625 protein-coding genes, 11 tRNA genes and 2 pseudogenes (1 of these 638 running past the window's edge) are annotated in these 733,860 nt (G+C 37.5%); 263 read left to right on the forward strand and 375 right to left on the reverse strand.

What is annotated here, in order from left to right:
• A protein-coding gene (locus tag KG732_RS01125; protein WP_213520396.1) for a Kdo domain containing protein crosses the window boundary here: on the reverse strand, window positions 1-347 show its 5' end (the start). 406 nt of this gene lie to the left of the window's left edge; only the first 347 of its 753 coding nucleotides appear in the window; its start codon is at window positions 345-347; the stop codon falls past the left edge of the window.
• Window positions 348-443: 96 nt separating this feature from the next.
• Here KG732_RS01125 and KG732_RS01130 point away from each other — a divergent pair, with 96 nt between their 5' ends.
• Window positions 444-1,235, forward strand: coding sequence for a glycosyltransferase family 2 protein (locus tag KG732_RS01130; RefSeq protein WP_213520398.1), 792 nt, complete (start codon window positions 444-446; stop codon window positions 1,233-1,235).
• Window position 1,236: 1 nt separating this feature from the next.
• On the opposite strand, the gene KG732_RS01135 is transcribed toward KG732_RS01130, so the two are convergent.
• Window positions 1,237-2,169: a glycosyltransferase family 2 protein gene (locus KG732_RS01135; protein WP_213520400.1), complete on the reverse strand. Its 933-nt coding sequence runs from the start codon at window positions 2,167-2,169 to the stop codon at window positions 1,237-1,239.
• A gap of 115 nt (window positions 2,170-2,284) precedes the next feature.
• Here KG732_RS01135 and KG732_RS01140 point away from each other — a divergent pair, with 115 nt between their 5' ends.
• From KG732_RS01140 to KG732_RS01165, 7 genes are all read left to right on the forward strand, one after another.
• Window positions 2,285-2,932: an L-threonylcarbamoyladenylate synthase gene (locus KG732_RS01140; RefSeq protein ID WP_292891565.1), complete on the forward strand. Its 648-nt coding sequence runs from the start codon at window positions 2,285-2,287 to the stop codon at window positions 2,930-2,932.
• A 2-nt stretch (window positions 2,933-2,934) separates the two neighbouring features.
• Complete coding sequence (locus tag KG732_RS01145) at window positions 2,935-4,362, forward strand: HD domain-containing protein (protein WP_213520404.1); 1,428 nt, start codon at window positions 2,935-2,937, stop codon at window positions 4,360-4,362.
• 123 nt (window positions 4,363-4,485) lie between these two features.
• Window positions 4,486-4,932, forward strand: coding sequence for a hypothetical protein (locus KG732_RS01150; RefSeq protein ID WP_213520406.1), 447 nt, complete (start codon window positions 4,486-4,488; stop codon window positions 4,930-4,932).
• Entirely contained in the window at window positions 4,933-5,067 is a 135-nt protein-coding gene (locus KG732_RS13010; protein WP_300980263.1) for a hypothetical protein, read from the forward strand. It abuts the gene before it with no gap.
• Window positions 5,064-6,317 (forward strand): peptidase T, encoded by a 1,254-nt coding sequence (gene pepT / locus KG732_RS01155; protein ID WP_213520408.1) that lies wholly within the window; start codon window positions 5,064-5,066, stop codon window positions 6,315-6,317. Before KG732_RS13010 ends, pepT begins: the two co-directional genes overlap by 4 nt.
• Window positions 6,318-6,728: 411 nt before the next feature.
• Window positions 6,729-7,340, forward strand: a complete 612-nt coding sequence (locus KG732_RS01160) for a hypothetical protein (RefSeq protein ID WP_213520410.1) — start codon at window positions 6,729-6,731, stop codon at window positions 7,338-7,340.
• Between the two features lie 108 nt (window positions 7,341-7,448).
• On the forward strand, window positions 7,449-7,940 hold the full coding sequence (locus KG732_RS01165) for an SRPBCC family protein (protein WP_213520412.1): 492 nt from the start codon (window positions 7,449-7,451) through the stop codon (window positions 7,938-7,940).
• Between the two features lie 147 nt (window positions 7,941-8,087).
• Here KG732_RS01165 and yajC read toward each other — a convergent pair whose 3' ends face one another.
• The 4 genes from yajC to KG732_RS01185 all read right to left on the reverse strand — a co-directional run bounded on the left by yajC (window position 8,088) and on the right by KG732_RS01185 (window position 11,129).
• Window positions 8,088-8,390: a preprotein translocase subunit YajC gene (gene yajC, locus KG732_RS01170; RefSeq protein WP_213520414.1), complete on the reverse strand. Its 303-nt coding sequence runs from the start codon at window positions 8,388-8,390 to the stop codon at window positions 8,088-8,090.
• A gap of 12 nt (window positions 8,391-8,402) precedes the next feature.
• On the reverse strand, window positions 8,403-8,876 hold the full coding sequence (locus tag KG732_RS01175; RefSeq protein ID WP_213520416.1) for a DUF1573 domain-containing protein: 474 nt from the start codon (window positions 8,874-8,876) through the stop codon (window positions 8,403-8,405).
• An 82-nt stretch (window positions 8,877-8,958) separates the two neighbouring features.
• Window positions 8,959-9,894, reverse strand: a complete 936-nt coding sequence (gene nusB / locus KG732_RS01180) for a transcription antitermination factor NusB (protein ID WP_213520418.1) — start codon at window positions 9,892-9,894, stop codon at window positions 8,959-8,961.
• 131 nt (window positions 9,895-10,025) lie between these two features.
• The gene (locus KG732_RS01185; RefSeq protein ID WP_292891552.1) at window positions 10,026-11,129 is read right to left on the reverse strand and encodes a Glu/Leu/Phe/Val dehydrogenase; all 1,104 of its coding nucleotides are present in this window, start codon (window positions 11,127-11,129) and stop codon (window positions 10,026-10,028) included.
• Between the two features lie 138 nt (window positions 11,130-11,267).
• Between KG732_RS01185 and KG732_RS01190 the strand changes: the two genes are divergently transcribed.
• On the forward strand, window positions 11,268-13,028 hold the full coding sequence (locus tag KG732_RS01190) for an ABC transporter ATP-binding protein (RefSeq protein WP_213520421.1): 1,761 nt from the start codon (window positions 11,268-11,270) through the stop codon (window positions 13,026-13,028).
• Window positions 13,029-13,669: 641 nt separating this feature from the next.
• Here the strand turns inward: KG732_RS01190 and KG732_RS01195 are convergent.
• The 5 genes from KG732_RS01195 to KG732_RS01215 form a co-directional block, all read right to left on the reverse strand.
• Window positions 13,670-17,998 (reverse strand): BspA family leucine-rich repeat surface protein, encoded by a 4,329-nt coding sequence (locus tag KG732_RS01195; RefSeq protein WP_213520423.1) that lies wholly within the window; start codon window positions 17,996-17,998, stop codon window positions 13,670-13,672.
• 25 nt (window positions 17,999-18,023) lie between these two features.
• Window positions 18,024-22,139 carry a hypothetical protein gene (locus tag KG732_RS01200; protein WP_213520425.1) on the reverse strand — a complete coding sequence of 1,372 codons (4,116 nt, stop codon included), beginning with the start codon at window positions 22,137-22,139 and terminating at the stop codon, window positions 18,024-18,026.
• 2,155 nt (window positions 22,140-24,294) lie between these two features.
• The gene (locus KG732_RS01205; RefSeq protein ID WP_213520428.1) at window positions 24,295-25,791 is read right to left on the reverse strand and encodes a hypothetical protein; all 1,497 of its coding nucleotides are present in this window, start codon (window positions 25,789-25,791) and stop codon (window positions 24,295-24,297) included.
• A gap of 52 nt (window positions 25,792-25,843) precedes the next feature.
• Window positions 25,844-26,455 carry a hypothetical protein gene (locus tag KG732_RS01210; RefSeq protein WP_213520430.1) on the reverse strand — a complete coding sequence of 204 codons (612 nt, stop codon included), beginning with the start codon at window positions 26,453-26,455 and terminating at the stop codon, window positions 25,844-25,846.
• A gap of 13 nt (window positions 26,456-26,468) precedes the next feature.
• Entirely contained in the window at window positions 26,469-26,957 is a 489-nt protein-coding gene (locus tag KG732_RS01215; protein ID WP_213520432.1) for a T9SS type A sorting domain-containing protein, read from the reverse strand.
• A gap of 766 nt (window positions 26,958-27,723) precedes the next feature.
• On the opposite strand from KG732_RS01215, the gene KG732_RS01220 reads away from it, so the two are divergent.
• From KG732_RS01220 to KG732_RS01230, 3 genes are all read left to right on the forward strand, one after another.
• The gene (locus KG732_RS01220; protein ID WP_213520434.1) at window positions 27,724-28,401 is read left to right on the forward strand and encodes an AraC family transcriptional regulator; all 678 of its coding nucleotides are present in this window, start codon (window positions 27,724-27,726) and stop codon (window positions 28,399-28,401) included.
• A gap of 558 nt (window positions 28,402-28,959) precedes the next feature.
• On the forward strand, window positions 28,960-29,343 hold the full coding sequence (locus KG732_RS01225) for a PUR family DNA/RNA-binding protein (RefSeq protein ID WP_213520436.1): 384 nt from the start codon (window positions 28,960-28,962) through the stop codon (window positions 29,341-29,343).
• A gap of 74 nt (window positions 29,344-29,417) precedes the next feature.
• Complete coding sequence (locus tag KG732_RS01230; RefSeq protein WP_213520438.1) at window positions 29,418-31,952, forward strand: M14 family metallopeptidase; 2,535 nt, start codon at window positions 29,418-29,420, stop codon at window positions 31,950-31,952.
• Window positions 31,953-32,480: 528 nt separating this feature from the next.
• Here the strand turns inward: KG732_RS01230 and KG732_RS01235 are convergent.
• Together KG732_RS01235 and KG732_RS01240 are read right to left on the reverse strand one after the other, a co-directional pair.
• Entirely contained in the window at window positions 32,481-32,813 is a 333-nt protein-coding gene (locus KG732_RS01235) for a tRNA-binding protein (RefSeq protein ID WP_213520440.1), read from the reverse strand.
• A complete protein-coding gene (locus tag KG732_RS01240) occupies window positions 32,814-33,113 on the reverse strand; it encodes a phosphoribosylpyrophosphate synthetase (RefSeq protein ID WP_213520442.1) in 300 nt (99 codons plus the stop codon).
• Between the two features lie 176 nt (window positions 33,114-33,289).
• Here KG732_RS01240 and KG732_RS01245 point away from each other — a divergent pair, with 176 nt between their 5' ends.
• The 3 genes from KG732_RS01245 to KG732_RS01255 all read left to right on the forward strand — a co-directional run bounded on the left by KG732_RS01245 (window position 33,290) and on the right by KG732_RS01255 (window position 35,337).
• Window positions 33,290-33,844, forward strand: coding sequence for a thioredoxin family protein (locus KG732_RS01245; protein ID WP_213521175.1), 555 nt, complete (start codon window positions 33,290-33,292; stop codon window positions 33,842-33,844).
• Window positions 33,845-33,913: 69 nt separating this feature from the next.
• Window positions 33,914-34,864, forward strand: coding sequence for a prolipoprotein diacylglyceryl transferase (lgt, locus tag KG732_RS01250; protein WP_213520444.1), 951 nt, complete (start codon window positions 33,914-33,916; stop codon window positions 34,862-34,864).
• Window positions 34,865-35,118: 254 nt separating this feature from the next.
• Window positions 35,119-35,337: a hypothetical protein gene (locus tag KG732_RS01255; protein ID WP_213520446.1), complete on the forward strand. Its 219-nt coding sequence runs from the start codon at window positions 35,119-35,121 to the stop codon at window positions 35,335-35,337.
• A gap of 99 nt (window positions 35,338-35,436) precedes the next feature.
• Here KG732_RS01255 and KG732_RS01260 read toward each other — a convergent pair whose 3' ends face one another.
• The 3 genes from KG732_RS01260 to KG732_RS01270 all read right to left on the reverse strand — a co-directional run bounded on the left by KG732_RS01260 (window position 35,437) and on the right by KG732_RS01270 (window position 42,183).
• The gene (locus KG732_RS01260) at window positions 35,437-38,112 is read right to left on the reverse strand and encodes a gliding motility-associated C-terminal domain-containing protein (protein WP_213520447.1); all 2,676 of its coding nucleotides are present in this window, start codon (window positions 38,110-38,112) and stop codon (window positions 35,437-35,439) included.
• Window positions 38,113-38,323: 211 nt separating this feature from the next.
• Window positions 38,324-41,389, reverse strand: coding sequence for a protein translocase subunit SecDF (gene secDF, locus KG732_RS01265; RefSeq protein WP_213520449.1), 3,066 nt, complete (start codon window positions 41,387-41,389; stop codon window positions 38,324-38,326).
• Between the two features lie 182 nt (window positions 41,390-41,571).
• The gene (locus KG732_RS01270; protein WP_213520450.1) at window positions 41,572-42,183 is read right to left on the reverse strand and encodes a hypothetical protein; all 612 of its coding nucleotides are present in this window, start codon (window positions 42,181-42,183) and stop codon (window positions 41,572-41,574) included.
• Window positions 42,184-42,284: 101 nt separating this feature from the next.
• Between KG732_RS01270 and KG732_RS01275 the strand changes: the two genes are divergently transcribed.
• Window positions 42,285-42,422: a hypothetical protein gene (locus tag KG732_RS01275; protein WP_213520452.1), complete on the forward strand. Its 138-nt coding sequence runs from the start codon at window positions 42,285-42,287 to the stop codon at window positions 42,420-42,422.
• A gap of 8 nt (window positions 42,423-42,430) precedes the next feature.
• On the opposite strand, the gene mdh is transcribed toward KG732_RS01275, so the two are convergent.
• The 3 genes from mdh to gyrB all read right to left on the reverse strand — a co-directional run bounded on the left by mdh (window position 42,431) and on the right by gyrB (window position 46,673).
• The gene (gene mdh, locus KG732_RS01280) at window positions 42,431-43,351 is read right to left on the reverse strand and encodes a malate dehydrogenase (RefSeq protein ID WP_213520454.1); all 921 of its coding nucleotides are present in this window, start codon (window positions 43,349-43,351) and stop codon (window positions 42,431-42,433) included.
• Between the two features lie 142 nt (window positions 43,352-43,493).
• A complete protein-coding gene (locus tag KG732_RS01285) occupies window positions 43,494-44,585 on the reverse strand; it encodes a DUF6588 family protein (RefSeq protein WP_213520456.1) in 1,092 nt (363 codons plus the stop codon).
• A 150-nt stretch (window positions 44,586-44,735) separates the two neighbouring features.
• Window positions 44,736-46,673, reverse strand: a complete 1,938-nt coding sequence (gene gyrB / locus KG732_RS01290) for a DNA topoisomerase (ATP-hydrolyzing) subunit B (protein WP_213520458.1) — start codon at window positions 46,671-46,673, stop codon at window positions 44,736-44,738.
• 282 nt (window positions 46,674-46,955) lie between these two features.
• On the opposite strand from gyrB, the gene KG732_RS01295 reads away from it, so the two are divergent.
• A complete protein-coding gene (locus KG732_RS01295; RefSeq protein ID WP_292890725.1) occupies window positions 46,956-47,105 on the forward strand; it encodes a DUF2911 domain-containing protein in 150 nt (49 codons plus the stop codon).
• A 280-nt stretch (window positions 47,106-47,385) separates the two neighbouring features.
• On the opposite strand, the gene KG732_RS01305 is transcribed toward KG732_RS01295, so the two are convergent.
• Entirely contained in the window at window positions 47,386-48,018 is a 633-nt protein-coding gene (locus tag KG732_RS01305; protein WP_213521177.1) for a 7-carboxy-7-deazaguanine synthase QueE, read from the reverse strand.
• 193 nt (window positions 48,019-48,211) lie between these two features.
• Here KG732_RS01305 and KG732_RS01310 point away from each other — a divergent pair.
• From KG732_RS01310 to KG732_RS01340, 7 genes and pseudogenes are all read left to right on the forward strand, one after another.
• Window positions 48,212-48,802 (forward strand): annotated as a pseudogene (locus KG732_RS01310) (helicase HerA-like domain-containing protein); the annotation flags it as partial.
• A 613-nt stretch (window positions 48,803-49,415) separates the two neighbouring features.
• Window positions 49,416-49,964, forward strand: coding sequence for a hypothetical protein (locus KG732_RS01315; protein WP_213520462.1), 549 nt, complete (start codon window positions 49,416-49,418; stop codon window positions 49,962-49,964).
• 10 nt (window positions 49,965-49,974) lie between these two features.
• On the forward strand, window positions 49,975-50,817 hold the full coding sequence (locus KG732_RS01320) for an alpha/beta hydrolase (RefSeq protein ID WP_300980265.1): 843 nt from the start codon (window positions 49,975-49,977) through the stop codon (window positions 50,815-50,817).
• Between the two features lie 95 nt (window positions 50,818-50,912).
• Window positions 50,913-51,935 carry an AI-2E family transporter gene (locus KG732_RS01325; protein ID WP_213520464.1) on the forward strand — a complete coding sequence of 341 codons (1,023 nt, stop codon included), beginning with the start codon at window positions 50,913-50,915 and terminating at the stop codon, window positions 51,933-51,935.
• 62 nt (window positions 51,936-51,997) lie between these two features.
• Window positions 51,998-52,540 carry a ClpP family protease gene (locus tag KG732_RS01330; RefSeq protein ID WP_213520466.1) on the forward strand — a complete coding sequence of 181 codons (543 nt, stop codon included), beginning with the start codon at window positions 51,998-52,000 and terminating at the stop codon, window positions 52,538-52,540.
• A 271-nt stretch (window positions 52,541-52,811) separates the two neighbouring features.
• Entirely contained in the window at window positions 52,812-53,228 is a 417-nt protein-coding gene (locus KG732_RS01335; protein ID WP_213520468.1) for a VOC family protein, read from the forward strand.
• Window positions 53,225-53,638, forward strand: a complete 414-nt coding sequence (locus tag KG732_RS01340) for a YkvA family protein (protein ID WP_213520470.1) — start codon at window positions 53,225-53,227, stop codon at window positions 53,636-53,638. The genes KG732_RS01335 and KG732_RS01340 overlap by 4 nt, the downstream gene beginning before the upstream one ends.
• 31 nt (window positions 53,639-53,669) lie before the next feature.
• On the opposite strand, the gene KG732_RS01345 is transcribed toward KG732_RS01340, so the two are convergent.
• The 3 genes from KG732_RS01345 to KG732_RS01355 all read right to left on the reverse strand — a co-directional run bounded on the left by KG732_RS01345 (window position 53,670) and on the right by KG732_RS01355 (window position 60,395).
• Entirely contained in the window at window positions 53,670-55,310 is a 1,641-nt protein-coding gene (locus KG732_RS01345) for an amidohydrolase (protein WP_213520472.1), read from the reverse strand.
• Window positions 55,311-55,637: 327 nt separating this feature from the next.
• Window positions 55,638-57,365: a TonB-dependent receptor gene (locus tag KG732_RS01350; protein WP_213520474.1), complete on the reverse strand. Its 1,728-nt coding sequence runs from the start codon at window positions 57,363-57,365 to the stop codon at window positions 55,638-55,640.
• Window positions 57,366-57,371: 6 nt separating this feature from the next.
• A complete protein-coding gene (locus tag KG732_RS01355; protein WP_213520476.1) occupies window positions 57,372-60,395 on the reverse strand; it encodes a tetratricopeptide repeat protein in 3,024 nt (1,007 codons plus the stop codon).
• 125 nt (window positions 60,396-60,520) lie between these two features.
• Here KG732_RS01355 and KG732_RS01360 point away from each other — a divergent pair, with 125 nt between their 5' ends.
• The 3 genes from KG732_RS01360 to KG732_RS01370 are packed head-to-tail and all read left to right on the forward strand — an operon-like array spanning window position 60,521 to window position 63,263.
• Entirely contained in the window at window positions 60,521-61,204 is a 684-nt protein-coding gene (locus KG732_RS01360; protein WP_213520478.1) for a cell division ATP-binding protein FtsE, read from the forward strand.
• Window positions 61,201-62,322, forward strand: coding sequence for a glycosyltransferase (locus KG732_RS01365; protein ID WP_213520480.1), 1,122 nt, complete (start codon window positions 61,201-61,203; stop codon window positions 62,320-62,322). Before KG732_RS01360 ends, KG732_RS01365 begins: the two co-directional genes overlap by 4 nt.
• A 20-nt stretch (window positions 62,323-62,342) precedes the next feature.
• Window positions 62,343-63,263, forward strand: a complete 921-nt coding sequence (locus tag KG732_RS01370; RefSeq protein ID WP_367271478.1) for a glycosyltransferase family A protein — start codon at window positions 62,343-62,345, stop codon at window positions 63,261-63,263.
• Between the two features lie 6 nt (window positions 63,264-63,269).
• On the opposite strand, the gene KG732_RS01375 is transcribed toward KG732_RS01370, so the two are convergent.
• Window positions 63,270-63,674 carry an FdtA/QdtA family cupin domain-containing protein gene (locus KG732_RS01375; protein ID WP_213520482.1) on the reverse strand — a complete coding sequence of 135 codons (405 nt, stop codon included), beginning with the start codon at window positions 63,672-63,674 and terminating at the stop codon, window positions 63,270-63,272.
• 12 nt (window positions 63,675-63,686) lie between these two features.
• Window positions 63,687-64,532, reverse strand: coding sequence for a glycosyltransferase (locus KG732_RS01380; RefSeq protein WP_213520484.1), 846 nt, complete (start codon window positions 64,530-64,532; stop codon window positions 63,687-63,689).
• Between the two features lie 31 nt (window positions 64,533-64,563).
• On the opposite strand from KG732_RS01380, the gene KG732_RS01385 reads away from it, so the two are divergent.
• Window positions 64,564-65,709: a glycosyltransferase family 1 protein gene (locus KG732_RS01385; RefSeq protein WP_213520486.1), complete on the forward strand. Its 1,146-nt coding sequence runs from the start codon at window positions 64,564-64,566 to the stop codon at window positions 65,707-65,709.
• Between the two features lie 32 nt (window positions 65,710-65,741).
• Here KG732_RS01385 and KG732_RS01390 read toward each other — a convergent pair whose 3' ends face one another.
• From KG732_RS01390 to recR, 4 genes are all read right to left on the reverse strand, one after another.
• On the reverse strand, window positions 65,742-66,026 hold the full coding sequence (locus tag KG732_RS01390) for a hypothetical protein (protein WP_213520488.1): 285 nt from the start codon (window positions 66,024-66,026) through the stop codon (window positions 65,742-65,744).
• A gap of 237 nt (window positions 66,027-66,263) precedes the next feature.
• Complete coding sequence (locus KG732_RS01395; RefSeq protein WP_213520490.1) at window positions 66,264-67,598, reverse strand: dihydrolipoamide acetyltransferase family protein; 1,335 nt, start codon at window positions 67,596-67,598, stop codon at window positions 66,264-66,266.
• Between the two features lie 131 nt (window positions 67,599-67,729).
• On the reverse strand, window positions 67,730-68,845 hold the full coding sequence (locus KG732_RS01400; RefSeq protein WP_213520493.1) for a glycosyltransferase family 2 protein: 1,116 nt from the start codon (window positions 68,843-68,845) through the stop codon (window positions 67,730-67,732).
• Window positions 68,846-68,848: 3 nt separating this feature from the next.
• Entirely contained in the window at window positions 68,849-69,466 is a 618-nt protein-coding gene (gene recR / locus KG732_RS01405) for a recombination mediator RecR (protein WP_213520494.1), read from the reverse strand.
• Window positions 69,467-69,552: 86 nt separating this feature from the next.
• On the opposite strand from recR, the gene KG732_RS01410 reads away from it, so the two are divergent.
• The gene (locus KG732_RS01410; protein ID WP_213520496.1) at window positions 69,553-69,990 is read left to right on the forward strand and encodes a hypothetical protein; all 438 of its coding nucleotides are present in this window, start codon (window positions 69,553-69,555) and stop codon (window positions 69,988-69,990) included.
• Between the two features lie 152 nt (window positions 69,991-70,142).
• On the opposite strand, the gene KG732_RS01415 is transcribed toward KG732_RS01410, so the two are convergent.
• From KG732_RS01415 to KG732_RS01425, 3 genes are all read right to left on the reverse strand, one after another.
• Window positions 70,143-70,673, reverse strand: a complete 531-nt coding sequence (locus KG732_RS01415) for a hypothetical protein (protein WP_213520498.1) — start codon at window positions 70,671-70,673, stop codon at window positions 70,143-70,145.
• Between the two features lie 11 nt (window positions 70,674-70,684).
• Complete coding sequence (locus KG732_RS01420) at window positions 70,685-71,680, reverse strand: M23 family metallopeptidase (protein WP_213520500.1); 996 nt, start codon at window positions 71,678-71,680, stop codon at window positions 70,685-70,687.
• Between the two features lie 602 nt (window positions 71,681-72,282).
• A complete protein-coding gene (locus tag KG732_RS01425; protein WP_213520502.1) occupies window positions 72,283-72,822 on the reverse strand; it encodes a DUF1599 domain-containing protein in 540 nt (179 codons plus the stop codon).
• Window positions 72,823-72,877: 55 nt separating this feature from the next.
• Here KG732_RS01425 and folP point away from each other — a divergent pair, with 55 nt between their 5' ends.
• The 3 genes from folP to KG732_RS01440 are packed head-to-tail and all read left to right on the forward strand — an operon-like array spanning window position 72,878 to window position 75,050.
• Entirely contained in the window at window positions 72,878-73,708 is an 831-nt protein-coding gene (folP, locus tag KG732_RS01430) for a dihydropteroate synthase (protein WP_213520505.1), read from the forward strand.
• Between the two features lie 15 nt (window positions 73,709-73,723).
• Window positions 73,724-74,500: a diadenylate cyclase CdaA gene (gene cdaA / locus KG732_RS01435; RefSeq protein WP_213520507.1), complete on the forward strand. Its 777-nt coding sequence runs from the start codon at window positions 73,724-73,726 to the stop codon at window positions 74,498-74,500.
• 28 nt (window positions 74,501-74,528) lie between these two features.
• Entirely contained in the window at window positions 74,529-75,050 is a 522-nt protein-coding gene (locus KG732_RS01440) for a DUF3667 domain-containing protein (protein ID WP_213520509.1), read from the forward strand.
• On the opposite strand, the gene KG732_RS01445 is transcribed toward KG732_RS01440, so the two are convergent.
• From KG732_RS01445 to truA, 3 genes are read right to left on the reverse strand one after another with little or no spacing between them, the layout of a single operon-like run.
• Window positions 75,047-76,852 carry an ABC transporter ATP-binding protein gene (locus KG732_RS01445; RefSeq protein WP_213520511.1) on the reverse strand — a complete coding sequence of 602 codons (1,806 nt, stop codon included), beginning with the start codon at window positions 76,850-76,852 and terminating at the stop codon, window positions 75,047-75,049. The two genes, KG732_RS01440 and KG732_RS01445, sit on opposite strands and share 4 nt — an antisense overlap.
• Window position 76,853: 1 nt before the next feature.
• Window positions 76,854-77,318 (reverse strand): hypothetical protein, encoded by a 465-nt coding sequence (locus KG732_RS01450; protein WP_213520513.1) that lies wholly within the window; start codon window positions 77,316-77,318, stop codon window positions 76,854-76,856.
• Entirely contained in the window at window positions 77,315-78,070 is a 756-nt protein-coding gene (gene truA, locus KG732_RS01455; protein ID WP_213520515.1) for a tRNA pseudouridine(38-40) synthase TruA, read from the reverse strand. Before truA ends, KG732_RS01450 begins: the two co-directional genes overlap by 4 nt.
• Before the next feature lie 453 nt (window positions 78,071-78,523).
• Between truA and KG732_RS01460 the strand changes: the two genes are divergently transcribed.
• Window positions 78,524-79,012, forward strand: a complete 489-nt coding sequence (locus KG732_RS01460; RefSeq protein ID WP_213520517.1) for a metallophosphoesterase family protein — start codon at window positions 78,524-78,526, stop codon at window positions 79,010-79,012.
• A 159-nt stretch (window positions 79,013-79,171) separates the two neighbouring features.
• Here the strand turns inward: KG732_RS01460 and KG732_RS01465 are convergent, their stop codons facing one another.
• Window positions 79,172-79,582, reverse strand: a complete 411-nt coding sequence (locus tag KG732_RS01465; protein ID WP_213520520.1) for a DUF4293 domain-containing protein — start codon at window positions 79,580-79,582, stop codon at window positions 79,172-79,174.
• Window positions 79,583-79,964: 382 nt separating this feature from the next.
• On the opposite strand from KG732_RS01465, the gene rho reads away from it, so the two are divergent.
• The 3 genes from rho (at window position 79,965) to KG732_RS01480 (ending at window position 85,825) form a co-directional block, all read left to right on the forward strand.
• Complete coding sequence (rho, locus tag KG732_RS01470) at window positions 79,965-81,710, forward strand: transcription termination factor Rho (protein WP_213520522.1); 1,746 nt, start codon at window positions 79,965-79,967, stop codon at window positions 81,708-81,710.
• A 231-nt stretch (window positions 81,711-81,941) separates the two neighbouring features.
• On the forward strand, window positions 81,942-82,532 hold the full coding sequence (locus KG732_RS01475) for a hypothetical protein (RefSeq protein WP_213520524.1): 591 nt from the start codon (window positions 81,942-81,944) through the stop codon (window positions 82,530-82,532).
• Window positions 82,533-82,987: 455 nt separating this feature from the next.
• The gene (locus KG732_RS01480; protein WP_213520526.1) at window positions 82,988-85,825 is read left to right on the forward strand and encodes a pitrilysin family protein; all 2,838 of its coding nucleotides are present in this window, start codon (window positions 82,988-82,990) and stop codon (window positions 85,823-85,825) included.
• A gap of 71 nt (window positions 85,826-85,896) precedes the next feature.
• Here KG732_RS01480 and KG732_RS01485 read toward each other — a convergent pair whose 3' ends face one another.
• Together KG732_RS01485 and KG732_RS01490 are read right to left on the reverse strand one after the other, a co-directional pair.
• Window positions 85,897-86,415, reverse strand: a complete 519-nt coding sequence (locus KG732_RS01485; protein ID WP_300980298.1) for a fasciclin domain-containing protein — start codon at window positions 86,413-86,415, stop codon at window positions 85,897-85,899.
• A gap of 476 nt (window positions 86,416-86,891) precedes the next feature.
• Window positions 86,892-87,719, reverse strand: coding sequence for a hypothetical protein (locus KG732_RS01490; RefSeq protein ID WP_367271465.1), 828 nt, complete (start codon window positions 87,717-87,719; stop codon window positions 86,892-86,894).
• A 132-nt stretch (window positions 87,720-87,851) separates the two neighbouring features.
• Between KG732_RS01490 and acs the strand changes: the two genes are divergently transcribed.
• From acs to KG732_RS01525, 7 genes are all read left to right on the forward strand, one after another.
• Window positions 87,852-89,759: an acetate--CoA ligase gene (gene acs / locus KG732_RS01495; RefSeq protein WP_213520528.1), complete on the forward strand. Its 1,908-nt coding sequence runs from the start codon at window positions 87,852-87,854 to the stop codon at window positions 89,757-89,759.
• Window positions 89,760-89,941: 182 nt separating this feature from the next.
• On the forward strand, window positions 89,942-91,537 hold the full coding sequence (locus tag KG732_RS01500) for a T9SS type A sorting domain-containing protein (RefSeq protein WP_213520530.1): 1,596 nt from the start codon (window positions 89,942-89,944) through the stop codon (window positions 91,535-91,537).
• Window positions 91,538-91,793: 256 nt separating this feature from the next.
• The gene (gene era, locus KG732_RS01505; RefSeq protein WP_213520532.1) at window positions 91,794-92,684 is read left to right on the forward strand and encodes a GTPase Era; all 891 of its coding nucleotides are present in this window, start codon (window positions 91,794-91,796) and stop codon (window positions 92,682-92,684) included.
• Between the two features lie 430 nt (window positions 92,685-93,114).
• Window positions 93,115-93,678, forward strand: coding sequence for an RNA polymerase sigma factor (locus KG732_RS01510; protein ID WP_367271466.1), 564 nt, complete (start codon window positions 93,115-93,117; stop codon window positions 93,676-93,678).
• Window positions 93,668-94,447 carry a hypothetical protein gene (locus KG732_RS01515; protein WP_213520536.1) on the forward strand — a complete coding sequence of 260 codons (780 nt, stop codon included), beginning with the start codon at window positions 93,668-93,670 and terminating at the stop codon, window positions 94,445-94,447. Before KG732_RS01510 ends, KG732_RS01515 begins: the two co-directional genes overlap by 11 nt.
• Window positions 94,448-94,524: 77 nt before the next feature.
• On the forward strand, window positions 94,525-95,646 hold the full coding sequence (locus KG732_RS01520) for a hypothetical protein (protein WP_213520538.1): 1,122 nt from the start codon (window positions 94,525-94,527) through the stop codon (window positions 95,644-95,646).
• A 115-nt stretch (window positions 95,647-95,761) separates the two neighbouring features.
• Complete coding sequence (locus KG732_RS01525) at window positions 95,762-96,535, forward strand: hypothetical protein (RefSeq protein ID WP_213520540.1); 774 nt, start codon at window positions 95,762-95,764, stop codon at window positions 96,533-96,535.
• Window positions 96,536-96,692: 157 nt separating this feature from the next.
• Here the strand turns inward: KG732_RS01525 and rpsT are convergent, their stop codons facing one another.
• The 3 genes from rpsT to proS all read right to left on the reverse strand — a co-directional run bounded on the left by rpsT (window position 96,693) and on the right by proS (window position 98,622).
• A complete protein-coding gene (rpsT, locus tag KG732_RS01530) occupies window positions 96,693-96,947 on the reverse strand; it encodes a 30S ribosomal protein S20 (protein WP_213520542.1) in 255 nt (84 codons plus the stop codon).
• A 41-nt stretch (window positions 96,948-96,988) separates the two neighbouring features.
• Window positions 96,989-97,060: transfer RNA gene (locus KG732_RS01535), tRNA-Glu, on the reverse strand.
• 83 nt (window positions 97,061-97,143) lie between these two features.
• Window positions 97,144-98,622 carry a proline--tRNA ligase gene (gene proS / locus KG732_RS01540; protein ID WP_213520544.1) on the reverse strand — a complete coding sequence of 493 codons (1,479 nt, stop codon included), beginning with the start codon at window positions 98,620-98,622 and terminating at the stop codon, window positions 97,144-97,146.
• 109 nt (window positions 98,623-98,731) lie between these two features.
• Here proS and KG732_RS01545 point away from each other — a divergent pair, with 109 nt between their 5' ends.
• Window positions 98,732-99,769, forward strand: a complete 1,038-nt coding sequence (locus tag KG732_RS01545; RefSeq protein ID WP_213520546.1) for a hypothetical protein — start codon at window positions 98,732-98,734, stop codon at window positions 99,767-99,769.
• A gap of 29 nt (window positions 99,770-99,798) precedes the next feature.
• Window positions 99,799-101,316 (forward strand): OmpP1/FadL family transporter, encoded by a 1,518-nt coding sequence (locus KG732_RS01550; protein WP_213520548.1) that lies wholly within the window; start codon window positions 99,799-99,801, stop codon window positions 101,314-101,316.
• Window positions 101,317-101,718: 402 nt separating this feature from the next.
• Here KG732_RS01550 and KG732_RS01555 read toward each other — a convergent pair whose 3' ends face one another.
• A complete protein-coding gene (locus KG732_RS01555; RefSeq protein WP_300980268.1) occupies window positions 101,719-106,257 on the reverse strand; it encodes a T9SS type B sorting domain-containing protein in 4,539 nt (1,512 codons plus the stop codon).
• 181 nt (window positions 106,258-106,438) lie between these two features.
• On the opposite strand from KG732_RS01555, the gene folE reads away from it, so the two are divergent.
• The 4 genes from folE to KG732_RS01575 all read left to right on the forward strand — a co-directional run bounded on the left by folE (window position 106,439) and on the right by KG732_RS01575 (window position 111,221).
• A complete protein-coding gene (folE, locus tag KG732_RS01560; RefSeq protein ID WP_213520550.1) occupies window positions 106,439-107,110 on the forward strand; it encodes a GTP cyclohydrolase I FolE in 672 nt (223 codons plus the stop codon).
• Window positions 107,111-107,279: 169 nt separating this feature from the next.
• A complete protein-coding gene (gene cysS / locus KG732_RS01565; protein WP_213520551.1) occupies window positions 107,280-108,767 on the forward strand; it encodes a cysteine--tRNA ligase in 1,488 nt (495 codons plus the stop codon).
• Between the two features lie 310 nt (window positions 108,768-109,077).
• Window positions 109,078-109,299 carry a membrane protein insertion efficiency factor YidD gene (gene yidD, locus KG732_RS01570; protein ID WP_213520554.1) on the forward strand — a complete coding sequence of 74 codons (222 nt, stop codon included), beginning with the start codon at window positions 109,078-109,080 and terminating at the stop codon, window positions 109,297-109,299.
• A 467-nt stretch (window positions 109,300-109,766) separates the two neighbouring features.
• Window positions 109,767-111,221, forward strand: a complete 1,455-nt coding sequence (locus tag KG732_RS01575) for a sodium:solute symporter (RefSeq protein ID WP_213520556.1) — start codon at window positions 109,767-109,769, stop codon at window positions 111,219-111,221.
• 1 nt (window position 111,222) lies between these two features.
• On the opposite strand, the gene KG732_RS01580 is transcribed toward KG732_RS01575, so the two are convergent.
• Window positions 111,223-111,585 (reverse strand): CoA-binding protein, encoded by a 363-nt coding sequence (locus tag KG732_RS01580; RefSeq protein WP_213520558.1) that lies wholly within the window; start codon window positions 111,583-111,585, stop codon window positions 111,223-111,225.
• A 968-nt stretch (window positions 111,586-112,553) separates the two neighbouring features.
• The gene (locus tag KG732_RS01585; RefSeq protein ID WP_213520560.1) at window positions 112,554-113,561 is read right to left on the reverse strand and encodes a 3-oxoacyl-ACP synthase III family protein; all 1,008 of its coding nucleotides are present in this window, start codon (window positions 113,559-113,561) and stop codon (window positions 112,554-112,556) included.
• Between the two features lie 75 nt (window positions 113,562-113,636).
• Here KG732_RS01585 and KG732_RS01590 point away from each other — a divergent pair, with 75 nt between their 5' ends.
• From KG732_RS01590 to KG732_RS01610, 5 genes are all read left to right on the forward strand, one after another.
• On the forward strand, window positions 113,637-114,239 hold the full coding sequence (locus KG732_RS01590) for an alpha-ketoglutarate-dependent dioxygenase AlkB (RefSeq protein WP_213520562.1): 603 nt from the start codon (window positions 113,637-113,639) through the stop codon (window positions 114,237-114,239).
• Between the two features lie 347 nt (window positions 114,240-114,586).
• The gene (locus KG732_RS01595) at window positions 114,587-114,880 is read left to right on the forward strand and encodes a TIGR03643 family protein (protein ID WP_101012261.1); all 294 of its coding nucleotides are present in this window, start codon (window positions 114,587-114,589) and stop codon (window positions 114,878-114,880) included.
• 203 nt (window positions 114,881-115,083) lie between these two features.
• Complete coding sequence (locus tag KG732_RS01600; RefSeq protein ID WP_213520564.1) at window positions 115,084-116,037, forward strand: alpha/beta hydrolase; 954 nt, start codon at window positions 115,084-115,086, stop codon at window positions 116,035-116,037.
• Window positions 116,038-116,166: 129 nt separating this feature from the next.
• Window positions 116,167-117,495 (forward strand): DUF819 family protein, encoded by a 1,329-nt coding sequence (locus tag KG732_RS01605; protein ID WP_213520566.1) that lies wholly within the window; start codon window positions 116,167-116,169, stop codon window positions 117,493-117,495.
• Between the two features lie 60 nt (window positions 117,496-117,555).
• Window positions 117,556-118,266, forward strand: a complete 711-nt coding sequence (locus KG732_RS01610; protein ID WP_213520568.1) for a DUF4369 domain-containing protein — start codon at window positions 117,556-117,558, stop codon at window positions 118,264-118,266.
• On the opposite strand, the gene KG732_RS01615 is transcribed toward KG732_RS01610, so the two are convergent.
• The 4 genes from KG732_RS01615 to KG732_RS01630 form a co-directional block, all read right to left on the reverse strand.
• Window positions 118,261-118,524 carry a hypothetical protein gene (locus KG732_RS01615; protein ID WP_213520570.1) on the reverse strand — a complete coding sequence of 88 codons (264 nt, stop codon included), beginning with the start codon at window positions 118,522-118,524 and terminating at the stop codon, window positions 118,261-118,263. The genes KG732_RS01610 and KG732_RS01615 overlap by 6 nt on opposite strands.
• A 190-nt stretch (window positions 118,525-118,714) precedes the next feature.
• On the reverse strand, window positions 118,715-119,125 hold the full coding sequence (locus KG732_RS01620; protein ID WP_213520572.1) for a 6-carboxytetrahydropterin synthase: 411 nt from the start codon (window positions 119,123-119,125) through the stop codon (window positions 118,715-118,717).
• Window positions 119,122-119,634: an isopentenyl-diphosphate Delta-isomerase gene (gene idi, locus KG732_RS01625; RefSeq protein ID WP_213521190.1), complete on the reverse strand. Its 513-nt coding sequence runs from the start codon at window positions 119,632-119,634 to the stop codon at window positions 119,122-119,124. Before idi ends, KG732_RS01620 begins: the two co-directional genes overlap by 4 nt.
• A 151-nt stretch (window positions 119,635-119,785) precedes the next feature.
• Complete coding sequence (locus KG732_RS01630) at window positions 119,786-120,802, reverse strand: LacI family DNA-binding transcriptional regulator (RefSeq protein WP_213520573.1); 1,017 nt, start codon at window positions 120,800-120,802, stop codon at window positions 119,786-119,788.
• Between the two features lie 399 nt (window positions 120,803-121,201).
• On the opposite strand from KG732_RS01630, the gene KG732_RS01635 reads away from it, so the two are divergent.
• On the forward strand, window positions 121,202-122,812 hold the full coding sequence (locus tag KG732_RS01635; protein ID WP_213520575.1) for a peptide chain release factor 3: 1,611 nt from the start codon (window positions 121,202-121,204) through the stop codon (window positions 122,810-122,812).
• A gap of 178 nt (window positions 122,813-122,990) precedes the next feature.
• Here the strand turns inward: KG732_RS01635 and KG732_RS01640 are convergent, their stop codons facing one another.
• The 29 genes from KG732_RS01640 to KG732_RS01780 form a co-directional block, all read right to left on the reverse strand.
• On the reverse strand, window positions 122,991-124,982 hold the full coding sequence (locus KG732_RS01640) for an OmpA family protein (protein ID WP_213520578.1): 1,992 nt from the start codon (window positions 124,980-124,982) through the stop codon (window positions 122,991-122,993).
• Between the two features lie 21 nt (window positions 124,983-125,003).
• Window positions 125,004-125,939: a type IX secretion system membrane protein PorP/SprF gene (locus tag KG732_RS01645; protein WP_213520580.1), complete on the reverse strand. Its 936-nt coding sequence runs from the start codon at window positions 125,937-125,939 to the stop codon at window positions 125,004-125,006.
• Window positions 125,940-126,308: 369 nt separating this feature from the next.
• Window positions 126,309-126,620, reverse strand: coding sequence for a DUF3467 domain-containing protein (locus KG732_RS01650; RefSeq protein WP_213520582.1), 312 nt, complete (start codon window positions 126,618-126,620; stop codon window positions 126,309-126,311).
• Window positions 126,621-126,625: 5 nt separating this feature from the next.
• Window positions 126,626-130,933: a DNA-directed RNA polymerase subunit beta' gene (gene rpoC / locus KG732_RS01655; RefSeq protein ID WP_213520584.1), complete on the reverse strand. Its 4,308-nt coding sequence runs from the start codon at window positions 130,931-130,933 to the stop codon at window positions 126,626-126,628.
• A gap of 91 nt (window positions 130,934-131,024) precedes the next feature.
• Complete coding sequence (gene rpoB / locus KG732_RS01660; protein WP_213521192.1) at window positions 131,025-134,834, reverse strand: DNA-directed RNA polymerase subunit beta; 3,810 nt, start codon at window positions 134,832-134,834, stop codon at window positions 131,025-131,027.
• Window positions 134,835-134,958: 124 nt separating this feature from the next.
• A complete protein-coding gene (gene rplL, locus KG732_RS01665) occupies window positions 134,959-135,333 on the reverse strand; it encodes a 50S ribosomal protein L7/L12 (RefSeq protein WP_213520586.1) in 375 nt (124 codons plus the stop codon).
• Window positions 135,334-135,388: 55 nt separating this feature from the next.
• Window positions 135,389-135,904, reverse strand: coding sequence for a 50S ribosomal protein L10 (rplJ, locus tag KG732_RS01670; protein WP_213520588.1), 516 nt, complete (start codon window positions 135,902-135,904; stop codon window positions 135,389-135,391).
• A gap of 11 nt (window positions 135,905-135,915) precedes the next feature.
• Complete coding sequence (rplA, locus tag KG732_RS01675) at window positions 135,916-136,614, reverse strand: 50S ribosomal protein L1 (RefSeq protein ID WP_213520590.1); 699 nt, start codon at window positions 136,612-136,614, stop codon at window positions 135,916-135,918.
• Between the two features lie 11 nt (window positions 136,615-136,625).
• On the reverse strand, window positions 136,626-137,066 hold the full coding sequence (gene rplK / locus KG732_RS01680) for a 50S ribosomal protein L11 (RefSeq protein WP_213520592.1): 441 nt from the start codon (window positions 137,064-137,066) through the stop codon (window positions 136,626-136,628).
• 70 nt (window positions 137,067-137,136) lie between these two features.
• Window positions 137,137-137,691 carry a transcription termination/antitermination protein NusG gene (gene nusG, locus KG732_RS01685; RefSeq protein ID WP_213520594.1) on the reverse strand — a complete coding sequence of 185 codons (555 nt, stop codon included), beginning with the start codon at window positions 137,689-137,691 and terminating at the stop codon, window positions 137,137-137,139.
• A 12-nt stretch (window positions 137,692-137,703) separates the two neighbouring features.
• Window positions 137,704-137,901, reverse strand: a complete 198-nt coding sequence (secE, locus tag KG732_RS01690; protein WP_213520596.1) for a preprotein translocase subunit SecE — start codon at window positions 137,899-137,901, stop codon at window positions 137,704-137,706.
• 75 nt (window positions 137,902-137,976) lie between these two features.
• Window positions 137,977-138,049 (reverse strand) — tRNA-Trp (locus tag KG732_RS01695).
• 101 nt (window positions 138,050-138,150) lie between these two features.
• A complete protein-coding gene (gene tuf, locus KG732_RS01700; protein ID WP_213520598.1) occupies window positions 138,151-139,338 on the reverse strand; it encodes an elongation factor Tu in 1,188 nt (395 codons plus the stop codon).
• Between the two features lie 116 nt (window positions 139,339-139,454).
• Window positions 139,455-139,526: transfer RNA gene (locus KG732_RS01705), tRNA-Thr, on the reverse strand.
• Between the two features lie 66 nt (window positions 139,527-139,592).
• Window positions 139,593-139,665 (reverse strand) — tRNA-Gly (locus tag KG732_RS01710).
• Window positions 139,666-139,731: 66 nt separating this feature from the next.
• A tRNA-Tyr gene (locus KG732_RS01715) sits at window positions 139,732-139,812 on the reverse strand.
• A 36-nt stretch (window positions 139,813-139,848) separates the two neighbouring features.
• Window positions 139,849-139,922, reverse strand: a tRNA-Thr gene (locus KG732_RS01720).
• A 99-nt stretch (window positions 139,923-140,021) separates the two neighbouring features.
• The gene (gene raiA / locus KG732_RS01725; protein WP_213520600.1) at window positions 140,022-140,321 is read right to left on the reverse strand and encodes a ribosome-associated translation inhibitor RaiA; all 300 of its coding nucleotides are present in this window, start codon (window positions 140,319-140,321) and stop codon (window positions 140,022-140,024) included.
• A 16-nt stretch (window positions 140,322-140,337) separates the two neighbouring features.
• The gene (locus KG732_RS01730) at window positions 140,338-141,255 is read right to left on the reverse strand and encodes a tyrosine-type recombinase/integrase (RefSeq protein WP_292890389.1); all 918 of its coding nucleotides are present in this window, start codon (window positions 141,253-141,255) and stop codon (window positions 140,338-140,340) included.
• Window positions 141,256-141,293: 38 nt separating this feature from the next.
• Window positions 141,294-141,488, reverse strand: a complete 195-nt coding sequence (rpsU, locus tag KG732_RS01735; RefSeq protein ID WP_169932110.1) for a 30S ribosomal protein S21 — start codon at window positions 141,486-141,488, stop codon at window positions 141,294-141,296.
• A gap of 119 nt (window positions 141,489-141,607) precedes the next feature.
• Window positions 141,608-142,777, reverse strand: coding sequence for an acyl-CoA dehydrogenase family protein (locus KG732_RS01740; RefSeq protein ID WP_213520602.1), 1,170 nt, complete (start codon window positions 142,775-142,777; stop codon window positions 141,608-141,610).
• Between the two features lie 79 nt (window positions 142,778-142,856).
• Window positions 142,857-143,720: a helix-hairpin-helix domain-containing protein gene (locus KG732_RS01745; protein WP_300980269.1), complete on the reverse strand. Its 864-nt coding sequence runs from the start codon at window positions 143,718-143,720 to the stop codon at window positions 142,857-142,859.
• 9 nt (window positions 143,721-143,729) lie between these two features.
• Complete coding sequence (locus tag KG732_RS01750; protein ID WP_213520604.1) at window positions 143,730-145,712, reverse strand: sodium:alanine symporter family protein; 1,983 nt, start codon at window positions 145,710-145,712, stop codon at window positions 143,730-143,732.
• A gap of 73 nt (window positions 145,713-145,785) precedes the next feature.
• A complete protein-coding gene (locus KG732_RS01755; RefSeq protein WP_367271467.1) occupies window positions 145,786-146,796 on the reverse strand; it encodes a TrkA family potassium uptake protein in 1,011 nt (336 codons plus the stop codon).
• An 11-nt stretch (window positions 146,797-146,807) separates the two neighbouring features.
• Window positions 146,808-147,035, reverse strand: coding sequence for a PspC family transcriptional regulator (locus KG732_RS01760; protein ID WP_101012290.1), 228 nt, complete (start codon window positions 147,033-147,035; stop codon window positions 146,808-146,810).
• 66 nt (window positions 147,036-147,101) lie between these two features.
• Window positions 147,102-148,370: a DUF2851 family protein gene (locus KG732_RS01765; RefSeq protein ID WP_213520606.1), complete on the reverse strand. Its 1,269-nt coding sequence runs from the start codon at window positions 148,368-148,370 to the stop codon at window positions 147,102-147,104.
• Between the two features lie 285 nt (window positions 148,371-148,655).
• Entirely contained in the window at window positions 148,656-149,672 is a 1,017-nt protein-coding gene (locus KG732_RS01770; RefSeq protein WP_213520608.1) for a PLP-dependent cysteine synthase family protein, read from the reverse strand.
• A gap of 242 nt (window positions 149,673-149,914) precedes the next feature.
• Window positions 149,915-151,015 carry an amidohydrolase family protein gene (locus KG732_RS01775; protein WP_213520610.1) on the reverse strand — a complete coding sequence of 367 codons (1,101 nt, stop codon included), beginning with the start codon at window positions 151,013-151,015 and terminating at the stop codon, window positions 149,915-149,917.
• 190 nt (window positions 151,016-151,205) lie between these two features.
• Window positions 151,206-151,991, reverse strand: coding sequence for an SDR family oxidoreductase (locus KG732_RS01780; RefSeq protein WP_213520612.1), 786 nt, complete (start codon window positions 151,989-151,991; stop codon window positions 151,206-151,208).
• A gap of 170 nt (window positions 151,992-152,161) precedes the next feature.
• Here KG732_RS01780 and map point away from each other — a divergent pair, with 170 nt between their 5' ends.
• The 3 genes from map (at window position 152,162) to KG732_RS01795 (ending at window position 154,435) form a co-directional block, all read left to right on the forward strand.
• Entirely contained in the window at window positions 152,162-152,971 is an 810-nt protein-coding gene (map, locus tag KG732_RS01785; RefSeq protein ID WP_213520614.1) for a type I methionyl aminopeptidase, read from the forward strand.
• 160 nt (window positions 152,972-153,131) lie between these two features.
• Window positions 153,132-153,896, forward strand: a complete 765-nt coding sequence (locus KG732_RS01790; RefSeq protein WP_213520616.1) for a class I SAM-dependent methyltransferase — start codon at window positions 153,132-153,134, stop codon at window positions 153,894-153,896.
• A gap of 227 nt (window positions 153,897-154,123) precedes the next feature.
• Window positions 154,124-154,435, forward strand: a complete 312-nt coding sequence (locus KG732_RS01795; RefSeq protein ID WP_213520618.1) for a transposase — start codon at window positions 154,124-154,126, stop codon at window positions 154,433-154,435.
• 88 nt (window positions 154,436-154,523) lie between these two features.
• On the opposite strand, the gene KG732_RS01800 is transcribed toward KG732_RS01795, so the two are convergent.
• Both KG732_RS01800 and KG732_RS01805 read right to left on the reverse strand, forming a co-directional pair.
• Window positions 154,524-155,570, reverse strand: coding sequence for an FAD:protein FMN transferase (locus tag KG732_RS01800; protein WP_213520620.1), 1,047 nt, complete (start codon window positions 155,568-155,570; stop codon window positions 154,524-154,526).
• Between the two features lie 133 nt (window positions 155,571-155,703).
• Window positions 155,704-156,066 (reverse strand): Na(+)-translocating NADH-quinone reductase subunit F, encoded by a 363-nt coding sequence (locus tag KG732_RS01805; RefSeq protein WP_213520622.1) that lies wholly within the window; start codon window positions 156,064-156,066, stop codon window positions 155,704-155,706.
• Between the two features lie 124 nt (window positions 156,067-156,190).
• Here KG732_RS01805 and KG732_RS01810 point away from each other — a divergent pair, with 124 nt between their 5' ends.
• The 9 genes from KG732_RS01810 to KG732_RS01850 all read left to right on the forward strand — a co-directional run bounded on the left by KG732_RS01810 (window position 156,191) and on the right by KG732_RS01850 (window position 166,888).
• Window positions 156,191-159,139, forward strand: coding sequence for a GH92 family glycosyl hydrolase (locus KG732_RS01810; RefSeq protein WP_213520624.1), 2,949 nt, complete (start codon window positions 156,191-156,193; stop codon window positions 159,137-159,139).
• Window positions 159,140-159,170: 31 nt separating this feature from the next.
• Complete coding sequence (locus KG732_RS01815) at window positions 159,171-160,616, forward strand: aldehyde dehydrogenase (protein WP_213520626.1); 1,446 nt, start codon at window positions 159,171-159,173, stop codon at window positions 160,614-160,616.
• A gap of 377 nt (window positions 160,617-160,993) precedes the next feature.
• Window positions 160,994-161,551: a transposase gene (locus KG732_RS01820; protein ID WP_213520628.1), complete on the forward strand. Its 558-nt coding sequence runs from the start codon at window positions 160,994-160,996 to the stop codon at window positions 161,549-161,551.
• A gap of 23 nt (window positions 161,552-161,574) precedes the next feature.
• Complete coding sequence (locus tag KG732_RS01825) at window positions 161,575-161,859, forward strand: hypothetical protein (protein WP_213520630.1); 285 nt, start codon at window positions 161,575-161,577, stop codon at window positions 161,857-161,859.
• A 1-nt stretch (window position 161,860) separates the two neighbouring features.
• A complete protein-coding gene (locus KG732_RS13135; RefSeq protein WP_213520632.1) occupies window positions 161,861-162,151 on the forward strand; it encodes a type II toxin-antitoxin system RelE/ParE family toxin in 291 nt (96 codons plus the stop codon).
• Window positions 162,148-163,356, forward strand: coding sequence for an NAD(P)/FAD-dependent oxidoreductase (locus KG732_RS01835; protein ID WP_213520634.1), 1,209 nt, complete (start codon window positions 162,148-162,150; stop codon window positions 163,354-163,356). The genes KG732_RS13135 and KG732_RS01835 overlap by 4 nt, the downstream gene beginning before the upstream one ends.
• 250 nt (window positions 163,357-163,606) lie before the next feature.
• Complete coding sequence (gpmI, locus tag KG732_RS01840) at window positions 163,607-165,121, forward strand: 2,3-bisphosphoglycerate-independent phosphoglycerate mutase (RefSeq protein WP_213520636.1); 1,515 nt, start codon at window positions 163,607-163,609, stop codon at window positions 165,119-165,121.
• Window positions 165,122-165,125: 4 nt separating this feature from the next.
• Window positions 165,126-165,740, forward strand: a complete 615-nt coding sequence (locus KG732_RS01845) for a thioredoxin family protein (protein ID WP_213520638.1) — start codon at window positions 165,126-165,128, stop codon at window positions 165,738-165,740.
• A 77-nt stretch (window positions 165,741-165,817) separates the two neighbouring features.
• Window positions 165,818-166,888, forward strand: coding sequence for a hypothetical protein (locus tag KG732_RS01850; RefSeq protein WP_213520640.1), 1,071 nt, complete (start codon window positions 165,818-165,820; stop codon window positions 166,886-166,888).
• Window positions 166,889-167,453: 565 nt separating this feature from the next.
• On the opposite strand, the gene KG732_RS01855 is transcribed toward KG732_RS01850, so the two are convergent.
• Window positions 167,454-168,761 carry a hydroxymethylglutaryl-CoA reductase, degradative gene (locus tag KG732_RS01855; protein ID WP_213520642.1) on the reverse strand — a complete coding sequence of 436 codons (1,308 nt, stop codon included), beginning with the start codon at window positions 168,759-168,761 and terminating at the stop codon, window positions 167,454-167,456.
• Between the two features lie 131 nt (window positions 168,762-168,892).
• Here KG732_RS01855 and KG732_RS01860 point away from each other — a divergent pair, with 131 nt between their 5' ends.
• From KG732_RS01860 to KG732_RS01870, 3 genes are all read left to right on the forward strand, one after another.
• Window positions 168,893-171,046, forward strand: coding sequence for a S9 family peptidase (locus tag KG732_RS01860; RefSeq protein ID WP_213520644.1), 2,154 nt, complete (start codon window positions 168,893-168,895; stop codon window positions 171,044-171,046).
• A 34-nt stretch (window positions 171,047-171,080) separates the two neighbouring features.
• The gene (locus KG732_RS01865) at window positions 171,081-172,670 is read left to right on the forward strand and encodes a peptide MFS transporter (RefSeq protein ID WP_213520646.1); all 1,590 of its coding nucleotides are present in this window, start codon (window positions 171,081-171,083) and stop codon (window positions 172,668-172,670) included.
• A gap of 81 nt (window positions 172,671-172,751) precedes the next feature.
• Entirely contained in the window at window positions 172,752-173,276 is a 525-nt protein-coding gene (locus KG732_RS01870; RefSeq protein ID WP_213520648.1) for a thioredoxin fold domain-containing protein, read from the forward strand.
• Here KG732_RS01870 and KG732_RS01875 read toward each other — a convergent pair.
• The 5 genes from KG732_RS01875 to surE form a co-directional block, all read right to left on the reverse strand.
• Window positions 173,273-175,339, reverse strand: a complete 2,067-nt coding sequence (locus KG732_RS01875; protein ID WP_213520650.1) for a ComEC/Rec2 family competence protein — start codon at window positions 175,337-175,339, stop codon at window positions 173,273-173,275. The genes KG732_RS01870 and KG732_RS01875 overlap by 4 nt on opposite strands.
• Window positions 175,340-175,361: 22 nt before the next feature.
• Entirely contained in the window at window positions 175,362-176,090 is a 729-nt protein-coding gene (locus KG732_RS01880) for a C40 family peptidase (RefSeq protein ID WP_213520652.1), read from the reverse strand.
• 145 nt (window positions 176,091-176,235) lie between these two features.
• Window positions 176,236-177,360 (reverse strand): lipid-A-disaccharide synthase, encoded by a 1,125-nt coding sequence (gene lpxB / locus KG732_RS01885; protein ID WP_213520654.1) that lies wholly within the window; start codon window positions 177,358-177,360, stop codon window positions 176,236-176,238.
• Window positions 177,361-177,363: 3 nt separating this feature from the next.
• Window positions 177,364-177,663, reverse strand: a complete 300-nt coding sequence (locus tag KG732_RS01890) for a hypothetical protein (protein ID WP_292892417.1) — start codon at window positions 177,661-177,663, stop codon at window positions 177,364-177,366.
• Window positions 177,653-178,435 carry a 5'/3'-nucleotidase SurE gene (surE, locus tag KG732_RS01895; protein ID WP_213520656.1) on the reverse strand — a complete coding sequence of 261 codons (783 nt, stop codon included), beginning with the start codon at window positions 178,433-178,435 and terminating at the stop codon, window positions 177,653-177,655. The genes KG732_RS01890 and surE overlap by 11 nt, the downstream gene beginning before the upstream one ends.
• Window positions 178,436-178,546: 111 nt before the next feature.
• Between surE and KG732_RS01900 the strand changes: the two genes are divergently transcribed.
• The 3 genes from KG732_RS01900 to KG732_RS01910 are packed head-to-tail and all read left to right on the forward strand — an operon-like array spanning window position 178,547 to window position 182,628.
• Window positions 178,547-180,703 carry a carboxy terminal-processing peptidase gene (locus KG732_RS01900; RefSeq protein WP_300980270.1) on the forward strand — a complete coding sequence of 719 codons (2,157 nt, stop codon included), beginning with the start codon at window positions 178,547-178,549 and terminating at the stop codon, window positions 180,701-180,703.
• Window positions 180,703-181,806, forward strand: coding sequence for an ABC transporter permease (locus tag KG732_RS01905; RefSeq protein WP_213520658.1), 1,104 nt, complete (start codon window positions 180,703-180,705; stop codon window positions 181,804-181,806). Before KG732_RS01900 ends, KG732_RS01905 begins: the two co-directional genes overlap by 1 nt.
• Window positions 181,807-182,628 carry a DNA/RNA non-specific endonuclease gene (locus KG732_RS01910; protein ID WP_213520660.1) on the forward strand — a complete coding sequence of 274 codons (822 nt, stop codon included), beginning with the start codon at window positions 181,807-181,809 and terminating at the stop codon, window positions 182,626-182,628.
• A gap of 87 nt (window positions 182,629-182,715) precedes the next feature.
• Here KG732_RS01910 and KG732_RS01915 read toward each other — a convergent pair whose 3' ends face one another.
• Window positions 182,716-183,966, reverse strand: a complete 1,251-nt coding sequence (locus KG732_RS01915) for an FtsX-like permease family protein (RefSeq protein ID WP_300980271.1) — start codon at window positions 183,964-183,966, stop codon at window positions 182,716-182,718.
• Here KG732_RS01915 and KG732_RS01920 point away from each other — a divergent pair.
• Window positions 183,932-185,254: a DUF1343 domain-containing protein gene (locus KG732_RS01920; protein WP_292892405.1), complete on the forward strand. Its 1,323-nt coding sequence runs from the start codon at window positions 183,932-183,934 to the stop codon at window positions 185,252-185,254. The two genes, KG732_RS01915 and KG732_RS01920, sit on opposite strands and share 35 nt — an antisense overlap.
• Before the next feature lie 96 nt (window positions 185,255-185,350).
• On the opposite strand, the gene obgE is transcribed toward KG732_RS01920, so the two are convergent.
• Together obgE and KG732_RS01930 are read right to left on the reverse strand one after the other, a co-directional pair.
• Entirely contained in the window at window positions 185,351-186,358 is a 1,008-nt protein-coding gene (gene obgE / locus KG732_RS01925) for a GTPase ObgE (RefSeq protein ID WP_213520662.1), read from the reverse strand.
• A 192-nt stretch (window positions 186,359-186,550) separates the two neighbouring features.
• Window positions 186,551-187,654 (reverse strand): adenylate kinase, encoded by a 1,104-nt coding sequence (locus tag KG732_RS01930; protein WP_213520665.1) that lies wholly within the window; start codon window positions 187,652-187,654, stop codon window positions 186,551-186,553.
• Between the two features lie 256 nt (window positions 187,655-187,910).
• Between KG732_RS01930 and purK the strand changes: the two genes are divergently transcribed.
• Window positions 187,911-189,059 carry a 5-(carboxyamino)imidazole ribonucleotide synthase gene (gene purK / locus KG732_RS01935; RefSeq protein ID WP_213520667.1) on the forward strand — a complete coding sequence of 383 codons (1,149 nt, stop codon included), beginning with the start codon at window positions 187,911-187,913 and terminating at the stop codon, window positions 189,057-189,059.
• A gap of 233 nt (window positions 189,060-189,292) precedes the next feature.
• Here the strand turns inward: purK and KG732_RS01940 are convergent, their stop codons facing one another.
• From KG732_RS01940 to KG732_RS01965, 6 genes are all read right to left on the reverse strand, one after another.
• Window positions 189,293-190,321, reverse strand: coding sequence for a phytase (locus KG732_RS01940; RefSeq protein ID WP_213520670.1), 1,029 nt, complete (start codon window positions 190,319-190,321; stop codon window positions 189,293-189,295).
• A 91-nt stretch (window positions 190,322-190,412) separates the two neighbouring features.
• Entirely contained in the window at window positions 190,413-193,232 is a 2,820-nt protein-coding gene (locus KG732_RS01945) for a TonB-dependent receptor (RefSeq protein ID WP_213520672.1), read from the reverse strand.
• Window positions 193,233-193,457: 225 nt separating this feature from the next.
• Window positions 193,458-194,177 (reverse strand): HlyD family efflux transporter periplasmic adaptor subunit, encoded by a 720-nt coding sequence (locus KG732_RS01950; protein ID WP_213520674.1) that lies wholly within the window; start codon window positions 194,175-194,177, stop codon window positions 193,458-193,460.
• A gap of 359 nt (window positions 194,178-194,536) precedes the next feature.
• Complete coding sequence (locus tag KG732_RS01955) at window positions 194,537-195,205, reverse strand: hypothetical protein (RefSeq protein WP_213520676.1); 669 nt, start codon at window positions 195,203-195,205, stop codon at window positions 194,537-194,539.
• Window positions 195,206-195,635: 430 nt separating this feature from the next.
• Complete coding sequence (locus KG732_RS01960; protein WP_213520678.1) at window positions 195,636-196,403, reverse strand: hypothetical protein; 768 nt, start codon at window positions 196,401-196,403, stop codon at window positions 195,636-195,638.
• A 533-nt stretch (window positions 196,404-196,936) separates the two neighbouring features.
• Window positions 196,937-197,290 (reverse strand): SdpI family protein, encoded by a 354-nt coding sequence (locus KG732_RS01965; RefSeq protein ID WP_213520680.1) that lies wholly within the window; start codon window positions 197,288-197,290, stop codon window positions 196,937-196,939.
• Window positions 197,291-197,612: 322 nt separating this feature from the next.
• Here KG732_RS01965 and KG732_RS01970 point away from each other — a divergent pair, with 322 nt between their 5' ends.
• The gene (locus KG732_RS01970) at window positions 197,613-199,397 is read left to right on the forward strand and encodes a helix-turn-helix domain-containing protein (RefSeq protein ID WP_213520682.1); all 1,785 of its coding nucleotides are present in this window, start codon (window positions 197,613-197,615) and stop codon (window positions 199,395-199,397) included.
• 521 nt (window positions 199,398-199,918) lie between these two features.
• Complete coding sequence (locus KG732_RS01975; RefSeq protein ID WP_213520684.1) at window positions 199,919-200,434, forward strand: hypothetical protein; 516 nt, start codon at window positions 199,919-199,921, stop codon at window positions 200,432-200,434.
• A gap of 128 nt (window positions 200,435-200,562) precedes the next feature.
• Here the strand turns inward: KG732_RS01975 and KG732_RS01980 are convergent, their stop codons facing one another.
• The 8 genes from KG732_RS01980 to porU form a co-directional block, all read right to left on the reverse strand.
• The gene (locus KG732_RS01980; protein WP_213520686.1) at window positions 200,563-201,144 is read right to left on the reverse strand and encodes a PepSY domain-containing protein; all 582 of its coding nucleotides are present in this window, start codon (window positions 201,142-201,144) and stop codon (window positions 200,563-200,565) included.
• A gap of 399 nt (window positions 201,145-201,543) precedes the next feature.
• Entirely contained in the window at window positions 201,544-202,227 is a 684-nt protein-coding gene (locus tag KG732_RS01985; protein ID WP_213520688.1) for an SDR family oxidoreductase, read from the reverse strand.
• Window positions 202,220-203,221, reverse strand: coding sequence for a M20/M25/M40 family metallo-hydrolase (locus tag KG732_RS01990; RefSeq protein WP_213520691.1), 1,002 nt, complete (start codon window positions 203,219-203,221; stop codon window positions 202,220-202,222). The genes KG732_RS01985 and KG732_RS01990 overlap by 8 nt, the downstream gene beginning before the upstream one ends.
• Window positions 203,222-203,481: 260 nt before the next feature.
• Window positions 203,482-205,155, reverse strand: coding sequence for a pyruvate dehydrogenase complex dihydrolipoamide acetyltransferase (locus KG732_RS01995; RefSeq protein ID WP_213520693.1), 1,674 nt, complete (start codon window positions 205,153-205,155; stop codon window positions 203,482-203,484).
• Between the two features lie 3 nt (window positions 205,156-205,158).
• Window positions 205,159-206,157 (reverse strand): pyruvate dehydrogenase (acetyl-transferring) E1 component subunit alpha, encoded by a 999-nt coding sequence (gene pdhA, locus KG732_RS02000; protein WP_213520695.1) that lies wholly within the window; start codon window positions 206,155-206,157, stop codon window positions 205,159-205,161.
• A 153-nt stretch (window positions 206,158-206,310) separates the two neighbouring features.
• Window positions 206,311-206,796 (reverse strand): cytidine deaminase, encoded by a 486-nt coding sequence (gene cdd, locus KG732_RS02005; protein ID WP_367271479.1) that lies wholly within the window; start codon window positions 206,794-206,796, stop codon window positions 206,311-206,313.
• Window positions 206,797-207,972: a type IX secretion system outer membrane channel protein PorV gene (gene porV / locus KG732_RS02010; protein WP_213520697.1), complete on the reverse strand. Its 1,176-nt coding sequence runs from the start codon at window positions 207,970-207,972 to the stop codon at window positions 206,797-206,799.
• 43 nt (window positions 207,973-208,015) lie between these two features.
• On the reverse strand, window positions 208,016-211,870 hold the full coding sequence (porU, locus tag KG732_RS02015; RefSeq protein ID WP_213520699.1) for a type IX secretion system sortase PorU: 3,855 nt from the start codon (window positions 211,868-211,870) through the stop codon (window positions 208,016-208,018).
• Window positions 211,871-212,067: 197 nt separating this feature from the next.
• Here porU and gldJ point away from each other — a divergent pair, with 197 nt between their 5' ends.
• The 10 genes from gldJ (at window position 212,068) to KG732_RS02065 (ending at window position 223,074) form a co-directional block, all read left to right on the forward strand.
• Window positions 212,068-213,762: a gliding motility lipoprotein GldJ gene (gene gldJ / locus KG732_RS02020; RefSeq protein ID WP_213520701.1), complete on the forward strand. Its 1,695-nt coding sequence runs from the start codon at window positions 212,068-212,070 to the stop codon at window positions 213,760-213,762.
• Between the two features lie 75 nt (window positions 213,763-213,837).
• Entirely contained in the window at window positions 213,838-215,103 is a 1,266-nt protein-coding gene (gene murF, locus KG732_RS02025; protein ID WP_213520703.1) for a UDP-N-acetylmuramoyl-tripeptide--D-alanyl-D-alanine ligase, read from the forward strand.
• A gap of 79 nt (window positions 215,104-215,182) precedes the next feature.
• Window positions 215,183-215,255: transfer RNA gene (locus KG732_RS02030), tRNA-Phe, on the forward strand.
• Window positions 215,256-215,328: 73 nt separating this feature from the next.
• Window positions 215,329-216,063, forward strand: coding sequence for a type III pantothenate kinase (locus KG732_RS02035; protein WP_213520705.1), 735 nt, complete (start codon window positions 215,329-215,331; stop codon window positions 216,061-216,063).
• Entirely contained in the window at window positions 216,060-217,325 is a 1,266-nt protein-coding gene (locus KG732_RS02040) for a hypothetical protein (RefSeq protein ID WP_292889668.1), read from the forward strand. Before KG732_RS02035 ends, KG732_RS02040 begins: the two co-directional genes overlap by 4 nt.
• A gap of 20 nt (window positions 217,326-217,345) precedes the next feature.
• The gene (locus KG732_RS02045) at window positions 217,346-218,710 is read left to right on the forward strand and encodes a tetratricopeptide repeat protein (protein ID WP_213520708.1); all 1,365 of its coding nucleotides are present in this window, start codon (window positions 217,346-217,348) and stop codon (window positions 218,708-218,710) included.
• Window positions 218,710-219,303 carry an LPS export ABC transporter periplasmic protein LptC gene (gene lptC, locus KG732_RS02050; protein ID WP_213520709.1) on the forward strand — a complete coding sequence of 198 codons (594 nt, stop codon included), beginning with the start codon at window positions 218,710-218,712 and terminating at the stop codon, window positions 219,301-219,303. The genes KG732_RS02045 and lptC overlap by 1 nt, the downstream gene beginning before the upstream one ends.
• Window positions 219,300-219,491 (forward strand): LPXTG cell wall anchor domain-containing protein, encoded by a 192-nt coding sequence (locus KG732_RS02055; protein WP_213520711.1) that lies wholly within the window; start codon window positions 219,300-219,302, stop codon window positions 219,489-219,491. Before lptC ends, KG732_RS02055 begins: the two co-directional genes overlap by 4 nt.
• A gap of 2 nt (window positions 219,492-219,493) precedes the next feature.
• Window positions 219,494-220,765, forward strand: a complete 1,272-nt coding sequence (locus KG732_RS02060) for a hemolysin family protein (protein ID WP_213520713.1) — start codon at window positions 219,494-219,496, stop codon at window positions 220,763-220,765.
• 206 nt (window positions 220,766-220,971) lie between these two features.
• Window positions 220,972-223,074, forward strand: a complete 2,103-nt coding sequence (locus KG732_RS02065) for a peptidylprolyl isomerase (RefSeq protein WP_213520715.1) — start codon at window positions 220,972-220,974, stop codon at window positions 223,072-223,074.
• 70 nt (window positions 223,075-223,144) lie between these two features.
• On the opposite strand, the gene KG732_RS02070 is transcribed toward KG732_RS02065, so the two are convergent.
• Genes KG732_RS02070 through KG732_RS02080 form a run of 3 tightly spaced genes read right to left on the reverse strand, consistent with a single transcriptional unit; the run spans window position 223,145 to window position 225,967 of the window.
• On the reverse strand, window positions 223,145-224,083 hold the full coding sequence (locus KG732_RS02070) for a GYDIA family GHMP kinase (RefSeq protein WP_213520717.1): 939 nt from the start codon (window positions 224,081-224,083) through the stop codon (window positions 223,145-223,147).
• Window positions 224,076-225,029, reverse strand: a complete 954-nt coding sequence (locus KG732_RS02075; protein ID WP_213520719.1) for a carbon-nitrogen hydrolase family protein — start codon at window positions 225,027-225,029, stop codon at window positions 224,076-224,078. The genes KG732_RS02070 and KG732_RS02075 overlap by 8 nt, the downstream gene beginning before the upstream one ends.
• Complete coding sequence (locus KG732_RS02080; protein ID WP_213520721.1) at window positions 225,029-225,967, reverse strand: geranylgeranylglycerol-phosphate geranylgeranyltransferase; 939 nt, start codon at window positions 225,965-225,967, stop codon at window positions 225,029-225,031. The genes KG732_RS02075 and KG732_RS02080 overlap by 1 nt, the downstream gene beginning before the upstream one ends.
• A 214-nt stretch (window positions 225,968-226,181) precedes the next feature.
• Here KG732_RS02080 and KG732_RS02085 point away from each other — a divergent pair, with 214 nt between their 5' ends.
• The gene (locus KG732_RS02085) at window positions 226,182-226,928 is read left to right on the forward strand and encodes a tetratricopeptide repeat protein (RefSeq protein WP_213520723.1); all 747 of its coding nucleotides are present in this window, start codon (window positions 226,182-226,184) and stop codon (window positions 226,926-226,928) included.
• A gap of 38 nt (window positions 226,929-226,966) precedes the next feature.
• The gene (gene murC / locus KG732_RS02090) at window positions 226,967-228,322 is read left to right on the forward strand and encodes a Mur ligase family protein (RefSeq protein ID WP_213520725.1); all 1,356 of its coding nucleotides are present in this window, start codon (window positions 226,967-226,969) and stop codon (window positions 228,320-228,322) included.
• 78 nt (window positions 228,323-228,400) lie between these two features.
• Here the strand turns inward: murC and KG732_RS02095 are convergent, their stop codons facing one another.
• Window positions 228,401-231,346, reverse strand: coding sequence for a S8 family serine peptidase (locus KG732_RS02095; RefSeq protein ID WP_213520727.1), 2,946 nt, complete (start codon window positions 231,344-231,346; stop codon window positions 228,401-228,403).
• 285 nt (window positions 231,347-231,631) lie between these two features.
• Between KG732_RS02095 and purH the strand changes: the two genes are divergently transcribed.
• The 7 genes from purH (at window position 231,632) to KG732_RS02130 (ending at window position 239,742) form a co-directional block, all read left to right on the forward strand.
• Complete coding sequence (purH, locus tag KG732_RS02100; protein ID WP_213520729.1) at window positions 231,632-233,179, forward strand: bifunctional phosphoribosylaminoimidazolecarboxamide formyltransferase/IMP cyclohydrolase; 1,548 nt, start codon at window positions 231,632-231,634, stop codon at window positions 233,177-233,179.
• A gap of 54 nt (window positions 233,180-233,233) precedes the next feature.
• A complete protein-coding gene (locus KG732_RS02105) occupies window positions 233,234-234,268 on the forward strand; it encodes a rod shape-determining protein (protein WP_213520731.1) in 1,035 nt (344 codons plus the stop codon).
• Between the two features lie 31 nt (window positions 234,269-234,299).
• The gene (gene mreC, locus KG732_RS02110) at window positions 234,300-235,127 is read left to right on the forward strand and encodes a rod shape-determining protein MreC (RefSeq protein ID WP_213520733.1); all 828 of its coding nucleotides are present in this window, start codon (window positions 234,300-234,302) and stop codon (window positions 235,125-235,127) included.
• Complete coding sequence (locus KG732_RS02115; protein ID WP_300980272.1) at window positions 235,120-235,629, forward strand: hypothetical protein; 510 nt, start codon at window positions 235,120-235,122, stop codon at window positions 235,627-235,629. Before mreC ends, KG732_RS02115 begins: the two co-directional genes overlap by 8 nt.
• Window positions 235,626-237,572 (forward strand): penicillin-binding protein 2, encoded by a 1,947-nt coding sequence (gene mrdA, locus KG732_RS02120; protein WP_213520735.1) that lies wholly within the window; start codon window positions 235,626-235,628, stop codon window positions 237,570-237,572. Before KG732_RS02115 ends, mrdA begins: the two co-directional genes overlap by 4 nt.
• A gap of 1 nt (window position 237,573) precedes the next feature.
• The gene (gene rodA / locus KG732_RS02125) at window positions 237,574-238,851 is read left to right on the forward strand and encodes a rod shape-determining protein RodA (RefSeq protein ID WP_213520737.1); all 1,278 of its coding nucleotides are present in this window, start codon (window positions 237,574-237,576) and stop codon (window positions 238,849-238,851) included.
• Between the two features lie 237 nt (window positions 238,852-239,088).
• Window positions 239,089-239,742, forward strand: a complete 654-nt coding sequence (locus KG732_RS02130; protein WP_213520738.1) for an O-methyltransferase — start codon at window positions 239,089-239,091, stop codon at window positions 239,740-239,742.
• Between the two features lie 287 nt (window positions 239,743-240,029).
• Here the strand turns inward: KG732_RS02130 and KG732_RS02135 are convergent, their stop codons facing one another.
• The 6 genes from KG732_RS02135 to KG732_RS02160 form a co-directional block, all read right to left on the reverse strand.
• On the reverse strand, window positions 240,030-240,305 hold the full coding sequence (locus KG732_RS02135) for a twin-arginine translocase TatA/TatE family subunit (protein ID WP_213520739.1): 276 nt from the start codon (window positions 240,303-240,305) through the stop codon (window positions 240,030-240,032).
• Window positions 240,306-240,348: 43 nt separating this feature from the next.
• On the reverse strand, window positions 240,349-241,170 hold the full coding sequence (locus tag KG732_RS02140; protein ID WP_213520740.1) for a hypothetical protein: 822 nt from the start codon (window positions 241,168-241,170) through the stop codon (window positions 240,349-240,351).
• A 125-nt stretch (window positions 241,171-241,295) separates the two neighbouring features.
• Complete coding sequence (locus tag KG732_RS02145; protein ID WP_213520741.1) at window positions 241,296-243,593, reverse strand: M1 family metallopeptidase; 2,298 nt, start codon at window positions 243,591-243,593, stop codon at window positions 241,296-241,298.
• A 62-nt stretch (window positions 243,594-243,655) separates the two neighbouring features.
• Complete coding sequence (locus KG732_RS02150) at window positions 243,656-244,267, reverse strand: DUF6702 family protein (RefSeq protein ID WP_213520742.1); 612 nt, start codon at window positions 244,265-244,267, stop codon at window positions 243,656-243,658.
• A 72-nt stretch (window positions 244,268-244,339) separates the two neighbouring features.
• The gene (locus KG732_RS02155; RefSeq protein ID WP_213520743.1) at window positions 244,340-244,888 is read right to left on the reverse strand and encodes a hypothetical protein; all 549 of its coding nucleotides are present in this window, start codon (window positions 244,886-244,888) and stop codon (window positions 244,340-244,342) included.
• A complete protein-coding gene (locus tag KG732_RS02160) occupies window positions 244,878-245,756 on the reverse strand; it encodes a carboxypeptidase-like regulatory domain-containing protein (RefSeq protein ID WP_213520744.1) in 879 nt (292 codons plus the stop codon). Before KG732_RS02160 ends, KG732_RS02155 begins: the two co-directional genes overlap by 11 nt.
• Window positions 245,757-245,876: 120 nt before the next feature.
• Between KG732_RS02160 and pepE the strand changes: the two genes are divergently transcribed.
• The 5 genes from pepE (at window position 245,877) to KG732_RS02185 (ending at window position 248,641) form a co-directional block, all read left to right on the forward strand.
• Complete coding sequence (gene pepE / locus KG732_RS02165; protein WP_213520745.1) at window positions 245,877-246,599, forward strand: dipeptidase PepE; 723 nt, start codon at window positions 245,877-245,879, stop codon at window positions 246,597-246,599.
• Between the two features lie 82 nt (window positions 246,600-246,681).
• Window positions 246,682-246,960 carry an N-acetyltransferase gene (locus KG732_RS02170; RefSeq protein ID WP_213520746.1) on the forward strand — a complete coding sequence of 93 codons (279 nt, stop codon included), beginning with the start codon at window positions 246,682-246,684 and terminating at the stop codon, window positions 246,958-246,960.
• Window positions 246,957-247,493 carry a GNAT family N-acetyltransferase gene (locus KG732_RS02175; RefSeq protein ID WP_213520747.1) on the forward strand — a complete coding sequence of 179 codons (537 nt, stop codon included), beginning with the start codon at window positions 246,957-246,959 and terminating at the stop codon, window positions 247,491-247,493. The genes KG732_RS02170 and KG732_RS02175 overlap by 4 nt, the downstream gene beginning before the upstream one ends.
• Window positions 247,494-247,499: 6 nt before the next feature.
• Window positions 247,500-247,955, forward strand: a complete 456-nt coding sequence (locus KG732_RS02180) for a GNAT family N-acetyltransferase (RefSeq protein ID WP_213520748.1) — start codon at window positions 247,500-247,502, stop codon at window positions 247,953-247,955.
• Window positions 247,952-248,641 carry a M15 family metallopeptidase gene (locus tag KG732_RS02185; RefSeq protein WP_300980273.1) on the forward strand — a complete coding sequence of 230 codons (690 nt, stop codon included), beginning with the start codon at window positions 247,952-247,954 and terminating at the stop codon, window positions 248,639-248,641. The genes KG732_RS02180 and KG732_RS02185 overlap by 4 nt, the downstream gene beginning before the upstream one ends.
• Before the next feature lie 106 nt (window positions 248,642-248,747).
• On the opposite strand, the gene KG732_RS02190 is transcribed toward KG732_RS02185, so the two are convergent.
• The gene (locus tag KG732_RS02190) at window positions 248,748-249,686 is read right to left on the reverse strand and encodes a mevalonate kinase (protein WP_213520749.1); all 939 of its coding nucleotides are present in this window, start codon (window positions 249,684-249,686) and stop codon (window positions 248,748-248,750) included.
• Window positions 249,687-249,695: 9 nt separating this feature from the next.
• Entirely contained in the window at window positions 249,696-250,751 is a 1,056-nt protein-coding gene (locus tag KG732_RS02195) for a diphosphomevalonate/mevalonate 3,5-bisphosphate decarboxylase family protein (RefSeq protein WP_213520750.1), read from the reverse strand.
• 218 nt (window positions 250,752-250,969) lie between these two features.
• On the opposite strand from KG732_RS02195, the gene KG732_RS02200 reads away from it, so the two are divergent.
• The 6 genes from KG732_RS02200 to KG732_RS02225 all read left to right on the forward strand — a co-directional run bounded on the left by KG732_RS02200 (window position 250,970) and on the right by KG732_RS02225 (window position 258,912).
• Complete coding sequence (locus tag KG732_RS02200) at window positions 250,970-252,226, forward strand: ABC transporter permease (RefSeq protein ID WP_213520751.1); 1,257 nt, start codon at window positions 250,970-250,972, stop codon at window positions 252,224-252,226.
• 255 nt (window positions 252,227-252,481) lie between these two features.
• Entirely contained in the window at window positions 252,482-253,468 is a 987-nt protein-coding gene (locus tag KG732_RS02205) for a pseudouridine synthase (protein WP_213520752.1), read from the forward strand.
• 92 nt (window positions 253,469-253,560) lie between these two features.
• On the forward strand, window positions 253,561-254,949 hold the full coding sequence (locus KG732_RS02210) for an arginine decarboxylase (protein ID WP_213520753.1): 1,389 nt from the start codon (window positions 253,561-253,563) through the stop codon (window positions 254,947-254,949).
• A 170-nt stretch (window positions 254,950-255,119) separates the two neighbouring features.
• Window positions 255,120-256,055 (forward strand): agmatinase, encoded by a 936-nt coding sequence (gene speB, locus KG732_RS02215; RefSeq protein ID WP_213520754.1) that lies wholly within the window; start codon window positions 255,120-255,122, stop codon window positions 256,053-256,055.
• Between the two features lie 14 nt (window positions 256,056-256,069).
• Complete coding sequence (locus KG732_RS02220; RefSeq protein ID WP_213520755.1) at window positions 256,070-257,038, forward strand: deoxyhypusine synthase family protein; 969 nt, start codon at window positions 256,070-256,072, stop codon at window positions 257,036-257,038.
• A gap of 338 nt (window positions 257,039-257,376) precedes the next feature.
• A complete protein-coding gene (locus KG732_RS02225; protein ID WP_213520756.1) occupies window positions 257,377-258,912 on the forward strand; it encodes a bifunctional GNAT family N-acetyltransferase/carbon-nitrogen hydrolase family protein in 1,536 nt (511 codons plus the stop codon).
• Between the two features lie 58 nt (window positions 258,913-258,970).
• Here KG732_RS02225 and KG732_RS02230 read toward each other — a convergent pair whose 3' ends face one another.
• The 8 genes from KG732_RS02230 to KG732_RS02265 all read right to left on the reverse strand — a co-directional run bounded on the left by KG732_RS02230 (window position 258,971) and on the right by KG732_RS02265 (window position 270,274).
• On the reverse strand, window positions 258,971-259,537 hold the full coding sequence (locus KG732_RS02230) for a helix-turn-helix domain-containing protein (protein ID WP_213520757.1): 567 nt from the start codon (window positions 259,535-259,537) through the stop codon (window positions 258,971-258,973).
• Between the two features lie 114 nt (window positions 259,538-259,651).
• Window positions 259,652-261,052, reverse strand: a complete 1,401-nt coding sequence (locus tag KG732_RS02235; protein WP_213520758.1) for a glycosyltransferase 87 family protein — start codon at window positions 261,050-261,052, stop codon at window positions 259,652-259,654.
• Window positions 261,052-262,539 carry a cellulose synthase family protein gene (locus KG732_RS02240; protein WP_213520759.1) on the reverse strand — a complete coding sequence of 496 codons (1,488 nt, stop codon included), beginning with the start codon at window positions 262,537-262,539 and terminating at the stop codon, window positions 261,052-261,054. Before KG732_RS02240 ends, KG732_RS02235 begins: the two co-directional genes overlap by 1 nt.
• Entirely contained in the window at window positions 262,536-263,210 is a 675-nt protein-coding gene (locus tag KG732_RS02245) for a glycosyltransferase family 2 protein (protein WP_300980274.1), read from the reverse strand. The genes KG732_RS02240 and KG732_RS02245 overlap by 4 nt, the downstream gene beginning before the upstream one ends.
• A 360-nt stretch (window positions 263,211-263,570) precedes the next feature.
• On the reverse strand, window positions 263,571-266,342 hold the full coding sequence (locus KG732_RS02250; protein ID WP_213520760.1) for an outer membrane beta-barrel protein: 2,772 nt from the start codon (window positions 266,340-266,342) through the stop codon (window positions 263,571-263,573).
• A 188-nt stretch (window positions 266,343-266,530) separates the two neighbouring features.
• Window positions 266,531-267,835 carry a ribosome biogenesis GTPase Der gene (der, locus tag KG732_RS02255; protein WP_213521218.1) on the reverse strand — a complete coding sequence of 435 codons (1,305 nt, stop codon included), beginning with the start codon at window positions 267,833-267,835 and terminating at the stop codon, window positions 266,531-266,533.
• A gap of 216 nt (window positions 267,836-268,051) precedes the next feature.
• The gene (locus KG732_RS02260) at window positions 268,052-269,029 is read right to left on the reverse strand and encodes a polyprenyl synthetase family protein (RefSeq protein WP_213520761.1); all 978 of its coding nucleotides are present in this window, start codon (window positions 269,027-269,029) and stop codon (window positions 268,052-268,054) included.
• A 162-nt stretch (window positions 269,030-269,191) separates the two neighbouring features.
• The gene (locus KG732_RS02265; protein WP_213520762.1) at window positions 269,192-270,274 is read right to left on the reverse strand and encodes a T9SS type A sorting domain-containing protein; all 1,083 of its coding nucleotides are present in this window, start codon (window positions 270,272-270,274) and stop codon (window positions 269,192-269,194) included.
• A 271-nt stretch (window positions 270,275-270,545) separates the two neighbouring features.
• Here KG732_RS02265 and KG732_RS02270 point away from each other — a divergent pair, with 271 nt between their 5' ends.
• Window positions 270,546-271,913 carry an aryl-sulfate sulfotransferase gene (locus tag KG732_RS02270; RefSeq protein WP_213520763.1) on the forward strand — a complete coding sequence of 456 codons (1,368 nt, stop codon included), beginning with the start codon at window positions 270,546-270,548 and terminating at the stop codon, window positions 271,911-271,913.
• Between the two features lie 74 nt (window positions 271,914-271,987).
• Here KG732_RS02270 and rlmN read toward each other — a convergent pair whose 3' ends face one another.
• The 9 genes from rlmN to KG732_RS02315 form a co-directional block, all read right to left on the reverse strand.
• Window positions 271,988-273,028 carry a 23S rRNA (adenine(2503)-C(2))-methyltransferase RlmN gene (rlmN, locus tag KG732_RS02275; RefSeq protein WP_213521220.1) on the reverse strand — a complete coding sequence of 347 codons (1,041 nt, stop codon included), beginning with the start codon at window positions 273,026-273,028 and terminating at the stop codon, window positions 271,988-271,990.
• A gap of 110 nt (window positions 273,029-273,138) precedes the next feature.
• Window positions 273,139-274,809: a T9SS type A sorting domain-containing protein gene (locus tag KG732_RS02280; RefSeq protein WP_213520764.1), complete on the reverse strand. Its 1,671-nt coding sequence runs from the start codon at window positions 274,807-274,809 to the stop codon at window positions 273,139-273,141.
• A 154-nt stretch (window positions 274,810-274,963) separates the two neighbouring features.
• Window positions 274,964-276,016, reverse strand: a complete 1,053-nt coding sequence (gene queA, locus KG732_RS02285) for a tRNA preQ1(34) S-adenosylmethionine ribosyltransferase-isomerase QueA (protein WP_213520765.1) — start codon at window positions 276,014-276,016, stop codon at window positions 274,964-274,966.
• A 67-nt stretch (window positions 276,017-276,083) separates the two neighbouring features.
• On the reverse strand, window positions 276,084-277,376 hold the full coding sequence (locus tag KG732_RS02290) for a 3-phosphoshikimate 1-carboxyvinyltransferase (protein WP_213520766.1): 1,293 nt from the start codon (window positions 277,374-277,376) through the stop codon (window positions 276,084-276,086).
• Between the two features lie 3 nt (window positions 277,377-277,379).
• Entirely contained in the window at window positions 277,380-277,709 is a 330-nt protein-coding gene (locus tag KG732_RS02295; RefSeq protein ID WP_213520767.1) for a nucleotide pyrophosphohydrolase, read from the reverse strand.
• A 221-nt stretch (window positions 277,710-277,930) separates the two neighbouring features.
• Window positions 277,931-278,380: a D-aminoacyl-tRNA deacylase gene (gene dtd, locus KG732_RS02300; protein ID WP_213520768.1), complete on the reverse strand. Its 450-nt coding sequence runs from the start codon at window positions 278,378-278,380 to the stop codon at window positions 277,931-277,933.
• Window positions 278,377-279,384 carry a ribosome small subunit-dependent GTPase A gene (gene rsgA / locus KG732_RS02305; RefSeq protein WP_213521222.1) on the reverse strand — a complete coding sequence of 336 codons (1,008 nt, stop codon included), beginning with the start codon at window positions 279,382-279,384 and terminating at the stop codon, window positions 278,377-278,379. Before rsgA ends, dtd begins: the two co-directional genes overlap by 4 nt.
• 112 nt (window positions 279,385-279,496) lie before the next feature.
• Window positions 279,497-280,579, reverse strand: coding sequence for a bifunctional 3-deoxy-7-phosphoheptulonate synthase/chorismate mutase type II (locus KG732_RS02310; RefSeq protein WP_213520769.1), 1,083 nt, complete (start codon window positions 280,577-280,579; stop codon window positions 279,497-279,499).
• 106 nt (window positions 280,580-280,685) lie between these two features.
• Entirely contained in the window at window positions 280,686-280,928 is a 243-nt protein-coding gene (locus KG732_RS02315; RefSeq protein ID WP_213520770.1) for a hypothetical protein, read from the reverse strand.
• A gap of 886 nt (window positions 280,929-281,814) precedes the next feature.
• Here KG732_RS02315 and gldA point away from each other — a divergent pair.
• Window positions 281,815-282,726 (forward strand): gliding motility-associated ABC transporter ATP-binding subunit GldA, encoded by a 912-nt coding sequence (gene gldA, locus KG732_RS02320; RefSeq protein ID WP_213520771.1) that lies wholly within the window; start codon window positions 281,815-281,817, stop codon window positions 282,724-282,726.
• A gap of 21 nt (window positions 282,727-282,747) precedes the next feature.
• On the opposite strand, the gene KG732_RS02325 is transcribed toward gldA, so the two are convergent.
• From KG732_RS02325 to KG732_RS02350, 6 genes are all read right to left on the reverse strand, one after another.
• Window positions 282,748-283,152 carry a PIN domain-containing protein gene (locus tag KG732_RS02325; RefSeq protein ID WP_213520772.1) on the reverse strand — a complete coding sequence of 135 codons (405 nt, stop codon included), beginning with the start codon at window positions 283,150-283,152 and terminating at the stop codon, window positions 282,748-282,750.
• A complete protein-coding gene (locus KG732_RS02330; protein WP_213520773.1) occupies window positions 283,149-283,448 on the reverse strand; it encodes a DUF6364 family protein in 300 nt (99 codons plus the stop codon). The genes KG732_RS02325 and KG732_RS02330 overlap by 4 nt, the downstream gene beginning before the upstream one ends.
• 48 nt (window positions 283,449-283,496) lie before the next feature.
• Window positions 283,497-284,201 carry a TIGR04283 family arsenosugar biosynthesis glycosyltransferase gene (locus KG732_RS02335; RefSeq protein WP_213520774.1) on the reverse strand — a complete coding sequence of 235 codons (705 nt, stop codon included), beginning with the start codon at window positions 284,199-284,201 and terminating at the stop codon, window positions 283,497-283,499.
• 4 nt (window positions 284,202-284,205) lie between these two features.
• Window positions 284,206-284,475, reverse strand: a complete 270-nt coding sequence (locus tag KG732_RS02340) for a hypothetical protein (RefSeq protein WP_213520775.1) — start codon at window positions 284,473-284,475, stop codon at window positions 284,206-284,208.
• Window positions 284,476-284,731: 256 nt separating this feature from the next.
• Entirely contained in the window at window positions 284,732-285,550 is an 819-nt protein-coding gene (locus tag KG732_RS02345; RefSeq protein WP_213520776.1) for a purine-nucleoside phosphorylase, read from the reverse strand.
• Window positions 285,550-286,167 carry a TIGR04282 family arsenosugar biosynthesis glycosyltransferase gene (locus KG732_RS02350; RefSeq protein WP_213520777.1) on the reverse strand — a complete coding sequence of 206 codons (618 nt, stop codon included), beginning with the start codon at window positions 286,165-286,167 and terminating at the stop codon, window positions 285,550-285,552. The genes KG732_RS02345 and KG732_RS02350 overlap by 1 nt, the downstream gene beginning before the upstream one ends.
• A gap of 231 nt (window positions 286,168-286,398) precedes the next feature.
• Here KG732_RS02350 and rpsO point away from each other — a divergent pair, with 231 nt between their 5' ends.
• From rpsO to KG732_RS02375, 5 genes are all read left to right on the forward strand, one after another.
• Entirely contained in the window at window positions 286,399-286,668 is a 270-nt protein-coding gene (rpsO, locus tag KG732_RS02355) for a 30S ribosomal protein S15 (protein WP_169932308.1), read from the forward strand.
• 274 nt (window positions 286,669-286,942) lie between these two features.
• The gene (locus tag KG732_RS02360; protein ID WP_213520778.1) at window positions 286,943-289,144 is read left to right on the forward strand and encodes a polyribonucleotide nucleotidyltransferase; all 2,202 of its coding nucleotides are present in this window, start codon (window positions 286,943-286,945) and stop codon (window positions 289,142-289,144) included.
• Window positions 289,145-289,743: 599 nt separating this feature from the next.
• Window positions 289,744-290,403: a ribulose-phosphate 3-epimerase gene (gene rpe / locus KG732_RS02365; RefSeq protein WP_213520779.1), complete on the forward strand. Its 660-nt coding sequence runs from the start codon at window positions 289,744-289,746 to the stop codon at window positions 290,401-290,403.
• A gap of 274 nt (window positions 290,404-290,677) precedes the next feature.
• Window positions 290,678-291,280 (forward strand): MarC family protein, encoded by a 603-nt coding sequence (locus KG732_RS02370; RefSeq protein ID WP_213520780.1) that lies wholly within the window; start codon window positions 290,678-290,680, stop codon window positions 291,278-291,280.
• A gap of 243 nt (window positions 291,281-291,523) precedes the next feature.
• Window positions 291,524-291,724, forward strand: coding sequence for a hypothetical protein (locus tag KG732_RS02375; protein WP_213520781.1), 201 nt, complete (start codon window positions 291,524-291,526; stop codon window positions 291,722-291,724).
• Window positions 291,725-291,776: 52 nt separating this feature from the next.
• Here the strand turns inward: KG732_RS02375 and KG732_RS02380 are convergent, their stop codons facing one another.
• From KG732_RS02380 to KG732_RS02390, 3 genes are all read right to left on the reverse strand, one after another.
• Entirely contained in the window at window positions 291,777-293,363 is a 1,587-nt protein-coding gene (locus KG732_RS02380) for a S41 family peptidase (RefSeq protein ID WP_213520782.1), read from the reverse strand.
• Window positions 293,360-293,791, reverse strand: a complete 432-nt coding sequence (locus KG732_RS02385) for a dCMP deaminase family protein (protein WP_213520783.1) — start codon at window positions 293,789-293,791, stop codon at window positions 293,360-293,362. Before KG732_RS02385 ends, KG732_RS02380 begins: the two co-directional genes overlap by 4 nt.
• A 176-nt stretch (window positions 293,792-293,967) precedes the next feature.
• The gene (locus tag KG732_RS02390; protein ID WP_213520784.1) at window positions 293,968-294,558 is read right to left on the reverse strand and encodes a HupE/UreJ family protein; all 591 of its coding nucleotides are present in this window, start codon (window positions 294,556-294,558) and stop codon (window positions 293,968-293,970) included.
• Between the two features lie 285 nt (window positions 294,559-294,843).
• Between KG732_RS02390 and KG732_RS02395 the strand changes: the two genes are divergently transcribed.
• Window positions 294,844-296,517, forward strand: coding sequence for a response regulator (locus KG732_RS02395; protein WP_213520785.1), 1,674 nt, complete (start codon window positions 294,844-294,846; stop codon window positions 296,515-296,517).
• On the opposite strand, the gene KG732_RS02400 is transcribed toward KG732_RS02395, so the two are convergent.
• A complete protein-coding gene (locus tag KG732_RS02400) occupies window positions 296,514-296,978 on the reverse strand; it encodes a CBS domain-containing protein (protein ID WP_213520786.1) in 465 nt (154 codons plus the stop codon). The two genes, KG732_RS02395 and KG732_RS02400, sit on opposite strands and share 4 nt — an antisense overlap.
• Window positions 296,979-297,175: 197 nt before the next feature.
• Here KG732_RS02400 and KG732_RS02405 point away from each other — a divergent pair, with 197 nt between their 5' ends.
• Window positions 297,176-297,589, forward strand: coding sequence for a BLUF domain-containing protein (locus tag KG732_RS02405; RefSeq protein WP_213520787.1), 414 nt, complete (start codon window positions 297,176-297,178; stop codon window positions 297,587-297,589).
• A 172-nt stretch (window positions 297,590-297,761) separates the two neighbouring features.
• Window positions 297,762-298,880: an FAD-binding oxidoreductase gene (locus KG732_RS02410; protein ID WP_213520788.1), complete on the forward strand. Its 1,119-nt coding sequence runs from the start codon at window positions 297,762-297,764 to the stop codon at window positions 298,878-298,880.
• Between the two features lie 602 nt (window positions 298,881-299,482).
• On the opposite strand, the gene KG732_RS02415 is transcribed toward KG732_RS02410, so the two are convergent.
• The 12 genes from KG732_RS02415 to KG732_RS02470 all read right to left on the reverse strand — a co-directional run bounded on the left by KG732_RS02415 (window position 299,483) and on the right by KG732_RS02470 (window position 310,424).
• Complete coding sequence (locus tag KG732_RS02415) at window positions 299,483-299,950, reverse strand: hypothetical protein (RefSeq protein ID WP_213520789.1); 468 nt, start codon at window positions 299,948-299,950, stop codon at window positions 299,483-299,485.
• A 3-nt stretch (window positions 299,951-299,953) separates the two neighbouring features.
• Entirely contained in the window at window positions 299,954-301,498 is a 1,545-nt protein-coding gene (locus tag KG732_RS02420) for a hypothetical protein (protein WP_213520790.1), read from the reverse strand.
• Window positions 301,499-301,692: 194 nt separating this feature from the next.
• The gene (locus KG732_RS02425; RefSeq protein WP_213520791.1) at window positions 301,693-302,100 is read right to left on the reverse strand and encodes a hypothetical protein; all 408 of its coding nucleotides are present in this window, start codon (window positions 302,098-302,100) and stop codon (window positions 301,693-301,695) included.
• A gap of 627 nt (window positions 302,101-302,727) precedes the next feature.
• Complete coding sequence (locus KG732_RS02430) at window positions 302,728-303,261, reverse strand: hypothetical protein (RefSeq protein ID WP_213520792.1); 534 nt, start codon at window positions 303,259-303,261, stop codon at window positions 302,728-302,730.
• Between the two features lies 1 nt (window position 303,262).
• Window positions 303,263-304,252 (reverse strand): hypothetical protein, encoded by a 990-nt coding sequence (locus KG732_RS02435; protein WP_213520793.1) that lies wholly within the window; start codon window positions 304,250-304,252, stop codon window positions 303,263-303,265.
• Window positions 304,253-304,434: 182 nt separating this feature from the next.
• Window positions 304,435-304,806 carry a hypothetical protein gene (locus tag KG732_RS02440; protein WP_213520794.1) on the reverse strand — a complete coding sequence of 124 codons (372 nt, stop codon included), beginning with the start codon at window positions 304,804-304,806 and terminating at the stop codon, window positions 304,435-304,437.
• Between the two features lie 188 nt (window positions 304,807-304,994).
• A complete protein-coding gene (locus KG732_RS02445; protein WP_213520795.1) occupies window positions 304,995-305,420 on the reverse strand; it encodes a hypothetical protein in 426 nt (141 codons plus the stop codon).
• A 16-nt stretch (window positions 305,421-305,436) separates the two neighbouring features.
• The gene (locus tag KG732_RS02450; protein ID WP_213520796.1) at window positions 305,437-306,633 is read right to left on the reverse strand and encodes a M10 family metallopeptidase domain-containing protein; all 1,197 of its coding nucleotides are present in this window, start codon (window positions 306,631-306,633) and stop codon (window positions 305,437-305,439) included.
• Between the two features lie 636 nt (window positions 306,634-307,269).
• A tRNA-Ser gene (locus KG732_RS02455) sits at window positions 307,270-307,354 on the reverse strand.
• Window positions 307,355-307,422: 68 nt separating this feature from the next.
• Window positions 307,423-308,499, reverse strand: coding sequence for an asparaginase (locus KG732_RS02460; RefSeq protein WP_213520797.1), 1,077 nt, complete (start codon window positions 308,497-308,499; stop codon window positions 307,423-307,425).
• Window positions 308,489-309,619: a 1-acyl-sn-glycerol-3-phosphate acyltransferase gene (locus tag KG732_RS02465; RefSeq protein WP_213520798.1), complete on the reverse strand. Its 1,131-nt coding sequence runs from the start codon at window positions 309,617-309,619 to the stop codon at window positions 308,489-308,491. The genes KG732_RS02460 and KG732_RS02465 overlap by 11 nt, the downstream gene beginning before the upstream one ends.
• Before the next feature lie 37 nt (window positions 309,620-309,656).
• Complete coding sequence (locus KG732_RS02470; protein WP_213520799.1) at window positions 309,657-310,424, reverse strand: TatD family hydrolase; 768 nt, start codon at window positions 310,422-310,424, stop codon at window positions 309,657-309,659.
• Between the two features lie 147 nt (window positions 310,425-310,571).
• Here KG732_RS02470 and KG732_RS02475 point away from each other — a divergent pair, with 147 nt between their 5' ends.
• Window positions 310,572-311,012, forward strand: a complete 441-nt coding sequence (locus KG732_RS02475; RefSeq protein ID WP_213520800.1) for a TIGR02281 family clan AA aspartic protease — start codon at window positions 310,572-310,574, stop codon at window positions 311,010-311,012.
• 50 nt (window positions 311,013-311,062) lie between these two features.
• Here KG732_RS02475 and KG732_RS02480 read toward each other — a convergent pair whose 3' ends face one another.
• Entirely contained in the window at window positions 311,063-311,893 is an 831-nt protein-coding gene (locus KG732_RS02480; RefSeq protein ID WP_213520801.1) for a DUF6252 family protein, read from the reverse strand.
• Window positions 311,894-312,021: 128 nt separating this feature from the next.
• Between KG732_RS02480 and KG732_RS02485 the strand changes: the two genes are divergently transcribed.
• From KG732_RS02485 to KG732_RS02505, 5 genes are all read left to right on the forward strand, one after another.
• On the forward strand, window positions 312,022-312,525 hold the full coding sequence (locus tag KG732_RS02485) for a 30S ribosomal protein S16 (RefSeq protein ID WP_213520802.1): 504 nt from the start codon (window positions 312,022-312,024) through the stop codon (window positions 312,523-312,525).
• Between the two features lie 11 nt (window positions 312,526-312,536).
• The gene (gene rimM / locus KG732_RS02490; RefSeq protein ID WP_213520803.1) at window positions 312,537-313,064 is read left to right on the forward strand and encodes a ribosome maturation factor RimM; all 528 of its coding nucleotides are present in this window, start codon (window positions 312,537-312,539) and stop codon (window positions 313,062-313,064) included.
• A 22-nt stretch (window positions 313,065-313,086) separates the two neighbouring features.
• A complete protein-coding gene (locus KG732_RS02495) occupies window positions 313,087-313,827 on the forward strand; it encodes a methyltransferase (protein ID WP_213520804.1) in 741 nt (246 codons plus the stop codon).
• Window positions 313,828-314,018: 191 nt separating this feature from the next.
• Window positions 314,019-315,203 (forward strand): acyl-CoA dehydrogenase family protein, encoded by a 1,185-nt coding sequence (locus KG732_RS02500; RefSeq protein ID WP_213520805.1) that lies wholly within the window; start codon window positions 314,019-314,021, stop codon window positions 315,201-315,203.
• Between the two features lie 301 nt (window positions 315,204-315,504).
• On the forward strand, window positions 315,505-316,290 hold the full coding sequence (locus tag KG732_RS02505; RefSeq protein WP_213520806.1) for a DUF3050 domain-containing protein: 786 nt from the start codon (window positions 315,505-315,507) through the stop codon (window positions 316,288-316,290).
• A gap of 59 nt (window positions 316,291-316,349) precedes the next feature.
• On the opposite strand, the gene KG732_RS02510 is transcribed toward KG732_RS02505, so the two are convergent.
• From KG732_RS02510 to KG732_RS02540, 7 genes are all read right to left on the reverse strand, one after another.
• On the reverse strand, window positions 316,350-316,631 hold the full coding sequence (locus tag KG732_RS02510) for a NifU family protein (protein ID WP_213521224.1): 282 nt from the start codon (window positions 316,629-316,631) through the stop codon (window positions 316,350-316,352).
• Window positions 316,631-317,776, reverse strand: coding sequence for an Mrp/NBP35 family ATP-binding protein (locus KG732_RS02515; RefSeq protein WP_213520807.1), 1,146 nt, complete (start codon window positions 317,774-317,776; stop codon window positions 316,631-316,633). Before KG732_RS02515 ends, KG732_RS02510 begins: the two co-directional genes overlap by 1 nt.
• Before the next feature lie 211 nt (window positions 317,777-317,987).
• The gene (locus KG732_RS02520) at window positions 317,988-318,395 is read right to left on the reverse strand and encodes a GreA/GreB family elongation factor (RefSeq protein WP_366508897.1); all 408 of its coding nucleotides are present in this window, start codon (window positions 318,393-318,395) and stop codon (window positions 317,988-317,990) included.
• Window positions 318,396-318,492: 97 nt separating this feature from the next.
• Window positions 318,493-318,879 carry a DUF2237 domain-containing protein gene (locus KG732_RS02525; protein ID WP_213520808.1) on the reverse strand — a complete coding sequence of 129 codons (387 nt, stop codon included), beginning with the start codon at window positions 318,877-318,879 and terminating at the stop codon, window positions 318,493-318,495.
• 151 nt (window positions 318,880-319,030) lie between these two features.
• Window positions 319,031-320,431, reverse strand: coding sequence for an alpha/beta fold hydrolase (locus KG732_RS02530; RefSeq protein ID WP_213520809.1), 1,401 nt, complete (start codon window positions 320,429-320,431; stop codon window positions 319,031-319,033).
• Window positions 320,432-320,526: 95 nt separating this feature from the next.
• A complete protein-coding gene (trxA, locus tag KG732_RS02535) occupies window positions 320,527-320,820 on the reverse strand; it encodes a thioredoxin (protein ID WP_213520810.1) in 294 nt (97 codons plus the stop codon).
• 13 nt (window positions 320,821-320,833) lie between these two features.
• A complete protein-coding gene (locus KG732_RS02540; RefSeq protein WP_367271480.1) occupies window positions 320,834-321,799 on the reverse strand; it encodes a type I phosphomannose isomerase catalytic subunit in 966 nt (321 codons plus the stop codon).
• A gap of 227 nt (window positions 321,800-322,026) precedes the next feature.
• Here KG732_RS02540 and uvrC point away from each other — a divergent pair, with 227 nt between their 5' ends.
• The 10 genes from uvrC (at window position 322,027) to KG732_RS02590 (ending at window position 337,801) form a co-directional block, all read left to right on the forward strand.
• A complete protein-coding gene (gene uvrC / locus KG732_RS02545; RefSeq protein WP_213520812.1) occupies window positions 322,027-323,826 on the forward strand; it encodes an excinuclease ABC subunit UvrC in 1,800 nt (599 codons plus the stop codon).
• Window positions 323,813-326,053 (forward strand): patatin-like phospholipase family protein, encoded by a 2,241-nt coding sequence (locus KG732_RS02550; RefSeq protein ID WP_213520813.1) that lies wholly within the window; start codon window positions 323,813-323,815, stop codon window positions 326,051-326,053. The genes uvrC and KG732_RS02550 overlap by 14 nt, the downstream gene beginning before the upstream one ends.
• Before the next feature lie 180 nt (window positions 326,054-326,233).
• Window positions 326,234-327,391 carry a homogentisate 1,2-dioxygenase gene (locus tag KG732_RS02555; RefSeq protein ID WP_213520814.1) on the forward strand — a complete coding sequence of 386 codons (1,158 nt, stop codon included), beginning with the start codon at window positions 326,234-326,236 and terminating at the stop codon, window positions 327,389-327,391.
• 443 nt (window positions 327,392-327,834) lie between these two features.
• Window positions 327,835-328,998, forward strand: a complete 1,164-nt coding sequence (gene hppD / locus KG732_RS02560; protein WP_213520815.1) for a 4-hydroxyphenylpyruvate dioxygenase — start codon at window positions 327,835-327,837, stop codon at window positions 328,996-328,998.
• An 86-nt stretch (window positions 328,999-329,084) separates the two neighbouring features.
• Window positions 329,085-329,888 carry a DUF3108 domain-containing protein gene (locus KG732_RS02565; protein ID WP_292890027.1) on the forward strand — a complete coding sequence of 268 codons (804 nt, stop codon included), beginning with the start codon at window positions 329,085-329,087 and terminating at the stop codon, window positions 329,886-329,888.
• Between the two features lie 134 nt (window positions 329,889-330,022).
• Window positions 330,023-330,991 carry a tryptophan 2,3-dioxygenase family protein gene (locus KG732_RS02570; protein WP_213520816.1) on the forward strand — a complete coding sequence of 323 codons (969 nt, stop codon included), beginning with the start codon at window positions 330,023-330,025 and terminating at the stop codon, window positions 330,989-330,991.
• Window positions 330,992-332,248: a peptidoglycan DD-metalloendopeptidase family protein gene (locus KG732_RS02575; RefSeq protein ID WP_213520817.1), complete on the forward strand. Its 1,257-nt coding sequence runs from the start codon at window positions 330,992-330,994 to the stop codon at window positions 332,246-332,248. It begins immediately after the preceding gene.
• 58 nt (window positions 332,249-332,306) lie between these two features.
• On the forward strand, window positions 332,307-333,938 hold the full coding sequence (gene pgi, locus KG732_RS02580) for a glucose-6-phosphate isomerase (protein ID WP_213520818.1): 1,632 nt from the start codon (window positions 332,307-332,309) through the stop codon (window positions 333,936-333,938).
• 116 nt (window positions 333,939-334,054) lie between these two features.
• Window positions 334,055-337,285 carry a carboxypeptidase regulatory-like domain-containing protein gene (locus tag KG732_RS02585; RefSeq protein WP_213520819.1) on the forward strand — a complete coding sequence of 1,077 codons (3,231 nt, stop codon included), beginning with the start codon at window positions 334,055-334,057 and terminating at the stop codon, window positions 337,283-337,285.
• Window positions 337,286-337,375: 90 nt separating this feature from the next.
• Complete coding sequence (locus KG732_RS02590) at window positions 337,376-337,801, forward strand: hypothetical protein (protein ID WP_213520820.1); 426 nt, start codon at window positions 337,376-337,378, stop codon at window positions 337,799-337,801.
• Window positions 337,802-338,011: 210 nt separating this feature from the next.
• Here KG732_RS02590 and KG732_RS02595 read toward each other — a convergent pair whose 3' ends face one another.
• The 8 genes from KG732_RS02595 to gdhA all read right to left on the reverse strand — a co-directional run bounded on the left by KG732_RS02595 (window position 338,012) and on the right by gdhA (window position 350,659).
• Window positions 338,012-338,524 carry a TrmH family RNA methyltransferase gene (locus tag KG732_RS02595; protein WP_213520821.1) on the reverse strand — a complete coding sequence of 171 codons (513 nt, stop codon included), beginning with the start codon at window positions 338,522-338,524 and terminating at the stop codon, window positions 338,012-338,014.
• A 51-nt stretch (window positions 338,525-338,575) separates the two neighbouring features.
• Entirely contained in the window at window positions 338,576-341,908 is a 3,333-nt protein-coding gene (mfd, locus tag KG732_RS02600; RefSeq protein ID WP_213520822.1) for a transcription-repair coupling factor, read from the reverse strand.
• A 112-nt stretch (window positions 341,909-342,020) separates the two neighbouring features.
• On the reverse strand, window positions 342,021-342,872 hold the full coding sequence (locus KG732_RS02605) for a hypothetical protein (RefSeq protein WP_213520823.1): 852 nt from the start codon (window positions 342,870-342,872) through the stop codon (window positions 342,021-342,023).
• Between the two features lie 100 nt (window positions 342,873-342,972).
• Window positions 342,973-343,608 (reverse strand): ligase-associated DNA damage response endonuclease PdeM, encoded by a 636-nt coding sequence (pdeM, locus tag KG732_RS02610; protein WP_213520824.1) that lies wholly within the window; start codon window positions 343,606-343,608, stop codon window positions 342,973-342,975.
• 97 nt (window positions 343,609-343,705) lie between these two features.
• Window positions 343,706-346,108, reverse strand: coding sequence for a TonB-dependent receptor plug domain-containing protein (locus tag KG732_RS02615; protein ID WP_367271472.1), 2,403 nt, complete (start codon window positions 346,106-346,108; stop codon window positions 343,706-343,708).
• A complete protein-coding gene (recO, locus tag KG732_RS02620) occupies window positions 346,105-346,827 on the reverse strand; it encodes a DNA repair protein RecO (RefSeq protein WP_213520825.1) in 723 nt (240 codons plus the stop codon). The genes KG732_RS02615 and recO overlap by 4 nt, the downstream gene beginning before the upstream one ends.
• On the reverse strand, window positions 346,828-349,119 hold the full coding sequence (locus tag KG732_RS02625; protein ID WP_213520826.1) for a T9SS type A sorting domain-containing protein: 2,292 nt from the start codon (window positions 349,117-349,119) through the stop codon (window positions 346,828-346,830). It lies immediately after the preceding gene.
• A 196-nt stretch (window positions 349,120-349,315) separates the two neighbouring features.
• Window positions 349,316-350,659 (reverse strand): NADP-specific glutamate dehydrogenase, encoded by a 1,344-nt coding sequence (gene gdhA / locus KG732_RS02630; protein WP_213520827.1) that lies wholly within the window; start codon window positions 350,657-350,659, stop codon window positions 349,316-349,318.
• Window positions 350,660-350,891: 232 nt separating this feature from the next.
• Here gdhA and KG732_RS02635 point away from each other — a divergent pair, with 232 nt between their 5' ends.
• The gene (locus tag KG732_RS02635; protein ID WP_213520828.1) at window positions 350,892-351,665 is read left to right on the forward strand and encodes a glutamate dehydrogenase; all 774 of its coding nucleotides are present in this window, start codon (window positions 350,892-350,894) and stop codon (window positions 351,663-351,665) included.
• A gap of 35 nt (window positions 351,666-351,700) precedes the next feature.
• On the opposite strand, the gene KG732_RS02640 is transcribed toward KG732_RS02635, so the two are convergent.
• Genes KG732_RS02640 through trmB form a run of 3 tightly spaced genes read right to left on the reverse strand, consistent with a single transcriptional unit; the run spans window position 351,701 to window position 353,342 of the window.
• The gene (locus KG732_RS02640; protein WP_213520829.1) at window positions 351,701-352,051 is read right to left on the reverse strand and encodes an MGMT family protein; all 351 of its coding nucleotides are present in this window, start codon (window positions 352,049-352,051) and stop codon (window positions 351,701-351,703) included.
• A complete protein-coding gene (locus KG732_RS02645) occupies window positions 352,048-352,674 on the reverse strand; it encodes a LysE family transporter (protein WP_213520830.1) in 627 nt (208 codons plus the stop codon). The genes KG732_RS02640 and KG732_RS02645 overlap by 4 nt, the downstream gene beginning before the upstream one ends.
• The gene (trmB, locus tag KG732_RS02650) at window positions 352,674-353,342 is read right to left on the reverse strand and encodes a tRNA (guanosine(46)-N7)-methyltransferase TrmB (protein ID WP_213520831.1); all 669 of its coding nucleotides are present in this window, start codon (window positions 353,340-353,342) and stop codon (window positions 352,674-352,676) included. Before trmB ends, KG732_RS02645 begins: the two co-directional genes overlap by 1 nt.
• A gap of 69 nt (window positions 353,343-353,411) precedes the next feature.
• On the opposite strand from trmB, the gene KG732_RS02655 reads away from it, so the two are divergent.
• A complete protein-coding gene (locus KG732_RS02655; RefSeq protein ID WP_213520832.1) occupies window positions 353,412-354,521 on the forward strand; it encodes a glycosyltransferase in 1,110 nt (369 codons plus the stop codon).
• Here the strand turns inward: KG732_RS02655 and KG732_RS02660 are convergent.
• Window positions 354,425-355,519: an ATP-binding protein gene (locus KG732_RS02660; RefSeq protein WP_213520833.1), complete on the reverse strand. Its 1,095-nt coding sequence runs from the start codon at window positions 355,517-355,519 to the stop codon at window positions 354,425-354,427. The two genes, KG732_RS02655 and KG732_RS02660, sit on opposite strands and share 97 nt — an antisense overlap.
• Window positions 355,509-356,207, reverse strand: a complete 699-nt coding sequence (locus KG732_RS02665) for a response regulator transcription factor (RefSeq protein ID WP_213520834.1) — start codon at window positions 356,205-356,207, stop codon at window positions 355,509-355,511. Before KG732_RS02665 ends, KG732_RS02660 begins: the two co-directional genes overlap by 11 nt.
• Before the next feature lie 441 nt (window positions 356,208-356,648).
• Between KG732_RS02665 and KG732_RS02670 the strand changes: the two genes are divergently transcribed.
• Window positions 356,649-357,629, forward strand: a complete 981-nt coding sequence (locus KG732_RS02670; RefSeq protein WP_367271473.1) for an acyl transferase — start codon at window positions 356,649-356,651, stop codon at window positions 357,627-357,629.
• 121 nt (window positions 357,630-357,750) lie between these two features.
• Here KG732_RS02670 and tyrS read toward each other — a convergent pair whose 3' ends face one another.
• Window positions 357,751-359,049: a tyrosine--tRNA ligase gene (gene tyrS, locus KG732_RS02675; protein ID WP_213520836.1), complete on the reverse strand. Its 1,299-nt coding sequence runs from the start codon at window positions 359,047-359,049 to the stop codon at window positions 357,751-357,753.
• A gap of 83 nt (window positions 359,050-359,132) precedes the next feature.
• Between tyrS and KG732_RS02680 the strand changes: the two genes are divergently transcribed.
• Window positions 359,133-360,131, forward strand: coding sequence for an NAD-dependent epimerase/dehydratase family protein (locus KG732_RS02680; RefSeq protein ID WP_213520837.1), 999 nt, complete (start codon window positions 359,133-359,135; stop codon window positions 360,129-360,131).
• Between the two features lies 1 nt (window position 360,132).
• Here the strand turns inward: KG732_RS02680 and KG732_RS02685 are convergent, their stop codons facing one another.
• Genes KG732_RS02685 through KG732_RS02695 form a run of 3 tightly spaced genes read right to left on the reverse strand, consistent with a single transcriptional unit; the run spans window position 360,133 to window position 362,635 of the window.
• Entirely contained in the window at window positions 360,133-360,570 is a 438-nt protein-coding gene (locus KG732_RS02685) for a DUF4296 domain-containing protein (protein WP_213520838.1), read from the reverse strand.
• Window positions 360,567-361,907 carry a dihydroorotase gene (locus KG732_RS02690; RefSeq protein ID WP_213520839.1) on the reverse strand — a complete coding sequence of 447 codons (1,341 nt, stop codon included), beginning with the start codon at window positions 361,905-361,907 and terminating at the stop codon, window positions 360,567-360,569. The genes KG732_RS02685 and KG732_RS02690 overlap by 4 nt, the downstream gene beginning before the upstream one ends.
• On the reverse strand, window positions 361,904-362,635 hold the full coding sequence (locus KG732_RS02695; protein WP_213520840.1) for a polyprenol monophosphomannose synthase: 732 nt from the start codon (window positions 362,633-362,635) through the stop codon (window positions 361,904-361,906). The genes KG732_RS02690 and KG732_RS02695 overlap by 4 nt, the downstream gene beginning before the upstream one ends.
• 77 nt (window positions 362,636-362,712) lie before the next feature.
• Between KG732_RS02695 and KG732_RS02700 the strand changes: the two genes are divergently transcribed.
• Complete coding sequence (locus KG732_RS02700; protein WP_213520841.1) at window positions 362,713-363,363, forward strand: DUF4271 domain-containing protein; 651 nt, start codon at window positions 362,713-362,715, stop codon at window positions 363,361-363,363.
• Window positions 363,364-363,395: 32 nt separating this feature from the next.
• Window positions 363,396-364,136, forward strand: a complete 741-nt coding sequence (locus KG732_RS02705; RefSeq protein ID WP_213520842.1) for a uroporphyrinogen-III synthase — start codon at window positions 363,396-363,398, stop codon at window positions 364,134-364,136.
• A gap of 117 nt (window positions 364,137-364,253) precedes the next feature.
• Here KG732_RS02705 and pckA read toward each other — a convergent pair whose 3' ends face one another.
• Window positions 364,254-365,867: a phosphoenolpyruvate carboxykinase (ATP) gene (gene pckA / locus KG732_RS02710; protein WP_213520843.1), complete on the reverse strand. Its 1,614-nt coding sequence runs from the start codon at window positions 365,865-365,867 to the stop codon at window positions 364,254-364,256.
• A gap of 54 nt (window positions 365,868-365,921) precedes the next feature.
• Complete coding sequence (locus KG732_RS02715) at window positions 365,922-366,317, reverse strand: DUF423 domain-containing protein (protein WP_213520844.1); 396 nt, start codon at window positions 366,315-366,317, stop codon at window positions 365,922-365,924.
• A gap of 53 nt (window positions 366,318-366,370) precedes the next feature.
• On the opposite strand from KG732_RS02715, the gene KG732_RS02720 reads away from it, so the two are divergent.
• Entirely contained in the window at window positions 366,371-367,735 is a 1,365-nt protein-coding gene (locus KG732_RS02720; protein ID WP_213520845.1) for a saccharopine dehydrogenase C-terminal domain-containing protein, read from the forward strand.
• Between the two features lie 410 nt (window positions 367,736-368,145).
• Here the strand turns inward: KG732_RS02720 and KG732_RS02725 are convergent, their stop codons facing one another.
• From KG732_RS02725 to KG732_RS02780, 12 genes are all read right to left on the reverse strand, one after another.
• Window positions 368,146-370,260 carry a hypothetical protein gene (locus KG732_RS02725; RefSeq protein ID WP_213520846.1) on the reverse strand — a complete coding sequence of 705 codons (2,115 nt, stop codon included), beginning with the start codon at window positions 370,258-370,260 and terminating at the stop codon, window positions 368,146-368,148.
• Between the two features lie 100 nt (window positions 370,261-370,360).
• Window positions 370,361-371,161 carry an energy transducer TonB gene (locus KG732_RS02730; RefSeq protein WP_213520847.1) on the reverse strand — a complete coding sequence of 267 codons (801 nt, stop codon included), beginning with the start codon at window positions 371,159-371,161 and terminating at the stop codon, window positions 370,361-370,363.
• 103 nt (window positions 371,162-371,264) lie between these two features.
• Entirely contained in the window at window positions 371,265-371,993 is a 729-nt protein-coding gene (locus KG732_RS02735) for an energy transducer TonB (protein WP_213520848.1), read from the reverse strand.
• A 54-nt stretch (window positions 371,994-372,047) separates the two neighbouring features.
• Complete coding sequence (locus KG732_RS02740; protein ID WP_213520849.1) at window positions 372,048-372,458, reverse strand: VanZ family protein; 411 nt, start codon at window positions 372,456-372,458, stop codon at window positions 372,048-372,050.
• On the reverse strand, window positions 372,458-372,835 hold the full coding sequence (gene gcvH, locus KG732_RS02745) for a glycine cleavage system protein GcvH (RefSeq protein ID WP_213520850.1): 378 nt from the start codon (window positions 372,833-372,835) through the stop codon (window positions 372,458-372,460). The genes KG732_RS02740 and gcvH overlap by 1 nt, the downstream gene beginning before the upstream one ends.
• A gap of 185 nt (window positions 372,836-373,020) precedes the next feature.
• The gene (gene sprA, locus KG732_RS02750) at window positions 373,021-380,241 is read right to left on the reverse strand and encodes a cell surface protein SprA (protein WP_213520851.1); all 7,221 of its coding nucleotides are present in this window, start codon (window positions 380,239-380,241) and stop codon (window positions 373,021-373,023) included.
• A 3-nt stretch (window positions 380,242-380,244) separates the two neighbouring features.
• The gene (ruvA, locus tag KG732_RS02755) at window positions 380,245-380,826 is read right to left on the reverse strand and encodes a Holliday junction branch migration protein RuvA (protein ID WP_213520852.1); all 582 of its coding nucleotides are present in this window, start codon (window positions 380,824-380,826) and stop codon (window positions 380,245-380,247) included.
• Window positions 380,827-380,897: 71 nt separating this feature from the next.
• Complete coding sequence (locus tag KG732_RS02760; protein ID WP_213520853.1) at window positions 380,898-383,186, reverse strand: NADP-dependent malic enzyme; 2,289 nt, start codon at window positions 383,184-383,186, stop codon at window positions 380,898-380,900.
• A 220-nt stretch (window positions 383,187-383,406) separates the two neighbouring features.
• A complete protein-coding gene (locus KG732_RS02765; RefSeq protein ID WP_213520854.1) occupies window positions 383,407-384,342 on the reverse strand; it encodes a PfkB family carbohydrate kinase in 936 nt (311 codons plus the stop codon).
• The gene (locus KG732_RS02770) at window positions 384,342-385,520 is read right to left on the reverse strand and encodes a glycoside hydrolase 100 family protein (protein ID WP_213520855.1); all 1,179 of its coding nucleotides are present in this window, start codon (window positions 385,518-385,520) and stop codon (window positions 384,342-384,344) included. Before KG732_RS02770 ends, KG732_RS02765 begins: the two co-directional genes overlap by 1 nt.
• Window positions 385,510-386,820, reverse strand: coding sequence for an MFS transporter (locus tag KG732_RS02775; protein WP_213520856.1), 1,311 nt, complete (start codon window positions 386,818-386,820; stop codon window positions 385,510-385,512). The genes KG732_RS02770 and KG732_RS02775 overlap by 11 nt, the downstream gene beginning before the upstream one ends.
• Before the next feature lie 222 nt (window positions 386,821-387,042).
• Window positions 387,043-389,658, reverse strand: coding sequence for a TonB-dependent receptor (locus KG732_RS02780; RefSeq protein ID WP_213520857.1), 2,616 nt, complete (start codon window positions 389,656-389,658; stop codon window positions 387,043-387,045).
• Window positions 389,659-389,826: 168 nt separating this feature from the next.
• Here KG732_RS02780 and KG732_RS02785 point away from each other — a divergent pair, with 168 nt between their 5' ends.
• On the forward strand, window positions 389,827-390,855 hold the full coding sequence (locus KG732_RS02785; protein ID WP_213520858.1) for a LacI family DNA-binding transcriptional regulator: 1,029 nt from the start codon (window positions 389,827-389,829) through the stop codon (window positions 390,853-390,855).
• A 57-nt stretch (window positions 390,856-390,912) separates the two neighbouring features.
• Here the strand turns inward: KG732_RS02785 and KG732_RS02790 are convergent, their stop codons facing one another.
• Window positions 390,913-392,256 (reverse strand): cytochrome P450, encoded by a 1,344-nt coding sequence (locus tag KG732_RS02790; protein WP_213520859.1) that lies wholly within the window; start codon window positions 392,254-392,256, stop codon window positions 390,913-390,915.
• On the reverse strand, window positions 392,256-393,284 hold the full coding sequence (gene ruvB, locus KG732_RS02795) for a Holliday junction branch migration DNA helicase RuvB (RefSeq protein ID WP_213520860.1): 1,029 nt from the start codon (window positions 393,282-393,284) through the stop codon (window positions 392,256-392,258). Before ruvB ends, KG732_RS02790 begins: the two co-directional genes overlap by 1 nt.
• Before the next feature lie 229 nt (window positions 393,285-393,513).
• Between ruvB and KG732_RS02800 the strand changes: the two genes are divergently transcribed.
• Window positions 393,514-394,020 carry a peroxiredoxin-like family protein gene (locus KG732_RS02800; RefSeq protein WP_213520861.1) on the forward strand — a complete coding sequence of 169 codons (507 nt, stop codon included), beginning with the start codon at window positions 393,514-393,516 and terminating at the stop codon, window positions 394,018-394,020.
• A gap of 74 nt (window positions 394,021-394,094) precedes the next feature.
• Here KG732_RS02800 and KG732_RS02805 read toward each other — a convergent pair whose 3' ends face one another.
• From KG732_RS02805 to KG732_RS02840, 8 genes are read right to left on the reverse strand one after another with little or no spacing between them, the layout of a single operon-like run.
• The gene (locus KG732_RS02805) at window positions 394,095-395,915 is read right to left on the reverse strand and encodes a cbb3-type cytochrome c oxidase subunit I (RefSeq protein ID WP_213520862.1); all 1,821 of its coding nucleotides are present in this window, start codon (window positions 395,913-395,915) and stop codon (window positions 394,095-394,097) included.
• 4 nt (window positions 395,916-395,919) lie between these two features.
• Complete coding sequence (locus KG732_RS02810) at window positions 395,920-396,996, reverse strand: cytochrome c oxidase subunit II (RefSeq protein ID WP_213520863.1); 1,077 nt, start codon at window positions 396,994-396,996, stop codon at window positions 395,920-395,922.
• A gap of 21 nt (window positions 396,997-397,017) precedes the next feature.
• The gene (locus KG732_RS02815; RefSeq protein WP_213520864.1) at window positions 397,018-398,421 is read right to left on the reverse strand and encodes a quinol:cytochrome C oxidoreductase; all 1,404 of its coding nucleotides are present in this window, start codon (window positions 398,419-398,421) and stop codon (window positions 397,018-397,020) included.
• Between the two features lie 20 nt (window positions 398,422-398,441).
• Window positions 398,442-399,134, reverse strand: a complete 693-nt coding sequence (locus KG732_RS02820; RefSeq protein ID WP_213520865.1) for a cytochrome c — start codon at window positions 399,132-399,134, stop codon at window positions 398,442-398,444.
• Window positions 399,134-399,667 carry a DUF3341 domain-containing protein gene (locus KG732_RS02825; protein ID WP_213520866.1) on the reverse strand — a complete coding sequence of 178 codons (534 nt, stop codon included), beginning with the start codon at window positions 399,665-399,667 and terminating at the stop codon, window positions 399,134-399,136. The genes KG732_RS02820 and KG732_RS02825 overlap by 1 nt, the downstream gene beginning before the upstream one ends.
• Before the next feature lie 12 nt (window positions 399,668-399,679).
• Entirely contained in the window at window positions 399,680-401,116 is a 1,437-nt protein-coding gene (nrfD, locus tag KG732_RS02830) for an NrfD/PsrC family molybdoenzyme membrane anchor subunit (protein ID WP_213520867.1), read from the reverse strand.
• A gap of 27 nt (window positions 401,117-401,143) precedes the next feature.
• Window positions 401,144-404,209 carry a TAT-variant-translocated molybdopterin oxidoreductase gene (locus KG732_RS02835; protein ID WP_213520868.1) on the reverse strand — a complete coding sequence of 1,022 codons (3,066 nt, stop codon included), beginning with the start codon at window positions 404,207-404,209 and terminating at the stop codon, window positions 401,144-401,146.
• 20 nt (window positions 404,210-404,229) lie between these two features.
• Window positions 404,230-405,576: a c-type cytochrome gene (locus KG732_RS02840; RefSeq protein WP_213520869.1), complete on the reverse strand. Its 1,347-nt coding sequence runs from the start codon at window positions 405,574-405,576 to the stop codon at window positions 404,230-404,232.
• Between the two features lie 156 nt (window positions 405,577-405,732).
• Here KG732_RS02840 and KG732_RS02845 point away from each other — a divergent pair, with 156 nt between their 5' ends.
• Window positions 405,733-406,134, forward strand: a complete 402-nt coding sequence (locus KG732_RS02845) for a translation initiation factor IF-2 (RefSeq protein ID WP_292891663.1) — start codon at window positions 405,733-405,735, stop codon at window positions 406,132-406,134.
• Window positions 406,135-406,206: 72 nt separating this feature from the next.
• Here the strand turns inward: KG732_RS02845 and infB are convergent, their stop codons facing one another.
• From infB to rimP, 3 genes are read right to left on the reverse strand one after another with little or no spacing between them, the layout of a single operon-like run.
• Window positions 406,207-409,104: a translation initiation factor IF-2 gene (gene infB / locus KG732_RS02850; RefSeq protein ID WP_213520870.1), complete on the reverse strand. Its 2,898-nt coding sequence runs from the start codon at window positions 409,102-409,104 to the stop codon at window positions 406,207-406,209.
• Between the two features lie 32 nt (window positions 409,105-409,136).
• Complete coding sequence (gene nusA, locus KG732_RS02855) at window positions 409,137-410,369, reverse strand: transcription termination factor NusA (protein ID WP_213520871.1); 1,233 nt, start codon at window positions 410,367-410,369, stop codon at window positions 409,137-409,139.
• A gap of 8 nt (window positions 410,370-410,377) precedes the next feature.
• Entirely contained in the window at window positions 410,378-410,845 is a 468-nt protein-coding gene (gene rimP, locus KG732_RS02860; RefSeq protein WP_213520872.1) for a ribosome assembly cofactor RimP, read from the reverse strand.
• Window positions 410,846-410,992: 147 nt separating this feature from the next.
• Between rimP and KG732_RS02865 the strand changes: the two genes are divergently transcribed.
• The gene (locus KG732_RS02865; protein ID WP_213520873.1) at window positions 410,993-411,814 is read left to right on the forward strand and encodes a universal stress protein; all 822 of its coding nucleotides are present in this window, start codon (window positions 410,993-410,995) and stop codon (window positions 411,812-411,814) included.
• A gap of 389 nt (window positions 411,815-412,203) precedes the next feature.
• Here the strand turns inward: KG732_RS02865 and KG732_RS02870 are convergent, their stop codons facing one another.
• The 4 genes from KG732_RS02870 to KG732_RS02880 all read right to left on the reverse strand — a co-directional run bounded on the left by KG732_RS02870 (window position 412,204) and on the right by KG732_RS02880 (window position 415,788).
• Complete coding sequence (locus KG732_RS02870; RefSeq protein ID WP_300980276.1) at window positions 412,204-412,350, reverse strand: DUF4372 domain-containing protein; 147 nt, start codon at window positions 412,348-412,350, stop codon at window positions 412,204-412,206.
• Window positions 412,351-412,479: 129 nt separating this feature from the next.
• Window positions 412,480-412,941, reverse strand: coding sequence for a hypothetical protein (locus KG732_RS13015; RefSeq protein ID WP_300980277.1), 462 nt, complete (start codon window positions 412,939-412,941; stop codon window positions 412,480-412,482).
• Window positions 412,942-413,039: 98 nt separating this feature from the next.
• Window positions 413,040-414,014 carry a hypothetical protein gene (locus tag KG732_RS13020; RefSeq protein WP_300980278.1) on the reverse strand — a complete coding sequence of 325 codons (975 nt, stop codon included), beginning with the start codon at window positions 414,012-414,014 and terminating at the stop codon, window positions 413,040-413,042.
• Between the two features lie 1,703 nt (window positions 414,015-415,717).
• A tRNA-Gln gene (locus KG732_RS02880) sits at window positions 415,718-415,788 on the reverse strand.
• Between the two features lie 352 nt (window positions 415,789-416,140).
• Between KG732_RS02880 and KG732_RS02885 the strand changes: the two genes are divergently transcribed.
• On the forward strand, window positions 416,141-419,539 hold the full coding sequence (locus KG732_RS02885; RefSeq protein WP_213520874.1) for a DUF2723 domain-containing protein: 3,399 nt from the start codon (window positions 416,141-416,143) through the stop codon (window positions 419,537-419,539).
• Window positions 419,540-419,541: 2 nt separating this feature from the next.
• Window positions 419,542-420,168 (forward strand): polysaccharide deacetylase family protein, encoded by a 627-nt coding sequence (locus KG732_RS02890; protein ID WP_300980279.1) that lies wholly within the window; start codon window positions 419,542-419,544, stop codon window positions 420,166-420,168.
• A gap of 114 nt (window positions 420,169-420,282) precedes the next feature.
• Here KG732_RS02890 and KG732_RS02895 read toward each other — a convergent pair whose 3' ends face one another.
• Together KG732_RS02895 and KG732_RS02900 are read right to left on the reverse strand one after the other, a co-directional pair.
• Entirely contained in the window at window positions 420,283-420,579 is a 297-nt protein-coding gene (locus KG732_RS02895) for a co-chaperone YbbN (RefSeq protein WP_213520875.1), read from the reverse strand.
• Between the two features lie 92 nt (window positions 420,580-420,671).
• Complete coding sequence (locus tag KG732_RS02900; protein ID WP_213520876.1) at window positions 420,672-421,901, reverse strand: metallophosphoesterase; 1,230 nt, start codon at window positions 421,899-421,901, stop codon at window positions 420,672-420,674.
• Window positions 421,902-422,251: 350 nt separating this feature from the next.
• On the opposite strand from KG732_RS02900, the gene KG732_RS02905 reads away from it, so the two are divergent.
• Both KG732_RS02905 and polA read left to right on the forward strand, forming a co-directional pair.
• Entirely contained in the window at window positions 422,252-423,517 is a 1,266-nt protein-coding gene (locus tag KG732_RS02905) for an MFS transporter (RefSeq protein WP_213520877.1), read from the forward strand.
• A 199-nt stretch (window positions 423,518-423,716) separates the two neighbouring features.
• Window positions 423,717-426,557 carry a DNA polymerase I gene (polA, locus tag KG732_RS02910; protein WP_213520878.1) on the forward strand — a complete coding sequence of 947 codons (2,841 nt, stop codon included), beginning with the start codon at window positions 423,717-423,719 and terminating at the stop codon, window positions 426,555-426,557.
• Window positions 426,558-426,714: 157 nt separating this feature from the next.
• Here the strand turns inward: polA and KG732_RS02915 are convergent, their stop codons facing one another.
• Together KG732_RS02915 and KG732_RS02920 are read right to left on the reverse strand one after the other, a co-directional pair.
• Window positions 426,715-428,286: a family 16 glycosylhydrolase gene (locus tag KG732_RS02915; RefSeq protein WP_300980280.1), complete on the reverse strand. Its 1,572-nt coding sequence runs from the start codon at window positions 428,284-428,286 to the stop codon at window positions 426,715-426,717.
• Between the two features lie 218 nt (window positions 428,287-428,504).
• Complete coding sequence (locus KG732_RS02920; protein WP_213520879.1) at window positions 428,505-429,569, reverse strand: aminotransferase class V-fold PLP-dependent enzyme; 1,065 nt, start codon at window positions 429,567-429,569, stop codon at window positions 428,505-428,507.
• 65 nt (window positions 429,570-429,634) lie between these two features.
• On the opposite strand from KG732_RS02920, the gene KG732_RS02925 reads away from it, so the two are divergent.
• The 3 genes from KG732_RS02925 to fabD all read left to right on the forward strand — a co-directional run bounded on the left by KG732_RS02925 (window position 429,635) and on the right by fabD (window position 432,204).
• Window positions 429,635-430,537, forward strand: a complete 903-nt coding sequence (locus tag KG732_RS02925; RefSeq protein WP_213520880.1) for a dihydrofolate reductase — start codon at window positions 429,635-429,637, stop codon at window positions 430,535-430,537.
• Window positions 430,538-430,786: 249 nt separating this feature from the next.
• Window positions 430,787-431,158, forward strand: a complete 372-nt coding sequence (locus tag KG732_RS02930) for a four helix bundle protein (protein WP_213520881.1) — start codon at window positions 430,787-430,789, stop codon at window positions 431,156-431,158.
• Between the two features lie 158 nt (window positions 431,159-431,316).
• Window positions 431,317-432,204, forward strand: a complete 888-nt coding sequence (fabD, locus tag KG732_RS02935; protein WP_213520882.1) for an ACP S-malonyltransferase — start codon at window positions 431,317-431,319, stop codon at window positions 432,202-432,204.
• 89 nt (window positions 432,205-432,293) lie between these two features.
• On the opposite strand, the gene KG732_RS02940 is transcribed toward fabD, so the two are convergent.
• The 4 genes from KG732_RS02940 to KG732_RS02955 all read right to left on the reverse strand — a co-directional run bounded on the left by KG732_RS02940 (window position 432,294) and on the right by KG732_RS02955 (window position 438,892).
• The gene (locus KG732_RS02940; protein WP_213520883.1) at window positions 432,294-432,812 is read right to left on the reverse strand and encodes a hypothetical protein; all 519 of its coding nucleotides are present in this window, start codon (window positions 432,810-432,812) and stop codon (window positions 432,294-432,296) included.
• Between the two features lie 44 nt (window positions 432,813-432,856).
• Complete coding sequence (locus KG732_RS02945) at window positions 432,857-434,452, reverse strand: M23 family metallopeptidase (protein WP_213520884.1); 1,596 nt, start codon at window positions 434,450-434,452, stop codon at window positions 432,857-432,859.
• A gap of 375 nt (window positions 434,453-434,827) precedes the next feature.
• Window positions 434,828-436,114, reverse strand: coding sequence for a 2-oxoglutarate dehydrogenase complex dihydrolipoyllysine-residue succinyltransferase (gene odhB, locus KG732_RS02950; protein ID WP_213520885.1), 1,287 nt, complete (start codon window positions 436,112-436,114; stop codon window positions 434,828-434,830).
• A 3-nt stretch (window positions 436,115-436,117) separates the two neighbouring features.
• A complete protein-coding gene (locus KG732_RS02955; protein ID WP_213520886.1) occupies window positions 436,118-438,892 on the reverse strand; it encodes a 2-oxoglutarate dehydrogenase E1 component in 2,775 nt (924 codons plus the stop codon).
• A 280-nt stretch (window positions 438,893-439,172) separates the two neighbouring features.
• Here KG732_RS02955 and KG732_RS02960 point away from each other — a divergent pair, with 280 nt between their 5' ends.
• The gene (locus KG732_RS02960) at window positions 439,173-439,703 is read left to right on the forward strand and encodes an alpha-ketoglutarate decarboxylase (RefSeq protein ID WP_213520887.1); all 531 of its coding nucleotides are present in this window, start codon (window positions 439,173-439,175) and stop codon (window positions 439,701-439,703) included.
• Between the two features lie 44 nt (window positions 439,704-439,747).
• Here the strand turns inward: KG732_RS02960 and KG732_RS02965 are convergent, their stop codons facing one another.
• Window positions 439,748-440,053 carry a hypothetical protein gene (locus KG732_RS02965; RefSeq protein ID WP_213520888.1) on the reverse strand — a complete coding sequence of 102 codons (306 nt, stop codon included), beginning with the start codon at window positions 440,051-440,053 and terminating at the stop codon, window positions 439,748-439,750.
• A gap of 299 nt (window positions 440,054-440,352) precedes the next feature.
• Here KG732_RS02965 and KG732_RS02970 point away from each other — a divergent pair, with 299 nt between their 5' ends.
• Window positions 440,353-442,809, forward strand: a complete 2,457-nt coding sequence (locus tag KG732_RS02970) for a ligase-associated DNA damage response DEXH box helicase (protein ID WP_213520889.1) — start codon at window positions 440,353-440,355, stop codon at window positions 442,807-442,809.
• 86 nt (window positions 442,810-442,895) lie between these two features.
• Here the strand turns inward: KG732_RS02970 and hflX are convergent, their stop codons facing one another.
• Together hflX and KG732_RS02980 are read right to left on the reverse strand one after the other, a co-directional pair.
• The gene (hflX, locus tag KG732_RS02975; protein WP_213520890.1) at window positions 442,896-444,110 is read right to left on the reverse strand and encodes a GTPase HflX; all 1,215 of its coding nucleotides are present in this window, start codon (window positions 444,108-444,110) and stop codon (window positions 442,896-442,898) included.
• Window positions 444,111-444,316: 206 nt separating this feature from the next.
• Window positions 444,317-444,763: a hypothetical protein gene (locus tag KG732_RS02980; RefSeq protein WP_213520891.1), complete on the reverse strand. Its 447-nt coding sequence runs from the start codon at window positions 444,761-444,763 to the stop codon at window positions 444,317-444,319.
• A gap of 150 nt (window positions 444,764-444,913) precedes the next feature.
• Between KG732_RS02980 and KG732_RS02985 the strand changes: the two genes are divergently transcribed.
• Window positions 444,914-445,837 carry a histone deacetylase gene (locus tag KG732_RS02985; protein WP_213520892.1) on the forward strand — a complete coding sequence of 308 codons (924 nt, stop codon included), beginning with the start codon at window positions 444,914-444,916 and terminating at the stop codon, window positions 445,835-445,837.
• A 44-nt stretch (window positions 445,838-445,881) separates the two neighbouring features.
• Here the strand turns inward: KG732_RS02985 and KG732_RS02990 are convergent, their stop codons facing one another.
• The gene (locus KG732_RS02990; protein ID WP_213520893.1) at window positions 445,882-446,310 is read right to left on the reverse strand and encodes a hypothetical protein; all 429 of its coding nucleotides are present in this window, start codon (window positions 446,308-446,310) and stop codon (window positions 445,882-445,884) included.
• Window positions 446,311-446,446: 136 nt separating this feature from the next.
• Here KG732_RS02990 and KG732_RS02995 point away from each other — a divergent pair, with 136 nt between their 5' ends.
• Complete coding sequence (locus tag KG732_RS02995; protein ID WP_300980281.1) at window positions 446,447-447,745, forward strand: cystathionine gamma-synthase family protein; 1,299 nt, start codon at window positions 446,447-446,449, stop codon at window positions 447,743-447,745.
• Between the two features lie 112 nt (window positions 447,746-447,857).
• Window positions 447,858-448,409: a hypothetical protein gene (locus KG732_RS03000; RefSeq protein ID WP_213520895.1), complete on the forward strand. Its 552-nt coding sequence runs from the start codon at window positions 447,858-447,860 to the stop codon at window positions 448,407-448,409.
• A gap of 186 nt (window positions 448,410-448,595) precedes the next feature.
• On the opposite strand, the gene KG732_RS03005 is transcribed toward KG732_RS03000, so the two are convergent.
• From KG732_RS03005 to KG732_RS03015, 3 genes are all read right to left on the reverse strand, one after another.
• The gene (locus tag KG732_RS03005; RefSeq protein WP_213520896.1) at window positions 448,596-449,336 is read right to left on the reverse strand and encodes a hypothetical protein; all 741 of its coding nucleotides are present in this window, start codon (window positions 449,334-449,336) and stop codon (window positions 448,596-448,598) included.
• Window positions 449,337-449,361: 25 nt separating this feature from the next.
• Window positions 449,362-450,435 carry a CNNM domain-containing protein gene (locus KG732_RS03010; RefSeq protein WP_213520897.1) on the reverse strand — a complete coding sequence of 358 codons (1,074 nt, stop codon included), beginning with the start codon at window positions 450,433-450,435 and terminating at the stop codon, window positions 449,362-449,364.
• Between the two features lie 443 nt (window positions 450,436-450,878).
• Entirely contained in the window at window positions 450,879-451,820 is a 942-nt protein-coding gene (locus tag KG732_RS03015) for an SPOR domain-containing protein (protein ID WP_213520898.1), read from the reverse strand.
• A gap of 506 nt (window positions 451,821-452,326) precedes the next feature.
• Between KG732_RS03015 and pheS the strand changes: the two genes are divergently transcribed.
• From pheS to KG732_RS03035, 4 genes are all read left to right on the forward strand, one after another.
• Entirely contained in the window at window positions 452,327-453,346 is a 1,020-nt protein-coding gene (gene pheS / locus KG732_RS03020) for a phenylalanine--tRNA ligase subunit alpha (RefSeq protein WP_213520899.1), read from the forward strand.
• Between the two features lie 109 nt (window positions 453,347-453,455).
• On the forward strand, window positions 453,456-453,875 hold the full coding sequence (locus tag KG732_RS03025) for a GTPase (protein WP_213520900.1): 420 nt from the start codon (window positions 453,456-453,458) through the stop codon (window positions 453,873-453,875).
• Entirely contained in the window at window positions 453,872-454,270 is a 399-nt protein-coding gene (locus tag KG732_RS03030) for a hypothetical protein (RefSeq protein ID WP_213520901.1), read from the forward strand. The genes KG732_RS03025 and KG732_RS03030 overlap by 4 nt, the downstream gene beginning before the upstream one ends.
• Window positions 454,271-454,527: 257 nt before the next feature.
• Window positions 454,528-455,052 carry a fasciclin domain-containing protein gene (locus KG732_RS03035; RefSeq protein WP_213520902.1) on the forward strand — a complete coding sequence of 175 codons (525 nt, stop codon included), beginning with the start codon at window positions 454,528-454,530 and terminating at the stop codon, window positions 455,050-455,052.
• 71 nt (window positions 455,053-455,123) lie between these two features.
• On the opposite strand, the gene KG732_RS03040 is transcribed toward KG732_RS03035, so the two are convergent.
• The 3 genes from KG732_RS03040 to hemA form a co-directional block, all read right to left on the reverse strand.
• Complete coding sequence (locus tag KG732_RS03040) at window positions 455,124-455,657, reverse strand: 3-hydroxyanthranilate 3,4-dioxygenase (RefSeq protein ID WP_213520903.1); 534 nt, start codon at window positions 455,655-455,657, stop codon at window positions 455,124-455,126.
• 95 nt (window positions 455,658-455,752) lie between these two features.
• The gene (hemC, locus tag KG732_RS03045; protein ID WP_213520904.1) at window positions 455,753-456,706 is read right to left on the reverse strand and encodes a hydroxymethylbilane synthase; all 954 of its coding nucleotides are present in this window, start codon (window positions 456,704-456,706) and stop codon (window positions 455,753-455,755) included.
• Window positions 456,707-457,016: 310 nt separating this feature from the next.
• Window positions 457,017-458,267: a glutamyl-tRNA reductase gene (gene hemA / locus KG732_RS03050; protein ID WP_213520905.1), complete on the reverse strand. Its 1,251-nt coding sequence runs from the start codon at window positions 458,265-458,267 to the stop codon at window positions 457,017-457,019.
• Window positions 458,268-458,458: 191 nt separating this feature from the next.
• On the opposite strand from hemA, the gene KG732_RS03055 reads away from it, so the two are divergent.
• The gene (locus tag KG732_RS03055; protein WP_213520906.1) at window positions 458,459-459,331 is read left to right on the forward strand and encodes an AraC family transcriptional regulator; all 873 of its coding nucleotides are present in this window, start codon (window positions 458,459-458,461) and stop codon (window positions 459,329-459,331) included.
• Window positions 459,332-460,096: 765 nt separating this feature from the next.
• Here KG732_RS03055 and KG732_RS03060 read toward each other — a convergent pair.
• From KG732_RS03060 to KG732_RS03070, 3 genes are all read right to left on the reverse strand, one after another.
• On the reverse strand, window positions 460,097-460,684 hold the full coding sequence (locus KG732_RS03060) for a CvpA family protein (protein WP_213520907.1): 588 nt from the start codon (window positions 460,682-460,684) through the stop codon (window positions 460,097-460,099).
• A gap of 735 nt (window positions 460,685-461,419) precedes the next feature.
• Window positions 461,420-462,964 (reverse strand): glycine--tRNA ligase, encoded by a 1,545-nt coding sequence (locus KG732_RS03065; protein WP_213520908.1) that lies wholly within the window; start codon window positions 462,962-462,964, stop codon window positions 461,420-461,422.
• A gap of 221 nt (window positions 462,965-463,185) precedes the next feature.
• A complete protein-coding gene (locus tag KG732_RS03070; RefSeq protein ID WP_213520909.1) occupies window positions 463,186-464,067 on the reverse strand; it encodes a hypothetical protein in 882 nt (293 codons plus the stop codon).
• Between the two features lie 198 nt (window positions 464,068-464,265).
• Between KG732_RS03070 and KG732_RS03075 the strand changes: the two genes are divergently transcribed.
• From KG732_RS03075 to tnpA, 3 genes are all read left to right on the forward strand, one after another.
• Entirely contained in the window at window positions 464,266-464,799 is a 534-nt protein-coding gene (locus KG732_RS03075; protein WP_367271474.1) for a ComF family protein, read from the forward strand.
• A gap of 198 nt (window positions 464,800-464,997) precedes the next feature.
• Entirely contained in the window at window positions 464,998-465,765 is a 768-nt protein-coding gene (locus KG732_RS03080; RefSeq protein ID WP_213520910.1) for an enoyl-CoA hydratase-related protein, read from the forward strand.
• A 271-nt stretch (window positions 465,766-466,036) separates the two neighbouring features.
• Complete coding sequence (tnpA, locus tag KG732_RS03085) at window positions 466,037-466,297, forward strand: IS200/IS605 family transposase (RefSeq protein WP_213520911.1); 261 nt, start codon at window positions 466,037-466,039, stop codon at window positions 466,295-466,297.
• A gap of 244 nt (window positions 466,298-466,541) precedes the next feature.
• On the opposite strand, the gene KG732_RS03090 is transcribed toward tnpA, so the two are convergent.
• The 11 genes from KG732_RS03090 to KG732_RS03140 form a co-directional block, all read right to left on the reverse strand.
• Window positions 466,542-467,699: a metal ABC transporter permease gene (locus KG732_RS03090; RefSeq protein WP_213520912.1), complete on the reverse strand. Its 1,158-nt coding sequence runs from the start codon at window positions 467,697-467,699 to the stop codon at window positions 466,542-466,544.
• Entirely contained in the window at window positions 467,696-468,808 is a 1,113-nt protein-coding gene (locus KG732_RS03095) for a metal ABC transporter permease (protein WP_213520913.1), read from the reverse strand. The genes KG732_RS03090 and KG732_RS03095 overlap by 4 nt, the downstream gene beginning before the upstream one ends.
• Before the next feature lie 138 nt (window positions 468,809-468,946).
• A complete protein-coding gene (locus tag KG732_RS03100; protein WP_213520914.1) occupies window positions 468,947-469,684 on the reverse strand; it encodes a metal ABC transporter ATP-binding protein in 738 nt (245 codons plus the stop codon).
• The gene (locus tag KG732_RS03105) at window positions 469,684-470,592 is read right to left on the reverse strand and encodes a zinc ABC transporter substrate-binding protein (RefSeq protein WP_213520915.1); all 909 of its coding nucleotides are present in this window, start codon (window positions 470,590-470,592) and stop codon (window positions 469,684-469,686) included. Before KG732_RS03105 ends, KG732_RS03100 begins: the two co-directional genes overlap by 1 nt.
• Window positions 470,593-470,691: 99 nt before the next feature.
• Window positions 470,692-471,165 (reverse strand): thioredoxin fold domain-containing protein, encoded by a 474-nt coding sequence (locus KG732_RS03110; RefSeq protein ID WP_213520916.1) that lies wholly within the window; start codon window positions 471,163-471,165, stop codon window positions 470,692-470,694.
• Between the two features lie 13 nt (window positions 471,166-471,178).
• Window positions 471,179-473,488, reverse strand: a complete 2,310-nt coding sequence (locus KG732_RS03115) for a TonB-dependent receptor (RefSeq protein ID WP_213520917.1) — start codon at window positions 473,486-473,488, stop codon at window positions 471,179-471,181.
• Window positions 473,488-474,141 (reverse strand): metal-dependent transcriptional regulator, encoded by a 654-nt coding sequence (locus KG732_RS03120; protein ID WP_213520918.1) that lies wholly within the window; start codon window positions 474,139-474,141, stop codon window positions 473,488-473,490. The genes KG732_RS03115 and KG732_RS03120 overlap by 1 nt, the downstream gene beginning before the upstream one ends.
• A gap of 104 nt (window positions 474,142-474,245) precedes the next feature.
• Complete coding sequence (nadD, locus tag KG732_RS03125; RefSeq protein ID WP_213520919.1) at window positions 474,246-474,836, reverse strand: nicotinate (nicotinamide) nucleotide adenylyltransferase; 591 nt, start codon at window positions 474,834-474,836, stop codon at window positions 474,246-474,248.
• Window positions 474,820-475,419 carry a guanylate kinase gene (gmk, locus tag KG732_RS03130; RefSeq protein WP_213520920.1) on the reverse strand — a complete coding sequence of 200 codons (600 nt, stop codon included), beginning with the start codon at window positions 475,417-475,419 and terminating at the stop codon, window positions 474,820-474,822. The genes nadD and gmk overlap by 17 nt, the downstream gene beginning before the upstream one ends.
• On the reverse strand, window positions 475,419-476,294 hold the full coding sequence (locus KG732_RS03135; protein WP_213520921.1) for a DUF1732 domain-containing protein: 876 nt from the start codon (window positions 476,292-476,294) through the stop codon (window positions 475,419-475,421). Before KG732_RS03135 ends, gmk begins: the two co-directional genes overlap by 1 nt.
• 51 nt (window positions 476,295-476,345) lie before the next feature.
• Entirely contained in the window at window positions 476,346-476,936 is a 591-nt protein-coding gene (locus tag KG732_RS03140) for a Crp/Fnr family transcriptional regulator (RefSeq protein ID WP_213520922.1), read from the reverse strand.
• Window positions 476,937-477,286: 350 nt separating this feature from the next.
• Here KG732_RS03140 and KG732_RS03145 point away from each other — a divergent pair, with 350 nt between their 5' ends.
• From KG732_RS03145 to hemF, 4 genes are read left to right on the forward strand one after another with little or no spacing between them, the layout of a single operon-like run.
• Complete coding sequence (locus tag KG732_RS03145; protein WP_213520923.1) at window positions 477,287-477,943, forward strand: uroporphyrinogen-III synthase; 657 nt, start codon at window positions 477,287-477,289, stop codon at window positions 477,941-477,943.
• Complete coding sequence (hemE, locus tag KG732_RS03150) at window positions 477,936-478,961, forward strand: uroporphyrinogen decarboxylase (RefSeq protein WP_213520924.1); 1,026 nt, start codon at window positions 477,936-477,938, stop codon at window positions 478,959-478,961. The genes KG732_RS03145 and hemE overlap by 8 nt, the downstream gene beginning before the upstream one ends.
• A 9-nt stretch (window positions 478,962-478,970) precedes the next feature.
• A complete protein-coding gene (locus KG732_RS03155) occupies window positions 478,971-479,738 on the forward strand; it encodes an EI24 domain-containing protein (RefSeq protein WP_213520925.1) in 768 nt (255 codons plus the stop codon).
• Between the two features lie 23 nt (window positions 479,739-479,761).
• Window positions 479,762-480,664 (forward strand): oxygen-dependent coproporphyrinogen oxidase, encoded by a 903-nt coding sequence (hemF, locus tag KG732_RS03160; protein WP_213520926.1) that lies wholly within the window; start codon window positions 479,762-479,764, stop codon window positions 480,662-480,664.
• A 199-nt stretch (window positions 480,665-480,863) separates the two neighbouring features.
• Here the strand turns inward: hemF and KG732_RS03165 are convergent, their stop codons facing one another.
• Together KG732_RS03165 and KG732_RS03170 are read right to left on the reverse strand one after the other, a co-directional pair.
• Window positions 480,864-481,955 carry a DNA helicase PriA gene (locus KG732_RS03165; protein WP_213521237.1) on the reverse strand — a complete coding sequence of 364 codons (1,092 nt, stop codon included), beginning with the start codon at window positions 481,953-481,955 and terminating at the stop codon, window positions 480,864-480,866.
• 132 nt (window positions 481,956-482,087) lie between these two features.
• Complete coding sequence (locus tag KG732_RS03170) at window positions 482,088-483,224, reverse strand: SPFH domain-containing protein (protein ID WP_213520927.1); 1,137 nt, start codon at window positions 483,222-483,224, stop codon at window positions 482,088-482,090.
• Between the two features lie 763 nt (window positions 483,225-483,987).
• Between KG732_RS03170 and KG732_RS03175 the strand changes: the two genes are divergently transcribed.
• The 7 genes from KG732_RS03175 to KG732_RS03205 all read left to right on the forward strand — a co-directional run bounded on the left by KG732_RS03175 (window position 483,988) and on the right by KG732_RS03205 (window position 491,756).
• Complete coding sequence (locus tag KG732_RS03175) at window positions 483,988-484,587, forward strand: hypothetical protein (RefSeq protein ID WP_213520928.1); 600 nt, start codon at window positions 483,988-483,990, stop codon at window positions 484,585-484,587.
• A gap of 130 nt (window positions 484,588-484,717) precedes the next feature.
• On the forward strand, window positions 484,718-485,320 hold the full coding sequence (locus tag KG732_RS03180) for a hypothetical protein (RefSeq protein ID WP_213520929.1): 603 nt from the start codon (window positions 484,718-484,720) through the stop codon (window positions 485,318-485,320).
• A 181-nt stretch (window positions 485,321-485,501) separates the two neighbouring features.
• Window positions 485,502-486,104: a hypothetical protein gene (locus KG732_RS03185; RefSeq protein WP_213520930.1), complete on the forward strand. Its 603-nt coding sequence runs from the start codon at window positions 485,502-485,504 to the stop codon at window positions 486,102-486,104.
• A 126-nt stretch (window positions 486,105-486,230) separates the two neighbouring features.
• Window positions 486,231-486,833 (forward strand): hypothetical protein, encoded by a 603-nt coding sequence (locus KG732_RS03190; RefSeq protein WP_213520931.1) that lies wholly within the window; start codon window positions 486,231-486,233, stop codon window positions 486,831-486,833.
• A gap of 123 nt (window positions 486,834-486,956) precedes the next feature.
• Window positions 486,957-487,559: a DUF6252 family protein gene (locus KG732_RS03195; RefSeq protein WP_213520932.1), complete on the forward strand. Its 603-nt coding sequence runs from the start codon at window positions 486,957-486,959 to the stop codon at window positions 487,557-487,559.
• A 125-nt stretch (window positions 487,560-487,684) separates the two neighbouring features.
• Window positions 487,685-488,296, forward strand: coding sequence for a hypothetical protein (locus KG732_RS03200; protein ID WP_213520933.1), 612 nt, complete (start codon window positions 487,685-487,687; stop codon window positions 488,294-488,296).
• Between the two features lie 82 nt (window positions 488,297-488,378).
• Complete coding sequence (locus KG732_RS03205) at window positions 488,379-491,756, forward strand: T9SS type A sorting domain-containing protein (RefSeq protein WP_213520934.1); 3,378 nt, start codon at window positions 488,379-488,381, stop codon at window positions 491,754-491,756.
• Window positions 491,757-491,846: 90 nt separating this feature from the next.
• Here KG732_RS03205 and KG732_RS03210 read toward each other — a convergent pair whose 3' ends face one another.
• Both KG732_RS03210 and KG732_RS03215 read right to left on the reverse strand, forming a co-directional pair.
• Window positions 491,847-492,590: a metallophosphoesterase family protein gene (locus tag KG732_RS03210; RefSeq protein ID WP_213520935.1), complete on the reverse strand. Its 744-nt coding sequence runs from the start codon at window positions 492,588-492,590 to the stop codon at window positions 491,847-491,849.
• A 3-nt stretch (window positions 492,591-492,593) separates the two neighbouring features.
• Window positions 492,594-493,730, reverse strand: a complete 1,137-nt coding sequence (locus KG732_RS03215; RefSeq protein WP_213520936.1) for an ATP-binding protein — start codon at window positions 493,728-493,730, stop codon at window positions 492,594-492,596.
• 298 nt (window positions 493,731-494,028) lie between these two features.
• On the opposite strand from KG732_RS03215, the gene KG732_RS03220 reads away from it, so the two are divergent.
• Window positions 494,029-494,781: a UDP-2,3-diacylglucosamine diphosphatase gene (locus KG732_RS03220; RefSeq protein WP_213520937.1), complete on the forward strand. Its 753-nt coding sequence runs from the start codon at window positions 494,029-494,031 to the stop codon at window positions 494,779-494,781.
• 206 nt (window positions 494,782-494,987) lie between these two features.
• Here KG732_RS03220 and recJ read toward each other — a convergent pair whose 3' ends face one another.
• Window positions 494,988-496,685 carry a single-stranded-DNA-specific exonuclease RecJ gene (gene recJ, locus KG732_RS03225; RefSeq protein ID WP_213520938.1) on the reverse strand — a complete coding sequence of 566 codons (1,698 nt, stop codon included), beginning with the start codon at window positions 496,683-496,685 and terminating at the stop codon, window positions 494,988-494,990.
• A 122-nt stretch (window positions 496,686-496,807) separates the two neighbouring features.
• On the opposite strand from recJ, the gene KG732_RS03230 reads away from it, so the two are divergent.
• A complete protein-coding gene (locus KG732_RS03230; protein ID WP_213520939.1) occupies window positions 496,808-497,398 on the forward strand; it encodes a carboxymuconolactone decarboxylase family protein in 591 nt (196 codons plus the stop codon).
• 10 nt (window positions 497,399-497,408) lie between these two features.
• Here KG732_RS03230 and KG732_RS03235 read toward each other — a convergent pair whose 3' ends face one another.
• A complete protein-coding gene (locus KG732_RS03235) occupies window positions 497,409-498,236 on the reverse strand; it encodes a hypothetical protein (RefSeq protein ID WP_213520940.1) in 828 nt (275 codons plus the stop codon).
• Between the two features lie 281 nt (window positions 498,237-498,517).
• Here KG732_RS03235 and recQ point away from each other — a divergent pair, with 281 nt between their 5' ends.
• Window positions 498,518-500,680 carry a DNA helicase RecQ gene (gene recQ, locus KG732_RS03240; protein ID WP_213520941.1) on the forward strand — a complete coding sequence of 721 codons (2,163 nt, stop codon included), beginning with the start codon at window positions 498,518-498,520 and terminating at the stop codon, window positions 500,678-500,680.
• A 90-nt stretch (window positions 500,681-500,770) separates the two neighbouring features.
• Here the strand turns inward: recQ and KG732_RS03245 are convergent, their stop codons facing one another.
• The 3 genes from KG732_RS03245 to KG732_RS03255 all read right to left on the reverse strand — a co-directional run bounded on the left by KG732_RS03245 (window position 500,771) and on the right by KG732_RS03255 (window position 503,211).
• Window positions 500,771-501,775, reverse strand: a complete 1,005-nt coding sequence (locus KG732_RS03245) for an acyl-ACP desaturase (protein WP_213520942.1) — start codon at window positions 501,773-501,775, stop codon at window positions 500,771-500,773.
• 68 nt (window positions 501,776-501,843) lie between these two features.
• Window positions 501,844-502,593 (reverse strand): 1-acyl-sn-glycerol-3-phosphate acyltransferase, encoded by a 750-nt coding sequence (locus KG732_RS03250; RefSeq protein ID WP_213520943.1) that lies wholly within the window; start codon window positions 502,591-502,593, stop codon window positions 501,844-501,846.
• 207 nt (window positions 502,594-502,800) lie between these two features.
• The gene (locus KG732_RS03255) at window positions 502,801-503,211 is read right to left on the reverse strand and encodes a BrxA/BrxB family bacilliredoxin (RefSeq protein ID WP_213520944.1); all 411 of its coding nucleotides are present in this window, start codon (window positions 503,209-503,211) and stop codon (window positions 502,801-502,803) included.
• A 309-nt stretch (window positions 503,212-503,520) separates the two neighbouring features.
• On the opposite strand from KG732_RS03255, the gene KG732_RS03260 reads away from it, so the two are divergent.
• Window positions 503,521-503,871 carry a hypothetical protein gene (locus KG732_RS03260; protein WP_213520945.1) on the forward strand — a complete coding sequence of 117 codons (351 nt, stop codon included), beginning with the start codon at window positions 503,521-503,523 and terminating at the stop codon, window positions 503,869-503,871.
• A gap of 58 nt (window positions 503,872-503,929) precedes the next feature.
• Window positions 503,930-505,078, forward strand: coding sequence for a HAMP domain-containing sensor histidine kinase (locus KG732_RS03265; RefSeq protein ID WP_213520946.1), 1,149 nt, complete (start codon window positions 503,930-503,932; stop codon window positions 505,076-505,078).
• A gap of 214 nt (window positions 505,079-505,292) precedes the next feature.
• Here the strand turns inward: KG732_RS03265 and KG732_RS03270 are convergent, their stop codons facing one another.
• The gene (locus KG732_RS03270; protein ID WP_300980283.1) at window positions 505,293-506,747 is read right to left on the reverse strand and encodes an ATP-binding protein; all 1,455 of its coding nucleotides are present in this window, start codon (window positions 506,745-506,747) and stop codon (window positions 505,293-505,295) included.
• A gap of 313 nt (window positions 506,748-507,060) precedes the next feature.
• Here KG732_RS03270 and KG732_RS03275 point away from each other — a divergent pair, with 313 nt between their 5' ends.
• Window positions 507,061-507,255 (forward strand): cold-shock protein, encoded by a 195-nt coding sequence (locus KG732_RS03275; protein WP_213520947.1) that lies wholly within the window; start codon window positions 507,061-507,063, stop codon window positions 507,253-507,255.
• Window positions 507,256-507,454: 199 nt separating this feature from the next.
• On the opposite strand, the gene KG732_RS03280 is transcribed toward KG732_RS03275, so the two are convergent.
• The 7 genes from KG732_RS03280 to KG732_RS03310 all read right to left on the reverse strand — a co-directional run bounded on the left by KG732_RS03280 (window position 507,455) and on the right by KG732_RS03310 (window position 514,593).
• Window positions 507,455-507,979, reverse strand: coding sequence for an OmpH family outer membrane protein (locus KG732_RS03280; protein ID WP_213520948.1), 525 nt, complete (start codon window positions 507,977-507,979; stop codon window positions 507,455-507,457).
• Window positions 507,980-508,049: 70 nt separating this feature from the next.
• A complete protein-coding gene (locus KG732_RS03285; protein ID WP_213520949.1) occupies window positions 508,050-508,919 on the reverse strand; it encodes an OmpH family outer membrane protein in 870 nt (289 codons plus the stop codon).
• Window positions 508,920-508,953: 34 nt separating this feature from the next.
• Window positions 508,954-511,533, reverse strand: a complete 2,580-nt coding sequence (gene bamA / locus KG732_RS03290) for an outer membrane protein assembly factor BamA (RefSeq protein WP_213520950.1) — start codon at window positions 511,531-511,533, stop codon at window positions 508,954-508,956.
• A 1-nt stretch (window position 511,534) separates the two neighbouring features.
• On the reverse strand, window positions 511,535-512,269 hold the full coding sequence (locus tag KG732_RS03295; protein ID WP_213520951.1) for an isoprenyl transferase: 735 nt from the start codon (window positions 512,267-512,269) through the stop codon (window positions 511,535-511,537).
• Between the two features lie 2 nt (window positions 512,270-512,271).
• Window positions 512,272-512,958 (reverse strand): DUF6089 family protein, encoded by a 687-nt coding sequence (locus tag KG732_RS03300; RefSeq protein WP_213520952.1) that lies wholly within the window; start codon window positions 512,956-512,958, stop codon window positions 512,272-512,274.
• A 102-nt stretch (window positions 512,959-513,060) separates the two neighbouring features.
• Window positions 513,061-513,936 (reverse strand): NAD kinase, encoded by an 876-nt coding sequence (locus tag KG732_RS03305; protein WP_213520953.1) that lies wholly within the window; start codon window positions 513,934-513,936, stop codon window positions 513,061-513,063.
• Window positions 513,937-514,593 (reverse strand): CBS domain-containing protein, encoded by a 657-nt coding sequence (locus tag KG732_RS03310; RefSeq protein WP_213520954.1) that lies wholly within the window; start codon window positions 514,591-514,593, stop codon window positions 513,937-513,939. It lies immediately after the preceding gene.
• Window positions 514,594-514,677: 84 nt separating this feature from the next.
• On the opposite strand from KG732_RS03310, the gene KG732_RS03315 reads away from it, so the two are divergent.
• The 9 genes from KG732_RS03315 (at window position 514,678) to KG732_RS03355 (ending at window position 525,066) form a co-directional block, all read left to right on the forward strand.
• The gene (locus KG732_RS03315; RefSeq protein ID WP_213520955.1) at window positions 514,678-515,391 is read left to right on the forward strand and encodes a pyridoxine 5'-phosphate synthase; all 714 of its coding nucleotides are present in this window, start codon (window positions 514,678-514,680) and stop codon (window positions 515,389-515,391) included.
• Complete coding sequence (locus KG732_RS03320; RefSeq protein ID WP_213520956.1) at window positions 515,391-516,152, forward strand: alpha/beta fold hydrolase; 762 nt, start codon at window positions 515,391-515,393, stop codon at window positions 516,150-516,152. Before KG732_RS03315 ends, KG732_RS03320 begins: the two co-directional genes overlap by 1 nt.
• Before the next feature lie 104 nt (window positions 516,153-516,256).
• Window positions 516,257-517,507, forward strand: a complete 1,251-nt coding sequence (locus KG732_RS03325) for a porin (protein ID WP_213520957.1) — start codon at window positions 516,257-516,259, stop codon at window positions 517,505-517,507.
• A 12-nt stretch (window positions 517,508-517,519) separates the two neighbouring features.
• Complete coding sequence (locus tag KG732_RS03330) at window positions 517,520-519,037, forward strand: G-D-S-L family lipolytic protein (protein ID WP_213520958.1); 1,518 nt, start codon at window positions 517,520-517,522, stop codon at window positions 519,035-519,037.
• 79 nt (window positions 519,038-519,116) lie between these two features.
• Complete coding sequence (locus tag KG732_RS03335) at window positions 519,117-519,467, forward strand: phage holin family protein (protein WP_213520959.1); 351 nt, start codon at window positions 519,117-519,119, stop codon at window positions 519,465-519,467.
• Window positions 519,468-519,846: 379 nt separating this feature from the next.
• A complete protein-coding gene (gene tig / locus KG732_RS03340; protein WP_213520960.1) occupies window positions 519,847-521,175 on the forward strand; it encodes a trigger factor in 1,329 nt (442 codons plus the stop codon).
• A 92-nt stretch (window positions 521,176-521,267) separates the two neighbouring features.
• On the forward strand, window positions 521,268-521,942 hold the full coding sequence (locus KG732_RS03345; protein WP_300980284.1) for a ClpP family protease: 675 nt from the start codon (window positions 521,268-521,270) through the stop codon (window positions 521,940-521,942).
• A gap of 184 nt (window positions 521,943-522,126) precedes the next feature.
• Complete coding sequence (clpX, locus tag KG732_RS03350) at window positions 522,127-523,362, forward strand: ATP-dependent Clp protease ATP-binding subunit ClpX (protein WP_213520961.1); 1,236 nt, start codon at window positions 522,127-522,129, stop codon at window positions 523,360-523,362.
• A 102-nt stretch (window positions 523,363-523,464) separates the two neighbouring features.
• Entirely contained in the window at window positions 523,465-525,066 is a 1,602-nt protein-coding gene (locus KG732_RS03355; protein WP_213520962.1) for an Ig-like domain-containing protein, read from the forward strand.
• On the opposite strand, the gene KG732_RS03360 is transcribed toward KG732_RS03355, so the two are convergent.
• Window positions 525,053-525,829: a nitrilase family protein gene (locus tag KG732_RS03360; RefSeq protein ID WP_213520963.1), complete on the reverse strand. Its 777-nt coding sequence runs from the start codon at window positions 525,827-525,829 to the stop codon at window positions 525,053-525,055. The genes KG732_RS03355 and KG732_RS03360 overlap by 14 nt on opposite strands.
• A 205-nt stretch (window positions 525,830-526,034) precedes the next feature.
• Entirely contained in the window at window positions 526,035-527,327 is a 1,293-nt protein-coding gene (locus tag KG732_RS03365; RefSeq protein ID WP_213520964.1) for an aminopeptidase P family protein, read from the reverse strand.
• 544 nt (window positions 527,328-527,871) lie between these two features.
• On the opposite strand from KG732_RS03365, the gene KG732_RS03370 reads away from it, so the two are divergent.
• The 4 genes from KG732_RS03370 to KG732_RS03385 all read left to right on the forward strand — a co-directional run bounded on the left by KG732_RS03370 (window position 527,872) and on the right by KG732_RS03385 (window position 534,030).
• Window positions 527,872-530,712, forward strand: a complete 2,841-nt coding sequence (locus tag KG732_RS03370; RefSeq protein ID WP_213520965.1) for a glycosyl hydrolase — start codon at window positions 527,872-527,874, stop codon at window positions 530,710-530,712.
• Between the two features lie 4 nt (window positions 530,713-530,716).
• Window positions 530,717-531,541, forward strand: coding sequence for a cyclase family protein (locus KG732_RS03375; RefSeq protein WP_300980285.1), 825 nt, complete (start codon window positions 530,717-530,719; stop codon window positions 531,539-531,541).
• 209 nt (window positions 531,542-531,750) lie between these two features.
• On the forward strand, window positions 531,751-532,119 hold the full coding sequence (locus KG732_RS03380) for an MmcQ/YjbR family DNA-binding protein (RefSeq protein ID WP_213520966.1): 369 nt from the start codon (window positions 531,751-531,753) through the stop codon (window positions 532,117-532,119).
• A gap of 132 nt (window positions 532,120-532,251) precedes the next feature.
• Complete coding sequence (locus KG732_RS03385; protein WP_213520967.1) at window positions 532,252-534,030, forward strand: DNA mismatch repair protein MutS; 1,779 nt, start codon at window positions 532,252-532,254, stop codon at window positions 534,028-534,030.
• A gap of 75 nt (window positions 534,031-534,105) precedes the next feature.
• On the opposite strand, the gene KG732_RS03390 is transcribed toward KG732_RS03385, so the two are convergent.
• The 3 genes from KG732_RS03390 to KG732_RS03400 form a co-directional block, all read right to left on the reverse strand.
• Window positions 534,106-534,642 (reverse strand): RNA methyltransferase, encoded by a 537-nt coding sequence (locus KG732_RS03390; RefSeq protein ID WP_213520968.1) that lies wholly within the window; start codon window positions 534,640-534,642, stop codon window positions 534,106-534,108.
• 102 nt (window positions 534,643-534,744) lie between these two features.
• On the reverse strand, window positions 534,745-538,047 hold the full coding sequence (locus KG732_RS03395; protein WP_300980286.1) for a T9SS type B sorting domain-containing protein: 3,303 nt from the start codon (window positions 538,045-538,047) through the stop codon (window positions 534,745-534,747).
• Between the two features lie 383 nt (window positions 538,048-538,430).
• On the reverse strand, window positions 538,431-539,432 hold the full coding sequence (locus KG732_RS03400) for a type IX secretion system membrane protein PorP/SprF (protein ID WP_213520969.1): 1,002 nt from the start codon (window positions 539,430-539,432) through the stop codon (window positions 538,431-538,433).
• Window positions 539,433-539,785: 353 nt separating this feature from the next.
• Between KG732_RS03400 and KG732_RS03405 the strand changes: the two genes are divergently transcribed.
• A complete protein-coding gene (locus KG732_RS03405; protein ID WP_213520970.1) occupies window positions 539,786-540,697 on the forward strand; it encodes a NifU family protein in 912 nt (303 codons plus the stop codon).
• A gap of 287 nt (window positions 540,698-540,984) precedes the next feature.
• Entirely contained in the window at window positions 540,985-541,680 is a 696-nt protein-coding gene (locus tag KG732_RS03410; RefSeq protein WP_213520971.1) for a hypothetical protein, read from the forward strand.
• A gap of 8 nt (window positions 541,681-541,688) precedes the next feature.
• Here the strand turns inward: KG732_RS03410 and tsaB are convergent, their stop codons facing one another.
• The 16 genes from tsaB to KG732_RS13025 form a co-directional block, all read right to left on the reverse strand.
• Window positions 541,689-542,369 (reverse strand): tRNA (adenosine(37)-N6)-threonylcarbamoyltransferase complex dimerization subunit type 1 TsaB, encoded by a 681-nt coding sequence (gene tsaB, locus KG732_RS03415; protein ID WP_213520972.1) that lies wholly within the window; start codon window positions 542,367-542,369, stop codon window positions 541,689-541,691.
• Between the two features lie 2 nt (window positions 542,370-542,371).
• The gene (locus KG732_RS03420) at window positions 542,372-543,658 is read right to left on the reverse strand and encodes an efflux RND transporter periplasmic adaptor subunit (protein WP_213520973.1); all 1,287 of its coding nucleotides are present in this window, start codon (window positions 543,656-543,658) and stop codon (window positions 542,372-542,374) included.
• A gap of 11 nt (window positions 543,659-543,669) precedes the next feature.
• A complete protein-coding gene (locus tag KG732_RS03425; protein ID WP_213520974.1) occupies window positions 543,670-544,995 on the reverse strand; it encodes a TolC family protein in 1,326 nt (441 codons plus the stop codon).
• 50 nt (window positions 544,996-545,045) lie between these two features.
• Window positions 545,046-546,215 carry an efflux RND transporter periplasmic adaptor subunit gene (locus tag KG732_RS03430; RefSeq protein WP_213520975.1) on the reverse strand — a complete coding sequence of 390 codons (1,170 nt, stop codon included), beginning with the start codon at window positions 546,213-546,215 and terminating at the stop codon, window positions 545,046-545,048.
• 16 nt (window positions 546,216-546,231) lie between these two features.
• Window positions 546,232-547,491 (reverse strand): ABC transporter permease, encoded by a 1,260-nt coding sequence (locus KG732_RS03435; RefSeq protein ID WP_213520976.1) that lies wholly within the window; start codon window positions 547,489-547,491, stop codon window positions 546,232-546,234.
• Window position 547,492: 1 nt separating this feature from the next.
• Entirely contained in the window at window positions 547,493-548,740 is a 1,248-nt protein-coding gene (locus KG732_RS03440) for an ABC transporter permease (RefSeq protein ID WP_213520977.1), read from the reverse strand.
• Entirely contained in the window at window positions 548,733-549,434 is a 702-nt protein-coding gene (locus KG732_RS03445) for an ABC transporter ATP-binding protein (RefSeq protein ID WP_213520978.1), read from the reverse strand. The genes KG732_RS03440 and KG732_RS03445 overlap by 8 nt, the downstream gene beginning before the upstream one ends.
• Before the next feature lie 121 nt (window positions 549,435-549,555).
• The gene (locus KG732_RS03450) at window positions 549,556-549,783 is read right to left on the reverse strand and encodes a hypothetical protein (protein WP_213520979.1); all 228 of its coding nucleotides are present in this window, start codon (window positions 549,781-549,783) and stop codon (window positions 549,556-549,558) included.
• A gap of 9 nt (window positions 549,784-549,792) precedes the next feature.
• On the reverse strand, window positions 549,793-550,314 hold the full coding sequence (locus KG732_RS03455) for a DUF420 domain-containing protein (protein WP_213520980.1): 522 nt from the start codon (window positions 550,312-550,314) through the stop codon (window positions 549,793-549,795).
• 3 nt (window positions 550,315-550,317) lie between these two features.
• Window positions 550,318-551,028, reverse strand: a complete 711-nt coding sequence (locus tag KG732_RS03460; protein ID WP_213520981.1) for an SCO family protein — start codon at window positions 551,026-551,028, stop codon at window positions 550,318-550,320.
• Window positions 551,021-551,719 carry a membrane or secreted protein gene (locus tag KG732_RS03465; RefSeq protein WP_213520982.1) on the reverse strand — a complete coding sequence of 233 codons (699 nt, stop codon included), beginning with the start codon at window positions 551,717-551,719 and terminating at the stop codon, window positions 551,021-551,023. The genes KG732_RS03460 and KG732_RS03465 overlap by 8 nt, the downstream gene beginning before the upstream one ends.
• Window positions 551,720-551,803: 84 nt before the next feature.
• Window positions 551,804-552,211: a cytochrome C oxidase subunit IV family protein gene (locus KG732_RS03470; RefSeq protein WP_213520983.1), complete on the reverse strand. Its 408-nt coding sequence runs from the start codon at window positions 552,209-552,211 to the stop codon at window positions 551,804-551,806.
• Between the two features lie 17 nt (window positions 552,212-552,228).
• The gene (locus KG732_RS03475) at window positions 552,229-553,230 is read right to left on the reverse strand and encodes a cytochrome c oxidase subunit 3 (RefSeq protein WP_213520984.1); all 1,002 of its coding nucleotides are present in this window, start codon (window positions 553,228-553,230) and stop codon (window positions 552,229-552,231) included.
• Window positions 553,231-553,266: 36 nt separating this feature from the next.
• On the reverse strand, window positions 553,267-553,857 hold the full coding sequence (locus tag KG732_RS03480; protein WP_292890189.1) for a cytochrome c oxidase subunit 3: 591 nt from the start codon (window positions 553,855-553,857) through the stop codon (window positions 553,267-553,269).
• Window positions 553,858-553,859: 2 nt separating this feature from the next.
• Complete coding sequence (gene cyoE, locus KG732_RS03485) at window positions 553,860-554,753, reverse strand: heme o synthase (RefSeq protein WP_213520985.1); 894 nt, start codon at window positions 554,751-554,753, stop codon at window positions 553,860-553,862.
• A 217-nt stretch (window positions 554,754-554,970) separates the two neighbouring features.
• Entirely contained in the window at window positions 554,971-558,591 is a 3,621-nt protein-coding gene (locus KG732_RS13025) for a class I tRNA ligase family protein (RefSeq protein ID WP_300980287.1), read from the reverse strand.
• Between the two features lie 329 nt (window positions 558,592-558,920).
• On the opposite strand from KG732_RS13025, the gene KG732_RS03505 reads away from it, so the two are divergent.
• The 4 genes from KG732_RS03505 to KG732_RS03520 all read left to right on the forward strand — a co-directional run bounded on the left by KG732_RS03505 (window position 558,921) and on the right by KG732_RS03520 (window position 561,672).
• On the forward strand, window positions 558,921-559,799 hold the full coding sequence (locus KG732_RS03505; RefSeq protein WP_213520986.1) for an ABC transporter permease: 879 nt from the start codon (window positions 558,921-558,923) through the stop codon (window positions 559,797-559,799).
• A gap of 167 nt (window positions 559,800-559,966) precedes the next feature.
• A complete protein-coding gene (locus KG732_RS03510) occupies window positions 559,967-560,275 on the forward strand; it encodes a DUF3098 domain-containing protein (protein WP_213520987.1) in 309 nt (102 codons plus the stop codon).
• On the forward strand, window positions 560,276-561,085 hold the full coding sequence (locus tag KG732_RS03515) for an undecaprenyl-diphosphate phosphatase (RefSeq protein WP_213520988.1): 810 nt from the start codon (window positions 560,276-560,278) through the stop codon (window positions 561,083-561,085).
• Window positions 561,086-561,156: 71 nt separating this feature from the next.
• A complete protein-coding gene (locus KG732_RS03520) occupies window positions 561,157-561,672 on the forward strand; it encodes a DinB family protein (protein ID WP_213520989.1) in 516 nt (171 codons plus the stop codon).
• Between the two features lie 112 nt (window positions 561,673-561,784).
• On the opposite strand, the gene KG732_RS03525 is transcribed toward KG732_RS03520, so the two are convergent.
• Both KG732_RS03525 and KG732_RS03530 read right to left on the reverse strand, forming a co-directional pair.
• Window positions 561,785-563,848 carry a pitrilysin family protein gene (locus tag KG732_RS03525; protein WP_213520990.1) on the reverse strand — a complete coding sequence of 688 codons (2,064 nt, stop codon included), beginning with the start codon at window positions 563,846-563,848 and terminating at the stop codon, window positions 561,785-561,787.
• An 8-nt stretch (window positions 563,849-563,856) separates the two neighbouring features.
• Complete coding sequence (locus KG732_RS03530; protein ID WP_213520991.1) at window positions 563,857-565,578, reverse strand: insulinase family protein; 1,722 nt, start codon at window positions 565,576-565,578, stop codon at window positions 563,857-563,859.
• Window positions 565,579-565,749: 171 nt separating this feature from the next.
• Between KG732_RS03530 and KG732_RS03535 the strand changes: the two genes are divergently transcribed.
• The 3 genes from KG732_RS03535 to rpmA all read left to right on the forward strand — a co-directional run bounded on the left by KG732_RS03535 (window position 565,750) and on the right by rpmA (window position 567,128).
• Complete coding sequence (locus KG732_RS03535) at window positions 565,750-566,220, forward strand: DUF4199 domain-containing protein (RefSeq protein WP_300980288.1); 471 nt, start codon at window positions 565,750-565,752, stop codon at window positions 566,218-566,220.
• 95 nt (window positions 566,221-566,315) lie between these two features.
• Entirely contained in the window at window positions 566,316-566,843 is a 528-nt protein-coding gene (gene rplU / locus KG732_RS03540; protein ID WP_213520992.1) for a 50S ribosomal protein L21, read from the forward strand.
• Between the two features lie 21 nt (window positions 566,844-566,864).
• Window positions 566,865-567,128 carry a 50S ribosomal protein L27 gene (rpmA, locus tag KG732_RS03545; RefSeq protein ID WP_101012644.1) on the forward strand — a complete coding sequence of 88 codons (264 nt, stop codon included), beginning with the start codon at window positions 566,865-566,867 and terminating at the stop codon, window positions 567,126-567,128.
• Window positions 567,129-567,405: 277 nt separating this feature from the next.
• Here the strand turns inward: rpmA and KG732_RS03550 are convergent, their stop codons facing one another.
• From KG732_RS03550 to ahcY, 5 genes are all read right to left on the reverse strand, one after another.
• On the reverse strand, window positions 567,406-567,762 hold the full coding sequence (locus KG732_RS03550; protein WP_213520993.1) for a hypothetical protein: 357 nt from the start codon (window positions 567,760-567,762) through the stop codon (window positions 567,406-567,408).
• A gap of 188 nt (window positions 567,763-567,950) precedes the next feature.
• The gene (locus KG732_RS03555) at window positions 567,951-569,993 is read right to left on the reverse strand and encodes an FG-GAP-like repeat-containing protein (protein ID WP_213520994.1); all 2,043 of its coding nucleotides are present in this window, start codon (window positions 569,991-569,993) and stop codon (window positions 567,951-567,953) included.
• A gap of 11 nt (window positions 569,994-570,004) precedes the next feature.
• A complete protein-coding gene (locus tag KG732_RS03560; protein ID WP_213520995.1) occupies window positions 570,005-571,084 on the reverse strand; it encodes a hypothetical protein in 1,080 nt (359 codons plus the stop codon).
• 177 nt (window positions 571,085-571,261) lie between these two features.
• Window positions 571,262-571,480: a hypothetical protein gene (locus tag KG732_RS03565; protein WP_213520996.1), complete on the reverse strand. Its 219-nt coding sequence runs from the start codon at window positions 571,478-571,480 to the stop codon at window positions 571,262-571,264.
• Window positions 571,481-571,596: 116 nt separating this feature from the next.
• A complete protein-coding gene (ahcY, locus tag KG732_RS03570; RefSeq protein ID WP_213520997.1) occupies window positions 571,597-572,913 on the reverse strand; it encodes an adenosylhomocysteinase in 1,317 nt (438 codons plus the stop codon).
• Between the two features lie 111 nt (window positions 572,914-573,024).
• On the opposite strand from ahcY, the gene KG732_RS03575 reads away from it, so the two are divergent.
• From KG732_RS03575 to KG732_RS03615, 9 genes are all read left to right on the forward strand, one after another.
• Complete coding sequence (locus tag KG732_RS03575) at window positions 573,025-573,660, forward strand: 4'-phosphopantetheinyl transferase superfamily protein (RefSeq protein ID WP_213520998.1); 636 nt, start codon at window positions 573,025-573,027, stop codon at window positions 573,658-573,660.
• On the forward strand, window positions 573,653-574,384 hold the full coding sequence (locus KG732_RS03580; protein WP_213520999.1) for a geranylgeranylglyceryl/heptaprenylglyceryl phosphate synthase: 732 nt from the start codon (window positions 573,653-573,655) through the stop codon (window positions 574,382-574,384). Before KG732_RS03575 ends, KG732_RS03580 begins: the two co-directional genes overlap by 8 nt.
• Window positions 574,385-574,414: 30 nt before the next feature.
• Window positions 574,415-574,675 carry a hypothetical protein gene (locus KG732_RS03585; RefSeq protein ID WP_213521000.1) on the forward strand — a complete coding sequence of 87 codons (261 nt, stop codon included), beginning with the start codon at window positions 574,415-574,417 and terminating at the stop codon, window positions 574,673-574,675.
• A complete protein-coding gene (pnuC, locus tag KG732_RS03590) occupies window positions 574,675-575,298 on the forward strand; it encodes a nicotinamide riboside transporter PnuC (RefSeq protein WP_213521001.1) in 624 nt (207 codons plus the stop codon). The genes KG732_RS03585 and pnuC overlap by 1 nt, the downstream gene beginning before the upstream one ends.
• Window positions 575,265-575,825: an ATP-binding protein gene (locus KG732_RS03595; protein ID WP_213521002.1), complete on the forward strand. Its 561-nt coding sequence runs from the start codon at window positions 575,265-575,267 to the stop codon at window positions 575,823-575,825. Before pnuC ends, KG732_RS03595 begins: the two co-directional genes overlap by 34 nt.
• Window positions 575,822-577,375: a DUF4301 family protein gene (locus tag KG732_RS03600; protein WP_213521003.1), complete on the forward strand. Its 1,554-nt coding sequence runs from the start codon at window positions 575,822-575,824 to the stop codon at window positions 577,373-577,375. The genes KG732_RS03595 and KG732_RS03600 overlap by 4 nt, the downstream gene beginning before the upstream one ends.
• Entirely contained in the window at window positions 577,375-577,776 is a 402-nt protein-coding gene (gene arfB, locus KG732_RS03605) for an alternative ribosome rescue aminoacyl-tRNA hydrolase ArfB (protein WP_213521004.1), read from the forward strand. Before KG732_RS03600 ends, arfB begins: the two co-directional genes overlap by 1 nt.
• 48 nt (window positions 577,777-577,824) lie before the next feature.
• The gene (locus KG732_RS03610) at window positions 577,825-578,907 is read left to right on the forward strand and encodes an isoaspartyl peptidase/L-asparaginase family protein (protein ID WP_213521005.1); all 1,083 of its coding nucleotides are present in this window, start codon (window positions 577,825-577,827) and stop codon (window positions 578,905-578,907) included.
• A 156-nt stretch (window positions 578,908-579,063) separates the two neighbouring features.
• On the forward strand, window positions 579,064-579,825 hold the full coding sequence (locus KG732_RS03615) for an exodeoxyribonuclease III (protein ID WP_213521006.1): 762 nt from the start codon (window positions 579,064-579,066) through the stop codon (window positions 579,823-579,825).
• Window positions 579,826-579,966: 141 nt separating this feature from the next.
• Here the strand turns inward: KG732_RS03615 and rsmI are convergent, their stop codons facing one another.
• Window positions 579,967-580,644: a 16S rRNA (cytidine(1402)-2'-O)-methyltransferase gene (gene rsmI, locus KG732_RS03620; protein WP_213521007.1), complete on the reverse strand. Its 678-nt coding sequence runs from the start codon at window positions 580,642-580,644 to the stop codon at window positions 579,967-579,969.
• A gap of 307 nt (window positions 580,645-580,951) precedes the next feature.
• Between rsmI and KG732_RS03625 the strand changes: the two genes are divergently transcribed.
• Complete coding sequence (locus tag KG732_RS03625) at window positions 580,952-581,308, forward strand: hypothetical protein (RefSeq protein WP_213521008.1); 357 nt, start codon at window positions 580,952-580,954, stop codon at window positions 581,306-581,308.
• On the opposite strand, the gene KG732_RS03630 is transcribed toward KG732_RS03625, so the two are convergent.
• From KG732_RS03630 to mutY, 5 genes are all read right to left on the reverse strand, one after another.
• A complete protein-coding gene (locus KG732_RS03630) occupies window positions 581,305-582,204 on the reverse strand; it encodes an EamA family transporter (RefSeq protein WP_213521009.1) in 900 nt (299 codons plus the stop codon). The two genes, KG732_RS03625 and KG732_RS03630, sit on opposite strands and share 4 nt — an antisense overlap.
• A 76-nt stretch (window positions 582,205-582,280) precedes the next feature.
• A complete protein-coding gene (gene gldD / locus KG732_RS03635; protein ID WP_213521010.1) occupies window positions 582,281-582,850 on the reverse strand; it encodes a gliding motility lipoprotein GldD in 570 nt (189 codons plus the stop codon).
• The gene (locus KG732_RS03640) at window positions 582,835-584,136 is read right to left on the reverse strand and encodes a gliding motility-associated protein GldE (RefSeq protein WP_213521247.1); all 1,302 of its coding nucleotides are present in this window, start codon (window positions 584,134-584,136) and stop codon (window positions 582,835-582,837) included. Before KG732_RS03640 ends, gldD begins: the two co-directional genes overlap by 16 nt.
• A gap of 61 nt (window positions 584,137-584,197) precedes the next feature.
• Window positions 584,198-584,695: a single-stranded DNA-binding protein gene (locus KG732_RS03645; protein WP_213521011.1), complete on the reverse strand. Its 498-nt coding sequence runs from the start codon at window positions 584,693-584,695 to the stop codon at window positions 584,198-584,200.
• Window positions 584,696-584,815: 120 nt separating this feature from the next.
• A complete protein-coding gene (gene mutY / locus KG732_RS03650) occupies window positions 584,816-585,859 on the reverse strand; it encodes an A/G-specific adenine glycosylase (protein WP_213521012.1) in 1,044 nt (347 codons plus the stop codon).
• Window positions 585,860-585,991: 132 nt separating this feature from the next.
• Between mutY and KG732_RS03655 the strand changes: the two genes are divergently transcribed.
• The 3 genes from KG732_RS03655 to KG732_RS03665 all read left to right on the forward strand — a co-directional run bounded on the left by KG732_RS03655 (window position 585,992) and on the right by KG732_RS03665 (window position 588,850).
• Window positions 585,992-586,282, forward strand: coding sequence for an HU family DNA-binding protein (locus KG732_RS03655; protein ID WP_213521013.1), 291 nt, complete (start codon window positions 585,992-585,994; stop codon window positions 586,280-586,282).
• A 269-nt stretch (window positions 586,283-586,551) separates the two neighbouring features.
• On the forward strand, window positions 586,552-588,096 hold the full coding sequence (locus KG732_RS03660; RefSeq protein ID WP_213521014.1) for a ribonuclease E/G: 1,545 nt from the start codon (window positions 586,552-586,554) through the stop codon (window positions 588,094-588,096).
• A 244-nt stretch (window positions 588,097-588,340) separates the two neighbouring features.
• Window positions 588,341-588,850: an acyl-CoA thioesterase gene (locus KG732_RS03665; protein ID WP_213521015.1), complete on the forward strand. Its 510-nt coding sequence runs from the start codon at window positions 588,341-588,343 to the stop codon at window positions 588,848-588,850.
• 176 nt (window positions 588,851-589,026) lie between these two features.
• Here the strand turns inward: KG732_RS03665 and KG732_RS03670 are convergent, their stop codons facing one another.
• The 15 genes from KG732_RS03670 to KG732_RS03740 form a co-directional block, all read right to left on the reverse strand.
• Window positions 589,027-590,232, reverse strand: coding sequence for a peptidoglycan DD-metalloendopeptidase family protein (locus KG732_RS03670; protein ID WP_213521016.1), 1,206 nt, complete (start codon window positions 590,230-590,232; stop codon window positions 589,027-589,029).
• Window positions 590,233-590,988 carry a DUF4292 domain-containing protein gene (locus KG732_RS03675; RefSeq protein WP_213521017.1) on the reverse strand — a complete coding sequence of 252 codons (756 nt, stop codon included), beginning with the start codon at window positions 590,986-590,988 and terminating at the stop codon, window positions 590,233-590,235. It lies immediately after the preceding gene.
• Window positions 590,988-592,361 (reverse strand): tetratricopeptide repeat protein, encoded by a 1,374-nt coding sequence (locus tag KG732_RS03680; RefSeq protein WP_213521018.1) that lies wholly within the window; start codon window positions 592,359-592,361, stop codon window positions 590,988-590,990. Before KG732_RS03680 ends, KG732_RS03675 begins: the two co-directional genes overlap by 1 nt.
• A gap of 60 nt (window positions 592,362-592,421) precedes the next feature.
• On the reverse strand, window positions 592,422-593,438 hold the full coding sequence (locus KG732_RS03685) for a sugar nucleotidyltransferase (RefSeq protein ID WP_213521019.1): 1,017 nt from the start codon (window positions 593,436-593,438) through the stop codon (window positions 592,422-592,424).
• Between the two features lie 212 nt (window positions 593,439-593,650).
• A complete protein-coding gene (gene dut, locus KG732_RS03690; RefSeq protein ID WP_213521020.1) occupies window positions 593,651-594,085 on the reverse strand; it encodes a dUTP diphosphatase in 435 nt (144 codons plus the stop codon).
• Window positions 594,082-595,548, reverse strand: a complete 1,467-nt coding sequence (locus tag KG732_RS03695; protein ID WP_213521021.1) for a lipopolysaccharide biosynthesis protein — start codon at window positions 595,546-595,548, stop codon at window positions 594,082-594,084. Before KG732_RS03695 ends, dut begins: the two co-directional genes overlap by 4 nt.
• Before the next feature lie 312 nt (window positions 595,549-595,860).
• Window positions 595,861-596,355, reverse strand: coding sequence for a hypothetical protein (locus KG732_RS03700; protein WP_213521022.1), 495 nt, complete (start codon window positions 596,353-596,355; stop codon window positions 595,861-595,863).
• 185 nt (window positions 596,356-596,540) lie between these two features.
• Entirely contained in the window at window positions 596,541-597,674 is a 1,134-nt protein-coding gene (locus KG732_RS03705; RefSeq protein WP_213521024.1) for a methionine aminotransferase, read from the reverse strand.
• Window positions 597,675-597,789: 115 nt separating this feature from the next.
• On the reverse strand, window positions 597,790-598,536 hold the full coding sequence (locus tag KG732_RS03710; RefSeq protein WP_213521025.1) for a succinate dehydrogenase/fumarate reductase iron-sulfur subunit: 747 nt from the start codon (window positions 598,534-598,536) through the stop codon (window positions 597,790-597,792).
• 55 nt (window positions 598,537-598,591) lie between these two features.
• Window positions 598,592-600,595, reverse strand: coding sequence for a fumarate reductase/succinate dehydrogenase flavoprotein subunit (locus KG732_RS03715; protein ID WP_213521026.1), 2,004 nt, complete (start codon window positions 600,593-600,595; stop codon window positions 598,592-598,594).
• Window positions 600,596-600,605: 10 nt separating this feature from the next.
• Window positions 600,606-601,271, reverse strand: coding sequence for a succinate dehydrogenase cytochrome b subunit (locus KG732_RS03720; RefSeq protein ID WP_213521027.1), 666 nt, complete (start codon window positions 601,269-601,271; stop codon window positions 600,606-600,608).
• A 363-nt stretch (window positions 601,272-601,634) separates the two neighbouring features.
• Window positions 601,635-602,618, reverse strand: coding sequence for a PKD domain-containing protein (locus KG732_RS03725; RefSeq protein ID WP_213521028.1), 984 nt, complete (start codon window positions 602,616-602,618; stop codon window positions 601,635-601,637).
• 10 nt (window positions 602,619-602,628) lie between these two features.
• Entirely contained in the window at window positions 602,629-604,185 is a 1,557-nt protein-coding gene (locus KG732_RS03730) for a hypothetical protein (protein ID WP_213521029.1), read from the reverse strand.
• 11 nt (window positions 604,186-604,196) lie between these two features.
• On the reverse strand, window positions 604,197-605,654 hold the full coding sequence (locus KG732_RS03735; RefSeq protein ID WP_213521030.1) for a RagB/SusD family nutrient uptake outer membrane protein: 1,458 nt from the start codon (window positions 605,652-605,654) through the stop codon (window positions 604,197-604,199).
• A gap of 12 nt (window positions 605,655-605,666) precedes the next feature.
• Window positions 605,667-608,693: a TonB-dependent receptor gene (locus tag KG732_RS03740; RefSeq protein WP_213521031.1), complete on the reverse strand. Its 3,027-nt coding sequence runs from the start codon at window positions 608,691-608,693 to the stop codon at window positions 605,667-605,669.
• A gap of 752 nt (window positions 608,694-609,445) precedes the next feature.
• Between KG732_RS03740 and KG732_RS03745 the strand changes: the two genes are divergently transcribed.
• The 3 genes from KG732_RS03745 to KG732_RS03755 are packed head-to-tail and all read left to right on the forward strand — an operon-like array spanning window position 609,446 to window position 613,790.
• Window positions 609,446-610,954: a hypothetical protein gene (locus KG732_RS03745; RefSeq protein ID WP_213521032.1), complete on the forward strand. Its 1,509-nt coding sequence runs from the start codon at window positions 609,446-609,448 to the stop codon at window positions 610,952-610,954.
• The gene (locus KG732_RS03750) at window positions 610,951-612,327 is read left to right on the forward strand and encodes a LysM peptidoglycan-binding domain-containing protein (protein WP_213521033.1); all 1,377 of its coding nucleotides are present in this window, start codon (window positions 610,951-610,953) and stop codon (window positions 612,325-612,327) included. The genes KG732_RS03745 and KG732_RS03750 overlap by 4 nt, the downstream gene beginning before the upstream one ends.
• Window positions 612,324-613,790 (forward strand): MBOAT family protein, encoded by a 1,467-nt coding sequence (locus KG732_RS03755; RefSeq protein ID WP_213521034.1) that lies wholly within the window; start codon window positions 612,324-612,326, stop codon window positions 613,788-613,790. The genes KG732_RS03750 and KG732_RS03755 overlap by 4 nt, the downstream gene beginning before the upstream one ends.
• Before the next feature lie 298 nt (window positions 613,791-614,088).
• Here KG732_RS03755 and hemW read toward each other — a convergent pair whose 3' ends face one another.
• The 4 genes from hemW to KG732_RS03775 all read right to left on the reverse strand — a co-directional run bounded on the left by hemW (window position 614,089) and on the right by KG732_RS03775 (window position 620,080).
• Window positions 614,089-615,222 carry a radical SAM family heme chaperone HemW gene (hemW, locus tag KG732_RS03760; protein WP_213521035.1) on the reverse strand — a complete coding sequence of 378 codons (1,134 nt, stop codon included), beginning with the start codon at window positions 615,220-615,222 and terminating at the stop codon, window positions 614,089-614,091.
• A gap of 232 nt (window positions 615,223-615,454) precedes the next feature.
• Complete coding sequence (locus tag KG732_RS03765; RefSeq protein WP_213521036.1) at window positions 615,455-618,160, reverse strand: carboxypeptidase-like regulatory domain-containing protein; 2,706 nt, start codon at window positions 618,158-618,160, stop codon at window positions 615,455-615,457.
• Window positions 618,161-618,236: 76 nt separating this feature from the next.
• Entirely contained in the window at window positions 618,237-619,100 is an 864-nt protein-coding gene (locus KG732_RS03770; RefSeq protein WP_213521037.1) for a GLPGLI family protein, read from the reverse strand.
• A 101-nt stretch (window positions 619,101-619,201) separates the two neighbouring features.
• Window positions 619,202-620,080 (reverse strand): GLPGLI family protein, encoded by an 879-nt coding sequence (locus KG732_RS03775; RefSeq protein ID WP_213521038.1) that lies wholly within the window; start codon window positions 620,078-620,080, stop codon window positions 619,202-619,204.
• A gap of 118 nt (window positions 620,081-620,198) precedes the next feature.
• Here KG732_RS03775 and KG732_RS03780 point away from each other — a divergent pair, with 118 nt between their 5' ends.
• The 4 genes from KG732_RS03780 to KG732_RS03795 all read left to right on the forward strand — a co-directional run bounded on the left by KG732_RS03780 (window position 620,199) and on the right by KG732_RS03795 (window position 624,007).
• The gene (locus KG732_RS03780; protein ID WP_213521039.1) at window positions 620,199-621,707 is read left to right on the forward strand and encodes an ATP-binding protein; all 1,509 of its coding nucleotides are present in this window, start codon (window positions 620,199-620,201) and stop codon (window positions 621,705-621,707) included.
• Window positions 621,700-622,386, forward strand: a complete 687-nt coding sequence (locus KG732_RS03785) for a response regulator transcription factor (RefSeq protein ID WP_213521040.1) — start codon at window positions 621,700-621,702, stop codon at window positions 622,384-622,386. Before KG732_RS03780 ends, KG732_RS03785 begins: the two co-directional genes overlap by 8 nt.
• 215 nt (window positions 622,387-622,601) lie before the next feature.
• The gene (locus KG732_RS03790) at window positions 622,602-623,387 is read left to right on the forward strand and encodes a hypothetical protein (protein WP_213521041.1); all 786 of its coding nucleotides are present in this window, start codon (window positions 622,602-622,604) and stop codon (window positions 623,385-623,387) included.
• A gap of 2 nt (window positions 623,388-623,389) precedes the next feature.
• A complete protein-coding gene (locus KG732_RS03795; protein ID WP_213521042.1) occupies window positions 623,390-624,007 on the forward strand; it encodes a deoxynucleoside kinase in 618 nt (205 codons plus the stop codon).
• Window positions 624,008-624,262: 255 nt separating this feature from the next.
• Here KG732_RS03795 and trpS read toward each other — a convergent pair whose 3' ends face one another.
• Window positions 624,263-625,231, reverse strand: coding sequence for a tryptophan--tRNA ligase (gene trpS, locus KG732_RS03800; protein ID WP_213521043.1), 969 nt, complete (start codon window positions 625,229-625,231; stop codon window positions 624,263-624,265).
• A 127-nt stretch (window positions 625,232-625,358) separates the two neighbouring features.
• Here trpS and KG732_RS03805 point away from each other — a divergent pair, with 127 nt between their 5' ends.
• Window positions 625,359-626,126 carry a lysophospholipid acyltransferase family protein gene (locus tag KG732_RS03805; protein ID WP_367271475.1) on the forward strand — a complete coding sequence of 256 codons (768 nt, stop codon included), beginning with the start codon at window positions 625,359-625,361 and terminating at the stop codon, window positions 626,124-626,126.
• 148 nt (window positions 626,127-626,274) lie between these two features.
• Here KG732_RS03805 and KG732_RS03810 read toward each other — a convergent pair whose 3' ends face one another.
• From KG732_RS03810 to KG732_RS03830, 5 genes are all read right to left on the reverse strand, one after another.
• Window positions 626,275-627,867 (reverse strand): hypothetical protein, encoded by a 1,593-nt coding sequence (locus KG732_RS03810; RefSeq protein WP_213521044.1) that lies wholly within the window; start codon window positions 627,865-627,867, stop codon window positions 626,275-626,277.
• Window positions 627,868-627,869: 2 nt separating this feature from the next.
• The gene (locus KG732_RS03815) at window positions 627,870-628,418 is read right to left on the reverse strand and encodes a sigma-70 family RNA polymerase sigma factor (protein ID WP_213521045.1); all 549 of its coding nucleotides are present in this window, start codon (window positions 628,416-628,418) and stop codon (window positions 627,870-627,872) included.
• A 14-nt stretch (window positions 628,419-628,432) separates the two neighbouring features.
• Entirely contained in the window at window positions 628,433-628,846 is a 414-nt protein-coding gene (locus KG732_RS03820; RefSeq protein WP_213521046.1) for a hypothetical protein, read from the reverse strand.
• Window positions 628,847-628,962: 116 nt separating this feature from the next.
• Window positions 628,963-629,976, reverse strand: coding sequence for a recombinase RecA (gene recA / locus KG732_RS03825; RefSeq protein WP_213521047.1), 1,014 nt, complete (start codon window positions 629,974-629,976; stop codon window positions 628,963-628,965).
• A gap of 197 nt (window positions 629,977-630,173) precedes the next feature.
• Complete coding sequence (locus KG732_RS03830) at window positions 630,174-633,935, reverse strand: T9SS type A sorting domain-containing protein (RefSeq protein WP_213521048.1); 3,762 nt, start codon at window positions 633,933-633,935, stop codon at window positions 630,174-630,176.
• Window positions 633,936-634,340: 405 nt separating this feature from the next.
• Between KG732_RS03830 and KG732_RS03835 the strand changes: the two genes are divergently transcribed.
• Together KG732_RS03835 and dusB are read left to right on the forward strand one after the other, a co-directional pair.
• Window positions 634,341-635,390: a rhodanese-related sulfurtransferase gene (locus KG732_RS03835; RefSeq protein ID WP_213521050.1), complete on the forward strand. Its 1,050-nt coding sequence runs from the start codon at window positions 634,341-634,343 to the stop codon at window positions 635,388-635,390.
• 59 nt (window positions 635,391-635,449) lie between these two features.
• Window positions 635,450-636,442 carry a tRNA dihydrouridine synthase DusB gene (dusB, locus tag KG732_RS03840; RefSeq protein ID WP_213521051.1) on the forward strand — a complete coding sequence of 331 codons (993 nt, stop codon included), beginning with the start codon at window positions 635,450-635,452 and terminating at the stop codon, window positions 636,440-636,442.
• Here the strand turns inward: dusB and KG732_RS13140 are convergent.
• A complete protein-coding gene (locus tag KG732_RS13140) occupies window positions 636,427-637,644 on the reverse strand; it encodes an FtsX-like permease family protein (RefSeq protein WP_213521052.1) in 1,218 nt (405 codons plus the stop codon). The genes dusB and KG732_RS13140 overlap by 16 nt on opposite strands.
• Complete coding sequence (gene rbfA / locus KG732_RS03850) at window positions 637,644-638,039, reverse strand: 30S ribosome-binding factor RbfA (protein ID WP_213521053.1); 396 nt, start codon at window positions 638,037-638,039, stop codon at window positions 637,644-637,646. Before rbfA ends, KG732_RS13140 begins: the two co-directional genes overlap by 1 nt.
• A 115-nt stretch (window positions 638,040-638,154) precedes the next feature.
• Here rbfA and mce point away from each other — a divergent pair, with 115 nt between their 5' ends.
• The 3 genes from mce to KG732_RS13040 all read left to right on the forward strand — a co-directional run bounded on the left by mce (window position 638,155) and on the right by KG732_RS13040 (window position 639,496).
• The gene (gene mce, locus KG732_RS03855; RefSeq protein ID WP_213521055.1) at window positions 638,155-638,562 is read left to right on the forward strand and encodes a methylmalonyl-CoA epimerase; all 408 of its coding nucleotides are present in this window, start codon (window positions 638,155-638,157) and stop codon (window positions 638,560-638,562) included.
• Between the two features lie 71 nt (window positions 638,563-638,633).
• Window positions 638,634-638,707, forward strand: a tRNA-Ile gene (locus KG732_RS03860).
• Window positions 638,708-639,367: 660 nt separating this feature from the next.
• Window positions 639,368-639,496: a hypothetical protein gene (locus tag KG732_RS13040; protein WP_292901610.1), complete on the forward strand. Its 129-nt coding sequence runs from the start codon at window positions 639,368-639,370 to the stop codon at window positions 639,494-639,496.
• Between the two features lie 367 nt (window positions 639,497-639,863).
• Here KG732_RS13040 and KG732_RS03865 read toward each other — a convergent pair whose 3' ends face one another.
• On the reverse strand, window positions 639,864-643,523 hold the full coding sequence (locus tag KG732_RS03865; RefSeq protein ID WP_213521056.1) for an ExeM/NucH family extracellular endonuclease: 3,660 nt from the start codon (window positions 643,521-643,523) through the stop codon (window positions 639,864-639,866).
• Window positions 643,524-643,767: 244 nt separating this feature from the next.
• A complete protein-coding gene (locus KG732_RS03870; protein WP_213521058.1) occupies window positions 643,768-645,240 on the reverse strand; it encodes a hypothetical protein in 1,473 nt (490 codons plus the stop codon).
• Between the two features lie 174 nt (window positions 645,241-645,414).
• Between KG732_RS03870 and yiaA the strand changes: the two are divergent.
• The 3 genes and pseudogenes from yiaA to KG732_RS03885 form a co-directional block, all read left to right on the forward strand.
• Window positions 645,415-645,831, forward strand: a pseudogene (gene yiaA / locus KG732_RS03875) (inner membrane protein YiaA); the annotation flags it as partial.
• Window positions 645,832-645,926: 95 nt separating this feature from the next.
• Window positions 645,927-646,349, forward strand: coding sequence for a hypothetical protein (locus KG732_RS03880; RefSeq protein WP_213521059.1), 423 nt, complete (start codon window positions 645,927-645,929; stop codon window positions 646,347-646,349).
• A 130-nt stretch (window positions 646,350-646,479) separates the two neighbouring features.
• Entirely contained in the window at window positions 646,480-646,758 is a 279-nt protein-coding gene (locus KG732_RS03885; protein ID WP_213521060.1) for a hypothetical protein, read from the forward strand.
• Between the two features lie 143 nt (window positions 646,759-646,901).
• Here KG732_RS03885 and dprA read toward each other — a convergent pair whose 3' ends face one another.
• The 18 genes from dprA to KG732_RS03975 form a co-directional block, all read right to left on the reverse strand.
• Window positions 646,902-647,999 carry a DNA-processing protein DprA gene (gene dprA / locus KG732_RS03890; RefSeq protein WP_213521061.1) on the reverse strand — a complete coding sequence of 366 codons (1,098 nt, stop codon included), beginning with the start codon at window positions 647,997-647,999 and terminating at the stop codon, window positions 646,902-646,904.
• Between the two features lie 126 nt (window positions 648,000-648,125).
• Window positions 648,126-649,343 (reverse strand): WcaI family glycosyltransferase, encoded by a 1,218-nt coding sequence (locus KG732_RS03895; RefSeq protein ID WP_300980289.1) that lies wholly within the window; start codon window positions 649,341-649,343, stop codon window positions 648,126-648,128.
• Between the two features lie 2 nt (window positions 649,344-649,345).
• The gene (locus KG732_RS03900; protein WP_213521063.1) at window positions 649,346-649,891 is read right to left on the reverse strand and encodes a putative colanic acid biosynthesis acetyltransferase; all 546 of its coding nucleotides are present in this window, start codon (window positions 649,889-649,891) and stop codon (window positions 649,346-649,348) included.
• A 66-nt stretch (window positions 649,892-649,957) separates the two neighbouring features.
• Window positions 649,958-650,692, reverse strand: coding sequence for a hypothetical protein (locus tag KG732_RS03905; RefSeq protein ID WP_213521064.1), 735 nt, complete (start codon window positions 650,690-650,692; stop codon window positions 649,958-649,960).
• On the reverse strand, window positions 650,689-651,744 hold the full coding sequence (locus KG732_RS03910; protein ID WP_213521065.1) for a glycosyltransferase: 1,056 nt from the start codon (window positions 651,742-651,744) through the stop codon (window positions 650,689-650,691). The genes KG732_RS03905 and KG732_RS03910 overlap by 4 nt, the downstream gene beginning before the upstream one ends.
• Window positions 651,741-653,003, reverse strand: a complete 1,263-nt coding sequence (locus tag KG732_RS03915; protein ID WP_292901417.1) for an O-antigen ligase — start codon at window positions 653,001-653,003, stop codon at window positions 651,741-651,743. Before KG732_RS03915 ends, KG732_RS03910 begins: the two co-directional genes overlap by 4 nt.
• The gene (locus KG732_RS03920) at window positions 652,982-654,370 is read right to left on the reverse strand and encodes an O-antigen polysaccharide polymerase Wzy (RefSeq protein ID WP_300980290.1); all 1,389 of its coding nucleotides are present in this window, start codon (window positions 654,368-654,370) and stop codon (window positions 652,982-652,984) included. The genes KG732_RS03915 and KG732_RS03920 overlap by 22 nt, the downstream gene beginning before the upstream one ends.
• Window positions 654,371-654,467: 97 nt before the next feature.
• Window positions 654,468-655,730: an oligosaccharide flippase family protein gene (locus tag KG732_RS03925; protein ID WP_213521067.1), complete on the reverse strand. Its 1,263-nt coding sequence runs from the start codon at window positions 655,728-655,730 to the stop codon at window positions 654,468-654,470.
• 41 nt (window positions 655,731-655,771) lie between these two features.
• Window positions 655,772-656,845 carry a GDP-L-fucose synthase gene (locus KG732_RS03930; RefSeq protein ID WP_213521068.1) on the reverse strand — a complete coding sequence of 358 codons (1,074 nt, stop codon included), beginning with the start codon at window positions 656,843-656,845 and terminating at the stop codon, window positions 655,772-655,774.
• A gap of 501 nt (window positions 656,846-657,346) precedes the next feature.
• Window positions 657,347-658,474: a GDP-mannose 4,6-dehydratase gene (gmd, locus tag KG732_RS03935; RefSeq protein WP_213521069.1), complete on the reverse strand. Its 1,128-nt coding sequence runs from the start codon at window positions 658,472-658,474 to the stop codon at window positions 657,347-657,349.
• A gap of 89 nt (window positions 658,475-658,563) precedes the next feature.
• A complete protein-coding gene (rfbD, locus tag KG732_RS03940) occupies window positions 658,564-659,403 on the reverse strand; it encodes a dTDP-4-dehydrorhamnose reductase (protein ID WP_300980291.1) in 840 nt (279 codons plus the stop codon).
• Between the two features lie 18 nt (window positions 659,404-659,421).
• A complete protein-coding gene (gene rfbC, locus KG732_RS03945; protein WP_213521070.1) occupies window positions 659,422-659,955 on the reverse strand; it encodes a dTDP-4-dehydrorhamnose 3,5-epimerase in 534 nt (177 codons plus the stop codon).
• A complete protein-coding gene (locus tag KG732_RS03950; RefSeq protein ID WP_213521071.1) occupies window positions 659,952-660,992 on the reverse strand; it encodes a hypothetical protein in 1,041 nt (346 codons plus the stop codon). Before KG732_RS03950 ends, rfbC begins: the two co-directional genes overlap by 4 nt.
• A 78-nt stretch (window positions 660,993-661,070) precedes the next feature.
• On the reverse strand, window positions 661,071-662,807 hold the full coding sequence (locus KG732_RS03955) for a hypothetical protein (RefSeq protein WP_213521072.1): 1,737 nt from the start codon (window positions 662,805-662,807) through the stop codon (window positions 661,071-661,073).
• A 74-nt stretch (window positions 662,808-662,881) separates the two neighbouring features.
• A complete protein-coding gene (locus KG732_RS03960) occupies window positions 662,882-663,718 on the reverse strand; it encodes a diacylglycerol kinase family protein (protein ID WP_213521073.1) in 837 nt (278 codons plus the stop codon).
• A gap of 3 nt (window positions 663,719-663,721) precedes the next feature.
• Window positions 663,722-663,874, reverse strand: coding sequence for a hypothetical protein (locus KG732_RS03965; RefSeq protein WP_213521074.1), 153 nt, complete (start codon window positions 663,872-663,874; stop codon window positions 663,722-663,724).
• Window positions 663,875-664,076: 202 nt separating this feature from the next.
• Window positions 664,077-665,585, reverse strand: a complete 1,509-nt coding sequence (locus KG732_RS03970; protein WP_213521075.1) for a GH3 auxin-responsive promoter family protein — start codon at window positions 665,583-665,585, stop codon at window positions 664,077-664,079.
• Window positions 665,586-666,449: a M23 family metallopeptidase gene (locus KG732_RS03975; protein ID WP_213521076.1), complete on the reverse strand. Its 864-nt coding sequence runs from the start codon at window positions 666,447-666,449 to the stop codon at window positions 665,586-665,588. It abuts the gene before it with no gap.
• A gap of 480 nt (window positions 666,450-666,929) precedes the next feature.
• On the opposite strand from KG732_RS03975, the gene tatA reads away from it, so the two are divergent.
• Window positions 666,930-667,124 carry a twin-arginine translocase TatA/TatE family subunit gene (gene tatA / locus KG732_RS03980; protein ID WP_292892441.1) on the forward strand — a complete coding sequence of 65 codons (195 nt, stop codon included), beginning with the start codon at window positions 666,930-666,932 and terminating at the stop codon, window positions 667,122-667,124.
• A gap of 72 nt (window positions 667,125-667,196) precedes the next feature.
• Here tatA and KG732_RS03985 read toward each other — a convergent pair whose 3' ends face one another.
• The 6 genes from KG732_RS03985 to KG732_RS04010 all read right to left on the reverse strand — a co-directional run bounded on the left by KG732_RS03985 (window position 667,197) and on the right by KG732_RS04010 (window position 674,821).
• Entirely contained in the window at window positions 667,197-668,183 is a 987-nt protein-coding gene (locus tag KG732_RS03985; protein WP_213521077.1) for a DUF4837 family protein, read from the reverse strand.
• A gap of 1 nt (window position 668,184) precedes the next feature.
• A complete protein-coding gene (locus tag KG732_RS03990; RefSeq protein ID WP_213521078.1) occupies window positions 668,185-669,750 on the reverse strand; it encodes a lytic transglycosylase domain-containing protein in 1,566 nt (521 codons plus the stop codon).
• A gap of 29 nt (window positions 669,751-669,779) precedes the next feature.
• On the reverse strand, window positions 669,780-670,961 hold the full coding sequence (pgk, locus tag KG732_RS03995; RefSeq protein WP_213521079.1) for a phosphoglycerate kinase: 1,182 nt from the start codon (window positions 670,959-670,961) through the stop codon (window positions 669,780-669,782).
• Window positions 670,962-671,097: 136 nt separating this feature from the next.
• The gene (locus KG732_RS04000; RefSeq protein ID WP_213521081.1) at window positions 671,098-673,710 is read right to left on the reverse strand and encodes a hypothetical protein; all 2,613 of its coding nucleotides are present in this window, start codon (window positions 673,708-673,710) and stop codon (window positions 671,098-671,100) included.
• An 86-nt stretch (window positions 673,711-673,796) separates the two neighbouring features.
• The gene (locus tag KG732_RS04005) at window positions 673,797-674,558 is read right to left on the reverse strand and encodes a GLPGLI family protein (protein ID WP_213521082.1); all 762 of its coding nucleotides are present in this window, start codon (window positions 674,556-674,558) and stop codon (window positions 673,797-673,799) included.
• A 23-nt stretch (window positions 674,559-674,581) separates the two neighbouring features.
• Window positions 674,582-674,821 (reverse strand): hypothetical protein, encoded by a 240-nt coding sequence (locus KG732_RS04010; protein ID WP_213521083.1) that lies wholly within the window; start codon window positions 674,819-674,821, stop codon window positions 674,582-674,584.
• Window positions 674,822-675,255: 434 nt separating this feature from the next.
• Between KG732_RS04010 and KG732_RS04015 the strand changes: the two genes are divergently transcribed.
• Both KG732_RS04015 and KG732_RS04020 read left to right on the forward strand, forming a co-directional pair.
• Window positions 675,256-676,383, forward strand: a complete 1,128-nt coding sequence (locus KG732_RS04015; RefSeq protein WP_213521084.1) for a DNA polymerase III subunit delta' — start codon at window positions 675,256-675,258, stop codon at window positions 676,381-676,383.
• A gap of 69 nt (window positions 676,384-676,452) precedes the next feature.
• Window positions 676,453-676,848: a hypothetical protein gene (locus KG732_RS04020; protein ID WP_213521085.1), complete on the forward strand. Its 396-nt coding sequence runs from the start codon at window positions 676,453-676,455 to the stop codon at window positions 676,846-676,848.
• A gap of 129 nt (window positions 676,849-676,977) precedes the next feature.
• On the opposite strand, the gene KG732_RS04025 is transcribed toward KG732_RS04020, so the two are convergent.
• From KG732_RS04025 to KG732_RS04040, 4 genes are read right to left on the reverse strand one after another with little or no spacing between them, the layout of a single operon-like run.
• On the reverse strand, window positions 676,978-677,817 hold the full coding sequence (locus KG732_RS04025) for a class I SAM-dependent methyltransferase (protein ID WP_213521086.1): 840 nt from the start codon (window positions 677,815-677,817) through the stop codon (window positions 676,978-676,980).
• A gap of 18 nt (window positions 677,818-677,835) precedes the next feature.
• Complete coding sequence (gene mnmG / locus KG732_RS04030) at window positions 677,836-679,707, reverse strand: tRNA uridine-5-carboxymethylaminomethyl(34) synthesis enzyme MnmG (RefSeq protein ID WP_213521087.1); 1,872 nt, start codon at window positions 679,705-679,707, stop codon at window positions 677,836-677,838.
• Between the two features lie 3 nt (window positions 679,708-679,710).
• Window positions 679,711-680,130, reverse strand: coding sequence for an rRNA maturation RNase YbeY (gene ybeY, locus KG732_RS04035; RefSeq protein ID WP_213521088.1), 420 nt, complete (start codon window positions 680,128-680,130; stop codon window positions 679,711-679,713).
• Window positions 680,123-683,602: a hypothetical protein gene (locus KG732_RS04040; protein ID WP_213521089.1), complete on the reverse strand. Its 3,480-nt coding sequence runs from the start codon at window positions 683,600-683,602 to the stop codon at window positions 680,123-680,125. Before KG732_RS04040 ends, ybeY begins: the two co-directional genes overlap by 8 nt.
• 347 nt (window positions 683,603-683,949) lie before the next feature.
• Here KG732_RS04040 and gltX point away from each other — a divergent pair, with 347 nt between their 5' ends.
• Together gltX and KG732_RS04050 are read left to right on the forward strand one after the other, a co-directional pair.
• Window positions 683,950-685,467 (forward strand): glutamate--tRNA ligase, encoded by a 1,518-nt coding sequence (gltX, locus tag KG732_RS04045; protein ID WP_213521090.1) that lies wholly within the window; start codon window positions 683,950-683,952, stop codon window positions 685,465-685,467.
• A 355-nt stretch (window positions 685,468-685,822) separates the two neighbouring features.
• Window positions 685,823-686,824, forward strand: a complete 1,002-nt coding sequence (locus KG732_RS04050) for an SPFH domain-containing protein (protein ID WP_213521091.1) — start codon at window positions 685,823-685,825, stop codon at window positions 686,822-686,824.
• Window positions 686,825-686,907: 83 nt separating this feature from the next.
• On the opposite strand, the gene KG732_RS04055 is transcribed toward KG732_RS04050, so the two are convergent.
• From KG732_RS04055 to KG732_RS04070, 4 genes are all read right to left on the reverse strand, one after another.
• A complete protein-coding gene (locus KG732_RS04055) occupies window positions 686,908-687,120 on the reverse strand; it encodes a DUF6327 family protein (protein ID WP_213521092.1) in 213 nt (70 codons plus the stop codon).
• Window positions 687,117-687,491, reverse strand: a complete 375-nt coding sequence (locus KG732_RS04060; RefSeq protein WP_213521094.1) for a phage holin family protein — start codon at window positions 687,489-687,491, stop codon at window positions 687,117-687,119. The genes KG732_RS04055 and KG732_RS04060 overlap by 4 nt, the downstream gene beginning before the upstream one ends.
• Before the next feature lie 9 nt (window positions 687,492-687,500).
• Window positions 687,501-687,884, reverse strand: a complete 384-nt coding sequence (locus tag KG732_RS04065) for a YtxH domain-containing protein (protein WP_213521095.1) — start codon at window positions 687,882-687,884, stop codon at window positions 687,501-687,503.
• A gap of 310 nt (window positions 687,885-688,194) precedes the next feature.
• Window positions 688,195-689,874 (reverse strand): glutamine--tRNA ligase/YqeY domain fusion protein, encoded by a 1,680-nt coding sequence (locus tag KG732_RS04070; RefSeq protein ID WP_213521096.1) that lies wholly within the window; start codon window positions 689,872-689,874, stop codon window positions 688,195-688,197.
• A gap of 71 nt (window positions 689,875-689,945) precedes the next feature.
• Here KG732_RS04070 and folB point away from each other — a divergent pair, with 71 nt between their 5' ends.
• Window positions 689,946-690,305, forward strand: a complete 360-nt coding sequence (gene folB, locus KG732_RS04075; RefSeq protein ID WP_213521097.1) for a dihydroneopterin aldolase — start codon at window positions 689,946-689,948, stop codon at window positions 690,303-690,305.
• Window positions 690,306-690,444: 139 nt separating this feature from the next.
• Window positions 690,445-690,515: transfer RNA gene (locus KG732_RS04080), tRNA-Cys, on the forward strand.
• 51 nt (window positions 690,516-690,566) lie between these two features.
• On the opposite strand, the gene KG732_RS04085 is transcribed toward KG732_RS04080, so the two are convergent.
• The 4 genes from KG732_RS04085 to rnr all read right to left on the reverse strand — a co-directional run bounded on the left by KG732_RS04085 (window position 690,567) and on the right by rnr (window position 694,769).
• A complete protein-coding gene (locus KG732_RS04085; protein WP_213521099.1) occupies window positions 690,567-691,328 on the reverse strand; it encodes a LysE family transporter in 762 nt (253 codons plus the stop codon).
• 124 nt (window positions 691,329-691,452) lie between these two features.
• Window positions 691,453-692,133, reverse strand: a complete 681-nt coding sequence (locus tag KG732_RS04090; protein WP_213521100.1) for a head GIN domain-containing protein — start codon at window positions 692,131-692,133, stop codon at window positions 691,453-691,455.
• A 188-nt stretch (window positions 692,134-692,321) separates the two neighbouring features.
• A complete protein-coding gene (locus tag KG732_RS04095) occupies window positions 692,322-692,489 on the reverse strand; it encodes a hypothetical protein (RefSeq protein WP_213521101.1) in 168 nt (55 codons plus the stop codon).
• A gap of 78 nt (window positions 692,490-692,567) precedes the next feature.
• Window positions 692,568-694,769, reverse strand: a complete 2,202-nt coding sequence (gene rnr, locus KG732_RS04100) for a ribonuclease R (RefSeq protein ID WP_213521102.1) — start codon at window positions 694,767-694,769, stop codon at window positions 692,568-692,570.
• Between the two features lie 1,109 nt (window positions 694,770-695,878).
• On the opposite strand from rnr, the gene KG732_RS04105 reads away from it, so the two are divergent.
• The 4 genes from KG732_RS04105 to KG732_RS04120 all read left to right on the forward strand — a co-directional run bounded on the left by KG732_RS04105 (window position 695,879) and on the right by KG732_RS04120 (window position 697,486).
• A complete protein-coding gene (locus tag KG732_RS04105) occupies window positions 695,879-696,310 on the forward strand; it encodes an RpiB/LacA/LacB family sugar-phosphate isomerase (RefSeq protein ID WP_213521103.1) in 432 nt (143 codons plus the stop codon).
• A gap of 33 nt (window positions 696,311-696,343) precedes the next feature.
• Window positions 696,344-696,673 (forward strand): acetyltransferase, encoded by a 330-nt coding sequence (locus KG732_RS04110; RefSeq protein WP_300980292.1) that lies wholly within the window; start codon window positions 696,344-696,346, stop codon window positions 696,671-696,673.
• A gap of 82 nt (window positions 696,674-696,755) precedes the next feature.
• On the forward strand, window positions 696,756-697,043 hold the full coding sequence (locus KG732_RS04115) for a hypothetical protein (RefSeq protein WP_213521104.1): 288 nt from the start codon (window positions 696,756-696,758) through the stop codon (window positions 697,041-697,043).
• A gap of 2 nt (window positions 697,044-697,045) precedes the next feature.
• Window positions 697,046-697,486: a GNAT family N-acetyltransferase gene (locus KG732_RS04120; RefSeq protein WP_213521105.1), complete on the forward strand. Its 441-nt coding sequence runs from the start codon at window positions 697,046-697,048 to the stop codon at window positions 697,484-697,486.
• A gap of 112 nt (window positions 697,487-697,598) precedes the next feature.
• Here KG732_RS04120 and KG732_RS04125 read toward each other — a convergent pair whose 3' ends face one another.
• From KG732_RS04125 to KG732_RS04165, 9 genes are all read right to left on the reverse strand, one after another.
• Window positions 697,599-698,555, reverse strand: a complete 957-nt coding sequence (locus KG732_RS04125; protein WP_213521107.1) for an L-threonylcarbamoyladenylate synthase — start codon at window positions 698,553-698,555, stop codon at window positions 697,599-697,601.
• Window positions 698,556-698,719: 164 nt separating this feature from the next.
• Window positions 698,720-699,748 carry an ACR3 family arsenite efflux transporter gene (gene arsB, locus KG732_RS04130; RefSeq protein ID WP_213521109.1) on the reverse strand — a complete coding sequence of 343 codons (1,029 nt, stop codon included), beginning with the start codon at window positions 699,746-699,748 and terminating at the stop codon, window positions 698,720-698,722.
• Between the two features lie 40 nt (window positions 699,749-699,788).
• Window positions 699,789-700,418 carry a protein-tyrosine-phosphatase gene (locus tag KG732_RS04135; RefSeq protein ID WP_213521110.1) on the reverse strand — a complete coding sequence of 210 codons (630 nt, stop codon included), beginning with the start codon at window positions 700,416-700,418 and terminating at the stop codon, window positions 699,789-699,791.
• Window positions 700,419-700,430: 12 nt separating this feature from the next.
• Window positions 700,431-700,892: a DUF6428 family protein gene (locus KG732_RS04140; RefSeq protein WP_213521111.1), complete on the reverse strand. Its 462-nt coding sequence runs from the start codon at window positions 700,890-700,892 to the stop codon at window positions 700,431-700,433.
• A 47-nt stretch (window positions 700,893-700,939) separates the two neighbouring features.
• Window positions 700,940-701,272, reverse strand: a complete 333-nt coding sequence (locus KG732_RS04145; protein ID WP_213521255.1) for a helix-turn-helix transcriptional regulator — start codon at window positions 701,270-701,272, stop codon at window positions 700,940-700,942.
• Between the two features lie 339 nt (window positions 701,273-701,611).
• Window positions 701,612-702,673: an OmpA family protein gene (locus KG732_RS04150; RefSeq protein ID WP_213521112.1), complete on the reverse strand. Its 1,062-nt coding sequence runs from the start codon at window positions 702,671-702,673 to the stop codon at window positions 701,612-701,614.
• Window positions 702,673-704,316, reverse strand: a complete 1,644-nt coding sequence (locus tag KG732_RS04155; protein ID WP_213521113.1) for a S41 family peptidase — start codon at window positions 704,314-704,316, stop codon at window positions 702,673-702,675. The genes KG732_RS04150 and KG732_RS04155 overlap by 1 nt, the downstream gene beginning before the upstream one ends.
• A gap of 246 nt (window positions 704,317-704,562) precedes the next feature.
• A complete protein-coding gene (gene rnpA / locus KG732_RS04160) occupies window positions 704,563-704,931 on the reverse strand; it encodes a ribonuclease P protein component (RefSeq protein ID WP_213521115.1) in 369 nt (122 codons plus the stop codon).
• A gap of 203 nt (window positions 704,932-705,134) precedes the next feature.
• Window positions 705,135-706,997, reverse strand: coding sequence for a M1 family metallopeptidase (locus KG732_RS04165; protein ID WP_213521116.1), 1,863 nt, complete (start codon window positions 706,995-706,997; stop codon window positions 705,135-705,137).
• A gap of 388 nt (window positions 706,998-707,385) precedes the next feature.
• On the opposite strand from KG732_RS04165, the gene KG732_RS04170 reads away from it, so the two are divergent.
• Entirely contained in the window at window positions 707,386-707,910 is a 525-nt protein-coding gene (locus tag KG732_RS04170; RefSeq protein WP_213521117.1) for a GRAM domain-containing protein, read from the forward strand.
• A gap of 60 nt (window positions 707,911-707,970) precedes the next feature.
• On the opposite strand, the gene KG732_RS04175 is transcribed toward KG732_RS04170, so the two are convergent.
• Genes KG732_RS04175 through KG732_RS04185 form a run of 3 tightly spaced genes read right to left on the reverse strand, consistent with a single transcriptional unit; the run spans window position 707,971 to window position 710,496 of the window.
• Complete coding sequence (locus KG732_RS04175) at window positions 707,971-709,002, reverse strand: glycosyltransferase family 9 protein (RefSeq protein ID WP_213521119.1); 1,032 nt, start codon at window positions 709,000-709,002, stop codon at window positions 707,971-707,973.
• A gap of 3 nt (window positions 709,003-709,005) precedes the next feature.
• Window positions 709,006-709,614, reverse strand: a complete 609-nt coding sequence (locus tag KG732_RS04180) for a DUF4254 domain-containing protein (protein ID WP_213521121.1) — start codon at window positions 709,612-709,614, stop codon at window positions 709,006-709,008.
• A gap of 42 nt (window positions 709,615-709,656) precedes the next feature.
• Window positions 709,657-710,496: a hypothetical protein gene (locus KG732_RS04185; protein WP_213521122.1), complete on the reverse strand. Its 840-nt coding sequence runs from the start codon at window positions 710,494-710,496 to the stop codon at window positions 709,657-709,659.
• Window positions 710,497-710,518: 22 nt separating this feature from the next.
• Between KG732_RS04185 and KG732_RS04190 the strand changes: the two genes are divergently transcribed.
• Window positions 710,519-710,821 (forward strand): uracil phosphoribosyltransferase, encoded by a 303-nt coding sequence (locus KG732_RS04190; protein ID WP_367271476.1) that lies wholly within the window; start codon window positions 710,519-710,521, stop codon window positions 710,819-710,821.
• Between the two features lie 11 nt (window positions 710,822-710,832).
• On the opposite strand, the gene purD is transcribed toward KG732_RS04190, so the two are convergent.
• On the reverse strand, window positions 710,833-712,101 hold the full coding sequence (gene purD / locus KG732_RS04195) for a phosphoribosylamine--glycine ligase (protein ID WP_213521123.1): 1,269 nt from the start codon (window positions 712,099-712,101) through the stop codon (window positions 710,833-710,835).
• A gap of 283 nt (window positions 712,102-712,384) precedes the next feature.
• Here purD and KG732_RS04200 point away from each other — a divergent pair, with 283 nt between their 5' ends.
• Window positions 712,385-713,671 (forward strand): phenylacetate--CoA ligase family protein, encoded by a 1,287-nt coding sequence (locus KG732_RS04200; protein ID WP_213521124.1) that lies wholly within the window; start codon window positions 712,385-712,387, stop codon window positions 713,669-713,671.
• On the opposite strand, the gene KG732_RS04205 is transcribed toward KG732_RS04200, so the two are convergent.
• The 4 genes from KG732_RS04205 to KG732_RS04220 all read right to left on the reverse strand — a co-directional run bounded on the left by KG732_RS04205 (window position 713,655) and on the right by KG732_RS04220 (window position 717,577).
• Window positions 713,655-714,443, reverse strand: a complete 789-nt coding sequence (locus tag KG732_RS04205) for a glycosyltransferase family A protein (protein ID WP_213521125.1) — start codon at window positions 714,441-714,443, stop codon at window positions 713,655-713,657. The two genes, KG732_RS04200 and KG732_RS04205, sit on opposite strands and share 17 nt — an antisense overlap.
• Window positions 714,444-715,835 carry an undecaprenyl-phosphate glucose phosphotransferase gene (locus tag KG732_RS04210; RefSeq protein ID WP_367271477.1) on the reverse strand — a complete coding sequence of 464 codons (1,392 nt, stop codon included), beginning with the start codon at window positions 715,833-715,835 and terminating at the stop codon, window positions 714,444-714,446.
• Window positions 715,798-716,787, reverse strand: coding sequence for a UDP-glucuronic acid decarboxylase family protein (locus KG732_RS04215; RefSeq protein WP_213521126.1), 990 nt, complete (start codon window positions 716,785-716,787; stop codon window positions 715,798-715,800). Before KG732_RS04215 ends, KG732_RS04210 begins: the two co-directional genes overlap by 38 nt.
• A gap of 88 nt (window positions 716,788-716,875) precedes the next feature.
• Window positions 716,876-717,577 (reverse strand): peptidoglycan DD-metalloendopeptidase family protein, encoded by a 702-nt coding sequence (locus tag KG732_RS04220; RefSeq protein ID WP_213521128.1) that lies wholly within the window; start codon window positions 717,575-717,577, stop codon window positions 716,876-716,878.
• A gap of 63 nt (window positions 717,578-717,640) precedes the next feature.
• Here KG732_RS04220 and KG732_RS04225 point away from each other — a divergent pair, with 63 nt between their 5' ends.
• From KG732_RS04225 to KG732_RS04235, 3 genes are read left to right on the forward strand one after another with little or no spacing between them, the layout of a single operon-like run.
• On the forward strand, window positions 717,641-718,342 hold the full coding sequence (locus KG732_RS04225; protein ID WP_213521129.1) for a CoA transferase subunit A: 702 nt from the start codon (window positions 717,641-717,643) through the stop codon (window positions 718,340-718,342).
• 52 nt (window positions 718,343-718,394) lie between these two features.
• On the forward strand, window positions 718,395-718,757 hold the full coding sequence (locus tag KG732_RS04230) for a four helix bundle protein (protein WP_213521131.1): 363 nt from the start codon (window positions 718,395-718,397) through the stop codon (window positions 718,755-718,757).
• A gap of 54 nt (window positions 718,758-718,811) precedes the next feature.
• Window positions 718,812-719,471 (forward strand): CoA transferase subunit B, encoded by a 660-nt coding sequence (locus KG732_RS04235; RefSeq protein WP_213521132.1) that lies wholly within the window; start codon window positions 718,812-718,814, stop codon window positions 719,469-719,471.
• Window positions 719,472-719,492: 21 nt separating this feature from the next.
• Here the strand turns inward: KG732_RS04235 and KG732_RS04240 are convergent, their stop codons facing one another.
• Window positions 719,493-720,536: a ferredoxin--NADP reductase gene (locus tag KG732_RS04240; protein WP_213521133.1), complete on the reverse strand. Its 1,044-nt coding sequence runs from the start codon at window positions 720,534-720,536 to the stop codon at window positions 719,493-719,495.
• A 91-nt stretch (window positions 720,537-720,627) separates the two neighbouring features.
• On the opposite strand from KG732_RS04240, the gene KG732_RS04245 reads away from it, so the two are divergent.
• The 14 genes from KG732_RS04245 (at window position 720,628) to atpG (ending at window position 733,483) form a co-directional block, all read left to right on the forward strand.
• Complete coding sequence (locus KG732_RS04245) at window positions 720,628-722,112, forward strand: DUF5687 family protein (RefSeq protein WP_213521134.1); 1,485 nt, start codon at window positions 720,628-720,630, stop codon at window positions 722,110-722,112.
• Window positions 722,113-722,186: 74 nt separating this feature from the next.
• Window positions 722,187-722,927 (forward strand): ABC transporter ATP-binding protein, encoded by a 741-nt coding sequence (locus KG732_RS04250; RefSeq protein WP_213521135.1) that lies wholly within the window; start codon window positions 722,187-722,189, stop codon window positions 722,925-722,927.
• A 2-nt stretch (window positions 722,928-722,929) separates the two neighbouring features.
• On the forward strand, window positions 722,930-723,160 hold the full coding sequence (locus KG732_RS04255; protein ID WP_213521137.1) for a hypothetical protein: 231 nt from the start codon (window positions 722,930-722,932) through the stop codon (window positions 723,158-723,160).
• Window positions 723,161-723,189: 29 nt separating this feature from the next.
• Window positions 723,190-723,417 (forward strand): hypothetical protein, encoded by a 228-nt coding sequence (locus KG732_RS04260; RefSeq protein WP_213521139.1) that lies wholly within the window; start codon window positions 723,190-723,192, stop codon window positions 723,415-723,417.
• Between the two features lie 898 nt (window positions 723,418-724,315).
• On the forward strand, window positions 724,316-726,931 hold the full coding sequence (locus KG732_RS04265) for a hypothetical protein (protein WP_213521140.1): 2,616 nt from the start codon (window positions 724,316-724,318) through the stop codon (window positions 726,929-726,931).
• Window positions 726,932-726,943: 12 nt separating this feature from the next.
• Window positions 726,944-727,345 (forward strand): polymer-forming cytoskeletal protein, encoded by a 402-nt coding sequence (locus tag KG732_RS04270; RefSeq protein WP_300980293.1) that lies wholly within the window; start codon window positions 726,944-726,946, stop codon window positions 727,343-727,345.
• A gap of 28 nt (window positions 727,346-727,373) precedes the next feature.
• On the forward strand, window positions 727,374-727,760 hold the full coding sequence (locus KG732_RS04275; protein ID WP_213521141.1) for a DUF6168 family protein: 387 nt from the start codon (window positions 727,374-727,376) through the stop codon (window positions 727,758-727,760).
• Window positions 727,761-727,863: 103 nt separating this feature from the next.
• Window positions 727,864-729,072 (forward strand): F0F1 ATP synthase subunit A, encoded by a 1,209-nt coding sequence (gene atpB, locus KG732_RS04280; RefSeq protein WP_213521142.1) that lies wholly within the window; start codon window positions 727,864-727,866, stop codon window positions 729,070-729,072.
• An 18-nt stretch (window positions 729,073-729,090) separates the two neighbouring features.
• Window positions 729,091-729,282 (forward strand): ATP synthase F0 subunit C, encoded by a 192-nt coding sequence (atpE, locus tag KG732_RS04285; RefSeq protein ID WP_213521143.1) that lies wholly within the window; start codon window positions 729,091-729,093, stop codon window positions 729,280-729,282.
• 101 nt (window positions 729,283-729,383) lie between these two features.
• The gene (locus tag KG732_RS04290; protein WP_213521145.1) at window positions 729,384-729,881 is read left to right on the forward strand and encodes a F0F1 ATP synthase subunit B; all 498 of its coding nucleotides are present in this window, start codon (window positions 729,384-729,386) and stop codon (window positions 729,879-729,881) included.
• A 5-nt stretch (window positions 729,882-729,886) separates the two neighbouring features.
• Window positions 729,887-730,423: an ATP synthase F1 subunit delta gene (gene atpH, locus KG732_RS04295; protein WP_213521147.1), complete on the forward strand. Its 537-nt coding sequence runs from the start codon at window positions 729,887-729,889 to the stop codon at window positions 730,421-730,423.
• Between the two features lie 167 nt (window positions 730,424-730,590).
• Window positions 730,591-732,165: a F0F1 ATP synthase subunit alpha gene (gene atpA / locus KG732_RS04300; RefSeq protein WP_213521149.1), complete on the forward strand. Its 1,575-nt coding sequence runs from the start codon at window positions 730,591-730,593 to the stop codon at window positions 732,163-732,165.
• Between the two features lie 77 nt (window positions 732,166-732,242).
• On the forward strand, window positions 732,243-732,578 hold the full coding sequence (locus KG732_RS04305) for a four helix bundle protein (RefSeq protein WP_213521150.1): 336 nt from the start codon (window positions 732,243-732,245) through the stop codon (window positions 732,576-732,578).
• Between the two features lie 29 nt (window positions 732,579-732,607).
• Window positions 732,608-733,483 carry an ATP synthase F1 subunit gamma gene (atpG, locus tag KG732_RS04310; RefSeq protein WP_213521151.1) on the forward strand — a complete coding sequence of 292 codons (876 nt, stop codon included), beginning with the start codon at window positions 732,608-732,610 and terminating at the stop codon, window positions 733,481-733,483.
• Window positions 733,484-733,860: the final 377 nt, after the last annotated feature.

A 733,860-nucleotide genomic window follows, 5' to 3' on the forward strand; every position in this document is an offset into this window, starting at 1 on the left:
TCGTGCGCTACATAAGCGCTGACATAGTAACTCGCCTGCAAGCCTACCCCACTGAATTGCTCAAAATAGGCAATAGGCATAGGGGTTCCTATATTGTTTTTTACTAGATGTTGCGCGTTGTAATAAGACCTGGCAGCCTTTGATTTTCTAAAAAACCTGTAGGCGATCTTATTAATAAAATTAGGTGTTTTGAAGGATTTAACTACCAGTTGTTGATTATCATAGGTCACAATTTTTATTATATTGCGATCATCTCCTAATTGCTGGGTGGATTGATGGAATAAATGGAGTATTTCTTGAAACCGCTTTCGCGAAAGCGTATTGCTTACCAAATTTTCTTTACTCATATTATTTTCATCGTTTACAGATTGCAAAGAAACGGAAAAACCAGCAAATGGACAGAATTACTTAATATTGCATTAGATCCATATTATATTTTTCAAATGTCTATAACTTGTTCCCTAGTAACCCCTACTTACAACTGGCCTGAAGCGCTAGAATTACTGCTATTGAGCGTTAAAAGACAACGTGTATTGCCCGACGAGGTGATCATTGCAGACGATGGCTCTACAGAAAAGACGCTAGAATTGATTAAAAGATATCAAAAAGATTTTCCAGTTCCCCTTATCCATGTCTGGCATGAAGATCAAGGCAATCGCAAGCCAGCTATCATGAATAAAGCAATCTCAAAGGCAAAGTATGATTATATTCTAGAGATCGATGGTGATATTATTTTACATAAGAATTTTGTTGAGGATCATCTTTCTATGGCTGAAGAAGGCGTTTACCTTTTCGGTAGCCGTGTCAATATTCAAGAGAACCATCTAGAAAGCTTATTTAAAACTAAACAAATCGATTTTAATTACTTCTCTACAGGTATTAAAAAACGCAATAGAACGCTTCGCATTCCTTTCATAGCTAACAGAGCAAAAAGAGAATCAAAAAGATCTAGTAAACTGCGAGGCTGCAATATGTCCTTTTGGCGTGCAGACTTTATTGCTGTAAATGGTTTTAATGAAGAGTTAGTTGGATGGGGAATTGACGACAGCGAACTCATACAACGCATGATCAACAATGGTGTTCAAGGCAAGCGTATCAAACATAAAGGCATTGTTTATCATATCTACCATAAGGAACAAGACAAAAGCCAAGTGCATTTAAATCTGGAGATAGAAAAACAAATGGAACGTTCTGGCACTACTTATGCCAACAAAGGTGTGGATCAATACTTATAAGCTATTTTTCTTGAAGAACTTGCTTGCAGCGCAAGGATTGATTTAAAGCCCCCCCCTTAAGTAAAGCAGTAAACAATTTTCGCTTTTTGGAACTGAATGGGCTGGTCAGTAAATATTTGATCGTGTAAAAGTAAAGAAGAAAACCATGGGCGATTCGGCCGTGATGTTTTTTAATAAGGTACAAGAGAGATAGTTTTTGTTCTATTTTTATATCTATATTTTTCTCTGTAGATTTTCCTTGGTAATGAATATAAGCTTGATTTGGATAATGATAAGTTTTCTCCCCTAAGCTAGTAGAAATACGTCTGCACAAATCGCTTTCTTCATAATATAAAAATAATGCGGTATCAAATCCTCCTACTTCATTAAAAGAGCTTGCTTTTACAAACATAAAACTGCCTGGTACATACCCACAGCTTATTGGTTCCGTATACACTTTTTTACGTTTAGGATACTTTACAGGATTGATAGACTCCATAAAGTCTCTTTTTAACAACTGCCGCAGAAGAGTAGCATGATGGTCTATAGAAGAAATTCTATCTCCGTTCTCGCTCATCATTTGCGGTCCACATACGCCAGCATCTGGCGTACTATCCATGAATAATTTTAAATCAAAGAGTGTGTTTTCTTGAGTAAATAAGGTGTCATTATTAATAAATGCGTAATACTTAGAAGGAGAAGCAAAATTAACTCCTAACATGTTACCCGCTCCAAAACCAGTATTGATCCTACTTCGGTATATCTTAATGGTACTAGACTTCAATTGCTTAAGTGAATTTTTCAGCACTTCATAATCCTGATAGGTGGAACCATTGTCCACTACTATTATTTCATAAACAATAGTATCATTTGTTTTTTCAAGCAGGGATGTAATGGCAGCTACCGTAAAGGTAGCACTATTGTAATTGACATATATGCAACTGACATCTAGCATCTGATAAAATTATTTAAGTGCCAAAGTTAGGTGTTCAACTTCTATTTAAAAACAATAGTTTTAAGTTCCATATAAAAAGCCGCTAATACATCTAGAAAAGTTAATTTTGCAACCTATGGCATACAGTGAAAGAAATAAAAATAGAAGAGACCAGGTTAGAGGTCGTAAGCCTAGTAAGGAGAAGCAAATCGAAGTAGAATTACCTCGAGAAGCCATCAATCTTGCAGTAACTCAATTGAAAAAAGGGAATACCATCATTTACCCTACAGACACTATCTATGGACTAGGTTGTGACGCTACTAACTACGATGCTATTGAACGGCTAAATAAAATAAAGGGACGTGATATATCTACACCTCTTATTGTTCTTGTAGATAGTTTCCAGATGCTGGATTCTATTATAGAAGATGTGCCAGACATGGCATGGGAAGTTCTTAAAGTGAATAAAAAACCACTTACCATTATCTACGACCGACCTAAAAACGTAGCAGAAAATGTAATTGCTCCAGACGGGACACTTGCCGTAAGAGTAACTAACGATCCATTGTGCCGGTCTATTATTAAAAAATTACGTAAACCTATCGTTTCTACCAGTGCCAATTTGAGTAAACATAAATCTCCTGTTCATTTTGCTGATATAGGAGAAGAATTACTTACAAGAGTAGATCACGTCATGGACATTCCTCTTGTCCATAAAAATATCCAACCATCTTCTATCATTAAGATTTCCAGTAATGGAATTATAAAAATCATACGCGAGTAAGCATGGATCAAAAAACACATTATCCTGAGGCCATTCAAGAAAACGTTTTTAGAACTTTAAGTCAAGCAGCAGAAGAACTTAACCTCCCTGCTTATGTAATAGGTGGATACGTCAGGGATTTTTTCTTGAACCGCGGTCAAAAAAAAGACATCGATGTGGTTGCGATAGGAAGTGGGATTTCACTTGCCCGAAAAGTAGAAGAGCTTTTACCACACAGTACCAAAGTTTCTGTATTCAAAAATTTTGGTACTGCGATGCTCAAAACCGACGAACTTGAACTAGAATTTGTTGGTGCTCGTAAGGAAAGTTATGATAGAGGAAGCCGCAAACCCGTTGTGGAAGACGGCTCTTTAGAAGATGATCAAAACCGCCGTGATTTTACCATCAATGCCATGGCTTTTTCCTTAAATAAAAATAGTTATGGAGCCTTACTCGATCCGTTCAACGGAATGGGTGATCTCGATAAAAAGATCATACGCACACCTCTAGACCCAGATATTACCTATAGCGATGATCCTTTAAGAATGTTGCGCGCCATCAGGTTTGCTGCACAACTCAACTTTAAAATAGAAGAAGGATCCTTTGAAAGTATCAAACGCAATGCCCACAGACTAAAAATCATCTCTAACGAGCGTATCGTTACTGAACTGCATAAAATCATGATGTGTGACACGCCTTCTTTTGGCTTTTTATTGTTAGAAAAAACAGGATTGCTACAATTGATCCTACCCGAATTAATTGCTTTAAAAGGGATTGAAGAAGTAGAAGGACAGAAGCATAAGGACAATTTCTATCACACCCTAGAGGTGGTAGACAACATCTCTCGCAATACAGATGACCTGTGGTTGCGCTGGTCGGCATTACTGCATGATATAGGAAAGGCACCAACTAAAAAATTCAGTAAAAAAGTAGGCTGGACCTTTCATGGACACGAATTCAAAGGTTCAAAAATGGTCTACCATCTTTTCAAAAGGTTAAAAATGCCTTTAAATGATAAGATGAAATTTGTTCAGTTAATGGTGCGCATGTCCTCAAGACCTATTGCGGTAATTGACGAAAGCGCCACAGACAGTGCTGTAAGAAGACTGGTTCATGATGCTGGAGAACACATCGAGAGTCTCATGACTTTGTGTGAAGCAGATATTACCACGAAGAATCCGCGTAGGTTCCAACAGTATCATCACAACTTTCAACAAGTTAGAGATAAAATTGTAGAAGTAGAAGAACGTGATCATGTACGTAATTTCCAACCACCAGTTACCGGAGAAGAAATCATGAAAGCCTTTGATTTAAAACCATGTCGAGAGATAGGCCAAATTAAAATGGCTATTAAAGACTCTATTCTAGACGGAGTGATTCCTAACGAACACGATGCCGCTTACAAATTCATGATTAAAAAAGGGAAAAGTCTAGGACTAACACCTAAGTAACCAAAGGTCTTTATACACAGTCTTTTAAATACTTTTTCTACATGACTTTAAGCAAGAAATCAGTTTCAGTAATCTAATTCGATTTTTTTGTTCAACCCATCTCTATCAATTACCTTTAGTGCTATGAAAAAAATACTTTTTCTTTTTTTATTAGTCCTAATCAGCAGTATTTCTTGTGGTCAAGAGTTGGGTGGCAATGAATTAGAAGGTTTTAATTTATTTTTAATGCCTGCCCCACAAATTAATGTAAGCTTAAGTCTGGACAGCACTAACATCGTTAATCCAACTACGGGTTTTTCTGTTACACCAGGCGCGCAAACCATAGATATGATGGCGGTTTATCAAGATATGAACTCCTTACAAGCCAAACCTTACACCCCTAACTCCAATACAGATTTTGGGAGGCTGCGTTTTAAAAGCGATCGCAAAGGCGTTAACTTATCTATCAACAATAACGATCGATTTGCCAGAGAGTTCAGGTCCAGCAACCCGGCCTTTTTTGAAGCCAATAGAAATACAGCTCTTCAAAGAGCTTACAATCCGCTGTCAATTTATAATAACAATTGGTAAGTGACCTGTATACCACTTCCCCAACCCTCTATTTACCTTGATGATAGTAGTATATTTCAATATGTTTTTAATAATGCTGCTTTCGCGAAAGCGGTACCAATAACTATCTTTACCGTAACTAATTACAAAACATGAAAAAACAAGATATACTTGAACGTTTTATCAGTTATATCAGCATAGATACTGAATCTGATCCAACTAGTGATACCACCCCTAGCAGCGAAAAACAATGGGATCTTGCGCGTAAATTACATCAAGAACTCTTGGACATGGGAATGAGTGATGTAACTATTGATGAGAATGCCTACATCATGGCAACCCTGCCGTCTAATGTGCATCATAAAACACCTACCATAGGCTTTATATCGCATTTTGATAGCACTCCAGACTTTACCGGTAAGAATATCAGACCACAAATAATTGAAGATTACGACGGTGGCGACATTCCACTTAAAGGTTCTGATCTTGTGCTTTCCCCAGATTATTTTGAAGATCTAAAACAATATAAAGGACAGACCCTTGTCACTACTGATGGAACAACCCTTCTTGCAGCAGATGATAAAGCCGGAATAACAGAAATCATGACGGCAATGAAACACCTGATCGAGAATCCGCAAATCCAACACGGTACTTTAAAAGTAGGTTTTACTCCTGATGAGGAGATAGGCCGCGGTGCGCATAAGTTTGATGTAGAAAAATTTGGTGCCGACTGGGCGTATACCATGGATGGAAGTCAAATAGGCGAATTAGAATATGAAAACTTTAATGCAGCTGGTGCTGTAGTTACTTTTTACGGCAAAATTGTTCACCCTGGCTATGCAAAAGGAAAGATGATCAACTCCATGTATATGGCACAAGAGTTTATAGATGCCCTACCTCGACTGGAAACTCCTGAACATACAGAAGAATACCAAGGTTTCTTTCACTTGCACGACATGAAAGGAGCTGTTGAGAAAACAGAATTGCACTATATTATTAGGGATCACGATAAAGAACATTTTGAAGCACGTAAAGAAATGATGCATAGGTTAGTTAGTGCTCTTAATGAACAATACGATCGGAAGGCAGTTAGTATAGTTATAAAAGACCAATACTATAATATGCGCGAAAAAATAGCCCCAGTAATGCATATAATAGATGTAGCAGAACAGGCTATGAAAGATGTAGGGATTGTCCCACTAATCAAACCTATACGCGGTGGCACCGATGGATCTCAACTGAGTTATATGGGCTTGCCTTGCCCTAATATTTTTGCTGGAGGCCATAATTTTCATGGCCCATATGAATATGTCCCTGTAGAAAGTATGATCAAAGCCACCGAAGTGATTATACGTATTGCCGAACTTGTAGCTCAAGAAAATCATAATTATAACGTACCTGAGTAGCCTTCAAAAGTAGTGTAAGCAGCACAGCAAATAAAAAAACGTGACTTGAGAACTTAAAAGCGGCTCTTACTTTGCCCACAGACCTTGGTAAGATTCTTCTTTACCTAACAACCACCACATTTAAGACAACCATGTGATTTTAAAAACAAAAACATCATTCCTATACTGACGTTCTATTCAATTGAATCAGCTTGCACAAAAAAATCGATTCCTTATCTAATTTAGAAAGTATCTTTGGTAATAAAACAACTGTGAAAAATAGCCCTTCTCAACCTTTTTGTAGAAATATGCTTTTCAACAAAATGGGATTTTTGCAAAATAAAAAAGCTGGAATTTGCAGAAAATAACTTTCTATTTCACGCAACTAATTTATCTTTATGGTATCTTACTAACCTAACAGTTACTACACATATGAAAAATATCCTAATAGCCGTAGCAGCCTTCCTGATAACAGCTACTGCTTTTGCCCAAGAATCAGAATCCCTTGAAGAAACTGATAATCAAAAACGACTGAATACATTCAACGAAGTTAAAAAGCATGAAGTCAGTCTTGATGTTGTTGCAGCCATAGCCGGTTTAGGAATTAACCCTAGATATGAATACGTATTGGGAAGATATTCTGGAGTAGGAGTAGATCTTAACATTGGGATTTTAGATGATGATGATAGTTTTGATTATTACGAGACTTTTAGCATCACGCCTTATTACCGACAGTACTTTTTCTCAAAAGAAGACTATGGTGCCAAAGGATTTTATGCAGAAGGATTTGCAAAGGTGTTTACCTTTGAGGATAGTTACTTTGAAGGAGGAGATGGTTTTGGGCCTGGCCGTAATGTGACTGATTCTTATACCGAAGCTGCTCTAGGTGTAGGAATCGGATGGAAATGGGTGAGTGATAGTGGCTTTCTTATTGATATAGGATTTGGATTAGGCCGTAATTTAGGTCTTGCAAGCGATCCACAAGGATATGATTTACCCGAAGTGACTGGACGTGGTGGAGTCAACTTCGGTTGGAGGTTTTAACCCTGAATACCCATTACTTTATAACACATGAAACGAGCCCCAAGGCTCGTTTTTACGTTACTTTTGTATAAGGTGATCATCAAAACTTATTTTATCAACAAAAAATTAATGCCAAAACTACAGCTAGAAACAATTATTAATGCGCCTATAGAAAGAGTCTTTGATCTAGCAAGAAGTATTGATTTGCACCTGCTCTCTCTAAAACACACTCATGAAAAAGCAGTGGCTGGAAGGATGACAGGACTGGTAGAAAAAGGGGAGACAGTCACTTGGCGTGCCAGGCACCTAGGAGTTACTCAAGAACTCACCAGCCTCATCACAGATGTAGATCCCCACCACTATTTTGCAGATGAGTTGGTAAAAGGAGCCTTTCAACATTTTAAACACGAACACTTTTTTGAGAAACTAGAAAATGGTCGTACGTTGATGAAAGATATATTTGACTACACTTCTCCTTTAGGTCTTTTAGGTAAACTAGCCGACCTTCTTTTTTTAGAAAAATACATGACCAAGTTGTTAGAGCAAAGAAACAGTACGTTAATAGAGGTTGCTGAGAATCAGCGATGGAAAGAACTTCCTGGGATGGAACCGCATTTGTAAAGCGCTCTAATTTGATATAAGCAAAGCATTTCAAGTAGCATCACCTATCGCGCCGTACAAAAGGCAGCTGCTGTGCAGGAATGTAAGGATGGCCCACAAAAAAAGCCCTTAATTTCTCAAGGGCTTTATCAATACATGGTACTATATTTAATTTTCTTTAGTGATCACTGTCTCGTTGAGTTTCTTAGAAAGCTCTGCTGAAATAGCACTTCTTTCAAAAGTCATCTTACCAGCTCCGGTTTCTATTATCACAGTACCTTTATCAGCATTGATCTGATTTACTTTACCGTGAATACCACTGGTGGTGATTACTTTATAACCCACTTTAAGTGAGTCTGAAAATTCTTTTTCTTCCTTACGTTTTTTTGATTGAGGTCTCATTATTAAAAAATAAAAGACAACAATAATAAGTAAGTAAGGAGCAAAATTTAATATGGTGTTAGTGTCCATTAAAACAGTTTCTTAGGAGTTAGGTGCAGCGGGCTTCGCTTTAGGTGTCACAAAACCTTTGATGCGGATCGATTCTGTTCCCGACTCTGTATTTGCTTTAATTGTTACCGTTTTGGTTTGAGCGTTTGGCTTTCCGTTAGTATTAAATTTTACTAGCATAGTACCTTGAGCACCTGGAGCTATAGGCTCTTTAGACCATGTAGGAACCGTACATCCACAAGATCCTTTTGCGTTTACTACAATAAGTGGAGCACTACCCGTATTGGTAAACTGGTATTCGTGTTCTACAACAACGCCTTCTTCTACCGTACCAAAATCAAATTCAGTTTCCGTAAAAGTCATTTCTGGAAAGTTACCCGCAACTTCCTTATTGGCCGCAGCTGCAGTAAGGTTTGCTTGATCGATTGTTGCTGATTCTGCTTTCTCGTTACAGCTTGTTAAAGCCATTGTAGCCACAGCAGCTAGCATTAAAACTAATTTTTTCATTTTGTTTTTATTTAATATTACTTATACATGTGGAACAAATGTAATTAAAAACATCATTCCAACCAATGTCATTAACACTAGGTTACATCAATCCGCGTCCCATTTTATTTAATTCCTCACTTTTCTCCAACTCTTTCAATAAATTATCTAGAATTCCATTGATAAAAGTCGCGCTCTTAGGGGTGCTATAGTCTTTTGCGATTTCCAAATATTCATTTAGAGTGACCTTTACTGGAATATCAGAAAAATAAAGAAACTCGGCCTGAGCCATAAGCAGGAGTACCAGATCAATTTGAGCGATACGCTCCGTGTCCCAATTAGGAGTTTTACCTTCAATACGGGCAGAAAGTTCGTCTATATTAAGAATGGTTTTTCTAAAAAGACTCATGGTAAACTTTGCGTCTGAATCATCCTTAAAGAGCGGCGGAAGCACCACATCCTTTGCTGGTTTCACTTTACGTAAAAAATGAATGATCGTCGAGTTGATCAAAGGATAGTCATCGGTCCACGTGATATTGACATCTTCTAAATAATCCATCAATTCATCGCTAGGTGCAATGATATCCTCATAGATGTAGGTCAAGAATTTTAAATCCTTTTTTACCGAAGGCTCGTCGTCCATCGCATAAACTACAAAGGTTTTACTTTCTTGAATTTTATTGTAAAGGTTTTCAACATACTTAGAATCCAGGTGCCATGGATTTAAGCGGCGTTGTTGTAAGGCGGCTTTTAAAGCCTCACTTTCTCTCAATTTCAAGAGAATTTTATTATCGATCAACTGCCTTGAAGGATGGAGCTCTACACTTTTAGAAATACGTTGCCGCTTTTTGGTATGCTTATCTACGGCAACTTCGTGAATTTTCACTAGTAATTGTAACATATAAAGGAACAAGGTGTACGATTGCGTCATACTGGAGTTGATAAACTTTTCAAGATCTTTAAGATCGTCTGGACGTTGACGTTGAAAAGAAAAAACTGCTTGCATGACTTTGATGCGTAACTGTCTTCTGGTAAGCATAAGAACGATTTGTTTGTTTACTTAAGCGGGCTATGAGGTATGGTAGCTTTCGCGAAAGCGGAGTTATACTAACTTAAAACCTAGATTCTATTTCTAAAAATCAGGCAAAAATACTGTTTTAAAACGGACTACTATCCTTGATGTTCGTGTTTTCTGGCAGCAATACGGGCCTGAGCAATTTCTAAGGCAGCTTTATGTGTGGTAACACCAGATTCTTTAGCTCTATTGAGGATTTCTATAGTTGTGGTGTAAATATTCTCTGTTTTTCTCATGATTTCTGTGCGGTCATAACCTTCCAACTCTGCATATACATTGATGATTCCACCCGCATTTATTAAAAAGTCAGGTGCGTAAACAATACCTCTTTTTTGTAAAAGAGCCCCGTGCTTCACCTCATCTGCGAGCTGATTATTTGCTGCACCTGCTATGATGGATGCCTTAAGTTTATGAATGGTATGATCGTTTATCGTGGCACCTAAAGCACATGGAGCATAAATATCCATGTTTTCAGAATACAAATCGTTTCCCCCATAAATAGTGGCACCGTATTTATCCCTCACCTCTTCTAGTCTTTCTTGATTGAGGTCTGCAATAACAACTTCTGCTCCTTCTTGAGTCAAATACTCTACTAGTGTTTCTCCTACATTACCTATCCCTTCTACATAGATTTTTTTATCTTCTAGCACATCGCTTCCATACTTAAAGTGAGCGGCGGCTTTCATTCCCATAAAAACACCGTAAGCAGTGATAGGAGAAGGATTTCCAGCTCCACCTTTATCTTGAGAGATGCCCGTCACATAAGGGGTTACCTCACGAACGGTATCCATATCTTCAGTAGTCATTCCTACATCTTCAGCCGTGATGTAACGACCACTTAAAGAATGTACAAATTCTCCAAACCTACGCATCAACTCTGGTGTTTTTTGAGTTTTTGCATCACCAATAATAACAGCCTTACCTCCACCGAGATTTAATCCAGTGATAGCACTTTTAAAGGTCATGCCTCGAGAAAGCCTCAGCACGTCATTAAGCGCCGCCCATTCATTTTCATAGTGCCACATTCGGGTACCCCCTAATGCTGGACCTAATACAGTGTTGTGAATACCGATGATGGCCTTCAATCCTGTATCTTTGTCGTTGCAAAAAACGATTTGCTCGTGATCGTCAAAGGAAACCTGACCGAAGACAGGATCCTGATGAATTAATTTATCCAATGAGTCAAATTCTTGAGACATAAAAAAGATGTTTAGGCGCTTTTGTATTTGTTATTAAAAAGCCTGCAAAAATAACGTCATTTTAGGGATTTAACAATTTACCATGCTTAATTTACCAACCAAATAAAAAATAGTTTCCCAAAGGAAATTCGATCGTCAATGAAAGAACTTAAAAAACTCAATGTACTCTTTGCCAAATACAAATGGCAACTTATAGGCGGGATTATTGTAACTATCATATCTCGCATCCTTTCTCTTTTTTTACCCAAATACGTAGGTAAGATTATTAATCTACTGAATGATTATGATCAAGGTACCATCACTGATCAACAGATGCTGCAAGATGACCTGACCTGGTACATCTTTATTATTATAGGAACTACCTTACTTGCTGCACTACTTACTTTTATTATGCGACAATTAATTATCGTAGTCTCTAGACACCTAGAGTACGATCTGAAAAACATCGTATACCAGCAATATCAAAGACTTTCATTAGGTTTTTACAAACAGAATCGCACAGGAGATTTAATGAATCGCATCAGTGAAGATGTCTCCAAAGTGCGTATGTACATGGGACCAGCGATTATGTACAGCATCAATATGCTGACATTGTTTGCCGTTGTTATCCCAGCAATGATCGACACCGCTCCTACCCTAGCGATCTATACGATTATCCCTTTACCCGTACTTTCCGTAGCGATATACGTGATTAGTCGAGAGATCAACAAGCGTTCTACATTAGTGCAAGAATATCTTTCTGATTTAAATACCATATCTCAAGAGTCTTTTAGTGGAATTTCTGTGATCAAGGCATACAATCTCGCCCCACAAATGACAGAGCAGTTTACAAAAGTGGCTAATGACAGTAAGGATAAAAACATCGACCTTGCCCGTATACAAGCCTTATTCTTTCCATTAATGGTGCTCCTGATAGGCTTGAGCAATATTATGGTCATCTACATAGGAGGAAAACAGGTGATCGATGGCACCATAGACGTAGGGACCATTCCCGAATTCTTGATCTATGTCAACATGCTTACCTGGCCAGTGGCTGTGGTAGGTTGGGTAACTAATATGATACAGCAGGCAGAAGCCTCTCAAAAGAGAATCAACGAGTTCTTAGATATTGATCCCACCATAAAAAATCTCAATGAATCAGCAACGCCGATTCAAGGAACGATCACTTTTGAAAAAGTGAACTTTACTTATGATGATACCAATATACACGCTTTAAAAGATATTTCTTTTGAAATAGAAGTAGGGAAAACGCTGGCCATTCTCGGTAAAACAGGAAGTGGAAAATCGACTATTTTAGAACTTATAGGTAGGCTTTACGATATTGATACTGGTTCTTTAAAAATAGACGGTATAGAAATCAATAGTTTAAACTTAAATCACCTGAGAACGGCAATAGGTTATGTACCTCAAGATGCTTTCTTATTCTCTGATACTATAGGAAATAATATTGCCTTCGGTAAAAAAGATGCCACCCAAGAAGAAATAGTAGCTGCAGCAAAGAATGCTGTGGTTCATAAAAACATCGCCGAGTTCACTAAAGGGTATGAAACCGTTTTGGGAGAACGAGGTATTACTCTAAGCGGTGGACAAAAACAACGGGTCTCCATCGCAAGAGCCATTATTAAAAAACCTCAAATTTTATTATTTGACGATTGTTTAAGCGCCGTAGACACGGAAACAGAGGAGAACATCTTGAACAATCTTAAAAAGATCACTCATAACACCACTACGATTATAGTGAGTCACCGTGTAAGTAGTGCCAAAAATGCCGATCACATTATCGTACTCGATGAGGGCACTATTATTGAACGAGGAACTCATGAATCCCTTTTAAATGACAAAGGCTATTATGCAGAGCTGTTTGCTAATCAAATGTTAGAAGAAGAAATCGACGATTAAATAGTAGCGTTTTTGACTTGTGTACTGTAAGTTTAAATCCACGTGTACGATCTTATAGGAGTTCTACCCCTGGTTCATACCTCAATTGTAGTCGTGCCCGAAAAAATCAGGAGCCTAAGTTAAATTCAAGAAAAAGTCTTAATGATACTGATCCGACAAGAAAAAAATCACTTTAAAATTTAAGACTCAAGTTGACTCAGAAGCTTTAAAAGAGCGTTGCACTGCCAAAGATATTGCTCAACGTTTTTATAATAAGGCTGAGCAAGTAAATCTGTCAAGGCGAGAGTTTTTAAGTGAAGCTAAAAGGTTGGTAACAAAGAGTACGCCTTCAAAAAATATCGCAGTAGAACTTAAAAAAACACCTTATTAACAGTAATAGGTCAACAAAAAGTTGCGCTTTTTTTAAAAGAATGCTTCGCAATAACCCCCTTGAAGGAATCACAAAAAATAAGAAGAAAGGTATTTATTGAACAACCAAATGCGGTTTGCACGACTATTGACCTGCACCTCATTTAATACAGGGCCTGTCAAATTATCGCAATAGTTATGTGATACTGCCTTCTTTTTAGTTATTTAGGTTGGGCTATTCCCTCCTTTAAGGGAAACACCAACAGCTTGTTATGATATACCCATTCTAAACATTATAATCCGTATCTTACCTTTACAGCATTGTAATTTTGTTGGATTTCTGCTGCTGTAAGTACTCTATTATAAATGAGAACTTTGGCAATGGTACCGTTAAACCGATAGGAAGATCCAGCTCTAGATCCTATATATAACTTATGACTTGTGTAATTTCCACTGTTGTCATTGGCAAGAGTAGGGTCAATGGCACTACTTGGAGCATTATTATCAATATAAATTAAAGTTTGATCAGTAGCATTTAAACTTCTATCCGTTGTCGCTGAAAAAAGATGCCAATTATTATCATTTATAGCAGCTATTGAATTGCGCACGTTATAACCTTGATTTTTGTCCGTAAATTGCATTTTATCGCTATTTTGAAAGACGCCAAAAGCATTATTGGAATTCCAATCAATACTATGCTCCATAATCATTTCAGCACCAGTAGTTGCTGTTTTTAAAATGATTTGAATGCTTAGCTTATCTGTACTTGAGAGGTCCAGATTGTTGTAGGTCACAACATAATCATTTACCCCATCAAAAACCATAGCGCCATTATTCGCACTAGTATATCCAACACCATTGACAAGCGTCCCGCCATTACCATTACCGCTGATATCTGTCCACGTAGTGCCTGTTCCCGAGTAACTTGCTGTATTACCCGCATCCAAATGCATGATTAAGCCCGAAGTGACTAAATTCTCATATGGGTCTTGAACAGCACCATTTTTATTTAAACCCAAATTACCACCTATCGATCCATTTGCATTGACAAAGTTCACATCAGTACTTGAAATGCCTCCGTATTTTGAAACTAAATCTTTTCCCAAAACCGTTAGTAGTGTTGAGATCGAATTTCCTTCATAGTTTGCGTCTGCCGCTTGTGTGGCCGTAATGGTGGCCGTACCTACACCGGTAAAAGTGATTACCGAACCGCTTAGGGTAGCGACGGCGGTATTGTAACTGGTATAGACTATCGGGTTGGAATTGTTTGTGGTGGGTGGCACAATGGTATGTGTTCCCGTAAAATACTGTTTGGTAATTGCTGCAAAGGTTCCATAGGTAGAATTTGCAATATCTAAAATGGTGATGGTAAGGGTTTGTGAAGTAGCATTGCTGGCAGCATCTATTGCTATTATCTCCGCAACATAGGTATTAGAATTTAAAGTACTTGCAGGTGTTTCAAAATCGGGAGCTGTGTTGAAAACTAAATTACCGTTATTATCTATACTTAGTAAAGCTTCATCATTGGAATTACCTAAAGACCAAGTTACAACTTCATCTGCTAAAAATGTGTGAACCGCAGCAATATTTTCATTTATAGATATCGTGCTATTTAATCCAGAAGCGCTACTCGGACCTGTAATAATTGGATATTTAAAATCATTTAATTGGGCCGTATTATTACTTTGTGTTGTAGCTGCCGCATTTCCAGAAACATCAAAAATAGAATTTACTACAGGTGTTACGGTAAGCAGTTCTGTGCCGTCTGGAGTTCCATTAATATCCATTCCTAAAACAAAAGTTAGATTATTGGAAGCAGAAATACTACTTGGTGTAGTTGCATTTAATGTTGCTGACCCTCCTGATAACGAATATAAAAAATCGGAACTTTCTAGGGAACCACTAGCTACATCCGTGCGGTACACATTTTCACTAAAAGTGATACTAATAGTTGCGTTGTTAGATGCTAATGTACTACTTACTATAAAAGGAACTATTGTATCAGCATCCATACCGCCATCTGTAATGGTCCAATTTTTATTTGCTATTAACGTAGTGTTTCTAGCCGTTAAAACACTGGTTTCGTTTGAATACTTACTACTCCCAAAATGAGCATTTAAGTTGATAGGCACTAAGGATTCACCAGAATCTAATGTAGACCAACCCAACAATAATGCATCATAGTTTGCTCTTGATAATTTACCACCTGCTAAAAAAGAGAATAACTTAGTCACCCTTGAAATATTCCAGGAACTAATATCTTGATTAAAGGACGTTGCAAAATAGAACATGTAATCCATATCAATTGTTTTATTGGATTCATTGGTAAATTGCCAATTGGCTAAACTTTGGTTAAATTGATATGCATTATGAAACATTTGCCTAAAATTTGTTACTTTCGATACATTCCAGCTATTTATATCTTGATTGAAAAGTGGTGTATTAAAAAACATGTAACGCATATTGGTTACATTTCCTGTTTTAATTCCCCAATTTAAAGGCGCATTGAAAATTGGCATTTGTTGAAACATTCCTTCCATATTAGTAACGCTAGATACATCCCAATTACTTAAATCTCGATTGAATACATTATTGGAATTAAACATATTTGACATGTTAGTTACGTTTGAAACATTCCAACTGCTGATATCAATATTAAAAGCATCTGCATTTTGAAACATGCTCGCCATATTGGTTACGTTACCTACATTCCATCCACTAATATCTTGAGCAAATACGTTTGCGTTGTTAAACATACTGGACATGCTGGTTACGTTGGCTACATTCCAACTGCCAATATTTTGATTAAATGAGGTGGCACCTAGAAACATATTTGCCATAGATGTAAACCGTTCTGTATTCCAATTCGAAATATTTTGATTAAAGGCAGTTGCATTTTGAAACATGAAACTTGCATTAACATTCTTAGCAGGATTTGTTGTAAAAACCCAACTAGAAATATCCCCGTTAAAAGAAGTACATTCTTGAAACATTTGACGCGGGTCGATTAGATTTCCAACATTCCAAGAATTTAAACTTTGGTTAAAGCTATTGGTTCTGTAAAACATCAAATTAGTGCTCGTTACGTTGGAAACATCCCAACCGTCAATATCTTGGTTGAACTGAGGTGCCTCTGCAAACATTCTTTGCATGTTGGTTACGTTACCCGTTTTTATTCCCCAATTTAGAGGAGAATTAAAAACAGATGCACTTTGAAACATGTAAGTCATATTTGTAACACTAGACACATCCCAATTACTTAAATCTTGATTGAATACATTATTGGAATTAAACATATTTGACATGTTAGTTACATTTGAAACATTCCAGCTACTGATGTCAATATTAAAAGCATCCGCATTTTGAAACATACTCGCCATATTGGTTACGCTACCTACATTCCATCCGCTAATATCTTGTGCAAATACTCTTGCGTTATTAAAGATGTTAGACATGTTGGTTACATTGGCTACATTCCAATTCGAAATATTTTGGTTAAATGCTGTTGCATTTTGAAACATCGAACTTGCATTAACATTCTTTGCAGGATCAGTTGTAAAAACCCAACTAGAAATATCCCCGTTAAAAGAAGTACATTCTTGAAACATTTGACGCGGGTCTATTAGATTTCCTACATTCCAAGAATTTAAACTTTGGTTAAAGCTATTGGTTCTGTAAAACATTAAATTTGTGCTCGTTACGTTGGAAACATCCCAACCGTCAATATCTTGATTGAACTGAGGTGCCTCTGCAAACATTCTTACCATATTGGTTACGTTACCAGTTTTTATTCCCCAATTTAGAGGAGAATTAAAAACAGATGCATTTTGAAACATGCTCGCCATATTGGTTACGTTGGCAACATTCCATCCGCTAATATCTTGTGCAAATACGTTTGCGTTATTAAACATGTTAGACATATTGGTTGCATTGGTAACATTCCAACTGCTGATATTCTGATTAAAATTGGAAGCATTATTAAACATAGCATCAAATGTATTCACTCTAGAAACATCCCAATTTGAAATATCACCATTAAATTGTGTTGCAGATTGAAACATGGTAGAAAAAGAAACAGTTGCAGTAGGATTAGTATTTAATGTCCAATTGGCAAAACCATTAGTTCCAGTTATAGAACTACAATTTAAAAACATGTACTGAAAATTGGTAGTAATGCTAAAATCAGGGACATCTGTAGCATTTACCTCTAAATTGTTAGCTCCATAAAAAGACCTATCCACTGAAGCACCCCATTGCCCGTTACCCCAACTTTCTATGGTTTTTAATAAAAGTCTATTTCCAAAACTATTCACATAAATTCTAGGAAACCCAGTGGCAATATTAGTTGTAATACTTACCGTTTTTACACCTGCTGTGCTATAAATATGACTTATATTACCTGGTGATCCTGTTTTTGTTTCTATGGTTCCATCGCCCCAATCAATAGTAAAATCATAGCCACCTCCTGTTAAAGGGATGATTATATTGTTAGAACCATCCGTTTGCCAGGTAGTTACAAAAGGAGTTGGGGGTGTTTGACTATAATTTTCTAAAGAAAAAAAAGTTATACATATAAAAATAATTATCTTAAAATAGTTCATCAATAAAGTGTTTTTAGGCATTGTACCAAAACCTATTTAAATGTAATTAATAATAGTAATCAAACTGTATTCTATCAGAACCTGTTAAAGTATATCCTCCATTATTTGCAGGTACATAGGTTAACGTTGAACCAGATATAGAGTAAGCGGTATTGCTGATACGAATACCATTAACATACATCTTGACCTTACTGTTTGCTGAAGGTGCTTGTGTTAGAGTAAAACTTGTTTGAGATGTGATCGCTGTAAATTCATCAGTAACTTCTCTTACGGCTGCTGCTCCTGAAGAAACAGAACCATCGGCCATTAAAAACTGATTAGCTGTGCCACCAGATTTTACGAATCCGCTAGCGGTAATGGCACCACTTGTTTTTACATCGGTAATAGCTGTGTTTCCTAATTGAATAGTGTTACTTGCGTTAACAGTGGCACCAGAACCAATAGCTGTTGCGTTATCGATTGTGCCATTAGTAGCGGTTGCATTTCTACCTAAAAACGTACTATTTGTAAGCGTAGCTGAAATAGCACCTCTCGCTGCTGCTTCATGTCCTATTGCTGTATTACCAGATCCTTGTTCAGCATGTAACGCTGACTTACCAAAAGCGGTAATCGCAGAACTACTAGTGGCATAATAAACTGCTCCAAGACCTACTACAGTATTTGCATTTCCTGTAGTATTTCTATGTAATGCTTCTCGTCCAATAGCAACATTTTCACTTCCACTAGTATTATTTGCAAGAGCTAAACGACCTACCACAGTGTTGGTAGCATTATTTCCTAAGCCTCTACCTATGGTTAATTCATTAAACCTACCGTCACTGCTAAACGATTTATTTCCTGCAACCGTTTGATTGGTAGTTAAATCCACAAAATTTTGAGTTACAGATCCTGTTCCTCCATTGGCAACAGGTAATACCCCACTATAGGCAGTTGCTGTTGTAGAAGGTGTAGTCCAAGTAAGAGTGCCACTTCCGGTAGTGCTCAGTACTTGTCCACTATTGCCATGTGCTTTTGGATAGGTTACCGCATCAGCGGTTAGTGTTCCACTTGTTTTTACATTGGTAATAGCTGTATTTCCTAGTTGTACCGTATTATTTCCTGCGCCAATAGCATTGTAACCAATTACAACCTCATTTTGATCATTAGCGCCTAAAGGTTTGGTATATGCACCCAAAAAAACATTAGATGAGCCGTATTGATTTCCAGTAGTGCCATTAGACGTGTATCTTCCTGCATCTTTACCTAAGGCGGTATTGTCGTTACCTGTTGTATTGGAGCCTAATGAATAGCTACCAAAACCAGTATTGTAATTTCCTGTTGTTGTCCCTCTAACAGTATACATTCCAAATGCTGTGTTTTCTGCTCCTGTAGTTAAATTACCTAAAGCAAGCGGTCCAACTGCTGTATTAGCAAATCCACTAGTGGTTGCTTGTAATGAAGTATGACCAATTGCTGTATTATAGCTTCCTGTGATGTTTGCTTGTAATGCAGCATTCCCAACTGCTATGTTCAAGGAACCAGTCGTATTACTAGTTAAAGCATCATAACCTATGGCTACACTTCTATTTCCTGTGGTAACAGCATCTAAGGCTGTTACTCCAATAGCTACATTAGAATAAGCATTATTAGAGGTAACTGAAGGATTGTTTCCTAAATAAATCGAATTAGTCTCTACCAATGCATCAGTTAATCCATTTAAGTTTGTAACCGTTGAAGGCGTGGTCCAAGCTAGCGTTCCAGAACCTGTAGTCCATAATACTTGTCCACTGGTGCCGTGTGCTTTTGGATAAGTAACTGTACCCGCTGTAATTGTTCCGCTTGTTTTTACATTGTAAACAGAAGTATTTCCAAGTTGAATGGTGTTGCTTGTGGCTACAACAGCACCAGAACCTAGGGCGGTTGCGTTGGATAGATTATTTGCTCCAACGTTAGCTTCTGTTCCAATTATTGTATTATTGTTTCCTGTGGTATTAGTGGATCCTGAGCTCTTACCCACACCCACATTATTACTCCCTGTAGTGTGAATTAGCGATTGATTTCCTATAGAAGTATTTGAAGTTCCTGTTGTAATTGCCATCATTGACTCAGCACCTACAGATGTATTTCCTGAACCAGTGGTTAAACCAACCAAGTTAGCATACCCTATACTTGTATTATTATCGAAGCTAGTTCCCACATAATTTAACATGGCATTATTCCCTAGGGCTGTATTTCTATGTCCAGAACTCACTCCGTTCAAAGCGCCTGCACCAACCGCAAGATTTGCATCGCCTGTAGCATTTCCTTTACCTATTTTTTGACCATTAAATGTACCATTAGAGCTAAACGTTTTTGCACCAGCAACCGTTTGATTGGTAGTTAAATCCACAAAATTTTGAGTTGCAGATCCTGTTCCTCCGTTAGCAACGGCTACTATTCCAGAAACGTTTGTAGCAGTTCCTGCTGCAGTTAAATAAGTAGAACCATCAACTGTTCCATCTGCTTTTAGAAATTGGGCAGCTGTTCCTGTTGGTGTTTTGAATCCTGATGCCGTCGTAGTTCCTGATAGGGTCCAGTTAGTGCCATCGTGCTGTGCTTTTATGGCACTGGAGCCACCAGCACCATTTGCAATAATAATGTTAGATGTCAAAGTAGAACTTAGCCCTGTTACATTAGCCCCAATAATTGAATTATTACTACCTGCTGTAATTCCTAGTCCAGAATTATATCCTAAATAACTATTACTAGTTCCAGTCTGATTATTACCTCCTGCTTGAAAACCCATTCCCGTATTTTTTTCACCAGTTGTATTAGCTTGTAAAGACACTCTTCCTATTGCGGTATTATGTTTTCCACTCGTATTTGATGCCAGTGAATTTGTTCCAACTGCAGTGTTTTCATTTCCGGATGTATTCTCACGAAGGGCTTGAGTTCCTAGAGCAACATTATAGCTTCCGGAACTATTTTTATTAAGTGCTAAAGTTCCAAAAGCCGAATTAGTTCCTCCATCTTGATTAGCTGCCAGAGCCAACCGTCCAAAGGCAGAATTATCATTTCCCGATGTATTTTTCTGCATTGCATTATATCCAATAGCTGTATTATAGTCGCCTGTATTTAATGTTCCCAATGCATTTAATCCAAATACTGTATTAGTTGTTTTATTTCCACTTCCTTTTCCAAGGTTTAAACTATTAATTTTTGCATCAACACTAAACGTCTTAGTCCCTGCAATAGTTTGATTGGTAGTTAAATCCACAAAATTTCCGCTTACTGTTCCATACGTGATTTCCTTAGTGCTACTATTGTAAAATAAGCTATTTGTTTGTGATTCGCTTCTAATTGGATTTACATAAAATCCAGCATTAACAGGATTTAAAGGGCTAGCTGTTCCCGCTGCATTAATTGCAATACTGTTAGCCGCTTGATTTGATTGACCAGCGAAGGTTCCAATGGCAACGGCATCTTGTCCTTGATTATTCTGACCAGCTGCATATCCGATAGCTATCGCTTGATTTGATTGACTTGCTTGTGCTGCATTCGAACCAATTGCAATACTACTTTGGCCTTGATTTGCATCTCCTGCTACAGAACCTATCCCAATGGCACCTGTCCCCTGATTCGTTCTTCCTGAACCTCCTCCGATAGCAATTGTGTAATTTGATTGATTTGTCAAACCAGCTTCATTTCCAATAGCAACATTATTACTTCTTAACCCTAAGACAGTCTGAATTCCGGCAACATTAGTTCTTCCCGTACCTCCGTTAGCAACAGGTAATACCCCACTATAGGCAGTTGCTGTTGTAGAAGGTGTAGTCCAAGTAAGGGTGCCAGAACCATTTGTACTTAAAACCTGGTTGGCCAAGCCCCTTACCGTTGGAAACGTATTAGTACCTGCAACGAGCGTAGGAACTGTTACCGTACCTGTAAAAGTCGGTGAAGCTATAGGAGCTTTTGCAGCTAAATCAGTGGTTAAATTGTTGACCTTAGATTGTGCAATGGCTGCAGATGATGAAATATCTGCATCTACAATCGTTCCGTCTGCTATCATGGAACTAACTACTTTGCTTGCGCCTATGGTTGTTGCTCCTGCGTTAGTCATGGTTATGTCACCTGTCATGGTTACCTCTGTAGCGACATTAGAACCATCTCCTAAATACATCTTGCCATCAGCTAAGGTTTCCAAAGCATCAATATCTGTAGCATTGATAGCTATGTTTGTAGTGTTAGTAGTTATAGCGGTATTGTTGTTAGACCCACTGCTGCTTAATGCATTAATCTGAGTTTGTCATAACCATTACTAATCCAATAGCAGCATCAATCCATTGACAGATGGTGATGTTGAGTCCAGTAGTATTTGATCTTTGCATCGTTGGCAATCAACTAAATCTCTGCAATCAGGAATGATCCTGGTGTGCCTTAGTTGGCCAGGTTAGAACCATTCCTAAATACACCATCAACATCCTGTCATTGGTAGCGTTTGTATTGTTGTTAGACCCACCACTGCTTAATGCATCGATCTGAGTTTGTGCATCAGAAGTTAATGTTCCGATATATTGTAACTCTGCATTACTAACCAACTAGCAGCTCCGTGCATCCATCTGGCAGTCTAACATTATCATCTTATTGTCCAATTACTGCATCAATCTCCAACTACTCGTCGTTCATGGAACGATTTGTTCTTGCGGCAGGTAACATTGACCATCAAGTAAATTCCGTCTGAAGGTTGGGATGTCTGGATGGAGCCGCTTGTTCGTCGTATGCAGTTAACTTAGCTAAAACTCAGCGAAACCATCTAGCAGTATTTTGTTAAAAGAAAAATAAAAGTCAGAAGACCAAAACGACGCATTTGTTTTTGAGACATTTGATTGGGTACATCGTAAAGCATCCAGTATTGCCAATGTGTCCGTGTTATTTGATTCAGCGGTTCCGGCCAGTTGTTAAAGATCTACCATTGATATTGGTCTTCAACAGAACAGAAACTTTGTTAACACCACCCCAACGAAATCTCCTAGATGTCGAATCCGAAAGAGTGCTTGAGGTATCCAGTTGAGTTGGTAAGGGTTCAAGGGTGAAACTATACTCCTTCAAAACCAGCCAAGAGGACAAAATAATTCGGGTCTGTGGTGGTTACCGACTGACCATCACATTTTTCGGCAAGTTCCATAGTTGGAGCTAGAGTATTATTGGTAGACACTGCTTAAATTCTGAGTAATTTGTAACTATTACAACGTCAGCCAACTTAGCAGCATCAATTCCTGTAGCTAATTTAGCATTGGTGACATCGGATTTGGGGATGTTGGAGAGTGTCACATTTGCATTTTTAAGTTAACAACTACGATAGGAACAACCCTTTGTCTTAGTGACATCCAGTGGTTCCTGCGACAATCATTTTACCATCAAAGTCCAAAGCATCTTTGGTAGCGTTTGTGTTACACTTAATGCTGAGTTTTTATTGAACATTAATAAACTAGAGTTTAGCATTGGTGACAGATTGGGATGAGAAGTTTGCATTTTTGATAGATCAACTCTAGTTCGTCATGGACAACTATTGTGCGGTTGTGCGTTAGTCATGGTTATGTCACCATGGTAGCGACATTACCATACCAAGTATTAACGTCTCTAAAGGTGGTTTGTAGAGTTAAATTGTTGTTAGACCTTAATGCATTAATCTGAGTTTAATGTTAACTCATTACTAATCAGCCAACTTAGCAGTCAATTCCTGTAGCAATTTTCGATTGTGGTGATGCAACTTAGCAAGTCACATTTGTTTTTGATAAAAATCGTTCCAATCGGAACTAACTACTTTGGCCTTGGTGTGTCTGTCTTAGTGACATCAGTCATGGTATTATCCAATTGTGGTGTGATCAGCATTATGCAGTAGGCGAGATGAATTGGACAGCTGCAGTTGGGGACTGAATACCTGTAAATCACGATTCAAGTCCTTTTTTCCAACAGATCTTAAGGAAGATATGAGTTACCCAAAGTAAATAGTTAATTATTTGAACGGTTAAATTCAGTCAGAGATGTTTGTCAGAACTTATTTAAGTGTAACTTGATAGCGTAGGCGAATTTGCCCAACGCAGTGCGGTTGGTACTTCAGCAATATTATTCCAGATTATCCAAGCGGTATCTAGGTTTTGATTTTGAATAATTCCGCATTTACACGAAGGCGATAAGTATGGCGGAGGAGTCGCACCTAGTTTATCGATATTGGGTAGGGGTGTGAGGTCATTTTGAAAATTGATTCTTGAAATTGAATCGCGGTCCAAATTTCCGTAGCATTTAAGAAGTAGCTATTGGCGGAGGTCGGGGGTTTGAGTCGCATCATTTGAAGGTGCTTAGATATTTTGAAGGGGCGGTGGAGGTTGGCATCCACATCTGCTTGAAGCGGTCGCGTCAGCGATTTTGGCTGTGGTGATGTTGGAGTCTGCAATCTTAGCAGTAGTCACATTTGCATTTTTGATCTTCGCAGTTTCTACTGCATCGTTGGCCAAATCTCCAACTACAATCGTTCCGTCTGCAATCATGGAACTAACTACTTTGCTTGCGCCTATGGTTGTTGCTCCTGCGTTGTCTATAGTGACATCACCAGTCATGGTTACTTCTTGTGCATCCCCATTGGCGTCTCCAAGGTAAATTGTTCCGTCAGCTAAGGTGTTGATGGCTGTTGTGGCAGCATCCACATATGCAGTAGTAGCTATTTGAGATGAATTGTTTCCGACAGCTGCAGTTGGGGCAACTGGAATACCTGTTAAGGTAGGAGAAGCAGATAAAACAACATTCCCTGTACCTGTTACAGGATTAGAAACAAGTCCTTTATTTCCATCTGTAAACACTGGCAATGATCCCGTTAAGGAAGATATTATTGGCTGAGCTGTTAATGTTGTCACTCCACTTACTCCCAAAGTACCGCCAATAGTTACTTGACCAAATGTGTTATTTGAACTGGTTAAATTCAGTGCAGAAAGTGATGTTCCGGTTATTGTGTTTCCACTCACTGTAGTCGCAGAAACCGTATTTACATTTAACGTGTTTGCTGTAACTGTTCCGGATAGCGTAGGCGAATTTGCCCTAACGACATCACCAGTGCCTGTGGTTGGTACTTCTTCAGCAATATTATTGGCATCCCCAACATAGACTCTTCCGTTTTGTAAGGTATTAATTGCTGCAATAGCGGTATCGCTATCGGCTTCGTTTTGATTCACATCTGCTTGAACATTAGAAATCGCGGTGTCCAAATTTTCCGTAGCATTTACCACTGAAGTAGCTCCGGCGATGTAAGTCGCAGCAGTATTGGCGGTATAGGTACCATCGGCATTTAGGCCCGCTCCGGTTTGAGTCGCATCCAATTCTTCTTGTAGATCTAAAATTGCCATTAAATTACCTTCAATTAAAGCGGTATTTTCAGAATTTAAAGCATACAAGGCAAAAGGAACGAAGGTAAATGGCTGATTACTTATTTCAGTATAATTGGAACACGTGCCATTGACATTTAAATCTACTTTAAGGCTTTTTGCATTAGCACTCCAAAGAATACCTTGAAAAGTGCTGGCATAGCCAGCAATTTGATTTCCAGAACCAATAATTAAATTAACCATACCAAAAGCGTCCGTGCTAGTACTAATAGTTTCTTGATATTCAATTACTAAATCTTCATCCAAAATAGAAAACTGTAAGCATATGTTTTGATTGGATAAAGGTGAATTAAACTCATTTGTGCCAGGCAATTCTTGTTCTGCCGGGTTTATAATGACTGCTTGATATGTGATTCCATTTGTTTGAGAAATACCAGTTAACGAGGCAACAAATATTAAGGTAGCTAATATTCTTTTCATAATTTTTTAATTTATCTAATCCGTTTGCTAATGTGAGATTTAGGTTGAGTATTTATATAGGTATGTGGAGTCCAAATTGAAATTGACTATTGTTAATTATTAATTTTTCATCGGTGCTGTTTGATAAGTTGTAGACCTTAGAAAAATTATACCCTAAACTCAAACTTATTTCTTCAAAAACAAAATACTTTAAACTAGCTCCTAATAGAGGCTGTACTACTATTCCAGAAAATTCTTCGCTATTTTTAATATCGAAATATGAGGTGTTAATAAACTGATCTCCTCTAATAATAGTAGCGGTATTGACACCGGCTACGACTTCCACTTCCAAATCAGTGGATGCATATAGTTGATAAGACCCTATATGTTGTATTCCAAGGTAATTTGTTTCCCAAGTGTAACTATTATCTAGGTAGGAAGCAGAAGCGTTCCATTCATTATAGGTCAAACCAACAGAATAAGTTAATTTTTCATTTTCAAAATTAAAGAGGTAGCCAATTTCATAAAATCCACCAGATCCAGTTCGATAAGATATTTCAGGATTATTATTGGGGCTTGAAAAGTTAAATTCGGTGCTGTTTTTACCCGTCTTTATAAAAACCTCTTGAGAATGAAGGTTAGAAAACCCTAATAAAACAAGAGTTAGGAGTGCTTTTTTAATCATCTTGGTTGTTGTTTTAGTTGACTAATATTTTAGAATAATAATTTAATTTCGATCCTTTAAGTTGAACCAAATACATCCCTGTATCTAAATCAGACACATCTATGCTAATTTGAAAATTTTCAATTTGAAGACTTTCACTATAAACCAAACGTCCATTTAGATCAAAAAGAGTGAGTTGAAGCGGAAGTTGAGTTAGCTCCCCAAAATGAACATATAAATATTCACTAGCTGGATTAGGATAAAGTTTGATCGCATTAGTGTTGATCTCATTTTGTGATAAGAGAATTTTCCAAAAACTTTGTTGATAGCCTTGTTGGACAATTAAGTCTCCCGAAGAACTTCCAGTTGTGGATTGCTGTCCAATGGTTTGCATCACTCTTATTCCAGAGGTTGTTACAACAGAAGCCCCTTGAGAGCTAATCATTTGGCGCTTCAAATCTTGAGCAGAGAGGTCAAAGAAAATAGAAAATAGAATGAGTGTTAAAAAAGGGGTGGATTTCATGCGTGGGGTTATAAAAAACCAAAACTAGATAAGAAATTTCAAAACAGGAACCCCTTACACGGCACGATGAGCATATTCTAAAAAAACAGTAAGCTTTCCATCATATTAGTAAGAATAACCCATAAAAAAGAATTGCTTATATTTGATTGTTGTTAGTAGATATCAACAATAATCTGAAATAAAACAGACCATCCCCATGCTGGACTCATTTATTAGTTTCCTATCTATTTTTGTCGGATTTTTAGGATTTCTGGTAATTATTTTTATTATTACGTCCTTCAAAAAGAGTGCTATATTCAATACCTATCTTCTTGCATTCTTTTTTATTATTGCTATAAGGCTTATTCAAAATGGTCTATTAGGCTTCTATGACACAGCAATTATTTTGGAGTATAACGTGTATTTAGGACCTTTTTACTTAATTGCCATACCCTGTTTGTATTTGTACTTTGAGACACTTTACTCAGATAGCATATTTTTTAATCCAAGACACTTGTTGCATTTAATTTTTCCATTGGTTAATCTTTTTCTAAATAGTTTTCTAAATAGTTTTCTAAATAGTTTTCTAAATAGTTTTTCAGCACTCAACACAGATTTTATAGAATATCTACAAGTTTTTAGTATTTTATGTTTTATTGTGAGCTATACTTCTATGTCTCTGTACTTAGGGTACAAAAAGTTGTGGAAAAAAAAATCCAAATGGAACCAATTATCAAGTGTGCACGAAGAAAAAATGAGAAATTGGAGTATTTTTCTCTTAACGATAATGTCTGTACTCTCTTTTAGGTTGGTTTATTCTATTTTTTCTGAAATTCATGAGGGAACAAGAATACTGGGTTATAAAGGATCATTGGTATTAAGTGGCGTATGGTTGTTTGTTTTTGTTAAGATTTTAAGGAGTCCAGAGTTGCTCTATGGCTACCCCAAACTAAAAAACATCACCCCTAGCACAGATAAAAAACCAATCGAAATAGCCTCTTTGTGGAGCACAGGTAATGTTGACATCACTAATGTAAAAGATGTGAAGTTAAATGAATCTATAAATGTAAAAATAGTAGCCTACATAACTCAAATTGAAGGTTATGTCATATCCCATCATCCTTTTAGGAACTATGAGTATTCGATTAAAGATTTGGCTGCTGGTTTAAATATTCCTTTGAGTCATTTAGCATATGTTTTTAAATATCACTGTAACATGTCGTTTTCGGAGTATAGAAATCACCATAGAATAACGGATGCTATACATTTTATAGAATCCAATTTTTTAGAAAGCCAAACCATGGAGTCCCTTGCCACCTCCGCTGGTTTTAACTCCTACAATACATTTTTTGTATCTTTTAAAAAATATACAGGGTCATCACCTAAAAATTTTATAGAATCCCCATCCAATAAACGACCAATTGAACTGCAGTTGGATATTCCTTTAGGTGGTGATCAACAATAATGAATGGTGTATTGTTATAGCTCTTGATCTTCATAATTCCTTTTAAACAAAACCCCTCACATACATTTCAAAAAGTATGTATTTGAACTACCTTAGAACTTATTTTCTTGTGATGGTTAGGTATTAATAATTGATTTTTTATGTGGCTCCTAAGAAATATCGGTGTCGAAGTTATAGTTCCTTCAGAAGATTCTTTCTCAATTCTTCAGCAAGCTACAAGGATATGTAGCCAATTATTTCTACATGAATAAGAGCTCAAACTATCACAGCTATTATTTGGAATTGAGTTCTCTATACAAAGCGTATTTAACTTTTTACCGATTACTACTAACCTAAAATCGCTTTGCTTCCCATAGTTCTCAGCGCATAATTCTGTTGTAAAAGATTTTTTTAAACAGGGCACTATGAGCTTCAAGAAGATTAGACGTAAATAAGCCTTACCCATGCTCGATTAACTCCTTATATAACAGCATCTTACTATATTAAAGCTTTATAAACTTTTCTTTTTGTCTTTTTTTTCTATTTTTGAACATATCTAATACCACCTTAAAAAGAATTATGAGCGACAGAGATTTCCAAGAACAAGAAGAGATTTTTTCAAAAGTGGTGCGAGCTGGAAGGCGTACTTATTTTTTTGATGTACGAGCGACCAAAGCAGAAGATTATTACCTCACCATTACAGAGAGCAAAAAATTCACTAATGAGGATGGTAGTTTCTATTTCAAGAAACATAAAATTTACCTGTATAAAGAAGATTTTCAAGAATTCGGTGACACCTTAAAGGAAATCACAGACTTTATTATAGATAAAAAAGGTGATGAGGTGATATCTGACCGCCATCAGGCAGACTTTAAAAAAGAAGAAGCTATAGCGGCACAAGAGGAACCTACAGATCCTGACCACACGTCAAGTTTTACCAATGTCAATTTTGAGGACATCTAATAATCAACTGTTATCCACCTAAAGCCTTTCTAAACGAAGGGCTTTTTTTATAATTTTACCACTAAAACCACATTATGAAAAAAGTGATGTTACTTTTGTTGGGGATCACTTTTTGCTGTTCCGCTTTCGCGAAAGCCCAACAGCAAAAAGAGCTTCCAGTACAATCCTTAATAGACCCTACTCTTCATTATTACTTGCCAGAAGGTGTTTCCTATAATCCCGAGGTTCCAACACCACAAGAAATCATAGGTTTCATTCCAGGAAAATGGCACGTAAGCCATGACAAACTCATACAATACATGCAGCTTATTGCCGAAAAATCTGACCGTTTTACGATTGAAAATCGTGGGACAACTTACGAGGGCAGACCACTTTACTTGCTTACGGTGACTAGTCCTGAAAATCATAAACATATCGATCAAATAAGAATTGATCATATTGCTGCGACCAATAAAGAAAATGCAGATAACACCCAAGCTCCTATAGTCGTGTACCAAGGGTTTTCTATTCATGGTAATGAACCAAGCGGCGCTAACGCATCGCTGCTTCTCGCCTATCATCTAGCCGCTGCACAAGGTCCAGAAATCCAGGCCTTGTTAAAAAATACTGTGATTCTTCTGGATCCTAGTTTAAACCCTGATGGATTGCAACGTTTTGCCAGTTGGGTCAATCAACATAAAAATGAGAATGTCAACCCAGACACTTACGATAGAGAATATAATGAAGTATGGCCTGGTGGGCGCACCAATCATTACTGGTTTGATATGAATCGCGACTGGTTGCCTGTGCAATTACCAGAATCTCAAGCGCGCATAGAAACTTTTCATAAATGGTTGCCTAATATTCTAACTGATCATCATGAAATGGGAACCAATTCCTCCTTCTTTTTTCAACCCGGTATCCCGTCAAGAACACACCCACTGACTCCTGCGATGAATCAGAAACTCACCCGTCAAATAGGGAATTACCTCGCTGATGGTTTTGACGATATAGGCTCACTGTATTACACAGAAGAAGATTACGACGACTTCTATTACGGTAAAGGATCTACGTTTCCAGACATCAATGGTTCTATAGGAATTCTTTTTGAGCAGGCCAGTTCTCGTGGTCACGCTCAAAATTCTGACAATGGTGTTCTTACTTTTCCGTTTACGATTAAAAACCAATTTACGGCAGCTCTAAGTACTCTAAAGGCGGCAACCAGCATGCGTAAAGAACTACTTGATTATCAAGCTCAATTTTACAAAGACGCTAGAAAGGAAGCTTCCAAAGACGCCATCATGTTTGGTGACCCTACAGACGCTGGCCGCACCGATGCCCTTGCCGACATATTATCAAGACATCAAATAGAAGTGCACTCTCTAAAAAATGATGTTTCTAAAAACGGAAAGACCTATAAAAAAGGACATGCCTATTTGATTCCTAAAAACCAAAAAAACTCTCGATTGATCCATGCGATGTTTGAAAAACGCACCTCGTTTCAGGACAGTTTGTTTTATGATATCAGTGCGTGGACCTTCCCGCTGGCTTTTGATATGGATTATGATGAAAATGCTGACTTAAATAATGCCATTACAAGGAAGTTCACTACTGGTATGCCCCAAATGGAACCTTCTAACTATGCATATTTAATGCCCTGGAATGAATACTACACGCCTAAAGCTTTGAATGCAATCTTATCAAAAGACATCAGAGCTCAAGTAGCTATGAAGCCTTTTTCCCTAAACGGTCAACTATACGATTACGGCACCATACTTATCCCTGTTCAGAATCAAAACAGGAACACCTCAGAATTGCGTGATGTTCTCGAGAATATTTCCACTGATGCTCAAGTTGAATTTTACGGAGTGCCAACCGGGCTTACAGAGGGGATTGATTTAGGATCACGTCAATTTAGAGCCCTCACCCAACCTAAAATCGCCTTGTTAGTAGGAGAGGGAATCAACCCTTCTGATGCCGGTGAAATCTGGCATTTGATGGATCAGCAATACGACATACCTATAACTAAAATTGATCTTCAAGACATTAATCGCAAGGATTTGAGCCGCTACAATACGATTATCGTTCCTGCTACTTACGGTAGCCCTGAAAATGAAGTAATCGATCAACTGAAAGAATGGACGCGTGCTGGTGGTACTTTAATAGGGTATCGCAGCGCATTAAGCTGGATGAGTAGTTCTAAATTATTACCACTCACCTTCAAAAAAACAGAAAACCCAGCAGAAAACATCACTTTTGAACAGCGTCAAGACCACAGTGGTGCACAACGTATAGGCGGAGCTATCTTTGAAACAAAGCTAGACCGCTCCCATCCAATCGCTTTTGGATTTAAAGACGATCAGTTGCCTATGTTTAGAAACACCACCTTATTTGTTGCTCCTCACAAAGACAGTTACCGCAACCCTATCACCTACACAAGCGATCCTTTAATGAGTGGTTATATCTCTGATATTAATTTAGAAGCTTTAAAAAGCACAGTGCCATTTCAACATAATAACTATGGCCGTGGAGAGGTAATCGGTTTTACTGACAACACGCAGTTTAGAGCTTTTTGGTATGGAACTAACAAGTTGTTGATGAATGCAATTTTCTTTGCTAAGGAGATGTAAGATTAGGTGATTAGGTGATTAGGTGATTAGGTGATTAGGTGATTAGGTGATTAGGTGATTAGGTGATTAGGTGATTAGGTGATTAGGTGATTAGGTGAAAATTAAAAAAAGTGACCGAAAACACACCAAAGAGTTCTATCTTCTTTGATAAATAATCGCCCTCTACGCTGCCTGCGCTGAAATTTGTTCAGTGCTCGACATAGCATTGTGAAGTAATTGGTTATTGATGTTCGAGTTCGAGTTCGAGTTCGAGCTTCTTCTTGGTTTCCGTTCCCTAACCCTAAAGGGTACGGAAACAATAGGAGTTTTTCAAATTCAAGTTCGAGTTCGAGTTCAAGTTCGAGTTCGAGCTTCTTCTTGGTTTCCATTCCCTAACCCTAAAGGGTACGGAAACAGCAGGAGTTTTTCAAATTCAAATTCAAGTTCGAGTTCGAGCTTCTTCTTGGTTTCCGTTCCCTAACCCTAAAGGGTACGGAAACAATAGGAGTTTTTCAAATTCAAGTTCGAGTTCAAGTTCAAGTTCAAAGACTATCCTACTCGATCTCCATTTTTTGCATTTGCCTCGGGCTGTAAAAGAATGACATCTTTGTCCTCGCCTACTATTCCTAATACCAAGCATTCGCTGATAAAGTTGGCGATTTGCTTTTTAGGAAAGTTGACTACAGCTATAACTTGTTTGCCTACAAGTTCTTCTTTATGGTAACGTTTGGTGATTTGGGCGCTGGTTCTTTTAATCCCTAAAGGACCAAAATCTATTTGGAGCTGATAAGCTGGATTTCTGGCTTCAGGAAATTCACTCACCATTAAAACCGTGCCTACGCGCATATCTACGTTCTCAAAATCGTTCCAAGAGATATGCATTTATTTCATCTGGAGTTTTTGGATCATCACCGTAGAGATATACTGATCTGCTCCATAAGCGTTTACTAATAATCCTTTTTCTCCTGTTTTGCATTCTAAAACATAAAGAATAGAGTTGTCTCCCGTGCTGCTCATACCCTCAAATCGGTAAAACTTTACTACTTTAATTTCTCCAGCTTTCCATTGCTTCTTTAAATCTTTAGAGTGCACTCCATTTTCTACTAAATCAAAATTAATGTTGTAGCCCTCTTTTTGTAAATCTGCTATTGCTGTTGAAAGGGTATCGTATCCTTCTTTCATAATGTTTTATTTTAAAGTTAAGAAACTATTGCTAATTCTTATAAGCTTTAAAAAAACATTAGGAAGTTTAGTGCCTTTTAAAATTGGTTTTCTTATTTAAAATATAGAGGGATATGACTCTCGCTTTCGCGAAAGCGAAACAAATCACATATCTTTACTACTTATAAAAAAATATGATGTCCTTAACTCCTTCTACCATGTTGCCGCTAGGAACCAAAGCTCCTGATTTCACTTTATTAGATACTGTGAGTAACCAAATGCTGAGTCTCGACAAACTCAAAGGCACTAAGGGAACTGTGGTGATGTTTATATGCAATCATTGCCCTTTTGTACTTCATGTAAACGAAGAGTTGGTGCGCGTAGCAAATGATTACCGTGTGACTGGATTCCATTTTATTGCTATTTCTAGTAATGATGCCGTGAAATATCCACAAGATGGACCTGAGTTCATGAGTCAACATGCCGATGATCACGACTATCCTTTTCCTTATCTATACGACGCCACTCAAGAAGTAGCTAAAGCTTATGACGCGGCCTGCACGCCAGATTTGTATTTATTTGACGCTAGGTTACAATTGGTTTACCGCGGACAGTTGGATGATTCAAGACCAGGTAACGGCATACCGCTTACGGGAAGATCCTTAAGAGAAGCTATGGATGCAGTACTAGGAAATAAACAAGTGCCCCAACCACAAAAACCAAGTCTGGGTTGTAATATCAAGTGGAAGTAATTGAACCCGTATCTTCTGTATAATTTAAACGATAAGCAGTAATTTAGCAGCTTATCAAAATTAGCATATATGTTTTCACTTAAAGTGATTTGGAATCCATTAGAAGGCCTTGATATTGGCTCTTTCACCTTGCATTTTTACAGCCTTTCTTACGTTATTGCTTTTGTCTTAGGGTGGTACCTTATAAAACCTATCTTTAAAAGAGATGGGGTCAGTCTGGAAAAACTGGATCCATTATTCATGTATACGGTAATTGGTATGCTCTTGGGCGCTAGATTGGGTCATTACTTATTTTATGAACCTGCTACCTTTTTTTCCAATCCCTTACGAGTTTTTCTTCCTTTTAGAACAGATCCATTTGAATGGACTGGTTTTGCTGGTATGGCCAGCCATGGTGCTGCCATAGGAGTGATCATCGCTATGTTTTTTTACAGCCGCAAACACCTGGAAGGAAGATTTCTATGGATGCTTGACCGTATAGTGATACCTAGCGCGATAGGTGGGACTTTTGTGCGACTGGGGAATTTAATGAATAGTGAAATCAATGGTAAACCCAGCGGCGACTTTTTTGCCGGTTTTAAATTTGTACGAGACCTAAGCGATGACAGTGTTCGAGGGGCATTGCAACAAACAGGTATCACAGACCCAGACAAAGCTATTGAGGCCCTAGTGAACGATCCTCAATATGCAGAATTGCTTGCGAGTATACCCTATAAACATCCTGCGCAATTGTATGAAGCCATTTGTTATATAGGTGTTTTTATTATTCTATACTTGGTGTATTGGAAAACCGAAAAGCGTCATCAACCAGGTTACTTGTTAGGATTATTTTTTGTACTCCTTTTTATGGTCAGATTACTCATAGAAAACATTAAAGAACCACAAACAGCAACTGATGGTTTTGAATTTATAGGGATTCACTTTAATACCGGACAATTGTTAAGTGTACCCTTTATTTTATTAGGACTGTTCTTCATGTTTCGTCACGACGGAATGTTTAAAAAGAGAACCCGTGCGTAATTTTTTTTAGCCGGCTGGCTTTAGCTTCCTTGTTCACTGGTTGTAAACCCAATCAAGAAGAAGAAACGCGGCCTCGTCATGGGTCTTTTAAACCAAAAGCGATGCTACAACTATGGACACCTTAAAATAATTACAAGTAGAGCTTGTCAATACAGATTATTCCTTACAATCAGAAATGATGTATCGATAAGCACTTACAGAAGATCCGGGAATGCGATTTGTATGTAAAGAAGACAACCTTAAGTTTTTTTTACATGAAGCATACAGAGCGACCTCTAGACAGTACCTATATTACTGCAACTAAATGGAGGAACAGCATCTCATTAAATCCACAATCTAAAGATCAACCTTTACGTAACAACAAGTATGGAGTAGTAAGGTGCTGGAGTTACGAGCTAGAATGGTCAAGAAATGTGAAGATCAGGAAGCTCCATCACTTTATTGTAAGTAAACAGTTGATTATCAAATTTTAAATATCTGATCCTATAAAAAAAATGCCTCTCTATACGAAAGGCATTTTTTATGAAAAGATAGTATTTGGGATTCCGCTTTTGCGAAAGCGCTACAACTACTTAATAATTGATATACACCCAGCTAGCGACATCTGCTGTGTCTGGATCATTGAATTTAATTACATAAAAGTAGGTCCCTGTAGGTAATAAGCCATCTCCAGAATTAAGACCTGAATTAGGAATACCAGCAAACTCTACATAGTTGCTTGCCCTTGTTTCATAAACTACAGCACCTAACCTATTGAAAATCTTCAATTCAAAGTTTGCAAATTGATCAATTCCAGGAATAGAGAAGGTATCGTTGATACCGTCATTATTAGGGGAGAATCCTTCTGGCACTACTACTTCACAAGTTTCAACAATAAAGTTAAAAGTAGAGGTGTTATAACACCCGTTTGCGTTATCAACTATTCTAGCATAAATCGCACCCCCAGAAACTGCTGTAGAGGCAGAAATTGGGTTAGAACCAGAAGCTGCATCAGATTGATTGGTATGATAAGAAACAGCATATGCGGCAGCAGACTGACCATTTAAAATAGCAGCATCATTAGCAGTAAAATCAAATGAGGTTGCCCCATCAATAGGTGATTGATCACATGCTGTAACATCAGGAGCAGTGCCTATAGATGGAGGATCGTTTACTATAACGTCAAATGTACCTGTCGCAAAACAGTCAGCATCTTGACTATTTGAAACTCTTACATAAATGGTTTCTCCCATAGATTCAAAAGCCTCTGGAGTTGTGATTTCGTTGGTATTAGCGGCTGCATCTCCTTGGGTAAGGAAATACTCAACCGTATATGCTGTAGCAGACTGAGAACCTAAAATAATTGCCTCTTGAGATGTTAAATCAAAGAATTCCATTCCATCCAGATTAGTTGGGTCATCACATGCCTGTAAATTAGGAGCTGCATTATACGCTGTAGTAGAATAAAGAACATCTAATTCTACAACTTCAAAACAACCTGTAGCGGCTTCTTCTACTCTTACAAATACTGTTTCATCTGCTCCAACACTATAAGTAGTAGGTGCAGCTATTGCATTTATCGCATCACTCGCGTTTTGCAAAGAATTATAAACAGAAAGCGTATATAATGTAGGGTCTAAACCGTTGAGAATTTGTAAGTCTCTTAGGGTTAAATCCACAGTAGCTGCACCAGAGGATTGACAAACAATAATATCATTAGGCGATGCAGCTGTAATTTCAGCAGCGACATCTATACATACAGTTTCTACATAAGTACAACCGAAGTTATCAGTAAAACTAAAGTTATAACAGTTTTGACCTGCAGTGGTAGGGGTAACTGTGATTACGTTTCCATTGGTTGCTGTAATAGCTGGATTGGCTTCCCATTCTTCTGTTACTTCCCCCGGCTCGTAACTTCCTGCTGTAGGTATTATTGCAGGGTTAAAGTTAATTCCCCATTCAAAAATATAACCGTTATCAATAGCAAGATTATCAATAATGTCTAGGCACCATAGACCATTTAATGGAGTTCCTATAAAATTAGCAAAAGGATCTTCTGGCAGGTAATCTCCAGCAGGCATAGGTGTTCCAAATGCAACAGCTCCAGTACTCCCGTCTAGAGTTGCTGTAGCAGTACCTGCTTCTGTAAAATTATATAAAAATCCAACACCTGGAATATTTGAACCATCATCAAGAGCTTGACCTAAAAACCGCCCACCGCCTGAGTTAGGGTAATTTAAGAAATTAACTTGTGTCCCATCAGGAGCCGTTAGGGTGATATCAAGGTCACCCATATAGGAATGTTCCATGTTAATAAACACACTAACTAAATCAGAAGCACTTTGAAAAGTAGTACCTACATTAAATCCAGATACATCAATACAAGTTTGATAAGCCACACCGCTTCCATCAGGAAGAAACGTTTGTCCAGTGATAGGTGGAGCAACATCGGCGAAGAACTCTGTGGTTTCAACCATTCCTGTGATATCTGTAGACTCTCCAAAACAAATAGAAGTATCAGCCGCTTGTGTTCCTGTAAAGTCTGGAGTTGTTGAGACTTGAATAAGCACGTCGCTAGACTCACCAATGGATCTATCTCTACATCCCGTAGGATCTGTAGCAACAAAGTCTACTCGATAAATCCCAGGACCTGGATAAGTTTCTGAAGCAGTAAGTCCATTTACTCTTGTTCCGTCCGAGAGAACAAATTCATAAGTAGCACCACTACTGTCAACACTAAAGTTTGCGCTACCAGTAAAGTTGACTGTTTCTCCTTGACATATTCTTATTATATTATCTACATCTGGAGCAGGCACAGCAACTACAGAAGAAGTAATGGTCTGACAGTTATCGATACAGGCTACCGTTGCTTCCCAACCAGCACCTACATTAGAAGAATCTGATCTAAATCTAAAAGTGATACAACCAGAAGTATTCCCAGCACTTGCTAAAACGATTCCAGGCGAATTAGCTCCTAAATAAACTCCAATTAATGGTGCGGAAGTATCATCCCCATCATAAACAAATAATATATCTCCTGAAGCTAAAGCAAAAGAATTAAATGTCACCTGCATGTCATCTGTTACAAAAGGTGAACAAAAAGTGATGATTGCATCTTCACTATTTGTATAATCGCCTGTAAGCCCCCCAGAATCGGTAAAACTACCACTACAAGTGGTAAAATTACCATCTGTCATGGCAAATTCTTGGGCCGTAACTACTACTGTAAAGAAAAGTATACTTATACAGCTAAGGATAAAGTTTTTCATAAGAAAATTGTTTGCTTTTTTTGGATCTAATTTGAACTACTTGCAAAATAATCAAATTCATTAACACCTTATTAAGTTTTTATACTTTCTATGAACCTATTGTTGCGTAAATACGCTTTTTTAGTTGAACTGTTTGATTTAATCGTTTTACGACATAAAAAAACCGCTTAGCAAGTAAGCGGTTGTAATAATTAACATGAAAATTAAATGCTTAATCTTCTTTTTCTTCTTTAAGCTCTTTAGGGGTTAATTTCCCTTTTGATTTATTCATCGTGTCAAACATAACAGGAGTAGCAATAAACACAGAGGAATATGTACCTACAACAACACCTATGATCAATGCCAGCATAAATCCTTTAATGGACTCTCCCCCGAACAGGAAGATAGCAAGAAGTACGATCAAAGTGGTCAAAGAGGTGTTTAAGGTACGAGAAATCGTACTGCTTATAGCTGCATTAACTGTTCTTGGAAAGTCCCAATTGGTACGCTCGTTAATAAATTCGCGAATTCTATCAAACACCACTACGGTATCGTTTAATGAATACCCAATAACTGTTAGGATAGCGGCAATAAATGCTTGATCGATCTCCATGTTAAACGGTAAGAACTTATACAATAAAGAAAAAGCTCCTAACACGATGATCACGTCATGGAAAACTGCAGCTACCGCTCCTAAAGAGAATTGCCACTTGCGGAAACGAATTAAAATATAAAGGAATACCACTATGAGTGATCCTAAAATCGCATAAAGTGATCCTGTAAGAATATCATCTGCAATCGTAGCTCCTACCTGAAACGAAGATCTTAATCCGTATTGTTTGTTTTCATCACTTACATCAGCAAACTGTTCTTGCGTCATGTCTGCTGGCAAATAAGGCTTCAAAACTTGATATAATTTATCTTCAATTTCCTGGCTTACTTCACTATCATCTCTCTCAATACCATATTTAGTACTGATTTTCAATTGAGAATCAGATCCATACGTTTTTGCTTCTGCACTACCGAAAATATCGTCCGCACTTAATTGCTTGGTGATCTCTGTAGCACTCACATCTCGGGAAAAGCTTACAATAGCTGTGCGGCCACCCGTAAAGTCAATACCTAGATTGAGCTTGTTAATGGCAAGAGAAGTTAAACTTCCTGAAATTAAAATAGCAGATATAATATAGGCCACTTTTCTCTTCTTCAAGAAATCAATATTGACATTCCTAAACCAGTTTTTGGTTATCACAGTTGCAAAACCTATCGTTTTACCATTGCTCACATAACCATCTACAAACAATCTAGTAATAAAAATAGCTGTAAATAAGGAAGTAAGAATACCTATCATTAAAGTAGTAGCAAAACCTTGAATAGGTCCTGTTCCAAAAATGTAGAGAATAACGGCTGTTAAAAAAGTAGTCACGTTTGCATCAAGAATAGAGCTCAGTGCATTATTAAAACCATCCCTAATGCTGTCTGCTTGTGATTTCCCTTTTGCTAGCTCTTCACGTATCCTTTCAAAAATAAGAACGTTAGCATCTACCGATATACCTATGGTTAATACAATACCTGCAATACCAGGTAAAGTAAGCACTGCTTTTAAAGAGGCCAGCGCACCAAATATGAATAAAATATTTACTAGAAGCGCAATATCTGCATAAACTCCAGCTCGACCATAATAGAACACCATCCATACCAACACTAAAAGAAGCGCGATACCAAAAGACCAGAGTCCACTGTCAATTGCCTCTTGACCTAATGATGGTCCGATCACGTCACTTTGAATAATCTCTGCCTTTGCAGGTAATTTACCAGCTCTAAGAACGGTAGCAAGATCTTTTGCTTCATCAATAGAGAAGTTTCCAGAAATTTGTGTTTGCCCTCCTGAGATTGGACCATTAGTAACCGAAGGCGCACTGTAAACAGTGTTGTCAAGAACTACAGATACCTGAGATTGATTCTGATATGCTTCCGTGGTCATATCCTCCCAAATTTTGGCACCTTCACCATTCATGGACATGCTCACTACAGGCAGTCCAGAATTTCCATATTGCTGACTTGCATCGGTGATCACCCCTCCTGAAAGAGGCGCGTCGTTCTGCGCATTTCCTTTTAGCGCATATAGCTCTACAACGCTATATCCTAATGTTTGATCAAGAGTTGGTAAGCTCCATGCAAACTTTACATTACGTTGCTCAGCACTCAATTGACCTCTTGCTTGAGGATCGTTTAAATAAGAGTCGATCAAGTCTTTATCACTTTCTTTAAAAGACATCAATCCACCTGAACCTTGAACCGGCTGAATTCTTCCAAAAATAGGATTGCTATCAAAGTTTGCCGTTTCCATGAGATCTCCAGAAGCATCAGTAGCATCCTCTTGGTTTAATAAATCTCCAAGACCAGCTTCTGTGGAATCCTTTGACACTTCAGTTTGTGCAGCAATATCATCTGATACTGCTTCTTCAGTAGCAGCTTCATTCTCAGCAACTAATTTTGTTGCCCAATACGTATTGGCAGCTGTCAAATAAGAAGCGATGTCTTGAGACTTGAACACATGCCAAAATTCTAACTGTGCCGCTTTAGTAAGGATATCCTTAATACGCTTTACATCTGTTTCTCCTGGCAATTCAATAAGTATACGACCCGACTGACCTAGTTGTTGTAGGTTTGGTTGTGTCGTACCAAATTTATCAATACGTTTTCTCAATACATCAAAAGCACTGGTCATATAATCTTTAAGCTCTTCTCTTAGAATAGGCTCCACTTGATCATTTGCCATGTCAAACTCAATGCCACGAGTTTGCATTTCTTGATTGGCAAAAATATCTGGAGAAGCAAGCTGAGCTCCTTCAATGCTGTTAAATTCTTCAATGAAATAATTGAAATAGTCATCCTGACCATTTTTCGTTCTTTCGTCAGCTTCATCTAAAGCTTTGTTAAAAGCTGGATCTGTGGAGTTATCTGCCATTCCCACTAATAGATCACGCACCGAAACTTGAAGAATAACATTGATACCCCCTTTAAGGTCAAGACCCTTTTTAAGTTCCTGACCTTTAGCATCAGAATAATTGGTGAAACCTCCCCAAACTTCTTTAGAGGCTACAGAATCTAAATATTGTTTTTGAGCAGCGCTCCTTAATGAAGCTGCATTTTCTGCATCTTCACTTACTATCGAATTGGCATAAGTGTCTGCATCACTTTCTACTTTATTAGTGATAAAAGTATAGGTAAGCTGGTATATACTAGCGATTGCAAAAATGATCGCGAAAAAACGGATCAGTCCTTTATTTTGCATGATTTTGTTGTTTTTAAGTTAAAATTAAAAGTCGGCAAATATGAGATTTACCTTTTATATGGACAATGCATTTGTCCATAAATAATTAAAATAAATTCATTCTTATAAGGTCATCACGTTAAACCACCCTTTTAGTGGAAACGTATACCTCTCTCTTGATAAGAATTCGGTTCCTACAAGAGTTAAGAAAGTGGTCCAGCGCGGACTTCAGGGATATTAAAAGAAGAGGTATTAAAAGTAAGCAACACTTGATCACTTACTTTTTGTGCCACAGTGACCATGTGGTTATCATGGTGAGTAGGGAGCGTTTGTAGGGTATAAAAATGTACTTGTGAACCTCGATGGTAATCTTGCTTGAGTTCCAAGTAAGATTTTCCATCAGGATGCATTCCAGAAACCAGATCATCACTAATTTCATAAATATCAATTTGATACTCTAATAGGCTGCTGTCTAGAGGAGCATCGCTACTATTCTCTTTAAGTCGTAAGGAGGTAGTAACATCATTAATATGGCTTGCTATAAACAAATGATCGGTAACGCTTTGTAACTCAAGATCACTGTAATAGGTTACTTTTAAGGAGCCAGGCACCACTTCTGCAACAGTTACATTTTCTGCACCTATACCTAACAACTGCGTTCTAATGAACGCTACTGCTTTCTCTAATTGTACATCGCTATTGGTATGTGAAAAAGTAACTACAATTTCTTGATTAGGCAGGTCATTACGTTGTTGTACTACAACAAAATAAGAAGCTATAGCGATTAAAGCGCCTATGTACCATTTAAATTTCACCTGCCAAATATAAAGAATAAACGCAGTATATCCTTCCGAGCTTTTAATTAAAAAGAAAGAAGTTTTTAAAGCTATATGACACTTTATAGGAATCTGTAATAATGGGATGTGTTAATAGGTGTTCCGCTTTCGCGAAAGCGGAACAACAACAATACCGAAACACAGCTCAATACCTAAACAAAAAAAAGGACATCAAAAAACCGTCAGGACGAAGTCGCGACGGTTCTTGGTTTTTATGAAGCGATCTCTAGATCAACGCATTAGTTGCTTTTACCCCTTCAGCACTGTCTTGCATAGCAGCTTTTTCTGTATCTGTTAATTTGATTTCAACGATTTTTTCAATACCGTTTCTTCCTAAAACTACAGGTACCCCTATACAAAGGTCTGAAAGTCCATACTCCCCATCTAGCAAGGTACTACATGGGAAAATCTTTTTCTGGTCACAAGCAATCGCTTGTACGATTCCAGATACAGCAGCTCCAGGAGCATACCAAGCACTAGTACCTAACAATCCTGTAAGTGTGGCTCCACCTACTTTAGTATCTTGAAGTACTTGCTCCAATCGTTCCTCAGATAAAAATTCACTTGCTGGAACTGAGTTACGAGTCGCAAGTCTAGTTAAAGGAACCATTCCGTTATCAGAGTGACCACCTATAACCATTCCATCTACATCAGAAATAGGAGCCTCAAGAGCTTCGGCAAGACGGTATTTAAAACGAGCACTATCTAAGGCCCCACCCATACCTATAATACGGTTCTTAGGTAGACCTGTTACTTTATGTGCTAGATACGTCATCGTATCCATTGGGTTAGAAACCACAATCAGGATAAGGTTTGGAGAATGCTCCACAAGACTAGCTGCCACAGATTTCACAATACCTGCATTGATGCCTATCAATTCTTCACGAGTCATCCCTGGTTTACGAGGAATTCCTGAGGTGATCACAGCAATATCGCTACCAGCAGTTTTTGAGTAATCATTGGTCGCTCCAGTAATTTTAGTATCAAAGCCATTTAATGATGCGGTTTGCATCAAATCCATGGCTTTACCTTCGGCAAAACCTTCTTTGATATCAACTAATACTACTTCACTTGCAAAATTTTTGATTGCAATATACTCTGCACAACTAGCACCTACTGCGCCTGCTCCTACTACGGTAACTTTCATGTTATTAAGATTTTATTTTTAGTATGGTTTAAAGCCCTAGAGGCTGGAGCAAAAATAAACAAAACGTCCATAATTTAAGGTAAAGTAAGCTTAAAACTATGGACGTTGAAATCTCCAAAAAGAGAAAATATATTTTAGGCCCTTAAATTCTAAAAAACAGAGAAGCACTTGCCGTATTGTATTCCCCAAAGGTATAATCAGCACTGAGGTTGAAGGCTCCCAAAGTCAATTTTGTCCCTATGGTTCCCAGCACACCACTTACATCTGTTTGTAACGACAATGGGTCTTTAACAGTTGTAGCAGTAGGAAATATGACCGTATTAGATTGAAAGGTATAAGTCCCCTTTAAATCTGTTGTAGTAGTTCCTACTATATAATTGAAACCTCCATAAAAGTTGATCACTTTAAAATTGGTACTTGCTATTGCAGCTACATTAAACGCAGTTGTCTTCGTTTCTATCAATTGATCTTTTCCTTCTACAACAGCACCATCTTCAAAGTCATAACTAGCATCCAGTCTGGTAAAAGCCCCTAAAACAGAAACAGAAACGGGCAAGTTATTCGTACCGTCTTCGTTATCAAAAAGTTTTGTAAACTCCCATTGCAATCCAGCACCATACAAACCTGTTTTTACCTCATCCGTTTCTATCTTTGGAATGAACCTAGCTTTTACTTCTAGTCCAGCTCCTAAACCTACGCCAACTTGAAAAAATGCTGAAGGAACTACATCAAGTCCCGTGCTTCCTATTCCTTGAGCTAGCGTAATGATATCTTCTTGCAGCAATAGGTTGGTGTTGGATTCTGTACTTCTTATGATCAAGCTTTCTTCGGGATTGTTTTCTCCTAAAGCAGTAGCAATTAATCGCGGCGTTGTACTTCCATCTCCAAAAGTCACTGATATAGCTGCTGGCGGATTATTTGTATTATCATAGCTGCTTTGGATAATACGCTCGTATTCTAATGGGTCCAAAACAAAAGATTTCTTTTCATCTGGAGCAAAGGTACCTTGTACCTTAATTTGCAATTTCAACTTACCTGCCTTTAAAACCTTTCCACTTTCATACCATCCAGAAGCTAGGTTGTAAGTAAATGCTTCAGAAGCTGGTGCGGTATAAGAATTGGCATATTTATCTGCAGCTTCCAAACCAGCTGCTAGGATATCTGAAAAGCCATTTTGCGCGTTAGTTGGATAACTTCCAAAAATCAATAAGGTCAAGAAGACGAATCGTTTCATAAGTATGGTTTTAATTACAGCTTGGTATAATGTGAGCAGTTGAATTTCTAAAGTTAGAATAAAAAATAAGTAGTACAAACTACCTCTTCATTTTAACACATAAAAAAGTCCTTGATAAACAAGGACTTTCTCAATACTCTGATGCAGTATTTATGCATCAATATTTGCGTAAATCGCATTCTTTTCAATAAACTCTCTACGAGGCGGTACTTCATCACCCATTAACATGGAGAATACGCGATCTGCCTCTGCGGGACTGTCGATAGTGATCTGACGTAAGGTTCTAAATTCCGGATTCATAGTAGTATCCCAAAGTTGATCTGCATTCATCTCCCCTAGACCTTTGTAACGTTGTATAGCTACTCCACCACCAAAACTTTCTGCTATTTCGTCGCGATCTTTATCTGACCATGCATAACGTTTTTTAGCACCTTTTTTAACTAAATATAAAGGCGGTGTTGCGATATAGATATAACCTAGCTCTACCAATTCCTTCATGTAACGGAAAAAGAACGTCAAGATCAAGGTGGCAATGTGCGAACCATCAATATCGGCATCACACATAATTACTATTTTATGGTAACGTAGCTTCGTTAGATTCAGGGCTTTAGAATCTTCTTCGGTTCCTATGGTTACTCCTAAAGCCGTGTAAATATTGCGTATCTCTTCATTTTCAAAAACCTTGTGTTGCATGGCTTTTTCTACATTAAGAATCTTACCTCTCAACGGAAGTATCGCTTGAAACTCACGGTCCCGACCTTGCTTAGCTGTTCCACCTGCCGAGTCTCCCTCTACAAGAAACACCTCGCAAAGTGTAGGATCTGTTTCAGAACAATCAGAAAGTTTTCCTGGCAATCCACCACCACTCATCACAGTTTTACGTTGCACCATTTCACGAGCTTTACGAGCTGCATGACGGGCTGTGGCCGCAAGAATTACCTTTTGAACGATCGTCTTAGCATCGTTAGGATGCTCTTCTAGGTAATCTTCTAACATTTGAGAAACTGCTTGAGAAACTGCGCTAGTCACCTCTCGGTTTCCTAATTTAGTTTTCGTCTGTCCTTCAAATTGAGGTTCTTGTACTTTTACAGAAATAATTGCCGTAAGACCTTCACGGAAGTCATCTCCAGAAATATCAAATTTTAATTTATCTAACAACCCTGAACTATCGGCATACTTCTTTAGTGTACCTGTAAGTCCACGGCGGAAACCGGCTAAATGCGTACCCCCTTCGTGGGTGTTGATATTATTCACATAAGAATGTAAATTCTCTGAGTAGCTGTCATTATAAATCATGGCTACTTCTACAGGGATCCCATTTTTTTCACCTTCCATGGATATCACATCCTCAATAATAGGGCTGCGGGCATCATCTAAAAAGCGTATAAATTCTTTAAGACCTTCCTCTGACTGAAAAACTTCTGTAATATTATTTCCATTTTCATCTTGTTTCCTAGCGTCGGTTAAGATGATTTTAATCCCTTTATTTAAGAAAGAGAGCTCGCGCAATCTATTAGCTAATGTATCGTAATTAAATTCTATAGTTTGCTGAAATATGGAAGTATCAGGAATAAAAGTGATGTCCGTTCCCCTTTTATCAGTGGTTCCTGCAGCTCTTACAGGATACATGGCTTTACCACGCTCGTATTCCTGTTCCCAGATTTGACCATCTCGGTAAACAGTTGCTTTTAAGTGATCAGAAAGGGCATTTACACAACTCACCCCTACACCGTGAAGTCCACCAGAAACTTTATAAGAATCTTTATCAAACTTCCCTCCGGCGCCGATTTTTGTCATTACAACTTGCAATGCAGACACACCTTCTTTCTTGTGCATGTCAACAGGGATACCGCGACCATCATCCGTTACAGTAACGCTATTATTTTCATTGATTTGAACAGTGATATTGTCACAGTATCCAGCAAGGGCTTCATCTATTGAGTTATCTACTACCTCGTATACTAAATGATGTAACCCTCTTATTCCTACATCTCCGATATACATCGATGGACGCATGCGCACATGCTCCATTCCTTCTAGTGCCTGAATTTGGTCAGCACCATAATTTTTCTTATTGTCTTCGCTCATAAATATGTATGATTTTCACTCTGATATGGGTATGCCACAAATATAAGAAACCACTAATGTTTATAGGACTTTACCTCAAAAATACAGCCTTAAGTTATTAACAAATTATTAATAGAGCACGCCTTAAATACTACTTATTTTGAATATGGATCAACTCCAACACTACCCTGTGAAAAGCGACCTTCATTATTTTTGTTTCTATACTCCGCATTCCTACTATACTCAATAATTGACTGTGCCCTAAGACTGTCAAAATAAGATAAAAGCCCACTGGATGTTGTGATGTATCGAGATGCTAATAGAACCGATGGTGCTCAAGTTATTTATAGCCGTCCTTCAAAACAAGATCCAGAAATCTTTGGAGAACTAGTACCGTTTACCGAGGTATGGACAACCGGAACAAATGAAGCGACAGAAATTACATTTTTATGAGATGTGAAAATCAACAATAACCTGTAAAAACAGGAAGTTATTCTCTTTATACCACTCTTAGCGAGCAGGAATGGAAATGTATTTTTACTAACGCTAAAACCCGATCTGAATCATAATACACCCCCTCTAAAAACCTATTAACTGCAACTATAGAACTACGTACAGCTCTACAAAAAATAGAATCTTTTTGAATCGGTTTTGTAGAGCCGCAAAATAGAGGGTTACTTTTTTTTGGATGGTAAGATGCCACAGCGCATATTCCATTTACAATAGTAACTCCCTAAGGGATATTCAAATATTTATGGGTCTGTAATGAAACTTGCCATTCTGGATTTTCCATTACAAATGCTGTAATGAACGGAATCATCTTTTCGCGCACTGACCACTCTGGTTGTAAGAAAAGCTTGCAGGTAGCAGATACTTTTTCAGCTTCCGCTTTCGCGAAAGCGAGATCATGACGATTAAAAACGATTACTTTAAGCTCGTGCGCTGCTAGATAGACTTCTTGCAGTGGCATTTTTGCTTTCTTAGGAGATAAACAAATCCAGTCCCACTGACCTGTAAGCGGATAAGCACCGCTTGTTTCAATATGAATATCAAGACCTGCATTTTTCAAACCTGTAGTAAGGGGTTCCATGTTCCAAGTAAGCGGCTCTCCACCTGTCACTACAATTGTTTTACTGTATTTAGCCGCGTTAGCAACAATGTGATCTACTCCAGTAGGCGGGTGCTTTTCTGGCGCCCAACTTTCTTTAACGTCACACCAATGACAGCCTACATCACAACCACCTACTCTAATAAAGTAAGCTGCACGACCCGTGTGATATCCTTCACCTTGAATCGTGTAAAACTCTTCCATTAATGGCAACATGGTGCCTTTTTCTACTTGTTGCTGTACGGTTTTTTCTAGCATGCGGCAAAGATACGTTTTAGCAGTTGTTTTCATTAAACTTGAAGCTGTTTAAAACGATTTTAACTAGTGTTGAGGGTCATTAATTCAAAATACGTGCTCTATTCTGTAGGGTATACTGTGTTAAAAAATTGGCGGATGTCAAAAAAAGAATTGTTTTTCCAATAGATTTCGAAAGTATGCAACGCCTAAAGGTATTTCCCTCCATTTTTGGGCTGCCAAATTCAATGGAGAATCACTCACCAAAGCCCACGTCAAGATCCCTTTAAAAACCATAAATCGTCAACGCCTTGTTACAGAGCTACTGGAACTGGAAAAACTACAAACACTTCAAATTATCGCAGAGCAACTGTCGCAACATGGTGTACCTTCTTTATTAATGGGTATAAAAGCGGACCTTTCTGGTATTGCAGCTCCAAGTCCAGGGCATGCTAAGATCGATGAGCGTCATGAAAAAATAGGACTAGATTTTAAAAAACGAAAATCCCCAATGGAAATCTTGACCATTTCTGAGCAAGATGGAATAAAAATAAGAGCTACCGTGAGCGAGTTTGGTCCGGTATTGCTATCTAGAATTCTCGATGTTACAGAAACACAAGCTGGAATTATCTCTGTGGTGTTTAAATATTGTGACGATAACGAAATGCCTTTACTGGATCTTGAAGATCTAAAAAAGGTATTGCAATACGCTACAGGAGCAGGGAAAGATGAGTTTCAATCAGCTTACGGGCGTATTTCCACTTCTTCTACAGGAGCCATTCTAAGAAAACTTATTGAACTGCAACAACTAAGGTGCATAATAATTTTTTGGAGCACCTAGTGTTATAAGGAGAAGACAAAATCTAAAAACATCAAGAAAGCAATAAATAGGTATAACATAAAGTCACACTGAAACCGATAATGATTATGCTACCAAAATTTTAATCTCCCTAGAAATAGAGGAGGTCCATATTACTGCTCTCAACGAATAGGAAAACTTGATCCACTAGCAGCTATCTTGACGCCCTCTTCCTACGGCCGTATGGCACCTGGCACATAGAAAACTGGACCACACTGATGTAAAGGCTATACTTAATGATCAACACAATCAGAAAATCAACACTAAGATGCTAAAAAAAATACAAGAAAAAATCGATCAGGAAAATGCAGAAAGTACCAAGAAAAAACGGCGGGTAAAAATGCAACAATCAGCAAATCTTATCGCTCACCTGCGAGCCCGTGTCAGCATCCTAGCGTGAAGCAACTTATCAGTACATCATCTAGAAAAGGAGTTATGAAGGATTTTGGTGAATGGTAAAAACAATTTGAGAATTAAAATAGTTGGGAACCTATTAAAATAGTTAAACCAAAACTCGCGTAGTTGGAACAGCAATTGTAATTTTACATTCTTAAACAACAATATGAAAAAAGTAGTAGCATTAGTAGCAGTAGTTGTCATATTAGCTAGTTGCGCTAAAAGTCAGGATCCATTTGAATGGAATAAAGAACGCGTAGGTCATCTTACCAAAGGCATGAAAGTGTATCAACTGGACAGTATTTATGCCAATGACAGTATCGTGAGGCAATTAAAAGGAGATGAGTTCAGCAATGGTGCCAACCTTATTGAAGTCTATGAAAAAGGTGGAGCGCATCTATTAACGCTCACACCAAGTGAAGCATTAGACAGTACCGCAACGATAGAAAACATCATTATACGTGACGAGCGATTTATCACCAGTAAAGGAATCACTAAAAACAGCAGTTACAAAGACATTAGTGCTGCCTACAAAATAAGCAGTGTGGACAACATGATCGATGATGCAGTTGTTTGGGTAAACGATGAGAATTTCTATTTCTCTATTTCGAAAGATTATTTGCCTGCCGATGTGAAATTTGATATTAGTGCTTCTATTGAAATAACAATGATTCCAGCAGAGGCGATTCCCCAATATATGTTTGTGTCATGGTAAGTACTTCTTCATGAAAAAAATACTACAAAAAGCCATACCTAAACTGTATGGCTTTTATTTTAATGCGTTACACCTGTTCTCTAAAGAAAAGGCAGCAGCGGTTGCTCTTGAGGTTTTTAGTACTCCGAGAAAGGGCAAGGTCTTAGAACACCAAAAAGACTTTCTTTCCACGGCAAGAACTCAGCAAATAGCTTTTGAAGACGGATTATTTATGTTGTACCACTGGAAGGGAACTGGTCCAACGGTGCTACTCAATCACGGTTGGGAGTCCAACAGCTTTAGATGGAAATATCTTGTGGATCCTTTACGAAAATTAGACTATAACATCATCAGTATTGATGCTCCCGCCCATGGACTTACTGACGGAAGTTTATTTACAGCAGTCAAGTATTCTAAAATCATCAAGACTACTATTGAATTATATGAACCCCAAATAGTAATTGCTCATAGTGTAGGAGCTATGGCTACTGTTTTTCAAGAGTCAAAAAGCCCGCACGCTTTCGTAAAAAAATTAATCCTACTGGGAAGCCCAAATCGACTTGAAGTAATCATGGAAAATTATCAAGCTCTAGTAAGTTTTAACGATGCCGTCTACAAGAGCTTGAATGATTTACTCAAAAATAATTTTGGTTATTTTATAAAGGATTTTAATACAGCCGACTTTGTTCAAAAGATTAGTGCCCCAACCTTATTGATTCACAACCCTAATGACCTTATTGTTCCTTTTCAAGCAATGAAAGAAATTGCTTCCGCAATGCCTAATGCCACAACATACAGCTCAAAAACTGGTGGTCACAGCTTGTATACCCAAGAGGTTATCGATGAAATCGTTAAGTTTTTAAATAAAATGTAACTCAATTTGTGTTAGCTCATTTATTTTTCTTAAATTTTTACTTTAAAGTTAGGAAAAATAAAGCTTGTCAACATCTTGCATAATCACTATAACATATGACTAATCAGATACCTACTAATCAGATACGGCAGCTCTTTACATTATTGGTCATTTTATGCATTATTATCCTAATAGGAAAAGAATTAGTTCCTTATTTAGGAGGTGTTTTAGGAGCGATTACTCTTTATGTATTGTTAGAACCTTTACAAAAATGGCTGGAAGAGAAAAAATGGAGCCCCGCTATGGCCTCCTCCTTTTTGATCTCTTTGTCTTTTTTAATTATTCTGTTACCTATTGCCGGAATAGGAATAATGATGAGCGCAAAAGTAAAAACTACTTTGCAACATAGCACAAAGATTATTGATGCCTTTAAAACAGAAGCAGCCAAAACAGGAGACCTTATTGGAATAAATTTATCGCAACATATAAATTCTAGTGAGTTGAGCAACTGGATTTCTAAAAACATTCAAAATTTAGCCAACTCGAGCCTTTCTGTATTTATTTCTGTAGGGATCTTGCTCTTCCTTTTATACTTTATGCTAGTGGAACGAGAAAAATGGCTAAAAGCAGCTGTCACTTACATGCCCCTTAACGAAATAAATCTAAATACCATAGGTAAAGAAAGTATTGATTTAGTAAAATCTAACGCCATAGGAATTCCTCTAGTTGCCTTACTTCAAGGCGTGGTTGCGTTAGTAGGTTATTTGATTTTTGGTGTCGAAAACCCCATGTTTTGGTTTGTCATTACCACTATAGGAAGCATGATACCTTTTGTAGGAACTGCTATAGGAATTTTACCCGTTTGCATATTGTTATTTTCTCAAGGGCAAACCAGCGCAGCAATTGGGATTTTAATTTATGGACTAATAGTGGTGGGGTCTACAGATAACCTTTTTAGACTTGTTGTGCAAAAACGTCTAGCAGACGTGCATCCCTTAGTTACTCTAATTGGTGTTGTTGTAGGCGTGCCACTTTTCGGCTTTATAGGTCTTATTTTTGGACCACTTCTAGTAAGTTTGCTTTTACTATTGGTAAAAATGTACAAGAATGAATACGGCCAACAAGAAGAGACGATATAGTCTTGTTAAATCATCCGTTTTTTTTTTAAGATTCCTTATTTTTAACGCCAAATAAAAATGGAATGAGTAAAGAAGTAAAACTCCAAGATAAAATAGACCAAATCTACATCGAACAACGCAAATTGTTTATTTGGGGAATGGTAGATGAGAAGACCGCCAGACACTGTGTGGATAGATTGTTGTACCTAGATTCATTAAACAATGAAGAAATCACTTTTGTGATCAATAGCCCAGGCGGTTATGTCACTGCTGGATTTTCTATTTATGACACGATGAAAGAAATTAAAAGTCCTGTAAGTACGGTATGCAGCGGTCTTGCTGCATCCATGGGGTCTATATTGCTTTCTGGTGGTGAAAAAGGACGTCGCTTGATTCAAAAACACGGTCGTGTCATGATACACCAGCCTAGTGGTGGTGCTCGTGGAACTAGTGCAGATATCGAAATCACTGCTAATGAAATTCTGAAAACTAAGGAATTGAGTGCGCAATTACTTGCTGATAACTGTGGCCAGACCTTTGAAAAAGTTATGAAAGATTTTAATCGCGATTACTGGCTAGGAGCTGATGAAGCTGTTGCTTACGGGATCGTAGATGGTATTATATAAATATAATCACACCTATTTTAATGAGCCAGCTTATCTTTAAGCTGGCTTTTTGTTTAAAAAAATGACGACTAGGGCCTTTGCCGACAACAATTTCACAACTCTACCTATGCTTTGTTCTTATATGCACTCTTATTTGATCTTATAGGTACCAAATCAAATGTTGACGAGATTTCCCTACCACAATAAAAACTTCTCAGACATTTTACTTGTTCTTATTGAAAAGATAGTGGTAACAATTATTTATTTTTTATATTCCAATAAAAGAAATTAAATGAAATTAACTCCTTTCCACCTTGCCATTCCTGTTAAAGAAATCACCACCACTCGTGATTTTTATCGCGATACCTTAGGCTGTAAAGAAGGTCGCAGCTCTGATCATTGGGTGGACTTTGATTTCTTTGGCCATCAATTAGTCATTCATGTTACCGAAGAAGCTCAAAAAGCAGCAATAAATGCTGTAGATGGAAAAGCTGTTCCTGTTCCACATTTTGGTGTGGTTCTCGAGTGGGATGTTTTTCACGCTTTCGCGAAAGCGGTAAAAGAAAAAGGCGTAGAATTTATAATTGAGCCATATATAAGATTTGAAGGATTGCCAGGTGAGCAAGCGACCATGTTCTTCCAAGACCCTAGCGGTAATTCATTAGAATTCAAATCTTTCAAAGACTTGAATCAACTATTTGCGACATGAGATTATTTAGAAAAAAAACAAGCCTCCCAGACGAGGAATACACCCTTGACGCGGTCGAACAAACTAGTATAGAAGACGTAGATGAGGCCATCGAAAAAGAAGAAAGTATCTCTGCCAAGATTGCGCATTCTGGCTTTCTAAAAAAACAGGTCAAGGTTGCGCAGATCATGTTTATGATGATCAAGGATTTCCGTAAGGGAGTTTATAATAATATCCCTTGGTTTACCATTGCTGCGATTACCACAGCGCTATTGTATATTTTTATGCCACTTGATTTGATTCCTGATTTTATCCCAGGACTAGGTTTTATAGATGACCTTACTGTAATTTCTTTTGTAACTGGCTGGATAGAGACCGACTTACACAAATACCTGGACTGGAAACTCAAAGAAAATAGTCCTACTGAATAATGATCAACAGGACTTATTCAAATTGATAGTATTATTTAGCAGTGTAAACAAGTTCGCCATTAGAATAAGTGGCGCGTACTTTCATTTGCGGTATTTCTTCTACTCGCACAGTCATTAAATCTTGATCCAATAATATAAAATCGGCTGCTTTTCCTACTTCTAAACTGCCTTTTTCATTTTCTTCAAAATTAGAATAAGCCGCCCAAATAGTCATTCCTCTTAGTGCTTCTTCTCTAGAAAGTGCTTGATCTGCGAGGAACCCATTTTCTGGATAACCACTGGTGTCTTTTCTAGAAACAGCTGCATAAAAGGTCAAAAATGGGTTTACTTGTTCCACTGGATAATCTGTTCCTAAAGCTAGCATTTTAGATTGTTGAAGTAGTTTCTTATAAGCATAAGCACCTTTGATGCGCTCTTCTCCTACTCGATCTTCTGCCCAATACATATCACTGGTGGCGTGGGTAGGTTGCACTGAAGGCAACACATTTTCTTCATCAAAAAATTCAAAGTCTGCAGGATCGACAATTTGTGCATGCTCTACTCTCCACCTCCTGTCCTTTTGATCGCTTAGTAAATCTTTATAGGTTTTTAATACCACGTAGTTAGCGCTATCTCCTATAGCGTGTGTATTCATTTGATATGCTGTTGCAGCAATGCGTTTGGCCACCGCTTCAAGATCGTCGACACTGCTCAACAAAGCGCCAAAATGATCCTGCCTGTCTGAGTAAGATTCTTTCATAGCCGCACCACGACTTCCCAATGCACCGTCAGCATAAAACTTTACAGACCGCACATTTAATCGATCTGTTTTAACAATGCCTTTATTTAAATAATAATCTAGATTCTCAGGAGTATTGCTGATCATTGCATAGACCTTCATCTTTAAAACTTTTGCTTGTTGAAGGCTGTCTATTAATTCAATGGTAGACCTCATCAATCCAGCATCATCTACCGTAGTTATCCCATAACTAAAATTGATATCCTGCGCATCCATTAAAGCTTCTATATCCTCTTCAAGGCTTGCAACAGGAAAAATACCTCTAACCAGGTTCATAGGGTTATCGATAAGAATGCCTGTTAGTTTCCCATCCTTCTGTTCTATATCACCACCAGAAAATGAAGTGTTGGTATCAATACCAGCCATTTTTAAGGCTGCTTCGTTTACAATCATGGCGTGTCCATCAATTCTTGTTATGGCCACCGGCGTGTCTGGAAAGAGTTTGTTGAGTTCTTTGTTAGTTGGATATTCTTTAACCTCCCAATCATTTTGATCCCAACCTCTACCTATAATAAAGGCTTTATTGGTTGCTTTTTGAAATTCCTGAATGTGGTTCAGCACTTCTTGATAACTAGCAGTACCTACAAGATCTACTCGTTGTGCTTGCTGACCTAATCTGTAAAAGTGACAATGCGCATCTATCAACCCAGGGTATATAAACTTTCCAGAAGCATCGACCGTTTTAGAAGCGATCAAATTTTCTCTATCCAACTCCTCCTCCGAGCCTATAAAAACGATTTTACCGTCCTTAACAGCCATAGCAGAAGCGTTAGAAAATGCATCATCTACACTGTAAATAGTTGCATTTTTAATAATAAGATCTGCAGTAGGCTGAGGTTCTTGTTGACAAGAAACGACACAACTAATCATTAAGAAAACTAAAAACTTTTTCATGCCCTAAAAATAGGTTGTAAATTTTATTAAAGCAATTATTCGAAAAGTTTGTAATTCTAATCAACGAACTCATTTTAACCACTACTTCCGTTAGTAACAGCATCTGCCTGATGTAGTTTTACAAAACTAAGGTAGGCATAGGTGCGTAAAACAATCGCTGACGAGTCTTGATCGAAAGATTTTATGGTTTTGAAATCTAGTCGATTTAGGTTGTATTTAGTTCTGCCCTTTGAAATAAAGCGGCATAAAAAAACTCACTCTAAATTTCTAGAGTGAGTTTTATATGGAACTATTTTATATTTATTCCGCTTTCGCGAAAGCGAAACTTTACAAATCAAATTTATAAACCGCTCCTCCGAGAATCTGCAAATTCTGAACTGGATAGTCTAAGTAATATTCATAGGTACCCCCTGTTAAATTATGACCGCGCAAGAAAGCTGTTAACTTAGGATTGATTTTGTAATTGATATCTAGGTTAAGGTCTATAAAAGAGTCCAAAGTTTCAGCTCCTACACCATTTCTAAAGGCCTCTCTTTCTCCAACAACATAGAGGGTAGTACCTACATTCCATTGATCGGTGATCTGGTAGTTACCTACAAGGTCTGCTGTGAATTCTGGCAAGTGAGACGCCACATTGTTAAAGGAATCGCCATTCTGTACTTCATAACTAAAACCTGTCGCATTTAAGGTCAGGTTGAAAGCTGTAGTTACATCAAAGCTTAAGCTAGCTCCGAAATGAGTGGTATTCAAATCAGCATATTGCGTATAGAATACATTGCCATATTGATAAGCTTCCACTCCTGCAGTGAATAGTGCTCCAATATCCTTATTATAAAAATACCTGTCGTGTTCTATTTTATAACCTCCAAATACTTGGTAACCAAAATTTTCAGAGAGTTTTCCTTTAACACCTAATTGCGCATCTACTAATCTGTTGGTAGGGGCTACAGTAACTGCTGGGGCTAGAAATACATTTTCCTCGGCAAATTGTTGAAGAGAATTCATATCCAGACCACCACCAATAGTAGCATAAGGAATCAACAGATCATCAACTACTATATAACTAGCAATTATATCTGGATATACATATACATCACTTTCTGAAGCCTCGTTGTTGTTTAAATAATTCACTGTTGCTCCTAACTTGACTTTATAGTGATCCCCATAAAGATGGATGCCCGGGTTCAATCCTACTTTTAAATAAGAGTAGTTTTCTGGAGCTGGAATCAATCCTTGTGTGTCAAAGCTACCGCTTAAATAATCTAGTTCTCCTCCAAGGGCAACTTCAGTTTCCATAATATCAAAACCAAATTGAGGTGACGCGCTAATACGTATCTCACTAGCATCGTAACTAGAAGTCGTTCCCCTTAAGTTGATATCCATATCCTTAAAAACACCATCAAAAAAAGTAGCCTTACCACCAAGACCATAAGACAAATAGTTGAATCCTACATCAGTATCTTCTGTTATTGGGTTGGTTGTATTCTCATAATCTCCATACCAATTAGCTCCTTGATATCTTGCTCCAGCAGTAATTCCCCAGTTCATCTCTCTGTTGTGCTGTCCATAAGAAACATCTAAAGAGGTGTCTGAATAAGAGTCATCAGTAATAACTTCATTTATACCGCCTTGAGAAGAGTTGTGATTAAAAAAAACACCCAGATCGCTGTCTTTATCTACTTCAAAGTTAGCGGCAAATTCACCCAATACATTTACATAATTACCTAGACCTAGTCTCGCATAATTTTTAAAGTATTTATCCCTCTTAGCAGGTTTTAATCTGGAGAGGGTTCCTTTTGCAGGCGTAAAAGTACTGGCTACAGGAACTGAAAAAATACTATAAGTAACCGGTTTCTTTTTAACCTTAGTAGTGTCACTAAAAGTAGGATTGCTTTTTACTTTAAAAGCATCACTAATAGAAGGATCATAAGGTTTAACGAGTGTAATCGTCCCTCCATTTAATTTGTTCTCCTCTTCCTCTGTGGTTTGAGCAATTGCGATGGTTGCAGTTAAAGCAACGACAGCAAGAATGGTGTTTTTTATATTGAAATTCATTAGTTGCTAGTTTTGACTTGTCGGTATGACAGATGAATTTGTTTTTGCAGCTTCCGTTTTAATTTTAGAAAGCTCATTTTGGGCTGTTGCAACCACATCAGGGTATTGCTTAAAATTGGCCACAACAGCATCGAGAATAGTGGTTGCATTAAGGGTTTGATTCAACGCATGGTAACTTTGCGCCATAAGCACCAAGCCTTTAGCACTCCATAATTTATAACCTCCATAGTTTTTACTCAATCCGTTTACCGTAGTAATTACCGCTTCGTGTTTTCCTTCTTTATTTTCAAAATAAGCTTGGTAATAGATTGCCTCTGCAGCAAGACTTCCAGTAGCAGTCTTCGCTACTTTTTCATAACCAGCTTTTGCCGCTGCCTCATCTCCTTGTTTCCAAGAAGATCGAGCGATGATGATCTCTGCATCAGACCTTACGTTGTTTTCAATACTAGAATCGCTCAAAACTTTATTAGCATAGGTAACCGCCTCTCGATATATTTCTGTTTCATAATACACCTTCATCAAGTTTGATTGTGCATAAATCACATTTTGAGGGAAGTCTGCTAATTGCTCGAGTTGCTTTAATACCGGAATCGCTTTTACATAATCTTTTGTCTCCAAGTGAATTTCACTAAGTCTCGCAAGTGCTTGCTCGGTAAACTCGCTGCGCTCTTTGCTAATAACGTAGTCATAATGAACAATGCTTTCGAGCTTTTTATCTTGAGAAAATTGCGCCTGTGCTAGATAGAAATGCGCTTTTAAAGCATACTTACCATTTGGGAATTGTTGTAGGTACTTAGTCAATTCCCTTACCGTACCCTTCATATCCCCTTGGATAAATGGCTGCTCAGCACTTTCATAAGCCGTATCATCCAGCTCGTTATCCGTCACCTCTACTCCATCGAGACCTCTCACCCATACTGCATAATCATTGGTGCGTCCTTGATCAATGTACACTTGTCTGGCACTACTGATTGCCTGCACCGCTTGTGGTGTTCCTGCATACTTCTCAGCAACTTGTTTGAACACTGTCAGAGAGACTTCCAATTTGCCCTCATTATACAATTGCAGTCCTTTACGCATCATCGCTTGTGAAGTGTAACCACTTTTAGGATATTCTTTGATAAGTTGATCGTAAGTAATAACCCCTTGCGCAGTTTGATTGGTATTGATGTAGGTATTTCCTAATTCATACAGCACATCATCGCGATAACTTGAAGTTCTAAACTTAGTAATGAATTCTTCCAAATCTTCAATCTTGCGTTCATTCCTTTGCACAAAACCGTAGGAAATTGCTTTTTGAAAAGCAGCGTAATCTGCATTAAAACCATTCATTTCTATTGCTTTATTATAAGCCTCCATTCCTGGCCAGTAATTTTTTGTCACAAAGTTGGCATCTCCTATTCTTAAGTAAGCGTCATTAAGGCGCAGCGTATTGGTTTTGGCTGAAGCTTGTTGAGAGTAAGCAGTAAAAGATTTGATAGCTTCATCATATTTTTTAAGCTTGAATTGGGCATACCCCATATCGTAGTTAAGTAAATCATCTTCTTCTATAGGAGTATTTATAGCCTGCACCTTTTTAAAGTTATCGGAAGCACCTTCAAAGTCATTTAATTCATACCTGCTTTCTGCTTTCCAGAAAAGGGCTCTTTTCTTCAATTCTGCGTCACTAATATAATCAATAGCCTTGTTTAGATTGGTTAACGCATCTTTATAGGCTCCAGCGGTAAATAAATTAAGTCCATAGAACAAAGCTACTTTTCCATAAACCTCTTCATTTCCTTTTATTCTTCCGTCTTCTAATAGCTTGAGAGCTTCTTGATAATTTTTTGAAGAGAAGTAAGAATCGATTAACAAAGCATTCATTTCTTGGCTTTTATCACTATCGGGATACGCCTCTAAATACTGAAGAATCACAGCAGGAACACTCTGGTAAGGGTTGCCATTTTCATAACTCAGCTTTGCGTAGTTATAAGCTGCATCTTTAGAAATTTGATCGTCAAGACCCATCTCATGTGCCTTTTTAAAGGCATTGAGTGCATCTTCATTTCGGTTTAATTTGATATAGCTTTGTCCTAAATGATAGTAAGCATTTTGGGCGGTAGCGTTGACACCGTCAATGATTTTATTAAACGTCTCTACGGCTTTCTCAAAGTCACCTTGCTTGTAATAGGCATATCCTAACTGGTAGTAATCGTTATTATTCCAGCGACCACGAACTCCTTTGTACTCTATGAGATAAGGCAATGCCTCTTGATACTTTTCTTGATTAAAAAGTGACTGACCTATAATTCGGTTTAATTCTGATTGCTCCTTGCGATTAGATTTAGGCAATTGTGTCTTAGCAAGCTCAATGGCTTTATCAAACCTTCCTAATTTATAATTTAAATCTGCTTGATAATAAGAAAGCTTTTCATCTGTTTCTGGAGAAGCGCCTACTTCATCAAAAAGATCACTAGCTTCTTGTAACTCATCACCTTCGTAGGCAATATATCCCAGATAATATTTTGCTTTACTTCCATACTCCTTATCATCACTTACCCGATTAAAAAAGGACTTCGCCTCATCGTACTTTCTGGACTGCACTAAAGTGTAGCCTGTATTGAAATAATACCGATTGATTTGCTTTCGCGAAAGCGTTTCCACCGCTACTTTTTGATACCATATAGCCGCTTTTCTGTAATTAGCATTATTAAAATAATAATCTGCCACATCTATAATCGCAGAATTTTTCTTGGTGGAAGTTGGGTATTGTTCTACAAAACGCTCTACTAAGTAGTCGGCATTGCGTTGGTTGAGTCGTACGGCACAATTTGCTATGTAGTAGGCAGCATTACCTTTTACTACTTCATCCTTAGATACCTCCATCACTTTTTCAAAGAGACGTTGTGAAGCGAGGTATTGATCTTCCTGATAAAGATCCAAGGCTTGATTGTAGGTAGTGAGATCATCAGTAAATATTTTGGACTGTTGCGCGGCAGCAATCGTAGTAAAACTCAATACAAACAACAGCGTCATTGCTAGTTTTCTCATAATAAGAAGGATTCTAATTGTTAAAGTAAAATTATGATTTCCAAAGATAGAACGCCTTAAAAGCTCATTAATTATTCATAATCTTATCCACATCTTGATTAACTTTACATCAAATTAACTTTTTTATGTCCGATCACGTTTTATCATTAAGTAAAGTAGATGTTTTCCAAAAGGATAACCTGATTCTAAAAAATGTCAACTTAAAAATTAAGAAAGGGGAATTTGTCTATTTAATAGGTAAAACAGGTAGTGGAAAGAGTTCTTTAATGAAAACTTTATACGGAGATATCCCCCTTATAAAAGGAGAAGCAATGATTGTTGATTTTGATTTAGCCCGCTTGCGCGAAAAGGAAATCCCACACCTACGTCGTAAACTAGGGGTTGTTTTCCAAGATTTTAAACTATTATCAGACCGCACGATCAATGATAATTTAAAGTTTGTTCTCAAGGCAACTGGATGGAAAGAAAAAAAAGAAATGATGATGCGTATAGAAGAAGTTCTCGATAAAGTGGGTATGAAAACTAAGGGTTTTAAATATCCTCATGAACTTTCTGGTGGGGAACAACAACGCGTCGCTATAGCTAGAGCATTATTAAATGACCCAGAATTAATCATTGCAGACGAGCCTACCGGAAACCTAGATCCACAAACCAGTGTAGAAGTAATGGAAGTTTTACAACAAATCAATAAAAACGGAAATACCATTCTTATGGCTACTCACGATTATGCATTAATTCTTAAATATCCTGCCAAAACACTAAAGTGTGACGACGGAGAAATATTTGAGGTCGTACAAAAAGCTGTTTGAAACGCGAACTGCATATTATAAGTTTTGACATTCCGCTTCCGGCAAATTACGGAGGTGTTATCGATGTGTTTTATAAAATAAAGGCATTGTACCAACAAGGGATTGAAATCACCCTACACTGTTATCAATATAGTGACCGACTTCCTCAAGAAGAACTTAAACAGTACTGCAAGGAAGTGTATTACTACCGCCGCAAATTAGGATTTTGCGGGATTTCTAGCCATTTACCTTATATTGTGTATTCTAGAAGAAGTAAAAAACTACTGTACCGTTTGCAAATGACTGATGCTCCTATTTTATTTGAAGGCTTGCATACTTGCTATTACTTAAATCATGAGTCTTTAAAGAGTCGTTTTAAAATAGTAAGATGTCATAATATCGAACATGAATATTATAAAAAACTAGCTCAACATAGTTCCTCAACAAAAAAACTTTTTTTTCAAACAGAGAGCGATCGCTTGAAACGCTATGAGTCGGTGCTAGAAAACGCTCAAGTTTTAGCCCCTATATCAGACGAAGATCAAATTTATTTTAAGGCTAGCTATACATTACCAAAAGTAAAAAAGATAAGTGCATTTCATACAGACCAGGAAGTGACAAGCCTTTTAGGGAATGGAAATTACAGCTTATTTCACGGAAGTTTGAACGTGAGTGAAAACGACCATAGCGCTAGGTTTCTAGTAGCGCATATTTTCAATGATCTCGATCATCAATTAATTATTGCGGGTAAAAAACCCTCTTTTGAACTACAAAAGCTCTGTGCTAAAAAAGATAATGTTACATTAGTGCGCGATCCAGATAGGAATCAGTTAAATGACCTTATCGCAAATGCCCACATCCATTTGATGCATGCTTCTCAAAAAAGCGGATTGAAACTAAAATTATTGAAAGCTTTATTCTCAGGAAGGCATGTTGTCGCAAACAAAGACATGGCAACTGAAAAATCCATCTCTGACCATGTAGTTATGGTCAACTCTAATACAGAGTGGAAAGAAGCTGTAATAAAATTAATGAAGCAAGCTTTTGACGAAGACCTATTGCACCAACGCATAACCACAATGAATGAATTTAAAAATGACAAAAGCGCAACACTCCTTACAGACACCATAACATTCTAATTATCAAAATACTCGTTCACATACCCCTTTTTAACAAAGCAGCTACCATATTACGTGCTATTAATAGTGTATGTAATCAAGATTATACAAATTTTGACCTGCTAATTATCGATGACGGCTCCACCGATGAAAGTTTAGACCTCATCAAACATTTTAAAAGTGACCGAATTTTAATTTATTCTCAAGAGAATACAGGGGTTAGTGCTACTCGTAACTGCGCGTTAAAATTTGCAATTGACAAACATTACGACGGCATTGCCTTTCTTGACGCCGACGATTACTGGTGGCCCAATCACCTCTCTTTACTGACACAACTATTTACCAAATTCCCTGAAGCACAAGCTGTCGCCTCAAATTATAATTTAAAAAGATCTCGTAAAACATTAGAAACCCAATGGAGCGGTTTTAAAAATGAAAAGGACCAACTTTTAGAACATTTTTTTGAGCACAATTACTTAAATAGTATATGCACTTGTTCTACGTTAATGATTAAAACGGAAGCTATTGAAAAAGTGGGTTTTTTTAATGAGCAAGTAACCCATTTTGAAGACATCGATTGGTTCACCAAGATAGGAATGAATTTGAAGGTAGCTTTCAGTTTTCGAGTAACCACAATTATCGATGAAACAGCAGAAAATCGCTCTGATCAAACCGATATGAACAACAGGTGTTTACCAGATTTTTCTTGTTATGAGGCCGAAATCAAAAAACATCAAGGATTACAAAAATACCTAGACTTGAATCGTTTTTCTATTGCACTTGCTTATAGAATGGAAAATGACATCAGAAATGCTGCTTTTTATCAACAAAAAATCAATTTAAGAAATTTAAGCCTCAAACAACAAAAACTTTTACTCATGAGCGGGCTGCAGCTTAAATCCTTAAAACACACTCAAAAGATTTTGGGGAATCTGGGATGGCATCTCCGAACAGGTAATTAATGCCTATTAAATAAAACCTAAGGTGGTCTTAGAATAGAAGACCGCTTTATCTCTGATATAGTCTGGTTCCTCAAATTCGTGAGAAGCCAAAACAAGACACATAGCACCACTAGAAAAGTCTGAGAGCTCTCTCCAGACCATCGTTGGAATTAACAGGCCTTTATTGGGCTTATTCAAAACAAGGGTCTGTTTTTCTTTTCCATTGTCTAATTCTACCGTAAAACTACCAGAAATAGCTATTAATAACTCCATACATTCGATATGGGCATGACCACCACGATGAGAATCGCTAGGAACGTCGTACAAATAATAAACACGCTGGATTTTAAACGGAATGGTGTCTTTTTCCAGTACCGCTAGATTACCACGTGGGTCTGTTATTTTAGGAATGTCTATGATTTTATAATCCATTGCTCAAAGATACTATTGTTTAGGGTGATTTATACGATGACCTTCAAAGCCGCTTAAGTAATCATTTGCGCCATGTTGAAATACCATAAATTTTTCCCATAATTCAACAAAGGACTTTACATGGCCATTACGCCAAAGAAAAAAAACATATTTAAATTGGTAAAAGGCAGCTGTTATGATGTTTCTTCTCCCTGCGATAGCTCCACGAGCATAGATAACTCGATTAGACGCTACATCGTCGCTACTTGTAGTTGCCGGATGTTGAACTATGGTTTGAGGCACAAAGCCTATCTGAAGTTTCTTTTTAAGGGCGCTATCTAGAAATACATAGTTTTCAGAATCTTGAAACTGTGCCCCTAAGCCAAATCTAGTATCAAACTTTAGCCCAGCAATTAAAATAGATTTTCTATTAAATGTGATTTCTGGAGATAATATCGGGATAATGGACTTCTTGTTATGATTTTTAAATTGATCCTCGTAATTATAAAAATCGTTTTCTTCTAGCGTTTGGGTTTTAAAAGTCAGCACGTCATAATCATATAGGTTATAGGCTGAAATCACCTCATCTATAGAATTATTAAGAACAACACAATCGTCGTCTAGCAACCAGCAAAGAGGCTTTACCGCATGATTCATAGCAAGATTACGGCTTTTACTCAATCCAAAATATGGAGAATTTAAAACCCGTATGTGTTCATACGGACTTTGTAAAACGGTCTTTGTTGACTGATTCACAATAAGAATAGAAGCTTGAATAGCTGCAAGAGGTTGTTGAAACATCATTTCAAGAAAAGACAAGTCACTGCGATTCATGGTCGCAATGAGAATTTCTAAATCTGTGTTTTTATAATTGGACAACTGCTTATCTTTACCCCAAAGATACTTCTATATGCGCATATTGCTGGTAGGTGAATACAGCGGTTTTCATAATGCCTTAAAACAGGGACTACAACAATTAGGTCATGACGTCCATATCCTAGGAGATGGCGACGGTTTTAAACGCTTTCCTGTAGACATAGAAGTAAGTAGTTCCTATTTTGAACAAAGTTGGTTGCACCGCAAAATAAAAGTGGGTTGGTGGAAACTTACAGGGCATAATTTAGAAGATCGATTGAAATTAGCTCGCTTTCGCGAAAGCGAAAATAAACTAAAAAATTACGACATCGTTCAATTCATCAATTCTAATGCATTTGATTGTGAACCTTCGGTAGAGCGTAAAATGATCGACTTTTTATTGGAAAACAATAAAACATCTATACTTATTGCTTGCGGTGACGATTATGAATATGCCAAATATCTGACCGAAGAACACGAAGGTTATAGCATCTTAGAGGCCGTGAAAAAAGATCCCAGAAAGAAGAAGGAGCTCTTTCATACTTATAAATATTTAGGAAACGGCTATAGAGAGAACTACCTACATCTGGTAAAAAAATCTTCTTGCGTGATTCCTAGCAATATAGATTATGCCATGGCATTAAAGGGACAACCTAAAGCAACAGCGATCATACCAGCTGCTATTGATTATTCAAAATTAGAACTATCCCTAAATGAACAACTAGATTGCATAGAAATATTCATGGGGATTAATCGCGGAAATTATTGGAAAAAAGGAATCAACTATTTTGAACATGCTTTAGATATTATTAAAGAGAAATACGGAGAAAAAATAAACATCACTAGTGCAGAAAGCTTGCCGTATCAACAATACATAAGCTCCTATAAAAAGGCACATATCCTATTAGATCAGGTCTTATGCTATGATCAAGGCTACAATGCCCTAGAGGCAATGGCGCAAGGAAAAGTTGTTTTCTCTGGTGGGGGGCCTGTTTATCTAAAAGCACATCGTTTAAATACCGTACCCGTTATCGATGCCCAGCCAGATGTCGCTTATCTTGTCAACCAACTATCTTATTTGATAGAAAACCCGGAAGTCTTACATTCTATTGGCACAACTGCAAGAGAACATGTTTTAAACCATCACGAAAATATTCGGATAGCCAAAAAATATGAACTGTTGTATCTTAAACATACCTAAGTCCAATTTAATTAAAAATCTTAAACTTTCTATTACCTATTTTTCCATTGTATATCCATACCAGGAAAATCTTCAATTGTTTTTTCTTTGGCTTGTTTGGGTATCAGAAATTCAAACTCTAGTGCTACTTCAAGACCATCATCAAGATAAAATAACATGGTCTCCTCTCCTTCGTAATCACAAATTACAATAGCATGAATTTCATGAACTGCAAAGTATTCATCCTTTATTTCTTGAGGTTCTAGAAACTCAAAATAATGCAGTACTTGTGCTCCTTTAAAATAATCTAATTGATCTAGGTAGAGGTCTTTTTCCATACAGCAAAGGTAAGATTTTAAGAGGGTATTTTAACCTAGAATCAATCATATGCATTTTAAATAATTAGTACAGCGCTATACTCATATCCCAAAAGAGTAACCCTTATAGGCTTTGCCACCACTATAGGTGTACTCCTGTGCTATAGCAAAAAAGCTAGCCGTTCAAATTACCCAACATAAAAAAAGCCAGTTCACAAGAACTGGCTTAAAATGTATAAAGAATATTCTTCTATTTAATTAAAATGTTCGATTCACATCAAAACCCTCTAACAATTGCGCTACTCGCTGTACAAATTGTCCACCTAGCGCTCCGTTGACTACTCTATGGTCATAACTATGGGACAAAAACATTTTCATTCGTATACCTATAAAGTCTCCTTCTGGAGTTTCTACCACTGCAGGAACTTTTCTTATCGCTCCAAGAGCTAAGATTCCAACTTGTGGCTGGTTAATTATAGGAGTTCCTAACACAGATCCAAAAGTACCTACATTAGTTACCGTATAGGTTCCACCTTGTGTATCGTCTGGTTTTAATTTACCAGTTCTTGATCTGTTGGCAAGATCATTTACAGATTTTGCCATGCCTACCAAGTTCAATTGGTCTGCATTTTTGATTACAGGCACAATTAAGTTACCATCTGGCAAGGCAGCTGCCATCCCTAAATTGATGTTTTTACGCTTGATGATTCTATCTCCATCAAGAGCAATATTCATCATCGGGAATTCTTTTAAAGCTTGGGCTACCGCTTCCATAAAAATAGGCGTAAAAGTTAAGTTTTCACCTTCTCTTTGTTTGAAGCCGTCTTTATGTTTCTTTCTCCAGTTCCAGATATTAGTAACATCACATTCTATAAAACTTTGAACATGTGCACTAGTTTGTACCGATGCTACCATGTGATGAGCGATGAGTTTCCCCATACGTGTCATTTCTATAATCTCGTCTTCTCCATTTACAGAAACAGGAGCTGCCGTAGGAGCTTGTTTAGGAGCCGCAGCATGTGATGCTGGAGCTGCTAGAGATTTAGTCGCTGTAGAAGTAGTTGCTACTTTACCCGATTTCTTATCGGCTACATACTTTAAAATATCATCTTTAGTAACACGACCATCTTTTCCAGTACCAGAAATAGCCTCTAATTCTGAAAGGGAAATCTGTTCTTCTTTGGCAATATTTTTAACAAGTGGTGAGTAAAAAGCATCGCTATCTTCATAGTTCACGCTTTCGGTCACTTGTTTGATTTGGTGTTCAACCTCAGCTGCAGCAGCAGTCACTTCTATTGCGCTAGATGCTGATTCAGAGGTTGCAGCAACAGGAGTGTCTCCACTATCTTCCCCGTTTATTTCTATAATAGCGATAGTCTGTCCTACTTGAACGAGATCATCTACTTGAAATAAAACCTCTACTAAGGTACCCTCTACCTCGCTAGGCACTTCACTATCTACCTTATCGGTGGCTATTTCTAATACAGGCTCATCCATCTCGATGGTATCGCCTACATTCTTAAGCCATGAGGTAATAGTAGCCTCAGCTACAGACTCTCCCATTTTAGGTAATTTTAGTTCAAATTTTGCCATAACTATTAAGGTACTATAACGTTTTCAATTATTTGGCAAAAGTACAAATTAAAGACTTTACAATTGCGAATTACTCACTGATGTAGGAATATTTTAAGATTCGTTGTCGATATTCTAATGAATCCTCTGACCTATTGCAACTGTTTCACCTCTCCACGAGACCTGTTGCTATCACTTCCTATACAAAAATCTCTTTTTTGTGCTATAAATCTATACCTATACTTAGTGTTTTCAGACATGTACTTCATGATAGCTGTTAGTTCTAAACTTTTTAAATCCCACCAAATTTGAACCCCTATCGCTTCCTTACCTTTTAACTGCTCCAAGCTCCAACAGGTGATTTTATCTAATCGATAAGTAGGGTCATCAGTAACTAGAACGATCTCTGTAACCTCATTCCTGTCAGAATTTTTTGTGCTCTTAGGGAAAGCAATCATTCCTTGAATCAATAGATCGATGGCTTTTTTCTCTAATGCCGATTGCTTAAAATATTTATCATAAAACAAGCCCATCGCACCATAAAACCGTTGGAGGTACACCTTGTCCTTTACCGTACTTTCTCCTTTAAAGTGAATCACTTTTTGATCTCCTAGGTAATAATTTTCATAGCCTTTTTGTAAGGCGGTATAACTCAAATCGATGTCCTCACCATACATGAAATAACGCTCGTCAAAGCCACCACAATCATCGTAGACTTTCTTGTCACAAAACATAAAGGCTCCTACCAGCACATCCACTTTTCCTCGCTGGTTTTGATCGACTTCATGATAATAATAATTCTTTTTATTACCCAGCATTTTTTGTCGAGCCACCTTGGGTGTAGGAATGTGTCTTTTACTTTCTGGCAAGTAGGCTCCAGTTCCATCTATCAGTTGGGTTCCTATAAAACCAAGATTAATAGTCGCTTTCCCTTCGACAAGCTCAGGGCGTCGCGCGAAAGCTAAACATTCTTCAAAAACCTTCTCTCCTACTAATGTATCTGGATTTAAAATACAGAGGTAAGTCCCCTGAGCTTGTGCTACGGCTAGATTATTTCCTTTAGAAAAACCATAATTCTCATCGTTGGCCATCACTTTTACACGACCTGCATAAACAGATGCTACCATCTCCAAACTGGAGTCTATAGAATTATTGTCTGCAACGATGATTTCTGCTTCTATGTTTTTGGTAGCTTTTAAAACACTATACAAACAGAGCTCTAAAAAAGCTGAGGTATTGTAGTTGAGTATGACTATGGATAATTCCAAAGGCTAGTTTTTAAGCGAATTCTCATAAGGGACCCGGTGCAAAATACTTCTTCCTAATGTTACCTCATCGGCAAACTCTAGCTCGTCTCCTACGGCTATTCCTCTGGCGATGGTAGAAGTATTGACTTCTAGTCCACCGAGCTGTTTAAAAATATAAAAGTTGGTAGTATCTCCTTCTATAGTTGGACTCAGGGCAAAGATTATTTCAGTGACTCCAGCATTCCTCACACGTTCTATCAGGGATTTTACCTTAAGGTCTTGTGGTCCTATACCGTCCATAGGACTTATTTTACCGCCTAAAACATGATACAACCCCCTATACTGACTCGTGTTTTCTATCGCCATCACATCTCTGATATCTTCTACCACACAAACAATGGTCTGATCGCGGCTATGACTGGCACAAATTTCGCAAATCTCTACATCACTCACATTATGACATTGCTTGCAAAAATTTAAATCATGACGCATTCTTAACAATGCTTGAGAAAGTGCATCTGTATTTTGTTCTGGCTGTCGCATGAGATGCAACACCAGTCGCAGAGCCGTACGTTTACCTATTCCTGGCAATTGTGATACTTGATCAACAGCTTCTTCTAAGATTTTGGAGGAAAAATTCATGAGTTGTAAATATAGAAAAGAGAATTCAGTGACAAGCCGTGAGTGGTGAATTTTTGAGTTAATTTATACTTTTTAAACACAATCACTTGATCCTACTTAGCTCAATAGATAAAATTAAAAAAGATACTGATATGAAGTTGCGAATAGTAGTGCTCATCCTTTTTACTGCAGCTGTTCTAGGTTGCTCTAGTTCTGAAGAAAAAACAATTGCTAATTTAGAACTATACAACGACGGCACTATAAAAATATACTTGCTCAACATTACCGACAGCAGGTGTCCTAGTGATGCCATTTGTGTATGGCAAGGAAATGCCGAAGTCTTTTTAAGAATAGAGGACTCGACTACTTCTATAGATTATTCGCTGAACACTGCAGGGATCAACAGCCCAAGATTATCAGTACGTTATCCTAATGAAATTAACCTTCTCCAAAAGAATATTGTTTTGCAGGACGTGCAACCTGTACCCCTTTCTAATACCACTTATATGCTAAGTGATTACACAGTGATCCTTGATGTAAATTAAGAGGTGTTTTGATTCCTCCAACCGATGCCACTTTTAATAAAAATAACAGGTGAAACTGTTTTTAATATTGAGCTACTAGTTTTCTCAACATTACTTAGAAAAAAAGCCCAATCAACATTTGATTAGGCTTAATGAGAGAAATTATTATATACTTACATTCCTGAATCTAATGCCATAGATGTTATCAAGTTATTAGTAGGATTGAACTTAAATGACAAAGCAGTCTGATCATAAAAAACCACAATCTCGTTACCATCTATGCAATGGTTAGGAAAAAGGTTAAACACTTCTTGGGTAGCATCTCCTATTTCTATCCCATTCAAATTAAATTGATTACCACTGTTTATTTTAAATGAGAAAAGTCTCTTGTTACCAGTATAATCACCACTTGTGTCTAAAACACCAGCAAAATGTATGTAATTATCATCTAAAGTGTAATAGAACCATGGGTAACCAAACTCTGCCGTATCTTTTTCACCGCTATATTGAAGACCAGCATATTGTCTTAATGCTGCTGTGTTAATAAACGTGAAGTGATCATAATTAGAGCGAGAGATATCCCAACCATTAAGTGTTAAAGTGAGATCTGACTGACTGTAAGTGCAGTTAGATGGGTTTATATTGTTTTGCGCAAAATTCAACAAACTAGTAAAAAATGCAGCAAGTATTATTATATTTTTCATTTGATTAATTTTTAATTACACGTATTTATATTCTGCCCTTGACTACCAAAGTCAGTATTGAAAAACTCTTCTGGATCAGTTTTAATTCCATTTTTTCTTGCTCGAATATGTAAATGTGGTCCAGCACTAAATCGCGAACCCACATTTCCTGTATTACCAGTATAGCCTATAAGCTGACCTTGAGAGACTTGTTGCCCTGGTGAAACTAAAACTTCACCTAAATGCCAATACCCAAGTTGTAGGTCATCTCCATTAAATCCAGAGTTTATATAAACTCTATTACCAGCGTCATTACCTCCTTCGTTCCAATTGGCCTGATACGGATAAGTGGCTACAATTCCGGAATGAGCTGCAAATATTGGAGTGCCATAGGGTGCTTTTAAATCCACCCCATCATGAAAAGATCCTCTACCGTTTCCATATTGTCCGCCAGGAACTCCATTATTCCTACTACCAAGTATTTCCATGTTATCTAATGGATCCCCCTTTCCAGATATATCATCAACACAAGGTATATCATGACAAGTTACGCTATCAGAACCTAAAACGTGACCTTCAGGACATGTTACGGATCCTGAACCTGTAGATGACCCTGCGTCTAAACTTTCTGTTGGAGTATTCTGGTACATAAACCAAATAGGATGCTCGTAAGCTGAAGAGCCTGGATTAACCACTATTACTATCTCTTCCAATTGATCTTGACAAAACTCAGAATCGGGATTTAAATCTTCATCACATTCTTGTAAAATGGTAGTTAGAAGTGCTGAATAACTAAATCCTGCATGATCTAGCCCACCAAAAACCAATCGATGAGTAATTTGATAATTAAATAATCGATACGCGTCTAAGAACGTCCCGTCTAAATTAAAATAAATAAAATCACCAGATTCAATTTTATTATCATTGTCGTAATAAGGATTATTTACATATTGTAAGGCCTCAACCATTATTCCATTAAAATCAAGTGCAACGTATTGCACTTCTGTTAAATTAATAGAGTTTGTCAAAGTTTCAACTTTAGTAATCTGAGCGTTAGAATTTTCTAGAGTTTCAAAAGAGATGTTGTTCAAATCTGGATAAATTTGAAAAACTGAATCCTGATAGCTCTTGTTAAATATGCCTGAGCGAGAAATTAAAGACCTTTTTACAAGTTCTATATCCCTTGTAGTAATTTCGACATTATTAATATCCTCTAATTCATTTTCGACACAGCTAAAAAGGAAGAATAAAGAATAAAGAATAAATTTTGTACTTCATCAATTATTAATTTAAAATTAATTCTTAAAATTACTTTGTAAAATCCTCTAAATCAGTTAAAATTATACAAAATCACTATTTTAATGACAGTTATTTTTTACAAAATAATTAAACGCTTTAATTATTCTAAAAGCATCAATTAAACTTAAAACAACGGTCTAAAAAGACAAAAATTGGTGCCATTAATAAGCGATGAAAACTAATATATCTTGAAGAACAAAGTGATTTCGACCTGCTGCCGCTAGACAGGGGAATGACGGCTTAAATTGCTCTTCTTAATTTGCGATTAATTTTATATGACTGCGTCGCAGGATGAGATTTCGCATCAATAAATGCAGTGATTTTACGAGATTCAAGCTTTGCTTAAATGAATCATCGCAAAAACGGCATAATTGATCATGTCCTGATAGTTAGCATCTATTCCTTCTGAGACTAGTGTTGCGCCTTGGTTATCTTCAATTTGTTTTACTCTCAACAATTTTTGCAAGATCAAATCGGTTAAAGAACTTACTCGCATATCTCTCCAGGCCTCACCATAATCATGATTTTTATCCATCATGAGTTGTTTAGTAACCGCCACATGATGATCGTATTGTTCGAGAGATTGCTCTAAAGACAAATCTGGTTGCTCTACCACTCCTTTATCCAATTGAATAAGCGCCATGATAGAATAATTGATGATACCAATGAACTCGCTTTCTTGCCCTTCGTTTACTTTTGATTCGGCAAGAGTTTGTAAGCCTCTAATGCGTTGCGCTTTGATAAAAATCTGATCGGTGAGTGATGGCAACCGCAAGATGCGCCATGCGCTACCATAATCCTTCATTTTTTTAGAAAACAAATCACGACATTGTGCAATTACGGCATCGTATTGCTGGCTGGTTTGGGACATGCGTAGTACAAATTTTGTGTAAATTTCGCATTTAAAACTCAATTAACCATATTTCATGGCAACTATAAATTGTGCAGGCACACTTATCGACCTTTCTATCCCTCAGGTGATGGGCATTGTCAACTGTACTCCAGACTCTTTTTACGACGGCGGAAAGCTTAAAAACGATGCCGCTATTTTGAATCAAGTAGAAAAAATGCTTGATGATGGCGCCACATTTATAGACGTAGGTGGATACAGCTCCAGGCCCGACGGTACTGATATTTCTGTAGATGAAGAGTTGTCCAGAGTTTTACCAGTTCTCGATTTGATTACTTCTCGTTTTAGGGTTAAAGGTTTGAGTTGTGACAGCTTTCGCGAAAGCGTCATAGAAAAAGCTATTCAACACGGAGCCAATATTGTAAACGATATAAGCGCCGGTCTTTTATCGGAACCAATGCTTCAAACAGTAGGAAAAGCTAAGGTTCCCTACATCATGATGCACATGCGTGGCACACCACAAACCATGAAAGGCATGACTAGTTATGAAAATATGCTCGTGGAAATCAATCATTATTTTTCGGAGCGTATTGCTGCTGCAAGAGCTTGTGGCATCAACGATATGATCATTGATCCAGGCTTTGGCTTTGCAAAAACTCGTGAACAGAATTTTAAACTCTTATCTGACTTGGAATTGCTACAAGCACATCAAGTACCTATTCTCGCTGGAGTTTCTCGTAAGTCTATGATTTATAAAACCTTGGACATTACTGCACAAGAAGCCTTAAACGGCACCACAGCAGTGCACATGGCGTGTTTATTAAAAGGGGCTAAGATCTTACGGGTTCACGATGTAAAAGAAGCTGTGGAAACTATACGACTGTATAAGGAGATACCGATAAATTAATTCTATTTTAGCTACATGGAACTTCCTGGATTTAGAATAATAGATTTAATAGATATATTGCTGGTCGCAGCGGTAGTTTTCTACCTCTACCGATTAGTTAAAGGAACCGCAGCACTCAATATTTTTATAGGGATTTTTATCATCTACTTGATTTACCAACTGACTGTTTTTATGAAAATGGAAATGTTAAGTCAGGCTTTAGGCGCCGTTACTGGTGCTGGAGTAGTGGCCTTAATTGTTGTTTTCCAACAAGAAATAAGGCGCTTCTTATTGATGTTGGGCTCTACACAGTTTACCTCTCGAAAACGGTTTTTTAAACAGTTGCGTATTTTTCAAGAAGAGCAGGATAACAACCAGATGGTGGTGAATGAAATAGTAAAAGCTTGTGAGAAAATGAGCCTTACTAAAACGGGGGCTTTGATAGGTATTAAAAGAGATGGCTCTTTAGAGTTTGTAAAAAACACTGGGGATCAGCAAGATATTTTAGTCAACTCTTCTATCATACAAAGTATTTTTTACAAAAACAGTACGCTCCACGATGGGGCTATGATTGTAGAAGGAAATAAGATCACCGCAACCCGAGTTATTTTACCTATTTCTGAAAACAGAAAAATACCTCAGCGTTTTGGCTTGCGACACAGAGCTGCTTTGGGCCTTACAGAACGCAGCAGTGCTATTGCATTGATCGTAAGTGAAGAGACAGGACAAATCTCTTTAGTTCACGAAGGCGCGTTTGAAACCTTTACAGACACCAAAGAACTTGCAGCCAAAATAAAATCCCATCTCGCATAAAGAAACCCCATGGTAAAACTGTAACGAATTGATTTATGCTGGAAAGAATTTCTGTCCCAGCTTTGCGGCAAAATGGCTGGAGAATCGCATAACGATCAAACAGGTAACTCGAGACTTTAATGACCTGTACTTAGGAATAGACACTAAATTTGCACGTACATTTCTAGACCTTTTTAACCGACCCCAAGCCGCAATTACAGTTTATATGACAGGGCGTCGTGTTAATTATATGGACGCCATGCGCTATTTATTATTAGTTCCATTTTTATACCTATGGGCATTCGATTATTGTAACCACGCCATTTACCATACTTACCATTTTGATATTCCCAGACGCTGTTCTGTATTAGGGTTTGTAAGTTTCCCCTTGATGTACCTCTACAACATGTATTGTTATAAAAGATGTTTTAAGCTAGAAATGCAGACGATAATTTTAAAAACCTTGATATCAATTTTTGTTGTATTGAGTTTATCAATAATTATAATGATTGCAGCTGGTATTATAGGAATTATATTTGGTATGCTACTTAAAGCAACAGGACTTATTTAAGCCACCTCTTGCTTTAAAAACTGCACTTCGTATAGATTTTTATAATACCCATTTTCTTTTTCCAAAAGCTCGTTGTGCGAGCCCATCTCTACGATCTCCCCTGCGTCCATCACAATAATTTTATCAGCTTTTTTAATGGTTGCTAGTCGGTGAGCGATCACTATGGAAGTGCGCCCTTCGGTAATAATATCGGTGGCATCTTGAATCAATTGCTCACTATAAGAGTCTACAGAACTTGTAGCTTCATCTAAAATTAGAATACTAGGGTTAGAAACATAAGCTCTTAAAAAAGCAATCAACTGACGCTGTCCAGAACTCAACATCACTCCTCTTTCTTTGACGTTGTACTGGTACCCCTTAGGCAAGGTCATGATGAATTTATGAACCCCTATTTTCTTTGCAGCTCTGATCACATCCTCTTCTGATATTTGTGGATTTTGAAGGGTGATGTTGTTTAAAATCGTATCTGCAAACAAGAAAACGTCTTGCAGCACCACGGCTATTTGTGATCTTAGTGATGTTAATTGGTAGGCTTTCGCGGAAGCGGAATCAATCAAAATCTCTCCACTGTTAATTTCATAGAAACGCGATAACAAATTAATGATCGTAGATTTTCCTGCGCCAGTGGCACCGACTATAGCAACTGTTTCTCCTGCAGCTACTTTAAAACTCAGGTTTTTCAATACCAACTCATTTTCTACATAACCGAAATTAACCTGTTTAAATTCGATGTTCCCTTGAAGATCTGAGGCGATTAATTCCCCACTATCTTCTATTTGAGATGTGGTATCTAGAATTCCAAAAACACGATTTGCTGCCACCATTCCCATTTGTAGAGTGTTGAATTTATCGGCAATCTGTCGTAAAGGTCTAAAAAGCTTTTGTGAAAGGTCAATAAACATAACGATGGTACCTATTTCTACCAATTTTACATCAGCACCTATATTCATCACCACACCTATATATACGATAAGACCAATAGTAATGCTAGATGCCATCTCTGCAATAGGAAAGAAAATAGAGTTGTACCATACCGTCTTTACCCAAGCATTTCTATGTTTGTTATTGATCTCTTTAAACTGCTCGTACTCAATTTTTTCACGATTAAAGATTTGTACAATCTTCATTCCCGTCACTCGCTCTTGAACAAAAGAATTGAGGTTGCTTACCTGACTGCGCACTTCCTCAAAAGCTACTTTCATGGCTTTTTGAAAAACTCTGGTAGCATAAAGAATAAACGGCATCACAATTAATGCTATCAAGGTCAGTGTCCAACTGGAATAAGCCATAAAAGCAAGAACAACGACCATTTTCAACAAGTCTGAAATGATCACAAACAGTCCCTGAGAAAATATACTGGCAATGGTTTCTATATCACTCACCGCTCTGGTTACTAATTTACCAACAGCGCTTTTATCAAAATACTGCATTTTAAAGCCCATCATGTGATTGAAAAGCTTTAACCTTAAATCTCTAATCACTTGCTGCCCCAACCAGTTAGCATAATAAATAAAACTGAGTTGTAAAAGCACTTCTGCTACAAGAACTGCAATCATCAATACCATGAGCCCTATAAAACCACCATATTCTATACCCATAATGGTGTTGAGCCCATCAAATTCTCTGGTGATAATGTGATTATCTATTGCAACCTTAATTAAATAAGGCATTCCAATGGCAACTACAGCTATCAAAATAGCACTAAGGGCCACAAAGTAATAGGTGAGTCGGTAGGGTCTAGTAAAAGACAATAGCCTTTTAAAAACACCTAAGTTAAAAGCGTTACCTGTAGTTGATGCCATATTATTTTAATAAATGTGCGATTTTAGAACGCAATTCTTGTTCTTTTTGAGTACCGATAATATAGTGCTTATCGGCTATTTTGAAATGTAGACCTTTAGAGCCTCTTACATTATAAACCGTTCCATAACTGGTCCATATTCTAATCCCCCAACCCCCCACAAATCCATAATCAATAATTTGTGCTTGTTGTATATCATCCCAGAAAAATTCTCTTTTTAAAAACGGAAAAAAGAAAACCTTTATTTTCTCATTGGTGATAGTGGTGGTCATTTTCGTCGTTAAAAATAAAACCAAAATACCTACGACTAGGACACTTGTGATAATTTTATCAATAGTCCATTGATCTACAAAGCTTTCTGAATCGTAAAAAAAAGATACCGGAATCAATAATAGACCTAGAACAAGCAACCAAAGCCACCACTGGTCAAACTTTTGAATTTCTTGAAACAAGATCTTATCTTTCATAAAAACAGTTCTTTAGGATAATGGATTTTAGTCAAAAACAAGCCTTCAGCAGGAGCACTTGCACCAGCTTGACCTCGATCTTTTGACTCCAAGATTTTATGCATGTCTTCTACGGTCTTTTTACCATAACCTATATCCAATAATGTCCCTACGATGGCCCTTACCATATTGCGTAAGAATCGGTTTGCTGTGATATGAAAAATGACTTTATGCTCTTGAAATTCAAAATAAGCTTCAGTAAGGTCACATATAAACGTTTTTACATCAGTATTGGTCCGAGAAAAACATTCAAAATCTTTGTATTGAGGTAAGATTGCAGCTGCTTGTTGCATCAAGTCAAAGTCTGGCTTTCTAAAAAGTACGTATGCCTGGCGCACTTGAAACGGATCTGGCCGCAGTAAAAAATGATATTCGTAAGAACGTTTATAGGCATGAAAACGAGCATGAGCATCTGCAGTCACAGGTGTTATATTGTAAATAGCGATATCTTTAGGTATCCACCTGTTCAATCGGTACACTAAATGTTTTAAGTCTAGTTCCCCAGCTGCATCAAAATGAGCAACCATATAGGCAGCATGAACTCCAGCATCAGTTCTTCCCGCACCTTGAACCACTATTGGTTCCCGCAACATTTTTTGCAAGCCATCTTCCAGCACTTCTTGAACAGAAATACGTTGCGGCTGTCGCTGCCATCCGTGATAGGCAGTACCGTCATAAGCCAGCTCTATAAAATATCTCAATTTTTCTTGCATTGGGACAAAGATAAGATTTAAGACCGCTGCGCTGAAAGAATATAGAATCAAGATTAATTTATGATGGAGATTTTAATGAATGACAGGCTTGTTTTATCATTGCGCATTCCATAATGCGGCAACAGGCATTTGTGCATTCACAGATGCAGACTGAAGTCCGCATCTGTGAATCGAGCTCCATAGTAGGTCGTAACGAGAAGTTTCAACGGCAACGCGAAAAGTTTGTTGTCATTTTCACTCACAATAAATGCGCACCGAAGTCCGCACCTTTGAACTGAGCACCCATGGTCGGTCCTCGGTCTTCACGAGAGGAACTCGAGTTAACTATAATCGCTATTTACTCCAAAACTCAAAGACTCAAAGACTCAAAGACTCACAGCTCAAAGACTCACCAACTCAAAAACTAACTAACTCACAGCTCACAAACTCAAAGACTATATTTACCTTTGTACCATGAAAATCTTACTCCTCTCTGACACCCACAGTCACCTAGATGATTTTATAACCAAGTACGTCAAGCAAGCCGATGAAGTATGGCATGCTGGCGATATAGGTGATTTAAAAGTTACCGATCAAATAGCAGCGCTAAAACCTTTACGAGCCGTTTACGGCAATATAGATGATGATCAAGCACGACTGCAATTCCCTTTAAACAATAGATTTAATTGTGAAGGAATGGATGTATGGATCACTCATATAGGCGGCTATCCAGGCAGGTACCATCAGCGCGTGCGAGATGAAATTTATAGCAACCCGCCTGATCTATTTATTTGTGGCCACTCTCATATTTTGAAAGTGATCAATGACAAAAAGATCAATTGCCTGCACATGAATCCGGGGGCGATAGGCATGCACGGTTTTCATAAAAAACGCACGATGTTGCGGTTTGAAATCAATGATGCAAAAATTAGTAATCTAGAAGTAATAGAGAAGGATCGATAGGTATTCTATTACTTGGTAAAAATTTCTACCACTATCTTTTTGGGTAAAAAATAAAATTCTCGCTTTCGCTAAAGCGAAACACAAAACCTAATAACAAACAAAAACCTGCAAGGTGGCGCCTCGCAGGTTTTTTCACTAATATTACTAAGATTATTCTGTTTATCGCAATCGATCAGCAGATTTTACGAGTTGTTCATCCTTTCTTATTGCCTTGTTAGCCAAGACGATTAAAACGATAGATAGGATAGGAATGAACATCCCAATGCCTTTCTCTGAAACCGCCGTTTCTCCAGACATCATTAGCGATTGATATACGTAAACTCCTAGTATAAAAAGATTCAATAACAAATTTAAACGGTTTACAACGGTCTGTAATTGTCTGTTTCCAAAAAGAAACACTGCTATTACAGACATTAAAGCGCTTCCCATAAATATACCAAAATACAGGTTTTCATCCATACCTACAAACTCATTTCCTTCTCCATTTAAGTAATACTCTATGACCCAAATGAGTCCGCCAGAAACCAGAGCGGCAAGAAGTAAATAAACAGTTTGTATGCGTTGTATCATGAGTGCTATGTTCAAAAGCAAAGCAAAAATAGAACTTAAAACTAAATAAATTTCCAAATATCAGATCAAATTAACGGGAAATTTCTTTTGAATAAAAGACACAACAACACCCAATTAGGACCGACTTAATTGACTACACCAATATAAAGACTGCGACCTTCTCTTTGTAAGAAAAAAAAGCCCTCCCTTTTTTCCTTCATTTATTTTTAAAATGATTTACTATAACACGTTAAAAAAACAACAGATATTAATTTTTTAATGTATCATTGCAATGCAGATAAGCTAACTTACTCTTTATAGGTTGTCTAGCAGTTTAAAATTTTTCTGATAAATTTTAAACTTGAATTCCCCCTGATAATCATTTTACATTTCAAAATTATACATGTTTCAAATAGCTGATTTAAAATCTAAAAAACTTCCTGAATTACAGGATATCGCAAACGGACTTAATGTTCCTAAATTCAAACAACTACGAAAACTAGATCTAGTTTACAAAATTCTTGACTTACAAGCTTCTAACCCAGAAGTAGTTAAAAACTTAGATCCAGAAGTCATTGCTTCAGCGGCAGTTTTTCCTGCTGCTATAGACAACAAAACAACCACTCCTTCTGATAGCAATGTTCCTAATAAATTGCAGCAGCAAAGAGGTCCAAAACCTCGTGCCGATAAAAACTCGAAAGAGGAAACGACCGCTACAGAATTGACGGATAAAGATAAAAAACAAAGAAAACCACAAGAACTTAGACCGAGGAAAGAAACAAACAAGCCCAACCCACGTCGACTTCGTAACGAGAAAAACGATACTCCTGACATTAGGAGTGATAAAAATGAATCAACGGACATAAAAAATGATACCCGTAAGGATCATCGCATGGATAGCAGCGATAAAAATGAGAACCGTAACATCAACCGTCAAAAAAACCCAAGAAGTACCAACAATATCAACACCCAGGCCAGCGTACCTAAAGGAAATAAGGATACTCGCAACCGTTACCGTGATCCAGACTTTGAATTTGATGGTATTATAGAAAGTGAAGGTGTGCTAGACATGATGCCAGATGGTTATGGTTTTCTGCGCAGTAGTGACTATAATTACCTCGCTAGTCCTGATGACATCTATGTATCCCAATCGCAAATCAGACTTTTTGGTTTAAAAACTGGAGATACCGTTTTAGGAATGGTACGCCCTCCTAAAGAAGGAGAGAAATATTTTCCTTTGATCAAAATTTCTCAAATCAATGGACTTGATCCTAAAGTAGTACGAGACCGCGTGTCTTTTGAACACTTAACTCCTCTTTTCCCAAATGAGAAGTTTAACCTTGCCGACAGACGCGCTAGTATTTCCACTCGTGTGATGGACCTTTTTGCTCCCATTGGTAAGGGACAGCGTGGTATGATTGTAGCACAACCTAAAACGGGTAAAACGATGTTGCTTAAGGATATTGCAAATGCTATTGCTGCAAATAATCCTGAAGTATACCAATTGATCCTTCTGATCGATGAGCGCCCTGAAGAAGTAACTGACATGCAACGAAATGTAGATGGGGAAGTAATTGCTTCTACATTTGATAAAGAAGCACACGACCACGTTAAAGTGGCTAATATTGTTCTTGAAAAAGCAAAACGTATGGTAGAATGCGGTCACGATGTAGTGATTTTATTAGATTCAATAACAAGACTTGCACGTGCCTATAATACTGTACAACCAGCAAGTGGTAAAGTGCTTTCTGGAGGGGTAGATGCAAATGCACTACACAAACCTAAACGTTTCTTTGGAGCAGCACGTAATATTGAAGGTGGTGGATCATTATCTATCATTGCTACAGCACTGACAGAAACAGGATCTAAAATGGACGAAGTTATCTTTGAAGAATTCAAAGGAACTGGTAACATGGAATTGCAACTGGATAGAAATATTTCCAACCGCCGCGTGTTTCCTGCCATTGACCTTACCTCATCTTCCACACGTCGCGATGACTTGTTGCTCGATGAACAGACCATGAAGCACATGTGGATTTTACGCAAGTATCTCGCAGATATGAATCCAGTAGAGGCTATGGAATTCATCTCTCAAAAAATGAAGAAAACACGCAATAACGAGGAGTTCCTTGCTACAATGAGCGAATAAATGCCTTGCTATAAAAATGTTAATGCCCTACTTCTTAAGTGGGGCATTTTTTTTGTTCTCGCTTTCGCGAAAGCAGAATTGCAATTTGCCACACAAAACAGTAACTTTACTTTCTTTTTATTTAAAACTCACCTAACCTCTTGAAGGATCACAGAAATATTTGAATGACTAAATAGTAAAAACCACACAAGAAGAAATGTTTTACAACGTTACTTTAATATAACTTTTCAAATGAAGACTCTTTTTTTATCACTGTCATTAGTTTTTTGCTTTCTCTCACAGGCTCAAAAACCAGAAACCACACCTAATAACATAGATGCACAGTTTCAACGCCTCATTGAAAAATCTAGTACTTACAAAGAATATAAGGTAATAAAGCAAGCGTCAATCAATGAATTGCGCAACAATACCAACGAGCTTATTAAAAATTTAAATGAAAATATCTCTTCATTAGAAACAGCTATAACCGCAAAAGACAATACAATTAGATCTCTAGAAGAAAAACTAACACAAACAAATGATGAGCTCTCCAATGTAAAAACAAAAAAAAATACGATGAACTTTCTGGGAATCCAAACCAATAAATGGGTTTACAATACCATCATTTGGTCTATGTTGCTGTTTATAGGATTCTTATTTGTTGCCATGAGCTTGAAATTTAAACGCAGTAATGCTATCACAAAGACAGCCAAAAAAGAACTGGAAATTGTAGAGAAAGAACTGGAGGACTTACGTCACAAATCTATAGAAAAGGTACAAAAACTAGGAAGAGAACTTCAAGATGAACGCAATAAACTCTCTAAACTGAAAGGTGAAAAATAATCGCCTTGACAAAAAGATAGGTTTTGAGACTTTTATTTTTAGGCCTATTAAGGATAAAGCTTCTTTGGGTTAAAATTCTAGCAGCTAGGCGCTTTTGATAAATTTGATGGGCTAAAACCCCAACACCTTATTAGACTCAACAAAATAAGGTTGCGGCTGCCCTTACACCAAACGTCCCCTAGCTATAAAATGGCTGAACATTAAGATGCAAAACCTTATTAATTAAAATGGGCTGACTGAAAAACAAGAGAGAGAGAGAGAGAGAGAGAGAGAGAGAGAGAGAGAGAGAGAGAGAGAGAGACAACACAGATCCATCCATTTTAGAGCTTACTTAAGTTTCTTAAAAAAATGCAGCGTGTATTTTTTATATCCAGATTTGTGGTTTTAACAGATTTTAACATTTACAGATTTGCTACAATAAGTACCTTGGTAATTATAAATAAAAACATGTACTTATGAAAGTAGCAAAGCTTCTAGCTTCGGCGATAGTAATAACGGCTTTTATCTCTTGCAACAATAATTCACGAGAAACTCCACTAAATAAAAATGGAGGTGCCACTGAAATATCAATTCCCTTTGAAAAGCACACCTTAGATAATGGTTTGACCATTCTTTTTCATGAAGACAAATCAGATCCTGTTGTAGCTGTTGCATTAACTGCTCATGTTGGAAGTTCGAGGGAAAAAAAAGGCAAAACTGGTTTTGCACATCTTTTTGAACATCTGTTATTCTTAGAATCAGAAAATTTAGGGAAAGGTGGACTAGATGCAATGAGCGCCCGAATAGGTGGAGCTGGTGCAAATGGATCTACCAGCCGCGATGTAACTAACTATTACCAAACCGTTCCCAAAGATGCTTTAGAAAAAATGATTTGGGCAGAGGCCGATAAACTAGGCTACTTTATAAATACCGTTACTGAACCGGTGCTTGCAAAAGAAAAACAAGTCGTAAAAAACGAAAAAAGACAAAGCGTAGACAACAACGCATACGGTCATGAATCTTACGTAGTTGGTAAAAACCTATACCCAGAAGGACATCCCTATAATTGGCAAGTAATAGGTTCTTTAGAAGATTTACAAAATGCGTCTCTACAAGATGTGAAAGATTTTTATAATGATTGGTACACCCCTAACAATGCTGTTCTTACCATCGCAGGAGATTTTGATAAAGACCAAGCTTTAAAATGGGTAGAAAAGTATTTTGGTGAGATTAAAAGAGGTAAAGAAGTAGAAAAAACTAAAGTTGCCCCGGTACAACTCCTTAGTAACAAGAATCTTTACTACGAAGATAATTTTGCGCAAACCCCTCGTATAGGAATGACCTGGCCTACGGTACCTAATTACCACAAAGATTCTTATGCACTTAAAGTGTTAGGGACTTATTTATCAAACGGTAAAAAAGCACCTTTGAATGAAGTAGTTGTTGAAGGAGACCAAGTGGCAGACCAAGCTTATGCCTATAATTATACTTCAGAGCTTGCTGGTCAATTTAGTCTTGTTGCAAGAGCATATGACGGCGTTGACCTCGACAGTGTTTTGACCAGTATTACAAAAGCTATGGCCCTATTTGAAAAAAATGGCATCTCACAAAATGATTTAGATCGTATTAAAACTGGGGAAGAAACTGATTTTTATCAAGGCCTCTCCAGTGTGTTAGGGAAAGGCTTTCAATTGACTCAATACCAAATTCTCGCTGGTGACGCGGGTTTTTTAACTGAAGACGTGAAAAACATGCAGGCAGTTACTGTAGAAGATGTACAACATGTCTATGAAAAATACATCAAAGGACAGCACTATGTGATGACTAGCTTTGTACCTAAAGGCAGTACTGCTCTCGCTGTAACAGATGCTCAAATGGCTCAAGTAATAGAAGAACAAATCGTAGAAGGGGCAGAAGAATCTTTTGACGCAAGCATCGCAGCAGAATATGAACCTACACCGTCCAGTTTTGACAGAACAATAGAACCAGCATACGGATCTACACCTACTCTAGCCATTCCTAAAGTATATCGAGAAAAGTTAAGCTCTGGTATTACCGTATTGGGAATAGAAGACAATGAAGTGCCTTTAGTACAATTAAAATTGGAAATCAAAGGTGGTATGCTCTTAGAAAACATAGACAAAATAGGTGTGTCTGGAATGCTAGCTGATTTAATGAATAAGGGAACAGCAACAAAAACACCTGCTGAATTAGAAGATGCCATCGCCCAATTAGGAGCCTCTATTAATGTAAGATCAAGTAATCAAAGTATTTCTGTTAGCGCAAGTTCTTTATCTCGTAATTATGAGGAAGTGATGAAACTTGTCAATGAAGTATTGTTAGCCCCTCGTTGGGATGAAGTCGAATTTGATTTGATCAAACAACAAACTTTGAGTCAGATCCAACAACAAAAGGCAAGTCCCAGAGCCATTGCTGCCAATCAATTTAACAAACTTGTTTATGGGAACGACCACATCTTGGCACAAAATAATCTTGGAACCGCAGAAAGCGTTAAAAAGATTACTATAGAAGACCTCAAATTCTATTATAACAATTATATCTCGCCACAGCTAACAAGTTTTAAAGTAGTGGGAGACATCACAAAAGAGGACGTGACTTTATCTCTTCAAACATTAAATGAGAAATGGGCTAAAAAAGAGGTTCACATTCCTGAAATAGCTCCCACACAAGCACCTGTTTCCTCTAAGGTTTATTTCTATGATGTTCCTAATGCAAAGCAGTCCATATTGAGTTTTGGACATCCGAGTATTCCATCTACTCATCCAGACTTTTATAAAGTAGAGGTGTTGAATTATCGTTTAGGCGGCGGTGGGTTTGCCTCACAATTAACACAAGAGTTGCGTGAGGGAAAAGGATATACCTATGGAATCAGATCTGGATATAGCGGCTCTCCTATTGCTGGTGTATTTAATATCAATAGCGGAGTACGCTCTAACGTAACCTATGAATCTACTGCTTTAGTAAAAGAAATCCTTTCCAATTATGGCGATAACTTTACACAAGAAGATCTAGAAATCACTAAAAGCTATATGATCAAATCTAGCGCAAGAGCCTTTGAATCTCAAGAAGCCAAATTAAGAATGCTATCTAATATAGAAGAAAATCAACTTCCAATAGATTATGCATTAAAAAGACAGGAAATCGTTAAAAACCTAAGCTTGGAAGACGTCAAAAATCTAGCACAAAAGTACATACATCCAGAACAAATGAGTTACTTGATCGTAGGAGATAAAGCAACACAATTTGATCAACTAGAAAAATTAGGTTTTGGAAAACCTATTTTACTGAATTAAAAAAAAATATGTAGCACAAAAAAATGGCTTTCCTTTAAAAGGAAAGCCATTTTAAATTTAGAATTTTCTAATTAGTTAGAAGGTAATAATACTTTATCTATTACATGTACTACTCCGTTAGACTGTTTTACATCAGCTATAGCAACTGTTGCTGTTGCCCCTGTAGCGTCTTTGATCATTACTTTTCCATCAACTACCATTGCCGTTAATGTCGCTCCATTTACTGTGGCAAAAGTAGTTTTCCCTTTTCCTTCTTCGATCATTTTTAAAAGATCTCCAGCCATTATAGTTCCAGAAACTACATGATAAGTAAGTATACCGCTTAAGGTTGCCTTATTTTCAGGTTGCAGAAGTGTTTCCACTGTTCCTTCTGGTAATGCACTAAAAGCATCATTTGTAGGTGCAAAAACCGTAAATGGTCCTTCGCTGCTCAAAGTCTCTACCAATTCAGCAGCTTTTACTGCTGCCACTAATGTTGTAAGGTCGTTACTTGTTGATACATTTTCTACAATAGTCAAATCAGGATACATCATATCCCCATTAATAACTACTGCCGTAGCATCTCTTTTCATTTTCTCCTCTTCCAACATCTTTAAAGAATCAGCCTCTTTCTCGGCCATTTCTTGTTCCATTTTCATTTTTTCAGCTTCTTTTTCAGCAGCTTGATCTTTACACGACACCAATAATAAAGATACGGTCATCGCAACTATTCCGATTGATTTGATTAATTTCATAATGTTTATATTTTTTAATGACCTCTAAATTAACAAAATAGAAATGATTTACCTGCCAAAGTAAGGTTACTTTATCACTTGGTTACAACAAAATTAACAGTACATAACGCATTCCTTTCAAAAACGATTGAATAGTTGAGCGAAAAAATCGATGTGATGATTACAGCTGTCTTATTGATCAAGTACTCTAATTTAAAAATACTTTACAACACCTTAATTTCCTGTTTAAATTAATCCCCCTTTTTAGATGTGCCAAACCACTGCTTGTAAAAGCCTAAAATCATAAGTCTTTCTTATAGGTCCGCTTTCGCGAAAGCGAAACACCTATCCAATTAAAAAATCTTAAAACGAACTCCAAATACCATATTTACCTGATAAAACCAGAAACGCTGACTGGCAGAATCGGCTTCATCCATAGTAGTCCTGATGCTTGGCATATTGATATAACCGCCTTTTAACTCACTTTGTACAAAGAAATATTTGAGAAAGCTGACTTGTATCCCACCTACAGCATTGATTCCGTAACCAGAAATATGAAAATTATCGTAGCGTTGTTGATCGAGTAATCGGGTGTTCGTTTTAGGAAATAAAAACCCAGATTCCATACCAAATAAGGTATTCAACTCCAAGCTTTTGTATTGGAACAAATCGTCGTGACGCCTTAAACCTACATTGATATAATTGAGTCCGTCAGTATGTTCAAAACTGAGAAAACTAGGTGTTAATACAATAGAATCATTATTGTAAACACCATTATATAAAGAATTCGTGTCGTTAATCTCCCCATTAATGGTGACCGTTTGATTTTCTGCTACCACATATTTCATGTGGTCCACCCCTAAAGACAAGCTGTAATTTTCTTTAAAATAATAACCCATCCTAAAATTATATTGAGGGATGGTCATGGAAGCAGGATTGAGATATTTCCTAGGATTGAAATCACTTTGACGGTCGTAGGCGGTCACATGGTCCAAAGTAAAGTTATAGCCCTCTCCTTTAAACGTAATGTCACTGCTGCTATAATCCGAAAGGTTCCAACCCCAGTACACGTAAAAATCACCTTTCTTAACGGTGCCTATGGAAGAATGTGCGCTGTCCTGAGCATTAACACTAAAAATAACAGAAAATAAAAAAAATAGAGGAATAATTTTATGCAACACTTTTATTTAGGGTAGGCGAAAGTAGTATTAATTACCTGCCATACCTCAAAAAAAAAATATAATACTGAGATAACTGAGTAATTTGAGTGAGGTGTCAATTTATATTTTAAATTTATTGTTCAATTGATACTCATGAGTAATTACCATATCAAACATCTTGAAGAGTACTGGCAGGTTTATAGAAAATCCGTACGACATCCAGAACATTTTTGGGAAGAAGTAGCAGAGGAGCATTTTTTATGGCGCAAACGCTGGGACAAGGTTCTAGAATGGGACTTTAACACACCTCTGGTAACATGGTTTCAAGGAGCACAACTCAACATCACTGAAAACTGTTTGGACCGACACCTGACGACTCGTGGTGATAAAACCGCATTGCTTTTTGAACCTAATGACCCTAAAGAAGCTGCCCAACACATTACGTATAAAGAATTGCACAAACAGGTATGCCAATTTGCTAACCTTCTTAAATCACAAGGCATTAAAAAAGGAGATAGAGTCTGCATTTACTTACCCATGATTCCAGAATTACCAGTCGCCATGCTTGCTTGTGCACGAATAGGCGCGGTGCATTCTGTAGTTTTTGCTGGTTTTAGTGCTACTGCTCTTGCTACTCGTATCAACGATTGTAACTGTAAAATGGTTATTTGCAGCGATGGTAGCTATCGAGGTGCCAAAACTCTAGATCTAAAATCTATTGTAGATGAAGCCTTAGAGAACTGTGAAGTAGCGACTGTTCTAGTCGTAAAAAGAACTGGAAATAAGGTGCAAATGAAACGTGGTCGCGACCATTGGACAGCGCCATTATTAGAAAACATCAGTGAGAAATGCCCTGTAGAAATTATGGAAGCTGAAGACCCTTTGTTTATACTCTATACTTCTGGATCTACTGGAAAACCTAAAGGCATGCTGCACACCACTGCAGGTTATATGGTGTATACCGCTTACACCTTTAAGAATGTGTTTCAATATCGAGAAAATGATATCTATTGGTGTACGGCAGATATAGGCTGGATTACCGGTCACAGCTATATTGTTTATGGCCCTCTTTGTAATGGTGCTACATCAGTTATGTTTGAAGGAGTGCCTTCCTATCCAGACTTTGGAAGATTCTGGGATATTGTTGATAAACACCGAGTCAACCAATTTTATACCGCACCTACTGCCATTAGAGCGCTGGCTAAAGAAAGCATATCTCATGTCAACTCTCGTGACTTGAGCTCTTTAAAAGTTCTAGGCACGGTGGGTGAACCTATCAATGAAGAAGCCTGGCACTGGTATAATGAAAATGTAGGTAAAAAGAAAAGCCCCATTGCAGACACTTGGTTCCAAACAGAAACTGGTGGTATTATGATCAGTCCTATTCCCTATTCTACTCCTACCATACCTACATTTGCGACCCTACCTCTTCCTGGAGTACAACTCGCATTGATGGATGATAATGGAAAAGAACTTCAAGGCAACCAAGTAGAAGGTAAATTGTGTATCAAATTCCCATGGCCATCCATGGCGCGTACCATTTATGGGGATCACAATCGTTATAGAAAAACCTACTTTAGTGCCTATGACAATATGTACTTTACTGGTGACGGAGCATTGCGCGATGCCGTAGGCTATTATAGAATTACAGGTCGTGTAGACGATGTCATTATTGTAAGTGGTCACAACTTAGGAACAGCGCCTATTGAAGATGCTATTAATGAACATCCTGCTGTGGCAGAAAGTGCTATTGTAGGCTACCCTCACGATATCAAAGGAAATGCGCTTTACGGTTATGTCACCTTAAAAGAAACAGGAGAAGACAGAAATCAAGACAACCTGCGCAAAGAAATCAACGATTTAATCACTTCAAGAATAGGACCCATTGCAAAGCTGGACCTTATTCAATTTACCGATGGACTTCCTAAGACACGCAGTGGCAAAATCATGAGACGTATTTTGAGAAAAATAGCACATAAAGAATCTGATCAATTAGGAGATATTTCTACCTTACTAAATCCTGAAGTAGTGGAAAGTGTCATCAAAGGTTCATTAGCCTAAAATCACAGGCTTTTTTAATGCTGCCGTAAGCCCTTTTAAAAACTATAAACCAACAATTAAGAACTTTACTGCAGCAAGTTTTGGAAACCTATAATATGCTACGAGATACCTATTTTTTTTTAAAAAACACAAGACGATAAGGGGGCTAGTTGGACTTAATCAATTAATGAAAGAATGAATGAATGAATGAATATTTTCTACCGCTTTCGCGAAAGCGAAACTTTAACCAACCGTATTTTTATAACATGAAAAAGAACCTTTTTTTAAGTGTAACCTTATCATTTGTTTGTAGTGTAGCATTACCTCAAAACATATCTATAGATCCAACCTATGGAACAAATGGTTACGCAACAGGAGCAACAAACGGCAGGTTTGTAAATGTGTCTGCCATGCTGCCTAACAACAAAATCCTCGTCGCAGGAAATGCAAATGCTTCTACGAGCTATGTTATTGAAAAGCGTATGGAGGACGGCACTAGCGACCCTACATTTGGCACTAACGGATACGCCAATCATAATATAGTGGCAAACTCTAAGGATAACGCAAATGCAATGCAAGTTTTATTAGACGGTAAAATACTCATAGCAGGAACCTCTGATAGTGATCTTAGTTCATTTGGCACTTATTGGGATGTTTTTGTATCTCGTTTGTTAGCCGATGGAAGTTTAGATACGAGTTTTGGAACTAATGGACATGTAAAAACGAATCTAGGGACAGATGATGATGAGGTTTGGGAGATAGCAACCACCAGTAATGGAGCTATTTACGTTCTTGCAGCCACACAAAGTACCGTTGTAGAAACAAAACTACTTAAGTATGATGCAAGCGGTAATCTCGATACCACCTTTGGCACAAATGGAGTGCAAGACCTGGCTCTAGGCGCAGATGCACGTATCACCGATTTAAAAATCAACAGTCTTGACGAGCTGATTATTAGTGGCACAAGGCTTAATACTTCCACCAACCAATACGAAGTTATAGTTATAAAGTTAGATGCACAAGGTGCTTATATCAACTCCTTTGGAACTTCTGGCAGCCTAATTATTAATGACCCTTTAGAAAACTATACGACCAGAGATATAATCATCACTGCAGATGGTGGTTTATTGATCATAGGCGCTGCTGGTAATAATTCTTTAAATACCCAAATGGCTTTATATAAACTTACGGCAAACGGTGCCTTAGATACCACATTTAATTCTACTGGATACGGCTATTATAACCATGGCTCGAGTAATTATGGAGTTACTTTTAGCTATAGTATAGCTCAGTTACCAGACGGTTCTTATATAGCTCAGGCAGATATCATAGGGAATAATAATTATGACTTGTTGCTCCTTAATATAGGTGAGAATGGAGTGCTCGTGAATAGCTTCGGTAACAACGGTCGTTTTATTGTGCAACGCAGTACCCATCAAGATTACAGCAGACAAGTCTTGCTGCAAGATGATGGTAAAATAGTCGTAGTCGGTCTTGATACAGACGCAACTACAAGGAGAACGATGTTTGTGCGCTTTAAAGATGCCTACACCTTATCTAATACTTATGCAAACCAACTACCTATAGCCGTATTCCCAAATCCATTTACAGATCAAATTGGGGTAACTAGTAAAACTAAGTTGTCTAAAATGACCCTTTTTAACACTCTAGGCCAACAATTAAGAACTGTGCTGAAGAAAAGTTTTATAGACACTTCAAATCTTCCGTCAGGTACTTATTTTTTAAAAATAGAAGACACGATGGGTTCTAGTTCGACCTATCAATTGATAAAAGAATAATGGTTGTATATCGCTTTCGCGAAAGCGGAATTTCAACAAACCTCACCTTAATCGCAGAACCTGTCTAATTTTCATATTCTAATGGGACGTATCCATAAAGTTTTCTAAAAAATTACACCCGACTAAAGTTACTTCATAGAAGTATATGAAAGCTGATTCTAAAAACACTTCTAGAACATACAAAACCATAGCGCCTCTTCTGTAAAAACTAAGGAAGAGAATTCCTCAATGAAAGCCTAAAGACTATCTTTGTAGCATGGAACATAAAGCAGGATTTGTAAACATTGTCGGTAACCCTAATGTAGGCAAAAGTACGCTGATGAACTCGCTGGTAGGAGAACGCCTCTCTATCATCACTTCAAAAGCACAAACCACCCGTCACCGTATTCTAGGAATTGTTAATGGGGAAGATTTTCAAGCGGTAATAAGCGATACTCCTGGTATCATAAAACCAGCATACAAGCTTCAAGAAAGTATGATGGAGTTTGTTAAAAACGCCTTTGAAGATGCAGATTGTATTCTTTATATGGTAGAGCTGGGCGAGAAAGAATTAAAAAACGAAGCCTTTGAAAAACGCTTGACCTTTGCAGAAGTTCCTGTATTTGTACTGATCAATAAAATTGACAAAGGAGATCCTGCTCAACTTGAAGAAGCGGTAGCTCACTGGAAAGAACGATTGCCTAAAGCCGAAATTTTTGCAGTAAGTGCCTTAATGAATTTTGGGGTACCCGAATTATTATCCCGTATTGTAGAGATCTTACCTGTTTCTCCAGCTTTCTATCCCAAAGACACCTTGACCGATAAGCCCGAACGTTTTTTTGTAAACGAGAGCATCAGAGAAAAAATCTTAATCCATTATAAGAAAGAGATTCCCTATTCGGTAGAAATAGACACCGAAGAATTTTTTGAGGATGAAACTATTATTAGAATACGCTCTGTGATTATGGTGGAACGCGAAACTCAAAAAGGAATCATTATAGGCCATAAAGGAGCTGCATTAAAACGCGTTGGAACCGAAGCTAGAAAAGATTTACAAAAATTCTTTGGTAAGCAGGTACACATAGAATTGTATGTAAAGGTGAATAAAAACTGGCGCAGTGATGAAAAGCAGTTAAGACGCTTCGGGTATAAAGGAGAAAACAAATAGCCCTTAATAAAAACGGAAGAACCTAGATACTAGGTCTCCAACTTACAGGAATGCTTCTTTTCATCTACTTGAGAAGAAGCATTTTTTGGTGCCTTCCGCTTTCGCGAAAGCAGAAAACCTACAACCTATTTCATATGGACCTTTCCATAGCCAACCTCAAAACCAAAACGCTATTACCATATTCCTCATCCCACATCCCTCATCCCTCATCCCTAAAGATTTAAATAACTATAGTACAACCATGTATGATAGCCTTGCATTTTAATAACCTAGCAAGCCACTTTAGGTAACCAGTCCTCAAGGAGCCAGCAGTCATTTTTATTTGATTTCTCTTTTCATTCTCATTTTACTTTTACTTTTATTTTTATTTCCAGGCAACTTTTTTAAAACATCCTCGTCTCTATAAATAGAAAGCATGTAAATTGTGAGAGTGATACACCTTTATACCAATGAAAAAAAGCTGATTCAAAACGCTGCTAAAGGCGATAGAAAGTCGCAGAAGCATCTTTTTGACAAGCATGCACCCAAAATGTTGAGCGTATGCCGTCAGTATATCTCGCCAGTAGAAATAGCAGAAGAAATCATGCTGAATGGTTTTTTTAAAATTTTTACCAAACTAGACCGCTTTTCTTATCAAGGAAGTTTTGAAGGTTGGGTACGCAGGATCATGACAAGAGAATGTATCGATCATTTGAGAAAAAAGGATGTTTTTAAGTTTAAAGATGAAATTGATGAAGAAAAAATAGGCTGTGATGAAGATGTTCAAGAAGATGAAGCTGATTTACCCCTTCATTTAATTCAAGAATGTATCGATAATTTACCCAATGGCTATAAAAGTGTTTTTGTGATGTTAACCATAGACGGCATGAAACACAGGGAAATAGCCCGATTTTTAAATATCTCTGAGAACACCAGCAAAACGCAGTATCGCAAAGCAAGATTGATGCTCCAAGAACAAGTACAACAAATTAGAAAGCAACACTATGAAGCTTAATAACATAAAAGACTCTTTTGAAAATCGCAAGATTAAGCCTAGTGCAAGCGCTTGGGATCAACTCGCTTCTCGATTAGATCAAGAAGAAAAAAAAGATAAGAAGCCAGTGATTTATTGGTTGGGCGCTATTGCTGCTGCTCTAGTTTTTGGATTCTTTTTATATCCTCTAGTTACTAACCAAATCGATGGAGCAGAAAAACAAAGCGAATTAGTGATTGAAGATAAGAAAATCACTTGGGAAAAAAGCAGCCATCAAAACAAGGAGGTGATCCCGCAGGACATCATTACAAAAGAAAATGAGATCGTGTTAGAAGAAAATGGGAACACTAAAAAAAGTATTTCATCTGAAAAGACCTCCTCTAGAAAAAAATCCAACTTTATTGATTCTAAAGAAAAATTGAGTAACAACAAAACAGGTACCAACTCAGCAAGAGCAACCGCAGATGTAGTTCTAACAGCTAAGGATAAAATAAAAAATAACTATATCCCAGAAGACAATTCCATTAATCCAGCAATTGCAAATGCAAAAACTCAAAATAAAGCTCAAACATTAACTTCCGATCAAGAAATGGAATTACTTCTAAGTAAAGCGCTTGAGAATGTTCGTTTAAAAGAGGTTGCTGGAAAAGAAATAAATACAGATCGATTACTACGAGAAACAGAATGGGATATCGAGGCAGATCGACGCAATAGAGTCAATGACATCATCTACGATCAACTCGGTAAATTGAAATCAGAGGCCTATACTCTTATAGGAGGAAACAAGTAACCCATATTACCTTATCTATTAACAACAAGCCGTTTACATCAACGGACAGCCATACCCATAACTAAAAACCACTTATCATGAAAAAGAATACACTATTTATTTCACTCATCTTAGCACTACTTTCTAACTTTCTTTCTTACGGACAAGAGAAACAACAACCTGTAAAAACAGACACTGTAAATGGTAAAGTCATAAAATACATGAATCTAAGCAAAGATGCTTATCAGAACATGCAAGCGAGTAAAAGTAGAATCATCAGTCATTTAGAGGAAGAACATCGTTTGTTTGTTTCTGATTTAAAAACAGAGCTCAAGGAATATATAATTCGTTTAAATAAAAGCATAGCAGATGGAGCTTTAGGACAAGGGAAAGCAGATCAACTAAAAACGAAATATGCCGAAAATATAGCGATACAGATCGCGGCACACCGCAAAAAAATTGATGGGGAAATTGAGTTTACTAAAATCAGAACTTCTATCAGTTCAGATGATATCGGAGCGTCAAGCATCGAAATATCAACTGAAAAAGGAATTGAAATTAATATTGGAACTTTTCACAAAAATAAAAAAGAGATCTTGACTACTTCCGGTTTTACGCTAGGTGCTGGATTTAACTTTATGAATGGAGAAGGTTTAGGGATTAAGGATTTTAGTTATGAAAATAATAATTATTTCTCGCTAGGCTATCAGTGGCAAACGGCCATTAGTAAAAATCATAAATGGAGAATGAACTATGGGGTGACCTATCAATCTCAGAAAACCGAATTAAATGGAAACAGAATCTTTTCTCCTAATACAGATAATACGCAAGTAGTAGGAATAGGTTTTGATGTAAAAGACGCAAAATTCCGTCAAGATCAGTTGGTCTTTCCTTTCCAGTTAGAATATGGCGGGAATTCCAAAAAAGAATATGAAGATGGAAGAATAAGATACAATCAGTGGAATAAGTGGAAAGTAGGATTAGGAGGATTTGTTGGTTTCAACATGAGCTCCAGGCTTAAATTAAGATACGAAGAAAACGGCAGAGACATTAAACAAGCAACCGTAAACGCCTTTGACACAAATCCATTTGTATATGGTATAGATGCTTATGTAGGTAGAGATAATTTTACTTTCTTCGGTCGTATGAATCTGAACAAAGTTTTTAAAAACAACTCTATAGATGCGCAATATGTTGCATTTGGAATACGAATTCAGTAGTGTTGATGCTAATTAGCCTTAAAGTTCTTGAGAAATCAAGGGCTTTTTTTATGGTTAAAAATTAGTTAAGCACCTCCGTATGATAAGCCGGAGTGGTATTTTTAAAATAAAAATTATGAAAACACTAATTCATTTGTTGGCAGTATTAGCTTGTTCTTTGAGTTTTGCTCAAGAAACCGAAAAAACAGAAGAACTGTACAAAGCACCAGTTGATTTTTTGGATATTTTTGATCAAAATCGCAGAGATAAAGAGTTGGTTAGAACGACCACAAACTTAGTTCTGGCTGCTGGATTTAATCAAGCTTTAGGAGATGGCAACGGTATAGGTGATGCTTATAGATTTTGGGGCTCTGGCATGTTTGAAATTGGATTAGAGTTCACCACTAGATTAGATCGTGAAAAAGATAATATGAGGATAAACTACGGTCTAGGGCTGCGCACCAATACCCTACATATTAACGATAATAAAGCCTTCTTTACCAACGAAAATGTCACCCGTTTAGAACCTATAGGATTTGCTGTAGACCGCTCCTACTTCACTCAAATAAGCATCGTCGCGCCTTTGCATGTAGAGTTTGGATGCAGGGAACTACAAACCTACAAAGATGGAGTAAAACGATACTATGATGATGACGCGTTTGTTTTTGGAGTAGGTGCTTACATAGGACTGGTATCTATCTCTTCACAAGCTCTTAAATTTGATAGGGAAGGTCGAGGCGTTACTCAAACGGTAACAAATGATTATGAAGTGAATCATTTCCTTTACGGTCTAAGCACTTATGTGGGTTGGGATAATTTTCAATTATTTGCCACTTATGGTCTTAACGATATATTTAAAGACTCGCCTTTACAAGAGAAGTACCTGTCCTTTGGTATCCGTTTAAGATAGTAGGTCCCTTTAAAATTTTAAAGCTCTTAGTTTTCTAGGAGCTTTTATTTTTTCTGCTTTCGCGAAAGCAGAACACACCTCCAATGCTTTCAAAATAGCAAGCATAAAAAAGCCTTTCAGTAAACTGAAAGGCTTTTAAAATCTTTAATTTTCTTAATTATGCCATTGCATTTACATGCTTGGTTAATTTAGATTTTAAATTTCCTGCTTTGTTCCAGTGGATAACATTTTTCTTAGCAAGCTTGTCAATCATTGAGTATACATCAACAAGAAGCTTTTCAGCTGCAGACTTGTCTTCTGTTTCTTTTAATTTTTTGATTGCATTACGCGTAGTTTTGTGCTGGTATTTATTTCTAATCCTTGCAACTTCGTTTCTACGTATTCTCTTTAAAGCACTTTTGTGATTTGCCATATCTTATAAAACTTGACCCAATTATAGATCGATTTAAATTGTAGCCCGTAGGGGAATCGAACCCCTCTTACATGGATGAAAACCATGCGTCCTAGCCGATAGACGAACGGGCCATTATATTTGCTCGTTTAAGCGGTTGCAAAAATAGACACTTTTTTTAATTCTACAACAAAGAATAGAAAAAATATTTAAAAAATTAATAAGCCTTAGCAAACAATACCCTCTTGTTGGAATTCTCGCCGGTTAGAACACACCTTCCTTCTTCTACCTTGGCATTCATAGGTATACATCTAATACTAGCCTTGGTGAGTTCTTTTATTTTGTCTTCTGTCTCTGGCGTTCCATCCCAGTGAGCAGAAAGGAAGCCACCTTTAGTATTTAAAACTTCTTTAAATTCATCAAAACTGTTTACTTCAGTTATGTGCGTATTTCTATAGTTCGTGGCCTTATTGTGAAGCGATTTTTGGATCTCTTCCAATAGGTTTTTCACTTTATCTGCTATTCCATTTATAGAAGTTGTTTCTTTAGAAAGAGTGTCTCGACGCGCAAGTTCTACCGTCCCGTTTTCTAGATCTCTGGCACCGATAGCGATTCTTAAAGGAACTCCTTGTAATTCATGTTGAGCAAACTTTGCCCCTGGCCTTAGCGTGTCTCTGGAATCAAATTTTACAGACACCCCTACGGCTCGTAATTCCTTGATGATGTCGTTAACTACTTCTGATATGGCTTCTAGTTGCTCTTGAGTCATGAAAATAGGAACAATCACCACTTGATTAGGAGCGAGATTAGGAGGTAACACCAAGCCTTGATCATCACTATGGGTCATAATTAATGCTCCCATAAGACGTGTAGAAACCCCCCAAGAAGTTGCCCACACATATTCTTGTTTTCCTTCTTTTGTAGTAAATTTTACATCAAAAGCTTTTGCAAAATTCTGTCCTAAAAAGTGACTGGTCCCGGCCTGCAATGCTTTTCCATCTTGCATTAATGCTTCAATACAATAGGTCTCCTCTGCCCCAGCAAATCGCTCACTCTCTGTTTTCAATCCCTTAATCACAGGAATCGCCATAAAGTTCTCAGCAAAGTCTGCATAGATATCATTCATTTGTTCTGCCTCTACTAGAGCTTCTTTCTTTGTTGCGTGAGCAGTATGACCCTCTTGCCACAAAAACTCTGCAGTACGTAAAAAAAGTCTTGTCCTCATCTCCCATCTTACCACGTTGGCCCATTGATTAATTAATAGTGGTAAATCCCTATAAGATTGAATCCAACCTTTATAAGTATTCCATATTATTGCTTCACTTGTAGGACGTACCACAAGTTCTTCTTCTAATTTTGCATTAGGATCTACGCGCAGTTTCCCTGGATTATCTGGATCGTTTTGTAACCTGTAATGAGTTACAACAGCACATTCTTTAGCAAATCCCTCAGCATTCTTTTCTTCAGCTTCAAAGAGACTTTTAGGAACTAATAATGGAAAATAGGCGTTTTGATGCCCAGTTTCCTTAAACATGCGATCTAACTCTGCCTGCATTTTCTCCCAAATGGCATATCCATAAGGCTTTATAACCATACAGCCGCGTACGGCACTATTTTCTGCTAGATCTGCTTGTACAACGAGTTCATTGTACCATTTAGAGTAATCATCACTTCTACTTGTAAGGTTTTTGCCCATAATTATGTGTTTGGCATAAAACTTGCCCCTGATATTAGAAGTTTGTTAAATGCTTTTATTGCTTGACAAAACTACTTATTTTTATCAAATGCTATCAAATAAATACGTCATGAAAAATATAAACTTTGAAATGCCTGCTTATTATAAAATAACAGCACTAGCTATAATCCTTATAACAATTGTTTCTTGCGGTTCTTATCAAAGCATTTCATACAATGACGGCATCTATGGCGATGACCAAGAAAAATACCAAACCGAAGAAATTCAGACACCACCTGACTACCCAGAAAATTCTTCCTCGTACTATGAGTCTCTTTTTCGACAGGGAGCAGAAAGCCACGGAAATAACTTTGCAGCCGACAGTGTATTTACAGACGTAGAGTCTTACTCTAATAACAGTTATGACGAATCCGATCCAGATTACACGGCTAGTTATGGCGGTGGAGAAGCTGGTTGGGGCACCAATCCTAGTCAAGTCATCGTCAATTACTATGATAATGGTTTTGGATGGAACAACTGGGGATGGAACAACTGGGGATGGAATCCGGGCTTTGGATGGAACCGTTGGGGGTGGCATCCTGGATTTGGATGGAATAACTGGGCCTGGAACTCTGGTTTTGGATGGAACAATGGTTTTTACGGCAATGGATTTGGATGGAACAATTGGGGGTGGAATGCTTACTACGGCAACCAGTTTTACAGAAACTACGGCCGAAATAATATTAATGGCTATGCCTATCAGAATACAGGAAGAAGTTCAAGAGGACAAGCTCTTAATTACAATACAAGAGGAAGGTCTGTAAATAATTCAAGAGGTTCTTACTATGGAAGAACAGATGCGACTAACGGGAGATCCTCTTCAACCACGACAAGACTTGGTAGAAGTACAAGAGCTACCAATGAAAGAAGTTCTTCGAGAGTGAGAACTACAAGAAGCACTACAACACGTAGGTCTTCTTCAAACGCGAGAGACTCAAGATCTACAAGAAATAATAGATCCGGCACCATAAGGTCATCTGAGTCATCACCTTCTAGGTCGTCCGGCACGATGAGGTCGTCTGGTTCTTCATCATCTAGATCCTCTGGAACCACGAGGTCTAGTTCTGGATCAAGATCATCAGGCAGGTCCTCAGGTGGAAGAGGTTAATAGTTAATAGTTAATCATAAACTTTGAAAATGAAAAATATTTTAATTTTAAGCGCGCTATTTGCTAGCGCGCTTTTCAGTAACGCACAAACCGTTAGTGACGGATTGCTTTACTCTGGACAAGATCTAAAAGGAACAGCTCGTTATAGAGGACTTAGCGGTGCTTTTGGAGCCTTAGGAGGTGATTTAAGCGCTATAGGATCAAACCCTGCTAGTTCTGTAGTCTTTGCTAACAACTATGCCGCTGTTTCCCTAGGAATCCTAAGTAGTGATAACACTTCTAATTATTTTGGAACAAACACCATAACAGAAAATTCTGATATTAATATCAATCAGGCTGGAGGTGTTTTAGTATTTGAAGGCCCTGAAAATAGAAGCGTTTCTAAGTTTGCATTGAGTTTGAACTACGACTTGATAAGAAATTTTGATAATTCTGTAAACGCCAGAGGAACCAGTCCTATTTCTATAGCCCAGTACTTTTTAAACAATGCTAATGGAATAGCATTAGATAATTTTATCGTAAGGACAGGGGAAGGCGAAACCGTAAGTGATCTCTATCAGTTTTTAGGGCAAGATTTTGGTTTTGGGGCACAGCAAGGCTTTTTAGGTTATGAATCTTTTCTTCTCGATTCTACTGATGATAGCGACCTTACTAACACCAATTACCTTAGCAATACGGGTACTGGGAGTTTTAATCAGGATTATTTTGTTCAAACTTCTGGTTATAGCAGTAAATTAAATTTTAACGGTGCTTTAGAACTCCATAAAAAGTGGAGTTTAGGAATCAATTTGAATTCGCATGTGATCAGTATGGAGCGATTCACAAGTCTAGAGGAAAACAATTCCAATGCAGATGCTAGTATAACCGATGTAAGATTTGACAACACTCTATTTACAGAAGCTAACGGCTTCTCTTTACAGTTGGGACTCATAGGAAAACTTACTGAAAATTTGAGAATAGGCGCCACATATGAATCGCCTACTTGGTATACAATTGAAGAGTCCCAAATTCAGGAAATCATTACACGAGGATCTAACAGTTCGGAAGTTGCAAGAGTACGACCTAATGTTCTTAACATATTTGCTCCTTATCAATTAAGATCTCCGGGAAGTGTAACTGGTAGCATCGCTTATATCTTTGGTAAAAGCGGATTGTTAAGTCTGGATTATACGTCTAGAGATTACAGTCAGCTGCGATTCAGCCCTGATAACAATGATCTTTTTAGAACTAACAATCAAATCATAAATGAAAGTTTAGAACGAGCTGCCAGTATCAGATTAGGTGGAGAATACCGTGTTCAAAACTGGACGCTTAGGGCGGGTTACCGAATGGAAGAATCTCCTTACGCTAATAAAAACATCATGGATAACCTAACGGCTTACAGTTTGGGGTTTGGCTATACTTGGGGTAAAACCATTTTAGACATCTCTTACGATCATTCGGAAAGAAATTATTCACAACAATTTTTTGATACTGGTCTCACTACCTCAGCAGGAGTTTTTAACGAGATGGACAACATTGTTTTTACTTTAGGCTTTAACCTCTAACTAACTTTTTACATCTCAAAATACACTTCTAATTAGTGTTTATTTCGCTTTCGCGAAAGCGAAACCACAACAAAGCACTTACTTATGTAGGTGCTTTTTTATAGGATCGTGTTACTAATAGTTAAAAGAATAGATTGCAATCCTGGCTTTTTCAAAAAAAAGAGATCCCTAAGCTTCAAGCAAAGTGTACACCATCACATACCAAGATATGGTAACGCGTATGCTTTTCTTATATTAATAAGGCCGTAAAATATTGTACAGCGACCGTCATATTATTGATATGAAACAACTTATACAACGCACTTTAAACAAATAGCAAAGCAAACCCATCCATTTTATCTTATAAATAAAAAGCACATCGATCAAGATGTGCTTTTACTTATATGTACTATAAATGGCTGTTTACCGCTTCATTGCAAAATGGCCTGTTGCTTCTCTCTGCTGACCATCAAAAGCATATTCTATTCTGAACCAATAGTCACTGCTAGGTAAGGCCTGTCCATTATAAGTTCCATCCCATCCAGGCCCATCAACGTCGAGTTGCTTAATGAGTTTTCCATAACGGTCAAAAATATAAAGTGTGGTTCCCGGCAAACGATCACCGCCTATAATGTTCCAAGTATCATGAATACCATCTGCATTAGGTGTAAAATAATCCGGGTATCCAAAAACAAATATATCTACAACAATCTCTCCACAACCACTTCTCTCTGCAATAGTAACCGTATGAGCACCAGGGGTCACATTGTTAAAGGTTCCGTTATTCACATAAGGTCCATCATCTAAACGGTACCAATACTGATCTGGTCCTTGCGCCCTAACAATTACTTGATGATCCTTATCAAAAGGATCTGTAGTAATGTCTATATCATATACTTCTGGCACGCTGGAGACTCTCACATTGGTCGTTATAGAATTGGAACAACCTGTAGCAATTCTAGTTGCCGTAACTTCATAATCCCCGCCTTCTGCAACGTCTATAGAAGCGGTTGAAACAGGTAGTAAAGATCCATTTAAGGTCCATTCATAAGAATACTCCGTATCATTAAGACCTGTATCTAGAGTTACTGGGCCATTTACAAGGTTATTGTTTTCATCTAGACATAAAATGTATTGATCTAACAAAGAAGGTGTTGGTAACGTATTAAACACCAGATCTAAAGTTGTCAAACTAAAACAGCTGGTATTATCGTCATCTACTCTTACAATTAAAGTAGTGTTTGAGGAATAGGTAAAATCGCTTGTAATGCCATTCACTTGACTATCTGCATCTGTCTGATTTAAATAATATACAACTGTTGATCCTGCTTGACCAGTGGTAACCTGCGCATCAGCAAGACTAACATCTACGGTGGCATTACCAGAACCGTCGTCACAAGCTTCTAAAGGAGAGGGAGAAACTGCTATAGGTGCTTCTACTGGTTGAATTACAAAGTCTCCTGTAGTGAAACACCCCGAGCTTGTAAACTCTAGTCTATAATAAATAGTTTGAGGAGCACTAGTGTTATCATAGCTGTTGGTATCCAACGGGTTGGCGCCAAAAAGTGCATCTGATGGCGTTTCATAGTAGCTAACTGTCGTTCCTGTTTGCCCATTTATAACTTGTGCATTGGCATCTACAAAGCTAAACGTAGCAACGCCATCACCATCTTCATCACATTCTTCAATAGTAAATGATGGAACGGATGAAGGAACTGGACTTACAATCAAATCAAAAGTAGTTGTATCAGAACAGTTGGTTGTATTATTTTGAACACTTACGCTAATGCTTTCTGGACTTGAAGTATTGGAGTAAGGAGATGTAATCACACCTGTTGCATTGCTATACACGACAGTATAATCGGCTGGATCCAGTCCATTTAAAATAATCGTGTCATTTTGAGTCAAATCAAATGATTCTGTGCCATCTCCACTTGGATCGTCACATAAAGTAAGATCAGGAGCAGTTGTTATCCCCGGAGAATCATTAATGGTTAAGTCAAAAGTCGTTGTATTAAAACAACTGATGTTATTCACATTTTCAATTCGCACATAAATGGTCTGCGGATTTGAAGTGTTTGTATAGCTATTAGTGTCCAAAGGGTTAGTACCAGCATCTGCATTTGCTTGAGAGTCATGGTAAGAAACAGCATATAACAAAGGATCTTGTGCGAGTAGAATTTGAGAAGAGTAGCTACTAAAAGTAAATACATCTTCCTCATCATTACTAGGATCGTCACAAACGATCACTTCGTCAACTGTATTTGCAATAGGAGTAGCGTTGATGATGAGATCAAACGAGCCCGTATCATAACAATCTGTTGCAGTACTATTTTCAATTCTTACAAATACAGTTTGCGTACCTGTTGTAGTATTGGTATAAGTTGTAGGATTTACAATTGGGTTACTACCAGCATCTGCGTCTGTTAAAGAGTTATAAAAAGTAATAGTATTATCAACAGATAATTGGGCGCCTAATACAGATGGGTTTTGAGAAGTAAGATCAAATACTTCAAACCCGTCATTACTTATATCGTCACAAACCACCATATCATTTGCTGTATTAAAGATAGCTGTTCGTTCCACAACAAGATCAAACATAGTGGTGGAAGAACACATTAAACCAGTGTTATCGGTAACACGTGCATAAATAGTTTGTGGACTAGCTGTATTGGTATATCCGGCTGTGTTTAATGGCGCAGCGCCGTTAATGGCGTCTAGCTGAGTAAGGTGGTATGTCACTGTAGCAGTCTGTCCGTTTAAGATAGCTGCATTTTGATCACTCAACACAAACACCTCTGTACCATCATTGCTTAAATCATCACAAGTCAGCATATCCATAGGTGTATTTGCTGTGGGAATAGGTGCTGCAGTAAGTGAAAATGGATTGATAGAACTACAACTAGGATCTGCTGTACTTACTATTCTCACATAAATAGTAACTGTACCCACTGCAAGATCAAAGGAAGTTGGGTTTACAATAGGGTTGGTCTCGTTTTGGGCGTCCAATAAACTAGTGTAGTAAGTAATCGTAAAATTCGAACCACCAGAACCGCCACTACCACTTAGAGCCGATGATACATAGGCATCAAGATTAAAGTTTACTATAGGGCCGCACTGCTCAAAATCAGGAATAACAAACGTACTAAAGTCGATCACATCAACTACAAAACTATTTACCAATATACAATTTGACGTGGTATTGGTAATAGCAGAAAAAACAGTCATCGGCGGCATACTTATTGGGTAGGCCGTTGGGTTACCTATTGCTCCTACTGCATTTTCAGCATCTGTTTGTGAAGTGTGGTAAGTGACCACATGATCTCCAGCAGGAAGCCCGTTTAAAATTACAGCATCATTCTGAGTTAAGTCTACAGTTGTGTTACCAGTGGTATTACAAACGATGATATCGTCGGGAGCTCCGGCTAATATTTCTGGTGCCACATCTATACACACTTGTTCTGTATAAGTACATCCGTGATTATCAATCATTTCATAGGTATAGCAATTTTGTCCTGAAATAGCTGGAGTTATGGTCACTGTATTACCAACTGTGCTTACAATATCTGGGCTCGGCTGCCATGATTCAGTAACAATTACTGGCGTAAAAGACAGCTCTGAAGGAATGATTGCTGGATTAAAATTCAATCCCCAAAAAAAGATATATCCATTATCAGATTGTAAATTATCGGTTATGGTAATGCACCATTGCCCATTTATAGAAGAACCTATAAATGTACTGTAAGGATCTACAGGCAAATAGTCTCCCGCTGGAATAGTTGTAACGGAACCTTGAATTTGAGACCATGTTTGAGCAGCAGTCTCCGTAAACACATAATCAAACCCCGTACCTGGATTCCTGTTAGCATCATCATCTATAGGGATACCTAGAAAAGTACTGCCCCCACTAGAGTACTGATGTAAATCTACTTCAGATCCATTAGGGGCAGATACAGTGATTTGTAAATCTCCTAAATAAGAATGCTCCATATTTAAAAAAATATTTACGATATCAGTTGCGCTGGTTATGACAGTTCCTGGAGCAAATAGGTCTACATCAATACAGGTGGTATAACTCACACCAGAACCATCAGGTAAAAAAGTTTGACCGGTTACAGGTGGAGACACTGGAATTAAAAATTCTTGAGTTGTCGCAACCCCTGTTAGTATGGTTGATTCCCCAAAACACAGCTGCGTATCAGCTGCCATAGTACCAGTAAAATCAGGATCTGAAGACACTTGTACTACAAGATCTATTTCCTGCCTGTCAGAACAACCTAAGGCATCCGTAACTTTAAATTTAGTCTGATAGATACCTGTCGCTGTATAAGTTTCACTTTGTATTTGGCCAGAATTAAATCCTGCTCCATTAGCAAGGTCCCATTCATATGTAGCTCCGGTGCCGTCAGTTCCAAAAGTAGCCTGGCCGTCAAAAGTGACGATATCACCTTGACAAACTCTTAAAATACCATCTACATCAATTGGTGGTGTAGTAGTAATATTGGTAGTGATCGTCTGGCATGGATCAAAACAACGTCTTGCCGCTCTCCATCCGGCAGCATTTCCAGATCCATTAGAAATAAACTGTACGGTAAGACATCCAGTAGGATTTCCTGCACTTGCCTGAAAAGCTCCTGGAGGAACAGCAGTATTTGTAATGGTCGCTAACAAAGGTGCGGCTGTAGTGTCCCCATCATAAATAGTGAGCACATCGTTGACCGCCACATCCATAACAACAAAATCTAGAATCATGCGATCTGTTGGAATTATAGGGCAAAAGACAGCAACGCCGTTAAAATTATCAGAATAATTAATATTACCCCCGTCATCATTAAAGGTGCTGGTCGCACAACCAGTATATCTTGTAGGGTTTGCAGGGCCGCTACCTATCATGTTTATATTCACCTGTGCCACTGATAAATAAGAGACGAAAAAGGCAAATACTATAAGGGATCTTTTCATTATTTAAATTTTGGATATTAAAGAGGTCTTTACTAGATAACAAATATGAGAAATTTTGTTAACTCTTACTTAACGTTTTATGCCAATTTTATGTGTAATTCATGCAAAACAATGCAGTTATGGCTTTCAGTTTGTAAATTTGCGAAAAAATAAATTGCCCCTTACTAATTGCAGCACTTATATGAAAATTGAAGATATACTAGAAAACATAGAAGATAGCGATCACTTGTCTTTTAACGAGCAAACTCCTTTACGTTCCGATGCATTTGAATTAAGCGATGCCGATAAAATTGAATCTATAAAAAAAGATGTGCATCACATTCTAGAAACTCTAGGAATGGATATGACCGACGACAGCCTAAAAGGAACACCTAATCGAGTGGCAAAAATGTTTGTTAACGAGATTTTTGGTGGTTTGCGTCCCAATAAAAAACCAAGTGCCAGCACTTTTGAAAATAAGTATAAGTACAAGGAAATGCTAGTAGAAAAAGACATTGTGCTTTACTCCACTTGTGAACACCATTTATTGCCTATAGTAGGCCGAGCACATGTAGCTTATATATCTAACGGCAGCGTGGTTGGACTTTCCAAGATGAATCGCATCGTAGATTATTATGCAAAGCGTCCCCAAGTTCAGGAACGTTTAACTATTCAAATCGTAAGGGAATTACAAAAAGTAATGAATACAGAAGATGTGGCTTGTATAATCGATGCAAAACATCTGTGCGTCAACAGTCGTGGTATCAGAGATATCGATAGCAGTACGGTCACTGGAGAATTCGGAGGAAAATTTAAGGACCCGATTGTAAAAAGAGAATTTCTCGATTACCTGCAAATGAAAACTAAATTCTAGAGATCTACGCTCGATCTTTGTTAAATAGCAAAATCTTAACCGACAGTTTGCTAAACGAAGTTTTTAAACTCTATTTTTGAAGAAGAGATGTAAGGTGTTCCGCTTTCGCAAAAGCGATACCAGCACCGATAAATAAAACCAATAGCATAGCATAGTACAAAATTAAAACATGGCTAGATTTCAAGAAAATGAACTTAAAATTTACAACTCTATAAAAGGAGAAAAGGAAGTTTTTACCTCTATTGTCGAGGGACGCATAGGAATGTACGTATGTGGACCTACAGTATACAGCAATGTACACTTAGGAAACTGCCGGACGTTTATCAGTTTTGACATGATATTTAGGTACTTGAAACATTTGGGGTATAAAGTACGCTACGTTCGAAACATCACAGATGCCGGACACCTCACTGACGATGCTGATGAAGGAGAGGATAAAATCTCTAAAAAAGCCCGACTTGAAAAAATTGAACCTATGGAAGTGGTGCAGCAATATACACTGGACTTTCATACGGTCATGAGTCAATTCAATGCGTTTCCACCTAGTATTGAACCTACAGCTACTGGACATATTGTGGAGCAAATCGAAATCATAAAAACCATTTTAAAAAATGGATACGCGTATGAAAAGAACGGCTCCATTTATTTTGATGTCGTAAGATTTAATGAAGATCATCACTATGGTAAACTCAGCGGTCGCAATCTGGAAGACATGATGGCCAATTCTCGCGAACTGGCTGCACAAAGCGACAAGGCAAATCCGGCCGACTTTGCACTTTGGAAAAAAGCCAGCTCACAACACATCATGAGATGGCCTAGTCCTTGGGGCGATGGTTTTCCAGGATGGCATCTAGAATGTACAGTGATGAGCTCCAAATATCTAGGAGAAACTTTTGATATACACGGTGGCGGCATGGATCTTAAATTCCCACACCACGAATGCGAAATCGCTCAAGGAGAAGCTGCTCATGGACACAGTCCTGTGAATTACTGGATGCACGCCAATATGCTCACTCTTAATGGTCAGAAGATGTCTAAATCCACTGGTAATAGTATTTTGCCAGGAGAACTTTTTACAGGAGATAATGATTTCATGCAAAAAGCTTTTGCTCCTAGTGTGGTGCGTTTCTTTATGATGCAGGCGCATTATAGATCTATTTTAGACTTTAGTAATGATGCTATTCTAGCTGCCGAGAAAGGTTTTAACCGGCTTACAGAAGCCATGAAAGTAATGGAAAATCTATCTGTTTCTAAAACTTCCTCTATTGATCTCCCTTCTTGGAAAGCGAAATGTTATGCGGCTATGAATGACGATTTCAATACGCCTATTCTTATTGCAGCGCTTTTTGATGCTGTAAAAATGATTCAATCTATCCATGATGGAAATGCATGCATTACTTCAAGCGACCTCGAGGAACTTCAAGAAACCATGAACGACTTTTTCTTTGACGTTTTGGGGTTACAAACCTCCAAGGAAGAAGGAAGTAGCTCCATAAAAAAAGGACTGGACAGTGCCATGAAACTTATTATAGATTTAAGAGCGACGGCGAGGGCTAATAAAGACTGGAGTACCAGCGATAAAATAAGAGACGAACTCACTGCCGCTGGAATCGAATTAAAGGATGGCGCTGACGGCACTATTTATAGTCTGAAATAATTGCTGAATTCTGTAAGTTTGAAAAAAAGCTGATTAAATAAAAGTATATTCTCATTTATTTTGAGAAATTTGAGGTGTCCTGAATCAATTAATTGAATCAATTAGCATCATTAATAGGTAGATCAGAACAATATTTTAAAGATAACCATACCAGAATCGAACTGAATTCATTCGGTTACATAAAAGAATGCTGTAGGTGAAAGCATTTTTTATTGACAGCAGAATTTATGCTGCTGAATACATCATTAAAATCTTGGATTCATTTCAATAAGTACAAGAGCATCACGTCAAAACAACTTTTTCAACATTTATGAAAAAAATACTGGCCTATCCATTTTTGTTATTGATCAAGTTTTATCAAACGGTAATATCCCCCTTTACACTTGCTAGCTGCAGATACTCTCCTACTTGTTCTCAATATTCTAAAGAAGCACTTCTCAAACACGGAGCCTTTAAAGGCAGTTGGCTCGCCCTGAAACGTATTTTCAGCTGTCATCCTTGGGGTGGCAAAGGTTATGATCCAGTGCCTTAAAAAGGCATGGAATTTCAAGTGAGAAGTTCCTAATCCATATCAAACCTCTATTATTAGTTGAAGCGAGAGCATCGCGCTGAGCCCGCCTAGGGGTCGAAAACGTCCTATAGCTGTAGACTCGATTCTATTTAAAAAGGTTTTGACTGTAGATCCATCAAGCATTTTCTTTACTTCGGGATTCTACTATGGTTCGAGCGAAGATTTTGGATATTAAAAAAGGCTGGGGGGAAACTCGTGCTCAAATTTGCTCCTTGAAAAATCCTGCATTTGGTATAATAAAAACATGATCGATCTCGACTATCGCTCGAACTATATCATCATCTTTTTGGTTTTTCATTGATTTGTATTTTACCTGTATTCCTACTTTCACCCTTACTTTTATTTTTATTTTTCATTCAAGTTCAAGTTCAAGTTCATCTTCATCTTCATCTTCATCTTCCTTACCTTAGCAGCAAAAATTAAGAGCTTTGACTTCTACCCAAATACTAATTACCATTGCCTGTTATTTTGCTGTTCTTATCGCAATATCTTTTATAGTAGGTCGCACGAGCGACAGTGCTACTTTTTTTAGAGGCAATCGTTCTTCCCCTTGGTTCATTGTCGCCTTTGGAATGATAGGAGCGTCGCTTAGTGGGGTAACTTTTATCTCTGTTCCGGGAGCGGTTGGGGAAGGCGCAATGAATTATTTTCAGGTAGTATTAGGCTACATAGTGGGTTATCTGGTCATAGGAACGGTACTTTTACCCCTCTATTACCGTATGAATCTCACTTCCATTTACTCCTACCTTAACGACAGGTATGGAAGTGCCGCACAATACACCGGTTCTAGTTTCTTTATTCTTTCTCGTGTGGTAGGTGCGAGTTTTAGACTTTATTTAGTTGCTGGAGTATTACAAGAATTTGTTTTTGAACATATGGGGGTAGCATTTTGGCAAACGGTAACACTTACCGTAATCCTTATCTGGTTGTATACCTTTAAGTCTGGAATCAAAACCATCGTTTGGACAGACACCTTACAAACTTTGTTTATGTTGATCGCCGTAGGAGTAAGTATTTACTATATTTCTGACAGCTTGAATCTTAATGGTATTGGCGAGATTACAGGTTTTATAACTGATAGTGAGCTCTCCCAAGTTTTCTTTTTTGACGATTGGAAAAGTGGTCAATATTTTTTCAAACAATTTTTTGCTGGAGCCTTTATCGCCATAGTGATGACAGGACTGGATCAAGATATGATGCAAAAAAACCTCACTTGTCGCAGTCTTGGTGATGCTCAGAAGAACATGTTTTGGTTTACTATTGTGTTGACTTTTGTGAATCTGATCTTCTTAGGATTGGGTGTATTATTAACCGCTTTCGCGAAAGCGGAACACTTAACAGCCACCAAAGACAAATTGTTTGCCGCTATTGCATTAGATAGCAATCTAGGAATTGGAATTGGACTCGTATTTATTCTTGGACTAGTCGCAGCAGCATATTCCAGTGCAGACAGTGCACTTACTTCTTTAACAACTTCTTTCTCTGTAGATATTTTACGATTGGAAGAAAATTATGAAGAGAAGAAACAAAATTGTATGCGCAAACTGGTTCATGTAGGATTTTCTTTGTTATTGATCTTGGTCATTGTGAGTTTTGAGTATGTGATCAAAGACGATAGTGTGATCAATAAACTATTTGTATTTGCAGGGTATACCTATGGTCCGTTATTGGGATTATTTGCTTTTGGGATTTTGACTCGATTAAAAGTGCATCATTACGCAACTCCTGTTATCGCAATTCTTTCCCCTTTTCTAGCTTTCGGAATCAGCTTAACAGCCACCTACTTTTTCGAATTTGAATTTGGTTTTTTTGTACTGCTTCTCAATGGTTTTATTACTTTTTTAGGCTTGCTCATCGCCTGCATTTTCAGCAACCAAAATTAGGTCAATATTGATTTGTTTCTAACAAGACTAACGTACAAGCCACTTCGCTTTGAATATTGTTCTCCTTTAAAAGTTTATAAAGTTCTGGGTTCTCTGTTCCCGGATTAAAAATGACTCGTTCTGGACGCAGACTTATGATGTAATCGTAATACTCTGATTGCCTTTTAGAATTCAAATAAAGGGTTACCGTATTGATTCCCTGAAATGGAATGAGCTCTTTGTGAATTTGCACATCGCCTACCATTCCTTCTCGCATTCCAATTGCGACCGTATCTGTATTGAACTTGCGCAATCTATAGATCGCCAGGTTAGAATAACGTTCTTCTTTAAGCGATGCTCCTAATACTAAAGTTTTTTTAGACATTTTTCGTGACTTTGCATTCAACAATATACAAATATCGTGGTCTTTTAAACCAAAAACTTGATAAAGCCTTCTTGATTTATTTGGTTTATTGAATTTTTATGAAAAAGAGAAATTCGCAGATGAATGTCCTTTAGGTTTTAACATCAGCATCCTTATAGATGAATAGAATCGTATAGTTCATAATTAATGGTCAGTGTTTTTCTAACATCTAGAAATCCTGAGCTTTCAGGCTCGGGATTTTTTTTGTATCACTTCCAATCATTCATAGGTACCACATCCAAATTTTGTTTTACAATCCTGATCCAATACCTGCCCGCTCACAAGTGGACATATAGATTATGTTTTAAAACCCTGATCCAATACCCATTCACAGGTACCGCATCCAGATGTTGTTTTAGAATCCTAATTCACCACCCATTCATAGTACAGCATCAAGATCAACCATTCACAGGTGCAGCATCAAGATCAACCATTCACAGGTGCGGCATCAATATCAACCATTCACAGGTGCGGCATCAATATCAACCATTCACAGGTGCGGCATCAATATCAACCATTCACAGGTGCGGACTTAAGTCCGCACCTGTGAATAAAACAGCAGCTTAATTCTCCTTCTCAGAACTAAAATGATGAGAAAGATGAGCCATAATGACAACTATAGTAGAAATAACTAAAAGAAGGAATACGCACAAGCACTTCTTTTAAAACATGGATTGCGTAAACAAATCTGTAGAAGCAATAACAAGTTAAAAACTACCTATTAACCACGCCTATTGTTGTAATCCACAAAACCTTTTTAGTAACTAAATTTCCAATAATTCTAAATACTGAGACTGCCTTCAAATTTCGTTTTTTTATTAAAAAAGCAATTTAACAAACAATTAAACTTAAGAAATAAATTAAAAACAGCAAAGACATATAACATTCACAGGTGCGGACTTAAGTCCGCACCTGTGAATGAAATCGCATTACCATTTTATCACCGCACTCGCCCAAGTAAATCCGCTTCCAAAAGCAGCAAGAACCACCGTGTCACCTTCTTTTACTTTGCCTTCTTCCCAAGCTTCACAAAGCGCAATAGGAATAGATGCCGCTGTGGTGTTACCGTATTTCTGGATATTATTATACACCTTATCGTCAGCCAATTGGAATTTTCTTTGAATAAATTGAGAGATACGCAAATTAGCTTGGTGTGGAACAAGCATGTCGATATCACTTACTTCAAGACCATTGGCTTTCAGGCCTTCCATGATGACCTCAGAAAAACGAACAACGGCATTCTTAAACACCAACTGTCCATTCATATAAGGATAATAGGGAATGTCTTCTTGTGGATTCTCCTCTATTAATTGCGGAACCCAATGATTTGTTGAAGGCCCCTTTAAGGATAACTCCAAAGCGTGTTTACCCTCACTGTGTAAATGTGTGGAGCGTATTCCATGACCTTCTTTTTCAGATCTTGAAACTACCGCTGCTCCCGCTCCATCTCCAAAGATAACCGACACATTTCTACCACGAGTGGTAAAATCGAGTCCGCCACTGTGGTTTTCAGATCCTATGACCAAAACATTTTTATACATACCCGTTTTTATAAACTGGTCTGCAACAGAAAGAGCGTAGATAAAACCACTACATTGATTTCTAACATCCAGTGCTGGACAGGTATGAATACCCATTAGATCCTGCACTTGCACTCCACAACCTGGAAAATAATAATCTGGTGATAGGGTCGCAAAAACAATTAATTCTATATCGTCTTTGGAAACATTAGCGCGTTCCAAAGCGATTTCAGCAGCCTTAACCCCCATAACAGCTGTAGAATTGCCGTCACCTTTTTTGATGTGACGACGCTCTTTGATACCTGTACGTTCCTGAATCCAGGCATCATTAGTATCCATAATTTTAGAAAGATCGTCATTAGTCACAACGTTCTCCGGAACATATTTACCCATTCCGGTTATGCGAGAAGTATACATAAATTATTTTTAATTGTGCACAAGATACGTGACAGCCTTAGTATCTTGCTAGAGTTACACCATAATTTGATATGCATGCATAATAAGTTATTTCCAGACTCATTTCCAGATATCCCAGATGCTTCGGTGCATTATGAGGCTGCCTTTTACGCTTTCGCGAAAGCGGAACATCTAAAAGCCACGTTATTAAAAGAAACGCCATGGAGACAAAATAAAATCCAGCTGTTTGGCAAGGTACACAACGAGCCGAGGCTCACCCAATTATATGGAGATCCAGATATCGCATACAGCTACAGCGGCATTCTTTTTAAAACACTACCATGGAGTGAAACTTTAAAACAGATCAAAACCGATGTCGAAAAAGCAGCAGGAACCACCTTTAATATTTGCCTGATCAATCAATACCGAGATGGGCAAGACTCCAATGGCTGGCATGCTGACAATGAAGCCGAATTGGGTAAAAACCCCATCATTGCTTCCATTAGTTTAGGGCAAGAACGCTTTTTTCATTTAAAACACAACACCCGTAAAGACTGCCGATTTAAGTTTTTACTAGAGCATGGAAGCCTTCTGCTTATGAAAGGTCCAACACAACACACCTATAAACATCAAATCGCTAAAACAAAAAAGAACATCGACTTGCGTATTAATTTGACTTTTAGAAAAGTGATTCAGTAGGTAATGAGCAGGTTGACGCCCTGCCTATACCAAGAAATGTGGGTAGGCAGTTTTTAGAAATACTGATAAATGTTATTCTTTAAATGCAAGTTGCACGGTATTGATAGGCATATAAGTTCCATGTTATAATGAAATTTGTTCAAAACTTACACTCAAAAGATTCAGTGATTTAACCCTTTCAATACTCGGTGGAGCAATAGTCGAAACCTGTTACTTAGAACATATTCTATCGAAACGTACTGTGTGGAATGAATTATTTAAACAAACCATTTGTTAATTCCGTTATAAAAACTCCTTTTAATTAATTGAAACTTGTAATCATTATAAAAAAGAACGACTTTAGTGTCATGGCAAAAGCAAAAGACATTCTTAAAAATCTTGATGAACGTGCAATAGACCGCATCGTAGAGATGGGTTGGGAAGACCGCACTCCTTTTGACGCGATCGAGGCACAGTTTGGTGTTACAGAAAGTCAAGTCATCAAAATCATGCGAAACGAGATGAAAGAGAGTAGCTTTAGAATGTGGAGGCAACGCGTTCAGGGCCGTTCTACAAAGCATCGTGCCCAAAGAGACCCTGAAATGAGTCGCTTCAAATGTTCCATGCAACGGGCAACTGGAAACAAGATTGCTAAAAGATAAAAACACTTAAGCCACATTGTGCTAAAATATATAGCCACAACGACTAGCTTAAGAAGAATTCAAGATTCTAAGATAGTGATCTATTTATTAGCTTTATAATTAATTCCCTTTCCGTAAATAGTTCCTTGAAACAATTACTTTATTTTAAAATAGCATACCTATTGCCTAGATTTGAAGGCTCTTAACTAGTTCTATATCAAATAATGAAAAAGTTACTATTCCTCGTATTGTTTTTCCCTCTTGCAAGTATCGCCCAGGATGCTTTTTCTAAAAATAAAGCACAACAACCTACCGAAGATCCCACTGAGGTAAACATCAATGAGCATATTCAGGGTACACTCCTTATTCCTGATACTTTTGAAAAAGTACCTCTTATCATCATTATAGGTGATCAAGGTGCTATGGATCGCAATGGCAATGAACGCCGGACTAGAAGCAACGCCTACCAGCAACTCGCTGACTCACTCCTTACTAAAGGAATTGCAACGTATAGGTACGACAAACGTATTTTAACCCAAATGAAAAATCGCAAGCCAAGTGACAAAACACTTTTCAGCGATTATATAATAGACGCCAAAAAAAGTGTGTTTTTTTTCAAAGAAGACTCCAGATTTTCTAAGATTTTTATCGCTGGTCATGGGCAAGGTTCTTTAGTAGCAATGCTCGCTGTGGATAAAGATGTAGATGGTTTTATCTCACTCAACGGTGCTGCACAATCCATAGATGCATTAATCGTACAACAAATTGCAAAAGAAATCCCTGGTCTGGATAAAGTAGCTGCTGCAACTTTTGAAAAAGTAAAAAACTCCAAAGAGCCTATTGAAGCTATTGAACGAGATTTATACACCGTCATAGGCCCACAAATTCAAGCTTTTATGAAGTCCTGGATGAAATACCAGCCTGCTGACGAAATTAAAAAACTACACATCCCTATTCTCCTTATTAATGGCTCAAAAAACAGACAAGTAGCCCCTTCTGAAGCTGCTTTATTGAAAGAAGCCGTCCCTAATGCTCAACTAGAACTTATAGAAAACATGAATCATGTTTTCAAAATAGTAGGAGAGGATGAAATTGTGGCTTCAAAAAGCTATGTAGATCCTAATTTCCCTTTGAGCAGTGAATTAGTAAAACTGATAGCTAATTTTATAAAGAACTGATTTAGTTCCTTTCATTTTGATTATTCCTTTGTAATTTTCGGGCCATTGCATATGGCATATATGAAAGCGAAACGACTCCCTTCAACTTCACATAAAATCGTATTTTGCAGCTGTTAAACACCTTCCCTTATGATTTTTAAAGATGTAGTAGAAGTAGTAAAAGACAGCACACCTTTGATCACTAAGGATACTGTAGTTTTTGGTTTACTAATGATTTCGTTAGCTGCGGTTTTTTACACCTCATCTCAAAAAAAAGGATTCTGGTCTGTTTTTTATAAATTCATTCCCGCACTTTTAATGTGCTATTTGATTCCGTCGATTTTAAGCTCTACAGGCTTGATTTCACCAGACTGGATCACCCTAAGTGAAGATGGTACTGTTACTGAAACAAGCTCCTCTTTATACTTTATGGCTTCTCGATATTTGTTGCCCGCCGCACTCGTACTGATGACACTCTCCATTGATCTAAAAGCGGTTTTCAATCTTGGGCCAAAAGCCTTGATTATGTTTTTAACAGGATCTGTAGGGATTATTTTAGGAGGACCTATAGCCATTTTAGTTATCGGAACTATTTCTCCAGAAACCGTAGGCGGAGAAGGTTATGGCGCTGTATGGCGAGGACTCTCTACCATAGCGGGAAGCTGGATAGGTGGCGGCGCCAATCAAACTGCTATGTTAGAAGTATACCAATTTGATCAATCTAAATACGGGGGAATGGTTCTCGTTGATATCGTCGTTGCTAACTTGTGGATGGCTCTATTACTTCTAGGAATAGGATCCAGTGCAAAATTTGACAAATGGCTCGGGGCAGATTCCAGTTCTATAGAAAAGCTCAAAAATAAGGTCTCTGAATATTCTGAAAGCGTAAAAAGGGAAGCTACTCTTACAGACATTATGGTGATGTTGGGTATTGGTTTTGGAGCTGTGGGAATCGCTCATTTTGGAGCTGATTTTATCTCATCGTCATTAGAAAGCAATCAAGCTATTGCTAATAATATTTATTTAAGCTTCTTAACCAGTGCGTTCTTTTGGCTTATTTCTATCGCCACCCTTATAGGGATTATATGTTCCTACACCCCATTAAAGAAATATGAAGGGACTGGTGCCAGCAGAATAGGCAGTATTTTTATCTATATTTTGGTCGCAACCATAGGGATGAAGATGGACCTCAGGCAGGTGGTAGACAACCCATGGTTGTTGGGTGTTGGTTTGGTATGGATGGCAATTCATGCTGGGCTTTTAATACTAGTAGCCAAATTAATCAAAGCACCTTACTTTTTTCTTGCTGTGGGAAGTCAAGCTAACGTAGGGGGAGCAGCCAGCGCACCTGTGGTAGCAGCAGAATTTCATCCATCCTTAACCACTGTTGGAGTTTTACTGGCCGTTTTTGGTTATGTGGTCGGTACGATAGGCGCTATTGCATGTACCATTTTGATGCAATTAGCTGCCACTTCCTAGCTCGTTTTATTACTGTATGTTAAACTTATGATGCATCTTTGCAAGCATTAAATTGATACCATGAAAAAACTGTTTTTCCTTCTAATAGGCCTCACCTTTATAAGCTCTTGTCGTAATTCTCATTCCAATAAGTTTTCGGTTTCTGGAACAGTTGATGGTGTAAAGATTGGTAAAATTTACTTACAGCGTTTACAAGATTCTATTCTTATTGATGTAGATTCTGCCCTATTTAATGGAAATTCTGATTATACTTTAACAACAGATCTGGATCAAACACAAATCATGTACCTGCATCTAGATGTCAACGACGGCACTGATTTTAATGACCGGTTATTATTCTTTGCAGAAGACACTACAATGACCATTAATTCTTCTTGGGATAAATTTGAGAAAGATGCCGTAATATCAGGTTCAAAAAATCAAGATATCTATACCGAATTCAGGAAAAACAGTGATCCACTTGATAAAGTCTATACTGACTTGGTAAAAAGAAGCTTGTCCCTAACTGATGAGACTAGAACAGTAGCAATAACTGATTCAATCAATGCGGCTTATGACAAGTATTTAAGGAAAAAAGTACTGCACGCTATCAACTATGCACAATTACATAAAGAGAAAGAAGTCGCTCCTTATATTTTAATTAATGAAGCTAGCGAGGCCAATCCTATTTTATTAGACAGTGTTTACCAAAAGATGCCAAAAAAAATTCAGACAACCGTTTATGGAAAACAACTGTCTGAATTAATAAAAAAATCTAAAAGTAACTTATAGCGCGTTTACTCTATCTATAAGTCCTTTTCCTTTAGTTTCTAAATCAGCTTTCACTGCTTTAAGGTGTGCTTTGCGACTTTCCACTTTGCGATTATTCACTCGGGAAATCAATTCGTCAAAAGTTGTTATTGAATCGTCTACAATTTTTTCAAACTCAGTTGCTTTTTCTGGATTTACTGCTTGAGAAATCAATGCAGCTTCAATAATATCTCCTAATACGTAATTAATGTCTTGTTTAAGATCTTTAATACTTGCCATAATAATTTTATTTTAGTGCAAAAATAGTGAATAAAAGCCTTATTCATTCACCTCCACATATATTAGAAAGGTTGAAACCTTTTAAATAGCACCCTTAACGACGCTGAAAGCACCTGTAATAAACTTATCCTCAATAGGTTTCTATCTTATAAGAAAGGTAAAGAATAGAATCACAACCTGAAACTCTATGTTACTCTCCTCTGTAGACCACAAAATTGCGTTCTGTTTCAAAGAGTTTGATCTCTAGATCGTATTTAGGATCCAGTTTTGCTTTGATTTTATGGTAAATAACAAAAGCAATATTTTCTGCCGTGGGATTGAGGTTGGCAAATTCTGGTACTTGTTCATTCAGGTTCTTGTGATCAAAGGCATTTTCTACCTCTTCTTTGATGATGTCTTTAAGAATTTTAAGATCAATTAAATAACCCGTCTCAGGATCTACTTCACCAGTAACCCCTACTTCTAAATCGTAGTTATGACCATGAAAAAAAGGGTTGTTACACAAACCAAATATTTGTGCATTTTTTTCGTCACTCCAGTCCTTGCGGTGTAAACGATGAGCAGCATTAAAATGAGCCTTTCTATATGCGGTTAATCTCATGATATATGGGTGTAATATTTTTCAAAAATAATCTTGAACCAATGGGTATAAATTTCTGGCTGCTGTATGATATCTTCTTTAATATCTTGAGCCGTCATCCATTTGTAAGAAGCAACTTCTTCTGGATTGATTTGTGGAGGGTCGTTGTAATGCCCTATCATCACATGATCAAATTCATGCTCTGTAAGTCCATTGTCAAATGGTGCTATGTAAATAAAATGAAACAGTTCTTTAAGCTCTGTCACAAAACCCATTTCTTCCATAAGCCTGCGCTTTCCGGCTGCTATATTAGTTTCTCCCTCTCGTTGATGACTGCAACAGGTATTGGTCCATAAACCAGGAGAATGATACTTACCTATGGCTCGCTGCTGCAGCATAATTTCATTTTTGTCATTTACTACAAAAACAGAAAATGCCCTGTGCAATAATGCTTTTTCGTGAGCTTCCATTTTCTCCATAAGGCCGACTTGCTCATCCTTCTCATTTACTAAGATTACTTTTTCGATAATTTCTAAAATTTATTCAACAAAAATACAAAAGGAAACCAATAGATTTCTTTAGCCTATACTAAGTAGCTCAACCCTAACTTTCATTACAAAAAGAACCTTCAAGTACTGCTTTTAACCAGATTTGTTTGTTAAAAAACCTTTTTAAAGACTATTAATTAGGTAAAGTGGTTCCTCTTAGTTCGATGGTAAAATCTACAGTGGCAGTAGTCGTGTGCCCTTTGGTTTTATTCTCCAAGCGTTCCACAAGCATGCGTACCGATTGTTGACCAATCTCCTCGGCATGTTGAGTTACTGTTGAGAGTTGCGGGTAGGATAGATGAGAAATTTCATCAGAGCTGAATCCTAAAACAGATAAGTCTTTAGGTATTTTTCTACCTAAACGCTGTGCAATATTGACAGACATTATACCAGAAACATTATCGATACAAAGTAGTCCGTCCATATCTGGGTGCTCGGTAATTATTTTTTCTAATTGATCATTCAACAACGCCTCATTACTATCTATATTGATCACTAAGGCTTCCCCTGTGTAGGAATCGTGTTGTTCTAATGCTTTTTTATAACCCAACACTCTTAGTTTACCTACGCTTAGGCCTCCTAAGCTATTGATCAACACAATTTTCTTACGACCTTCTTTTATCAATACCTCTGTCCCTTTAAAGGCAGCATTAAAATCATCAATAATTACTTTATCACATTCCACATCGTTGGCTACTCGATCAAACATAACAATAGGCACATCCTGATTAATAGTTTCTTTTAAGTGTTTTACTTCACCGTTAGATTGGGTTTCTTCTGCTATTGACATGATGAAACCATCTACGCTACCATTTGCTAATAAATGTAAACTGTTATTTTCTTTTTCAAAAGATTCATTTGACAAACAGGTTATGATGTTATAACCTAGCGCGGTTGATTCTTGCTCGATCCCGTAAAGTATACGAGCAAAAAATACATTCAATATATCTGGAATAATAACCCCTATAGTTTTAGTCTTTCTATTTTTGAGACTTAAAGCCAATGTATTAGGTCTGTAATTAAGCTCTTTTGCTATTTCCTTGACACGTGCGATGGTGTCTTTACTTATCTCTGGACTATCCTTTAATGCTTTAGAAACCGTAGAAACAGAGACTCCAAGCGTAGCAGCAAGATCTTTAAGCGTGATCATATTTTATTGTTTAAAAGTGGGTCAATTCATAAGATTTACAAACTTGTGCTTGAATCTCGTGATAATAAAAGCAATTTAGTCATTACTGACCGACTTTTAAAACTTTGCTTTTCAATAAATAATTTAATAATTGTTACCTGCATAAAAGAAGGCTATTAAGGAAGACTGAATGATTGTACCGCTTTCGCGAAAGCGATAAAAAAACTTACCTAATTGCACATATTAAATCCCATTATTTACCTGTGACATTTCAAAGAATTATTTAAAGCTTAAAAAAAACAACTGCCTAAAGCAACTAATAAAATATCAAGCCATTTAACGATTTAACAACCTGATGTGCAAAATTCTATGCTATAGTACATACATTGTTCTATTTTTGCAGCCTGATTAATTAGACACATGAAATTTACAGAAGAGATCGCAAGGAGAAGGACCTTCGGTATTGTATCGCATCCAGATGCAGGAAAAACAACACTAACAGAGAAGCTTCTGTTATATGGTGGGGCTATTCAAGAAGCTGGGGCAGTAAAAAGCAATAAGATTAAAAAAGGAGCCGCGAGTGATTTTATGGAAATAGAACGCCAGCGTGGTATTTCTGTAGCAACATCTGTACTAGCGTTTGAATATCAAGGCAACAAGATTAACATTCTCGATACTCCTGGACACAAAGATTTTGCTGAAGACACCTTTAGAACACTTACCGCAGTAGATAGCGTGATTGTAGTGGTAGACGTAGCAAAAGGGGTAGAAGAACAGACGGAGAAGCTGGTAAAAGTGTGTAGAATGCGTCAAATCCCGATCATCGTTTTTATCAATAAAATGGATCGTGAGGGTAAAGATGCCTTTGATCTTATGGATGAAATAGAGCAAAAACTAGAACTGCGAGTGACTCCATTGAGCTTTCCTATAGGAATGGGTTATGATCTCAAAGGGATTTATAACATCCATAAGAAAAACATTAATTTATTTACAGGTGCTTCTTCTAAAGATATTTATAATACTACTGCGATCAACGATTTAAACGATTCCAATCTGGATGAGCTTATAGGAGATAAAGCCGCTGGTACTTTAAGAGAGGAACTGGAATTAGTTAGAGGCATCTATCCCGAGTTTGATAGAGAAGAATATTTAAATGGTGAGTTACAGCCTGTATTTTTTGGTAGTGCACTGCATAATTTTGGAGTTAAAGAACTGCTGGACGGTTTTATAGAAATCGCTCCTGCTCCTCGTCCTAAAAAAGCTGAAGAACGTCTAGTACGACCTGAGGAAAAAGATTTTAGTGGTTTTGTGTTTAAAATTCATGCTAATATGGATCCCAGACATAGAGATCGGCTGGCATTTATAAAGGTGGTAAGCGGTACCTTTGAACGCAATAAAGCCTATAAGCATGTAAGGTTGGATAAGAATTTGAAATTCTCTAGTCCCAACGCTTTTTTTGCAGAGAAAAAAGAAATCGTTGACGAGTCATTCCCTGGAGATATTGTGGGGTTACACGATACAGGTAACTTTAAAATAGGCGACACCCTCACCTCAGGTGAAGAACTTCATTACACAGGAATTCCCGCTTTTTCACCAGAGCATTTTAGATATATTAATAATGCAGACCCTATGAAATCTAAACAGCTGGCAAAAGGTATCGACCAACTTATGGATGAAGGTGTTGCACAGCTATTTACCTTGGAACTTAACGGCCGTAAGGTAATAGGCACTGTAGGTGCGCTTCAGTTTGAAGTGATTCAATACCGACTAGAGCACGAGTATGGTGCGACTTGTTCTTATGAAAACCTCAATGTGCACAAAGCTTGTTGGGTAGATGAATCTGTAGCAAAACCAGAGGAGTTTACTGACTTTAAAAGAGTGAAATCTAAGTTTTTATGTAAAGATAAAAGAGGCCAGTTGGTCTTTCTTGCTGACTCCTCATTTTCCTTGCAAATGACACAACAAAAATACCCGAGTATCAAGTTTCATTTCATATCCGAATTTGAACCTGCTGCAACGGTAGGTGCATAATTGTTTTCAGACTCTCTTAACTAAAAGTGTTCAAAGGGTCGAAGTACATTGAATAGGTTGCTTTTAAAAACAACCATACTCTTTTCAACCTCATAAGTCATTTTAAAAAGCAAGCATGATTAGATTAACAAAGGCACTTCACCTGCATTTGCGCGAAGTGCCTTTGTTTAATAATGTGTTAATCGCAATCTTTGAACTCCCCAAAACCTGAAACAATAAACTCTGATCTGCGGTTCAACTGATGCTCGTCACTAGAACACGCTACACCGTTAGCGCATGTATTAAGTAGCCTTCTTTCTCCAAAGCCTTTTGCCGTTAAGCGAGAAGCATCAATGCCTTTTGAAATGAGCCAATCGCGAGTGCTTTGTGCTCTTTTCTCTGAGAGTAGCTCGTTGTATTGGTCTGGCGCTCTACTATCGGTATGAGAGCGTATCTCAATGCTCACTTGAGGATATAACTCCATAAAAGCTTTAATTTTTAAAAGTGCATACCCCGCATCTGTCCTAATATTAAACTTGTCAAAATCAAAATATATGTGTTGTATATCTAGTAATGGACCTATGTCATCACAATCTGCCACAGGGATGCGATTGATTTCAATTTCTAGAGAAGTACGCATTAGTCCAGAACTTGTCGGAGTAGTAATGACCTCTTCGTTTGAAGTATAGTCTTCCTTTACTACACGTAGGATATATGATTGATCACAATCTAATCTAAAAGTATAGGTTGCATTATCCCCTGTGATTTGTTGATCGATTTTATTATTATTCATATCAAAAAGCACTAAAGTGGCGTCCTTAATAGGATCACCAGTTTTATGATCAGTTACATTACCAACAACGTGCACCTCACATTCCTCTCTAAGATCTTCCAGCTGTAAGAAGGTATAAATGTCGTCATCTCCAGCACCACCAGGCCTGTTGGAGCTGAAGTAGCCGGTTTGTGTATCGTCGTTAACGATAAAACCAAAATCATCATAGGTGGTGTTGATGGGTTTACCGATGTTCACCACCTTCCCCATACTGCCGCTAGGACTTATAGAACTAGTAAAAACATCTAAGCCACCTAATCCTTGATGCCCTGAAGAAGAAAAATACAAGGTGTTTGTTTTACTGATAAAAGGAAAAGTTTCCCTGCCTGGAGTATTGATGTCTTTTAGGTTTCTAGGTGCACCAAAAGCTCCATCTGACAAGATATCTACCACCCATATATCTGACCTTGTGAATTCGTTTTCGAGATCATACCCTATACTCCCGGGCATATCGCTTGAAAAATATAGTTTTTTACCATCTGGACTTAAAGCGGGATGCGCCACAGAATATTCGTCGCTATTAAATGGAAGCTGTTCTGGTTTTGACCATTTACCTTTGTTTTTATAAGATCTAAATATTTTTAATTTATTAGTTCCCGTTTTATCTTGCAGGTACACACCATTGTCATAATTGTTGCGCGTGAAGTACATGGTCCGTCCGTCGTTAGTAAATACAGGGGTGCTTTCGTGATATTTGGTATTGATCAGATTAGACATAGGCTTAGGATTCCCCAATACCCCATTTTCATCTGCGTCAGCAGTATATAATTGCAAGAACGGCTGGTTATTCCAGGTGTGCCTTTCCCTTGGTACGGATCCAGATTCCCTTGCTGTAGCATAGACTACTTGATTGTTTAAAGCATAAAATGCGGGTCCAAAATCAGCTTTAGAGGAGTTGATCTCCTTGGCATTGGCGATTTCGAATCTACCCGATTGAAAGTCTATCATTTGAAGGTAATTGGAATCTTCTTCCAACATTTTTGACCTAGCGTCAAAGCCAATAGAAGTATTGAACTTAGCCATGTAGACATCTGACTCCTCGTATTTATTCACTGCTTTTAATGATTGGGCATATCTAAAAAAGTATTCTGGAGTTACACGGTCTTCATATTGTGCAAAAAGCTTTGCGTACCATTTTTGGGCTTGCTTTAAATCGTCATTAAAATAGTAGGTATCTCCTAGTTTTGACAGTATTTCGGTTGTAGCATAACCATCCTCTACTAATTTTAAATAAATCTTTTGAGCCTCAATAAATGCAAAGGCATTGTATTTACTATTTCCTTTTTCTACCTGATAGGTTTGTGCATGTCCCAAAAAACAGGGGGCTAGAAGAATAAATAGGATCAGTCTTTTAAACATATTAAAATTCTATATGGATTATTAGAAGAAACGCGGTGTGATGATACGTTCGTAATTATTGAACCATTCAAATCTTAAGAATACTTCATAGCTGCCATCGTTAAAAATAGCATTCCCTAATACGGTTGTCTCCCGATCATATGCAAATCCTATCATCATTTGATCACTTATTTGAAATCCTACAAGCCCAGTAACAGCTGCATTCCATCGGTAAGCAACTCCCAAAGTTAACTTGTCATTCAACAAGAAATTTGCTGTTAGATCTATTTGTACCGGTGCTCCATGAACTAGCTTTAACATCGTAGCTGGCTTGAATTTGACATCATCATTCAAATCAAATACATAACCGGCTGTAGCAAATAAGTGAATTCGTTCTTGTGCAATATAAGTAGAACTACCGTTAGTTTCAGTACCATCAAAGTGATCCGTCTGCAATAGGTTAGGGCTACTTAACCCCAAATAAAGCTGCTCTGTATGGTAGTACAAGCCCAGACCTAAAGTAGGTGAAAGTTGATTATTGATATTATCAGACAATCTAGGATCTCCTGAGTCAAAAGGGTTCAGTCTGCTATAATCTACATTTAAAACATGAACACCGCCTTTAAATCCAAAACTTAGGCTAGCCTGATCTCCAACTAAAAGGGTATAACTAAAGTCTGCAGCGACATATGTCTCAGCTGCAGGACCTATTTCATCATTCACTATGCTCAAGCCTACGCCTACCCGACTATTGGAAAGAGGCGTGTGAAAAGACAAGGTTTGAGTACGTGGCGCTCCATCCAGTCCTACCCATTGACTTCTATGAAGACCTACAATACTTGCCACACCTCGATTTCCAGCATAGGCGGGATTGACCACTATAGGATTGTACATATACTGACTGTACTGTGGATCTTGTTGTGCGATCATCGCTTTCGCGAAAGCGAAAAATAATAAACAGCTTACTAGTTTCTTCATGCCAAAGATGATTACAAAAAAATTCTATAAAAAGGTACCCCCTAATTTAACCTCCATGAATATATAAAAATACAGCTTTATAAGTGGTCTAATGTGGAGCAAGCGAATATTCTATGACGATGAAGTCAACTTACAGACACCTTGTGTGTTGAATTACGAAGTTAAGGCCTGCTGCTTTAACAAGCACATATGCTGATGGTAGCATTTACTTGTTGGAATTTAAAACTCCTGTACCGTCTTTTTAGGTTCTTTTTGCATCATCCTTCTTTACTGACTTGTTCATTACACTAAATTTTAGTGTATCGCTATTTTAGGACGGGACAAACAGGACAATAAAAAAAGCCTGATGAAAATCATCAGGCTTTTGTGTTATGCTTGACCTGTTGGGCCAAAATTTAGAGGAACGGGCGGTTGTTCATAATCCTTAATATCACCGTGAACTTGCTCAAATTTCCTAACATTTTCATGTAGTGCTTTTGCCAGTCGTTTAGCGTGTTGAGGAGTTAATATAATTCTGGATTTCACCTTTGATTTAGGGTTACCAGGCATGATATTCACAAAGTCTACAACAAACTCAGAAACGGAATGGTTGATAATTGCAAGGTTACTGTATTGTCCTTCTGCAATTTCACCATCAATCTCAATATTGATTTTATGGTCAGGATGTTGATCTTTTGCCATTAGTATTAGTTATAATTCACTTTAGGTTCTTCTTTATGCTGAAGAAGTTTTTCAAATTCTTCTTTAGAACCTACAATGATATCATCATAGTTACGCATTCCAGTACCTGCAGGAATTCTGTGACCCACAATTACATTTTCTTTAAGACCTTCTAAGGTATCTACTTTACCTGCGACAGCAGCTTCATTCAATACTTTAGTAGTCTCTTGGAAAGATGCAGCACTAATGAACGACTTCGTTTGAAGAGATGCACGAGTGATACCTTGAAGAACTGGCTCAGCAGTTGCAGGCATAACGTCACGAGCCGTTGCCAGAGCTTTATCTTCTCTACGTAATATAGAGTTTTCATCTCGTAACTCTCTAGAAGTAATAATTTGTCCTTCTTTTAAGTTTACAGAATCTCCAGCATTTTCAACTACTTTCTTACCATAAAGTCTATCGTTTTCTAGGATAAAATCTTCTTTGTGAACCAATTGGTTCTCTAAGAACATACCATCACCAGAATCAACGATTCTTACCTTTCTCATCATTTGTCGAACTACAACTTCAAAGTGCTTGTCATTAATCTTTACCCCTTGTAATCTATAGACCTCTTGAACTTCATTTACTAAATACTGTTGTACAGCACTTGGTCCTTTAATTGCAAGAATGTCTTTAGGAGTAATAGACCCATCAGATAATGGCATCCCAGCTCTTACGTAATCATTTTCTTGTACAAGAATTTGATTAGAAAGTTTCACTAAGTACTTCTTCACTTCATCCGTTTTAGAAGTCACTATGATTTCTCGGTTACCACGTTTAATTTTACCGAAAGAAACAACACCGTCTATTTCACTTACTACAGCAGGATTAGAAGGGTTACGTGCTTCAAACAATTCTGTTACACGGGGAAGACCTCCAGTAATATCACCTGCTTTAGCAGATTTACGTGGAATCTTAACCAATACTTTACCAACTTTGATCTTTTCATCATCGTTGATCATCAAGTGAGCCCCTACTGGTAAGTTATAAGAAATAACATTGTCTCCTTTGTTATCTAAAATATGAAGCGTTGGAATCAATTTCTTATCTCTAGAGTCAGAAATAACTTTCTCTTCATATCCAGTTTGTTCATCACTTTCTACTTGAAAGGTAACTCCTTGTATAATATTTTCGAATTTGATTTTACCAGCAAATTCAGAAATGATAACACCGTTAAAAGGATCCCACTTTGCGAGAAGATCTCCTTTTTTAACCTTAGAACCTGGCTTCACATAAAGCTCACACCCATAAGGGATGTTATTTGAATTCAATAACATACCAGTTTTTTCATGTAGCAATTTAGACTCTGCGGTACGAGATATTACTACCTCTACCGGCTTGCCTTCACTGTTTTCACCTTTAACTGTTTTAAGATCTTCAATCTCAAGAATACCGTCATTCTTTGCAACAATAGAGCTATCTTCAGATACGTTACCTGCAACCCCACCTACGTGGAAGGTTCTCAAAGTAAGTTGTGTACCTGGTTCTCCAATGGACTGTGCAGCAATAACACCTACAGCTTCACCTCTCATCACAAGACGGTTAGTAGCAAGGTTACGTCCATAACATTTAGTACAAACCCCTTTTGCAGCTTCACAAGTAAGAGCAGATCTTACTTCTACAGATTCTAGATCAGAAGCCTCTATAATATCGGCATATTTTTCTACAATCAGTTCACCAGCAGCGACAATTACTTCTTGAGTTGCAGGATCAATAACGTCGTGTAATGCAGTACGACCTAGAACTCTCGCTCCAAGTTTCTCCATTACTTCTTCGTTTTTCTTCAATGCAGAAACCTCAATACCTCTTAAGGTTTCACAATCTTCATGATTGACGATCACATCTTGAGCAACATCGTGTAAACGACGTGTCAAGTAACCAGCATCTGCCGTTTTAAGCGCGGTATCTGCAAGTCCTTTACGTGCACCGTGAGTGGAGATGAAGTATTCAAGAATTGAAAGACCTTCTTTAAAGTTAGAAAGAATTGGGTTTTCAATAATTGCTCCACCACCGTCATTGGATTTCTTAGGCTTTGCCATAAGTCCACGCATACCGGTAAGCTGTCGGATCTGTTCTTTAGATCCACGGGCTCCAGAGTCAAGCATCATAAACACCGAGTTGAATCCTTGTTGGTCTTCTCTAATGTTTTTCATTGACAATTCAGTAAGCTGGGCGTTAGTAGCAGTCCACACATCAATGACTTGATTATATCTTTCGTTTTGAGTAATAAGACCCATACTATAGTTACCACGTATAGCATCTACTTTAGTATTTGCTGCATCAATCATCGATTGCTTTTCTACAGGAATCATGATATCTCCTAGAGAGAATGATAATCCACCACGGAATGCAAATCCATAACCTAGATCTTTAATTTCATCAAGGAAAGCAGCTGTTCTAGGAACATCTGTAACCTTTAGTATATCACCGATAATATCTCTAAGAGCTTTCTTAGTTAATACCTCATTGATGTATCCAGCTTCATCTGGTACCTTTTGATTAAAAATCACACGACCAGCAGTAGTTTCAATGATCTGAGTTTTGTAAGAACCGTCTTCTTGAAGAAGATTGATTCTACATTTTACAGGAGCATTAATATCTACACGCTTTTCATTAAAAGCAATTACTAATTCTTCTGGTCCGTAAAAAGTAAGCCCTTCACCTTTTACAAGGTGTCCAGGTTCAGATCTACGAAGTTTGGTCATATAATACAGACCCAATACCATATCCTGAGAAGGTACCGCAATTGGGCTACCGTTTGCAGGGTTCAAGATATTGTGTGAAGCCAGCATTAATAGCTGACACTCTAATATTGCTTCAGGACCTAACGGAAGGTGAACGGCCATTTGATCTCCATCAAAATCGGCATTAAATGCCGTACACACTAATGGGTGTAACTGAATCGCTTTTCCTTCAATAAGTTTAGGTTGAAATGCTTGTATACCTAATCTGTGAAGTGTAGGAGCACGATTCAACATTACTGGATGTCCTTTAAGAACGTTTTCCAGAATATCCCAAACCACTGGTTCTTTCTTATCAATAATTTTCTTAGCAGACTTTACCGTCTTAACGATACCGCGCTCAATAAGTTTACGGATAACGAAAGGCTTATAGAGCTCTGCAGCCATGTCCTTAGGAATACCACACTCATATAATTTAAGCTCTGGTCCAACAACAATTACCGAACGAGCAGAATAATCTACACGCTTACCAAGTAAGTTTTGACGAAAACGTCCTTGCTTTCCTTTTAAGGAATCAGAAAGAGATTTCAGTGGTCTGTTAGAATCTGTTTTAACAGCACTAGATTTTCTTGTATTATCAAGAAGTGAATCCACTGCCTCTTGCAACATACGTTTTTCGTTACGAAGAATCACTTCAGGAGCTTTAATCTCCATCAATCGCTTCAAACGGTTGTTACGTATGATCACACGACGGTATAAGTCATTTAAATCAGAGGTAGCAAAACGTCCACCATCAAGCGGCACTAATGGGCGTAATTCTGGTGGAATTACAGGAACCACTTTCATGATCATCCATTCTGCTTTGTTTTCTCGTCTTTCATTAGAGTCCTTAAGAGCCTCTACTACTTGCAGACGCTTTAAAGCCTCGGTCTTGCGTTGTTTAGAAGTCTCATTATTTGCTTTGTGTCTCAAGTCGTAAGATAAAGACTCTAAATCGATGCGCTTAAGTAAATCGATCAAACACTCCGCACCCATCTTAGCGATGAATTTATTAGGATCTGAATCTTCCAAATACATGTTTTCCTGCGGAAGTGTGTCTACTATATCTAGATATTCTTCCTCTGTAAGGAAATCTAAATTACGAACTTCTTCGCCATCTGCATTCTTTGCGATACCTGGTTGAATCACCACATATCTTTCATAATAGATGATCATATCCAGCTTCTTTGAAGGAAGCCCTAGCAAATACCCAATCTTGTTAGGCAAACTACGGAAATACCAAATATGGGCCACTGGCACAACAAGATTGATATGTCCTATACGATCACGTCTTACTTTTTTCTCTGTAACCTCTACACCACATCGATCACAAACGATTCCTTTGTAACGTATACGCTTATATTTTCCGCAAGCACATTCATAATCCTTTACAGGACCGAATATACGCTCACAAAAAAGCCCATCCCTTTCAGGTTTGTGCGTACGATAGTTAATCGTTTCTGGTTTTAACACCTCACCTCTTGACTCAGCAAGAATAGATTCAGGAGATGCAAGACCGATTGAAATTTTTGAAAATTTCTTTTGTGTTGGGTTGTCTTTATGTCTAGCCATAATAATGGTACTATTTTAAGTTAAAGTAGCGAGGTTGGTGGATCATTGCGCTTTCGCGAAAGCGAAACAAACATCCAACCTCACCGAAAAATTAATCCTCCAGTCTTAGATCTAGTCCTAGACCTTTCAACTCGTGCATCAATACATTAAATGATTCTGGAAGACCAGGTTCTGGCATGGGCTCCCCTTTTACGATAGCTTCGTAAGTTTTGGCGCGTCCTATGACATCATCTGATTTTACAGTTAAGATTTCACGTAACGTACTAGAAGCACCATAGGCTTCCAGTGCCCATACCTCCATCTCTCCAAATCGCTGACCACCAAATTGTGCTTTACCACCAAGTGGCTGCTGTGTAATCAATGAATATGGACCAATAGAACGTGCGTGCATCTTATCATCTACCATGTGTCCTAGTTTAAGCATATAGATAATACCTACCGTTGCAGGTTGATCAAAACGCTCACCAGTACCACCGTCAAATAAATACGTATGTCCAAAACGTGGAATACCTGCCTCATCTGTGTACCCATTGATCTGATCTAATGTAGCACCATCAAAGATAGGAGTGGCAAATTTCTTACCTAATTTCTCTCCTGCCCATCCTAGTACGGTTTCATAAATCTGTCCAATGTTCATACGAGAAGGTACACCAAGCGGATTCAATACGATATCTACTGGAGTTCCATCTTCAAGGAAAGGCATATCTTCTTGACGTACAATACGTGCAACGATACCTTTGTTACCGTGACGTCCTGCCATCTTATCTCCTACTTTAAGTTTACGCTTTTTAGCGATGTAAACTTTAGCAAGTTTGATAATACCAGCCGGAAGCTCATCTCCAACAGAGATCGTAAACTTCTCACGCCTTAATGATCCTTGAAGATCATTTTCTTTAATCTTATAATTGTGAAGTAAGTCGGCTACCATATCATTTACCTCATTACTTGTTGTCCAAGTTCCAGAAGTTAAATGTGTAAAGTCATCTACTGAGTTCAACATTTTAAGAGTGTATTTTTTACCTTTTGGAAGCACTTCTTCTCCAAGATCGTTAAATACCCCTTGTGATGTTTTACCACTTACAATTTCAAATAATTTTTCAATTAAACGCTCTTGAAGACCATCAAATTTACCTTGATAATCTTGTTCTAATCTTGCGATATCTTCTTTATCCTGAGCTCTTTTTCTCTTATCCTTTACCGCACGAGAGAATAATTTCTTATCGATAACAACACCTCTTAGTGAAGGAGAAGCCTTTAGAGAAGCATCTTTTACATCACCAGCTTTATCACCAAAAATAGCTCTAAGAAGTTTTTCTTCTGGAGTAGGATCACTTTCTCCTTTAGGAGTAATTTTTCCTATTAAAATATCTCCAGGCTTTACTTCAGCTCCAATACGTATCATACCGTGTTCATCAAGATCGGCCGTAGCTTCTTCACTTACGTTTGGAATATCTGCAGTAAGTTCTTCGTTACCTAACTTTGTATCTCTAACCTCAAGAGAATACTCGTCTACGTGAATAGAAGTAAATATATCTTCACGAACTACTTTTTCAGAAATTACAATGGCATCCTCAAAGTTGTACCCTTTCCATGGCATGAAGGCCACTTTCAGGTTACGTCCCAAAGCAAGTTCTCCAGCTTCAGTAGCATACCCTTGACAAAGCACTTGTCCTTTAACTACTCGATCGCCTTTTTGAACTATAGGCTTCAATGTAATACTAGTACCTTGATTCGTCTTACGAAATTTTATCAAGTTATAAGAAGTATCTTCTGGCTCAAAGCTCACCAAAGCCTCACGTTCTGTGCGATCATATCTGATCACCACTTTTTGTGAATCTACATATACTACCTTACCATCACCTTCAGCATTGATCAATACTCTGGAATCTGAAGCAACTTGTCTTTCCAAACCAGTTCCAACGATAGGAGCATCTACTCTAAGTAAGGGTACTGCCTGACGCATCATGTTTGATCCCATCAGTGCACGGTTGGCATCATCATGTTCCAAGAAAGGAATTAACGATGCTGAGATAGAAGCGATCTGGTTAGGAGCAACATCAGCATATACCACATCTGTAGCATTTATTACCGGGAAATCACCTTCCATACGTGCAATTACCTTTTCTTGATCTATCCTACCGTCTGTTAGAGGTAAGTTAGCTTGTGCGATATGCAATCCTTCTTCTTCTTCAGCACTTAGATAAGTAGGTTGGTCTTTTAAGTTAACAACACCATTGGTTACTTTTCTATATGGCGTCTCAATGAATCCCATTCCATTCACTTTTGCAAATACTGCTAGTGACGAGATCAGACCAATATTCGGTCCTTCAGGTGTTTCAATTGGACAAAGCCTTCCGTAGTGTGTATAATGTACATCTCGCACCTCAAATCCTGCTCTTTCTCTTGAAAGTCCACCAGGTCCTAGTGCAGATAATCTACGTTTGTGAGTAATCTCTGCTAATGGATTTGTTTGATCCATGAATTGAGACAACTGGTTAGTACCAAAAAAAGAATTAATAACAGAAGACAAGGTCTTTGCGTTAATAAGGTCAATCGGGGTAAATACCTCGTTATCTCTTACGTTCATACGCTCACGAATCGTGCGAGCCATACGAGCAAGACCTACACCAAACTGTTGAGACAACTGCTCACCAACAGTACGTACACGTCGGTTAGACAAGTGATCAATATCATCAATCTCTGCTTTAGAGTTGATCAACATGATCAGGTGCTTTATAATGGTAATGATATCTTCTTTGGTAAGCACTTGCTTGTCCATTGGAATATCAAGACCCAATTTTTTATTCATTCGGTAACGACCTACCTCACCTAGATTATATCTCTGATCAGAGAAAAATAATTTATCGATAATTCCACGTGCTGTTTCTTCATCTGGCGGCTCAGCATTACGTAATTGTCTATATATATGTTCTACCGCTTCCTTTTCAGAATTGGTAGGATCCTTTTGTAACGTATTATGGATTATAGCATAATCAGCAGACATATTATCTTCTTTGTGAAGAAGGATGGTCTTAGCTTGAGATTCAATAATCTCATCAATATGCTCTTTTTCCAGAATAGTATCGCGATCCAGAACGATTTCATTACGCTCTATAGAAACTACTTCACCAGTATCTTCATCAACAAAATCTTCATGCCAAGTTCTTAGTACACGCGCAGCAAGTTTGCGTCCAAGGTATTTTTTAAGTCCTGTTTTACTCGCTTTTACTTCTTCAGCAAGATCAAAGATTGCTAAGATATCTTTATCTCTTTCAAAACCGATAGCACGGAAAAGTGTTGTTACAGGTAATTTCTTTTTACGATCGATATAAGCATACATAACGCTATTAATATCTGTCGCAAATTCTATCCATGACCCTTTAAAAGGAATCACACGGGCAGAGTATAATTTAGTTCCATTTGCATGGAATGACTGTCCAAAAAAGACACCAGGAGATCTGTGTAACTGAGATACCACTACACGCTCGGCGCCATTGATACAAAAAGTACCAGATGGAGTCATATACGGAATAGTACCCAGATAGACATCTTGAACAATAGTTTCAAAATCTTCGTGTTCTGGATCTGTACAATATAATTTTAAGCGCGATTTAAGAGGCACGCTATAAGTAAGTCCACGTTCTATACATTCTTGAATAGAATAACGCGGCGGATCTACGAAGTAATCAAGAAATTCCAATACGAACTGATTACGAGTATCAGTGATAGGAAAATTCTCCATGAAGGTATTGTAAAGGCCTTCTACTTCTCTTTTATCCGATTTAGTCTCTAACTGAAAAAAGTCCTGAAAGGATTTTATTTGGATATCCAGCAGGTCAGGATATTCTGCCTTATTAGTTACCGTTGAAAAATTAATTCTTTCTGTGTTTGTTGCTAGCATCAATGCACGGTATTAAGTGATTAAAAAAAGCGTTATCGACGACGTCTCATCTTTATACGCAAAATGGTCTAGGCCTGTGAACATCGCTCACAGGTCTAAACCGATAATGTTTAGGTAAGAAGAATTACTTCAACTCAACCTCAGCACCAGCTTCTTCTAGCTGAGCTTTTAGGGCTTCTGCCTCGTCTTTAGAAACACCTTCCTTGATAGGAGATGGTGCATCGTCAACTAGAGCTTTAGCATCTTTCAATCCTGCTCCTGTAAGTTCTTTTACAAGTTTAACAACAGCTAGTTTAGCACTACCTGCTGCTTTAAGGATGACATCAAATTCTGTTTGTTCTTCAGCAGCGTCTCCACCACCTGCAGCTGGTCCAGCCACAGCAACTGCCGCTGCTGCTGGTTCAATACCATACTCCTCTTTAAGGATACCTGCTAATTCGTTTACTTCTTTAACAGTTAAGTTTACTAACTGCTCAGCGAAATCTTTTAAATCTGCCATTTTTCTATCGTTTTAATAAAATTTATAAATAATTAATTGCGTACTAAATTGGGTTCTATCTTTCAGATAGAGTTTTAAGAATACCTGCGAGTTTACCACCACCTGATTGAAGTGCTGCTACCACATTTTTAGCAGGGCTTTGAAGTAGACCGATGATTTCACCGATCATTTCTTCTTTAGATTTGATATTGCTTAACGCACTGATCATATCGTCACCTACATAAATAGCTTCTGCAATATAAGCTCCTTTAAGCACCGGCTTATTGGACTTCTTTCTGAAGTTTTCAATAACCTTAGCTGGGGCATTTGCAACTTCAGCAAGCATGATGGACGTATTACCTTTTAATAAATCTGGCAATTCTCCAAAGTCTTTGTCTGAAGCATCCATAGCCTTAGCAAGAAGGGTATTCTTTACTACTGACATGGTTATATTAGCTTTAAAACAAGCCCTACGTAAATTTGATGTCTCTAATGCATTTAAGCCAGATATGTCTGCTAGGTATATAGTTGAATTCTCACCTAACGTAGCAGTCAAATCTTGAATAACATTTGCTTTTTGTTCTCTTGTCATGATCTAGATTTTTAGTCTTCTGCAAAACGTTTAGTGTCTATCTCAATACTAGGACTCATCGTACTAGACATGAAGATACTTTTGATATAAATACCTTTAGACGTTGTCGGTTTTAATTTAACTAGTGTGTTGATTAATTCTTTTGCGTTACCTGCTATTTTCTCTGCATCAAAAGATGCTTTTCCAATTGCTGCATGTATGATACCAGTTTTATCGACTTTAAAGTCAATTTTACCGGCCTTAACATCCGAAACAGCTTTAGCTACATCCATTGTAACTGTTCCGGTTTTAGGGTTAGGCATTAATCCTCTAGGACCAAGTACACGACCTAATGGACCTAATTTTCCCATAACACTAGGCATGGTAATAATTACATCTACATCAGTCCATCCACCTTTGATCTTATCAAGGTATTCATCAAGACCTACATAGTCCGCACCAGCTTCAGTTGCTTCCGCTTCCTTATCTGGAGTAACTAGTGCAAGCACCTTAACATCCTTACCTGTACCGTGAGGTAACGTCACTACACCTCTAACCATTTGATTGGCTTTACGTGGATCAACATTTAACCTTACGGCTAGATCTACAGAAGCGTCAAACTTAGTGCTTGTAACTTCCTTTACTAATTTAGAGGCATCAGCAACCGAATAAGTTTGTAACCTATCAATCTTTGCTTGATTCTCTTTTTGATTTTTTGTTAATTTTGCCATTGTTACAAGTTTTAAACAGGTGCGTTTCCACCCTTAACGTTCACCCCCATTGATCTAGCAGTTCCAGCTACCATTCGCATAGCGCTATCTACTGTAAATGCATTGAGGTCTGGCATCTTATCTTGTGCAATCAAACGAATTTGATCCCAACTGATAGTTCCAACTTTCTTACGGTTAGGTTCTCCACTTCCGCCTTTAAGCTTTACCGCTTCAAGGATTTGTACTGCCGCTGGTGGTGTTTTTATTACAAAATCAAAGGACTTGTCCTTAAATACTGTAATTGCAACAGGTAAAACTTTACCTGCTTTATCTTGAGTCCTAGCATTAAACTGCTTACAAAACTCCATGATATTCACACCAGCCGCACCAAGTGCAGGTCCTACAGGTGGAGATGGGTTTGCTGCGCCACCTCTAACTTGTAACTTTACAACCTTAGATACTTCTTTAGCCATTTTTAATTAATTTCACTTATTTAATGATAATAAAGTGGAAGCCTTATTTATCACCTATAAATTGTAACATTTATACTTTCTCTACTTGCATATAACTAAGCTCCAAAGGAGTCTTACGGCCAAATATTTTAACCATAACTTCTAGCTTACGCTTTTCTTCATTTACTTTTTCAATGACACCGTTAAATCCATTAAACGGACCATCTACTACTTTCACTGTCTCACCACTCTTAAAAGGAATAGCGATATTATCCGTTTGCTCAGCAAGTTCATCAACTTTACCTAACATTCTATTGACCTCCGCTCTCCTTAGAGGCACGGGCTCTCCACCTTTGGTTTCACCAAGGAATCCGATGACCCCATTTACAGATTTGATAATATGAGGCACTTCACCCTCCAATCGGGCTTGCACCATAATATAACCAGGAAAATAAATACGCTCCTTGTTATATTTCTTACCATCTCTAATCTGAACCACCTTTTCGGTAGGAACCAATATTTGTTTTAAATAATCACCAAGGTTGTGGTGAGCTATTTCAGACTCAATGTATTCCTTGATCTTATTCTCTTGGCCGCTAACAGAACGAACAACATACCACTTCATCAAATCCTTCTCTTCTGACATATCGACTATTAATTAATTTTGCTTTATCCAACTAAAATAATTCTCAATAGCAGCACTGAATACATAATCAATCCCTGCTACAATTAGTGCAAAAACAATGGAGAATACAGCAACTGTAACCGTCAACTTTTGCGTTTCTGCCCAAGTAGGCCAAGTCACATGATTGGTCAACTCATTATAAGACTCCTTTACGTATGTTATTAAACTCATAATAGTAATGTTCTGAATGTCAAACTTAAAGATTCAATAAAAATTTATTGTTTAAGGCCAACTATATTTATAATGCACGGGCTGAGAGACTCGAACTCACGACACCTGGTTTTGGAGACCAGTGCTCTACCAACTGAGCTAAGCCCGCAAAACAACAATTCTTACAAGAATCATTTATTGCCTCACCTATATAAAGGGAAAGTACCCTATCTAAAATTAGATAGGATACTTAATAATATTAATTAGAAATTAATCTAAAATCTCAGTAACCTGACCCGCTCCAACAGTTCTTCCACCCTCACGGATTGCGAAACGAAGTCCTAGGTTTAATGCTATAGGCTGAATAAGCTCCACATTAATTGTCAAGTTATCACCTGGCATTACCATCTCAACTCCATCAGGAAGTGCAATGTTACCTGTTACATCAGTAGTACGTACATAAAACTGAGGGCGGTAGTTATTGTGAAATGGAGTGTGACGTCCACCTTCTTCTTTTTTCAGGATATAAACCTCTGCTTTAAATCTAGCGTGAGGAGTTACAGATCCTGGCTTGGTAATTACCATACCACGAGAAATTTGAGACTTCTCAATACCTCTTAACAAGATACCTGCGTTATCTCCTGCTTCACCTCTATTAAGGATCTGACGGAACATTTCAATACCAGTAATAGTAGAAGTCAACTTCTGTGCACCCATTCCGATGATCTCAACAGGATCTCCAGTGTTAGCTACACCAGTCTCAATACGACCAGTTGCAACAGTACCACGACCTGTAATAGAAAAAACGTCTTCTATAGGCATAAGGAAAGGCTTGTCCATATCACGAACTGGTTCTTCAATCCAAGTATCAACAGCTGCCATCAATTCAAGTACCGTATCCACCCACTTTTGCTCTCCGTTAAGTGCTCCAAGAGCAGATCCAGAAATAACAGGACCATTGTCACCATCATATTCATAGAAACTTAATAAATCACGCACTTCCATGTCAACTAATTCAAGGAGTTCTTCATCATCTACCATATCCACTTTGTTAAGGAATACAACGATACGAGGAATACCTACTTGACGTCCAAGAAGGATGTGCTCACGTGTTTGTGGCATAGGACCATCAGTAGCAGCAACAACAAGAATAGCACCATCCATTTGGGCAGCACCAGTAACCATGTTTTTTACATAATCGGCGTGACCAGGACAATCTACGTGCGCGTAGTGTCTGTTTGCTGTTTGATACTCCACATGTGAGGAATTAATTGTAATACCACGCTCTTTTTCTTCAGGAGCGTTGTCAATTTGATCAAAACTTGTCGCTTTAGAGAAACCAGCATCAGCAAGCACTTTAGTAATTGCTGCAGTAAGGGTAGTTTTACCGTGGTCAACGTGACCAATAGTTCCTACATTAAGGTGGGGTTTCGAACGATCGTACGTTTCTTTAGCCATAATTTATAATCTTAGTTTATATTAGTGTTCAATTTTAAAAAAGACAGAAACGGAGCTAAAACCAAATCAGTCTATACTAGTAATGGCCTCTGTTGAGACCTATTTTTATTTAACAGAGCCAATGATGAGATTTGAACTCATGACCTCTTCCTTACCAAGGAAACGCTCTACCCCTGAGCTACACCGGCAAAACCCTTTTTATAAGGAAATGGACAACTTGACTTTAAACTCAATAAAAATAGAGTTTAATTTAGAGCGAGAGACCAGGTTCGAACTGGCGACATTCAGCTTGGAAGGCTGACGCTCTACCAACTGAGCTACTCTCGCATTTTTTTTAGTTTTACAACTAAAAGGTATTCAATATTTCAAAATATCTCTTCAGATACCATCAAGTGGGGAGAGCAGGATTCGAACCTGCGAAGGTTTCCCAACGGAGTTACAGTCCGTCCTCGTTGGCCGCTTGAGTATCTCCCCAAAAAAGTCCTCAACTAAGACTTCAGTATTTTTAAGAGCCGATGGAGGGACTCGAACCCACGACCTGCTGATTACAAATCAGCTGCTCTAGCCAGCTGAGCTACATCGGCTTTTGTACTTTTTTAACCATAAAAAAAGCCCGCTATTTCTAACGGACTGCAAATGTAAGCCTATTTTTTAATTACCAAAATATTTTTTAATATTTTTTTTTAATACGAAGCTAACTTTTCTTTTCTTTTCTTCAATTGCCGCTCTAAAGACGCTACACATTCGTCTATACATTGCTCAAAAGTTTTACAAGTCTTTTTGACTACCATATCATCCCCAGGAACAAAAAGCCTTATTTCAACAATCTTATTTTCTGGCGCAGAAGTTTTTTGGACCTTTAAATACACATCTGCATTTATGATTTTACTGAAAAATTGTTCCAGTTTATCTAATTTGTTTTGAGAAAAATTGATGAGCTTTAAATCAGCATCAAAATTAACTGCTTGCATGTTTACCTTCATAATACCTAATTTTAGATTAATTATTTTTAGACCTAGGATGGGCAGCAACATAAACACCTTTTAACGTCGCCATACTGGAATGCGTATAAATTTGTGTTGATGAAAGGCTAGCGTGACCTAGCAATTCTTTAACAGCATTCAAATCTGCGCCACGATCTAGCAAATGAGTCGCAAATGTATGTCTCAATACATGTGGGCTTATTTTTACTTTTAAAGAAACTTTACTAAAATAGGATTTTATCACTCGATAAACAAGGTTTGGATACATTTTAACTCCTTTAGACGTGATAAATAATTCATCTGTAGAGGGATGCGCGACAAACTGTCGCAAGGCGATGTAACGTTCCACATGATCTTTAATTGTATGAACCAACGGGACGATACGTTCCTTATTCCTTTTACCCAACACTTTGATGGTGTGACTGGTGACATTAATATCCTTGAGTTTTATATTGATCAACTCCTCTCTTCTTATACCTGTAGCATAAAAGAGTTCTATGATTAAAAAGTCTCGTGACTCTACAAAACTGTTAGTGTCGTAGGAGGAATCCAGTAATTTCAAAACCTCTTCTGTCGAGAAAGGGATTTGAATCTTTTTAGAAACCTTAAGGCTTTTATAGGAGTCTGCAGGACTTGATGTCACCTCCCCCACCTTAAGCAAAAATTTAAAATAGGACTTTAAGGACGACATCTTTCTATTCACCGTACGATGAGAACCTCCATTCTCTAGTAGGCTAGTAACCCAACCTCTAATCAAACTATAGTTTACCTCATTTATCTCCAACACCCCTTCTTCTCTCAGAAATAAATCAAATTGATTTAAATCTTTTTCATAAGCTAAGATGGTGTGAGAAGAATAATTTTTCTCAAATTGAAGATATTCTATATACGAAGTAAGATCCATAAAAAAACCGTTAATTGTAAATGTATACATTTACAATTAACGGTATGATATTCTAAAGAAAAAACTCTCTAGATGTTTTCTGCGTCACGAAGTCCTTGAATGTAAGAAGCTTTAATGTTTTGAGCACGTTTTGCAACAGATGGTTTAGTAAACTGCTGTCTTCTACGTAGTTCGCGCATTTTTCCTGTACGATCAAATTTTCTTTTGAAACGCTTCAGAGCTCTATCGATATTTTCTCCGTCTTTTACTGGTATTATTAACATAGTGTCATCACCTCCTTTCTTTGGGATGGCAAAAATACATAATATTTTACAATCTCAAAGATATTTATTTGATTTGATAGTTGTATTATGTTCGCTTTCGCGAAAGCGGAACATTTCCTCTACTTTGCGGCTGGTTGATAATCTTTACCGTCAAGTGTCATTTTTGCGATAATCTCACGCATAATCTCACTCGTACCACCACCTATAGGACCTAAACGACTGTCACGTGACATTCTAGCGAGGGGATATTCTTCTATATAACCGTAACCCCCTAAATACTGAAGACATTTATATATAACTTCGTCTGCAATCTTTGTTGAAAGAAGTTTGGACATGCTTGCCTCTTTTACAGGGTAAAGCCCTTTGTCGAGTTCTTCTGCAATAGCGTAATTAAAGCATTTTGACATTTCTACTTCGCTCATCATATCGGCAAGGTTATGACGCAAGGCTTGATACGTGTCTAGTGACTTACCAAATGCGGTACGCTCTTTCATATAACCTATGGTGTACTCTAAAGCATATTCAGCTCGCGCGTGAGCATTGATCCCCATGATTAAACGTTCAAGCGCAAAATGTTGCATAATATAAGGAAAACCTTTTCCTTCTTCTCCCATTAAATTTTCAGCAGGGATGCGCACATTATCAAATCCTATTTCTCCCGTATCGCTTGCTCTCCATCCTAACTTATTTAACTTGGTTGCGCTGATACCGGGTGTCTCGCGATCCATTACAAAAATAGAGATCCCCCTACCTTTTGCTTCCAAATCTGTTTTTGCAGCTATTACTAAGTAATCACTGTAAACACCGTTTGTTATAAAAGTCTTTGACCCATTAATAATGTAATGATCGCCCTCTTTAACAGCTGTAGTCCTCATACCTGCTACATCACTACCCCCAAAAGGCTCTGTGATGCCTAGACATCCTATTTTCTCACCCGTAAGTGTAGGAACTAAATATTCTTGCTTGATGCGCTCATCTCCTTCTTTCAATAAATGTTGAGCTCCTAAAAATGCCTGCACCCACATGGCTGCAGCAAAGCCACCAGAATTAATGCGTTGCATTTCTTCTAGGAAAATTACCGTATAGAAAAAATCCAAATCAAGACCTCCATACTCTTCAGGATAATACAGGCCGAAATACCCCATTTCTCCCATTTTCTGAAAAATTTCCCGATCTATATGACCGGTTTCTTCCCATCTTTCAATATAAGGAACAGCTTCTTTGTTTAAGAAATCTCTAAAACTCTGTCTGAAAGCATCATGCTCTTCAGTAAAATATTTTGAATACATAAAATTATTGCTATATAAATATTGAAACACATTTAAAATCTAGTTTTACCTGTGGGATTCTCAGTGACTATTGATTATATCAATCTAAAGTCAAATATAGCTGAATTAAAGCTAATTTTTCCTTCGGAAACCTAGATGTTAACATGACTTTATCCCAACTTTTAAAACCATCCCTTAAAGTTCTTTGCTCCACAAGCTTTTCTACTACATAGTCGTCAAAATATGGAATAGATAACAACTCTTCTTCTGTAGCCGTATTCAATGCTATTTTTAAAAAACCTGATCGCGGGGTCACATGGAAGTACTTTTTTAACTGCATCATAGTGGAGTCCGTAAGTCCGTAAACGCCTCTTACTTGTGACAGATCAATAAATCCTTTGAGGCGCTCCCTTTCTTGTAGGATTCTGCTAGATAGCGCAGGACCTATACCGTATACTTTTTGGAGCTCCTCTTGACTAGCTACATTAATATCTTTTGCCACCACTTTGCGATCTTTTGCAGTTGTGTTCTCGTTTGCGTAAGAGCGCTTAGGGTTAGTCACCCAATCTGGAAATTTAAAATACGGTGCTATACTATCCAACCATTGATCACTTACTTGTGTGACTTGCTGAAACTCTTTCTTGGAATTGATAAATGTTCCGCTTTCGCGAAAGCGGTGCAATCGATCTATTTCTTCAACATTAAGGCCTAGTTGATACCCCCTATAATCTGTGATGTAATTGGGATTAAAAGGATAAATAGTATCTTTTTTTCTTTGCTGAGCCGCTACAAGAGCATCAACTTTACTCTGATAAGCTGCTGTATCTTTTAAAATCAAGGCTTCTTTAGGCATTTTTTTTACATAAAAAAAACCAGCTAGCACGACTATTAAAAGTAGCATTAACACAAAAATCCCTCTTTGCTGTTTCCTATCAAATGCAAAGAGGGATTTTAAATTTTTCATGAAATATACTTAATCGATAGCTTCTCGTTTCAATTTGATGGCATTCATGTATTTAGTCATTTCTTTCTTCACCTTAGGCGCAAGAAGTACAATACCTATCATGTTTGGAACCATCATGGAAAAAATCATCGCATCAGAGAATCCGATGACGTTTCCTAAACTAGCCGCTGATCCTATTACTACAAATATACAGAACAAGATTTTATAAGTATACTCGGTTCTAGACGTTCTTCCAAATAAGTAAGCCCAGGCTTGGTATCCGTAATACGACCAAGAAATCATAGTTGAAAAGGCAAATAATACCACTGCAAGAGTCAGTACATAAGGGAACCAACTAATCACCGATGCAAAAGCATCGGATGTTAAAAGGATCGCATCTGCATCTGCAAGTCCAGCATTTTCTGGATTAACGTTTCCTGTAATAATTAAAACTACAGCGGTCATGGTACAAACCACTACCGTATCAATAAACGGCTCTAGTAACGCTACCAGACCTTCACTTGCAGGATATTTGGTACGTACTGCAGAGTGTGCAATGGATGCAGATCCTACACCAGCCTCATTTGAGAATGCGGCTCTTCTAAAACCTTGTACTAAAACTCCTATCGCACCACCGGCAACTCCTTCTGGACTAAATGCTCCGTCAATGATTTGCATCAAGGCATTACCTATCATGTCATATCTTGCAATAATTACCCATACGGCTGCTCCTACATAAATAACGACCATGAAAGGAACGATCTTATCGGTAACCTTGGCGATAGACTTAATACCCCCTATAATAACAATTCCAACAAAGATGGCCATCAAAAGTCCAAAGACCCAACGGTAACCATACATAAAAGAATCGGCTCCACCAGTTATATTTTCTACCATTTGAGCGGCTTGGTTTGCTTGGAACATGTTACCACCTCCAAAAGAACCACCTATACACATGATAGCAAATAAAACAGCAAGTACTTTGCCTAGACCAGCTAGACCCATAGACTTCAATCCTTTAGTAAGGTAGTACATAGGACCCCCATAAATAGTCCCATCAGGACCTACATCGCGGTATTTTACACCTAACGTACATTCTACAAATTTGGAAGCCATTCCTAAAAATCCCGCAACAATCATCCAGAAAGTTGCTCCTGCACCACCTACAGAAACTGCAATAGCAACCCCAGCGATATTACCTAATCCTACCGTAGCAGAAAGTGCTGCGGTTAAGGCCTGAAAGTGAGTCACCTCTCCATCAGAGCTCTCATCTCTAATAGTATCCTTGATGTCACCGTCGATAGTAATTTCATCGCTTACTTCATCCAAGTGGTCTTCTAAGCTGTCTACTTTATTTATATCGACCCCGTTTGCAATACCATCTTCTCCGTAAAGCATCTCAGCACCGTGTTTCTCTATGTCTTCGTATTTACCGCGCACCACTTGGATCGCTCTCCATATTCCAGAAAAATTGATGAATTTAAAATATACGGTAAAAAATACAGCTCCTAAAATTAAAGGAAACAATACCCAGTAGATTCTTGTAAAAGGAGCATAAGCAGTTACCTCCACTTTATCCCCAAAAGATACATCAGCTTTAGCAATCTTAAAAACACCTCCATTAATGATAATTTTATTATTTGGAGTTGTAAACGTGAGCTCTTCTGCCACCTGTTCTCCAGGAAGAGATATACTGCTCACTATCAAACTGTCTTGTATCAGTTCATACTGAATCCCGTCATCAGAATTATAAGTAGGAATTGCGTCAGGGTCTCCTGCGTCTAGAACGGTCAATCGGTCAAAAACATCCAAATCGATCGTCATGTCATCTTGAACGGATCCAAATGGAATTTGATAAAAAACACCACTAACATAATCACCAGTGGCCCACCCGAAGGCGTCGTCTATCTTTTCATCTATTCCTTTTTCATCCTTTTGCTCTTGTGCAAAAACAGTAACTGTTGACAACATCATGACTAGCAATGACAGGAAAATTCTGTTTGGATTTTTCATCAATTATTATTTGATTTTATGTTAGGTCGGCAAGATGCACAAAAATCTTGCTTTTTGAAAGTTTTGGGGCCACTTATGTAGCCTCGTTGTTAATTCTATAGACTCTTTGTAGTTTTTGTATTTGTTTGGTATTTCCAACTACAATAATCTTTGAGCCTGGTTCTAGCTGTAATTTTGGATCTGGATTTACGGTATAATTACCATCGGGAGCTTTGTAACCTATGATCGTACATCCGGTTTCCTTTCTTAAATTCAAGTCGATAATGTTGCATGCTCTTATTTCGTCAAACATTTGCTCATAAGATATCTGTTCTAGATTCACCCCTTCACTACCTCCATAACTGAGATTATCCCAGAATTCAATCAAATCTGGACTCACAATTAAGGAAGCCATGTGCTGTCCACCTATGGTATCTGGAAGAATGACATTATCAGCTCCAGCGAGTTTTAATTTTTTATAGGAGTTCTCTTCACTCGCGCGCGAGATGATTTTGAGGTCCTTATTGAGTTGTCTTGCGCTGAGAACTATAAATAAATTATCGGCATCTTCTGGCAAAGCTGTGATCAAGGTAGAGGCTCGTTCTATTCCTGCGCTTATTAATACATCATCTTCATTGGCATTGCCTCTAAAAAAATTTTGCTCATCAAGTGGCGCATCATCTATAACCTGTTGATTTTTTTCAATAATAATAAAATCTCTATTGTAATCTTGTAATTTTTGAACAGCCTGCCTTCCGTTACGACCATACCCACAAACGATAATATGATTTTCCATAGATTCTAAATGTTTAATTTTTCTTTTCTTTCTAAGGTCCCCAGGATTATCTCGAGATAACAAATATTCTGAAATAGCAGATACCGCATAACCCACAACGATAACACTAATAAGAATAAAAAAAACGGTGAATAATTTCGCTGTTTGAGAAGGATCCCCAATTTCTCTGTAACCCACTGTAGTAATAGTGATTACCGTCATATACAAGGCATCCACCCAGGACAGCTCCATGGCCAATTTAAAACCCAAAACTCCTGCAAAAAGCACGAGAACCAATAAAGAAATTGCTATTCTAAGTTTACTATGCACAAGTTATCAAGTTAAAGGTCAAAAACAGAGCTGCGTTTTGTATAAACTAGATCTTTGATTTTGATCCAAAACGCCATAATTAAATACACTGCGAAACCAGCACCTAATGTTGCAAAGGTAAAATAGATAAAAGTGATGCGCACACTGCGAGCTTTCATCCCAAGTTTTTCGGCCACACGAGTAGACACGTAAAAACCGTATTTCTCCATAATAGTGCGCAAGTAGGTAACTATTCCCATAATGTAAATTTAGGCAATAGCTTTAATACTTTATAGGTAATATTCAAGATTTAGGCACAGAAACAATCAAGAGCGCAGTAATGCGATTCCTATATCACAGCTCAAACATTTATTTACATCACAGTAATTGGGCTTTAACTGCAATAAAGATTGTGTTTGCAGTGCATTTTCTACCTTAAAAAGCGTTTTAAAACCACGTGTCACTTTATTCTTCTCGGGTTTCAATTGGTACATTATCTCTAGTAATTCTTCTGTTATATCACTTCCGACAGTTTTAGCATGCATAAATTTAATAGGGACAATGCAATTAATAATTAATAAATCGATAAAATCTGTGGTAAGTACCTTTTGCCTTTCGTCGGTTCTTTTATCAAACACGTGATGCGTATCCCAATACTGAGCCGCTTGTACTTCAAAAAGCTGGTGAATATCTGTTCTAGATTTTGCCAGAAGAAGTGCTCCAAAAAACACTGGTTTTTTTTGGTACAACCTCGCGAGCTGTGAAATTCTAATAGTAGGATAATTAGCAGGACGCAACCTAAAGAATTTCATAGGTGTTAAAGAGGGGTGCAGTTGGTATTTCGCTTTCGCGAAAGCGTATGCCTCTGCCAGGTCTTTATAATACGAATCTTTTCTGCTTTTCTGCAACAAGCCTGCCTGACCTAACAAAACAGCCTCTAACTGAAGTGCATCATTTGCTAATTTACGCACCACCGATTGGTTGATGCTACTAGCGAGTTGTTCAAAGGCATCGGCATTTGTTTTAGTACCAAAACTTCTTGACAACAACTGGAAAAAAGCAGCTTCCCAATCGTTGGTATTTTGGTCCAAGATGTGTTGTATGCGATCTGATTTCTGGGATAATCTTTCAATAAATAACTTTTCTAACCACTGGTCCCGTTTAAAAGAATCTATGAAGGAAAACTGTGGCTCACAGTTAATAAATTGGTTGTTTTTTACGTCAAAAAGTTGGCGGTAAGATTGGGTTAAATTAGGATCTACATATTGCGACACCTCAAGTACAGGAATATCGACGCCATCTCTTCTAGTGATTTCTGCATCATGCGTCCAGACAACGTGAAGAATAACGTTAGCATAGGCTGGATCATCGTCATGACCGTGCAGATACCAGTCACTTGCTTTGATGTGCATCTCTATATTACCAGCCCAATCCTGACCATCAATTTCTAAACGAGCGTTAAAGAAATCTGGTCCTGAAAATAAATTATGAGTTCCCAAAGATTTTATTTTCACAGCTTCCCCATCAGTAGTAAGCAGTTCCTGACCGCTTAACTTTTTAAATTTCCAGAGGTAATGTATAAAATCTTCTTGCATAAGGAAAGATAAAAATAAAATATAACATCCTTATTATCAATATGATTTATATGCAACTTGTTCTTTTAAATAATAGCTAAAAGGCCTTCCATCAACCCCTTTTTTTTACTGGTTATACTTTTTGATACCGACTTCTTAATTCCTTTAAGCCTCTACTTAAATTGTATAATTTACAAATAGTACCTACAAAAAAACCTCAAAACTTGTGGTTTATGAGGTTTTAAAAAAGAGCTTTTATCAAGACACTAAAGGCATTTAAGGCCTGGATTTTTAATAGGCAATACTTTATTTATCGTCCGGATGGTATGTGCCGTCTTCCTTCAACCATCCTTTGGAACGCATCCATTCGTCATTAAAAAACTTACCTACATAACGACTTCCATGATCGTGATATAGGATCACTACCACATCATCTTTGGTAAACCCTACTTCTTCGTGAATTTGTTTTAGCCCTTTAATTGCAGCTCCAGCGCTGTTTCCTAAAAACATTCCTTCTTCTTTTGCCAGTCTGCGTGTATATACCGCAGCATCTTTATCGGTTACTTTAGTAAAACCATCTATGACTTCAAAACGAACATTGAGCGGTAAAATATCTTCACCTATTCCTTCCGTTACATAAGAATGAATCTCGTTCTCGTCAAAAATTCCAGTCTCGTGGTATTTTTTAAATACCGAACCATAGGTGTCAATTCCCCATACTTTAATGTTTGGATTTTTCAATTTCAGATAAGAACCTACTCCAGAGATCGTACCTCCGGTCCCTACACCTACAACAAAATGGGTAATTCTTCCTTCTGTTTGCTCCCATATTTCAGGACCGGTACTTTGGAAGTGGGCTTTACAATTGGAAGGATTATCATATTGATTTACATACCAAGAGTTAGGTATCTCTTCACTCAATCGCTTGCTTGTTGAATAATACGATTGCGGATCGTCTGGAGTTACGTCGGTAGGACACACATACACCTCAGCACCCACAGCCCTTAGAATATCCATTTTTTCATTAGACTGTTTATCACTGAGCACACAAATTAACTTATAGCCTTTAATGATTGCAGCAAGAGCAAGTCCCATTCCTGTATTTCCGCTGGTTCCTTCAATGATGGTTCCACCAGGTTTTAAACGACCGTCGGCTTCCGCATCTTCGATCATCATTAATCCCATTCTATCCTTAACAGAGTTACCTGGATTAAAAGTCTCGTATTTTGCAAGTACTAAAGCTGGTATATCTTCCACCAATTTGTTCATTTTAACAAGTGGTGTACCACCTATGGTACCTAATATATTTTCTGCGTAATTCATGTCCCCTGATTAGGCTGCAAAAATAGGATTTTAGAAGTGTTTGAATTACAAATATCTCTTAATGTCCCTGAATATTTTAATCGTTTTCATATGGAGGGTTTTTAAAAGCAGAAGTAACATTGGTTTTTCAGGCTTTAATTTTACCTAAGCTGTGTGCTTCAACAGCCTTATTATCCATCAATCGATCTACTTACCCAACATCTACTTCAAGGGGTTCAACACCTCACCAAAACGTTATCGATCTATATTGATTTCCTAACGGAAGACGTTACACGTTTGTAAAAAGTGTTTTTGGCTATTTGATCATTACCAAAAAGCCATTGCACAACATTTTTATCCCACATATCGTCTGCTTGCTCTGGGGTAATGATGTTGCGTTCCATAGCAAGATCTATTATTTTACCTGGATAACTGCTTTGTTTTTCACTATTCATCTCTCCTAATGGATAGGGATCATCAAGACCAACAAGAACCTGCTTAGCACTTTGATTTTCCACCAAAAGATGTAAGGAACCTGTGTCATGAACTAGAGTATCAAAGAAAATATTAGGGTGTCCCACTGATTTCCTAGGGTGTATTTTCCCTTCAAATAAATCTGGTCGGCCATCAAAGCCTTGAATTCGACGTCCTAAATTCATTTGAGCCAATTGCCCACCATGTGCAAAGCACACCCGCATCCCTGGATATTTTTGAGCATACCCATTCAAAGTTAGAAAATGATACGCATCTGCACATTGAGCCAGCATCCAAATCAAATGAAACCGCCAAGAGGTGTTTTGAAGTTTAATAAATTTCTCTCCATCATAAGGATGAATTTCTACAGCCAGATTTAACTCGCTCGCCAACTCAAAAATAGGCTCGTTTTCTTCATCAAAAATGCACCTCCATTGACCTATGGTATCCATATAATGAGTGGGCAAACAAAGTAGTTTCATCCCTAAAACTTTTACACAGCGCTCCATTTCCCACAATGCGCCGCGCACGTAGCCTGGATGCACTACAAAACCACTGGTAAATTTTGAAGGATGATCGTGTTGCACTCCAGCGTTAAAGTCATTTTGAAAACGCAAAGCCTGTTTCATCTCTTCAAGACGCAAACCATTTCCGTATAATTGACTCAAATTGAGAACAACAGCATGATCTATCTTATACTTATCCATCCACTCCAACTTTTCATCTAGAAAGAAACTAGAGTCGGTTACTGGACGTGACCAGTCTTTTTGCAACATGTTCTTACGCTCGGGATCTACCCAAAAAATCCCCTTTTCTCTCATGAAATCAGGAATCTGCTCCGGATAAGGAAGTAAATGTGAGTGACCGTTGATACGCAGTTTTTTGTCCATTTTGGGGCTGTGTTAAGTAGGGAGTACAAAGTACGAAGACTTTATGAGATAATATTTGCTCTCCGTCTCATCTTACGTCTTCTTCAGCAGAGAAGAAACCTCTACGAGGCTTTTTTATTCAAGTTCAAATTCAAGTTCTAGTTCAGCTTCTAATTGTAACTTGTTTTTGATTTTACTTTTGATTTTGTTTTTACAAGCTCTTCGTTCTTCCGCCATCTACTGGCAAGTTGATACCATTAATATAACCTGCTTTATCACTTGCTAAAAAAGTAATCGCATTGGCAACTTCTTCTGGCTCGGCAAATCTTCGAGCAGGCACATGGCTTTTCATGATTTCGGCAGCTTGTTCTTCACTCTGCCCAGCTCTTAATGCTTTTCCTGAGATAATTTTATCCAACCTCTCGGTTGCTGTAAAACCGGGTAATATATTATTAACCGTAACGCCATAAGGCCCTAATTCAGTCGCCAATGTTTTTGCCCAGCTCGCCACTGCTCCACGTACCACGTTAGAAACGCCTAAGAATTCTATAGGTGCTTTTACGCTGGTCGAAATCACATTGATCACCCTTCCATAACCAGCCTCTTTCATTCCTGGAGCACAGGCTTGGATCAATACCTGATTGCATTTTACATGTTGTGTAAAAGCTTGTTCTAAGGCATCCACTTCTGCATCGATTAAGAATCCTGGTGCAGGGCCACCTGTATTATTGATAATGATGTGGATCGGATTCGCTTTCGCGAAAGCGGAAACCACAGCTCCTACTTCCTTATAGTTAGAAAAATCAGCGACTAAATACGTATGATCATCGCGCTGGCTTTTATCTAATTCATTGAGAACTTCCTGTAATTTATTTGGATTGCGCGCCAGTAAAATCACGCGAGCACCTGCCTGAGCAAACTGTATGGCTGTTGCTCTTCCTATTCCTGTACTGCTCCCACAAACGAGAGCGGTTTTGTTTTTTAAGTCAATATTCATCTAGCGAATTTAAGAAAAATAGATAATAAATCTGGATTAGATTCGATAGCATTGTGGTTATCTCAAAGAATAGAGATCGACACTTAGCGATTCCGCTCTGCAGCGGAATGACAACTGAACCGTTCCAATTTTGAGACTATAATAACTACCTTTGCCTCTTTCTATAAAATATGATTGTTACAAAGAATAAAGAAGAGCTAGAAATCATGCGTCGTGCGGCCTTAATGGTTAGTAAAACCTTAGGAATGATTGCAGCCGAAATCAAACCAGGAGTCACTAGCCTAAGGCTAGATACGCTTGCTGAACAATACATACGTGACAATGGCGCCATTCCTGGATTTAAAGGATTGTATGATTGTCCGAGCACCTTACTTATTTCTCCTAATGAAGAAGTTGTTCATGGAATCCCTAAAGAAGTAGCGATCAAAGAAGGTGATGTACTTTCTATAGATTGTGGTGCTATAGTAGATGGTTTTTATGGTGATCACGCCTATACCTTTACCGTAGGAGAAGTGCCTCAAGAAACGATTGATCTTCTCGACAGAACAAAAAAATCTTTATACGTAGGAATCGAACAGTTTAGAACTGGAAACCGAGTGGGTGATGTAGGTTATGCGATTCAGGAATATTGTGAATCTTTTGGTTACGGGGTCGTACGTGAATTGGTAGGTCATGGACTGGGAAGAGTAATGCATGAAGATCCACAAATGCCTAATTACGGAAAACGCGGTCGCGGTAAGAAATTTGTAGAAGGAATGACCGTAGCTATAGAACCTATGATCAACTTAGGAACTAAAGACATCAAGCATTATTCTGATGGCTGGACCATCAAAACCAAAGACATGAAACCTAGTGCGCATTTTGAGCACAATATAGCTATAGTAGATGGTGAGCCTCGCTTATTAAGTACGTTTGATTATATCTATGAAGTGCTAGGAATTACTTCTAACGAAGAAGATCCTTATCGCTGGAAAGGTTAAAAATAAAATGAAAAGTAAAATCAAATAGAAAGCCCAACACTTTTTGATTAGGAAAAGAAATTCTCAGCCTTTAGGGTTGAGGAAAAAGACCTTAGAGTTAAACTAAAGTGCAGATAGAACAAGTAGATTCCGCATCAAGTGTGGAATGACAAGATTAAACATGAAAAAACTCTTTAAATTCTTTCTCAACCTCATCCCTAGACCTTGGCTTATCAGCGCGAGTTATTACGTGCGTCCATTGATCGCATGGTGGTATAGCGGAGGGCCATATAAAGACCCTATTGATGGGAAGACCTTTAAAAGTTTCTTGCCTTATGGTTATGAAAAGGTGCGGGAGAATGTGCTTTCTCCATCCACTCTTTCCTTAGAGCGTCATCGATTATTATGGCTGTACCTGAAGCACAAAACCGATTTATTAACCAAACCACAAAAGTTGTTGCATTTTGCTCCAGAGCAATGTTTTTATAACCGCTTTCGCGAAAGCGAGACCCTCAACTACACCACCACCGACCTCAATTCGCCACTTGCTGACGTGTCTGCCGATATTTGCAACCTGCCCTTTGCTGATAATGAGTTTGATTTTATTCTTTGTAATCACGTCTTAGAACATATCCCAGACGATATTAAAGCCATGCAAGAAATCTATAGAGTTCTCAAACCTGGCGGGAAAGCAATTCTACAAGTACCATTAGAAAATGATCGCGACCTAACATTTGAAGATGACTCCATTACCGATCCTAAGGAACGTGCTCGTATTTTTGGACAGTACGACCATGTGCGTGTTTATGGAATGGATTATTTTGACCGATTAGAAAAAGTAGGTTTTACAGTAAAAGCAGTGGATTACACCAAAGAGCTTAGTGCTGAGCAAGTAGACCGTTACCGAATTGCTGCTGGAGAGTTGATTCCTTTGGTGAGTAAATAAACCTTATTTCTTAAATTAAAATATGATGCTGGCAGAACAGGTTTTCCCTAAGGGTAGTGTTAATTCTACCCATAGGGAAAACAAAGCCTTGACATGCTCTTACTTTCACTTTAATAAATAATATATAATTTTATTTCATGTCTAGAAATAACCTACAACTATACATCCATCTAGTTTTTGTGACCAAATATCGTGATTACTTAATAACCGACAGATTTGAAAAATAGTTGCATCAATTTTTATGGAATAAGTCATTAGAGCTAGAACTAACACCGCTAATGATAAATGGAATGCAAGATCATATACATTTACTTTTAAAAATTACATCGACAATAACCATAGCATCTGTGGTTAAAAATTTAAAGGCACCCAGTTCTAGGTTTTTGAACGAGTTAACTCAAAGTGACTTTTTTGAATGGTCTAGAGGATATGGAGCTTTTACAGTGAGTAAAAAAGATGTAAGCTTTATTGCAGAATATATTAGAAATCAAAAAACACATCATGATAAAGGAACCGTAAATCCTGAATTAGAAAATTAAGCGCTTTTTTACTTTCCAAAGGGTAGAATTAATTCTACCCTTTGGAAAGCGGCATATTTACGCTTTACAAGGTTAAGTAGGTTAAAACCTATCCCGCCTGCTTAACATAGCCTTGGAAACCTGGTGTGGTTTCAAATCTCAATAATCCACTCCTATCTGTATACATAATAAGCACCTCTATTTCTGACAGATTCTGAAGCAATTCTTTAGACTTCTCTAGCGGCATAGCCATAAAAGCTGTAGCAAAACCGTCGGCAAGGGTGCAGTTTTTTGCAATTACATTAACCCCTAGAACCTCACTGGGTTGCGCCATCCCTGTCAACGGGTTTACCGTGTGTACCAACTCTTGACCACTTTCTGGATCTATTTTAAACTTGCGGTAATTACCGCTTCCAGCCATGGCCTTATCAGATAATTCCACCACGGTAATATACTGGCGCTGCATAGGCTTTTGATTGGGATCGTCTATACCTACAGACCATTTTCCGTTGCGCTCTAGATTCATTCCTTTGGTAACTACTTCTCCGCCAACTTCTACCAAATAATTTTCCACTCCCTTTTGATCGAGAAGCCTGGCCATATAATCCACCAATGTTCCTTTTGCGATAGCATTAAATTCTAGGTACATCCCCTTTTGAGAAGACTTGATATAAAAAGAATCTTTTACTTGAGAGGGGACCAATTGCATTTTGTGAAAACCAACCAATTGCTTAAGGCTATCGATTTGCTTTTGAGAAGGAATTCGCTCTTGTTTCCCATCAGCGCCAAAACCATAAGCGTTCACTAGATTCCCAACCGTGGGATCGAAATAACCTTCTGTCTTGCGATAGACTACTTGTGCCTGTTCAAATACTTCTTTAAAAGGTTTGCCTACGAGAACGCTGTCTTCACCTGCATTGATTCTATTGATTAACGAGCCTTTTACCCAAGTGCTCATAGAATTATTGAACATGTCGATAATACTATCTACTTCTGCTTTTACTTGTATTTCTTCGTCTGCAAATAACTTTATAGAATAGGTGGTCCCTATCGCATTGCCCACAAATTGTTGTGCTTCGGGAACAGCGACTTCAACCTCTTTTTCTTTACAAGAAAAAAACAAAAGTGCCACTGCGATAACTAAACAAAATCTCATATTATATGTGTTTTAATTTTAAAAAAAAACTAGTTTACCAACTAGTTAAAGTAAGTGCTCTTTATTTTTTAAGCGACAGGTGTAGCGCAACATCTGTTATCGCAGTTAGCGCTCTTAATTTTAAGGTGCAAGGCTATTTGATTTCTATCAATCCTGCAAAATTCACCACAAAATCATCTTCATGATGCACTGGCATTTCATAATCTCGAGAATTGGCGAGACCTACTCCAGCATAATAGGTAGTGGCCTTATATTTATTCCCATGATCGCGCATCATATGAAGTAATTTCTCATCATAATGTACTGGATTTGCAGGATAAGTAACTGCACGAACGACTACAAAATGTAAAAATTTGTCTTTTAATGCTACAAATTGAGGGTCTTTTTTAGGCTTAGAATTGATTGATAAAAACTCAAATCCCAACTCTTCCATTTCTTTTCCTACGATATTCATGGCTAGTTGGTGTAATTCCTGTTCTGATAGTGGTGTTAACATGATACAAAGATAAAGTTCATAGCTTAATTAAGAGTTAAAGTTATGCCGCTTTCGCGAAAGCGGTATTAAAGCAAACAAAGAAAAACCTTTTCCATATCTTTAAGCCTTATACTTTAATCATAACATGAAAACCATATTTTATCTCTTTTTAATTGTTATCACCACAACTATTTCTAGCTGCAAAGAAGACTCTAAAGTCGATTCTTCCCCTGCCAGCGCAGACCGATCAGTGACCGAATATGTCAATACGTTTATAGGAACTGGCGGCCATGGGCATACCTATCCAGGAGCAACTATGCCTTTTGGTATGATGCAATTGAGTCCTGACACACGTCTTGACGGGTGGGATGGCTGTAGCGGTTATCACTACAGTGACGATGTGATATACGGATTTTCACACACCCATTTAAGCGGTACTGGCGTGAGTGATTATGGAGATATTCTTCTCATGCCTACCGACAAAGCAGTCTATAATAACGGCGCGGATGGCATGGAGGGGTATTCTTCAAAGTTCTCTCATGATAAGGAGAATGCCAGTCCTGGGTATTATGAAGTACATCTGGACGATACCGACATTGATGTGCGATTAACAGTTACTGAACGAGCAGGAATGCACGAATATCAATTCCCTTCTTCAAAGAATCAATTTGTAATTCTGGATTTAGAGCATAGAGATAAGTTGATAGAACACGATTTACAAGTTACTTCAGCAACAGAAATTTCTGGAAAGCGTTTTTCTAGCGCGTGGGCAACCAATCAACTATTGTATTTCTATTTGACCACGTCTCATCCTATTAAAAACTGGGATACAAAACAGGAGGTGACTCCTAAAAAAGTAGCTCTAAATTTTGACAACCCAAACAATGAACCCGTCAGCATTAAAATAGGAATTAGCGCAGTAGATGAAGCTGGAGCAAAACAAAACCTAGAAACCGAAATAGGCAACAACGATTTTGAAACTATTAAAAACCAAGCTAACGCCTCTTGGGAAAAGCAACTGAATAAAATTGTAATAGAAGACACAAATTACGATAACAAAGTCAACTTTTACAGTGCTTTGTACCATACCATGATAGCTCCCAATTTGTATCAAGATGTGGATGGACGTTATCGCGGTATGGATCTAGAAATTCATAAAACTAAAGACTTTGATTACTACACTGTTTTCTCGATGTGGGATACCTATAGAGCGGCTCATCCTTTATACACGATTATAGAACAAAAACGCACCAAGGATTTTATCCAAACACTAACGGCCAAATACGATGAAGGTGGCATTCTTCCTATTTGGGATTTGAGCGGTAATTATACGGGCTGCATGATCGGTTATCACGGGGTTTCCATCATTGCAGATGCTTATTTAAAAGGGATCAGAGATTACGATGTAGACAAAGCTTTTGAAGCCATGCTGTACAGTGCTGATCAAGATCAACTAGGATTAGAATCTTATAAAAAATACGGCTTTATCCCCGTAGAATTAGAAAGTGAGTCGGTTTCTAAAACACTAGAATATGCCTATGACGACTGGACAATCGCACAAATGGCAAAAGCTATGGGCAATGAAGAAAAGTATGCTGAATTTACTCGGAGGGCACAAAATTATAAGAACATGTACAATCCGGCTACTGGATTTTTACAAGGTCGTTACCGCAATACATGGTTTGCTCCTTTTAAACCAGAAGAGGTCAACTTCAATTATACAGAAGCAAATGCCTGGCAATACAGTTTGTACACCCCACAAGATGTTTCTGGACACATCAAGTTAATGGGAGGTGATGCCGCTTATGAAAAACACCTCGATCATATGTTTACTGCAAAAATGCAAACCTCTGGCCGCCATCAAGCCGATATTACTGGATTGATAGGTCAATACGCCCATGGAAATGAGCCTAGCCATCATATGGCATACTTATATAATTTCATTGGCAAGCCTCATAAAACTCAGGAAAAAGTCCATGAAATACTCACCACTCTATACCACAACGCTCCAGACGGCGTTTCTGGAAATGAAGATTGCGGTCAGATGAGCGCTTGGTATGTATTGAGCGCACTAGGTTTTTATCCGGTGACTCCAGGAAGCAACCAATATATTATTGGAACGCCATTATTTGACAAAGCGACGATTAACCTAGAAAATGGTGAGCAGTTCACCTTTATTAAAAATGGAGCTGGCCCGTATATAGAAAGTATCGCTTTCGCGAAAGCGGAAAATGATTCCAAGACCTCTTCACGTTCGATTTCCAAATCATTTATCACTCATGATATGATCACCAAAGGGGGAGCACTGGTCTTTGAAATGAGTAAAGAACCCTCGTCCTGGGGAACAGCAATGGAAGACCGACCAGTAACTGCTATTGCTACAGAATTAATTACCGCAGTTCCTTATATAGAAACTGGAGCTATTTCCTTTTCTGACACAACCACAATTACGCTGAATACGATTGACACAGATGCAGAGATATTTTACAGCATCAATGGCAGCCAATTTGAATTATACGAAAGCCCTATACTTATTTCAGAACCTATAAAGCTCTCAGTTAATGCGGTAAAAGACCACAAAATAAGCCATACCCTTACCACCGACTTTTACAAATACGACAAGAATATGTCCGTCGTATTAGAGCATACCTATGCAAACGAATACAGTGCTGGAGGTAACGATGCCTTGATAGACGGTATGAAAGGAACCCGAGATTTCCGCTCTGGATCCTGGCAAGGAACACAAAAAGAAGATGTCATAGCTACAGTAGATTTAGGAAGTTCCAAAGAGATACAACAAGTCAGTAGCAGTTTCTTAAAAGACCAACGCAGCTGGATTTTCTATCCCAAAGAAGTCATCTTTGAACTCTATGACGAGAATAAAAAACTCCTCAAAACAGTATCAGAAAAACTGCCTGAAACTGGCAAAGAAGAAATCGTTGGTATTCATGATGTCCTCATTAAAACCTCAGTAAAAAATGTGCGTTTTGTAAAAATGAGAGCTGTTACTTATGGTAAACTACCAGAATGGCATTTGGGGCATCCTTATGATGGGACTGCGTGGATTTTTGTAGATGAACTAACAGTGAAATAATTAAGAGTTAAGAGTTAAGAGTTAAGAAAAAATGGACATAAAAAATTTCATCAATAACGAAGAACAAATTCCTTTATCAGGATTTTGGTTGGATAATTACGAACCCGCATCAGGAACTATTTATGGAGAAATCCCTAACTCTAACGAAGATGACGTAGAGAATGCGTATCAAGCGGCAAAAACTGCTTTCCCTTCTTGGTCCAATACCAGTATTGATGAACGTTCTAAAATCATGTTGCGCATTGCCGACTTGATAGAAGAAAACCTAGAAGATCTGGCTGCAGCAGAATCTCGTGATAATGGAAAGCCTCTTTGGCTCGCAAAATCAGTTGACATACCTCGAGCCTCTTCTAATTTTAGATTTTACGGGCATGCCATTACTCAATACGCTACTAAAGCTCATGAAAGTGTTGGCAAGAACTCCATGAATTATACGCTACGCAAACCAATAGGTGTGGTAGGTTGCATCTCTCCGTGGAATTTGCCTTTGTATTTATTTACTTGGAAAATTGCTCCAGCCATCGCCGCTGGAAATTGTGTGGTAGCTAAGCCTAGTGAGGTCACTCCTGCCACTGCTTATTTATTGGGCGAAATCGTTAAAAAAGCAGGTCTTCCTGCTGGTGTGCTCAACATCATTCATGGAAATGGAGCGAGCTGTGGTCAGGCAATTGTCGCGCATCCAGATATCAAAGCCATCAGTTTTACTGGAGGCACCACTACTGGCGCGCACATTGCAAGAACTGCTGCACCTATGTTTAAGAAACTTTCTTTGGAATTGGGAGGTAAGAACCCCAACCTCATTTTTGCAGACTGTGATTATGATAAAATGCTAGACACCACCGTGCGTTCCTCCTTTGCCAATCAAGGTCAGATCTGTCTTTGCGGCAGCCGTATTTTTGTGCAGCAGGAGATTTATGAGCGTTTTAAAACAGACTTTGTTGATCGTGTAAAGAATCTGAGAGTAGGACCTCCAGACCAGTCTAATACCAAAGTTGGTCCAGTGGTCAGTGCTGGTCATAGAGAGAAGATTGAGGAGTACCTCGCTTTCGCGAAAGCGGAACCAGAAAACTACCGCATCTTAACCGGCGGAAACCGTGTCATCGTAAAAGAATATGAAAACGGTTATTACCTAGAGCCCACCGTAATCGAAGTTTCTTCCAACGACTGTAAACTGAATCAAGAAGAGATCTTCGGCCCTGTAGTCACCATCATGCCATTTACAGACGAATCTCACGCACTCGAACTCGCAAACGGGACCAAATACGGATTAAGCGCCACTTTATGGACCAACGATTTATCCAGAACCATGAGAATGACCCAAGAAATCGAAGCCGGAATTGTATGGGTGAACACCTGGCTGAATAGAGATTTACGCACTCCTTTTGGCGGCGTAAAAAACAGCGGTGTAGGCCGTGAAGGAGGTTTTGAAGCTTTGGACTTCTTTACCGAACCTAAGAATGTCTGTATAGAATATTAAAACCCCGACCTCATCCAGACGATGCTAACTCGAATAGTTGAAAGGTCAAGTCGCCATTCCAGACGATGCCAACACCAATAGTTGGCATGTCGGATCTCGACAATTTCGCTCTAAAAAACCTTTTAGAAACTAACACACCAAGTATTCTTCTTGGCAGGTTTAGTTGACATCGAAAACCCTAAATACAATCTCGTACACGAATTCAAGATTTAAAACAAACCTTTTTTAAAATCAGCTTCCCTACTTGATCCAGACGATGCCAACACCAATAGTTGGCATGTCGGGTCTTAATTATCCTTTTTAAATTAGAAACTAACATGCCAAGTATTCTTCTTGGCAGGTTTGGTTGACTTGAAAGATGTTCCTACCTTGTTATTATGTACGATAGAATCGAAAAAGATAAATATTACCACATCTTCAATCAAGCAAATGGCATGATTGATATTTTTAAGGAATCTCGTAATTATCCTTTCTTTATCGATAAAATGGAAAAACATCTTGCCCCAGTTTGCGAGATTATCGCTTTTTGTTTGATGAAAAACCATTTTCATCTGGTTGTTAAAACAAAAGAAGTAGAAGAAACTCTAATTTCAAGAGCCTTTGCAAATTTATTTATAGGTTATGCAAAAGCATATAATAAAGCCTATAATCGTTCGGGGAGTCTATTTAAAAAGCCTTTTAAAAGGAAACTTATAGCATCAGAAACCTATTTAAAAAATGTTATTTTATATGTGCATTGCAATCCAATTAAGGATGGATTTGTAGAGGACATCATTAGTTACCCTTGGTCTTCTTACAATGAAATTTTAGATGATTTAGCCACATTTATAGAACGTGACTTTGTTCTAGAATTGTTTGATGATTCCACTAACTTTGTTGCCGCTCATAGAGCTTATCAATTAAACACCTCTTTCACTCCTACTTTTGAGGAGTAAATTATAAGTAGTAACTTTATAACATGAAAAACGAAGAACTGAAAAATAAAATTATCTTATCGATAAAAAAAATAGATAATGAAATTACTTTGTTAGAAGTTCTTAGGTTATTAACCTCTAACAGAGCAGATGGCTCGAGTTTAGGTGAACCTGAAACTAGCTATGGACAGATCAATTCTTTAAAAAACGATCCTATCGTTTCTGATTCATTCTATAAAATTTTAGATAAAGAACGTGAAGATATGATCAAGCATCCTGAATTGGCTGTAGAATGGTCTAAGGCTGAAGATTTAATTTTCGGAGATTAAGTTGGATTATTCATTAAATTATTCTCGTAGAGCAATTCAAAAATCTAGAGAAGCTTATCTATTCTACAAAGATCATAGTCCAAAAGTTGCCCAAGAATTCAAAGAAGCGTTGAAAATCCATAGGGAACTATTACTACAAAATCCTCATGCATTTCAAGTTTCTAGAGCTCCTTACCGTGAGCTTTATTTAGGTAAAATTCCATATCTAATTATTTACTCAATTCACTCAACAACAATTTCAATTCACAGTATATTTCATACTTCTAAAAGCCCAAGTAAAAAACCAAATTGAATCACTACAACACCATAATCATAGGCGGCGGCGCAGCTGGATTTTTTACCGCTATCAATCTGGCAGAGCAGACCAGTAATCATACTATTGCGATATTGGAACGCGGAAAAGACGTACTCCAAAAAGTGCGTATTTCAGGTGGAGGAAGATGCAATGTCACCCATGCCGAGTTTGAACCAAAACCCCTATCCCGCAATTACCCACGAGGAGAGAAAGAACTATTAGGTCCGTTTCACAGTTTTATGACAAGTGATACCATTGCTTGGTTTGAAGAGCGTGGTGTAGCATTAAAAATTGAAGAAGATGGACGTATGTTTCCGGTTTCTAATTCTTCACAGACCATTATCGACTGTTTTCTCTCGCTTGCGCAAAAACACCACATAGATATTCTTACCAGCAATAATGTGGCCTCAATCGAGAAATCAGATTCTTGGAAATTACATACTAAAACAGATTCTTTTACTTGTGACAATCTTGTAGTCACCGCAGGAAGCAGCCCTAAAGTTTGGGAAATGATGCGTCAACTAGATCATACGATTGTAAACGCAGTCCCTTCCCTTTTCACCTTTAATACAGTCGACAAAAAAATAATTGAGTTGGCAGGAATAGCTCTAGAAGCTAGCGTAGAAATACCTCAATTAAAGCTAGAATCTCAAGGACCTTTATTGTTTACCCACTGGGGATTTTCGGGGCCGGCCATTTTAAAAATGAGTGCTTGGGGTGCAAGAGTACTACATGAATCAGATTATAAATTTGATTTGGTGGTGAATTGGTTGAATTTTATTTCTGCTCAAGAATGTTTTGAAACTTTAGCCGCAAGAAGAAAAGACAGCAAAAAGCAAGTAGGTAACGAGTGGTTGTTTGATTTGCCTAAACGACTTTGGAAGTATTTAGTAGAACCCATAAGCCTTTCAGAAAAAAACTGGGCAGATTGTTCCAACACCGACCTTCAAAATCTAGCCACAGTATTAACAGCAAGTACATTTGCTATCAATGGAAAAAGCACTTTTAAAGAAGAGTTTGTCACCGCAGGTGGTGTGGATTTAAAAGAAGTCAACTTCAAGTCTTTTTCTTCAAAAAAACAAGATAATTTGTATCTCGCAGGAGAAATCCTAAACATAGACGCCATTACTGGCGGCTTTAATTTTCAAAATGCCTGGACCGGTGGCTGGATGATTGCACGGGAAATAGGCAGTAGGCAGTAGGCAAAATCGCATTGACTTTTTTAAAAAAGTCAATGCGATTTTTATGTGTTTATGAAAAGAAAAAATATCCTTATAAATTTTACCGCTTTTGGGAACTATTCTTTAGTGGTATTTCTCTATGAAACGCTGAGACTGATGCCATAAACTAAAAATATCGCAATCGCTTTCGTAGAAAAAGATTCAATCAGTTCCCTTATTTAGAGCTAAAAAGCTACGTTTTCCGTAATTTAGGAGTTCAAATTTTGACACATTGAATAAGCAAACGATTTTAATGATTCTCGACGGTTGGGGAATCACACAAGACCCAAAAGTAAGTGCTATTGCGCAAGCAAAGACTCCATTTATTGACAGCCTATATAAGAAATACCCTCATGCCACCTTGCGCACTGACGGTGAACACGTAGGACTTCCTGAAGGACAAATGGGCAATAGTGAGGTAGGTCACATGAATCTCGGCGCGGGTAGAATTGTCTATCAAGATCTTGCCAAAATCAATAAAGCCATAAAAGACGACACGCTTAAAGAGGAGAAAGTGCTGGTGGATGCCCTCGCTTTCGCGAAAGCGAACTCTAAAAAAGTACATTTCTTAGGATTGCTATCTGATGGTGGCGTTCATGCGCACATCAATCATTTAAAAGCATTGCTAGAGGTAGCGAGCGAGCATGAAGTAGAAGAGGTTTTTATACACGCATTTACTGATGGCCGCGATGTAGATCCTAAATCTGGCGCTGGACATGTGGAAGATTTGATGAATTTCATAAGCGGTACCAATGCACAGTTAGCATCTGTTACTGGTCGTTATTTTGCCATGGACAGGGACCAACGCTGGGATCGTGTAAAGAAAGCTTATGATGTCATCGTGCACGGTATGGGTCTTCCTACACATGATCCTGTTGCAGCGATAAAAGAGAATTATAAAAATGGTGTTACTGATGAGTTTATAGAACCTATAGTGGTACTCAACGGCACTGAACCTGCAGGTTTAGTAGAAGAAGGCGATGTGGTTATTTTCTTTAATTACAGAACCGACAGAGGTCGTGAACTCACCCAAATGTTATCCCAAAAAGATTTTCATGAGCAAAATACACATGCGCTGGATCTTTACTATGTCACCATGACCAAATATGATGACAACTACAAAAACATCAAGATCATCTTTGAAAAAGACAACCTTAAAAACACACTAGGAGAAGTCCTATCTGCTGCTGGGAAAAAGCAAATACGTATTGCCGAAACAGAGAAGTATCCACATGTGACCTTTTTCTTTAATGGTGGTCAAGAAGAACCTTTTCATGGAGAAACCAGATTGATGTGTAACTCTCCTAAAGTCGCCACTTATGATTTGCAACCAGAAATGTCTATAGATTGTGTTTCTAGCAGTATCATTCCAGAGATTAATAAAAAAGCAGCCGATTTTATATGCCTCAATTTTGCCAACCCAGATATGGTTGGTCATACCGGCTCTATGCAAGCAGCTATAAAGGCATGTGAAGCGGTAGATACAGCAGCAAACGAAGTCATTACCGCTGCCATTGAAAACGATTATACGGTAATCGTTATCGCAGACCACGGAAATTGCGAGGTGATGCTCAATGCAGATGGATCTGTAAATACAGCACATACCACTAATCCTGTACCGATTATCATAGTCGATAAAGATATTAAACAAGTAAAAGACGGGATTCTAGGTGACATCGCTCCTACTGTATTAAAGTTAATAGGAATACAACAACCAAGTGAAATGACGCAAAAACCATTAATTTAGTAGTATGAAAAAGATATATATACTTCTTGCCGCGGTAACACTTACTGCTTGTGGAACTCAAAAGGCTTCTACAGAAAAAACGACTACCACGACTACAACTACAATGGAAGAGAAGATAAATGCTGCTAATCAAGTAGATGGCACTCTTGATATAGGTGCTTCTTATGCAAAAGATGCCTCTGGAAATCTAACTGGAGTCGTTCAAAAGGATGCTTTTATGCAGGCACCTTACAACTCTTGGTTCAATAGTAGACTAGAAACTTATGAGGCCGATCAAGAAACAATAGATGCTCTTAAATTAGCTCTTAAAGATGTAGAGATAAGAGCTTATATGGGTACTTGGTGTGGTGATTCCAAAAGAGAAACCCCTCAATTTTATAACATTCTTGAGGCAGCCTATTTTGATATGAATCAACTTACCATGATCACGGTGGATCGTTCTAAAAAAAGACCTGTAAATTTAGTTGCTGATTACGACATCCAGCGCGTTCCTACTTTTATCTTTTACCGCAACGGTACAGAAATAGGCCGCTATGTAGAACGACCTAGGGAATCTCTGGAAAAAGACATGTTGAAGATTGTTACTGGTCAAGAATACAAACATTCTTACGATAACTAGAACCCATAATTTTATAATTTAAAACGAGGAATTCCTATTCCTCGTTTTTTTTATATCTTGACTATAAATTAACCAACTTGAACCTTCACTTCTCAAATCGCTATGTGCTCAACGCCACGCTCATTATTTGCTGGTTAGCCACCGCTTTTATAGGTTTTAATGGTTTTTTTAAATCTCATGATTTACTGACGGTTTCCTTATTTGATTATCAAATTCCGGATACGTTGACTTTTTTGCTAGCTCTAATGATGTTTGCGTTATCAGTTACAGGACTATTTATTAATGTAAGAATAGCCAAGTGGCTGCTTGTTATTTCAGTCCTTTTATATCTGGCCCTTATTGTCTTCGACTTACACAGATTGACTCCATACATGATTGTCTATCTAGGTGTATTTGCGGCACTTATTTTACTCAAATACGACTCCAGTATTTTATATACGGCATTATTGATCATCGCTTCTGGGGTCTATATATTTAGCGGTTGGCACAAACTCAACATAGATTTTGTCATAGATATTGCACCGCGCTTTTGGTTGTATTCCTTGCCATTTAACTACACTAATGCCATAGGATATGGTTTTGCCATTATAGAAATAGGTTCTGGGTTATTACTGCTGTTACCGCTTACGCGAAAACTTGCTTGCATCCCACTTCTCTTGATGCACATTCTGATTATCTGGAAACTAGGACCTTTGAAACTGGACTGGAACTCTATCGTATTGCCGTGGAATTTCTTGATGATATTGATCTTAATTTACCTATTTAGAAAAAGTGAGTTATCGACGTTTAGAATAGGTTCTGCTCAACCGATGATAATTGTTTTAGGAGTTTTCTTTTGGTTGTTACCCGCGCTTTCACAAATCATATGGATTCCAGAAAACTTAAGCATGATGTTGTATTCGGGAAAATCAAAAAACGGTTATCTCGTAGTAAATAATCATCTGGATCGATTATCGCCTTACGATGAAATTCCTGAGAAAGAAAAAATGCTCATTAGTCTGCAACGTCTTTCCATGGAAGAACGCGGTATTGCCATACATCCCGAATTAAAGATTTACGATAAAATACTAGAAAATTTCAAGTCCCAAATCCCGCAAACAGACCGTATTTATTATATGCCTCCCAATAAAATAGCCCTAAAACTATGAACGCCTTCAATAGTAAAAAAAGCTTAGTTTATTTAAGGAGCAATGGACTCCTAAAATTATAGGGGAACTCAACGGCAAACAGGTAAAACTAGCCAAGCTTCAGGGCGAGTTTGTTTGGCACGATCACAAAAATGAAGATGAATTGTTTTACGAAAGTAAAGACCAATTACTTATAGAACTAAAAGATACCCCCATCAGGTTAAATGAAGGGAACCTTTAACTCGTACCTCACGGTATAGCACACCAACCTATCGCTCACGAAGAAGTTCATGTCCTGCTGTTTGAACCTGCAATGATCCAACATACGGGTGAAATACAACATGAACTTACTAAAGAACAACTGGACTGGATTTGATAAACTCGAACTCGAACTCGAAAGTGAACACCGAATTAAAGAACATAGATCAAAGAATAATCATTAACGAATTTGAATGGTTTAATTGCTGGAAAACCTATAAATAATTAAATCGAGATCAAATTACACCAAAACCGTTTTACAACGACCTGACTTTATAAAGTCATTTTCTATCTGAATTCAAGTTTGATTTTCTTTTTGATTTTACTTTTACTTACGCAGCAAGTTTAAACTCTCTCTTAAACTAGAAAAACTAGGAGTTTTATCAGTGTATTCTTGACGCAACACTTTCTTTTCTTCGTCTGTAGCTCCTATTTGTTCCAGCATATTAACCAGGTGCATTTTCATGTGTCCGGCTTGTATACCTGTAGTTACTAAAGAATGTAAGGCCGCAAAGTTTTGAGCGAGTCCTGCCACCGCAGTTACCTTCATCAAATGCTCAGCACTTGGATTACCTAAAATTTGTATGGCAAGTTTAGAGAGTGGATGTAGGGATGTAAGCCCGCCAACAGTTCCCAAAGCCAGTGGGAAATCGGCTTCAAAGACAAAGTTGTCATTTTCTATACGGGCACGAGTAAGACTTCGATATTGTCCATCTCTAGAAGCAAAAGCATGTACTCCAGCCTCAACAGCTCTAAAATCATTTCCTGTAGCAATGACTACCGCATCAATACCATTCATGATTCCTTTGTTATGGGTGACCGCTCGATAGGGCTCCACAGTAGCAATATCCACAGCGCGCACAAATTTTCTGGCAAACGCTGCTCCTGTCACTCCATTAATAGTTCCTATCTCCTCTATTTTACAAGAAACTGAAACGTTTACCACACAATCTGGAACGTAGTTACTCAAGATGCTCATGATTACTTCTGGCACATCGCTTGAGAAGCCTTGGAATTCTGAGGCTTTTTTTCTTAAAGTCGTTGCCAATTGCTCAAGTGTGGTATTGATAAAATTAGCACCCATGGCATCACGAGTTTCAAAAGTGGCGTGCAACTGATAATAGCCTTCCAGGCTTTTGGTTTTATCTATTAAGCTCAATTCTTGAATACCGCCACCACGTTTTTTCATCGAGGCGTTGATTTGTTCTAGGGATTCTAATAATTCCGCTTTCGCGAAAGCGTAAAAAGCATCCATCTCACTGCCCAAACCATAATACATCAAATGTACCTGACCAGATTTAAGAGTGCCTTTGATCTGTGTTTTAAAACCACCGCGATCCAGCCAAAACTTAGCGGCTTTACAGGCTGCAGCTACTACACTGCTCTCCTCTATGGCCATAGGAATCGTGACCAATTCTCCATCGATCAAAAAATTAGGCGCAAGACCAAATGGGAACAAGTAATTGGTTACTGTATTTTCACTAAAACCGTCGTGAAGATCCTGTAATTTTTCATCTTCATTCCAGTATTGAACAAGGGTTTCTCGAGCCGTGGTACTATCATCAAGGTGATGGGAAACCAGCCAATCTATTTTTTGAGATTTAGAAAGTTTTGAAAATCCAGTAACAGGTTGCATAAGCTTAAAAATTGAGCGGCAAAGATACGATTGGTTAGGGAAAATTTATGCTCACAGGATAATCGCCTAAACCGTAGCTTTATTGGGATATTTTTAGTAAAATTGAGGTCACACCTAATTAAAACTAAGGAATGATTAAAAACTGCATGCTTTTGTTGGCTTTTATATTTGTAAGTCAAAGCATTACCGCTCAGAAAAACATTAGTATCGAAGATATTTATAAAGGAGAATTCCGCACAGAAGGTCTTCAATCTTTAGCCTCATTAAACAACGGGACTGAATATTTAGTGCTTAACTACAACAGAAACCGGACTCAAACCATAGATACCTATAGTTACCTCACTGGAGAAAAAACAGCAACCCTGGTTAGTAGTGCCGACATCAATCTTCCTATCACCAATTATATTTTAAGCAGCGATGAGAAGCAAATGATAATCATTTCTGAAAGCAACCAAATCTTCAGACGCAGCTCCTATGATAAGGTGCATATCTTGAATCTAGAAACTAAGGAACTGACGTCTTTAAGTGACGAGTTCGTTAGAAGTCCTTCTTTCTCTCCAGATGGTGAGAAAGTAGCTTATGTTTTTGAAAACAACATCTACTATAAAGATTTGACAACAGGAGCTTTGGTTCAAGTGACTACAGATGGCGTCACTAATGAATTGATTAATGGAGTTACCGACTGGGTATATGAAGAAGAATTTGCTTTTGTAAAGGCTTATGAGTGGAGTCCTAATAGTGAACAAATTGCTTTTATCTCTTTTGATGAAAGTGATGTTCCTGAATTTTCCATGGATATTTACGGAAAAGACTTGTATCAGTACCCTGAAGTATTTAAATATCCAAAAGCTGGAGAAAAGAATGCTCTTGTGGCATTGCACCAGTTTACTTTAGCTACAGGAACCAGACAAGAGGTTTCTTTGGGACGTAATGAAGAGTTTTACATCGCTCGCATCAATTACTCCCCTAATGGTCTACTTGCTGCTCAATTATTGAACAGACACCAAAACGTTCTAGATTTTTATTACATCAATTCCAATGGTGAAGCTACCATCGCTTTTACCGAAAAAGACGCTGCTTATATAGATGTAACCGATGACCTTACGTTCTTAAAAGACGGTAGTTTTTTATGGACCAGTGAGAAAGATAACTGGAGGCATATTTATTTATACGATGCAGAGGGTAAGGAAAAACTCCAAATCACTAAAGGGAACTGGGATGTTACTTCTTATTACGGCTATGACGACAAGTCAAAACGCATTTACTTTCAAAGTACCGAAGATGGCTCTATCAATAGAAGCATTTATTCCATCTCTTTAAAAGGAAAGAAAAAGAAAAAACTCACTTCTCAAACGGGCACTAATAGTGCTTCGTTTAGCAAAAACTTCACTTATTATATCAATACATTCTCAAGCGCCACTGCTCCAACAGTGTACACCTTGAATAATGCAGAGGATGGTAAATCAATACGTGAGATCAAAAACAACAATAGTCTTCAACTCAAATTGAAGGATTATAAAGTAGCTCAAAAAGAATTTTCTACTATAAACATCAACGGCAATGAGTTGAACATGTGGACCATGAAGCCTCAAGACTTTGATCCTAGCAACACCTATCCGTTATTCATGACGCAATACAGCGGTCCTGGCTCACAATCTGTAGCTAACAGTTGGTATGGTGCAAATGACTATTGGTACAGCATGTTAGCAAATGAAGGTTACATAGTCGTATGTGTTGATGGACGTGGAACTGGATTCAAAGGAGCCGACTTTAAAAAAGTGACTCAAAAAGAATTGGGGAAATATGAAGTAGAAGATCAAATCGCAGCTGCTAAGAAATTAGGCGCTATGAATTACATCGATGCCAGCCGCGTAGGAATTTGGGGATGGAGTTATGGTGGATTTATGAGTTCTAACTGTTTATTAAAAGGAAATGATACTTTTATCATGGCAATAGCTGTAGCACCCGTAACGAACTGGAGGTTCTACGATTCGATTTATACCGAACGATACATGACGACTCCACAGGAAAATGCCAGCGGTTATGACGAAAACAGTCCTATCAATCACGTGGACAAATTAAAAGGAAAGTACCTTTTAATTCACGGTAGTGCTGATGATAATGTACACGTTCAAAACACCATGAGAATGGTAGAAGCATTGGTCCAAGCCAACAAGCAATTTGACTGGGCCATCTACCCAGACAAAAATCATGGAATTTATGGTGGGAACACCAGAATCCACTTGTACAACAAGATGACTAATTTTATCAAAGAGAATTTATAAAATCAACTAACCTAACTTATTATAAACTACGATTATGGAGTATAAATTTGGTGGTTCTTTAACGAACCAAAAGACCGTTTTAGGTCATCCATCGGGACTATTTGTTCTTTTCTTTACAGAGATGTGGGAACGTTTTTCTTATTATGGGATGCGTGCATTATTAGTCCTGTTTTTAGTAGCCTCTGTATTTGATGAAGGCTGGGGCTGGGAACGAGCAGAGGCATTAACTCTTTATGCGTTCTATACTGGATTAGTTTATGTGACACCAATTTTTGGAGGATTGATAGCAGATAAAATAACTGGTTACCGAAAAGCAGTTGTAATAGGTGCTTTACTAATGACTTTGGGACATGCCTCCATGGCATTAGAGGGTCTTACTGGCATTTTCTTTTACCTAGGATTAGTTCTTCTAATCATTGGTAATGGAATGTTTAAACCAAATATTTCTTCTATGGTAGGAAAACTCTACAAAACTGAAGATAAAGAAAAAGATGCTGGTTATACTATATTCTATATGGGAATCAACGCGGGAGCGTTCTTAGGAATTTTACTATGCGGTTATATAGGAGAATCTGTGGGATGGCATTATGGCTTTGGCCTTGCAGGTATATTTATGTTTATAGGTATGTTACAGTTTTATTTTGCTCAAGAAATTTTTGGTAAAATAGGCCTATCTCCAAAAGATGCAGAGGATTTTGAAGATGTTATGGAAGAGGCCTTTGAAGATGCAGAAGACAGTGTAGAAGCAACTATAGATAACGCTAAAAAATCAAAAATCACCTCTGATAGATTGATTGTAATAGGAGTTTTAGCATTCTTCACTATCTTCTTTTGGTGGGCATTTGAACAGGCAGGGGGATCGATGACCATCTTTGCTGCAGATTATACCGATCGAGTTCTTGAAGGTGATGGTGCATTGATATTTAAAGTATTTAATACACTTCTAACGGTTATTCCTATGATCATCATTACATGGGTTCTTGGCATGTTATTTAAACAAACTTATTCTAAATATGCACTTTCAAATATTCTTTTAGGTTCTGGATTTGTTGTAATTTGGGCTATCGTAATCTGGATGTTGTACCGACAATTTACGGATCCTGCACCTGAAGTTCCTGCCTCCTGGTTTGGTATTTTAAACTCTTTCTTTATCATCGCTTTTGCTCCTGTCTTTTCAAAAATTTGGGAATCTAAATACAACCCTTCAGGGCCTGTAAAGTTTGCAATTGGTTTGATCTTATTAGGTATTGGTTTTGGAATTTTAGCCTTTGGCTCTATGGGGATTCCTTTAGGAGCAAAAACAGCTTCTGTGAGCATGATTTTCCTAATTATAGCCTACTTATTTCATACTTTAGGTGAACTTTGTGTTTCTCCAGTAGGTCTTTCTTATGTAAGTAAATTATCACCTACTAAGCTAGTGGGTTTGATGTTCGGTATATGGTTTGTCGCAAACTTTATAGCCAATACTGCTGCTGGACTTACTGGTAGATTTATCGATCCTATAGTGGAAGATTATGGAATGGCAACTTTCTTTATGATTTTTACAATTATACCTATTGCTGCAGGTTTCGTTATGCTTGCAATAAGTAAGCTACTAGTTAAAATGATGCACGGTATTAGATAATAACTGCATGTATTAATATTTTAACATAAAATGCACCATTACGGTGCATTTTATGCATTCATGATGTTGTAAATTAGCCACATGAAATTAGTTCCTCTTGTATTTCTCTTGTTTTCCACACTTGGTTTTTCTCAAGTGAATTGGATGAGTATGAATGATGCCCTTGCGGCACAGAAAAAAGAACCTCGTAAAATTTTGATGAAATCCTACACAGACTGGTGTCCTAATTGTAAATGGATGGATCAACACGCTTTCGCGAAAGCGGATATCGCCACCTACATCAACAAGCACTATTACCCCGTAAAATTTAATGCCGAAGGAACTGAAGTGATCAACTACAAAGGTGCTACCTACGCTAATCCGCTTAAAAAGCGCAACGATCGCGCGCAACATCAATTCGCTGAATTTATAAGAATATTTGAATATCCTACACTGGTATTTTTTGATGAAAAAGGAACCATTATCAATCCCGTCCCTGGAAAATTAGATGCTAAAAAGTTGGAAATCTATATCACCATGCTCGCAGACGAGACTTACAAGTCCATCAACACGGGGAAAAAATGGAACGATTACCAACGAGATTTTAAATACAAACTACAGGGTTAATCGATTGCTACTGCTCCATCTTCATAGGTGTTTAAAAACCTAATATTCCTTTGATCACACGTGATTTTCCAAGCCTCAATTAGATGGCGATAATTAGAACCATCAGCAATAATCATTTTCGGTTGGGTGTCTAGAATAAGTCGTTCTATATTGATTTTAGGAGAGTGTGATAGCAGGACGTTAGCGCTCTTAATAGAGGTATCGTAGACTCCATTTTCGGCTATGACCACCAATTGTGCGTCTTTGTAATGCACCATACTTTGTAAATCAGCTATAGAGAGTTTCTTGCCTCGATGGTTTTCTATGTTTTTTAATCGCTCTAAACTATTAACCGCTCTTGTAGTATCCATGACATGCAAATCAGTAAGCAGTAGGGCTTGATCTTTATTGCTCAGACTAACCGCACTTCCAGTGGCTTGATGCAATACTAAAAACTGTTCTTCACTGTAGGCATAGGTTTCAAAACTACGTATCCCCATCCATAGTATCGCAGATGCAAGACTGAGATGCAGCATCCAGTTGGGCTTTTTCAAGTAAAAGCGTTCCTTTTTACTTCTTTTAAAGTAAGGAACTAAAAACAACACCAAACTAAATAGCACTGTGTACATTAAAATCATTTCCCACCAGGTGATGTATATGTCAGTGAAAATAAATGCATCCCAAGAACTAATGGTCGCAATGCCACCCATAAGGAATTCTAAAACTAGATTTAAGACAGTCGTTAGCCAGTCGGCAGGAAGCCCGATCGACAATAAAAGAATCAACAACAACGCAGCGCCTATAATCAATGGCAATACAGGCAACAACAGCAAATTCCCAAGAATAAATAATCCTGGAAACTGATGAAAGTAAAACAGGCTCACTCCTGCTACTCCTATTTGAGCTGCAATAGTTACGGTACATATGCTCCAAAAAAAATCTTTGACCTTATTGTGCCAAGTCCATAATCCCGCCAGCACAGGTTGTATCAGTACAATAGAAAATACCGCCATATAACTCAACTGAAAGCCAACTTGAAACAGCAATCGTGGATCGTAAATCAACAACACAAAAGCAGATAAGGTCAAACTGTGATACACCGATCCTTTGCGTTTGAGATTCATACCTATAGCCACAAAAGAAAACATAGTTACTGCTCGCATAATGGAAGGTGACATTCCTGTAAGTAAAGCAAAAGACCATAGAAGAACAATAAGAACCGCACTTTGAATCCAGCGACCGTATTTCAGTCGTAAGATACTTTGAGTGAGAAATCTTAGAATCAATAAAATGATTCCGACATGCAAACCACTTAAAGCAAGAATATGAATCACCCCTGCATCTCTAAAGCTTTTGGTAAGCTCTGGAGCTACATTCTGTCGTTGTCCTAAAACCAAAGCTTCTATCATGGCTCTAGGACGCTCCTTTAAACCGGATGCCGTTAATTTATTTAGAATCCTATTTCTAATAACCAATAGACCGTCCATTTTATCAGGAGACTTCTCATCACTCCATATGCGAGTTGGATCTACATCAATCTGACCATAGACATCAATGGACTTCAAATAGGCTCTGTAATCAAAATCTCCCGGGTTACGGGCAAATGCTGGCACATCTATTTGCTCATAAACGACTAGCCTATCACCTACCTGATAATCTAGACTATCCGTTCTTTTAAATGACACCAATGCTTTTCCCGAAACCTCTTGCGATCCCAAAAAAAATACCTCAGCATAAAAACGATCATTAAATGAATTGGAAGACAATCGTTGTTGAAGTTCAAGAGAAATAACTTGGTCTTCACCATGTACCTGCTTATCAATAAAATGATTACTTGATAGCTGATTACTCAACTGCAGGAGAATTCCTCCTAGAAAAAAGAAAAAGCAATAAACAGCTACTGCAAAGAGTGCTTTTGAAAAAAAAGAATATTTGTGGATGAGCAAGGAAAATAAGGCGATCAAAAAAGATATGCCCAAGCTGTACAGATAAGTAACTACAGGCAGTTCTATACCCCTAGAAAAAATAATTCCTGCGATAAGAAAAAATAAAATTCTATAAAATGCATAATCAAGCCAGCGCATGATTAAATATACCTAATCTATTTTAATCGATTCTTCCAGCTCTTAAGAAAGCATCTATCCAGTAGGCTTCATTCAAAGTAGACGTCATCACACCTCTCGATGTAGTAGAATGTATGAATTCAATTTCTCCAGGAGTTACACTTGTAATCAACGCGACATGGTTGACTTGTCGTTTGTTTTTACCTGTGGCAAAGAATAGAAAGTCTCCCTTTCTTACCTGATCCAGATCCAGCTCATCAGCTTTTGCATACATAGAACGACTGCTGCGCGGCATGCTTTTACCAGCTTCTTCAAAAGCCGTACAAATCAAACCACTGCAATCCATCCCTTTTGTAGTAGTGCCCCCATACCGGTATTTCACTCCTTTATACCGCATCGCATTTTCCACTACTTGGTCTATAAAAGAAGTGCTTTCTGCATAGGGCTTGTCATTTGATGCTACCTCTATTTGTATTTCTTCTAGTTCCCTTTTTTCCGTATGGGCACTATAGGTATTAGGACTTTTATAAGCGCTAGCTCTAGGTGCTTCGGCAGCTTCCTTTTTAGTTGTAATTACGCTAGGTCTAGAACTCCCACAAGAGGTTAGTCCAAAGCAAAGCAGTATCATTAATGATGATAAAACTATGGGAACAGACTTTTTGTTGCTGTTGTTTTGTTTTCTATTTATTCCGCTTTCGCGAAAGCGAAATAAAAAAAAGCTGATGCCATACGTGCTATAAGAACGTGAAATCATTAAACACATACTACCCATTACATTTCAACATATTTTGTAAAATATTAGAATTCCTTTTAGGCCCAACCAAATAAAAAACTACCAGTATAACACCTTTTAAAATTCTATATTTTAACGAGAATAAGACGGAGAAGAACTGATTTATAAACGACATATAGATATGTTATTGTTGTAAATTCTTAATATCCGTAAAGATCAAACTAGCAGTATTCTCACTGGCTCCTGTGCCTCCTAACTTTGTTTCCAACTCGTAATAATCTGCAAAAATGCGGTTGCGCTGGGTAGGATGGAGGATTAGATCCAATTCTTTTCGCAGTGTTTTCTTGTTGAAGGCCGATTGTATCAACTCGGTAACTACTGGTTGATCCATAATAAGGTTGACCAGTGATATATAATCCAGCTTGACAATACGCTTAGCAATATGATAGCTTATGGAACTTCCTTTGTAACATACGACTTGAGGCACTTTAAAAAGAGCCGTTTCTAGGGTTGCGGTTCCTGAAGTAACTAAGGCCGCATGGCACAAACTCATCAAATCATAGGTGCGGTTCATAACTAAAGTTACTGGATAGTCTTTGAGGTAACTACTATAAAAAGACTCGTCTTGACCAGGTGCTCCTGCGATAATGAATTGGTAATCTGGATAACGATCTACCATATCCAACATAACGCTCAACATTTTTTTAATTTCTTGTTTGCGACTACCTGGCAATAAAGCGATTAACGGTCGCTCGTCCAAGTGGTAAGTAGCAAGGAATTTAATGTGATCTACCGTCTTTCTTTGGGCGATGGCATCAATTAATGGATGCCCTACAAAGTGCACCGGAAATTGGTGTTTTTGCTCGTAAAAATCCTTTTCAAATGGTAAGATTACGTACATCTGATCCACATCTCTCTTGATGGCTTTGATGCGACCTTCTTTCCATGCCCATATTTGCGGAGATATGTAATAATGGTTGCGATACCCTTTGATTTTAGCCCATTTCATGATCCTAAAATTAAACCCAGGATAATCGATATAGATGATGGCATCTGGCTGAAAAACATCAATATCTTCTTTGCACAACCTGATGTTTTTAAGAATGGCTTTAATATTGCTCAAGACTTCTACAAAGCCCATAAAGGCAAGCTCTTTATAATGTTTTACAAGACTTCCTCCTTCGGCCTTCATTAAATCACCACCCCAAAATCGAAACGCTGCCTCAGGATCTTTTTTCTTGAGCTCTTTCATGAGCAAAGCTCCATGAAGGTCTCCACTCGCCTCGCCTGCAATCAAATAATATTTCATACGCTAGAATTCAAAATATAACACTGCCAGTGCAGCAAGAATAGTTGCCAGTAATACCCCCCGAGCTTCATATGGCTGAATGCTTTTTTTAAATTTCCCAATAGTTGACGTAAGGAAAAAGAAAAACAACACCAAATTAAGTACGGCTCCTAAACCTATAAGTCCTCCTAAAAAACCTTGGCTATACCCTTCTTTGATGATGTACTCAAAGCCCTTATCTGTTGCAAAATAAACGTACAGATAGGTTCCTATGGTATTGGCAATAAGCCCTAATATAAATCCTTTTAAAATCTTAATTACCAAAATCCCATGTGTTTAATTCGCTTATATAATGGTGTGCGGTAAGATCATATTGCGTTGGAACTATGGAGATGTAATTATGAGCCAGTGCCCATTCATCCGTATCTTCTCCTTTATCGTCATTAACAAACTTGCCGGTAAGCCAGTAGTAGTCTTTACCATTTGGATTTGTGCGTTTGTCAAATTCTTCCACCCAATACGCATTAGCCTGACGGCATATTTTTACTCCTTTGATTTCCTCTTTGGTAGCTTTTGGAATGTTGACGTTAAAAATAACTCCTTTTGCCATTCCTTTTTCCAAAACCTGCTCTATAATGTGTTTGACATACTCACGAGATGAAGAAAAGTCTGCATCGTGAGAATAATCACATAAAGAAAAGCCTATGGCTGGAATTCCTTCTATTCCCGCTTCCATGGCTGCACTCATCGTACCGCTATAAATCACGTTGATCGCGCTGTTACTTCCGTGATTGATGCCACTAAGGCATAAATCTGGTTTGCGATCGAGTATTTCATGACTGGCCATTTTCACACAATCTACAGGTGTACCGCTTGTCGTATATTCTTTATGGTCGTAATCGTGTTGTAAAAACTCCTTCACATAAAGTGTGTCGTTGATGGTTATCGCATGGCCCATAGCGCTTTGCGGGCTGTCTGGAGCGACCACGACTACATCACCTAACTCTCGAGCGATACTGATTAATGTTCTAATTCCTTTTGCAGTAATACCATCATCGTTAGTAACTAAAATGAGTGGTTTCTTTTTATTTTCCATATGATTTTTAAGGTGGTTAAAATTAAGTAAATTAGCCGAACCATATAAGATTCTTGACTTACTTTAACCGTCTTAAATTGGCACGGTTTTTATATACATAGAAAGAGACAAATGAAAATCCTTATGAATTTCCTTAAAAACAACTTTATATTAGCGGTTTTTACCCTACTTGTAGCCACAGCTAGCTGCAGTTTTACTAATGACACTGTTGACCCTGGAGATAAAGAAAAAGAGCAGTTACTCGTCAACTTGATTTCTCACGTATTAAAAAGAAATCACTTTTCTCCTGCAGATCTGACAGATGAATTCTCCAAAGAAGTTTTTGATAATTACATCAAAGACATGGATCCGGGAAAAAGATATTTCCTAGAAAGTGACTATAAAGAATTTCAAGCTTATGAATATTTGATCGATGATCAAATACGTGATAGTAAAGTAGATTTATTTAATCTTACTTATGAACGGTTGCTGCAACGTCAAGAGGAATCTCAAAAAATATTTACAGAATTAATTGCTAACCCATTTGATTTTTCTATAGATGAACGCATCAATACAGATTATGATCAGATCCCTTATTCAAAAAACAAAAAAGAATTAAAAGACCACTGGAGAAAACTTTTAAAACTAGCTGCTTTAGGAACCTATTACGATAAGGTAGAAGAGCAAAAAGAACAACCAGAAGAAGAGCAAAAGAGTCTTGCAGAATTAGAAAAAGAAACCAGAGCAGAGATTAAAAAATCAATGCTAGAAAACTTTGACCTCACTGACGATGTAGAGCGATTGGACTATTTCTCTGTTTTTGTAAATACCATTACCACACATTTTGATCCTCATACTAATTTTTTTCCACCACAAAACAAAGATCGTTTTGACACCTCTATGAGCGGAAAGTTAGAAGGAATAGGTGCTAGACTTCAAAAGAAGATGGATTACATCAGTGTATTAGAAATCATTTCTGGCGGACCAGCATGGAAGAGCGAACTGATAGAAGTAGGGGATAAAATCCTTAAGGTCGCTCAAGAAAACGACACTATTGCTACTTCGATTGTAGGTATGAGAATAGGAGATGCGGTAGAACTAATCAAAGGGCCTAAAGGAAGTAAAGTAATTCTAACACTTAAGAAAGTAGACGGCTCCATAGAAGATATAACTCTTACAAGAGATATCGTTCAAATAGAAGAAACATTTGCTAAGTCAGTTATAGGACAAGACGATGCTTTTAGATTTGGGTTGATCAATTTACCTAAGTTTTATTTTGACATGGAAGATCCTAGTGGACGTGCTGCTGGTAATGATATCTCTAAAGAAATTCAAAGACTGAAAACCGAAGGTATGGACGGACTGATCTTAGACTTACGAAATAATGGCGGTGGTTCTTTAAGAGAAGTGATTGAAATGGCAGGATTATTTATTGATCAAGGACCTGTGGTACAAGTGGCATTAAAAGACAAAAGAACACGAACCTTAAGAGATAGCGACAGCGGAGAAATTCTTTGGGAAGGACCTTTAGTAATTATGGTCAACGAATTCAGCGCTAGTGCTAGTGAAATTCTTGCTGCTGCTTTACAAGATTACGACCGTGCTGTGATTATAGGAAGTAAGCAAACCTTTGGAAAAGGAACAGTACAGAATTTTGAAGACTTGAACCAATGGGTGCGAAATAATGAATACGGAGACTTAGGAGCCATCAAATTAACCACCCAAAAATTCTATAGAATTAATGGCGGGAGCACTCAACTAGAAGGGGTAAAAAGTGATGTAGTCACCCCGGGAAGATACAGTTATATCGAAGTAGGAGAACGCGACGAGCAGTTTCCACTTCCTTATGACGAAATTCCAAAAGCTGATTATAACAAATTTACTGGCTATGCAAATCTAGCCGAGTCCATCAAAAAGGCTCAGGAAAGAGTGGATGCAAATCCTAATTTTCAATTATTAAATGAAAATGCAAAATGGTTGAGCAATCAACGAGAAGATAATGACATTCCTTTAAATTTGATCACTTACACAGAACGTCTGGACCGTCTTGAAAAAGAAACAGAGAAATTTGAATCGCTTTCTGATTATAAGAACACCTTAGATTTTGACATGCTTGCCTATGAGAAAGCATTAGTTAAAACTGACAGTGCTTTAGGAGACAAACGTGAAGCCTGGATAAAAAATCTTAAAAAAGATATTTATGTGGAAGAAGCAGTAAATGTTCTTAAGGAGCTACGCATGAATAACATTAAAAACGACAACAAAACTAAATGGAGTGTTAAGGACTAATGTCTTTTAAAACCACATCATTAAGTGCTCTAGCGCTCCAGAAGTTTCAAAAAAACTTCTGGGGCGTTTTAAGTTTTTTTGTTATTCTATTTTATGCATTAATAGCCATATTTGCTTACGTTATAGCTCCAGACGATACGCAATACGCCAACCAAATGCATATTTCTATACACTCACAACCGCCAGGTTTTACAGTGGATATGTTAACCTTTCCCTCAACAACTGCCAAAACTAATTTTTGGAACTGGTGGAATGGAAAAAAATCTACTGTACAAGAAATCCCTTATGCCGATTTAAAAATAGAGAATGGTAGTGTTTTTTACCGGCCTTTTGACGTAGACGGCAAGGAGCTCGCTTTTGTGGACGCCAATTTTAGCATTGATAAGGATCTAGAATTGTCTCGCTTTCGCGAAAGCTATACCTTACAAAAAACATTTCTATTAGGTACCGACAAATATGGTCGTGATCTATTGAGCCGCATGATGATAGGGACGAGAATAAGCATCTCTATTGGTTTTGTAGCAGTATTGATCTCCTTACTTATAGGTGTTTTTTTAGGAGCTATTGCAGGATATTACGGCGGTAAAATAGATGCTGCCATCATGTGGCTGATCAATGTCACTTGGTCCATTCCTACCCTGCTGATGGTGATCGCAATAAGTATTGCTTTAGGAAAAGGCTTTCTTACTGTTTTTATCGCCGTAGGACTCACCATGTGGGTAGAAGTTGCACGTGTGGTACGTGGACAGATGATTGTAGCCAAAGAATACCAATACGTAACTGCAGCAAAAGCATTAGGCTTTGATCATTTTAGAATTATTACCCGACATATTTTACCCAACATCATGGCACCAGTCATTGTTATTAGTGCGGCAAATTTTGCAGCTTCCATACTTATAGAAAGTGGTTTGAGCTTTCTAGGATTAGGCGCACAACCTCCTATGCCCAGTTGGGGCAGTATGATTAAAGATCATTACCAGTACATCATTCTCGACAAGGCTTATCTTGCCATAGTGCCAGGAATCGCAATCATGACGTTAGTAATGGCTTTTATGCTCTTAGGAAATGCACTGCGAGATGCACTGGATGTAAAAACGAGTTAAATGAGAAAATACGTTTACCCATTAATCATTCTTACTTGCGCAGCAGCTTACTATTTCTATGAGAATAAAGCCGAAAGCATCTATGCACAGGAAAATCCCCCTAAAGAAGATTTTCTAAATGCTGATAGCTATGGAAGTGAAGTCCACTCCTTATCTCGAAAAGATTTCTTGCCAAGCTCTAAAAACCAAATTGTAAATCACCATACCTACAGTCTTTCTTATAACGAACAACACGAGCAAGCCGAATGGACGGCACATGTTTTAAGGGCTTCAGACATTACCACTAGTGATTATAAAAGACCTTATTTTGAAATTGATGATCAAGTAACTACTGGTGCCGCTCATTGGCGCAATTATAAAAAGAGTGGTTATGACAAAGGGCACCTCGTTCCCGCTGGCGATAGGAAATCTACTCAAGCTGCTTATAACGAAACTTTTTTAACCTCTAACATCAGTCCGCAGCGGCATGATTTTAATTCGGGTATCTGGAATACATTAGAGCAAAAAACCAGGTATTATGCGCAGCGTCATCAGGAGCTTTATGTGATTACAGGCTCTGTTTTAAAAGAAGGTTTAAAATCTATAGGCACAGAAAAGGTATCGGTTCCAGAACAATATTATAAAATCCTATATCGCCACGATGCTGATGGAGGTAAAATGCTCGCTTTTTTAATGCCGCATCAAGACGCAAATACATCCATCTATGATTTTATAAGCAGTGTGGATGAGATTGAGAAATTAACCGGCACTGATTTTTTCTATCAACTTCCTGAGGCTATTGAAAACCGATTAGAAGCTGGAAAAAGTCCTAAGGGCTGGTAGTCCTATTACTATTGATGACCTCCTTTGATAGCGGCGACAACTATATCACTTGTTGATGACATGATAACCGCAGGGTCCACCTATGAGTTACTCAAATCGCATCGCCTTTACAGGGCTGATTTTACTGACGATCAGGGTAGGGATAATTAAAGCGATTAAACACACTACAAAAGTTCCTAAATTCAAGGCGATCACGTGCCACCACGAGATATAAACTGGCATCTCGGTCACATGGTAAGACTGAGGATCTAAGGTCAACGGACTGAAATAGAATTGGATTCCTATCAAACCTAAACCGATGACATTTCCTATGACGAGTCCTTTAAACACCAGGTTCATGGCGTTATAAAGGAAGATTTTACGCACCGTCCAATTAGAAGCCCCTAAAGACTTGAGAACCCCTATCATGTTGGTACGATCCAAAATAAGCACTAGTAATGCCGTAATCATATTGATGATTCCTACGATAAGTATGATGCCTATTATTCCAAAAATATTTCCATCTAATAATGCCAACCATTGAAAAATTGCTGGTAGTTCTTGTTCAATGGTTCTTGCATTTAATTCAGACGGCGTATTCAATTGGATGGCCCTTCCTACTTCGGTAAGTCGGTCAAAATCTTTGATAAATAGTTCAAACTTTCCTATCTGGTCAGCATCCCATTTATTGATGCGTTGTATATTTCTGATATCTCCTATGATAAATTTAGAATCGTATTCTTCTAGCCCGCTATCATAAATTCCTGAAACTCTAAAAGCTCTTCCTATTGGCTCTTGACCATTAGCTTTCATAAAATAAGTTGGTGCCTTGTCCCCTACTTTTAATTGTAGGCGAGCAGCAATATCATCAGAAATAAGAATATCAAATGAGGTTTGCTCCTGAGCCACGTCTGGCAATTTACCTTCCACTAAAAAGTCTTGTAAATAGTTCCAATCGTAATCACTTCCCACTCCTTTGAGAATGATCCCCTCAAAATCGGTCGAAGTACGTATCATCCCGCCTTTTGTAGCTACGCCTTGAATATGGGTAACTTCTGGTACTGCCGTAAAATCTGGATAAAAATCTTGATGGCTAGAGATGGGTTTTATACTGGTAATGGAGTTATTGCGGTCAAAAAAAGACACGTTTACATGACCATTGAAGGCACTGACCTTCTCTTTTATCTTTTTTTGCAGGCCCACGCCAGTGGCAATAGCGATTAGCATCACAATAATTCCTATTGCAATTGCAGCCACTGCAATTTTTATAATCGGCGCACTTACGCTATTTTTATAACTTGTACTACTTTGTACCCTTTTAGCAATGAAATACTCTAGATTCACTTTTTTTGATTCCATATTCAAATATACCATAATCGCTTTGGTTGTAGGAATGACTTCCTGTAATTCTAAAACCAATGGCAACAATACACCCACTTCTCCTAAAGAAGAAAAAATTGTTCTTGAAAAATTCCAAGGTCAAAGGCTTCTCGTAGAAACAAATGATAACGAACCTATTCCGGCGGCTTATCTATTGGGAGAGTGGATTGGAAAACTCAAAGGAAAAAGAGTTGCCTTAGTGGGAAACCAAACTAGTGTCGTAAAAACTGGAGATACCGTTATTTCTAAAGAATGGGATACTAGAAATAAAGTGCGTTACTCACATCTAGTCGACACCTTACTGGCTCATGGAATAGACATCAAACGTGTTTTTGCTCCAGAGCACGGTTTTAGAGGCACTGCTGATGCTGGAGCCAGCATCAAAGATGGAGTAGATGAACGAACAGGCATACCTATCATTTCTCTTTATGGCGACAACAAAAAACCGTTTAAAGAACAACTAGAAGATATAGACCTTGTCTTATTTGATATTCAAGATGTGGGTGCTAGATTCTACACCTATATTTCTACCCTACATTATGTCATGGAAGCATGCGCCGCTTACGACCGAAAACTCCTCATTTTGGACCGTCCTAACCCTAACGGTCATTACATCGATGGACCTATATTAGAAAAAAAACACCAAAGCTTTGTAGGCATGCACCCGGTCCCTGTGGTACACGGTATGACTATAGGAGAATATGCGATGATGATTAATGGTGAACAATGGCTGGACAAGCAGTTACAAGCTGAGTTAGAAATTATCAAGTGCACGAATTATACCCATGCTACTCCCTACAGCATTCCTATCCAACCATCTCCTAATTTACCTAATGATCAAGCGATCAACCTGTATCCTAGCCTTTGCTTTTTTGAAGGAACTGAAGTAAGTGTGGGACGAGGTACAGAAATGCAATTTCAGGTGTATGGATCTCCATCCTTAGCAAAATATACTGACTTTGCCTTTACTCCGACACCTAATGAAGGTTCTAAAAGACCTCCATTTAACGGGAAGAAATGCTTTGGAGTAGATCTTAGAGGTTATAAAAAACTAGATCATTTAGAGTTGGAATTTTTAGTAGACGCTTTCGCGAAAGCGCCATCAAAACAAAACTTCTTCAATCCCTTTTTTACCAAACTTGCCGGAACAACGCTCTTACAAGCTCAGATCGAAAAAGGCATGAGCGCACAAGAAATTGCAGCCACATGGGAAAAAGGACTGGAAAACTATCAAAAAATTAGATCAAAATACATGCTCTATAAATAACTCAAATCCCAAGGGCGACGGTACTTGGTGATCAAAAATAAAATAGCCTGAATGTTTTCATATTCAGGCTATTTTATTAGTTCCTACGACAAATGCTTACTCATTCAGCATTTCCCATAAACGATCTTTCAATTCCATCAAATTGATCTGAGAGATAGAAGAAATAAACATATAAGGTGCCCCATTAAAAGCCCCTTCTTCATCTAGTCCTTCCCGCATTTGACCGATCAATTCTTCATCCAGCATATCGCATTTAGAAATCACTACAAATCGCTCTTTATCCAGCATTTCTGGATTGTATTTTCTCAATTCGTTGACCAAAATATCATATTCAGCACTGATGTCATCAGAATCTGCTGGTACGAGAAATAACAGGGTAGAGTTACGTTCTATGTGCCTTAAAAAGCGGTGTCCTATTCCTTTGCCTTCGGCAGCTCCTTCTATAATTCCAGGAATATCTGCAATAACAAAACTTTTAAAGTCACGGTATTCTACAATTCCTAGATTAGGCTTAAGCGTTGTGAACTCATAGTTAGCAATCTTAGGTTTTGCTGAGGTAAGTACCGACAATAAGGTTGATTTTCCAGCATTAGGAAATCCTACCAGACCTACGTCAGCCAAGATCTTAAGCTCAAAAGTCACGTCCAGGGCAGTCCCATCCATCCCAGTTTGTGCATAACGTGGTGTTTGTCTCGTAGACGATTTAAAGTGCCAGTTACCACGACCCCCTTTACCCCCTTCACAGATGATAAATTCTTCTCCATCTTCTAAAATCTCATGTACAATTTGACCGGTCTCCGTATCCTTAATGACCGTTCCTAAAGGAAGTTCGATCAAGACATCTTCTCCATCCAATCCCGTCCTTCGTTGCTTTGCCCCATTTCCTCCTTGAGCTGCTTTAAAGTGTCGTTTGTATTTAAAATGGTAAAGGGTCCAAAGGTTTTTATTTCCTTTTAGGATAATATGACCACCGCGACCACCATCACCACCATCTGGACCCCCTTTCTCTACATATTTTTCTCTATGCAAGTGGGTACTTCCTTTACCGCCACGACCAGATTCTACAGTTACTTTTGTATAATCAACAAAATTTCCTTCAGTCATAATTCCATTTTCAGTTGTCTGTTAGCCTTTCTTTGTTAACCGCTAACAGTCATTTTTACTATTTAAAATAATCTTCTGCCCTAAGCCTTCTTGACGTAGCTTGCGCTCCAATCTGTTGAGTGCTAGAGCTCCTATTTTAATTTTAAGTTCAAGTTCAAGTTCAAGTTCGAGTTCGAGTTCGAGTTCAGGTTCTTAAAGCTTATCAAACTCTACGCTTAAACGCTCTGTGATGGCGTCCATATCTCCTACTCCATCAACACCATAATACTTATCTTGTGCTGCGTAATACTCTTTTAGAGGGGCTGTTTGTTTGTAATAAACTGCAATGCGATCTTTAATCACTCCTTCGTTGGCATCATCTGGGCGGCCACTTTCTTTACCTCTTTCTAACAAACGCTCTACAAGAACCTCATCAGCCACTTCTAAGGCTACCATTCCGTCGATTTTCTCATTTTTTGAGGCTAATAATTGGTCCAAGGCTATTGCTTGGGCTTCTGTTCTTGGAAAACCATCAAAAATAAACCCCGCAGCATCTGATGTTTTTTCTACCTCAGCGTTGAGCATTTTAATGGTCACTTCATCTGGAACTAGATTTCCCTTATCCATAAAGGATTTTGCCAGCTTCCCTAAATCGGTACCATTTTTTATATTGTAACGGAACACGTCTCCTGTAGATATGTGAACCAGTCCGTATTTATCTTTTAAACGAGTGGCCTGAGTTCCTTTTCCTGCACCCGGAGGACCGAATAAAACGATGTTTTTCATGCGTTGTGTTTGTACGTAAAGTTCGGGCAAATTGCGCCCTAAATTATTATAATCCATGCCGTATCCAACGACAAATTTGTTTTCAATATTCTTTCCTACATAATCGATTTTCAACTCGCGATCATATACCTCAGGCTTAAAAAATAGTGTGGCTATTTTTAGTTCTTGAGGCTGGTGTTGTTGTAGCTTTCGCGAAAGCGTCTCTACAGTCAAACCAGTGTCTACTATGTCCTCCACGATGACAACGGTCCTCCCTGCAAGATCAATATCCAGCTCGTCACCCAGCTCTATAGCACCAGTAGAACTGGTTCCTTCGTAGCTTTTAGCACTTAAAAAGCTCACTTCACAATCCTGATGAAACTTGCGAGTAAGGTCTGCCAAAACCATATAACTCCCGTTCAGAATCCCTAAAAAAACAGGGTTTTTACCTGCAAAATCTCTATTGAGCTGGTAGGCGAGGTTATCAACGGCAGCAGCTATTTCCTGTGCACTCAAAAAGGGTTTAAAATAAAGATCGTGGATCTTAATCACTACAAAGCATTTTTTGCAAAGATAATGATTAGTGAACAGTATGACGCAGGTGTTTAAGGCAGATATCGGCAGCGTTAAATGCATAGCATCCTTATAACAACAAGCTAATTAAAGACTGTAAATAGTCTTATCCTTAAAGGACAAAAAAAACCTTACAAAAAAGCTATTGACCTGTTACTCCTAACACTTCCAATGCGAATTCAAATTCGGGTTCCAATTCAAGTTTCATTTAAAATTAACCGCTTATTTTTGAAACATGAAACAGACACAATTCTCTTCAGATTTTACATTAGGAATTTTAGGCGGTGGTCAATTAGGCAAAATGATGCTGTACACCACCAGAAAGTGGGATATTACTACTTACGTCATGGATAAAGACGACAACGCACCAGCATTTCAGGGTTGTGATGTGTATTTTGAAGGAGATCTTATGGAGTATGAAGCCGTTATGGAATTTGGTGAGCAAGTCGATGTACTGACGCTAGAAATAGAGAATGTAAATGTACAAGCCCTGCAGGATCTCGAAGATAAAGGAATTGCTGTTTCCCCTAGTGCCAAAGTCCTCAACTTGATCAGAAATAAAGCACGTCAAAAATCCTTTTACCAAGATCAAAATATCCCTACTGCAGCTTTTGAAGTCTATCCAAAACCAAGCCTAGATCACGATAGAACCTATCCATTTATCTGGAAAAGTGCGGAAGGTGGTTATGACGGTAAAGGAGTAAAAGTAATAAGAAAAGCAAGTGATTTAAAGGATGTACCCCAAGTAGAATGTATCTATGAAGACATGGTAGGTTTTGATCTGGAACTTGCGGTTATCGTTGCCCGTAATGCCCGTGGCGAGATGAAAACCTATCCAGTAGTAGAAATGGAATTTCATCCCGAAGCCAATCAGGTGGAATACGTCATTTGTCCAGCGCGTATCCATAAGGATATCTCTGATCGAGCAAGAGAACTGGCATTACAAGTTTCTGAAGCCTATGAGCATGTAGGCTTACTGGCTGTGGAACTCTTCCTCACCAAGTCTGGCGAACTTCTAGTCAATGAAGTAGCGCCACGACCACATAACTCTGGGCATTACAGCATAGAAGGTGCGATTACTGACCAGTTTGAACAACACATCAGGTGTATCTGTAATTTGCCATTAGGCGCTACGGACAGTAAGCTAGCCAGCGTGATGGTGAATCTCGTAGGAGAAGAAGGGCATACAGGTGATGTGATATACGACGGTTTAGAAGATATTCTCGCTTTACCAGGGGTAACCCCTCATATTTACGGTAAAAAAGAGACCCGACCCTTTAGAAAAATGGGACATGTCACTGTTGTTGCAGAGGACGTGGTCAAAGCACGCGAACTCGCCGAGATCGTCAAGAGCCGTATAAAGGTAGTAGCCGCGTCTGTTTAAAATGAACTCAACTTATTTGCCACTTTAGTCAACGCATTGCAGTATGCCTGTTTTGTACCAGAGCGCCTAAATGGAGTTATCACTCATAAAGCAGCTGCACCTTTGTCGTGCCTTCTATGGAAAATTTTAATGAAAAATACTTCTTGTTAATTTGGTGTATATGAGTGGTGAAAAAGAAAAAACCCTTGCTAGTTAAAGAAAGGGTTTTATAGGCATCACAAAAATAAAAGGTTTTAATCTAAACCGATGCTTCTTAAATCGTGATAGTAAAATTCTTTAGAATTATTCATGGATACCAACAAACCATTGGGGAATTCTGTTCCCAATGCCGCAGAGGTGGCATCACAACCGTCTGTTCCCCGAGTACCTAAATTTAATTCTTTTATAAAATCATTTGTCTTCCTGTCAAAAACAGAAAAACTGTTTGCTTGTTGATTGGAAACCACTAAATACCCTGAATGATCTTGTTGTTTTACGATAGCTATTCCTTCGATATCTCTTTCAAAGTAATCTCCTCCAAAACAACTCAATTCCACATCACCCTTTTCAGGACTCGCATAATATTTACGAATACAGTTCATCTCATCAGCATAGTAAACAAAACCTAGCTCTTGATCGACAGCTATGGCTTCAATCTCCTTTTTACCGCTAAAATGACCAAATTTTCTTACCAAATTGGCTTGTATTCTAGAATTGTTTGCAACTATCTGGTATTGATCTAGATAGTTAAGTTTAGGACCTACTTTTCGGCTTACAATGGCATACATTTTATTCGATAATTGATCCTTGTATAACGCAATTCCCATAGGCCTTCTGTTATCACTATCGGTTTCGTATGTAAAAACAGGAAAACCGCCATTATCTAAAGCCTTCATATCTGGCACAGAAAATAATCGAATTTGATTTTTTTCACGCTCCGTAAACATCATAATATCTGTCAGGGTCGAATCGTTGATTTTAAAATCATAAGCAATAGCTACGTTATTAGGGTAGCTTAATCCTGTTAATGATTTTTCAGAAATTATTCTACCCTTTAAATCAAAAGCATAAACCCCTCCATTATTTGGATCCTTATCGGTACCAAAAACCATACTTTTTTCAGGATTTTGTTGATTCACCCAAATAGCCGGGTCATCTGTATCGTGTGGCGTTTTTTCTGTTATTACATCTGCTTTTATGGCTGGTAACTTATTGTTATCACAAGACAATATCACTATTGAAAAGAGAAAGATGAGTAATTTTCTTAAGGTTTTTAGTAACATAAACAGCAATTTTTTGGCAAATGTAAAAGTTAAACCATGTTAATAAAGAAACGAGGTGTTGTTGAAACACCTCGTTTTAAAAATGGCCTATTTAAAATAAATCATATTTAAGACCTATTGTGAACCTTCTGTCATAAAACTCTATCTGTTGCGTGCGATTTCTTACCCCTTGATAGTATCTAAGCGGCTGATTTGTAATATTTGTAATATCTGAAAACAAGCGTAAATTTTTATTGATGGCAAAAGTCACATTAAAGTCTAAGAAAAATTGCTCGTCATAGTATCTGTCCTCAAAATCATTACCTCCTAGTTCATCTAGGTATGCGTCAGAATAGTTGGCAGATAGTCTTGCAGTAAATCTTTTATTATCATATCCTAATGATGCGTTAAACATATTAGGAGTAGCTCCTGGCAATGCTAAATCACCTCTTTGGTCACCATCTTCATTTCTTATTCCGTTGGCTCTAGAATCTAGGTAAGTATAGTTAAGATATATTCCAAAGTTTTTTGCAAATCCAGGTAAAAAATCTAGTTGACGTTGAAAAGCAAATTCAGCTCCTACAACATAAGCGTCATCACCGTTTTGAGGTTGAAAGGTTTCAAAACCTTCATTAACTTCACCTGCAGCTACCTCGCCTATTTGTGTGTAAACAAAATTATTAATGCGCTTATAAAAAACACCTCCAGAAAGAATACCTACATTATCAAAATAATGCTCTGCCATCAAATCAAAGTTCATAGAAGTAGTTGGGTCTAATTCAGAATTTCCTAAGACTACCTCTCTGTCATCTACCAGCACATCTATGGTAGGCACTAGGTCTACATAATTAGGTCTTGCAAGGGTATTGGTCCACGCTAGTCTAAATACCGTATTATCACTCAAATCATATTTTAAGTGTGCACCTGGTAGAATGTTTACATAAGAACTTTCATCTGTTACCTGACCTAATAGTTCTTCTTCATCAACAATTTGATTTCCTGTAGCAGTTATTGTAGTAGCTTCTAGACGCACACCAGCGAGAACACTCAGTTTTTCAGACACTTTTTGATTTGCCATTACATAACCAGCATACACATCTTCAGACACATTATAGTTAGCTCTTAAGTATTCATCAGGTATATCTTCTCTATCAAATAAAGAAGCATTGTTTAAATCTAGGCTTCCCAAAAACCCTGCGGTTGCAAAAGCTCCTGCGCGGTACTGGCTGCCTGGTAAATATCCAGGGTCTGTATAGTCTCTAGTAGGGACATCTGCCAAAGTATTAAAACCTTGTGGATTTGAATCTGTAGGCTCAAATTCAAAAAAGTTGTTGTCTCTAAATTTATCTTTTAATCTTAAACGGGTACCAAATTTAAATGTACCATCACCATATCCAAACCAGTCTTGTGGAATGGTAAAATTGAGAAAGGCATTAACATCTTCTTCTTCTGTATATTGGTTCTCTTCAGAAATGGAATTTAAGTTAAATCGATCCAGAGTTACCTGACTGGCAGTAGTAGGCCTGAATGAAGGAAATCTAGGGTTACCAAAATCACCAAATAAATCAATATTACTTCCTGTTCTATAGGATGCATACCTTTCATTGTTTCGCTCTTCAGAAGCTTTTGCTACAGAGGTCATCCATTCCATTTGAACATTTCCAAATAAATGCTCTCCAGACAGGGTAAAGTTATACATTCTTTGATCTTCTAGCCTAGTGTTTTTACGTCTATCATCGTCTATACCACCTTTAGTCTGGCGGCGCATCCTTCCTGTGTAACCGCTTATATTTTCTGTACCACTATCAAAAACTGGTTCAATATTATCATAACGCAGCCTGAACCTGTTCTCTCTATCATCCCGCCAGTTATACATAGATTTAAAGAATATTTTATTATTAGCATTAAAGGCATAATCAAAATTTGCTGAAAAACTTCTTCTTATACGTTGTACTAAATAAACACGAATATCGCTTTCCTCTAGATAAGGATTAACGGTAATATCTTCACCAGTAAGTGGACTTTCAGCTTCATTAACCCAAACTCCTTCTACGTTATCAGATCCAAAATCATTATCATTTATTGACGCAGATACCATCCAGCCAAATTTTTTGTCTTTTGAGCGATCTCCTAAAATAAAAGATCCAGTAAGTATGCGCTTGTTAGTTAAAAAGTTAACACCTGATCCGGCAGTGGCAGATAGTCTAAATTTTTGTGGTGAAGACCTCGTGATCAAATTTACCGATCCTCCCAGTGCGTCGCCATCCATATCTGGTGTTACGGCTTTATTTACCTCTATAGTCTGAATCATGTCAGATGGTATCAAGTCCATCTGTACATTTCTGTTATCACCCTCAGCCGAGGGTATTCTACTACCATTTAAAGTCACACTATTCAATTGTGGGGCCAGACCTCGCACAATAATATTTCTGGATTCACCTTGGTCTACTTGCATAGTAATCCCCGGTATTCTTCGCATAGCATCACCTATATTTGCATCAGGAAACTTACCTATCTGGTCTGTAGACACTATATTGGTAACGTTTATTTTATTGCGTTGTGTGTTTAAAGCTTTGGCCTGACTGTTTAAAGAAAAGCCGGTGACCATAACCTCATCTAGTTGCTCGGCATCTTCTAATAAATTGATATTTGAAACTTGGGTTTTTCCAGCTTCTATAGTTACGGTTATTTTTACATCTTTAAAACCTAGGTACTGGATGAATACTTCATGGGTACCCTCGATGACATTATATATGATATATTCTCCATTGGCATCACTTACCGCACCCTTATTTAAAGATGGAATATAAACATTTGCACCAGGCACAAAAAGGCCATAACCATCAGTAATTACACCTTTTAAATTTCCTGTTTGAGCAATGGTTGTAACTGTCACTAAAAACAGTAAAAGAATTAATAATTTTGTTTTCATAATATAGAGTGATTGTTTAAAACAAAACTATAGGCTTATGATTAAAGGTAGGTTAGGCTAATTTTATTTGTTCTTTACTACAATGTTAACTAATTTTTTAAAAAGATCTATTTGTGAAATAATTGTGAACTAAGGTTGCGTCACTGATTTAACTAGTGTGGTAAAAGCTTATTTAGAAAAAACCTCTTTGAATTGATAAAAGAAACGATTTATTAAACGTAAATCCTAAGTTACAGTTTCTGCAATGACGCTGGTTTCTTGTTGCAATTGTATTTCCTTTTTGTAAGACGTTATCAAAGTATCTTGCAGGGAAACTTGTACATAATAAAATCCATCGGCATCTGGTACCTGGGAAATGGTAGCTACTTTTCCTTCCAGCACACCTAACTCTGTTACTGGGAAGTTTTGCAGTTTTAAAAAGGTTTTTGGTCCTGCTTGTATTTTACCAGAATTTAATACTGGTGTTTTAAGAATAGCGATGTAAGATTGATCGTCTTCTGGAAAGACGGTAAATAAAAGATCTCCTTGCGCCACTTGTTGGTTTTCGCTCCAGTTTTGGGTATAGCTCAACCTGCCCTTTAAGCTCGCTCTTAAAATGTACAATTGCTCGTAATTACGCACGGCCTTTTGGAGTTGAGTAAAGGATTGGATCACCGATTTATACAATTGCAACTCTTCTTTGGTACGGTTGATTTTAATTTCTTCTAGCGAGCTGGAGGTATTGCTCAACTGATTCCTGAGCTGGGAAATGCTCGCACCAACACTTTGATAAGCCCTTTCGTTTTGCGCATATTCCAGTTGTTTTAACTCGTACTCTTGAGCCGACACCACTCCTTTTTCAAAAAGTGCTTTGCTGCGATCCAGTTCTTTCTTTTTAAAGTCCAACTCTGTTTTTTGTATCCGCTTTCGCGAAAGCGAATTGCAGCTATCTCTTTCTTCACTCATTGATTGCTGAAATCGATCGCTATGTGAATGCTCAAGGGGATACAACACCCAGTTGTTGTAAACATCAACTCTGCAGTAACTAATGTTTACCGCACCTAATGGTGTAGCTAGTTGATGTACTACCGCAGCTGCGAATCTTACTTCTTCATGTAATTGATCTGAAAATTAATTTCACAAGGAGTGAACTCCTACTGTTTATGTATTTGATATGAGGTATTGTTTGAAGGTGTTCTGTTGTTGAATGACGCCTATAGATTTTGGCAGATTTCAAGCAATTAAAGATCTGCCAAATTGAACATAGTATAGGTTTTCAGACGATTCAAAAAATACGTTAATGTTTGCATTAAAATTAAAAAAACTTAGATGCTCTTCATTTCAATTTCTGATTGAATATTTAGCGTATGAATACCCTTTTCTAAAATCTGAAGAAGTTCCATCACTAAAACCGCTTCTTTTTGTTTCTCTAATTGAGAATCTTTAGTTGCTATGGACACCTCATTGATAAGGTCATTAATAAAATCTATATAAAATATTTTTTGTTCTATTTGTATTTCAAAAAAATCAAATTTTTTATGGCTTGAAGCTTGGTTCCAACTAATTTTATCCTCGATTAACGCTATGTTTTTTTGAAATAATGCAACACAAGCAACACCACATGCCTCTTCATTAAAAATTTGTTGACCATCCAGTAATAATGTTTTAAATCGGTGCACCAATCTTTTGTCAAATTGCTTGAATAAGGTTTGAAAGGAGTCGCATTCCATATCGTGCAACAACCTATTTCTTATCATCATCATCAGTTCAAAGTCCGAATACTCTTCCATCGACAACACCCCAATCGCATCTAATAAATCAACTTTATTTTGAAAACTGATTTTTGAATTATTTCTAAAAAGTTTAGTTGTTCTCTTATCACTAAATAGTAGTAAATTCTGAATAAGCAAGTTATTGATTGAGCTCTCGATAAATAAAGAGTATTCTAATATTCTGCTCCTTAGATCCATGTTTAGATGTTTTTCTAGACTCATTTAGTTTGTTTTATAGGTTGATTGTTTGCTATGTTATTCTAAAAGTAGGTTTTTACTTACAATTTTATTACGGGAAACCGTAAAACAAGTGCTTTTAATTAGAATTTCAAGCTTTCGTTAAACATAAGTGCATTTATCTGTCCTTTCACCGATTAATTTTAAAAGTGAAAATGGTATAACCACTATTCATAACATAACATTATTGTAGCTGGTCAACCTGCAGTGGAGTAGGTTTAAAATATCATTTAAGGAACCACGGAAAACCTCATGAATGGGTTAAGACATAGAGTTGGAAATAAAGGGTTTGTAGCTTCTTTGAAGCCAGGTGGAGCATGAAGCAAAAACACACCGGATATAGCCAATCAAGATGAAAATGGGTTAAAAGGGAGCAGTAGCGGTTACTAGTAGAAATTATTAATAGAAATCTGGATTACTGTTCATTAGATTCTTTAACTAAAGACAAGTTAAATAAGTCGTAGCCGATTCCAAATCCGAACCACATATTACCATTACTTTTCCATTGATAATTACTTTGATTATTGATATTGTCAACACCCATATAGACCCCAGCCTGAACTTTATTGTATTGCAGCATGATCCCTGTCAAAAATGTTATTGTAGATACATCTTGCGCTTCGTCATCTTCAAGTCCAAGTGAATTACTGGTATTAAGACCCACGGTTCCAATACCTGCCCCAATTTGCCAATTAATAGAAACATTATTGGTGTAAGCAAAAGACCAATTTAATGTAGAATTAAAATTGAATTCGGTATCGAACGTAAATTCATTTTGAGGCCGAGCTTTAAATGGCAGTGTCAATAACCCGATACTTAATCGCTCCCTAGGTTCGGACAGGATCGCATTCGCATCAAAATCAGCCCTGTCAATCGTATAAATTTTATAATTATAAATTTCACTTAAATCTTTTTTCCCTCGTTCCTTTTGTTTGCTGGAAAGGTTACCAAAATTTAGCGCTTGAAGTTTGACGACGCTATCGTTTTTGCTAACCACTTTAAACTTGATACCTGATTGAAGAAAATCAGCGTTGTTCGTCCATCTCTCATCTGATATCAAGGATTGTACCTTTGTAACAGATGTAGGCACATCAAGCCGTACTATGTCGCCTTTTTCTTGTGCAGTCGTGAATAAACTAATAAGAGCAACAATAAACAAAAAAATAATTTTAAAATTTTTCATATGCTGTTAATATTAAATGAGCTTTTAAGTAGTTCTATCAGTGAACTAGTATAGCACTGCTATTCGGGGAGTATCAATTGACTATTCTGATGAATGCTGGACAGATGTTGCTTACTTCTCTTTATAGTTGATTTCCTGGTTCCAAGTAAAAAAAGGGATGGCCTTCGCTACAGTACTTGAACCGTTCATTTTAGAACACAATGCCACTCTGATATGTATCGTCCAAACACAAGCAATGCGAACCCTTCTTTAAAATTCGCAACACTAAAAATCACTAACACTCAACGCAATAATACCCTAAAGTACTTATTATCATTTATATACACAAGAAAAGTTACAAAATACGTGATCTAAAGCTCCCTATTGTTAACCGCCATTCTTTCTACAGCTGCTTCAAAAAACTCAAAAAAATACGCGTTAACAATCACAACAATACTAATGATACGCAGGAACACCCTGTACTTCCAAACAATGCAGGTGACCGACAAAATTACAGGGGCATCCCATTATATAGGAACCGGTGTTGATTTTTTTTAATTATCAAATTTGTTTTTAATCGCTTTTTCTACTCTAAAAAATAATATCACCACCATAAAGATGATAAAAGAAAGACCTAGAAAGATTCCTAGCATATCATTTGTATTGATTAGAAAGCCGAGAAACCCGCTACATATTAAGCCAATCGATAGTTTCAGCATTTCTATCGAAGAAAATTTTTGAGCAAAATCCCATCTTTGCTGATTTTTCATCGAACTATTGGTTCGATACCCATAAAGAGCGTTTATTTTTTTAGGTGGAAATTGATGCATTAATAATCCAGCCACTAAAAAAATCACCCCGGCTGAAATAGGAATTAAAATAAGCGGGTTTTGGTCTAGCATGTCCATTCTAATAACTACGTTACTTTAAATTAATCAAAATTTAAAATTAATAACATCGGTTGTATAAACCCCTTGGTTTTAGAAAAGATCACAAATTTAGGTGATTTCAGTGCTGTTGTAAAATGAATAGACATTCCATATAATCAAGTCCTCTCAGAAAAAAAATAGCAGATTTAAAGAAAAACAACCTTTTAAATGTATCTTTATATCAGTTGGTTTTCAGATAGATACATATTAATATCATAGAATTAAAGATTTCAACGACAATGACACAAGATGATTCCCTATCATTTTCTATAAAAAATACAAATCTAAAAATGACTGGAATATGGGAGGTGATAGAAAAATTATTGGAATTTTTTTGCTTTTTTTTGGTTGTTATTTTGCTTGTGGACAAGAGCAAGAGTATACTTTAAAAAATAAATCATTTGATGAATTATTTACAGCTACAAGTAAAACGAAATCTTTTGATCTAGCAAATAAAGTCGAAAACCAACTAATTCAAAAATTAAAAATTGAAAATAACTTTAAATTTCAAATAGATGGCTACCATACTCAAGCAATCATCAGAAATGATAAGTCCATATGGCGTTTTTGTGAGCGCGTGATCAACTTAATCAAGTTGAAAACAGGTATCGTATACCCAAGAGAAGCCTATCTACTAAAAGCCGATTATTTTTTTAACAACAGTATTTTGGATAAGGCCTTAAAAAATTATTTAAAAGTTTCCTTTTATTCTCAAATGAACAATGATCCGGAAAATATAATAAAATCAAAATATGATATCGAGACATTAAAAAGAAGAATTAATGAAACGGAAGAAGTATTAAGCCTGTATAAGGAAAGTTGTAAGTATTTGTTCACCACAGAAAATAAAATCGATACGCCATTATACTTTACTGTTCTAGCTGCAATAGCAAGCGTATATAACTACTTAGGACAACATGATTATTCTTCACATTATAATAAATTAGGCCATTTCAAGGCACTTAAGGATGAAAAAGAATCGCATACTGAGTATTTTGCACTTAACCAAGGAGCGTCTTTATATCATATGAGCCAACCATATCAAGAAGGGATTGATAGCCTAGCAAAAGACCTGCCATATTACGAAAGGAACGCGAAACAGACGAACCTATCTCTTGCTTATTATTATTGCGCAAAATCTTATTCCCATCTAGGCCAATTTGAAAAGTCAATAAACTACTATAAAAAAGTGGATACTATTTTTCAAATAAAAAGGAGTATTGATCCAATTTCTATAGCATCTTATCATGAATTGATTCAATATTATAAAAATAAAAATGACCTAGAAAATGAATTATTATATGTAAATCAATTAATTCAAGTAAATCGTGTATTGCAAAATGAAAATCTTTCTTTAAGTAAAGACATGTCAAAAGAATACGATATCCCTCAATTAAAATCTGAGAAAGAGCAAATTGTAAAACAGATGTACACTAACGATGCTTCTTTTAAACAAGTTCTCGCAACAGGGTTTATCATGTTATTCATTAGCCTTAACGTTCTCGTATATCAGTACCAGAAAAAAAATAGTTACAAAAAGAAGTTTGAGGCTTTAATGAATCCTATAGAAAAAAAGGCGCACGCGATAAAAATTGGGAAGAAAGGGAAGCAATTCAGAGAAACTATAAATAAGGGGGTCCGTAAGAAGTTAGCAAAAGAAAAATCTTTAGATATTTCTCCAGAAATAGTAGCTAGTATTTTAGAGGGTTTAAAATTATTTGAACAAGAACAACAATTTTTATCGGACACAATAACACTTCACTCCCTAGCCAAAAAGTTACATACCAATAGCAACTACTTATCAAGAGTTGTGAATACTTACAAAAAAAAATCTTTTGCAAATTACTTAAATCTGTTACGAATCAAACACTTTATACGATATGCTAAAAAAGACCCCGATGTAAGGAAGTTTACAATTAAGGCTATTGCAAGTGAAGTAGGATTCCGAAATACAGAGTCCTTTTCTAAAGCCTTTTTTAAATATAAAAGGATTAGGCCCTCCTATTTCCTTCAAGGACTACAAAAAAAATCAAAAAACTTAGTCCTTAAACAGAAACATCCCAATAGAACCATAGTTAGCAGATAAATTTTTAGAAATGTTTATTATAAGTTATTGCGATTCATTGCGATGGTTGATGCACTTCTCTTTTTAAAAGGATGGCCATTAGCCATTTTTATAAGCATTCTTTCAAGTACCAGTATCTTCCTAATATATCCTGCGCTAAGTCATTTTTCACATCTTATTATAGCGTTAACTTGTTCCTCATTTCATTAGGTAGATGGCTCAGAAGCACCTTTTTAAATCGCAACACTCAATTAAGTGATCTTTTAAAATGGGCTGCAACGTTAGTGTTCTTAGGATGCCTTGCTCCCTTTGTAAACAAGTTAAAAAATAGTATACAACTATAGAGATACTTCTTAAGAGCATTGAAAACACCTGAGATACGTGTGACACAATTTAAAATTAATAACCAAATGACTAGGTAGAAAAATTTTGAAGAGTGGCTAGTCATAATTAGAAAGTAGGCTCTCAAATATTGAAGAGCTTGCTTTGCATCCACCTTGCTCCAATTAAAAATCTTGTGAATAATCACTTAAAAAGCTATTATGAAAACAATCACAATCATTGCGGTACTTATGATCTCATTACTCAGTACGGCACAATTTGGTATCTCTTTACAAAAAAAAGAGCAGTTTCTTATTTCTACACATGTAGATGTAGGTGCTAGTATTGGAGAAAACGGCATGAATCAGGTATTAGAATTTGAATATACAGGAGCCTTTGGTTATGTAAAAGGCGGTTTTGAATACTTTTTAGGAACACCAGTAACTGATTATTATGAATGGCATGGCGCATTTGGCTTCAATATAGTGTCTGGTTATAACGAATTATTCCGTTTCTATAGCGGTATCAGGCTAGGTCGTATCTATAGACCTGATTATGGGGAAGCTGCCTTCTACGGTTTTGAACTTGGTGGTACTATCAAATTAAATAACAATTTACGACTGGGTTTAAGGGTTACCTCTGATAAACGCACTGATCAAGATTTACTGAATGACCCTATATTTTGGAGAAATAGTGGTTTTGTCTCAATGACATGGACTGTAAAGAACTTGAGGTGAGTTTTCCATGTTTCTATGTGTTAAGAGCATTATTTGAGGAGTTACCTATCAACACTATGGGTATCTATAACGAGCTCTCTTTTACTGTAGCATAAGTATAGGATGAGCTTCCTTCTTAGTAAAATTAACTATAAAGATGCTCTTTTTACTTTTCTCATTCGTTTAGGTCCATACCAGAGCCAAAATCCAGTAATGGTAAACATCAATAAAGAACTGCCCATTATGGAAGTATAGCACAATTTAATCTGATCGCCTGTAGTTCCCAAGTAATAGTCGAGTATGCTACCGTCATGTACTTTTTCAATAAAGTCAGAACGCCTTTCTTCTATGTGTAACAGTTTTCCTGTGGTTCCATCAAGTTGAATGCCCCAAAAATCTTCTACAAAGATGAACTTGATCATTCCCTTATCCTTTTTGATATCAATTCTATCGAGCTCCTGTGATAAGTCTGGTGACACCGAATCTCTAAGAACATTACAAGCAATGGCATGTAAACTATCTACCGGAAGCCAATGTTTAAAATCTGTAGAAATACCCGCATATGATTTGGCCTGAATGATGCCCCCTGTATTTTTTTTCCACCCTAATAAAACACCTGTTATAGAAATAAAGAAGAAAAAAATAAATAACACCGCTCCTAGAGTTCTGTGTATCTTCCTGATGCCTCTTAAAAATGCCGCTTGTTTCTTCACCTTACTACTCTTCTTCATATACTTGCTTATCAAATTTTATTAAAATGTTCCTATAGAACAGGTGTTCTATTTCTTTATAAAAGGATCATCAGTTGTCACGGGAAATTGGCCTTTATTTTAGAACATACAGCGCCAAAATACCTCCCAAAACTTACCTGTTCTGGATAGGAAAATAAAAATAAGGCTCCTCCTCTATGAATGGGAAGCGATTCGCTGTTGTTGATTCATCTAGTAGCGTTTTATATCTTATCATTTCATTTAGGATTCTTTGAGTTTGAGCACATCATAAAGGAAGATCAAGGTCGATAAGTCAGAAGGATCTTTCATCACAGGGATACCCTAATGTATGCCTTCTCTAATCTTGCTATTTCCACAAGCTGAAGGTTATAAAAGCCTCCTATTTATGCTTATGGATCCCTAAGGAGTACTCGCACTCACTTGGAGGGTTTTCCCATTATAGAAGGTATTGCCAGTAAGTGCAAAATCCATGATATAACTGGCCATTTCTATTGCAGTTAAAGGTGCTTTATACCCTGGAAATGCTTCTTCTAACATCTCGGTTTGCACCGCTCCTAAAGCAAGTGTGTTGAAGGATGGTCCGTTTTCTTTGTATTCTTCAGCTAGAAGTTCAAATAAGGTGATGACCGCTGCTTTGGCACTGGAATAGGCCGCAAGTCCAGGAAATTTAGCACTTCCTTGAATACCCCCCATAGAACTGATAGCAACCACATGAGTTTGTTGATTCATAGCAGGCATTAAAGCTTGGGTCAAAGCTGCTACTCCAAAAACATTTACCGCATAGCATTGCTGAAAATCTGCTGTAGTGAGTTCTTCAAAAGACTTGTTCACTAACATTCCTGCGTTGTGAATCAACACATCTATGTGATCCCATTTATCCAATACTTTCTTAGCCACTGCGTCTATACTAGAGGAATCACTCAAATCGATGGAAATTGCGTGTATCAAATTATTTTCTAGAGATTGAATGCCTTCTATTTTTCGCGAAAGCGCTACAACCTCATGTCCAGCATTTGCTAATAATTGGGCCAGTTCAAATCCTATTCCACGACTGGTTCCTGTAAGAACTATTCTTTTACTCATTAGTACTAGGGGTTAACTTCAATTGGTCTCCATTCACTACTTTAAAAACACCAGGCATTACTGCGTCAACTAACTCTGCCATATGAGTGGCGTTTATTTGAGAAATATTGTCTCCTACTTGATGGTAGTGATCAAAATTGGTAAAGTCAAAAGTGCTAAACGTTTGTGACGGCACATTAAATTCTTGAAAAAATGCGTAGTTATCAGATCTCATGAACAAGTTAAATTGAGCTGCCTGATCTAACTTTCCAGTCACGACACGGTCTTTGTTTGCCTCATTAAAAACAGCCGCCATATCAGAACTATCATGTCCCGTAAGATATGCGATGTAAGGACGGTTGACCATCGGGGTCCCTGTCATCTCAAAATTAAGCATTGCTACGACATTTAGGCCTTCCTTTTTCATACGTTGGGCCAAATGTTTAGAACCCAATAAGCCTTTTTCTTCGGCAGAGAAGAGAGCAAAAACAACTGTTCTTCTATTAAAATCTAGTTTTCTAAAATTTGCTGCAATAGCCAGCACTGTTGCCGTTCCTGTAGCATTATCATTGGCACCATTAGCGATACTGTCGCCAGCAACGGCTTGTATCATTCCTATATGATCATAATGCGCACCTATCACTACAACCTCATCCATAAGACTCTTGTCAGAGCCAGGAATCTCAGCGACTACATTAAAAGCTTCTGTTTCTTCAACTTCAAAATGATCCATATAGGACCCTCGATAAGGTAAAATTCCTATCTGAGCAAAACGCTCCGTAAGATAAACAGCTGCTTGTTCTATGCCTTCAGATCCCGTGTCGCGTCCTTTTAATTCATCACTGGCTAAATATTCTACATCTAATGCTAATTGAACCGCACTTGCTTTTGGCATTTTAATTTCTGTCAGTTGGTTCATGCTATTTAACGCCTGTCCCATCTTGTCAATTCCCTTGGAAGAACTACAAGCACTTATAAATGCTGCGATGAATAGAAAGAATACCGTGTTTTTCATAATGATCTTTTAAAGAGGAGTAAAGATAGCATATTGACTTTATTGGAAGAAACTAATCAAATGCGATTATTAACAGTGCTATTTTCTTTATTTCTACAATAACATAAAAGTCCTCTGTATTTTAAAGAACTTAAAGGAAGTGATTCGCCATGCCCACAACTTGTTCTTAACTTATAATGGTTTTTTATGTGGTTAACTAACAGAAATAAAAAAGCCGAATCTACAGATCCGGCTCCAATATAAAATTGAGATTTACTAGTTTAAACGTACATCACAATAGGGTTTTCAATATACGACTTGAAGGTTTGTAAAAATGCGGCTCCTGTTGCTCCATCTACGGTTCGGTGATCACAAGCAAGTGTGATTTTCATCACGTTACCTACAACGATCTGTCCTTCTTTTACTACTGGTTTTTGTACAATCGCACCTATAGACATAATAGCGCTATTAGGCTGATTGATAATAGAAGTAAACTCTGTTATACCGAACATTCCTAAATTAGAAATGGTGAAGGTACTTCCTTCCATTTCTTTAGGTTGTAACTTCTTGTTACGCGCTTTTCCAGCAAGTTCTCTTACTTGATCACCTATTTGTTGCATACTCATCTGATCTGCAAATGGCAATACAGGTACTAAAAGACCATCCTCAACTGCTACAGCAACTCCTATATGTATATGCTTGGCAATAATGGTGTTTTTTTCTGTCCATTGTGTATTCACTCTAGGATGCAATCTCAAAGCCATAGCTGCTGCTTTGATCACCATATCGTTAAAGCTAATTTTTGTATTCGGCAATTCATTAATTGCTTTTCTACTTGCGATTGCATTATCCATATCCAAGTCAAGACCCAGATAATAGTGAGGTGCTGTAAATTTAGATTCCCCTAAGCGTTTTGCAATCGTCTTGCGCATTTGCGAATTAGGAACTTCTTCAAAAGTCTCTGTTCCTACCGCCACAAATGAACTTGCAGCAGCAGCTGTAGGAGCTTTAGCCGTACTAGGGTTAAAACTTTCTATATCGCTTTTTACAATACGACCATTCTCTCCAGAACCAGAAACCCGACCTAAGTCAATACCTTTCTCTTCTGCCATTTTTTTAGCTAATGGAGATACAAATATTCTTCCAGAGGAACTTGAATTTGAATCTGAACTCGAACTTGAAGAAGGTGTTGCTGGTACAGCTTCCTTTTTAACTTCAGCTTTTGGAGCCTCATTTGGAGCCTCTTTTTGATCTTCTTTAGTTGTTTCTTTCTTGGGAGCAGCTGTTTTACCCATGCTTATTCCAGAAACATCGGTTCCTTTAGGACCTATAATAGCGAGAAGTGCATCCACCTTGGCAGTTTCTCCTTCTTGAATTCCTATTTTTAGTAAAGTACCTGAATTGAAAGATTCAAATTCCATAGTAGCCTTATCGGTCTCAATCTCTGCAAGAATATCGCCTTCTTCTACTAGATCTCCTTCTTTCTTCAACCAAGAAGCAACCGTTCCCTCTTCCATGGTATCACTTAAACGTGGCATATTTACTATCACCACCCCTTCAGGAAGATCTGAGTCTGAGTCAGTATCTTGTTCTTTAGAATCTTTAGAAGATGCTTCCTCTTGGTCTGTATCCTCGTCTTCTGACTTGGCATCTTTTTTAGCATCCTTTTCAGTATCTGAAGAAGCGTCTCCTTCTAGCAAGCTAGAAATATCTTCTCCTTCTTCGCCTATGATACACAATAGTTGATCTACAGGAGCCGTTTCTCCTTCTTGAACACCTATGTACAAAAGCGTACCATTTTGAAAAGATTCAAATTCCATGGTTGCTTTATCGGTCTCGATTTCGGCCAGGATATCTCCTTCTTCAACTTTATCTCCTACTTGTTTCAACCACGCTGCAACAACACCTTCTTCCATGGTATCGCTCAATCGTGGCATGTTAATTACCTCTGCCATCAGTTATAGTTTTGCTGGTAAAAATGGATAATCCTCTTGTTCATATACAGCGTCGTACATCACATTCTTATCTGGGAATGGAGAGTCTTCTGCAAACTTCTCACATTCTGCTACACGCGCTTTAACACGTTTAGCTATTGCTTTAAAATCTTCTTCACTCACATTATGATCCTTTACCAAACGATCTTTGACCTGAGTGATAGGATCAATTTTTTGATATTCGGCTACTTCGTCTTTAGTTCTATATTTTTGAGCATCACTCATGGAGTGACCTCTATATCTATAGGTCTTTAACTCAAGGAATGTAGGACCTCCACCAGATCGAGCTCTTTCAATTGCTTCATGCATGGCTTCAGCTACTTTTTCTGGATCCATTGCGTCCACTGGCCCACAAGGCATTTCATAACCTAATCCTAGCTTCCATATGTCCGTATGATTTGCGGTACGAGCTACACTAGTACCCATAGCATACCCGTTGTTCTCTACACAAAATACTACTGGAAGGTTCCAGAGCATGGCCAGGTTAAATGCCTCATGTAACGAACCTTGACGTGCTGCTCCATCTCCAAAAAATGTAAGCGTTACGGCATCTACACCGTGGTATTTATCACCAAAGGCTATTCCAGCTCCCAGAGGTATCTGTCCACCTACAATACCGTGACCCCCATAAAAACGATGTTCTTTAGAGAAGATGTGCATGGATCCACCTAGACCTTGAGAAGTACCAGTGGCTTTTCCATAAAGCTCTGCCATCACCCGTTTAGGATCCACACCCATTCCTATAGGTTGTACGTGATTGCGGTAAGCCGTGATCATTTTGTCTTTAGTCAAGTCCATGGCATGCAGGGAACCTGCAAGTATGGCTTCTTGACCATTGTACAGGTGCAAAAATCCGCGTACTTTTTGTTGGATATAAACTTGTGCTAATTTATCCTCAAACTTTCTCCAGAAAAGCATTTCCTCGTACCAGTTGAGTAAGACGTCTTTAGTGACTTTTTTCATGTAATTGCTCGTTAAGTAGTCCGCTTTCGCGAAAGCGGAACATAAGGGTCAAATATAAAGATCCTAGCCCAACTTCGCACCAAGCGAGGAGCAAAAATAGACGAAAAAATGCTAAGGAAAAACCTATTTTAGGGTTAAAATAGAACGCAAACGTTATAGATATTTCTTATCAAAAACAAGAGGGAGCAAATCCCGTAAGGAATGAGCCTTCATAACCTTACCTGCAGCACCCATAAAATAAAGCTCGATATCCTTATCTTGATTGTTTTCATACTCGGCAATAGATTGCCTGCAGGCACCACATGGTGGTACGGGTTGTTGAAAAGAATCATCTTTAGGACTTGCTGTAATAGCCAGTTTCAAAACCGCTACACCTGGGTATTGTGCTCCAGCTGCAAAAATCGCAACACGCTCTGCACAAAGCCCTGAGGGATAAGCAGCGTTTTCTTGATTGTTGCCAGTAACGATCTCACCGTTCTCTAACAGCAAGGCACAACCTACCGTAAAATTAGAATAAGGTGCATAGGCGCGTTGGCGTGCTTTTATTGCCACTTCCATCAAGGAGAAGTCGTTTTCAGCCAGCTCCTCTTTGTTGTCATAGACCTCTAGGGTCGCGCGTAATTCTAGCTTTTTGATGATCTAGTATTCTGTAAATTCATCACCAAAATTAAAAGTAAGACCAAATCTCAGAGTGCCTTCTAGCGGGCTGTTAATACGACTGGTGGAAAACAAATAAGAAAGGTCAATATTGATTTGTGAGAATTCAAATCCGGTACCTAGGGCTAAAAATTTTCGAGCGCCCTTGTCGTCGGCCTCATTAAAATATCCAGCTCGTAATGCAAAAGCTTCATTATACGTATACTCCACTCCTAATGCCCACGTAAACTCTCTAAGCTCTTCACTAAAACCTCCAGGAGCATCACCAAAGGACTGAAACATTCCAGTAATAAAAGTTACATTGTCGTCCTGCCCTTCTATGATTTCGCGGGGTATCCCATTGCCATTGGCATCTCCATCTTCTCTAATTGGTGGTGTGGGAACCAGTAATTTGTTCACTTCGGCAGTCACTCCTATTTTACTAAATCCGTCGTTAAGGATAAAGTCAAAACCTCCCCCTAAAGCCATGTTGGTAGGAATAAAGTTTTCTTGTCCCCCGGCGTCGTAAGATACTTTTGGACCTATATTACTAATATTAAAACCCCCTCTCCAACGGCCGTTGAAGTTATCATAGGCTTCTTCTTCTGATTGGTAATAACCAGAAACATCTACTCCAAAACTATTTGCCGCACTAGCATCACTATCCACTCCCTGAATACGCAAATCAGATCTTAAAAAACGACCCGTTACCGCCATAGCAAACTGTTCGCTTAATTTGAGTGAGTAGGTACCGTCTAAGACAAATTCATTCGGATTCTCTTCTCTACCTGGGTCTGCTGCGTCCTGACGCAAGATAATAGACCCCAAGGAAAAATACCTTAAACTTCCCGCAAAAGCACTTTGCTCGTTGATTCGATTAGAATAAACCAATTGTGCAATAGCAATATCATCCACAAGATTTCCTAAATACGGTGTGTAAGCAACACCAAATTTGTGTTGTCTTGTACTAAAGGCATACTTAGCAGGATTCCACTGTTGTGACCAGGCATCTGGACTGGTTGCAACACCCATATCACCCATACCAGCAGCTCTAGGATCTCCAGCAATTCTCAAAAAAGGCAAGGCTGTGGTGATGACTCTGGTATCGTTATCCTGGGCCTTACTTAGTTTAGGAAATGCAAAGGATACTACTACAAAAAGTAAAAATATATTCTTCATTAATCAATTTTATGGGATCGCAAATATATGTTAATCCCTATTATTATAAAATAACGAGCTTTTCAATTTTGCTCGCTGACTTGTTAGTTAACGTAGATTTTACGGTAATCTTATACACATAAACTCCTTTTCCTAATCGTTGACCAAAATCATCTCTTCCATCCCAAGTAATTTCTCGAGACGTAAAACCAGTCGTAGTAAGATTTTGATTCTTAGTCCAGACTACTTTACCACTTACGGTCATTACTTGTACTTGTGCATCTAACGGCTCAAAAGGGCGGTTGTGATTGAACCAAAACTCTGTGTAGGTGGTAAACGGATTGGGGTAATTCAACACTCTAGACAGCTCCACTCCATCAGATTCTGACACGACAAATTGAATCTCATTCATCGCACTATTATTATAAGTGTCCCAAGCTGTTACTTTTAAGGTATGAAGTCCCGGCGCTATATCTCTTAATGGGAACAACACTTTTCCTTTTGTAAAATCGTCCTCATTGGCTTCATAATAATCATTCAATATAAACGGATTGGTTTCATCCCCATCTAATATTCCAGTGATATCGTGACCTATACCACTAGAGGTATTGATCCCGTTATCATCATTTAAAAAGGCTAATAAAAAAGGATCGCTGTCTGTGATGCCGCCAGAAACAAAGTTGGTGTCGTTCATAAACAAGCCTACTTCTGGCCCTATATCATCTATAGGAGCATTGAGATTCACACCCCCTATTTGTATATCTTGAGAAAAGCCGTTTTGATCTTCTAGCCGGTTGGTTCTTTTTGCATAAAAGGATACTCTCCCGTTACCTAAAGGAATTTGTGTGTCCCTAGGCATGATAAAATCAAATTCAAATTGCCCATTAGTAATGGTTGACTGACCTCTGAATAAGGCTTCCCCCAACTGATTAAATCGCAACTTAATAATTTCCCCAGGAGGAGAGCCTGAGCCTGTTTGTTCTCTGGTATCGTCATTCCCCAGTGTTTCCCGATTGATCTCTTTATCGTATACCGTCACAAACAACGTCCCCTGATAATCATTGATACGCGTACCAGATAAGGTTTGTACCTCACCACTTAATGTCACTTTATCTAATGCTTTAAGCACATCGGTATTGGTCGCAATCGGATTTCCATTTACAGAACTCAATACAACACGAGGCTTTGGGAAAGCTAGTTTTAAAGCAGGATCACCTACAAAAGCTATAACACGGCGCGTAGAATTAGATTGAAAACGGGGATCAGTTTTAGAAAGCCGCAACGCCTCGGCCATAGAAGTAGGCGCTACATTATCGTAACTGAATAAATATTCATCTATAATGTTGTTAAACCCTGCTCCTACATTTACAAAAATCAATCGGTTAGTGGCCACTAATGAAATTGCTCCACCCTCTGGATTTAAATAAGTTAACTCCCCACCACTAACACGTAACGGATTATCATAGCGTGTAAATTCACAAGTCACCGTTATAAATAAAGGAAGTGTGTTGGGGTTGCGCAGATTTTCTACCAAGGATTGGGTAATAACAAATTCTCGAGCCAAACCATCTTCATTTCCGTGGCCAAAATAATTGATTACCAAGGACCCTTGTTCAAAAGCATCCTTTATATCATTTACCGCATCAGGATATTTAGGCCCTCCTGCAGTACTGAACTGCTGATAGCTATCCAATAGGATTTTATTGATGTTGTAATCTGGTCGGTTAGTGAAAATTTCATCTGCGAGATCATTGACGCTTTCTTGTAAAATACCATCAGAAGCAACATCAACATCGTCTCCTATGAGCGTTAAATTATTCCTCCATTTATTAAAAGCCGGCGCTGCCGTATAACTAATGACCTTGTCTACCATTTCCCTAGCTTCTTGTAGGTCACTCACAATCATGCGACCTACCGCTAGATCCATCAAGTTATTTGCTGTAACCCCTCCTTCTCCGTTGTCCATAAAAACGAAAAAATCATCGGTACAATAAGAAGTGGTCAGAGAAGTACTCTCCAGTGAAAAATAGGAAGGCACAATATTATCCCGTATCCTAATCCTGTCTTTATAATCATAACTTGTATCTCCAAAGAGATTTAAGTATTGAATCCTATTTGCTGGAGAAGAAGCATTGTCATAGATATACCGAACAAAATTTCTGATCGCACTGATGTCTTGTCTTCCTTCAGAGAATTCATTGTAGATTTCTTCTAGAGTCACCACTTTAGTGTTCAGGTTGCTTTCCGTGATGTGATAGTTGGCCAGTCGTTGTGCCTCAGATCTCAAAAATTGAGGGGCTACAATAAGGTAATCGATATCACTAAAGTTTCCAGAAGGATCATCAAATATGGTCCCCTTCAGATTTTGATTGGCGACACGACTGTTACTTACAGCAACAACATTGTAGTAATCATTAGGATCGACAGCTATATATTCCTTGTCCTGACCACCGTTATCTGCAAAAGAAAAAGCTGCACTTTGAGAAGTATTGACCGCCTTGCGCACATTATAAGGATCGGTAACATCCCAAACCTCATTGATCGCTGAAGCATTGGAGAACTGGTAAGCGACCACCCCAGCTTGAGATGAAGCGTTGGGAACCCTAAACCTAAACTGTTCTCCCACCCCAGTAAGGCGTTGCGGCACTTCAAGACCTATATAATCAAGATAACCAGAAGCACCTGGATTTCCATTATTATTGAAAGAAACACTAACTGCTACCGCACTGGAACTAATATTGGTGCTATTATTTAAAAAGATAGCACGACTCGCAGCCCGTATGTTTTGACCACCTATCCCAGAGAGATTGGAACTTCCTAAAGTCTGCCCGTTTACGCTAAAGGACATAGAAGTAGCATTATCGGCGACAGCACCTGTAGTAATTCTAATTCTTGCTGGTAAGCTACTGACTACATTTTTAAACTCAAAGTCAAAAGATTGCTCTGGCTCAAAGTCAAAACGCTCTCCATACCAAATGCGACCTATAGAAGCAATATTTCTTTCATCTACTTCATGATGCTGCTTGGCATAATAATAGTCATAAGTCACCGCAGCCACTCCAGTAGGTTGAATAAGCGGTAGAATACGCTTCCCTACCCCACCATCTACAGTAAGGTAGTAATAAGAAACATCAGTATAGGGATTGACATAACTATCATTTTCTGCCACATAATCAGAATCTGTAGAGACCCCGTAAAATAGTATTTGATCATTGTTATCAAAACGCCCATCGGCAGCTCCAGTTACCGTAATAGCAATCTCTGGAGCATCGTACAACTGCTCATCGCTATTGACCAATGGTAAAGATGTACCGCCATGACCATATATTTTAATTCGAGCAGGATCAACGCGACTTACATCTATTCCTAAGCTAGAAAGAAAAGACCTATTGATACGGTTGACTCCTGTTTTATCTACTTTAAATCGGTACCAGTCTCCAGAGGCTAAAACAGAGTTGCCAAAACTGGCATTCTTAACTGCTGTGGTAAAAGGAGCGTATGCATAGGTATAATTAAACGACAGCACCTTTTTATATTGATTTCCTTCTTTATATATGGGGGAAAGGCTCAATTGAGCATAATTGCGCTTTCGCGAAAGCGCATTTCTCAAGGTATATTGTAATCCATTGGGAATCTGTGAACGATCCAACTTCCCTAATTCTGAACTCCTGAGGTTTTGGGTCCTTAAATTGGTAATGTTGATAGAAAATTCGTCCACTCGTTGATTGACCTGATAACTTTTTGACCAAAGTAGATTTTCACCATCAAAAACGTGATTTTGCTTAAAAAAAGGGACCTCAAATTGCTGGTCACCTATGTCAAAAGACTTAAACCCCTGCCATTCAACAGATTCGCTACCGCTCTGGGCAAGCGCCACACCACATATAAAGAAGATTATAAAGAATAAAAAATGCCTCATCCTTAGTTTAACGGTCGTTACGAGTAATTAGTATATCCATAAAATGGTGTAAATAAAATGGAATCAAATAATAAAACCCTTTCATCGGCGTTTAATATGCTTAAACGACAAATGTAATGCGAATAATGTTAATTAATGCTTTCGTATTTGAGGGAAATAATTATATTGCGACTCATTTTTCAAAACAAATTTCCAAAATGAAGAAGTACGTTGCAGTAAAAGCAGTCTTTGGTCTCTTAGCCGGTATGGCAATAATAGGTTGTGGTAGTGGAAACGATTACACTAACACCTCTCGTGGAACCGGTTGGGATGTAACCGGTAAAAACGGATTTGAATTAAGTACCAATTATAAAGAACAAGACACGGGACCGGGTCTCGTATTTATAGAAGGAGGTACATTCACTATGGGCCGTGTAAAAGACGACCCCATGCATGATTGGAACAACACCCCTAATCAACAGCATGTGCAATCCTTTTACATGGATGAAACCGAAGTGACTAACGCTATGTATCTGGAGATGCTAGAATACATCAAAGCGGTTTTCCCTGCTGATGACGAAGCTTACAGCAAAATTTATAACGGAGCTGTTCCTGATACGCTCGTGTGGAGAAATCGTTTAGGATACAATGAAGAGATGACCAAAAACTACCTGCGCCATCCTGCATACCAAAACTACCCGGTTGTTGGAGTAACATGGATTCAAGCAGTTGAATTTGCTAACTGGAGAACCGATCGTGTAAATGAACTTATTCTTAACGAGCAAGGCTATACTTCAAAAAATGCCCTTACTGCAAATCAAGGGTCACAAGAAGTATTCAATACAGAAACTTACCTAGCTGCTCCTACTTTGGTTTATAAAGGAGATTCTACTATCACAATGGGTGGTAAAAGATCTGAATCAGTTGTGAAAAGGAAAGAAGCTAGAGCCGCAAAAGACAGCACCCTACAAGTTAAAGGGCTTTATGTAACAAGAAAAGATGGAATTCTTTTACCTGCTTACAGATTACCTACAGAAGCAGAGTGGGAATATGCTGCCTTAGGATTAGGAAGTATAAGAGAATACAACTCTTACAGAGGTAGAAAAAAATACCCATGGGACGGACAGTACACGAGAAGTGGAAAACGCAAAACACGTGGTGATCATTTAGCTAATTTTAAGCAAGGTGATGGAGATTACGGAGGTATTGCTGGTTGGAGTGATGATGGTGCCGATATAACTGCACCTGTAAAATTCTACGAGCCTAATGATTTTGGGGTTTATGAAATGGCTGGAAACGTATCAGAGTGGGTTGCTGATGTATACCGACCAATGATAGATGACGAGTTTAACGATTTCAACTACTACAGAGGTAACGTGTACACCAGAAATAAAATTGACAATAGCGGTAAAGTAGCTATAGTAGACAAAGTTGATATTGACGAAATTCCTTATCAAACTTTGAGTAACGGTAAAGTAATTGCCCGCGCATTACCAGGTGAAATTGAACAAGAAGCTATCGATGAAGACGAAACTTATTTGAGAACCAATTTTGATAGAAGCGATAACCGTGATTTCCGGGATGGTGATGCACAATCTACAAGATATTTTGCTTCAGATAAGACAACTCAAGAAAATCCTGATAACAGAATGTACAACTCTCCAGTGCACAGTGCGACTGTAAATGATGACGGTACTCTAAATCGACAATACGACACAGACTCTAATCGAACTTCGCTCATCAACAATGAAGTTAGAGTTATTAAAGGTGGCTCATGGAGAGACCGAGCCTATTGGTTAGACCCTGCTTCTAGAAGGTCTTACCCACAAGACATGGCTAAGGACGACTTAGGTTTCCGTTGCGCAATGTCTAGAGTTGGGTCAAAAGCTAAAAAGACCAAAACTCCTAGATAATTCAAACCAATACTTTTATAGTTTCAAAGAAGCCCTTACTTTTAAGGGCTTTTTTAATACCCAAAAACAACCTTTATGATCGACCAACTTCATCAAATATTTCTTAATTCTACCGGGGTAAACACAGATACCCGAACCATAGAAAAAGGACAGCTATTTTTTGCCTTATCTGGGGAGAATTTTGATGGCAATCTTTATGTAGAGGAAGCTCTTCAACAAGGTGCGATTCATGTAGTGAGCAAGGATTCCAAATGGATAGGAAATGATAAAGTTACTGTGGTAAAACAGGTCCTAAACTGTTTACAGCAACTCGCAAGCTTTCATAGGCAACATCTGAATATACCTATCATAGGTCTGACAGGCAGCAACGGAAAAACGACCACAAAAGAGCTCATCATAGCTGTTTTATCAACTCAATTCACAGTAAAAGGAACTGAAGGGAACCTTAACAACCATATAGGTGTACCGCTAACCCTTCTCTCATTCAACTCCAGTCATCAAATAGGAGTTGTTGAAATGGGTGCCAACCACCCTAAAGAAATCGCCACTTTGTGTGAGATTGCACAACCCAATTTTGGCCTGATTACTAATTATGGAAAAGCCCATTTAGAAGGCTTTGGAGGTCTAGAAGGAGTGAAAACCAGTAAAAGCGAACTTTATACTTATTTGCGAAAATCTAAGGGCACCGCTATAATCGGAAGATGGGATCCAGAACAAATCGTTAGATCCACTGGGATTCCACAATTATATACCCCTGAAAATACCAGTTTATATTCTGAAACACCATTTATCACGTTTATTACAGAAGGTCATTTGATTAAAACACAGCTTACAGGGAGGTATAATTACCACAACGCACTCTTTGCTTTTACTATTGGGAAGATAATGGAAATGGCCCCAGAAAAGATAGTTAAAGGGATAGAAAGCTACATCCCAAGCAACAATCGCTCACAGATTATTAAAATTAAAAACACAAAAATTATTCTCGATGCCTATAATGCAAATCCAAGCAGTATGAACGTGGCTATAGAAAATCTGGCTGCTCAAGAATGCGCTCACAAAGTGGCTATCTTAGGAGACATGCTTGAACTAGGAGCATACACCTTAATAGAACATCAAAGCATTTCCGAGCTTACAGAAGAGTTAAAAATAAATGATGTTTTCTTACTGGGAGAGCACTTTAGTAAAGTCGTAGCGAGACATGCGACACAATTTAGAAACCTAGATTCTTTCTGTAATTTTTATAAAATACACACTGACAAAGAGCAAGTTATATTAATAAAAGGGTCTAGAGCAATGGGGCTAGAGCGACTTTTAAATAACCAAGATTGGATGCCGTAAAAATCTTTTTTAAAAAAAATAGAAAAAAGCTTTTATCAGATCAATAATTATGTAAATTTGCCACCGCTTACGAGCAAATGGTACCTTAGCTCAGTTGGTAGAGCAAAGGACTGAAAATCCTTGTGTCCCTGGTTCGATTCCTGGAGGTACCACAAAGCCCGATCTGAAGATCGGGCTTTTTGCTTTTAAAATCGATTTGATTTAATAACGTAAATTGATACTCTTATGATTATAGCTGTAGACATAGGGAACACTTCCATCAAGATTGCTGTAATGGATCATTTAAATATATATAAAGCCAAACGATCCAGTAGTAGTAATTTTAGAACCGATTTGCAGGACCTATTAACTATTTATCCAGATATTTATGAACTGGCGTTATGCAATGTAAGCATACTCCCAAAAGATTTAGTACGCTACCTCAAAGTAAAATTTCAAAGCGTTTTTGAGGTGAACAGCAGCATACACTTGCCGTTTAACAATCATTATCAAAGCTTAACATTGGGTAACGACCGCTTGGCTCTGGCCGCAGGGGCGCTTTATCTAGCACCGAAAAACAAGCCTGTATTAGTTATAGATGCTGGCACCTGCGTGACTTACGACTTTGTAGACCATGAAAAAAATTACTGTGGTGGCGCTATTTCACCTGGATTAAGGTTGCGTTATGAATCCCTCCATAATTTTACAGCCAACCTGCCGTTATTAGAACCTCAACACGTAAAAGATATAGTTGGAAATACCACCGAAACATCCATTCACAGTGGAGTTATAAACGGATTGAGTTTAGAAATAAAAGGAGTAATCAAGGAATATAAAAAATCTCATAAAGATTTAGAAGTATTTATAACCGGTGGTGATAGCGAGCTCTTGATAAAACAACTAAAAAACCGTTTCTTTGCCACGCCTTTTTTGATGCTACATGGCATCTATAATTTGTATTTATTTAATAAAAACCTATGATAAGAAGTTTAATAATCGCGGTAGTGATTTTAACCAGCATAAACGGCTTTGCTCAATCGCGCACTTCATCACCTTATTCCTTCTTTGGACTGGGACAACAAACCTTTAAAGGCACGATAGAGAATCGCAGTATGGGGAGCATGCGTACCTACGTAGATAGCGTACATATCAATTTAAGAAATCCTGCAGCTTATGGTAACCTAAGAGTTACCACCTATACCCTAGGAGCGGTTCATTCTAAAACATGGGCATCTACAGAAGAACAGAGTGATTCCTACGACGCTACCACTATTGAATATGTTAGTATAGGTATTCCTTTAGGTAAAAAAGCGGGCTTCGGCTTTGGTCTTGTACCCTTCCAATCTGTAGGTTATGAAATAGGAAGTGTAAATAACAACTTGTATTCTAGGTTCACTGGAGAAGGAAGTATCACAAGAGCGTATTTCGGCTTTGGCTATAAATTAACTTCAGAGTTAAGTGTAGGTGGAGAATTTAGATACAACTTTGGTGAAGAAACAAACTCTTCTAGCGTTGCGACTAACAGCGTGCAATTTGGCACTAATGAAGTGAATGAAACAGATTTTAGTGGCGCTTCTTTTAATTTGGGATTGCATTATCAAAAGATGATCAATGACCGTCTAGAACTCCAAGCTAGTGCTGTATATAGTCCAGGAAGTGACTTGAATGCCAAAAACGAACGCACCTTATCAACTTTCATACTTAGCCCAAGTCTAGATGAGAATATAGTGAGCACTAGAGACACTGAATTTGGTGAGCAAGACCTTAAACTACCTTCAGAATTAACATTTGGAGTAACTATTGGTCAACCGCTCAAATGGAATTTAGGAGCAGAATACAGCATTCAAGGAAGCAGTGCCATAAGCTCCAGATCCTTTGCTCCAGAAGGAACTACATTTGACGACGCGGCATCTTATAGAATTGGTGGGTTTTACATTCCTAACTACAATAGCATCACTAAATATTGGGATCGCGTGGTTTACAGAGGCGGTATGCGATATGAAGAGCTAGGTCTAGAGGTAAGCGGCGACGGCGTAAATTCCTCGAGCATTAATGAATTTGGCATATCTTTTGGTCTAGGATTGCCTATTGGGCGTAGAACTGGATTTTCCAACGCTAACGTCGGGTTGGAACTTGGTCAAAGAGGTACACAAGATGCAGGGCTGATTAGAGAAACATTTTTTAACTTCTCCGTTGGACTATCCCTAAACGACACTTGGTTCATCAAAAGAAAATATAATTAAGAACAACACAAATCACTATTATGAGACTTAAAAATTTCCTACTTATAAGCTTAACTGTTTTTAGTTTCGCTTTCGCAAAAGCACAAGAACCAGGGGACTGTAACATCATGTTGAGCATCTTTGCAGAAAATGCAAAATCAAAAAATTACAATGAAGCCTATAAACAATTAGGACCCCTAGTTGAAAATTGTCCAGACGCCAGTCTGGCCATTTACCAGTATGGGGAGCAACTATTTGAACACCGACTGAAGAAAAAAATAGGTGTCGAAAAGGACAATGTTACAGGCCTATTGTCTATGTTACACACTCAAGTCACTAAATACCCAGGCCAGGTAGATGTTACCAGAAAAAAGATTGAAATCGCGAGAAACATGCAGAAGTACACTATTGGTACCTCTGAAGAGCAGTTTCAAATCCTTCATGAACTTTTTACTCAGGACAAAGAAAACTTTACTGATCCTAATGGAATGATTGTTTATTTTAAACTTGCTGAAATACAGTTTAAAGAATCTCAAATCAGTCTTAAAGATCTTTTTAAAATCTATGACGAATTAACCACGCATTTAGAATCCCTTCAGGATGAAAGATCCAAAGTAGTAGCAGATTTGTTATCCAAACAAGAAACTGTTGCGCTAACTGATAAAGAAATTAAGACCATAGGATACCAAGAATCCAACCTTAAAAATTACGGTATTGTAATGGGCAGTGTGAATGGTACATTGGGAGAGCTGGCCAACTGCGAGAAATTAATCCCTTTGTACGAAGAAGAATTTGAGGCAAATCAAATGAGTAAAGAATGGTTGAGCAACGTGTTAGTCAGATTACAAAAGAAAGACTGTACAGATGCGCCTCTTTACATCAAATCTGTAAAAGCCTTACACGCTATTAATCCAAGTGCTAAAACAGCACTAGGATTAGGCAATATTGCAAAAAATACTAAAGAGAAGTTTCAATATTGGGATCAAGCTATTGAATTGGGAATCGATAACGATTCCAAAGCAACTATCTACTACAAAAAAGGTAACACCTATAGAAGTCAAGGTCAATATGCCAGCGCTAGAAGAGAATACCTGAACGCGACAGCTTTAAGACCTTCTTTTGGACTACCCTATTTGAGAATTGCAGATATGGTTGCAAAGAGCACCGGTAGCTGTGGCTCCAATCCATTTGAAAAGAGAGCTGTGAATTGGATCGCTGCTCGATATGCAGAAAAAGCGGCAAGAGTAGACCCTTCTTTAAAAAATAATGCGACAAGAGCTGCTGCTGCCTATAATGGTGCTGCACCTGGTAAAAGAGATGTGTTCTCTAACAGTAATTATAATACTGGTGATACCATCACTTTTAACTGTTGGGTCGGAGAATCTGTAAGAATACCAAACTTTTAATGAGATATAAGTTTCACATATTTAAAATAACAATCACGGCAATAGCCGTGATCTGTTTTTTAGCATCATGTGATAATAATCTTAAAGAGATCCAAAAAATGGAAATAGCCTCTAACGAACCTATAGGCGAAGTAGAAAATATGCTATTGAAACATACCGACAGCGGAAAATTAAAATTAACGCTTCAGGGAGAGAAAATGTTAGACTTCTCTAATGACGAGTTTCCCTACACGCAGTTTCCTAATGGAATAAAAGTAGAGGTCTATGAATACCAAAACGATTCAATAGAAGTGACGACTATTACAGCAAACGCTGGCACCTTGTATGACCAAACTAATTTGGTCGATTTAAAAGGAAATGTAAAAATCACTACTAGTGATGGAAACACTTTCACTGGAGAACAGTTGTACTGGGACCAGACTGCAAAATGGATTTTTACCAACCACCCCCCCTTTGAGATTGTTTTAAAAGACCCAACAACAAAAGAAGAAATAGGTCGCATTACCGCTAGGGTTCTCGACGCGAGCGAAGATCTTAAAATTTACCAAGCGAGAAATCCAGACGACACCTTTATATCAAAATCAAAACAATGAGCAAATTTTTCAAATATTTCGAGTATGCTTATTTAATTTTTGCGGGCATGTTTATCATTACGGGCTTTATAGAATTAAGTAAAAACACCAATCAAGCCTATATGCTTTTTGGAATGGCGGCAGTAGCTATATTTATGTTCTTCTTTAAACGACGTTTTCGTCGTAGATTTGAGGAACGCAACAAATAACAATGCTCCTACAAATTCTTATTATCGTTTTAATGCTGGTCTTGAGTGCTTTTTTCTCAGGAATGGAAATCGCATACGTCTCTTCTAATAAAATTCATATCGAATTAGAAAAAAGACAAAACGACCTTATAGGACGCGTGCTGCGTAACCTTACGGTGCAGCCTTCTAGATTTATTATCACCATGCTTATAGGCAATAGCATCTCGCTAGTTATCTATGGGTTTACAATGGAGGCATTTATGAGTGGTTTTTTAGTAGAAGCATTTCCAAAATATGCTGGTGTTTTAAACAACCTATTTACTCAAACGGTGTTCACCACTTTGATAATTTTACTTACTGCAGAGTTTTTACCCAAGGTATTTTTCCAAATTTACGCCAATGAATTATTGAAGTTTTTTGCTGTCCCTGCTTACCTCTTTTTGATCTTATCCTGGCCTTTCTCATGGTTTTGTATTCAAATATCAGATTTTATACTCAAAGCATTTTTTAAATCTAACGGAGATGCATTGCAGCTAACCTTTTCTAAACTAGAGCTGGGTAATTACATCACCGAGCAAATGGAAAGTGTTCAACTTCAAGAAGATCTGGATACCGAAATTCAAATATTTCAAAATGCTCTCGATTTTGGTGGCCTAAAAGCCCGAGAAGTTATGGTGCCTAGAACAGAAATGATATCCGTGCATCAGGATACCGAAATAAAAGAACTCAATAAAAAGTTTGTAGCTACCGGTTTGTCAAAAATTTTAATTCATGAGGACACTATAGATGATATTACAGGGTATGTGCACAGTTTTGACCTATTTAAATCACCAAAAAGTCTCCGAGAGGTCAAACGCAACGTGATCAATGTTCCAGAAACAATGCTCGCAAAAGATGTGTTAAGCCTTCTTACAAAAAGACATAAAAGTATTGCCATCGTATTAGATGAATACGGAGGTACCAGTGGCTTGATTACCGTAGAGGACATCATTGAAGAACTGTTTGGAGAAATTGAAGATGAGCACGACTCAGACCTATTGATCGATCAACAAATCAATGAAAGGGAATTCAAATTAAGTGCTCGCCTAGAAGTAGACCAAATTAACGAAAACTATAAACTGGACTTGCCAGAAAGTGATCAGTACGAGACCTTGGGAGGTCTCATAGTCAATGAAACCGCAGGAATTCCAGAAGAAGGAGACATTGTAATTATCAATGGAAACACGTTTAAAATACTAGAAAAATCAGATAATAAGATAGATCTAGTGCACCTCACCATAGGAGGACCTGAGTAATCCACAAGCTTATAAAACAAATCACAAGCAGGCTATTTTCAAAAGTGAAAAAGAAGCATCCCGCTTTCGCGAAAGCGAAAAAAACAGCATTCTAACGATCTATTATATGCAATAGTTAAAATCATAGTTTTAATGCAGTCTGATGCTTTAATTATTAGGTGGAAAACACTATTTTCGCCCCCATTAAAAATTTTAAATAAACGACCATGGCGATATTAGGTAAAATTAGAAATCAAGGAGTTATTCTGATTTTAGTAATTGCACTAGCATTATTTGCATTTATTATTCAAGGGGTTCTTACCTCAAACGGACAAAAGCAATCGGATGCAGTGGGTTATGTAGGGGAAACAGAAATTGATAGGGAGGTTTTTGCAAGAAAAGTAGAAAATGCTTCTCAACGCGGAGGTGCTAACGTATCCCAATTGCAAGCGGTAAATTCTGTTTGGGATCAAGAAGTGAGAAATGCCGTCCTAGATCAACAAATTAAAGCTGCTGGCATTGAAGTAACAGACGAAAAAGTAGCAGAACTTGTAAAAGCCAATTATAAGAGCAATCCACAATTTCAAAATGCTGATGGCTCCTTCTCTGAAGAAGCTTTTAAAGCGGAAGTAGACCGAATCAATCCTGCTTTATGGAACGAATACGTTCTAGATATAGCTGCAAACGCAAGACAAGAGCAGTTTTTTAATTTATTAAAATCTGGCCTCATCGCTACTAATGCTGATGGCGAGATGGAATACCGAATGGAAAACGACAAGCGTTCTTTTACTTTCGTAAACATCCCATACAACACTATTGCAGACGACCTAGTTGAAGTTTCAAAATCTGAAATTGACGCCTATGTAAGCAAGCACAAAGACCAGTTTAAGGTAGCTGCACAAAGAGATATAGCGTTTGTTATTTTTGAAGATAAGGCATCAAGAGAAGACAAAGAAGCCCTTAAAGCCGACTTGAAAAAATTACTTACCACACAAACCCAACGCAATCTAAGTACTAATAAAGATTATAGCATTCCAGCAATTACCGAAGCGACAAATCTTGAAGCTTATGTAGCCCAAAACAGTGACTTACCTTATAACAAGCGCTATACGATGGTAGCTAAATTACCTGCCGCAGCAACAGAGGTAGCCTCCTTGGAGGTAGGACAAACATTTGGCCCTTATGAGGATGGAGATTACTTGAAATTATCACTTGTTGAAAAGAAAAAAGTGATCAATGACAGCGTTAAAAATAGACGTATAGTAATCGATTATGTAGGTGCTCAAAGATCTTCTTCTTCTGTAACAAGAAACAAAGAAGCTGCCAAGAAAACAGCAGACAGTATCTTCAACCTGATAGGACAAAACAAAAACAACTTTGATTCTAAATTTGAGGATTTTAAAGAAAATAAAGAAGTAGCCAATTCGCAAGACATCGGTTGGGTGACGTATTTTGGTAATGCAACAAATTATTCACCTGAATTTACCGAGTTTTTATACGACAATGATAATGGAACTATAGGCATGATAGAGACCGTATTCGGTTATCAAATTGTAAGAATAGACGAGGTTACCGGTGCAACAGACGCCATACAACTAGCCACTGTTGCCAAAAGAATACTTGCTTCTAAACAAACTGGAAAAGATGTTTATACCAAAACAGTAAAATTTCAGCAAGCTGCAAAATCAGGAGACTTTACTGCTCTCGCAAAAGAAAATGGAGTCGCTGTAACGCCTGTTGAAAATCTAAAAGAACTTGATGAAACACTACCTACGATAGGTAAAAACAGAAGTATTGTTAAATGGGCATTCAATGAAGACCGTTCTACGGGAGACATCGATCGTTTTGAAACTTCCAAAGGATATGTTATTGTAAAGCTTACCAAAAAGCGAGAAGAAGGCAATATGTCTAGTGAAGAAGCCAGCTCTAAAGTAACACCAATCCTAAGAAAAAAGAAAAAAGCACAGCTGATTATGGCTAAAATCAACTCGACAGATCTTGCTGAGATTGCGAAAAGTCAAGGACAAACTAGTAAAACAGCTCCTTCAGTAAACCGCAAAAATCCTACGATCCCTAGTATTGGTGAGGAACCTCTAGTGGTAGGTACCGCATTTGGCCTTGCACAAGGAGCTACCTCTAAGCCTATAGCTGGAGTAAGTGGTGTATTTGTTATTCAAGTAACAGCTATTGAAACTGCTCCAGACTTACAGAGCTATACAGCAAACGCAAATACGATAGCAACACAAGCTGCAAATCAATCCACCTCTCAACTTGTTGAAGCGCTGAAGAAATCTATAGAGATTGAAGATAATAGAGCTGAATTTTATTAACAAATTATTCCATAACAACAAAAACGCCATTCTGAGAGTGGCGTTTTTGTTGTTAAATGGTTTTTTAAAGCTACACAACTACTGCATCCCATTCGAAAATCTTGTCGTATCCCTTGTTCTTAAAATAATCTCGAGCAGCAAGATCCCCAGTTGCCATTATAAAATCGCCCCCCCAACCACCTAAAGATTTGATTGCACCCTCATAATCTTTAAAGAATTGGCTCTTTATAGGCTCTAAACCTATCACGATAGAGATGATCTCTTCATGCCTTTCCAAGACCTTATTAAATTGAGAAAGATCTGTTGAGGCCCTTATCAATCCTTTTGGCATGTTGCTCAATTCTTCTCGCAACTCATCTGTTAACTTTTCCTGTATGAACATCCCTATAGAATCTCTACTGTCTTGCTTGCGATTGAGGTATACAAAGAAAATTTGATCTTTAATAATTGGCTCAAAGTGGACTTCTTCCACAAGAGGAAGAGCATTGTTGTAATTGTAAACTAGTGCTCGATCTGCAGTCGCGCAGGCCACATCATAACCACTACCTCCAAAACACTTGAATTGCAATTGGTATGGGTCACATCCCAACCATTGTGATACTAAGGAAATCAAAGTAGAACTTGTTCCCATTCCTGAATGACGATCAAAATCCAATGTCATTACCGCATCAAAACCTCGTAAAGAATCCTTAGCAGTAAGCTCCAAAGCGGTGTTTAAAACCTCTCGTAGTTTAGATGTAACCGGATGAGAACAACGGATCCTATTGGAATACAGATCCTTTACATTAGTAGCTAATTGATACCATAAAACCCCATCATTATTATAGCTTTTCCAAGTGATCTCCTGGTCATCTCTATAAGAGATTTCTAAATACTGATTTAATTTTAAAGGCATAGCCAGCGCAGGAACATTGTTCAACACAGCGTATTCACCGGTTATTAAAAACTTACCATGCGCTTTAAATTTCTTTTTCTGTACCACGATGACTTGCTTTAACTCTTTAATCATTAATAAATTTCACGGTGTTCTGCCGCTCTCTGTTCACTTGTAACTGTGTCACATCTGGACGAGAATAATGACCTACAGGATCAAAATTTTGGCGCTCTTCCAACACCTTATTCAAGTCTAAAGTGGCATAAATAAGCTCTTCTTTTCCTATTTGAGGCGCAACGATCCATTCTCCATCAGGTCCAGCAATGGCACTACCACCATTGGCAAGCACCGCTGGTGCATTTTTTAATAATTCTTCCATATGTGGTGTACCTTCTGGAAAATCTTCTTTAAACATAGTGCTAGACACTGAAAGCACATAACAACGCCCTTCTCGCGCAATAAATCTAGTAATATCCTTGGTATTGTGATCACTACCAGGCCAGCAGGCTACGTGCAAATTAGTTCCTTGCGCATACATACTGGCACGAACTAAAGGCATCCAATTTTCCCAACAATTGAGACCACTCAAGGTAAACTCTTTAAGTTGATGTGTCACCAGTCCGTTTCCGTCACCAGAAGACCAAGTGAGTCGCTCATCGTAGGTGGGTTGTAGTTTTCTGTGCACACTCTGAATTATTCCTTTTTGATCTATATAAACCATACTCGCATAAAGGCTATGCCCGCCGCGGTCCTCCGGTCGTTCTATAATACCTAGATAGATGGATATGTGTTTCGCTTTCGCGAAAGCGCAAACAGCATCCAAATCTCCTTTTTCTATAACAACTGCATTCAGTGCATAATGCCTGTGCAACTCTTTTACTTCTTTTTTATTCCAAGAAGCTCCATCCATAAGAGCCAGCCAAAATGGATACCCGGGCAACAATCCCTCTCCAAAGACAACCAACTCGGCTTGTTCTTTTGTAGCTTCTTCCAGCACAACTAATATCTTATCTAAGGTCGCTTTTTTATCGAGCCATACGGGAGAAATCTGAGCCAAAGCAACTTTTATAATTGAATTCATTAGTTAAAAATGGTTTGTAATCTTGATATGATTTCAGGTAAATCAATTAATAAAATAGAGAATACTCCCGCGCCAATAATAATTTTAAGAATAAAATGTATCAATAAATACTCTCGCTTTCGTCTGGAAGACCAAATCAATGGTAAACACACGAGCAATGCTCCTACAATTAATGCAAAATAATACTGCATATAGCCTATTTCAAAATAAATAATTAACCCAGCAATAGGAACAATAGTTAAAAATGTAAGTAAGGTGTAAAACTGCTTGCTTAATTTCTCTCCTAAGACAACCGGTATGGTTCTATAATTTTGAGCCAAATCACCTCTTAAATTTTCTAAATCTTTGACCAACTCTCGCATTCCTAAAATCAAAAATAGAAATCCGCCGTGAACAAATATCACTGGATAAAAATTTTTATAGTACATAAAAAGTACAAAAAATGGAAGCACAGCAAGTAATGCCGCCATTAAATTGCCCAAAAATAAAATGCGCTTTAATTTATGAGAATAGAACCACATCGCAAAAATATAGGCTGCAAAAAATAGTCCCGCGCGCCAAGACACTATGCTACCCAAAATAAAAGCGACTCCGTTAACTATAAAATACACCGACCATAATGTAGAACGACGCACCTGGTTCTCCAATAACGTTTTCTGAGGTCTATTGATCAAGTCCTTTTCTCGATCATAAAAATTATTAATAATATACCCGCCCGCAATTGCAGCACTACTGGCTAGAATAATAAGCCATAGTTTGTAATCTGACAAAATGGATGAAACAGAAAGCCCTGGTGCCATAATAAAGATAGCTGCTAAAAACTGAGCGATAGCCACAATAGTAATGTTGTATAGGCGCACGCTAGAAAAAAGACTTAGTGACTTTATCAAAAGTGTCTTTACCCCTGCCCGCTTATTCTGTGGATATGCTTGTTTCATTTTCACAAAGCTAAGGTAAGACATGAATCTTACCAATGATAACTATTAATAAAAGCTTGTATGCGTGGTGCTTTTATTTTTAAAACGGCAGGATGAAGCTGCCCCAAAAAGAGCCTAACTACTTGTATAAATCAACAAAAACTAAATACCTTGAAAAGCGAACTTCTTTACACATTATTGAATTAGTTTTTAATATTTTTGTTGGATGATTAGGATGTTACTCACACTATTATTATTAACGAGCACAATTGTTTGTGGTCAGTCCGCTTTCGCGAAAGCGGAACAACTATATAGAGTAGAACAATACGACAAAGCACAGGCGTCATTTGTTAAAATGTACGAACAAGATAGTGATGACTTAAAGGTTATCGAGCGTTTAGGCGATATAGCTGGTCATAAAAAAGACTTTGCGACAGCAATGAGCTATTACAAAATTCTCTTAGAAAATCAACCAGAAGACGCCCATTACAATTTTAAATATGGTGGCGCTATGGGACTTTATGCCAAAAGCTGCTCTAAATTTCAAGCCTTAAGCATGCTGGATGACATTAAGATGTATCTTAAAAGAGCTGCAAGACTAAATCCCAATCACGTAGAATCAAGACACGCGTTATCTCAATTATATTGTGAATTACCTGGTATAGTAGGTGGCTCTATTAAAAAAAGTCGCTCCTATGCCAATGAACTTTTAAAATTATCTCCGGTAGATGGACATCTTGCCCATGGGTTTATCGACGAATATGAAGAAGATTATGACAAGGCGTTGGCATCCTACAATAAGGCAGTAGAAACTGGTGGCTCTTTAGTTACCTACAGAAAACTAGCAGCAGTCTACCAAGATAAATTAAAGAACTATAAAAAAGCCTTAAAGATTCTCAAACGCGCCCAACAAAAACACCAAGACCAACAACTCGCTCTAGATATCGCTGCATTAGAAACGCAAATACTAATAAGCGAGTAACTTCAATTAAGTTTTATAACTTGCCAAAAACTCATTTTATGCGCGTACACTTTATCGCGATAGGCGGCAGCGCCATGCACAATCTTGCTCTCGCTTTACATCACAAAGGTGATCATGTAACAGGCAGTGACGATACCATTTTTGAACCAAGTAAATCCAGACTAGATAAGTACGGTTTACTTCCTAAAGAATGCGGCTGGTTAACAGAGAACATCACCACAGATCTGGATGCCGTAATTTTAGGAATGCACGCAAAAGAGGACAATCCAGAATTACTAAAGGCTCAAGAATTAGGTCTTAAAATTTATTCTTATCCAGAATACCTCTACGAACAGTCTAAAAATAAAACACGTGTTGTTATAGGTGGCTCCCACGGAAAGACCACCATTACTTCCATGATTCTTCATGTCATGCATTATCATGAAAAAGAAGTGGATTACATGGTAGGGGCACAACTCGAAGGTTTTGACACCATGGTACATCTTACTGATGAAAATGAATTTATGGTTTTAGAAGGTGATGAATACCTGTCAAGCCCTATAGATAGAAGACCTAAGTTTCATTTATATCAGCCTAATATCGCATTGATTTCTGGTATTGCATGGGACCACATTAATGTGTTCCCTACTTGGGAAAATTATTTAAGCCAGTTTGAACAGTTTGTTGAATTGATGAAGGACGGTAGTATTCTCGTCTATAATCAAGACGATCCAGCAGTTGCAACGATATCTGAAGCAGCTACAAAACCCACTAGAAAACATTCTTATACGGTTCCAGATCATCAAATCATCAATGGAACTACCTATCTGGAAACTCCTGAAGGAGCGATGCCTATTGAAATTTTTGGTAAACACAACTTAAGCAATCTCGCTGGTGCTAAATGGATGTGTCAACACATGGGCATCGATGAAGACGATTTTTATGAAGCTATTGCAACCTTTAAAGGAGCCTCTAAACGCCTTGAAAAAATAGCCGAAAATTCAGATGTGGTTATTTATAAAGATTTTGCACATTCTCCTAGTAAGGTTGCTGCGACAACTGCGGCAGTTGCAGCACAATACCAAGGACGTAAGATAATCGCTTGCTTGGAGTTGCATACTTATTCTAGCCTAAATCCAGAATTTTTAGTACAGTACAAAAACGCGCTTGATCCAGCTACAGTAGCGGTGGTCTTTTACAGTCCAAATGCCGCTGAGATTAAAAAGTTAGACCCCGTTTCTAAGGAGCAAATCCTCAACGCTTTTGATCGTGATGATCTTATCGTAATGACAGACCCCACAGACTTTAAAGAATGGCTTTTACAACAACAATTAGCGCATAGCGCCTTACTACTAATGAGCAGCGGCAACTATGGTGGACTTGATTTTGAGGAAGTTAAAAAATTGATCGACTAATTTCAACTTGATGGTATAGCCAACAAAAAAATGCGACCCGCAAGGATCGCATTTTTTATGATATGCATAATAGAAGGCTTACTTAGTAATAAGCACCTTTTTAACTGTTCTTGAAGCGCCTTGTTGTACTTGTAATAAGTACAATCCACTGGTCAAGTTTTGAACATCTATGGTTTCGTTTAACCTGGAGGCATCTTGCACTTCTTTAGTAAATACAATACGGCCATTAAGGTCAAGAAGGTGAATAACGGCATCGTCAGTATTCACATTATTTAATCCCGCAACAACACTAAACAATCCATTTGATGGGTTAGGATAAACGGCAAACTCTAATTTGTCAACGATTTCATTACTTAAGACCGCTGGAGTTTCACAAAAAGTAATTTTCCAATTATCTAAGGTACCTAAATCTGCTGGACCACGATCACTCACGGTAAGTGTCCAATCACCGTTGATGGTTTCTCCATTAAATAAGGTCAAATCTCCTACTGGTGCTACTACACCTGTATAACCAGGAGATCCTGCTGTTGTATTACAACTAAAGACTGCGGCGTCATTATCAAAAACTACATCTAAATTAGGTGTTGCACACCCATTAGGGCTGGTTAAAGAAACTACAGTTCCGGCAGGTGAAGTCAGTGTGATGTTGAGGTCACCAGAATACTCGTGAGTACTCACTACTTGCACCGTTAACTTTCCTATGGCTATGTTATTAGCTTCATTAACCGTTAGTGTGCTTTGTATCCCAGTATTGTTGTTGTCTGGTAAACTAATAGGAGCTGCTAGAGCAGCATCAATGTCATTACATTGAAAGGTAGTAAAAGAATATGCCGTATAAGTTCCCGTTCCACAGTCATTTATAGGTTGTACTCTCCAATAAAATAAAGTTCCTGGACTCAACAATGATGGAGCTACCATATAAGATGAAGTGTTTATTACTTCATCTATAAAAGGCCTGTCGAATAAAATGCTTCTTGCTATTTGAATTCTATATTGCTGCGCGTTTAACTCGTCATCCCAATCTAAACGAGGAGTATTGATAATTCGTACCGCTTGATTTGCAGGGAAAGTTAAGTTCACTGCACTAAAATTGTCGCTCAGTATTCTTAAAGTAAGAACAATTGCTCGCTGTTCTGAAGGTGAAGTTGCGTTAACTGTTATTTCATAAGTTCCATCTGCAGCAGCAGATAAGTTACTAAGATCTAAAGTCGTGCTACCAGTGCTTGTAAAATTAGTAGTAGATATCACCGCATTTACCCCACTTGGAACATTTGACAACGAAAGAGTCACTGAATCACTAAATCCAGTATTGGCCAAGTACTCTAAAGGGAAAGAGACCACTTGATCGTTACAAGCTTCTATTCTATTTTGGGTAGAAGTAATTGCAAAATCATTATCCTCACCGGTTACAATTAAACTAAATGCCTGTGAGCCTGTTACTAAAGAACCTTTGTGAGTAACTGTAATAGTGTAAGTCCCTGAAGCATTTACAACATCAACTCTTTCAAAATTATCTACACTATTATCCCCTGTTCCATTAGCAGTTACGCTCGTTAATTTCCAAGGTTCAAAGGATGTTCCATTTTGAGTGATTCTAACGTCTAAATCATTCACTAAAGAAGGTGTACCATCGTTTGCTCCATTGTTATTTACAGCACCAGGAAGATCGGTCCATGAAATAGAAGCCATTAAGGTAGAAATGTTATCAGATTCTACCGTGATAGAATAGGACTGCCCGTTCATTAATTCTTCTTCTACTATTCTCGAGGTTATTCTGTTTTCAGAAATGGTGTTGGCAGCTTCCATAGTATTCATTAATCCCCACCCAAAAGAAGGATCAGGACCAACAGCTCCTGCATCATCTGCAGTATGGAGGGTTAAACCTTTCAAGGTGGCCGCTCTCATAAAAACACCATTTTTTTCTTTGTAATGTTGTTGTAACAACAACATAGATCCAGCTACATTTGGTGAAGCCATGGAAGTACCACTCAAACTACCGTAGCTCGTGGTACTGGTATCAAAGGTACTAGTTAATTGGGTGCCATTTCCAGTGATATCTGGTTTGATTCTCAAATCGTCCGAAGGACCTTGACTGCTTCCTCCGTTAATAAAAACAGAATTTAGTGATCCATCTGCGTTGATCACTGCGTCTTGTGCATTTGCAACGGTCATGATGTTCTTACCCAATTTATCTCCAGTTAATTTATCATAACTTGCATTAAAGTCTAAAGGTTCACTATTTGCTGTGCTGTTGGCACCATCGTTACCCGCAGAAAATACAGGTAAATAATAGGGTGCATTATAGGTAATTTGATCAACGGTTCTGGCATCTTGGAGGTATTTACCTATAAGTTCTGGAACAGTAGAAAAGGAACTCACAGGAATTCCATAAGAGTGATTTGATATAAGTGCTCCGGCAGCAGCAAAGCCAGCCATTTCAGAAGAATCAGAATTCCAATCGTTGGTAATTACCTCTGCCTGTGGCGCCATACCCTTTGCACTTGCGTTGATACCAGATGCTGCTATGGTTCCACTAACGTGAGTAGCGTGAAAACTGTTTCCATTTAGAGTAGACTGCCCATCCCCAGTAGTGGCTCTTGAACCACCAGCAAATTCCTGATGGTCAATTCTGGTGGGTCCTCCATCCCAAACATAGGCTGTCATTCCCTGGCCTTCTACGTTTAGTCCTAGCAGCCCTAAATTATGTAAGGTATTAGTTCTAGTGCTTATCGCTGCATCTAGATTGTCAAGACTATAATACATGGGGATACCGCCTTCTGTGACTCTCATTAATTGGTCAAAAGAGCCATTCTCTTTTTCTATAAACATAGGTATGTTATTCTGTCGAGCAAAGTCAACAGCGTCTTCTTGGTCTTTTAACTCTTTTGCCCTAAGTGCTACTATCAAATTTTCTAATTCTTCTTGATTGTTTGCTTTAACAATTTGAGCTCTTTCTTCAGCAGTTTGAGCAGTAACAAAAAGCATGCTAAAAAGCAATGCAACTAAAGTTATTCTTATCTTCATCTTTAACTATTTAAAAGGGTCTGCTAAAATATGGAATCCTTATCTTAATTCTGTATTATTCGAAAATTTATTGGTAAAAAATCAAAGATATCTCTGTAAAATCATTGTTTTTTCTACAGGTGTTTGATATTATTCTTTACAGTTTAAAAAATGCTTCATCAACATTTGTACCGCAGACCTAGTTACAAGTAGTTCATAAAAGTCTCTATTAATTACAAATTCTGAAAAACTTTAACCAATTCAATTAATTACTTTTGCACTTTCCCAAACAAAACAACATACGACATGAGTAACATCACAGCAAAAAGTGCCTTAATTTCAGTTTTCAGTAAAGAAGGTCTCGCACCTATCGTTAAAAAGATGAACGATTTAGGCATTACCATCTATTCCACAGGAGGAACTGAAAAGTTTATTAAGGATCTGGCTATTGAAGTCATTCCTGTAGAAGATATCACTTCTTATCCATCCATTTTGGGAGGTCGTGTAAAAACACTACACCCTAAGGTTTTTGGAGGTATTTTAAACAGGCGCGATCATTCAAGTGATCAAGAACAATTAGCAGCGTTCGACATCCCTCAAATAGATATTGTAATTGTAGATTTATATCCTTTTGAAAAAACGGTTGCTAGTGGTGCAACAGAACAAGATATTATTGAAAAAATAGATATAGGCGGGATTTCATTGATACGCGCTGGAGCAAAAAACTACAAGGATACCCTCTGTGTTGGTAGCGTAGACGATTACTCGAAATTATTAGATATCCTAGAATCTGGTCATGGAACCACTTCTCTTGATCAACGCAAGGAGTTTGCGACTACGTGTTTTAATGTATCTTCTCATTATGACAGTGCGATTTACAATTACTTTTCTGGCAACTCTGAAGTAAAAACCCTTAAAATAAGTGAGCAACATGTCATGCCATTGCGTTATGGAGAAAACCCACATCAACGAGGATGGTTTTATGGGGATTTTGATGAAATGTTCATCAAACATCACGGGAAAGAGTTATCCTACAACAATTTACTCGATGTGGATGCTGCCGTTAATTTAATGAGTGAATTTGTCAATGACGCTCCAACATTCGGCGTATTCAAACACAACAACGCTTGTGGTGTGGCACAAAGAAAAACCATTCGTCAAGCATATATAGACGCTCTTGCTGGGGACCCAGTTTCTGCTTTTGGAGGTGTTTTAATCTCTAACGTAGAAATTGATGCAGTGACGGCTCAGGAGATTCATAAATTATTCTGTGAAGTGGTGATTGCTCCTTCTTTTTCGAGTGATGCTTTAGAAATTTTAAAAGGGAAAAAGAATAGAATCATGCTAGAGCTAGTTGAAGGTGCGCTTTCGCGAAAGCGAGATACCAACAAACTAGAAGTGCGCGCTTCATTGAATGGTTACTTGGTTCAAGACCCTAATCTAAAGACTGATCAGAAAGAAGACTTAAAAACAGCTACCCAATTAAGTCCTACTGATGAACAAATTGAAGATTTATTATTTGCTTCTAAATTGTGTAAGCACACCAAATCCAACACTATTGTTCTCGCAAAAAACAAACAACTTTGTGCTAGTGGAACCGGTCAGACTTCTCGAGTAGACGCTTTAAACCAAGCCATTCATAAAGCCCAATCTTTTAAATTTGACTTAAAAGGTGCTGTCATGGCAAGTGATGCCTTTTTCCCTTTTCCAGATTGTGTAGAAATCGCTGACCACGCGGGAGTTACAGCTGTAATACAACCTGGTGGATCTATTAAAGATGAGCTTTCAATCGATTATTGTAATAAAAATAATATTGCGATGGTTTTCACGGGTACAAGACACTTTAAACACTAGAATTGTGCTAACTTTACAGCAGTCTTATTATTAACCTATTTCCACTGCACATTTATGGGATTTTTCGACTTTCTTACAGAAGACATTGCTATCGACCTAGGTACAGCAAACACGCTCATTGTTCATAACGGTAAAGTCGTTGTAGACAGCCCATCTATTGTGGCGAGAGATAGAACAACCGGTAAAATTATTGCTGTCGGAAAAGAGGCCGCAATGATGCAAGGCAAAACCCATGAAAATATTAAAACTATCAGACCGTTAAAAGATGGTGTGATTGCAGATTTTGATGCCAGTGAAAAAATGATTTCTATGTTCATCAAAGAGATCCCCGCTTTGAAGAAAAAATGGTTTACCCCATCTTTACGTATGGTGATTTGTATTCCTTCTGGAATTACGGAAGTGGAAATGCGGGCGGTAAAGGACAGTGCTGAAAGAGTTAACGGTAAAGAGGTTTACCTCATTCATGAACCTATGGCAGCTGCTATAGGAATAGGTGTGGATATTATGCAGCCTAAGGGAAATATGATTGTGGATATAGGTGGGGGAACGACTGAGATTGCGGTTATTGCTTTAGGAGGTATCGTTTGTGATAAATCAGTTAAAATTGCAGGTGATGTATTTACCAATGATATCGTGTACTACATGCGCACGCAGCACAACCTTTATGTAGGAGAGCGCACTGCCGAGAGAATTAAGATTCAGATAGGTTCGGCTACAGAAGACCTAGAAGTACCCCCAGAAGAAATGGGTGTGCAGGGTCGTGACCTTTTAACTGGAAAACCTAAAGAAGTAAAAATAGGTTACCGAGAAATCGCAAAAGCATTGGACAAATCTATTCTACGTGTAGAAGATGCCGTTATGGAAACCTTGTCTCAAACACCGCCAGAACTGGCTGCAGATATATATAATACAGGAATCTACCTGGCAGGTGGTGGCTCTATGCTTCGTGGCCTAGACAAACGCCTGTCACAAAAAACGGACCTACCTGTTTATATTGCTGAAGATCCTTTAAGAGCAGTTGTGCGCGGTACGGGAATCACTCTTAAAAATCTTGATAAATATAAAAGTGTACTCGCTAACAAGTACTAAAACCTTACTCTTAAACTATTGAAATAACCACATGCAACAAATAGTCAATTTTCTGATCAAGTACAGAAACTTGTTGTTGTACCTATTTTTAATGGTTACTGCACTTACTTTTACTATACAAACTCACGAATACCATCGCAATACCACCATACATTCCACAGGATATGTTACCGGAAAATTATTAAACACTAGAAATAAAATCTATGATTACTTCGATCTCAAAAATCAAAACAATAAATTAAGTAAAGAAAATGCAAGTTTAAGAATGCGCCTTCTAGAAATAGGAGATACCCTTTTAGGAAAAGAAGCTACATTCGTATTTTCAGACAGCATTCCTTACCGCATGTTCCCAGCGAGAGTGATCAAAAATGACTTTTATAAAACAGATAATTATATCACTATAGACATAGGAACAGATCAAGGAATAACCTCAGATATGGGGGTGATATCTCCTAAAGGAATAGTAGGTATCGTCGATAAAAGTAGCACCCAATTTTCTCGAGTGATTTCCATATTAAATTCCCAAATATCTTTGAATGCTCAAATAAAGGGAACTTCGACCATTGGCTCTTTAAAATGGAACGGTAATGATCCTTACATAATGAGCCTAGAAGATGTACCTAGACTTGCCAAAATTTCTAACGGAGACACTATAATTACTGGAAAACAATCCACCATGTTCCCCTCTGATATTTTAATAGGAAGAATTAAAAACGCGCAACTAATTGAAAACGGTTCTCGATATAAAATTGATGTCACGTTATTTAATGACATGACCGATTTGGACTATGTAAACGTTATTAAAAATAGAGATAGAACAGCACTACATGTCATAGACACCCTTGGAAACAATGAATAGAACCCTTTTAAATAATGTTCTTCGATTTATAGGCTTTCTTGTTCTACAACTATTCTTGTTGGATCGGATTAATTTTTTAGGCTATATAAATCCGATGATTTATATTCTTTTCATCATATTGTTTCCAGTCGAGAACAAAAGATGGAGTTTTATGCTACTCGCTTTTACTATAGGCATTATTCTAGATACTTTTCAAGATACGGGTGGTGCTCACGCTGCCGCTTGTTTGACTCTAGCTTATACGAGACCTATGTGGTTGAGTCTGGTTTATGGAGAAAGTTATAAAATGAAAAACGTGAAGATCCTAAAGACCCCTATGGACAAACTTGCAGTCCTAATGGTTTTATGTATTGCTCTTCATCACTTGGTCTTTTTTAGCTTGGTTATTTTTAACACTTCACAAATACTTTATACCTTAAAACTGACGTTGAGCGTAGGGCTAGCATCACTGCTATTAAACAGCTTTTTATTACTCCTTTTTAAACATCGAATTAAAGCATGAAAAAATTACTGCTTTTATCCATTGTCACTTTAGTTGGAATCACCTTCCTAGGAAGGGTGATTTATCTACAGGTGATCCTATCGGATACATTGCAAATGGAAGCAGAAAATAATGCCATTACAACCATCTACGATTATCCAGAACGCGGTTTTATTTACGACCGTAACGGCAAATTAATGGTAGCCAATCAGGTTGCTTACGATGTGATGGTCATTCCTAGAGAGACTGGAGATGTCGATATCAATAAGCTCGCTGAGTTGTTAAAAATTCATGAATCACGACTAGAAAAAAAACTAAAAGACGCTAGAACATGGTCTGCTGTACAAGCCAGTGTGGTGGTACCCCAGCTCACTCAAATAGAATATGCACCCTTACAAGAACAACTTAGAAAATTTCCAGGGTTTTATATTCAAAGACGGTCCTTACGTAAATACATGGTGGATCATAGCGCCAGTGTTTTAGGATACATCAGAGAAGTAAATCAAAACAGTATTAAAAACGACGACTACTATGTTCAAGGCGACTTAGCGGGAAAAAGCGGTATTGAACTTCAGTATGAAGAAGAGCTAAGAGGGGTTAAAGGCTATAAAAAATACACCAGAGATCATTACGGTCGCGCTATAGAATCTTATAAAAATGGCTCTAGCGACAAGGCTCCTATTGCAGGGACTGATCTTACTATCACTTTAGATAAGGAGTTACAAGAGTATGCTGAAAAATTAATGATCAACAAACGAGGTGGCGTTGTTGCCATTGAACCCCAAACAGGAGAAATCTTAACTTTAGTGACCGCTCCCAATTATGACCCAAGTTTATTGATGGGGAGAGATCGCTCCAAAAACATCAATGCTATTTTACGAGATACCGTAAGACTTCCAGATGTCAATAGAGTTTTACAAGGACAGTATGCCCCAGGATCTCCTTTTAAAGTGATCAATGCATTAGTAGCCCTTCAGGAAGGGGTTGTTACCCCACAAGAGCATTTTAGTTGTAATAATGGCTATAACTATGGGGGTAAAAAACCTCTTGGCTGTCACTCACATGCAAGTCCGCTAGCGATGAATAGAGGTATTGCAGAAAGCTGCAACGCTTACTTTGCTCAAGTGTACCGAAGAATCATTGAGAATGAAAAGGATCCCGCAAAAGGGATGGATATCTGGCATGATCATGTAACTAGTTTTGGATTAGGTGATTTTTTGGGTTACGACTTGCCTGTAGGACAACCTGGAAGGATCCCTGATGGAGATTATTACACCTCTCGTTACCGATATAAATGGTACGCTCCTGCAACTATTTCCAATGCTATAGGTCAGGGAGAAGTTGCCGTAACACCCATACAGCTGGCTAACATGACGGCCGCTATAGCTAACAGAGGCTATTTTTACCGGCCCCACATTATTAAAGAAATAAATGGCACCCCCATTGATATTCTCAAGTATACCGAAAAAAATTACACCACTATAGAGGCTAAACATTTTAAACCTGTTGTAGAGGGTATGAATGAAGTATATCGTTCTGGAACAGCAAAATACGTTCAAATTCCGGGAATTGAAATCTGTGGTAAAACGGGGACGGTAGAAAATTTCACAAAAGTAAATGGAGAACGTAAGCAACTCACCGATCACTCCGTTTTTATTGCCTTTGCACCAAAAGATGATCCTAAAATAGCAGTAGCGGTATTTATTGAAAACGGCTATTGGGGGTCCAGGTATGCCGCAAAAATTGCAAGCTTGTTAATTGAAAAACATTTAAAAGGTGCGATTACAAGAACAGACCTTGAAAATTATTTGCTTACACATAGTTTAGAATATGAATACGTGAAAAAATTAAGCAAAGCTCCTTTTAAGGTGAATGAAGCTATAGATCAAGGTTTAATAACCTTAGAAAAGGAAAAAAAACTGAGAAAACTGGTCGATAGCCTGCAGCCTAATACTCTATATTAATATGGGAATAGGAGATAAACCCAAATATGACCTTGCCTCAATACTTATCTATACGGCACTAGTTTTCATAGGATTAATAAGTGTTTATAGTGCTGCACCTGTTATAGAATATACTTCCATAACTGATATCAATGAGGTTTATGGGAAACAACTCCTTTTCATTGGAGTTTGCGCCATACTCATCATTGTCATACTTGCTATAGAAGTTAAATTTTACGAGCGATTTGCTGGTCTTATTTATGTGATTTCAATACTCTCGCTAGCTGGACTATTCGTTTTTGGTAAAGAAGTAAATGGCGCCACATCTTGGTATCCTTTAGGACCCTTTACCTTTCAGCCAAGTGAATTTGCAAAATTTGCCACCGCACTTGCTGTGGCAAAATTTTTAAGCCAACTCAATGTCTCCTTAAAAAATGTTAGGGATTTTATGATTATTTCAGGAATCATCGCCTTACCTGCACTTCTTATCACGCTTCAACCAGACCCTGGAAGCGCTTTGATTTACACCGCTTTTTTCTTTGCCTTACAAAGAGAAGGCTTATCACTTTGGTATTTAACTTTAGGGCTTATAGCCTTGGTGTTATTCTTTAGCGCCTTAGTCATTAACATTGGGTGGATCATACTGGCTATTCTGGTCAGTATTACTGGTATCTATTTGCTTTCGCGAAAGCGAAAACACAAAAAACACTTGGCCAAGCCTCGAGTTTATCTTTTTGTAATAGCAGCACTAACTTGCATTGCTTATACCTTTTCTACCAGCTATATATTTAATAATCTTTTAGAAGACAGACACAGAAACCGCATTAATATTGTGTTAGGAAAAGTGCAAGACGATGCAGGTATAGGCTACAACATCAATCAAAGCATGATTGCTATTGGAAATGGGGGTTGGACCGGAAAACCCCTTCAAGAAGCTACTCAAACCAGAGGAGGCTATGTGCCAGAACAGCATACAGATTTTATTTTTAGTGCAATAGGAGAAGTTTCTGGACTTGTTGGGACCAGCACTACCATCATACTTTTCATGCTGCTCCTCTATAGACTCATCATTATGGCCGAAAGACAACGCAATCAATTTGCGAGAGTCTATGGATATGGAGTTGCTGGAATATTTTTTCTTCACTTCTTTGTAAATATTGGAATGGTCATAGGGCTTCTGCCTACAGTGGGAATACCTTTGCCTTTTATGAGTTATGGTGGTAGTGGTCTTATGGGATTTACTATTTTATTATTTCTCTTTATTAAACTCGATGCCCATAGAATGAGTTATGATCATTGATCATCAATAATTGCCTGATAGACATACCTTGAAACACGTAGCGACATTATGAAGATTTTATGAACCCTATTCACGTCTTATAAGTAAATCCATATCCCTATCCCTATGGTACTATCACATACTCACCATACTTTTGCCGCATTTGAGCTTGCAAAAAGTGCACAAATCCAAATAGAAGTAGTTGCATTAAATAAAATTAGTGCAGAGTTCGTACTATTGTAGTTCTAATACAGATCTATGTTTTTCCTTCCTCAACATCTTGATGATTACATTGTCGCTCATTCTGAAGACGAACCACAAATCCTTCAAGACCTTGCCAGAGAAACCCATCAAAAAGTATTGCAGCCTATCATGTTGTCTGGACCATATCAAGGTAGGGTTTTGAGCATGATCTCCCATTTAAAAGCGCCTCTTAGGGTTCTAGAAATAGGAACTTTTACGGGTTATTCGGCACTATGCATTGCAGAAGGGATGCCGGCAAATAGTGAACTGATCACTATTGATATCAATGAAGAATTGGAAGATTTTGCAGCCAACTATTTTACACGCTTTCGCGAAAGCGGAAACAATAACATCTCTATTACCCAAAAAATAGGTGATGCGATACAACTGCTTCCAGGGTTAGAAGGAACTTTTGATCTTATTTTTATAGATGCTGATAAACCCAATTACGTAAACTATTTTCATCTTATTATGGACAAAGTACACTCTGGAAGTTTAATCATTTCTGACAATGTGCTATGGCACGGTAAAGTGGTGGAAGATCTGAATGAAAAGGACAAATCAACACCTGTACTACTGGAATACAATAAGCTATTAAAAGAAGACCCCCGATTGCAAACCGTATTATTGTCTGTTCGTGATGGACTGAGCTTAAGCAGAGTGTTGTAGTCTTTTTTATGTTATAGAAAACAGCATAAAACATCCTTACTCGATACAAGACCTGCTTGCCTAACTGCAAAAATAGCTCCCGGATAATGAGGCACTATACCTATTCTAGAAAGCATAAAAAATTACTGGCTTAGGCACTTTTTTAAAAGAAGGTATCAAAGCACCTATAACGATCGACAGTTTTTTATACGCGTAACAAAAGGCCAAAATAGTGACAGTTTTCCTTTGATCCAGCCGTGAAAGCATTTGAAAAGATCTTGATCAATTTCATTAAGAGCTTGAAACACTTAGAACTTCCGTTTAATCGACCCAGAATCTTCTATCTGATCTTTCACTTCTTCTATTTGTTTGGTAATTTCTTTGACATCTACATTAAATCCATGCTCGTCGGCACTTTTTGTAATTTCGTTTTTGATGTCATCGGTTGCATTTCGAACGGTTTTCATTGCTTTACCTATACCTCGCGCAATTTCCGGCAACTTATCTGAGCCAAAGACTAATATCACCACCAAGCCTACTATCATAAGCTCTGGAGTACTGATAAATAAAGGGATCATTTTCATGGTGCAAATATACGATAGGACAATTTTTTAATAGAGTTTGAACCTACAGATAATTAAAAAATTCAAATGTGGTGGCAGTAAACCCAGATTCCGTTTTTGTTATTTCACGCGCATTAGGAAACAGATCCTCTTGCAATGAATACCTATACAAAAATGAACGATCTGCGATAAAGTTTCCAGATACTGAGGTATAATCTATTCTACTGCTGGGTAAATATCTAGTGTAGGGAATAAATTCAGGAAATATAATAAGACGTAAAACATCATTCATATCCCTAAATGGGTTGTTATTCAACTCATAAGTAAACTCACTGTAACCCATCAACGTTGAGCCATTAATATCTATCCGATCAATGCGACTCACATTAAAGTTTGTGGTGTATTGATAACGCAAATCTTCTGTTTGCGTGGTAATGCCTGATCCATTAGTAATCCTAGTCACTATTCTATTTATCCTATTTTGTAGGTCGATATACAGCTGTTTCTGCACCTGCTCCCCATTTGAATCTGTGTAATCAAGGAACACAGAGTCGGAGGTATAGGTAAAATTATATACAATGGGGCTTCCGGCTACTTTAGTGGCTGTTATCAATCTATTATTGGCTGTATACTCAAAATCATAAACCACATTTGTTGTCCCAATAAAGGATACTTGACTGATCAGTTCCTCTTCATTATAGACCATACTTACATTTTCTGTAATGTTAGCCATTACATTTTGGGCTACTTGAATACTACTCAACCTAACTAGATCTCGTATAGGTACCACCTCTCCATCAGTTCCATTGTTTTGTTGATCCAGAGAAGGGTCATCACAGGAAGTGAAAAGAATAGAAAAAACACACAAATAGTAAAGGTATTTCATGTTACAAAGGTATTTATTAACAACGCCAATTAAATCTTAAAATATTCCATTCCAATTGAATAGGTAACAAAAAAAACCAGATTCTTTGCGAATCTGGTTTTAAAGTTATCTCGAAAAGGTGATTCTTACTTTTTCATTTGCTCAAACTTGCTTACCTCAGCAGCAGTTGGCCAAGTGTTGTTAGAAGTATCAACATCTGCAGTTTCTAATTTAGGGTCAATTACTATTTTAGTAATCTCCTTAGTACTTGCTTTGCTTAAGCCCACTTCTTTATCGTTTAATCTCCAGATTTCTGCAGGGTGTGTAACGGTTTCTGTAGTACCATCTGCAAAAGTATACTCAATAATGATAGGCATTACAAGTCCACCTGGCTTCTCTACTGTTATTTCATAGAAGTATTTAGGAGATTTCATAGCGGCTCTTTCTGCTGCTGTAAAGTTATCCATCATAAAGGTTTTTAACTCTCCTACTACTTCAGCAGGTTCTTTACCTTTAAGATCTTCATTATAATCTTCACTTCCTTCCTTCACCATATAAACTAAAGCAGGCACTCTACTTTCGTCTATATTTCTTTCCTTCATCATATCTTTCATAGCTTGATTTTTTTCGCTAGAGACAAAGTATTTATCTACAGATTTAATACCCATATCATTAAACTGAGTAGTGTAAAACCATCCTCTCCAAAACCAATCCAAATCTATAGCACTTGCGTCTTCCATGGTACGGAAGAAATCTTCAGGTGTTGGATGTTTAAACATCCATCTTTGAGAATAGGTTCGGAATGCATAATCAAATAATTCTCGACCCATTACCGTCTCTCTTAGGATATTAAGAGCCGTACCTGGCTTACCATAAGCATTAGAACCGAACTGGTAGGTATTCAGACCTTTACTCATAATAGGAGCAATATACCTTTGGTCTCCGGCCATATAGGGAACAATATTAGCTGCAGGCCCACGTCTTGATGGGTATGCGTCTAATCCTTCTATTGCAGCTGGATAATTTTCTCCCATATCTTGCTCTGCGACATACTGAACAAAAGTATTCAAACCTTCGTCCATCCAGGTCCACTGGCGTTCATCAGAATTTACGATCATAGGAAAGTAATTATGACCTACTTCATGAATAATTACAGAAATCATCCCAAACTTTACTCGATCTGAATAATCCCCATTCTCATCAGGACGTCCATAATTCCAGCAAATCATAGGATATTCCATCCCTTGATTCTTTGCGTGAACAGATATTGCTTTGTGATAAGGATAATCAAATGTCATTCTGGAATAAGACTTTAAGGTCTGTGCTACCGCCTTTGTAGACCACTGTTCCCATAATGGATTACCTTCTGGGGGATAAATAGACACTGCCATGATATCCTTTCCTCCTACCTTTACTGCCATAGCATCTGCTACATAACGTCGAGATGATGTCCATCCAAAGTCACGAACGTAATCTGCTTTTAATTTCCAAGTCTTCATAGCTTTGGCACCAGGCATCATTGCAAGTTTTTCAGCCTCTTGCTGAGTCCTAATCACCACTGGATTTTCAAAAGATTTTTGTGCTTGCTCATAACGTGCTAATTCTGTACTAGAATATACCTCCTTTCGATTGGTCAATTTTCCAGTACCATCCAACCAGTGATCTTCTGGTACGGTGATGTTTACTTCAAAAGTACCAAACGGCAATGCAAATTCATCGCGACCCCAAAATTGACTGTTTTGCCATCCTTCTACGTCATTATAAACCGCCATTCTAGGATAGAATTGCGCAATAACATAAGCTCTGTGCCCATCAGGAAACTGCTCGTAACCACTACGCCCACGGCCTTCTACGTGGTTGTTAATAGTGTAATCCCACTCAATATCAAATTCAAAATTCTTTCCTGGCTTCAGTTGCTCTGGCATCTCTACACGCATCATCGTTTGATTGATCATGTATTTTAAAGGGTTGCCATTTTTATCTAGCACTTTTTTGATATTGAAACCCCCGTCAAAAGGTTCTTGCAAATAGGCACTTGCAAAACCTGAAGGCTGCATAAAAGGCTGTACGCCTCCACCCTCAATAAGAGGAGTTTTAGAGTCTTTAGCACGCATATTTTGATCTAGCTGTACCCATAAATAGTCCAAAATGTCTGGAGAATTATTGGTGTAAGTAATCGTTTCATAACCATAAATATGATGATTTTCATCATCCAATCTGATGTCCATCTCATAGTCAGCGCGTTGCTGGTAATACTTAGGACCCGGGGCACCACTGGCGCTGCGGTATTGATTAGGTGTAGAAAATTCCTGATACAACTGACGGAATTTATTGATGTTAGTATGTTCTTGAGCCTTAGCCTCTTCTTTCTGAACTTCTTCTTGTGCAAAAGAACCATAAGAAACCAGCATCATACTGATAAACAATAGTTTAATAGCTTTCATGTATTTATTTTAAATTAATCGTTGCTAAATTAACAATAATGAATAAGTTATACAGCTTTTAACTAAAACTTTACAGTATCGGTTAATTTGTTTTTGTCCATAAGCAGGCTGCGACGTTCACCGCCGATTTTCATATGAACCAAGTTTTTCTGTTCTTCAAACAGCTCTATAAATGCATTGAATCGCATCGTTATCACCTCAGGCATCTTTGGAGAAGGCAGTTCAATATAAAGCACTATTTGATCTGACTCATACTCGGCACCTATAAAACTAGGAATAGCGTTTACGCCATCGATTTGCACTTCTAATTTTTGGGTGATATAACTTTTTAAAAGTGGGTACACCTGCTCTATGCTGGACTTATCTCCTAATGCGATAGGGTTTTCCATTCGAGAATTGAGCACCTCCTCCATATCATCTATAAAAAATCGAGTAACCATCTGTACGCTTTTGGCATTTTTACTATAAGTAGCGTTAGATACCGATATGTAGTATTTATGAAGCGTGTTATCCTCCCTATTACAAGAGATTTGAAGTTGACCTAATGAAAAAACTAACTGCTCCACACCGGTATCCACTTGTCCAGAAGCTAGAGCATGATCCTTTTTGGCAAAAGAAACCAGCAGGAAACCCACCAAAACTAATAAAGGAAAGCTTTTCATGTTAATAATCATTTTTTTGTTTTTAAATCCATGTTCCGCTTGGAGTTTTTTTTAAAAAAACACCGCACCGTAACATATAGATTTTTATAATAGTATAAGGTCCCCTAAATAAATACCGTGAAAACGATCTCCATTTAAGTCTTCACCGTCTATTTCTATAGCATATCCCGTTTGATAAGGAGTAACACTAACGTAACCAGAAACTAATGGTAATGGGCGATTTAATGAATTGTTAGAGTCATAATCTATGTCATAAGCAACATAAGCATTCCCTGAATTTTGATCGGCGTTTATGGTATACGTGCCCGTTTGTAAGGCAGTCTCCTGATTTCCATAGAGCACTACATCCAACAGCACACCTAATCCTTGAAATTCACTATTAACATCTAAGGTAAGGTTTTCATCTGTAACAAAAGCAGTTGTTCTATAGACCTCGGATCGCACTTGTACAACATCATTATAATAAGCAGCAGTAGACTCAAACGAGTTTACAGGCTCTGGCCCATAAAAAAAGGTGTTCACTACTATTGTCGGACCCGAAGGCAGGTCATCATCTCCCTCACAAGATGTGGCACTCAATAAAAATAGAGTGATCAAACTATAAAATGTGTTTTTTAGTAAACTATTTTTCATTGCTTTTTTCTTTTTGAGAAGGCAAGAGGCCTTCTGTTTCTTTGTAATAATTTTTCTTTGATTTGAACAAAGTTACTTGATTTGAAAGGAATTGAAGCAAATCGAGCTCTCTTTCTGGTTCAAACATGGAGGCATTGAGTCCGTTATCTTTTGAAAAATACATAAACTCAAAAAGGTGTTCTTCAGGTATTTTTAAATACTCTAGCAAGTATTCTGTACGGTACTTGTTCTTTAACATATAAACGTCAAACTTTTCCTTATCTACCTTAGGCGGAGAACCAGTGTTCACATCGAGTCCTTCAAGGGTACCCAAAAGCGCCAGAGAAGCAAGTGCTCCAAATATATTACTCATATTAAATCGTGGCTGGCTTTGATTAAAAGCTTCATTCCTTACGGCATATTCTTCTGGTTGTTTGATGCGGTCAGACATAGTGTTTTCCATGCGGTCTACAGCTCTTGTTTTCACGTTAAACTCGCTTACCTCATCAATTTTAGGGTCTACATAGGTCGTTTTTTTAACCTTAATACGCATCAAACCATCGACTAAAACTACTTCATCGAGCTGGTTCACACCTTCACTGAGAGAAATAATAATTTTTCTATCCTCTATTACGTTCTTAGTAATTGTTAAAGAAAAGGATTCTAATTGTACCGCTTTAAAAGAAAGTTGATCCTTCTCTCGAGCATGAATAAAAAAACCTCCTTCTTCATTTGTCACAGTACCTTCAAGTGAACTTAAATTAAAAACAGTAACCCCTTCCAACGGCTCATTGGTGGTACTATTTATAACACCTTGTATCTGTATGCGTTCTTTTTGAGCACTAACCAATCCACCGACTAACAATAGAAACAGTAACATCTTTTTCATAATATGGAGGTATCCGTTGACTTAAAATAATGTCAAAACAACTTTAATCTACACAAATAACGTTCAAATAATCCTATCATTGTTGGAGTTTAACGATGTTTAACCAAGTAAAATCAAATCATGAGAAACATGATCATTGCCAGCACCTCTACTATTCATGGCACCGAATACCTTTCCTATTTACTCCCGACTCTATTAGAAGCTTTTCATAAAAATCATATACAACAACTTCTATTCCTACCGTATGCGCGTCCAGGCGGCATTTCTCATATGGAATATACCGAAAAAGTTAGTACTGCTTTTCAAAAAACCCCTATTACAGTAAAAGGAATACACGAATTTGAAAATCCGCAGAAGGCCATAGAAAATGCTGAAGCTATTTTCACTGGAGGCGGCAACACATTTGTATTAGTAAAAATGCTTCACGACTTGGATCTCATGTCCTTGCTGCGCAAAAAAATATATGCAGGAACCTGTTATATAGGAACTAGTGCAGGAAGTAATATTTGCGGTCTCAATATGAGAAACACCAATGACATGCCGATAGTCATACCGTCAAGCTTTAAAACCACAGGAGCCGTAGCTTATAACATCAATGCCCATTACCTTGACCCAGACCCTAACTCCACCCATATGGGAGAAACTAGAGAGCAACGTATCAAAGAATTTCACTGCTATAATGATCTGGCCGTAGTTGGACTGCGTGAAGGGAGTTATATCAGGGTACAAGGCAACGAAGAGATTTTATGCGGGACAACAACTGCAAGAGTTTTTACAAAAGACAAGGATGCCATAGAAGTGAACCCCGGGTATGATTTTAGTACACTTTTTAAAGCACACTAAAACCTTTTTAGAGCAATTTAAGATTAACCCATTATCTTTAGGCTTGATTGATACTGCATCATTTATTAGAAACCCGAATATTATGGCACCTATTCCACATAACGAAAACGACTCTAAAGGTATTTTCTACCTAAAAGAAAACAAAATCTCAGCAGCCTTGACTTTCTTTTTAAAGGTCAATGCCATGACTATAAATTATACTGAAGCAGACCCTAAGCAGGAAGGAAAAGGCTTAAAAACGGCACTAGTAAGAGAAAGTTGCCATTTTGCAAAAGAAAAAGGCCGAAAAATACATCCGCTTTACCTGTTTGCTGAAGTTCTTTTTGACAAAAATGACTATTGGAATAGGTTTAGCGCATGATATTAGAAACAAAACGTTTGTATCTAAGGCCTTTTCAAGAGGAAGACGCTCCTTTTCTTTTTGACCTCAATAGCGACGAAGAAGTGATGCGATACACGGGAGACCATGCGTTTAAAAACCTAGAGGCCGCAAGAAAATTTGCAGTTGATTATGTTACAAATACGCAGGGACCTTGTGTATTATACGGTATGGGAAGAAAGGCCGTAATCAGAAAAGAGGATGAGGCCTTTTTAGGTTGGTCCGGATTAAAGAAACATCAAGAAGAAGCTTTTGTGGACATAGGGTACCGCTTCCTAAAAAAATATTGGAACAAAGGCTATGCAACAGAGGCTGGGGTTGAAGTGTTAAGGCATGGCTTTCAGGACCACGGATTGGATAAAATAGTAGCTCATGTTCATGAACTCAATTATGGCTCGCAAGCAGTAGCAGAAAAGCTAGGAATGCATTTAGAATATCGATTTTTATGGGAGGGTAGAAAAGCGGCCAGACGCTATGAAATCAGTAGAAAAACCTACCTCAATAATTCAAATTAAGTAAAAATGATTGACATACAAACAGTCACCGCAAGAGAAACTTTTCCTGTAAGGCATCCAGTTCTTAGAAATGGAAGACCATTAGAGGACTGCCATTTCTCTGGAGATGAATTGGGGACCACATTTCATCTAGGCGCTTTTGAGAAGGATAAAATAATAGGTGTGATCACTTGTTTAATGAATAAAGATGTGCACCTTGAAAAAATTGCAGCGTTTCAACTACACCAATGCTACCAGCTAAGAGGTATGGCGGTTTTAGAAAGCATGCAAGAAAAGGGAGTGGGGAAGAAATTACTCAAAAAAGCAGAACAATTACTCAAAGAAAAAAATATTCGAGCGATTTGGTTCCATGCTCGTATTGTGGCAGTGCCTTTTTATGAAAAAATGGGCTATAAAATTGCTAGCGGCGTATTTGTCATTCCTAACGTAGGAGATCACTTTAAAATGATAAAAGTATTATGATGCGATTCATCGGGCTGGTGCTGATTGTAACAATAATTGCAGCTTCACAAAAAGATCCTAAAGAACTCACTGGACAAAGCCCTAACCCTAGTCGTCTATTAGAGAAAGAAGCTCAAGCGGCGTTGGATCTAATGAAAACTGCGGCGGCAAAAGAAGGCATTCAACTCAAGGTGGTATCTGGTTACCGGAGTTTTACTCGACAAAAACAACTATGGAATAGCAAGTATAAAAAATACGAACTGCAAGGACTTGAACCAGAAGCGATTTTTGATAAAATCGTAGAATACAGCACCATCCCTGGCACCTCTAGACATCATTGGGGAACGGATATCGACATAATTGATGCACATGCAAGCTACAGCGGTGATGTATTAGTCCCTTCAAATTTTCATGGTACTGGTCCTTTTTGTAAACTCAAAGAATGGATGGAACAACAGGCTTCCAATTACGGCTTTGAACTGGTCTATACCGATAACGATCGGCGCACTGGTTTTAAATATGAGCCATGGCATTATAGCTATGCCCCGCTTTCGCGAAAGCGTTATCAGGATTATTTAAAAAACATCGATCTGGTTTCATTCTTAAGGGCAGAAGCTATTATGGGAATGGATCAAATCAGTGAAGAACGCCTCCACCGTTATCTAGAAGAGCATATAAAAGGAATCAACCCTCAATTAAAAGGCTGATTCCATCAGCGAATTTACTAGTTATTTGAATAAATCAGTAAGGGAAATCCAATAACAAAAAACGCCCAACTTTTCAGCTGGGCGTTATTGTAGGAATCTTTATTTTTTAAAAAGAATACACCACTTCTAGTTGGTAATCTTCTAAAGTTTTTTTGGCCTTTTCTAGATCTTCTGTAAAGCCTAAGATATAGCCTCCACCACCAGAACCGCAAAGTTTTAAATAGTAATCCCCTGAGTCGAGCCCTTGCTTCCACAATTCATGAAATTGAGCAGGAATCATAGGTTTGAAATTATCTAGAACGATATGTGATAGGTTCTTTACGTTCCCAAAAAGTCTATTTACATCACCAGACAAAAAGTCTTCTACACACCTATCTGTATATTTAACAAACTTATCTTTTAACATAGAACGGAACCCTTCTTGCTTCATATTTTCCATAAAAATATTCACCATAGGTGCCGTTTCTCCAACTATTCCCGAATCTAATAGAAAAACAGCCCCTCTTCCTGTCGCTAGTTGGGATGGAATTCCAGCAGGTTCTATGTCTTGTTGGGAATTGATCAGTATAGGCAGACTTAAATAAGAGTTTAGTGGATCTAAACCTGAGCTTTTTCCATGAAAGAAACTCTCTATTTTTCCAAAAACATCTTTTAAAATCAGTAATTTTTCTCTAGTTAGGTTCTCTAAAACCGTAATTTTATCAATGGCATATTTGTCATAAATCGCGGCAACTAAAGCGCCACTGCTTCCTACTCCATAACCTTGAGGAATGCTGGAGTCAAAATACATCCCGGCATTCACATCACTTTTAAGACTTAGAATATCAAACTGAGGGAAATCCTTATCAGTATCCTGAAGATATTGTATATGAGTGGCTAGGCGGTCTAAATTCTTATTCGACTGTGCTGAAGCATCAGTTAATTCTTCACTAATCTTCAAGGCTCCTTTATAAAAATTATAAGGAATGGAAAGGCCTTTGGAATCTTTAATAATACCGTACTCGCCAAAGAGTAGAATTTTGGAATAAAATAATGGTCCTTTCATATGACTAAGTTAGCATTTTTTTGCTCCTGTACCAATTTCATCACAAATATAGTGAGAGTTTTGACAATAGGACGCTAATTTGTTGTTCATCAGCTCATCGAGCTCCATTTTATATGCACTAGGAAATAACATATGCACATTTGCGCCGGCATCCAGTGTAAAACAAACAGGAATTTTTGTTTCTTTTCTAAAAGCCCAAATTTCATCAATAATCGACAAGGTGTGCGGCTTCATCAATATAAAATAAGGGTGTGAAGTCATCATCATGGCGTGTAGGGTCAATGCCTCACTTTCCGTAATCTTGATAAAAGTATCTAAATCCCCTTCTTGTAATGCCTTCTTTATAGTAGTTAAATTCTTTTGAGCTTGTTCAAACCTCGCTTTCGCGAAAGCGTGATCATTCATCAAGTCGTGACCAACGCTAGAGCTGACTACTTTCTCGCCTTTATCCACCAGCAAAATGGTGTCCTGAAAGTCCTGAAAGACAGGATGCAACAACTGGGTTTGATCTACTCCATAAAAATTAGAACTGTTTGCGGTATCTTTATGTGCACCCCATAAAACAGCTGCTCCTTGAATACTGCGGCAAGCGCTTCCAGAACCTAAACGAGATAAAAACGACATTTTATGATAATCCAGCGCAGTGCCCGTAAGCTCGCTTTCAAAGTCCATAATGCAGGCACTTAAAGCGGCCATACTACTCGCACTACTAGCTATCCCAGAACTATGCGGAAACGTATTGTGGGTATCGATATCAAAATAATAATTGCGTACCCATGGACAATAATCAACAACACGCTCCAAGTAGGCCTTGATTTTTGATGCAAAATCAGGCTTTGGCATCCCGTCATAACTGATGTTAAAGCCCGGCTCTCCTTTGGTAGCTTTTACACTAGTAATGGTGCGACAAGCGTTGAGGGTAAAACTAATAGAAGGATTTGCTGGTAGTTGCATCCCGTACTTTCCCCAATATTTTACCAAAGCAATATTAGAAGGCGCTTGCCATGTTGTAGCTAGCGATTCCTTTAATTCTACCTGACTTATAAGCTTAAAATTCTCTTCCAATGGTCAACCGTATTTAAAGGTCAAAGATAAGATAGGAAATGTTTTTAGAAAATCTTTGAGGTGCTGCTTTCCGTTGTTAAGAGAAAAAAGACTTTTTTTTTAAAAATTTGGTTCCTTGACCAAAGGGAATAAAAACTTTCTTATCTGTAACAAATAAGCTTCTTAGGTGTCCAATGAAAAAGCGTATTTTTAATAAGCCGAAAATCTAAACCCAGTACATGCTCATTTATCTTAGAGTTTTAAAGGAAAGTTTCTTTTTTGCCATTAATGCGTTACGCACCAATTTGCTGCGTACTTTTCTGTCCCTTTTAGGGGTTACTATAGGTATTTTTTCTATCATAGGTGTTCTAGCGGCCATTGATTCTTTAGAAAACGAGATAAGTGAGGGTCTGAGTTCTTTAGATATTTCTACTATTTATTTAACCAGTCAGTCTTTTGGCCCTACCGAGTTAGAACCATACCAATACGAGAGTTTTCCAAAAGTTACCTATGACGAGTTCCAGATGCTGGAGCGCAGTATGGGAGACATCGATGTCATGACCTACACTGTTTTTTCTGGTCCAGAAAACATAAAATTTGAGGATAAAACAGCCACAGGAGTGAGTATTGTACCGGGGACAGACAGTTATTACGACATTGATAATTTAAAATTAAAAGAAGGTCGCTTTTTTAATGGCGCCGAATCTAACAATGGCAGCCCGGTGGTCGTATTAGGTAGCGAGGTGGCAACAAGTCTTTTTGGAACTTCCGATCCTATAGGAAAAAGGTTAAGGCTTTATGGAAATAAATTTACCGTTATTGGAGTTCTAGAAAAAGTAGGCCAGGGTTTTAATATAGGACCGTCTAAAGATGGTAGTGCATACGTGCCTGTTAGTTTTGTTAGAAAAATTTATGGGGACAACAACAAATTTAGATTGCCCGCAATAATCTTAAAACCTAAAAAAGGAGTTGACACAGAAGAATTTAACGCTGTATTAGAACAAAAAATGAGAGTTTACAGGGGTTTAAGACAAGATGAACTATCCAACTTTTTTATCAACCCCATCAAAGGACTTGCTGATTTAATTGATCAAATAACTTCCGTATTAACCATTATTGGAGTTATCATTTCTGGTTTTTCAATGTTGGTAGGTGGTTTTGGGATTGCCAACATCATGTTTGTAAGTGTCAAGGAGCGAACGAACTTGATCGGGATTCAAAAATCTTTAGGGGCAAAAAGAAGGTTCATCCTTTCTCAATTTTTATTTGAATCCATCATCCTTGCTTTATTTGGAGGACTATTTGGACTGCTCTTTGTCTGGATTGCCGCGTTAATTGCAAATACCTTCGTAGAAGATTTTACTTTTATTCTATCTTCTTCCAACGTGATTCTAGGAACTAGTGTGAGTGCAATAATCGGCCTTTTGGCAGGCATAATTCCGGCTATTATAGCTGCACGACTTGATCCAGTAGAGGCTATAAGAACTGGAATATAGGTCAGAGATCTTCTTAAAACACCCAAGGCCTTCTTTTGGTTAGGTCCAGATGCTTTTGATAGTTGCCTTTTATTGACCTCGAGTAAGAAGCACTTGAGTAATGCCATGTATGAAATTACTGGTTGTACTTTTAATTTTAGTAAAAAAAAACACATGACAAATGGCTTTATAAGTACTAATCAAGTAGATTTTAAATTAAAAAACAACTTGATTTTCAAATAACTAAAAGGCTATCTTTGCAAAAAAATTCACAGGATGAGTAAAGGTAACGAAGGATCAAAAGGTAAAGGTAGCGGCCGCCGTGATGGCAAAAGCGCTGGTGCTTCAAAAAACAATGACAGGCGTAATGATCAATCATTTGACAACAAAGGGGGGGCTTCTTCTCGCAGCAAAGATTCTAATGACCGTCCTACTACTCGTGGAGGTAAAAATCAAGTAGTTGGAACTTCTCGTTCAGGTAATCCTGTTACCAAAAAAGAATACATCGACCGTAAAAAGTCAGAAAGTTTTACCAAAAGAAAGACAGACAAAGCTGGTACTAGGCTTAACAAATACATTGCCAACTCCGGTCTTTGCAGCCGTCGTGATGCCGATATTTACATCAAAGCAGGTAGTGTAAGTGTCAATGGAAAACCTGTTATCGAAATGGGCTACCAAGTGATGCCTGGAGATGAAGTGCGTTTTGATGACCGGCCTATACAGGCTACAAAAAAAGAATATTTTATTCTCAATAAGCCTAAAGGATTTAATTCTCCGCGTAAAGGAGAAGGCTCTACAAGAACCGTCCTGGACCTCATGGAAAACGCTAGTCCCAATAGCCTACATTTTGTAGGGCGCCTTGGAAGAACTTCCTTAGGGGTAATGTTGTTCACTAGTGATCTAGAACTTGCTAACAAACTGAACAACCCTAAACAAAAGTTACGCAAAATCTACCAAGTTGCTTTAGATCGCAGTTTTAAACACGAAGATTTAATGAAATTGCGTAATGGTATTCTCCTTGACCGTGAAGAAGTGGAGATTAAAGAAATCAACTACGTAGAGAATGGTAAAAATAATGAGGTTGGAATTGAAATTCACAGCGGGAAGGACAACATCGTGCAACGTGTATTTGAATCTGTAGGATATGAAATAAAAGTTCTTGATAGAGTGGTATTAGGCGGGCTTACTAAAAAAGATTTACCACGTGGTCATTATCGCAGATTGACCGATCAAGAGGTGATTAATTTGAAAATGATTCGATAAAAAAATTAACATCTCGTTAACAAATACTGATTTACATTTAAGCAATTTTGTGGGTAGGCACCGCTGCCTTAGCATATAAATTAATTTGTAATTTGAATACAAAATACATAGATCTCATCGATCAGACTTATTACTTCCCGACGGAAGAGTTTGAACTACAAGATGGGCAACTGCAGTTTCACGGTATTGACCTTATGGCTCTTGTTGAGCAATACGGGTCACCCTTAAAATTCACTTATTTACCAAAAATTTCAGATAATATAAATCGAGCAAAGGGCTGGTTCAATTCAGCTTTCGCGAAAGCGGACTACCAGGCAAAATACCATTACTGTTATTGCACCAAAAGCTCGCATTTTAAACATGTACTGGATGAGGCTTTATCCAATGACATTCATATTGAAACTTCTAGTGCTTTTGATATCAATATCGTTAACAAGTTAAGAGAAGAAGGTAAAATCCATAAAAATACCTTTGTTATTTGTAATGGTTTTAAACGAGACCAATACATAGAAAACATCGCAAACTTAATTGACTCTGGTCAAAATTGTATTCCTATCATAGACAACTATGAAGAATTAACGCTGTTGACTGATGCTACCAAGAAAAAATTCCATTGTGGGATACGCATCGCGAGTGAAGAAGAACCTAAATTTGAATTTTACACCAGCAGGCTAGGAATAGGCTATAAGAATATTCTTAGTTTTTATAAAACCCAAATAGAATCCAATGATCAAGTACGGCTGAAAATGCTGCACTTTTTCATCAATACAGGAATCAGGGATAATGCGTATTACTGGAACGAATTGCATAAATGCCTGAAGGTGTACATCAGTCTTAAAAAAATATGTCCTTCTCTGGACAGTTTAAATATAGGTGGAGGTTTTCCTATTAAAAACTCCTTAGTTTTTGATTTTGACTACGAGTACATCATCGATGAAATTGTTGGTCAGATCAAACAAGTTTGCGATGAAGCAGGAGTGAATGTACCGCATATTTTTACAGAATTTGGATCCTTTACGGTTGGGGAAAGCGGTGGAGCGATTTATAAAGTATTGTATCAAAAACAACAAAATGATCGGGAGAAGTGGAACATGATCAATAGCTCTTTTATTACAACCTTACCAGACTCTTGGGCAATTAATAAGCGTTTTATTATGCTTGCACTCAACCGTTGGAATGAGGAATACGAGCGTGTTTTACTAGGGGGGTTAACATGTGATAGTGATGATTACTACAATAGCGAGCAAAATGTAAACGCCATTTACTTGCCTAAATACCATAAAGAAAACCCTTTATACATAGGCTTTTTTAATACAGGAGCTTATCAAGAAAGCATAGGTGGTTTTGGAGGCATACAACACTGCCTGATTCCGGCACCTAAGCATATTTTAATACAGCGAGATACAGATGGAGAGATTCAAACTCGGGTTTTTAAGGAACAACAAACTTCAGAGCAAATGCTAGGTATTTTAGGCTATTAAAAACGCAATAGAAATCAAAACTATGGAAGGGATGGAAAAGTCAATTAAAACATACGGCAGGAAGACAGCAACTCGGTCTAGTCACCACCTCTTCAAAGTATTTTATGTATAATTGTTGAAATAAATACTAAAAAAACGCAACTTTTAAAACAACCTCTTAACTTCACCACATGAGCAATTCAAATTATGCAGGAATCCCAGATGAAAATGCCGGATTAGATAGTGCATCTATTGTTTTAATTCCAGTTCCTTATGATGGAACTAGTACCTGGCAAAAAGGAGCCGATAAAGGTCCTCAGGCATTTTTAGACGCTAGTGCTAACATGGAATTGTACGATATTGAAACCGATACAGAAGTGTATCATCACGGCATTTTTCTAGCCGATGCTGTTACCGAAAACAGTTCTCCAGAGGCGATGGTAGCTGCCGTGCATGCTGACACAAAAAAGTACATCAAGAAAAATAAATTTGTTACTCTTTTTGGTGGAGAACACTCCGTTTCTATAGGTAGTATTCGTGCCTTTAATGAAATGTATGAAAATTTGAGTGTACTTCAAATCGATGCTCATGCCGACTTGAGAAAAGAATACGAAGGCAGTAGGTGCAACCACGCTTGCGCGGTATATGAAGCAAGTCAAACCACCAATCTCGTTCAAGTAGGTATCCGATCTATGGACAGTATAGAAGTAGGTGTAAATGATGAAGAAAAGATTTTTTACAGTCACGAAATGCTTCAAGACGACTACTGGCCAGAAAAAGCTACAGAAGCACTGACCGAAAATGTTTTTATTACTATAGATCTGGACGCATTTGACCCCTCCATATGCCCCTCTACTGGAACACCAGAGCCTGGAGGAATGTTTTGGTACGAAACACTAGATTTCTTGAAAATGGTTTTTACAGAAAAAAACGTGGTAGGTTTTGACATCGTAGAATTATGCCCCAATCCAGCCGATAAATCGTCTGACTTTCTTGCAGCAAAATTGTATTATAAAATGCTGAGTTATAAATTTAAAAATATCGCTCTTGCAGGAGAAGATGGATATGACTCTGACAATACTTTTGCAAAAGCAGGATTAAAAAAAATGAAAAATATCGAAGATTAGTCTTCAAAAAAAACATGGCAAAACCAATAACAGATTTTATAGAAAAATACTTTTTACACTTTAACAGCGCTGCTCTAGTAGATGCTGCCAAAGGTTATGATGCGCAACTACATCAAGGATCAAAAATGCTGGTTTCCCTAGCTGGAGCTATGAGTACTGCCGAAATAGGCAAGATTTTTGGCGAGATGATACGCCGTGATAAAGTACATATCATTTCTTGTACTGGAGCTAACCTTGAGGAAGACTTGATGAATCTAGTAGCACACAGTCACTATAAAAGAGTGCCTAATTACAGGGATTTAACACCACAAGATGAGTGGGAGTTACTTGAAAAAGGACTTAATCGAGTCACCGATACATGCATACCAGAAGAAGAAGCCTTTAGAAGATTACAAGAACATATTGTTAAGATATGGAAAGATGCCGAGGCAAAGGGTGAGCGTTATTTCCCGCATGAATACATGTATAAATTATTGCTTAGCGGTGTTTTAGAACAGTACTATGAAATTCCTATTGAGAATTCATGGATGTATGCAGCGGCAAAAGCTAATTTACCTATCGTAGTTCCAGGATGGGAAGACAGTACTATGGGCAATATCTTTGCGAGCTACGTGCTCAAGGGAGAACTAAAAGCAAGCACCGTAAAAAGTGGTATTGAATACATGACTTTTCTTGCAGATTGGTATACCGACAACTCTCAAAAAGGAATAGGGTTTTTCCAGATAGGTGGAGGAATAGCAGGAGATTTCCCAATTTGCGTCGTGCCTATGTTGTATCAAGATATGGAGCGCACCGACACACCGTTTTGGAGCTACTTCTGTCAGATATCAGATTCTACAACTAGTTATGGGAGTTATTCTGGAGCCGTTCCCAATGAAAAAATTACCTGGGGAAAATTAGACCAAGACACCCCTAAATTTATTGTAGAAAGCGATGCCACTATTGTAGCGCCTTTGATATTTGCCTATTTGTTAGAAATGTAGTTGTAAGCGCCCTTAGTCAGTAAGGTAGAACAGTGACTCAAAATAATGGAAGTAGGATGGCAGGTGCTGCATATTTTGAATCTTGCCCAGACTGATAACCAAACTAGAAGGGAGATATTTAAAAAAGTCTGATCTTAAAGAACTATAGAATTCTATAATGCTAATTGCGGTTAACACAGTGTAAATAAAAAAATTGCTTTCGCGAAAGCGAAACACCAATCAAAACCTGTAAGTTGCTTTAAGTAAAGTGGCTTACAGGTTTTTTAGAATAAAAATTTAACGAAATCTCCAACTTAAACATTTAGAAAACGCAGTATATTGAGAAATAACAAAAAACTATGAGTGACTTTGACGTGAGTAAAATTGATAATTTGAATCTGGAGTTTTTACAACTTAAAGATTATGAAGAGCTGAAACATGCGATGATCGATTCTTATAGCAATCTGCCAGATTCCTACTGGAAAGAGGAGCAAATAAAAACCTTAGTAGAAAAGTTTCCGGAAGGTCAAGTCGTACTCAAGGTAAATGAAGAAATCGTTGCTTGCGCACTGAGTATTGTGGTAAAGTATGAAGACTTCAGTGGGCAGTATACCTACGAGCAAGTTACCGGGAATTATAAATTTACAACCCATGATGATGAAGGTGATGTTCTCTATGGAATTGAAGTCTTTATAAAACCTCAATATCGAGGGATGCGACTAGGACGCCGTTTGTACGACTACCGCAAAGAACTGTGTGAAAATTTAAATTTAAGAGGCATCGCTTTTGGCGGTAGAATACCCAACTATCACAATCATGCTAGTGAGATGACTCCCAAGGAGTACATTGAAAAAGTGCGCAATAAGGAGATTTTGGACTCTGTTTTAAACTTCCAATTGTCTAATGATTTTCATGTATCTCGCGTACTCAAAAACTACTTGGATGGAGATGCCGCTTCCAAGGAGTATGCCGTACTTCTGGAATGGGATAATATTTACTACACCAAGCCTATCACTAAAACCAGTGCCTTAAAAAGCACGGTGCGACTGGGATTGATTCAATGGCAAATGCGTCCATATCCTGGTTTTGAAGAGCTCATGCAACAAGTAGAGTATTTTGTAGATGCTGTTGCTGCTTATAGATCTGATTTTGCGTTATTTCCAGAGTATTTTAACGCGCCTTTAATGGCCGCCTATAACAACTTGAGCGTGAGTCAATCTATTAGAGAACTGGCGAAGTACACTGAAATGATCAGAAATCGCTTTTCTGAATTATCAATCAAATACAACATCAACATCATCACTGGTTCTATGCCTGAGATTGTTGATGGCCAGTTGTTCAACACCGGAAACCTATGCCGCCGCGACGGAACTATCGAACGTTATGAGAAAATCCACGTAACGCCAGATGAGCAAAAAGTATGGGGACTTCAAGGAGGGAATAACATACAAACCTTTGACACCGATTGTGGCACTATAGGGGTTTTAATTTGTTACGACAGTGAATTTCCCGAGCTAAGCCGTATTATGGCTCAAGAAGGCTTGCAAATACTTTTTGTACCCTTTCTTACCGATACACAGAATGCGTACGCCAGGGTGCGTCTGTGCTCTCAAGCTCGTGCTGTTGAAAATGAATGTTATGTGGCGATCGCAGGAAGCGTAGGCAATCTTCCAGCAGTAGAAAACATGGATATTTCTTATGCGCAAAGTGCGGTATTCACCCCCTGTGATTTTGCTTTTCCTTCCAACGGTGTCAAAGCTGAAGCTACCGCAAATACCGAGATGATTCTCGTAGCCGATGTGGATCTTGATCTATTAAAAGAGCTACACAATTATGGCGCAGTAAAAAACATCAAAGACCGCAGGACGGATCTTTATGAAGTGATTAAAAAGTAAACAAGCTTACTAAAAAAACAAAAGGTTTTCTAAATGTCTAACATATAGAAAGCCTTTTTTATTGAATCATAGGAATGACACTAGGGTAAGTGATTTGTTTGCCTCGACGGTTTGCTACAGCTAATATGATAGCCGCAATTCCATTCAAAGAAGCTAAGAGAAATACGATTTCAAGACCATATGAGCTTATAAAATTACCTTTATGCATTATTTTAAAAACAACCGCCGCCATAAAGATTATAAACCCAACTGCCTGAAATATAATCTGAAAATTCAATAACCTAGCTCCTACCTTTTGTAGGCCTTGAATTTTATCCTTTTTAGTCAACCACAAAACTAGGGGTAAAATGATATTCCCAATTGGGATAAATATTCCTGCTAGCACCGACAAATGAAAAAACATCAGGAACTGTAGGTCTTCCTTTTTATCATAGTCTAACAGCTCTTCAATAGGAATTCCTAAGGACTCGCAAATCAATTGCATGGTCTTCCCTCGAGGTTCATTCTCGTTATTTTCTATGCGCTGTATGGTGCGAAGACTTACCTGAGACTTCTCAGCTAACTCCTCTTGAGACATACCTTTTTTAAGACGTATCTCTTTAATTTTACTTCCAATAGGATTCATAGTTTTGGTTTTTGATTTGTTTGGAACCAATCTAATAAGGATGACTATTTACCTTCAAATTTAAGTATTGACTTGTTTACGTCATTCTTATGACAAAGATGTCAACATCCTGTTTTAAACGCTTTTAAGTTTTTTTTGGAGGTTATTTTTCTTGAAATATAGAATCTCCCATAAAAACACAGCGCCAACAACTGCATATTCTAATCCCACTACTACTAAATTCTCTGTAAATTGACTATTGGAATAAGTGTAATAACTTAGAAAAACCACAAAACTCCACACGAGCATAAATCGGTACCTGGTAAAAATAGAAAACAGCAATGGAATGGTGAGGTACCAAGGATGCACAGTCGTGGACAGGAGTAGGTAAATGAAAAATGAGAATACGATGCTGCTCAACAGCACTTCTGGAATTTCATTTTTTCGCTTCAATGCTATGAACAAGACCGATAAGAACGTAATCATAGGCAGTAGGACACCTGCCGTCTCGATCACATTATACCCGGTAAACTCATAACCTATAGCTCTTATCACATAAAAAACACTGGCGTTGAATTCAAAATTTCCAAACCACAACGCTACAGAAGCAGAATACTTTTCTATTAAGTCATTGCTGTAAAAAGGAAGGAAGCCTATAAGGACAATGGCACCTACCGCTAGGTAAAGGAAGCTGGCCCTCTTCCAGTCTAGCTTTCTAAACAATAAGGGCAGTACGATAAGCGGCGTCAGCTTTAACAGCACCCCATAAGCCAGAAACAAAGCCGTTTTAATTTGTTGTGATTTCAACAAATAATACACCGACAAAAGCAATAAAAAAGCCACCATGCCATCAAAATGCAAATTCCCTGTCAGCTCAATAACCACAAAAGGATTCAGAAAATATAAGAGGATCAAATAAGGCGATTTACCTAAAAGTTTCAATAGTTTTATTCCATAGAAAAAAATACCAACATCTGCTATGATAATAAAGACCCGCATCCACAGCATCGTAGCAAAGACACTTTTACCTCCTAAAAAAGCAGCTGCCGCAAAGAATAACTGATTCAGTGGCGGGTAATTAGTATAATGACCACTGGACAACTCCCCCATATTTGCATGTAAGTATGCTGCATTAGGAATAGACGTATCTGACCTCATCACCTCATCAGGCAGGTACAAATAGGGATTGTAGCCTTCTAGCAATTGCCTTCCATCCCATATAAATCTAAAGAAGTCTTGTGAAAGATTGGGCGTATAAGTAAGCAGCAGTAACCTACACATAACTCCAACTGCAAGAACCAACACCAACACATCAGAGTTAAAAAACCTACCCGTCCATTTCTTGGATAAGAGTCGATAATTCATTTGAAAAGCCTGCTTGCTCACTTTATAACATGCATATAAACATAGGAAAAGGAAGCTATAGACGAAGAGTGTTTCTGTGAATTGCTTTCGCGAAAGCGAGAAAAAGACAGCGTAAAGAACCGCACTAATGATGCTGATAATACCAAAAATATTACCGAGCTTTTGTTTCATTACTGCTTATCCGTAATACTGCGTATAAAGACGAATCCAAAACCAATAAAAAGCATTAAATGAAAAGGAAACAGTCCAAAATCACCCCCTTGATCACCTACCACAAAGGCAGAGTACATACCAAATGCAAAATAAAGCATGAGGATGCCTTCAATAATAACATTAGGATTGACTTTTTTAAGTACATACTTATTTGTTTTCCAGTTGCCACCCATGGCTTTTAGGTTGAATTTAGGCGTTCTTACAAACTCACTTCGCTTGCCTAAATGACCTTCTAATACTGCGACAGAATTATGAAAGGAAAAACCCATCGCAATAGAAAAGAACGTAAAAAACATACCTATATAGGATATAAAGTTTTGGAATCCGCCCCCGTAGGTTTTCTTATACATATACCAGTAACACACAAAAAAGATAATGGTGCTGATCACAAAGAAACTCATCACAATAAAATACTCACGCAAATGGCCGTATTCATTTTTTATATAGAGCATAGGAACGCTCAATAAAGCAACGATCAACACATTTAGAAACATTGTACTGTTTAACAAATGTAGTATTCCATGAATTTTGGAACGAAAGGACATGTCTGAAAAGATCACTCTTTTAAACATCTTTCTAAAATTCTCTGCACCACCTTTATTCCAACGGAACTGTTGTGAACGTGCAGCGCTAATAATGATAGGAAGCTCTGCTGGAGTAGTAACGTGCTCTAAATACTTGAACTTCCATTTTTTTAATTGTGCTCGATAACTTAAATCCAAGTCTTCTGTCAAGGTATCTCCTTCCCAATTACCCGCATCGTAGATGGTCTCTTTGCGCCATACTCCTGCTGTTCCATTAAAGTTGATGAAGTGGCCTTTAGAATTACGCCCTACTTGTTCTAAGGTAAAATGAGCGTCTAAGGCAAATGCTTGTATTTGTGTCAGTATGGAATAATCTCGGTTAAGATGTGCCCATCTGGTTTGTACTACCCCTATTTCTGGATCCTTAAAGTAAGGCAGGGTGTTATACAACCAATCGGCATTTGGAAGGAAATCGGCATCAAAAATTGCTATAAGCTCTCCTTTTGCTATTTTAAGACCTTCTTTCAGTGCCCCAGCTTTAAAGCCGCTGCGATCAATTCTTGTAATGTGTACCATGTCCAGCCCCGTTGCTGCCAATCTTTTTACATGAGCGGCGGTTGTCTCTACGGTTTCGTCGGTAGAGTCATCAAGTACCTGAATTTCTAACTTTTCTCTAGGGTAATCGATAAGAGAAATATTGTCTAAAAGTCGCTCCATAACATAAGCCTCATTAAAAACAGGCAATTGTATGGTCACGTAAGGAATTTCTTCTGGGTTGCTCAAATCCAATTGAGGAGATTGATCTACTAATTTTTGAGCCTTAACATAATTGAGCAACAGATTGAGTTGCGCAAATGCATAGAACAAAATCAGTAGAAGCGCTATAGAATAAACGACGATACAAATCCAAACTAATATCATTTTTTAAAACCGTATTTGAAAATCCATATCAATATCTTAACGCCTGCAAATATAGCACCTTTCATTGTGCCTGAAACCTTTGAAACACCTATTCGATTTCGGTACTTCATAGGCACTTCTCCGTACCTCATTCCCTTTTTTAACACCTTTAACTGCATCTCTACGGTCCATCCATAAGTGCGGTCTTGCATTTCCAGCTCCAGAAGTTGATCGTATTTAATGGCTCTAAAAGGGCCTAAATCTGTAAATGTAGACTTAAAAAAAAACCGCATCAGGGTAGTAGCTAGCCCATTACCAAAAATCTGAGGAATGGTCATGGATCCCTTTTCTCTCCATTTCTTTACTCGAGCCCCTAATACAAAATCCAAGTTATCTTCTACAATAGGTACTACTAACTGGGTAAGTTGCTCAGGATAATCACTGTAATCTCCGTCTAAAAAAACGATAATATCGGTAGGACTAGTTAAAGCTGCCACATATTCCATTCCTTTTAGACAGGCATTTCCATATCCTGGGGTTGCCTCTTCTACCACCGTTGCTCCGGCATCACGGGCATTAATCACGGTATCGTCGTTAGAATTATTGCTGCAAACAATGACCTCTGTCACTATAGACGGTATGTCTTTAATGACCAGAGGTATGGATTCGGCTTCATTATAAGCAGGAATCAATACTCTTATGATGGGTGTTGCGTTCAGTATAACGTATTTGAAAAGTGCTGCAATTTAAGGATTATGAATGAGTTGAACTGTACATAAATGCATATTATTCTTTTTAAATATCTTACATAAAACTCTTGGAGTCGCTTTAAATTTACAAGAGCTGGTTGCTTCTCCTCCTTTTCTTTTTTACTTTGAACTCTTTTACACTAAAAAGACTGGAAGACTTTTAATAAGGCCAAAATTCATCACAAAGAGTGTGAAAATCTTTCCAACCGTAGCTGCGTAATTATGGAAAGAGAAGTATTGTTCTAAAGGTACTTGATGTTGTTCCGCTTTCGCGAAAGCGAGATTCTTTTCCAGCTTGATGTATTAAAACCCGTTATCGTTATTATTAGGGTCTTTACCACCAAATTTTGAAAACTTATAGGTAAAACTAAGCATGAAATATTGTTGAAGCACAAGACTACTGGTATCTGCCACAAAATCTTGATTTACAGAGCGTCTGGTATCAATAATTTGATTTAAGATATCATAAGCCTTGAGTTTTATGGTTGCTTTATCCTTAGCAAATTTGTATCCCAGACTACCTATCAAAACAAAGGAGTCATCATCAAAATCACCAGTTATGTTCCCAAATTTATTGTACTCTCCTCTTATTCCAAGAATCACATGTTCTGGCCAGAAAGTAGTAATATCTATTGCCGCTCGATGATTGACAAACTCCTGATTTTTAATATTAGTAACGTCAAATTGAGTTCTGTTAGCACTAATTTCATAACCTAGCTCTACATCAACATAATCTTTTAATGAATATTCAAAGGTGAGCTCTGGAGAAAAAACATAGCTTTCTGACTGAAACGCAAGCTCGTTTGTAAAACCTTTGTTTAAGGATAAGTTTCCATTTATCCCAAAATCAAAACCTATTTCTCTATCGTCTTTTTTCCATGTTTTAGCAAAGCTGGCGTATAGATAACCGTTGTATTCACCATCTATATTTGTGTAAGTCGTGGTTCTTATCAAATCTTCATCTGTATCAGTAATTGCCGCTACACTATTATCTGTGTATGTAAAACCTCCACCAGAATAAAATCCTGATCCTTTCTCCCAGTCATAATTACTTAAATTAAAATAAAGGTTATGTCGCTGGCTGGCATCTAAATCTGGATTACCTATGACTATATTTTGTGGATTGGTTCTATCTTCCACCGGTTGTAATTGTCTCACCCTAGGAATATTGATGCTATTACTGTAATTAACATACATCCTACCGAATTTCCCGAATTTATAATTTAAATAAGCTCTTATATAGGGATCTGTAAATTCTTTATCAAAACTTGTATTCAGCAGCACATCTTCACTTTCTAAAGTTTGATGTATAATTCCTGCGCTTAAATCCATTCTTAAATCACCTTTATTATAACGCAAGCCTAAGCTAGGTATTTGCTGGGTGTTTTTAACTTCATAGTCATTACTTAAAGTCGTATTAAGGACTATACTTCCAGAGGCATCCCGATCAAAAATACTTCTCTTGTTTTCTTCATTACCGCTTTCTACATTGTAATTGATGGAAAGCCCTAATGCGTCTGTTAATTTTTTAGTGACGTAAGGAGTAAATGAAAGGTTATTTCTTTCTGTATTGTTATTGATCAACTGATCTTGAATCACCGGAGTTTCTGGATTACCCATATCATCAAAGGTGGTACGTGTACTATTAAAATCGCTTTGAGAGTTATTTTTATTTTTAGTTACATTCCCATAAAAGCCAAAATAGGTTCCTTTTTCTAGTGTTCGCCTAGAGAAATAAAAATTAGCTGCCAATGACTGGTTGTCAGAATCTGATGTACTGGAAGTACTCACCTCGTTTATAGCAGCGCCACTTTCATCACTTGAGGCAGAACTGCTTGTGTTGTCATCAAAGTTAGTAGAAAAGTTAATGTTAGGCCTGATATTAAAAGTAGTAAGTGTGTCTGGCTTTACTTCTATACGACCACTTATTCTATGACTGTCTCCAGTTCTATTGCCTCGATTAGAGTCTTCTGTGATAAAGATTCTATCAGGAAGAAATGTTTGTCTGCGACTATCAGAAGCTGACACTGTTTCATTACCTCCATAAAAATAATTTACAGATGCGCTTAAGGTTTTGCCCCAATCGTTAGAAATGTTTAAGCCTGCACTATCACTAGAAGTAATACCACCGCTACCTCCAAAATTTTGTCCGTTGATACCAAAACTTCCATTGCTGTTTCTAGAAATAGAGTAAGCGCTGCTTCCCATAGCGTCGTAGATTTCATCAAATGAAAAACCTGGACTATTGATATTATTGCTACTTCCTAAAACACTTAATTTAAAATCATTGTTGAAGTAGTTGGCTATTCCGCTCATGGAATATCGATCATCAGTTCCACCACCTGCGGTAAGTCTGGAAAACCAACCTTTATTTTTGTCTTCATCAATAGTGATATTGATTTCGCTTGCATTTGCATCACCGGCTTCCCCAGTGGCCTTTTGAGTATCGGTTTTTGACTCGGTTACTTGAATTTTATCAATGATTTCTTTAGGTAAGTTTTTAAGTGCTATTTGAGGATCATCGCCAAAAAACTCTTTTCCATTCACTAGAATCTTAGAAACCTCTTTACCATTTACGGTAATCTTGCCGTCTTTATCCACTTCCACTCCGGGCAATTCTTTCATAACGTCTTCCAAGGTAGCATCTGCTTTTGTATTAAAGGACTTGGCATTAAATTCAAGAGTATCTTTTTTAACAGTAATAGGTGCTTTACGAGCCTTTACAACGATACTACTCAAAGACTCTATATCGTTACTCAAACTTATAATTCCTAAATCTAGATCACGACCCTCTTTTAGGTTTATAGTTTTTGTGTAATTTTTATATCCCTGAAAAGAAGCGATAAAAGAAACTTCTTCAAAATCCGTGTTTCCCTTTAGATTAAAAACGCCTGAAGCATCGGTGATCGAATAGGTGATTAAGGTAGAATCTTGGATGCTTTCTAAATAAATCGTAGCGCTTAATAGAGTTTCTTGAGAAATAGAGTCTTGCACTACTCCTTTAATATGAAACTGTTGAGCTTGTAATGAAAAAGTACACAGCATCACAAAAATGGCAACAAGAAATAACCTCATGAAGATTAGTTTGATAGGTTGGTATTAATTAACCTAGGGAGAACGTAATAATATTAGTAAAATTTTATGGCTAGGAGCCTCTTAACACTTTGTTAAGAAAACAACTGATCGAGTAGTTACCTGCTTAAAAAAATGGTATAAAAAAGCATCTATAACAAGATGCTTTTTTAGAATAATCTCAAAACTGATTATTTCTTTCTCATATAAACGCTGATGGGCACACCGTTAAAATCAAAATGCTTTCTAAGTTGATTCTCTAGGTATCTTTTATAACTATCTCTTACGTATTGAGGTAAGTTACAGAAGAAGGCAAACTGCGGCTGTGGCGTAGGCAATTGTGTAATGAACTTAATTTTTACAAACTTCCCTTTTAAGGAAGGCGGGGGATACTTCTCTATTAATGGAAGCAATAGCTCATTAAGCTGGCTGGTTTTTATTTTTTTAGTTCGGTTGTTATAAACCGTAACTGCCGTTTCTATAGCTTTATGTATACGTTGTTTATTCAGTACTGAAATAAAGACAATAGGCACATCGGTAAACGGCTCCATTTCCTTTCTGATCTTCTCTTCGTACTCCTTAGCCGTATTGGTCTCCTTATCTACCAGGTCCCATTTATTCACCAGTACCACAATACCTTTTCTGTTGCGCTCTGCCAGCCAAAATATATTTTGTACCTGTCCGTCAAAACCTCTTGTGGCATCTAGCATAACGATACACACATCACAATGTTCAATAGCTCTTACGCTGCGCATCACACTGTAAAACTCCAAATCTTCACGTACTTTCTTTTTTCTTCTAATTCCAGCGGTATCCACCAAGTTAAAATCAAAGCCAAAACGATTGTACTTGGTGTCTATAGAATCCCGAGTCGTACCTGCAATATCGGTTACTATATACCTGTTTTCACCTATCAAGGCATTGATAAAAGAGCTCTTACCAGCGTTAGGTCTTCCTACTACAGCAAATCGCGGTAAATCATCTCTTACTTCCTCTTCGGTTTCTGGCAGTATTTTTACTAGGTCATCAAGTAAGTCTCCAGTACCACTTCCATTCATACTAGAAATCGAGTAATACTCGCCTAGACCTAAGTTGTAAAACTCATAAGCATCCTGCTCTCTCTGGTTGTTATCTACTTTATTCACCACTAGAAAAACAGGCTTGGTCACTTTTCGCAATAACTTAGCAACATCTTCATCCATAGGGGTGATGCCATCTTCTGCATTGACCATAAAAAGAATGGCATCTGCTTCATCTATGGCCAGTTCTACTTGGTGATCGATTTCGGTTTCAAAAACGTCTTCACTACCTATCACATAACCACCGGTATCGATCAGAGAAAATTCTTTCCCATTCCAGTCACTTCTTCCATAGTGTCGGTCTCTGGTGACCCCACTTACAGAATCGGTAATCGCCTCTCTTCTTTGAATCATTCGATTAAAAAGAGTTGACTTCCCTACATTAGGTCTTCCTACAATTGCTACTATACTCATGATGCGTTTTTTGCGTTTGCAAAGGTAGTTTTTTATTGAGTATCAGAGCAGTTGCTGGCAGAAGATGTTTTTATAAATGTTCCGCTTTCGCGAAAGCGGAATAAATACCAACTACGCCCGCCTATAGAAATGTTGCTTTTTTATTTAAAACTTGTTTTAATCGCAACAAAATGGATATCCGACAGCGGAATGTGACTTTTTATGAGAGAATAGAATTCCTTACTTTTTGCGGTCGATCACGTAATCCACCATCTTCAAAAGCGACTCTTTATATACCGAATGTGGGTAGGTGTTTAATATCTTCAATGCTTCTTGCTTGTACCGGTACATTGCCGTGATAGCATAATCCAGTCCTCCATTGTCTTTTACATAATCAATCACTTGGCGTACTCTTACTTTATCTCGATTGTGTTTTTTAACAGAGTTGATCAACCATTTTTTATTTTTTGGAGTGGCTGTTTGCAGGCAATGAATAAGTGGTAAGGTCATTTTTTGCTCCTTAATATCAATACCTGTAGGCTTCCCTATACGCTGGTTGCCATAATCAAAAAGGTCGTCCTTGATTTGAAAGGCAACCCCTATAAGCGCTCCAAATTTGCGCATTTTCTCTACATCCTCACTATCTGGAGCAACAGAGCAAGCGCCCAGACTGCAACAGGCAGCAATTAAAGTAGCTGTTTTTTTACCTATAATGTCGTAATACACCTCTTCGGTGATATCTAATCTTCTCGCTTTTTCTATTTGTAGCAATTCTCCTTCACTCATCTCACGTACGGCGACACTTATAATTTGCAACAAATCGAAGTCTTTATTATCAATGCTGAGCAATAACCCTTTAGAGAGTAAATAATCACCTACCAAAACAGCGATTTTATTTTTCCATAACGCATTTACCGAGAAGAACCCCCTGCGTTTTAAGCTATCATCCACCACATCATCGTGAACTAAGGTAGCAGTATGAATTAATTCAATAACAGATGCTCCGCGATAGGTGCGCTCATTTACCTGTCCTTTGCCTACCATTTTTGCCACTAGAAAAACAAACATGGGACGCATTTGCTTTCCTTTACGGTTGACTATAAAATGAGTAATGCGATTGAGCAATGCGATACGAGAGGCCATGGAAAGGTGAAACTTCTTTTCAAAAAGTTCCATTTCATGAGCTATAGGCTCCTTAATTTGCTCCACAATTTTCATAAGCTGCAAATATAATGATAGTCAAAATGCAATCCTTGTACTGTAACTTAACATTTAGACTTAAGTTAACAATTACATACAAATGCAATCGGCCAAATAAAAAAGGTAGCCTTAAAAAAAGGCTACCTTTTAAAATTGTTAATTTATAGGATTCGTATGAACTTATTCCTTGATAAACTTTCTAGAGATAGTTCCTTCCTTATTGGAAATGTTCAAAATATAAAGTCCTGGTTTCAACTCCTGAACATTAGTAGTTACGTTGTTAGCATCTACCTCAAGTGATTTGATCAACCTTCCATTAAGATCAACGATATCTACAGCCGTGAATGGTTGAGTATCACTAGTAATATTAAGGATATCTGTAGTTGGGTTAGGATATACTCTTACACTAACATCATTTAATAACTCTTCACTAGTAGTTAATAAATCGCTAGTAACTACTGCCTCTGCTTTAAAATCAAAAAATGATGTAGTTGCAGCAAGTGCATTAGGAGTTGTTGGTGGAGTTGCAGTTGCACTAAATGGAGCTGCGGTTACTACGAAATTTAATTCAATAGGAACTAAACCTGATAAATAAACTGCAGAATTAACACTAATATTACCTGCAGTAGGATCTAACTTCCATAACACTTCACCAGTTACAACATTGTAAGACATACCTAATGAATAGGTTGTGTTTGCCATTAAAGATAATCCTCCTGTAGCAAAATTGATATTAAAGTTACCAATACTACCACCGTTATTTAACCTAGCCTGACCTGTTAGTATCCCAGTGTCTGTGGAATAAAAATAACCTACTATAGGGTTAAATGCAGAATCATATAGAGTCATACCTACTCTAGTTCTACTTGTAGTTACAGGTCCCGTATTAAAGGTATATTCAATATCAATTACATCATTACCAGCAGTTCTTGCTGTCCAACTTGTATCTAAACCTGCTTGCCATAAAAACCTACCACCTTCATTACCGTTAGGTCCAGTTATGTCAACAGTTTGATTTGCAGCACCTGCGGCAGAAGCTATAATAAAATTGCTATTACCTGCATTGGTAGTTGTAGTGGTAGTAGAAGTTGCGGCGCCATTACTTGCAAAGGTAAGAAAACTAGCTTGACCTGCTGTTGAACCGTCAAAGGCTGTTCCGACATTACCCAAGGTAAGATTGTCAAATGTTTCTTGTTGTAACACCTGACCAGAAGAGATCAGACTAACAGCAAACGCTCCAATTAAGAGTAGTGTTTTTTTCATTGTTTTGGATTTTACTGTAAAAATAATAAAATAAAGAGCTTACTCCTAAAAGTTATGTTAAAAAATGTGAACAATGCTTTGAAATTCAATAGCTAAGAAACCTTTAAAAACCTCCTAAAAAAGATGGTATTCGCCTGCTTAAAGGTGTGGTATGCATTTATAAATCATTACTCCAAAGGCTAAGTTAAAGGAAGAATAGAATTGAAATGTAAAATTCTATTAACTATTCCTTAATATTGTAAATCAAATGCCTTAAATACCAAACTGAAAAATGATCCAATTGTTACCCTTTAAAATCTCTGGCGCCTATACTAACGTTCTTGTTTTACTATTGTGTTGCGTAATGCTGTATTCTTGTAAAAATGATGATGATGTAGTGATTCCTGCACCTGTTGTGCAAACCACACCTAACATCACTGTATTTGATTCGGACAGATTAACAGACGATTATGTTTTAATATCTCCCTTTAGAGGTAATTCTACTTTTTTAATAAATCGAGCAGGGAATATATTACATCGTTGGTCCAGTGCGGAATCTACCTTAATGGGGTATTTAAGAGAAGATGGCGCTGTAGTACGTTCTGTCGTTACCGGTGTAGATAACGGCATTACTATAGGTGGAAAAACTGGAGCTATTGAAATCATTGATAAAAACAACAATCAACTTTGGAAATGGACTTTAGACAGTAGTACCGAAGCCTTACATCACGATATCGCTTTAATGCCTAACGGGAATATTTTAGCTTCCGTATGGGTGGTTAAAGATCGAGCGAGCTGTATTGCAAATGGTAGAGACCCCAGTTCTATAATAGCAGACCGACTGGTCATCGATAAAGTCATAGAAATAGAACCCGTAGGCACGGATCAAGCAAACATTGTTTGGGAATGGTCGTTATGGGATCATTTGGTACAGGATTTTGATGCTTCCCAACTCAATTTTGGAGACGCAAGTAATGGAAGCTTATTTGACATTAATCAATCCTCAGAAGGAGATAATTACACTCATGTCAATGGCTTGGACTACATCCCTTCCTTAGATCAAATTATTTTAAACAGTAGAGTCCTCGACGAATTTATCATCATAGATCACAATTTAACAACTGCTGAGGCTGCTTCTAATACTGGCGGAAGGTATAACAAAGGTGGAGAAATTCTTTATAGATGGGGAAATCCGGAATCTTACAATTCTGGAACAAGCCTTGACCAACAATTACATGAGCAACATGATGCGACCTTTGTAGGATCTAACAGCTTATCTCGAGGTACTTTTTTAGTTTTTGACAATCAAGACGGTGCAAATTTCTCTACGATTAAAGAAATTAGCATCCCTGTGAGCGCAGATGGGGTTTACGATCCCATACCAGCTACAGGAAATAGTCCTGCGGCTCCTATATGGAGTTACTCTGCCGAAGCTATTTATTCCCCTAGAACTTCAGGAGTACAAAGATTATCATCTGGAAATACGTTGATAACCAGCAACTCTGGAGATATTATCAGAGAAGTAAATTATGAAAATGAAGTGCTTTGGGAGTTTGATGCGAGGATAGCAGTTGATGGTGTTTTGGAAATAGATTCTTCGGGATTTAAATCTAGAAGTTATGAGAAAAATTACCCAGGTGTTACAGCATTAGGACTTTAAAATACCCCCAGTAAACAAACAAGCTGGAAGCGTTCTTTAGATAAGAATAGTTCCAGCTTTTATATTTTAATAAGCTACTGTTTATTTGCTAATTGGCCACAAGCAGCGTCTATATCTTTACCTCTACTACGCCTTACGTTAACTACGATGCGGTTGCGTTCTAAGAGGGTTTTATACATATCAATGGCTTTGCTACTGGCTTGTTCAAACCTGTCATCATCTATGGAGTTGTACTCAATGATATTTACTTTACATGGAATCACCTTACAGAATTTTATGAGCTCGTGTACATCTTCTTCGGTATCGTTGATGCCTTTCCAAACCACATATTCATAAGTAACCCTAGTTCCTGTTTTTTCATACCAGTACTTCAATGCTTCCTTGATATCAGCAAGTGGGAACTGCTCATTAAAAGGCATGATTTTAGTTCTTTTTTCATCTATAGCACTGTGTAAGGATAGCGCTAGATTGAACTTAGGACCATCGTCAGCCAGCTTCATCATCATTTTAGGAACACCACTTGTAGAAAGGGTGATACGTTTAGGAGACATTCCTAACCCATCTTCACTGGTTATTTTCTCGATGGACTTTAGTACATTATTGTAATTCATCAAAGGCTCTCCCATTCCCATGAAAACTATATTTGATAAAGGAATGTTGTGATACAACCTACTTTGTTGATCTATAGCAATGACTTGATCATATATCTCATCAGGTTGCAAATTACGCATGCGTTTTAGTCTCGCAGTAGCACAAAAGGCACAATTTAAGCTACAGCCTACTTGGGAAGAAACACAGGCAGTAGTTCTAGTGTCTGTTGGGATCAATACCGACTCCACGGTTAAGCCGTCGTGTAGCTTCACAGCATTTTTTATAGTGCCATCTTTACTTCTTTGCATGTCATCCACCTTGATATGATTGATGGTAAAATGCTCTTCTAGGAAGGCTCTGGTTTCTTTAGAAAGATTAGTCATCGCGTCAAAAGAATGAGCGCCTTTTTTCCATAACCATTCATATATCTGGTTACCTCTAAAAGCCTTATCGCCATTTTCTACAAAAAAGTCTCTTAACTGATCTTTAGTTAAAGCTCTGATATCTTTCTTCTTCTCTTTCAACATAGGGTATAAAAAAACGCATTGCAAAACTACATGATTTGCAACGCGTTTGGTATGAATATTTAGTTTATTATTTCTTGATGAATAACACCTGATGAATGAACTCTTATCTATATTTTAGAAATCTTCTCTGTAACTGTTCTCTTTCCATCATTTACTTTTAAAAAGTAAATACCATTAGACAAGTCTTTAATTTCAAGTTGATTTTCCATAAATTCAAATGATCCAGAACGTATGAGCTTACCTGAAAGGTCATAAAGGCGATAATCTGCCGGATTTTCTATCATAACATTTATTATTCCAGTAGAAGGGTTTGGATAAAGGTTGATCTCTAAACTATCGACACTAGCAACACTTAGGGCTGAAGCATAAGCCCCATTTTGAAACGAAGAAGCAGTATTTGCAGGGTCTAACCAAGGGCTCAATCGTCTCGCATTGTTTGTAAAACTATTCCAACTAGCATCCATTCTACCATAAATATCAAATTGATTGTTATCATTAACACCATTACATGCTGCTGCTCCACCAGATAACACACCAATAATTTGACCAGAAGTGTTTAATAGACAACTACCTGAAGAACCTCCTTCTGTAACACCATAATCCCAATCTGCTACAAACCAAACTCTAGTTGCTGGATTACCATTAAAATTAAAATTTTGTGTAGTAGCAGCTTGATCATTCCTACTTAACTTCATAATATCCCCACTTGGATGGTGCATTCCTAGCTGGCCGTTAGAAGAATTTACTAGGTTATTCCATCCTGCATAATACAAATCCCATGAAGCGACAGGTGATTGATTGAGCTCAAACAAGGCAAAATCTGCAATATCATCATTAGCTCTTAATACGGCTCCTGTTAAAACTCTAGTAGGATTAAAGGGACCTGATGTATTTGTAAAAGTGGCACATTGAGGTGTATTGGTAAACCACTGAAATCCAAATGACCAATTATTCCCATTATAACTAGACCCAGCACCATTAGATACATTGCCGAGACAGTGATTTGCTGTTAGAAAATAAGGCGTAGCATCGAGATCTGTATTATTAACTAAAGATCCTGTACATAAACCATTCCCATTGATAATAATTCTCGCCACCGAGTCTTTGTAATTATCTCTAATCGTTGTCCAATCCACACCGTTAGTAGAACCTTGATTAGGATTACATTGTACATCAACATTACAGGAACCTGATTCATTTAATTTACGAAAATCATCTTCTGCCTTTCCAAAGCCTCGGTAACCATGAACCACCTGCTCGATAGAAATTCTTCCTTGATTTTTAACAGCGGCTGGCTCGTAATATTCTAACCATAAATTATCTCCGTAGATAATCCAAGATCCTAGAACACCATCCTCTTGATTTTCCTTGTGAGTATAAGGACCTATTTTATCTGTATGATCATTATTGTATAAAAATAATTCAGCACCAACGGGAAGGTCATAACGATCAAATAGAAAATTAATAGTTCTTGCGCCTGTAGACTCGATGTTCAATCTCCATATGCGATCGCCATTTTCTAATTCTGTCCACTGTCCTGAATTGAATAAATTCAAATCAACTGGTATTTTTTCTCCAAATTTATATGGCTTTGCAAGAGACTGACTCGTCAGCTCGTCCTCCTGCTCTATAGCCTCTATATCAATAGGAGGCATTACTATTTTTAAAGGCTGGCTTTTAAAAGCAAAATCCCACCCACGTGGTGTTGCTTCATTTGTTACTTGGGCTAGTATGGTTTGCCCGACAAGCAATAATAGAAAGAAAGTAATTTTTTTCATGTTAAGGATTTTAAGGTGACAAGATAAGAAACAATCATAAAAAAACCCTAAAGAATTAATATTCAATAGGGCTTTAAATAAAAATGCAAGAATTCACCTGCTAAATCGATGGAGCAAAGTGTGAAAACCTTAAATTAATGCGTTGATCAACTAATTAATCGATAATCAACATAGCGTCTCCATAGGTACTGAATTTATAACCCTCTTTTAAAGCTACTTGATAAGCTTCATTTAGAAAATCATAACCTGCAAAGGCTGCGGCTTGCATCATCAAAGTAGACTTAGGATGATGAAAGTTAGTGATCATGCTATTTGCTATGGTAAAAACATATGGAGGAAAAATAAATTTATTGGTCCATTCGTTAAATGTATTCAAATGGCCATCGCTACTCACAGCACTTTCTAACGTACGCATGGTAGTTGTTCCTACAGCACAAACGTTTTTTCTAGTATCAATAGCGTGGTTGACAATATCACAAGTTTCTTGAGTGATAAAGGCTTGCTCGCTATCCATTTTGTGCTTAGATAGATCTTCTACTTCAACCGGAGCAAAGGTTCCTAGTCCTATGTGCATGGTTACAGCAGTTCTTTTGATTCCTTTAATTTCAAGTCTTTTTAATAGGTGTTTTGAAAAGTGAAGTCCAGCAACTGGTGCAGCTACAGCACCTTCTTTTTCTGCAAAAATAGTCTGGTAACGCTCCTCATCTTCAGGCTCGACATCTCTATTTAACTCTTTAGGCAAAGGAGTTTCTCCTAATTCTTTAAGTGCTTGTCTGAATTCTTCATAACTACCGTCATAAAGAAAACGCAACGTACGACCTCTAGAGGTAGTGTTATCGATCACCTCAGCCACTAGATTTTCATCCTCGCCAAAGTATAATTTATTTCCTATTCTTATTTTTCTAGCAGGATCTACAAGAACGTCCCACAATTTTGTCTCTGGATTTAATTCTCTAAGAAGAAAAACTTCTATTCTTGCCCCTGTTTTTTCTTTATTACCATATAACCTAGCTGGGAAAACTTTGGTATCATTCATCACAAAGATGTCATCTTCATTAAAGTAATCGATAACGTCCTTGAACATTTTATGTTCAATTTCACCTGTTTTCCTGTGCAAAACCATCAACTTAGACTCGTCTCTGTTTTCTGCTGGATGTTGTGCGATGCGATCTTCTGGAAGCTCGTATCCAAATTGTGATAACTTCATTAATTCATTTTTATGATAAGCTGCAAATATACAATTTGAGCATAGGCCTTGTCAAGTAAAAAGCGAGTTAAATTTCTGTAATACTTACATTTACCTTTTTAAGATCATTATAGAAGCTTTTATAACTCTTAGTGACGACCATAGCATCCTTAATAATCACATCGGTCTTCATAGAAAGTGGCGCAAAAGACATTGCCATTCTATGATCTTTGTAAGTATCTACCACCACCTCTTTATGAAAAGCTGTTGGAGATGTAAAATGTAGTTGTATGGAATGATCTGTTGTTTTTATGACGCTTTCGCGAAAGCGGGATCCCACTAACTTCATAGCCTCTATACGGTCTGTCTCTTTTATTTTAAGCGTGTGTAAGCCTGTTAAATGAGCATTAACTCCCAATCCTATGCAAGTTGCAAATACAGTTTGCGCTTGATCTGGCTCGTTAGTCAGGTCCAGCATGACGGTATCTGGCAACTGCTGGTCCACTTTAATGAGCTGGACTCCTTTTGTATCAAAAGCAGTTGTGACACCAAGTGGTTTGTAAATAGAGACCAGTTCGCTATCTCCCTGTAAGGAGTCTTTCTTGTAAAAAGACAGATGCATTTTATAACCCGGCTCTTGCATGGCTACCCAACTGTACCAATACCCAGCGCTACTCCAATCGCTTTCCACCCTAGCCTCCTCTAAAGCAGTTTGTAAAAGTGGCTGTACTTGAACCACTTCATTGGTGATCTCTAACTCTTTATTATTGGCAGACCTCTTCATTACCGTGGTGATCGATTCAAAGCTGATGCTGACACCTAGTTGTTTTAGAATATCTATGGTCATCTCTAGATAAGGTCTAGAGGTGAGTTGATCATAGATGTTGAGTTCTAACCCATTTTCAAAGCTAGGTGCCACCAGTAATAAAGCGGTTAAAAATTGACTGGAAACACTTCCGTCTATAGAAAGTTTGCCTCCTTTTATTTTTTTACCTTTTATTTTTAAAGGAGGAAAACCTTCCTTTTCTAGATAAGAAATATCGGCCCCTAATTTATTGAGAGCCTCTACTAGTATGCCTATGGGGCGCTGTTTCATACGATCGCTTCCCGTAAGTGTAATCTCTCTTCCTTCTTGAATGGCAAAAAAAGCGGTTCCAAAACGCATTGCCGTACCCGCATGACCTATGTCTAGAACAGCGTCCTGACTTTGAAGCACCTGGCTTAAGTGGTCGCTATCATCACTGTCCGATAGGTTTTGAATGTTAAAATTTTTATAAAGCGCCTGAAGGATCAACCAGCGATTGCTTTCACTTTTAGAACCAGAAATTAGGAGCTCTATGTTGCTTTTAGGCGAGGATACTTGAGACAATCTTACATCCATCAGTTAAGATTTTATTTTGGAATTATTGTGATGCCTGTCGTGATCGCGCTCGGTTTTTATTTGAAGTTTTTTATGAAACGCGGCTTCCAGATCTGTGCCTGTTTGATTAGCGAGGCAAAGCACGACAAACATAACATCTGCCAGCTCTTCTCCAAGATCCTTGTTTTTGTCGCTCTCTTTTTCACTTTGCTCTCCATAACGTCGGGCAATAATACGCGCTACTTCCCCTACCTCTTCGGTAAGCTGTGCCATATTAGTGAGTTCGTTAAAATAACGCACTCCATGGTTTTTAATCCACTCGTCAACTTGTTCTTGTGATTTTTTTATGCTCATGTTAGATTTTTCTGAGAACTATTTATTAGGTCACTGCATTGGCATTTACTGTTAATTCATCTGGAATGGTGGAAGATTGAAATCACTCCTCTTGTGATAAAGCTACCGGAACTAGTATCAGACAAACCGCTAAAACAGTACTTTTTTTCATACTACCTCAAAGAACGTAAATTTTGAGGTACTTTCAATCAAAATTACCTTTTGATCAGCCAAAAAATAGCTTACTTGCTTTTACTATCTAATACAATAGTCACAGGACCGTCATTGATCAATTGTACTTTCATATCAGCTCCAAATATTCCTGTAACTATTTCCTTGTTCAGCTTTCGCGAAAGTGTGTTGATAAAAGCATCGTACAATGGCACGGCTACCTCTGGCCTGGCAGCCTCTATATAGCTAGGACGGTTGCCTTTTTTTGTGTTGGCAAATAAGGTAAACTGGGAAATGACTAAGACCTCTGCATCTAAGTCTTGAACACTTAAATTCATCTGGCCATTTGCATCAGAAAAAATTCTCATACCTGCTGTTTTACCCACCAGCCAGTCGATGTCTTCCTGAGCGTCTTCATGGGTAACGCCTAATAATATAAGTAAGCCGTTTTTAATGGCTCCATGAACACTTCCATCTATAGTTACACTTGCTTCACTAACTCGTTGAACAACTATTCTCACGGCTGTATTTGATGTTTATCCTGACGGTAATTATCTTCATCACCTTTGATGATTTGTACATAACTCTCATAACGGCTCAATACCATATCGCCCTGTTCTACCGCCTCTTTTACGGCACATTTAGGTTCTTCTACATGCATGCAATTGTGAAATTTACATTGCTGCTTCAACTCGTGAATTTCAGGGAAGTAATCGCCTATTTCCTCTTTTTCCATATCTACTACACCAAAGCCTTTGACACCAGGTGTATCGATCAAGCGTGCGCCAAAGTCCAAATCAAACATCTCTGCAAACGTAGTAGTATGTTGTCCCTGCTTGTGTTGTTCTGATATTTGCTTGGTTTTTAACTGCAATCCAGGCTGCACCGCATTAGCTAGGGTGCTTTTTCCAGCCCCACTATGACCGGCAAACATGCTGGTCTTGCCTGTCATCTTTTCTTTAATGATATCTATATTCTTCCCCGTCTCAGCACTTATGGCTATACATTCATAACCTATGGATTTATAAAGACTCATCAAGTACCTTACCTCATCCAGCTCTGTCATAGTTAGTAATTCTTCTCCAGTTTCTGGATCGATCATGACAGCGCCTTGATCATCGTTATAGGTGTCTACTTTGTTAAAGGCAAGTACTACAGGAATATGATAAGCCTCTGCAGTGACTAGGACTCGATCTATAAAGGAAGTAAAGGTAGGCGGATTGTTTAAGGTGACCAGTAAAAAAACCTGATCTACATTTGCCGCAATAATATGGGTTTGCTTGGATAAATTCACCGACTTCCTGACGATGTAATTGTCGCGCTCATGAATCACATTGATGATTCCTATTTCTTCGTCTCCTTTTTTCTCAATTTCAAAATCTACCTCATCCCCTACAGCAACAGGATTGGTGCTTTTAATTCCTTGTAAACGGAATTTACCCTTAATCCTACAGGAGTAAAATGCCCCGTCGGTACCTTTTACTTCATACCAACTTCCAGTAGATCTATATACGGTTCCAGTCATTAATTGAGTTGTGTGTTCTTCATCAAACAAAATTAAGGTTTTTAGAGGTAGTAGAGGGTTTGAAAATAAAAAGGGGCAGAATTAATTCTGCCCCTTTTTGTAATTCTAATAATTAATTATTGATCACCTTTTCTTGGTGTATAATAGATTCTTGATGCACCGCTTTAAAAACTCGGAGAATAAACTCTTCACTTAATCCGTGTTCTTCACCAGCAAGTATCATCTTACCTAGAATCTCATTCCATCTTTTGGATTGTAAAACAGCTACGTTACGTTCTTTTTTCAACGCGCCAATCGCATCTGCAGTTTTCATTCTCTTACCTAATGTTTCAATAATAGTATTGTCAATCACATCTATTTGAGCTCTTAAAACACCTAATTTAGACTGGTATCCAGCTTCATCATCTTGCTCTTTTCTAATGCGTAAATCTTTAAAAATTTGCATCAAGGCGGTTGGTGTTACTTGTTGAGCGGCATCGCTCCAAGCGTTATCTGGATCATAATGTGTTTCAATCATCAAACCGTCAAAATTTAAGTCGAGAGCGGTTTGAGAAACTTCAAGAATCATATCTCTTTTTCCAGTAATATGCGAAGGATCACAAATCAATGGAATATCTGGATAACGCGTCTGGAAATCTACCGCTATTTGCCATTCTGGATTGTTGCGGTATTTTGATTTATCATAGGTAGAAAAGCCTCTATGGATCACCCCTAATTTTTTAATATTTGCTGTATGCAACCGCTCCACAGCTCCAATCCACAAGGCCAAATCAGGATTAACTGGGTTTTTTACCAGCACTACCTTATCCGTTCCTTGTAACGCATCAGCAATTTCTTGAACGATAAATGGACTAACGGTAGATCGAGCACCTATCCATAAAAGATCGATGTCGTGTTTTAAGGCTAGCTCTACATGAGCTCGGTTGGCTACTTCAGTGGCGGTTAAAAGACCTGTTTCTGCTTTGGCCTTTTGCAACCATTTAAGCCCCATCGCTCCAACTCCTTCAAAGTTTCCTGGACGTGTTCTGGGCTTCCATATTCCTGCACGTAAATAAGTAACGTCTGTATCTTTTAATTCATGTGCAATTTTAAGCACTTGGCTTTCCGTTTCTGCGCTGCATGGTCCAGCAATAACTATGGGATGCTCCAGTTGGTGAGCGTCTAACCAGGTTCTGAATTCCTTCTTATTTTCCATTTTCTATTCCTTTCAGTATCGTTTTAATTCTATTTATTTGTTCCATATCATTAAATATGGCACTGTGATCGTCTTTTTTACGCTTTCGCGAAAGCGATACAAATTCTCAATATAGCCCTCCCGACTCGTTAAAGCATGCTTCTATATTCTTTGCAAATATAGGCGCCCAAGTGGTCAGCAAACGCTTTGCTATTGAAAAGATGCATTCAAAACCACTGCTGTCCGAATCAAAGAAATCCCGTTCATTTTTTCCTCCTACAGCAACGTCTTCCCCAGCATAAACTGGATTGTCAGATAATACAACAATAGGCTGATCGCAAATCGCTCGTGTGATGCACCACAATTGCATCGTCAGAGGTTCAAAAACCAGTTTTGAAATTCCCTGCAAGTTAAAAGAGGTTTTCTCTACCTCACATACAATTATGGTTTTCTTGACAAATAAAATTGGATCTTGCCTTTTCTAGTGGAGGAACATCAGTGCCAGAAATGGGATGTGCTAGAAAAAATTGCCATTTGTTTTTATGAGGTGCTACCCCTTCACTGATAGCTTCTTTGTTAGCCCCTAAAGCTTTCAGCTATCCCCTCTAGTACCCGAGTTAATAAACCTAAGGCACCTATCTCAGCATTGAGAATAGGTTTACGCAATAAGCGCCTGTTTTTTTACCTGACCCAGCTTTATTGCCAAGTAATCTACTGAAACCCTATGCTGTCTTTTGCCTGTTTTAGGATAGTTGAAGTGATTTATAAATACCTTATACCTTCAAAAATTCTGCGAGAATCCCTCTTTCTAATTGCGCTGCCTCAAATGCAGCGAGGTCTTGAAAATCTAGATCTGAACAAAGGAAGTAAAAAAGGGGGCTCAATGAATAGGTGGCGGTTGTATTTTAAAAAGTGTGCTATCCAAGCCAGCCAATGCGGTGAAGCGCTTTCCCAAATTTCCTGGATCATGCCCAGATGTCAAATGAATAGTCGCCTTATTGTTAACTATATTTTCAATTATTAGCATACCGGCCTTCCTTGCATAAGTTAACCTACATACGTACCAGAAATAAGTTGTTGTACTCATCAATTACAACTAAAATAAAATAGAATTTTATAAATATCTCAATTTTCGGAGCCATTTATAGGAGATTTAGAGCCCTATAATTATAGCAGCTTAAAGCTGTGTTCTCGCTTTCGCGAAAGCGGCTCAAAAAACAGATAGTAACATACTTACATTTCTTATCTTTACCCCAATGTCTATAGAAGTAACCACCATATCCAAATATTACGGACAGCAAAAAGCGCTGGACGAAGTTAGTTTTTCCATCAAAGCTGGAGAAATAGTAGGTTTCTTAGGCCCTAATGGAGCAGGGAAATCTACGATGATGCGCATTTTAACTACTTATTTAAACGCTGATGAGGGAAGCGCAACAGTAAACGGTCATGATGTTATCCAGGAGCAACGCCAGGTGCAAAAGTCCATAGGATACTTACCAGAGAACAATCCGCTGTATCCAGATATGTATGTAAGGGAATACCTTACTTTTAGCGCAGAGGTTTATAAAGTAACCGATTCTAAAAAACGCATTGATGAAGTTATAAAAGAAACTGGACTGAATTCTCATGTAGGTAAAAAGATTCAAGAACTTTCTAAAGGATACAAACAACGTGTAGGACTTGCAAATGCACTGTTGCACCGACCTAAAGTATTAATTCTAGACGAGCCCACTACAGGCCTTGACCCCAATCAACTGGTAGAAATACGCCAGCTGATTAGAAAAGTAGGTGAAAACACGACCATTTTACTCTCTACCCACATCATGCAAGAAGTAGAAGCCATGTGCGATCGAGTGATCATTATCAATAAAGGAAAAATAGTCGCAGATGATTATTTAAAGAACCTTAAAAGTGAGGCGGCTCAATTGATTGAAGTAGAATTTGACTATAAAGTAGAGCCTGAATTGTTACAGCAAATTGATCGGGTAAGAGAAGTTACAGATCTTATCCACTCCCCTGGGTTTATTTACAGCTTGCGATTTGAAACAAAAGAAGACATGCGTAGTGCCGTGTTTGACTTTGCACATGATCATGAATTGAAGATCTTATCGCTTAATAAGAGAAATAAGAATCTGGAGACGATGTTTACGGAGTTGACGAAAGAGTAGCTGTGAGTTTGTGAGTTAAAATTAAAAAAGCACTTCTTCTGGAGCAAATACAGGAATGGTGGAGTGTTTAAAACCTTTTAAATCTCTTGTAATAATCCCGTTCATATCACTGATTCTCAAGGCACATTGAAACTGAATAGCATCTTCATAATCATTAATTTTTGATGAAACGGCAGTTTTTAGAACTAGTCTATCTGCTGGAATGATTTCTATAAAACCTAAAAGACCATTAATAATGTTTTTAGCGTTTTCAGTTCCTTCTGTTCTTGATGCTATATAATAAGTAGTTGAAATACTGATAGCCGAGGTATAAAATTTCCAGTTTTCAGATTTAGCCTTTTCAAATAACTTAACAGCATTTGTTCCAAAAGGCTCTCTTAATGTGATCAAATCAATAAGAACATTAGTATCTACGAAATATTTCATTTCAAATATTTGGAATATCGTTCTTCCCTAATCTTCTCTCGGTCTCTAACATAATCAATATCTGCATCTACAGAGCCTGCAATACCTAGTAACCAATCTGGAATTAGAAATGGTGCATTATCAATTTGATCCTTTCCATAAACAGTTCCTGATTCACTGATTTGATTAGGGTTTGTTATTTTACTCAAATAACTCTCTATCAATTCAGAAAGGCTGCGACCAGTTTCTTTTGCATAAGTCTTTGCTCTTATTATTACTTCTTCGTCTATAGTGAGCGTCAATTTAGTTTTCATCATACGTATCTTTAAATCAAAAATACGTATAATCTTATAAATACCTAAATATCAACTACATTTACTTAAATAATACTGATAAATTTCATCAATGGATGCACCTTTATATTTTTTCCAATAGATCATAATATAAAACCACTGCAAGCGAAAAACACCTTTTTTATGGTAACGTCGAGCGCTGGTTTTCAACCATTTTGGAATAACATGGTAGTGACCGCGTTCATAAAGTCTTGTGATCAAATCATAATCCTCATAAATAGGAATCTGAGTATTATAGCCTCCTATTTCATTATACAAATCCCGAGTAATATATTGAGATTGATCACCCCCACGACAAGCTTTCCATGAAAACCTTGTGAACCAGCCTATGATTATTAACCATGGGTGCCAGCTTTCAAACTTCATTCTAAAACAGCCAGCAGGATTCCCCTCTTTAACTGCCTTAGCAATATGTGCGTCATAATTTCTAGGCGGGTAGGAATCTGCGTGAAGAAAATACAGCAGTTCCCCTGTTGCCACTGTGGTACCATGTTGCAATTGCTTGCCACGACCCTTTTCTGAAGAATAAATTTTAATGATAGGCTTGTGTATCGCCAAAGCAAAGTCAGTAATTAGTGGAACAGTGCCATCCGTACTGCCACCATCCACTAGAATGACCTCTAACGAGTTTGCGTTTTGAGCATATTCTTTAAGGTAAAGCAGTAACTTTAAAATGGACGCTTCTTCATTAAGAACCGGAATGATAATGCTTGTCATACTTTCAAATATACGTAAGGCACAGGCATAGCGTGGTATTTTTACTTATTAAAGGCCATACACAATTGATGCAGGAGTCTAGTTCCCTTTTTTCAATATTGGTGTCGGCTACTTTAATGCATACCCTCAACCCTACTTGTCCCAATGGTCCATCAATATCCTTAATGCTGCCTTGCAGGTCGTGATCAAAATATGCTATACCGTATCGGAGTTCACCTACTTTTAAGCAACACACCCCTTTACGGTGGTCTGGTTGCCCATTCTCATAAGGCATCACTTAATGTTCTGTTGAGGTTCTGTATTAAAGGTACACGCTACCTATACCAAAGTTTGTCACTGCGATACGTATACAAATTAGCTCGGATTTATAAGGTAATAGGTAGCCAAAGTTCCGACAAAAGGAGGGGACAACTTCCGTTTTTTCATAACATAACTATAAAAACCAGTTTTTAAAAAATAACCAGCACTGAAAAGCGGTTAAGCAAAAGTCAGCTTTAACAAAGCTGTAACAGGGATTCCTAAGACTAAAATTAAAGCAGCTCTATCAAGCCTTTGAATAAAGCTACCATTTTAGGCTCTGCTTTTCCTGCTATTGCAATGATGTCATTGATATTAACAGGTTCTAAGTTTTCTGGATCGCATTCGTCTGTAAGTACAGAAATGGCACTTACAGGAAGATTCAAATGATTTGCGACAATAATTTCTGGCACCGTACTCATTCCTACCGCATCAGCTCCTAATATTTTAAGCATCCGGTATTCTGCTCTGGTTTCTAATTGAGGGCCAACTACACTGGCATAAACACCTTCTTTAAGAGCAATGCCTTGATTTACCGCAAGAACTTTTAACTGCTCGTTCATATTCTTGTCATAAGGTGCGCTCATATCTGTAAATCGCTCGCCAAATTCACTTACCCCTTTAAAAGCTAGCGGACTCCCTCCTTGTAAATTGATATGATCTTCTACAAGCATCAAGTCGCCTTTTTTCATATCTAAATTAACTGCTCCAGCGGCATTGGACACCAATAGGTTTTTAATCCCTAATCCGTGCATCACTCTAATTGGATAGGTAATATCAATAAAGTCATAACCTTCATAAAGGTGAAAACGACCTTGCATCACCACTACTTTTTTACCTCCTAGATCTCCATAAATCAACTTCCCAGAATGGAACTCTACTGTTGCGAGTGGAAATGAAGGTATTTGATTGTAGTGTGCTACTTTTTGGTTTTCAATACTATCGACCAGTTGCCCTAAGCCCGTACCCAGAACGATGCCTACTTCTGGAGCTTCAAATCCTTGAGCTTTTAAGTATTCTACAGATTGATTAAGTTGTTTTTTATTAAGCATTAGAGGTGTTTTAAAAAAGGTTGAAATGCTGGAATGTTTTTTATATCGTCGTAGCAATCCACATCATTACGTTCTTCCAGCAAAGCATAATTATAATCTTTAAGATTTTCAAGTGTTTTTTCTAGTACGGCGGAGGTGCCCCATTCTTTATTTTCAAATATACCAGAGACGACTTTTTTAGTCAATCCCAGTAGGTAATATCCGCCATCTTCTGCAGGTCCTATAACGGCATCATGAGTATGTAGCTTTTTAAAAGCCTTTTCTAAGTCGGTAGTATTCATATCGTGCATATCAGATCCTATAATAACGACATGATCATGTGTTTTAAATGCGTCTAGAAAAGCGATTTTCATACGCACTCCTAAATCTTCCCCTTCTTGTGTGTATTTATGATAGAGCGCATCGTCCCAATCGTCATTTTTTGGCACTTCGTCACTGTACCACACTTTTTTAGTAGCTTGAAGATCTTTAGTAATCTTGAGAGTATGTGCTAAAAGAAACTTATAAATCTCCAGTGCCGCTTGATCTCCTACGGTTGCCGCCAGACGTCGTTTGCCCTTTCCTAATTTAGGGTTGCGGGTAAAAATGATAAGACAATCAGTGTTTTTAGGATTCAAAAGAAGTAGTTTGTTACTACAATAATAAAGCAAACTAATCACGATCTGGTAACTGCTATCCTAAATTTAACGTTGTATTGATAGATGTTATTAGAGACGACTTTAAAAATTGATACATAAGTTATTAAATATAATGAAATAACCGTATTTTTGCAGGCGCTAAGAGAATGAATCTCGAGGCACCGTCAGATCGACTGACATACATAATATTCATTATATACTAATTTTGGCATGTATTTAGCACCAGAAAAAAAAGCGGAAATTTTCGCAAAATACGGTAAAGACGTAAAGGATACAGGTAACACTGATTCACAAATCGCATTGTTTACTTACCGCATCAACTATTTAACAGGACACTTAAAAAACAACCGTCACGACTACAACACAGAGCGTAGTTTGGTGAAATTGGTAGGAAAGCGTCGTTCCCTTCTTGATTACAAGATGAAGAAAGACGTGGTTGCTTATCGTGAGTTGATTAAAGAATTAGGTATTAGAAAGTAATAAATTGGGGGCCTCGCGTCCCCTTTTTTATTTTATCAAAAGTAGGAGAGCTTATCTCTATTCCGCTTTCGCGAAAGCAGAATTAAAACAAATCATCGCGACATAACAAAAGCTGGTTTCTCATAAAGTAACAGTTCTTATTCATTGAATCGCCTATCGAGAGCCCTAAGGCTCGAGTAGAAATTAAATTTCAACGTTTGATTTCAGGTTCAAGTTCAAGTTCTAAACACCTTCTCTACCACACACAACTTGAGATTAATGTTTAACTATATTTATGAAACCACAAGTTTTTAAACAAGTGATCAAAATGGCCAATGGGCCTGATATCACTATCGAAACTGGAGCGCTTGCAAAACAAGCACATGGATCTGTTGTGATCACATGTGGGAAAGCAATGCTTCTAGGAACTGTAGTATCCAGCTACAAATCAACTGGATTAGATTTCCTTCCACTTACTGTAGATTACCGTGAGAAATTTGCCGCTGCCGGTAAATATCCAGGCGGATTCTTCAAACGTGAGGCGCGTCCTAACGATGGAGAAGTACTTACTATGCGTCTTGTAGACCGTGTATTGCGTCCCCTATTCCCTAAAGATTACCATGCAGAAGTGCAAGTAATGATTCAATTAATGTCTCATGATGACGAAGTGATGCCAGATGCTATGGCGGGTCTTGCTGCAAGTGCTGCTATTCAGCTTTCTGATATTCCATTTGAATGTGCGATTTCTGAAGTACGTGTAGCGCGAGTGAACGGTGAATTTATTGTCAATCCAAGTTACTCACAGTTAGCAGAAGCAGACCTTGAAATGATGATAGGTGCTAGTGCTGACTCTGTAATGATGGTAGAAGGTGAGATGAGCGAAGTATCTGAAGAAGATATGATCGCTGCAATCAAAGCCGCTCATGAAGCTATTAAAGATCAGTGTGCTGCTCAAATTACCCTTGCTGAAGCAGTAGGTAAAAAAGTAGTGCGTGAGTACGAGGGTGAAAAAGAAGATGCAGATATCGAAGCTAAGGTAGCAGAACTTGCTTACCAAAAAGTGTATGATGTCGCTAAAAAAGGAAGCGCTAAGACAGAACGCAGCGCAGCTTTCTCTGAAATCAAAGAAGAGATCAAAGCTACTTTCTCTGAAGAAGATCAAGCAGAGAACAGCGATCTGATCTCTAAATATTTCAACAAGACCCATAAAAAAGCAGTACGTGATGTACTCCTTAATGAAGGTATACGTCTTGATGGTCGTAAGACTACAGACATACGTGATATCTGGTGTGAGGTAGATTACCTTCCGTCCACACACGGTAGTGCCATTTTCTCCCGTGGAGAAACTCAAGCACTAGCAACAGTAACCTTGGGTACTTCTAGAGATGCCAATGTGATCGACATGGCTTCACAAGAAGGAGAAGAACGTTTTTACTTGCATTACAACTTCCCACCATTCTGTACAGGAGAAGCTCGTCCGTTACGTGGTACTTCCCGTCGTGAAGTAGGTCACGGTAACCTAGCTCAACGTGCATTGAAACGAATGCTTCCAGATGATCTTCCTTATACGGTAAGAATTGTATCTGAAGTATTAGAATCTAACGGTTCTTCTTCTATGGCAACCGTTTGTGCCGGTACTATGGCGATGATGGATGCAGGTCTACCTATGAAAAAACCAGTTTCTGGTATCGCTATGGGATTGATCACAGATGGTGAGAAATATGCTGTCTTATCTGATATTTTAGGTGATGAAGATCACTTGGGAGACATGGACTTTAAAGTCACTGGTACAGAAGATGGAATCACCGCTTGTCAAATGGATATTAAAGTTAAAGGCCTTTCTTATGAAATCCTTACTAATGCTTTAATGCAGGCTAAAGAGGGCCGCATGCACATCCTAGGTAAACTAACAGACACTATTGCTGCTCCAGCTGCAGATGTGAAGCCCCACGCTCCTAAGATGGAATCTATGGAAATTGAAGGAAAATTCATTGGAGCTGTTATAGGACCTGGTGGAAAAGTAATTCAAGAAATGCAAAAAGAAACTGATACCGTGATCAACATCAAAGAAGATGGTGAGATGGGAATCATTGAAATTGCAGGTACAGATCGCGCTAAAATTGAAGCTGCTTTAGAACGTATCAGGAATATCATTTTTGAACCAGAAGTAGGCTCTGTCTATGAAGTGAAGGTTGTTAAAATGTTAGACTTTGGTGCCGTAGTAGAATTAAGGCCTGGTAAAGAAACCTTACTTCACGTAAGTGAGTTTGATTACAAGCGTATTGAAGATCCATCTACCGTTCTTAAAGTAGGAGATGTACTAGATGTGAAATACATGGGTATAGACCCACGTACGAAGAAGCAAAAAGTATCTCGTAAAGAATGTCTTCCTAAACCAGAAGGTTGGGTAGAGCGTCCAGCACGTGAACGTGATGATCGCAGAGCTCCACGTCGTGACGACCGTCCACGTAGAGATAACGACTCTAAGTCTGAGTAATAACAACCGCATTTCGAGCGCAGATCGACTAGCTCTGTGTGACAATTCAATGCTCGCTATAATGTTATAAATCTAAAATGCCTCTTGAAGTTTCAAGAGGCATTTTTTATTGTTGGTTATTTTATGTTCTAGCTTATAAGTCAACTAGAAGTGAAAGCTGAGGCATTTCAAGGCAAAAGTAGGAATACTATTTAGTTCCTCTCGTAAGTAGTTACACTTTTATGAGTAGTTCCGCCAGCAATCACTAAAATCATTGCACTTCGATGTAAGCTCGTCGCAACTATAAGTGAACTTGAAGTGTTTATTCCTGCCACTATTTTGAGTTCTAAATGCACAAAGTAGACAGGGGAAAATGTAGGCTTCCCCTTTTTGTAGGCTTCCCTTAACTAGTACACCTTAAAAAAAATGTGAAAAAGAATTTAAATTCTTCACCTAATATATCGCGATAAACACCTGTTATATGCTGATTATAACTTGGAGAGGAACTCATTTTTATGAATTTCACAAAGCGCATTTTCAACTTTTAAGTAATAATTGTATTCCGCTTTCGCGAAAGCGGAATCAAAAAGCTAAATTTGCACAACCTTTAAAAACAAAAGATGTCTCAACTTATCGCTCCATCCGTTCTTGCCGCAGACTTTGCTAACCTACAACGCGATGTAGAAATGATTAATAGATCTGAGGCTGACTGGTTTCATATAGATATTATGGACGGTGTTTTTGTACCTAATATTTCATTTGGAATGCCCGTATTACGTGACATTGTAAAACACGCGACCAAAACCATAGACTGCCACTTGATGATTGTAGATCCAGACCGTTACGTGGAGACTTTTGCAAAATTAGGATGTCATATTCTTACGGTGCATTATGAGGCTTGTATCCACCTGCATAGAACACTACAATTAATCAAATCCCACGGCATGAAAGCTGGAGTCGCTTTGAATCCACATACCAGTGTTCATTTACTTACTGATGTGATTCAGGATATAGACCTAGTGTGCTTAATGAGTGTCAACCCAGGCTTTGGTGGACAGAGTTTTATCGAGAATACCTATGATAAAATTACACAGCTCAAAAAAATAATTGACTATAAAAAGTCGGATACCCTGATAGAAATAGACGGTGGTGTGACTGATAACAATGCCAAACAACTGGTAGATGCTGGAGCAGATGTGTTAGTAGCTGGCAGCTATGTGTTTAAATCTGCAGATCAAGAGGCAACTATTAAGAGTTTAAGAGCTTTAGCTAATTCCTAGATCATCCGCAGTCTATTGGGTCCTTTCTTTTCTTGAAGATAAACAGAATCCTTTTATTAGTTCAATGACCTTTTTTCACTTTTCGTTGTTCCTGTTAGTTAAAAATACCTGTCCTATTTTCTAAATTACAAAACTGCATTTCCAATCGATATTGTTGAAAGCTACTCGCCTTAAAGGCCTATAATACCAACAGATTTAATGTTTATTTAACCTATGTCATGACCTATCTACCTGCTCATTAGAGCTACTTTTGCACGCTGAAGAAACAAACCTCATGGAACATAATGCTTTAGTAAACTTTTTTACTGCCTTTAATTTTAAAGAGGCTTTTACAGCAGGAATGATTCTTTTTGCAGTCATCGATATCATAGGTAGTATTCCAATTATCGTTGATTTAAGGCGTAAAGTAGGTCATGTTCAAAGCGAAAAAGCATCCATTGTAGCTGGTATTTTGATGATCGTTTTTATGTATGTGGGAGAAAGCATATTGGGTCTTATAGGAATTGATGTCAACTCCTTTGCTGTGGCCGGTGCGTTTATTATTTTCTTTATTGCTCTTGAAATGATCTTGGGCATCCAATTGTATAAAGATGATGCTCCAGAAACGGCTGCGATCATACCCATTGCTTTTCCCTTAATTGCGGGTGCTGGAACGCTTACTTCAGTACTCTCTTTAAGAGCTGAATACTCCGCCATTAATATCATTATTGCAATTATCGTGAACATAGGTTTTGTTTACGCAGTATTAAAAAACTCTGGACGTTTAGAAAAATTATTTGGCAAACAAGGAATTAATGTGATTAGAAAAATCTTTGGGGTCATCTTGCTAGCCATTGCAGTAAAACTATTTACTTCCAACATCAAAGAATTATTCTAATAAAGCACCCTAGTGGTTTGCCCGGTCAGAGCGGTGAGGCGTTTATAAAACTGCTGTTTACTGACCAATAGAACGAAGTGTGCTTTTTATGGAGTTCTAAAACAGGTTAGTTCCAACCATTTTATTTTCTATCTGATGCTTTTAATAGTTTAAAAACAAGATTTCTTTAACTAGACCAATAGCTTAAAAATCATACCTTGCTGCGGCTTATCCTAGCATCTTTTTTAATTGAAGCAAACTATTATGAAATACGTATTTTACTCTATCGGAATATTAGCAGTTGCCAGCATCGTTTTCAATGCGTTTAAACTCAACTTCAATCACCTTCTTCAAGGCGATAGCCAGATCGCTGCTATAAGCATTCTAGCTGCTTTATGCGTAGTGGCTTTAATGGGAATTATGATTGTCTCTAAAAAAATATCTCAGAAATACGAAGAAAATTAAGAACCGCTATTGTGGGATCGACTTTAGTGACTTGAAAGCTTTATTTGACTATTCATTCATTTTTTTGACTCCATTCGAGCAACTTCTTAATCATGAGATCTTCTTGATTCAGCAATTTTACTTTTAATTCTGTAGTGAACAATTGTTCGGCCATAGCAGACTTTATAATCAGTGCAATTTCGTTTCTATATCCTGGTAATTTGATGCTCGTATTGTACAGCTGTGCATATTGTATAAACTCTTCCATCAGGTGTCCTGAGATCTGATAATCGGTTATAAAGGCTTCTTGCGAAAGGGTTCTTAAGGTACGTCCTTCCTCCTGAAGGTATTTATTCACAAACTGGTCTGCAAAGCCAGTTCTACCGAAGTAATCCAGTGTTTGTAAAACATAACCCTCTGGACTGGCCACAAAAACATCAGGAATAATACCACCACCTCCATAAACTACCTTGCCAGCTGGAGTAACTTTTTTAAGAGAATCGATCACTTCAATATTGGCAGCATTTTCTAACTCTCCATTATGGTAACGATCTATATATTCTTTAAAATAGTCTTCATTACCGTTGTCATAAGGCCTTTGTATGCTTCTTCCAGTAGGCGTATAATACCTCGCAATGGTAAGTCGTACTGCACTACCATCCCCCAGCTTGATCTCTTGTTGAACCAATCCTTTACCAAAACTCCTGCGACCTATAATAGTCCCTGTATCATTATCCTGTAATGCTCCAGCTACCACCTCGCTAGCGCTGGCACTATTTTCATTGATCAATATAAACACCTTGCTATTTTCAAAAGAACCTCTTGGAGTAGCATAACTGTCTTTACGTTTATTATTCCTGTCTTTTTGAAAGAGAATAAGCTGGTCTTCTTCCAGAAACTCGTCTGCGATGGCTATCGCTGCACTTAAAACACCCCCTGGATTATCTCTTAAGTCCAACGCGATTTGTGTGGCTCCAGCTCTTTTTAAATTTTTGATCGCTTTTTTAAATTCTGCTACTGTGGTCTCCGAAAAGCGATTGATTTTTATATAACCAAGATTGTCGCTTAACATATAACTCGCGTCCACACTTTTAATGGCAACGTTCCCTCTTGTCACTGGAATATAGATAATATCTTTGTCACCAGGTCTTAAAACACCTAACAAGACTTTGGATCCTTTTGCTCCTTTAAGCGCATCGGTAGAAACTGCATTTATTCCAAAAAGTGGCTTTCCATCGGCATATAGGATTTTATCCCCTCCTTGAATACCTGCCTTATCACTAGGCCCATTTTCAATGGCTCTCAACACAGAAATAGAATCTTGGTTCACAAAAAAGCGAATTCCAATACCCACAAAATCGCCTCGCATGCTGTTCTCCACATCTTCTGTTTGGTCACTAGGAATATATACCGAATGCGGGTCAAGGTTTTGCATGATCTCATTTACCGTAACATCTACAATGCTGTCCGTATTGATTTGATCTACATAACGTTGATCGATAAGGTCAATTAATCTATTGAGTTTGCGTTTTTTTTGACTGCTAGAAGAGGCTATATAGTCATTACCTAAACTATTTTGGTTAAGAACACTGCCTAACCATATCCCTATGGCAAAAAGGATTCCTAAAAATAAGGGGTAGTATAGGTATCGCTTTTTCATTGATCAAATGCTTGAATTTGCTCTATAGTAACTCCTGCTTTTTCAAGAAATTGCAACCCACTATCGTCTTTATAAGCTTGCAGGTAAACAACGCGATTTATACCGCTTTGATGTATTAATTTACTACACTCTTTACAAGGTGACATAGTAATGTATAAAGTAGCTCCACGACAGCTTTGTGTAGAACCCGCTACTTTTAAAATGGCATTAGCCTCGGCATGAAGCACGTACCATTTGGTATAGCCTTCTTCATCTTCACAGAAGTTTTCAAAACCGCTAGGGGTTCCATTATAACCATCACTTATGATCATGCGATCTCTTACTATCAGAGCGCCTACTTGACGCCTCTTGCAATGTGAAAGTTTCCCCCACTCTGCCGCCATTTTTAAATAAGCGACATCGTATCTATGTTGTTTTTCCTTTTTCAATTTTTTTTCTAGATCTAAGAAGTCAACTTCTTGGAAGCAGTTGATTTTCTTCTATTAGGTTAATGTGACAGCGTTACTCTTTAAGGTTCTACTTTCGCCTAACATGAATCTCGCCCTCTTGATGCACGTGCATCGATTATAGATTTGGTACTGTTTAGCTTTCGCGAAAGCGAGATCTAAAAAATCCACCTTACGATCAATAAAGGTATCACCATTCCTAAAACTATGGACGATATGATTTGTACCCATTCTTTTTTATTAAAACGAAAGATCCCCGTAAAGATAAAATTGAGTAGAAGCACCACTAGAATCACTAGTAATTGGCCCAGTTCAATTCCCAATGCAAATTCCAAAAGCATCAGCAGTTTACTTTCTGCCCCTGCAGCTAACATTTTAAAACCGTTTGCAAATCCAAAACCATGAACAATCCCAAAAAATGATGCGATGACTATGGTGATCCAATGCTGATGATCTCGATGCCGATTTCCCGCTGTAAATATATTATACAAGGCAGCCACCACTATGGTTACAACGATCAAAAACTCTATATACGAACTATTAAAAGTAACCTCACCGTAGCTTACTAATAACAGAGATAAAATATGACCTCCCGTAAACGCCAGACTTAAACCAATTAACTTTTTCCAACTGTTAAAAAGAAAAGGAACCGCTACAAGAATAAAAAATAACACATGATCATATGCGCCTACATTAAAATTCATGACGTGGTAAAAACCTTCCGTCACGTATAAGATAAAATCGTCCATTAGTAAAGAATACATTTAAATCATCGTGATCAAAAATAAGCTTTAGACCCAAAGGATGAAAGCCTATTGTGAAGGAGTTTGCATAAATACCTCAAAACAAGCCCTTAAAAAGGAGCTTTAAACAAAACTAAAATCGACGAACTGTAACTTTTTGTGCTAAAAGTTACACTTATATGCGCCTTAAGAAGCATTAATTAAAAATATACATATCTTAGTATCCATATAATTATAATGATCCCTATCAAATATACTTATACTCTTTTTCTTGTGTTTGTAAATTTTTGCTTGAATGCACAAGTAGTTACAACACCAGCCTCGCAAAAGCTTCCCACAGAGTTCCTTCTTATGGAACCTTTGTTAAATGGGTCTTACCAACTATCAAACAACCTAGTTGGTCAAGAGTCTTTTAACCATCATCTAAAAACGTTGAAAATTGGACGAGTAAAAGAAGCTTTTTGGCACGCCAGTAGCACGTATGGTTCTTTGGGAAGTGATTTCTTTGATACCAGTAATGACAAAACAAGCAACAAATACACACTTAAAGCTGTTGAAAAAAACAGTCCCGTTGTTACCTATCAATTAGATCTCTATAAAAAAGAATTGGAAAAATCTGTAAAAGAAAATGCGCTTCAGCATGAAAAAATTAGAAAAACCAACTTTTTAAATTATGGCCTTATCGCCCTCTTTTTTATGGCGATTTTAGGGCTTTTATTCACATTAAGTCGTTACAAAGAACAAAAACGACTCAACCTAACGCTTCAAAAAAAGGCCCGGCTCTATCTCGACCAAAAGACCAAAACAGAAAAAACGGCTCATGCAAAAAGCAATTTCTTCAACACCATATGCCATGAATTGCGCACCCCTTTGTATGGAGTTATTGGATTGAGCGCTATTTTATTAGAAAACAATAAGGAGAAGGGTCTTCAAGAAGACTTAAAATCGCTTCAATTTTCGGCCGATTACTTACTTGCTTTGATCAATAATGTGTTGCAAATCAACAAAATGGATGCCGACCAAATAGGCAATGAACAGGTTGATTTTAATATGCGAGATTTAATAGATCAACTAGTCACCACATTTAAGTACATGCTTAAGCAAAACAAAAACATCATCAATGTGACCTTACCTCATGATATGCCCTTTCTTCTTTACGGAAATCCTACGAGACTATCTCAAATACTGATGAATTTAATAGGTAATGCCAATAAGTTTACCAATAATGGTATTATCGATATTAACGTAACCACAATTAAAATTGATGCTGATCAAATAAGTCTTGAATTTTCGGTAAAGGATAACGGTATAGGTATCTCCCAAAATAAAAAAGAGCACATCTTTGAAGAATTCAAACAGGGTGACTCTCTGCGCTACGACTATCAAGGAACTGGATTAGGTTTGCCTATAGTTAAGCGATTATTACACTTATCTGGTTCTGATATTCGATTAGAATCAGAAATAGGTAAAGGTTCTATATTTAGTTTTAAATTGGATTATCCAATCACACAAAGAGCAAGTCATCAAAATTTTACCAGTCACCAAGCAGCTGTATTAAATACAACTGTTTTAAAAGGGAAAAAAATCCTTATCGTAGAAGACAATCGCATTAATCAAATGGTTACTAAAAAGATTCTTGAAAAGGAAGGCGCCTTGTGCACTATTGCCGAGAATGGCAAAGAGGCTTTAAATGCGGTACAATCAAATGTATACCATCTTATTCTTATGGATATGAACATGCCTGTAATGAACGGAACAGAAGCTGCAAGGCTTATTAAAAGAGATCATCATGTACCCATAATAGCGCTTACAGCATCAGAAATTGCCGAAGTGCGGCAGAATATTCTAGATGCAGGTATGGACGACATCATCATAAAACCTTATGATATGGACACTTTTAAAAAAGTGATACTTAAAAATATACAGAATCACAAAATAAAGCAGCCCACCTGTTCATCTGCTTAGCGCCACTGATTCCCTTTAAGTTTGGTTGCCGCAATAATGACATCCATTCTAGAGATCTGCCCTATTAACTTTCCGTCCTTAGTCACAGGAAACCTTCTATGTCCAGTTTTAAGAAATCTAGAAGCCGCATCAAAAATATCTGCTTCTTGATCTATGGTAGTAGGATGTTCAGACATATAGTCGCTCACCTTTCTACCGCCTATTGGCATGTTGTGGTAGCGACTCTCTCCTATGACATGCATCAAATCTGTATCACTTATAATACCAACTAGGTTTTTATTGGCATCCACTACCGGTCCACCGGTAATTCTGTATTTGAGTAAGGTTTCCATAACTTCTGTAATTCCTTGATCTGCAGAAAAAGTAATCAATTTACGAGTCATGTAGTCCTTCACTTGAACTAGTTGTGGAACATGACTACTTATGACCTCTCTTTTCCCCATAAAGTTCTTAATTCCCATAACCTATTGATTTTAAATGTGGTAGGAAGATAGTAAAATTTTTGCTATGTTTTACACATGGCTTAGTACTAATATAAAATGTACCCAGGATTTTTAAGAGCTAATAAAAATGCTAGCAAATCCAAATAGTACTGGATCATTTCAAGTCATTTTTTTAATTTCACACAAATGATATATATTTATCACAATTTAGTTTTATGAGATCTTTATATACTATTTGTTACGTCAGTAAAGGGGCGCCCGAGCTACAAGAAAAAGACATAGAGGAGTTGTTCCACTACACATCCACAGCAAATAATAAGAACGCAGTAAGCGGGATTCTTTTATATTCCCTTGGGAATTTTTTTCAGGTTTTAGAAGGAAATGAAAAACACCTGTTACAATTGTACCAAAAGATCAAAGAAGACCCCAGACATTTAGAAATTTACGAGGTATATAACAAACCCACTCATCGCCCCGTCTTTGAGAATTACAAATCAACCTTTGATATTGTAAAAAATTCAAAAGACCTAAAAAAGCTTATTGCTTACCTCAATCAAGATCAATCGAATAGTACTAATCACAAGCTAAAAAGACTTCTCCGACCTTTTGATATGTTAGATGAATTGTAAATAGCCTGATTTATCTGATAGATAAAAAACAAGCAACACCTGTGTAACGGTTCATCTGTCTTTTGATTTTTATTGCGAGGATACCACTTATAAGGGCTCTACTTTATTTCCTATTTCATAAATTCAACCCTTGGAAATAGCTCAGCAGGCGTTACAATAAAAAATACGGCTTATGAATTTATCTTATTGGGAAATAAAGTCTTGGCTTACCGACGTAGATTTTACTGTGGTCGGTAGCGGAATCGTTGGTCTTAATTGTGCTTTAAGTCTGAGAAAACGCTTCCCAAAAGCGGCCATATTGATCTTAGAAAAAGGTGTTTTACCTCAGGGCGCCAGTACTAAAAATGCTGGTTTTGCTTGCTTTGGAAGTTTGAGCGAACTCATAGATGATTTAGAAAACCACCCTCCAGAAGAGGTCTTACAACTGGTAAAACAACGCATAGCTGGATTGCAGTTGATGCGTACCACTTTGGGTGACAAGGCTATAGGCTATCAAGAATTAGGTGGTTACGAGCTCTTTTTAAAATCTGATGAAGAACTCTATGCCACTTGCCTTCATCAAAGAGATGAAGTCAATAAGCTATTACACCCCCTTTTTAAGGCTCCTGTATTTTCGCTCAAAGAGAACAGCTTTCACTTTAACCATATCAAAGAGCATTACAGCTTTAATCCTTTTGAAGGCCAAATTGACACAGGTAAAATGATGACCTCCTTATTAGCGCTGGTGTACAAAAGGAACATTAAGATTTTAAACAATATCACGGTAGAAGATATCTCACAACATGGAAGTCAGGTACAAATTAAAACTGATCACTTTGAATTTTCAAGCTCCAAAGTCTTTATAGCGACTAATGGATTTGCCTCGCAACTTTTAAATGAAAGCGTTCAACCCGCCAGAGCGCAAGTGCTCATTACACAACCTATAAAAAACTTACCTATCAAAGGAACCTTTCATCTGGATAGAGGTTATTATTATTTTAGAAATATAGAAAACAGGATCCTATTAGGTGGCGGTAGAAATCTCGATTTTAAAGGGGAAGAAACTACAGATTTTAATCAAACAGCGCTCATTCAAAACAAACTAGAAGAGCTTCTTAAAACCATCATTTTACCAAACACTCCTTTTAAAATAGACCATCGCTGGACGGGCATTATGGGCATAGGAACGACTAAAAAGCCTATTGTAAAACAACTCAACGACCATGTGTTTTGTGGCGTGCGATTAGGCGGGATGGGAGTTGCTATAGGAAGTTTAGTAGGTAAAGAACTGGCCGATCTTTTGGATGGATAACACAAGACTCCAAGATTTCTAAAGTAAAAATACTATTAAAACCACCCTCTATAGCAGTATAGATGACTAAGCAGTTATCAAAAAAGTATCATTAGATAGCCCATATGGAGCGAGTTTAAGGTGTTTGGAGAAATTAAGTGAAAATCACTTGTTTTTCACCTCAGTTCGGTGTTATAGGTAGTATTATAAATCAATCAAATTGTCTATGCTCATTATTTCCCATTCATTCTTATTTTTCATAAATTTCAATACTCTTTCTGAACCACCTTTACTCAGCTCGCTATTTTTATTTTTGAACTTAACTATGCTGTGAAACTGTCCTAAGAAAAGGGGTGACTATAATGAGACATTGGCAATGAAGGTTTCTTTTTTTAGTTTTCTGTTTTGGGTTACCACTAACTGTCAAGTATATGGCTCGTAGCGAGCAAAATAGCGATTACTTTTCGGTTAAGCTAAAGCCGAATTTTTAGATTTACTAATTATTTTAGTTTTGAGAACTTGTCAAATTTAGAAATATGACGACTTTTCAAAAACCCTCAAATCATTGATTAGGAAATAATTTGGGCTGTTTTTTACGCATCTTGTTATAGGTATTTTACAATTTAATTATGTTCTGAATATTCTATTTTTTTTACTAAATTATCTTCCATATGAAGTCTTAATTTAATTATTCTAAAATCTCCCCAACTACGACCAATAAGCTCATATTCTATTATTTCTTTTTCAGAATCAATTTTTAATGGCTTTCCAAAAACACTTTCAACAGTGTCTTTTTCTTTACCAATCAAATAATTGGATTGAACTAAATCGTCAATCATTTTATATCTTTCGCTTACATTATTTTTCCAAATTGATTTATCAAATTTTCTTTGAGGAATTTTAGTAATGTGAAATAATAGTGAGACTGATAATATTAAATATAGAAAAATTGACAATATTGCTGATACAATATTCGCACCTATTTTTCTTTCTTTGAAATAACTTACTTTTTTAATTTGCTTTTTTACTAATAAAAAAAGCAAAAAGATCATTCCAGCTAGAATCGCTAAACTCAGTATTATCGAAATCATAATTTATAAATTTGTTGGAACAAGAATACCGGAACTGTTGATATACTTAAAACTCCCATTAAAAACGGCTTGTAGTATGGCTGTTGAAATTGTCGCTTCACTAGTTAAAAAGCTGTAATTTTCACGAAGGACTCTTCCCTTATGGTTATTATAAAAGTCCATAGTAACTGGTAAACCAGTTTCCCCCCATTCATGTGCATCTGCAAAGTACTTCATTATTCTTGAACCAAATTCAGCTGTTCCAAGTGCGTTCCAAAATGCATGCCTAAAAGCATCAGCTTTTCCATCCTCTATGCCAGTAAGCGTATTGTTAGTTACAAGCTCCCAGGATCTATCTAGTGCGGTATTGCTATTTTCAACATGAAGTATAGCTTGAGCAGGGTACGCAGCAAAAACGATAACTTCTCTTCCATTAGGTCTTTCATCATCAATATCAAAATTGCCAGAATTTATAATAAAATCTTCATCGTTCCACCAATTAAAAGGCAAGCCATTTGCTGATCCGGGATAATTTGATAGGGTAAAGTTCATGTGATTGTCAATCGCAATAACCACAAGTTCATCATATAGATTTTGGTCATAGTAACTACCTTGTTCTAAAAAGTTATTTAATTCATATATCAATGAAATATTCCGCGTTGTATTAATCCAGTTTATTTGGGCTTCTAATAGTTGTGCACCTAATGATTGAATCAGATTACCTCTTTCAATATCATCAGCACTAGTTATACATTCATCACTACCAGTAATTCCCGTGTCGCCTAGTGAAGATTCGCATGTGTCTGATGGAAGAGGGGCAGTTGGTGTAGGATCACCAGCTCCACCACCAGTTCCGCTACCAGTTCCTGTTCCGCTTGAACCTTCACCCCCACTACTACTGCAACCAGCATCTATAAAAACAGTTTCTGTCCACATGTAAGCAGGTGTACAAGTTGCTCCAGCTACATGATATCCGTCCTCAGGGTCATCATAAGGCCAACTACAAAAAGTCAAAATAATAGTCTCTACACAATCTCCTGTTTTTGCAGAAGTTCTAGATGCAGAAGAATCGTTTAGACTTAAAGGTTCGTATTCAATTGCACCTTCGAAAGGTGTCTGATGGTCATTAACAAATTCGTTAAGATATTCTTGTGTTGGTGAATAATTTAAAATAAAAGAGTTGACTTCGATATCATTTACAGTTTTTATAATAAGATTACTAAAGCTAAAGTTAACCTGGTTTTCTCTGCGAACAGGTATTGTGTATGTAGTTGTCCCGGTAGAATCTGTATAAACATAAATATCACTATTTTCAATAACTGTAAAATTGTTTGAGTTAGCATCTGCTCCTGTCTTAAACAGTGTGCTTTGATTTTTCAATCGTGAGACGTAAGAATTAATATTTTGAAAATCGCCAATGCTACCTTTTTTGATAAATGGGTTGTTTCCATTTTCAATTAATGTTTGATTGTCAATATCAACTGTCTCATTTTCACAAGAGACTGCCAATAGGCAAATTCCAACCAACAAAGTTGTTAGTTTAAGTAAGTTTTTAAAATTGTTTTTCATTTTTACCATTGTTTAAACTTATTAAATTAAGTTTAATGTCAGGGGATATTGCCTACAACGGTCTAGTATAACCGTCAGTTACGGGTTAATATGCCTTAATTTTCGGTTTGGTACAGACTTTAGCAATTCCGAGTGGATTCGGACGCAGTCGAATCCGCCGTAATTGCGGTTATACATTGTTGGCAAATCGTTTTTTATTTTCTTTCCAGAATTAAATCAGGTCCGTCAACATAAGATTTTCCCAATTTCATTTTTCCATTAGTTAAGTTATATGTCCATTTAGAGTCATTAATTTTAACTAACAAGACTTTTGGGTCAGTCGTTCCTCCTCCAAGATAGTCTTCACCAAAAAAGTATTCATATTCTCCTTCTGGATAACCAGCGTTTTGTCCTTCAGTCACTTTCAAAATTCCACTTGACTGAAAGTTGTAAATTATATTTTCATTTGAATAATCAGTTGAACTCTGTCCTCCAAAATTGAAAATTTGAGCCTCCATTAATTTCCATTCACCTATTATTTCATTATTCATAGAGTTGTCATCGTCGTTTGAACAACTTGAAAATATTCCAATTGAGATAATTAAGATTATAATTTTTTTCATAATAAAAGTATTTGTTTTTTAATAGATAGATTCATTCCCAATTGGTTGCGCCAAAATGTTTGCCAACTATTTATATGAACACTATGTAATACATATCCTACCGTATGATATGGGTAAGGTTAACTTTTCGCGATAGTAGCCTTTCCAATTTGTTGTCACAAGGAAGAAACATTCTTGATATTCGTTAAAGTATTATATACTTGTTTTGTTGATGATGGAGTTGTGAACAGGTCATTGAGTCAACAAATAAAACGCTATTCATTTAATTTAGGTTACGGGTTTCCTTATTCCTTGACATATTGATCTAAATCAATATGAAAAACTTATGTCAGTAATCTTCTTATTATTTCAATTCTAGACATTGACATGGAAGGTTTCTTTTTCACTTTTTTTAGCGATTGATATAATTGGACATCGGTAGTTATCATTTTATGAAGTTTTCCCATTTCCTTGTCCGATAATTCCTTAGCAATTTGATATACAGATGCAGCGGTTAACATAAATTTTCCTTGGATCTAAAATAAGGCTCTAGAATCCAATAAATGGATCTAAGAGCCTAGCATAATAATGTCTCAAATATTGAAGAAAAGAGTTGTTTTTCACCTCAGTTCGTTGTTATAGGTAGTATTATAAATCAATCAAATTGTCTACGCTCATTATTTCCCATTCATTCTTATTTTTCATAAATTTAAATACCCTTTCTGAACCACCTTTACTCAGCTCGCTATTTTTATTTTTAAATTCAATTCTGTTGAAAATGAGAATTGTGTTGTTATCAATTTGATATGGCTCCGAAAAAGTATATACTATTTTTGTTTTAGATGATTTACTAATTTTAGAATTTGATATTATCTTGAGATTTTTTACAGATAATTCTTTACTATAATTTAAGTTTAATTGATTACTTGACAAGTTTTTAATTTTATTAGCATCAATCAAACCAATTAAAGTTATTGAAGATTTGATGTCATCTGTTAAAACAAAATTTTTGTCAATATCATAACTTATATAAAACATATCGATATCAACTTTTTCGAGTTCATTAAAAATTAAATCGTAGAAATTAATTTTATTTTGACTTTGAGCATATATTGTCAAATCAGATTCATTTTTATCTTTACAATTAAAGAGTAGAATAAGTGTGATTAAGATGTATTTCATTTTATAGATTTTTAAGTATAATTTCTGCATTTTGTATCCAAACACTTTGTCCGTAAACATCATTTTCAAATAATAATCCTTCTTCTTGTGGATATTGCCATGCGTCTCCGTTGTTATTATAGTCTCCATAGTGTACAAATTCATGTAATATTGTAACTCCAATAAGAAAAGCCATTGCATCAGCTAAATCTGTACCACTAGTCGAAGTTTCTAAAAGATTTACTAAATCTATATCTAGATATAAACTATCAGGATCAACACTTTTTTTAAACATTCCGTAAGCACTGCCCAATTGTTCAACTTTAATTACAGTACCTCTGCCCCATTGTAAATTTTCTTGAATTTGAGCAGTAGTTAAATTGGTGTAAGTTTTTATAGATTTTATAATAGTAGTATTGTTTTTTAACGTAGGAAGTTGATTTTTTAAATATTCTGTTAATTTTGGATATAATGTAGCATAATTACTGCCAGTAGGATACTTTACGAATGGAAATGCTGTAACCAAAGTTCTATTTATAGCAGAATCGATAATTTCAGCAGCTTGATTTTGATAGGCGTTTTGATTTGAAAAGTTACCCGCCTCTATGAAATCATTTAAATTATAAATCAATGCTATATTACGCGTTGTATTAATCCAGTTTATTTGGGCTTCTGATAGTTGTGCACCTAATGATTGAATCAGATTACCTCTTTCAATATCATCAGCACTAGTTATACATTCATCACTACCAGTAATTCCCGTGTCGCCTAGTGAAGATTCGCATGTGTCTGATGGAAGAGGGGCAGTTGGTGTAGGATCACCAGCTCCACCACCAGTTCCGCTAGCAGTTCCGCTACCAGTTCCTGTTCCGCTCGAACCTTCACCTCCACTACTACTGCAACCAGCATCTATAAAAACAGTTTCTGTCCACATGTAAGCAGGTGTACAAGTTGCTCCAGCTACATGATATCCGTCCTCAGGGTCATCATAAGGCCAACTACAAAAAGTCAAAATAATAGTCTCTCCACAATCTCCTGTTTTTGCAGAAGTTCTAGATGCAGAAGAATCGTTTAGACTTAAAGGTTCGTATTCAATTGCACCTTCGAAAGGTGTCTGATGGTCATTAACAAATTCGTTAAGATATTCTTGTGTTGGTGAATAATTTAAAATAAAAGAGTTGACTTCGATATCATTTACAGTTTTATAATAAGATTACTAAAGCTAAAGTTAACCTGGTTTTCTCTGCGAACAGGTATTGTGTATGTAGTTGTCCCGGTAGAATCTGTATAAACATAAATATCACTATTTTCAATAACTGTAAAATTGTTTGAGTTAGCATCTGCTCCTGTCTTAAACTGTGTGCTTTGATTTTTTAATCGTGAGACGTAAGAATTAATATTTTGAAAATCGCCAATGCTACCTTTTTTGATAAATGGGTTGTTTCCATTTTCAATTAATGTTTGATTGTCAATATCAACTGTCTCATTTTCACAAGAGACTGCCAATAGGCAAATTCCAACCAACAAAGTTGTTAGTTTAAGTAAGTTTTTAAAATTGTTTTTCATTTTTACCATTGTTTAAACTTATTAAATTAAGTTTAATGTCAGGGGATATTGCCTACAACGATCATGTATAAACGCAGTAGCGGATTTTATTTAGCTTCTTTTTAGTTGATAAAATAAATTATTCAAAACAATAGCGGTTCAGGTGCAAGCCTGAACCGCTATTGCGTTTATACCATGTTGTAAACAGTTTATGGCACTCTAACTAGTCTAAATTTGCATCCTTCAAAACAGGCATAATTTAAAGGCGTTATTTCTAAAATATCGCTTGAGAGAATGTAACTGTATTTAAAGGTACCGTCAGGATCCTCATAACCCATGGAAAAGTTAGGGCATTCGTAATCCAAAGTAATTTCTTCATTCGTTGTAGAAACTATCCCTGTCGAACAATTCATGTATTGATTAGAGGTAAAGGTGTTATTAGTCAAAAATTCGATTGTAAACATTTCGTCTGTTTCAGCATTTCTCCATCCGGAGCCGTTAGGTGGATGGACAAAAACTTCTGTTAAAACCCATTTTCCATTTATTTTTTTATCTGATGAGGTGCTGCTCTCTTCGGTTTCGGAGCATCCTAGAATAAAAAGTAATGATAATAAACTTATAATCATCGATTTCATAATATTAGTATTTAAATTAATCATTTCCGGCAGGGCCGATATATAAATCATCGTCTCCTAGCTCTTGTTCAACAGTGTAATAATTAGTTATCCAGTCGCTACAACCACAGATATTCTTTGCTCTTACTTTGTATGGCCATACACCTTCTTGTGTTGGATAAACACTTATCACTTTATTTCTTGGTGGATTGAAACGAAATTGGACATAAGGCATTTGCCATTCATAAGAAAGCTTACCATGTTCTGGATAGTTAAAGTTTTGATGATCCGCTGTAAATTGATACCAACGATGAGTGCTAATTTCAAAATTACCAGAGCTGTAGAAATATAACCCGTAAGTTCTTGGCTCGCCTATCCAAAAGTCTTCCCTGATAACCTCACCATTCGAAAGAGTTGCTTCCACCCATCCAGCTTCTCCATTATTTCCTAGTAAATTCGGTGATATATCTATTGTACTTTGGTTTGAAGAGTTAATTTGTAAATTATTTGAGACAACCCATGATGAAGCATTAAGACTTGTATTACAATTTTGAACAATTGATACCGTATAAGCGCTTCCAAGGCATAAAAAGTCTAAAACCGTTAATTCTATATTTTTAATTGGATTAGATCCATATATTGTTTGTATTCCATTGATGTCGTCAATATCCAAAAAGCGATGTGAACCAGTATAGAATGCATACATCAATGCATTTGTATCAGTTGAATGATCTAAACCTAGAGAATGACCTATTTCATGAGCTGCAACTGTTACCAAATCTATAGGTTGGAAAGAATTTGTCTGAATAGCATCCGTCCAAGTCTCATCATCATCAAAATGAATATCTCCTGCAATAGCACCTCCATTCGGCGGTGGGTAAAAGGCATGGGCAAGAACACCATTGCTTCCATCAAATGGAAAGTCATCGCCATGATTATTTGTTCCCCAAAGTATTACAATATCGGCTGTTGAAGCAGAATTAACTTGTGTAAAGGTTAATGGTGTGTAACATGACCAAATCTCAAAAGCTTCAACAATTGCAGTATTTTCCAAAGTACCAGCTATGTCAGATGTTCCGTTTTGTATGAAATACGTTAAATCGTTACTATTCCATTTATTGCCTTGAATAGTGAAGTTTTTTGATCCAAAATATATTGGGCCATCATCATACCTAATTTGACCGTATGACCATGTGGCAAGTAAAATTGTTAAGAGAAGTAAAAGTTTTTTCATTTTTCCTTGTACTAAGTTAGTTAAAATTGTTTACAACTATTTATATGAACACTATGTAATACATATCCTACCGTATGATATGGGTAAGGTTAACTTTTCGCGATAGGAGCCTTTCCAATTTGTTGTCACAAGGAAGAAACATTCTTGATATTCGTTAAAGTATTATATACTTGTTTTGTTGATGATGGAGTTGTGAACAGGTCATTGAGTCAACAAATAAAACGCTATTCATTTAATTTAGGTTACGGGTTTCCTCATTCCTTGCCATATTGATCTAAATCAATATGAAAAACTTATGTCAGTAATCTTCTTATTATTTCAATTCTAGACATTGACATAGAAGGTTTCTTTTTCACAGTAAGCAGGAATTATCTTTAAGGATTAAAATTCCAATTCACAACTTAAAAACGAAGTTAGATGAGGGTAGTGAAATTAATGTGGAATAGGTTTCACGAGTTCATTGAACAATTACGGGAGTTTTTTTAGCCTTTGCGACAGAGGCAAATAAGAAAATAACTTATGAAGTATTTTTATGGTTTCTATGTTATGATAACCATTACAGTGAGATAGGTAGCGCTTACTTTATGCCCCTTAAAAAATAAAAACCTCATAAACAGTTGTTTATGAGGTTCAAAGCAGAGAGGAAGGGATTCGAACCCTCGAAACGTTGCCGTTTACACGCTTTCCAGGCGTGCGCCTTCGACCACTCGGCCACCTCTCTAGTTTTTGGTTAGCGTTTGCAATAATAAGGCAATATACCTATTGAAGCCAATTTTTTTATCTGAAAGTCTATTCGGTTATTTCCCCTCTTAAGGAGGTCTCAAAGTATCTTTTAAAACTTTCGGGACTATCGGTATGCTGCAATAAATACATCATTTTTGCTAATGCTGCCTCGGTGGTGATGTCCTTACCAGACACCAGTCCTATTTTCTGGAGCTGTATACTTGTTTCATATTTCCCCATAGCTACAGCACCGCCTATACACTGAGTCACATTTACCATTCGGATTCCCTTTTCTAAAGCCTCTTTTAGAATGGTTACCAACCATTTTTGAGTAGGTGCGTTACCACTTCCATAAGTTTCTAAAACAATACCTTCTAATCCATTGATCTGGCATATCGCACGCACTACTTCCTGGGTAATTCCTGGAAAGAGTTTTAAAACGACCACACGATCCACCAACCTAGGGCGGTACCTCATTAGGTTGGGATCTGGTACAGGTGTTTTTTCTTGTTCCGCTTTCGCGAAAGCGGGATCCTCTACCTGCCATTTCCACAATAAGCTCCTATCTATAGTTAAATTCACCCCACTAATTGCTAGTGGCGGATAGTTAGGCGAGCTAAAAGCTTCAAATTGTTCAGCATTCATCTTTGCCGTTCGGTTAGCTCGATACAATTGGTATTCAAAATAAATACAAACCTCTTTAATAATAGGTCCATCCTGATCCTGTTCTACCGCAAGTTGCAGACTGGTGATCAAGTTCTCCTTGGCATCGGTACGTAAATCACCTATAGGCAATTGGGAACCTGTAAGTATAATGGGCTTGGTAAGATTCTCAAACATAAAACTGAGCGTGCTCCCCGTATAAGACATGGTATCACTACCATGAAGTACTACAAAGCCGTGGTAATCGTCATAATTCTTATGGATCACATCACCTAGTTTGCGCCACTCTTCTAGGTTCATGTCTGAAGAATCTATAGGATGATCAAAGGAACACGTATCTATCTCACAATCCAACTGTTTTATTTCTGGAATATGCACCAGTAATTTTGAAAAGTCAAAAGCCCTTAAAGCTTTGGTCTCCGGATCTTTCATCATACCAATGGTTCCACCAGTATAAATCAATAGTATCTTAGGCTTCATTAGTGACGGCCAGTTTTTCTTTGTTCAATACAGGTCGTGCATACATGTTTAAGAAGCTTTCTACTGCTTTACGGTCTTCTACATTAACTCGTAAACGCAACCTGCGTTCAAACTGCTGCATGTCGTGGTCGGAATAATGCGCTTTGTATTTAGCACTGTTTGCTAGTAAATCATGGGCGACATAATTAGTAGGCCAAAGCTTGTAATTGGTTTGTATTTCTCTATCCAGGTGTTGCACTATGCGCTGCAATACTTGATTAGTGCTTTGCTCTTCTAGAGTTTCTATATGAAAGGGCTTTGCCGCGTGGATGTGAATGTGCTTTTTCTGACCTAAAGCTCCTTTTAAAATACTATTAAAATCTTCATTTTCAGATTTGATGTATTCTTCATCTGCTTCTTTGGCAAGTAATTCGGGCACTTTTAAAATATCCGTAGGATCATACTCATAAGAAATGGATACCGGGACAATACGCAAATTATTTAAATAATTCTCTAAACCTTCTTTACCTGCAGCGAGTGCAATCATTTTAAGCACCCCTTGCTCTGTGATATCGTTACCGTCTTTTGTGCGACCTTGACGTTGCGCTATCCATACACTTCTATTATCTTCATGAGTTAAGGACTTGATGTACTCGCTGAGTTTCTTGCTACTCATTAAAATCTCCCTAGGACTTACTCCTCTTTTTACTATAAAATTACGAGTAAGGCGGCTTAGCGCATTGACAAATGGACGTTGTACTAGGTTATCTCCTATAGCACTTGCGGTTCTTATCAGGCCTTTATTAAAAAGGGTGAGGTTGATCAAAGAAGTATCTAAAACAATGTCCCGATGGTTAGATATAAAGAGGTAACTCTTATTAGGGTCCAACTGATCAAAACCTGAAGTAGTAAAACCTGCACTAGATTCTGCCAATACCCTCTCTACGGTTCTACAAATCACATCACGTTGAAAATCATTGATCGACTTACAAGAGAGTATGATTTTTTTTGCCTCTTCATAGTCCATGTCTTTAAACGTGTACTGAAAAAGTGATTTTATCATGGGATGGCGCACTGCGCTTTGAAGTGCTATTTGCACTTCAGCGTCATTAAAAAATCGTATGTCGTCGTATCTATTCAAATCTTTGAGCTAGAAAACAAATGTAATGATCTCCTTTTTATATTCCGAAGACTTCGCGTGAATTTACAGTTGTAATTTCTGCAATTTCTCGAATCTCTTTATTGTAAATAGTGGCTAACTTCTTTGCTACTTGAATTAAATAGGCACTTTCATTGCGCTTGCCGCGGTAAGGGACTGGCGCCAGATAAGGGGCATCTGTCTCTAATACGATTTCAGAAAGTGGAATTTGATCGAGAAACTGATCTATTTTACCGTTCTTAAAAGTAACCACACCGCCTATTCCCAATTTCATTTTTAATTCTACAGCGCGTTGTGCTTGTTCCAAATTACCCGTAAAACAATGAAATATGCCATGAAGTGAACTGCCTTTATAATCGTCTAAGACCTCAAACACTTCGTCAAATGCAGCCCTACAGTGAATTGCAATAGGGAGTTTCTTATCTATAGACCACTGTATTTGTGTATGAAAAGCTTCTTGTTGTTGCGATTGAAAACTCCTATCCCAATACAGGTCCATACCGATCTCCCCCACCGCTATATAAGATTCCTTTTCTAGCATTTCAGCTACATGAGCGAGCTCTTCCTTATAATGCTCTTTTACATGTGTAGGGTGTAAGCCGCACATTAAATGAACTTGCGATGGATATTTATTCTTGAGATGCAGCATCGCATTGGTATAGCTCGAGTCTATGGCTGGTACAAAAAAACGTTCTACTCCAGCGTCAAGAGCGCGTTGTATCATCGCTTCTTGGTCTTCATCAAAAGCATCACTGTATAAATGCGTATGGGTATCTGTTAATATCATCAGACAAAAATAAGGATTGCTATAGGCATGCTTTCTCTTTTTTAAAAGAAGTTTGCTACACTAGTATTCTTATTTCTTTTAAAGAAGTTCCTACAGTACTTGTTGACCTACAAAAGCAGAATTATATTTACCCTTTAAACCTATCTCATGGCATCACTTAAAAAATTACTTTATTCCCAAGGCTATATAGCGCACCAACTGAGGGTGGCGCCAAAAAGTGGCCATATAGTTACCAAAGCATCCATAAACGGACATCCGGGAAGGTTTATCATAGATACCGGTGCCAGTGCTACTTGCGTGAATCAAGCCATGTATAAAGAATTCCAACTAGAAACTGAATTTATGGACCGAAAAATAGGAACCGCTAGTGGCTCTCTACGACCTCGTATTTCTCATCACAATACCTTAGAATTGAGTGATTGGTCTGATGAGGATGTCACCTTGTTAAGTATGGATATGAGTTTTATCAATAAGGCTTTGAAAACAGAAGGAATGCGTGCTATCCAAGGACTATTAGGAGCCGACTTCTTAATCGCTTCAAAAGCGATTATAGATTATAATAGCAAAAAGATGTTTTTAAAGCCATAAAAAATGCCTTGATAGTGACCTCAAGGCATTTTTTTTAAATGGGGTTGTAATTAATAAGAAACACTAAAGGCGCCGTTAGTGATATCAAAATTATTTGGTGGACCAGTCACAAAATTAAAAGTTCCTGAAAGCGTACTTGCGGCAGCATCTGCTGTTACAACTTCTAGAGTGCCGGTTACAGAAGTAGCACTAGCGCCACCGCTAGTAGTATACGTAGCCGTATAATCACCACTAGAAGCAAACGAATAAGACCCAGGAGTTACCGCCACTGGAATACTTAAGGTAATCGCAGCTGAACTGTTGGAACCACTTACTAAAATAACTCCAGAAGAATCCACCGCAGCTACCGTTTGGGGATTAAGAGCTACACCATCCACGTTAGCGTTAAAGCTATTAGAAGAGGAACCACCACCGGTTCCTAATGGACCATCAAATGGCACTTGAAAAATAACACCCTTTCTCATATAAAGAGAGTCTGCATTATTTGCTAAATAACTTACAAAACTAAAGGTTCCTGTAACACCACTTAGAGCATTAACTGAGGTAAGACGTACTTCTCCAGTTCCATTTCCCAAGTTAGAAGAAAAACTCTCCGACCCACTAAAAGTGTAAATAGCCTCGCTTTGAGAACCTGCTCCTAGTCTATAAATTCCAACTCCGTCATCCTCCAAATTGAACTCTAATCGTTCTAGGGAATTCTGTCCAATTACAGAAAGTGTTCCGTCGGCATTTACCGTAGCACTCATTTGTGAAGACTTAAAGAATTCTCCGTTACGAACTGCTTGAATCGCAGGTACATTGTCCTCTTCTAAATTTTCAGAACAAGATCCAAAAGTAACGATCGCTAGAGCTATTAACAGGTATTTACTAATCCGTTTCATAAAAATAAAATATGTGTTGCAACAAATGTAAATAAAATATAAAGATATGATGTAGATAATTAAATAAATGATATTTTTGCATCCTCAAATTAATAATCAGGGTCGGGCACCCATAAACTTTAATAGTTATGCCAGTAAAAATTAGATTACAAAGACACGGTAAAAAAGGAAAACCATTTTATTGGATCGTTGCAGCAGATGCGCGTTCAAAAAGAGATGGTAAATATCTGGAAAAATTAGGTACTTACAACCCTAACACCAACCCAGCAACAGTACATCTCGATGTAGATGGAACAGTAACTTGGTTAGAAAATGGTGCACAACCTACAGATACAGCGCGTAACTTATTAAGCTACAAAGGTGTGATGATGAAGAAACATCTTAAAGGTGGTGTGCGTAAAGGTGCATTCACTGAAGAACAAGCTGAAGAAAAATTCAATGCGTGGTTATCTGAAAAAGAAGGTAAGATTGCTGGTAAGGCATCGGGTCTCCAAGCAGATGCTGAAGCCATGGCTGCAAAAGCTCTAGAAGCTGAAAAATCAGTTAATGAAGCTCGTATTGCGGCAAATACTCCAGTAGTAGTGGAAGAACCAGCTGCTGAGAGTGCTGATGCAACAGGAGAAGAAGAGTAAAAACTTAGGTCATGCGTAAAGAAAAATGTTTTTACGTAGGTACCGTAGTTAATAAATTTAGCTTTAAAGGGGAGTTATTAGTTAAACTAGACACAGACGAACCAGAGCTTTTTACAGAAATGGAATCAGTTTTTATCGAGATCGGTAAAAATTTGGTTCCATTTTTTATTGAATCTAGTCAGTTGCACAAGTCACTTCTTCTAAGAATAAAAATAGAAGATATAGATGATGAAGCTGCAGCAGACGCCATGATGAAGAGAGATCTTTATCTACCTCTTTCTTTTCTTCCTGCACTAGAAGGGAATAAATTTTACTTCCATGAGGTCATTAATTATAAAATGATAGATACCCATCATGGTGAGATAGGAACCATTACAGGTATCAACGATATGACCACTCAAGCTCTTTTTGTAGTAGATCACAACGGAGATGAAATACTAATACCGGTCAATGACTATTTTATAGATCAAGTAGACCGGGAGCACCAGACCGTTACAGTTACCACACCAGAAGGGTTGATCGACCTGTATCTTTCTTAAACTTTATGAATTGCCCTAAATCATGAGCCTATTCAAATTCAAAGAATTTACCGTAGCTCAAGATCGATGTGCTCAAAAAATAGGTACTGATGCTGTTTTATTAGGCGCCTGGGTAACCCCCCATCAAGAACCTAGAAGCATCCTTGATATAGGAAGTGGTACCGGAGTTATTTCTTTAATGCTCGCACAACGATTCCACCACTCCAATATAGAAGCCCTAGAAATAGATGTAGATGCCTATGAGCAAGCAACAGAGAACTTTGAAAACAGTCCATGGGGCGATCGTTTATTTTGCTTTCATGCTGCATTCCAAGAGTTTTATGAAGAAGTAGAAGAGCGTTACGATCTCATTGTAAGCAACCCACCCTTTTATGATGCGGTTAGCGTCAAGAATGAAGAACAAATTGAAGACAAACGCCAGCAGGCCAGATTTGATGACGCCTTACCTTTTGAAGAACTGGTATATGGGGTATATCAATTGCTGGAAAAGGATGGGACTTTTGCCTGTATCATTCCTAAAGATCGAGAAGAGCGTTTTTTAGAAATAACTGCTCATTTTCAGTTGGAACCAGTGCGTACCACCTACATTAAAGGCACTAAAGACAGCAAAGTAAAAAGGGGATTGATAGAATTTCGCTTTCGCGAAAGCGTGCAAAACAATCCAGCCATTCCTAAAACAGAAATGCTGGTCATTGAAAAATCAAGACACGATTATACAGAAGACTATATAAGTCTTACCAAAGACTTTTACTTAAAAATGTAATTTTACTTGGTCTGCTAAGGCTTTGTAAATGAGCATTAGAAGAGTTCCTACACAAACAATACGCAATCGATGGAAAGATTAAAAATAATTAGTTCTGATTCCTTAAGAATCAATTATTTTTACGACCAAAACACTTTAATAACAAAAGCTTTAAATTTTATATTTTTAGTTTTGTATTTAACATCTAAAGAATGAAACCAGATTTATTTGAAGCACCAGATTATTATAACCTGGACGACCTTTTAACTGAAGAACATAAAATGATTCGCGATGCTGCCCGTGCATGGGTAAAACGCGACGTATCCCCAATTATAGAGCAAGCAGCGCAAGACGCAAAATTCCCTAAAAGCATTATTCCAGGCTTGGCTTCTATTGGAGCTTTCGGCCCGTATATTCCTGAGGAATACGGCGGTGCTGGACTGGATCAAATTTCTTACGGATTGATCATGCAAGAGATCGAGCGCGGTGATAGTGGTGTGCGATCCACAGCATCTGTACAATCTTCTCTAGTGATGTATCCGATATGGAAATACGGTAGTGAAGAACAACGTCAAAAATTTCTTCCCAAACTTGCTAGCGGTGAGTTCATGGGATCCTTTGGTCTTACAGAGCCCGATCACGGTTCTAACCCTGGAGGTATGACTACAAATTATAAAGAGGCTGGAGATGGAGCGCATGTCATTCTTAATGGAGCAAAACTTTGGATTTCTAATAGTCCTTTTTGTGACGTTGCTGTCGTATGGGCAAAAAATGAAGAGGGACGCATACATGGAATTATTGTGGAACGTGGTATGGAAGGGTTTTCAACTCCAGAAACACACAACAAATGGTCTTTAAGGGCTAGTGCCACTGGAGAGCTGATCTTTCAAGATGTCAAAGTACCTAAAAGCAATATTTTACCTAACAAATCTGGATTAGGAGCACCATTAGGATGTTTGGATTCGGCGCGTTTTGGAATAGCTTGGGGAGCCATAGGAGCGGCAATGGATTGTTATGATACCGCCTTGAGATATGCTAAGCAGCGCATTCAGTTTGGTAAGCCTATTGCTGCATTCCAATTGCAACAAAAGAAACTTGCCGAAATGATTACCGAAATCACCAAAGCACAATTGCTCGCATTGCGTTTGGGACAACTTAAAAATGAAGATCGCGCTACTTCAGCACAAATTTCTATGGCAAAACGAAATAATGTAGATATGGCCATCAAAATTGCTCGTGAAGCCCGACAAATTTTAGGTGGTATGGGAATTACAGGAGAATACAGCATCATGCGTCACATGATGAACTTAGAAAGTGTGATCACTTATGAAGGCACTCATGATATACACCTACTTATCACCGGACTAGATATCACTGGTGAGAATGCCTTTAAGTAAGCATCACCTTATGTACACATCCCATCAAATCCTTTTAAGCAATTAAAAGGATTTTTTTAGAACTCCACTCTTTGTGAAGCAGCTAGTACGTGCTGTTTTATTTATTCTGCTCTTGCTAGGACTAACCAAACGATATAATAACGGGGCAGGCGCTCTAATAAATGGAAAAGAAATACACCCCGTTTATTTGACAATGAAACAGCTGTAAGGATACCAAATGAAGTTAATACTTTATTAATTCCATCTTGTAAGTAGCAATGCTATTGCTGCGGTGTTTATTTTTGTACCTTAATAAGTAGTCATGAAAGAAAACATCATATCTAGTGAAATTAGCGACGTGCGTAACCGATTATTACATCATCAACTCTATACAGAAATAAAAACTGATGAAGACCTACGCACATTTATGTCTTCTCATATTTATGCGGTATGGGACTTTATGTCGCTATTAAAGGCCTTACAAAATTCACTTACCTGTACTTCTACTCCATGGGTGCCTAAAGGAAATCCAGACCTAAGATACCTCATCAATGAAATAGTGCTCGCTGAAGAAACCGATCAGGACCAACATGGCAACAGAATGAGCCATTATGAAATGTACCTCAACGCAATGAATGCTGCTGGAGTTGCTACAGAAAAGGCTCAAGATAACATTACAAAATTATCTCAGTCCGATCATATTCTTGATGAGATAGACAGCTCTGCATTAGCTTCCCATATTAAACAGTTCTTAACATCCACGTTTAGCATCATCCAAAGAGGGAAAGATCACGAGATTGCAGCCGCCTTTACTTATGGTAGAGAAGACTTGATTCCTGAAATGTTTACAGAAATTCTTAGCGGATTAGCTACAACACAAATAGCAACTGATCTGGAACCGATTACCTACTATTTTGACAGGCATATTGAATTAGACGGCGATGAACACGGACCTATGGCACATAAAATGGTAGCCATGCTCTGTGGAGATGACCCTATAAAATGGCAAGAAGCAGCTCAAGTTTCTAAAGAAGCTCTTGAATCAAGAATTACATTATTTGACGGTATTTTAGAGCAGATCCAGTCGCCAGCATTAGAATTGGCTTAAACCCCAACAAAAAAACCGATTCTTAAGAATCGGTTTTTTTTAGCTGCTCAATAAAACTATTACAGTTTTAATTGATCTCTGTTATCTTCTTCTAAGGTTTGCCCAGAAATATCTATCACCGTCTCAATTTGTGGAGCGTGTTTTTTGATCGTGAGTTCCACACCAGATTTAAGGGTCATTTGATTGACATGACACCCCACACAGGTACCTAATAAACGAACTTTTACAAACTTATCTTGATCTATAGAAACCAATTCTATACCTCCTTGATCTCTTTGTAAAAAAGGTCTGATTTCCTCTAAACCTGCTTCTACAGCGGCTGTCAACTCTTCTCCTGTCATCATTGTTTTTTAGTTACGGCGCTACAACCTGCCATAGTAGTAATTTTAATTGCCTGTGTAGGTGGCAAGGCGTCATTTCTACGCACCGTTTCTGAAACTACTTTTTTAGTGATTTCGATAAATGCTTTTTCTATGTCTGTCCCCTCTTGCATGGCTGCTGGTCGCCCTACATCTCCTGCTTCTCTTATAGATTGTATCAATGGCAATTCGCCTAAAAACGGAATGTCTAAATCTTCAGCGAGATTTCTTGCTCCGTCTTTACCAAAAATATGGTACCTGTTTTCTGGTAATTCTGGCGGTGAGAAATAAGCCATGTTCTCAATAATTCCTAAAACAGGCACATTAATGCTTTCTTGTTGAAACATCGCGACTCCTTTACGAGCATCAGCTAGTGCAACTGTTTGAGGTGTAGAAACTACTACTGCACCTGTTAAGGGTAAGGACTGCATAATACTTAAATGAATGTCTCCTGTTCCTGGAGGTAAGTCAACAACTAAAAAGTCAAGGTCTCCCCAAGCCGCATCAAAAATCATTTGATTCAATGCTTTTGATGCCATAGGCCCACGCCATACGACCGCCTGATCTGGTTGTGTAAAGAAACCTATAGAAAGCACTTTTACTCCGTAACTTTCGACCGGCTTCATTTTTGATTTACCGTCGACGTTTACAGAAAGTGGTTTTTCATTTACAATGTCAAACATTATAGTGGCACTAGGACCGTAAATATCCGCGTCTAGAAGACCTACTTTAAAACCCATTTTTGCAAGAGTTACTGCAATATTTGCAGTAACCGTAGACTTACCTACGCCACCTTTACCAGATGCTACTGCAATAATATTATCAATACCTGGAATGGCTTTTCCTTTGATCTCTGGTTTCTTATCGGCCGTTTCTGGAGCCTCTACTTTAAGGTTAACCTTAATCTGTGCTTTTGCATACACTTCTTTATGAATCGCCTGTAGAATAGAAACCTCTGTTTTTTTCTTTGCTTGCAGACTGTGGTTATTGATGGTTACATCGACTACGACCTCATCTCCAAAAACAAGTACATTTTTAATTGCACCGCTTTCTACCATGTTTTTACCTTCACCTGGAACCGAAATGGTTTCCAATGCTTTAAAAACGTCTTTCTTTTCTATTTTCATTTTGAATTTTAGAGTATTATTCTATGAGTCATTTCAAACGTATTTTAAGTAATACAAATAACATTACAAAGGTACTACTCAAAGCTCGTAATTAAAAACCATTCTAAATAAAAGGAATAGATAATCATTATACCGCTTTAGCCCCGCATCGATTGCGCATCATTTGCTATTTTAAAATGATAAAGCGATCTAGAGCACTTTTTCCAATTACTTAAATGGCCGTCCCGTATGTTATGTCTTCTGTGTAAAGCGTCCTGTTCTCGCCTCCTAATTTAAAATCAACGGTCCCTCCTACTTTTGCCCCTATAATTGCTCGAGCGATAGGCGTGGTAAAAGCTATTTTTCCCTGAGCGACATTTGGTTCGTCTACTCCTGTAATGGTAAACACCTGATGCGTTTTTAGTTTTAAATTGTTAACTGTTACAGTGGCGCCAAAACGTATTTCATCTTGAGGTTGCTCTTCTAAAAGAATGGGACGGGCCGATTTTATTCGCTCGTTAAGTAATTTTATCCTTCCAAGAACTAAAGTTTGTTCGCGCCTTCTTTCCTTCTCATCTTCTACCGCGATTCCAGCAACATTTTTTTCTAATGCATCTAGTTCTTTTCTTAACAGGATTATACCGCTAGGAGTGACCTAATTGATCACTTGATCAGGCAACACTGCTCTTTGAGGTATGACTACCGGTTCTTCTTGATCTCCTTCTCTGACATATCCTCTACTCATCTAGTCTGTATTTCTTCAACATTTCTAAAGTCGTATACTCTAGTGCCTTGTCATCAGTTGAGGCAAGTGAAATCTTAGGAGCAACACCAGCTTTTTCAGCTTCTAACCATCTTAAAATACACAAGCACCATTTATCTCCTGCCTTTAAACCAGGGAACTGGTATGCAGGAATAGCACGAGTAAGATCGTTTCCTTTTGATTTGGTATACTCTAGAAATTCTTCCGTCATGACTGCACAAACTACATGAGTCCCTTGATCTTCAGTTGCCGTGCGACAAAAACCATCTCTCCAATAACCCGTCATAGGGTCATTGCAGCAAGATTCTAATGCAGTGCCAAGCACGTTTAAAGCGATAGATTTTTCAGTAGTTTGTGACATAGTATAAAGCGGTATTGAACATATGAGTAGAAATAAATAATTCGACATTATTCTGTTTTTAGTTAAGTCTCTATTGATGAATAAAAATGACACCATCTGTCTTAAAATGAACTGCTATTCCCGTAAAGGATATTTTGACCTTAGTGGCTACCTACTTGAACCGTTTGTTAATCCAGCTTGTTATGAGCTGCAAGGTCTCTGGATCAAAGGTCTCTTCTATCTGATCGTATTCTACGCCACTACCAGTTGTTGCATTTTGAAATAAATGGTTGAGGCCTGGTAGTGTGGTTAAGGTGACGTCTTTATTTTTCGCTTTCGCGAAAGCGGATTTCATACCAGCTAAATTGATTTCAGGAATCACTTGATAATCTAACGAGCCATTGATCGCCAGCACTGGGCAGGTTACTTGTTCCAAGTTAATAGCGGGATCATAAGTTAAAAAGAAGCGCATCCAGTTGCCAGAAAATTGCTTGCTTACCTCTGTGATATATTGTTCAGAATATTTAGACTCTAATGCATCAGGTGCTTTAGTTGCTGCAGCCGTCATCATTATTTTAAGTTCTTGTTGAAGAGCTTGGTTGGTAGCGTTTTTAGAAGCTAAAATCTTTTGGAATAGTTGATCCATTAAGTTCATTTCAAAATTCAGCTCTTTTTCTGGTGCGCTTTGAAGCTCGGCTCCTTTTCTCATTTGTGGTAAGAGTACTTGATCACCTCGCAAACCTGGTCCTGCCAAAGAAACAAAGAAAGCCACGTCTTTTTTATTGGTTGCAATTACTATGGGGGCAATCAAACCCCCTTCACTATGCCCTATAAGACCTATTTGTTTTTTATTGATATCCTTACGATTCTTAAGGTAATTCACCGCCGCTTCTACGTCAGTAGCAAAATCGGCACTAGTGGCATCTTGGTGTATTCCTTCAGATTGCGCGACACCACGATCATCATACCTCAACACGGCTATTCCATTTCTGGTTAAATAATCTGCAAGTACTAAAAAAGGTTGGTGACCTAATAACTCTTCATTTCTGTCTTGAGGTCCAGAGCCAGAAATCAAAATCGCTACCGGCGGATTCTTCGCTTCTGAAGGCAGTGTTAAGGTTCCTGCTAATTTGATGTTGTTTGCCTTTGGATTGGTAAAAAAGACATCTTCTGTTTTATAAGGAAAAGGGGCTTTAGGTTCTTGAGGTCTGTTGGGTTGTACTTCTACATAGGCCTTCTTCTCTAGATTCATCTCTGCAGAAAAACCACCTTGATTAAAGGTCCCTATGATTTTACCTCCTTTTAGTTCGCCTTCGTATTTTATTTGATAAGCATTAAGTACTAGGGTGATTTTACTTCCTTCTACAACTGCCGTATCCATAGGTAAAAAGGTTTTAGATTGCGAAGGGCTTTGCATTTTTGCCTTATACACATCATCTGTAGTTGAAATATCAAACACCAGTGGCATTCCTTGAATTCCTCCCGTCCAAGAACCTACAAATTCTTGTGCTTTTGATTCTAAAGAATGGAGTAAAACTATGATCCAAAAAGTAATGTTGAGTATTGTTTTCATGTGTTCAATTGTTATGTAAATTCAAAACTATATTTTAAAGATACTGTTAATTAAGGAGCACTTAAAAGCCTCTGCCCACAAAGAACACAAAGCTTTTAAGCTTTCTCAATCTGAGCTTTCAACTCATGAAGAGGTTGCACACCAGCGCCTTTCCAGACTTGTTTACCGTTTTTAAAAATCAGGAATGCAGGCACGCCTCTAATAGAGAATTTTGCAGCCAGCGCTTTGTTTTTATCCACGTCGATTTTAAGAATACGCACCTGATCTCCTAAGTCCTGTTTTAGTTGTTCTAGAACGGGCATCATGGTTTGACAAGGGCCACACCAAGTGGCAAAAAAGTCTATTAATACGGGTGTATCGCTGTTTGTAAGTTCTTTAAAGCTAGCCATAAGGTTTGGTTTTTTACAAATAAATCTCAATAAGCTGTATTGAAGCAGCTTGAAACAATACCTTGTCTATTCCCACTGGCAATAAAATACATTCTCCTTTATTAATCGAGTAAGACTCCTTTTCATAAATCAATAAGGCACTTCCTTTTACACACATATATATCATAAAAGAATTGATTTGAGTAAGGTCCCGCTCGTGTTCTCCTGTTATATTTAAAAAATTAGTTTTAAAATAAGGAGAATTGATCAACTCATTAGCTTGGTTCTTTTTTCTAGTGTATTCGGTATGGTAGGTATCGTGAAGTTCAAAATCAATGGCTTCCAAAGCCATTTCAGTATGAAGCTCTCTGGTTTTCCCTGTTTTTAGATCTTTGCGGTCGTAATCGTAAATGCGGTAAGTAACATCAGAAGATTGCTGTATTTCAGCAAGTACCACTCCTGCGCCTATGGCATGAACTCTTCCTGTAGGAATATAAAAAGCGTCTCCCTCTTTTACTGGAAACTCATTTAAAACCTCAGTAATGGTATTGTTCTTTAGATATTCTTGATAAGAATGTTGATCGAGTTGTTTTTTAAAACCTACGGTGATCACAGCATCTTCATAAGATGGCATGATGTACCACATCTCGTTTTTACCAAAAGAATTATGACGTTCTCTAGCAAGTTCATCACTAGGGTGTACTTGAATAGAAAGTGGTTTTTTGGCATCTATAAATTTGATCAGTAAGGGGAATTCCCCACCATACTGATGAAAAACTTCTTCTCCTAGAAAATCAGATTGATATAAGGCTATAAGTTCATTGATTGTTTTTCCTTTATACAATCCTTGCTTTACTAGAGTTTCACTTCCAGGCACTGCGCTTATTTCCCAAGACTCTCCTATGGATTCTTGATCGTAATTTTTATTAAAATCTGTTTTGAGCTTTTCTCCACCCCAAATACGATAGTGAAAAACAGGCTCGAATTTCAAAGGATACACTTTCATTAATGAGTTCGTGACTGAATGAACCTGCAATTTAAGATAACCACATCAAAATAGCTAGTTTACCCCCTTCAAATTAAACTTTTGAAGATCAAAGAGATGTGTATTTTAGTGTTGTTATGGGTTATCGCTAAATGAGTTATTGAACTTTGAAAAAGATATGTTTCTATAAAATTATAAAAAAAAGGATGCCAAATCACCATAATCCCTATCTTTACTGAGCTATGGAATTACCACCTTTAGAGGTTCAAATCAAAACCTTGCCGTTGTTGCCAGGAGTCTATTTGTATTTTGACAAAAAAGACAAGTTGCTTTATGTAGGAAAAGCGAAAAAGCTGAAAAAACGAGTTTCCTCTTACTTTACAAAAAGCCACGACAGTTTCCGCATCAAAACGATGGTTAAAAATATCCACCGTATTGAACATATAGTAGTCGATACAGAAACTGACGCGCTGCTATTAGAAAACAGCTTGATTAAAAGTCGCAACCCGCGATACAATATCATGCTAAGAGATGATAAAACATACCCTTGGTTAGTGATTAAAAAAGAACGATTCCCCCGAGTTTTTCTAACCCGTAAAATGATCAAAGATGGTAGTGAATATTTCGGACCTTATACCAGTGTTAGAACCGTAAGAACGTTGCTAGAATTAGTAAAAACACTCTACCCCATACGCACTTGTAATTACGATTTACAACAAGACAAAATTAATGAGGGAAAGTTTAAATTATGCCTGGAATACCATATAGGTAATTGTAAAGGGCCTTGCACAGGGCTGCAACATGAAGTAGCATACAACCGAAGTATAGAAGCGATAAGAGGAATTGTAAAGGGGGACTTTAAAGTAGCTGTTTCTTATTTTACAGAATTGATGCAAGTCCATGCGGTCAACATGGAGTTTGAAGAAGCTCAGCAGTTAAAAGAAAAGTTAGAAATTCTTACGAGATACCAAGCCAAATCTACCGTAGTCAATCCTAATATTTCAAACGTAGATGTCTTTACCATTGTAAGCGACGAGGCCGCTGGTTATGTGAATTATCTTCAAATCAACTATGGAGCAATCACACGCTCCCATACCATGGAACTTAAAAAACAACTGGATGAAGATGATCAACAATTACTAGAACTAGCCATTATAGAATTGCGTACTAGATTTGACTCTCAATCCACAGAGGTTTACACGCAGTTTGAGGTAGAGCTTGGAGAAAACCTCAAAGTAACCGTTCCGAAACTAGGAGACAAAAAACGAGTAATCGATTTGTCAGAACGCAACGCCAAATTCTTTAGACAAGAACAGTTCAAAACTATTAAAATTGTAGATCCAGATCGTCATACCAACAGGCTCATGGTGCAGATGAAAGCCGACTTGCATCTGGATGAAGAACCTAGACATCTAGAGTGTTTTGACAATTCAAATATTCAAGGAACTAACCCTGTTGCGGCATGTGTAGTCTTTAAAAATGGTAAACCCAGTAAAAAAGAATACCGGAATTTCAATATAAAAACAGTTGAAGGACCAGATGATTTTGCTAGTATGGAAGAGGTGGTTTACCGAAGGTACCGCAGGTTGCTAGAAGAAGACCAGCCCTTACCTCAACTGATTATTGTTGATGGAGGAAAAGGACAACTTTCTAGTGGAGTTACAGCCTTAGAACGACTAGGTTTAAGAGGAAAAATACCCATCATTGGTATTGCAAAAAGACTGGAAGAGCTTTTTTATCCCAACGATCCTGTACCTTTATACCTGGATAAACGCTCTGAAACCTTAAAAGTCATACAGCAAATGCGTAATGAAGCGCACCGTTTTGGAATCACACATCACAGAAATAAACGCAGCAAACAAGCCATTGAAACCGAACTAGACAAGATTTCAGGAGTGGGAGAAAAAACAGTGGTAGATTTACTCAAGCACTTTAGAAGCGTTAAACGCGTTAAAACAGCCTCAAAAACAGAACTTGCTGAAGTAGTGGGAGCCTCTAAGGCTCAAAAGATTATAGATTTTTATAAAGATGAAAAAAAGTAACTTCCTTTTGTTTTTAATCGTTATCGCTTTCGCGAAAGCGAATCATCTACAAGCGCAAAATGACCATCCTACTCCCAGACCAAAAATCGGACTAGTACTATCTGGTGGCGGGGCAAAAGGTCTAGCCCATATTGGAACTTTAAAGATTATTGATTCCCTTGGAGTAAAGGTGGATTACGTGGCGGGAACCAGCATGGGGGCAATCGTAGGCTCTCTTTATGCCTCTGGATATACAGGGAGACAAATCGATTCTATTTTTAATATTATTGATTTTGACAAGATTATTTCTGATGATATCCCGCGTAGCTCAAAATCTTATTATGAACGCAAAAGCAATGAACGCTATGCGGTAAGTTTGCCTTTTAAAAACTTTAAAGTACTGTTCCCCTCTTCTTTAAGTAAAGGTCAAAACATCTATGACTTACTTTCAAAATTGCTTTCTCACGTAAAAGACACAGATGATTTTAGCAACCTACCCATTCCATTTTTATGTATTGCAACCGACATCACTACTGGTGAAGAAGTAGTCTTAGAAAGAGGTTATTTACCAAAAGCTGTAAACGCAAGTGGTGCCTTACCTTCTCTTTTTGCCCCTGTAACTATAAATGACCAATTGTTAATAGACGGAGGAGTTACCGATAATTATCCCATCAGTAAATTGAAAGAGCGCGGCATGGACATTATTATAGGTGTTGATGTACAAGACGATTTAAAGTCGCTAGAAGAATTGCGCAGTGCTCTCGATATACTTTCACAGATCAATAATTTCCGTACGATCAACGATATGAAGGACAAAGCTCCACAGACAGATATTTATATAGTTCCTGATATAGCAGCATACACAGTAATCTCTTTTGATCAAGGAAGGGAGGTTATTCAAAAAGGGGAAGAGGCGGCTAGAACACATGCCGACCAACTTCAAAGACTCGCCTTTGATCCGTATTCCAAACCAGAACTGTTCGTCCAAATGGCCGATAGTATTTATCTCAACACGATCAATATAAAGGGAAACAAGAATTATAGCAGAGCTTTTATTGCAGGTAGATTTAAGGTGAAAACACCTGGAATGGTGGCTTATACAGACTTAAATATTGGAATCAATAATTTACAGGCAACTGATAATTTTGCTAAAATTAATTATGAAATCATCACAGACCAAAATGGCGGCCATGTATTAGATATAGATGTAGTGGAAAGCGATGTGCGTAATTATTTGCGTCTGGGTCTTCATTATGATGAACTGTTGCGCAGTGGAGCCCTTATCAATCTAACTCGAAAAAATGTGCTTTTTGATAATGATATTATATCTGCTGATGCTATTATAGGGGATAATCTCAGGTATAGTTTGGACTATTATATAGATAATGGTCGTTACTGGTCTATAGGGTTGCACAGTGAATTTGTAAGATTTGAACAAGATGTCAGCGCCGTATTTGTAGAAAATGTTATCAACATATCATCCCTAAGTGTGAATAGTCTTAGGTTACAATATAGCGACTGGACACAACAAGCATTTTTACAAACGAGAATTAACAAATCGATAAATTTTGTTGTAGGCCTTGAAGTAAAGTCACTTCATGTTTTTACAGAAACTTTGATCACCGATGACCCCACTAACGATACTACCGATTTTTCTAACGGGAGTATGGGAAGTTTTTATGGTAAAGTATTAGTCGACTCCTATGATAACGCTCTATTTCCTTCTTCTGGCTGGAAGGTAGAAGGTGATTTCCATCTATACGCTTTCAATACAGAATTTGGAGAGCGGTTTAAGGAATTCTCTATGGCGCAAATCGAAGTAGGGCATGCACAGCGTTTTGGAAATTTCACAGTTCGGGGAGCTGCACATATAGGAATTACTATAGGGGACACCGACAACTCTGCCATGGATTTTTATTTAGGAGGATATGGCTCTCGCAGGATCAATAATCTCATTCCATTTTACGGATATGATTTTATAAGTATTAGTGGTGGGTCCATAATTAAGGTGCTTTTTGAAGCCGATTATGAAGTGTTTAAAAAAAACCATATTGTGTTCAGTGCTAATTATGCAAACGCACAAGACAATTTATTTGAACAGAACAACTTGTTTGACAATGCGAGGTACACTGGTTATGCCATAGGATATGGTTTAGAAACCTTTTTAGGTCCATTAGAATTCAAATATAGCTTCTCTCCCCAACAGAAAAACGGACAGATCTTTGTTAATTTAGGTTTTAAATTTTAATCAAAGCTATCTTTGTTTTTTTAACATAAGTGCCAATAGCTCGCTAGCTGGGGAAAAAGCAATTTGATAAGGGATTGAACAACAAATAAAAGCTTGCTGATTATTTAAAAATAAATAATACCATTTAATCATGGAATGGTCTAAAGAATTTCCGAAATTTGAGAGATTTAATTTCTAGCTATGCCTTTTTACCATAAACTGGGTAAAATACCACCCAAAAGACACACGCAATTTAGAAAACCCGATGGTTCTCTTTATTCAGAACAACTTTTTGGAACCATAGGTTTTGAAGGGACGTCCACAAATTCTTATCATATGTACCGTCCTACTATGGTGAAAGAAATTAAAAACCAATACAGTGTCAAACCAGTAATAGCACTGAAAAACCACCTTAAATCTTACCGACTAAAAGGCTTTCAAATACAACCTGAAGCCGACTATCTAGAAAGTCGTAAAACCGTTTTGATGAATAGTGACGTGGCTATTATTCTTGCTGCGCCAAAAGAATCTACTAAGGATTATTTCTATAAAAACAGCGATGCCGACGAATTGCTTTTTGTTCATAAAGGAACAGGAACCTTGCGTACTCATTTAGGGAATTTAGAATTTAAATACGGAGATTACTTGTTGATCCCTAGAGGTATTATTTATAAAATTGATTTTGACACTACTGACAATAGACTCTTTATTGTGGAGAGTAGACGCCCCATATACACTCCCAAACGCTACAGAAATTGGTTTGGTCAATTGTTAGAACATGCGCCTTTTTGTGAACGAGACTTGAGAAGGCCTGAAACTCTAGAAACACATGACGAAAAAGGTGAATTTTTAATTAAAGTGAAAAAACAAGATGATATATTTGATATTGTCTATGCATCACACCCTTTTGATGTTGTAGGCTACGACGGTTACAATTTCCCATACGCTTTTTCTATTCATGATTTTGAACCTATAACTGGACGCATTCATCAGCCGCCACCTGTACATCAAACCTTTGAAACAGACGCTTTTGTGGTTTGTAGTTTTGTACCTCGATTATACGATTACCATCCCAATAGCATTCCTGCACCTTATAATCATAGCAATATAGATAGCGATGAAGTGCTTTATTATGTAGATGGTGATTTTATGAGTCGCAATGACATTGAGGCGGGACACATCAGCTTGCATCCTGCTGGTATTCCCCATGGACCTCACCCAGGAACTGTCGAAAAAAGTATCGGAAAAACAAAGACAGAAGAACTTGCTGTTATGGTAGATACTTTTAAACCTTTAATGGTTACTAAAGAAGGATTAAAAATTGCCGATGAAAATTATCATAAAAGTTGGCTGGATTAATTTAACTGCAGCAAAAAATAACAGTGAAAAAGAACAAACCAAAATATTCTTATCCATCGCAGCAGTCTACTTTTTTCCCGTGGCAATACCAAGGGGTTAACTCGTTTAGTGATCCAAATGGAAAATTGACTTAAAATTGGAGATAAGCAATGGCAATGTGATTACGAAAATGTCACTTGGGGTTATGAAAAAAAGTCTAAAGAAACAAAAGAGTATAGCACCGAAGAGAAATGGAAGTAGGATGACGAAATAGACTCATTTAAAACAATAACCGATTCAACTATACCAATAGTAGAGGTACTACTTAAAGGAACTTCTCAAAAAGATAGCAATTATGATAGTTAACAGGATGGATATAACCCCCCACTTAAGAGCCATGTGGTAGCAAAGATGTCTCTTACTCCTACTAGATTCCTTTATTTATTACATTAAAAAAATACATTATGCCAGCAGATATAAAAAACCTAAAAGACCTACAAAATACGGAGTATTCCCTTAAGAAACTTTTTAAAGAAGCCGAAGATTTCCTTCCCCTTCTAGGAACTGATCATGTAGAACTCTATGTAGGTAATGCCAAACAAAGTGCTCATTTTTATAAAACTGCTTTTGGCTTTCAATCAGAAGCGTATGCGGGTCTAGAGACAGGACTTAAAGATCGCGTTTCTTATGTATTGAGACAAGGTAAGATAAGACTCGTTCTCACCACTCCTCTACAAAAAAATGGAGAACTCAACGATCACATCAACCTTCACGGTGATGGAGTAAAAGTAGTCGCCCTATGGGTAGAAGACGCTCGAAAAGCATTTGAAGAAACTATTAAAAGAGGTGCTAAGCCTTACCTAGAGCCTACCGTATATCAAGACGATCATGGTGAAGTGGTAAAATCAGGGATTTACACCTATGGAGAGACCGTTCACCTGTTTATTGAACGCAACAACTATAATGGAATTTTCCTTCCTGGATTTAAAAAATGGGAATCTCATTATAACCCGGAACCTGTAGGCCTTAAATTTATAGACCATATGGTAGGAAATGTAGGATGGGATGAAATGAATACCTGGTGTAAATTTTATGGAGAAGTTATGGGGTTTGCACAAATCATTTCCTTTGCCGATGATGATATTGCAACCGAATACACTGCCTTAATGAGTAAAGTAATGAGCAATGGAAACGGTAGAGTGAAGTTTCCAATCAATGAGCCTGCCAAAGGAAAAAAGAAATCCCAAATTGAAGAATACCTAGACTTTTACAATGGTCCAGGTGTACAACATATTGCCGTTGCTACTGATGATATTGTAGCTACTGTAAGCGCAATGAGAGACCGAGGTGTAGAGTTTCTATACGTCCCTGAAGAATATTATGACGATCTTATAGAACGTGTAGGAGAAATAGACGAAGATGTAGAAGTACTAAAAAAACACGGTATTCTTATAGACCGAGATGAAGAAGGTTATTTATTACAACTATTTACTAAGACTGTTGTCGATCGACCAACGATGTTTATAGAAGTAATACAGCGCAAAGGAGCCCAATCTTTTGGAGTGGGAAACTTTAAAGCACTGTTTGAAGCTATTGAAAGAGAACAAGCGTTAAGAGGTACTTTATAATAAAACGATAATCAATTAATTCCCATTTTGGAATAGACTTTGCAGTAGAGGGTGGTGGTACTAATTCACGATCAATTCTTATGAATATGAAAAAGATTGTTTTTTTAATGGTGGCCGTTTTTGTAACGACTACTGCTTTTACTCCTGGCACTGTTACAACAAGTGCCTCAAAGCAAATGGCCTTTGAAAATGGGGAGTGGTTTAAATTCAGAATTCACTATGGTGTATTTAATGCTAGCTACGCAGAGCTCAAGGTAAATAATGCAAGACTTAAGGGAAAACCAGTTTACCACATTAAAGGAAAAGGAAAATCTACTGGGTTACTTCACCTATTCTTTAAAGTAGATGATACATATGAGACTTATATAGATCGAGAAACGGTAAAACCCTATCGTTTTATCCGTGAAATAGACGAAGGTGGTCATACCAAAGATATACAAATCGACTTTGATCATGAAGCCGGTACTGCTTTAGTAAACGATAAAAAGAATAAACAACAAACCCTGGTTAACATCGAGCCTTATACCCAAGATATGGTAAGCGCATTTTATCATTTGAGAAATATGGTAACCATTGAAACGCTGCGATTAGGAGATGAATTCACTTTGCCGATGTTTTTTGACAAAGAAAATTTTGAATTTAAATTGAAATATCTTGGGGAAGAAATTATAAAAACAAAATTTGGTGAAGTCACTTCGTTAAAGTTTCGGCCTTACGTGCAGTCTGGTCGTGTTTTTAAAGAAGAAGAAAGCCTCACCGTATGGATCTCTAAAGATGCTAATAAAATCCCCTTAAAAATTAAAGCAAAGCTTGCCGTTGGATCCCTAACCGCTGACCTTGAATCATTTAAAGGACTTAAACATTCTTTCCAAATTTTAGCTAGCAAATAACACTCTTAAAACCTTGGTAATCCCAAAAATAAGTTCAAATTGTGTTTAAGTTAAATATAGTTAAGACAACGGCTCTAAGAATTGATAGAAACCACAAGGTTCATTACTTTTGCGAGTCTACTTAAATGAACCACATGTCCGAAGAAATCAGCCCAGAGATTGCCCAGCGCATTAAGTTGTTAGAGGATAAGTTTAAAAACTCTGGTCAAGACATGCTTTCCTATTTAGATGGATTGCTCTACGACACGTATACCACGTACTGGGATTATATAAGATTAGACACCTTGCTAAGTCTTCAAGTGCCGTCTACAGCGTTTCCTGACGAGATGATATTTATAAGCTATCATCAAATTACAGAATTGTATTTTAAGTTAATCATTCATGAACAACTACAGATTATAGAAAGCACCTTGCTTACCGCTGCGTTTTTTGAAGAAAAGATAAGACGTATCAACAGGTATTACAGCGTCTTGATCAATTCCTTTGAAGTAATGATCCAAGGTATGGAACGCGAGCAATTTCTTAAATTCAGAATGTCTTTACTTCCTGCCAGTGGATTTCAAAGCGCTCAGTTTAGAATGATAGAGTTGTATAGTAGTGATTTGGTTCATTTAGTTCATCCCTCTGTTAGGTCCCGCTTTCGCGAAAGCGAAATAGACCACACCCAAAAAGAATTATTTGAAAACATCTATTGGAAAAAGGGTGGTATCGATATGCATACTGGAGAAAAAACCCTCACACTAAGGCAGTTTGAAAAGCGGTATACCCCTAGATTTCTAAGAATTGCAAAAGAAGTAGAACACACTAATTTAAATCAGCGTTATCTATCATTACCAAAAGAAGAGCAGACGCAAGAACTCCAAGATGCCTTGCGTCGATTAGATCAAAATGCAAACATCAACTGGCTGCTCATGCATATGGGAGCAGCACACAGGTATTTGCGTAAAGAAGGAACAGCAGTGCAGGCAACTGGAGGGACCAACTGGAAAGAATTTCTACCACCTAGCTTTCAAAAAATCTCCTTCTTTCCATCGCTATGGACACAAGAGGAGCACGAAAATTGGGGAAAACAATGGGTAGATCACGCATTAAATACAAAATAAATGATCCATAAGTATTTCATCGCCGGCGCCATCGCATTGGCATTGAGCATTAAGGCTTGTAAAAATAATACCGACACGTCTCAACAAAAAGAGGTAGCGACTTCTAATGAGATAGGAGGTCCTATCATGAAGTACGGCTTTGACCTCAATGAATATGAAATCGTTGCAGACACTGTTAAAAACGGAGCGACCTTCAATGATTTAATTATCAATCATATAGTCAAAGGTCAAAGTGCTTTTCAAATAGCAAACAAACTCAATGAAATTTATGACTTACGCAAAATACAAGCCGGGAAACCATTTAAGATTCTAAAAAGAAGAGACAGCCTTCGCACTCCTGAAGCCTTCATTTACGAGTTGAGTAGAATGGATTATGTAGTAGTTAATTTTAATGATACGCTAGCAGCTTACAAAGACCAACATCCTATTTCCTTTAAAAGAAAAACAGCAAGCGGCATCATCAACGCTACACTATCGGAAGCAATGCAAGAAGAAGGCCTAAGCATCAGTGCTATTTATGAACTTTCTGACATTTATAGATGGTCTATAGATTTCTTTAAACTTCAAAAAGGCGATCGCTTTAAGATGATTTACAACGAGCGCTATATCAATGACTCTATTTATGCAGGAATCGAATCTATAGAAGCGGCTGTTTTTGAAACTGATCAAACCCCATTTTACGCCTTTGATTATGTCACCGATACGGTAACTCAAATGAGCGATTATTATGACGAAAAAGGCAAAACACTACGAAGTTTTTTCCTAAAAGCTCCTGTGAACTATTCCAGAATCTCTTCTCGATTTACCAAAAGAAGATTTCACCCAGTACAGAAAAGATGGAAAGCACACCAAGGAACCGATTACGCCGCAGGTTATGGAACTCCGATAGTGGCTACCGCAAATGGGATAGTGACCAAGTCCGGCTACACTGGTGGCAACGGTAATTATGTAAAAATAAAACACAACGCCACCTACTCTACTCAATACTTGCACATGACCAAGCGCAAGGTAAAAGTAGGACAGCGTGTAAAACAGGGTCAAGTTATAGGTACCGTAGGGAGTACAGGACTTGCTACTGGCCCACATGTTTGTTATCGATTTTGGGTTAATGGGAAACAGGTCGACCCCTACAAACAAAATTTACCTAGCGCAGCACCCTTACCTCAATCAAAAATGAAGGAATACTTGCAGTTTATAGCTCCATTAAAAGTAGAAATAGATCAAGTTCCTTTTAAAGAAGAAGATCCTATTATTTAAATTTTTTCCTAAGCACCAACTTGATTATCCCCCAAGACCTTTTAGAATCCATTACATCATGAAAAACATCAACCCTACTTCTACTGCGGCATGGAAAGCACTTGAAGATCATTACCAGACCATAAAGAACTTCAACTTAAGAGAAGCTTTTCAAAACAACCCAGAGCGTGCAAAAGAGCTCACTATACAAGAAGGAGACTTTTATGTAGACCTTTCAAAAAATTTGATTCTTAAAGAGACAAAGCAAAAATTAGTATCCCTCGCTAACGAGTGTCATTTAACTGAAGCTATAGCATCTTATTTTAATGGTGAACAAATAAATGCGACTGAAAATCGTGCGGTATTACATACCGCATTGCGCACCACAGAGAGCAACGCCGAGGTAGAAGAAAAAGTCACTGCTGCTCTCGCTAGTAAAAACAAAATGTTTGCTTTTGTTGACGCCGTAAATAACGGAACCATCACTACGGCAACAGGAAAAAAATTTGACACCGTAGTCAATATAGGAATAGGCGGTAGTGATTTAGGACCTGAGATGATCTATGAGGCCATGCAAGCTTATAAAAATGAGCTCACTCTTCATTTTGTCTCTAATATAGAAGGAGATCATATAGAAGAAACCTTAAAAAAGATTCAACCAGAAACAACACTCTTCGTAATTGTTTCTAAGTCTTTTGGAACACAAGAAACACTTACTAACTCAACAACCATAAGAAATTGGTTTACCGATAAAGTAGGTGACTCAGCGGTAGCAAAGCACTTTATTGCAGTAAGCAGCAATGTACAACGCGCTATAGATTTTGGAATTGATAAAGAAAATATCTTTCCAATGTTTGACTGGGTAGGTGGACGTTTTTCGTTATGGAGCACGGTAGGTATGTCTGTTGCCTTGGGAATAGGTTCTAAAAATTTTCAAGATTTACTGAATGGTGCTCATGATATGGATACACATTTCAGGGACACTTCTTTTGAAAAAAATATTCCTGTCGTTTTAGCATTGCTTACCATATGGTACAACAACTTTTTTCAAGCGCAAAGTGAAGCTGTAATACCCTACACCCAATACCTTCATCGACTTCCCGCTTATTTGCAACAAGCCATAATGGAAAGTAATGGGAAAAGTGTAGACCGCAATGGAAATCGAGTGAATTATGAAACTGGGAACATCGTTTGGGGAGAGCCAGGTACCAACGCACAACATGCCTTTTTTCAATTGATTCATCAAGGAACCAAATTAATTCCTGCTCAATTTATCGCTTTCGCGAAAACTAAATACAACCACCCAGACCATCAAAACAAGCTTATGGCAAATTTCTTTGCACAAACAGAAGCTTTGATGAATGGAAAAACTAGTCAAGAAGCGGCAAAAGATTTAGCCTCCTCAGGAAAATCAAAAACCGAAATCGACCAACTAGTTCCTTTTAAGGTTTTTGAAGGAAACAAACCAACAACTACGATATTAATAGATGAACTTACCCCAAGGAGTTTAGGTAAGCTAGTAGCCATGTATGAACATAAAATTTTTGTAGAAGGAGTCCTCTGGAACATCTATAGCTATGATCAATGGGGAGTAGAATTAGGAAAGGTCTTAGCCGATGCTATACTTACTGACATTAAAAGCTCAAAATCTGACAATCACGACGCCAGTACAAAGGCTCTTTTACAAAAATTTTTTGAGATAAATAATTAGTTTATTGTTTTTCAGTTAATTAACGTTAATAAGCCGTTCACTTCTTAATGATAGCTTAATATTGGTTTACTCATTTTACTTGTATTTTTGCTGCATCAAACTAAACTCATTCTGAAATGAACAGAAAATTACACATTTTATTTGCAATCGGGCTTTTCTTAAGCTGCATCTCAGTTAGTGCGCAGGTTACTACCTCAAGCATTAACGGCCGTATCATGGAGACCATAGATACAGCACAAGAACCTCTTCTAGGAGTAACCATTGTAGCAGTACATGGTCCTACAGGAACTAATTATGGTACTTCTACTGACATAGAAGGTTATTACCGTATCCCAAACATGCGTGTAGGTGGACCTTACACGATTACTATTTCTTATGTAGGTAAGAAAGAAGAAACATTAGAAAACATCTTTCTTCAATTAGGTCAGTCTGAAAGGATCAGCTTAACAATGACAGATGAATCTAATGCTCTTGACGCTGTTGTTGTTAATGCGGTAAGGGATGGAATTTTTGATTCTGGTAAAACAGGGACAGAAACAAACGTTTCGCTGCGTGACATCAATACCATGCCTTCTGTAACTAGAGGGATAGGAGATTTCTTAAGAAAAACTCCTCAAGCTCAGGTTTCTGAAAATGGAGCGATCTCTATTGCTGGTCAGAACAACCGTTACAACTCTATCTTTATTGACGGTGCAGTAAACAATGACGTTTTTGGTCTTGCTGGTTCTGGTACTAATGGTGGTCAAATAGGTGTCAACCCTATCTCCATTGATGCCATTGAATCGTTTCAAGTAAACGTTGCGCCTTTTGATGTAAGACAATCTGGATTTACAGGTGGTGCGATTAACGCAATTACTCGTTCTGGTACTAATGAAGTAAAAGGAAGTGCTTATTTCTATACCCGCAACCAAAATCTTGCTGGAAAGACCCCAGTAGGAATCAGTGAAGACAACCGTGAAAAATTAGACGATTTTACTGCAAACCTTTATGGGGTGCGTGTAGGAGGACCTATCATCAAGGATAAATTGTTCTTCTTTGTAAATGCTGAAGTGCAAAGAGAAGAAGAGCCTAGACCATTTGACTCTAGTCTTTACAATGGAGATAGCAGCATTGCTGAAATCAATACTTTAAGAGACAACATTATCAACACCTTCGGATACAATCCTGGTGGCTATGAGAACACAATCACAGAGTTAAATAGTGAGAAATTTACGATCAAGTTAGACTATAACATTGATGATAAAAACAGCATCACTGCAAAGCACAATTATGTAAAAGGAGAATCTATATCTCCTAGTCAGAGCAGCAATAGAAACATCAACTTTGCTAATGCTGGTATCTTTTTCCCATCAGAAACTAACTTTACTACTCTAGAATGGAACACCACCAACGGAAAAAATTTATCTAACAATTTAATTGTTAGTTATACTTCTGTAAATGACAATCGTGATCCTCTAGGAAACCCGTTCCCAAGAGTACAAATTAATGATGGTGATGGTCGCATTACTTTTGGTTCAGAAGCGTTTTCAACAGCTAACATTCTTGAGCAAAATATCTTTACTGTTACCAACAATTTTGAGGTATCCAAAGGAGCTCACAACATGACTTTCGGAGGTAACTTTGAAAACTATGATATCAGAAACGTATTTGTAAGACAAAACTTTGGTCAATATACCTTTAACTCTCTTGCAGACTTCAATACGTACTTTGATAATGACGCGACGAATGACGCTCTTGCAGACTCCTATTTCCATTCTTATTCTTTAGTTGATCCAGCTGGAACCTCCGGGGATGATATTCAAAATGCAGCAGCCTCTTTCCAATATTCTCAATTAGGGCTTTATGCGCAAGATCAATGGAGTATTGCAGATAATTTTAAATTAACTTATGGTGTTCGTTTTGATGTTCCTTTCTGGGAAGATGGAGCAGCAAATGACGACTTCAACAACAGAACCGTTGGGTTAATTGAGGCTGAAGGTTACGACCTAGAAGGTGCACGAGTTGGTAAGAAAGTTAAAAGTCAAGTACACATTTCTCCACGTGCTGGTTTTAACTGGGATGTGAAGGGTGATAGAACGACTCAAATACGCGGTGGATTAGGAATATTTACTTCAAGAATTCCTTTAGTATGGCCAGGTGGTGCCTATAACAACAATGGACTAAGTATTGGTGAAGCTAATGCATTTGATAGTCAGACGTTTGTAGCTGACCCAAGCAACCAGCCTCTTAACGGTGCTCCTGCTCCAGGTAGTGGTGCTGTAGGAGGTCAAATTGACATCTTTGCTCCAGACTTCAAGTTACCACAAGTAATGAAGTACAACATCGGTGTTGATCAAAAAACTGATATTTGGGGATTAGTGGTAAGTGCAGACTTCTTGTACAATGAAACCATCAACAACGTGTTTTACCAAAACTTAAACCTAGCACCATCAACGCAATCATTGAACAATGCAGATGGACGTCCATTCTATAATCGCAGTGCCGAAATAGACGACACTTACTCTAGAATTATATTAGCTACTAATACAAATGAAGGATGGTCTTACAACGGTACTTTTAGTATCAGTAAGCCTTTTGAAAATGGTTTTGGAGGTCAGGTTTCTTATTCTTACGGACAAGGAAAATCTGTTTTTGAAGGTACATCTTCACAAAACAGCTCGCAATGGAGAGGTGTAGCTACGGTTAACGGTAAAAATACTGCTGGTATTGGTAACTCGCAATTTGCTTTTGGGCACAGAGTTTCTGCTAATGCTTCTTATGAAATCGAGTGGAACGAGAATATCAAAACTACTTTTGGTATGTTCTACAATGGACAACAAGGGGGTACCATTAACTATATCTATCAAGGACGTGACCTTTTAAATGATGACTCTAGCGATAACGCATTGTTCTACATCCCAAGAGATCAAAGTGAAATCAATTTAGTAGAGAACAACGGTATCTCTGCTGCAGATCAGTGGGCAGCTCTTGATGCTTACATAGACAGCAACGATTACTTAAGTGAGCGTCGTGGTCAGTATGCAGAACGCAACGGAGATCGCGGACCATGGAATCACATCGTTGATTTAAAAGTTCTTCAAGATTTTAGTTTAAACTTTAATGATAAAGAACATACCTTCCAACTTTCTCTTGACATCTTCAACTTCTTCAACTTCTTGAATAAAGATTGGGGAGAGCAAAGATTCATTAGTTCTAATGTAGGTATTGTAGAGGTAGAAAGAAATGGAGTTAATCCAGAATTCTCTTTCAACCCTAACTTTGCTGAAGGACTTGAGATTATTGATGACGCAGGTACTCGTTCTTCAAGATGGCAAATGCAAGTAGGTCTTAGATACATCTTTAACTAAGAGTTACTTTCAACATAATTTCAAGAACCCTACTCAAAACGAGTGGGGTTCTTTGTTTTTAAAGTATTTTTGAACTAAATATTTTTACTTATGTACAGCATTTTAAAATCAGCTCACTCTGGATGGGCTTACCTCCTTTTACTAGTTCTATTAATAGCTGCGATCAACGCTATAAGTGGTTATTTTGGGAAGAAAGAGTTTGGCAATAAAGATTTCAGCCTTGCATTGGTTGGTCTTATCGTGACACATATTCAATTATTAATAGGACTTGCTTTATACTTTACGCCAGAAAATCTAGGTCGTTGGGAAGGGTTTGAAATGAGCAACTCACCTATACGACTTCTGTTAATTGAACACCCATTAATGATGATCATAGCAGTCGCATTACTTACCATAGGTTATTCCAAACACAAAAAGAAAATCGTTAGTAATGGCAAATTCAAAATGCTCGCTATTTTCTATAGCCTTGCATTTCTAGTGGTACTTTCTAGATTACCCTGGAGTCAGTGGTTGTAGTCATCAAACCAACCGCTTTTTCACTTCTGCTTTTGCCTCATGTCTAACGGGTATTGAGAAAGTGACATTCATACAAACGCCTGGATCAAATTAATGATCCAGGCGTTTTTATGATGCGTAATTAGGAAATGATTCAGGGATCTTAACACAGTTCAAAAGTTATCTAAGATGAGTGCACGGCTTTAAAATAGCTGCCTCAGCAATTTACTTTCACTTACCTCTTAATGAAAGTTGATTGGTGATTTCATACAAGGATATAGCCAAACTATGTATGACGTTCATACTAGAGTTGATGCCAAACATAGGTATAGAAACGGTATGATCTACTAGGTCTATTTGTTCAATCCCGCTTCTTTCACTACCCAAAAGCAAAACTATTTTCTCATACTTTTTGAAGTCAAACTCTTGAATATTGATGCTTTGATCGGTAATTTCTAGCCCTATAATGGTATGCCCGTCCTGTTTTAATTGAGTGATGATTTCTGTAAAACCTACATAGGTTTCATAGGCAATTTGATGGATCGTAGTTCTGGCTGTTTTCTTGACAACCCTATTAGATACAGCTGGCGATTTTTCATGAAAATAGATCTTTTCAACTCCAAAACTTTCAGAAATACGAAAACACATACCTATATTTTCAGGAGTTCTTATGGCATCACAAACAATTGTAATGGGAAATTGCTTTTGATGGTTTGTGATATCGTAATGTGTTAATTGCTTCAAAGTTTTGTTTTATGGCGACCTTATAAATGTATGTTGACATTACTCACTACTTCATGCGCTTACTGGCATAATAGCATTTAAAATGTCATAAACCCGATCTACACTGTTTACATGTTCTACCCTAAGGATCAATCGCAATCCTGAACGAGTTTGTTTTTCTTTCATCCTCAAAACCTTAGGATTAGTCTGTACGGCTTGTAATACTCTAGAGAACGATTCACTTTGATAAAACCCACTTTGTTGATCAGAGATAAAGTATCCTATAAATGTACCTTGTTGCATCACAATCTTTTCTAATCCCAATCGGGTAGCCACCCATTTGATTCTTACACTAGTCAGTAAATTCTCTGCTTCTTCAGGAAGCTCCCCAAATCGATCTATTAGCTCTTTCTTATAAATCTCTAAAGCTTTTTCATCTTCTACTTCATTAAGCTTAGAATACAACGAGAGACGCTCTGTAATGGAGTTGATATAATCATCTGGAAAGAGCAATTCAAAATCAGAGTCCACAGTGACATCAGTGACGTGTTTCTTCTCCTTATCGTTGGTTTCATAAAGATCAGCAAACTCGTTTTCTTTTAATTCCGTAATGGCTTCACTTAATATTTTTTGATACGTATCAAAACCTATTTCATTAATAAAACCACTTTGCTCACCCCCTAATATATCTCCAGAGCCTCTTATTTCAAGATCCTTCATAGCGATATTAAAACCGCTACCTAAATCTGAGAACATTTCTAATGCCTGTATACGTTTTCTTGCCTCTTCTGTCATCACCTCATAAGGTGGTGTAATGAAGTAACAAAACGCTTTCTTGTTGCTACGCCCCACCCGACCGCGCATCTGGTGCAAGTCTGAAAGTCCAAAATTATTAGCGTGGTTGATGAAAATCGTATTGGCGTTAGGAACATCTAAACCGCTTTCAATAATCGTAGTAGAAACCAGTACATCAAACTCGCCATTGATAAAAGCAAGCATTAAGTTTTCTAGTTTTTTTCCTTCCATCTGTCCATGCCCTATACCTATTTTTGCATCTGGAACAGATCGCTGAATCATTCCAGCTACTTCTTTGATATTCTCAATACGGTTATGTACAAAAAAGACTTGGCCTCCACGAGAAATCTCATAACTAATAGCATCGCGTATGGTTTCTTCACTAAAGCGCACCACTTTAGTCTCTACTGGATGTCGGTTAGGTGGCGGTGTTTTAATCACACTTAAATCACGTGCCGCCATTAAAGAAAACTGTAAAGTTCTGGGGATAGGAGTTGCTGTCAGTGTAAGCGTATCTATATTTTCTTTAAGTGTTTTGAGTTTGTCTTTCACCGCAACACCAAATTTCTGTTCTTCATCAATAATCAGCAATCCAAGGTCTTTAAAAACAATAGACTTACTCACCAATTGATGCGTACCTATAACAATATCAATAGAGCCATTTTCTAATCCTTCTAAAACAGCTTTGCGTTCTTTGGCAGTTCTAAATCGATTTAAATAATCCACTTTTACAGGAAGGTTTGCAAGTCGTTCATTAAATGTTTTTGCATGTTGAAAAGCAAGTATAGTAGTGGGTACTAGCACAGCCACTTGTTTCCCATTAACGGCTGCCTTAAAAGCTGCTCTTATAGCTACCTCTGTTTTTCCAAACCCTACATCACCACAAACGAGGCGGTCCATAGGGCGATCGCTCTCCATATCTTTCTTAACATCATCCGTAACAATGCTTTGATCTGGAGTGTCTTCATAGATAAAACTTGCTTCCAGCTCGTTTTGTAAATACCCATCTGGCGCAAATTGGAATCCCTTTTGCGCACGGCGTTTGGCATATAATTTAATCAGGTCAAAGGCAATTTGCTTTACTCTAGTCTTAGTCTTGGCCTTTAATTTTTTCCATGCTGGACTTCCCAGTTTATAGACTTTAGGGGGCTTGCCATCCTTACTGCTGTATCTGGCTATTTTATGTAAAGAATGTATGGAAACATATAAGATATCCCGCTCCCCATAAATCAGCTTGATCGCTTCTTGTTTTTTACCGCTCACCTCTATCTTTTGTAATCCGCCAAATTTCCCAATTCCGTGGTCAATATGTGTTACATAATCCCCTATGACTAGTGTGTTGAGTTCCTTTAAAGTGATTGCCTGCTTTTTAGCATAACCATTCTTTAAATGGAACTTATGGTACCTATCAAATATTTGATGATCGGTATAACAAACCACTCTCAAATCGTGACTTATAAAACCGCGATAGAGAGGCATCACTACTGTTTCATAATGCACCTCCGCTTTCATATCGTCAAAGATGTCATGAAAACGTTTGGCTTGCTGCTCACTACTACAAAAAAGAAAGTTTTTATATCCGTCTGCCTCGTTTTGCCTTAAATTTTCAATCAGTAAATCAAACTGCTTATTAAAACTAGGCTGAGGAGATGTATTATAAACCACTACCCCACTTGAGCTAGTGAATTCTATATGATTGTATTCTTTAAGCTGTGTTTTGATCAACTTGCTATTGCTGAAGATTTCGTGAGGGGTCAATTGCCTTACTTCTCCTTGCAATTCATTGTATGCTTGTTCCGCTTTCGCGAAAAGCGAATCCACACGACCATATAACAAATCCATATTCATTGTGAAGATGACCGTATTATTAGAAAGGTATTTTAAAAAGCTCTCCCGAGATTCTTCCGACTGCTTATTTTCTACATTAGGTATGATGGAGATTTTTTTTGTTTGCTCTTTAGAGAGTTGGGTTTCCACATCAAATACGCGTATGGAATCGATCTCATTTCCAAAAAACTCTAGTCGATAAGGTTCATCATTTGAAAACGAAAACACGTCTAGAATACCCCCTCTTAGAGAAAACTCTCCAGGCTCTGTTACAAAATCGACTCGTTTGAATTTATACTCAAACAAGACTTCATTAGCAAACTCAATAGATAGTTGATCACCAACTGCAATTTTAAGCGTGTTCTTTTCCAACTCTTTACGAGTGACTACTTTTTCAAAAAGCGCATCTGGATAAGTAACAATCACGGCTGGCTTTTTGCGCGAGTTGATGCGGTTAAGCACCTCAGCACGCAAGAGAACGTTTGCGTTATCCGTTTCTTCTATTTGATACGGACGTCGGTAACTGCCGGGGTAGAACAGTACGTTTGGTTCCCCGACCATTTTTTCCAAGTCGTTCAAATAAAATGCAGCTTCTTCCTTGTCGTTGCAAATCAACATAAAAGGCTTGTCTGCATCTTTAAAAACAGAGTTAAGAACAATGGAAATGGAACTCCCGTTGAGTCCGCTTATCGTAGACGATCCTTGAGACTGGGCCACGATTTTTCTCAAGCTTTGCGTTGGTGCCGCTTGTGAAAATTGGTTTTGAATAGTAGTAAAACTCATAATAGGATCGCAAAGATACGTTCTACTTAAAGTTTATCTAGAATATTGAGCTTACTTTAATAGAAGTTGGGTGTACTTGCACTAATGCCTTATCAAAAAAGCTCCTAACCGATTAAAAGAAACGACTAACGGCTCTGCCTTCCAAAAATTTCTTAACCGGATTGGTTTTGGCATTCATCGCGCCATGAACTACAGTTTGAATAAATAATGCAATCGCAAAACCTAATGAAGTATAAGAGATTAACTGAGCACTAGATGCATCCAGTAGTGTTTCTGATTGAAAGCGAACGAAAATAGCAACAAGCGCCCAAACACCTACTAGGGCAAATTCGCGCATGTTACGCTTCCAGATCATAAGCGAGTTGATCACAAATGCGATAACAATCATTAGGAGAGTTACCACGACTTGAGTCTCTACAGCAATTTCATAGGTCCCATTTAACCAAGCAGCAATATTTGCGATAGTGGCCACACTTATCCAGCCTGAATACAAACACAGAGGCCACCAGACAAATGCGATAATAGGAAATGGCGCATCCCAAATCTCCATGTCCAACTGACGTACGCACATTAATAAGCAAAATAAGATTCCCAGCATCATTACTACCGAAGCAGCAATGTGCTCATCCAACCATAAGGCAACCCATAAACCGCAAAAAATATTGGCCGCAAGAAACCAAGGGCTTGTAGTTTTTATAACATCCGTTGTATACTCCTTCTTTTCTGTCTGGTGTTTTTTAGAAAAGGAAACGTACACTCCATAAATACCAAAAACCGTCAACATTAAGAAAATAACCCCCCAAATGGAAAAGGCATATGAAGCAGGAGTGAATAGATTGTCATACTCCGCACTTAGCTCGCCAACACTTTTACCATTGTAATTTCCTGTGTTAGCATAGGCATTCCAAGCAATAAGTAGGATGACGCTTAATACATTTAAAATGGAAGTAAGTTTTCTTGACATCTGCTAAAGATAATAGTACTGATATAAAAATGCACCTGTAAGGTCAAATTTAAAAAATTTAAGACTGATTAATCTACTCTTTTTTTACCCATAACAAGCATCAACTTAATTCTATCACCTCATCATCTGCTATGGCAAAGACTCTATTTCCCTTTTTAGGCTGTAGCGTATAGGTACCTGTAAAATCTCCAAAAGCGGGCAATATCATTCCGTAATCTGTACAAAAGAAACAAGAAAGTTTTATTTTTTGCCGTCCTATGCCCTGTAGTTTTACCGATGGATGTATATGACCTGCAATATTGTATTTGCCTTCTATTTCTTCTGGATGATGTGTCAGAAATACATCTCCCATTTGGAGCAGATCGTAAGTTTTAACTCCCAAGTGCTCAAAAGAATCTCTAGAAATAACATCATGGTTTCCCATAACTAATGAGATTTCTATATCTTGAGAACGCTTCCATTGTTCAAAAAAATGCCATTCTGTATTTCTATAAGAATGAAATAAGTCCCCTAAAAACCACAATCTAGAAGGCTGAAATTCTTCAATGATTTGGTTGAGTTTATCGTACTCTTGACCATCTGCTTGAGAAGGAACGGCCATACCGTACTTTCTGAAATGAGCGCTCTTGCCCAAGTGCACATCTGCCAGGAGGATCACATCTTGCTGTACCCAATAGCACGCACCACTGCGGTGCAATTGAAAGGTTTGGTTTTGTAAAGTAACTTCTAATGCCAACTGGCTGTATGATTAATTGATGTATGTATAAAGTCCTCTATTAGTAGTTGGAAGGGTATGTCGCTTTCGCGAAAGCGAGCATACCATCCTCCTTTTTCTAAAAAGCATATCTTAAGGAAAGAATTAAATTACGTCCAGCAGCAGTAATTCCTGAAGAATAGGTGCGGTAGCGCTGATCGGTTATATTTTCTAAAATAGCCGTAACGGTTAACCCTTCGTTGATTTTGTAACTGGACCTCAAATTCATTGTATACCATCTGGGCGAGTATGGATTCCCGTCCTCATCCAAGGCATACAAATAAGGACGGGATTGCTGGCTAGGTGCCAAGTCATTAAATTCAAACTGACCGTTAAACATCACAAAGGCATCCCATTGGAATCGGTCATTTTGATACACTAGGTGCGCATCACCAAAACTAGGGGATACATGGCGCACGGCCACTTTAGATCCATCTATTTCCTTTTGCTCCCCGTTGAGCCAGTTGTAATGGCCGTAGATACGCAACTGCTCATTGATCTCGTACTGAGCTCCTATTTCTAGACCATAAACAACGCTGCTTTCGGCATTTTGTATGGCTTGCACCCGGCTTAATTCTCCGTGATACAAAATCAGGTCCTCCCCGTTAAGTTGGTAATTTCTAGGAACCAAAGCATCTTTCAAATACGTATAGTAACCAGAAATATCAAAAGTAAATTGATCATTGACGCGTTTTTTAACCCCTAATTCAGAGTTATAGGAATACTCTGATTCCAGATCTGGATTAGGAACAATCACAGTCCCAGGACTGGGGTCAAAAATCTTACCTATATCATCCACGTTCGGAGCTCTAAAGGCCGTGCTGAAATTAGCCCTAAATTCCCAAGTTTCCTCTGGAAGATAGGTGGCTCCAAGCGCACCTGTTAATGCACCTGTACTCAAATGTGCCTCTTCAAAAGGAAAATCATAAAACTGGTCATCAAATGGAGCCTCTAACCATATATGATTGTATCGCAACCCGGACTGTATCACCAATTTAGAATCTACTTTCCATTGGTAATTTGCGTACGCAGCTAGTGATCTCCAAGAAGAGCCATCTGGATACCTGCTCGGCGCAGCTTCTCGTTGCCGGGTGTCAATATCAAATACGCTACCTATAGAACCTACGCGATTATGAATGAATTCTGTACCATAAAACAACACATTATTCTCTCGGTTGCGTCTTTCAAAATCAATAGAAGTCGTCCAAACATCTACTTGCTCTTTAGTCTGAAACAAATCAGGCTCTTGAAAAGAACGGTTGTTTCGGCTTTCTTGAAACTGCTGATATGCCTGAGAGAATATAACTTTATCGTACCATTTTCCATCACCTCTATGTGTAGCTTTGACATTTGCCATCAACCATTTCTGAGGACCGTAGTACCATTGAGCGCTACGGGGATTCCCATCAGCTCTAAATCTGGTCAACGCATCATATCTGGAGAAATTTCCAGTAGCTGTATAAATTAATCCCAAATCAAATTCCCAACGTTGATTAGGTTGGTAACTGAATTTTTGCAATAAATTAATTTGATCGTAAGCTGTAGGGATTTGTTTTTCTGGATCATCGTTATTGATTACAACGTCTTGTCCATCAATTCTATCTACATACTGGTTTCTAAGGTATTCATCCGGTCCATGAGAACCCATCTTCAAATCTCCAAAAGAATTCATGCTTATACTGGTTGCAGCAGCAAACTTCTGTGTGCCATAATTAGCATCTAAATGCGCAGTGTTTTCATTATTAGCAGCAGCATATCTTACCACTGCATTCCCAGAAAACAAGGTAGAATCTGAGGCAAATTGAGGTTTTTTGGTGTAAAAATTCATGACACCCCCTATTGCATCACTACCATAAACAACGCTACCTGGACCTAAAATTACCTCTGTGTGATCAATACTTAAGGGGTCAATAGAAATTACATTCTGAAGATTTCCACCTCTAAAAATGGCATTGTTCATACGCACTCCATCCACAGTGATCAACAATCTGTTGGTTGAAAAACCTCTGATTAACGGACTTCCACCACCTTGTTGTGATTTTTGAACGTAAACTTGGCCAGACTGTTGTAATAAGTCGGCACTGGTCTGTGGGTTACTCAAGAGTACTTCCGCAGCACTTTGGGATATGATTTTTTGAGGAATGTCTTGTTTGCGTTGTTCAAATTTAGATACAGAAATAACAATCGGATTTATTTTTTCTGATCGTGGAGTCATGAATATTAGCTGGCCTTGACTTTTTATTTCTATTTTATCTATAGCATAAGTTTCAAAGGCCATACTTTGAAAATAGATGCGGTCAAATTTTGAAAACTTATTTAGAGAAACCCGACCTTCCAAATCGGTGATGTTACTGACACTTTTATCTTTGTTATATACCAGAACGGAAGCTAACTTCTCTTTAGTCTTATTATTTAAAACCGTAACTGTTTGTGCAGCACTATAAATGCTTGAAAAAACAAACATAAAAAGTACCAATTTCAATGGTCGAAAAGTTGCTTTAAAATTAATAACGAATTGGGTTTTTTAAAAGTTTGCAAATGTATCTGAAAATACTCCATAACCAAATTTAATAGGCCGTTACGCTGTTCTCGATTCATTTTTATTTGATGAACCTTATCAAAATTCGTGCCTATAAAGGTTTTTAATTGCTCACTTTCTACATCAGTTAAGTGATGTGGTTGTAAACCATTTTCATCAAAGGTACCATTCCACATATTAAAGTAGGTAGCACCCGAGGTCGTTACATCTGGTTGAAAACCTAAAAACAGGGTCATATCCAGTAGTATTTTAATGGAGAAGTTGGCAACATGATCCGATTGGTCTACGTATTGAAAAACAGATGAAAGGTATTCAAACAACTCTTGGTCTGGCTGTTGCTCGGTAAGGAGTTGTGAAAGGACTTCAGAAAAAAACAAGGTCATGCTGCTTTTTACAATATCCTTATGTATGCTTTGATAAGGAACTATAACTCGTGCCTCTTTAATGTATTCCAGCGTTCCCTTTCCTCGGTGCTGGGTTTCTATTTCTAATTGGGTTAACGGCTGAAAGAAAGAACTGCGCAATTTTCCTTTTCTAGATTTACGGATTCCTTTAAGAATAAAGGATTGTGTGCCCAATTCTCTGGTGTATAATTTTGCGATGAGATCTGACTCACTATATTTTATTGTAGATAATACTATAGCTGGTGTTGTTATAAGCATTTATCTAACGATCATCAATTTAGAAACAGCAGTTTCTATGTTATCACTAGTAGAAATAAATAAAAAATAGACCCCAGAAGCGACTTTATTCCCTGAAAAGCTTCGGGTATCCCACAGAATACTTCCTCCTTGAGAAATGGCTTCATAAACAAGGTTCCCTTCAATATCTGTGATTTTTACTCGAGCCCTATCAGTCAACCCATCAATTGTAACATTGCCATTAAAACCTGGCCGCACTGGATTGGGAAAAGCTCTAACGTTTTCCAAATCTTCTTGTGGTTTACTGGATCGTTCTCCTTGAAAAGCGACAATACCTTTATCGGTCGCAAAGTAAATTTTCCCCGTCGACTCATCAATAGCGATATCGTTGACCGAATTTGTAGGCAGCGGTGAATTATCTGTTGTGAATTGAAAAAGGGTTTCTCTACCAGAAGGAGAGAATAAAAAGGCCCCAGAACTAGCGGTCGCAATCCATTTGTTATTATTTCCATCTATTTCGATATCCGTCACAGCCTCATCTGCTAGTAACTCGCGTGGTATTCCGTTGGTATCTTCTATGATTATAGATCGTGCATCACTAGGATTTTCTGAAAACATAGAGTTGGGATTAAACAGAACTCTTAACCCTCGATTAGAGCCTATCCACAATTGATTGTTTAAATCTAATCTCAAGGTAGTGACATAACTATTCACTAAGTTTCCTAAACCAACGTCATCAACTAGATGGGCAAACTGATTTGCAGCAGGATCAAATCCTACCAGTCCATTTGCAATGGTGCCGAAAAAAATAGTTCCCGTATTATTTGCTACTACTCTAGTTATTCCTTGATCAGCAGCTATACTAGCTACTTCTTCACTCACGTCAAAACTGGTCCATTGTCCAGAAGGAGTTCTCCTATTGAGAGCATTGTCTACTTTATTAGCCAGACTCCATAAGTTCCCTTGATTGTCAAAAACACTGTTAGAGATTCTTACAAAGTCAGTTGCCGGAGGAAGTATGCTTTCTAACGTGCTGTTGTTGACCCCGTATAAAGTAGTAGCAACACCATCCGTAAACTCTAATAATCCATCATGCATAGAATTGAGGTATACCTCATCTGTATTATCTGGGTTGATAGTGATGGAAGAAATACTGGCAATATTTAAAACATCGGCAGCTTCAAAATTCGTCCACCCTTCCTCAGCTACTAAATGGCTTACTCCCAATCGTTCTAACGGGAAAGGATCGTATAACTCATCGTGATCTCCATAAGCTACCCATAACTCATCTGGGGAGGCTGCAATAGAAAACGCTCTGTTTCTAGTAGGTCCATCGGCTGCGATAAATTCAAAGTCGGTCTGGTCTTGAATATTTACTCTAATCATTCCGTTTTCTTCAGTGCCTATAAATAAATCACCTCCTACTGTTATAGCTTGGGTAAAATTATAAGACTCCCCGTTTATAGTAGTTACAACAACAAGTTCATTAATACCTGTATCATAAATTAAAACTCTGTTATTAAAAGTTAGTGTAAGGAACTCATCTGTAGCAAAGGCATCTCGTACTCTTGATGGAAAACGGGTTCCATTACTGACAAATAATGTTCCGTTGAACTCGGTAAAAAAACCTCCCACGGTTATTGCAAATAACCGGTTATCAAATGATATGACTTCATCCCAAATATCAGGATTCACTTGAATCCAGTTGGAAAAATCAATTAAAAAGGGATCTGCGATTGGCGCCCTTCTTATCGCACTAGAAACATCTAATGTTGCGGCATATAAAAAACCTTGAAAAATTTCAATAGAATTTATGGGTACCTGAACACCATTATCCCCTATAAAATAGGTGTCGTCAAACTCGAGTCTTGACAGATTATAGATGGCAATCCCGAAGTCAGTAGCAATATAAAGAAGGTCCCCACTTTCTTTAAACTCATTAATTCTTTTATCATCTGGAGGAATGACTTGCTTATCTTTAATAGCCACTACGTCTATTACTGATCCATCTTGATCGACAATTTGAAGCAAACCGTTTTCATAACCTATAACTAATAGCGATTTTTCTTCACTGTAGTGGATCTGACTTATCTCATCTCCACTAAGACCGTTGATAGTTGTTAAAGTAGTATAGGTTCTAGAGTTGAGGTCGTATATAAAGACAGCATTTTCACTGGCAGCGTAAACCGATGTTGCCGATTCCTCAATATCTACTATAGTAGTAAACGAGAACAGGCCCTCCCAAGAATCTGAAAAATCTTGAGCAACTGTGAAGTTACAAACCAATAAAACAATAAAGACAACTTTTTTCATACACCTATAACGTACCCATCTTTAGTATATGATGAATACGCACAAAAATAAACTTAATTTAAGGCATTAAAAAACCTCTGTAGCTTTTACAGAGGTTGGTATTGTTTTAATTTCGGTTTAGCACAGAATCAATTGATACTTGAACTTCTAATTCCTCAAGAAATCAGAAAGTGAAACCTATATAAATCTTAAAATACTACACAATTCCTTGCGCTAACATGGCGTCTGCAACTTTAACGAAACCAGCAATATTTGCTCCTTTCACATAGTCTACAAATCCATCCTTATCTTTTCCGTAAGTTACACAAGCCTCGTGAATATCATTCATGATGCTGTGAAGTTTACTATCGACCTCTTCGGCAGTCCAGCTATAACGCATAGAATTTTGTGACATTTCAAGACCCGACGTAGCAACACCACCAGCGTTAGATGCCTTTCCAGGTGAAAATAAGATTTTCTTTTTTAAGAAAACTTCAATTGCTTCTGGAGTGCAAGGCATGTTGGCTCCTTCACCTACACAAATGCATCCATTAGATACTAGTGTATTAGCTTCATCGCCATTCAACTCATTTTGAGTAGCGCATGGTAAAGCGATATCACATGTTACCGACCAAGGACGTGCTCCTTCATGATAGCTTGCACTAGAATAAGTAGCTGTATATTCAGAAATACGACCACGCTGATTATTTTTAAGATCCATTATAAATGCAAGTTTATTGGCATCAATACCGGCTTTATCATAAATATAACCTCCAGAATCTGACATTGTAACTACCTTACCTCCCAATTGAATGATTTTCTCTGCCGCATATTGCGCCACATTTCCCGATCCAGAAATCACGACTGTTTTTCCTGCTATTTTTTCCCCACGAGTCTTCAACATATTTTCAGCAAAATACACATTACCGTAACCTGTTGCTTCTGGGCGTATTAATGAACCACCATAAGAGCGGCCTTTACCAGTTAGAATACCTGTAAATTCATTTCTCAATTTTTTATAATAGCCAAAAAGATATCCTATTTCACGTCCACCTACACCTATATCACCTGCTGGCACATCAGTATCAGCTCCTATGACACGCTGTAATTCTACCATAAAAGACTGGCAAAAACGCATCACTTCACGGTCTGATTTCCCTTTGGGATTAAAATCCGAACCCCCTTTTCCACCACCCATAGGCAATGTGGTCAAACTATTTTTAAATACTTGTTCGAAAGCAAGAAATTTAAGAATGCTCAAGTTCACAGAAGGGTGAAATCTCAATCCCCCTTTATAAGGACCGATAGCGCTATTCATTTGAATGCGGTACCCTCTATTGACCTGTACTTCTCCACTATCATCTGTCCATGGCACACGAAACATGGTGACGCGTTCTGGTTCTGCCATACGTTCTAACAGTTTATCGCTAGCGTATTTGGGGTGATTCTCGATAAAAGGTATAACCGCTTCAGCCACCTCTGTTACTGCCTGTATGAATTCTGGTTCATTAGGGTTTTTACTTTTTATCAAATCGATAAAATCTTGGATGCTTTTTTCCATTATCTTTAATTTGTTCCTTTAAGAAAACGTTTTCGTTAAAGCTGCAAATATAATATTATCGCGTATGGTGTAGATTTTTTTACCAAAATATTTGCACTTGAAAGTATAGCTTTAACAATCAATGCCGAAGTAAAAATTGCATTACGTCTAATACTTAAGGCATTATGCCCAACGTTTAGGGTATGTGTGGATCACATTTTATTATATTTACCCCGAGCATAAAGGCTTTTTAATGATGCACCCACAAAAACACATTACTACACTCTTGTTTTTTTTTGCAATGACACTGATTAGTAATGCACAATTAGGCTTTTCACATGAACTAGGTTTTATTACTGGGCCAGTGGCTTTTCAAAGTGACTATGGAGAACGGTACGACTTTAATACCAACAAAGGAAACGTAGGAATAGGTTTGGGAATAGTGCACTACATCAACTTTGCATATCGTGCAGATTGTGATTGCTATAGTGCGGACACCTACTGGAATGACCACTTTAAGATAAGAAGTGAGATTGCTTATCATGAAACAAAATTAAATCATCTAGGGCCAGAATCGGATAAATTATCCCTAGGCGGATTACAACTTAGATCCATGGAAGGTAAAGCAAAGGTGTTTGAAGCTGGCGCACAAATTGAATGGTACCCATTAAGCATCAGAGATTTTCAGTTAGGAAAACCTAAAATAGCTCCCTATATAGGCATCGGAGCTCGTTATGTAAACTATAGACCTGAAGCTACCAGTAGTTTAGGACCTTTAGGGAATCCAATAACTACATTCCCAACTTTTATTGATCGCATTGATACCTCACAGGGAAGTGCTTTAGCCATTACAGGAGATATTGGTTTTAGATATAAAGTAGGGCCATTAAGTGACCTTTTAATTTCTTCTAAGTGGCATTACTATCTAGACAGCAACTATGTAGATGGATTGAGCCCTAACAATGTAAACAACAGAGCAAACGACTGGATCTGGTGGTTTAACTTAGGATATATTTTCTATTTATAAGTTCCTTTCTACACCATTAAAAGGGAAAGTAAAATTCAATAGCCTCTTTTATTCTGCATATTGAGTAATGTCATTGGATCCCAAAAGTTTTCTTTAAAATTTTTAATTTGATCTTCTTCTAGTATCAAACCCTCACTTTCTAACAATTGTCGCATAAGATTTGTTCCTGGAAAATGATGCTTGCCTGTAAGAATGCCATTGCGGTTTACCACTCTATGAGCAGGCACCTCAGGGTCGTTATGTGATGCATTCATGGCATAACCAACGGCTCTACTACTTCTGGGTGTGCCTAGAACTCTTGCAATAGCTCCATAACTGGTAACTTTACCATAAGGGATTTGTTTGACCACCTCGTATACTCTCCCAAAGAAGTCGTCACTGCTCATCCATATATTCTAATAATTGTAAAAATAGCAATCAGTAAGGTAAGTCCACTTAAAATAAAATTAATCTTACGCGCAAAGGTATCGCTGTCAAAAGCAAATTTCTTGACATATTTGATATAAGCCAGTAACATTAAAAAAGTCCCACAAGAGGCTCCTATTATAAATAGATGAGCCGTGGGATAGGTAAATATGAACAATCCTTTACCCGCCAAAAAAGAGCTAAATCCAATGTAAAAAGGTATTGGAAAAATATTTAACCCCGATAAGATAATTCCCTGAGCAACTAATTTTGCTGCAGACCTGTTGATCTCTTTAACCTCTGGGGTTCCAGAATCAAGAGAAGCCCTTATAAAAAAGAAAATGGACAGCCCAATAAAAGCAATAATCGCAAACTGCTCTAAAAGCAACAACGTTTCTGGGTTATCGTTCAACAATTTGGAGAAAAAAACACCTATATACACCTGTCCTATCACCACAAAAGACGCACCTAATGCAAAAATTATTGCCGCTTTCCTGTTTTGTTTAACACTTATTTTAGCTGCAGTTAAGTTTAATAATCCTGGAGGAATAACTCCAACAAACCCTATTACCAGACCAAAAATCAAGTGAAATACTCCTGTCATTACTTCAATTTAAACTTGATATAAGTAATTGCTTTTCCTGTTTCTAAATAGTGCTTTTCATAAAAAGTTTGAGTTCCTGTAACCTCTTCAGGAGACTCGGTATTAGAATAAACATCGTGATGAGCGTATAAGATTTCTTCACCTCTCGCTTGTAATAAGCCTAAGGTATAACCGTGCATAAACTCTGAGTCTGTTTTAAGATTCATAACACCATCTGGTTGTAAGATGTGTTTATATTTGGATAAAAAGTCAGGGTTGGTCATTCTATGCTTGGTGCGTTTGTACTTGATTTGAGGGTCTGGAAATGTGATCCATATTTCTTGAATTTCCGCTTTCGCGAAAGCGGAATCAACCAATTCAATCTGAGTTCTTATAAAAGCAACATTGTCAAGACCTTCTTGTAAGGCCGTTTTTGCTCCCCGCCAAAAACGTGCGCCTTTAATATCAATACCTATAAAATTGCGCTCGGGATATTTACGTGCTAACGCAACAGTATATTCTCCTTTACCACACCCCAACTCAAGAGTGATAGGATTTGTGTTTCCAAAAAACTTCTGCCATTTCCCCTGATATTTAAAGCCAGAAACCACCTCTTCACGAGAAGGCTGTAGGACATTTTTAAATGTTTCGTTTTCGTTAAATCGTTTGAGTTTATTCTTACTTCCCAATACAATTATTTAAAGGTTAATTAATGAGTACAAATATACCTGATTACAAAGTCATTGTATATTTACTACATGCAAAAATCAAAAAACATTTTGATTGCCCCGTTAAACTGGGGGCTAGGACACGCCACAAGGTGCATTCCTATTATAAATGCCATTATTAATAATGGTGACCACCCTATTATTGCTAGTGATGGAGAAGCACTCGAGCTACTTAAAAAAGAATATTCTAAACAAACTTTTATAGAACTCCCTTCTTATGATATAGAGTATGCAAAGGAAGGACAAAATTTAAGGCTCAAGATGCTCAAAGATTCTCCTAAAATATGGATGGCCATACGTAATGAGCAACAAATGCTTCAAGAAATCATTCCGAAATACACTATCTCAGGCATCATCTCTGACAATAGATTGGGACTTTATAGCAACCTGGTTCCCTCTGTAATTATAACCCATCAACTGCAGGTATTATCTGGCAGTACGACCTGGTTAAGCACGCAATTACACTTGCATTATATAAAAAAATACGACTATTGCTGGATTCCTGATTTTGATAGCCCAAACAACCTTACCGGCAAGCTTTCCTATAACGAGGATTTTGAAATTGAGAAAGTATTTTTAGGGCCTCTTTCTAGATTTCAGAATACGGGTAATTATCAAAAAAAATATGATTTAATGGTATTGCTATCTGGTCCAGAACCACAAAGAGGTATTTTAGAGAAAAAGCTTCTTACAGAGCTTAAATCATATAAAGGAAAGGTGTTATTTATTGCAGGCAAGGTAGAAAAGGAACAAAAGGTAGAGAAAAAAGGACGCCTTACTTATTACAATTATCTTTCTACAGATGGCTTACAAAAGGCACTAGATCGTTCTGAAATGGTATTGAGCAGGAGTGGTTATACCACTATTATGGACCTACAAAAAATGGGTAAAAAAGCATTTTTTATTCCCACCCCAGGCCAGTTTGAACAAGAATACCTCGCAGAATTGTTAGATCAAAAAGGAATTGTTCCTTACGCTACTCAAGAAGATTTTCAGATACAAATGTTATCTCGCGTGGAACTCTATAAAGGATGGGAATGTAGTCAGCCTTCTTCAAGTTCGCCTTCTTCCATTTTGAAAGGAACTTTTTCTAACGTGAATGAAAACTCAGAACCTATGCCTAGCTCACTATCCACATAAATACGCTCTCCATGAGCCTCTACGATATGTTTAACAATAGCTAGTCCTAACCCAGAGCCACCTTCTTTACGTGACCCCGTTCTATCTACCCTAAAGAACCGTTCAAACAATCTAGGAACATACTCCGGTTTAATTCCCTCACCATTATCTGTTACCCTTAAAATAATTTTATTATTGATAAGATCTTCAACAGCTACTTCGGTAGTTCCATTTTGTTTACCATACTTAATAGAATTCATAATAAGATTTGAAATCACTTGAAGTATTCTTTCTTGATCTGCATGTACCATAATAGGTTGATCATATTTCATATCAAAAACTAATGAAATATTTTTTTTTGATGCCTTCATTTCAAACTGATCAAAAACCTGTTTTACCAAGTTAATGACATCAATATGTTCCTTGTCCAGACTCATATCGCCTACTTCAAGTCTTGTGATCATGTCCATATCCCTAACGATATAAGTAAGTCGCTCCACTCCTTTTTGAGCTCGTTCCAGGTATTTCTTGCGTATCACTTTATCCTTGTGCGCGCCATCTATAAGCGTGTCTATATAACCTTGTACTGTAAACAACGGCGTTTTTAATTCATGAGATATATTTCCTAAAAATTCTTTTCTGTAGTTTTCTCGTATTTGAAGTGTTTCTATTTCTATTTTTTTATTACGAGCAAACCGTTCTACTTGCTCCTTGAGTGTGCGCATGTCAGTGGCAATCTCACGGTCAGAAAAATTGCTGGACTCTAAAAGTGAAACATCTTCATAGATCTTTTTGATGCGGCGGTAAATAAATCTCTGTACGCGGTACTGAATAATCACAAAACACAAAATAAAAACACTAATGATTATTCCTAAAAGAATAGGTGCAGGAAGTTGTACCCCGTCAATAAAGGTAACCAGAAGTAGAATTAAAAATAATAAAAAGGTAATATAGATCGATGATCTAATTGCAAAACGGTAACTTTTTCTTTGTGATGTCGATTGCGTATTATTTGACATACTTATAACCTACACCTTTTACCGTTTTAAAACTATCGTCCCCCAGTTTTTCTCGCAACTTCCTAATATGAACGTCTATTGTACGACCCCCTACAATAACTTCGTTACCCCATACGATGTCTAGAATTTCTTCTCGCTTAAACACCTTACCTGGTTTTGTAGTAAGTAAAGAAAGTAATTCAAATTCCTTGCGAGGCAAGATCATTTCTTCTTTCTTAAAGATTATTTTATATTGATCTCTATCAATGATCAAATCACCTAATTTTACAATATTTGAGGCAGATGGCGCTTCATTTTCTCGGCGCCTCAAGAGTGACTTTACCTTAGAAACCAAAACACGTGGCTTTACTGGTTTTGTAATATAATCATCTGCTCCTACGTCAAAACCAGCAATCATAGAATAATCTTCTCCTCTAGCGGTAAGAAAAGTAATGATAGTACCATCTAGTTCAGGCAATTTACGCATTTTCTCACAAGCTTCAATTCCATCCATTACTGGCATCATGACATCTAAGATAATGAGGTCAGGCCTTTTCTTTTTTGCTTTTTTGAGTGCTTCTTCACCATTTTCTGCCGTATAAACCTGATACCCTTCGTTTTTTAGGTTATACCCAACAATCTCTAGGATATCCGGCTCATCATCAACTAATAGAATTTTGGCTTTAGCGTCTTTCATTTCGTCTTTCATATGCTTAGGAGGCTAAGTTAATAAGATAGTTACTCAATGATTTTAAATTCATGTTAGCTTTAGGTTAACTCCGTGGTCCAAAAGATGAAGTTATGAAAATAATTGATAATTCCACTTTCGCGGAAGCAGAATACCCCAAACTTTAAAAATAAAGCTTCAATTAGGAATCAACAAATATATGCTTTTGTTCAGATCAATCTGCTGTAGTTCATCAACACAAATAAGTCAACCCTTATGAAAACACATAGCTTTAAAAAAAATGCACAATTCATAAACCAATACCGATTGGTCAATACAAAGAGTAATAGCATGCCCAAATGCGATAAAATGACTGTTTCACTTTAAATAAGGTTTGTGAAGACCTGACTTTAAATGCTGTTAGCAAGGGCATGATAGGAGTTAATGCTGCTTTTTTATTTACTTTTACATCAAATAATCCATGTGAAGTTCACCGTATTTGATATACATTCTAATGAAGCATTTGAAAAAATGGCTTTGAAAATTTATCGTTATCAATTGCGAAAAAATGTTGTTTATCAACAGTACTGTGAATACCTCCACAAGACTCGAGCTTCTCGCATAGAAGAGATCCCATTTTTGCCCATACAATTTTTTAAATCACATACCGTGTTAAGCGATCAACGACCCGCACAAATCACTTTTACCAGCAGCGGAACTACAGGTAATAATGTTTCAAAACACCTAGTAACCGACTTAGAAGTGTACAACAAAAGCCTAGATCACAGCTTTAAGAAAACCTATGGAGAAGCCAAAGACTACGTTATACTGGCACTGCTCCCTCACTATTTAGATCGCAGTGGCTCTTCACTAGTGTATATGGCACAACGCTGGATCAAGGCATCCCAGAGAGCAGAGAGTGGCTTTTACCTCAATGATCTCGCAGCACTTTCCAAAGTCCTTAAAAGTTTCGAAAATAGTTCTCAAAAAATAATCCTTATAGGAGTGACTTTTGCGCTTTTACAGCTCGCAGATGAATATGCGATGCCCTTAGATAATGTGATTATTATAGAAACAGGGGGGATGAAAGGAATGCGCAAAGAAATTATTAAACCAGAATTACACGGTATCCTCCAAACAGCTTTTACACAAGCGAGTATTCAAAGTGAATACGGAATGACCGAATTACTTTCTCAAGCCTATGCTAATGATGGGATTACCTTTACAACGCCACCATGGATGAGAGTAAGCACAAGAGACACTAACGATCCTCTATCTGCGATAGACCATGGAAAAACCGGAGGGCTAAACGTTATAGACTTGGCCAACTACAATTCTTGCTCTTTTATAGCAACTCAAGATCTGGGAAAAAGCTTTACCGATGGAAGCTTTCAGGTTTTAGGAAGGTTTGATCACTCCGATATAAGAGGTTGCAATTTGATGGCAGTAGGCAGTAGGCAGTAGGCAGTAGGCAGTAGGCAGTAGGCAGTAGGCAGTAGGCAGTAGGCAGTAGGCAGTAGGCAGAAAACCTTATGACTTTTTAAAAAAAGTCATAAGGTTTTTTTATCTAGATTAAGTACTACGACTACTTCAACACCACTAAAAAATAATTCTTCTTACCGCGTTGGAGCAAGATCATATTACCAGCGATCACATCTTCTATAGTGATCATTTTATCTTCAGAGATCTTGTTTTTATTAATACTCAGACTATTCTCATTAAGCGCTCTACGCACCTCAGCATTGGAACTTAAAAAACCTGTGATTTCATTCATAAACGTAACAACATCTACTCCATTTTCAATTACAGCTCTATCAATTTCTACTTGTGGCACACCTTCAAAAATCTCTAATAAAGTCGCCTGATCCATTTTACCCCATTGCTCTGGTGTTACCTTTTTAGAAAACAAAATTCCAGAAGCCTCAACAGCAGTTTCATAAGCTTCTTTACCGTGAACCATAATGGTTACTTCTTGAGCGAGTCGTTTTTGAAGGGCTCTATAGCCTGGATCTTTTTGATGTTCTTCAATAAGAGCATCACAAGTTTTTTGATCTAAGAACGTAAAAATCTTGATCCAATTTATAGCGTCATCATCTGTTGCTGTAATCCAGAATTGATAGAATTTGTAAACGCTGGTTTTAGCTGTATCCAGCCAGATATTTCCCCCTTCGGTCTTTCCAAATTTTGTACCGTCTGCTTTTGTTACTAGTGGTGTGGTAATCGCATAAGCTTTACCTCTCGCTTTGCGCCTTATCAATTCTGTTCCAGTGGTGATGTTTCCCCATTGATCAGAGCCCCCTATTTGAAGTTTACAAGCTTCCTTTTCATAAAGATGTAAATAATCATAGCCTTGAAACAACTGGTAAGTGAATTCGGTAAAACTCATTCCCTCCCCCTCACCAGAGACACGTTTTTTTACCGATTCTTTTGCCATCATGTAATTAACGGTAATGTGTTTCCCTATATCGCGAGCAAAATCAATAAGGCTGAAGTCCTTCATCCAGTCATAATTGTTAACCAGCTTGGCTCGTGTCGCCTCTTCACCGCCTTCAAAATCTATAAATCTAGCAATCACACTTTTTACACCAGCAATATTTTTATCAAGAATATCTTGAGTGAGCAAGTTACGCTCGGCACTCTTCCCGCTAGGATCACCAATCATGCCCGTGGCTCCACCAACCAATGCAATAGGTCGATGACCCGCCCGCTGCAAATGCATGAGTAATATGATCTGCACAAGACTTCCTATGTGAAGAGAATCTGCCGTAGGGTCAAAACCTATATAACCAGAAACAACTTCACTTTGAAGCATTTCTTCTGTATCTGGCATGATATCATGTATCATCCCACGCCATTTTAATTCTTGTACAAAGTTGTAAGCCATAATTAAAGTTTTACGCCTGCAAATATATGTGGTTTGGGTGTTTTTAAAGGATTTTTAAGTCTCGTATTGTTTATTTTTACAGCATGATTTTAATCACAGGAGCCACAGGATTAGTAGGAGGACATTTGTTATACCGCTTTCGCGAAAGCGGAAAAAATATCATTGCTACCTATCGCGAATTGAAAAGTCTAGATAAAACAAGGGAGATTTTTGAGTCTTATGAAAAAGGTGCTGGTGCCCAAGTGGATTCTTTTCAATGGAAACAGTCAGACATTCTTGATATACCAAGCCTAGAAATGGCCATGCAACAGGTAACAACAGTGTATCATTGTGCTGCTGCCATAGATGATCTTCCTTTTGAAGAAATGAAAAATAGCAACATGCGCGGTACAGAAAATGTAATCAATGTAGCTCTTGCTATGGGGGTTAAGAAGTTTTGCCACGTAAGTAGTATTGCAGCACTAGGGGAGGCTGTGGGAGACAGGTCAGTAAATGAAGACGATTTTTTTAATCTGGACGGACTCAATACCGATTATGCGATTACCAAATTTGGAGCAGAAATGGAAGCCTGGAGAGGAACTCAAGAAGATATGATGGTTAACATCGTCAACCCGGGTATTATCCTAGGAGAAGGGAATTGGGAATGCGGCTCTGGGCAACTGATTAGTAAAACAGCCTCTGGGAATAAATTTTATACCTGCGGTAGTAGCGGTTTTATAGACGTGCGAGATGTCACACGAGCCATGCAAGAACTCACTGAAAGTGATCATAAAAACGAGCGGTATATTCTCGTTTCAGAAAACAAAACCTATAAAGAAGTTTTAGATTTAATAGCAATTAGCTTGCAGAAACGAAAGCCCTATATTCCCCTTAAAAGTGGTGTTTTAAAATTGATTTCTTACCTGCTTAAAATTCCTAACCTATTTGGTTTTTTACCTAAGCTAAGTATGGCAAAGGTGCAGTCCATGACTTCAAAAACTAAGTACTCTAATGCTAAAATTAAAAAGGTCTTAAACTTTGAGTTGACTCCTGTACAAGAGGCTATTGATCGAGTGGCTACTTTTTATGGGCAAAGAAACTAATTTAAATTTCTTCATCAGGATCTAAGTCCTCAAGATCTTTGATGTAATCCTTAGGTGTATTTTTAGAAACACGACTCTGCTCTTCTTTATTAATTCTTTCCTGTCTTGCGTTTAGAGAATCTTGAAGGGATTTAAAGTTTTCTTGAACCTCATCCATAATCAAAAGATACTCTTCTACTCGGTCTGTATAATAATTCAAATTCTCTTGAAAAGTAATGCTATCCATATCATACTTTTCATATAAGAAAGAACTGGGCTGGACACCCGTTTTAAGATAAGCCGTTTTATTAGAAGAGATAGCTCCCTCAATTAAATATAAGTCGGTTATTAATGCGGCCATTTTATCTTTGGAAAACAGATTTTCAGGTGGAGGAGATTTCTCCACATTAGAACATGATGAGATAAAAATCGCAAAAAGGACAACTACTATTTTTTTCATCTTACAAATGATAGTTCCTGGGCATTTTTATTTTCGGACACTTTAAAATTCTTATACGCCAATTCTCCATTTACAAAAGTTTGCATGACGCGACTTTTAAAAGTTACTCCTTCAAATGGGGACCAGCCACATTTTGCAAGCACATTTTCCTTGGTAACCGTCCATGGATTATTGGTATCTACAACAACAAGGTCTGCTTTGTAACCTTCCCTGATATAACCTCTTTTCTCTATGTCAAATAACAAGGCTGGATTGTGACACATTTTCTGGACTACTTTCTCTATAGTTATTTTTTCGTCATGCACAAATTGCAACATCGCAGGCAATGCGTGCTGCACTAAAGGACCTCCACTAGGGCAAGAAGTGTAAGGGTTGGACTTCTCTTCTAAAGTATGTGGCGCATGATCTGTTGCGATCACATCTATGCGATCATCCAGTAGGGCTTCCCATAATTGTTCTCTGTCAGCAGCTGTTTTAACTGAAGGATTCCACTTGATAAACGTTCCTTTAGCTGCATAATCTTCATCACTAAACCACAAATGATGTATACAGACTTCAGAGGTAATTTGTTTGTCTACTATAGCTTGCTTATTCGAAAAAAGGGCTGTTTCTTTCCCCGTTGATAAATGGAATACATGTATTCTCGCGCCAGTTTCTCTTGCTAATTTTATAGCACTGCTACTACTAATATAACAAGCTTGCTCATCTCTTATTACAGGGTGCTGATCCATCGGGATATCATCTCCATATTTGTCAAAAGCTTTTTTAAAATTTGCGGTGATCGTAGCCTCATCTTCACAGTGAAGGGCGATTCGCAGTTTTACATTCGAAAAAATCTCTCGCAGCACTTCTTTATCATCGACAAGCATATTACCTGTTGAAGACCCTAAGAAAAGTTTTAATGCGGGTACTCTAGAAGTATCCACTTTTAAAATCTCTTTTAAATTGTCATTTGTACCACCAAACATGAAGGCATAATTTGCGTGACTATCTCGTTGCGCTATTGCCATTTTACTTTCCCATTCTTCAATAGTTGTAGTTTGGGGATTGGTATTCGGCATTTCCATAAATGTAGTGATCCCACCAGCGACAGCAGCAGCACTTTCTGTTGCAATAGTGGCTTTATGGGTAAGACCTGGCTCTCTAAAATGCACTTGATCGTCAATAACTCCAGGCAACAAATAATTCCCCTCTATATCAATAATTACAGTATCTGCATTTTTAGCACTGATGCTTTCAGCAATTTCAATAATGGTATCTCCTTCTATATAAACATCACCTTCTTTTGTTACACCATCCGTAACAATTTTTGCGTTTTTAATTAACGTTTTTTTCATATCTCTAGTTGTCCTAACAAACTTTCCATTTTCATTTTCATTACCCCTAATACAGCTTCATTTATGATGCTGCTGCTCATCTTAGATTGCCCACGAGACCTGTCCGTAAAAATAACAGGCAGTTCCACGATTGTTGCTTTCAATAAAAATGCTTTAAACTTCATTTCTATTTGAAATGCATAGCCGACAAATTTAATCTTATCCAAGTTAATTTTCCTTAAAAGAGAGGCTCGATAACAAATAAATCCAGCTGTAGTATCATGAATATTCATTCTAGTTACCATTCTTACATATTTTGAGGCAAAATAAGACAAGAGAATTCTAGACATAGGCCAGTTTACCACATTTACTCCTTTGACATACCTGCTTCCAATAACAAGGTCAGCGCCTTGTTTTGCACAAACATCATACAAGTCAGGAAGGTCGTTAGGATCATGGGAGAAGTCGGCGTCCATTTCAAATATAAACTCGTAATCCCTTTTTAAAGCCCATTTAAAACCATGAATGTATGCGGTTCCTAAACCTTGTTTTCCTTCACGTTCTTCTAAAAACAACCGGTTAGCGTATCGCACTAAATTATTTTTCACCACTTCAGCCGTGCCATCTGGCGAAGAATCATCCACAACAAGAAGATGTAAGTACTGGTTTTGATTTAAAACAGCATCTATCATCAATTGGATATTCTCCAATTCGTTAAACGTAGGAATAATAATTAGCGTATTTTTCATATTCTTCGGCTAAAATAAACAATAAAACAACCAGCTTTGTGAACGTTTGTTAAATCATATTATTTTTACCCTTTGAAATGAACTTAGAACCGCGCTATACAGAACTCAACGATTGGATCAGCATCACCATATTATTTTGTGTGGCGATTCTCGCGGTTACCAAATGGTTTTCTAAATATCAAATTACGGATATATTAAGTTCTTACTACAACAACCGATTTGTCAAAATCTCAAGGAATAGAGAAAACGGTTCTTCTTTCTTGATTACAGCAAGTGTTATTGTGTATACCATCAATATAGCTTTATTCATATATGTTTATTATCAGAAGCAGCAACAACTTCCAATAGCACTAAATGGGTTTTTACTTAGTTTAACAATTACATCTGTTTTTTTCCTCAGCCAACATGTTATTGGGAAACTAATTGCCACCCTCTGTAATTTTGAAGAATTACTATTTGTGGTTCAACATCATAGAAATATTCATAGAGCTATGTTGGCATATGCCCTCTTAATCACCAACTGTATAGTTATTTATGTATGCCACAGCAGTGCGTCAGCACTTCTCACTGCGCTGATTTTCATTGGATTTATACTATTTACATACCATTTGGTGTTAATTTACACCTGTAGGAGCCTGCTTTTTTCTACTCATTTGTATTTTATTTTGTACCTTTGCACGCTAGAAATCATACCCTATCTACTTTTATATAAGTATTTTATGTTGTGAAATCTTGACTCTAATAGAAAACATATATATATATGAAAGTGAAAACAATTTTAGTTTCCCAACCTGAACCTAAAATGGAAAATTCACCATACCAGAATTTGGTGGATAGAACAAAGGTGAAAATCGATTTTCGCTCTTTCATACATGTTGAAGGAGCTGCTGCAAAAGAAGTGCGAGAGCAAAAAATTGACCTAGCCAAGTTCACTGCGATTGTTTTGACAAGTCGCAATGCGGTAGATCATTTCTTTAGAGTAGCCGAAGAAATGCGTTTTAAAATTCCAGAATCTTTAAAATACTTTTGTCAAAGCGAAGCGGTTGCTTATTATTTGCAGAAGTATGTGGTGTACCGCAAACGCAAAATCTATGTGGGGAAAAGAACGTTCCCTGAGTTGTGTACTCTTATAAAAAAACACAAAAACGAGACCTTTCTAGTTCCTAGTTCTGATAAATTGGGAGATTCTACTCCTACAGAGTTAGATAAACTAGGCGTAAAATGGACAAGCGGTACTTTTTTTAGAACGGTGATTAGCGATCTGTCAGATCTTGCAGATGTAAAGTATGATGTTTTAGTGTTTTTTAGCCCTAGTGGGATTGAATCGCTTTTTCAAAATTTCCCAAAGTTTACACAAGAGCAAACTCGTATTGCTGTATTTGGCAACACCACTATGAAAGCTGCTCAGGATAAAGGTTTGAGAATTGATATTCAAGCACCAACTCCTGAGTCTCCATCGATGACTATGGCTATAGAAAATTATATTAAGGATAAGAGTTAAGTATGCATTCTTTTTTCGCCCTGAGCTGCTAGCATAGATTACAAGCAACACAACAACAAACAAAAACGTCCTGAATTAGTTATTCAGGACGTTTTTTATAATTGCGCCTTTTACAATTTATAGCTTTCTTGGTGGACCACCAGCAAGAATTTCTTCTGAGGCCTGCTCTTCAAACTTTTTAAAGTTATCAATAAAGAACTGTCTCAGTTTTTCGGCAGTTTCATAATAAGCTTTGTCGTTATTCCAAGATTTACGCGGACTCAAAACTTCTTTAGGTACATTAGGGCAAGTTACCGGTTGCGCCACACCAAACATAGAGTGATAGTGATAATTCCCTTTGTTAGCTTCTTCCAAAGAACCATCAAGAGCCGCAGTAATCATAGCGCGGGTATACTTCAATTTCATACGACTTCCCACGCCATAAGGACCCCCTGTCCAACCAGTATTTACGAGCCATACCGTAACGCCAGACTCCTTCATCTTTTTACTCAACATATCTGCATATACTGTAGGATGTAACGGCATAAAAGGAGCGCCAAAACATGCCGAAAAACTAGGGTCTGGCTCGGTAACCCCAGCCTCCGTACCAGCAACTTTTGCTGTATAACCGCTTATAAAATGATAGGCTGCTTGACCCGGAGTCAATTTCGATATGGGAGGTAATACCCCAAAAGCATCTGCCGTAAGGAAAAAGATATTCTTAGGGTTTTTACCAACTGATGGCTCCCTAATATTTTCAATGTGGAAAATGGGATAACTTACTCGTGTATTTTGGGTAATAGATGTATCTGCAAAATTAACACTGTCATCTTCCTTAAAAATAACATTTTCTAGTAGCGCACCAGCCTTGATCGCATTATAAATTTCTGGCTCTCCTTCCGGATCTAAGTTGATCACTTTTGCATAACAACCTCCTTCAAAATTAAAAACTTCATTATCTTCTGTCCATCCGTGCTCGTCATCTCCTATTAGTGCTCTTTCTGGATCTGTAGATAGAGTTGTTTTACCAGTTCCGCTTAAACCAAAGAAAATAGCGGTAGTACCATCTTTACCTACATTGGCACTACAGTGCATAGGTAAAGTCTTTTTATAAACCGGCAAAATAAAATTCAAAGCACTAAACACTCCTTTTTTGATCTCCCCAGTATAACCGGTACCTCCTATAAGTGCAATTTTTCTGGAGAAATTTAGAATAGCAAAATTGTGCTGTCTTGTTCCGTCTTCATCGGGAACAGCTCTAAACCCAGGTGCATTGATGACTGTCCATTCTGGATCAAATTGATCGAGTTCCTCTTCAGAAGGTCTTATAAACATATTATAGGCAAACATATTAGACCATGGATACTCAGTAATGACTCTCAGCTGAAGCCGGTAATCTTCGTGAGCACATGCATAAGCATCGCGTACAAAAAGCTCTTTGCCGTCTAGGTAGGAGGTCACCTTATCAAGTAGCGCATCAAATTTATCTGATTCAAAAGGAATATTGATCTTGCCCCACAAGACTTTGTCTTCCGTCACTTCATCTTTTACAATGAAACGATCCATAGGAGAACGACCAGTAAACTCTCCTGTATGAACCGCTAAGGTGCCATTATCAGTTTCTTTACCGCCATAATTTGCTACAGATATTTTTTGTAGAATTTCAGGCGTGAGTTGGTAATTGATTTTGGAATTTTTGATTCCCCATTCGGTTAACGCAATCGATTGCGAAATAAAGGTGTTTGAACCCATGATAATCCGTTTAGTTAGATATCGCACAAAAATATAACACTAAAATGGGTCTCACTAATTATTCATAGAATTATGTGAAATGATTTTCCACAAAGCAAAAAACCAACCCGAAATCAAACTTAAACCACCCAAAGGGGTTACAGGTCCTAGGAATTTTAAATTTACTTGTAGCCATTTGGACAAAGAAAGTCCATAGATACTAAAAGAAAAAAGTAGCATTCCGATAACAAAAAGGTACAATAAAATATTTTTTGAAGCATCGGTTAGTAAGGTTACTTGTGAAAAAGCAATCAAAGCAATCGCATGAAATAATTGATACCGCACACCGGTTTCAAAACTTTTAACTTGTTGAGGTTCTAGTACTTTTTCAAGGGCGTGTGCCCCCAACGCTCCTAAAATCACAGCCATTACAGCAAAAGTACACCCCGCGATTAACAACTTTCTTTCCATTGTATTTTAAATTTAGCTTAAGACGCTTAACTTGGCACTAAAATACAACACCCATGCGACACATCTTAATTATAGGTGCCGGAAAATCTACTGGTGTACTGGTAGATCATCTTTTAAGTAAATCTAAAGAACAACACATACAGCTCATTATAGCAGATATAAATTTACAAAGCGCTCAATTCCTGAGTAAAGGTCATGAAAATGCCACAGCGGTGAAATTGGATATTTTTGAGCCAGAGCAACGCAAACTACACATTCAAAAAGCAGACCTCGTGATTTCAATGCTCCCTGCTAGATTTCATATAGAAGTTGCTAGAGACTGTGTGGCTTTTAATAAAAACATGGTCACTGCTAGCTACGTCAGTCCAGAAATGGAATCTCTTGATCAAGAGGTAAAAGAAAAAGGGCTCATTTTTATGAATGAAATAGGCGTGGATCCAGGAGTAGACCACATGAGCGCTATGAAAATTATTGATCGCATTACCAGTCAAGGGGGTAACCTATTACTTTTTGAATCTTTTACTGGTGGACTGGTCGCCCCAGAAGATGATAACAATCTTTGGAATTATAAATTTACCTGGAATCCTCGCAATGTAGTAACCGCAGGTCAAGGTGGTGCTGCAAAATTTATTCAAGAGGGAAAATACAAATACATACCGTATCACCGACTTTTTAGAAGAACAGAATTGCTTGAAATAGAAGGCTACGGACGCTTTGAAGCACTAGCAAATAGAAATAGTCTTAAATATAGAGAGATATACGGCCTCGACGATATTCTTACCCTGTATAGAGGTACGATGCGACGGGTAGGCTTTAGCAAAGCATGGAATATGTTTGTACAACTAGGACTCACTGACGATACCTATACTTTAGAAGGCTCTGAAAACATGACGTATCGTGATTTTATCAATAGTTTCCTTCCTTATTCTCCTACGGACAGTGTGGAATTAAAAATGCGGCACGAACTAAAAATAGATCAAGACGACATTATGTGGCTTAAATTGGAAGAACTGGATATTTTTAATAATAAGAAGAAAACAGGACTTAAAGACGCGACTCCAGCACAAATGCTACAATTCATATTAGAAGATTCTTGGACACTTCAACCAGGTGAAAAAGATATGATCGTGATGTACCATAAATTTGGCTATGAACTAAATGGTGAAAAAAAACAAATAGACAGTACCATGGTATGTCTAGGGGACGGGGGGTTACAAACCGCCATGGCCAAAACAGTAGGACTTCCTGTTGCGATTGCCGCCTTGAAAATTTTAAATGGAGAATTTACAGAACCAGGCGTACAAATCCCTATTAAGGCCTCTGTATATCAACCTATACTTACAGAACTAGAAAATCACGGGATTCGCTTTCGCGAAAGCGAGACAGAATATCTAGGGTATAATAAATTACAAGTATAGATAACTAGAAAAAACTATTAAAACCAAAAAATTAAGACCTAACTACCTAAAGAGGATATTCAAATTCTAGTAGCCAATTTTATAAAAAAAAGATCTGAAGATACTCTGTCACCCATTTTTTAACTAAGCGATAAAGAACTGACCTGCTCATCTAGATCACATCACTGACTTTTTGGAAAACACCTTATTCCTTACTAAAGGCTTTCAAAGGAACCCTGTAACAGCTCATCAAAAACTAAAGCAACAAGAGAAAAGAATCATTTTAGTATGTGGATCGACCTCTAGGCAGCGACCATAAATGAATGGGGTGTAGGTCCAATAGCAGATCTCGCCATAAGACGAGCACGTAACATGGCGAGTATCTTATTTATAAAAATAATTGAGGCCAGAGCTAATTAACGATCAATCGGTTATCTATCAAATGACCAATTCATAATATCAGTACGCAACCCAATATTGAGCCACATGGTACTTTCACCGCGAACAACATCATTAGTATACCGCGGATTCTGACTGCGGTAAATCATTTGGCTAAAAACTTTTAACCTACTGGCAGGATTAATCACATAGCCAGCTTCTAGATGTCCATAAAAGAAATTGGAGATATTACCTTGTACGGTTTCATTACCATTATCAGCAACACGATCATCTTCAGAACCATAAATATTCCCTCCATAAAACGCATTATCTCCATTTTGAAGAATATCATACCCTCGTTCTCCATAAATAGCTTTAGCAATTCCATACCAGCGGTCTTTTGTATAACGCCCAATTAATATGGCCTCATAAAAGTTGGCTCCCCAAGGATGTGCTAGTGCTTGATTGCTATTACCATAATTGAGCACTACAGAATTATGAGAATACGTATAAGGTCGCACCCTATTGTATTCTAATTGCATCATTAAGTTAGGAACCTTAAATGCATTTTGCCATTTCACACCCAATTGATAAGCACTTTTATTTTGATAACCTCCATCCCCACTAACTACAGAAGCTCCTGAGAATTCATCTAAAGTTAATTGTCCATAACCCGTTAAACGGTCACTAAATTTATATTTTGCCGTGAAACCTAATAACGCATTTCCTCCACGCGAGCCTGTTTGTAATTCTACTGATTGATAAAAAATAACTGGGTTTACATAATTGAAATCAAATCCCCTCTGATTATCATCTTGCCAAAGTACACTTTCAAAAAGTCCTATGTTTAATCTTTTTGTGGCATTCCAGCTTAAGTAATGATGAGTCATAAACTTTGTTCGAAAAGAATCATCAGCGGTTACTTCAGACCGCACATCTCTTAAAGAAGTATATAATACCGTATAATCTAGTTTCCAAAATTTGGCGTTAAGCTTAACATATGGAAATGGTTGCGAGTTATCACTCAAAACTAAGGAGCGGTATCCATCCCCTATAAAATGCTGTCCATGACCTAATTGTAAATCAAAATATTTACTGGGCTTATAATTGATATACCCTGTCGCTACTGGATAATCAAAGATGTTTTCACCACCATCTTCGGCTATCCCTCTTCCTGGAACGATCCCAGGATTACCACCATCTGGAGCACGCAGTCGTACTTCTCGTTCAAAATAACCTGGAAATCTGGCTTGAGATTCTTGTATGTTCATACCAAAGGTGATCTGGGCTCCTATTCCACCACTGACATTTACTAATCTAGTATTGTTATAGGTAGTTATATCGTCTCTAGAATCTTTACCAATTTGTAGATCTACACCTGGGTCTACAACAAACCAATAGTCTTCTCCAGCTACTTCAAAAAAGTGTTCGTTATACCATTTGCGACCTAACCATGTCCTTTGATCCTTGAGAAGCGACTCTCTTTCTGCTTCCAAATCAAAATACTGATCCACGTAATTAAAGGTATAAGGTTTTACAGCGGTATGCGCATTATTCCCTACTCGATTCATAGCTGCTTCGTATCGATGGTATCGTTGATAGGAGAGTGGAATAATGGCATCAGACCTCAGTTGATTTCTCTCGTAGCGGTCGCTTATAATGCTCTTGAAATCTTCATTCGCTTTCGCGAAAGCGAGACTATCTTCGGTCTCTTTCTTTATTTGCTTCTTTTTTATCTCCTTATCCGAATTGCTATAGAGTTGAAAAGAACCTGAATCCTTCATAGGAACTGGAATATGAATTACGAACTGCATGTAAGTAGGATTCCCGTTAAAAGTGGGGGCTCCCACTTTAGGGAGCTTTTCAAAGGCCTTAATCATCGGCTCCTTTAAAGAGGCTTTTAAGGCATCTGCTCGTATCAAAACAAAACTACCTTCACGATCTACTTCAAATCGTATGGTAACTGATTGATTAGGGATACTATCGTTGTTCACTGGATGCTGGTAGCTGTCTTTAAGTTGTGCATAAAGCCTATTGTAAAAGCAACTTTCTAATTGGTCAAGAGTTTTTTCTTTACACTCTTCAAAAACAGGGAATCTCTCCATGCCTGACTGTGCAAAAACAACACTTGATAATGTCAAGAAAAATAACGTGTACAGAAATTTCATAGCTTCTTAATAAACAACAAATATACTTGTTTTAGTAAGCGTCTCGAAAATAGAAAAGCCGTGAAAGTTCACGGCTTTAAAAATAATTAAAACGACTGTCTCAATGATTTATTTGAAATCGAATAGGCAATGCATAAGTAACCTTAACCGGCATGTGATCGACCTTACCTGGCGTCATTTCTGGCAACCTAGAAATTACTTGGTATGCTTCTCTTTCCAACTCTTTATTAGGTGCTTTTACTACTATATCCTTAGGGAACCCATCTATACCTATCGTAAACTGAACATAAATAATCATCATATCTGTTCCTTTTATAGCGTTTGCCAGCCCTGTATTAAACTTGCGCTGTATAAAACGAGCCATTTTTCTATTCAGGCAGCTTACTCGTTCTTCTCGATCCATTGACGCACTACATCCAGGAAATAGAGGCACCTCATGAACAGAAGCGAGCACCTCATTTTTAGGGATTACTGGAGTTGGTTTTGCTTCTGTTGTACCTGATTTCAAAAAAGTAGTTGTAACTAGAGTTACTGGTTTATTCTTTGTGTCTGGAAGATCTGGAGTGTTGTTTTTTATTACTTCAGGTGGTTTATTAGCATCTGCCTTAATAGTTACAGCCTCAGTCTTTTTAATTTCAGGCTTAGGTGCTTCGTTTGGTACAATCTTAACTTCACCTATAAGAGGATATTCAGAAGGCACATGTACCGTATGTGGTGTTGGAACCCTTTTTAGCGGCATTGCCGTAGTTAGTTCCATAATAAGGAATGCAGCGACCAGCGCAGCAATAAGTCCTATCTGGAAATTAATAACAGGGTTAACTTGGGTGTTCACAGCTTTTTTATCAGCTCTGCGAGTGTTGTGAGGTGTTGCAGTGCCTCTTTCCTCTTTTGACATCTTCATAATAAATGGTTTATGTTATTTTAAAGAGAAATCAAGAAACATACCAAAAAAAATCCCCAACCTGTTTTGGTTGGGGATTCTATCTAGTAATGAGGAGTGTTCATTAATCTTGCACTGAAAATATAATTGGCAATGCGTAGATAACCCCTACTGGCTTGCCTCTTTGCTTTCCTGGAGTCATAGATGGCAATCTATTAATAACTCTAGCTGCTTCCGCTTGTAGCTTTGGATGCTTTGCTTTAGACTGTATACCTACGACATTTCCTTTAGAATCGATTTTAAATTGAACAGCTATCTTCTGTTTTCCAGAAAGGCCTAATTCGTTTGCAAGACCTGTATTAAACTCTCTATTTACAAATTTGGTAATTTTTTCACTCATACATTTCTTGCGATCTGCATTGTTTTTCATGCCTTCACAACCGGGATAGATCGGCACGTTTTCAATAATTGCAAAAGGAACGTCAGCTATGACTACATCGACACCGGCTTCTTCAGAAACCTCGTCAATCTCAACGATTTCTTCTTGCTCGTCCGTTTCTGTATCTTCAATGATTACTTCTTCGATCTCCACTTCATCTTTAACTACCTCGATGATTTCAGGCGCTGGTGGCGGTGGTGGTGGTGGTGGTGGGGTGTCAAGCATTTGAGTAATAGGAATTTCCTCTTCAATGAAGAGCTCGTCTGGTTCCTGAAAAACCTCTTCTATTTCTACAGTTCTAGACTCATACTCTAATCCTTGCCACGACAGCAATAGCATGAACGCTAAGCCTGACAGGGCGTATAGCGTAATATTTTTACGTAAATCTGCTTTTTCTGATTTTTTTACTTCCATGATGGTTGTATTTGAGAGGTTAAAAATAACTAAATCTTTTTGCTAACAAAAGATTTATGTTGTTTTCTGTTGGTTAAAAATGAATAGAATTAATACTGCAAGAATAATGCCAGCAAAATTAGCCAGCACATCCATAACATCCATAGTTCTATTTACCGAAAGATATTCCTGCCCAAACTCAACTAGGACCCCCAACAAAAGCGAAAAAACTGCTGCTCCAATAGCAATGGTGCGGGACCCATTCTTAAGAATGGAGAACGCTCCAATAGAATTAAGACGCTGTTTATTCAGGTAACGTGTGTAAAAATAGAAGTACCAAACCAAGGTCATGATGAAATAAGCAAGAGCATGGTAGATTTTATCTATGTTGGAAATAGCTATTGATGGCGCATGATTTTTAATCAATGATGCTATTACAATAACAGCCGTGTATAAAGGCGCTAACCAATAAACAAGCCTTTGCATTATCCTACTAGCTCCTTGTAGGCGTCAGCATTGAGTAATCCTTCTATTTCAGAAGCATCTGTCAATTTCATTTTAATCATCCATCCTTCACCATAAGGATCTGAATTTACCAACTCTGGCTCATCTTCAAGCTTCTCATTAAAGTCAGTAATCTTGCCCGTTAATGGAAGAAATAAATCAGAAACCGTTTTAACTGCTTCTACGGTTCCAAAAACTTCTTCCTGATCAAGTGTCTCGTCTAATGTTTCTACTTCTACGTAAACGATATCACCTAACTCGCTTTGAGCAAAATCTGTGATACCTACAGTAGCAACGTCTCCGTCTATTTTGATCCATTCGTGATCCTTAGTGTACTTTAATTCTGATGGGATATTCATTATATATATTTTTGAAAGCGTAAATTTAAGATAACTCTTTCTATTAATTCAGAAGCTAAAAGGTTTATTTATGACTACTGTATCTTTTGTTTTATAAATCAAATTAGATTCAGAATGATTCAAGAGAAATTTGAAAATTACTTCCCTACCCTACCTGAGCATCATCACCCAAATTTGCTGAAATTTTAATTACCAAATGTATATCTCAACGTAAATCCACTACGTATAGTCGTTTGTGGAAATGCCGTAGAAATAGCAAATTCAGAAAACGTGTGATCGTAATAAAAAATCGCCGTGAAAGCCGTACTTAGATTATAGTCTGCTGTGAACTTAAGACCGTAAATAGTCTGACCAGCAGTTGCCTGACTGTTATCCAAATCCAGGTATCTTACAATAGTTATATTGTCTCTAACTGAACCATCCAACCTCAAGTTCAAATCACTCTTGATAACGGTACTTCTCCCTCCTACCTTGGTTTTAAACCTCAAGTCTTTGATACGATAACCCAGTCCTAGTATCAATTCATTACCATTGATCTCTGTAAGTAAGTTGTTATCAAAGCTTAAGGAAATAGCACGATCTCTTCTCAATTCGGCAGCAACAGAAACTGAATTCTTCATTTCAAAATCCAATTTAATAAGCGGACTGAACTGTTCTGCAAGGTTGATGTTGAAGTATAAATCTCTAGATTTAAAATCGCCGTTTTGATTCAATGCATTAGTTCCAACTTGATCTTGGTAGGTCAAAGCACCATTACCTTGTGCATAATCCAGATTGGTTTGGAACTGATTGATGGTAAAACTAGAACGGTATCCGTGGTTGATCGAAAACCTTCGGAAACGTTTCTTAAACCAATTTAAATTCATCAATCCAGTATATTTCACCGTCCAATTGGGTAAGGGAATATCACTAAATGCATTAGCGTCCTGCTTGCCTACGTCCCTGCCTTCATAAGCAGCTAAAAATGCTGGCAATAAGACTTGCTGACTATTTCTAGAAAAGCCTTCTGGATAACCATCTATATCTCTGGTAAACGTATTCGTACCGTAAAACTCTGTTGCGAGTCTGTCAGCAACAGCCAGTCTATTGCTTCTAAATGTATCAAAAGTAGGAGAACCTTCTATGGTGCTTTTTTGAAAAGCGGTTCCTATCATTAAATTGGTAATATTAAAGTTACCAAAATTGTTAGGAGTAAGCGATTGGTAAGTTAAATCGTTCTCATCTACTCTGTAATTTTCGGTGTACGTCTCTTGGTAGGCGCGATTTCCTAAAATATCAATAGAAAGGTCTTTTAATACATCCACTTTAAAATTGAAATCCAATTGTCGGGTTTCTACCTCACTGTATTGCTGATTAAAATCTTGGTAAAGTGTTAACCAACCACGTCTTGCCGCAAGGTCTCGTACTTCTGCTTGACTACCGAAAACAAAACCTGATGTAGGTTGTAAAGTACCTATAAAACCTATATCTGGAGTGTAGCCTGGCAGGAAAATACCATTTGTTTCTTGATAATTGATTTGTGCTCTTTTTACCGAAGTCACTATTCCTATCAAGGTGTTGTATGCTTGATTCCCAAAATTCTTTTTAGGGATTTTTGGTTGATCAGTCTTTTTTTCTTCTGTTTGAGGGGTGGGCTTTCTACTTCTTGTCCTGGACTTATCTCTAGATCTACCGGCATTATTTGCAACAAAACCAAATTTCTTTTTTTCTAAACCAACATACTTGTACAATTTATCTAAGTCTAAAGTTCCATTCATGCGATGCGTATTAGCATTTTGAATCGAATTCCCTAAATCTGGAATACCATCCAACTGAGCAAACTGCTGTGCATTGCGCGTCCAATTAAAATTAGAGGTGTAGGTGTAGTTCGCTTTCGCGAAAGCGAGAAAAGGAAACTTATCAAAAGGCAACTTATAGGTGAGTTGCAATTGTTGTGAATGCGAGTTGGGAATTCCCTCATCAAAGAAGTCGGTCCATAAAGTATAACTCTCGTCAATGGTACTGTCTTCATTGACATAGCTGCGTATCAAACGATCGTTATTTGCAGAAAGATTGACCTGTAAGGACTTAGTGAGGTCCCAATTAATGGCATATTGATGATTCATGGTAAAGTTACGGTTGGTCAAAGGTGCCAGCGTAATATTTTGAGCGTCTGGAAGGCCGTCGCCATCCAAATCTACTGGGTTGGTATCCAACTGTAAATCGCGAAATTTTTGAGTATTATATTGACGAAGTACATTTAACCCCGCAGAAAAATTATTGGGAAACGGATTAAAATTAACATCTTTTACAAACTTTAAATACTTATTATTTAACCAATCTGCCTTTTTAAAAGGTTCTAACTCTATCTTAGGAAATGCGTAATTATAAGTACCTCCTATGTTGACAGATTGATCTTGAAACTTCTCTACTTCAAAATTGCGTTGATCGGTCTGATTATAAGAACCAGAAAATGTAAAATTCTCTATATCATAAGGCATAGGTATCGCTTCCCCAGTGCGTTCTTTGCGCACACCTATTAGATTGACACTTTGCCTTCTGGTATAATCCTCTGACTGTTCCCTAATGGCATCTCGCTCTGCATCGCTAGTTGCATTATCTAGCCGTGTTTCTAACTCGATGTCTTCAAATTGAGGATCAAATTGTGGTGTAATGGTTTCTTCCCCTAGGCTATATGAAAAAGGCAAGGAAACTCCCCATTTAGCCGGCAATAACTTACCAAGACTTACATTTGTAGTAATGTCGTATTGAGTTAGGTTTTCTCGACTCCTTTCTTGTGGACCTTGCTCAATAGCTCCAAAACCTATAGTACTTCTTCTACCTGTCGCACTAACACTGGCAAAATCTGCAATGTTAGCATCCATATTCATCACCGCTGCATAACCGCCTTGATTTTTCAATCCAGCTAGACGCATTTCATTGAACCATACCTCACCACAAATATTACTATTGGTAGCATTTCGAACTCCTATCATCATGGCGCGAATATCACCGAAGTTAGGGTTTCCTTTAATACCATACTTTTGTTGATTTTCCTCTCCAGCACTACTAGGATCAAGATCTGCCTGATCAAAGAAATTAAGGTCACTTATATTTAAGTTATTGTCTCCTAAAACTCGAGCTTTAATTTCTTGAAGTACGGCAAGGTCGATATCAAAATTATTGGCTTGAGGCCAGATTTCTTCCCGCACATCTGTACCAAATGCTGTAGGTTGTAATGGAAGTCGAATTTCATAAAAGTTTTGAGTATAGTCAACACCAATTCGAATAAAAGCCTCCAACTCATCATCGCCAACAGACATTTCATTCACCAAAGATTCTGCATGTACAAACATTTGAAGTGCTTCATACTGACGCATATCTATTCGAATGTTTTTAAAAACCCCTCGAGCATCACCAGCTTCTAAATCACAAACCCTGAGTGCAAGAGATTGTTCATTCTGACGTATGTTTTGATTTTGTGTTCTTAACTCTTCCCTTTCTACTCCGGGAGGCAACCTATACGGAATAGGTGTACGAGCTTCATTATTCTCAATATTTACTCCTTCTACTTCAAAAACGGTAGGATCATCTGATGCGATGGGGTCTGTATCGTCCAACGAGTCTGTAAATCTTCTGTAATCACCTCGTACCAAATCCAATGAACCAAATCTCAAATAGGTGTCCACTTCAAAATCTGAAAGGTACATTCTCATAAAGCGTATCGCTCTAAAGTCCGCGATTCCTCCTATTTCTTCTCGATTTGGATCACTTAATGGCACTCTAAATTGAACCCATCTTGTACTAATTTGATTGCCGTTAGGTAGGGTGGTCTGAACTGTTTTTGTATCAAAAATGTACTCGCTGTTTGTCACATCCATTCCTGGATAAATATCAATATCATATTCATAATAACTATCAATAGTATTCATGGTATTATCCCGATTGATGTCTTCTACATCGGGCAAGGTGGTGGCACCACGATTATCTTGAGTAACTACTGTAGGTGAATTCCCTTCCGTACCGTTGTAATTCTTATAGCGCATTGGAATATCTCCACTTGCCGCTAAAAAAAATTCATAATTATCCCCAGCTGGATCCACAGGTCCAAAAGCTGGAAACGCTATTATTTCTTCATTATCGCTATACCCATCTAAACCAATATCTTGATTAGTACGCTCAGCTCCTTGGGTGTCAAATGCATAGACTAAGGATTGGTTTACTGGAACTTTTCCATAAGCCGTATTCGTAGTAAGTTCTGTACCACCGTCATTAGGCAGTCCATTTTCAAATTGCTTTCTATTATCCTTTAAAACATCTTCAGAGATGCTTCCTAAGTTAATAGATATAGTTCCTCCATCATTAGCAGCATCATATTGAAACGGATCCATAATCCAGAATTGAACGTATTCCACATTAGTCTGCTCAAAATCTGTACTGGAGAAGGAACGCATGATCCCACCCCAATTACTTTGTGGGTTGGGAAGTATATTGGTACCTGCTGCTTGCGGATTATAATTGTACTGACCGCGCTCGCTAGGGTAATAAGCCAGATCCAAGGTATTGATGACTTGCTGTTGTCCTTGTTGCAAATCTACATTAGGTAAAATTTCATCTATAAAAACACGTCTAGTTCGGTAATCAGAAACATCTTGATCTGTAATCCCAGCTGGACGCTGATTTCCATAAAAGATAGGATCGATGGAGTACCAAGCGATTTTGGCACGATTAAAATTATAAGCCAGTGGATTTGCAGTACTACCTGCTCCTTCAAAAGCTTTAGGAGTACTGGCAAGTGACCAAGAAAATGGGGTTAAAATATCAATAGAAGTTTGTGAGCCTTCAAAATCGTCCACATAAGCGGCGGCTTGTCCTCCAAAATTATCCCCAGCTGGGGATCCAGGAAATAAATAAGCAAACTCTCCTCTTAATGATAAATTTGAAACCACATCTGTATCTACATTAGGAAGCTTATTTGCTAACCTGGTCAAAAAAGGAACTTCTGTATTGTACAAGAAGTTGATGCCCATAATGGTATTATTGATAGGCTCGAATCCATAAGTCGATTTTTGAGTAATCGGTCGTTCCTTTAAGTTTAAGAATGTTCCTCCTAGAATAAAGTCCTCGCTAAATTTGTGTTCTACATTGATTCCCGTAAAACGTTTGGTTTGCTGGTTAAAGACAGAATTGTTTTCCGTAGAAACTTGGATGGGGGTATTGGAATTTAATAAAGCTTGATCGAGTATGATCACTCGACCCAACTGATAATCTACTGTATAATCAATTCCTTCTTGAAGTGTTCTTCCTCCAGCGGTAACTGTTACAGAACCTCTAGGAACATTAAAACCACCTATTGGAATTCCTTCCTGACCTGTTGCTTTATATTCCCCTTTAATTAAGTACTTGTTTTTATCGGCGCTTTGTAAAGCTTGCGCTTTGGTGGTGCGGTACATATCTCGATACACATACTGTGCTTGGTTAGCATTATAAGTAGTAGGATCATTATAATCTTCTGGCCCAGCACCTGGCGTGTTATCAAGTTTTCTAAACAAATGACTACCAAAGGGCTCGACCGTAGTAAAGATAATACGCCCGTTTTGAGGATCTATAGTAATTCCTGGAACAAAATCAAAGAAACCGTCTCCCGCAGGTTGTGGATCTTGCTGTTGATTTAATCTGTCGAGGTTAAAAACCCGTATCAATGTCGTTTGATCCACATCGGCTGGTAGAGCAACTGCTGGGTTCGTCAAAGTTCCTTCTGCTGCAGTGATATAATTGAGCTCAGGCGGATATTGATAAAAGATGTTTAGTTTAAAATCTTCTGGAGTCAGTTGAAAACCACCTAGATTATAAATATTTTTCATCATTAAATCCCAGATAGGCTCGCTCACGTTGGTGAGGTTACTCTTCAATAATTTAACCACTAGACTTTGATTGTTTACTGGCGGCTGATTAGGATTAGGGTTTGCTACTACGTCTGTAGCAACAACACCATCGTTTGCAAATTCTCCCACTTGATAGACCTTTCCGGCCACCGTATATTGAAAAGATACTGCAAGAACTTCATCATTGTTCAACCGTTGTCTTAGGGAAATATATCCCAGCTGGGTATTTAATGTGTATTCTTGAGGCGTTAATTTACGAGCGTTTTCTAAGGTGACATAGTCAAACCCTTCGTTCACGTTTGTTCCACCAAAACCAGATTGTACTGTTGCTATGTCTCGAATTTGCGAATTTAAAATTGTTTGGGCACCACCACTGATTCCTACTGGATTAAAATCGTTGTTAGCATTATCTGGAAAACTTCCAGCCGGCGCGTTCAAAAAGCCACTTGGAGCGTTGTCTAATCCAATGTTAGAAGGATCTGATTCTCCTATATCCTGAATGGCTACCAAGTTACGCACATCTTGAGTCCTGTTCCCTCTGTTCGTGATCCACACTTCGGCGCGTGTGATCTGTATATTGTTATTAATGAATGGGTAATTTTGTAAGGATGTGTCATAATTATCTCTAAAATAATGCGATAAGAAATAGTGTCTGTTCTCATCGTAATCTAAAGAGAAAAAATCAAAATCGTTTACTGTTGCCCCTCCGGCTGCCTGCACGGTTGTTGACTCTGATTGTTGTTCTGAAAATACAGCAGTAATTCTGGTTTTACCGAATTGCAATTCTGTTTTAATACCAAAAAGACTTTGTGCACCTCGTATCAATTGAGAATTAAGGGGCATTGCAACATTACCTACTTCTATACTTTGAAGAATGTCATCCTCCGTAGGAGTATAGTCCAGCTTGATTTGGTTTTGAAAGTTAAACGTACTTTGCGTATCATAGTTGGCATTTACCTGTAATCGCGTTCCTACCTTACCTACTAAACTTAAATTGATGCGTTGATTGAAATCAAAAGTAAGGTTCTGTCGGTTGCGAGGGGAAAAACTTGGGTTGTCAGAACGGTTGAATAACAACCCTAAATCTACTTCTACAGAACCTTGAGGGTCTATATCAATTTCTGAACCTCCAAAAATAGATGCAAAAAGATCCGAATTCACGTAAAAGTTAGGAAGTAAGTCTTTTTGTTTTGCTTTATCTTCTTCAGATTTACCGGCGATTGCAGCCGCTTTTTCTCTGAAGTAATCCATCATTTGTTGCTTGAGCACGATCTCTAGGTACTGCTCACGAGTTAGAATGAATGGGTAATCAATGTTATAGCCATTAAAAGAACTGGAATACACGTAACGGTCGAGATTAGCATCATAGGTGTATAAAGATGTAATGCTTGGTGGATCTGGCAATTTTAAGGAACCCAACCGCACCCCTGTTTTAATAGAGTCTTGAGGAGTTTCTGTTGGGTCTTGCGCTTTCGCGAAAGCGAAAACAAATAAAGACAAAAGAAAGACAACAGCCCTCAGATTAGTATTGCAATATCTCAAATCTTATAATTGTTTAAGTGCTTGTTTTATAAGTTGTTCTGTAGTGGCATCTGGTTGAGTCGATAGAATTTTGTCCACCACATTCTGAGCTTGTTTGCGCATATATCCTAAGGTTTCTAAAGCAGATAACGCTTCTTCTCTTCCAGTATTGCTTGAAACCATCGTTAATTGCGGATTATCGAGTACTTGCACTATTTTATCTTTCAAATCTAAAATGACTCGTTGTGCCCCTTTTGCACCTATACCTTTGATACTTTGAATGGTTCTCACATCTCCAGAAGCAATAGCTTGTGCAATTTGATTGGGATCTAAGCTCGATAGCATGGTCCGAGCAGTGTTGGCACCAATACCGGAAACAGAGAGTAATAATTTAAAAACCTCTCGCTCCGTTTTTTCAGCAAAACCAAAAAGTCGGTGCGCATCTTCCCGGACTAATTGATAGGTAAATAATTTGATCGCTTCCCCTTCTGGAATCAAAGAATACGTGTGCAAAGAAATTTCCACTAGATAGCCTACACCAGCACAATCAATGACAACATCTGTCATGTTTTTTTCCACTAATTTTCCTTGCAGTTGTGCAATCATTATTCAACAAATTTTAAAAAGTCAAATGTAAGAAAATATAAACGAGCAAATGTCCGGACTTATAAAGGCTTTTATTGCTTTTTACTGGCGTGTTTTTCTTTTTGCTGTGCATCGATTACGGCCACCGCAGCCATATTAACAATCTCATCCACACTTGCTCCTAGCTGTAAGATATGAACCGGCTTTTGCATTCCCATCATAATCGGACCTATGGAGTCGATACCGTTCAATTCTTTGAGCATTTTGTAGCTACTGTTAGCACTTTCCAAATTAGGAAAGATCAAAGTGTTCACTTTTTTACCTGCAAGCTTTGAAAAAGGGAATTTACTTTGTAACAATTCTGGATTTAAAGCAAAATCTGTTTGCAATTCTCCATCTACTACTAGATCTGGATAGTACTTATGCAAGTATTTTACCGCCTCAGTAACCTTTGTAGCGTTGGGATGTTTTGAAGAGCCGAAATTGGCATAAGAAGTCATCGCAATGACTGGAGAAATTCCAAACATAGCCGCAGTGCGGCCTGTCATTTGTGCAATTTTGGCCAGTTCTAATGCATCTGGATTGATATTTATAGAGGTATCTGACACAAATAAAGGACCTCGAGAAGTAATCATGAGGTTAGTGGTAGCAATTTTATCAACTCCTGGAGCTTTCCCTATTATTTCCATCATAGGGCGCACTGATATAGGATAGGATTGAGCCACTCCAGTGATCAGGGCATCTGCATCTCCTAATTTTACCATCATGGCAGCAAAATAATTGCGTTGCCTTAATGTTTTTCCCGCGTCAAATTCTGTTGTTCCTTTTCTATGTCTTAGTTTCCAGAATTCACCAGCATATCGATCTCTACGAGATTTTTCTTCATCAGATTTAGGGTCGATAATCATACAAGGCTGATCAAAACCTAGATCCTCCATTAATTCTTCAATGATATCGCGACGGCCCAATAAAATTGGAATCCCTATTCCCTCCTCTAATACAATTTGTGCTGCTTTAAGCACGTCGATGTTGTCTGCTTCAGCAAATACAATCCTTTTAGGGTTGGTACGTGCGCGATTCAATAACAAACGCACCAGTTTGTTATCTGATCCCATACGACTCAACAATTGCTCTGTATATTTATCCCAATCGGTAATAGGCTCTTGAGCCACACCACTCTCCATGGCCGCTCTTGCAACTGCTGGAGGGATGGTGGCTATTAACCTAGGGTCAAATGGCTTAGGAATGATATAATCTCTACCAAAGGCTATCTTCAGTTCCCCATAAGCAATATTCACTTGTTCAGGTACTGGCTCTTTAGCTAATTGAGCAATGGCATAGGTAGCCGCCAATTTCATTTCTTCATTAATTTTGGTAGCTCGCACGTCCATAGCACCTCTAAAAATATATGGGAAACCAAGAACATTATTCACCTGATTAGGATGATCGCTTCTTCCAGTTGCCATAATGATATCTTCTCGAGAAGCCATTGCGGTGTGGTAATCTATTTCGGGGGTAGGATTTGCCATAGCAAAAACAATAGGAGAATCATTCATAGATTTCAACATATCGCCATCAACAATATTACCAGCTGAAAGTCCCAAGAAAACATCGGTACCTTTAAAGGCTTCCCGTAAATTAATTTTAGGTTGATCTGTAGCAAATTGCATCTGTTCTGGTCCTAAGTCTACCCGGTCTTTAGTAATTAGACCGTCAATATCAAACATCATAATGTTTTCTTTCCTCGCGCCTAGTTTTACATAAAGACTCGTACAAGAAATAGCGGCGCTACCCGCTCCAGAAATAAGGATTTTGACATCTTCTATTTTCTTTTCTGCTATTTCTAGGGCATTTAGTAAGGCTGCACTAGAAATGATTGCCGTCCCATGTTGATCATCGTGCATGACTGGAATGTCCAGCTCTTCTTTGAGTCTTCTTTCTATTTCAAAAGCTTCGGGAGCTTTGATATCTTCTAGGTTGATCCCTCCAAAAGTAGGAGCAATATTTTTTACTGTTGTTATAAATTCATCTACATCTTTAGTGTCTACCTCAATATCAAAACAATCTAAATCTGCAAAAATCTTGAATAACAACCCTTTTCCTTCCATTACAGGCTTAGAAGCTTCAGGACCTATATCACCGAGTCCCAGAACAGCTGTTCCGTTAGAAATTACCGCGACTAGATTTCCCTTGGCAGTGTATTTATACACGTTTGATTTGTCTTTTGCAATCTCTAGGCAAGGTGCTGCCACACCAGGACTGTAGGCAAGAGCCAAATCTCGCTGACTGCTGTGTTTTTTAGTAGGTACTACTTTTATCTTTCCAGGAGTAGGCTTTGCATGATAAACTAATGCCTCTCTTCTCTTACTTTCTTCGCTCATAAATCCGTTAGAATAATCAAAACAAAGGTAAGGTTATTGTGGCGTTTAGTATTTACCATCCTCACAATATTGCAAGTTGATTTCTACAACCTATATGCATTGAGGTACCTATTTTATAATTCCGCTTTCGCGAAAGCGAGATCGTAAAACGGCTCATTATTTTTCATCATAAAAAACTGCAAAATCAATCACAGCTCCTTCTTCAAAAAAAATAGCATGCCTAAACTAAATCATTAATAATATTTTTTAACCCTATCATATCAGGCAATCGACCTACGTTCTGTAACTTTATAGCGGCCAGTTTTTGCGCTATTGTAATAGATTCCATAAGCGATTTATCGTTGATCTGCGCGTATAAAAATCCTGTCCAAAAAGCATCTCCAGCTCCAGTAACGTCATTTATAACATTAATTTTTATGGCTTCCTGTTGAATTAATCCAGTCTCACGATCAGAAACGGCAACACCATCTTTACCTTTAGTAAGACAAATGGTGGAGACTCCCATGGCGTGGAAATAGTCAAAAATTTCTTGATCGGTTTTATAAGCATTAAAATACCTATGGCAATCATCTTCACTCAACTTAAGTAATGGGTTATAGGAAAGGTATTCTCTTACAACCTCTTTGGCCTCTTGGCGATTAGGCCATATTTTTTCTGAGTAATTAAGGTCAATACTCAACTGTAATCCTAGTTTACTGGCCTGCTGGGCTCCTTTTAAGATGGTAGACCTAGCTGGATTTTTACTTAAGGCAAAACAAGTGGTGTGGTAAATCTTTGAAGAGTTCAATAAACTCTTGGTAATTAAGGTGTCTGGAATAACACAATCTGCTTCTCTATAGGCTGTAAAATCAGGTGTTTCTGAAGATTTTGAGACCAATATAATAGAGGTAGGTAAATTAGATTCTCTATTAATCAGGGACGTAATCACATTGTCCTCTTCCAATTTTTTGATGATATAATCTCCTAAACCATCTTTACCACAGGATGCAACAAGTGCAGATTTCAATCCTAATATAGCGGCATTCACAGCTACATTTGTAGGGGATCCACCTAGAAATCGATGATAGTTTTTAGTATCCAAAATAGTGGCGTTCTTCTCATGGCCTATAAAGTCAATCAATACTTCTCCGATGCTTAATATGTCAATAGTCTTCACTAGTCTATTAAAAATTTATAGTTAGTATTTAATGTTTGATGCAACATGACTGATGCAGCGGCACTCCAAGCGCATTTTGGCACACCATTAGGCTCTCCTGTTAGCGTATTAAAATTTTCATAGAAGGAATACTCTTTTTGAGCATTTAAATAATTGATTTGCTCCAATAACTTTTGAGCCTCGTTGTGATAACCTTTCCTACTCAGAGCTATTCCATAGAATCCATTTACCATAGGCCAGCTGCCCCCATTATGGAATTCATAAGGGAAATTCCTAAAGTCGTACTTGCAATTATCCTTTAGCAAACTCCATTCTTCATCTTGTTCCATTACTGGTGGCCAGAAGGCTGGCAATACTTGAAGTTTATTATTATTTACTACATTCTGACTGAAAGAGATAATATTTTCCTGGATTTTTGAGCTTCCAAAGTCTAAAATTAAAAATAAGCTGTTTGCAAATGCGTCAAATTGCATCTTATATCCAGATGGAGAAAATGAAGCTGGAACATAATTCCTTTGAGGCATGGCATCATAGGCTCTAGGATGAATTTTTTCCACTTTAGAATCTGGCAAATAATTTATGGTTATTTGCTCCTGTATGTTATTTATTTTTTGGTTGATTTCATCACTTTTTTTAAAATGATTATAAGACTTTAATGCCCACAACCTCAAAAGCTGATCGTATAACACATAACCGTCTGTAATATATTCGTCGGCCCAATTACCTGATAAGGGAACATATATTAAGTGTTTGTTATTAAACTCCCAAGCCGTCAATAGAAATAGGCATTTTTCAATTGAAGATCTATAACGCTCTATAATACGATGATCTTGTTTGTAATACGCCAGTTGACAAACTCCAATAATAAACCAGGTAACGGCATCTACTCTGCCTGCTAGACCGCCATAACTCACCTCTACATCATCCCCATTAAAAGCGACATTAGAAGGAATAGTTCCTATCTCATGTTGATGAGTAGCTAAGGTTTTAATAGTCTTTTCAAATGTATGAACGAGCTGCTCATCACCAGATGCAAGTGCTGCAAGTCCACAAATAACTCCATCTCTAGCCCACACTCTTTTATAATTTGAGATATCTAAGGCACTGGCTAGAAAACCTTCTGTTGACGTTGCTTTTCTGAGCAGCTCAATGGCTTGTATGTACGAATTAGTACTCATTAATAATTGTTTTTTTAGTTGAAATAAACAAGGTAGCTATAGCTGCCAAAATTAATAACACCCCCGCAAAAGTGACCGCATTGCGAGGATCATTTCCTAAAAAGTTTTTTAGTATATATCCAAAAGATAGGGTTTGAAAAATCATTGGTATAACGATCATCATATTGATGATTCCCATATAAACTCCATAACGCTTCTTAGGAATATTTGAAATTACCATTAAGTATGGAATCCCCATCATACTTGCCCAACCTATACCAAACCCAGTTATTGCAAACAGCAGTAAGTTTTTGTCTGCAATATGAGGGAAGGCAAGGAACCCTAATGCTGCAAATAATAAACAGCTCGCGTGGACCAGTTTAGGGCTGTACTTTTTTGCAAGCCCTACAAGTGCAAAGGCAACTAAAAATGTAACTACGTTGTACCATCCATTTACTAAAGCGGTCCAACTTACTGCTTCTTCATAGGCAGCTTCATTAGTTAAAGGTGTAGCATTCCAAACTGAAAGCGCAACACTTTTTGAAGAGTTTTGCCAGTAACAGAATAACGCATACCATTGAAAAAGGTAAACTAAGGCGAGTTGCCACATCACTTTAGGCATGTCTTTAATAGCAGCTGCTATTTCTATAAGAGGTCCAAGAACAGATCTTTTTTTACTTTTCAATAGAACGAGTTCTTCAACTGTAGGAGGGATTTCTTTTGTTTTACTAATACTCCATAATATAGTCGCAATAGAACAAAACGCTCCAAGGAAAAAAGAAGCATATACCCAAGTAGGTAAAGAACCTGTTTTACCCACAATAAAAAGAGGGAAAATAAAAATAGATAGGTTTGCGAGTACCTGACCTAAACCGGTAAAGAAGCTTTGCATTTGAAATCCTGTAGGTTGTTGTTCAGGAATCAATTTATCTGCAATAAGCGCCCTATAGGGTTCCATCGCTGTATTGTTTCCAGCATCTAAAATCCATAAAAGACCAGCTGCCATCCACAAAGAACTACTAAATGGAAATAATATTAAACTTAAACTACATAATAATGCACCTATAAGAAAGTAGGGTTTCCGCCTACCCAATTTTGGGGACCAGGTTTTATCACTCATTGCTCCTATTAAAGGTTGGACAATCAGTCCAGTTACTGGTCCTGCAAGATGTAAAATAGGAATTTGATCAGGCGCAGCTCCTAAGAAATCGTAAATAGGCGTTACTGCACTTTGTTGCAAACCAAAACTATATTGAATACCAAAAAACCCCACATTCATGTTCAATATTTGCCAAAAGTTTAATTTAATTTTACCGAACATTTTTTATTATTTGATTTCAATCATCATTTAAATTTCTTGTAAATTCCATCACATTTAGAGTTTGTTAAAATAAAATTGGCATTATTAAAATAATGCCAACTTTATTCTACTGTTATAATAAGAACTCCATCTAGACCATGTTATCATTGATCCTCCGTTTTAAAAAGGGGTTAGTTCCATTTATTGAAAGCGAAACAAATGCCCTAGACTTGAGGATGAGTCTTAAAATTGGTAGGTCAACCCTAAAGAAACCGACCTTCCTGGTAAAGCTCTTGCTCTTAAAATATTATTTTGGCCTTCCGTGATCGCACCTTCTTCAGATTCTGTAATCCCTAAGGTATCAAACAAATTATTTGCAGATAAGTTTGCATTTAGATCCTTAGTGATACCAATATTCACAAAACTATTTACAATTACAAAACCAGGCATGATTAACTCGTTAGTGTCTTGTGCAAAAGCTTTGGTCTGACCTATAAAACTTAGGCCTATAGAGTTCTGCTTGTTAACACCAAAGTTATAAGATGGAATTAGGTTATAAATAAAATCTGGTTGTCTCCTTGGAGCATTCCCTTGATTATCACCTGATTCTAAACTCGCTTTTGTATAAGTTACAGCACCTCTTACTGTAAAGTTATTCATTCGATAAGAACCTTCTATTTCAACACCAAAGGACTTGTAATCGTTATCAATGATCAAATCTGGATTAGTCGCTTCAAAACCTGCTTGCTCTGTAGTTGTTGAATAGAAACCAGTTACATATAAAGCTCCATTATTGAAACCTTGTTTATATCCAATTTCTGCTTGATTAAGAAAATCTAAAGCGTTAATTCTATCAGAGTTTTGATAATCCAATCCTGAAAATAGAATGCGATCTGCCTTTGCAGACGCTCCTCTACTATATCTAGCAAAAACAGCTTGCCTATCTTGAAGTTTATAATTCAACCCTAAAGAGTAAGAAACATAATCGTAATTATAGTCTACTGCAGTAGGTGCTGCATTGTTAACACTATATACACTTTGCTCAGGAGCAGATATCATCCCATCATTATTGATATCTATTGAAGACTCAACACCGCTTGAAAACGTACCATCTACTTTACCCATGTCAAAACGAACACTCGCGTCGATATTTAATTTGTCTGTAGCCTCTAAAGCAAGGTTTAAATAAGGAGCAGAAACATTGTATTGTGTATCGTAATTTCTTGCCAGATTACCCCAGAATGGAGTTCCGTAGGCATACAATCCATTTTCACTCAAAGGATTATTAGAGGCATCAAATGCGTTGATCAATCTTGCATTCTCGCCTTGTACTTCTTGTAAATAAGAATTCCAAGTCCAGTTCATTGAAACATTTTGAATAGATTTAAAATAACCAAGAGTTACCTCTAAATTATCGTAAGACTTAGAGAGTTTAATATCATTCATAAAGTTATTAAAATTTTCTAACTCAACATCAAACATATGTATACGAGCTACGAGACTATTTCCTGCAACAGCTGTTCCGTCCGTAAATTGTAATGTAGATCCAGCGCCAAAAGAACTTGCTATATCTGTTCCCGTTCCTATCTGGGAAGGAAATGGAGAAATAAAAGCGCCATTATTTGAAGAGAACCTTCCATTATTAGAAATTTTATATCCATCTCCTAAATCAAAATTAGCAGATATCCCAACAGATGTTGATACTGGATGCATCCCATCGGTCACATCTCCCCTTGAAGGCTGCCCATCAGCACCTAGCCTTAAAGTTTGGGTAAGATGGGGAGTATGCAAGGAACCTGTTGTAGCATCAAAGTTAGGAGCATTTTCCCAAGTAGGATTAGAATTAGTTCCCGAAACTTGAATAGGAGCTGGTAAATAGGCAATAGCTCTATCATTTAAATATTTGGCATAAACTCTAACCGATCCTTTCTCAAATTGCTTCATTAAGCTCAACTTAAATTGACCCCCATTATTAGCTGTAAAACCAGCATCCCTAATTCCTTCACCTACTCTGTAAAAACCTCCAGCATGCATATATAATTTATCTGCAATTTCGGTTCCGTAAGCAAAATCAGTTCTGAAAGAATCATAGTTAGCACCAAAAGTAGTACCTATCATTCCTCCTTCTGATTTACCTGTTTTAGTAATTATATTGATGATTCCACCAGGAGCATTAGATGTTTGTGTGGAAGCAGATCCCCCACGTATAGCTTCTATACGAGAAACATTTGCATCAAATCTTGTAAAAATATCTGCAGTAGCAAAAGACATGTCTCCATATAAAAGAACTGGTAACCCATCTTCTTGTATTTGAACATACTTAGAACCTCCGGACGAAATAGGCACACCTCTTACAGATATGTTAGAGTTACCTTCACCACCTGAGGATTCTGAACGTATTCCAGGAATAGTTCTAAAGATTTCAGCAGTTGTTCTAGGAGCCGACTGTGCTATTGTTTCTGTTCTCAAAGTAGTTACCGATACGCTAGATTCAATCTTAGCCTTAGGATTAGAAACACCGGTTACAATAATCGCTTCTAGAGACTCTGCATTTTCTTTAATCAAAAAATTTACTGTTAGATCAGATCCTTTAACGATTATTTTTTGATAGGACTTGTCATATCCTAAGCTAGAAGCTACTAGAGTGTATTCACCATCCAAAACATTGGTAAGTGTATAATTTCCATCAAAATCTGTAACGGCACCCTTTTCAGTACCTTTTAAAACAACATTTACGCCTAAAACAGTTTCACCTTGTGCGTCTTTAATAGTTCCAGAAATAGTAGACTGTGCGACCACCGTGGTAACTGCAAATAAAATTGTGAGTATCAAACTCCACGTAATTTTGGTAATATTCATCTGAGTAAAATTTAGTTAATATAAAAAGTTGGTTACTGAGGACCAAAGTAAAACTAGTTCTCATTATTGAAGATTTAATTTTAACGAAAACGTTTTCGATAATACCGAAAACCTTTTCGTTCTTAGTATTTTACGTATTTTAGCATTGCCATTATTAAAAATTACGTTATGAAACCTGTTACTTTAAGAGAAATTGCTGACCAACTGAATATTTCAATCACCACGGTCTCCAAAGCACTTAAAGACTATCCCGATGTAAGTCCTAAAACCAAGGCACAAGTGAGAGAGCTAGCTTCCACTCTCAATTATAAGCCCAATACCTTTGCAGTTAACCTTAGGACTAACGAGTCGAAGACAATAGGTCTCATTATTCCAGTGATTGTGCACCACTTCTTTTCAAATGTAATTAAAGGCATTATCGCTCAAGCAGAAAAAAAAGGTTATTTAGTTGTTATCCTGCAGTCTAACGAATCCTATGAACTAGAAAAAAAACAAATTGATCTTTTAATGAACCAAAGGGTGGATGGAATTATTATATCTCTTGCAAATGATACCGTAGATTTCAAACATTTAACAGATGTTATTAGTTCAGGCAAGCCATTAGTAATGTTTGATAAAATTGCGAAGATCGTGAATTGCTCGAAAGTGATCATCGATGATAGAAAGGCAGCTTATGAGGCGACTAAGCATCTTATTGATATAGGTTGTAAACGTATTGCACATTTTAGAGGTTCCCTACTTCCACAAAATTCTATAGATAGATTTCTCGGGTATCGAAAAGCACTTTTTGATAATGGAATTGCTTATGATCCCTCTTTAGTATACATCTGTGAATGTGATGAAAAAAGTTTTGAAGAGGGACAAAAAAATACACGTTTACTACTGGAGCAACATAAGGATGTAGACGGGATATTTATCAATACCGACCTAGTTGCAATAGGAGCTATCTCAGAATTCAAAAAGGCTGGTGTAAAAATACCCGAAGAGATTGCCATAGTAGGTTTTAGTAATTGGTTCGTGTCATCCATCATTTCTCCTTCCTTATCTACGATTAAGCAACCAGGCTTTAAAATGGGAAAAGAGGCTTTTAAACAATTGTACAAAGAGATTCAGTCGATAAAAAAGAATGAACCTATAGATTTTAAACAAATAGTTTTAAAAACCAAATTAATACAACGGGAGTCTACTAAAATATAAATCGCTTAGCATGTTTCTGACAATAACAAACGAAATGCTATCGACTATTTAATCTAGCTATTTTTTACTGAAGATCAAATCGGCACCCCGAGGCTTTAAAGTAATCAACGGGTGGTAATCGATAGAATCATGGACCGGAGTAATTTCAAAACGCTCTAACATTCTGGCGATAACGAGAATCATTTCAAAAACGGCAAAATTATTCCCTACGCACATGCGAGGACCCGCACCAAAGGGAAAATAAAAATCTCTGTATGCTTTAGCCTTGTCCGGCGCAAAACGATCTGGATTAAAACCCTCTGGATCTTCCCAGAGATCTTTCCTGCGATGCATTTCATAAAAGGAAATCAGCCAGATGCTGCCCTTTGCAATTGCTATATCTTCACAGCTGTCTGCGGCTATGGCCACACGATCGGTGACATAAGCGGGTGGATACATTCTCAAGGTTTCATCTACGCATTGTTTGATGTAAGGCATCTGCATTAAACCGGTCATGAGATCTTTATTATCCAGATGGCTGATCTCTTTATTGGCTTTAGCGATAGTTTCTGGATGATGGGCGAGCAGCTGCGCTGCAAAACTCAGCGCATTTGCTGTGGTTTCATGACCCGCAATAAACAATACCAATATCTCATCGACCAACTGGTCGTCTTCCATGTAAGAACCATCTTCATAGGTGCTGTGCAATAACATATCGAGAAGGTCTCCAGGTTCTCTATCGCTGGACCTGCGGTTGTTGATGATGTTTCTAAGAATCTCACGAGCTTCTTCAATAAGCTCTAAAGCATGCGGCACACTGTTTTCTCCAGAAAGCCATGCTCTATCAAAGTACCATTTCATCCATGGAATTCTCAATTCTTTGATGAGCATTTTTTGTGCTTTCTCGGTAATGAATTGAAGTCTAAAAATTTTCTCCTCTAAGTCATCAATGTCGGCTAAATCAAAGAGGCTTCTAGCGACTACCTTAAATGCAAGGTCATTAAAGACCTCATAAACATCAATCGCTTCATCCGTTTTGATTTTGCTAAATTCTTCTTGAATGACTTCGTCCATGGTTCTCATCAGAGACGAAATTGATTTTTTATAAAAGGCTGGCTGTATCAGCTTGCGATTTGCACGCCATTTTTCCCCGTTCTCTGTTAGTAAGCCGTGACCTATGTATTTTCCAAGATCTTCAGTTTGTAAAGTGGATTTATTGAAGTTTTTTTGGTTTTTTTGAAGTATGTGCTGAGTGATTTTTTCGTCACAAGTAAAGTGAATCATCAAGCCTGGCTTTGGACTTATTTTAAAGGTATTGCCGTACTTTTGAAAATTTTCTCTATGAAATGGCAGTGGGTTTTTATAAATCTGTCTGGATTTTGCTAGAAATGTAAGCGCCGGTATTTGTTCTATTTTTCTCATTATTGATTAAACAACCCCCCCATACTACTTCCTTTCACTCTGCCTAAGTGCTTATAGGCGTGTTCAGTCACCTCACGCCCTCTAGGAGTTCTAATAATAAAACCTTGTTGTATCAGGAAGGGCTCGTATACTTCTTCAATCGTTTCGGCACTTTCTGAGACTGCGGTGGACAGGGTCGTAATACCTACTGGGCCACCTTTGAATTTATCGATAATGGTCGTAAGAATTTTATTGTCCATCTCGTCGAGACCATGCGCATCCACGTTTAATGCCTCTAGGGCATATTTTGCTATAGGCATGTCTATAGTTCCATTACCTTTGATTTGGGCAAAATCTCTCACTCGTCTCAATAATGCATTTGCAATACGTGGAGTACCACGACTGCGACCAGCAATCTCAATCGCCGCGTCGTGATCTATAGGAACATTCAGTATCTCTGCACTTCTAATAACTATAGTAGAAAGTATTTCAGTGTTATAGTATTGCAATCTAGAAGCGATACCAAACCTGGCTCTCATAGGCGCTGTAAGTAATCCTGATCTCGTAGTAGCGCCGATTAAGGTAAACGGAGCCAGATTGATTTGTACCGTTCGGGCATTGGGACCGGTCTCAATCATGATATCGATCTTATAATCCTCCATCGCACTGTATAGATACTCTTCTACAATAGGACTTAATCGATGGATCTCATCTATAAAAAGCACATCGCGTTCGTCTAGGTTAGTAAGCAATCCCGCAAGGTCTCCTGGCTTATCTAATACAGGTCCAGAAGTGACCTTTATCCCTACACCTAGCTCGTTAGCAAGAATATGTGCCAAAGTTGTTTTACCAAGTCCAGGGGGGCCATGAAAAAGCGTATGATCCAGTGCTTCTTCCCTACCATTAGCCGCAGCAACAAAAATCTTTAAGTTTTCTAACACTTGATCTTGCCCCGCAAAATCATCAAAAGACAACGGCCTTAAAGCTCTGTCTAAGTCGTTTTCCTCATTGGAAAAATGGTCGCCGCTAGGATCAAGATTTTCATTCATATCTCAAAGATACTACTCAATAGGCAGTGAGTTGTAATATTTTTATAATAAGTAGGTACCTATTGTAATATAGGAGTTATGATAACTGTTTCGCTTTCGCGAAAGCGAAATACCAACACCCATTTTTTTTATAAATGACCTATAATAACAAATTGATGTAAAAGCGTTGCGAGTTTTAATAAGACCTTGTGAAGGTCAAGCACTATAGTATTGTATATTGAAATAAAAAATGAAACCAAGAGAAAAAACACCTCAATTAGAGTTATCCCTAATCAATAACACCAATTGGTCCTTAAAAAAGCAAGAAGCAGAGAAATACACCCTTATCCTATTTTATAGAGGGTACCATTGCCCTGTTTGCAGAAAGCAATTAGAGGAAGTAACCGATAATATCAGCCGACTCATAGAAAGAGGAATACACGTGATAGGAATCAGTATGGATAGTGAAGAGAAGGCTAAAAAGAGTGGAAAAGAGTGGAATATAGCAGAGTTACCTATTGGTTATGGACTTACAAAAGAACAAGCCAAAGAATGGGGACTGTACCTTTCCAAGGGAATTAATGAAAAGGAACCAGAGTTATTTTCTGAACCAGGAATGTTTTTAATAAAAGCTGACCAAAGCTTATACTTCTCGTCTGTACAAACCATGCCTTTTACTCGACCTAAAATAGATGATGTGATACAGGCAGTAGATTATATAGAAAATAATGATTATCCTGCACGAGGAGAGGCTTGATATTTCTTATATATATAAAATCAAAAATGCCGCTCTTAGAGCGGCATTTTTGATTTTATAATCCCCTTTTTTATCTAATGATTCATTTCCTCTTCACCCTTCTGAATAGGAATGTGTTGAGGTACATAATCTTGTCCAGCGATCACGTAGTCTCCATCTTCATTCAACTTACTGTAATCGTAAGGCCATCTGTAAACAGTAGGAATAGGTCCGTCCCAGTTCCCGTGTATGTGTTTATCGCCTGTTGTCCATTCTAATGTATTAGAACTCCACGGGTTTGCAGGTGCTTTCTTACCGTAAAATATGGACTTTACAAAATTGTAAACGAAGAACAGTTGCGCAAAAGCAGTTGCTATAGCAAAATAAGTAATCAATTGATTGGTATCTGCTAAATCATCGAAGTACGGGAAGTTAGTATTGGTATAGTAACGCCTTGGTAGACCAGCCATACCTACAAAATGCATTGGGAAGAATACTCCATATGCCCCTATGGCAGTTAACCAAAAGTGTACATATCCCAAGCTTTTGTTCATCATGCGATTGAACATTTTTGGGAACCAATGATACACACCAGCAAACAACCCATATAACGCTGAAATACCCATTACCAAGTGGAAGTGAGCTACTACAAAATACGTATCATGTACATTGATATCTAGCGTACTATCACCTAAGATAATACCTGTAAGCCCCCCTGTAATAAACGTAGAAACCAGTCCTATGGAGAATAACATTCCTGGATTCATCTGTAGATTACCTTTCCAGAGGGTAGTGATATAATTAAAAGCTTTTACCGCTGAAGGAATAGCAATTAAGAGGGTTGTAAAAGTAAAGACAGATCCAAGGAACGGATTCATACCTGATACAAACATATGATGTCCCCATACGATAGTAGATAAGAAAGCAATGGCTAAAATAGATGCAATCATCGCACGATATCCAAAAATTGGTTTACGTGAGTTGGTTGCAATCACCTCAGAGGTAATTCCTAATGCTGGTAGTAAGACGATGTACACTTCTGGATGACCTAAAAACCAGAATAAATGCTCAAAAAGAACCGGAGAACCCCCTTGATGTGCGAGTACTTCACCTTTAATATAAATGTCTGATAAGAAGAAAGAAGTTCCAAAGCTTCTATCCATGATCAACAGTAATGCTGCTGATAAAAGTACCGGGAAAGAAACAACTCCAATGATTGCTGTTACAAAAAATGCCCAAATCGTTAATGGAAGACGCGTCATCGACATTCCCTTGGTTCTTAAGTTAATGACAGTAACAATGTAATTTAAGGAACCCAGTAAGGAAGATGCAATAAAGATTGCCATAGAAACCAGCCATAGGGTCATTCCCAGTCCAGAACCACCCATGGCTTGAGGGAGCGCACTTAATGGCGGATAAATAGTCCATCCCGCAGCCGCAGGTCCTAATTCTACAAACAACGATCCTATCATGATGGTTGCTGAAATAAAGAACAACCAATAAGACACCATATTAAGGAATCCGGATGCCATATCACGTGCACCAATTTGTAATGGTATCAAAAAGTTAGAAAAAGTACCACTCAATCCAGCGGTAAGCACAAAGAACACCATGATCGTACCATGTATAGTAACTAAGGCAAGGTACATATTAGGATCCATGACTCCATCAGGAGCCCACTTACCTAATAATGCTTGAAATACCATGCTCGGCTCGCCAGGGTTTGCCAATTGCATTCTCATAAGTACCGACATAGCAATACCTATGGCTCCCATAATAAGACCCGTGATCAAGTATTGCTTTGCAATCATCTTGTGATCTTGAGAGAAAATATATTTAGTAACAAAGGTTTCTTTGTGATGGTGGTGTCCATCCTCGTGTCCTTGATCTGCAGTAACAGCGATAGCTTGTCCCATAATTCTAATTTTCAGCGTTAGCTAAAGTTTTTTCAAAAGTTGTTTGTGTTTCTAACCACGTGTTGTAATCATCTTCACTTTCTACTACAATTTTCATTTGCATGTTATAGTGTGAAGCGCCACATATTTTATTACAAAGAAGATAGTATTCAAATTCATATGGATCTAAAGCCACATCACCATCAGCTATCAGCTCTTTACTTTTCTGTCGTCTAATTTCATTAATCTTACGAACTTTTTCAGTCATAAATTCAGTTGATTTGTAATCTTCTGAAGTTACGGTAGGAGTGAACTTAAATTGAGTTACCATTCCTGGAACCACATTCATTTGAGCTCTAAAATGGGGCATGTAGGCAGAATGTAAAACGTCCTGACTTCTAAATTTAAAGATCACCGGTCTATTTACTGGTAAATGTAACTCTGTTGCTACTTGATCATCCATGCCGTCTTGATCTGTAGGATCAATACCCAATATATTTTGGCCTTCAATAAAACGCACATTAGCATCACCTAAGGTATTGTCAGAACCACTGTAACGCACTTTCCAGCCAAATTGGTAGGCGTAAACTTCAACCACTAATGGATCATCATCCATATTGGCATCCATAATATCATTCCAGGAAAATAATCCCCAGAGAATTAAACCTGCTAAAACAACTACAGGAATAGCGGTCCAAATAAACTCTAGTCGATCGTTATCAGCATAAAATAGAGCTCTTTGACCTTTTCTGCCGTGATATTTATAAGAAAACCAGTGCAGTAAGCCTTGTGTCAAGACCTGAACCACCATAATAACCACCGTGGTAAGTAAAAGCAGATCATCATACTCCCCTCCATGCTCGGAAGCGGCATCTGGTAAAAAATAATCCTTGTAGCCTACAAAACAAGCAATCATTAAAGCGTATAGCCCAATACCAAAGAGAAGCATGTACTGTCCTTGGCGTTTATTATCGCCATCATTAGCCACTTCAACTGCATCAGAATCCGGCTCTGGTGCTTTACCGAGAGATACAATCTTAGAAATTTGCCAAATTGAAATGGCAAAGAGGGCTGCTATAAATATGATTAGAAATGCTGTCATTACAGTTGTCTTCTATTGATTTTAATAATGAAAATGTTTACTCTCTCCTAGAAAAGGATCCCCTTTTGGTATTAAAGGAGCTTTAGAAATCGTACGGAATATGTAGAATATAAATAATCCAGCAAAGAATAAGAACGCACCTATTTCAGGGAACCCTATAAACCATGATACCCCTACGGTTGCCGGCATCACCATAACAAATATGTCCAAATAATGCCCCACAATGATAAATAATCCTGCCGTTACTACAAACCAATTGACACGTTTGAAGTCAGAATTCATGAGTATCAGTAAAGGAAATAAGAAGTTGATCGCCACCATACCGAAGAAAAGGATGTTATAATCTTGAATACGGGTTACAAAATAAGTTACTTCTTCTGGAATATTGGAGTACCAAATCAACATAAACTGAGAGAACCATAAATAAGTCCAAAAAATACTAATACCAAACATAAATTTAGCCAAATCATGAATATGAGAGTCGTTTACGAACTCTAAATAACCCTTCGACTTCAGGAAAATAGTTACTAAGGCTATAGTCGTAATACCGGAGACGAACATACTGGCAAATACATACCATCCGAATAAAGTAGAAAACCAATGTGGATCAAAACTCATGATCCAGTCCCATGACATGATAGATTCTGTAACTATAAAAAACACCAAGAACATAGCACTGTGCTTAAATCCTTTTTTATACCAAGCGATATCACCATCTTTTGCTTCATCTTGTTTTAAACCGAATCGTCTAATGTTCCATCTATACAAGTTCCATCCTACTATAAATGCGCCTGCTCTAAACAACCAAAACGGTACGTTTAAGTATCCTGTTTTACCAGCAATGATTGCGTCATAGTTTTCATTTCCTAAAACATCAACTCCTTCTTCCATCCAAACAAAAATGTGATTGAAGTGCAACCCAGAAAGCAGCAAGAGGATAAACATGATAATTCCACCAGGTAGAATATAACTACCAATGCCCTCCATAACTCTAAAGAGTAATGGTGACCATCCAGCTTGTGAAACTTTTTGTAGGGCAAGGAAAACAAGTGAACCCAAACCTATCATAAAAAAGAAAAAGGAAGCGATATACACCGCTGACCAAGGTCTGTTTTGTAGTTGGTGATATAAGTGCTCTACGTGCTCGTCATTATGACCACCAGCATGAGCATCATCTATCGCAGGCTCATCTGTATTATGAGCAGCTGCATGACCCGATTGCTGATGTGCTTCCTCTGCTGCACCACCGTGATCCTTTGATTCTGTCTCATGTGCACCACCGTGTGCTGCAGCATCGCTATCGATCATCTGTTGCACTGCGGCTTGTGAACTTGGAACTGACCAGAATCCCACCGCAGTAAACAATGCTCCAACAACCATTAGTACGATTGCGAAAATCTTTAATTTGCTAGTTACCTTATACATATTACAATATCTTCTAGGGCTTAATGGCCTTCAGTTGTTGTTTCTATTTCTGTCGTGTGTTGATCACCCTCTTGACTATCTTCCATAATCAAATCAGAAACATTAATTTCATCATTTACAGTTACAAACTCTTGACGAGGCTGTCCTTTTAAATCTCTTGTAAGCGCGTCCACATGATGAGCTATTTGCCATCTTTCCTCAATAGAGGTCTGGGACGCATAAGAACCCATATAATTGATTCCGTAATACATCACATGATATATAGAGCCTTGTGAGATCTCGCGGGCATCATAACTAGGAACCCCAAGAATTTTTTCAGTAGTTACTAAATGCCCTTTTCCATTTCCATTAGTACCATGACAAATGGCACAGTAAATATTATAAAGTTCCGCGCCAATTTCAAGATTTGCCTCTGTGTAAGGAAGTGGGTTTTTTAAATTCGCTTTCGCGGAAGCGTACCCATCATTATTATTTTCATAATCATACGGCATCCATCCACGAGAAACAGAACCATTTACCGGAGACTGAGCTTCCACATTTCCAGGAAATATTTTCCCTTCTTGATAGGTCTCATATCCTACGGACTCATACATATTTGGAAAGTATTGTACACTTCTGTTTGTACCAGTTGCAACCGACTTATCATCTCCACCACAGGAACCGATAAGCAAAGCAGCAAAAGCAAAAAAGAAGGTTTTTAATAATCTATTCATCAGTGTGCTTCTTTGTCAATTAATTTTATCTCTACAGCTCCAGTGTCATAAAGAAACTTGGTAACTTCTTCTTCATCTGCTCCATGAGCATCTATTTCCATAAGAAAATGGTCATCTGTAGTTCTTACGTCAGGATTTTCTGCTTTTTTAAATGGCCATAACCTACTTCTCATATAAAAAGTGATTACCATTAAGTGAGCGGCAAAAAATACCGTTAATTCAAACATGATAGGTACAAAAGCCGGCATGTTTTCTAGATAAGAAAAACTAGGCTTCCCTCCTATGTCTTGTGGCCAGTCTTCTATCATAATATAATTCATCATTGCCGTAGCAACACATAAACCTACTATTCCATATAAGAAAGCGTTGATCGCAAGACGGGTGTCTGCAATTCCCATAGCTTTTTCAAGGCCATGAACTGGAAAAGGTGTGAACACCTCTTCAATATGGTAATGCTTGTCTCTAACTTGCTTTACTGCACTCAGTAAAACATCATCGTCAGTATATAAAGCGTGTATCATTTTTGTTGACATAATATCTTAGTTCTACTCGCTAGGATGTGCGATAGGATCTCCCGAAGAAGCCCCTTCATTAGACGTCATTTTATTTTCTCTTAACTTCTTGTACTTGCTACCACTAACTTTTAAAATAGATTTCACCTCGGCTTGAGCAATAACGGGGAATGTTCTGGAGTACAATAAGAAAAGTACAAAGAAGAACCCTATGGTACCAATAAAGATTCCTATATCTACAAAAGTTGGAGAAAACATCGTCCAAGAAGAAGGAAGGTAATCCCTGTGTAGTGATGTAACAATAATTACAAAACGTTCAAACCACATACCTATGTTCACCACAATGGAGATCGCAAAGGAGAACATAATACTCGTTCTTAATTTTTTGAACCACATAAATTGTGGAGAGAATACATTACAAGTCATCATCGACCAGTAAGCCCACCAATAAGGTCCCGTAGCTCTGTTCAGGAAAGCGTACTGCTCGTATTCCACTCCGGAATACCAAGCCACAAATAACTCCGTGATATAAGCAACCCCTACTATAGATCCTGTAATCATAATTACGATATTCATCAACTCAATGTGTTGTATCGTGATATAATTTTCAAGACTTACTACTTTTCTCATAACAATAAGTAAGGTGTTTACCATTGCAAATCCAGAGAAAACAGCTCCCGCAACAAAGTAAGGAGGAAAGATCGTCGTGTGCCAACCAGGTATAACAGAGGTGGCAAAGTCAAAAGATACAATCGTGTGAACCGAAAGTACTAATGGTGTTGCGAGTCCTGCAAGAACAAGAGACACCTCTTCAAAACGTTGCCAGTCTTTTGCGCGACCTGACCAACCGAAGGAAAGGATTCCGTAGATTTTTTTATTAAACGGCGTAATTGCTCGATCTCTGATCATTGCAAAATCAGGCAATAAACCAGTCCACCAGAATACTAATGATACCGAAAGGTACGTAGAAATAGCAAATACATCCCAAAGAAGCGGTGAGTTAAAGTTAACCCACAAAGAACCAAATTGGTTAGGAATAGGCAATACCCAGTAAGCTAACCATGGGCGACCCATGTGAATAATAGGAAACAAACCTGCTTGAATTACAGAGAAGATAGTCATCGCCTCTGCAGAGCGGTTGATCGCCATTCTCCATTTCTGACGGAATAATAATAGTACGGCAGAAATAAGTGTTCCTGCGTGGCCTATACCCACCCACCATACAAAGTTAGTAATATCCCAAGCCCATCCAATGGTCTTGTTTAATCCCCAAACACCGATACCGGTAGATATTGTATAAGTAATACATCCTAATCCATAAAGAAAGGCAATGAGAGCGATTGTAAAAACAATCCACCACTGCTTATTTGCTTCACCTTCTACAGGTGCTGCAATGTCTCTTGTTACATCAGAATAGGTCTTATCTCCTGTAACGAGAGGTCTTCTTATGGACGCTTCATAATGAGCCATAATGTCTTGATTAGTTTTCCTAGTTAATTATATGTTTCTCACTTTAACCTGATACATCACGTTAGGTTCAGTTCCCACTTCTTCTAACAGGTGATACATACGGTCTTGTTGTTTTACTTGAAAGATCTCCGATTCCTTGTCGTTGATATCACCAAAGGTAATAGCTCCGTTAGAACAAGCATTAGAACATGCCGTAGCAAACTCGCCATCTTTGATCATGCGACCATCTTTCTTAGCCTCCAAAATAGTCATTTGCGTCATTTGGATACAAAGAGAACATTTCTCCATTACCCCACGACTTCTTACGGTAACATCTGGGTTGATCACCATACGACCTAAGTCATTATTCATGTGGTAATCAAACTCATCATTTCCATTGTAAAGGAACCAGTTGAAACGACGTACCTTATAAGGACAGTTGTTAGCACAATAACGAGTACCTACACAACGGTTATAAGCCATGTGATTTTGACCTTGACGACCATGAGAAGATGCTGCTACTGGACAAACTGTTTCACATGGTGCGTGATTACAATGCTGACACATCACTGGCATGAAAGATACTTCTGGATTATCTGCTGGAATTTCCAACTCTCCAAAACCACCTAATGAACCATTGTCCCCAAATAATCCATCAAAACCATCTTTTTTGGCCTCATCGGCTTCAAAACTATCCGTAGAAGAATAATACCTATCGATACGCAACCAGTGCATATCCCGAGATTTTCTTACTTCTGCTTTACCTACAACAGGCACGTTATTCTCTGCATGACAAGCTACTACACATGCACCACAACCGGTACAAGCGTTTAAGTCTATAGACATATTGAAGTGATGCCCAACAGATCTATCAAAACTTTCCCAAAGATCAACATCTGGAGAAGTTACTGCGGTTTCAATGTGATTCAAAGAAACTTCAGGCATCGGATTAAATTGGTCCTTATTTCCTGTTCTATAAGTAGTTAAATCTGTTTCACGAATAATATCGCGACCCATCATGGTATTTTGTAATTGTGTACAGGCAAACTGGTGATTTCCACCAGCATCTTTAACAGTAACCGCTTGTACTGCAACGCCATTCTTATAGAATGGGTAGGCGTTGACACCGGTTTGCATTTCTTCTTGAATAGAAGCAGTCTGTCCGTAACCTAAGGCAATTCCTATTGTTCCAGCAGCCTGTCCTGGTTGGATAAGTGCAGGAAACTTTCTTTCTACACCGTCTAGAGTTACTAGTACATGAGTACCATCTAAGGCACCGTTTGCTACATTCTCATTCACAACACCTAGCGCATCGGCATCTGCTTGCGAAATTGTAACGTAGTTATCCCAAGTGGTTCTTGTGATAGGATCTGGCAATTCTTGCAGCCACGGGTTGTTTGCCATGCTACCATCACCTAGTCCTGTTTTGGTATATAAAGTAAGTTCGTATCCAGAAGGTTTTTTAGCATTTGCCAAAGCACGTAATGCATCAGCATTACTAATTTCTCTTACTTCTGCTACTGTAACATTAACATCAGAAGCAGTTGTACTATAAAAACCGTCTTGTAACGACTGATTCCAACTTGCTCCAGTAGCACTAGTAGTTTCTTTTAAGAAGTCCTTGTAAGACTGTTCATTACCCGACCACTTTAATAGAGACTCTTGTAATTGACGGGTCTTAAATATAGGGTTGATAGTAGGCTGCGTTAAGAACACATAACCTTTTTTAATTTCGGTATCAGCCCAAGACTCTAAGAAATGAGGCGTAGTTGCTACGTAGTCTACTTTAGCCGCTGTTGCATTCATGGAAGAAGCAAAAGATACGCTAAGGGCTACTTTTTCTATCGCTTTCGCGAAAGCGTCACTATCATCATAACTGTACAGAGGATCAACACCAGCGATGAAAATAGCACCAACTTTACCGGCATTCATATCACTTACTAATTGACCTACTGCCTTACGATTACCTTGACGAGTCATTATTGGTAAAGCCGTATCCACAATAGAAGAATTCAAAGCCTCATTAATAGCAATAGTTAATTGTTGTGCCGCTTGGTCAGGAACACCACATAATAGTACCCCATTGTTGCCAGCTCTTTTCAAGCTTATAGCAGTTTGCTCTACAGATTTGGCCACTTTATCAGATAAGGAAACATTTATTGCGCCCCCAACAATTTTGCCATAAAGAGCAGCAATAATTTGCTTTTGCTCTGTAGGAGTAACTGGGTAACGTCTATCAGCATTTGCACCAGAAAGAGTCAAGTTAGCCTCATATTGAATATGATGAGACATCTTACCATCCTTAGGTACACGTGATTTTGCATACCCTTTATCAAATCCTCCACCTTGCCAGTCACCTACAAAATCAGCGCCTACAGAAACTATAGTTTCTGCATTTGTAAAATCATAATCTGCAAGAGCTCTAGTGCCGTACTTAGCTTCAAAAGCATTTAACGCAGCATCTTCACTAATCGTATCATAAGTAACCACACGCACATTGGTATAGGTATCCTTAAGTTGAGCGATGATTTTATACATGGATGGGCTGGCATAAGTTTGTGCGAGCACCACCAATTCTTTACCATTTAATTGAGCTAATTGAGCAGCAACTTGTTGATCAAGTTCTTCCCAAGTAGACTCCACCCCTTTAATCATAGGCGCTTTTAAACGGTTGTTATCATATAAAGACAACACAGACGCATGTACACGGGCATTTGCATGACCTCTATATGCCGCATCCCTATTGCTTTCTATTTTAATCGGACGACCTTCACGTGTTTTCACCAGTACACTCGCATAATCATAACCATTTGCAATTGTTGTTGCATAATAGTTAGCCATTCCAGGAATGATTTGCTCCGGTTGGTTTACATAAGGTACGGAGTAGATAACTGGACCCTCACATGCTGCTAGCGATGCTGCAGCAGTGCTGAATCCAACATACTTTAAGAAGTCACGACGCGAGGTATTTGATTCCTCCATCGCCTGATCGTTTCCTAAAAACTCATCGGTAGGAATAGCGCTCGCAAACTCGTTCTGCTCAAGATCTTTTACCATCTTGTTGCTGTCATCTAGTTGCGCAGTACTTTTCCAGTATTTTTTAGTAGTAGCCATAAATCTCTAAAACTATTTTATTAGTAGTGGCATTTACCACATTCAAGTCCTCCTAAATCTGCGATAGTCAGTTGACGACCACCACGAGCTTCAGAAAGTTCTTTGTGAATTTTTTCATAATAGCCATTCCCCTGAAGATCTACGTTAGTCTCCCGGTGACAGTTGATACACCATCCCATTGTTAATGGTGAATATTGATACATCACTTCCATTTCTTCTACTGGACCGTGACATGTTTGACACTCGATTTTACCTGCTGTTACGTGTTGTGCGTGATTGAAATAGGCAAGATCAGGCAAATTGTGAATACGCACCCATCTTACTGGCTGCTCTTCCCCAACAAATGCTTGTTCGTCGGTATCCCATCCTGTTGCGGCATACAATTTTTCAATTTCTTTATTGTAGTCAATACCGTACTCCTCAATACCTTCTTGATAGGTTGTCTCTGCCACTTCAGCAATAGACTTGTGACAGTTCATACATACGTTAAGGGAAGGGATTCCTGAATGCTTTGATTCACGGGCACTAGAGTGACAATACTTACATTCAATCTGGCTGGTACCAGCGTGAATTCTGTGAGAGTAGTGAATAGGTTGCACTGGTGCATACCCTTGATCAACACCTACGCTCATTAAAGCTCCATAGCCAAAGTAGGCACTAGCTAGCAATAAGAATATCGCAGTCACTAGAACCAAGAATTGATTTTGAGCAAAAGCTTTCCATATAGGGGTGCGCTCTTCAGTCGCTTCATCAAAGACCGTTTGAATTCCGTTAGCTTCTGCAAATCGTCTTAGCGTCTTGTTTACTACGATAAGAAGAACCACCAATAACAACAACACAAGAGCCAGCGCTCCTAAAATGATATTATTTGTCACCGAATTATCTCCTGATCCAGCAACCGCAGTTCCTTCTGCACCGGCAACGTCAACAACAGCAGCAGGCTTCTCTGTATCTGTATAAGCAAGAATGTTATCAATATCCACAGTAGAAAGCTGTGGAAAAGCATTCATATTGGACTGATTGTACTCGTTGTAAATCGCATTTGCTCTAGCATCTCCACTAGCTATTAATTCTGCTGAATTTACGATCCATTTGTACAACCATTCCTTTTCGTATTTCTGAGAAACACCATATAGAGCAGGTCCAACTTGTTTCTTATACAACTTGTGGCATGAGGCACAATTTGCTTTAAAGAGTTCTTCCCCTTTTGCTGCGTCAGCACCACTGACAGCATCTACAGGTACCGCAGGCTCACCATCTGAGGTGGTAGCATCCTGTTGCGCGTATACACTTAACGAATTAAGCACAACGAATACAAACGCTAGCAAAAACTGCCATGCGGAAAAATGTAATTTCCTATTTGTCATCTTCTTTAATGAATATTACAATAACTTTGGCACAATAATTACGGTATTTTACCGCATCGTAAATGCTGCTGCAAAAATAGGTCATAAAACGTTTATTTTTGCTTCTAATAAACGAAGAAAATAATTTATAATTAGTCTAAATTAGAATTTTTAAAAATGCCTAAAATCGACACAACTCTTACTATATCTATGAAAAAAGTGACAACGCTTCTCCTAAACTTGGGATTGTTTTCTATTGCATTTCAAGGAATTGCGCAAGAATACCACCCGGTAAATAAGCAAAAAATCGATCAATTGATTTCTACCAAAATAGCCATGGATCGCTCAGGAGATTTTAAAGATAGATTTACCATTCAATTATTTTATGGAGAACGCGATCAAGCAATTACCACTAAAGAAACCTACGATCAACTAGATCTACCATGGAAAGCCGAATTAAAATGGGAATCTCCCTACCACAAGATATGGGTAGGAACTTACCGAAGTCGACTAGAAGCAGATCGAGCGCTACTAAAAATTAAGGAAGAGTATAAAGATGCTTTTATCTTAAAGCCTTAGCAAAAATACCCCATAAAAAAAGCGTCTTCATTAAAATGAAGACGCTTTTTATTTATATAAGACAGACTCTTGTTATTTTAAGGTCTTTTTTACTTCTACTTCTCTGAAAGATTCCATAATATCACCTTCCTGCAAGTCGTTGTAATTCTTTATTTGCATACCACATTCATAACCTTTAGCCACTTCTTTGACATCGTCTTTGAAACGCTTAAGCGCTGTGAGTTCGCCTGTATAAATCACTACGCCGTCTCTGATAAGTCTTACCCCACCATTTCTAAATACCTTACCATCTGTGACCATACAACCTGCAATAGTACCGATTTTGGATATTTTAAAGGTTTGTCTTACTTCAGCGTTACCAGTAATTTCTTCTTTAAGCTCTGGAGAAAGCATTCCTTCCATTGCATCTTTAAGATCATTGATCGCATCATAAATAATAGAATACGTGCGTATATCCACTTCTTCTCTATCGGCGACAACTCTTGCATTCCCTTGAGGGCGTACATTAAATCCGATAATTATTGCATTAGAAGCTGTTGCAAGTAACACATCAGTCTCAGTTATCGCACCTACACCTTTGTGAATAATATTTACCTGAATTTCTTCAGTAGATAGTTTCTGGAATGAATCGGTTAAAGCTTCTACAGAACCATCAACATCCCCCTTAAGAATTAAGTTCAATTCTTTAAAGTCTCCTAATGCGATACGTCGCCCAATTTCGTCAAGAGATAGGGTTTTTTGTGTTCGAACAGATTGTTCACGTTGAAGTTGCGTTCGTCTTGCTGCAATAGACTTTGCCTCACGTTCATCTTCAAATACGTTAAACTTGTCACCCGCTTGAGGGGCACCGTCCAAACCTAACACAGATACTGGAGTTGCAGGACCTGCTGCTAGAACCTCGTTTCCACGCTCATCTTGCATTGCCTTGATTTTACCATGCCTAGGGCCGGCAAGAACATAATCCCCTACTCTTAGAGTACCTGCTTGCACTAAAATTGTAGAGACATATCCACGACCTTTGTCCAAGAATGCTTCAACGACAGTTCCAGTAGCAGGCTTGTTAGGATTGGCTTTTAAGTCGAGTAATTCTGCTTCAAGCAACACTTTTTCAAGTAATTCTTTTACCCCTGTACCTACTTTAGCAGAAATATCATGGGATTGTATTTTACCTCCCCAGTCTTCCACCAATAAGTTCATTTGAGCGAGACCTTCTTTGATCTTCTCTGGATTGGCATGAGGTTTATCAATTTTATTGATCGCAAATACTATAGGAACTCCTGCGGCTTGCGCATGCGAAATTGCTTCTTTAGTTTGAGGCATGATATCATCATCGGCAGCAGCAACAATAATAGCTATATCTGTTAATTGCGCACCACGTGCACGCATCGCTGTAAATGCTTCGTGACCTGGTGTATCTAAAAATGCAATCTTTTGTCCATTTTCTAATTCTACTCCATAAGCACCAATATGTTGTGTAATCCCTCCACTTTCTCCAGCAATTACATTTTCTTTTCTGATATAATCTAAAAGGGATGTTTTACCGTGATCTACGTGACCCATTACGGTTACAATTGGAGCTCGTGTTACTAAGTCTTCTTCCTTATCTTCAAGCTCTGCGATGCTTTCTTCAATATCTGCATTAACAAATTCTACTTCAAAACCAAACTCTTCAGCAACTATAGACATCGTTTCAGCATCCAGTCTTTGATTCATAGTCACCATCATTCCAAGAGACATACAAGCACCGATAACTTTATTAACCGGTACGTCCATCATAATGGATAAATCACTAACAGTAACGAACTCAGTTACTTGCAAGCTTTTATCTTCTGCTTGCGCTTGCTCTGCAGCATCCACTTTATCACGGTGACTATCTCTCTTGTCTCTACGGTATCGGGCAGCCTTAGACTTAGAAGATTTACCTTGAAGCTTTTCAAGAGTCTCTCTTACCTGCTTTTGAATTTCTTCATCAGTAGGCTCTTCTTTGACAATGTTTTTTCGACCAGGCCCACCAGAAGCTGGCGCAGCTCGTCTAGTATTACTACTGCGTTTAGCGGCAGTGCCTCCAGCAGCAGGGGCAGGAGCACCTGGCTTAGAAATACGTTTACGTTTACCTCTATTGGTATCTGCTGCCTTCTTCTTGGGCTTTGCAAATTGTGAAAGGTCAATTTTTTCTCCAGTAACTTTAAGACCCCCGAGTTTTTTATACTCTGTTTTGATCACTTCAGACTCTGGGTTTTCAGAAACTACTTTATCAGTCAATTGTTTCTCAGCGGTTTCTGTTGAGTCAACTGGTACTCCAACTTCTTCCGGCTTTTTAACTTCTTGAACCGCATCTGCTGTCTTCAGAGTTTCCTTTTCGTCCTTTTTAAGGACCTCTTCTTTTTTCTTAGGCTTAGATGAAACATTATTACTAAGATCTATTTTCCCCATTAAGGTAGTCCCTATAGATTTAGGTCTATTAGAAACTTGCAAAACTGGTGCGGTCGCGGTCTCTTTAGGTAGTTCTACTGGCTCTACCTTCGTTTCTTGAGACTCCTTCTCTACCTCAGCAGCAGCAGCATCCTTATTAACGGGTACTTCAGCTTTCTCCAGTTGATCAGTAGATTTCTCTGCCTTTTTACCTGCCGTAAGATCTACCTTACCCACCTGTTTAGTGCCATCAAGAGTGGCTTTAGCCTTAATAACTTCTTGCCTTTTCTGTTTGTCCTCAAGTTCTTTTTCTCGCTGCATTCGCAATTCTTCTTGTTCCTTGCGACGTTCAGCACCTACTTCCTTTGAGGCAACTTTTTTGCTTTTATCAGTTTGAAACTCATCAGCAAGTGCTTGATAGACGCTTTCGTCTATTTTTGTGGTAGGGCGAGCCTCTATCTCAATTCCTTTAGAATTAAGATACTCCACAGCACGGTCTAAAGAGATGTTGAATTCTCTTAGAACTTTGTTGAGTCTCATGTTTTTTACTTCAGCCATAAAATGGTTCAGGATTGACTTTAATTTCTAATCTAATCTTCAAATTCTGCTCTTAGGATTCTAACCAGTTCTAACACGGTTTCCTCCTCAAGATCTGTACGTTTTATCAAGTCGGCAACGTCTTGCTCTAGAACACTTTTGGCAGTATCCAGTCCTATCTTACTCAATTCTTCAATAACCCAACCGTCGATCACATCGGTAAACTCGGTCAACTCTACATCTTCCTCACCACCTTCTCTAATCACATCAATGTCATAACCAGTTAATTTACCAGCTAATCTAATATTGTGGCCTCTACGACCTATGGCTTTAGACACTTCTTCAGGGCTCAAGCGAACTTCAGCTTTTTTAGTTTCTTCGTTGATGGTAATAGAAGTTATCTTAGCAGGACTCAACGCTCTCGCGATGTATAACTGCATGTTAGAAGTGTAATTAATTACATCAATGTTTTCATTTCCTAATTCACGAACAATACCGTGAATACGGGAACCTTTAACCCCTACACAAGCTCCTACAGGATCGATGCGATCATCATAGCTATCTACAGCTACTTTTGCTTTTTCCCCTGGCTCCCTTACGACTGCTTTTATAGAAATAACTCCGTCAAAAACTTCTGGAATTTCCTGTTCAAACAATTTTTCTAAAAACTTAGGAGAGGTTCTTGATAGAATGATGTTAGGCTTATTCCCCCTTAACTCTACGCTTTCAATAATACCTCGTACATTCTCCCCTTTTCTAAAGAAGTCAGATGGAATCTGTCGGTCTTTAGGCATGATGATTTCATTGCCATCATCGTCTAATAAAATGATCGCCCTGTGTCTTATGTGGTGTACTTCTGCACTGTAGAGTTCTCCTTCTAATTCTTTAAAATGTTTAAAGATATTGGTATTGTCGTGTTCGTGAATCTTAGCAATAAGGTTCTGTCTCAATGCCAAGATAGCACGACGCCCTAACTGAATCAACTTCACTTCTTCTGCAACATCTTCACCTACCTCGTAATCCGGCTCGATTTTTTGAGCCTCTGTTAGAGATATTTCAGAATTATCGTCTTCTACTTCGTCATCTGCAACAACAACGCGGTTACGCCAGATCTCTAAATCACCTTTATCTGGATTAATAATAATATCAAAGTTGTCATCTTCACCGTACTTTCTTTTCAAAGCGGCTCTAAATACATCTTCTAAGATCGCCATCAAGGTGACACGATCTATCATTTTATCATCTTTAAACTCAGAAAAAGACTCGATCAATGCGAGATTTTCCATATTACTTTCTAATTAAATTTTACAACAACTTTTGCTTGCTTAATGTCCTCATATTTTAAGGTCCACTCTTTTTCCACAGTAACTTTACCCTTACCTATAGGCTTAGGCTCTCGAGCTTTCCAAGTAATCGTCACACCTTCAGTGTCTGCCTGTTTTAAAAGGCCTGTTTCAGATCTTTTTTCTCTGTCAACGATTTGAAGGTCTCTACCCAAGTTTTTGATAAACTGACGTGGAAAATTCAAAGGAGAGGAAGCACCAGCACTTAACACTTCAATAGAAAAATCATATTCTTCTCTATCTAAATTATGCTCTACTGCTCTAGAAAAAAACATACAGTCTGACAATTTAACACCGTCATCTCCATCAATAATGACCTGGATCTCGTTACCAGAACCCATTTTGAAGTCAATCAAAAATAAGTCTGGACGCTCTTCAAACGCCTCGTTTAATAATTTTTCTACCTTCTCTTTCAACATATTTATAAAAAGAGGGGACTTTAGTCCCCTCGTGTTTGTTTAAATACTTTGCAAATATACTATTTTTTTAAGTATTTCCAAAGGCTTAAAAAACAGCCTGCTAAAGTTATATTTTTTTGTATCTTTAAATGATTCAAAACCAACATTATGAACAAGGTAATTGTGCCAACAGACTTTTCAGTACAGGCAGAAAACGCATTGAGAGTCGCTGCTGATATTGTACGTGAAAATAATGGGGAATTATTTTTACTACACCAGCTGGACCTCCCCTTACATCTCGCAAATAATGCGAGCTCTAACCTGCCAGAAGCCTTGTTTTTTATGAAGCTCGCCAAAAAAAAATTCGATAATTTACTTAAGAAAGATTTTCTTCAAGGAATTACAATTCATGGAGATGTAGAAACTGGAGCTGCCTTTAGTGGTATTATGAACACGGTAAAACGTCATAGTGCTGACCTGATCGTCATGGGAAGTCATGGGACAGAAGGAATAGGCAATCTATTTATAGGTTCCAATGCAGAGAAAGTCGTACGAAACTCTGAAGTCCCTGTTCTAGTTGTAAAAGACAGAAAAAAGCAATTAGATGTAAACGATTTTGTTTTTGCTACAGATTTAGACCCAAATGCTACCAGCGCTCTAAAAGAGGCCGACTTGTTTGCCAAAAAAACAAAATGCAAGCTTCATCTTCTTTATGTTAACACTCCTTCTAATTTTTTGAGCACTAGAGAAGCTGAAGCAAAGATGGCCGAGTATTTAAAAAATGTCAACGTAGAGCTAGCAGATTATATCATATACAATGACAATTCTGTAGAGGAAGGAGTCTTCAACTACACCAAGGATGTTAAAGGTGATATTATCGGAATGGCAAATCACGGCCGTAAAGGTTTGTCCCATTTTTTTAACGGCAGCGTTAGTGAGGATGTGGTGAACCACTCCAGCTTGCCTGTGATCACCTTCAGGATCAAGTAACTATTAAAGTTTGCCGAAATACTGCTTGCTTTTACTTTATAGCATCTTGCAGCCGACTGATTTTATTGATCTGTGATGGTTCCTTTATGGAGCACCATCCACGAGAACTGATGCTGTATTAGAATTCAAGAGACTCGACATTTGTTACCCAGCTAGGGAAACAATCAATAGTTGCAAGGGTATTGATTTAGTAGATTCTTATTTTAATGACATTTATCAACTTCAAAAAATTAGAGACAACTAGAGAGGATTACAATTACAACCACCCGCATAAGTCTTTAGGAAACATATCTCCTAAAGAATATATACCCAGATTTGATGAAGAATTTAAATTCTTCATCAAATCTGACCTAAACAATAATTATTTGTCGAATTTTAAGGTGTCCTGATTAAGGGAAGCTTACATAAGTCTTAAAACGATTGTAGTACCGATCACTATTATGTTGTGAGACTGTCCGAGAAATAATAGCTGAAGGGAGTAACTTTAAAAGTTGTTTGATTATTGGCTGTCCACTAAAGTTATTACTTTTGTTCATATCTGGTTTTGTAGTAAAAACAAGATATAAAATAAGCGGGAAATCTTAAATTGGAAATCCCGCTTTTAAAAATGTGTGTGGGACACTAATAATTTTTTTTATCATTTTCAATTTAATTAATTTCTCGATTTAATTAAAACAAAGTCTATAGTTGTCTTCTATGGATTGTATATCGTCATTTGTAAGTCCAACAAATTCTTTTTCTTTTGCTCTATTTGAAATAAGACCATTATTTTGCTCTAAAAAACGGATTAAAAGTGCGACCTTCTTATCTGGCATTTGATAATGGTCATCTAACCATGCCTTCATTTCATCATATTTTTGTAGGTAATCAACTTCATCAGGAATAATTCTATTAATAGTATCGTCAATACATTCAGACAAAAACTCTGCTTGTTTTGTAGCTTCAAAATAGCGATAAAAATCGATAGTGTCATTGCCAACTTTTACATTATTGTCCTTAGTTTTTTCCCATTCAATAAAATTAAGTAAAGGATGAGAATAATGTTCTAAAACTTTTCTGTAATCATTAATACGTTCTAAAATAGAGGCTGAAATTGGAAAAATTATACCTTGTGGTGTAAATTTCATCACGGCGAGTAAATGATGTATTAAATATCTGTGTAATCTTCCATTTCCATCTTCAAAAGGGTGAATAAATACAAAGCCAAAAGCAATACTTGTAGCGGTTAAAACAGGTGATAATTAGAGGTTATCATTTTATTAGAGGTTTTCAATAATCCCTCCATTAACTTTTCAATGTCTTTATGTTTTGCAGAAATGTGTTCAGGAATAGGTGTTCCGTTTATTCGGTCGTGTTCTCCAACAAAACCGCCTTCTAAACGATAACCCATTTTAGTGAATTTACTATTACCAATAACAATATGCTGTAATCGCTCTAATTCCTCCTTACTTAAAGTGTCTCTGCCTGCCTGTCCAATTGCCTTACCCCACCTAATAGCCCTACTTTGTGTAGGCGTCTCCCCTTCTATGTTGAAGGATGCTTTTGAGTCTTTCAATAGTAAAAACGATGATGTTCGTAATAAAATATCTTTATGAATCCCTTTTACATTTCCCTGAATAGTATCTTGTGGGTTGAGAGCAAGGTAGGTGTCTAATTTTTTTGTTCGTCTAATTAAAGGACAGAACTCTGAAGTACCCGGACAATTGTTCTTTACACGATGTCTCTTTGAGTTCTCGGATTCAGGTATTGTATATTGTAGTTTATCATCAATGAGCATGATAAAATTGCCGGTATCCAAATCAGGTATAGGTAAAGTTGTTTTCATCAACCATTCATACAAAAACCATATTCTTCTACTGTATTGGCCTTGCGGTTCTTCTTGAACTAAAGCGATAATATCTTCTTGGGGTAGTTTTTCAAATAGTTTTTTAAAAAACAATACGTGAATGCCCTCATATTTTAATGCAAATACCAATTGATGATATAATGTCTCCTTGGGTTGATAACGTGGTGTTAATACCTGAAAATCCTCCGTTTTATATTTTCTATTCTTTAAACTTATTAAAGTTAAATAATCAGGTGTAGGGACTTCCAATGAAAAATAATCGATTAAAACCGCGTAACCGACCAAGTATCCCTCTTCCGGCATTTTAATCCCGTGAAAAACACTTAATCTTTGTGAAAAACACTTATTATCCATTTGGTTTTTGTGATTTATAATTACTCAAAGATAGTGAAAAACACTTACACTTTATGAAAAACACTTTATTTAAGATGTTTTTACGAAAAACAATTATATTTTACTAGTTATAAAAAAATGAATTTTATATACATAACAGGTTGGATGTAATAAAATTTTACAATTTCCTTATCATAACTAAATGATTATAGTTGGTATTAATTTTAAGACTCACAAATCAAGCCTAAACTTCAATAAGATGGTGCAGAAGAAATTTGGAAAAGATATTGAACTTAAGTTCAGTGGAATTTCTGTTGTAAGTGGCCGACAAGTAATTTAAAATATTAGATGTTTTTATTATGATAAAGTTTACTTGTTTTCACGAGAACCAATTGACAACGATAGAATAAAAGAAATTCAATCCTTTATTTTGACAACATATAATGAAATATCTAAAAGTCTTTACTACCGGCAATACTTCCGATTAAAAAGGATTCAACTTATTATCGTTGTCAAGAAATAACCTCATTACATTCTAACGAAGTCCCCCTCCTTGAGTCTATCCCCTCCCCTCCGTCCGTATCCCTCGTCATTTTACCCTCAAATAGGTCGTTCATTGGGGATAATCCTTTTGCAAAACCTCTTGAAAATTTTTCTGAAAAATTTTAGAATACGATAATGGTTTAACCCCTAATAAGTTAGGAGTGATATTATTTTGAAATTAATATTTTGAAAATATGGTTTTACTTTTTAATAAATGTTAAAATCAAAAAAAATGTAAATTATCACAATCAATTTAAACATTTTAAACAATGATAATTTATTTCTCAATAGGTCTGATTTACTTATTTCTTCACTTTATTTTTACAGGTTTCAAACATTCTTTAAAAAGATATGTTATTTTTGTCTTTTGGTTTTGTTCTTCTCTGGCCAATATTTCTTTTTAATTCAATTGGGCTTTGTTTTAAAATTGGAAAACATCTAACAATTAAAGGAAGGTGGAACTTATTTTCCTACTAGAAAAACTAGCAAAAACGGATCCGTAAATAATTTCGATAGTTCAGACGTGAGTGGTTTTTGATGAAACTGATAATGATACATCTGTCCCCCTTTTAACTAATAATGTAAAGTATAGATGTTTAAAGGGCCCGTTTCGTTAGCCTTATCCAGAAAAAAGTCTAGGCTTTCATTTTTAAATGCCTTGTTGTTTATAAGGTACCATTGAATATAACGCCTTTACCTCCTTAGATAAAATGACAGCTCTCTGTTTTTACAATGATTGTACTACCAATAAATTAGAAAAATAATTTACATCTATCTTCCCCATCATTATACAATGGGAACTCTTCATCAAATTCACGTCCGTCCTCACTATATTACGCCTTCTCATTTTTAATCTCAATAATAAATACCCCAGCTGGCGCGAGCCTCCCGCTCGTGATTTACACAACAAGAGTTAAGAAAAAAGGAACGTTAGAAATAGCTTTCCTTTTTTATGCTCTAGAATTAAAGAAACGAGACATTTTTTACCTAGCTGGGGAAACAATCAATAGTTGTAAGGGTATTGATTAATTCAATAGTTGATTAGTATTGATTAAATACTCTGGTAAGATCTAATAGTTAGATTATATTGATTAATTAAAGTTACCGTACAATAATCGTACAATTTAAAGCATAAAAAAACCTCAATCTATTTATTATCAAATAGTTAAGGTTTAATTTTGTTGTCCCACTAGGACTCGAACCTAGAATGACGATACCAAAAACCGGAGTGTTACCATTACACCATGGGACAAAATCGGTTGCAAATTTATAACAATTCTCAATTTCAACAAATAAAAATCGTATAAATTTAAATGGAGCCTTATTTAATCCAAAAATCTAGCGATCATCAGCCTTAAAACCAGAGGGAAGCCTTGGCTTTTATGAAATCAAAGCTGCTTGACATACGCTAATTTCCTATTTGACGTTTAGAAAAGTTAGGTTCAATGGCTGTCCTAAAAGAAAAACACTTGCCACAACCTATTCTTTAAACAACGCAGAATGAAAAAAAAGCCATGTTTTGTAGTAATAAATTCAGATCATACATCATATTTTATGGGTAGTAAGGTCATAAAATCTTATTTTCGCTTCAGTAAATCACAACTATGACATTCAACTACGCACAATTAAATAAAATCATAGGCTGGGCTGTATTTGCCATAGCATTATTCGTTTTTTGGAGTACGGTAGAGCCTACCGTGAGTTACTGGGATGCCGGTGAATATATCGCCACCTCTTCTAAACTGGAAGTAGGACACCCACCAGGAGCCCCTCTTTACCAGATGATGGGTGCTGTTTTTTCCATATTCGCCCTAGAAGCAACAGCTATTGCTTATACCGTTAACCTTTTGGCCGTATTCTCTAGTGCGTTTACCATATTATTCATGTTTTGGTCGCTCACCCTTTTATTAAAAAGACATGTCTTAAAGGAAAAAGCAAATGAGGTTATGGTTTTAGGAGCTGCAGCAGTAGGTTCTCTTGCCTTTGCAGTCACCGACAGCTTTTGGTACAACGCCGTTGAGGCTGAAGTCTATGCCCCAGCTGCATTGCTTATGAGTGTCTTGTTTTATATAGGATTATTATGGGAGCGCGACATGTTATTACCACGTGGCGACCGCTGGCTTATTCTTATTTCTTTTGTCGTAGGTCTTTCTTTCGGAATTCACTTTATGGGAATTCTTACCATTCCTGCCATAGGATTGCTTTGGTACTTTAAACATTATAAAAAAATCACCTTATTCAACTTTATTGTGGCCAATGTTGCAGTTATTGCAGTATTGCTTTTTGTGTTTAAATTATTGCTCCCCTACACCCTTAGTATTTTCGGTTACTTAGAAGTATTTTTTGTCAATGATATCGGCCTTCCTTTTAACTCAGGTACCATTATCGCCTTTTTACTAATTGTCGGCTTATTTATTTTTTTAATCTCGCTTTCGCGAAAGCGCAACCAACCGCTCCTCAACACCATCACGCTCTGCATCATGTTTGTTTTAATAGGATTTTCTTCCTGGACCATGTTGCCTATAAGAGCAAATGCAGGAACACCTATCAATGAGAATGCCCCTGATGATGCGCGTGCCTTACTGGCTTATTACAATCGAGAGCAGTACCCATCACCTGGATTATTTTATGGTGAATCCTTTACCGATAGGTATGCGGGATACAATCCGGATGATCCCACCACAGAAGATAACGAGGCTTTTAAAGACGAAAAGCCGAAGTATGAAAAAGATGAAAACTTAGGGAAATATGTCATCGTTAATAATTATAAAGATGCTATTCCTAACACCAACGACCGACATAAAGGATTTTTTCCTCGCATGACTGATCCTTCCCGAGCTAACAATTATATAGAGTTTATGGGCGGGCTCGATTATACGGTCAAAAAAGAGTATAAGAACAACCAAGAACTCCTGTCGGTACTCGATGATTACGAGCGCAGGCTGCAACGAGGCACCATTGATATAGATGAATATATAGAAGTGCTGGTCTCTCTTCGTGAGGCCGTAGCTATAGACAAACCTAGTTTTGTGAATAACATGAAGTATATGGCAAACTACCAGATCAGTTATATGTACATGCGTTACTTTATGTGGAATTTCACTGGTAGACAAAACGATGTGCAAGGAGAATGGGATTCCTATGACGGTAACTGGCTGAGCGGTATCCGATTTATTGATGAATGGAGACTAGGTACTCAAGATGAATTAAGTGATGACATGCTGAATAATAAAAGCCGCAACACATACTTTTTCTTGCCACTCCTTTTAGGAATCTTAGGTGCTGTTTTTCATGCGCGTAAAGATTTAAAATCTTTTTATGTGACTTTAGCTTTATTTCTTTTTACCGGGCTGGCCATTATCGTTTACCTGAACCAAGCGATGTTTCAAGTAAGAGAACGAGATTATGCTTATGTTGGATCCTTTCTGGTATTTAGTATGTGGATAGGTATGGGCTGTTATGCCGTTTATGAACTGCTCTGCGACCTTATGAAATCTAAACTAGCACAGGTACTTTCCTTGACCGCTTGTTTTGCCGCAGCACCACTTCTAATGGGATATCAAAACTGGGACGATCACGACAGATCTGAAAAATACACCGCTCTTGCTAGTGCCAAAAAATACTTGGACAGCTGCTTGCCCAATGCCTTGATCTTTACTATAGGAGATAATGATACCTTCCCATTATGGTATGCACAAGAGGTAGAAGGTTACCGTACGGACGTGCGTGTGGTTTGCACATCGCTGTTAAGTACGGACTGGTATATGGACGATATGAAAAAGAAAGCTTGGGATAGTGAACCTGTTCCATCTACGCTTACGCACAGCAAATACAGATTTGGAACACGAGATGCTCTATATTATACGGATAAAGAACGCATACAACAACGCATGCGAGACTTAAATCAAGATGACACCTACAGGTTTCCTGACACCATGAAATTGGATCAATGGATGGAGTGGGTCGCTAGTGATAATAAGGTTACCCAAGAGGAAATGAGAAATGATCACTTCGAGCATACCTTTCCTACAAAATATATTTCTATACCGGTAAATAAAGAAGCGGTCCTCAAAAATGGTGTGGTGTCACAAAAAGATGCAGATCAAATTGTAGATGAAATTGTCATTCATATAAAAGACGATGTGATCTATAAAAACAGAATGCTCATGCTGGACATTATCAATGCCAATAACTGGGAACGCCCTATCTATTTTTCTGGTGGTGCCTTTGGTGATGAGGATTATATATGGATGAAAGAGTATTTACAACTCGATGGTTGTGCGTACCGATTGATCCCTATCAAGTACACTCCAGAAGATGCGCGTGATCCATTTGATATGGGAAGAGTAGATCCTGATTATGCCTATCAAGTGATTAAAAACTGGGAGTGGGGCAATAGTGGTTCACCAACTATTTATCACGATGTAGAAACCAGACGCAACAGTGTGGGTTATAGAAGTAATATTGCTCGTGCCTCTGAGGCTTTGGCTAAAGACGGTCAATTTGATAAGGCAGAAGAGCTTTTAGATCTGGGAATGGAACACATGCCTTTAGAATACTATGGCAACTACTCCATGCTGGAACCTTTTGTTTCTGGCTATTACGAACTGGATAAAAAGGAAAAAGCAAGAGACTTAATGAACCAGATTATTTTAAAATATCAAGATGAATTGGATCATTACAACGCGCTGACACTCGCTGAGCAAGAAGTGAACTACTCGCGCATACAACAAGCAGTGGTTAGATACAACTCGATCACTGAAGTTGCTGTTTTTTACGAGGATCAAGAAATGATCGATAAGCATGTCGACACCTATAACGACTACTTTGAACCTTTTGTTAGGTATTTAAATGAAGCCTATTACATCCGTAAAGATGGTGCAGACACAGAGGAAGTCTTTCCAGATCCTGAAGCAGCAACAGAGCTGAGAGATCTTCTTGATAATTCGGTTGAACAGGTTACCACCGCAAGAGAAGAATTACCTATAGATACGCTGGAATAAATATGGGGTTATATCCAGATCGCATTCCCTATTGGTTTTCTAAGCTTTTTTCAAGTTACTTTTGGCATGGCGATCGCCAAAATAAAAGAGTCTATCTTACTTTTGATGATGGCCCTACCCCAGAGGCAACTGATTTTGTATTGCGCGAACTTGCCAAACAGCAGTTTCAGGCGACTTTTTTCTGTATAGGGGATCAAGTAGCTAAAAACCCTGAAATCTATGACCTTATACAAGAAAAAGGTCATCGTGTGGGAAATCATACTTTCCATCATTTAAACGCTTGGACAGCTAGTACAGATGAATACCTCAACAATGTTGATCAATGCGCAGAACTGGTTAGCTCCAACCTATTTAGACCACCTTATGGCCGCATAACTGGTAAACTAACTAAAGGCTTAAAAGAAAAAGGCTATAAGATCATTCTTTGGGATGTTCTTTCAGGGGATTTTGATCCTAATAGAACTTCAGGTTCTTGTTTAACAGCTCTTAAAAAGAATACTCGTAACGGTAGTGTTATTGTCTTTCACGATAGTGAAAAGTCCTTTCAACAACTACAAAAGATCTTACCTCCGTACTTGGAATTCCTTAGAGAAAATGGATGGGCCAGTAAGGCAATCTCTGTATCCTAACATCAGGTCAAATGTATAGGGTTTGGTAACCTAACCTTTTATATAATTGGAGTTGTAGTCGTGGTTACCAAACCTTGCAGCAGAGCGGTTTTATGGATCTCGATCCACAACAGGCTAATGAAATTTTTGTAATTGGTGGATCAATGTGTTATCATCTTGTGCGCCACTTTGTCGCCATTTCATCTCTCCGTTTTTATAAATAATGAATGTAGGAACCCCTTTGATTCTAAGCGCCTCGGAAAGCTCTTGATTTTTATCAATATCAATTTTAATGACCTTGGCCTTATCCCCTAGAGCAGCGGCAACATTTCGAAGCACTTCATTCATTGCAACCGTATCTTCGTTCCAGTTCGTAAAAAAGTTGAACAACACTGGAACATTTGCACTAATCAGCTCACCGAACTTTGACATAATCACCAATTAAATATTTTCAAATGTACATAAAAACGACAATAGAAACACCAATCAATTTCTAACAAGCCTTTTAAACCTTAATTTTTGTACTATTTAGCTCTTTTCTTTAAGGTAATCACGGTAATTTCTGGCCATATTCCTGCGCGACCCGAATATCCTAAAAAGCCAAAACCTCTATTCACATTTAAAAACTGACCCGCTTCTTTATAGATTCCAGCCCATTTTTTATAAACAAACCAAGCCGGACTCAATTTGATAACCCCAGGAATTTCTATACCAAATTGCATTCCGTGTGTGTGACCGCTTAAGGTAAGCTGGTACTTTTTCGCATCTCCTTTGACCTGTAAATCCCAGTGCGTAGGATCGTGACTCAATAGGATTTTAAACTCTTCATTAGTCAACCCAGTAGCCGCTTTTTGAAGATCTCCATATTTAGGAAAACGACCTCCTCCCCAGTTTTGAACTCCTACTATTTGAATGGAATCGGAACCACGTGTTATCTTTTCATTCTCATCGAGCAACAGTCTCCAGCCCATATCTTTCTGAACTCGGTACAATTGCTGCATGTTTTCTTCTTTGGCTTCCTCAGACTCCCACTGCACATAATCTCCATAATCGTGATTCCCTAATATGGAATACACTCCATCTTTTGCAGTTAGTGAACCAAAAAGATCTTCCCAACCTTCCATTTCTCTCGCTTCATTATTTACTAGGTCTCCAGTAAACAAGATGACATCGCCTTGTTGTTGATTAGCAAGATCTACTGCGTACTCCACTTCTTCCCTATCGTCAAAACTCCCAACGTGGATATCGCTCAACTGCGTAATTTTATACCCGTCAAAAGCCTCTGGAAGATCATCAAAAGACAGTTCGTATTCTCTAACTTGGTAGTCGTATTTACCTCGCCAAGCACCGTATAAAATAGCACCAAAGGGAAGTGCAGCCACCGCTAAACCTACTTTTGCTATAAAGGCTCTTCGACTAGGTAAAAATGATGCCTCCTGGTCTTTTTTTTCTCTAAAGCTACTGATCAACCCTTCTATACTTCTGTAAATATCCTCACTACACATGAACATAAAAAACACCAGCTTCAACACAAAGAAGGCCAGCGCTAGCGTAATAGCAATATCTCTGGAATCTGACACTTGAGCTCGATCTGGATGCCATAAAAACTGTAAAATCACATTTAGAATCACCCCTATAGAAACAGTTAAATAAATCCATTTCCACCAATGCCCTACTGACAAGGTACGTATTAACTGAAAAGCATAAATTTCTAGTGCGATAAAAATCGCTAGGACAATTAGGAGTCTAGTCATACCGCAAAATTAATGCGATTTTATTTTTAAAATGTTGGTATAGCGTTAAAGCCTTTAAAAGAAATAGGTGCTTGATCATCAAAATTTTATTACTCCTTTTCACCCTTTAAAAAACATGATGTGAATTTTTTATTTACCCTAGTTACTAATAATTATGGATAACCCTAGTCAGCCCTTGTCATTTTATAAACGCCACCCTAAACATAATACTGAATACCTCCAATACTTGAATGAATTTAAATTTGAGAATTGGCAGGCTTCGCAATTCTTTACCCTAATTAAATGCATTTAAAAACGCAACTTGTTTTAGTTTTGCGACTTCATTCAACCCGCTCAACACTTGATAGATTTTGACAAAAAACGATCCCTACGCAGCATTACGTTTTAGAGAATTTAATATTTTCTTACTCATGCGATTTTTACTGGTGTTTGGTTGGTCCATGCAGTTCATTGTGATTGAATGGCAAGTCTATTCCCTTACCAAAGACCCTTGGTCTCTAGCTGTCATAGGTCTTATGGAGTTTGCACCTGCTTTTTCCATGGCCTTGTTTGCAGGTCATATTGTAGATCAAAGAGAAAAGCGCAACCTTCTAGCGCTTTGCATTGGTGCTTTTTCATTAATTAGTTTGGGATTGTTTTTATTGACTTGGCCAGAAGTCGTTAGCGATTGGCCTACGGATACTGTTTTGTATTCCATCTATGCTTTGGTCTTCTTCGGCGGATTTTTAAGATCCTTTTTCGGGCCTATATTATTTTCACTGATCGCACTTATTGTCCCTAAGAAAGTATATCCCAATGCGGCAACTTGGAGCAGTTCGGCCTGGCAAATTGCCTCTGTAGTTGGCCTCGCCTTTTCTGGGTTTGCGATCAGCTGGTTTGGTGTGCATTGGTCCTTGTGTATGGTATTTAGTTTGGTCGTGCTTTCCTTTTGTAGCGTTTTTCTAATTTCTAAAAAACCCATCTTAAACACTAAAGTAAATGAGCCTATTCTACAAAGTTTAAAAGAAGGGCTGACTTTTGTTTATAACACCAAAGCCATTTTAGGAGCGCTAACTCTCGATATGGTTTCCGTGCTTTTTGGAGGTGCGGTTATTTTACTGCCCATTTTTGCTCAGGATATATTGTTTGTAGGTAGTGAAGGCTTTGGAGTACTGCGCGCCGCTCCTTCAGTAGGTGCGATACTCACCATGATTGCCACCGCTTACATTCCTATTAGCAAGAATGCCGGTATAAAACTACTCGCAGCTATTTTTGGTTTTGGTGTCTGTATTATTGTTTTTGGCTTGTCCTCTATTTTTTGGGTATCGGTAGTTGCCTTGTTTTTTAGCGGTGTTACTGATGGTGTTTCTATGGTCATACGCCAGACGATCCTTCAACTTAAAACACCAGATCACATGAGGGGCCGCGTCGCTTCTGTAAACTCCATGTTTGTAGGTTCTTCCAATGAGTTAGGAGCTTTTGAAAGTGGTGTGACTGCAAAATTAATGGGAACCGTTACCGCAGTAGTCTTCGGCGGTACCATGACTTTAATTACCGTTGTTGCCACAGCACTCGTTTCTCCTACCTTTAGAAATCTGGATTTGAGAAAGGATTTTGAGGATAATGATGCGGTCTAAGTTTCCTCCTTTTGGGCAGGTTTTTATGACTATTCCGCTTTCGCGAAAGCGAAACACCTACCCACCTATTTGCCCTAATTAAAACACCTAAAGATTCCGTCCTCGTCATTTTTATGTGTATAAAAAATGAGTTTTATATAAAAGGAACTGCATTTAAGTCTGCTGAGAATTTTATCTTTAACCTCTACAATATTTTACCATGACAAATAACGGTACAGACGATAAACGATTATTCCTCCTAGATGCTTATGCCTTGATTTTTAGAGGTTATTACGCACTAATTAAAAACCCACGAATCAATAGTGCAGGTATGGATACCAGTGCGATTATGGGTTTTACCAACTCGTTATTTGACGTAATAAGGAGAGAACAACCAGAATATCTAGCCGTTGCTTTTGACAAAGGAGGCAGTCAAGAACGTGTAGAACTTTATGGAGACTATAAAGCAAATCGCGACGAGACACCAGAGGCTATAAAAATAGCCGTTCCTTATATTCAGCGTATTTTAAAAGCCATGCATATTCCTATTGTGGTAGAAGAAGGAATTGAGGCCGATGACTTGATAGGAACCCTTGCAAAACAAGCCGAAAAAGAAGGTTTCACCACTTATATGGTGACCCCAGATAAGGATTATGCACAGCTGGTGTCTGAAAATATTTTTATGTACAAACCCGCCCGAATGGGTAATGGTATCGAAATATGGGGGATTCCTGAGGTGCAAAAGAAGTTTGAAGTGGAACGTCCAGAGCAAGTGATCGATTACCTCGGTATGATGGGCGATGCCAGTGATAATATTCCTGGTTTACCTGGCGTAGGAGATAAAACAGCTAAGAAATTTATAGCCGCTTATGGTTCTATGGAAGGTCTTCTTGCAAACGTTGAAGATCTTAAAGGAAAAATGAAAGAGAAGGTGCGCGATAATGCAGCCTTAGGACTTCTTTCTAAAAAATTAGCTACCATACGACTGGATTGTCCAGTAACCTTTAATGCCAAGAACTACGAGCTAGACGATCCCAACGTAGAGGCAGTTCATGAGATTTTTGACGAATTGGAATTTCGTCGTGCGAAGGAAACCATGGCGAAGATTTTTTCTAAAGAAATCGCGTCAGAGAGTTCTTCAAATTCGAGTACGAGTACAGGTTCCAGTGCTTCTGCAGGAGCAGGACAATTTTCTCTTTTTGATGCTCCAGGTTCAGGAACAGCGGCAGAAGCTGAAACAACTGGTCGCAAAACACTTGCTACAAGCGATCATTTCTACCAGCTGGTAGAAGAAGGTATGGGAACCAAGTTGTTCTTACAATCCTTAATGCAACAATCCAGTGTTTGTTTTGATACCGAAACTACAGGCTTGGATCCGCTAGCAGCAGAGCTGGTAGGGATTGCCTTTTCATGGGAAAAAGGAAAAGGGTTTTACCTTCCTATTCCCAAAGATCAAGAGGCTGCACAAAACATAGTAGACCAGTTAAAACCATTTTTTGAAAGTGAGCAGATTGAAAAAATTGGTCAGAATTTAAAATATGATATTAAAGTATTGCACAAATACGGCGTTCGTGTTAAAGCCCCCATGTTTGACACCATGCTGGCTCATTACCTGATCAATCCAGACATGCGCCACAATATGGACGTGCTCGCAGAAACCTACCTCAATTATACCCCACAATCTATTGTAGAGTTGATAGGGAAAAAAGGCAAAAACCAACGTTCCATGCGCGATGTGGAACTGGAAAAACAAAAAGAATACGCCGTTGAAGATGCTGATATCACCTTTCAATTAAAAGAAGACTTCACACCCGAACTTGCTAGTGCTGGAACGGACCGCCTTTTTAAAGATATAGAAATGCCTTTACTCCAGGTACTGGCTGCCATGGAAATAGAAGGAATCAATCTGGACGAAAGCTTTTTAAGTTCGCTTTCTGGAGCATTGGAAACAGATATTGCCCAACTGGAGGCAGCTATTTATGAAGCAGCTGGAGAAGAGTTCAACATAGGTTCCCCTAAGCAATTAGGAATTATTCTTTTTGAAAAACTTCAACTGGTAGACAAACCTAAAAAGACCAAAACCGGTCAGTATTCCACTGCCGAAGATGTGTTGAGTTATCTGTCTAAAGATCATGCGATCATTCAAAATGTATTGGATTACAGAGGCCTGGCAAAATTAAAATCAACTTATGTGGATGCACTCCCAAGTCAGGTAAATCCTAAAACAAAGCGCATTCACACCAATTATATGCAAACCGTGGCTGCCACTGGACGTTTGAGTTCCACAGACCCTAACTTACAGAACATTCCTATCAGAACAGAGCGCGGGAGACAAGTACGTAAAGCATTTGTTCCTAGAGATGACAACTACACACTACTGGCAGCAGATTATTCTCAGATAGAATTGAGAATCATTGCTGCATTGAGCGAAGAAGAAACTATGATGGCCGCTTTTCAAAACGGGGAAGATATTCACGCTTCTACCGCGGCAAAAGTTTTTAATGTAGCCTTAGAAGATGTTACCAGAGAACAACGTAGTAATGCCAAAACAGTCAACTTCGGGATCATCTATGGAGTGAGTGCTTTTGGACTGAGCAATCAAACCGATTTATCTCGTGGTGAGGCTAAAGAACTCATCGATACTTATTATGCGACCTATCCCAAGCTACGCGCGTACATGGATGATCAAGTTAATTTTGCGCGTGAAAACGGCTACGTAGAGACCGTATTGGGAAGGCGTCGTTATTTGAAAGACATCAACAGTTCTAACGCGGTGGTGCGAGGCGCAGCCGAGCGCAATGCAGTAAATGCACCTATACAAGGAAGCGCAGCAGACATTATCAAAATTGCGATGATCAATATCTATAAAAAGTTTGAAGAGATGAATTGCAAATCAAAAATGCTATTGCAGGTGCATGATGAATTGGTTTTTGACATTCATAATGACGAGCTGGAAGACATGAAAAAACTCATCCAAGAGGAGATGCAAAACGCTTATAAATTATCGGTCCCACTAGATGTGGAAGTAGGTATAGGACAGAATTGGCTAGAAGCGCATTGATAGTAGGCAGTAGGCAGTAGGCAGTAGGCAGTAGGCAGTAGGCAGTAGGCAGTAGGCAGTAGGCAGTAGGCAGTAGGCAGTAGGCAAAAAACCTCCAAATCAATTCATTGATTTGGAGGTTTTTTAATAGGGAGATCTAGGTCTGCCTTAAAAAATATTACTGTACCACCAGCTTTTTATTGATGATGATACCATTAGAGTACACCTTAAGTATATAGATTCCCGTTTTTACAGCACTAATATCTAATGAGTTTGTTTCTTCTGTCTCTGAAAGTAGTAATTGGCCTGACAGGTCAAACACATCAACTTGATCTATGGCTTGTGAAAATTGTAAATTCACTACATTGATTGCTGGATTAGGATAAACTTTTAGATCCGATTCATTGGTGTTTTCCTCTGTGATACTCAAGGTATTTTGATATACCCGTACGTAATCAATGACCATGCTGCTTTGTGTAAAGTTAGGATCTATAGGCCCAGCTACACCTCCCATGGCTACATTTAATAATAAGTATTGATCCTCAAAAAATGGATAGGTATCCACATCTTTAATAACCGGGTTATAGGTGTAAAATGGTTGGCCATCTATTAAAAAAGTGATTTGTTGTGGCGACCAGTTCATGGAATACACATGAAAATTGTTAGCCACATCTTGTAATGTGGTCGATTGAAAATTACGGGTATTTCCAGAGCAACCAGCGCAATTGGTATGTAAAGCGGCAGACACATGATTTAAGGCCCCTAACCCGTGTTCCATAATGTCGATCTCTCCACAAAGTGGCCAGTTGGTTGTGCCATAGGTACTGTCCCAATAACCGCCATCTTCATCAATATTTTTTCCTAAGGTCCATATCGCAGGCCAGGTTCCATCACCAAAAGGCAATTTTGCTCTCACTTCTACCCTACCATAAGTAAAAGCAAACTTGGAATTCAATCGAGCCGAGGTGAATTGTTTGGTATGACCTTGATCGGTATAGACTTCCCTTTTAGCAACAATATTTAAAAACCCATTGGCTACATAAGAGTTGTCTAGCCTATCGGTATAATGTTGTTGCTCTCCATTGAACCAACTTCCCCCAGAAGGCAATTGCGTTTGATGGAACCATTTGGTCGCATCAATAGGATTATTAGTTCCAGCCGTGTTGAACTCATCTGACCAAACCAAATCTGTGTACACCACATCAATAGGGTTAGGAGGCACGGCTACCGCACCGTTGTTAATTTCGTCTATTAAATAAGTCCCCGCTGTATTTACTCCATAATCTATAAAAATGGTCACTCGGCTGTACTGTCCCATAGCAGAAACAACATTTCCAGTTCCGCTTTCGGTAGCATTAGAGAAATCAAAACTGATATCCGACCAAGTGTTGGCATTTCCTGTAGTTTGTTGTAGTACTTCTACATCGGCTTGGGAGCCGTTTTCAAATTTTAAAAGTATGTTGTGTATATTGGGATCAAAGGCATAAAACCTTAAGGTTACATTTTGGTCTGCACTCAAGTCAACCGCAGTAGATACGTCCCTAAAAAATCCTTGATTAGCCTGACTTCCATTATTAAAAAACTGCCCTACATTATTTGTGGCCTGAATAGGATCACTTCTAAAAGAAAAGGAAGAGCCAGAAAAACCTGTAAATGGGAATTGATTGTTTTCAAAATCTATGGGAAACTGCTGCGCATGAGCTACAGGTATGACACAGCAAAGCCATAAAAAAAAACGCAAGTGATACATTATAATTTTTTTGTGAAATTAAGGCACAATCAACAAAGAATAAAATAAAAGAACGCAACAAATACTATACACTAGGACAGTTGCTTTTGAATTAGTAAGAGGTATAACTAATCTAGCCCCTTTTAATCGCTGCATTTCATTGGTTATTTTCCCAAAAATACAGCCCGAAAAATATAAAACATAACATTACAGCTTGAACGCAAACAACCTATTGTGCTTTATAGATCCAAAACCTCTAACAATCGATTCAGATCTGCCTCTGTATTGAAATAAGAAAAGCTTATTCTGATACCATCACCACGCAATGAAGTAATGATGTGATGTGCTTTTAATTTCTCGTATAATTCTTGATCTCCTTTGATATTAAAAATAGAAGAATGATTTTTTCTAGAGCAAACTGCAGGAGTAAGAAGACCGCGTTTTTCAAAAGCAGCTTTAGCTTTTATTGACAACTCTTTTACTGAAGCTGACACCTTCTTCCAGCCCAATTCATGAACCTTTAAAATAGCTTGTTGCAAGGTTCCAAAAGCAATCATATCTTGATGTCCAGGTTCAAACCTACTTATAAAAGTAACATTAGAATTCATCACATTACGCGCACTTCTAAAACCGATCTCCTTAGGAAAAATATGTTTCTGCACTTCTTCTTTTACGCATATAAAACCATTCCCATCTCCGGCATGCAACCATTTATAGCAGGACGCAAGTAGGATGTCTATTCCGCTTTCGCGAAAGCGAAACTCTTCAGAACCCACATATTGAGTAGCATCTGCTATCATAATCATATTAGGAAAACGCTTCTTTAAATCGTTTAAAAAATTAAGATCCATTTGAATACCTGAAATGTATTGCACTATGGAAAAACAGAAAAAATCAGGTCGTTGTTTTTCACAAACGCTGATAATGTGCTCCTCCATTTTCTCGTCAATAGCCACATAATGCGTTTGAAAACCTCTGGTCTCTACCGGCCAGTTGACCGAAGGATAATCCTCTTTTAAGAGTAAGACCACAGCCTTAGGATCTATACCATTGATCAACGTATTGAAACCCGTGGAAAAATTGGGAATCACTGCAGTAAAATCTGGATCAGCATCCATAAAATTAGCGATACTATGACGTACCTCATCGATAAAAGCATTGCGATGATTGGTAAACATAGAAGCTTCATCGCGCATCTTCTCATTGAGCGACCTTCGGTAATCAATCAAATCCTGAGAAACTAATCCGTGATTTGCCGTATTGAGATAGGTGTATTTTTTGAGGATTGGAAATTGATCTGTCATTTTATCTTGTTGCTAAGAATGTCTATGTGAATAATACCGTAAATTTGAGTATAAAAATAACGAGAATGTTCGGTACGAAGAAAAAAGATACTCCGGGAATTGATTTGGAGCAAAAAGAAATGATTGAGAATGCGCAAAAACGCATCAAGCAAAAGCGCGGCCTTTTTAGTCATTTTGTCATCTTTCTAATAGGCTCGGTAGGCTTAATTATCATTGCCAACCGTCCTAACGTACAAGAAATCACAACCTTATTGGGCTTAGAATGGTGGATTTGGGCCATTTTTGCCTGGTTGTTGCTGCTTGCGTATCACGCCTTTAATGTTTTTATCACCGAAAGACTTCTAGGTCCAGAATGGGAAAAAAATCAGTACGACAAACTGGTTAGAAAACAAAAGGAACGCATCGCACAATTGGAAAAGAAAGTGGAAAAAGAATATGTAGCTCCCCATGCGACACTTTCTATGGATACTTCTGCATCCCATCGTAAAATAACCATGATCGCAGCGGCAGGTCAAAACAATGAGTTAGGAAAAGATGGAGACCTCGTATGGCATCTACCCGATGACTTTAAAAGATTCAAAGCTTTAACTACAGGTCATCACATCATTATGGGACGTAAAACTTTTGAAAGTTTTCCAAAACCATTACCTAATCGCACACACATCATTCTTACTAGAGATAAAAATTACAAAACTGAAGGTGGCATTGTCGTTCATGATCTAGAGACAGCGCTGGCCACAACTTCTGGTGATGAGAATCCGTTTATTATAGGTGGTGGCGAGATTTATCAACTAGGTATGAAAGTAGCTGATGAAATCGAGCTTACAAGAGTTCATGGAACATTTGATGTAGACACTTACTTCCCTGAAATAGACGAGAGCAAATGGAAAATTAAAACCTCCTTGCACCACCCAGCAGATGATCAACACAAGTATTCTTTTGATTATGAGACTTGGGTGAGGAAGTAGTTTGCAGTCGCAGTTTGCAGTCACAGTATTAGTTAGTTGTTTGAATTTAGTCGCAGTCGCAGTTTGCAGTCGCAGTTTACAGTCGCAGTTTGCAGTCGCAGTATTAGTTAGTTGTTTGAATTTAGTCGCAGTTTGCAGTTTGCAGTCGCAGTTTTTAGCTTTGCTAAAAACTGATTTTTACTGTTTCTTGTTCACTGTAAACTGAGACCGCTACTGAAAAACTGATTATACCACTTTTAAATACTATTTATGGACTTCAAAAATTTGATAGCTTATCAAAAAGCATTTGAAAACGCAATGGCAATATTTGAATTAAGTAAAGTTTTTCCAAAAGAGGAACGTTATTCACTGACGGATCAAATAAGAAGGTCTTCTCGCAGTGTCAATGCAAATATTGCTGAAGCTTATAGAAAACGTAGGTATCCCAAACATTTTACCAGCAAACTAACCGATGCCGATGGAGAAAATTCTGAAACTGTGGTATGGTTAGACTATGCTTTAGCTTGTAAATATACCAGCCACGAACAATATGTACCATTACAAGAAGTAGCTTTAGAAGTTGGTAAATTGATTAATTATATGATTAATAACCCAAGTAAATTTGGCGTAGGCGACTTATAAATCCATTCTCATATTTCAAAAAATTAAGGAGTAAAAAATAAAACTGCAAATTATTTCTGAGACTGAGCACTGCGACTGAAAACTGAGACTTTCAGGAAGTTCATTTACTAATTAATAGTTATTACATTATTTTTACCACATTAACTAACGCAAACAAAATGAAAGCATACGTTTTTCCAGGTCAAGGAGCTCAATTCATAGGAATGGGTAAAGACTTATATGATACCTACCCAGAAGCAAAAGAATTGTTTCATCAAGCAGATGAAATCCTAGGTTTTGAGATTTCTAAAATCATGTTTGAAGGAACTGCTGAGCAGTTAAAAGAAACAAAGGTTACCCAACCGGCTATTTTTATTCACTCCGTGATACTCGCAAAAATGATGGGGGCCGATTTTGCTCCAGATATGGTCGCAGGACATTCTTTAGGAGAATTAAGTGCGCTTACCGCAGCTGGTTCTTTATCATTTGCAGATGGCTTGAAAATCGTTTCAGCTCGCGCCCTAGCCATGCAGGCCGCTTGTGAAGCTCAAGCAAGTACCATGGCAGCCATCATAGGAATGGCAGATGATGTGGTTGAAGAGGTGTGTAAAGCTGTAGACGGTGTGGTCGTAGCAGCTAATTACAATTGTCCTGGACAGCTCGTTATTTCAGGAGCCATTCCAGCAGTAGAAAAAGCTTGTGAGGTCCTAAAAGAAAAAGGAGCCAAAAGAGCCTTACTGCTTCCTGTAGGTGGGGCATTCCACTCTCCATTAATGGAACCGGCTAGAGAAGAACTGGCTAAAGCTATACAAGACACCGAATTTAAAAAACCTATGTGTCCTATCTATCAAAACGTAGCTGCTTTTGCGGTTGAGAATACAGACGATATCAAAACCAATTTGATTTACCAACTGACAGCTCCGGTAAAATGGACACAATCCATTCAACAAATGATCAAAGACGGAGCAACAGAATTTATAGAAGTAGGACCAGGAAAAGCATTGCAAGGGTTGATCAAGAAGATTGATCGTGAGGCGCAAGTAAGTCAGGGAACTGTGGCTTCATAAGATTATGGAGAATGGAATATAGATGCATTCTCTGTAAAAAAAACCTCCCTTAGAAAACTGCGTTTTCTAAGGGAGGTTTTTTATTATAACTAATTGAAAAACTCGTACTCGATCAAAGTAATAGTATTTGTAATAGTAGTATAGCTTATTCTTATAACTTCAGAACCGATACGGAAAACAACTTTTTTTTCTCCTGTAGCAGGATTATTCATCGTGTTTACATTACCTAAAACACTTATATTATCACCTATTTTGACTATTAAACCGTTTATAAATAAAGTCTTTGAATCGTCTTTAATTCTTAAATTAGTTAATTGATAATCAGTTACATTATTACGAAATTCATCTTGGACTCCATTCTGAAATAAGCAATACATAGAGGACGATTCAAATTGTTTCCAATAACCAGGTTCATTTCCGTTTTCAATTGTAAAATTATCTGAAAATAAATTTTGTAATGAAGAACTATCTCCACCTGTGCCTAGAATATCTGATAAATAAATATTTTGTATCTTAATATTTTGATACTGATAAGCTGTTAAATTATTTGTCTGACTATTACAAGAGATTGAAATAATAGTAATAAGAATTATAAATAGTTTTTTCATAGTTTTAATTAATTACAACCAGAGCTTGTGACCGCGCCCGTTGTTTAGTTAAAAGTCGTTTTAAAATAATCAACAGGATTTACTGTTGCTCCATTTTTCTTGAGCTTAATATGAACATGAGATTCAGTAGTACCTTCGTCAATACCTGCTTGTAAATTACCTGAATTTCCTTGATAACCAATAATATCACCAGCTTTTACAGATCCAGACACACGTGTCCCTTGTACCATATGGAAATACATTGTAGTGATTGAATCATCTCCAACTGAAGAAATAAGTTTAACATAATAACCAGCTCCTACCGTACCATCGCCTTGTTGTTTTAGGCTTGCAACACCATCAAACATAGCATAAATTGCATTTCCTTGTGTATTTGATATATCCATACCTCCATGGGTTTGAGTCGCGCATCCTCCTCCCACACCTCTAGTTTTTCCATACATTCCACCTTTTGTACCGCATGCGGTAAGCTGAGCTTGAATTTCTGGACTAGGAACGGGATCTCCGTGCGTACAATCGCTGCATGGCTTTACGGAATCATAATCCGGATTTCCTGGACGATTTCCCTTTGGACAATCCAAGTATTCAACTGGATAATAATTAGAAGTAGCTATTGTACCATCTAACTTAGTATAGCTTCTTACTTCAACTGGACCTGTAACCTCAACTTCACTTCCAGAATCTATTTTACCACTATCGCAATTAGTTTCTTCAATAATTTCACCATTTGAATCTCTAAAATTATCTTGATTTGAAATTGTATTCTCACCTTCCTCTGCTGTATTATTTGTAAAAGCACCTTCATGCAGATATCCAGTTTTATACTCGCAATTTTCAGGTATACATTCACATTTATTGGCATCCAGTGTTTCATTATCACCACATGTTAAAACACATTCTTCATCCTCCACGGGCACTACTGGAACCACAACACTACTACCTCCGGTACCTGCAGTACTTCCAGTACTTCCTGCACCACCGCATGAGCCTTCTGTAACCATAGTCGCCCTAGAACTGCAAGTAACATATGACCTAAGAACACCATCATTACATACTTGACCAGGCGGATGATTACCTTCAAGACCACAATCCACGTCATAACAGTAAGTTGCTTCTACAATACTCGTTGTACATTTTAAAAAATTAGGAACTAATTCATCTCCTGATACCGTAGTGATCTGTATATTATCCATATTGTAAGTACCATCTGACATTACTTCATAGTTAATTAAATGTTGAATGGTTGTCGTGTCATTCACAATAGTAATCATGTAGTTTCTTAACAAACTTTGCCTTTCCATGCTATCCTGTACAATTCGAAAAGTGTACGATTTATAATCGACACTTTCTATTACTTGTATACGACTTGTATCTATTTGTATGCCTGAAGCATTGTTAGATTTACTAACCACATTTGAAGATAGTGAATTTATTTTATCTCCTATAATAGCGGTTTGTAATAAGTCTTTACCATGTACAAATCTTCCTTTTATTTCTGGAAAATTGAGTTCGTTTGGAGCTTCTTCAAAAACTTCATCTTTCTCACAAGAAGAAATGGAAATAATTGCAATCGTAAGAACGATTATAGATACATAATAAAAATAGGTTTTCCTGAACATAGAATACGGTATTGTTGTCATTTGAGATAATGACAGGTTAATGATTTGTACAATTCAGGGAATGTGAAGGTAAGCGGATAAATAGATAGATAGATAACTAGTTTTTTAATATTTATTTAACTTTATAAGTCTTACAAAATATATCTTAAAAAATAACAGTCCAGCTTACAATACTTGTAACTGTTATTATATCAATTTTTTAAGAAATGAATCATTAGAGATGGGTTCGATTACCGTTAATACGATTGAATCTAGGAAATCTGTAAACAGTCTTGATCGAGCTCGACCTGACAATTTTCATAAAATTTAAAAATTATCACAAACAAAAAATACCAAGCCATTTCTAGCTTGGTATTTTTATATGAAAATCAATAGTTGTTAATTAAAAACGGGAAATTAAAGCTCCAGCGCCTTTTTCACATCTCCATCCATCAATAAATTGATAGGATCTTCTAATGCTTCTTTAATAGCTACTAAGAAACCTACAGATTCTTTACCGTCAATGATTCTATGATCATAAGAAACGGCTAGGTACATCATAGGTCTGGCTACAATGTTACCATCTACTACAACAGGACGCTCGATAATGTTGTGCATTCCTAAAATCGCACTTTGTGGCGGATTGATAATAGGAGTACTCATCATACTTCCAAAAACACCACCGTTAGTGATTGTAAAGGTACCACCAGTCATTTCGTCCACAGTAATATCTCCATCTCTAGCACGTAGGGCTAATCTTTTCACTTCTTGCTCTACTCCTCTAAAAGATAGGTTTTCTGCATTTCTAATTACAGGAACCATCAGACCTTTAGGTCCAGATACTGCAATAGAAATATCTTTATAATCATAAGTAAGCATTTCCTTACCGTCAATCATGGAGTTCACTGCTGGATATAGATCCAGTGCTCTAGTTACTGCTTTAGTAAAGAAAGACATGAATCCTAGAGAAACACCGTGCTTTGCTTTAAACGCATCTTTATATTCGGTACGCAACGCAAAAATAGCATGCATGTCAGCCTCGTTAAAGGTGGTCAGCATGGCTGTTTCATTCTTGACACTTACCAGACGTTCTGCTACTTTACGTCGCAACATAGAAAGTTTAGAACGTGACTCACCGCGAGAACCAGTTCCCGGAGATCCCATAGATGGTTTTGCATTTACAGCATCTTCTTTTGTTATGCGTCCATCACGACCAGTTCCAGATACAGAGGTAACGTCCATTCCTTTTTCGTCGAGAATTTTCTTAGCTGCAGGACTTGGAGTACCGCTAGCATAGGTTTCTTTTGCTTGAGCAGGTTGTGGCGCTTTTGAATCGGCAGTGGTATCTTTTCCTGCGTTATCCTTTTTCATTTCTTTTACGACATCTCCATCGTTTCCACCTTTGTCACCGCCACCCATACTGGATGGTGCGTTGTCCACGTCTTTAGAACCAGCGTTAGGATTTGGAGCTTCTGTGTCTATAAGACATACTACGGCTCCTACTTCTACGGCATCTCCTTCTTCAGCCATTAAGGTAATGATACCACTAGCTTCAGCTGGTAATTCTAGAGTAGCTTTATCGCTATCTACCTCAGCAATGGCTTGATCTTTCTCAACCCAATCGCCAGTGGCAACTAACCATTCTGCTATTTCTACTTCTGTAATCGACTCGCCTGGTGAAGGCACTTTCATTTCTAGAGCCATAATTTATTTGTTGGTATTAAATACATCTTCTATTATTCTTGCCTGTCTTCTCTTCGATCTTGTGGAACTTCCTGAAGCAGGGGCTGCGTACATACTTCTTGAGCACACGCGCCATGTTCTTGTTTCTGGCATGTGTAACATCAAGTGGGAATATGCTCCCATATTTCTAGGTTCTTCTTGTGCCCAAACGACATCTTTAGAACCGTATTTTTTTATTATTTCTTGCATTTGTTCTACTGGAAGCGGGAATAATTGTTCCAGTCTCACTAAGGCAACATCTGTTCGGTCATGTTCTTCTCTGTATTCTAAAAGATCATAATAGAATTTTCCTGATACAAATACTAATGTTTTCGCTTTCGCGAAAGCGGACTCACCACTAGCACTGAGCTTTGTCGAAGTGTCAACATCAATAACCTCTTGAAAACTTCCTTTCTCTAGTTCAGAAACTTTGCTTACTGCTCTAGGAGAACGCAACAAAGATTTAGGAGTAAACACCACCAAAGGCTTGCGATAATTCACCAACATCTGACGACGTAATAGGTGAAACAGGTTTGCTGGCGTGGTACAATTAGCCATAAACATATTATCCTTTGCACACAACTGTAAATAACGTTCTATACGCGCACTAGAATGCTCTGCGCCTTGACCTTCATAACCGTGCGGCAATAATTTTACAAGACCGTTTTGATTTTTCCACTTGTCTTCTCCAGCACTGATGTACTGGTCCATCATGATCTGCGCACCGTTAGAGAAATCACCGAATTGTGCTTCCCATATGGTCAGTGTATTAGGTCTAGCTAAGGCATAACCGTATTCAAAACCAACCACTCCATATTCAGATAAGTGGGAGTTATAAATATCCATATGTCCTTTTACACCGTCTATATGATTGTGTAAAATGAATTCGTTTTCATGGTTTTCTGATTTCACTACGGCATGACGGTGAGAAAAAGTTCCCCTTTCCACATCCTGACCACTCATGCGCACATCAAAGCCTTCCATCATCAAACTACCGTAAGCAAGGTGCTCGCCCATTGCCCAGTCCAGGATATCATCATCAAACATGGCCTGACGGGATTCGATAATCTTTTTTACTTTTCTAATAAAAGTTTCTCCTTTTGGGAGTTGGGAAATGGTTTTAGTTATTTTTTCTAAAGTAGCGCGATCTACACCGGTAGCTACTTTTTTCATCATCTCTACTTCTGTAGCCTGCTCAAAACCTTCCCATTCATCCTGCATAAATGGAGTAATCAAGGTATTCTCCATTTGTCTAGAGGTCACTAATTCCTCTTCGAGTCTGTTTTTATATTGACTTTCTAATTCTTTAACCTTAGAGTTATTAATCACTCCTTCTTGAAGCAATCTATCCGCATAAATATCACATGGATTCTTTTGCTTAGCGATCGCTTTGTATAATTGTGGTTGGGTAAAACGAGGCTCATCACCTTCATTATGACCGTATTTTCTATATCCTAATAAATCAATAAACACATCCCTACCAAATTCCATACGGTAATCCAGTGCAAAATTCATCGCGTGAACCACTGCTTCAGCATCGTCTGCATTGACGTGAAGTACGGGTGATAAAGTTACCTTAGCCACATCTGTACAGTAGGTACTAGATCTTGCATCTAGATAATTAGTAGTAAACCCTACTTGATTGTTCACCACTAAATGTATGGTTCCTGCTGTTTTATAAGCGTCTAATTGTGCCATTTGCACTACCTCATAAACGATTCCTTGACCTGCAATAGCTGCGTCACCGTGCACGATTATTGGAAGTACTTTAGAGAAGTTCTCTGGAGTATGTCGGTCTTGTTTAGCACGAGCTATTCCTTCTACCACTGCACCTACCGCTTCTAGGTGAGATGGATTAGGAACTATGTTGATATTGATATCGTTACCGTTATCTGTTTTTCTTTTGCTGGTGTATCCCAAGTGGTACTTTACATCACCATCAAAAATATCTTGCTCATAATCTTTACCGTCAAATTCTGAGAAGATATCCTTTACAGGCTTCCCAAAAATATTAGTCAATACATTTAATCGACCGCGGTGCGCCATTCCCAATACAAATTGATCTACTCCCTTATCAGCAGCATTTTCAATTAGGGCATCAAGTGCAGGTATTAAGGATTCATTTCCTTCTAGTGAAAAACGTTTCTGTCCGACGTATTTAGTATGAAGAAAGGTTTCAAAGGAAACGGCTTCATTCAGTTTCTTAAGAATCTGTATTTTTTGATCGTTGGTAAAGGTAGGATGATTGTCATTTTTGTGCAACCAGTTTTGGATCCATTTAACCTCATCTGGTTTGCGTATGTACATATACTCCACTCCTATACTCTCACAGTACACCTTGTTAAGGTGAGCTACGATGTTCCTAAGGCTGGTTCTTCCTAGATCTATCAATTCTCCAGACTTAAAAAGAGTGTCTAAATCTGAATCGGAAAGACCAAAATTAACTAATTCCAGCTTAGGCTCGTAATTGCGGCGTTCTCGTACTGGATTTGTTTTAGTAAACAAATGACCTCTTGATCGATACGCATCAATTAATTTTACAACTTGAAATTCTTTCTGTAAATTTTCTGGAATACCCACGGAAGCACCTTCGTGCTCTACTACTAAATCGCCCTCATGAGCGCTCTCCATTCCAAAATCAAAACCTTGAAAAAAGGCACGCCATGAAGGCTCTACCTGGTCGGGATTAATTAGATATTCGTCATAAAGTTGTGCGAAGTATGCAGTATGTGCTGCATTTAGAAATGAAAACTTGTCCATATATGGAAGGAAATTTATCCTTTTTATCAATTGTGGTTGCAAAAATAAAGAAATGAGCCGTCATGTCATAAGCTTTTGTAATTTTATAACAGTGAACTTGTTAAAACCCTTTCTATAAACTCCTATATTTGATTTTAAAAATTCAAATAATCCCTATATGTAGAGGTCTAAAGATGCTGTCCAAGAATTAAAAAACCTTGCTTTATTTAGAAATTAACTATTTTTCATTCCTACGTAAGATAATTTAAATAATTCCGAACCAATTATTAAAACCAAAAAAATGAAAGCCTATTCCATTAAAAACATCAGCGTCATCTTCGTATTTGGTCTCTTTTGTTGCCTTTCTTTTAGTCAGCAACTACAAGAGTCTAAGTTTTGGGACCGGGTTCTGTTTGGAGGTAATATAGGTGCTACCTTCGGGAATAACTTCAGCTCGGTGCTTATTGCTCCACAAGCTATTTATCAAGTGACCGACTATATAGGTTTAGGAGTTGGTTTAAATTACAGCTATTCAGAAAGAGACCTGAATAGATCTGACGACTTTAAATCCACTATTGCTGGTGGTAGTTTTATTGCTCTTGCACAACCTATAGACTTCCTTCAGGTCAGTGCAGACTTTGAATACCTCAACGTGAATAGAAACTTTGCCGACTCCAGTTTTGACGATAACTATTGGGTGCCTGCCTTTTTCTTAGGAGCTGGTTATCAACAAGGAAATTTTGTACTAGGAGCGAGATATGATGTGCTTTTTAATGAAAGACGCAGCGTTTATCAAAACGGGATACAGCCATTTATCAGGGTGTTGTTTTAGCTGGTTGTTTCGCTTTCGCGAAAACGATTAGAATAGAGGAATGATTACTGCCGCAACCTGAACTGGATCTTACTCCATTCTCTCATCATAAACCCTAGTATGATTCCCTGTTCCAAGTTTTTTTCTTGCACGTCTGCCAGGTAATACAATTGCTGTAGTTTAGGATCACTGTCTTCGATAGCTTCATTTAATAAAGAAACAAGAGCCTCTAAAAATTCTTTAGGCTCATTCCATTCAATCGCCTCAAAACCAGAACGCTCGAGATCTTTGTTGACTTGGCTTTTATACACCATAAAGACATGATGTCTATCTTCTAGTTTATCCTGTAAAACGCTAAGCTTTTCTGACATGTGATTTCTTTAAAAACCAAATTTAAAAGTTTGCTAACACAAGTCGGCGGTTTTATGATGTATTCTTACAGTTCATTTATTAGTTTGTAGTTTTCGCACCCTTTAGGGTTGGGGAACGAAAACAGGCAGACGAACTCAAAAGAGTCGGGTCTTGTTCAAAATGGCAACTATTAAAGTTTCTTTTACGACCCTGTTTCCGTTGGAAAGAATTGTGGGCAGAACAGCTCAAAAGGCGGTGGAGAGAGAAAAGAGAAAAGAGAAATTAACTAAAAGATTTCCCCCTGCGCGGAAATTGGTGCATGACTAAAAAAGAACTGTTTCATATAGCCGAAGACTACTTCCAGCAACAAGGCTGGACGGCTTTCCCATTCCAAAAACAAACTTGGGATGCCTTTATCTCTGGAAAAAACGGATTGCTCAACGCACCCACTGGAAGTGGTAAAACCTATGCGCTATGGGTAGCTATCGTTTTGAACTACATCAAATCAAATCCAGATTACAAGACCAAAAATAATAAAGGCTTAAAAGCGATCTGGATCACTCCGTTAAGGTCGCTTTCGCAAGAAATTGCGCAAACATCCCAAAAATTTGTAGATGGAATCGGATTGCCATTTACCGTAGGAATACGCTCTGGAGATACCTCCACAAAAGAAAGAGCCGCTCAAAAAAAGTCCCTACCCGACTTGTTAATCACCACACCAGAAAGTTTACACTTACTCCTCGCCACGAAGGATCACGCCCATCTCCTTAAAGATTGTAATGCTATTATTGTTGATGAATGGCATGAACTCTTAGGTACCAAACGTGGCGTCCAAATGGAATTGGGACTTTCGCGTCTTGCTGGTATCAATAACAACCTACGTATTTGGGGAATCAGTGCCACCATCGGTAATCTCGAGCAAGCCAGACAGGTGTTATTAGGGGTAGATTCTTCTCGCTTTCGCGAAAGCGTACTCATCAAATCAAATCTGAAAAAAAAGATACAAGTGCGATCCATCATACCAGAAACCATGGATAAATTTCCATGGCGTGGTCACCTGGGTTTGCATTTACTGGAGGATGTTGTCAAGATCATCCATAAAAGCAGGTCTACACTTATTTTTACCAATACAAGAGCACAGTGTGAACTTTGGTTTCAAGCGCTAATGCACAGCCATCCTGAATTTGCCGGAGAAGTAGCGATGCACCACGGCTCTATCAATAAAGAAACGCGTATTTGGGTAGAAAATGCAATCAGAAATGAATCCTTAAAAGCTTGTATTTGTACCTCCTCGCTAGATTTAGGAGTAGACTTTGCGCCTGTAGAAACCATTATACAAATAGGTGGCCCCAAAGGTGTTGCTCGATTTTTACAACGCGCTGGAAGATCTGGACACCAGCCTGGAGAAACTTCTGTGATCTACTTTTTACCAACTCATGCCCTAGAGTTAATAGAAGCCAGCGCATTACAAAAAGCAGTGACCACGCAAGCCGTAGAAGATCGTTTGCCCTATTTGAACTGCTATGACGTACTGATTCAATATTTGTGTACCCTAGCGGTTTCTGGCGGTTTTGATCCCATAGAAATTTACCCCGAGGTGAAAGGAACTTTTTGTTATCAAGAGTTGACTTATGAAGAATTTGAATGGTGTTTAAAATTTATCGTTTATGGAAGTTCTTCTTTAGCTTCTTATGACGAGTATAAAAAGGTTTCTATAGATGAAGACGGCAGGTACTTTATAGACGATCGCGGTATCGCTATGAGACACCGATTGCAAATGGGAACCATAGTCACCGGAACTGATATTACTGTAAAATACCTCACTGGCGGTTACATAGGCTCTATTGAAGAGTACTTTATAAGCCAGCTATCCCGTGGAGAGGTATTTGTTTTTGCTGGTCGCACCTTAGAATTCATACGATTCAAAGGGATGGTGGCACAAGTACGCAATTCTACTAGAAAAAAAGGCAAAGTAACCAACTGGATGGGAAGTCGCATGCCATTGAGCTCCCAACTAGGGGAGCTATTAAGAGAGGAGATGCAAAATTTCCAAACCGGAAGCCAACGCACTCCAGAAGTCAAGGCTTTAAATGACATTATCGCAAGACAGCAAGAAGAAAGCACGGTGCCTCAAAAGCATGAATTTCTTATTGAAACCTTTAAAACCAGAGAAGGATACCATGCTGTTTTTTATCCTTTTGAGGGCAGACTGGTTCATATGGCAATGGCAGGATTGATCGCTTATCGCATCAGTTTGCTACAGCCTATAAGCTTTTCACTTGCGTATAATGATTACGGATTTGAAATTTTAAGCGATCAAGAATTTGATATGCACAACGTGCTGGATAATAATTTAATCACATCAGAAATGATCCTGGAAGATTTAGAAGCCAGTGTGAATGCTACCGAACTTGCCAAAAGAAAATTTAGAGACATCGCCGTGATTGCAGGACTTGTTTTTACTGGTTATCCCAATAAGGCTGTAAAAGTAAAACACCTGCAAAGCAGCAGCCAATTGCTTTTTGAAGTCTTTAGAGATCATGAACCAGATAATTTACTCTTCCGTCAAGCCTATACAGAAACCTATGAGCAGGAAATAGAAGAATACCGATTGCGAGAAGCCTTTGAACGTATAGAAAATCAAACTATCGTCTGGAAAGCTTGTGAGCGACCTACGCCTTTCTCTTTCCCTATTATTACCGACCGCTTAAGAGAAAAGCTGAGTAGTGAACAACTAGCCGATCGCATCAAAAGAATGCAGTTGAAATGGGATTAAGCTCGTTATTAGATATACTTACAAAAGCAAAGCCAAACTAGAAGTTTGGCTTTGCTTTTGTACTACTTATGATGGCTAAAGGAATCTTATTCCTCTTCTTCTACGTAATCAGGATATAAAAAAGAGTTATAAGGAAAACGTTCAATGTGAATCTCACGTACCTTGTCATAAACTTTCTTTTTAAAATCTTCCATATTCTCTTTTTCTGTAGCAGAAATAAAAATAACGTTTTCTCCTAATTTTGCCATCCAAGTATCGCGCCACTCCTCTAAAGAATAATGAGCAGAAGTGCGTTCTTCCATTAAATCGGTCTCGTCATAATCTTGAGCTTGATACGCATCAATCTTATTAAAAACCATTATGGTAGGTTTATCTATAGCGCCTATCTCTCCTAAAATCCGATTTACTGAAGCAATGTGATCTTCAAAAGACTCATGAGATATATCAACGATATGAAGCAACAGGTCAGACTCCCTCACCTCGTCAAGTGTAGACTTAAAAGACTCTACCAATTGGGTAGGTAATTTTCTAATAAACCCTACCGTATCTGTTAACAAGAAAGGCAAATTGCCTATGACCACTTTTCTAACGGTAGTGTCTAAGGTCGCAAAGAGTTTGTTCTCAGCAAATACCTCACTTTTAGAAACCACATTCATTAACGTGCTCTTCCCAACATTGGTGTAACCTACTAATGAAACACGCACTAGTTGTCCCCTGTTACCCCTTTGAGTCGACATTTGCTTGTCTATGGTGAGTAGTTTTTTCTTGAGTAAAGTGATGCGGTCGCGCACGATACGCCTATCGGTCTCAATTTCCGTTTCTCCAGGACCACGCATCCCTATCCCCCCTTTTTGTCGCTCCAAGTGAGTCCACAAACCTACTAATCGAGGTAATAAATACTCGTATTGAGCCAGTTCTACTTGAGTTCTTGCATAACTGGTTTGCGCTCGTTGGGCAAAAATGTCAAGAATCAAATAGGTTCTATCGATAATTTTTGCCTCGAGTATTTTTTCAATGTTCTTTTGCTGTGCAGGAGAAAGCTCGTCATCAAAAATGATGGTTCCTATGTTGTTTGCTCGCACATATGCAGCAACTTCTTCCATTTTACCTTTTCCTATAAAGGTTTTAGGATTGGGTTTTTGCATTTTTTGATGGAAACGTTTGCTAACGCTTGCACCAGCGGTATAAGCTAGAAACTCCAACTCATCCATATATTCATTAAGCTTTTCCTCGTTTTGTTGTTGTGTGATAACACCTACAAGAATTGCTTTTTCGTATTCGTGATTTTCTAATTCTAACATAAAAGTTTTTAGATGGTCACAAAGATACTTTTTTCCCTTCAAGCGATGCGTTAATTAGTATGAGCTTGTGAAAGCTAAAGTGAAATTTAAAGCCCTAACAGTTCATGAGCACCATAAATGACCGGATAACATCTACAACATTCAGGTAGAAACAATGACCTTGATATAAACAAGAAGCAACACAGACCTATTTGCGTTTAAACTGATTACTTCTTCAACAACTCTCGCGCTTTTTCAATAGCGAGCATGGTTCTTTCTTTAAGTTGAACGATTTCTTTTACTTCTTGTTCTAAAATAGGTAGTTTTTCATCTAAAGCCTCTTGAGTATCTGGAGTTGGTTCTCCGTAGGGAAACTTTTCAGAATAATCTTGCATCCATGACATCATAGCATCATGTGAGGCCTTTAGGTTTTCTGAAGCAACCGCTACTTCTGATAACTCATTAGCATGTTCATTAACGACTAACTCTCCTTTTAACTCCATTAATACTCCCATTTTAGGCATGATTTCGTCGTGGACGTTCATCGCCTCTGCCTTGAGTAAATTATAGGATTCCATTTGTGCTTGTATAGCAGCTTCTTCTGGAGTCGGGACGTTTTTACAAGCTGTTAAAGTGAATAAAACAATTGCGATGAAGTATAAGGTCTTTTTCATTATTCCGTTTTAATGACAAAGATAGTGGACAGAAAGTAACGTCACTCCTTGGACTCCAGATAAATTTCCTTCTCTTGCAATTGGATCAAACTTTCAAAGACTTATTTTTGAGAGCTGATTTTTACCTTTTTATTATAAACCACAAGCCTATTGTTTCCCATTGCCTTCCATCCTATCTATCAGCACCCCTTGCCAGACGGTCACCGCTTCCCGATGCTCAAATATGAATTACTACCGCAACAATTACTGCATGAAGGTACTGCCATTGCAACCGACTTTTTTGAACCCAGTAAACCATGTGATGACCAAGATGTTTTAAGAGTACATACCGCCTCATACCTTCAAGAATTGAAAGATATTTCCTTGGATAAACGAGCCGCTAGAAAGCTGGGCTTCCCTTTAAGTGAACAATTGGTAGCACGCGAACTGCGCATTGCACAAGGAACTATTGAAGGCTGTCTAAAAGCTTACGAGTACCGTGTCGCTATGAATATTGCAGGAGGCACTCATCATGCTTATACCGACCATGGAGAGGCCTTTTGTTTGTTGAACGATCAAGCTATTGCAGCGAGGTACTTGCAACATCAGGGGCTTGCTGAAAAGATTCTGATAGTAGATCTAGACGTACATCAAGGGAATGGAACTGCTGAAATTTTCCAAAATGACGATAGTGTTTTTACCTTTTCTATGCACGGCGCTGGTAATTATCCGTTTAAAAAGGAACTTTCAGATCTAGATATAGCTGTTCCTGACGGTTCAGGAGATGAGGATTACCTCAGCCTACTCCAAAACACGCTGCCTGATTTGATCGCCCAAGAACAACCAGACTTTATTTTCTATTTGTGTGGTGTGGACGTTTTGGAGAGTGACAAGCTAGGCAAGCTGAGTATGACTCTTAACGGCTGTAAAGAACGCGATCTTTTTGCCTTGTCCGCTTTCGCGAAAGCGAGATCAAAAAACAACTCCTTCATACCTGTTCAATGCAGTATGGGCGGAGGCTATTCTCCAGAAATTAAGACCATCATTGAAGCTCATGCCAATACCTTTAGAGTCGCTAGATCTATTTTTAACTAAAACGTTTCCTTTGAAAAGCAACTTGCTTTTTAGTGACCTTATTTTTACGACAGCCAGCCTTTAAAGCGCACGTTGCGAGCAAAAACCCATAATAACAATCCCAATAAAGGAATTGTTATAAATAAAAATCGATCTGGCTCACTCATTATGTTCCAGGCTCCAATACTGATGTAATATCCCGTAGAAATAAAAATACATAGTAAAGAGATCAATGAAAGTAAAACAGCCATTTTACGCTTAAACAGTAGGGCTACAGTAGCAAAAAGCCCCGTTAATACTGCTATCCCATAATTAAAAAGATACCAAGAAGGTCTATTATTATAAAGTTCTAACTGTTCTTCATTCATAAGATCAGTTACCACTTCTGGGGCGAGTATTTCTGCAGTTAGAAAGCCTAATCCTATAAGATTCCATAATAAAAAAATAATCACAACAGCCCAGAACCATATTTTAGGTCGATTAGAATAAGTCATCACGCAAGGTTTTAAGAAGAAGAAAATAAAGTTAGTAAAAATTAAACCTATCGCGATCAGCATTTGTAACCATTTATCAAATAGGTGTTGATAAAAATAGCCTTCGAAATCGTTTGAAGTATCAAAAAAAATTAACTTGCACCTTCAAAAGACCCAAAACATGAGCAATCGATCTATGAAACCAGAAAGTCTAATGATGTCTTATGGTTATAAACCAGAATTATCTGAGGGCGCTATAAAATGCCCAATTTTTTTAACCTCTACGTTTGTATTTAAAAGCGCAGAAGAAGGAAAAGCCTTTTTTGAGTTGGCGTACGGTAAAAGAGAGCAACTTCCTGGTGAAGAAATGGGATTGATTTACAGTCGTATTAACAATCCAGATTTAGAAGTACTAGAAAATAGACTGCGTCTTTGGGATCAAGCAGATGATTGCGCCGTATTTTCAAGCGGAATGAGTGCTATTTCTACGGTTCTTTTAGAATTTTTAAAGCCTGGAGACTTATTGTTATTTAGCTCTCCTACTTACGGGGGTACCGATCATTTTATCAATCATTTCCTACCTAAAATAGGCGTTCATACGTTAGGGTTTACCTCAGAAATGACAGAAGATGAATTATATGATACTATTGCAAATTCAGGTCAAGCAGACCGGTTAACTCATGTTCACCTAGAAACCCCTGCAAATCCTACCAATTCACTTATTGATATAGAAATGGTGCGTCGCGTGGTAGATCGATTTAAAACAGAAGAAAAAGTAAGTGTTGCTGTGGACAATACCTACATGGGCCCCTTATGGCAGCATCCTTTAAAACACGGCGCTGATTTGGTGATGTATAGCGCTACTAAATATATAGGAGGCCATAGTGATTTGATTGCTGGAGCAGTTTTGGGAAGTGCCGAGTTGATGGTGCGTGTGAAAACACTGCGTACCTTTCTAGGAAACATGGCCTCACCCCACACTGGCTGGATGTTGTTACGTAGTCTAGAAACTTTGAAAATTAGAATGGAGGCTATGCAAGCTAATGCTATTCAGGTAGCCAATTTCTTAAAAGACCACAAGAAAGTAGCTCAAATTAAATACTTAGGACTTATCCAAGAGGGGACTCGCAATTACGAAATTTATAAACAGCAATGCTCTGGTCCAGGAGCCATGGTTAGTTTTTATATTAAAGGTGGTGAAAAGGAAGCTTTTAAATTTCTCAATTCTTTAAGGCTCGTAAAACTTGCAGTGAGTCTGGGCGGTACAGAAAGCCTTGCGGAACATCCTAAAAGCATGACACATGCCGGCGTTGACGAGCAACACTTAGAAAATATAGGAGTAACAGATGCGTTAGTAAGATTATCCATAGGTGTCGAAAATTATGAAGATTTAATATGGGATGTTTCTCAAGCCTTAGATCAAGTTGTTGTAAACGATCATGCCATGGCAGAGTAATATCCATGAGCTGCATAGCCTTTTATAAATGGCCTGTTTGAGAAAAAAATCTCTTTTAGGTCTTTCTTTCATTGTAATTATGCGAACTTTGCATAAGCTCCGTTACTATACTATGAAATTAAGATTAGCTCTTTTATTACTGTTTATAAGTCTTGGTTTTTTAAGTCCCGCACAAGAACATGTGATTAGCGCAGCAACCACATTAAGTGATGATTGCAGCAGCTTATTAGATAAGAAATTAGATTTTCTAATAGATGGAAGTTTTCAAGATGAATCTTCCTTAAAGAAAGAAATCGAGAGGTTGAAAGAATGTGGTCTAGACGATTTTGATGTGAAATTTTTTGGCCGTATGGAATCCATGTCAGCCATGTTGCGCAAGATGACCAAAGAAAAAGAACTCGAGCAACTGAGCTTTGAAGATCTAGTTACTCAAATAGAAAAAATAAAAGCGACTAGTGGTTTTTTAAAAATAAAGAACATTACCTTATTATCAGAAACCCTTGCTACTCGTACAGGAAATTTAAAAAACTGGAATGAGGATATTAAAATTTTTCAAGAATTGGGCGCTTCCAAAAATGTGATCTCACAAGTATTTGAATATTTAGAAGCCCATCCCGAGAATACAAAAAGCTATCAGGAGATTTTAAAGTCTTTAAAGAAGTAAAAAATAGGAGCTGCGTGTTCAAATAAAACTTATCAAACAAGTTATCACCCGAGTAAAACGGTTTAATGGCATAGTTATGAGTAATCATTACTATGATAGGGTTCTCAAAATGAGAGAGGCAAGTTTTATTTTAAAAAACGCCACCTTAATTCATGTCGCTACTTATAAAGACTTAAAAAACAGCCTTTATTTGTGATTCAATACAATAGCATCACTCAATTTTTTCACTTCTGCAAAAGTAGTCTTGTGCAATTTCTTGTTTGGACTACTCATGTAATTGAACTCAGAAAGCAATGCTTCTATCAACTCTTTTGCTTCTTTTGGCTTTTCCCTTTCTAATAAAAATTGGGCAAATACCAATCGCTCTTGATAATTGGAATAACGCACATCAAGAGCCTTAAAGCTCTTCTCTGCATTATTAAATTTACCCAATGCTTTGTAAGACAACCCTAAATAAAATAAAATTTTAGAGGCTTTGAATTCTGAATTGGCTTTAAGAGACGTTGCTGCTGCCACAACCTTCTCATAATTATTTAAAAAGTAATATGTCACGACCAGTTGTTCTTGGACATACACATCATTTTTGTGAGGGCCGTCTAGAACTGTTTGATAGTTCAAAAGAGCTTCTTGGTACTCTGTACTTTTAAAATAGGCGTCAGCAAGTGCAACCCTACTTGCAAAAGTATCTGAAAATTCGACCTTTTCAATGAGCTCCTTGATCCTTTTAGAAGGATTGATCGCTGTGGTGATTTCATTGCTTATTTCTTGAGCATCTTTAGTGATAAAAACATTCATAAATAAATAGATCAACGCACCAATTACTGGTAGAAATAAAACAATAGCATACCAATAGACCTCTCTTTTGTTTTTATAAGCGTCATAACAGCAATATACTTGTAAGGCAATGGTGAGGTAATAATATATCATTGATAAATTGGCTCTAAAGAATTGATTATTTTATAAAACGTTGACTTCGATTTTCCCAATTCTTGCGAGCCAGCAGCTGCATGTCTTCAACGTTATCACTTTCGTCCATAATTTCAAGACCCAACATGGTTTCAATAATATCTTCCATAGTCGCCAGCCCTTGAACACTTCCGTAATCATCAACAACAAGGGCCATGTGTTCTTTAGTAGCAATCATGGTTTCAAATAATTTAGGTATGGGTAAGTTTGCAGGAACCATAGCTATTTCTCTACTTAAATCTTCTAAAGTATCTGCTGGCTTATCATAAATGATGTCTGCTAGGATGTGATCTTTAAGGACATAACCTTTAATATCATCCCGATTTGCCCCATAAACAGGAATACGAGAGAATCTCAAATCTTGATTTTGCTCAAAAAACACTTTAATCTTCATGCTTTGAGGAGCCATAAACATGACCGATCGAGGTGTCATAATATCCTTAACCTCAATCTTATTAAAGTTCATCAAACTTTTAATATACTGGCCCTCGCTAGGTGCCACAACCCCTTCCTGCTCAGCAGTTTCTGTTATTGCCACAAAATCCTCACGAGTCATCGCATTCATGTGAGCACTTTTCCCTATAGCTTTGGTAGTTAACTGTAAAACCCACAGGATACCTAACCACTTTAAAGGAAAAATCATCAAATTCAACGCGCCAGTGGTAAACCCAGCTAGGCTTTTCCAGTAGGTAGCGCCTATAGTTTTCGGAATAATTTCCGACACTACAAGAATTAAAAAGGTCATGATACCAGAGACAATTCCCACGAAAGGAATGCCCAAATAACTGCTGTTATAGCCACTACTCCTTACCATATTTTCCGCTTGTACCCCTACCAAAATAGCCCCTACCGTATGCGCTAAGGTATTCAAGGTGAGAATAGCAATCAATGGCTTATCTACATCCTCTTTTAATAACTTAAGAGAACCTATATAAGAAGCCCCTTCTTGTTCCTTAACTTTTATAAAAGTCGAAGTAACGCTCAAAAGAACCGCCTCCAAAATGGAACATAAAAAAGAAAAGAATATTGAAATGACTACATAGATAACAAGTAATCCCATAATTGGTTAATTTACTCTTGTAAAAATAGACTATTCTATTTCTTTGGTTATTAATTTGTTACTAAGAACTTACTTATCTGTTATTATTGACTCGCTCCAATTATTCTCTAATAATCAAATAAACACTATTTGTATAAGTAAGAGGCGTCTTTTAAGCATCATTAAAGCTCATAACTTTGTACAAGCTCCCCCAAATAGAAGCTGTATTGTCATTGTGACTGTAAGAAATAAAGCTGTTTCCAAAAACTGTTTCAAACCACTTAGTACCCTTTTGGCTCTGTTGCGATCTCTTCTTCCATATCAAGAAGCCTGGCAGTATCCTTTTGTTTAAAAATAAGGACTGTATGCACCCACTATCTTATTCTATAAGTCGAAATGTGGTGAGCTACAATTGACCTCCTTGAAGAAGCAGGAGGTAGTTCATCATAGTAACATGGGCTATTTTATTTAGGCAGTTTTCCTGTAAACAACCAAGCTTTATCAAAACCTAGTGCTCTTACTTTATTGAGCTCGTTAATCGCATCATTACGTTCTACAAAACTGGAAAAAGCAACATTGTGAAGACCATACTTATTCACTCCTATGCGTTTTGCATCAAAACCTTTACGCTTTAATTGAGCGACGCGTTTATCTGCGTTTTCAGAAATTCTAAAAGCACCAGCAACTACATGGTAGTTTCTTTCTAAAGGCGCTACACTTATATTAATTTTAGGTAGGGGATCACTGATAAGAAAACTAGCACGTTCTATTTTAGCATCTACTAACTCTTCTGCCATTTGATCTACAACTACGGCATCTTTTTCTACTTGCACTACATAGCCGGTAAAACCTGCGTAACTCAGTCCCAAAAGAATTGCACCTACCGCAGCATAACGCACCCAAGAACCAGAAGTAGCATGTTGTGTTTCTAACACAACAGGAAGCTCTTCACTCAATTCTTTGTTGGAGGCTACCTCTGGAACAACTGGAATGCGATCTATCGCATAAGTTTCATGAGAAGAAAGACCAAAAGCCTCTGGTAAATAATTAACCAAGTACATCGGGGTAAACTGCAATGCCTTTTCTTCATTACGGGAAAATCTACCTACCTTATGAATGGTAACAGAGCCGTTATCATCTATTTCCTGATCTAGAAATCGCACATAATTGCGTATTTCTTGAACGGCTTCTTCATAAGAAAGATGTGAGGCACTAGCTACATAATTAGCTAATAATCCATCATTTTGTGTGATTTGAGCATTAAAACTCAACCCCTTTTTAGGTGGGTATATGGTATGACTACTTGCAAAATGCTGAGCAGGAACACGGCGCGAGATAAATGCCCCAAAGTCTGGAATAACGACACATTCCTGTCGGTACAATAAATCGGATATGTAAAAAGGCATTTGCATAATACAAACATAAAAATTAAAATAAAACGATCAGCCACCTTGACCAACTAGTTATTAAGAATTTTAAGAATTATTCACTAATTCCTTACTTGCCCGCTTTATATCATTTTCAGCTCTCTATATACACCCAGTAAAAAACCTATTAGTTCATGCCATTAGAAAGGTTGTCTACCATTCCTATAACCCTCCGCTACTTAGACGGTGGTATAGCAACTGCTTCCTTTCTTAGTTTTTGCAGGCTCACTAGCCTAAGCACAAGGCTACTATATAATTGATTTTTACACCATTTCCAGTTAGTGAAAGAGGTTCCTTGAAAAAGGATGGATAAAAGTTTAAAATCAAATTTTTGTATACAAGAACTCCTTGGCTATGCCATAGCTTTGGTAGTTTTACTGTGTTTTTCTTAACGAGGTACCTGCTGAACAACGATAATTCAGAACGACATATGATTAGAAAGAACCTTAAAAATGATTAAATTTGCTCCCTTATAACGGGAGACCATGCTGGAAAAAGTAAAAGAACATATTGATAACGTACAAGCCTTCAAAGCCGATTCTAAAGAGGCTATTGAGGCTTTCAGAATACAATATTTGGGTAAGAAAGGCTTGTTAAAAGACTTTTTTGATGCCTTTAAAGAAGTTCCTAATGAACAAAAGAAAGCCTTCGGTCAGGCTATTAATGAGCTTAAGGAACTTGCTAAAGAAAAAATAAATTCTCTTAAAGAAAGTGTAGCATCTCAAGAAGAAGAAGCTGGGATTTATGGTGACCTTACGCGTACGGGTTACCCTATGGAAATAGGTGCGAGACACCCCATTTCTATTGTGAAAAACCAGATCATAGAGGTATTCTCTCGTATAGGATTTAATGTCAGTGAAGGTCCAGAGATCGAAGACGACTGGCATAATTTTACAGCGCTCAACTTGCCTGCGCACCACCCAGCGCGCGACATGCAAGACACCTTCTTTATACAAACAGATCCAGACGTGCTGTTAAGAACCCATACGTCCAGTGTACAAGTGCGCTATATGGAAGAGAACAAACCGCCTATTAGAACTATTTCTCCTGGCCGCGTTTTTCGTAATGAAGCGATAAGTGCTCGAGCACACTGTATTTTTCATCAAGTAGAAGGCCTTTACATTGATAAAGAGGTGAGCTTTGCAGACATGAAGCAGACGTTGTTATATTTCACTCAAGAGATGTTTGGTAAATCTAAAATACGCTTGCGACCTTCCTATTTTCCTTTTACAGAACCTAGTGCAGAAATTGATATTTATTGGGGCCTAAAAACAGAAACAGACTACAGAATTACTAAAGGAACTGGCTGGCTCGAAATAGGTGGCTGCGGCATGGTAGATCCTGCCGTAATGACTAATTGCGGTATAGACCCTGAAGAATACAGCGGTTTTGCATTTGGTATGGGTGTAGAACGTATCGCAATGTTGTTATATCAAATAGGCGACATTCGCATGTTTTTTGAAAATGACGTGCGCTTTTTAAAGCAATTCTCTAACGCACTTTAACTTTTTATTTCCCATCAAAGTGGCGTAACTGAATTGGTTTTTTCTCAATTGCACAAGTCAAAAAGAGATTCGATTCATTTAAATGACCTTTTAAAATTAAATTGGTAAGATGATTTCTAAACTCATTATTGTTTACAATGCCAACTCGGGAACGCTAAATGCGATTCTAGATAGTGCCCATAAAATAATCCGCCCAGACACTTACGCTTGTCAATTATGTGAGCTTACTTTTGGTGTGTTTAAAGCAAATAAATTATGGGTACGCTTTCGCGAAAGCCTAACAACTACCCACCCGCTCCTAAAATTAGAATTCCTGCATAGAAATGAGTTTGAAAAACACTACTGGTCGAAGTGGTTGCCTAACTACAGTTATCCCATCATATTAAGTGTGAGCGACCAGGTACAGGATTACAATGATGGTTTTGGTACCAATTCTGGTATGGATATATTTTTAAGCACTGAAGAAATACATCAAATTACAGAAACAGAAGCGCTCATTGAAATCATTCAAGAAAGATTGAACCCATGAAAAAAGACATTAGTATACCTGTAGTAAAAGACGTTTATATTGCCATTGTTAAGGAATGGAATAAGGACTTCACTTCTCATGATTGGTTGGTATATTTAATCAATGACAGCCTTGACCCGCTAGAATCAGTAATGATTATGAGTCGCGGCAAGCATAAAGATGGTCGCAAGACCTCTACCTTTAGGCATGCTTTTAAATTAGTAGCTGCAAAATCAGCCATAAAAGTAGAGCTGATTATGGAAGAAGTGTTTGCTTTTGAGAACGAATTTGTCCTTACCTATTTTATAGGCCCTATATTATACGACCACGTATACACGGCTGCAGCATTTAGTATTTCTGAAGAATCGTTGAAAACCTTACCCGTCATGGATCAAGAAGGTGTTTTATTGAAGTAATACTCTTTTGCACCCCTTCTTCTTTTCTTATGTACCGTATAAAAAACCTTTTTACCTTATAGAAATCAAAAGTGTTTTCCTAAATCAAATGGACCTGAACCTATTTTTTTAAAAGAACCACTTACAGCAAAATTCCCAATTTCCCTTAAAAAAAGCTCTTTATCGTTAATACGAAGTTAAACGCGGTTAGTTCTATGAAGCTTGGTGCACTAAGGTGCTAGATATAAATCACTAACTAATTAACAAGATTTCAAATTATGAAAAATTTAAATTTTATGAGCGTTGCTCTAATTGCAATGGTTTTCTTTACAGGATCTATTGCTACTGCACAAACCACTAACATTGTAGAAGCTGCTGTAGCCTCAGAAGATCACACCACTCTAGTTGCTGCTGTAAAAGCTGCAGATTTAGTAGGTGTTTTAACTGGTGAAGGACCATTTACGGTATTTGCTCCTACTAACGCTGCTTTTGATGCATTACCAGAAGGAACTGTAGCAACATTATTACAACCAGAAAATAAAGCGGCTCTTGCAGGAGTGCTTACGTACCACGTAGTTGCTGGAAAATTTAATGCAGAAGATGTTATAGGACTTATCAATAAGAATTATGGAAAAGCAACTGTAGCTACTGTAGCAGGAGGAGCGCTTATCTTATCTTTAGAAGATGGAAATGTAATAGTAACTGATGTAAATGGAAACAGCGCAACAGTGACTGCTGCAGATTTAAACCAATCTAATGGAGTGATTCATGTAATTGATACGGTACTACTTCCAAAAATGTAACCTGAGAATTTGCGTTTTAAGAATAAGAAACCCCAAGCTTTGACTTGGGGTTTTGTTTTTTAATAGGTGTCTTACTCCGTAAACCTTTGGTCGGTTTCCATAATAGTACCACATTGATCACAAGTTCTCATTTCTTGAGAACTGTAATATTCCTTAAACCTCGGTAAAAAATCTTTCTCTATATCTTCTAAAACAAAAAAGGTCTCGTGAAGCTTGTGGTTACAGTTGTCACAATACCACAACAAACCGTCCATAGCTCCAGAATCTAATCGTTTGCGCTCAATAACAAGACCAATAGAGTTTTCATGTCTTACAGGAGAATGCGGAACTTTGGAAGGATGTAAATACAGGTCCCCTGGACCTAATTTCATCGTTCGCTTTTTCCCGTCTTCTTGAATATGTACTTCGATCTCTCCTTCTAATTGATAGAACAGTTCTTCCGTTTCATTGTAATGATAATCTTTACGAGCATTAGGACCAGCAACAATCATAACGATGAAGTCTCCTGCATCTTTATACAAATTTTTATTACCAACAGGAGGTTTTAAAAGATCTCGATGATCTTCTATCCATTTATTAAGATTGAAAGGTGCTTGAATAGACATTTGAATAGCTTTTGAAATTTAAAGGTAAGGAATTGTTCTCAGAAATATCATAAGTTCTTGACCCCTATGAATAGGAATTTTATCAGAAGCTCTTGCTATTTTAAAGACTGCTTGATCTCGGCCATTAGTAATCCTCCTCCTTGAGAGAGAATTTTTTGTGATTGCGCTTTCGCGAAAGCGAGACATTCTTCCATTTCTATATGATCAAACCATGGCATGGAATCATTCACGTCGATGCGTTGCTTTCCATCGAGACTCAACAAGGTTCCTTTAAAAGACAGCTGACCATTATGAATTGTAGCAATGCCTCCTATAGGGGCTGTACATCCTCCTTCCAGCTCGCGAAGAAAGGCGCGTTCCATATCCACACAAATGGCTGTTTGCTGGTGGTTTAATGCAGAGACTGCTTGAAGTACGTCTTTATTTTCTTTCATAGCAGCAATCATCATAGCACCTTGAGCTGGTGCTGAAATAAAGCTATCTAGATCGGTATATTCAAAACCATAATTGCCCCGCAATTGAGATAGCAAACCTATACGGTCTAATCCAGCTTTTGCAAAAATTGCTGCGCTCCAGTCTTTATTGCTATGTAATTTTGACAATCTTGTGTTTACATTACCTCGTAGATCCACCACTTTGTGATGACTATACATATTCAACCACTGCGACTTGCGACGCAAACTTCCCGTAGCAATGGTCATATCCTCATCAGGATGAAAGCCTTTTTTGTAGACTAAAATATCCTTAAAAGAAGCCCGCTCCATAACTGCAGCCTGCACCATTCCTTTAGGCAACTGTGTAGGAACGTCTTTAAGACTATGAACTGCTATATCAATTTCTCCTTTTATCAAAGCCACGTCCAGTGTTTTGGTAAAAATACCAGTAATGCCCATTTCATATAATGGCTCTGTAAGATTAAGATCGCCTTGAGATTTTACAGGATGCAAGACCGTTTGATGCCCTAATGCTTCCAACTGAGCTTGCACGGTTTTTGCTTGCCACATCGCTAACTCACTATCTCTGGTTCCTATTTTTATAATTCTAGACATAAATTTACAATTGTTAAAAAATCTGGTTATTAATGATTCTCTTATCATTATACCATTTTATCCAAGAACTTGTAAGAACAAAGATAATGGGAAGTAATAGGCACTGAGCTATGTTACTTAGCAAAGATTTAAACTACCCTCTGGGATTTATTAGCCAACTTAGAACTAATTCCCCCAACGCCAAAAGCCTTTAACAAATTGGTGACGCTAGATTAACGAAAGCATAATAATCCTTCCTTTTTTAAAAATAACTTTTGAAAATTCTGGGTATTGAAGAATTATGCACCTTATTAAAGAGTTGCGATAATGGTCAAATGACCCGTTCTAGCTTGAAAATTTTGTTTAATAACTCTATTGCTTCTTCGGTATTTTCTTCTTCGTCACGGAGGTGATTTGCAAAATGACCCGCAATTTTTTGTATGATACGCTCAGCTATAAAGTCGGCTTGCTCTTGATTAAAATCTATAATTTTAGTGCGATGACTTTTAATCTCTGCCGCTTTAAGTGTAGCGAGCTTTGTCTTTAAGGCATTCATTGTAGGTGCAAAACGTCGTGATTCCTGCCAAAGCTTAAATTCTGTATGAATTTCAGAAATGATCGCATGCGCCTGTGGAATAAAATTCTCCCTGTTACCGATTGTGCGGTTGGTTACTTTTGAAAGTTCGTCCAGATGCACAAGGGTAACATTATCAAGTTCCCTAACGTCTTCTTTTACATTCTTAGGAATAGAGAGATCCAAAATTAATAAAGGTTTGTTCGTACAGATCAAGTCTTTAGAAACCGTAGGGTTTTGTGCTCCTGTTGCCACAATTAGAATATCACTTTGAGCGATTTGTTCTTCTAGTTGTGCATAATCTTTTACTACAAGATCAAATTTACCAGCAATAAGCTCTGCCTTATTCTTGGTGCGATTGATTAACGTAATTTCTTTATTATCGGTATGCTTGATCAAGTTTTCACAAGTATTACGGCCTATTTTACCCGTTCCAAACAAGGTGATGCGCTGACTCGAATTTCTTTCAAAATTTTCTAAGATGTATTGTACACTTGCAAAACTCACTGAAGTCGCACCACTGCTTAAATCAGTCTCTGTTTTGATCCGTTTACTGGCTTGAATCACCGCATTAATCAATCGCTCCATATAAGGATTGATCAATTGTTGCGCTTTTGATTTCTTAAAAGCCAATTTCAATTGCCCTATAATTTCAAAATCTCCTAAGATCTGACTGTCCAATCCAGTGCCTACATTAAAAAGGTGATCGTTTGCCTTTTCATTTTTATGAACATAAGCGACCTTTTCAAATTCCTCTACCGTTCCATTAGAATGCGCACACAATAATGTCATCAACTGAAATGGGTGCTGCGCAAAACCATACAACTCTGTGCGGTTGCATGTAGAAATTACAGCAAGCGATGGAATGCCTTCTGCTTTGGCTTGTGCTAACAAGTTATCAATCGCATCTGCGCTTAAGGAGAAGGAACCACGCATCTCAGCATCTGCCTTTCGGTAGCTGATTCCTATTGCGTAAAATGTATGATAAATTGCTGCTGCCGCGGCCATAAATTACTTTTAGTAGTAGTCGGCAAAATTAGTGGAGCTTTTAGTTTAAAAATAACGCTACAGGTTCCTTTTTCGTCGCTATGAGTTACATTTGCAATATTAAACTGTAGAATCGACTATTAGTGGTGTTTGTATCGCTTTCGCGAAAGCAAAACAGGCGCTATTTAGAGTCGTTTTAAATAAGAATGCTTATGGAAAATATCGCTAAAGGTGCTGCTGAAATTACAATTATAGAAGATGGATTTCACATTATTAGATTAAAAAATGACCGTGCTGATCAAACCTCCTTTTTACATCATGTAGATCGTAGTTTTTTGCAATTCCACTATTGCCTTAAAGGAAATCTGCAACTGGCTTTTAATGAGGGGAGTTACCAACTAGATTTAAAGGAACAAAACTCGTATTTACTTTACAATCCCTCAAGAGATTTACCTATGAACCTGAATATCGAACCTCAAACTTGGTTCATTTCTGTGCTCATTTCTATCAAAAAATTTCACTCTCTTTTTTCTCCAGATGCACAGCACGTGAGCTTTTTAAGTCCTGAAAACAAGGATAAAAAATACTATGTTGATGGTAAGATATCGCCCTCTATGGCGGTAGCACTGCACCAACTCATGAATTACAACCTCAACGACACCATCAAACAATTGTACTTTAAAGGAAAATCATATGAATTGCTTTCTCTTTATTTTAACACTGAGGAAGATGCCAATATAGATGCCTGTCCCTTTCTAGCCGACGAAGAAAACATGCGCAAGATCAAACGAGCTAAAGAAATTATTATTGATCGCCTGACGGACCCTCCTTCCCTTAATGATCTCTCCCGAGAAATAGGCCTCTCGCTTAAAAAATTAAAAGAAGGATTTAAAGAAGTTTATGGGGCTACCGTTTATGGTTTTGCCTTAGACCATAAAATGGATTACGCACGACAACTGCTCGACAGCGGCCAGTATAATGTCAACGAAGTAGGCTTAAAAGTAGGCTACAGTACTGGAAGTCATTTTATCAGTGCCTTTAAAAAGAAATATGGAACTACTCCTAAAAAGTATCTTACTAAATAATTTAAGTTTAAAAAAATGAATAGAAATTCCAAATAGTTTTTAACTCTTTAAAAGGGTGCAATATAACTACCACGCATGCTTCAACTAGTTTTCTCAAATTGAAAAAGAGTTGTATTAGTTGAAATTCAATATCAATTGAACCCCTTACATCTTTTATTACTTTTTACAAATTTACTTGCATTTAAAAGGCTAAGAAAGGAAATAAAAAAAACCGCCTGTAAGCAAAGAAGCTCCACAGACGGTTTCCAACCAACCAAAATTATATCGACCTAAGCCGATAGTATTTATTTTTCAAAGTTCCTTGAACACAAGTAATTGGTTTAGTAAACGCTCTTGAAATCGTTTAATTGTATATCAACTATGTTTCAATTAACCGATATAATAGTTCTAGTAAGTTGCAAAGATCGAAAAAAACATTCCCTATAAAATCACAACCCAAAGTTAATTGCTTGTTAAGACTTATAGAAAACCGTTTTAAGAAGTTCCACTTTATAGGTATCTAAAAGTATTCTAGATAAAATAGCCTATTAATATCTGTAGTGCTTACACAAATAGGACCTTAATTTCTTGAAAAAACATCATGTAGTTACCAATTATAAAAATATTCAACAGGACGATACTAGGTTTTTTAAAGCTTGAATGTTATGGTACATACTTACATGAATTCCTATTATAGCGATCAAAATAGCCTCTCGTAAAGGGGTAGTGATTTTCTATATCAAAACACCATCAAATACATATTTCTTAAATGTAGAAATATTAAATTTAGAAAAAACTGAACCCTGTAGAGTCTTTTGGTTGCTCGAGATCTTCTTGGTCTACCTCCATATCTTTAACATCATCCCCGCGCAATTGTCTATCCACACGATCTGCTTCTTCAAGAATTTTAGGCAATAAAAAAGGTGCAAGTGGTTCAATGTGCCCATAAACGATGCTTTTATTTTGAGTGTCCTTACTTATAATGTTCAACTCACCGCTAGCCGAATTGATGAACATTAAAATCACACTAGCTAAAAAGCCCATTTTTATAAGCCCAAAAGCGGCTCCTGCAATTTTATTGATAAAACTAAGGTTAACGGTTTTAATCACTTTGGTAATCAGCTTCCCCACATAGGTGATAACAAAAATAATCACTAAGAATGTCACTATAAAGCTGGCGACGGTACTGTAAACATCATCCCACTTTACCTGTTCTCGCAACCAATCACCTGCAAAATTTGAAAAATAGATCGAGCCATAAATAGCGGCTATAAGAGCAATTAAAGAAGTTAACTCAACAAAAAAGCCATTCAAGTATCCTTTATAAAGACCTATTAATAAAACAATACAAATAATTATGTCCAACCAATTCATAAGGCTAAGTTAGGGAAAATTACCTGTTTTTAATTCATCACTTCACAACTGAATTTATAATTGCCCATTGTTCGTTTTACACAGGAAGCTATTAATTTATCAACTTATATAGTTTCCGTTCCTCAACCCTAAAGTAAGAACCTTAAGTTGAGCTCGTTTTTAAAGTTCAAATTCAAGTTCGAGTTCAAATTCGAGTTCTCTGGCCTATCCTAAATCCTTTCCAAAGGAAAGGACCGCTATTTTCTTTATACTTGTTTTTGAGAATAGATTCAGGCTCAAGTTCGAGTTCAAGTTCAAGTTCAAGTTCGAGTTCAAATTCGAGTTCGAATTCAAGTTCAAGTTCAAAAAGGGTTCCTGTTTCCGTTCCCCAACCCTAAAGGGTGGAAGTTTATCTTTTTATTACTTCATACATGGCCAACACCCATCCCCGCCTTCCCTCAAGGGAAGGAGTTTACCTGTTTTAAAGCTTTTGAGAAACCTAGCTCTAAAGGCTGCGGAATCAAAAGAATTTTAGGGGTCAAAATTTAAATCAACTAAAAACATTTCCCTTAATTTCAAAGGGAAAACAGAGCTTGTGCTTATGAATATAGGTATTGGCGACGATCGTGGCAATGCATGTGATCAACTAAAAGGGTTTTACAGTTATTGCTCACCCCACCAAAATTAAAAACCCTCAAAGATCAAAGATCTTTGAGGTTAACTTTTACTAATCACCAACTGGTCGGTCTTGTCATTTTAAATCTTACGCAACCAAGTACTCATGCTTACACGAGATTCCAAGTAATTCTTTAACTCTTTAATCGCCACACGTTCTTGTTGCATCGTATCTCGATCTCTAACCGTTACAGAATGATCTTCTTTAGTGTCGTGATCTATAGTCACACAATAAGGGGTTCCATTTAAATCGTGGCGTGCGTAACGTTTTCCAATAGAATCTTTTTCTTCATAGGCTACTTTCATAGACCATTTTAATTCGTCTATGATTTCGTTTGCAATTTCTGGAAGTCCGTCTTTCTTCAATAAAGGTAAAATCGCTGCTTTTACTGGAGCAAGAACTGCTGGCAATTTGAGTACGGTACGCTCACCACCACCTTCTAATTTTTCATCCACTAAAGAATTAGAAAAAACGGCAAGAAACATTCTGTCCAAACCTATTGAAGTTTCAAGAACGTAAGGCACATAATTTTTGTTTTCTTCATGATCAAAGAACTGTAGTTTTTTACCACTGTATTCTTCATGCGCTTTTAAGTCAAAATCAGTTCGTGAATGAATACCTTCCAGTTCTTTAAAACCAAACGGAAAATTAAACTCAATATCAGTAGCAGCGTTGGCATAGTGCGCTAGCTTTTCATGATCGTGGAAGCGGTAATTCTCATCACCCATTCCTAAGGATCTATGCCATGCCATGCGCTTTTCTTTCCAAATTTCAAACCATTCCAATTCGGTTCCTGGCTTTACAAAATATTGCATTTCCATTTGTTCAAACTCCCGCTGGCGGAAGATGAATTGGCGAGCAACAATCTCGTTTCTAAAAGCCTTTCCGGTTTGTGCAATTCCAAAAGGAATCTTCATACGACCTGACTTTTGCACGTTTAAGAAATTGACAAAAATTCCCTGAGCTGTTTCTGGTCTTAAAAATAATTCAGTAGCGGTGTCTGCACTGGCACCTATTTTAGTGCCGAACATTAGGTTGAACTGACGCACATCCGTCCAGTTTTTAGAACCAGTATCTGGATCTGCTATTTCTAGTTCTTCTATGAGCGCTTTTACACCAGCTAAATCTTCTTTTTGAAGCAACTCAGCCAGTCTTGCAGTAGGCTCTGTGGCATTTTTCATATAACCCATCACTCGCGGATTGGTCGCACGGTACATAGCTGCATCAAAGTCTTCACCAAAGCGTTTTGCGGCTTTCTCGATCTCTTTATTGGCTTTTTGAAGGTTTTTCTCGCAATAATCTTCTACAAGAACATCAGCACGATAGCGTTTTTTAGAATCTTTATTATCAATCAAGGGATCGTTAAACGCATCGACGTGACCAGAAGCTTTCCATACCGTAGGGTGCATAAAAATAGCTGTATCTATTCCTACTATATCTTGATTGAGCTGCGTCATTGCTTGCCACCAGTACTCTCTGATGTTTTTCTTTAACTCGACTCCATTCTGTCCGTAATCATAAACAGCACTTAAACCGTCATAAATTTCACTAGATTGAAATACATATCCGTACTCTTTTGCATGGGAGAGTACTTTTTTAAACTGATCGTCGTTGTTGTTTGCCATAGCTGCAAAAATAGAAAAAGCCTTGGAATGGTTGAGCTATTTTTAAGTATTTCGCTTTCGCGAAAGCGAGAACCTTACAATCCCCATTAACTAGCCTCAAAAATCCTAATAAAAACATCCCCCGCATTTATAAAATCCTATTTTAAAGCACGACGTTTATAAATGAGCTGATTTAAAACACAAGATAATGGGGCATAAAAGAAACTGAAATAAACACCTGCTTACCTCAACGTCATCTCGCTGCTACTTATAAGTACAGGACCATTATAAAGGTTGATTCTATAACGTCCATCTACAATGTTGTCTTCATTTACTCCTACTACCTCACAAAGGTCTAGTTCTTTACCCTGGTAGTTGAATTGGATGACCTTTGAATAGGTCAACTTCTGACCGTCAAATTCTTCTGTTTTATTTGCTCCTAACACATTGTTCTCTGGATTGATCACTTGAAGATAAAATGAAGTCACACCTACCGTTGCTAATGGGTTTTCTGGAAGCGTAAAACATACTTTGATATCGTCTACTCGACGTGCTCTATCATTTTCTATTTGTTTACCAGAGTTTCTGACGATAATCCCTACCGGAGTGAAATTAACAGGAATCAATGCCGATCCCCGAGCCATGTTAGAATTCAGATTAGCTATAGTCGAATTTTGATCTTGACTTTTTATAATCTCGGTGTTTAACGCGGCTAAGGTGTTTTCATTTTCTAAAGCCAGGTTCTGATTCACTACTTCTAGCGTATTGATACGGTCTTGAAGTAATTGACGATCTTTTTTAATATTGCTTAATTCCCTACGCAATATGGAAATCACTTTTAGATCGGTTTTTAGTTTGCTCACACTATCCACCAATCGTATAATGCGATCCCTCGCATCGGTAAGATCGGCACTTAGTGCATTTCCTTTTTCAATCTCCATGCTATATTCTGATGAGATGTTGTCGAGTTCCTTTTGAATCTGTGCTTTTTCATCGTTCAATGCGATCTTAATGCCTTCATTTTCTTGATAGGTATTGTAGGACCATACTCCTAATCCTAAAAGGGATAGAATAAAAATTCCTAGTAAAACCTTGAGAATACGGTTGTCTTTTTGCTCTGCCATGTGGGGTTGTTTATCTTTATAACGTACGAATCTATAAAATAATTTGTTCTGACGTGGTTTTCTGACTTTATTAACTTATTCTTTCCTGTAGTTTGCATGGGTTGCACTCATAGCTTAACAACGGGAGAGCAAGTGATATGCACTACTTGCAGGTCTGAAATCCCTATCGCTCTCAATCATTTGGAAAAAGACGATAAAGTGAAAGAACTCTTCTTTGCTCGCGCAGATGTACAAACGGCCACCAGCTTGTTTTATTATGAAAAAATAGGAGTCGTACAGCAATTGATCCATCAATTGAAATACCAAGGCCGGGAAGAAGTCAGTGCATTTCTAGGGAAATGGCTGGCTGCAGCACTTCAAAACGATCCAGCTTTTCAAGAAATAGATCTGGTAATTCCAGTACCTGTGCATCCTCAACGACGTGCAAAAAGAGGCTATAATCAAGTAGATGGTTTTGGGAAAGAACTAGCAATTGCATTGGGGGCCCGCTTTCGCGAAAGCGTGCTCATCAAAAGCCGCAACACGATCAACCAAGCTCAGTTAGGGCAGGTAAAACGCAGTGACGAGACCCAATCCCCCTACAAACTTATGGAATCGATTGCTCCTGGTACGCATGTTCTTCTTGTAGACGATGTGATTACTACAGGAACAACACTTGCTCTTTGCGCTAAAGAGTTACACAAAAATCCAGGTATTCAACTATACATTGCCACTATGGCCATATCGGTTTAAAAGTAAAATGGAATCAGGCTTAGTTGTATGAGGTCCCTCTAGTAGAGGGGACAGCTTCTAAATCTATGACTAGCTCAGAAAAACTCAAAAGACTCATCAACTCATCGGCTCATCGACTCAAAGACTAGCAGCTCATATCAACCAAGCATTGTAAAATTTGCTTTATTTTTGAAGTAATCAAAATAAAAACAATTTCTGATGAATAATATTCTAGTTGCTACCGAAAATAAAATAACTACGATTACTATTAATAGACCTCATAAACTCAATGCCCTCAACAAGGAGACCATTGAAGAGTTGAGTCAAGCTATTTCTGCAGCTGAAGAAGATGTAGATACTCGAGTAATTATACTGACAGGAAGTGGAGAAAAAGCATTTGTAGCTGGAGCAGACATCTCAGAATTTGCTGATTACTCTCCAGATGAAGGAAAAAGACTGGCTGGAAAAGGACAGGAATCACTTTTTGATGCGATAGAAAATTGTTCTACACCAGTGATTGCCGCTGTTAATGGTTTTGCGCTAGGTGGCGGACTCGAATTGGCTATGGCGGCACATTTTAGAGTGGCCAGCGACAATGCAAAACTAGGACTTCCAGAAGTTTCCCTTGGAGTGATTCCAGGTTATGGAGGTACGCAACGTCTACCTCAACTGGTAGGAAAAGGTCGGGCTATGGAAATGATCATGACGGCAGGAATGATAGACGCTGCAACAGCCCATTCCTACGGGCTGGTGAATCATGTAGTAACTTTAGAAGAGTTGATCCCAACTTGTGAAAAACTAGCTTCTAAGATCATGAGAAATAGCCCAATGGCCATAAGCGCTGCCATAGATGCGGTCAACGCTGGTTATATTGATGGCACCGATGGGTATCAAGTAGAGATCGATAACTTCGGCTCTTGTTTTGGCACAGATCAATTTACAGAAGGAACTACCGCATTTTTAGAAAAACGCAAGGCAGCGTTTTAGAAATATAAAGAATCTTTTTTTTTAACATCACTAGGGGGCGGAATTAATTCCGCCCCCTAGTGATATCCATATTTTCCCATTTGCAATTACCATAATAAAACAACAGAATAAAATGAAACCATACTTACTAGGCTTTTGATTTTGACTTTAATAATGGCTTGTGAACAAATAAAAATGATCAAAGATCATTTTTTAACATCATAAGGGGCGGAATTAATTCCGCCTCTTATGATAAATTGTAATCGTGATTTAATTTATTTATTTTTAAAACATGTCTCGCAACAATATTCATGCATACTACCACATGGTGTTTTCTACAAAACACAGAGAACCTGTTTTGAGAAAAGAAATCCAAGCTTCTTTATATAAAATGTTATGGAATAAGTGCTTAGAAATAGGATGTGAACCTGTCATGATTAATGGAATGGAAGATCATATTCATATTCTTCTTCATGCAAATCCGCTAGTTTCCATCTCAAAAATATTGAAGGATATCAAAGGTTCTAGCTCTAGATGGATTAATGAAAATTGAGATTTTCTAGAACCTTTTTCATGGCAAAGAGGCTATGGCTTATTTACGGTAAGCCCTAAAGAAGTTCCTAAAATCGGGAGTTACATTCAAAATCAAAAAACACATCATGCAAATGATTCTATAATTGATGAATTTGAAAGCGGTTAATTTTTAATACAATTGGTTGAAATGATCTTCGATCATTTATATCACAAGGGGCGGAATTAATTCCGCCCCTTGTGATATATCGTGCGTATCCACTGATCTATCCTCTAAACAAAAAGAAATCGTTTTTCATGTCCTCGATTTTTTCATCCTTATTGGTAATGATATAATCCAGTGCTTTTTCTGTAAATTCCAATCCTTTTTTAGTGAGAAAAACGACTTGGTTCTGAACGTTAATCATGTTGTTTTTTTCAGCTAAATCTAGAACGGTTTGAGACCGTACTTTCCCCCAGTTGATATGTTCTTGTAAATGACCTACTCTCCTTTCTTCTTCGCTATCGTGATTGTTCAGGTGAAGTAAAAACGTCAATAGGGAAACTTCAATACGCTGCCTCTTCTGTCGGAAGAGTACTGCGATCAACCCTTTAGAAGGGGCAAAAAGATATACCAGTAAAAATATCAATCCTAAGACCGTAGTAATAGACCCGCTGATAGAAGCGTCCAGCCATACGGCAAAATAATACCCTCCTACCGCGCTCACAATTCCGAACAGTACAGAAAGTAAGATCATTTTATTTAAATCGGTGGTCAGCAAATAGGCAGCTGCAGCTGGTGCAATCATCAAAGCAACTACCAAAATAGCTCCAACGGCATCAAAAGAAACCACAGTAGTTACCGAAGCTATACTCATCAACCCATAATGCATCAAAACAGGAGAAAAGCCTAAAGCAGACGATAGCCCTATATCAAATGTACTTAGTTTTAGTTCTTTATAAAAAGCAAAAAGCAGTGCTAAGGTGATCAATAAAGTAGTAGAAATAGTCCACATGCTTTTGGGCCCATAGCTCTCATTTCCAATCATCAATTGATCAAAAGCAGCGTACTCCAGCCTTCCTACAAGAACAGCGTCTGCATCCAGGTGAATATCGCTGGCATAAATAGCGATCAATAACACTCCAATACTGAACAAAGCTGGGAAAACCAGCCCGATGGCTGTATCTTCTTTTACCAATCCTGTTTTCTGTATGGCTTCTACAAGAACAACGGTTATAATACCGCTAAAGGCAGCTAATAAGATCAACCAAGGTGAAGCAAGGTCTTCTGTTATAAAAAAACCAATGACAATACCAGGTAGAATAGAATGGCTGATCGCATCACTTATCAACGCCATTTTACGCAATACTAGAAATACTCCAGGTATGGCACATGCGACCGAAGTAAGACAAGCAATCAATATAATGGCTAGCTCTGAATTCATGACTCTGGAATATTAGTATTGTATAAGTTTTGGGCCGTTTCAAACCCTTCTTCTGTAAGAGACCAATCCTGACCTTTAATTTCTATCCAGTTCTTATCGGCAAGTGCCCGTAACGTACCTTTAGTAAAACCTTGAAAACTGTTCAGGATTCTAATAGCATGAGGTCTGGAAATATCTTCGTGTTTTTCAACGATACCATACATAAAGTACAGTGTTTTTTTAAGCTCTAAATCTCTACGGTTTCTTATCAATCGTATTTGTTTAAATAATATTCCACGACCCGGAGAAAAGATAAAAGAAATCACTACAAAAACCGCCGCGACGAGCACAATGACCGGGCCTGTAGAGAGGTTGTTATAAGTGGCACTTATCGCTGTTCCAAAAACTCCTGAAAACATACCAAATACAGCTGCTAGCAACACCATCATACCAAGACTGTTGGTCCATTGTCTTGCGGCTGCAGCAGGAGCGAGCAACATAGCGCTCATCAATACAACACCTACGGTTTGTAACCCTATCACTATGGCAAGAACAATAAAAAAACTGATCAGGCCGTCTATAAAACGGGTGTTAAAGCCTAATGTAGACGCATAATTTTTATCAAATAGCAACAACTTAAATTCTTTCCAAAACAACAACATCACCGCAAGACTAATTCCGGTGACAATAACCATGAGCATCACATCACTTTCTACCAAGGTCGCTGCTTGACCAAACAAATATTTATCTAGCCCTGCTTGATTTGCATCTGGTTGTTTTTTTAAATAACTCAATACCAACTCACCAAACCCAAAGAACAAACTCAATATCAATCCCAGGGCCGTATCTGTTTTTAAATGTGTTTTAGTCACGATTCCACGTATCCAAACGGTACCAATTAGGCCGCTGATGAGTGCTCCTAAAAGCAACACATTAGAATCTTTAAGACCTGTAAACAAAAATGCTAAGGCAATTCCAGGTAAGGCCGCATGAGAAATAGCATCTCCTAAAAGGCTTTGCTTTCTCAATACCGCAAAACTTCCTAACATACCACAAATAGCTCCCAAAACTGCTGTTCCCAGTGTAATGGTGCGTAGGGTATAATCGGTAAAGAAATCTGTTAGTTCCATTTAAAATCAAAATCAAAAAGAAAACTAAAATCAAGTTTAGTCTTCCATTTATGTATGTTATTTATTGCTGTTCCGCTTTCGCGAAAGCGAGACGATTACAATTATTTTACCTTATCAAAAGAATTTCTGAACTCCTATCTATTTTTGTACTGCTACTTTATAATTGATCCCATAGGTTTTGGTCAAATTATCATCATTAAAAATATCTTTTACTGGACCAGTTGCGATGTGTTTTACGTTTAAGAACGTCACCCAATCAAAATACTCAGGTACCGTTTGTAAATCGTGATGCACAACGATGACCGTTTTTCCAGCTTTTCGCAATTCCTTTAAAATATTGATAATCGCAATTTCAGTAGTCGCATCTACTCCTTGAAATGGCTCGTCCATAAAGTAAATGGCGGCATGTTGCACCAATGCTCTTGCGAGAAAAATACGTTGTTGCTGGCCACCAGAAAGTTGTGAGATTTGCCTTCCTTTAAAAGCTAACATCCCTACCTTTTCCAATGCTTCTAGGGCTTGCTTTTTTTGTTTAGCCCCTGGCCTTTTGATCCATCCCAGTGCTCCGTAGGTTCCCATCATCACTACATCTAATGCCGTCGTTGGGAAATCCCAATCTACACTGCCTTTTTGAGGCACATACGCCACCTTATCCCGTTGCTTGTTATAAGGTTTTCCATAAATAGAAACAGAACCAGCAATTGGGTTGATAATACCAAGAATAGCCTTGATCAACGTCGACTTTCCTGCACCATTAGGACCTACAATAGCCATCAACACGCCTTCTGGAATAGAAAGGTCTATATCCCAAAGTACGGGCTTGTAGTTATAAGCTACGGTAAGGTCATCTACTGCAACAGCTATTTTTTCTCCCATTATTTAAGTGCGTTTACAATCGTGTTCACATTGTGTTTATACATTCCAATATAGGTTCCTTCTGCTGTTCCGGCACTTCCTAAGGCATCGCTAAACAACTCCCCACCTATGATAACGTCATGATTCTGTGCGTTTACAGCCGCTTGTAAAGCTTCTACCGTACGTCTCGGAACACTACTTTCTATAAAAATGGCTTTAATCTTATTCTCGATAATAAATTCCGTAATGCGCTGTACATCTTTTACACCAGCTTCTGTTGCTGTAGAAATTCCTTGGAGCCCGACTACTTCAAAGTCAAAGGTTCTCCCAAAATAATTAAAAGCATCGTGAGCGGTAACGAGAATTCTTTTTTCTTTAGGCAACTCTTCTATCTTTTTGTCCAGATCTATTTTGAGCTCTTTTAATTTCTTTAAATAATCATCTCGATTTACTTCGAAAGCTGCTGCATTTTCTGGGTCTAATTCTGAAAGCCTTTTAGTTACATAAACGCTAATATCGTTCCAGTAAGCTAAATCAAACCATATATGCGGATCGTAATTACTTGCAAAATACTCACTGCCTATTAAGGTGTTTTCTGCTACTCCGTCGCTTATCGCAATGGTGGTTTTTGCTTGTTCGTTCATCTTTTCAAAAACCTCTACCAGTTTGCCTTCTAGGTGTAAGCCATTGTAAAAAATAACATCTGCTCGGTCGAGTTTTCTAAAATCTCCCTGACTGGCTTTGTATAAATGCGGATCTATACCACTACCCATCAGACCATTTATTTCAATCAGATCGCCACCTATATGCTCCACAAGATCTGTAATCATCGTAGTGGTAGTGACTACCTTGAGCTTGCCATTTTCTTCTTTTTTATCTCCACAACTTATCAGTACTAATACTGTTAAGAGACACATTATTTTTTTCATGAAATTTTATTTTATTGTTTCGCTTTCGCGAAAGCGAGATTGTATTTAGATATCAAATGATTCATAAAGAATACATTCTTATATATTCCTGATTTAGCATTAAATAAATTGGTTTAATATTTTAGTGACTTCCTGTTCATCTAAAAACCCTGAATACTGGTAAAGTATTTCAAGGTCTTTATTTATAATTACAAGTACTGGGTATGATTTGTCTTCGTTTTGACTCAACAACTCTTGAGCTATTTCGTGGATTCCAGTTCTATAACCAGTAGGTTTGTAACTAAATTTTACATTTTTAAAAATGACATCTTCTTTACTTTCTGCATCAAAAGGGACGTAATAGAAATTCTGATTCATTATTGCTGTTAGTTTTTTATCTGTAAAGGTGTCTTCCATCATTGCTTTGCAGTATTTACACCATTGTGTGTGTAAAAAAATAACAGCTGGTTTATCTTCTTGCTCAAATACTAAGTCCAATTCTTCAAAACTATAGTTTTTTATAGTGCTGTTTTTTTGGGCAACCATTACTAATGGAAGCAAACAAACTAATATGATAAGAAAAACAGTTTTCATAAACTTCATGTTACTAAATACGGAATCTAAAACCTAAAAAGCCTCTTACTCCTTGATTACTAGCATACACATAACTTGGGTCAAAGGTAAGTGCGTTAGGGTTGTTAGGTGTGGCAACAGCCTGTCCACTTTGATCAAATTGTACACCTTCATCAAATGGGTCAAATGCTCTTGCTATACTATTAGATGCTGGAGTAAAATTAAGCAGGTTCTTAACACCCCCATAAACTTCCCATTGGGTCCCAAAAGTTTTAGAAAGCTGGATGTTTTGAACGCTAAATACTGGTGAAAATTCATCTCTAGGATCTGTATTACTTATAAGAGGTAATCTCATAGGTCCATAAAGGTTTCCTGTATAATCAATATTCAAATCCCAAGGTTTTATCTTGTAACTAATGCTCCAGACCCCACTATATCCTTCAGTTAATAATTGTCGTGTACGCACTCCATCTTCCTTTATGGACACGTCTTGTAACGTTGCACCAGCTAGAACTTTTAAACCGTTTCTAAAGACAACATCTGCATTTAATGACACCCCTTGAGAAACTGAAAATCCATCTAGATTGCTATAAATAATCCTGTTAAAATCAGTTTCGTAATCTGGCAGTATTCTATTTGTAAAATAGGTGTAGAATGCTGTTGCATCCAAGTTAAAAAAGGTATTGTTTTTAGTTCTAAAGGTTTTTACATAATTCACATTTGCATTCCAAGACGTTTCTGGCTCTAGTTCTCCTTCAAAAACAACTTCTCTAGCACCAGTGAGTGCCGCGTGATCTTCTGTAAATACATTTGCTGCTCTAAAACCGTTACCAGCACTTAGCCTTAAGACGTTAGATTTATCTCTAGAAGACCACTTGTAATTTACACGTGGTGAAAACACATTTCCATGAATACTATTGTAATCATATCGCACACCTAACAATAATTTTTTGCGATCTGTAATAGCTATTTCATCTTGTACAAATACTCCTGGTAAATGAATTACAGATGGTTGGTCTCCAAAACCGTCAGCGGTTGCGGTCGCAAAAGTATTGTCGTTATAATAGGTATAACGATAAGCGGCGCCTGCAAGTAAATCATGTGAAGAACCTAGTTTTTTACTCCAAGTTAATTGACCAAATCCTATGTATTGATCTGCATCATAAGAAGTGGTTCCATAAAATGAATCTTGTGAATGTCCATTCCCACTAAATTGAAAGCTCAAATCCTCATCAGTAGGCAAATCATATCTTCCAAAGGTTTCCCATCTACTGGTATAAATACTTTCTCCATAAACCTCATCTCCACCTCGGTCTGCGCTAGTCCAGTCCATCTCGCCGCCCCATCTATCTTCATAAACATACCTTCCTGCAATGGAGAATAACTTACCATCTTCTCTATCAAAGTTTATTTTATTAAAAATAGAAATTCTATTCTGCAAAGTCATGTCTGTAAATCCGTCACCGTTATTATCAATTGGATTCTGATAATTAAAATAACTAACCCCTAAAACACCAGAGGTCTTATCTGACAATTGATAACCTGTTCCAACATCTGTACTTACTTCACCCCATGATGTTGTGAAATTATCAAAGCTTAGCTTATTTGCTCCTGTTGGTTTTTTAGTTATTACATTGATCACTCCACCTACTGCTTCAGAACCATATAATGTAGATGCCGGACCTTTCACAATCTCCACTCTCTCTATAAGCGCTTGGGGAATACCCGTAAGACCATATACGGTAGACAGACCACTTACTATAGGCAATCCATCAATCAACACCATGGTATAAGGACCTTCTAGACCATTTATGTGTATATCTCCCGTATTACAAACACTACAATTAAGTTGTGGTCTGATACCATTTACATTTTGTAAGGATTCAAAGATAGATGGTGTTGGGTTTTTCTTAAAAAAACTTTGAGTATACACCTCAACTGGCACTGGGCTTTCTAATTTTCTGACTGGCTTGAGAGTACCTGTAATAACTATTTGATCTAAAGATCCTAGGTCTTCTTTTAAATTTACTTTGAGGATAAATGGTTTTTTATCGTCACTTAAATTCACCTCTACAACAGAACTTTGATAGCCTATTGCACTTACGCTAATTTTAAGGAGTCCTTGTGGTAAATTTTCTAATTTAAAAACTCCATTTTGATCAGAAGAAGTTCCTTTTTTCAGTTTTGGCACATATATGTTTGCAAATGGAACTACTTTGTTTGCACTAGTAATTACACCTTCTATGGTAAAAGTGTTTTTAATTTCCTTTTGTTCAAATTCTTGTGCAGAACTCAAATTTGAAAAAAAAACTAAAGCAATAAAATTCCATGTTAATTTCTCCATCATTTAATTTTGACAAATAAACTTTCTACTGTCTGCTTTGATATATATAATTCTCGACCATCTGACTTAACGCGGCAAGAGCCGTCAAATTCTTCTATTTCTAATAATTGAATTTGAGCACCTAGCTTGATCTCGTGTTTATCTAAGTACCGTAAAAAGTCTCTTGAAGTATTCACAACCCCTGTTAAAACACCTTGCTGCCCTATTTCTAAATCCCCTAAAGCTACTTGAGTATATTTCTCATAATTACCTTTAGAGTCTGGAATTGGATCTCCATGTGGGTCATGTTTAGGATAATTCAAAAACTTATCCAGCTCATTAGTTAATTTAGGAGACTGAATGTGCTCTAATTGCTCTGCTACATCATGCACTTCATCCCAAGAAAAATCCAGTTTCTCAACTAGAAAAACTTCCCAAAGACGGTGTTTCCTAATAATCTGATTAGCACATAGCACTCCATTTTCTGTGAGTCTTGCTCCTTTATAAGGAATATATTCTGCAAGCTTTTTATCTGCAAGCTTTTTAAGCATATCTGTAACTGACGATGCTTTGGTCTTCATACGTCCAGCAATATCATTTGTAGAAACGAGCGCTTGACCTTCTTGAAGGTGGTAAATAGCTTTGATATAGTTCTCTTCAGAAATAGAATGCATTTGGCAAAGGTAAAATATTATTTTTATAAAGGTAAACTAATTTTTAGGTTTGCCTAAAAATAGATATATAGAAAATCTATACTCATTTTTAACTTGTCTATTGTCTATTTATAGAAATGCATTTCTTCTACATATTCCTGCACTTGATGGTGCATAAAATATCGAAGATCTTTCCCTTCTGCAATGCTCTTGCGTATCATGGTAGAAGAAATTTCCATGACAGGAGCAGGAATGTTTTTTATCCTGGGGTGATTTTCAAATTCTTTAGGGATTTCACCATTTGAAACTCTTGGGTAGACAATAATGTTATAATCTTCAAGAAGCACTTCGTAATTTTTCCATTTATGAAGACTTTTTAGGTTGTCTGCTCCCATAATAAGCGTGAATTCCTTATCCGGATATTTTTCAGAAAGGTGCGCTAGGGTGTTTACAGTATAATTAGGCTGCGGAAGACCAAATTCAATATTACTAGCTTTGATTTTATCATAATCATCAGTAGCTAGATGTACCATATGAAGTCTTTGGTAATCGTCCAGTAATGTTTTTTTCTTCTTAAAAGGATTATGAGGCGTAATGACCATCCAGATTTCGTCGAGATCACTATTTTCCACTATATAATTTGCAATCGCAAGATGACCTATGTGTACCGGATTAAAAGTTCCGAAATATAAACCTATGTTATTTTGCTTTGTCATCACTGACTTTCTTATTTATAAATTCCAGAACCGTCTGATATGCCAAAGCTTTTGCTTCGGATAAGTCGTCGTTTTTTATAATGACATCAAATTGTGGCGCTGTTGCCATTTCTGTGCTGGCTTTTGCTACGCGCATGGCAATTTTCTCTGCTGTTTCAGTCTTGCGCTTTTTTAATCGTATTTGAAGCTCATTGATAGATGGTGGCTTCACAAAAATAGTCAGTGTACGATTGGGGAATTTTTCTTTCAAACGCAATCCACCTACTACATCTATATCAAAAATGACATTTTTTCCTTGGCCCCAAAGTCGTTCCACTTCTTCTTTTAAAGTGCCGTAGAATTGGTCTTGATACACCTCTTCAAATTCTAAAAAATCTTTTGCTTTGATGCGGTTCTTAAATTCCTTAGTCCCTAAGAAATAATAATCTTTTCCATCCACTTCTCCTTCGCGAGCTTCTCTAGAAGCCGCACTTATGGAAAAGGCTAGGTTGAGATCGTCTTTAGTTAATAAGTGTTTTACTAAAGTGGTTTTCCCCGCACCTGAAGGCGCACTAAAAACAATCAGTTTAGGCAATACTTCCATTACAATACGTTAAGGAGTTGTTCTTTAATTTTCTCTAATTCGTCTTTCATCTGTACGACCATTTGTTGCATGCTCGCGTGATTTGCTTTGCTTCCTATGGTATTTACCTCGCGGCCTATTTCTTGAGATATAAAAGCGAGTTTTTTACCTTGAGATTCTGGAATGGACATGGTCTCCATAAAATAATTCAAATGATTTTCTAAACGTACCTTTTCTTCAGTGATATCATATTTTTCTAGATAATAGATAAGCTCTTGTTCAAATCTATTTTGATCCACTTTTTCTTTTAAATCAGACACGGCTTTTTCTAAACGTGTTCTGACCTCTGCAAGCCTATCCTTATCCTCTTCAATAACTTGTTCTAGAAGTTCTTTGATATTAGCAATGCGTTTATTGAATTCAAGCTCTAAGACATTGCCTTCTTCATCCCTATATTCTTGGACAGCAGTTATGGCCATCTCTGCCGTTTTTTGAATAGCTGCGATATCCTCTTTTGGAGCCTCATTACTTTCTTGTGAAAAGACATCTGGGAATCGAGTGGCCATTTCTAACAACTTCATTTTATGCCTTGAATTTTCAAACAGCACCCCTTCTAGTTGCGCCATTTGTTTCATATAACCCTCTACTAATTCTAGATTCAACTTAGAATTTGCTGTGACGCCTGTTTGTTCTATATGAACAGAAAAATCTATTTTACCGCGCAATAAAGACTTGGCAACGACTTGTCTTAAAGGTAACTCTTGCTGCCTGTATAACGAAGAGAGTCTTATATTAAGATCTAGATTTTTACTGTTGAGTGTTCGTATCTCAACTGTTATTTTTTTATCTGATAATTGATGGACGGCTTTACCGTAACCCGTCATAGAAGTAATCATTCTCTACACTTTTAGTGCAAAGATAATGATTAAGAATAGTAGAAGATTTGATCAATGGGCTATATCGTCCATTTTACCGCGCAATCTACTTAGAGATTGTTGTCTGATTCCTAAAAAAGAAGCAATTTCCTTGAGTGGAAGCCGGTCTACAATACGTGCATAACGCTCGATAAATTTGACATAACGAATGGTAGCATCATGACTTATCATGCGAGACTTTTCATCTAACATGCTGTGATAGCGCTTCAACATAAGTTTATAAAAAGATGGGGAAAGACCTGGGTACAATTTACTCATGTATTCAAAATCTTGAAATTTAAAACATAATATTTCACCTGTTTCAATGCATTCAATTTGTAAATTTGAGGGTGTTTGATCTATAAAGCTGTACATAGAGGTCATTACATCACCATCTGCTACAAATCTCACCGTATGCATTTTCCCCTTTTCATCCATTATACTGCCCTTCAGCACCCCTGATTTAACAATATAAATACTATCAGCGATATCACCTAAATGCAATAAAACTTGTTTTTTATGCATCTTTACCACCTCCAACATACTAAAAACCTCACTAACATATTCCAATGATGGTTGATCACCCTCTCCTGTTAAATCATATAAAAACGATGGTAATTCCATAATAATAAATTTAATTATTGTGCTATTTCCCTAGTAAATTCCCTCTCACTCCGTGTTAATCAAATTTACACAAAAAAAACTCCTTAATAATATATATCTACCATTATCATAAATGTGACTCTAGATAAACCCCATATCTATACCTGTTTTTAAAACTTAAAAATAGATAACCCTTATCTTGACAAACATTCTCTTCCTAAAAACAAGCATGCCCTTTATAAAAAAGGCTCTAAAAATAAAACGTAAAGCCTGCCTACAAGTAATAATGCATTAACATCAAGTAGAGTTACACACAATTTAATAGAGTAAACGCTTACTTTTCAACGCCAAAATAATATATTGCTAGTATTATGAAGGACAGCATTCTCTCCACAAAAAGATTAACGGAACCACAAGTAGAACTCGTTCTAAATACGGGCTATAGTCTTACCCACTATGACTTGTTAAAAATTCAACCCATTGGAATTGATTCTATTGAAAACTGGGATCAAGTTATTGTTTCAAGCCAGAATGCTATTCCAGCGTTAGTAGCCCATCGTAAATTCCTAAAAAATGTTTACTGCGTGGGTGAGGTTACCGCCTTTTATTTAAAAAAAAAAGGCATCCATCCTATACATATTGCTAATAACGCAGTAGATCTTGCAAAAACATTAATTAATAACTATCCAGATAAAAGCTTCCTATATTTATGTAGTGAACAACGTAGAGATGAACTTCCATCGTTATTTCTTAAAGAAAATATACCTTTAAAAGAACTTTTTGTTTACCGATCTATTGCCGTCATGAAAAGCTTTGATCGTATTTTTGCAGCGGTAATTTTCTATAGTCCTAGAGGTGTACACGCTTTCGCGAAAGCGAATCCCCACAACCAACCTCTTAACGCAATTTGTATAGGAAAGACCACCGCTAGTACTGCTGCTTCCTACTATAACAACGTAACAATAGCAACAAAGCAAACCGTAGAAAACACACTGATAACCGCAATAAAAGCGTTACGCAATGATTAAAAATGATCTTTTTTTAAAAGCATTAAGAGGTGAAGAAGTAGCACGTCCACCAGTATGGATGATGAGACAGGCAGGAAGGTATTTACCGGATTTCATGAAACTCAAGTCAAAATATGACTTTTTTACCAGATGTCAGACCCCTGAACTTGCTACAGAAATCACCGTCATGCCTATCGATCAGATAGGTCCAGATGCAGCCATACTTTTCTCTGATATTCTTGTGATACCACAAGCTATGAATATTGAGGTAGAAATGAAAAATGGAATAGGCCCCTGGTTACCTAAGCCTATTAGAACGGTTAAAGACCTGGATCGAGTAATCGTTCCCGACGTGAAAGACTCCTTAAGTTATGTGTTTGAAGCTATAGACATGACTAAAAAAGTATTGGATAACCGTGTGCCTTTAATAGGCTTTGCAGGATCTCCATGGACTATTTTGTGTTATTGTGTACAAGGACAGGGAAGTAAAAACTTTGATAAGGCAAAAGAATTTTGTTTTACACAGCCTGAAGCAGCACATATCTTATTGCAAAAAATTACAGATACTACTATTTCTTATCTTAAAGAAAAAGTAACTCACGGAGTGGATGCAGTTCAGGTTTTTGATTCTTGGGGTGGCATGCTTTCTCCTACTGATTATCAAGAATTCTCTTGGAAGTACCTACAGCAAATTATTGATGCCTTGAAACCGCATACGGAAGTAATCGTTTTCGGTAAAGGATGCTGGTTTGCTTTAGGGGATATGGCAAAAAGTGGCGCGAGTGCTCTAGGAGTGGACTGGACCTGTAGCGCTAGAAACGCACGTTACCTCTCGGGTGGAAATATTACACTACAAGGTAATTTTGATCCATCAAGACTGTTCTCTCCACCAGCTGAAATCAAGAAAATGGTTACTCAAATGATCAATGAATTTGGTAAAGACCGTTTTATTGCTAATCTAGGACATGGGATTTTACCTAATATCCCAGTAGAAAATGCCCAAGCATTTGTGGATGCGGTAAAGGAATACGGTCAATAAATTTGATTTATGCTTAAAAAAATCCTGACAGGACTACTATCTTATAGAGACAGTTTTAAACTGATCAATGAATTAAAGCTTTGGCCGTTTTTCTTTGTTCCTATGGCCATAAGTTTGCTTTTTGGGATTGCTATTTTTTTTGCAGCTTATGGACTATCAGACCATCTAGGTAGATTTTTTGCAAAAGCCTGGGTATGGGAATGGGGAAGTAAACCCTTTACATCTATAGCTACCTGGCTAGGTGCTCTTGTCATTCTAATTTTAGGTTTTATTCTTTACAAACATTTGGTGATGGCTTTGAGCGCACCATTTATGTCACCAGTTTCTGAGCGTATAGAAAAATACCTCTACCCCGAACTTCACCATCCTCATACACATAGAAAAACAAGCAATACCCAGCAATTAATACGTAGTTTACGCATCAACATTAGGAACTTATTTTATGAGATAGGCATTAGTATCCCGCTCCTGATTCTTTCATTTATACCGGTGGTAAATTTTGTGACCACTCCACTCCTGTTTTTTGTACAGGCTTATTATGCAGGTTTTGGAAATATGGATTACACCTTAGAACGACATTATGAATACAGTGATAGTGTTTCCTTTATAAAGAAGAATAAAGGCTATGCCATAGGAAACGGAATCATTTTTATGGCCCTGCTTTTCATACCTGTTGTAGGAATTATTCTTGTTTTACCAGTTGCCGTTACCGCAGCGAGTACAACCACATTAAAATTATTAAAAGAACAGCAGATACGAATGCCCCATCAGCAATAAGCATTTGCTACAAAACTAGAATCTTGAAAGAACAATTTTATTCCTTTATAGTAGGCCTTCAAAACACCATTACCTCCACATTAGAAGCCATGGATGGGAAGGCAACATTCCTTCAAGATGAATGGCATCGTGAAGAAGGTGGTGGAGGTTTGTCTCGCATCATACAAGAGGGAAACCTATTTGAAAAAGGAGGTGTTAGCATAAGTGCCGTTCATGGTGACCTGCCCGCAGCAATGCAAGCTTATTTTAAGGTAGAAGACTGTAATTTCTACGCTACTGGATTGAGCCTGGTGCTACATCCAGAAAATCCGATGGTTCCTACCGTACATGCTAATTTCCGATACTTTGAATTGTATGATGCTACAGGGAAAATGGTTGATTCTTGGTTCGGTGGTGGGCTGGATTTGACTCCTTATTATTTATTTGAAGAAGATGCGCGTCATTTCCATCAAGTATGCAAAGACGTTTGCGATCGACATGAAATAGCTGACTACGCTATTTTTAAGAAAAAATGTGATGCCTATTTCCACAACTCCCATCGAGATGAAGCCCGCGGAATAGGTGGTTTATTCTACGATTATTGCAAGGCTTCAGAACAGTTTTCTATGGAAGATTGGTTGGCTTTTCAAACCGATATGGCAAGTCATTTTCTGGACGCTTATGTTCCCATAGTAGAAAAGAGAAAAGATTTACCCTATACGAAAGAACAACGCAACTGGCAAGAAATACGTCGTGGTCGTTATGTAGAATTCAATCTGGTACATGATAAAGGAACCCTTTTTGGACTTAAAACAAATGGCCGTATCGAGAGCATTTTAATGAGCCTTCCACCACATGTTCAATGGGTGTACGACCACCATCCAGAAGCTGGAAGTGAAGAAGAAAAGTTGCTTCGGGTATTACAAAATCCGATGGATTGGGTGTAGCCTATTCCTAAGCCTTTCTAGAGGAAATAGAGCCCCAAGTATTTTAGGTTGTAAGTCAACAGGCCTTATCCTAGGACTCGCTGCCGGTAACTAATGATTCATTCTCCTTATTGGAACTCGTTTAAATATTCCGCTTTCTATTGTGAAAAAAAGAAGTTGATGTGGAACTCGATTCAGTGAGAATGCGAAAACCTTATACTTATTGATTCAAATTCGCAAAATAAACAATCGCTCCCATAACAATCAAAGCAGTTAGAATCGCTAAGAATATTTTCCAAAAAGAATAAGGTCTAGTTCCATGAATTTTTCCTGTCTGTCCATTCACATAAAAGGTATAGCGTTTGCTATTAAATTTATAGGAACTGATGTACACTGGTAATAAAATGTGCTTAAAAGTCTCGTCGCTCAGCTGCATTTCTATTCTATGAACACGTTGCGTATCGCCTCCTATATCACGCCGTGCCCATGCTGTGGCTATATCCCTAGCTTTTTCTTTTGCCTCCAAGTGTCCGTCTTGTAAAGGAATCGTATATTTTTCAGTGACATAGCCGGCAAGAAATCTGGTGTCAAAAGTTTTTAATTCCTCTAAGTTCCAAAAAGCGATTTGCTGTGGAATTTGTCCTCCTTTTTGAATGGATCCTTTTACAAGAGTATCATCTACAAAGCCAGAAACGTCTCCACTCGCTGGATACCACCTGGTGCGACGTTCTCGCCTTGTCCTTTTGTTTTTACCTGATCCAGAAGTAACGGTTACATAATAATATTCTCCTCTTTGCCCTTCATATTGTGCATACAACTCTGCATCAAAAGTCCAATAAGGAACATAAAGTCCTTTAGTGTTTTCTGGGCTCAGACTAGCGCGTTGTAAATTATTAGGTGCCCACCATAGTCCTGCTACCCATTTCTTAAAAATCTGATGTGCCTTGTCTTGTTTAAAACTAAATGGAACCACAGCTCCTGGTAAAATCCAATCGTCCTGGTAAGCATCTTCAATAATCAATGGCATGGTACAATACACACAATGCAAGGATTTGTAGCTTTCCTCTACGTGCTGGTTGGCCCCACAATTTCTACAATGCAGCATAGAAATCTCCATCGAATGGGATTGAGCACCCATATGCTTTAAATAATTATGGAGTTCTAATTCTTGAAATTGCTGTTCAGACGAAGCTATAACTTCTTTATGACCACAGTAATCACAAGTTATCAGATCTGTACCTGGCTCATAGGTAAGCGCAGCACCGCAGTTGATACAAGATTTTTTACGCTCAGAGTGTGCAGCGGGTTCTATATTCAAAGTATGAAGTTTTCAATTATTGTTTATCAAATCATTCCCTTGCTTATTGCCAATTGAAAAAGGTCATCTTCCAAAATTGATCATCGGCAATTAAAAATTTGCAACTCAGATGACAATTAGGCGATTTTATGGTAATGGTGGCGGCGTATTACCACCTAAAAATCCTTTTAATTCTTCCACCTCACTAAGTGCCTTCCAACCATCCATACCAGCTTTCCAGACTAAAGTGTCTTTGTTAACCGTTCGACTGGCAAACAAAGAACGCAATTGTTCGTATGGAACTGGACCGGTTTGCGCACCGTTCAATGCATAGAAATAACTGGTTGCTTGTGGCATAGGTGGTGGCATGGCCGAAGCTTGATTTTGTTGTTGTGGCGCTTGTTGCTGCCCGCCCATTTGAGGAGACATCATGTTGCCCATTTGTTGAGCGAGGACAAATCCCATCCCCATCCCCATTCCTGCACCAGCCGTTCCGCCTTCATTTTTTGCAGCTGCTTCAATGGCCTTAGCCGTTTTAAATTTGGTCAACTTATCCAAATCGATTTTGTCCAGACGGCTGTATTCAAAGATCTCTTTCTTGAGTTCTTCTGGCATAGAAACATTCTCGATATAGAATTTCTCTAACGAAATTCCTACGCTTAAAAACTCTGATTTCATCACTTCTTGACAAGTTTCAGAAAGCTCTGATGTATTTGCAGCATACAACTCTATAGGAAGGTTGGCCTCCCCTACCGTATCTGTAAATCGAGTAGCAATCAAACTTTTAAGGTGCTCATTGATCTCAAAATTGGTAAAATTATTGTCCGTTCCTACAATGTCAACAATAAATTTACCTGAGTCAGCTATTTTAAATGCATACGTACCAAATGCTCTGATTTCGACCAAACCGAAGCGGTCATCACTTAACGTAATAGGGTTTTTAGTACCCCATTTTTCATCAGTAAACAAAGTCGTATTGACAAAATAAACCTCAGCTTTAAAAGGAGAGTTAAAGCCGTATTTCCATCCCTTTAAGGTAGAAAGAATAGGTAAATTTTGTGTGGTCAGGTCATAAGTTCCTGGTTCAAAAACATCTGCCAATTGGCCTTCATTTATAAAGACGGCCGTTTGTCCTTCCCGTACAATGAGTTTTGCTCCATTTTTGATTTCGTTTTGATAACGCTCGAACCTGTAGGCAATCGTATCATCTGTAAAATCCAGCCACTCGATAATGTCTATAAATTCGTGGCTTAATTTTTCTTTAATCTTATCAAATATTCCCATTGTGGTCGGTTTTAAATTTGAATATGAAGGTACAAATTTTAAGGAAAATGCTGCTTTATAATTTTTAAAATACAGCATTTGCAACGGCACTGCATTCTTTTTGAACGTCAAAAGACAACCGACTCCTTTGAATAGGTAGTTACAGATATGAAATTGTTACCATTTAGATCTAGCTTTTTACCCCGAAAGCGGGTTGTCATCCTATAGCAATAAATGCTTACCAATAAACATCTAAAATTTGATTTAACCATACGACGATGGCTATTGATGTCGTATTCCTTTTGCTATTCGTCAGTCTAATGGTCTATAACGGGGTCCTGATTATGGGCTTTTTGAATAAATTCTAGATGTGTAAAGCTGCTGTTATCAGTAATTTTTTTATGTCCAAAGTTACAATTTAACCACTTGATTTACAGTAGTTTAATAATTTTATGACACAAGACATTCATGAAAACAGACTCTTTATTCATGAATCTAGACTAGTATAATTTGCATAATACTTAAACAATACTCTATATTTAATATGTTGTTAATGAATGATTTACGTAAAAGTTTAAATCATGAGTTACCAATAATCTCAAATTACAATGTAAGAACTTATTAAAGCAGGAAGTCCTTTATACGCTAAAGTACCTCCAAGGTTAAACTGAGATAACACCATTGTAATTTTAGAAGTAGCGCTACATAACACACTAACTATAAATTATGGAGTCTGCTTTCACACTGAATCCAATCCAGTATCAACTTTAATTTAAACAAAATTATGAAAACCATATACCTATTACTCATAGCATTACTAGCCACCGCTTGCAACAGCGACGACTCAGTAGATCCAGCATCCTTATTACCACCCATTACCATGACGGGGGAAAATACCTTTGGCTGTTTGATAGACGGCAAGTTCTTTAGACCTCGAGATGGCAGAAGCACGATTAATAGTGATAATAAAGGACTAAGAATAATAACTACAGAGACTACAAATGTTGAATATGACATTAGAGATTTTGCAAGCGAAAGAACGTCTAGTTTACTTATTCATCTTGAAAACTTCCAAAACAATTCATCAAGTACTTATGAGTTTCAAGAGTCTAATGGATTAAGCGGTATTGATGGGTTAAATAATAATTATGCTCATTGTAGGATATGGAAAAATACAGAGCTTGGCTATCAACGCTATGTAACTTATCCTAATTCTGGAATAATACAGTTAAATAATCAAATAATTCAAAGTCAAGCAGACTACCATAACTCGACCTTCCAGTTAAAATTAATCAATACTCAAATTTCCAATGATACCATATTTATTGAATTGGGAAGGTTTGATCTTGAATCATTCTCACTTCAATGGAAAGATTGGGATTAAAATAGGCTACCTGCCATTGGAGCGGCAGTCTATAAATATTTAACAACTAACACACATTTTATAAAACAATCCAATTATTCAAAAGAATGCTGACAATAACGCTTTCGCGAAAGCCTAAAAAACACCAATTATGAAAACCATATACCTATTACTCATAGCATTACTAGCCACCGCTTGCAACAGCGATGACCCAGTAGATCCAGCATCCTTATTACCACCCATTACCATGACAGGAGAAAATACTTTTGGGTGTTTGATCGACGGGAAGTTTTTTAGACCTCGAGATGGTAGAAGTACGATTAATAGTGATAATAGGGGTTTGCGAGTTGTTCAAACAGAAACAGACAACTGGGAAATTCATGTGTTTGATCGAAAAAGCGAAAGGACTGGCTCTCTTTATATTCATATCGAAGATTTTTTCGTAAACTCAATAGGTATTTATCCGATTAATTCTGCTAATGGGCTTCGAGGTTTAGACGGCCCAAACAATTCTTACATTTATGGAAGGTTCTGGAATAGCGAAACACAAAATTATTCAAATTATCATTCCTTTATTGATTCAGGTTTTATAGAAATTCTTGCAGATAACCATAACCCTGGAAGTTACTATATCATTTCCGGAACATTTAACGCTAGTCTAGTTAACATCGATAACGCAGCAGATAGTTTATATATAAGCAAAGGAAGATTTGATATAGACTCTATATCCTTGCAGTTTACATCTTTCGATTAAAATAGACTGTCGCACCGACTATAGCCATTCAATAACATATAAGAACTAATGCAAAAATTAGGAACCAGTAAACCAACTTATTGATGACATTTCTACTTCGCTCAGCATAAAAAAGAATTATTCTAAGCATAGGAATAGCATTTACAATAACGCTTTCGCGAAAGCCTAAAAAACACCAATTATGAAAACCATGTACCTATTACTCATAGCACTACTGGTCACTACTTGCAACAGCGATGACCCAGTAGATCCAGCATCCTTATTACCACCCATTACCATGACTGGAGAAAACACCTTTGGCTGTTTGATCGACGGCAAGTTCTTTAGACCTCGAGATGGTAGAAGTACCATTAATAGCGATAATAAGGGGTTACGAGTTGTTCAAACAGAAACAGACAACTGGGAAATTCATGTGTTTGATCGAAAAAGCGATAAAACTGGGTCATTGTTTATTCACCTAGAAGATTTATTTGTCTTGAACGAAGGCTTGTACCACATAAAAACAGCTACTGGCCTAAGAGGATTGGATGGACCAAATCAAAATTATATATATGGTAGATTTTGGAAAAATTCCGAAGTAGGCTATCAAAATTATGTGTCTTTCGAAGATTCTGGTATTGTCGAGATTACGAAAAGAGAATATACCCCAAATGTATCACATATATATTCAGGAACATTTGACGCTGAGTTGATTAATTTCAATGACGTCAACGACACTTTAAAAATAAAATTAGGACGATTTGATTTAGACGCGTTTAGTTTGCAACAACATAACTGGGAATAAAAAAGACTGCCGTTAGAGCTGCAGTCTATAAATATTTAACAACTAACACACATTTTATAAAACATTCCAATTATTCAAAAGAATGCTGACAATAACGCTTTCGCGAAAGCCTAAAAAACACCAATTATGAAAACCATGTACCTATTACTCATAGCACTACTGGTCACTGCTTGCAACAGCGATGACACAGTAGATCCAGCATCCTTATTACCACCCATCACCATGACTGGAGAAAACACCTTTGGCTGCCTTATTGATGGTAAGTTCTTTAGACCTCGAGATGGTGGAAGTACAATTAATAGTGATAATAAAGGGCTGATTTTAAGGAGTTCAGGGGATAATAGTATTGAAATAGACGCTCACGACTATAAAAGTTCTAAAGTCTCTAGTATATTAATTCGTGTAAAAGATATAGATATTCATCGGGTTGGCACATATGTTATAGATGAATCAAACGGCCTTAGAGGAATAGATGGTATGGACAATAGTTATATCCATTGTAGAATTTGGAATAATGAAGTAGGTAGTTATCAAACTTATTTATCTTATGAAAACTCCGGCTTACTCAATGTTTCTCGATTAGAAAGAAGCCCTGGAATTTACTTTTATCATTCAGGGACCTTTGAAACCAAATTAATTAATTCTCAAAATCAAAATGATACAATTAAGGTAACTCTCGGAAGATTTGACATTGACACTGTCAAATTACTTCAAACCAATTTTAATTAAGAAAACTACCGTTAGAGCGGCAGTCTATAAATATTTAACAACTAACACACATTTATAAAACATTCCAATTTTTCAAAAGATTACTGACAGTAACGCTTTCGCGAAAGCCTAAAAACACCAATTATGAAAACCATATACCTATTACTCATAGCAATACTGGTCACTGCTTGCAACAGCGATGACACAGTAGATCCCGCATCCTTATTACCACCCATTACCACCACTGGAGAAAACACCTTTGGCTGCTTGATCGACGGCAAGTTCTTTAGACCTCGAGATGGCAGAAGCACGATTAATAGTGATAATAGGGGGTTAAGAGTTGTATTATCTGAAGACAGTAATATTGAACTATTAGTTACAGATTTTAAGTCGCAAAACACAGGTAGTTTAGATTTACATATTGAAGATTTACTTAACATAGGTGAAGGAACTTATCAAGTTGATGATTCTAATAGTCTTTTGAACATTGATGGAAATAATAATACATATGTACATGGAAGAATTTATAATAGTAATACTAATAGGCTTGAGTGGTATGTCTCTTATGAAAACAGTGGCATTATTGAAGTAAATCGCATTACTAGAAACTCTAGCACAGGTAATATCATTTCAGGAACTTTTGAAGTCCAAATGATATCAATTGCAAATCCACAAGACACAGTAAGGATTCAATCAGGTAGATTTGATATCAATACCATCACTTTATTACAAACAGATTTTAATTAAAAAGACTGCCGTTAGAGCTACAGTCTATAAATATTTAACAACTAACACACATTTTATAAAACATTCCAATTATTCAAAAGATTGCTGACAGTAACGCTTTCGCGAAAGCCTAAAAAACACCAATTATGAAAACCATATACCTATTACTCCTAACCATACTATTCACCGCTTGCAACAGCGATGACACAGTAGATCCAGCATCCTTATTACCTCCCATTACCATGACTGGAGAAAACACCTTTGGCTGCTTGATCGACGGGAAGTTTTTTAGACCTCGAGATGGTAGAAGTACGATTAATAGTGATAATAGAGGGTTAACAACATTAAGGTCAGAGGACAGTAATTGGGAAATTCACGCATATGATCGAAAAAGTAATCGCACTACATCGTTGATCATACATATGGAAAACTTATTCGGAAATCCAGATGGCGATACCGGTGTATATCCCATAAGATTGGCAAATGGCTTAAGAGAGTTAGATGGTCCCAATCACACTTATATTTATGCAAGAGTTTGGAGTGAAGAGTTTAATTCATATCAACTTTATTTGTCAAAAGATAATTCTGGTTCAATCGATATAACAAAACTCCAGAGGTCACCAGGAGAATTTTCTATTCATGCAGGAACATTTCAAGCTATTCTTTACAATAGTCAATCAGAAACTGACAGTTTAATAATTGACTTAGGTCGATTTGATATAGACAGTATTTCACTTCCAACAACACCTTTTAATTAAAACAAGACTGCCGTTGGAGCGGCAGTCTATAAATATTTAACAACTAACAAGCATTTTTATTAACCATTAAACACTCAAATTTATGAAAAGAATTCTTCTTAGCATAGGAATAGGATTATCCTTATGCAACGCTACGGCACAAAATCAAGAAAAAACCCTTGATGATGCCCTAGTTAACGTCAACCAGGCTAGTGTTACTAGCGGTATCATTTATGAACGAGTAGTACAATTTGCAAATCTCTACAACTTTAACAGGGAACCAGACTTTGACACTGCCGACTATACTTATTTTAAACAAGCACTAAGCGAGATGCATCGTGCGAGTAATGAAGTGCTCTTTATGAATGCATCAGCATTAGATAGTCTGATGCAACAAGAAACAAATCATGTAGTTCCCTTAGGTATATTGAATACCGATTTTCAACTACTGAATTACCGTTTTGAAGAGGTACAGCAAGGTGGTTTAACCTATGATGAAAACACCCAAGAATTTTCTCAAATTGCTGGGCAGCCCCCTTTCTATACCTTACATACTACGGTTATTGCACCGCTGCACAAAGCTATTGCAGGAACTGGAATCACCTATAAAATTGATCCAACCTATCTTTTTCAAAATCAACAGCAACGTATCAAGACGCTAACAGCAGATTTTGGGGATGGAGTTCCTAGAAATCTGATCAATAACTATAATTTACAGACGCAACAAATACAAGTTAATTATAACACTGATGGAGATAAGATAGCTACCTATCAAATAGTTTATGAGGACAATACGAGCATCACTACAAAATCCAGTATTTATTTCAAATACCAAACACAAATAGGACCTAAAACATTATCCCCTTATTGCGCAGGAGATGCGTATAAGGAAAATGGCAGAATAATAGCAGATATTCCGTTTACGGGTTATGAGGTCAATGACCCTACTATTTTAGCTGAAATTGATTACCGTATTTTCTATTCAGAAAATGATGCCGGGAACAACCAACTAGACAACCCCATCATTATTCTCGATGGCTTTGATCCAGGAGATAAACGCAAAATAGAAGACTGCGATTGTGGTCAAGATCTTGACTGCGCAGCAGTAAATAAAGAAAATGGGCAATTTGATCCTGCTTTGCATGACAGCATGTACGATTTTCAATACTTCCAAAACACACAAGGGAATCCAGAAAACGCACTAGAAAAACTAAGAGCAGAAGGCTTTGACGTCATCATGGTCAACCATCCTACCTATGATACCGTAGATATAAACACTGGCGAGATGTTCACTATAGATGGTGGTGCTTATTATATAGAAAGCAATGCCATGGCATTGATCAAATTGCTTCAAGAAACGAAGTCAAGAATGGCATCTACAGGAAGTACCGCTCAAATAAAGCTCGTAGGACCTAGTATGGGAGGACAGATATCTCGTTATGCTCTGGCTTATATGGAAGCCATGGAAGAGCAAACGCAAGACAGTAGCACATGGGATCATAACGTATCGCATTGGGTAAGTATAGATAGTCCGCATCTAGGTGCGAATATTCCTTTAGGAGATCAAGCATTAATTTTCTTAATAAAGGAAATGTTGTCCGACGAAGATAATAATGCTGCCGAAGATTTTTACGATAAACAATTATCCTCTCCTGCTGCAAAGCAACAACTCATTGAATTTCATAGACAAGCTCCTGGGCAGTCGCATCATCATGTAGACCAAAATTTATTGAATGCACAAACACTATTACAAGGATTTAGTCAAGACAGAGGAAATTCTTCTTTTACTGAGCATTTTAATAATCAAGCCGTAAATGGACTACCCAATTCTAATGGCTTTCCTACTAAATCTAAAAACTTGGCCATTATTAACGGCTCTCTTACCGGAAGTAGGTTATCTACCTTACCAAATGAAGATGGAGGTTTTTATTCCTATGCTGCTGATGGTGAAAAAGTATTGGGTGTGAAAAGTTTTGCCAGAGTCAAAATCGAGTTGCCAATAGGAAGCGTTGTTTTCAGAACGCATATTGCTTCCCTAGACTCGCACTTTATGTCTTCTGGTGCTAATGAGCGTGTAGCAAAGTTTTATAAAATTCCGACAACTAAAACAGTAATAGCACCCAACAATAATCAACGCGGTAATATGGACAACGTTCCTGGCGGATGGTTTTTAGCACAACAAGAACTTGCAGACGCCATTACTGGAAGACGAAGCTTATACCTCACTTCAAATATACCTGACTACGGCACAGCAGGAACAGATATGATCAGATGGTTTAATGATAACATTATTGGTACTTCTGCTACCGATGATACACAAGTAAGGACATTGAATCCTATAAATTCCTTTATCCCTTCGTTTTCAGCGATTGCACATCTTAATCCTGATCAAAACTGGAATAACCCATTAAATTTTGATTTAACCTGTGACTCCAATAGGCTCACTCCATTTGATAGCTATTATGGCGAGTCTGTAAATACTAGACATACTAGTTTTAATCAAGATAGTATAAATTGGTTAATTGAAAGTTTAAAACTCCCAAATGGTCAAGTATTACCTCCTCAATTCCCTGTGGATATGTCCTCTTTCTCCAGTCCATCAACCATGTGTGTAGGAGATATTGTTACTATGGGATTTGAAAATGAATGTAAAGTGGCTGTGCAACCTACTTACGTGATTAGTGATAATCTGGCAATTATCTCTAGAAATGGATACTCTGCTCAATTTGAGGCTTTAGAAAACGGGCCAGCTTACGTACAAGTAATTTTAGACAACGGCGTAGGACCGAGCCAAAGTTTTAGTCGTCAACTGTATATTGGAACTCCTAATCTTGATAATGCTTTTGTTACAGAAATAGATTCTAATACTTTTCTATCCGTATATCCCACAAATGGCTTTTATGATCTAGTTGCGTTACGTATAAATGAAATAGAGCGTTATGATCTAGTAGATGACATAGAAATGCAAAAACTACCTACATCTATTGCCTATTGGGATCGCGATCAAAGAACTGGAAGAGATAACACGGTTGGTATCTATCCAGACTGTAATGAATTATTTCGATTTCAAGTAAGAGCAAGAAATGCTTGTGGCTGGTCAGAATGGGTAGAGTTTGTAAAAGACTTAGACAGCTTTAGCGACGATTGTTCTACAACAAACCCAAGCGGCATCGTTAGTAGCAATTTTGTGATTTCGCCAGTTCCTGCCAGCACCATAATTGCTGTTGATATGGTACAAAATCCGGAGTGGACTTTTTACTCCAGATCCTGTAGCGATGGAATAACTGACGTAGGAGGAACAAGTCTTTGCACTTATTTGGTGAGTCTTCAACTATATGACTTTAGTGGCAATCAAGTGTTGAACATCACTAGGCATGAGTTGGGAACTTCATTTGATGTTTCACATTTAACTACAGGAACTTATGTCATGCATATCACTCACGCCGGACAAACTGAAGTCCATCAAGTCCCTATCAATTAAGTTCATTAACTGTTTAAATGAAGAAAAGAGCTTGTTTTGAAATTCAAAACAAGCTCTTTTGCATCAACACTTTGAAAAAGTATCCAGCTTCTAATTCCTACCAGTCTCCTCTGGATAAAAAGTGTACACTGGATCACTTTGCCAAAGTTCTTTTGTCTCTACACACATAGCCGTTAATGGTCCTTTGTAAGCAGCTGCCGTATCGAGATTCCAAACATTTGCTGCGTTCATAGGTTCGTACTCATTCCAACTGTGGGTAGGGGTATGACCTATAAAAATCTCTTTATAAAGTTTCAATCTATTGGGATACCTGTCGTGATCCTCTTTTAAATTTGGATCTAGCACCAATGCCATTTCCCATAAGGTGCGGTCCCAATAGGTAATACTTTTAAAATATTCATATCCTGGACCTTTTAGGTTGTGAAAACCTGCATGAAAAAATCCATTCCCATTCAGTTCATAATAATTGTAAAGATCGTTCTTGAGAAAATCAAAATGCAGCTCGATTTCTTCCTTGGTTTTACTTGCATAACTGTCCACAGTACTTTTTCCCCCATGAAGCAACCACATTTTATGCGGGTGTCTGGCCTGTAAGTTTTCTACCACTAACTCATCGTGATTGCCTCTGAGGTAAATAGGGGGCGTTTGTTTGTATTGTTTCCGCTTTCGCGAAAGCGAGATTAAAAAATCGATCACCTCATAACTTTGTGACCAGCCATCAACATAATCTCCTAAGAAAATAAGCTGGTCGTCATCTTTTAATTTTATTTGATCTATTAATTGAACGAGGGCTTTGTACCCGCCGTGAATGTCTCCTATTGCAATGGTTCTCATTAATTATGAATTGTATTTTACCTTGCGCAGTACGCGCAAAGCTTCTTTGTAAGCTTTATATGTGTCAGGATAAGCCTTGAGCAAATCTTTATGCGCCTTCATTTTTTCTATTGGCTCCCCTACGTTGTTGAATTGACAAATCAACATGGTTTCTGGCAATTGTCTTAAATCTATTAATTCTTGCTCTTTGAGGTGGATCCCGTTTGTCATCTTATTCAAAAGAGATAAGTTCGTATTGTATATGTGATGTAAGGTCTTGCGGTCATAATAGGGCGGATTAAAAAGGATCTTGTTCTCTAATTGGTAGGTCCCGTTAGGGAAAAACCGCAAAGTCTGTCGCTCCAGTGGGTGATACTTTTGATGATTCCCTATTCCTAATTCCACAAATTCTAAAATGCTAAAACTATCTTCATCAAAATAAATTTGCACCTCATCAAAGGTGCTATAAAATAGTCGTACTTGTTCATTGACCATTTCAATATCTACCCTAGAATAATAGGTTTCTCCTTTTTTGTGCTTTAATTTTCCTGACCAGCAAATAACAAATTGTTCTTTAAAAACCTTGTATTGCGTCTCCAGTCCTTGATTTTTACGTGCTAGAAATTCCACCACACTGTCTAAAGTGTGCTCAATATTATTACTTGCCTTTTTTTCTAGTTGTTCGACAATTTGAGAATTTATATCTTTGATTTCTACATCATAAGCTTTAGGCATAGAAATGCTTCCGTCTCTAAAGAAAACAGTACCCCCATAATATTTCCAAATATTTTTGCGCAATGCCGTAAGTCCGTCCTGAGCTCTAATAGTTACTAAACCCACTACTTTACCTATTTCCAAATGAGGGAAAGCAATATTCTCGTATTGTATAATGGGAGCATTAGTCAGGTAGGCATTGATCAGGTTTTGCAATTTAGAATCATCAAAGAAATCCACACCTACTATCCCATTGACCTCATCGTCAATTCCTATGACTATGTAGCTGTTGTTTTTGGGATTGGTGTTGGAAAGGGCGCAAATGTGTTTGAGAAACTTAGCTTTCCCTTCTTTATTGCTCAGATCAATACGCAACTTTTTATCATAAAAACTATTCTCGTCGTTATGCGCCAGCAAGTTTTTAACCAGAAGACGTTTATTGATCATAGCCCCTAATATAGCTAAAAAGTTAGAAGATTCCCACACAAAATAAGCTCAGAATTAGAGGCCTTAACTACCAATTTGAGATACCCTTTATAGCAAACAGCTATTGGCAATCCAACGGCCCAGCCGTAGAGTACTTCATCCCATCTGTAGTATAAAAAGACTCTGTTCCACTGCTGTAAATAAAGAGGAATTAAAAAGTCCTTGGGTTTTTTAGGCAATCATTAATAAAAAAGCCTTTAAATTTTAGAGAAAAACATGAAGTACATTAAATAGAAACTAGAATACTATCTTTGCTTCTATGCAAATTCCCGAAGGAAAAAAAATATACTTCTCTAGTGATAACCACTTAGGTGCGCCAACTCAAGAATTGAGCAAACCTCGTGAAAGAAAATTTTTAGCTTGGTTGGATCAAGTTAAGGAAGATGCTGCTGCTATATTTTTATTGGGAGACTTGTTTGATTTTTGGTTTGAGTATAAGTCGGTAGTTCCTAAAAATCAAGTACGCATCCTAGGGAAAATGGCCGAAATTGTTGATAGTGGTATTCCCATCTATTTTTTTGTAGGTAATCACGATTTATGGATGTTCGGTTATTTTGAAGAAGAATTGGGTATCCCTGTTTATCATGAGCCTCAGACATTTGAATTTAATAACAAAAAGTTCCTTATCGGTCATGGCGACGGGTTAGGTCCTGGTGATAAAGGTTATAAACGTATGAAAAAAGTGTTTACCAGCCCTTTTTTCCAATGGTGTTTCCGATGGATACATCCAGATATAGGGGTGCGTATTGCACGACACCTATCCGTAAAAAATAAACTCATCTCAGGTGAAGAGGACGCTCAATTTTTAGGGGAAGAAAACGAATGGCTTGCTCAGTATGCGAGACGTAAACTGGAAAAAGAACATTTTGATTATTTTATTTTTGGCCATAGGCACTTACCTATGGAAATCAAAGTAGGGGAAGCATCTACCTACATCAATCTAGGGGATTGGATTTCTCAATACCGATATGGGGTCTTTGACGGGAAAGATTTTCAGCTTGTTCAGTTTTAAGGCTCCCTGATAATTTAGATAAGCTTTTATAAAAATACTCCCCCCTTTTTAGAAACTCAACTTTTGTTATAAGGATGCTTATAATCGCATTCTCTACTAAATAAGTTCATAAATTTATGGGTAGGATTCATAGTACCAGAGAGGAAGCTGCACTACACTTAAATTACTTACTTTTCTAGATAAAGTGAGCAGTCTCCCTCTATTCTTTAAGAATTGAGATCTCTTAATCGCAACTGTAGAGAGGTAGTTCCTTGCCATTCATTTTCATCTATAGAATAAGCTATATCGAACTTTTTACCATCAGTTATTTGCTCCCATTTACTCCCCATATTAAAACCTATAGCATTAAATGCATTGTGATCCCCCTTTTTTTCGGCTACCTTGATTTTAAGATGGTCTTCCTCTTTACCTACACATTTACCAAAACCTGTATCCACCACATTTTCTGTCATAAAAACTGGAGTCATATTTCCTGGACCGAATGGTGCCATTTGTTGTAGAATGCGATAAAACTTAGGTGTAATATGCTCTAATGGAAGTTTAGAGTCTATATGAACCTCTGGTGTCAAGTGTTTGTTTTCTATAGTAGCAGCAACTACTTCTTCAAAGCGGGCTTTGAATTTATCGTAGTTCTCCGGTAATAACGTCAGTCCAGCGGCATACATGTGTCCACCAAATTGCTCGATATAATCAGCACATTGTTCTAGTGCATTGTACACATCAAAACCTTTAACGCTGCGAGCACTTGCCGCGAGTCGATCTCCAGATTTAGTAAAGACTAATGTAGGTCGGTAATACTTTTCTATTAATCTAGAGGCTACTATTCCTATCACCCCTTTATGCCAGCTTTCGTGGTAAACCACGCTTGTAAATTGATCTTCTTCTTTATTAGTTATGATTTGCTGTATGGCTTCTTGAGTTATGGATTGGTCCAGTTCTCTCCTATCAGAATTATAATTCTCAATGGATGCTGCAAATTCTTGTGCTTTTTCTAGATCTGTTTCTTTGAGAAGCGCTACGGCATGAAGTCCATGCTTCATTCTTCCAGCAGCATTGATACGAGGTGCAATGATAAAAACGACATCGGTAATCGTAAGTTTTGTTTTATTTAACTGAGCTATTATCGCCTCAAAACCTGCTCGCGGACTCGTGTTAATCACATTAAGACCGTGATATGCAAGAATTCTATTTTCCCCAGTCATAGGCACAATATCGGCTCCTATTGCCGTAGCTACTAAATCTAAATAAGGAATCAAAATTTCAAATTCCCAGTCGTTTGCCATCGTTAAGGCTTGGCACAATTTAAAGCCTACGCCACAACCGCACAATTCGTCATAAGGATACGAGCAGTCGGGGCGTTTAGGATCGAGAACTGCTACAGCGTCGGGCAATTCTTTCCCTGGTCTGTGGTGATCGCAAATAATAAAGTCGATCCCTTTTTCTTTAGCATAAGCGACTTTATCTACTGCTTTTACACCACAGTCTAGCGCAATGATCAATGAAAAATCGTTGTCTGCCGCAAAATCAACTCCTTTAAAACTCACTCCATAGCCTTCCTCATAGCGGTCGGGAATATAAGTAGAAACGCGATCGTAAAAACTTTCTAAAAATGTGGACATCAATGCCACACTAGTGGTTCCATCTACATCGTAGTCTCCGTAAACAAGAATGTTTTCATTGTTTCCCACTGCTTTTTGAATCCGCTTTACTGCTAGATCCATATCTTTCATAAGATAAGGGTCGTGGAGCTCTTCTAGATCAGGTCTGAAATAGGATCTCGCTTTCGCGAAAGCGTCCACACCACGCTGCACCAACAAACCTGCAAGAAAAGGATCAATGCCTAATTCTTGAGCAAGTTGCTGTTGTTTTTGAGAATCTGGTATGGGTTTAATAGTCCAGCGCATTTGGTAAAGATAAGATCTAAAAAAGAGTTCTGGAATAGAAATAGGAATTACCTGCGTCCATTTTACGAGCTTTCGAGTATCTTTAATAGGTAAATTAAATAAACCCTTACAACATTACACGAATGCCATTAGTCAACCCATTAGACCCAAGTCACGACTCTGAAACAGCAGCATTAGCCGATTTCTTCAACGAAACTTTAGGATTTTGTCCTAATTCTGTATTGACCATGCAGCACCGCCCAACCATATCAAAAGCTTTTATCAACCTAAACAAAGCCGTCATGGCAAACGAGGGTCGTGTCACCAGCGCATTGAAAAGAATGATCGCGTGGGTTTCTAGCAATGCTACAGGATGCAAGTACTGTCAAGCGCACGCCATACGCGCCGCAGAACGTTATGGAGCAGAACACGAACAACTGGATAACATCTGGGAATACCGCACCCATCCTGCTTTTAATGAAGCCGAACGCGTTGCTTTAGATTTTTCTTTAGCGGCTAGCCAAATCCCTAACGCTGTGGATCAAACTATAAAAGAACGTTTACACCAGTATTGGAATGAAGGGGAAATAGTAGAAATGCTCGGAGTAATATCGCTTTTCGGTTACCTCAACAGGTGGAACGACTCTATGGCTACCACTTTGGAAAATGATGCCATAATGAGCGGTAATCAATATTTAGGGAAACATGGCTTTGAAGTGGGAAAACATAATTAATCAAAAGGCTTTACTGATTCACAAACTCTATCACCTGATCTTTTCCATCAGTAGTGTGCTCAATAGAAATACCGCCTGCAGTTTTATAACCTATCCCTATAAAGTTAGTCGCTACTGCAAGGTAACAACCTCCCTTACTCTTTTTTAAAGTTCCTATAACCATATCCCCTTTAAAAATACTATAGCCTTCAGAAGAGCTCCTTAGTGAAAAAGTGTTGTCTGTGGTTGAATAGTCCTTTTTTAGTAGGGTTACTTGAGATTTCTCCTCAACTGTCGTTGCATCTGTAACTTGACGGTCCTTTACTCGCGTGTCAAATCCAGGGACTTTTTCAGCACTAGTAGTGACTCCTTTGAATTGCTGATTTCCTGGTTTTTCAATAGTAACCACTTGCTCATCTATTACATCTTTAGGCGTGTACTTATAATCTACCTCATCAAAAGAGGTCATTGCATCTCGTAGTGCTTCAAAATAGGCTCTATCGTTAGATTTGACAGTCCCTACTCCCTTTTTACTAGTAAAAACAACAGTTCCTGAACAATCCACTAATTCCATTACCATGTAAATCCTAAGAGTTCCTGATTTATCCAGTTTTAATTGAAGTGCGTTGCACTCGCCACGATTTAAATCTGCAGGAAGAATTTCAGAATTTCTGAATGCCGTAAAGTTCTGTTTTTTAAGTTCAAATACAATCAGCTCATTAAAGTGGTATTCATTAGCTTCATTTTGAAACTCGTACTGGTTATTTACAATAATATACTTGTACTGATTCAAAGCAACATCTTGTGCGTTTACCAATAGTGATGTTGAAATAAGTAAAAATAAGAGTAGTAGTTTCATAAGACTTGTGACTTCCATTATTAAGGATTTTCTAGAACGATTCCAATCAATTGGTATTGTTGAAAATATAGATTTATAGTTACTTAAAGGATAACAGTTGATGCTGCCCTAACGCAGATCCAAAAGTGGCAAAATACAAATTAACTAAATACTTAAGAGTATTTCTTGCTTCATAAATATCATTTCCCTTTCTAATCAACCTCTTCAATTTATGAACAAAACTTCGTAAAAATATGCTGAAACCCTACCTTTGAGACTTGCATTCCATTCCAACCAATCTTATGAAAAAATTAGAGCTCCTTAAAAAATATTTTGGGTATGACAGTTTCCGACCACTGCAAGAACAAGTTATAGACGATGTTATTGCTGGTAAAGACCTTATGGTAGTCATGCCCACAGGAGGAGGAAAATCTATGTGTTTTCAGTTACCGGCCTTATTTTTAGATGGAATTACTTTAGTGGTATCACCATTAATTGCCTTGATGAAAGATCAGGTAGATGCGTTGCGGGCTAATGGTATCCCTGCTTCTTATTTTAACAGCTCGCAAGATACCTCTCAACAACAAGAACTGCTGAAAGAATTGCGATCTGGGAGCTTAAAACTAATATATGTCGCTCCAGAAAGCATCGGGCTGCTCAACAATCACTTAAAAGAAATACCCGTTTCTTTAATCGCAGTAGATGAGGCGCACTGCATTTCTGCATGGGGACATGATTTCAGACCTGCCTACACACAACTTGCTTATTTTAAAACCAGCTTTCCAAAAGCGAATCTTATTGCTTTAACCGCGACGGCAGATCGAGCCACGAGAGCCGATATCAAAAAGCAATTGGGGATTCAACATGCAAAAGAATATGTCGCGTCTTTTGATAGACCTAATCTAACCTTAGAAGTACGCCCTGGAAACAATCGGTTACAACAAATACGTCGCTTTCTTCAAAAGAATAAGGACAAGTCTGGAATTATTTATTGTTTAAGCAGAAAAACCTGTGAAAGCCTTGCTAGTAAAATTACAGCTTACGGATTTGACGCAGCCGCTTACCATGCAGGCTTGAGTCATGAAGAGCGAGAGAATATACAAGAAACATTTATCAAAGACGATCTTAAAATAGTATGTGCGACCATTGCATTTGGAATGGGAATAGATAAATCCAATGTGCGATTTGTACTGCATTACAACATGCCTAAAAATATAGAAGGCTATTATCAAGAAATAGGTCGTGCTGGTAGAGATGGCATTGATTCTCATGCGTTGTTATTTCATAGTTATGCAGATATGATACAACTGCGCAAATTTGCCGAAGGCAGCGGTAATGTAGAAGTTCAGATAGCAAAACTAGAACGCATGAAACAATTTGCTGAGGCGTTGACTTGTAGAAGAAAGATGTTGCTTTCTTACTTTAATGAATATCTAGACGAAGACTGCGGCAATTGTGATGTTTGCCTCAATAAACCAGACTTTTTTGACGCCACGTTGTCTGCGCAAAAAGCCTTAAGTGCAATAATTAGAACTGAAGAAAAAGCATCTCTTAATCTTCTTATAGATGTGTTGCGGGGAGCGCAAAATGCAGCAGTTATAGAAAGTGGGTTCCAGCAAATCAAAACCTATGGTGCTGGAAAAGATATCTCTTGGAACGACTGGCAACAATATATTGTGCAAATGATCAATCAAGGACTGATAGAAATTGCTTTTCATGAATTCAATCATTTAAAATTGACTCCTCAAGGGAAAGAAGTGCTTTTTGATGGACGCAAGGTATCACTGGCTGTGATTCCTAAACCAGAAGAACTGGCCGCCAAAAGAGCACAACACACCAAAGAAGAACTACCTACAGAGGTCAACCGCGATCTCTACGAGGCATTGCGCAAAACTAGACTCCAACTCGCAAACGCTAGTAATCTAGCTCCTTATATGATTTTTAGTGATGCAACATTAAAGGATATGGCAACTAGAATACCACTAGACGATAATGAATTTGCAGATATTACAGGTGTAGGAAGCCATAAGCACGATACGTATGGCGTAGCATTCCTTAAAATAATCTCTGGATTCAAAGATTCCCGTACAGATGATTTCGTCTATAGGGAGGAAATCATAAAGCCTAAACGTAAAAAGAAAAAAGGATCAGGCCCTAAAAAAGATACGGTTATGGAGAGTGTCGAGCTTTTTTGGGATGGGAAAACAATCAAAGACATTGCCGAAATAAGAGGCTTCCAACCGTCTACCATCATGGCACACCTAACGAAAAGATATGAATCCCATAACGATATTGATCTAGAAAAATTAATCGATGGTAAAGACTACAACCGTATGGCTGAAGACTTTAATAAGATAAAAGATGAAGAAAGCCTGAAATCCATCTTTGAACATTTTGAGGGTAAAATAGATTATGGAACGTTGCGTATTGGCCTGACTTTATTGAAAGAGAAGAAGGAGGTTTGAAATAGTAATTAAATATTAGCTTAATCAAATTTAAAAATTATAATAACCACAAAAGCCAGAATTATAATTCTGGCTTTTGTGGTTTTAAAACTATCCACCTACTAAGGCAGGATTCACCCAACTAAATGTTGCCGACTCGCTTGGGATTTTAATTCTTTGTGAAACGCGTTCCATACGAGCTGGAAGTTTCATTAAGTAGTCCCTTGCTTTTTCTGCTTCTTCGGTTAAATTGGTCATCTTAGCAATATCCCATTGTTCAATCAGCTTTTGCATAATGTCTATATAGTCCTGAGCGGTATAAACACCTATACGCTGTGCACTGTTTGAAAAATCCTCAAAAGCAGCTCCTATAGACTGTCCAGATTCTCTAAGGAACATCGCCGGCATTACAATTTTGTGAACCATCATTTCCTTAAATGCTACCATCATATTGCTAGGGTCTACTTTGAAAATCTCACTTACAAAGGTGCTATAAGCCTTGTGGTGACGCATCTCATCTCCTGATATGATGCGACACATTTTAGAAAGCGCTGTGTTTCCATAGCCACGGGCTAATTTTGCTACACGGTTGTGAGAAATATAAGTCGCAAGTTCTTGAAAACTGGTATAAATAAAATTCTTATAAGGATCGCGATCGGTCCCAATATCAAATCCATCTGTAATCAAGTGATGTGTAGTAATTTCTACCTCCCGCATGTTGACACGACCAGATAAGTACAAATATTTGTTAAGTGTATCACCATGGCGGTTTTCTTCACCCGTCCACTGGCGCACCCATTTGGACCAAATATTCCCCTTGCCTTCTACCTGATTAATACCTTCTACATCCATTAACCATGATTCATAAGTAGGTAATGCCTCCTCAGTGATCGTATCTCCTACAAGTGCTACCCAAAAGTCGTAGGGCAACTCTTTTGCAAGCTCTCTTAGTTCTCGTACTTCTTCAAAAAAAGTATCTTCTTGAGAGTTGGGTAAAAAATCAGAAGGCTGCCAAATTTTATCTACTGGAATTAGGTATTCATCCATGAAGGACTCTACTTTGCTTTCCAAAGATTGCATCACCTCAATGCGTATATTCTTAAGTGGTTTATTCATAGGGCAAATTGTATGGTAAAGGTAGTCGTTTTGAAATTGTTCTGCTTTCGCGAAAGCAACATTATTATTTAACTCTTAAACGCAGTAGAAGTAATGCTATTGTGAACTATTTCTTGAGTTTCTAAAATTAGCTCATCGTGATCTCTTCCTTGAATAGAAATAGGCTCGTGAATGGTAAGCTCTATTTTATTGCCTATTCCGTAAGGAAACTTACCGTAGCGATCTATCTTCCAACTGTTATTTATGGTTACAGGAACAACGACAGCATCTGGCACATATTTAAATATGGTTTTTAAACCATTTGTCTGAAAAGGTCTTGGAACTCCCGTCCTGCTTCGAGTACCTTCTGCAAAAATCACTACGCTGCGTTTTTTTTCATGCACATTTTTCGCAAATTTTATCAAAGCGGTAATTGCTTGTATACGGTCTTTGCGGTCTATAGAACAATTCTCTCCTATCCTTAAATTTAAGGAAATGCTAGGAATTCCTTTGGACAACTCTTTTTTGGCAATGAATTTTGCATGGTACTGTCTCAAATAATAAATTAATGGCGGTATATCAAACATACTTTGGTGATTGCACACAAAAATATAAGATGGCCCAAGCGGCAAATCAGTTGTATAATTGATGCTAAAAGTATTCCATAGCGGCAATTGAGACTGTATTAAAAACCAATTGAGTATATAAACACTTTTGCGGTGGGCGTTATAGCCACCTAACTTATAACATACCAACTGAATGGGATGAAAAACGAGTAATAACAAAAAGAAAACGATGATGTGAATAACCGTTAACGGATATGAGATAATTTTTTGCATCATACAAAGGTAAATGCTTAAATTATATGAAAGATAGAGATCTAGCGAAATCTATATGCGTGCATAGTAATTAGGGATTAGGGAAAATAAATTTTGCTCAGGCAGGTCAAAAAACTGTCTGTGCTAATTTTAAAAAAACAAACTGAAAACTAAAAAAGTGCTTTTATCTCAAGACAAAAGCACTTTACATTTTAAAACTAAAACTGATTAACAGTTCTCGTTGTAAGCTTCTTTCAGGTTTTCAGCAATCATTTCAGCTGGTCTTCCTTCAATATGATGACGTTCTAACATATGAACCAATTCGCCATTCTTGAACAAAGCCATGCTTGGTGAACTAGGTGGAAAAGGAATCATTGCTGCTCTCGCTGCATCTACTGCATCACGATCTACTCCTGCAAAAACCGTTACAATATGATCTGGTTTTTTTGCATTATCTAAAGACATTTTTGCTCCAGGACGTGCATTAGCAGCAGCACATCCACAAACCGAATTCACCACTACTAAAGTAGTCCCCTCTTTGCTTAGCGCCTCTTTTACGTCGTTTGCTGTATATAAGTGTTCAAATCCTGCGGTGCCTAAATCGTCACGCATTGGTTGAACTAATTCTGATGGGTACATAATATTAATTTTTTACAAAGGTAAAGACTTCTAGTGCTTTATAAAACAACTGTGGTATCAATTAAGTTTATTATAAGAACGATTTTTTGAATGGAAAGTCTTTCAGTAGGTAAAAACAAATATGAAGACAAGAGCATATGGGATTTGTACATACTTTAATTTCCATAAAGACTAGTGAACTTGAAAGTAAAGGCGCATAAAAATCTAACAGGCATTACTAAAATAATAAACCCTGCTATATTGGCAATGAGGGCTTTCCATTTACAAATGTTTAGTACCTTTAAGACGTTCTCTTAATGCCTAATAGTGATGACCAAAAGAAAATGTATTGAATGTGATGAAGAAGTACGCGGTAGAGCCGATAAAGTTTATTGCAGTGACTACTGTCGGAACGTAGCGAATAATAAATTAAATAAAGACACCAATGCCTTAATGCGCAATATCAATAATAGACTGCGTAAAAACCATCGCATCTTACAAATGCTCAATCCTAAAGATAAAATTAAGGTAAGTAGAAATAAACTACTTGCTAACGGCTTTGACTTTAACTTCTTTACCAGTATATACACTACCAAAAAAGGTAGCAATTATTATTTTGTTTACGATCAAGGATACTTATCTATGGAAGACGACTACTACCTGATTGTTAAGAGAGATTAAGAATGCCATATACTAACAACACTTGCGTTATGATGCCTTATTAAACACAATTTCCCCAATGAACTTTACTTCAAATAAAAATAACTTTAGGTGGATCATGATTGTCATGGCCGTGCTGATCACCTTCTTGATTTTATGGAATACTTATGATTTTTTACAGCAATTGAAAGAAAATGAACGTAAAAATATTCAGGAATTTGGAATCTCTCAAAAAGACCTTGCTAATCAAGGTTTAGGGGCAGACTTAGGTGAGTTAGGCTTTACTGTAGCGAGCAATACCACTACAGTACCTATGATTTTAATCGATTATAAAGGAGGTATTGAAACGCGCAACCTCCCTGAAAACATAAGTAACGATTCTATTAAGATAAAAAAGCTGATTGAAATTTACAAAGAAGAAAACGAACCTATCATAACTCAATTTGAAGGAAAACCTTTTAGTACTATATACTATGGTAATAGCGATATTATAACCAAAACCAAATATTACCCTATGGCTTTGGTTATAATTATGCTGTTGTTCTTTTTTGTTATTTGGTTTTTTTACAGGTCAAATAAGGCAAGCGAACAAAACAAACTTTGGGCTGGTATGGCAAAAGAAAGTGCACATCAAATAGGCACTCCCCTTTCTTCTCTTGTGGGCTGGACTACCATTTTAAAAGATACCGATGTTGACCCGTCCTATATTGTTGAAATGGAAAAAGACATCAACCGTCTGAAAATGATTACAGATCGATTTTCTAAAATAGGCTCCATTCCAAAACTCACCGAAGTAGATATCGTAGATCAAACTCAAAAAGCAACGGACTATATTGCACATCGATCCTCCAAATTGGTCAACTTTAAAATAGACCTTCCAGATCAACCTATACAAGTCAAATTAAATGAACCTCTATATGAATGGGTGATAGAAAACCTTATTAAAAATGGTATTGATGCTATGAAGGGAAAAGGAACGATTTCTGTATACCTGAAAGCAGATGTCTACAATGTATTTATTCAAATAAAAGACACTGGTAAAGGAATTCCAAAAAGTCAATGGAATCAAATTTTTAAACCAGGGTTTACGACCAAAAGACGTGGTTGGGGCTTGGGACTTTCTCTAGCCAAACGCATCATTAAAGAGTACCACAAAGGTAAAATACGTGTCTTGGAAAGTAAAAAAGACCAAGGAACTATCTTTGAGATTAAATTGAACAAAATTTAGAAACATACCGCATTAAAAACAGGATATCAATAAGGCTTCATTATCGTGTACGACTACACTTAAGACCCGCTACAAAAGAGCTAATTGGATAGATGACTTGACATCAAGAACGTTGAAATCAAAAATGACACTGCATACCGGCAGTTAAATATACCCTAAAAAGGCTAGAGTTATCAATACAGCCTATTCAGGGAATAGGGGCAATTACCATCTTCTAACTTCTAGGTAATATAACAGTAAATGAGGTTCCTTCTCCATAAAAAGTTTTCATTTGAATAGTGCCCCCGAAATTTTCAACAATTTGTTTCACCATGGCTAGACCTAATCCCATACCGCTATTTTTTGTAGTAAACTTGGGCTCAAATATTTTCTTTTCAACTCCTTCAAGTATTCCTGTTCCTTTATCTGATACGGTTAAATAGATCTTTTTATCATCATGCCTAACAGAAACTACAATTTTATTTTCTCGATCTGGATGACTGGCCTGAATAGCATTTTTAACTAGGTTGGTCACCACTCGTATCAACTGGGTCCTATCAAATACTGCCATCAAAGAGTCAGCATCTTCTGTATAATAAATATTGGACTCATTAAAAATATCTAATGCCAATTGGGTCACCATACACACATCTGTTTCCTCATTTTTTTGAGCGGGCATGGTTGCATAGGTAGAGAAAGCACTTGCTATGTTGCTCATCACATCTATTTGCTCTATTAAAGAGTTTGAGTATTCATCGAGTTTTTCTTTAAAATTGGCATCGGCTGGATCAAACCTTCTTTGAAAACTTTGTACGGTAAGGCGCATAGGCGTCAATGGGTTTTTGATCTCGTGCGCCACTTGTTTTGCCATTTCTCTCCATGCTTGTTCTCTTTCACTGGTGGCTAGTTTTATAGCGCTTTCTTCTAACTCGTCTACCATTTTATTATAGGACTCTACCAGGGTATTGATTTCTTCTGTTCCTTTATGATCTATTTCTAGTTTGCGATTGCGTTTGGAAATATCAATATGTTTCAAGTTATCAGAAATACTTCTGATAGATCTAGTGATATACCTTGCTAAAAAATAACCGAGCACTATAGAAATAAAAAACATCAAGGCATAGACTAAGCCTAGCCTTTTTAAAAATTCCTCGAGCTCATAGTTCATAAAGTCATCATTCTCAATATAAGGAAGGTGAAGAATAGCAATATTTTTAAATTGATTATCTGTTAAATAGGAATAACTAGAACGATAACTTTGAGCGTTAATTTCAAATTTTTGTACAAAGCGACCGTCTTCAGAATCTCTTAATTGTTCCAAAATACGTCTAGAGATCTGACTTTTGAGGCTATCATTTCTAAACTGGGCCTTTGAGCTTTTTCTCAATCGCCCTTGAAGATCATATATATAAATAGGCATTTGATGGATAGCGCTTAATCCGTAAATTTCTTCCTTGAAAATATTTTTAAGATTGTCTGTAGTGACCTCAAAGTCTGTTTTTTCAATGACGTAGGATATATTTTCTTTGATGGCTTGTTCTTTGCGTAACAGTCTTTTTTCATGATAGTCTTTGGCTTGTTCTTGGAACTGATAAATCGACATTCCAGCAATAAGAACACTAGCAATAATGGTGAGCACCATCATCGAGAAAAAGATGCGATTTCTAAGGCTATTTGTATACAATCTCATTGAGGTAAAAATAACAATAATTGAGCCATTTGTAACTTCAAGTGGAGTAGAAAGGATCCTTCGCTTAATAATAAAGCACTTACAAAATCACAACCTATTATCAAGCTCCAGACTCCTAAGAGTCTAAATGCAGCCACTGCTTGCATCATGATCATGTTTGATAGAAGCGTAAAAGGAACCAGCACCTACCTAAGTAGCAACGCGGTATGACCTATGTCATTTGTCAGATTATTTTTAATAAATCCTGATTATTAGACCTTTATAGACGTAAAAGTTGTTTACTTTTATGTTTTACTAATTACCATTTATTATAATGAAACAAGGAACTGTAAAATTTTTTAATGAGTCTAAAGGGTTTGGATTCATCACTGAAAAAAAAACAAATCGAGAATGCTTCGTTCATGTTACTGGACTTATTGATGAGATTAAGGAAGGTGATCTCGTAGAATACGAAGAAACAGAAGGTAAAAAAGGGGTGAACGCTATAAATGTAAGAGTAGTTCAATAACTTAAATTTTAAATTTGTAAGTCATCAAATCCCATTTCATAGTATTGAAATGGGATTTTAAATTCCAATGGGAGTTGTAAAATAAAAGCATTCATAGAGGCAAATGTATACGTTATATTTAATAGTTACTTTGAAATAGAACGCATAAAAAAACCGTTTAAGGTAGCTTAAACGGTTTTACTACATTAATAAGTACCCTTTATTTGATCCCTAACGCTGCTTTTACGTCTTGAGTAAGGTCATAGCCGTCAGCCATGATGATACCTGTTCCAGTGGTTGAATCTAATACGTAATCAAAACCTTTTGCCCGGGCTACTTTAAAAATAGCTTCTCTTACCTGCTTGTAAAGAGGCTTTAATAGATCAGTTCTTTTCTGACCCATAGCTTTTTGTGAGTTTTGATAATACTCTTCTAACTTCTTCTGACCTTCTGCCAGCTCTGCAAGAATCCTTTCATTCTCTTCTTGAGTTCTTTGTGGGGCTGCTTCCTGAGCGGTCTGGTATCTCGTCTTCAATTCTTTATCCATTGCGGTCAACTTAGTCTCATAAGTTTTGGCTAGATTTCTCAATTGCTTGTCAGCAGCGATAGCACTGGGCATTGACTCTACTAATTCTTGAGAAGCTACATGACATAATTTTGTAGGTTGTGCATCTTGTGCCTGACCTGATTGAATCCCCGCAAAGAGGAATACAATTACTGCTATTAAGGTTTTTACGTGTTTCATTTTTTTATTAATTGTTATCAATTTCTTTAAAGTGGTGTTTAATCGGCTGCAAATATAAGCAGTTCCTATATTATTCACCGTTAGGTATGCTATTCTTATTATTTTGTGCTTTTCTAGCTTCTGCTTTTCTCTTTTCTATTGCTGCAGCTCTAACTGCAAGAATACTGTCTCTTTTTCGCTGGCGTTCTTCAAGCATATTATCTCTGCGCTCTTTGTATTCTGCTGCTTTTGCGGCTCTTACAGAGTCCCGTATTATTTTTTGTTCATTGCGCGCAGCATCACGTTCAGAAATGACTTGTTGCATCTTCTCTTTCTTTTCTTCTATAGCCTGCACTTTTTCTTCCTTCTGCTCCGCCTCTTCTACAGATAAGTACGGCTCTTCTTTATCCTCTTCTTTCTTATCCAACTCTCTTTTCTTACCCGCTCTTCCTATTGCTCTCAATATTTGATCACTTATATCATGGCGCTCTGCGCTATAAAGCATTGCTACTTCTGAGCTATCTACGATGTAATCATATTTTCTTTGATCACCTATTTTTTGAATTTCATTGAACACCTGATCCTGCACGGGCTGCATTAATTGCTGTTTTTGCAACAAAAAGTCCCCTTGCGCTCCAAATCTTTTTTGTTGGTACTCTGCAAGTTCTTGTTCCTTTACGGCAATGTCTTCTTCTTTTTCTTCAATAAGTTCTTTAGTAAGCAATACTTTCTCATTTTGAAGAGCGGCTTTCATTTGAGAGATGTCGTTTGCTCTCTTATCCATCTCTTGTTTCCACTTCTGCATTTTTTGTTCCAGCTGCTTGGATGCTTCTTGATACTCAGGCACACTTTCTAAAATGTACTCCATATCTATATAGCCTACTCGAATTCCTCTTTGCGCTTTCGCGAAAGCGAAACTAAAAGAGACTAGTATACCGATAATTAAAATCTTATTTTTCATAAGCTTAGTATTTAGAGAAATAATCATGCCATACTTAAAATTGTTGACCAATTATAAAGTGAACGTTCCAACCACTAGGATCGTCGGTCGCTGCATTAGGAACACTGTCAAATCCATAACCAAAATCTACTCCTAGAAGACCGAATGCAGGCATAAATATACGTAATCCTACTCCAGCAGACCTCTGTACATCAAATGGATTATAACTTCTAAAGCGGTCATAGGATCCCGCCGCCTCTGCAAAACTAAGTATGTAAATAGAAGCAGCTTGCTCTAAAGAGATCGGGTAACGCAACTCCATAGAAAATTTATTGTAAACGGTATCACCATCGGCACTATTAGTAAGGGCGCTGTTATCATAACCACGCATTCTAATGATATCGCGACCATCTAATGAAAATGCCCCCAGTCCATCACCCCCAACAAAAAACCTTTCAAACGGTACCAATCCTCGATCATTATTATAGGCTCCTAAAAAACCAAACTCTGTCTTGGTTTGCAAAATTAATTTTTCATAAAGTTGGGTGTACCAAGTACCTTCAAATTTAATTTTATAATACTCTAAAAACTTAAATTTTTCTTGATCTATCTTGCCTCGGTCTGCAATACCATTAGTTTGAAATTCTGGATCATCCTCTAGGCCATCATAGTCTACTCCATTCCAAAGAGAATAAGGAAGTGTCATTTTTGCAGTAAGTGAAAAGGAAGACCCATAAGTAGGGAAAATTGGATTAACACCTACATTATTTCTACTCAATCCTATTGTATAAGCCAGGTTATTAGAAAACCCATTAGGGAAATTAAATAAATTGGTTTGGTAGTTTTTCAAATTGTAATGTTGAAAAGATATGGCCTGAGAGAATTGAAAATATTGATCTGGCCATTCCAGTCTTTTTGCAAGACCCACTGTACCTCCAGTAATTAAAAAACGTTGATTTCTGTCTACTTCTCTAAAATTTTGTTGGTTCACACGATACTGCTCACTATGCGAAAAGGAAACATTAAAGGAAACTGGCTTTTTACCTCCTAACCATGGCTCTGTAAAGTTAAGACTGTAGGTTCTAAAAATAATACTGGCTTGTGCTCTTACAGCAAGCGTCTGACCATCTCCCATTGGCACTGGCTGATAAGCTTTACCATTAAACAAATTTCTCAAGGAAAAATTGTTGAATCTCAAACCTAAAGTACCTACAAATCCTCCTCCTCCATAACCACCTTGCAACTCTATTTGGCTGGCACCCGCCTCTACCAATTCATAGTCTACATCTACAGTGCCATCTTCTTGATTCACATTGGTCAACTGTGGATTGATTTTCTGTGCATCAAAGAACCCCAACTGACCTACTTCCCTTATGGAATTAATAATCTTTTGACGGGAGTATTTTTCTCCTGGAGAGGTCCTGATGGCTCTGTAAATAACATGATCGTTAGTCCTTGTATTGCCACTGACACTAATATTATTGAAGTAGGCTTCCTTACCTTCTACAATCCTAATTTCAAAATCAATCGTATCATTTTGAACACGTGTCTCTACAGCGTTTACACTAGAAAAAAGATACCCGCTATTTTGGTATAAGTTAGTTAAATCCTCAGAATCTGGATCTTCAGGATTGCTAATTCGTTTATCAAAAGCAACACCATTATAAACGTCTCCTTTTTCGATTTTAAGCAGTCGCTTCAATTGTTCATCTGTATAGACCGTATTTCCAATAAACTTAATATCCCCGAAATAATACTTGTTTCCTTCCTCTACCCCTATAGTAATGGCGATAGTTTTCTCGTTCTTTTTAAATAAAGTATCAGAAATAACACGAGCATCTCGGTAACCATTTTCTTTGTATTTATCAACAACAGAAAGTAAATCTTCTTGAAAATCTTCTTCTACATATTTGGATCTTTTAAAGACCCTTAATAAAAACTTCTTTTTAGTATTGGACATTGCACCTCGTAACTCCTTGTCTTGAAGCTGCTCATTTCCATCAAATGTGATGCTAGAAATTTTTACTTTGTTTCCTCTGTCAATATCGATTTTCATATTCACGATATTACTACCTGCGGTGTCTACTACTGTTCTTGTTTTTACCTTAGCATCGGCATAAAGGAATCCTTTTTTACGGTACTTGTCTTCTATAAAAGATCTCGTGGTAGTTACCAAGTTTTCCGTTGCCTTTCTACCTTTTGTAAGTTTTAATTCATTTTTAAGATCTTTGACCTGTCCTTTGCGCAAGCCTTCTATGGTAACATTATTAAGGTTAGGCACCTCGATAATATTAATTTCTAGATTGATGGTGTCAATAATGTCATCATTAGGATCACCAATAATATCTGTAGCAAAGATTCTAATGTCGCTGAACAATTTCAGGTCCCACATTTTTTTCACCACTTGACTTAAACGTTCTCCAGGAACATATAGCTCTTCCCCTTTACGCAATCCTGTAAAAGCAATTACGGTATTCTCATTATAGGTCTGGCTTCCAGCGACCGTAATTTCACCTATTTTATATTTTGTGGCATCACCAATGGCAAGGTCACCTCCCTTTTCTTGAGCGTATGTTGCCGTACTTAAAATTAAGCAGGTTACCAATAATAGCGAGTTTGCTAACTTTTTAATCATTCTATAATTGTTCACTTGTTTTACCAAACCTTCTTTCTCTATCTTGATAATTATGTATCGCTTCTACCAAATGTTCTTTTCTGAAATCTGGCCAAAGCACTTCTGTAAAATATAATTCTGCATAAGCAATTTGCCATAAAAGAAAATTACTAATTCTTTGTTCTCCACTGGTGCGTATCAATAAATCTACATCGGGCATGTAGCTCGTATATAAATGTTGATTGATGACCTCTGTATCGATTTGTTCTATTTCTAATGTCCCCTCCTTTACTTGATTAGCTACATTTTTAATGACGGTTATCAACTCTTCTCTTGAACCGTAACTCAAGGCTAGAGTTAAATTCATCCTATTATTATGTTTAGTCGCTTCTATGACTTCTGCTAATTCTCTTTGTGCTGTTTTGGGTAAAAGCTCTAATACTCCTACTGCCTTAAGAGAGATGTTGTTTTTTTGTAAAGTAGGTAGTTCTTTTTTAAGACTAGAAACCAACAACCTCATCAAGGTATCTATTTCTAACTTGGGCCTTTTCCAGTTTTCTGTGCTAAAAGCATATAAAGTCAAGTGTTCTACACCTAACTCGGCACAGGTCTCTACAGTCTGACGTACCGCCTTAGCTCCTTTTTCATGACCGCGTACTCTCATCAATCCCTGCTTCTTAGCCCACCTACCGTTACCATCCATGATAACTGCAATATGCTTGGGGATTCTGGTAGGATTGAGTAGTTCTTGTGCCATGCTTAAAAGTTACAATAACAAGGCTTACGACCGAAAGCATAAGTAAGTGTCACCCCACTGAATACGTACCAATCATTATTATTGATATTACCAAATCTTAAATTATCAAAATCTTTACTTCTCACTGGGTTACTTCCATCTAAATTATCTGTAAAAGTATATCTAGCACCTACCTCTGCGGCTAGTATTAATTTAGGGGTAATATTTGTCTTTACTCCAAAAATTATAGGGATCGCAATATCTGTAGTTTCACCGTACGCTTCCAACTCATTTGTGTTATTTAGTGCAAACAAGTCATAATGAAATGCAGTAAGTCCTGTATATAAATAAGGAACGATCTGTGGCCTTCCAGAATACAACTCCCATTCCCAAAAGGTGTACTCTAGTCCTATACTAGCCTCTATCATGGAATAATTGTATTTTAACCCTCTTAAGTCTCTAGAGATATCGTCGCTATCATTATCGTCCCCTACCATATTTGCAGAAATCACACTAGCTCTAAAACTGTGTCTAGAACTTCGATTCCACTTAAAAATACCCCCTACAGCGATATCTGTAAACTGAATGTATTGTGTACTTCCTACATCACCTATTACATTTGAGGTGCCTACAAAAACACCCGCTTCATAGGTTTGTGCTTTCGCGAAAGCGAAACTAAAAAAAACAAAAAAAGTAACTAGTAACCGCATGGAATTTTTAAAACGTGCAAATATAACAATTCTCTTTACCCAGCATGATGTTTGTGTGCTCGATTGTCGTATTAGAAAACAAGGAATGCTTGATTTTATTGTTTAATTGCGTTTATCTTCTCCCCAAAGTAGTTTTTCTCTTAGGGTCTTGATAAAACTCTGACCTTTCAACTCGATCAAATCCATGGTGAAATCTGCTTTTTTAAGTGTAAGGACCGTCTCATTAGGAAACGAAGCGATGCGATTGTCTAAGGAAGTAAGAAACTCCTCCTCTCTACCGCTAACTTTTATCACAATCTCTGTATGATCTGGAATCACTAAAGGCCTCGCATTAAGGTTATGCGGTGCAATCGGGGTGATAACAAAAGCATTAGTGTCTGGTGATATAACTGGACCGCCACAACTGAGGCTATACCCTGTAGAACCTGTAGGAGTAGAAATAATTAATCCGTCTGCCCAGTAAACAGTTAATAATTCATTGTTGAGTTTGGTCTCAATCTGCATCATGCTGGTCGTATTCATACGACTAACAGTGACTTCATTCAGGGCAAAATTGTGTGGCGCTGAATGATTTTCTTCATGAGCTGACACCAACGTAATCAATGTGCGTTTGCTCAAGCTATAAGATCCATTACACAACGCTTCTACTGCCTCAGCAAGCTGATATTTATGCAATGTCGCTAGAAAACCCAGCCTGCCCGTATTGATCCCTATTACTGGAATGCCCACATTACCTATGTAGGCAACTGCTCTTAATATAGTCCCGTCTCCACCTATACTTATCAATATATCATAGGACTTATCCAATTGATCAAAGGACTCTTGTTTTAAAGCAATATCATTTTGCTTTAAAAGATGGTGAAAATTAGACTCGATGAGTACTTCAGCATTTTTAAGCTCTAAAAGAGCAATCAATTCCTGACATGTATTGATCGTATCCTCGTGTAAATACCGACCGTATATAGCAACTTTTTTCATTTACATGTTCAAATATTTATTCAAATAATCGGATCTTTCTTTTAAAGTATCTAGGTAGGAGTCTTCTTCTGCTGCACTAACAATCTCATAATTGTACCTTCTGAAAGTTTGAAGAACAGCATTTAATTTTTGCGAGCTCAGTTTTAAAGTAATTTCAGATAAATGATCTTTATAAGCACTCACAAAACACCCATAGATCTTGGAATCATTAGACTCGACTATTTGTGCCACCTCGCTAAAACTATAATCCGTAGATCCTTTTTGTAGAACTACAACAGCTCCTGACTCAAACATAAAAGGAGCATCGTTAAAGAATTCCATAATATCTTTAAGTTCGTAATACCCTAGGTACTCCTTATTCTCTCCCAACACGGGCATGATGTTCGATTGATTTTGAGCAAATGCTACCAAAATATCCAACCAGTGAGTGTCTTCTTTGACATGAAATACCGTGAAGGTGTATTTAACAACTTCTAGTGTTTGATCTGGCTCAAAGCAATGAGCATCATTCTCAGAAAGACATCCTATATAATACCCATTTTCTAAAATAGGAACATGAGAATAGGTGAGTTGAGTAAATATTTCTTGTGCTTTACACATCTGAGATTTGATGTCTAAAGGATCAACATCGTTAATGATATATTGATGGATATTCATTGAAATGAAGTTTATTGCAAATTAATCAATTCTTGACTTATGCGTCTGACCTAATCCTTTGTATTTTTGAAAAAAAAATTGAGTATGGCGATTTTAAGTGTAAATGTCAATAAAATAGCAACCTTACGTAATTCTAGAGGTGGTGATGTGCCTAATTTAATAAAAGTAGCTATTGATCTAGAACGTTTTGGTGCACAAGGAATCACTATTCACCCCAGGCCAGATGAGCGTCATATCAGATATCAAGACGCTCGAGATCTTAAAAAGGTGGTGCAAACAGAACTGAATATAGAAGGCAACCCCATTGAAAGTTTTATCAAGTTAGTGGACGAGGTTCAACCTGCACAAGTAACTCTAGTTCCCGACGGACCCGACGCACTTACTTCTAACGCAGGATGGGACACGATTAAACACCAAGATTTTCTTACAAAAATGGTAAACCATTTTAAAGACCAAGGAATACGCACCAGTATCTTTGTGGATCCTGTCATCGAAATGATAGAGGGAGCGGCACGCACTGGAGTAGACCGAATTGAACTCTACACCGAAGATTTTGCTAGAATGTATCCTAAGGACAAGGACAAAGCAATTGCTCCCTACCTAAAAGCCGTAACTAGAGCTACTGAACTAGGGCTAGGAATTAACGCTGGTCATGACTTATCTCTAGAAAACATTAAATTCTTTAAAGAACAAATTCCAGATTTAATAGAAGTCTCTATAGGTCATGCCTTGATATCAGAAAGTATTTACCTAGGCCTAGAAAATGTGGTCAACATGTACAAAGCAAAACTCGCATAATGCTACACTCTATAATTTTAGGAAAAGGACAGCCTTTTCTAATCCTACATGGATTTTTAGGAATGGCAGATAACTGGAAGACTCTTGGCGCTAAATGGAGTGAAAATGGGTATGAAGTTCACCTTATAGACCAGCGCAATCATGGAAGAAGCCCGCACAGTGAAAGCTTTAGTTACAAAATCATGGCTCAAGATATTAAAGAGTATTGTGACGCTCATCAACTTAAAAACATCATACTTTTAGGACACAGCATGGGTGGTAAAGTAGCGATGAAATTTGCGACCCTTTATGAATCTTATCTTGATAAACTCATCATTGCAGATATCGCCCCTAAAGAATACCCTCCACATCATAGTGACATCATCAACGGCTTGAGAAGTATCAACTTTGATACCGTCAAATCTCGCAATGATGCCGATAAAATATTAGGGAAGGTGATTCCTGATTTTGGTACACGCCAGTTTTTACTTAAAAGTCTCTATAGAGTGGATAAAAATAGATATGGGTGGCGTTTTAATTTAAAAGTTCTAGGCGCAGCGCAAGATCAAGTAGGCACTCATGAACCTATTGTTACTAGCTTACATACGCCTACTCTATTTATAAGAGGCGGGAATTCTGGATATATATTAGACAGTGATATGATGCTTATAGAGCACGCTTTCGCGAAAGCGGAATTAAAAACAATAGAAGGCGCAGGGCATTGGCTTCATGCCGAGAAACCTGAAGAATTTTACTCCTGCGTTGAAGATTTCCTAGCCTAAAGTTTATTATGCTTGCACAATAATAAACGAAAACGCTTGCGTAATATTAAATTAATATTAAATTTGAAAATTACAAATTTAACTTACCTTACAAACCTCTGATTATGAACAAAATAAAAGTTTTTGTTGTTCTTTGTTTGATTTCTACTTTTGCGTATGCAGGAGGGTATCGTGTTAGCACACAAAGTAACAAGCAATTAGCAATGGGACATACCGGTGTTGCCGTTGTGAACAGTGCTGACGTGCTATTTTTCAACCCAGCTGGAATTGTCCATTTGGAAAATAAATTGAATATAAGTGCTGGTGGATTCGGCGTTTTTTCTGATGTGAAATTTCAAAATGAAGATTTTGGAACTTTTTCTGAAACAGATAGTCCAACAGGAACTCCGGTTTATCTTTACGCAACCTACAAAGTAACAGAAGACTTTGCAGTAGGTTTAGGGGTATACACTCCTTATGGTAGTAATGTTACGTGGCCTACAGATTGGTCTGGTTCACATTTAGTGAACGAGATTGAATTAAGTGCTATTTTCATACAACCTACTTTATCTTATCAATTATTTGATAGTGTAAGTATAGGTGGTGGACCTATCCTAGCAATAGGTGGCGTTAACTTTAATAGAAATGCCAGCAGAACCCTTACTGATGAAGAAGGAGATCGTTCTAATATAGAAATTGACGATACAGGAATTACAGCATGGGGTTGGTCGGCAGGACTTATGTTTACGCCAGACGATAGATTTACATTAGGTATTAACTACCGCTCTCTAATTGATGTGGAAAGCACAGAAGGAACAGCAACATTTTCTGATTTCCCGACAAGTACATTGACTCCAGCAAATGGAGAAACAGGTTTTACAGCTACTTTACCATTACCTGCTGAACTTACCGTAGGGGTATCCTATAAATGGGACAAACTCTTACTTGCTTTTGATTACAACAGAGCCATGTGGAGTGAGTACAATAGCTTAGACCTAGAGTTTGGTAACGGGGCAACCTCTATTAACCCAAGAAATTACAAGGATTCATCTACCTGGAGATTAGGGGCTCAATATACGGCAACTGAAAAACTTACCGTAAGAGCTGGATACTACTTTGATGAATCCCCGGTGCAATCTGGTTATTTTGCTCCAGAAACACCAAGAAACGACTCTAATGGTTACACTTTTGGTCTTTCATACCAAGTATCTCCTAAATTATCTATTGATGGATCCATACTTTACCTTAAATTTAAAGAGATTACAGAATCATATGACTTCTTTTCTGATACAGGGTCTCCTGTACCAGCTCCATTTGAAGGAACGTACAAGTCATCGGCATTCATAGCTGGTCTAGGTATAACTTATAGCATGTAAAAAAATACAAAAATGAAAAAATTAAATATAAAATTAATCCCCCTTTTTATTGCAAGTATAGCAATATTAAGTTGTGAGGAAGACTTTGACAACGATATCCAAGACGGTGGTGTTTACACTGCTGGAGAAGCTGACTTCTCTAAATACGTAACTGTTGGTAACTCGCTTACTGCTGGATATGCTGATGGATCTCTATACCTCAACGGTCAATTAAATTCCTACCCAAATATTATTGCTGGACAAATGCAATTTGCTGGTGGCGGAGAATTTAATCAACCTTTAGTAAATGATAACACTGGTGGTATGCTTGCCAATGGCGTGCAGATTTTACCAAATCGGCTTGTGCTTGCCTCTGATGGAATGGGCGCTCCAGCTGGACCAGCTCGCTATACCGGTGCTGCTCCAACTACAGACATAATCAATAAGGTAACTGGGCCATTGAACAACTTCGGTGTTCCTGGTGCAAGAGTATTTCACCTTGCTGCTCCAGGATACGGATCTTTATCAGGTGTAAATACGGGTACGGCAAACCCATATTACGCACGTTTTTCTAGCTCCGAAACTTCTACGGTAATAGGAGACGCTACTGCTGCAAATGCCACATTCTTTACCTTATGGATAGGGAATAACGACATTCTTGGTTATGCTACTAGTGGTGGTGCAGGAGTTGATAATAATGAATTAAATATAGTAGATCCTGCCATGCAAGGCGAAAATAGCATTACTAATAACTTGGTTTTTGGAGGAGTGTATCAACAACTAGTTGCTGGCCTGATGGCAAACGGTGCCAAAGGTGCATTGGTAAATATTCCAGACGTTACTTCTATTCCATATTTTACAACAGTACCTCCTAACCCTATTCCTTTGGATGGACCTACAGCGGCTTTTGTGAATTCAAATTACGCCCAATACAACGGTGGGTTACAACTTGCTGCGGCAAATGGTTTGATAACAGCAACCGAGGCAGCTCAAAGAACAATTAATTTTAGTGCGGGTCAAAATTTTGTGGTGATGGTAGATAACGACTTAACTGACATTTCTGGGTCTCCTATCCCTCTGCCTAACTGGAGACAAACTACCTCAAACGATCTTATCGTTTTTACAGCTGCAGGAGTTTTAGGAACACTTGCTGATCCTTCAAACCCAGCATCTGTTATAGGGGTAGGCGTTCCTTTGACTAATCAACAAGTACTTACAACTACAGAACAAGCTAGGGTCACTAATGCACAACAATCCTATAATGCCACCATTGAAGCTCTTGCTGCTGCTAATGGGTTGGCTTATGTAGATGCTCGTGCTTCCCTTTCACAAGTGGCTACTACAGGAGTTCCTTTTAATGGAGGGTTGTTAACTTCTACTTACGCTACTGGTGGTGGCTTCTCTCTTGATGGAGTGCACCCTACGGCTAGAGGCTATGCTTTTACTGCTAATGTGATCATTGATGCTATCAATGCGCAATACGGCGCTACCCTTCCTAAAGTAGATATAGGAGCTTATTCCACCATTCAATTAAGTGATACCGTTCAATAAATAAAATAAAACTTATTTAAGAATCTGCTGAGGACTCGTTCTTCAGCAGATTTTTTATTTTTACAGAAACCTCTTAGTTATGAAGTTCATTATAAAATTACTGCTCACGGCTGCTTTGGTAATGGGCCTTTCTGAAATATTACCAGGTATAGCAACCACAGATTATGCAAGTGCCATTATGGTAGCACTTTCCTTGTCTATTCTTAATTTTATAGTAAAACCAGTATTAGTACTTCTTACGTTACCTATAACCATGGTCACCTTAGGCCTTTTTTTATTAATGATTAATGTGATTATCATATTTCTTGCTGACTTGCTAGTCACAGGTTTTGAAGTAACCAGTATTTTCTGGGCACTTATTTTTTCGTTATTACTTGCTTTTGCTAGGTCGGTTTTATTTAAAGTGTTAGATAAGGAGGAGGAAAAATAAACCCTTGGAGCAAAACGCCTGCTTTACCATACAAGCCAAATAATAACTAGATAGATCAACTAAAGGCTTCTATCGAATTGCTATTTCTAAAAAGTCCTTTGGAGATTTTCAAGCGAGTGGTTAGTTAAAACAGATGTATTGAAAAGAAGATACCCTTAAGGATTTATTAGGTAATAAAAAGTCCAGCCAATCTTTAAACCCTAATTCAAGAAATAAAATCCCGTAACTTTAGCTTAGACTTGAAAACCAATTACTCTAAATGCCTTAGACTGTTTGTCAAAGTAACTGGATAAGTAAACCCAATAAATAAACGTTTTGATAACTAGTAAATAAAGCCTAATTTTGCAGCCCAATTTTAACAGCATATAAAAGTCTTTCAATGAACATTAAACGTACTGACATTGACGCGCTTAACGCGACACTTACACTAGATATCACCAAAGCAGATTATCAGGGCCAAGTAGATAAGATCTTAACAGACTATCGGAAGACAGCAACTATTCCAGGTTTTAGAAAAGGACATGTTCCTGTGAGCCTGATTAATAAAAAATACCGTATACCCGTGCTAGTCGAGGAAATCAATAAAATGATCCAATCGCAACTTAATGAATACATTACAAAGGAAAAATTAAACCTATTAGGGAACCCACTGCCTAAAGCTCAAGAAGACATCAACTGGGAAGAAGATGACTTCACATTTGAGTTTGAATTGGGCTTTGCTCCAGAATTTGACGTAGATGTAAAAGGCAAAAAAGCAATTACACAATACGAAATCAAAACAGACGATAAAACAATCAACAGTCAGATCGATCGCGTACGTGAAAACTATGGTAAGTTAATTGCAAAGAAAGAAGTTGCCGAAGGAAATGAAATCACTGGAGTTTTCAAAAATGAAGACCAAGGTATCCAAGCAGGCGCTACTTTCTCTACTTCAAAAATTAAAGGAAAAAGCAATCTCAAGAAGTTTATAGGAGCTAAAGTTGGAGACACTTTAGAACTGAAAACAAAAGGCCTTTTTGCCGATGATCAGGATTTGGTGACGTATTTTAAAATAGAAGAAGAAAAAGCAAAAGGACTTGACACTGCCGTAACTTTTGAAATCACCGAAATAAATGAGCGTGAGAAAGCAGCGTTGAACCAAGAGTTCTATAACAAGCTTTTTGGACCTAGTGTTATCAAAAGTGAAGAGGAATTAAGAGAAAAACTACGTGAAGATGCCGCAAAGCAATTTGGTCAGCAAACCGATCAAAAGCTATTAACTGATATCACAGAAGCGCTTATTGCCAATACCAAATTTGATTTACCGGCAGACTTCTTGACCAGATGGATTGCTAGTAATGGTGAGAATGAATTCACCCCAGAAGAAGCTGCAGAAGAGTACAAACGTTCTGAAAAAGGATTGAGGTACCAGTTAATTGAATCTGCTATTGTGAAGAACAATGAAGAGTTACAACTTAAGCTGGAAGACCTACAAGAGTATTCTCGTAGCATGATACGCACACAAATGGCACAATACGGTCATATGGATGCCACTGATGAAGAGGTAGATCAAGTAGTTGCCCGAATCATGAGTAATCAAGACGAAGTAAAACGCATGAGTGAGCAACTTCAAAATGAAAAAATATTGAAGTTTTTTAAAGAAAACGCGAAGCTTAAAAAGAAAGAATTGACTTACGAAGAATTCATTAAAGAGGCCTACAAAGTTTAATATAGTCCTGTCAATAATTCATATATTTAGGCGTCGACTATTTTATCACTTAGTTAACGCCTTTTTTATTCAATACACAGTAATATTACCACATGGATATATCTAAAGAATTTGAGAAATTTGCCGTAAAAGATCAAGGAGTAAATCCTATGTATTACGATAAAATAATGGGTGCGATGTACCCAACTAACCTGACTCCTAACATCATTGAAGAGCGCCAAATGAATGTGGTTGCGATGGACGTGTTTTCACGTTTAATGATGGACCGTATTATTTTTATGGGTCAAGGAGTAAACGATCAAGTAGCAAACATTATACAAGCACAACTGCTTTTTTTAGAAAGTGCAGATGCTAACAAAGACATACAGATCTACATCAACTCGCCAGGCGGTAGCGTTTACGCAGGACTTGGAATTTATGACACCATGCAGTTTATAAAACCAGACGTAGCTACTATTTGCACCGGTATGGCGGCGAGTATGGGGGCTGTTTTATTATGTGCTGGTGCTGCAGGAAAACGTAGCGCTTTGCCGCACAGTCGTGTGATGATTCACCAAGTGTCTAGTGGTGCACAAGGTCAAGCAAGTGATATTGAAATTACCGCTCGAGAAGTAGTGAAGTTAAGAGAAGAATTGTACAACATTATTGCACAACACTCTGGACAAACCTACGATAAAGTATATTCAGACTCTGATCGTGATTACTGGATGAAATCAGATGAGGCTAAGGAATACGGGATGATCGATGAGGTTTTAAGAAGAAGTTAATTCCTTTCACAAAAGCCTAAATCCCTTAAAAATAATTTGAGATCAACGCTATTTATGGTAGTTCCGCTTTCGCGAAAGCGGTAAAAAATAAATTGCCTGATCCTAGACCATGACGGCCGTTCTAATTTTAAAACAGATGCCTACTTTTTAAAAGACAACGTGCCCCGTGTCAAAAACAATATTTATGAGTAAAGAACAACTAGAATGTAGTTTTTGTGGACGCAATAAAGCAGAGACCAACTTGCTTATCGCAGGATTAGATGCACATATTTGTGACCGCTGCATCGAGCAGGCTCATGGAATAGTTTTAGAAGACACTTCAGTAGAACAAACAGGTGTTTCTAATGCAGAGTTAGAACTCAAAAAACCAAAAGCCATAAAAGCTTTTCTTGACGAATACATTATAGGTCAGGATTTTACGAAAAAAGTGATGTCAGTAGCCGTTTATAACCACTATAAAAGACTGTTACAAAAAAATACGGATGACGACGTAGAGATACAGAAATCCAATATCATGATGGTAGGGCAAACTGGGACTGGTAAAACGCTTATTGCAAAGACCATTGCTAGAATGCTTAATGTCCCCCTTGCTATTGTAGACGCCACAGTGTTGACCGAAGCGGGCTATGTAGGAGAAGATGTAGAAAGTATTTTAACCAGATTATTACAAGCTGCCGATTATAACCTAGAAAAAGCACAGACTGGGATTGTCTTTATAGATGAAATTGATAAAATTGCTCGTAAGAGCGATAACCCATCCATCACCAGAGATGTCTCTGGTGAAGGAGTACAACAAGGTTTATTAAAATTATTAGAAGGAACGGTTGTCAACGTACCACCTAAAGGTGGACGAAAACATCCAGACCAGAAGTTTATTGAAGTCAACACAGAAAACATCTTGTTTATCGCAGGTGGCGCTTTTGACGGTATCGAAAAAGTCATACAAAAACGTATGAACATGCAGGCCGTAGGTTTTAGTGCAAGTATGTCTAATGATGGAGTGATTGAAAAAGACAACTTATTACAATACATCATCCCTAAAGACATCAAAGATTTTGGTATGATTCCAGAAATTATAGGGCGTCTTCCTGTATTGACTCATATGAATCCATTGGACGCTAAGACGTTAAGAGCTATTCTTACAGAACCTAAAAACGCCATCATCAAGCAATACAAAAAGCTTTTTGAAATGGACCACATCGACTTTAGCATAACCGATGAGGCACTCACCTTTATAGTAGAACGAGCTATTGAATACAAACTTGGAGCACGTGGTTTGAGATCTTTATGTGAAGCCATTCTAACCGACGCTATGTTTGATATGCCCGGAAGCGATGAGAATAAACTAGAGGTCAGTAAAATTTATGCTGAGTCAAAACTCAACAAAAACACTATTCAAAAATTAAAAGCAGTGAGTTAAATTTCCCCTATAATCCAATACAACTATCCTTTGTCCTTTATAATGTAAAGGATAGTTTTTTTAGTAGGCAATCATCTTAAATTGCACAGGTTAAATAAACTAGTGAAAAAACATCTCATACATATTCTAATCCTCCTTCTGTTAGCCATCACTTTAGTGCAATGTGCTAAAAGAGGTCAACCCACTGGTGGTCCTGTAGATGAAACACCACCCGTAATTTTACGTGCTTATCCTGATAACTATACCCGAAATTTTAAGAATCAGATTATTGAAATTCAGTTTGACGAATTTGTTAAACTCAAAGATTTACAAAAACAACTGGTGATCTCACCTCCTTTGAAGACGCGACCAATAATTACTCCTCAAGGAAGTCCTGCAAAAAAAATAACCATACAAATAACCGACACTTTAAAAGACAACACCACCTATGTTCTTAATTTTGGGCAAAGTATTGTAGACCATAACGAAGAGAATCCTTATCCATTTTACAAATACGTCTTCAGTACTGGTAAAGTGATCGATTCCTTAACCCTAAAAGGTAAAATATCAGACGCACTTCAATTTGAGGCTGACGAATTTGTCAACGTACTGCTTTACGAATTCAATGAAACGTACACCGATAGCATTATTTATAAAGAATCGCCTCGATATGTGCTCAATACTTTAGATAGCCTGACGACGTTCACCATGGAAAATCTCAAAGAAGGGACTTATAAAATGGTCGCTCTAAAAGAAGAAAATAGCGACTTGCGTTTTGACCCTTTAAGAGATAAAATGGGTTTTGTGTCTGAAACAATCAAGGTTCCTAGTGACAACGTTTATGAACTTAAAATGTACCGACAAGAACTTGACCCTAGCATTAAAAAAATCACTCAAGAAGCGCAGTCCAAACTCTATGTAGGGTACACAGGTAATGTGAAAAACCTGAAAATCAACTCAATAGAAAAAAACCTGATTACACAAAGCCGACTCACCCAACTAGATAAAGCAGACACTTTACAATATTGGTATCTACCTGTATTGCAACAAGATTCCTTGATGCTTTCTAGCATTTTAAACGAAGAGGTGCAGGAATTTAAGGTGCGTTTAAAAGAGCTTAAAAAAGATAGTTTAACACTGAGAAAGGAAAACGATTTCTCTTTAAGAAATCCTGCTAGCTTTAGCGCTTCCACTCCAATTGAAGAGCTTGATAGCGGATTTATAAAGCTTATTGATAAAGACAGTATACCACTTTCATTTACTACGAGACTGGACCGTCTTAAAAACCGAAGTTACATCGATTTTGAAAGAAAGGAAGAACAGCGATACCATCTTCGCCTTTTTCCAGGTGCAGTAACAGATTTCTACGGAGAGAAAAACTCGGACACCTTAAGTTACAATTTTAACACATTAAAATCTACACAATTAGGCAACTTTAGTATCACCCTTAAAGGCGGCAGTTCTTTTCCTGTTATCATCCAGGTGACTAAAAAAGACCTTAGCGTAGAAGCTGAAGTGGTGGCAAGTGAAAATGGAACTTATGATATCTTTTATCTCAACCCTGGAGAGTATTATATAAGAGTCATTTACGATACCAACGCTAACGGAAAATACGACCCTGGTAATTTTTTAAAAGGCCTACAACCTGAAGAGGTGGTTTACAATCCTGAGTTGATCAAATTACAAGCCAACTGGGATAGAAACTATACGCTTAATTTAAAGTAAATCTATCTCGATCTTCTAGAAAACGCAATTTAGATCGGTTGTTCTCTATTTCAGATTTGTGGACTTCTACAGTTTGAATTCCTTCTATTTCCCACGGATGAGGAAGTAATTCATGACCCATCACATTATAAACTTGTGAATGCCCATTATAATCCATTCCAGTTCCGTCAGTCCCTATTCGGTTGACTCCTATAGAATAACTCATGTTTTCAATCGCTCGTGCTTTTAAAAGCGCATCCCAGGCATTTACTCTAGGCACAGGCCAGTTGGCTACATAAATAATCACGTCATAATCTTGCGTGTTTCTCGCAAAAACAGGGAAGCGCAAATCATAACAAATTTGCAAGTTAAATTTCCAACCTAGATACGCTGCAATCACTGGTTGTTCTCCACGTTGATAGACCTTGTGCTCCCCGGCTAAAGTAAACGTATGTCGCTTGTCATAAATAGTAGAAGTGCCATCAGGCCGCATAAAAATACCGCGATTTACAAAATGATCTGCCTCCCGAAACATCACACTCCCATAGATAGCAAAACCTCCTTCAATAGCGTGATCTTTTAAGTAATCAAAAATACCGGAATGACAAGCAAGTCCTTCTGGTTTCATAGAAAAACCAGTAGTAAACATTTCTGGAAGTACAACCAGATCCGTTGTTCCGTAAAGAGTTTTCAACTTTTCTGAAAAACGAACTAGGTTAGCTTTAGGTTCTTCCCAAACTAAAGCGGTTTGTATTAAGGATATTTTTAAAGTGCTTTTTTTCATAATTAAAAATTAATAAGCAGCAGGCAGGGTCATTTTAAGGTTGCTGCGCAACTTAAAATGTTAGCAGGCAGTATTCAACACAATCCTTTGCGCCTGTACTGAAAAATATCTCAAATAGTGATAGCAAACTTCTCATTGGACTGCATACTCGTATTTTATTTTTACGAAGTGAAAAATAAAATGAACCTGCCTACTGCATACTCAACTATGAGTTCATGATTTCCTCAATCTCTTCCGCTTCAATTGGAATATCTCTCATCAGATTAAATGGAGCGCCACTATTATTGATCACTAAGTCGTCCTCTAGTCTGACTCCAAAACCTTCTTCGGGTATATAAATCCCAGGCTCCACAGTAAAGACATTTCCTGCCTGCATCGGCTCCCATAGAATCCCATAATCGTGGGTATCCAAACCTATATGATGCGAAGTGCCATGCATAAAATATTTTTTATAAGCTGGCCAGTTCGGATCTTCTTGTTGAACGTCAGCTTTATCTAAAAGGCCTAATTCCAGCAACTCCCTAGTCATGATGTTGCCCACTTCTACATGATACTCCTTCCATAAGGTCCCAGGCACTAGCATTTTGGAGGCTTCGTTTTTTACTGTTAACACAGCGTTGTACACCTGTTTTTGTCTTTCTGTAAAACGTCCATTAATAGGAATGGTCCTGGACATATCACTAGAATAGTTTGCATACTGTGCCCCAGCGTCAATTAACATCAATTCACCACTTTTACACTCTTGATTGTTCTCAATATAATGAAGCACATTTGCATTAGTGCCACTAGCAATAATAGGAGTGTAAGCAAAACCGTCACTGCGTCTTCTTATAAACTCATGTAAAAACTCAGCTTCTACCTCATATTCCATTACGCCTGGCTCTATAAAATTCAGCACACGACGAAATGCCACATTAGTTATATCACAAGCTATTTGCATCAGATCAATCTCGATTTGATCTTTTACCGCTCGTAATCGTTGAAGAATTGGAGCCGACTTTGCATAATTATGTGCTGGAAACTGAGTTTTAGTTTTTTTAATGAACCTATCCTCACGAGTTTCTATCTCCACCGCTTGGCGATAATGTTCATTCGTATTGAAGTAAATGCTATCGCATTGAGTCATCATTTCAAAAAACTTCTTATCAAAATCACTCAACCAATAAATGGTCTTAATACCTGAGACTTCTCTCGCTTTTTCTTTAGTGAGTTTTTCTCCTTCCCAAACAGCAATATGCGCATTTGTCTCTGTCACAAAAAGCACTTCCCTGTGTGCTGGGTCGGGACATTCTGGAAACAACAATAGAATAGTATGTTCCTGATCTGCTCCACTTAAATAAAATAAATCTCTGTTTTGAGAGAAAGGCAACGTACTGTCGGCTCCAGTTGTGAACACATCATTAGAATTAAAAATTGCAAGACTAGAAGGCTGCATTTGAGCCATAAAACTCTTTCGGTTTTTGATAAAAAGATTCGGATTTATAGGATGGTATTTCATTAATAGGGTATGTAAATAGGTTTAAGAAGAGGTAAAAAAACACTTTCCTGCTGAAGTAAGTTCAGCGAGAGCTTCTCTTTAAAAAAATAGAATGCTTCAATAGTGCGGGTAGCAAGGTAACAATAGACCAGCAGATAGCAAAGTAAACCAGAACAGATTAATATAAAAGAGAACAGTCATTTCAAAGATTGCTCTGTTACGAAGGTTTTTTCTTGTTGCGATTCTTGATAAATGTTACTACTAATAATAGCACGACCAGAAGAGTAACCCCTATGATAAAATATCTTGCAATTTCCATAATAATATGATATTGATTGGTGTTTTAAATTTAATTAAAAGTGAGTAATAAAAAGCCCCTTCTAAAAAAAATTGCAAGACCCTCCTTTACAATTGGTTTTGGATCCTCAAGACGGAAATTTCTAAAAACCAAATCCGCCCACTATTCCATCGCTTAAAAAAGTGAAAAGTCATTTCAAATTGCATTTTCTCATTCAAGTTCAGCTTCAAAGTCCTTATCTTTAAGCTCGAAAATAAAAATCACATCATGAAGAAAATGCTGTCTTTTCTCTTTACCAGTTCCTTAGTTATATCTTTTGCCCAAAGTCCGGAAGCAACACCTGCTAGTGAGATTCAAAATAGCTTGGAAAAAATGGAGCAAATGGCCTCCTCTTCTCCATTTAAAAACTTGGAATTTAAAAATATTGGACCCTCAATAATGTCTGGTCGTGTCGTAGACGTGGATGTAAATCCAACAGACCCAACAGAAATGCTCGTTGCTTATGCCAGCGGTGGACTCTGGTATTCCAATAACAATGGAACCAGCTTTACTCCTATTATGGATACTGCTGCAACTATAAATCTAGGAGACATTGCTGTAGATTGGGATTCCAAAACCATCTGGGCAGGAACTGGAGAGAATAACTCGAGTCGTAGTAGTTATGCAGGAATAGGCTTGTTAAAATCTACAGACTGGGGTAAGACCTGGAGCCCACCTATGCTTACCGACTCCCATCATATAGGCCGTATTTTAATCGACCCTAAAAATACCGATCATGTCGTCGTTGCCGTTACTGGACCTTTATATTCTAGCAGTGAAAATCGCGGAATTTACACGTCAGAAGATGGTGGAGCTTCCTGGAAAAAAACTCTTTTTGCTACTGATATGGCAGGTTTTATTGATCTCGATGCTGCACCAGAGAATTTTGATGTTATGTATGCTGCGAGTTGGGAAAAAGACCGTAAAGCGTGGAATTTTGATGGAGATGGTACAGCCAGTGCGATTTATAAGAGTACTGATGCAGGACAAACCTGGACTAAAATAACCACAGAAGCAAGTGGATTCCCTATTGGAACTGGTGTAGGGCGCATAGGTCTTGCTGTATATAATGCAAATACAGTTTATGCCATTCACGATTCTCAATTTAGAAGACCTGAAGAAGGTGCAGAGGTTAAAAAGGAAGGCCTACAAGACCTTTCTAAAGATGATTTTAAATCCATGTCCAAAGAGAATTTTCTTAAACTGGATGATAATCAACTCAATACCTTCTTAAAACAAAACGGCTTTCAAGAAAAATACCGTGCACAAAACGTAAAAAATATGGTGCGTGCGGGAGATGCTACTCCTCTAGATGTAGCAAAGTATTTGGAAAATGCTAATACACAACTTTTTGACACCCCCGTAAAAGGAGCTGAACTCTACCGTTCTAACGATGGTGGAAAAACATGGATTAAAACGCACGAAGGACAAATAGATGATGTATTCTATAGCTATGGATACTACTTTGCTCAAGTAAGAGTAGATCCTAGCGATGTCAATCATGTTTACGTTATGGGTGTACCTATCATCAAATCTGACGATGGTGGTAAAAACTGGAACTCTATTTCTAAAGAAAATGTTCATGCCGACCATCATGCGCTTTGGATCAACCCCAACAAACGCGGGCACCTCATCAACGGTAATGATGGTGGCCTCAACATTTCTTATGATGATGGCAAGACCTGGATCAAAAATAACTCTCCTAGTGTAGGACAATTTTATGCGATTAATTATGATTTAGAACAGCCCTACAATATATACGGTGGCTTACAAGATAATGGAGTTTGGGTAGGTGCCCACGATGCAAAAGAAAACAGAGCTTGGCACCAACAAGGACAGTATCCTTGGAAAACGATTATGGGTGGTGACGGAATGCAAATTCAAATTGATTCTAGAAATAGTAATATCGTTTATACAGGATATCAATTTGGCAATTATTACAGAATTGATAGAGAAAAAGAGAAGCAGACTTACCTACAACCTAAACATGAACTTGGGGAATCTCCTTATCGCTTCAATTGGCAAACTCCTATTCTATTAAGCTCCCACAATCAAGATATTCTTTATCTAGGAGGTAATAAATTACACCGATCTATGAATCAAGGTGACGACTGGACAGCAATATCCCCAGACTTGACTCAAGGTGGTAAAGAAGGAAATGTAGCCTATGGAACGCTGACTACCATCAGTGAATCCCCGTTCCAATTTGGTTTGATATATACCGGATCTGATGATGGGTTGGTTCAATTTACCCAAGATAGCGGTGTGAGCTGGAACGCGATCAAAGGAAACTGGCCAGCAAACTTATGGGTAAGCCGTGTAGTAGCTTCTCAACATAAAAAAGGACGTGTTTATGTCGCTCTTAACGGGTATAGGTTTGATGACTTTAGTCCCTATGTTTACGCGAGTGAGGATTACGGAAAAACATGGCGTTCCTTAGGAAAAACACTTCCAACTTCTCCAGTAAATGTGATTATTGAGCACCCTAAAAAAGAGAACACCTTGTTTTTAGGAACTGATAATGCCAGTTACATCAGTAGCAATACGGGCACTTCTTGGGAATTATTAAACAATGGTATGCCTCCTGTTGCCGTTCACGATATGAAAATACAGCCGATAAGCAATGACTTATTAGTAGGCACACACGGACGGTCTATTTATACAACTAACTTAGATGCTCTCGAATTAATGAGTAAGGGCGATTTCGCTTTCGCGAAAGTGAACAAAATAAAAGCTTCTTCAAGATATGGGGCGCCACGTTTTATGTGGAGTGAAGGCCCAGAGCCTAAAATTAATCTTACATTTTACACAAAAATGGCAGGAAAAGTAAAAATTGAAGTCCTTAATGAGAAAGGACAAACCATATATGAAAATGCTACCACAGGCATTAGTGGGCTTAATTATTACCCCTATAATGGAACGGTAGGTGAATATGCTTTAAAGAAATTTGACAAAGAAAACAGACCTAAAAAAGCAGAAAACGGAAAGTATTACCTGCCTAAAGGAACTTATTCTATCCAATTAACTGGTAATTCTGGAAGCGCTAGTCAAGAATTAATCGTAGAGTAAGCCTATGAAGAACTGCCTTCTCCTTATTGCTGCTGCTAGCATCATGAACAGTTGTATGGAAAAACACAGACCTCTAACAGATACCTTTCTTATGAAAACGACCATACAACTGGAAAACGAACAGGTCTACATCAACCTTTCCAAACCACTAGACATAAGTCTTGCGGTACAACATAAAACTGGCGTTGGTGCCTGGTATATCGACCAACCGGAAATCAGCTATGTAGAGGTAGATGGTTATGTAGGCAATGTAAAATTAGGCGGCTCGACTAATTTTAACAATGTTCATTTTAACCCGCACAGTCATGGGACACATACGGAGTGTATAGGTCATATTACAGAAGAATTCCACAGTGTCAATAAAGCGCTTGATAACACCTTTTTTAAAGCCCAATTGATGAGCGTGACGCCACAAGAATTGGAGGGTGATCTAGTGATCAATGAATCAGTGACTAAGGTTTTAGCAACTGGAATAAAAGCTGTTGTCCTGAGAACTTTACCCAATCCAGAAAGTAAAAAAGGTAAAAATTACTCTAATAGTAACCCCCCCTATATAGATGCTAGATTGATGTTGCGCTTTCGCGAAAGCGGTATTCAACACATTTTAATCGATCTACCCAGTGTAGATAAAGAGAAGGATAATGGTGAGTTACTGGCTCATAAAGAATTTTGGAATTATAATGGGGAGCAACGGCTTAACGCCACCATTACAGAATTGATTTATGTTCCTGACCACATAAAGGATGGGCTGTATATGTTGGACCTTCAAGTAGCTCCTATAGAAAATGATGCTGCACCTTCACGACCTATTCTCTATGAGTTATTGTAGAGTTTTATACGGATCTAATCCCTTTATGAGATTGGCATAAGCGCTTACTGATTTTTTTTACAGCCGTAAGATTTAAAAAATAAAGCAACTTAGAATCCCCTAGATCCTGCTGTAGCTATTGTAAACAATAGGTAAATGCTCTCTAAACCAGAAGAAAGCTGCCAAAATAAAAGATATGCCCCTAGTTAAAAAGCCATAAAGAAACCATCATGCAAATAGACGAGCTTAGAGATTATTGCCTTTCCAAAAAAGGAGTGACAGAAGAGTTTCCCTTTGATGAAGTAACCCTAGTTTTTAAGGTTATGAATAAAATCTTTTGTCTGGCAGCGCTTAAAAAATGGGAGCGTGGAGAAAAAACGATTAATTTAAAATGCGACCCAGTAAAAGCTATAGAACTTCGTGAAAAATACTATGGAACTGTAATCGGCGGTTTTCATTCTAATAAAAAACACTGGAATACTATTTATACAGATCGCGATATGCCTCCAGAAAAACTGAAGCATTGGATCAATCACAGTTACGAGCTTGTAGTATCCAATCTAACGCGAAAGGATAAAGAAATTTTAAAAAATAGTTAGGAACAGATGGTAAAAATCACTTGTATAAATGGCATTTTATAAGTCTAATTCCTTTTATTTATAGCCGGTTCTTTACATCAATCGCTCTAGCTACATTTCAGAATATTACATCCAATAACAAAAAACAAACTCTTGGAATCAAAACTCCACTCTTTTTATAACCAGCGCATTGCTCAATTCACAGATTCTAGCAATCATTTACAAAATCAATTGCGACTTTCTAGTACGATTCGTTTTTTAGTATTTATTGCTGGAGCTTTTTCTATTTACTTCTTTTTTGATTATTGGCAATACGCCATTCTAATTGGATTTATATTTTTTGGAGTCTTTCTGTTTCTGGTTTCTAGACATGAAAATCTGAAACGCAAACGTGATTTTCAAATTGGATTAAGGGATATTAATGGTAAAGAATTACAAATTCTAGATCGAGATTATCAAGGGTTCTCAACGGGCAACGAGTTCTTATCAGATGATCATGAGTACAATCGTGATATTGATCTTTTTGGTACAGGATCTATCTTTCAATACTTAAATAGAAGTGTTACTAAAGATGGTGTGATCTCGCTGGCACAAAAACTCAACAGCAATGACATCAACGACATTGAAAAAAAACAAGAAGCGGTAAAAGAACTGGCGGATAAAGTTGATTTTCGACAAGAGTTTTGGGCAAAAGCCACTTTGCTAGATCAAGATCGCGATCCAAAATCCATGCTGCGTTGGGTTACGGATTACAAAGTTTTTGTACCTAAAATATTTTCTTGGTTATGCTGGTTATGGTTGGCAATCAGTATCCTCACCTTTACGTTGTATTTCTATGGTTTAGTTTCTGGTTATCTTCCATCTGCTGTCTTTTTTATTGGCTTGGGAATTACTGGACAATATATAAAAAGGATCTCTGCCTTTTCTGCTAACATCAGCAGTCTGGAATTGTTTTTTAATCAGTACAGTCAGTTGATTTTAGCTATTGAGCAAGAAAACTTTGAAAGCGAGGTGCTCGTTAGTTTAAAATCACAGATCGCTACGGATGGTCCTCCAGCTTCAGAACGTTTTCACGAGCTTGCCCGAGCTATAGGAAGGCTGGATCAAAGAAATAACATGCTTTTTGGTGTCGTAGCTAATGGGTTAGGCCTATGGGACTTAAAACAAGTATATACCATTGAACAGTGGTTGCAGGAAAACGCCTTGCATGTAGAGCATTGGTTACAAGCTGCAGCAGAAGTTGATGCGATGAGTTCGCTAGGTAATTTTGCCTATAACCATCCTCACTATACCTATCCTACTATTGTAGAAGGAAGTTTTCAGTTAAAAGCTACCCAAGCACATCATCCATTATTGGACCCTAAAAAGTCCATAGGAAATGATATTGACATTTCTTCCGGTGAGTTTTTTATCATTACTGGAGCTAACATGGCTGGGAAAAGCACCTTCTTAAGGACTGTATCCATGAAAATAGTGTTGTCTAATGTAGGATTACCGGTTTGTGCACAAGAAGTAACTTACAGTCCTATAAAGCTTATTACGAGCATGAGAACAAGCGACTCGCTAACAGATGAGGAATCTTACTTTTTTAGCGAGTTAAAGAGGCTGAAATACATGGTAGATAAAATAGAAACGGATCGGTACTTTATAGTTCTAGATGAAATTCTTAAGGGAACCAACAGTCAGGATAAAGCAAACGGTTCACGTAAGTTAATTGAAAAACTCTCCAGAAAACATGCGACAGGAATCATCGCTACGCACGATCTGAGTCTTACCGAAGTGGCTAATGAATACAACAGCATTTCTAACTACTTCTTTGATGCTGACATAACCAATGATGAGCTGATATTTGATTACAAGTTCAAAAATGGCATCGCTACTAATATGAACGCGAGTTTCTTATTGAGAAAAATGGGTATCGTGGATGAGTAGGCAAAAAACCTTATGACTTTTTAAAAAATGTCATAAGGTTTTTTATGTGCGTATGAGCTGTATTGATTTCTTTCTTTAAAGGGACTCATTAATCTTATAGAAGATATCATAAATCACAATCCCTGCGCAAACAGAGATGTTGAGACTGTGTTTTGTACCGTATTGCTCTAACTCAATGACTTCCTTACAAGCATCTACTACCTCTTGTTGTACGCCTTTAACTTCGTTCCCTAAAACAATGGCTACTTTAGCGCCTTTTAAAGGAGAGAATTTGTGTAGGTTTTCAGAACGCTCTGCTTGTTCTATAGCACAGGTAGTATAGCCTTGCAAGTTGAGCTTATTAACTACATCAATAGTGTTCACTGCATACTCCCAATCCACAGTTTCTGTAGCTCCTAGTGCTGTTTTTCTGATATCTTTATGTGGTGGTTGCGCTGTAATGCCGCATAGGTAGATTTTCTCCACACGGTAAGCGTCTGCACTGCGAAAAATTGAACCTATATTATTTAAACTACGCACATTATCCAACACAATAACTAATGGTGTTTTATCACTTTCTTTAAAACCTTCCATAGTCAAGCGGTCCAGTTCTTCATTCAAGAGTTTTCTCATGTGTCAAATATAGTAAGATCTATTTTTGGGAAATCACTTAACCTAAGTTCCAACGCTATTGTAGAATTAATTCAAGCCAATTAAGAGCTACTATAAAACAGCTTATCTCTTCAAAGAGAAGTGCCCACCAAAGGTTTTTATAATTCCGTTTTCTTGATAATTTACTTGAAACCAATAATCCGAAGATGCTAACGGCTGCCCATTATAAGTGCCGTCCCATCCTATTCCTGCCGGATCTATTTGTTTCAATACCTTTCCATACCGATCGAAAATATAAATAGTTGTACCAGCTATTTCATTGAGCCCTACAATATTCCAAGTGTCGTGATAACCATCGTTATTAGGTGTAAAATATAGCGGATACCCAACAACATTCAGTGGTATTTCTACACTAGCACAACCTTCTAAATCTTGTATGACTACTGTATGTGGTCCAGGGGATACATTGTCGAAGCTACCATTATATTGCCATGCACCATCATCAAGTCTAAATATATACTGAAATGCAGGTCCTGTGGCAAATGCTTCTATTCGTTGCCTTTCATCAAAAAAACGAGTAACTACTTGCGCTCCAAAATCATCTGGCGGACCCAATTCTCGCACCTCGATAGTTTGAGAACTATTACAGCCTGTTACTGGATCAGTAACGGTAACCGTGTACCTACCAACTGTTACCGCTGTTAGTGTTGCACTGCTTTCTCCATTTATAATATTGCCGTCTAATTCCCATGTGAAGCTCCAACCATTAGAAAGAAGACCTGTATCTAATACAGGTGGAGAGTCAGAAGTATTTAAAACTCCCCCGGTACTATTGAGACATAAATAATACAAATCAAATAATTGCGGCACAGGAACTTCATTGACAATAATATCAAAACTTGTAGTGTTAACACAGCCGGTGCTATTTTCTGTTCTCACATAAATGGCTTGTGGTGTAGTAGTGTTATCAAAACTAGTAAAATTACCTATTTCATTAATGCCATTAGCAGCATCTGACAGCGAAATGTAATAAGAAACTGTGACACCTGTGTTTTGTCCATTTAGAATCGCAGCTTCATTAACTGTAAGGTTGAAAGCTTCCGTTAAATCACCTGTATTGCTATCATCACAGACTATAATAGAAGGTGGTGCAACCGCTTGAGGGGCCTCTTTTACTTCTAAATCGAGTGTTGTTGAACTCACACAACCCGTGGTGTTATCCTCAACAATTACAAAAAGTGTTTGTGGATTAGAAGTGTTGGTATAAGGACTGCTCAGCTCGTTGACTCTATTAACAGCATCTAATGCTGTGGCATAATAAAATAGGGTCACCCCAGTAGCTCCTCCTGTAATGCTATTGCTTCTAGACGTTAAGTCAAATTCGGTCAATCCATCACCTGTGGCATCATCACATAGTTCATATAATAAAGGCCCTGTAATCGCAGGCGGTGTGTCATTTACAATAATATCAAATGAATTAGCTGTATTAAAACAACCAGAATTGTTTTCCTCTAACCGTACAAAAATGGTCTGTGGATTAGCTGTATTACTATAAGCTTCCGGATTCAAAATAGCTGCCACAGCATTATCTGCATTACTTTGCGAATTGTAATAGCTTATGCTCACATCTGTAAAATCTTGAGTTCCTATGAGATCATTTTCTACGACTCTAAGATCAAAAGTAGCTGTTCCACTGTTTAGAGTTTCATCCTCACATAATATCAAATCACTAGCCGCTTGAGCTGCTTCTGGCTCCACATTAACGACAATGTTAATACTAGTTGTATCAAAACAGCCGGTATCATTTGTAGCAACTACTCTTGCATAAATGGTTTCTGGTGAAATAGAGTTGGTAAAGGTTGCTCCTAATGCATTCATGCCGGCATCAGCATTAGCTTGTGTGGTATAATAACTTATAGTTACGGTTCCTGGGGTGTAGCCTGGTCCTACTAGAGGATCAAAATCTGCCAATGTTACTGTGGTAATTCCATCGGTATCATCGTCACAACCCACAATATCCTGTACTGGAGCTGCAAATACATCATCTACTATTAATTGAAATGGATAAATCACCTCACAACCAAAGAGATTATCTTCTACTCTTACAAATAAGGTTTGTGGATTACTAGTACCTTGATAATTCGTGGTAGTAGGAACGGCATTTGTCTGATTTTGAGCATCTACTTGAGACTCATAAAAAGTAACTGTATAGTCAGTCGCATTCAATGAAGTGAGTAAAAGGCTTTCAATAATAGTTAAATCAAAAGAGCCTACTCCATTTGGATCGCAGGAAATAGCATCTGGTGGACGAGCATCTGGCAGATCCACAAATTCTAAACGTACACTTGAATTTGCAATACAACCATTAGAAAAAGTAATTTCGACCTCGTAAAAACCGTTTTCGGTAACATCCAGGGTAGCATTGGTTTCTCCAAGAATTATAGTTCCTGATTGACTCCATACATATGAAGCACTAATCCCTGGCAACAATGACAATGATGCGTCTAAAACATAAACATCACCATAACAAAGTGGATTGCCCCGACTAATGATTCTACTTCCACCTAAATCTACACTTATATCAAAACTACCTCCTTCAATAAATACAGCAGAATCATATTCGGTATCACTGGCGTCAGCAATAACTAATTTAATATTGTAACTGCGATTAGGAACTACAACACTGGTAGCTGTTAAGACTGTGGTCTGCCCGTTAAATTCAATAGCACTTGTAGCCGCTGGGGCTCCAAGATTAGCTTCTCCAAATGTATTATTACCTAGATTATACTGATCAAAAAAAGCAGGATTGACAGGAGAACAGGCGGTTATTGGTGGATCGCGCACCGTAATAACTTGTACAGGCAAATTGGTTCCAGGAAGAGTTGCTAGATTAGTAACAGCTCCCGTGACACTATCGGTCAAAATAAATGCAAATGCATCTGCAAACTGACATTCAAAATTCCCATTATATTCTTCACTTGCAAAAAGGTAATCAAAAGATATAAAACTTGCGGTAGGCACAAAATCAAAAGAAATCCATGTGGCGTCTGTAGAAATTAATGGGGAACCCGCCGCTGCCATTACACTTTCCAGATCATTATCGTTTCCTGAAAAGAGGTTGTCGCTTCGGTCTCCAAATGAATTAGGCCCATTGGCATTTAAGGCATTCCCTGTCGATAAAATGATTCCATCACTTAATGGAAATGAGGATCCATTATCTTGAAAATAAGCAATCCCATTTGCATTTGCTCCAACACCGGTTCGGGATTGAATATTTGTAATAGGTGTACAGCCTCCTTCAAATAAGACCCCGTCAATAAGCTGATCTACCGTAAACGTTGTATTATCAGTAGTTATTTGTGATAACCCAGTCTGCAACTGCACAAAAGCAATAACAATAACGATATACTTATAAGTAATTTGCAATTTTGTCTGTTTAAAAATATGTCTTCGATATGGGACTTTTACAATATCCTTTTTAATTCTATGCAATTAATAACACCCTCAATAGCCTAATTCATTTACCCATCACCTTGCTTAAAGCAAAAATAATACAAATTAAATATGTATAATGCCCATTCCTATAACTTTTAATTTCAATGATGGACTCTTTGTCCACTGCTTTCCGTTAATGTCTAGTATGGCTATAAGACTATTTCACAAGTGATACATATAGTGAATACTCCATACACATATAGATGTGCTATAAGCTTTGACCAATACCATTTTGATGAAGCTTTCGCGAAAGCAGTAAAATAATAAGGGCAACTTTATTGTTGCCCTTATTAAAAAATATTTTAAGTTGTCTTCTACAAGTTTACCGCAGGACAATTACAACTCCATCTGTCTTTTTTACATAAAAAATCAATCCCTAAAGTAATTTGATGGAAGCCCCCGTTTGCAAATTGAATGTCACCAAACTGGTAACTGTAATTATACCCAAAGGTAAATTCCTTGTGTTTGATGCCAAAAATTGGAGACAAAAGCGACAAATTTTGTTCTTGTACACTATTTCCGTCTAAGTACTCGGCACCATCAAAACTCTGACGGTAAGAAAGTCCCATATACAGCACGCTGTTATCATTTAGATCGTAATATGCTTTTGCATTAACATCTATAAACTGCTCTTCTGTGCGATCTGTGCGCTGGTAAAGCACAGAAGGCTCAAATTGCCACTCACTATTACGTGGAGCAAATAAATGCCCCAAAGTGGCTATATAACGACGCTGATTGGTGCTTTCAAAACCTTCCGAATAAATTTCACGATTTTGGAAAATAGCATTCTTTACCGTAAAATGTGCATAAAATTCTTTGTAAAAATAAGACATTCCTATATCGACATTAAAGTAAGAATCACTTCTAAGAACTCCCGTAATAATCGGGTCAAAATCAGTAAGGTCAAAATCCGACTCATCCAATCTGCTTTGCACCATCCCAACATTCATACCGAAAGAAAGACGATTTAAATCTTCAAATCCTCCTCCTACTTGAAGGTGGTATGCATAAGAAAGGTAAGCCCCTGTCTGTGAGTGATAACCGTTTTTATCGTTAAACAATATAGCACCTATACCACTATTCTCTCCTACACCAGTATTAAAACTTAATGTTTGCAGGTTAGGAGCGTCTTCTTGATCAAACCATTGTTGACGTACAGTACCTCTAACTTTGCCACAAGCTGCTGCTCCCGCCATAGAAGGGTGAAGTAAGTAATAGTTATCCATTAAGTAATCTAAATAAACTGGGACACCTTCTTGTGCCATGGTAAGCTGACCGCTAAAAACGACAGCTAATAAAATGAATAGTTTCTTCATGTTTAGTTTTATGTAACTTCTTAATACAAAAAGCCTTAAAAATGTTTTATCTATGGTGTTTCCTAATTGACGTAATAAAATGAAACAAAATAAATTGTTAGGGCGCATTTTAAAAAACCAAGATTTAATTCAGTACAACATGTAATCATACCAAAAGTTTCAAATATATAAATTTTTGGTATAGGATAGGTATTATTACGAATTATGTTGGAGCTACTATGAATTAATATCATGTTAGAATCAGAACCAGCCCTGATAAGAATAAAAAAATAGCCTTTATAGTAATTATCAATGCCCGGTATCCTTACATGTTATCCTTGCTAGGCTTATCTTTGTAGCAGATCAAAATAATCATGGAGAATCATCAAATTAAAATAGTTCCTACCAGTAATGAAGCGATCATTAAATTTGAAAGCAATCATTTTCTAGTAAAAAATCACAGTTACGAATTTAAAAATATAGATGAAGCAAAGTCTTCGCCTCTTGCGCAGCAGTTGTTTTATCTGCCATTTGTAAAAACGGTTTATATCGCACAAAATTTTATAGCAATAGAACGATATGATATTGTTTCTTGGGAAGATGTGCAGGCTGAAGTTTCAGAACAAATAGAAAACTATCTAAACAGCGGAGAGCTCCTCGTAAAAACAAACGAAGAAAAAAAGAAAGTGCCCGTAACTGTTTACGCTGAAGCTACGCCCAATCCTAATGCCATGAAGTTTGTGGCTAATAAAAAACTCACTGTAAACAGTAAAGAATTTAAAAGCATCAATGATACAGAAATCGACACACTTGCTAGAAATCTCTATTCCTTTCCTTTTATTAAAGAACTTTATGTAGATGAAAATTATATCTCTATTCAAAAGCACGACGTCGTATCCTGGGATGAAGTGACTCATGAAGTGCGTTCTTTTATAAGAGAAGCGTTAGAAAGCGGCTCTTCAATAGGAGAATCAAAACACGAAAGTACCGCTATAGTCAAGGAAAAAGGGGAGTCAGTCGACTTACCCAAATTTGAGAATCTAGACGATATCTCTAAAAAAATAGTTGAAATTCTTGACGAATATATCAAACCAGCCGTCGCCAGTGACGGAGGTAACATTGTTTTTGAAGGTTATGAAGAAAGTAATGGTGAAGTTCGTGTTATTCTACAAGGAGCCTGTAGCGGTTGCCCTTCTTCTACCATGACCTTGCGCAATGGTATTGAAACCATGCTGAAAGAGATGATCCCAGGTAAGATAGAACGTGTAGTCGCCTTAAATGGTTAAAATAATTGCTCTAGTAGCCGCTATAAAAATACCATTATTGCCGTCTAAAAGACAAAAAAGTCCTAGCACCCTGCTAAAACAGATGAATAATAGAACGAAAAACCATTAGAGCGCGCCTGTAAAAATATGGGAAACGCACAATCAGTGCACATCAATAAGTAAAAAACTCAGGTAAAAATATGCTGCCCTATCAGCATATAGTGCGAACTTCAAAATCTCTATAAAGCGAAAGTTTTTTCTTTGGCAAGATATTTGCAAATTATACAATTCATCAATAAAATAACCTTATGAAAAATCACCTGTTACTTGTTTTATTTATAGGTATGTGTTCTTCCATTTTTGCTCAAGGCAACTTTTCTATTTATCGCGATAATGGCAATAATCTAGAAACCAATTTCTACAAAAAGCTATCTACAAATTTAAAAAACAACCGAGGAGATGTTACTGGCAATCCATTTATGGAAGAAAAACTGGAACTCGGCTCCTTAATTTTAAACGGTGGTGTTGCTCAAGTCTTCTATATGAGGTATAATGTTTTAGAACAACGCATAGAATTTAGCGACACTAATAATGTAGAGACATTAAAAATGTTGCCTCGAGAGAATAACATTCTTATTCAACTAGATGGTAAAACCTACCAATATTTAAATCTAGGGAATTTACCCGCTGGATATTATGAAATAGTAACAACCTTTGATGAAGACACGCTCTTACTTGTTCACCACAATAAAAATAGTTATAACATAGAACAAAAAAGCTCTTATAATTCTTCTCAAAAATCAAAACTTAAAAGCAGTCAAAAAATTTACTTTCTCGATAATAAAAATGCCATCGAAATTGACAATCATATAAAGCGTTGTTTAAAAGCTTTTCCAAAATCTACTCAACCTGTTTTAAAAACTTATATCAAAGAAAATAAGCTGAAATTCAATGATGATTACAAAGGACTGATTGCTCTGCTCAACAAGTACATCACTTTATAATTACTTGTTTATCCTGCCTTAAATTCTTTCAGATAAAAAGGTTCAAAATAAGCGACATCCACCGTGTCACTTTTTTTATACTTTTCTATAGCAAGGTCACACAACGTTATTGCGGTAGGATTTGAGGTGATGTACCGGTGCTGTTCTTCTTGAATCAGCTCTCTAAATTTTTCGACTCCAGTACCTATAAATGTTAGATTTCCGCTTTCGCGAAAGCGAGAAAAACTTTCTTTTTCTAATACTACTGCAGACACTTCTTGAACTATTATTTGATGTTCAAAGACAGCCGCATACACTTCCATTCTTCGCGCATCTAACATGGGTATTGTCACGCCCGAAGAGGTATTTTGTTGACTCAAAGACTCTAATGTGCTTATGGCCATCATAGGAATATCTAGCGCATAACACAATCCTTTAACCGAGGCGACGCCTATACGCAATCCTGTATAAGAACCAGGGCCTTCACTTACAGCAATCGCATTAAGATCTTTAGTAGAAAAATTATTGCGAGACAAAATCTCATCTATATATATATGCAACCGTTCTCCATGGCTATAACCGTCACTGTTATCCTCCAATACGTCCAAACAGTGAAGAATTCCGTAATCATTTGGAAATCCCCCGTTTTCGGTCGCAAGCGCTACAGAGCAGTTAGTAGAGGTTGTTTCTACACACAATATTAAAGACATGATTAAGCTTCTTTATCTTCTTCGGAAGAGTTGGTATTAGTGTCTTTATCTTTTTTTACACGTACTGCTTTTCCTGATTTTAAAGTCTTGGTGACCGTTCTATAAGGTCCAGTAATTACTTTTTCTCCTTTTTCAAGGCCCGTCAGTACCACTATGTTTTTATCGTCTTGAATACCTGTAGTGATTACTCTTAATTTGGCTTTCCCATTTTGTTCCAGATAAACACATTCAAATTTTTTATCGCTTATAGTTAGTTCTCTAGACCTGTTATTGTCTTCTACAGTGTCATTTTTAATGACAATAGCACTTATAGGAACTGCAATGGCATCTTTCTTTTCTCTTGTAATAATATCTACCGTTGCGGTCATTCCGGGCTTAAAAGGGCTGTAGTTTTTACCTTTACCTTCTAGAAGTTCGGTATAACTCTTGGGCAAAATCCTTACCTTGACTTTAAAGTTAGTCACTTGATCTGCACTTAATGCTCCAGTAGCAGTGTTGGCAATTTCAGTTACTTCTCCTTGAAATTTTCTTTTTAAATAAGCGTCTACTTCAACAATAGCTTTATCTCCTATTGCTATTTTAACGATATCATTCTCATTTACATCTACCTCAACTTCCATTTGAGAAAGATCTGCAACACGCAGTAATTCTGTTCCTGCCATTTGTTGTGTTCCCACCACTCGCTCACCTAACTCGACGGCAAGTAAAGAAATGGTTCCCGTCATAGGGGCAAAAATACTGGTACGGCCTAAGTTGTCTGTGGACTCAATTACCGTAGCGCTTGCACTTTGCACTGAAAAATAAGCAGAACGTTCTGAAGCTTTTGCTCTTTGATAAGCTGCAGTAGAAGCATCAAATTCTGATTGCGAAATCACTCCTTTTTCAAAGAGCTGAGAAGCACGTTGGTAATTTGCTGTTGCTTCTACAAGACTTGCTTTTGCTTGTTCAAAACCTGCCCTAGCATTAGCCAGTCCAGCTTTTGATCTGCTTACGCTAGACTGTAATAAATCTGGGTTAATCTTTACGAGAAGATCTCCCTTTTGAACTGTTTGACCTTCTCTTATTGGTAATTCGACAATCTCACCAGGCACTTCTGGAGATATGCTTACCTCTACTTCTGGTTTAATTTTTCCAGTGGCACTAACCGTTTCTGTAACATCCATGGCGGTCACTTCCATCACTTCTACTGATATGCCTTCCTCACTACTCGCAGCAAATGCTTTATATCCAAAATAGCCCAATACAGCAACAGCTATTAGTATTACTATAATAATTATTGCTTTCTTCATAATTGATTGATTTATAATCTTAACTCGTTAACTGGTATACCAAAATACAATTCCAATACTTTTAAATTAAATATATACTGGTATTTCGACTGGATCACTTGATTTTCAGCACTTACCACTTGTTGCCTGCTCTGTTCAAAATCAAAGGCATTGAGCAGTCCTACATTATATCTTTCTTGTGAGTATTGAAAAGCAGTTCTTCTAGCTTCGAGTGTTTTTAAGGCACTGGAATAAGCCACTTTAGAACCTTCAGCATCGGTATAAGCTCTATAAACTAATGCTTCTAAATCTAATTTTGCCTGTTGTTCTGCATAATTAGCTCGCTCTAAATTAATTTTTGCTCGTTCTACTTGGTTTCTTGTAGAAAAACCATTGAAAACAGGGACATTCAGTGAGATTCCATAGGAGATTCCATCTAATAAATACAACTGATCTAAAATTTCAAGATCTGTATCTTCTTGAGCATTAGTGTTATAATTTAAAAATCCTGTTACCGTAGGAGCATATCCTGATCTAGCAATTAAAAGGTCTTGGCTAGAAAGCTTTTTATTTATTTCAGCGATCTTGATTTCGCTACGAGTATCTAGGGCATTGTTTACCACAAGATCCACTTCATTATCTAAAATACTGGTAACCGGCAACGAATAATCTACTTGAGCCACATCAAAATTTTCGTAATCTTCTACCATCAGCAGTTGAGCAAGGTTTAATTTTGAAATAGCGAGACTATTCTCTGCGGTGATTATTTGTTGGTTTTCACTCTCATAAGTAGCTTGAATTTCTAATAAATCACCTCTAGGCAAGGACCCTGCTTCTACCAAGTTTTGAGTTTGCTTAATTTGTGAATTAGTAACTTCATGTTGTTTTAATAAGACTTGTAAGTTTTCTCTATTGAAAAGTACATTCAAAAAGGTATTGGCTACATTGAGCGCTGTATTATCAATTAAGTTTTGCAATCTATAATCTGCTGCTTCTGCAGAAAGGTTGGCCCGTTTATACTGTCTAAAGCTTCTCAAGCCGTCGAAGATGGTTACTCCAGAGCTAGCTCCACCAGATAAGTTGGTCCTTTTGTTGTTTTGAAAACCAGAAACTGGATTAAATTGGAACCCCTGAGACACAGTTCTTCTCGCAGATAAGTTCAATGAAGGTAGAAAATTACCTAACGCATCTCGCTTTTCTACTGCCGCAACTTCTTTGTCTAATTCTCCATTTTTTATAGAGATATTTTTGTCTATAGCTTGTTGGATGCACTCTTGTAGGGTCCATCTGTTATTTTGTTGCGCTTTCGCGAAAGCGAAACTAAAAAGAACAATGCTGCAAATTATTAACTTCTTCATAATATAACTATGTCTATATGTAGATCTCAAATGTGATTTGTTACAAAAAATTAACCTCCAAATCCGTTGCGACCTGCAGGAATCTTTAAGGCGTTCCAAACTTTGATATTATCTCCCTCGTTTACTCCAGAAAGCACTTCCACATTGATACCATTGCTCAACCCCAATTCTATATCGCGACGTTCAAACTGCTGGTCGCCTATAAGGATTTCTACAAAGGGTTTTTTGGTTTGTGGATCATACTGAACTAAAGCCTCTTTAATACTCAACACATCATCTCTTCTATCGAGAATAATACTGGCATTTGCACTTAGTCCTGCTCTTATAAAAGTGGGATCTTTTGCTGCTTTAAGAGTTCCTTTAATAGCAAATTGAATAGCTCCATTCTCTGCAATTCCTTTAGGTGCCACATAATCTAAAGTAGCATCAAACTTTTTATTATCAAAAGCTCCTACAGTAATTTCGAGGGCAAGACCTTCTTTAATCTTTCCTACTTCACTTTCATCTACCTTTCCTTCAAAGATCATTTTGTTCACGTCAGCGATCATGGCAATGGAAGTGCCTTCATTAAAGTTATTGGACTCGATAACTTGATTTCCTTCTTTAACAGGAACGTCTAGTACCATCCCAGAAACGGTTGCACGTATAGATGTTTGTGCATAGTTCCCCAAACCAGCAGTAGTACCCGTTCTTATGATATCATAGTTTTGTTGTGTTCCTGTTAACGTTACTTGTTCTTGTTTATACCTTTGTAAGGCATTGTTATAGGAGTTTTGAGCCAAGTCAAATTCATTTGCAGAAATCACTCCTTTATCAAAAAGGGTTTTCTGACGGTTGTAAATAATCTTCTGGTTATCTAGGGCTAGTTTTGCTGTTTCTAAAGATGTTTTAGCTGCTGCAATATTATTTTTAGCACTGGTCAAAGAGGACACGTTAGGGACTACTTTTATATCTGCAATAAGATCTCCCGCTTTTACAAAATCACCTGCATCTACATGTATCTTATCAATTACTCCAGAGATATTAGGCTTAATACTCACCTCTTCTTTAGGCACAATACTTCCTGTTGCAACGGTCTCTTTGATAATAGTTTCCTTAGTAGGTTGCTCTGTAGTATAGCTAATGGGATCTTCTCGATCTTTTTGCCAGATGTAATAAATTCCTGCTGACGCAAGTAGTAAAATTATAATAAGTGTAATGACAGTTCCTGTACGTTTCATTATGATTGCTTAATTATTATTCTGTTCTTAATGCATCTACTGGTTTCATAGTAGTTGCTCGTGATGCTGGTATAAACCCAGCGAGTAATCCTGAAATGGTTAAAATGATTAATGCGATGATAATTACAATAATATTTACGGACGGATTGGCAAAATTATCCATAGGACCACTTTGTTCCAATACATAATTCATGATCCAAATAAATCCAGAGGCAAAAGCAATTCCTGCAAGCCCTGAAATTAAGGTTAACACTATTGATTCTTGAAGAATTTGCGATTTAATATTCCATGGTGTTGCTCCTAATGCTCGGCGCACGCCTATTTCATTAGTGCGTTCTTTAACTACAATTAGCATGATATTACTAATTCCTATTCCCCCTGACAGCAGTACTAATGCTCCCACAAAATAGCCCACAAAAGCAAGTATATTAAATAGCCCATTGAACTTTGCAAACTCCTCAGCGACATCATTATTCCCTATAGCTCTATTATCTGTAGGGTGAACACTATGCTGCTCTCTCATAACGTCAATAATTTGCTCTTTTATAGTGGTAATACTAATGCCATCATAAGCAGTTAACGTCATCCATCTCACTTCATCTGCAGAGTTAAAGGCTTTTCCAAAAGTGGTAAAAGGAATAAAAATAGTGTTAGCTTCTTCCTCACTATCCCCATTGGTATTAGGATTATCAAAAACGCCTACAACCTTAAAATTGACTCCTTGAAGAGTGATATAGGTCCCTATAGGTTCTTCCCCTATATCATATAATGATTTAACGACATCTATACCTATTACGGCACTTTTCATTTCCTTCTGAATATCAGAATAGCTTAACCACCTGCCTTTCAAAATATCCATATATTGTTGGTTAATGAATTCTGGGTAATCCCCATTTACCTGAAAAGCACCCGTTTTTTCATTACGAGTAACGTTGTTAGCGCCTCGGTAACCGCCTAACTGTTGTCTAGGAGATACGTACTTTAAAGCAGGCAATTGTTGCTTAAGAGCCTCTACGTCGGCTAGTTTAAATTGTATTCTACGTCCTTTATTCATCCCCTTGTAAGGAATGGAAGTGCTCTGTCCCCAAATGTACATGGTGTTAGTTGCTCTATTAGCAAATTGAACACTGACCCCTGTTCTCAATCCATTAGTAAGAGCTAGTAATGCAACTAGTATAAAAATCCCCCAAAAAACTCCAAATGCCGTTAATAAGGTTCTCACCTTATTGGCATTGAGCGCCTCTAATATTTCATTCCACCTATCTCTGTTAAACATATTACTCGTCTCTTAATGCTTCAATCGGTTTGATATTTGCTGCTCGTCTTGCAGGTATAAATCCCGCTATAGCACCAGATACTACAAGAATTATCACTGTAGTAATCGCAGTAGTAAAGTCAACTGTAGGATTATCAATAAAATCATTTTGAATATAAGGAGCTGCTATTTCCAGCAGTCCTACTCCCAAAAACAACCCAACCAATCCAGCAAGACTGGTAATAAATATGGATTCTTGTAAAATCATCATAATAATCTCACTAGGTAAAGCCCCTAATGCTTTTCTAATCCCAATTTCTTTAGTTCGTTCTTTGACAACAATAAGCATGATGTTCCCTACTCCTACTACTCCAGCAATAATAGTTCCTAAACCTATAAACCAAAACACTGCTTTGATGACATCAATTAAATCAAAAAATGGCTTTGCTTGTTCTAAAGTATCTTCAACCCTTATAGCAACTCTATCATCTGGAGCTACAATAAATTTTTCTCTCAGATCTTGTTCAATAGATGCTGTCATTTGAGCACTTAACTTTGCGGTCTCATCAAAGTTTTTACCCATGTTCACCGTATATGCAATACGGTTGATGTTTTCCCCTTGATTAAAAACTCGTTGCGCCGTTGTAATTGGAATAAATAGCCTGGACTCTTCTCTAGTTCCTCCAGGATCTGTATAGACGCCTACTATAGTAAAGTTAATATTGTTATTTACTAGTATGGTCTTTCCTACAGGATCACTAAAAGGAAATAAATCCTCTTTCATTTGATAGCCTATTAAAGCCACTTTACGAGATTCTGCTATATCAGATTGGCTAATAAAACGACCATGTGACAGCGTGGCATTTTCAATAAACTGTTGATCTGGAAAAACACCTTCTATACGGTAACTCCCTTGTTTGTCTTTATAATTAATCTGCCCCCCCCAAGTCCTATAAAGACTAGTTTTATATTCTATTTGATCTTCATATTTGTAATTGAGACTTTCAAAATCAGCATTAGTCATTTGAAGTCTGCGACCAGGATTAAGACCTTTAAACTCTTTAGTGGTAGTTCTGGTGCTTATTTGAATTCGGTTGGTAGCATCACTGGAGAATTGTTCTTTTACACCATTGGCTATTCCTGAGGAAACTCCTAAAAGGATCACTAGAATAAAAATTCCAGAAGCCACCGATAAGCTCGTTAAAAAGGTACGAAGTTTATTCTTGCTTATGGTATCAAAGATCTCCTGCCAATGTTCTATGTTAAACATATGCTGAAGCTTTTATTTGGTTTACCAAGGTATCATCTATAATCCTGCCATCTTTAAGGTTCACAATACGTTTAGTCATTTGCGCAATATCAGGCTCGTGAGTTACGACTAGTATGGTCCTTCCTTCTTCGTTAATCCCTTGAATAAGCTCCATCACTTCATAAGAAGTTTTAGTGTCTAGTGCTCCAGTAGGTTCATCGGCAAGAAGTACTTTTGGATCGCTTGCTAGTGCTCTAGCGATAGCAACACGTTGTTTCTGACCGCCAGATAGTTGATTGGGTAAATGAGCCGCCCAATCTGCAAGACCTACTTTTTCCAGATAATGCATCGCTTTTTCATCGCGTTCTTTGCGGGCTACCTTTTGGTAATAAAGAGGTAGTGCTACGTTATCTTTAGCAGATTTATAATTAATCAAGTTAAACGATTGAAAAATAAAGCCTAAAAACTTATTGCGGTATTGAGCTGCAATGGTTTCATTCAAGTTTTTTATTGGGGTACTATCTAAGGTGTAAGAGCCACTATCTGCTTCGTCAAGCATTCCTAAAATATTAAGAAAAGTAGATTTTCCAGAACCGGAAGAACCCATAATAGAAACCAGCTCTCCTTCTTTTACAGAAAAATTAATACCCTTTAAAACATGTAGCGATGAATTTCCTGTCTTGTAGGATTTATGTAAATCGGTTATTTCAATCATGGTTTGTATTTGTTGACCTGATTGCGCAGGACCATATGACAAGACTGCAAATCTCCATACTTGTTACATTAATTCTTACAAATAAATGTTAATTCATCCCCAGCGGTATCCTTAAAATAAGTTAAGTTTTTTTGACGGAATTACTTTTTTGGGTACTCCTATAGATCATGTAGATGATCGCCCCTACTAAAATATATGGAAAAGCCATCAAATAGGTGATTCCATTGTTCAGCCCCTCGGCTGCTGCTGTATCTCCAGAGCTTTCTATAACAGCGCGGCACATGGCACATTGCGCTTTCGCGAAAGCGGGAACACTAAAAACAATGAATACTACAAGAGTCTTTTTCATGATGGTATATTAGTAGTAAGGCTGCATAAAAACATACACTAAAACACCAGTAATTGCTACATATAACCAGATAGGAAAGGTCCACTTTACAATTTTCTTATGCTTTTCAAATTTTTTATTCCAAGCAAAATACATGGTGTACAGCACCAAAGGCAAAATAATTCCAGAAAGAACAATATGTGTGAGTAAAATAAAAAGATATACTGTTTTTAAGGGAGCGTCATCAGGATAAGAAACTGGGTCATTACTGATCTTAGAAATCACATAACTCACTAGAAATATCGCACTGAGGACAAAAGCTGTAGTCATCACCCATCTGTGCGCTACACGATTGTGCTGCTTAATAAGAATAAAACCGCTCACTAATAAAACTGCTGTCATCCCGTTAATAACGGCATGAAATAAAGGCAACTGGCCAGATTCAATACCTAAAAAGTTATACCGCTCTGGCATGAGCATCAATACTACTACAACTAAAGGTACTATAATCGAAATGGCTATAATAATTGCCGGTCCTCTTTTCTCTAACATATCTTACTTATTTAAAAGTGTTTCTGCATCTTCTATAATTTCTTTAATCTGTGCTGGAATTTCATTTTCTTGAACACCGTTGTAGTGGTAAATCCAGTTTTCATTTTGGTCGTCAATTCTCACCTTTCGGGAACGTATGTACCCATTTCTATCTACCAGAGCAAAATTACCACTGTGTTCAAAACGTATAGCCTCATTGTCGCTCTCCCCCACATAAGCATTAAAGCCTTCTCGACTTAATTTATAAGTCGCCTCTTTATCACCAGTGAGAAAATACCAGTTGCTATGAGCATCGTATTTTTTTGCGTACTCTTTTAGTACTGCTGGCTGATCGTGTTCAGGATCTATAGAAATGGAAATAGTTCTAAAATCTTTTTGGCTTTTTAAGGCTTCACTGATTTTAGACATATTCCTGCTCATAGGAGTACAAATGGTCGGGCAAGTAGTAAAAAAGAAATCGATAACATATACCTTGCCTAATAAGTCTTTATTAGTAATTGTATCTCCATTTTGATTGACAAATTGAAAATCAGGTACTTTATTGAATTTCTTCAAAAACTTATCGGCCACAGGAACACGATCTTCAGAGCGATTGCTGTCTACGACTTTATCTTTATTGATATAATGAATAACGTTTGTTATAGCAAAGTATCCAAAAATAATAATAATGATGCCAAGACCAATATAATACGGAGTGTCCTTTTTCTTACTCATCTTTTTGAATTTGTTTGTCTCTGTTTTTCTTAAAAGCAAATCTATACTCTGCTAGTAACACTCTCATATCGTCCATCATCCTTTTATTGAGATTTGCAATCAAGTAAGTGTCGTAACCATAAACCATTCCTAGCTCTTCATCATCTGTACGACCCCTTAAATTTAATTGTTTATCTACTACAAATGCATGTTCTGATGAAAGATCCTTGTTGAGTGTCAAATTAGACTTAAAAGAGTTGAATAGGTTTTGTATGGCTTGATCACTACCTACGAGAAAATGCCAGTCGGCAAGATCTGTTGTTTCGGCCATTTGAGCTTTGATTTCTTCGATATCTTTGACCCCTTCCTCTGGCAAAATACTGATCATTTGATACCCGTCAAATTGATGGAAATCTTTATAAATCTTTTCATTGATATTAGAAACATAACCTATGCGGTTATAAGGATTGCTTCCTAGAAATGTAATAATGGAAACGCTGTCCTTCAACTGAATACTAGGGCCTTTTATGGTTTTAAACGCAGATAGTTCCGACACATTTTCTGTGACTACAGGTAAGGTTTTAAAATGGTGTTCACCGTTTAAAAAAAATAAATAGGTGAGAAGCGGCAGTGCAAAGAGAATAAGCAATACACTGACTATAGCTACTCTACTGGTTTTTTTAATTCCTTCGGCTTTGGGAAAATCTGGCATGGTCTAAAGTGGTGAATTATTTCAAAATAAGGTATAAAAAAGGACGGAAGAACCGTCCATTATTATATGATACTGTAGTCGTCATTAAAAGTCTGTACTTACAGCAGCGTCTCTATATACTTCGTATATATACTCCCCTTCTACCAATAATATAGCGATTAAATAAATAATTAGGAACACCGCTGTCCATACTACCGCTCTTCTTAGACCACTGGTCTCATCACGCATATGCATGAAGTCCCATGTGATATAGTAAGCTTTTACCAGTGTTAAAATAATAAATATCCAGTTGAGATACTTAAGCTTTAGGAATGTTGCATTCAAAAGGTCAGGTTTGATATAACCCAAAGCTACCTCAACGATAGTTACCAAAGAGAGAAATATAAGTACTCCCCAGATCTTTTGCGTGTTGGTTTTGAACTTTACGAGACCTCTAAAAATCTCTAATTTGTGTTCTGCGTGTCCGTCAGTATGTGCTGCGTGCTCTGCCATGTTAATGTCTTAAAAAATTATACTAGGTAGAAGAATGTAAATACAAATACCCAAACTAAATCTACAAAATGCCAGTAAAGACCTACTTTCTCTACCATTTCATAACTGCCTCTTCTTTCATATGTTCCTAGAAGAACGTTGAAGAAGACGAGTAAATTAAATATAACACCTGAAAAAACGTGAAAACCGTGAAAACCAGTAATAAAGAAAAAGAAATCTGCAAAAAGTGGCGCACCATATTCATTCTGTGTCAGATTTGCTCCTTCAACAACACCCACACCATCTTTATTTAACTTTACTAACGCATCTGCTCTGGATAACACAAGCTTTTCACTAGCGCCAGTTTCTTCGTTTACGATAAGCTGCTGCGTTCTGATGGTTATATTAGGGTTGGCTTCAAAGCCTTTTTTAACCTCTTCGAAAGTATAGGTAGCGTCGTATTGACCAGAAGATTGAAACCAGATTCCTTGGCTATTACCATAAGGTGCCACCTCTCTAGTGCCTACTTCTACAAAGTCTTGAAGAGCTACTCTTTTTCCGGTATCTACCTCTAGAAATTGAAGTACTTTACCTCCTTTAGTTGTCACTGCTCCATATTCACCAGCAATAAAATTTTTCCACTCCCAAGCTTGGGAGCCTACAAATATCATACCCCCTATAACGGTAAGCAACATATAGAAAGCGACCTTCTTTTGTTTCATCTGGTGGCCTGCATCCACAGCAAGTACCATAGTTACCGAAGAGCCTATGAGTATAAAGGTCATCAAAGCTACATAAAACATAGGAGCGTCGGTCCCGTGAAGGAATGGGAAGTGATTGAATACCTCATCTGCAAGAGGCCATTCTTCAATAAATTTAAATCTCGAAAAACCATAAGCTGCAAGAAATCCTGTGAAGGTAAGAGCATCCGAAAGGATGAAAAACCACATCATCATTTTTCCATAACTGACATTGAGTGGCTGTGTGCCGCCACCCCATTTTTGTTCTTCGGTACCAGTAGATGCTACTGTTGAATCCATAACTTTAGATTAGTTGTAAGTTCTTGCAAAAATAGGTTAAAAAATATCTTTAGCAAAAACTAAAAACAGAAGAAGGAAAATCCATAACACATCTACAAAGTGCCAGAAAGTAGCTCCCAATTCAAAACCTAACATATGATCATTGGCATATTTTTTAGTCACTACATTAAAAGAAATGACTGTCAAGGAAATAAGTCCCGCAACGATATGCGCTAAATGAGCCATCACCATGATATAGATAAAAGATCCGGCAACACTACTTCCCTGCCCAGTAAAGAAAATACCTGCATCCGTTAAGGAGCCAAAAGCCATAAATTGCATGACTACAAATGTGGTTCCCAATAAAAAAGTGATTAAAGTTAATAAAGAAGCTCCTGAAAGGTTATTGCTTTTTAAACTTTTCTTTGCGAGGATTAAAGTAAGCGAACTCAATAAAATTACTCCCGTGCTGTAATAAAACTCAGTAGGTAGGCTTACTTCTACCCAGTCTCTACGGCTGCTGCTGATAATGTAAGCACTCGTTAAACCAGCAAACATCATCATTAAACTCATGATGGCAAACCACATCATCTGTTTTTTAGATCTTGCGATTTTTTCTTTGATAGGTAGTTGGGTTATATCTGTCATTGTTATCTTAAAAATTTATCTACTACATATATGATTTGTATGAGGGTAATGTAACTCACACTAACTAACATTAATTTTTTAGCAACTGTATTGCTGCGCTTCTTAAAAAGCTTTACGGCATAATACAAAAACCACCCCCCCAACAAGCCAACTACTAAAGAACTCCAAACAGTAATGTACAAGTCTCCTGTTACTCCAAAAACTGGTATTAAGGAAACCATGACCGTCAAGATGGTGTACAATATAATTTGAATGGCCGTTCCTTTATCTGCCGTGCCGGTAGGAAGCATTTTAAATCCTCCTGCTTTGTAGTCGTCTTCTAACATCCATCCTATCGCCCAGAAGTGAGGAAATTGCCAGAAAAACTGCAGCATAAACAAGGTTCCAGGCTCAATACCAAAATTACCGCTAGCGGCTACCCAACCTAGCATATAAGGAATCGCTCCTGGAAAAGCTCCTACAAACACACACAAAGGCGTTCTGGTCTTTAAAGGAGTATAAACTGCAGCGTAAAGCAGTATGCTCAGAGCTCCGAAAAATGCGGTTGCAAAATTGATCAAGTACAACATGTAAATACCGCTCAACGCCATGAGCACTCCATAAATCCACGCATTTTGCACAGATACTCTTCCAGTCGGTAATGGTCTGTTTTGGGTGCGCTTCATCAACGCATCCAAATCCTTTTCAATGATCTGATTAAAAACATTAGAAGAACCCACAAGAAAATAACCTCCTACACAAAGCAATAAAATAGTCCACCAGTCATAAGTGGTGGCGCCTAAAAAGTACCCTGCAGCAGATGAAAAAACAACAACAATAGACAACCTTGGTTTGGTGATCTCGATGTAGTTTTTAAATACACTGGGTGATTTTTCTAATGTAGTTACTTCAGTCAAAAAGCTGTTTTTAATGGAGCGCAAAGATACCTCACAACCACTTTGTTGCAAAGGTTTTAAAAAGCTTTCGCACCTATACGTTATTTATAGTTTTGTTAATACCAATAATTCTTTTGCTGGAGTCGATAACTCACTGGTAAGAGAGACAAAAGCTAGACCCAAAACAAAAAAGAGAGCTGATAAAGCTCTCTTTAGTTTTATAAAAATACTCAACAAATTATCCCACCACAAAATTTACAATCTTACCTGGTACGACAATCGTTTTGCGTAATTGCTTTCCTTCTAATTGCTCTTGCACTTTCTCATTAGCAAGTACCATCTTCTCCAACTCGTCTTTAGAAATAGCTGCTGGCAAATTTAGGGTGAATTTCATCTTCCCGTTAAAGGAGATCGGATAAGTCTTATTGCTCTCTACCAAATACTCTTCTTCAAATACTGGGAAAGGAGCATCGCTTATAGATTCATGACGCCCTAATAAGGACCATAATTCCTCAGCAATATGAGGTGCGTACGGCGAAACCAATATCGCTAGCGGCTCAAGCACTTCACGACTGGTACATTTTTGAGCGGTCAATTCGTTTACGGCAATCATAAAACTACTCACACTAGTATTGAAAGAGAAGTTCTCAATATCATCTTGTACTTTCTTGATGGTTTTATGCAAAGTCTTCATACTGTCTGGGGAAGCTTTCTCATCACTTACTGAAAACCCAACATCGTTATGATACAGCTTCCACAGTTTTTTTATAAACCCATATACTCCGGTAATTCCTGCAGTATTCCAAGGCTTGGCTTGTTCTAGTGGTCCTAAAAACATCTCATACAACCTCAAGGTATCTGCGCCATATTGCTCACAAATGTCGTCTGGACTCACCACATTGTACTTGGACTTGGACATTTTTTCAGGCTCAAAGAAAAGGGGAATTGATTTCAATTCGTTAATTTTTTTCAAACCAGAGTCATCCAAAAAATAGTGGAAGTTTTTAGTTGTATAATAATCTTTTAGAAACTCGGTTCTAATCTCACCATTTACAACATTACTTATTGGGATATTTCCAGATTTTAATATTTCATAGCACAATTCAAATTTTTCATGGTGCTTATTATAAGCTAACGATAAATTGTATTGCCTTTCAAAATCTTTTATAACATCAGGATGTAGATTTTTTAACACATTTGAGCCAAATAATTCTTTTGCAATTTTCTCATTTACAATTATTGTAGGCGGATTTAAATCTATTTTTACTTTATTTTCGAAATCGATAAGTTTTGGTTTAATCATGTAAACAAAAGCACTCTCACCAAGGATCATCCCTTGATTGATCATCTTTTTAAAAGGTTCATTTACGGTAACCTTTCCTAGATCGTGTAATAATTTTACCCAAAACCTACTGTACAACAAGTGTCCGGTCGCATGCTCACTTCCTCCTATATAGAGGTCTACATTTTCCCAGTATTCTTGTGCTTCTTTGGAAAACATTTCGTTTTCATTATTGGCATCCATATATCTGAACATGTACCAAGAACTTCCTGCCCAACCTGGCATGGTGTTGAGTTCTAGAGGATATATATGTTGATCCCATCCTAAATCCTTCCCTGAGGGAAGGACTTCATCTTCATTTTTAAAGAACTCTGGTCGTTGATTTACCTCTTCAGAGATTTTCAAAAGAACAGCTTTTGTGTCATTTATTACCTCTTCATTTGTAAACCTGATGACTTTATATCCAAATTTTTGCTCCAATTTTAAAGTTCGTTGGTCATCTTTATCAACTTGAAATTCATGATACTTACCATCTAACTCAACAATCAACTTACGTGAAAGACATACAAAATCTGGAATAAATTCATCAATAGGATGCTGTTGTGTAAATTTAAAACCTGTTTTTTTACCTTTTAACTCTTTCCAAAGCACAGCTTCTGCTTCGGTTGGGTTTTTACGCATTTCTTGTGCAAGCTGTAATAAAGTGGATGCAATTTCTCGTTTTGCCGTAAAATAACCTGGAGTTGCATTGCTCTCCCTTCTTAAATCCTTAACAGAGGGAAGGTCTTTACTTTTCCCGTCAGAAAAACTTGTTTTTTCTGAAATTCCCTTCCCTTTGGGAAGGGTTAGGGATGGGTTGGCCACCACACAATTATTCTTTTCATCCCAATGCCAGTGTGTCGCACGACCCAAAGGCGGCGCACCATCTTCTGTTGGTAAGTATTCGTCCACCTCTGGCAACTCTACAGGCAAATGCTTGGGGTCTATCATTTGTGGCAAGCCGTCTTTATAGTATACCGGAAAGGGCTCTCCCCAATAACGCTGTCTAGAAAATACGGCATCACGCAATCGGTAATTGGTTTTCCCTTTTCCAGCACCTATTTCTTCTAGCTTTTCAATCGCCGCAGCCATGGCTCCAGACTTGTAGCTCATTCCGTTTAAGAAATCACTATTGCAAATAGGGGTTTTATCCTTAGGGGTATAGGCTTCTTCAGAGATATCTATACCGTCAAATATATTTTTGATGGCAGGCATTCCTTCTTGACCTTCAAAATAGGCAGCAAAGGCATGATCACGCTCATCGCCACATGGTACCGCCATTACAGCTCCTGTTCCATAACCTGCCAGCACATAATCTCCTATCCAAACCGGTACGGCCTCCCCACTTAATGGGTGGGTAGCATAAGCACCAGTAAATACCCCGCTTATGGTCTTCACATCGGCCATGCGTTCTCTTTCTGAACGTGCTGCGGTTGCTTTTTTATAAGTTTCTATCGCCTGTTTTTGCGCAGGGGTCGTAATGATATCTACAAGTTCATGCTCTGGCGCGAGCGTCATAAAAGTTACTCCATAGATCGTATCTGGTCGGGTGGTAAACACGTCAATTTTTGCCCCATTACCTGCGGCATTTCCCCAAAGGGAAAAGTTTTCATTATGCTTAGATTCTAATGGAAAGGATACCATCGCCCCAACAGATTTTCCTATCCAGTTTCTCTGTATTTCCTTAATAGATTCTGACCAATCCAGTCCTTCAAGATCATTCAATAAACGCTCTGCAAATGCACTGATGCGCATCATCCACTGTCGCATTTTTTTGCGCACCACAGGGTGCCCACCACGTTCAGAAACACCATTGACAATTTCGTCATTTGCCAGTACGGTTCCCAATGCAGGACACCAATTAACTTCTGTATTGGCAAGAAAGGTCAATCGATAATCGAGCAATACTTCTTGTTGTTCTTGGTCTGTAAAGGCGTTCCACTCTGCAGCTGTGAACTCTCTCAAGTCCTCGTCTGTGGCAGCGTTGATGTTGTTGGTTCCGCTTTCGCGAAAGCGAGATTCCAACTCGCTTATCAACCTAGCTTTATCGGCATCTTTATCATACCAGCTGTCAAATAACAGGATAAAAATCTCTTGAGTGTACTTGTAATAATCTGGTGAAGAAGTTCTTAACTCACGATCCCAATCAAAACTAAAACCAATGCGATCCATCTGCTTGCGGTAGCCTGCAATCTTATTTCCAGATTTATCTATTCCACCCTCTATATTAGTTTTTGTAGTTTCGGCAGGGTGCTGACCGGTCTGAATCGCATATTGCTCTGCTGGCAATCCAAAACTATCATAACCCATAGGGTGCAATACATTAAAACCTTTATGACGCTTGTAACGGGAGACAATATCACTAGCGATATAACCTAATGGATGACCTACATGTAAACCAGCACCGCTAGGGTATGGAAACATATCAAGTGCGTAGAATTTAGGCTGATCTGAATTATTTACCGCTTTAAAGGTCTTATAAGTCGCCCAATGCTTTTGCCATTTTGCTTCTATTGCTTTGTGATCGTAGAGTAACATAGTTTCTTCTTCTAAGGCGCAAAAATACTAAAGCGCAGGCTATTTGTGGTTGTTAATATGCTTGTAGTACAGTAAAAGGCTTTTGGAAAGTTCCTTATATACGCTACCTGTGCATTATTCCTAAGTAAATCTCGACTCAGCCAAAAGTCAAAAAGCCAGATCAGGTGTTTGAATAAGCCCATTATACCTGCCTTTCTAAATGCTTTTTATATCAAAAGCAGACTAAAAAGTATTGTGGTACGTTTGTGAATTAAAATATCTGTCTGGAACTCGTTCTAGGTGTGTTACTTTGTTATTTTTGTAACTCAATTCACGTAGTCGTAAAATTTATGTCTTCACCGTCCAGTTATCAAAAGCGTCGTTTGTTCAGCTCCTATTTTTGGGTAGTGATCAGCTTATTTTTAGTTCTTTTTATGTTGGGTCTACAAGGCTTTTTCTTGCTCAACAGCCAGAAACTAGCCGATTACTTCCGTGAGCAGGTGCCCATGTCCATTTATTTTAAAGATACCGCTAAGGAAGTAGAAATGCGCCAGCTAGAGAAAACGCTACAAATGGCCGATTATACTAAAAACGCTGTTTTTGTAAGCAGTGAAGAAGGTGCTCAACGCACTAAAGAAGATCTAGGAGAAGATTTTGTAGCCAAACTAGATGGCTTTAATCCGATTCCTAATTCCATAGACGTGCGATTGAATGCAAAATTTGTTACCGCAACAGAAATACAGCAAATCGCTGATGATCTAGCAGCAAAAAATTATGTTCAAGAAGTGAGTTATGATAAGCCACTGGTTTCTTTACTTAACGAAAACGTAAAACGCATCTCTTTCTGGATGCTCATTGTCTCTGGAATATTTATTCTTATTGCTTTTTTACTTATCAATAGCTCTATAAGATTAAGCGTTTATGCCAAACGTTTTACCATAAAAACCATGCAAATGGTAGGCGCCACCAAAGGTTTTATACGCAAGCCTTTTATACTAACCAGTATTAAACTGGGACTAATTGCAGCCCTGCTCGCCTTAGGATTACTAGCCGTAGTGGTCTATTATGCCGACGGTTTTGTGCCAGAATTAGAGATACTTAAAAACTATCAAATGCTTGCGATACTATTTGTAGGTGTTTTAGTTTTTGGGATTTTAATAAGTTTAATCAGCACCTTTTTTGCAACCACTCGTTATTTAAATCTGAGAACAGACCAGTTATATTACTAATGAATTCGAACTTGAACTCGAAATCGAAAACTGAAAAAAGATATAACTTCCAAGTAACAGGTATCAAGAAAAGTTCTAGCCAATTCTAAATTGGGTAAGAAATAACAAAGAAAGCAATTTGTTTCTCCCCCTTTAGGGTTGGGGAATGGAAACTAAAAATATAAGAAATGAAACAAGGAAGAATAAAAAAATCGCAAACTAATACAACAAGCACTGAGGCAAAACCTGCTATTGAAGAAAACATAAAGCCTCATTTTGAATTTATATTCAAAAAGAAAAATTATGTATGGATGCTTATCGGTTTGGCAGTTATCGCATTAGGCTTTGCTCTTATGGCAGGTGGCGGCACAGAAGATCCTGCTGTTTTTAACGAAGCTATTTTTTCATGGAGACGTATAAGGCTTGCCCCTATGCTTGTTTTGACAGGTTTTGGGATTGAAATGTATGCCATCCTGTTAAACCCAGATAAAAAGTAGATGGAAATTTTTGACGCATTCGTATTAGGAGTTGTTCAAGGATTAACCGAATTTTTACCCGTCTCTTCCAGTGGACATATCGAGCTAGGAAAAGCAGTGCTAGGAACAGATATCGGTAATAAAGAGGAAAATTTACTCTTTACAGTAGTCGTTCATTTTGCTACTGCATTGAGTACGATGATCATTTTTAGAAAGGACATTGTAGCTCTATTTAAAGGTCTTTTTTCCTTTAAATGGAACGAGGAAACTCAGTTTACTTTTAAAATCGCCTTGTCCATGGTTCCTGCGGTTATTATTGGATTGCTTTTTGAAAAGGAATTGGAAAAACTATTTGAAGGTCAGATTATTCTTGTGGGTTTTATGCTGATCATTACGGGGTTGTTGTTGTTTCTAGCTGGTAGAGCCAAAAGAACTGAAAAAGGGGTCAGCTGGACAGATGCGCTCATGATAGGAGTGTCTCAAGCCATTGCCATATTACCGGGAATATCTAGAAGTGGGGCCACTATTTCTACCTCTGTCCTTTTAGGAAATGACAGAGCACAAGCGGCTCGTTTCTCTTTTTTAATGGTCGTTCCACTAATTTTTGGAAAAATCGCAAAGGACCTTTTGGAAATTATTAAAGGGGAAGCGGTGATCGAATCTGTCTCTACTATGCCATTAATTGTAGGGTTTTTTGCTGCTTTTATTGTTGGTTTATTGGCTTGTACTTGGATGATATCCTTAGTGCGTAAAGCCAAGCTTCATTATTTTTCTTACTACTGTTTTGTAGTAGGAGTTGTTGCGATAATTGCTGGAGTAGTGAATTCTTAGAATCTGCATCCTAATCTCTACAAGTAAGACTGCTGATTTTCTTGTTACCTTTAACTGTTCAAACATTTGGTATGCAAAAATCACTTCTACTCCTCGCTTTATTTATAAGCTCAATTTCTATAGCTCAGCAGCATACTTTTAAAGGTGCCTTCTTGGAGAAGTGGAACAATTCCCGTGATTACCTCATCGCTGTAGCTGAAGCAATGCCAGAAGAGTATTACGACTTTAAACCTACACAAAGACAAAGATCTTTTAAACAGCAGTTGCTTCACATTCAGGGAAACATCAACTGGCTGGATCAAACCTATTTCTCAAAATCTGAAGAAACTGGTGATCAGCAGAATGACTCTGAATTGGACAAAACCAAAATTATAGCCTTACTACATAAGACTTTTGACACTGCATACAAAGATGTTGAGACCTGCTCAGAAACAGAATTAAGAGAAAGTGTTCGATTCTTTGCAGGTCCCAAATCAAAATTACAGATCATGAATTTGCTACAAGATCATGTAACCCATCATCGAGGTCAATTGCTGGTTTATCTCAACCTTAAAGAAGTCACTCCTCCTAGTTATAGCGGTTGGTGATCTTCACTTTTATCAAATAAAAAACGGCTTCTATTTCTAGAAGCCGTTTTAGTTATTACAACGAGTATGCTCCCGCTTTCGCGAAAGCGGAATACAGATCTATTCCAGTCGATTATTCGAAGTCTGCGTCTTTAACCGTGTTCACTTCTACTTTTTGAACTTTAAACGCCAAGTCTCTACCCATCATTTGTTGGGTGATGGTCATCGGGAATTTTACACCGCTGGTTTCTTCATAGTCGCTGTACTTAATCATACTACTTACTTCCTGACCTTGTGCTTTCACCTTAGACTCTTGACCTAGCATAAGTCCTGTTTTTACATCGTAAAAAGTCTTCTTACTATCGGACCACTTGATCACATAAACTTGGTTATCACCCATCATCTCAGCACCAGCTAAAGTTGCTTTTTCTGGAGTATACAGCTCAGGGAAAAACATAGCTTCTTCTACCGCTGGCTGAGCATCTTCTCCAGTAAGTTCCTGACTACCGCCCATACCACTTACCATAGCTTTACCGTCTGTATAAGTTTGCTTTGCAACAGTGTTACCTCCCATTTTAATGGTTTGGTTCCACTTGTTTCCTTTAGCACGTTTTACGTCAAGAATTAACTCTCCCATAGGCGCCGTATAAACCGCAAAATAAGAAGTAGAGTTCAAAGCTGCTACAGCGTCTTTACCTCCTAAGGCCTCGATATAGTCATCTAGTACCGTTTTTGCTGTTAAGCCCGCAGGAATCTCAATGGTAGATGGACGTTCTGTCTCGTTTGCGTTCTTATCGTAGAATTTAATAGGTACTGTTTTACCATTCAAAGTCATTTTTTCTAATGGTTCCAGTATATCTCTTGCTTTTCCTACTAATACAATACGCAAGTTGTCTGGGTTTAAATACTTATTTGCCACACGCTTTACATCTTCCTTAGTTACCTTATCAATGTTTGCAATAAAGTTTTTGTAGAAATCCTTATCTAAGTCATTCTTTTCAATAGTAATAGCGCGACTGGCAACAACTGCTTTATCTTCAGATTGCATGATGAAATTTCCTAGGTATTTTGCTTTTGCCGTTGCAAGCATTTCATCTTCTACGTATTCATCTCTTATTCTATTCAGTTCTTTAAAGGTTTCTACAACAGCACTATCAGTTACCTCGTTACGGACCTTTGCACTAGCAGAGAAGGTTCCTTTATAGTTTCTACCCGTTCCAATATTAGAACGCGCTCCATAAGTATATCCGTTTTCTTCACGCAAATTCATATTTAAGTAAGACCCGAAAGAACCACCGAACACATAGTTAGCTACAAGAACAGCATAATAATCTGGATCACTCATTTTTAATTCAGAAAGGCTCAATACAGCAAGCTCCGTTTGTACTGCGTTAGGCACATCAATCAAGTTGATTTGAGTTTCGCTTACATCAGAAAGCTCTGGAAGAACAGGCTCTGGAGCAGTTCCTTTTTCCCAATCACCAAAATATTTTTTTACCAGTTTTTTGGCTTCCTTATCCTCGATATCGCCCGTAATAACTAAGTAGCCGTTAGACGGCTTAAAGTAATCCGTATAAAACTTCTTAACATCTTCTAGAGTAACACTGTTGATGGTTTCTTCTGTAGCAAACTCTCCAGCTGGATGATTTTTCCCGTATACCAGAGCCCCACGCACTTTATCAGCAATGGCAGCGGCACTATTTTCGCCTGTTTTTAATCCTTCAATTGCTTGAGATTTTTCAAAATCCAATTCCTTTTGTGTAAAATTAGGTTGGAAGGCTGCTTCAGCAAAAAGGTCAAATATTTCATTTTTATATTTTGAAAGACCTCCGGCAAAACCGCCACCTACTCCTACAAAAATATTAGCCCCTAGAAAGTCTACTTTCTCATTGAATTCTTCTTTAGGAGTTTTTGTAGAACCCTTTCCGATCAAAGAACCCGTTAAAGACTGCACACCAGATTTATCTCCCTCAAAAATAGGAGGGTTGTTCAAATCTAGGTTCATCGTTATGGTAGGTAACTTTTTATCAGTTACTATAAGAACTTGAAGGCCATTCTTTAATTCAAAGGTGTAGGGTTTACCCAAGTTAATTTCTGGAGTAGGACCTGAAGCAGGTATTACCGATCTATCTATTTGTGCAATAGCAGTAATTCCAGTAAGGAACAGTACCATTAATAATATAAGTTGCTTTTTCATTTTAATAATTATTTTTTGGTGATAGTAAATTCGGTTCTTCTAGATTGCTCAAATTCTTCAGTAGTACATTTTTTACTTTCACAATCTATTACGGGATTTTCTTCTCCACGACCCACGGCTTTAACTCTGTTAGCAGAAATTCCTTTTGCAAGCAGATAACCTCTTACCGCATCGGCACGTCTCTGGGATAAAGCTTTGTTGTAAGAGTCACTTCCTCTGATGTCCGTGTAAGTTTCTGCAAGAATTTCCATAGACTCATTTTTAATCATCATAGTTACAATGCGATCTAACTCTTTACCAGCGCTTTCAGTAATCACGGCTTTGTCATTGTCAAAGTAGATGGTATTGATTTGTAGTTTGTTATCAACCACTTTTACGTCTTCCACTACTTCTTTCATTTCTTCTTCAGTAGGAGCCGTTCCTGCTAGGTAATCTAGCTCTAATCTTTGATTCGGCATCAGATATTGGTTTGCTACTCTTTTGATATCCTCACGAGTAATGCTTCTATATACATCCAGCTCTTTATTGATCATGCTGGTATCTCCCATCAACATGTGGTAACGTGCTAATGAAGCCGCAATTCCTTCTACACGTGAATTGGAACTCACATACTGAGCTTCAAACTGATTTTGAAGTTTTTGATACTCTCTTTCAGAAATGAGTTCTGTTTGGAGTTTTACAATTTCTTCATCCATCACCTCAGCTAGTTTACTAAGCCCCACATCGCCTTTAGCTAGGGCTCCCATGGTATAAGTACCGTAATCTTGGTTAGACTGACCGAATGCCAATACTTGAAGTGCTATTTGCTCTTCATCTACCATTCTTTTTTGCATTCTAGAACTTGCTCCTCCAGTAAGAACTGCAGAAATATAATCGATAACATAAGCATCTCTTTCTACGGACTTAGGAGTCACATAGGAAAATATTTTAACAGGAATCTGAATATTAGCATCGTATTCTGTAGCATAACGAGTCGAGGTAATAGGCTCTTCAACGATTATGGCGCGCTTATTTCTAGGTGCTTTATTCTCGATAGGGCCAAAATAATCTTCGATCATTTTCTTAGTTTTATCAATATCAATATCACCAGCAACTACTAAAGTAGCATTGTTGGGATTGTAGTATTTGTCATTAAAAGATTGAAATTCGGACAGCTCAGCAGCATTTAAATCTTCCATAGAACCTATGACACTCTGGCCGTAAGGGTGTTTTTTAAATAAGTGCTTATCAATTCCAGTTCTGTAAATTATAGCCCCGTATGGTGCATTATCAATACGCTGGCGTTTTTCTTCTTTTACTACTTCATTTTGAGTGTCTACCCCTACCTGTTCTATCTTAGGGTGAAGCATGCGTTCACTTTCCATCCACAATCCTATTTCTAAATTGTTAGAAGGAAAAGTTTCATAGTAATATGTTCTGTCCTGAGTTGTATTGGCATTATTACTCCCCCCATTTGCAGAAACAATATCAAACCATTTACCTCTTTCTATATTCTCCGTGCCTTCAAAAAGAAGGTGTTCAAAGAAGTGTGCAAAACCAGTTCTGCCTGGTTCTTCATCTTTAGCTCCAACTTGATACATAACACCTGTAGTGACTACTGGCGCACCATTTTCTTGATGTAAAATAACGTGAAGCCCATTATCTAGATCATACTCGGTATAGGTTACCTCCTGAGCAAAACCTGCTGCCGCTGCAAAAGCGACCGCAAAACTTAAAATATTTTTTTTCATTTGATAGTTTTATGTTTACTTATAGCGTTAGTGTCTTATCCGTTTGAAACGTTACATAAAGTAACACGAGTTCTCTAAAATAATGCTTTAAATAAGTAACAGCGTTAAATTAAAATCAAAATAGCAGTTATTCCTGTTTATTTAACCGAACTTTAGAAGTAAACAAGAATTATGAAAAATCTATCCACCACAAAGTACTCTGTATTGATGGGCTTTGCGCTCATTGCCTATTTTCTTATCATTAATAGTTTTGGGTTGGCAACACAAAGTTACTTGAGCTTCTTTAACGCGATTATTGTCGGTATTGGGATTTTCTTAGTTATACGAGATATCCATAGAAACAAAGATGAATTTGAATATTTTGAAGGGTTTGTTGCTGGCATCAAATCGGGATTTGTGGCAACCCTAATATTTACAGTTTTTATGGCCATTTATCTTTTTGAAATTGATCTAGAATTAGCACAAGAATTAAAAAAACAAATTTCCACTGCTGGAACTGATATAGAGTTTGCTTTATTGATATTTATCCTTTTATCTGGATTTGCTACATCCGTAGTGACTCCTTTACTTATTTTACCCATCTATGAAAAGTCTTGGAACACTAAAGAAACACGAGGCAAACAAAAGCCTCTTGACCTATAATTTAAAATAATAGCTTATAATTTGTTGATAACTTTGGTAGTTAAGCTAATAGAAGTATATTTGCAGCCCGAAATTAATCACATTAATCAACAATTATGTACGCAATCGTAGAGATAGCAGGGCAACAATTCAAGATCGAGAAAGATCAAAAGTTGTTTGTACATCGTTTACAAGAAGAAGAAGGTGCATCGATCCACATCGATAAAGTTCTTCTTTTAGGAAATGGTGACAACATCACACTCGGCGCCCCAGCTATAGAAGGAGCATTTGCTGAAGCAAAAGTTCTGGGTCACCTTAAAGGTGACAAAGTAATCGTTTTTAAGAAAAAACGAAGAAAAGGATACCGTAAGAAAAACGGCCATCGCCAGTATTTAACTCAAATTCAAATTTCTACAATTTCTACTTCCGGTGGAAAGAAATCTGAGGTTAAGAAAGCGACTCCTGCAAAAGAGGAAAAGCCTGTAGCTAAAACTCAAGATGCTCCTAAAGCAAAATCAGAAAATAGCGCTACAGATTTAAGCGGCAACACTGTTGCAGAGCTTAAAGAAATGGCAAAGAATAGAGGACTTGAAGGATATTCAGCATTGAAAAAAGCTGAACTTATCGAATTACTCAGTAAATAATAACCTAAAAATTAGAACAAGATGGCTCATAAGAAAGGAGTAGGTAGTTCGAAAAACGGAAGAGAATCAGAATCAAAACGCTTAGGTGTTAAGATTTTTGGTGGACAAGCTGCAATAGCAGGAAACATCTTAATCCGTCAGCGCGGTATGACTCACCACCCAGGTGAAAACGTATATGCTGGTAAGGACTTTACATTACACGCAAGAGTAGACGGACTCGTGAAGTTTACTAAGAAAAGAAACGATAGATCGTATGTATCTATAGTTCCTGTAGCTGAGGCTTAAGGACTGCTTCTTTTTAACATATAAAATCTCAAATCGATTGACTCGGTTTGAGATTTTTTGTTGCCAAAATTTTAAAAAAAACAACTGTTTACCTGAATTGTCTTTTCCTTAGCACTGTTTAAAGTCGAAGATCGCCAAAAACATATCACTTTAAAGGTCTTTGATTTAGAGAAAATTAACTGACCTACCCTTTATGCTACCCATCCCTATGCTTTTTGGCAGTTAGCATATATCAGTTAAATTATGGTGGCCTAACTACAAGATTATTTACATCGAGTTACTTAGCCAGACCTGCTCTTCCTAGTTCCACTATGAGGGAGTCACAGAAAGCTCCCTCTTCTAGCTCGCCTGTATTTGCTATTTGAATAGTATAAACCTCCGTAAAGCTCGTCTGGTCAACTATAGAAGTGTCCCTTAGTTGATTAAGGCTGCTGACCAATCTAGAGATAGGCCAGTCTTTCATTTTGATGGAATCTCCCGTAATTTTAAGTCCTGCCTTGCCATAAACGCCGGCTGCATTGCCTCCTTGAATAAAGCCGTTGAGATGTTGTGTAACCACTTCTCTTTTAGGAAAATCTGTTGTACAAGATGCAACTAATCCTGATAGCGCAATAAAATAAATAAAATACTTCATGGTGTACGAATTCTCTTTAAATAAACGAATATAAAGTTTCTTTATTCTAATAGCTCTTTGAACTTGTAATGAATAAAATATCACTAATAATTAACTTTTGTAAGCATATAGATGGTCCAGATATAAGATATACAAGTCCATCCAAATTGTTCAACGATTTAACTAGTGCCTTAATAAAAAAGAATAATCTATTCCTTTAAAAATTTCTCTACTAGTATTACTTTTTTATCTACCAGTCGTATAAAATACAATCCTTTTTTTAGAGCCTCAACATTAATTGTTGTTGATGACAGTTTAGAATTTAACACACGTTTGCCATTGACATCAAATACTGAATAAAGAATATGTTCATGGAATGAAGGCAATTTTAAATTGAGAGTACTTCCCACAGGGTTGGGATAAATTAAAACTGAATGATCCTGAGAATCTGATATACCTACAGTGCTATTAGGTTCTGTAATGGTCAATAGATCATTAACACTTTGTGCATTAACGATAGAGATGGCTCCAGATGGCCAGTAAATTGAAATATCTGCGATATTATCGGTTCCCATTCCAAAATGAGCATTTAACGATCCCATATACCTAAAACCTTCTCCACTTCTTATTTCTCTGATTTGAGATCCTATTGAGGCACTGTTCACCTCAATACGCGCACCTATTCCATTAATATTACTTTGCGTGCCTACTAATCTAATTTTAAGATAATTATTGACCCCTCCATTGTTGAGATGGAGATTATTAGCGTTAAACACATCTAGATAACCATCATTATTTAAATCGCCTATTGCTCCATTTGCTGGAATGCTACTGGTATATCTAGTAAAAGTACCGTCTCCATTATTTCCCATAATATTTCCATTGGTAAGAATATCGATGTAACCATCATTATTAAAATCTGCAGGTACATTTTCTATATCTGTTCCTAAAGAACTAATATCTGGACCCATAGTCGCGGTTATGTCCGTAAATGTGCCATCTCCATTATTCTGCATCATTTTATGACCTCCATCAGAAAAACTACTTGCACCTATAAAAACGTCCATATCACCATCGTTATCATAATCTGCCCAAGCGGTGGACCATGTTTGTATAGGATCTGCAAGATTAACCCCTGGCATTGCCGCCACGTTTGTAAAGGTTCCATCACCATTGTTGCGATGCAGTTCATTTATTTTTGCATTAGTACTACCCCCGCGGCACTTAGCGATAAAAAGATCCATATCTCTGTCATTATCATAATCAACCCATACCGTTCCATAATTACCGCCGTTAGATACGATTCCAAGACCACTTGGCACTCCACCCGAATCAGCACCTTGATAAAAGTTAAGGGTTCCACTACCGTCATTAATATAGTACACATTAGGTGCCACATCGTGACAAACAAAAGCATCTAAATGGCCATCATTGTTGATATCAACAAAATTAGATCTTTGGGAAAACACATATTCTGAACCTGAAATCTGAGTATAAGCTGTCCCATTCCCATTAGCTTTCATAAATGTAACTCCGCTTCCTCCTCCGTAAAGGAGATCTGTAAATCCATTCCTATCATAATCTGCAGCAGCCAGACTCCAAAACGGCAAATTTGAAGCACTCGTTGTCGGCACATTTACATTATTAAAACCAGTGGAGGTCTGGTAGTTAATAGAAATATTATTGCTGCTAATACTTACTGTATCGTCTAGTCCATCACCATTCATGTCCACCGTTGCTCTATTATCTCCTACAGTAGATAAGTTTGAAATTGTAAAAGCAAAAGCTGAAGGCAGCGTGGGCGGACTAACACTTATTTGAAAATCAAAACCAGAACTACTCCATCTATTGTCCCAAGCTAAATAATAACTTTCTCCAGCTGTGGCTACAAAGGAAACTGTAGATGCAAAGTTGTTTCCGGAAATATCATCATTTCCTGTTACACAAGATAACGATCCACAAGTTCCAGAATATACATGTAATCGAGTATCTGTCCCAGAATTCTGCGATAGGTCGGAGGTGATATTTACGGTAAAATTTGCCGCGGCAGTATACACATACCATTCTGCATTATTAGCTACATTTGTTGTACTTGTTGTACATATAGTAGTCGTTTGATTCCCATTGATTGCGCCTGCAGTGTAGATTGTATTTGTTACAGGTATGGCATTTAAGCAGCTATCACCGTTTTGTGCATTAAGTAGAAAAGTGCTTAAAATAGCAAAAAGGCAAATAAAGTAGGGTTGTTTCATTTTTGTTTGATTTAATTACAGTTGGTATTTATGGAATTTATCCAGTCTTCTATCAATTCCAAAGCCTCTTCGTCCTTAACTGTCCTGCCTAGAAGTGGCATTCTTTCCGATTCATTATTAGTATTAAATCTATAGTATATGGTGGATCTTGCAGGTATACCAGGCCTAATAAGATGTGTTAACCCATTCCCTAGGTCCTCATCAGGAATTTCACATATTCCTATATTTTCATCAGTGCCGGAACTTGTATAATCAAATCTAATATCTCTATAAGAGCAATGACCCGTATCTTTGTGACAATGGGCACAATTAATTTCTACATAACCTCTTACTCGTTCATTGAGAGATATACTGGGATTCTTCCAGTTGGGTAAAGCAGCAACAGTAGCACTAGTTTCCTCTAGATAGCCTACCTCTTGCCATTTTGAAAGCTGGTTCATATCACCATCTTGGTAGCTCATCACCATATTCATATTTTGTGGTTTTGGCCCTATCGGCATAGATGTATCGTCACTTTTATGACAAACTCTACACTCTAATAAATTAGGAATGCGATAATTTACAGTGCGCTGTACCCCGTCCTTCTCGAAAATTATATCCGTAAAACTCCCGTTCAAATCTAGTGTTGCTTCGGTTTGAGAATCGTTCCATACATAATCAGCAAATTCCCATCCTGCAGTTTTTTTAAATAATAGTCTAGTTTCTATGATACGTCTGGTTCTGTCAGGTAGTACATTATCATAATAAAAGTTTTTAATTAGAACTGTGCCGCGTGGGAAGTCAAGTAAGTTATTGTCGGTTTGATAAACTGCTTTAACATCGTTAGGCATCCATACAAAACGCTTTTTTGTGGAATAATCGGTAAAGAGCTGATTGATTAATGAATATTCAAGGACACCATTTTCTGGTTCCAATAAATTCATGGGAGATTTGAAAAAATTATAGTCGCTTAATTTTTGATAAGGGACATTTTCGATATCTACAATAATAGGGGCGCCTGTTTCTTCTATGGGCAAATACTCGTCATTATCACAAGAATAACTTAATAAAATAGAACCCGTAAGTAAGAATAAAATCTTTGATAAACGCATTGGACTGATTTAAGGAGTGGTAATATAACAAAAAACCAGTTTAGTTTTACAAAAACAATTATTTTGGAAATTTCATAGGTATTGTATTTACATACAGCTAAAATTTAAGGCTTTAAAAAAATCCCGATAAAATGTTTGGAACATCTCATCGGGATTTCTGTTAAATATGTCAGAGCTTTAGGTTCTAATTCCTTTAAGGCGCTTCTCGATCTTTTGCTTCTTTGCGGTAAGCAATTTCATGAGATCCATTAATTTTTCGTCTTTGGTTTCTTTGTACACTTCGTTGATGCCTAGAATAAGCTCTTTAGCTTTTCTTGAAGAATGCACTCTGTCACTTGTTGACATGTTACTCATCGATGCGCCGAGCCATTCATTTGCGTCTTTTATTATATCCATTTTTCTTTCATTTAATTTCGCTTTCGAGAAAGCGTAACAGTAATATTCCCCTAAGTGTCAAAAGTTAAACTATTTTCTGATATTTCCTAACAAACAGGATGAATTTTAAGGAATTCTTAATACCTATAGTATTCTGGCTTAAACGGCCCCTCTACTTTTACACCTATGTAATCGGCTTGATCCTTCTTTAATTCTGTAAGCTCAGCACCCATTCTTTCTAGGTGTAATGCGGCTACTTTTTCATCTAAATGTTTAGGTAACATGTATACTTCATTCTCATAAGCATCTCTATTGTTCCAAAGTTCCATTTGAGCTAACGTTTGATTGGTAAATGAATTGCTCATTACAAAACTAGGGTGTCCCGTTGCACAACCTAAATTAACCAATCGGCCTTCGGCAAGAAGTATGATGTCTTTCCCATCAATGGTATATTTGTCTACCTGTGGCTTGATCTCTACTTTAGTGTTTCCATAATTGGTATTCAGAAAAGCGACATCTATCTCATTGTCAAAGTGGCCGATATTACAAACGATCACTTTATCTCTCATCGACTTAAAGTGTTCCCCCCGTATGATATCCTTGTTCCCGGTGGTGGTAATCACGATGTCTGCATTTGCTACTACATTCTCTAGTTTCTTTACTTCAAAACCATCCATTACGGCTTGTAAAGCACAAATAGGATCAATTTCAGTAACTGTAACTATAGACCCTGCTCCTTTAAAGGAAGAAGCGGTTCCTTTTCCTACATCACCATAACCACAAACCACAACACGCTTGCCAGCAAGCATGGTATCGGTAGCACGACGTACTGCATCAACAGCACTTTCACGACAACCGTATTTGTTATCAAACTTAGATTTAGTGACCGAATCGTTGACGTTGATGGCTGGCATTACCAGTGTTCCATTCTTCATACGCTCATATAGCCGGTGCACTCCCGTAGTGGTCTCTTCAGACAGCCCATTGATTCCTTTAGCTAATTCTGGGAACTGGTCAAAAACCATATTGGTTAAATCTCCACCATCATCTAAAATCATATTCAACTGCTTGCGATCTTCCCCAAAGAAGAGCGTTTGCTCGATACACCAGTTGAACTCCTCCTCGTTCATACCCTTCCAAGCATAAACAGGAACTCCAGCGGCAGCTATAGCAGCAGCAGCGTGATCTTGTGTAGAAAAAATATTACAAGATGACCATGTAACTTCTGCTCCTAAGGCCACAAGTGTTTCAATTAATACAGCAGTTTGTATCGTCATGTGAAGACATCCAGCGATACGCGCCCCTTTAAGCGGCTGCTCTTTTTTGAATTCTTCTCTTAATGACATCAAGCCAGGCATCTCCGCTTCGGCTAATTCTATTTCTAGACGACCATACTCTGCAAGAGACATGTCTTTTACTTTATAAGGAACGTAAGGAACTGTTTTAATACTCATAGACTTATTATTTTTGTAAGCACATTGCTGACTTATTAAAAATCAACAATTTAAATGCCTTTTTATTTATTAAATTGCGGCTGCAAACTTACAAAAAACCAGTCGATTTTCATGCCGCTTTTTCAATCCATTAACAACCGTGAAAACACTCAGATTTTTATTTGGAAAATCACCGAGCCCGAAGCTTTTTTAAGAGCAGACATAGATCTGTCGCAAAACTCGGTAAACCGACTGTCTATTATGAGTTCAGAATTACATAGGCGTGGTTTTTTAAGCATTAGGCACTTATTAAAACATGCAGGATACCGGGATTTAGATCTCTATTATTCAGAGGATGGAAAACCTCACCTCAATGATCACAAGTATATTTCTATCACACATAGTTTTGAATTTACTGCTATTATTGTCAGTGATGTACCTATAGGAATAGATATTGAGAAACAACGTGATAAAATAAAACGCATCGCTTCTAAATTTATAGGTTATGAAGAAGAATTTATTGCATCCCTAGAAGATCCTGTAAAAGAACTTACCGTTGTTTGGGGAGCTAAAGAATCTATGTACAAACTCTACGGCCATAAAGGACTTGGTTTTAAAGCACATTGTCTTGTAGAGCCTTTTAGCATGCAAAGCGATCAAACGCTGGCTCGAATTGTTTTTAAAGATGATCATCTAAATTTTGACGTTTTTTTTAAAGAGGTAGAAAACTTTATGCTCGCATACGTAATTCCATCCCGTAATGCCTGAGTTACTTCAACGTATACAACAAGCAAATCGCAGTCTTGCTGTATTGATTGATCCAGAAAAAATGGAGTTAGATGCTATTGCCGCTTTCGCGAAAGCGATACCTCTAACCATGTCTTCTCTAAAAAAAAAGCTGCACATCGATCAATTTTTCTTCTTGGTGGGTGGCAGTACGATGGGAGATACAGACATTAATCAATGGGTCAAACTACTAAAAGAACACTCTGAAACTGATGTAGTGCTATTTCCAGGGACTCCAGAGCAGCTCACTAAAAATGCCGACGGGCTATTATTTCTAAGCCTTCTTTCTGGGCGTAATCCAAAATTTTTAATCGAGCATCAGGTAGATGCGGCTATGCAGTTAAAAGGAACATCCCTAGAGGTCATTCCAACAGGTTATCTTTTGATCGATGGCGGTAAAGAAACAGCTGTACAGCGTGTTTCTAAAACATTGCCTTTGTCCCAAAAAAATATTCAAAACATTGTGAATCACGCTTATGCTGCTGCGTTAATGGGAAATCAACTGGTCTACCTAGAGGCTGGAAGTGGAGCTGTAAACCCTGTTGCTATAGAGATTGTGCGTGAAGTAAGTGCTCAAATAAATGTTCCTTTAATTGTGGGCGGCGGATTAAGAACTACAGCTCAAATAGAAGCTGTTTACCATGCTGGGGCAAAAATAGTGGTAGTAGGAACGGCAATTGAAGAGAATATCAATTGGAATGGCTAGCTTTGTGACGCTATAACAATCTAAAAAAAAATGAAAGCATCCATAGAACTGACCATGTCACCACTTCAAAGCGATTATGAACAGCACATCATCAATTTTATAAAAGCCCTACGCAACTCAAAATTTACGGTTATGGAGAATCCGCTAGCGACCCAGATTTATGGAGAATTTGTACCCTTGATGGAATTTATAACAAAGGAAATGGCTGCCAGCATGGAAAAAACTAAAGCTGTTCTTTTTTATATCAAAGTTGTAACAACAGATCGTAGCGATTACGAGCCGTTCTTTTAATGGAGGTTGTAGCGTTCATTTTTGGACAGTATAGTGAATACAGCACAACGCACCTACTTCTAGAAGCGATTGCTGTCATAGCTAGCGTCATCAGCGTGCTCTATTCTTTAAAAAATAATGTTCTCGTGTTTCCTTACGGGATCATCAGCACAGTACTATTTGTTTATTTATTAAATGAATGGAACTTGTTGGGTGATATGATCATCAATATTTATTATTTTGTGATGAGTGTCTACGGTTGGTATATTTGGACCAGAAAAGATGAAAATAGAAAAGTCACTCCTATTTCAGTAACAGACCGCTTGGACTGGTTAAAATCATCAGCGATATTTATAGGTTCTGGAATAGTTGTTTATTTCATTTATTGGAAATTTGAAAGGTTTGAAAACTGGGTAAGCTATCTAGACATACTAACCACGAGCATTGCTTTTGTGGGTATGTGGTTAATGGCACTGCGCAAAATGGAATACTGGCTGGTTTTACTAGCGGCTAACGTGATTTCAGTTCCCTTATATTTTTATAAAGGTTATGGATTGACTGGACTTTTATTTATATTCTTATCGATCATTGCCTGGAAAGGTTATCAAGAATGGAAAAAATACCTCAACAAAGAGCCTTTATAGGCATAAAAATCGTTCTCTACGGGCCCGAGAGTACTGGTAAGAGTACACTTGCTTGCGAACTTACAGATCACTTTAAAACAATAAAAGTAGATGAATACGCACGTCCATACCTTCAAGAAAAGCTGGATCGAACTGGGAAGGTATGTGACTATGAAGATTTAGTTCCTATAGCCGTAGGACAAAGAAAAGCGGAAAACCATGCATTAACAACTGCAAAAGGTTATCTTTTTTGTGATACCGATGTACTTGAAACCTATGTATATTCATTAGCTTATTTCGATAAAGCACCTGCAGTACTAGAGAAAGCAGTAAGGAAAAGCGATTATGACTTATATTTACTTTTAGATATTGATATTCCTTGGGTAGCAGACGGATTAAGGGATCGACCAAAGGATAGGAAAGAGATGTTTGGGAGATTTGAAAAAGGACTGCTAGATTTCCAAAAAAACTATAGTATTATCAGTGGGACTGGAGAGGAGCGTTTTAAAAATGCTCTTAACGCCATAAAAAAGCTAGAAGACAAATGAAACTAACTGCAGTACAAGAAAAACAACTTCAGGATAAAGGAATATCAAAGCAAACACTTGAAAAGCAACTCTACCGTTTTAAAAACGGTTTTCCAGGAGTGATTTTGAATAGGGCCGCCACGATCAATGATGGGATCATACCTATCGAACAATTAAATGTGGATACCTTACTATCTAATTATGAATTCATTAAGGATCAACTAGATATGATCAAATTTGTGCCTGCCAGTGGTGCCGCAAGTCGCATGTTTAAATTTCTACATGAATTTCTTAATAATTTTAACCAGCACAAACAGAGCATTAATAGTTATATCAACAACAATAAAGCAAATGATCTCTTTACTTTTTTAGTAGGTAGACGTGATTTACCTTTTTACGATGAAATAATGGAATCTATAAAAAAGAAACATCCAGACTGGTATAACAAATCAAAATCAGAAAAAGAAACCCTTTTTGTCAAGGAAGTACTCACGCCTGACGGCTTTAATTATTCTGCAATGCCTAAAGGTCTTGTACCTTTTCACAAATACGAAGATCGCAGCGCCAGTGCCTTTGAGGAGCACCTTTTTGAAGCAGCTGCATACGCATCAAGTAATGGAAAAGCCAAATTGCATTTTACAATTGCTCCTGCCTTTGAAGAGGCCTTTAGGACAAAGATGGAGCAGATTAAAATTAATGTTGAGAAAAGGGCCAAAACAAAATTTGTAATAGACTTTTCTTACCAATCAGCAGCAACTGATACAATTGCCGTAGACCAAAAAGACAACCCAATAGTCCTTGAAGACGGCACTTTATTTTTCAGACCAGCGGGACATGGAGCCCTGATCAACAACCTTAATACATTAGATGCAGACCTTATTTTTATAAAAAACATAGATAATGTTACCATCTCAAGTTTGGAAAAAGAAACCTCCTATTACAAGAAACTTCTAGCGGGATATCTTTTGCACCTAAGAACTAGGATTTTTGAGTACTTAACTGTTTTAGAGAAAAATGAAGTTGAAGATTCTACAAGGATAAAAATTGAAAAATTCTTGACAGAAGAGCTCTCTGCGGTACTGCCTAAAGACTATTATAAATACAAAACCAATTACCAGCTCGAGCATCTTTACGATCAATTAGACAGACCTTTACGTGTTTGTGGCATGGTAAAAAATGAGGGAGAGGCTGGCGGTGGGCCCTTTTGGGTGTACAATCACCGTGGGGAATTATCCATCGAGATTGTTGAAACTGTACAAATAAACAAAAGCGATCCAAGACAGAAAAAAATTGCTAACGAAGCTACACATTTCAATCCAGTAGACTTAATTTGTAACGTGCGTAATCACAAAGGGGAAAAATATAACCTGTTTAAATATTGCGATGAAGACACTGGTTTTATTACCTACAAATCCCACCAGGGTCAAGAAATCAAAGCTCAAGAACTTCCTGGTTTGTGGAATGGAGGCATGGCGTATTGGAATAGCGTGTTTGTCGAGGTCCCTCTCATTACTTTTAATCCAGTAAAAACAGTAACTGATTTACTAAAATCTACACATCAATTGGACTGATGAATATAGAGCGTTTACATAAAGAAGTAATTTACAAGGCTACTACCAGCAGTGGCCCAGGTGGACAGCACGTCAATAAAGTTGCCACAAAGATACAGTTGACCTTTGATGTTTTAAATAGTCTCGCTTTCGCGAAAGCGGAACATGAAAGGATACTAACCGCATTATCAAAACAACTTACCAAAGAAGGAGTCCTGCAAATCAACTGTCAAGAATCTAGAAGTCAAACAAAAAATAAAGAACTCGCACTTAAAAAACTGCTTGCTATACTTTCAAGAGCTAGTGTAATTCCTAAAATTCGCAAAAAAAGAATCGTTCCCAAAGCCATAAAACGCAAACGCCTTAACGATAAAAAAAAACATAGTGATAAAAAGAAAGACCGAAAATTTAACCCTCTGTAGGGGGTTCCCCATAAAAAGCAATAATTTATCCATCACCAATTTTTCCTTATGAGACATTACGCCTTCTTCATTCTATCCCTTATTTTAATTTCTTGTAACCAAAAAACTGGCCCCTCCTCTACGGACACCAGCCGTTCTAAAACAACTCAACTTCCAGAACCAAAAACTAACGAATTTGCTTTAGTAATTCACGGTGGTGCTGGAACCATAAAAAAGGAGAACATGACTCCAGAATTAGAGCTTCAGTATAGGGAAAAACTATCTGAAGCTATAAAAGCAGGACACGAGATCCTCAAAAATGGTGGAGATGCTATGGATGCTGTAGAAACAAGCATAAGAATTATGGAAGATTCTCCTTTGTTTAATTCTGGTAAGGGTGCTGTATTTACCCATGATGGGATCAACTCTTTAGACGCTAGTTTTATGGATGGAAAGACCTTAAATGCAGGTGCTGTTGCCGGAGTAACCACCGTAAAAAATCCGATTTCTCTTGCCCGGAAAGTAATGACTGACTCAGAACATGTGTTACTGAGTGGCGCAGGAGCAGACGAGTTTGCAAAATCTCTTAGCTACGACAACATTGAATTAGTAGACAATAGCTACTTTTTTACAGAGAATAGGTACCAATCTTTGCAGCGAGTTCTGGCTAAAGAAAAAGAAAATGACCGCAAAACAGCTTTTTTAGAACTGGAAGATCCTTTTATTAAAGACTCTAAATACGGGACTGTAGGTTGTGTTGCTCTAGATAAAAATGGAAATATCGCTGCTGGAACTAGCACTGGTGGTATGACTAATAAAAAATACGGCCGAATAGGTGATTCTCCTATTATAGGCAGCGGTACCTATGCTAACAATGCCACCTGTGGGGTTTCTAGTACTGGACATGGAGAGTATTTTATTAGAGCACAAGTAGCTTATGACATTAGTGCATTAATGGAATATGGAGGTAAAAGACTTGAAGAAGCTACAGAAGAAGTGATCCAAAAAAAACTCGTCGATTTAGGCGGTACTGGTGGTATCGTTGCTTTAGATTATTTGGGCAATATCTCCATGGAGTTTAATACCGAAGGAATGTACCGCGCCATGATGGATGATCAAGGAACACTAACGGTCGGAATGTATAAGGAGTAATCGAAGTATAAAGAATTTTTAAAATTCTGAAATCTTAGATATCAAAAAACTCGGACTTATTAGGCTACACACATAGAACGCCCCAAGCGACACAATAAATTACTACAGGCAGACTTCGGTCTTCTCATTCTAAATTGAAATTGAAATAATACCCCAATGAAAATCATCTCCTACAACGTAAACGGTATCAGAGCCGCAATGAAAAAAGACTTTATAGCATGGCTTACTGCGGCAAATCCGGATGTCCTTTGTTTACAAGAAATAAAAGCTCATAAAGATCAAATAGACACAGAAGCTTTTACTGCTGCTGGATATCAATACCAGTACTATTACAGTGCGCAGAAGAAAGGTTATTCTGGAACGGCCATTATTGCTAAAATAAAACCAGATCATATAGAGTACGGCACTGGTATAAAGACCATGGATCATGAAGGAAGAAATATCAGAGCAGATTTTGGCGATATATCTGTAATGAGCATGTACTTGCCTAGCGGAACTAATGATGCGAGATTGAGCTTTAAATTTGAATATATGGAGCAATTTTTGGAGTATTCTAAAGAATTGAGAAAGAAATATCCCAATGTATTGATTTGTGGTGATTACAACATTTGTCATCAAGCCATCGATATTCACGATCCAGAACGTTTAAAAAACACATCTGGTTTCTTGCCAGAAGAACGTGAGTGGATGGATCGATTTGTAGAAAGTGGTTTTATAGATACGTTTAGAATCTTTAACGATCAGCCAGATCAGTATTCTTGGTGGAGTTATCGCGGTGGTTCTCGAGCGAGAAATAAAGGCTGGAGATTAGATTATCACATGGTCAACGAAAGTTTGCAGGATCGTGTTAAAAGATCTGTAATCCTAAGTGAGGCAGTCCACAGTGATCACTGTCCAGTAATGGTGGAAATTGATTAATTCTGATGGTAAAATATCTCTATAGTCCTAGCTGGTCCAAGACAAATTTAGAAAAGGCTTTATAACACCGTCAGGAGTTCTCAAGCCACTGTTTTTGGAATGACCAATTGCTTCATTATTGGTTTTATATGAAATAAGAATTTACAAATATCCCGGACGGCCTTCTAGGACGACTACAAATTCCCCTTTGGGCTTTTTATGTTCAAAATGAGCAATAGCATTTGTTAGAGTGCCTCTAAAATGTTCTTCATATAGCTTAGTAATCTCTCGAGAAATAGAAACCAGTCGTTCTTCACCGTAGTGCAATTTGAAGTCGGCTAAGGTTCTTAATAGTTTGTGAGGTGATTCATAGAAAACGATAGTTCTAGTTTCTTCTTTTAAAAATTCAAGACGTTTTTGCCTTCCCTTTTTTACGGGAAGAAATCCTTCAAAAACAAATTTATCGCAAGGCATTCCAGAAACTGTAAGTGCAGGGACAAAAGCTGTAGCCCCCGGTAAAGATTGTACTTCTACTCCATTCTCTATGAGTTTTCTTGTCAGTAAAAAACCAGGATCGCTTATTCCTGGGGTACCCGCATCTGTAATTAATGCCATGCTTTCTCCAGATTTGATACGACTTACAATGGTGTCACTTATCTTATGCTCGTTGTGCATATGGTAAGAAAGCATTTGTGTCGCAACGCCATAATGCTGCAATAACTTACCACTTGTTCTCGTATCCTCGGCAAGAATGAGGTCTACCTCTTTCAGTATTTCTACGCCTCGATAAGTCATGTCTTTTAAATTACCAATAGGTGTAGGAACAAGGAAAAGTTTCATGTGTAGCATTTAGAGTGCAAATATAGAAAAGTTAGCATGGAAGAAGGTGCTTTAAAACCCTCTTGATGGCTTTAAATAAAAACTAAACAAGACGTTAAGCCAAAGAAACTTCTTTACTATTTCTTTGGCTGCAGTTCCATATCATAGGACAAATGATCTGTAGTAGCTATTTTAAAGTATGTAATAAAAAGAGAAGAAGAAAAATCCAGAACGCTATTTTGAATTTTAAAGCTACTTGTTAACCTATTTAAGCAGAATTAAATTAGAATGCTGAGGCCAAATAGCTTTCTAGAAGTATCTTTGCCCCATGAGCAGAGATGAGCAATTAAAAGACCGGTGGATGCGCACCGTAGCGTTTTTTCAATCCCGATTTGCAGATGGAGATGAAATGGATCTTGATGCGATTCTATTTATAATAGGGGTGCAAGAATTAGGACAATTGCATCGCAAATTCAAAAAAGATGAAAAATTACAACTCATGCATATAGCTATATGTCGAGTATTAGAACCGTATGGTTACTATGAATTCTCTCATTATGATGATGATAAATGGCCTCATTATGTAGTAAAAGAAAAATTACCTGCACTTAAAGCTGGAGAACAATCCTTATTGATGAAAGAAGCAATTGTCGAATATATGATAGTTAGTGAGGTTATCGATTAGAGCCTCTTCTTCTCCCGAGTGACCAAGACTACCGCAACAATAATTATTGCTGTTGCAATAACTTGCCAAATATTAAACAATTCCCCATCTAAAACCCCCCATGTCAATCCTATCACGGGCATTAAATAAGTAACAGAGCTAGCAAATACTGGAGAAGTCATTTGCACCAACTTATTGAACATCACTTTAGCCGCTACCGTTCCAAAAACACACAAGATAATGATATAAATAAAGCTTTGTTGAACTGCCGAGCTATCAAAATCAATGGAAGCACCATCTGCACTAAAAAAAACAATAGTTGCCAGAGGTACTATAAATACAAAATTACCGGTCGCAATAGCAAGGGGTTGGATGTTTTGCAGGTATCTTTTTATAATATTTACATTACTGGCATAACAAGTACAAGCAACGAGTATCAAGCCTGCAAAAAGATAGTTTTTTTCGGGATGGCTCTCCATACCTGCCAGGACTAATCCTATAGCTCCGACAAGACCAATGATAACCCCTATGAATTGGTTGCGTGAGAAAGAAATACCAAAAAACAGCGCTCCCATAATTAAGGTTATTAATGGAACGGTAGAATTAAGTATGGCGCTTATAGCGCTATCGATTTGGGTTTGCGCGTAGGCAAATAAAAAAGCTGGAAAAAATGTTCCTAATAATCCAGAAAGCGCTAGCCATCGCCAGTCCTTTCTTTGTGTAACAGCAAATGATTTCCAACCTATAGAAATAAGTATAGCCCCAGAAATCATGGTGCGTAAAGCCCCTAATTGCAGAGGTTGCAATACTAAGCTTCCGCTATCTTGACCTAATGCTTTTTTGATTAAGATGAAAGAAGAGCCCCAAATCAAGCTTAGAATAACGAGGTAAAGGTACTTTAACTTAGAGTTGTCCATAGGTTTAAAAAGCGCAAAGGTTACATTTTAAACCATGGTAAATGCAAGGATTTTAACAAAGTGTTGTAAATAATATTTATTCCTTCCACCTCAAGGTTTCCATCATTTTGACCATATCAGCTTTCACATAGTCTACTGCTGGAAGAATAGAGTCATAGTTTGGTTGTGTGTAAAAGTATAAGGAAGCTGTTAGAAAATGCTTGGTACTATCAGTGACATAAAATTGAGCGTTAGAAGCTGCATCACCTTCTATTTCATACATCATACCGTAAGCATTATTAAGCCTATTAGCAAAGGGAAAGTCTACAATAACATCAGCTTTTTGATTGTGCTCATAGGATAGTTTTTGTCCGTCGATAAGCAATTGTCTGAGATTGTTTTCTATGGGTCTATAGTTGAGATATACCGTTGCTTCCATGGCAGGATATTCAATCTTCATAGAACAATCGCTTTTAGAGCGTACTCGTGCATACTCATTTACTTTAAAAGAAAAGGGACAATTCATATCATCTGAACTCACATAATTCCCTTTTGGAAAATCAAGTGCTAACTGGCCACTAGGCTTGGGCAATACTTTTTGGTCATTACAACTGGAAATCCCAAAGACCACCAACATTACCAATAGAATTCTTAAGCTAGTGTACATTTTATTTGTTTAATGCGTTTCTTATCCATGACTTCTACTAAAAAGGTCATGTTGTGAAAAGGTATTTGATCTAATTTTCTAGGAAAGTGACCGGTTTGTTCTAGTAAAAATCCGGCAAGGGTCTCTGATTCTCCTTTGCCATTCTCAAATATGGAGATATCCTCTTCCTCTAAGTCTAAGACTCTATAGAAATCCTTTAATTGTGTTTTACCTTCAAAAACATAATTCTTATCGTCAAGCTTGGAATATATTAAATCTTCCTCGTCAAACTCATCACTGATATCTCCAACGATCTCTTCTATAATATCTTCTAATGAAATCAGACCGCTCGTGCCTCCATATTCATCCACCACTATAGCGATGTGCTTTTTCTTCTCTTGAAATTCTTGTAAAAGATCATCTAACTTTTTATTTTCAGGAACAAAGTAGGCTTCCCTGAGTAACTTTTTCCATTCATAATTTTTACGATCTATATAAGGCAACAGATCTTTAACATACAAGACCCCTGTAATTTGATCTATGCTTTCGTAATAACAGGGTATTCGGGAGTAACCATGCTCAATAACCTGAGGGATGATTTCTTTAAAAGGCAGGCTTTCATCAAGGGCAAAGACGTCAGTGCGATTGCGCATGACATTTTTGGTGTGCGTATTACCAAAGCTTACAATCCCTTGGAGCAGTTGTTGTTCTTCATCGGTAGTATCATTACCATCTGTAAGTTCCAACGCCTGTGATAATTGAGAAACTGTTATGTTGGACTTCTTACTTCCTAAACGGTCTTGTATTTGTAAGGTCACATAACGCATCGGTAGACTAATAAAACTAAATATTTTATCAAGAATATTTAGGGGTATCGCCATAAAACTGGAAAAAGTCTTTGGGTTTCGGTTAGCGTAAACCTTTGGGAAAATCTCACCAAACAATAAAATCAAAAAGGTTACAACGACAACTTCCATCACAAACCTAATATCTAGATCAAACTGAAAGCCAAAATCGATGGCGATAGGCTTCACTTTTTCCAACCAAGTGTCGCTGAGAATCCCAAAAATCAATACCGAAGTGATGTTGATTGTATTATTTGCAATTAAAATAGTGGCCAATAATTTTTTGGGCCTCTTCAGGAGTTTTTTAATAATGCTACGCCGGGGAAAGTCTTGGCTTTCATCCTCTAACTCTGTATTAGAAAGGCTGAAAAAAGCAACCTCTGCCCCGCTGATCAAGGCACTCCCTATAAGCAGTAGTATGAAAACTATTAAATACATCAATTGATCTCCACTGGAAATCATTAAAAGACTAAAAAAATGCGGTGAGTCAATATCCAATTAGAGTGAATTAATTCCTTTTAAATTAAAATGGTAAATCATCGTCTTCACTTACATTACCACTGTCTGTTTGAGGCTGGCTATACGAATTAGGCGATGTATCTTTTTGCTCTGGAGCTTGTTGATGTTTTTGAGTTTCAGGTGTAGAACCACTTTGTGGTGAACTACTAGTTGTCGAGGATTCATTTTTAGGAGTTAAAAAAGTAAACTCTTGTACTTGAATTTCCGTAGTATACCGTTGTTGTCCATCTTCTCCAGTCCACTGTCTATTTTTAATACGTCCTTCTACATAAATTTTATCCCCTCTTTTTAGATACTTTTCACAAACTTCAGCAGCTTTATTTCTTACAACACAATTGTGCCACTCTGTGTTGGAAACGCGTTCTCCTGTGCTGCGATTTACATACTCTTCATTTGTAGCTAGAGGAAATCTACCTATACAATTCCCCCCTTCAAAATATTTCATCTTTACTTCATCTCCTGTGTGACCTATCAAAATCACTTTATTAACAGTGCCTGCCATAATTTAATTTGTATTGAATTTATAGAAATAGTCTTTTGTACGGTATTTAAAAAAGCAACCAAAGATAAGAAAAACGCCCATATCGCTTGAACCTTAGCAGTCCTAATTTACAAAATACTTTTAGTTTCTTTGCCAGAATTTTTTCATAAATCGTTCTATTAAGACAGAAACAGGTTTTTGAAATGCTTCTTCAACAAGAACGGCAGTTTCAAGTTCTTCTTCTACCTTCACGACCCAAAAGTAAGCGTGAATCTTTCTATGAGATAGTTTATGAATAATGGGTTGTTGATTGTAGACGCTTTCGCGAAAGCGAGACTTTCCTACAACCTCTTTAAACACATCATGCCCAATAACTTCACTAGATAAAAGAGATCCATTTGCCTCTATGTAAGGAAACTCAAATAATCCTGCCCAAATATTACTGTTATCTCGCTGGTTCATAATTGTTTTTCCTGAGGGAGTTTGCACAACTACATAATGATGGTAAAGACTTTTTACTTTGGCTTTTTTTAATTTTACAGGCAAATCTCTTACGGTATCTTCTTGAAAAGCCACACAATCCAATTTAAAAGGACAAGAACTACAATCAGGATTTTTAGGGGTGCATTGCAATGCTCCAAACTCCATAATGGCTTGATTATGTGTAGCTGGCTCTTTTTTATTCAACAGTTTTGTAGCGAGCTCCTTGAACTGCTTTACTCCAGCAGGCACGTTAATAGGAGTAGAAATGCCATACAATCGAGACAATACTCGATACACATTACCATCCACTACAGGGACCACTTCATGAAAAGCAAAACTTGCAATAGCTGCTGCTGTATAATCTCCAACTCCTTTAAGCCTTAATAAATCCTTATAATTGTCTGGAAACTTTAGGTCGTCCTCCACTATTTGTAAAGCAGCTGCTTGTAAGTTTCTAGCCCTGGAATAATAGCCCAATCCTTGCCATAACTTCAGCACTTCATCTTGGGGCGCAGCAGCTAGTTTCTCTACTGTTGGATAGGTTTTAACAAAACTTTGATAGTAAGGTAGGCCTTGCTGAACCCTTGTTTGCTGTAGAATCACTTCACTTAACCAAATAAAATATGGGTTTTCTGTATCTCTCCAGGGCAGTACTCTTTTGTTAACTATATACCAATCAACAAGTTGTCTTGAAAAGTTCATAAAATGCGTGTATTTTGACCCCTGCAATATATATCTTCTTAAATTTTAATTGGTTAGGGATTTCATATTTAGTTTTTTAAGGTATATTTGCACGCTTATTAAATTTAACCCTAATTAAATTATATCTAACAAATGACTAAAGCAGATATCGTATCCAAAATTTCAGACAAACTGGGAATGGAGAAGACTGATGTGCAGGCAACTGTAGAATCTTTCATGAATGAAGTGAAAGAATCTCTTGAAACTGGAGAAAATGTATATTTAAGAGGTTTCGGTAGCTTTATAGTAAAGACTAGAGCTGAGAAGACTGGACGTAACATTTCAAAGAACACCACTATTAAAATCCCTGCCCACAATATACCAGCATTCAAACCAGCAAAAGTGTTTGTAGATGGAGTAAAATCAAACGTAAAAGTTAAGTAAAAAATATAAGAGATATGCCAAGCGGTAAAAAGAGAAAAAGACATAAGGTTGCAACGCACAAACGTAAAAAACGTCGTCGTGCTAATCGTCACAAAAAGAAAAAGTAGTCTAAGGCTACTTTTTGTATTTTAATAGTTCTTTGAAATAGGGTTGCAAATGACAACTCGTTTAACGTACAAGTACTAGATTGCTTGTACAATTTTAATTATAAACATACTTTACTATTTCTAATCGTTAGAAAAAGTGAGGTTATAAACATTACAGGAATTATGGATAAAGAAATTATTATCCGTTCCAGTGCTACAAAAATCGATTATGCGCTAACTAAAAATGGTAGACTAGTCGAATTACACAAAGATGAAGAAAAAACTAAGTTTGCGGTAAGTGACATATTCATTGCAAAGTCACGAAAGGTTCTTTCAGGGCTCAACGCTACATTTGTAGATGTAGGCTATGAAAAAGACGGGTTTTTACACTATCACGACCTCGGTGTAAAATACCTAACCCAACTTAAATTTACCAGACAAGTTTTGAGCGGTAGACGCAAAAATTTTGCACTTAAAGATATCAAATTTGAAAAAGATATAGAAAAACACGGTGCTATTGAAGATGCTATATCCCCTACACAACCCGTTCTTGTTCAAGTAGTTAAAGAACCTATTTCTACTAAAGGACCTCGCCTAAGTGCTGAGTTGTCTTTACCCGGTAGGTATGTCGTTCTCGTTCCTTTTTCTGACCGGATATCTATATCTCAAAAGATAGAAGATCGAGAAGAAAAAAGCAGACTAAAAAGACTTGTAAAAAGTATTAAACCTGAAGGATTTGGCGTTATTGTGCGCACCGTTGCTAAAGGTAAACTCGTAGCAGAGCTGGACCAAGATTTACAAAATCTTGTTGAAAAATGGGAAACCATGTGTAGTAAAATACACAAGGCACAATTCCCGACAAAGGTTATGACTGAAGTAAGTCGTACCAATTCCCTTATGAGAGATGTTTTTAATGATACGTACACTTCGATTGTCGTTGATGATGAAGAGGTGTTTCAAGAAATTAAAAACTATTTGAAAACTATTGCCCCACATAAAGAGTCCATTGTAAAATACCACAATCCGAGAACATCTGTTTTTGAAAAATTTGGTATCGAACGACAAATCAAAACATCATTTGGACGTACCGTTTCTATGAGTAAAGGTGCTTACCTTGTTATAGAACATACAGAAGCCATGCATGTTATAGACGTCAACTCTGGAAATAGATCTAATAAAGCCGACAGTCAGGAAGACACCGCACTAGAAACCAACATGATCTCTGCAACTGAGATTGCACGCCAGTTAAGGCTTAGAGATATGGGTGGAATCATTGTGGTCGATTTTATCGACATGCGCAAAGCAGAGAATCGCAAGAAACTTTACGAGCACATCAGAGATGAAATGGCAGATGACCGTGCAAAACACAAGATCCTTCCTCCTAGTAAATTTGGTTTGATCCAGATTACTAGACAGCGTGTAAGGCAAGAAGTAAATATCAAAACTCGTGAGGAAAATCCTGACGGAAAAAACGGAGAAGAGATACAAGCTCCAATTCTCGTCATTCAGGAAATTACCGAAACATTAGAACGACACCTTAAAGCTGGTGTAAAAAAGATAACGCTTAATGCACATCCTTTTATTGCCGCTTTTATAACTAAAGGTTATCCTTCTATTAGATCCAAGTGGTTCATGAACCACAAAAAATGGATCAAGGTAGTACCTAGAGATGCCTATACTTATCTAGAATACAATTTCAAAGATAAAGATGGTAACGATCTTACTTAAAAACACAAAACGCCTACAGGCTTTGATCTGTAGGCGTTTTTTTATGGAGTATTTTAAGGTTGTACATTTCCATTTCCCTAAGAAAATAGAAATTGATGCCTAATTTAATTCAGTGAGAAAGAAATAAGCATGTACCTTCCAAGATAGAACCGGTTGATCACAGGTGAATTTGGACACAATATTTTCTAAAATAATCAAATAGCCTCTTTAATAGCGTGTACCTTTGCAAAAAAAATTGAGTGCCATGGATGCTAAAACACCTTCACAGTCATTTACTACGGTTACCGATATGGTATTGCCTAGCGAGACCAATCCGTTGAATAATTTATTTGGCGGTGAGTTGCTGGCACGTATGGATCGCGCTGCAAGTATTGCTGCGAGACGTCATTCCAGGCGTATTGTGGTTACCGCATCTGTCAATCACGTAGCCTTTAATAGAATGGTACCTCTAGGTAGTGTGGTTACTATAGAAGCACAAGTCACCAGATCATTTAAGAGCTCCATGGAAGTTTATATGGACGTGTGGGTAGAAGATCGAGAAAGTGGCGAGCGCACCAAAGCAAACGAAGCCATCTACACTTTTGTGGCGGTAGACGATACTGGAAGACCTATTCAAATCGCTCCAATCACACCAGAAACCGAAATAGAAAAACAACGTTACGACGCGGCCTTAAGACGCAAACAACTCAGCCTTGTTCTTGCTGGAAAAATGAAAGCAAAAGATGCTACAGAATTGAAAGCACTTTTTGAATAGAAATTTTGAATTTCATAAAAATACCCGGTAGACAATAGGTTTTACCGGGTATTCGAAGTTTTTAGTTCCCCATTCTAGCATAGAAGTTTCCTACTACAGCTCGAACAAATATTTGTAGCTTATAATTTAGGCAAGAGGAAACAAATTTGGTTTTTTTGATATTCTATCCTCAACCCTTACTTTCTTGCAATCCATTGTGCTGGGTCCACCGTCTCTGTGTCTTGCATTAAGACAAATTTGAGCTCTGTCTCACCAGAGTTAGAGGTAAATATTTCTCCTATCCTATCTTTGGTCTTCACCCTATCTCCTTTTTCTACGCTTACTAATTTCAAATTGTCGTAAATAGAAGTGTAATTACCGTGTCGTATATGTACCGCTAGAATACCGTATTTACTCTTGGTAATACGGATCACCTCGCCTTCAAAAATAGCGCGCACTTTAGCCCCACTAGGACTTTGCAATCTCAACCCATTGGAATCTATAGTAAGAGATCGCACTACTGGATGTGGTTGTTTCCCATAACGCCTAGACACAAAACCTTCTTCCACTGGCCATGGCAACTTCCCTTTATTACTAATAAAATTATTAGCGAGTAGTTTAGCTTCTGGAGTTAGGAAGAATTTATTGGCAACGGCACCTGTTTTTCCTTTATTGGAAGCTTTGATATCTGCAGCGATTAAAGCTCTTAATTCTCGATCTATTTTATTGCGTTCTCTGGATTTCTCCTTGATGTCTGCGGCGTATTTCTTTTCATTTGCCTTTACCACGGCCAGTAAGTCTACTTGCTCTACTTTATCTGTTTTAAGCGCTGCTCGTTGTCTTTGATTGAGATCCAACACGCGAGTTTTCTCTTTTTTCTCATTTTCTAGTTCTATATTCTTATCTGCTAGTGCAGTTGACTTTAACAAAATCTCATCGGCTTGTTTTTTGCGATAGTTAGCATAAGACTGTAGGTATTGCACTCTTTTATAAGCTTGCAAAAAATCTTCAGAACTCAGTAAAAACATCAAGCGACTTTGATCGTTTTTAGATTTATAGGCTTTAACAATCATTTCAGCATATTCTGCTTTTAATGCTTTAATCTCCACTTCCAGTTTCTTAATCTCAGCAGCATTAGCTTTGATGTTTCTGGTAAGCGTATTGGCCTGTTTGTTGGTAAGATTAATGATCTCTTGCGTTCGCGATATTTTTTTATCAATGGTTTCCACGAGCAATACCATGGTTTTTTCTTCTTTTCTAACGTTCTTCAACAATCTATCGAACTGATTGATTTCTTGTTGAATTTTAGCTTTGCGTTCTTCTAGAGCAGCTTTTTCTGATTGCGCTTTCGCGAAAGCGAAACACAACAACAACAACAACAACAAATAAATATGCTTTTTCATCTACAATTGGAATGGGCTATAGCCTGATGGCATGTTAAACGGAAAGGTCATCTCTTGATCAAAGTCCACACTCTTTAGTTCCATTTCTACCTTAGAGACTCGGTCGCCTTGAAGGGCATCGATTTTAATTTCTGTAGGAATGATTTTTCCATCTACCATTTGATATTCTGGGTAATTTACCTTTAAAAAACTTCCTTCAGAAGGCTTAGAAATGGATTGTTCAGAAACTTTAAAATCTGTAGGTCGCAACTTAAAAATCTTAGCAATCACGGAAATTTGCTGAAACTGATATTCGTTATTTACAATAGCAAAATCCTTCTTACCCAAAGGTTCTACTGCCTGTCCCAACAGCAAATCTTCCAATTGCTGAAAGCTAATTTCTTCACCTAAAAAGTCGCTGATCAAGCTAAAGTCGCCATCAAAAGCTCTTTTATTTAACTTTTCGTAAAACTGAACTCGATCTGGTGTGATGTACACCTTTGCCGCTGTAATCCCAAAAAGCCCAGCGCTCATCCAGATTTGCTTGTCCTTTTCCATACGTAAATTTACCGTAAAGGATCGGGTGGTTATAGAATTGTCATAGCTTACAGAAAGCCGCGAACTCATGGTTTTAAAATCGGTACGTGCCGCTTCGTGGGCTTTTACCACTTTAGACTTTTTGGCTGTTGCCGTTGCATTATTTGCTGCTCGTTGTGTACTGGAGCAGCCTGCAAGTAATAAAAACAAAGCTATAGGGAGGTACTTTAAGTATTTCATTAGGTTTTTTTAGACAGTGCTTTAACTTTAGAACGCATAGTTGCCGCTTTAGTTGTTTCGTTTTTTTGATCGTAGCTCCATGCGAGTTGCTGATACATATCGCTTTCTAGCTTGGGCTCGTCGAGTAAGAAACTCAATCCAGTTTCTAACTGACTAATCGCCTTATCTGGTTCGTTAAGATGGTTATGTGCGACACCACTTAACAAATAAAGTAGGGCTTGTGCAGGGAAAATTTCCAATGCTCGGCCGGTGACTTCTAACGTCTTTTTATAGTCTTTAATGTCGATACTTAAAAGCGCTACTTTTTTGATCAAATCATAATTCTTATCGTCCAGCTCTAGTCCTTTTTCATAGAATGATACGGCTCTTGCAGCCTCTTTTCGCTTCAAATAATAATCTCCCAAAGCACTAAAAGCGTTTACATCTTCTACTTGATCTGCAAAGTCATCTATGGCATGTTGAATTTCTTCATCGTCTAAATCTGCGCCACCAGACTGTATGTAATCGTTGAGTACATTGATTTTAGTCTCTATATCAAACTGAGCCGACTCAAAAATTTTTTGCATGCTTTTGATTCCTTTAGATGTTTTACCATTTTCCAGATAAATCTTGTACAGTGCCAGTTGTGCTTTATCACTTTCAGGCAGATTCTTTTCCAGTGCCTCTGCAACTTCTTGAACTTTCTCTGTATTGTTTTTCTTACTGTAAAGGTAGATCAAGTTGACATAAGCTTTCTCATCTTTAGGGTTTGAAGCAATCGCTCGCTCTAAATCTTCGATGTTACCGTCTCTGGCTTCATTTATATCCAGGCGTGCTTGTATCTGTTCTTTTAACTGAGTGCGTCGTTCCTCTTCCCCTAGACGCCTATCTAGCTTCTCAATGATAGCTAGCGCTTCCTTGTTGTTGTTTGCTCTCGCATACTGATAAGGCAATAACTCCTCGTAATTCTCATTGATTTTTACGAGCTTTTCTAAAACGTTTAAGGATTTATCGTACTGCTTTTGCTTGTCATAGACATCGTATAAGGTTTCCAGCAGCCATTCTGTTTCACCTGCTATTTCTATGGCTCGAGTTATTTTTTGTTCTGCTTTCGCGAAAGCGTCACTCATCAAGTAGTTCTTACCCAATTCAAATTGCACTGCACCATTTTCTGGTTCTAACTTCTCACAAGCCTCTAAATATTGAATTGCCTTGTCGTGATTGCCAATCGCTTTTGCAGCTAGGGCATTGAAAAAATTATCTTTAAATGCGTCAGATACATCTCCCAAGTCGTCCACATTTACCTCATCAGAAAAGACTTCTTCTTGAGCAAAAATGGAGTTGCTCAAGAAAATCATCGCGATAAATGAGAATGTTTTAAATGACCTGTTCATGTGTCGTTATTTTCAAAAGTTGTACCAAATAGCCCTTACAATGATCTGTTAAATTAGGCGTTATTCCAACGTAGAATAATCTCCTATGCTTATTTTAGTATACTTCCCATTGTATTTTACGTGGCTTCCTATCATAGCCTCCTCTAAAATTGCATTTTTAATGATCGAGTTGTTCTGGATCAAGGAGTTGGTTATCGTACAATTTTCAATAATACTTCCTGCGCCTATAGACACATGAGGTCCTACGGTACTGTTTTTAAGTACCACACTACTGTCAATCACACAAGGCTGGATGATTTTAGAATCCTCTAAAATAGGTTGTGAGTTGATTTCTTCACTTCCATCCTTTTCCATAAAAGTCATGATGCGCTGGTTGGTTTCTATCGCAACATTCTTGTTACCACAGTCCATCCACTCGTCTACAGCACCTGTTTTAAAAATATTTCCAGAAGCCATCATCCTTTTGATACCATCATTGATCTGGTATTCGCCTCCGTTAACGATCTCGTTATCGATCACAAACTGAAGTTCTTTTTTAAGGTCTGCAATTTCTTTAAAATAATAGATCCCAATAACTGCCTGATCGCTCACAAATTGTGCAGGCTTTTCTACCAGTTCTACGATTTCTTCTTTGTCGTTTAATTTTACAACTCCATAAGCTTCAGGCTGGTCCACTTGTTTGGTCCAGATCACCGCATCTGCTGCTGGATCCAATTCAAAGCTAGCTCTGATAAGAGTGTCTGCATAAGCAACTACTGCTGGCCCTGAAAGAGATGGCTCGGCACACATGATGGCATGACCGGTGCCTAATGGCTGGAGTTGTCTGTAAATACTGGCTTTGGCGCCTAGGCCATTTGCCAGTTCTTCTAAGCTTTTTACTACATCATCTCCAAAAAATGCTGGATCTCCCAGTATAAAAGCAATTTCTTCTACTGGCTCTGAAAGAATACGTGCAATATCTTTTACCAATCGGTGAACGATGGGCTGATTTGCAATAGGGATTAATGGTTTAGGAACGGTAAGTGAGTGTGGGCGCAATCGTGAACCACGACCTGCCATAGGTACTATTATTTTCATTTTTCTATTGCTTAGTCTAGATTAATATTATTATCAGAACACCTCTTTTTGAAACGTTCTGGTTTATTTACTTCTTCAATCATATCGCATAACTACCGCATTAGCTTTTCTGCATCTGCTGTATATGGGGAGCCAGATTCTATATAAAGTGCTCTTGCGTCGATGGCTTTTTACCTCATCTTCAGTAAAAACCCTGTTCGACTCTTTTTGTTTTATTTTACTCCCGTACTTCCAAAACCACCTGCTCCTCTTTCTGTGCTGCTCAATTCTTCTACTTTATACCAGTCTGCACGCTCGTGTTTTGCGATTACTAGTTGCGCGATACGTTCTCCGTCTTCTACGGTAAAGGCCTCGTTTGATAAGTTCACTAATATGACTCCTATTTCTCCTCTATAATCTGCATCTATAGTTCCAGGCGCATTGAGTACCGTAACCCCTTTTTTGGCAGCCAGACCACTTCTAGGTCTTACTTGAGCTTCCGTTCCTATAGGAAGTTCTATAAATAGCCCTGTTTTTATAATGGCTCGTTCTAGCGGTTGTAAAGTTATGGCTGTTTCAATACTTGCTCGTAAATCCATTCCTGCACTTGCCTCGGTTTCATAATGAGGTAATGCGTGCGCCGATTTATTTATGATCTTAATAGTCATTTTCTTTTGATGATTTTATAAATGATTTCTTTTTCGCGTAAGCTCACTACTGCTATAATTATAAGTGTCATTAAAGCTCCTACAAGATAGGTTTGCCAGCTTTCTATACCAAATCCCTCTCTTACACTATAGAAAAATACCAATGATAAGCTGATCGATAAAGTTAAGTATAGTAAAATATTTTTAACCTCATAAGGAACCGCAAGGTGTTTCCTTCCTATCAAATAAGAAACAACCATCATCAAAGCATAGGCAGCACAAGTCGCATAAGCACTCGCCATATAACCTATATGCGGAATCAATAGTACATTCACTAGAATGGTAAGTACTGCTGCGGTAATAGAAATATAAGCACCATACCTGGTTTTATCTTGGATTTTATACCAGACAGAAAGGGTTTGATAAATCCCTGAAAAGAAATAAGCGATAAGAATCAATGGTACCACTTCCATAGCAGTTTCAAAGCCGTCTTTAACAATATAAGGCCTTATTAAATCTACCAAAACCACATAAGCCATCAAGGCCACTGATCCAAAAGCAACAAAGGCCTTGGTAATCAACGCATATTGTTGTGTCGCATTTTGATCTCCTGACTGACTAAAGAAAAAAGGTTCGACTCCTAATCTAAAGGCTTGTGCGTACAACGTCATTCCTACCGCAAGTCGGTATCCAGCAGTGTATACTCCTACAATCCCTTCTGCCTCTTCTTCGCCTACTGGCAGTAATTTTTGAAGCAATATTTTATCCACAGTTTCATTAATGGCAAAAGCAAATCCAGCCAAAAGAATAGGCCAGCCATAAGTAAACATCTTCTTCCATAGTTCTATATCAAATTCCCATGTCATAAAATAGGGTTTGATCACAATTAGAAACGTGATAAAGCTGGCTGCCAGGAAGGCGATGAAAAAGAGCTCAATTCTATCTTCTGGAAGAAAGCGTTCTATTGCAGGGAAATATTTCAATGCTGTAAAAAACAAAAAACTGGTTCCTACAGAAACAACTACGTTGAATAATTTAATCAACGCATAGCTGGTCGATTTTCCCTGTACACGCATATAGGCAAACGGAATAACCATTAAAGTATCAAATACGATAATGGCAATGACCCATTTCCAATATTGAGCAGATAATTCTGTTGCTACTTCTATTTGATCTATAAACAAATAGGCCGCTGCTCCAAATACAATAGTGGTAACCAATAATGATATTAACGCAGTACTGAGTGTTTTCACTTTTGTGGAAGCATCATTATAAAACCTAAAGAATGCTGTTTCCATACCATAAGTAAGGATAACGTTTGCAAAAATGATGTAAGAAAAAATGATGGAAACCTCACCAAATTCTACTTTTCCTGGTAAGTACTCGGTCAGTAATTTAGTTAATAAAACCGTCAGCAAACGAGGCAATACCGTGGCTAGCCCGTAGATAAAGGTATTCTTAAAAAGATTTTTTATGGAACTCAAAAACGCGCTTTATTTTAATGAACTCATTTGCTTTCAAATGTACGATTATGTATGGATTTTCAAGTGTCTTTAATAAGGAAGCCCGCTATAATAAATCTTGACCTAAATACCAATATCACAGCTACTGTTTCTACCGTAGGCAGGGCAAAAAATTTCGTTCACAGGTTTTAGAAAGTGAGCCTTCGACCTGTGGTAACAATTATAAACTCCTTGATATAGCGGTCAAGTGAGTACCTTCAATCAATGCATACTTAGTTAATAGCAGGTCTTCTCAATAGAGATAAGGCGATCTCCTTATCTGCTTGCTGAAATTTAATTATCCCCGCCTTGTGGTGGTGCACTAGGGTAAGCAATGCTTTCCTTTTGGGTGATACCTTCCAGTTTTACCAGTTTTGTTTTTCCGTCTACTTCAAAAGCAATTACCGCTTCATTTTTAAGTAATTTAATGGGCAATCCCTCCATTTGAGGTGCTTCATTACCGTATTCGTTTTTAGGATCCAAACTCATCTCCCTGTCCGTATTTGGAAAACTAAAGCGAGTGACTAACATTTGCTTATCGTTTGAAGTAAAGCTCGCACTGTGATTCTCCATACCACGAAAGTAAACCGATTCTAACTGATGTCCTTCTATAACTGAAGTGGGAAAATAAAGGCTTACCCCACTTCCAGAACCTGGTGCGCCCCCAGTCCATTCTTTATAATAAGGCTGCTCTCCTGCTTTAAAATCAGCGCTGGACAAGGTTTTGGAGATTTTTTGAGAGCTACAAGAACTGAAAATAATTGCTATAAATAACGTGAGGTATTTCATGAGGTATTTTATTTGATGAATTCAACAAATATGCCGAATTATAAAGATAGCGTTTTGATAGGTTTCTCAATAGAGTTTACGTTCTCATCTCCTTAGAAAGCTGAAAACTCCTCTTTTATTACCAACGACAATCTTCCTTAAGCCAAGAGAAGTGACAGCGCGGAAAAAGGTTGGAGAACATACTCTTACCAACTATTCAAAATCTTAGCCGCGGCAATAATCTCTTCATCTTTCTTTGCAAAGCAAAAACGCAACATTTTAGGATCCTTTCCATTCATAAAAACAGAAATTGGAATGCTGGCTATTTTATGTTCCACGGTCAGTCTTTTAGCAAAATCCACATCTTGCTCCTCAGTAATTGCACTGTAATCCAATAACTGAAAATAAGAGCCGTGAGCAGGTGTAAAAGCAAACTTGCTATCCTTTATTAAATTTAAGAAAAGATCGCGTTTGCGCTGATAAAAAGCACCTAATTCTCGATATCTATGGGGTTCTTGAATGTAATCGGCTATGGCATCTTGTACGGGATGATTCACACAATAAACCATGTATTGATGTACTTTATAAAACTCTTTCATTAAATGTTGAGGCGCGAGGCAATAGCCACTTTTCCATCCGGTAACATGAAAGGTTTTTCCAAAACTCCCGGTTATAAAACTGCGATCACGCAAGCCTTCATATCTTGCAGCACTGAGATGTTCTCTTCCGTCAAAAGAAATATGTTCATAGACCTCATCGCTTAACAACAACAAGTTATTGTTTACTACTATTTTCTCTAACTCCACCATATCCTCATGTGTCAACATGTTACCACTAGGATTGTGAGGGGTATTGATCACCATCATTTTGGTTTTAGAAGTGATTTTATCACGCACTTCTTGCCAGTCTATCCTAAAGTCTGGCAGTGTCATCGCTATAGGGACTGCTTTTCCGCCAGCGAGTTGAATGGCTGGTTCATAGCAATCATAAGCTGGGGTAAACAGGATCACTTCGTCACCAGAATGTACCATTGCTTGTAGGGCACAAAAAATTGCTTGAGTCGCTCCTGCAGTTATACAAATTTCATTTTCTGGATGATAAAAAGCATGGTGCTGTTGTTGCGTCATGTTAGAAATCCCAACGCGTAATGACATCAGTCCTGGCATGGGCGCATATTGATTTTTATTCTCTTGAATCGCCTTTACTACCAAGTCTTTTAAAATAGGGTCTGCTGGAAAATTAGGAAATCCTTGAGAGAGGTTGAGCGCATTATGCTCATGCGCGAGCCTGCTCATAGTTGTAAAAATGGAGTCGGTGACCTTAGGAAGCTTTGAAATCATGCCAGTAAATTACAAAATAGCTTGATATATTAAGAACATTAAAGCCACTATTCGAGCATAAAAAATCCCTCTTCAGTTAACTAAAGAGGGATTTTTAAAATTCTATTAGGAACAACTATCCTAAAGTTTCTGCTTTTAAATACTCGCGGTTCATACGAGCAATGTTTTCTAATTTAATTCCTTTAGGACACTCGATCATACAAGCTCCTGTATTGGTACAGTTACCAAAACCTTCAATATCCATTTGGCGTACCATGTTCATCACACGATCAGTAGCCTCTATCTCACCTTGTGGTAACAAAGCGTATTGAGAAACCTTAGCGCTGGTAAATAACATAGCACTCGCATTCTTACATGCCGCAACACAAGCTCCACAACCTATACAAGTTGCTGAGTGAAATGCCTCATCTGCGTCGGCTTTCTTAATCGGAATTGAGTTGGCATCTTGAGTATTACCTGAGGTATTCACCGATACATAAGCACCAGCCTGCTGGATTCTATCAAAAGAAGATCGATCGACAATTAAATCTTTGATCACTGGAAAAGCGGCTGCTCTCCATGGCTCAATAGTAATGGTATCTCCATCATTAAACTTTCTCATATGCAATTGACAAGTAGTTGTCAATTTTTGCGGTCCGTGAGGTTGTCCATTAATCATCATGTTACAAGATCCACAGATTCCTTCACGACAGTCGTGATCAAATTCTACGGGAACTTCTCCTTGATTGATCAAATTCTCATTTAAGATATCCATCATCTCAAGGAAAGACATATCACCATCTATACCATCAAGTGGATAAGTAACCATTTTTCCTTTGGCTTCAGGACCAGCCTGTCTCCATATTTTTAAAGTAAGTTTCATACTTTTTATATTTAGTTCGTTCTGCTTTCGCGAAAGCGGAACATTTAAAATTCAATTATTTATAACTACGAGTCTTCAATTCCACATTTTCAAAGACCAATTCTTCTTTGTGCAATTTAGCATCACGAGGGTTCTCATTATATTCCCAAGCACTCACGTAAGCATAGTTCACATCATCACGCAATGCTTCACCATCTGCGGTTTGATATTCCTCACGGAAGTGACCACCACAACTTTCGTTTCTTTCAAGTGCATCTTTTGCAAACAATTCTCCCAATTCAAGGAAGTCGGCAACTCGGCCAGCTTTCTCTAGCTCTTGGTTTTTAGTATCTGCTGTTCCTGGAACTTTTACATTCTTCCAGAAATCTGCTCTCAACTCCGCGATTTCATCCATGGCTGCTTGTAAGTCTGTCGCATTACGAGACATACCACATTTATTCCACATGATCAAACCTAATTTCTTATGGTAGTAATCTACAGAATGAGTTCCTGCACCATTCATCAATTTCTCGATGCGGGCACGTGTATCCTTTTCTGCTTGATCAAACTCAGCTGTTTCTGTAGAAATAGCTCCAGTTCCAATTTCGTCTGCTAGGTAATCACCAATGGTATAGGGTAAAACAAAGTATCCATCAGCTAGACCTTGCATTAAAGCGCTTGCTCCTAAACGGTTAGCACCGTGATCAGAGAAATTTGCTTCGCCAGCTGCAAAACATCCAGGTATGGAGGTTTGTAGGTTATAATCTACCCAAAGTCCGCCCATGGTATAGTGCACTGCTGGAAAAATTTTCATAGGTACCTCATATGGATTTTCATCTGCGATATTACGGTACATATCAAAGAGGTTTCCGTATTTCTTCTCGATCACTTTCTTACCTAAGGCGATCATTTCTTCTTTGCTAGCATCCTTTTGACCGTGTGTTAGGGCCTCTATTTTTCCATATCGTAAGAATGACGCTTCAAAGTCTAGATAAACCGCATTACCTGTTTTATTAACACCATAACCGGCATCACAACGCTCTTTTGCAGCTCGGGATGCGACATCACGTGGCACCAAGTTACCAAATGCAGGATACCTTCTTTCTAAGTAATAATCTCTATCTTCTTCTTTAAGGTTGACACCTTTCAACTTCCCTTCACGTATAGCTTTTGCGTCTTCTAAGTTTTTAGGAACCCAAATACGTCCATCATTACGTAAAGACTCCGACATTAATGTCAGCTTAGACTGATGTTCTCCAGAAACTGGAATACAAGTTGGGTGAATTTGTGTATAACATGGGTTTGCGAAATAAGCACCACGACGGTGTGTTCTCCACGCAGCCATTACGTTACTTCCCATAGCGTTTGTAGAAAGGAAAAATACATTGCCATAACCCCCAGAGGCAATCACTACGGCATGAGCTCCATGTCTTTCTATCTCACCGGTAACTAAGTTACGGGCAATAATACCACGTGCTTTACCGTCCACCTTAACAAGATCTAACATCTCATGACGGTTAAACGGAGTTACTTTACCACGGTTGATCTGTCTGTTTAAAGCAGAATATGCTCCTAGCAATAACTGCTGTCCAGTTTGACCTGCAGCATAAAAAGTTCTTGAAACAAGTACACCACCAAAAGAACGGTTGTCTAACAATCCACCATACTCACGAGCAAAAGGAACTCCTTGTGCCACGCACTGGTCGATAATGTTAGAAGAAACTTCAGCAAGTCTATGAACGTTTGCTTCACGAGATCTATAGTCCCCTCCCTTTATGGTATCGTAAAACAGGCGGTAATTAGAATCTCCATCTCCTTGATAGTTTTTGGCAGCGTTAATTCCTCCTTGTGCAGCAATGGAATGCGCACGACGCGGAGAATCATTATAACAAAATGTCTTTACATTGTAACCTAGTTCAGCAAGAGTGGCTGCAGCAGATCCACCTGCCAATCCAGTTCCCACAACAATAACATCTATGTTACGTTTGTTTACTGGGTTGACCAGATTAATGTGATTTTTATGATTGACCCACTTCTCTGCAAGAGGTCCTTTAGGTACTTTAGAATCTAATACTGACATAATTTATATATTATGAGTGAGTAAAATAGTGGTACAACGCAATGAAAATAAACCCTGCAGGTATCAATACGGACCACGCATAAGTTGCTTTTCTCAAACGGTCTCCTTGATTAACGGCCTTTGCTCCCATAGACTGGAAAGAGCTGTTAAACCCGTGCCATAAGTGCATGGCTAATAGAATAAAGGAAACAACGTAAATACCCACTCTCACTGGATTAACAAATTTCTCTTTCAATTCTGGTAAGTAACGAGTCGCATCTTCAGGTTGAACATTTATATATTTCACAGTCATTTCATGAACCCAAAAATCATACATATGCAATCCTAAAAAAGCAAGTACTACAAGACCTGTAATGATCATGTTGCGAGAAACCCAAGAAGAATTTGAATTACCAGAGAATTTAGCATATTTGATAGGGCGTGCTTTTCTATTTTGAAAGTCAAGAACGATCCCCATAATAAAGTGTATGATCAACCCGCCTATTAATATAGGCTGAGCAACAAACTGTACTAATGGATTATACCCCATAAAATGCGACCACTCGTTAAAAGTATCTGGTGCGATGACAGAAGTAATGTTAATTACAAAATGCTGTGTTAAGAATATAACTAGGAATAATCCTGAAAGTGCCATTACCCACTTTCTAGCAAGCGATGATTTTACTAATGCGCTCATGTATAATTTTTTAATTTACTGCAAAGATAACTTTCAGACGCCTCAATATCAATCGTAATAGTTAAAAGGCCTTATACTTTACCTTATTTGGATTGAGTCTTAATAGTTTCTAGGCACATTCGTTTGTACTTAGTAGTAATTGGTGGCTCCTCCTTTCAATGAAAGGGTAAAGAAACTGTTGTTTTTTGTTTGCTTAAAATATATATTCATTACCATAAGCACACAGCCCTAAGTTTACTTTTTCATCCCTAAAGAGGAGTTGACAGGCACCGACAAATAATTATATTTCGCTTTCGCGAAAGCGAGCATAAAAAAGCCACTCCTTTGTAAGAGTGGCTTAATAATCGTTTAACTATTGATATTCTAGATACAACCAGGGTTAGGGTTCACTGGAACATCAGTAGTAAGCGTATGATACCAAGCCAGTGCTGGATCGTTTCCTTGCACCGTGCGTAACACCATTCTATTTGCAGTTAGTTCTAATATTTCATATTCACTACTTCCAACGTACCAACTGATAAAACTATCATTGGCTAAGAGCATCGTAGTTTTTCTAGATTGATCCACTGGAACGTCTGTATCCAGTGTAGGAAGAAAGGTCACCTCACCAGGCGCTGGAGCTGTAAATGGCAAGCATTCATCAGCATTATTAGGATTAAGAGCCGAAGGGCCTCCAAATTGACTTAAATAGGTATTGTGAAAATAAGTACCCCCAAAGTTATTCAATTCGTAAACGACATCATTTCCTACTTTGGTAAATACCATCTCATCTTCATAAAAACATTCGGTCAACTCATTACAATACCTGCCAAATGCTGGAACTGGAAAAAATGCCGGAGTATAATAAGCATCTGGCGACTGTCCACCTATCAAGTTTGTAGGTCCTACTCCCCAATGACCGTTTTCAGCTACAGACCAATACCAAGTTTTAGACGACCCTCCTGTTAAAAAATCCTTAGCTTCTGCATCGTCAAAGGTGCTCAAAACATCAATTACTACAGTTTGTGTTGTTGCCGCTCCTCCGGTACCAGTAGCTGTTACAGTTACACTGTAACTAATCACCCCTAATTCTACAAAACGGTGTTCGATACTTCCACTAAAAGAAGACCCCGTGCGACCATCACCAAAATCATAGGTATAATTAATTGCATTATCTGCTGTAGCATTAAAAACTACTATACCCGTTCCATCTCCATTGGGATCTGTTGTACTTTGGCCTTGTATAGCAATTGTTAGTTCCAAATTAGTGGGCGCAGTTACTGGACCAAAGTCTGTATCATCATCTTGACACGCCTGAAAGGAGGCTCCCAGCATCAAGATTATTAAAAGCTTAAAGTAATATTTCATTTTTATTAGTTTAGTTAGTTTTAATTAGGTCATCAATGTAAATGGTCTCTGCAGAAGATGTTGCTGATAGAGGGTCAAAGAAAATAACAACATTTCTTAAATCAGCTGTAGTAGGACCCGTAAATCCATTAAAGGTTAACTCTTCCCAACCGTTAGCTACCGTAGTAGTAACACTTGTCACTTCTTGAAACAAGCCCCCGTTACCAATTCTCTCGATTTTTAGCCATACAGGTAACCCTACTCTAGGAGAATACACTTTTAAAGTAAATGAGGTTGTTGCACTAAATACAACAGGTTGATCTACAACAATGGCAACTAAAGAAAAATTATTAGGCCCCGTAGCAGGTCTAACAAATTGCATCACCGTACTAGAATTATTGACCATATCTGGTACAGGGTTCGGAATTATAGAAAATGCTCCATTATTCGTTCCTATGTTATAGATTCTATTAGGATCTTCAAAAGTTAAAGGCAATAGTATTGGAGGACCATCAGCTAGTTCAATATCATCAAAATAGTTCACGTCATTAGTAGGGGCTGCTCCTAAATCAAAAAATACTACAAAACGACTGAATGGTTGTGTTGTATCTAGGCCTGTAGTATCAAAGAAAAGTGTTTCCCATTCTCCTATTCTAGTTGTAAAAGCTTCATAATCAGCTGAAGCAATAGAACCGTCGGCATTTTCTAATTTAACGGTAACCTTTGTTCCAATAGGCATTGGAGACCAGGTTTTCATCCTCAAACTTTGTGGCCCAGAGAAGTCTATAGGACCTCCTAGCGGCACTACAACACCTCCGTAGGTTTGTGAACCAGTCTTTACAATGCTGACTACTTTAGCGCTATTATTACCTAAGCTAACATCAGGATTATTGATGATACTCACGTTTGATTCAAAGTTGATTAAATTGTAATTTAAAGTAGTGGATTCAAAAGTCAAAGGTAAAATTACTGGGTCTTCAATCATAACTACTTCGGTTACGGAAGTAATAGCAGCGCCACCACTCAAGGCAGTAACCGTTATGTCATAAGTTCCCGTACTTGAATAATCATAAATAACCTCCTCACCTTCCATAAAAACAACAGCCGCTAATGCTGGATCTTCCCCAAAAGTAACTTCAAAAGCAGTCTCAAAGTCTGCTGTAGCACTTACGGAAATACCAAAATTAGAAGCAGCACTTTCTGTAATAGTTACCACTAGATTCTCTGGTGGTCTAAAAGACACCTCGAGGTTTTTAGTAAACTCTGTAGTTTTACCGCTTAAATTAGTGGCAATAACTCGCACGGGGTAAGTACCTTCTACATAATTGCGTTGTGCATTTTCTCCTAATGACAGTAGAGTAGATTCTCCAGTACCATCAGCATAGAACACTTCAAAGCTTGTCACATCAACACCTGTAGGTGAAATGGTCACTAAACCAGAATTATCTTGAGTAATATTAAAAACGAGATCAAGATCACTTGGCGCTTCAAGCGCTAAGCTTAAGTCTGCATCATCATTACTATCACAACTCCACAGTGCCGTGGTGGTTACTATTAGAGCAACAACTAAAAATTTAATGTTTTTCATTTCAAATCGTATTAATAATTAGGATTTTGTTCCCATCGGTCTCCAGCAAGTAAAATCTCTTCTAATGGGATTGGGAAAACTTCATGTTTACCAGTTACAAAACCGGGTATTTCAGCAGCTGCACGACCAGTTCTAACCAAATCAAAGAAATGGTGTCCTTCTCCTACTAACTCAAGCCTGCGTTCAAGAAATATGGCGTCTTCTAAGGCTGTTCCAGAAACTTGGACATCAGGTAATCCAACCCTATTGCGCACCTCGTTTAAATAAGTCCGTGCTTGTCCGTCACCCAAACTCCCGCTATTATATGCTTCTGCAGCCATAAGGTACACGTCTGCAAGTCTTATAGCTCTGTAATTATTAGGATTGGTCAGGTTGGCATCGCCAGTATTCAAATCACCTTGTCTAGCTATATATTTTCTATTGTAATACCCCGTATGTTCAAAGCCTACACTAAAGGTAGCGTTGTTAGCTGCCGCGAAAGCGTCTATATCTAAAATTGCGGTGTCTTTACGTGGATCTGCAGGGTCAAATAAATCTACGATTTCTTGTGTAGGGACATTAAAACTAAATCCAGAATCAAAAATAGGACCGTTGTAATTTCTAATACCATTAAATCCTACTGCGACATTACCTTCACTACATTGCAAACATCCGAAACTGGCACCTTCTGCATCTGAATATTGGACTTCAAAAACAGATTCTGAATTGTTTTCATTATCGTTTTCAAAGATAGTAGCGTAGTCCGTTACCAAACTATATGGCCCCATAAGGATGAGCTCATCCAGGACATCAGCAGCCTCTATATATTTCTCTTGAAACAAATATACCTTACCCAATAATGCTTGTGCGCTTCCTTTCGTAGCTCGACCCACATCAGGAGTGGTGTATTCTAAATTGTCAATTGCAAATATCAAATCCCGTTCAATCTGTGCGTAAACTTCTGCTTTAGGTGTGCGGTCTACTTCAAACTGATCTCCAAATAGAAATCGCTTATCAACTGCTAAAGGAACATCTCCAAAAAATTTAACCAATTCAAAATAGTAGTAAGCTCTTAGAAAACGAGTTTCCCCTAGAACTCTGGGCTTATCAGGAAAATTAGTATTATTTTGGAATTCCATGATATAATTTGCTCTGTTCACACCAGCAAACATCCACCTCCATAAATCTGTTAATTGAGCGTTTACAGGAGTATGAATCATATCGTCAATTTGCTGTATTCCTATCACGTCAGTTGCACTCTCACCACCAGCTAAGGTATTATCTGAAGCTATCTCACCTAACATCACGTTAATATAACTGGACTGCAACATGTCATACGCAGCAATTAGAGCATTTTCGTAATCAGCTTGTGTATTAAAAAAGTTTTCTGAATTAGCATCCTCACTAACAACCTCTACATAATCCTCGCTACATGAGTTAAAGCCTGCCGCTGCGACGAATAATAGTATATATATCTTATAAATTTTCATCTTGATTATTTTTTAAAATTTTGCATTTATTCCAACTAAAAAGGTTCTCGCCACTGGATAAAATCCATTGTCTATACCACTTGATAACGGGTCTCCAGAGCTAGCGCTAGGATCATACCCTCTGTACTTTGTAAGTGTAAAGGCATTATTTACAGATGCATAAACCCTCAATTTACTCAACTTCAAATTATCAAGTGACGACTCGTTTAAGGTATAACCAATTTGCATGTTTTGAGCTCTTAAAAAAGAGGCATCTTCTACAAAAAAGTCTGAAAACACTTGATTTGCTGTTGCCCCTGTAGTCACTCGCGGTACAGAATTGGTTGATCCCTCGCCGGTCCAACGGCCTAACGCGTTAGTCGTTAAGTTGGTTAAAGGCTGGTTTCGTTCATAATTGCGCACCATATCATTCCCTATTGAAGCGTACAAATAGGTTTGTAGGTCCCAGTTTTTATAATTGAAACTAAGGTTGAACCCCATGGTGAAATCTGGTAAAGCATCACCCAATTCGGTACGGTCATCGGTGTCTATAACTCCGTCATTATTTAAATCTCTATATCTGAAATCTCCAGGCTGTGCATTAGCGCCCAAGGCGATTTGCGATGGATGAGCTGCCACTTCGGCGGCATTTTGAAAAATTCCATCGGTTTGATACCCGTAAAAATATCCAATAGTAAATCCTTCTTGAAATCTGGTAATAGGGGGCTGCCCAACACCAAAGCCTCCGGCCTCAATAAAACCATTTTCGTTGTTTACAGAAAGGACTTCATTATCCAGAGTGGCCAAATTGTAACTTACATTAAAACTAAAATCATCTGTAACCTGATCTGAATACCCCACCGAGAATTCTATACCCCGATTACGTATATCCCCCCCATTTATGAATGGTGCAGCCGAACCAGGTGCCCCAGAACCCAATATCCCAGATACTGCTGGAGAAATCAATAAGTCATTAGTCTCCCTATTGTAATAATCTAAAGTAACGTTTAATTTAGATGATAAGAATTTCATATCCAATCCAACATTAGTGGTAAATTGTTCTTCCCACTTAATTTCCGGATTACTCAAAGCTCCACTAGCGGTTCCGTTGAAAATTTGACCATTAAATACATACTGTCCTTCTCCATTAAGTAGAGATACATATCCAAAAGCAGGAATACGGTCGTTACCTATGATACCAGCAGATGCTCGTACTTTAAGGAAGTCTATAACTTTACTGTCCTTTAGGAAAGATTCGTCTGAAGCGATCCAACCTACACTACCTGAAGGGAAGATACCAAATCTATTTTCAGGTCCAAATATGGTACTCCCATCACGTCTAACAACAGCGGAAAGCAAATACTTCCCCTTATAATCGTACTGAACACGAAGGAAATGAGAAAGCAACCTCTGATCAAAACGACGCGCTCCATTGAGATCTCCATTAATAACACGTTCTGCCCCCGCTATACTTACCTCATTATAATCATTGCTTACATTACCAAAACCGGTAAGGTCATTAAAGTCCCCTCGAGTTCTAAAGGCACTCATCCCTATGGTAGCCTCTAAATTGTGTTTATCAGCAAATGTATTGTCGTATTTTAAAAACGCATCATAGGTATAATCACTGAAATAATTGTTATACGTACTAAATACATTTTCAGTTAAATTGAATACTTTACCTGAACCATAAAATGCTCTAGGATTAAAATTATTCCCGTAAGCTTCAGAATAATTCGCTTGTATACGAGCTGTAGCTTCAAAATGATCTAGAAAAGAATAGGTCAACCCAAAGTTACCACTGATCTTCCCTACTTTATTTTTATTAAATGTGTTTGCTAGTTGGGCCTCAGGATTAATAACTTCATTTCCCAAACCTTCTGCCAATGAAAATTCACCGGCTTGATCTCTAACCGGAATCGTAGGCGCCATGTTTAACGCATTAAAAAGAACAGATCCTAGACCACCGTCGTTGATGTTCTTATTACTTGTATACGAATAAAGGAACCCTGTTTTCATTTCCAAGTTTTTAGTCCATTTACGATCAAAATTTCCTCGCATAGTAAAACGATCAAAATCAGACTTATCACTCCCTACTATACCATCTTGACTTAACACTGAAACACCAAAAGCATAAATAGATTTTTCTGTACCTCCTCGTATAGAAATATCATTATTAAGGATCAACGCATCATCAAACACCTCATCTTGATAGTTGGTATTGGTTAAATTAGATATATCCGTAAAAGGTAAAGCTTCGCCGTTATTTGCAAATGCTTCATTTTTAATCAAGGCATACTGCTGTGAATTCAATGTAGGAAGCCTTCTAGTGGTTTCTTGAAAACCTCCCCAAGAATTGTATTCAACAGTTAATGGCTGGTTTTTGCGACCGCCTTTTGTAGTGATAATAATCACCCCATTTGCAGCCCTTACCCCATATATACCAGCCGTTGCATCTTTCAAAACAGACAAGCTTTCGATATCCCCAGGGTTGATAACGCTTAAGTCTTCAATAATGTTTCCGTCTACTAATATTAAAGGACGGTTATCGCCATTAGTAGAAATACCGCGTATCCTAATGTTTAAACCTGCTCCAGGAGATCCCGATGAAGAGGTCACATTAACTCCAGCCACTTGGCCCTGAAGTGCTTGCTCTACTCTAGTTGGCTTCAAGTTTTCAATTACTTTACTGTCCACTACACTCACTGCCCCCGTAACTTCTCTAACCGCTTGAGTGCCGTATCCAACGACTACCACCTCTTCAAGTGCAGCTACATCTGCCTGTAAGCTTACGTTTATAGTAGCGGTATTAGCTACTGTAACTTGTTGAGTTATCGTACCTATGTAAGAAAATTTAAGGATATCCCCTGGTGAAGCAGCTATGGTGTAGAGACCATCAAAATCTGTGGTAGTACCCTTATTCGTGTTTAGGTTGAGAACAGTGGCTCCCAATAAAGCCTCTCCTGTAGATTGTTCAAGGACCTTTCCTGAGATGATACCTTCTTGCGCGAAGCTGAAAGCTGCGACAAAATAAAATAGTAAAAATGTAAATTTATTCATGAAAATCGCTTTATTTCATAATTAAAAAGAGTTTCTATAACGTTGTAGGTTAAGATCCTCTTAAAGTTAGAATTCAAATTTAAAAAAAGTTAATTGATTTTGTCATAAAATTCGTTACAGCAATAGTGCTACGTTGACAAAATATAGTTATTTTATTTATTATCAGTTATTTACAGTTTTTTTTGTAAGGTAAATTCAACGGATAATGATCAATTGATGTGGAAATGTATAGTGAAAAATAATTAAAAAGATGTTTCTTATTTTTTACTTAGGTTAATGACGAGGAAGGCTTTTAAACTATCCGTACTACCAATAGTTATAAAAACATGATGAGAACAATATCATTAATAACTAATCAAGTGCTCCTATTGCATAAAACCAACTACAACAGATCAATAATGCAGCTGTGGATTTCATCTTTGAGTGTCAAATAAACAACTATCTTAGTGATCAAAGCCACCCTAAAAATAGTCGCTCAAAATTTAATAATGTCTAGCAGTACTCCCACATATAACATAAGTAAAGATATTAGTCTGGATAGAAAACAACAAACTAACAACAGTTTGCTATTTAGTTACATGGATTCTTTTAAATTGCACCTCAATAGAACGCCTTTAACAGGTGTGCGCTTTTCATAGAGTTTTGATTTAAGATTATAGTACTACATGCACTTTAAAGAACAAAAACAATGCTACTTTGCTTTTTTTATCATCGCACTTGGTGGGGCTCTTTTCTATGTCACAAAACCCTATTTGCCGAATAACGTATTTGTAGAAGGTAATAGCTCTGCTCATAGTGTCGTAGATCGTCTTATGATCGAAGCAATGAATGACTTGGAAATTGGGGGAGCACCTGTAACAGCCATTCAGGATTCTAATCAATTAAAAAAAGCGGTAACCCAACCTATAAGCTCAACAAAAGCGGTTTCTAACAAAACTTCATTGGAAACTTTAAACGACACCTTCTATCAACACCTTATAAGTGCTTCGGATTTCGATTTTAACCTGGAATATCGTCCCACAGACTCATCGCGTATAATTGCTATTCCAAAACCTTTTCCTTTAAAAAGTTATACCGGTATCAATCACTTGAATCGTTTTTTTGAAAAGCTTTACGAACTGGAACAATCAAAAAAAGCAAAAGTACGCATCGCTTATTACGGCGACTCAATGATCGATGGCGATTTGATAGTTCAAGATTTTAGGAGCGCATTACAAAACCGTTTTGGGGGTCTTGGAGTTGGATTTGTTCCTATACAATCAGAAAGTGCGCGATCCCGTTACTCTGTTAAGCATTATACATTAGGAAACTGGAAGGAGGACAACTTTATGAAAGGTAGCGCAGATAGTATTCCCTATGGAATAAATGGCGCTGTTTTTTTTCCAGTAGACGCTACCGCACGAGTACACTATGTTGCCAGTGGTATTAAAAACGCTTACCAACTCAACTCGCCACGCCTCTTTTACGGCTCCGGTAATAAAGACGCTGTCCTTAAAGTAACCGAAGAAAAAGACAATAGCGCTACCTATATTCTGTTGAACGGTACACAAAGCTTTAATTCAGTTCCTATATCCACAAGTAACCTACGAAAAATCCAATTGGACTTTTCAAATGCGCAAAACACTCCTATCTATGGAATGGATTTTTCAAATCATACAGGAATAGCTGTAGACGGTTTTTCTAACCGTGGTAATTCTGGATTGCCATTGAGTTTACTAAATATTTCTCAAATGCAAAAGTTTGACCAAAGCTTAAGCTATGACTTGATCATCCTTCAATTTGGAGCTAATGTACTCACTAGAAAATCTAAAAATTACAATTGGTATTACAACCGAATGACTCAAGTGGTACATCATTTGAAACAAGCGTTCCCAGAAGCTGATGTTTTAATACTAGGTACTGCAGATAAAGGAACAAAACTTGACGATATTGTAAAAACAGATAGCAGTGTTGTAAAGTTATTGAGGTCCCAACAACAATATGCATTAAAAACGCAGTCCAGCTTTATAAGCCTCTTTCATTTGATGGGAGGCGTCAATACAATGCCTATCTGGAGCGATCAAAAGCTAGCAAATAAAGATTTTATTCATTTTAGCCCTCAGGGTTCCCGTAAAATAGGTGGGATGATTTATGAAGAATTGATGAATGGGTATTCCGCTTTCGCGAAAGCGAGAATACAGCAAAATATGTTACAACAAAAGGCAGATAGCCTATACATAAAAGCTGTAAACGACAGTATTTCTTACCTGCGAAGACCATGATCAAAGCTCATATTTTTCTATGGATCGGTCTTTTGACGTTAACATCATATGGGCAACAAATAGAAGATGTACCAATCAACCCCTTATTGATAGATCGCAGTTTTCAAGAGATAAAAAACCCCTTGGTATTGAATGATTTTTTTCAAAAACTCCAAGAACTAGAGAGCGGCAATAGAAGTCAAGTAACTGTGCTACAACTAGGGGACTCTCATGTTCAAGGACCTTATTTCCCACAATATATAAGACAAGGTTTGCAGAATAAATTTGGTAATGCAGGCCGAGGTTTTGTATTCCCTTATCGAGTTGCTGGCACTAATGGGGCAGTAGATGTCAAGTTTAAAGCAAGCGGCGACTGGAAGGCAGTGCGCAATGTAAAAAGTAATGGAGATGATGATATCGGACTGAGCGGTATCAACCTAGAAACCGCAAACAATGATTTTCTGATGGAAATTAATCTGAGTGAATCATTAGAAGAGGTTACTGAAATAAAAATAGTTTCCCCACATCCCGATCGTTTTAAAATAAGCCTTGCTGACAAACGTGATCTTCTCCTAAAAGTCAACATCAACAAAACCTATAACGTAATTTCTGGAGATTACCTAGGTAAAATCGCCGCTCAATTCCATACTTCCATTCAGAAAATTCAACAAGTAAACGGGATGAAAAACACACATTTACGAGCTGGACAAACTCTTGAAATACCAACGGGGAATACACAAAATAAAGTCCTATCTGAAGCGAGTTTTACCGATCTTGCCTCGTTAGATGGAATCACTTATCAAATTCCTAAAGGAGTGAATCAGCTTTATTTGAGACCTGCTCAAAAGGAATCAAAGTACCTTCTCGACGGACTCTTATTGAGCACTGGAAAGAACGGTATCAACTTTCACGGCATAGGTGTCAACGGGACCAAATTTAGTGATTACAATATATTTCCTAGATTTTTTGATCAGATGGCGGCCTTAAATCCGGACTTGATCATCATCTCTTTAGGAACTAACGAGAGTTTTTACGATACCTATACAGAAGAGAAGCTAAAGGAAGCTATGGACGTATTCAATCGCGAAATGATCCAACGTGAAATGACGGGGAGTGTGTTGTTAACCAGCCCACCGCCATCAATGAAGAATCGCAAACAAATCAATTCTACCGCAACAGCATATGCCTATGAAATGGGCGTCTTTGCCAACTTAAATTCTTGGGCATTCTACGATTTACATTCGGTTTCTAAAACAAGTCGTGCGATGCCCTATTGGCACGATGCAAACTTAACCTCGAGTGATAAAATTCATTTCTTAGAAAAAGGCTATCAGCTACAAGCACTACTACTTGTGGAGTCCATCATTAACTCCTATGCCGATTATAAAAAATGATGGAATGGAACGATATATGGAGCTGGTTAAGTTATGATCCACAAAGCCCATTACTATTTAATAGTGAGGCTTTTTTATATCTGTTTCTAGGTTTTTATCTGTTGTATATTTTTATGTCCGATGCTCGTAAAATGCGCATCTTATATGTTATCGCCTTTTCTTTATTTTTCTATTACAAATGTAGTGGGGTGTACTTTATACTGCTTATATTTTCTTCGTTTGTAGATTATTACTTATCTGAATTGATTTACAAAAGCGATGATAAAAGAAAAAGAAAATGGCTGCTTATTCTTTCCTGTATTATCAATTTAGGACTGCTCGCTTACTTTAAATACACCGGCTTCCTCACCGCTAATTTTAATGCTCTTTTTTCAGGTGATTTAAGTTTTGGGACTGTATTTCTACCTGTAGGCATCTCATTTTATACTTTTCAAACCATGTCTTACACTATAGACGTTTACAGAAAAGAATTAGAACCGGCTAGAAATATTTGGGATTTTATGTTTTTTGTTTCTTTTTTTCCACAATTAGTTGCGGGACCTATTGTAAGAGCAAAAGATTTTATACCTCAGATTTATGAAAAACTACAACTTTCTAAAAAGGAGTTGAGTTATGCCTTGTTTCTGATTATGGGTGGATTACTTAAAAAAACAGTCCTCTCAGATTTCATTAGTGTTAACTTTGTAGATCGTGTTTTTGAGTTTCCAGATAATTACGGTGCTTTTGAAAACTTACTTGCCGTTTATGGGTATACCCTGCAAATTTATTGTGATTTCTCCGGCTATTCCGACATTGCTATAGGTCTTGCACTTTTGATGGGTTTTACATTACCTCCTAACTTTAAAACACCCTATAAAAGTAGCAGCGTTACCGAATTCTGGCGCAGGTGGCACATCTCTCTTTCAAGCTGGCTAAGAGATTACCTCTACATATCTATGGGCGGTAATCGCCAGGGTAAAATACGCACGTACTTCAACCTTTTTATGACCATGTTACTCGGTGGATTATGGCACGGTGCCTCTTGGAAGTTTATTCTTTGGGGAGGGATGCATGGAACCGTTCTCATTATCGAAAAGGCCTTCAACATCCCAAAATTAACTGGTAGGAGCTTTCCTTTAAAACTCATCGCAGGAATACTGACGTTTCACTTTGTAGCTTTTTGTTGGATTTTCTTTAGAGCATCAGACTTTAACAATGCCTTGAATGTCATTTCTAATATAGGCCGTATAGAATGGAACCCTCAGATCTGGTGGACCGTATTAAAGGGCTATCAAAATATAGCTATTGTTTTATTGATAGGTTACCTATGGCATTTTATACCTCAAAAAGTGCAGGACAAGCAACTGGAATTATTTCATAGAATACCAGTTGCAGGTAAGGTACTTTTATTTGCTGCAGTCATCTGGGTAATAAGTGCTACAGCTAGTAGTGAAGTGCAACCTTTTATTTATTTTCAGTTTTAAAATGAAGATCAAATAATCCTTGTTTTAAGGTATTGCTACTAAAAAAATAAAAAACCCATTAAATGTTCTCGTTTGGAACAGGAAATCAAATAACTATACCTCCCGCTTGGAGGTATTATAAAATTAACTGGTTGGTGTCCAAACTAAAATCAGAATGCACAAAGAATACCCAATAGTTTAACTCAGCAACTATTATGACCCCTATATCGAGGTTTTGTGAAACTACAGAGGTATAAATTGGTGTTCAAATAAAACAAAATAGATCACCCAACAATTTAGAATCATCACTCAACTCCACTTAACTCAAATTCACCATAAACAATTCACTTGCAATTCCATCGCTAAGAAACTTCCCTTTTCTAGTCACAAATAAGGTATCGCCGTCTAGGTAAAGCAAGTGGTCTTTTAAATATTCATCGGCTTGTTTTAAAAGGTATTGTTTAAAATTTAGCCCGTAATCTGTTTCTATTTTCTGAAGAGAAACCCCATAAATAGTTCGCAAACCGGTCATGATGTATTCATTATAACGATCTACCAAAGTCAGCTCTTCTGTTTCCATAGGCAATTCTCCTGCTTGAATAGACTTGATGTATTTTACATTGTTATTGATGTTCCAGCCACGCCTATTTCCATCAAAGCTATGCGCACTTGGGCCAATGCCTATATAACTTTTTCCGGTCCAATAAGCCGTGTTGTTTTGGGAGAAGAAACCTTCCTTGCCAAAATTGGAGAATTCATAATTTTTAAAATGATACAACTCCATAAGGTCTAGCAGAATCTCAAAATGTTCTTGTGCTACCTCATCTTCTACTGGAGCCACAATTCCTTTTTCTATAAACGATTTAAGGGCTGTATTTTCTTCTATAGTAAGTGCATAACTGGAAATGTGTGGCACTTTTAAATCTATGGCTTTGTTTAAATTTTCTCGCCATCTTTCATTGCTCATTCCTGGAATACCATAAATAAGATCAATTGAAATATTAGGGAAATACCGCACTGCTTGCTGGATGCATTGATACGCTTCAGTAGCATTATGAGCGCGATTCATCAGTTGGAGATCTTCTTCAAAAAAACTTTGCACGCCTATAGAAAGACGGTTGACTCGTGTTTTTGAAAAAGAAATGAGTTTTTCTTCGGTCAAATCATCGGGGTTTGCCTCCAAAGTAATTTCTGGTTGTGCTACCACGGTATAGTGATCAAAAATAGTTTGGATGATCTTTTCTATCTCTTGAACTTCTAAGACACTAGGAGTTCCCCCTCCAAAATAAATGGTTTGCACTGCAATATTTTTAAACTCGCTTTCGCGAAAGCGTAATTCATCACAAATAGCATCAATCATATTGATTTTATGTTTCAGATTAGTGCTGAAATGGAAGTCGCAATAATGACAAGCCTGCTTGCAAAAGGGAATATGTATATAAATACCGCTCATTGAAACAAAAGTAAGTCTTAAAACACTAGCAAAATATGGCACTTATGACAAAATATATGACTTGACCAAAAGTGACTTGTTTTGTTTTCAAGCTTAAGACTGCTTTGGACGTACTTATTTAGCACCCATAATTTAAAACAGTCTTTGTTTTGTAATAAGACTCTTGTATGTCCTAAATAAAGAAAGCAGCTCTTGATTCAAGAGCTGCTTTAAAGTTAATCAAGTTGATGCCTTACAAATCATATCGCACTTGTAAATACACATAACGTGGTTGCACCGTATAAAACTGAGTACTAGTAGCAATCTGACCAAAAGAGTTGTTGTTCAATGCCTCTGTATTTAACAAGTTAGTAGCAGCAACTTTATATTCCCATTTGGAATCTGGTTGGTTATAAAATAGGGCAGCTTCTAGGAAATCATAATTATTCTCCACATTTTGAGAAGTAGAGAACAGATTTAAATCATAATCCACATCAAAAAACCAAGCTTTATTGATTTGCCAATCTGCATTAAGAGTTATGGTTTGTCTAGTTGAATTATTGGTAAATCCCCCATTGTCAGAATTATTAAAACTCACGTCATAACCTACTTCAAAATTCACTCCTTCTTGATAATTACTTCGAGTGCTTATTCCATAGTTATGAATAATGTTGTCAGATTCACTTGGCGCGCCATTAATTACATTGTTAAATGTGCTCCAGTTTAAACCTGCATTTACACTAGCTCTAATTTTCCCAAATTCTCTAGAAAAACTTCCAGAACCACTCGCGGTTTCATTTGCAAATGGGGAATTGATCAAGTTACTTTGCTGATTAATATCTTGAATATTTACGCTGCTTTGTATGGCATCTGTAGTTCTTGAATAAGATAGTTGAGCGCGTATATTTGTGTAATTAAACATATTAAAATTGAAGTAATTTAAACTGTAACGATCGTTTAAGGCTCCTGTTAATTGATTATTACCACTGAACAAAGAATTGTAGTTATTAAAAACTGTTCCTAGCGCATAGTTTTCTACATCTGTAAAACTTACAGTCCTACGGTAATCAAAGTTGATGTTCTCGCTAGACCTTAAGGCAAAACGCACATTAAAATCTGGAAGTATTTCTTGAAAATCTAACTCGTTAGTATTGCCTAGCTGTGTGTCTTCTATATGAAAACTATGGGCGGTTACTCCTGGGGTAATCGTAAACTTCCCGGTGATAAATTTATAATGCACTGCGCCAAATAAGTCTCTGAATTTATAATTCACATCGTTTCCTAATGTTGGGTCTGTTAGGTCGTTTTGAGAGCCGTCGTTACGTATTTGAAATATATTGGTGTTGTACTCTTGATTTACAATAGATGTTCCAACAGTAAAGTTGATGTTGCTTTTCTTGTTAAGTACTCTCCAATAATCCACCTTAGTGTCTAATTTTTGGCTTTCCACAAATTTTTGTTGATTGATATTGTATGGGTCTGCTGGGTCGAGTCCTAAGTTACCTTGAAAAGGTTCTGGATCTGCAACACCTTGTCGATCTCTAATAGCGTTATAAAATGGATCTTCTTCAGCATCTACATACCTACCTTCAAAAGCAAAAATGTCTTTATCGCTCAATGTATAATACATATTGATCGATTGATCTAATGTAACAGGTTTTTGAGATTCATTTTGGTCTATATCTTCTACAAAACCACTACGAGAAGAAGTAAAGTCATTGAACTGACTTACATCACTCAGATTTATTTGTCCATCATATTCAAAAGTAAAATTTTCATTAGGCTTATAATCTGCTCCTAATTTGAAAATCCCTATTTGATTGCGTTGAAAGGATCTGTCTTCGGTATTTTCCACAACACCAGTCTCAATAAATGTTCTACTTGCTATAGTTTCTTGTTCCGTATCGGTACTTGAGAAAATAGCAAACCCGTCTAAACTTAAAGCTTTATTTACTTGCCATGAGCCGTTAAATGCACCAAATTTACTTTCGATTTCTTTAGCGCGATTTGCTTGAAGGTTTAAAATTCCTCCTGCGCCTACTCCTACATTTATGGATGATCCAGACGCTCTTGTATTGCCTCTATTAAAACCTGTAAAACGCAAGTATTCTCTAAACGTAAATGACTGTAATCCTAGATTATTAAAATCTGTAAGAATGTTTATAGAAACATCTGGACTGTAATAAAAAGCTTTAGGCTTTGCTTGATAACGCACTGCATCATCCCCTTGACCTATCGCACCAGTCACTTCTCCAAACCAGAAGTTCTTCTTTCCTTCTTTTAATCTAATGTTAATCGCAATGCGATCATCATCATTCCCGAGTCCTTTCAATTGACTTTGATTGTTAAAGTTTTTTAATACCTCAACTTTCCCAACTGCATCTGCAGGAATGTTTTTTGTGGCCAATCTGGAGTCTCCTTCAAAGAACTCTTTTCCATCTACAAAAACCCGCTCGACTGTTTTTCCCTCTACTTGAATATCTCCATCCTCATTTACTTCCATACCAGGAAGTTTTTTGAGTACATCACCTAATTTACGTTCTGTTCCATTCGTAAAACTATCTGCATTATACGTAATCGTGTCCCCTTTAATAGTAACTGGCATGTCATAAACGATGTTCACCGCATCTAGCATGTTTTCATCTTCTAGCATGACATAATTTTTATTTAAGTCATCTTGAATATTTTTTACGGTATCTACGATGGTTTTAAGACCTAAAAAAGATACTTTAAGAACGTAAGTGCTGTCTTTTTTAAGATTGAGTAGTTGGTATTTTCCAGCATCATTAGTAATACCAAAAGCACCCAAATTCTTATCCTTTTGATAAGCAATCACATTGGCCATTTGAAGTGGAGTACCTGTACTATCTACTACTACACCATATATTTTTACCGACTGAGCGCCAGCTAGGGAAAACACAAAACAAGCTAGAAGTGTTACGAGTAAGTTTTTTTTCATTTTAGTTTTTTGATTAAAAAATGCGAGAACAGTGGTTAGCATACTCTCGCATATCATTAGTAGTTAATAGTGGGTATTACTCTCCACGACCTCCACGCCCGCGACCCCATCGCTCTGACATTTCTTTCATTTTTTCTTTGAATAGGCTATTGTATTCTTCTTCGGTAGTTTCTTTTCCTTTAATAGCAGGTTTGATCTCCTCCTTTTCTTCTGGGTTGACTACGATCTTACTACAAAGTAAGGTGGTATTCCCAGCACTTACTTCAAGAATTAATCCTGGAAGACCCGAATATTCTGCCGGACCATGCTGCACTGGAATTTGAGGTGTGAACCATGCGGTAATTTCTACTTGTGGATCTTGTTCAAAAACCTCTTCTATATTCCCATTTGCAAGTGCTAGGCTGTCCTTCTTTTTCTCTTCTGCACTTTCACCTCTACGTCTTCTAAAAGATGACCAGTCCAGTTCATTGTTCTTTTTATTTGCTACGGCTTTTATCGCTTGATACTGACCTATCATTCTAGTTTCTCCTGTGATTTTCCAGTCTAATTGAGGAATGCTGTCTTTTATTAAAAACATCTTTCCCATCATATCACGCTGCTCAATCCACTGACCTTCTTTTAGATTTTTATATTTCTCTCCCCCCATAGAAGTCCCCATAAAGTTTCCCCAACCACCACCTTGCCCAGGTGCAGCAAGTTCTTTTTCTTCTTTATAAATAGATTCATTACGGTTGAATTTCAACACGTAAGTCTTCTCACCCATTTTCTTCATACGCTCCTCTATCCGCTTTTTTTGTTGTGGCGACATCTCACGACCTTCTGGCATCCAGCTCATATCGGTTTTAGTCTTAGACATATAAGTCGCCTCACCATAAAATTCCTGAGCATTTAAGACTCCGGCAAACATTACAGCAAGCGTTAATACAATTGATTTTTTCATCTTTGATTTAATTTTAAAGCAGCCTCCAATTAGCAAGCCCTGGAATAAGACTGAGTAAAACTGGATTAGTTTCAAGTTAAGAGAACTTTAACAACTATTAGTTAAAATCCTATGGTCTCAATGTAAACTCCTTTACCATTACCACGATTTTCCATCCTCTCCTCCATTTTCTTTTTTTGAAGCGCATCAAAGTCTTTTTGATTGATTTTTTTTCCAGCCTTTGGCTTTTTTAGTTCTAAACCTTCTTTAGGGTTGATCTCAATACCTTTTAATAAAATAGTAGTTTCATTAATTTGGATTTCTACGATAAGTCCTGGTAATCCATGAAATTCTCCAGGACCATTGCTTACTGGAATATCTGGAGTATACCATGCTGTAATCGTACGATCACTTTCTTTTACCATAGAAAGAAGACTTGTGCCAGACTCTTCTTCTTCACCATCTTCCAGTTCTTCTTCCTCATCTATTTCTTGTTCTTTTTTAATAGGGAGATAAATTGCTTTGAAACAATTGTATTTACCTATCATTTTAGACTCACTTAATAATTGCCATTCATAGGAAGGCAGCACGTCTTTTATGACAAAATCTTTGCCCATTATATTCCCTTGTTTGATATAGGTTTTTTCTAATAGGTTTTTATAAACAGTACTTCCTACGCCACCAGTTGCCGAAAATGATATAGACATTCCACTTGGTCCACCTGGTTTTTTAAGTTCTTTTACTTTATCATAAGAAGATTCTGTTCTTGTAAATTCTAAGATATATTCTTGTGTACTTCCTTTTTTAAGTTGCTCCATAAGTTGCTTAATCATGGGGTTACTTTCTGCTTTTTTATTATTAGTACTGTCCTCAGGTATATTAATTTTGGTCAAAGCTACATAGGTTGCCTTTGCTTTAAAGTCATTTTGAGCTTGTAAAGTATAGGCTTTCGCGAAAGCGAAAACAACAAAAAGCAACATACTAAGATTATAATTTTTCATGTCAAATGGTTTTTAAAATCACTCAAATATCAACTATTTTTATAGTTATACAACTTAAGCTGAGTTAATATTTGTTAACCGACTTCCTACTGTAGAGGGAATAGCGCACCTTTGAATTATGAATGAAAGAAAATATCACTTTATTCTTGTCTTGATAAGTGTAGTGATCGCCGCTACGCTAGCTATACAATTGTACTGGAATTACAACAATTTTCAAGAGTCTAAAAGGAACTTGGTCTCTGACTTACAAATAAGTCTGGATAAAAGTGTTGATGTATACTATGAGCTCTTAGTTAAAGAAAATAATATAGGTATTATTGTTAAAGAGACTACTAATCGCAAACCAGAGTTTGATAGACTATTTAGAACCACGGACAGTTTGATGCGTGCCGCTGGACAACGCGGATTTAACCTAGACAACAATATCGCTAGTAATATGAGCGAAATTTTTATTGCACAAGGTGGGGACATGGAGACTCTAAACTCTATGGAACCTATGAAAGATCTTTGGAACTTTCCTAACTATAATATCAATAAGCCTGATGGTAATTTCATTGAGGTAGAAACGTTTTTTACGGATCAAATCAATCTACAAAAAACGATGTCAACACTCACTGCAAAAGTAGTAAGAGCTATTCAAGAAAAGGAAATGAATCTGGCACGTATGGATAGTCTCTTTTCTATAAGTCTAGAAAAACAAGGTTGGAAAGTAAATTACAAACTTAACATTGCAAAAGCAGATGTTAACAATGAACTAACTAACGAAATAAATGATAACGTACTTAGAGCAAATTCTAAGTTAATCAAAAAAGGAGATGCCCTTTTACTTCGTTATTCTGGTCTTTCTCCAGAGATTTACAGACTCAACTTAACTGGTATTATTCTCAGTGCATTACTTATCACAGCAGTAGTTTTTTGCCTTTTTTATCTATTGCAAATTATTAGAAAACAAAAGGCGCTAGGAGAGATGAAAAACGATCTTATTTCTAATATCACTCACGAATTTAAAACACCTATCGCTACTGCAAGTGCCGCCTTAGAAGGAGTACAAAGCTTTACTAATAGTGGTGATCAAGTTAAAACAGACCGTTATTTGAGTATGGGCCGCGACCAACTCGTGAAACTTAATGGTATGGTAGAGCGCATCCTTGAAACGGCTACTTTGGACAGTGATGAGTTAATGTTGCAAAAAAGCGGCGTAGTAATCAATGAACTGATTGAAGTGATTATACTCAAACACCAAAACCAAACTTCTAAAAAGATCTCTTTTATAGAAGAAAGCAACGCAGTGGTGATCAATGCCGATGCTTTTCATCTAGAAAACGCCATTAACAACCTTATTGATAATGCGATAAAATATGGTGGTGATCATATTGAAGTACAGCTTTGTATGTATGCAGAATCTATAAGCATAACGGTTACTGATGACGGGAACAATTTGAGTTCTAAAGACGTGCGGCTTATTTTTGATAAATTCTACCGAGTAGGGAAAGGAAACCAACACGATGTAAAAGGCTTTGGGATAGGGTTATTCTATACCAAATCCATCATTGAAAAACACAAGGGTAGCATTACCGCAACTGTACATCCACAAACCTCTTTTAAAATTACTTTGCCTTATGAATAAAAACAGCATCAACATCATACTTGCCGAAGACGAACCTGCTCTAGGAATGATCGTAAAAGAAAGTTTAGAAACTAGAGGTTTTAACGTGCGTCATGAATTAAATGGCGTTCTAGCCTTGGAGGCATTTCATGAAAAACAACCCGATATTCTTGTTCTCGATGTCATGATGCCTAAATTAGATGGCTTTGAGTTAGCAAAAAAAATACGAATGGAAAATGAGGAAATTCCTATCATTTTTCTGACTGCAAAATCACAAACAGAAGATGTGTTAGAAGGGTTTCACGTAGGTGGAAACGACTACCTTAAAAAGCCCTTTTCCATGGAAGAGCTCATTGTGCGCATAGAGAATTTACTCAGCAGGCAAACAGTACAAAAAACAGCAGCTATTTATGAGTTGGGCGATTTTACCTTTAATTTTCCAAAGCAGCAACTTTTATACAAAGGGGAGGTTACAAAACTGACTCATAGAGAGGCTCATTTGCTCTATCACTTAGTTTTAAAGAAAAACAACGTGCTGGACCGCACCTTTATTCTTAAAAAACTGTGGGGTAATGACGATTTTTTCTCTGGCCGAAGTATGGATGTCTTTATCACAAAATTGCGCAAAAAATTAGCGTTAGACGATCAACTAGAAATAGTAAATGTGCGCGGATATGGCTATAAATTAATAACCCCTTAATCACCTCCTCTTTTTTAGTTCTTATAGCTAGTTATTAGCCTAACAAGGCCCCTTGTTTTCTCGATGAAGAACCTACTTAATGGTAGTAATGGCTTTTTTTCTTCTGATCAAATGATCACTTAAAAGAACTTTTAAAACCTAATAATTAATTTTTGGTTCCATGCTTTTAAATAAATTGCTAGAAATATCCACGACATAGTTGTAATTTGCTTTCTATGAAGTGGTCCTATTTCTTATTTTTCATTGGTAGTATCGTACAAGGCCAACAAGTGTACAAAAGTGTTGCCCTCAATGCAGACTATTTTTATGGAGTTGACGACTTTGAAGCACTTTATTACGGCAAAAATGGTGCGTTTATTCAACAAGAAGGAAAAGAAACACAAGAGTTTTATGATATACAATTAGGGGATATTACCGAAGTAGATTTGCTCAATCCGTTGAGCATATTATTATTTTATAAAGATACCCAAACCGTGGTATTACTGGATAATCGCCTTAATGAAAAGCAGCGTATTTCTTTAAACCAGCTCTCTCCATCTCGGTTTTTTGAACATGCGAGACTTGCTGGTGAACGACGTCTTTGGCTTCACGATCTGGATCAAAATAGATTGGAACTGCATGATTACATCAATAACAAGACGCTTATTAGCACCGCGGTATTAAAAGATAAGGTATCTCAATTGTTGAGTGATTACAATTTTTGCCATGTGGTGAGTAAGCACCACATAGAGACCTATAATTCTTACGGTAGTAAGACTGCGGTCATGCGGTATGAACAAGGCTCCCTGCTTGATTATGATTTTGGAAGACTCATTAGCCTTAAAGAGGGGCAAATTAAGGTGTTGACAATGGACAAAGAATACCGCTTTCGCGAAAGCGAGATCACAAATAGAAGGATATCAGAAAAGGAAGTGAATTCCCTTTATCTAAAGAACGGAAAACTTTATATTTGGACCGGTAAACGTGTAGACGTGTATACCATCAACCCCTTTAAGAATTAAACATGCATATAGCCGTTGCTGGAAATATAGGCGCAGGTAAAACCACACTTACTCAATTGCTTGCCAAGCATTACAAGTGGACTCCTCAATTTGAGGATGTGCTAGAAAACCCCTACTTAGAAGATTTCTATCAAGACATGGAACGCTGGTCGTTTAATCTACAGGTGTATTTCTTAAATAGCCGTTTCCGACAAATTTTAGAGATCCGGGAAAGTGGTAAAAAGATCATTCAAGACCGAACGATATACGAAGACGCCAGCATTTTTGCGCCCAATCTTCATGCAATGGGATTGTTATCACAACGTGATTTTGATAATTACAGCTCATTATTTGACCTTATGGAAAAAGTAGTTGCTGCCCCAGATTTATTGATCTACTTGCGCAGTTCTATCCCTAACTTAGTAAATCAAATCCACAAACGGGGTCGCGATTATGAAAACAGCATTTCTATAGATTATCTAAGCCGATTAAACGAACGTTATGAAGGATGGGTTCATGGTTATAAGAAGGGGAACCTATTGATCATCGATGTAGATGATATTGATTTTGTGAATCATCCTGAAGATTTAGGAGGGATTATCAATAAAATAGATGCGGAGATGACGGGGCTTTTTGCTTAATAATTACTGAATTAAAAATAACAAAGGCTGTTCTGATAATTTAGAACAGCCTTTGTTATTTATAAAGTTTTCCAACTTTCCAGAATCTCCAATCACGTAGTTAAATGCTATCTCTATACACTAGTGCTTTTCGCTAAAGGCAGAGTCGAGAACTTCTATACAAAAGGGAAAACACGTAAACTCCCATTGTGGCTCACTAAAAAGGTGATTGCTGTGGTAGAGAACCAGTTCAATTGATGGATTTAAAACCGCTTATTAATATCCCACTTTAGAACGCACCCTTTTCAATACAGCATCTGCAATATGACGTGCTTTAAAAGCTCCTTCTTCAAGTGCCATATCTAATTCATGCCTATTCTCCATTAAGTAATCATAACGCTTTCTAGCCTCGTTAAAACGTTCACATAGGGCTTCAAACAGGGCCTGCTTTGCATGACCGTAACCATAATTTCCAGCAGCATAATTATTGCGCATTTCTTGAATCTTTTGCTCTGGAGCAATTAATTGATATAAGGAAAAGACATTACAACTTTCTGTATTTTTAGGCTCTTCAAGTGGTGTGCTATCAGTTTCTATAGACATACACTGCTTGCGCAACTTTTTATCTGATTGAAAAATATCAATGATATTCCCTCTAGATTTGCTCATTTTACCCCCATCGGTTCCAGGAACAAGGAGCCCGTCTTTTTGAATTTTGGCCTCAGGCTCTATAAAAGTAGTCCCCATTTTATTATTGAATCTCCCCGCAACATCGCGTGTTATTTCCACGTGTTGCAATTGATCCTTACCCACAGGAACCACTTCTGCATCATAAAGTAGGATATCTGCAGCCATTAACATAGGATAGGTAAAAAGACCTGCATTTACGTCTTCCAATCGGCCTGCCTTATCCTTAAAGCTATGTGCAAGAGTGAGCCTTTGATAAGGGTAAAAACAAGCCAGGTACCAGTTCAATTCGGTTACCTGTGGTATATCACTCTGTCTGTAAAACACAGTTTTACTGATGTCTAGTCCACATGCCAGCCAAGCCGCTGCTGTTGAATACGTATTTTCTCTTAATAATGCTCCATCTTTAATTTGAGTTAGAGAATGCATGTCTGCGATAAAAAGAAAGGAATCATTCTTCTGATCTTTGGACATTTCTATCGCTGGTAAAATAGCACCTAGAAGATTCCCCAAGTGAGGTGTACCAGTAGATTGAACTCCAGTAAGTATTCTTGCCATGATTTTTAATTGAAGACCAAAGATAATTAGTAATCGGTATTCCCCATATAGGAATGTCTAATAATCCCGCTTAAAGTCTGGAAGTATACTGTTTTAAGCGAGATCCTTAAAATAAGATGTCTATGAAGTGATAAATTCGTCTATTTTTGATAACTTGAAATGGATACGCTACATATTAATGCCTCTATACCGAGTATGGTTTTACCTACTCATGGGCATTCCTATTCTTATTTTCTTTCCGCTGCTATTGATTCTAACTATTTCAGAAAAAACCTATCCTCTATTTTTTAAAGTTGCCCGTCTTTGGGCCGTTTTCGTTCTGTACGGAATGGGGTTTTGGCCTTCTATTAAAAGAGCCGAACCTATGAAAAAGTATCAAAGTTATATGCTGGTAGCCAACCATACCAGCATGAGTGATATTATGATGATGTTACTGATCTCCAAGAACCCTTTTGTTTTTGTAGGAAAAAAAGAACTGGCTAAAATTCCGGTTTTTGGTTTTTTCTATAAACGCACGTGTATCCTCGTCGATAGAAACAATCCTAAAAGTCGTACTGAAGTTTTTAACCGCGCTAGAAAGCGCATGCAGGATGGCGTAAGCATATGCATCTTTCCAGAAGGTGGTGTTACAGACGATCTCAACATCGTATTGGACACCTTTAAGGATGGTGCATTTAGACTTGCCATAGAGCATCAAATCCCAGTTCTTCCGGTTACCTTATTTGACAGCAAAAAACGTTTCCCTTTTTATTTTTTTAAAGGAGGTCCGGGAATCATGAGAGCGCAGGTACATACAGCTCTAGAAACAACAGGGATGAATGTTAACGGAGATAAAGTGCGTTTGCGAGAAAAGGTCAGAACTATCATTCTTCATTCCTTAGAAAAAGAATCCTAAAAATCTAAAAACAGAAAAACCGTTCCATGTTACAGAAACGGCTTCTCATCATCATTGCAAATAATTGAGTTTAATTAAATCACCCTCAACACTCTTGTTTTCCTTTTTCACGAAAAATATTAACTGACGTACAATGATTGTCAGCAAATTAAAATCTGTAAATAACACCGCTATGAATACCTATGGTGTAAGGTCTAAAGGCTGCTGCGTTATTTCTTAATGTACTTAGCTGGTATTTAAATGTAGGCTCTATAAAAGCTCCTAATTGATTGGTAAAGTCATATCCAAATCCTAACCCAAAATTAGCACTCTGATTAAAGTCATTAAAATTAGTATCTTCCCCTAGCTCCAACCGCTGATTAGCATTTTGAACGGCTACTGTATTATCAGTTAAAAAAAGAGCACTGACGCCGCCTAATACACTTATTTTAAACTTCCTATTTATCAGGTTGTACTGCAATTCTAATGGTACTTCTAAATAACCTAGTTGCTGAAAAATCTCTCCTTTAATTCCTTGAAATTGATTGCTTACCAATTCTTGTTCGGTAAAGCCAGTCTCAAACGTTTCATTGAATAAATCACTAGTATTAGTGGAGGCGTCACTTACTGCACTAGCGTTATAAACTTGATCCAACTGCTGATCTCGAGAAGCTATACTTAAATTGACCTGATAATTAATGCCTTGTGTATTATAAGTCATGTTGATCTGATGGACTCCGGTTCTAAAACTTAATCGAGGTGATAATTCATAACTAAAACCTATTCCATAACTTAGTTGAACACCCGGATTTTTACCATTATCACTAACTTCATTATTGACCGAGCTACCGCTTAAGCTGTTAGAGTAAACCGGCCCTGCCTGAGTAGTAGCCGCCCACCTTCCTTTAAAAACATTCTCCTTAATACTGTCTTCCTTTTTCTCTTGAGCAGCAATATCTTCTAAAGTTGGTAGATTCTTTTTAGTGGAATCTATAGCTGCAATAGCATTCTCAATTACATCATCCTCCACGGTTTGAACTGGGCCACGGTCTATGGAAGTATTATTTACAACAGCCTCTTTTCTAGGGTCAGGAGTCTCCAGTACAGGCTCTTTTATAGAAGGCTTTGTACTATTCTCTGAGCTGGCTATACCGGCTTCTTGTTCTTTAATCGGTGCTGCTATAAAATTATCTTTTAAAGCACTAGCCCCTAAAGGCTTTTTATTGTTCCCCTTAGAAGTGGAATAAAGCTGCTTTGGTTGTTCTTGGGCATTATACGAGCCATCTGAAGACTTCTCAGCTGCCAAGTCGCTCGACTTTAAAGGAAGCTTTGCTCTAGTGTTCACATTAGAATTCTCCTTTAAATTATTCAAGGGTTCTGAGCCAACTTTTGTGTCCTCAGTTGCTAACTGGGTATCATTAGTTCTTTTCTTAAGGTATGGTACTGCACCTTTATTAAAATACGCTTCATTATTTTTTAGAGCGTTTTGAGGTGTTGTCTTTGTTTGACTGGGTCTTTCAGAATTAACAAACGGCTGTTGTTTGTTACTCAACTCCTTATCCATACCTACATATAAGCACGTTAATAAGATCGAAAGTCCCGCAGCGACCCCACCTAGTACCCACCAGAATGGAATAACCCTAGCCTTCTTGTTCTTATCAAGATCTTTTTCAATAGCCTCCCAAACCCTTGATGGTGGTTGCGCCTCAAAGTCTTTGAATTCTTCTTGAAAAAGTTTATCTATATTTTTCTTTTTACTCATAATTAGCCGGCATTAGAATTGTGAGATTCCCGCCATGTTTGAACCATTAATTGCAAGTGTTTTCTTGCTCGTGCAAGATTAGATTTTGATGTACCCGTGGTGATCTTCATCATCTCTGCTATTTCTTTGTGACTGTACCCATCCATGACGTACATAGTAAAGACGAGCCGGTATCTTTCTGGCAACTCTTGCACCATAAATAACAACTTTTGAAGCGGCACATCATCTGACTCCTCTACCTCAACTACTTCTGTATCTTTTAATTGGTCTTCATTTACCAAGTCGTATACTTTTGCACCTCTAAAACGCTGCAGCGCAGTGTTCACTGCTATTCTTTTACACCATCCTTCAAAAGAGCCTTTGAATTTAAACTGATCTATTTTTTTAAATATGATGATAAAAGTGTCTTGCAAGATGTCCTGAGCTTCTGCTTTATTAGGAGCATATCTCAAACAAGATCCATAAAGCTTGGGAGAAATTGCGTGATACAGTTCCTTTTGAGCCTTAGGATCATTTTTTTGACATAATTTAATTAACTTTTTATTTGGCACAATTTAAAGTTCGATCATTCTTCAACAGGAATGGTGTATTCTAAATATGTTGCTTGATTAGTTACATCTAAACCATTAAAAAATTTAAATACATAAGTACCATTACTCGCTGCTAGAAAGCTTAGATCTCTTTGTGTTCTTACTAAACCCTCCTCACAATCAGTATACGTTGTAGAAGCTACTACAGTAATAATCCTCTCATTAAGATTAGAGCTTACCTCAAAACCTGCAAACTGTTGACAATTATTTGTAAAATCAAATATCACCGGAATCGTATGGGTCTGTCCAAAAGTGAATGCTTGTGGTAGTTCTACACTAACTACAGGAATCACTTCATAATTAACAACCGGTACCTCACCATCATCAATACTACAAGCATATAGCATAAGCGTTGAGATGGCTAGGACCGTTAAGATTTTATAGTTCATATTCATTTTAGTATTACATAAGGGAGATGCCTCCTTTTACAAAAGGTTGCGTCAGTATCTGAAAAAACCGCTAGCGATAAACGCTAGCGGTTTTAAAAGTGAATAGTACTAGTATTTTAATCGTTTACTGCTTTTATAGCAGCCATAATTTTAACTTCCAGTTCCTCTACGAGCTCAGGATTATCTATAAGAATTGATTTTACAGCATCTCTCCCTTGTCCTAATTTAGTGTCTTCATAAGAGAACCAAGAGCCTGCTTTGTTTATGATTTCATAATTCACACCTAGATCGATGATCTCTCCTAATTTAGAAACTCCTTCACCGTACATGATATCAAACTCCGCCATTCTAAAAGGCGGGGCCACTTTATTCTTAACCACCTTAACACGAGTTTTATTCCCTAAAATGGCACCAGCGCTATCTTTAATCTGTGTAGATCTTCTAATATCCAATCTCACAGATGCATAGAATTTCAAGGCGTTCCCACCGGTAGTTGTCTCTGGATTACCGAACATCACTCCTATCTTTTCACGTAACTGGTTGATAAAAATAACTGTACAATTGGTTTTTGAAATAGAGCTGGTTAATTTTCTACAGGCTTGAGACATTAAACGAGCGTGAAGTCCCATTTTACTATCTCCCATTTCTCCTTCAATTTCACTTTTAGGAGTTAAGGCTGCAACAGAGTCAATTACAATAATATCTATTGCTCCAGACCGGATCAAATTATCTGCTATTTCTAGTGCTTGTTCTCCGTTATCTGGTTGCGAGATAATTAAGTTTTCCAAATCAACACCTAATTTCTCTGCATAAAAGCGATCAAATGCGTGCTCTGCATCAATAAATGCGGCAATCCCACCGGTTTTTTGCGCTTCAGCAATGGCGTGTAGGGTTAAAGTCGTTTTCCCAGAAGATTCTGGACCGTATATTTCAATAACTCTACCACGAGGGTACCCACCTACCCCTAAGGCTGCATTTAAGGCAAGAGATCCTGTAGAAATGGAATCTACTTCAACCACTTGCTTATCCCCCATTTTCATAACTGTTCCTTTACCATAGGCCTTATCCAGCTTATCTAAGGTTAGTTTAAGGGCTTTTAATTTTGCTTCTTTCTCTTTATCGTCTGCCATTGTGATTATTTTAGGTAAAAATACGTTCTAGAAAAAATAGAAACAACAGGATTCAGATTAGGTTATTAACGATGTTGCTTTTTCTGTTATTTTCTTTTGTCTCGCTTTCGCGAAAGCGGAATTTACGAATTCCTTATCCATAAAAAAAGGGAATCTCATAACGAGATTCCCTTTTCTATAGTACTAATAGAGATTATTTACTCTTTTATAAACTTTAAAGTGGCTTGTTGACTGCTACTAGTAACTTTAACAAAATACATCCCATTAGATAAACTAGAGATATTGTCAATGTTGATCGTATGATTTACTTGATCAAAAGATCTTGTCATTACTTGCTGTCCTAACGTATTGAATACGGCAACTTCAATAGAAGAAGCGCTAGTCTGTCCCATGCTGATCGTCACCACATCTCCAGTTACTGGATTAGGATACAGACTTAAAGTGGATGCAAAAACATCTTCATTTCCGGCCGTTCCATCAATGATAAACATACCTACGTGGAAATCATAATCTTCTGTATCATTTACAGTTCCATCACTAGCAAAGAAGGCAAACTGTACGGTTCCTGTATAAGAGCTTAAATCAATAAACTCTCTTGTACCAGTCACAGATGGTTGGTTTGCTGCCGTCCATGTCATTAAAGAAGTCCATGTCATACCTGCGTCAGTGGTAATTAATAAATCTACCTGATCATCAGAACCCATAGTATCTGTATCTGTTGCATCAGAAGCTCCTGAACTAGTCCAGTTAGTTACTGCAACTTCTATAGAAAGCACATCGTTAGATGTTCCTGTCATATCATACTGCTCTGAAAGCAACCATTCACGGTCTGTATTTCCAGCATATAAATTAATGGCGTTACTAGGAATTACAGTACCTGCAAAATTCTCATAAGACCTACTTGCTCTCCAATCAGAAGAACCTACTGTCATAGGGCCATCCACTATTTCTCCAGATCCAGCTTCATCCCAACAAGCGTTAGGAACGTTTGTTGTAAAGTCTGTGATGTATGGATAGGTAGCAACTGTAGCACAATTGGTAAAAAAGTTTAAAGGACTAGATATCCATGCACTTTCGTCACCTGCTCCACAAACCTCTCTCACATGTATAAAGTATTCTGTAGCTGCTGTTAAACCAGTTATCGTATAAGTCACATTAGGAGTTGCCCCAGCAACATCAGACCAAGATCCAGAAACAGCAGGAGTTGCTCCTGAAACTGTAGTTAACGAGTATTCATAATTACCTGCACTCGTAGGATTACCGCTATCAAAATTGATAGTTGCCGTTACATCTGTATTACTAACTAAAGTAAGGTTAGAAGTGTCAGGACAAGATGGAATTGCTTCCCAAACTATATTATCTAAGTACATAGAGTCAAAAGTGCCTACAAAAATGTGCCTGAATGCAATATATTGATCTGTTCCTGTATAGGAGTCAAAGTTTACAATAAACTCACTGTGAGTTGTTGTAGGAGCAAGAGCACTCAATAATGTAAATGTACTCGGATCAGTAGGATCTGTTATAGTTCCTACCTCAAGTGTGCTTGTAGATGTTCCTGCGTCTGCAAAAAACTTAACCCTGTGAGTACCTGCCGAAAGGTTGTTGAGTTGAGGAGTTATTAATATAGTCTCTCCTTCATTTGTTGTACCACTCCCAATGTTTCCAGTTAAACTACCACTGTAGAGTCTCACTCCATTAGGGGCTGTTTCATCAGCTAAAGTACTGGTTTGAACATATGGCTGTGTTCCTGATCCTAATACCGTAGAAAAAGAGCTCCAACAATTTGCTAAATTTGGAGTAGAAACTGCATCAAAGTTTTCATTGAAATCGGCTACAGCTGAACAGTCTGTAGTAAAACTAAAAGGTCCTACCCAAGCCGTTATATCCCCCATCCCACAATCACTCTGTAAATAATAATCATAGGTAGTTCCGCTCATTAGACCTGTAAGTGAAAAAGGAATCGTTGTATAAGATAGAGAAGTACCGGTTCCTTGAACAAATCCTAAAGCACCATATTCAATATTTGTATTTGTGGAGGTGTTGCTATTGGTATAATCAATAGTTGCTCCGTCAGTTGAAGTCGCTGTTACCACTACATTAGTTGGAGCAAAACAAGAAGGCGCTTCATCAAAGCTTACATCGTCTATAGCAAAGTCATCATCAAAATCAGTTCCGTTGTTTTCATCTACTACAAAGCGAGCTTGAACTGGTCCTGTAATTGTATATACCGAAAGATCTACCAGGCCTTGAGCCCATCCATTGGTATTGGAGTTGCTCGTATAGACACCAATATTCCAAGCGGCACCATCCCAAAAATCAACTGAAAACTGCACGTTTGTAGAATCTTCTCTATCACTATTGATCCAAAAGGACAAAGCAGGAGAAGTTAATCCACTTACATCAACTAAAACTGACTCTAAACTTGTCCCTGTACTATGAGGGCTTGAGTCATCGACCCATGCAAAGAATCCTGTACCTGAGGTATGATCTACTATGGCTCCGTTATTCCCTCCATGTGCCGGTTCAAAAGCAGTACCATCTGCAAACAACCAGTTTTCTGAATTTTGTATTCCTTGATTCCAACATGCTGGTATTGCACCTGCATTATCAAAATTTTCTGTATAAGGAGCTACAACAGGAGAACATAAAGTTGTTAAACTTGTTGGTCCGACAAAAGTAGTGCTACAATCTGCTCTTACATACACATCATATGAGGTGTTTGATGTTAAAGAAGTAATGGTATAAGGATTTGTAGTAGCATTACTTGTTCCTGCAACTGGTGCTGGATCTCCTCCTGGCACTGCTACAACTTCCCAAGCAGTTCCTGCTGGTATGTTGTTCTCTGACCAGCTTACTGTTGTAGCGTCTGATGTTACAGAATCGATTGTAACGCTAGAAACATCGATACAACTAGGTCGAGGTGTGCAGGTATAATTTGCCTCCCATCCAGCTCTATTTACAGAACTATCCGAATTAAACTCAACGGTTATAGCCCCAGCTGGATTTAAAGCCGAAAAGACTGCCGGACCTTGTAAATCTGCTGCTAAAACTGGAGCGCTGGTATCTGAACCGTCGTAGATGGTTAAGGTGTCACAACAATTTTCTAAATCAACTAAAATAAAATCTAAGGTTACCACATTGGCTGCAGTGTCTGGTAAATAGGTAATGGTATAAGACTCATTATCGGAATAATTACTTGCAGCGCCACCGGTGTCATACACCGTATCTCCACATGCTGCTGAGGTAGAAAACACAATTGGCCCTAACCAAGAGCTCGTTCCTGTTGCTCCACAATCAGTTCTTATGTAAAAGTCATAAGATGTTGATGAAGTTAATCCTATAACAGATGCTACAAGAGCCCCAGAGGCAGTTGTACCGCTGTCAACGACATTTGTACCTTGAGGATCACCTTGAGGCACCACTTCCCAGATATAACCTCCTGTTTCAGAAGCAGAAGCTGTCCAAGATAAATCTGCAGAAACAGCTGTGATATTACTTGAAACTACTGCTGTAGGCTGGGGGCAAGAGGGCGGACTAGGTACAACTATCATAAAAGATGCCTCTAATTCGTCTGCGGGAGTTTCCCAGCCAGAAGTAGCATCATTATCTGTACCGTCGTTAGGTGAAACACCTCCATTATTACCTATGGATGCTCCATAAGCAGTAACATCAATTAAAGTACCGTCCCAACCGTCGGCATACCTGTCATAGCAATTCACCCAATAGGTTCCGGGTGCAAGCATGATGTCTTGATTGATGAGTCCCTGTGCGTTACCGTAAGTACCGTCACCTTGACCCCAAATTTGAGTTCCTGCACCACCCGCTGTATCGGTAATGTTGACCCATTTTTCTGAAGCATAACTACCGCCTGAAGTAGTAATGTTAATAGTAGATTGTGCATTGGTAAAAAGACCAATCGAACAAACTAAAAAAGTTGTTAGGAGTAATTTTAATTTCATAATGATAGTTTTAGAAAAAGACTGATTTAATTATAGGGGTAAAAATTAAGTAAAATTTAAGACATTTTAAGGTTTTAAGCTGTTTAAATGTTTTATTATTTTTTAATTATCTCAATAATAAGGAGTTAAAATTTAATATGTTTTATATTTGCGTCAAAACATTCACCTATTTATAATTAACATAAATAACTTGATCACCAACTTCACACCTTCATGCCTAATGAATCACTAGTTAAAGAGGGAAAAATTATTTGAAATTATTAAGTTGAAATAAGCCTTCTAAAAGATTTAATGGTGCTACATTTAATAATACCCTGACTTTAAAATGGAGCGCCCTTCTTAAGTAACATTCTTTTCATTCTCACTACCTTTGCAAACACATTCAACACCTAAACTGTTTATAGCATGCAACTGTATAACAAATTAAGTGCTGAAGAAAGGCGCGTTTTAATACGTGAGGCGGGAAAAAAACGCCTCACCATTTCTTTCTATCAGTACCACAACATTGGTAACCCTCAATTGTTAAGAGACCATTTATTCTTGCACTGGCATCCTATGGATGTTCTAGGAAGAATTTATGTCGCCCTTGAAGGAATCAATGCCCAACTCTCCATTCCAGCAGATCGTTTTGAAGAATTCAAAACCTTCCTAGACGGTATTGATTTCTTAGAAAACGTGCGCCTCAACATCGCCCGAGAACATGACAATGAAAGTTTTTTAAAACTCAAAGTTAAAGTACGCGACAAAATTGTTGCTGATGGTCTAGAAGATGCCACTTTTGATGTCACTAATAAGGGGATTCATGTAGACGCTATTGCATTTAATCAACTTATTGAAGACCCCAATACGGTCCTAGTGGATATGCGCAATCACTATGAATCTGAAATAGGTCATTTTAAAAACGCTTGGACTCCTGATGTTGATACCTTTAGAGAAAGCCTTGATTACATAGAAGAAAAGCTCCAAAACCAGAAAGAAGGTAAAAAACTAGTCATGTATTGCACCGGTGGTATACGTTGTGAAAAAGCGAGCGCTTACTACAAGCACAAAGGTTTTGAAAACGTCTATCAACTAGAAGGCGGCATTATAGAATACCACAGACAAGTTACAGAGCTAGGTCTTGAAAACAAATTCAAAGGGAAAAACTTTGTTTTTGACCATAGATTCTCAGAAAAAATAGGAGAAGAAGTCATTGCCCACTGTCATCAATGTGGTGCTTCGTGTGATGCACATACCAATTGTGCTAATGATGCTTGCCACTTGCTTTTTATTCAATGTGATTCCTGCAAAACAGCATTTGAAAATTGCTGTAGCCAAGAATGTAATGATGTCATACAACTGCCTTTTGAAGTACAAAAATCATTAAGGGCTGGAAACTACAACAGCAATAATATATTCAAAAAAGGCCGTTCAGAAAAACTGGTTTTTAAGAAACATCAGAAAATTAACGAGTAGCTCTTAAATAATCCCGCTTTCGCGAAAGCGAGATCAACAACACCTCTTACCTTTGCAACATGGTTAAAATAGGCAACATAGAATTACCAGACTTTCCACTACTACTTGCTCCTATGGAAGATGTGAGTGATCCCCCTTTCCGCACGTTATGTAAAGAAAACGGCGCTGACGTCGTCTTTACAGAATTTATTTCTAGTGAAGGGTTGATACGTGATGCGGCAAAAAGCACCATGAAGCTGGATATTTACGAGACAGAACGTCCTGTAGGAATACAAATTTTTGGAGCCAATTTAGAATCTATGCTTCAATCTGTAGAGATTGTAGAACGTACTCGACCTGATATCATAGATATCAACTTCGGTTGTCCAGTAAAAAAAGTAGTGTCTAAAGGTGCCGGTGCGGGGATTCTAAAAGACATAGACCTTATGGTATCGCTTACCGAAGCTATGGTAAAACACACCTCTTTGCCTATTACAGTTAAAACCAGATTGGGTTGGGATGACGATTCTATTAAAATTGTAGAAGTAGCCGAACGTTTACAAGACGTAGGTATTAAAGCCATTTCTATTCACGGTCGTACCAGAGCTCAAATGTACAAAGGAAGTGCTAATTGGGCCCCTATAGCAGCGGTCAAGAACAATCCTCGCATGCACATTCCTGTTTTTGGAAATGGGGATGTAACCACACCAGAGCTGGCCATGAAAATGCGCGATGAATACGGGCTCGACGGCTGTATGGTAGGTCGGGCGAGTATAGGGTATCCCTGGTTTTTTAGAGAAGTAAAACATTTCTTTGAACACGGCACACATAGGGCAAAACCTACTATGGCAGAACGTGTTGAAGTAGCTCGTAGACACCTACAAATGGCTATAGACTGGAAAGGAGAACAACTAGGTGTTTTTGAAACAAGACGACATTACACCAACTATTTTAAGGGCATTCCTGATTTTAAAGAATACCGTATGAAAATGGTCACTAGTGATCAATCAGAAGGAGTATTTGAAGCGTTTGAAGAGGTTTTAGAGAACTTTGGCGATTATAGCTTTGCTTGAGACAGCAACTTGTCGTTAATTCTACGGGAGCCTATATAACTAGCTATACAACCCAAAACAGTAATTGTAGCAAGAGAAACAATGACGTTCCATATATCCATGGCAAACGGATATGGAATTCCTGGCGCTATATAAATCAAGTTGTATTTTACTTGTAACACTACAAAAGTGACTCCTATTGCAAGACCTATAATACCCCCCGAAAGAGTCATCAAGCTTCCTTGAATAAAAAAGATTTGACGCAAAGACTTCACTGATGCTCCTAAGTCAAGTAGCGTCTTCATGTTTTTCTTCTTATCGAGAATCATCATGATAATACTGCCTACCACATTAAACAAAGCGATGATCAATATCAGTGTAAAGATCAAATAAACCACTAAGTTTTCTGAATTGAGCATTTTATAAAGCGCATCATTCATCTGGAATTTATCCTTGATTTTTACAGGTTGTTCAAAGATATCTTGAATGGCAGCTCTTACCTCATTTTCATTTGCGGCGGGAGTTAATTTAATTTCTACCGCACTTGCCGTAGAATCATTCATTCCTAACAACTCCCGCGCTGCGCTTAGTCTAGTGAAAATATAGTTGCTGTCCAGGGTCTCATTAACACTAAAAGTTCCTACAGGAATAGCATCGAGTCTAGAAAACGAGCTGTTCAAGTTTAATTTATTGATGGCGTTAGCACCTGGTTTAGGAACCATGATTTGCATATAACTCCCATAATTATTTACCGTAAGAGAAAGCCTAGAAGCTAGTGAATAACCAGGAACTACTTGTACATCACTTTGAGAAAGCCAGCTGCCATAATAAAGAATGGAATCCGTGCGAATCATGTTTACGTAATCATCTGGAACCCCTTTGATAAAAGCAATATCATTTTTTTCCTCATAATTTAAGAAGGCCTTTTCCTCTATCACCGCACAAACTAATGCTACTCCAGGTATTTTTTCTAGTTCTCGCTTTCGCGAAAGCGGAATACCAACAGTCTTACCATTTATAGGCAAAACCTTCAAGTCTGGATCAAAATAATTGGAAAACTCCGTACTAAAGTCCTTAAGGCCTGAGAAACCAGAAAGCACAATAAAAAGTGCTGCGGTGCCTACTACGGTGATGATAAAACTAAGGATATTGATGATGTTAATGGCGTTTTTGCCATTTTTTGAAACTAAATAACGCTTTGCTATGTAAAAGGAAAAATTCACTAAGACTTCTTACGTCGTGGCAGGATACCTGGATTTTCTATAGGATTGTTTTCACCTTTGAGTTCACGGTCTATTTGATCCATGTATTCTAAGGAGTCGTCATTAAAGAACTGAAGCTCCGGCATGCGACGGAACTGATGACGCACTCTAGAAGCCACTTCATAACGTATCTCATCACCCATTTCGACAATTTCCTTCACAACAGTACTGGCCTTATCTGCTGGAAAAACAGATAGGTATACTTTTGCGTACCCTAAATCTGGAGTAACCGTAACTTTAGTAACGGAGACTATTAAATTAGTCACGGCATTCTTTCTCATTACGTCTTGAATAACCGCAGATAAGTCTTCCTGTAAGACTCCGGCAATTTTTTTCTGTCTATTACTTTCTTCCATACTGCAAAGGTAAGTAGTTCCTCATGAATAGTTGATAGTCCATTGGTTAATATGACCATAGAAAACCATTCTTGTCGTCTAACTGTACTAACTTTGTAAGGTAAAACAACAAAATATGTTTGGCAAAATAGAACACCTAGGTATAGCCGTTAAAAACCTGGAAGAGGCAAATGAAGTATACACCAAGCTTCTAGGCCGTAAACCCTATAAAACAGAAACAGTAGCAAGCGAGTCTGTGGATACTAGTTTTTTTCAAAGTGGTGACAACAAAATTGAGCTATTGAGTGCCACTAGTGACGACAGCGCGATAGCCAAATACATTTCCAAAAAAGGAGAAGGAATCCATCATGTAGCATTTGCTGTGGAAGACATTAAAGCCGAACTGCTGAGATTAGAAAAAGAAGGCTTTCAAATCCTCAATAAAGAACCCAAACGAGGCGCCGACAATAAGTGGGTAGCCTTTTTACATCCTAAAGGAACAAATGGTGTCCTCATAGAATTATGTCAAGAAATTAAAGAATAGTTTGCCGGTATGAATGAATAGTTTAAATTTGCGAACTTTTTAGATAAGGTAATGCCAGCATTTATCTTATTGGGCCTATAACTCAGCTGGTTAGAGTATCTGACTCATAATCAGAAAGTCCCTGGTTCGAGCCCAGGTGGGCCCACAATATCAACCTCAACAAAAGTTGGGGTTTTTTTGTGCTTGTAAATTAGATAGTGATTTTATAGAACCTCCCAGCTGGGCGAGAAGCCTGTGCCGTGCTAGCCAGGCTAAGCCCAGAGTTTATTCCGATTTTTTTCGGAATGGGCCCACAACAAGACCTTAGTTAAAGCTAATTTATTTAAAAAAATACTTCAAAAATTGTTTGCTGATATGTTTACATTCTAATCCATCAAACATTCAAAATAAAACTTTACAGAATTATATTTCTTTTACTTAGTTGTACTTCATGCACCACGGAAGAAAATTTAGAGATCGAATCTAAAATTAGCTATGAATATGCCTCAAACCGTACTTCGGAAGAACAAAAGGAACGTTGTAACGCGTTTAGCACTGCAGACAAAACTAAATTTATAAAAAAATAATCGATAATTTTTAGGTTATAGTAATCTAAATAAAAATCAAAAAGTTACAGGTTTAGAGTTAAGGTCATTTTTGACCACTGAAATTTTTGAGGATTGTGATTATTTGATTAATTTCTATAGCAACGAGGTTCAAGTTAGGTACTCCAAAGCTATTAAAGAACTCAACCAAATTCAGGTTAATCATATCGCAGCAGGGGCGATAATAAAAGTTGTAGACACTATCACTATAAAATTTGCCAGTGATTGTAGTTGTAATTACTGCACTACATTTGGATGTACTAAAAAGACAATATCAAGTATTAGGAGTAGGTGGTAACAGACCAAATGAAAGCATAACTGTAGCACCTGTTGCTTGTGAAACAGCCTGAGATAGCGGCTGTAATCTAGAATATAATGAAAATGACGATGGAACCGAATCCATAAAATAGGATGTGGTTTCTTTGGAATGTATTCGTGTAAAGGGGGCTGTTAAAAAAATGGACAACTGGCTCGTGTAATTGTAAAGGCTATCATTAGTTTACTTTTGGTGGGTACCTGGCCTATTAATGGTTTTGATTGATGAAGATACGGCAAGAGATGTAATTATGGCTTCACGAGTAGCATTTAGAACGACTGATGCGCTTGATGAATTGTTCATGGCTTTTTTTGTTGGCCCCCACCATTCTAGTAAAAAGTTGATAAATACAAAAAGCCACTCTTGAAAAAAGAGCGGCTTTTCCCTACTTAAAAATTAATTTAGTGCTTTATTAAACGCTTTGTAATCATCCCTTGTATTCCTTCGATTGTGATGAAATACAATCCAGGAGCTAGTTGAGAAATATCCAACTGTTTTTCAATCGCTACATCAGTAAGATCGAATTCGTAGATTGTTTTCCCGCTAAGATCTGTAATAATGGCTCGCTTTAATCCAGTATTACTTCTATTTAAAAGAGTAACAGACTTCATCGCGGGATTCGGGAACAAAATAACACTATTTTCAAGAGAGGCATCGTCTGTAGAAGCTGTCGAACTTACGAGATCTATTCCTACCAAGACAGGATCGTGATCTGATGCTCTAAAGGCATTTGCCTCGTAAATAGGAAGCGCACTCGATTTTCTTTGGAAAGAGGCTTCTCCTATGTCTTGGATATCATCATTATAGTCGAACAGGGATATTTCGTCTGCATTAATGTGCCAAACAGTGGTTCCTGTTATTTGACTTGATAAGCTAGCAGTAGCTAGCGCATAATCTAAGTATCCTAACTGTCCATCAAAAAGATAGCTATACCCATTTGCTCCCTGGTAATCGTCTATTAGATTATTGTAGTCATCTGCAGAACCGCTAGTATCATCGCTTCCTAAAAGTATATTGTCAATTGGGTCTTCGTTTTTATATGCATTTAAATCTCCAATAATTAAATAATCAGGATCACCGCTAGAAGTAGGGTCTGTAGCTAACCAATCTACTAGTGCAGCAGCAGCTTCAGCTCTTGTAAGGTTACAATTTGCTGCTCCATCATTTAAATTTGAATCGCCATCACTTGCACATGAAGAACCTTTTGACTTCAAATGATTCACAACTACAGTAAGTTGACCTTGATTAGAAATTTGTCTAAATGTTTGTGCCAAGGCAGGACGGTTTCTATTATCATCAAAGCGTGGATCGACAGAAGAGTCAAGAACTGCAAATGCACCTTCCAGACTAACAGTTGCTGTGTTATAAATAAAAGCAACGGCGATTTGATCTGTTCCTATCACTCCAGTATCTAGGGCAGCATAGGTGCTCCCGCATAATGCATTAATACCATTGCTGCCGTTCAACAGATCATTGATCGCTACAATACCATTGTTTTCTATTTCAATTAGACCAACAATATCAGCATTCAGACCACAAATAGCTGCAGCAATCTTCTCTCGCTGGCGATCTAATTCTGCAGGAGAATTTGCTCCTCTTTCATTTAAAGTCGTAAAGTAGTTAAGCACATTGAAGCTGGCTACTTTTAAGCTACCTCCAACATTTTCTGGCAAAGATGTTCTTGGGTTGCTACTTGTAAAGACATAGGAAAACTCATTTACTACAGGTCTGATTCTCCACGCATCTGTACCGTTTTGTCCTGCAAAAGACCAATGCATAATTCCCGTAAGATTACTTATTTGATCACCACCACGGATAAAGTTAGTATTACTCAGTCCTCCTGGTAATGGCCAAAAATAAGGCACGTCAGTTGAACCACTAATATTACTATTCTGGATATTATTATCATCATCTAAGATAATGCGTGACGACTCTAATTGCGATAAGTAAGCGGCGTATCCTGCAACATCTGGTTCATTGTTATCAGTAAACTGTCTCGCTCTATTGTTTGCATTCAGCACTAATTCGCCATAACGTGCAAGATTATAATATTCACTTACTACTAGATCAGTGGTGTAGGTGATTAACATATTTTCCACATTTTCATAAGTGGCTTCCATATCCGTGCCTGCAGGCGCTGGTAACGTAAGCGATGTTGAAGTTGGTAGCGGATTCGAATTACTTATAATCGTTACACTTCCGCTTCCAGTAACATCGATTTGCGTTGTTCCTGAGAACTCGACAACTCTTCCAGACACCTCTACCCGGTCCCCAACAGCTACATCTACCGCACAAGACGGACAAAACACAAATAGCCCTTCCGAAGTCGACAGATCTGCATCTGCATCTGCATCTTCTTCTTGAATAAAAAATCCTCGTAACTGACTGTCTGTTTGATAATCGCCAATTACAATAGCATCTACTAAAACAGAGGTGTTTTCTAGCGGACTAGTACTTGAATTTCCTTGCACGGCACTAATAAATACAGGAGTTACGGCAACATCTCCACAACCATTCAATAGTCCAGCAGTAGAGGGAGAAGTACACCACGTATTTCCAAGGTCTTCTGAGGTTTCATCATTGCCATTTACACCATTACCACCAGTGGTTAGTTCATTGCCTTCTGTCAGATCTTCACGCTGATAAGAATCTCCAATACCGTGGGCAGATGCTGCCACCACCACTTGATTTGCAATGGGCGTATCATTTGCGTAGGTACTAGTTAAAGCATCAGCATCTGGGCCATCTATGCTCACTCCTGTTTTGTCAACTGCTTCTGCGGTATCTCCCCAAATAACATAGTCCAAGTCAGTTACTAAATCGGTTGTACCATCCCAATAAAAAAGAATAGCGACTTCACCACTGTTGGTTAAACCACCTTGGCCGTTAATAGAACCTTGAAGTCCTTCAAGCATATCTGGGATAGCATCTGCGGTACTTCCGTCTTCATACAACTCGTAGGTTGGATTCGTTCCATAAGTTGTATTATAATTATTCGAACCACTAATAGCGAGCGTTTGGTATTCTCTAGCCCCAATTGTCGCACCACTTGGGAAACGTGCTAAAAAGTCTCCAAAACCACCACCCCCAGCGTTGGCTCCTGTAACAATATTATAATAGTATGTAGCCGTGGTTCCTGCAAATGTTGCATCGGTAATATATACGTTTGTTAAATCTACTGTTGTCGAGTTAGGGTTATATATTTCTATAAACTCTCCAGCTGTTGGTGTTACCGTAATTTCACTAATTAATAATGGAAGCACATCGCTTAAGGTTCCTTTAATCCTAATATCGTCAATGCCCATAGGTTCAGAGCCACTAGGGGATCCCGCCCAGCTCAAACGAATGCTCACTGAAGCAGCTGCCGTTCCGTTTAATAGAGTAGATGTATAGGTGTCAAAAGCACCAGTGGTCGGATTGGATTTGTCCAAAAATCCTACAGCCGTAGGACTACCATCTATAAACAATTCTAATGGATCATTTAATTGTGGAACAAAACCTCCATCTAGTGCACGGTATGTTTTTGAAGCACTCTCATTTGTTCTTGCTCTAAACAGTTCTTGAAATGCACCGCCGTCTACAGAGGCTTCAATAATAAAACCATCACTAGAACTAGCTTCAAAATCACCAATAGCAGCAAGGTTAATCTCTATAGAACTCAATATTGCACCACCCCAGCCGTTAAAAGTCCAAGTTGCGTTATTTGGAGCACCTTGTACACCGTTTGCATCGTTTAGCGCAAAAAAAGCTGTTGTGTTTTGGCCAGAAAGTCCAGAAGTATCACTAGGAAAGTTACTCCCCAATCGTGCACCACTTACATCTGCACCAGTATCATCCGCAACATCATACGGCATTCCGGTGCCGCCTAACTGACCATCTACACGTCCAAATACATCACCTCCAGTTCCTCCTGCAACGCCAAAATCAGATACGTTTGCTGTGGAATTAAGGTTTATCGAGTTGCCATCGAAACCTTCAAACCCTAAGGTTGTTTGTGCGATCGTAGCCGATCCCCCAAAAAATAAGATGAATACATAGCATAAGGGAAGTTTTCTTTTCATTTGGAATCTTTTCTAAAAATTTAGTGACCGCCTAATACTTATTATTTAGTAAGGCCTATTGGATCCAAAAATATAGCTATTGCATTAGAAGTTATTGGAGGTAGCAGAAGGTTAACCTAGAGTTAATGTTTGGGTGTTTTTGAGATACCTCTTTGATGATTTGTTGTAATTCTATGGCATAAAAATAGGGGCCTCTGTGCGGTCTGTTAAAATAAAATAGTCCTAATTTCTAGACCATTTTTCCTTAAAAGAACTCGACGGGCTGTTGCAGCAATTCTAATGTGACCTGGTAAATGGGCTTTTTTTGCATTTTAGCTTTTAAATACGCATAAAAGCTCATGACAAAAATATCCTCTCGAGCAGCTGTTTTCCTCTTAAAGGCTTGTTGCACCTTATTTTGAAAACCCTCTTCCGTAATCTCACAAGGGCGATCGTAATAGCTTTGCAGCAACTTGATAAACACAAGAACTCGTTGTTCGTTTAAGTCTTCTAAACGTCCTTTAAAGCGCCTTATAAAGCTCCTCATTTTTGAAGCCACCAAGTCTGGTTGTTGTAATTCTATATAAATCAAAATTTCTAGTAGGTTCTTTTGTATGACCCATAATATCCCTTCTTTTTTTTCATAAAACTGATCGCTATGATAAAAATTGTTCATCATTTTACGTGCTCTAATAAAGCTTTGTTGTTGAAACAAAAAAGTAATATGAACCAGTTGTGCAGATAAATCAGGCTTTTGAATTTGCTGTATATCTTCCATAGCTCTTTCAGGTTCCCCTGTATAATTACGATTCAACGCCTTTAGTAAAAGAGCACGTCCTAGAAATTGCTTTTTGTAGGCTCCTTTATTTTTCTGCATTTCTAGTTGCAGTTCACCTACTAATTGTTGGGATCGTATAAAATCCTTATTCCTAAAACAAGTTCCCGCCATGAGGTTAAGGATCTCCAAATGGTAATACAAATGCTTATCTGCCAAGTGTTTTTTATGTTCTACCACTTCATAGATATGATTCATAAAAATGGAAATCCCTGCGTAATCTGATGTTAAAGTTGCTGCATCTGTTACGACTCGCATTAATTGATAAAGCGACTTAAAAGACAAGTTGTGATCTATAGAAATATCAAAAACGGCCAATTGTTGTTGGATCACTTGATACACATTTGCTGGGTGCGACTTCAAGGTTTTTTTAAGGGTCGCGTAAGCCATTACTAATCTGGACTCGATCAAGTATCTTTTTTCATTCTCTTGATAGGCGGTTATGACTTCTTCTATAGTTGTTTTAGGGTCTAAGTGTGCATATTGTACATGCGTATGATAAATCTCTTGCAGAATAGCGTATGATTCTAAAGATATTGCTTTGGCAGTAGCTTTTTTCAACGTTTTAAATCCTATCGCATAGTGTTCTTGTTCTAAGAAAATTCGCGCTGCCAATACAAATTTAAAAAGTTGCATTTCTTCCTGTGAGTCGCTAGAAAAGCCTCTGGTGGCTGTAAAGTCAATTAGGTTTTCTTTTAAACGGTTTTGAAGTGCATGCAAGGCGTTTTTATTGGCCTTCCCATAGATTTTTAGATCGAGATCTACTCGTACATCTTTGCGTAAGAGTTGAAATAATTGGATGTTTTTCACATCTGTTCGTTGGTTTTTCGCTTTCGCGAAAGCGAGAAAAGCAGCCACCTCATCACTACTTAAAGAGTTTATCAAAGTAATTAAATCATTCATATATCACATTTAATATCTTATTTATCAATATTTTATATAAGTTATATAAACTTTGAATCGTAAGAATAAGTCAAAAATAGGTTATTTGCTGCTAAGAACCTGCCACATATTTGCAGTATCAAAACAAACAAATATGGAACATCAAGTAACTTTTAAAACCGAAAAAAAAAAGTCCAAAAATCAGAGGCTTTTACCGGAAAACCAACTGCGGCATTTATCGCTGCATCATGGACAGCACTACTCGTGGGAATGGTTTCCTTTTGCGTAGGCTTGTGGCGATCTGATATGCTGCTCAACGAGCGCGGGTATTATTTTGTCATCCTGCTCTTCGGACTCTTCTCTGTGATTTCTGTACAAAAAGCGGTAAGAGACAAGCAGGAAGGAATAGCGGTAACTGACCTGTATTACGGTATCAGCTGGTTTGTGAGCATCGCATCTATCGTATTGCTCGTCATAGGCCTGTGGAATGCCGATTTATGGCCTAGTGAAAAAGGGTTTTACGGCATGTCCTTTTTATTGAGCCTATTTGCCGCCATTGCCGTACAAAAGAACACGAGAGATGTTGCCTTTATAGACGAAAACTGGAAGTGATAAAAAATAGTAAAAGCCTAGTGATCGCAAGTGTATAGAATGTCCTTACGGTCTTTGTAACAAATTAAATAAAAACCAACAAAATTATTATAATCATGAAATTAAACAACCTATCTGCCTTTATAGCCATTTCAATTCTCGGAATGTTATCTATCATCCTTCCCTTATTTATTCTAGGGGATTTAAAACCTTATGAATCCCCTTTATTTCCTTTAATTAGAACTGGAATCGAAGGAATATCCCTTTACAGTATAAGCTTCCTTTTCTTATCCGGCTTTATTGTTAAATTATTGAGTAAGCTTTCCTTTTGGAAAATTGGATTAATGAGTATGGCTTTATTTCCATTAGCTACTTTCTGTGAAATGATATTCGATTCGACTTCTCATACTATGTTTCCATTTGAATTCATAGGATATGCTATTTACACCATTCCAGCAATAATGGGAGCTGCTGCATCTCAATTTTTGAAACCTTTTATTATAAAAAAAGAAGTGAAAACTGGCTACAGCAAAATGTAAAAAACAATAGACCATTGCAGTGCAAAAGAACGTTAGAGATATTACATTTATAGATGAAAAATGGATGTGAAAAAGCTCAGGCTTAGGAGTGAAGTTTCGTGAAAAAAAACAGATCATTAAAAGAAGTACAATGAAAAAGTATCCAGTCTTATTCATCGCAAGTATTTTGAACGCTGTATTCTTTGTCTTGATTGATATCCTACAGATTTATGAAATCACCTGGACCATCGTTGGAGTATTTTATGAATTGCTCATCATTCCTATGATGTTACTCGCACCAACTCTATTAGTCTTGTCTGCCATCCAAATCAAGAAGAAGGGTTTACAGCTTCCAAGCTTCATCTCTTTACTGCTTTCTGCAGGGGTGACAGTAACCTTGGTAATCCTCTTCATCATGGATTTAAAATAGCAAAACAGGCTGCTTACAAATGGAGCAGCCTGTTTTGATCATAGGAACGACCTTTTCAACATGAAAAGGTCGTTTTTTATTTGGCTTTTATTCAATCCCAAAGGGTTGTAATTCTTGGAATTTTAAAGGTGACTAGTAACCTATTAAACCAGTCTAAACAACTTACCTGGCAAGGGCTGAACCACTCCTTTGAGCTCCATGCTCATCAATTGGCTAGCCACTTTATGAACCGGCTGGTTAATGTTTAGAGCGATAATATCCAGCAGTGCTTTTTCCTTTTCTTTAAGGTACCTGTAGATTAACTTTTCTTCATCTGTGAGTTCTACAAAAAGTTGTTTCTGTACCGTAATATCGTGCACCTGCCAGCCTAGAATATAGGGAACATCGGCAGTTTTTGTAAGCATGTGGGCTTTTGCTTGTTTGATCAGGTCATTACAGCCCTTAGCATATTTATCATTGACCCGTCCAGGCACCGCAAAGACTTCCCGATTGTAACTACAGGCAAGATCTGCAGTGACTAGAGAGCCACCTTTAGAAGCGCTTTCTATTACGACAGTTGCCTCACTCATACCTGCAATGATGCGGTTGCGCCCTAAGAAATTATTTCTATCAAAAGCGTCGGTATGCCAAAAATCTGTCATAAAGCCGCCGTTTTTCATCATGTCTTCATTGTACGCCGCATGATTACGCGGGTAGGTTTGTTGGAGTCCATGAGCCATAACCGCTATGGTCTGTAACCCATTTTCTATAGCCATTTTATGTGCTAAAATATCCACTCCATAAGCATAACCACTCACAATAATAGGTTGTAGAGGAGCAATTTCATTAATAAATTTTTCTAAAAAAGCAGCTCCAACGCTGGTAATTTGCCTAGTCCCAACAATGCTCAAGATATACGGATGGTCTAAATTGATCTTCCCTTTTTCAAAATAGATAATAGGCCCATCGACACAATATTTCAACCGTTCTGGATAATCCTCATTGTAATAAACGCGGTACTTGATCTTGTTCTCTTGTATAAACCTCAACTCTTGTGTCGCTTTAGAAAACAAGCCATTTTTGTTTCTTATAAACTGAGCCTTCTTCTCTCCAATTCCTTCTATGGATGCGATATCACGATACTGATATTCAAAAACACCCGCTGCACTTCCAAAAGTACGAATGAGCTTTTTGGCCATAATATCTCCTATAAGCGGTGCTTTTTTAAGTGCCAGAAGAGAAAGGAGTTCTTGTTCATCCATGAATAAATATAAAACTAAAAATAAAAGGGAAAGTAAATCTAAACTTAAATCTAAGCTTAAATTTAAAAAAAGATTTTTAGGCCCCTTTGTCTTGAGACATTTCCCTAGAGGGGGAAGTTTCAAAAGCTAGCTGTTTAATAGTTGAGAAAGTTCGCTAACCCAATTGCTTAAAATTTCTTTGCGCGAAAAATGTTTTAAAACGTATTCTCGAGCTTCTTTACCCATAGATGTTCTCAAATCAGGATCTTGTCTCCAGGCCTCTAATTGATCTATAGCGGTTGATACATCTGGTTGTGAGAAATACAGTCCTGCATTTGCATTTTCCAGGACGGTTTTTACTTCGCTCGCTGGATTACCTAAAACTAGTGAAGGTTTCCCACTCGCCATCATACCGAGTAATTTAGAAGGCATTACCGTATCGAGCACCTCAGTTTTTTGGAAAAGGAAATGTGCATCGGCACTGCATAAAAGATCAGATAATTCAGCAAAAGGGACTGGGCCATAAAACGAGATGTTTTCCTGATCTACAGCTTGCATTACTTGCTGGTATTTTGCTCCTGCACCTACAATAATGATTTGGTAAAGGTCTTGCGGTAGCGCTTTCGCGAAAGCGAGAAAATAATCCCAATCTTGCTTATCACCTACATTACCGCTATACAGCAACTTGAATTTATCACCTTGTAAATAAGAGTGTTGCTTTGCCGTAGATGGATCTACTTGATGCGCGTCAATCCAATTAGGCAAATAATAAGTAGGCTGATTGGTCTTGGTTTGTAGCTTTGCAATCATCTGGTGACTGATGGTGCTTATGGTAGTTGCTTTACCTAAAATGCTGCGCTCTAAACTAAAAAGAAAATTAAAAATAAGCTTCTTGCTCCCGCTAGAAAGTCCTGATTGCAATGCTGCATCAAATTCAAAGTCCTGAATATGAATCCAGCTTGGTACTTTGTGTTTTCTCGCATGATAGCCACCAAGCCATGCACTGGCTGTAAATGGGATAATGGAAATCACCAAGTCTGCTTTTTTAATCGTTCTCAAATTAAAACAACTTCCTTTTGTAAAACTGAGAATATGAAGGATACGCTTTAAAAAAGTAGGGTTTTCTGGAACGTACTGTTTATAGCGATAGAGAGTTGCACCGTTGTATTCTTCTTGTAAATACTTAGGTTGGGACTGGTATTCTTGGGCAATGTTCCATTGCGGATAATAGGGAAAAGCCGTCACCACACTTACCATTGCACCAGCATCAACAAGCGCCTCCACCATTTGAGTAGAATATAATCCTATGGCAGTGTCTTCTGGAGCATAATTAAGCCCTATGAATGTGATGTGTTTTCCTTTCAAGATTATCGGTCTTTAACAACTTGAGCAGGAGTACCCAAACATATTTTTCCTGCTGGAAGATCTTTAAAAACACTGCTACGTGCGCCCACTAATGTACCACGACCTATGGTTATTCCTGGTGCTACATAAACATCTGTAGCGATCCAGCACTGATCTTCTATAATGACCTTATGTGCGTAGATATCAAATTTTTCCGCTGTTGAATCGTGTGTTCCTGTGCAGATATAGGATTTTTGAGATATCACCACATGGGCACCGATCTCGATCTCTCCAAGACTGTATAGGACCACATCGTCTCCTATCCAGCTGTGATCACCTATACTCACTTTCCAAGGAAATTGTGTTCTTACGGTAGGTCTTATGATTACATTTTTACCAATTTTTGCTCCGAACGCCCGTAGTAGAAACCTGCGCCAGGCGTACATAAAGTGTGGAGACCAGGCAAAAAGTGTGCTTTGAACCAGCCACCATAATTGCACAGTAACTGCTCCTTTCCCACGGAAGTTTTGTGGCAATTGGAATTTATCGAGTTGTTGGTATTTTTTCAAATAGTACTGGTTTGTTAAAATCAAAGATAAATTTTTTAGTTCAGGAACACTGTCATAGAATGTTCACTATTCTTCACTTGTTTGTATGGCAGCTATAAAGTGGGTCATCAAAATATGTTCTAAAAGTAGTTTTCCATCATCATTAGGATGAATACCATCTCTTAATAAGTCTTGAGGCGCCACTTGCTTATTTAGCTCTAGAAATTTATGCCACTCACTACGTAAATCAATAAAACCAAAAGAATATTTTACAGCCAATTTTTCCATTTCTATTGAAGTTTTATCTTCTAGATCGGTTAGCTTTTTATTGTGTTTTTTATCTTCTGGATACGACAAGTGATGATTAAAGATAATGACCTCTCCCGTGAAACGGGTTTTTAAGTTTTTAAAGAACTGTTCCAATTCACCGGTTTCTGTGCCGCCATAGGCATGAAAAAATAGTACATCAGCATGTTGCGGATAAATATCTTCTGCCATTAAAGGTAATAATTGTGGCACTTGAAGACCACTGCGAGCAGTGTTTATAATTTCAAAATTAATGACTGGAACAGCATCTGCTAAGGTTTGCTTAATACGTTTTTCTTTGATTCCTTTGACAATGGACTGACCGTGAAATTGGATTTTAAATAAAGTTGTTTTTGAGGACTTATCGTTATCAGTTATCATCTTGCGAGAATCGTTAAGCGCTGTTACAAGAATTTGCGATGGAGTGATTTCCGGAAGTTGATATTTTTTCAGTTCCTCGTTAGAACAGTTACTTAAAAACAGCAGGCTACCAATGAGGTACAAAAGTTTTTTCATCTCATAGATGTATAAAGAGCTTCCCATTTAGGTTTATTGACTTTCCACGAATACTCTTGAATTATGAAATTACGCAGATGTTCCCCATTAAGATCGCGCTTTTTTAAATCCCATTTTGACACTTCTTGAAGAACTGATTGCAACTCTTCAAAATTAGGATTAATAAGCCTGCCACCATTATGGCTCCATTCATTTAGAAGTCCTGTTTGATGTGTTGTAATTACAGGTGTTCCCATCATGGCAGCTTCTAGGTTTACCATTCCAACCACTTCAGAATAACTGGGTGCAATAAACACGTGCGCATTTCTAAAGAGTTGCTTTTTTTCTAGTCCGCGTACGGCTCCTAAAAATTCAATTCTAGAATCCTGAAGTTGCTTTACTTTTTCCTTTAATTGCGATGCATATGCATTTTCAGGACCTGCAATTTTTAAGTCAAAATCAAGCGTTTTAAGCGATGCAAAAACATCGATCAATAATTCTAGACCTTTCTTAGGGTGAATACGTCCTAAGAACAAGAAATACGGTCTTGGCGGCTCTTTTCTTTCTAGCATCTCTTCTATTTCTATCGCATTGGGAATACAGACTACTTCCGTTTTAGGAAATAGCTTTTGCAGGTTCTTTTGTTCCTCTGGTGTTATGGCGTGAATATATCTCGCTTTCGCGAAAGCGGAACGAGAAACCATATTAAAATACAGCTTTTTTTTCAGTGTGCCATCCTTCCAAAGCCAAGGTTCCAACATACCATGTGGAGAAAGTACAAAAGGAATATTTTTCTTTGAAGCGATTTTCGCAGCCGTATACTGCGCATGCATCCACACCCCATGCAAATGAAAAACAGAAGTGTTATTTAAGCTATTTAAATGCTTGTTCAAGCTGCTGGAATACAGCCAAGGTCCTTTCTTAGAAAACTCCTGAATATCGAGGTCGTCTTGATTTTTTAAGGTCGTTAGAATTTTAGAGTCTGGAAATTCTGTTTGAATATCTTTAACAACAGTTCGCACTCCGCCGCTAGCTCTAGAAACATCTTCTGCTATGTGGTAGAGGTTTTTCAAGGTGACGTTTTAAAATTATCTAAAGGCGGTGACATTTGTCGCTTCTTATCAAAATTATAATCCAACATTAAAAATAGATTTATAAAAAAAGAAAAGAAAAGCACTCCGTTTTCCCTTTCTAAAATGTTTTCTGAGAACATCACGATACAATAGAAAAGAAGTATTGCAATAAATAAATAGTTCTTTTTATAAAATGCTCTAATAAGGTGGTAGAGCAGGAATAATGTGAAAAACAACAATCCTAGATAGCCTACATTTAAAATGATGCCTAAAAACTGATTGTGAGAATTATAGCGATGGGAGGCTAAAAACGCTGCGTCTTCATTGTAGCAATCTATGAGCTGATTTTTTCCGTCTCCTATACCATAACCGAAAACACCAGCATCAGGAATAACGCTGGTAACGCATTTATAAATGGAATACCTGATGTTAGTAGAGTTGGTTAAAGAGGCATCTGCATCTTGCACTTGTAACAGTTCAGAAAAACGCTCATTCACTTTAGGATTAAATACAATCACGGATAATAAGCCTATTGCCCCTAGACCAAAGACGTAGTATAACTTCTTATTTTTAAACATAAGCACTAGATATGCAGCAACAAGAACTAATGCGATAATAGGTCCTTTTTTAATCATTATTAATAGGAATCCTATAAATACAATATTAATGATAAGAAGTAAAATAAGTTTTTTCCAATCAAGTCCCTTTTGAACTAAAAACAAGGAAAATATCATGGCAACACCTATGTGCATACTGAGGTATATGGGATGAATTTTCCATCCTGAAATGTCTGATCTAATGATATTAATAAAATGTAAAATTACCTCGTCAAAACTATAGCGCTGACTAAATATGACAAATGCTCCTATAGTGACCATCAAGGTGGCTGTAATAAAAAACCACATTAAGGTATAACGCTTTTCTAGGACATAGGACAGGCATCTTTTGCTCATGCTTGCAGTAATTAATGGAAAGATAATTAAGGCAGCTCCTGTAGAAATCTTACGGAACCCATAAGATAAGTCTTCGGTGTAAAATAAGCTGATCAAATAGAAGAAAAACAGACTAGAACTAAGTAAAAAGTAATTCCATTTAAAACGCTCTCGGTCAATTATTTGACTAGAAATTGCTGCGATTGTATAAAGGCCTATTAAAACAGGCCTTGCACCCCTTGGGATCATAGGCATGAGAAACATAGCTGCAGTCATGTAAAAAAGCAGTTGAGGTAAATGAGATTTTAGCTTTTCCTTGAAACCCATATTTTTTGTTCAAAAATGAATGATGATACTCTGATAAAGAATTTAGGTATGACATAGAGACCTATTAGCGTACCTATAAAGTAAGAATATCCATTGGTAAAGTCTCCACGTAACAAGAATAATAAATGCATTGCAAAATAAAAAGCAACTGCCCTCTTGAGATAATCTGCACTTCGCAACCAAGTTAAAAAGAAAATCATGGAACACGCCAGCATCAAAGCCATGAAAACAACCCCTAAAAGACCAAAGTTCATATACCCTTCTGTTACCAATGGGTTAGAAAGATTAGCAAAGTAATACTCATAATTTTCAATAAGGTGATCACCTACGATCTTTCCTGAAGCATCTGGTTTTCCTTCCCAGAGTCCTCTAGGAATAAAAAATAACAAGGCACTAAGCAATTGAAAACCATAGAAAAAACCATCTTTTTCAACGATTTCAATTACTATTCCCATATTACAAAAGGCATCGTAGTTTAAAGACATAAACCCCTTACTAAGAGACCCCTTATCAATAACGTTAGAGAAAAGACTGGGGTTTTCTATCATCTCTGAAATTCCATAATCAGAATGTGTAATGATTTGAGCAAGTGGAAAGAAAATGATCATGATGACAAATAAGGTAAGGCTCATCTTCACATTGTTATTAAAAAGTCTAGGGTAAAATAAAAAGATAAGCAATAGGTAAATAGGTCCTAACGCGTTTCTTTTTTCCACCAAGGGGTTTTTAAAATACAATAGTAATATCAACAATACTCCAGTTAAGGCAAGATTGATGACCCATGTTTGAGTCGAGATTCCTTTGCGGTCAAACAAATATTTACACAGCACTATTCCCGCAAGAGGAATGACAAATAATATTTTCTTTTGTATAAGCTGTGCACCAGGTGAAAATGAGGAGGGTATATATTCTGGTCTTGCCAGTTCTTCAATTATAAAAGGATAGGAGATAACAACAACAATAACCGATATTAAAATGAGGAGAATACTATCTCTTAAACAGCTAGAAGTACTAGGAGTGTAGTCTACTATTTGATTTTTTTTCTTTTTTATGTAGCCTTTTAAGCCTACATAAAAAAAGAAAAATGATATGTGAAAAATAGCAACAAGACCATTTGCTTTTAAAAACAACTCTTCTTTATAGGGAAAATAATGATCAAAAATTCCATTTTCTAATGGCGCCAAAACATTTGCTTGAGTCACCGGAGCTACTAAGAAAAAAAGAAAGCTAAAAACAATATAAGCACTAAGAAATGGACTGAATGTTTTCTCAATAAATATGTGATAATAAGTAATAAAGCTCAGCAATACGGCATTGCCAAAAAATGCCAACCATAATTCCAACGTCGCCTCAAATGTTGCAAACAACAATACAAGTATAACTAGATAAAAAAAGATGAAACTATTTCTTAAAATCATTAGGCGGCGTTAAGGCTAGGATAGAGCATAAATCTCCACATTAGTTTTATATTTTCTGGAGCTGATTTAAATCTTTGTAATAATAAAATACCGATACTAGCAGCATCAAAAGCTCTGTCGTAATAGCTGTTATAACAGTACCTTCTAAACCTAAGCTAGGTACAATTGAAAATGCTAAAATTAAATTGAATACAGTACCCGCAATCATGACATTCATTCTTTGTTTAAACAATTTTCTAGATGGTGCGTACAGATTTGTAAATAAAAGATTTAATCCAGTAAATAAAGCGATGAGTCCCATCCATTGTAACAAATTTGCATTGAGATAAATTTCAGGATCTTTAAACAGTAAATCTACCACCCATTTTCCCAAAAACACAATTCCTAATAAGCCAATAAAACCTACAGAAGCAACAGCTGGTATAAGCTTATTCATCATCTTGATTTTTTCTGATTTACTTTTTCTAGACATGTAAGGGTACATCGCCTGATAAAAAGGTAAATACATCTTTTTTGCAGCAATCATTAATCGATCAAATGCACCAAAAACACCTACTACAGAGTCCCCAGCAAACAACCCTAATACAAGTCCGTTTGCTGCAAAAGTTAGTTGTGAAGAAACATCAGAGATAAAAATTTGAAAACTTTGCTGATACAACTCTTTTGAATCTTTAAAATTAGGCCACTGCCAATTCACGTATTTTAGGCTCAACGTAAACATAATAATTCCAGCAACCAAAAAACCTATAGAATTGAAAATAGGAACGTACATATAGTCCGAAGGACTAGAAATAAAAACAAAGAGAAGAATTGTAAAGAGTATTTTTGCAAAAGCGTTAATAATAGTAAGAAGCTGCATTCTCTCAATACCTTGAAAAAACCAATCTCCTAAAATAGTTTGGCCTATGACAATTCCATAGCTCAATAAATAGATGGGCCATTCTATCCTAAACCTTTCTATACTAAACACAAACAAACACAATAATAAGAACACCAAGAATAATAAAATGATTCGAGCCCAAAACACTTTAAAATAAACAGTAGAATAATCGCCTTTCTTCTCTCGTATCAAACTAATTTCTCTGGTTGCAGTAGTGCTAAAACCAAAGTCTGCAGCTGCTATACAAAAAGCCATGAGGTATTGTGCAAGCATTATAAGACCAAATTTTTCAAGTCCTAATTGACGCTCCAAAAAAGGGATAATCAAAAACGGGAGTAAATAATTAAGTGCTTGAAGAATAGTAAGCGCCCCATAGTTTTTAGCCACAGTTTTTTCTTCTCCAGAAAATTTTTTAGAAAGCTTACTCATTTTTTGGTTGGGTTACTTTGACCAACGCTAAAATAGCCATTTTAGTGCGCTTGTGAATTCAAATAAGCCTCATACATCATCTCCACTCCTTTTTCTAGCGCCACCTCGTGTTTCCAACCCAGTTCATGGAGCTTGGATACATCTGTAAGTTTGCGTGGGGTACCGTCTGGTTTGGAAGCATCCCAATCGAGATTGCCTTGATAACCTACTGTTTTTTTGATCAGCGCTGCCAAATCTTTAATAGCAATATCTTCTCCAGTCCCTATGTTTAAGTGGGTGTTACTAATGTCTTTATCGGTTCCTTTTACATCTTCAAAGTCCTTGTTTTCCATTAAGTAAACACAAGCTTTGGCCATATCATGGGACCATAAAAACTCCCGCTTAGGAGTTCCTGTTCCCCATAAAGAAATACTGTTTTCTGTGATGCCGTTTTTATGTAATTCTGCTTTCACTTCGACAAGCTCAGTACGGAGCGCGATTTTATAGTCCACACCTAACTCCTCACATAAAGCTTGCTCTTTGCCTTGCATCAACAATTTGCCTAAATGCATTTTACGAATCAATGCCGGTAATACATGAGATTTTTGTAAATCAAAATTATCATTAGGACCATACAAATTTGTAGGCATCACCGAAATGAAGTTAGTGCCGTATTGCAAATTATAGCTTTCACACATCTTGATACCCGCAATTTTTGCAATCGCATAAGGTTCGTTGGTATATTCTAAAGGCCCGGTCAGCAAACTGTCTTCTGGCATAGGTTGTGGCGCCATTTTAGGATAAATACAGGTGCTTCCTAAGAACAATAATTTCTTTACCCCATTCAAATAACTCTGATGTATCACATTGTTCTGAATCATCAAGTTTTTATAAATAAAGTCGGCTCTAAAGGTGTTGTTTGCTACAATACCTCCTACACTAGCTGCTGCAAGAAATACATATTCTGGCTTTTCAGTAGCAAAAAAATGGGCTGTGGCTTGTTGGTTGGTAAGGTCTAATTCCTTGTGAGTTCTTAAAACGAAATTAGTATATCCTAAGTCTTTTAGCTCCGTCACAATAGCGCTTCCTACTAGACCACGATGTCCAGCGATATATATTTTTGAAGATTTTTCCATTTGCCTCACCTAAATCCTCTCCAGCGGAGAGGACTTTTTACTTAATGATTAATATTTATATGTCCTTTATAATAACTTTTCCAATCCTAAGTACTTCTCTTTGGAATGAACTTCTATATTCCATATTCCTTAATCGATATTCTTTATTCAAAAGCCTTTTAGCCTATCCTAAATCCTTTCCAGAGGAAAAGACCACTTCTAGATTGTTTATTGCTTTCATCTTAAATTAAAGCTGTTTTCTTATAAAACACCCATCCCAACCTTCCCTCAAGGGAAGGAGTTGTTTGTTTTTCAATCACAACTTCTATAATCGATATTCTTTATTCAAAAGCCTCTTAGCCTATCCTAAATCCTTTCCAAAGGAAAGGACCTCTTCTCGATTGCTTATTGCTTTCATCTTATATTAGAGCTATTTATTTTCTAATTACTCCATTAAGAACTATTTCAATTTTCGAGTTCAAGTTCAAGTTCAAATTCAAGTTCCCATGGAAAGGGCCAGGCTTATTCAAAATAGTTATTGATGCGGTAACCGCCTTTTTTCAAATATTCCTCACGGGACATGAGTTGTAAATCACTTTGCATCATGTCATTCACAAGTTCTTGCAATGCAATTTCTGGAACCCAACCTAATTTTTCTTTGGCTTTTGTAGGATCTCCTATCAATAAATCTACCTCTGTAGGACGGAAGTATCGCGGGTCTACGGCTACGACTTCTTTACCTATTTCTAATTGGTAGTCTGGATTGGAGCAAGATTTTATTGTTCCTTTTTCCTCCACGCCTTCGCCTGTAAACTCTAAGCCTATACCTACATACTGAAATGCCATATGTACAAAATCTCTCACGCTAGTCGTAGTTCCTGTAGCGATCACCCAATCTTCTGGCTCATCGTGTTGTAGGATCATCCACATCATGCGCACATAATCTTTGGCGTGTCCCCAATCTCTTTTGGCATCTAGGTTTCCTAAATAGACTTTGTCTTGAAGACCTTTTACGATCTTAGAAGTCGCACGAGTAATTTTACGAGTTACAAAGGTCTCTCCACGTACTGGAGATTCATGGTTAAAAAGAATTCCGTTACAAGCAAACATACCATAAGCTTCCCGGTAATTTACCGTTGCCCAATACGCATACATTTTTGCTACGGCATAAGGACTACGCGGGTAAAATGGCGTAGTTTCTGATTGTGGTATTTCTTGCACCTTACCATACAATTCTGAGGTAGATGCTTGATAGATTTTAGTTTTCTTTTCCAAACCAAGTATACGTACTGATTCTAGAATGCGCAGCGCTCCTATACCATCTGCATTTGCGGTGTATTCAGGCATTTCAAAAGAAACTTGTACATGTGACATGGCTGCGAGGTTATAAATCTCATCTGGCTGTGTTTCTTTGATGATTCTGGTAAGGTTAGTCGTATCTGTAAGGTCCCCATAATGCAATTTGAACTTTACATCTCTATCATGCGGATCTTGATACAAATGATCAATACGATCTGTGTTAAATAAAGAGGCTCGGCGTTTGATACCGTGAACTATATATCCCTTTTTTAATAAAAACTCGCTTAAATAAGCGCCGTCTTGACCGGTTACTCCAGTAATTAATGCTACTTTATGTTGCTGTACAGACATATTTTTTTGTGTAATACTGTAAAAATAAGGTTTTGGAGTCGTTTTTTTAAAGATTGTGATTAGGAACTCTGTGATCTCTTTTTTAAAACCTATGACTGGAGGAGGTAATGTGAAGCCACCTCATCCAAGCCTTCTTCAATAGAAGGAATCTGATAATCAAAAACACTTGCTGTTTTATCACAATTCATCACACTATAAACGGGTCGTTTTGCGGCGGTTTTAAACTCTGAAACTGGGTTTATTTTTTTGTCAAGACTTAGTTTTGTATTAATCGCTTGTGCAAAATCAAACCAGGTCCACGCTCCTTGATTGGTAAAATGATAGGTTCCATAAGCTTTGGGATCGTTTTTAAGGACGTGATGTATAAAAGCAGCTACCTCTAGCGCACTGGTAGGAGAACCGGTTTGAGAATCTACTATTTTCAATTCCTTAATGTCTGTCCCTGCAACCCATTTAAAAAAATTGTTACCGTGTGGTGCATACAGCCAAGAAATTCTAAAAATATAATGTTTGCCATCTATTTGAGTAATAGCCTTTTCTCCTGCAAGTTTACTCGCGCCATACACATTTATAGGATCTGTTTCTTGATCCGTCTCGTAGGGTGTTGCAGCATCACCTTTAAAAACATAGTCTGTAGAAAAATGTATGAATGTGGCGTTGTATTGTTTTGAGATTTGCGCCATTTTTTGAACAGCAAGTGCGTTTATTTTAAAAGCTTTTTCTTGCACGGTCTCTGCTGCGTCCACCGCTGTGTAGGCCGCGCAGTTGATAATATAATCTGGTCGTATATTTTTGACCTTTTGATCCAATTGAAAACTACAGCTTATATCCAATTCCTTACTAGAAAAACAGAAGAGTTCTTGTTCTAACAAGGCTGCTTTTATCGCAGTTCCCAACATGCCATTAGCACCAGTAATAAGAATTTTCAATACGATAAGATTTAATAGTTATTTGAGGAAGCCCAATTTCTCATCCCTTTCAGAAAGGATCATATCTTCTTTAGGGAGTTGCCAGTCTATGTTTAATGTTGGGTCATCGTACCTCAAGCCCACTTCCATTTCTGGCTGGTAGGCATTGTCTATCTGATAATTTACTATAGCCGTTTTGGAAAGTACGGAAAAACCGTGTAAAAAGCCTCTAGGAACAAGAAGCTGTTTGTGGTTATCTCCTGATAATTCTATAGTAAAATGTTTTAAATAAGTAGGTGATTCTGGTCTAAAATCAACTGCAACGTCTAGTATATGGCCTTGTATGCACCTCACCAGCTTTGTTTGTGCTGCGGCTCCTTTTTGTGCGTGTAACCCCCTTAAAACGCCGTAAGTTGACGTGCTTTCATTTATAGTAATAAAAGGTTCTTGTTGAGGTAATGCTTTCGCGAAAGCGATACGGTCAAAAGCAATACAAAATTTACCTCGAGCATCTTTAAAAACAACAGGTTCAATAATTTTACAGTCCAGAAGTGGTGTATCAATTATATTCACTTAAAAACTCCTTTTTGATAGTTATTTAAAAATCGCAAAACCACTGGTATCAATGCTATAAGAAGACCTAAGCCAAAAAATATCAAAGCGTAAGTAAGCGTCAGGTGCTTTTTCTCTATCACTCCTTTTTTAACAAAATAAGAAACGATATTTACAGTGTTTTCGTAACTGTATTTTTTTTCTCGTTCATTTTCCAAGTTAAAGAAGATTCTAGATTTTTCGTCAAACAACTCTTTAAACACCTCTGTTTTATTTTGCCCATTAACAAACACGCTAGTTGCTTGAGAGGTATTAGAATCGGTATTTTTAATGGACACTTGAAATGCCTTAATTAAAGAATCCAGTTCATGCAACTGATACTCCATATTGCTAAGGTTAAAGGCTGTGGTTTCCTTACTAGCTAGGCGTTGTGCCTTGATCAACGGGTTGTCCTCTACTTGAACCGCTGCTGAAGCTGCTTTTTCTAAAGCTGCTCGTTCCTCAGAAACTATTTCTACTTTATAAAACTGGTAATCAATAGCTCTTTTTGCCTCTTTAAAGCCTTCAAAAGTATAGTTTTCTAGCGCAATAGTGTCTGCACGGCGCGCCATATAATCGTATTCCTTAAGAAGCTCTGTATCGTTAAAATCGGCTTCTATCTCAAAACTTTTAAGTTGGCTTGCTTCTGCTGTAGAAATGTTCAATTCTTTACCGAGAGTTGTGAAATCTTCTTGATCTACTAAGGAGTTGTAGTATTCGAGATTAGAAATTAATTGTCCGGCGCTTTCGAAATTAGGTTGTACTCTTAACTGTGCCGTAAAGTTCTTTTTACTTTCTCTACTGGTATACATCCCAAGTCCTCCTCCTATAACCAATAGAATCCCTAACAAAATGATGTTGTTTTTTATAAAAATTAAAAACAAAATAAGGAAGTGGGCAATTCCTTTAAAGAATCCACTAATGGCACTAAACAGATTCTTAAATCCATTGCTGATCCATACAAAGACAGGTACTAAATCTACCTCTTGTTCTTGGTTGTTGTTGGGTTGGTTATCCATGAAGCTATAGTTTTTTCAAGTCTTCAAATATAATTGAAGTCTATGAATTGTTTAAACGTTTGGTTTTCAGTAAAATTATTACTCTTTTTCTTCCTCCTGTTGCGGTACTGCTTTGATACTACTTTCTATAATTTGTTCTAATATTTTTTCGGTAATCACATAAACAGGCTTCACCCCTATCAATCCCAAACCACCACTTGCCAGCGTGTGTCCTGTTTTTAATGGGTTGTCACTTGCATAATAGGCGTACCGAACTTTTACTTTTTTACGTATGCTACGCCTTACTCGAGATGCTGCCTGTATGGCTTTTTGATAATGGGCTCCTTCCATTTCTAGACCTATAACTTTCCAACTAGAATTATAGAAAAAATCTAATAAATCTTTATTTTGTAAGGAAGTCCCTAAAACAGTCACCATAGAGCCCGTAACAACTTTGATGTCATCGCTCTCGAGATCTTTTTTAGAAAGTCTATTTTTAAAAGGATAATTATCTGCTGTTCCTTCAAAAACGTGTGCATCTGGCACCATGATATCACCTTTATCGCCTTCCAGAATACCTGCTTTACCCATAATGTTGATGGATTGAACATTCATTTGCTGTTCTTTTCCTTGCTCATCTTTAAAAGGCTTGAGCAACTCGTCCATGGTTTCATAAGCCTGTTCTCCAAAAGCATAATCCATCACGATAAGCACGGGTTTTGCATCGTTCTCGCTTTCGCGAAAGCGCACATCACAAAAGTCTACTTTTTCAAATACACAAGCTGCGAGATCAAAAATCTGTACATCTATATTGGTTCCACTTTTATCATTAAGCTCGGTCATTCCATTGGATAGCGCATGTTTCTTGATCAAGTCTCGGTTTTTCTTCCCGCTATCGTTGCTTAAATCTGCAAAGATTTGCATCCGGCTTTTCTTTGCCATTTGGGAGGTCAAAGCTACAGGGCCATACAGTGAATTCATAACACTGTGAAGGTTAGCGCTAATAATATGCAAGGGTCTTTCAAAAAGTCCTTTTTCTACCAAATGTTTTTTAATTCGCAATGCCCAGGCATCACCGTGAATGTGATGACCTAATCGTTCTCTTAATACTGGAGAAAAGGTCACAAGACGTTTTTCTTCATCGAGAACTTCTTGTTTTGCAAGTTTGCCCAAATGGTAAATGATGCTTAAAAATCTATTAGGATTTCCTTCGGTAGCAAAGTCTGCATAAACAGAAGTTACCTCATCAAAGGTGCGCCCTAGAATATTTGCTACATGAGTAATAGCAACTTCTTTCTCTTCTTGGGTGAGTTTTTTCTTTAAAACAGCTGTTTCTAGACTTTTCCAATCTCTTGTGGTACTTCCGTTATCCCCGACGATCACTTGTTTCATGATTTTATGAGATTCGATCATCAAAAAAGTAAGGTGTGTTAAAATATCATAAATTTCAGACCTTCCTCGAGTCACTTCGACATTCATTTGCTGCTCATCAATACGGTAGCAATTTCGTCTTCTTTTTTTAGGAATTATCGCCTTAAAATGAGATCTTTCATAACCTTCATTACTGGTAAGGTTGATGTAAGTACATTCTTCTATTCCCACTGGAAGTCGGTCCATGACGTAAAGCAACCCGTTTAATTCTATCTTATCTTCAGCAATGGAACCGTAGATTTCTGGTCTTAATGTGAGTAGGGATTCTCTTAAAGATGCACCACTCACTCCCATAGGTTTGTAAAAGCCTCTATTAAAAAGATGTCGCATGGTGATGTACATGCGCTCTATGGCATTAGTGCTTTCTTGAGCTCTGGTACGTGGCTCTACATTTATTATAGGCATAAATATTCTTTCGTAGCAAAGATACATCTTTGTAGAATCCTCTTAAGAAAGATTCTTATTCATTTAGATAGGGGCTAGATAATAATTTTAAGACATTTTTTCTTCACTGTAATATGAAATGGAGATTTTAGTACCACAGGTTCTCCATCGAGCTGCGCTGGACAACTGTCATTGCTTCTTAATACAACTTCACTAACTGAATTGGCAAAATTACTCTTAAAAAAAACAGAAGCTCCCATTTTTAAAACAAGGCCTACTCTTGAATGTGCAAAAACCATATCTAACAATCCGTTATTGATCTCTGCCTTAGGAGTAAGGGATACGTTATAGCCTAAATATTTGGTATTGGAAACCAGCACACAAAATTTGGGTTTATCTGAGCTTTCTAGCATAATCAGATCTTTCTTTTTACTAAAAAAAGATTTCAGACTGTGCATCACATAAGTAGAAAAACCTCTTTTAGTATCCTTGTTGTATCGGTGTATCACATCAGCTGGGAAGCCTAGAGCAAAGTTGGAGAAAAAATAAGTTCCATTTACTTCTCCACAGTCTATGTGAATGGTCTCAGCCCGCTTTATAGAAAAGCAGAGTTGTTTTATAGATTTTGACAACCCCAAATGACTTGCGAGACCATTGCCTGACCCTCTAGGAAGTATGGCCAATCTAATACTTGAATGGATAAGGAATTTTGCAATGGTATTTACCGTACCATCCCCTCCAGAAGCAACAATAATATCGCACCCATTATCAATACACTCTTTTGTCAATTTTTCTAAATCGCTTTTAGAAGAAGAATAGCGTATTTCAATTTCATACTGATCTTGATCAAAGAAAGTATTAATTTGCTTGAACTCTAATTTATTTCCGTTTTTACCAGAAATAGGATTTACTAAAAAGGTGATTTTAATCACTTGTTAATTTGCTTTAAAGTTCCAGTCATCAGCATGCATGATGCCATAAACAGAACCCAATTCATATTCAACTACGTATTTTTCATTCTTCCCTACTTGAAAATTTAAGCGGTACACAAAAGCTTTACCTCCTTCTTGACAAAATTGCTTTAACAACTTTTTATTTTTACTGATCGGTTCTTTAAAAAAACAACCTCCTTTATATAATGCTCTTTGACGTATTCTAATGTGATATCCTTGAGGTTGTTAAAAAGGTGTTCTGATAACATGGCCGCTACAACAGCAGCAGCCTTCATACTACCAGGAAAAGCACCTATTCATTCACAATAAGATCAATTAGAACTATAGGAATAATAAATCAAGACTTTTGCTGGATGATCTTCTCTAGTACCTGAGCTATTTTCCGGTCGTTTGACAGTCTTGGGAGTTTATTCTGCCCTCCTAGTTTGCCAATGATTTTCATATAATCCTTGAAACCGTTTTCTGGTACAGGAGTTACTTTTAAAGGTTGAAGTATTTTTCCAGTAATTAAATCGTCGTAATAGGAGTTTTGTTCCCTCATTTTGAGGTCCAAAACTTGAGATAACTGAGGCAGGTCTAAGTCAGCAGTAGAGCCAAATTCCACAAACCACTCGTGGTAAGGAAGCGCATCGCTTTCAGGACTCAATTGGGGGGCTACGGTGAACTCATTGATGACAATACCTAATTGAGTAGATGCAGATTTCATAGCTTCTTCTACCTCTTTGCCTATAACATGCTCACCGCTCGCACTGATGTAATGTTTGATGCGACCAGTCACCACTATTTTATAAGGACTTGTACTGGTAAAAGCAATAGTGTCACCTATGTTGTAGGCCCACAATCCCGCGTTAGTAGAAATAATCATGACATAATTGATTCCTATTTCAACTTCTCCTATAGTTAATCGAGGCGGGTGTTCCTCATGGAACTGATTTGCAGGAATGAATTCATAAAAAATACCTGCATCCAGTAGCAATAACATTCCTTTCTCCTTTTGCTTATCTTGATAAGCAAAGAACCCCTCACTTGCAGGGAATAACTCTATACTGTCTACTTGACGGCCTATGAGTTGATTAAATTTAGCGCGGTAAGGTTCAAAATTAACCCCTCCATAAATAAATAAATTAAAGTCTGGAAAAACCTCGCCTACTTTTTTACCTGTACGTTGTACGATGCGCTCAAAATACATTTGCACCCAACTCGGAATTCCAGAAATTACGCTCATTTTTTCTGATAAAGTTTCATCGATAACAGCCTCTACTTTTGTTTCCCAATCATCTATGCAATTGGTTTTCATAGAGGGCAATCTGTTTTTCTGTAGGTAATTAGGCACATAATGTGCAACAATACCGCTCAATCTGCCGAGTTGTATGCCATTTTTAGACTGCATTTCTGGACTTCCTTGAAGAAAAATCATCTTAGCATCCACAAACTTTGCTTTACCAGTCTCATGAATGTAACTCAATATGGCATTGCGAGCTGCCTTGATATGCTCAGGCATGGACTCCTTGGTAAGGGGAATGTATTTTGCACCACTGGTGGTTCCAGAGGTTTTGGCAAAGTAAAGGGGCTTTCCTGGCCATAAAATATCACTTTCTCCGGCGACTACTCGGTCTATAAACGGGCGTAACTGCTCGTAATCTCTTACTGGAACCTGTTGTATAAAATCTTTATGGGTTTGGATGCTGGAAAAGGAGTGCGCTTTCGCGAAAGCGGTACCCGCAGCAGTCTTTAATAAATTTTTAAAAACCTTATCCTGTGAGCCTACCGGATCTGTAGCCCATTTTTTAGTTTTTCTATCAGTTATTGCGGCAAAAATCTTTGCGCCGAGTGACTTTAACGACATTTATTCAAAATTGATAAAGTTAGTAGGATCTAGCGGATACCCATCGCTCCAAATTTCAAAATGCAGGTGAGGCCCTGTGGTCAGTTCTCCCGTATTTCCAACGCTAGCGATCACCTCTCCTGCGAGTACCTGATCGTTTTGCTCTTTAAGAAGACTTCCAGCGTGCTTATAAACCGTAATTAAACCATAAGCATGCTCTATAAGCATGGTGTAACCAGTTTCTGCACTCCAGCTAGCAAACACTACCGTCCCATCAGCAGCGGCTTTTATAGGGGTGCCTGTAGTTGCTGCCACGTCTACTGCATAGTGTTTGATCTCTGCATCGTAGTCTCCAGAAATAATACCTTTTACTGGTGGGAAGAAGACAAAGTTCGTTTTGGCCTTTGCTCCGGCAATGACACTGTAGCGGTCTTCTTGTGCCACTTCTTCTCTTAAAAGACTGTCTTCCTTGATGGGGGTAAGGTTGGTGATTTCTAGATCCGTTTCTACTTTTGCGATGCTGTCAATACGCTCGTATTCTTCAGAAGTAATGTCACCATTGAGCAGCATTTTAATACGACCATAAAACTCTTCATTAGAGCGCAATACTTGTTTTATAGAATCGGTTTCCCTAATAAGTTGTAAGGAGTTTTTCTTCGTAGTTACATCAGCATATCCAGGGATGAATTCTCGTATAGGTGTAAATGCAATAAGAATTGTGGTTACTCCTATCAATAAAACAGCGCTTATCAGGGTTACTATAAATACGTTGAGCCTGTTTAATTTAAGACTGAAACGTTCTTCAAAAGTATCGTCATTAAGCACCACCATTCGGTAATGGTGTGTCCATTTATTTTTTTGGTTCTTTTTTTTCTTTTTTGCCATGTTTTTATACCGTGTAACAAATATAATTAGTTTTTATAGGTATGAGGTAGGTCCAATGAGGTAATCCTTTATTAGGGGTAAAGAATGCTCCTAGATTAGTTGGGATGTGGGATGTGGGATGTGGGATGTGGGATGTGGGATGTGGGATGTGGGATGTGGGATGTGGGATGTGGGATGTGGGATGTGGGAAAATAAATTTTTTGAGCTTATAAGGCAAATAATGAATTGATTATTAAGTTTTGATTTTACCATGCCTTGTCCTTAATCCTTTCCTGCGAAAAGGACTTCTCTAGATACGGGTTGCATCTTCACTTATTTCTAATTAATCAGCTCCATAACAACATCGTTTTTCAAGTTCAAGTTCAAGTTCGAGTTCATATTCAGGTTCAAGTTGTATTTTTTTAGTTTTAAAGATTAACAGCCTTAATAGGTCTTGTTTTGCGGCTTGTTGTATCTTTGTGCTCTATTAAAACTGAAATCATGATAGCAAATTTCTTTTTGGCAATGCCAGGCTTATGGAGTATCATACTAATTGTAGTAGTGATTCTTCTTATTTTCGGAGGTAAGAAAATACCAGAATTGATGCGCGGTCTAGGCGGCGGAATCAAAGAATTTAAAGAAGCCTCGAAAGAGGACGATCATAAAAAAGAGGATTCTAAAAATCTGAACAACTAGTTAAAGGCACTAGAAACAAAAAATCCGCATCATTTTGAAATGATGCGGATTTTTTGTTGTTACAAACTGATGTTAGCCTTCCTCTTTATCTACAAACTTCACACTTTTCAAAATAGCTTCTATTTCAAATAAGTAATTGCGCTGCTTACTGCTCGGGGCACTTACATATCCTTCTATGATCAACCAGTTGTCTTTTTCTTTATTGTAAATCGCATAGTTGACAAATGGTCCTGCCATAAACATGTTTTTTACTTCCCAAGTTCCCTTGGTTTCAAAGGCAAAATTTCCATCGATCTGACTTTCATTTAGATAGGGTGAAAAAGCAGGCTCTGTCTGGAATGGGCCACCATCTGTTAAGATTTTAACTGCTCCTATAGAATCCCTCACCTTTACAATATCCATTACCGTACTATCACTGCGCTTAATTCTGTTGCGATCTACTTCATAAATCATCAAGTCCATAGTACCTTCATTAATACTTCTTCGCAACCAGAAAAAATTATTGTCTATTTCTCCGTTATAAGTAGCAAAATGATACGCTCGAGGTACAATGATTTCAAAGCCAAAACGCTCTGTCAACCTATCGGTATTCAAGGCGACTTTATCCATGAGGTATTGCTTGCGCTCTACTTCTCCTTGATTGAAAAGGGCAATCATGTTATCAGCATTTTCTGAGATCACCTGAGCGATTTCTTTCTTATTTTGACCTCTTACTATAATTCCCAACTGAGGGTTTGCATACACGTCTTTCTTAACACTCACCCCGCTGCTATCTGATTGTTTTAAGAGCAAATAATTACGTGACTTTTTAAGCATTCCTTTAAATGCCGTAGGTTTTACATGATTTAATGTAAATATGGGCTCTTCTCTCACGATACCGTCTAATGGCCTCGCAAACTCCTTTCTAATCGAATCTCCTAGGGGTCCATCCCAATCGTTATTTTCTATAACTACTAGGATATCGTTAAGTCTTCCCGCGCTATCTTGAACAACAATTGCTTGATCATTGCAACTTATAAAAGCCAGAGATATGGTGAGAATTAGGTATAATTTATTCATGTTACTTTAGTTTTAAAGTGACCCCTATTTTGAGGTCCTCTGACGTGGTAGGATTCATTTTGCGTATACTAGCAATAGATATGCCATATTTATTGGCTATTTTCCATAAGCTATCACCACTTTTTACTTGGTAAGAAGACGGTGTATCAGTAGGTAGTGAACTCGAGGTGATTACCGGGTTCCTAGAGTGGATGTACAGCCTTTGTCCAATGCGCAAATTATTACTTCTCAAGCTGTTCCATCGCTTGATTTCGCTCACCCTCACACCATATCTGTTGGCTATTTTACCTAGGTAATCTCCACTTTTAACTCGGTATACCGTTCGGCTTTCTGCTTTGAGAAGTTCTGGTATTGGTTTTTCTATTTTTTCAAATTCCGCTTTCGCGAAAGCGTACACAGCCTCCTCATTACTAACAAATTTTGCCGCGTCTCTTATAGGTAATCTCAAATTATAAGTTTTGCCCTCTACTACCGGGATGATATCCAATTTATAAGAGGGGTTATGAAATTGGATCACTTCCAGATCCTGATCGGTAAACTGAGCCACGTGTTCTAAAGAAATCATTCTTTTAACACTGATCGTGTCGGTAGCAATTGTTTTATATAAGGTCTGTTGTGGCTGAAACCCGTGCTCTGGTGCGTATTTAAACAAATACATCATCGCCTGAAAAGCAGGCACATAACCAGCCGTTTCTCGTGGAAGATACGGCCTGATGTTCCAGTAATTTTTATACCCACCGCTGCGGCGTATGGCTTTATTCACATTTCCTGGACCTGAATTATAGGCTGCCAAGACCAAGTCCCAATCCCCATAGATATTGTACAAACTGCGCATAAATTTACAGGCGGCTTGAGTAGATTTTATAGGATCCATGCGCTCATCTACATAAGAATTCACTTCCAGATCAAAACTACGACCTGTGGTAAACATAAATTGCCACAATCCTGTCGCTCCTACCCGACTCTTGATACGCGAGTCTAGAGCACTTTCTACAACGGCCAGGTATTTCATCTCCAAGGGGATATCGTACTGATCCAGATACGGTTCAAATAATGGGAAATAATAATCACTCAAAGTCATCAAGCGCTCCATATATACGCGTTGATAACTAAGCTTTTTATTGATAAGCTTTTCCAGTACTGGATTGTAATCTATCTGAAAAGGGGTGGTTTCATTGATGGCCGCTAGCCTTGCTTTAAGCGTGTCTGTAGGAAGTGTTTGTTTTACGGTTTCACTATAATCCATTTGCACCAATTCCTTATACATATAATCATATAAGTCATTGTTATACAGTTCATTAAGTAGGTTCTCGTCAAAATCGTCTGCCTCTGGATATAGCTTTAAAGGCGCTCCAGTCACCGCGGTATCCACTGCTATTTCTTGAACAGGTATTTCTATGACTACCTTTATTCCTAATTCTAGCGAATCCTTTTCAGCTTGCTGCTTTTCAAGCTCTTTATCAACAAGTACTTGTTCTAGAGTTCTTGTAGGGTCGTTCTTTACTTGCGCTGATAGCGGTAGAAGGCAAAAAGAGACAACGATTAGAAACAAAGCATATTTAATCATGTACGTTTTTTAGAATTTAAGAGGAATAACTACTTCTTCATTGCCGCAATACCAGGAAGTTCTTTTCCTTCCAGCATTTCTAGCATCGCGCCACCACCGGTAGACACATAGCTTACTTGATCCTCAAAACCAAACTGTTTTACTGCAGCTACAGAATCACCACCACCTACTAACGAGAAGGCACCGTTTTTTGTTGCCATCGCGACAGATGTACCTAAAGCAATCGTTCCTTTTGCAAAAGGTTCCATTTCAAATACTCCTGCTGGACCATTCCAAAGAATAGTTTTGGCACCTTGGAGTATGTTGTGGAACTCCTGACGAGATTTTTCACCTATATCAAGACCCATCCAGCCATCTGGAATTTCATTGATCGCAGATGTATCAATGGATGCCAATTCTGAAAAAGAATTGGCAATAACTACATCTACTGGTAAATGTATATTGGTATTAGTCTCCTTTGCTTTAGCAAGGATTTCCAGTGCTAGTTTTTGTTTATCGTCTTCTACTAGAGAGTCTCCTATTTTTCCTCCTTGAGCTTTGATGAAGGTATAAGCCATTCCGCCAGCAATGATCAGGTCATCTACTTTAGTTAATATGTTCTCGATGACGGTGATTTTAGAGGACACCTTTGCGCCACCTAAAATCGCTACCAATGGTCTTTCTGGAGTTTTCAAAACTTTATCGAGGCTTTGGATCTCCCGATTCATGAGCATACCAAAACATTTTTCTTTAAAGAATTGGGCAATTATTGCCGTACTCGCATGGGCTCTGTGAGCAGTACCAAAAGCATCATTGATATAGACATCGCCTAGTTGTGATAGCGCTTTCGCGAAAGCGGTATTTCCAGCAGTCTCTTCACTATAATATCTAAGATTCTCTAATAAAAGCACCTCGCCTGGTTCCAGATCTTGCGCTGCCTTTTGAGCCAGCTCTCCTTTACAATCTTCTACAAACTTTACCTGTACTCCTAAAATATCACTGGCCTTCTCTACTACATGACGCAGTGAAAACTCTTCTTCTCTATTCTTAGGACGACCTAAATGCGACATTAAAATCACTGAACCACCCTGTTCTAAAACATAAATAATGGTGTCTTTTGCGGCCTCAATTCTATTCGCATCAGTTACATTAAAGTCTTCGTCTAGTGGAACATTAAAATCTACTCGTATTAAAGCCTTTTTATTCTCAAAGTTAATTTGGTCTATAGTCATCTTACAATATTCAAAATGGATTAAAAACAAATATAACGGATATGTAATTACCACAAGAATTAATGGCATTTAAAGAATAGCAAAATAAATAGTCCTTATGGTAATTTCAAAGATCAATTATAACGTGTAGAAATATTTAGAAAAAGTATTTGATACCTAGAATTAACCTTCTAGGCATGATATTATTGAGTATTTCGGTTCTAGTAAAAGAATCTTGTAGTATTCTATTATTTGTACCAGATTGAAGGAAGTTAATAGCCAATAAACTAATATCCATAGTTTTTAATTTATTAGTGTATCTGAATTCAAAGTTCTGATTATTTAAAGTCTTACGGCTGTCAAGAGTGACATAATTGATTGAGTATTTTACATAATAATGTTTTAACAAGTTATGATCTACTTTAAAATTAACTGATCTAGCATTAAATATATTTGTTTCATTTTCTATTTCAAGCGTGTTTTTAGACCAAGCAACTGAGAGATTAAAATTTGGAAAACTTTTAAAGGTTGTTCTTAAATATGGAGAATATTGATAGGTTCTAGAAATGGCTTTTGAAAAACGATCATTTATAGATATATTTCTCTCATTCCATCTAAATTTAATATTATTTCCAAATTCAACCTTATCTAAAATGTAAGTGAAATTATTATTTGAATTAAAGTACCGCGCAGAATTACGCTGTAAAAAGTACTGATTGATTTGATTGATTTCTTCTAGATCTATTTTTGTATTAAAGCCTTGATCTTCTATTTCATAGGAGTTATTACTTGAAAAAGAATAGCTTTTAAGCAAATTAATATTGGAATATCTTAATTGAAAAATATGATTATGAGTATTAGATAAGTTAGTATCCCCTTGAGTTATGGAATAGTAATTTTGTACTCTTAGAGAAGTGTCCAACTGATCATCTGATGGTAAACGTATTTGCTGACGGTATTTAAATTGAAACTCATTTTTTGTGTTAGGATTGTAAACCAGCTCGGCTTTAGGTAAAATCATACCTTTCGAAACAGTATTTTTCACATCTCGATCAAAACTATTAGAGTAAAAAAAAGTGGAAAAGCCAACTAATACATCTATTTTACTTTTCTTGTAAAAATAAGACAGTCCATTATCTGATGTATAAGTCTCATTTGTGTAGTTACTTTGAAACACTTGGTCTAGCAAGATGTCATTTAATTCCAGTGCTTGAAATTGTTCAGAATCAACCTTTATATGTGAAAAACTATTACTAGAGCCGATTATTAGCTTGCTATAATCAGTTAAATGATAAAATACATTAACTGCCAATTTTGTTTTGAACTGATTTTTTATAAGTCTTTTATCTATAATAAAATCATCACTTTGTTGCCATGATATGACATCCTCTAAAAAAAACTCGTTACTTCCTAAAAGTCCATTAGAATCTCTTTTCTCAATTGAACTTTGAATACCATATGTTATATTAATTTTACTGTTGATTTTATCGGTTTGCTCTAAAAGACCGTTTATAATAAATTGATTCCTGTCATTTGTGGCTTTGTAATCTCTTGAAGTAATAGAGGAGTTAGAGAGCGTAGTGTTTAATGAGTTTTCATTATTAAAATTAAACATGAGCGCAAAAACACGCTCTTTATTTTCTGATTGTAAATAATTAGTTGTTCTTAAATAGATGTCACTTAACTTGGTTGTTGTATTTGAATTTGTGTTATCAAAACCGTTATTATTGAGAAAAGTTAAATTACTTTCTTCCTTTTTTAATGTAAAATGATCATTATAAGAAAAAAGGAAGTCCCAATCACTTTTCTTTGCTTTACGTCTTAATTGCATTAGATAAGACTGATCTTTAATTTCTAAGAATTCTTGATCAGAATCAAAAGAGCTTAAATTGTTTTGAGGCAATCTAAAAAGTTCTGAGTCAACTATTCTCATTGCAGAGTAATCGTTATAACCTAAAGTACTAATACCTAAGTTATTATTATTAATGATAATATTGTTTTGCTTTTTTATTTTGAAATTGAAAAGTGAAGCGTATAGTTTATAAAAGGCAGTGAAATCTGTTGCTATTTCTGCATCTCCAAATACAATTGCTTTTTTCTTGTTTTTTAAAATGAGATTTATGACCTGCTCGTTTGTGCGTCGGTCATTTTTAAGGATTTTAGACTTAGAATAATTAGAAATAATCTCTAATTTTTTTAATGCGTCTGCTGGTATATTATCAATACCTATCTTAGTTCCTCCACCAAAAAACGGTTCTCCTTCAACAAATAACCGACTAATTATTTGACCTTTAAAATACAAACTGCCATCAGGATTTATGGTCAAGCCAGGTATTTTTTCTAATAAATCTTTTAATTTTCGGTCATTAGGATCAATATAATTGCTCAAATTAAAGGAAGTGGTATCTGACTTTATTTCTATTTTAGGCTTAATATGTTTAATTACAATCTCACTAAGTTCATCATAATCTTCTGATAGAATAATTTTACTAGGTAAGAAAGGAGCTTTAAAAGTAATAACGGTATCAACGTATGACAAATGTTTAATTGCAATAGCATAAGAAATATCTTTTTTTACTGGTAAACTAAATTTACCGTCAAAGGAACTTATTGTAATATTAACAATTGAGGTTGTGTCTTTTGCTAAAGTGCATTTGATTACACCTTGGGAAATAGGCTGTAAATTACTATCAAAAAGACCCGATTTAACAGTTATTTGAGCACCAGAAACGTTAGATAGTAAGAGTATAAAAAATATGAGTCTTAACAATAGAAATTAATTGATGGTAAATTAGTAATTATTCATTGTTTTAAATAATAATTTATAGCTCCCTAACTGTAAAAAATATAAAACACTTATTTGTTGCCTGATATTATTAATCTCTTAGCAACCTTTCTCATGTCGCCTTTTTTTTCTAAATATTCTTTTACCGTAAACATTCTTTTTGCGCTCTCAATCATCACAACATCGTTAGATAGTGGTCTTAAATTTATATGAACTGCGATCATACTTATATTATTTTCTATTAATTCTAGAATAAGCCCTGGCAAACCTCCATATCCTGCTGGCCCATAAGGTACTGGGATTTCAGGAGTGAACCATGCATAGATAGGTTCAGAAGTTGAATTATGTTTAGAAGATAAACCCTTGTATTTTGCATAATAACATTTATAACCATCAATAGTTTTAGTTCTGGAATAGTCTATTTTCCAAGCATTTTGATGGTTTCTAGTTAAGGCAATCAAATCTCCTGCAAAATTTAATAAAGATGTATTTATTCCTGTTTTGTTGTTATAAGAATGCATCATATTATCATCCATCTGTGTAACACCAAAGTTTAACAAGTCATCTTCAGAATCCGCAACGAAGTGTGTGCTTCCATAAGATTTATCTCCTTGAAAACTAACAGAATACCTAGCCTCAGAAAGTAAGCTATCTATTTTTAAACTTTCTTTATACTCATTAGGATAACCATCTATAAATTCTTGGTTGTAAACCTTGTTTTTTATCCAATTTGCATGATATAAAACAGATCCCTCGTTCTTGTCTTTTAATAAAGACTCAGAAAGAGGGAATGTAAATAACATGAAAAGAATTATTGAAGTAATTATTTTCATTATTTAAAATTTGATTTACTACGTTAGTTAGCAGGTTCAATTGACGCACACATTCTTGCCTCACAAGTTCGACGATCTCTATTCCATCTTATCAGATCTCTATCGTTATATCCATCATTCATATCAATGTGATCAGCATAAGCTATGCATGCGTCCTCACAAGTTCCAAAATCTTCAACTACTAAATCGTTCGTATTTAAAGTAGCAAACCCACTACTCAACATAAATACTCCAGCAAGTGCTGCAAAAACTAATTTTCTCATAATAAAATGTTTTAAATGATTAATACGAGTGCTAAGAAACGAAGAAACGAAGAAACGAAGAAAATTCCTACTTTTATCTGAGGTGTTTTCTTAAAGAGGTGTTTTTTTTACTTTCTCTCTTACAAAACGGGAATTGAAATTATTTTTTTTCTTCATCTTTAAATTGCAAAGCCTAAAACAACTCCAAGGTAGTAGTTATTTAAGGTAATGTGGCAGTAGAGGCGGTAGCCTCAGAACCTACTTCTTTTGTTCTATTCATAAGTTTTGCTTTCATCCCTCTTCATTTCTTTTCCATTTGAGCATTTTTAATCTATAAGGATGTTTTTAAACGCCTAAAGAATTAAAGTTTTTGATTTTTTAAGCTTTCGAATAGAACGTAGCAAAGTATGCTTCACAAGTTTCCTGACCTACTGGGTTCCTCTTATATTTGCACTATGCAATATCAAGACGTTTTAGGACTGGAACATATCAAAAAGCACCTGCAATCTACGGTGCAAAACGATCGTATAGCTCATGCTCAGTTATTAGTAGGTCCCACTGGAAGCGGTGTTTTACCTCTCGCTGTTGCTTATGCAAGGCAGATTTTATGTGGTGCTTCTAATGAAAGTTGTCATGCACAGCTCAATAACCTAGCGCATCCAGATTTACACTTTTCTTTTCCCATGCCATCTTCTGTTGGAAGTAGTACTACAAAAGCAACATCAGATATATTCTTAAAGGAGTGGCGCACTTTTTTACTTTCTAACCCTTATGGAAGCCTCCCAGACTGGTATAAAGCCATCGATATAGAAAAAAAGAATGCTGAAATACGGGTAGCAGAAGCACAACTCATCATGAAAAAACTGAGCTTAAAATCTTATGAAGGAGGTTTTAAGGTAGTCATCATTTGGGGAGCTGATAAAATGAATACCGAAGCGGCCAACAAACTGCTCAAGCTTATAGAAGAGCCGCCAGCAAAGACGATTATCCTTCTTGTTGCCGAATCTGAGGATCGAATTATCAATACTATTAAGTCCAGGTGTCAAATTATCAATGTGCCTAAACTCCATGCTGCTGTTATCGCTCAAGGACTACAAAAAAACCTTCAATTATCTGAAAGTCAAAGTTCTACAGTTGCTAGACAAGCAGATGGAGATTACAGAAAAGCCGTACAGTTTTCACAAAATAGCGCTGAGGACCTACAATTTGAACAGTGGTTTGTGGAGTGGGTACGAACAGCTTTTGTAGCTAAAACAAAAATTACGGCTATCAACGACCTTATGGAATGGGCTGATAATATAGCCTCAGTCAACCGAGAAACGCAGATACGTTTTCTACTATATTGTATGGAATTCTTTAGACAAGCCATGTTGAAAAACTATCAAGCAGATACTGCTGTATATCTATCTCCTCAAAGCGGTTTTGACTTAAGTAAATTTGCCCCTTTTGTAGATGGAAATAGAATGATGGAAATACAGAAACAACTTCAAGAAGCCATTTATCATATAGAACGTAATGCAAATGGCAAGATTGTACTTACTGATTTGAGTATAGGAATGACGCGTATTTTACACTCTAAATAGGTCTATCATACCTATTTTAAGCTCTATATAGTTCAAAGCTAAGCACATTGTATTACATTAGATAAAAAAATGATGATGGCCTATTCTGGAATTATCCTTATTCTTATTTTTTTGATAGTTACTTATCTGCTGTCTGCTTATGAAAAGATGATGGATTGGAAAAAAACAGTGGAAGACTACTGTCATATGTATCAAGACGTATTTAATCCTATGCTTGTTAAGTTAAGTATCATTATCATCTTAGGCATAGAAATTACACTGAGTACCCTAATCGGTATTGCCTTATATGAAATTATAAGCGTTCAAAGTTTTTTCTACGCTCCATACGCATTTGTACTTTCAGGCTTTCTTATTATAATTTTGCTAGTTGGTTTGCGACTTATAAAAGATTACTCCGGATCTTCAGGATTAGGAATCTACTTTATCATTAGCATGATGGGACTCTTTTGGTCTCAATATATTTAACATCTATAGTAATTATTATTTGTATAAGTAAAAACTATAGATTTTCAAGCAAAATCATGCGTTTTAAGCTGGTTTAAAGGAAATAGGAACAAAGATGTTGTTTAACTAAAAAAGCGCTTTTAAATGGTTTTAAAAGCGCTTTTTTAGTATGTAAGTGATGGAGCTGGGTTCTTTAGTACTCATTGCGATCAAATTAGAGAGGAAACCAATGAACGTTCCAGATAAAAAGGGAAAAAGTGATTTTTTATATTTAGAGGATAACATCGAAACATAAAAACTATCAAACCACATAGGTTGCATTTTTATAATTTCAAATTCCTTTTCAAATAACCTTCTTACCGCTTTTTTATTAAAGTGAAATAAATGTCTAGGCACATCATAGCCTGCCCAATACTTTCCATAAAACTTAGCATCATAGGATTCGTAATTAGGTAAGGCTAGAATTAAAACACCATTGGGTTGCAACAGCTCAAGGATTTTTTCTTTCTGTTTTTCTACATCTAGAACATGTTCTAATACATGATACATAGAAATTAAATCAAAAGAGTGTGGGTCAAATACTTCAAGGCTTGCATGCAAATCAATTCCCTTTTCTTGAGCTACCAACCTTGCCTTAGCACTAGGTTCAAAACCGGTACTGTCCATTCCGCAATTTTCTAATGCTCTAACCAGGTCTCCTACCCCAGCACCTATATCCAAAACCTTCCCTTGTAAAGCAAATTTCTTAATTAAGGAAGTCTTTGACTTTAAATTAAAACCCTTAGCAACATTATAGCATCGAGCAAAAAAAGAAGTGGAAGTATCATCATGAGAAAGATAATCTTCACTTTCATAATATGGATCTAACACCTTTGGTTGAGGAGTGGTTTTTATCAATTCTGTATCTGGATCCTGATACAGCTCAAACTTTTCCTGGGTCAGAAAGTAGTCGTTAAGTGTCAGAAAGTGTTTGGAGAAATTCAAATTCATTAATTGTTTCACGTGAAACTATCGGCCCATGTGTACTAATAACACAGAAATATCACTTGGCGAAACACCGGAAATACGACTCGCTTGTGAAACCGTCACTGGCTGTATTTTCGTTAGTTTTTCCCTAGCCTCATAAGAAAGTGACTTGATGCTTTTAAAATCATAGTTAGAAGGGATCTTTACATTTTCTAATCTGTGGAGTTTATCTGCATTGTCTTTTTCCTTAGAAATATACCCTGCGTACTTTACATGAACCTCTACCTGCTCCAGAATATCATCATCCAATTCGTTCTCATCTAAATAAGTCTTTACCTGAGAAATAGTTTTAATATCCTCCAAGTTGATCTGCGGACGAGAAAAGACTTTAAATAACTTGTCATTTTGGGTGACTACTTTACTTCCTTTTGACTCAAGCAACGGATTCATTTCCTTATAATCATAACTGGTATCACGTAAAAACTGAACCATTTTTTCTGATTCATTAGCTTTCCGTTCTACGCGATTCAAAGCTTCATCGGTGACGATTCCTAACTCTACCGCTCTAGGTGTTAATCTTAAATCGGCATTATCTTGTCTTAAAAGTGTTCGATATTCAGCACGAGAAGTAAACATTCTATAAGGCTCCTCGGTTCCTTTTGTAATCAAATCATCTACAAGAACACCTATATACGCTTCGTCTCTTTTAAGTATAAAAGACTCTTCCTCTCTGATTTTACGCACGGCATTTATACCCGCCATTAACCCCTGAGAGGCGGCTTCTTCATATCCAGTAGTACCGTTAATCTGACCCGCAAAATACAAATTGCTAATCAACTTGGTTTCTAGTGTATGCTTTAATTGTGTAGGCGGAAAATAGTCATACTCAATAGCATAACCTGGTCTGAAAAACTTCACCTTTTCAAATCCTACCACACTGCGCAATGCTTTAAACTGAACATCTTCTGGCAAAGAGGTACTGAACCCATTTACATACACCTCACAAGTATTCCATCCCTCTGGTTCTACAAATATTTGATGCCTGTCTTTGGTTGCAAAACGATCTATTTTATCTTCTATACTTGGACAATACCTAGGACCTACAGATTTAATTCTACCATTAAACATAGGAGATCTATCAAAACCTTCTCGGAGTAAATCGTGTACCTCTGGACTGGTGTAGGTCATATGACAATCCCGCTGATGTTTTAACGAGCTGGTCAAGTTGCTGTAACTAAACTTTGACGTAATCGCATCACCCGGTTGAGGCTCCATTCTGCTATAATCTAAAGACCTTCCATCTACCCTTGGCGGAGTCCCTGTTTTCATCCTTCCAGACTCAAAACCTAACTCTACTAATTGACCTGTAATTCCTGTAGAAGCTCTTTCACCCGCTCGACCTCCGCCAAAGTTCTTATCCCCTATATGAATTAAACCATTAAGAAAAGTTCCATTAGTGAGCACCACTGCTTTAGATCTAATTTCAATACCTAAAGAGGTGCGCACGCCTACAACTTTTTCGCCTTCGATGATCAACCCTAAAACCATTTCCTGATAGAAATCCAATAGCGGAATAGCTTCCAACTGCATTCTCCATTCCTCAGAAAATCTCATGCGATCATTTTGAGTTCTTGGCGACCACATCGCAGGACCTTTAGATTGATTGAGCATTTTAAATTGAATGGCACTCTTGTCAGAAACAATACCACTCAATCCTCCTAACGCATCTATCTCCCGAACAATTTGCCCCTTTGCAATGCCTCCCATCGCAGGATTACAAGACATCTGCCCTATGGTTTCCAAATTCATAGTAACCAATAAAGTTCTAGAACCCATGTTGGCAGCGACAGCCGCGGCTTCACTCCCAGCGTGTCCAGCACCTACTACTATTACGTCGTATTCCTTATCAAACATTTTTTATTGTTTCACGTGAAACATACCGATTTTTTCATTTTCCTTATCCCGCATTAATTGCGCCTCAGCCTCCGACTTGTCTCCATAACCACAAAGATGTAAAAGGCCATGTGCCATTACCCTATGCAATTCGTTTATTACACTCACACCAAAACTACTGGCATTCTCCTTAACTCTATCCGTACTGATATATATTTCACCATTAATTAACCCCTCCTCACAATAATCAAAAGTGATGATATCTGTAAAGGTATCATGATTTAAATAGTCCTGATTGATCTTTAACAAAAACTCATCAGAGCAAAAAACATACGAAATTTCTCCTATGGTCTTTGATTCCGACTCGGCAACTAACTCCAACCACCTGGTATAAGTCCACTCCTCTATAGGTTCGAAATCATTCTGATAATTAAATTCAATCATTAACTTTAAAATAGTCCTTTACCTTATTGAGATATTGAGGCTGCAAAGGTAATACTTGTCTATTTAAAATCTCCTTGTTATTGAAGTACTTAGAAGCTTCAAGAATTTGAGCGTTAATGTTATTAATAAATTCCCGAGTATTCGTTCGTGCCTCTCTTTTATTCTCCTCACCCTGCTCTAATCCAGCATCTTGTAATTTCAACAAATCCTGCTGTATGTCCATCATTCTTTGTTGTACTTCTCTATTAAAGCCTTGATCCAAAAGTTGCCGCTCCACGGCTTTCATTTTATCTGTGATATCTCCTACCTTTTCTTCTAAACCTTCTCGCCTTATCATGTCTTCCAAATCATTACGCAACTCTTGCTGCTGCTTGTAGATTTCATATATACGCTTTGATTCTTCTTCGCTTTCTCTATAACGTTGACTGTCGCCTTCCTGCCTTGCACCGCCAACAGCATTACCTGAACCATTCTCACCCGAGCTTCCGCTTTTTCCTCCACTACCTTCTGCTTCACCAGCATCTCCATCTTCTCCAGACTGCCCACCTTCACCACTTTTACCCGACTCCCCTGATTCACCCCCTTCACCACTCTCACCGTTTTTACCAGTCGCTCCTGACTCACCGCTTTCACCAGAGGACCCTTTCTCCCCCTCTTTACCTTCCTCACCATCCGAGCCTGGTTGATCTCCTTCACCAGATTTGGAAAGACTCTCTTGCTTCTTAATAATGTTGGGTAATTGAAACCCCGGACCTCCATCCTTTGATTCTCCCATTCCTGGCATAGGTATCGCATTGTTCATAGCGTCTAACGAATTACTAAGCATCACTGCCAGTGTATTGGCGCCCTTAAATACAAATTGCTGAGAACCTTGACCCTCTTGCATTTGAAACTCCGCCATCTGTTCCAATGATTTTTCTAGGTAATAATAAATCCCTGTAACCTCCTTATTAATTTCCTGACCTATTTTCGGATTGCGCGCTGCCAAAGCAAATAGACTGTCGTCTACATGTTCAAAAGCTCGCTCTAAATCCTTTTGCGCTTTAAGCTTGTTACCCAGATTAGGACTGAGCCTATTCATTTGCTTCATAGACTCCATAAGCGCCTCTTCTTCTATAGAGAATACCATCAAATTATCTAATATTTGACGCAAACTTTCAGCATCTTCTTTTTCACCTTCTTGAGACATAGCAGACATTTGTGAAGCCATACTTGCCGCTTGTTGTTGCATTTTTTGAGCTGCTTTCTTCTGTTTCTTTTTAGCTTCAGCTATTTTAGATTTTTTTAAATCCTGACTAGCTTTCTCTTGCTCTTCTATAATTTCTTGAGATTCTTCAGGCTCAAAATCCATGTTCAAGGGTTTCTTAAGACCGTCATTTTCATCTTCCAATTCCTTCAATTCCTTTTCCCAATCTTTATACTCTTCGTTAAGCTTATCTTGATCTTCCTTTTTATTATCTGAACCCTCCTTTTCTGATTGCTCCTTCTGCTTTTGAGCTATCTTTTCTAGTTCTCTTCCCAACTGCTCCAACTTTTGCTTTACATAATACCTTTTGGTGAGCTCTACGAGCTGCTCTAAATTTCTCTTCTGCTGCTTGGCCCTTTTCTTAGACTGGTCCATCTTCTCTTTTAATTCCTCTGGAGAAAGTTTATCCTGATACTCTCGAAGTTCTTTAAGCAACTCTTCATTCTTTTTTAATTCTTCAGCACTCTTCTGCATTCGATCTTCCAACAGTTCCTTCATTGGGTCCTTTTGCGCAGTTGACTTTTGAAGATTATCTTTCATCTTCTCCAGTTCTTGACGCATTTTTTGCTCTTGCTGCTGTTGATTCTTTAAGGCTTGATCTAGACTGCGCTTATCATTAAAACTGCGATCCTTTTTTTGAAGTTGATCTTTGGAGATGTCATCCAACTTCTCCTGTTGGATTTGTTGCTCTTTTACGGCTTCCTCTAATTTGGAAAAGGATTCCTTTTGCTTAGCAAATTGTTGATCCTCAAGCTCTTCATTAGATGACTTGCGGTAAGAAAAAACTTCAGATATAGTAGATTTATAGTTGTTAACTATATCATTATCAATGACTTCAAAATATAATTGATAACTTGATCCCGATTTTAAAGGAATATCGCCAGGAAACCTGAGTAAAAACTGGTCAAAAGTACCCCGATTGGCACCCAAGTCGTAACTCTTAATCTTCGAAACATCTTCTGACGGATAATACACCAATTGTGTCTTACGTATACCATAATCATCGGCAACTTGACCTTTAAAGTACATTACGTCCGATTCTATAGAATCTCTCTTCATTTCTACATCCAATTCTGGATACTCATCTTTAACCACATCAATTTTGAAATTAAGAGTTTCGTATTCTTTGATATAATCATTAGAAGTGGATATGGCGTATTTAAATGGTTGCATTACCGCTTTCGCGAAAGTGAAACTACCATCCACCTCCTTGAACCTGTTCCTGTCTTCCTGGGTATTAAAGCCTACATGAGTAGTTTTTGTTGCATTCAAAGTCCAAGTAATTTGAGTTCCTTGTGGAACAATTGCATTACCCGTACTTGCCAATTTCTCATCTGCTTTACCTGTGTGAGGTGGGTAATTCAAAAAAAGTTCAAAACCATTGATAACAGGAACATCGTCTACATTTAAAACGTACTTCTTGCTCATCACCTCGTTTGCAATCAACTGAAATTGAATAGCTTCTAAAGGTTTAGAAAATATAAAACTGAATGTTCCCGGAGCTTCGGGAGTCAAAAAATAAGTCTGATCGTTATAATTAATAGTGACATTCTCTGGGATTTTACGCCCACTTACCTGTACCTGAAGCTTAAAATCCCTCCGTTGCAAAGTAGTCAACTCTTTATTGATAACGGAAAAAGTAAAAGGCGCTGGCGGAATGTACTCGTTATTGAAGTCGGCAACCCGTTTTGCACCATCTGTTAGTACTTCATTATTTCCTGTAAAAAATAGGCCCGCTATAATAGCAACAGGAATGGCTAAGTACGGTAAAAACTTTTTGTTCTTTTTGTAATCTATAGCAAGGCTGAAAGGAATGGGTTTAAGGTCCTCACTCTTTTGATTGATACTCGCCCATGTCAACTCATCATCTCCCCCATTTTGATGAAGCTGTAGCACATTGATCAATTTATCAGAAACTTCAGGAAAATGGGCTCCAATAATTGTACTTGCATCTCTAAAATTAATTCCTCTAGACAATTTCCATAGTCGCGCTAGCGGAACCCCAACAAAGCGAATCAAAAGAAATAGTTCCATGATCATAAATAAACCAAACAAAATAGTTCTTCCCAACGGATTGAGCCATAAGAAATACTCGATAACTACAGTTACTAAAAAATACAACAGGCCTAGAGCAGCAAATAAAATCACTCCGCGTATTAAAGCGTTGCGGTAGTATTTACTGATAAATCGTTGGAGCTTTTGCTCTATAATCTCAAAGTTTGTCATGGCTTATATAGTCGCGTACTTACCGTAAATATAACGGATTAGAACGACCTTTATGATATGTGAGTGACCATGGATTAAAAATTGATCCTAAGACTTGGCATAGCGTTTATGATAAGTCCATTCCGCAGAGTGTTCTAAGAGATCATTAACAATTGAAGTAATCGTTAGTATAGTAGAATTACGTAATGCTCAGGTTGCGTCCCTTAAGATTGCAAGTCGTCTAAATAAAAACATCATAAAACATAAGATTGGTTCTTTAGCCAAATGAAACCCTACTAGGTTGTTCTCGGCTCTTTCTTACTCCTAACTAATCCATATCTTTGCAGCACATTAAAAAATGCTAAGAAATGAGTACAGATGTACGTGTAAGATTTGCTCCTAGTCCCACGGGGCCACTTCATATAGGTGGTGTAAGAACAGCGCTTTTCAACTATTTATTTGCCAAAAAGCACAACGGAACCTTTATCCTACGTATAGAAGATACCGATCAAAACAGGTATGTAGAAAGCGCGGAAGAGTATATAATAGAAGCATTGAACTGGTGTAATATTCCTTATGATGAGGGACCAGGAAAAGAAGGCAATTGCGGACCTTACCGTCAGAGCGAGCGCAAAAACATGTACCGAGCTTATGCTGAAGAATTGGTGGAAAAAGATGCCGCTTATTATGCATTTGACACAGCTGAAGAATTAGCGCAAGCAAGAGCTAGTTGTGAAGCAACTACCGAGACCTTTATTTATAATCATAACAATAGATTGAACTTTACTAACTCTTTAACTTTAAATCCAGAAGAAGTAAAAAAGCGATTGGATCGCGGTGATGAATTTGCGGTGCGTTTCAAGCCAGAATTAAAAATCTTAAACATGTACGACGAAATCCGTAAAGGAATAGAAATCGATACTGCTTTACTAGATGATAAAGTTCTTTTTAAAAGTGATGGTATGCCTACTTATCACCTAGCAAATGTGGTAGATGATCATACCATGAAGATTTCTCACGTTATTCGTGGAGAAGAATGGCTGCCTAGCATGGCTTTGCATGTATTGTTATATGAGAGTTTTGGTTGGGATCGACCTAAATTCGCACATTTACCCTTGATATTAAAACCTACTGGTAAAGGAAAATTGAGTAAGCGCGATGGAGACAAAATGGGGTTTTCTGTATTTCCATTGGAGTGGAAAGACCCTCAAACTGGTGAGGTTTCAACTGGATTTAGAGAAGATGGCTTTCTACCAGAAGCGATGGTAAACATTTTAGCATTTTTAGGTTGGAATCCTGGATCAGATCAAGAGATATTTAGTTTAGAAGAATTGGTTCAAGCTTTTAGCCTAGCTAAGGTCAACAGCTCTGGTGCAAAGTATGATCCTGAAAAGGCAAAGTGGTTTCAACAACAATGGTATGTACATCAAGATGATGCTGTTGTAGGTGCCGCTTTCGCGAAAGCGTTACAAGAAAAAAACATCCCTTACGGTTCTAAAGATTATGTAAGCATAGTCGCTGGAATGGTAAAGGAACGAGCTGTATTTACAAAAGATTTATTTGAGCTGGCTGGATTCTTTTTCACAGCGCCACCTAATTATGATGAAAAAGCAGTAAAAAAATCTTGGAAAGAAGACACGAATCAAATCATGTCTGACGTCATTCAAGTGATAAAAGGTACCGAAGATGATACTGCTGCTGGATTAAGTACTGCAATTAAAGGCTGGATTACTTCTCAAGAAATGGGATTTGGTAAAGTGATGATGCCCTTAAGACTAGCACTAGTTGGTAGCCTTATGGGACCAGATGTATTTGAAATTGCTGCCATAATAGGTAAAAAAGAAACTATAAGTCGGATCAACACGGCGAAGGAAAAATTGGGATAACCCTTTTTACACCAATAAGAAGCCTGCTAAAATTAAGTTACGGATCATGGGTACATAATAGTAATGTAACTGCTCTTAGCTTCGGGACTTTCCACTTTATCCACCCCTATGTGTCCATTTCAAAATTTATAAAGAATCCTCTAGTAGTTCTTATGCATAGCTCATAACAACCGAAGCAAACAACACGGATAAAAGGAACGTATTCTTCATAATAACTGTAACAAACAGAACAAACATAGTAATTAGCTATAATAAACGAGTGCTATCCGTTTTATAATAGGATCTTACTGCCTTAATAAGGCATAACTTGATTATATTTATAGATAATTATTATTAACCTTTATAAATAAACACCATGGGCGGATTTGGAATATTTCTAATACCTGTATTACTAGTGATCGGATTTTTTTTATTAGTAGGCACATTTTTCACCGTAAAACAACAAACTGCTGCAGTAGTAGAGCGTTTTGGTAAATTTACCACAATGCGACAATCGGGATTACAACTTAAAATACCCGTAATTGATAAAATAGCTGGGAGGATCAATTTAAAAATCCAACAACTCGATGTAATTGTAGAGACCAAAACTAAAGATGATGTATTTGTTCGTCTTAAAATTTCGGTACAATTTCAAGTAAGAAGAGAAAAAGTATACGATGCATTTTATAGACTTCAGAATCCGCATGATCAGATTACCGCTTATGTATTTGATGTAGTGCGTGCCGAAGTTCCTAAAATGAAACTGGATTACGTGTTTGAAAAGAAAGATGATATTGCGATTGCTGTAAAACGCGAATTAAACGAAGCCATGATGGATTATGGTTACGACATCATTAAAACACTTGTAACGGACATTGATCCTGATATACAAGTAAAGGCAGCTATGAATAGAATTAATGCCGCAGAGCGCGAGAAAACAGCTGCTGAATACGAAGCAGAAGCAGATCGTATCAAGATAGTTGCAAAAGCACGTGCAGAAGCAGAGTCCAAACGTCTACAAGGGCAAGGTATCGCAGATCAACGACGTGAGATCGCTCGAGGTTTGGAAGAAAGTGTGGATGTGCTTAACAATGTTGGTATCAATTCTCAAGAAGCGAGTGCATTGATCGTTGTTACGCAACATTATGACACGCTTCAGTCTATTGGTGAAGCAACACAGTCCAACTTGATCCTACTTCCTAACTCACCACAAGCAGGTAGCGATATGTTGAATAACATGATTGCAAGCTTTACTGCTAGTGCTCAGATAGGAGAACAGATGAAAAAAACAAATGCTACCAAAGAAGCAAAAGTGAAAAGAGAATCTCGATCTCAAAGAGACGATTCAAACTATGAAGAAGATCGGAATAAAGAATAATCTTTGATAAACACTCATTTATAAAAAACATAAACGCGATCCTTTCAGATCGCGTTTATTATGATTTATCTTTTTAAAAGAAGTTACTTTTTTGAGCCTAAAAGCTTATCCACTATTTTAAGAACCACTGCTTTTTTAGCTATAGAACTAATGATATTTGTTAATATTGATGCGGCAGACAGTCTATCTTTAACTTCATTTACTTGAAGCTTCATCATCTCTTGTTGTACTTGTTGCTGCAGTTTAAGATATCTTAAATCGCTATCTATCTCTTCAAAACTATTATATACCCTCATGATTCTTTAGCATTTTTATCTTCATTATGATTAAAAAATTGGGTGCTTGCTTTTTTTACTAAAATCTTTTCTAAAGTTCCCTTCATAAAAAAAGAACATATAATCATTACAAAAAGATAAAAACCACCCACTATTAAATATCCTAAAGCGGTACTATCCAATAACTCACCTAGGAACATAGCTAAAGCTAGGCTTAAAAAAAATAACGCAATAAGAAGAAAAAAACTTAAAATGAGTTGGTAACTTCCAGCTACGACCCCTTTCATAATTTTTTTAAAAAGATCTAATTTATGATAGCGTATCGAAGATTCTATGTAATCCTCGGCAGCCTTAGTAAATTCTCGAAAATTATCAGATAAGTTAGTTCCCAAAATATAGATTTATGCTTTCTCTTTTGAAGCGTTTGACTTTTGCAATTTTGCATTTTGTTCACGTAATTGCTCGAGTTTAGCTTCTAATGCTAATATAGCTTCATCGGCCTTATAACTTGCGCTAGATAAAGCTGTTTCGATACGATCCTCTATACTGCCTTTTAATTCTGTAGCTGTAGAATTTAAAGAAGACGTAAATTGAGCAGCTTTTTGTGAAACTTCTGCATAAGTTTTACGAGCTTGTTCGTCCATATCTCGCTGAGCTTTTCGAGCTTGCTTTTTAATCTTCTTTCTAGTTTTCTCTCCACTCTCTGGTGCATACAACAATCCGGCTGTAGCTCCTATTGCCGCGCCTACGGCTAATGCTATTAATGTAGTTGCTGATTTAGACATGTTTTCCATTTTTTACGTTGAACTCAAAGATACTTGTAAACCACACCCATCTAAGTTAATAACGAGTTAAGCTTAGAGGTATTAATATTAAATCATTCCTAATTAAGTAATATTAACCATAAATTTAGTTAAATTTATGCATATTTGATAACATACTATCAAAAAAGCTCACTTGTAGGTGAGCTTTTTGTTGTCGCATAACTTTATTTTTCATTCGGCAGTAGGTACCGGTTTTTTTACCTGTAAAAGTTAGGGCATACCCTTTTGTCACAGTAAAGTAGGAAGCGGTACCTCCTCTATATCCCTTGATCTACGTATCTAACTTCGCCCACGTATCCCTTAAGGTTACTGTACGATTGAATACCATTAGATCTTCAGTACTATCTGGATCTACACAAAAGTATCCCATACGTTGAAACTGTACCGTATCTCCTGCCGCTAAGTTTTTCATAGCAGGCTCTGCCATAGCTGTAATCACTTCCAATGATTCTGGATTAACAAATTCCATAAAATCTTTTTCCTTATCTGTATCAGGTGACGCAACGGTAAATAAGCGGTCGTAAAGTCTTACTTCCACTGGTAATGCATGAGCAACACTCACCCAGTGCAGGGTTCCTTTAACTTTACGCATACTAGCGTCTGTGCCACTACTGCTGCGAGAATCTGGATCATATGTAGCATGAATTTCTGTAATATTACCGTCAGCATCTTTAATACACCTTTCCCCTTTTATGATATAGGCATTTTTAAGGCGTACTTCTTTTCCATTCTTAAGTCGGAAAAACTTCTTGTTTCCTTCCTCTTTATAATCTTCTCGTTCAATAAAGACCTCCCTTGAAAAGGGAACTTCTCTATACCCTCTAGACACATCTTCCTGACTATTCTCTGCCTCTAACATTTCCACTTTCCCCTCTGGATAGTTGGTAATTATCAATTTAATAGGATCAAGAACACACATAACTCGATCTGCAGCCTTATTCAAATCATCGCGTAAATGAAATTCCAAATGATTCATATCTACTAGATTATCTCGTTTACCTATACCTATAGATTCTGCAAAATTTTTAATTGCATTTGCGGTATAACCCCGACGACGCAATCCGGAAATCGTAGTCATACGCGGATCATCCCAGCCTGTAACAATTCCTTGTTCTACTAGTTGCTGGAGTTTTCGCTTACTGGTAACTGTATGAGAAACGTTTCTACGAGCAAATTCTCTTTGTTTAGGACGAAGCTTATTAGGAGCTACAATTTGATCTAAAAACCAATCGTATAACTCTCTGTGGGGTAGAAATTCTAAGGTGCAAAAAGAATGAGAAATTTGTTCTAAATAATCACTTTCCCCATGTGTCCAATCGTACATAGGATAAATCTTCCAGGCTTCCCCTGTTCTATGATGTGAGCGATTTACTACTCGATACATGATGGGATCACGCATCAACATATTAGTGGACTGCATATTTATTTTGGCTCTTAAAACATGCTCTGACTCCCCATACTCACCATTTTTCATTCCTTTAAAAAGCGCTAGGTTTTCCTCTACACTTCTATCGCGAAAGGGTCCGTTTACACCTGGTTGTGTCGGTGTTCCTTTTTGATCGGCAATTTCTTCACTGGACTGAGAATCTACATAAGCTTTACCATCTTTTATCATTTGAACGGCCCAATCGTATAATTCTTGAAAATAGTCTGATGCAAAACACAGCTCATCCCATTGATAACCTAGCCATTCCACATCCTTTTTAATGGCATCTACGTATTTAGCTTCTTCCTTTGCAGGATTAGTATCATCAAAACGCAAGTTCACCGGTTGACCAAACTTCTCTCCTAACCCAAAATTGAGACATATAGCGCTTGCGTGCCCAATGTGCAAAAACCCATTAGGTTCTGGTGGGAAACGAAAACGCAATTTATCTTTAGAAAGCCCATTATTCAAATCATCTTCAATAATGTCTTCTATAAAATTATTAGGTTTTTTATCTTCACTCATTTGTATCCTTTTTACCAATACAAATTTACTGTTTATTTTACTCCTATCGTTGTACAGACTATCTTTGTTCCATGCATAAAATTCAATTAAATAACGTAAGAGTTTATACCAATCATGGCTGTCTTCACGAAGAAAAATTAATAGGTAGTGAATATCGAGTAGATTTGGAAATAACAGCAAACCTTTCTAAGAGCGCACTTACAGATGATCTTTCCGATACAGTAGATTATGTGTCTCTTAATGCCATTATAGTAGAAGAAATGGCGGTTCGCTCTAAACTTTTAGAGCATGTAGCCCAACGTATTCTACATCGTATTTTTGAGGAAGAATTGTTAGTTCAACAAGCAGAAGTTAAAGTGGCTAAAATCAATCCACCAATAGGAGGAGATGTAGAAAGTGTTATTATTATTATGAGTCAACATAGAAATTAGATATCGTCTTAACTAAAAAGAGTCAAAACTGGGATAGAAAAAACATCATAAAAGTACTGGAATACTCCCTCTAAGAAACATTTTAATTCATTCAGGATAGGAAACGAGTAAATAATTGTTATTTTTGCCAACCATCTTTGGTACCATGGCCGAGCGGCTAGGCATGGGTCTGCAAAACCTAGTACAGCGGTTCGAATCCGCTTGGTACCTCTAAATCCTCTTTCTTCATTGATAGAGGATTTTTAATTTTTAAAAAGATGCTTATTTATTATTGGTATCCTTAACAGATGTTCTCTTTTCTTTAAATTCTTGAATGCCTTTTAATTCTGGATCAACAGGCTCCATTTCTTCTGGAACCAATTGAAATTGATTCTCAATTTGTTGCGTAGCATTTGGGAAAGTTCCCTTAAAAATCAAAACTACTCCACATATAAACATGACAACCGCAATAAATCGTTTTAACCAATAAATACGCAATACTGTAAGATGTTTATTTAAACTTTTAGCCAGTATGATCTTGCCTAAATCAATAATAAAATAAGTGGCTAACACCGACGAAAAAAAGACCATAATGCGTTCACTATTATTATCTAGTTGGGGACTAAACACAACTATCAAACCCAACCAAAAACCCAATACACCAATATTTATAAAATTAAGAAGGAAGCCTTTTATGAATAAAGTTAAATAGTTATTTTTTTGAACAATGAAAACCTTGGTGTGAACCTCTTTTAGGAATGTTTTTTTTGTTTTTACAAATGATACTATTCCATAAATGCAAAGTATACTTCCTCCGAACACAAAAAGCCCAGGGTCATCTTGAAGCTTTTTAAGTATGCTAGATGTCATGAAATAAGCTGCGAGTAAAAAGATAATATCAGCAATAATAACTCCTGCATCCAACGCAATAGCTGCTCTAAAGCCTTTAATAGCACTAGTTTCTAGCAATGCGAAGAATACGGGCCCTATAAGGAAAGCCATCACCAAACCTATAGGTAAAGCTGTAAGAATATCGTCAAGCATTTAAAAGGGTGTTGATTTTCAAAGGTAGGAAAACACTAAAGGTTTTCAAATACAGAAAACTATTTGTTATTTTCTTATTTGAATGCTCAATCTGCGTGAGGTAAACTCTTAACTCAACTAAGTATTAATCCTTATCTACTATGTTTATTCTACCACCGAATAAGATGTTTTTCTTCACTTTTAAAGGATTGCCATAAACCGTAACCGTTCCTCCAGCCCTTACATTAATATCAACTCTTTTAGTGGCGTATACCGCTATCTCTCCACCCGCTTGAACTTGTACTTTGGTATAATCTGATAGTAACCGATCATTTTCTATAATTCCGCCAGTATTTACCACTATAATTTGATCTTCTACCTGACCTGATAACTGCAACATACCGCCAGTTACAGCTCTTACATCAAGATTTTTAACACTTAATCCAGCTCGCACACTAGCACCCTCTTGTACTCGTATCTCTAATCGATCTTGTTCTATCAATTCATTAGACACAATTAATGAGCCTTCATTTGCATCTATAACTGCAAGTTCTTTATAATACACATGAACAAAGGTCTCTGTACCATCAAATGATTTTTCTGCTCGCATACGTATTTTTAAAATATCATTTTTTTGAACGTATTCTACATCTTGTGCATCCCTACCAGATATAATAATTTTATTTTCTGAAGATTTAACCAGATTTACGGTAACCAAATCGTAAGTCTTTATGGTGTCAAAATCAGAAACTACTGTTTCAATAGGGTTTTGTGCTAAAGTTAGTAAAGAGAAAAGAATTGCTGTGGTAAGTACGAATTGTTTCATGATGCTATTTTTTAAAAGACTCTTCCTATTATAATATGTTACAGTTCATTTCATACACTAAAGAAAAAGCAGCACTTATTTCTAAATACCGCTTTTTACTAACCAACCAAAAAACCTAAAAGTATGACTCTTAGTAAACCTTTTTTTGATCGTCAAATCCTGTGCCAAAATTATGATTTGCAACTCTTCTAATGTCTATTACCTTTCCAGGTACCACCGTATTTATAATCTGCTATGGATTGATACTGTTCTGTGCAAGATTTGCAACAAAAAACCCATTGTTTGTTAGCATCTATTTGCACTCGATACATAAGCGTGTCTTGTTTTTGACAAGTAGCACAAATTTTAGTTTTCATGAATTATGACTTAGGTAGTAATTTCAAACAAATTGCTGCCTGCTGTTCATTTTTAAACACTATTACAAATAGATAGAGTTAGTTGTTCTCAACTCGTTCTTTACTACCTATCATCCAAAAATCTAAGTGTTTCTTAACAAGGTCTGCATTTTTTACTTTTACATAAACCTCATCTCCTAATGTATAGGTATTTTTTGTCTTACGGCCTACCACAGCAAATTCTTCTTCTACATATTCATAACTATCATCGTCGAGATCGCCTAATCGTATCATTCCTTCACACTTATTTGCCATGATCTCTACATATATACCCCAATCGGTAACTCCTGTGATTACACCTATAAATTCCTCATCAGAATGATCTTTCATATACTTAACCTGCATGTACTTGATAGAATCACGTTCTGCTTTCGAAGCTAGTATTTCCATTTCTGAAGAATGCTCACATTTTTCTTCAAAAAGTGCTTCACTTGCTGTTTTACCACCGTCTAGATAATGTTGCAATAATCGATGTACCATCACATCTGGATAACGGCGTATAGGACTAGTAAAATGTGAGTAATAGTCAAATGCAAGACCATAATGGCCTATATTATTAGTGGAATATACAGCTTTAGACATGGTGCGAATCGCTAAGGTATCTACCATATTTTGTTCTTTATTCCCTTTTACATCACTGAGTAATTTATTTAATGATTGAGTTACGGTATTGCGATCTCTTAAATCCAATCTGTGACCAAATTTCACAACAATATTTGCCAATGCACTTAATTTTTCATCATTTGGCTCATCGTGAATACGATATATAAAAGTCTTTTTAGGTTGTTGCTTACCTATAAAACCTGCTACTTTCTTATTGGCTAGTAACATGAATTCTTCAATTAGTTTATTAGCATCTTTAGACGTTTTAAAATAAACTCCTACAGGTTCTGCTTTTTCATTTAAATTGAATTTTACTTCTGACTTATCAAAACTTAAAGCTCCATCAACCATACGTTGAGCGCGCATTTTCTTAGCTAGTTCATCTAATTTTAACGTAGCTTCTACGATCGCTGGCTGTATAGTGGTTTGCTTTCGCGAAAGCGATATATCAGCAGGTAGTTCTCCTTTGCTAGTTTCTATAATATACTGTGCTTCTTCATAGGCAAATCGCTGGTCAGAATGAATTAACGTACGACCAAACCACTCGTTATGAATCTTACAATTGTTATCCATTTCAAAAACAGCAGAAAAACACAATTTATCCTCATGTGGGTTTAACGAACAAACACCATTAGAGAGCACTTCTGGAAGCATAGGGACTACTCGATCAACAAGGTAAACTGAAGTTGCGCGTTCATAAGCTTCATCATCTAGGGGCGTCCCTTCTTTTACAAAATGAGAAACATCAGCAATATGAATTCCTATCTCGTAATTTCCATTTTCTAAAACTTTAAATGATAAAGCATCATCAAAATCTTTAGCATCTGCGGGATCAATTGTATACGTAAGCGTATCTCGCATATCGCGACGCTGTTCTACTTCTTTTTGAGAAATAGTTTTATCTAATTTTTCTGTATATTCTTCTACTTCGGCTGGAAATTCATAAGGGAGACCGTACTGTGCTAAAATAGCGTGAATCTCAGTATCGTGTTCCCCAGGTTCTCCTAAAATATCTTTTACTCGCCCATTAGGAGAATCTTGTTTATCGTTCCATTCTACAAATTCTACAAGAACTACTTGACCATCCTTTGCTCCATTAATCTCACGACCTGGAATAAAAAAATCAGTTTGAATTTTAGGATCGGTAACTTTTACAAAAGCAAATTTTTCATGTACCTGGATCTCCCCTACAAACTCTGTCTTTTTACGCTTGATCACTCTGGTAATCTCTCCCTCTGGTTGAGCACCTCGTTTTCTATTATAAACATACACTTCTACTTCATCACCATTGAGTGCTTGACCTAGAGAACGTTTTGGAATCATGATATCTTCATCCAGTTCTTCAGTAATCACATAACCCGTACCACGTGTACTGACATCTATTCTCCCTATGTAATAGTCAATAGCTTTAATGATTTTAAATTTACCGCGATCTATCTCTTCTATTTTTCCTTTAGATTTAAGCTGGTGTAATTTTTTTATAACTTGATTACGACCACTAGAATCGGTAATATTAAGTTGAGCGCAAATTTGCTTGTAATTATAACTCTTATCTGGATCTTGCTTAATGGCATTGAGAACCGACTGACTCAAATTTGGAAACTTCGCATTTGAGTTTCTTTTTTTATCTTTATTCATATATCCTACAAAGTTAATCTTTTAGTATTGCTGAGTACTAAATACTTCTAAAAACCAATAAAATAACAGGTTAGTTAACTTATATTAACATTAAATTAAGAAATTACTTTAAATTTGTACTGCAAATTCAGTTTATTTAACGATGACGATTTTCTTATGAGAATTAAAAAACCATTATTATCTACATTTATATTTACAGGAATTTTTCTTGTAGGTATTATAATATTGTATATACTTACCTATAAGGCGTTACAAACCGACACAAGTACCTTAACTGATGGGACTATTCATTATATGAGTCTAATAAAATCTACTTATTAATTTTTTTATACCTCTACAGTTCATAAGAGATATAAAACTTTAAGACATATTCCTTTATAACAGCTCTGATTTTTCAAATGTTCTATTATACTCTTATCAACACATATTAACAATATCATTTTTTATTTTTAAAAATTTAAATCAAATTGATGATGATGATGTAGTGTGAATAGCGGTATAACTTTTCTAATCAAAATTTGTAATTTCCAGTATCTCCAATTTATACTAATTTATACACAAGTTATGTAAAAGTTAATACACTGTTAAGTAACAGTATACTGTTATAAATTAATGGTTGTACACATTTGTTGATAAACCTTATTTCTAATAAATTGTAAAGAACTAAATATCATAGTTCTTGTTTATTTCTATCCATTTTAGTCTTAAAACTCTTTTAAAAATACCTTAGTTATATTTAGGTATTTTTAAATAAAAATGGATATGAACTATTTCTTTCTATATTCCTAATACAATTTTTAATTTTCTATTAACAGGTTATATGTAGTTTATGAATTATTAAATGAAGAGATTGTTAACAAGGTTAAATAGGAAGGATTTTACATTCAATCAAGTGTTTAATATATTTAGTTATTTTATAAAATTATCTTTTAAAAATTTGATAGTTAATGTATTCTACTTTTTATAGCTATTATTAACAAGTTTCTTTTATTTAAATACTTATACTTATGAATAAATCAAAAATTAATCAATACGTGTTTATGAAAGAGACGTTTATTTATTAGGTGTTTCTGTCTATTAAAATTTACTTTTGTGCAAATACACTTTATATGAAAATATCTATAGGAAACGATCATGCAGGACCTGATTATAAACAAGCGATTGTAAAAATGCTTCAACAACGCGGTATCCAAATTATTAATCATGGTACTGATACTTTTGACAGTGTTGATTATCCAGATTTTGCACACAAAGTAGCTCAAGATGTAGCTGCCTCAACTACTGCGTTTGGAATAGTTATTTGTGGTAGTGCACAAGGTGTTTCTATGACGGTTAATAAATATCAAAATGTACGTGGTGCGGTTAGTTGGATAAAAGAAATTGCAGGACTTGCTAGGGAACACAACGATGCTAATATCATATGTATTCCAGCGCGATTTACTTCTATTCCACAAGCGGTAGCTATGGTAGAAACCTTTTTAGATACTGATTTTGTTGGTGGACGACATGCAAATCGTGTAAATAAGATCGCTTGTTCTTAATAACGAGTTGTAGCTGATTTGTCATCTTTAATAATGTTGCTTCTACAAAATGCTATCAATTTTACGGTTAACTTCAGTATCACAGAAATGAATCTTAATAAACGTCAACAATATTTTGATTTAGGTAATCAATTACCTAATATACATAGACATCTCAATTTTGATAACCATTGTTACTGGCGCATCGCATTGGATAATACTTTGTTTGCAAAATGGAAGGATGTGGTGCCAGCTCCAGCTTACAGAAATATTACTGAAGAACAATTGGATTATGTAATCCATTTATTAAGGAATTATATCAAGGACGAACAATTGCTATTAGCACACAACAGGATTTCTTTGGCTTATCGAGCTAAGAATTAGTATTATTTTTAGGTGTATTAAAAAAGAGATTATTTCTACTTAGGTAGGGATTGGTAATTAATTTTAAAAAAGGGGTGACTCGATGAGATCACCATCCGTGTCAGAATACATGAAAAAAGAAGCTTCCATAATTATTCATCAACTCAGAACTGCGGTACACCCAGAAAAAAAATTAATGGAAATATGGCGCGAGCTAGAGTTTTATGAAGACGATGAAAAAGAAGACACTTTAGATGATCTAGATGTTATAAGACAAGCTCTTATGGCACAAGGCGATGAAGAATTTGGTAATATGTTGGAAAAGATCATTACTGATATAAGAATTGGAGTCAAGCCTCCACAACCTAAAAATGTTCCCAAAAGGTTTTAATAATGGAAATAACTGTAAAATCTTTCTCAGAACTTTCTACTCAAGAGTTATACGCACTGCTTCAATTGCGTTCAGAAGTTTTTGTTGTAGAACAAGATTGTGTCTATCAAGATCTAGATGGAAAAGATCAAAAAGCCTTTCATGTTTTAGGGTACGAACAGGGTCAATTTGTCGCTTATACTAGAATATTTAGGCCTGGTGATTACTTTGAACAGTCCAGTATAGGAAGGGTAGTCGTAAGTCCTCAGCATAGAGGAAAATCTTATGGTCAGGAAATTATGAAGGCGAGTCTCGCTTTCGCGAAAGCGGAACACTATACCTCTGTAAAGATTTCTGCACAGTGTTATTTGGATAAATTTTATATAGATTTAGGTTTTGTAGTTACAGGAGATAAATATCTGGAAGACGGGATACCTCATCAAGCCATGCTTTTAGAATTTTAATAGAACATCAAAACAAGCTGGTTTCTTCTAAAAAGAATCTTTTTTTGTATGGTATAAAAGCAATAAATAAACAGAAACTATTATTTACAACTTTTTTATGCGCACTACCTTATTATTTGGTAGCTCGTTCTAGACGATCATTAATAGACTTTCCTAAACCCGTATCTGGCAATCGTTGTGCTACAATCATGTCTAAGTCCCATTTATCCAGTTCGTGCATAGCACTATACAATTTAGAAGCGGCTTCTTTTAAATCTCCAGTTTCAGTTAAATAGATGGTTTTTTCAACTCCATGATCTTTAGGCTCTTTTATATGAAGCAGCAATCCTATTTTTTGATCCGGATGTTGCGCAACAAAATGGGCTATGTTTTCAACAAGATATGTTTTTGTTCGTGGCGCATAGTGTTTTTCTAGCATTCCAGGGGCATTAGGAGCTTTCTCTTTATTGTTTTTAAGAGTTACATTACCCACTACTGCTCTAATGTCTTCTATAGAAATAGACCCTAATCTATAGACCACAGGTTCCTCATTTTCAAAACCGACTATGGTAGATTCAATCCCATTTTTACAGTCACCGCCATCGAGCACCATTTCTAAGGCACCATTAAAATAATTTTTTACATGTTGGGCAGAGGTAGGACTGATGTGCGTAAACGGATTTGCACTGGGCGCAGCCACTGGAAAAGGAAGGCTTTTTAGTAATTCAAGGGTTAGATCATGTTGAGGCATTCTTATTCCTACGGTATCATTTCCCGCGGTGATAAGGTCTGGAACAGCTGCTTGCTTTTTTAAAATCAACGTCAGGGAACCTGGCCAAAATGCTTTAGCCAATAATTGTGCCTTTTCTGGAAAATCAACAGCCAGCTCCATTACTTGTTCCATACTGTGAATATGTACAATAAGCGGATTAAAAAAAGGCCGTTTTTTTAATTCAAAAATCTTTTTAATTGCTGTATCGCTATAGATATTAGCAGCTAGTCCATAAACGGTTTCGGTAGGAATAGCAACCAGTTCATTACGAGAAAGAATTTCAGCTGCTTTTAAGATGTCTTTTGAAACAAGTGTCATGTGTGATGTTCCTAAATGTTTTTAGGCGCTGCAAATATCGGCGTAATTAAGGAATTTTATTGGTTTATTTCTGTTCAAAACTGCGGACTTAAGGCTGCAGCTTTGAACAGCATTTTGAATAAAGAATTTATAGTATTCTTTCTAAATCATTAGATTGAACAGGTTTAATAATACTTCTTCTTCAACCAAAAAGAAACCCGTACTAATAAAATCAAAGCAGGAACTTCTACTAGTGGTCCGATAACCCCAGTAAATGCCTGACCAGAATTGAGTCCAAAAACCGCAATAGCTACTGCAATGGCTAGTTCAAAGTTATTACCAGCGGCGGTAAATGAAATTGCTGCATTTTGTCCATAGGTAGCTCCTCGGTATTTACTGATAAAAAAGCCAATTAAAAACATAATAATAAAGTAGCTCAATAAAGGTACAGCGATCAATAAGACATCATAAGGAATCTCTACAATCAACTCCCCTTTTAAGGAAAACATCAATACAATAGTAAGCAGCAAGGCGATTAAAGTAACAGGGGAAATTGCGGGGATAAAAACATGTTCATACCAGTCCTTACCTTTAGCTTTTACTATAAAATAACGACTTAAAATACCCAGTAAAAATGGAATTCCTAAGTAGATGGCAACACTTTCGGCAATGGTGGCGATAGAGATATCTACAATGGCACCGTCAAAGCCAAAATAAGGAGGTAATACGGTGATAAATATCCAGGCATAGAACGAATAGGCAAACACTTGAAATATGCTATTTAAAGCGACTAGACCAGCTCCGTATTCTGGTGAGCCGTCTGCGAGGTCATTCCAGACCAGTACCATTGCAATGCAACGTGCAAGTCCTATTAAAATAAGCCCCACCATATATTCTGGATAGTCATGTAAGAAGGTGATGGCCAGTATAAACATCAAAACGGGACCTATCACCCAGTTGAGAAGTAATGAAATACTCAAAACCTTTGTATTCTTAAATACAACAGGTAAGAGTTGGTAATCTGCTTTTGCCAGTGGCGGATACATCATTAATATTAAGCCTATAGCTATAGGTATATTAGTTGTCCCGCTGCTCATATTATTGATGGAAGTTGCGATGCTGGGTATCCAATAACCTAATCCTACACCTATAGCCATAGCGATAAAAATCCATAGGGTTAAGTACTGATTGAGGAAAGAGAGTTTTTTTTTCATAAACGGAATTAAAGGGAGTTTTAAAAGGAGTGATTTTTAATCAATCATTTTGAAGTTTACTAGGTGTCACATGAGAGAAGACATATTTCATTTCGGTAGCGATTTGAAGGCTGCGTTCTTCATAAACTGCTTCTTGTTCTGGTGTTCCATCACTTATTTTTGGGTCTAAATAGGTAATTGAGATGCGTTTTTCTGCCCCAGGAACTATAGGACAGTTTTCAGAAGCATGGTCACAAGTCATTAGTGCTCCAAATTGTTGTGACGGATTTACCTTATCATCAAAGAGTTTTGAAAACACCTTTAAAGGCGGCATAACTTCACTGTATTCTACATAGTACACCGGATTTTCTTTAGGCTTGCTTTTAGTAATTTCTAAGCCTTGTCTTTTGAGTGTTTTGATGATTTTAGAATAAACAGCTGTAGTTTCTGTTCCGCCAGAATAGCAATGTATATCTCCTATTTGATAATATCTAGCTGCGATTTGTGCCCAAATTTGGCATAGATGGCTGCGCCTAGAATTATGGGTACAAATAAAAGTGAGTTGAGTTTTGTTGTGATGTTGAAGACTGTAATTGATATAGTCTGAAAGTTGATGGAGTTCTCGCTTTCGCGAAAGCGGAATGGCAGTTACATCTAGGCCATCCAGTAGGTTTTTGATTGGTAAAAACATATAAAAAATTAATTAACAACAACCAGAATCTGGTGTACATGAATTTTGAACTTCTGAAAGCCTTACTTGTGGTTTTTCTTGAGGGATGCCACAACTGTCTTTAGCCAGGCAATCGGTCAGTTTGTTAGTGAGTACAAAGTGACCTTCATTAAAATCTATACCAAACTTCCCTATGGTTCCTGCTTGATATTCTACCTCTATCTCTACATCTGGAAGTCCTAACCGAGACTGAGACAGTTCAATGATTTGCTGTAGTTTTTCAGGATGAAGCCTGTGATCGTAATCGCTTGCTTCCCAAAGTTGGAAGTTGACAACTGTTTCTAGTCGCTCGGTACCGCCGCAATCTATAAAATGTTTTACGACCTTCCCTACTTCAGTAATGTGAAAATGGGAGGGCACTAGCGTACCATTTGGAAGTGTAAATGCGATTTTATCTAGTTGTGACAACTGGTTTTTAAATTCAGATAGTTTCATTTTTCATTTTTTAAATGCAATATTACGATGAATACTTTTAAATTTTTTTAGCAGCATTTATTTAAAGTAGCAGCGTCGAGGTTTAAAATAGGGGAAAGCAAGTTTTTCATTAATGACCAATTATGATAATCAATACAATAACAAACACTTGTACCCTCAACGCTGCCTTTTATGAGTCCTACAGACTTTAATTCTTTTAAATGTTGTGAAATAGTGGGTTGTGCTAAACCAATTTCATTTACGATGTCTCCACATACGCAAGAATCTATGGAAAACAAATACTGAATGATAGCTATTCTAGCGGGATGCCCGATTGCTTTTGTCATGCGAGCGATTTTATTTTGCTCTTCAGTAAATTTTTCACTTTTAGTAACTCCCATATCTTTCATTGCAAAGTTACGATAAACACATCAATTTATTATGCTATAAATAGCATTTTATTTATTTTTACGGAGTCAAGAGGTGTTTCATATGTAGCCACTTCAAAATCAATGGAAACATGTCTACTGATTCTTCACGAGTTTTTGATTTATTGCATAGAACGCCTTATTTTTTTAAAGCAATAGCAGCCTTTTTTAAGCCCATTGATTTGGGAGTTTCTACAGAATTATTTTAAGATTCTTTTGTGCAGTCTCAGCACAAGAGATAGACAGAAACAATAGTATAGAGGAATATATATATAGGGTTTCATTAGAGAGAAGAAAGCCTGCTTTTTTAAATTAATCAGTATCGATTTTAGTGATATACAATTCTACGCGACGGTCCAACTTATCGAGACCTCCTAAGGGTTTGGTACGACCATAGCCTTTGTATTTCATCCTGCGGTAGCTCACACCACGTTTTTTTAGAGTTTCAAAAATGGATTTGGCCCTGGCGTAAGAAAGGTTGGATTTTTTGGTATCTCGATTGTAAGCATCGTCATAAACAGGGTTGATGCAACACACATGACCATGAATTTCAAAGTGAATGTCTTTACGTGCCACGAGTATTTCTGCTACACGATCTAAAAGGGGTTGAGATTCTTCAAGAACAACAGACCTTCCCCTATAAAAGAGTATGTTGTCTAGCCTAATGACTTGGCCTTTTTTAAGGTTTTTATTTAATAAAGATTTAAAGGGTTCTGTTGAATTATCAATTAAAGTGTCCAGTAACGTAGGTATATCTAAATACTCTTCTGCCACTTCTACTAGGTTTTTTAAAGGAATACTTTTTAAGTTTTTAGATACAGGAATAACGGCGGTGCTTGTCGTATCTTTTAGAATTGCTTTAACTACTTTATCCTCATAGGTTTTTATCTCTTCTAACTCTGCTTCTGTAAGGTCGTTTACATCTAGCTTTTTAATTTCTAGTCGCTGGGTAATGGTTTCTTTTAGCGAAAAAACAACATCAACTCGTCGATTTTGAGCGCGTTCTTCTTCTAAAGTTAATTTTTCAGCACCTTCTTCTAAAGCGACTTCGCCTCTACCTTCAATAGTTTTGGAAATGTGTTCTATGGTAATAGCGTGTTCCTGTAACCATTTAGAAACGGTTTCTACTCGCCTGTTGGAAAGATCCAGGTTGTAATTATAAGAACCACGATCATCACAGTAGCCCAGTATTTTTACATCTAGAAGAGGTTTGTATAACAAGTCATCAAAAAAGGAATTCAGTTGATTGCCGTCGCTGACTGAAAATTGGTCTTTATCAAGATCAAAGTAAACCGAATGCTTTTCAGTAAGTTGTCCTTTCATTAATAAACTCACGAGTACTAAAAGAAGGGCTATGTGTTTTTTAATAATCATTATTTTAAAATACGTTGGTATTTACTTTTATCATTAAGCACTTCAATAGCCGCTTTGATCTCCGGGTTGTATTTGATTTGGTGTTTGTAAAGGCCCTCTTTATAAAAATATCGTTTTACGATTTCATCGGTAAGTAGGCTTTTAATTTCGGCTTTTTTATTTATGATTTCTTTTCTTTTAGCATTTTTAATGGTTTCCAGTATAGAGTTGTAGGAATTCATAATATCATCATCTAATTCTTCGTTAGCAGCTGTTTGATACGCTTTCGCGAAAGCGGACTCCGTAACCGTTTCAAATTCAAACCCACGTTTTTCTATCCAGGAAACAAACTCTTGGAAGTCAGCATCTGAAAATTGAATCTCATCTAGAGAAGTAAATTGGTGTTGGTAGTAATATGCTGTGGCATAATCAAAAATGGAGTTTTCTTTAAGAAGAGCTGTAGTAACTGGAGAATACGCGGCAGATGCGATCGTAATATCAGGTGCTACGCCACCGCCATCATACACGGTACGACCGCTGTTTACGGTTTGAAAAGCTTGATAATTTTCTTTTTTGGTTCGAATAGCGTCCCCATTTTCATCTCGGTTCCAATAATCTAAAGCTTGTATACAGCGACCACTAGGGGTGTAATACCTGGAAATAGTAATTTTCACCTGGGTTCCATAAGACAATGGTTTAGGGCGTTGTACCAGTCCTTTACCAAAACTTCTTGCCCCTACTATGACAGCGCGATCATAGTCTTGCAGACTGCCACTCACAATCTCGCTTGCACTCGCGCTACGGCCATTGATCAAGACCGCCACGGGCATTCCTTTAAATTCTTCATCGCGATTGGTCAGGTAGGTTTTGTTATACTTCGCTACAACAGATTGTGTGCTGGTGATGAGTTTTCCTTTTGGAATAAATAAGTTGGATACATTTACAGCTTCACTTAACAAGCCGCCAGGGTTCCCTCGTAAGTCAAGAATTATTTTGGCAGCTCCTTTTTCTTTTAATTCTTTAATCGCTGCTTTAGTTTCTTTAGAGGCTTTTTCATTGAATTTAGAAAGAACCACGTATCCTATATCTGGAGTTGCCATGTCATAAAAAGGAACCGCATTTACTTCAATACCTTCTCTTTTAAGTGTTGTCTTTATTGTTTTTCCTTGACGTATATAGGTAATACTTAGCGCTGTACCTGAAGAACCTTGCAACAAATCCCCAGCATTATCTTTATAATCGGCTACTTTGATACCATCTATTTCTATGATATCGTCCCCAGCTTTAAGCCCAGCTTTATCTGCTGGATAATCTTTCCAGGGCTCTATAATAGTGATGGCTTCTTTTTTTGTACGCACATTTGCGCCTATGCCGGTATAAGCTCCACGACGGTTGATATTAGATTTTTCTACCTCTTGTTCTGTCCAGTATACGGTATAGGGATCCAGTCCTTCCAGCATTCCTTCTATGGCATTATCCATAAGTTCTGCGGGGTTTGTATCGTCCACATAGTTCATATGGAGTTGTTTGTACATTTCTGTAAAAATCTCAATCTGTTTTGCAATCTCAAAAAAGTCATTTTGAAAACTAGCGGTTGTAAGTAATAACCCAGCTGCTGCTATAGGAAGCAGGATCTGTCTTTTTATATTTATTCTTTTACTCATTTTTTTTATTTGAGGTTGCCATTAAACACCATTAAATATAGGATAAATACTCAGAAGCACCATAACAGTTGTAACGAGATTACGGCTAACGAATTGTATAGAAGCACAATGCCTATTATTAGAGAGTAACAAGGAGGAAAAAGCCTAGAATATAGAGGGTGAAAAAAGATTGTATACATGTATAAGGTTGTTACTGTGACTTAAATTAGTAAGTGAACCCATATTCCTACTCTGAGGACTCTAGTCTTATGAAGTTACTTTTTTAGTAAGTTCTTTCAATAGCTTTTTAGTCAGGCTTTCTATATAGTCGTAATCGGGCATTTTACCAGATTGATAGATAAACATGGCCTTTAAATGAACAGCTTCAGAAATGGGTAGTAATTCTTGGTGCAATCGATAGGACTCTCTCATCAATCTTTTAATGCGATTGCGATCCACGGCACGTTTAAAAAAACGCTTTCCTACGCTTACTCCTATTTGATGCTCACCAGCTTGAGTTTCTATAAAATAAACTACACGCAAAGGTCCTTTTCTTATGGACGAACCATTGGAGAAAAGCTGGTCGGTAGCCTTTTTGCTTTTTAGCTTTTTATTTCTGCTTAAAGTGAGTTTCATTGTAGTGCAAAGATATGTTATTAGTTTGCAGTCTCGGTCTCGGTTTTCAGCAGGTGGGTGTTAAGTTCTCGCTTTCGCGAAAGCGGAACACAAATAGATCATATTCATAAAAATAGGCAGTAATTCTATTTAAAGAACTACTGCCTACTAAAATTTCAAACTTGTTTGAAATCAATCTGCTTCGTGTGACGGTTGACTACAACCTATTCCTCTATTGGAAACGTATTATTAGCCTTATTCACATCTGCCATCATTTCTTTAGGATCGATGGTCACACTTTTTAGGTTATTTACATCTATACCTTCAAGAGTTAGTTTATAAGTGGGATATGCCCAAGCCCAGTCTGAAGCCGTAATTACATTTCTGCCGACTTCTTTTTCTCCGCGCATTTCTTCAAGAGGGATGTAATACATTTTTGTACTGCCATCATTCAAGGTTACTTCTATGTCTAGTGGCATAGGCATAAGGCCTTTTCGCGAAAGCGAAATTACCGCCTTACCATCTAGATTGCTCACATTTTCAATAGAATAATCGATCCTATTTGTAGTCATGGTCCAATCTCTTAAATACCATTCCAAATCAAAACCACTCACACGTTCAGCTACCCTTTTGAAGTCATTAGGGTCAGGATGTTTGAATTTCCAAGTATTGAAATATTCTTTAATAATTTGGTCTCGTACGTCATCTCCTACCACATAACCTAGTTGTGCCATAAAAACAGCTCCTTTAGAATATGCACTAGTTCCATAAGCACCATTGTATTCATAACGATCTGCATGGGTGGTTTGTGGTTGTTCTTTACCAGACATAGCAAGTCCTATATAACCTCTGTAAGAACCAGCATTAGGATTTTCTTTTCCTTCTTTGAAAACTTCATTCATGGCTAGGTTAGAAATATAGGTGGTAAAACCTTCATCCATCCACTCATCTTTAGACTCGTTAGTAGCCAGAATGTGATTGAACCACGAGTGTGCAAATTCATGAGCCGTAACTCCCGCAAGACTGCCAAATCTTCGTTCTCCAGTTATCAAGGTACACATGGCATATTCCATACCGCCATCACCACCTTGAATTATGGAGTATTGTTGGTAAGGGTAATTGCCTATATGCTCGTTGAAGTATTTTAAAAACTCATTAGTTACTGGCTGTAATTGGTTCCAGTTTTCTCTGATGGCATCGTTATCCTTGTAGAAGAAGTGAAGGTCCACTCCGTTTGCACCTTTGTAGATATCGTGGACATAATCTTTGTCTGCGGCAAATGCAAAATCATGTACTTGAGGTGCTTTAAAATGCCATTTTAATTTTCCGTCTTTACCTTTTGCAGGGCCAGAATTTGCTTGGTCATAACCATGACCTATTTCTTTAGGATTTTGAAGGTATCCCGTGCCACCGATTGTATACTCTTTATCAATAGTTAGTTTCACATCAAAATCTCCCCAAACGCCGTGAAATTCACGTGCGATATACGGACTTGTGTTCCAACCGTACTTATCAAACTCTGCCATTTTAGGATACCATTGCGTCATAGAAAGCGCAACTCCTTCGGCATTATTACGTCCACTTCTTCTTATTTGTACAGGAACCTGACCGTTAAAATCCAGTTCTAGAGTAGTAGACTGTCCTGGCGCAATTGCTTTTGCAAGCTTTACTACGAGCACCGTTCCTTCTTCGTCTGCTAGTACTGGTTGACCGTCTTGTTTCATACTGCTCACGTGCAAATACCCTATTTCATTAGGCTTTAAAGCTACAATACGAGAACCTACTCGTGGATCAGGATCTGCAATAGTACGAGAACGTTCATCCATTTCGCTACCAGGTTGGAAAGCGTTATAGAATAGGTGGTAGTAAACTCGATCTATGGTTTCTGGCGAATTGTTCGTGTATATTAGCTTTTGTTGACCGGTGTATTGGTAACGATCTGCATCTATATTCACATCCATATCATAGTTGACATGTTGTTGCCAGTAAGTACCAGAATCAAATGATCGGCTAGCCACTACATTTTTAGAAGAGTTACAACCAGCTAAAGCAACTGCAACTGTAAGAATTAAAGCAATTTTTTTCATAGGAATTTTTTGTTGCTGCTAATATAAGGATTTACCAATTTTCAATTGTGAAGGAAATCTTATCTCTTGGTAAAGAGCAAGAGGATAAATGGGTATTTCTTTATTCCATACGTTGATTTTACCTTATTTGATCGGATGTTATTGGAGTTTGGTCTCGTAAAGGGGTTATTGATGCAGCCCAAAAATCTATAATACTCAAGTCAGTTGGATATCAATAATACTAATCGTGAAATCATATAAGATGCAGATTATATGCTCAGAAATAAAGGGCAATGTATAGAGCTGGTGAGGTAAGGAAAATTACTTGGAAGGGAATAACCTAAAAACCTGTAAAGCAGAAGGAGAATATAATTTTGGAAAATTTTGAACCTGTAATTATTTTAGCTTCATGATAAAGATGTTTAGTAAACAGTTTTGGGTTATTTCTTTAGGTTGGGGAATCCTTATGGCAATCGTCATGACATTGTTTTATACGATAACGGAGGGTTTTTCTGTTACATGGCTTTTAATTAATTCTATAGCTTATGTGATGATCGGAGGACCATTATTTGCAATTGGTATGACGCTTTTTGCTCAATATGCATTTAAAAAAGTGACAATTGCTATCCCAGAAAATGAAATTTTAATCAAAGAATATGGAGCAAATTTGTATAGAGGCAAAGAAGGTGTAGGAGGTAAAATAGCCCTTACTAATAAAAGTGTGATCTTTAAATCTCATCAAGTAAATATTCAAACAGGAGAAACGCTTATTCCTATTCAAGACATCTCAGGTTTTAAGATTAACAACCGAATATTTAATTTTTTAAATAACGAGCTAATACTAATTACCACAGAGAAAGACTATAGATTTATTATTCAAGGACGAGATGAGCTTATGGAAGAATTAAAGAGGTTAAATTCTAGTTTATTGTAATAGATAGTTCATGCAACCCTCATTCTGCTGTATAGCAGAACCGCTTAGAATAGTCCGTCGCTAGGAGTCAAGAACTTCGTTCAACCTATCTACAACAGCTTTCACTTCTATGGTATTAGTGATGTGTTCGTAAGGCTTCACCTTTTTATTGCCAAAAATAGAAGTAGGCACTAATGGAAACTGCTCTCTATCTACCCTTAGTTGGTTTTCCATAGGTTGTGCATAGGGCGCAAAGCCCGCATAAGGATGGGTATTTCCCCACAATGTAATTACAGGAATTCCATACAAAGCGGCGAGATGTCCGTTACCGCTGTCCATAGCAATCATGGCGTCTAGATTAGAAATCACGGCTAGTTCGTTTTTAAAATCTGTGGTGCTAGCGAGATTGATCACGTTTTTATAAGAATTGGCGATCTCTTGTAATTGTTCTGTTTCTTTTTTCCCTCCACCGAAAAGTAAGATGCTCAAATGATCTTTTTTTGCTAGTTCTTCGACGATTTCTTTAGCCTTTTCTAGGGTAATTGATTTATTTTGATGTGCAGCAAAAGGCGCAAAACCTATACATTTAGAAGAATTAAGGCCTATTTGTTCCTGAATTTGAGGTGAAAGGCCCTGTTTAGGTAAGAACTCGGTTCCTTTTAATTCTATGTCAAAACCAAGGTCTCGCAGCACATCTGCATAGCGTTCTGTGTTGTGCTTTAAGGGCTGGAAAAAATTTGGGTCACTTATAAGTCGTTTCTTATCAGAGCGGCCTTTGTCGATTTTGGCTTTAGGAATTCCTTTAAGAAAAGCACCTAGTAGGTTACTGCGTAGCACATTGTGAAAATCGGCTATACCATGTATTTCAAGTGCTTTTATTTCTTTAGAAAGTTTATAAAGTCCAGAAATGCCTTTATGGACTCCATCCACATCTGCTTCTATACAACTACTATCAGAAAGCGGCTCTAGGATGGAACGGAACCTTTTTCGCGTAAGCGCTAGTATTTCAACACTTGGGTAATCCCTTTTTAAAGCCAGTAAAACAGGGACGCACATCGCCACATCGCCCATAGCGCTTAGTCTGATGACAAGTATGCGTTGAGGTAGCGGCATGAATTATTTTAAAGCTCTGAGGACTGGGTTAAGTTCGTCATCATTGTACATTTTCATTTGCTTATACACTTTCATGTATTTGTTTCCTTTAGAGATATCTTCTAATAATTGATCAAGTGCGGTGGATAAATCAATGCGTTGCTCTAGAAGAATGTCCAGTTTCTTTTGACAGGCGTTGATATGTTCTGGTGAAGCATCGGTACGAGTTGCCTCTTCATTCATATGGTATATTTTCAATGCCAGTATAGACATGCGATCTACTGCCCATGCAGGACTTTCTGTATTGATCGTAGCCCCATCTTTAATGGGTACATCGCTGTATTGATCTAGAAAATAACCATCCACAAATTCTACCATATCGGTGCGATCTTGATTGCTCGCGTCGATTTTTCTTTTAAGAGTCAGTGCGGCAACTGGATCAATTTGCGGATCTCTAATAATGTCTTCATAATGCCATTGAACGGTATCAATCCAGCATTTGCGATACAATAAATGCTCGATAAGATGCGTATTGCGGTCGTAAGGATTTTCAAAACTCTGATCTACTGTGTTTACAACGTGGTATTTATCAATAACCGTTTGAAAAATTTTATTGGCTTTATCTGAAAACATAATTATGATTTTATAATGCAAATATAAAGATTTACAAGCGCTCTAGAATTTAAGAAAAAAGAGAATCAACATGCTGATAAGCGGAATCCATAAAAGAGTCTCTTTAATGATCTTATCGTCAGTTTCTTGTATAAACCTAGCTGTAAATATAGCTATGACTGGTAGTACAAATAACGCGATACCTTCGATCACTAAAAATACAGATCCACAAACACCGGCAAAGCCTAATATAGAAAATCGCGATCGCGCACTTAATGAAATGTTGGGAAAACCCAGTAATATTGCTGCCGAAAAAAGAAAGCCAACGGACCCAAAAATTAAAGAAACGATTGCAGACAGCGACCATTCATTAGTCAAGTAATCAAAGGTATAATCAAAGCCTTCCAGTATTTTTAAAAGGGAATCAGTTCCAGTATATAAGTCAAGAGTAAAAGTGAGTAATCCCACCCCACTAATAGCAATTAAAGGAACCGTCCAGTATTTTATATTAGTAAAAGCATAAAGAATAATACTTATAAAAACAATTAAGATCAATAAGAACGTCCACGAATAAAATAGCGCAGCAGTGGCGATCCAAAAAGAAGCATCAAATATTTTTTTTATGAGACCCAGTCCACTACGCATACTGAGTAAGCTTCTCAAAGCGAGAAGAAATAATAAATAAGCAGTAAAAACCTCTATACTAGCCGAATATAAAGCTGCTATAATAAGTAAACAGCTGTGAATCCATATGGAATAAGAGTTGTTTTGAGTGAGTTCATTTTGCAGAGTGGTAAATTGGAAAAGCGCTATAGATCCTAAAGCCACCATAGGAATCCATATCACACTCCAACCTAAATCGGGTTGCTGGACCAAAAAATACCCAAGCAGGAGCCCTACCATCAAAAAAGTGATGATGAAATGAATGGGTCTACTGGTTTTAAAAAAACTGGTAAGCATAGAGATTTTTGACTATTTTTGCAGTCGCAACAAGCAATTTACAGAAATGGAAACTTTATTAGACGCAATAGTAAGCTTATTTGAACTTATCTTAATTCCTTTTGATGCTCTGAGAGCATTAGAGACTGAAAGTTGGTTTGCAGCAAATGCTATATCATGGATCGCAATTCTTATCCTAGTGGCAGCTGTTGTTTACTGGATGTTACAACTTAAAGAGTACGATAAGGATGAGGATAAAACTCAAACGGGTCACTCTTTCTTAGGTTAATCACTTACTTGTTAAAGGTCAAAACCTATATCTTTACGATAATAGATCTTATCAAAATGTAGTTTTTCTACATTTTGGTAGGATTTTTTTAGTGCCTGTTTGAAATCATTTCCGTAGCTAGTTACCGCCATAACGCGCCCACCATTAGTTATCACCTTACCTTCTTTTAGAGCCGTACCCGCATGAAAGACGATGCTGTCCTCTACATTTTCTAAGCCTGAAATTTCCATTCCTTTTTCGTAGTTTTCTGGGTAGCCACCCGCTACACACATTACTGTGGTGGCACTTCTAGAATCTATGGTTAGCTTTTCTTTGTGTAGTTCCGCTTTCGCGAAAGCATGCAAATGAGCCAGTAAATCACTAGATATACGAGGCAAGACGACTTCGGTCTCTGGATCACCCATTCTTACATTATACTCGATGACTTCAGGCGCTCCATTTACGATCATTAAACCTATAAACACAAAACCTTTGTAAATAAGATTTTCTTTTGCAAAACCCTCAATAGTAGGTTGTATCACAAGATCTTCTATTTTTTGCATCAACTCATCGTTTGCAAAAGGAACCGGAGAGACGGCGCCCATACCCCCAGTATTCAGTCCTGTGTCGCCTTCTCCTATACGTTTGTAATCTTTTGCGGTAGGCATCACTTTATAAGAGTTACCGTCGGTCATGACAAAAACACTCATTTCAATTCCATCTAGAAATTCTTCTATGACTACTTTATTAGATGCAGCACCAAATTTCCCGCCTACTAGCATTTCCTTAAGAGATTCTTTTGCTTCTTCAGCTTGCGGGATGATAAGTACTCCTTTACCTCCAGCAAGTCCATCTGCTTTAAGTACGTAGGGGGGGTTCAAGCTATCTATAAAAGATATTCCTTCTTTTAAGGTTTCTTTTGTAAAACTTTGATAAGCTGCTGTAGGTATGTTGTTGCGCAGCATAAATTCTTTTGCAAATTCTTTAGAACCTTCTAGAACTGCAGCTTGTTTGGAGGGGCCTATAACATTGACATGTTGTAACTCCTCTGTTTGGAAATAATCGTAAATACCTTCTACAAGAGGCGCTTCTGGACCTACGATAACCATAGAAATATCATTCTCAATGACAAAGGATTTGATTGCAGGAAAGTCGGTAATTCCGAGATCTACATTTGTTGCAATTTCATGAGTTCCAGCATTTCCTGGAGCGACAAATAACTTGGTAAGAAGAGGACTTTTAATAATCGAGTATGCAAAAGCGTGCTCGCGGCCACCGCTTCCTAAAATGAGAACATTCATAGGTTGTGTTTATAGAATGCAAAAATAAGTTTTTGTCAAACTGAATAGCAAAGATGCAGCATACTTTATTCAAGAGTTATAGTAATGATATGAATGTAGTCGGAGAATAAAGGTATCTTCCATAAAGTTCAGGGTTCTAAAAACTCAAAAACCCTGCGGGAGTTCTTAGATGTGGTTCAGTTGTTCGGATATTAGAAAAATTTGGTATGCGTTTGAATGGGAAATCTAAGAGCGCATCATATCTTGGTCTAAATAAACGATCTTTGATTCAAAACTATATCAATTGCCTCTACAACTCTTCGATACCACATTAAAACTACAAGGTTTTGAGATCGACAAGGCTCGTGCCGAGTTTGATGTATTAGATTTAGGCGGTATAGAAAACCGCCAACAAGCTCTAGTAAAATACCATTTTACCAACAATCATTTTTACAATAGCCTTGTAACTGATCAATCAGTTTCTTGGGAAGAATTACCTGTTTTAACCAAACAAAATTTACAGCAAGCCTTACACAAGCGACTGAGTAAAGGCTTTACCACAAAAAACATCTTTAAAGGCAAAACAAGTGGTTCCAGCGGTCACCCTTTTACTTTTGGTAAAGATAACTATGCCCATGCCATGACTTGGGCAGCTTTTCATAAGGCCTATAGCCAACATGGAATTGACCTAAACACTTCATTACAAGCACGTTTTTACGGAATTCCACTAACAGGAAAAGCAAGGTATGTAGAGCTTGTTAAAGACTTTTTGAGTTATCGCAAACGCTTTCCTATTTTTAATATGAATGAGGAAGTCCTGCAAGGCTTTGTCCAAGTGTTCTCAAAAAATGACTTTGAATACATCAATGGGTATACCAGCAGTATTGTGTTACTGGCAAAATACTGCCAAAGTAAAAATATAGTTCTCAAAAGTAGTTGCCCAACACTCAAAATAGGCATCGTCACCAGTGAAATGCTCTTTCCAGACGATCGCTTGCTATTAGAAAAATGGCTGGGAATTCCAATATTTAATGAATACGGAGCAAGTGAAGTAGGATTGATTGCCATGCAAAATACCCGTGGAGATTTTGAAATTAACCAACAGAATCTTTATGTTGAAGTAGTAAATGAAGAGAACAGGCAAGTTGCTGATGGAGAAATAGGCAGAATTCTAGTCACGGATCTGTACAACAAAGCATGCCCTATGATACGTTATGAAATAGGAGATTTGGGTAGTTTAAAAACGCTAGATAATGGAACACGAGTTTTAAAAGACTTGCAAGGACGTACCAGCGACGTCGCTTTATTACCCAGTGGTAAAGTAGTTCCTGGCCTGACTTTTTATTATGTGACTAAAGCCATCATTAAAGAAGATTTGGATATTCTTGAATTTATAGTCGTCCAGAAACAACCTGCTTTTTTTGAAATTCAATATGTAAGTAAAAGCGATATGAATGCAGGAATTAAAAAGAACATTCAAAAAGCCATGGATGACTATTTAGAACCCGGATTATCATTAGAGTTCACAAAACTAGAAGTTCTCGACAGGAGTAAACGCGGGAAATTGAAGCAGTTTATGAGTGAGGCCTAAGCTTGAGTTTCATGCTTCCCTTTACATAGAACTGTTCATAAAAAAAGCGGCACAGCATCCAACTACTTTTTAGGCTAGAATATCCCAAATGTTTCTTGTAAACCGCGTAATTAAAGGGAATCAAATTAAGTTTGTTAGAAGATAACCCATCATCTGTTAGTCGGTAACTGGCAACAGGTTCTTGAATTCCTATGGCAACACCTGCATGTTGAATCACGTCTAGCCACATGGCCCAATCTTGTCGTTTACGCAAGGCTGGCATATAGAATTTACCTAGTTTTTTTGCGTTATAAATTCCAGTAAGGTTCCCTAGGTAATTAGCTTTTAAGAGTTTTTGAAACGTCAATTTTTCAAAGGCTTTATGAATAAAGTCGGGTTGCTCTGGGGAGGATTTAAAAATTTCATAAGCACCATAACAACAAGAAGCCTTATGCTTTTTCATCGCATATAGCTGCACTTCTAGTTTATGAGGCTTCCATAAATCGTCTGCATCTAGGAAGGCTATATAGGTGCCGGTTGCGGCTTCTATTCCTTTGTTGCGGGTGGTTCCAGCGCCAGAGTTTGAAGCATTTTTTAAGATGACAAAAGTGAGTTCTAAAGAAGTGTTTTTCGCTGCATAGGCTTTCGCGAAAGCGTAACTAGCATCAGTACTGCCATCATCTACAACAATGACTTCTAAGGGTCGATGCGTTTGTGCTAAAAGGCTGTCCAAGGATTCTTCAAGCGTTGTAAGGCTATTAAACGTAGGCGTTATGATAGAAACCAGGCTCATTTAGTAGGCCTTTTCTTCACCCTGAAACACATTGGCAATGGTCTTGAAAATGATTCTTATATCTAAAGCGATGTTCCAATTTTCGATGTAATAAATATCATTGCGTACACGGCCTTTGATGTCTTCTTCTGTTTCTACTTCGCCTCGGTAACCACTTACTTGAGCAAGTCCCGTAATACCAGGTTTTACAAAGTGACGTACCATAAATTTATCAATCCGCTCAGCATACATATGCGTGTGACTCACCATATGCGGTCGCGGTCCTACCACACTCATATCTCCTAAAAGCACATTGAAAAATTGCGGCAATTCATCAACACTAGTCTTGCGTAAAAACCGGCCTATCTTGGTAATTCTATGGTCACCTCGCTTGACTTGATGCAAGTGCGCGGTGGTATTAGGAACCATAGAACGAAACTTAAAACAAGTGAACTCTTTGTAGTCCAATCCATTGCGAGGTTGTTTAAAAAAAACAGGACCTTTAGATTCCATCTTTATAATGATAGCTACCAAAGGAGTAAGCCAAGACAACACACAAGTAATTACGAATAAAGAGAATACAATATCAAAGGTTCTTTTTGCAAACTTATGAGCGATATCATCCAGTGGGATTTCTCTTAAAGATAGTACAGGGGTTAAACCGTAATAGTCGTATTGTAGATGCTTAGAGAGTACCGCTGCTGTATCAGGAATGAATTTAAGTGTCCTTAAATTATTGTCTGCAAAATCGGTAAGGGCTAAGAGCTGTTCGTTACTTAATTCGGTAACAGAGCAAAAAATTTCATCTATTTTCTCTTGAATTACCCAATTCTTAAATTCAGATAGAGAAAAGGAACTAGTAGTGACGTCTATTAAATTTTTAGAACGGTAGCCGAGGTCTGTATGTGTTTTGAAAAAATCAAGGAGTTGCTGCGTGTCTTTGTTTTTACCCAAAATCACCACATTTCTATAATTACCTCCTAGCGCCTTGCGATAGTTTTTAAGTATAAAAAATAAGGATATTTTTACTAAGGAAATACCCATAACAGTAGCCCCTATATAATTGAAAATATAGGTAGATGCTCTGTTCAATTCATAGTAGTAGCCGAAAAATGCAAATACCATAAATGCAAAAAATACAGACTGCTTAGCTAGACGGGACAGTAAAGTCATGAATTTTGTGTTCCTGCGTATTCTATAAAAATCCAGTTGCATGGAGACAATTACCCAACAAATACCTATAAAAATACTATAGGTAAGTAAGTCAAAACTTTCTTTGAAAAAATAAGACGCAGCAAAAATGATAAGACTCAAATCTACTAGGTAGGAAATGGGTCGTATAAAACCAGAAAAACGGCCATTGCGATAGGCGATACTATCTGCGGATATGTTTTGTAAAGTCTTTGTGGTCACGTTTGTTTAAATCTTCTCTAGAAAGTGATTTGAAATAGTCATAAGTTAATTTCATTCCCTCTTCACGACCTACTTTAGGTTCCCAATCGAGGATTTTTTTAGCAAGTGAAATATCTGGACGTCTTTTCAATGGATCGTCTTGTGGAAGATCTCTATAGACTACTTTCTGGTCGGTTCCTGTAAGTGCAATAATTTCTTCAGCAAAATCTCTTATGGTGATTTCATTAGGGTTCCCAATATTTACTGGGTCTGAATAATCACTAAGCAATAATCTATAAATTCCTTCTATTTGATCGTCCACATAACAGAACGATCTTGTTTGTGATCCATCACCAAAAACAGTAATATCTTCTCCTCTCAGTGCCTGACCCATAAAAGCGGGAATCACACGACCATCATTGAGTCGCATTCTCGGTCCATAAGTGTTAAAAATACGCACGATGCGAGTTTCTAGCCCATGAAATCTGTGGTAAGCCATGGTTAAGGATTCTTGAAAACGCTTTGCCTCATCATAAACGCCTCGAGGCCCTATGGTATTTACATTACCATAATAACTTTCATCTTGAGGGTGTACTAAAGGATCACCGTAAATCTCACTTGTAGAAGCGATAAGTAGTCGGGCATTTTTTGCTTTTGCCAGACCTAAAAGGTTATGCGTTCCTAGAGAACCTACTTTTAAGGTTTGTATAGGAATCTTTAAATAGTCTATGGGACTTGCTGGGCTCGCAAAGTGTAAAATATAATCTAGATCTCCAGCTACATGCACATAATTAGAGACATCGTGGTGGTAAAATTCAAAATCTTCATAAGGGAACAGGTGTTCGATATTCTTAAGATCGCCCGTGATCAAGTTATCCATTGCTATCACTCGGTAGCCTTCTTTTATAAAACGATCGCAAAGGTGCGAACCTAAAAACCCTGCAGCACCAGTAATAAGAACTCTTTTTTTCATGTAAAACGCAGATCAGTTATTAGTGTTCAAAGATAGGAAAATTGAACGCGTGCTGACCCAGCTTTATTGAGAACAGCTAAACAAGTTTTTAGATTACCGCATTCCCAAAAATAAATGGATTGGGATCGAGAATAATCTTCTTATAATTTTCTAGCTCTTCTGTTGCAGCAACACCTGGGAAGTCTCCTTTATAAGTTTTCATATCGGTCATGATTTGAAAGTGCAGGTGTGGAGAATAACCACCGTTTTCTTCTGGTTTTCCTAGGTGTGCTATGATCTCGCTTTCGCGAAAGCGGAGTCCCACAGACCACTTTTTCATATCACTTATAGAGAGGTGGCCATAAAGGGAATAGATTTTTTTAGCCTTGAAATCGTGTTCCAAAATTAAGGTAGGACCGTAATTGCCTGGGTCGTCGTTGTGAGCAAAACTGTGTACAATGCCATCCATAAATGCGTGAACGCTGGTCCCTGCAGGAGCCCAAAGATCCATACCCATATGAACATCTCGTACCACGCCAGACTGAAATCGAGCCGATTTTCTATACAAAGCACGCTGTTCTAAGTAACCACCGTGAGCCACATATTTACCAGTACGATCCCGTTGTTCTTGCAGGTACTTTTCAAAAACAGGAATGTCACTCACCTCATTCTCATCCCAAAAGGAATTTGCAACCGACAGGTTGATAGGGAAATAGTCCTCTGAACTGTATTTGGGATCGATAAGCTGTTTAAATGTCATGATAATGAATGCTTCAATTTTATAGCAATTTAATGAAATACCTAGCTTCATATTGCCGATAAGTGCTTTAAATCCTCAATAAATTGGCGTATTTTTAAACCAAAGAAATTTGATATGATCAATAGAACGGTAAAAGGTGTGGAAGAAGCACTGGAAGGCGTTAAAAGCGGTATGACTTTGATGGTAGGTGGTTTTGGACTGTCTGGAATTCCTGAAAATAGTATTGCTCAACTGGTAAAAAATGGAGTGAGCAACCTGACGTGTATTTCAAATAATGCAGGTGTAGATGGTTTTGGCTTAGGCTTACTACTTAAAGGAAAACAAATCAAGAAAATGATTTCTTCTTATGTAGGAGAAAATGACGAGTTTGAACGCCAGATGTTAAGCGGTGAGTTGGAAGTAGATTTGATCCCTCAAGGGACACTAGCCGAAAGATGTCGCGCAGCACAAGCCGGTATTCCAGCATTTTTTACACCAGCAGGTTATGGTACTGAAGTAGCTGAAGGAAAGGAAGTCAGAGACTTTAACGGAAAGCCACATATTCTAGAACAAGCCTTCAAAGCAGATTTTGCCTTTGTAAAAGCATGGAAAGGAGACGAGGCTGGAAATTTAATTTTCAAAGGAACGGCTCGTAACTTTAATCCAGTAATGGCTGGTGCAGCGACTATCACTGTTGCTGAGGTAGAAGAACTGGTTCCTGCAGGGGAATTAGATCCCAATGAGATTCATATTCCAGGAATATTTGTAAAACGAATTTTTCAAGGAGAGAAGTATGAAAAGAGGATTGAGCAACTTACGGTGAGAAAACGAGAATAAATAATTTGCTGATGTGACAATTTGTTAATTTGATAATACTTAAAAATACAGTATGAGAAATATAAAGGATAATGCTATAGTTAGTCTGACTTTTAATTTTTCGCTACAAATTATTGATTTTGTCCAGCAACTAAAAAGTCAGAAAGATTGGGATTTAGCATCGCAACTCTTCAGATCTGGAACGAGTATAGGGGCAAACGTCTGGGAAGCTCAAAACGCAGAAAGTTCCAAGGACTTTATACATAAATTTAAAATTGCTGCAAAGGAGAGCGACGAATCTGAATACTGGTTAGAATTGTGCAAAGCATCAAAACATTTACCAACCCCTGAAGAACAAATTTTTAAAGACAGAGCATCTATATCAAAAGTCCTGTCTAAAATTATAGGAACCACAAAACGTAATAGGAATGGATAATTTGATCATCAAATCATCATCAAATTATCTCATCATCAAATCATCAAATTAATCATGTTAGACAAAGTAGGAATAGCAAAAAGAATCGCCCAAGAAGTAAAAGACGGGTATTATGTCAATTTAGGAATAGGAATACCAACCTTGGTAGCTAACTATGTTCCAGAAGGGATTGATGTAGAGTTCCAGTCAGAAAACGGTGTACTAGGAATGGGGCCTTTTCCCTTTGAGGGAGAAGAGGATCCAGATGTGATCAATGCAGGTAAACAAACCATCACCACATTGCCAGGCGCCAGCTTTTTTGATAGTGCCATGAGTTTTGGGATGATAAGAGGACAACATGTTGACCTTACTATTTTAGGAGCTATGGAAGTAGCTGAAAATGGCGATATAGCCAACTGGAAAATACCAGGTAAAATGGTAAAAGGAATGGGTGGTGCCATGGATCTAGTAGCCAGTGCTGAGAACATTATCGTTGCAATGATGCATACCAATAGAGCAGGAGAATCTAAACTTTTAAAAAGATGTTCTTTGCCGTTAACTGGTGTGAATTGCATCAACAAAGTTGTCACCAACCTTGCTGTTCTAGAAGTAACTGAAAAAGGTTTTAAATTATTAGAACGCGCTCCAGGAGTTAGCGTAGAAGAAATTCAAAATGCTACAGAAGGAACTTTGATTATTGATGGAGCGATTCCTGAGATGAACATTTATGAATAATTGCTTTGAGATCTTCTTCTCTTACACTTCATCAAAATTCAAGACTAATTTAGGGCTAGTGGCATAGGCTTGGCAAGCTAAAGAAAAACCAGCAGCGACTTCTTTGTCGGTTAGTATCGCGTTTTTTGCCATTAGTGCGGTTCCTTCTTGTATTTTACAAATGCAAGAGCTACAAATACCGCCTTGACAGCTATAAGGGGCGTCGATGTCGTTCTTGAGCATTACGTCCAGTAAGTTATCACTGCGTTTTACAGTAAGTTGATACTCTTCGTCATCGAGAATAACGGTGAGCTCGGTCAGGTGACTGTCTTCCGTAATCTCCATGTCATTTTCTTTGGTTGTAAAAAGCTCAAAATAGATGTGTTCTTTAGAAAGCACTTCTTTTTCTACCAGATTAGCTGTTGCCATAGCAATCATTTCTTCTGGTCCACATAAGTAGGCTTTTGCAAAAACGAGATCACTTACCACTTGTTTTAAGAAAAAGTTGAGGTTAGATTTACTTACACGACCAAATAATGCCTCATCGCGTTCCTCTCGAGAAAAACAATAGTTAAGAAAAAATCGATCTGCATAGTGATCTTTAAGATCATTGAACTGCTCGTAATAAATGGTTTGCGCTACAGACTGATTTCCATAGATCAAGGCTACTTTGCTATCTGGTTCTTGAGTAAGAATATCGTTGATAATAGAGGTAATGGGAGTGATGCCACTACCTGCTGCAATCATTAAATAATGCTGCGCGCTGTTCGCTTTTTTATGAATAAAAAGACCTTCAGGAGAGGCGACGTCTAGTTGGTCACCAGCGCGTAATGTCATGGCATAGTTAGAAAACACTCCTTTTTCTACGGCTTTGATCACGACTTTTAGGTCTTTTTCATGTGGTGCGCTAGAAAGAGAATAGGCACGACGCACCTCATTTCCGTTTATCGTGGCTTTAAGAGTTAAGTATTGGCCAGCGGTATAGGTAAAGTCAGTTTTAAGGTTCTCAGGAATCTCAAATAGTATTTCTACCGCTTGAGAAGTGACTTTAGTAACTTGTTTTATAGTAAGTTTATGAAAAATCATGACGTGTTTTTAAAGTTGCAAAAGTAATAAAGGAAAATCGAGCTGTAACATTTTTATAATATTTGTAACTAACACGTCAAATTCATTGACCATGATCCAACAATTTATCCATCTAGAATGGAAAAGCTTTATTAGAAGTGCAGCATTTAAACAAAATCTTGCAATTAAGATTTTGATGGGCTTTGGGGCTTTGTATTTTATTGCAATTTTTGGATTCCTAGGTGCAGGTAGTTATTTCATTATAGAAGAGTTTATTGAAGAGGGGAAAATCGACGCAGGCAATCCTTTTCAAGTCATTAATCAGTTTTTAATCTATTGGATTTTTGCAGATATCGCTTATCGTTATATGCTTCAAAAAATGCCAGTGGCCAATATAAAACCGCTGCTATACCTGCCTTTTAAGAAAGGAAAAATAGTCAACTATGCCTTAGGCAAAACAGTGGTATCCTTTTTCAATTTCTTACCTGCGTTTTTCTTTATTCCGTTTAGTGTGGTCTTAATAATTGAAGGCTACAGTATTACCGGGGTTATCAGCTGGCACCTCGCCATGTTGTTGATCACTCTAGCGACTAATTTCCTCAACGTTTTTATGAATAACATCGATAAAGTTTTTTATCCAGTTGTTGCGGTAATGGCAGCTCTAGCCTTGTCTCAGTTCTATGGCATATTTGATATTACCCTATATACAGGTCCGGTATTTATGTTCTTTTATGAAAACGCATGGGCATTTATAATTCCGCTATTGCTTTTGATAGGTGCAGCATATTACGCATATCATTATTTTGAAAAGCAGTTGTATTTAGATGAAGGATTAAAAGCTGCAGCTCAAGAAGCGAGTACAGAGGATTTAAGTTTTCTGGATCGTTTTGGCAAACTGTCTACTTATTTAAAGAATGATATCAAATTGATCAAACGCAATAAACGCGCAAAAATGACCTTTTTTATGGGATTCTTTTTTGTGCTTTACGGCTTGTTTTTTATGCAAGACGTGTATGCTGATATCAATGGGATGAAGGTTTTTGCAGGTTTGTTTTGTACCGGCGGATTTCTATTCAGTTTTGGTGGTCTGGTTCCTAGTTGGGACAGTAGCTATTACAAATTAATGATGGCACAAAACATACCTTACCGGGAGTTTTTGTTGAGTAAATGGTGGCTTATGGTGGCCGCTACGGTAATCAGCACACTATTGTGCTCGTTTTACATCTATTTTGGATGGGACTGGTGGTTTGGAATATTGGCGGGAGCTGTTTACAACATCGGTTTTAATAGTTCTGTGGTTTTATGGGGTGGCGCTTTTGTAAAAACACCTATTGATTTAATGACGACTAAAAAAGCTTTTGGCGATTCCAAGGCTTTTAATGCAAAAACACTACTCTTACTTCTTCCTAAATTGGTCTTACCAGTAGTTATTTATTATGCCTTTGCACTGACCATCAACGAGACTGCTGGGTTTATTGCGATTGCGGCAACCGGAGTTTTAGGATTGCTTTTTAGGAATAAAATTTTCGATCTGATTGAAGATATTTATAAAAATGAGAAGTACGACACTATAGCAGCTTATGCACAAAAGGACTAAGCGGAGCACGTGGATTATATGAATTACGCTTTCGCGAAAGCGAAATTAAAACCAACAACTAACACTATATCATTATGATTACTATAAATAAGCTTTCAAAACAATACAATGGGACGAGCGTACTAGACATAGAACATCTTGAAATCCCTAAAGGTCAGGCCATAGGATTAGTAGGAAACAACGGTGCTGGAAAAACCACTCTGTTTTCCCTGTTACTAGATTTGATTCAGCCCTCTACAGGTCATATCGTTTCAAGCGATGTGAGAATAGATCAAAGTGAAGACTGGAAACCTTTTACAAGTGCTTTTATAGATGAGAGCTTTTTAATAGGCTACCTCACACCAGAAGAATATTTCTATTTCATCGGAGAATTGCGGGGCCAAAACAAAGCAGCTATTGATGCTCTTATCGCTAGCTACAGTGATTTCTTTAACGGTGAAGCGGTAGGACAAAAAAAATACTTGCGTGACCTTTCTAAAGGAAACCAGAAAAAAGTAGGAATTATAGCCGCGTTAATAGGTAACCCACGAGTAGTTATTCTTGATGAACCCTTTGCAAACCTTGACCCTTCTACCCAAATCAGATTAAAGAAAATCATTAAAGAACTCGCCAACGATCCTGAGGTGACTGTATTGGTTTCAAGTCATGATTTGATTCATGTGACAGAGGTTGCTCAACGGGTGGTGCTTTTAGAAAAAGGGAAAGTGGTAAAAGATATTGAAAAGAGCAGCGCTACGTTTAAAGAGTTAGAAGATTATTTTATTGGTATCTCAGAAAGTCATGCGCCAGTGGCAGCAATCTTAGAAGAAGAATAGTTATGAATCCTAGATATAAAATGTTAGGCATTCATGTGATTATTTTCTTAACAGCTTTTTTACTAGCGCGATTTATAATGATGCAGTTGGTTATGGAGGCTTCTCTTTGGACTACTATCGTCCCTTTGACCTGTGCGTGGTTGATTGCTCCTAGACCTCATGTAGTACAAATGCAATCTGGCAAGGAATACGGTTTGAAATCAATTTTCAGCAAGAAGGTATTTAAGGTCTAATGATATACCTTTAGAAAAAATTAATTGCCATGAGTCCTAAAATTAGAGTTTTCCTTATTTACGGAGTTTGTTTTACTGCGTTATTCTTAATTACTAGATTCATACTACTTCAATTTATCGAGCAAGGAGTTTGGACAACTTTTGTGCCTATAGGAATTGCTATGGTATGTTCTCCAAAACCTCATATAGAAGAAACCGAAAAGGGAAGAGAATACGGTTTAAAATCTATATTTTTAAAAACCCCTTTTAAGTTGTAAATAATGAATCACGGTGACGCCATGCAGTTCATTATTCTTTTATAAGGGCACCGTTTGGGAGATATGTTTTTTGACCAGTGTTGTACAGCCTTTTTATTTGTATAGGGTTAACCCTATGGGTTGTTGAGTACAGCACACTTGCTCTCTAATTCAATGGGAACACACCTGATGTGTTTTTTATCGTAAGAGCGTTATTTATTTTTAAATAAAAAACATAAAGAGCTTCTGTTCTCTTTTTATTAAGTTGTGGGGTTGTTTTCTTTTTAAAGGGAATGTGCCTTTTAATAAGGTTTCTAGCATTTTATTTTTTGATTCGGCGGCCCTTTTTCACTATCCTTAAACGAGACACCTCTGGGGGATAAATATGTTTGTAGAACTTTCTTTTTCTATTTAAGATTGCTATTTTGATGGGGAAATTAAAATTTAATGCCCGAGCATATATAGTATTAGCCCATATTTGGGTGGGATCATATTACAAAGCCAGAGCATCTATTTTTCAAGAAATTTAGAAATATAGTTCAGTTTAAAAGGCCGTTCCCTACTTCACCTTTATGCTCTTGTAAAGAACGGAAGGTTTTTCAGATAGTTACTAGTAATTTCTTATGGGATGAATAATAGTACAATGTCAATCAGCATGTGGGGATCACTAAAACACAAAGAATATTTTTAATAGGCAATAAAACGAAAGATGTGCCGAGAACTTTACTTACGAGAAGCTCAGAAGGAGGCCCTTGTATTTTAAATAAAGCTTTAAACAACGTTCTTCAATCAAAATGTGTATAAATTTACCATCTTCGGGTTGTAAACTTCATCGGCAGTAAAAAATCCTTATTTTTACGATCTTTTACAATATCAACACGGTATTTGGAGTTATTGAAATTCGTTTAAAACCTATTTTTTGAAACAGTTTTTCTACAATATATGCATTGCATTTTTTCTTACAGCGGTTGTAGCCGCTTGTAGCAGGAAAAAGAATTCCTTTGTAAGCCGCAATCTGCATGCTGTAGGGACAGAGTATAACGTCTTGTATAATGGTAATCTCGCTTTACAAGCGGGGCTTGACGGCTTGGAACAAACTTATAAAGAGAATTACTGGGAGGTATTACCCGTAGAACGCATGACGCTAAAAGATCAAGTCTTTTTGCCAGGTGATAAACCAATAGACCCCAATTTTGAGCGAGCTGAAGAAAAAGCGGTTAAAGCGGTACAAAAACACTCCATGCTTATCAATGAGACGGAATACAACCCTCAAATTGATGAGTCTTATATGCTTTTAGGCAAGGCGCGATATTACGACCAGCGTTTTATCCCCGCATTAGAGGCTTTCAACTATATCTTACAATTTATGCCTGAAAGTGACCAGATCAATCAGGCCAAAGTGTGGCGTGAGAAAACAAATATGAGGCTGGATAATAATGAAACTGCGATAAAGAATTTAAGTCAGTTGCTTAAGGAAGAAGAGGGAGCTATAGAAGTGGAAGATCTCGCTATTGCAAATGCTACTTTATCTCAAGCATTTTTAAATTTGGAGCAAGTAGATAGCGCTCTGTTTTATATGAATCGGGCAGAGCAACAGACTAAAAATAAAGAAATTCAAGCCCGTTATAAGTTCATTACTGCACAACTATTTGCTAAGTCTGGTCAGCGTGATAGCGCTTTTGCGCATTATGATGAGATTATAGAAATGCATCGCAACATACCTCGTCGGTACTACATCAATGCCTTTATAGAAAAGATCAAAAACTTTGACCCTTCTATAGACAATAAAGAAGAATTGCTATCGACGATCGTCGATTTGGAAGACAACCGAGAAAACAGACCTTGGTTGGACGCTATTTACTCTCGAAAAGCCATATATTATGAGAGAGAAGACCGAATAGAAGAAGCAGTAGCATATTACAATAAATCTTTGCGCGTAAAAAACGGTCAGGATGTCTACTTGAGAGCAAACAATTATGCTGCTTTAGGTAAGATAAGTTTTGATCAATCCAAATTTGTGAATGCGGGTAAATATTTTGATAGCGCTATTGCAAATTACGTCGAGCGCACAAATGAGTACCGACTGTTTACTAAAAAGAGAAATAACCTAGACGATGTAATTCTATATGAAGGAAGACGTCGCAGTGCTGATAGTATTCTTATGGTTGTCGGTATGTCGATAGAACAGCAAGCACAATATTATCAAGAGTATATAGACCGTTTAAAAGAGGAAGAAGAACGCATTGCAAAAGAAGCTGAAGTAGCAGCAGCAAAAGAAGCTCAAGAGCAGAATGCGTTTCAAAAAAATACTAACAACAATGTTGCTAAACGCGGTAATGTAGGGCCTGCTTTTGGAAAACCTAGGTCCGATATAGGCTCTAAAACTCCTGGAGGGAGTTCTTTCTATTTCTTTAATCAGCAGACAGTTGCTCGTGGTAAGTTGGATTTTAGAAGAAAATGGGGAAAACGAAACCTTACGGACAATTGGAGGCGCAAAAATAAAAAAGAGGAGCTGCAAACAGAAGAGGAACAAGAGGTCGTTGTTCAAGAAGTGGAAGTACGACCAGAATTTACTACAGAGTTTTATACCAGTAGACTTCCAGAAGGCGCACTCTTGCTGGACAGTATTGCAAAGGCTAGAAGCTTTGCTTATTATCAACTAGGTGTTATTTATAAGGAGAAATTTAAGCGCAACGATCTTGCCATCAGTCGTTTTGATACTTTATTGACGCACGACCCGGCTGAAAAACTTTTATTACCAGCCCTCTATAACTTGTATCTAATTTACAAGGAAGACCCTAGTAGTAATGCTTTCGCGAAAGCAGAACAGTTAAAAAAGAGAATTATAACAGATCATCCAGACACGAGATATGCTCAAATATTGAGAAATCCCGACGCACAACTAGACGACAGTGCGAGTCCGCTGGCAATTTATAATCGATTGTATAAGGAATATGAGAAGGAAAACTACGATTTAGTAATTACCAGCGCTGAGAAGTATTCCACATTATTTAATGGAGACGATATCGTACCAAGACTGGAGTTGTTAAAAGCATTTGCTGCTGGAAGACTTTATGGTTTTCAAGAGTATAAAAAAGGTATAGATTACGTAGCTTTAAACTTCCCTAATACAGAAGTGGGTAAAAGTGCTCAAAAGCTTGCCGTCAGTGCTGAAACGCTTCAAATACCAAAGGTGTTTCTTCCAGAAAATGGGCTTACGGATTTTAAATTACTTTACAGATTTAAAAATACAGAGGTTGCCGATATGGATGACCTAAAGGAAAAACTAGAGGAAGCCATTAAAAAGGAACACTTTACTTTTAGAGTTTCTATAGATACTTACAATATCAACGAAAAGCTTGTGGTGGTGCATGGGTTAAGTTCCAAATTGGGAGCAAAAGGTCTAGGTGCTCTTATGGCAAAAACCGAAAATACTTATAGAGTTTTAAAACCTTACTTAGCTATAGCTTCAGAAAATTATAAAATTATTCAGGTCTATAAAAGTTTAGATAACTACGAGAAAGAATCGTTATAAAAGAACAATAATATGTTGAATTATAAAAAGCAAAGCAACACTTATATGGAGTCTGGTAAATCGCAAAACAGAATAAGTTATGGAACAACTATCCATGGAGATGTAGTTAGTGAAGGGGGTTTCAGAATAGATGGAACTATAAACGGCACTCTTAAAACAACAGCAAAAGTGGTGATTGGAAAAGACGGTAAAGTAGAGGGCGCCTTAAATTGTAATAATGCCGATATTGAAGGGGTGTTTTCTGGAAAGCTAATCGTTCAAGGATTACTTTCTTTAAAGGCTACGGCACAGATTACAGGGGAGGTAACCACACAAAAACTTGCAGTAGAGCCAGGGGCGTCTTTTAATGCCAGTTGTAAGATGGAGTCAGGTATAAAATCCACAAACAATAGTAAAAAAGAACAACCTGTTTAGTCGCACTTTTTAAACCCCTATGCGTATTATGAATTTTTACCTCAAAGCGTTTTTACTTATTCTAGCATTGGCTGTGGTAGGTTTTGGACTGCATTATTTTATAGAAGAATCTCCAGTATTCAAGCTATATCAGCTTTATATATTTTTAGGCTCTGCTACATTTGCCTCAGTTTGTGGCATGCACTATTTATATGAATTAGTTCCTAATCAATTAGGCTATGTTTTTTTAGTAACGGTATTTGTAAAATTTGGTGCTGCCTTGATTTTATTTCCTCAATTATTAAGTCAGGAACCCCCCTTGACCAAAGCTCAAATACTTTCTTTTCTAATTCCTTATTTTACCTTTCTTGCCGTAGAAGCTTTTGTGGTAATCAAGTGGCTCACTAATACTACTTTAGAGTCTTTTGAAAATTAAAAATTCCTTTAAAAAATTTACTAATAAAAGGCTGTTTTTTAATTTCATTTTTGTCGTACATTTGCAGCCGAATTAAAGAACCTAACTTTTTAAGGTGTATTACATGTATAGAGCTTACCTAAAAACAGCTTTTTTTGCTTTGGTTTTTTTTGCTTTCGCGAAAGCGAATGGACAAAATGAACACGAGAAACAATTCACAGAGGGGGAAAAAATTGTCTTTGATGAAGTTGACGAGGGGGAGTATGGCGAAGGAGATGCTGTAAATACCAAAGCCGAAGTAGATAATTTCATTTCACACCACCTCAAGGATTCCCACTATTTTACTCTTTTTGAAAAGGCTGAAGACCACTTTTTTGTAAGCCTACCGCTACCTGTCATTATATGGGATAATGGATTAAGGGTGTTTATGTCATCTGTATTCCATCATGGTGAGGAGATTGCAGAAATTGACGGTAACTATTATCAGTTGCACCACAGCAAAATATATAAAGTTAATGGGCCAAAAGATTTTATAGCGTCAGATGTTCATCATCCTGATAATATAAAGCCTTTTGATATTTCTATTACTAAGAATGTGGCAACCTCCATCTTGGTGGGACTGATTATTTTCTTGATTTTTGGAGGCTTAGCCAAGCAGTATAAAAAACGCGCTATTCCTAAAGGTTTTGGTCGTGTTTTAGAACCTTTGGTAATTTATGTTCGAGATGAGATTGCAAAGCCTAATGTGGGAGAGAAGAAGTACCGCAAGTTTATGGGGTTCTTATTGACAGTTTTCTTTTTTATATGGATAGCAAACTTGTTAGGGCTTACTCCTTTAGGGACCAATTTAACGGGTAATATAGCAGTAACGGTTTGTTTAGCTTTATTGACTTATATCATTACTACCTTTAGTGCTAACAAAGATTATTGGAAACACATTTTTTGGATGCCAGGTGTTCACCCAATAATGAAAATTTTCTTTATACCCATTGAATTATTAGGGACATTGACCAAGCCATTTGCGCTTTTAGTACGTTTATATGCAAACATCACTGCAGGTCATGTGGTACTTTTTACCTTATTAGGAGCAATTACAGTTGCCAAAACAGATTTAAACATTGGAACTGGTGCAAGTATAGGATACGGTGTCTTTTACTTTATTCTTGCTTTGTTTATCACATTAATTGAATTATTAGTAGCTTTTCTACAAGCATATATTTTCACCTTACTTTCTGCCTTATTCATAGGTATGGCAGTTGCAGAACATGATCATCCCGAACATGAAGGTGCTGAAGAAGATGACATAGATGAAGTGAGAGAACGTTTTGTTTAATTTTTAAATTAGTTTATTATGGAAATCCCAACTATTGTAGGTGCAGGACTTATTGCAATCGGAGCTGGTATCGGTCTTGGAATGATCGGTGGAAAAGCAATGGAAGCAATCGCTAGACAGCCAGAGGCTGCTGCTAAAATCCAAACAGCGATGATTATCATCGCAGCACTTCTTGAAGGTTTTGCTTTTGCTGCGCTTCTTTTAGGATAGGCTCAGTAAAAACAACCACATAAATCACTTACCTATAACGGTTGGTTATAGGAGGTGATTTATAAATTAAAGATTAAAAACAATTATTTTAAATACAGATCATGGATCAGTTAATTAATGATTTTTCGTTGGGCCTTTTTTTCTGGCAACTTGTTATCTTCATAGGATTAATATTCCTTATTGCAAAATTTGCATGGAAGCCTATATTGAGTAGCTTAGATGCGCGTGAGCAAGGAATTGTAGAAGCACTTGCTGCTGCGGAAAATGCAAAACTAGAGATGTCAAATTTAGAAGCGTCCAATCAAGCGGCTGCTCAAGAGGCTCGTCTTCAAAGAGACGAAATGATCAAAGAGGCTCGTGAGATCAAAGAAAAAATGATCGCAGATGCTGCTGGTCAGGCTCAAGAAAAAGCAGATAAAATTATTGCTAGTGCTCAAGAAGCTATAGAATCAGAGAAAAAAGCTGCACTTGCAGACATTAAATCTCAAGTTGCAGAGCTTTCTTTAAACATAGCGGAGAAATTAACTCGCAAGGAGCTTTCTGAAAAAGATGCTCAATTGGCACTTATCGATAAAATGCTTGCAGAAGCAAACATCTAGTAACTATGAAATTATCAAGAGCTGCCTCCCGTTACGCAAAAGCTATTCTCTCTCTAGCCATAGACGAGAATAAAGCTGCCGCTGTAAATGAAGATATGAAAAGCATCCTTGTTACTGTTACTAAAAACAAGGAGTTACGCAATTTTCTTTCTAGCCCGTTGGTTAAGGCCGATCAAAAACGTGCCGGATTGCGCGAAGTGTTCAAGGACGCAAATGAGGTGACTATGAAAACTTTTGACTTACTTGTGGCTAACAAGCGTACAGACATTGTTCTTGACGTAGCAACAAGCTTTATCATTCTTTTTGAAGAAATGAATAAGCGTGAGATTGCAACGGTTACAACAGCTGTAGAAATCACAGCAGACCTTGAGAAGAAAGTACTTGCTAAGGCTATAGAATTAGCAGGTAAAGAAGTAACACTTGAGAAAGTTATCGACCCGAGTATTTTAGGAGGTTTTGTACTAAGAGTTGGGGATAGAGAAATCAATGCAAGTGTGCAAAATAAATTTGGTGAACTAAAAAGAACATTTGCTAGTAATTAGTAAAACGAATTAATAGTTTTCATTCCTTTTATTTCGCTTTCGCGAAAGCGAGACAAAAAGAGGTTAGTGTCATTCTTTACAGAGGCGCCGACTAAATAACAACAAATAAAGATTGTCCAGCAGCGCTTGTCGATGCATAGACATTTAACAAGAATAAAAATAAGAACATGGCAGAAGTAAATCCAGCAGAAGTATCTGCAATACTTAAGCAACAACTATCAGGTTTTGATGCGACAGCATCACTTGATGAAGTGGGAACCGTACTTACCGTAGGTGATGGTATCGCACGTGTTTACGGTCTTTCTAATGCACAATATGGAGAACTTGTTTCTTTTGCAAGTGGGCTGGAAGGAATCGTTCTTAACCTTGAAGAAGACAACGTAGGTGTGGTACTTCTAGGTAAATCACTTGAGGTTAAAGAAGGAGATACTGTTAAGCGCACGGAGCGTATTGCTTCCCTTAAAGTAGGAGAAGGAATTGTAGGTCGTGTGGTCAACACTCTTGGTGAGCCTATAGATGGTAAAGGCGCTATAGAAGGTGATCTTTATGAGATGCCACTAGAGCGTAAAGCTCCTGGAGTAATCTTCCGTGAGCCTGTTACCGAGCCTATGCAAACAGGTATCAAGTCTATAGACGCGATGATTCCTGTAGGTCGCGGACAGCGTGAGTTGGTAATCGGTGACCGTCAGACGGGTAAGTCTACGGTGTGTATCGATACGATCCTCAACCAAAAAGAATTTTATGATGCTGGCGAGCCAGTATATTGTATATACGTTGCGATAGGGCAAAAAGCCTCTAACGTAGCATTAATTGCTAATGTGCTTGAAGAAGCTGGCGCACTTGCTTACACCACTATCGTAGCAGCAAATGCATCTGATCCTGCTCCTATGCAAGTATATGCACCATTTGCTGGTGCAGCGATAGGGGAGTACTTCCGTGATACGGGTCGTCCTGCACTTATTGTTTTTGATGATTTATCGAAGCAAGCAGTTGCTTATCGTGAAGTATCTCTTTTGCTGCGTCGTCCACCAGGACGTGAAGCATACCCTGGAGATGTATTCTTCCTTCACTCTAGATTGTTAGAGCGTGCGGCAAAAGTCATCAACAATGATGAAATTGCAGCAAACATGAACGACTTACCAGACAGTTTGAAGCCTATCGTAAAAGGGGGTGGATCTCTTACGGCACTTCCTATTATTGAAACACAAGCTGGTGATGTATCTGCATATATCCCAACTAACGTGATCTCTATTACAGACGGACAGATTTTCTTAGATGGAGATTTGTTTAACTCAGGTGTACGTCCAGCGATTAACGTAGGTATCTCGGTATCTCGTGTAGGGGGTAACGCACAGATCAAGTCGATGAAGAAAGTATCTGGTACCTTAAAACTAGATCAAGCAGCTTACCGTGAATTAGAAGCCTTTGCAAAATTTGGTTCTGATCTTGATGCTGCTACTTTAAGTATCATTGAAAAAGGAAAGAGAAACGTTGAAATCCTTAAGCAATCACAAAACAATCCTTATCCAGTAGAAAATCAAATTGCGATTATCTATGCTGGTTCTAAGAACTTGTTGAGAAATGTGCCTATTGAGAAAGTAAAAGAATTTGAAAGAGACTACCTAGAACTTCTTAATGCTAAGCATAGAGATGTTTTAGATACTCTTAAAGCGGGAAAACTTACTGATGAAGTGATTGATACACTTACAGCAGTAGCTAAGGACCTTTCTTCTCGTTATTAAATGAAATGTAGAGTTCAGAGTTATGAGTTCAGAGTTTTCTGACTGCTAACGCTGAATTCTTAAGATAATCTGTTGAAATGAGTTACAAGGAAAGTCCAATCAGAACGAAGAGTTTTGTTTTTGCTTGTGAGATTGTTCATTTCACAGATCAATTAAAATTAAATAAAGATTTTGAACTGGCATCTCAATTATTAAGAAGTGGAACAAGTATTGGAGCCAATACAAGGGAAGCGCAAAGAGGTGTAAGCACAAAAGATTTTAAAAATAAGTTTGGAATTGCGCTTAAAGAAGCAGATGAAACCATGTATTGGTTAGAAATTCTTGAAGCAACAGGAAGAACAGTACCTAAAGGATTGAAGGATAAATGTGAGGAGCTGATACGTATTTTGGTTGCAATAATCAAAAACTCATAACTCTGAACTCATAACTCTGAACTCAAATCATGGCAAACCTTAAAGAAATAAGAAACAGAATATCGTCCGTATCATCTACTATGCAGATTACTTCTGCCATGAAGATGGTAAGTGCAGCAAAGTTGAAAAAAGCACAAGATGCTATTACAGCAATGCGTCCTTATTCTGATAAGCTTACGGAGCTACTTCAAAATCTTAGTGCTACTATGGAAGGCGATGCCGGAAGTATATATACAGAGCAACGAGATGTAGAAAGAGCTCTTGTAGTTGCAATTACTTCAAATCGTGGTCTTGCAGGTGCTTTTAATACAAATATTATTAAAGAGCTGATTCGTTTAAATGAAAACGAATTAAAAGGTGTGGCTGTTTCTTACATGACTATAGGTAAGAAAGCAAACGACTTTGTAAGTAAGAAATCTCCAGTACAGTCTAATAAAAGCGATTTATTTGAGAATATCTCTTATGATAACGTAGCTGTAATTGCTGAAGAATTGATGGAGCTGTTTAGAACAGGGGAATTTGATAAAATTGTTATTGTGTATAACAGCTTTAAAAATGCCGCTACACAAATCGTAATGACAGAAGACTTCCTTCCTCTTAAGCCAGTGGCAAAAGATGAGGATGCTATTCAAGCGGAAGCCGAGCTGGACTATATTTTTGAGCCTTCTAAGGAAGAAATCGTCGAAGAATTGATTCCTAAGTCACTTAAGATGCAATTGTACAAAGGAGTGCGTGATTCTTGGGCTAGTGAGCACGGTGCACGTATGACAGCAATGCACAAAGCAACAGACAACGCAACAGAGTTAAGAGATCAATTGAAATTGACTTACAACAAAGCACGTCAAGCAGCTATTACTAACGAGATCCTTGAGATCGTGGGTGGTGCTGAGGCATTGAACAACTAATTTTCACACAGACGGAAATATTTATAATTTCATCGAGATATAAAAAAGCCTTTCAGAATTTCTGAAAGGCTTTTTTAATGTGGTGTTTTGAAAAAACTAACTTTTAGGATTTTGGGGTACTAGAAGTTTTGCTTTCTCGAAAGCGAGATACACATCAATTCCTTGTACCAGTAAATAGATTTAAAAAGACAACTTATGAAGTTGTCTAATGTCTTTGCTTTCCGTTCACTGCAGTAACTTGAATCAAGCCTTAGATCTGAATTTATAGAGCACATCAATAATTTTTTTCTACGAGCTCCATAAACCTATTGGCATAGGCATCTTTTCCTTCCCAGTTGTTGTAATCTGGTTTTACCATGCTGTTGATGAAGTTTTGG

The organism is Nonlabens sp., from assembly GCF_018401815.1.
Taxonomy (GTDB): Bacteria; Bacteroidota; Bacteroidia; order Flavobacteriales; family Flavobacteriaceae; genus Nonlabens.

What these genes read in the sequence shown, in the direction of transcription:
- KG732_RS04085 (WP_213521099.1), bottom strand. Translation starts at nt 691,328, where the DNA reads ATGCTTGACGATATTCTTACAGCTTTACCTATAGGTTTGGTGATGGCT.
- KG732_RS03515 (WP_213520988.1), top strand. Translation starts at nt 560,276, where the DNA reads ATGGAAATTTTTGACGCATTCGTATTAGGAGTTGTTCAAGGATTAACC.
- atpE (WP_213521143.1), top strand. Translation starts at nt 729,091, where the DNA reads ATGGAAATCCCAACTATTGTAGGTGCAGGACTTATTGCAATCGGAGCT.
- KG732_RS02590 (WP_213520820.1), top strand. Translation starts at nt 337,376, where the DNA reads ATGTACAGCATTTTAAAATCAGCTCACTCTGGATGGGCTTACCTCCTT.
- KG732_RS03040 (WP_213520903.1), bottom strand. Translation starts at nt 455,657, where the DNA reads ATGTCTATTCAAGCACCTTTCAATCTTAATAAATGGATAGAAGATCAT.
- KG732_RS02405 (WP_213520787.1), top strand. Translation starts at nt 297,176, where the DNA reads ATGAGATCTTTATATACTATTTGTTACGTCAGTAAAGGGGCGCCCGAG.
- KG732_RS04005 (WP_213521082.1), bottom strand. Translation starts at nt 674,558, where the DNA reads ATGAAAATAATTACTTCAATAATTCTTTTCATGTTATTTACATTCCCT.
- KG732_RS01610 (WP_213520568.1), top strand. Translation starts at nt 117,556, where the DNA reads ATGAAAAAACTGTTTTTCCTTCTAATAGGCCTCACCTTTATAAGCTCT.
- KG732_RS03535 (WP_300980288.1), top strand. Translation starts at nt 565,750, where the DNA reads ATGAAAAATCTATCCACCACAAAGTACTCTGTATTGATGGGCTTTGCG.
- KG732_RS01220 (WP_213520434.1), top strand. Translation starts at nt 27,724, where the DNA reads ATGTCTGTACTCTCTTTTAGGTTGGTTTATTCTATTTTTTCTGAAATT.
- KG732_RS01225 (WP_213520436.1), top strand. Translation starts at nt 28,960, where the DNA reads ATGAGCGACAGAGATTTCCAAGAACAAGAAGAGATTTTTTCAAAAGTG.
- KG732_RS03975 (WP_213521076.1), bottom strand. Translation starts at nt 666,449, where the DNA reads ATGGCAAAAAAGAAAAAAAAGAACCAAAAAAATAAATGGACACACCAT.
- KG732_RS03610 (WP_213521005.1), top strand. Translation starts at nt 577,825, where the DNA reads ATGAGACATTACGCCTTCTTCATTCTATCCCTTATTTTAATTTCTTGT.
- KG732_RS01810 (WP_213520624.1), top strand. Translation starts at nt 156,191, where the DNA reads ATGAAAACCATATTTTATCTCTTTTTAATTGTTATCACCACAACTATT.
- KG732_RS03100 (WP_213520914.1), bottom strand. Translation starts at nt 469,684, where the DNA reads ATGGGAGAAAAAATAGCTGTTGCAGTAGATGACCTTACCGTAGCTTAT.
- tuf (WP_213520598.1), bottom strand. Translation starts at nt 139,338, where the DNA reads ATGGCTAAAGAAACGTACGATCGTTCGAAACCCCACCTTAATGTAGGA.
- rplJ (WP_213520588.1), bottom strand. Translation starts at nt 135,904, where the DNA reads ATGACAAGAGAACAAAAAGCAAATGTTATTCAAGATTTGACTGCTACG.
- cdaA (WP_213520507.1), top strand. Translation starts at nt 73,724, where the DNA reads ATGGAACTTCCTGGATTTAGAATAATAGATTTAATAGATATATTGCTG.
- KG732_RS03680 (WP_213521018.1), bottom strand. Translation starts at nt 592,361, where the DNA reads ATGAACAGGTCATTTAAAACATTCTCATTTATCGCGATGATTTTCTTG.
- KG732_RS01305 (WP_213521177.1), bottom strand. Translation starts at nt 48,018, where the DNA reads ATGCTAGAAAAAACCGTACAGCAACAAGTAGAAAAAGGCACCATGTTG.
- KG732_RS02095 (WP_213520727.1), bottom strand. Translation starts at nt 231,346, where the DNA reads ATGAAGATAAGAATAACTTTAGTTGCATTGCTTTTTAGCATGCTTTTT.
- KG732_RS01905 (WP_213520658.1), top strand. Translation starts at nt 180,703, where the DNA reads ATGTCTTTTAAAACCACATCATTAAGTGCTCTAGCGCTCCAGAAGTTT.
- KG732_RS02955 (WP_213520886.1), bottom strand. Translation starts at nt 438,892, where the DNA reads ATGGACAAGTTTTCATTTCTAAATGCAGCACATACTGCATACTTCGCA.
- KG732_RS03560 (WP_213520995.1), bottom strand. Translation starts at nt 571,084, where the DNA reads ATGCGTTTATCAAAGATTTTATTCTTACTTACGGGTTCTATTTTATTA.
- KG732_RS01620 (WP_213520572.1), bottom strand. Translation starts at nt 119,125, where the DNA reads ATGAGATTAACCGCATATAGAAAGGCTCATTTTAATGCTGCTCATCGT.
- KG732_RS02475 (WP_213520800.1), top strand. Translation starts at nt 310,572, where the DNA reads ATGGCATCACTTAAAAAATTACTTTATTCCCAAGGCTATATAGCGCAC.
- KG732_RS02240 (WP_213520759.1), bottom strand. Translation starts at nt 262,539, where the DNA reads ATGATATTAGTTTGGATTTGTATCGTCGTTTATTCTATAGCGCTTCTA.
- KG732_RS03215 (WP_213520936.1), bottom strand. Translation starts at nt 493,730, where the DNA reads ATGATCAATAAACGTCTTCTGGTTAAAAACTTGCTGGCGCATAACGAC.
- KG732_RS02065 (WP_213520715.1), top strand. Translation starts at nt 220,972, where the DNA reads ATGGCGATATTAGGTAAAATTAGAAATCAAGGAGTTATTCTGATTTTA.
- clpX (WP_213520961.1), top strand. Translation starts at nt 522,127, where the DNA reads ATGAGTAAAGAACAACTAGAATGTAGTTTTTGTGGACGCAATAAAGCA.
- nrfD (WP_213520867.1), bottom strand. Translation starts at nt 401,116, where the DNA reads ATGGCTCATTATGAAGCGTCCATAAGAAGACCTCTCGTTACAGGAGAT.
- KG732_RS03430 (WP_213520975.1), bottom strand. Translation starts at nt 546,215, where the DNA reads ATGAAACGTACAGGAACTGTCATTACACTTATTATAATTTTACTACTT.
- dusB (WP_213521051.1), top strand. Translation starts at nt 635,450, where the DNA reads ATGGTTAAAATAGGCAACATAGAATTACCAGACTTTCCACTACTACTT.
- KG732_RS01210 (WP_213520430.1), bottom strand. Translation starts at nt 26,455, where the DNA reads ATGATTAAAAAAGCACTCCTAACTCTTGTTTTATTAGGGTTTTCTAAC.
- KG732_RS01965 (WP_213520680.1), bottom strand. Translation starts at nt 197,290, where the DNA reads ATGGACATGCTAGACCAAAACCCGCTTATTTTAATTCCTATTTCAGCC.
- lgt (WP_213520444.1), top strand. Translation starts at nt 33,914, where the DNA reads ATGTTTTCACTTAAAGTGATTTGGAATCCATTAGAAGGCCTTGATATT.
- KG732_RS01630 (WP_213520573.1), bottom strand. Translation starts at nt 120,802, where the DNA reads ATGATCACGCTTAAAGATCTTGCTGCTACGCTTGGAGTCTCTGTTTCT.
- atpA (WP_213521149.1), top strand. Translation starts at nt 730,591, where the DNA reads ATGGCAGAAGTAAATCCAGCAGAAGTATCTGCAATACTTAAGCAACAA.
- mutY (WP_213521012.1), bottom strand. Translation starts at nt 585,859, where the DNA reads ATGAACTTTTCAAGACAACTTGTTGATTGGTATATAGTTAACAAAAGA.
- KG732_RS02480 (WP_213520801.1), bottom strand. Translation starts at nt 311,893, where the DNA reads ATGAAACGGATTAGTAAATACCTGTTAATAGCTCTAGCGATCGTTACT.
- KG732_RS03005 (WP_213520896.1), bottom strand. Translation starts at nt 449,336, where the DNA reads ATGATATATTATTACCTCACCATTGCCTTACAAGTATATTGCTGTTAT.
- KG732_RS13015 (WP_300980277.1), bottom strand. Translation starts at nt 412,941, where the DNA reads ATGAAATTTACACCACAAGGTATAATTTTTCCAATTTCAGCCTCTATT.
- rplU (WP_213520992.1), top strand. Translation starts at nt 566,316, where the DNA reads ATGTACGCAATCGTAGAGATAGCAGGGCAACAATTCAAGATCGAGAAA.
- recR (WP_213520494.1), bottom strand. Translation starts at nt 69,466, where the DNA reads ATGAATTTTTCCTCCAAAATCTTAGAAGAAGCTGTTGATCAAGTATCA.
- KG732_RS01730 (WP_292890389.1), bottom strand. Translation starts at nt 141,255, where the DNA reads ATGTATACATTTACAATTAACGGTTTTTTTATGGATCTTACTTCGTAT.
- KG732_RS02585 (WP_213520819.1), top strand. Translation starts at nt 334,055, where the DNA reads ATGAACAGAAAATTACACATTTTATTTGCAATCGGGCTTTTCTTAAGC.
- KG732_RS01285 (WP_213520456.1), bottom strand. Translation starts at nt 44,585, where the DNA reads ATGAAACGATTCGTCTTCTTGACCTTATTGATTTTTGGAAGTTATCCA.
- arsB (WP_213521109.1), bottom strand. Translation starts at nt 699,748, where the DNA reads ATGAAAAAAAAACTCTCTTTCCTCAATCAGTACTTAACCCTATGGATT.
- KG732_RS03015 (WP_213520898.1), bottom strand. Translation starts at nt 451,820, where the DNA reads ATGCCTTTTTACATATCCGATTTATTGTACCGACAGGAATGTGTCGTT.
- KG732_RS01775 (WP_213520610.1), bottom strand. Translation starts at nt 151,015, where the DNA reads ATGGACAAAAAACTGCGTATCAACGGTCACTCACATTTACTTCCTTAT.
- KG732_RS02845 (WP_292891663.1), top strand. Translation starts at nt 405,733, where the DNA reads ATGCCTAAAATCGACACAACTCTTACTATATCTATGAAAAAAGTGACA.
- KG732_RS03450 (WP_213520979.1), bottom strand. Translation starts at nt 549,783, where the DNA reads ATGAAAAAGACTCTTGTAGTATTCATTGTTTTTAGTGTTCCCGCTTTC.
- KG732_RS03230 (WP_213520939.1), top strand. Translation starts at nt 496,808, where the DNA reads ATGCCATTAGTCAACCCATTAGACCCAAGTCACGACTCTGAAACAGCA.
- KG732_RS02690 (WP_213520839.1), bottom strand. Translation starts at nt 361,907, where the DNA reads ATGAAAAAAACGTTAATTAAAAACGCAAAAATTGTTACGGATGGTGTA.
- KG732_RS01360 (WP_213520478.1), top strand. Translation starts at nt 60,521, where the DNA reads ATGTCCGATCACGTTTTATCATTAAGTAAAGTAGATGTTTTCCAAAAG.
- KG732_RS04135 (WP_213521110.1), bottom strand. Translation starts at nt 700,418, where the DNA reads ATGTTTTTACCAATCAAAAACCTACTGGATGGCCTAGATGTAACTGCC.
- polA (WP_213520878.1), top strand. Translation starts at nt 423,717, where the DNA reads ATGACAAATAACGGTACAGACGATAAACGATTATTCCTCCTAGATGCT.
- KG732_RS03925 (WP_213521067.1), bottom strand. Translation starts at nt 655,730, where the DNA reads ATGAGTAAGCTTTCTAAAAAATTTTCTGGAGAAGAAAAAACTGTGGCT.
- KG732_RS02155 (WP_213520743.1), bottom strand. Translation starts at nt 244,888, where the DNA reads ATGAAAAATAGTTTACTAAAAAACACATTTTATAGTTTGATCACTCTA.
- KG732_RS03210 (WP_213520935.1), bottom strand. Translation starts at nt 492,590, where the DNA reads ATGAGAACCATTGCAATAGGAGACATTCACGGCGGGTACAAAGCCCTC.
- KG732_RS02055 (WP_213520711.1), top strand. Translation starts at nt 219,300, where the DNA reads ATGAGCAAATTTTTCAAATATTTCGAGTATGCTTATTTAATTTTTGCG.
- KG732_RS02965 (WP_213520888.1), bottom strand. Translation starts at nt 440,053, where the DNA reads ATGTCAGAAAAGCTTAGCGTTTTACAGGATAAACTAGAAGATAGACAT.
- KG732_RS03460 (WP_213520981.1), bottom strand. Translation starts at nt 551,028, where the DNA reads ATGAGTAAGAAAAAGGACACTCCGTATTATATTGGTCTTGGCATCATT.
- KG732_RS04125 (WP_213521107.1), bottom strand. Translation starts at nt 698,555, where the DNA reads ATGACACTTGTTTCAAAAGACATCTTAAAAGCAGCTGAAATTCTTTCT.
- tsaB (WP_213520972.1), bottom strand. Translation starts at nt 542,369, where the DNA reads ATGTCTTTAATATTGTGTGTAGAAACAACCTCTACTAACTGCTCTGTA.
- KG732_RS04095 (WP_213521101.1), bottom strand. Translation starts at nt 692,489, where the DNA reads ATGAAAACTAAAATTTGTGCTACTTGTCAAAAACAAGACACGCTTATG.
- KG732_RS01140 (WP_292891565.1), top strand. Translation starts at nt 2,285, where the DNA reads ATGGCATACAGTGAAAGAAATAAAAATAGAAGAGACCAGGTTAGAGGT.
- KG732_RS01415 (WP_213520498.1), bottom strand. Translation starts at nt 70,673, where the DNA reads ATGAAAAATATAATAATACTTGCTGCATTTTTTACTAGTTTGTTGAAT.
- KG732_RS03205 (WP_213520934.1), top strand. Translation starts at nt 488,379, where the DNA reads ATGAAAAGAATTCTTCTTAGCATAGGAATAGGATTATCCTTATGCAAC.
- KG732_RS01770 (WP_213520608.1), bottom strand. Translation starts at nt 149,672, where the DNA reads ATGAATTACGCAGAAAATATATTAGGTACCATAGGTGGTACACCACTT.
- KG732_RS03145 (WP_213520923.1), top strand. Translation starts at nt 477,287, where the DNA reads ATGAAGGACAGCATTCTCTCCACAAAAAGATTAACGGAACCACAAGTA.
- KG732_RS03715 (WP_213521026.1), bottom strand. Translation starts at nt 600,595, where the DNA reads ATGTCAGTATTAGATTCTAAAGTACCTAAAGGACCTCTTGCAGAGAAG.
- KG732_RS03325 (WP_213520957.1), top strand. Translation starts at nt 516,257, where the DNA reads ATGAACAAAATAAAAGTTTTTGTTGTTCTTTGTTTGATTTCTACTTTT.
- yajC (WP_213520414.1), bottom strand. Translation starts at nt 8,390, where the DNA reads ATGGACACTAACACCATATTAAATTTTGCTCCTTACTTACTTATTATT.
- KG732_RS01970 (WP_213520682.1), top strand. Translation starts at nt 197,613, where the DNA reads ATGGGAGGTGATAGAAAAATTATTGGAATTTTTTTGCTTTTTTTTGGT.
- KG732_RS02485 (WP_213520802.1), top strand. Translation starts at nt 312,022, where the DNA reads ATGCCAGTAAAAATTAGATTACAAAGACACGGTAAAAAAGGAAAACCA.
- KG732_RS02230 (WP_213520757.1), bottom strand. Translation starts at nt 259,537, where the DNA reads ATGAATCCTATTGGAAGTAAAATTAAAGAGATACGTCTTAAAAAAGGT.
- KG732_RS01160 (WP_213520410.1), top strand. Translation starts at nt 6,729, where the DNA reads ATGAAAAATATCCTAATAGCCGTAGCAGCCTTCCTGATAACAGCTACT.
- KG732_RS02375 (WP_213520781.1), top strand. Translation starts at nt 291,524, where the DNA reads ATGAAATACGTATTTTACTCTATCGGAATATTAGCAGTTGCCAGCATC.
- KG732_RS03820 (WP_213521046.1), bottom strand. Translation starts at nt 628,846, where the DNA reads ATGAACTATAAAATCTTAACGGTCCTAGCCATCTCAACGCTTATGCTA.
- KG732_RS02135 (WP_213520739.1), bottom strand. Translation starts at nt 240,305, where the DNA reads ATGAAAATGATCCCTTTATTTATCAGTACTCCAGAGCTTATGATAGTA.
- KG732_RS03905 (WP_213521064.1), bottom strand. Translation starts at nt 650,692, where the DNA reads ATGAAAAAACTTTTGTACCTCATTGGTAGCCTGCTGTTTTTAAGTAAC.
- KG732_RS02740 (WP_213520849.1), bottom strand. Translation starts at nt 372,458, where the DNA reads ATGCAAAGGCTTGTTTATTGGTTAGCGCCTTTATACACGGCTGTTATT.
- KG732_RS01880 (WP_213520652.1), bottom strand. Translation starts at nt 176,090, where the DNA reads ATGGGTAGTATGTGTTTAATGATTTCACGTTCTTATAGCACGTATGGC.
- KG732_RS02270 (WP_213520763.1), top strand. Translation starts at nt 270,546, where the DNA reads ATGATCCAATTGTTACCCTTTAAAATCTCTGGCGCCTATACTAACGTT.
- atpB (WP_213521142.1), top strand. Translation starts at nt 727,864, where the DNA reads ATGTATAGAGCTTACCTAAAAACAGCTTTTTTTGCTTTGGTTTTTTTT.
- atpH (WP_213521147.1), top strand. Translation starts at nt 729,887, where the DNA reads ATGAAATTATCAAGAGCTGCCTCCCGTTACGCAAAAGCTATTCTCTCT.
- KG732_RS03795 (WP_213521042.1), top strand. Translation starts at nt 623,390, where the DNA reads ATGCATATAGCCGTTGCTGGAAATATAGGCGCAGGTAAAACCACACTT.
- KG732_RS03360 (WP_213520963.1), bottom strand. Translation starts at nt 525,829, where the DNA reads ATGAAAAAAAGCACTTTAAAAATATCCTTAATACAAACCGCTTTAGTT.
- pdhA (WP_213520695.1), bottom strand. Translation starts at nt 206,157, where the DNA reads ATGAAAAAAGTCACTAAAGACGTCTTACTCAACTGGTACGAGGAAATG.
- KG732_RS01920 (WP_292892405.1), top strand. Translation starts at nt 183,932, where the DNA reads ATGAAATACTCTAGATTCACTTTTTTTGATTCCATATTCAAATATACC.
- KG732_RS02760 (WP_213520853.1), bottom strand. Translation starts at nt 383,186, where the DNA reads ATGAGCGAAGAAAGTAAGAGAAGAGAGGCATTAGTTTATCATGCAAAG.
- KG732_RS03580 (WP_213520999.1), top strand. Translation starts at nt 573,653, where the DNA reads ATGCCTGAGTTACTTCAACGTATACAACAAGCAAATCGCAGTCTTGCT.
- KG732_RS01870 (WP_213520648.1), top strand. Translation starts at nt 172,752, where the DNA reads ATGAAATTAGTTCCTCTTGTATTTCTCTTGTTTTCCACACTTGGTTTT.
- KG732_RS03400 (WP_213520969.1), bottom strand. Translation starts at nt 539,432, where the DNA reads ATGAAGAAACTATTCATTTTATTAGCTGTCGTTTTTAGCGGTCAGCTT.
- KG732_RS02495 (WP_213520804.1), top strand. Translation starts at nt 313,087, where the DNA reads ATGAGCCTATTCAAATTCAAAGAATTTACCGTAGCTCAAGATCGATGT.
- gcvH (WP_213520850.1), bottom strand. Translation starts at nt 372,835, where the DNA reads ATGAATATCCCATCAGAATTAAAGTACACTAAGGATCACGAATGGATC.
- KG732_RS02360 (WP_213520778.1), top strand. Translation starts at nt 286,943, where the DNA reads ATGAAACCACAAGTTTTTAAACAAGTGATCAAAATGGCCAATGGGCCT.
- KG732_RS01520 (WP_213520538.1), top strand. Translation starts at nt 94,525, where the DNA reads ATGAAAAAGAATACACTATTTATTTCACTCATCTTAGCACTACTTTCT.
- KG732_RS02185 (WP_300980273.1), top strand. Translation starts at nt 247,952, where the DNA reads ATGATGCGATTCATCGGGCTGGTGCTGATTGTAACAATAATTGCAGCT.
- KG732_RS02815 (WP_213520864.1), bottom strand. Translation starts at nt 398,421, where the DNA reads ATGTATAAGGTAACTAGCAAATTAAAGATTTTCGCAATCGTACTAATG.
- KG732_RS03950 (WP_213521071.1), bottom strand. Translation starts at nt 660,992, where the DNA reads ATGGATAACCAACCCAACAACAACCAAGAACAAGAGGTAGATTTAGTA.
- KG732_RS01940 (WP_213520670.1), bottom strand. Translation starts at nt 190,321, where the DNA reads ATGTTACTAAAAACCTTAAGAAAATTACTCATCTTTCTCTTTTCAATA.
- KG732_RS02260 (WP_213520761.1), bottom strand. Translation starts at nt 269,029, where the DNA reads ATGAAAATTGTGGAGCAAATTAAGGAGCCTATAGCTCATGAAATGGAA.
- KG732_RS02840 (WP_213520869.1), bottom strand. Translation starts at nt 405,576, where the DNA reads ATGACAAATAGGAAATTACATTTTTCCGCATGGCAGTTTTTGCTAGCG.
- KG732_RS04010 (WP_213521083.1), bottom strand. Translation starts at nt 674,821, where the DNA reads ATGAGAAAATTAGTTTTTGCAGCACTTGCTGGAGTATTTATGTTGAGT.
- pckA (WP_213520843.1), bottom strand. Translation starts at nt 365,867, where the DNA reads ATGGGTTCAAACACCTTTATTTCGCAATCGATTGCGTTAACCGAATGG.
- KG732_RS01190 (WP_213520421.1), top strand. Translation starts at nt 11,268, where the DNA reads ATGAAAGAACTTAAAAAACTCAATGTACTCTTTGCCAAATACAAATGG.
- KG732_RS04305 (WP_213521150.1), top strand. Translation starts at nt 732,243, where the DNA reads ATGAGTTACAAGGAAAGTCCAATCAGAACGAAGAGTTTTGTTTTTGCT.
- KG732_RS04165 (WP_213521116.1), bottom strand. Translation starts at nt 706,997, where the DNA reads ATGAAAAAAATTGCTTTAATTCTTACAGTTGCAGTTGCTTTAGCTGGT.
- KG732_RS01260 (WP_213520447.1), bottom strand. Translation starts at nt 38,112, where the DNA reads ATGAAAAACTTTATCCTTAGCTGTATAAGTATACTTTTCTTTACAGTA.
- era (WP_213520532.1), top strand. Translation starts at nt 91,794, where the DNA reads ATGGAACATAAAGCAGGATTTGTAAACATTGTCGGTAACCCTAATGTA.
- KG732_RS01480 (WP_213520526.1), top strand. Translation starts at nt 82,988, where the DNA reads ATGAAAGTAGCAAAGCTTCTAGCTTCGGCGATAGTAATAACGGCTTTT.
- KG732_RS02250 (WP_213520760.1), bottom strand. Translation starts at nt 266,342, where the DNA reads ATGAGGTTATTTCTTGTTGCCATTTTTGTGATGCTGTGTACTTTTTCA.
- KG732_RS03035 (WP_213520902.1), top strand. Translation starts at nt 454,528, where the DNA reads ATGAAAAATTTAAATTTTATGAGCGTTGCTCTAATTGCAATGGTTTTC.
- KG732_RS02070 (WP_213520717.1), bottom strand. Translation starts at nt 224,083, where the DNA reads ATGATTAAAGAGTTAAAGCAAGTCATCGTGGTACAGAAAAAGAAATTT.
- KG732_RS04040 (WP_213521089.1), bottom strand. Translation starts at nt 683,602, where the DNA reads ATGACAAACTTTGAGATTATAGAGCAAAAGCTCCAACGATTTATCAGT.
- KG732_RS04170 (WP_213521117.1), top strand. Translation starts at nt 707,386, where the DNA reads ATGATAAAGATGTTTAGTAAACAGTTTTGGGTTATTTCTTTAGGTTGG.
- KG732_RS03470 (WP_213520983.1), bottom strand. Translation starts at nt 552,211, where the DNA reads ATGGCAGAGCACGCAGCACATACTGACGGACACGCAGAACACAAATTA.
- KG732_RS03790 (WP_213521041.1), top strand. Translation starts at nt 622,602, where the DNA reads ATGAAGTGGTCCTATTTCTTATTTTTCATTGGTAGTATCGTACAAGGC.
- KG732_RS02790 (WP_213520859.1), bottom strand. Translation starts at nt 392,256, where the DNA reads ATGAGAAAAATAGAACAAATACCGGCGCTTACATTTCTAGCAAAATCC.
- murF (WP_213520703.1), top strand. Translation starts at nt 213,838, where the DNA reads ATGATCGACCAACTTCATCAAATATTTCTTAATTCTACCGGGGTAAAC.
- KG732_RS03835 (WP_213521050.1), top strand. Translation starts at nt 634,341, where the DNA reads ATGCAACTGTATAACAAATTAAGTGCTGAAGAAAGGCGCGTTTTAATA.
- KG732_RS02960 (WP_213520887.1), top strand. Translation starts at nt 439,173, where the DNA reads ATGAAAGCCTATTCCATTAAAAACATCAGCGTCATCTTCGTATTTGGT.
- KG732_RS03030 (WP_213520901.1), top strand. Translation starts at nt 453,872, where the DNA reads ATGAAAAAAGACATTAGTATACCTGTAGTAAAAGACGTTTATATTGCC.
- KG732_RS04255 (WP_213521137.1), top strand. Translation starts at nt 722,930, where the DNA reads ATGAATCCTAGATATAAAATGTTAGGCATTCATGTGATTATTTTCTTA.
- KG732_RS01460 (WP_213520517.1), top strand. Translation starts at nt 78,524, where the DNA reads ATGAAAATCTTACTCCTCTCTGACACCCACAGTCACCTAGATGATTTT.
- ybeY (WP_213521088.1), bottom strand. Translation starts at nt 680,130, where the DNA reads ATGATTGAATTTAATTATCAGAATGATTTCGAACCTATAGAGGAGTGG.
- rho (WP_213520522.1), top strand. Translation starts at nt 79,965, where the DNA reads ATGTTTCAAATAGCTGATTTAAAATCTAAAAAACTTCCTGAATTACAG.
- KG732_RS03200 (WP_213520933.1), top strand. Translation starts at nt 487,685, where the DNA reads ATGAAAACCATATACCTATTACTCCTAACCATACTATTCACCGCTTGC.
- KG732_RS02160 (WP_213520744.1), bottom strand. Translation starts at nt 245,756, where the DNA reads ATGAAAAAGATGTTACTGTTTCTATTGTTAGTCGGTGGATTGGTTAGT.
- KG732_RS03660 (WP_213521014.1), top strand. Translation starts at nt 586,552, where the DNA reads ATGGATAAAGAAATTATTATCCGTTCCAGTGCTACAAAAATCGATTAT.
- KG732_RS02060 (WP_213520713.1), top strand. Translation starts at nt 219,494, where the DNA reads ATGCTCCTACAAATTCTTATTATCGTTTTAATGCTGGTCTTGAGTGCT.
- nusA (WP_213520871.1), bottom strand. Translation starts at nt 410,369, where the DNA reads ATGGAAAATCTCGCATTGATCGAGTCTTTTTCTGAGTTTAAAGATGAT.
- KG732_RS01350 (WP_213520474.1), bottom strand. Translation starts at nt 57,365, where the DNA reads ATGAATTTCAATATAAAAAACACCATTCTTGCTGTCGTTGCTTTAACT.
- KG732_RS01995 (WP_213520693.1), bottom strand. Translation starts at nt 205,155, where the DNA reads ATGGCAGAGGTAATTAACATGCCACGATTGAGCGATACCATGGAAGAA.
- KG732_RS01605 (WP_213520566.1), top strand. Translation starts at nt 116,167, where the DNA reads ATGATTTTTAAAGATGTAGTAGAAGTAGTAAAAGACAGCACACCTTTG.
- KG732_RS04110 (WP_300980292.1), top strand. Translation starts at nt 696,344, where the DNA reads ATGTTGCTTCTACAAAATGCTATCAATTTTACGGTTAACTTCAGTATC.
- KG732_RS02130 (WP_213520738.1), top strand. Translation starts at nt 239,089, where the DNA reads ATGTTTTTCCTTCCTCAACATCTTGATGATTACATTGTCGCTCATTCT.
- KG732_RS03010 (WP_213520897.1), bottom strand. Translation starts at nt 450,435, where the DNA reads ATGGGATTACTTGTTATCTATGTAGTCATTTCAATATTCTTTTCTTTT.
- KG732_RS03235 (WP_213520940.1), bottom strand. Translation starts at nt 498,236, where the DNA reads ATGAAACTACTACTCTTATTTTTACTTATTTCAACATCACTATTGGTA.
- KG732_RS04260 (WP_213521139.1), top strand. Translation starts at nt 723,190, where the DNA reads ATGAGTCCTAAAATTAGAGTTTTCCTTATTTACGGAGTTTGTTTTACT.
- KG732_RS02235 (WP_213520758.1), bottom strand. Translation starts at nt 261,052, where the DNA reads ATGAAACAAAAGCTCGGTAATATTTTTGGTATTATCAGCATCATTAGT.
- hflX (WP_213520890.1), bottom strand. Translation starts at nt 444,110, where the DNA reads ATGTTAGAATTAGAAAATCACGAATACGAAAAAGCAATTCTTGTAGGT.
- KG732_RS02170 (WP_213520746.1), top strand. Translation starts at nt 246,682, where the DNA reads ATGGCACCTATTCCACATAACGAAAACGACTCTAAAGGTATTTTCTAC.
- KG732_RS02345 (WP_213520776.1), bottom strand. Translation starts at nt 285,550, where the DNA reads ATGCTTAATAAAAAACAACTTAATCAATCTGTAGAATACTTAAAAGCT.
- KG732_RS03330 (WP_213520958.1), top strand. Translation starts at nt 517,520, where the DNA reads ATGAAAAAATTAAATATAAAATTAATCCCCCTTTTTATTGCAAGTATA.
- KG732_RS03600 (WP_213521003.1), top strand. Translation starts at nt 575,822, where the DNA reads ATGAAACTAACTGCAGTACAAGAAAAACAACTTCAGGATAAAGGAATA.
- KG732_RS02400 (WP_213520786.1), bottom strand. Translation starts at nt 296,978, where the DNA reads ATGGGAATTAAGAACTTTATGGGGAAAAGAGAGGTCATAAGTAGTCAT.
- KG732_RS02225 (WP_213520756.1), top strand. Translation starts at nt 257,377, where the DNA reads ATGAGTGACTTTGACGTGAGTAAAATTGATAATTTGAATCTGGAGTTT.
- KG732_RS02735 (WP_213520848.1), bottom strand. Translation starts at nt 371,993, where the DNA reads ATGGAAGTAAAAAAATCAGAAAAAGCAGATTTACGTAAAAATATTACG.
- pepE (WP_213520745.1), top strand. Translation starts at nt 245,877, where the DNA reads ATGAGAAACATGATCATTGCCAGCACCTCTACTATTCATGGCACCGAA.
- KG732_RS01790 (WP_213520616.1), top strand. Translation starts at nt 153,132, where the DNA reads ATGAAAAAACTCTTTAAATTCTTTCTCAACCTCATCCCTAGACCTTGG.
- KG732_RS04225 (WP_213521129.1), top strand. Translation starts at nt 717,641, where the DNA reads ATGATCAATAGAACGGTAAAAGGTGTGGAAGAAGCACTGGAAGGCGTT.
- KG732_RS02180 (WP_213520748.1), top strand. Translation starts at nt 247,500, where the DNA reads ATGATTGACATACAAACAGTCACCGCAAGAGAAACTTTTCCTGTAAGG.
- KG732_RS01355 (WP_213520476.1), bottom strand. Translation starts at nt 60,395, where the DNA reads ATGAGAAAACTAGCAATGACGCTGTTGTTTGTATTGAGTTTTACTACG.
- KG732_RS01950 (WP_213520674.1), bottom strand. Translation starts at nt 194,177, where the DNA reads ATGAGTGAAGAAAGAGATAGCTGCAATTCGCTTTCGCGAAAGCGGATA.
- KG732_RS01865 (WP_213520646.1), top strand. Translation starts at nt 171,081, where the DNA reads ATGGAGTATAAATTTGGTGGTTCTTTAACGAACCAAAAGACCGTTTTA.
- KG732_RS04055 (WP_213521092.1), bottom strand. Translation starts at nt 687,120, where the DNA reads ATGAGGGTATATAATAGTTTTGAAGAGATAGATAGCGATTTAAGATAT.
- recJ (WP_213520938.1), bottom strand. Translation starts at nt 496,685, where the DNA reads ATGCGCTGGACTATTAAACCCATACCAGATTCTCAAAAACAACAGCAA.
- KG732_RS01860 (WP_213520644.1), top strand. Translation starts at nt 168,893, where the DNA reads ATGATTAAAAACTGCATGCTTTTGTTGGCTTTTATATTTGTAAGTCAA.
- KG732_RS04120 (WP_213521105.1), top strand. Translation starts at nt 697,046, where the DNA reads ATGGAAATAACTGTAAAATCTTTCTCAGAACTTTCTACTCAAGAGTTA.
- KG732_RS03315 (WP_213520955.1), top strand. Translation starts at nt 514,678, where the DNA reads ATGGCGATTTTAAGTGTAAATGTCAATAAAATAGCAACCTTACGTAAT.
- gldA (WP_213520771.1), top strand. Translation starts at nt 281,815, where the DNA reads ATGTCTATAGAAGTAACCACCATATCCAAATATTACGGACAGCAAAAA.
- truA (WP_213520515.1), bottom strand. Translation starts at nt 78,070, where the DNA reads ATGCAAGAAAAATTGAGATATTTTATAGAGCTGGCTTATGACGGTACT.
- KG732_RS01855 (WP_213520642.1), bottom strand. Translation starts at nt 168,761, where the DNA reads ATGCAACCTGTTACTGGATTTTCAAAACTTTCTAAATCTCAAAAAATA.
- KG732_RS02665 (WP_213520834.1), bottom strand. Translation starts at nt 356,207, where the DNA reads ATGAAAGACGAAATGAAAGACGCTAAAGCCAAAATTCTATTAGTTGAT.
- KG732_RS02700 (WP_213520841.1), top strand. Translation starts at nt 362,713, where the DNA reads ATGAACTTAGAACCGCGCTATACAGAACTCAACGATTGGATCAGCATC.
- KG732_RS02115 (WP_300980272.1), top strand. Translation starts at nt 235,120, where the DNA reads ATGAATAGAACCCTTTTAAATAATGTTCTTCGATTTATAGGCTTTCTT.
- rimM (WP_213520803.1), top strand. Translation starts at nt 312,537, where the DNA reads ATGCGTAAAGAAAAATGTTTTTACGTAGGTACCGTAGTTAATAAATTT.
- KG732_RS01195 (WP_213520423.1), bottom strand. Translation starts at nt 17,998, where the DNA reads ATGCCTAAAAACACTTTATTGATGAACTATTTTAAGATAATTATTTTT.
- bamA (WP_213520950.1), bottom strand. Translation starts at nt 511,533, where the DNA reads ATGATTAAAAAGTTAGCAAACTCGCTATTATTGGTAACCTGCTTAATT.
- KG732_RS03250 (WP_213520943.1), bottom strand. Translation starts at nt 502,593, where the DNA reads ATGCAAAAAATTATCTCATATCCGTTAACGGTTATTCACATCATCGTT.
- KG732_RS03480 (WP_292890189.1), bottom strand. Translation starts at nt 553,857, where the DNA reads ATGACAGATATAACCCAACTACCTATCAAAGAAAAAATCGCAAGATCT.
- KG732_RS01900 (WP_300980270.1), top strand. Translation starts at nt 178,547, where the DNA reads ATGAAAATCCTTATGAATTTCCTTAAAAACAACTTTATATTAGCGGTT.
- KG732_RS03140 (WP_213520922.1), bottom strand. Translation starts at nt 476,936, where the DNA reads ATGGAATTACCATCGTTTTTATATGATTTAACAGGAGAGGGTGATCAA.
- KG732_RS03525 (WP_213520990.1), bottom strand. Translation starts at nt 563,848, where the DNA reads ATGAAAAAGCAACTTATATTATTAATGGTACTGTTCCTTACTGGAATT.
- KG732_RS02870 (WP_300980276.1), bottom strand. Translation starts at nt 412,350, where the DNA reads ATGAACAAAAGTAATAACTTTAGTGGACAGCCAATAATCAAACAACTT.
- KG732_RS02340 (WP_213520775.1), bottom strand. Translation starts at nt 284,475, where the DNA reads ATGCCTTATGAGAATGGGCAACCAGACCACCGTAAAGGGGTGTGTTGC.
- KG732_RS01985 (WP_213520688.1), bottom strand. Translation starts at nt 202,227, where the DNA reads ATGAGTAAAAGAATAGTTCTTACAGGAACCAGTCGTGGAATAGGATTT.
- KG732_RS04065 (WP_213521095.1), bottom strand. Translation starts at nt 687,884, where the DNA reads ATGTCTAAATCAGCAACTACATTAATAGCATTAGCCGTAGGCGCGGCA.
- KG732_RS01990 (WP_213520691.1), bottom strand. Translation starts at nt 203,221, where the DNA reads ATGAAAAACACGGTATTCTTTCTATTCATCGCAGCATTTATAAGTGCT.
- KG732_RS02565 (WP_292890027.1), top strand. Translation starts at nt 329,085, where the DNA reads ATGAAAAAGATTGTTTTTTTAATGGTGGCCGTTTTTGTAACGACTACT.
- nadD (WP_213520919.1), bottom strand. Translation starts at nt 474,836, where the DNA reads ATGACAAAGCAAAATAACATAGGTTTATATTTCGGAACTTTTAATCCG.
- rpoC (WP_213520584.1), bottom strand. Translation starts at nt 130,933, where the DNA reads ATGGCTAGACATAAAGACAACCCAACACAAAAGAAATTTTCAAAAATT.
- KG732_RS03765 (WP_213521036.1), bottom strand. Translation starts at nt 618,160, where the DNA reads ATGAAAAAAAACTTACTCGTAACACTTCTAGCTTGTTTTGTGTTTTCC.
- KG732_RS02575 (WP_213520817.1), top strand. Translation starts at nt 330,992, where the DNA reads ATGATCCATAAGTATTTCATCGCCGGCGCCATCGCATTGGCATTGAGC.
- KG732_RS01975 (WP_213520684.1), top strand. Translation starts at nt 199,919, where the DNA reads ATGAAAACAATCACAATCATTGCGGTACTTATGATCTCATTACTCAGT.
- KG732_RS01425 (WP_213520502.1), bottom strand. Translation starts at nt 72,822, where the DNA reads ATGTCCCAAACCAGCCAGCAATACGATGCCGTAATTGCACAATGTCGT.
- KG732_RS04245 (WP_213521134.1), top strand. Translation starts at nt 720,628, where the DNA reads ATGATCCAACAATTTATCCATCTAGAATGGAAAAGCTTTATTAGAAGT.
- KG732_RS02075 (WP_213520719.1), bottom strand. Translation starts at nt 225,029, where the DNA reads ATGAATTCAATTATAAAAGTTGCTTTGGCTCAGATTTCTCCCGTATGG.
- KG732_RS02640 (WP_213520829.1), bottom strand. Translation starts at nt 352,051, where the DNA reads ATGAGCAGTGACGACTTCTTTGGGAGAGTATACGAGGTGGTCAAACAA.
- KG732_RS02890 (WP_300980279.1), top strand. Translation starts at nt 419,542, where the DNA reads ATGGGGTTATATCCAGATCGCATTCCCTATTGGTTTTCTAAGCTTTTT.
- KG732_RS04140 (WP_213521111.1), bottom strand. Translation starts at nt 700,892, where the DNA reads ATGAAACTATCTGAATTTAAAAACCAGTTGTCACAACTAGATAAAATC.
- KG732_RS03615 (WP_213521006.1), top strand. Translation starts at nt 579,064, where the DNA reads ATGAAAATCATCTCCTACAACGTAAACGGTATCAGAGCCGCAATGAAA.
- rpsT (WP_213520542.1), bottom strand. Translation starts at nt 96,947, where the DNA reads ATGGCAAATCACAAAAGTGCTTTAAAGAGAATACGTAGAAACGAAGTT.
- KG732_RS03735 (WP_213521030.1), bottom strand. Translation starts at nt 605,654, where the DNA reads ATGAAAATTTATAAGATATATATACTATTATTCGTCGCAGCGGCAGGC.
- map (WP_213520614.1), top strand. Translation starts at nt 152,162, where the DNA reads ATGATTGTTACAAAGAATAAAGAAGAGCTAGAAATCATGCGTCGTGCG.
- KG732_RS04180 (WP_213521121.1), bottom strand. Translation starts at nt 709,614, where the DNA reads ATGTTTTCAGATAAAGCCAATAAAATTTTTCAAACGGTTATTGATAAA.
- KG732_RS03120 (WP_213520918.1), bottom strand. Translation starts at nt 474,141, where the DNA reads ATGCATTCTATTTCTGAAGAGAACTATATCAAAGCTATTTACCACCTT.
- rimP (WP_213520872.1), bottom strand. Translation starts at nt 410,845, where the DNA reads ATGTTGAAAGAGAAGGTAGAAAAATTATTAAACGAGGCGTTTGAAGAG.
- rplL (WP_213520586.1), bottom strand. Translation starts at nt 135,333, where the DNA reads ATGGCAGATTTAAAAGATTTCGCTGAGCAGTTAGTAAACTTAACTGTT.
- KG732_RS02175 (WP_213520747.1), top strand. Translation starts at nt 246,957, where the DNA reads ATGATATTAGAAACAAAACGTTTGTATCTAAGGCCTTTTCAAGAGGAA.
- KG732_RS03455 (WP_213520980.1), bottom strand. Translation starts at nt 550,314, where the DNA reads ATGTTAGAGAAAAGAGGACCGGCAATTATTATAGCCATTTCGATTATA.
- KG732_RS03730 (WP_213521029.1), bottom strand. Translation starts at nt 604,185, where the DNA reads ATGAAAAACATTAAATTTTTAGTTGTTGCTCTAATAGTAACCACCACG.
- KG732_RS01335 (WP_213520468.1), top strand. Translation starts at nt 52,812, where the DNA reads ATGAAATTAACTCCTTTCCACCTTGCCATTCCTGTTAAAGAAATCACC.
- KG732_RS02680 (WP_213520837.1), top strand. Translation starts at nt 359,133, where the DNA reads ATGATTTTAATCACAGGAGCCACAGGATTAGTAGGAGGACATTTGTTA.
- KG732_RS01215 (WP_213520432.1), bottom strand. Translation starts at nt 26,957, where the DNA reads ATGAAATCCACCCCTTTTTTAACACTCATTCTATTTTCTATTTTCTTT.
- KG732_RS01910 (WP_213520660.1), top strand. Translation starts at nt 181,807, where the DNA reads ATGAGAAAATACGTTTACCCATTAATCATTCTTACTTGCGCAGCAGCT.
- KG732_RS02315 (WP_213520770.1), bottom strand. Translation starts at nt 280,928, where the DNA reads ATGCAATTGTGGTGCATCACACGAGCGATTTGCGATCAGCCTATTGTT.
- tyrS (WP_213520836.1), bottom strand. Translation starts at nt 359,049, where the DNA reads ATGGCTTACAACTTTGTACAAGAATTAAAATGGCGTGGGATGATACAT.
- KG732_RS03755 (WP_213521034.1), top strand. Translation starts at nt 612,324, where the DNA reads ATGATGGAATGGAACGATATATGGAGCTGGTTAAGTTATGATCCACAA.
- KG732_RS02440 (WP_213520794.1), bottom strand. Translation starts at nt 304,806, where the DNA reads ATGAAAAACAATTTTAAAAACTTACTTAAACTAACAACTTTGTTGGTT.
- KG732_RS01580 (WP_213520558.1), bottom strand. Translation starts at nt 111,585, where the DNA reads ATGTCTAAAAAAACTTTAGTATTAGGAGCATCGCTTAAAGAAGAACGT.
- KG732_RS02655 (WP_213520832.1), top strand. Translation starts at nt 353,412, where the DNA reads ATGCAAAAATCAAAAAACATTTTGATTGCCCCGTTAAACTGGGGGCTA.
- KG732_RS02390 (WP_213520784.1), bottom strand. Translation starts at nt 294,558, where the DNA reads ATGGACGATTTTATCTTATACGTGACGGAAGGTTTTTACCACGTCATG.
- KG732_RS03110 (WP_213520916.1), bottom strand. Translation starts at nt 471,165, where the DNA reads ATGAAAACTGTTTTTCTTATCATATTAGTTTGTTTGCTTCCATTAGTA.
- KG732_RS03775 (WP_213521038.1), bottom strand. Translation starts at nt 620,080, where the DNA reads ATGAAAAATTATAATCTTAGTATGTTGCTTTTTGTTGTTTTCGCTTTC.
- KG732_RS03245 (WP_213520942.1), bottom strand. Translation starts at nt 501,775, where the DNA reads ATGAATAAACCACTTAAGAATATACGCATTGAGGTGATGCAATCTTTG.
- KG732_RS03550 (WP_213520993.1), bottom strand. Translation starts at nt 567,762, where the DNA reads ATGAAGTATTTTATTTATTTTATTGCGCTATCAGGATTAGTTGCATCT.
- hemE (WP_213520924.1), top strand. Translation starts at nt 477,936, where the DNA reads ATGATTAAAAATGATCTTTTTTTAAAAGCATTAAGAGGTGAAGAAGTA.
- rnpA (WP_213521115.1), bottom strand. Translation starts at nt 704,931, where the DNA reads ATGAAACTCACTTTAAGCAGAAATAAAAAGCTAAAAAGCAAAAAGGCT.
- rpsU (WP_169932110.1), bottom strand. Translation starts at nt 141,488, where the DNA reads ATGTTAATAATACCAGTAAAAGACGGAGAAAATATCGATAGAGCTCTG.
- KG732_RS02080 (WP_213520721.1), bottom strand. Translation starts at nt 225,967, where the DNA reads ATGAAACAAGCATATCCACAGAATAAGCGGGCAGGGGTAAAGACACTT.
- KG732_RS03595 (WP_213521002.1), top strand. Translation starts at nt 575,265, where the DNA reads ATGGAAAAAATACCTCAACAAAGAGCCTTTATAGGCATAAAAATCGTT.
- KG732_RS13020 (WP_300980278.1), bottom strand. Translation starts at nt 414,014, where the DNA reads ATGGATAATAAGTGTTTTTCACAAAGATTAAGTGTTTTTCACGGGATT.
- KG732_RS03865 (WP_213521056.1), bottom strand. Translation starts at nt 643,523, where the DNA reads ATGAAAAGAAAACTTCCCTTATGCTATGTATTCATCTTATTTTTTGGG.
- KG732_RS03285 (WP_213520949.1), bottom strand. Translation starts at nt 508,919, where the DNA reads ATGAAAAATAAGATTTTAATTATCGGTATACTAGTCTCTTTTAGTTTC.
- acs (WP_213520528.1), top strand. Translation starts at nt 87,852, where the DNA reads ATGAGTAATTACCATATCAAACATCTTGAAGAGTACTGGCAGGTTTAT.
- KG732_RS02800 (WP_213520861.1), top strand. Translation starts at nt 393,514, where the DNA reads ATGAAACCAAGAGAAAAAACACCTCAATTAGAGTTATCCCTAATCAAT.
- KG732_RS01525 (WP_213520540.1), top strand. Translation starts at nt 95,762, where the DNA reads ATGAAAACACTAATTCATTTGTTGGCAGTATTAGCTTGTTCTTTGAGT.
- KG732_RS03645 (WP_213521011.1), bottom strand. Translation starts at nt 584,695, where the DNA reads ATGGCAGGCACTGTTAATAAAGTGATTTTGATAGGTCACACAGGAGAT.
- KG732_RS03275 (WP_213520947.1), top strand. Translation starts at nt 507,061, where the DNA reads ATGAAACAAGGAACTGTAAAATTTTTTAATGAGTCTAAAGGGTTTGGA.
- infB (WP_213520870.1), bottom strand. Translation starts at nt 409,104, where the DNA reads ATGGCTGAAGTAAAAAACATGAGACTCAACAAAGTTCTAAGAGAATTC.
- KG732_RS04115 (WP_213521104.1), top strand. Translation starts at nt 696,756, where the DNA reads ATGAGATCACCATCCGTGTCAGAATACATGAAAAAAGAAGCTTCCATA.
- KG732_RS02295 (WP_213520767.1), bottom strand. Translation starts at nt 277,709, where the DNA reads ATGAGCATAAAAAAATCACAAGAACAAGTTGACGAGTGGATTAAAAAC.
- KG732_RS04015 (WP_213521084.1), top strand. Translation starts at nt 675,256, where the DNA reads ATGCAATATCAAGACGTTTTAGGACTGGAACATATCAAAAAGCACCTG.
- KG732_RS01915 (WP_300980271.1), bottom strand. Translation starts at nt 183,966, where the DNA reads ATGGAATCAAAAAAAGTGAATCTAGAGTATTTCATTGCTAAAAGGGTA.
- KG732_RS03055 (WP_213520906.1), top strand. Translation starts at nt 458,459, where the DNA reads ATGGAAAATATCGCTAAAGGTGCTGCTGAAATTACAATTATAGAAGAT.
- KG732_RS01800 (WP_213520620.1), bottom strand. Translation starts at nt 155,570, where the DNA reads ATGAGATTTTGTTTAGTTATCGCAGTGGCACTTTTGTTTTTTTCTTGT.
- KG732_RS02570 (WP_213520816.1), top strand. Translation starts at nt 330,023, where the DNA reads ATGTCCGAAGAAATCAGCCCAGAGATTGCCCAGCGCATTAAGTTGTTA.
- KG732_RS03575 (WP_213520998.1), top strand. Translation starts at nt 573,025, where the DNA reads ATGCCGCTTTTTCAATCCATTAACAACCGTGAAAACACTCAGATTTTT.
- KG732_RS02330 (WP_213520773.1), bottom strand. Translation starts at nt 283,448, where the DNA reads ATGATGAAAACTAAATTGACGCTCACTATAGACGAAGAAGTAATAATA.
- trxA (WP_213520810.1), bottom strand. Translation starts at nt 320,820, where the DNA reads ATGGCTAGCTTTAAAGAACTTACAAACAGCGATACACCCGTATTAATA.
- KG732_RS03195 (WP_213520932.1), top strand. Translation starts at nt 486,957, where the DNA reads ATGAAAACCATATACCTATTACTCATAGCAATACTGGTCACTGCTTGC.
- KG732_RS02785 (WP_213520858.1), top strand. Translation starts at nt 389,827, where the DNA reads ATGAAACCTGTTACTTTAAGAGAAATTGCTGACCAACTGAATATTTCA.
- KG732_RS03405 (WP_213520970.1), top strand. Translation starts at nt 539,786, where the DNA reads ATGGAGAATCATCAAATTAAAATAGTTCCTACCAGTAATGAAGCGATC.
- KG732_RS01165 (WP_213520412.1), top strand. Translation starts at nt 7,449, where the DNA reads ATGCCAAAACTACAGCTAGAAACAATTATTAATGCGCCTATAGAAAGA.
- tatA (WP_292892441.1), top strand. Translation starts at nt 666,930, where the DNA reads ATGATAGCAAATTTCTTTTTGGCAATGCCAGGCTTATGGAGTATCATA.
- KG732_RS03080 (WP_213520910.1), top strand. Translation starts at nt 464,998, where the DNA reads ATGAATAATATTCTAGTTGCTACCGAAAATAAAATAACTACGATTACT.
- KG732_RS02415 (WP_213520789.1), bottom strand. Translation starts at nt 299,950, where the DNA reads ATGATTTCGATAATACTGAGTTTAGCGATTCTAGCTGGAATGATCTTT.
- KG732_RS03345 (WP_300980284.1), top strand. Translation starts at nt 521,268, where the DNA reads ATGGATATATCTAAAGAATTTGAGAAATTTGCCGTAAAAGATCAAGGA.
- KG732_RS02825 (WP_213520866.1), bottom strand. Translation starts at nt 399,667, where the DNA reads ATGTCAACAAAAATGATACACGCTTTATATACTGACGATGATGTTTTA.
- KG732_RS03465 (WP_213520982.1), bottom strand. Translation starts at nt 551,719, where the DNA reads ATGCCAGATTTTCCCAAAGCCGAAGGAATTAAAAAAACCAGTAGAGTA.
- secE (WP_213520596.1), bottom strand. Translation starts at nt 137,901, where the DNA reads ATGAGTTTAATAACATACGTAAAGGAGTCTTATAATGAGTTGACCAAT.
- KG732_RS01275 (WP_213520452.1), top strand. Translation starts at nt 42,285, where the DNA reads ATGGGATGTGTTAATAGGTGTTCCGCTTTCGCGAAAGCGGAACAACAA.
- KG732_RS02730 (WP_213520847.1), bottom strand. Translation starts at nt 371,161, where the DNA reads ATGAAGATGTCAAAAGAGGAAAGAGGCACTGCAACACCTCACAACACT.
- KG732_RS04270 (WP_300980293.1), top strand. Translation starts at nt 726,944, where the DNA reads ATGTTGAATTATAAAAAGCAAAGCAACACTTATATGGAGTCTGGTAAA.
- KG732_RS02140 (WP_213520740.1), bottom strand. Translation starts at nt 241,170, where the DNA reads ATGAAATACCTTTACTATTTGTGTGTTTTTTCTATTCTTTTCACTTCC.
- KG732_RS02720 (WP_213520845.1), top strand. Translation starts at nt 366,371, where the DNA reads ATGCGACACATCTTAATTATAGGTGCCGGAAAATCTACTGGTGTACTG.
- KG732_RS04090 (WP_213521100.1), bottom strand. Translation starts at nt 692,133, where the DNA reads ATGAAACAATTCGTACTTACCACAGCAATTCTTTTCTCTTTACTAACT.
- cysS (WP_213520551.1), top strand. Translation starts at nt 107,280, where the DNA reads ATGGCTAGATTTCAAGAAAATGAACTTAAAATTTACAACTCTATAAAA.
- mfd (WP_213520822.1), bottom strand. Translation starts at nt 341,908, where the DNA reads ATGAGTTTTACTACTATTCAAAACCAATTTTCACAAGCGGCACCAACG.
- KG732_RS03370 (WP_213520965.1), top strand. Translation starts at nt 527,872, where the DNA reads ATGAAGAAAATGCTGTCTTTTCTCTTTACCAGTTCCTTAGTTATATCT.
- KG732_RS01765 (WP_213520606.1), bottom strand. Translation starts at nt 148,370, where the DNA reads ATGCAAGAAGATTTTATACATTACCTCTGGAAATTTAAAAAGTTAAGC.
- KG732_RS04145 (WP_213521255.1), bottom strand. Translation starts at nt 701,272, where the DNA reads ATGGGAGTTACTAAAAGTGAAAAATTTACTGAAGAGCAAAATAAAATC.
- KG732_RS01245 (WP_213521175.1), top strand. Translation starts at nt 33,290, where the DNA reads ATGTCCTTAACTCCTTCTACCATGTTGCCGCTAGGAACCAAAGCTCCT.
- KG732_RS03625 (WP_213521008.1), top strand. Translation starts at nt 580,952, where the DNA reads ATGAGCAGAGATGAGCAATTAAAAGACCGGTGGATGCGCACCGTAGCG.
- KG732_RS02200 (WP_213520751.1), top strand. Translation starts at nt 250,970, where the DNA reads ATGCTCATTTATCTTAGAGTTTTAAAGGAAAGTTTCTTTTTTGCCATT.
- KG732_RS02085 (WP_213520723.1), top strand. Translation starts at nt 226,182, where the DNA reads ATGTTACTCACACTATTATTATTAACGAGCACAATTGTTTGTGGTCAG.
- KG732_RS03725 (WP_213521028.1), bottom strand. Translation starts at nt 602,618, where the DNA reads ATGAAATATTACTTTAAGCTTTTAATAATCTTGATGCTGGGAGCCTCC.
- KG732_RS03565 (WP_213520996.1), bottom strand. Translation starts at nt 571,480, where the DNA reads ATGGATATAATAAAAGACGCAAATGAATGGCTCGGCGCATCGATGAGT.
- KG732_RS01615 (WP_213520570.1), bottom strand. Translation starts at nt 118,524, where the DNA reads ATGGCAAGTATTAAAGATCTTAAACAAGACATTAATTACGTATTAGGA.
- rpmA (WP_101012644.1), top strand. Translation starts at nt 566,865, where the DNA reads ATGGCTCATAAGAAAGGAGTAGGTAGTTCGAAAAACGGAAGAGAATCA.
- dut (WP_213521020.1), bottom strand. Translation starts at nt 594,085, where the DNA reads ATGACTATTAAGATCATAAATAAATCGGCGCACGCATTACCTCATTAT.
- secDF (WP_213520449.1), bottom strand. Translation starts at nt 41,389, where the DNA reads ATGCAAAATAAAGGACTGATCCGTTTTTTCGCGATCATTTTTGCAATC.
- KG732_RS01345 (WP_213520472.1), bottom strand. Translation starts at nt 55,310, where the DNA reads ATGAAAAAGTTTTTAGTTTTCTTAATGATTAGTTGTGTCGTTTCTTGT.
- KG732_RS03870 (WP_213521058.1), bottom strand. Translation starts at nt 645,240, where the DNA reads ATGAATGATTTAATTACTTTGATAAACTCTTTAAGTAGTGATGAGGTG.
- KG732_RS02885 (WP_213520874.1), top strand. Translation starts at nt 416,141, where the DNA reads ATGACATTCAACTACGCACAATTAAATAAAATCATAGGCTGGGCTGTA.
- KG732_RS01320 (WP_300980265.1), top strand. Translation starts at nt 49,975, where the DNA reads ATGAAAAAAATACTACAAAAAGCCATACCTAAACTGTATGGCTTTTAT.
- KG732_RS01640 (WP_213520578.1), bottom strand. Translation starts at nt 124,982, where the DNA reads ATGTTTAAAAGACTGATCCTATTTATTCTTCTAGCCCCCTGTTTTTTG.
- recO (WP_213520825.1), bottom strand. Translation starts at nt 346,827, where the DNA reads ATGCTTATAACAACACCAGCTATAGTATTATCTACAATAAAATATAGT.
- KG732_RS01450 (WP_213520513.1), bottom strand. Translation starts at nt 77,318, where the DNA reads ATGAAAGATAAGATCTTGTTTCAAGAAATTCAAAAGTTTGACCAGTGG.
- KG732_RS01750 (WP_213520604.1), bottom strand. Translation starts at nt 145,712, where the DNA reads ATGAAAAATCCAAACAGAATTTTCCTGTCATTGCTAGTCATGATGTTG.
- KG732_RS01875 (WP_213520650.1), bottom strand. Translation starts at nt 175,339, where the DNA reads ATGCGCTGGCTTGATTATGCATTTTATAGAATTTTATTTTTTCTTATC.
- KG732_RS03180 (WP_213520929.1), top strand. Translation starts at nt 484,718, where the DNA reads ATGAAAACCATATACCTATTACTCATAGCATTACTAGCCACCGCTTGC.
- KG732_RS01960 (WP_213520678.1), bottom strand. Translation starts at nt 196,403, where the DNA reads ATGAAAAATTTTAAAATTATTTTTTTGTTTATTGTTGCTCTTATTAGT.
- KG732_RS01955 (WP_213520676.1), bottom strand. Translation starts at nt 195,205, where the DNA reads ATGAGTCTAGAAAAACATCTAAACATGGATCTAAGGAGCAGAATATTA.
- KG732_RS03070 (WP_213520909.1), bottom strand. Translation starts at nt 464,067, where the DNA reads ATGGCAGAGCAAAAAGACAACCGTATTCTCAAGGTTTTACTAGGAATT.
- KG732_RS01550 (WP_213520548.1), top strand. Translation starts at nt 99,799, where the DNA reads ATGAAAAATATTTTAATTTTAAGCGCGCTATTTGCTAGCGCGCTTTTC.
- KG732_RS02695 (WP_213520840.1), bottom strand. Translation starts at nt 362,635, where the DNA reads ATGAAAAATACGCTAATTATTATTCCTACGTTTAACGAATTGGAGAAT.
- KG732_RS02035 (WP_213520705.1), top strand. Translation starts at nt 215,329, where the DNA reads ATGATTATAGCTGTAGACATAGGGAACACTTCCATCAAGATTGCTGTA.
- KG732_RS02280 (WP_213520764.1), bottom strand. Translation starts at nt 274,809, where the DNA reads ATGAAAAAAATTACTTTCTTTCTATTATTGCTTGTCGGGCAAACCATA.
- KG732_RS01340 (WP_213520470.1), top strand. Translation starts at nt 53,225, where the DNA reads ATGAGATTATTTAGAAAAAAAACAAGCCTCCCAGACGAGGAATACACC.
- KG732_RS03640 (WP_213521247.1), bottom strand. Translation starts at nt 584,136, where the DNA reads ATGATTTCCAGTGGAGATCAATTGATGTATTTAATAGTTTTCATACTA.
- KG732_RS03025 (WP_213520900.1), top strand. Translation starts at nt 453,456, where the DNA reads ATGATTTCTAAACTCATTATTGTTTACAATGCCAACTCGGGAACGCTA.
- pgk (WP_213521079.1), bottom strand. Translation starts at nt 670,961, where the DNA reads ATGACTATAGACCAAATTAACTTTGAGAATAAAAAGGCTTTAATACGA.
- KG732_RS04185 (WP_213521122.1), bottom strand. Translation starts at nt 710,496, where the DNA reads ATGGTAGGGCTCCTGCTTGGGTATTTTTTGGTCCAGCAACCCGATTTA.
- KG732_RS02725 (WP_213520846.1), bottom strand. Translation starts at nt 370,260, where the DNA reads ATGAAATTTCTGTACACGTTATTTTTCTTGACATTATCAAGTGTTGTT.
- KG732_RS01185 (WP_292891552.1), bottom strand. Translation starts at nt 11,129, where the DNA reads ATGTCTCAAGAATTTGACTCATTGGATAAATTAATTCATCAGGATCCT.
- KG732_RS02625 (WP_213520826.1), bottom strand. Translation starts at nt 349,119, where the DNA reads ATGAAAAAAGTTGTCTTTATTGTTTTATTGGTTTGTAACTTCACAGTT.
- KG732_RS03065 (WP_213520908.1), bottom strand. Translation starts at nt 462,964, where the DNA reads ATGGCAAACAACAACGACGATCAGTTTAAAAAAGTACTCTCCCATGCA.
- KG732_RS04215 (WP_213521126.1), bottom strand. Translation starts at nt 716,787, where the DNA reads ATGAAAAAAAGAGTTCTTATTACTGGTGCTGCAGGGTTTTTAGGTTCG.
- KG732_RS03985 (WP_213521077.1), bottom strand. Translation starts at nt 668,183, where the DNA reads ATGAATAAATTATACCTAATTCTCACCATATCTCTGGCTTTTATAAGT.
- KG732_RS03675 (WP_213521017.1), bottom strand. Translation starts at nt 590,988, where the DNA reads ATGAAATACTTAAAGTACCTCCCTATAGCTTTGTTTTTATTACTTGCA.
- dprA (WP_213521061.1), bottom strand. Translation starts at nt 647,999, where the DNA reads ATGGATGAACAAGAACTCCTTTCTCTTCTGGCACTTAAAAAAGCACCG.
- KG732_RS03530 (WP_213520991.1), bottom strand. Translation starts at nt 565,578, where the DNA reads ATGAAAAAAAATATTTTAAGTTTTGCGGTCGCTTTTGCAGCGGCAGCA.
- KG732_RS01945 (WP_213520672.1), bottom strand. Translation starts at nt 193,232, where the DNA reads ATGAAAACAAAATTATTAATTCTTTTACTGTTTTTAGTGACAGTTACA.
- folP (WP_213520505.1), top strand. Translation starts at nt 72,878, where the DNA reads ATGGCAACTATAAATTGTGCAGGCACACTTATCGACCTTTCTATCCCT.
- KG732_RS02205 (WP_213520752.1), top strand. Translation starts at nt 252,482, where the DNA reads ATGAGTAAAGGTAACGAAGGATCAAAAGGTAAAGGTAGCGGCCGCCGT.
- KG732_RS01390 (WP_213520488.1), bottom strand. Translation starts at nt 66,026, where the DNA reads ATGGAAAAAGACCTCTACCTAGATCAATTAGATTATTTTAAAGGAGCA.
- KG732_RS03475 (WP_213520984.1), bottom strand. Translation starts at nt 553,230, where the DNA reads ATGGATTCAACAGTAGCATCTACTGGTACCGAAGAACAAAAATGGGGT.
- fabD (WP_213520882.1), top strand. Translation starts at nt 431,317, where the DNA reads ATGAAAGCATACGTTTTTCCAGGTCAAGGAGCTCAATTCATAGGAATG.
- KG732_RS02470 (WP_213520799.1), bottom strand. Translation starts at nt 310,424, where the DNA reads ATGATATTAACAGATACCCATACGCATTTATACAGTGATGCTTTTGAT.
- KG732_RS03115 (WP_213520917.1), bottom strand. Translation starts at nt 473,488, where the DNA reads ATGGAGAAATTAACATGGAATTTTATTGCTTTAGTTTTTTTTTCAAAT.
- KG732_RS01145 (WP_213520404.1), top strand. Translation starts at nt 2,935, where the DNA reads ATGGATCAAAAAACACATTATCCTGAGGCCATTCAAGAAAACGTTTTT.
- KG732_RS02265 (WP_213520762.1), bottom strand. Translation starts at nt 270,274, where the DNA reads ATGAAAAAAACACTACTCTTAATTGGAGCGTTTGCTGTTAGTCTGATC.
- purD (WP_213521123.1), bottom strand. Translation starts at nt 712,101, where the DNA reads ATGAATGTTCTCATTTTAGGAAGCGGTGGCCGCGAGCACGCTTTTGCA.
- KG732_RS03665 (WP_213521015.1), top strand. Translation starts at nt 588,341, where the DNA reads ATGGATGCTAAAACACCTTCACAGTCATTTACTACGGTTACCGATATG.
- KG732_RS02505 (WP_213520806.1), top strand. Translation starts at nt 315,505, where the DNA reads ATGAAAGAAAACATCATATCTAGTGAAATTAGCGACGTGCGTAACCGA.
- rnr (WP_213521102.1), bottom strand. Translation starts at nt 694,769, where the DNA reads ATGAATAAAGATAAAAAAAGAAACTCAAATGCGAAGTTTCCAAATTTG.
- KG732_RS03265 (WP_213520946.1), top strand. Translation starts at nt 503,930, where the DNA reads ATGAACTTTACTTCAAATAAAAATAACTTTAGGTGGATCATGATTGTC.
- KG732_RS03830 (WP_213521048.1), bottom strand. Translation starts at nt 633,935, where the DNA reads ATGAAATTAAAATTACTCCTAACAACTTTTTTAGTTTGTTCGATTGGT.
- uvrC (WP_213520812.1), top strand. Translation starts at nt 322,027, where the DNA reads ATGGAATTACCACCTTTAGAGGTTCAAATCAAAACCTTGCCGTTGTTG.
- KG732_RS01500 (WP_213520530.1), top strand. Translation starts at nt 89,942, where the DNA reads ATGAATGAATATTTTCTACCGCTTTCGCGAAAGCGAAACTTTAACCAA.
- KG732_RS01465 (WP_213520520.1), bottom strand. Translation starts at nt 79,582, where the DNA reads ATGATACAACGCATACAAACTGTTTATTTACTTCTTGCCGCTCTGGTT.
- KG732_RS02715 (WP_213520844.1), bottom strand. Translation starts at nt 366,317, where the DNA reads ATGGAAAGAAAGTTGTTAATCGCGGGGTGTACTTTTGCTGTAATGGCT.
- KG732_RS03930 (WP_213521068.1), bottom strand. Translation starts at nt 656,845, where the DNA reads ATGGAAAAATCTTCAAAAATATATATCGCTGGACATCGTGGTCTAGTA.
- KG732_RS03175 (WP_213520928.1), top strand. Translation starts at nt 483,988, where the DNA reads ATGAAAACCATATACCTATTACTCATAGCATTACTAGCCACCGCTTGC.
- KG732_RS01845 (WP_213520638.1), top strand. Translation starts at nt 165,126, where the DNA reads ATGAAAAAGATATATATACTTCTTGCCGCGGTAACACTTACTGCTTGT.
- KG732_RS03585 (WP_213521000.1), top strand. Translation starts at nt 574,415, where the DNA reads ATGAAAGCATCCATAGAACTGACCATGTCACCACTTCAAAGCGATTAT.
- KG732_RS03220 (WP_213520937.1), top strand. Translation starts at nt 494,029, where the DNA reads ATGCAAATTCCCGAAGGAAAAAAAATATACTTCTCTAGTGATAACCAC.
- mce (WP_213521055.1), top strand. Translation starts at nt 638,155, where the DNA reads ATGTTTGGCAAAATAGAACACCTAGGTATAGCCGTTAAAAACCTGGAA.
- nusB (WP_213520418.1), bottom strand. Translation starts at nt 9,894, where the DNA reads ATGCTTACCAGAAGACAGTTACGCATCAAAGTCATGCAAGCAGTTTTT.
- hemA (WP_213520905.1), bottom strand. Translation starts at nt 458,267, where the DNA reads ATGGCCGCGGCAGCAGCAATTTATCATACATTTTACGCAATAGGAATC.
- KG732_RS01585 (WP_213520560.1), bottom strand. Translation starts at nt 113,561, where the DNA reads ATGTATACTTCTCGCATAACCGGAATGGGTAAATATGTTCCGGAGAAC.
- KG732_RS02370 (WP_213520780.1), top strand. Translation starts at nt 290,678, where the DNA reads ATGGAACATAATGCTTTAGTAAACTTTTTTACTGCCTTTAATTTTAAA.
- proS (WP_213520544.1), bottom strand. Translation starts at nt 98,622, where the DNA reads ATGGGCAAAAACCTTACAAGTAGAAGTGATGATTACTCTAAATGGTAC.
- KG732_RS03135 (WP_213520921.1), bottom strand. Translation starts at nt 476,294, where the DNA reads ATGATTACTTCTATGACGGGTTACGGTAAAGCCGTCCATCAATTATCA.
- mreC (WP_213520733.1), top strand. Translation starts at nt 234,300, where the DNA reads ATGCAACAAATAGTCAATTTTCTGATCAAGTACAGAAACTTGTTGTTG.
- KG732_RS02980 (WP_213520891.1), bottom strand. Translation starts at nt 444,763, where the DNA reads ATGAAAAAGACCTTATACTTCATCGCAATTGTTTTATTCACTTTAACA.
- yidD (WP_213520554.1), top strand. Translation starts at nt 109,078, where the DNA reads ATGAAAAAAATACTGGCCTATCCATTTTTGTTATTGATCAAGTTTTAT.
- KG732_RS02150 (WP_213520742.1), bottom strand. Translation starts at nt 244,267, where the DNA reads ATGATTATTAACATGAAAAGCTTTCCTTTATTAGTTTTGGTGGGTTTC.
- trpS (WP_213521043.1), bottom strand. Translation starts at nt 625,231, where the DNA reads ATGGCAAGAATACTTACTGGAGTTCAATCTACTGGTACACCTCACTTG.
- tnpA (WP_213520911.1), top strand. Translation starts at nt 466,037, where the DNA reads ATGTCTCGCAACAATATTCATGCATACTACCACATGGTGTTTTCTACA.
- KG732_RS04235 (WP_213521132.1), top strand. Translation starts at nt 718,812, where the DNA reads ATGTTAGACAAAGTAGGAATAGCAAAAAGAATCGCCCAAGAAGTAAAA.
- KG732_RS04250 (WP_213521135.1), top strand. Translation starts at nt 722,187, where the DNA reads ATGATTACTATAAATAAGCTTTCAAAACAATACAATGGGACGAGCGTA.
- KG732_RS03555 (WP_213520994.1), bottom strand. Translation starts at nt 569,993, where the DNA reads ATGAAACAACCCTACTTTATTTGCCTTTTTGCTATTTTAAGCACTTTT.
- rplK (WP_213520592.1), bottom strand. Translation starts at nt 137,066, where the DNA reads ATGGCTAAAGAAGTATCTAAGGTTGTAAAGTTACAAGTTAGAGGTGGC.
- KG732_RS03255 (WP_213520944.1), bottom strand. Translation starts at nt 503,211, where the DNA reads ATGTACCCATCAGAATTAGTTCAACCAATGCGTGACGATTTAGGCACC.
- KG732_RS02940 (WP_213520883.1), bottom strand. Translation starts at nt 432,812, where the DNA reads ATGAAAAAACTATTTATAATTCTTATTACTATTATTTCAATCTCTTGT.
- KG732_RS03685 (WP_213521019.1), bottom strand. Translation starts at nt 593,438, where the DNA reads ATGAAAATAATAGTACCTATGGCAGGTCGTGGTTCACGATTGCGCCCA.
- rpsO (WP_169932308.1), top strand. Translation starts at nt 286,399, where the DNA reads ATGTATTTAGCACCAGAAAAAAAAGCGGAAATTTTCGCAAAATACGGT.
- KG732_RS03310 (WP_213520954.1), bottom strand. Translation starts at nt 514,593, where the DNA reads ATGAATATCCATCAATATATCATTAACGATGTTGATCCTTTAGACATC.
- KG732_RS01820 (WP_213520628.1), top strand. Translation starts at nt 160,994, where the DNA reads ATGTACGATAGAATCGAAAAAGATAAATATTACCACATCTTCAATCAA.
- KG732_RS04190 (WP_367271476.1), top strand. Translation starts at nt 710,519, where the DNA reads ATGGGTCTACTGGTTTTAAAAAAACTGGTAAGCATAGAGATTTTTGAC.
- KG732_RS02775 (WP_213520856.1), bottom strand. Translation starts at nt 386,820, where the DNA reads ATGTTCGGTAAAATTAAATTAAACTTTTGGCAAATATTGAACATGAAT.
- KG732_RS02970 (WP_213520889.1), top strand. Translation starts at nt 440,353, where the DNA reads ATGACTAAAAAAGAACTGTTTCATATAGCCGAAGACTACTTCCAGCAA.
- mdh (WP_213520454.1), bottom strand. Translation starts at nt 43,351, where the DNA reads ATGAAAGTTACCGTAGTAGGAGCAGGCGCAGTAGGTGCTAGTTGTGCA.
- KG732_RS02530 (WP_213520809.1), bottom strand. Translation starts at nt 320,431, where the DNA reads ATGAAAACAATACTCAACATTACTTTTTGGATCATAGTTTTACTCCAT.
- KG732_RS01980 (WP_213520686.1), bottom strand. Translation starts at nt 201,144, where the DNA reads ATGAAGAAGAGTAGTAAGGTGAAGAAACAAGCGGCATTTTTAAGAGGC.
- KG732_RS03260 (WP_213520945.1), top strand. Translation starts at nt 503,521, where the DNA reads ATGACCAAAAGAAAATGTATTGAATGTGATGAAGAAGTACGCGGTAGA.
- KG732_RS03970 (WP_213521075.1), bottom strand. Translation starts at nt 665,585, where the DNA reads ATGTCGTTAAAGTCACTCGGCGCAAAGATTTTTGCCGCAATAACTGAT.
- KG732_RS01295 (WP_292890725.1), top strand. Translation starts at nt 46,956, where the DNA reads ATGTATCGAGATGCTAATAGAACCGATGGTGCTCAAGTTATTTATAGC.
- KG732_RS02660 (WP_213520833.1), bottom strand. Translation starts at nt 355,519, where the DNA reads ATGTCAAATAATACGCAATCGACATCACAAAGAAAAAGTTACCGTTTT.
- KG732_RS02515 (WP_213520807.1), bottom strand. Translation starts at nt 317,776, where the DNA reads ATGAAAATAGAAAAGAAAGACGTTTTTAAAGCATTGGAAACCATTTCG.
- arfB (WP_213521004.1), top strand. Translation starts at nt 577,375, where the DNA reads ATGAATATAGAGCGTTTACATAAAGAAGTAATTTACAAGGCTACTACC.
- pepT (WP_213520408.1), top strand. Translation starts at nt 5,064, where the DNA reads ATGAAAAAACAAGATATACTTGAACGTTTTATCAGTTATATCAGCATA.
- KG732_RS02550 (WP_213520813.1), top strand. Translation starts at nt 323,813, where the DNA reads ATGAAAAAAAGTAACTTCCTTTTGTTTTTAATCGTTATCGCTTTCGCG.
- KG732_RS01475 (WP_213520524.1), top strand. Translation starts at nt 81,942, where the DNA reads ATGAAGACTCTTTTTTTATCACTGTCATTAGTTTTTTGCTTTCTCTCA.
- KG732_RS02805 (WP_213520862.1), bottom strand. Translation starts at nt 395,915, where the DNA reads ATGGGACAAGCTATCGCTGTTACTGCAGATCAAGGACACGAGGATGGA.
- hemW (WP_213521035.1), bottom strand. Translation starts at nt 615,222, where the DNA reads ATGAGCGGTATTTATATACATATTCCCTTTTGCAAGCAGGCTTGTCAT.
- KG732_RS04275 (WP_213521141.1), top strand. Translation starts at nt 727,374, where the DNA reads ATGAATTTTTACCTCAAAGCGTTTTTACTTATTCTAGCATTGGCTGTG.
- KG732_RS03445 (WP_213520978.1), bottom strand. Translation starts at nt 549,434, where the DNA reads ATGATTGAAATAACCGATTTACATAAATCCTACAAGACAGGAAATTCA.
- KG732_RS03520 (WP_213520989.1), top strand. Translation starts at nt 561,157, where the DNA reads ATGCAAAAATCACTTCTACTCCTCGCTTTATTTATAAGCTCAATTTCT.
- KG732_RS03880 (WP_213521059.1), top strand. Translation starts at nt 645,927, where the DNA reads ATGAAATTAAACAACCTATCTGCCTTTATAGCCATTTCAATTCTCGGA.
- KG732_RS02500 (WP_213520805.1), top strand. Translation starts at nt 314,019, where the DNA reads ATGAAACCAGATTTATTTGAAGCACCAGATTATTATAACCTGGACGAC.
- folE (WP_213520550.1), top strand. Translation starts at nt 106,439, where the DNA reads ATGAAAATTGAAGATATACTAGAAAACATAGAAGATAGCGATCACTTG.
- KG732_RS03425 (WP_213520974.1), bottom strand. Translation starts at nt 544,995, where the DNA reads ATGAAGAAGTTAATAATTTGCAGCATTGTTCTTTTTAGTTTCGCTTTC.
- KG732_RS04240 (WP_213521133.1), bottom strand. Translation starts at nt 720,536, where the DNA reads ATGATTTTTCATAAACTTACTATAAAACAAGTTACTAAAGTCACTTCT.
- KG732_RS03630 (WP_213521009.1), bottom strand. Translation starts at nt 582,204, where the DNA reads ATGGACAACTCTAAGTTAAAGTACCTTTACCTCGTTATTCTAAGCTTG.
- KG732_RS01255 (WP_213520446.1), top strand. Translation starts at nt 35,119, where the DNA reads ATGAAGCATACAGAGCGACCTCTAGACAGTACCTATATTACTGCAACT.
- ahcY (WP_213520997.1), bottom strand. Translation starts at nt 572,913, where the DNA reads ATGAGTATTAAAACAGTTCCTTACGTTCCTTATAAAGTAAAAGACATG.
- KG732_RS01325 (WP_213520464.1), top strand. Translation starts at nt 50,913, where the DNA reads ATGACTAATCAGATACCTACTAATCAGATACGGCAGCTCTTTACATTA.
- KG732_RS01485 (WP_300980298.1), bottom strand. Translation starts at nt 86,415, where the DNA reads ATGTTGGAAGAGGAGAAAATGAAAAGAGATGCTACGGCAGTAGTTATT.
- porV (WP_213520697.1), bottom strand. Translation starts at nt 207,972, where the DNA reads ATGAAGAATATATTTTTACTTTTTGTAGTAGTATCCTTTGCATTTCCT.
- KG732_RS01330 (WP_213520466.1), top strand. Translation starts at nt 51,998, where the DNA reads ATGAGTAAAGAAGTAAAACTCCAAGATAAAATAGACCAAATCTACATC.
- KG732_RS03095 (WP_213520913.1), bottom strand. Translation starts at nt 468,808, where the DNA reads ATGGAACTAACAGATTTCTTTACCGATTATACCCTACGCACCATTACA.
- KG732_RS03915 (WP_292901417.1), bottom strand. Translation starts at nt 653,003, where the DNA reads ATGGGTTTCAAGGAAAAGCTAAAATCTCATTTACCTCAACTGCTTTTT.
- KG732_RS02510 (WP_213521224.1), bottom strand. Translation starts at nt 316,631, where the DNA reads ATGACAGGAGAAGAGTTGACAGCCGCTGTAGAAGCAGGTTTAGAGGAA.
- KG732_RS01240 (WP_213520442.1), bottom strand. Translation starts at nt 33,113, where the DNA reads ATGAAAGAAGGATACGATACCCTTTCAACAGCAATAGCAGATTTACAA.
- KG732_RS01230 (WP_213520438.1), top strand. Translation starts at nt 29,418, where the DNA reads ATGAAAAAAGTGATGTTACTTTTGTTGGGGATCACTTTTTGCTGTTCC.
- mrdA (WP_213520735.1), top strand. Translation starts at nt 235,626, where the DNA reads ATGAAAAAATTACTGCTTTTATCCATTGTCACTTTAGTTGGAATCACC.
- KG732_RS03990 (WP_213521078.1), bottom strand. Translation starts at nt 669,750, where the DNA reads ATGATTAAATATGCTTTGTTTCTAATCGTTGTCTCTTTTTGCCTTCTA.
- KG732_RS02810 (WP_213520863.1), bottom strand. Translation starts at nt 396,996, where the DNA reads ATGACAGCATTTCTAATCATATTTATAGCAGCCCTCTTTGCCATTTCA.
- KG732_RS03710 (WP_213521025.1), bottom strand. Translation starts at nt 598,536, where the DNA reads ATGAAACTTACTTTAAAAATATGGAGACAGGCTGGTCCTGAAGCCAAA.
- pnuC (WP_213521001.1), top strand. Translation starts at nt 574,675, where the DNA reads ATGGAGGTTGTAGCGTTCATTTTTGGACAGTATAGTGAATACAGCACA.
- KG732_RS02930 (WP_213520881.1), top strand. Translation starts at nt 430,787, where the DNA reads ATGGACTTCAAAAATTTGATAGCTTATCAAAAAGCATTTGAAAACGCA.
- KG732_RS02990 (WP_213520893.1), bottom strand. Translation starts at nt 446,310, where the DNA reads ATGACTTATTCTAATCGACCTAAAATATGGTTCTGGGCTGTTGTGATT.
- gdhA (WP_213520827.1), bottom strand. Translation starts at nt 350,659, where the DNA reads ATGGAAAAAAGCATCCAAGATTTTATCGATTTGATAAAAAGTAAAAAC.
- hppD (WP_213520815.1), top strand. Translation starts at nt 327,835, where the DNA reads ATGCCAGCAGATATAAAAAACCTAAAAGACCTACAAAATACGGAGTAT.
- KG732_RS03810 (WP_213521044.1), bottom strand. Translation starts at nt 627,867, where the DNA reads ATGAGTAAAAAGAAAAATATAGATAAACTTTTTCAAGAAGAATTCAAA.
- KG732_RS03420 (WP_213520973.1), bottom strand. Translation starts at nt 543,658, where the DNA reads ATGAAGAAAGCAATAATTATTATAGTAATACTAATAGCTGTTGCTGTA.
- KG732_RS03510 (WP_213520987.1), top strand. Translation starts at nt 559,967, where the DNA reads ATGAAACAAGGAAGAATAAAAAAATCGCAAACTAATACAACAAGCACT.
- surE (WP_213520656.1), bottom strand. Translation starts at nt 178,435, where the DNA reads ATGGAAAATAAAAAGAAACCACTCATTTTAGTTACTAACGATGATGGT.
- tig (WP_213520960.1), top strand. Translation starts at nt 519,847, where the DNA reads ATGAACATTAAACGTACTGACATTGACGCGCTTAACGCGACACTTACA.
- KG732_RS01595 (WP_101012261.1), top strand. Translation starts at nt 114,587, where the DNA reads ATGGCAAAAGCAAAAGACATTCTTAAAAATCTTGATGAACGTGCAATA.
- KG732_RS03885 (WP_213521060.1), top strand. Translation starts at nt 646,480, where the DNA reads ATGAAAAAGTATCCAGTCTTATTCATCGCAAGTATTTTGAACGCTGTA.
- KG732_RS01315 (WP_213520462.1), top strand. Translation starts at nt 49,416, where the DNA reads ATGAAAAAAGTAGTAGCATTAGTAGCAGTAGTTGTCATATTAGCTAGT.
- KG732_RS04070 (WP_213521096.1), bottom strand. Translation starts at nt 689,874, where the DNA reads ATGAGTGAAGATAAAAAACCTAATAATTTTATAGAAGACATTATTGAA.
- KG732_RS03170 (WP_213520927.1), bottom strand. Translation starts at nt 483,224, where the DNA reads ATGGGAATATTTGATAAGATTAAAGAAAAATTAAGCCACGAATTTATA.
- KG732_RS02900 (WP_213520876.1), bottom strand. Translation starts at nt 421,901, where the DNA reads ATGACTAGACTCCTAATTGTCCTAGCGATTTTTATCGCACTAGAAATT.
- KG732_RS02145 (WP_213520741.1), bottom strand. Translation starts at nt 243,593, where the DNA reads ATGAAAGCTATTAAACTATTGTTTATCAGTATGATGCTGGTTTCTTAT.
- KG732_RS02290 (WP_213520766.1), bottom strand. Translation starts at nt 277,376, where the DNA reads ATGGATGTAAGATTGTCTCAAGTATCCTCGCCTAAAAGCAACATAGAG.
- KG732_RS01635 (WP_213520575.1), top strand. Translation starts at nt 121,202, where the DNA reads ATGAAATTTACAGAAGAGATCGCAAGGAGAAGGACCTTCGGTATTGTA.
- KG732_RS03655 (WP_213521013.1), top strand. Translation starts at nt 585,992, where the DNA reads ATGACTAAAGCAGATATCGTATCCAAAATTTCAGACAAACTGGGAATG.
- KG732_RS03295 (WP_213520951.1), bottom strand. Translation starts at nt 512,269, where the DNA reads ATGGCACAAGAACTACTCAATCCTACCAGAATCCCCAAGCATATTGCA.
- KG732_RS03435 (WP_213520976.1), bottom strand. Translation starts at nt 547,491, where the DNA reads ATGTTTAACAGAGATAGGTGGAATGAAATATTAGAGGCGCTCAATGCC.
- KG732_RS01130 (WP_213520398.1), top strand. Translation starts at nt 444, where the DNA reads ATGTCTATAACTTGTTCCCTAGTAACCCCTACTTACAACTGGCCTGAA.
- nusG (WP_213520594.1), bottom strand. Translation starts at nt 137,691, where the DNA reads ATGTCAGAAGAGAAGGATTTGATGAAGTGGTATGTTGTTCGTTCTGTT.
- KG732_RS04220 (WP_213521128.1), bottom strand. Translation starts at nt 717,577, where the DNA reads ATGAAGCTAGGTATTTCATTAAATTGCTATAAAATTGAAGCATTCATT.
- gmd (WP_213521069.1), bottom strand. Translation starts at nt 658,474, where the DNA reads ATGTCTGTACAGCAACATAAAGTAGCATTAATTACTGGAGTAACCGGT.
- KG732_RS02915 (WP_300980280.1), bottom strand. Translation starts at nt 428,286, where the DNA reads ATGTATCACTTGCGTTTTTTTTTATGGCTTTGCTGTGTCATACCTGTA.
- KG732_RS02190 (WP_213520749.1), bottom strand. Translation starts at nt 249,686, where the DNA reads ATGAAAGGACCATTATTTTATTCCAAAATTCTACTCTTTGGCGAGTAC.
- KG732_RS01590 (WP_213520562.1), top strand. Translation starts at nt 113,637, where the DNA reads ATGCATAATAAGTTATTTCCAGACTCATTTCCAGATATCCCAGATGCT.
- KG732_RS01375 (WP_213520482.1), bottom strand. Translation starts at nt 63,674, where the DNA reads ATGGATTATAAAATCATAGACATTCCTAAAATAACAGACCCACGTGGT.
- KG732_RS02685 (WP_213520838.1), bottom strand. Translation starts at nt 360,570, where the DNA reads ATGAAAAAAATAGTAGTTGTCCTTTTTGCGATTTTTATCTCATCATGT.
- purK (WP_213520667.1), top strand. Translation starts at nt 187,911, where the DNA reads ATGAAACAGACACAATTCTCTTCAGATTTTACATTAGGAATTTTAGGC.
- KG732_RS03190 (WP_213520931.1), top strand. Translation starts at nt 486,231, where the DNA reads ATGAAAACCATGTACCTATTACTCATAGCACTACTGGTCACTGCTTGC.
- KG732_RS01740 (WP_213520602.1), bottom strand. Translation starts at nt 142,777, where the DNA reads ATGTATTCAAAATATTTTACTGAAGAGCATGATGCTTTCAGACAGAGT.
- rbfA (WP_213521053.1), bottom strand. Translation starts at nt 638,039, where the DNA reads ATGGAAGAAAGTAATAGACAGAAAAAAATTGCCGGAGTCTTACAGGAA.
- KG732_RS04155 (WP_213521113.1), bottom strand. Translation starts at nt 704,316, where the DNA reads ATGAGTAAAAGAATAAATATAAAAAGACAGATCCTGCTTCCTATAGCA.
- KG732_RS02945 (WP_213520884.1), bottom strand. Translation starts at nt 434,452, where the DNA reads ATGACAACAATACCGTATTCTATGTTCAGGAAAACCTATTTTTATTAT.
- KG732_RS03705 (WP_213521024.1), bottom strand. Translation starts at nt 597,674, where the DNA reads ATGATTTCAAAGCTTCCTAAGGTCACCGACTCCATTTTTACAACTATG.
- lpxB (WP_213520654.1), bottom strand. Translation starts at nt 177,360, where the DNA reads ATGAAATATTATTTGATTGCAGGCGAGGCGAGTGGAGACCTTCATGGA.
- ruvA (WP_213520852.1), bottom strand. Translation starts at nt 380,826, where the DNA reads ATGATTGCACAACTGCAAGGAAAATTAGTGGAAAAAAACATGACAGAT.
- KG732_RS01135 (WP_213520400.1), bottom strand. Translation starts at nt 2,169, where the DNA reads ATGCTAGATGTCAGTTGCATATATGTCAATTACAATAGTGCTACCTTT.
- speB (WP_213520754.1), top strand. Translation starts at nt 255,120, where the DNA reads ATGAGCAATTCAAATTATGCAGGAATCCCAGATGAAAATGCCGGATTA.
- KG732_RS02820 (WP_213520865.1), bottom strand. Translation starts at nt 399,134, where the DNA reads ATGAATAGATTATTAAAAACCTTCTTTTTTGCTTTTGCTGCTTTGCTT.
- KG732_RS03270 (WP_300980283.1), bottom strand. Translation starts at nt 506,747, where the DNA reads ATGAGATTGTATACAAATAGCCTTAGAAATCGCATCTTTTTCTCGATG.
- KG732_RS04025 (WP_213521086.1), bottom strand. Translation starts at nt 677,817, where the DNA reads ATGAATTTGAATTTCTCCAAACACTTTCTGACACTTAACGACTACTTT.
- KG732_RS02045 (WP_213520708.1), top strand. Translation starts at nt 217,346, where the DNA reads ATGAGACTTAAAAATTTCCTACTTATAAGCTTAACTGTTTTTAGTTTC.
- KG732_RS03155 (WP_213520925.1), top strand. Translation starts at nt 478,971, where the DNA reads ATGCTTAAAAAAATCCTGACAGGACTACTATCTTATAGAGACAGTTTT.
- KG732_RS03785 (WP_213521040.1), top strand. Translation starts at nt 621,700, where the DNA reads ATGAATAAAAACAGCATCAACATCATACTTGCCGAAGACGAACCTGCT.
- gltX (WP_213521090.1), top strand. Translation starts at nt 683,950, where the DNA reads ATGAGTACAGATGTACGTGTAAGATTTGCTCCTAGTCCCACGGGGCCA.
- KG732_RS02380 (WP_213520782.1), bottom strand. Translation starts at nt 293,363, where the DNA reads ATGAAAAAGCGATACCTATACTACCCCTTATTTTTAGGAATCCTTTTT.
- KG732_RS02705 (WP_213520842.1), top strand. Translation starts at nt 363,396, where the DNA reads ATGAAAGTGAAAACAATTTTAGTTTCCCAACCTGAACCTAAAATGGAA.
- KG732_RS01600 (WP_213520564.1), top strand. Translation starts at nt 115,084, where the DNA reads ATGAAAAAGTTACTATTCCTCGTATTGTTTTTCCCTCTTGCAAGTATC.
- KG732_RS02445 (WP_213520795.1), bottom strand. Translation starts at nt 305,420, where the DNA reads ATGAAATCGATGATTATAAGTTTATTATCATTACTTTTTATTCTAGGA.
- KG732_RS03305 (WP_213520953.1), bottom strand. Translation starts at nt 513,936, where the DNA reads ATGAAAAAAGTTGCTATATACGGTCGGTATTTACACGAGGATACGATC.
- KG732_RS02040 (WP_292889668.1), top strand. Translation starts at nt 216,060, where the DNA reads ATGATAAGAAGTTTAATAATCGCGGTAGTGATTTTAACCAGCATAAAC.
- KG732_RS02865 (WP_213520873.1), top strand. Translation starts at nt 410,993, where the DNA reads ATGAACAAGGTAATTGTGCCAACAGACTTTTCAGTACAGGCAGAAAAC.
- raiA (WP_213520600.1), bottom strand. Translation starts at nt 140,321, where the DNA reads ATGAAGGTAAACATGCAAGCAGTTAATTTTGATGCTGATTTAAAGCTC.
- gyrB (WP_213520458.1), bottom strand. Translation starts at nt 46,673, where the DNA reads ATGAGCGAAGACAATAAGAAAAATTATGGTGCTGACCAAATTCAGGCA.
- ruvB (WP_213520860.1), bottom strand. Translation starts at nt 393,284, where the DNA reads ATGAATGAAAATCTTGATCCTAGCGGCGACCATTTTTCCAATGAGGAA.
- KG732_RS03700 (WP_213521022.1), bottom strand. Translation starts at nt 596,355, where the DNA reads ATGAAATACCTCACGTTATTTATAGCAATTATTTTCAGTTCTTGTAGC.
- KG732_RS04175 (WP_213521119.1), bottom strand. Translation starts at nt 709,002, where the DNA reads ATGCCGCTACCTCAACGCATACTTGTCATCAGACTAAGCGCTATGGGC.
- KG732_RS03770 (WP_213521037.1), bottom strand. Translation starts at nt 619,100, where the DNA reads ATGAAAAAATCAATTGTATTAACGCTTGCTGTAATGTTTGCCGGAGTC.
- KG732_RS03105 (WP_213520915.1), bottom strand. Translation starts at nt 470,592, where the DNA reads ATGAAAAAAATAATGTGTCTCTTAACAGTATTAGTACTGATAAGTTGT.
- murC (WP_213520725.1), top strand. Translation starts at nt 226,967, where the DNA reads ATGCGCGTACACTTTATCGCGATAGGCGGCAGCGCCATGCACAATCTT.
- KG732_RS04020 (WP_213521085.1), top strand. Translation starts at nt 676,453, where the DNA reads ATGATGATGGCCTATTCTGGAATTATCCTTATTCTTATTTTTTTGATA.
- KG732_RS03390 (WP_213520968.1), bottom strand. Translation starts at nt 534,642, where the DNA reads ATGAGAAAACTCTTGAATGAAGAACTGGACCGCTTGACTATGGAAGGT.
- gldJ (WP_213520701.1), top strand. Translation starts at nt 212,068, where the DNA reads ATGAAGAAGTACGTTGCAGTAAAAGCAGTCTTTGGTCTCTTAGCCGGT.
- KG732_RS01805 (WP_213520622.1), bottom strand. Translation starts at nt 156,066, where the DNA reads ATGTTAACACCACTATCAGAACAGGAATTACACCAACTAGCCATGAAT.
- KG732_RS02460 (WP_213520797.1), bottom strand. Translation starts at nt 308,499, where the DNA reads ATGAAGCCTAAGATACTATTGATTTATACTGGTGGAACCATTGGTATG.
- KG732_RS03000 (WP_213520895.1), top strand. Translation starts at nt 447,858, where the DNA reads ATGAAATTAAGATTAGCTCTTTTATTACTGTTTATAAGTCTTGGTTTT.
- gldD (WP_213521010.1), bottom strand. Translation starts at nt 582,850, where the DNA reads ATGTACACTAGCTTAAGAATTCTATTGGTAATGTTGGTGGTCTTTGGG.
- KG732_RS03335 (WP_213520959.1), top strand. Translation starts at nt 519,117, where the DNA reads ATGAAGTTCATTATAAAATTACTGCTCACGGCTGCTTTGGTAATGGGC.
- KG732_RS04230 (WP_213521131.1), top strand. Translation starts at nt 718,395, where the DNA reads ATGAGAAATATAAAGGATAATGCTATAGTTAGTCTGACTTTTAATTTT.
- KG732_RS03670 (WP_213521016.1), bottom strand. Translation starts at nt 590,232, where the DNA reads ATGAAAAAGCATATTTATTTGTTGTTGTTGTTGTTGTTGTGTTTCGCT.
- KG732_RS04205 (WP_213521125.1), bottom strand. Translation starts at nt 714,443, where the DNA reads ATGAGCCTGGTTTCTATCATAACGCCTACGTTTAATAGCCTTACAACG.
- KG732_RS01205 (WP_213520428.1), bottom strand. Translation starts at nt 25,791, where the DNA reads ATGAAAAGAATATTAGCTACCTTAATATTTGTTGCCTCGTTAACTGGT.
- KG732_RS03440 (WP_213520977.1), bottom strand. Translation starts at nt 548,740, where the DNA reads ATGTTTAACATAGAACATTGGCAGGAGATCTTTGATACCATAAGCAAG.
- KG732_RS03720 (WP_213521027.1), bottom strand. Translation starts at nt 601,271, where the DNA reads ATGAGCGCATTAGTAAAATCATCGCTTGCTAGAAAGTGGGTAATGGCA.
- KG732_RS02780 (WP_213520857.1), bottom strand. Translation starts at nt 389,658, where the DNA reads ATGAATATTACCAAAATTACGTGGAGTTTGATACTCACAATTTTATTT.
- KG732_RS02105 (WP_213520731.1), top strand. Translation starts at nt 233,234, where the DNA reads ATGGGATTTTTCGACTTTCTTACAGAAGACATTGCTATCGACCTAGGT.
- KG732_RS01650 (WP_213520582.1), bottom strand. Translation starts at nt 126,620, where the DNA reads ATGGCAAAAGATCAACATCCTGACCATAAAATCAATATTGAGATTGAT.
- KG732_RS02410 (WP_213520788.1), top strand. Translation starts at nt 297,762, where the DNA reads ATGAATTTATCTTATTGGGAAATAAAGTCTTGGCTTACCGACGTAGAT.
- KG732_RS01780 (WP_213520612.1), bottom strand. Translation starts at nt 151,991, where the DNA reads ATGAATATTGACTTAAAAAACAAAACCGCTCTCGTTTGTGGGAGCAGT.
- KG732_RS01395 (WP_213520490.1), bottom strand. Translation starts at nt 67,598, where the DNA reads ATGGCAAAATTTGAACTAAAATTACCTAAAATGGGAGAGTCTGTAGCT.
- KG732_RS02920 (WP_213520879.1), bottom strand. Translation starts at nt 429,569, where the DNA reads ATGACAGATCAATTTCCAATCCTCAAAAAATACACCTATCTCAATACG.
- pheS (WP_213520899.1), top strand. Translation starts at nt 452,327, where the DNA reads ATGCTGGAAAAAGTAAAAGAACATATTGATAACGTACAAGCCTTCAAA.
- KG732_RS02220 (WP_213520755.1), top strand. Translation starts at nt 256,070, where the DNA reads ATGGCAAAACCAATAACAGATTTTATAGAAAAATACTTTTTACACTTT.
- KG732_RS02555 (WP_213520814.1), top strand. Translation starts at nt 326,234, where the DNA reads ATGCCTTTTTACCATAAACTGGGTAAAATACCACCCAAAAGACACACG.
- KG732_RS02430 (WP_213520792.1), bottom strand. Translation starts at nt 303,261, where the DNA reads ATGAAATACATCTTAATCACACTTATTCTACTCTTTAATTGTAAAGAT.
- queA (WP_213520765.1), bottom strand. Translation starts at nt 276,016, where the DNA reads ATGAAGTTATCACAATTTGGATACGAGCTTCCAGAAGATCGCATCGCA.
- KG732_RS02450 (WP_213520796.1), bottom strand. Translation starts at nt 306,633, where the DNA reads ATGAAAAAACTTTTACTTCTCTTAACAATTTTACTTGCCACATGGTCA.
- KG732_RS03780 (WP_213521039.1), top strand. Translation starts at nt 620,199, where the DNA reads ATGAATGAAAGAAAATATCACTTTATTCTTGTCTTGATAAGTGTAGTG.
- KG732_RS04050 (WP_213521091.1), top strand. Translation starts at nt 685,823, where the DNA reads ATGGGCGGATTTGGAATATTTCTAATACCTGTATTACTAGTGATCGGA.
- atpG (WP_213521151.1), top strand. Translation starts at nt 732,608, where the DNA reads ATGGCAAACCTTAAAGAAATAAGAAACAGAATATCGTCCGTATCATCT.
- KG732_RS01555 (WP_300980268.1), bottom strand. Translation starts at nt 106,257, where the DNA reads ATGAAAAGATCCCTTATAGTATTTGCCTTTTTCGTCTCTTATTTATCA.
- KG732_RS03280 (WP_213520948.1), bottom strand. Translation starts at nt 507,979, where the DNA reads ATGAAACACGTAAAAACCTTAATAGCAGTAATTGTATTCCTCTTTGCG.
- rplA (WP_213520590.1), bottom strand. Translation starts at nt 136,614, where the DNA reads ATGGCAAAATTAACAAAAAATCAAAAAGAGAATCAAGCAAAGATTGAT.
- KG732_RS02925 (WP_213520880.1), top strand. Translation starts at nt 429,635, where the DNA reads ATGTTCGGTACGAAGAAAAAAGATACTCCGGGAATTGATTTGGAGCAA.
- rsgA (WP_213521222.1), bottom strand. Translation starts at nt 279,384, where the DNA reads ATGACTGGAACCGTATATAGATCTACTGGAAGTTGGTATGAAGTAAAA.
- rpoB (WP_213521192.1), bottom strand. Translation starts at nt 134,834, where the DNA reads ATGCTAGCAACAAACACAGAAAGAATTAATTTTTCAACGGTAACTAAT.
- KG732_RS02425 (WP_213520791.1), bottom strand. Translation starts at nt 302,100, where the DNA reads ATGAAAAAAATTATAATCTTAATTATCTCAATTGGAATATTTTCAAGT.
- KG732_RS03410 (WP_213520971.1), top strand. Translation starts at nt 540,985, where the DNA reads ATGAAAAATCACCTGTTACTTGTTTTATTTATAGGTATGTGTTCTTCC.
- hemC (WP_213520904.1), bottom strand. Translation starts at nt 456,706, where the DNA reads ATGTCTAGAATTATAAAAATAGGAACCAGAGATAGTGAGTTAGCGATG.
- KG732_RS03300 (WP_213520952.1), bottom strand. Translation starts at nt 512,958, where the DNA reads ATGCGGTTACTAGTTACTTTTTTTGTTTTTTTTAGTTTCGCTTTCGCG.
- KG732_RS04105 (WP_213521103.1), top strand. Translation starts at nt 695,879, where the DNA reads ATGAAAATATCTATAGGAAACGATCATGCAGGACCTGATTATAAACAA.
- KG732_RS04290 (WP_213521145.1), top strand. Translation starts at nt 729,384, where the DNA reads ATGGATCAGTTAATTAATGATTTTTCGTTGGGCCTTTTTTTCTGGCAA.
- KG732_RS01150 (WP_213520406.1), top strand. Translation starts at nt 4,486, where the DNA reads ATGAAAAAAATACTTTTTCTTTTTTTATTAGTCCTAATCAGCAGTATT.
- rsmI (WP_213521007.1), bottom strand. Translation starts at nt 580,644, where the DNA reads ATGAAACTTTTCCTTGTTCCTACACCTATTGGTAATTTAAAAGACATG.
- KG732_RS01745 (WP_300980269.1), bottom strand. Translation starts at nt 143,720, where the DNA reads ATGAAAAATTTAAAATCCCTCTTTGCATTTGATAGGAAACAGCAAAGA.
- KG732_RS02335 (WP_213520774.1), bottom strand. Translation starts at nt 284,201, where the DNA reads ATGACAAGCATTATCATTCCGGTTCTTAATGAAGAAGCGTCCATTTTA.
- obgE (WP_213520662.1), bottom strand. Translation starts at nt 186,358, where the DNA reads ATGACTGAAGGAAATTTTGTTGATTATACAAAAGTAACTGTAGAATCT.
- KG732_RS01235 (WP_213520440.1), bottom strand. Translation starts at nt 32,813, where the DNA reads ATGCATATCTCTTGGAACGATTTTGAGAACGTAGATATGCGCGTAGGC.
- KG732_RS01175 (WP_213520416.1), bottom strand. Translation starts at nt 8,876, where the DNA reads ATGAAAAAATTAGTTTTAATGCTAGCTGCTGTGGCTACAATGGCTTTA.
- KG732_RS02420 (WP_213520790.1), bottom strand. Translation starts at nt 301,498, where the DNA reads ATGAAAAACAATTTTAAAAACTTACTTAAACTAACAACTTTGTTGGTT.
- KG732_RS02605 (WP_213520823.1), bottom strand. Translation starts at nt 342,872, where the DNA reads ATGTCAAGAAAACTTACTTCCATTTTAAATGTATTAAGCGTCATCCTA.
- KG732_RS01645 (WP_213520580.1), bottom strand. Translation starts at nt 125,939, where the DNA reads ATGAAGAAACTAGTAAGCTGTTTATTATTTTTCGCTTTCGCGAAAGCG.
- KG732_RS03740 (WP_213521031.1), bottom strand. Translation starts at nt 608,693, where the DNA reads ATGAATAAATTTACATTTTTACTATTTTATTTTGTCGCAGCTTTCAGC.
- KG732_RS03505 (WP_213520986.1), top strand. Translation starts at nt 558,921, where the DNA reads ATGTCTTCACCGTCCAGTTATCAAAAGCGTCGTTTGTTCAGCTCCTAT.
- purH (WP_213520729.1), top strand. Translation starts at nt 231,632, where the DNA reads ATGAGTAACATCACAGCAAAAAGTGCCTTAATTTCAGTTTTCAGTAAA.
- KG732_RS04150 (WP_213521112.1), bottom strand. Translation starts at nt 702,673, where the DNA reads ATGATTATTAAAAAACACATAGCCCTTCTTTTAGTACTCGTGAGTTTA.
- KG732_RS01545 (WP_213520546.1), top strand. Translation starts at nt 98,732, where the DNA reads ATGAAAAATATAAACTTTGAAATGCCTGCTTATTATAAAATAACAGCA.
- KG732_RS02770 (WP_213520855.1), bottom strand. Translation starts at nt 385,520, where the DNA reads ATGAGTACTAATTCGTACATACAAGCCATTGAGCTGCTCAGAAAAGCA.
- KG732_RS03955 (WP_213521072.1), bottom strand. Translation starts at nt 662,807, where the DNA reads ATGCCTATAATAAATGTAGAGCCACGTACCAGAGCTCAAGAAAGCACT.
- KG732_RS02895 (WP_213520875.1), bottom strand. Translation starts at nt 420,579, where the DNA reads ATGTCAAAGTTCGGTGAGCTGATTAGTGCAAATGTTCCAGTGTTGTTC.
- KG732_RS02635 (WP_213520828.1), top strand. Translation starts at nt 350,892, where the DNA reads ATGATGCACCCACAAAAACACATTACTACACTCTTGTTTTTTTTTGCA.
- odhB (WP_213520885.1), bottom strand. Translation starts at nt 436,114, where the DNA reads ATGGCTCTAGAAATGAAAGTGCCTTCACCAGGCGAGTCGATTACAGAA.
- KG732_RS02835 (WP_213520868.1), bottom strand. Translation starts at nt 404,209, where the DNA reads ATGGCTACTACTAAAAAATACTGGAAAAGTACTGCGCAACTAGATGAC.
- KG732_RS03375 (WP_300980285.1), top strand. Translation starts at nt 530,717, where the DNA reads ATGAAGAACTGCCTTCTCCTTATTGCTGCTGCTAGCATCATGAACAGT.
- KG732_RS03060 (WP_213520907.1), bottom strand. Translation starts at nt 460,684, where the DNA reads ATGAATTGGTTGGACATAATTATTTGTATTGTTTTATTAATAGGTCTT.
- KG732_RS01825 (WP_213520630.1), top strand. Translation starts at nt 161,575, where the DNA reads ATGAAAAACGAAGAACTGAAAAATAAAATTATCTTATCGATAAAAAAA.
- KG732_RS13025 (WP_300980287.1), bottom strand. Translation starts at nt 558,591, where the DNA reads ATGTTACTCTACGATCACAAAGCAATAGAAGCAAAATGGCAAAAGCAT.
- rpe (WP_213520779.1), top strand. Translation starts at nt 289,744, where the DNA reads ATGTCTCAACTTATCGCTCCATCCGTTCTTGCCGCAGACTTTGCTAAC.
- KG732_RS02325 (WP_213520772.1), bottom strand. Translation starts at nt 283,152, where the DNA reads ATGAAATATTTCGTAGATACTAATGTTCTTATTGATTTGATCACATTA.
- porU (WP_213520699.1), bottom strand. Translation starts at nt 211,870, where the DNA reads ATGAGGCATTTTTTATTCTTTATAATCTTCTTTATATGTGGTGTGGCG.
- KG732_RS01385 (WP_213520486.1), top strand. Translation starts at nt 64,564, where the DNA reads ATGCGCATATTGCTGGTAGGTGAATACAGCGGTTTTCATAATGCCTTA.
- mnmG (WP_213521087.1), bottom strand. Translation starts at nt 679,707, where the DNA reads ATGTTTGATAAGGAATACGACGTAATAGTAGTAGGTGCTGGACACGCT.
- KG732_RS01515 (WP_213520536.1), top strand. Translation starts at nt 93,668, where the DNA reads ATGAAGCTTAATAACATAAAAGACTCTTTTGAAAATCGCAAGATTAAG.
- KG732_RS01760 (WP_101012290.1), bottom strand. Translation starts at nt 147,035, where the DNA reads ATGGGAATAGTTACCTACTTGCGCACTATTATGGAGAAATACGGTTTT.
- KG732_RS03320 (WP_213520956.1), top strand. Translation starts at nt 515,391, where the DNA reads ATGCTACACTCTATAATTTTAGGAAAAGGACAGCCTTTTCTAATCCTA.
- folB (WP_213521097.1), top strand. Translation starts at nt 689,946, where the DNA reads ATGCATAAAATTCAATTAAATAACGTAAGAGTTTATACCAATCATGGC.
- KG732_RS02310 (WP_213520769.1), bottom strand. Translation starts at nt 280,579, where the DNA reads ATGGAAAATAAGAAGGAATTCAGAACCTGGTTAGACGCTCACCAACTG.
- KG732_RS03090 (WP_213520912.1), bottom strand. Translation starts at nt 467,699, where the DNA reads ATGAATTCAGAGCTAGCCATTATATTGATTGCTTGTCTTACTTCGGTC.
- KG732_RS02645 (WP_213520830.1), bottom strand. Translation starts at nt 352,674, where the DNA reads ATGACAGGAGTATTTCACTTGATTTTTGGTCTGGTAATAGGGTTTGTT.
- KG732_RS01445 (WP_213520511.1), bottom strand. Translation starts at nt 76,852, where the DNA reads ATGGCATCAACTACAGGTAACGCTTTTAACTTAGGTGTTTTTAAAAGG.
- pgi (WP_213520818.1), top strand. Translation starts at nt 332,307, where the DNA reads ATGAAAAACATCAACCCTACTTCTACTGCGGCATGGAAAGCACTTGAA.
- recA (WP_213521047.1), bottom strand. Translation starts at nt 629,976, where the DNA reads ATGGCAGACGATAAAGAGAAAGAAGCAAAATTAAAAGCCCTTAAACTA.
- KG732_RS02525 (WP_213520808.1), bottom strand. Translation starts at nt 318,879, where the DNA reads ATGTCACAAACTACTGAAAAATCTATCGCTTTAAACGTGCTTGGCACT.
- KG732_RS01815 (WP_213520626.1), top strand. Translation starts at nt 159,171, where the DNA reads ATGGACATAAAAAATTTCATCAATAACGAAGAACAAATTCCTTTATCA.
- KG732_RS03750 (WP_213521033.1), top strand. Translation starts at nt 610,951, where the DNA reads ATGATCAAAGCTCATATTTTTCTATGGATCGGTCTTTTGACGTTAACA.
- KG732_RS03365 (WP_213520964.1), bottom strand. Translation starts at nt 527,327, where the DNA reads ATGAAATACCATCCTATAAATCCGAATCTTTTTATCAAAAACCGAAAG.
- lptC (WP_213520709.1), top strand. Translation starts at nt 218,710, where the DNA reads ATGAGATATAAGTTTCACATATTTAAAATAACAATCACGGCAATAGCC.
- KG732_RS03185 (WP_213520930.1), top strand. Translation starts at nt 485,502, where the DNA reads ATGAAAACCATGTACCTATTACTCATAGCACTACTGGTCACTACTTGC.
- rodA (WP_213520737.1), top strand. Translation starts at nt 237,574, where the DNA reads ATGGGAATAGGAGATAAACCCAAATATGACCTTGCCTCAATACTTATC.
- KG732_RS03380 (WP_213520966.1), top strand. Translation starts at nt 531,751, where the DNA reads ATGCAAATAGACGAGCTTAGAGATTATTGCCTTTCCAAAAAAGGAGTG.
- recQ (WP_213520941.1), top strand. Translation starts at nt 498,518, where the DNA reads ATGAAAAAATTAGAGCTCCTTAAAAAATATTTTGGGTATGACAGTTTC.
- gmk (WP_213520920.1), bottom strand. Translation starts at nt 475,419, where the DNA reads ATGGAAGTATTGCCTAAACTGATTGTTTTTAGTGCGCCTTCAGGTGCG.